A 902,125-nucleotide genomic window follows, 5' to 3' on the forward strand; every position below is an offset into this window, starting at 1 on the left:
GCGGGTTGCCGACGGCGCTGACACTGGCCTGCGCCGACGTGGATTTGGGCACCCGGCTGCAACAGGCCCTGACCACCGCCAACCTGCGGCTCTACCGAACCACCGACGTGACCGGGGCCGAACTGGGCGGCGCACTGAAGAACGTGATGGCCATCGCCTGCGGAGCCTGCATCGGCGCGGGTCTGGGGGACAGCGCCCGCGCGGCCCTGATGACCCGCGGCTTTGCCGAGATGCAGCGCTTTGCCGCGATGCGCGGCGCCCGGCCCGAGACCCTGATGGGCCTGTCGGGTCTGGGCGATCTGGTCCTGACCTGCTCGTCCGACCTGTCGCGCAACTTCCGGTTCGGCCTGTCGCTGGGCCGCAACGAGACCTTTGACGCCGCGACCACCGTCGAAGGCGTGGCCACGGCAAATGCCATGGCCGCCATCGCCGCGACCGAGGCGCTGGACATGCCCATATGCCAGACGGTGGCGCAGCTCAGCCGTGGCGCCTACAGTGTCGCCGAGGCCCTGCAATCCCTGCTCAATCGCCCACTCAAGGAGGAATGACATGCTTATCGCCCTGATCGCCCGCGACAAGGACGGCGCGCTGCAGACCCGGCTGGACAACCGCGCCGCGCACCTGGCTTACATCGAAGAAACCGGCGTGGTCGCACAGGCCGGGCCGCTGTTGGACGGCGATGCCATGATCGGATCTCTGGTCATCCTGGATGTGGAGGATCTGGCTGCCGCGCAGGCCTGGGCCGACAACGACCCCTATGCCAAGGCCGGTCTGTTCAAATCGGTCGAACTGATCCCGTGGAAAAAGGTCATCGGCTGATGGCGTATTGGCTGTTCAAATCCGAACCGTCGACCTGGAGTTGGGACCAGCAGGTCGCCAAGGGCGACGCGGGCGAGGAATGGGACGGGGTGCGCAACTATCAGGCCCGCAATTTCATGCGGCAGATGAAGCTGGGCGACCGGGGGTTTTTCTATCATTCGCAGAAGGACAAAGCGATCGTCGGCATCGTCGAGGTCTGCGCCGAGGCCCACCCCGACAGCACCACCGATGACGACCGGTGGGACTGCGTGGACATCAAGGCGGTGCGCCCCTTCGCCAAACCGGTCACGCTGGACCAGATCAAGGCCAATCCACGGCTGGCCGATATGGTGCTGGTCAAGAACTCGCGCCTGTCGGTGCAGCCCGTCTCGGATGCCGAATGGGCGGTGATCTGCGAACTGGGCCAGACCCGGGCGGATTGAGAAAAAAGGGAAGGCCCTGACGATGCAGAACCTTCCCTACCCCGCGTGCTCCCTACTCACCACACGCAAAGAAATCTCTGGTTCTGACCGTCCTGGTCACGGGTTGAATGTAGCCCAAGGCGCAGCGGTTTTTCAAACATGAAATCAATAGATTATGATTCAAATGCAAAACGCCCGCCGAACCAGTCGGGCGGGCGTTTCCGAATGTCGCGGCGCGATCAGCCGTAGACAGACTCTTTGCCGAAATGCTTGGTCAGCATGTAATAGACCACCGCGCGGTATTTGTTGCGCTCGGACATGCCATAGGTCTCCATGACCTTGTTGATCGCTGCCATCAGCTCGGGACCATCCGACAGGCCCAGTTTCTTGATCAGAAAGTTGTTCTTGACGGTCTCCAGCTCACCTTCCTGGCTGGCGGCCACGGTCGCGGCATCCGCGTCATAGATGGCCGGGCCGCATCCAATGGTAACCTTGGTCAGCAGGTCCATGTCCGGCGTCACACCGCATTTGTTCTTCAGATCATCCGCGTATTTGGCGATCAACTCGTCACGTTTTCCCATTGTCCTCTCCTGTGTGGGTTGGGTTCCGGCCTTTGCGGCGCTGGCTGAACGGTAACGGCTGACAGCTTTTCAACAAAGGGAAAAATCCCACGGTTTCCCCCCAAGGCAGGGATACGCGCACCCGCGGGTTGATCATTGTTTCACTTTTATTTAACATTTTAGTTAATCATTGAGTCGAGGAGACTGCCATGACCATCGCCCTGCCCAACGAAAGCGCTGAGTACCGAACCGCCCGAAATGCCCTGCTGGCCGCCGAAGCCGATCTGCGTGCGCGGGTCGAGGAAGTGGCCGCGCTGCGCCGGACCTTGCCCAAGGGCGGCCAAATCCCGCAGGATTACGCTTTTCGGGACCTCGGGGGCAATATTGCCCCGATTTCAAGCCTGTTCGGTGATCATGACACTCTGGTCGTGTATTCGCTGATGTTTGGCCCCAAGGCGCAGGACCCCTGCCCCATGTGCTCGGCCTTTCTGGACGGGCTGACCGGGCAGGTCGCACATCTGACCCGAAAAACCGCCTTTGCGGTCGTGGCGCAGAATACACCGGATGCCTTGGCTGCGCTGAGCCAGCGCATGGGCTGGCAGGATCTGCCGCTCTATTCCGCGTTGGATACGACGTACCAGCAAGACTATCTGGCCGAGACCGAGGACGGAAACCAGTTGCCGATTCTGAACGTGTTTCAACGCGATGCGCAGGGAATCCACCATTTCTGGAGCTCCGAGCTGTTCTTTCAGCCCAGCGACTGGCATCCACGTCATGTCGATGCAGCATGGCCCCTGTGGAACATTCTGGACCTGACGCCGCAGGGGCGCGGCGATTTCGTGCCGCCGCTCCGCTGACCGCAACAAAAAAGGCGGCCCAGATGGCCGCCTTTTCCGCGAATTTCTGACGGATCAATACCGGTAGTGCTCGGGCTTGAACGGGCCTTCGGGCGTGACGCCGATGTAGTCCGCCTGTTCCTTGTCCAGCTTGGTCAGCTTGACGCCGATCCGGTCCAGATGCAGGCGTGCGACCTTCTCGTCCAGATGCTTGGGCAGGATATAGACCTTGTTCTCGTACTGGTCGCCTTTGGTGAACAGTTCGATCTGGGCCAGAACCTGGTTGGTGAACGAGGCCGACATCACGAAGGACGGATGACCGGTGGCATTGCCGAGGTTCAGCAGACGGCCTTCGGAAAGCAGGATGATGCGGTTGCCCGAAGGCATCTCGATCATGTCCACCTGGTCCTTGATGTTGGTCCATTTGTGATTTTTCAGGCTGGCCACCTGAATTTCGTTGTCGAAATGGCCGATATTGCCGACGATGGCCATGTCCTTCATCTCGCGCATGTGCTCGATGCGGATCACGTCCTTGTTGCCGGTGGTGGTGATGAAGATGTCGGCGGTCGAAACCACGTCTTCCAGCAGAACCACCTCATACCCGTCCATCGCGGCCTGCAGGGCGCAGATCGGGTCAACCTCGGTCACTTTCACACGGGCACCGGCGCCGCGCAGGGACGCGGCCGAGCCTTTGCCCACGTCGCCATAACCGCAGACCACGGCAACCTTGCCGGCCATCATCGTGTCGGTGGCGCGGCGGATGCCATCGACCAGCGATTCCTTGCAGCCGTACTTGTTGTCGAATTTCGACTTGGTGACGCTGTCGTTCACGTTGATCGCCGGGAATGGCAGGTGGCCGTCCTTGACCAGCTGATACAGGCGGTTGACGCCGGTGGTGGTTTCCTCGGACACGCCCTTGATCTGATCGCGTACCTTGGTGAACCAACCCGGGCTTGCGGCCATCCGCTTCTTGATCTGCGCCTTGATGACCTCTTCCTCTTCCGAGGACGGGACGGGGATGATGTCCTCGCCCGCTTCGGCGCGCGCGCCCAGCAGGATGTACAGCGTGGCGTCGCCGCCATCATCCAGGATCATATTCGGGCCGTCTTCGAACAGGAAAGACTTGTCGAGATAGTCCCAGTGCTCTTCCAGAGTCTGGCCCTTGATGGCAAAGACCGGAATGCCCGCCTCGGCGATGGCCGCCGCCGCGTGGTCCTGGGTCGAAAAGATGTTGCACGACGCCCAGCGCACGTCCGCGCCCAGCGCGACCAGCGTCTCGATCAGAACGGCGGTCTGGATCGTCATGTGCAACGACCCAACGATGCGCGCCCCTTTCAGCGGCTTGCTGTCGCCGTATTCCGCACGCAGAGCCATCAGGCCCGGCATTTCGGTTTCCGCGATATCCAGTTCCTTGCGGCCGAACCCGGCCAGTGAAATGTCTTTGACGATGTAGTCGCCAGCCATCAGATGCTCCATTCCGATCAACAACGGTTTGGGCAGCCCCTAACACCGTTGGGGAAAAGTGGCAATGTGGGTGGCAGTGGACCGCGAGCGGCGCTCAGTTCAACTGGGCGTCCCCTCGGCTTGAATCTTTGGGATCGCTTCAAAGAAATCGGTGCCGGCGGCGACAATGCAGCTGATGCCGTTGGCGTGGGTCACCAGAACGGTATAGGTCCCGCTTTCGCGTGAGGCCCATACCTCCATGACCGTTTGTCCGCCTCGCGAGTTCTGCAAGCCGCCAAAGGCAAGCTCCTCTGAATAGGATTGCTGCAGTTTGGCAATCACATCTCCGCGCAAGGCACAGTTCTGTGCCAATGCAGGCGGCGCTGCCGCAGCCATTCCAAAGACAAGTGCCAGTCCGAATACACGCTTGAACATGACAGGCTCCTTTCGGTTGGGTTTCAATCCGAGAGGGGCACACTGGGAGGAGCGCGTGCCCCCCTCAGTCTTCATGTCGTGATCACAAGGTGCCGGTTCAAAGCACGATTGCTCAAGAAATTGTTGGCAGCCAGTGATCAGGATGGCTTAAGTATAGCATAAAACCGGGTCACAGGCACGGTGGACAAGATGGGGCATGGCGGAATGGCAACACAACCCAGGGCATGGCAACGGATGCTGTCGGGCCGCAGGCTGGACCTGCTGGACCCGACACCGGTGGATATCGAGATCGAGGATATCGCCCATGGTCTGGCTTTCGTGGCGCGCTGGAACGGCCAGACGGCGGGTGATTTCGCCTATTCCGTGGCCGAGCATTCCCTGCTGGTCGAAGAGCTGTTCGGCCGGATCGCCCCCAAGGCGCCAGTGAAATGGCGGCTGGCGGCGCTGCTGCACGATGCGCCGGAATATGTGATCGGCGACATGATCTCGCCGGTGAAGGCCGCGGTCGGCCCGGGTTACGGCGCGCTGGACGACCGGCTGGCGGCGGCAATCCACATCCGCTTCGGCCTGCCCGCCGCGGTGCCGAAAACGGTGAAACGTCAGATCAAGAAAGCCGACAAAATCAGCGCGTGGATGGAGGCCACCCAGATCGCGGGGTTTTCCGAGGCCGAGGCAACCAAGTTCTTTGGCCGACCGGACGCGGCGGTGATGGAGAGGTTGCAGATCACACTCAGGCCACCGGTTGAGGTTCGGCAGGCATATACGGCGCGGCACGCGGAGCTGTTGGCGGAGCTATGAAACTCGAATGGTAACGGAATCTTGCTTGCCCCCAGCCGCATATTTGCCTTTGCGGCGCCCACGCAGTCCGTGTGTCTAAACTCCGAAGAACGACCTCATTTACTCAATATCGTACCGCAGAGAAGACACTGCTTGAGCCAAAAAGAGCGGCTCCAGCGTTCGTCGGTTGACAGAAGAACAGCACCGTCAGTCTAATGAGGCGCAACCGAGCCGAGTGATCGTCGTTGTATGAAACGCCTCAGAATTGGAACTTCGGATCTACCGCGCGCATTCCGGCTTCTGTGTTTATCCACGATGATGTTGCTGGGAGCGGCTTCGTGCGGCCGCCCGCCGGAATTGGTAGGGATCGATAATCCAAGACTTCCTGCATCTGAGGTAAAAGAGGCCAAGCGCCAAACAGTCTTCATTGCCACGACGCGTCAAGCGTCCGGTGCAGAAGGGGTCTTCTTTTCCGGTGACCGCGGTGAGGGTTTGGGTTTGGCTTCAGTAGTCGTCACCATCCCGCCAATTCACAAAGCAGGGAAAATTGAAAGAGCCAGCTCTCTGCCACCTATTGCCTCAAAGCACTTCACCATAGTTGAACCAAAAGTCTATGTTTCGGAAGCCGCCTTTGTTTCTGAAATTGACAATCAGTTACTGAACCTCAGCGTTTCCGACAGAAACGTTCTGGTCTTTGTGCACGGCTACAACACGACCCTGAGCGATGCCATCCTTAGATTGGCACAGTTTGTCGAGGATACCGAGTATGACGGGATCCCCGTATTGATGTCATGGGCGTCTGCTGCAGAGACTCTGAAATACGTCTACGATATCAACAGCGCCCTCGCTGCCAGATCAGACTTTTTGAAAGCCGGTGAGATCATTTCGCGATCACAGGCTCAACAATTTGACATACTCGCGTTTTCGATGGGAGCGTTCCTTACGATGGAAGCCATCTCACAAGCCGAAATTGCTGGCGAGTTTAATCCCAACAAAAAAATTCGAAACATAATTCTGGCAGCACCCGATATCGATTTGGCGGTATTCGAAAGCCAGCTCTCAACTATCACCCACGACAATCAGAAAATCTTTGTTCTCGTATCCTCGGACGACGGAGCCTTGAGTTTTTCGAAGTTCATTTCTGGCGGAGTCGACCGTGTTGGCACAGCCGATGCCGCCGAACTCGCAAGGTCAGGAGTCACCGTTATTGATCTCAGCCAAGTACAGGACTCTCAAAGCACAAGTCACTCGAAATTTGCTTCGTCCCCTGAGGTTGTTCGAATTGCTGGTGAAGCAATCCGCACGAGCGGACGGACCGGCAGGCGTTCTACAACAGAACTTCAGGACCTTATTGGCGAAGGTTCAGTGGAAGTTGTAGGCGAACCTTAATTTCTTGATTTCCCAAGCCTGTTGCCAGAATAGTGCCGATCGGCAAAACGCTACCGCGGGCTGCGTTTCGCCAGAATCCGCTGCAAGGTCCGGCGGTGCATGTTCAGACGTCGCGCTGTTTCCGAGACGTTTCGGTCACACAGCTCGTAAACCCGCTGGATGTGCTCCCACCGCACGCGGTCGGCGCTCATGGGGTTTTCGGGGGGCGGGGGCAGTTCGTCGCCCTTGGCCAGCAGCGCGTTGGTGATGTCGGTGGCGTCGGCGGGTTTCGACAGATAGTCGGTCGCGCCGATTTTCACCGCCGCCACGGCAGTCGCAATTGCACCGTATCCGGTCAGAACCACCACCCGGCTGTCGGGGCGCTTTTCCCGCAGCACCTCGACCACGTCCAGCCCGTTGCCATCCTCGAGCCGCAGGTCCACCACGGCAAAGGCGGGCGGGCGGGCGGTGGCGATCGCGCGGCCGGCGGCGACGGATCCGGCGGTTTCCACCTCGAACCCGCGCTTTTCCATCGCCCTGGCGAGACGTCTCAGAAACGGCTCGTCATCATCCACCAAAAGCAGGGATTTGTCGGGGCCGATGTCAAGCTGGGCACTGTCTGCCATAGTGTGGTCTTTCTGCTATTTCATGCCGATAGGCTTTGAGATGAGTAATAGCAGCGCCACACCAAAGGTCAAACCGACGGTTACTCTGCCGCCTGGTCCACAAAGCAGGCAACGGTGTCGGCCATCTGCTCGGCCGTCGCGTCGCGTTTGAAAAACTCAAGGAACCCGTCCTGCGGCGTGACGAGGTAGGTAAATGTCGAATGGTCGACCAGGTAGTACTCGTCGCTCTTGTCCTGGGCCTTGTAATAGGTCTTGTAGGCCTGGCTCGCGGCCTTGACCTGTTCCGGCGTACCGGTGAGGCCAATCATCTTTTCATGCAGGTTGTAGGCAAAATCCCCCACGACGTCGGGGGTGTCCCGGTCCGGGTCCACCGAGATGAAGATCGGAGTGACCGAATAACCGCGCTCGGTCAGCAGGTCGACGGCCTCGGCATTGCGGGTGGTGTCCAGCGGACAGACATCGGGGCAGAAGGTATAGCCGAAATAGATCAGCGAGGGCTCGGTGATCACGTCCTTGTCGGTCACGGTTTCACCCTTGGAGTTGACCAACTCGAACGGGCCGCCGATGGTTGCTGTGCCGCCTGCAATCTGGCTGGACCGGCACTGGGCAAACTTGTCATCCGAGCCGCCGCCGCGCGTCATCAGCCACATGGCGCCCAGGCCCACGGCCAGCACGACGGTTGCAAGAATGGCATAAAGGCGGGTCATGGCGAAATTCCTGACACATGGGGTTGTTGATCGGTTCGGCCGGGACACCTATCAAGTTGACCAGCGGACGCAACAGGACATAATCGCCCGATGACGGATTCCAACACCAGCCTCTGGCGCGGACAGGAACGCAGCAGCTGGATCCGGCTGCGCACGCTGATCCTGCTGCGGTGGGTGGCAATCATCGGCCAGATCACGGCCATCACCGTGGCCCAGCAGACCTATCACGTCCAGCTGGAGCTTGGGCTGTGCTACCTTGCCATCGGTGTTTCGGTCATGGGCAACCTGACCGCGATCCTGCTGTTCCCACAGAACAAACGCCTGTCGGAATTCGAAAACTTCCTCATGGTGATGTTCGACCTGCTGCAGCTGGCTTTCCTGCTGTATCTCACAGGCGGTCTGAACAACCCGTTTGCCCTGCTTTTGCTGGGCCCCGTGACGATTGCGGCCAACGTCATGAGCACCCGGTCGACCCTGATCATCGGGGGCGCCGCAATCGTGCTGGCGACGCTTCTGGCCCAGTTTCACCTGCCGCTGCGCACCGATCTCGGCCTTGTTCTGGACATCCCCGACATCCTGCTGTTCGGCAACTGGGCCGCCATCGTGATCGCGATCGTATTCATCGGCGCCTATTCGCACCGCATCAGCGCCGAGGTTCAGTCAATGTCCGAGGCGCTGGCCGCCACCCATATGGCCCTGGCGCGCGAGCAGAAGCTGACCGACCTCGGCGGCGTTGTCGCCGCCGCTGCACACGAGTTGGGGACCCCACTGGCCACGATCAAGCTGACCAGCTCGGAACTGATCGAAGAATTGGACGACCGCCCGGACCTGAAAGAAGACGCCGCCCTGATCCGCGAGCAGGCCGACCGATGCCGCGACATACTGCGCGACATGGGTCGGGCCGGCAAAGATGACCTGCACCTGCGCCAGGCACCTTTGTCCGCCGTGATCCACGAGGCGGCCGAGCCCCATATACACAGGGGAAAACAGGTACATTTTGACGAAGGCCCCGGGCCTGACGGGGATGTCCAGCAGCCCTCGATCCTGCGCAAGCCCGAGATCATTCATGGCCTGCGAAACCTGATCCAGAACGCCGTGGACTTTGCCCGCGCACAAGTCTGGGTCGAGGCCGAATGGACGCCGGACCGGATCACCGTCAGCATCATGGATGACGGGCGCGGTTATCCGTCACACATCATCGGCCGTATCGGTGACCCGTTCATGCGCCGCAGACGCGCCGAAAGCGATCTGCGCACACGCCCCGAATACGAGGGTATGGGGTTGGGCCTATTCATCGCAAAAACGCTCTTGGAGCGCAGCGGCGCCGAACTGAAATTTGCAAATGGGTCAGACCCTTACCAGGCGGTGACGAACCAGGCCGAGCGACGCGGCGCAATCGTGCTGGTGACATGGCCGCGCAAGCTGATCGATGCGCAGACAGGCGACAACCCGGTGCCGTCGGGCGTGAACGAACGGTTCCAAGTCTGAGTTAAGACACCGTTAACTATTTCAGCGCAAAGTCGAGTCCGGTTTGTTTTTGGGGTAGGCGGCACTGTGGCCGACTGGATCATACTTGCGGCGATCAGCCTGGTTTCGTCGGGCTTTGCCCTACAGTGGCTCATGCCGCGCCGTCCGCGGCGCGGTGACAATTTTGGTTTGTCTGCGCCGGCTTCGTTGCTGGATGCAGTGTTTCTGTTCAACGGAAGCCGCCTGATCAGCCATTCCGACATCGCCTTGTCCGGGTTCGAAGCGGTGAATGATTGGGATGATCTCAGGCGCCTGCTGCAGCGCGACTTTCCGGCCTTCCCCGAGACTTACGAAACCGTCCGCCAGCAAGGCAATATCGTGGTTTCGGCCATAGATTGTACGGTTGAGCGCGAGGTTCGGTGTGAATGGATCGACGGCATCGTCCGGGTGCAGTTGCGTGATCTGACCGGCATCACCGAACCGACAAGGAGGGATCCGAACGATCCGATCCGCCTCGCCATGGATCGCGCGCCCTACCCCGTGTGGCTTCTGGATCATGCCAACAAGGTAAGATGGTGCAACGCCGCCTATGTTGCACTGGCCCGCAAGGCGCGTGGGCAGGACACGGATCTGACCCAACCCATGTTCCCTGAATTGACCGAAGACACGCGGCCCGGCAAGAAGACCCGCGTGTCAATTCCGGTGAAGGACAGCAGCAGCAAGCTGTGGTTCGATCTGACGCTTGTGGGGCTGGACGAAGGTCACCTGCATTACGCGGTCGACGTAAACGCCATTGTCGAGGCCGAGACCGCCCAGCGCAAATTCGTCCAGACGATGACGAAAACCTTCGCGCAGCTGTCGATCGGCCTGGCAATCTTTGATCGAAACCGCCAGTTGGCGCTGTTCAACCCCGCCTTGATCGACCTGACCGCATTGCCGCCCGACTTCCTGAGTTGCCGGCCGAATATCTCAAGCTTCTTTGACCGCCTTCGGGACCAGCACATGATGCCCGAACCCAAGAACTACCGCAGTTGGCGCCGGCAGATGAACGATCTTCTGGAAGCAGCCGAGGACGGAAACTATCAGGAAACCTGGTCACTACCGTCGGGCTCAGTCTATTCGGTCAGCGGTCGCCCCCATCCCGACGGCGCCGTCGCCTTTCTGTTCGAGGACATCACGGCCGAGATCACCCTGACCCGCCGGTTCCGGTCCGAGATGGACCTTATGCAGTCAATCCTCGACAAGCTTGCGGACGCCGTCGCAGTTTTTGCCGATGACGGGACACTGGCTTTCACCAACTACGCCTACCAGCTGCTGTGGGGAGACTCGGACGAGGTCGGCTTTGAACCAGCCACGGTTCTGGACGTCACGCGCCAGTGGCAGTCGCAATGCCAGGCCAATCCAATTCTGGGTGACATTCGGGACTTCGTGGAAATGCGCAACAACCGGGCCGAGTGGAGCTCTGATCTGTACAAGCGCGACGGCACCCGGCTCTTGTGTACGGTCAGCCCTATCCAGAATGGCGCAACCATCGTCCGGTTCACGATCGAACACGCGCGTGGAGAAACGCCGGATATGTTGCAGATCACCGCCTGAACCGGGTTGCAGAGGGTTCGGCCCCCGTTCATTGTGGCGCCATGAATTCGCCCGCTTCGATCACTCTGACATCACCGGAAGAAACCGCCGATCTGGCCAGCCGCCTGTCCGCCCATTTGGCGCCCGGCGACGTTATTTTGCTGGACGGCCCAATCGGCAGTGGCAAAACCCATTTTGCACGCAATCTGATCCAATCGGCACTGCCTGTGCCCGAAGATGTGCCATCGCCCACATTCACGCTGGTTCAGGTTTACGATGTTGAAGCCGGCGAAATCTGGCACTCCGATCTGTACCGGCTTACCTCGGTGGATGAGATCGAGGAATTGGGCCTGACCGGGGCCTTTGATACGGCGATCTGCCTTGTGGAATGGCCTGACAAGCTGGGTCCGCTACAACCGGCCTCGGCCCTGTTGGTGCAGTTTCATGCCGACCCCGCTGCCGAAGAAACCCGACACCTGACCCTGACGTGGTCCGACCCCAAGTGGACCGAAAAACTGAAGAGGATCGCATGACCAACCGCGCAGTTCTGGCCGAGGCGCTGGTCGCACGGACCCCTTGGGCCAAAGCCTCTCGCGCGCCGCTGGCTGGAGACGCCTCGAACCGCCGGTATGAACGCCTGACCGACCCGGATACCGGGCGGACCGCCGTTTTGATGGACGCGCCCTCGGACAAGGAGGAAGACGTGGAACCGTTTGTCAGGGTGGCAAAATTCCTGCAGTCCGTCGGTCTGAGCGCGCCCGAGATTCTTGCCGAGGACGCCGAGAACGGGTTCCTCCTGCTGGAGGATTTCGGCGACGACCTGTTTGCCCGCCTGATCGAGAAGCAGCCGGAGGTCGAGCGTGAATTGTACGAGGCCGCAACCGACGTGCTGATCCATCTGCACTCTGGGCCCCTGCCCTCATTGGACAGCTATGACCCGTCCCTCATGGCGGAATTGTCGGCTCTTGCCTTCACCAAATATGCCCAAGGGATACAAGGCGCCTATGACCAAGACGCCCATGATCGTTTTCAGCATCGGTTCGCCGACATATTGCTGCAGGAAACCTCGGGCACGCGGGTGGTGACCCTAAGGGACTACCATGCCGAGAACCTGATCTGGCTGCCTGAGCGCGACGGGGTCCGCCGGGTCGGTCTGCTGGATTTTCAAAGCGCAATGCTGTGCCATCCCGCCTATGATCTGATGTCGTTGCTGCAGGATGTCCGCCGTACTGTCCCGGCCGCAATCGAAATGAGCATGGTCAACCGCTACATCACGGCAACAGGTGTGGATGACCACGATTTCCGCACGGCGTACAGTGTCCTCGGCGCCCAACGCAACCTGCGGATACTGGGTGGATTTGCCCGCCTTGCCACCGACTATGGCAAACCGCATTACGTGGATCTTATCCCGGCGGCCTGGGCCCATCTGATGCGCGATCTCGAGCATCCGGCGCTGGTCTCGGTCGCGGATCTGGTTCGGCAGGCGCTGCCATCCCCAACGCCCGAAAACCTTGCAAGGCTGAGGGCCGGATGACCGATACACCCGAGGCCATCATGCTGTTTGCCGCCGGTTTCGGCACCCGCATGGGCGCGTTGACCCGCACCCGACCCAAGCCGCTTATCCCAGTGGCCGGACGGCCCTTGATCGACCATGCTCTGGAGTTGACGGATTCGGTGCGGCCGCGCCGGGTGGTCGCGAACCTGCATTACCTGGCCGACCAGTTGGCCGATCACTTGGCGCCGCGCGGCGTCCTGCTGTCGCATGAACAGCCGGACATCCTGGAAACCGGCGGCGGATTGCGGGCGGCCTTGCCGCTGCTGGGTCCGGGGCCGGTTTTCACGATGAATACCGACGCGATCTGGTCCGGGCCCAACCCTTTGGAATTGCTGTTGGATGCCTGGGATCCGGCGCGAATGGACGCGCTGTTGATCTGCGTGCCGATCGCACAGACGATCGGACATGCGGGCCCTGGAGATTTCAGGATCGACCCCCAAGGCCGGCTTGAACGCGGGCCGGGTCACGTCTATGGCGGCATTCAGATCCTGAAGACCGACGGCCTGGCGGACATTCCTGAAAAGGCTTTCTCGCTCAATGTCTTGTGGGACCGGATGCACCGCGATGGCCGGCTGTTCGGGCTGCAATACCACGGGCGCTGGTGCGATGTGGGCCGCCCCGAAGGCATCGCCCTGGCCGAGGAGATGCTGGCCGATGTTTGACCCCGGCGCCACCCCCCGGGTCTTTGCGGTGCCGCCCGGTGCGGATTTTCCGCAGGCACTGGTGCGTGGGCTGCGGGCGCGCTACGACGGCCACCCGCCCGAGGCACTGGCCCGCGTGCAACTGGTGCTGAACACCCGCCGCATGGCCCGCCGCGTGCGCGAGCTGTTCGATCAGGGTCCGCCCTGCCTGTTGCCCCGCATTTCGCTGGTGACCGATCTGGGCGAAAGCGTCGATCTGGATCAGGTACCGCCCGCCGTGCCGCCCTTGCGTCGCCGGCTGGAACTGACGCAACTGGTGGCGCGACTTATGGACCAGCAACCGGACCTGGCCGCACGGTCCTCGCTGTTCGACCTGTCCGACAGCCTCGCCGCCCTGATCGAAGAGATGCAGGGCGAATGCGTCCCGCCCGAGGCAATCCGGCAGCTGGACGTGACCGACCTGTCGGGCCATTGGGCACGGGCGCAGGCCTTCATCGGCATCGCCGACCAGTTCCTCAAGACCGAGGATGGCAGCCTGGACGTGCAGGCCCGCCAGCGCCGCGTGGTCGAGAACCTGATCGCCCGTTGGCAGGACGCGCCGCCGCAACACCCGGTGATCCTGGCCGGGTCCACCGGCTCGCGCGGGACCACGCTGATGCTGATGCAGGCGGTGGCGCGGCTACCGCAGGGGGCGCTGATCCTGCCGGGGTACGATTTCGACCAGCCCGCCCATGTCTGGGAGCGGCTGGATTCGGCAATGACCTCGGAGGATCACCCGCAATACCGGTTCCGCAAGCTGATGACCGAACTGGGGATCGGGCCGGCCCAGATTGCAGCCTGGACCCCGGACCAGCCCCCCTCGCCCGCGCGCAACCGTCTGGTTTCATTGGCATTGCGCCCTGCCCCGATCACCGATGCCTGGATGAGCGAAGGCCCGCAGCTGCGCGATCTGGATGCCGCGACTCGCAACATCACCTTGGTCGAGGCGCAATCGCCGCGGGCCGAGGCGCTGGCCATCGCCCTGCGCCTGCGGCAGGCGGCCGAGACCGGCCAGACCGCCGCCCTGATCACCCCCGACCGGATGCTGACCCGCCAGGTCAGCGCCGCGCTGGACCGCTGGAACATCCTGCCCGATGACAGCGCCGGCCTGCCGCTGCAACTGTCGCCACCGGGCCGGTTCCTGCGCCATGTGGCCGGGCTGTTCGCGCGCCGTCTGGATGCCGAGGCACTGCTGACCCTGCTGAAACACCCTTTGTGTCACAGCGCCGGCGACCGCGGCGCGCATCTGTTGCACAGCCGCGATCTGGAACTGCACCTGCGCCGCAACGGCCCGCCCTTCCCCGACAGCGCCAGCCTGACAGGTTTTGCCGTCGAAAAAGACGTGCCGGATGCGTGGGCTCTGTGGCTGATCCGCAATTTCTGCAACCAGCAGAAAAGCGGCACCCTGCCCCTGACCGACTGGGTGCAGCGCCTGCGCGATCTGGCCGAGGCGATTGCTAGCGCCGGAACCGACGGCGCGGGCGAGTTGTGGGACAAGAACGCAGGTCAATCGGCGCTGGCGGTAATCTCGGGACTTGCAGACGAGGCCGAGCACGGCGGCGAGATGACGGCGCTGGATTTCGCCGATCTGCTGGGCGCGCTGCTGGCCGGGCAAGAGGTCCGCGACCGCGACGCCCCCCACCCGCGGATCATGATCTGGGGCACGCTCGAAGCGCGCGTTCAGGGTGCCGACCTGCTGATCCTGGGCGGGTTGAACGAAGGCAGCTGGCCCGAGGCTCCCGCGCCAGACCCCTGGCTGAACCGCCAGATGCGCGACCGTGCCGGCCTGTTGCTGCCGGAACGGCGAATCGGCCTGTCGGCGCATGATTTCCAGCAGGCCATCGGCGCGACCGAGGTCTGGCTGACCCGCGCGGTCCGCTCGGATGATGCCGAAACCGTGCCGTCACGCTGGCTGAACCGGTTGACAAACTTGTTGCAGGGCCTGCCGGATCAGGGCGGCCGCGCGGCGCTGGAACAGATGCGCGACCGGGGCAAGACATGGCTGCGCTGGTCCGAGATGCTGGAACAGGCGCCCCGGATCGCCGCCGCACCGCGTCCTTCACCGCGACCGCCGGTGGTCGCGCGCCCGCGCCGCCTTTCGGTGACCGAGATCAAGCGGCTGATCCGCGACCCTTATGCGATCTATGCCAAGCACGTCCTGCGCCTGAAACCGCTGGACCCGCTGGTGCAGGCGCCCGACGCCCTGCTGCGCGGCATCGTGATCCACGAAATCCTGGAACATTTCGTCAAAGACAGCGTGCTGGACAGTGCGCTGCTGACCCGCGACAACTTCCTGAAACGGGCCGAGGCGCTGCTGGATCAGCATGTCGCCTGGCCCACCGCCCGGAAACTGTGGCTGGCGCGGCTCGAGCGGGCCGCCGACGACTTTCTGCGCGCCGAGATCAGCCGCCGCAGCGACGGCGGTCCGATCGCCTTCGAGGCCAAGATGCGCCTGACGCTGGAACCGCTTGGGTTCACCCTGAATGGCCGCGCCGACCGGATCGACCGCAACAGCCGCGGCGCGCTGACCATCATCGACTACAAGACCGGCACGCCACCCTCGGAGTCGCAGCAGGCCAAGTTCGACAAGCAATTGCTGATAGAGGCCGCGATGGCCGAGCAGGGCGGGATCGAAGGATTTGACCCGATGGCCGTGGCCAACGCCGTGTTCATCGGTATGGGCGGCACCTACAAAGAGGTCCCGGCACCCTTGGACAAAGAGCCGCCCGACAGGGTTCTGGCCGAGCTGAAGGAGCTGATTTCCACTTATTTAGAGCCTGATCAGGGGTTTTCGTCGCGCCGGATGATGCACAAGGACAGCGACGTGGGCGACTATGACCACCTGGCGCGGTTCGGCGAATGGGACCGCACCGCCGAAACCAAGCCCGAGGATCTGACATGACCCCGCGCGACGAAGCGACCGAACGGCAGGTTCAGGCGGCGCGGCCCGATGCGTCGACCTGGCTGGCGGCCAATGCGGGCTCGGGCAAGACGCGGGTTCTAACCGACCGCGTGGCGCGGCTGCTGCTGGACGGTGTTCAGCCGCAGCACATCCTGTGCCTGACCTACACCAAGGCCGCCGCCAGCGAGATGCAGAACCGCCTGTTCAAGCGGCTGGGCGAGTGGGCGATGCTGGACGACGCGGCGTTGCTGCGGCAACTGACCGAACTGGGCGTCGAGGGGGTGATCGACCCCGACCGCTTGGCCCGTGCCCGCACCCTGTTCGCGCGCGCCATCGAAACGCCGGGCGGGCTGAAGATCCAGACGATCCACTCGTTCTGCGCCTCGCTGCTGCGGCGGTTCCCGCTCGAGGCCGGGGTCAGCCCGCAGTTTTCCGAGATGGAAGACCGTGCCGCGGCCCTGCTGCGCGAGGAAATCGTCGAGGATTTCGCCGAAGGCCCGCAGGCCCGCCTGATCGAAGACGTGGCCCGCCACATCACCGATACCGGCTTTGACAAGCTGACCGCCGCAATCGCCCAGAAGCGCACCCTGTTCACGCCCGCGCTGCAATGGCCCGAAGTGCTGGCCCGTTTTGGCCTGCCCGAGGGTTTCGACGAGGACGCGCTGCTGGCGCAGGTGTTTCTGGGCGGCGAGGTCGAGCTGATCCGGTCGATCCTTCCGGCGCTGGCGGGCGGCGGCAAGACCGACGCCAAGGCGGCCGAGAAACTGTCGGGCTTCACCGAACCCGCCTTGGGTCAGTTGCCGGTGCTGGAAGACGTGTTTCTGACCGGAAAATCCGCCAAAGAGCCCTTTACCGCCAAGATCGGCAACTTTCCCACCAAGGCGCTGCGCGAGGGGGTTCTGGCGGGGCAGATGGATCCGCTCGAGGCGCTGATGCGGCGGGTCGAGGCCGCGCGGGAAGGACGACTGGCGCTGGCAGCTGCGCGCAAGTCCATGGTTCTGCACCGCTTCGCGGCGGCATTCCTGCCGGAATATGAGCGCCGCAAGCAATTGCACGGCTGGCTGGATTTCGACGACCTGATCCTGCGCGCGCGCCTGCTGCTGAACGATCCGGCGGTGGCCGCTTGGGTTCTGTACCGGCTGGATGGCGGCATCGACCACATCCTGGTGGACGAGGCGCAGGACACCAGCCCCGATCAATGGGATGTGGTCGAGAAACTGGCGCAGGAATTCACCAGCGGCGAGGGCGCCCGGTCCGGGGTCGAGCGGACGATCTTCGTGGTCGGCGACAAGAAACAGTCGATCTATTCCTTCCAGGGGGCCGACCCGCAGGCCTTTGACCGGATGCAGGCCGAATTCGGGCGGAAACTGCAGGAATCAGGCTCTAAACTGTGGGATTGGACGCTGGAATATTCGTTCCGCTCCTCCAGCGCCATCCTGTCGCTGGTCGATATCCTGTTCGAAAACCGCGCCGAGGCGGGGTTTCAGAAAGAATCTCAGCACCGCGCCTTCAAGGCCGATCTGCCGGGCCGGGTCGATCTGTGGCCTGTGGTGGAAAAGGTCGAGGACGCGGACGAGGGCGACTGGACCGATCCGGTCGATCGGCCCGCGGCGCAACATCACACGGTGATCCTGGCCAACCAGATCGCCGCGCGCATCAAGGCCATGATCGACGCCGGCGAAACCATCCCCGAAGACGGCCCCACGCGCGGCACGTTCGTGCGCCGCAAGGTGCGGCCGGGGGATTTCCTGATCCTGGTGCAGCGCCGCTCGGACCTGTTCGCCGAGATCATCCGCGCCTGCAAGGCCCAAGGTTTGCCGATCGCAGGGGCCGACAGGCTGAAGGTGGGCGCGGAACTGGCGGTCAAGGATCTGGCCGCGCTGCTGAGCTTTCTCGCCACGCCCGAGGATGACCTGTCGCTGGCCACGGTGCTGAAATCGCCGCTGTTCGGTTGGTCCGAGCAGATGCTGTTCGACCTCGCTCATCGCCGGCAGGAAAAGTACCTGTGGGCGGCGCTGCGCCAACGAGCCGGGGATTTTCCCGAAACGCTGGCCGTGTTGAACGATCTGCGCGGGCAGGTGGACTTTCTGCGCCCCTACGACCTGATCGAACGGGTGCTGACCCGCCATGACGGCCGTCGCAAATTGTTGGGCCGCCTGGGCGCCGAGGCCGAGGACGGCATCAACGCGTTGCTGTCACAGGCGCTGGCCTATGAGCGGTCGGACATTCCCAGCCTGACCGGTTTCCTGGTCTGGATGCAGACCGACGACCTTGAGATCAAGCGCCAGATGACCGGCGTGGGCAACATGATCCGGGTGATGACGGTGCATGGCTCAAAAGGGCTGGAGGCGCCGATCGTGATCCTGCCGGACACCGGCAAGCGGCAGCCGCCCCGCGATGCCGAGATCATGGTCGCCGACGGAACGCCGCTGTGGAAGGTGCCCACCGACCTGTCGCCCAGCCTTGTCACCCGTGCCCGCGAAGACGCGCGCCAACGCGAGGAGAACGAGCGGCTGCGTTTGCTGTACGTCGCGCTGACCCGGGCCGAGAAATGGCTGATCGTGGCGGCGGCCGGCGATCTGGGCCGGGACGGGTCCAGCTGGTACCAGCTGGTCGAAGAGGCGATGGGCCGGGCAGGCGCCACCGAGACCCCCGGCACCGGCATCCGCCGTCTGGCGCATGGCGATTGGGAGGGTCTGCCGCTGGACCATCGCCCGACCCCGGAGCCGGTGCAGGATACCCTGCCGGACCTGTTCCACCGGCCCGCGCCCGAGCCGATGCCCGATCCCGAGACGCTCAGCCCCTCCGATCTGGGCGGGGCCAAGGCCCTGGCGGGCGAAACCGGGCTTGAGGAAGAGGCCGCCAAGCTGCGCGGCACCCGCCTGCACCTGCTGCTCGAGCATCTGGCCCCGGCGCCGCGCGACCGGTGGGATCAGCTCTGCGCCCGGCTTCTGCCCGATATGCAGGACGGTGACCGCCGCGACCTTCTGGCAGAAGCGGCGGGCGTGCTGACCGCACCGGACCTGACCCCCGTCTTTGCCCCTGACGCGCTGGCCGAGGTGCCGGTCTCGGCCACTCTGGACGGTCGCCGGATCCACGGGGTGATCGACCGGTTGATCGTGACGGATGACGTGGTGCAAGTCATTGATTTCAAATCAAACGCCACGGTTCCCGATCGGGCCGAAACCTGCCCCGAGGGCCTGCTGCGCCAGATGGGCGCCTATGCCGCCGCGCTGTCGCTGATCTATCCCGGCCGCGAGATCCGCACCGCGATTTTGTGGACGCGGACGGCGCGCCTGATGTGGCTGCCACACGATCTTGTGACAGATGCGCTGGTGCGGGCCCAGATATCTTGACCTCCCCAATTGGCGCACCTACGTTCGACTCCCAACCGCATGTCATTCAGGAGACAGAATATGTCGACCGTAGCCGTAACCGACGAAACCTTTGACGCCGAAGTCAAGAACTCGGACGTCCCCGTCGTGGTGGATTTCTGGGCCGAGTGGTGCGGACCCTGCAAGCAGATCGGCCCCGCTCTGGAAGAGCTGGCGGCCGAATATGGCGGCAAGGTCAAGATCGCCAAGGTCGACGTGGACAGCAACCCCAACTCGGCCGCAGCCATGGGCGTACGCGGTATTCCCGCGCTGTTCATCTTCAAGGACGGTCAGGTGGTTTCGAACCGCGCAGGCGCTGCCCCGAAGGCCGCCCTGCAAAGCTGGATCGACGAATCCATCTGATACCGAACGGAACTCAACAAAAGAAGGCGCTCCTCACCGGGCGCCTTTTTTGTTCACGGCCTGCGCAAAAAGAAAAAGCCGCCCGGAAATCCAAGCGGCCATTCGTCTTTAGTCGAATTCGGTCTGAATTCAGATTTTGGCGATATCTTCGCGGACCAGACCGATATCTTCCAGCTGGGCATCGCTCAGTTGCGACAGCAGCTTGCGGGTCTTGCGGGCGGTGTTCCATTCGGCGACAGCTTCGAAAGCGTGCGAGATGCCGTCCACTACTCGCAGGATGGTAGCTGCTCCGAGCGGCGCATGGATATTTGCGGTGGTTGCCATTTGCGCATTCCTTTTGTGAAACAGCCGACCCTGTGTCGGTTGTAAGCCTCATCTAGTCTTGCGACAGGCGACTCACAATTGCTGGTCCGACAACCCCGTGATGCACGGATTGCATATCTTTTGGGCAGTTTGAGAACGGGTTGCGCGGATCGCGCCTCCGGCCCATATAGGGCATCAACGGATACGGAGGCTTGAATGGCGGAGAACGACTTTCCCGGTTGGCACGGCACCACGATCATCGGCGTCAAGAAAGGCGGCCAGATCGTCATCGCGGGTGACGGGCAGGTCAGCCTGGGCCAGACCGTGATCAAGGGCACCGCCCGCAAGGTGCGGCGCCTGTCGCCCGGCGGGTTCGAGATCGTCGCCGGGTTCGCCGGATCGACCGCCGATGCCTTCACACTGCTGGAACGGCTGGAAGCCAAGCTGGAGGCCACGCCCGGCCAACTGGCTCGCGCCTCGGTCGAACTGGCCAAGGACTGGCGCACCGACAAGTACCTGCAGAAGCTTGAGGCGATGCTGATCGTCACCGACGGCCGTGACCTGTTCGTGATCACCGGGGCCGGGGACGTGCTCGAACCGGAACATGACGTGGCGGCGATCGGGTCGGGTGGCAACTTTGCCCTGGCAGCCGCGCGCGCGATGATGGACAGCGACAAGTCGGCCGAGGAGGTTGCCCGCGAGGCCATGGCAATTGCCGCGGATATCTGTGTCTACACCAACGGCAACCTGACGGTTGAGAGCATTTCGGGCTAGGGGTCAGGCCAGCAGGACCGAAATCTCCTTGCCCTTCCACCGGCGGTGCATCCCGATCAGCCCCAGAATGGCCGAGGCGATCACGATGTAATAGGGCAGGCGGATATCGATGCTCATCAACCCGCCGCCGATCAGCGACATGATTCCACCGGCCAGGCAGAACACGGCCGTGGTTACGCCCATGACCCAGCCCTGATCCGCCTCGCTGACCGACGAGGAGAACAGGCCCAGAAGGGTCGGGTAGGCCACGCCGAACAGGAAATAGAACAGGAACACCGGCACGTAGCTGAGCACGCCGCTGGGGCTGAAGGCAAAGGCAAAGCCGCAGATAACCATGACGATCAGCGAAACATATATGATGTTGTGCTTGCTGAACCGTTCCTGCGCGGGTTTCACGAGAAACGTACTGGAGAAGGCCAGCGCCACACCAATGACGACCATGGCCATGCTGCCGCCGATCACGCCGTAACCAAAAGCGCTGGTCAGGAAATTGTCCACAAACACGTAGAAGGTGACGTTCGCGATCATGAAGAACGCGTAGACGGGCAGGATCTTCAGAACCATGGGGTGGCCACGTACGGCGACCAGGCTGTCGGTCACATCGCGGGGGCGAAAGACGAAGGGTTCGCGTTCGGTTCGGGTATCCTTGAAAAAGAACAGCACCAGCAGGATCGCGATAAGCACCAGGACAAACGCGCCGTAGAATGGGGTCTTGAGCGTGGCAACGCTGCCCAAAAGCGCCGCATCCGACAGGACCGCTCCGATGATCGGGCCGCCGACCAGGCCAAAGCTGACCCCTGTCACGATATAACCCATGTTCCGGTCACGATCGGCTGCATCCGTGCTGCCGTCGATCATGGCCGCCTGCGCAATGGGTTGGTTTCCTGCCGTGAACCCGGTGATCGACCGGCCCACGATCAACAGGATCAGGCTGTTGAGATACAGCGCCGCAATGGTGATCGCATAACCGGCCAGCGCTCCGCCCAGGCAGACCAGAAGTGCATTCTTGCGCCCGATGGAGTCCGAGACCTTCGAGACATAGACGACGCCCAGAAACCACGACAGGAAGAAACACCCGATCACCAGACCGTAGTAGAAGTGACGGCTGCCCATTGGCGTGCTTTCCGGCAGAAAGCCCGATTTCGTCTCCATGATCAGCGAGTTGATGATCGGAAAAACCAGCCCTTGGCCGATCAGGTCCACGAATACCACGAACAGCAGGGTTATCTTGGCTATCTTGGTCATTTCACTCTCCGGGTCCCGCGCACATTCCGCCAACCCTATCAGAGCACACCGAAATCTCCCAACATGGAGGTCAGGAAAGAATTGCATTGGCGCCGGGTCATTGTTAACCAACGCGGCCAAATGTGCGGTCTCGGTTGTTTTTGCCGACCCCGTGCTTACCTAAGCCGCAGCTGACTGCCGACCATCGAAAGGACTGCCCTGTGACCGACCTGACCCCGCGCGAGATCGTCTCGGAACTGGATCGTTTCATCATCGGGCAGAAGGATGCCAAGCGCGCTGTCGCCGTGGCCCTGCGCAACCGCTGGCGGCGCAAGCAGTTGCCGGATGACATCCGCGACGAGGTCTATCCCAAGAATATCCTGATGATCGGGCCCACCGGCGTGGGCAAAACCGAGATCAGCCGCCGCCTGGCCAAGCTTGCTCGCGCGCCTTTCATCAAGGTCGAAGCGACCAAATTCACCGAAGTCGGTTATGTTGGCCGCGATGTCGAGCAGATCATCCGCGATCTGGCCGATGCCGCGATCATCCAGACCCGTGAATACATGCGCGAAGAGGTCAAGGCCAAGGCGCATCAGGCTGCCGAGGACCGCGTGATCGAGGCCATCGCCGGCTCGGACGCCCGCGAGAGCACCCGCGAGATGTTCCGCAAGAAGCTGAAATCCGGCGAGCTGGACGACACGGTGATCGAACTTGAAATGGCCGATACGTCCAACCCGATGCCGATGTTCGACATTCCTGGCCAGCCCGGCGGTCAGATGGGCATGATGAACCTGGGCGACATTTTCGGCAAAGCTTTCGGCGGGCGCACCGTCAAGCGCCGCATGACCGTGGCCGAAAGCTATGACATCCTGATCGGGGAAGAGGCCGACAAGTTGCTGGATGACGAAACCGTCAATCGCGTTGCGCTCGAGTCAGTCGAGCAGAACGGCATCGTTTTCCTGGACGAGATCGACAAGGTCTGCGCCCGGGCAGAAACCCGCGGCGGCGATGTCAGCCGCGAAGGCGTGCAGCGCGACCTGCTGCCGCTGATCGAAGGTACGACGGTGTCCACCAAACACGGCCCGGTCAAGACCGACCACATTCTGTTCATCGCCAGCGGCGCGTTCCATATCGCCAAGCCTTCGGACCTGTTGCCGGAACTGCAGGGGCGTCTGCCGATCCGGGTCGAGCTGCGTGCGCTGACCGAAGAGGATTTCGTGCGCATCCTGACCGAGACGGACAACGCGCTGACCCGCCAGTATACGGCTTTGATGGGCACCGAAAACGTTACCGTCAGCTTTACCGAGGACGGGATCGCCGCGCTAGCCCGGATCGCCGCCGAAGTGAACCAGAGCGTCGAGAATATCGGCGCCCGGCGCCTGTACACCGTGATGGAGCGCGTTTTCGAAGATCTGTCCTTTGTCGCGCCGGACCGTGCCGGCGCGGAAATCGTGGTCAACGCGGCCTTTGTGGATGAAAACCTTGGTGAGCTGACCAAATCCACGGACCTGAGCCGTTACGTTCTGTAACATGATCAGCCGGTTTTTGCCGGTTGGTCCTGCGCAATTATCTGGACGCGTCGGCAGGTTACGCTAAGCGTAGCACGTAACTGTTGGTCTGGGATCGTTCCGTGCTGCGCTATCTGATCATTTTCGTCACCGTTTCCGTTTTGGGAGGCTGCGTTGACCGATCCATCTCGGTCACCTTGCCCGAAGCGTTGGACGTCGGAACGGCGCAGACCGTGTTCGCGGCCACCACCCGCGCACGCGAGGCCGATGGCTCATACGGGTATCGTCGCGCTGACCGCCTGCAATTCCTCGAAACCACCGTCTCGATCCCGCCGAACCACCGCCCCGGGACGCTTGAGTTTTCCTATTCGGACCCTAACCCGAGCCGGCAGTTCGTTTTGGCCGGTGTGCGCGAATTTCCGTCCGAGCAGGATCTGAAAGCACGGCTGAACGGCGCCAAGGAAGTCACGATATTTGTTCATGGCTACAACGCCACCCAGACCGAAACCGTTTTTCGCGCGGCTCAGTTGGCTCACGACATCGGCCTGCCCGGCAAGACGTTGGTCTATTCCTGGCCCAGCCGAGGGGCCGGGTCGGGCTATGCCTATGATCTGGACAGTATGCTGTTTGCCCGCGACGGGCTGCAACAAACCATATCTACGCTGAAATCCCTGGGCGTCCCGCGCGTGCTGATCGTTGCGCACTCGATGGGAGGCGCGCTGACCATGGAGATGATGCGCCAGGCTGAGCTGCGCGAGCCAGGCTGGTCGCGGCGCAATCTGGAAGGTGTATTGCTGATCTCGCCCGATCTCGACGTTGACGTGTTCCGGTCGCAGATGGCGGTGATCAAATCTCCGCCCGAGCCATTCGTGATCATGGTCTCGCGCAAAGACAAGATCTTGAACGTGTCCGGACGCCTGCGCGGAACTGCCAAAGGCGAGCGGCTGGGCAACATCAGCTCGACCGAGAAGCTGGCGCAGTACCCGGTCAGCATCATCGACACCACGGCCTTCAACAAGGATGCGGAGTCCTCGCATTTCGTGGCCGCCACATCTCCGGCACTTCTGTCGATTCTCAACGCGGCGGGCCGGGTTAGCAGGACCTTTGGCCGGGATCAGGGCGGCATTGATCTTCTGGTGCCGCCGGCCGTGCGAAACGATGCCGGCGCGACCGAGGTTGTTCTGACCGAAACCGGGCAGGTGCGGGTCAGCACCCCGTGATAGGGCGAGCGGTCCGCCTTTTCCTTGCGGACAATGCTCCGTGGTTGGGTGCAGGGGTCTTGCTGACCTTCATGTCCAGTTTCGGGCAGACCTTTTTCATTTCGATCTTCGCCGGGCAGATCCGGGCCGAGTTCGGCCTCAGCCACGGCGCATGGGGCGGTCTTTATTCCTTGGGCACGACTGTTTCCGCGATCGTCATGATCTGGGCCGGAGGGCTGACCGATATTTATCGTGTCCGCGTGCTGGGCCCGGCTGTCCTGCTTGGGCTTGCGTGTGCCGCGCTGGCGATGGCGGTCAATCATTGGGTGATCCTGTTGCCCGTGGTCATCTTTCTGCTGCGTCTGTTCGGCCAGGGCATGTGCAGCCATATTGCCATGGTTGCGATGGCCCGGTGGTTCACGGCCACGCGGGGCAGGGCACTCTCCATCGCAACGCTGGGATTTGCCGTCGGTGAGGCCCTTCTGCCCGTGCTGTTCGTCGCCGCCATGGCCTTTGTCGACTGGCATTTTCTTTGGGCGCTGTCCGCCGCCATCGCGTTGTTGGGAATACCCGCGTTGATGCGGATGCTGCGTCAGGAACGGACGCCGCAAAGCCTGGCTCGGGAAACCAGCGCGACCGGGATGCTTGGGCGGCACTGGACACGGCGCGAAACGCTATTGAACCCGCTTTTCTGGTTCATGATGCCGGCGCTCATGGGTCCTTCGGCATTTATCACTGCGTTCTTCTTTCACCAGGTCCATCTGGCGCAGACCAAGGGCTGGGCCCATATCCAACTGGTTGCGTTGTTTCCGATCTATACCGGGGTGTCGATCTTGGCGATGTTCGCCTCGGGCTGGGCGCTGGACAGATGGGGCACGGCGCGGATGATGCCGTTCTATCAACTTCCGATGGCCGCCGGGTTTGCCCTGTTTGCGTTCGTCCAGACAATACCCGGCGCCGTAATCGGTTTGTCCTGTCTTGCCATTTCGGTCGGCGCCAACAGCACGCTCCCCGCCGCGTTCTGGGCCGAGTTCTACGGCACCCGTCACATCGGCGCGATCAAGGCGATGGCTGCCGCCGTCATGGTGCTGGGGTCTGCTGTCGGGCCCGGCCTGACTGGCGGGCTGATCGATCTGGGCGTGCCGCTCAGCACGCAGTTCCTGTGGATCGCCTGGTTCTTCGTGGCAACGTGCGGCATAGTCTGGATCGGTATTCACAGGGCCCGGCGACTGCTTTAGCGGATCCGCCTCAGATACACGTAGTAAGCCCCATCACCGCCATGGCTGATATGGGCCGGACTGACCTGAAGAACCGCTTGGGCCAGGGGCGGCAAGTTCAACCACTGAGGCACCTGGTTGCGCAGCACGCCGCGGGGCGTCGGGATCGGGCCGGGTTCGTCCCTGTCCTTGCCTTTGCCGGTGACCACCAGAACCAGTCGTTTTCCCGATGCCTGCGCCGACAGGATGAACCGGATCAAAGCAGGATGGGCCGTGTCGACCCGCATTCCGTGCAGATCCAGCTTGCCTTCGGGTTTCAGCTTGCCGCGTTTCATCCGCGCAAAGGCCTTGCTGTCCATCTGTACGGGTGCGGCGCGCAGGCTATCGCCGATTGCGGGCTTCAAGCTGTGGCCGCGCCCATTTGTCGGTGCATTCTGACCCAGTTCAAAGGTGTCTATCCGCGCTTTGGGGGTTTTTCGCGGCTTGGGCTTCGGCAATGTCGATGGGTGAACGGATTGGGGAATCTCCGGGTGCAGCCGCTCGGTCTGCCGGGTCACCTTGTGCCACAATTCAATCTCGTCTTCAGTCAGCTTGCGGCGGGTCATCAGAACTCATCCGGCAGCATGGCATAGGCGCGTTGGATCGGCAGCAGAACGATCATGCGGCCGGGATCCTTGAGCTGGCCCGCTGCCTGTCCCGCGGCGTCCCCGGTTCCGAAAAAGATGTCGGCCCGTTGTGCGCCCTTGATTGCCGAGCCGGTGTCCTGTGCGATCATCAAGCGCCGCAGCGGAGTCTTGCCGTCTTTTTCAACCCAGACCGGCGCACCCAACGGGGTATAGGCCGGGTCCACGGCGATGCTGCGCATTGCGGTGATCGACCGGTTCATTGCGCCCAAAGGCCCGCGGTCTGCAGCTACCCGCGAAACCTCGCGGAAAAAGACGTAGGACGGGTTGTGCATCAACAGCTCGGCCCCAATCTCGGGGTTCTTGCGCACCCAGGACTGGATCATCCGGGCGCTCACATCATGCGCACCCAGAATACCGCGCCGGACCAGCTCAACCCCAACCGACCGATAGGGGTGGCCGTTGGCCCCGCCATATCCGACACGCACCGAACTGCCATCCGGCAAACGGATGCGCCCCGAGCCTTGAATCTGCAGAAAAAACAACTCGACCGGGTCATCGACCCAGGCGATTTCCAAGCCGCGGCCCTTCATCACGTCACTGGTCAGCAACTCGCGCCGACTGAGCCATTGCCCGGCCTCCCGCGCCTCGGGCGGCATCTTGTAGACCGGGAATCTGTAGGTTTCAGTCCGCGTCCGCGAACCGTTCAATTCCGGTTCAAAATATCCGGTGAACAGCGGGGCCTTTTCGTCCTCGATCAGGATGGGCCGGAAGAACAATTCAAAAAAGGCGCGCGCGGCATCGGGCTCGTATGTCCCTGCGGCTGCACACAACGAACGCCAGTCCGGATCGTCCAGATCCCCGCACGTGTCCAGAAAAACGGACAAGGCCGCGCCGTGGTCATCCTCGGCCCAGCCGTCAAGGTCAGCAAATGACAGGATGGATCGCGTCGCCTCGGCTCCGGCGGCATCGGCGGCGGTTAGAACCGCCACCAGCATCAGCGACCGGAGCGTTCCGATCATGCGTCCGTGGCGACAAGCAGCCAGTTCGGATCATCCGCGCCCATGACGCGGGCGAAAGTCCAGCTGTCCTTTTGGCGCTTGATCGTGTTGGGGCTGCCTTCGATGATGTCACCGCCCCGGTCACGCACGACCGACGTCAGCTCGCCGACGAACCGCACAGTGATCTCGGCGCGGTTGGAATCCTTGTCGAATTGGGCATCCACCAGACCCATCTCACGCACACCGATGAATTCGGCCTCGATGGTCAGGCCCTTGTCCTCGCGATCGGCGACAACCGAGACGAAGGTTTCGAACACTTCCTCGGACAGGAAGGGCTGGATTTCATCCAGGTTGCCCCGCTCGAACCCCATGACGATCAGCTCATAGGCGCCGCGGGCGCCCTGCAGAAACTCGCTGACCGAAAAGCTCGGCTCGACACGCTTCATCGCAGCCAGCGTCTGCGCCAATTCGCTGTCTTCGGGGACATGGTCGGTAATGTCACGATCCGGACCGCCGTCAATCACTTCGAAATCACGACGCGACTTCCCGGTGTCGGGTTGCTTCGGCACCGGTGGTTTTTCAAAGCCTTCGCGCGTGCCCAGCACGCTTCTGAGACGCAGGATCAGGAAGATGGCTATGCCAGCCAGCACCAGAAGCTGGATCAGGGGTGAATTCATTTCGTCCTCTTTTCAGCACCGAGACTTTGTACACGCGGCCTCGTGCCACTATGTAGGTGACAGTTGGTGGCAAGTCCACAGCCCGGCCTATGGGAAAGGATAGCGCATATGTATCTGTTCTTGGCATTTTTATTGGTGCCGATCATCGAAATCGCCCTTTTTATCCAGGTCGGCGGTCTGATCGGCCTGTGGCCGACACTGGCAATCGTGGTTTTGACCGCCTTTCTGGGTACTGCGATGGTGCGGACACAAGGTCGCATGGCGATGGGTCAGCTACAGCACGCCTTTTCCGAACTGGACGACCCGACAGAACCGCTGGCCAATGGTGCGATGATCCTGCTGTCAGGTGTTCTGCTGATGACGCCCGGGTTCTTCACTGACGCAATCGGCTTTGCGCTGCTGGTTCCCGGGGTGCGGGCCGCGGTTTTTCGGTATCTCAAGTCGCGGGTCACGATTACCCAGTTCCAGATGGGCCCCGGCCCGCAATACGGGGCGACGCGCGATCCGTTCGGTGGGGATGACATCATAGATGGAGAGTATTCGGAAGTGCGCACAAAACCCGCACAACCGTCGAAATGGGTGGAAGGGCCGCACCAGCATTGAGGTGCCCGGCCCAACTTGATAAGCAGTGGCGAATTTAAATTTTGGAGCGGATCCATGACCGAAGAAACCGCCGCCGGCACAACCGAGCCCCAGGCAGCCCCCCAAATCCAGATGCGCATTCTGGGACAGTTCATCCGGGACATGTCCTTTGAAAACGTGATGGCGCAAAAAGGCGTCTCGGGCGACGTGCAGCCCGAGATCTCGGTCCAGGTGAACCTGGATGCGAAAAAGCGCTCGGCCGACCACCAATACGAGGTGTCGATCAAGCTGAACCTCAAGTCCAAGGCCAAGGGTCTGGAGGACATCCTGTTCCTGTGCGAGATCGATTATTGCGGCCTGTTCCACGTGGAAGGCGTGCCGAATGATCAGTTGCACCCGTTCCTGATGATCGAATGCCCGCGGATGCTGTTCCCTTACCTGCGCCGCATCGTCAGCGACATCACCCGCGACGGTGGCTACCCGCCGGTCAATCTGGACAACATCGATTTCGTCGGTCTGTACCGCAACGAGTTGATGCGCCGTCAGGCCGAGGCGTCCGACAAGACCGAGGCGTAATCAGGCAACCCGCATCTGACCCAGATCAGGTGCGGGACCACAGGGCGTTTTCGCCCAGCTTTTCGACAAATGCATCATGCGCAGCACGCTCATCCTCGGTAATCCGGGGCTGCAGTGGGTTCGGCCGTGGACCGGGGCGCCAGATATCGCCACCGGTTGAGCTTTCGGCAGACGCTGAAGACAGGCCAAAATCTGGTTGGCGTCCGCCGATCAGCTCCAAATAGACTTCTGCCAGGATTTCCGAGTCGAGCAACGCGCCGTGCAGAACCCGGTTCGAGTTGTCGATGTTGAACCGTCGGCACAGCGCATCCAGCGAGGCGGGCGAGCCGGGAAACCTCTTGCGCGCGATCGCCAGCGTGTCCAGCGCCTGCTCCATCGGGATCGGAGGCAGACCCATCCATCCCAATTCGGCATTGAGGAATTTCATGTCAAATGAAGCGTTGTGGATCACCAGCCGTGCATCCCCCACGAAATCGCGGAAGGCCTGCCCGACCTTCGCAAAGACAGGTTTGTCCTTCAGGGTGATCTGGCCCGGTTCGGCAGGTTGCGGCGGCTCCAGCAGGTCAGGGCCGATGCCGTGCACGCCGAAGGCCTCGGCCGGCATCGAGCGTTCGGGGTTGATGTAGACGTGATAGGTCTCGCCCGTGGCGACGTGGTTCCACAGCTCGATAGCCCCGATCTCGACGATCCGGTCGCCGCTTTCGGGATCGAATCCGGTGGTTTCCGTATCCAGTACGATTTCACGCATCTGTCAGTCCTGCCCTGATCTGCCTGACCACATCCTGCACCTGTGCGCGGGCATGGTCCAGAGTGTCGGTGACGATCACGAAATCCGCCCGCGCGCATTTTTCGTCATTCGGCATCTGCTTGGCGCGGATCTGCTCGAACTGCGCCTCGGTCATCGTGCCCCGTGCCATGACACGGCGCTTCTGCTCGTCCGGGGGGATCGAAACGCAGGCCACCGCATCCATCTGCGCGTCGCCGCCGGCTTCGAAAAGCAATGGGATGTCAAAGACAAGGATGTCCGACTTGGCCGCCTGTCGAAACGCCTCGCGATCCTGGGCCACCAGCGGGTGCACGATGACTTCGATCCGTTTCAACGCGGTCGGATCGGCACCGATGATCCGTTTCAGGACATCACGGCTGACAGCGCCATTCTCGATGGCCTCGGGAAATGCCGCGCGGATCGGCGCGACCGCCGCGCCGCCGGCCGCGTACAGCCGATGCACCGCGGCGTCGGCATCCCACACGGCGCAACCTTCCTGCGCGAACAGGTTGGCGGTGGTGCTTTTGCCCATGCCGATCGACCCGGTCAGACCCAGCGCAAAGCTCATCCCAGAACCGCTGCGCGGGTTTCTTCCGTAACCTCGGGGCGCAAGCCGAACCACCGCTCGAACCCGGGCACCGCCTGATGCAGCAACATGCCCAGCCCATCGACGACGGTACAGCCCGCAGCCTCGGCCTGTTCCAGAAGGCGGGTCTTCAACGGCGTGTAGACCAGATCAGTCACCACCGTTCCCGGCTGCAACCCGTCCAGCGGGACGCGCAGCTCGGGCTGACCCTGCATACCCAGCGACGTGGTGTTCACCACCAGCTCGGCGTTTTCGATCACGTTTCCGGCCTGCACCCAATCAACCACGGAGATGCGCTGGCCGAATTCCTCTTTCAGGTGGTCGGCGCGCGACCGCGTGCGGTTGGTCAGCAGGATCTCCGGCACGCCGGCCTCGGCCAGCGCCTGCAGCACCGCCCGCGCGGCACCGCCCGCGCCGAACACCACCGCCGGGCCATCCTGCGGCACCCAATCCGGCGCGCCCGCACGCAGGTTCTGCATGAACCCGTACCCGTCGGTATTGTCTGCGTGAATCGAGCCATCGGACCGGAACACCAGCGTGTTCGCCGCCCCGACCACCGAGGCGCGGTCCGACACATGATCGGCCAGGCGCAACGCGGCCTCTTTGTGCGGAACAGTAACATTGGCCCCCACGAACCCGGACTTGGGCAAGCAGCGCAGGACCGTTTCAAGATCGGCAGGCGCAACATCCATCGGCACATAATGGCCCGGCAAACCATAGGTCTTCAGCCAATAGCCATGCAGGGCAGGCGATCGGGAATGGGCAATCGGGTGTCCGATGACTCCGGCCAGTGGAATGCGTTTGTCGGTCATTGTTCGATCACCCCTCGGACCGCTAGAAAATTGAGCAGCTCCAGCAGGGGCATACCCAAGACGTTAAAATAGTCGCCGTCAATGCTGCTGAACAGGCGCACACCCTCTTCTTCCAGCTTGTAGGCCCCGACCGCATGGCGAATGCTGTCCCAGTTGCGCGCGACATAGCCCTTCAGATAGGCATCCGAACTGGCGCGCATCCGCAACCGCACCTGACCGACATGGCGCCAGACCGGTTCGCCGTTCTGATAGATCACCGCCGCCGACAGCAGCATGTGACGCTTGCCGCGCATCGCCTTCAACTGCGCCAGCGCCTCTTCGGGCGTTTCGGGCTTGGACAGCAGGCGTCCGTCGAAATCCAGAACCTGGTCACAGCCCAGAACCATCGCCCCGGGCGTCTTGTCACTGATCTTGCGCGCCTTGAGCTCGGCCAGAGCGTCGGCGATGTCGCGGGGCGGCGCGCCCTCGGCCACAAGCGCGCGTTTGGCGGTATCCTCGTCCACGCGGGCGACCTGGACGGAAAACGGCACTCCGGCGTTCCGCAGCAACTGCGCGCGGATCTCGGACCCCGAGGCAAGAACGATGGGGACAGTCATGTGGAAAACCCCGTGGGCAAGTTGATCATTGGTCTTGAACGGTTTGTATGGTTTTCCGGTTGACACGCAAGCCCGCGGTTTCGGCCTGAAACTTCCCTGAGTCGCTCAAAGACTGTCCGGTCGGGACAAGGATAACTCGGGATCTTGGGATTTCCTGTTCATCAAAAGATGTCCCTTGAGTTATCCCCAAGTCAGATCCGCGGTATGTAACTTAACTTCTTGTTTTTATTATGTAAAAGCTGAAATCACCAGAATCACCCAGTTTTGGAAATTATTCATCCACCTGGGGAAAACTGGCGGACAAAACAATAATCCACGGATTTTGCCCACCCTACAAAACCATCATCCTTTCTCTTTTCTATTTTTTTTATTAGGGAGGGTCCGACCAGTGCCGGGAAACCCGATGACCGATCTTCTCTTCACGCTGTACCCTTGGGTGAAATCGCTGCACATCATGGCGGTGATCTCGTGGATGGCGGGGCTGTTCTATCTGCCACGTCTGTTCGTCTATCACGTCGAAAAAGCGCAGGCCGTGGACGGTGCGCCCGAGATCTTCTTTGAAATGGAAGAAAAGCTGCTGCGCGTGATCATGCGACCGGCGATGATCGTGGCCTGGGTCTGCGGCCTCATCATGGTGTTCACTCCCGGCATCGTCGGGTGGGACTGGTCCTGGCCTTGGGTCAAGGGTGCTGCGGTGATCGGCATGACCTGGTTTCATCACTGGCTGATGGCCCGGCGCAAGGATTTCGTCGAAGGCCGCAATACGCTCACAGGGCGCCAGTACCGCATGATGAACGAGGTTCCGACCGTTTTGATGGTCATCATCGTTCTGGCGGTCATTCTGAAGTTCTGAGGGCCATTTCCGCACCGGTTTGACTCGGGCGGCGACCGGCCTTATGTAGGGATCAACCCATCCGTCCGGATGGCGCATCTTCCTGTTTGAAATTCAACGCTGTGCCGCACCCTTGCGGCCAAGGTCCGTATCATCATGACAACCGAATCCCTGAATCTGGCCGATCTGAAGGCCAAAAGCCCCAAAGACCTTCTGGCCATGGCCGAAGAGCTCGAGATCGAAAACGCCTCGACCATGCGCAAGGGCGAGATGATGTTCCAGATCCTGCGCGAACGCGCGGACGAGGGCTGGACCGTGGGCGGCGACGGCGTGCTCGAGGTGCTGCAGGACGGTTTCGGCTTTCTGCGCTCGCCCGAGGCGAACTATCTGCCCGGCCCGGACGACATCTATGTCTCGCCCGACATGATCCGCCAGCATTCGCTGCGCACCGGCGACACGGTCGAGGGTGAGATTAAGGCTCCGGACGAGAATGAGCGCTATTTCGCGCTGACGAAGGTCACCAAGATCAACTTCGAAGACCCGGAAAAGGCCAAGCACAAGATCTTGTTCGACAACCTGACGCCGCTCTATCCGGATGAGCGGTTGAAGATGGAGATCGAGGATCCGACCATCAAGGACAAGTCCGCCCGTGTGATCGACCTGGTCGCCCCGATCGGCAAGGGCCAGCGGTCGCTGATCGTGGCGCCGCCGCGGACCGGCAAAACGGTGATCCTGCAGAACATCGCGCACTCGATCGAGCGGAACCACCCGGAGTGCTACCTGATCGTCCTGCTGATCGACGAACGCCCTGAAGAGGTGACGGACATGCAGCGTTCGGTGAAGGGCGAGGTGGTATCCTCGACCTTTGATGAACCGGCGACCCGCCATGTGGCCGTGTCGGAGATGGTGATCGAAAAAGCCAAGCGCCTGGTCGAACATAAACGAGATGTTGTTATTCTTCTCGACTCGATCACAAGACTTGGTAGAGCGTTCAACACCGTGGTGCCGTCCTCGGGCAAGGTTCTGACCGGTGGTGTCGACGCCAACGCGCTGCAGCGGCCCAAGCGGTTCTTCGGTGCGGCGCGCAACATCGAAGAGGGCGGTTCGCTGACCATCATCGCCACCGCGCTGATCGACACCGGCAGCCGGATGGACGAAGTGATCTTTGAAGAATTCAAGGGTACCGGTAACTCGGAGATCGTTCTAGATCGCAAGATCGCAGACAAGCGGGTGTTCCCGGCGATCGACATCCTCAAGTCCGGCACCCGGAAAGAGGACCTGCTGGTCGACAAGGGCGATCTGGCCAAAACCTTTGTTCTGCGCCGTATCCTCAACCCGATGGGCACAACCGACGCGATCGAGTTCCTGTTGTCCAAGTTGAAACAGACCAAGACCAATTCCGAGTTCTTCGACTCGATGAATACCTGATACGGTCTTGTAACCGACGCGAGGCCTTCGAATGGATACGATATTCGCCTTGGCCAGCGCGCAAGGCAAGGCAGGGGTTGCTGTGATCCGCCTGTCAGGACCGCAGTCGCACCAAGCGGCCAAGGTTCTGTCGGGTGGAGATTTGCCGTTGCGTGGCATGTGCCTGCGTGAGTTGCGGGCACCTGACGGGTCGCGCCTGGATGACGGGCTGGTTCTGACCTTCCACGGTCCATCCAGCTTTACCGGCGAAGATGTGGCCGAGCTGCAGATCCATGGCAGCGCGGCTTCGGTCAACGCGGTTCTGCGCGTCCTATCCGAAATGCCGGATCTGCGACTGGCTGAGCCGGGCGAGTTCACCCGGCGTGCTCTTGAAAACGGGAAGATGGACCTTGCCCAGGTCGAAGGCTTGGCCGATCTGATCGACGCAGAGACCGAGGCCCAACGCAAGCAGGCTCAGACCATTCTGGCTGGCGAGTTGGGCGACCTGGCGGAACGGTGGCGGCGGGATTTGATCCGGGCGGCCTCATTGCTGGAGGCTGTCATTGATTTTGCCGATGAAGACGTGCCAACGGATGTGTCACCCGAAGTCCGATCGCTTGTAACTGCTGTCATGGCGGATCTGGAGCGGGAGGCAAAGGGCGTGAGAATTGCCGAGCGGATTCGCACCGGCTTTGAAGTGGCTATCGTCGGCCCACCGAATGCGGGCAAGTCGACCTTGCTGAATGCGCTTGCGGGCCGGGAGGCGGCAATTACTTCGGAATATGCTGGCACCACCCGCGATATTATCGAGGTGCGGATGGACCTGGCAGGCTTGCCGGTCACGCTGTTGGATACGGCCGGGTTGCGCGAAACTGAGGATCACGTCGAGGGTCTTGGGATCGCTCTGGCCAGAAAGCGGGCGGAAAATGCCGACCTTCGCGTATTTCTGACCGAGGACCCGCAAGCTTTGGGAATCGGTATGCAATCAGGCGACATCCAGGTTTTGCCGAAATCCGACCTTCGTTCAGACGGGACCGATGGTGTGTCGGGGAAGACAGGTCAGGGAATAGACCGCCTGATCCACAACATATCGGTCGTCTTGCGAGAGCGAACCGCAAGTTCTGGTATTGCCACCCGGGAACGCCATCGTGTTGCAATGCTGAAATCCTCGGCCGCTCTGTCCGAAGCACTCAGAGTTCTGGATTCCGGCCCGGACCTGTACGATATTGCAGCAGAAGAGCTGCGGATCGCCATCCGCGCGTTGGAGTCTTTGGTCGGCCGAGTAGATGTGGAAAATCTGCTGGACGAAATATTCGCCAGCTTTTGTTTGGGTAAATGAGGAGTGTTTCACGTGAAACATTCGGAGTTTGACGTCGTCGTTATCGGAGCGGGGCATGCGGGGGCCGAGGCGGCCCATGCCGCGGCCCGGATGGGTGCGCAGACAGCTTTGGTGACACTTTCGGAAACCGACATCGGTGTCATGTCGTGCAATCCGGCGATCGGTGGACTTGGAAAAGGCCACTTGGTTCGTGAGATCGACGCCCTGGACGGCGTTATGGGGCGGGTTGCAGACCGGGCGGGAATCCAGTTCCGCCTTCTGAATCGCCGTAAAGGGCCCGCCGTTCAAGGGCCCCGCGCGCAGGCCGACCGCGCGCTGTACCGGGCTGCAATGCAACAGGAAACAAAGGCGCGAAAGAACCTCGAAGTCATTACCGGAGAAGTCATAGATTTCCGAATGGACGGTCATCGCGTTGCCGGGGTGGTTCTGTCCGACGGATCTGAAATTCCGGCGAAAGCGGTTATTCTGACCTCGGGAACGTTTCTGCGGGGCGTGATCCATATCGGCGATGTTCAGAGGCCCGGAGGCCGCATGGGCGACAGGCCGTCTGTACGACTGGCTGAGCGGTTGGATAGCTATGACCTGCCGATGGCGCGGCTGAAAACCGGGACGCCTCCGCGCCTAGATGGGCGCACGATCGACTGGGACGGATTGGAACGGCAGGACGGTGATGATGATCCGACCATGTTCTCATTCTTGTCCAAAACACCGGTGGCGCCGCAGATATCTTGCGGCATCACTCACACGAACGCGCAAACCCATGAAATCATCGAGAAGAACCTGAGCCGCTCTGCGATGTATGGGGGGCATATCGAGGGAGTGGGGCCGCGATATTGCCCTTCGATCGAAGACAAGATCGTTCGGTTTGCGGATAAGGACTCTCACCAGATTTTTCTGGAGCCTGAGGGCGTCAATGATCACACGGTGTATCCAAACGGGATTTCGACTTCGCTGCCGCAGGATGTCCAAGTCGAGTATGTTCGATCCATCAAAGGCCTTGAGTCGGCAGAAATCCTGCAGCCGGGCTACGCCATTGAATACGACTATGTGGACCCGCGTGTGTTGAGCGCGTCCCTGGCCTTGCCGGAGATCCCGGGGCTATATCTTGCAGGGCAGATCAATGGAACCACAGGATATGAGGAGGCGGCTGCTCAGGGCCTGATCGCGGGCCTGAATGCCGCGTTGGAAGTTCAAGGGCGAGATGCGATTCATTTTACTCGAGCCAATAGCTATATTGGTGTCATGATTGACGATCTGACCACACGGGGTGTAGCGGAACCGTATCGGATGTTTACCTCGCGCGCCGAATTCCGTCTGTCCTTGCGCGCGGACAATGCGGATCAACGCCTTACGCCGAAAGGCCTGGAAATTGGGTGTATATCGGATCACCGTCGCCTGGCTTTTGAAACCAAAATGGAAAGGCTGGGTGCTGTGAAGTCAGTACTGACCGAACGGACCTTTACGCCCAAGGAAATCCGCACAGCTGGCATCGAAGTAAATCAGGATGGTAACCGCAGGGACGGAATGGCAATCTTGGCGTTTCCGAACGTTTGCTTCGAGGACCTTGTGCCGCTGATCCAGCAGCTGGAGGATGTCGACCAAGACACCCGTCGGCAGATCGAAAGGGACGCGCTGTACGCCAATTACATAGCTCGGCAACAACGAGACGTCGAAGCCATGAAGCGCGACGAAACCCATGCCATACCCGCGGATTTTGACTATTCCTCGCTCACAGGTCTTTCGAATGAGTTGAAGCAGAAGCTGTCAGCCGCGCGACCGGCGAACATTGCCCAAGCGAGTCGCGTGGAGGGTGTTACGCCTGCTGCTTTGACCTTGGTACTGGCAAAACTCAGAAGCAGTCAGAGAGCAAAAAAGGCATGAACGGCGACTCGCGCGCTTCGCCCGATGGCTTGAATGTTTCACGTGAAACATTCGAAAAGCTGTCAGTCTTTGTCGATCTTCTGCGGAAGTGGAATCCAAAGATTAACTTGGTTTCGCGCAGCACTCTGCCAGAAGTTTGGTCGCGGCACGTAAAGGACTCGATCCAGGTCTTTCACTTGGTTGAACCAAAGAATCACTGGGTCGATCTGGGAAGCGGTGGAGGACTTCCGGGGCTGGTCTGCGCGATACTGGCCTCTGAAGCTTCGCCTGAGACGGAATTTACCCTGGTTGAGAGCGATCAGAGAAAATCGGCGTTTTTGCGCACCGTCATCCGCGAAACCAAGGCCAACTGCTCGGTAATTTCAAAGCGGATCGAGGCTATCGATCCCCTGGGCGCTGATGTCCTGTCCGCAAGGGCGCTCGCAGACCTGACGACTTTATTGTCATTCTGTGACAGGCATTTAAAGGAAGATGGAGTGGCCGTGTTTCCCAAAGGCGCCACCTGGAAAAAAGAAATCGACGCGGCCCAACGGGAATGGAATTTCACCACGGAGACGGCTAATAGTTTAACTGACCCCCAGGCTGTCATCCTGAAGATCAAAGGAGTCTCACGTGGTTGATCTGTCGCGCCCTGCAGGACCTCGTATCATGGCGGTTGCCAATCAGAAGGGTGGGGTTGGCAAAACCACGACAGCGATCAATCTGGCGGCGGGTTTGGCCGAGGCAGGATGCAAGGTTCTGGTCGTGGATCTGGACCCGCAGGGAAACGCGTCCACCGGGCTTGGGGTCGAGGATCGTGATTGGACCACGTATGATTTGATTCTGGACGAGGCGCCCTTGGAGGCCGTCGTGCAGGAAACCGAAATCGAAAACCTCAGTATCGTTCCGGCCACGGTTGACCTCAGCTCGGCAGATATTGAGCTGATCTCGAATGAAAAACGCAGCTACTTGCTGCACGACGCGCTCAGGCAACCGGCGATCGACAAATTCGGTTTTGATTTTGTTCTGATCGACTGCCCGCCGTCCCTCAATCTGCTGACAGTCAACGCGATGGTGGCGGCGCATTCGGTGTTGGTTCCGTTGCAAAGCGAGTTCTTTGCGCTGGAAGGCCTGTCGCAACTGATGCTGACGATTCGAGAGGTTCGACAGTCCGCGAATCCAGACCTCAGAATCGAAGGTATTGTGTTGACCATGTATGACAACCGCAACAACTTGTCCCGGCAGGTCGAAAAGGATGCGCGTGACAATCTGGGAGAGATGGTATTTAAAACCAAGATACCCAGAAATGTCCGGGTCAGCGAAGCGCCGTCATTTGCACTTCCGGTCCTTCAATATGACTCGGGGTCTCTGGGGGCGATGGCGTACCGGCATCTGGCACGCGAAATCATGCAAAAGAACAAAAAAGTGGCTGCCTGAGCGGCTGTCAGGAGGGCGAAGTGAGCGCCAGAAAAGGAAAACCTCGCGGATTGGGGCGCGGCTTGTCCGCCTTGATGGCGGATGTATCACAGGATCCTGAAGGCCGGGTCACGGCTGAACCACGTCGGCCGGACATGAAGGTTCCGATCGAGAAGCTGCGGGCCAACCCGAATCAGCCGCGCCGCACATTCTCGCAGGATCAACTGGACGAGCTTGCTGCCTCGGTCAAAGAGAAAGGGATTATCCAGCCCCTGATCGTTCGCCCGGTCGGCGGCGGCGAATATGAAATCGTCGCGGGTGAGCGCCGCTGGCGCGCCGCGCAGATGGCGCAGTTGCACGACATTCCGGTCATCGTGCGCGAATTTGACGACACCGAAGTACTTGAAGTCGCCATCATCGAAAACATCCAGCGCGCTGATCTGAACGCCGTGGAGGAGGCCGCTGGCTACAAGCAGTTGATGGATCGGTTCGGCCACACCCAGGAAAAGTTGGCCGAAGCCCTGGGTAAAAGCCGCAGCCATATTGCCAACCTTCTGAGGCTGTTGTCACTGCCGGGTGACGTTCAAGTCCTTGTTGTTGAAGGTAAAATCTCGGCCGGACACGCGCGCGCCCTTATCACTGCGGATAATCCGTCCGAACTGGCGAAAACTGTCGTGAAAGACGGCTTGTCAGTCCGCGCGACCGAAGCGCTGGTCAAGAAGCAGCAACAGGGCGACAAAGATCGTCCCGCACCGCGGTCGCGTGACCTCAATGCAGGCAAGGACGCAGATACGCGGGCTTTGGAAAAAGACCTTTCCGCGATTCTGGCGATGAAGGTGGTCATCAACCACAAGCCCGGAACCGAGACCGGGCAGGTCGTGCTGACCTATGAAAACCTGGATCAACTGGATGATCTCTGCGCAAAGCTCAGCCGTTAGGGCGTGACCAGATAAAGATCATCACCGCGCCCAAGGTCACGGCCTGAATAATCAGGACATGGCTGGGCACAGAGACCAGAACCGACAAACCAAAGACGGCGGCAACCGACAGGGTCGCCGCCTTTTTTGCGGCTGGCCGGATCGCGCCCGAGGTTTGCCAATCAAGGATTAACGGACCGAAGGTTCGGTGAGACATCAGCCAGTTGTGCAGACGGGAAGAAGAGCGCGCGAAACAGAAGGCGGCCAACAGTAGGAACGGAACGGTGGGCAGCAGGGGCAGGGCAACGCCGATCATGGCCAAGGCGACGCAGAGCAATCCAAATGTGGCCCACAAATAGTGCATGACTAATCCAGCAACTCACGGATCACCGCATTGAGAACCGCGCGGCCGTCAGCAGTGGCGGAAACGCGGGGGCCGTCTTGGGCGATCATTCCGATGTCCTGCAGGTAGCCCAGTTTGCGTTGCGGCAAAGGGTGCCCGGACAGGCAATTGAAACGGTCCATATCTAGACCCTCAGTCAAGCGAAGGCACATCATGAGGTATTCGTTCGCTTGTTCTTCGGCGGTCAGGGGAGTCCGCAGCTTTTCGCCGTTTCCTTGCGCGGCGGCATTCAGCCACGCGGTCGGTGCCAGATGGGTTTCGGTTGCGATCCGCTGGCCATCCACCGTGATCCGCCCATGGGCGCCCGGTCCGATGCCGACATAATCGCCATAGCGCCAATAGATCAGGTTGTGCCGCGACTCGGCCCCGGGAACAGCGTGGTTCGACACCTCGTAGGCGGGCATGCCGTGGGTTTCGCAGATCTCTTGCGTGGTCAGATACATGTCGGCTGCGCTGTCGTCCTCGGGCAGGCCACGCAGCTTTCCGACAGAATAGCGGTCGCCGAATGCGGTGCCGGCCTCGATGGTCAACTGGTACAGCGACAGATGGTCGATCGCCATCGACAGCGCCTCGGTCAGCTCGGCGCGCCAGGCCTCAAGCGTCTGGTACTGGCGGGCATAGATCAGGTCAAAGCTGACCCGGGCGAAACAGCTGCGGGCGATGTCGAAGGCGGCGCGGGCCTCGGCCACGCTGTGGATGCGGCCCAGCCGCCGCAGATCTTCGTCATTCATCGCCTGAATGCCCATCGAGATCCGGTTCACACCGGCATCGCGATAAGCGGCGAACCGTCCGGCCTCGACCGAGCCGGGATTGGCCTCGAGCGTGATTTCCATGTCATTGGCGGGCCGCCAAAGGCTGCGGGCGGCGTCGATCATGGCGGCGACGGTTTCGGGCGCCATCAGCGATGGGGTGCCGCCGCCAAAGAAGATCGTGTTCAGAACCCGGTCAGGGGTTTCGGCGGCTGCGCGCTTCAGCTCGGACAGATAGGCGTCAAGCCATTGTTTTTGATCAATATTTCTGGAAACATGGCTGTTGAAGTCGCAATAGGGGCACTTGGCCTCGCAAAAGGGCCAATGCACGTACAGGCCAAAGCCCCCGTTGCGCCAATCATCCGCCAAAGCAGCCTTTCACGAACAGCTCGACCGCGCGGGCGCGGTGGCTGATCTTGTTCTTTTCCCAGCGATCCATCTCGGCGAAAGTAACGTCGTACCCATCGGGAACGAACATCGGGTCATAGCCGAACCCATCCTTGCCGCGGATCGGCCAGACCAGATGACCGGGTGCGACGCCCTCGAACACCTCGTCATGGCCGTCGGGCCAAGCCAGTACCAGCGTGCAGCGGAACTGGGCGGTGCGTGGATGCGGGGCGTTGCGCGCCTCAAGCTCGGTGTGGGCGCGGGTCATGGCCATCAGAAAATCGCGGCCGTTTCCGGTTTCGGCCCAGTCGGCGGTGTACACGCCCGGCGCACCGTCCAGCGCATCGATGGTGATGCCGGAATCGTCGGACAGGGCGGGCAGGCCGGTGGCCTTAGCGGCGGCATGGGCCTTGATGCGCGCGTTGCCGACGAACGTGTCCTCGGTCTCTTCGGGTTCGGGCAGGTTCATCTCGGCCGCGCTCACGACGGTCACGCCAAAGGGCTCGAGCAGATGGGCCATCTCCTCGAGCTTGCCCTTGTTGTGCGTGGCCACCAGCAGCCGATCGCCTTCGAACCGGCGGGTCATGCGGTGGCGGCCTTTTGCGCAGCCACCAGCTCGGCCACGCCTTTTTCGGCCAGTTCCATCAGCTGATCCATCTGCGCGCGGCTGAAGACGGAACCTTCGGCGCTCATCTGCACCTCGATCAGTTTGCCCGAACCGGTCATGATGAAGTTGCCGTCAACGCCGGCCTCGCTGTCTTCGGGATAGTCCAAGTCCAGAACGGGCTGGCCGGCATAGATGCCGCAGGATACGGCGGCGACCGGATCGACCAGCGGGTCCGAGATCACGTCACCGGCCTTCATCAGCTTGTTCACCGCCAGCCGCAGCGCGACCCAGCCGCCGGTGATCGAGGCGCAGCGGGTGCCGCCATCGGCCTGCAGCACGTCACAATCCACGGTGATCTGGCGTTCGCCCAAGGCGACGCGGTCGACCCCGGCGCGCAGGGCGCGGCCGATCAGGCGCTGGATCTCGACGGTCCGGCCACCCTGTTTGCCACTGGCGGCCTCACGCCGCATCCGGGTGTTTGTCGCGCGGGGCAGCATGCCGTATTCGGCGGTGACCCAGCCCAGGCCCGACCCCTTGATAAAAGGCGGCACGCGATCCTCGATCGTGGCGGTACACAGAACATGGGTGTCGCCGATCTTGATCAGGCAGGAACCTTCGGCATGTTTGGTAAACCCGGTCTCGATTGAAACCGGGCGCATTTCGCTTAAATCTCGTCCAGAGGGTCGCATGAGATATCCTTTGTCTGCTGGCTTGGGGATAACGCCCGGCATGGCAGCGATGCAACCCCGATTGACCTTTCTGTTGGCAGCTATTTAATGACCACCCAGCAAGGGAACCACCGATGAGTGAAGCGAGCAAAATTCTGGACGAGTTGAACGACCGGTCGCGGGAAGTGTTTCGCCTGATCGTCGAAAGCTATCTGGAAAGCGGCGAGCCTGTCGGCAGCCGGACCCTCAGCCGGACCCTCAGTGAAAAAGTCAGCGCGGCAACGGTTCGCAATGTCATGCAGGATCTCGAGTTTCTGGGCCTTTTGGGCAGTCCGCATGTCAGCGCCGGCCGGGTGCCCACACAGGTTGGGCTGCGCATGTTCGTCGACGGCCTGCTGGAAGTTGGCGACCTGGGCGAGGACGACCGCAAGAAGCTGGATGAGACGCTGGGCAGCAATTCCGGTGATGTCAGCGGTATGCTGGATCGCGTCGGGGCCGCCTTGTCGAACGTCACGCATGGCGCGTCGCTGGTGCTGACACCCAAGCACGAATCCGAAATCAAGCATATCGAGTTCGTTTCCCTGGGCCATGACCGGGCCCTGGTGGTATTGGTTTTCGCAGATGGCCATGTGGAGAACCGGCTGTTCACGCCACCACCGGGTCAGACGCCCAGTTCGATGCGTGAGGCGGCCAATTTCCTGAACGCCCTGATCGAGGGCCGGAAACTGTCCGATGTGCGCCGGATGATCCAGACCGAGATTGCGGCGCGCAGGCAAGAGATCGACGTGCTGGCCCGCGAGCTTGTGGAAAGCGGCCTTGCGGCCTGGGAGGGCGAGGCGTCGGACTCGGCGCGTCTGATCGTGCGTGGTCGGGCGAATCTGCTGGGCGACACCGGTCAGGAAGAGGAGCTGGAGCGAATCCGGGTCCTGTTTGACGATCTGGAACGCAAGCGTGACATAGCCGAATTCCTCGAATTGACCGAGGAAGGTGAAGGTGTGCGCATTTTTATCGGCTCGGAGAACAAACTTTTCTCACTTTCGGGTTCCTCTTTGGTGGTGTCTCCTTATATGAACGCTGATCGAAAGATAATCGGCGCCGTTGGCGTGATCGGGCCGACCCGTCTGAACTATGGGCGGATCGTGCCGATCGTGGACTACACGGCGCAACTGGTTGGGAAACTGATTTCCGATCGGAGCTAGAGGGTAAAAGATGGCAGAGCCGAAGAACGAAGACTTTCTGGACGACATTGCAACTGCCGAGGCGGAAGAACTGGCCGAGGAGATGGCCGAGATCAGCGAAGAAGCGCTGGAACTGGATGCCCTGAAGGCCGAGCGCGATGAGTTGCGCGACAAGTTCATGCGCGCCCTGGCGGATGCGGAAAACGCACGCAAGCGTGGCGACAGGGCCCGCCGTGAGGCCGAACAGTATGGTGGGTCCAAACTGGCGCGCGACATGCTGCCGGTCTACGACAACCTGAAACGAGCGCTCGAGGCGGCTACGGACGAGCAGAAAGAGGTCGCAGCCGGCCTGATCGAAGGTGTCGAGCTGACCATGCGCGTGTTGAAGGACGTATTCCAGAAACACGGGATCGAGGTGATCACACCCGAGGTTGGCGACAAGTTCGACCCGAACCTGCACGAAGCCATGTTCGAAGCCCCGGTGCCGGGCACCAAAGCGGGCGAGATTATCCAGGTCTCAGCCGAAGGGTTCATGCTGCATGACCGCCTGCTGCGTCCGGCGCAGGTGGGGGTCAGCTCGACCCCGGCTAGCTGACGGGCCAGTGCTTCACTGACAATTGAATGGGGCGGTCAGGATCTGGCCGCCTCTTTCAGTTTGTAGATCAGGTCCAGCGCATCGCGCGGGGTCAGCTCGTCCGGCAGGATCTGGTCCAGCATGTCGGTGACCGGCGAGGCTTTCGCAGCCGGTGGCGGCGGGGGCGTTGCGGCGGAAAACAGCGGCAGATCATCGATCAGCGCTTTTTGCTTGCCCCCCTCGCTCTCGGTCTTCTCCAACTGGTCCAGAACCACGCGTGCGCGTTCGACGACCGAAGCCGGCAGGCCGGCCAGTTGCGCGACCTGCACACCATAGGACCGGTCGGCTGCGCCCTTGTGGACCTCGTGCAGGAAAATCACCTCGCCCTCCCATTCCTTGACCGCGACGGTGGCGTTTTCGACGCCCTCCAGCTTGCCGGCCAGCGCGGTCAGCTCGTGGTAATGGGTGGCGAACAACGCCCGGCAGCGGTTGGCGGCGTGCAGATGTTCCAGCGTGGCCCACGCGATGGACAGGCCGTCATAGGTGGCGGTGCCACGCCCGATCTCATCGAGGATCACCAGCGCCCGGTCATCGGCCTGGTTGAGGATGGCCGCGGTTTCGACCATCTCGACCATGAAGGTTGACCGGCCCCGCGCCAGATCGTCCGAGGCGCCTACGCGGCTGAACAACTGGCTGACTAGCCCGATATGGGCGCGTTCGGCCGGAACGAAACTGCCCATCTGCGCCAGCAGGGCAATCAGCGCATTCTGGCGCAGGAAGGTCGACTTACCCGCCATGTTGGGGCCGGTCAGCAGCCAGATGGCGGCGCCGTCCTCGGCACCGAGGTCGCAGTCATTGGCGATGAAGGCATCACCGGATTGCTGGCGCAGCGCGTGCTCGACCACCGGGTGGCGGCCCGCGACGATGTCGAAGGCGCGCGAGCCGTCCACCTGAGGGCGGCACCAGTTCTCGCCCAGCGCCAGATCGGCCAGCGCGGTGGTCAGGTCCAACTCGGCCAGCCCTCGCGCGGCCTGATTGATGCGGGCAGCCTGCGCCAGAATCTCGTCAGAAAGCCTTCGATAGAGCCGTTTTTCAATCTCAAGCGCCAGGTTTCCGGCGTTCAGGATGCGGGTTTCGATTTCGCTGAGCTCAACCGTTGTGAACCGCACCTGGTTGGCGGTGGTCTGGCGGTGGATATAGGTCTCGCTGAACGGCGGGTTCAGCATCTTTTCGGCATGGGTCGCCGTGGTTTCGATGAAATAGCCCAGCACGTTGTTGTGCTTGATTTTCAACGAGGCGATGCCGGTATGTTTCGCGTACTTCTGCTGAAACCCGGCAATGACCGAGCGGCCTTCGTCCCGCAGGGTGCGGGCCTCGTCCAGTTCGGCGTCGAAACCGGGGGCGATGTAGCCGCCATCGCGCGCCAGCAGTGGCGGGTCGGCGACCAGCGCCTGATCCAGCAGGTCGAGCAGATCGTCGAAGCCCACGAGGTTCTGCACCGCGGTCGCCAGCAGCACCGGCAGGTCCTGACCGGCGCAGATCTCGGCAATTGCCTGCGCCTGCGCCAGCCCGTTGCGGATGGCGGCCAGATCGCGCGGGCCGCCACGCTCCAGCGACAGGCGCGACAGAGCGCGGTCCAGATCGGGCGTTTTGCGCAGCGCCTCGCGCAGATCGGCGGCGATCAGGCTGTCCTGGGCGGCAAAATCCACCGCATCCAGCCGGGCATGGATCACATCCAGATTGCGCGAGGGGCTGGACAGGCGTTGTTCCAACAGGCGCGCGCCGCCCGGGGTCACGGTGCGGTCCACCACCGACAGCAGCGATCCGGCCCGTCCGCCCGACAAGGACCGTGTGAGTTCCAGATTGCGGCGGGTGGCTGCGTCGATCTGCACGACGCGATCCTCGGATTCCTTCATCGGCGTTTGCAACAGGGGCAATTTGCCCTTCTGCGTGATCTCCAGGTAATCGATCAGCGCGCCCATCGCGGACACTTCGGCGCGTCCAAAGCTGCCGAACGCGTCCAGCGTGCCCACGTGAAACAACCCGCAGATGCGTTTTTCTGCCGCACTGCTGTCGAAACTGGCCCGCCCGATGGGGGTGAGCGCGACGCCCAGGTCTTCGACCGTGTCGCGCAGATCGGCCTCGGCGCCATCGGCCACGATCAGCTCGGACGGGGCCAGCCGGGCCAGTTCGGGGCTGAGGCGCACCGACGTCAGCGGCATCACGTGAAACGCCCCGGTCGAGATGTCGGCCCAGGCCAGCGCGGCCTCGTCGCGCACCTCGGCATAGGCGGCCAGAAAGTTGTGGCGGCGCGCCTCCAGAAGTGCGTCTTCGGTCAAGGTGCCGGGGGTGACAAGGCGCACCACATCGCGCTTTACCACCGATTTAGAGCCTCTTTTCTTGGCCTCGGCCGGGCTTTCCATCTGTTCACAGACGGCGACGCGAAACCCCTTGCGGATCAGCGTCAGCAGATAACCCTCGGCCGAATGCACCGGCACGCCGCACATGGGGATGTCTTCGCCATTGTGCTTGCCGCGCTTGGTCAGGGCGATGTCCAGCGCCTCGGCGGCGTTCACGGCGTCCTCGAAGAACATCTCGTAGAAATCGCCCATGCGGTAGAACAGCAGGGCGTCTTTGTGGGCCTCTTTGATTTCCAGGTATTGCGCCATCATCGGCGTGACGTTGGACAAGGCTGCTCCCCTCTGGCGTATTCCGGCGCGACCTTACAAATCCCCCAACCGCGACGAAAGGTGAAATCGCATAGTCGTTGAGGCGCGCCCGCGCCTGCGGTATGAGGCGAAAAGCCCCGAAGTCATGGAACCGACCGTCAAAATGCCCAAAGCGAAGATCACCAAAGAAGAGGCGCTGGCCTTTCACCTGGAACCCACCCCCGGAAAGTGGGAGGTGCAGGCCACCGTTCCCATGACCACCCAACGCGATCTGTCGCTGGCCTACAGCCCCGGCGTGGCGGTTCCGTGTGAAGCCATCGCTGAGAACCCCGAGACCGCCTATGACTATACCAACAAGGGCAACCTTGTGGCCGTGATCTCGAACGGGACGGCGGTTCTGGGGCTGGGCAATCTGGGCGCGTTGGGGTCCAAGCCGGTGATGGAGGGAAAATCGGTCTTGTTCAAGCGGTTCGCCGACGTGAACTCGATCGACATCGAACTGGACACCGAGGACCCGGACGAATTCTGCCGCGCGGTCAAGCTGATGGGGCCGACCTTCGGCGGCATCAACCTGGAAGACATCAAGGCGCCCGAGTGCTTCATCATCGAGCAGCGCCTGAAGGAAGAGATGGACATCCCCGTCTTTCACGACGACCAGCACGGCACGGCGGTGATCTGCGCGGCGGGGCTGATCAACGCGCTGCACATCTCGGGCAAGAAGATCGAGGACGTGAAGATCGTCCTCAACGGAGCCGGGGCGGCGGGGATCGCCTGTATCGAACTACTCAAGTCGATGGGCGCCCGGCATGAAAACTGCATCGTCTGCGACACCAAAGGCGTGATCTATCAGGGCCGGACCGAGGGCATGAACCAGTGGAAATCGGCCCACGCGATTGCGACCGAGCTGCGCACGCTGGAAGAGGCCATGAGGGGCGCAGACGTGTTCCTGGGCGTATCCGTCAAAGGCGCGGTCACGCAGGAGATGGTCGCCAGTATGGCCGACAATCCGGTGATCTTCGCCATGGCCAATCCCGATCCGGAAATCACCCCGGAAGAGGCACACGAGGTGCGCGTTGACGCCATCGTGGCCACCGGGCGCAGCGACTACCCCAACCAGGTCAACAACGTTCTGGGCTTTCCCTACCTGTTCCGCGGGGCGCTGGACATCCACGCCCGCGCCATCAATGACGAGATGAAGATCGCCTGCGCCCACGCGCTGGCCCGTCTGGCGCGCGAGGACGTGCCCGACGAGGTGGCGCTGGCTTATGGAAAATCGCTGACCTTCGGGCGCGACTACATCATTCCCACGCCGTTTGACCCGCGCCTGATCTATCGCATTCCGCCTGCCGTCGCGAAGGCAGGGATGGACACCGGCGCGGCCCGGCGGCCGATCATCGACATGGAGGCCTATGAGTTGAGCCTCAAGTCGCGCATGGACCCGACCGCCAGCATTCTGCGCGGCCTGAACGCCCGGGCCCGCGCGGCGCAAAGCCGGATGATCTTTGCCGAGGGCGACGATCCGCGGGTTTTGCGCGCGGCGGTGACGTATCAGCGGTCGGGCTTCGGCAAGGCGCTGGTCGTGGGCCGGCCCGACGACGTGAAGACCAAGCTGGAAGCCGCCGGTCTGGGCGACGCGGTGCGCGAATTGGAGGTGGTCAACGCCGCCAACACCACGCATCTCGATGCCTACAAGGACTTTCTGTACCAGCGATTGCAGCGCAAAGGCTTTGACCGCAAGGACATCCACCGCCTGGCCGCGCGCGACCGGCATGTGTTCTCGGCCCTGATGCTGGCGCATGGGCATGGCGACGGTCTGGTGACCGGGGCCACCCGCAAATCGGCGCATGTGCTGGACCGCATCAGCCATGTGTTCGACGCCGACGCCGCCCATGGTGCCGCCGGGATCACCGCGCTGCTGCACAAGGGCCGGATCGTGCTGATCGGCGACACGCTGGTGCATGAATGGCCCGACGAGAACGATCTGGCGACGATTGCCGAACGCGCCGCCACGGTTGCCCGCCACATGGGGCTGGAGCCTCGGGTGGCCTTCGTCAGCTTCTCGACCTTCGGCTATCCGGTCTCCGAGCGGACCGAAAAGCTGTACAAAGCCCCGCAAGTGCTGGAGGCGCGCGGCGTCGATTTCGAATACGAAGGCGAAATGACCGTCGACGTGGCGCTGAACGCCCACCAGCAAGAGGCCTATCCCTTCTGCCGCCTGACCGGGCCGGCCAACATCCTGATCGTGCCCGCGCGGCACTCGGCCTCGATTTCCACCAAGCTGATGCAGGAGATGGCCGGAGCCACGGTGATCGGCCCGATCCTGACCGGCATCGACAAGCCGATCCAGATCTGTTCGACCGGCTCGACCGCGAATGACATCCTGAACATGGCCATCCTGGCCTCGTGCGACATGGCGTGATCCGATGGCAATCTGGAACCTAGGCTCGATCAACGCCGACATGGTCTACGCGCTGCCGCACCTGCCGGCGCCGGGTGAAACCCTTGCGGCCAGCGGTTTGCAGCGGTTTCTGGGCGGCAAGGGCGCGAACATGTCGGTTGCGGCGGCGCGGGCCGGGGCGCATGTGCGCCACATCGGCGCCGTGGGGTCCGACGGGCTGTGGGCACGCGACCGGTTGACGGAATATGGGGTCGACACACGGCACATCGCGCAGGTCGATCAGCCCACGGGCCATGCGATCATCGCGGTGGATGCGCAGGGCGAAAACCTGATCATCCTGTACCCCGGCGCCAACCACGCGATCGGCGCCGATCAGGTTTCCGCTGCGCTGGCAGACTCTGACACGGGCGATCTTCTGGTGTTCCAGAACGAGACCACCGCACAGGTTGAGGCCGCGAAGCTGGGCCGCGAGCGGGGTCTGACCGTGTGCTATGCCGCAGCCCCCTTCAGCGCGGCGGCGGTTCAGGCGGTGCTGCCCTATCTGGAATTCCTGATCCTGAACGAGGTCGAAGCCGCCCAACTGCAACAGGCCACCGGGCTGGCCCCGGCCGATCTGCCGGTCGAACATGTGATCGTCACGCTGGGGTCAAAAGGCGCCCGCTATCATCAACGCGGCGAGGCGGCGGCAGAGTTTCCCGCCCACAAGGTCAAGGCCGTGGACACGACCGGGGCAGGGGACACCTTTACCGGATATGTCCTGGCCGGAATGGACCGCGGGATGCCGATGGCGCAGGCCATCACCCAGGCCAACCGGGCCGCTGCGCTGATGGTGATGCGACCCGGCACGGCAGACGTCATTCCCGATTTGAAAGAGGTGCGCGAGGCCGCACTGGATTAAGATCCGGCAAACGGCGCGGTGCTGCCCCACAGCTGCCGGACCCGCGCATCGCGGCCGCAGGCCTTGCGATAGGCCTTGTAGGCGTTCAGCTGGCGTTTCGGCCCGAACCGGGTGAACACCAGCTTTTTGCCCTTGTAGTAATCCTGATGATAGGCCTCGGCCGGATAGAACGCCCCAAGCGGCATGACCGGAGTCACGATGGCCTGACCCAGCACACGCTGCGCATCGGCCTTGCTGCGTTCGGCCAAAGCTTTTTCGCCCGTGTCAGAGACAAAAATCGCTGTGAGATAGCTCTCACCCCGGTCACAGAACTGCCCGCCCGCATCGGTGGGATCGACCGAGCGGAAAAACAGGTTCAGCAGGGTTTTACGGGAAACGCGGGTCGGGTCGAAGGTGATCTGCACCGCCTCGTAATGGCCGGTGCCGCCGCTCGTGACCTGGCTGTAGGTGGGGTTCGGAGTCGTGCCGCCGGTGTAACCCGAAACCGCCTCGATCACGCCGGGCACGGATTCGAAATCGGCCTCGACGCACCAGAAACAGCCGCCCGCCACGGTCAGCGTCTCGGTTCCGGCCGCCGGGGAAGGCTGAGCGCGCAGGATCAGCGCCAGCGCAATCAGCGCAAACAGAAGGGTCAGCTTGATCTGGTCGAGGCAACGGGTCATGGCGGATCTCCTTTCCGCCTCAGGCTGCCGCGCAACGGGGCGGCTGGCAATCGGCTGAAACCGTTTGTCACGCGGTGGTGAGACGAGTTTATCGCCTAGCCCAGCAACTGCCCCAGCTTCATCGCGACGCCCATGTCGCCCGAGATCTTGAGCTTGCCCATCATCACCCCGGTCATCGGGTTCAGCTTGCCGGTCAGCAGTTTGCCCAGGTTTTCGCGCGAGATGCGGATGGTGCAATCGGTTTCGCGGTCCTGGGTTGTGGCCGTGTTGTCGGCCAGCACGATCACGCCATCGGCGCCGCAATCGAATTTCAACGAGCCTTCAAAGCGTTTGTCGGCCAGCCCCTTCTGGAGTCCTTCGGTGATCTCCTGCAGCATCCCTGCCTCCCTTTTTCGCACTTGCGTTTGGGGTGACAGAGGGCAGGGGCCGGGGCAAGCGTGACCTTACGGGAAACCGCTCAGCCCAGGGCCTGCTGCGTGCGCGGGCAGGGCTGACCGTCGTAGAACGCACCCAGAACCGCCTGGAATTCGGGCGGAGCATCGGGCACGGCGGCGAACAGGGTCATGGACGACCGCAGCTTCTTGGCATCGACCTTGCCCAGAATCTCGGCCGGGTCCTTGCCTGCGTGGGTCAGCAGCAGCCGGGCCACCTCGGTCAGGCGGCGGCGCAATTCGGGGTGGGCCAGATAGGCCGCAGCCTCGTCCAGATCCTCGATCCCGTAGAGCTGCGCCATGTGTGATTGGCCCAGCTCGGCCAGTTGCGGAAAGACGAACCACATCCAATGGCTGGTCTTCTGTCCCCGTTCCAGTTCGCGCAGGACATCGGACCAGACCGTGTCCTGCGCTTCGATGAACATTTCCAGTTCGTCGTTTATGCTGTCATCCTCGGTCACTTGGACAACCGCTTGTCGCGCGCCGCCAGCAGCTTGAGCCGCAGCGCGTTCAACTGGATGAAGCCCGCAGCGTCTTTCTGGTCATAGGCACCGGCGTCTTCCTCAAAAGTCACATGCGCCTCGGAATACAGCGAATGATCCGACCAGCGGCCGACCGTCGAGGCCAGACCCTTGTACAGCTTCACGCGGACGGTGCCGGTGACATGTTCCTGGCTCTTGTCGATGGCGGCCTGAAGCATCTCGCGCTCGGGGCTGTACCAGAAGCCGTTGTAGATCAGCTCGGCATATTGCGGCATCAGCTGGTCCTTCAGGTGCATCGCGCCGCGGTCCATGGTGATGGATTCGATGCCGCGATGCGCCTCCAGCAGGATGGTGCCGCCCGGTGTTTCGTAGATGCCGCGCGATTTCATGCCCACGAACCGGCCTTCGACCAGATCCAGACGACCGATGCCGTGCTTGCCGCCGTATTCGTTCAGCTTGGTCAGCAGGGTGGCGGGACTCATCGCCTCGCCATTGATGCTGACCGGGTCGCCTTTTTCAAAGCCGATCTCGATATATTCAGGCTCGTTCCGGGCGTCCTCGGGGTGGACGGTACGCTGATAGACATAGTCGGGCGCCTGTACAGCGGGGTCTTCCAGAACCTTGCCCTCGGACGAGGTATGCAGGAGGTTCGCATCCACCGAGAAGGGTGCCTCGCCGCGCTTGTCCTTGGCGATCGGGATCTGGTGCGCCTCGGCAAATTCCAGCAGCTTGGTACGGCTGGTCAGGTCCCACTCGCGCCAGGGCGCGATCACCTTGATGTCAGGGTTCAGCGCATAGGCCGCCAGTTCGAACCGCACCTGGTCATTGCCTTTGCCGGTGGCGCCATGCGCCACCGCGTCAGCGCCGGTTTCCTTGGCGATCTCGATCAGGCGCTTCGAGATCAGCGGCCGCGCGATCGAGGTGCCCAGCAGGTACAGCCCTTCGTACTGCGCATTGGCGCGGAACATCGGGAAGACGAAATCGCGGACGAACTCCTCGCGGATGTCCTCGATATAGATGTTCTCGGGCTTGATCCCCAGCAGCTCGGCCTTCTGGCGGGCGGGCTCAAGCTCTTCGCCCTGACCCAGATCGGCGGTGAAGGTCACCACCTCGCAGCCATACTCGGTCTGCAGCCATTTCAGGATGATCGAGGTATCAAGGCCACCGGAATAGGCCAGAACAACTTTCTTGGGCGCGGACATCTGACTTCCCCTTATGCGTAAGACGATTGGCCCCTAGCGGGTTTTCGACGTGGGGGCAAGAAGCTGTGGATTGACCGGGCGGCGGAATTGCAGTCAAACGGTAACAACCATGGATTGATTAAGGAAATTTCGGAATGCTCGGATGGAATATTTTTGCCCACTCGCTTCGGATGGTTTTTGGCAATCTCAAGCAGGTGGCGCAAATCGTTATCGGACCGGCCGTAATCGGAACGGTTGCAATCATCGGCCTGTTCATGGTGTCCGGAATTCCTCTCGAGGCATTTGATGACAATCCGAACGGGCTGCCGCCGGGAGTGAACCCGGGGGCCATTGTTCTGTTCGCGTTTCTCCTATTCGTCGTGATGGTCCTCATCATGGGCTGGATCGCGGTGGCCTGGCACAGATACATTCTTCTGGAAGAGTATCCTTCCGGCGTGCTGCCCACCTTTCGGTTCGATCGCATTCTGGCCTATTTTGGACGCGGACTGATGCTCGGGATCCTGATGGCAATTGCATTCCTGCCGATGGGGATCCTGACAGGCATGCTGGGCGAAGGACTGATCGCCGTTTCGATCATCCTGACCATCGGCTACCTGGTTTTCCTGGCTATTTGCTTCTATCGGCTGTCCATCATCCTGCCGGCTGCGGCAATCGGCCAGCCGATCACGTTGGCCGAGGCTTGGAACAACACTCTGGGTACCGGAGGTACAATCGTCGTTCTTATCGTGGTCTCGTTCCTGTTTCAGTTTCTGGTTCAGCTGGCGATCGGAGTTTTGTCGATCATTCCGGTACTGGGTGTATTGATCGCCCTGTTTTTCGGGATTCTGATCCTGCCGATGATCAACGTCAGCATCCTGACCACGATGTACGGCGTGTTCATCGAAAAGCGCGAACTGGGCTGATCGCCCGTACACCGATGTATTCCTTGCCCTTGTCGGCCTGATGGGGCAGGGAATGCGGCATGAGTGATTTCATGACCCGCGCCCGCGCCGCCGAACAGGCGATGCGCACCGTGTTTCCTGCAACGCCGTTGCAGCGCAATGCCCATCTGTCCGAGAAATACGATGCCGACATCTGGCTGAAACGCGAAGACCTCAGCCCGGTGCGGTCCTACAAGATCCGCGGCGCGTTCAACGCCATGCGCAAGCAGCAGGGACAGGACCTGTTCGTGTGCGCCAGCGCTGGCAACCACGCGCAGGGCGTGGCCTTTATGTGCAAGCACATGGGGGTCAAAGGCGTGATCTTCATGCCGGTGACGACACCTCAGCAAAAGATCCAGAAGACCCGAATCTTTGGTGGCGACAACGTCGAGATCCACCTGACTGGCGACTATTTCGACCACACGCTTGCCGCGGCTCAGGACTGGTGCGCGCAGCAGGGCGGGTATTTCCTGTCGCCCTTCGACGATGACGACGTGATCGAGGGGCAGGCCTCATTGGCCGTCGAAATCGAGGAACAGCTGGGCCGCCTTCCCGATCACGTGGTGCTGCCGGTGGGCGGGGGCGGCATGTCCTCGGGCGTGGCGACGTGGTTCGGCGACCGCACCCATTGCCTGTTCGTCGAACCCGCGGGCGGGGCCTGTCTGCGCGCGGCGCTGGCGGCGGGCCATCCGGTGTCGCTGGACAAGGTGGACAATTTCGTCGACGGCGCGGCGGTGGGCCGGATCGGTGACAAGCCGTTCCAGCTGTTGCGCGACCGGCATCTGTCGGACGTGATCGTCCTGCCCGAAGACCGCATCTGCACCACCATGATCGAGATGTTGAACGTGGAAGGCATCGTGCTGGAACCCGCCGGGGCCCTGGCGATCGAGGCGGTGGGCGACGTCCAGAGCTTTGTGCGCGGCAAGACGGTCGTCTGCGTCACCTCGGGCGGGAATTTCGATTTCGAGCGTCTTCCCGAGGTCAAAGAGCGGGCGCAGCGCTACTCGGGCGTCAAAAAATACTTCATTCTGCGCCTGCCGCAGCGACCCGGTGCGCTGAAGGAATTTCTGAACATCCTCGGCCCCGAAGATGACATCGCCCGGTTTGAATACATGAAGAAATCAGCGCGCAATTTCGGTTCAGTCCTGATCGGGATCGAGACCAGCAAGCCGGACAATTTCCTGCGCCTGTTTGCGCATCTGGACGATGCCGGGTTCGTCTATACCGACATCACCGAGGACGAGACGCTGGCACAATTCGTGATCTGACCGATTACAGGTTGTCCTTTAGGCCGGACATGAATTCCGCGCGCGAGCGGTCAAAAGCCGCAATGACCGCGTCCAGATCGACTTCCGCCCCATGGCCCGCAGCAGCGCGCAGTTCGCCATCCTGACAGAGTTTGGACAGGCTCTCAAAACCAAGGCTCAATGCACTGCCCTTGAGGAAATGCAGGTTCTGCTCAAGCGCGGATCGGTCGGTGTCCGACGTCAAGCGGCCCATGACCTCACCGACTTCATCCAGAAAAATCCGGACGACCTCGTCGAACTCCTCGGACCCGACTTCATCACGCAGCTGGCGCACCCTTGGCCAGTGTATCATCACCGTCCTCCACCTTGACCGGTACCGTCTCTGAATACCGGTCCGGGGTAAAATCCGGGTTAAGCCGCTGCGGTGAACAGCTTTCATCGGTTGTTAAGCCGAGCGCCGTAGCTTTGCCGCACCCCCGTAGGAAAATGCGCAGAGGTTTCGCGTGCGAGTGTCCAGCCAAATTGAGGCCAAGGCTGAACTGGATTTTGGAGCCATCCGGACTGTGCTGGTGGTCGATGACAGCCGTCTGCAACGCCGTATTCTGGTGGCGTCGCTGAAGAAATGGGGATTCACGGTTGTCGAGGCCGACAGCGGTGAAGAAGCGATCGAGATCTGCAAAAAGGGCCTGCCCGATCTGGTGCTCAGTGACTGGGTGATGCCGGGCATGGGCGGGCTGGAATTCTGCCGGGCGTTTCGCGCTTTGGAGAACGACCAGTACACCTATTTCATCCTTCTGACCTCAAAAAGTGAGAAGCAGGAAGTCGCGCGCGGCCTGGATGCCGGTGCGGATGATTTCCTGATCAAACCGCTTGAAGCAGACGAATTGCGGGCCCGCATTTCGGCAGGGGCCCGCATTCTTGATATGCAGCGCGAGCTTTCGGACAAGAACCGGTTGATCGAAACCGCTTTGGCCGAACTGCGCCTTGCGCATGACGCCATCGACAAGGATCTGATCCAGGCGCGCAAGATTCAGGAATCACTGGTGCCGGAACTCTATCGGGAATTTGGCAAGTCCCGGGTCAGCCTGCTGCTCAAACCCTGCGGCCACATCGGGGGTGACCTGGTGGGGATGTTCTCGCCGGGCGCGAACCGGATCGGGTTCTACAGCATCGACGTCTCCGGCCACGGTATCACGTCAGCAATGATGACAGCGCGGTTGGGCGGGTATCTGACCAGCCAGCATTTCGATCAGAACGTCGCAATGGAGAAGCGGTTCAACAAGTTCTACGCCTTGCTGCCACCCGAGCAGGTGGCCGCTATCCTAAATGCCCGCCTGATGGCCGACACGGGGATCGAGGAATATTTCACCATGGTCTACGCCATCGTGGATCTGCGCAACGGCCACCTTAGAATGGTTCAGGCTGGGCACCCCCATCCACTGCTGTTGCGCCGGACCGGCCGGGCAGAGTTCCTTGGGGATGGCGGCCTTCCCATCGGATTGCTGCCCGATGTGGCGTTCCAGCAGACCGAAACCTATCTGCAGCGCGGTGACAAGCTGCTGTTGTACTCGGACGGCTTCACCGAATGCCGTGTCAAAAACGGTGATCTTCTGGATGAGGATGGGCTGCAACGGATGGCGCTGGAATGCCTAGGGGCGAACAGCGGGCCGGAGTTTCTGGACGACATGTTCTGGCGATTGACTCAGGGCATGCCGCCGGGAACGGGGATGGAGGATGACGTTTCAGCTGTGTTTTTCGAGTACAACGGAAACTAAAGCCCGGATAGTTGCAGCCGCGCGAAGTGCCGGTCGCCTGCATTGCCCAACATGTGAACCGCATCGCCGGTGTTCATCCAAACCGCTTCGTGAAAGGGTTCGGTCGGTGGTCTTTTGCGCTGCACCGGGCGGGCCCGGTAGATCAGACAGACCTTCTCGGCCCACAAATCATATTCGGGCATGTAGGTGAATCGCCGGAACGCACCAACCCGCCGCGGGTCCGCGATCGACCATCCGGTTTCTTCGAACACTTCGCGATGCAGGGCGACTATTGGCGACTCGCCGGGGTCGATCCCGCCACCGGGCAGCTGCAAGTCGGGTCCGGGTTCGGTCTGGCAGGTCAGCAGCAGGCTGGCCCCGCGCGGCAGCAGCGCATAGACGCCGACCCGGCGCGTGTATTTCCGTCCCGGTTCCGGGGTTTCGCCGAACCGTCTGATCATGTAAGGACCCTTTCAACCCCGAATGTACGACCTATATGGTGGCGATATGCCAACTTGCGGCGCTTAAGGAAACCCCATGTCTCTTGGAACGAAAATCGCGTGGGACGATACCGTCCTGCCCTTTCAACTTGATGTATCGGATATGCGTGGCCGCGTGGCCCGGCTGGACGGGGTGCTGGACGGCATCCTGAAGCAGCACAACTACCCCGCGCAGGTCGAGGCGCTGGTGGCCGAGATGGCCTTGCTGACCGCGCTGATCGGCCAGACCGTCGCGCTGCGCTGGAAGCTGTCGCTGCAGGTTCAGTCCAAGGGGCCCGTGCGGATGATCGCCACTGACTATTACGCCCCGCGCGAAGAGGGTCAGCCCGCGCAGATCAGGGCCTATGCCAGCTTTGACCGCGACCGTCTGACCGAAGGTGCTCCCTTTGATCAGGTGGGCGAGGGATACTTTGCGATCCTGATCGACCAGGGCAAGGGGACGCAACCCTATCAGGGGATCACGCCGCTGGCCGGAGGATCGCTCAGCGCCTGCGCCGAGGCGTATTTCGCGCAGTCCGAACAGCTGCCGACCCGCTTCTCGCTCAGCTTTGGCCGGTCGACCGAGCCGGGTGTGGGCGAACGCTGGCGCGCCGGCGGCATCATGCTGCAGCACATGCCAAAGGCGTCTCCGTTTGTCGCCAGCGGCGAGGGTACGGGCGAAGTTCTGACAGCCGCCGATCTGGTCGATGGTCAGGAAGAAGAGAACTGGGGTCGGGTCAACATACTTCTGGACACGGTCGAGGATCTGGAAATGATCGGACCATCCGTGGCGCCGACCGATCTGCTGGTGCGCCTGTTCCACGAGGAACAGCCCCGCGTGTACGAGGCCCAGTCGGTGCAGTTCGGCTGCACCTGCTCCGAGGACCGCGTGCGTCAAAGCCTGTCGATCTACTCGGCCCAGGACATCGAGAAGATGACCACGGATGAAGGCACCGTGACCGCCGACTGCCAGTTCTGCGGCGCGCATTACGTGCTGGATCCGAAATCCGTCGGGTTCGAGGCAGAAGATCCGGATGCCGGCTGACCTGATCCCGCGTCTGAGCGCGGCGCTGGCCCGTCCCGGTGACGGGTCCAGCGACTTCGACCTCAATCCCGGGACGGTTCTGCCTGCGGGGCGCAAGCTGCGCCCCGCGGGTGTTCTGATCGCCGTGGACCTGGCCCGCGACGATCCGCGCCTGATCCTGACCAAGCGGTCTTCGGCCCTGAAACACCATCCGGGGCAGATCGCCTTTCCGGGTGGCAAGCAGGATGACACCGATGCGGATGTGACCGCAACCGCCCTGCGCGAGGCGCAGGAGGAGATCGGCCTGCCGCCGGACCTGCCACGCATTCTGGGTACCTTGCCGGTGCATGAAACCGTCACGTCATTCGCCGTGACACCGGTGGTGGCGGTTCTGGAGCGCGGCTTTGACCCGGTGGCCGAACCGGGCGAGGTTGACGAGGTATTTTCGGTTCCTCTTGCGCATGTGCTGAACCCTGCGAATTATGTGGTTGAATCGCGCATCTGGCGCGGAACACGGCGGTATTACTTCGCGGTGCCCTTTGGCCCCTACTACATCTGGGGCGCCACGGCCCGCATGTTGCGCGGGTTGGCGGCACGGATGAACGAATGATGCGGATCACCGAAGACTGGATCACGAACCCGGCCACGCAGAACGTGTGTGCGGCGCTGACCGAGGGCGGCGCGCTGGCGCTGTTCGTTGGGGGTTGCGTCCGCAATGCGCTGCTGGGGGCCCCGGTCTCGGATCTCGACATCGCCACCGATGCCCGCCCGCAACAGGTGATGGACCTGGCTGAACGAGCCGGGCTGAAGGCGATTCCGACGGGGATTGATCATGGCACCGTGACCGTGGTCAGCGACGGCAAACCACATGAGATCACAACCTTTCGCCGCGACGTCGAAACCGACGGGCGGCGCGCGGTCGTGGCCTTTTCGGACCAGGTGGAAGAGGACGCCGCCCGCCGCGATTTTACGATGAACGCGCTCTATTCCCGCCCCGACGGCACCATTCTGGATCCGCTGGGCGGCCTGCCCGACCTGCAGGCGCGGCGCGTGCGGTTCATCGGTGCGGCCCAAGATCGCATCCGCGAGGACTATCTGCGCTCGTTGCGGTATTTCCGGTTTCACGCCTGGTATGGCGATGCGCAGGCCGGGATGGACCCGGATGCTCTGGCGGCGATTGCGGCCGATCTGGACGGGCTCGACCGGCTGTCGCGCGAGCGGGTCGGAGCCGAGATGCTGAAACTGCTGGCCGCGCCCGATCCGGCCCCGTCGGTGGCCGCCATGCGCAGCATCGGCGTTCTGGCGCATCTGCTGCCCGGCGCCGACGATCGGGCGCTGCCGATCCTGATCCATCTTGAATCGCAGGCCGGGCTTGCCCCCGACGCGCTGCGCCGCCTGGCAGCCATCGCAGGGCCCGAGGTTGCCGGGACTCTGCGCCTCAGCAAGGCGCAATTGGCCCGCCTGACCCGGATCCGCGACGGCGCGCTGGGCAGTGCCGATGCGGCCGAATTGGGGTATCGGCTGGGCCGGCCAGACGGACAGGATGCGACCCTGCTGCGCTGTGCCTTTCTGGAACAACCCTGGACGGCTGAGACGGGCGCGGCCGTTGAAAAAGGGGCCGCAGAGACATTCCCGGTCAGGGCCGCCGATCTGCTCGGGCGTTACTCCGGCCCTGCGCTGGGCGCAAAACTGGCCGAACTGGAAAGCCGCTGGATCGCCTCGGATTTCACGCTGGACCGGGACGCGCTGCTGCAAGTTTGACGGGAAGTCTCAAAAGGGGATGACAAGCCCGCAGGTGTTCGGATAGGGTGCGCCTGTCACATGGATGGAGGACTGCGAATGTATTACGGGATCTGGTTCGGCTAAGGCCAGAACACCTGACCCGTACGGGTGGTGTTTTGGCGCCATCTGCTTTCGCATTTTCAATTTTCCTGCTCAATCGGAGCACCTCCATGTTTCGCTATTTCGAAAACCTCGTAGACCCTTTTGTTGCCTATGAAGAGGTAGACACGCCGCCGACGCGGCTGTGGCCTTTCATGCTGGATTATTCCCGCCCTTTTCGGCGCGTCTTCTTCTGGGCCGCGCTGATGTCGATCATCGTGGCCGCGGTCGAGATCGGGCTGATCTATTATATGGGCCGGGTCGTCGACCTGCTGGGCGGATCGCCGTCCGAAGTCTGGCAGGCCCACGGGACCGAGCTGGTTCTGGTGGCGCTGTTCATCCTGTTTCTGCGCCCGATCCTGCATGTGCTGGACGTGCTGTTGCTGAACAATGCGATCCTGCCCAATTTCGGAACGCTGATCCGCTGGCGGGCGCACAAGCACGTTCTGCGCCAGTCGGTCGGTTGGTTCGAGAATGATTTTGCCGGGCGTATCGCTAACCGCATCATGCAGACCCCGCCCGCCGCGGGCGAGGTGGTGTTCCAGGTGTTCGATGCGATTTCGTTCTCGCTGGCCTATCTGATCGGCGCGGCGATCCTGCTGATGGCTGCCGACCCGCGCCTGCTGCTGCCGCTGCTGATCTGGTTCGCGCTCTATGCGCTGCTGGTGCGCTGGACGGTGCAGCGGGTGGGGCCGGCATCGCAGGCCGCGTCCGATGCGCGGTCCACGGTGACGGGCCGGGTGGTCGACAGCTATACCAACATCCACTCGGTGAAGATGTTCGCCCATGCCCAGCAGGAGCTCGACTATGCGCGCGAAGCAATCGAAGAGACCCGGCGCACCTTCCAGACCGAAATGCGCATCTTCACCATCATGGATGCCGTTCTGGTCGCGCTGAACGGCGTGCTGATCATCGGTGTGGTCGGCTGGGCCATTTACCTGTGGATGCAGGGCAGTGCCTCGGTCGGGGTGGTGGCGGCGGCCACCGCGCTGACGCTGCGGCTGAATGCCATGACCGGCTGGATCATGTGGGCTCTGACCAGCTTCTTCCGCCAGCTGGGCGTTGTGGCCGAGGGGATGGAGACCATCGCCCAGCCCGTCGACCTGCTGGATGCGCCGGGCGCCAAACCATTGCAACTGACCGACGGCCGGATCGAGATCCGCGACCTGTCGCACCATTATGGCCGCGAGACCGGCGGGCTGGATCACGTCAATCTGACCATCCAGCCGGGCGAAAAGGTCGGGCTGATCGGGCGCTCGGGGGCCGGGAAGTCGACCCTCGTCAAGTTGCTTCTGCGGTTCTACGACGTGGAAAGCGGTGCGATCCTGATCGACGGGCAGGACATCCGCACCGTCACCCAGGACAGCCTACGCCGCAATATCGGCATGGTTCAGCAGGACAGCGCGCTGTTGCACCGCTCGGTGCGCGACAACATCCTGTATGGCCGTCCCGATGCCACCGAAGAGCAGATGATCGCCGCTGCCAAGCAGGCCGAGGCGCATGACTTCATCCTCGACCTGCAGGACCCGCAGGGCCGCACCGGCTATGACGCCCATGTGGGCGAGCGCGGCGTCAAGCTGAGCGGCGGGCAACGGCAGCGGGTGACGCTGGCGCGGGTGATCCTGAAGGACGCGCCGATCTTGTTGTTGGACGAGGCCACATCCGCCCTAGATTCCGAGGTCGAAGCCGCAATCCAGGAGACGCTGTACGGCATGATGCAGGGCAAGACCGTGATTGCCATCGCGCACCGGCTCAGCACCATCGCCAAGATGGACCGCATCCTGGTGATGGACGGAGGCCGGATCGTCGAGGAAGGCACCCATGCCGATCTTCTGGAGCAGGGCGGTCTTTACGCCCAGTTCTGGGCGCGCCAATCTGGCGGCTTCATGAACCCCGAGGCCGCGGACGAGGCAGCAGAATGACGGTCGCAGACCTGATCAAACCGTTTGAACCCACCCAGACGCCCCCGCCGCAAAGGCTGGGGGCGTTCATTCGCTGGTGCCTGACAGGGGCCTGGCCCATGTTGTTCGCCGCTGCACTGTTTTCGGCCCTGGCAGGTGCAATGGAGGCTGGAACCGCCTGGATTCTGGGCTGGGTGATCGACATGGCGACCGCCAGCGGCCCCGAGAACTTTCTGACACCGCGAAACCTTTGGATGATCCTGGGCGCCGTGGCGTTCTTCATGCTGATCCGGCCGCTGCTGTTCGGGCTGTCCTCGGTGTCGAACAATTATATCGTCATGCCCAACATCCCGCCGCTGGTCCTGGCCAAGCTGAACCGCTGGACGCTGGGCCAGTCCGTCACCTATTTCGACGACGATTTTGCCGGACGGATTGCCCAGAAACAAATGCAGACGGCCAATGCGCTGACCTCGGTCGTGTCCGAAACCATCAGCGCCATCGTCTTTGCCTTGGCCTCGCTCGTGGGATCTTTGCTTTTGTTAGGGTCTATTCATCCCCTTGTCATGCTGCCCTTCGTGGCCTGGCTGGCGGTGTATTTCCTGCTCGTGCGCTGGTACCTGCCGCGCATCCGTACACGCTCGGCCGCGCGGGCCGGAGCGCGGGCGATGGTGTCAGGACAGGTGGTGGACACGATCACCAACATCAAGACCGTCAAGCTGTTTGCCCATTCCGAGTTCGAGGATCAGGCCGCGCGCGACTCGATGGTTGCGCTGCGCGACAAGTCTCTGGCCTTTGGCAAACTGTCGGCCAGTTTCCGGTTCATTTTGATGACACTGGCGGGGCTTCTGCCGGTTCTGCTGTTGGGCGCGACGCTGTGGCTGTGGCAGGCCGGGTCGGCGACCACCGGGGATATCGTGGCGGCGGGCGCCATTTCGATCCGCATCGCGCAGATGACGGGCTGGGTCAGCTTTACCCTGATGGGGATCTACGCCCATGTGGGCGAGATCGAGAACGGCATGAAAACCCTGGCGCGGCCCGACCGGGTCGAGGATGCGCCGGACGCCACCGAGCTGACGGTGCCCGAGGGCCGGATCGAGTTCCGCGATGTCAGCTTTGCCTATGGTCGCGACGTGGGCGGAGTCTCGGACCTGACGCTGACGGTGCAGCCGGGCGAGAAACTGGGCATCGTCGGTGCCTCGGGGGCGGGGAAGTCCACCCTGGTTTCGCTGCTGCTAAGGCTCTATGACAGGGAAAATGGGCAGATTCTGATCGACGGGCAGGACATCGCCCGCGTCACGCAGGACAGCCTGCGCCGCCAGATCGGCATGGTCACGCAGGAAACCGCGATGTTCAACCGTTCGGCCCGCGACAACATCCTGTACGGTCGGCCCGATGCCAGCGAAGACCAGATGATCGCCGCCGCCAAAAAAGCCGAGGCGCATGATTTCATCCTCGATCTGCAGGACGGGCAGGGGCGCAAGGGCTATGACGCGCATCTGGGCGAGCGCGGCGTCAAGCTGAGCGGCGGCCAGCGTCAGCGCATTGCTTTGGCCCGCGCGATCCTGAAGGACGCGCCGATCCTCGTGCTGGACGAGGCGACCTCGGCGCTGGATTCCGAGGTCGAGGCCGCGATCCAGACCGCGCTGCACCGGGTGATGGAAGGCAAGACCGTTCTGGCCATCGCCCACCGCCTGTCCACCCTCAGCGAGATGGACAGGATCATCGTTCTGGATCACGGGCGCATCGTGGAAAGCGGGCCGCATGACACTCTGCTGGCGCAGGGCGGGTTGTATGCGCGGTTCTGGCACCGCCAGTCGGGCGGGTTCATCCAGACCGAGGCCGCCGAATAAGGGTTTTGTTGGCGCATCAGCCCGGCTATCAGGCAGGCCATGACGCAGGAATACACCATTCTCCGCCTCGGGCATCAGGGCGACGGCATCGCCGAGGGCCCGGTCTATGCCCCCCGAACGCTGCCCGGAGAGCGGGTCAGCGGCGCGTTGGACGGCTCGGTGCTGACCGATATCAAGGTGCTTACGCCGTCGGACGATCGGGTCAAGCCGCCCTGCCGCCACTACAAAAGCTGCGGCGGTTGCCAGTTGCAGCACGCCTCGGACACCTTCGTGGCCGATTGGAAGGTCGAGGTGGTGCGTACCGCCTTGGCCGCTCAGGGGCTGCAGGCCGAGATGCGCCCGATCTTGACGTCGCCACCGCAGTCGCGTCGCCGCGCCACCATCGCGGTGCGCCGCACCAAGAAGGGCGCGCTGGCGGGGTTCCACGGGCGCGCCTCGGACGTGATCACCGAGATTCCCGATTGTCAGCTGCTGGACCCGGCGCTGACCGCTGCCATCCCCGTGGCCAAGGCGCTGGCCGAACTGGGCGGCAGCCGCAAGGGCGTGTTGTCTGTCACCCTGACCCTGTCCGAAGCCGGACTGGACGTGGCGGTGCAGGGCGGCAAGCCGCTGGATGGCCCGCTGGAACTGGCGTTGGCGCAGGCGACCGAGCAGCACAGTCTGGCGCGGCTGGCCTGGGATGGCGAGGTGATCGCCATGCGCAACCCACCCGCACAGCGTTTCGGCACCGCGCAGGTGGTCCCGCCGCCGGGGGCCTTCCTTCAGGCCACGAAAGACGGAGAACAGGCTCTGACACAGGCTGTTTTCGAGATTTTCGGCCCGGTCAAGCGGGTGGTTGATCTGTTCGCGGGCTGCGGCACGTTCTCGTTGCCGCTGGCGCAACGGGCCGAGGTTCATGCCGTAGAAGGCGCGGCCGACATGACCCGTGCGCTGGATCAGGGCTGGCGCAAGTCCACGGGATTGAAACAGGTCACGACCGAGGCGCGCGACCTGTTCCGCCGCCCCTTGATGCCGGACGAGCTGCGCCGCTTCGACGCCGTGGTTCTGGACCCTCCGCGCGCCGGCGCCGAGGCCCAGGTGGCCGAGCTGGCTCAGGCCCGCCGTCCGGTCATCGCCTATGTGTCCTGCAACCCTGTGACCTTCGCGCGTGATGCAAAAATTCTGGTTCAGGCGGGCTATGCCCTTGAATGGGTCCAAGTGGTTGACCAATTTCGATGGTCATCCCACAGCGAACTGGTGGGCAGCTTCAAACTGGCAGAGACCCCATGACCCGACAGGAGACCCTCCGCATGACGATCCGGCAGCGCCTGCAGGCCTTTGTCGAAAACCCGCGGTTTTCGCAATTCATCACCGGCGTCATCCTGGTGAACGCGGTTCTGCTGGGCATGGAAACCTCGGACGGCCTGATGGCCAAATTCGGGCCGGCGATCGTGCTGCTCGACACCATCTGCCTGACCATATTCGTGGTCGAGATTGCAATGAAACTGGTGGCCAACGGGCGCCGGTTCTTCCTCAATGGCTGGAACATTTTCGATTTCGTGATCGTCGGTATCGCCTTGGTGCCCGGCGGTGCGGGTCTTTCGGTGTTGCGTGCGCTGCGGATTCTGCGGGTGCTGCGGGTGATCTCGGTTGCGCCACGCCTGCGCCGGGTGGTCGAGGGCTTCATCTCGGCCTTGCCGGGCATGGCAAGCGTGTTCCTGTTGATGGCGATCCTGTTCTATATCGGCGCGGTGATCTCGACCAAACTGTTCTCGGACAGCTTTCCGGAGTGGTTCGGTGATCTGGGTCTGTCGGCCTATACCCTGTTCCAGATCATGACGCTGGAAAGCTGGTCGATGGGCATTGTCCGCCCGGTGATGGAGGTCTATCCCTACGCCTGGCTGTTCTTCGTGCCCTTCATCATGGTCACCACCTTTGCGGTCGTGAACCTGCTGGTCGGTCTGATCGTGAATTCGATGCAGGATGCCCACCACGCCGAGGATGAAGTCAAGACGGATGCCTATCGGGACGAGGTGCTGGACCGGTTGGAGTCGATCGAACGCCGCCTGACCGAGCATATGAACAGCAAAAAGTGATTTCCGTTTCTGCCGGATTTTGGCATTATGCGAAAAAACGAGCAGGCAGTGAAATCATGGATCGTCGAGCATTTGGATTGGGTGCACTGGCAACACTGAGCCTTTCGGCTTGTGGAAGTGCGGGCCCCCGGTTTCTGACCTACAACGGACCCGAGGTGACATCCATCGTGGTGAACAAGGGCGCGCGCAAGATGTACCTGCTGCATCACGAGCAGATCTTGCGTGAGTATGATGTCGAGCTTGGGTTCGCTCCAAGCGGCACAAAGGTCAAGCGCGGAGACGGTCGCACACCCGAAGGCAGTTACCTGATCGACCGCCGCAACCCTCGCAGCCGATATCACCTGTCGCTGGGGATTTCCTATCCCAACAGCCAGGATATCGCCAAGGCAAAGGCGATGGGCTTCGACCCGGGTGGAGATATCTTCATTCACGGCCAACCGAACCTGCGCAAGGAGTTCAAGCGCGCGAAGAAGACACCGGATTGGACCGCTGGCTGCATCGCCGTCAAAAACGAAGAGATCGAAGAGATATATGCGATGGTGAACGAGGGTACGTTGATCACCGTGCGTCCCTGATAGGCCGCCATTTCCCGAATCCGAACTGCAGATAATCGCGCTGATAGGTTTCCTCGGCCAGCGCCTCGAGTTTGCCATCGTAGATCTGATCCAACGAATAGGGCTGGTCCGGCGCGGGCACGCCGGGCTTCGGCGGGGCATTGTGCCCCAGGCCGCGGGCCAGATCCGGTAGCGCGGTCGCCATCTCTTCCTCGCGCAGTATGAGGTCGGGCAGGGCAAAGCCCGCAATCCCCTCCAGCATGCGGGCCTGCGTGCACCACAGCCCGTCGACCCGGATCGGGGTCTGGCCAGAGAGATTCAGCTGCAGAAACTCAAGAAACGCCGAAAACGCCTGATAGTGCTGCTCGAGCGAATAGTTTCCATCGCGCACCTGGCCCGGGATCGGCAACTTGAACCCGTTGCGCAGCCGGTTTCGGATTCCGGCATATGCGCCGGGCCCGGTGTCGAGGATCCGTTCGCAAAACACCGAATGCGCCCGCGCCAACGGGTGTCGCAGGACCGTGAATTTCCGGTGACCCGGATGCGCCTTCATCCAGCGGCGCACCTGTTTCTGGTTTCGGTCGGTGATCAGCTCGCCGCCATCCAGTTCGGACATCCATTGAACCACGATCTGTTCCGGTCCACCACGGATCGGCAGATACATCAGCGGCGTTTCCGCGGCCGCGATATGACGCGAAACGGCAGGCCCCCGTCGTGGTTCGAAGTTCGGCGTTCGGTGCAGGTTGAACCGGTCCAGCGCCGCAAGGGCAGCATCCATGGCTTCGGGATTGGTCACCTTTGACAAAGCCGGTTCCGGGTTCTGAGGTTTGAGATCCGGGGCCAGTTGATCCAGACGCGCCTCAACCCCCAGCCATGCCGCCAGTCCGTTCAGAACATCCAGTTGGGTCAGATCCTCGTAACCGATGTAAAATGCGGTCTGGCCAGTTTTTTGCAGCTGATTGACTAAACTCAGCTGAAACGCCTGCTGCTCATCCACGTAGTCCCGAAACTCGTCCCCATCAAACGCAACCTTGGTGGCGCGCCTGCGTTTCACGTTGGTCAGCATCCACTGTTGGGTCTCCCGCGCAATCTTGAGCGAGATGTAGCTGTCCAACGGGTTGCGGTTGAGAATGATCTTTGCGCAGCGCGGATCGTTCAGCGCCATCGCCAGGGCCCGCGGGTCGTGCGAGTGAAAAAACCGGAACCCGTGCAGACCCTCCGGCGCGGAACGCATCGCTTCGATCAGGCGGTCCGGCGCAGCATCCCTGTCTTCCAGTGAAAATCCCAGCACTTCGGTTGCTTTCGGGTATCCGATGAAGTGCGGATTGAACGCCTCGCCATGACACTGCACGCCGTCCAACGCATTCAAATTTGCCTCCAGCAGGTTCGACCCGGTGCGCATTTCGGCAAGAATGATGAAATAGTCAAAGTCGGTCGGCATGCGGGGTCATTGCACCAGGTAGGGCTTGCGATACGGGCGGGTCTGATTGCCGAATACATCGTCGGCAGGAAAGTCGCCCATCAGGTGAGGGTGCATTCCCTGGTTCTTGAGGTTTTGCAGGAACTTTCCAAACCCGGCCAGATCAACCATCGTCGGCGCCTCGATCAGATGGCTGGGCTGCGTCGCGCCCATCTCTTCAAGAACGGTTTGCAGGTGTTCCATCGGGGATTCAACGAACTCGGCCATTGACCAAACATGCACGCGCGCTTTGGTCCACACGGAATCCAGCACCTCAAGCTGTTCGGTCTCAATCTTTTGCAGGCGGGCCGCTTCGGCGCGGATGTCTGCGAAATTCATGTTCGACCGAAACAGGGGAACAGCCCAGGCACCGGTGACCACGCAGACCTGTGCGTTCTTGTCTCTCGCCAGAAACCAATTGATCTTTTGGGTGTCAGCGGGGCCGAATTGAAAACACTGGCGTTCGCCCCGGGTGTTCCAGATCAGGTTCGACAGAAACGCCGTCGGATTGTAGTCGCGCAAAATGGCGTTGTCGCTGAGGGACCCGTTCAGGATGGTCTCTCCTTCGGCGAATTCGGCGCGCTTGGGGTTGAAAAGATGCCCATGGACGCGGGCGCCTGACGCATTGCCCAGCCAGCTTTCAAAGCCCTCAAACAACTCGGAAAAACCCTGAAACACGGAGTAAGGAAACGCGGTCAGGCCGTTTTCGCTGCCATGGCGGGGAAAACGGCTTTGCATGTACAGGCCGTCGCGGCCGCGGGTACGACGCTCGACCGCTTTGGAAAATACGCGGTCAATCTTGCCGGGATTGGGCTCGGCGGGTTTTCCGGCGAGGGACTGATCGTTCAGAAACGCCTGATACAGCCGGTCGGCGCGCGGCCAGATCTTGCGGGCGACGAAACAATCGGATCGGCGCAGCAACTGCAGGTGATCGTCATAGAAGATGTGCGGGCGGCCCTGATAGTCGAATTTCGACAGGGTCAGCGATCGGCTTTCGATCTGGGTGGAATAGAGCCGCGCCAGCGTCTGGAAATAGCTTTCGTCTGGGATCCAGACATGCCGGAAATATCGATCATAGACACCTCGCTTGGGGTCCTGCAGGATCGCGGTCAGGGTCTGCCGCGTCAAGCACCACCACTGGCTGCCCATATGCGGGATCAGCCCGTTGGGGATTGTCCGCCGATATCCGACCGCGCGCTGAAGCTTGACGAAGCGGTCAAACAGCTTGCGGTGTTTGCGCCACGAGAAGGGAAACCGCAGGGTAAAACGTTCGAGGTCCAGCCCGCCCACGGTCCAGCTGACATCGGCGGTGGTGGCGCTTTCAATGAAATCCACGCGGGGCCGGTCGCTCAGGTAATCGATCAGGTCCTGAACCGGGCGCAATGGCAGGCAAGAGCCGGATGACAGAAAGACATGGCGTGTGTCGGGAAAGCGCTCCAGCATCAGTGTCGCGGCCGATTGCGAAGCGGCAACGATGCCCCAGCCGCCCCACTCGCAGACCTGGCGGTCGCAGAACAGGATCAGCGGATCATCCCCGCAGGCTGCGACAAAGTCTTTGAACACGGCCGGGTCGACCTTGCGGTCGACGTGGATGACCACCGGACAACCTGCCGCGGTCCAGTGCCGGGCAACCTGCTCAGCCCGGTCCAGCGCAGTGTGGACCAGCATCACGATGCCCAGGGTCCCGCTCATGCCCAGTTCCCTTTGGACATCAGACCCAGAATCTCAAGTTGGCGCCAATTGATGTATTTCTCGGACCATTTGCACCAGAAAACCGGCTTGCTCTCCAACTGGTCGACATAGGCCCTGTATTCGCCGGACGCGCGGTAGTGTTCACCGCGCTGCAGTTCTTCGCGGGCTTTGTCACCCAGCGTGTTGATCAGCTTGGCATGCAGCAATGCGCCGCTGGTTTTCTCGCCGCCCCACTCGTCGTAGACTTGGTTCAGGCCGCGCGGCAGCAGCGCATGGGTCGAGCTGACATAGACATAGCGCCGATCCCACTTGACCAGAGGGATCTTGTTAAGCGCGGGCGCTTTCGCGGGCTTGTCCTGAAAGAAAACCCTTGCCCGTGGCCCGCCCTGAATCCACAGGTTTCCGTAGGCCGGGTTCTTGGTGATCATGTAGTTGCCCGAGTCGAACCATGCGGCAATCTCGAACGGGTCCTGCCCCTCGTGATAGGTGGCGTCCTGGATCGGCCCCTCGGGATACATGTCCAGCAGCATCGTCCCAAAACTGCGCACCCCGGTGCCGTCCAGCCAGTCGGTCAGCGCGTCGATGGGACGTGTGTCGCAGAACGGATAGATCAGGAACTCGTCCGGATCTACGGTCAGGACCCAGTGTCCATGGGCGTATTTCCGCAGCAGGTAGTTGGACCAGTCGATCCCGAATGTAGAACGGCGATAGCTGGTATTCGTATACCAGACCGAGACATCGGGCTGCGCCTTGAGATAGTCCAGCGTGCCATCCGTGCTGTCATTGTCGACGAACAGGAAATGCCGGACGCCCAGCTTGCGGTAATAGTCCAGAAAATAGGGCAGGCGGATCTTTTCGTTGCGCACGACGCTCATCAGCAGAACATCACCGGACCGGATCTGCCGGGTGTTGTTGCGGACGGTGCGCAGATCGCGTCTTCGGCGGATGCAGCGCACAAGACGGCGCTTGCGCCGCAGTCTCATCCGGTAAGAATCCAAAAGGCTCACGCGCTGCCCAACCTTCTTGTAATACGCGAGCATGCCCGGGGTCCGCATTTGGTCAGACGGGAACCGGACACTAACGTTTTATGACATTTTCGCACCTTGCGAAGCAATGTATTTAAAAGCCGTTAGCCAAGCATGGGTTTTTGGGGCACAGGATTCCCCGTTCACGTCCACCCGCCCGCTGACAGCAGTCCAAGGCTCTGCAGATGCGCCCAGCCTGAATACCGTTCTGATTGTGGAGTCCAAAGGTCGGGCCCGGCAATGATGCCATCATAGTATGGCCCGAATTGGTCGGGATCATGAAAATGCTGGCGCCTTTGTTTTTCGATGCGCGACTTCTCGACGACTTGCGGCAGGAATTTCGTGTGCAACAGGACGCCCGAGGGGGTTTGCCCGGAAGGCCCGCCATAGGCAAAATTCAGGTGTCGGGGCAGGGCCGAGTGACAGGAGTTCACGAAGGCATAGCGACGGTCCCACTTCACCAACGGAATCTTGTTCAGGGTCGGAGACCGGTCCGGGCAATCGGCAAAGAAGGCGCGTTCGCGAACGCCGCCTTGCACCCACAGGTTTCCCAGCGGCTCTTGCCGGCGGGCCCTGTAAGGGCCGGATTCGAACCAGTTCAAAGTTTCGGTCGGGTCGGTCTCGGGATCATAGGGCACCGCGCCCAACGGGCCTTTCGGGTATAGATCAAGCATCAGCGCGCCAAAGGCCGGCTGTCCGATTTGGTCCAGCCATCCCGTCAGATCGCGCAGGTCGCGGCTGTCGTGATGGGCATAGATCAGCAGTTCGTCCGCATCCACCATCAGCGTCCAATGACCATGGCCATGCCGCATCTGCAACCAAGTCAGCCAGTCCAGCCCGAACCGAGCCTCGCGATAGCTGGCCTGCGTTTGCCACAGCGACACGTCCGGCTGGTTCAGCAGATAGGTGGTCGAACCGTCATCGCTGCCGTTGTCGACCATCAGGAAATGATCGACCCCCAGCCGGCGATAGTGGCGCAAGAACCAGGGCAGGCGCTCGATCTCGTTGCGCAGGGTGGTAAAGGCCAGAATGTCGGTGGGCGCGATCAGCCGGGTCTTGTCCGAAACCGGCGTCAACGCGTGGCGGCTGCGGAAGGACCGCCACAACAGGCGCTTGCGTTTCAGGCGCAGGCGGTATCTGCGAACCCAGCCCGGGGCGTTTTCGTCATGGTGGTGCGCGGCGCCCATGGCTCGATCACTTTTCGTAATGGCCATTCTGATGCCAGCGCCAGGCATCGGCGATCATCACTTCCAGCCGCGACCGTTTGGGCCGCCAGCCCAGTTCGGCCTCGGCCCGGGTCGAGCCTGACACCAGCTTGGTGCAGTCGCCCGCCCGGCGCGGACCGGTGATGAAGGGCACCTCGCGATTGGTCACGCTGTGCGACTGCGCGATCACCTCTTTTACTGAAAACCCGGTGCCGGTGCCCAGGTTGAACACCCGGCTGCCCTTGCCCTGTTCCAGCCAGCGCAGGCCCAGCACATGCGCATCCACCAGGTCGCAGACATGGACATAGTCGCGGATGCAGGTGCCGTCGGGCGTATCGTAATCGGTGCCAAAGACAGTCAGCGCGTCGCGCTTCCCGTCGATCGCGTCCAACAACAGCGGAACCAGATGGGTCTCGGGGCGGTGAAACTCGCCCACGTCGCCGTCAGGGTCGGCACCGGCCACGTTGAAATAGCGAAAGATCACGTGGTTCAGCCCGTGCGCCTGTTCGAAATCGCGCAGGATGTCCTCGATCGCGCGTTTCGAGGCGCCGTAGGCGTTCAACGGGTGTTGCGGCGTGGTTTCGTCCAGCACCACGTTGTCGTGGTCGCCATAGGTTGCACAGGTGGACGAGAACACAAAATCCAGGCAGCCGGCGGCCACGGCCGCCTCAATCAGGCTCAGCGATCCGGTGACGTTGTTGCGCCAGTACCGGCCCGGCTCGCTCATGGCTTCGCCGACCTGGCTGAGCGCGGCAAAATGCATCACTGCCGCCGGCTGGTACTTGGCAAAGACCTGCTCCAGCCGCGCGCGGTCCAGCAGATCGCCCTGTTCGAAGGGGCCGAATTTCACCGCATCCTGCCAGCCGGTGACAAGGTTGTCATAAGTCACGGGCACATAGCCCGCCTGCGCCAGTGCCTTGCAGGCATGAGATCCGATATATCCGGCGCCGCCGGTCACGAGTATGTTTGTCATCCGTGGTCCTGCCGAATGTCTGCCCGTCATGGATTAGCTGCCAGGCTGCCCGTGAGGAACGGGGAATTTGCGCCTATTCCAACCCCATCGCAGCCATCATGCTTTCGATCTTGGCCACGTCCTGCGGATTGTTCAACTCCCAGAACTGACGGCCTTTGGCCTCGACCTCGACACACAGAACCTTGCGTCCGTTTTCCATGAACCGCAGCTGTTCCAGCCCCTCGAGCCGTTCCAGCGGCCCGACCGGCCAGCCCGGATAGGCGGCCAGCGCGTCGGGCCGGTAGGCGTAGACGCCCACATGGTGGAACACCGGCGTCGGATCCGACCCGGCATAGGTTTCGGCGGTGAAGGGGATCACTTCCTTCGAGAAATAGAGCGCGCTGTGATCGGTCGCGAAGACGGCGGTGGTGCCGCCCACCCGGCCATGCCTGCGGTCGTTCAGCAGCCCGTTCAGCGCCTCGCCGTCGCACCGCAGCACCGGCGTGGCCACGCCGGCCTCGGGCGCGGCGCGCAGGCCATTGACCAGATCCTCGATGAACCAATGCGGGGTCAGGGGGGCGTCGCCCTGCAGGTTGACCACGATCTCGTAGCCGCCGCCCAGCCTGTCATGCGCCTCGGCGCAGCGTTCGGTGCCGTTGGCGCAGCTTTCCGAGGTCATCACCACCTCGGCGCCAAAGCCCTCGGCCGCGGCGCGGATGCGGTCGTCATCGGTGGCCACCACCACCCGGTCGACGCCCGAAACCGACATGGCCGCGCGCCAGGACCTTTCGATCAGGGTCATGGGCTTTCCCGTTGCGCCGGTCAGCGGCACCAGCGGTTTGCCCGGATAGCGGGTCGAGGCATAGCGGGCGGGGATCGCGATCAGAACCGACATCAGGCCTCCTTGAGTTCGACGCCGGGGGCATAGGCGATGAAGAACGGGTTGGCATAGCCCTCCTTGCCGTAGGTCAGCGGCGTGTGGTCGTCGAAACGCACCACATGGCCCCCGGCACCGGCCAGAACCGCGTGGCCTGCGGCAGTGTCCCACTCCATCGTGCGGCCGACACGCGGGTAGAGGTCGGCCTCGCCCGTGGCCACAAGGCAGAATTTCAGCGAGGAGCCCGCCGACTTGCTGTCTTTGACCTGGTATTTGTTGATGTAGTCATCCGTAGCCTGGTCGCGATGCGATTTCGAAGCCACCACCAAAAGCGCCGAATTGTCAGGATCAGAGACTGAAATCGGGGTCACTTCGCCCGGTTTGTCCTTGTCCAGGGCGCCGGTTTCCTCGGCCGAGCGGCCATCGGCCAGGGTATAGAACATGCGCCCGCGGGCCGGGGCATAGACCACGCCGCGGGTGGGCACGCCGTTTTCGACCAGCGCGATGTTCACGGTGAAATCGCCACGTCGGTTGATGAATTCCTTGGTGCCGTCCAGCGGATCGACGATCAGAAAGGTGTCGCCCTGCTTGCTGTGCGATGCGGCCTGTTCCTCGGTCACCAGCAGGATGTCGGGGAAGGCGGCGCGCAGCCCGGCCGAGATCAAGGCATCGGCAGCTTCGTCGGCTTCGGTCACGGGGCTGGAATCGGACTTGACCTTCACGTCAAAATCATCGGCATCGTAGATCTCCATGATCTTGTCGCCCGCTTCCAGGGCCAGGCGTCTGATCACGGGGATGAGGTCGTCATAGGTCACAAAAATGCTCCGTTTCCATGGTTTGTTGATCCGAAAACCTGACGAACTTATGCTGTGCCGGATACGGAACGGCAAGGAATTCGTGCCACGCTGGCGGAACAAAACCGGGAAAGAGCGTTCGAGTGTTCTATTACAAGCGAAGCAGCAGCCTTGTGGGTGGGGCATTCAACCTTGCGGAACTGGTGTTTCATGCCGTGGTCCGCAACATCCGCTCGCAGCATTCCAACGCCGTAATCGCCATCATGATGAACATCGTCCAGGTCGTTTTGATGGCGACCGTGTTCTATTTCATCATGTCGTTTCTGGGCGGACGGGTTGCCAAGATACGGGGTGAGTTCATCCTGTACATCCTGTCCGGCATCTTTCTGTTCATGACGCATATCAAGTCCGTCGGTGCGATCGCGGGGCTTGGAGGCACCAACAATCCCATGATGCTGCATTCGCCGATGAACATGATGGTTCTGCTATTGGCCGCCGCCTTCGGGACCTTGTACACGCAGGTCGTTTCAATCCTGGTGATCCTGTTCGTCTACAGCGTCGCGGTCAATCCGATCGAGATGCAGGACCCGGGCGGCGCGTTCGCGATGCTGATCCTTGCTTGGTACACCGGCTGCGCGGTCGGTCTGGTCTTCATGGCGCTCAAGCCGTGGATGCCGCAGACCTCCACCATTCTCAGCAATGTCTATCGCCGGATGAACATGATCTTCTCGGGCAAGATGTTCGTGGGCAATGCGCTGGGCGGATGGATGCTGGCCATGTTCGCCTGGAACCCGTTGTTTCACGTGATCGATCAGTGCCGCGGTTTCGTGTTTCGCAACTATTTTCCGCGCAATTCCAGCTGGGAATATGCGCTTTGGGTCGGTATCGCCCTGATGATGATCGGGTTGCTGGGAGAGTTCTTTACCCGCAAGCACATCTCGAAAAGCTGGGATGCGCGCCGTTAGGTTGCCACGCGCAGCGTCAGGTTGATCCGGCCCCCTTTGGGCAGCAGGCGCGAAGAGCCGAAGCGGATCCGGTCGATACCGTGATAGGCCAACCGGGCGGGACCGCCCATGACGACCACGTCGCCGGAACTCAGCCAGACGGACTCGGTTTTGCCGCCGCGGGTCGTGTTGCCGATCCGGAACAAGGCGTCATCGCCCAACGAAACCGACAGGACCGGCCACGAGAAATCGGCCTCGTCCTTGTCCTGGTGCATTCCCATCTTTGCGCCTTCGCCGTAGTAGTTGATCAGACAGCAATCGGGATCTCGATCGGTTCCGGCAAGGTCGCGCCAGATCGACAGGATCGGGTCCGGAATGGCAGGCCACGCCATGCCCTTGGGGTGCGCGTCTTGGTACCGGTATCCAGCCCCGTCCGACACCCAGCCCAGGGTTCCGGCAGACGTCATGCGAACCGACATTTTGCGCCCCGAAGCGGTGCTGGGATGAAACAGCGGAGCGGCTTTCAGAATCGGCCGCAGTAGCTCGATGATCTGCCGCTGAGCAGCGCCGTCCAGATGGCCTTTTCGGATGTCGAACCCCCGTAAATTCAGGCGCGTCATGACAGAAACCTCATTCCTTTCGAAATCCTTGCCAAAAAAGGCCCAAGATTCCCGAAAACCTGCATTTCACAACGCTTGCAGGCCTCAGGCCTCGCCCTTATATACGCCGGGACGCGCGATGGTGTAGACCTGTCGCGCCCAGCAGATCGGGGCAGGGATGCCGTAACGGGTTCCGGCCTCGGGACATCGCCTTGAAAAGAAAGGGATCGAAAAATGGGAAAAGTAATCGGGATTGACCTCGGGACCACCAACTCGTGCGTAGCCATCATGGACGGCGCGCAGCCGAAGGTCATCGAAAACGCGGAAGGGGCGCGGACCACGCCCTCGATCGTCGCCTTCACCGAAGACGAGCGACTGGTCGGGCAGCCGGCGAAACGCCAGGCGGTCACCAACCCCGACAACACGATTTTTGGCGTCAAGCGCCTGATCGGGCGTCGTGTGGATGACGCAGAAGTCCAGAAGGACAAGAAAATGGTGCCCTACGCCATCGTCGATGGCGGCAACGGCGACGCTTGGGTCGAGGCCCGCGGGCAGAAATACTCTCCAAGCCAGATCTCGGCCTTCATCCTCGGCAAGATGAAAGAAACCGCTGAAAGCTATCTGGGTGAAGAAGTCACGCAGGCCGTGATCACCGTTCCGGCCTATTTCAACGACGCTCAGCGTCAGGCCACCAAGGACGCAGGCAAGATCGCCGGTCTGGAAGTGCTGCGGATCATCAACGAACCGACTGCCGCCGCGCTGGCCTATGGCCTGGACAAGCAGGACAGCCAGACCATCGCGGTCTATGACCTTGGCGGTGGTACCTTCGACGTGACCATTCTGGAAATCGACGACGGCCTGTTCGAGGTCAAATCGACCAATGGTGACACCTTCCTGGGTGGTGAAGACTTTGACATGCGCATCGTCAACTACCTGGCCGACGAGTTCAAAAAGGAACACGGCGTCGACCTGAGCCAGGACAAGATGGCGCTGCAGCGTCTGAAAGAAGCCGCAGAGAAGGCCAAGATCGAGCTTAGCTCGACCACCCAGACCGAGATCAACCAGCCGTTCATCTCGATGGGCGCGAACGGCCAGCCGCTGCACATGGTCATGAAGCTGACCCGTGCCAAGCTGGAATCGCTGGTCGGCGACCTGATCAAGAAGTCGCTGAAGCCCTGCCAGGCCGCTCTGAAAGACGCCGGCATCTCGGCCAGCGATGTGGATGAGGTTGTTCTGGTCGGTGGTATGACCCGGATGCCGAAAGTCATCGAAGAGGTGACCAAGTTCTTCGGCAAAGAGCCGCACAAAGGCGTGAACCCGGACGAAGTTGTGGCCATGGGCGCTGCGATCCAGGCTGGTGTTCTGCAAGGTGACGTCAAGGATGTGGTTCTGCTGGACGTGACCCCGCTGTCGCTGGGTATCGAAACCCTGGGCGGCGTGTTCACCCGCCTGATCGACCGCAACACCACGATCCCGACCAAGAAGTCCCAGGTCTTCTCGACCGCCGAGGACAACCAGAACGCCGTGACCATCCGGGTGTTCCAGGGTGAGCGTGAAATGGCTGCGGACAACAAGATCCTGGGCCAGTTCAACCTTGAAGACATCCCGCCGGCCCCGCGCGGCATGCCTCAGATCGAGGTGACTTTCGACATCGACGCCAACGGCATTGTCTCGGTTTCGGCCAAGGACAAGGGCACCGGCAAGGAACAGAAGATCACGATCCAGGCCTCGGGCGGATTGTCGGAGGAAGACATCGAAAAGATGGTCAAGGACGCCGAAGAGAACGCCGAAGCCGACCGCAAGCGCAAGGAACTGGTCGAAGCCAAGAACCAGGCCGAAAGCCTGATCCACGCGACCGAGAAATCGCTCGAGGAGCATGGCGACAAGGTCGATCCGGCGACCGTCGAGGCGATCGAACTGGCCGTGGCCGCGCTCAAGGACGAATTGGAATCGGACAATGCCGACAAGATCAAGTCGGGCATCCAGAACGTGACCGAAGCGTCCATGAAGCTGGGCGAGGCGATCTACAAGGCGCAGTCTGAAGAGGCCAGCGAAGAACCGGCCGCAGCCGATGCGGGGCCCGGCGATGACGACATCGTCGATGCCGAGTTCGAAGACCTGGACGATGACAAGCGCAACTAACGGGTAACCGGGCCAATTCGGGCCGGTCCGGATGCCGGGCCGGCCCGTTTACGTTGAGGCAGAAGGAAATACCGATGTCAAAACGCGACTATTACGAAGTGCTCGGCGTGTCCAAGGGTGCTTCGGCGGATGAGATCAAGAAGGCTTTTCGCCGGAAGGCGAAAGAGCTGCACCCCGATCGCAACAAGGACAACCCGGACGCCGAGGCCCTGTTCAAAGAGGCCAACGAGGCCTATGACGTTCTGCGCGACGCTGAAAAAAAAGCCGCCTATGACCGGTTTGGCCATGCTGCGTTCGAGAATGGCATGGGCGGTGGTCAGCGCGGCGCCGGCTTTGGATCGGGCGATTTCTCCAGCGCGTTTTCCGATGTGTTCGATGACCTGTTCGGCGATTTCATGGGTGGACAGCGTGGCGGCGGCGGACGCCGTGCTGCTCGCGGTTCGGACCTGCGCTACAACCTGCGGGTTTCGCTGGAAGAGGCCTATTCCGGCCTGCAGAAAACCATCAACGTGCCGACAGCCGTAGCCTGTTCGTCCTGCGAAGGCACCGGCGCCGAAGGCGGAGTTGAACCAACCACCTGCCCGACCTGTTCGGGCATGGGCAAGGTCCGTGCGCAACAGGGCTTTTTCACCGTCGAGCGCAGCTGCCCGACCTGTGCTGGACTTGGGCAAATTATCAAGAACCCCTGCAAATCCTGCCACGGCTCGGGACGGGTCGAGAAGGAACGCGCGCTGTCGGTCAACATTCCGGCAGGCGTCGAAACCGGCACCCGTATCCGACTGGCGGGCGAGGGCGAGGCCGGGATGCGCGGCGGCCCTCCTGGCGATCTGTACATCTTTGTCGAGGTGACGCCGCACAAGCTGTTCGAGCGGGACGGCCCGAACCTGTATTGCCGGGTGCCTGTCAGCATGGCCAAGGCGGCGCTGGGCGGATCGATCGAGGTGCCTACCATCGACGGTGGCCGCGGCCGGGTGCAGATTCCGGCCGGCAGCCAGTCGGGCCGGCAGATGCGTCTGCGCGCCAAGGGCATGCCTGCGCTGCGGGGCGGCGGTATCGGTGACATGTTCATCGAGCTTGCGGTCGAGACACCGGTCAACCTGACCGCGCGGCAAAAAGAGCTGCTGCAGGAGTTCGACGATCTGGGAGAGGACAACCACCCGGAATCGAAAAGCTTTTTCTCATCCGTCAAATCCTTCTGGGAGAGAATGCAAAGCTGATCTAAGCGTTCCAGAGACCGAAAGGCCGGCGTATCATCGTCGGCTTTTTTGTTTTCTAAGTCCAGTTTGGCCGGAAACTGTGCGGAATTGGCCCTTGATTCTCGGCCTCAGCCTTGAGAATGTCCGCGCCAACCGTTGGGGTGCCCCGGAGCCGGGGCTGAGAGGCGCGAGCCAACCCATCGAACCTGATCCGGGCAATACCGGCGGAGGGAACGGTCTAAAACACTCAGACGTTTTCCATGCCGGAATTGCCCCAGATGACAAATGGGGGCGGCATGGCAACTATCGCTTTGACAATTGCAGGATCCGACAGCGGCGGCGGGGCTGGCATTCAGGCCGATCTCAAGGTGATGTCGGCGCTGGGTGTGTTCGGTGCCAGTGTCATCACCGCGGTCACCGCCCAGAACACACAGGCGGTCACCGCTGTGCATGTTATCCCGCTGGACGTGATCGCCGCGCAGATCGACGCGGTTCTTTCCGATCTGGACGTGCGCGCGGTCAAGATCGGCATGCTGGCCACGCCCGAGATCATCCAGACCGTCGCCGACGGCCTGTCCGGCTTTGCAGGCCCCATCGTGCTGGACCCGGTGATGATCGCCAAATCGGGCGATGCCCTGCTGGCGCGCGAGGCGGTGCAGACGTTGCGCAAGGTGCTGCTGCCCCGCGCCACCGTCCTCACCCCGAACCTGCCCGAGGCCGCCTGTCTACTGGACCGACTGGTCGCAGAAACGCCCGAGGAAATGGTGGCGCAGGGCCATGATCTGTGCACCCTGGGGGCTGGGGCCGTCCTGATGAAAGGCGGACACGGCAAGGGCGATACTTGCCATGATCTGCTGATCGACCAGAACGGCATCATCGGTGAATTTACCGCGCCCCGTCAGGACACGCGCAACACCCACGGCACCGGATGCACCCTGTCCTCGGCCGTCGCGGCCGGTCTGGCCAAGGGCTTGCCGCTGGTCGACGCGGTGGCGCAGGCGCATGACTACCTGCAAGGCGCAATCACCCGCGCGGATGAGCTGCAGGTCGGCTCGGGCCACGGGCCGGTGCATCACTTCCACCGGGTATGGCCGGCGTGACGGTCTGGTCGGTCATAGGTGCCGGGGTCGCCGGCCTTGCCGTGGCCTCGGAACTGGTCGCGCGGGGCGCGCAGGTACAGGTGTTCGATCCGGGCGGGCCACCGGGGCCGCATGGCTGTTCCTGGTGGGCCGGCGGCATGCTGGCGCCGTGGTGCGAGTATGAAAATGCCGAGGAACCGGTACTGAGGTTGGGGCAGCAGGCGATCGACTGGTGGGCGGCCCGCACCCCGGTCGCGCGGCAGGGAACGCTGGTTGTGGCCAACACGCGCGACCTGCCCGACCTGCGCCGCTTTGCCCGCCGGACCGAGGGATTCACGCAGGTCGATCAAGCGAAAATCGCCAAATTCGAGCCTGATCTGCACGGGTTTTCCCAAGGCCTGTTCTTCGCCGACGAGGCCCATCTGGACCCTCGCCGGGCATTGCAGGACCTCTATCGCGGCCTGCAGGACAAAGGGGTCGAATTCCACCGCAAGCTGGCCCCGTCGCGGCTGGACAACGCCATCGATTGCCGGGGCTTGCACGCACGCGACATCCTGCACGACCTGCGCGGCGTGAAGGGGGAAATGCTGGTGATCCGCTGCCCCGACGTGACGCTGACCCGGCCCGTGCGCCTGTTGCATCCCCGGATGCCGCTCTATGTCGTACCGCGGGGCGAGGGCATCTACATGCTGGGCGCCACGATGATCGAATCCGAGGACAGCAGCCGGATCACCGCGCGCTCGATGCTGGAACTGCTCAGCGCGGCCTATGCGCTGAACCCGGCCTTTGGCGAGGCCGAAGTGCTGGAGATCGGCGTCGATCTGCGCCCGGCCTTTCCCGACAACCTGCCGCGGATCCGCCGGCTGGGGCGGACGATCTATGCCAACGGGTTGTATCGCCACGGCTACCTGCTGGCCCCGGCGCTGGCCCGGGGCGTGGCCGATCTGGCGCTGAACAACACACATTCGGAGATGGTCGATGAAGATCGTGCTTAACGGCGCGCCGCGCGAGGTGCGCGCCGAAACCCTTGGCGAGCTGCTGGCGGAATGTGGCTTTTCCGGCCGCGTCGCCACCGCGGTGAACGAGGAATTCGTGCCCTCCAGCCTACGCATCGCGCATAAACTGGCCGAGGGCGACCGGGTCGAGGTCGTCGCACCGATGCAGGGGGGATGAAGATGAAGACGTTTTACGGCACCGAACTGCCCAACCCGCTGATGCTGGGCACCGCGCAATATCCCAGCCCGGCGATCCTGGAACAGGCGTTCCGGGCCAGCGTCGCGGGTGTCGCCACCGTTTCGCTGCGGCGCGAGGGCGCCGGTGGGGCCGGTCAGGCCTTCTGGTCGATGATCCGCGATCTGGGCGTGCTGATCCTGCCCAATACCGCCGGCTGTCACACTGTCAAAGAGGCGGTCACCACCGCCCATATGGCGCGCGAGGTGTTCGACACGCCGTGGATCAAGCTGGAACTGATCGGCCACACCGACAGCCTGCAGCCCGACGTGTTCCAACTGGTCGAGGCCGCGCGCATTCTGACCGACGAAGGGTTTCAGGTGTTCCCCTACACCACCGAAGACCTGATCGTGGCCGAACGCCTGCTGGCCGCCGGGTGCCAGGTGCTGATGCCCTGGGGCGCGCCGATCGGGTCGGGGCGGGGCCTGAACAACGAATACGCCCTGCGCGCGATGCGGGCCGAGTTTCCCGACGTGCCGCTGGTGGTGGATGCGGGCATCGGTCTGCCCAGCCACGCCGCCCACGCGATGGAGCTGGGCTATGACGCGGTTCTGCTGAACACCGCCGTCGCCCGTGCAGGCGATCCGGTGGCGATGGCGCGGGCCATGGCGCTTGCGGTGCAGGCCGGGCAATTGGCGCATAAGGCCGACCCGATCGAGCCGCGCGACATGGCCGAGCCTTCGACCCCGGTGATCGGAAAGGCCTTTCTGTCATGACGCTCGACCGCTTCTATCCGATCTTCGATCATAGCGACTGGCTGCGGCGGATGCTGCCGCTGGGTGTGAAGCTGGTGCAGCTGCGGATCAAGGATCAGCCTGACGCCGTGGTGCGCGCGGAAATCGCCACCGCGCAGGCCCTGTGCCGGGACCACGGCGCGGTGCTGGTGGTGAACGACTATTGGCAGGCGGCCATCGACGCGGGATGTGACTGGATTCATCTGGGGCAGGAGGATCTGGACGACGCCGATCTGCCCGCCATCCGCAAGGCCGGGCTGAAACTGGGCGTGTCCACCCATGACGATGACGAGCTTGAACGCGTGCTGTCGATGGACCCGGACTATGTGGCGCTGGGGCCGGTCTATCCGACCATCCTGAAAAAGATGAAATGGCACCAACAGGGCCTGCCGCGCGTGACCGAGTGGAAACGACGCGTGGGCGACATCCCCCTTGTCGGCATCGGCGGCATGAGCGTCGAGCGCGCGCCGGGCGTGTTTCAGGCCGGGGCCGACATCGTCTCGGTCGTGACCGACATCACCCTGAACGCCGACCCCGAAGGCAGGGTGCGCCAGTGGCTCGAGGTCACGCGATGAGCCGCTACGCCCGCCAGATGATCCTGCCCGAGGTCGGGGCCGAAGGGCAGAACCGCCTTGCCCGCGCGCGGGTTCTGGTGGTGGGCGCCGGGGGGCTGGCCGCGCCCGCGCTGCCGCTGCTGGCCGGGGCCGGGGTGGGGCATCTAACCATCGTCGACCCCGATACGGTGGACCTGTCGAACCTGCACCGCCAGACGTTGTTTTGCGAGGCCGATTGCGGCCGCCCCAAGGCCGAAGTGGCCGCTGAACGCTGCCGGGCGCTGAACAGTGAGATCACTGTCGAGCCGCAGAAACACCCTCTGACACCGGCGAATGCCGCTGATCTGTTGGCCGAGGCCGATCTGGTTCTGGACTGCGCTGACAGCTATGCGGCCAGCTATACGTTGTCGGATACCTGCCTGGCGCAGGGCAAGCCGCTGATCAGCGCTTCGGTCCTGGGTCTGTCGGGGTATGTCGGCGGGTTCTGCGGCGGCGCGCCGTCCCTGCGCGCGGTGTTCCCCGACGCGCCCGACAGCGGGGCCAGTTGCGCCACCGCAGGCGTTCTGGGACCGGTCGTGGCGATGATCGGCGCGATGCAGGCACAGATGGCGCTGGGCGTGATCCTGGGCCTCGATCCCTCGCCGCTGGGCCAGATGGTGCAGGTGGACGGGCGAAGTTGCACCAGCAGCGGTTTCCGCTTTGACACCGCGCCGGAACCCGACAGCCATTTTCCCTTTGTCGCGCCCGCGCAGCTGACTCCGGACGAACTGATCGTCGATCTGCGCAGCGTCGATGAGGCCCCCCAGCCGATCCACCCCGACGCCCGCCGCCTGACGGTCAAGGCGCTGAAAACAGACCCTAACAAAGGCAAAACGCTGGCCCTCTGCTGTGCCACCGGGCTGCGCGCCTGGCGCGCGGCCGAGGAACTCCGCCCCCATTGGCCCGGCCGGATCGTTCTGGTCGCCGCCGCAACGTCGTGAAGCAAAAGGAAACGCAGACCATGAAGAAACTGATCACCGCCATTGCCCTGGTGGCCGCCGCGCCTGCCTGGGCGCAGGACAAGATGACCGTCCTGTTGGACTGGTTCGTGAACCCCGACCACGGCCCGATCATCGTGGCGCAGGAAAACGGCTATTTCGCCGAACAGGGGCTTGAGGTCGAAATCGTCCCGCCCGCCGATCCGTCGGCCCCGCCGCGTCTGGTGGCCGCCGGTCAGGCCGATCTGGCCGTTTCCTACCAGCCGCAGCTGCACTTGCAGATCCATGAAGGCCTGCCGCTGAAGCGGGTCGGGACGCTGGTCGCCACGCCGCTGAACTGCCTTCTGGTGCTGGAAGACGGCCCGATCAAAACGCTGGCTGACCTCAAGGGCAAGAAGATCGGCTTTTCGGTCGCCGGTGTCGAAGAGGCGATCCTGACCGCGATGCTGAATGCGCATGGCGTGTCGCTGGACGATATCGAGATGATCAACGTCAACTTCTCGCTGTCGCCGTCGCTGATGACCGGGCAGGTGGACGCCGTGATCGGCGCCTTCCGCAATTTCGAGCTGAACCAGATGGATATCGAAGGCGTTCCGGGCCACTGTTTCTACATCGAGGAAGAAGGCGTGCCGCCCTATGACGAGCTGATCTATGTGGCCAACCCCGAAACGATGGACAAGGACATGATTGCCCGCTTCCTGGCCGCAACCGAGAAGGCCACGCAGTATATCGTGAACAACCCGGAAAAAAGCTGGGAGATCTTCGCTGCCACCTCGCCCGAGCTGCAGGACGAGCTGAACGCCCGCGCCTGGGTCGATACCCTGCCGCGCTTCGCGCTGCGCCCTGCAGGTTTTGACGCCGGCCGCTATGCCCGGTTCGAGGCCTTTCTGAAAGACTCCGGCATGATCGACAGCATCAACCCGGTCAGCGACATCACCATCGACGTGACCGCGCAATGAGCGACTATGGCAAAGCCTTCGCGCTTATGCGCGATGCGGCGCAGGGGCCGTGGCGGGACTATACCCGCCACGCCTTTGTCGAGGGGCTGAAGGACGGCTCCCTGCCGCGTGCGGCGTTTCTGCATTACCTGCGGCAGGATTACGTGTTCCTGATTCATTTTTCGCGCGCCTGGGCGCTGGCGGTGGTGAAATCGGAAACCCATGCCGAGATGCTGGCCGCGTCGCGCACGGTGAACGGTCTGATCAGCGAAGAAATGAAGTTGCATATCGGCATTTGCGAGGCCGAGGGCATCAGCCAGGACGAGCTGTTCGCCACGCCCGAACGCGCCGAGAACCTGGCCTATACCCGCTATGTGCTCGAGGCCGGCTACAGCGGTGATCTGTTGGATCTGCTGGCGGCGCTGGCGCCCTGCGTGATGGGATACGGGGAAATCGGCACACGGCTGGCGGCCGAGGCCGCCTCGGACACCTACCGCGATTGGATCGACGCCTATTCCAGCAGTGAATATCAGGAAGCCTGTCAGGCTGTGGGTGAACTGCTGGATTCGGCTCTAATAAGGCGACTTGGGGCGGATTTCCGTACCACACCGCGTTGGGATCGCCTGTGCCAGACCTTCCGCACCGCGACCGAGCTCGAGGTCAATTTCTGGCAGATGGGTCTGACCCCATGACCCCGCCCCCCGATCTGACCATCAGCGGACAGGCTAGTATCGACGGCGCGCCTCTGTTCGCGCCGCTGACCCTGTCGCTGAAGGCCGGGCAGTGGACCTGTCTGCTGGGCGGATCGGGGGTCGGCAAGACCACGGTTCTGCGTCTGATCGCCGGGTTGGCGACGGGGGCAGAGTTCACCGGCGAGATCCGCGCCAGCGACGGGCTGCCGGTGGCCGAGCGTGTGGCCTACATGGCGCAGGATGATCTGCTGCTGCCTTGGGCCACGGTCGCGCAAAACGTGGCGCTGGGCGCGCGGCTGCGCGGCGAACGGGTCGATCAGGACCGCCGCGCCCGCTTGATCGAACGGATGCTGCTGCAGGATCACATGGCCAAGAAGCCCTCGGAACTGTCGGGCGGGCAGCGTCAGCGGGTGGCATTGGCCCGGACCCTGATGGAAGACAAGCCGATCATCCTGCTGGACGAGCCGTTCTCGGCGCTGGATGCGCGCACCCGCGCCGACATGCAGGATCTGGCTGCCGAGGCGTTGCAGGGACGGACCGTCCTGCTGGTTACCCATGACCCGGTCGAGGCCGCGCGTCTGGGCCAGTCGATCATGGTGATGACGCGACACGGCCTGACCCCATGCCAACCGCCTCACGCGCCGGTGCCGCGGAAGGTGGACGATCTGGAAACGCTGGAGACGCAGGGCGCGCTGCTGAAACTGCTGCGCGAGGAGGTGGCATGAAGACGCTCTCGGCCCTTGCCGCGACGCTGTTTGCGCTGGTCCTCTGGCAAGCGATCGTCACCCTGACCGGCCTGCCGAAATTCATCCTGCCCGGCCCGGCATTGGTGGCCGAGACCTGGTGGCAGAACCGCTGGCTGATCGCCGAACACACCTGGATCACCGCCATCGAGGTGCTGATCGGTTTGGCCTGCGGCACCGTGCTGGGCGTCGTCACCGCGCTGCAGCTAGCCAATTCCCGCGCTGCGCGAGTGCTGGTGCAGCCGATGCTGGTGTTCACCCAGGCGCTGCCGGTCTTTGCGTTGGCACCGTTGCTGACCCTGTGGCTGGGCTATGGGCTGTGGTCCAAGGTCGCGATGGCGGTGCTGATCATCTATTTCCCCATCACCTCGTCGTTTTTCGACGGGCTGATGCGCACGCCGCCCGGCTATCTGGATCTGGCCCGCACCATGCAGGCCAGCCCGCGCAGCGTGTTGTGGCATATCCGCATCCCGGCGGCGCTGCCCTCGCTGGCCTCGGGGATGCGGCTGGCGGCGGTCTATGCCCCGATCGGGGCGGTGATCGGTGAATGGGTGGGCTCATCCCAAGGGCTGGGATACCTGATGCTGCTGGCCAATGGCCGCGCCAAGACCGATCTGATGTTCGCCGCGATGCTGACGCTGGGGGTGTTCTCGATCCTGCTGCATCTGGTTGTGCGCCGCGCCACGGCCCGCATGGCCGGTGAGGCGCGTTAACCATTCGGAAACCGATTCTGGGCCAATCATGGGCGTATGACCAAGGACGCCTTTGCCGAAGCCCCATCGCTGTTCGAAACTGACGAAGCGCCGGTCACGCCGCTGCCCACGGGTCGGCTGCCCTCGTATATCAAGGACCACCGCAAGCGCCTGCGCGAACGGTTCATGTCGGGCGGCGCCGGGGCGATGCCGGATTACGAGCTGCTGGAACTGGTCCTGTTCCGCTCGATCCCCCGGCAGGACGTGAAACCGCTGGCGCGGCTGCTGCTGGATACGTTTGGCGATTTCAACCGGGTGCTGACCGCCCCGGTGGAACGCCTGCGCCAGATCACGGGCGTGGGCGATACCGTCATCACCGATCTCAAGATCCTCGAGGCCTGCGCCCATCGCATGGCCCGCGCGCGGGTGATGCAGCGGCATGTGATCTCCAGCTGGGATGCGCTGCTGGACTATTGCCACACCACGATGGCGCATCGCGAGATCGAGCAGTTCCGCGTGTTCTATCTGGACCGCAAGAACGTGCTGATCGCGGATGAGGAGCAGGCCAAGGGCACCGTCGATCACGTACCCGTCTACCCGCGCGAGGTCGCCAAACGCGCGCTGGAGCTGAACGCCTCGGCGCTGATCCTGGTGCACAATCATCCGTCGGGCGATCCAACCCCGTCGCAGTCGGATATTGACATGACCAACCGCATCAACGATGCCTGCGCTGCACTGGGGCTGACCTTGCACGACCACCTGATCATCGGCAAATCGACCGAGCTGAGCTTCCGCTCGGAAGGTTATCTCTGACCGCTAGCGCAACCAGACTTCGACACGACGGTTGGCCTTGCGGCCCCATTCCGTGTCGTCGCAGGCCATGGGCATGGCTTCACCGAAACCTTCGACGGCGATCTCGACGGTTTCGGGGACGGCGGTTTCGATCGCGGCAAGGATCGCGTTCCGCACTGTCTGTGCGCGCCGCAAGGCGATGCGGGCATTGGTTTCCGCAGCACCGTCTCCGTCACTGAAACCGACGAAGACCAGTTTGCGCCCGTCATACTGGCCCGATTCAAGCGCCTGCGCCATTTGCAGGATGTTCGATCGCGACTGCGCGTCTGGCCGCGACGATCCCGGCTCGAACCGGAAAGACACCGACAGGCGCGACAGCGGGCGCAGAGTTTCGATCATCCGTTGCAGTTCTTCCAGACCCACCTCGGACCCACCCGAGGTGATGGCGTTGGCCAACCGGTCGCCCTGAAGCCCAAGACGTACCAGTTCGTGGGACTGGTCGACGAAACCGGCTTGCCGGATGACCATCTGTGCCTCGGGGCTTTGGACATACGCCAGAAACTGGCGGGCGATCTTCGGGAGGCGCCGCTGTGGAAGATACAGGAACATCGGCAGGGTCAGCGGATAGTCCTCGGTCTTGATGGCGGCGCGCGTGGCGCGCAATGCGTGACCGCATCCGCCGGCCAGCGGCAGACTGCGCACGTTTTGCGGGTCAGCGTGGCTGACGATACCAAGTGCGAACGGATCGCGCGCAACCGCTGCTGCCAGTTTCGCGCTGCGGGTGTGGCGGATCACGTCCTCATGCGCCTGCACACCGGCTGGCTGCATCACCTGGTCTTGCACGGCCTGACCAACGCCTGTTGTCACATCCGGTAGATGAACGGCGATGGGGGCATCCGGGCCACCGAGCTGTGCCCAGTTGGCGACCTCGCCATTTATGACCCGCGCCAGGTCCGAAACCGAGATCTGCTGGATCGGATTGTCCAATGAGACCACCGGCACCAGTGCGCCAAGCGCCACCACCCGCGACCGGCGCGGTCGGGACAGGTCGCCCAGACCGTTTTCCTGCGCCGCCGCGGCCTCCTGCGGGCGGATTTCGCGCATCGCCAAAGCGATGTCTGCCTGATCGGCGGTCAGATCGGCAAAACCGCGGTCGGTGTCCGAAACGCGCAGGAAAAACCGCGCCAAAGGGGCGGTTCGTTCCGGCTGACTCAGGGCAAAGACAAGCTGCGCAGGGTCCGTGCCTTCGCTTAGCACGTTCAGGTTTTCTCGTTGCGCAAAGCCTTCGATCAGGGCCGGAAGTAGGGATTCGGCCATCACCGATGCGCCAGAGAAGTGCACTTCGGCCACAAAGTCGATCAGGTTGGGGCAAGCCGGACCGTCGCAGGTGACGCCGGATCCATCCACGGTCAGTTCGCCGAACTGGGTGTCCACACGGTAGAATTCACCATCAAACCCCAACAGGTTCCCGGTGATCTCGACCTTGCCGTCATGCGAGGTCAGTGTGATGTCCTGAGCGAGGGCGCCTGAAGCGCCAGCCATCAACGACAACACCGTCATCGTCGCGTGAAGATACTTCATAAAGACCTGTAGACCTGCCTGCCGTTACTTTGCGGCGATTGTCAGGTCTTGGAACAGATTATTCAACACCAGAAAGTCCTGTCCGCTGTCGCAGGCCGGCAGGGTGATCGACAACTCTCGCGACCGCAGCCCCTGATCGTCCAGCAACTCGAGCGCTTGCAGATCCAGGTTCTGCCCACAATTTCGGGGAGTCACTTCGGCCTCGACGCTCAGGGCGACGGTGCCATTTGCGTCGGCCAGGTTGCGGGGGATCGAATAGATCTCGACATTGCGCTCGCCGGCCATGCCGAAGTGGACAACCTGCCCGGTACCGGAGCTGCCGGCGTTCGACCAGACATGCCCGGCCTCGCCATAGGATGCACCGAACTCCAACGCGTGCAGTTGCAATTCGGTGTCCCCCATCCATTGCAGCGCAACCCGGTCATAGTCTGAAAAATCAGGAATGTGAGTGGTGGCGACAGTGCCGCGCTGGTTTTTGAACGAGATCAGGAAAATGGCATATTCCGACAGGGCGGGAATGGACAGGTCCAGACGGCCGTCCTTGTCGGTTCGGGCGCTGAACGTCATGCCGCTGTGGTGCAGCTCGACGGTTTCATCGGGATTGCAGGGGGCCTTCAGGGTCAAACGTGCTGTCGCGTAGGGGGCTGCCATTGCGCGGGCCCGGAGATCGCAGTTGACCTGCGCCTGAGGAACGGCAGGCTCAGCCCGGGGCGGAACCTTGGCCGAGGGTTCGGGGGCCGTGGACGCATTCGGCGTCGCCGAAGTCAGCACGATACCTTCCAACCCGGCAATCACGGTGCCTTCTCCAGACGGCTGGATCATCGCTTGACGTGTTTCCTGCACGTCCGGCTGCGAGGCCGGTCCGTTCTGCATCAAGTAGCCGATGGCCAAGGCGCATGCGACCGTGCCACCTGTGGTCACGTAGTTCCGTATTACAAACAAGACACCCTCCCCAGTTGAAGGAGCGAGTCGGAGACTGCTTAACAATCGCGGCCAATATGTGGCCGCGACGCGGACTCATTATGTCGGGAATCTGACCGGATCAGGCAAGCCGACCATGGCAATGCTTGAATTTCTTGCCGGATCCGCAGGGGCAGGGATCGTTGCGCGACGGATTACCCCAGGTTGACGGGTCGTCCTCGACAAAGCCGGGCCGCGCATCGCCCGAGGCCTGCGCCTCGGCTACCGCTTCGGCCTGTTCGGCGGCTTTCTTGATCTGTGCCTGCTGCGCCTGCATCTGTGCCAGCATCTCGCGCTGCTCTTCTTCGGTCAGCGGGCGGACGCGGGCCAGTTGCTGGGTAACCGTTTCACGCAGGCTGTCGAGCATGTTCTCGAACAGCTGGAAGCTTTCGGTCTTGTATTCGTTCAGCGGATCGCGCTGGGCGTAGCCGCGGAAGCCCACGACCGAGCGCAGATGTTCCAGGGTCAGCAAGTGCTCGCGCCACTTGCTGTCGATGGTCTGCAGCAGCACCTGCTTTTCGATGTTGCGCATGTTCTCGGGGCCGAAGGCGGCGGCCTTCTGGGCCATCATCTCGTCGGTGGCCTTGATCAGGCGCTCGCGAACCACGTCGTCATCGACCCCATCCTCGGCTGCCCACTCCTGCACCGGAACATCAATGTTCAGCTTTTCCTTGAGGGCCGCGTGCAGCCCGTCGGTGTCCCACTGGTCGGCGTAGGTTTTGGGCGGCATGTACTGGTCGATCAGATCGTCGATGACCTGTTCGCGCATGTCCGAAACGATTTCGGACAGATCGTCGGTCGACATGATTTCGCGTCGCTGGTTGAAGATCACCTTGCGCTGATCGTTCATCACGTCGTCGAACTTGAGAACGTTCTTGCGCATGTCGAAGTTGCGGCCTTCGACCTTGGCCTGCGCGCGTTCGAGCGATTTGTTCACCCAAGGGTGGACGATCGCTTCGCCTTCTTTCATGCCCAGGGTGGTCAGAACCTTGTCCAGCCGTTCCGAGCCGAAGATGCGCATCAGGTCGTCTTCCAGGCTGAGGAAGAACACGGTGCGGCCCGGGTCGCCCTGACGGCCCGAGCGGCCGCGCAGCTGGTTGTCGATGCGGCGGCTTTCGTGGCGTTCCGAGGCCAGAACGAACAGACCGCCGGCCTCCAGCACCTTTTGCTTTTCTTCCGCATGACGCGCCTCTTCCCGGGCGCGCAGTTCGGCTGGGTCGGCGTCGGGGTTCTCGGCCAGCGCCTGCATGACGCTCATTTCAACGTTGCCGCCCAGCTGGATGTCGGTGCCGCGGCCGGCCATGTTGGTTGCGATGGTTACCGCGCCCAGACGTCCGGCCTCGGCCACGATCTGGGCCTCCTGCTCGTGCTGGCGGGCGTTCAGGACATTGTGCTTGATGCCTTCCTGGGTCAGCATCTCGCTGAGCATCTCGGACTTCTCGATCGAGGTCGTGCCGACCAGAACCGGCTGGCCCTTGGCGTTGGCCTTCTTGATCTCTTCGATCATGGCCGCGTATTTCTCGGCCGCGGTGCGATAGACCTGATCATCCTCGTCGACACGGGCGATCGGCTTGTTGGTCGGCACTTCAACCACGCCCAGGCCATAGATTTCGGCGAATTCCTCGGCCTCGGTCAGGGCGGTACCGGTCATGCCGGCCAGCTTGTCATAGAGGCGGAAATAGTTCTGGAAAGTCACGCTGGCCAAAGTCACGTTTTCGGGCTGGATGGGCGCGCCTTCCTTTGCTTCGATCGCCTGATGCAGGCCTTCGGACAGACGGCGGCCCGGCATCATGCGCCCGGTGAATTCGTCGATCAGAACCACGTTGCCGTCGCGCACGATGTAGTCCTTGTCACGCTGGAACAGTTTGTGCGCGCGCAGGCCCTGGTTGACGTGGTGCACCACCGTGGTGCTTTCAGGGTCGTACAGCGACTGGCCCTCGGGCAGCAGGCCACTGGCGTGCAGCTGCTCTTCAAGGAACTCGTTGCCTTCATCGGTGAAGGTCACGCTGCGGGACTTCTCGTCGATCGTATAGTGATCGTCCTGCAGGGACGGGATCAGACCGTCAATGGCCGTGTACAGATCGGACCGGTCCTGAGATGGACCCGAGATGATCAGCGGCGTGCGCGCCTCGTCGATCAGAATCGAGTCGACCTCGTCCACAATCGCGAAATTGTGGTGCTTCTGGTAGACCTCGTTCAGATCCGCCTTCATGTTGTCGCGCAGATAGTCGAAGCCCAGCTCGTTGTTGGTGGCATAGGTGATGTCACAGGCATAGGCCGCTTTTTTCTCGGCATCGGGCTGGCCCGACCAGATCACGCCGGTGGTCATACCCAACGCGCCGAACACGTTGCTCATCCATTCGGCGTCACGCTTTGCCAGATATTCGTTGACCGTGACGACATGCACGCCCTTTCCGGTCAGTGCGTTCAGATAGGCGGGAAAGGTGGCGACCAGGGTCTTGCCTTCGCCGGTTTTCATCTCGGCGATATTGCCCTGATGCAGGAAGATGCCGCCCATGAGCTGCACGTCAAAGGCCCGCAGACCTAGCGCGCGCTTGGCGCCCTCACGAACGTTGGCGAAAGCCTCGGGCAGCAGGTCGTCCAGGCTCTCGCCCTCGCTGGCCCGCTTGCGCAGCTCTTCGGTCTTGGCTTTCAGATCGTCATCCGAGAGTTTTTCGAACTCCGGCTCCAGCGCGTTGATCTTTTCGACCAGCGGGCGGGTTGCCTTGATCTTGCGGTCGTTCGGTGTTCCGAACACCTTTTTGGCAAGCGTACCGAGTCCCAGCATGTTCACTCCAGCGGATCTTTTCTTGTCTTGGTTGCGACAGGCTTGCCCACCTTGCGCGCAACCCATAGATAGCTGGGAGGAAAAGATGGTCCTGTCAAAGGCTGCAAGCGATGTAAGCGGCAGGTTCCAGAGTGTCAACGCCACGCCCTGTCGCGGCCAGAATATAGGATGAATTCATGCCCAAAGGTCTCACTTTTCTGCCATCGCTGGCTCTTGCGGCCATGATGGCCCTGCCTGTCGCCGCTGAAACCGAACCCTCTGCCGATACGGTTGTGGCGCGCGTCAACGGCGACGAGATCACTTTGGGTCACGTGATTGCCACTGCGGCTGGCCTGCCGCCGCAATATCAGCAGTTGGAAGACGAGGTCCTGTACCAGTTCATCGTCGAGCAGCTGATCCAGCAACAATTGCTCAGCCAGGAGCAGGACGAGCTGACCCGCCTGAACGCGCTGATGCTGACCAACGAAGAGCGCTCGCTGAAGGCGGTGCAGACGGTGAACCAGATCACCGATGCCCAGGTGACCGACGACGCGATCCAGGCCGCCTATGACGCACAGTTCGCGGACTTCCAGGGCGAGGACGAGTTCAACGCCAGCCACATCCTTGTTGCGACCGAGGACGAGGCCAAGGAGATCAAGGCGCAACTGGATGACGGGGCCGATTTTGCCGAGCTGGCCAAGGAGAAATCCACCGGCCCGTCCGGTCCCAATGGCGGTGCGCTGGGCTGGTTCGGCAAGGGCCAGATGGTGCCAGAATTCGAACAGGCCGTGATCGGGCTGGAAAAAGGTCAGGTCTCGGACCCGGTGCAGACACAGTTCGGGTGGCACGTCGTGATCCTGAACGACAAACGCAAATCCGAAGCGCCCGAGTTTGCGGCGGTGCGGGATGAACTGGCCCAGTCCGTTCGTCAGGAGGCCATTCAGGCCAAGATCGACGAGCTGACCCAGGCGGGCAGCGTCGAGCGCCCCGAGGTCGAGGGCCTGACCCCGGATGTGGTCCGCAAGCTGGACCTGGTTCAGGAGTAAACCCCAGTGGCCAAGATCACCAAGGTGTCTCCGCTGGCCCCTGCGGCCTTCCCTGATCTGCCGGTCATCGACGGTGTGCGGTTCGCCACCGTCGCCGCCGGGGTGCGGTATCAGGGCCGCACCGACGTGATGCTGGCGGTGCTCGATCCGGGTACCGCGGTGGCTGGTGTGTTCACCCGCTCGGCTACCCGTGCGGCGCCGGTGCTGGATTGCCAAGACAAGATCGGTGGGCCCAGCGACGGGCCGGCGGCGATCCTGGTGAACTCGGGCAACGCCAACGCCTTTACCGGGCAGTACGGGCGGGCCTCGGTCGAGCAGATCACCGCAGCCGTGACGCAGGCGACCGGTGTGGCGCAGAACCGCGTATTCACCTCGTCCACCGGGGTGATCGGCGAGCCTCTGCCGCATGACCGGATCGTGGCCCGGCTGGACGAACTGACCGCCGGCCTGCGCGCCGACGCGTTGGAAGAGGCCGCGCGGGCGATCATGACCACCGACACCTTCCCCAAAGGCGCCAGTGCGCAGGTCGAGGTTGACGGCAAAACAGTCTCTATTGCGGGGATTGCCAAAGGGTCGGGCATGATCGCACCCGACATGGCGACGATGCTGGTCTATATCTTCACCGATGCGAAGGTTGACCAATCAGCGCTGCAACGGATGCTGTCCGAGCAGACCGACCGGACCTTCAACTGCATCACCGTGGACAGCGACACCTCGACCTCGGACAGCCTGCTGCTGTGCGCGACCGGCGCGTCAGGCGCGGATGCCACCGGCAATGCCGATTTCGCGCGGGCGCTGGAATCGGTGATGCTGGATCTGGCGCATCAGGTGGTGAAGGACGGCGAAGGCGCCACCAAATTCGTCGAGATCCGCGTGACCGGCGCCGCCTCGGACGCCGATGCCAAAGTCCACGGCATAGCCATCGCCAATTCACCGCTGGTCAAGACCGCCATCGCGGGCGAGGATCCGAACTGGGGCCGGGTCGTCATGGCGATCGGCAAATCCGGCGCGGCGGCCGATCGCGACACGCTCAGCATTTCCTTCGGCGATATTCTTGTGGCCGAAAATGGCTGGGTCAGCCCCAGTTATCGCGAGGAAGACGCCGCCGCCTACATGAAGGGCCAGGAACTGGTGATCGCGGTCGATCTGGGGCTGGGCGAGGGCAAGGCCACTGTCTGGACCTGCGATCTGACCCACCGATACATCGAGATCAACGCGGATTACCGGTCGTGACATCAGAGCAATTCCAGCAGAAGTGGAGCCCGGTTTCGCGTCCGGGATTGCGACCATGAAAACGGTGCTCGTCTCTGCCGTCGCCTTGATCGACGTGGATGGGCGGGTGCTGCTGGCGCAGCGCCCGGAGGGCAAGGCCATGGCTGGCTTGTGGGAATTTCCCGGCGGCAAGATCGAGCCGGGCGAAACCCCCGAGGGTGCCCTGATCCGCGAATTGCACGAGGAACTGGGCATCGACACCTGGGCCTCGTGCCTGGCGCCGCTGACTTTTGCCAGCCACAGCTATGACGATTTCCATCTGCTGATGCCGCTGTTTGCCTGTCGCAAGTGGCAGGGCATTCCGCAGTCGAAAGAGGGTCAGGCGCTGAAATGGGTGCGCGCGAACGATCTGCGCAACTATCCGATGCCGGCAGCGGATGTTCCACTGATCCCGATTTTGCGGGATTGGTTGTAGGGCGCAAAGCCAGGGACGTTCGAGTTGATAGGTCTGGATGTCTTGTATGCGGACAAACCCGTCACTCGACCTGAACAAGATCATCCCAGTCAATACGAAGCGCCTTCCCACCAACTTTTGGCAGTTTACTTCGTTCGACGAGTAGACCGGAAACCTCAAAGCACTCATCGACTTTCACCACAAGGAGTTTGCTGAAATGCCGGTCGAGCCTAACGGTCACAGATTGCGTGTTCTTAAAGGGTGTGATGGTCTTCACTTCAACAAAGTCGTTTCCCAGGCGTCCGTCAGAACCCTTGGCGTAGTCCTTATGGAGCTTGATCCCATACATTATCGCGCCATATAGCTCACCGATATCGCCATATATGTTCAGATGTTTTCCTGTCGTGATGTGATAGTGCTGAGCAACATTCAAGAGCTCTTCGAAAACCGGCACCAAGTCGACATCTGCGTTTGGGTAGCGAGCTTGCAACTCGAGCCGCTCTAGATGACTATTGATGCTGCGCCAACTTATCCATTCTCCGTCTTCCCAAATCGCGTTACGCGGACCCAGTGGTTCTCTATCCAAATCTTTTCCCCGAGATTGTTGCTTCGCTACGCTATTGGTTCATCTCATGGTCAACAAGCTCGGTATTTGATTGAACCGCCAAACGTGTCCGCTTTGGGCTCGAAGCTGCCATTTATCACGCTCTGCATATACAACCGTTATGATATTCTCTTTAGCGTTTCGGCGTAGAAGCAGAATGCAAACCCACGCCGCTCTTTTTTGAAGCGTGCTGTTTCGCAGTTTGTACAAGATGTACAAATCGGAACATCACCCCGGCATCCCTGTTACAATTCGTAAGATTCCGGAAAACATCACGAAAAAGTTGACGCTGATCGTCCTCCTTGTCCTTAATCGGGGCAGCGGCGCGCGGGTCTGACCCGGCGACGTCGTTCCGGCCCAACCCGGGGCCGGATGGGGAGGAGAGATAGAATTGGCTCAGACGCAGTCGGGCGCCGAGGGGATGCACTCCCTTCCGGCGCTGCTACACCGCAATGCGACGCAGTTCGGGGATGCCCCGGCCTACCGCGAAAAGGAATTCGGGATCTGGCAGTGCTGGACCTGGGCGGAAACGGCCGCCGAGATCCGTGCGCAGGCACTGGGATTCCTGGAGCTTGGCGTTGAAAAGGGCGACCATATTGCCGTGATCGGGCGCAACCGTCCGGCGCATTACTGGTCGATGGTCGCGGCCCAGATGGTGGGCGCGGTGCCGGTGCCGCTGTATCAGGACTCGGTCGCCGAGGAGATGGCCTATGTGCTGGAACACTGCGGCGCGAAATACGTGGTCTGCGGCGACCAGGAGCAGGTCGACAAGGTTATCGAGATCCAGCAGGACATGCACCAAGTCAAGCACATCCTGTACACCGACAAACGCGGCATGCGGAAATACGACCACAGCCAGATGAACGCGCTGAGCGACATCATGGCCGAGGGGCGCGCCGGGCATCACCGGTTCGATGCCGAGCTGGACCGCCGCATCGCCGAGATCACCTATGACGACACCTGCGTGATGCTCTATACCTCGGGCACAACGGGCAAGCCCAAGGGCGTGGTTCTGTCGAACCGCAACGTGATCGAAAGCGCAAAGAACTCGGCCGAGTTCGACCACCTGACCCGCAACGAGGATATCCTGTCCTATCTGCCGATGGCTTGGGTGGGCGATTTCATCTTTTCGGTCGGTCAGGCCTATTGGTGCGGGTTCTGCGTGAACTGTCCCGAAAGCGCCGACACGATGATGACCGACCTGCGCGAGATCGGCCCGACCTACTTCTTCGCGCCGCCGCGCGTGTTTGAGACCCAGCTGACCAACGTGATGATCCGGATGGAGGATGCCAGCCCGATGAAGCAGCGGATGTTCCGCTATTTCATGGATCACGCCAAAAAGGTCGGCGGGCGCATCCTGGACGGCCACCCGGTCGGCTTCGTGGATCGCCTGAAATACGCGATCGGAAATGTCCTGGTTTACGGACCGCTCAAAGACACGCTGGGCTACGGCCGGTTCCGTGTCGGATACACCGCGGGCGAGGCGATCGGGCCCGAAATTTTCGATTTCTACCGCTCGCTGGGGATCAACCTGAAGCAGCTGTATGGTCAGACCGAGGCGACGGTGTTCATCACCGTCCAGCCCGACGGCGAGGTGCGCGCCGACACCGTCGGTGTGCCTGCGCCCGATGTCGAACTGAAGATCGCCGAGAATGGCGAGATTTTCTATCGCTCGCCCGGAGTGTTCGTTGAATACTTCAAGAACCCCGAATCCACTGCCTCGACCAAGGACCCCGAAGGTTGGGTGGCCACGGGCGACGCGGGGTTCATCGAGGAAAGCAGCGGCCATCTGCGGATCATCGACCGCGCCAAGGACGTGGGCAAGATGGCCGACGGCTCGATGTTCGCGCCGAAATATGTCGAGAACAAGCTGAAGTTCTATCCCGACATCCTCGAAGCGGTGCTGTTCGGCAATGGCCGCGACCGCTGCGTGGCCTTCATCAACATCGACCTGACGGCGGTGGGCAACTGGGCCGAGCGCAACAACATCGCCTATGCCTCGTACCAGGAACTGGCGGGCCATCCGCGGGTGCTGGAGACGATCCGCAGCCATGTGGAAGAGGTCAACAAATCGGTTGCCGCCGACGAGATGCTGTCGGGCTGCCAGGTGCACCGGTTCGTGGTGCTGCACAAGGAACTGGACCCCGACGACGGCGAGATCACCCGCACCCGAAAAGTGCGCCGCAAGTTCGTCGAGGACAAATACGCCGACATCATCGCCGCGCTCTATGACGGGTCCGAGACGGTCTCGACCACGACCGAGGTGACCTATGAAGACGGGCGCAAGGGGTCGATCAGCGCCACGCTGCAGATCGTCGACGTGCCGGTCGTGCCGGTGTCGCATCAGAAGGTGGCCGCGGAATGAGGCCGGTCGTGCGCCGCTCGGCCTGCGGCCATCGCCCCGCCCGCCGTCCCGTTCACCCGCAGTTTGAGGAGTAGACGATGCTGGATGCATCCGACGACGGATATGTCACCGAGGATGGCCGCAAGATCGGCGGCGTGGTGATGGAGATGAAGAACATCACCCTGCGGTTCGGCGGCGTGGTGGCGATCAAGGACATCTCGTTCGACATCCGCCAGGGCGAGATCCGCGCGATCATCGGGCCCAACGGCGCGGGCAAGTCCTCGATGCTGAACGTGATTTCCGGCTTCTACATCCCGCAGGAGGGCGAGGTCTGGTTCCACGGGGCGAAACGCCCGCAGATGAAACCCTATGAGGTGGCTCGCCAGGGTATCGCCCGGACCTTTCAGAACATCGCCCTGTTCGAAGGCATGAGCGTTCTGGACAACGTGATGACCGGCCGCCTGAACTTCATGAAGACCAACATCCTGCAGCAGGCGATCTGGCGCGGCAAGGCCGAGGCGGAAGAGGTGGAAAACCGCGAGGCGGTCGAAAAGATCATCGACTTTCTGGAAATCCAGCACATCCGCAAGACGCCGGTGGCGCGCCTGCCCTATGGCCTGAAGAAACGCGTCGAACTGGCCCGCGCGCTGGCCGCCGAACCCAAGCTGCTGCTGCTGGACGAGCCGATGGCCGGCATGAACGTCGAGGAAAAAGAGGACATGAGCCGCTTTATCCTGGATGTGAACGACGAATTCGGCACGACCATCGCCCTGATCGAGCATGACATGGGCGTGGTGATGGACCTGAGCGACCGCGTGGTCGTGATGGATTACGGCAAGAAGATCGGGGACGGCACGCCCGACGAGGTGCGCAACAACCAGGAAGTCATCGACGCCTATCTGGGGGTCAGCCATGACTGAGCACCGCACAGAATTGAGGGGAGGCGCAGATGCCTGATCAGTTGATTTTCGCGATGGAGGTCTTTCTGAACGGCCTCATGGCCGGGGTGCTGTATGCGTTGGTCGCGCTGGGCTTTGTGCTGATCTACAAGGCGTCGGGGATCTTCAATTATGCCCAGGGGGTTATGGCCCTGTTTGCGGCGATGACGCTGGTGGGGATCATGAACGGGCAAGTGCCGTTCTCCCATCTGATCAACGCGATCTTCGGCACGCATATTCATTACTTCGGCTGGAACGTGCCGGCGCTGCTGGCCATTCTGCTGACGATGGGCGTGATGGTCCTGCTTGCCTGGGCGGTGCAGCGCTTTGTCATGCGCCACCTTGTGGGGCAGGAGCCCATCATCCTGTTCATGGCCACCATCGGTCTGGCCTACTTCCTGGAAGGCGTGGCCGACCTGATGTGGGGATCCGAGATCAAGACGCTGGACGTGGGTCTTCCGCAGGGCATCAACCTGTGGATCGACGAGACCACCTACAACATCTTCGGCTACGGCTTCTTCATCGACAATCTGGACATCGTGGCGACGGTCATCGCGGCGCTTCTGGTGGCGGCACTGGTTGCGTTCAGCCAGTACACCAAGCAGGGCCGCGCCATGCGGGCCGTGGCCGACGACCACCAGGCCGCGCTGTCGGTGGGGATCTCGCTGAACTTCATCTGGATCATGGTCTGGTCGGTGGCCGGGTTCGTGGCGCTGGTCGCGGGCATCATGTGGGGCACCAAGTCGGGCGTGCAGTTCTCGCTGTCGCTGATCGCGCTCAAGGCGTTGCCGGTTCTGATGCTGGGCGGGTTCACCTCGATCCCCGGCGCCATCGTCGGCGGGCTGATCATCGGCGTGGGCGAGAAGTTGTTCGAGTTCGCCGTGGGCCCGCTGGTGGGCGGCGCGACCGAGAACTGGTTCGCCTATGTTCTGGCGCTGATCTTCCTGGTGTTCCGGCCGCAGGGCCTGTTCGGCGAGAAGATCATCGAGAGGGTGTAGGCCATGACCAAGCTGATCGCCATCATCAACGTGATCGCGTGGGCGGGGTTCTGGGCCTTTGGGTACATCGCCCTGACCTCGAACGATCTGACCGCCAATCAGCTGACCGTGGCCGCGCTTTTGGCCTTTGCCGGGCTGGTGATGGGTGTTCTGGCCTACATGAAACTGGTGCGCGCCTCGGAGGCGAGCGGATATGCCAAACGGTCCAACCAACTGGACGCCGAAGCCCGCAACCGGGCGCAGGAACAATGGGGAAAGTAAGACATGTTCTATCGTGAGGCCGGAGACTTCAAGACCTCCTACAGGGACGACAACCAGACTTTCCCGATCAAGTTCGACCGGTATCGCTACTATGTGGTGCTGGCGGTGGCGTTCGGGATCATCCCGTTCATCATCAACGACTATTGGGCCAACGCGCTGCTACTGCCCTTCCTGATCTATGCGATCGCGGCGATCGGGCTGAACATCCTGGTGGGGTATTGCGGGCAGGTTTCGCTGGGTACCGGGGGATTCATGGCCGTGGGCGCCTATGCCTGCTACAAGCTGATGACCGCCTTTCCCGAAGTGTCGATGTTCATCCATGTAATCCTGGCCGGCGGCATCACCGCCATCGTGGGCGTGCTGTTCGGCCTGCCCAGCCTGCGGATCAAGGGGTTCTACCTGGCGGTGGCGACGCTGGCGGCGCAGTTCTTCCTGGTGTGGCTGTTCAACCGGGTGCCGTGGTTCTACAACTATTCGGCCTCGGGGCAGATCAACGCGCCCGAGCGTGACGTGTTCGGCATCATCATCACAGGCCCCAACGCGCCGGCCTGGGCGACCTATCTGTTCTGCCTGATCTTCCTGACCGCCTGCGCGATCATCGCCCGCAACCTGACCCGCGGCACCACCGGGCGCACCTGGATGGCGATCCGCGACATGGATATCGCAGCGGAAATCATCGGTGTGAACCCGCTGCGCGCCAAGCTCAGCGCCTTTGCCGTCAGCTCGTTCTTCGTGGGCGTGTCGGGCGCGCTGTTCTTCGCCATCTACCTGGGCGCGGTCGAGGTGGGCGAGGCCTTCGGCATCCAGAAATCCTTCCTGGTGCTGTTCATGGTCATCATCGGCGGGCTGGGCTCGATCTTCGGATCCTTTGCCGGCGCGGCCTTCCTGGTCCTGCTGCCGGTGGTGCTCAAGGTCGTGGGCGCGGACATGCTGGGCTGGCCCACCGACATCGTCGCGCATCTGCAGCTGGTGATCGTGGGCGGGCTGATCATCCTGTTCCTGATCCTCGAACCGCACGGTCTGGCGCAGCTGTGGCGCGTCGCCAAGGAGAAACTGAGACTCTGGCCTTTCCCGCACTAGGGACCGGCCCAATCAAGAAAGGGGCGCAAAGCCCGAACCAACATCGGACAAACCAAGGGAGGAGACACCCGATGAACAAGAAACTGGCAACAATGGCGCTGGGTGCGCTGATGGCCGCAGGTCCGGCAATGGCCGACCTCGTGTTCCCGTCGCTCAGCTACCGAACCGGGCCTTACGCCGCGGGCGGCATCCCCTTCGCGGATGGCTACGCGGACTATTTCACTCTGCTCAACGAGCGGGACGGCGGCATCGGTGGTGTTCCGGCCAAGGTCATCGAGTGCGAAACTGGCTACAACACCGAGAAGGGTGTGGAATGCTATGAATCGACCAAGGGCGAAGGTGCGCTGGTGTATCAGCCGCTGTCGACCGGCATCACCTATCAGCTGATCCCGAAAACCACGGCTGACGACATCCCGATGCACACGATGGGATATGGCCGCACCTCGGCCAAGAACGGCAAGGTGTTCAGCCACACGTTCAACTACCCGGCCAACTACTGGGACGGTGCCTCGGGTGCGATCAACTATCTGCTCGAGGAAAACGGCGGTGATCTGAGCGGCAAGAAGATTGCGCTGGTCTATCACAACTCGGCCTATGGCAAGGAGCCGATCCGCACGCTGGAAGAGCTGTCCAAGAAGCACGGCTTCGAGCTGGTGGCCCTGCCGGTCGACCACCCCGGCCAGGAGCAGAAATCACAGTGGCTGCAGATCCGCCGCGATCGTCCCGATTATGTCCTGATGTGGGGCTGGGGCGTGATGAACCAGGTGGCCATCCAGGAAGCCGCGAACATCCGGTTCCCGATGGAGAACTTCATCGGCATCTGGTGGTCGGGCGCTGAACATGACGTGATGCCCGCCGGTGCGGCCGCGAATGGCTACAAGGCGCTGACCTTCCACAACGTCGGCTCGGACTATCCGCTGTATGACGACCTGCAGAAATACGTCATCGACGCTGGCAAGGCCGCCGGTGCCGGTGATCAGGTCGGTACGGTCCTGTACAACCGCGGCCTCTATGCTGCGATGCTGGCAGCCGAAGCCGCCAAGAAGGCACAGGAAATCTCGGGCAAGGCTGACATCACCTCGGGCGACATGCGCGACGGTATGGAAGCACTTGAGATGACCGAAGCGAAGATGGCCGAACTGGGCCTGCCGAACTTTGGTCCGACCTTCTCGGTCAGCTGTGAAAACCACGGCGGGGATGCCCTTGTGGGCGTGACCCAGTGGGATGCAGACAGCAAGACCTGGACTCTGATTTCGGAGTTCAAGGCTACCGATACGGACGTGATCGGCCCGCTGATCGAGGAAGACTCGAGCGCATACGCGGCTGAGAACAACATCGAACAGGGCTGCAACTAAGCGGCACGAACACCGGGGCGGCGGCTGACCGCCGTCCCGAACCGGACAAGCCCCGAACGGGGCAGGCATGAGGACACGCGCTGATGCTGGATGCGGCACAAACCACTGACGTGCAGGCGGAAACCCTGCTTGAGGTCAACAATATCGAGGTGATCTACAACCACGTGATCCTCGTGCTGAAGGGCGTCAGCCTGACCGTGCCCAAGGGCGGGATCACCGCGCTGCTGGGCGGCAACGGGGCCGGCAAGACGACGACGCTCAAGGCGGTGTCGAACCTGCTGCATTCCGAACGCGGCGAGGTCACCAAGGGCTCGATCAAGTATCGCGGCCAGAACGTGCACGAGAGCGATCCGGCCGACCTGGTGCAGAAGGGCGTCATCCAGGTGATGGAAGGCCGCCACTGTTTCGAACATCTGACCGTCGAGGAAAACCTGCTGACCGGGGCCTATACCCGCAAGGACGGCAAGGCCGCCATCCAGCAGGACCTTGAACTGGTCTACAACTATTTCCCCCGCTTGAAAGAGCGCCGCCGAAGCCAGGCAGGCTATACCTCGGGCGGGGAACAGCAGATGGTCGCCATGGGCCGCGCGCTGATGAGCCGCCCGGAGACGATCCTGCTGGACGAGCCCTCGATGGGCCTCGCACCGCAGCTGGTCGAGGAGATCTTCACCATCGTGAAGGACCTGAACGAACAGGAAGGCGTGTCCTTCCTGCTGGCCGAGCAGAACACCAACGTGGCGCTGCGCTTTGCCCATTACGGATACATCCTGGAATCTGGGCGCGTGGTGATGGACGGCCCCGCCGCCGAACTGCGCGAGAACCCGGACGTCAAGGAATTCTACCTCGGCATGTCCGACGAAGGCCGCAAGAGTTTCCGCGATGTGCGGTCCTATCGTCGCCGCAAAAGGTGGCTGTGAGCGGATGGAGGATCTGGCGATGACATTCTACGATGCTCTGGAAACCCGTTCGGCCGATCAGCGCGCCACCGAGCAATCGACCGGTCTGCGCGAACAGCTGGCGCGGGCGAAATCCGCGCCCGGGTTCGCGGCCCATTTCGCCGATGTCGATCTGGATGCGGTCCAGACCATCGCGGATCTGCCCGGGCTGCCGGTTCTGCGCAAGTCCGACCTGACCAAGGCGCAGGGACAGCACCCGCCCTTTGGTGGCTTTACCGTCAAACCTGCGCATGGCTTTGCCCATGTGTTCCAGTCGCCGGGGCCTATCTATGAGCCCGGCGGAGTCGATCACGACTGGTGGCGCATGGGCCGGTTCCTGCATGCGGCGGGCGTGGGGCAGGGCGATATCGTGCAGAACTGCTTTGGCTATCACCTGACACCCGCGGGCATGATCTTTGAAAACGGCGCGCGTGCCGTGGGCGCCGCCGTGCTTCCCGCGGGGACCGGCCAGACCGAACTTCAGGTGACCGCCGCGCGCGACGTGGGCTGCACCGCCTATGCCGGCACGCCCGATTACCTGAAGGTGATCCTGGACAAGGCCGACGAGATGGGCGTCGCTTTGAACTTCTCGAAGGCGGTCGTGGGCGGCGGGGCATTGTTCCCCAGCCTGCGCCAGGCCTATGCCGATCGGGGCATTTCCTGCCTGCAATGCTATGCCACGGCCGATCTGGGCAACATCGCCTATGAAAGCGCCGCAATGGAGGGCATGATCATCGACGAGCATGTCATCGTGGAAATCGTTACCCCCGGCACCGGAACACCGGTGGCGGAAGGCGAGGTCGGCGAGGTCGTGGTGACCTCCCTCAACCCCGACTATCCGCTGATCCGCTTTGCCACCGGTGATCTGTCGGCGGTGCTGCCCGGGCAGTCGCCCTGTGGCCGCACCAACCTCCGCATCAAGGGCTGGATGGGGCGCGCCGATCAGACCACCAAGATCAAGGGCATGTTCGTGCGCCCCGAACAGGTGGCCGCGCTGGTCGCCAAGCATGACGAGATCGTCAAGGCTCGCGTCATCGCTGCCCGGCAGGGCGAGATGGACACGATGACCGTGCAGATCGAAAGCCCCGGCGGCGATGACGGCACCTATGCCAAGTCGGTGGTCGAGGTTCTCAAGCTGAAGGGCACCGTTCAGGTGGTGCCACCCGGCACGCTGCCCAAGGACGGGCTGGTGATCGAGGATCAGCGCGTCTACGACTGATCCGGCCCGGGGTTCTGCGGCCAAATGCGCCGCAGAATCCTGTGCCTGCCCACTGGCGTTTCCGAGTTTTTTGGTCGATTAAAGGGGAACCGCAACCTTTGCCGACCCGAGGCCATGGCCCAGATCGAATTCTCAGAACATGGATCGCGCAACCGTGGGGCCTTGGGCACCCGGTTCGTCGGGGCCCTGGCCTATCTGGTGGCAGCAGCCTGCCTGTTGCCGATGGTCGCCGTGGTGCTGGCGGCCGTCACCGGCGGAACCGACACGATCCGGCATCTGCTGGACACGGTCCTGCCCGGCTATGCGGCCACCACGCTGGTTCTGGTCTCATTGGTTTCGGTGGGGACCTTCGCCATCGGGGTCGGGGCCGCGTGGCTGGTCACCATGACCCGTTTTCCCGGCGTACGCCTGTTCGAGGTGGCATTGGTGCTGCCGCTGGCCTTTCCGGCCTATGTGCTGGCTTATGCCTATACCTTCATCCTCGATCACCCCGGCATCGTTCAGACCACGCTGCGCCAGGTGACCGGCTGGGGTCCGCGCGACTATTGGTTCCCCGAGATCCGCTCGACCGAGGGCGCGGCGGTGATGCTGATCTTGGTGCTGTACCCCTATGTCTATCTGTTGGCGCGCGCCGCCTTTCTGCAGCAAAGTGCCACCGCCTTTCTGGCGGCGCGGGCGCTGGGCAGCAGCCCGTGGTCGGCCTTTTGGCGGGTCTCGCTGCCGATGGCGCGGCCCGCGATTGCCGGTGGCGTGCTGCTGGCAGTGATGGAGACCATCGCTGATTTCGGCACCGTCGCCTATTTCGGGGTTCAGACCTTTGCCACCGGCATCTACACAAGCTGGTTTTCGATGGCCGACCGCGCGGCGGCGGCGCAGCTGGCGCTGTGCCTTCTGGCCTTTGCGCTGGTCATGGCCGTGACCGAGCGCACCCAGCGTGGCAAGGCCAAATACTACCAACCCGGCAAACGCCACGCGGCATTGCCCGCTGCACAGCTGAGCGGTTGGCAGGCTGTGGCGGCATGGATTTTGTGCGCCATTCCGGTTTTGTTCGGCTTTCTGCTGCCGGTGATCGTGCTGACTCAGATGGGATTGGAGTCCGAGCAGAACCTGCTTTCGGTCCGCTATCTCGGGTTCATTCGGAACTCTCTGACGCTGGCTGGAACGGCGGCGGTGATCACCGTCTGCGCCGCGGTCTGCGTCGGTTTCTTCCAACGGCTGAGACCCGGGCGCGGTTCGGCCATGGCGGCTTATGTTGCGCGGTTGGGCTATGCCGTACCAGGCGGCGTGATCGCGGTCGGGCTGATCGTGCCCTTTGCCGGGTTTGACAATGCGCTGGACGCTTGGATGCGGCAGACCTTCGGCGTGTCGACCGGGTTGCTGGTCACCGGCTCGATCTGGCTGTTGGTGGCGGCCTACATGGTGCGATTTTTGGCCGCCGCGCTGAGTGCCTATGAAAGCGGTCAGAGCACGGTACATGCCAACATGGATGCCGCTGCCCGCTCGCTGGGGCAGACGCCATTGGGCACGTTGCGGCGGGTGCATCTGCCGATCCTCACGCCCTCGCTGCTGACGGCGCTGCTGATCGTGTTCGTGGACGTGATGAAGGAACTGCCGGCCACGCTGATCATGCGGCCCTTCAACTTTGACACGCTCGCGGTTCAGGCCTATCGGCTGGCCTCGGACGAACGGTTGGAGGGCGCGGCCGTTCCGTCTCTGGTGATCCTGGCCGTGGGGCTGCTGCCGGTGATCCTGATCTGCCGACAGGTCGGGCGCCGGCCCTGACGGGCGGTTCAAAAATACCACACCATGTCGTGACAGGCTTGATCTGATCGCATTTTCCGGCAAGGCTGAAGACATGAACATGCAGCCTCCCAGCCGGAACCCTGCAAGTCCGGTCCAGATGCCGGTGGCCTTCAACCGGCAAGAGATGTCACAGATTCTCTCCGTCTATGGACGGATGGTCGCCGCCGGAGAATGGCGTGACTACGGAATATCAAATCTGCGCGACGTTGCCATATTCTCGATCTTCCGGCGTACCGCCGAGCACCCGATCTATCGTGTTGAAAAACACCCCCGGCTGCGTTCAAAGCAGGGGATGTATTCGGTGATGGGCATGGACGGGCGCATCCTGAAACGCGGGCACGACCTGCGCGCCGTCCTGCGGGTGCTGGAGCGCAAGCTGATCCGCTCGGTCGACCCGGATTAGAGTCGCTTGTGCGCCGTGACCGGCCCGTCGCCTTGGGCTTCGATCCGGGCAATGGCCTGATCCATCGGTTCAAATACCACCGCCATGTGATGGGCATTGGCATGCAGCAGCATGTTGTCGCCGGACACCCAAGCCACATGGCCTTTCCAGAACAACAGATCGCCGCGCTGCGCCACGGTGCCTTCGGGCAGTGCGGTGCCAAGCTCCCGCTCCTGGTCGCCGCTGTCGCCGGGGCAGGCAACGCCGCAGGCCAGCAGCCCGGCCTGAATCAGGCCTGAACAATCGAGCCCCCACCGGCTGTTGCCGCCCCACAGGTAGGGGGTGCCCAGAAACAGTTCGGCCACCGCGACCGGGTCGTTCAGCAGGGTTCCGACCGGTTTGACATGCACTGCGGGGATGAACCCAAGCTCGGTCTCGACAAAGCGGTCCTGCTGCGACAGCACCACGATCCGGCTGCCAAAGCTCAGGCTGACCCGGTCGGGGCTTTTGATGTCGGGTTCCGAATAGGCATGGGTCGCCGGGGCCCAGATCCAATGCGTGGCCGGGGCGTCAGGGCTCAACTGGTCCGCGCGCAGCCAGCCTTGATACCCATCCTTGTCGGAAACCACCCGGCACCAGCCGCCGGACTGTTCGGTGACGTCAAGGCCGTCGCCATACAGCAGCTGACGGTCGCGCGGGCCCTTGGGGTTGCGCAGTAGGTCCACGACGGGGCGGATGACGCGAGCGCGGTTCACAGGCCCAACATCCCGGGCAGGGCGGTCAGCAGGGCGCGCGGCCCTTGTCCCAACCCGCCTTTGCTGCGGCCGGGCTCTTTGGCCTTTTGCCAGGAGTAGATGTCGAAATGCATGTACCGGCTGTTTTCCACGAACCGCCGCAGGAACAACGCCGCGGTGATCGACCCCGCGAACCCGCCCGCCGGCGCGTTGTCGAGATCGGCGATGCCCGGCTCGATCAACGTCTCATAGGGCGTGTGGAATGGCATCCGCCAGATCGGGTCAGCCGCCTGAACGGCGGCCTGCGCCAACGCCTGCGCGGCGGCATCGTCATCGGTGTAGAACGGGGCCAGATCCGCCCCCACCGCCACCCGCGCCGCGCCGGTCAGCGTCGCCATCGAGACCACCAGATCCGGCGCACCCTCATCCGCCAGCGCCAGCGCGTCGGCCAGAACCAGCCGCCCCTCGGCATCGGTGTTGTTGATCTCGACCGTCAGGCCCTTGCGTGAGGTCAGGATGTCGCCCGGCCGGAACGCGTTGCCCGCCACCGCGTTTTCCACCGCCGGGATCAGCACGCGCAACTGCAGCGGCAGATCCAGCGCCATGATCATGCGCGCCAGTCCCAGCACGTTCGCCGCGCCGCCCATGTCCTTTTTCATCAACCCCATCGAGGCACCGGGCTTCAGGTTCAGTCCGCCGGTGTCAAAGCAGACGCCCTTGCCGACCAAGGTCAGCTTCGGGCCGCTTGTGCCCCAGGTCATCTCGATCAGGCGCGGAGCCTGTTCGGCGGCCCGACCCACCGCGTGGATCATGGGAAAGTTCTGTTCCAGCAAGCTGTCGCCAATTGTGACGGCACAACGAGCCCCGTACTCCTGCGCCAGCGTTTCAACGGCGTCTTGCAGGGCCTGAGGTCCCATGTCGGCCGTCGGAGTGTTGACCAGGTCACGGGTGAGAGCTTCGGCATTGGCCATGATCTCAACCCGCGGAGCATTCACACCGTCAGGCGCGACCAATCGGGCCTTTGCGCCGGACTGTTCGGCATATCGGTCGAAACTGTACCCGGTCAGCAACCAGCCCAAGGCTTCGATTTCGGCTCTGTCTGCCGACAAACCGGACGCAATCCGGTAAGTGCCTTCGGGCAGAACCTCGGCGGCGGCGGCAAGCGGAAAGCGTACCCGAGCGCGCCGGGTATCTGTTCCATAGCCTGCCAGCGCGAATTGCGGCGCACCCGTCGGTCCGGGAACCAGCAGAACCTGCCCGATTGCGCCGGTGAACCCGTTCGCGACCACCCAGGCCTGTGTCTCATCGGGCTGAGACTTCAGCCAGGGCTCGAGCCCGTCCTGCGCAAGAACATGCAGATCAATGGCAGGAGCATCGGAAGGTGCAAAAGACAGGGACATGGGCGCCTCGGACTGTTCTGGTGCCGCCTACACTAGCCGCCTGTTGTTCGCCCGCAACCCGTCATATCGAAAGATCCTGTTGATCCCATACTGCGGTCAGCGACCGTTCGCCCACCCGGATCAGTCGGCTGAGCGTGGCTCCGGTCGCCACCGCATCGCCGGCATCTACCGTCCGGGCCACGTCGCCGGCGACCCGGGCCAGCGCCGTCATGCCGACCTGTTCGGATATCGCGACCAGAGACTTGGCGCATTTGCGCAGCCCCGCCCAGTCACGTTGACGCCAGAGCCGTTCACAATTCGACAGGCGTACTGCCAGCTCCTCGACCGTTCGGCACAGAACGTCGACCGCGTTCGTGTCACCCAATTGCCGATACAGCCCGTTCAGCCGGTCCGGATCCAGCCGCACGGACTCCTTCTGTTCAAGCGTGACGATCTTGTCCACCTCATTCACCCCAATCTTTCTGCCCCCACGGCATCTGCGAACCTGTCACAAAAGACCTTTGCAATTCCTTTCGGCCAATCGGGATAATGTCTCGAATTTTGTTCGAACTTGCGTTAGATCGGCGGTCGAACTGCAAATTTGGGAAAACGCGATGCACCACGCCAAACCTCTGCCGAGCTATCTGGTCAAACGGTACCACGGTTGGAAAGCCACGTCCTATTCCGAAAACCAGGCCTGGTACCGCCGGCTGGCGACCGAGGGGCAGCGTCCGCGTGCGATGGTGATTTCCTGCTGTGACAGCCGGGTCCATGTCACCTCGATTTTCGGGGCCGACCAGGGCGAGTTTTTTATCCACCGCAATATTGCCAACCTGGTGCCGCCCTACGAACCGGATGGCGAGCGCCACGGCACCAGTGCAACCATCGAATATGCGGTGACGGCATTGAAAGTGGCGCATCTGATCGTACTGGGACATTCGCAATGCGGTGGGGTGCAGGGCTGTATCGACATGTGCAAGGGCGAAGCGCCGCAACTGGAAGCCAAAGAGAGCTTTGTCGGACGCTGGATGGACATCCTCAAACCGAAATTCGATCTGGTCTCCGATGTCGAGGACCCCGCCGAACAAGCGCGCCAGTTCGAGCGTCAGGCGGTTGTCGCGTCGCTCGAAAACCTGATGACCTTCCCGTTCGTGGCCGAGGCCGTACAGAACGACTCGATATCGCTGCACGGCTTGTGGACCGACATCGGCGAAGGCGGTCTGGAGTATTATGATCCGTCAGGAAAAAAATTCCTGCCGGTTTAGTCTTTAAATCGGAGAAACGCACCCTAATTGAACGATAGTTCAATTAGGGTGCGGTGACTGTATGGAAAACCTGTTGTCTTTGGCGGCCGACAATCTGGTCTCGCCGATCATTCTCAGTTTTGTGCTTGGTCTGACAGCCGCATTGGCCCGATCTGACCTGACTATTCCCGAGGCCATCGCCAAGGCGATGTCGATCTATCTGCTGTTTGCGATCGGCTTCAAGGGTGGTGTCAGTGTTGCCGCACACGGGATCGACGCCACGCTTGGCTTGTCCCTCATTGCAGGTGTCATTCTGTCCGCATTGCTGCCCCTGGTGGCGTTCGGCCTGTTGCGCGTGCTGACCAACCTTGACCATGTCAACGCAGGCGCGGTTGCAGCGCATTACGGCTCAATCTCGATCGTCACATTCGTGGCCGGTACGTCGGTTCTGGAAAGTCAGGGCCTGATGTACGAGGGCTACATGGTGGCCGTTGCGGCGGCGATGGAAGCGCCGGCGATCCTGTCCGCTCTGTGGCTGATCTCCCGCGGCGGCGGAGCCCGCCGGATGGACTCGGATCTCTGGCGCGAGATTGCCCTCAATGGTTCGATCGTTCTGCTGGTCGGGTCGTTTGCAATCGGCTGGATCACGGGCGAGGACGGTCTGGCCGAGATCAGCAGCTTCGTGGTCGCACCGTTCAAGGGGGTTCTGTGCCTGTTCCTGCTGGACATGGGTATCGTCGCCGGGCGCGGATTGCGTGCCGGGCGCGGGCTGATCACGATGGGTCTGCTTGGCTTCGGCGTGCTGATGCCCCTGATCGGGGCCGGTGCCGGGTTGGTGGCCGCGCTCCTGTTGGGTCTGTCCACCGGCGGAGCGGTGTTGCTGATGGTGTTGGGCGCCTCCGCCTCGTACATCGCGGTTCCGGCGGCGATGCGCGTGGCCGTGCCCGAGGCGAACCCGTCCATCTATCTGACCCTGTCTTTGGGCGTCACGTTCCCATTCAACCTGGCGCTGGGCCTGCCGATCTACGTCTCGGTCGCCCGGGCCGTTACCGGAGGATAAGACGATGCAGACACATGATGCCAAACGGGTCGAGATCACCATCGAAGCCATCGTGAAATCCCGTCTGACGGATGCTCTGGTCGATCAAGGTGTGACCGGGTTCACGATCCTGCCGGTGCTCGGCGGATCGGGACGATCGGGTGAATGGAGCCGTTCTGGCCAGGTCAGCCGCGCCAGCGGGATGGTTCAGGTCATCTGCATCATTCGCCCCGACCGCTTGGACGGGCTGCTGAGCGCGATCCTTCCCGTACTTGATCGCCATATCGGGGTTGTAAGCGTCACCGATTGCCAGGTTCTGCGGGCCGAGCGTTTCTGACCCGGAGATCTTGGGATCGGATGCGCGCCTAACTACCGGATTCATGGCGTGGACCCATGCACGATGTGCGGAGCGAACAGGCAAACCCCTGTTCGCAAAACCACACATTTTCCTTCAGAGCGGGCTGACTGACAAACATCGTTGATGGCAACCGGGACGGGCGCTAGCATTTCAGCCAGCATCTTGAGGTTGGCCGTTTTGAGCATCGCCTACAGAAGGGAAATTGACGGCCTTCGGGCAATAGCTGTGTTGCCAGTGGTCTTCTACCACGCCGGATTGTCATGGCTGTCCGGTGGGTTTCTGGGTGTTGATGTCTTCTTCGTCATCAGCGGCTACTTGATCACGTCGCTTCTGATCGGGGATATTCAACGCGGACGGTTGTCCATCGTTGATTTCTACGAAAGGCGAGCCAGGCGGATTCTTCCGGCCCTTTTTGTGGTTCTGGCCGTGACGACCTGCCTGGCGTGGATCTGGATGCTGCCGGCCGATCTCAGGGTCTATTCGCGAAGCCTGTCATCCGTCGCGGTTTTCCTGTCGAACGTCTTCTTCTTCCGGAACAAGGACTATTTCGCGGATGAATTCGACATGCATCCGCTCCTCCACACCTGGAGCCTTGCGGTGGAAGAACAGTTCTACCTGCTGTTTCCGCTACTGCTGCTGTTTCTGTTTCGAAGAGGGACCCGGACCTGCATCATTGGCCTAACGGTGTTGCTTTTGGCTAGTCTGTTGCTGGCGCAGTGGACATCGGAAAACGAACCGAGGGCAGGGTTCTACCTCATCTATACCCGCGCGTGGGAGCTTTTGGCCGGCGCGATATGCGCCTTCGTTCCGCGGCAGGACAAGGGGCGGTTCTCGACGGTTCTGCCCCTGCTGGGCATGGCCGGGCTGCTGGTGTCTTACGTGATATTCGACCGGTACACGCCGCACCCGTCATTCCTGACGGTCGTGCCCGTTCTGGGAACCGTCTTGGTCATCCTTTTTTCCAGCCAACGGGACCCGGTGGGGGCGCTGTTGTCGTCTCGGATCATGGTCTGGATCGGCCTGATCAGCTACAGCCTTTACCTGTGGCACTACCCGTTGTTGGTCTTTGCCAAGATCCGGAGTGTTCCGGCGCCCTCGCCGCTGACCGTCGCCAGCCTTGTCGTGCTGGCCTTTGTGCTCTCCGCCTTGACATGGCGCTTCGTCGAGCAACCCTTTCGCCGTCGCAGGGAAGGTCTGTTCAGTCGCCGGGGGATCTTCATCGGAAGCGCCGCGATATCGGCTTTGGTGTTCTCGGTCGGGGTGGCGATCTTCGCAACCGATGGCGCGCCGGATCGCAAGGCGCTGCGCGATCTCGATCTGCCAAGGCTGACCGAAAGCCTGGCTCCGAACCGCGGTTTGAGCAATGAATGCAACGGTCGGATGCCGGTGCCTGACAGCTGTGCGACTTCCGAGTCTCCCAAGGTTGCGGTTTGGGGGGACAGTTTCGCCATGCATCTGGTCGTCGGCCTGACCGCGGCCTACCCCAAGCTTGGGGTCGTCCAGCTGACCAAGTCGCTCTGTGCGCCGATCGCCGGTATCGCCTTTGCCGATCGCGGCCGGACCGGAGAATCCCCGCAGGCCTGTCTGGATTTCAGCGACCAGGTGCTGGATTATGTCACTTCGACCGACAGCATTGACTATGTCATCGTCTCATCGCCGTTCTACTACCTGTTCGAGCCGGGCGGACTTGCTGCCGTTGACGGCGCAATGGACCCCGCGGGCCCGCAGAGCACGGTTCTGCGGAACCTGGAAAAAACGCTCGAACGGCTTGTGTCTGCCGGTAAAACCCCGATCGTCGTGTCTCCGCCCCCCTCGAATGGCCAAAACCTGGGCTATTGCGTGGTGAATGCCGAACTCCGAGGCGCTGACCCGGATCTGTGCGACTATCCGTTCGCCGACATTCAGCCGGAGCTTCTTGAGGTTGCTGAGATGCTGCACCAGCTCGAGGGCCGCCACAAGGTCGTCTGGCTGGATCGGATACTTTGCGATGCTGACGGCATGTGTCGCGCCAGCGACGGCTCGACGGCATACTATCGGGATGGTCGCCATCTCTCGAAAGAAGGTTCGCGCGAACTTGGGTGCCGCACCGGTGGATGGTTCCTGTTCGGGGACGAACCTGACGGGGCAGCCGACACTGGCGCTGTGGGTCCCGCTAATGACCGTACCTGCAGCCAGCATCAACAGAACGCCGACCTGGCCCAGAGAGACTCGAACGGAGAGTGATTCCTCAGCCCTGGATTGGTCTATCGCCCGCGCGCTGAACCACTGCAGCGCGAGGTCCGGGTTCTGTCGATAGTAAATTTTATTCGTATATCCAAATTCGTGATAGGATGCCGTCATTTCCGGAACCAACCGAATGGAAATGACACACCTGGGAGGGATTTCATGACCAAGTCTTTCGCAATCGTTTCACAACGTCCTTTGTGGACGTTGGCCTGTCTGGCCGCGCTGACCGCCACATCCGTGTCCGCGCAGGAGTTCCAGACTGAGCAGGACAGCACGGACGTCGTATTGGCGCCTGATGATTTCTCTCCCTATGCGGGGCGGAACTTTCCCCAACGGCCGCTGTGGGGAGACTCGCATCTGCATACTTCGGTTTCGGTTGATGCCGGCACGATGACCCGGCTGACCCAGGAACAGGCGTTTCGCTTTGCCCGCGGCGAAGAGGTCACGACAACCCACGGCCTTCGGGCCAAGCTGTCCCGTCCGCTCGATTGGCTGGTCGTCTCGGACCATGCCGAGATGTACGGGCTGATGCCGCAACTGTTGGCCGGAGACGCCGAGGTTCTGGCGACGCCCCAGGGCAAGGCCTGGTACGAGGCGCTGACGGCGGGTGACAGCCAGCTTGCGTTTGACACGGCAATGGAGATCGTCGCCTCTTTGTCGGATGACGTCCCGCCCATCGACAACCCGAAGGCCATCAAGCATGCGTGGGAGGCGTACACGGCCCTCGCGGACAGCTTCAACGAGCCGGGGGTCTTTTCAGCCATCATCGGCTATGAATACACCACCGAGGGCGCCAATAACCTTCACCGGAACGTGCTGTTCCGCGATGGGCGCGACCGGGCCAACCAGACCCGCCCGTTCTCGCAATATGACAGCAAGAACCCCGAGGACCTGTGGGCCTTTCTGGCCGAATACGAGCAACGGACAGGCGGCGAGGTCCTGGCCATCGCGCATAACGGCAACCTGTCGAACGGGCGGATGTTCTCTCTGAACGCCTATGATGGATCCGCACTGACCCAAGAGATCGCAAGTCTGCGCGCCCGGTTCGAGCCGCTGTACGAACCGACGCAGATCAAGGGCGACGGTGAGGCGCATCCGTTCCTCAGCCCCGATGATGAGTTCGCAGATTTCGACACATGGGACGCGGCCAATCTGAACGGAACCGAGTTGAAGCAACCAGAGATGCTGGCCGGTGAGTATGCACGCGAGGCGTTGAAGCGCGGGCTCAAGATCGAACAGGAGCTGGGTGTGAACCCGTTCAAGTTCGGGATGGTCGGCGCGACGGATTCGCATACCGGTATGGCAACGGCCCAGGAAGACAACTTTTTCGGCAAACATTCCGGGGTCGAGCCCGGCCCGAACCGTTGGGAACACCTGGTAATCGAAGCACCCGATCCAGAGCTGTCGATCTATGGCTGGAAACAGGCCGCTGGTGGACTGGGTGCGGTCTGGGCGACGGAAAACACCCGCGAGGCGATCTTTGACGCGATGCAGCGCAGGGAGACCTACGCGACCACGGGGTCGCGTATGGGGGTTCGGTTTTTCGGCGGCTATGACTTCACCGATGAGGATGCCGCAAGCCGTGTTCCTGCGGATGCCGGCTACAAAAAAGGCGTGCCGATGGGGGGCAACCTGCAGGCGTCTCCCGATGGGCGGGCTCCGAACTTCCTTGTTTTTGCATTGAAGGACCCGATTTCCGGCAACCTGGATCGCATTCAGATCGTCAAGGGCTGGGTCGATGCCGACGGGGCCTTGCAGGAGAAAGTCTACAACGTCGTCTGGGCCGGCGATCGACAGCTGGATCAGAACGGCAAACTGCCCGAAGTCGGCAACACCGTCGATGTCGAAAACGCCACCTGGACCAACACCATCGGGGCAAGTGAGTTGATCACCACGTGGCAGGATCCGGATTTCGACCCCAACCTGTCTGCGTTCTACTATGCCCGTGTGATCGAGATCCCGACCCCCCGCTGGACCGCCTACGAGGCCAAACGGTTCGGGATCGAGATGCCGGACTATGTTCCGATGATCACGACCGAACGGGCCTATACGTCGCCGATCTGGTACACCCCGGGATAAACGGTCGTTCCGTGAAGCGAAGCCCCGCCTCGCGCAGGCGGGGCGGTCTTGTTCATTCGGCTGGGTTGGGGTTGCCGGCCACCGGCCTGCGGTTGTCCGCGTCTGTCGCACCGAAACCGTGACGCAGCAGGATGAACACGAACAGGACCATGGTCAGAACGGCCAGAAGCGATCCGATCTGGGCAAGGGTTTCGCCCCTTTCGGTGATTGCCAGCACGATTCCGGGAACGAGCACCAGCACCGTTGCCACGGACAGCCCATAGTGGAGTTTCGCCAGACCGCTGCGCGCCGCCTCGGGGGTCAGAGCGTAGTAGAATCCGAACACTGCCAGCGCAACGAACCCGATCAGGTTCAGGTGGCCATGTGCCGGAGACAGCGTGTGATCATGGCTGGCCGACATCTGGATTCCCCACAACATGCCCAAAACGGCAAATATGGCTGCGGTGGTCAGAAAAAAGATGGGCAATCTGGTCATAACGGTCTCCTTTGAATATTCGATGAGCCGCACGGGGCGCTGAAAACTGGGTTTGCCGAAAAAAGGTGTGTTCTGACGCGGGCATCCAAACCACGCTGCCCAACCCGGCCCGAACCGTCTGGCAGTGCGGCGTCGAGCACCGAAGGCCAGAAAAACATGGGCCTAGTCAGCGGTTCCAGAGCACGTGGGATCGCGCGGTGTCGAACCCCGGTTCCTGCGACAAGTCAGGCTCTGTTTGGTCAATCATGGCTCGTTTCCCCTCGGCTGAGATTGAAACGAAGGCGCCTTCAATGGGCGGAAAAATACCAGCAGCTGTGAAATATGAAAAATTGATTATGTGAATAATAGATATTCACCTGGCGAATTTACTTTTGCTTGGGCAGAACCTGCGGTGATGCCTGGCGCGCCTTCCTTCTCGCATTGCCAAAAAAATGAAAACCCCGCAGCCCATGCCGCGGGGTTTTAAGATTTCAGTCTGGTCCGGCTATCAGCCCTTCTTCAGGACCTCGCGGCCCAGCAGCTCGGCGATTTGCACTGCATTCAGGGCCGCGCCTTTGCGCAGGTTGTCCGAGACACACCACAGGTTCAGGCCGTTTTCTACGGTTGAGTCCTGACGGATCCGGCTGATGAAGGTGGCGAAATCGCCGACGCATTCAACCGGCGTGACATAGCCACCGGCCTCGCGCTTGTCGATCACCATCACGCCCGGAGCTTCGCGCAGGATGTCGCGGGCCTCGTCCTCGTCCAGGAATTCCTCGAACTCGATGTTCACCGACTCCGAATGTCCGACAAAAACCGGCACCCGCACACAGGTCGCGGTGACCTTGATCGACGGGTCGACGATCTTCTTGGTCTCGACGACCATCTTCCACTCTTCCTTGGTCGAGCCGTCTTCCATGAAGACGTCGATATGCGGAATGACGTTGAAGGCGATCTGCTTCTGGAATTTCTTCGGGGCGACCTCGTTGATCGGGTTGTAGACGGCCTTGGTCTGATCCCACAGCTCGTCCATGCCTTCCTTGCCGGCGCCCGACACCGACTGATAGGTCGAGACCACGACGCGCTTGATCTTGGCGCGGTCATGCAGCGGCTTCAGCGCCACTACCATCTGCGCGGTCGAGCAGTTGGGGTTGGCGATGATGTTTTTGTTCTTGTAGTCGTGGATCGCCTGCGGGTTGCACTCGGGCACGATCAGCGGGATCTCGGGGTCGTAGCGATAAAGCGACGAGTTGTCGATCACCACGCAGCCGGCCGCTGCCGCTTTGGGGGCGTAATCCTTGGTCGCGGCGGACCCCACGGCGAACAGCGCCATGTCCCAGCCGGTGAAATCGAAAGTGTCCAGATCCTGGGTCTTGAGTGTCTTGTCGCCAAAGCTGACTTCGGTGCCCAGCGAACGACGGCTTGCCAGAACGGCAATTTCGTCCACGGGGAACTGGCGTTCAGCCAGGATGTTCAGCATTTCGCGGCCCACGTTACCTGTGGCGCCGACGACAACGACGCGATAGCCCATGTCTAGTCTCCTGAATTAAGGACGCGCGTTCATAGCCGCGTTGCAGAAAATAAAAAAGGGCCTTCGCGGCGGAATTGACCGAATGACGCAGTTTTGCGGCGACTCAGGCCTTCAGCAGCTGCTGATAGAGCGCAACAAGGGCCTGCGCCTCGCCGTTGATGTCGAAATTCCGTTCCACATGGGCGCGGGCGGCCCGGCCTGCGCGGGCCAGGGAATCACGGTCCGCCAGCATCTCGGCCGCGGCCGCGGCCAGCGCCGGAATGTCGCCCGGAGGCACCACCCGACCCAGCGTCGGGTCGGTCACGATCTCGGAGAATGCGCCCACATCGGTGGCCACCACCGGCACACCGCAGGCCATCGCTTCGAGGGGGGTCAGTCCGAACCCCTCCCAGCGTTGGGGGGCGATGAACAGATCCAGCACCTGGTACCATTGGGCAATCTTGTCCACGGTGACCTCGGGCTTGAACAGGATGCGGTCGGACAGGCCGGCTTGGGCCACCTTGTCCTTCAGTTCGGTCAGGAAAGCGCTGTGTTTCTCGGTCGCGCGGCCCATGACGATGCCATGTACGTCGGGGACCTGCCCGCACAGGTCGATCATCGCATCGACGAAGGCGTCGGTGCCTTTCTGGTGGCGGATGCGGCCATAGCAGCCCAGCAGCAGCCCGTCGGGCAGGCCCATTTGCGTCCGCAGCCCCGCCTTGTCGGCGGGTGGCGTGAAATCCTGCAGGTTGATGCCGTGCATGATCACCTGCGCGTCGCGCTCGAGGTATCCGGCCGTCTTGCGCGAGGTCGCCACCACCGCGTCCATCTTGCCGATCAGCCACTTGGTATAGCCCGTGTGCGCCCGCTGCGAGGCGCTGGTGAACAGCAGTTTCAGCCGCAGCCGCAGCAGGTCGCGCAGGATCAGGCCCAGCAGCATCTCGGTGTTGCGGCGGGCGTGCCAGACCCGCAGCGTCTTGCGCGACAGAAAGGGCAGGCGGCCCAGCGGGATGTGCGGGATGTCCGAAGGCAGGCCCGGGCCGGTGGCTGCGATGTCGATCCACTGTGCCTGCAACGGCACCAGCCGCGCGATCGTGGCGGTCACGCCGGACAGGCGGCGTTTTAGGTTTGGGGCAATAACAACGGGGTCGTTCACGGCGCGCGCTCCTGCGGGTCTCACTCCATGCTGTCACGGCTGAACAGGTAGATCACGCAGCCGATCGTCAGCGTGACGGCAAAGAAGGCGAATATCGCTGTGTAGGGTGCGGTTGGCCCCATGTCCACCGTCGCCGCATGGATGCGGCCGGTGGCGAATTGCGCCAGCCCCACGCCGCCGATCCCAAACAGGTTCAGCAGGGTCACGCCGCGCCCCACCAGATGCGCCGGGATGAAGGCGCGCCCATGCGCCATGATCACCGGGAAGGATGCCCCCAGAAACCCGATCAGCGCCATCAGTAGAACCGACAGCCAGACGGCCTCGGCGACCCACAGCCCCAGCAGCCCCAGCGCCAGCACCGCCAGCGCGTTGCCGCCGAAGATCACCCATTTTCGGGTGTTCAGTAGCCGGTCCAGCGGGCCATAGGCAAAAGTGCCCGCGATCATCGCGGCGCCCATGACCAGCGTGGCCTGCCCGATCTGGGTGGCGCTCAGCCCGAACACGTCCAGCAGGTACGGCCCGGCCCACAGTCCCCGCAACGCGGCCGAGGGTGCATAGGCCACCAGCATCAACGGCAAAATCGCCCAAAGCGCAGGTTCGCGCAGCAGGTCCAAAACCGACCCTTTCTGCTCGGACACAACCCGCGAGGGGTCTTTGACCGTGACCCAGATGCCCACTGCCACGGCGCCTGAGATCGCGGCCAGCCCCGCCAGAGTCGCGCGCCAGCCCATCAGCTCGACCGCCAGCGCCGTGGGGTACGAGGCCACGAGGTTGCCGACCGACCCCACGCCCAGCATAACAGCGGCCAGGGTAGCGAACTTCGCGGGCGGGTATTCGCGGGCAAAGATGAAATACGAGGCCATCAGAACCGGCGAACACCCGACCCCGATCAACGCCATCGCCACCGCCACATGCAGGGGCGTCGCGGCCAGCGCGAACACCGCGGCCCCACCCGCGCCGCCGATCAGCAGCAGAACCGCCGCCGTCTGCCGGGGGCCAACCCGGTCCAGCGCCCAGCCCACCGGGATCTGCATCGCCGCAAAGACCAGAAACCACAGACCCGAGGCCCAGGCCAGATCTTCGGGCGTGGCGCCGATGTCTCGCGCCAGATCGGCAGTCAGAACCGCAAGGAACGCGCGGAAGAACTGGCTGAGGACATAGGCCAGACACAAGATCACCAAACCTGCCTGCATGTCGGTCTCCTTGCCGTCCGCCTTGGTGGGATGCTTGGCACGTCCCGATGCCATGCACAAGCGCGTGTGATATGTTGCAGTATCGGGAAACGCCCCCGCACTACGCTATCATTGCGGCAAGCAAACGGGAGGGACAATGAAGACCGCCGATATCGGATTCTATGACCGCGTACCCATTGCACGCGACTTTCTTGCCCTGTCGGATCCGGAACAATTCACCCCGGTCCCGGATGACTGGATCGTGGGCGTCGCCGATATCGTGGACTCGACCGGCGAAATCGCGCGTGGACGCTACAAGACGGTGAACATGGTGGGCGCGGCGGTGATCTCAGGCATGATCAACGCGCTGAGCGGGCGGGTTTTTCCCTATGTTTTTGGTGGCGACGGCGCCGGATTTGCCATCCCGAAGGAGGATGCCGACGTGGCGCGCGACACCTTGGCTGCGCTGCGCAGTTGGGCGGAAACCGAGTTCGGCATCGCGCTGCGTGCGGCTTTAGTTCCTGTGTCCGACCTGCGCGCGGAGGGGCTCGACTTGCGGGTGGCGCGCTATGCGCCGTCCTCGGGGGTGGATTACGCTATGTTCACGGGTGGCGGACTGGCCTGGGCCGAGGAGCAGATGAAAGCTGGCCGGTACAAGGTTCCGCCCGCCGGGTCCGACGCAAAGCCTGACCTGACGGGACTGTCCTGCCGCTGGTCCAACAGCCCTGCGCGGCATGGGCAGATCGTTTCACTTGTCATCCAGCCCACTGCGCAGGCGACAGAACGCGACTTTGCTGATCTGGCGCAATCAGTCCTGTCCGCATCCGAGGCTCTGGAGCGCGCGGGTCATCCCGTGCCGGCCGGCGGCCCTCCGATCAAGTGGCCACCTCCGGGGCTTGCACTGGATGCCCATGTTTCGCGCGCTGGGCGCAATCTGGCCGTGCGCAAGGCCGCGTTGCTTGTGCAGAACTTGCTGATCTGGCTGCTGTTCAAATCGGGCAAGCGACTGGGCGAGTTTGAGCCGGGCCACTACAAGAACATGGTCAGCCGAAATGCGGATTTCCGCAAATTTGATGACGGGTTGAAGATGACGCTGGATTGCGACGACGAGACCCTGTCGCGCATCGCCCGGACCCTTGAGGATGCGCGCGGACGCGGCAAAATCAGATATGGCATCCATTCCCAGCAAGAGGCGATGATGACCTGCTTCGTGCCCGCCGCCACGCGCGACGATCACGTACATTTCGTCGATGGTGCATCGGGCGGCTATGCGCAGGCCGCCGCCGCAATGCAGGGGTGAGCCGCCCTTAGGAACGCCATTTCGCGGCCAGCCCGCGGGCGGCCTGAGCCAGCAGCATGACGTCGATACCGACCGCCAGGAACTGCGCGCCCATGTCCCGATACGCTTGAACCGCTTCATCATTGGTGCCCAGAATACCCGGCGCCTTGCCTGCCGCCCGGATCCGCTTCAAAGCATCGGCGATGGCGGTGCGCACCTCCGGCACCGTGCTGTCGCCTTTGTAACCCATGTCGGTGGACAGATCGGCCGGGCCGATGAAAACGCCATCCACGCCCTCGACCTGAAGGATGTCGTCCAGCGCGGCCATGCCCGCAAGGTTTTCCACCTGAACCAGCAAACAGATTTCGGGGTCGGCCGTGGCCACGTAATCGGGGATGGTGCCGTACATTGTCGCCCGTGTTGCGGCGGCCCCGACACCCCGCACACCTTTGGGCGGGTACTGGCAGGCCCGAACCAGCTCGCGCGCCTGATCCGCGCTTTCGACCATCGGTACCAGAATGGTCTGGGCGCCGGCGTCCAGCACGGTCTTGATCATCCAGGTCTCGCCGATGGGCAGCCGCACCACCGGGTGCGAGGGGCTGTTGGCCAGCGCAATCAGCTGATCGCGGATCGAACGGATGTCATTCGGCGCATGTTCGCCATCGATCACCAGCCAGTCGAAACCGGCGGTTCCCATGATTTCCGCGGTGATGGCTTCAGCAAAGCTCATCCAGCAGCCGATCTGCATTTCGCCCTTTGTCAGAGCCTGTTTGAACGGGTTTTTGGGGGCGGGCATCAGCGGTCCTCCTGCGGGGGTGTGGGCAAGGTGCGGGCGATTTCGGTGATCACGTCAAAGGCCATCCGGACGTCCTCCTCGGTGGTTTCGAACTGGCCGGCCTGAAAGCGGATGACGATGTCGCCATCGACTCGGGTCTGGGTCAGATAGATGCGCCCGTCATCGTTGATGGCGTTCACCAGCCGCAGATTCAGGTCGTCCAGATCCGCGGCGCCGGGTGGCTCATATCGGAAGGTCCACAGGGACCACATGGGCGGGGTGACGATCCGGAAATCCGGCTCGGCCGCCAGCCGGTCATGCAGGTCGCGCGACCAGTTGACGTGGTTGCGCAACCGCGCGCGCAAGCCTTCCAGCCCGTAGGCGCGGATCACGAACCACAGTTTCAGCGCCCGAAACCGGCGGCCCAGCGGCACCGACCATTCCGAATAATTAATGATCCCGTCCTGACCATGGGTTTTCAGATATTCGGGACTGATCGCCAGCGTCTGCACCAGATCGTCGGGGTTTTTCAGGAAATGCGCGCAGCAGTCGAACTGAACCCCCAACCATTTGTGCGGGTTGAAGACGATGCTGTCGGCTTGGTCGATCCCCGGCCAATAGTGGCGGTATTCGGGGCAGATCATCGCCGACCCGGCCCAGGCCGCATCCACATGCGTATACAGCCCGTATTTCTGCGCAACTTTCAAACACGCATCCACTGGATCGGTCGCGCCGGTTCCGGTGCCGCCGACGCACAGGATCACCCCCGCGGGGTGAAGGCCGGCGTCCAGATCGGCTTGGATCGCGGCCTCGAGCGCTGCGGGGTCCATCCCGCGCCAGTCACCCTTGATCGGGATGCGCACCAGGTTGTCCTGCCCGATCCCGGCCACCCAGATGGCGCGGTCGACCGATGTGTGCACCTCGGACGAGCAATAGACGCGCAAGGGTGTCTGCCCGAACAGGCCCTGACGGTTGCCCTGCCAGTTCAGCGCCTTTTCTCGCATGGTCAGAACGGCGGCCAGCGTGGCCGACGAGGCTGAATCCTGGATCACACCGGCGAACCCTTCGGGCAGGTCCAGTGCCTGCCGCAGCCAGTCCATCATCCGGGTTTCCAGCTCGGTCGCCGCGGGCGAGGTCTGCCACAGCATGCATTGCGGCGCGATCGCGCTGGCCAGAAACTCGGCCAGCACCGATGGCGCCGAGGCGTTCGAGTTGAAATAGGCGAAGAAGCGCGGATGCTGCCAGTGGGTGATGCCGGGCATCACGATCCGCTCAAAGTCTTGGAAAATCCCTTCTATCGGTTCGCCTTGTTCCGGCGCCGTCGCGGGAAGCGCGTTCAGCACCTCGCCGGGCTCGGTCCGGGCGCGCACCGGGTGCTGGCCGACGGTTTGGTGATAATGCTGCGTCCACTCGGAAATGCGTTTGCCCCATTCCGAGAATTCATCCCATCTCATCTGCCTTGCCTTCCGCCTTCGCATCTTTCGCGGGCAAGTGATGGCGATGCAGGCGGGCAGGTCAATCAAATTCCGGACGACGATGGCGCTGTGAGGTGGGACCGTGGCGGCCGTTCGGGCCAAACTCAGGCTCTAATAAAGAAAATCGCACCGGCTGTGCGGATCGGAGAACCCCGCCGGAGAAACTAGGGGTCGACTCCGGCGGGGTGGCCAGACGGTGTCTGAAGTTATTTGCCTGGCCCGGGGCCAAAGAATCCCTGTGTTGAAGGGCTCCGGCCCTGAATCGGAGAATGTGAGGTGCCCAAATTGCACCCCGACAGCGCAGCCCAAGCACCCAGGGGGATGAGGCCAGAGCGGCGGTTCTCCGAAACCGTAATTTTTCCTTGGTATTCGTGACGGTGGCACGCTGATGAACAAAGCTTGATTGGCTGGGCGCGCCGACCGCCTGAAAGAAAACCTAGCGCACCTGACCGCGAAACCAAGTCGCAATAAAGTGACGCGGCCAATGGGCCTGTTGCGCTGCCTTCGAATATCTGCCCGATATTTCTGTTCATGATGCGCGGCCTGTGCGGTTTATTAAACAGGGCGGTCCCAAGTTTCCCTAGAATAAAGACGGATAGTCTGCGCGGATGAAACTGGTTTGCGCCCAGGTCCGCGGCCTTGGCAACTTCGCGCCGAAACGTACAGGCGGGCCGGCAATAATCGGCGTGTTTGCCGGGTTGAACAGCGGAGTGTCTCCTTTAGTCTGCGCGGCAATATGAAGGAAAGGATGCAATATGGCCAAATCTCTGTTTTCCCTGCCGGATGTGGTGCAGATACCAGTAGTTGGAGAGGCCAACACCTATCCGGTGGGGCGCATCTTCTGCGTGGGACGGAACTATGCCGCCCATGCGGCCGAGATGGGAAACGAGGTTGACCGCGAGGCGCCGTTCTATTTCGCCAAGTCCCCGCAGAATGCCATTCTGACCGGGCAAACCGTGCCTTACCCGCCGGGCACCGAGAATTATCATCACGAAATGGAACTGGCTCTGGCCATTGGTCGCCCGGTGTTTCAGGCGACGTCGCAGCAGGCTTGGGATGCCGTGTTCGGATATTGCTGCGCGCTGGACATGACCCGGCGCGACCTGCAGGTCCGCGAGCGCAACAAGCAGCGCCCCTGGGATCTGGGCAAGGATGTGGAAAATGGCGCGGTGTTCGCGCCGCTGACCCGCGCCGCCGATTGGGCGCCGACCGATGACATCCGCATCCATCTGAGCGTGAACGGTGAGGTCCGGCAGGACGCCACCCTGTCCGAACTGATCTGGAAGATCGACGAGATCGTCATGCACCTGTCCCGGTTCTATCACCTGCGGCCCGGCGACCTGATCCTGACCGGAACGCCCGCCGGTGTCGGCCCGGTCGTCGCCGGCGATGTGCTGACCGGCGGCATCGATGGGCTGGACCCCATCCGCCTGACCCTCGGACCAGCGGAATAGATCCCAAGAAGTGGCTTTTAGCTGCTCAAACAGGCGCGCGCAGCCAGTCTGCGTTAAAGGTGACCCGATCCAGCCCGGCAAAACGGCGTACCCGGTCCAGCTCGGCTTCGAGCCGCCGGGAGCGGGCGTCCGACCACCGGACCCCACGCTCGGGCCAAAGGGCGCGGACCCGCAAGATACCTTCGTCGCGATGGGCCTTCATGTCGATCCGTCCAATCAGACGGTCTTTTTCGAGCAGCGGAAAGACGTAGTACCCATAGGTGCGCTTGGCCTCGGGCACGAAGACCTCGATCCGATAGTGGAAGCCGAACAGGCGCTGGGCGCGGTTTCGGTCGCGCAGCATCGGGTCGAACGGGCTGAGCACACGGATCCGCCCCGGCGCGGGGGCAGGGTCGGCAGCCTGGTCCGCCAAGCCGGGTCGCGCAAACAAGCGGCGCATTCGACCATCAGCGCATTCCACTTCGATTTCCTGCAAATCCCCCCGTGTCAGAGCCTGTTTGCACCACGCTTTCGCCTCGGCAGCGGTGACCGTGTCCCAAAACGCGGCCAGTTCGCCCGAGGTGGCAAAGCCCAGCCGGTCGAGCGCCGCGTGGCACAGCCAATCCACCGTCGCCTGGTGGTCGCACTCCATCACGCCGGGGCACAGATGGGTATCGATCACGCGCTCGGTCAGGTCGTATTGCTTTTGAAACCCTCGGCGCCCCACCACCGTCAGCGCGCCCGAGCGCCACAGGTATTCCAACGCCGTTTTTGAGGGGTGCCAGTCCCACCAGCCGCCCGAGCCCTTTTTCTCATCCTGCCCCAGATCGGCCGAGCACACCGGGCCGTGGTCGCGGATGTGTTGCAGCACGGTTTCGAACTGCTGTTCGAACCCGTCGCGACGCCAGTTGCGCCAGCGGGCCCGAAGCATCTCGGCGTCGCGCTGGAAGCGCAGGTGCCAGTGCGGGTAGAACACCATCGGGATCACGGCGGCGTCGTGGGTCCAGTGTTCGAACAGGCCGCGGTCGCGCTCGTACAGGCGTTTGAGGTCGTTCGGCCGATAGGACGGGCGGCGCGAGAACAGGATCATGTCATGGGCGCGCGCCACGGTGTTGATGCTGTCGAGCTGCACGAAACCCAGCCGGTGGATCAGATGCAGTAGATCGGGCCCTTTGGCCGGACCTGCGGGCTGTTCCGCCAGCGCATGACGATCCATGAACAACGCACGGGCGGTTCGGTTGTCGAGTTGTTGCAGCTTGCCCCGTTCAGCGCCGCTTGAGCGTGTCGCCATAGCTGATCTTGGGGGTCAAGGTAATGCGTGTTTCGATCTCGGTATTCGGGTCGGCCAGTTGGGCGGCGATGATTTCCGCGGCCTTGCGACCGATTTCCAGTCGGCAGGCGTCCATGGTGGCCAGCTTGCGCGGCAGACCCTGTAACAGTTCGACGTTGTTGAATCCCGCAAGGCCGATCTGTCCGGGCACGTCGATACCCTGCTCAAGCAGGTACAGCAGCCCGCCCGCACCGATCATGTCGTTGGAATAATACAGGAAATCCAACTCTGGGGAGCGTTCTAGCATGGCTTTGGTCATCTCGCGCCCCTTGGCCAGGGCCGAACCGCCGGAATAGAACTCTCGGTCCTCGATTTCGATCCCGTGCTTGCCTAAAACTTCGGTGAAGCCCTCGAACCGTTTGCGCGCGCGGTGGTCCAGCGGCATCTTGGTGCCCATGAAGCCGATATGCTGATACCCGGCCTTCAGGATTGCTTGCGCCATCTCGCGCCCGGCCCGGCGGTGCGAAATGCCCACCATCGCGTCCACAGGCTTGCCGTCCGTATCCATTATCTCGACCACCGGAATGCCCGCCGAATCCAGCATGGCCCGCGCGGCCTCGGTGTGTTCCAGCCCGGCGATGATCACGCCGGAAGGCCGCCACGACAGCATCTCGTACAGGACCTTTTCCTCTTTTTCCGGCAGATAGTCGGTGACGCCGACCACGGGCTGCAGCTCGGTATCCTCAAGCACCTGGTTGATGCCGGTCAGCACCTCGGGGAAGACCATGTTCGACAGCGACGGGATGATCACAGCCACCAGGTTTACACGGCTCGAGGCCAGGGCCCCAGCGATCTTGTTGGGCACGTATCCCAGCTCTTTCGCGGCGGCCAGAACCCGGGTGCGGGTCGCGTCCGACACATCGCCCCGATTGCGCAGGACCCGGCTGACCGTCATTTCCGACACACCGGACGCTTCTGAGACATCACGGAGGGTAAGCGGGCGTTTCGTTTCTGTTGTCACCGGGGATACCTGCATTGTTGTTTCCCCGATGCTAGCGCGAACAGGGCAATCTGTTCAACTGTTGTGCAAAGGTCATGACAAGCCGAAAAAACCCGGCTACAGAAGGCGCCGCGCGGCCCCGTGGCTCAACTGGATAGAGCAGCCCCCTCCTAAGGGGCAGGTTGCAGGTTCGAATCCTGCCGGGGTCGCCAGCAACTCAGCGCGAGTCGGGTTTCGGGTTCGGTTTCACCGCTCAACCGCGATGGCGCGCTTACTTCGTACATGCAGTCCTGGCGATCCTGTTTGCCGTGCATACACTTCTTTTGGTGCAGTCGCCCTGAGAGTTTCTGCCTCTCTCAAATCTGCATTCTGGTGCGGTTTTGGACCAGCCTCGGCTCGTCGTGCATTTGGTATTCCCAGTGCATTGCGCTCCACCGCAGGTTTTCGGCTGCCATTTTCGGTAGGAATCGTATGAGCGCCACCCTTCTGGGCATGCTCCGCCCGCGAACGCGCAAGCGGTCTTTCCCTTGATCGTGACGGTTTTTCCTCCCGCACTATTGCACTCTGCTGCCGTTGGGGCCGCACTTCCGGAAAGTGGCGATACCAACACCAAACACAGACCAACCAAAGATAGTATCTCAAGAACACGCATAGCGTTCTCCTTGCTGCGCGACAGGCAAGTCCAAGCTTACGTGACCGACAGACAATCCCAAAGGGTCAATCCCACGGTACCTTCGAGACGATGTATCGCGGGGATCATCTGGTCTTTGAAGCACCGCAGCAATGGCCCGCGAACCGTCAGTATTCCGCGTTTGACAGCTTGTTAAGGCAATGGCTGACCGGGGCGCCTTTGGGCAGGGCACAATACCCGTCCGACCGCATGTCGGCCGACGGGGAAACACCTCCTCCGATCAAGATCACCAGGAACTCCTCAATCGGGGGCAACAGCGTATCGGCGTTCTCAATCGTCTCTTCGGTCGAGACTGTCCGGAATGCCTCAAACAGTGGAAGGGTGATTTCGCCTTCTACGCCATCGGGATGTTCGTCCAGAAACTGGCGCGCGCCCCAGTCAGGGTCTGTGAAGAATCTGTGATAGTAGGTGCGGTCCAACCGATCTTTCTGGATTTCCAGACTTTCCGGGACAACGCCTCCGTCGCGGACGCCTTGATAGATTTCCATGATCTTGCCGTGGACCTCGGGCCATGCGCTGGCTTCGACGGTCGCGCTCAGCGCGATCACGCCCTTGTTCTTGCCCACGACCACAAAGTCCGAACGTGGATCGTAAGATGCACGCATGGACTGGCGGATGACCCGAAACATCTCCGAGCCCTGATTGGCGCCGATGTAGTCAACAAGAAGGTTCGAGCCAAGCTGGTCCTGTGCGTTCGAAAACGCCTTTGCATTGGCAAGCAGGATCAACATTTCGGATGCGTCGGGATCGGCGAGATGCACGATACCTTTGGGCAGGGCAAAGGGCGCCCCGTTCGCGCCCGTCCACCCTTCGGCCCATTTGCTCAGGGCGCGCCCCAGCCGGAACCGCGCACCCGGCAGCGAATTGATCAATCGGACGGTGCGGCGCGTTACCTCTTCTTCCTCTGATCTGAGGATGACCTGAGCAGGTCGTCCGAACTGAAAGTCGGTTTCAAGGGTTTCTTCGTCCGTGGCGGCAGGGTCGAATTCCAGATAATTGGTAACCTCGTTCAACACATCCGACGGCTGTCTGGTTCTGGTCGAGATAACTGGGCGAGACGTCTCAAGCTCTCGTGCGTACCAGTTTGGTGTGTATCGGGGTTCGAGCAATACGTTCTCGAGGTGCACTAGGACTTCCGGGAAGACGTCGCTTGGCGCCGAGACGGTGAGCGTCAGGTTCTTGCCGCTTCTGCCGATTTTCTGTTCGACACCTTTCAGCTTCAGGAACGAACTGACTTCGTAGGATGAGCGGGTCGAGGTCCCACCTGTCACCACGCTCGCAATGGCGGCGGACATGGCGGCAGTGCGGTCCAGCGTCGGGTGGTCAATCGTCCACACCAGGGTCAGCGCGGACGTGTCGTTCTCAAGCGGAGAGAGCTCGACCAGTTTCGTTTCGCCTGCAGTCGCAATCAATTCCGCCTGTGCCCGCTCACCCGGCAGCAAGGTAAGCGCCGCAAAGAGAACTGCGAGAAGCCGGCCCTTGAAAACGCGCATGTCAGTCGGCTTTCTCTGCAAGAACGAAAGATGTCGCCGAGGGCTGCAAGATTTTTTCCGCAAAATCGATAACTTCCTGATCTGTGGTGTTGCTCAGCGTTTCGGCAAAGACCGACGGGCTGATGGGCGGGAATCCGTCGGCGGCGACGTTCTGCAGAAACCACAGAAAGGCCGAAGGACGGCGGGCCATGTTCTGGGACCAGACCACCTCCTTTTGACGGAGCTCATGAATTTCGTATTTGCTGATCGGCTCGTCCAGCAAGCCAGCCAAGGTTTCGGTCAGCAGATCCTTGGCTTCATCCACGCTGAAGCCGGGCATGAGTTGCAGGTCGATCACCAGTTCAACATCGGCATTCTTCGCAAAATACCAGTTGACGCCATGGTTGAGTATCCGCGTGTCCTCGTGGCGCAGGACCTTGGCGATCCGTTCGTTCAGGATCCCGCTTGCGATGAAGAACGCGCCTTGCATGTCGATGCTCGTGGAGCGGTCTTCGAATTCCACGAATTTTGCGAACAGCACGGTGTCGCGTTGCAACCGATCCGACTGCAGGCGCACGACGGACTGTTTCTCGGGATCCGGCTTTTGATCCAACCACGGTTTTTTCGGAGCGTCAGATGGTTCGGTATCGCCAAACACCCGCGCCACCAGTTCTTCGGCCCGGGCTGGTTCAATGTTTCCGGAGACAATCAACGTCACGTTGGACGGCACATAGTGTTCCTTGTGAAACTGATAGGCCTTCTCGAGGCTCAGCTTGGGCAGATCCTCGACGGTGTTGTCTGCCCGGCCGCGCAAGGTGCCGTAGAGGTTTTGAAGTGCCATTCGGCTGAGCCAGCGAAACGGATATTGCCGTTCACGCAGCAAGGTTTCCCGCTGGACGATAGCGACTTCGCTCTCCGCAAATTTCCTGGATACGGATGGCGTGTCCAGAACGGCCCGGGAAAGCCGCAACAACATCTCCGCCTCGGATGGCAGCCCGGAATTCGTGTAAACGGTCGCGACATTGTGCGTGGTGGCGTAGATGTCGCGTTCACGCGGTTTTCTGAGAATGGTGGCGTCGGCCGAGAACGCGGCGAGATGCTCGGTCAGATGGGCTGTGCCGGACGGGTCCGGGTCGTCATACGACCCCGAAAGAACGATCAACTGAACATCCACGCGGTCGAAGGTGTCCACTGGAACCACATATGCCGCGTGCAGCCCGCCCTTCTGGGCAAGCGGAATGATGCTCTGAGCCTGAGCGGATCCGGAAAAAACCAAAAAGACGATCGACAAGAAAAATACGGCGGCGCGCATCAAAATCCTTTGAACTATTAGATTTTTGCAGAAACGCCGGTCAACCGACGCTCAACCAAAGGGGTAACGGTTGCGTCAATGCTTGCGGGGCGCGGAGTGTTTTTCAAGTCGTAATAGGCATCGCAAGTCGGGGTGTGCTTCTGGGGCTGCGGGCGGGGCTTGCTGGGGCGAACAACTGGATCACGTCAGACCAAGGTCTGTGGTGCGGTTTTCGATTGTGGGTCATAGTCGGGACCACAATGAGGACGAAAGTTGCTGAGCTGACGATTGGGAGTTGGTCGTTGTCGCGAGTTTTTCTTGCGGCAAGCATCCTTGTGATGGGATCTGCAACCGCGATCGTCGGTGTGTGGGTTTCAAATCGAATCCAGAATGCGGTCGTGCAGAACTCGGCCAATTCGGCGGCGCTGTATATGGAAAGCATCGTCTCACCTCTCAGCCAGGAACTGGCGTTGGGTGACCGCCTGTCCGAGCAGGCGAGGCGGGCGCTGGACGAGATTTTCATGACCCAGCCGATGCGCGATCGTATCGTATCATACAAGTTCTGGAAGCAGGGTGGTGTGGTCGTACACGCCTCGGACACAAGCATCATCGGTAACCGTTTCGAGCCGACGGGTGACCTTCAGCGCGCCTGGATCGGCGAAATCTCGGGCTCGTTCGAGGAACTGGATCACGATGAAAGCGCTGCCGAAGCGGCCTTGGGGATACCGCTGCTCGAGGTCTACAGCCCCATTCGTGAACTGTGGTCCGGTGAAATCATTGCCGTGGCCGAGTTCTATGAAAGGGCCGATCAATTGGAGATGGATCTGGCAAAAGCCAGGCGCACAAGCTGGTTGGTGGTCGGTTCCGCCTTTCTGGCAAGCACGGTTGTCCTTTTTTGCATCGTTGCGATCGGGGACAACACTATCCGGCGGCAGGCGAGGCTATTGAAGAAACGGCTGGCGGAAAGCGAAAGGATGGCGGCGCAGAATGCGATGCTGCGGTCGCGGGTGGTCGAGGCCTCGGGGCGGTATGCCGCGCAGACGGACCGGTTTCTGAAGAAACTCGGCGCCGAACTTCATGACGGCCCGGCGCAGTACCTTTCACTTGCCGCCCTTCGGTTGGAGGCCGCGTTTTCGGACAAATCCCCAAAACCGAAGGAGGCCGAGGAAATCCAGCAGTCGCTGCAGAAGTCCTTGACCGAAATCCGCGCGCTGTCCCGGGGGCTGTCTGCGCCCGACATCGACAACCTGACCTTGATTGATGTCGTGAAAAGAGCGGTCGAGGACCACGCGGAGCACAGCCCGTTGCGGCCTGAAATCTCGTTTCATGGCAGTGACATGCCGAATTTGTCGGTGTCTGACAAACTGTGCGTTTTCCGCTTTCTTCAGGAAACACTCTCGAATACCGCGCGATATGCCCCGCAGTCCCGCTGCAGCGTCACCTGCCATGTTCGCGACGATTGCATTGTCATTCAAGTCAAGGACGATGGACCCGGCTTTGATCCTTTGGACGGTTCTGTTCTGCGCGATGATGGCGGCCAGGGGCTGCTGGGGCTGCGCGATCGGGTCGAAAGCATCGGCGGCAGGTTTCAGGTCTCGTCCAGTCCCGGCCAGGGCACCACCGTCGAAATGACCCTGTTTCCCAACAAAACGAGCTCACCATGACCAAGACACTTGTCATAGCAGATGATCATCCGATTTTCCGGGATGGGCTGCGGCGGACCTTGGATGAAGCAGAAGGGTTCGAAGTTCTCGCGGCCGGATCCAGCGCCGACGAGGCTGTTGCGCTTGTCGCTCAGCACCAGCCCGACGTCGCAATTCTCGATCTCTCGATGCCCGGAGGTGGGATCAACGCGACACGCCGGATCGCCGCAATGAAAAAACCGCCCTGCATCGCGATTCTGACGGTTTCGGAGAACAGCAGCGATGTTGCCGATGCACTCGAGGCCGGAGCGATTGGATACATTGTCAAAGGCGTAACCGCGAGCGAACTGACCGCCTCCCTGCGCAGCATCGCCGCGGGGGAGGGGTTCGTTTCGCCGGGGCTGGCTTCGCGGGTACTGCTTCAGATCAACAACGACGCAAGCCCTGCGAACAGCAGCGATGTCCTGGATGATCTCACGCATCGCGAAGAGGAGATACTCAGGCGCGTGGCCAAGGGTTTGAGCAATCGCGAGATCGCCGTGGAACTGGATCTTCAGGAAAAGACCGTGAAACACTATATGACGGCGATCCTGTCCAAGCTGCACGCGCGGAACCGGGTCGAGGCCGCGCTTATCGCGCACGACGCGTGGGGCAAGAAAAACAAGCCCGCATAGCCTGTGAACGCCGAAACGGCCTCTCCGACCGAGAGACCGTCCGGGAAATTCGCGCTGTTCGTCAGTTCGCGACCGATTGCAGCCTCCGGATGTCTGCGGCCGTGGCTGTTCTTTCCACAACGGTCCGGTTGAAGGGGTCTTTCAGCTCGTAGCGCCCGAACTCGATCTCTTCTTTCCAGCCGTTGGCGTAGTTGACTTCGATGTTGTTGCCTTGACGTTCGATCTTTGTGGGGCGGCTTCCGGCCGTACCACCTTGCCCGGATGCGCTTACATTCTTGATCGAAATGCCGTTCGCCAGGGAACGAAGCCTTGAGATATCGGCACCTGTGGCTGGCCGTTCCTCAACGGTCCGATTCTGAGCATTCTTTCTCTCGTATCTGCCGTTTTCGATTTCTTCCTTTGTTCCGTCCGCATAGCGAACTTCGATCCCGTTCGCAGTTGTCTCGACCTTGGTTATGCCGGCCGACCCGGTCGCGGCGCTTCCGGATTGCGACGATCCCTTTTTGCTGCCGCTGCGACTTGATCGATCGTCGTCATCGTCGTCGTCATCATCCCGATCATCATCGTCGTCGTCATCCCGGTCGTCGTCATCATCGTCCCGATCGTCATCGTCATCATCGTCGTCCCGACCGCTGCCACTCTTGCCTTTGCCGCTTTTCGCAAACGCGTAAGCGGGCTCAAGCTGTAAGCCGCCCTCGGTGCTGAACTTGGGAGTGTATGGCGCCGCCGAAATCAACGTCGCCAGTGCCACAGTGCTGAGAAGTTGTCCCAGTTTCCGGTTCGCAATCATTTCAGCCTCCTTTGCTGTTCGACAAATGTCTGGTTGTCGAAGGGAGGCTAAAGCGGGTTGGATCCGTCCACATCGGGCTTAGGTCTGACGAATTTCCAACCAAACGTCCGAAGGGGGAAGCAAAAGGCACAAGGTGCCAAGATCACGTCGACTGGCGAACCGCCAAGGCTCGTAGGTTGCCGGGGGATGTGGGCGTCGGCTCAGTCTGTTGTGGCGTCGTTGGCCGGTACCGGAACAACCTTGAGATATGCGGCAATCGCCAACCGGTCCTCATCGGACAGACGGGAAGTGTTCTCGATGACCTCGGCCATCTCTCCGCCGGCGCTGTCATAGTCCGGAGTGAAACCGGACTTCAGATATTCGGCGATGTCGGCTTCGGACCAATCCAGGTGGTTGGTGGTCAGGCCGGGGATGCGCCCTTTTCCGCTGGGATTTGGCGCACCCGTCAGCCATTGATCCCGGCTCAAGCCGCCAAGGCCATCTCTGGGCGTGTGGCACTCGGCGCAATGGCCCAAGGCTTCGACCAGGTAGCGTCCGCGCTGCTGCTGCACATCAAGATCACCGTCCACCACCCACCCTGGTTCAAGGTAGAGAAGCTTCCAGCCGCCCAAACTTCGCCGGATGTTGAAGGGGAAACCGACCTCATGCGCGATACTTTCCTGCGAGGCGGCCGGCAGGGTGCCGAGGAATGCGTGCAGCGACACGACATCCTCCGGCGTCATGTTCGTATAGGTCGTGTAAGGGAAGGCCGGGTAATAGTGCTGCCCGGCCGGCCCGGTTCCGTAGATCAGGGCATCCGCCAGTTCCAGCGCCGACCATGACCCAATCCCGGCTTCTGGGTCGCTGGATATGTTCGGAGCTATGAACGTACCGAAATCTGTCTCGAACCGGCGTCCGCCCGCCAGCACCAGCTTTTCCTCACCCTCGGAGTTCGGCGCTGAATGGCACGAGGCGCATCCGGCCGCAAAGAACACGGTCTCGCCCCTGACAAGATCAGGGGCAATACCGTCCAACTCGGCCGGATCGACGTGTTGCGGTCGGGTCAGAATCAGACCGGTCAGCCCGGCCACGACCGCGACGCCCGCGGCAATCGACAGAAGCCGCCGCACCGTCAGGGCCTTGTCAGTTCTTTGGGGCTCTGAAAGCCTTGTGACATGCCGAACAGGCTCCACCCAATGGTCCCATCGCTGCTTTCAGCGCTTCGACATCTTGCCCGGCGGCGGCCTGCATCGCAACCGCGGCTTCAGCCATTGCCTTGCCCTTGGCGCTGACATCCGGGAAGTTCTCCCAGATCGCCGGAAGCGCACGAGAAGATGGGTCGGAGACATTGTCGGACCCGGCTGGCCACATGGCCGACTGATCGATCTGCGTCACGGCAACTAGGTTGTTGGCCGCGCGCGTCGCGGCCTCGGCGTTGTATTCCACCTCGCCCTTGGCCATGCCGCCAAGCGTGCCCAGATTGAACGCATACAGCTGCATGACGGCCTTCCGCGCCTTGACGGCCGGGTTTTCGCTTTCCTGGGCTACGGCCGTGCCAATTACGGCCACAGAAATCAAACTCGCCGCAAGGATTGAGAATTTCTTGATCATGGTATCTCTCCCACATGAATGTGCCGAATGGTAACTTGATCGAAATTTCTTGTAATTGTTTATTTCTCTGCGTTTCTTGTTAACTTATGAACAATCAAAACTGGGATGACATCCGATACGCACTCGCCGTAAGCCGGCACGGCTCGTTGAATGCAGCGGCCACAGCGCTGGGCGTGACCCATGCAACGGTGCTGCGCAGGGTGGCCGCGTTTGAACGACGCCATGGGTGCGTGATCTTTCAAAAGAACCCGACGGGCTACAGCACGCTGCCCGAGGCCCGGGCCATTCTTTCTGCCATGGAAAATGTCGAGGATGCGGTGCTTTCGGTTGAACGGGCAATCGTGGGCGCGGACCGTTCGCCGACCGGGCGGGTGCGGATTGCCTCGACCGACAGCCTTTGCCAGCTTGTTTTGCCCGGGATACTGAACCGCATTTCTGCGCTTTATCCGGGTCTGGAGCTGAGTCTGCTGAGCGGGAACAATCACCATGACCTGTCGCGGCTGACCGCGGACATTGCCGTGCGTCCATCAATCCGCCTGGGCGAAGACTTGGTGGGCGAGCGCGCTGGCGCGTTGGCCTTCGGGGTCTACGACGATGGGTCCTCCTACCGAAAATGGATGCGTTTGGATGGGGCGCTGAGCGGTTCGGTCCCGGCCAGATGGATGGCCGAACATGTGCGGGATGAAGACACCACCATCGGCGCGGACAGTTTCCTTGTGCTCCAGCAGATGGCTGCGACAGGCGTCGGCAAGGCGTTTCTGCCGACGTTCATCGGTGATGCGGACCCGCGGTTGCGGCGGGCGCCGGACATGGATCCGGAAATCGAGGTTCCTCTGTGGGTAGCCACGCTTGAAGAGATTGCGCGGACGCCGCGGTTTGCCGTCGTGCAGCGGGCTTTGGTGGAATACCTGCCCGAAGCACTGGGCCGGTAAGATCAAACCGAAACGGCCGCCTTGAGCTGCTGCTGACCAAGTTCGGATTTTGATCCTTTCAGGAATGGCGACCCGCGTTCCAGCACCAGAAAACTGTCGCCTAGGGAATACGCGAAATCAAAATACTGCTCGACCAGGACAATCGCCATCTCACCTTGATCGCGCAGCAGGCGGATGACTTCGCCGATCTGCTTGATGATGTTGGGCTGGATGCCCTCGGTTGGTTCATCCAGCAAAAGCAGCTTGGGTTTCGTGATCAACGCCCGCGCAATCGCAAGCTGCTGCTGCTGACCTCCTGACAGATCACCGCCGCGTCGTGAGAGGAACTCTTTGAGAATAGGGAACAGCTCGAAGATGTAGTCAGGTATCCTGTGTTCGCTGCGGGGCAGGCAGGCAAAACCGGTTTCCAGGTTCTCGCGGACCGTCAGAAACGGAAAGATTTCTCGTCCTTGCGGAACATAAGCCACACCTTTTCGAGCCAGCTCATAGGATGTGGCCTTGCTGATCTCCTCGCCGCCAAGCCGGTATTCACCGCCGCTGCGGGGGTGCGTTCCGGAGATGGCTTTCAACAGGCTGGTCTTGCCGACGCCGTTGGTGCCCATCACGCAGGTGACCTGACCCTGACGCGCGGTGATGTCGATCCCGCTCAGGATCTGGCTGCCGCCGTAGTGCAGGGACAGGTCCGAGATTTCCAGAAGCTCAGCGGCCAAGATACACCTCAATCACTTTGTCATTATTGGTGACGTGGTCCAGCGACCCTTCGGCCAGAACTGACCCTTCGTGCAGCACCGTGACCTTGCAGTTCAGGCGGCGGACGAACTCCATGTCATGTTCAACCACCACCACGGCGCGGGTTTTGGCGGCCGCGACAAGAATGTCGGTTGTGTGCTCACGCTCGGCGGGGGTCATTCCGGCGGCCGGCTCATCAACCAGCAGCAACTGCGGATCCTGCGCCAGCAGCATGCCGATCTCAAGCCACTGCTTCTGCCCGTGGCTCAACTCACCCGCCTTGCGGTTCAAGGCATTCTGCAGTCCGATTTCCTCGGCCAGGTCGGCGACCTTCTGATGATCCGACTGTCCGGCCCGAAACCGCAGGACCGCCAGCGGGCCGCGTTTGTTCCTGAGGGCCAGCATCAGGTTCTCGCGAACGCTCTGGTCCTCGAAGACGGTGGGGCGCTGGAACTTTCGGCCGATGCCGGCCTGGGCAATCTGGCTTTCGCTCATCGACAGGAGCGACACGGATTTGTCGCCCCACAGAACATGGCCGTCATCCGGTTTGGTCTTGCCGGTAATGATGTCCATGAACGTCGTCTTGCCCGCCCCGTTCGGGCCGATGACCGCGCGCATTTCGGCTGGGCCAATCTGAAATGTCAGGTTGTTGATGGCTTTGAATCCGTCGAAGGTTACGGACACGCCGGAGACTTCAAGCAACGTACTCATTCGTCGGCCTCCTTTTCGCGCAACGACCCAAGATCCGGGCCCAGATCGGCGCCGTGGCGATCCGGGGCGCGCCGCTCGGCAAACTTGTCGATCAGGCCGCCGATGCCCCGAGGCGCAAACAGCGTGACCGCGACAAATGACAGCCCAAGCAGGATGGTCCACCAGTCGACCCATTGGATCGTGTAGAACCCCAGCGAGATGTCGGGGGCCTGACCACCCGTGAACCAGGTGGACAGCAGAGAAACGAATGCCGCGCCGATCACTGCTCCGTACAGACGGCCCCGTCCGCCGATCGCGACCCAGACGGCCAGGTAGATTGATGCAATGGGCGCGATCTCGGCTGGATTGATGATGCCGGCTTGGGGGTAGTACAGGGCACCCGCGATGCCGCAGATCACGGCGGTGAAGGTGAAGATGAACAGCTTGTAGGCTTCGACCGAATACCCAAGGAACCGAACCCGGCTTTCGTCGTCCCGGATGGCGCGAATGACCGATCCGAACTTGCCGGACACCATCCAGGCGCAGACCAGATAGCCCAGCCCCAGCGCCAGGGCCGACGCCCAGAAGAACAGGATCGAAACCGTCGATTGCGGCACCGAATCCAGACCCGGCAGATTCTGCAGACCCGACAGGCCGTTGTTCCCGCGCAGCCCGCTGTCGTTCTGAAACAGGTACAGAGACAGCGCCAGCGTCATCGCCTGTGTCAGGATCGACAGGTAGACCCCGGTCACGCGGCTGCGGAAGGCCAGCCACCCGAACACAAGGGCCAGCAAGCCGGGCACCAGTACGACCGCAGCCAGTTGCAAGGGCAGCGAATGCGCAACAGCCCAGATCGGTGGGAACTCGGATGCGCCGACGACGCCGAAGATCTGGGTGGCGATACCATCAGAGATTTCCTGGGCCGTTGGTGGCAAGGCTGAGGACGCGAGGCTTTCGATCACGATGATCTCGGTCCGCGCATACATCAGCCACATGCCGATGGCGTATCCGCCGATACCGAAGAAGGCCATATGCCCCAGGGACAGGATGCCCGTGTAGCCCCACACCAGGTCCATCGCCAGGGCCGCAAGGCACAGGCAGAGGGTCTTGCCCAATGTCTTGACGAAGCTGGTGGATATCAGGCCGATCCCGAACCCTTCGCCCAGCACTGTTATGGTCGCCGTGAACAGGGCCAGAATGATCAAGAAGATCGCGACCGAGGGATAGCGCAGCACAAATGGCTTTCGCATCGGGCTGGCTGTGGATGTCATGTCAACCATATCACGCTTCCGCCGCCCGACCCTTGAGCGCGATGATGCCGCGCGGCCGGAATTGAATGAACAGGATGATGAACAGGATCATGTAGGTCTGCGCCGCCAGGGTATTTGACGGGTTGAACCATTCGATCCCCTTCTGCAGCGTGCCGACCATCGTGGCCCCCAGCAGCGTCCCCCAGATGTTGCCCACACCGCCCACGACCACTGTCATGAAGCTTTGCACGATATAGTCGGATCCCATCTCGGACGTGACCTTTGCGTAAAGCCCGATTGCCACGCCGGCAATGCCCGCGATGCCCGAGCCAAAGCCGAAGGTCAGCATGTTGATCCGGTCGGGATTGATACCCATCGAGGAAGCCATGCGCGGGTTCTGCGTCACGGCGCGCACCTCAAGCCCCAGCCGGGTCCGGTTCATGACGATGAGGAAAAGCGCGAGGAACAGCAGCGCCAGAACAAAGATCGCGATGCGGATGTAACTGATGGAGACGATATCGTTCAGCACCATCGAACCGTCCAGCCAGGCCGGGGCGGTCAGGGGACGCGCCTGGGTTCCAAAGATGTTCTTGGCCAGTTGCTGCAGCGCGATGGAAACCCCGAAGGTCGCAAGCAGCGTCTCCAGCGGACGGTGATACAGCCAGCGAATGACCAGACGTTCCAGCAGAACACCGGCGCCGAAGGTCACCAGGAATGCGCAGGGAATGGCGACAATGATCGACAGGGTCAGGTCCGGAATGAACAGTTGAACCACATATCCGGTATAGGCGCCCATCATGATGAACTCACCATGCGCCATGTTGATGACGCCCATGACGCCGAAAGTGATGGCAAGGCCGATGGCGGCAAGGAAATAGATCGAGGCGAGAGACAGCGCATCCAGAACCAGATCCGCCGTCTGGTTGAGAGCGACTTGCGTCTCGATATTGTCCAGCACGGCCTGCGCGGCCAGCGCCACCGGCAACGGTGCTGAGGTGTAGACTCGGTAGAACTTGTACTGTTGCACGGCCTCTGCGATGTCGTCCTGCGTCACCAGCGGAGCGGCGAGCCCCTGATCGGCCAGCAGCTGGTATGCTGCTTGTCGTGCAGCATCTTCGTCCAGACTTGCCACCTGCACGCCTGCGACCCTGTCACCGTCGATATTCGAAATCAGGGTCTCTTTGATGGTGCCGTCGTCAACCAGGGCCGGTGCCAACCCGTTTTCAACCAACAGGTCATAGGCCTGTTTCTGTGTCAGTTCGTCGGACCCGGCCTTGATGGTCACAGCGCCATCCGGGACTGTGTCGGACACCTTGATTTCAGATGTAACAAGGGGATTGAGCGTTGCGCGCACGTCAACGCCCAGATCGCCGGCGAAGCTGTCGATTGCAGCCAGCCTTGCGGCCGCGTCATCATCAAACCGGATCGTCAACAGACGCTCGAGCCGGTTCTTGCGGGCCCGCAGATCCGGGTCCTGCTCTCCGGCAATGGCGCCGCGCAAGGCGGATAGGTGCGAGGGTTCCGCGTCCCGCTCGATCGCCGTCAGCGCTGCGCTTCGGTTCAGTGGGTCGGGGTCGTTCAATTGAAACTGCACCAGCGCCGAAGCGATCAATCCGCGAATGCCCGAGTTCGGCTTGAGTTGTTTGTAGTTCTTCTTGTCGACGACACCGATCTCGGCCCCGTCTGAGATATCGAAAACCCGCAAACCGCCATCGGCCTTGGACGCAAAAACGAAAAGGCCCGTATCCCGGTTGAACCACATGTCCTTGGCCTGCCACTGCTCCAGGACGGTTTGTGCCTCGGGCAATCCACTCTGCGCAAGGGCGTCAATTGCCGGGCCGATCGTCTTGCGAGAGGATTTTTGAATGACCTCCGCATGGGCCTGCAAAAGCTTCTGCACCGGCGCGTCAGAGGATTGGGCTTGCAAAAGACCAGGGGCCACGAACAGCAGCAGGGCAAGCAAAGCCCGGCAAATCGAAAGCGTCATTTGGGGAGACCTCGGCATTGGGTCCCGGGGCACATGTGATGCGCCCCGAGGTGTTCCGGTTCAGATCTTAGTAGTTCGATTTGATCTGTACGCAGCTTTTCGTTTCGGTGTTGTACATACCGCAACCCAGCTCTTTCCAATCCGAGACCAGAACCGCGGATTCGGGCAGGTAGTCCGTCCAGGCATCGCCCGGAACCTCTTCGGTCTGGCTGATGATGTCGAACTGACCGTCTTCCTGGATTTCGCCGATCAGAACCGGCTTGGCGAGGTGGTGGTTCGGCAGCATGACGGCCGTGCCGCCCGTCAGGTTCGGGAATTCCTGGCCGTACATGGCTGCGCGCACGGCATCGACATCCGTCGAGCCCGCCTCAGTTGCGGCGTTCACCCACATGTTGAAGCCGATGTAATGCGCTTCCATCGGATCGTTGGTCACCCGATCTTCGCCCATGCGGGCTTTCCAGGCGGCAACCCAGGCCTCGTTCGCTTCGCTCTCTGCCGACTGGAAGTAGTTCCACGCGGCCAGATGTCCGACAAGGTTGGTCGTGTCCAGGCCGGCCAATTCTTCCTCGCCGACCGAGAAGGCAACTACTGGGATGTCATCGGCCGAGATACCTGCGGCGGCCAGTTCCTTGTAGAAGCCCACATTCGCGTCGCCGTTGATGGTCGAGATGACGCCGACTTTCTTGCCGTCCGCGCCCAGCGCAACGACATCCGCCACGATCTTGGACCAGTCGGAATGGCCAAAGGGCGTGTAGTTCACGAAGATGTCCTCTTCGGCGATGCCTTTCTGCTTCAGATAGCTTTCGAGGATGTTGTTCGTCGTGCGCGGATACACGTAGTCGGTGCCCAAAAGGGCGAATTTCTCGACCCCCAGTTCCTCAAGGAAGTAGTCCGTTGCCGGGATCGCCTGCTGGTTCGGTGCGGCACCGGTGTAGAAGACGTTCTTCGAGCTTTCTTCGCCTTCGTACTGAACCGGATAGAACAGCAAACCGTTGAGCTCTTCGATGACCGGCAACACGGATTTGCGGGAGACCGATGTCCAGTTGCCAAAGATCACGTCAACTTCATGAACGGTGAGCAGTTCGCGCGCTTTCTCGGCAAACAGTGGCCAGTCCGAGGCGGGGTCGACAACTACGGCTTCCAGCTCGCAGCCCAGCAGGCCACCAGCTTCGTTCTGCTGTTCGACCAGCATCTCCATCGTGTCTTTGAGCGTGGTCTCGGAGATGGCCATCGTACCGGACAATGAGTGCAGAACGCCCACTTTGATCGGGCAATCGGCCAGCGCGGGCAGGGCGGTTGCGAACAATACAGCAGCAGTAGTGTTGAGTAGTTTGGAGTGCATCAGCGTTTCCTTTTGTGCGATGCGCAGCAGGCTTGTCCGGAACGCCGAAACATCCCATATACCCCCCACGCTTAATTGCGGTGTGCGAGGGCGTCATCAGGTTCCTAGGCCGGGCACCTTCGCACATTTTCCAAGCCGTCTTTCGGCGCACCACATTGCTAGGTCAGCTTTTGCCGGGGCTCAGAGTCCGGTGGCGCGAGTTTTTGGATTGATTCAGCGTGTTGCCCAAATTTGCGGCGGTGCCGCATGGTTCGCCCAAAAATGCGGCGCTGCAGCGAAGGGTGGTCTCAGACGCCGCCCAGTATCAGCAGACTGCACTGATCCAGAAGGTCGCTGGCCGTCTGCCGCGCGGCGCTGGCCGCCGTGATGTCCGAGCCAAAGGTCGCCGTATGGAGCAAGCGCGCATGGGCGTGTTTTGAGTTCACCCGGTGGCTCAGGACCAGTTCGGCCTCCTCTGCCGTCACGGTCGCCTCAAGCAAGGACACGAAACCGCCGCGAAGCAACTCATAGTCCTGCGCCTTGGGGTCGTTCAGAAGCCAGGCATGCTCCATCTCGGCCGAAAAACGCCCGGCGCAGCTGGCAAACGATTTGACCATGTCGGTTTCAGCATGAAGCAATCCGATGGATGAGAAAGTGCATAGTGCTGAAACGGAAATAGTTTTCAAAGCGCCCATGTTTTGATCATTGCAACCGAAAAAGCGCCCGTCAAGGCAGCGCTTTGTGAACTGGCCTGCCCATTTCCCGACAGGCTTCGGTCGCACCGGGCCATGACAGAACCGGTTCCGCGCGGTTTTTGCGTCCCGGCCCTGCCGGGGCGCATTGAACCCGGTTGAGGGCTGGCCGGACCAGACTAGCTATTGCCCAGATTTGGTTCGGAGAACGGTTTTGCAGATCGTTTGGTTCAAGCGGGATCTCAGGGTGCAGGACAATCGTGCCCTGGCTCATGCGGCACAGCGGGGGGCGCTGGTGCCGCTTTACGTGGTTGAACCCGATCTTTGGCGTCAACCCGACATGTCCGCTCGCCAATGGGCGTTCATCCGCGAAACCCTGGTCGAGCTGCGCAGTCAGCTTGCGGAATTGGGCCAGCCCCTGATCGTACGGACGGGCGAGATGCTGTCGGTCCTGGACGATCTTGCACAGAGTTTCGACCTCACGGCCCTGTGGTCGCATGAAGAAACGGGAAACGACTGGACCTTTCAGCGGGACAAACGCGTGGCGTCCTGGTGCCAAACCCGGGGCATTCCCTGGCACCAACCGCGCAATCACGGGGTTCGCCGCCGTCTGGCGTCGCGCGATGGCTGGGCCAAAGAGTGGGATCGCTTCATGAGCGAACCGATCACGCCCGCACCCATATTGCGGCCCATCCCGATGGACCCGGGTGGGATCCCGTCCAACAGGGAACTGGGATTGCGCCCGGACCCATGTCCACGGCGCCAGTCGGGCGGCCACACGGCGGCGTCGGACCGGTTGACCACATTCCTGAGCACGCGCGGCCGGACCTATCGCAGCGCGATGTCCTCACCTAAGCTGGGGGAACACGCGTGTTCGCGCCTGTCCCCGCATCTGGCATGGGGAACGCTGTCGATGCGCGAGGTGATGCAGGCCACATGGGCGCGGCAAAAAGCGTTGAGCCACACCTCCGACAGACAGTGGCGGGGGGCGATGTCCTCGTTCGAAGGCCGGCTGCATTGGCACTGCCATTTTATCCAGAAACTGGAGGATGACCCCCGGATCGAGTTCCAGAACGTGCATCGCGCCTATGACGGGATCCGCCCCTCGGCCCCGGATTCGCATCGGCTGGAGGCCTGGGCCAGCGGTGAGACCGGCCTGCCATTTGTTGACGCATGCATGCGGTACTTGCGGGCAACGGGGTGGCTCAACTTTCGAATGCGCGCGATGGTGATGGCGACGGCCAGCTATCACCTGTGGCTTGACTGGCGCGCGCCCGGTGAGGTTCTCGCCCGCCTGTTCACCGATTACGAACCGGGCATCCACTGGAGCCAGGTGCAGATGCAGGCCGGCACCACGGGTATCAACGCGCTGCGGATCTACAACCCGGTGAAGCAGGGCCATGATCAGGACCCGACCGGGACTTTTACCCGCCGTTGGTTGCCGGAATTGGCGGATATCCCGGATCGCCATCTGCAAGAGCCGTGGAAGGCCGAGAACGCAGGTGCCGTGCTGGGCAAACGCTACCCGATGCCCATCGTCGATCACGTCGCGGCGGCCCGGTTCGCCCGGGATCGGATCTGGGCGGTGCGGCGCGGGGAAGGATTCCGGGACGAGGCTGCGAAAGTCTTGGCCCGGCATGGCAGCCGCAAGGGGCGTTTGCGGAAAGGAAACAGCCGTGCGGTCACCCGCAACCCGGCGCAATTGTCATTGGATCTGGGGGACTAGATGCGGATGCGGAAAAAGTCGGATCTTCCGACGAAAACCTGCGCCACATGCGGGCGCCCTTTCACCTGGCGGCGAAAATGGGCCAAGGTCTGGGACGAGGTCCGCCACTGCTCGCAGCGTTGCCGCCGAGCCCGATCATCTTCGACCGGCCAACGCTAGAGGCTCTCGAGTATCTCGCGCGCGCTGTCGCGGTATTGGGCCTGTTTTTCGGGGTCCATCCGGTCCCAGGTTCGGTAGGCATGGCCCAATCTGGGATTGCCACGCAGCTTGTCGGCGTTGCGTGCTAGGAAATCCCAATACAATGGATTGAAAGGGCAGGCATTCGCACCGAACTTGCGTTTCACGTCATAGCGGCAATGCGAACAGTGATCCGACATCTTGTTGATGTAGTTTCCGCTTGCTGCGTAGGGTTTTGACCCAAGCAATCCGCCATCGGCGAATTGGCTCATTCCGATCACGTTGGGGGCCTCGACCCATTCATACGCATCGGCGTAAACCGCCAGATACCACTCGTGTACTTCGTGCGGATCGACCCCGGCCAGCATCGCGAAATTGCCAGTCACCATCAGGCGCTGGATATGGTGGGCATAGGCGTGGTCGCGCGTCTGCCCGATTGCGGCCGCCATGCAGGCCATTTCCGTTTTGGCCGTCCAATAGAAATCCGGCAGCGGGCGGGTTGCCCCGAAGTGGTTGCTCTCCGTGTACCCGGGCATGTTCAGCCAATAGAGGCCCCGAACATATTCTCGCCAGCCGATGATCTGACGGATAAAGCCCTCGACCGCATTCAAAGGCGCGCGGCCTTCATAATAGGCACGCTCGACCTGTCGGCAGATCTCCATCGGCCCCAACAGACCCGTGTTCAGGTAATGCGACAGGACCGAGTGATAGAGGAACGGTTCTGCCTGTAGCATTGCGTCCTGATGGTCCCCGAACAGAGGCAGAGCGTGTTCCACGAAGTGGTCCAGCGCCTCGAGCGCGCCGGCGCGGGTCACTGCGAACCAGAACGGGCGCAGTTGTCCGAAGTTGTCGCCAAACTGGGTTTCGACAAGGCTCAGAACCTCGGTGGTGATGTCATCCGGGTCGGATCGGGGCGGTCGGGGCATAAACAGATCGGCAGTGGCGGGCTTGCGGTTTTCCGCATCAAAGTTCCAGCGCCCGCCTTCGGGTTGGTCGCCGTTCATCAACAGCCCCGTTTTGCGCCGCATCTCGCGATAGAAATACTCCATCCGCAACTGCTTGCGTCCGTCCGCCCATTTGCGGAACTCCTCATGCGTGGCGACAAACCGGTCATCTTCCAGCATATGTAGATCGGTTTGGCTTTGGTCCGCCCATTCCAGAAAGGCGGTTTTCAGCCGGTACTCGCCGGGCTCGGTCACCCGAACGCTCTCAATAGACAGATCCGCGGTGGCCCGCGCGATCTCGCCTGTGATGGAGCCGGTATTGTCAGGGTCATCCAGCCTGACATAGCGAACCTGCCACCCCGCCGCACCGAGTTCTTGTGCGAAATGGCGCATCGCCGAAAAGACAAAAGCGATCTTCTTTTTGTGATGCGGAACATATCCCGCCTCGTCCGCGACTTCGGCCATCAAAACCGTGTCGCGCGCCTTCTCCGCCTGGCTCAAGGCACTCAAATTTAGGCTCAGTTGGTCGCCCAGCACCAAGATCAGTCGGCTGTGGGAGCGTTCGTTTGACTGCGTCATTTCCGTCGAGTTAGGGCCGCCACGCGCATGAGCAACCCAAACTTCTGGAAAGGTTGTACGGCAGATAAATTGAGGAACCGAAGCAACAGACGGGAAAACCGGCGGCAAGCCACCGAAGTTTGTTCCGAGAAGCTATGGTGCCGCTGAAGGGACTCGAACCCCCGACCCCATCATTACGAATTTTGCCGTCCGCATGTTGGACGTGGACGGACAAGACCGTCTGAAGCCGCATAACTCATTACGATTAAATCACTATTTTGAATGGGGCTCTTGGACGACGTCGGACTGAAGTAGAGAACGTTTGACGTACATTCCCTACTAATCCCCTACTAGAATTCGCAGGTTACACCTGCCAGCGATTGTTGTGTCTTCGAAACTCTCAAAAGTCGCGCTTACGGTTGATGGAGCCTGCACGAGCCAAGTGGCGTGCCGCGGGGCACAGGGAAGCGTCATCTGATCTGCGCCCCGCCAGTTGTGTCACTTCTTCAGTATTGCGAGAAGCCCATGGCAGACGGACAAAACCGGCTTCGCGATTTCCTCGCCTATAACTTCAAGCCACCAGAGGGCGTACACAACCGCTATGATGGCGTAGGTCAGTCGTAAAAGCCAACCTACTTCGTTTTTCTTATGTTTCATGGCACATTCCTTTGAGGTTGTGCCGTCCGGACGGTGCCGACACCGCGTCGGCATTCGCGGTTTTAGGGAGTGAAGGATGGGAGGTCGTTCGGGAAAGTTCGGGAGCAAACCCGCGGTCGATCCACTTTCGTTTCAAGCAAGGTTCGGGGACTTGGTACGAGGAGTGAGGCTGCGGAACGGCCTTCGCCTCAAGGACGTGGCTCGGCTAGTCTATAATGATGAAACAAAAGCGAGCCGGGTATCGGATGTAGAGAGCGGCCGCAATGAGCCGACAGCCGACACAATCAGCCTCTACTGCGCGGCACTAGAGATTCCTGTTGAGCAAGTCGAGCGGCTTCGTCGGGGGTCCAAGCTCAGATGGCCGATCGTACAATCACCGGGTGTTAAGTCTGACCGAAATATCATCGGCCGCAAACCCAATGTCGAAGCGTTACATCGAACGCTACTACAGCACAGAGCCGCAGCGGTTGTTCCTTCCGCTGTCCTCAAAGGTCAGGGCGGAATCGGAAAGACGGCCATCGCTCGCTACTATCTCGAGGTTTATGGCCACTACTATTTTGGTGTCTGGTGGATAGCGGCTCAATACCGCGAGAGTGTTATCGACGGATTGTGCGAACTGGCGGTCATTCTCGACGTTGAACAGGAATCATCGAAACGTCTCGATATTGCCAAAGCGACGCTGGTTAAGCTCAGCCAGCAAGAGGATCCTTGGGTTCTTGTTTTTGACAACGCAGAGAGCATTGAGCATCTGCGTCACCTGTTTCCCGATCACGGTCCGTTGAGCTTACTGGTCACAAGCCGTACTTCTGCTTGGCCTGAGCGTTTTCACACACTGGAAGCTGATCTTCTGAGCGCACCAGACGCGCTGAGGCTACTAATCCAAGAATCAAAAAGAAGCTGGGAACTCGATGAAGCCGAGCAGCTGATCAGCGCTCTCGGTGGTTTGCCCCTTGCTATCGTTGCGGCGGGCGCATGGTTAAAGAACAGCCCAAGTACAAGTCTAACCGACTATCTTACTCGCTTGGAAAAAATGATACGCAAAAAACCTCGCGAGTTGCTCGACTATCCTGACTCGGTTTTTGGAACCACAATGCTATCGGTCGATAGGCTTTCAGAGCCCGCTCGCCACCTGCTAAGGCTTCTAAGTTTCTTATCGCCTGAGGGCGTGGCAGTATCTACGCTTACACGCCTCCCAGAGGAGTTGGCGCCAGGATTGGAACGTGACGAGGCTTACCTGTCCGCTTTGGGCGCCGTATCCAAAACCACAATCGATTTGCTCAGTAATCTCTCAAGCATCGAACAGGCCTTCTCCGAACTAGAAAGCACGTCACTTGTTGTGAGGAGAGCGGACGAGTCATATTCCGTCCACCGTCTCACTCAACTGGTCGTGCGATCGAGCCTAGGTGAGAGCATAGAAAGACTGGCCTATGACGCAGCAGCGATTGTTGCAGCGGCTTATCCCTCGCACTCGAGGAACCCTGAGTTTCAAGAAAACTGGGCAAGCTGCAGTGCGCTCGAGGGCCACGTCGTTTCATTGGCCGAATACTGCGGTGAAATTGAGCCACTTGAGATACTGCTTAAGCAGTCGTGCAGGTACCTCGATGCTCAGGGCGAATACACTATGGCGCTTGAGTATGCCCGACGGGTCTTGAACTCTCGCGAGCGGCGATTGCCTGCTGACGACCTCGAGATTGCTGGTTCGGTTAACGACCTTGCGATCCAAGTTTGGCGTGAGTTGGGCCCACAAGAAGCAGAACCTTATGCGGCACGCGCAGCCGAAATTGCTTTACAAAAGACCAACTACCCCGATGAGCGCCGAGCCAAATGGTTGTCAATTCACGGTGTGGTTCTGGGCCACGTGGCCGAGAAGGATTCCAAAGAGAAAAAGAAGGAAACACTTGCGAAAGCGCGGAAGCGTCATCTCCAGGCCCTACGCCTCGATCTCAAGAGCCAAGGCAAGAGGTCAAGGACAGTGGGTTTGAGGCTATTCAACATTGCGTATGTAAGGTTGCTTCAGGAAAACTACCCTGCGGCCGTACGCTTGTTCGGAGCATCACTTAGTACAAAGTCCAGCGTGTCTGAACATGATGATCCCGACGTTGCCTTTGGTTTGCAGGGATTGGGAATGGCGCTAACCCAGGGCGGGTTTGTACAAACCAAATACAAGGGACGAACGGCCAAAGATCTGCTCACGGAATCACTAGAAATCCGAAGAGCAGCGTTCGAATCTAAGCCGCGACACCCCCTTATAATCAAGTCCGCCCTTTGGTTGGCGATCTGCAATAAGGTTCTCGTTCGTCTCTTCGATCGCAGCGGCAGTTTGGAACAGTGTGATGCGTTGTTGGAGGAGTTCCGAATTGATCGTTCGGAACTAGACCGACAAGCCGCCGATTGTTATCACCGTGCTCGCAATGAAGCGTTATAGGGTTCTGACGCTCACCCATCCGGGCAATGACGCACGGTCGGCTTTCCAAGGCTAGCATTGGCTCGAATTGTGGCGCCTAAGGTCCATTATGTTAAGTTAGGCTCCACCGCCCCTGGACACTTCCAACCGTCTCGCCACCCCACCCCATGCACGGCTCTTCAGGCTACAACCGGCAGGCGCTCACCCGGTCCGCACTCTCTCGCATCCAAGGGTAGAGTTCAGAACGGATTGCTTGGCGGCAAAGCCCAACCAGTGGCCTTTTCAGCCCCGCTACGCCGGTCCTGCGCCATAATCTTTGCAAAACAATGCGCTAAGGTTTCAAATCAGACCAAACGTTCGAATCTTCGGCTCACCTGCGCCGCTGGTTCGACTTCCCAAAAAGACCCATCTGCTCAGAGCCTTGGCGACAAAGTAAATTATGGACAAAGATGTTGAGAAGATCCTCGAGTATTGGCGCGTTTCTCTGGCCGATAGTGCGCTAGGAGACGGTAAGTTCACCCAAAGAGACCGGAAACGGTTCATCGAGGTATCCGGGGAGACGGTCCGTTCAGGGAAACTCCCAGACGCAATGCTCGATAGAGTATTTAGTGGGCAGAAGTCAGCGAAGAGTGTTGCCGTACGATTTTGGCCGCTCGTCATGGCTCGAAAGTCTTCTCACGGGGCAGCGCGTGTCGATGGCCTACCTGAGATCGTCGCGCCAGTCGTAACCGAAGCAACAGTCGAGCGCGACGGGCAGATCACACCGTTGCGTAACGCTCTAGCAAGAGACGTCCTGTCACCTCTTCCGTCAGGTGAATTCTCAATCGGTAGCGTCGACGATCTCGATGATTTTCTGACCGAGACACCCTTGCCGGACATGATCGTAGAGGGCGCTTGGCAGGAATACTTGGGTCATTGTCGCAAAATGGTTGATGCTGTCGCAGAGGGCTGGCCGAATGGTGACGAAGACTACCAGTCAATGGGCTTCGGTTTCCTCGAATTAGCCGAAGATGCCAGTGCCACGATCCGCAATATTGTGGATCTCTACGACAAGTTGCTGAGTGAAAAGCCAGACGCTCCTCTTCTGAGACAAGTCACTGTGCCTCGCAACACGACCATGCCTCCGGACTCGAAAGTGGAGCATGAGTTCAGTCGCCGCTTAGGCCACTCCAATCCACACTTCCCTTTGTCGGAGCATCAGCGCCAGGTCTTGGCTTACCTTGATGTGTCGTCTTCTGGAGAAGTCATCGCGGTGAACGGCCCGCCGGGTACGGGTAAGACGACAATGCTGCTATCGGCGGTGGCAAGCCTTTGGATCAAAGCTGCGCTCAAGGGTGAGAATCCGCCAATCATCGTTGCCGCATCCACCAACAACCAGGCAGTCACAAACATCATCGATGCTTTTGGGAAAGACTTCGCCAAGGGAGAAGGACCTTTCGCCGGGCGATGGATCCCCGATATCGGGAGTTTCGGAATCTTCCTTCCGTCGCACTCTCGTAAGTTGGAAGCAGCGAAGAAATACCAAACAGAGGACTTCCAGACCGCATGCGAGAGCATTGAGTACTTCTCACGGGCCAAGGAGGAATACCTTCAAGCCGCGCAGGTCGCTTTTCCTGCTCTATCAGAAGCTCGCGTAGAGTTAGTAGTCGATGCCATTCAGAGTGAAATGGCAAAAGAGGCGAAGAAGCTCTCCGAACTTGATCAGGCCTCTAAAACCTTGGCAAAGGCTCAAGATGCGGTAAAGGCAACCCTCGGCGAGAACCCTACTGAAGCGGAGGAGGGGCTAACTAAGGCGGCTGGCGAAGCGCAGCAGAACCGCGAACGGGTTAAGGCCGCAAAAACCGCCCTGGAAACGCACCTCGCGGCGGAGTCTACATTCTCAGCACTTTTTGGTTTTCTGCCAGCCATCAAGAGGAAACGGGTACTGTCGGCCAGACAGGCAATCCAGGAGTTCCTGCCGGACGCCGATGGATTCCACAGCGTTACAGATGTGGAAACTCATGTCGCTGAAAGCCTTCACTCTGTCGAGCTGTTGGCGAAGCAGGCTGAACAGGACCTAGAAAAGGCTCGTCGTCTTCGTTCCTCGCTGGAGGACGCTGAGAACCAATGGGATCGCGCGAAATGTGCTGTTGCCGATACAGTGGAAGACCTGGAGAGCGCCGCTGATCTCAGCGTTCGCTTCAAACTCTTTCTGCTAGCGACCCACTTTTGGGAAGGACGTTGGTTGCTCGCCATGGAGGAAGACCTCGCGGGCATCACAGGTTCATCAAACAAGACGGGCAAGGCGACGCTTGTTCCGCGCTGGCAAAGACGCATGATGCTAACGCCTTGCGCCGTTGCCACGTTCGCTAGTTTGCCGGGAAAACTGACATATAGTCGCAAGACTGGGGGCAAATGGGCGAAACAGTACCTGTACGACTTCATTGATCTATTGATTGTGGATGAGGCCGGACAAGTCTTGCCGGAAGTTGCCGGTGCGAGCTTTTCTCTGGCGAAGCGAGCTCTCGTGATTGGCGACACCCAGCAGATTGAGCCCATCTCATCTGTGCCGAAACCAGTTGATATCGGGAACCTGCGAGAGGTTGGCCTCCTGCAAAACGATGACGATTGGAATGCGTTGTCGGAAAGAGGTTTTTGCACCACGACCGGAAGCGCCATGCGCGTTGCACAAGAAGCCTGCCGCGTCTCACCGTATGCTGAACTTGAGAAGGGGCTGTATCTATTCGAACACCGTCGCTGCTTTGACGAGATCATCGGGTACAGCAACGCACTTTGCTACAAAGGGAAACTGCGTCCACTTCGAGGCCCAGTCCCTGCTGACGCTAAGCTACCAGGATTGGGATACTTGCATGTCGATGGGCGGGCAATTCGCCTTGGAAGTAGTCGTGCAAATCTGTTGGAGGCTCGGACGATTGCTGCATGGCTGGATGCCAACAGATCGGAGTTGGAGAGTCGATATCGGGCGCGTCTCGAGCAAATCGTTGGCGTTGTGACGCCGTTTGGCCGACAGGTGCGTGAAATTAGAACGGCGTGTGCGAGCCGAGGTATCTCAGTTGACTTGCGCGACGGCATGACGATCGGCACGGTCCATTCACTTCAGGGCGCAGAGAGGCCGGTGGTGATCTTCTCGCCGGTCTATTCGAAACACGCGGATGGAAACTTCATCGACGCCTCGGCCAGCATGCTCAATGTTACCGTATCCCGTGCCAAAGACAGTTGCCTTGTTTTCGGTGACATGGACGTTCTGACTACCGCTGCTCCGGGATCACCTCGTTCAATGCTTGGTGATTTCCTATTCAGCTCAACGGACAATGCACTTGAGTTCGAGACGGAGCCCAGGAGCGATCTGCAGGATGATAGTGGCGAGCTCCAGATGCTTCGCGATGCTGCTGAGCACGATGCTTTCCTCATCGATGCTCTCGCAGGCAATGGGCGCCGATATTCGATAGTAAGCCCCTGGATCATCGCGCGCACCATGGAGAACGTCGGCTTTCTGACTGCCTTTGAGAGGGCGATAAGTCGGGGTGCGAGCGTAGATGTATTCTCAGATCCCCTTCTGAACGCCAATGTGGCGAGCGATGGTCAAACCCAAATGTCGTTGGCCAAAGACACGCTCACTAAGATTGGCGTGCGTCTCCACGAAGTGCCTCGGTTGCACAGCAAGATCGTAGCCGTTGACGACGATCTGTTGGCGATTGGATCGTACAACTGGCTTAGCGCAGACCGACACGGCAAGTACGCGCGCCATGAGACTTCGTTTGTTTATCGTGGTCAGCACTTGGAGTCGGAAATCAACACGATCTTTCAAAGTTTGGGAGGCCGCGAGAAATAGGAGTGCAGCCCCCTTGGGTCCATTTTTCTTAAGTCTCTATACCGATCCTTCTGGCGCTAAGCCCTTGAAAGAATCCAACTTTTCACTTCTCCTAAGTCACTGAAAAGAAACATTGAATCTTTTAGGCCAAAGTGGCAATATATGAAAACAGGGCGGCCCACCCGATCAAGAATGAACCGCCCTGAAGCTTACTTGCTCTTACGAGCTTTCGTCTTTTTCACGGTTTCGACGACATGCGTGTTTGGCTTGCGTCGAGCCGTGGAGACCGAAGTAAAGCGTCCAGTGATCGCGCTACGTCCGATCTTTCGTGTGGATTTAGCCATAAGCTTTCACCTCCTTTCCCGGGCTGCAGCCCGCCCTTTTCAGGCTACAGTTTGGGGTCAGTCGATGATTCCACGGCACATATAGTACCAGGGCGGTCCATCCTGAGTCGAGTCTGGGTCAGATCCTTCGGCCACCGAATGCAACTTCAGAACAGGATACGCTTTGCCCAGACGCCTACCCTAAATGCAGGCTGCACCGCAGGCGGCCAACCAAACCCTGCAAACTAGGCAAACCCGGCGCACCAAGGGCTTGCTAACCAACAAGACCTTCCACCCATTCTGAAACCGCTGTGCCCATGGAAGTGATGTGATCGGCATGTGTGAAGCCAGAGACGCGCTTGCGTGGCTTTAGATCGTGATCGCCGTCTTCAAACCAGTTCAGCTGGATTCCTGACGATAGCGCATACGCGCTGACTTCATCCTTTGAGCCAAACTGGTCGCGCGTTCCCTGACAGATCAGTGTTGGGGTTCGCAGGTGCTTAAGGTGCTCAGTGCGAAGCTTCTCAGGCTTTCCGATTGGGTGAAATGGGTAGCCTACACAGAGCAAACCAGCGATGCGATCCGCGTCAAACAGCTCATCCGCAATCATACTGGCAACCCGCCCGCCCATGGACTTCCCGCCGATGATCAGTGGGCCTTCGACTTGCAGCGCTTCGATTGCGGCCAAGTACTCCGAGTTCAGTTTTTCGGCGCGTGGCGGGGGCTTCCTGGTGCCTTCAGTTCGGCGGGTAGCCATGTAGGAGAACTCAAACCGGACCACTCTAAGACCCTGTTCGGCCAATGCATTCGCGATTGCCGTCATTGCAGGTGAGTCCATCGGCGCACCGGCGCCGTGTGCAAACAGGATGGTTGCGCTGGCTGCTTTTGGTCCAAGCTCCAGGAATTCGGTCGGCATGTTCTCTTCTGCTCCCAAGGCGGTCGCCACACATAAACGGAAAGGCACTTACTACTGCGTAACCGTTGCCACAAACCCCGCACACCCCACCCTATGCACGGCTGTCCGGTCCTAGTGGCGCTTGCACCCTCCAATTCCACCGTCTCTAGAGCTTAAGGTACGTTCTTCTCAATGATTTTGCTTGTCATCCTAAGGACGGTTTTTCTGCTTCAATCCTCTCGCTGCCCCATTCTCCCAGATTCCTAGGGTCATTGGGCGATCTCCACATGCTGCACGGTCAAGTTTTGCCCATGCCGGCCGGTGGCGGCTTAAAGTCGACGTTCGTAGATTTGCGTTTCTTGAAACCATCGATGTCCTCTAGTTCGAAGAATGAAATCGATGCTTGAGGCTGACCATGCACGTGAAACACTTGCCGGCGATAATCCTCTTTGAACGGCGCATACGCGCTACTGCCACCATAGCGCCCGTTGTTTGCCACCACGATTGTCTGATGCATGTGATAGTGCAGAGCGAGCGCCATGTTGTCGAAGGTCTTGATATCTCGATTGAGCGCTGGGATGGCAAAGACGTCCGTTTTGTCCTTTAGATCCGCTGCCAACCCTAGGTCTGTAGCATCAAAGCAAACCGCAGCAGTCAGCCACAATGGATCATCAACATTTGAGTTTGACCAATCATAACCAATAATCCACTGGCACGGGCGGAAAGGTTGAATAAGACCCGCATTTTCAAAGGCGCGTTCGTTTGGTGCCAGATGGTATTTACCCTGACGCCTTGCCAAGACTTGAAGCCCGCGTGTCGGGTGTCTTGTTGGTAGCACCCAGATTGCGGAGTTAACCATGGGTTTGCCCGCGAAGAGCTCTTCGTAAGTCAAGCCTGCAAGAATGATCGTTTTGTTTGCTCGAGCAAACGGAATTAGGTGCGTACGCACATCTTGCGGATGCACAGCAAGCTCGGGCAAAATTAGCCAGTCTAGACGATGATCCATGCCTTTATGCGTTTCCCGCAGCGCCAACGCGCTTCTGACGGCAGCCAATGCAGCTGACAAATGACGGCGGTGACGCCTTCTGTGCCCGGGCGAAGACATACTAAAGTCTTCCCGCAAAACCTCTCCAGATTTAACGGCTTCATCGTTTGGAAAATCATCTTGAGACGGAAATGCCAGCTGAACAACACAAGCCCGCAGCGGCTCTCCCTTTCGGCGGAAGGTACTAGGAATTCGCAGAGGCAGAAGCTGAGCACTTGACCCCTGGAGTTCTCGCAATTCCTGAAGTCGCAAACTCACGACCTCAATGGCAGACTCAAAATCTACCAGGACCGGCGGCTCGGCATTCTTCGGACATCCAGGCCACCAAAGGAGACCAAAAAGAAACCTTTCAAACCAATCAGATATCGGCAGCCAGTCGTCACCAAACGCAGCATGACCATTATAAAAGCCATATACTCTCTCATGCCAATGCGCCTCGGGCGCTCTGTAAGTCGTTTCTTGCTCCCTCCAAATCGTGCCACCAGATCGCCTTGTAAAGTCCGGTTGAGAGGTGAGGATGAACCTAAGAAGAAAGCCAAGACTGAAGCGCCAGCGGTCATCTCGCGAAGCCCATTGGGGAGGTTCGTAGAGCGAAATTCCAGCTAGATCCTTGGCAATTATTCTGAGCGACTTCACTTCCTGCAAATCATCGCTCAAGGAGATCGACACCTCGGATGGCGAAACCACTACATCGTCTTTCTCGCGCTTGAACTCGGCTAGGAACTTTGAAGCGAAAGAAAGTAAGCAAGTCTCCGTTCTCAGGTGCTCGAGATTAGAAGACCTTAAGACAAAGCTGGCGAGAGTATCGCTATCCGAACTCGAGTATTCAGCAAGTCCTAGGTCCGCTTTGTTTCTGGGAGTAAGCGAGTCTGTTTTCCCGGTTGCAGTCACAAGCTCCAACGCGAAATTTGGGTCCAAGTAGGTTATGCGGTTCAATTTAGCAGGAGTTACTAGCTCAGCGATTAAGCCAATTGCGCCTTGCGAGTCTAGAAAGGATCTGCGCGCCAAAACAGCGTAGGTGGCGAACTCTTCTGCGCGCCATTTGCCTGCTTCACCCGTTAAGAATCTCATAAGCTTCGCATAATGCGATAGCTCGTTAGTCGCCGTCGCGGGGATGTTGCCGTGTAAGGACGGCTCAGTCGCGAGCAACAAATACGCTTGCTGCTTGAGGTACCAAGGTAGGCGCGTTTCGTCTGATGACAGAATTCGGAGAGCTTCCTGCCGTAGGACTCGTCGATATTCTTCAACGTCCACCGCAGTCGGCAGTTGCTCATCGTCTTGAACAAAGCCAGTTTCGACGGCTCCCGCGCGCAGAATCTCCGACAAACAATACCAAGCAACGCGTCTAGGCGCCTTCCTAGGAGCACCCTTTTGCGTAAATCTCCGAAGCAGTTCCAAAACTCGTTTAAGAACTTCAGCATCTGGCCACAGATCCAATGCTATCCGCAGCAGTCTGACATTTGAAGGATCGCTCACCCACTTGGAGATCAACTCCATGGAAAAGGCACGAGTTTCGTCGTCAAGCTCTTCGCGAGTTCTAACGCCTCTGAATTGGCTGCCTACATCACTCGTTATCTCTTCATCAAGCTCATCTCGGGTCATCCAGAGTTGCGGACGAAGCGAACGAAAGGTGGAACGAAAACGAGCGGCAACAAATCGGTCAACGGTCGCGTCTCGTACGTCTGGGATTGGCCGAAACGGGTCGTAGTTTTCGACGGCCTGCGATTCTGCCAATCGCTCTTGAGCTCGTACAAGCGCCAGGACAGAGTCCAGTATTTCTCCACCGGCGATTGGATCAAACCCGCCCGAGATCGCCGCTTGAATCCGCGCCATGCGTCTACTCTGCCGGACCAACGGCCTTTCATCTGCGCGAAAGGTGGATATCTGAGTTTTCTCCTCCGCGGGGCTTAGGCCATGCGCGGAGTGATCCAAGCAACTTTGAAACCACTCCAGCATTGCATCTCGCACCTCAGTGACTGGTTGCGACGAATCCGTGCTCACCACAAAGCGCAAATCATCTACATACCTGATGACGTCATGGAGGATTGTTCCTGGAAAGATTTCTTTCCCTATCAGCGCTTTTAGTTTTTCATCCAATTCAGAAAGCGCGACATTCGCAAAGAACCCCGCTGCGACGAGTCCTTGTGGAAGAACAGTCTTATCGAAATTTGATAGTCCCGATTGCTTGACATAGAGATCGACTTCGCTGCGATCCTTTGGCGACCAGTTCCAACAAAGAAAGTTTTTCGCTAGTTCAAAAAACTCGCCATCGTCACCTTCCTCGCGGAGGGTGTCCAATCCCTTTGACAACAACTCACGCGAGACGCGATCATAGAACTGCCGCAAGTCAGATTGAACTATCAGCGTTCTGCGTTTCCGATCGTGAATGCGCTCCGCAATGAATTCTGGTCGCGCTAAAAAGGTTTGATAATCCTCATAGAAACCACGGTACAGAGTTCCTGATCCCCAGCGGTGCTGAGCCTCCCCACCTTGATAGTTACTGAAGAGCCTGTTTCCATATGAAATGGTGTTGAGCAATGACTGGTCTTCGAGGGGAACAGACGGATCCCCTTGATTGGTCTCTGACCGATCCGCCAAGCACATCATAATTGCAGTAGCGATCACCTGATCGCGTAACGTTACGTGTGCTAGCGGGCGAACCTTTGCTGCGTCGCTTTGGCTTCCAACAGGATTCCATTCGCCCGATTTTCCGATCGCCCAATTCTGGCTCTTGGGAGCCGGAACCATCCTAATGTGATTGGACTGGAGGTTTCCACCAGTTCTAATTTCTTGGGAAATCGACTCGATAAAATCCCGTAGATTAATCGCCCTACGATCCAGATCTAGGGTATCAGAAAACCAGTTATGATATCGGATATGTCTTGATGTTTTCTTCCACGCTTGCATCAAGACAGTTTCATCAGCCAAGCATTCAAGAGACGGAGTCAGGTGTTCAAAGGTCATTGCAAGGGCCTATGTGATGGATGCGAAAAGACCGACTTTGATAAATGCGCTGGGTCAGTTTTCTCCAGTGATCATCTGAATTGAGATTCATGAAATAGACCGAGCCTCAACAACGGTAAGGCCTTTGAGTCTGCCGGAACGTACATCGTGCTTGGAATAATCTGGAGAAACGTAGTGCCGTCTCGTTCCGCTGAAGCTGTCATACCCAAAGACGTGCAATTGAATAATGGCGCCATTCGATATATCAAATATCTCTTCTAAAGCTACGCAATCATCAACTGACTTTCTTAAAGAAGGTGGAGGAGCGTCAATATACTGTCTTTCCTCTCGCTGATCGAATATTCGAACCAAAGCACGGCGTTTTGGCTCAAGCACCGGTATCTGTGTTGAGTTTGTTTTTAGACTAAAGAACAACCAACCTTCGGCTTCATTAAACCTTTCGACTCCGACTCGTGTTACCACCTCGACATCGACGATATCCCTGTGCCCTGCGTTTTCAAAAGCGCATACATATAGTCCGTTTTCACCATCAATTTTGTACCTGCAAATCTCCGGTCCAAAATTAATACTAGGAATCCACTTGTGACTAATTAACCACCAAACAAAATATGATGATATCACGCCCAATAAGAGTGACAGAGAATGTGTGAAGATCGGACTGATAAGGATAGATGAATCCGCTGAAGTGGACATGCTTTATTCTGCCTGTTTTGAGAGCAGTTTCATTAGTTGATCCATGGAAAGCCAAGGTGCTTGTGCGTGGATCATACGGTGGCAATTGGCACAGAGTAGTGCAAGGTCGTTCAAGCTCGTCATCTCTCCAGGCCTCAGTGCATGTACCGGTTTCGTGTGGTGGCACTCGATGAAGCCCCTTCCGCGCTCTCCGTAGACGTCAACGAAATCAAAACCGCAGGCTTCACAGAACAATCGCCCATGCTGCTTCTTGAAAGCAGCTTTCTTCTTTTGAACGATGACACGAGAGCGTTCTCTTGTCCGATGGAGCCTTGTGACTAAACGCCCTTCTTCTGCTTCAGCCACTTCCGGTTCATCTGATTCCGTTCCGGGCTCAGGTTCGACAGAGAGCCCGCCCCTGATTGTATCTGCAAGAAGGCGCAGCCGCTCAGGATCATTGGCGAATTGATCCCAGATTATCTTCTCTTCGCGATTGCCCCGCGTCAGCCCTGTCTTTCCTTGGTCCGTATAGTTGGGATCATGGCTCCGAAAGTTCATGAGTTTCATGTAGACGCCATTTGGGTTTCGTAGGGTATCGGACCCTGAAAGCCCAAGACGCTTGGCTAGCGTGTTAATTTCATCGCTCAGCTGTGAAACTTCATCAGAAGATTTGTTGGGAATTGCCTCACGATGTTGAAGATAGAAATCAAGTGCCAGGATGAGCTCGTCGCGCGTCCAGGGTGGGTTGCGGCGCGGAGTGCCGCCTTCGCCTCCATCTACCGACTTCAAGCCCTCCGCCCACTGCCTCACAGCGCCAAGGTTCTCCGCCATCTCTTTTTTCCACGAAACACTGGCACTTCCTGGCAACTCGCGTGTTCTCGCGCGGATCAGATCAAATTGCTCGCGGGACCAATTCCATGAGCGGGCAGCCTCCTGCATTTCTGCAATTGGAAAATCCCAACCAGGTTCGCCAGACTGCCAAGCTTTCTCAAAGGGTGCCTCTGCAGTCAAACCGAGCGGCGGAACACCACACAGATAGCAAGCAAAATCAAGCCGCGACTGAACATTTCCTTGGACACGACCAAACCGTGATAGGTCGTTCATACCAATCGCAGCTGCTGCCTCAGCATTCTCAAATGGCGGAATTGTCTCGCTAACTGGGTCCCGGCGCTGCCAGAGCCAGTTTAACAAGGCTTCTGTGCGTTCCTGTGTCATTGTCTCAGCCGAAGCTGGCGGCTTATCCGTCACATTCGGGAGACCTAGCGTTCTGCGTGCAAACCATAAAGCCCGCGCTGAGAACTCTTCCGGGTGGTCAACTATGATCTGTTCGTAAGACAAATCAGACCGATCTGCATCGTGCAGGACTTGGAATCCTTGGGTCGGTTTCGGCTTTGAAACCGACACCTCAGCGGCCTCGATGAGCCCTCTGTTTTGCATTTGCCCAAGTGTGCGCGAGGCGTTCTTTCCCTCCCGCTTTTGCAGACCAACATATTCACTGACTGCCTGAATTATTTTCTCTTCAGCCGGGGAGAGGTCTGAAAGGTCAAGGCCCGTTTTGTCAGCTACCATCGCCCTGGCAATCACCGCATATTGATCTTTGAGCGCAGTTTCGACTTCCGGCGTTAATCTGTCATGCGAACGAATATTCGCTTCCAATCTCGAAAGGCGTTTCTCAGCGTCCATCTTTCGTATGGTCTCGAATAGTTTTTCATCCTCCGATGCCAATCGCTCACCTCCACTTGACTTGCAATCTGTGCCTGTTCTGAATGTTTTTTACAGCAAAATCAGTCGGCAGTAAGGCAAAGAACCTAGACCTAGCAGACACCAATAAGGGAGAAGCCGGCAAGTCTAAGCCGAACCAAGCCCGCTTGAAACGGCCACCAAAGCTCAAGGGACGCCAAGCTCTGCGGGTGTGGGCTGCATGGGTCACCCCACCCCATGAACGGCTTTTTCGAAGTCGAGGTGCCGGCGCGCTCCCGGTCCACCCTCTCTCGCGGCTTTGTTTGACCCATTGTAGAGCTTCGCAAGTACGATCTGCGGGCGCTGGGCCGCTCACAGATTTCGGCACTAGTATCTCTTTAGCCGGTGATCACAAGGTTGCATTCACGTGCGTGCGCGCGAGCGCGGGTTTTCTGTCAGCGCATAATTCCGAATTTTGGCCACCATTATTCCGAAATCCTGCTGCCTTCATGGCGTCAGTTCGGAAGGAAGACGCGTCCAAAGCCCCGTATTTTCGGCGCAAATCTCAAGGAGAACGCTGAAATGACCGCTGCACAAAGAACATCTGACCTTGCGGGTGCCTCCCCCTCAGCTGGTACGACCGTAAGGACGACTCTAGCTTCAAAAGAGAAGCGCGCATCAGCCCTGCGAGCTGCGAAGGACCAAAGCCAGGCTTTCTCTTCCCAAGACCAGGAACGTGCTGCGTCTAATCTTCATCTGCTTTTGCAAGAGGTCAGTAGGACGCGCGGTCTGACGAAGCGAGAGGTTGTGGTCGAGGCGGGCCTTGGTGGCGGCGTCAAAACGGACTCAACCAAGCGCTTGGATACCTACACGCTGCCTGAGGGTGCAAACGACGCGCGTAAGAAGCGGCTCGCCAAGAAACCAGGGAAATACTTCGAGATCGCAGAGGCGATTGCAAATCTACTCAATGAACCCCCTGCGCCGTTCATCTGTCAGGTCTTTGAAGGCTGCACGTTCGGAGCAGATCACCAGTTCCTTACGAGCTGGGAGGAAGAAAAGTGGGCGCGCTTGGCGCAACAGCTTCGAATGATGGGGCTGGCAGTGGCGCGGCAAACAAAGGTCGATGCATATTGGTCAGAAGCCAACAAGAGGAATGGATTTCACGACTACAGAAACGATCGACTTTTATTCGCGGCACAGGCGATTGACTCTACCGATTGCTCAACTGGTCTCGCCGGGTACACAGCTCACCCTGCAGATATTCCACCTGTTCCATCCGTCTTGCTGGGCACGAAGCCATTAGCCGGGGAAAGTTTTGCGCGACTTTGCTTGCGCGATGGTGAGGAAAAGGAAGTCGTTTGTACGATCATGCTTGAGGTCCGACTGGCCCTAGCGCCTGTTGGTCGAACCGGCGAACCAGGGCCGATGCTCGAGTTCCGCAGCAGTCTCAACGTGACGAACAGGAATGATGGCGAAACAATAATCACAGGTGCCAACTTCGATGAAGTAGATGGGGCTCTAGAGATCAGTGGAACCGATGTGGCCGGTGGAATTGATCCGGTCGTTCGAATTGAGGGGCTCGAGTTGCCTGAAGCCTCCTACCGCTACGAATGTGGGCACGAATGTTGGACGTGGGAAGAAATCAATCCCGGTCTTTTGCAGGAGCTCTTTGGCGACTGGGAGAACCCGCTAGAGATGACCTACACTCGGTCCATGACGAGCGAAAAGGCAATTCCGCCTAGCCGGTTCGAAGCCGGTTCAGCAGCATTCGTTCTCAACGCTCATCTTCTAACCCACACCCTTGAGGCGGAGTTGTCAGAAGCTTGCAGGGATAGGACCAATTTGCTTGCTCAGTTTTGCGACGCTGTCGACGAGCAGATACTACAGGCAGAGGCGGACGCAGAAACTCGCTGGCGCAACATGCATCCTTGAAAAGCGCTTCACTGATCTTGGCGGGCGCACCTGCTCATGGGTCGCCCGAACATGCGCAAGAACAGTGGTCCTCAACCAGGAGGACTGTTCTCGGTTGCGCCCGCTCAGCATGATCTGAGCTGAAAGAAGATGCCTTTTTGGACCGCAAATAACATATAAGTCTCTGATAATCATTGTAATTTCAAGATTCATGACTTACTTTGAGGTGAGGCCAAATGGAGGTCTCGATGACAAAACTACACTTCACCAAACGCGCAATCGAAGCGCTGCCCTACACCCAACGTGGACAAAAACTGTACCGGGATACCACGCTGCGTGGCCTTGGAGTCCGGGTCGGGTCCAACTCGAAAGTCTTCTTCGTGGAAGGTCAGGTCAATCGACGTACACGTCGCGTGACACTTGGTCGTGCAGATGTTCTCAGCATCGAAGAGGCAAGGCGTCGTGGTTTGTCGGCGCTCAGCGAGATGGCCGGCGGGGTCGATCCGAACCAAGAAAAACGACGCGTGGCACAAGAAGCCATCACACTCGCCCAGGCCTTCGATCGGTTTTTTGAGGCCAGAACCTCAATGGCAAGCAGCAGTATCGATGCTTACCAACGCTCGCGAGACCTTTACCTGCAAGACTGGAAACGCACACCGATAACTTCCATCACTCGGCAGATGGTTCTGAAGCGGCATCAGCGGATCGCAAAAGAACACGGGCAGGTCACCGCGAACAACGCGATGCGCCACTTGCGGTCGGTCTACAATGTAAACGCCGCCGCTTTCGACGAGTTTCCGCCTAACCCGGTTGCCATCTTAACCCAGGCTCGGGCTTGGTTCCCTGAACGCCGTCGGCGTGGCGCGGTTCCAGCGCATGAACTGCCAGCTTGGTGGGATGCTGTGATGGCTGAGCCGAGCTATTCCCGCGATTTTCTATTGCTCGCTCTCTTTACCGGGATGAGGCGGAACGAGATCGCAAGTCTTCGGTGGGAATACATCGATCTTGCAGAAAGAGCGCTGCACATTCCGAAGACGAAAAACGGTGACCCGCTCGATCTGCCGCTGGCTGATTTCATCGTCGAGTTGCTGAGTAAGCGGCTAAGCGAAACTGGCAACTCCCCTTGGGTCTTTCCAAGCAACGGGAAAACAGGGCACCTCGTCGAAACCAAAAAGTTTACGGCGCGCGTTGCACAGCGGTCTGGCGTAGCTTTCAGTTTGCACGACTTGCGCCGCACCTTCGTCACAATCGCAGAGAGCCTCGATGTGCCGCACTATGCGCTGAAGCGCTTGCTGAACCACCGCCTTTCTGGCGATGTGACGGCCGGCTACATCGTGAGCCAACCCGAGCGGCTTAGAGGTCCGGTCGAAGCTGTGGCCAAACGCATCCTGCAGCTGGCCGAAAAATCCAGCCCGAGCGAAAATACGGCAGCATAAGCAAACTTTCCCTGCGCCAAGAAAAGCCCGCCCTGGCGGTCAAAATTGTATGCGATGAGTGCGCGAACGCACCGAAAATGTTTCCGAATTCCTTCTGAAGAATTTCCGAAAACTACAGGGCGTCTCCACAGCCTTCCGGAATGCTGCTCTAGGGTCGAAAGGCCATCCTTCTCCTTGTCGAGCAACTCGCTTGATGCGGTGCCGCAAATCACGTCGCCGCCAATCAAATCCAAGGAGAGGCAAAATGGAAAATCGAAATCTGAATTACCCACTTCGGTCGAAGGGGCTACTGGCGCCTGAGCCAGAAAACGGTGTCGTATCTCGAGAGCCGCGGCCACTTCTCAGTACTGAGGCGCTTGCCACCATCACCGATACCTCCAAGAGCACTTGGGAAAAGATGCGCATGCGTGGCGAAGGCCCGCCATACATCAAGGTGCGGAACCTCGTTTGGTACCGCTGGGCCGATGTAGAGGCCTGGCTCGCGGCACATGAAGTCTCGAACCAGGGAGGCGTGTGATGTCGGCAAAGCAACACAAAATGAACCTTGGCGCGGACAGTGCAGCCGGAGGCGCATCATCCATACCTGGGCTCGATACCTTTGTTTTCGAGATCGCTTCCCTTTGCAGAACAGATGCATTCGCAGCCTATCGGAAATCGGGTAAGCAGAAGTATCGCCGCGTGAACCAAGAGATCACGATCGATGTGGTGCGTGCGCATCTTGATGGCTCCGCACCCATCGCTTGCTACGGTGTCATCACTGATCAAGTACATACCGCAGTTCTAGACTTTGACGACCACGACAAGTCGCTCGCTTGGAGTGATTTGCAGGCGGCCGCGAAGCCAATTGTTGACGCACTAAAGGACAAAGGGCTTAATCCGCTTTGCTGTCGGTCAGGCGGAGGCGCAGGTCTTCACATATGGCTGTTCTGGAATCACCCACAACCTGCTGGTTTGGTGAAGCAGTTCCTGCGCCATGTGATCGAAACCCAAGGGTTCCAGCATGGAACAGGTGGAGTTCAACAGAAGGAGATCGAGGTCTTCCCAAAGAATGATGCCGTGGGAGCAGATGGCTATGGCAGCGCGGTTGCACTGCCCTACAGCCGGTCGTCGGTTCCGCTGGGGAATGACCTCGAACCTATCGCATGGGCTGAATTCATTTTGCCGAATTTGCAGGATCTGTTCTGCCCCAAAATCTCGGAAGTATTCACACCTCCCAAAACACCGTCACAGTCAGCGAAAACACCTCGCTCGCACACTGCTTCCTTTGGATTCAGCGGCGAAGTTCTGCCGGGAGATGACGAAGAAGTCCGGGCAGCGCTCAAAGTAATAGATGCTGACGACTACGAGGTGTGGACTAAGATCGGCCTAGCGACGAAACAAAGTCTTGGCGACGGCTCGTTCGACATTTGGGACGAGTGGTCCAGTAAGTCTGCCAAGTATGATGGCAGTGATGAATGCCGCAAAGTTTGGGACAGTTTCACACCTAACGGCGACTTGACCATCGGCACGGTTTTTCACCTGGCCCAGAAGCAGGGATGGGAAGGCCCGAAGAATGCTGCAATCCGCGAACTTAATGCCCGGTTTGGCATTTGGACCCACGGGTCTACGACACGGATCATTGTCAAGCAGCCTGCGACCGGTGAGGTTCTTACCACTTTGGCCAAGACCCCGTTCTTCGATCGCATGAAACCAGAAAAGTTTCCCAGGAAGGATGAAAGCGGAGACGTAAAGTGGATTCCGAAAGCACCGTACTGGATCGAGCACCGCTATGCTGCTCACTATCATGAGGTGATCTTCGATCCGACAAAAGCCCCGGGCCACAATGGGAAAAGCTGGAATATGTGGCAGGGCTTTGCCGTGCAGCCTCAACCAGGGGAATGGAACCTTCTGCGCACCCACATCCTGGAAAACATCTGCAGCGAGAACGAAGAGCACGCGGATTGGTTGCTGAACTGGATGGCTTTGGGGCTTCAAAGACCCGGCCTAGTCATTGGTACAGCTCCTGTACTGCGAGGAGCTCCAGGCACTGGAAAAGGCGTGCTTGCTAACGCTTACGGTCATCTCTGGGGCGCTCACTACGTGTCGATAACAAAAGATGACCACGTGAGTGGCCGCTTCAATCAACACCTCGAGGCGCGAAGACTGGTCTATGTGGATGAAGCCATGTTTGGTGGGGATCGGAAAAACGCAGGTGTTATCAAAACCATGCTGACCGAGCCGCGTATCATGATCGAGCGGAAGGGCGTGGACCCGGTTTGGCTCGAAAATCATATGATCTTCATCGTAACTTCGAACGAGAAGTCTGTGGTTCCGGCTGATATCGGCGACCGTCGTTGGCAGGTTCTTGAAGTTGCGGACACCCACCGCGAGGACATCCCGTACTTCGAAGCGATCATGGCGCAACTACGTTCGGGCGGATACGAGGCGATGATGCATGATCTGTTGCAGCGCGATATTTCTGTGGGACCGGACCCTCGCAAGACGATCCGTACACCAGAGCTGTTCGACCAGATCATTCAGGCTCAAGGTCCAGTGGAGCGGTACCTCTATCAAGTGCTCGACGCGGGCTATCTTCCGCAGCCAGATGCTCCAGGAAATGGGCCGGGTATCACAACCATCGCCGCTATGTATGCGGACATGAGAAGGACCCAGCCAAATGCACAGTACATCCAACAAACGCTGTTCGGGCGAACGATAAGCAAACTGTTCCCTGGCGTAACAAAGGTGCAAAGCGGGCAGTTCATCACAGGACGCGATTCCTTGGGACAGCTTCTTACAGAGCGGTCCACCAGGTACCATTTTCCACCACTGCCCCGGTGCCGCCAGGCGTTTGAGGCATACATCGGACAGGAGATACCGTGGTCGAATGAAGTATCGGAATGGCAAGGCGACATTGACCCCGGATACGATTACTCATCAACCTTAGATGGGGGACCAGAACCGCCCTTTTGATATGGGTGAAATAGGCTAACGGGGGCGGGTAAACACCGCCCCTTTTACTTTTTGAGCTGCAAACAACCATTTTGCCAATAATACCAATACATCCCATAGAGGTGGTGCTGCTATCTTAATGCTCCGATACGGAATGGTCGGGGACTCGCGCTCACACCGTGTCTCTTACATCTACGGATTATTTTTTGGCTTGCCTGCGCCGACACTCTCCAACCATCGGCGGATGCTTTTGAGCTGAAGCGTATTAGTGTCATCAGCGGTTATGCTTTCAAGATCAGTCAGCGCATCGCCGATAGTACGCCCAGCCTCTACACCTTCGCGCCCGTGCAGCCGGTTGTGCAGCCAGGTCTCAAGTGCGTGTCGAAGCTCGGGCCTTAGTACATCCGGCTGTTCGAGAAACACGATGCGCCGCCCCAGCTCGCGCAAGCGGTCATCTTCAAAGGTTTCAACAACCTCTGCACGCTCACGCCATGACGCGGCGTGGAAGGCCTGCATGCGCCCCTCGTCAGCCCGGCTAGGAAACCCTTCATACATCCGCGCCTCGACCACCTCAACGGCCGGCCAGGGCGGATAGCGCTTGGCCAGGGCTAGCCCCACCCGCGCAGCAAACGGGCCATCCTGGGCGATCTCCGAGGCTCTGCGGGCGATCTCCGCGGAGGCTACACCAAAGTCAGGCCCGAGCGATTCATCCACCACGGCCGGCATCTTGTTCGAGGTGACGATCCGGATGGCCCGGTCAGGCCCCTGCATCGCCTTCATCAACCCGTCGACATCCAATTGAAGAAGCGGTTCGGGGTCCTTGGTCAGATCGAAAACCCCGAGCATGGTCGGGTTGTCGGGGCTCTGACCGCAGCCCACCACCGGAAGCACGGTCGGGCGACCCATGTGGTACTCGACCAGACATAAAGGCTGCCCCGAGAGCACACGTGTCTGCACCTCGGACTTGTCGACCAAGGGCATCAGGGAAGCCCACACAGCCGGCGCGCGGTCGCGGATCAGGCGGGCCATGTAGATGGTTGCCTCGACGTCCGCCAATGCATCGTGAGCATTCTCGTGCGCAAATCCGTTGGCAGGCGCCAGCATGTCGAGTTTCAGTGTGGGCCGTTCGTTGTGGTTGATGGGCACTGTGATGGCGTTGGGTGCCAGCGCTGCCGTTGCCTGCGCCAGGCGTAGCACGTCTGCCCTCTGATTACCGTTCGTGTTGGTTAGGTAGATTGGCTGCAGAGTCTGATAGAACGCCTGCCGCAGCAGCGGTTCGTCGAAGGCGAGGGTGTTGTACCCGGTGAAAATTGCCGGTGACCGCTCGCGCAGCTTCTGTGCGATGGTCTGCATGGCGTCATAGTGGGTTGGTAGACTTGGGTCCGTCAGCATCGCTGGCGTCACCCTTGTGGCCAGTAGGGCGCCAGGGGCAGGGACGACATGAGGCAGCAGGCGGCAGCGGATTTCGAAGCGGTCGAGTTCGTTCATGTCGTCATCCGTCCAGATCGCCGCAAACTGCAGAATCTGGTCGAACGTTGTATCCGTGCCGGTAGTCTCCGTGTCATAGAAGACGTAACCCATTTGCCCTTTCCTCTCTAGGTGGCGCCAGGAGAGTGCACCACTCTGTTGAACATTGATGCACACATGCCTAGTGTTAAGCAACGACGGGAGCTTCAATGGCCGACCGACCCCTGAAAGCAACCAGGCTGTCCGTAAGCTTGGAAGAGCGCGATCATAATATTCTGGCTGAAATCGCAGCCGAAAATGACGCTTCGATTTCTTGGGTCATCCGGAAAGCAATCCGTCAGTTCGTCGACGAATATCAAGCTGGCCATCCACATGAAGAGCCGGCAAAGCGCGGCGAATAACAAAATTGAAAAGAGAGCAGCATGGAAGACGGACTCGGAGCTTGGTTCAACGAAAACAGAACAGAAGAACAGCTCTCTAGTTTTGGATTCCGCACGTCTGGCGGCGGTGCGCATCAATCCAAGACGATGATGCTGCCTGAGGTCGAGGACCTTTTGTCACTTGGCAGCAATAGCGCAGACCACCTCAAAGCTGCGGCTATTGAAGACAACATCCTCGGGAAGTCGACCGCGAATACGCGGCGTCTGACCTATCGCCACCTGTGCTCTCTCTATGGCTTCAATGACCAGCCACCCTTGACCAAGGTTTTGTTGGGTTTGTGGCCATTGGATCGCGAGGGGCATGCCTTGCTTGCTCTCATGGTCGCTTTGGCACGAGACCCCTTGCTGCGAGACACCGCCAAGGTCGTTCTTGAAGCGCCGGTTGGGCAAACTTTGGAACGACCCAACTTTGAGGACGCGCTGTCTTCCGCTCATCCTGATCGTTTCAGCTACAAGATGGTTCGTTCTATGGCGCAGAACTGCGCTTCAACATGGACGCATAGCGGGCACCTCAGCGGCAGGGTGAAGAAGACCCGACAACGTGTCGGCGCAACACCGCATTCCACCGCGCTTGCAGCCCTTTTTGCAACTGCGGCTGGTTATGGTGGACCTGCAATCCTCGGGTCAGTCTGGATGAAGGTCCTCGATCTTTCGCCAGAACAAGCCTTGGATCAAATGCGACGAGCCGAAAGCCTAGGTCTAGCCCGAGTCCGGTCTGCCGGAGACGTAACAGAAATCTCGGTTCGTCAGCCATTGTCTTCAACTCTGGGAGTGTCAGAGCTTGAACACGTTTGACGAAATCCTTGCCGCCTACACAAAGCAGGTGAACCTTCCGTGGGCTTCGGACACACCGCCCGCCGGTCGGGTTTGGATCGTTTGGTTCGACAAGTCCATGCAACGCCGGTTCTCCGGAAGGATTGGGGAGTTCGAGCACGCGACGCAAAAAGCCGGACACGGCTGGAAGCTCTTGGACTTGGCTCCATGGTTCGGAAACTGGATCGCAAAGCATGAGCTGTTTGAAGGTCTAGTTGAGCAACCAAATGAAATTCGTGGTCTCCTCCCCGACATCGAAGATGCCCTGGTAGAAGAGATTGGGAAGGCGCTGGCCGAATGCTCGTCAAAAGATGTGCTCGCGGTTGATGGATGCGGAGCCCTCTTTGGAGTTGCCCGCGTTTCAACTTTGATTGGCCGCGTTGCGAGCGCGGTACCGGGGCGCTTGCTGGTAGGGTTCCCTGGCAAGCACTCAGCCGGCGTGTACCGACTTCTAGATGCGCGGGATGGCTGGAACTACCATGCTGTCCCGATTCCCGCAGACCCCTCCGTTTGAGATATCAGAATGCTAAACAAAGACACGTTTCATACCGATCCCGCCCAGTACCAACTCGCAAACCAAGGCGTAGCGAAGATCTCCGTTCCGCCGGCCCCGGAGGCTATGGATACTCTACGGGGTGAGCTGTCGACGTTCGTTTGCGACGGCGCCTACGCCGATGGGCTTGCCCGAATTCTAGAGGGATTCCTTGGCTCCATTGGGAAGGGGAGCGGCGCACCTGCCGTTTGGATATCCGGCTTCTACGGGTCTGGTAAGTCGCACATGGCTAGCATGCTCGCTGCGCTTTGGACCAACTTGGAGTTCGAAGACGGGGCGACGGCAGAAGGCCTTATTCCGCACATCCCGCCTGAGGTGGCGGCGCCTCTTAAGGAGCTGAGAATAGCGGCTCAAAGGGCTGGTGGAGTGGTCGCTGCAGGCGACACGCTTGGTACAGGCCCGTCTGATCCAGCCGAAGCGACATTGGGGATCATCCTTAGAGCCGTGGGCCTCCCTAGCGATCTACGAGCAGCGCAAGTTGCTCTGTGGCTCGACAATCTCGAAATCCTTGAAACCGTTCGCGCTGAGCTTGGAGAGAAGTTCCAAAGCGATATTCGCAATTTTATCCTCTCACCACGCTTTGCCGACGCGGTTCTTAAGGCCAAGCCGGAACTCGCCTCGTCCCCAAAGGAACTGCGTGAGCTTCTGAAGACGCAGTTTCCGGAGCCGCCTCCCGTCACCGTCGACCTCTTGGAGACTGTCGCCAGGCAAGCTTTGATGCTTGGCCGCAAGGAGCTTCCCCTGACCCTGGTAGTTTTGGACGAAGTTCAACAGTTCATTCGCCAGGACCCAAGCTTAACGCTCAAAATACAGACAATCGCCGAGCGCCTTGCAGGTCGATTTGATGGGCGCCTCTTGCTTGTTGCAACAGGTCAGCAGGCCCTAAGCGACGTTCCGAACCTCCAAAAGCTGCTCGATCGCTTTCCAATCCAAATCGCACTCGGTGAAGCCGATGTTGATGCGGTCATTCGAAAAACCGTGCTGCGCAAAAAGAGCGGTGCCGAAACGGACATCAAGCACATGCTCGATGCCAATGCCGGGGAGATCAGCCGCCAACTCAATGGCAGCCGCCTGGCTCACACTGTGCAGGACGATTCCGATGCTATCCTTGATTGGCCTCTCCTTCCTGCTCGGCGTCGCGTCTGGGAAAGTATTCTCCGAGAATTGGACAGGACTGGTCTCGGCGGAACGCTCCGTGGACAACTCAGAACGACGCTAGACGCAGCCAAGAACTATGGTGACAAGCCTCTGGGTCATGCAGTTCCCGTCGACTTCCTTTACGGCAGGTTCGCCACGGAGGCCTACAACGCCGGTCTCTTGCCAGGCGAAACGCGAAACCGGATCGAAGCACTCAAGGGTGGGAGCGAAGACGAACGCCTTAAAGCCCGGATTCTGATGTTGGTCTACATGCTAGGTCGCATTGCGCCTGAGGCGGACAGACACGGAGTGCGCTCGAAGCCTGAAACAATAGCCGATCTATTGATCGTCAATCTGGCTGGCGAAGACGAGTTGCGCCGAAAGGTGCCTGAATTGCTTCAAGAACTGCAAGCCGATGGCGCAGTTATCGAAGTTGAAGGCGAATGGCGCCTGCAGACAAAAGAAAGTGCTGACTGGGAGGCTGCTTACAGAACGGAGGAGAAGACACTACTAGCTGACCAATCCTCCTTGAGCCGAACCCGGCGCGATCTTCTCAGCAACGCGATTGATGCGGCCTTGGCAGGCGCTGCGAGCGTCCCACATGGCGCTAGCAAGGAGACGCGACGAATCCACCGCCTGCAACCTGGTGACAAGGAGCCAAGCGATGGGATCGTGCTGAGACTCCACAATGGTTGGAGCGAAGACCTCACACAGATCGAAAAGGAAATCGCAGCGGCCCCAACTTCTGACCCGACGGTTCACCTGCTGATTTCGCGACACCCTTCACGCGACAGCGAACTTACGAACGCACTTACGACATGGAAGGCGGCTGAGCATGTTCTTCAGCTGCGTGGCGTACCCCAAACAGATGCGGGCCGTGAAGCCCAATCGGCCATGCAGTCGCGTGCGAACAAAGCTCAAAACACAGCGAAAGAGATCATTGGGGAGGCTGTGGCGCAAGCTAGGGTCATTCAAGCAGGCGGAAAGCTTGTAACCGGAGCGGCTGCCGATGCGGTCAAGGCAGCGGCAACCAATGCCCTTGCGCGTCTTTACCCACAATTTGCGGATGGGGATCATGCAGGCTGGGGCAAAGTACGTGATAAAGCTGTTCGCAAGGATCCTGACGCGATGAAGGCAGTCGATCACTCTGGTGCCCCAGAAAACCATCTAGTCTGCAAAACAATTATCGCCGACCTTGGGCCAGGTCGAAAGGGCTCCGATCTTCGTGCGAAATTTACTGGTGCGCCATTCGGATGGTCGCAAGATGCGGTTGACGGAGCACTGATCGTACTCGCCAACGCGGGCTTGCTCCGTGTCACGGGCGACGATGGCAAACCCGCATCTTTGCCGGATATTCCGCGCCAAAAGATCGGCACGTGCACATTTCGGTCTGAGACGACCGTGATCACGGTTCACCAGCGTATGGCGGTGAGAGGGCTGCTTAACGACACGCAAATAAACTATGAGAATAATCAGGAGCAGCTGGCCCTCTCAGCACTTCTTGACCGCCTCCGGGCTGCAGCGGCTGAATCTGGAAGTGATGCGCCTGCCCCTGATGCCGACGTTGTCCCAAACCATTCCTCATACAACGGCCTGTCGGGCAACGACCTACTAGCTGCCTTGGCAACGGACTCCGCCGATCTACGCAGCAAACTTAAGGACTGGAAGAAGGCCAAGCAGACCATTTCGGAGAGAACGCCAAATTGGCGCCTAGCAGAACGTCTTGTTGGCATGGGTGCCAAAGACCAGGAAAGCGATCTTGAGAGTATCCGCACGGGTCGCCGTCTATTGGCCGATCCTGATCCGGTTCCACCTTTGATTTCCGCCGCTGCGGATACTCTGCGAGCTAGGCTCAATGCCGTCTATCAGGCTTGGGAGAAGGCCTGGAAACGCGGTGAGGAGCGGCTCGCGAACGATCCAACGTGGAACAAGCTGTCTCCAGAACAGAAGCGAGCTATCCGCGAAGAAAACGGACTGCTCCAAGCCACAAAGCCGGCCGTTGATACCCCCCAGGCCATTTCTGAAGCTTTGAGCGCACGGGGGCTTTCCGAATGGGAGAGCATGGTGAAGGCGCTGCCGACGCGTGTCGATGATGCGCTTGCCTCTGCTGCTGCTGAGCTGGAGCCCAAAGCCCACACTGTTCAGCTGCCCGGCGCTTTGGTGAAGTCGGAAGCTGACTTGGACGAGTGGCTCCAAAAGGTCCGCGAAAAGGTCGCCGAAGGTCTGCAGAGCGGCCCTGTGATTCCGAAGGTTTGACGCATGAGCGAACGTTATCTGCCATCCACTCTTCGACGCACGCTGGAGCGGGTAATCAAAGATGCCCGTATAGTTGCGGAAGAAGGCGCACGCGATGCAATCCGGCGCTTGGGTGTCGCCGAGGGCAAGGCTCCGTCCTATCTCGCCGAAGAGGAAAAGGAGCTTCGGCGTCGACTGCGTGCACATGCGCGCGCACTTGGTGATGCTTTCGACCGGACCAATGATACTCAAGAGACCAAGCATCTGATCGAAGCCACCGCCTATGCCCATTGGCATCGGATGCTTTTTGCACGGTTTCTGGCGGAACGCGGCCTATTGCGAAACCCCGAGTACGATGTCCCCGTGACGTTGGAAGATTGTCGGGAACTGGCTGAGGCCGAGGGGCTCACGGACCCTTGGACGATAGCCGAGAGATACGCAGCGCAAATGCTACCTGCTGTCTTCCGGGTTGAAGATCCAGTTCTCGCGTTGGAAATCGATCCGGTTCACACGCAGAAGTTGCAGAAGCTCGTGACGGGCTTGGATGCCGAAGTTTTCGAAGCAGAGGATAGTCTCGGCTGGACCTACCAATTCTGGCGGGCGGCAGAGAAGGATGCGGTCAACGCCTCAGGTGTGAAGATCGGTGCTGACGAAATGCCTGCAGTAACCCAGTTGTTCACCGAGCCCTATATGGTGCGTTTCCTGCTGCATAATACGTTGGGAGCATGGTGGGCTGGAAAGGTCTTGGCCAGTGATCCGACGCTGGCCAAAACCGCTGCGGACGAGGATGAGCTCCGAGATGTCTGCTCCTTGCCTGATTACCGCTTTGATATGTTGCGGTTCGTTCGTGAAAACGATGATGGCCCTTGGAGGCCAGCAGCTGGCTCATTCCAGAGTTGGCCTCGCGAAGCCAAGGATATCACGGTACTCGACCCTTGTTGTGGGTCAGGGCATTTTCTGACTGAGGCGCTATCAATACTTGCCGTTCTTCGAAGGTCCGAGGAATGCCTTTCGCCCGCCGAAGCTGTAGCGTCTGCTCTACGAGATAACCTTTTTGGCCTAGAGATCGATGGCCGCTGCGTGCAGATCGCCGCGTTTGCCGTTGCGTTAACTGCTTGGCGCATCGGTGGATGGCAATTGCTCACGCAGCCAAATCTCGCTTGGGTAGGCTCACCTCCACCGCTTCCTGAGCGCGACTTCGTTGCACTAGCGAACGCCGAGGACAATTTGGCGGAACCGTTAGCAACACTTCATGGCCTGTTTTTGAGAGCTCCACTGCTTGGTAGTCTAATCGAGCCATCAAGTGGTGATCTTTTTGAGTCCGCAAAGATGCAGGAAGCGGGCCGCGCGTTGTCGGAGCTTTTAACCCGAGTTCGGCAAGCAGAACCCGATGTTGTCGAAGGGACTATCGCCGCACGAGGAATGAGCGATGCAGCCGCGATACTCTTTTCGAAGTTCACACTTGCGGTCACCAATCCACCTTATCTTGGCCAGGGTGAGTTTAGCAGAGATCTATTCGAATACATCTCAAAGAAGTTCAGCGCAGCGAAAGCAGACATCAGTACTGCATTCATCCAGAGAATGGAAAGTTTCGTGAGCCATGGCGGAAGTGTCGCTACCGTTACTAAGCAAGAATGGTGTTTTCTGCCAACATTCTACAAGTTCCGCAAAGAAGCTCTGGGTCGCAACAGTTTTGATCTATTTGCGTTCCTTGGAGAAGAGGCATGGGAGGCTTACGGCGCGCGCGGGCCAAAAGCAAATATCTCATGCTTCACACGTACACAGCCCTCAAAAAATAGCTCCCATGCGATATTTGATGTAACTCATATTCCAGATCGGCTGCAGAAATCTGACGCTTTGGCTTCAGGTGAGTTTCGAATCGTCAAGCAATTCGACCAAATCAAGAATCCCAAGAGTCGGATTTCTTCCGTTGGTTATGTTTCAGGAACGCCTCTCTCGAAACACGCACACTGTCACAATGGACTTGTAAGCGGGGATGGCGATCGCTTTATCCGTGAACAGTGGGAGCTGTACCCGATCGATGGCGATCGTTGGTTGCTCCAGCAGACGTCAGCAAAAGGAGATGATCCATTTAGTGGAGCTCATAGGGCGATTAGATGGGACAACGACTTCCATAAATTCATCGAGGAAAGACTCGATGACAATCCTGGCGCATGGATAAGAGGGACAGATGCTTGGGGAAAGAAGGGAGTAATAATCTCTGGAATGAGATACCTTAATCGCGGAATTTACCTTGGATATGCCTTTGATAATAACTGCTCCGTAGTAACGGCAAAAAATGAAGAAGATCTTCCAGCTATTTGGAGATTTTGTTGTAGCGAGAGTTTTGTCCCCCTGGTTCGAGCGTTAAATCCAAAAGTCAGCGTAACTGATAACACCTTCGTTCAAGTTCCGTTTGAAATTGAGGAGTGGCGTTCGAAAGTCAATGTGGAGGAAGCTTTAGGTATTCCCGAGACTATCTCAAATGACCCGTGCCTTTGGCTCTTTCATGGGCATCCGCTTCCTTCGGCCAAAGGAACAACTCTTCAAGTCGCTCTCGCGCGGATGGCTGGGTACCGCTGGCTTGCAGAAACGGATGAAGAAATCGGGCTATCTGCTCAAGCTCGTTCCTGGATAGAAAGTGCGGCGGCATTGCCAGCTGGTGACAACGATGGTCTTCTCGGTGTTCCGGCTGTTGCGGGAGAGAAACCGCTTGCTGATCGCCTGAGAGCATACCTTGCATCATCCTTTGGTGCCGAATGGTCTGATGATCTGGAACGTCGTTTGGTAGCGGAGGCCGATGAGGCTTGGGACAAGAAGGCGGCACGCGATGGCTCACTGGAAGCTTGGGTGCGCGACCGCGCCTTCCGCCAACACTGCGCGCTGTTCGGTCAACGCCCATTTCTTTGGCACATCTCGGATGGGCTGAAGGACGGTTTCTCGGTCTTCGTTCACTACCACCGTTTCGATCAAGCCAAACTGCGCAAGCTCACGTTCACGCTACTTGGCGACTGGCTAGCTCGCGCCAAGGCGGAGGGGAACACACTTCGATTTGAGAAGGGTCGTGAACTACAGCAAAAGCTCGAAGCGATCCTGGAGGGCGAAAAACCCTATGATATCTTTGTACGCTGGAAGTCTCTTGCCAGGCAACCGCTGGGTTGGGACCCCGATCTTGACGATGGCATTCGACAGAACATCCGCCCCTTCATTTTGGCGGGTGTGCTTGCCCACAAGCTCGATAAGATCCTGAGAGTTAAGGACCGGGGAAAGGACGTTGCATCCGCGCCTTGGTATGGTGTTTTCAAGGGCGAACGCCGAAACGATCACCACACTACGCTTGCAGAGAAGCGGGCTGCGAGAGAAGCCGCAAATCGACGCGTGGAGGCGTCCAGGTGACAACTCCGCTCGACGCCCTTGTTGCCGCTCTCCACGAAGCAGCGAGCTACAACGCCTCGGCGGAGGCGGCGCCCGTCGCGGTTGTTTGGTGCGATGCGGGCAAGGATTTCTTGCCGCTGATCCCTGCTTTGCGGGAGCGTCTTCCGGAGCTTTTGACGTTTGGTGACTTCGAACCCGAGGCGCGCACCGGGCCAGCAGTGTGGATTCGTGCAGCTACCGTGGGTGCGGTCGACGGAGTAAGCTGGCCAGACGGAACCACGCCGATCATCTACATACCGGGGGTCGCGCGCGAGACCCTCAAGGGCGCAGAAGACTGCCCACAACTCCTCCAACCACTGGTTTGGTACACCGTTGCCGGTGCGTACTTTGGCCACGTGAACGGCAAGGACTGGACGCTACGAGGGTTCCTGTCCGCAGAACGCGGGCCATTGAAACTCGAAATACCGGATGACTCCGCGACCCGTGCCGCCCTGTCGCATGCCGCCGTTCGCCTTTGCACCAGGTCGGTCGATGAACTCCGGGGAAAACGGTGGGACGCAGATCAACTAAATACACTCCTCGCTCCTGACCTGGCCGCCGACATGCTGGATTGGATTGATGGTTCCTTGTCCGATGAGGTGGATGCGGCACGGTTCAATGCTTTTGCCAGTATCGCGAAGAAGGAGCTTAAGTTCGACCCTTCCAAGCTCTCCAGACAGGATGCAGTGAAGCGCCTGGCGAAACGCGAGGGCAAGTGGGCGCGAGTCTGGGCGCGTTTTGAAGGGGCGACTGGGTATGCTCAAGTGGTCGACTACTTGGGCTTCGAAGAACCCGCCTCGCTCTTTGACCATTCGGGTAACCGAGAGGTCTACCCAAAGCTTAACGCGAAGGGAGAGACGGAACTTAGAGACGAGCTCCAAAGCCTATCCGAACTCTCTTTTGATGAGGCCCGCGCAAAGGTTCAGAGTCTTGAGGAAGAACACGCCTGGCGACGCAGTACAGTTTGGGCGCGCCGTGGAGAGGCCCCATTAGCAAATGCTTTGGAGCATCTCGCAGCTTTGACCACAGCGGCTTCTTTGCCCACACATGATGGCAGAGCACTTGCGGAAGCATATGTCACTACCGGATGTAATGCCGATTGCTCGGCGATGTGCGCAATTGCGAGCGCCCCAAGAGAGCTGGATCGCATAGCGGTCGCAACCGCTCTCAGGGCCATTTATCTTCCCTGGCTCGACGAAGGCGCAGTTGCCCTCCAGGAACTCGTGCGCAATGGAAGGGTGAAGTTCTCGCAGCCGGAGCCAACAGACCCTGATCTGATGACTGTCCTATTCGTCGACGGTCTCCGGATGGACGTTGCCCAACAGCTTGTCCATGCGCTTCGAAAAGACGGATTAAAGCCAGAACTCGATTGGACCTGGTCGGGCTTTCCAACTGTCACGGCAACCTGCAAGCCGCTCGTAACACCGGTTGCCGAGGCGCTTAAAGGACCGACCACTACGAACGACGTTTTGCCAATCACGCCAGACGACAAGCCGGCAAGCAAACCGAACTTGTTCAAGCTCTTGAATGCAAACGGCTGGGAGACAGACTCGGCGCTTCTACCTGACCAAAAGCTTTGGTCGGAGACTGGCCGGTTCGATGAGGAAGGGCATGCTCTTGGGGCAAGGTTAGCCGAGCGACTGGGACAGAGTGTAAGGGACGTTGCTGACGCAGTCTCGAGCCTAGTCAGATCAGGAAGAGATGTCCGAATCGTTACGGATCACGGCTGGCTCTTGATGCCAGGCAACTTACCACACGCCGCCCTAGACCCAGGTCTTGTAGAACCGAGCGGAAAACGGACGCGCTGTGCGCTAGTCAAACCAAAGGCGACTACATCGTACATGCAGGTCCCGTGGACCTGGAACTCGGACATTTCAATCGCAGCTGCAACCGGGGCTCGGGTTTTTTATGCCGGATGTGAATATGCACATGGCGGGATCAGTCCGCAGGAATGTGTGCTGCCGGTCATTTTGGTAACCGGCGACAAAGTGCGCAATGAGGTCTCAATAACGAAAGCGCAGTGGGAGGGCTTCCGCCTAAGGCTGGAGGTAGCAGGTGGCGCTGACTTGGAAGCTGACCTTCGACTCGGCTCTGAAACGAGTGGGCCAAGCCTGATCAAGGGTGTCCGCGTTTTGGATGATAACGGGCGAACCTCGTTCCTCGTAAGTGACGAACACGAGGGCGAAACAGCCTGCCTGGTAATCGTTGATGGCAGCGGACGCGCCGTAAGCCAACGCGTTACGACGGTTGGAGGGGAATAACGTGGTGACGATGGATACACTGGATCGCAAAGCGGCCGAAGCCTTTCCAGCCCATATTGTGCGAAAGGACCTGGTCCGGCGGTTTCGCGGCCAATTCCCTGTCCCAACTTACGTGGTCGAATTCATGCTGGGCCGTTACTGCGCGAGCACCGACCCGACCGAGATCGAAGAAGGCCTTCAGATGGTGCAAGCGCAACTGTCTGATAGAACCGTCAGAGCCGGAGAAGAGGAACTTTTCAAAGCTCGTGCCCGAGATCGTGGCTCAGTTCGGATTATTGACATCATCACTGCTCGGTTGGACGCGAAGACTGACAGCTATTTGGTATCACTACCCAGTCTTCGTCTGACCGACGTCAGAGTCGCAGACAAAGTCGTTCAAGATCACGAGCGTATGCTGACTGGTGGCTTCTATGCCGAAGTGGAGCTTGGCTATGACGCTAGCATTGCTCAAGAGAAAGGGGGGCGCCCCTTTGAGATACTAAGCCTTCGAGAAATTCAACTCTCCACCCGTGACATACTGGACAAGATTGCATCCGGACGCGCGTCACTCTCAACAGAGGAGTGGAAAGCTTGTCTCTTAAGAAGCGTTGGGCTTGAGCCAGACAAGCTTAATGAGAGAGCAAGGGACGCCATGTTCCTTCGAATGGTTCCCTTCGTTGAGGCCAACTATAACATGGTTGAACTAGGGCCGCGTGGGACTGGCAAGAGCCACCTCTATCAACAGGTTTCGCCCTATGCTCATCTAGTGTCCGGTGGCAAAGCCACTGTCGCGCGCATGTTTGTTAACATGTCGAACGGCCAACGTGGGCTTGTCTGCCAGTACGACGTTGTCTGTTTTGACGAGGTCTCTGGCATCTCCTTCGATCAGAAGGACGGCGTCAACATCATGAAAGGCTACATGGAGTCGGGTGAGTTCTCTCGAGGCCGTGAAAGCATCCGCGCCGAAGGCAGTATCGTCATGGTCGGCAACTTCGATGTCGACGTTCAACACCAACAAAGAGTCGGACATCTGTTTGGTCCAATGCCTCCAGAGATGCGCAATGATACGGCATTCATGGATCGCATTCACTGCTACCTTCCAGGTTGGGACGTACCCAAGGTGAGTAAGGAGCTATTTACCGACCACTTTGGGCTGGTCAGTGATGTCTTGGCAGAGTGTTTTTCGCGCCTGAGGACGCAGAGTCGAGTAGACAAGCTCTCAGGCCGTGTGCACTTCGGCGGCGCGTTGTCCGGTCGGGATCAAAATGCTGTCAACAAGACCGTGTCCGGTCTTCTTAAGCTGCTCTATCCGGACCCGGCTTCACCAATCCCTGATGAAGACTTGGAGTGGGCTGTTCGGCTTGCTCTTGAGGTGCGCCGCCGTGTGAAAGAGCAGCAGAAGCGAATAGGATCTGCGGAGTTCCGAAATACACAATTCAGCTATGTTATGGGCTTGGATGGAGTAGAGAAATTTGTCTCTACTCCTGAGCTTCAGAGCGAAAATAGCATCGGTGCTGACCCGCTCCCTGCAGGCCAGGTTTGGACGATCAGTCCAGGTGGACAAGATGAAGGGACAGGCCTCTTCCGTATAGAGGTCAACGAAAGCTCTGGCAGCGGAGTCAGGATTCTGAACCAATCACCGCCAGGGCCGTTCAAGGAAAGCGTTCGAATCGCAGAGCAGAACCTTTACGCCCATGCGCGCGAACTGGTGGGTGAGCGGAATCCACGCGAGCACGAGTTCTCCATCCAATTGCGAGCCTTTGATGCAGCAAGGAATGGTTCGGATGTCGGAATCCCAATTCTGATGGGGCTTTGTTCGGCACTTCTCGGCAAGCCAATAAAAGGTGGCCTTGTAATTTCTGGAGGAATCACACTTGGCGGCTCTCTGGAACCGGTTCACAATCCAATTGATTTGGTGGAGCTTGCAATGGAGAAGGGTGCTGAGGCAGTCCTTTTGCCAGTCTCTAGCCGCCGTGCACTGATCGATTTGTCAGACGATGTAGCGACCAAGGTGCAGGTCTTGTTCTACGCCGATGCCACAGACGCTCTACGGAAGTGCGTTCATGACTAGTGGCTGGGCTCTTAAGAAAGAGTAGCCTTCCACCACTGCATTTAGCGCTTGCGTAGCAAACCTTTCGCCGGAGACACCAAGCATTTAGGTTATTGATTTTATTGAAGAACTGGTGCCGCTGAAGGGACTCGAACCCCCGACCCCATCATTACGAATGACGTGCTCTACCAGCTGAGCTACAGCGGCTTTCCGGACCCTACTATGGCCCTACTAGTTCTACTCCTTTGCCGTGAACCCTTTGGTTTCGCAAGTCATTCTCGCGGGGACCCGCTAATTACGAATGACGTGCTCTACCAGCTGAGCTACAGCGGCCCATTTTCTACGCGCACCCGTGCCCGTGGGGGCGCGGTATGCGGTGCGAAGGATCGTTTAAACCGTCCAACGGGCGTAGGCAAGACCGGTTATTGACCCCGATGTGAGGTTTTGTTGGTGGGCGACTTGCCTTGTATACCCTCCGTTCGAACCGAGTGCCGTTCTGGATGAGGGCAACCGACGATCCGGTCGGGATCAGGCGCGCTTTTCTCCGATTGATGCAACGCCCAGAACGGAAAGCACCTTGGCTTCGATCTGTTCGGCGCTCATGCCTGCGACCGCATACATGTCGGCAGGGCTGGCCTGGTCGATGAAAATGTCCGGCAGCACCATCGAGCGGTATTTCAGTCCTCGGTCGTATACGCCTTCCTCTGCCAGCAGCTGCGCAACGTGGCTGCCGAACCCGCCGATGGCGCCTTCTTCGATGGTAATCAGCGCTTCGTGGTTGGCGGCCAGGTCCAGGATAAGGTCGCGGTCCAGCGGCTTGGCGAACCGGGCGTCGGCGATGGTCGGCGTGATACCGCGCGCGGCCAAAGATTCGGCGGCCTTCTGTACCTCGGCCAGGCGCGTGCCGAAGGACAGGATCGCCACCCGCGCCCCCGCTTGGATCAGGCGGCCCTTGCCGATTTCCAGAACCTGTCCACGTTCGGGCAGATCGACACCCACGCCTTCGCCCCGCGGATAGCGGAACGCGATGGGGCCGTCGTCATGGGCAGCGGCGGTGGCGACCATGTGCACCAGTTCGGCCTCGTCGGCGGCGGCCATCACCACCATCCCCGGCAGGTTGGACAGGTAGGCGATGTCGAACGACCCGGCATGGGTCGCGCCATCAGCACCAACCAGCCCCGCGCGGTCTATGGCAAAGCGCACCGGCAGGCGCTGGATCGCCACGTCGTGCACCACCTGGTCATAGCCGCGCTGCAAAAACGTGGAATACATCGCGCAGAACGGCTTCATCCCCCCCGCCGCCAACGCGGCCGAGAAAGTGACCCCGTGCTGCTCGGCAATCGCCACGTCGAAACAGCGTGACGGGTAGCGTTCGGCGAACAGGTTCAGCCCGGTGCCGTCGGGCATCGCCGCGGTCACCGCCACGATCTTGTCGTCGCGACTGGCCTCGTCTACCAGGGTCTTGCCGAAGACCGAGGTGTAGGACGGCGCGTTCGACGGCGCCTTATGCTGCTTGCCGGTGACCACGTCGAACTTGGCGGTGGCATGGCCCCTGTCGCGGGCCTGCTCTGCCGGGGCATAGCCCTTGCCCTTTTTGGTCAGCGCGTGGATCAGAATCGGCCCGGTCGCCCGCGCCTTGACCGTGCGCAGCACTGGCAGCAGCTGGTCCAGGTCATGCCCGTCGATCGGGCCGACATAGGAGAATCCCAGTTCTTCAAACAGCGTACCGCCCACGGCCATGCCCTTGAGCATCTCCTTGGCCCGCTTGGCGCCTTCGCGGAACGGTTCGGGCAGCAGCGACACCGCCCCCTTGGCGGCGGCCTTCAGATCGTGGAACGGCTCTTCGGCATAGATGCGCGAGAGATAGTTCGACAGCGCACCCACGGGCGGGGCGATGCTCATCTCGTTGTCGTTCAGGATCACGATCAGGCGTTTTTTCAGGTGGCCGGCGTTGTTCATCGCCTCGAAAGCCATGCCAGCCGACATCGACCCGTCGCCGATCACCGCGATCGCGTCGCCCAGCCCCTCGGGCGTGACCCCACCCAGGTCGCGGGCCACGGCAAAGCCCAGCGCCGCGCTGATCGAGGTCGAACTGTGCGCCGCGCCGAACGGGTCATAGGGGCTTTCGCTGCGTTTGGTGAACCCGCTCAGGCCGCCTTTCTGGCGCAGGGTGCGGATACGGTCGCGCCGCTCGGTCAGGATCTTGTGCGGATAGCACTGGTGCCCGACATCCCAGATGATCTTGTCGCGCGGCGTGTCGAACACCGCGTGCAGGGCCACGGTTAGTTCGACCACGCCCAGCCCCGCGCCCAGATGCCCGCCGGTCACCGAGACGGCCGAAATCGTTTCGGCCCGTAACTCGTTTGCCAGCTGATGAAGCTGCGCGTCCGAAAACTGCTTGAGATCCGCCGGGCGGTTCACAAGGTCCAGAAGCGGGGTGTTCGGACGGTCTGACATGGCATCCCTTACGGTTCAGCTTTCACGCGCAATAACGAAGCGGGCGGCGTCCTTCAAGGTTTCGGCCCGTGCTCCGTACCCATCCAACGCGGCGCAGGCCTGATCAATCAGCTCGATCGCGCGGGCCTTGGCGGCGTCGAGGCCCAGCAGGGACACGAATGTCGCCTTTCCCGCCTGTGCATCCTTCTGCAACCGTTTGCCCGCCTTTTCGCTGTCACCTTCCACATCAAGGATGTCGTCGGCGATCTGAAAGGCAAGACCCAGCGCACGGGCATATTGGCGCAATGGGGTCGGATCAGCCTCCGACAGAACAGCACCGGCGCACGCCGACCATTCGATCAGTGCCCCGGTCTTGCCGGCCTGAAGATGCGTGATCTCCGGCAGGGTCAAAGGCTGTTCGGCAGATTCGGCAGCGATGTCCAACGCCTGACCCAGAACCATGCCTTGCGCACCGCTGGCCCGGGCGAGGGTCAGCGCCAGTTCCGCCCGAACGTGTGAAGATCCGACCTCGGGCCGGGTGCAAAGTTCAAATGCCAGCGCCTGCAAAGCGTCGCCAGCCAGAACCGCGATGCCGTCGTTCCATTGCTTGTGCACGGTCGGACGACCGCGCCGCAGGTCATCATCGTCCATGCAGGGCAGATCGTCATGCACCAGGCTGTAGGCATGCAGCGCCTCGATCCCGGTCGCGGGCCAGATCGCGCAGGTCTCGTCCATCCCGTGCAGCCGGGCGCTTTCCAGTACCAGAAACCCGCGCAGCCGCTTGCCGCCCTGCGTGGCATAGGCCATCGCGCGGGTCACATCGACATCGTCCAGCGCGCCCAGAACCAGATCGAACTGCGCCTGGATCAGCGCCGCATCCTGCACCAGCCTTTCGGAAAACATTACAGGCCTTCGACAGGGGTCGTCCCGGTGGGCTGCCCATCGGCATCCAGCGTGATGGCGGCCACTTTCTCCTCGGCGCGCTTCAACTCGTCCTCGCAGCGTTTCTTCAGCTTGGCGCCGCGCTCGTACAGGGCGATCGACTGGTCCAGCGCCACGTCGCCGCGCTCCAGTTGGCCGACCACGGCCTCCAGCTCTTTCATCGCCTGTTCGAATGTCATCTGTTCAACGGGGGTCTCGGTCATCGGGCTACCTTCATCAGTTCTTCAACATGGACGCGTGTGGCCTTGGCCAGTGCGTTCAGATCATACCCGCCTTCCAGAGTCGAGACGATACGGCCCCCACACAGCTCATCGGCGATCCGGCACAGCTGCGCGGTGATCCAGGCGAAGTCGTCGGTGGACCAGTTCAGATTGGCCAGCGGATCGTCCTGATGCGCGTCGAACCCGGCCGAGATGACGATCAGCTCGGGCCTGAACGCGCGCAGCCGAGGAAAGGCCTGCGCTTCGTAGGCCGCGCGCATCTCGGCCCCGCCGGTACCGGGGGCCAGCGGGATGTTCACGATGGTGTCGTGCTCACCGGTCTCATCCGGCCGTCCCGAGCCCGGCCACAGCGGCATCTGCTGGCTGGTGATCACCAACGCCCGGGCCTCGTCCCACAGCAGATCCTGCGTGCCATTGCCGTGGTGCACGTCGAAATCCACCACCGCGACCCGATCCAGTCCGTGATGATCCAGCGCATGTTTCGCCGCCAGAGCGGCATTTCCGAACAGGCAGAACCCCATGGCGGTTTCACGTTCGGCGTGATGGCCCGGCGGCCGAATGGCGCAGAACGCATTTGGCGCCTCACCGCCCAGCACCATGTCCACCGCCCGCACAACGGCCCCCGCCGCCCGATAGGCCGCATCGACCGAGCCGGGTGACATGAACGTATCCCCGTCGATCTGGCGGAACCCTTCGGTCGGGCGGCTGTCACGGATTTCGCGGATGTAACTCTCGGGATGAATCCGTAGCAGATCATCATCCGCCGCCAGCGGCGCGGTCACCCGCTGCAGGTCCAACAACTCCAGCGCATGCAGGATATTTTCCAGCCGGGCCACCCGTTCGGGGTGCCCCTCGGGGGTGACATGACCCAGACAGTCGGCATGCGTCAAAACAGCGGTCTTCATGAAACTCCCCCAACTTCATCTGGCCAAAAATATCCTCGCCGAAGGCAAGAAAACGCCGCGCGGCGGCAAAATCAATCCGGCGCCAGCATATATCCTGCGCCCCGAACCGTCTGCAGATAGCGCGGCTGCTTCGGGTCCTGTTCGATCTTGCGACGCAGGCGCGTGATCTGCACGTCCACCGCACGTTCCTGCGCCTGCCCCTTGTCGCGCCCCAGATCCTCGACCAGCTTCGACCGGCTGATCGGCTCGCCCGGCTGAGCCGAGAAGATCTTCATCAACTGGCTTTCGGTGGCGGTCAGCCGCACCGGCTCTTCGCCCTGCCACATCTCGCCGCGTTCGATGTCATAGCGGATCGGCCCCAGATGCAGGATCTTGGCGGCGGTGTCCTGCGCCGTGGTTTCCGGCATCCGCCGCAGGATGGCGTTGATCCGCAGCAGCAGTTCCTTGGGCTCGAACGGCTTGGCCAGGTAATCGTCTGCTCCGGCTTCCAACCCGGCGATCCGGTGCTCGGTCTCGCCACGTGCCGTCAGCAGCAGGATCGGCGTGTCGTGCGTCTCGCGCAGGGCCCGGGTCAGGCTGACGCCATCCTCGCCCGGCATCATCACATCCATCACGATCAGGTCGAAATCCAGCCCCGACAGGACCCGTCGCGCATGGGCGGCATCACGCGCCGCCGTCACCAGAAATCCGCTGCGCATCAAGAATTTCTTGAGGAGATCGCGGATGCGTTCATCGTCATCGACGATCAGAAGGTGGGCGTCCACATCGCTCATGAAGTTGAATCCCGCAGTTTCGTGTAAGCCCGACGCATATCAGCATCCATCATCGCTTCAAGAACTTTGCGGAATCCGGCAACCGCCTCGGGGCCGGCATCCTTGTAGGCCGCGCGCATCCGGGCACGCTGGGCGTCCGACAGCTGCGACTCGAGCGCCTTGCCCTTTTCGGTCAGGTACAGGTGGCGTTCGCGCTTGTCGACGGTGCCGACCCGGCTCTCGACCAGGCCGTCGTCGATCAGCGTGCGCAGCACCCGGTTCAGCGATTGCTTGGTCACCCCCAGAATCGCCAGCAGGTTGTTCACCGTGGTGCCAGGCGCACGGTTGATGAAATGGATCGCCCGGTGATGCGCCCGGCCATAGGCCATTTCGCTTAAGATGCGGTCGGGGTCGGCGGTAAAGCCGCGATAGGCGAAGAACATCGCCTCGATCCCCTGGCGAAGCTGTTCATCCGTCAGAAACAACAGGCTTTCTCCGCCAAAGACCGGGGCGGGGCGGATCTCGGACATATCGGGCCTCATTCGTTACACGCCCCGACTTTAAGTCAGCGTTATTGACATTCCAAGGGCGGACAGGTATCGAATCGCAGTTTTTGCGCAATTTTGTGTCCGAGTCGGACCTAAGTAACGCAACAATCGGAAATGTGGCCCGGGTCAGGAGGTTTCGGATGGCGGGATATGACGATCGTGACGGTGTCATCTGGATGGATGGCGAATTTGTGCCCTGGCGCGACGCCAAGGTGCATGTCCTGACCCATGCGATGCACTATGCCAGCTCGGTCTTCGAGGGCGAACGCGCCTATAACGGCAAGATTTTCAAAAGCCGCGAACATTCCGAGCGGTTGATCAAGTCGGCCGAGGCGCTGGACATGCCGATGCCCTACACGGTCGATCAGATCGAGGCGGCCAAGGCCGAAACGCTCGAGAAAAGCGGCCTCAAGGACGCATATGTGCGCGCGCTGGTCTGGCGCGGTTCGGGCGAGGACATGGGCGTGGCCTCGGCGCGCAACCCGGTGCGCATGGCCATCGCGGTCTGGCCCTGGGGCGCCTATTACGGCGACGCCAAGATGCAGGGCGCCAAGCTGGACATCGCCGAGTGGAAGCGGCCCAGCCCGGAAACCATCCCGGTCCATGCCAAGGCGGCGGGGCTGTACATGATCTGCACCATCTCCAAGCACAAGGCCGAAGCCAAGGGCTGTTCGGATGCCTTGTTCATGGATTACCGCGGTTATGTGGCCGAGGCGACCGGCGCCAACGTGTTCTTCGTCAAGGATGGCGAGGTGCATACGCCGCTGGCCGACTGCTTCCTGAACGGCATCACCCGCCAGACGGTGATCCAGATGCTGAAAGACAAGGGCATCACCGTACACGAACGCCACATCCTGCCCGAGGAGATGGCCGATTTCGAACAGTGCTGGCTGACCGGCACCGCGGCCGAGGTCACGCCGGTGGGCCAGATCGGCGAGTATACCTTCGAGGTCGGTGACCTGACCCGCGAGATCGCCAACGACTACGAACAGCTGGTCCGCAGCTGATCCGACATCCGCGCGGGCGGTGGCCGACCGGCCTTGCCGCCCGTCCGGGGTTTGTTGCAGATCGTCCGCTGCGCTGGACGGTCGGGTCCGAATCCGTATCCTAGGCGCATGTTGGACCTGCTCAGCGATATCCTGACGCGCCTGTCTTTGCGGGGCACCCTGTATTTCCGGACCTCGTTCACGCCGCCCTTCGGCGTGCAGGTGCCTGCATTCGAAAACGTCGCCCGGTTTCACTTCGTCCAGCGCGGAGAGCTGAAGGTGCATGTGTCCACCACCGGCGAGACCCTGCGGTTGCGGCAGGGGGATCTGATCCTGATCCCGCACGGTGCCGCACATGCGCTGCTGTGCAACGAGGTCCGGCCCGTGGATGCTCTGCCGCTGGAGCAGGTTCTGGACCGGGCCGGCTACAAAGGTGACGGTGTGCTGGTCTATGGCGGAGCCGAGCAGGACCGTGACACCCAACTGATCTGCGGGCATTTCTCGTTTGCCGGTCCGGCCGGGCGGCGCGGCACAGGGCATATGCTGATCGACCGTCTGCCGCCCTATATCCTGATCGAGAATTACGGCGAATCCGCCGGGGCCTGGATCGAGGCGACGCTGCGGATGATCGAATCCGAGGTTGCGGGTGCCCGGATCGGCGGGGACCTGATCGCGCTGAAACTGTCTGAGGTTCTGTTCGCCCAGGCGATCCGCGCCTATCTGGAACATCAAAGCCCCACCGATGCGGCCCTGTCGGGCTTCGCCGATCCACGTATATCACGCGCGCTGGGCGCCTTTCACCGCGACCCGGCCCGCGAGTGGAGCGTGGCATCGCTGGCGCGTGAAGCCGGCATGTCGCGCACGACCTTCGCACAGCTGTTCACCCAGAAGATGGGCGCCACGCCCATGCAATACCTGACCGACTGGCGTATGCAGATCGCCTGCCACGGACTGATCGAAAGCCGCTGGAACGTGGCCGACGCGGCGGCTCAGGTCGGCTATGCCTCCGAGGCGGCGTTTTCGCGGGTGTTCAAGAAGCAGATCGGCCTGTCTCCAGCCGCCTACAGGGCGATGCACTGATCCGGCAAACTGGCGGACGATCTGCAAGGTATTCCAAACGATATGGGCTGCTACGTTCGGGCTGGCGAACATATCCTTGATCCGTCCTCAATCAAGGAAAGGAAACATCATGTCTCTGCGTTTCGTTACCCGCACCATTCATGCCTATCTGGACTACCCGGTTGCCCTGGCCCTGATGGGGTTGCCATTTCTTCTGGGACTGGGCGCGTCGAACCCGATTGCGCTGTGGCTCTCGGTGGCCACCGGCGTGGCGGCTTTCATGCTGACGGTGCTGACGGATCATCACCTGGGCGTCTGGCGCGTGCTGCCCTACAGGTTTCACCTGGCCGTCGATCTGCTGGTGGGGCTCACCTTCCTGTTCGCGCCCAGCCTGTTCGGCTTCACCGGTCTGGATGCGGTCTACTACTGGCTGAATGGCGCCGCCGTGGTGGCCGTAATCTCGCTCAGCGCGCCCGACCAGACAGCCACCGCCTGACCCCTTGCTCCGGCCATTTGGCCGGGGCGAATTTTGGTCTTGAAAAGTCCGACAGAAATTGTCAGTTTTAGCCCAACGCCAGATACCCCGGTATCAAGCCTTTGATTCCGAGACGGCCTGCACGCCAAGCCGTACACCCGCGAGGGCGCGCCACCGTCTCGGAAACGATTTCGGAAAGGCCACGCGATGCGCGACCCGATACTTGAACTTCTGTCCAGTTCAGACCTGCCCCTTGGCAGCGGGTGCTGCGCCGATGGCGACCTGGTGGCCTACCTGGACTGCAAATGCCAGGACGGACGCTGTGACCGGGCGGCCGGGGTTGCGGACGCCCGGATCGCCACTGTCCCGCAGAGCACGCCAGCGGCACCGGCAAGTGGTGCCGTCCCGCGTTGACCGATCAGAAATCGACGCCGCGCTGGGCCTTGATGCCGGCCTGAAACGGGTGCTTTTCCTCGGTCATTTCGGTGACCAGATCGGCATAGTCGCGCAGCGCCTGCGGCGCGTCGCGCCCGGTCAAGAACACGCTGGTCCGGTCCGAGCGGGCCTTCAGCCCCTCGATCACTGCGTCCACCGACAGGTATTCATAGCGCAGGGCGATGTTGATCTCGTCCAGCACCACAAGGTCATAGTCGCCGCTGGCCATCAGGTCGCGCGCCTTGTCGAAGGCGGCAGTGGCGGCGGCGATGTCGCGGTCGCGGTCCTGGGTGTCCCAGGTGAAGCCTTCGCCCATCGTGTGCCAGGTGACCAGATCGCGCTCTTCGAAGAACCGCCGCTCGCCGGTCTTCCATTTGCCCTTGATGAACTGAACCACGGCGACCTTCTGGCCCCAGCCCAGTGCGCGGATCACCACGCCGAAGGCGGCCGAGGATTTGCCCTTGCCCTTGCCGGTGTTGATCAGCACCAGCCCGCGGCCGGGATCCACGGCCTCGGACACTTTCTTGCGGTGCTGGGCCTGCACCTGTTGCATCTTCTGTTTGTGGTCCTGTGCGTCGCTCATGGCAAAACCTCGTTGATTGTCCGCGCCAACCTAGGCGATGGGCGCGAAAGGTAAAGTCAGGGTTTGTGATCGGTCAGCGACCGCGCCTTGCCGCGCTCCAGACCCAGCTGGTGTTCGCGCCAGATCACCACCGCATTGCCGGCGATCACCAGTGCCGCCCCCAGCAGGATCGCCAGGGTCGGCAGTTCGTCGAACCAGACATAGCCGATGAAGATCGCAAACAGCATCGACGTGTAGTCATAGGGCGCCAGCATCGAGGCCTGCCCGAACCGGTAGGACGAGGTCACCAGAATCTGCGCGACGCCGCCGATCAGCCCCATCGTGATCAGGATCAGCAGCTGGTTCAGGGTCGGCATGGTCCAGCCCCAGAACACGGTCAGCGCTGACAGCAGCGTGGCGGTCATCGAGAAATAGAAGACGATTGCGGCGGGGTGATCGACTTGAACCAGTTGCCGGATGTGGATCTGCACGAAGCCACGGGCGACGGTCGCACCCAGCACGCACAGCGCGCCGATCGTGGCGCCGGTGCCCAGATCGGCCGAGCCCAGCCGCGGCCAGATCATGATCAGCACGCCCAAGAGCCCGATCGCCACCGCGCCGATGCGGATCAGGCGGATGCGCTCGCCCAGCAGCAGCGCCGCCAGGATCAGGGTGAAGATCGGGGTGGCATAGCCGATCGCCGTAACCTCGGGCAGCGGCAGCAGGCTGAGCCCGGTGAAGGTCAGGCCCATGGCGGTGGTGCCCAGCACCCCGCGCCAGAAATGGCCCATGGGTTTCCTGACGACAAAGCCTTGCGCCAGTTCCCCGCGCGAGATCAGCCAGGCCACGATCACCGGCACCGCGAAAAGCGAACGGAAAAACACCATCTGGCCTGGCGGGAAATCCGCCGACAGCGCCTTGACCAGCGCCGACATCGCCGTGAACAGGAACAGCGCGCTGAGTTTCAGCGTCACGGCCAGCACGGGGCGATGAGAGGTCAGGGATTGGGCCATCGGCGCGACCCTGCGCCTTTGCGCGGCAAAGATCAACGGGTCGGATTGGGGCGTGTCCAGCTGTCGGGCAGGGGGCTTCCGATCTCTTCTGCGAATTCGGTCAGAAACCGGATCATGCGCCGGACCCGTTGCTGCGCGATCTGCCGTCCGGCTTCGGTCAGCATGTCGTCGGGCAGGGCCAGCAGCTTCACCTTCCAGTGGTCGATCGAATAGTGCAGATCGTCCAGCGGCCGGTGCGATGCGAACGGATCGGCCGGATCATAGAGCGTCCGCCCCAAAGCGCCGGACACCGAGAAATTCCGCGCGATCCCGATGGCGCCCAGCGCATCCAACCGGTCGGCATCGCGCAGGATTCGCGCCTCGGGCGTCTCGGGCGGGATGTTGGCGGAAAAACTGTGCGCCTCGATCGCGTGGCGGGTGGCGGCGATCTGGGCATCGCTCAGGCCCAGTTCTCGCAGAACAGGCTCGGACTCCTGGGCCGACCGGCGCGAGGCCAGGTGTCGGTCGGGGTCGTTCTTGGGCAGGTTGACCAGATCGTGCAGATAGCAGGCCGCCAGCAGCACGGTCCTGTCGGTTTGCGCATCGGCGATGGCGCGGGCATTGACCCAGACACGGTCCAGATGGGCCAGGTCATGGGCCGGGTCGGTGATCATCCGCTGCGCGACGACCGCGCGTAGGCGGTCGCGCAGCTCAGCCAATCCGTCCACGGTTCTCACCGATCTGGCCCCGATGCAGCAGCAGGTGGTCCAGGATCACGCAGGCCATCATCGCCTCGCCGACCGGCACGGCGCGGATGCCGACGCAGGGGTCGTGGCGGCCCTTGGTGATGATCTCGGTCTCTTCGCCCGATTTGGTGATGGTCTTGCGCGTGGTCAGGATCGATGAGGTCGGTTTGACTGCAAAACGCACCACGATGTCCTGCCCGGTCGAGATACCGCCCAGAATGCCGCCTGCATGGTTCGAGCTGTATTGCGGGCCGTTCTGGCCCATGAAAATCTCGTCGGCATTGGCCTCGCCGGTCAGTTCGGCGGCGGCCATGCCTTCGCCGATCTCGACGCCCTTGACCGCGTTGATCGACATCATCGCCGCGGCCAGATCGGTGTCGAGCTTGCCATAGACCGGCGCGCCGAGGCCCGCTGGAACGCCGCGCGCCACCACTTCGACCACCGCGCCGACCGAGTTGCCGGATTTGCGCAGATCGTCCAGATAGGCCGCCCAGTCCTCGGCGGCTTGTGCATCCGGGGTCCAGAACGGGTTCTGTTCGATCTGCGCCCAGTCAAAGTTGGCCCGGTCGATCCGGTGCGGGCCGATCTGGGTCATGTAGCCGGTGATCTGGACATTCGGCGCGATCTGTTTGATCGCCTCGCGCGCCAGCCCGCCCGCGGCCACCCGCGCCGCCGTTTCCCGGGCCGAGCTGCGCCCGCCGCCGCGATAGTCGCGGATGCCGTATTTCTGCCAATAGGTAATGTCGGCATGGCCGGGGCGGAACTTGTCCATGATGTCCCCGTAGTCCTTCGAGCGTTGATCGGTGTTCTCGATCATCAGCTGGACCGGGGTGCCGGTTGTCTGGCCCTCGAACACGCCTGACAGGATCTCCACCTGATCGGGCTCGCGCCGCTGGGTGGTGAACTTGTTCTGGCCCGGTTTGCGCTTGTCCAGCCAGTGCTGGATCATACCCTCGTCGATCGGGACGCCGGGCGGGCAGCCATCCACCGTGGCGCCCAGCGCGGGGCCGTGGCTTTCACCCCAGGTGGTGACGCGGAAAAGGTGTCCAAAGCTGTTCATCGACATGGGGCGTGCTCCTTTGAGGGTCGTGATTAACGACGAGAGCCTGCCGCCTCAAGCGGATTTGCGGTTGGGGCATCGCTGCCCCAACCCAGTGTGCTTAGGCAGCACGGGTCAGTGCGGCGCGGGTTTCGACGATTTTCAGCGCCGCCCGAGCTGCCTCGCGCCCCTTTTCCACGAAATGCGCGCGGTAGATGGCGTTGTGATGGTCGGTTTCCTGGTACTGGTGCGGCGTCAGCGACACCGACAGGACCGGCACGCCGGTTTCCAGCCCCGCGCGCATCAGCCCGTCAACCACGGCCTGCGCCACGAAATCGTGCCGGTAGATGCCGCCATCGACGACAAAAGCCGCGCAGGCCACGGCGGCATAGCGGCCCGTCCGGGCCAGGTCGCGGGCCAGCAGGGGCATTTCAAACGCGCCCGGCACGTCGAACACATCGACCTGATCGGCGGGGATCAACTCCAGAAAACCGCCCAGCGCGCGGTCGACGATATCGGCATGCCAGTTGGCTTTGACGAAAGCATAGCGGGTGTGTGTCATCGTGATCTCCTTTCAGCTTGGTGGCCTGCTGGCGGGTGCGAAGGGTTTCGCGGCCAGCGCGGCATGACACGTCACCCAAGGCGATCACGGACAGACGCGCCCTTGGCGAGGCGCGCTGCTCGTTCTCTTTCATCCGGACTTTAACCGTCGGCTCTGGCCTCTCACCAGATCTGCTGACACTCTGTCGGTTGAATGACAGAGCCGCTCGCGGGCTGGCGGGTCTGGGCCCGCATACCGCCGGTGGGGAATTCCGCCCCGCCCTGAGAACGGCGCGACCTTGCCAAGCGTGCGCGCGATCTGCAAGACCTGTCTGCAGGAGGACGGTCATGCACCCCAACTCAGCCTTTCGCGCCGAGGACCGCGCGCGCCATGTGGAGTTTGCCCGCAGCCGGGGATTCGGCGTACTGGCGCTGTCGGTCGACGGCCCGCCATTGATCAGCCATGTGCCCTTTCTGCTGTCCGAGGATGGCGCGGTGGCCGAACTGCATCTGGTGCGTTCGAACCCGATCGTGCGGGCGCTGGCCAACCCGCAGGAGGCGCGGATCGCGGTTCAGGGGCCCGACGGCTATGTCTCGCCCGATTGGTACGGGGTCGCGGATCAGGTGCCCACATGGAACTATGTGGCGGTCCACCTGACAGGCCGGCTGGAATTGCAGCCCCAGGACCGGCTGCGCGATCTTCTGGATCGGCAATCGGCCTTTTTTGAGCAGCGGCTGCAACCCAAACCGCCCTGGCGCGCCGACAAGATGGACCCGGCGGCGCTGGAGCGCATGATGCGCATGATCGTGCCCTGCTGGATGCAGATCACTCAGATCGACGGCACCTGGAAACTGAACCAGAACAAGCCCGGGACGGCGCGGCTGGCCGCCGCCGAGAATGTCGAGCAGTCCGGGATCGGCACCGAGCTTGGTCAACTGGCCGCCCTGATGCGGGACAGTTGACCGGCGCCGGGTTGGGTTCAGTCGGTGAACGTGGCCAGATAGGCGGCGATATCCTCGGCACCTGTCTTCAGCTTGACGCTCATGTTCGGGCGGGCGGTCTCGTCCTTCAGGAAGTCCTGGATGAACCCGATCGGGTCGCGGGCGTAGGCGGCAATATTCTCTTGCGTCCAGACCAGGCCGTTTTCACCGGCGCGGATCATGTCATCGGTGAACATGCCGATGGGCAGCCGTTCGCTGCCGTTCAGATAGTCGTTTTCGGTTCCGGCGGCCCTGCCGACCACACCATAGAGATTCGGGCCGGTGATGCCGCCTTTGATCAGAACCTCGCCATCCTTGATGATGGCGTGACAGGACGAGCAGCGGTTGTAGAGTTTCTCGCCGCGCGCTGCGTCGCCTTCGGCGGCGGCCTGGTGTGCGGCGGTGAACGCGAGCAGCAGAATGGCATTTTTTGACAAAGTCATTTGGGTCCTCATTCAGATCGGTCGCGCGCCCGCCGCCTTTGCTTGAAAAACCCCGGGGTCGCAACCGGGAAATTTATCGCGACGCAACTAAAAAAATGATTTCAAAATAGATGTTTACATGGGTTTCGTGGTCCCGGAACCGCGCGGTCAGGTTGCTGTCGTATATGCCTCGTGCCGGGTACCCGAGTGAACAGGTGCTCGGCCGGGCCAGGGGCGATAGCCGTGGCGAAGGGTCAGAGAATCACCTGCGAAGTGATTCGCGCCTTCGAACGGCGATTTTCGCAACATCCGAGGAAGTTCTTGAAAAATGACCCCTTCATTGTGACATGAATGCCCAGATGCGGCGTAGTGCGCGCCTATGACCGCTGGACGAACCGATTTCCGCCAGCTAGATACCCGCGATGAGACGCCGCTTTGATGCGGTGCTGATGCATGTTTGCCCGTAGCCGGGCGCTGGAATCGGAGAAAACCTCGTGTCCCACGCAGAAGACCACGAAGGCACCCGCAGAGATTTCCTCTACTACGCCGCCGGCGGCGCAGGTGTCGTTGCAACGGGAGCCGCCGTGTGGCCCCTGGTCAACCAAATGAACCCCTCGGCAGACGTTCAGGCGCTGTCCTCGATCCGCGTGGACGTCAGCGGCGTCGAGATTGGCACCCAGATCACGGTCAAGTGGCTGGGCAAGCCCGTCTTCATTCGTCGCCGTACCGAAGAAGAGATCAACTGGGGCCGCGAAGTGCCGCTGGAGGATCTGCCGGATCAGAACGACCGGAACGAAAACAAGCCGAACCTGCCCGCGACCGATGAAAACCGGACGCTGGACGAAGCCGGCGAATGGCTGGTGATGATGGGCGTCTGCACCCATCTGGGCTGCGTTCCTCTGGGCGACGGCGCTGGTGATTTTCACGGGTGGTTCTGCCCGTGCCACGGATCGCACTACGATACGGCGGGCCGTATCCGCAAAGGTCCCGCTCCGGAAAACCTGCATATCCCGGTCGCCGAGTTCCTCGACGAAACCACCATCAAGCTGGGTTAAGGAGACGCGCTCATGTCCGGTATCCCGCACGATCACTATGAACCGAAGACCAACGGCGAGAAGTGGCTGAACAGCCGTCTGCCCATCGTCGGCCTTCTATACGACACTTTGATGATCCCCACCCCGAAGAACCTGAACTGGATGTGGATCTGGGGCATCGTCCTGACCTTCTGCCTGGCGTTGCAGATCGTCACCGGCATCGTTCTAGTGATGCACTATACCCCGCATGTCGATCTGGCCTTTGCCAGCGTCGAGCACATCATGCGCAACGTAAACGGCGGCTACATGCTGCGGTACCTGCACATGAACGGCGCGTCGCTGTTCTTCGTGGCGGTCTATATCCACATCTTCCGCGGCCTGTTCTACGGTTCGTACAAGGCGCCGCGCGAAGTGACCTGGATCATCGGCATGCTGATCTACCTGATGATGATGGGCACCGCCTTCATGGGTTATGTTCTGCCTTGGGGTCAGATGTCCTTCTGGGGCGCCACCGTGATCACCGGCCTGTTCGGCGCGATCCCCTTCGTGGGCGAAGCGATCCAGACCTGGCTGCTGGGCGGACCGGCCGTCGACAACGCGACGCTGAACCGCTTCTTCTCGCTGCACTATCTGCTGCCCTTCATCATCGCAGGGCTGGTCATCGTGCATATCTGGGCCTTCCACACCACCGGCAACAACAACCCCACGGGTGTTGAAGTTCGCCGCACGTCGAAAGCCGAGGCCGAGAAAGACACGCTGCCATTCTGGCCCTATTTCGTGATCAAGGACCTGTTCGCGCTGGCCGTCATCCTGGTCGTGTTCTGGGCAATCGTCGGCTTCATGCCGAACTACCTGGGCCACCCGGACAACTACATCGAAGCCAACCCGCTGGTCACGCCCGCGCACATCGTGCCTGAATGGTACTTCCTGCCGTTCTACGCGATCCTACGTGCCTTCACCAGCGAAGTCTGGGTCGTGCAGTTCGCCAGCTTCATCACCGGTGGCATCATCGACGCCAAGTTCTTTGGTGTTCTGGCGATGTTCGGTGCAATCCTGGCAATGGCGCTGGCGCCTTGGCTGGACACTTCGACCGTGCGTTCGGGCAAGTACCGCCCGATGTTCAAATGGTGGTTCTACCTTCTGGTCATCGACTTCTTTGCCCTGATGTGGCTGGGTGCGATGCCGGCGGAAGAGCCCTATGCGACCTTCTCGCTGATCGCGTCCGCCTACTGGTTCGCTTATTTCTTCGTGATCCTGCCGATCCTGGGTGTCATCGAAAAGCCCGATGCCCAGCCGGAAACCATCGAAGAAGACTTCAACGCGCATTATGGCAAGGCTGACGCCGACGCCACGCCGGCCGAGTAAGAAGAGGGACCGGAAACCATGTTCAAGAAACTTGCAATCGGTGCCGCGTTTGCCATCGCCCTTGCTCCTGCTGCGGTATCCGCAGCCGGAGGCGGCGAGCAGCATATCGAGGACTTCGACTTCTCGTTCGAAGGGCCCTTTGGCGCTTACGATCAGAACCAGCTTCAGCGCGGCCTGCAGATCTATACCGAGGTTTGCGCGGCCTGCCACGGTCTGAAATACGTACCGCTGCGCGACCTCACGGCGCTGGGCTACTCGGAAGAAGAAGTCATCGCTTATGCCGCCGGCTCGTTCGAGGTGTTCGATCCCGAGCTGGACGATTTCCGCCCGGCCAGGCCGACCGATCACTTCCCGGCCAATGATGCCGTGGGCGCACCTGACCTGAGCCTGATGGCCAAGGCGCGTGCAGGCTTCCACGGCCCCTACGGTCTGGGGATCAACCAGCTGGTCAAAGGCATGGGTGGCGCTGAATACATCGCCTCGCTGCTGGACGGCTATACCGGCAAGGAAAAAGAAGAGGCCGGCACGATCCTGTACGAAAACACCGCCTTCCCGGGCGGCTGGATTTCGATGGGCCCGCCGTTGTCTGACGAACAGGTCGAGTTTGCCGACGGACACGAAAACACCGTCGAGGCCATGTCCCAGGACGTCGCTGCGTTCCTGATGTGGGCCGCCGAACCAAAAATGATGGATCGCAAGGCCTCGGGCTTTGTCGGGGTTCTGTTCCTGACCATCATGTCGGTGCTTCTCTACCTGGTGAACAAGCGTCTGTGGGCGCCGGTCAAAGGCAAAAAGTCGGTTTGACCTGAGCGTCGCCTGCAAAAGCAAGACAACCCCGCGCATGGCGCGGGGTTTTTTCTTTTTGCGGTCGGAAACCCGCCGAACCGGGCATCAGCGCGGGCTTATTCACGGCTTTTAAGCGGAATGCGCATGGCGCCGGCGGTGTCGGCTGCTCAGGTTTTCGACAGCGTCAGGCGGTCTGACGCAGGATCGAAACCGAGGAGACCCGACATGAAACTACCCATACTTGCAGCGGCGTTGCTTGTGGCCACTCCGGTTCTGGCTCTGGACCTGGTGCCGGATACGGAACTGGGCAAGACAGAGACCGAGGTGCGCACCGCTCTGACCGAGCTTGGCTATGACGTGCGCAAGATCGAAATGGAGGACGGTGAAATCGAGGCCTATGTCGTGAAAGACGGACAGATGGCCGAGGTCTATGTGGACCCCGCGTCCGGCAAGATCCAAAAGATCGAGGACAAGTGACCGGCAATGTCCGAGTCCATCCAGCACCAGGGCGGGCGCGAGGGCGCCCGCACCATCCGGGTCTGGGACCCGCTGGTCCGCCTGATCCACTGGTCGGTGGTTCTGGGCATTCTGCTCAACGCCGCTGTGACCGACCCCGAGGGGCCGTTGCATGAATATGTCGGTTACGCCGTGCTCGGGCTGGTTCTGTTGCGCATGGCCTGGGGCGTCCTTGGGCCGGCACCGGCCAGGTTCTCGGCAATTCCGTTCAGCCCGAATGCTGCGGTCCGACATGTGCGTGACACCGTCCGGGGCGACCGGTCGGTTCACCTGTCGCACAATCCTCTGGGCGCGCTGATGGTCTACAACATCTGGATGACGTTGGGCGTCATCTGCGCCACAGGCATCATGATGGGCACCACGGCCTTCTTCGGGGTGGGTTGGGTCGAGGATGCGCACGAGCTGGCGTTCAACTGGCTGATGCTTAGCGTTGTTCTGCACGTGCTTGGCGTGCTTTTGGACCAACGTCGAACCGGTGTCGCTCTGGTCAAAGCCATGGTATCAGGGGACAAGAATATTCCTGATGGCTGGTCGACCAAATGATCAAATGGATCACCGAAAACTTGCGGTCCGGCGATGCGGATGCACGCCGGGCCGTTCTGATGGCGGCGATGATCGTGGTTCAGGGGCTATGTGCCGCATTCTACATGGGCGACGCCATTCTGGACCTCGATGGCAGCGAGCCCCTGGCACATCTCGTTTTGGAATCCCTGGTCGCAACCGTCCTTTGCCTTGGTGTCCTGTTCTTCATGCTCGAGCTGCGCAGATTGCTGGCGCGAATGGACCAGGCAAAACAAGGCCTGCGCGCGGCGCAGGGCGAAATGAGCGCCGTGATCGATACTTTCTTTACCCGCTGGGGCCTGACCAGCGCCGAGCGCGAAGTGGGCTTGTTGATCCTCAAGGGCGTCGACAATGAGAATATCGCCCGGATCCGAGGCCGTGCCGTGGGTACCGTACGCGCGCAGTCGGCTTCGATCTATGGAAAAGCCGGCGTGGACGGACGCGCCCAACTGATCAGTGTCTTCATGGAAGAGCTTCTGGCAAGCGACGGTCCGGCCTGAGGGACGTCAGGCCACCAACTGCTGATCGCGAACCCCGGTGATGGTGGCAGTCACGATCTGCCCTTCGGGTTGCGCGTTCGCAAATGTTACCTCGGTGAACTGCTCGGTCCGGCCCATGTGGGGATTTTCCATCAGTATGTGATGGGTCTTGCCCAGCTGGGCTTCCAGGTGTCTGGCTACCTGCGCGTCACCCGCCTCACGTAGCCTGGCGGCACGTTGCTTTGTCACCTTGCCGTTGACTTGCTGCGGAATGCGCGCCGCCGGCGTGCCTTCGCGCTTGGAATAGGGGAAGACGTGCAGCCAGGTCAGGTCGCAGTCGGTGACCAGTTTCAGCGAGTTCTCGAAATGGGCCTCGGTTTCCGTCGGAAAGCCCGCGATGATGTCGGCACCAAAGGTGATCTCGGGGCGCAGCCTGCGGGCCTCTTCGGTGAAGCGTATGGCGTCGTCGCGCAGGTGGCGGCGCTTCATCCGTTTCAGGATCAGGTCGTCACCATGCTGCAGCGACAGGTGCAGATGCGGCATCAGGCGCGGCTCGGTCGCGATGGCCTGCATCAGGTTCTCGTCCACCTCGATCGAATCGATCGAGCTGATGCGCAGGCGCGGCAGGTCGGGCACCAGTTTCAGGATGCGCATGACCAGATCGCCCAGCTTGGGGCTTGCGGGTAGGTCGGCGCCCCATGAGGTCAGGTCGACCCCGGTCAGCACGACCTCGTTGTAGCCCCGGTCCACCAGCCGCTTGATCTGGTCCACCACCACGCCCGCCGGGACGCTGCGCGAGTTGCCGCGGCCATAGGGGATGATGCAGAAGGTGCAGCGATGATCACAGCCGTTCTGGACCTGCACATAGGCGCGCGAACGGGTGCCGAACCCGTCGATCAGATGGCCCGCGGTTTCGGTGACCGACATGATGTCATCGACCTGCACCGCCTCGGTCTCGCCGATGAAATCGGCGGCCATGCCCTGCCAGGTTTCGGGGCGCATCTTTTCGGTGTTGCCGATCACCGCATCGACCTCGTCCATCTCGGCAAAGGTCTGGGGTTCGGTCTGGGCCGCGCAGCCGGTGACGATCAACCGGGCGTTGGGGTTCTCGCGGCGCAGCTTGCGGATCTCCTGCCGGGCCTTGCGCACGGCTTCGGCGGTGACGGCGCAGGTGTTCACGATCACCGCGTCCGTCAGCCCGGCCTGCTGCGACAGCTCCTTCATCGCCTCGGTCTCATAGGCGTTGAGCCGGCAGCCCAGCGTGGTGAATTTCGGCGGGTTCATCCCAGCGACTCCAGAAACTCGGGCTTCAGCGTGCCCGAGAAGACATGGCAGGTGGGGCCGGTCATCCAGACGCCGTCCTCGCGCCAGTCGATCCAGATGGTGCCGCCGTCCAGTTCGATCTGCACCTTGCGTCCGGTCAGGCCGCGCCGCGCCGCGGCCACGGCCGTGGCGCAGGACGACGAGCCCGAGGCCAGCGTGATGCCCACGCCGCGTTCCCACACCCGCATGCGGATTTGATCCGGGCCGATGATCTGGGCGACCTGCACATTGGTGCGCTGCGGATAGAGCGGGTGATGCTCGTAGCGCGCGCCGAATTCTGCCAGCGGAATCGCCTCGGCGTCTTCGACGAAGAAGGTGCAATGCGGGTTGCCCATGCCGGTGGCCACCGGTCCGCCTTCGATCGGCAGTTCCAGCGTATCCACCTCTTCGGCCAATGGAATGTCGGCCCAGTCCAGCTGCGGATGCCCCATGTTGACCGAGGTCAGCCCATCGCCCGCGTCGCGCGCCTGCAGCGTGCCGTGGCTGGTGGTCAGCGTCAGTTCGGACTTGGCGCTTTCCCGCATCAGGAACCGGGCGATGCAGCGGGTGGCGTTGCCGCACGTGGCCGAGATCGACCCATCAGCATTGTAGAACACCAGATGTGCATCCGATTCGCCGTTTTCGATGACGGCCAGCTGGTCGAATCCGACCCCGAACTGCCGGTGTCCGATTCCGCGTGCCAGCGCCGGCGTGATCTGCACCGGATGCGCGCGCGCGTCCACAATGACGAAGTCATTGCCAAGCCCGTGCATCTTCATGAAGGGCAAACCGGTGTCGGATCGTTGCTGCATGGCGGGCATATAGCCTTGCCGCAGACATGAATCCAGCCCGGCGCGAAGATTCCTGAAAAAAGGGGTTGACCCCCCGCCGCCTCAACCCTAATTAGGCCGCCTATCGGGACGCCGGGAACACAATGATTTCAGGCGGAACGCGGTGCGAAAAAGGGCTTGTACCCGGTCGGGAAAATGCCTTAGACAGCGCCACGGATCGAAACGATCCGATGAAAAGAGTGGGCCGTTAGCTCAGTTGGTAGAGCAACTGACTTTTAATCAGTGGGTCGCAGGTTCGAATCCTGCACGGCTCACCACTTTTTCCAAAGATTGATCGGGACGCCGCGCCGCGCGGTTACTTCTTTTCGAAGAACAGCACGACTTCGCCCAGCCGGATGCCAAAGCGCGAGACGTAGGCGCGGTTCAGCAGGCGGTCATCGTCCAGCAGCCACATCCAGTCGTCGAAATCGACGCGCATCGTGCCGTCCTTCACCGGCAGGTCGATACGGTATTTCCAGTTGAACGTGTCGCCACGCTCGGTTCCCGACGCGGTGCCCAGAACGCCGGGCGCGGTGCCGGTCCAGGTATCCTCGCCGGTTTTGGTCAGGGTCCAGATGCGCTGTTCGGTGGCGCCGTCGTCATAGACGAAGTCTTCGACCAAAGTCAGGGTCTGGCCATCCCATGTCCCGTTGATGTCTACCGTGAACCGGCGGGGGATATTGCCCAGAACGTCCTGGAACTGCCCATAGGCCACGGTGTGGCCCTCAAAGAACTCTTCGAGGTTCAGTTGGCGGTCCGACAGGAAAGTGGTCGGAACTTTCGGTTTGAAGGCACAGGCCGCTGTCAGCAGCAGGCACGCGAAGGCCAGTCGTTTCATGAGTCGGGTCATTGCAGAGCCCTCGGGTCGGCGGTTCGGTCATGACCGTTTGCGCCGGGCACATGCGCCGTCTTTTCCGGCGGGGCGGGGCGCATCGTGGCGACCAACTCGGCCACCTTCAGGCCGAACTTGCGCATTTCCGAGCGGTTCATGATCGCCCCGCTCTCGGTCAGGTACATCCAGTCGGTGACGTCCAGGGTATGGCCCCCGGCGTCTTCCGGCAGAACGATACGATAGGTCAGTTTGACCGTCGCGCCCGAGATCACACCGCGGCCTTCGCCGACGATGTCTTCGGCGGTTGCGGTAAAACTGTTACCTGTGCCCATGGTCAGGTACCATTTGCGGGTCATCTGTTTGCCGTTGGAATAGGTGAAATACTCGGTCAGGGTGCCGGAACTGCCGTTCCATTCCCCGATCATCCGCGCCACGAAGCTGTTCGACATCTTGCCAGTCGGGCCATAGATCAGCCCTTCGGACAGGATTTCCCCGTTCAGATTGTCCTTCAGCGAGAAATCGGGGCCGGTTCCGGCATAATCCGACGGCGATTGCGCACGAAAGCTGAGAAGGCGGGTTTTGACCGCGATCAGGGCCAGTACGGCCAGTGCGGCAATCAGAAGGAATGTCATTTTGCGGGTACCTCTGTAGGCAGCGTCAGGACCATTCCGAACGCGCCGAGTTTCAGGATGCAGGGCAGCACGGCATAGGCCAGGTTGAGCGTTTCCAACGCCTGCGCCGAATTCGTCTGACCGGGCACAAAGCCGCTGCGTTCCAGCAGCGGAAGGGTGAAGAATGCGGCCAATGCCAGCCCCAGTTTGCCGGCGAAAGACCAGATGCCGAAGGCGGCCGAGGCATTCAGCCCCGCGCGTGTCAGCACCACCGAGAACATGGCCGGCAGAACCACCATGTCCGCCCCCAGCGCCGCCCCCGACGCCAGGCAGATAACCGCAAACCCGGCCAGGTTGCCGGGCGCCAGCATGGCCGCGCCGACAAAGCCCAGAATGGCCAGTGGCATCGCGATGATCAGAGTCTGTTTCGGGCCGATCCGGTTGCTGAGCCGCGCCCAGAGCGGCACTGTGGCACCGGCGCTGAGGAAGAACAGGATCAGCAGCGGCCCGGCCTTGCCCGGCAATTGCAGCCGGTCTTCGACGAAGAACAAGAACAGGGTCGAGGTGATCGCAACCGGCAGGCTGTTGACCAGCGCCAGCGCCAGCAGACGCAGGGCCCCGGCCTGACCCAGCCCGTCGAACGACAGGCCCCGCCCGGTGACGGGCGCGCGCCGCCAGATCGGCAATGTCAGCACCATGGTGACCAGCGCCAGCGCGCCCAGAAACAGCCCGAAGGCCGGATAGCCTTGTGCGCCCGCGCCCAAGGCCACGAACAGCGCCGGTGCGCTGGCGGCCAGAACCACGCCGGCCAGTTGCCCACCCTCACGAAAGGCGGCGAGGGTCATCAACTCGCGCGGGGTGGCCTGTTTCGCCAGCGTCGCGCTGCGGCCATAAAGCAGGATGGTGCCCAGGCTGTAGGCGGAAAACAGCAGGATCAGGATCGCCACGAGGACGCCGACGCTCGCCCCCTGCGGCAGCGAAAACAACAGCGGAAAACCGACCGCCAGACCTCCGGCGGCCAAGACGGCAAAACCCATCTGCGCGCCGGGCCAGCGGTCAATGGCCCAGCCGATCAGCGGGTCTTGCACCAGATCCACCAGCCGGATCAGCAGCAGAACCGTGCCGATCACGCCCAGGCCGATCCCGAGGTTCACCGCCGCGAAACGCGGCAAGTGGATGTAGAGCGGGATACCCGCCGCAGCAAGCATCAGCGCATAGAGGCTGACACGCGGATACAGCATCACTGACCCCGCAGCTGACGCGTAAAGGCGGCGGACCGGGTGTTGTTGCCCAGAAAGATCGACATGAAACTGCGCTTGATCCCCGGATAGGAGAGGGTGCAGGTCTTGCGCCCGTTGCGCCAGAACTCGATCGCGTCGGGGCCTTTGGTGACGGCCAGGTAGCTGTCACCGGCGCCGACCGCCTGATAGCAGGTTTTCAACTGCGCCTCGATCGGGGCGCTGTTGCCCTGCCGGGCCATCTCGTCCAGCGTGGATTCGATCAGCGCCTTCTGCTTCAGCGATTTCCGATAGGTCAGCTTCAGCCCGAAATCCTGCGACCAGCTGAGCGGGCCGCCGCCTTTGGTGAACAGCTGCGCGTCGTAGATCGGCAGACCGAGGAACCGGAAGGTGGCAGTGCCACGCAGCTCGGCATCGGGCAGCAGGTTGGTGACGGGGGTGGCCGCAAGCCCGGCAGGGGCCAGCAGAACCAGGCTCAGGATCGCTGCGTTACGGGCTGGCCGTAACCGGGACAGCGACGCTTGGATCAGATATCGCATTTTCAGCTCCGTTGGTTTGCGGATCGCCGGTCAACAGCCCGACCACGTGCATCGCGCTGGCGATTCCGTCTTCGTGGAACCCGTGCCGGTTGTAGGCGCCGGCGAACCAGGTCCGGTTGCGGCCCTGCATCTCGCGGATCTGGCCCTGCGCTTTCAGCGCGGCCTTGTCGAACACCGGATGGGCGAATTCCACCTCGTCATAGATTTTGTCTGGCGCGATGTCGGAAGACGGATTCAGGGTGACGAACAACGGGTCGCTTTCAGGGATGTTCTGCAACCGGTTCATCCAATAGGTCACGCCCACGTTGCCCGCCTGCGAGCGGTAGGTCCAGCTGGACCAGCAGGCGCGGCGGCGCGGCATCTGGCTGGGGTCGCAGTGCAAGACCGCGCGGTTGGGCTGATAGCGGATCGCGCCCAGCGCCGCGGCCTCGTCGGTGGTGGCGTTCTGGCCCAGAATGGCCAACGACTGGTCGGAATGGGTGGCCAGGATGATCTCGTCATACTGATCCGAGCGGCCCTGCGCCTGAACGGTCACGCCCAAGGCATCGCGTTCGACGTTAGAGACCGGCGCGCCCAGGCGGATGTCGCAACCCCGGCCGCGCAACGCGGATTCGAGCCGGCGGACATATTCGATGCTGCCACCCTTTACCGTCCACCACTGGTGCTGGGCGCCGCGTTTGCTGGACAGCAAGGCGTGGTTGCGGAAGAACTGCACCAGCGACCGCGCCGGAAACTGATCGACGAACTCCACCGGAGTTGACCAGATCGCGCCGCACATCGGCATCAGGTAATTGTTGCGGAACCAGTGGCCCAGCCGCATCTGGTCAACCAGCTCACCAATCGTGGTGTCATCATCCCGGGCGGCCTCGGGCGCTTCTTTGCCAAAGCGCAGGATGTCGGCGATCATCTTGTAGTAGGAGGGCCGCACGAGGTTGCGCTTCTGCGCGGTGATGGTGCGCAGATTGTTCAGGCCATATTCGATGCGACCATTGTCGATGGTGGCGCCAAAGCTCATCTCGCTTTTGATGACCGGCACGTCCAGTTCACCGAACAGCTTGGTCAGAAAGGGATATGTGGCATAGTTGAAGACGATGAACCCGGTATCAACCGGTTGATCACCATTGCGGCCGGCCATCACCGTGCGGGCATGTCCGCCCAGACGGGGTTCGGCCTCATACAGGGTGACGTCGTGACTTTCCGACAGGTAATAAGCCGCTGATAATCCTGAGATGCCTGCGCCTACAATTGCGATTTTTTTCCGTACGCCCCGGGTTTCGTCGAACATGCCATCCTCTTTATGCGACATTTTACAATAAGATACGCAGGGTAGGCCGGAGCGGATCAAATCCGGGCCATGTTTTTACCTGTTTCCCGCTGATCGGCGGGCTGTGCGTCAGGATTGCATCAATCGCGTTTGCTGGTGATCCGAGGTATGCCCTTCCGCGTAATGAAAGGTGTTATGGTCGAGACAACCCAACCCAAGACCGCGGCTGTTCACGCTTCGGCACATGTGAACCGCGCGGTATGAGTAGTTTTGACGGAAAAATCTATTGGATCATCGGCGCCAGCGAAGGGCTGGGCCGGGCGCTGGCCGATGCCTTGGGCGGTCAGGGCGCGCACCTTGTGCTGTCCGCACGCAATGCCGAGCGGCTGGAGCAGATTTGCGCTTCGCTGCCCAATGCCCGTGCGGTACCGCTGGACGTGACCGATCTGGCGCAGGTGCGCCGCGCCGTGGCCGAGATCGGCCAAGTTGACGGTCTGGTCTACAACGCCGGGGCCTATGAGCCGATGCGCGCGCAGGACTGGCAGACCGAAGCCGCGCTGGCCATCAGCGACGTGAACTACTCAGGCGCGCTGCGGGTTCTGGGGGAAACCGTGCCGGCCATGGTGAAGGCGGGGCGTGGCGACATTACCCTGATCGGGTCGCTGGCGGGCTATCACGGACTGCCTGCGGCGATCGGGTACGGGTCCAGCAAGGCGGCGCTGATCTCGCTGGCCGAAACGATGCGGCATGACCTGGCCGGAACCGGGGTGACGGTGCGCATCGTCAATCCGGGGTTCATCAAGACCCGGCTGACCGACAAGAACAGCTTCAAGATGCCGATGCTGATGGAGCCCGAAGACGCCGCGCAGCGCGTGCTGCGCGCAATGGCGCGCCGGCGCTTCCGGACCGACTTTCCGGCGCCGTTCTCGTGGGTCATCCGGCTGATCGATTACCTTCCGGATATTCTGGTCTATCGTGGAAAATAGACTCTAACCAAGGCACCCTTGGCAGAACCAGCCCGCCGACATGGTGCCGCCATGGCCGTAGAACAGCCACAGCCGCTCGCCCTGTTCAGTCACCACCACCCAGTAATCGCGCACGCCGCTGCGCCAGTTGGGGTCGTCCAGCCACCATTCCGGGGCGATCCGCTCCGGGCCGGTGGCCTGCGCCAGTTGCCAGTCGCGCCCGCGCCAGCGGAAGCTGGTGGGCACATCCGGGTGGTCGGGGGCCATCACCGGCTCGGGCCGCCACATCAGCAGGGGGCGCGGGCGCGGCGGGACGGGCCAGTCGCGGGCCGGTTCCGACCAGGCCGCCGCCAGCGTCTGCGCGGTTTTCTCGGGGATGTGCGAAGCCGCCGGGTGTTGCCGCGTGATCGCCTCGAGCCCCACCCGCGCGCCCAGCTTTCCGATCAGATCGTCCAGCGCCGTGTTCCCCTCCAGACGGTTGCGGACGGCGCGGCTGGCCTCGGCATGGCCGGTCAGGGTGCGGGCATGCACCGGCTCGGTCTGCACCGCCGCAAGCCGCAGCATGTCGATGCCATAGCCTGCGTCGATCTGGTCGATTTTCATCTCTAACAAAGGGCGAATGCGGTGTTTGTCATGGCTCGGCCGGGCCAGTCCGATCTCGATGATCTCGGCCGCCTGATCGGTGCGGTGCGCCTCGAGCCGCAGGGTCCGCGCCCCGCGCGCCTTTTCTTCCAGCCGGGCGCACAGGGTCGGCAGCATCCGGTCGATGGCGGCCATCACGTCCTCGGCCAGGCCGATCGGGTTGGGCAGGGTCATCCGCACCGCAAAGTGATGCGGGGGCCGCGCGGGCGAGACCGGCTCGGGTGCGCTGCCCATCGCCTGATCCAGCCGTAGCACCAGCCCGCGCCCGAATCGGCGGGCCAAACTGGCACGCGGCTGGCCCAGCAGGTCGCCGATCCGCCGCAGGCCCAGCCGGTTCAGCTGCGCCACGGTCTGGTCGTCCAGCCGCAGCGCCGCGATGGGCAGGGGGGCGAGCGCGCCATAGGCCTGCCCCGGCGGCGCGATCCGGGCCCCGCCGCCCACGGCCACCACCTGCGGCGCGGCACCGCCCTTGGTCCAGTGCCGCCGCTTGCCGGCGCGGGCGCGGGTGGCGCGGGCCTCTTGGGAGATGGCGTCGCCGCTGCGGTCCGAGGTGGCCTCTTGCCCGGCATAGCGCGCCAGCGCCCAGGCCGCGCCCAGCGTGTCGGCAATGCCCATCTGCACGCTCAGACCCATGTCGGCGCAGTCGGTTTCGATCACGTCCAGCAGCGCCTCTTCGCCGCCGAACAGGTGGGCGCAGCCCGACAGATCGACGATCAGGCCATCGGGCGCCTCTTCGGCGACCCAGGGGCTGAACTTGCCCGCCCAGCGGCGCAGCGCGGTCAGAAAAGCAGCCTCGGCCGGGGCGTTGCGGGGGCGGGTGACAAGGGCCGCGCACATGGCATGGGCATCGCGCACCGGCTGGCCCACGCGCAGACCGGCGGCCTGTGCATCAGTGTTCAGCGAGGTGATGACCTGCATGTTCGACTGTTCGGCCACCACCGCCAGCGGGCCTGTATGCAGGCCCCGCGCGGCGCGGATCAGCCGTTCGGCCCCCAGACGGGGGAACCACAGCGAGAGTATTCGGCGTTTGGGCATCGGGCAGACATCAAAGTGTTCTCATTTTGTTCTTATCTGAGAATCATGCCCCGAGTCGAGTCCGCCTTATCCGCAGGTCAGCCGCTGAATGACCCCGGCTCCGTTCACATAGACGTTTAGCCGGTCGATGCGGTAATCCTGCGTGGCGATGTCATCGGGGCCCAGAACGCGGCTCCGTTCCGGCAGGCTGGCCTGAATGGTCGAGACCGGTTGCCCCACGGACTGGGCAAAGGGTTCGCCCTTGCAGAAGGCCAGATCCACCGGGGCGGCATCCACCTCGGCAGAGCCCGGTTCGGGCAGGTCGGTTTCGGCGCAGGCGGCCAGGACGATCAGGATCGGGATGAACCGGTACATTGGCGCTCCTCTTTTCGGCAATGTCGTTTCTGAAATATCAAAAGCTTACAGAGACTGCCATGAAAGCGCAGTTGAAAACACCCTGTATTTGACGCAGGGTCGGGTCAAACAAGACAGGGAGACAAGCAACATGCGAACCCGTGCCGCCGTCGCCGTTCAGGCGGGCAAGCCCTTGGAAGTGATGGACGTGAACCTCGAAGGCCCCAAGGCGGGCGAGGTTCTGGTCGAGATCAAGGCCACCGGCATCTGCCATACCGACGAATTCACCCTGTCGGGCGCCGACCCCGAGGGCCTGTTTCCGGCCATTCTGGGCCACGAGGGTGCCGGCGTCGTGGTCGAGGTCGGCCCGGGCGTGACCAGCCTGAAGCCGGGCGATCACGTGATCCCGCTCTACACCCCCGAATGTCGCGAGTGCGAATACTGCCTGCACCCCAAGACCAACCTGTGCCAGGCCATCCGCGAGACGCAGGGCAAGGGTTTGATGCCCGACGGCACCTCGCGTTTCTCGACGCTGGATGGGGATCCGATCCTGCATTACATGGGATGCTCGACTTTCTCGAACCACACGGTTCTGCCCGAGATTGCACTGGCCAAGGTGCGCGAGGACGCGCCGTTCGACAAGATCTGCTATATCGGCTGTGGCGTGACCACCGGCATCGGCGCGGTGATCAACACCGCCAAGGTGGAAATCGGCAGCCGCGCCATCGTGTTCGGCCTGGGTGGCATCGGCCTGAACGTGATCCAGGGCCTGCGTCTGGCCGGGGCCGATCAGATCGTCGGCGTTGACCTGAACCCCGCCAAGGTCGAAATGGCCAAAAAATTCGGCATGACCGATTTCGTGAACCCGTCCGAGGTCGAGGGCGATCTTGTCCCCTATCTGGTGAACCTGACCAAGGGCGGCGCAGATTACACCTTTGATGCCACCGGCAACGTGCAGGTGATGCGCGCGGCGCTGGAATCGGCGCACAAGGGCTGGGGCGAATCGATCATCATCGGCGTGGCGCCCGCGGGGGCCGAGATCTCGACCCGTCCGTTCCAGCTGGTCACCGGCCGATCGTGGCGCGGCACCGCCTTCGGCGGCGCGCGTGGACGCACGGACGTACCCAAGATCGTCGACTGGTACATGGAAGGGAAGATCGAGATCGACCCGATGATCACTCACACCATGGGTCTGGACGACATCAACACCGGCTTCGACCTGATGCACAAGGGCGAAAGCATCCGGTCGGTGGTGGTTTACTGACAATCGGAAATTGCAAGGGCGGGGTTTATCCCGCCCTTTTTGTCGCCTATCATCAGGACATTGATGAATATCTGAATAGAGAGATCAAATTGACCACTGAAACAACGGAACGTTTGGCCGTTCTGATTGACGCCGAAAACGTACCGGCAAAGCATGTTGCCGAGATTTTCGAAGAAGTTGCCACATTGGGTGAGGCCGGTCTGCGCCGGATTTATGGCGATTTTTCGAACAGCACGCTACAGGGTTGGAGCGCTGAGAAACTGGCGGAATACGCCATCGTTCCGCACCAGCAATTCGCCAATACCACCGGTAAAAACGCAGGGGATATCGCCCTAGTAATTGATGCCATGGATATACTGCATTCTGCCCGATTTGGCGGCTTTGTGCTGGTGTCGTCAGACAGCGATTTTACGCGGTTGGCCAGCCGAATCCGCGAGCAAGGGTTGAGCGTGTTTGGGATCGGCGAGGAAAAGACGCCCAACGCCTTCAAGAAAGCCTGCAACCGCTTCATTCTTATTGAGAACATCAAAAAGGAAGAGACGAATGGCGGCGAGAAGGTAAAGACAGTTCAGCCCAAAAAAGAACTGAATCATGCGTTCCAGTTGATTCGGAATGTCGTGCTTAAGTCCGAGGAACCGGACGGCTGGGCGGACCTTGGTTGGATAGGTAGTCAGCTCAGTATGAACTATTCGGATTTTGACACGCGAACTTATGGCTTCAAGCGGCTGAGCGACTTGGTACGAGCCACCGGAAAGTTCGAGGAAACAGGCGAAAACGGCGGCCTTAAGATCAGACTGAAGGATCAGTAGCCGCCGCGTTATGACCCCGGCCGCGCCGAGGCGCCGGTGTCAGAGCGCGGCGAGCGGACGCGCAAAACCGGCTTGTTCGGCGATACATTTGCCCGGCTTTCGCGCCAGACGACGAAGATGCCCGATGCGATGATGATCGCGGCCCCCACGGCCACCCATTTGTCGGGCTTTTCGCCGAAGAACACCGCGCCGAATATCGTGGCCCAGATGATCTGGCTGTACTGGCTGGGCGCGACCACGCCGGCGGGCGCCGCGCGATAGGCCAGGATGATCAGGTGCTGGGCGATCACCGAGAACACGCCGACCAAGGCCATCATCGCCAGATGGATCAGCGAAGGCGGCTGATAGACCGCTGGTTGCGCAAGGCTCATGACCGCGATCGCCAGCAGCATCGGATACAGGATCAGCACGGCCGAGCGTTCCTCGTTTCCGATCTTGCGCACCAGCACGGATGCGAAGGCGCTGCAGAACGCGGCCGTCAGGGCGGCAAGGTGGCCGAGGGTGATCTCGGTCGCGCCGGGGCGCAGGACGATCAGCACTCCGATCAGGCCCACGCCCACTGCGGCCCAGCGTTGGGCGCGCACGACCTCGCCCAGTATCGGGATCGACAGGACGGTGACGATCAGCGGAAAGGAAAACAGCAGCGAATAAACCTCGGCCAGGGGCAGGACCGAAAAGGCGTAGAAGGCACAGGACATCGACGTGACCATCAGCCCCGAGCGTAGCATCACCAGCCACGGGTGATGCGGCCGAAAATTGCCAGCGGTCCGGTCCGCGAGGATCGTGACCGCCATCGGCACAAAGGAAAACAGCGTGGCAAAAAAGATGATCTGCAGCACGGAATAGGTGCCGCCCAGCGTCTTGATCAGCGCGTCATGGGTGGCAAAGACGGCAAACCCGAGAAAGGCAAAGCCAAGTCCCTGCAGGGTCGAGTTCTGTGTGCTCATCTGGCTGGTCCCGGGCGATTGGATGCTGTGGCAGGTGTCTGAGGCCTGATTAAACCCAATCGGCAGAGTCGGATAGTCCAAACTTTACCGCTAACATCCCTGCAGGGCCGGCCGTTCAGCGCAGGATCGGCGGAGCCCCGGCCGGTTGGCGGGCGGCCGCGACACCGGCCTGCATCCCCGCGCCGATGCGTCGGGCCAGCGCCACCCAGGGCGTGGCCGTTTCCGGGGGCAGGGTGCCGTGGGCGACCTCTTCGAACAGGTCCAGCCAATGGGCAAACATTTCGGGTTTCACGTCCGGACGCTCGATATGCACACGCTGCGGATTGCCGCTGTAGCCGCGCTCGTACAGGATGGCGTTGCGCCAGAAGGCGGCGATCCGGTCCTCATGCGCGGGCCAGTCGGTGACGTGGCGGTTGAAGATCGGGCCCAGCAGGGGGTCCTGCCGGACGCGGGCGTAGAATGCGGTGACCTGCGCTTGGATCTGGTCGGGCGTGGCGGGAAAACGCGGGGGCAGTACGGGCCGGGTCATGATCGGGGCTTTCGATTCAGGCTCTGTTCCGGGCAGATACCGCGTTTTTCGGCCCGGATGCAGGGGCGGAATTGTCGCGCTGCCCCGGCGTCAGCAGGTGCCGCAACAGGGCCACCGGGTGTGCCCGCAGGCTCAGGCGGGTGGCGACGTAATCCTCGACCACCTGCTCGCCCAGCGACATCTGCGGCAGATGGGCGGCGGGTTCGTCCAGCGCCTCGCCTTCCAGATCCTGCGCGAACAGGGGCAGGGGTTTGGCGGTGGCGATCGCCTTGGCCTGCCACAGCGCCTCGCGCCGGGTCAGGCCGCAGGCGGCAAAGGCATCGGCCTCGGCCAGACGCTCGATCACCGAGGGGCCAAGGCCCGCGCGGCGCCAGACGTCGTCAACCTGGTGGTAGCCGTTGCCGCGCGCGGCGGTCAGCCAACTGGCGTCCTCTTCGCTCAGGCCCTTGATCTGGCGAAAGCCCAGCCGCAGGGCCAGCCCGCCATGGCCGTCTGGCTCCATCACGTTGTCCCAGAAGCTGGCATTGATGCAGACCGGACGCACTTGCACGCCATGCTCGCGCGCATCGCGCACGATCTGGGCGGGGGCATAGAACCCCATTGGTTGCGAATTCAGCAGCGCGCAGGCAAAAATCCCCGGATGGTGGCACTTGATCCAGGCGCTGGCATAGACCAGCAGCGCAAAGCTGGCCGCGTGGCTTTCGGGGAAGCCGTAGGAGCCGAACCCCTCGATCTGCGAGAAACAGCGCTCGGCGAACTCGGCGTCATAGCCGTTGCGCTGCATCCCGCGCAGGAACAGGGTGCGGAATTCGCTGACATTGCCGTGTTTCTTGAAGGTCGCCAGCGAGCGCCGCAGCCGGTCGGCCTGTTCGGGGGTGAAACCCGCGCCGACGATGGCGATCTGCATCGCCTGTTCCTGAAACAGCGGTACGCCCAGCGTCTTGCCCAGCACCTCGCCCAGTGCGTCCGAGGGGAAGCTGACCTCCTCCTCGCCATTCCGGCGGCGGATATAGGGATGCACCATGTCGCCCTGAATGGGGCCGGGGCGGATGATGGCGACCTCGATAACCAAGTCATAGAAATTGCGCGGCCGCATCCGGGGCAGAAAGTTCATCTGTGCACGTGATTCCACCTGGAACACGCCGACCGAATCCGCGCGGCACAGCATGTCATAGACCGCCGGGTCCTCGGGCGGCAGGGTGGCGAGCGTATAGCTGGTCTGGTGGTGCTGGGCGATCAGGTCAAAGGCCTTGCGGATGCAGGTCAGCATGCCAAGGCTCAGGACATCGACCTTGAGGATGCCAAGCGTATCAATGTCATCCTTGTCCCAGCAGATGACGGTGCGGTCCTCCATCGTGGCGTTCTCGATGGGCACCAGCTCGTCCAAGCGGCCCTCGGTGATGATGAACCCGCCCACATGCTGGGACAGGTGGCGGGGGAAGCCGTTGATCTCATTTACCAGTGTTAGAGTCTGTTTCAGGCGGCGATCCTCGGGGTCGAGGCCGATTTCGCGCATCCGTTCCGCCTCGAGCCCCGAGGCCGAGAAGAACCCCCACAGCTGCGAGGACAGGGCGGAAATCGTGTCTTCGGTCAGGCCCATGGCGCGGCCCACCTCGCGGATGGCGCGCTTGCCGCGATAGTGGATCACCGTGGCGCACAGCCCCGCGCGGTGGCGGCCATAGCGTTCATAGATGTGCTGGATCACCTCTTCGCGGCGTTCATGTTCGAAATCCACGTCGATGTCGGGCGGCTCGTCCCGCGCCTCGGAGACGAAGCGTTCGAACACCATGGTGCCCATCTCAGGGCTGACCGAGGTGACGCCCAGGCAATAGCAGACCACCGAATTGGCCGCCGAGCCGCGCCCCTGGCACAGGATCCCGCGGCCGCGGGCAAAATGCACGATGTCGCGGACGGTCAGGAAATAGGGCTCGTATTTCAGCTTGCCGATCAGGGTCAGCTCATGCGCCAGCATCGCCTTGACCTTTTCGGGTGCGCCAGCGGGATAGCGCCAGGCCAGCCCCTCATGCGCCAGACGGTGCAGGCGCTGGGCGGGGGTTTCTGTGCCGCTGACCTCGCTGGGATATTCATAGCGCAGCTCGTCCAGCGAGAAGGTGAGGTCCTGGCTGAGCGCATACGCACGGGCCACAGCGCCTTCATGCCCCTTGAAGATGCGCAGCATCTCGGCCTCGGACCGCAGGCGCTGTTCGCCATTGGCCAGCGCGTGACGGCCCAGATCGTCCACCTTGCGGCGCAGCCGGATCGCGGTCAGCACATCGGCCAGCCGGCGGCGCGAGCCGTGATGCATCATCGGTGCGGCGCTGGCGATGGTGAGCAGGCCCAGATGGCGCGATTCAGTCTCTAACAAATGGAAAAACATCGAATCCGCCCCGTCATAGCGCGGATGCATCAGCAAATGCATGCGCCCGGCAAAGCGGCGCGTCAGCTGTTGCGCCTGTGTCCGCCATCCGCTCGCGCCGCCGGTCGGACGGCCCGCCTGTGGCCAGAGCAGCAGGTGGAGGCCGTCGGAAAACTCCAACAGGTCGGACAGGTGCAGGATGCAGTCGCCCTTGGCCGCGCGCAGCCGTCCGGTGGACAGGAGGCGGCACAGGCTGGCCCAGCCCTGCCGGTTGAGGGGCAGGGCGGTGACGGGCGGGGCGTCGGTAAAGATCAGCCGCGCCGCCGGGATCAGGCGCGGCACCGCATGCACCGGGAACGAGGGCGGTTTCGGGATGTGATCGGGGCAGGGCGGGCCGATGGGCGTGTTCTGCTCCTCCCACGCGCGGCGCTCGTGCACCTTGCGGGCGATCTCGCGCGCCTGGGTATGGGCGCGGACGATGCCCGCCACCGAGTTGTCATCGGCGATGGCGATGGCGGGCAGGCCCAGGGTGACGGCGCGCTCCATGTACTCCTCGGGGTGCGAGGCCCCGGTGAGGAAGGTGAAGTTCGACGTGATCGACAGCTCGGCATACATGGCGATTCCACATTATATTCACGTTTTGTTCTTTTTCGAGTCCCTGTCTGCATTGCGCAGGAAACGGGTCGTCTGCCCGCGTGTGGCAGGCGCATTGTCAGGGCAACAAAAGGAGACTCGAGATGTTCAAGATCACCGCCCTGCCCACCGACGAAGTACGCGCCTTTCAGGCAGGCGCGCCCGATGCCTACGGACACGCGCCTGAACGCGCGGTATCAACCGGAACCGGAAATCCGTGCCGCCATTGCTTGCAGCACATTCCCGAAGGTGCAGAAATGCTGATTCTGGCCCATCGGCCTTTTGCAGAGACACATCCTTATGCCGAAACGGGGCCGATCTTCCTGTGTGCAAGCCCTTGTGAACGGTATGAAGGGACTGATCTGCCAGAGGTTCTGACCTCATCGCCCGATTATCTGATCAAGGGCTATGGCCGCGATGACCGGATTGTCTACGGTACCGGCGTCGTGACACCCACCGGACGGATCAGCGCGGCGGTGGATGCAATACTTGCCCGCCCCGAGGTGGCCTATATCCATGTACGCTCGGCCCGGAACAACTGCTATCAGGCGCGGATCGACCGGGTCACAGCTTGACCCGGTGCAGACCCCGGCGCGGCTGGTCCTGATCGTCGGCCGGGGCATCGTCGGCGCGCGAGGAGGTGAGGGCAAGGAACACGTCCTCGAGATCGGCCTCTTCGGTGCGCACGTCGCGGATGCGGATGCCGGCCTGGCGGACCGCCTCGAGCACTTGCTCGGCGCTGGTTTCCGGGCTGCGGTAGTGCAGCGCCAGGCTGCCGTCGTCGCGCAGGCTGGCCTGAACGCCGGGGGCGGCGGGCAGGTCGGTTACCGGGGCCTCGGGGGTGATGACCATGGTGCGTCCGTCCATGCGGCCCAGCAGGTTGGCGGTGCTGTCCTGCGCGACCTTTTCCCCGTGGTTGATGATGGCGATCTCGTCGCACATCTCCTGCGCTTCTTCCAGGTAGTGGGTGGTCAGGATGATGGTCATGCCCTGCTGGTTCAGCTTGCGCACATTGGCCCACAGCATCTGGCGCAGTTCGATGTCCACGCCGGCGGTGGGTTCGTCCAGAACCAGGATTTTGGGGTGGTGCACCAGTGCCTTGGCCAGCAGCAGGCGCCGCCGCATCCCGCCCGACAGCGTGCGGGCATAGGCCTCGGCCTTGTCGCGGAGGCCGACCAGTTCGAGAATCTCGTCGCTGCGCCGCTGCGATTTGGGAACGCCATAGAGCCCCGCCTGCACCTCGAGCGCGCCACGGGGGGTGAAGAACGGATCGAGGTTCAGCTCTTGAGGCATCACCCCGATGGCGGCGCGGGCCTGGCGCGGGTTGCGGTCCTGGTCATAGCCCCAGATCGTCACCTGGCCTGCGGTCTTGATCACCAGCCCCGCTAGGATGTTGATCAGGGTCGATTTGCCGGCCCCGTTCGGCCCCAGCAGGCCAAAGACCGATCCGCGCGGGATCTCCAGATCGATGCCCTTCAGCGCATGTTTCTCGGGCTGGCCCTTGCCGCCGCGATAGGTTTTGCGCAGGCCGCGAAGGCTGATCGCTGCATCGGTCATTGCTGGCTCTTGCCCCCGGTTTCCTGATCCCTCATAAACGCACCTAATGCATGCCCGCGAGGCCGACAACCAGTGAAGGATCGCACGCCGTGACAATCGAAGCTCCGGAAACCAAGATCGTCGAGACAAGCCGTGTCGCCTGTGATGGCGGCGAGGGCGCGCTGGGCCATCCGCGCGTCTGGTTGCAGATCCCCGAGGATCAGGGCTGGGTCGAGTGCCCCTATTGCGATTGCAAGTATGTTCTGAAGGACGCACAGCAACACTGATTGCCCGCCCAACCTCGGTCTGCCCAAATCTCGCCGCGATTTTCGCCTAGTGCGTTGGTGTGACCAACGTAGGTGCGAATGATGACCGATATGACTGCTGCTGATACCGGCAATCCGGTTTTTGGTTGGGCCGGGTTTATGCTTGCGGTACTGGCCCTGTTCGCAGCCTTGTTCGTGTTCTGGGCAGGGCCGTTCGCACCGCAGCAATCCACCGGCGTGACGCTGGGCGAACTGGCCGCCGAGTTGGGTAAATCGACCCTGCGGGCCGCCGCGGGGATGGAGCAGCCTGCGCCGGTCGCGCCCACCCGCGATCTGGATGACATTCTGCAGATCGGCGTCGCCATGCTGGGCGGGTTGGCGATCGTCGTCTCGGTCATCGGCATCCTGCGGCACGAAAAACGCCGCCCGGCCATCGCCGGTTTGGTCATCGGAACGGGCGCGATCCTGTTCCAGTTCTTCGCGATGGCGTTTTTCGCGTTCCTCGGTGCGCTGGTCATCATGGCGCTGCTGAACAGTTTCTCGGATGTTTTCAGCGGTCTGTTTGGCGGCTAGGGCGCGTTCCTGACTGGTCACCCGGCTGCCCCTGTGGCAGAACCGTCCCTGACCGACAGGGAGAGCGCGCATGAGCAAATTCGGAAAAGGCTGCCATCTGCATCTGATCGACGGATCGGCCTTCATCTTTCGCGCCTATCACGCCCTTCCGCCGCTGACGCGGAAATCGGACGGGATGCCGATTGGCGCCGTTTCGGGCTTTTGCAACATGCTGCAGCGTTACGTGGATGGCGACCACGGCCCTGACGCGCCGACCCATCTGGCAGTGATCTTCGACAAGGGCTCGCACACCTTCCGCAATGACATGTACGACCTCTACAAGGCCAACCGCGAGGCGATGCCCGAGGACCTGCGCCCGCAGATCCCGCTGACCCGGCAGGCGACCGAGGCCTTCAATATCGCCTGCAAAGAGCTGGAGGGGTACGAGGCCGACGACATCATCGCCACGCTGGCCTGCCAGGCGCGCCAGGCCGGGGGGCGGGTGACCATCGTCAGTTCCGACAAGGACCTGATGCAGCTGGTGGGCGACGGTGTCGAGATGCTGGATGCCATGAAGAACAAGCGCATCGACCGCGAGGGGGTGTTCGAGAAATTCGGCGTCTACCCCGAGCGCGTCGTCGATGTGCAGGCGCTGGCCGGTGACAGCGTGGACAACGTACCGGGCGCGCCGGGGATCGGGATCAAGACGGCGGCGCTGCTGATCAACGAGTTCGGCGATCTGGAGACGCTGCTGGACCGCGCCGAGGAGATCAAGCAACCCAAGCGCCGCGAAACCCTGATCGAGAAACGAGATCAGATCGAGTTGTCGAAGAGGCTGGTGCAGCTGGATTGCGAAACACCGCTGGACTTCACGCTGGATGATCTGGAACTGCGCGATCCCGATCCGGACAAGCTGATGGAGTTTCTGGCCGAGATGGAGTTCCGCACTCTGACCAAGCGGATCGCCGACAAGCTGGGCGTCGAACCGCCGGTGATCGCGGATACTCCGGCGCAGGCGGCAGATGAGCCGCAGGCCGAGGACATTCCGTTCGATGCCAGCAAATACGAATGCGTGCGCGATGCGGCCGCGCTGCGGAAATGGATCGATCAGGCCAATGAGCGCGGCTGGCTGGCCGTGGACACCGAGACCACGGGCCTGAACGAAATGATCGCCGATCTGGTCGGCATCTCGCTGTGCATCGAGCCGGGCGAGGCCTGTTACATCCCGCTGACCCACCGCGATGGGTCCAGCGACGACCTGTTCGGCTCGGACGCGCTGGCCGAGGGGCAGATGCCGCTGGACGAGGCGCTGGAGATGCTCAAGCCGGTGCTTGAGGACCCGTCGATCCTGAAGGTCGGGCAGAACATGAAATATGACGCCAAGATATTTGCGCGCTATGGCGTGGATGTGGCCCCGATCGACGACACGATGCTGATGTCCTATGCCATGCATGCGGGCGAGCATGGGCATGGAATGGACACGCTGTCCGAACGCTATCTGGGCCATACGCCGATCCCGATCAAACCGCTGCTGGGGTCGGGCAAATCGGCGATTACCTTCGACAAGGTGCCGATCGACGAGGCCACCGCCTATGCCGCCGAGGATGCCGACATCACCCTGCGTCTGTGGAAGCTGTTCAAGCCGCAGCTGCACCGGGTTCAGGTGACCACCGTCTATGAAACGCTCGAGCGCCCCCTTGTGCCGGTTCTGGCCGAGATGGAGATGCATGGCATCAAGGTCGACCGCGACGTGCTGAGCCGTATGTCGAACGCGTTTGCCCAGAAAATGGCTGGTTTAGAGGCTGAAATCCACGAGCTGGCCAGAGAAACCTTCAACGTCGGCTCGCCCGCGCAGCTGGGCGAGATCCTGTTCGACAAGATGGGTCTGGAAGGCGGCAAGAAGGGCAAGACCGGCAAGTATTCGACCGGTGCCGACGTGCTGGAAGATCTGGCGACCGAGCATGAGCTGCCGCGCCGTGTGCTGGACTGGCGGCAACTGTCCAAGCTGAAATCGACCTATACCGACGCGCTGCAGACCCATATCAACCCCGACACGGGGCGGGTGCATACATCCTATGCCATCACCGGGGCGAACACGGGGCGTCTGGCTTCGACCGACCCCAACCTGCAGAACATCCCGGTGCGCACCGAAGAAGGCCGCCGCATCCGCGAGGCTTTCATCGCCGAGCCGGGCAATGTTCTGGTGTCGCTGGACTATTCACAGATCGAGCTGCGCATCCTGGCCCATATCGCCGATATTCCGGCCTTGAAACAGGCCTTTGCCGACGGGCTGGACATTCACGCCATGACCGCGTCGGAAATGTTCGACGTGCCGCTGGACGAGATGACGCCCGAGATCCGTCGCAAGGCCAAGGCGATCAATTTCGGCGTGATCTACGGCATTTCGGGCTTTGGCCTGGCGCGCAACCTGCGCATTCCGCGGGCCGAGGCGCAGGGCTTCATCGACCGCTATTTCGAACGCTTCCCGGGCATCCGGCGCTATATGGACGATACCATCGCCTTGGCCAAAGAGCATGGCTATGTGCAGACCCTGTTCGGTCGCAAGATCCACACGACAGAAATCAATGCCAAGGGGCCGCACGCGGGGTTTGCCCGCCGGGCGGCGATCAACGCGCCGATCCAGGGCACGGCGGCAGACGTGATCCGGCGGGCGATGGTGCGGATGCCCGAGGCGATCGACGGGCTGCCAGCCAAGATGCTGCTGCAGGTGCATGACGAACTGCTGTTCGAAGTGGCCGAAGACGCGGTGGATCAGACCATCGAGATTGCGCGCGACGTGATGGAAAACGCGCCCGATCCGGCAGTGAAGCTGGACGTGAAACTGACGGTGGATGCGGGCAAAGGCGCCAACTGGGCCGAGGCGCATTAGGCAAGCGCCGTGCCGCTCATCAGGCCCGGCGGGCCATCTTCGCGGCAGGTCAGGCCTCGGGCCTGACCAACAGCGCGACCAACCGCCGGGTCAGCGGGGCCATGACCAGAACCACCGCAAACGCCACCGGCCAGCTGATGCTCCACGCGCCCATCCAGCTGGCAAAGGTCTCGGGGCCCAGCCCGATCTCTTTGACCGTTGCGATGCAGGTCACGATGCAGGACATCAGCCCCGACAGGATCAATCCGAACAGGACGGGGGCAAAGCGGGCGGGGATCATGCGGCTGTTCCTCTGCTGAATTGCCGCTTCGTATGCGATATCCAAGATGTGATTTCCAGTGCGCAGGTGCACAGGCCTATCGCATCCAGTGCAGAGAGGCGTCGGTGCGCCGCGTCGAGGGCGTGTATTCGGCGCTGACCCAGCCGTCATAGCCGCTGTCGTCGATCGCTGCGAACAGGGCGGGGAAATCGGTCTCGTCCCGGCCGGGTTCCGACCGGTCGGGGGCCGATCCGATCTGAACATGTACGATCCGGTCGCGGAATCTGTCCCAGATGGCCTGTGCATCGCCATGGATCATCCGGGCATGAAAGCTGTCGAATTGCAGGCCCACATTCGGACGGTCGATCCGGTCCAGGCACGCGGCGGCCAGATCATAGTCGTTGAGGTAGTATCCGGGCTGCGAGACGGGGTTCAGCGGTTCGATCGTGAACTGCTGATGCGGTGCAAAATCCGCGGCCCATTGCAGGTTGCGCACGAAACAGTCCTGCGCGTCCGCCCCCGAGGCATAGCCCGCCATCACATGGATCAGGCCCGGCCTCAACGCCTCGGCATAGCGCAGGACGCGGCGGATGTCGGACTGGAACCGCCCCTCGCCCCCCGGAACGGCCGCATAACCCGGCTGGCCGCCGGTATAGTTGGGCGGCGGCGCGTTGATCAGCACAAGGTCCAGACCGTTGGTCATCAATGCGCGGCGGGTTTCCTTGGCCGCCAGGTCATAGGGAAACAGGATCTCGACCGCCTTGAACCCGGCATCCGCGGCCGCCTTGAATCGGTCGAGATAGGGCAGCTCGGCAAAGAGCAGCGAGATATTGGCGGCAAATCGGGGCATTGTCCTCTCGGTCCGATGGCGTGCTGACCTTAGTCGCGGGCGGCGCGCAGAGAAAGGGTTTGAAAACGACAATATGTCGAAAATCGGCCAGACCGGCGCGGGCCGAATGTGAAGGGTCGGGGTATTGCAGCGAATCATTTTCGTGGCGCTGCACCAACAAAAGGATTGAAACCGATGGCGATGAGTCCGGACCCCGTTCGCGGGCCCAGTTTCGCTGTGCCCAGTGCGCGGCAATCCGCCTTGTCCGGAAACGGACTGGCGGTGGCGTCGATGCTGACTTGGGCAGCCGGATTCCCGGCGGCCGAGATCCTGCTGCAGACCTGGCCGCCAGTTGCCTTGCTGGCCGCGCGGCTGATGCTGGCGGTGGCCGTGATGATCCCGATCTGGCTGTGGATCGATGGCGCGGACGCGGCGCTGCGGGCGCGTTGGGCCCATGCGATGCGAGTGGGCGGGTTTGGCCTTGGATTGGGCATGTTCCTGATCATCCTCGCGCAGAAACTGACCGATCCCGTGACCGTTGCCATTATTGCGTCCTGCGCGCCCTTGATTGCGACACTGCTCGAGTTGGCCGCGGGAACGCGCAGATTGCGCTGGAACTTCGCGCTGGGGGTTGCTGTTTCGATCATAGGCGGCCTGATCGCGACCAGCGCGGTGGCGCCGGCCCAGCTGGGACTGGGCGCGCTTTGCGCAATCGCCTCGACCGCGCTGTTCTGCTGGGCCAGCATGGCGACCGCGCGGGACTTCCCGGACCTCAGCCAAACCGGACGTACCACGATCACGCTGATCGGCGGCACGTTCATGGCCGGCGCGCTGTTCTATCTGTCGAGCGTCCTCGGGTTCGAAGTCTGGCCATCGTCGCCGATCGACCCGCAGCAGGCAGGAATGCTGGCGATCTACGCCGTGATCTCTCTCGGCCTCAGCCAGGTCCTGTTCATCGCTTCGATCGGCCGGCTGGGTGTTGCTCTGGCGTCATTCCACATCAATGTGGCCCCGTTCTACGTGATGCTCATCATGGTGGTTCTGGGTTCGGAGTGGAACTGGACCCGGGCGCTGGGCGCCGGAGTCGTGGCGCTGGCGGTTGTCCTTGCGCAAGACCGTCCCGCACGACGGGTTGCCTAAGGCGTTTCCTCGGCGCGACCCAAGACAAAGAACTGCCCGCCGGACCAGACCCCGACCTGCCCGGCGCGTTCCGTCGCAATGTCCACAAGGCGGTAGAAACTCTTGCGGTCGATCCGCGCCTCGAGGTTCGATCGCACCAATATATAGGGTCTGGGTTCGTTTGTTTCCGGGTCGATGGCCACCCGTATCGGGTGATCCGGACCCGCCGACACCGTATCGCCGACATGGGTGGTAAAGGTCAGAACCTGATCCTCGTCCGCGCCGGTCCGGTCGAAATCGACCGCCACAAACGGCGCGTCTTCGACCCTGATGCCGACCTTCTCGACCGGGGTGACCAGAAAATAGGCGTCCCCTTTTTTCTTAAGAATTGAGGAAAAAAGCTTCACAAGCTCGAACCGGGTGATGGGCGACCCTAGGTAATACCAGGTGCCATCGCGCGCGATGCGCATGTCCAGATCGCCGCAGAACGGAGGATTCCAGCTGTCGACAGGGGGCAGACCCCGCGGTTTGGCCGCCTTGACCGAGGCCGCCAGACCCTCAGGGGACGGTTTCACAGGATTTTGTCCGCTCATTGTTTTTGCCATTTCCTCTCAGCGCGATACACTTCAACCATAATAAGTCCACGGAAGGGAAAGTCATGACCGAACCTGCCGACCTCGTCTCCGAGATCGAAGCGCTGGAAGAGAAACTGCAACAGGCCAAATCCTCGATCACCCGCCGCTTCATCGGGCAGGAGAGAGTCGTCGACCTGACGCTGACGGCGCTGCTGTGTGGCGGTCATGCCCTGCTGATCGGGCTGCCGGGCCTGGGCAAGACGCGGCTGGTAGAAACCCTGTCGACCGTCATGGGCCTGCATGGCAACCGCATCCAGTTCACACCCGACCTGATGCCGGCCGACATTCTGGGGTCCGAGGTTCTGGACACCGCCGAGGATGGCAGCCGCAATTTCCGATTCATTCCCGGCCCGATCTTCTGTGAACTCTTGATGGCGGACGAGATCAACCGCGCCAGCCCGCGCACCCAGTCGGCGCTGCTGCAGGCGATGCAGGAACGCACGGTGACCGTCGCGGGCGAGGATCGCGCGCTGGGCGTGCCGTTCCACGTGCTTGCCACCCAGAACCCGATTGAACAGGAGGGCACCTATCCGCTGCCCGAGGCCCAGCTGGACCGTTTCCTGGTGCAGGTCGACGTGAACTATCCCGACCGCCAGACCGAGCGTGACATCCTGCTGGCCACCACCGGCGTGGCCGAGGAAGAGGCGCACCAGATCTTCACCAAGGAAGAATTGCTGGCCGCGCAGGTTCTGCTGCGCCGGATGCCGGTGGGCGAGTCGGTTGTTGAACTGATCCTCGATCTGGTGCGCGCGTTCCGCCCCGAAGAACCTGGCGTGTCCGAGCGCGTGTCCGAGACCGTCGCCTGGGGCCCCGGCCCGCGCGCGGCGCAGGCGCTGATGATGACGGTGCGGGCGCGGGCGATGCTGCAGGGCAGGCTGGCTCCCAATGCCGAAGACGTGCTGGACATGGCGCGCCCTGTGCTCAGCCACCGGATGGCGCTGAACTTCGCCGCGCGGGCGCGCGGTGACAGCCTGGCCGACCTGATCGAAACCACCGCGGCCGGGCTTGTCCGGGCTGAGGCGGCGGCGTGAACGCGGCCCGCACCCTTCGCGAAAGATCCGAGGCCGAGGCGTCCCGGCTGCCGCCGCTGTTGGCGCGGGCCGAACACCTGGCCGGAACCGTGCTGCTGGGCGATCACGGCCGGCGGCGTTCGGGGTTGGGCGATGATTTCTGGCAATATCGACCGGCCCAGATCGGCGACAGCCGGCGGATGATCGACCATCGGCGCTCGGCCCGCGGCGATCAACAATATGTGCGCGAACGCGAATGGCAGATCGCGCAGTCGATCATGCTGTGGGTCGATCAGGGCGCCTCGATGCGCTTTGCGTCCGATAAATCCCTGCCCACCAAGGCCGACCGGGCGCGTTTGCTGGGGCTGGCCACGGCGATCCTGCTGGTGCGCGGGGGCGAGCGTGTGGGCCTGACGGGAACCACCCTGCCGCCCCGGCGCGGCAATGCCCAGATCATCCGGCTGGCGCAGGCCTTGTCCGAAGATACCGAGGCCGATTATGCCCCGCCCGAGCACCGCGCCATGATTCCCCATGCCCGCGCCGTGTTCATGTCTGACTTCCTCGGCCCGCTGGACGAGGTCGAACTGGCCCTGACCAAGGCCGCCGACCGCGGCGTGCGCGGTGTGCTGCTGCAGGTTCTGGACCCGGGCGAGGAGAACTTTCCCTATCGCGGGCGCACCATCTTCGAAAGCGTTGGCGGCACGGTCCGGCACGAGACACTGAAGGCGGGCGACCTGCGCGAGCGCTATCTGGCGCGGCTGGCGCGGCGCAAGGATGACCTGACCCGCCTGTGCCGGGTGACCGGCTGGCAGCTGGGCCTGCACCATACGGGCGACAGCGCGCAGGCGGCCCTATTGTGGCTCTATCGTGCGCTGGACGGAGGGGCGCGATGACGGTTCTGGCGGGCATCGGCTTTACCGCGCCATGGGTGTTGCTGGGTCTGCTGACCCTGCCGATCCTGTGGCTGATCCTGCGCGCCGTGCCGCCCGCGCCGATCCGCCGGCTGTTCCCGGCGGTGACCCTGTTGCTGGGCCTGAAGGACGACGAGAGTGTATCCGACCGCACCCCGTGGTGGCTGCTGCTGCTGCGGATGCTGGCGGCAGCGGCGATCATCATTGGTCTGGCCGGCCCGGTGCTGAACCCGTCGCGCGACCAAACCGGATCGGGGCCGCTGCTGCTGGTGCTGGATGCCAGCTGGGCCGGGGCCACGCGCTGGCCCGCCACGCTGGAGCAGATCGACGCGCAGCTGACCGAAGCCGGGCGGGCCGGGCGCCCGGTGTCGATTCTGCGACTGACCGAGCCGGAACCGCCGGTTTTCCAGGCCGCCGAAGCCTGGCGCAACCGCCTGCCCGGGCTGGTTCCGCAGCCGTGGCAGCCGGACGCGGCGCAGATCGAACAGGCGCTGGCCGACCTGTCGGCGGTCGAGGGCGGGTTCGACACGCACTGGTTCACCGACAAGCTGGACTATCCGGGCCGTGAAACCCTGCTGTCTGCACTTCAGGCGCGGGGCGCGGTCACGGTCTATCGCGCGGCGGCGCCGATCCTGGCGCTGCGGCCGGCCACCTATCAGGACGGGGCGATCCGGCTGACCGCGGTGCGCGCCACACCCGGTCCGGCGCAGACCGTCACCATCAATGCGCAGGGGCGCGACCCTGCGGGCGTGATGCGCCTGCTGCAATCGGTCGAGGTCAGCTTTGACAGCGGCGCGACCGAGGCGCAGGCCGATCTGGCGTTGCCGTCCGAACTACGCGCCCGCATCACGCGGTTCGAGCTGCAGGGCCAGCGGTCGGCCGGGGCGGTGTCGCTGACCGATGACAGCCTGCGCCGGCGCGAGGTCGCCCTGATCGCCGGAACCGTCAACCGCGAGGGGCTGGAGCTGCTGTCGCCGCTGCACTACCTGACGCAGGTGCTGATCCCCACCGCCGATTTCGTCGAGGGCGGGCTGACCGAGGTTCTGCCCGCCAACCCGGATGTGATCGTGCTGGCCGATGTGGCCAAGCTGACCCCCAGCGAACAGGCCGGTTTGGTCGAATGGGTCGAACAGGGCGGGCTGTTGCTGCGCTTTGCCGGTCCGCACATGGCAGGCAGCGATCTGGGCCGCGATGCCGAAGACACGTTGCTGCCGGTGCGGCTGCGCAGCGGTGGCCGCTCGGTCGGCGGCGCGATGAGCTGGGGCGAAGCCAAGGGGCTGGCGCCTTTCCAGGAAGGCTCGCCCTTTTACGGGTTGCGCATTCCAGACGACGTGACCGTCAGCACCCAGGTGATGGCGCAGCCCGACCCGAACCTGGCCGACCGGGTGATCGCCGCGCTGTCGGATGGCACCCCGCTGGTGACGCGCAAGCCACTGGGCCTGGGTCAGGTGGTGCTGTTCCACGTCACCGCCGATGCCGAATGGTCGACGCTGCCGCTGTCGGGCCTGTTCGTCGAAATGCTCGACCGGCTGGCCGTGGCCTCGGCCGCCAAGACGCGGCAGGTCGAACAGCTGCAAGGCACCACGTGGGAGCCGATTCAGGTGATGGACGGGTTCGGAACCCTGTCTGATGCGGGCAATCTGGCCGGTGTCGATGGCCCTGCGCTGATATCCGGCGCCCTTGGCCCCGACTTGCGCCCGGGTCTGTATGAAAGCGGCAAGCAGAAACTGGCCCTGAACGTGCTCACCGAGGACAGCACGCTGCGCCCGATAAGTTGGCCTGCGGATGTGCCGATCAAGGGGCAGGAGGTCAGTGCCGAAACGCCGATCGGGGGTCTGCTGCTGAGCCTGGCCCTGATCCTGCTGACGGTTGACGTCGTGGCCTCGCTGGCGCTGTCGGGGCGTCTGGGGCTGGCGCGGGCGGCGGCGGTCGCACTGGGCGCGCTTCTGATCGCACCGCAAGCGCAGGCGCAGACGCCTGAAGAGACTGAATTCGCCCTGCAGGCGACCAAGGAATTGGTTTTGGCCCATGTACTGACCGGCAATGCCCAGATTGACGACGTCGCCCATGCCGGGCTGCGCGGCCTGTCGCAAACTCTGTTTTATCGCACGTCCGTCGAACCGGCCGAGCCTATGGGCGTGGACCTCGAACGTGATGAACTGGCCTTCTTCCCGCTGCTCTACTGGCCGATCACGCCGGATCAGCCCCAGCCTTCGGCCGAAGCTTATGCCAAGCTGAATGGATATCTGCGGTCGGGCGGGATGATCCTGTTTGACACGCGGGACGCCAACATCGCCGGGTTTGGCGCCTCGAGCCCCAATGGCCGCAAGCTGCAGCAACTGGCTGCTCCGCTGAATATCCCTGCGTTGGAGCCTGTTCCGCGCGATCACGTCCTGACCCGTGCGTTCTACCTGTTGCAGGATTTCCCCGGTCGCTTTGCCGGAACCGAGGTCTGGGTCGAGGCCGCGCCGCTGGACGCCGAACAGATCGAAGGTATGCCCTTCCGCAACCTCAACGACAACGTCACCCCGGTGGTGATCGGTGGCAACGACTGGGCCGGGGCCTGGGCAATCGACGGGAACGGGCAGGCGCTGCTGCCGGTCGGGCGCGGCTATGCCGGAGAACGCCAGCGCGAGCTGGCCAACCGGTTCGGCGTCAACCTGGTCATGCACGTGCTGACCGGGAACTACAAATCCGATCAGGTGCACGTGCCTGCTCTGCTTGACAGGTTGGGCCAATGACCGGTTCCGTCATCTTTGACCCGCTGATCCCGTGGCCCGTGCTGGTGGTCATCGGTTCGATCGCTTTGGCCGCGACGGTTCTGGCGCTATGGCGCGGGCTGTCGGGTTGGGCGTTGCGCGGACTGGCGGCGCTGGTGCTGCTGGCGGCTTTGTCCGGCCCTGTCTACCAGATCGAGGACCGCGCCCCGCTGACCGACATTGTGTTGATGATCGAGGATGAAAGCGCCAGCCAAACCCTGTCGGACCGCGCCGAACAGACCGCGCAGACCGCCGAGGCCCTGGCCGCCGAGATCGAGGCCCGCGACAACACCGAACTGCGCCGCATCACCGTGGGCGACGGCGACGGAGACGAAGGTACCCAGGTGATGGCGGCGCTGAATGCCGCGCTGGCCGAGGAACCGCGCGCCCGGATCGCCGGAATTCTGGTCCTGTCGGACGGCATCGTGCATGACGTCGATCAGGCCCCCGACCTGCCCGCGCCGATGCACCTGTTGCAGACCGGTCGCGCGCAGGACTGGGACCGCCGCCTGATCGTGCGCAACGCGCCGGCCTTTGCCATCATCGATGAGCCCGTCACTCTGACCTTGCGGGTCGAGGACAGTGGCGCGGTGCCCGCCGGTCCGGCGTCCGCCCCGCTCGAGATTGCGGTGGACGGGGGCGAGCCGCAGCAGTTCAGCATCCCGATCGGTGTGGATGTCGAGCTGCCGGTGACCCTGCCCCATGGCGGGCGCAACGTCATCCAGTTCACGGTTTCGCAGGCCGACGGCGAACTGACCGACCGCAACAACACCGCCTTGATCCAGATGAACGGCGTGCGCGACCGGCTTCGGGTTCTGTTGGTTTCGGGCGAGCCGCATCCGGGCGGGCGAACCTGGCGCAATCTGCTGAAATCCGACAGCTCGGTCGATCTGGTGCATTTCACCATCCTGCGCCCACCCGAGAAACAGGACGGGGTTCCGGTGGACGAACTGTCGCTGATCGCATTCCCCACGCGCGAGTTGTTTCTGGAGAAGATCAACGATTTCGACCTGATCATCTTTGACCGCTACAAGCGGCGCGGCATCCTGCCCGCGATCTATCTGGACAACGTGACCAACTACATCAATGACGGCGGTGCGGTGCTGATTGCGGCCGGGCCTGACTTTGCCACCGCCGACAGCATCTTCCGCTCGCCCCTGTCTGCGATCCTGCCGGCGCAACCCTCGGCCCGGGTCATCGAAGAACGCTACGTGCCCACGGTGACAGACCTGGGCCAGCGTCATCCGGTGACCGCCGATCTGGGTGAGACGGGCGACTGGGGCGCATGGCTGCGGCAGATCGACGTGAAACAGCGCTCGGGTGAATTGTTGATGACCGGCGTCGACGACCGTCCGCTGCTGGTGCTGGACCGTGTGGGGGAAGGGCGCGTGGCGTTGCTGGCCTCGGACCACGCCTGGCTGTGGAGCCGTGGCTACGAGGGCGGTGGCCCGCAGTTGGAACTGCTGCGCCGCCTTGCCCACTGGATGATGAAAGAGCCCGAGCTTGAAGAAGAGGCGCTGTGGGCAGAGGCCAACGGGCAGTCAATGCGCATCATCCGCCAGACCCTGAACGAAGAGGTGGGCCCCGTCACGGTCACCCGACCCAATGGCGACACGCTTGAAGTGCCCTTGCGCGAATTGTCCCCCGGTCGGTTCGAGGCGCAGTATTTCGGCCCTGAAATTGGGCTTTATCGCCTGCAGGAAGGTGAGCTGTCCTCGGTCATCGGCCTTGGCCCTGCGGCGCCGCGGGAATTCGAACGCACCATCGCAACAGCCGAAATCCTTGAACCGGTCATGGCCGGGATGCGCGGCGGGGTGATCCGGGTCGAGGACGGGCTGCCGGCAATCCGCAACGTGCGCGCCGGGCGTCCTGCGGCCGGGCGTGGCTGGATCGGTCTGACCCCGCGCGAGGCATATGAAACCCGTGACGTGACCCAGGCCGGACTGTTGCCTCCCTGGCTGGTGCTGCTGCTGGCGGGTGGCTTCCTGCTGGCGGGCTGGCTGCGCGAAGGACGGCGCTGACCGGCCTTTGGTCTTAAACAGATTTTCACGGTCTGCGGGAATGCTGATCCCGAACCGACCGGGAAGATGACCATGAGTCTTGCAGAAAAACTGGCACAGGAACGGCGGGCGCGTCTGGCCGCCGAACGCATGCTTGCACTTAAGCAAAGTGAACTGTCCGAGGCCAATCGCAAGCTGGGCGAATATGCGATGGCCCTGACCAAACGTATCGGCGAGACCGAGGCCGAGGTCGAAACCGTGCGTGGCGAGAATGAAAAGGTCAAATCGGACCTGACCGTTGCAAATGCCAAGATCGAAGTGGCCGAACGCCGCCTCTGGCACTCGATCCAGACGATCCAGGACGGTTTCGCCTTCTTCGACGGCAGTGATCGGTTGATCAGCGCAAATACGGCCTATCTGAGCGTATTCGAAGGACTGGATGAGGTCGCGCCCGGGATTTCATACCCCCGCATTCTTGATCTGCTGACCACAGAGGGCATCATCGATATCGGGTCGGAACCGGCCGAGGCGTGGAAAACCCGCATGATGCGCCGCTGGACCCGGATCAACCCGCCGCCCGAAGTGATCCAGCTGTGGAATGGGCAATATATCAAGCTGATCGACCAGCGCGGGCAGGGCGGCGATGTGGTCAGTCTGGCCCTGAACATCACGGCCTCGGTCCAGCATGAGGCGCAACTGCAAGCCGCGCGCGAAAAGGCCGAGGCCGCCAACCGGGCCAAGTCGGCTTTCCTTGCCAATATGAGCCATGAGATCCGGACCCCGATGAATGGCATCGTCGGGATGACCGACCTGCTGTCGGAAACCCCTCTGAATGAGGAGCAGAGGCTTTATGTCGATACGATCCGCAATTCGGGGGACGCGCTGCTGGTCATCATCAATGACGTTCTGGACTATTCCAAGATCGAAGCGGACAAGCTTGTGCTGCATCCGGAGGATTTCGATCTTGAACGTTGCATCCTCGAAGTTGCGATGCTGCTGCAGCCCACGGTGCGCGACAAGGGGCTGACCTTGCTGGTCGACTATGACCTGTTCCTGCCGACGCTGTTCGTGGGCGATCCGGGCCGGGTGCGTCAGGTGCTGACCAATCTGGTGGGCAACGCGGTCAAATTCACCGCCCAAGGCCATGTTCTGATCCGGGTCACCGGAGTACCCCATGCCGATCAGAAGACCTGCGACATCCATATTGCGATCGAAGACACCGGAATCGGCATCGAAGCGGACAAGATCGAGCACATATTTGGCGAGTTCAATCAGGTCGAAAACGAAAAGAACCGCGCCTTTGACGGCACTGGCCTTGGTCTGGCCATCACCAAACGCCTGATTACCTTGATGGGTGGCTCGATCTGGGTCGAGAGCGAGGCCAGCAAGGGGTCGTGCTTTGGGTTCCGCATCACGCTGCCCACCGCCGAAGGCCCTCAACCGGCTCCGCCTGCCTTGGCGGACAGGCTGGAACATGTCCTCGTGGTCGAGGATCTGGCGGTCAATCGGGCCATTCTGAACAAGCAGCTGCGGCGTTTGGGGGCCGAGGTGACGGTTTGCGCCACAGGCACCGAAGCGCTGAGGGCGGTGGAAGCGTCGATCGACCTGATCCTTTGCGATCACGATCTGCCTGACATGGACGGGCTGGATTTGGCGGAAACTCTGCGCAAGCGAGGCTGGTCCGACGTTCCGATCGTGCTGATGTCCGCAAACCCGGCCATCGTGCACGCCGATCCGAACCATCGGCTGATACAAGGGGTGGTTCAGAAACCGATCCCACGGGCCGAGCTGTTCTCGCGGCTTCAGGCGCTGGGCGCCGCTGTGTTGCCTGCGCCTGTTTCCCCGCCCTGCCGCGCGGAGCCGGCCCAATCGTCCGGCGGAAACACGAAGCTGCGCAAGATGCGGGTTCTGGCCGCCGAGGACAATCGCACCAACCAGTTGATCCTGAGCAAGATGACCAAGGATCTGAACATAGACCTCAAGCTGGTGGCCAACGGGCTTGAGGCTGTTGAAGCCTTTTCGGAATTCGCGCCGGACCTGATCCTCATGGACATCTCGATGCCCAAGATGGACGGAAAGCAGGCCACGGGTGAGATCCGTAGACGCGAAATCGGCACAGGGCAGCATGTGCCGATCGTGGCGCTGACCGCTCATGCTTTGGCGGGTGACGAGCACAGCATCCTAGCGGCCGGGCTGGATCACTACCTGACGAAACCGCTTCAGAAGAAGCTGATTTGCGAGATGATCCAGTCCAACTGCCCGACGGATGCGCAACCCGTCATTGTCGCGCCGGCCGGTGCGGTCTAGGCTGTCGCTATGTCACAGGAACGAGGTTTTCGCCCCCGCGCTTTGGGTGAAATAGCAATACGCTGCGCCGACATGGCAGCGATGGTCGATTTCTATGAAAACGTCATCGGGCTGACCCGCCTGCATGGCGGTCATGACAGCGCCATCACATTCTTTCGGATTGCGGAAGGGTTCGAAGGACACACACAAGTTCTGGCGCTGTTTCACCATGGGGCAGCGCCGCGGCCGGGTTTGCACCCCACCGGTGCCGACAAACCCATGACCGGGGCGCAATCGTCGTTGCACCATATCGCCTTGTCTCTTCCTTTTGCGGAACAGGAGGCCGTCATGCGCTGGTATGATCAAATCGGCCAGCCCTATCGCGTCGAACGGTTCGGCTGGATCGGTTGGCGCGGCGTATTCACCACGGACCCCGAGGGCAACACGGTCGAGCTGGTGGCGTATGATGCCTCGATGTTGGGTCAGGCCTGATAGGGGCGCACGAATACCGGTTTGTCCGGTTCCGACAACTCAGACCGATACACATAGCCGCCGGTGTCGAAATCCCGCAGGCCCGCAGGGTCGGTCAGCCGGTGCTGGATGATGTACCGCGCCATCGAACCGCGAGCCTTTTTGGCGAAGAAGCTGACGATCTTCGGTGCGCCGTCCTTGTCCTCCATGAAGACAGGGGTGATGACCCGCAGTTTCAGCGCCTTGGGGGTCACCGCGCCGAAATACTCCTGGCTGGCGCAGTTCACTAGCGTACCGGTGCCGATCTCGTCGGCCTGCGCATTCAGCGCCTTGCTCAGCTGGTCGCGCCAATAGTCGTACAAGGACGTGCCGCGTCGGGTCTTCAGCCGGCTGCCCATTTCCAGCCGATAGGGCTGAATGGCGTCCAGCGGGCGCAACAGGCCATAAAGCCCCGACAGGATGCGCAGATGGTTCTGCGCCCAGGCCAGTTCGTCGACGTCCAGCGAAGCGGCCTCGAGCCCCTGATAGGTGTCGCCGGCAAAGGCCAGCGCGGCTGGGCGGGTGGCCTCGGGCTGCGGCGCGTCGGCAAAGGCGCGGAACCGGTCACGGTTCAGTCGGGCCAGATCGTCGCTGAGGCTCATAAGCCTTTTCAGATCCCCCAGTGTCAGGTTGCGCGCGGTCTTCGCCAACCGGATCGCGTCGTCCTGAAAATCGGGCCGGGTCGGTGCCACGTCCCGCTCTGCCCAGTCCAGCCGTTTGGCCGGAGAGATCACCACCAGCATGTCTGCCCCCGTGTTCGTGCCTGCCCGTCGATACCTAGCCCGCCGCGCGCAGCACGTCCAGAAAGGCGGCGGCGAAACGTTCGGCGCGGCGGTCGCCCAGGATCTGCTCCAACGCGCGTTCGTCTTTGGGGCGCATCTGCGCCACCTTGGCCAGTTGCGAGGCCGAACAGCTCAGCGGTTTGTCGATCCCGTCCGGTCCTCGGGCCAGCTGCGCCTGCACCTCGAGCAGACGGTCGTAGATATCGCCCTGTTCGCGCCCGGCCAGCTTCCGGCGCGCCGGGTGGACCGCCTGCGCCTCGCCCGCGACCACTTCAAGGAAGGTGTCGCCGTAGCGGTCCAGCTTTTTCGCGCCAACACCGCCGATCCGGGCCATCTCGTCCAGGGTCATGGGGCGTTGTTCCGCCATCTCGATCAGCGTGCGGTCGGGGAAGATGACATAGGCGGGCACGCGGGCGGCCTCGGCCAGCGCGCGGCGCTTGGCCTTGAGCGCCGACAGCAGGGGCGCGTCTTCTTCCGAGACCATCATCTTGACCGCGGGCCGCCGGGTGGCCTTGCGCAGCGTGTCCTTGCGCAGGGTGATCTGCGCCTCGCCCTTCAGGATCGGCTTGGCGGCCTCGTTCATGCGCAGGGCGCCGTGGCGTTCGGGGTCGGGGCGCACCAGGTCGTGGCCCATCATCTGCCGGAAGATCGCCTGCCATTGCGGGCGCGACCAGTCCTTGCCGATGCCGTAGGTGGGCAATTCGTCATGCCGCCGCGCGCGGATCTTGTCGGTGTCATTGCCCAGAAGGATGTCGATCAGGTGGCCCGAGCCGAACCATTCCTCGGTGCGCAGGATTGCCGACAGGGCCATGCGCACGGGCGTGGTGCCGTCGAACAGTTCGGGCGGGCTGTCGCACAGGTCGCATTTGCCGCAGGGCTGGGCCTCTTCCCCAAAATAGCCCAGCAGAGTCTGGCGGCGGCAGTGCAGCGCCTCGGCCAGACCCAGCAACGCGTTGAGGCGGGCATGGTCGGCGGCGCGGCGTTCGGGCGGGGCCAATCCCTCGTCGATCTGGCTGCGGCGCAGGCGGATGTCGTCGGGGCCGAACAGGGTCAGGGTCTCGGCCGGCCCACCGTCGCGTCCGGCGCGGCCGATTTCCTGGTAATAGGCCTCGATCGACTTCGGCAGGTCCGCATGGGCGACCCAGCGGATGTCGGGCTTGTCGATGCCCATGCCGAAGGCCACGGTGGCCACCACGATCAGCCCGTCCTCGCGCGCGAAACGGGTTTCGACGATGCGGCGGTCCTCGGCCTCCATCCCGCCGTGGTAGTGGCAGGCGCTGTGGCCCTGTTCGCGCAGGGCCTGCGCCAGCACTTCGGTCTTGTTGCGGGTGCCGCAATAGACGATGCCCGACTGGCCCCGGCGGGCGTCGGCGAAATCCAGGATCTGCTTGCGCGGGCTGTCCTTGGCGGCAAAGGCCAGGTGGATGTTCGGGCGATCAAAGCCGCGCAGGAACTTGCGCGGGGGCGTGCCGTCGAACAGTTTCTCGACGATCTCGTCCTGGGTTTCCGCATCCGCCGTGGCGGTGAAGGCGGCCAAGGGCATGTTCAGCGCGCGCCGCAGCTCTCCGATCCGCAGATAGTCGGGGCGGAAATCATGGCCCCACTGGCTGACGCAATGCGCCTCGTCCACGGCGATCAGGCTGACATTGATCCGCCGCAGCATCCCCAGCGCCGACCCGGCGGCCAGCCGCTCGGGCGCCATATACAGCAGTTTCAGCCGCCCGGCCTCGAGCGCCTCCCACACGGCATCGGTTTCCTCGGGTGTGTTGCCCGAGGTCAGCGCGCCGGCCTCGACCCCGGCCTCTTGCAACCCCCGCACCTGGTCGCGCATCAGCGCGATCAGCGGCGAAATCACCACCGTCACCCCGTCGCGCAGCAGGGCAGGCAATTGGAAACACAGGGATTTGCCACCCCCGGTGGGCATGATGGCCAGCACGTTCTCGCCGGCGGTCACGGCATCGACGATCTCTTCCTGCCCGGGGCGGAACTCATCGAATCCAAAGACATCTCGCAGCAGAGGCGCGGCGTCGAACATGTGCGGGGGTGCCCTGTTTCAAGATTTGACTGCTCTTGAACGGACAATCACACAGTCGGAATCGGGGAACAAGAGGTCAGTAGAAATAGACCGCGTTGTTGATAAGGATGATCCGCAGCGCATAGACCCCGATCAGCACCACCAGAGGCGTCAGGTCCAGACCGCCCATGTTGGGCAGAATGCGGCGGATCGGGCCGTATATCGGCTCGAGCAGGCGGTTCAGGCCGTACCAGATCTGGGCGACCAGCTGTTGATGCAGGTTCAGGACCTGGAAGTTGATCAGCCAGCTCATGATCACATGGGCCAGGATGATGAACCAGACGATGTCCAGGATCAGCAGCAGGATTTGGATCAGCGACAGCATGGGCACCTCGTTTTCCGTACGGCCTGAGACCTAAGTGCCCAAGCGGCAATAGGCAAGCCCGCAGTCACAGAACGCTTGCGAAATGGCCCAAAGGCCCGTCTTATGAAATCAAAAGCAGGCAAGGGGCAGAGATGGCAGAGATTTCCAAGCGCAGGCGCATCTGGGGCTGGTGGTTTTTCGACTGGGCCAGCCAGCCGTATCACACCCTGTTGGTGACCTTTGTCTTTGGCCCGTATTTCGCCGGTGTTGCGGCTGAATATTACGCAACCGCCGGGATGGATGCCGAAGCTGCCGCCGCGCAGGCGCAGACGGTCTGGGCCAACTGCCTGACGATCACCGGTCTGATCATCGCTTTCGGCGCGCCGCTGCTGGGGGCCATGGCCGATGTCTCGGGGCGGCGCATCCCGTGGATCTTTGCCTTTTCGGTGATGTATGCCGTGGGGTCTGCTGCGCTGTGGTTCACGCTGCCGGACGGGTCGAACATGTGGCTGATGCTGTCGGCCTTCGGTCTGGGCTTCGTGGGGGCCGAATACGCGCTGATCTTCATCAACTCGCAACTGCCCGATCTGGGGGGCGACGATGAGGTGGGCGAGATCTCGGGCTCGGGCTTTGCCTTCGGCTATTTCGGCGGGCTGATTTCCTTGGCGATCATGCTGGCGCTGTTCGTCGAGCAGCCCAACGGCAAGACGCTGATCGGGATGGAGCCGCTGTTCGGTCTGGACGCCGGCACGCGCAAAGGCACGCGTTTCGTGGGGCCGTTCACCGCCGGGTGGTTCATCCTGTTCATGGTCCCGTATTTCCTGTGGGTTCGCGACGATCCTGCCGCCGACAAGAAAGGCAGCGTATCCGAGGCGCTACGCCTGCTGGGCAAATCCGTGGCCGCCTTGCGGTACCGGGTCAGCCTTGCCAGCTATCTGGGGTCATCGATGTTCTACCGGGACGCGCTGAACGGGCTGTACAGTTTCGGCGGCGTCTATGCGCGGCTGGTGCTGGAATGGGACCTGATCAAGATCGGTGTCTTCGGCATCATCAGCGTGCTGGCTTCGGCGGTCTTCGCCTGGGTCGGCGGAAAGCTGGACCGGAAATTCGGCCCCAAGCCGGTGATCCTGACCGCGATCTGGGTTCTGATCCTGGTCTGCACCACCATCGTGTCGATGGACCGGACGCAGATCTTCGGCATCGCCCTGCCCCAAGGGTCGGGCCTGCCGGACATGGTGTTCTTTGGCTGCGGCATCCTGATCGGCGGGATGGGGGGCATTCTGCAATCGGCCAGCCGTTCGTTGATGGTGCGCCACACCGACCCGGCCGCCCCGGTCGAGAGCTTTGGCCTCTATGGTCTGTCGGGCCGCGCCACCGCTTTTGCGGCGCCTTTGCTGATCGGAATTGCAACAACCGCGACCGGCAGCGCTCGGTTGGGGGTGTCTCCGATCGTCGGGTTGTTTATTCTGGGATTGTTCCTAATGCGCTGGGTCAAACCGGAAGGGGATCAGAGTAGATGATTTCATTACGTTTTTTGGTATTTTTGGCAGGAATTGCGCTGGCCGGGGCGGCTGGTGCCCAACCGCTGGCCAAGCAGTTGTTCGGGGCTCAGAAGGACAGTTCGCAACAAAAACCGGCCGCTTTCGGCAGTTATTCGCGCGGATGCGCCGCCGGATCGGTGCAACTGCCCGAGACCGGACCCACCTGGCAGGCGATGCGTCTGTCGCGCAACCGCAACTGGGGCCACCCGCAGTCCATCGATTTCGTGCAGGACCTCAGCCGTTTTGCGGCAAAGCAACCGGGGTGGAACGGGCTTTACATCGGGGATATCAGCCAGCCGCGGGGCGGGCCTATGACCTCGGGCCACCGCAGCCACCAGCTTGGCTTGGACATCGACATCTGGATGCTACCCGGTGACAACATGCGCCTGTCGCGCAAGGCGCGCGAGAACATCTCGTCGATCTCCTTGCGGCGCTCGAACGGCGCCTATGTGAACGGCAACTGGACGAAACAGCACCACGCCATCCTGCGCGAGGCGGCCAAGGACAAACGCGTGGCCCGCATCTTCGTGTTTCCGGGCGCCAAGGTGCAGATGTGCAAGGAAGAGAAGGGCAACCGTGCCTATCTGCGCAAGATCCGGCCCTGGTGGGGGCATCATTATCACTTCCACGTCCGGCTGAACTGCCCGCGCGGCTCGCGCGGGTGCGTCAATCAGGATCCGCCGCCCAAGGGTGACGGCTGCGCCGAGGCCGAACAGTGGGTGCGCAACATCCTGAACCCGCCGCCGCCCGACCCCAACGCGCCGCCTCCGAAGAAACGTCGTGAGTATGTTCTGGCGGATCTGCCCCAGCAATGCGCCGCCGTCTTGCAGTCCAACTGATCGCCAGCCTGTTTCTGGCCGGTTCCGCCTGGGCGGTCGAAGTCAAATCGGCCGAATATCTGGGCAGCTTTGCATGGCGCGCCGGCCATGACTGGTTCGGCGGGTTTTCCGCCATCCATGTCTCGGATGACGGGCAGCTCGCATGGGTGCTGAGCGACCGCTCCACCCTGGCATCGGTCCGCATCGACCGGGATGGCGATGAGATTGTCGGCATCCGTATTGTTGGCCACTGGCCGGTTCTGTCCAGCCGGGGACGGTTCATGCCCGGCAGCTCGGGTGACTCCGAGGGGCTGGCGCTGGCGCCGGATGGCAGCTTCTTCATTTCGTTCGAAGGCGTGCATCGCGTGGCCCGTTATGCCGCGCCCGGTGCCCATGCTCAGGTGCTGCCGCGCCCCAAGGCCTTTGACGCGCTCGACCAGAATGGTTCGTTCGAGGGGCTGGCCATCGACGCCCAGGGTCGCCTGTACACGTTGCCCGAGAAAAGCCGCACGGCAAATGGCGACATTCCGGTCTATCGGTGGAACGGGCGCGCCTGGTCCACGCCCTTTGTCCTGACGCAGCGGGACGGTTTTCTGCCCGTAGCGGCCGATTTCGGTCCGGACGGGCGGTTCTACGTTCTGGAACGCGCGGTCTCGCTGACCGGGTTCCGGTCGCGTTTGCGTCGGTGGCGGATCGCGGGTGATACACCTGCGGCCGAGGAAATCCTGTTCCAGACCGGAACCGGAACCCATGACAATCTCGAGGGGCTGTCGGTCTGGCGCGACGGGCAGGGGCGGTTGCGGGCCACGATGATCTCGGACGACAACTTTCTGGCGCTGCAGCGTACCGAACTGGTCGAGTATCTGCTGCCGGATTGACACGGGCCGATCCCGGGTCTAGAAGCGCGGCTTGCCTTGGGACGGTCCCTTGGCCAAGTCGCCGCTACCTTGTCAAAACGGGCATCAGAACATGCAACGCAACTTTATCCCCGGCATTCTTGCCATGGCCGCCATCGTCGTGGTCTCGAACATCCTGGTCCAGTTCCTGATCTTTGATGGGCTGTTGACCTGGGGTGCCTTCACCTACCCGCTGGCCTTTCTGGTCACCGACATCATGAACCGCGTCTATGGCGTGGGCCCGGCCCGCAAGGTCGTCTTCGCGGGCTTCGTCACCGGCGTGATCTGCTCGCTGATCGGCAGCCAGATCATGCTGCAGGGCAACGGCTTCACCTACGCCGCCGTGCCGCTGCGCATCGCCGTGGCTTCGGGAACGGCGTTCCTGATCGCGCAGCTGACCGACGTCACCGTGTTCAACGCCATGCGTGAAGGCCGCTGGTGGCGCGCGCCGCTGGTATCCACCCTGGTCGGATCGGCGCTGGATACCGCGATCTTCTTCACCATCGCCTTCTCGGCCTCGGTGACCTTCTTCGGCGCCGATGCGGATGCGGCCATCAACTGGGCGTGGGAGCCTGTGCCCTTCATGCTGTCGGGCCCCGAGGCGCCCCTGTGGGTGACGCTGGCCTTTGCCGACTGGCTGGTGAAGCTGTCGCTGGCCTTGGTCGCACTGATCCCCTTCAAGGTGATCGTTGCGCGATTGACCGCTGCACAGCCTGCGTAAAAAAAGTGCTTTGAGAATGGCGCATCTTGTGTCACGCTTCTTTTCAACCGCAACAGATAGAAAAGGAGGTGATCCAGTGTCGAGAAAGAGATTGGAGAGAGGTGTCGGAACAACCGGGGGGACCGCCTGCTAGGGCAGCCCTTGGCGGAGCGCGCGCTCCGGCTGGTCGATTGATCTAACCGACCCGACCTCCTGAACTTTCGAAGGGCCGTCCCGCCGGGGCGGCCCTTTCTGTTTCCGGGTGGCGCCTGTAAGGTCGCGCCCATGTTGCGCATCACCGAAGATATCACCCTGCACGATTGGGAAATGACCGAGAGCTTCATCCGCGCTTCGGGGCCCGGCGGGCAGAACGTGAACAAGGTCTCGACCGCGGTCGAGCTGCGCTTCGAGGCGGCGCGCTCGCCCTCGCTGCCCGATCCGGTCAAGGCGCGGCTGAAACGGCTGGCCGGGCGGCGCTGGACCAAGGATGGTGCAATCATCATCCAATGCGACGAAACCCGCAGCCAGGCCCGCAACCGCGAGATCGCCCGCGCCCGTCTGGCCGAGCTGATCGGCAAGGCGCTGGTCAAACCCAAGCGGCGGATCGCGACGAAACCCACCTATGGCTCGGTCAAGCGCCGGCTGGCGGCCAAAAAGGCCCGGTCCGACGTCAAGGCGCTGCGCGGCAAGGTGGCGGAAGATTGATCTGGCATCTTTCCATGCCGTTGCTAGTCTGACTGCGACAGGCGGCAGGGAGGCAAAGCCATGAGGCTGGAGGGAAAAACCGCAATCGTGACCGGCGGCGCATCCGGGTTCGGGGCCGGGATCGTGCAGAAATTCCTGTCCGAGGGCGCACGGGTGATGATCGCCGACATCAACGGGGATGCCGCGCGTCACATGGCGGCAACGCTGGGCCCTCTGGCCGACCACTGCCAGGTGGATGTCTCCGACGGCGACTCGGTCCAAGCGATGGCGGATGCGGCGCTGGGACTTTATGGCCATCTGGACATCCTGGTGAACAATGCCGGTGTGACCCACCTGCCGACGCCGCTGGAGGAGGTCAGCGAAGAAGACTTCGACCGTGTCTATCGCGTGAACATGAAGTCGGTCTTTCTGACTGCGCGGTCGCTGGTGCCACATATGAAAGCGCGCGGGGCGGGTGCGATCCTGAACGTCGCCTCGACCGCCGGATTGTCGCCGCGCCCGAATCTGAACTGGTACAACGCCTCCAAGGGCTGGATGATCACCGCGACCAAGACGATGGCGGTCGAGCTGGCCCCGTCCGGTGTGCGCGTGAACGCGATCTGCCCGGTGGCGGGGGAAACGCCCCTGCTGAAATCCTTCATGGGCGAGGACACGCCCGAAATCCGCGCCAGGTTCCTGTCGACCATCCCGTTGGGCCGGTTCTCGACCCCGCAGGACATGGGCAACGCCGCCTGTTTCCTGTGCTCGGACGAGGCCAGCATGATCACCGGCACCGCGCTCGAGGTGGACGGCGGCCGCTGCATCTGAGCCAGTCCTTCATCTGGCCAATAATACCCCGTCGGAGGCAGCCCGCCTTCCCGCAGCAAAGGACAAACCCAAATGACCCCCGGACCCAGAAACCTGATCACAGACGTGCCCGGCCTGCTGGTGGGCAACGCACAGGATGCGGCTCTGAAATCAGGTGTCACCGTCCTGACCGGAGATCAGCCCCTGCGGGCCTCGGTGCATGTGATGGGGGGCGCCCCGGGCACGCGCGAGACCGATCTGCTGGCCGCCGACAAGACGGTCGACCGGGTGGATGCGATCGTTCTTTCTGGTGGCTCGGCCTTCGGGCTGGATGCCTGTTCGGGCGTGATGGACGCGCTGCATGCACAGGGACGCGGGTTTCAGGTGGGGCCGGCCGTGGTGCCGATCGTACCCGGGGCGATTCTGTTCGACCTGCTGAACGGCGGCGACAAGGCGTGGGGTGAAAACCCGTACCGCGCCTTGGGCCGCGCCGCATTTGACGACGCGGCGGAGACGTTCGATCTGGGCAGCGCCGGGGCCGGAACCGGCGCTCTGACGGCCATGTGCAAGGGCGGGCTGGGCTCGGCCTCGGCGATTTTGCCGGGCGGCGTGACCGTGGGTGCGCTGGTTGCGGCCAACCCGCTGGGCAGCGTCACCACCCCGGGCGACCGGCATTTCTGGGGCGCCCCGTTCGAGATCGGGGCCGAGTTCGGCGGGCGGGGGCCGGATGCGGCGTCCGGTCTGGGGGACCCCGCGCCCAGCCGCAAGGCACGGGCGATGGGCCATCCCCCGCCCGACAAGGCCAACACGACCATCGCCATCGTCGCCACCGACGCGGCCCTGACCAAACCGCAATGCCAGCGCATAGCGGTGGCCGCCCATGACGGGATCGCCCGCGCCATCCTGCCCGCCCACACGCCGGGCGATGGAGACCTGGTGTTCGGCGTCAGCACGGGGCGGATCCCTTCGGCCGAGGCCGATCTGGCCTTGCTGGGCCACGCCGCCGCCCTGTGCCTGACCCGCGCCATCGCACGCGCGGTCTACCATGCGAAACCGGCGCCGGGCGACCTGTTGCCGTGCTGGTCGGATCTGCAAAATACGCCTTGAAAATATACCTTTTCGACTGCGTCAGGTCGCCGCCGCGCGTCAAATTGCGCATTGACTCTGCGTGCGTTTGATACTGGTTAAAGGGCAGCCAATTCATATCGGAGCAACGCCAATGAAACGTATCATCGCGACTGCCATCGTCGGCCTGCTGGCTGTGCCGGCCCTGGCCGAGGGCGACGCCGAAGCCGGTGCCAAGACCTTCAACAAGTGCAAGTCCTGCCACATGATCGCAACGCCCGACGGCGAAGCCATCGTCAAGGGCGGCAAAACCGGGCCGAACCTCTACGGCATTGCAGGCCGTACCGCCGGCACCGAGGAAGGCTTCAAGTATGGTGACAGCCTGGTTGCGGCCGGCGAAAAAGGTCTGGTCTGGGACGAAGAAAGCTTTGTCGCCTATGTTGAGGACCCCAAGGCGTTCCTGAAAGACTACCTAGGTGAAACCTCGGCCAAGTCGAAGATGACCTTCAAGCTGAAGAAGGGTGGCGAGGACGTCTTTGCCTATCTGCAGAGCGTTTCGGCCGAATAAGCCGCACATGCCAAAAAATCGGAACAAGTACAAAAGGCCGCAGCCCTGCGGCCTTTCGTGCGCTTGATTGAAACGTCGATCATCGCCAGTTTTGTCGCAGACCAAAAAACACTGCGCCCAACCCGCCAGCGCATCGCGCCCAGTCGCCGATGCTGCCAGATCGACGCAGTCACATCAGGAGAGGACAGATGGGAATCATGATCCCGGCTTGGGTTCATGGCGAGCTGACACCCGTGGACAAGCTGGAAGCCCACGAAAAGGGGCTCAAGCACAAGGCGGTCTCGGTCTTCGTCGTGCGGGGCACCGAGATTCTGATGCAGCGCCGCGCGCTGGGCAAATATCACACGCCCGGCCTGTGGGCGAATACCTGCTGCACCCATCCCGACTGGGACGAAAACTCCTCGGACTGCGCCGTGCGCCGTCTGCGCGAGGAGTTGGGTATCACCGGGCTGTATCCCGAATACCGGCACCGGCTGGAATATCACGCGGATGTCGGCAACGGGATGGTCGAGAACGAGGTCGTGGACGTGTTCCTGGCGCATGTACGCGGGCCGCTGAAGATCGAGCCCAACCCCGACGAAGTGATGGAGATCCGGTGGATCGACTACCACGATCTGCTGGCCGAAGTGCGTCGTCATCCCGAACGGTTCACCCCTTGGCTGAAGATCTACCTGCACAACCACGCCGACACGATCTTTGGCCCCGACCTGATCATCTCGGCCAAATCCTGACGCGCCCATCTTGCAAGGGCTGACGAAGCCGCATACATCACGGCGTCATGGCCAAGCAGAAGCAGAAGACAGACCCAAACTACAAGGTGATCGCCGAAAACCGGCGGGCCCGCTTCGATTACGCGATCGAAGAGGATATCGAGTGCGGCATCGTGCTGGAAGGGTCCGAGGTCAAGTCTCTGCGCGCAGGCGGGGCGAACATCGCGGAAAGCTATGCCGCGGTCGAGGATGGCGAACTGTGGCTGATCAACAGCTACATCGCGCCCTACGAGCAGGCCAAGGCGTTCAAGCACGACGAGCGCCGCCGGCGCAAGCTGCTGGTGTCCCGCAAAGAGCTGTCGAACCTGTGGAACGCCACGCAGCGCAAGGGCATGACCCTGGTGCCGCTGGTGCTGTATTTCAACCACAAGGGTCGGGCCAAGCTGAAGATCGGCATCGCCAAGGGCAAGAAGATCCACGACAAGCGCGAAACCCAGGCCAAGCGCGACTGGTCGCGCCAGAAACAGCGCCTGCTGAAGGATCACAGCTGACCCGGGCTGCGCCGCGGGTCAGACTGAATCAGAACGCCATGGTGGCCTGCACCGCCCGTTTCCAGCGCGTATAGGCCGCTTCGCGGTCAGCCTCGGGCAGGATCGGTTCGAACCGTTGGTCCAGCGCCCAGGTGTCGGCAAATCCGGCCTGATCGGGATAGACCCCGGCCTTCATCCCCGCCAGCCAGGCTGCGCCCAGCGCCGTGGTTTCCTGCATCACCGGCCGGTCGACCGGCGCGCCCAGAATGTCCGACAGGCCCTGCATCGCCCAGTCGGACGCGCTCATCCCGCCATCGACCCGCAGAATCACGTCCGCGTCGGCGCCCCAATCGCCCTGCATCGCGTGCCACAGGTCGCGGGTCTGGAAGGCGATGCTTTCCAGCGTGGCCCGTGCGATCTCGGCCCGGCCCGAGTTGCGGGTCAGGCCGAACATGGCGCCGCGGCAGTCGGGCTTCCAATAGGGCGCGCCCAGCCCGGTGAAGGCGGGCACCAGCACCACATGCTGGTTGGGGTCGGACTGCGCGGCCAGTTCGCCGCTTTGCGGGGCCGAGTCGATGATCTGCAGCGCGTCGCGCAGCCACTGCACCGCCGCGCCCGCGATGAAGATCGAGCCTTCCAGCGCATAGGTCCGCTGACCGTCCAGCTGATAGGCGATGGTTGTCAGCAGGCGGTTTTTCGACTCCACGGGCTGCGTGCCGGTGTTCAGCAGCGCGAAACAGCCCGTGCCATAGGTGGATTTCATCATCCCAGGCTGGAAACAGGCCTGCCCGATCGTGGCGGCCTGCTGGTCGCCGGCCACGCCCAAAATCGGGATCGTCCTGCCGAACAGGCCGGTCTGGCCGAAATCGGCCGCGCAGTCGCGCACCTCGGGCAGCATCGACAGCGGCACGTCCAGAAGATCGCAGATCTCGGCGCTCCAGTTGCCCTTGTGGATGTCGAACAGCAGGGTGCGCGCGGCGTTGGTGGCGTCGGTGGCGTGGACCTGGCCCTCGGTCAGGCGCCAGATCAGGAAACTGTCGATGGTGCCGAACAGCAGCTCGCCCGCCTCGGCCCGATCGCGCGCGCCGGGTACGGTGTCGAGTATCCACTTGACCTTGGTGCCCGAGAAATACGGGTCGAGCAGCAGGCCGGTCTGAGCGGTCACGTCATCCTCGCAGCCCGCGTCGCGGAACCGCTGGCAGATCTCGGCGGTGCGGCGGTCCTGCCAGACGATGGCGTTGTGGATGGCCTTACCGGTCGTCTTGTCCCAGACCACGGTGGTTTCGCGCTGGTTGGTGATGCCGATCCCGGCGATCTGGTCGGCCGAGGCGCCCACCTTGTCCATCACCTGCCGGCTGACGTTCAGGACACTGTCCCAGATTTCCTCGGGGTCGTGCTCGACCCAGCCTTCCTGCGGAAAACACTGGGTGAATTCCTGCTGTGCAGTGCCCACGCGTTGCATCTGCGCGTCGAACAGGATCGCGCGCGAGGACGTGGTGCCCTGATCGATTGCCAGAATATAGGTCATGCCCGTGCTCCCCCCGGTCTTCATTTTCAGGGGACATTAGGCGATTGGTCGGGGCCGTTCCAGACCCCAGTTTCAGGCTGTTGGCACGTCGATATTGTCGATCAGGCGCACGCCCTCCAGCCAGGCGGTGGCGAACAGGCGCGCGGGGCGGGTGGCGGCGGTCAGCGGCGCAAGCGTTTCGGCGCAGCGCAGGTCGATATATTCCACCTCGGAAAAGCCCGCCGCCAGCAGCGTGTCGCGAGCCGGCCCCTTCAGATCCGCGAATGCGGCCCCCTGCGCCAGTTGCCCGGCCATGTCCTGCATCACCGCATGCATCCGCGCCCCGGTCACCAGCCCCTGGTCCGACAAGCGCAGATTGCGCGAGGACATCGCCAGCCCCGAGGGCTCGCGCACGGTGGGGCAGCCGATCACCTCGATCGGGATGTCCAGATCGCGGGCCATGCGGCGCACGACCATCAACTGCTGATAGTCTTTTTCGCCGAAATAGGCCCTGTCTGCCTGCGTCTGCAGGAACAGTTTTGCCACGACGGTTGCCACGCCGTCGAAATGTCCAGCGCGGAATTCGCCCTCCATCACGTCGGTCAGCCCGGCGACGGACACGGTGGTGGCGAACCCGTCTGGATAGATCTGGTCCGGGTCGGGGACATAGATCGCATCAACCCCCAGCGGTGCCAGCTTGGCCGCGTCGTCCTGCTCGGTGCGGGGGTACTTGGCCAGATCCTCGGGGTTGTTGAACTGTTTGGGGTTGACGAAGATCGTCACGATCACGCGGTCGCAATCGGCCCGCGCCGCCTGTGCCAGCGACAGGTGCCCCTGATGCAGCGCGCCCATGGTGGGCACCACGCCGATGGTCTGGCCCGCCCGGCGCCAGGCCCGGGTCTTGGCGCGTAGCTCCGAAAGGGTGCGCAGGATGGGCGCGGTCATGCCTTGCCCCCCTTGGCGGGCGCCTGATCGGCAAACACATGCTCGGCCGCGGGGAAGGTGCGGGCGCGCACCTCGGCGGCGTATTCGGCGATGGCGGCCTCGGCCAGCGGGCCCAGATCGGCATAGCGTTTGACGAATTTCGGTTTGAAGGCGGTGAAAAAGCCCAGCATGTCATCGACCACCAGGATCTGACCGTCACAGCCCGCCGAGGCGCCGATGCCGATGGTGGGGATGGGCACCTCGGCGGTGATCCGGTCGGCCAGACCCTGCGGAACCTTCTCGAGCACGACCGAAAACGCCCCGGCCTCGGCCACGGCGCGGGCGTCGGCCAGCACCGCATCGGCCTGTTCGTCGCGGCCCTGCACCTTATAGCCGCCCAGCGTGTTGATCGATTGCGGCGTCAGACCCACATGCGCCATCACCGGGATGCCGCGCTTGACCAGAAAGCGGATCGTCTCGGCCATCTCGACCCCGCCCTCCAGCTTGACCGCGCCGGCGCCGGTCTCGGCCATCAGCCGGGCCGCGTTGCGGAAGGCCTGCGCAGGGCTTTCTTCATAGCTGGCAAAGGGCATGTCGATGACCATCATCGCCGTCTCCAGCCCGCGCGCCACGGCCTGCCCGTGCAAGATCATCATCTCCATCGTCACGCCCAGGGTCGAGCTCAGCCCATGCAGCACCATGCCGACACTGTCGCCCACCAGGACGAAGTCGCAATGGGGGTCCATCAGCCGGGCCATCGGCGTGGTATAGGCGGTCAGGCTGACCAGCGGATCGTCCCCTTTGCGGGCGCGGATATCCTCGGCATTCGGGGCTGTCTTGCGGGCGGTGGCGCTCATGCTCGCTCCTCGCGGGGTTCATGTTGCAGCGCGGCATAGCAGATCGGCAGGGGCCAGAGAAACCCCGGTTGCGCGAACATTTCCTTGAATGACCCAAGGTTTGCAGGGACATTGATTCCGTCTGGGCCGCGTCATCCGCCGCCCATCCGCACATTCTGGGAGGGAATTTACATGACCAAGCCGTTCTTTCGCACCTTTGCCGGCGCCATGGCGCTGGGCGTGGGGCTTCTCGCCTCGCAGGCCATGGCCCGGTCGGACATCACAATCGCCATGCAGCTGGAGCCGCCGCATCTGGACCCGACCAGCGCCGCCGCACAAGCCATCGATTCGGTCGTCTACACCAACGTGTTCGAAGGGCTGACCCGGTTCATGGGCGATGGCTCGGTCGTGCCGGGGCTGGCCGAAAGCTGGGAGATTTCCGAGGACGGAAAGGTCTATACCTTCACGCTGCACGATGGCGTCACCTTTCACGATGGCACCACGATGGATGCCGAGGACGTGAAGTTCAGCCTCGACCGCGCCACCGCCGAGGACAGCGCCAATGCGCAGAAGGCCCTGTTCGCCGGGATCGAAAGCGTTGAGGTCGTGGACCCGCTGACCGTCAGAATCACTCTGGCGGAACCCAACGGCAATTTTCTGTTCAACCTGGCCTGGGGCGACGCGGTGATCGTGGCGCCCGAAAGCATCGAGGGCATCAAGACCAACCCGGTGGGCACCGGTGCCTACAAGTTCGCCGAATGGGTCCAGGGCGACCGCATCACCTTGGAGCGCAACCCGGACTACTGGGGCGATCAACCCGCGCTGGAGAAAGCCACGTTCAAGTTCATCTCGGACCCCACCGCCGCCTTCGCCGCGATGATGGCCGAGGACGTGGACGTGTTCGACTATTTCCCCGCCCCCGAGAACCTGCCGCAGTTCGAGGCCGACCCGCGATTCCAGGTGCTCGTCGGTTCGACCGAGGGCGAGACCATTCTGGCGACCAACAACAAGAAGCCGCCCTTTGACGACGTGCAGGTGCGGCAGGCGCTGGCCCATGCGATCGACCGTCAAGCGATTATCGACGGCGCGATGTTCGGCTATGGCACGCCGATCGGCACGCATTTCGCACCGCACAACCCGGCCTATGTCGATCTGACCGGCAATTCGGCGCATGACCCGGACAAGGCCCGCGCCCTGCTGGCCGAGGCCGGGTTCGCAGACGGGTTCGAAACTACGCTGCACCTGCCGCCGCCCTCCTACGCCCGCCGCGGGGGCGAGATCGTGGCCGCGCAGCTGGCCGAGGTCGGGATCAAGGCCGAGATCATCAACGTGGAATGGGCGCAGTGGCTGGAAACCGTGTTCAAGGGCAAGGATTTCGCCCTGACCATCGTCAGCCATACCGAGCCGATGGACATCGGCATCTATGCCCGGCCGGATTACTACTTCCAATATGACAACCCGGACTTCCAGGCCCTGATGGCGACGCTGAACGCCACCACCGACCCCGATGAACGCACCCGCCTTATGGGTGAGGCGCAGCGCATGATCGCCGAGGATTACGTCAACGCCTATCTGTTCCAACTTGCCAAACTGGGCGTGGCCAAGGCCGGGGTTAAGGGCCTGTGGGAAAACGCGCCCACGGCGGCCATCGACCTGACCGCGATCAGCTGGGCGGAATGAGCCTTGCGGGTCCGCACTGCGGACCTGTTTCCCCAGATTAGGGTCTGTTTCAGATGACACGTTGCCTTGTTTCGGTGTTTTTCTTCATGGTCGCCCTGGCCCTGTCGGGGCCCTCGGGCGCGCAGGGGTTGTTTCAGGATGGCCACAGCGCGCTGTTGGGCACCCCGGAAAACCCGGTCGAGGTCGGCGTCGGCATCAAGATCGACCAGATCACCTCGGTCGATCAGAAGGCCGAGAATTATGGCGCCGTGGTCGTGCTGCGCTTTGAATGGAGCGATCCGGCCCTGGCATTCGATCCGGATGAGCTGGGCCGCGATTTCCGCGTATTCGATCCGCCGGCCTTCGTACGCCATGCGGCCGCACGGGATGCGGTGGTTCCCGCCTTTGTCATCCACAACCAGCAGTCCAACCGCTGGGTGCACGAATCCGCGGCCGCCCTGCGCTATGATGGGCATGTGACGTTTGTCGAGAAATCCTCGCTGACGCTGCAGGCGCCGCATTTCAACTTCCTCAGGTTCCCCTTCGACACGCAGGAGTTCCACTTCGAGGTCGTCTCGGTCTTTCCGTCCGACTTCGTGCACTACTACGCGCTGGACCAGTTCTCGGGGCTGGGCGACACGCTGGGCGAAGAGGAGTGGATTTTGGGCAATGCCCGTATGCTGGCCTCGACCACGACCGGCCTGTCGGGCAACGAAAGCGATCAGGTGTCACTGGTCTTTCAGGGCAAGCGCCACCTGACCTACTATGTCATCCGGGTGTTCCTGCCGATGCTGGTGCTGGTTCTGGTCGGCTGGGCGCTGTTCTTTCTGGACGAATACCGCAAGCGGATCGACATCGCCGGGGCCAACCTGCTGGTCTTTGTCGCCTTCAACTGGGCAATCTCGGCCGATCTGCCCAAGCTGGGCTATCTGACCTTTCTGGATTTCATCCTGCAATGCATGTTCCTGATGACCGGGGCGCTGGTGGTGTTCAACGTGATGCTGCGGCGGCTCAAGGTCTCGGGGCGCGAGGACACGGCGCGCAAGCTGGACAACTACGCGATCAAGTGGATTTATCCGCTGGGCTATGCCGCGATCGTGGGCTACGCGGTCTGGGCGTTTCTGATGCAGTCCTGACGCGCTGTGCCGCTGGACCGGCGGCCAATCCCGGCCTAACGTGGCGGCAATGCTCCGATATGCGCTCAAACGTCTGATTTCGCTGGCACTCAGCCTTGCCGTCGCTTCGGTGGTCATCTTCGCGGTGATCGAGGTGGCACCGGGGGATCCGGCCTCGTTCATGCTGGGGGTGAACGCCCAGCCCGAAACGCTGGCCGCCCTGCGCGCCGAACTGGGCTTGGACGTGTCACGGCCGCAGCGCTACCTGAACTGGGTCAGCGGTATGCTGGCCGGAGATTTCGGCACGTCGTACACCTATCGCACGCCGGTGGCGCAGATGGTGGCCGACCGGCTGTGGGTGTCGCTGCCGCTGGCGCTCTATGCGCTGACACTGTCGACGCTGATCGCCTTTCCGGTCGGTATCTACGCCGCCGCGCGTCGGGGGAAACCGGGCGATCTGGCGGTAATGGGGGCCACGCAGCTGGGCATCGCGGTGCCGAATTTCTGGTTTGCGATGATGCTGGTGCTGATCTTCGCCATCAACCTGCGCTGGTTCAACGCGGGCGGGTTCGCGGGGTGGGACAACGGCCTGTGGGCCGGGCTGCACTCGCTGACCTTGCCGGCGATTGCGCTGGCTCTGCCACAGGCGGCGATTCTGTCGCGGGTCATGCGCTCGGCACTGCTGGACATTCTGGGTGAGGATTTTATGCGCACCGCCCGCGCCAAGGGCCTGTCGCGCCGTCAGGCGCTGTGGCGGCACGGGGTGCGCAACGCGCTGATCCCGGTGTTGACCATCATCGGGCTGCAGTTTTCCTTCCTGCTGGCCGGATCGATCATCATAGAGCAGGTCTTCTATCTGCCCGGGTTGGGGCGGCTGGTGTTCCAGGCGATCTCGGCGCGGGACCTGATCGTGGTGGAGTCGGTGGTGATGCTGCTGGTCTTTGCGGTCATCACGGTGAATTTCCTGGTCGATCTGGCCTATGCCGCGGTCGACCCCCGGTTGCGGAGCCGCACATGAGCCGGTCTCTGATTCTGGGGGCGGGGCTGTCCTCGGTGGTGGTGCTGATGGCGCTGCTGTCCTTCGTCTGGACACCCTATGACCACGCCGCGCTGAACATCCCCGACAAATTGCAGCCGCCCAATGCGCAGCACTGGTTCGGTACCGATCATTTCGGGCGCGACATGTTCTCGATGATCATGGTGGGTGCGCGCACCTCGATCGCCGTTGCGTTGGTGGCTGTGGGCATCGGCATGGGGTTCGGCGTGCCGCTGGGGCTGACGGCCGCGGCGCGCAAGGGGTCGTGGCTGGACGAGCTGATCATGCGCGGCAACGATCTGGTCTTTGCCTTCCCCTCGCTGGTCATCGCCATCCTGATCACCGCCGTCTTCGGCCCTGGTGCGGTGAACGCGATCATCGCCATCGGCATCTTCAACATCCCCGTCTTCGCCCGCATCACCCGCGGCGCGGCCCTGTCCCTGTGGGAGCGCGAGTTCATCCTGGCCGCCCGTGTGGCGGGCAAGGGCGCGGCGCGGATTTCGGCCGAGCACATCCTGCCCAACGTCGCCAATTTGCTGATCGTGCAGGGCACCATCCAGTTCAGCCTTGGTATTCTGGCCGAAGCGGGGCTGTCCTATGTCGGCCTCGGTGCGCAGCCACCCACGCCCAGCTGGGGCCGGATGCTGGCGGATGCGCAGACGATGGTCAGTTTTGCCCCGCATTTGGCTCTGATTCCGGGGCTGGCGATCATCGTGACGGTGCTGGGGCTGAACCTGCTGGGCGACGGGCTGCGCGATTGGCTTGACCCTCGCATCCGGGTGGCCCGCGCATGAGCCTGCTGGAAATCCATAACCTGTCGCTGTCGATCCACGGGGTCCCTGTTCTGGACCAGGTCAGCCTGTCCATCGACCCCGGGCAGATCGTGGCCGTCACCGGTGAGAGCGGCTCGGGCAAGTCGATGTCGGCACTGGCGGTGATGCAGTTGCTGCCCGCAGGGGCCGTGGCCAGCGGCTCGGTCCGCCTTGACGGGCACGAGGTTCTGAATAGCCCCGAGGACGAGATGTGCCGCCTGCGCGGCGCGGTCGTCGGGATGGTGTTCCAGGAGCCGATGACAGCGCTCAATCCGGTGAAGACCATCGGTGATCAGGTGATGGAGACCATCCTGATCCACAAGGCCATGCCCCCTGACGCCGCCCGCACGCGCGCCCAAGAGGTTCTGACCCGCGTCGGCCTGCCGCCCGACCGCTTTCCCCTGTCGCGCTATCCGCACGAACTTTCGGGCGGGCAACGGCAGCGTGTGGTGATCGCCATGGCCATCGCGCTGCGTCCCCGGCTGCTGATCGCGGACGAGCCGACAACTGCGCTGGACGTGACCACGCAGGCGCAGATCCTCGATCTGCTGCGAGGGCTGGTCACGGAATACGGCATGGGCCTGCTGATGATCACCCACGATCTGGCGGTGGTGGCCGACATGGCCGACCGGGTCGTGGTGATGCAGAAGGGGCGGGTGGTCGAAACCGGGGCCACCGACCACCTGCTGCGCCACATGCAGCACCCCTATACGCGGATGCTGTTTCAGGCCTCGGGCCACCGGGTCGCATTGCCTGCGCCGCCTGCGCCCGCGCCGCTGCTCGAGGTCCGCGACGTGGTGCGCGACTATCGCCTGCCGCGCACGCGCTTGTTTGAAAAGCCCGGCCATCACCGGGCCGTGGACCACGTCAGTTTCACGCTGAACCGGGGCGAACGCCTTGGACTTGTGGGCGAGTCCGGCTGCGGAAAATCGACCCTAACACGTGCTATTTTGGGGCTTGAGGAGGTGCAGGGCGGGCAGATCCTGCTGGGCGGCCAGCCGGTATTCACCGGGCACAAACCCAATCTGGCCGTGCGCCGCAAGATGCAGGTGGTGTTCCAGGACCCGTTCGGCAGCTTCAACCCCCGCCACCGGGTCGCCCGCCTGATCACCGAGCCTTTTCACCTGCTGGAAGCGCCGCCCACAGGCGCCGAACGGCAGCATCGGATCGCCGAGATGCTGACCGCCGTGGGGCTCTCGCCCGACGATGCTGGAAAATACATCCACGAATTCTCGGGCGGGCAGCGCCAGCGCATCGCCATCGCCCGCGCCCTGATCATCCGTCCCGAGTTGATCCTGTTCGACGAAGCCGTCTCGGCACTCGACGTATCCGTGCGGGCGCAGATCCTCGACCTGCTGGCCGAGCTGTGTGCGGCCTATGACCTGACCTACCTGTTCATCAGCCATGACCTGAGCGTGGTGCGCACCATCACCGACCGGGTGATGGTGATGCAGTCGGGAAAGATCGTCGAGCAGGGCGAGACCGAGCGCGTGTTTGCGGACCCGCAGCACCCCTATACGCAAACCCTGATCCAAGCCGTGCCGAAATTGCCCGAGATCGGGCAGGGCGCAGCATGAAATCCCATTGTTAGAGCCTGTTTTGGAGGCAGATATGCTAAATCCCATCTGGTTTGACCCCACCCTGTGCCTGATCGGCGGCGATTGGGTCGCAACCGACGACACGCTTGATCTGACCAACCCGTCCGACGGCACGCCGCTGTGCCGGATCGCGCGCGGTGGGGCGCCGCAGATCGATGCCGCCGTGCAGGCCGCGCAGGCGGCGCTGGACGGTGACTGGGGCAGGACGACCGCGCTGGAGCGGGGCCGCATCCTGACCCGGCTGGGGCAGTTGGTGCGGGACAGGACCGAAGAGCTTGCGCTGCTCGAAGCGTTGGACGTTGGCAAACCGCTGACCCAGGCGCGCGCCGACGCACTGGCGCTGGCGCGGTATTGCGAATTCTACGGCGGTGCGGCGGACAAGGTGATGGGTCAGACCATCCCCTATCTGGACGGCTACACCGTCTATACCCTGCGCGAGCCGCATGGCGTGACCGGCCATATCGTGCCGTGGAACTACCCGATGCAGATCATCGGCCGCTCGGTCGGGGCGGCGCTGGCCATGGGCAATGCCTGCGTTCTGAAACCGGCCGAAGAGGCCTGTCTGACAGCACTGGCCTTTGCCCATCTGGCCACCGAGGCCGGCCTGCCGCCGGGGGCGCTGAACGTGGTGTCCGGCATCGGGTCCGAGGCGGGCGCGGCCCTGTCGGCGCATCCGGGTGTGCACCACATCTCGTTCACCGGGTCCGTGGCGACGGGCGCGCTGGTGCAGCAGGCGGCCGGAAGCAATGTGGTGCCGGTGACCCTGGAACTGGGCGGGAAATCTCCGCAATTGGTGTTCGATGATGCCGATCTGGAGGCCGCGTTGCCGTTTCTGGTGAATGCGGGCATCCAGAACGCGGGTCAGACCTGCTCGGCCGGGTCGCGTGTTTTGGTGCAGCGCGGGGTCTATGCCGAGGTCAAGGCGCGCATGGCCGCCGCCTATGCCGACCTGACCGTCGGCCCCGCGACCGAGGATCTGCGCGTCGGGCCGCTGATCTCGGACCGGCAGAAGCAGATCGTGACCGGCTTTCTGGCGCAGGGGGCCGATCTTGAGATCGCCGCACAGGGCCGGATCGTGGATCACGCGCCGCCGGGCGGGGCCTATGTGCGCCCGACGCTGTTTGGTGACGTGCCGCCCGATCATCCGCTGGCGCAGCAGGAAATCTTTGGCCCGGTCCAGGTTCTGATCCCCTTCGACACCGAGGAACAGGCCATTCAAATCGCCAACGGCACCGATTTCGGGCTGGTGGCCGGGGTCTGGACGCGGGACGGCGCGCGGCAGATGCGGCTGGCCAAACGGCTGCGCGCGGGGCAGGTGTTCATCAACAATTACGGCGCGGGCGGCGGGGTCGAGCTGCCGTTCGGCGGGGTCGGAAAGTCGGGCCATGGCCGCGAAAAGGGGTTCGAGGCGCTGTACGGTTTTTCCCAGTTGAAAACCGTGGCCGCCCATCACGGCTGAGCCGGGCTAGACGATCACTTCGATCGCTTCTTGGTCCCCTACGCCGAAAACGCGCTTGTAACGCTCGATTTCGTCTTTCGGCCCCATCGCCTTTTCGGGGTTGTCCGACAGTTTCACCGTCGGCCGCCCATTGGCCGAGACCGCCTTGCACACCAGCGAGAACGGCGCCAGCGCATCCCCCGGCACCAGACCGCGGAAATCGTTGGTCAGCAACGTGCCCCACCCGAACGAGATCTTCACCCGGCCCGCGAATTGGCCATGCAATTCGCGGATCTTGTCCACGTCGAGCCCGTCCGAGAAAATGATCCGCTTCTGGCTGGGATCCTCGCCGCGCGATTTCCACCAGTCGATGGCGATCTCGGCGCCCTTGGCCGGATCGCCGCTGTCGATGCGGATGCCAGTCCAGCCGGCCAGCCAGTCGGGCGCGCGGTCCAGAAACCCCTTGGTGCCATAGGTGTCGGGCAGGATGATCCGCAGGTTGCCGTCATGTTCGTCATGCCAGTCGCTCAGCACGTCATAGGGCGCGCGGGCCAGTTCCTCGTCGGTTTCGGCCAGCGCTGAATAGACCATCGGCAGTTCATGCGCATTGGTGCCGATCGCCTCGACCTCGCGCCGCATGGCGATCAGACAGTTCGAGGTGCCGGTAAACGCCGGGCCCAGCCCTTCGATCATCGCCTGCACGCACCAGTCCTGCCACAGGAAGGAATGCCGCCGCCGGGTGCCGAAATCTGCGATCCCCAAACCGGGAATGCCGCGCAGCGTTTCGATCTTTTCCCAGACACGGGTCATGGCGCGGGCATAGAGAACCTGAAGCTCGAACCGGCGCATGTCGTTCAGAACCGCGCGCGAGCGCAGTTCCATCAGCACCGCCAGGGCCGGGATCTCCCACAGCATGACCTCGTGCCATTTGCCTTCGAATGTCAGCTCGTACTGATCGCCACGGCGTTCGAGGTGATAGGGAGGCAGGCGCAGATTCTCGAACCATTCCATGAAATCGGGGCGGAACATCTGGCGTTTGCCGTAGAAGGTGTTGCCCCGCAGCCAGGTGCTTTCACCCCGGCTGAGGCTGAGCGAACGGATGTGATCCAGCTGTTCGCGCAGCTCGCCCTCGTCGATCAGCTTGGCCAGCGGGACGTGATTCGAGCGGTTGATCAAGGAAAACTCGACCGTTGTTTGAGGTCGGTTTCGAAACACTGACTGGCACATCAGCAGTTTGTAGAAGTCTGTGTCGATCAAAGACCGGACAATCGGGTCGATCTTCCATTTGTGATTGTAGACACGGGTCGCGATGTCGACCATGGGGAACTCCTGCCATTTCCGTTGTTAGATCAATCAGGGCGGTGAATGGCAAGAGTCGCGGATTTGGTAACAATGCCAAGGACAGGCCATAATGCGGGCATAATGTCTGTTCTTTTCGCGGTCTAGTTAAACGGTGGGATGGTACGAGAAGGTAGTAGTTGGTTGAATGGGTCTGGCTTACGACTTTGATATTGTAACGATTGCAAAAGATGGGGGCGATTGCGGTTCGTCGGCTAAGACCGAGCCGAAAACCGTAACGGTCTGTGCGCGTTTTCGCGACGTGAAGACGGCCGATGCTCTGAGGGGGGCGTCACCGAAGCTGCGTCAGGTGTTCGTGGATGCCGGATTTATTCTGGACAGCCACGGCAGCGGTGAATCGCGTGGTTTCTATCCGCCCGAAGACGCCGCGGCCCGCGAAAAGATCCTGCGCCAGCTGTTTGCAAATATTCGGGCCACGGGATTGCGCGGCCAGTATTGCGGTGAATTCGATCTGCGCGACTTTCTGCGCCATGTTCGCAGCGCGCAGCCTGGGATCGGCATCAAACGCCGCGATCCGGTGCGCCGCCCGCAGCCGGCCACACCTGCGCCCGCAAAACCTGACCGAAGAACCGTGCCCGGGCGCATTGGCTTCGCCCTTGGCCTTGCGGTGATCGTGTTCGTCCTGCTGAAATACCTGGCTGCGGCCGGAGCGACGCCCTGAACCGCTAGGCCAACGTAACACCCGTGTCGCGCATGGCCTGTTCCGCCGCTGCGAGCGATCCATCCAGATCGATTGCGCGGCAAGCGCCGGTTCTGACGGTCACGTCAAAGCCCAGCCGGGCCGCATCCACCGCCGAATAATGCACGCAGAAATCGGTCGCCAAGCCTACCAGCGTCAGCCGGTCGATCCCGCGCGTGCGCAGATAGCCTTCCAGCCCGGTGGGCGTGGTGTGGTCGTTTTCGAAGAAGCCGGAATAGCTGTCGATCGCGCTGCGGAAGCCCTTGCGCAGGATCAGGTCGGCATCGGTACGCAGGTCGGGGTGGAATTCGGCGCCGGGTGTGCCCTGCACGCAATGGTCGGGCCACAGGACCTGCGGGCCATAGGGCATCTCGACCAGATCATAAGGCGCCTTGCCCGGATGGGAGGACGCGAACGAGGAATGACCCGCCGGGTGCCAGTCCTGCGTCAGGATCACCGCATCGAAATCGGGCATCATGGCATTGATCGGGGCGACGATCTCATCCCCGTTGGGAACTGCCAGCGCGCCGCCGGGGCAAAAGTCGTTCTGGACATCGATCACGATCAGGGCATGGGTCATGGCGGCCTCCTTTGCGTGTCCTATCGGTAGGCGGGCGGGCATGGGTCGTCAATGCGGTCTCTTGCGTTGCGTGGGGCCGCGCATTAGATCGCGGCCATGTACACGATCGCCGCACTGTATCACTTCACCCGTTTTGCCGACCCGGACGCCCTGCGCGCGCCGCTGCTGGAGCTGTGCCGCGCGCAGTCGGTCAAGGGTACGCTGCTGCTGGCGCATGAGGGCATCAACGGCACCATCGCCGGCCCACGCGCCGGGATCGACGCGGTTCTGGCGCATATCCGGGCGCTGCCGGGCTGCGCCGATCTGGAATGGAAAGAGGCCACCGCCAGCCAGCCGCCTTTTGGAAAGATGAAGGTGCGCCTGAAGAAAGAGATCGTGACCATGGGCCAGCCGGATGTCGATCCGCGCGCCCGCACCGGCCACTATGTCGAGCCGCAGGACTGGAACGATCTGATCCGTTCGGATGATGTGGTGGTGATTGATACGCGCAATGATTATGAGGTGTCGATCGGCACGTTCGACGGCGCAATCGACCCTAAAACGGCCAGTTTCCGCGATTTTCCTACCTGGTGGGAGCATAACAAGGACCGGTTCCACAACAAGCGCGTCGCCATGTTCTGCACAGGCGGCATCCGCTGCGAGAAATCCACCAACTATCTGCTGGGGCAGGGGGTCGAGGATGTCTATCACCTGAAGGGCGGCATCCTGCGCTATCTCGAGGAGGTCCCGCCCGAGGACAGCACCTGGAAGGGCGAGTGCTTCGTGTTCGACAATCGCGTTTCCGTAGGGCACGGGTTGGCCGAGGGACCGCACCAGCTGTGTCATGGCTGCCGCCGCCCGATCCTGCCCCAGGACATGGAGCGCCCCGAATACGAGCACGGCGTGTCCTGCCACCAATGCATCCACGAGACGTCCGAGGCCGACAAGGCCCGGTTCCGCGAACGGCAGAAACAGATCATGCTGGCAAGGGCGCGGGGCGAAGAGCATATCGGCGGCCAATAGCTTCGAATCCCGCAAAAAAGCTTGCGATGATGCGCCCGGCGTTAAAAAATGGCCGGTACCCGTTCTTGGGAGGGGGACGATGGCGCATGATCCAACCACATTGCAGGATTGGAAGCCCACGCTGATCGCAGCGATGGGCCTTGTCATGCTAAGCGCTCTGGCTTGGTACATCCTTTCACACCTGACCGAATCCGCCGCCGGCGACACGATCGGAGCTGCAGCCACCATCGGGTTGGCGATTTGGCTGTTCTCGCAAACCTGGTACTACATTGCGCTTGTGCGCTCGCCCAAGCGGCAGTTGCTGCTGATGGGGATTTCCTTCATCCAGGTCGTGCCGTTCCTGTTCGCTGCAGTCTACGGGTCATACGGGTACTACGATCTGTGCGTTGAAGGCGCCCGCGGTCCGGCGGATGTCCTGTATTTCTCGTATGTTACCTTCACGACGGTTGGTTTTGGTGACTTGCGGCCAGTTGGCGTGTGCCGCGCCCTTGCCGTGGCTGAGGCGATTACCGGCTATATTCTACTGGGCCTGTTCGTGGCAGCGGCCGTAGGGCTGTATGGTCGGTCGCATCGCCATCGCCATGACAAAGACGCCTGAGCCCGCCGGCCCCATTTCTTCACTTGTTCTGATCAATCCATCGCGACATCGCGCGTTTGTCGCGGAAGCACTCGCTGGGGATCGGGCGGCGTTTGGTGCGCGAGATCCGCTCGGCAAAGGCCACCTGTTTGCCCGTCGGGTAGTCGGCAAAAGGGGAGGGATCGTGCGGCTTGTGCGCCGAGATCCAATCGGACATGGATCGCCGGTCGCGCTGCGCCTCGACCGGAATCTCCAACGCGGACTGCTGGGCGATCGCGCGCGCATAGCGCATCTGACGGTCCGTGACGGGCAGAATGTGGTAGTCGTTGGTCGGCCCCATCGGGGTGGTTTTGCGCAATGACTGTTCCATCTGGTGATCCTCCGATCATGTAGAACAGAAATGGAACATTAACCATTATTTTCAAGAGGGCCCCTTTTTTTGTTGGCAAGAATTCGCCCAAAGCAGTGCTTTATTGACTGATCAATCAATAATCATTACCTGCGGATGAAACCGACCGGCACCGGTTCCCCGGGGCCCGAGTAAAAAGGATCCGCGATGAAAGTTCAGCCCAAGGCCAGCCACTTTATTGATGGCGAATATGTCGAAGACACCGCAGGCACCCCGATCGACGTGATCTATCCGGCCACGGGCGAGGTCATCGCCCGCCTGCATTCGGCCACGCCGCAGATCATCGAACAGGCTCTAACCAGCGCAAAACGGGCACAAAAGGCCTGGGCAGCGATGACCGGAACCGAACGCGGCCGCGTCCTGCGCCGCGCCGCCGACATCATGCGCGAGCGCAACCGCGAGCTGTCGATCCTCGAAACCCATGACACCGGCAAGCCGTTGCAGGAAACGTTGGTGGCCGATGCGACCTCGGGCGCGGATGCGTTGGAATATTTCGGCGGGCTGGCCGGGTCCCTGACCGGTGAGCACATCCCGCTGGGTGGCGGCGAATTCGTTTATACCATCCGCGAGGCGCTGGGCGTCTGCGTTGGCATCGGCGCGTGGAACTACCCCACCCAGATTGCCTGCTGGAAGGGCGCCCCGGCGCTGGCCTGCGGCAATGCGATGGTGTTCAAACCCTCGGAAACCACCCCCTTGTCGGCGTTGAAAGTGGCCGAGATCCTGATCGAATCCGGCGCGCCCAAGGGCATCTACAACGTGGTTCAGGGCTATGGCGATGTGGGCGCCGCGCTGGTCACCGACCCGCGCGTGGCCAAGGTGTCGCTGACCGGCTCGGTGCCCACGGGCCGCAAGGTCTATGCCGCCGCGGCCGAGGGCATGAAACACGTCACGATGGAACTGGGCGGCAAGTCGCCCCTGATCGTGTTCGACGATGCCGACATCGAAAACGCCGTCTCGGGCGCGATCCTGGGCAATTTCTACTCATCCGGTCAGGTCTGTTCCAACGGCACGCGCGTCTTCGTGCAGAAGGGTATCAAAGAGGCCTTCCTGAGCCGACTGACCGAACGCCTTGCCAATGTGAAGATCGGCGACCCGATGGATGAGGCCGTGAATTTCGGGCCGATGGTCAGCGAGGCCCAGATGAACATCGTTCTGGGCTATATCGAGAGGGGCAAGGCCGAGGGCGCGCGGCTGGTCCATGGTGGCGCGCGGCTGGATCTTCCGGGCTTCTACATTCAGCCCACTGTCTTTGCCGACGTGACCGACGACATGACCATCGCCCGCGAGGAGATCTTCGGCCCCGTCATGTCGGTGGTGGATTTCGAAACCGAAGACGAGGTGATGGCCCGTGCCAACGCCACCGAGTTCGGCCTGGCCGCCGGCGTGTTCACCAACGACCTGACCCGCGCCCATCGCGTGGTGGCCGGGTTCGAGGCAGGCACCTGCTACATCAACACCTACAACCTGGCCCCTGTCGAGGCCCCGTTCGGCGGGTCGAAAATGTCGGGCGTCGGGCGCGAGAATTCGAAGCTGGCGATCAACCACTATTCGGAAATGAAAACCGTCTATGTCTCGATGAACGACGTCGAGGCACCCTACTAGACGTTCCCAAATCGGGATTCCGGTCCAACTTGCCCTGTTCCCGACATTTGGGGTCGGGAACAGAGCATACGGTGTGCAGGTCCTGTGGCTGACTTCTGAGGCAGAGGGGTGACGCGTCCCCGCCAGTCAGGAGAAAAGCCCAATGAGAACCCATGCACAGGCCGTCGTGATCGGAGGGGGCCTTGTCGGTTGTTCGATCCTCTACCACCTTGCCAAGCTGGGCTGGACCGACGTGATCCTGCTGGAACGGGACGAACTGACCAGCGGTTCAACGTGGCACGCTGCGGCCAACATCCACGGGCTGCACGACAACAACAACGTTACGCGCATCCAGCACTACACGATGAACCTGTACAAGCAGCTGGAGCAGGAAACCGGGCAGGGCTGCGGCGTGTTCCAGCCGGGATCGCTGTATCTGGCCCAGACCGAAGCGCGCGAGCACCAGTTGCGCCTGCAAGAGGCCAAGGCGCGGTTCTACGGCTTGAACTTCCATGAGATCAGCCGCGAACAGGCGATGGAGCTGCACCCGCTGGCGCAGTTCGATGACATCCGCTGCATCATGTATGAACCCGACGGCGGCAACGTGGACCCTTCGGGCGTGACCCATGCCTATGCCGCCGGGGCGCGTGCGCTGGGGGCCGAGATTCAGCGGTTTTGCCCTGTAATAGGGACTGAACAGCAGCCTGACGGCTCGTGGATCGTGCGAACGGAAAAGGGCGACATCCACACGCAATGGGTGGTGAACGCCGCCGGGCTGTGGGGGCGCGAGGTGGCCGCAATGGCCGGGCTGGACCTGCCGCTGCAACCGACCGAGCACCAGTATTTCGTGACCGAGGCGATTGACGAGGTCGCCGCCCTTGGCCGCCGTCTGCCCTCGATCGCCGACCGCGACGGCGAGTATTATTTCCGGCAGGAAGGCAACGGGCTGCTGATCGGCGCCTACGAGAAGGACATGCGGTTCTGGGCCGAGGACGGCACGCCGCTGGACTTCGCCCATGACCTCTTCCCTGACGATCTGGACCGGATCATGGAGAACGTGATCCGCGCGACCGAGCGTGTGCCGGTGGCCGCGACCGCAGGCGTGAAACGGGTGATCAACGGCCCGATGATCTGGTCTCCGGATTCCAACGCCATCTGGGGGCCGGTGCCCGAGCTGCGCAACTATTTCTGCTGCACCGGCATCATCCCCGGATTCTCGCAATCGGGCGGGCTGGGGCTGTTGGCTGCGCAATGGATGATCGAGGGCGAGCCGCAATACGACATGTTCGCCTGGGATCTGGCGCGGTTCGGCGACTGGGCCGACAAGAACTTCACCAAGGCGCGGGTCGCCGACCAGTATTCCCACCGCTTCGCCATCCATTTCCCGAACGAAGAGCGCAGCGCCGGCCGTCCGGCCCGCGTGCGCCCTGCCTACGAGATGCAGAAACAGATGGGCGCGGTCTTCGGCCTCAACTGCGGCTGGGAACACCCGCTGTGGTTCGCCGACCGGCCCGGGACGGTCGAGACCACCGGCTTTACCCGCCAGAGCTGGTTCGAACCGGTGGGGCACGAGGCCCGGATGCTGCGTGAAAGCGTGGGCGTGATCGACATCTCGAACTTTGCCAACTACGTCATCAAGGGGCCGGGCGCCCATGACTGGCTCGACCGGCTGGTGGCCAACCGGGTGCCGACCGAGGTGGGGCGGTCTTGCCTGACCCCGCTTATTTCCGTGCGTGGCGGCGTGGCGGGCGATTTCACCATCACCAAAACGGCCCAAGACGAATACATGATGATCGGCTCGGGTATGGCCGAACGCTATCATCAGCGGTTCTTCAACATGGTGGGCCTGCCCGAGGGCACCACCTTCGAGGTCGCCACAAACCGCATCGCGGGCTTCAACATCGCCGGCCCGAAATCGCGCGAGGCCCTGCAACGGCTGACCAACGCCGATCTGTCGAACGATGCGTTCCGCTTCATGCGCTCGGCTACGATCGAGGTTGCCGGGGTCACCTGCCTTGCCATCCGCGTCAGCTTCACCGGCGATCTGGGGTGGGAGCTGCACTGCGCCGAAAGCGACCAGATCAGACTCTATACCGCGCTTCTGGATACTGCCCGCGCCTGCGGTGGCGGGCCGGTCGGCGGCCGTGCTCTGGGCGCGTTGCGGATCGAAAAGGGTTATGGTTCATGGGGGCGCGAGTATTCGCAGGAGTACTGGCCGCACGAGGTCGGTCTGGATGGGCTGATCAAGCCAGACAAGGATTTCCTACACAAGGCGGCTTGGCTGGCGATCAAAGACAATCCCGCGCGCGAGGTGCTGTCGATTTTCGAGGTCGATGTCCCCCACGATGCCGATGCCAGCGGGGGCGAGCCGATCTTCACCCCAGATGGTACGCCCGTCGGGCGCGTCACTTCGGGCGCTTATGGCTATACGGTCGGCAAGTCGCTGGCCATCGGATACGCCAACCCAGCCGTGGCCCAGCCGGGTGACGAGGTGCATATCTTCATCCTGGGCAAACCGCACAGGGCTCGGATCCTGCATGCGCCTGCGTTCGACCCCGAAGGCCTGCGCCTGCGAGACCAGAAACCGGCGATGGAGGGTGCCAAGTGACCGAAACCTTCGCCCGCGTTGCCGAGTTTGTTCTGAACCGCCCGGCGGACCAGATGCCCGACAGCGCGCGCGAAGCGGCGGCCCTGATGCTGCTGGATACTTTGGGCATCGTGATCGCCTCGACCCCGATGGAGGCCGGCGTGATCGCCCGCGACACTGCCGCATTGCTGTACGGATCGACCGATCCTGCATTCTCGGCGCGGATGCTGTGCGATGGGCGCCGGGTCAGTCTGGCAGGCGCGGCCTACGCGGCCGCCACGCAAACCGACAATCTCGACGGGCACGACGGCTACAACCCGACCAAGGGTCATATCGGCGTGGTGGTCGTGCCCGCGCTGTGCGCATTGGCCGAACACTGCCCTGATCTGTCCGGACCCGATGCATTGGCCGCCGTCATCACCGGCTACGAAATTGCGGGCCGCGCGGGTATCGCGCTGCACGCCACCGTCAGCGACTACCACACCTCGGGAGCGTGGAACGCACTGGGCGCGGTTGCCATGGCCGCCCGCTTGCGGGGCCATTCACCGGACCAGTTGGGCCAAGGCCTTGGTATTGCCGAATATCACGGCCCCCGCAGCCAGATGATGCGCGAGATTGCCAACCCGACCATGCTGCATGACGGGTCGGGCTGGGGCGCGCTGGTGGGCATGTCGGCGGCAATTCTGGCCGAGCGCGGCTTTACCGGCGCCCCCGCCATCACCATCGAGGAAGCCCGCGCGGCTCCCTTTTGGCAGGACCTCGGCACGTTTTGGCAGATGGAACATCAATATGTGAAACCCTATCCGATCTGCCGCTGGGCCCATGCCGCCATCGACGGGCTGCGCACGGTGATGAACTCGCACGGTCTGACCCATCACCAGATCGCCCGTGTCGAGATCCACAGTTTTCACGAAGCAGTTCAACTGTATTCGGGGATGCCCGAGACGACTTCGCAGGCGCAATACTCGCTGCCATTTGCCGTCTCGACTTTTGCGGTACACGGGCGGATCGGGGTCGAGCACATCAGCGGCGATGGATTGTCCGATCCGATGGTCGCCGATTTCCTGAGCCGCATCACCGTATCCGAGTCGGACCGCCATAATTCCCGCTTTCCCGCCGGGCGCTGGGCCGACGTTCAGGTAACGACGCATGACGGTCGCGTTTTCCGCTCGGGCGACATCCATGCCGGGGGCGGGCCTGAGTCTCCGATGTCGCGACAGGACGTCATCGACAAGTTTGTCGAGTTTTCTTCTCCGGAAATCGGAGAGTCTGCTGCCAAGAATCTGAGCAGGGCGGTTTTGAACCTTACCGATCCCGGCACCCGGTTTAGTGACATGGTGCAGCCTCTCTACCGGTCGGCGAAGTCGTCAGCCTGACCGGACCAACCTTGCAGCTGCAGAGGATAGGTCGACAGCGTTTCATATCGTGCCCCGTCCGGCCGAAGTGTCGAAGAGTTCAGGTTGAACTGGGTCACCACCATGGTGGCCTGGGGAACTAGGATATGCAAAATGGCCTTGTTTAGAGACGATTCAATACCCCGAACTATGGTGATATGCGGTCGAAAGCGGCGGCGTCGCAGCGTCAGCCCGGCCCGCCTAATGCACTGCAGGACGCTTTCATGCAGGCGCAGGAGTTCGGGATCGGGCTCTACCACCATGTGCAGCGAGTTTCCGAAACTGCCCAGCCCGGACAGTCTGATGGAAAAGGCCGGGCGCTTCAGCGCTTCGAGGTGATCATTCAATTCGATCAAGGCGTTTCGGGTCTGGTCGCCCAGGAAAGCCAGCGTCAGATGAAGGTTTTCAGCAGGCAAACTTCGACCGCAATGTGCTGCGCGAGCGACGTCGGCGCATATCTGGGCGATTTCGGAAGATACGGGAATGGCGACAAAACATCGAATGAGCGCTTCGGACATCCGTTGCCCCTGGCCTGGATAAGGTTGAATTTGCGGGGCAGTCTGGCGGTGCTTGCTCTTTCAGACAAGCGCATGCTCTCAATGCGAGGCGCACAAGTCGGCTGTTCGTCGCGCGGATCCTGACTATTCCAATTCAGTTGTCACGTTCAGCAATTCGACTATCTTCTGCCGCGTGTCGGCGCTGGCCTCAAGCAGCTGTTCAGCGTCAGAAATCGGCTTGTCCGGTTCTCGCTGTACTGGCGCACGCAGGGCCGAGCTCAGATCTATGACCTGCCCCAGCGTGGTGTCCTTCGCCCCAACTTCTTCCAAGTTGAACCCCGCCCACCATGACAGGCGCGCCGCGGAATCCTCATCCCCTATGTCCCGCCAAGCCTCAACGGCGGCCGCGTAATTGCCCATATCGGTCAGGGCTTGTGCCCGCAGCCTTTCAGCGTCATCTGAGGGATCCTCGGCCAATTCGCGAAGGGCCAGATCCGGTCGGCTTTCCAGCAGCGCGGCCCGCGCCCGAAGGATGGCGCGGTCGCGCCTGCGTGTCCCATCCGAACCTGCACCCGTCAAGTCTCGGGCTTGCTTGGCAAAGCCGAGGTCCGCAAAACGCTTGGCAAGCAAGAGCGAAGTCCCGGTCGAAATAGACTCTAAATCATGTGGTTTCAGGGTACTTGCATACAGCAGAAAGGTCAGGTCATCCGCGCGCTCTGCTGCCAGATGCAAGATACGATTGCGCGTGCCGGCCCAGGTCTCGTCTCTGCGATGGGCATCAAGAATATTGAAGGCCGCAGAAAACTCGCCGCCCAGGGCAAGCGCCAGGGCGTGACCGCGGGCCATGACCGGGCCCAATTCAGAATTGCGCAGTTCGATCGCGTAGCCCGAGATCAGATCGATTTGGCGTCGCGAAACGGCCCCACCCTCTGCCCACTTCTTTTCAACAAGCCGGGCCAGGGCAAGCGGGGCTTCCAAATCCGAGCTTGGGTTGTCGATGACGTCGTTCAACAAAATGTCGCTGGTGTCGGCATCTCCCTCAGCGGCGGCAACAGTTGCCTGCGCGAGTGTCGTCTCGGGGTGTTGCAGAGTTTGGACGCGATCTACCGAACGCAGTACCCGCCGGGCGGCCTCAAGCCGGCCAGAGTTGACGAATATCTCGGTCAGCCGGGGGCCGAGGATCCGGCGTAGATGCTCAGGAAGCTTCAGGTACGCCTGTTCCATCCGTTCCTGCTGCGCATCATCCCGCAACTGGCCATCCGCCATCGCGGCCCACATGGCAACCGCGCCGTCGCAGCGTTGCGACCCAAGCAGTTGATTAGGCTCTGATACAGGCTGATCATCAATTATTTGCGCGACCGCTCGAACCCATTCCTGTTCCGGCGATGCATCTTCCATCAACTGCAGAACCTGAATGGCCTCTGAACCGAAACCCCAGTGTGCCAACAGCTTTGCGAGCTTGAGCGCGATGGATCTGTCGACCCTGTCGAACTCCAGGAACAGCCCTGCACGCAGCTCAGCCACCTGATGCGCAAAGGGTCGACCGTCAGACCAGGTGTCGAACCCCAATTCGGCATCCGAAATACACGCTGGCAGCGACTCCAGAGGTTGCAGAGGTGGCTCTCCCAGTTTGCCCAACTCGTCAAGGATCGAGCTTACCTGGATATGGGCAGGCAGATCCCGCGCGATGTCTGGAAGCGCTTCCGGCACCGAAGCACGCGGACCCGGAGGTGTGACGTTCAGGTCGACAAGCTCGCGATCCGCGCCTTGCAACAGACGGGTCGAAAGGCGCTGCTGCAGGCCATCGCGATCCAGTTGCAGAAGGGGGGCAACCAATTCAATTGATGGGGCTTCGGCCTGTGGACGACGTTTGGAAGTCTGCTCTGGGATCATGATCGATGGAATGTCCAGACTTGGCGGAGGCAAGGCTTTTTGCGCCGCTATGTCCACAACGATCATCGTATCCTTGTACAAAAAAGCGGTCGCGGCGCAGTCACAGCCGAAGTCCAGCTCAAGCGGTGCGCCGGGATCGGCCTGCGATATCGCCTCAAGCCGGCCTGCGGACAATCGTGCAAAGACCGATCCGGTCTTGAATTCCACGTCGTCCAATTCGACCGCCAGGCGCGCACCGTTTTTCCGGTGGGCGAGGCTCCAGTTGGTGCCCGCAGGAACGCTGAGAACAAGCCGCGTGAAGCCGTCATGTTCGCCGGACCGCACCGGAACGTCCTTCGCCAAAACTCCAGTTGCCGATGCGCTCAGGCCAAGGGTCAGGAGCAAAACCCGGATCATGCTGCTGCCTGCTTGATCTCTTTCAAGGCTTCTTCCAATTCGGTGAAGCCGGGGCGATTGTGGGTCGGCGTGTTCTGGCGACCAACCTCGATACACATTGCGGGGTTGTGATTGTGCAAGTTGGCAACCAGAACTTCCCGGATCAGTTGATAGAAGTGATTGTCTTCCTCCACGACCGCTTTCAGCTTTCCGGCGAAGGGGCCGACCAGACCGTAGGCCAGAAAGACGCCCAGGAAAGTCCCGACAAGGGCACCACCGATCAACTTGCCCAAGACCTCGGGCGGTTGGTCGATCGAGCCCATGGTCTTGATCACACCGAGAACCGCCGCAACGATTCCCAGTGCCGGCAACCCGTCCGCCACGGTTTGCAGGGCGTGGCTGGAATGCATGGCGTGGTGGAAATTGGCATCCATCCGCTTTTCCAGAACCTCTTCAACCTGATGGGGATCGTCATAGTTCATCGCCGCCGACCGCATGGTGTCGCAAATCAGGTCCACCGCCTCTTTGTCCGCCTGTATTTTGGGGAAAGCCGTAAAAATGGCCGAGTTTTCAGGGTCTTCGATGTGCTGCTCGAGCTCGACCGGATTTGAACGGGCGAGCCGGATCAGCGAGAACAGAAGGCATAGCAGATCGCGGTAGTCCTCGGGCTTCCATTTCGGGCCTTTGAAAACCTTGCCCAGATCCTTGACCGTGTGTTTGACCGCCGACATGTCATTGCTGATCAGAAAGGCGCCGATGGCGGCCCCGCCGATCATCATCATCTCGAACGGCAGAGATTTGAGGATGATGGCCATCTTGCCGCCGGCGGCGAGGTAGCCGCCGAACACCATTACGAAAATAACGACGATTCCAAGAATTCCGATCATGTGGTCTCTCCGGCAGAGCGGTCTTTGAGGGTGGGGCTCATGGCGGCTACTCAGTGGGGGCGTTGGCGTTGCGTCCGGCCATTACGACGCTGATGGTATAGGCGGCCTCGGGGCTGAGACCGGCCATCACACCCGCAGCAGCCTCAGGCGGCATACGCGACAGGAAACCGGCCGCAAAAACCGGGTCCATCGTTTCGAACAGCGCCGCGGCGTCCTTGGGCTTCATGTTCTGATAGACATCGGTCAGACGGGTAAGGTCGGTTTCAGCCGCCTTGTCCGCCACGGCCAATGTTTCGCGCAGCGATACCTCGGCCTCTTGCAAAGCGGAAAGGCGCGTCGCAATGGCCTCGTTGGCAATCTCCAGGGCACGCTCCCTGTCGCGCAGCGAGCTCTCACGCTGTCTGACGACCGCTTCCCGACGCAGCAATTCGGTCAGCAAGGCTTGCATGTCCGGCTTTTCGTCCGAGCCGGCGCTGTGTGCCGAGACTTCCGAGGGGTCAGACCCCCTTGCCAAAGCTGGCCCAGCCTCCAGCCCCAGCCGTATGATGGCGGAACTGATCATCAAGGCTGAAATGAGGGTCAGAACGCCACCACGTGGTCGACGCTGGGCAGGTTGCAGGCTGCGCATCAGGATCGGGCCTCGCTACCTTGCGCCTTGTGCCTGAAGAACAATACGCCCTTGGGAATCGGGGCCGGATCCTCTGCGGGGTCGTTGGTGGATTTGACCTCGGCTTCCGGCCTGGATGGAATTTGTTCCACAGCCGCAGGCTCGGCGGGTTGCTCGGGGTCCTTTGGCCCGACCTCTTCTTCCAACGAGACCGGTTCTACCTCAAGAGGTGACGGCTTTTTGGTTTCGGCCGAGGAATTTGCAGGCTCTTCAGCCGCGGGTTTGTCCTCGGGGATCACGTCGTGCATCGACGCCATGATCAATTCAAGCCGCTGTGCGACTGACTCGGCGCGCTCGGTCAGATCCTGCAGTTTGTGCCCGGACTGGTCAGATGCAGCACGCGCGGCATCCAGGGATTTTTTCAGTTCTTCCGCCTGTGCGGACAGCACGGAAACCGCACCACCGACGCCCCGCTCCAGGTCCGTGAACCGCCTGAGGCGTCGGGCCAGAACAAAACAGTACAATCCGGCCCCCAAGGCGCCGGCGACCAGCAAAATGTCCGAGATCAGTTCCAATTTCGCCTCCTAGTTCAATACGAATTCCGTGACCAGAACGTCACGTACCCGACCTTCGCCAACGACGATGCCGATGCGCCGCAGCAGGTGCCCGCGGATGCGAACCAGAGCCAGCGAGTCTTCGAGGTCGGACAGGTTGATGGCCCGGAGATAGCCGTTCATCACGTCCATGATGCGGGGAATCATCTTTTCCACCTCGGCCTCGTGACCGGCGGCCACCTCAAGTTGAGCGTGGAATTTCAGATGGCGCGAATCGCCGGAATTCACGGACACGATCACGGGCGGCAGGTCGACGAACCCGACATCCGGCAACGCATCGATCGCATCTCCGGCGTCCGCGTTTTCCGCTGTTTCTCCCTCGGCCTCTGGGCCTTTGCCCAAAAGCCCGGACGCGGTCACATAGTACCCGCCCGCAGCACCTAGCAGCGCCAGAACCGCGCCAATCATCAGTCCGTTTTTGCTCGACTTCTTCGGGCCTTCTGCCTCATCCACGGTCGCGTCTGTCATGGCGTCCTCATTCTTGCGTTCGGCACCCGTCATAACCCCGCAGGGACTAACCGATTGTTAAGGGCAATCGTTCAAACAGGGCACGAGCCGCACAGAATGTCGGCGAGTCGGAGGTGAGCGTGCAGCAGATCGGAACTGTCTGGGCAAGTTTGGGCAGGCGCAAACAAATCATCGTGGCGGGGGCGGCTGTCGTCGTGTTCCTGAGTGTCCTGGCGATGTCGCGGTTGGTGACATCTCCGTCCATGACACTCCTCTATGCGGGGCTGGAAAGCGGGGCGGCGGGGGATATCGTCCGCGCCCTGGATCAACGCGGTGTCACCTACGAGATTCGTGGCGGCTCAATCTATGTTCCGGGCTCGCAACGCGACGAGTTGCGCATGACCCTGGCAAGCGAGGGTCTGCCTGCAAATGGCAACCGGGGTTATGAACTGCTGGATACGCTGAGTGGGTTCGGTACGACCTCGCAGATGTTCGACGCTGCCTATTGGCGCGCCAAGGAGGGTGAACTGGCGCGAACCATCGTCAGCAGCCCTCATGTGGGGCAGGCGCGGGTTCACATTGCCAGCGGGTCCACAAGCCCGTTCCAGCCCAGCGTTTCGCCAACCGCTTCGGTCTATCTGGTGCCATCCGGGGCCAAGATCACGGTCGAACAGGCCAAGGCGATCCGTTTTCTGGTGGCCTCCGCCGTGACCGGCCTCGCGCCCGAGGATGTTGCGGTGATCGATTCCAACGGTGCGGTGATCGGCCCGCAAGAGACGGCGGTTGCCGCCGACACTGCCGATGACAAGGCCAAGGTCCTGCGCGACCGCGTCCTGCGGCTGGTCGAGGCGCGCGTCGGACCTGGCAATGCGGTGGTCGAAGTCAGCGTCGACACGGTTACCGAGACCGAATCCATAAGAGAGCGGCGGTTCGACCCCAAGGGCCGTGTCGCAATCAGCACCGATGTCGAGGAACGGTCGGATACCTCCCGCAATCAATCGTCTGATGTGACGGTCGCGTCCAACCTGCCGGACGGGGACGGCAATGGCACCGATGAATCGAATTCTTCAGCCACGCAAACCCGCGAGCGGATCAACTATGAGGTTTCAGAGACCGAGCTTGAAGTTCTGCGGGTGCCGGGGGCCATCAAACGCTTGACGGTTGCCGTGCTGGTCAACGGAACCCGAACAACGGACGCCACCGGTGCCGAGGTTTTTATGCCGATGGCACAGCCGGAACTTGACGCTCTGGAAGAGCTTGTCGCCTCGGCCGTGGGCTTCAATGCGGATCGCGGGGATGTCATCACGCTGAAATCCCTGGAACTGCCCAATGTCGAACCGCAAGGAACAATGGCGACCGCTTCGGTCTGGCAAAGCATCCATCTGGATACGATGTCGCTGATACAGATGGCAGTGTTGGCCATCGTATCGCTGGTTATGGGGCTGTTCGTGATCCGGCCGATCCTGACCGGTTCGGCCGCAGTGCCAGCCTTGCCGCCTGCCGCAGCCTCCGCCGAGGGCGGCGCGCCATATCTTGTCGGTGAAATCTCAGATGCTGATGGACAGGAATTCAGCGCTCCCACCGGCCAGGGTGAAAACGGAGGCTCTGTGCCTGCGATTGGGTCCACGGCAAGCGAAGATGCGGTCGGCCGTTTGCGCGCCCTGATCGGGGACAAACAGGAAGAGACGGTCGAAATTCTGCGGAGCTGGTTGGAAGAAAACGAGGATAAGGTGTGATGTCGATCGCCCACCTGCTCGAGGATTTCACGGCTCAGGCCGACGGCGCGGATCTGCGATTGCTGGACGAAGAAGCTTTGGAGGAAGAGCGGCTTGCCGCTTTCGAACGCGGATATGGTGCGGGGTGGGAGGATGCGTTGCAGACCCAAACCCAAGGTCGTGCTGCGCTGGCCGAGGATATGCGGGCAGCCTTCTCCGATATGTCCTTCACCTACCAGGAAGCTCTGACCCGGATGACCTTGTCGCTTGAACCGATGTTCAGCGCTCTGGTTCAGACTGTTCTACCCAAGGTGTTGGATCGGGGGCTTGCCGCTCGTGTAATCGAGCAGTTGAGCGAAATGGCCAAGGCGCGGGTCGCACAACCGATCCTTTTGTTGGTTCCACCCGGTGTTGAGGGGGATGTCGAGGCGTTGTTGCCCGCCGACATAACGCCCCTCCCCAAGGTCGTCGCGGACCCCGAGTTGATGCCGGGTCAGGCGCGGTTGCAGGTCGGCACCGCCCGGTCCGAGGTTGATTGCACCGCGCTGCTGGACGCGATCGCCGCCGCTTTCGACGCATTTGTTTTTGAGGCAAAAGAGGCTTTGTCAAATGAGTGACGCACCTGCATCCAAACCTGAAAGACCCAACCCGTTCGAAGCCGTTCCCATAGAGGTGACGGTTTCCGTCGGTCGGGCGCGCCCCTTGATACGCGACCTGTTGAGCATGGGTGAGAACGCCGTTCTGACCTTGGACAAACGGGTCGAAGATCCGGTGGATCTGTATGTCGGCGACCAATTGGTCGCCCGTGGTCTGCTCGAGGAAATGGAGGGGGACAATGCCGGTCAATTGGCGGTGCGTCTGACCGAGATTTCGGATTTCCAGAACGGACTTGGATGATGCGTCGGGCGGCCTGGTGTGCAATTGTGATCCTTGTGCTGACACCCGCACTGGCATCGGCACAGGAGCTGTCGCTGTCATTGGGCGACGGCGGATCCATATCGGCGCGAACCATTCAGTTGATCCTGCTGATCACGGTGCTCAGCCTAGCACCCGGCCTTGCGATCATGGTGACCTGTTTTCCATTTCTGGTCACGGTACTGGCCATTCTGCGGCAGGGGATCGGGTTGCAACAGTCCCCGCCCAACATGTTGATCGTCAGCCTGGCGCTGTTTCTGACCTACTTCATCATGGAGCCGGTTTTTACCCAGGCTTGGGACACCGGGATCCGACCGATGGTCGAAGAAACGCTCGCGGTAGAGCCTGCATTGGAACGTGCCATGGTGCCGTTCCGCGAGTTCATGGTGGCGCGGCTGGATGGTGACACGTTTCGGGCCATGGCGGCCTTGCGCCCCGACACCGCTTCGATGCAGCTGTCGCCGGAGGCGCCACTGTCGGTTCTCATGCCGTCGTTCATGCTGTCCGAGGTTGCCCGCGCGTTCCAGATCGGATTCCTGATATTTTTACCGTTTCTGATCATCGATCTTGTAGTGGCCGCGGTCCTCATGTCGATGGGGATGATGATGGTGCCGCCCGCCACGGTTTCGCTGCCGTTCAAACTGGCGTTTTTCGTGATTGCAGATGGGTGGTCCCTGATCGCCAGTGCCTTGGTGCGAAGCTATTCCTAGCCTGCATGTGGACGGTCTCAGCGCCGGATCTGCAGCCGTGCCCGCAGACCCTGATCACCCGCTTCAAAGCGCAGCGAGCCACCATGCTGCTCTGCCACGGTTGCAACGATTGTCAGGCCCAGTCCGAACCCGTCGGACGACCCGATGTTCGAACCGCGCCGGAACGGGGCCATCAGCGCCTCGATATCCGAAACGGACAAGTTGGTTCCCTTGTCTTCGACGACAATCGTGGCAGTTTCCGCGTCGGTTTCTAGTTCAACCGTTGCGTGGCGCCCGTATTTCAGCGCGTTGTCGATCAGGTTCGTCAGCGCCCGTTTCAATGAGATCGGTCGCGCCATGACAAGGATGCGGCGGGTTTCCGGAAGCGAGCCATGCCCGCGCCGCGACATGAAGAGCGACGCCGCGCCCTCCACCTCGACCGGGGCGACTTGTTTCAGGGTCACAGGCAGATCCATATCCTGGTAGTCGGCAACCAGCGACTCGACCAGTGAGGTGAGAGAGATCTGGCGCGGGTCCTCGATGCTCAGTTCCGAGCGGGTGTAGGTCAACACGCTTTCGATCATGCCGGTCATCTGGTCGACATCGGACTCCAGCTTCTCTCGCAACTCGGCGTCCGGAATCAGCGCCGCGCGCAGACGCACGCGGGCCGCTGGCGTCCCAAGGTCGTGGCTGACGCCGGACAAGACAGTGGCACGCTTTTCCAGCTGTGCGCGTTCGTCCTCAAGATGCGTATTGACCGCCGATACGATGTCGCGCAGTTCGGCCGGCCCGGACATGTCGTAGCTGTCCGGACCCCCGCTGCGCCGGCGGTCACGCAGCGACTGGGAGAACCGCAAAAAGCTGTCTGTCACATTGCCGACTGATGTCAGAATGATCGCAAGTGCCACGACCGCCAAAAAGATCGCGGGCAGACGCAGGTCGGCCGGGGCCGCATCGCACCCCCAGACCCGCGTACCGTCGATCTTCTGCCACGCGCCCTGTCCGAACCGGGCCACCAGAATGGGTTCGCTGCAATAGGTGGCCAGCAGGCGTGTCAGGTTACCCATCTTCTGCGGCCCGGTCTGATCGCTGCCTGACACGATGTCGGATACCGGATAGACCAGCCGGTCGGACAAGACCGCAAGCGTCAGGTTTCGCCCGCTGAGCGGTGCGGAGCTGTCGGTCAGAATGGACAGGTTGGTCAGAAACCGGCGTCCTGCAAGGTCGGGCAACTGCTCGAATTCACCCGCATCGGCCAGACTTGCGGCCTCGGGCGGCAGTGGCGTGATCAACACGTCGGGATGCGAGGCGCGACCTGTGCGCAGATCTTCGTAGACCGAGAACCCGGCAACATAGGCCCGGGTTAGATAGGCGTCCCAGTTGCGAACGGATGAAAACCACAGTCCTGCCGCCAGCAACCCGGCAGCAAACGCACCCAGGCTCCAGGCCCAGCCCAGATCCCGCAGGCGCAGGGTCATGCCTCCTGTTCCACGGTGACCTCGCAGGCGAAGACATAGCCGACACCGCGGGCCGTGCGCAGCATCTGCGGATCTTTGGGGTTGGTCTCGATCTTGGACCGCAGCCGCCCTACCAGAACGTCGATGGCCCGACCCTGAGCTTCGGGTTTGTCACCGGTGCCGGTCACGTCCAGCGCGGCGGCGATCTCGTCGCGGGTCAGCGGAATGTGCGGGTTGGCCAGCAGCACCTTGAGCAACGCGGTTTCGCGCTGCGACAGCGACACCTGGTACCCGTCCGGGGCATGCACCTCGTCGCGTTTGCCGTCATAGACCCATCCGCCAAAGCGGAACGTGCGGATCCGCCGGCGATAGGCCAGCGATGGCGTGCGCCGCGCGCGCTGCATCACCGCGCGCACACGCGCCAGCAGCAGTTGCGGGTTGAACGGCTTGGCGATGTAGTCGTCGGCGCCAACCTCGTACCCGGCCATCCGCTGATGATCGGCAGATAGGGCCGACACGAAGATGATCGGCACGTCCTGCTCGCGGCGCAGCCGGGCGCAGATATCGACCCCGTTCTCGTCACCCAGCATCACGTCCAGAAGGATCAGGTCGATGCGGCCTGACTTCAGGTGTGCCTGTACCTCGCGCTCGGTGGCTGCTGGCAGGGCAATGAACCCGTTCTGGTGAAAGAACTGGGTCAACATCGACCGGATTTCCGGATCGTCATCCACAACCAGCAGACGTGGAATGCTCACGCTGTTCCTCCCCGATTTCCCCCTCGACGCTGCCCTCAATTGTAACGGACTGCAACAGATTCAAGGTCAACGTAACACGCTGTAACAAAAGGCGGGAAAATTTGCAGCCCGCGCCGGATACATGGGATATTTGCCATTGCCAGACGGCAAGCGGCTGCCGGTAATGTCCCGCATCGCTGCCCCGCGGCAGCAAACAAGGATCTGGGAGGATACCAAACATGAAACGTTTCGCACTCGCCACGGCGTCGTCGCTGGCCGTTCTGGCTGGCACGTCGGTGATGGCCGAACCGCAGGCCGAAGTTCTTCACTGGTGGACGTCGGGCGGCGAGGCCAAGTCGGTCGCCGTTCTGCAGGAAGAGTTCGCGGCCAATGGCGGCACCTGGACGGATATGCCCGTTGCAGGCGGCGGCGGAGACGCGGCGATGACCGCGCTGCGCGCCCGCGTTCTGGCCGGCAACGCGCCGACCGCCGTTCAGTTGAAAGGCCCGGCGATCCAGGAATGGTACGAAGAGGGTGTTCTGGCGGACATCTCGAACGTTGCCGAGGCCGAGGGCTGGGCCGAAGTCCTGCCCGCCTCGATCGCGGCGCATATGCAGTGCGAAGGCACCTGGTGTGCCGCACCGGTCAACGTGCATCGTATCGACTGGATCTGGGCAAATGCCGACATCCTGGCCGCCAATGACATTGAGATGCCGACCACCTGGGAAGAGTTCAACGCCGCTGCCGAGAAGCTGCAGGCCGCAGGCATCATCCCGCTGGCCCACGGTGGTCAGGCCTGGCAAGACGCAACCGTCTTCGAAGCAGTTGCGCTGGGCATCGGTGGACCCGAGTTCTTCAAGAAGGCTTTTGTCGATCTGGACCCCGAGACTCTGACCTCGGACACGATGGTTCAGATTTTTGACCAGATGCGCACCCTGCGCGGGTTCGTTGATGAGAACTTCTCGGGCCGCGACTGGAACCTGGCCACCGCCATGGTCATGAACGGTGAGGCCGCCTTCCAAATCATGGGTGACTGGGCCAAGGGTGAATTCCTGGCCGCGGGCAAGGTCCCCGGCGAAGACTTCCTGTGCGCCTCGACCCCCGGTGACGGCTATCTGTACAACGTCGACAGCTTTGCCATGTTCGACGTGGACGGCGACGACAAGCGCGCCGGTCAGGAACTGCTGGCCAAGCTGATCGTCGCGCCCAAGTTCCAGGAAGTGTTCAACCTGAACAAGGGTTCGATCCCGGCGCGGACCGACGTGGCGCTGGACAAGTTCGACATCTGCGCCAAGATCTCGGCCGAAGACATGGGCGCTTCGTCCGCCAATGGCTCGCTGCTGCCGTCCTACGCGCATGGCATGGCGCTGCGCGGTGCGCAGGCTGGTGCGATCACCGACGTCGTGACCGCGCATTTCAACTCGGATATGTCCTCGGCTGACGCGGTTCAGCAACTGGCGGACGCGGTGGCAAACAGCTACTGATCCAACACGCTCTGCCCCCTATACTGCGGGGCAGAGCATCTTTCCCCGGAGGAAAAAATGTCCGAATGGCTGGAAAACCACCTTCCAAAGGTGGTGCTGGCACCGTCGTTCATCGCCGTATTGATCTTTGTCTACGGATTTATCGGATGGACCGCCTGGGTGTCGCTGACCCGATCGAAACTGCTGCCGAAATACGAGATCAAGGGCTTCATCCAATATGACCGCCTGTTTGACTCGCCCCGCTGGGACACGGCGATCAACAACCTTTACGTCTTTGGCGCGCTGTTCATCGTGATCGCGATGGTGCTGGGCCTGCTGCTGGCGATCCTGCTGGATCAGAAGATCCGCGTCGAAGGCGCGATCCGTACGATCTACCTGTACCCGATGGCGCTGTCGATGATCGTGACCGGCACCGCGTGGAAGTGGATCCTGAACCCGGGTCTGGGTATCGAGGCCATGGTCCAGGGCTGGGGCTTTCCGAATTTCAAGTTCGACTGGCTGGTGAACCCGGACTACGCGATCTACACGATCGTCATCGCCGCGATCTGGCAGAGCTCGGGTTTTGTCATGGCGCTGTTCCTGGCCGGACTGCGCTCGGTGGATGGTGAGATCATCAAGGCCGCGCAGGTCGATGGCATCCCCACTTGGCGGATCTATACGGCAATCATCATTCCGTCGATGGCTCCGATCTTCCTGTCGGCCTTCATCGTGTTGGCGCACCTTGCGATCAAGAGCTTTGACCTTGTCATTGCCCTGACAGGCGGTGGTCCGGGTTACGCAACCGATTTGCCCGCAACATACATGTACGCGATGGCGTTTTCGCGCGGCGATATCGGCCAGGCGGCGGCGTCCGCGATGATCATGATGCTGGTCGTCTTTGCCATCGTGGTTCCTTACCTCTACTCAGAACTGAGGGCGAAAAATGACTGATCTGTCGATGCCCCAAACCCGAACCCGCAGCCAGAGTGCCACGGGCAAGATTGCCCTGCGTTGGTTGCTGTATGTCCTGCTTGGTCTTTTTGCGCTCTACTACCTGATGCCGCTTTTCGTGATGCTGACCACATCGCTCAAAAGCCTCGAGGAAATTCGTACGGGATCGCTGATCTCGCTGCCGCGCGAGGTCAGTCTGGATGCCTGGAAAACCGCCTGGTCAGGCGCCTGCACCGGTATCCAGTGCGAAGGCCTGCGGCCCTATTTCTGGAACTCGGTCCTGATTGCGGTCCCTGCCGTGGCAATCTCGACCCTTCTGGGGGCGTTGAACGGATTTGTCGTCGCGCAGTGGCGTTTCAAAGGGGCCAACATCATCTTTTCTCTGATGCTGTTCGGTTGCTTCATCCCGTTCCAAGTGGTCCTGCTGCCGATGGCGCGTCTGCTGGGCATGATGGGGATCGCCGGAACCATTCCGGGCCTGATCTTCGTCCACGTGATCTATGGGCTTGGCTTCACAACGCTGTTCTTCCGCAACTACTACGTCACCATCCCGGCCGAGCTGACCAAGGCGGCGCGAGTGGATGGTGCCGGGTTCTTTCGGATCTTCTGGTCGATCTTCCTGCCGCTGTCGCTGCCCATCATCGTGGTGACCGTGATCTGGCAGTTCACCCAGATCTGGAACGATTTCCTGTTCGGCGTTTCGTTCAGCCAGGCGGGCACGCAGCCCGTGACCGTGGCGCTCAACAACATCGTCAACTCAACCACCGGCGTCAAAGAGTACAACGTCGACATGGCCGCCGCGATCATCGCGGGGCTGCCGACGCTGCTCGTCTATGTCGTTGCCGGTAAGTATTTCATCCGCGGCCTGACCGCCGGTTCCGTGAAGGGATAACCCATGGCTCCCATCCTCGATATCCAAAACCTGTACAAGAATTACGGCGCAACCGAGATTCTGAAGGACATCAACATCTCGATCGAACCGGGCGACTTCCTGGTGCTGGTCGGCCCTTCCGGCTGTGGCAAGTCGACCCTGCTGAACTGCATCGCCGGGCTCGAGCCGATCTCGGGCGGGACGCTGTCGATTGGCGGCAAGGACATGACTCATGTCAGCCCCAAAGACCGCGACATCGCGATGGTGTTCCAGTCCTACGCCCTGTACCCGACCATGTCGGTGGCCAAGAACATCACCTTTGGCATGAAGGTGCGCGGCGTCGATCAGGCAACTCAGGACGCCAAGCTGAAAGAGGTCGCCTCGCTTCTGCAGATCGAGCCGTTGCTGAACCGCCGCCCCAGCCAATTGTCGGGTGGTCAGCGACAGCGTGTGGCAATGGGCCGGGCTCTGGTGCGTGACCCCAAGCTGTTCCTGTTCGACGAACCGCTGTCAAACCTGGACGCCAAGCTGCGGGTCGAGATGCGGACCGAGATCAAGAAGCTGCATCAGACGCTGGATGCCTCGATCGTCTATGTGACCCATGATCAGATCGAAGCGATGACCCTGGCCACCAAGATCGTGGTGCTGAAGGGCGGTGTGGTGCAGCAGATCGGCACTCCGGCCGAGATATACAATCGCCCCGCCAACCTGTTCGTGGCCGATTTCATGGGCTCGCCGGCGATGAACCTGATCCCGGCGCGGGTCCAGCGCAACGGGACCGGCACGCAGGTCGCCATTGCGCGGGATGGGGCTGACCCGATCGTGCTGACGGATACGCGCGATCTGGACCTGCCCGAAGAAGTGATCCTGGGCCTGCGCCCGGAGGATATCGCTGAATCCGGGTTCCGCGCTGGTGCCGGTGTGCAAGAGGCCGCCTGCCTGGTCGATATGGTCGAACCGGCCGGTGCCGATACCTACGTCGTGTCGGAACTGGGCGGCAAACAGGTCACAGCCCGCCTGCATGCCGAGACCAGTGCCAGGGCCGGTCAGATGCTGAAACTGGCCTTTGACATGAGCAAAGTGTCCTATTTTGCGAAAGCGACAGGCGAACGCCTGAACTGAGCCACGAAAAAAGCCGCGCAGGGATCCTGCGCGGCGTCATCACTACTCTGACCGGTTGGTTCAGCCGGTCTTTTTCAGGTCATTGATCAACTGATCCAGGTTGCCCTTGCGCGCATCCAGCATGGCGCCGATCTCGGTCCGCTCTGTCAGCAGCAGGTTCACGCCTTCGATGAACATGTTGTAGAACTTGTCGCGACCCGATTTGTCCGATACTAGGAAGGTCACTTCGAACGGCGCTTCGCCGCGCAGCTTGACGCTGCTGCGAACCTCGTAGCCGGCCTTGATCTTGCGGGCATTCTTCACGGTGACCTCACCCCCGATGAATTCGCGGAAGCGTCGACCGTATTTGCGCGAGATATACCCCTGGAAAGCCTTGGTGAATTCGCGCATCTGCGCCTTGCTGGCGCTGCGCGCATCGGCGCCCAGCGCATAGCGTGCCATGATCGGAACGTCGGCATATTGCACGAAGATCTTTTCGAAATCGCGCAGCATGGCGCTTTCGGATTTGCCCGACTCGATCACGCGCGTGATGTCGGCAACGACGCTGTTGACCAGTTGTGTCGCGCTGGCCTCGGTCAACGCCAGGGTCTGCTGTGGAAGGCCAGCCACGGCCAGCCCGGCCAGGGCGGTGGCGGCAAAGGTACGGCGGTTCATGGCGTTATTCAGCATAGGGGTCCTCATATGGGTCCTCGTAAGGGTCAAGGTATGGGTCCCTGACCGGGTCGGTGCCGGTATCGGCGTAGGGATCGGAATACAGACCCAGATAGGCATCCTCATCGTCCCTTGCCAGTTCGAACCGGCGGTTTTGCAAATAGATCAGGCGGGCCTGAGCGTAACTGTCTGCGCTTTCGTACAGAATCGAGTCGACCGTGTCCGAGAATCTGCCCCGATCGCCCATCCGCCGTACCACCTCGGCATAGACGCCCAGGTTGTCGGCCGGTCGCGTCGGCGAGAAGTTGATCGGGTTCGAGAACAGGTTGACCACAACGCCGACCGCATCCCGGGTCGTCGAGGGGCCGTAGAACGGCAGTTCGACATAAGCCCCTTCGCCGAAGCCCCAGACATGAAGCGTTTCGCCGAAATCGGTATCAACCGGCGGCAGGTTCAACTCATCCGCCGGTTTGGACAGACCGAACCCGCCCACGGTCGAGTTGATCACGAACCGCAGCAGGGCGTTGCCCGACTGTTTCAGATTGCCCTGCAGCAGATAGTCGACGGCCTGTCCGGGCAACGAGATGTTTTCAGCGAAGTTGTTGAAGCTGGTGACCATCGGGTCGGGTACGATTTTCACATAGCCTTTCGAGGCCGGGCGGAACAGGAACCGGTCGACGCCCAGATTGAACTTGTGAATGCCGCGATTTGCGTTTTCGTAGGGGTCGAAGACCTCGCCGCGGGCCGCTGCGTCCTGGGGCTGCGACGCGCAGGCCGACAGAACCGCGAACAGCGACACTGCGACGATGTGCTTGAAACGGATCCGGTTGGACACGGTCTTGGTTACTCCCGATCGTCCGGATGTAATCCAGCCGGACACTCAATCAATACGTTTTCTCGTTGGCACAACGGACCAATTCAACGGCACATAGTCGTTTCGCACTCGAAAGGAAACTCCTAGCGTTTAACCCGCGCGCCGGACCCGGGTAAAGTGGCCTGCATTCAACACATCCGCATGAGTGGAGACCTGCCCAAATCGCGGGCAAATGCGAAATTGCCGGTTTCCGGCTTTCCGTGGGCGGTGTTCCCGGTTAGCGTCCGCCCGAGTCACATGAAGTTGAGGACAATCACATGAGCATCGCAGCCAAACTGGAATCCCTGGGCGTGACCCTGCCGGACGCCCCCGCACCGGCAGCCAATTACGTGCCGTTCGTGCGGGTGGGCAACATCGTCTATGTGTCGGGCCAGATCTCGAAGGACGATGCGTTGATCACCGGCAAGCTGGGCGCCGATATGGATGTGGCCGCCGGTGCGGCGGCGGCCCGGGTCTGTGCCATCAACCTGCTGGCCCAGGTCAAGGCGGCCTGCGGCGGGGACATCGACAAGCTGGTGCGGGTGATCAAGCTGACCGGCTTCGTGAACTCGACCGCCGATTTCACCGACCAGCCGCAGGTGATCAACGGCGCGTCCGACTTCCTGGTCGAGGCGCTGGGCGATGCCGGCCGCCATTCGCGCTCGGCCGTCAGCGCCGCATCGCTGCCGCTGGGCGTGGCCGTCGAGATCGAAGGGATTTTCGAGATCCAATGACACCGTCTCTGCCTCGTGTGTTCATGGGCGCGCCGATCGCGCATCGGGCGTTGCATGACATTCGCCAGAACCGCCCGGAAAACAGCCGGGCGGCCATCCGGGCCGCCATTGCTGCGGGCTACGGGATCGAGATTGACCTGCAGTTGACGTCGGACGGCCATGCCATGGTGTTCCACGACTATGATCTGACGCGCCTGACCGGGCGGCCGGGCGCCATTCAGCAGATCACCCGGGCCGAGGCCGCGGACCTTCCGCTGCTGCACGGGGACGAGGGTATCCCTTCGCTTGAGGAAGTTCTGCAACTGGTGGCCGGCCGCGTGCCGCTGCTGATCGAGTTCAAGGATCAGCACGGTGCGATGGGGCCTGTGGACGGGCGGCTGGAGCAAGACGCGGTCGCGCTGCTCAAGTCCTATGACGGCCCGGTCGCGCTGATGTCATTCAACCCCAACTCGGTGGCCGAGCTGGCCCGGCTTGCGCCGGAGATGCCGCGTGGGTTGACGACCTGTTCCTACAAGCCCGAAGTCGAGCATCTGCCGGCCGAGGTCTGCGACCACCTGCGCGAGATCCCCGATTTCGACCGGGTTGGCGCCAGCTTCATCAGCCACGAGGTGCAGGACCTGTCCCGCCCCCGCGTGGCCGAGTTGAAGGCGCAAGGCGTGCCGATCCTGTGCTGGACGGTGCGCTCGGCCGAACAGGAGGCCGAGGCGCGCAAGGTGGCCGACAACGTGACCTTCGAGAACTATCTGGCCGCCATTCCGGGTTGAACCCGGCTGCCGGCGTCACAGATAGTTCAGGGGACGCAGGAGGGCACATGGACCAGTCACAGATCGAGATACGGGTTCTGTCGGCGCTGGATCAGATCCCGGCGGCCGAATGGGACAGTTGCGCCTGCCCCGAGGCCGCCGACGGCACCCGCCCGCTGGACCCGTTCACCACGCATCGGTTCCTGCGCGCGCTGGAAGATAGCGGCTCGGTCGGGCGGGGCACCGGCTGGCAGCCGCAATACCTGACCGCCTATCTGGACGGCCTGTTGATCGGGGCCGCGCCGATGTTTGCCAAGTCGCATAGCCAGGGCGAGTACATTTTCGATCACAGCTGGGCCCATGCCTATGAAAACGCGGGCGGGCGGTATTACCCGAAATTGCAGATCGCGGTGCCCTTCACCCCGGCCACCGGGCGGCGGTTTCTGACACGGCCCGGCTATGACGGGATCGCCATGTCGGCGCTGGTGCAGGGGGCGGTGCAACTGGCCGCCGACAATCGCCTGTCGTCGCTTCACGTCACCTTCTGCACCCAGGACGAGGCGCTGGCCGGGCAGCAGATGGGCCTGCTGGCGCGCGACTCGCAGCAGTTTCACTGGCTGAACGACGGCTATGCCGACTTCGACGATTTCCTCGCCGCCCTGTCTTCGCGCAAGCGCAAGAACATCCGCAAGGAACGGGCGCAGGCCAATGCCTTTGACGGCGGAATCCGCACCCTGACCGGCGCCGATCTGCGGCCCGAATACTGGGACGCGTTCTGGGAGTTCTATCAGGACACCGGCGCACGCAAGTGGGGCTCGCCCTATCTGACGCGGCAATTCTTTGACATCGTTCACGAAACCATGGCCGATGACGTGGCGCTGGTGCTGGCCGAGCGGGGCGGATACCCGATCGCGGGGGCGCTGAACTTCATCGGGCGCAAGACCTTGTTCGGGCGCTATTGGGGCTGCAACGAACATCACCCCTGCCTGCATTTCGAACTGTGCTACTATAGGGCGATCGACTTTGCCATCGCGCATGGTCTTGACCGCGTCGAAGCCGGCGCGCAGGGAGAACACAAGCTGGCGCGGGGTTATCTGCCCACGCGCACGCACAGCCTGCACTGGATCGTCGATCCCGGCTTTGCGGACGCCGTCGCGCGGTATCTCGAGGCCGAGGCCCGCGCGGTGGGGGAAGAGATCGAAATTCTGACGGATTACGGCCCGTTCAGAAAAGCCAACCCGGAGGAACAGCAATGAGCGAACTTCTGTCGACCGAGACCCGTGGCCCGCTGCTGGATCCGCTGTTCAAGAACGGCTGGACCATGGTCAAGGATCGTGACGCGATCACCAAGACCTTTATCTTCGACGATTTTGTCGATGCCTTCGGCTGGATGACCAAAGTGTCGATCTTTGCGGAAAAATGGAACCATCATCCCGAATGGTCCAACGTCTACCGCACGGTCGAGGTGGTGCTGACCACTCATGACGTGGGCGGCCTGTCGTCTCAGGACGCCAAGCTTGCGCGCAAGATGGACAGCCTGCTTTAGCCGCGGTCGCCCCGCGACCCCATGCCCCCAGCCAACATCGCTACCTCGCCCAGACGACGGAACTCGGCCGGGGTCACGGTACCGTCGCTCACGTCGATGTCGCGCGGGATTCCGGCGGTGCGGTTGCCCATCATCCGTACGCTGCGCGCCGCCGGATTGATGTCCAGACAACGCGTCTGATAGCAGGTCAGACCAGCCGTATTGATCTGAATGCGCGCTTGCCCGTCCGGCCCGGTCACGACCGGCGCCTGCGGGACGTCGCACGCTGCCAGCAGAACGACCGCGCCAAGCCAATAAAATACTCTCATGCCTGCGCTCCTGTTGGTCTCAGGGTCAGCCGTGCCGGGGCGCCGGGCCTCAATCCAACTGACCGTTCCGGTCTTTGTCCGCAGACAGGAAATCGTCATTCATCTGCGAGTCATACTCTGACCGAGAGATAGAGTTGTCGCGATTGCGGTCAATCTTCTGGAACATCTTGATATCCATGAACGGCTTGGCCTCGTCCAGACCGAGCGTGCCATTCTTGTCATCGTCCATTTCCTGATAGGCGTAATCCGAAAAGGCATCGAATTCGTCGCGCGACAGGAAACCGTCGTTGTTGGCGTCGATCGCGTTCAATTCGCGCTCATTCAGTTCGGCCACGCTGTCTGCGGCGGCAGGTGCTGCCATCATCAGGGCCGTCATCAATAGAACCGAGTGTTTCATCCTGGCGCTCCTCAGCATGCGAATCTCTGGCCTTCGACCCCGCCGGCCACGGCGCCGGCTGCGGTCAGAATATCCTTGCCCGACCCACCGCCAAACTGGTTGCCGATGGCGCCGCCGATCAACGCGCCGCCCAGGGTGCCGCCAAGACAGGCGATCTCGTGCTGGCGCGCAGCCTGTTGCTGCGGTGTTGGCGCAGGCCCGCACGCGGTCAACAGCCCCGCGCCGCCCAAAGTAATGACTGCTAGAAATCTTTTCATGAATGAACTCCCGGTTCCCATGCAGGAACACTGGCACATTCCGAAGGTGTGGGCCAAGTTAATTGGCCTTCATCCAACGTGACCCGTGGCATGGCCCCGGTGCGCACCGGGGCCGTCCTGTCAGATGACTTCGAGCAAGCCTTCTCCGGCCGAAATCTCGCAGGCGCCGGGGCTTTCCTCCAGGTTCAGCGCCACGACCTTGCCATCTTCGACCAGCATCGCGTAGCGCTTGGAGCGCGCGATCAGGCCGGCGGGCGGGGCGTCGAAATCCATGCCGATCGCCTTGGTGAATTCCGAGGCCGGATCGGCCAGCATGGTCAGTCCGGCCGCAGTTGCGCCCGTGGCCTCGCCCCAGGCCTTCATCACGAAGGGGTCGTTGACCGACACGCAGATGATCTCGTCCACGCCTTTGGCCGCAAACTGGTCCTTGGTGCGCATGAAGCTGGGCACATGGGCCGAGTGGCAGGTGGGGGTGAACGCGCCGGGCACGGCAAAGATCACCACCTTGCGGCCCTTGACCTTGCTGGAGACCCGCACCTCTTCCGGTCCGTCAGCGCCCATCTGGATCAGGGTTGCTTCGGGCAGGGTGTCGCCGGTTGAAATCATCTTCATGCTCCTGTCGATTGAAATTGCAAACTCGCTCCTTGCCGCAATATAGGTGGGCGGGTGGCACAAGCCACGGGAAATTGACAGGGGGCGGACCAGATGAGCCATATCGTCGTGATCGGAGCCGGGCAGGCGGGGTCATCACTGGTGGCCGGGCTGCGCAAAGGCGGGTTTGACGGGGCGATCACCCTGATCGGGGCGGAACCCGTGCTGCCCTATCAGCGCCCGCCGCTGTCCAAGGCCTATCTGCTGGGCGAGATGGAGCTTGAACGGCTCTACCTGCGCCCCGAAAGTTTCTATGCCGAGAACGATATCACCCTGCGTCTGGGCCAGCAGGTGGGCGCGATCGACCCGGCGGCCAAGACCGTGACCATAAGCGGTGAGGTGATATCCTACGACCAGCTTGCCCTGACCACCGGCTCGCATCCGCGCCGCCTGCCTGCCGCGATCGGCGGAGACCTGGCGGCCGTGCATGTGGTGCGCACGCTGGCCGATGTGGACACGATGGCCCCCGCCGTCACCCAAGGCGCGCGGGCGCTGATCGTGGGCGGCGGTTATATCGGGCTCGAGGCCGCGGCGATCTGCGCCAAACGCGGCGTGCAGGTGACGCTGGTCGAGATGGCTGACCGCATCCTGCAGCGTGTCGCGGCCCCCGAGACCAGCGACTATTTCCGCGCACTGCACAGCGCGCATGGCGTGGACATCCGCGAAGGCGTAGGGCTGGACCGGATCACCGGCGAGAATGGCAAGGTCACCGGCGCGGTGCTGGGCGACGGGACCGAACTCGAGGTCGATTTCGTGGTGGTCGGCGTGGGCATCGCTCCGGCCACCGAACTGGCCGAAGCGGCCGGGCTTGCCATCGAAAACGGTATCAAAACCGATGTGCATGGCCGCACCTCTGCCGCCGATATCTGGGCGGCGGGCGATTGCGCCTCGTTCCCCTACAAGGGCCGGCGAATCCGTCTGGAAAGCGTGCCCAACGCCATCGACCAGGCCGAGGTGGTGGCGCAGAACATGCTGGGCGCGGGCAAGAATTACGTGGCCACGCCCTGGTTCTGGTCGGACCAGTATGACGTGAAGCTGCAGATCGCCGGGCTGAACATGGGTTATGACCACGTCGTAACCCGTCCGGGCGAGGGAGCGACCACCTCGTTCTGGTATTACCAGGGCGATCAGCTGCTGGCCGTGGATGCGATGAACGACCCGCGCGCCTATATGGTCGGCAAGCGCCTGATCGACGCGGGAAAAACCGCCGATCCGGCGGTGGTGGCCGACCCCGCAGCGGATCTGAAACCGCTGCTCAAGGCGTGAGGATCATCGCCGGAGATTTCCGGGGCCGGGCGCTGGCCTCGGTCGGCAAGGGGGATGCGGGCGCGCATCTGCGCCCCACCACCGACCGGGTGCGCGAAAGCCTGTTCAACGTGCTGAACCACCTGATCGATTTCGACGGGCTGCGGGTGCTGGACCTGTTCGCCGGCACCGGCGCGCTGGGCCTCGAGGCGCTGTCGCGCGGCGCGTCCCATGTCACCTTCGTCGATGACGGGCGGGTGGCACAGGGGCTGATCCGCAAGAATATCGACCTGACCCGCAGCGCCGACCGCACCGCCCTGATCCGCCGGGACGCGACCCGGCTGGGCGACAATTCCGGGGAACCTTTCGACCTGATCTTCCTCGACCCGCCCTACGGCAAGGGAATGGGGCAAAAGGCGCTGGCAGCGGCGCTCAAGGGCGGCTGGCTGGCCGATGACGCGCTGGTGGTCTGGGAAGAGAACACCCCGATGGCGCCGCCCGAGGGCTTCACGTTGCACGATGCACGCAAATACGGCGACACCCATATCTCGCTGATGTGGCGGGACCCCGCCGGGGGTCCGGCTTGAGCCTGCGTGCCCCCCGGGGTAGGCAGGTGCGAAACCTGCGACGGAGAGCCCAATGCACGATCTGGTGATCTTTGACTGCGACGGTGTGTTGGTCGACAGTGAAACGATCTCCAACCAAGTGATGGTCGACAACCTGGCCGGGTATGGGCTGAACCTGTCGCTGCAGGACTGCATGTCGATGTTTGTGGGCGGAACCATGTCGGGCGTCCGGGACTCGGCGCGCAAGATGGGCGCTGACCTGCCCGATGACTGGACCGAGCAGATCTATGCGCAGATCTATGATGTGCTGCGCGCAGGTGTTCCCGTGATTCCGGGAATCCCCGAGTTGCTGCGCCATCTGGACGAACAGCGCATTCCATTCTGTGTGGCCTCGAACGGGCGGCGCGAGAAGATGCAGATCACCCTGGGCCAGAACGGGCTTTGGGACAGGTTCCAAGGCGCGATCTTCTCGGCCCATGAGGTCGGCAGCGCCAAGCCCGAGCCGGAGTTGTTCCAGACCGCGGCCCAACATTTCGGTGCAAAGTCGCCGGTCGTCATCGAGGACAGTGCGAACGGTGTGACCGCCGCGATTCGGGCCCAGATGAGGTGCCTTGCCTATGCGCCGCTTGATGACGGCGCGCGCCTGGCGGGGCTCGGGGCCGAAGTCATCCGTGACATGAGGGAGGTGCCGCAGCTTTTGGGTCATTGACGGGTCTGTGCTAGACTGCGGTCATGGACCGCGCACTTTCACGCCCACTCTGGCCCGCCCGGTTCCAGGCGCAGGCCACCTCAGGACCCGAGCCACAGCCTCGGCCCGCACCCGTCTTCATTCAGGACGCGGTGACGCCTTGGGGCCCGGACACCCTGCTGCTGAAGCTTCTGCGCGATCAGGCTGGCGATCAGGAGGAGTAAGTCGGGTGGAACTTGCCGCCCGGTGACAGGGTAAAGATCTCGACCCCGTCCGCTGTCACACCCACCGAATGCTCGAACTGCGCCGACAGCGACTTGTCGCGGGTCACGGCGGTCCAGTCATCGGCCAGCGTCTTGGTCTCGGGGCGGCCCAGATTCACCATCGGCTCGATGGTGAAGAACATGCCTTCTTCCAGAACCGCGCCGGTGCCCGGGCGGCCATAGTGCAGCACGTTGGGCGGCGCGTGGAACACGCGGCCCAGCCCGTGCCCGCAGAAATCGCGCACCACGCTCATGCGGTGGGCTTCGACATAAGACTGGATCGCGTGGCCAATGTCACCGAAGGTGTTGCCCGGCTTGACCATCTCAATGCCTTTGAACAGGGCGTCGTGGGTCACCTGGATCAGCCGCTCGGCCTTGCGCGGCAGCTTTCCGGCCACATACATGCGCGACGTGTCGCCGAACCAGCCGTCGACGATCACGGTCACGTCGATATTCAGGATGTCGCCATCCTTGAGCTTCTTGTCCCCGGGAATCCCGTGGCAGACCACGTGGTTCACGCTGATGCAGCTGGCGTGCTGATAGCCTTTGTAACCGATGGTGGCCGATTTCGCGCCGGCGTCCTCGACCATCTGGGTGATGATCCGGTCGATCTCGCCAGTGGTCTGGCCGGGAAAGACATGCTCGGCAATATCATCCAGGATGCGCGCCGCCAGAGCCCCTGCCGCGTGCATGCCGGCAAAGTCAGCCTGTTCGTAGATGCGGATACCGTCCTTCGTCAGACGGCCACGATGCTCTTTCATTCGTGCGGGGCTCCAAAAAATTCTGCGCAGCATCCTTTCTACGCTGCTTGTGCAGAAAGTACCAGAGGGCGCAGGGACGCGGGTGCCTGCCCTGATCTGAATTTGGATGCGGGGGGCGAAACGTCAAGGGACGTTGCCGCGTTTTGCGCGGGTGGTCCGGCCCGGCGTCAAAAGGCCTCGACCGATGCCCGGATTTGGGGCCAAATGAATGTACACAGACTCATTTGGTCGGGAAGAGAGGAGCCGGATGAATGTCGCAGAAACGGGAACTGATATCGAATGGAAACCCCATGGAGGCGGTCGTCGGCTTCAGCCGCGCCGTCCGGGTGGGGAATTTCATCGCGGTCGGGGGGACTGCCCCGGTCGATGCGCAAGGCAAGACAGTCGGGGTCGGGGACGTCTATTTGCAGACCAAACAATGCTTTGAGATCATCAAGGATGCGCTGGAGCGTGCCGGATCGGGTTTGCAGGACATCGTCCGAACCCGCGTGATCCTGACCGATATCGACAATTGGAAGCAGGCGATCGAGGCCCGCAAGCTGTACTGTCTGGACGCGCGACCCGTGGACACGATCATGGCGATCAACCGGTTCGTAAATCCCGAATGGTTGGTTGAAATCGAGGTCGACGCCGTCGTCCCCGATTGAATCGCCACGCGGCGGAAATCGACCGGCCTTCAGTCGCTGGAAATCGTCGCCTGCGGCTGAACCCAGACGCCATCCGGTGAAATGCGCGTACCACAGACCAAGTGTTCAACCCCATTGGCCCGGGCAGTCGAAAACGCTGCCGCATAGGCCGGGTCGATATCGGCGGCCAATGCGAAATTGCGGCAATCCGTGCGCTGAACCAGGTAGAGCAGGATGGCCCGGTGCCCTTGCGCGGCCATTTCGGCCAGTTCCCCCAGATGCTTGGTGCCCCGCGCGGTGACGCTGTCGGGAAACTCGGCCAGCCCCGGTTCGCGCGACAGGGTCACGCTTTTGACCTCGACATAGGCGTCGGGCAGCCCGGGTTGCGAAAGCAAAAAGTCGATGCGGCTGTTCTGGCCGTATCTGACCTCGGGCCGCACGGTTTCATAGGCGGCAAATGCGGGGATCTCCCGGGCTTGGAGCGCAGCGCGCAAGGCCCGGTTGGGCACCGAAGTATCGACCCCGGTGAAATGGCCGTTTTCATGATCGACCAGCCGCCAGCCGTATTTGAGCTTTTTCTTCGGGTCTTCATTAGGCTCAAGCCAGATCTTTTCGCCCGGTTCGGCCAGACCCATCATCGAACCCGGATTGGCGCAATGGGCCGTCACCTCGCGCCCGTCCTCAAGCCTGCAGTCGGCCAGAAAGCGTTTATAGCGGCGGATCAGGCGGGCGGGCACAAGAGGGGTTTGAAAGCGCATGGTTCCGGGCCTATACCTGCCGCAAAGGTCGATCAAGAGGAGAGCGTGCCATGCCCAACCCAACCGCTGCAATGCTGGTGATCGGGGATGAAATCCTGTCCGGCCGAACCCGCGACGCCAACATGCATTATCTGGCGCAGGAGCTGACCAAACACGGCATCGATCTGAAAGAGGTCCGCATCGTCAGCGACGAGGCACCGGCGATCGAGGCCGCCGTCACGGCGCTGTCGCAGGGCTATGACCATGTGTTCACCAGCGGGGGCATCGGCCCCACCCATGACGACATCACCGCCGATTGCATCGCCCGCGCGTTCGGGGCGCAAATCGATGTGCGAGACGATGCCCGCGCCCTGCTGCAGGCGCACTACGACCAATCGGGGCTGGAGCTGAACGAAGCGCGCCTGCGCATGGCGCGCATCCCTGACGGGGCAACGCTGATCGACAACCCGGTTTCCACCGCGCCAGGGTTCACACTAGGTAATGTCCATGTGATGGCCGGCGTCCCATTGGTCTTCCAGGCGATGGTGGCCAGTGTGCTGCCCACCCTGACCGGAGGAAAACCGTTGTTGTCTCAGACCTTGCGGGTCAACCGGGGAGAAGGTGACATCGCTGCGACCCTGGCCGCCGTGGCAGAGGAATTTGGCGACGTGTCGATCGGGTGTTACCCGTTCCAGATCAACGGCGTCTTCGGGGCCAACGTGGTTGTTCGGGGCACTGACGGGTCGCGTATCGATGCGGTCACGACGCGACTGGCCAAGGAGCTTAGCCTGTGACGGTAGACTGGGCGGCAGTGGTCGATGGCACCTGGCCCGCCGCACGGTATGAGCAATTGGGTCCGTTTCTGCTGCGCGAAGGGCAGGGCGGTGGATCACGCGTATCGGCGGCCAGCCGTACCGGCCCGGTCACAGCGACCGACATCGAGGCGGCCGAGGCGGCCATGCTTGCGATGGGCCAAAAGCGCATCTTCTGCCTGCGCCCCCACGACGCGGACCTGGACGAAACCCTCGCGCAACGCGGATACGAGGTTCTGGATCCGGTCAACATCTATGCCTGCCCGGTCTCGCGGCTGACGGACCAGCCGGTCCCGCCGGTCACGGTGTTCTGCCTGTGGGAGCCGTTGGCGATCATGCGCGAGATCTGGGCCCAAGGTGGCATCGGGCCCGCCCGGCTGGCCGTGATGGAACGGGCACCAGGTCCGAAAACCGGACTGTTGCTGCGACACCGCGATCAACCGGCCGGCACCGCTTATGTCGCCATACATGATGGTATCGCCATGCTGCACGCGCTTGAGATCGTACCCGCCCACCGCCGGCAGGGGCTGGGCCAATGGGCAATGCGCGCCGCGGCCTTTTGGGCGCTGGACAATGGCGCGCATACCCTTAGCGTGATCTGCACCAAGGCCAATATCGGCGCCAACGCGCTCTACCACTCTCTGGGGATGGAACGCGTCGGAGAGTATCACTATCGCCAGCTGGTCTGAGAGGAGACAGACGTGACCGATCGAGACATGCCCACCGCGCTTGACCTGCCAATGGTGGATCCGCTGCCGCCCGAGACGCAGAAATACTTCGATATCTGCGTCGAGAAGCTGGGCATGGTCCCGAACGTACTGAAGGCAAACGCCTTTGACATCGACAAGCTGAACGCGTTCACGGGCATGTACAATGACCTGATGCTGGCGGACAGCGGGCTCAGCAAGCTGGAACGTGAGATGATTGCGGTCGTGGTCTCGTCGATCAATCGGTGTTTTTATTGCCTGGTGGCCCACGGGGCCGCCGTGCGTCAGCTGTCAGGTGATCCCAAGCTGGGTGAAATGCTGGTGATGAACTACCGTGTGGCGCCGCTGGATGCCCGCCAGCGCGCGATGTTGGACTTCGCCGCAAAGATGACCACCGCCAGCGCCGAGATCGAGGAACCGGACCGCCAGCGCCTGCGCGATGCGGGGTTCACCGACCGCGACATCTGGGACATCGCAAACGTTGCGGGCTTCTTCAACATGTCCAACCGGGTCGCCAGTGCCACGGCGATGGTGCCCAATGACGAGTATCACGCGCAGTTTCGATGACCCGATTTGCTGTCCTTCTTTTCTGTCTGATCGCGGGTCCAGTGGCGGCGCAGGACCTGTCGCTGCCGGCGAGCGCGCGACAAATCAGCCAGCGCGTCAGCCCGTTGGACAGCTACCAATTGCCGACCGGCCCGTTTGCAGACAACGCCGTTCCCGCGCGCACGGTCGAAGGCCGGATCGAGCGCACCACATGGCGCTTGCAGGCCGGATCCAGCACGACGCTGCAGATCCTCGACCCGCTGCGGGATCAGCTCAAGGCGCAGGGTTTCGAGATCGCTTTCGAATGTGAGGCCCGCACTTGCGGTGGGTTCGACTTCCGCTTTGGAACCGACGTGGTGCCGACGCCCGACATGTATGTGGCAATCAATGACTATCGATTTCTGTCAGCCACTCGTGGAGCCGAAGCTCTGACCTTGCTGATCAGCCGAAATCAGCCCGACGGGTATGTGCAGATGATCCGCGTCACTCCGAAGGGTAAGACCCCACCGCCGCTGGTGGTCGAGGAAACGGTGATTGGCGGCGACGGGCTGGTTGCCAGCCTTGTACGGGATGGACACGTGATACTCGGCGATCTCAGCTTTGAGACGGGCGAGGTCGCCTTGGGGGCCGGGCCATTCGAGTCGCTGGGCCTGCTGGCTGGCTACCTGGCTGAAACCCCCGGCGCGCGGCTGGCGCTGGTTGGGCACACCGACGACACCGGCGACCTGCAGGCCAATATCGAGGTCAGCACGCGCCGCGCTCAGGCTGTCCGTGCGCGATTGATCGAGGCACATGGAGTAGCCGAAGACCGCGTGCAGGCGCAGGGCGTCGGCTACCTCGCCCCGATCGTTTCCAACGCCACCCCGGAAGGGCGCGAACAGAACCGCCGGGTCGAGGCTGTTCTGCTGTTGAACTGACCAAGAAAAAAAGCCCGCGCAACTTGCGCGGGCCGGTCAGTCTTCACTGGGAGGTCTTACCAATCCATCGGACCTTTTTCGGCAAAGGACTCGACAAGGAAATCAATGAACGCCCGCACCTTGGGCTGGGTGAACCGGCCCGGCGGGTACACCGCATAGACGCCCTGAACCTCGTCCGGCAACGATGGCATCGCGTCGACCACCTGGCCGGATTTCAGCGCGTCCGCGTAAAGATAGCTGGGCAGATAAGCGATTCCGAGGCCCGAGATCGCCGCATTCAACAGGGATTGTCCGTCGTTCACGCTCAGCCAACCGGCCGTGCGCACCTGCCTCTTTTCGCCCGAGGGCGCGGTCAACTTCCAGACGTTGCCCGAGGACTGGCTGGAGTAATGCAGCAGCTTGTGTTCGTTGAGGTCATCTATCTTTGCCGGGCGCCCGAACTTCTCGATATAGCTGGGGGCCGCAACCATGCGTTTGACCGTCTCGGTCAGCTTGCGGGCGCGCAGGGTGCTGTCTTCCAGCTCGCCGATGCGCACGGCCACGTCGAACCCTTCGGAAATCAGTTCGACATAGCGATTGTTCAAGACCATGTTCACGGTGATGTCGGGATAGGCCGCCAGGAAACCGGACAGAACGGGCGACAGGTGGTTCACCCCGAAATCAGTGGCCACACTGATGCGCAGCAGACCTGAAGGCGCCGATTGCATCGACGTCACCAGCGCGTCGGCTTCGCCTGCATCATTCAGCACGCGGCGTGCGCGGTCGTAATAGGCCAGCCCGATCTCGGTCGGCGACACGCGGCGCGTCGTGCGGTTCAGCAAACGCGCGCCCAAGCGGGCCTCCAAGCTCGACACGTGCTTTGACACGGCTGATTTGGAAATGCCCATCTTTTTGGCCGCGTCGGTGAAACCACCTTGGTCCACCACGTTGGCGAAGGCCTCCATTTCTGTCAGTCGGTCCATTCTCGTTCCCCAGGTCGTCTGTTCGTTGACCGACCATCGCCTCCAATCTGGGCGGAAACTGGGCAGACATGGGATAATATCAGGGTTTTGAATCGGATCGTTTGCGCTTCGGAAACGCGGAAACAGTGGTTTCACTCCTGCATCCGCCCCCTGTTTGCGTGTTCTTTTCTGGTAATTTCTCGCAACGTGCTAAAGTCAGAATGGCATTTTTGTGACCAGGGAGGAGATCATGAAAGCCATTCTAGCAACCGTTTTTTGCCTGTTTGCCCCCTTGGCCTGGGCCGGCGGGGAGACACCTTCGAACCCCGACGCCGAGGTTTACTTCGTCAACCTGTCGGACGGCGACACGGTAACGTCGCCGGTGACGGTGGTCTTTGGCCTCCGCGGTATGGGCGTTGCGCCAGCCGGGACCGAAAAGGAAAACACCGGCCATCACCATTTGCTGATCGACCGTCCCCCATTGGGTCAGGGTGAGGACGGGGCCGATGAACTGGCCTACGGACTGCCGGCTGATGACAACCACCTGCACTTTGGCGGTGGTCAGACCGAAGTCACGTTGGAGCTTGCCCCCGGGACGCACACGTTGCAACTGGTCCTGGGCGATGCGGGTCATGTGCCTCACGCGACGCCGATCGTTTCCGAGGTGATAACGATCACCGTGGAGTAACCCGTACCGACCAACCGCAGCGCCGGGACGGTTTCGGTTTGATTACATGTGCTTGCCTCGCCTATACACGATCCCGATCAGGGGCTGAGCCATGGTATTTGAATGAACGTTGTTTTTGGGGTCGACCGGAACTTTCTGTGTCCCGCATTGCTGTCGGCCTATTCCGTGGTCAAGAACGCCAGCCGGCCTGTTGACGTTACCATTTTCGGTCAGGATTTCACCGCACAGGACATCGCAGCCGTCGAACAGCTGGACCGCGCCGTCGACAACGGCAGGGTCCGCTATCGGGAGTTCCAGTCCGAGACGCTCGGCCGGTTTTCAGAGTTCAAGACGAAATACCCGAAAATCACGCTGCTGCCGTTGTTTCTGCCAGACTTCTTTTCGGGCCGGTGTCTGTTCATTGACGCCGACACTCTTGTGCTGGGCGATGTCTGCGAGTTGCAGGATCTCGACATGAATGGCCACGGGATCGGGGCCTGTGTCGACATGGGATTGGTCACCTTGGGCGAAGGCCGCTTTCTGCGCCCATCCCTTCAGAGTGTTCTGAGGCCGGGGCACGAACACCAAAAGTCGGTGACGCGCGTTTTGCGCAGCATCCGGTTGGGCTTTCTGCCCGGCGAGAACTACTTCAACGCGGGCATCCTTCTGCTGGATTGCGAAGCGATCCGGAACTCACCCGCAGGCAAGGAGCTGGGCGATTTCGACAAGCTGATCCCGCATATCCACGACCTGCCCGAGCAGGATCGGATGAACCAGATTTTTGCGGGCCAGTGGCTCAGACTTCCTCAGCAGTGGAACACGCGGCCGCAGATTTGGTACGACGCGCACAGTCCGAAATTCCGGCATACCTCTGCCGAATTTCGAGACCAACTGAAACAGGCAAGCCGAAACCCGAAGATGTGGCACTATATCGGGGGCAAGAAGCCCTGGCGCGCGAAGCCAGCGTCACAAATTCTTCTGCGCCGCGCCTTTCGGGACTACCATGAATACCTGGCACTGTTCGAGGACGAGACAGGTCTGACTTTTTCCGTTTAAGGCGGGGAATTGGCTCAACTCTCAAAAAAGCCACCCGGGCATCGTTCGGGTGGCTTTCTTTTGTCTGGGTGTTCTCGCCTTGGGGCAGTGGACGGAACTGGTCTTCCCTAAAGTGCAGCGGCCAGCCGCGTGCCCTGGTTGATCGCCCGCTTGGCATCCAGTTCCGCGGCCACATCCGCGCCGCCGATCACATGCGGGGTGATCCCGCGTTCGATCAGTGCATCGGCCAACGACCGCTCGGGCACCTGTCCGGCACAAAGGACAATCGTTTCGGCTTTGATAACCGTCGGGTCCGCGCGCTCTTCTCCGAATGAGACATGCAGCCCCTCGTCGTCGATGCGCTCGTAGTTCACGCCGCCCACGAAGTTCACGTCCTTCATCTTCAGCGTCGCGCGGTGGATCCAGCCGGTGGTCTTGCCCAGCCCCTTGCCATGCGCCTGCTTCTTGCGTTGAAGCAGCGTGACCTGCCGCTTGGGCGCCTCGGGCTGCGGACCTTCGGGTGCGAGGCCTGAGCGGTACTGCTCGGGGTCGGCGACGCCCCATTCCTTCATCCACAGCGGCAGGTCGGTGGTGGGCGAATGGCCCTCCTCCAGCAGGTATTCCGATACGTCGAAGCCGATGCCGCCGGCGCCGATCACGGCCGCCGACTTGCCCACCGGGGCCCTGCCGCGCAGCACGTCGATATAGTTCACGACATTGTCGCGATCCTGGCCGGGGATCTGCGGATCGCGCGGGTTGACGCCCGTGGCGATCACCACCTCGTCGAACCCGGCCAGATCGTCGGCGCCAACCGCGCGGCCCAGTTCGACCTTTACTCCCAGATCGTCCAGCATGGTGCGATACCAGTCCACCAGACCCCAGAATTCTTCCTTGCCGGGCACCTGCTTGGCCATGTTCAGCTGGCCGCCGATCTCGTCGGCCTTGTCGAACACGGTCACGTCATGGCCGCGCTGCGCCGCCGTCATCGCCGTGGACAGGCCCGCCGGACCCGCGCCCACGATGGCCACGCGCTTGGGCGTGGCGGCCTTTTCGATCACCAGCTCGGTCTCGTGGCAGGCGCGCGGGTTCACCAGGCAGGATGTCAGCTTGCCGCTGAAGGTGTGATCCAGACAGGCCTGGTTGCAGGCGATGCAGGGCGCGATCTTGGCCGACTCGCCAGCCATCGCCTTGGCCACGAAATCCGCATCCGCCAGCATCGGCCGCGCCAGCGAGACCATGTCGGCGCAGCCGGTCGACAGCACTTCTTCGGCGACTTCGGGCGTGTTGATCCGGTTCGAAGTGATGACCGGAATCCCCACCTTGCCCATCAGCTTCTTCGTCACCCAGGCAAAGGCCGCGCGCGGGACGCTGGTGGCAATTGTGGGAATCCGAGCCTCGTGCCAGCCGATGCCTGTGTTGATGATCGTCGCCCCGGCCTTCTCGACCGCTTGCGCCAGCTGCACCACCTCTTCATGGGTCGAGCCGTTGGGCACAAGGTCGATCATCGACAGGCGGTAGATGATGATGAAATCGGTGCCCACCGCCTCGCGGGTGCGGCGCACGATTTCCAGCGGCAGGCGCATCCGGTTCTCATAGGACCCGCCCCAGCGGTCGGTGCGCTTGTTGGTATGGGTCACCAGGAACTGGTTGATGAAATACCCCTCGGACCCCATGATCTCGACCCCGTCATAGCCCGCCTTCTGGGCCAGCACGGCGGCGTTCACGATGTCGCGGATCTGCTTCTCGATGCCCTCTTCGTCCAGCTCGTTGGGGGGGAAGGGCGAGATTGGTGACTTCACCGGGCTGGGGGCCACACATTTCGGGCCATAGGCATAGCGGCCTGCGTGCAGGATCTGCATGGCGATCTTGCCGCCCGCCTGATGCACCCGGTCGGTGACGACAGAATGATTGGCCACATCCTTGTCGCTGGCCATCATCGCCGCCCCCGGCAGGACCGAGCCTTCGAGGTTCGGCCCGATGCCACCCGTCACCATCAGCGCCACGCCACCACGTGCGCGCGAGGCATAGAACTCGGCCACCCGGTTCCAGTCGCCGGTTTCTTCCAGCCCGGTATGCATCGAGCCCATCAGGACCCGGTTCTTCAACGTGGTAAAGCCCAGATCCAGAGGGGCCAGCAGGTTCGGGTACGCAGTCATCGTGAAACTCTCCCTCAATTCGGGGCCGACAATCGCGCCGCACCGCGCCGGTGTCACGCGAAACCTGACGTCACCCCCTTTGCCGCCGCTTTGCCAGTTGCTACAGCTTGGCCAACCACATCGCGAGGCCCGCCCATGACCCCAGAACAGATCGCCAAACTGCCTTATCGCCCCTGCGTCGGCCTGATGCTGATGAACGATCAGGGCAAGATCTTCGTCGGCCAGCGCAACGACCGCTTCGAGGACGCCTGGCAGATGCCCCAGGGTGGCGTGGACGAGGGTGAATCTCCGCGCGCGGCGGCCCTGCGCGAATTGCAGGAGGAAATCGGCGTCACCCCCGACCTCGTGGAAATCGTGGCCGAGACCGACGGCTGGCTGCCCTACGACCTGCCGCATGACGTCGTGCCCCACATCTGGAAGGGCCGCTTCCGCGGGCAGGAGCAGAAATGGTTCCTGCTGCGGTTTCTGGGAACCGACGACCAGATCGACATCGAGACCGACCACCCCGAATTCACCTGCTGGAAATGGCAGGACCCCGACCGCCTGATTGCCGAGATCGTACCCTTCAAGCGCGAGGTCTACGAGCGGGTGATGGAGGCATTCGGCGCGCATATTCGTCGCACTTGACGCGGGCTTGAAACAGGCGCAAGTCTTGCGCGCTTTTTTGGGCCGCGCAGCAGTAGCGGCTTTTTGCGGATGGTGAATTTCATGCGCCAGCCAAAGATTCTGACGACGCTCAAAACCTATGACATGGCTCAGTTCACGGCGGATCTGATCGCCGGGATTTCGGTTGCCATGGTGGCCCTGCCGCTGAGCCTGGCGATCGCCATCGCCTCGGGCGCGGACCCGGCGCAGGGGTTGGTCACGGCCATCGTCGCGGGGTTCGTCATTTCGGCGCTGGGGGGCAGCCGGGTCCAGATCGGAGGCCCGACCGGCGCCTTCATCGTGGTGGTGTTCGGCGTGATTGCCGAACACGGATATGACGGGTTGGTCATGGCCACCTTCATGGCAGGGTTCATCCTGCTGATCGCGGGTTATTTCCGGGCCGGGCGATTGATCTCATTCGTGCCCGAGGCCGTTGTCAACGGCTTTACCATCGGCATCGCCGTCATCATCGCCACCAGCCAGATCAAGGATTTCTTCGGCCTGTCGATTCAAAATCTGCCCGCCGAATTTCTTGAGAAAGTACCCGCGCTATGGGACGCGCGCGACACGCTGAACCTGCCGGCCACGGGAACCGCCCTGCTGGCGGCCGTTCTGATCGTTGCCCTGCGCCGGATCGCGCCGCGTTTTCCGGGGCTGATCATCGCGGTCGGCGTTGCCTCGGCGCTGGTCGCGCTGATGGGGCTGGGGGTCGACACGATCCATTCGCGGTTCGGTGATCTGCCCTCGACCCTGCCTGCGCCCCAGCTGCCCGACCTGTCGCTGTCGCGCTTTGTCGAGCTGTTCCCTTCGGCGGTCGTGATCGCCTTTCTGGCCGGAGTGGAATCGCTGCTGTCGGCCATGGTTGCCGACCGGATGATCGGCGGGCAGCACAGGCCCAACGCGGAATTGACGGCCCAGGGCGCGGCCAACATCGCCTCGGCCCTGTTCGGAGGGTTGCCGGCCACCGGGGCTATCGCGCGCACGGCGACGAACATCAAGGCGGGCGGCAAGACGCCGGTTGCGGGCATCATCCACGCGTTGACGATCCTGCTGATCCTGCTGGTTGCGGCCCCGGCGGCGGGCTATCTGGCCATGCCGGCGTTGGCCGCGCTGTTGATGATCACCGCGTGGAACATGAGTGAGCCGCACAAATGGGGTGAATATGCCCGCGCGCGCCCCAGCGATCGGGCGCTGCTGGTTCTGACCATGCTGCTGACCGTCTTCATCGACCTGACCGTGGCCATCGGTGTCGGCGTCGCCATCGGGCTTGCCCTGCGGCTTAGCCGGCGCGAGTCGGTCCAGACGGACTGGACCCCGCCAGATCGGTGAGGAACTCACGCGCCCTCAACTGAACAGGTTGAACTGGCTGGCGTCCACCGGCGCTATATGGCCGGTTGCTGAATTTTGGTGTGCAAAGCACAGCGAACCTGTGCGTGGTGCCGGAGAACACCCAAACTACGCCCAAGCTCATCCGCTGGATTCGGCGGGACCCCGACGGCTTGATTGCCGAGATCCTGCCCTTTAGGCGGTAGCCTTTGAGCGGGTGCCCCCGCTCAAACCAACCCTTCGTCCCGCAGCAGTTCCAGCATGTTCGCCTCGGGGCGCGGGCCGATATGGCTGATCACTTCTCTGGCGCAGACGTTGCCGATGCGGGCGCATGTCTCCATGTCGCGGCCCGTCGCCATGCCGAACAGGAATCCGGCGGCGAACTGGTCGCCCGCGCCGGTAGCGTCCACCGGCACAACCTTCTCGACCGGCACGTCGATGCGAATGCCGTCATGCAGAACCGTCACCCCGTCGCCCGAGCGGGTGCAGACCACCAGCGGGCAGATCGCAGCCGTGCGCCGCAGCGCCTCTTCCAGGTCGTCGGTCTCGAACAGCGATTTGATCTCGGCCTCGTTGCCGATCACGAAATCCAGCTCGTGTTCGATCAGCAGCAGGAAATCGGTGCGGTGACGCTCGACGCAGAACGGGTCGGAGATAGCGATGCCGGTCTTGCCGCCGCCGTTGCGACAGTCGCGCGCGGCCTCCAGGAAGGCGGTCTTGCCCTTCTCCTTGTCGAACAGATACCCCTCGAGGAACATGATCTGGCTGTTGCCCGCCACCTCGGCCGGCACGTCGGCCGAGGACAGTTCCGAGGAAATCCCCAGATAGGTGTTCATCGACCGTTCGCCATCGGGCGAGACGAAGATCATCGAGCGCGAGGTCGGCAGTTCGCCCCCCGGCACGGGCGGGTTTACGAAATCCACGCCGTCCTCGTTCATCGCATCGGCATAGAACCGGCCCAGTGCATCATCATGCACCCGCCCGATGAAGGCCGCGTCCAGACCCAGCGCACCCGCGCCCGCGATGGTGTTGGCCACCGACCCGCCCGGCGTCTGCACCCGGTTTTCCATGGCTGCATACAGCACCTCGCCGCGTTCGCGTTCGATCAGCTGCATGATCCCTTTTTCGATTCCCATCATCTCGAGAAAGCTGTCGTCGGCCTGAGAGATGACGTCCACAACGGCGTTGCCGATGCCGGTCAGGTGATAGGTTTTCATAGGGTCTTGTCCTCGAATTGGCACAGGTCGCGGATCAGGCAGGTGCCGCATTGCGGCTTGCGCGCCTTGCAGTGGTACCGGCCGTGCAGGATCAGCCAGTGATGGGCGTGAAGCTGAAAGTCCACCGGAATATTGTCTTCGATGGCGCGTTCCACGGCATCCACATCCTTGCCGGGGCAGATACCCGTGCGGTTGCCGACGCGAAAGATATGGGTGTCCACCGCCTGCGCCGGGTATCGCCACCACATGTTCAGCACCACGTTCGCGGTCTTGCGCCCGACGCCCGGCAGAGATTGCAGCGCCGCGCGCGAATTGGGCACCTCGCCGCCGTAGTCCTCGACCAGGATGCGCGACATCTTGATGACGTTCTTGGCCTTCTGGCGGAACAGGCCGATGGTCTTGATGTGCTCGATCAACCCCTCTTCGCCGAGGTCGAGCATCTTCTGCGGCGTGTCCGCGATCTTGAACAGCGCGCGGGTGGCCTTGTTGACGCCCGCATCGGTCGCCTGCGCCGACAGCGCCACGGCGACGACAAGCGTGTACACGTTCACGTGCTCAAGCTCGCCCTTGGGTTCGGAGTCGGCCTGCTGGAACCGGATAAAGATCTCGCGGATCGTGTGATAATCAAGCTGCTTTGCCATCCGGGCCTTAATGCCGCCCGCGGTGCCGGGTGACAAGCCCAAAGCCGGCCGTGCCGCCAATGCGCAAGTTTCGGGTCGCACCGTCGGGCCCGGCGCGGCTAGGATGGGACAAGCCATAGCAAGGTGAATGCCATGAACGTCCAGACATCCGAATCCGGTTACCACTACAACGTGATGCGGCGCGCGATCGATCTGATCGACCAGGGCGGCGAGTCGCTGTCGCTGGAAGAGCTGGCCCGCCAGATGGATATGAGCCCCGCCCATTTCCAGCGCCTGTTCTCGCGCTGGACGGGCGTGTCGCCGAAACGCTACCAGCAATATTTGACGCTCGGCCATGCCAAGGCGCTGCTGCGCGAGCGGTTCACCACGCTGGAGACCGCGCACAGCGTCGGTCTGTCCGGCAGCGGCCGCCTGCACGACCTGTTCCTGAAATGGGAGGCGATGAGCCCCGGCGAATATGCCCGCAAGGGGGCCGGGCTGACCATCTATTGGGGCTGGTTCGAAAGCCCCTTTGGCCCGGCGCTGGTGATGGGCACGGCCAAGGGCATCTGCGGCATGGCCTTTGCCGCCGAGACCGGCGAAGAGGCCGCGATGCAGGACATGCTGTCGCGCTGGCCCCTGGCGGAATACGTCGAGGATCCGATGCGCCTGCGCCCGTGGGTCCTGTCGGCCTTCGGCGCGGCCAGCGACCGGCTGGAGCCTACGCCGTTGTACCTGATCGGCTCACCCTTGCAGATCAAGGTGTGGGAGGCGCTGATGCAGATCCCCTCGGGCCAGGTGACGACCTATTCCCAGATCGCGCAGGCCGTGGGCACGCCGCAGGCGGTGCGGGCAGTGGGCACGGCGGTGGGCCGCAACCCGGTCAGTTGGCTGATCCCCTGCCACCGCGCGCTGCGCAAATCGGGGGGCCTGGGCGGCTATCACTGGGGGTTGCCCGTCAAACGCGCCATGCTGGCCTACGAGGCGGCGCAGGCCGATGCCTGATTGACTGGGGGTCTCGCGCCTGCCAAAAGGCGCGCAGGTTCGGGTCTCCTGCCGCTCGCGGCCCTTTGGCTTTGGTGAAACCCGGTTCAAACCACATCTGTTGCCCTTTCCCGGCGCGCGGATGGCAAGGCGAGCCCCGTCCAATACTCGCGCCCGTTTCTGGAAACGAGGCAAGACATGACACAGATCCGAACCATCGCCCCCGTGGGCGAGCTGAAAGTGCAGGCCAAACGCCTGCGCGAGAAACTGCGTGGCGCCGGCGTGGCCCTGAGCCATGCGCAATCGCTTGAGATGATCGCCCATCAGCATGGCGCACGCGACTGGAATACGATGCACGCGATGGCCGGAAACCGGCTGCACCTGAAGGTCGGAGACCGCGTGCGGGGTACCTATCTGGGCCAGCCCTTCACCGGGGAAATCCGCGGCCTGACGATGCTGGGCGACGGCGCGCAGCGGCGGATCACGCTGCAGTTCGACACCCCGGTCGACGTGGTGACCTTTGACAGCTTCTCGGCCTTTCGCCAGCGCGTCAGCGGTCAGATCGGCTGGGACGGTCGGTCAGCTCGCCATACGTCGAACGGCGAGCCACAACTGGTGGTGCGTCCGGCCTGACGCAAACGGGGCAAGGTGCCTGTCCGCGCCTTGCCCCACATTTTGTGCGTTCCCGTGCGGGGGTTATTCCGGGGTCCAGCCGCTGACGGCCTTGACCTCCAAAAAGTCCTCCAGCCCCCAGACACCGCCTTCACGCCCGTTGCCGGACTGTTTCATGCCGCCAAAGGGCGAACCGGCAGCGCGCGACTGGCCGTTCATCTCGACCATGCCCGAGCGCAGTTTGCGCGCCATGCGGTTGGCGCGGGCGCCGTCCTGCGTCTGGACATAGTTGGTCAGGCCATAGGGCGTGTCATTGGCGATCTCGATGGCCTCTTCCTCGGTATCGAAGGGGATCATGGTCAGGACCGGGCCAAAGATCTCCTCGCGCGCGATGGTCATCTGGTTGTTGGCGTCGGCAAACACGGTGGGGCGCACGAAATAGCCTTTGTTGAACCCTTCGGGGCGACCGGGACCGCCGGCGACCAGGCGCGCACCCTCGTCGATGCCTTTCGTGATCAGGGCCTGGATCTTGGTCCATTGCAGCTCGTTCACGACGGGGCCGATATGGCGGCCTTCCTGCATCGCCGGGCCCACGGTGACCTTATTGGCGACCTCGGCCGCGGTTTCCACGGCTTGATCATAGATCGGGCGCTGCACCAGCATCCGGCTGGGCGCGTTGCAGCTCTGGCCGGTGTTGTTCATCATGTGCAGCACGCCGCGCTTGACCGCCTTGTCATCGGCATCGGCAAAGATCACGTTGGCGCCCTTGCCGCCCAGTTCCAGATGCACCTTCTTGAGCGTGTCGGCGGCGTTCTTGGAAATCGCCGTGCCCGCACGGGTCGAGCCGGTGAAGCTGACCATGTCGACGTCCGGATGCCCCGACAGTTGCGAACCCACGCCCACGCCGTCGCCGTTCACCAGGTTGAAGACACCCGGCGGAAAGCCCGCCTCGTGCATCATCTCGGCAAAGATCATCGCGTTCAGCGGGCTTTGCTCGGACGGTTTCAGAACCATGGTGCAGCCCGCGATCGCCGCCGCGCCCACCTTGAGCGTGATCTGATTCATCGGCCAGTTCCACGGGGTGATCAGCGCGGCGACGCCGACTGCCTCGTAGATGATCCGGTCATTGGGGGCATGATCGCCCAGGGGGCGCTCGAACTGGAAACTCTTGGCTGCTCGAATGAAATTCTTCAGGTGCCAGATCCCGGCGCCCACCTGCTGGGTGCGCGACATGTCGATCGGCGCGCCCATCTCCATCGACATTGCCTGCGCGAGGTCTTCGGCGCGGGTGGGGTAGATCTCGATCAGCTTTTCCACCAGCGCGATGCGCTCTTCGACCGGCGTGGCCATCCAGCCCGGCAGCGCCGTCTTGGCCGCCGCCACGGCCGCGTCGGTATCGGCCTGACCGCCCAGAGAAATCACCGTGCAGGGCTCCTCGGTCGAGGGGTCGATCACATGGAAATCATTGGCTTGGCTGGGGGCGACCCACTGGCCGTTGATGTAAAAGTCGCGTTTCTCGATCATGGCGTGTCCTCTTGATCCGCATTCATTCGACCGCGCGGTCGGTTTTCCCGGGCACTCTGTCACTGCGGCCCCCTTGGGGCAAGGCAATTCTGGAAATTTGATCAAATTATTGATCGCACGTTTTTTGCCCCTGCGCCACATCAATGGTTTAACCTGAGGGCAAAGTGATTAGGTTTGCACCAACCGACTCGGGTTTTCACAGGAAAGGAGATGCATCATGGGTTTGCGCATCAACGATACCGTCCCCAATTTCACCGCTGAAACGGACCAGGGCACCATCCAGTTCCACGACTGGATCGGCGACAGCTGGGCGATCCTCTTCTCGCACCCCAAGGATTTCACTCCGGTCTGCACCACCGAGTTTTCGGCCGTGGCGCAGTTGAACGACGAATGGGCCAAGCGCAACACCAAAGTGATCGGTGTTTCGGTCGATGGGGTCGAGGACCACAAGAAGTGGAAGAAGGACATCGAGGCCTATGGCAAGGCCAACCCCGGCTTTCCGATCATCGCCGATGACGGACTGGCAGTGTCCAAGGCCTTCGACATGCTGCCCGCCGAAGCATATCTGCCCGATGGCCGCACGCCGGCAGACAGCGCAACGGTGCGCTCGGTCTTCATCATCGGGCCGGACAAGCAGCTGAAACTGTCGATGACCTATCCGATGACCGTGGGCCGAAACTTTGCCGAGATCCTGCGCGCGCTGGACGGCCTGCAAATGAGCGCCAAGGGCGTGGCTACCCCGGCCAACTGGGTGCCGGGCGAAGACGTAATCATCCCGCCGTCGGTTTCGAATGACGAAGCCAAGGAGAAGTTCGGCGAGTTCGAGACGATCTTCCCCTATCTGCGCAAGACCAAAGCGCCGAGCTGACGCAAAGAAGGGGCGGGGCGCATCACGCCCCGCCCTGTTCCGCATTGAACGTCCTCAGGCCTCAAACGCCTCAAGCACTTTCCTCGCAACCGCAGCGGACGAAGCCGGGTTCTGCCCGGTGATCAGTTTGCCGTCCTGTACCGCGTGAGGTTGGAACGGCTCCACCTTGCTGAACTGTGCGCCCCGGTCCTTCATCGTATCCTCGACCAGCAGCGGCACGATATCCGTCAGGCCGACGGCGTCTTCTTCTTCATTCGTGAAGCCGGTGACGGTACGACCCTTGACCAGCGGCGACCCGTCCGCGGCCTTGGTGTGCGCCAGAACGATCGGGGCGTGACACACGGCGCTGACCGGTTTCCCGGCCGACCAGAACGCCTCGATCAGATCAATCGATTTCTCATCCGACACCAGGTCCCACAGCGGCCCATGCCCACCGGGATAGAAAATCGCGTCATAGTCCTGGGCGTTCACTTCGGACAGTTTGACCGTGTTGGCCAATGCTGCCGTCGCTTCGGGGTCGGCCTCGAACCGGCGGGTTTCGTCGGTCTGGCTGTCGGGTGCGCTGCTTTTGGGGTCCAGCGGCGGCTGCCCGCCTTTGGGCGAGGCCAGCGTCAGTTCGGCCCTGGCATCCTTGAACACGTAATACGGAGCGGCCAACTCCTCGAGCCAGAACCCGGTCTTTTCTCCGGTGTCGCCCAGCTGGTCATGCGATGTCAGGACGATCAGAATTTTCTTTGCAGTCGAAGCCATGTGTTTTCTCCTAGTTCGGCCGGTTCACCCGGCCCGTGTCTTGTGTGATCGGGATATATGTCTGTTGCCGCTTGTTGATTAGTGCCGGATTTGGCAAAGCATTATTGCTGACATGTAACAATGAGGCTGCGAGATGGCGCTGTGGGATGGGCTGGAAGAATTCCTGATGGTGGTCGAGACGGGGGGCTTCACTGCTGCGGCCCGGCGGCTTGGGGTTTCGGCCAGTCATGTCTCGCGTCAGGTCGCCCGGCTTGAGGATCGTTTGGGCGTCAAGCTTTTGGCGCGTTCGACCCGCGTGGTGCGCCTGACCGACGCCGGACGCGACTATCACGCGCGGGTGGCCGGGCTTGTGGCGGGTCTGGAAGAGGCGAACCAGTCAGCGTCAGGGGATCGGGCCCAGATCGCGGGGCGCATTCGCGTGTCGGCCGCCGGGCCATTTGCGGAACAGTTCGTGGCACCGGCATTGGCACGGTTCGCAAGCCTGCACCCCAAGCTCTCGGTTACGATCGACTTCAATTCGCGCCTTCTGAACCTGACCGAAGAAGGCTTCGACTTTGCCATCCGCTATGGCCAGTTGACGGAGAGCGGGCTGATCGCGCGGCGGCTGGCGACCCGACGGATGGTCTGCGTTGCCGCGCGCGGCTATCTCGACCGGCACGGAAGGCCGACCCATCCGGCCGACCTGCGGCATCATCAGTGCCTGATCACCAACAATGATCGGTGGGTATTCCGCGACCCCGGCTCGGGCGACCCGATCGAGGTTCGGGTGCATGGCCGGTGGCAGGCCAACAACCCGCACGCCGTTCTTTCTGCCGCGCGGCAAGGTCTGGGGGTCATGTACGCGCCCGAGATTTTTCTGGGCGCGAAACGCCCCCCTGAGCTGGAGCCGATACTGCAGGGGTACGAAGACCCAAGCCGTGCGAGTTGGATCGTCTATCCTGAGCGTCGTCATCTGCCGCTGCGGGTGCGCCGGGCGATGGATTTCCTGGTCGAGGAACTGGGCGACGCGGTGCCCGACTAGGCGGGACGCTGCGGATGCAGGTGCAGTTGCGCGCGATAGGCAGCCCGCTTGAACTCGCGGGTCAGCTTATCGGTCAACGGCGGTTTCGTCTGGATCGTCGAGCCGCCGATTTCACGGGCCACTTCCTGGTTGCCGCTGCCCAACAGCGCGTGGACGGGCTGGCCCGTGATCCAGTGCATCTGCAGGAACGTGTCCACCGGGCGGTCAATGTGGTCGGTGGCCGCCAGCAGACGTTCCGCCGCCTTCCGTCCCACCACCTGACAGACACATTGCAACCCTATGACCTTGGGCAGGATCAGACGAAGGCCGTCGCGCTCAGCTAGGGTCTGGGCTGCGGTTTCGCGCTGCTTGACCGGGATGCGGATGTAGTGATCAGGGGTCGCGATCGGGCGCAACAGATCCAGTGCAGCGTTCATCCGGTCGGGATCGATGCGCAGATCATCTTCGGCGGTGATAGCCAGGTCGATCCCCTCGTCGACCATCTTGCGCCAGATCCGACGGTGGCTTTCGAAGACGCCGATCTCGGCCGGGCGCAGCGCGAAGGGGTAGTGCGGGCGGTGCAGGTTGCCCGGATGCAGCGTGACCCCGGCAATCTGCGCCGGATCGCGCCCGTTGACCGCTTCGATCAGTTCGGCATTGGGCAGGTCGGCGCAGAGCTGCTCGGCATTGGGTCGGCGCGCGGTGCTGGAGGACATATGGATGACGAAGGATCGCATGGTGTCGTGCATAGAACAGGGGCGCCGCCCGGGAAAGGCCTCGGTAAAACAAAAAAGACCCCGGCCGGAACCGGGGTCTTGGATCAAGCAAGGGGCAGGGCGGATTATTCCGCGCCTTCCTCTTTCTTTTCTTTCTTCTCGGGCACGATCTCTTCGCCGGTTTCCTGATCGACGCATTTCATCGACAGGCGCACCTTGCCGCGATCGTCGAAGCCCAGAAGTTTGACCTTCACTTCCTGGCCTTCCTTCAGAACGTCCGAAGGGTGGTTCAGGCGGCGGTTTTCGATCTGAGACACGTGGACCAGACCGTCACGCTTGCCGAAGAAGTTCACGAAGGCGCCGAAATCGACGATTTTCACGACCTTGCCGGTATAGATCTGACCTTCTTCCGGCTCAGCCACGATCGAGTGGATCATCTCGTAGGCTTTCTTGATCGACTCACCATCGGGCGATGCGATCTTGATGATGCCGTCATCGTTGATGTCGACCTTGGCGCCGCTGGTTTCCACGATCTCGCGGATCACCTTGCCGCCCGAGCCGATCACTTCGCGGATCTTGTCGGTCGGGATCTGCATGGTCTCGATGCGCGGTGCGTGGATCGAGAACTCGGCAGTCTCGCTCAGCGCCTTGCTCATCTCGTTCAGGATGTGCAGACGGCCGTCCTTGGCCTGAGCCAGGGCTTTCTCCATGATCTCGGGCGTGATGCCCGCGACCTTGATGTCCATCTGCAGCGAGGTGATGCCGTTTTCGGTACCCGCAACCTTGAAGTCCATGTCGCCCAGGTGGTCTTCGTCACCCAGGATGTCGGTCAGAACGGCATAGTCGCCGTCGTCTTCCAGGATCAGACCCATGGCCACACCGGCCACCGGAGCCTTGAGCGGAACGCCCGCATCCATCATCGACAGCGAACCGCCGCAGACCGATGCCATCGAGGACGAGCCGTTCGACTCGGTGATCTCGGACACCACGCGGATGGTGTAGGGGAAATCGGTCGGAGCCGGCAGAACCGCCTGCAGGGCGCGCCATGCCAGTTTGCCGTGGCCGATTTCGCGGCGACCAGGCGAACCGACGCGGCCCACTTCGCCGACCGAGTAGGGCGGGAAGTTGTAGTGCAGCAGGAAGTTCGATTTGAAGTTGCCGTGCAGCGCGTCGATGAACTGCTCGTCGTCACCAGTGCCCAGCGTCGTCACGGCCAGCGCCTGGGTTTCACCTCGGGTGAACAGGGCCGAACCATGGGTCCGCGGCAGCAGGCCGGTTTCGGCCACGATCGGGCGCACGTCGGTGGTCGAACGACCGTCGATCCGCTTGCCGCCCTTCACCACGTCGCCGCGCAGGATGCTGGCTTCGAGCTTTTTCATCGCCGAACCCAGGTTCGAGTCCTCAAGCTGCTCTTCGGTCAGAGCGGCCTTGATGGCCTCGCGCGCGGCAGCGACGGCTGCGGTGCGCTCTTGCTTGTCGGTGATTGCGAATGCGGCACGCATCTGCTCTTCACCGGCAGCTTTCACGGCAGCGTACAGCTCCGAGTAGTCAGGGGCTTCGAAGGCAAAGGGCTCTTTCGCGGCGTCTTCGGCCAGCGAGATGATCAGGTCGATCACCGGCTGGATCTGTTCGTGCGCGAAGGTCACGGCGCCCAGCATCTCGGCTTCGGTCAGCTCGTAGGCTTCCGACTCCACCATCATCACGGCGTCTTTGGTGCCGGCCACAACCAGATCCAGACGCTGTTCAGGGTTCAGGCGCAGGTCCTGCATGTCGTCCACGGTCGGGTTCAGGACGTACTCGCCATCCACGAAACCAACGCGGGCACCGGCGATCGGGCCGCGGAAGGGCGCGCCCGAGATGGTCAGGGCCGCCGATGCGGCGATCATCGCCACGATGTCGGGGTCGTTGACCAGATCGTGGCTCAGTACGGTGCACATCACCAGAACTTCGTTCTTGAACCCGTCAACGAACAGCGGACGGATCGGACGGTCGATCAGGCGCGCGGTCAGCGTCTCTTTCTCGGTCGGACGGGCCTCGCGCTTGAAGAAGCCACCCGGCACCTTGCCGGCGGCATAGTATTTTTCCTGATAGTGCACGGTCAGCGGGAAAAAGTCCTGACCGGGCTTCTGTTCCCGGGCAAAGGTCACGTTGGCCATGACGCTGGTCTCGCCCAGCGTGGCAATCACGCTGCCGTCAGCCTGACGGGCAACCTTGCCGGTTTCCAGTGTGAGCGTTTCCTCGCCCCACTGCATCGATTTCTTCGTTACATCAAACATATGCGTATCCTAGATGGGAGCACTCCCGCCCCTGCGGGTCTCCCGTTTTGCGTGGCGGCCCCATTGCCGCCGACCCCAATTTATCTTCCATTCGAGTGCCGGGGTCAGGGCACAACGTCTCAGATACCGCGCGCATACATGAGATTGCGTCGGATTGAAAGGGATAAGGCCGCAGAAGGCACACGGTCCTGCATCTGCCGTGGTTCGCCTTTGCGTCAGCCGACACCGCGAACGTTCCGATGCGTAAGCCCGCATAGCATCTGGCGTGCACCCGCTCGCAAACAGGACCATCGCTCGTCATCGAGGATATGCAGATCGGAAATCGGCGCGGCAGAGGCTGGAGAGAAACTCCGGGCTGCGACGGTGGTAGGAAAGCCGCGAAACTAATGCGACCCCGTCCTCTCGACCTCGGTCAGGCCATCGCTGGCCATGCGCAGACATATTCCCGTAGGCGAATGCATTTTGTGAAAAAGTGATTGCAGTGTAGCCTCTTACCACGGAACCCGCGGTCCAGACGACGAAAAGGCGCCAAGGGGGTAAGACTACTCACTGTCGTCCGACGGCCGAATACCTTGGCGTTTGCAATTCGCGCGAACGAAAGGGACGGCCACATGTCTCAGACCAAGAAAATGCTGGATCCGGATCCGCGGATCTATGATTTCGAAACGGAATACGAGCTGGGGCAGGACAATGTTCGCCCATTCGGGCTGGATATTCACAACCCGGTTTTTCTTATCTCAAGCATCCTGATCTTTGCCTTCGTGCTGATCGCTCTCGCCAATCAAGAGGCCGCAGCAACGTTCTTCGGTTGGCTGCGGCCGTGGCTGACCAGCACCTTCGACTGGTTCCTCGTCCTGTCGGTGGATGCAATCACGCTGTTCTGCCTGGCCTTGATCGTTCTGCCGGTGGGCAAGGTGCGCATCGGCGGCAAAGACGCCAAGCCCGACTACTCCTACGCCGGCTGGATTGCGATGATGTTCGCGGCCGGGATCGGCATCGGATTGCTGTTTTTCGGCGTGTTAGAGCCGGTCTACTACAATTTCGCCGAGGATGGCGGCGCCCGTCCTTTGGGCATCGACATCGCGGTGCCGGGCAATGAATACATTGGTGTTGTCGGTACCATCCACCACTGGGGGCTGGAGGGCTGGGCGGTCTACGCCGCCGTGGGCCTGAGCCTTGCGATCTTCAGCTACAATCTCGGCCTGCCGCTGACCCTGCGCTCGGCCTTCTACCCGTTGCTGGGCGAGCGTGTCTGGGGCTGGTGGGGCCATGCGATCGACACGCTGGCGGTGTTTGCCACCCTGTTCGGCCTGACCACATCGCTGGGGTTGGGCGCGCAACAGGTTGCCGCCGGTCTCTACGAGGTGTTCGGCATCGAACCCAGCCCCACCGTCGTCGTCTTGCTGATCATCGGTATCACGATGATCGCGCTGGGCTCGGTGCTGATGGGCATGGACGCGGGCGTGAAGCGGCTCAGCGAGATCAACATGATCATGGCCGTGGGCCTGTTCCTGTTCGTGATCGCAGTGACCGGGATCGGCACGGCGATCTCGCGCTATTTCAGCGTGATGACCGATTACGTCAGGCTGCTGCCGGCCTTGTCGAACCCGTTCGGGCGCGAAGACACCAGCTTCTTCCACGGTTGGACAACCTTCTACTGGGCCTGGTGGATCGCATGGTCGCCTTTCGTGGGCATGTTCATCGCCCGCATCTCCAAGGGGCGCACGGTGCGTGAATTCGTGATCTGCGCGCTGTTGGCGCCGACGGCGGTCTGTGCGCTGTGGATGTCCACCTTCGGTGGCGCGGCCATCGACATGCTGAACGTCGGCGGTGCCGAGGGCGTCAAGGCCACGGTGATCGACAGCTATGCCCCCGAAGGCGCGCTGTTCGGCTTCCTGAAAGAGCTTCCGCTCTACGGCATCGTGGCCCCGATCGCGCTGATTTTGATCGTGGTCTTCTTTGTCACCTCATCCGACTCGGGGTCGCTGGTGATCGATACGATCACCGCAGGCGGCAAGATGGACGCCCCGGTGGTGCAGCGTGTGTTCTGGTGCACGCTGGAAGGTCTGGTCGCGATCGCGCTGCTGCTGGGTGGCGGCCTTGCCGCGCTGCAAGGTGCGGCGGTGTCAACTGGCATCCCGTTCACGCTTGTGGTGCTGATCATGTGCTACTGTCTGTGGCTGGCGCTGAAGTCTGAGCGCGCCAAGATCTGAGCCGCCCTCGACGGCCTATGAACGCCCGCCAATTGGCGGGTGTTTTTTCGCTTTAACCGGACCCAGCTGTAAGTTCCGAAGGTTTGACCCGGGTCGGAAGTCTCTATTCAGGATCTCGCAACAAAGCCTTCGCAAATTGAATGAACATTGCGATGAACACGCCGACCCCGACGAAAATGTAGATCACGGTGAAGACCTTGCCGATCTTGGTCGCCGGGGACAGATCGCCGAACCCGACCGTCGATAATGTGGTCGCGCTGAAATACAGCGCGTCAACCCAATGCCAGCCCTCGACGCTGCTGTAGAACAGCGTCCCGGACAGAAGAATAAGAATACATAGCAGCAAACCGCCCCGAAAATGCGGATCATCCCACGATCGGACGATCGCCTTGAGCAGACGGTAGGCATTTAGGATCAGAGCTATCATTCTATACGCCTTTGGGCTGTTTCGAGGATACGTTCAGGATGCATGTTTTTGATTGAAATTCCGCATGTACAAATCGGATTATTTGCTAAGATGGCGGTGTTTGACAGGAGATACTTCATGCGTATTCATCTTTTGGTGGCGCTGCTTGCCGCCACCGCGGTTTCCGCGCAGCAAGACCCGGCTCAGACCCTGATCACCAATGTGCATGTATTTGATGGCGTCAACGACGGGCGCATCGAGAACGCGAATGTTCTGATCGAGGGCAACCTGATTGCAGCTGTGTCGGCAGACCCGATCTCGGCCGAAGGAGCAACGGTGATCGACGGCGGTGGACGCACCCTGATCCCGGGTCTGATCGATGTACACTGGCACACGACATATGCGTATACGCCAGCAACCGTCTTGATCTTCAATCAAGGCGATATGTCGGAAGTGGCCATTCGTTCGATGACAGGGGCAAAGGAAACCCTGATGCGCGGCTTCACAACAGTGCGCGATCCCGGCGGCAATCCATTTGCAATCAAGAGACTGATCGATTCCGGCGAATACCCCGGGCACCGCATTCTGCCTTCGGGGCCGTTCATGAGCCAAACATCGGGTCATGCCGATTTCCACAGTTTGTTGGAAAACCCAAGAAACTCGACTTCCGAGTTGAGTTATTGGGAAAAGAACATGATGGCGATGGTGGCCGATGGGGTCCCCGAGGTTCGCAAAAGGACCCGCGAGATTCTCAAGTACGGTGCCTCCCAAGTCAAAATAACCACGGGCGGTGGCGTATCCTCACAGTATGATCCGCTGGATGTGAGCGAATACTCTGTTGATGAGATCGAAGCGGTCGTCGAAGAAGCTGCGAACTTCAATACTTACGTACTGGCCCATGTAATGACGGACCGCGGGATTCGCACCTCAGTCGAAGCCGGCGTCATGAGCATCGAGCATGGTTTCTTCGCGTCTCGTGAAACGCTCGAGCTCATGAAAGAAAAAGGGGCATGGCTAAGCCCCCAGACCATGAAAGAAGAGGACATGGTCTGGGACAGCCCGGTCAGCGCGGCAAAATACAAGCAGGTCACAGATGCCGTTGCGAACCTGTACCCGATGGCCAAAGAGGTGGGGGTGAACCTGGCCTTTGGGACCGACCAGCTTCTGGACGCCTCCAAGGCGTATCAACAAAGCCTTTATCTGGTGCGATTGGGCGAATGGTTCACCCCGTATGAAGTGTTGAAAATCGCCACTTCTGAAAACGCCCGGTTGCTGGAACTGAGCGGCCCCCGGCACCCGTATCAAGACGGCCCGCTAGGGGTCATCAAAGAGGGTGCCTATGCCGACCTGATCCTCGTCGACGGCAATCCGCTTGAAAACCTTGAGTTGGTTGGGAATCCGGGCGAAAACTTCGACCTGATCATGAAAGACGGTGTGGTCTACAAGAACGCGCTGGATTGAACACCGCGCTCCTCTGACAAAAAACGCCCGCCATATGGCGGGCGTCTCGAACTTGAAAGCGGTGTAGTCCGCGCTTAGCGGCGGATGCCCAGCTTTTTGATCAGGTCCTGGTAGCGCGCTTCTTCCTTGCCCTTCAGGTAGTCCAGCAGCTTGCGGCGCTGGGCGACCATCTTCAGAAGACCACGGCGGCCGTGATTGTCTTTCTTGTGGGTCTTGAAGTGCTCGGTCAGGGTGTTGATGCGCGAGGTCAGGATAGCAACCTGGACTTCCGGCGAACCGGTGTCGCCGTCCTTGGTTGCGAATTCTTTCATGACGCGTGCTTTTTCTTCAGCAGTGATCGACATCGGGGTCTCCTTCAAAGGTTAGAGTTGATGGCGCAGGCCGGGATGTCGTCCAGCACAGGCCCATGGAGAAAACCGCACCGATTCCGATGCGGATGGGCGCGTATAGGCGCAATCGGAATAAATGGCAAAGGGATTCTGCGTATCTCAGCCCATGGGGCTGGTCAGGGTCGGGTCCAGACCCGGAGTCAGTTGAATATCCTCGGGCCCAAGACCTTGGGCGCCGAACAGATAGACCACCTCACGCCCGTTGACCAGAACGCGCGTCAGATCGGCGTTGTCCGCGTCTTGTTCGATCCCGATTTCGGGCGCGTCAGGGCCGTTCCATTCGATCAGCAGCTTGTCTTCTCCGGCGGTGAAATCCACGATGCTGACTTCCTTCCCGGTGCCCGTTCCATCGATGGCGATCTGGTCCGCTCCCTGACCGCCGGTGACGACATCTCCGGCACCTGTCAGGATCGTGTCGTCCCCCGCGCCGCCGTTCAGAAAATCGCTGGCGGGCGTGTCGCCATCGTCCCGGCCGGTCAGCGTGTCGTTGCCATCACCGCCGAACAGCGTGTCTGCCCCTGCGCCGCCGGCGAGCATGTCTTCGCCGTCGCCGCCTTGCAGCGCGTCTTCGCCCTCACCCCCGGCAAGGTCATCGTTGCCCTGACCGCCGTACAGATCGTCATCGCCTTCGCCACCAACCAACTGGTCGTCGCCGGCATGACCGTACAAGATGTCGTCACCGGCATTCCCCGAGAGGTCATCGTGACCGTTGCCACCGTGCAGAACATCATTGCCAGTGTTTCCGTTTAGCGTGTCATCCCCGTCAGCGCCGAACAACGTATCATTTCCGGCGCCACCATCGATAATGTCATCGCCGTCATAGCCGTTGATCTGATCGTTGCCCTCGACCCCGCTCAGATTGTCCACGCCCGGTCCGCCGGCGATGACCAGGTTTCCGTCTACGTCCGAAAGTATGGTTCCGGTGGACGCATCCTCGGCCTCGGCCGGGTCTTCGAAAGAATCGTCAATCTCAAGCAGGTTTCCTTCGGGAATGTCTTCGACGGCATCTTCTTCGATGACATCGTCGTTGTCCTCGTCCTCATCCCCCGAGAATACGTCGCTGATCGCGTATGCTGCGCCGCCCATTGCGGCCAGGCCGAACAATCCGAGCAGAAACATGGGAACCCTACGAAAGCGTGCCGCCCCGAGTGTGAAATATCCCATGTCGCCAGAGGGTTGGTCAAAGCCAACCTGAGTCTGTGGTTAACCCTTTGTCACCGGTTCCACGGTTCGGGTTGCTGGGTATACGCGATGTAGAGCGGATGCTTGGGGTGGCCTGCCTTGCTGAGCCCCAGGTGGAACAGCGGCTGGCCGGTGCCGCGCAGCAGGCGCTCGACCGCCGGGCCGCGGTCCAGATGCGCGCCATGGGTGCCCCAGGCGGCGATCACCTGATCGGCCCAGTCCACGCCGGCCAGAATGGCAGCGTCGTTCTCGGGCCCCACCGGGTCGGCCGCCGCGCGCATCTTGCGCGGGTCGGTGTCGCGCCAGGCAAAGATGTTGGTCACCTGGAACGCCCCGAACCCCAAGGCCCGCGCGCGCCGCTCGCAACGCTCGACGGTCGGGTCATTCTGCACCTCGGTCGCGGTCGAAGGGTTCAGCATCACGAACAGCGCCCGGCGCCCGGCCGGATCCCAGATGCGGGTCAGGCTGTAGCGATAGCGTTCGCAGTCGGAATAGACGGCTGTCGAGGGCGCGTCGCCCTTGGTGTGGGACCGGGTGATCATGCGCCTTCGCTTAGCACGGGACCTAACCGGCGAACACCCGGCTGGGGTGCAGTTCACCGGATTTGTAGACCCCCACCGCCACGGCCTTGCCGTCGAACGATGCCCAGGCCTCGTCGCCGTATTCCACGTCGCCGGCTAGAACCATGCCGGGGTTGCCGTTGCGCAGGCGGGTGGCGCCTTCGGGGGTGCATTTCAGCTCGGACAGGTCGGCCAGCCCTTCTTCCAGCGGGCGCAGGTGCTCATCCAGCGCCGGGGTTTTCGCCATCTCGTCGATCTGCTCGATGCTCAGGCCGTCCTCGGCCTCGAACGGGCCGGACCAGATCCGGCGCAGCTCCTTGACGTGGCCATGGCAGTCCAGCGCCGCACCCAGGTCGCGCGCGATCGAGCGGACATAGCCACCCTTGCCGCAGGTCATTTCCAGCACGACATGGTCGGGGTCGGGCCGGTCGACCAGCACCAGTTCCTCGACCCACAGGGGCCGGGCGGCCAGTTCGACATCCTCGCCGTCGCGGGCCAGCTTGTAGGCGCGCTGACCGTCGATCTTGACCGCCGAGAACTTGGGCGGCACCTGCATGATCTCGCCCACGAAGGGCAGCAGGGCCTGCTTGATCTCGTCATCGGTGGGGCGCAGGTCGCTTTCCGCGATCACTTCGCCCTCGGCATCGTCGGTATTGGTGGCCTGACCCAGCCGCACGGTAAAGGTATAGGCCTTGAGCGCATCGGTGATGTAGGGAACGGTCTTGGTGGCCTCGCCCAAAGCGACGGCCAGAACGCCGGTGGCTTCGGGGTCGAGCGTGCCGGCATGGCCCGCCTTCCTGGCATCCAGCGCCCAGCGGACCTTGTTGACCACGGCGGTCGAGGTCATGCCCGCGGGCTTGTCGACCACCAGCCAACCGGAAATGTCACGACCCTTGCGTTTGCGTCCCATGATGCACCTAGAATTCTGCTGAGGCGCGCGACCTAGCGGATCGGTCCGGCGCTGTCAATTTGCCGGGATGTCCTCGACCACGCCGACGATCGGCCCCAGCGAGAATCCCACGTCCGACCGGTTCGCCGCCCGGTCATACATGCGCGAGATGTTGCCATCGAAAAACAGGGCGTTGGGCGTGTTCAGCACGTCGCGGAACAGGCGGCCGAATTCATGGAAGGTGACGTAATCCTCGGAGATCACGAACACCGCGCGGCTGCCATCGGCGCTGGTGCCCACCCCGTTGCGCACATAGCGCGAGGTCGAATCCTTTAGAAACCGCGGATGCAATTCGCCGTCGATCACCAGCATCGGGCCGGATTGGGTGGCAAAGCGGCAGTCGGGCTTGCGATCTAGATAGTCCAGCGTCTCGAACACGTCGGCACGGCCTTCGCGGATGCAGAACACCCCGTTGGGCAGCAGGCCGAAATTGCCGGGTCCGGCGTTGGGAATCACGCGCATGAGTTCCTGCCCGTCTTCGACATAGTGGCCCACGGGCGAGCGGTCCTCGTGATACATGCCGGCATTCATCGCAAAGCTCAGGCGTTGGCCCGCATCGGCCAGTTCCTCGTTCACCGACGAGAAGTGGCCCAGCACTTGGCCCGCTTCGTCATACAGGAACAGGCGCAGGTCCTCGGTGGTGGCGTCGACCTCGCACACGGTATAGCGCCGGTCTTCGTGTGCCACGCGCTCGCAGGTCACCGCACCGGCCTGTCCGGCCCAGAGCAATGCGATCAAAGCGGCGGTCCTGCGGATCACTCGTCCAGGTCCCGGCGCACGGCGTCCTGTTCGAACATCCGGCGTGTGTCGTCCATGCGGTCGAACGTTTCGTCCAGCCGGAAGCGCAGGTCGGGGGCGAATTTCAGGCCGACCTTCTTGCCGACCATGCGGCGCAGCTCGCCCTTGTTGCGGGCCAGCAGCTCGATCACGGTGTCCTGCCCCTTGCCGCCCAGCGGCAGCACATAGGCCGTGGCGATCTTGAGATCGGGCGAGGTGCGCACTTCGCCCACGGTGATCGACAGGCGGTTCAGGTCGGGGTCGTGCACGTCGCCGCGCGCCAGCACCTCGGACAGGGTGCGGCGGATCAGTTCGCCGACGCGAAGCTGCCGTTGCGAGGGGCCGGGGCCGTCGTGGAATTTGTTCTTAGCCATGTCCCCGATCTAAGCGCAAAGCGGGGCTTTGCCAAGCGGCCCCGAACCGGGTAGGAGGCTTTGAGCCGAATTTCAGAAGAAGGACCAGCGCAATGACGCATATTCCGGGAATCGTCGTGACCGGGGCTTCGGGCCGGATGGGGCAGATGCTGATCAAGACCATCACCGACAGCGAACAGGCGCGGCTGGTCGGTGCGGTCGAGCGCACGGGCCATGACTGGATCGGTCAGGACGTGGGCACCGCGATGGGCGGCCAGCCGCTGGGCGTGACCGTCACCGACGATCCGCTCGAGGCTTTTGCCCAGGCCCAGGCGGTGATCGACTTCACCGCGCCCGAGGCGACGCTGGAGTTCGCCGCGCTGGCGGCGCAGGCGCGCTGCGTGCATGTGATCGGCACCACCGGCATGAGCGACGAACAGATCGCCGCGCTGGAACCCGCCGCGCGCCATGCGGTGATCGTGCGGGCCGGAAACATGAGCCTGGGCGTGAACCTGCTGGTGCAGCTGACCAAGAAGGTCGCCGCCGCGCTGGACGAGGATTTCGACATCGAGGTGATCGAGGCGCATCACCATCACAAGGTCGATGCGCCCTCGGGCACGGCCCTGATGCTGGGCGAGGCCGCGGCCGAGGGGCGCGGCGTGAACCTTGCCGATGTCGCCGACCGGGGCCGCGACGGGATCACCGGCGCCCGGCAGCGAGGCCATATCGGGTTCCACGCCATCCGCGGTGGCGACATCGTTGGCGAACACGACGTGCTGTTCGCCGCGCCGGGCGAACGGATCGTGCTGCGCCACGTGGCGACCGACCGGGCGATCTTTGCCCGTGGCGCGCTGAAGGCGGCGCTGTGGGGGCAGGGCAAGGCCCCCGGCCAATATGACATGGTGGATGTGCTGGGGCTTTAACCCTCGCCCAGATGCCGGTCGACCATGCGCTGAACCATCGGCGCGAAATGGTCGAAGCCGGGGGTGTCCATGTCGGGCCGTTTGCCGGCCTCGTCCAGATACCGGACCTGGATGATTTCCTTCAGGTTCGGGTTGGCCTCGAATGCAGTGACTTCCTCGGCGCTCATCGGGCCGCCCTGCAATTCCAGCGTATGGACCGAGGCCGCCGACAGACGGTTGAAATACTCGGGCCTGGTTGCACACAGGTACCGCTTGGCCGCGACGTGATAGCGGCAGCAATCGGTGATGACCGACGGAAAGAACCGCTCCAGCACCTCGGCGCCGGCATCCTCGTGGTAGCGGTCCTCGGTGTCGTCGGGGTGGTAGGTGCCGAATTCCGAGGTGAAATGCCCGATATCGTGCAGCAGAGCGCCCACGATGATCTCTTCGGGCATGCCGTTCTGCTCGGCGATGGTGGCGCCCTGCAGCATGTGCTGAGCCATGGTGACCGGCTCGCCCAGGTATTCCTCGCCTCCGCGCCGGTCGAAGATATCGGCGATGAAGGCTACGATGTTGTCGCGGGTCAGGGTCTGGAAATCGGATTTCATTCCGCCGCCTCCGGTTGCGCCATCCGCATCGCGGCCAGAGTCGATAGCAGCCCGTCCTTGTCGGCATAACATCCCTGCAACCAGCGCGACCCGGCACCCGAATAGCCCAGACGCGCGTGCAGGACGCGGGTGTTGTCGACGATGAAGCTCTCGCCCGGCTCCAGCTTGAACGCCACGCCCATGACCGGGTCGTCGATGATCTCGCCCAAACGGCGGTAGGCGGCGTAATACGCCTCCATCCGGTCGAAGGGCACATCAACGAACGGGGCCGAGGACCGGTTGTTGAAGCGGATGCCGATCAATTCGCCATCGGGCGACAGCTCGACCATCGGGCGGCGCGCGCGCAGGCAGACGCCGTCCGAACCGCGGTATTCGAACCGCGCGGGATAGCCGGCCAGCAGGGCAAAGCCTTCGGGGTTTTCGTCGCGCAGGCGCTGGGCCGCGCGAAAGCCGTCGACCACGATCGACTCCCCGCCTTCGGCGCTGTTTTCCAGGCAATAGAGGATCTGCAGCGTGGGCACCGGATCGCGATAGGGGTTGTCGGTATGCGCCTGCAGGCCAAGGCCGGTATAGGCCAGGTTGGTCGGGTTCACCTCGGTCCGCACCTCGAAATAGGGGCCATAATTGGTCTCGCGCACATAGCCGAACAGATCGGCGGCCTTCAGCAGCGAACCGGGCTCGGTCGGGCCGCCGGTCAGCTTGGCAAAGCCGTATTCGGCGACCGCCGCCAGCCAGTCGCGCTTGGCGGCGGGGCTTTCATGCACCTGCGTCCAGTCGCCGGCCGGGGCCGCGAACCCGCCGTCCCAGGTGGTGATGCCGGGCGACAGCCAGCCCATCGGGCGGGTCTGGTCCCGATCATAGACATGCGCGGCCAACCAGTTTGCGGGGAAGGAGACCGTCTTGTCTTCGGGGGCGAAGGTTACCTGCAGGTCACCGCCCGCCACCTCGGCCGCCTGAATCGCGATATCTGCCGGAATGTCGCCGATCGTGATCAGGCGCTGGCCGTTGCCGGGGTCGCGCGTCTGCGGGTCCAGCGCATTGTCGCGCAGCCAGATGGCGTGAAAACGGGCGCGGGTGCCGTCTTCGAACTCAACCGAAACGACCGCCGGGTCATGGGTGGCGTGGCGCAGCATGGGGCTCTCCTGTTCAGCGCGGGCTTTGATTGAGGAGATACGCGGGATATGACATTACGACAATTAAGGCTTGTTTCCTCTGAGAGTTGGAAAATCTAATGAGCAAGAAAAAGGTCGGCCTGCCCCCGCTGGACTGGCTGCGCGTGTTCGAGGCGGCCGGGCGGCTGGGCGGATTCTCGGCCGCTGCGCGCGAGTTCGGCCTGACTCAGGCGGCGGTCAGCCAGCGCATCGCCAATCTGGAATCCTGGCTGGGCCGGTCCCTGTTCGTGCGCGAGGCGCGCGGCGTGTCGCTGACGGTCGAGGGCGAAAGCTATCTGCCGCTAGTGCAGGACAGCCTGCGCGCGTTGGAACGTAACACCGAGGATCTGTTCGGCACCGCCCCGCGCGCGTTGCGGGTGGCCGGGCTGTCCTCGCATATCCAGGCGCTGGTGCTGCCCAGCCTGGGGGCCTTTCGCGCCCTGCGGCCCGAGGTGCAGGTCACCACGGATTCGGTGGCGCGGCGGTCCTCGCTGGAGGACGAGCGGACCTGGCTTCAGATCCGCTATGGGCGCGGCAGCTGGCCGGGGCGCACCGCCGACCTGATCGCGCCCGAGGTTCTGACCCCGATGGCGGCGCCGGGCGTCAGCTGGGGCGCGCCGGTGATCGATCTGCGCGGCGAACGGCCCGGTTGGCAGGACTGGATGCAGAAGACGGGCGACACGGATCTGCCACGCACCGGTCTGAGCTTTGATTCGATGGAACATGCCCTGGGCGCGGCGCGGCAGGGGCTGGGGGTCGCCTTGGGGTCGGTCGCCCTGGCCTCGGCGGATCTGGCCTCGGGCCGTCTGATCCGGCTGGGGCGTCCCGATCTGGAAACCCGCGACGGATACTGGCTGACCTGGCCGCGGGACCGTGCGCAGTCGAAAAAGCAGCAGGCCCTGATCGGCGATTTCCTGCAGGCCCTGCGCGCGGCGGTCTGAACGGTCAGAAATCGATCGCGATGCCCTTCTTCTCCCAATCGCCATAGCGCGCGGGATCGGGGCCGTCGCGCCCGCCCAGTTCCTTGGGCAGGGGTTTGGCCTCGGCTTCTGCCTTGCGCCGGCGCTCTTCGGCCTCGGCCAGGGCGCGCTGGGCGGCGGGCGGCAGGTCTGTGCGGTCGTCGCTCATGACATCGGGTTCCTTTCCGTGCATGGCCTTGATATACGCCCTCGTCCGCTGATGGCAATGCGGGCGAAAACCTTGCAAAGGCGGTTTCATGACCAACACCCCGACTGCGGCGCGGCGCAGCGCCATCTATCTGCTGGATCAGATCCTGGGCGAGGGGCGCTTGCTGTCCGAATGCCTGGCGGCCGGGGCGCTGGATCGCCTAGCGCCCGAAGACCGCGCCCGGGCGCAGCGGCTGGCGCTGGAGACCCTGCGCGGGCTTGAGCGCGCCGACCGCCTGCTGGAGGAGCATCTGCGGCGCACACCGGCGCTGACCGTCCAAAACGCGCTGCGTCTGGGAACGGTCGAACTGTGCCAGGGCGAGGCTGCGCATGGCGTCGTGAACGCTATGGTCGAGATCGTCGGCCGCTCGCGCAAGCACGGGCGGCTCAAGGGGCTGGTCAACGCGGTTCTGCGCAAGATCGCCGCCGAAGGCCCCGAGGCCTGGCCGAAGATGCGGGTGCCGCGCCTGCCGGACTGGCTGCGCGAACCGCTGATCGCGGCCTGGGGCGCGGATGCGGTCAAGGGCATGGAGCAGGCCCATTTCGCCGGCGCGCCGCTGGACCTGACGCCAAAACCCGGCGCAACGATCCCCATGGGCACCGAACTGCCGACCGGCTCGGTGCGGGTTGCTGACGCGGGGCAGGTCTCGGCCCTGCCGGGCTATGCGGCCGGAGACTGGTGGGTGCAGGATGCCGCCGCCGCCTTGCCAGCGCGGATTTTGACGCCCCGTCCGGGCGAGCGGGTTCTGGATATGTGCGCCGCGCCCGGCGGCAAGACGCTGCAACTGGCGGCGGCGGGGGCCGAGGTCACCGCGCTGGACATTTCCGAGGCCCGGCTGGCGCGGGTGCGGGAAAACCTCGAACGGACCGGGCTGTCGGCCCGGGTGGTCGCCGGCGACGCGCTGGACCATCAGGGCCAGTACGACGCGATCCTGCTGGACGCGCCCTGTTCGGCGACCGGCACCATCCGGCGGCACCCGGATCTGCCCTTTGCCAAGGACGGCTCCGAGTTCGGCGGCCTGATCGCGTTGCAGGCCCGGATGCTGGCCCATGCCTGGACCCTGCTGAAACCCGGCGGGCGGCTGGTCTATTGCACCTGCTCGCTGCTGCCCGACGAAGGCGAAGTGCAGATCGAAGAGGCTTTGCCGCAACATCCCGACATGCAGGTGGACCGCGCCGCGCTGCAGGTGCCCGGCGTTCAGCCCGACTGGCTGACCGAGGAGGGCGGGTTACGCCTGCGTCCCGATTTTTGGCCTGATCTGGGCGGCATGGATGGGTTCTACATCGCCTGCCTGAACAAATCGGCCTGACCGGTCGCTTTTCGATGACTTGACGAACCGGCCCGGCTATCGTTGGTTCAAACGCCAGCAGAGCGGCAGGGGCAGAGCAACACACGTCATGTCGAATTCGGACACCATGGCCAACCGATGGGTGCGGTTTCAGAACCGTCTCTACGCGCGCCTCAGCCAGCGCCGGAAACCCGTCAGCGGCTTTGTCGGTCAGCCCGAGCCGCGCACCGTCGGTTCATTTGCGCGCGGGCGGCAACTGGTGGCGGGAAATCTATTGTTTGCCGGTTACCTTGTCGAAGCCCCGGACACGGGCTTGTGGGAGGTCGTGGCCCCCAACGCCGCATTCGATGCTGAACGCCACGGGTTTGCCTGGCTGGACGATCTGGCCGCGGTGGGTGATGCCGCGGCACGGGAAAAGGCGCAACGCTGGGTCTGGGGCTGGATCGAGTCCCACGGCAAGGGGCAGGGTCCGGGTTGGGCCCCGGACCTGACCGGGCGCCGCCTGATCCGCTGGATCAACCACGCGCTGTTCCTGCTGCGCGGTATGGACGAAGCCCACAGCCGCCTGTTTTTTCGCTCGCTGTCACAGCAGACCTGGTTCCTGTCCAAACGCTGGCACGCGGCGACACCGGGGCTGCCCCGTTTCGAGGCGCTGGCCGGCCTGGTTCAGGCCGGTTTGGCGCTGGAGGGAATGGAAGACATCTCGGACCCGGCCGTTCGGGCTTTGGCGCGGGAATGCGAGGCTCAGATCGACGCCCAAGGCGGCATTCCCACGCGGAATCCGGAGGAACTGCTCGAGGTCTTTACCCTACTGGCCTGGACATCCGCCGCGCTCAGCGAAGTGGGGCGCGGTACGCCCGCCGCTCAGACGGCAGCAATCAAACGGATTGCCCCGACCCTGCGCAGCCTGCGTCATGCAGACGGCGGGTTGGCCCGGTTTCACGGCGGTGGCCGCGGTATAGAAGGCCGGTTGGAACAGGCGCTGGCCCAAAGCGGGGTCAAGCCCAAACCCGTCAAAGGTCTGACCATGGGCTATGCCCGTCTGGCCGCCGCCCGCACCACGGTGATCATCGACGCAGCACCCCCGGCCAAAGGGGCGGCCTCGTACATGGCGCACGCCTCGACGCTGGCTTTCGAGCTGACCTCGGGTCGTCGGCCATTGATCGTCAACTGCGGTTCGGGCGAAAGCTTCGGGTTGGAGTGGCGCCGGGCCGGGCGGGCCACGCCTTCGCACTCGACCCTTTGCCTGGATGGATACTCCAGCGCCCGGTTGGCTGCCCCGACCAAGGGAACCGCGAACGAAGCGCTGGTGGATGGCCCGAGCGAGGTGCCGGTAGAGTTCGAGGATTCGTTCGAAGGCGCGCGCGTGATGGCGGGCCATGATGGGTACGCCAAGGTGTTCGGACTTACCCATGCCCGTACGATTGAGCTGCGCTTTGACGGGCGCGAGGTAACAGGTGAAGACATCCTTCTGACGGCCACCGACAAGGCAAAACGCCAGTTCGACCGGGCGGTTGACGCATCCAAGCTGTCAGGGATCGGTTTTGACATCCGGTTTCACCTGCATCCGGACGTGGACGCAGCGCTGGATCTGGGGGGGTCTGCGGTGTCGATGGCGCTCAAAAGCGGCGAGATCTGGGTTTTCCGCCATGACGGCGCCGGAAAATTGTCTCTTGAGCCAAGCGTTTATCTGGAAAAAGGCCGTCTGAAGCCCCGCGCGACAAAACAGATCGTTCTATCCGGCCGCGCAATCGAGTATGCGACGCGCATCCGGTGGACGCTGAGCAAGGCGCAGGATACAGCCTATGCCGTGCGCGACGTGCACCGGGACGAGCCCGATTTCGACTGAGCCAAAAGGATCTTTGGACCCATGACCGACCTTCACCCCGTGCGCCGCGCGTTGCTTTCCGTTTCCGACAAGACCGGATTGATCGATCTGGGCAAGGCCCTGGCCGACCGTGGGGTCGAGCTGCTGTCGACCGGCGGCACCGCCAAGGCGCTGCGTGATGCGGGGCTTGCGGTCAAGGATGTCAGCGAGGTCACGGGGTTCCCCGAGATGATGGATGGCCGGGTCAAGACGCTGCACCCGATGGTGCATGGTGGCCTGCTGGCGCTGCGCGACAATGACGCCCATGCGGCGGCGATGCAGGAGCATGGCATCGGCCCGATCGACCTGCTGGTGGTCAACCTCTACCCGTTCGAAGAAACGGTGGCCAAGGGCGCGGGCTATGACGAATGCATCGAAAACATCGACATCGGCGGCCCCGCGATGATCCGCGCCGCGGCCAAGAACCACACCTTCGTCAACGTGGTGGTCGATGTCGAAGACTACTCGGCCCTGCTGGATCAGCTCGAGGAAAACTACGGCAAGACGTCGCTGGGCTTCCGCCAGTGGCTGGCGCAGAAGGCCTATGCCCGCACCGGAGCCTATGACGCGGCCGTGTCCAGCTGGCTTGCCGACGCGCTGCAAATCGACACCCCCAAGCGCCGCGTGTTCGCAGGCGAGCTGAAACAACCCCTGCGCTATGGCGAGAACAGCCACCAGCAGGCGGCGTTCTATGTCGATGGCTCGGGCCGTCCCGGTGTCGCCACAGCCGTTCAGCATCAGGGCAAGGAGCTGAGCTACAACAACATCAACGACACCGACGCCGCCTTTGAACTGGTGGCCGAGTTCGACCCGCGCGACAGCGCCGCGTGTGCTATCATCAAGCACGCGAATCCCTGCGGCGTTGCAACGGGCGCCACGTTGCTCGAGGCATACAAGGCGGCGTTCGACTGCGACCGGACCTCGGCCTTTGGCGGGATCGTGGCGCTGAACCGGCCGCTGGACGCGGAAACCGCGCGCGAAATCACCGGCATCTTCACCGAGGTCGTGATCGCCCCCGGCGGCACCGACGAGGCCAAGGCGATCTTTGCCGCCAAGAAGAACCTGCGCCTGCTGACCACCGAGGCGCTGCCCGACGTGCGCGCCGGCGGCAAGACCGTGCGCCAGGTGGCCGGCGGGCTGCTGGTGCAGGACAAGGACAACGGGCATATCGAGATGGATGACCTGAAGGTGGTGACCAAGCTGGCCCCCACGCCCGAGCAGATGCGCGATCTGCTGTTTGCCTGGAAAGTGGCCAAGCACGTCAAGTCGAACGCCATCGTCTACGTCAAGAACGAGGCCACGGTGGGCGTCGGCGCCGGCCAGATGAGCCGGGTGGATTCCGCCCTGATCGCCGCCAAAAAGGCCGAGCGTATGGCTGAAAGTCTGGGCCTGCCCGAACCGCTGACCATCGGCTCGGCCGTGGCCTCGGACGCGTTCTTCCCCTTCCCCGACGGGCTGATGGAGGCCGCCGCCGCAGGCGCGACCTGCGTGATCCAGCCGGGCGGGTCGATGCGCGATGACGAGGTGATCGCCGCCGCCGACGAAGCGGGCCTGGCCATGGTGTTCACCGGCATGCGGCACTTCCGTCACTGATGCGGGTCCGGGTTCTGCTCTGGGCCGGGCTGGCCGCATTTGTGATCGACCAGCTCAGCAAGTACCTGGTGGTCCACGTGTTGCGCGTGGCCGACCGGCCCGGCGGCATCGACGTACTGCCGCCGCTGCTGACTTTTCGGTACGGCGAGAACCGCGGCATCAATTTCGGCCTGTTTCAGGGCAATTCCGAAGCCGCGCGCTGGTTTCTCATCGCTATTTCGCTGGCCATCAGCATCGGCGTTTTCGTCTGGCTCTGGCGAACGGCCGCATCAACGCGGATGCTGGTTCTCGGCGGATTGCTGATCGGCGGAGCGTTGGGGAACGTGGTTGACCGGGTGCTGTATGGATACGTTCTGGATTTCCTGAACATGTCCTGCTGTGGCATCAACAACCCGTTCGTCTTCAACCTCGCCGACGTGTTCATTTTCGCGGGTGCCCTCGGGTTGGTGCTGTTCGAAGGCAAAAAGCCCTCGTGACGCGCCGGATGTTATGCGATAAAAGCGCCTGAAACAGGCTGGAGACCAAGATGCGGATGCCGCGCGCCATTATTGCTCTGACACTTGCTGCTGCGGTCGCAGGATGTTCCGATATCGGCCTGCGCCATCTCGAAGCGCCAGGGCCCGGGCCCGACGAGTTTTCGGTCATGCCGGTCAAGCCACTGACCCAGCCCAAAGATTATGCGTTCCTGCCCGCGCCGACGCCGGGTGGCGCGAACCTGACCGACCCGAACCCGAATGCCGATGCCGTGGCTGCGTTGGGTGGCAATCCCGGGGCGCTGAACCCCGGCACTGGTATTCCGTCGTCGGACGGGGCGCTGGTGACGGCTTCCAGCCGCTATGGCGTTTCCCCCAACACCCGCCAGGTTCTGGCGCAGGAAGATGCGGATTTCCGCAAGCGTCAAAGCCGGTGGACGCGGTTGCGCCTGTTCAAGGTGGACCGCTATTCGCAGGTCTACAAGCGCAATTCCATCGATCCCCAGGTGCAGACCGAAGCTTTGCGCAGACAGGGCGTGGAAACACCCTCGTCGCCGCCGGATGAATAATTCTTAACTTTCCGTCATCGCTCTTGAACCCGTTCGGCGTCACCGTAGTTTGAACACCGTAACGAAACGGAGGATGCCCCATGGCTCGGGCCTTGGCGTTTTGCGCCGCTTTGATGACCGCAACCCCGGTTTTGGCCGAAACCGGGCACGAGGCCGTCACCACTTTTACCCTGGACAACGGCATGGATGTCGTCGTGGTCGAAGATCACCGCGCGCCCGTGGTTCAGCACATGGTCTGGTATCGGGCCGGATCGGCGGATGAGCCGATCGGGTCGTCAGGTGTGGCGCATTTCCTCGAGCATCTTCTGTTCAAGGCCACCGATACGATGGAGGCGGGCGAGCTTTCGGCCACCGTTGCGGCCAATGGGGGCAACGACAACGCTTTCACCTCGTATGACTACACAGCCTATTTCCAGCGCGTCGCGGCCGACCGGCTGGAGTTGATGATGAAGATGGAGGCCGACCGGATGCGCAACATCCGGCTGACCGAGAGCGACATCGCAACCGAACGCGACGTGATCCTGGAAGAGCGCAACCAGCGCACCGAGAACAACCCCCGCGCCCTGTTCGGCGAACAGATGAGCGCGGCGCAGTATCTCAACCACCGCTACGGCGTTCCGGTGATCGGCTGGAAGCACGAGATGGAGACATTGGACATGGAGGACGCGCTGTCCTTCTACCAGACCTATTACGCGCCCAACAATGCGATCCTGGTGGTGACTGGCGATGTGGACCCCGACGAGGTCAAAGCCTTGGCCGAGACGTATTATGGCGTGATCCCCGCCAACCCGGACCTGCCTGAACGGGTCCGATCGCAGGAACCGCCGCAGACCGCCGAGCGGCGTCTGACCTTCAAGGATGCGCGGGTTTCGCAACCATATGTTCAGCGCAGCTACCTCGCGCCCGAGCGTGATGCCGGTGCACAGGAAAAGGCTGCCGCGTTGTTCTTGCTGGCCGAACTGCTGGGCGGCAGCACCACGTCCTACCTGAACGAGAAACTGCAGCTTGAGCAGCAACTGGCTGTATATGCCGGGGCGTTTTATCGTGGGGTGTCGTTGGATGACACGACCTTTGATCTGATCGTTGTTCCGGCTGAAGGCGTGTCGCTGCAAGAGGCCGAGGATGCGATGGATCAGGCGGTGGTCGATTTCATCGCAGAAGGCGTCAACCCGGAGGATCTGGACCGGATCAAGATGCAGCTGCGCGCCGCACAGGTCTATGCCCGAGACAATGTCGATGGAATCGGCAACCGCTATGGTCGGGCGCTGACCAGCGGCCTGACGGTCGAGGACGTGCAGGCCTGGCCCGACATCTTGCAGGCCGTCACCGGCGAAGAAATCATCGCCGCCGCGCGCGAGGTGCTTCAGCCCGAAGCGTCTGTCACCGGCTGGCTGATGCGTGATGACGAGGTGACCCAATGATCCGTTTCCTTGCCCCCTTGATCGCCCTGCTGATCGCTCTGCCTGCCTGGGCCGAGATCAAGATTCAGGAGGTCACCTCGCCCGGCGGCATCCGGGCCTGGCTGGTCGAGGATCACTCGATCCCGTTCACTGCGCTGGAACTGCGGTTCCGCGGGGGCACGTCACTGGACGATCCCGACAAACGCGGCGCGGTCTATCTGATGAGCGGCCTTCTCGAAGAAGGCGCGGGCGACATGGATTCCCGCACCTATGCGCGGGCGCTGGAATCCCTGGCGGCGTCGATCGGATACAGGGCCACGGATGACAGTGTTGCGATCTCGGCCCAGTTCCTAACTGAAAACCGGGACGACGCCGTTGACCTGCTGCGCACCACCATCCAGAAACCGCGCTTTGATCAGGACGCGATCGACCGGGTTCGGGCGCAGGTCCTGTCCGGGCTGCGCTCGGAACAGACCGACCCCAATGACATCGCGGGTGAGGCATTCGCCAAAATGGCCTATGGCGATCATCCGTATGGATCCAACGGCAAAGGCTCGATCGACAGCGTATCGGCCCTGACCCGTGACGATATCATCGACGCATACAAAGGCGTCTTCGCCAAGGACCGTCTGTATGTGGGCGCAGTGGGCGACATCACACCCCAAGAGTTGGGTGCGTTGCTGGACAATCTGTTGTCGGACCTTCCCGAAACGGGCAAACCGATTCCCGGGAATGCCGAGGTAACGATCCCCGGTGGCGTCACGGTGGTCGAGTTCGACACGCCGCAATCAGTGGCGCTGTTCGGCCAGAAGGGCATCGACCGCGACGATCCGGATTTCTTTGCAGCCTACATCCTGAACCACATCCTCGGCGGCGGCGGCTTTGAAAGCCGCCTGATGCAGGAAGTGCGCGAAAAACGCGGCCTGACCTATGGCGTCGGGACCTATCTGGTGCCCAAGGATCTGGCCTCGGTCTATCTTGGGTCGGTATCCTCGGCCAATGACCGGATCGGGCAGGCTATCGAGGTAATTCGCGACGAATGGCGGCGCGCGGCGACCGAAGGCGTAACCCAGAAAGAGCTGGACGACGCCAAGACCTATCTGACCGGCGCTTATCCGTTGCGCTTTGACGGCAATGCCCAGATCGCGGGCATCATGGTGGGCATGCAGATGGAAGATCTTCCGATCGACTACATCGCGACCCGAAACGACAAGGTGAACGCGGTTACGCTGGACGAGGTGAACCGCGTCGCGGCCGAGCTGCTGGACCCGGACGGGCTGCATTTCGTGGTTGTGGGCAAACCCGAGGGGCTTGAGACCACGAACTGACGCGAAGGGCCGGCAGTCGGCAGGCCTTTTGCAGAATTCTTGACGAGCGGCCATTCAGCGCCGCTCGCCCCGGGTCCCTTGAACCGGAAGCGTCCGCAACCTGTGGATCGTCCGCGTATCCGCCACCTGTTCCGTAAAACCGGTACGGTATTCACGGTCATGCGCGTCCGCCGGCGGGCTTGTTTCACTTGATGGACAGATGTCATCATGAAGCGGAACTATTTTCGCGGGTAAGGAAGGAGGGGTCATCGATGCCCTATCATTTCTGGCATTCGAAGTTGACCGACCCTCCCATCCACGTCCCGGCGATCGGACTGCAGTTGTTTGTCCGGATACCGCACGACACCACCGACGATAATATCTCGGTCATAGAGACAATAAATGAACCGGGGTTTGGCCCGCCTCTGCACCGTCACCCACAAACTGAGATCTTTCGCGTTTTGGACGGGCGGTATCTCTACGAGTGCGATGGAAAGCGTTTTGTTGCAGAAACAGGCGACGTCGTAACGATCCCCGGGGGCGCCGCGCACGCATTTCGCAATCTTTCCGACGGGCCAGCGCGGCAACTGGTCATGATACTGCCATCCTTCGACACGGTCGCCTTCTTCAACGGGCTGGGAGACATCATGGCAGACGGAGTTCCCGACCGGGACGTGCTGAATGCATTCTCCGAGAAATGGCAGATCGAGTTTCTGGGGCCGCCCCTGCAACTTTGATGTCAGTCCGATTTGCCTCGGGCGCCAAAGTTGGCGGCTGCGTCATGCATTCACCGGGTTTTCGCGTTTCTTTTCCGGCCAGAACTCATCCACGACCACGTAGGCTATGATGACGAACAGGGCCGCGCTTGCGACTTGCAGAACGCGAGTGATGCTTTTGACATCGGCCTCGTCCGAAAACGGTGAAATCGACCCGCCGTAGACAATCAGGACCGTCGTCAGGGCCGATCCGGCGGCGGCGGCCAGCGGGATCTGGGATTTGCCGAGCGCGCCCAGCGTCACACAGGCGAAAAAGCACAGCAGGATCGGCGTGAGAATGACCGGCGCGATGACGTTGACTTCGTAGCAGATGATGGACGCGGCTGCGCCGAGCAGGTTTGCCGTCAGCATCGCCTTGGCCACGGCTTTGCCGGCGGCAGGCATCGCAGCGAGCTGCTGGCTGAGAAGAGCCACAAAGAACAGAACCAGCAGGGCAGACGCCCCAGACACAAAAAATGCCAGGGCGAAAGGAACCGTGACAAGAGACATTCTGACGATGCGCCGATGCTTGTCAAAGTCAGCGGCGGATGCGGCTTTGCCCTGCGTGGCGTTCTGGGGGGCGGCCGGAATAAGCGTGAACATCAACGTCGATACGAAACCGGCAAACAACAGGTTCAGCGGGATCCAGAATACAAGCACTAGCGCCAGATCCGGAGATTGCAGAACGAGGTTGGGGATCATCAGCGCCCCCATCAGGGCGATGACGCCCGGCAGGACACCGGCGCCTGACACGGACCATATGAAGGACAGGATTATCCCGATCGCCACCAGTATCAGAAACACGACCGGATAGGGCGCGAAAACCGATGAGAGCAGGAAAGAAACGAACATCAACGCAATCGAGAAAACGAACAGTTTCGCAAACGCGGCCAGGGGCAACGCGGTAGGTGCCTGAAGGAAGAGCGCGGTGAACACCGCGCCAACAACCGCCAATGGCCACCCAAGGAAAAGCCCCAGAGAAAAGACGCCGGTCACACCCAGTGCAAGTCTGTAAACGGCGTGTCTGTCCTCAGTACGCATAAGAAAAGATCGAAACCAAACGAATGTATGTCCGACCGACCGCGTTCAGTATCCCGTTGTCGCTGAGGTACATGATGACATCCGCCTGACCGTTCAACTGAAACCTCAGGTCGTCTTCCGCGCTTCCGGCCTCGTAGCCCGGCAGTATGATGCGCACGGGAAACCGTTCAGGTTCGCGCAGAAAGCCTTTGGTGCTCGGCGGGCTTGCCAATTGTCCGGGTGTGTCGCCGCCACTCAGCGAGACCGCCGCGCTGAAGCTTTCGATTTTGCCCGGGATGATCTGACCGGGGTGCATATCCAGCACGACATCCACCGGAGACCCGACGGTGGCGCGCCCCAGATTGTTCTCGGTGAAATACGCCTCGATCCACACGTCCGTCGCATCAAGAAACGTCAGCAGATCCTGGCCGGACCGGGCGTATGTGCCGGGTGCAATCAACAAGTTGGATATGACGCCCGTAGCCGGCGCGCGCAGTTCGGTCCATTCCAGATTGAGCTCGGCATCGGCCAAAGCCGCCAAGGCACGTTGGATTTTGGGATTCTCATTCCCTTCGTCCCCAAGCCTTTGCTTGGCCTTCTCCAGATCTGCTTTGGCGTTTTCATAGTTCGCCTCGGACTCGGCCAGCTGGCCTCGGGCATCGTCGGCTTTCGAGATGGCAATCAGCCCTTTCTTCTCGAGCGCGAAGACCCGCTCCGTCTGAATGCGCATCGTATCCAGATCGCTCTGCGCGCGGGCCAACTTGGCTTGCGCCGCACTTACCTCGGCCGAGGATGCGCCGACCTCCTGAGTGGCCGCCTCAAGGTCGGCCTGGGCTCTGTCGCGATCAATCTCGTAGGGTCTCGGGTCGATCCGAACCAGCAGATCGCCGGCCGAGACGACCTGCCCGTTTTCTACCAATACCTCGATCACGGTTCCCGTGACCTGCGGAACGATTTGGGTCGCCACGGCCTTTACCCGTGCGTTCCCGGTGAACGGCGTCTTGCGGTCGGCAACCAGATACCAGATGAGGAAGATGAGAATGACGGCCAGTGTCGTCCAGATCGTCTTCCTCATTTTGCGGCTCCCTCGGCGGTGTCATCGGTCGCTGGTGAGGCGTCGATCCAGACCTTGAACAACTCGTAGAAGACGGCGAACAAGACCGGACCCATGAAGATGCCGATCAGGCCATAGGCCATCATCCCGCCCAGAACCCCGATGAGGATCACGAGCATCGGTGTCTCCAGGCCTTTTGAGATGAAAACCGGCCGCAGGAAGCTGTCCATTATGCTGACGGGAATGGCCAGAACGGTGAAGATCAGCGCCGCTCCGCCGGACATGGAACTCCATGCATAGATGACCAGCGGCAGAAGAACGAGGCCGGGGCCGATCTGGATGATCGAGAGAATCAGGCAGATGAACGCCAGAGTCGCGGCCGAGGATATCCCGAACAGCGCCAACAAGACCCAAACAACGACGGCCTGAATGGCGGCAACGCCGATTACACCCTTGGTGACGTTCCGGATCGTGGCCCCTGCCAGAGTGACGAATTCGCCGCCGCGTGGCGCAAATACGCGGTTGGCAAAGCGCTGAAGGCCCTGCACCAGATCCGGTCCGGGGCTGAACAGGGCGCCCATGATCAACACCGACAGGGCAAGGCCGAGAAGCCCGATTCCGATCCCCAGGACTTTGCCAAAGAGCGATTTGGTGATCTCGAGGATTTGCGCGCCGTATTTTGCAAGCGCACCATCCAAGTTCCGTTCAAACATGCCCCAGGCATCGGCAAGCTTGGCGCCGACCAGAGGCAGATCCTTCAGGCCTTCCGGTGCCGGCGGTATCTTCAACTCGCCCTTGTCAGCCTGCTCGGCGAACTCGGACCCCAGTTCCGCAGCCCCAGATACCGCCGTTGCTACCGGCCCCAATGTGAGAACCAGACCCAGTAAAACCAGGATCGTCGTTGCCAGCTTCTTCCGTCCTCCCAGCTTGGACTGAAGCCAATCGAAGGCGGGATAAAGCGCGACGCAGAGAATTGTGGCCCAGATGACGACGCTTGCAAGCGGGGCAACCATGACCAAGGCGCTGTAGAGAAACAGCCCGAGAAACAGTAACCTTATCGCAAGGTCGACAATCTTTGCGTCCTGAGTCTTTTCCATTCCATCCCCCTGGTATGTTTTTCCGTATGTTACACTCAAAAAAGCAAATATGTATATTTTTGAGCTCTTAGTGGTTTCCGGCAGTGTGGTGGTTGACTCAGCCCCCACTTTGCAAGCGGATCCTGAGGTGCAAAGCACGCTGTGGCTCACCTTGCCAGAGCCTATTTTTTCGGAGTCTCATCCTCCTGGGACAGGATCGTGTCGGCCACGGTCGTGGCGGCGGTGACGAAGATACCCAGACCCACGATTATGTACGCCATCGTAAAGATCTTGCCCGCAGCGGTTTCAGGAGAAAAGTCGCCAAAACCCACGGTCGAGATCGTCACTACGGAAAAATAGATAGAGTCCAACCAACTCCACCCCTCGACAAAATGGTAGAACACGGACGCCCAAAGGATCATTCCGACGGTGAAGGCGAGTATGCCCTTCACTCTGCCGTCCTTGAATGCGACACCTATCCCACGCGTTATTCTGGTTAGTGAATTCATCATGCCCTCATTCGCAAAAGAATTCACATATAGCAGTAAATGGATGATTGTGTGAATCCAAAGGGTGAGTTGGCCCGGGCAACGGCAATCTCGTGGCCTCAGAAGGCGCGCGAAACATGTATTCCATTAACATGATGGATAAATGCTCTAGGGTAATCACATGCTGAATCGGGACGCTGAGGGGAAACGTGCGAATAATTGTCAAAGGTGTCTTGATCTGTTGCGCGGTCGCGCTTGTGGTTTTTGCCGCGGCTTGGCTGTTTCTGTCTTCCGCTTTGTTCTCGTCGGTGCGGACCAGTTTCGTTGAGAACCTGATCTCAAGGAAGCTGGGTCAGCAGGTCTTGATTGAGGATGAGGTGCGTTTGGGCCTTGGTCGTCAGTTGCAGGTATCAGCAGCTGGACTGGTATTGCCCGCCACACCCAAGGCCGAGGCGGATCTGGCAGCGATTGATCAGATCGAGTTCGACGTATCTGCACGGGACCTGTGGAACAGCAAGCTGTCGGTGAGCAATCTTTCAGTGTCGGGGGTTCATCTGAACCTGATCACAGACGAAGAAGGCGTGACCAACTGGCAGTTCTTTTCGCGCACCGGGGCCGAAACCGACAAGGCTTCGGAACGTCCGGCCCAGCCTTTGGCCGGAATTCTGACGGATCGCACGATCGACCTGAAAGATGTCACCGTACTCTATCAGAACGACCTGAATGGCATTGGACTGGACTTGCAGCTTCCAGAACTGGTTTTGCAGCGCGATGCCGAAACCGATGTTGCCTCGGCGGTCGGAACGGGGTCGCTCAACGGTCAGAGTTTTGACTTGAAGGGCACGTTCCCGCCCCAGGACCCGTTCCAAGTGGCATGGAACTTTGATCAGATTTCGGTCGAAGCCCAACAGATTCCTGTGGAGACTGGCCTTCAGGTCAAGGCGACCCTCGAGGTCGATCAGTTGGGTCAACTGCTCGATGTCTTGAAACTCAACCGCGTGTTGGAGGGTTCGGGCAATGTTGGTGCAACATTCAAACTGGCAGACGGCGTCGCACGGGTTGATGACCTGTCTGTTCTGGCCGAGCTGGATGGTGGCCAAAGCCTTTCCGTCACCGGACAAATCGGGAAATTGGGCAATCCGGAAGATGTTTCTCTGACGACCCGCATTCGCCTGTATCCTGAGGATGCCGAGCCGGCTCCGGCTGCCTCGCGGTATGACCTCAAGCTTATTGCTGTGGATATGGTCATCGACAGTGTCTCGGGACAGGTCCCGCAACGGCAGATGGTCATCAAGACGAACGGTTTCACGCTGGACACCTCTGGTGAGGGCCCGCCGCCGATCAAATTCTCCGAGCTTGCCAGAACGCCCGAAGGTGCCCTGAGCGTGGGCAACATCAATTTGAGGATCGGAAACCCCGCCGATCCGTTTATCATTCTGACCGGTTCGGTCGAGGATGCGTTGCAGTTGCAGGGCGTATCCGCCGAGGGTTTGATTGATATTCCGGCAAGCAGTCTGATCTCGCCCGAACTGCTGGGCCCCGATGACCAGCTGGGCAGGTTTTCGGGAGACTTTCATTTGAACGGAAACATCGAACAGCTTGCTTTGACCAATCTGGATGGTCAGACAAGCGAAACCGAGGTCTGGAGCCTGGAGGTGCACGGATCCGTAGAAAATGTCCTCAAGTTCGAGAATCTGGATCTGGCAATCGACGTGGATGTTCCGTCGGGCGCAGATCTTCTGAAGGCCTTGTCGCTGGAGCCGGTGGACACCGGTCGGGCCCATCTTGAAATCGACCTGGTAAGTGAAGGCACCGATTGGAATGCCAACGCCAATGTCGAGGTTTCCGAGTCGGTCTTGAAAATCGCGGCGGATCTTGATGACGCAACAAGCGATCCCGTGCTGCAGGGGTCGATCGAGAGCGATCTGATAAAAATCGATCAAATCCGGACCATCGTTCAGGCGGCCGCCCAACTGCGCAAGATAGGTGGTTCACCGCCGGAGCAGGAAGATGCCGAGCAAGGCGACGGTGACACAGGTCCGTTGAGGGATGTGACCCTCAAACCCATCGGGCGGGCCATTTTGCTGTCGGGTGTGAATGTAGATGTCGACATAGACCTGCGTCACATTGAGGGTGCAAAGGGCATCAGCAGCCTGCAGAGCGAACTGACTCTGGACGAAAACGAGCTACGGGCCGGACCTCTGAAGTTTGAATACGGAGGTGGTCATTTCGACGTCAGCGGGCAAATGGATCTTTCGAATGAGGCACATCTGCTGACCCTGACCGGAAAGGCGGGCGGATGGCAGTTGGATGACCTTCTGCAAAACCTGAACTTCAAGAAAGGCGCCAGCGGCACGGTGTACGCAGATTTCTCGGTTACGGGGGGCACGGATACCGTCAAGCAATTCGTCGGCAGCATGAGTGGCAATGCCACGGTTTCCATGCGTGACGGTTCGATCGAAACCCAGCTTCTGGATCTGGCCGGGCTGGGTATTCTTCCGTGGGTATTTACCAAGGAAAAACAGAAAGTGGCGCCAATCGTGTGCCTGCGCGCGCCGATCAGCATTTCCAACGGAAAAATTGAGACGAAACAGACGACGCTGGAAACAGATCATGTTCAGGTCGTTGTCTTTGGCGCTGTCGACCTGACGGACAAGGTGTTGGACCTGAACATCCAGCCAAGAAAGATTGGCGAGCCACTTGCGCGCAGCCCGTGGCCAGTGACACTGAGGGGAGCGCTCGCTGAGCCCAAGGTCAAAGTCAAGGATGGTCCGAAAAGGCTGAAGCGGTCGGATGGTGCAGACCAGATGCCGGCACAAAGAAAGCTCTGCATCCCGGATATCCTGCAGTTGCAGTAGCGGCGGTTTGCCAAGCGGCCACGGCCCTGCCTGTGTTCGGCAAGGCCGGCCAAGCCTGTCGGACGCGGATCACCCCTTTTTCATGCTGCGCAGCATCTGCCCCATCATCTGGCCGAACTGACCCGAGCCGCGCTGATACAGCGCCCCGTCCACGGCCAGAACCGTACCGCTGACATAGCTGGCCATGTCCGAGGCCAGGAACAGACAGGCGTTGGCTACGTCCTGAGGCGTGCCCCAGCGGCCCAGCGGCACGTCTCGGCGCAGCTGCTCGCCCGCGTCGGGGGTGGGGGCCAGACGCTTGGCGCCCTCGGTGCCCTCGATGAAACCCGGCACCACCGAGTTCACCCGGATGCCTTCCACGCCCCATTCCATCGACAGGGTGCGGGTGATCTGATCGACACCCGCCTTGGCCGCGCAGACATGGGCCTGGCCCTCGTAGGGCAGGTAAGATTGCGGGGCCGAAATGTTGATGATGTTGCCGCCGGGCCGTTTCAGATAGGGATAGGCGCCTTTCAGCACATGCACAGTACCCATCAGGTCGATCTCGACCACGGTGCGGAAAGCGTTGACCGACATCTCCGCCATCAGCGCCGGGAAGTTGCCCGCCGCCCCCGAAACCAGCACGTCGAAATCACCGAGTTTCGCGTGGAACTGTTCCAGCCCCGCCGCGACCGCTTCGGCGTCGCGCACGTCGAAGGCCGCGCCGATGGCCTCGGCCGCGCCGGCCGCCTTCAGCGCGGCGATGGTGTCGTCCACCTTCTCCTGCGAGCGGCTGGCCACGGCCAGTTTGGCGCCCGAGGCCGCGAAGGCCTCGGCGATGCCCCGATTGATACCGCTGGTCCCGCCGATGACGATGACCGTCTTTCCTGCAAAGTCCATGTAGAGCCTCCCGCTTTGGAAGGGGCCCTACTCGCCGTAGGGCACCCAGATGTTCTTGATATCGGTCGCAGCCTGCAGGAAGCGGCGGGTGTGGTCCATGCCCCAATCGATTGCCGTCGCGTTATTGACCCAGGTCCGTTTCAGGTTCCCGGCCGAGACGACCTCGATCTTCGCTGACAGGTCCGACGACGAGAAGGACCAAACCGCATCCACGTTCAGATGCGAGGCCAGCGGTTTGGCCAGTTCCTCATGACTGCCGGTCAGGATGTTGACCACGCCTGCGGGCACGTCCGAGGTGTCCAGTACCTGATAGAAATCGGTGGCCGCCAGCGGATAGGGCTCGGACGCCACCAGAACCACCCGGTTGCCCATCGCGATCGCCGGGGCCATGGCCGAGACCAGACCCAGCAGCGGCGCCTCGTCGGCACAAAGCGCGCCGATCACGCCCACCGGTTCCTTCATCGCAATCGCCACGCCCCGGATCGGAACGCCATGCACCTGGCCGTCATACTTGTCGGCCCAGGCGGCTGCGGTGAACAGGCGCTGGATTGCGGCGTCGACCTCTTTCGCGCCGTCCTTGCGGCCGGTCATCGCGTCGATGCGATGCGCGAACTCGTCGGCGCGGGCCGAGAGGTTCTCGCCGATGTAATACAGAATCTGCGCCCGCAGATGGCCGGTGGTCTTGGACCAGCCCGCCGCCCCCGCCGCAGCCTCGACCGCGTTGCGCACGTCCTTGCGGTTGGCCAGACCCACATGGCCCAGCAGCCCCGCCTTGCCCCAGACCGCGCGGGAATAGCCGCCATCGGGCCGCGCCTGCTTGCCGCCGACATACAGTTTGGCCGTGCGGTCGACCGAATCGACCGGGCCGCCTTCGCCCACAATAGGTTCGATCTTGGCCAGCGGCTTGGCTTTGCCCTTGGGCTTGGTATAGGCGCTCAGCCCTTCCCAGCCGCCTTCGCGGCCAAAACCGCTTTCGCGCACGCCGCCAAAGCCCGCGGCCGCGTCGAACAGGTTGGTGGCATTGACCCAGACCACGCCCGCGACCAGCTTGGGCGCGATGTCCAGCGCGAGGTTGACGTTCTCGGTCCAGACCGTGGCCGCCAGTCCGTAACGGGTGTTGTTGGCCAGCTCGACCGCCTCGGCCGGGGTGCGGAAGGTTGATGAGACCAGAACCGGACCGAATATCTCCTCCTGCATCAGCGGGTCCGAGGTCTCGAGTCCGGTGATCAGCGTTGGCGGGTAGTAGCAGCCGTTCGCGGGCAACTCACAGGCGGGTTGGTAAACCTGGCCTACCGCGTTGCCCTCGACCATCGACTTGATGGTCTGCAGCTGCACCGGGTCCACCACGGCGCCCACGTCGATGCATTTGTCCAGCGGGTTGCCGATGCGCAGCGTGTCCATGCGGGCGCGCAGCTTGGCATAGAACCGCTCGGCGATGCCCTCCTGCACCAGCAGGCGCGAGCCCGCGCAGCAGACCTGGCCCTGGTTGAACCAGATCGCATCGACCAGACCTTCGATGGCACAGTCGACATCGGCGTCGTCAAAGACGATATAGGGCGACTTGCCGCCCAGCTCGAGCGTCAGGGACTTGCCCGACCCGGCGGTGGCCTCGCGGATGCGGCGCCCCACGATCGTCGAGCCGGTAAAGGCGATCTTGTCCACGTCTGCCTTCACGATCATCTCGCCCACCGCGCCGTCGCCGGTGACGATGTTGACCACGCCTTTGGGCAGACCGGCCTGCATGCAGATATCGGCAAACAGCAGCGCCGTCAGCGATGTGTATTCGGCGGGCTTCAGAACCACCGTGTTGCCCATGGCCAGCGCCGGGGCCACCTTCCACGCCAGCATCAGCAGCGGGAAGTTCCACGGGATGATCTGGCCGCAGACCCCCAGCGCCTGTGCGTCGGGCAGCTCGGTTTCCATCAGCTGGGCCATACCCGCGTGATAGTAGAAATGCCGCTGCACCAGTGGAATGTCGATGTCGCGCGATTCCCGGATCGGCTTGCCGTTGTCGAGCGTCTCCAGCACCGCGAACAGGCGGGCGTGTTTCTGGATCAGCCGCGCGATTGCATATAGGTATCGGGCGCGGGCGGGGCCGCCCAGCTTTTCCCATTTGGGTTGCGCCTTGCGAGCGGCGGCGACGGCGGCGTCCACATCGGCCTGCGTGGCCTGGGTCAGCTTGGCCAGAACCTCGCCGGTGGCCGGGTTGCGGCTTTCAAATCCTTTGCCGGGCTTGGTAAAGGCGCCGTCGATGAAATGGCCGAACTTGTCGCCCTGATCGACCAGCCATGCCAGGGCCTCGGCGGCACTTTCCGGGGCGGGTCCGTATTCCATGGTCGCGAAAATCTCTTTGACTGTCATTGTTCCTGTCCTCAGCCCATCGGGTGCCGGTAACCGGCCGAGTATGCCCCGGTGACGAAATGTTCCAACTGCCGCTCGATATCGCCCAGCAGCGACGACGCGCCGAACCGGAACAGGTCGGGTTGCAGCCAGCGGTCGCCCAGCTCGTCCTTGATCAGCGACAGGTAGACCAGCGCATCCTTGGCCTTGGAAATCCCGCCCGCGGGTTTGTAGCCCACGCGATAGCCGGTACGGTCATAATAGTCGCGGATGGCGCGGATCATCACCAGCGACACGGGCAGGGTGGCGTTGACGCTTTCCTTGCCGGTCGAGGTCTTGATGAAATCCGCCCCCGCCATCATGCAGACCAGCGAGGCGCGCGCCACGTTGCGCAGGCTGCCCAGCTCGCCGGTGGCGAGGATGGCCTTTACATGCGCCTCGCCGCAGGCTGCGCGGAACGCCTTCATCTCGTCATACAGCGCCTGCCAGTTGCCCTGCAGCACATGGCGGCGCGAGATCACGATGTCGATCTCCTCGGCCCCCGCCTTCACGCTCTCCTCAATCTCGGCCACGCGCAGGTGGAAGGGCGACAGGCCCGCCGGAAAGCCGGTGGACACGGCGGCGACCGGAATGCCGGTGCCTTTCAGCGCATCCACCGCCGTTTCGATCATGTCGTGATAGACACAGACCGCGCCGGTGGTGATCGGCGGCATGTCCAGCGCCCTCAGCAGGGCGGGGGACACCGGCTGCCGTGCCTTGGCGCACAGGCGGCGCACGCGGCCCTCGGTGTCATCGCCGGACAGGGTGGTCAGGTCGATCATGGTGATCGCCTTCAGCAGCCAGGCGGCCTGATGCTCTTTCTTGACCGACCGGCGCCCGGGCAGGGTCGCGGCCCGGCGCTCGATGGCCGAGGTGTTGGCCTGCACGGCGCGCACCCAGTCCAGGTCCAGATTCATGCCGGGGTTTCGGGGCTCGGTCACTTGCGGCAGATGCGCGGTGCGCACGGGGCTTTCTGAGCTCTGCGTATCCATTGTCACGTCCTTTGGGAGGTTTGCGCCAAAATCGCACGGGAAACGGCCAAAGGAAAGGCAAACCGGGCGCCTTAGGCCACTTTTTTGACCAAATGGACAAATTCAGCTTTTTCTTGCGAGTAATTCGCAACACGGTTGACTTAGTTGCGAATGGTTCGCATATTCATTCTTAACTGGTACTCGGAACGAGGTCACATATGATTCGCCGCAGTTTTCTTTTTGCCCTTGCTCTTGGTGCCGCGCTGCCCTTGGCGGCGTGGGCCGAGGCGCCGCTGAAGGTCGTGGCGACGACCGGAATGATTGCGGACGCCGTGCAGCAGGTCGGCGGTGATCAGGTCGAGGTCAAAGGGCTGATGGGTCCCGGTGTCGACCCGCACGGCTATCGCCAGACCCGCAGCGATATCGTTGCCGCGACAAGGGCCGATCTGGTCTTGTGGCACGGCTTGTATCTTGAGGCGCAGATGGAAGACTTCTTCCACGACCTCGGGCGCAAACGCAAAGTCGTTGCCGTGGCGGATGCCATCGACAAGCAGAAACTGCGTGCGCATGCCGACTATGCCGACAAATACGATCCACATGTGTGGATGAGCCCGGTCTTGTGGAAGGATGTCGTCGTCGAGGTGCAAAAGGCGCTGACCGACGTGCGGCCAGACTCCGCCGCTTATTTCGCCGCCAACGCCCAGCGTTTTCTGGCTGGAATCGACCAGTTGGACGCTTATGGGAAAAAGGTGCTGACCCAGGTACCCGAAGACAACCGGGTGCTGGTCACTGCCCATGACGCCTTTGCCTATTTCGGCGAGGAATTCGGGTTCGAAGTGTTGGGGATACAGGGTATCTCGACCCAGTCCGAGGCGGGGCTGAACCGGATCGGAGAATTGGTCAACACTTTGGTCGCGCGCAACCTGACTGCCGTCTTCGTCGAAAGCTCGGTCTCGGATCGGTCGATGCGGGCGTTGATCGAGGGTGCGGCGGCGAAGGGTCATACCGTCTCGGTCGGGGGTGAGTTGTATTCGGACGCCATGGGCGAGCCGGGCACCTACGAGGGCACCTATATCGGGATGCTGGATCACAACATCACGGTCATTGCACGGGGCCTGGGTGCGGATGTGCCCGAACGCGGCATGTCCGGCAAGCTGTCGGCGGGGTTCTGACCATGTTGGAGCTTGCGGCTGGCAAATCGTCATCAAGCGGGGACCTGACGGTGCATGACAGCCCGCTTGTGATCCGGGGGATGACGGTATCCTACGGTCAGAAACCGGCCATTTTCTCGGTAGACATGACGGTGCAACCCGGAGCCATGACGGCCATCATCGGACCGAACGGCGCTGGCAAATCGACGCTGCTCAAGGCGGCGCTGGGTATCGTCAAGCCGCTGTCGGGCCAGGTGCTGGTGTTCGGCAAGGCGTTGGACCGGCAGCGGGCCCGAATCGCCTATGTGCCGCAGCGCGCCAGCGTCGATTGGGATTTCCCGACGCGGGTCATCGACGTGGTCCTGATGGGCCTGTCGCGGGAACTGGGCTTGCTGGGCCGGGTCCGGATGCGACACATGGCCCACGCGATGGAGTGCCTGCATCGGGTCGGGATGCATGAGTTTGCGGACCGCCAGATCGGCCAGCTTTCGGGTGGTCAGCAGCAACGGGTGTTCCTCGCGCGCGCACTTGCTCAGGATGCCGATCTGTACCTGCTGGATGAACCGTTTGCCGGGGTCGATGCCGCCACCGAAAAAGCCATCATCTCGGTCCTCAAATCCCTTAAGGAAGCCGGCAAGACGGTGGTCGTGGTCCACCATGACCTTGCCACGGTCACGGATTATTTCGACCACGTGTTCCTGATCAATACCCGCAAGGTCGCTGAGGGCCCGGTCGAGCAGGCCTTTACCGCCGAGACTCTTCAGGCCGCGTACGGGGGGCGGCTTGCCACCGCCCAGATCGACCAGATCTCGGGCACTGCGGGCTGACACATGCTGTGGGACGCTCTGACCCTGCAATTGGGGTACAACGCCACCTTGGTTGCCATCGGCGCCACGCTGCTTGGGTTTTCGGCCGGCGTGACGGGCACCTTCCTGTTTCTGCGCAAGCGGGCGCTGGTCAGTGACGCCATCAGCCACGCGACCCTTCCGGGCGTCTGCATCGCCTTTATGGTTTTGGTGGCGCTGGGCGGAACCGGGCGAAACCTGATCGGATTGCTGTCCGGCTCCGCGATTTCGGCCGCCGTGGGTCTGTTGTGCATGAACTGGCTGATCCGCCGCACCCGTCTGGCCGAGGACGCGGCGATCGGGGCGGTCCTGTCGGTCTTCTTCGGCTTTGGTATCGTTCTGCTGACAATCATCCAGACCATGGGGGTGGGCCGACAGGCCGGGCTTGAGGGGTTCTTGCTGGGCTCGACGGCCGGGATGCTGTGGTCCGACGCTCTGATCATCGCGATCGGCGGCGCTGCAACGCTGCTGCTCGTCATGATCATCCGCCGCCCCATGATGATGGTGGCGTTCGATTCCGAATATGCGGCCGCCTTGGGGCTGCCAGTGCATCGCATCGACCTTGCGATGATGGGGCTTGTCATGGCGGTCACGGTTGTCGGGCTGAAGATCGTCGGATTGATCCTGATCGTGGCTTTGCTGATCATACCCGCCGTCACGGCGCGGTTCTGGTCGGACCGGTCCGACCATGTGGTGCTGTTGTCGGGGGTCATTGGTGGGTTGTCGGGCTATCTGGGTGCGGCGGTGTCCGCCTCGGCGCCCAACTTGCCGACCGGACCGATCATCGTCCTGTTCAGCTTTGGCTTTTTTGTCCTATCGCTGTTTCTGGCTCCGGTGCGCGGCGTATTGGCCGCGATCGTGCGGCATCTACGGTTCCAGCGGCGGGTTCACATCCGACAGGGGTTGCTGGCGCTTGCTCAAGGCCAGAACATCTATGAACCCTACACATTGCGCCTGCTGCGTCAGGCCGGACTTGCCCGGCCCGACGGGGTGGCTACGGATGCCGGCAGAGCGCAGGCGGCCAAGGCGCTGCGCGACGAGAAACGCTGGGAAATCGTACGCGCCGACAATGCGCACGAGGCAGCCGCCGCCCTGTATGACGGGTTGCGCGACATCGAAACGGTTCTGACCCGTGACCAGATCGACGACATCGACCGCCGCATTGGCGGACCACGGGAGGTTCGCCCATGAGCGGTGAAGAATTCGTTCCCCTGTCCCTGACGCCGCTGTTGATCGGGACCTTCGCGGCCATCGCCTGCGCATTGCCCGGAAACTTCCTTGTGCTCCGCAAACAGGCACTGATCGGCGACGCCATCAGCCATGTGGTTCTGCCCGGAATCGTCGTGGCCTTTCTTGTCACCGGCGCGATCTCGACCTGGCCGATGATGCTGGGCGCCGCGGGCGCGGCGGTTGTCGCCGTTGTGCTGATCGAGACCATCCGGAGGCTGGGCCAGATCGAACCGGGCGCTGCAATGGGCGTCGTGTTCACCACCATGTTCGCCGGAGGGGTGCTGTTGTTGGAGCAGACCGACACTTCGAGCGTTCATCTGGATGTCGAACACGCACTCTATGGCAGCCTGGAAAGCCTGATCTGGCTTGACGCGACTGGCTGGTCCTCGCTGCTGGATCCGGTCGCGCTGGCCGGCCTGCCACCCGAGCTTGCTCGGATCGCCCTGACCCTGGTGGGTGTCAGCCTGTTCGTCTGGCTGTTCTGGCGGCCGCTCAAGATCTCGACCTTCGACGAAGGCTTTGCCCGGACGATCGGAATTCGAACCGGGGCGCTGGGAATGGCGCTGGTGATTTCGGCGGCGATTGCAGCCGTGGCCGCGTTTGATGCCGTCGGCTCGATCATCGTGATCGCGATGTTCATCTGCCCGCCGGCCGCCGCCCGGATGATGACCGACCGGCTTGAGACCCAGATTGCCTGGAGTGTTGTCTTCGCCATCCTATCCGCCGTGTCCGGCTATATCCTGGCTGGATATGGCCCGCTGTGGTTGGGCGGGTCGGACTCCGTCAGTGCGGCCGGGATGATTGCCACCATGTCCGGCCTGATTCTGGCTTTCGCGGCCGTGTTTGGCCCCTGCCGGATGCGCGCAGCAGCGCCGGGTCCGGGCTGATCCGGCGTGTTCCCGCCGCCCGGTCCGGTCGGTGATCGGCCAAACTTTGCCCACCAAACGGGGCAAGCGAACCTTAAGCAGATTTGTCCAACGCACCGTGTTAGACACCGCGCCATTACATCGTTAATGACCACCACTCACCACGGATCGTCCGGGCAATCGTGAAACTTATGGCAACCAATTCGGGTTGTGCATCTCGATTGGCCGGGCGATCCGACCCCCTATACCAAAGCAGCGTAAACCGGTGGCAGAATCGCGTGCGATTGTGCTAGGTCTAGCGGTATGGCGCAGGCAAACCCCAATATCAGCGAAAATCGCCCGGTAATCCGGCAACTCGACGAGGCCGCGATCAACCGCATCGCCGCCGGTGAAGTGGTCGAACGCCCCGCTTCCGCCGTTAAGGAACTGGTGGAGAACGCGATCGACGCCGGCGCGACCCGGATCGCCATCGACATCGCCGATGGCGGCAAGACCTTGATTCGCGTCACCGACGATGGATGCGGTATCGCGCCCGAGGATCTGCCGCTGGCCCTGTCGCGCCACGCGACCTCCAAGATCGACGGGTCGGACCTGCTCAACATTCACACCTTCGGGTTCCGGGGCGAGGCGCTGCCCTCGCTGGGCGCGGTGGGGCGCCTGACCATCACCAGCCGCGCGACGGGGACCGAGGCGGCCCAGATCCGCGTGGCCGGCGGCAAGATGGAACCGGTGAAGCCCGCCGCCCTGCGCGCCGGCACCGTAGTCGAGCTGCGCGACCTGTTCTATGCCACGCCCGCGCGGCTGAAATTCATGCGCACCGACCGGGCCGAGGCTCAGGCGATCTCGGACACGGTCAAGCGGCTGGCCATGGCGGAACCCTCCATCACCTTCACCCTGCGCGATGTCTCGGGCGGGGGCGAGGGGCGCGTGGTGTTCCGCGCCGACCGCGAGAACGGAGACCTGTTCGACGCGCTGCACGCCCGCCTGGCCCGCATTCTGGGGCGCGAGTTTGCCGAGAATGCCTTGCAGATCGACGCCACCCGCGAGGGGATCAGGCTGTACGGATATGCCGCTCTGCCCACCTATTCGCGCGGCGCGGCGGTGGCGCAGTTCCTGTTCGTCAACGGCCGGCCGGTGCGCGACAAGATGCTGACCGGGGCGCTGCGGGCGGCCTATTTCGATTTCCTCAGCCGCGACCGGCACCCGGCGGCGGCCCTGTTCATCGACTGCGAGCCGACTCTGGTCGACGTGAACGTGCACCCCGCGAAATCCGAGGTGCGGTTCCGCGATCCCGGTGTGGCGCGCGGGCTGATCGTCTCGAGCCTGCGGCATGCGCTGGCCGAGGCGGGGCACCGCGCCTCGACCACCGTGGCCAACGCGACGCTGGGCGCGATGCGGCCCGAACCGGCCCCGGCGGCGCCCGCGCGGGTCTATCAGATGGACCGGCCGTCACCAGCGGCGCGGGCCGTGGCCTATCAAGCGCAGGCACCCGGCTTTGCCGATCTGGCCAATGCCTACAGCGGCAGCGTGGTCGAACCAGTGGCCGAACCGTCGCAGTCCGACCAGACCCCGCCCGAGCATCTGCCGCTTGGGGCCGCGCGTGGGCAGGTGCATGAAAACTACATCATCGCCCAGACCGCCGACGGCATGGTGATCGTGGACCAGCACGCCGCGCATGAACGGCTGGTCTACGAGAAACTCAAGACACAGATGGCCGAGAACGGCGTGGCCGCGCAGGCGCTGCTGATCCCCGAGATCGTCGAACTGTCCGAGGGCGACTGCGCCCGCCTGCTCGCGGTGGCCGACGACCTGTCGCGCCTGGGCCTGACCATCGAGCCCTTCGGCGGCGGCGCGGTGGCGGTGCGCGAGACCCCAGCCATTCTGGGCGAGGTCAGCGCGCGGGCGATGATCCTCGACATTCTGGACGAGCTGGCCGATCAGGGCGAAAGCCAGACGGTGCAGGCGCGGATCGAGGCGATCCTCAGCCGGGTGGCCTGCCATGGCTCGGTCCGCTCGGGCCGCCGGATGCGCGCCGAAGAGATGAACGCCCTGCTGCGCGAGATGGAGGCCACGCCCCATTCCGGCCAGTGCAACCACGGGCGGCCGACTTACGTTGAGCTGAAGCTGAGCGATATCGAACGGTTGTTCGGCCGCAGTTGATCCGGCCGCCGATCGGCGGTAGAAAAGAAGAAACAAAACAAGAACGCGCAGGTTGAGATGATCGAGATTGCAGGCACCCGATATTCGCTGGAAGACCCCATGGTGATGGCCGCCCTGATCGGGGCGGGGGTGGTTCTGTTGATCCTCGTCCTGCTGTTTCTGGCCGTGCGCGCGGCCAACCGCTCGGCCCGGATGGCCGAGCCGCTGGCGCAGCAGCTGGCCTATCTGGGCCAGCATGTGCAGCAGTTGGGGCAGGGGCAGGAGCAATTGCGCGGCGGGTTGCAGCATGTCTCGGACACGCAGGCCAATGCGCAGGTGCAGGTGATCCAGACGGTCGAGGCGCGGCTGTCGGCGGTGCAGCAGCACATGAACGACCGGCTGGCCGACAACGCCATGAAATCCGCCCGCGCGCTGGCCGAGATGCAGGAGCGGATGAAGGAAACCCTGCATGGGTCGTCGAAACAGACAGCGACCTCGCTGACCCAGTTGCAGGAACGGCTGGCCGCCATCGACAAGGCGCAGGACAACATCACCAAACTGTCGGGCGACGTGCTGTCGCTGCAGGACATCCTGTCGAACAAGCAGACCCGCGGTGCCTTCGGCGAGATACAGCTGAACGACATCGTGTCCAAGGCGCTGCCCTCGGACAGCTATGTGCTGCAGGCGACCCTGTCGAACGGCAGACGCGCCGACTGTCTGATCCGCCTGCCCAACCCGCCGGGGCCCATCGTGATCGACAGCAAATTCCCGCTGGAGGCCTATGAGGCGCTGGTGGGCGCGGGCAATGACATGGAGTTGAAGGCGGCGGTGCAGATGTTCCGCAGCACGGTGCGCAAGCACATCACCGACATCTCGACCAAGTACATCCTGGACGGTGAAACCGCCGACGGGGCGCTGATGTTCCTGCCCTCCGAGGCGGTCTATGCCGAGCTGCACGCCAAGTTCCCCGAACTGGTGCAGGAGAGTTTCTCGAAACGGGTCTGGATCGTCTCGCCGACCACCTGCATGGCCACGTTGAACACGATGCGGGCGATCCTCAAGGACGCGCGGATGCGCGAACAGGCGGGCGCGATCCGCAAGGAACTGGGCATGCTGCACAAGGATGTGGAACGTCTGGGCGACCGGGTGGCAAATCTCGACCGGCATTTCGGTCAGGCGGCCAAGGATATCTCGGAAATCAAGATCAGCGCCGAAAAGGCCGGCAGGCGGGCGCAGCGGCTGGACAATTTCGATTTCGAGGAACTGGCCCCCGAGGACCGCGCCAACGTGGTGCCGTTGGGCAAGTCCGAGGGCTGAGGTCTACTGGATGGACAGGTCCAGATTGTAGCCGGCGGTCTTGCCGGTATCCCGGTCATTGCCCATCAAGTAGACGCGGATGGTATAATCCCCGTCCTCGGGCAGGGTGATGCGGGCTGTGTTGCCGTCGATCGAGCCGTTGTAGATCGCTACCCCGTCGCTGCCCGGCGGCAAGATGTTGAAATAGACTACGCCGCTGCCGTTGGTATCACTGACCTGAAGTTCGGCAAACAATTCCTGCCCGCCTTTCGCACCCAGCACGTAGTCGAAATATTCATCACCCGTAATGGTGCCGTTGACCATTGTGCCGAAGTTTCCGGGCTGGAATTTCACCTCGGCCGTCCTTTGGGCCGAGGCCGGCAGGGCCACAACGGCAATGAACAGGGCTGCCAGACCTTGTTTCAACATTCTGCATATCCTCCCGGTGATTCCCGGCTCCAAGCCTAGCACAACTGAGGGGCCGTTCAGATTCGCAGGAAGGGCTGCACCAATCGTGGGATCAGGCTGTTGAACTTCAGCGGAGCGTCGGTCACGGCCAGGCAGATGCAGTCCTCGGACATGTCGGCCACGGGTGTGTGTTCCAGATCCTCGTCTGCAATCTCGACATCGCCGCGGGCGAAATGATCCACCTCGTCGGAAAACGCGCCTTGCAGAACCATGGTCAGTTCCATGCCCTTGTGGCCGTGGTCCGGTACCGCCGCACCGGCCGGGATGAACAACAGGCGCGCCGTAGCGTCGCGCGATGTTGGCAGAATGGCCTGCTTGACGCCCATCCCAATCGGCTTCCAGCGGATGCTGTGCACGTCACCGCCGACGTAATCCTGCAATGGGGCCGGCAGAACGTCGCATTTCGCGCGCGCGGGCCTGGGGGTCGGAGCACCCTGCGCGATCAGAGCCATTGTCGATGACAAGGCATCCGCGGACAAAGGTGCGGCTTCGACCTGGTCCTCAAGCATGTGTCCGCCCACCGCGTCATAACTCTCAGCGCGGGCGCGACAATGGTCGCACAGGGACAGGTGGGTCGCAACCATCAGGTCGAACGCTTCGGGCAGTGTGCCCGAGGCGTAGGCCATCAGCAGGTCGTCCGTCAGGTGATGTTTGATCTCTTTGCTCATCTCTATCATCTCAGTTCATCGCGTGGCGCAAGCGGTCCAGCGCCAGCCTAATTCTCGATTTGATGGTGCCCAACGGAAGCCCGGTCTGCGAGGCGATCTCGCGATGGCTCAGGTCACCAAAATATGCCTTCTCGATCAGTTCCCGCTGTGCCTCGGGTAATTGCAGCAGGGCCGTTTTCAGTTGCGCCGTTTCCTGTTGCAGCGCGATTACGTCTTCCTGTTCGGGTTCCGCTTCGGGACCCCATGTCAGTTCTTCCGGTTCAGGACGCCGCTGTTTGCGAATGGCGTCGATGCGTTTGTTCCGCGCGATCGTAAAGACCCATGTAGCCACGGTAGCCCGTGACGGATCAAACAGATGCGCCTTGTGCCACAACGTGGCCATGACTTCCTGCGCGCATTCCTCGGCCAACGTCGCGTCCGAACCCGACCGGATCAGGAACGCTTTGACCCGAGGGGCAAAGTGTTGGAACAGCTCGGCAAACGCCGCCTGATCCTGCGACTGCCGGATGCGTTGGACGTGGGACACCCACTCGCATCTTGCTGCGCCATTATTCTTCGTACCGTTCACCGACGATCCCTTGGTTCGTTTCGTGCCGCGCCCAGCTGGCCGCGCCGCCGGGGCGGTCGCGACATCGTCCGGAACAACGGTGTCCATCTCGGTAAACATAACTGTATTACGCTGCCGTACCCAAGTCGGATCACGCCTGCCCGAGATTTTTGATCCGGTCGCGCGTTTTTTTCGTATCATAATCATGGATGTTCGCTGAAAAACCCAGCCGATCCAGAATGTTGACCGCTAGAAAAGATCAGTCAGACCATGCCAGAAATCGACTTCGTTCCGGCCCATACCTTTCACGGAAGGAAAGGTGCCATCGAGAACGCCTTTCGCTACTCGGTCGACTACATCCTGCTGGATCCCGAACAGGCGGCGGAAACGCCCGCGTTGTTTTCGGTAGATAGACCCAACCTCACCGGCTGGCGGACCCGCGATCACGGAGGGGAGCCCGGCGATGGTCGGGGTGCCCCGTGGCTCCGCGACAGTCTGCGGGCGATGCAAATCCCCCAACCCGCGCAGGTTCTGTTGCTGACCCAACCCCGGGTGCTGGGCCACGTATTCAACCCGGTCAGTTTCTGGTTTTGCCTGAATGACGCAGGCGCACTGTTTGCCGTGGTGGCCGAGGTCACCAACACTCATGGAACGCGGCACAGTTATGTCTGCCACAAGCCGGGGTTTGACTTGATCGCTCCTTCTGACCGGATTTGCGCGACCAAGGTCATGCATGTCTCGCCGTTTCAAAAGATCGAGGGCACTTACACTTTCCGGTTCGACCTGCGCCCGGACCGGGTCGGGGTTTGGATCGACTACGGCCGCGACGGGGGCGGTTTGATTGCTACGCTCACGGGCGTCCGGCAACCTCTCACCAATGGCGCGATCCTTCGTTCGCTGCTGCGACGCCCGTTTGGCGCGCGGCGGGCGGTTGCATTGATCCACTGGCAGGCGCTGAAACTGTGGATCAAGAAGGCCACTTTCCGACCGTTCCGCACCGCGCCGGTGCCATCTCACCCCGTCTCGCGCCCACGCGAGTGACGATCTGCAGTTTGCGCAAGATCAAGGACGCAGGCGCGATGCAATGGTTGAGATGGACTTCAATTGCGGACAGAGGAGTTGAAACCAATGCTGGAAATCTCGCCAACCAAAGTCGCCCAGGTCGCCATGATGGGCCGCGAGCTGGATCGCGCCGAGGGCGAGCTGCGGGCTTTTATCGATCGCATGGACGAGGACGAGCAAGCCGAGTTGGTGGCGATCATGTGGATTGGACGTGAAAGCTTTTTCCCGGACGACCTCAGCGAGGCGATCGCTACGGCCAAGGCCGAGGCCTCGACGCCATGTGCCGATTACCTGATCGGCACGCCGCATCTGTCGGATCACCTTGAGAACGGGTTGGACGCGCTGGGCATCTCGGCCGAAGATGTCGAGAACGACCTGATGTAGACTTGGTCGCCCGCACGGTGTTTCTGCGCTATGCTCCGGGGCAGAGGGCGCCGTGTATTGCACAGCGCCCGGTCCACAGCAGGGGCGCCAGATGCCGCGTATGTTGAAGACGATATTGGTGTTGGCCCTTATGGCCGTTCCGGCGTGGCCGCAGCGTCCGGCGCTGGCCTGCACCGTTTGTCTGGCACTTCCCGAAAACTCTCTGGCCGACCGGTTGTTGTCTGCTTCGGTCATCGTTCTGGCCGCGCCCGCGCCCGACGACCCGTTCCGCTATGCACCCGTCGGGTTGCTGAAAGGCAGTTGGGACGAGGTTGCAGACCTCCCCCAGATACCGTTTCTGGTGGACAGCAGCACCCGGAATGCCTTGCGCGCCGATCCTGACCGGGTGGTCTTGATGATCTATGGCCCAGGCCGCCGGGACAAGGCCGGGCGCGCCTTTGATCAGTCCTGGACCAAGGGATTTCTGATGACGCCGCAGCGGGCCGATTTTGTTGCCGAGGTACAGGCGCAAGGCCAAGGCTGGCGGTTGGACGGATCCCGATCCGCCGAGCGCGCCGCGTTTTTCGCGGCCTATCTGAATTCCGGAGACCGGTTGTTGCGGAACACCGCTCTCATTGAACTCCACCGGGCACCCTATGCGTCTGTGCGCGGCCTGCGCGACGCTGCTGCAACCCCGGATCTTCTGCGCGATTTGCGGAGCCTGAATCGCGTAGCCTATGCCCCGGCAACGATCCGGCTGCTGGGCCTGCAATCTGATCCGGCCGCGGCAGAGGCGGTGCGCACGGTCTATCCAAAGGCGGTCGCCACCGGAGGGTTCAACCTGCGCGAATGGGCGCTTGCCGGTATCGAAATCGACGGCGACCAAGCCCTGAATACGATCCAGGAGGCTCTGACCGCCAGCCCGCTTTCTCCAAAGGATCGCCAGGCGATCATCGCGGCGCTGATCGACGGCGGCGATGCGATGCCGGAACACCGCGGGAAGATCCTGGATATCTTTGTCGGTGAGATAGCGCGCGACCAAAGCACGGCCGGGCAGATCGCCCTGGCCACGCGCGATTGGGGGGATGATACGCTTGCCCCTGCGCTGCGGGCGCTTCTGGCTGACCCGCAGATCGACCCCGCCACCGCCTTCGCCATCCGGGTGGCCCTGCCATCCGGTCAGTGACCCCGCCAACCCTGACGTAAGGTTAACAAAGCTTAATCCGTTGGTCCGGAACCGTTAACGCGGCGTCCTTTTATCTGATGACAGTACTGCAATGCAGTTCGGATTTCAGGAAGACAAACCAATGGCAACCGCACAAACCACACAGTCGAACCACAGCCTGTTTCATGACCTTTTTGCAAAATACGCCGAGGCCAAGACCGAACGGTTTCGGAAGCAGATCTTTGCGAAGACGGTCCGTGACCTCGAACGCCTGAGCGACCAGCAGCTGCACGATATCGGCATCACCCGCTCAGACATCCCCCAAACGGCCTATCAGAGCGTCTATCAGCGCGCCGCGTTGACGCAGTAACCGGGGTCGCGCCCCACCAGGACACCGGCCAAACAGGGAGGAAACAGCCGATGCTCGACACAATGCAACCGACTCAACAACCCTGCCCATCCGCCAGCGCGCTGCTTCTGTTCGACCGCGCCATGCGCATCCGGGCGGTCAAGGATGACATCGTACGCGCGGCGCAACATCTGAGCGGTCTGGATGACCGGCAGTTGTCCGAGCTTGGCATCAACCGCAGCGATCTTGAGGAAACGATCGAGCGCTACATCTGAACCACAAGCGCCAATCCAAAGGTTGGTGAAAACACCAGAAAAAAGCCATTCCGGTGCGTCCGGAATGGCTTTTTGGTTGGGTCAGGCCAGGTGGTCGACCACCTGCAGGTGCTGTGCCAGCTTGTCGATCTCGGCCATCCAGCTCTGAACCAGTTTCGGATCGCTGGGCGCGGCATGGACGCCGGCGGGGATGGCGCGGTTCAGCACCGCCTCGACCGCAAGCGAGACCGGGATCGACACCAGACGCGCCATCGCGCTGCCGCGTGCGTCGCCCCAGGCGTCCATCACATAGGTCTTGTGCCAGACCGGTATGCCGTCCTTCTCGGCCTTCAGGCCGACGCAGAGCACGACGCGGTCCGGCTCGCCCTCTTCATAGGCGTTCTCGGCCCAGAACTGGTCGGACATTTCCTTGAGCCGGGCATCGCCCTCGGGGCCTTCCAGCGTTTCGATCTCGCGGAACACGTCCGACCACGCATCCGACCAGCCGTTCAGCCGCAGAGTGCCGCGGACGAATTCCTTGACCGGCCAGTGCTCCTCGAAATGGTACTGCTGCATGAAGGGGATCGAGTCGCGGTTGGGATAGACCTCGAAGCTTTCGGGCGTGGGCAGCGGGGCGACATAGGTGCTGATCGCGTCCCAGGGCCGGGCCACGTCCAGCGGGGCATAGTCGCGGATCGACCGCGAGGGCGAGCGCAGCGCCTTGAGCACGCCCAGGGGCGACCAGCTGAACTTGTAGCGGAACGGGTTGGGGTTCTTGGGGATGCCGCCGCAATAGGAAATGAAGCTGAGGTGGTTTTCCGGGTCGAAGGCGTCGGACGCGCGGTAGTCATCGACCAGCGCGTGGGCCATCAGGTGGTCGATGCCGGGGTCCAGCCCGACCTCGTTGACCAGCGCGACGCCGGCTTCGCGGGCCTTGTCGTCCAGCGCGCGCATCTCGGGCGCGATATACGAGGACGAGACGAAATTCGCGCCCTTCTCGATCGCCAGTTCCGCCAGCGGCACGTGCCAGTCGCCCGGCAGCATCGAGACGATCACGTCGCCCTTTTCCAGCACCGCGCTCAGAGCATCAATGTCGAAGGCCCGGATGTCGTCGGTCAGGTCGCCGACCTCGGCGCGGGCCTTGTCGACGGTCCGGTTCCAGACGGTGATCTTGTGGCCGGCCTCGATCAGGCGGCGCAGGCCGGGGATGGCCGACAGGCCGGTGCCACACCAGTGAATCGTCATGGCTCAGATCCTTTCGATATGGGATTTGAAGGTGTCCTCGGCCCGCGCCCAAACGCCCGAGGTCAGGTCTGTCAGGGTCAGCAACGAGGGCAGAAGTTGCGCGGCGTAGTCTTCCGAGCTTTCGACCGGCAGCATTGAGGGCAGGTTGTCGATGGCCATCACGTCCAGCACCGGGTCGGTGGCCACGCGCAGGGCGGGTTCTTCCCAGGTTGTGGCGCGGTCATAGACCGGCACCGGGTTGTAGTCGCTGTCGGGGTCGCAGGCCACGTCGCCGATGGCGGTCAGCTGGCGCGGGGCATTCAGCGCCTCGCGCGGGACGAAGACCGGGGTTCCTGGGCGGGCGAAGATGCAGTTGAGGAAGATGTCGTGTTCCAGGATTTCCGGGAACGGCCCGCCATGGGCGGTTTCCGCCATGTCCCATTTCGTCACTTCGACTCCCATCGCCTCGCACAGGTCGGACGCGCCGGTGCCGACGCGGCCAAGCGCACCGATGACGATGGCGCGGGGGCGGGGCGCTCTGGTGGCGTCCAGCTCGGCCAGAAGCTCGGCGTTCAGCGTGTCCTTGCTGGGATAGACACCGACGGGGCCGCAGATCTCACTGCGCTGCTGCGCCGCCCAGGTCTTGAGCGTGACCGCCGCGCCCGCGTAGCCCGCCCAGTAGCCGAAGGCCGCGACCCGCCGTCCGGTTTCATCGACGAGATATTCCAGATCATACAGCGTGCCGCCGCCGGCCTTGAAGCGCTCCAGCAGCTTGCGGCCCGAATGCTGACCCTTGAAGGCATGGCCGAACATGATGTGGCGATGCGGCAGAGGCGTACCGTCCTCGGGCAGTTCCTTGAGACCGAAGATGATCGCGTCCAGCGGCGCATCCGGCCACGAGTTCTCCGGCGCGATTTCGCAGCCCGCGTCGCGGTAGCCGTCGATCGGGATGGCCCGGACATGGCTTTCCTCGACCGTCACGCGAATGCCGGCGGCGATCAGTTGTGCAGCGCCATCGGGCGTCAGGCCAACCCGTTCCTCGTTCGGGCGTTGTTCAGCCCGGACCCAGAGATGTGTCATGCGATGTCCTTTTGTCAGAGCATTCCGGCGGCCCGTACCGCCTGAACCGCGGGTCGGGCCTCCATCGCCGCGCGGAAGGCCTGGATCTTGGGAAAGGCCGTGACATCGACACCGTCACCTTCCAACCAGCTGCAAACCACGTAGAGATAGGCGTCGGCCAGCGAGAATGCCTCGCCTAAAACAAACGGACCGCGCAGCCCGTTTGACGAGATGTAAGCGCAGGACTCAGTCATGGTCTGGGCCACTTTGCCCTTCATGTCCTGCCAGCTGGCCTCCTGATCTGCCCAGCGGTGACCGCGCATCTTGTGCGCATGGTTCACATGCATGGTCGAGGCCAGGTAATACATCACCTCGCGCATCCGCGCGGCCAGGACCGGATCGTCTGGAACAAGCCCGGCCTTCGGGGCCTTGGCTGCAATGTATTCAAGCAGAGCGCCGGTTTCCGTCAGAATGCCACCATCGACCACCAGAGCGGGAACGCGACCTTTGGGGTTGATCTGCTTGTAAACCGCCGTCGTCTGCTCGCCCGCAGCGAAGTCCAGCTTGATCGCCTCATAGTCCAGACCGGCTTCCTCAAGCGCGATGACGACAGCGATCGAGATAGTGCGGGGTGCGTAGTAGATCTGCATCTGGGACCTCCGATCCGGTTACAGGTGGGTCTGGGCGAAATGCCGGTCCGGCGCTTCCAGATGTGGAACCGCGTTGAACAGAACCGGGCTCAGGTCCGCTCCGATCGGGTGCAGACGATGCAATGAGGTGTTCATGATGGCAAGGGCCACGCGCGCCATTGCCGGAATGTCCAGCCCCATCGCCTGCCGCACCACCATCGAGATCAACCCACCCGAGGTCACCACGATGGCCGGCCCGTCGCCGTCATGGATTTCGCGCAGAGCGTCCGAGACGCGGGTTTCAAACTGCTCGAAGGTTTCGGGCGCGTTCCGAATGTCGCCGTTGGCCCAGGCCTTGAAGGTCAGCGGCAGGTGCTGAACGAAGCCTTCGCGGTCCGTCGGGATCGTCACGCCGTGCTGTTCCTCGAACAGTTGCGCAAGGGTGAAATACTCGATTTCATTCAGACGTGTATCGCGGACGGGTTCCGGCAGACCCATGCTTGCCGCCGTTTCCACATGCCGGGTCAGGGTGCCGCAAAACACCCGTGGATAATGGGCTTTGGTCTCGCGCAGATGGGCCCCAAGCCAGCGCGCCTGCTGATGCCCAAGCTCGCTGAGCTTGTCATAACTGTCTTCGTCTCGTGCGGTGGTGTTGGCCTGCCCGTGGCGTACCAATGTGATGTATGACATGTCGGTCCCTCTTGGCCCGAAGTCTTAGGGCAGCTTGCACGCAGGGGCCAGAGGTGTTCGGCCGGTTGCCGTCAAAAAACCGGGACAGGCTGCAACCGGGCTTGCGGGCGGACGGCCCGGCGATAGAGTTGCGGCAAGCGACAAGAAAGGACAGCGCAATGGCCGTGAATGCGCAGAGGTTTCTGGATGATCTGCACAAGCTGCGGGAATTCGGGGCTGCGGGGGTGGGTAAGGGCGTCGTGCGCGCGGCATATTCAGACGCGGACATTGCGGCGCGGCGATGGCTGGCCGACCGGTTTCAGGAGGCCGGGCTGCAACCGCATTTTGATCCGGTCGGAAACCTGTTCGGTCTGGCATCCGCGCCGTCGCTTTTGATGGGGTCACATTCAGACAGCCAGCCCGAGGGCGGTTGGCTGGATGGCGCGCTGGGCGTAATCGCGGCGTTGGAGCTGGCTCGCTCCAGCCAGCGCCCGATCTCGGTGGTCAGCTTTCAGGATGAGGAGGGCCGGTTCGGCGTCACGACCGGATCAGCCATCTGGTCCGGCAAGTTGCCCCTTGCGCAGGCCGACGACCTGACCGACCACGCGGGCATAGGGTTTGGCGATGCGCGCGCTCGGATGCAAAGTCTGACGCAGGATTTTGTGAACCCCGCCCAATTCACCGGGTTCATCGAAATGCATATCGAGCAGGGTCCGGTTCTGGATGCCAACGCCGAGGCCATCGGTGTGGTCTCGGACATCGTGGGCATTCGCGACGTGGTCATCGAGTTTTCCGGCCAGCAGAACCACGCCGGCACGACGCCGATGCACCTGCGCCGAGACGCGTTCCAGGCTCTGACGATCTTCAATGGCCTGATCAACGAGCGGTTCCGCAACGTGGTGACCCCGCAGACGGTCTGGACGATCGGTCATGTTGAGCTGTCTCCGAATGCCTCGTCAATCGTTCCCGGCCGGGTCCGTTTCTCGATGCAGTGGCGCGATCAGGAGACGGATCGTCTGGCCCGAATGGAAAGCATCATTCGTACGACCGCCCAAGAGGTGAGTGAATCCTTCGGGGGCGATGCGCAGTTCGGGCCAATGTTGGGCATCGAACCGGTTGAGATGGATCCAACCCTCCGGCGGTCGCTGGAACACGGAGCCCAGACCGTCGCGCCCGGCAACTGGCGGGTCATGCCATCCGGGGCCTTGCACGATGCGTCGAACGTGGCAGCCTTGATGCCGGTCGGAATGCTGTTCGTGCCATCCATCAACGGTATCAGTCATGACTTCGCGGAGGACACTGCCGAAGACGATCTGGTGACGGGGTTGAAGGCCCTGGCGGCGGCACTTGCCGATCGCTGAGGTATGGGGCCGCCGACCGTGAATATTGCAATTTCAGCTGTTGCGTAACGGAAAAAAGTTTCCTATACGACACAAAGCTGCAGCATGCAGATGTATACTCCTTGTCCATGAGCGATTTAGGCCGTGATGAATACCTGCGATCTGAAGTTGGACGGAACACCGCCAGCCGCGAAGTTGCCGGTACCGGAAAATGCATGTCGCCCAGCCAGAATTCCACTGACTCGATCCGGAAAGGCTGCCGTGGCATGCTATTCCCAGCCATGTGCTTTTGGATCCGGTCCATCGCGCCACTTTTGCCAAAAGAAAGAACACTGACATGCCTGGAATGAAGCGCACGCCGTTGTATGACCTTCATGTTGAGTTGGGAGGCAAGCTGGTTGATTTTGCGGGCTGGGAGATGCCCGTTCAGTATCCTTTGGGAATCATGGGCGAGCACAAGCAATGCCGCGAGAAGGCGGCGCTGTTCGATGTGAGCCACATGGGCCAGGTGATCCTTCGGGGAGAGAATGTGGGCGAGAAGCTCGAGGCGCTGTGCCCGCAGGCTTTTGCGACATTGCCCGAGGGCAAGGCGCGCTATGGGTTCTTCACCAACGAGGACGGCGGGATTATGGACGATCTGATCGTGTCGAACGCGGGCGATCATTTCTTCGTGGTGGTGAACGCGGCGCTGCGCGATCAGGACATTCCGCACATGCGCGCGCACCTGGACGGGGTCGAGGTGACCGAGATCTTCGACCGCGCGCTGGTGGCGGTTCAGGGCCCTAAAGCCGAGGACGTGGTGGGCGCGCTGTGCCCGGCGGCGCGCGATCTGAAGTTTATGGAAACCACCGTGGCCCCGATCGACGGAGTCGAATGCCGGATCTCGCGACTTGGTTACACGGGCGAGGACGGCTATGAGATCTCGATCCCCGAGGACAAGGCGATCGAGGTCACCCGCGCCCTGTTGGCGCATGAGGATTGCGAACCGGCGGGCCTGGGCGCGCGCGACAGCCTGCGGCTGGAGGCGGGTCTGTGCCTGTATGGCAATGACATCGACCAGAGCACTTCGCCGATCGAGGCCAACCTGGCCTGGGCGATCCAGAAGCGGCGCAAGGAAGAGGGCGGCTTTCCCGGCGCGGATCGCATCCAGCGCGAACTGGCCGAAGGCCCGGCACGCAAGCTGGTGGGGATCAAGCCCGATGGCCGCGCCCCGGCGCGACAGGGGGTCGAGGTGCAGGATCTTCAGGGCAACACGATCGGTCAGATCACCTCGGGCGGGTTCGGGCCAACGGTCGGCGGCCCGGTTGCGATGGGGTATGTCGCGGTCGGTCATACCGAGCCGGGCGAACAGGTGAATCTGATCATCCGGGGCAAGGCGCAGCCGGCGCGGATCGTGGCGCTGCCCTTCGTCAAACAGAATTACAAGCGTTGAAGTCAGGAGAGAGACAGCATGGCAACCTATTATTCCGAAGAACATGAATGGCTGACGGTCGAGGGCGACACGGCCACGCTGGGCATCACCAAGCATGCGGCCGAGCAGCTGGGCGAGGTGGTGTTCGTCGAGCAGCAGGACGTGGGTGAGGAGTTCGCGAAGGACGGTGAGATCGGGGTGATCGAATCCGTCAAGGCGGCCTCCGAGATCTATGCCCCGGTCGATGGCGAGATCCTCGAGGTGAACGAGGCGCTGGCCGACAATCCGGGCGCGCTGAACGAGGATCCCGAGGGCGAGGCGTGGATCTACAAGATCAAGATCACCGATGCCGCGCAGTTGGAAGATCTGATGGACGAGGCCGGCTACAAGGCGTTCATCGGCTAAACCCACGGGGTCCCGGCCTGGGGCTCCATCGTTTTGACTTGTGCCGCCGAATTTGGGCTCCGCCCGTTCGGGCCTGAAACTGTCCACCGGACAGTTCCCGGGACGGCCCCTACTCCCCGCCGGAGGCTTCCTCAGTCTCCGTCGGGCCTGACCTATCCATGGGAGCGCTGCAATGGCCTTCAAACTGACCGACTACGAAGCCTATGACTTTGCCAACCGTCGCCATATCGGTCCCAGCCCGACCGAGATGCGCGACATGCTCAAGGTGATCGGCTTCAAGACGCTGGACGATCTGATCGACGCCACCGTCCCCCCGGCGATCCGGCAGAAAGAGCCGCTGGACTGGGGCCCGGCGATGACGGAACGCGACGCGCTCTATCACATGAAAAAAGTGGCGGGGAAGAACAAGGTTCTGACCTCGCTGATCGGTCAGGGCTATTACGGCACCACCACCCCGGCGCCGATCCTGCGCAACATCCTGGAGAACCCGGCCTGGTACACCGCCTACACGCCCTATCAGCCCGAGATCAGCCAGGGCCGGCTCGAGGCGCTGCTGAACTTCCAGACCATGGTCAGCGACCTGACCGGGCTCGATGTGGCCAACGCATCCTTGCTGGACGAGGCGACCGCGGCGGCCGAAGCGATGGCGATGGCCAAGCGCGGCGGTCGGTCCAAGGCCAACAACGCGGCCTTCTTCGTGGACCGCAACTGCCACCCGCAGACCATCGCGGTGATCAAAACCCGGGCCGAGCCTTTGGGCATCGACGTCAAGGTCGCCGACCCTGACGAGCTGGATGCGGGCGCCGTGTTCGGCGCGATCTTCCAGTATCCGGGCACCTATGGCCATGTGCGCGACTTCACATCGGAAATCGCGGCGCTGCATGAACACAACGCCATCGCCATCGTGGCCGCCGACATCCTGTCGCTGGCGCTGCTGAAATCCCCGGGCGAGATGGGGGCCGACATCGCCGTGGGCTCGACCCAGCGCTTCGGCGTGCCGATGGGCTATGGCGGCCCGCACGCCGCCTACATGGCCACCACCGACAAGCTGAAACGGGCGATGCCGGGCCGGATCATCGGCGTCAGCATCGACAGCCGCGGCAACAAGGCCTATCGCCTGGCGCTGCAGACCCGCGAGCAGCATATCCGCCGCGAGAAGGCCAACTCGAACGTCTGCACCGCGCAGGCGCTGCTGGCGGTGATCGCCTCGATGTATGCCGTGTACCACGGCCCCGACGGGATCAAGGCGATCGCGCAGTCGGTGCACCGCAAGACCTCGCGCCTGGCGGCCGGGCTGGAAGAGCACGGCTTCAAGGTCGAGCCCGAGGTGTTCTTCGACACGATCACGGTCGAGGTCGGCCCGCTGCAGAAGACCGTCATGGAGGCGGCGGTGGCGCGCGGCGTCAACCTGCGCAAGGTCGGCGAGACCCGCGTCGGCATCAGCCTGGATGAACAGACCCGCGCCGAAACGATCGAGGCGGTCTGGGGCGCCTTCGGCATCGACAAGAAGGACGACAGCTCGAACAAGCAGTATCGCCTGCCGGACTATGCGCTGCGCGAGACGCCCTATCTGACCCACCCGATCTTCCACAAGAACCGGGCCGAGGCCGAGATGACCCGCTACATGCGCCGCCTGGCCGACCGCGACCTGGCGCTGGACCGGGCGATGATCCCGCTGGGCAGCTGCACCATGAAGCTGAACGCGACGATCGAGATGATCCCGGTCACCTGGCCCGAGTTCGCCAACATGCACCCGTTCGTGCCGGAAGATCAGGCGCAGGGATATCACGAGATGATCGCCGATCTGAACGACAAGCTGTGCCAGATCACCGGCTATGACGCGATCAGCCAGCAGCCCAACTCGGGCGCGCAGGGCGAATATGCGGGCCTGCTGACGATCCGCAACTATCACATCGCCAACGGGCAGGGGCACCGCAACGTCTGCCTGATCCCGACCTCGGCGCATGGGACCAACCCGGCCTCGGCGCAGATGGTCGGCTGGCAGGTGGTGCCGGTGAAGGCCGACGCGAAGGGCAACATCGATCTGACCGACTTCCGCGAGAAGGCCGAGAAGCACTCGGACAACCTGGCCGCCTGCATGATCACCTACCCCTCGACCCACGGCGTGTTCGAGGAAACCGTGCAGGAGGTCTGCCGGATCACCCATGACCACGGCGGGCAGGTCTATATCGACGGGGCCAACATGAACGCCATGGTGGGCCTGTCGCGCCCCGGCGACATCGGCGGCGACGTCAGCCACCTGAACCTGCACAAGACCTTCTGCATCCCGCATGGCGGCGGCGGCCCCGGCATGGGCCCGATCGGGGTCAAGGCGCATCTGGCCGAGCACCTGCCGGGCCACCCGGAGTACGGCACCGCCGTGGGTCCGGTTTCGGCGGCGCCCTTCGGCTCGCCCTCGATCCTGCCGGTCAGCTGGGCCTATGTCCTGCTGATGGGCGGCGCGGGTCTGACCCAGGCGACCAAAGTGGCGATCCTGAACGCCAACTACATCGCCGCACGTCTGCAGGAGGCCTATCCGATCCTCTACACCTCCGAATCTGGCCGGGTGGCGCATGAATGCATCCTCGACACCCGCCCACTGGCCGAGGCCGGCAACATCACCGTCGACGACGTGGCCAAGCGGCTGATCGACAGCGGCTTCCACGCGCCGACCATGTCATGGCCGGTGGCCGGCACGCTGATGGTCGAGCCGACGGAATCCGAGCCCAAGGACGAGCTGGACCGGTTCTGCGACGCGATGCTGTCGATCCGCGCCGAGGCGCAGGACGTGATCGACGGCAAGATCGACCCCGAGAACAACCCGCTGAAGAACGCCCCCCACACCGTGCGCGACCTGGTGGGTGAGTGGGACCGACCCTACACCCGCGAACAGGCCTGCTTCCCGCCGGGATCGATGGGCGTCGACAAATACTGGTCGCCCGTCAACCGCGTCGACAACGCGTACGGCGACCGGAACCTCGTATGCACATGCCCGCCGATGGAGGCTTACGAAGAAGCCGCCGAATAATAACACCAAAACCCCCGCCCGATCCGGCGGGGGTTTTTCTCAGGGCTTGAAGCCCGCGGGCACGCCAAAGGGCGGCGTCTCCACGCTGGTCCCGGTCAGGGCGTGCAGGAACGCCACCAGCTGCGCGATTTCACCGTCGCTCAGGTCAACTGGCGTGATATCGAGCTTGGCGCGTTGGCGCGCCATCTCGAACCGGTCTTGCCAGACGACGAAATCGCCCTGTTCCAGCCACGGCACCTTGGGCAGCGCGGCCTGATCGGTCGTCCAGCGTGACAGGCTGGTTGCCGGGTTCAGGTGGTGGCGGATGATCCCTTCGAGGTCGGGAAAGGCGCCGTTGTGGCCGTAGGGCGCCGTCAGCGCCACGTTGCGCAGCATGGGCGTGCGGAACCGGTAGGCGTCCTCCAGCCGGTCGCTTTCGCCCATGCGACCCACGTCGCGGGCATAGGCGTCCCATTGTCGGGTGCGGCCGGGGCCGAATGGCGGCAGGGCCAGCGCGTGGAATTTCTGATCCGACAGCAGCGGCCCCGAATGGCAGGTGGCGCACCGCGCCTTGCCGTAGAACAGCTGCATCCCGGCCTTCTGATCAGGGGTCAGGGCGGTCTCGTCTCCGGCCAGGTACTGGTCGAACGGGCTGTCGGTGCTGCGCCATTCGATGGCCATGAAAGCGGCCAGAGCGTTGGCGACATGGGTGATGGTGATGTCCTCGGTGCTGTCCACGTCGTCAAAGGCGGCCACCATCGCCGGGCCGTATTTCGGGTCGGTCCGCACCCGTTTGGCGATGATCGGCCAGCCCTTGTCGATCCGGTCATGCACGGCGCCGGTGACCTGGTTCTCGGCCACGTTCCCAGCCATTTCGAACTGAGCGGTCAGCGGAAACAGCGCCTGTGCGGCCAGCAGCGAGTTCAGCCCTTCGGGCAGCCATTCCTGCGCGGGCGAGTTGAACCCGTTGCCATAGACGTCCGACAGGCTGAGCCGCCCGTCATGGAACATCGTGTGGATGTCGCGCGCGCCCAGGTTCCACAGGCCCGGCGCGTTGCGCGGGATGCGCTTGCGGATGCGGTCCGCCCCGGTGCCGGGCGTGCGGTCGGGGCCTAGACCCTGGCCGCCCTCGCCGATGCCCAGCGACAGGCCGTCGGAGGTGCCGAAATCGGGGTGGTGGCAATGGGCGCAGCTGATGTTGCGGTTGCCCGACAGGATCGGGTCATAAAATAGCTGGTGACCGATCGCGGCCTGTTCCCTATCAAAGAACAGAAAGTCGTCATCGGTCAGCGGCGCGGGCAGGTCCTGCGCCCAGGCCGCCCCGCAGAACAGGAGACCCGCCGCCCCATGCGCCAGCTTGTGCTTGCCCTTTGTCTTGCCGCCACGCCCGTCTGGGCCGAACTGGAACAGGCCCGCGATCTGATGGAAGCAGGCGAGTTTGCCGCCGCGCGCGAACAGCTTCTGCCGGCGGCCCGGTCGGGCAACGCCGAGGCCGAGGAGCTGATCGGCGTGATGTACGGCCTTGGTCTTGGGGTCGAGCAGGACTACGAACGCGCGTTCGAATGGTATCTGCGGGCCTCGATGAAGGGGCATCCGGGCGCGCAATCGGGTGTCGGGTGGTATTACGAGCTGGGCCTGGGCCTGCCTGCGCCCGATCTGGTGCGGGCCTACATGTGGTACACGCTCAGCGCCATCGGCGGCGACCCCGATGCGGCGATCAGCCTGGAAGAGGTGGTCAAGAAGATGACGCCCGAACAGATCGAAAAGGCCCATGTGTTGGTCAATGACTACAAGGGGTGGATGTACCCCTTTCGGTAAAGGCGGGCCGGGATGACGCGACACCCCGGCCCGAACCGTATCAGTTCAGGTCGGCGGCGCGTTCCGCGTTGATCTCGGCCTCGGCCTCGGCCACGGCCGCGGTCAGAGCGCCATAGATCTCGTCCCCGCGCGCGACGTTCTGCTGGAACCAGTCATAGACCGGGGTCGCGGCCTGCTTGAACGCTTCTTTTTCCTCGGGGGTCGGCACGTACAGGTCGCCGCCACCGGCCACGAAATCCTCGTAGGCCTGGATCGACTTGCGCTTGGGCGAGGCAAAGGTGGCCTGCTGCAGCGCATAGAACCCATCGACGACGACACGGCGCAGGTCTTCGGGCATTTCCTGGAACTTGGCGTTGTTCATCCACCAAAGCGCGCCCATATAGGCGTGCCCGTCCAGCGTGACGTATTGCAGGCCGGCATCGGGGAATTTCATGCCCATGATGTCGGTGATGCCGTTTTTCGAGCCGTCAACCACGCCGGTCTGGAAACTGGTGAAGAGTTCCGGCCACGGGATCGGAGTGGGCGAGGCGCCCAGGGCCTTGACCAGTTCCTGCGGCAGGTCTGCGACCACGGTGCGGATCTTCAGCCCGTCCATGTCGGACGGCTGGGTCACGCGGCGCTTGGTGTTGGCGAAATTGCGCCAGCCGCCGGTGTTGCCAATGGTCATCAGGCGGATCGCGCCGCCCGAATCCTCCAGCGCCATTTCGCGCATCTTGCGGGTGAAATCACCCGACAGGACCCGCTCGGCGATGCGGTCGTCGGCCATCAGATAGGGCAGGTCCAGAACCTGCACATACGGAAAGATGCCCGAGGCCCCGCCCGAGGTCGAGATGTAGATGTCGATGGTGCCGTCGGCCACGCCCTGCAGGCATTCGGCCCCGTTCGAGCACAGCTGCGTGCCGATGAACAGCTCGACCTCGATCGCGCCATTCGAGGCGTTCTCGACGAAGTTCTTGAACACGACCAGGCCGTCATAGTCCTCGTCGTTTTCGTTCGAGTTGGCGGTGGCGCGCAGCGTATAGTCGGCCGCCGAGGCCGCCAGCGCCGAGGCCGCCACCAGCGACGTGGCGAGTGCTGTGGTTTTGAAGAATGTTCTGAGCATGCGTTTCCTCCCTGTGGTACTCAGTCTAGTTTGCAAATCCCGTCAAACGCGGGATCGTCATGGATATTGCGGGGACATAGGTGATCAGGAAGATCACCGCGATTTCGACGGCCAGGAACGGCAGGATCGCCTTGGCGATGGTTTCCACCCGTTCGCGTGACACGGCGGCGGCCACGAACAGCACCAGCCCCATGGGCGGCGTGGCCAGGCCAACGGTCAGGTTGACGCTCATGATGATGGCGAAATGGATCGGGTCGACCCCCAGGCTGGTGAAGATCGGGCCCAAGATCGGACCCAGGATGATGATCGCCGGACCGGCATCCAGGAACATGCCTACGACGAACAGCAGCAGGTTGATCAGGAACAGCAGGATCAGCGGGTTTTCCGATAGTCCGAGGATCAGCGCGGCCAGTTGCTCGGGCGCGTGGCTGAGGCTGACCACGGTCTTGAACGCCATCGCCGCCCCCACCAGCAGCAGCACCACGGCCGAGGTCATACCCGCATTGCTGAGAACGTCGGGCACCTCTTTCAAGGTCAGCGTGCGCAGCACGAAAAACCCGATGAGGAAGGCATAACCCACCGCGACGGCGGCGGCCTCGGTCGGGGTGAAGATGCCGCCCAGAATGCCGCCCAGAATGATCACCGGCGTCATCAGCGGGAAAAAGGCCTTGAGGCTGGCCTGACCGCGCTCGGGCCAGGTGTATTTGCGGCTGGCCACCGGGAAATCATACCGGTTGGCCATGACCTTGATCATCAGCATCAGGCCGATGCCCACCATGACACCCGGCACAATGCCGGCCAGGAACAGGGCCGCGACGCTTTCGCCCATGACATAGGCATAGATGATCATGATCCCCGAGGGCGGGATGATCGGCCCGATGACCGAGCTGGCGGCGGTGATCGCGGCGGCGAATTTGCGGGTATAGCCCTGCTTCTCCATTGCCGGGATCAGCATCGAGCCCAGCGCCGAGGTATCGGCCACCGCCGAGCCCGACAGCCCCGCGAAGAGGATCGAGCTGAGCACGTTCACATGCGCCAGCCCGCCGCGCAGATGCCCCATCAGCGCCTGGCTGAACTCGACCAGACGGATGGTGATGCCGCCGCGGTTCATCAGTTCTCCGGCCAGCATGAAGAAGGGGATAGCCATCAGCGGGAAGCTGTCCATCCCGTTGTAGACGTTGCGATAAAGCAAGGTGATGTCGTTGGTCTGGCCGTTTAGCCACAGCAGCAGGCCGGGCGCGGCCAGCAGCGCGAAAAAGACCGGCAGGCCGATCAGCAGAAACACCAGAAAGACGGGCAGGAACCAGACCAGCATCTATTCGGCCCCCACGGCGGCTTCGGGGATCTCGGGCAGCAGGTCACCGCCGCCCAGCATGGTGATGATCGACCGCAGGATCAGTTCGATGTTGACCGACAGCAGCAGGATCACGCCCACCAGCAGGGAGGCCATCATCCAGCTGCGCGGGATCCGGTACCATTCGTCAAAGCCCAGCGAAGTGGGCAGGTACAGCGCTGCGGTGGCGAAACGCCCGCCAAAGCCCGTGACCTCGGACCAGCCGATGCGTACGGCGACCACCAGAACCGTCAGGCTGAGCAGCAGCAGAAACAGGTTCAGCAACTGGCCGGGTACGCGCGGCAGAAAGCGGACCAGCATGTCGATGGCCACGAACCCGCCGCGCCGGAAGGCGGTGGGTGCCATCAGGCCGGTCATCCACAACATGCAGAACCGCGCGGCCTCGTCAGGCCAGGGCAGGGCGTTGCCCAGAACGTATCGGAAGAACACCTGGATCAGGATCGCGATCACCATGAAGGCGATCGCAACGACACCAACCGCGCGGCCCAGACGCAGCGCGGTTTCGTTCACGAATGCAATCGGCGCAAGCACCGACGTCAATCCGCCCATGCGGTTCCTCCCTGTTCAGGCCGCGGGTTTGGCCCGCGACCGTGTCCCGCGCTTATTGGTGCGCGAATTGGCCGAGCTTGCCGGCGTAAAAGGTCAGCGCGTCTCCGTCCGCCATGCTGGCCCGCAAGACCTTGCCCACCACGATAACGTGATCGCCCGCATCGTGATACGCATGTTGTTCACATTCGAACCGCGCCAGGCATCCGCGCAGCAGCGGCGTTCCGTTTTCGCAGCGGTCGTGGTCGATGTCGCGCAGGGCAAAGGCGTCTTTCGAGCAGCCAAAGCACAGCTCGGCCTGGTCGGCCGAGAGAACATGAACACTGAAATGACGCGCCTTGTGAAAATAGGGGAACCGGCGCGAATTCCGGTCGCCGGCCCACATCACCAAAGGCGGGTCCAGCGACAGCGAGGAAAAGCTGTTGGCCGTGATGCAGACCGGCCCGTCGGGGCTGTCGCAGGTCACGACGGTGACGCCGGTGGCGAACCGGCCGAAAGCGTCCCGCAGGGTGCGGGTGTCGTCCTTGTGCGGAATGAAGGTGCGCGCCATGTCGTTCGAGAATGCGTTCATCATGGTACCTCATGCCCCAGCGCCGCCTCGTAGAGACGGAACCAGGCTTCACGATCCAGATTGACTTTCAGGGCGTCCGAAATGCGCTTGATGCGGTCCAGGCTGTTGGTGCCCAGAACCGGCAGGATGCCGGCCGGATGGGCCAGCAGGAAGGCCACGGCCACCGCGGCCCGGTCGACGCCGAACTGCGCGCCGATCTCATCCGCGACCACGCCCACCGGAGGATTACCCGCCATCAGCGCTCCGCCGCCCAGCGGCGACCACGCCATCACCGGGTGGCCGTGCTGCTGGTGAAAGGCCAGATCGCCATTGGTGAACGGAGCGATCGCGCCCAGAGAAATCTCGATCTGGTTGGTCACCAGCGGGGTCTTCATGGCCGATTGCAGCAGTTGCCAGTCCCAGGGGCGGAAATTCGACACGCCCACCGCGCGGACCTTGCCGCTGGCCACCACCTCGTCCAGCGCGGCGCCGGTTTCATGGTGGTCCATGATCGGATCGGGGCGGTGGATCAGCAGCAGGTCGATATGGTCGATCGCCATTTCCCGCAGCGAGGTGTCGACCGATTTCAGGATATGCGCGCGCGAGGTGTCATAGTATTTCACCTTGGCATCCGCATAGCGCCCGCAGGGGGCGACGATGTCGCATTTGGTAACGATCTCCATCCGGTCGCGCAGGCCGGGATTGGCGCGCAGGGCGTTGCCCAGAATCGCCTCGGCGCCATAGTCGCCATAGATGTCGGCCTGATCGAAGCTGGTGATGCCCTGATCCAGACAGGCGTGGATCTTGGCCGCCACATGCGCGGCCGAGGTGTCGCTGTCATCGCCCAGCCGCCACATGCCATAGACAAGGCGGCTCAGTTCCAAGGTGTCAGAAAGCTTGATACGTTGCATCAACGACGAACTCCGTTGCCCAGCGGCGTCGCCGGGGTGTCAGCAGGGACCCTTCCATAGGCTTCGGGAAGAGAGCAGGTTTTCAGATGTGGCATCACACGGGTGCCGAAATGGCGGGCCTCGTCCATATGCGGATAGCCCGAGAAGATGAAGGCGCGGATGCCCATCTTCTGATACTCTTCGATCTTCGACAGAACTTGGTCTGTCGACCCCACCAGCGCCGCGCCGCAGCCTGACCGCGCCCGGCCGACGCCCGTCCACAGGCCCGGCTCGACATAGCCGTATTTGTCGGCCAACTCGCGGTTCCTGGCCTGATGCGAAACACCCAATGAGGTGGCGTCCAGCGCCCGTTCACGGATCGCGCGGCCGTATTCGTCATCCAGCTTCGACACGATGTAGTCGGCATATTCCTTGGCCTCGGCCTCGGTGTCGCGCACGATCATGTGCACCCGCAGACCATAGTCCAGCGTGCGGCCGTATTCGTCGGCCACCGCGTGCACGGCCTTCATCCGCTCGGCCAGCTGGTCCTTGGTTTCTGGCCACATCAGATAGACGTCGCAATGCTGGCCGCACAGCTTCAGCGCATCGGGCGAGTACCCCCCGAAATACAGCAGCGGCCCGCCAGTCTGATAGGGTTTGGCCGGATCGGTCGTCAGGCCCGAGAAATTGTAGACCTGACCCTGGTAATTAATCTCATCCTGCGTCCAGGCCTGTTTCAGAATCTCGACCACCTCGCGCGAGCGCTGGTAGCGATAGCTGCTTTCGGCCTTTTCCCCCGGAAAATCCGACGAGATGATGTTGACCGTCAGCCGACCCTTCAGCATGTGGTCCAGCGTCGCGATGGTGCGCGCCAGCATGATCGGCTGCATCTCGCCGCAGCGCACGGCGGCCAGCAGGTTGATCTTTTCGGTGATCGGGGCGCAGCCGGCGACAAAGCTCAGCGTGTCCTGCCCCACCTGATACGAGGACGGGCACAGGATGTTGCGGAAGCCCTGCGCCTCGGCCTCTTTCACGATGCCCGAGCAATGTTCCCAGCTGGAGCGCAGATCGCCGTCGGGCACGCCGAGAAACTGATAATCGTCCGAGCACAGCGCCGCGAACCACGAAACCTCGGCCGCATCCAGATCGGGGGATGTGATGGGGACGATCGTCATCTGATTCTCTCTCCTGCCGGGCTCAACTTTTCTCTTGCGTAGCAACCACATTGATGTAGATCAATAGTGTATCAATTTTTTCTGCGACCAAGTGAAGCGCCCGCGTGCCCCCATCCAACAGAAACTCCAACGCCCTGCCGATCTATGTGCAGATCGCCGAGCTGCTGATCCGCGATATCGCCGCCGGCCGGCTGATCGATGGCGAGCGTCTGCCGCCCGAACGGGACATGGCGGCGCAGTTGAACGTCTCGGTCGGGACGCTGCGAAAATCGCTCGCCGAGCTGGAAAAAAAGGGGATGCTCGAGCGGATCCAGGGCTCGGGCAACTATGTGCGCGAGACCGGGACCCAGAACAGCGTCTATGCCATGTTCCGGCTGGAACTGCCCGAGGGCGGCGGCCTGCCGCGCGCCGACATCCTGTCGGTCGATCACCTGGACAAGCCCGCCGACCTGCCCGATTTCGGCACCTCGCGGCGCGGGTCGCGCGTGCGGCGGATGCGCTATCTGAATGACACAATCATCGCGGTCGAGGAGATCTGGCTGGACGAATCAGCCGGTCTGATCGACCGGCGGCTGCTGTCGGACTCGCTGTATCGCTATTACCAGCAGCAGCTTGGGTTCTGGATCACCCGCGCCGAGGATCGGGTTTCGGTCGGTCGGCTGCCCGATTGGACCCCCGCGAACTTCACACGGCCGGCGGGCGAGACCGTCGGTTACATCGAGCGGTTCAGCTGGTCGGAACGGCCTGAACCCGTCGAGTTTTCGAAAACCTGGTTCGACCCGGACCGGGCAACTTACGTCCAACGACTGAAATGACGAGGAAACGCGCATGACCCGGACCATCAACTACGGGCTGATCGGATGTGGCATGATGGGGCAGGAACACCTGCACAACATCGCTCTGCTGGAGGGCACGCAAGTGGCCGCCATTTTCGAGCCCGACCCCGAGATGGCACGCGCCGCGCAGGCGATTGCGCCGGGGGCCAGAATGGTGGCTTCGGTGCAGGATCTGCTGGCGGTCGAGGAGTTGGACTGCCTGGTCATCGCCAGCCCCAACCATCTGCATGTGGATCAGATCGCCCAGATCGCCCAGACCCGTCCCTTGCCGCTGTTGGTGGAAAAGCCGCTGTTCACCAACCCCGGCGATGCGGCCCGTTTGGCCGAGATCGAGCGCAGCTATCCCTGTCCGATCTGGCTGGCGATGGAATATCGCTACATGCCGCCCATCGCCGCCCTGATCACCGAGGCGCAGGACACCAGCGGCGGGGTCAAGATGCTGAGCATCCGCGAACACCGCTTTCCGTTCCTGGAAAAGGTCGGCAACTGGAACCGGTTCAACCGCAACACGGGCGGCACCTTCGTCGAGAAATGCTGTCATTTCTTCGACCTGATGCGCCTGATCCTGCAATCCGATCCTGTACGCGTCAGCGCCAGCGGCGGGCAGGCCGTGAACCATCTGGACGAAACCTATGACGGCGAGACGCCCGACATCCTCGACCACGGCTATGTCATCGTCGATTTCGCCTCGGGCGCGCGGGCGATGCTGGAGCTGTGTATGTTCGCCGAAGGTGCGCAGTATCAGGAGGAAATCTCGGTCGTCGGCCCCAAGGCCAAGATCGAGGCGCTGGTCCCCGGGCCGGGCCGGTTCTGGCCCGAACATCTGGGCGCGCCGCCGGTGCCGCAGCTGATCGTCAGCCCGCGCGACCCCAAGGGCCCTGTCGCCCGCGACATTCCCGTCGACCCGCGCCTGCTGGCGGCGGGCGACCACAACGGCTCGACCTTCTATCAGCACCAGGGCTTTCTGGCGCTGGTGCGCGGTGAGCGCGACGCCCCGGATGTCAGCCTGACCGACGGCATGTGGGCAGTACGCATGGGTCTGGCGGCGCAGCAATCGCTGGCCACGGGCGAAACCGTCCGGCTGGATCGCTGAGGTCTTTCTGCGGGTGCAAAATGCGCCGATCGGAAACCTGTGTTCCGATTTGGCGTCACCGCCCGTGTCGTTTTTGATATTCAAAGCGTCTTTTCCGCTTGCCCGCCCAACCGCGGCCCCCTAGGTCTGGCCGCGGGACACCCCTCCCCAACGAGGGGCGTATATCTGGAAGGGTAACACCAATGACCATCGAACGACCGGCAGCGCGGCCGGCCAATCCGCGTTTTTCCTCGGGCCCCTGCGCCAAACCCCCTACATTCGAGCTGAACAAGCTGGCTGGTGCCGCGCTGGGCCGATCGCACCGCGCCGCCGTCGGCAAGGACAAGCTGAAGGCCGCCATCGAAGGCACGCGCGAGCTGCTGGGCATTCCGGCCGACTATCGGATCGGGATCGTTCCGGCCTCGGATACCGGCGCGGTGGAAATGGCGCTGTGGTCGCTTCTGGGCGAACGCAAGGTCGAGATGCTGGCCTGGGAAAGCTTTGGCGCGGGTTGGGTTACCGACGTGGTCAAACAGCTGAAGATCGACGCCGAGGTGAAAACCGCCGATTACGGACAGATCGTCGATCTGGCGTCCATCGATTTCAACAATGACGTGGTCTTTACCTGGAACGGGACCACCTCGGGCGTGCGGGTTCCGAATGGCGACTGGATCGCCGATGACCGCGCCGGCCTGACCATCTGCGACGCCACCAGCGCCGCTTTCGCGATGGACCTGCCCTGGGACAAGCTGGATGTCACCACCTTCAGCTGGCAGAAGGTTTTGGGTGGCGAGGCGGCGCATGGCATGCTGATCCTCAGCCCCCGCGCGGTCGAGCGACTGGAAAGCTATACCCCCGCGTGGCCGCTGCCGAAGATCTTCCGTCTGACCAAGGGCGGCAAGCTGATCGAGGGCATCTTCCAAGGTGCCACCATCAACACGCCGTCGATGCTGGCGGTCGAGGATTACCTGTTCGCGCTGGACTGGGCGCGCTCGGTCGGCGGGCTGCAGGGCCTGATCGCCCGCGCCGATGCCAATGCGCAGGCGATCTTTGACTTCTGCGACCAGAACGACTGGATCGACAACCTGGCCGAGGACCCGGCCACCCGGTCGAATACCAGCGTTTGCCTGAAGTTCACCGATCCGCGCATTCGCGACGGCGCAAGCTTTGCCAAGGCGGTCGCCAAGCGGCTGGAGGCCGAGAACGTGGCACTGGACATCGGCGCGTATCGCGACGCGCCGGCCGGGCTGCGCATCTGGTGCGGCGGCACGGTCGAAACGTCCGACATCCAGGCGATGCTGCCCTGGCTGAAATGGGCGTTCGAGGCCGAGATCGCAGCCCAGGCCGAAGCCGCCTGACTCCTTTCCCCGACAAGATCCGGGCCGCGTCCGGCCCGGAGTCATCATTCCATTCAAGGACCACGCACATGGCCCCCAAAGTACTCGTATCCGACAAGCTCAGCGAAACCGCGGTTCAGATCTTCCGCGACCGCGGCATCGACGTGGATTTCATGCCCGACGTGGGCAAGGACAAGGAAAAGCTGGCCGAGATCATCGGCAACTATGACGGCTTGGCCATCCGCTCGGCCACCAAGGTCACCGAGAAGATTCTGGAAAAGGCCGACAAGCTGAAAGTGATCGGCCGCGCCGGTATCGGCACTGACAACATCGACAAGGACGCGGCCTCGAAAAAGGGCGTGATCGTGATGAACACGCCCTTCGGCAACATGATCACCACTGCCGAGCATGCCATCGCGATGATGTTCGCCGTGGCGCGTCAGATCCCCGAGGCCAATGCCAGCACCCATGCAGGCAAGTGGGAAAAGTCCAAGTTCATGGGGGTCGAACTGACCAACAAGACGCTGGGCGTGATCGGCGCCGGCAATATCGGCGGCATCGTCTGCGACCGGGCGCAGGGGTTGAAGATGAAGGTCGTCGCCTATGACCCCTATCTGGGCCAGGAGAAGGCCGACAAGATGGGCGTGGAAAAGGTCGAGCTGGACGAGCTGCTGGCGCGGGCCGATTTCATCACCCTGCACGTGCCGCTGACCGACCAGACCCGCAACATCCTCAGCCGTGAGAATCTGGCCAAGACCAAGAAGGGCGTGCGCATCATCAACTGCGCCCGCGGCGGTCTGGTCGATGAAGAGGCGCTGGCCGAACTGATCCAATCCGGCCATGTCGCCGGCGCGGGGTTCGACGTGTTCAGCGAGGAACCGGCCAAGGAAAACCCGCTGTTCGGCCTGCCCAACGTGGTCTGCACCCCGCATCTGGGCGCGGCGACCACCGAAGCGCAGGAAAACGTGGCGCTGCAGGTGGCCGAGCAGATCTCGAACTATCTGCTGACCGGGGCGGTCGAGAATGCGCTGAACATGCCCAGCGTCACCGCCGAAGAGGCCAAGGTCATGGGACCGTGGATCAAGCTGGCCGGCCATCTGGGCAGCTTCATCGGCCAGATGACCGACGAGCCGATCAAGGCGATCAACATCCTGTATGACGGCGTGGCGGCGCAGATGAACTTGGCCGCGCTGAACTGCGCGGTGGTGGCGGGGATCATGAAGCGCTCGAACCCCGAGGTGAACATGGTCTCGGCCCCGGTCGTGGCCAAAGAGCGCGGCGTCAAGATCTCGACCACCAACCAGGACAAGTCGGGCGCCTTCGAGGGCTATATCAAGGTGACCGTGGTGACCGACAAGCGCGAACGCTCGATCGGGGGTACCGTGTTCAGCGACGGCAAGCCGCGCTTCATCCAGATCAAGGGCATCAACATCGATGCCGAGGTCGGTGCGCACATGCTGTACACCACCAACGAGGACGTGCCGGGCATCATCGGCACCCTGGGCAAAACCATGGGCGAGCATGGCGTGAACATCGCCAACTTTACGTTGGGCCGCGCGGAAGCCGGCGGCGAGGCGATCGCGCTGCTGTATGTTGACGAGCCGGTTCCGGCCGAAGCCCGCGCCAAGCTGGCCGAAACCGGGTTGTTCACCCAGATCAAGCCGCTGGAGTTCGACGTGGTCTGATCCGGCTGGACCCGGATGAAAGCGATTGACGCCTGCACCCACCCGGTGCAGGCGTTGCTGTTGCAAATGCCTGCAATTCCAACCCGGCCCGGAACGGAGACATGGACATGACTGCGCCCATCTACGCCATCGGTGATCTGCACGGCCAGACGGCCGAGTTCGACCGCGCCCTGTCTCTGATCGAACAGGATGGCGGGCGTGATGCGCGGATCGTGTTTCTGGGCGACTACGTCGATCGCGGCCCCGACAGCAAGGGCCTGCTGGACCGGCTGATTGCCGGGCGCGACGCCGGGCGGAACTGGGTCACGCTGCTGGGCAACCATGACCGGATGTTCGCGTGGTTCCTGCAGGATGAGCCGCGCCATGATCCGCATCTTCTGGTCGGCTACCACTGGCTGCACGAGCGGCTGGGCGGCACCGAAACCCTGCGCAGCTATGGCGTCGAGTTCGAAGACCGCACCCGGCTGCAGGATGTGCATCGCGCGGCCGTTGCGGCAGTGCCGGTCGCGCACAGGGCTTTTCTGCGCGACCTGGTGCGGATGCATCAGACCCCCGAGATTGCCTTTGTCCACGCCGGCATCCGGCCGGGCGTGCCGCTGGGCGCGCAGGCCGAGGACGATCTGGTCTGGATCCGTCAGAGTTTTCACGCCTGCGAAACCCCGCACCCCAAGCTGATCGTGCATGGCCACACGGTGGTGGACCGCCCCACCCATTACGGGAACCGCATCAACCTGGACAGCGGCGCGGGCTATGGCCGCCAAACCGGGGTTGCCGTGTTCGAGGGGCGCGACTGCTGGCTGCTGACCGAAGCCGGACGCGTGCCGCTGCGCCCCTGATCAGCCGCCCGCGAACATGTTCTTGTAGGCCTCGCGGAGGGCGTTTTTCTGCACCTTGCCCATCGTATTGCGCGGCAGTTCGTCCAGCAGGATCAGCCTGCGGGGATGTTTGAAACGGGCAAGGCTTTGGCTCACCGCCTCCATGATCGCATCCAGATCCGGCGCCGCGCCGGCCTCGGGCACCAGGATGCCCAGCACGGTCTCCCCGAAATCCGGGTGCGGTACGCCGATCACCGCGCTTTCCAGCACGCCGGGCTGGTCATCCAGAACCAGCTCGACTTCCTTGGGATAGATGTTGTAGCCGCCCGAGATGATCAGGTCTTTGCCGCGCCCAACGATATGCACATAGCCGTCCGCGTCGATGCGGCCCAGATCACCGGTGATGAAGAACCCGTCCTCGCGCAGTTCGGCGGCGGTTTTCTCGGGCATCTGCCAATAACCCTTGAACACGTTCGGGCCGCGCACCTCGATCATGCCGATCTCGCCCTGCGGCAGCGGATCGCCCGTTTCGGGGTCGGTGATCTTCAACTCTACCCCCGGCAGCGGAAAGCCCACGGTTCCGGCCCGACGCTCGCCGTCATAGGGGTTTGAGGTGTTCATATTGGTCTCGGTCATGCCATAGCGTTCCAGGATGCGGTGGCCGGTGCGTTGCTCGAACCGCGTGTGGGTTTCGGCCAGCAGCGGCGCCGAACCGGATATGAACAGCCGCATGTGCCGGGTCAGATCCCCGGTAAACCGGTCGTCGTCCAAGAGACGAGTATAGAAGGTCGGCACACCCATCATCGAGGTGGCCTTGGGCATCAGGCGCAAGATGTCGTCCAGATCGAAGCCCGGTAGAAAGATCATCGATCCACCGGCCGACAGCATGACATTGGTGGCCACGAACAGGCCATGGGTGTGAAAGATCGGCAGCGCGTGCAGCAACACGTCATCCGCGGTGAAGCGCCACTCCCGTACCAGCGTTTCGGCGTTCGACAGCAGATTCGCCTGCGTCAGCATGGCGCCCTTTGACCGCCCGGTGGTGCCCGATGTGTAAAGGAAAGCTGCGAGGTCATCCTCGGTCCTGTGCGCGGGTTCGAAGGCTGGCAACATCCCAAGCGCGCGCCGCATCAGGCTGCCGGAACCGTCCGCGTTCAGGGTTTCGAGCATCGCATCCTGCGCTTGGGCAATCGGCTCGATATCGGCTTGTGATTTGGCATCCGCGACAACCATCCGAGCACCGCTGTTTTCGATGAAATACCGCAGCTCGTCTGTCGTATAGGCGGTATTCAGCGGCAGAAAGATCAGCCCGGCCTGAACGCAGGCTGCATAAAGCGCCAGCGCCTCGGGCGATTTCGCGACCTGCACCGCAACGCGGTCATCGGGTTCCAGTCCGCAGGCCGTCAAAGCGTTGGCGATCCGGGCCGCCATGTCCAGGAAATCGGCATGTGAGAGAACGCGTCCGTCCGGCAGATGCAGGAACGGCGTTGTCTTGCCCGCGTGAATGCCGAAAAGTCGATCGTATAGCGGGTTGCTCATCCCGTTCTCCGTGTTGCCGTTGTTCGGTCAAGGCGAAACTGTACCGGAATCGGGCCGCGGTAAAGGCCCGGACAACCTCAGAACCGGGTGGTCATCCGGTAGCCTGCCGCGAAATACATCTTGGCGAAGGTAACCGGGCTGCCTTGCAACCAAGTGATACGTTCCGCGGTAAAAACCGGCTCGCCAACCGTCACGTCCAGAAACCCGGCCAGTTCGGCATCGGCGCGGCTTGCCAGAAAAGACAGCTCGACATTGGTGAAGGGGACCGTCTGGATCAGCCATTCATTGGGCCCCAGCGTCGAGAAATCAGCCTGTTCGACAGGCGGGACGCTGGCTGTAACGATCCAGCGATCTTCGAACTGAAACGGGGTGTTGTCCGAAAAATGCATGCAGCGCACATGCATCACCCGCCGATCCGAACCCAGCGCCAGCCGCGCGGCCAGCCAGTCGGGCGCCTGTTCGGCTTGGGCCGAGACAAGTGCATAGCGGTAGGTGCCGCCCAGAGCCTCGACCTCTTCCCGGACCAGCGGGATGGTGAACCGGGCCTGTCTCTGCGGCGCGCTCAGCACCCGGGTACCGGCCTTGCGGCGACGTTCCAGAAATCCTTCCTCGGCCAGTTCTCGCAGTGCCCGATTGACCGTTGTACGCGTGCAGGAAAACTCGACCGCAAGGTCCTGCTCGTTGGGCAGCAACATGTCCGGCAGCCACTGACCCGAGCGGATGCGGTCAAGCACAGTCTGCTTGATTTCCTTGTAGCCTGTCGTGTCAGCGGTCTGGGTCATCTTGATCTCAACTCAGTTCTTTGTCGGGTCAGACGTCGGTCAAAAGGTCTGCAATCGCGGCTTTGTAGTCTCTGATTATCGTCTCGCGCGCAATATGCCTGCCATCCCGCACCATATGACGGCCCGCCGACCACAGATCCGTTACCAGACCATCGGGTGCGGCAAAGCACAAGCCGTCCAGAAGTTGATGATCCGCCAGCGCGCAAAGCGTCGGGTGCGACCGGTCAACTGCCACCAGGTCGGCCAGTTTGCCGACCGCGATCTCTCCGGCGTTGCGGCCCAGAGCCTGCGCCCCGCCTTGTGCCGCGCCGGTGTACAACGCATGTCCCACGGAACCGTTGGCTGCCGCCAGAACCGCGCGGGATCGGTCGCGAAGGCGCTGGGAATATTCCAGACTGCGCAACTCCTCTGGCAGAGAAATCCGCACGTTGGAGTCTGATCCGACACCGAACCGTCCTCCAGCGTCAAGGTAGGGCACTCCGTTGAAGATCCCGTCGCCCAGATTGGCTTCTGTGATTGGACACAGGCCGGCCACGGCCCCCGAACGCGCCAGAGCGCGTGTTTCGGCGTCGTTCATCTGGGTGGCATGGATCAGACACCAGCGTGAGTCGACCTGGGCATTGTCCAGAAGCCAGGCGACCGGGCGTTGGCCCAAAGCGGATTGCACGTCCTCGACCTCTTTCACCTGTTCGGCGATATGGATGTGAACCGGACCCTCCGGAACCTGCGCCAGCAGCAGGGCCAAGTCTGTGGGAGAGGTGGCGCGCAACGAGTGCGGCGCGATGCCGACCACCGTGTCCGCGGCAAGATCTGCGGCAGCCGATCGGCACTCGTGATACAAGTCCATGAACCGGTCCACGTCATTGCCGAACCGCAGCTGGCCGCCAGACAGGGGCTCTTGCCGGACGCCGCCGTAGGAATAGAGAACCGGCAAATGGGTCAGACCGATTCCCGTCCGCAAAGCTGCTGAGAAGATCCGCTGGCTCAGCTCGGAAAGCTGGTCGTAGGGCGCGCCGCCGGGCTGGTGATGCACATAGTGGAATTCCCCGACTGCGGCATATCCGGCCTCCTGCATCTCAAGGAACACCAGCGCGGCGATGGCCTCCATCTGCTCGGGCGTCAACCTGTCCAGAAAGCGGTACATCAGATTTCGCCAGGACCAGAAGCTTTCCCGCCCGGCTGCGCGAAACTCGGTCATACCTGCCATAGCGCGCTGAAACGCGTGGCTGTGCAGGTTCGACAAGGCTGGCAGCAGGACATCAACGCAGATGTCGGCCGACTGCGGACGCGCACCGGTCTCCAATCCGGTGATGACGCCATTCGCAGTTTCGACCCGCAGGTCTGAAACCCAGTCAGAGCCTAACAAGGCGGTTTTGGCGTGGATCTGCATCGGCGTCTCTTTTTGTGTAGACTTTAATTTTTTACACGTATACGAAAAATTGAAACCCGAGGGGAGTCCAAAAGAATCGCGATGACCAGAAATTCGGTGATTTGTTGTCGGCGGATCGCAACCATGGCGGATGGGGTTGCGTCCTATGGCTTGGTCGAAGACGCGGCGATTGCTGTTTCGTCGGGCCGGATCCAATGGATCGGACCGCACCGAGATCTGCCGCCGGATCACACCGACTGGCCGATCGTCGATTTTGCGGATCGGTTGATCACTCCGGGCCTGATCGATCCGCACACGCATGCGATTTTCGGGGGTAACCGGGCGGTTGAGTTCGAAATGCGGCTGAACGGGGCAACCTACGCGGAGATCGCGCGCGCCGGAGGGGGCATTCTGTCGACAGTCACCGCCACACGCGCCGCCAGTATGCAGGACCTGATCCAAGAGGCACTGCCTCGCATAGATGCGTTGTTGGCCGAGGGTGTGACCTGCATTGAAATCAAGTCCGGCTATGGACTGGATCAGGACACCGAGCTGCGCATGTTGCGCGCGGCCCGGGAAATTGCAAAGCAGCGCCCGCTGCGGGTTCGGACCAGCTTTCTGGGCGCTCATGCAGTGCCGCCCGAATTTACGGGGCGCGCAGACGCCTATATCGACACGGTCTGCATCCCGACCCTGCGTGCGGCCAATGCCGAGGGGCTGGTCGACGCGGTCGACGGGTTCTGCGAGGGCATCGCCTTTGACACCGTGCAGATCGCCCGGGTGTTCGACGCCGCGCGTGATTTGGGGCTGCCGGTCAAGCTGCATGCCGAGCAATTGTCGAACCTCGGCGGGACCCGGCTAGCGGCCTCCTACGGCGCCCTGTCAGCCGATCACGTCGAATATGTGGACGCCGCCGGAGTGGCGGCGATGGCCGAGGCCGGAACGACTGCCGTTCTGCTGCCCGGGGCATTCTACACGTTGCGGGAAACGCAGGCCCCGCCGATCGACCTGTTCCGCAAGGCCGGGGTGCCGATGGCCCTGGCCACCGATTGCAACCCGGGGTCCTCGCCGCTGACGTCGCTGATGCTGACGATGAACATGGGTTGCACCCTGTTTCGAATGACCCCGGCCGAGGCACTAGCCGGGGTCACCCGCAATGCCGCCCGCGCGCTTGGGCTGAGTGATGCCGGCACGATAGCGCCGGGGCAGCGGGCGGATCTGGCCGTGTGGGACGTCTCTCACCCGGCCGAGCTGGCCTATCGGATCGGGTTCAACCCGCTGCACGCGCGCATTTTCGGAGGGGAGGCATGAGCGCTTTGACCTTGGTTCCGGGGCTGGTCTCGCTGGCCCAACTGGCGGAGATCTACTGGAACGAAACGCCGGTGGTTCTGGATCAGGGCTGTCGCCCGGCTTTCGAGGCCGCCGCCGCCCGCATCGCCGAGGCCGCCGCCGGTGACCAGCCCGTCTATGGCGTGAATACCGGTTTCGGCAAGCTGGCCAGCCTAAAGATCGCGGCCAAGGACACCTCGGCGCTGCAGCGCAACCTGATCCTCAGCCATTGCTGCGGGGTCGGCCCGGCGGTGCCGCGGCGGTTGGCGCGCCTGATGATGGCGCTCAAGCTGTTGTCCTTCGGGCGCGGCGCATCTGGGGTGCGGTGGGTGCTGGTGGACCTGCTGCAGCAGATGCTGGCCCGTGGCGTGACACCGGTGATCCCGGCGCAGGGCTCGGTGGGGGCCTCGGGTGATCTGGCGCCGCTGGCCCACATGACGGCGGTGATCATCGGCGAAGGCGAAGCCGAGCTGAACGGTACGGTCATGCCAGGCGCACAAGCCTTGAAAAAGGCCGGATTAGAGCCTGTTCAGCTGGGGCCGAAAGAGGGGCTGGCCTTCATCAACGGCACCCAGTTTTCGACGGCCTACGCCTTGGCGGGCCTGTTCGAGGGCTGGCGCGCGGCGCAGAATGCGCTCGTCGTTTCGGCCGTATCGACCGATGCCATCATGGGCTCCACCGCGCCGCTGCAGCCCGAGATCCATGCTCTGCGCGGCCATCGCGGCCAGATCGAGGCCGCCAGCGCCATGCGCGCCGTGCTGCAGGGGTCGGAAATCCGCGAAAGCCATCGCGAGGGCGACAGCCGTGTGCAGGACCCGTATTGCATCCGCTGCCAGCCGCAGGTCACCGGTGCCGCGATGGACGTGATCCGGCAGGCTGCCGCCACCCTGCAGACCGAGGCCAACGCGGCCACCGACAACCCGCTGGTGCTGTCCGATCCCGACATGATCGTCTCGGGCGGCAATTTTCATGCCGAACCGGTGGGGTTTGCCGCCGACATGATCGCGCTGGCCCTGTCCGAGATCGGCGCCATCGCGCAACGCCGGATCGCACTGATGGTGGATCCGACGCTCAGCTTCGATCTGCCGCCATTCCTGACACCCGATCCGGGCTTGAATTCCGGATTCATGATCGCCGAGGTCACGACCGCCGCGCTGATGAGCGAAAACAAGCATCTGGCCAATCCGTGCGTCACCGACAGCACGCCCACCTCGGCCAACCAGGAAGATCACGTCTCGATGGCCGCCCATGGGGCGCGGCGTCTGACGCGCATGGTGAAAAACCTGAACCATATTCTGGGGATCGAACTGCTCTGCGCCGCCCAGGGCGTCGAGTTCCGCGCCCCGCTGGTCACCAGCGCGCCCTTGCAGCGGGTGATTGCGCGGCTGCGCGCCGATATCCCGCCTTTGGCGGAGGACCGGTACCTAGCCCCGGAGCTGGAGCAGGCCAAGGATCTTGTGGCCAGCGGCGCGATCCTCGAGGCGCTGGGCGTACCGCTGCCGGAGGTGACGGCATGACCGTGGTCGAGGTGCAGCGGGGGCAGGGCCCGATCGTGCTGGGCCAACCGCATGGCGGAACCTTCGTGCCCGAGGAGATCCACGTGCGCCTGAACCAGACCGGTCGGGCGTTGGCCGACACGGATTGGCACATTAACAGGCTCTATAAGGGGCTTTTGGGCGATGCGACGGTGGTTCAGTCCCGCGTGCACCGCTATGTGATCGACGCCAATCGCGATCCGGCGGACGTGTCGCTCTATCCGGGGCAGAACACGACGACCCTGGTGCCTCTGACCGATTTCGACGGGCGCCCCATATGGCTGGAAGGTCAGAAGCCGTCGGAAGATGAAATCGAGGAGAGGCGCGAGAAGTTCCACGCCCCCTACCACGCCGCGTTGCAGGAAGAACTGGAGCGGGTGCGGGCCAGGCATGGCGTGGCGATCCTGTTCGACTGCCACTCGATCCGGTCGCGGATCCCCTTCCTGTTCGACGGAGAACTGCCGGTGTTCAACACGGGCACCAATGACGGCACCACCTGTGCGCCCGAGGTCGCGCAGGCGGTGGATGCCGTGGCCCAGGCGTCGGGCTGTACCGCGGTGCTGAACGGCCGGTTCAAAGGCGGCTGGACCACCCGGTACTATGGCCGCCCGGACAAGGGCATACATGCGATCCAGATGGAGATCGCCCAACGCGCCTATATGGACGAGACCCCGCCCTGGACCTGGCGCGCGGACCGGGCTGAACGCCTGCGCCCGCACCTGCAAGAGATGCTTGACCGCCTGCGTGTCCTGGCCCTGTCCGGCGCGCTGGCCGAAAAAGGAGCCCCGAAATGAGTGACCCGCGCAAGAACACCCGAGACGTCTTTCCGCCGACCGGGCCGGACCTGAATGCCAAAAGCTGGTTGACCGAGGCCCCGTTGCGGATGCTGATGAACAACCTGCACCCCGACGTGGCCGAAAACCCGCACGAATTGGTGGTCTATGGCGGCATCGGCCGTGCGGCGCGGACCTGGAAGGATTTCGACACTATTGTGGCCAGTTTGAAGGATCTCGAGTCCGACGAAACCCTGATCGTGCAGTCCGGCAAGCCGGTGGCGATCATCCGCACGCACAAGGACGCGCCGCGGGTGCTGATCGCCAATTCCAACCTCGTGCCGCACTGGGCCACATGGGACCATTTCAACGAATTGGATCGGAAGGGCCTGATGATGTACGGCCAGATGACGGCCGGGTCGTGGATCTACATCGGCACGCAGGGCATCGTTCAGGGCACCTATGAAACCTTCGCCGAGGCCGGGCGCCAGCACTATGGTGGTGACCTGACCGGGCGATGGATCCTGACCGGTGGGCTGGGCGGCATGGGCGGAGCTCAGCCCCTGGCGGCAGTCTTCGCCGGGGCCTGCTGTCTGGCGGTGGAATGCAATCCTGACAGCATCGATTTTCGCCTGCGCACCAAATACCTGGATGAAAAGGCCGAAACGCTGGACGAGGCGCTCGCCATGATCGACCGCTGGACCAAGGCGGGCGAGGCGAAGTCCGTGGGTCTGCTGGGCAATGCGGCCGAGATCTTTCCCGAGATCTACCGCCGCATGGCCGCCGGTGGGATGCGCCCCGACATCGTAACCGACCAGACCAGCGCCCATGATCCGATCAACGGGTATCTGCCCTTGGGCTGGACCTTGGCGCAATGGCGCGAAAAGCGGGAAACAGACCCTAAAGCAGTGGAAAAGGCCGCACGCGCCTCGATGAAGCAGCATGTCGCGGCGATGGTCGATTTCTGGAACGTGGGCGTGCCGACGCTGGACTATGGCAACAACATACGGCAGGTGGCGCAGGACGAGGGGCTTGAGAACGCCTTTGCCTTTCCCGGTTTCGTCCCGGCCTATATCCGCCCGCTGTTCTGCCGTGGCATCGGCCCGTTCCGCTGGTGCGCGCTGTCGGGCGACCCCGAAGATATCTACAAGACCGACGCCAAGATGAAGGAGTTGTTCCCCGAGAACGAGCATCTTCATCGCTGGCTGGACATGGCCCGTGACCGGATCGCGTTTCAGGGCCTGCCCGCGCGGATCTGCTGGATCGGGCTGAGCGACCGGCACCGCGCGGGTCTGGCCTTCAACGAGATGGTCGCGAACGGAGAACTGAGCGCTCCGGTCGTCATCGGACGGGATCATCTGGACAGCGGCTCGGTCGCCAGCCCCAACCGCGAGACCGAGGCGATGCTGGATGGGTCCGACGCCGTGTCGGACTGGCCGCTGCTGAACGCGTTGATCAACACCGCCAGCGGCGCTACCTGGGTGTCGTTGCATCACGGCGGCGGGGTCGGCATGGGCTTCAGCCAGCATGCGGGCGTGGTGATCTGCGCCGACGGCACCGAGGACGCCGCGCGGCGGCTGGAGCGGGTGTTGTGGAACGACCCGGCCTCGGGCGTGTGGCGTCATGCGGATGCGGGGTATGACATCGCCAAGGACTGCGCCCGCGAACACGGGCTGCGCCTGCCGGGCATTCTGGGCTAGCGGCGCGGAATTGGCCTCTGGCGGAAATGCTGCACCTGCGATATGCGCAGGGCAGGCTGCCGGAGGATCAAGATGTACGTTGCCACCCTGTTGACCAACCCCAAGACGCCGTCGCTGGACGGGGCGCTGATCGACTCGCTGCGCAATGCCTGGGGCGGGGGCGACATCCAGTGGCTGAGCCCCGACGAGGCGGCCGAATTTGCCTTGCCGGGGGTTCCGGCCAACCGCTGGGATGTCTGGGCCGACCTGCAGAAACTGTGCGTCGATCTGGTGGTGCAGCCGGCCGAGGGCCGCCGCAAGAAGATGCTGCTGGCCGATATGGACAGCACGATGATCCAGCAGGAATGCATCGACGAACTGGCCGACGAGGCCGGGGTAGGCGAGCGGGTCAAGGACATCACCGCCCGCGCCATGAATGGCGAGCTGGATTTCGAAGGCGCGCTGACCGAGCGGGTGGGCCTGCTGAAGGGGCTGGACGTGTCGGTGATCGACCGGGTGCTGAACCAGCGCATCACCCTGATGCCGGGCGGCCGCGAACTGGTGGCGACGATGCGGGCCAATGGTGGCTATGCCGCGCTGGTCTCGGGCGGGTTCACGGCGTTCACGGCCCGCGTGGCCGAGCTGCTGGGTTTTGACGAGAACCGCGCCAACACGCTACTGGCGGAGGACGGCAAGATGACCGGTGACGTGCAGCGCCCGATCCTGGGCCGTCAGGCCAAGGTCGAGGCGCTGGAGCAGATATCGGCCCGGCTGGGTATTTCCGAGGCCGAAGTGATCGCCGTGGGCGACGGGGCGAATGACCTGGGCATGCTGGAGCGCGCCGGAACAGGCGTGGCCCTGCACGCCAAGCCCTCGGTCGCCGCGCAATGCGACGTGCGCATCAACCATGGCGACCTGACCGCGCTGCTGTACCTGCAGGGATATGCCCGATCGGACTTTGCGCGGGGCTGATCCGACGGTTTCGGGTTCCCATTGTTTAACATTCGTGTTAATCAATAGCTATGAACACGCTGCTCGATGCCTTTTCGGCCCTGTCCGACCCGACCCGATTCACGATCGTTGAACAACTGATGGATCACGGCGAACTGCCTGCCGGAGACCTAGCCCAGGGCAAGGGCATGTCCGGCGCGGCCATTTCCCGGCACCTGAAGGTGCTGCGGCAGGCCGGGCTGGTGAACCAGCGCGTGAACGGCACCCAGCGCATCTATTCGATCCGCCCCGAGGGGCTGCGGGCGATTGCCGAATGGACCATCTCGAAACGACAGTTCTGGGAGGCCAGCCTGGACCGCCTGGGCGACATTCTGCAGGAGGACTCCTCATGGCCGACCTGAAGTTGGTGCGCGACTTTCCGGTCAGCGCCGAAACCCTGTTCGCCTGGATCAGCGACGGAACCAGATTGTTGCAGTGGTGGGGGCCCGAAGGGGTCGAGGTGCCGGAGCACGATCTGGATTTCTCGCGCCTAGGTCCGTGGTATTCGGTCATGGTCAATCGCGAGGGGCAGCGTTTCAAGGTGTCCGGGCATGTGACCCATGTGGACCCACCGAACTCGGTCGGGTTCACCTGGGGCTGGCATGACGACCAGGACCAGCGCGGCGCCGAGAGCCATGTGAAGCTGGCGGTCGAGCCGACCGACACCGGAGCGCGCCTGATCCTGGATCACCGCGATCTGGGCGATGACGACGTCTCGGCCAATCATGAAAGCGGCTGGACTTCGTCGCTGCGCAAGCTGGAAGCCCGGCTTGCCAACCCCGTCTGACCAAAAGGGAGACCAGAAAATGCCTCAGTACCTGTTTGTCTATCACGGCGGCACCACGCCGACCGACCCGGCCGAGATCGAAGCCACCATGGCCGCCTGGGGCGCGTGGTTCCAGAACATGGGGCCGGCGCTGGAAATCCCCGGCAACCCGGTGGGTCAGTCCCATACCGTCAGCGCCGATGGCGTGGCCGACAATGGCGGGCCGAACCCGGCCTCGGGCTTTACCGTCGTCAAGGCCGACAGCATCGAAGCCGCCACCGAGATGGCCAAGGGCTGCCCCATGGTGGTCAACGGCTCGGGCTCGGTCGAGGTGGCCGAGATCCACGAGATCGAGATGTGACCCTCAGCCGGGGAAACCCGGTGCGGGGCGGATCACGCCGCATTCCAGCCCGCGGCGGCTGTATTGCGTGGCGTTCATGAATTTGCGCGTGGCCGGGTGATCGGCCTCGAGCACGCCGAGGCTGACGAGAATGGCGGCGATGGCACACTCGCTGGCGCGGGTGGCGCCATCGGTGATCTTCAGCGCCACGCCCATCTTCTTTTCCGGGATGATCGCGACGAACACGGCCTCGGCCCCGGTCTTGATCGCGGCACGGCCGTTCATCGCCCGCATCATTTCGGTGCAGGCGCGGGTTTCGCCGGCCACCAGCTCGGGGTGGGCGACCATCGCCCGGGTCAATTGCAACGCTGCGTCGCTGGCCCGGTCCGACCGGTCGCCGGCCGAGGCAAACCACGCCATCGATCGCGCCAGCCCCACCAGTGAAGTAGCGAAATTGGGCGCCGAGCAGCCGTCAATCCCGTAGCACGGGCTGTCCTCGCCCGTTGTCTCTTCGAAGGCCGACAGGCAGGCCTGCTGCACGGGGTGGTCGATCTCGATATACTCGGGGCCTGCGCCCATGTGCTGGGCCAGGGTCAGGAACCCGCAATGCTTGCCCGAACAGTTGTTGTGGATCTGGCAGGGCGTGTCATCGGCCAGGATCAGGCCGTCGCGCGCGGCCATGTCGGCCGGCTCCTGCGGGCCGCAGCGCAGATCGGGCTCGGACAGGCCCAGGTGATCCAGCCAGGCGGTCACGCGCTCGGTATGGATCGCCGCGCCGTTGTGCGAGGCGCAGGCCAGCGCCAGATGCTCGGAGCCCAGCCCGTATTTGGCCGCCGCGCCCGAGGTGATCAGCGGCAGCGCTTGGATCATCTTGGCCGACGACCGCGGATAGATCACCGCGTTCGGATCGCCCCAGCTGCGCACGATCTGACCGCTGTCGTCGCAGATCACCGCATGGCCCAGATGAAGGCTCTCCAACAGCGGTCCGCGCCACAGTTCGGTCATCGGTACTGGCTGCGTCATGTCGTCCCTCCGGAATGTGCGCAAAATTCTGCCAATCGCCCTTTCGCCTGTGGCGAAACCTGCGTTAGTGTGTGTATGTCGGCAATCATCCGGATGCGCAACTGCAACAGACGGACCGTCAGGGTTCGCGGCCTTCCGGGATGGAGTTGAGGTGTGGGTCGAGCCAGGAGGCTGAACGAATGAAAACAATGCTCGCCCGCGTATGCGCGGGCCTTTGTGTGGCAGGGATGGCCACGACAGCGATCGCCCAGCAGGCGACCAGTACGAACCGTGTGTCCGCTCAGACTGATTGGAGCGTGTTCGTCGAAGACGATCCGACCGAGTGCTGGAGCGTATCCGCCCCCAAGGAGACCGTGAATACCCGCGGTGGCCGTGTGGTATCGGTGCGTCGCAGCGACATTTTGCTGTTCGTGTTCTATCGCCCCAACGCCGAGGTCAAAGGTCAGGTGACATTCACCGGAGGCTACCCATTCGCCCCCGGGTCCACGGTGAACCTGGAAATCGACGGGTCCGAGTTCGAACTGTTCACCGAGGGCGAGTGGGCGTGGCCCGCCAGCGCCGCGGATGATGCCAAGATCGTCACGGCGATGAAGCGCGGGACCGAGGCCGTGTTGACCGCACGGTCCGAACGCGGCACCCAGACCAAGGACACGTTCTCGTTGCTGGGCTTTACCGCAGCCATCGAAGACGCCGAGAAGCGCTGCACCAAATAACTGCCCAACCCGTCCAGATCTCATGCCCCGCCAAAATGGCGGGGTTTTGCGTTTTTGCGCATCCGTTTACGCAACGTCGGCACCAAAACTTGATCCGCATCAAGGCTGATGGATTCGATTTCTGAACCAATCGGTTCAGACAACAAAGAAGGAGTCCAGACATGTCGACCAAACCCCTTATTGCGGTTCTGATTGTTGCAGCGGCAACTCTGAGCGCGTGCGAGAAATCCACCGAAACCTATCCGGTCACGGGCGAGCAATGCGGCCCGAATGATCCGGTCAAGACACTGGATGCCGAGGACTGCTACATCCCGCCAGCCGGGGTGTGATCGCTCGCTGCACCTAAAACGTGCCCAAGCCTGACCACTGTGCTAAGCTCTGTCTGAAACCATGGGTAGACAGGCGAGGAGACGGACATGCGTTGGGTTTGGGCAGCAATTCTTCTTCCGGTATCGGCATTTGCAGACCCGGCGCTGGAATGTACCGATGCCGGATCTCAGGTCGAGATCGGGACATGCGTCGGTCGGGCCGAGACCAATGTCGAGGCCGCTTTGGTCGCGGCGTTTGGGTTCGCAGTCGATGCGGCGAAGGAACTGGACGAAGTGACGGGTCGGGCTGTTGCCTTGCCAGCGCTTGAAACTTCTCAAGAGGCCTGGAAGACTTATCGCGATGCGCAGTGCGAAGCAGTTGGCGCGTCTTTTGGTGGTGGATCAGGAACGGGCATTGCGATCACCTCGTGCCGGGTCGAGTTGGGGCGGGCCCGTGTCACCGAACTGTTGCGGCTCCTCGACTGACGTCCGGACAGGTTCTCACGAATCCTTTTGATCTTTGCCGGCGTTCCTATATAGAGGCGCATCCCAAGCCAGAACGCCCGAGAACCGCCATGTCCGCCAAAGCGCCGATCACCCAGGATGTCATGACCATTCCCCGCAAATTGCCCGAGGGAACGATCAACCTTGTCGGTCTGACCCGCGACCGGCTGCGCGAGGTTCTGATCGAACATGGCACGCCTGAAAAGCAGGCCAAGATGCGGGTGAACCAGATCTGGCAGTGGATCTATCAATGGGGCGTGCGCGACTTCGACCAGATGACCAATCTGGCCAAGGCCTATCGCGCGCAGCTGGCCGAGAATTTCGTGATCGAAATCCCCGAGGTGGTCACCCGCCAGGTCTCGGAAGATGGTACCCGCAAGTACCTGGTGCGCATCGCCGGTGGGCACGAGGTCGAGGTCGTCTACATCCCCGAAGAGGATCGCGGCACGCTGTGCATCTCGTCGCAGGTGGGCTGCACGCTGACCTGTTCGTTCTGCCACACCGGAACGCAGAAGCTGGTGCGCAACCTGACTGCGGCCGAGATCATCGGTCAGGTGATGATGGCGCGTGACGATCTGGACGAATGGCCCACCCCGGGCGCGCCCAAGAACGAGACGCGCCTGCTCTCCAACATCGTGCTGATGGGCATGGGCGAGCCGCTCTACAATTTCGAAAACGTCCGCGACGCGATGAAGATCGCGATGGATCCCGAGGGCATTTCGCTGTCGCGCCGGCGGATCACTCTGTCGACGTCGGGCGTGGTGCCCGAAATCGCGCGCACGGCGGAAGAGATCGGCTGCCTGCTGGCGATCTCGTTCCACGCCACCACGGACGAGGTGCGCGACGTTCTGGTGCCGATCAACAAGCGTTGGAACATCGAGGAACTGCTGCAGGCGCTGGCCAGCTATCCCAACGCGTCGAATTCCGAGCGGATCACCTTTGAATACGTGATGCTGGACGGCGTGAACGACAGCGACGAGGACGCGCATCGCCTGATCGACCACATCAAACGCCACAACATTCCGGCCAAGATCAACCTGATCCCGTTCAACGAGTGGCCCGGCGCGCCCTACAAGCGCAGCTCGAACAACCGGATCCGGGCCTTTGCCAACATCATCTATCAGGCCGGGTACGCCTCGCCCATCCGCAAGACGCGGGGCGAGGACATCATGGCCGCCTGCGGTCAGTTGAAATCGGCCACCGAGCGCGCCCGCAAGTCGCGCCGCCAGATCGAGGCCGAGGCCGGGCTGAAAGGTTGATCCGATGCCCGCGGGTTCGCGGGCAAATGGTCTGTAATTCTACGGCTGAATTTGGTAGTCTTGAGGCATGAGAGGTGCGCGGTTGCGCGCACGTAAAATCTGCGCACAAGACGGTGAGTTGGACAGTCCGGTTCTGGTGCGTTTCGTCCAGTCCGCTCATATTTGTCGGGGAAATCTGCGGAATTCAGGCAAGCCTTGAACAGGGTGGGCCAATACATGAACGCACTGACGAAACTGTCCACGATCTGCATGACCGCCGTATTGGTGGCATCGAGCGCCGCCATTGCATGGGCGCAATCCAACGAGACCGAGGCGCATCTGGCGATCGAGAATCCGGCGGACCTGAGCAAAGAGGACGCGCGGCAGCACTATCGCGCCCTCAGGAAACAGATGGATCGCGGCTATGCCACCGCGCATCTGGATCAACTGATGAATTATCAGAACTGGCCGTTGTTCAACGATGCGCCGTACCTGTCGGCCACGCATGGGCAGCGCTACGTCAACAGCTATGCGAACCGGATGGCCCACAATTACGGCACCTTGCAACCGGGGGAAAAGCTGCCCGTGGGCTCGGTTCTGGCCAAGGACAGCATGACCGTCACGGATGAGGGCCGGGTGCATCCCGGCGCCCTGTTCGTGATGGAGAAACTGCCCGAAGGCACCAGCCCCGACACCGCCGACTGGCGCTATGTCATGGTGATGCCCGACGGGTCTCTGTTCGGTGACACGATGGGGGATCGCGCGGGGGCGGTTGCCTATTGCCATGACTGCCACGAAGCTGTGGCTGACCGCGACTATACGTTCTTCGTGCCCGAGGATTACCGCGTCGGCAACTGATCGCGGGCCGCGTCGCCGGGCAGTTTCAGGGCGGCGGCCTCGCGCCGGCTGAGCTGCTCTCCCTGCTTGCGTTTTGACAGAACCTCGCGCGCCAGGGCGTATTTGTCATCCTGCCAGAAGATCAGGCAGCCGTTGCACCCCTTGCCGCAACAGCCCTCGGTGCCCACGCGGTTGGTCTTGAACCGGCGCGCGCTGCCGTCCTGACCGATCTTCTCCACCAGCTCGTCCCGGCGGCGGGCATAGGCGGCTGGATTGTCGCGCCCCGAGGTTTCCAAGCCCTGCACCAGCTTGTCAAAACGGATGCGGCTCCAATGTTCGTCGGTCAGGGCGCGCTCCTTGCGCAGGACCGAATATACCGGGAAACGGGCGCGCAGGTCGTCGGGGTCTTCGTGATCGAACAGGGCAAACGGCAGGCGGATCACGGTTTTCGTGCTGCCATGCACCACGTCCAGCCTGGCGCCGTCACTGGCGCGCTCGAATTCGTAGACGCGCAGCAGGACCGTCTCGCGCGAGATGGGCGAGACGAAATCCAGCACGTCGCCGGGTTCAAGCTTGTTCTTCACTTCGACCAGGAACGCATCCTCGGTCACGTCGGTCACCAGCCCAGCATATTCCCATTGGGCGATGGTCGCGGTGTGTTCGTAATCATGGGCGTAATTGGTCAGCCGCCCTTCGTGAAAGGCCAGCGTGTAGCCGCGGTTTCCCACGGTCTCCAACTCGCGCATGTAAGGCTTCGGGTCCCAGTTCTCGGGGTCGGCATAATAATCGTCGATGGCCATGCGATAGGCGCGCGCGACGATGGCGGCATAGTATTCCGACTTGCCGCGCCCCTCGACCTTGAGGCTGTCGACGCCGATCTTCAGATATTCGTCCAGCTTGGGCATGATGCACAGATCGCGCGAGTTGAGGATGTACGAGCCGCGATCATCCTCTTCGATCGGCATCAGTTCACCCGGGCGGCAGCCCTCTTCCAGCAGAAATTCGAACAGGTCGGCGTTTTCTTTGGTGATCCGCAGGTCCTGAAGAGTGCCGTCCTTCAGCCGCAGCTTCAGCGCATAGTTCCAGCGGCAAGAATTGGCACAATTGCCCTGGTTGGCGCCGCGTTCCGCCATGAAATTCGACAGCAGACAGCGGCCCGAATAGGTCATGCACATGGCGCCGTGCACGAAAGCCTCAAGTCGGATGTCGGGGCATTTCTCGCGGATTTCCACCAGTTCGGGGTACGAGACCTCGCGCGCCAGCACCACCAGTTCGGCCCCCTGGTCCTGCCAGAACTTCACCGACAGCCACGAACAGATATTGGCCTGGGTCGAGATGTGCAGCGGCAGTTCCGGCGCGCGGTCGCGCACGTACTGGAACACGCCGGGGTCAGCGATGATCAACCCGTCCGGCCGTACCTTGCGCACGGTGTCGATGTATTCGTCCAGCTTGGGGATGTCCTTGTTGTGCGAAAACAAGTTCAGCGTCAGATAGGCGCGGCGGCCATGCGCGTGGCAGAACTCGACCCCTTCAATCACCTCGTCCAGCGAAAACTCGGACTTGGTGCGCAGAGACATGTCGGGCGTGCCCAGATACACCGCATCCGCCCCGTACAGGATGGCCAGTTTCAGCTTGCGCAGATTGCCTGCAGGCATCAGCAATTCCGACTTGGTCCGTGTCATCGCATCACCCGGTTCCGACTCGATGGCGCCTTCTAAGGCAAAACCACCGAGTCCAGAAGGGCAACCCGCCTTGCAGACAGGTCCTAGCCGCGGCGGAACCGCGCTGTTCCGATCCGTTCGACCAGCTGGCTGCGGACCGGGTCGGGTTGGGCGTCGATGGCGCGCAGCACCTCGCGCAGTTCTGCCCGCAGGCCGTGCATCTGGTCGATCAGCGACAGCACCATCGACAGGGCGTCGGGCTCCATCTCGTACTGGTCATCCAACTCGCAAGCCAGTTGCAGGCGAGCCATGTCCAGCCGCTCGTAGACCAGCCCCTGGTCGGACTGGCGTGGGATCACGATCCGGGCGGACAGGAACCGGGACAACCGCTCTGATGTCAGGTTCTGGACGGCTTCGATCAGTTCGGCTTCGGTCAGAGAACGGGTCATGCCGGCATTCCTTTCCGCGGGTCATAGCTGTGCGACTTGCGCCAGTTCTGCATGAACTGCTTCAGTTCGTCGTCGATCTTGTCGGGCAGCACCACGCTCAGCTCGATCAGCTGGTCGCCGCGTTTGTCCGAGCCGCGTTTCCTGACGCCTTTGCCGCGCAGGCGCAGGGTCTTGCCGCTGCTTGTGCCCTCGGGCACGGTCACGTTCACGCGGCCGTCGATCGTGGGCGCGGGGACCTTGCCGCCCAGAACGGCCTCGTCGATGGTGATCGGCAGGGTGATGCGGATGTCGTCGCCCTCGCGCTTGAACACCGGGTGTTCGGCCACGCGGATCGTGACCAGCGCGTCGCCCGGCGGCCCCTCGCCATAGCCCGGCGCGCCCTTGCCACGCAGGCGGATGGTCTGGCCGTCGGTGATGCCGGCGGGGATCTTCACCTCGATCCGGTCGCCACTGGGCAGGGTCAGCTTTTGCGTGGCGCCAAACACGGCATCCAGGAAGCTGATCTGCAGGCTGTAGTTCACGTTGTGACCGGGCGCATGAAACTCGCGCGCACGCCCCCCGTTGAAGCCTCCATTGCCACGGTTGCCGAAGAACTGGGCAAAGATGTCGGACATGTCGTCGTCCTCGACCCCGCCGCCCGCGCGATAAGGGTTGCCCGCGGTTTCCGCATATTCGCGGTAGTATTGCTGCTGCGGGCGTTCCTGACCCGAGGCGTCGATCTCGCCCCGGTCGAATTTTGCCCGGGTTTCGGGGTCTTTCAAAAGGTCATAGGCTGCGGCGGCGGCCTTGAACTTGGCTTCGGCCTTGGCGTCCCCGGGCTTGAGGTCCGGGTGGCAGTCCTTGGCGATGCGCCGGTAGGCTTTCTTGATTTCGGCGGCACTGGCGTCTTTCGAGACGCCCAACACCGAATATGGATTGTCGCTCATATATCTCTCGTTTCTGATGGGTTTCGCCAGTGGATGTTGTTGGCAGTTAACCTTTCAGATTGTGCCGTGTCATGGAATTTCAACAGGACCGAATACCGAGGAGATTGAATTTTCTCGAAAAATTCCGGCATCCTGATAGTATCCGCATGTTTCGAACTGTTGCGGATGGAGTCAAACGCATGTCACGCAGAATCAAGTCGGCCCTGGCCCTGTTGGCGGGCAATGCCATCGGTCTGTTGCTGGCCAGCCTGTTGCTGACCGGCTTTTCGATCAAGCCGGTGTCCTTCATCGTGGTGGTGATCGTGTTCACCCTGGTTCAGGTCGTGGCCGAGCCATTGATCCTGAAGATCGGGGAAAAGAACGTGCCGGCGCTGAAGGGCGGCATCGCGCTGGTGGTCACCTTCGTGGGCCTGCTGATCACCGATCTGGTCGCCGCGGGGCTGACCGTGGGCGGCATCTCGAACCTGCTTGCGGCGACGCTGCTGGTTTGGCTGGGCGCCCTGATCGCCGGGGTTCTGCTGCCGATCTATGTGTTCACTGAACTGCGCGAGCCCAAGAAATAAGGCTCAGGCCAGCGCATTCAGGCTGTCGTTCAGAGCCTGCCACAGCTCGTCCACCGGTTCGCACCCGACCGACAGGCGCACGAAACCGGGATCGACCTGATCCCCCCAGCGCGCGCGCCGCTCGGCCGAGCTGTGCACGCCACCGAAGGAGGTGGCCGGGCGCAACAGCGGGCAGCCATTGATGTACCGTTCGGCCTGGTCTTCCGAGGCCAGCGTGATCGTCAGCAGAAAGCCGAACCGTGCGGTCTGTTCTCGGGCCAGATCGTGCGATGGGTCCGTCGGCAGGCCGGGATAGCGGATCTGCGTGACCGCCGGATGATCGGCCAGCCGTTCGGCCAGAACCTGCGCCGAGCTGCACATGCGGTCGAACCGGACGTCCAGCGTCTCCAGCCCGCGATGCAGCAACCAGGCTTCGTGCGGGCCTGGGATCGCGCCCGAGACGCGGCGCCATTCCTCGACCCGTTCCATGATCTGGGCATCGCGGCTGGCCACATGGCCCATCAGCAGGTCGGAATGCCCGCCCATCGCCTTGGTGTCCGAGGCGACGACGATGTCGATGCCCAGGTCCAGCGGGCGCTGTCCCAGCGGGGTCAGCGTCGTGTTGTCGGCGATGGTGATGCCACCCGCGGCGCGCACATCGCGGGCCACCTGCGCCAGGTCGATCATGTCGAGCCCGGGGTTGGACGGGCTTTCGACGAAGACAACATCGAACCCGTCGAATCCGCCCTGCGCAAATGCGGTCGTGGGGCGCTCTTCGACCGACACGCCCAGCGGGGCGAGGAACCGGTCGGCCAGCAGGCGGGTGACATAATACCCGTCCGACGGGATCAGGATGCGCGACCCCGCCCGCACGGTGGCGAACAACGCGGCCGAAATCGCGCCCATGCCGGACGGAAAGATCAGGCAGGGTGCGTCTTCGAGATGTGCCAGCACATGCTCGACCTGCGTCCAGGTCGGGTTGTCCACGCGGCCATAGGTAGGGTGCCCGTCCGGCGCGCCGGGCAGGTGGAACATGCTGCTTTGGGTCAGCGGCAGCGCCACTGGTTCGCCTTTGCTCAGGGCATTGCCGCGCAGATGCAGCATCTCACCGGTCTTGGGGGTGCGCTCCATCGCTCAGCGCCCCGGAATGTCGTCGCGCGGCGGGGCGGGTTCCCAGCGCTCGATGATGTCGACCGCCTCCTGCGCGGTATCGACAAAGCGGAACAGGTCCAGATCCTCTTCGGAAATGGTCCCGGCATCGGCCAGCGCTTCCCAATTGATCACCCGCTCCCAGAACTCGCGCCCGAACAGCAGGAACGGCACGCGCTCCATCCGGCCGGTCTGGATCAGGGTGAGGGACTCGAACAACTCATCCATCGTGCCGAACCCGCCGGGGAAGATAGTGATCGCACGGGCGCGCATCAGGAAATGCATCTTGCGTATGGCGAAATAGTGGAAATTAAAGCTCAGCTCAGGGGTGACATAGGCATTGGGCGCCTGCTCGTGCGGCAGCACAATGTTCAGCCCGATCGAGCAGCCACCGGCATCCTTGGCGCCGCGATTTCCGGCCTCCATCACGCCGGGGCCACCGCCGGTGACGATGACGTTCTCGCGGCACCCGCTTTGCTTGGATTTCTCGGTCATCAGCCGGGCGAATTCGCGCGCCTCGTCATAGTATTGCGACAGACCGGCCAGCGTGGCCGTCCGGGCGCTGTCCTTTTTGGCTGGTTCCGGGATTCGCGCGCCGCCGAACATCACGATGGTCGACGTGATCTGGCGTTCGGCCATGATCATTTCGGGCTTCAGCAGTTCCAGTTGCAGACGAACGGGCCGCAGTTCCTCGCGGCAGAGGAAATCGTCATCGGCAAAGGCCAGCCGGTACGAGGGCGAGCGTGTCTGCGGCGTGTCGGGGACTTCGCTTGCGGTCGAGCGGTCGGTATGCGCATCGCGGAAAGGGCTGAGGCGGTCTTCTCTCATTGCTGGGGGGTCCCTGCTTGCGTGTTTTTCAAACAGCTATAGGGTTCGCGGGCAGAGTGCCAGTCACGGAAAGACGAGAATGGATTGGAAGACGGAAATTTCGGCCGCAGCCGAACGCATCAATGGCCACGCGCAGGTGACACCGGTCATGACAAGCGACGCGCTGGGACTGGCGCAGCCGGTCGAGATGAAGCTGGAGCATTTCCAGCACACCGGCAGTTTCAAGGCGCGCGGGGCGTTCAACACGTTGCTCAGCCTCGATGTGCCGGCGGCAGGGGTCGTGGCGGCATCGGGTGGGAACCACGGTGCGGCTGCGGCCTATGCCGCGCAGGCGCTGGGCCATCCGGCCAAGATCTTCGTGCCCGAAATGGCCGGACCGTCCAAAATTGCTCTGATCGAACGGATCGGCGCGGATCTGAGCGTGGTGCCGGGTGAATACGCAAACGCCCTGGCGATGGCGCGTGACCACGAAGATCGATCAGGTGCGATGCAGATCCATGCCTATGATGCGCCGGCCACCGTGGCCGGGCAGGGCACCTGTTTTGCCGAATGGGACAGCCAGGGCCTGCAGGCCGATACCGTATTGGTGGCAGTGGGCGGCGGCGGGCTGATTGCGGGGGCGCTGGCCTGGTTTCAGGGCGCGCGCAAGGTCGTTGCGGTCGAGCCGGAAACCTCATGTGCCTTGAACGCGGCGTTGCAGGCCGGAGCGCCCGTGGATGTGTCCGTTTCCGGCATAGCCGCCAACGCGCTGGGTGCGCGGCGGATCGGCGACATCTGTTTCGGGCTGGCGCAGGGGATGACGTCGGTGCTGGTCAGCGATGACGCGATCGCCGAGGCGCAGCAGCGCCTGTGGCAGGCGCACCGCATTCTGGTCGAGCCGGCGGGCGCGACGGCCCTGGCGGCTTTGACCTCGGGCGTCTACACGCCGGAACCGGGCGAACGGGTCGCGGTTCTGGTCTGCGGGGGCAATATCGCACCTGACCCTCTGACCGTCTGAATTTGCGCCTTGAGGGCCGGGCCTTGGGATTATAGATAAAATTCCATGACCGCCACGATTGCAGATTCCATCTATGACCGGCTCAGCCAGCGCATCATCACGGGCGAGCTGCCTGCGGGTGAGAAACTGCGGCAGGACCACATCGCGCGGGCGTTCGACACCAGCCATGTCCCGGTGCGCGAGGCGCTGTTGCGGCTTCAGGCGCATGGTCTGGCCCACAGCGAACCACGGCGCGGCATGCGCGTCACCGCGCTCGACCCGGCTGAGGTGCGCGAGGTGATCGAGATGCGCGTGGCCCTGGAATCGCTGGCTCTGCAACATGCGATCCAGAATTTGACACCGGCGGATCTCAAGGCGGCCGACAAGGCCCGCATCGCCTGCGACGAGGCGCAGGACATGCCCACATGGGAAACCCGGAACCGCGCCTTTCATCGGGCGATCCTGACATCCTGCGCGCGGCCGCGCCTGCTGCATACGATCGACGATCTGCATATCGCCAGCGCCCGCCATCTGTTCGCCCATTGGCGTCACCGCTGGGTCCAGCGGAAAGACACCGATCACGCCGCCATCGTGCAGGCGATGAAGCGCCGCGATACCGCCACGGCCACAGCGATTCTGGTGCGCCATATCCGCCGCGCCAGCTGAGACCGACGGGTTTTCGCGCCGGGTGGCCGCAAACGGCTCCGCCAACGTCGCATTGCGCATTGGCCCCGGCTTTCATATAGGCAACACCAACCAAACGAGAGTCAGCACGGAGTAACCCCATGTCCAACGCCCAACTGGAAACCGCCATCGAGGCCGCATGGGAGGCCCGCGACACGATCACGCCCGCCACCACCGGTGAACAGCGCGAAGCGATCGAGGACACGCTGAACGCGCTGGACAGCGGCACGCTGCGGGTCGCCGAGAAGCAGGCCGATGGCAGCTGGCATGTGAACCAGTGGGCCAAGAAGGCGGTTCTGCTGGGCTTTCGCATCAAGGACATGGAAATTCAGTCCGGCGGCCCGCAGGGCGGCGGCTGGTGGGACAAGGTCGACAGCAAATTCGCCGGCTGGGGTGAAAACCAGTGGCGCGCGGCCGGTTTCCGCGCGGTGCCCAACTGCGTGGTTCGCAAGTCGGCCTATATCGCGCCGGGCGTGGTGCTGATGCCGTCTTTCGTGAACCTCGGCGCCTATGTGGACGAAGGCACGATGGTCGATACCTGGGCCACCGTCGGGTCCTGCGCGCAGATCGGCAAGAACGTCCACCTGTCCGGCGGCGTCGGCATCGGCGGCGTGCTGGAACCCATGCAGGCCGGCCCGACCATCATCGAGGACAACTGCTTCATCGGCGCCCGCTCCGAGGTGGTCGAGGGCTGCATCATCCGCGAGGGCTCGGTTCTGGGCATGGGCGTCTATATCGGCCAGTCCACCAAGATCGTCGACCGCGAGTCGGGCGAGGTGTTCTATGGCGAGGTGCCGCCCTATTCGGTGGTGGTGTCCGGTTCGATGCCGTCAAAGAACGGGATCAACCTGTACTGTGCGGTGATCGTGAAGCGGGTGGATGAAAAGACCCGCTCGAAGACCGGGATCAACGAGCTGCTGCGCGATTGATCGCAGGCATTGTTCAAAGTTCCAAAGGTCGCGGCTCTGGTCCGCGGCCTTTTTTGTTCGGCAGGGTCGGACCTATCCCGTCTTGTAGTCGGCAAGATCCTCGGGCGCGTGCAGAAGGGTGCCTTCGTATTTCGGCAAGTCATCGCGCAGTTCCAGCCAAGGCAGCTTGCTTTGATAATTGACGTGAAAGGCTGGCGCAAAGTCCGAAGGGTCTTCCAACGAGGCCGCGTACAGGTGCATCCCGCCTTCATAGTGGTCGGCCTCGAACCCCATCGGAGAGCCACAGGTTGCGCAGAAATGCCGCTGGACGCCTTTCGAACTGGCAAAACTACGCGGTGTTGCGGCGGTCCATCGGAAATTGCGCAAGGGAACGCCCAACCACGCGACCACGGGCGCGGCGCAGTTGCGGCGGCAATCGTCACAATGGCAGTAGCAGCTCCAGGTCTCGGCGCCCTCAAACTCCCAGCGGGTTTCACCGCACAGGCAGCGGCCGCGTTTGGTCATGATGTCCTCCGTCGTTTTTCGCGACCAGTCTGACTGGACGGTGGGCCTGAGCGCGTCAAAAAACGACACGGCATCCGGGAACCGCGTCCAGCTGCCATGCTTGACCATCGACCGGCCCCCGGCTAAGGCCCACGGCATGGAAAAGCAAAAGAAACCCTCGCGCCAGCAGGTCTATACTCTGTTGGTCCAGATTGGCCGCAAGGATGGCGACGGCCTGCCCGAAGGCGCCACCGGCGCGGCGCTCATGTGCTATGCCAGCGGCGTGGACGAGGCCGAGGCCGTGCGCGAAACCGTGGCCATTCTCAAGCAGGCCGACACGGCTCCGCTGGACGTGACCGGCTATGGCACCCTGGCCGAGCGCGAGGCGCAGGGGCATGAGATCGACCCGGACGAACGCGCGCTGATGCAGAGGGCGCTTGAGGAAAACGCGGTTATTGTTGCGCAGATGACGCCCTTCTTTGGCGAAAAGCCCGAAGGCGCCTAGCGGCGCGTGCCGAACCACTTGCGATAGATCTGGTCATAGGTGCCATCTTCGCGGAGGCCCAGAAGCGCCTGGTTCACATCCTCGACCAGAGGTGACCCGGTCGGGAAGACGATACCGTAGTTTTCGCGCAGGAAGACGCCGCCGGTCATTGCCGCAATCTTGCGGCCTTCATGTGCGGCGAAATACGACAGGATCGGTGCGTCGAACACGACGGCATCTAGGTCCCCATCCTTGAACGCGGTCAACATGCTGTCCAGGTCTTCGTACCCGTTGAATTCGACCTCGCGCCGGTTCAGGAAACTGGCGGCGGTCGAACCCGAGATTGTCCCGACCTGTTTGCCGTACAGATCATTGACCGAGTTGATGTTGCTGGTGATCGCATCCACCGTCATGACCGAGGTGATCCTTGCGGTGAAAACCGACACGATGAACAGCGAGGATACGACCAGGATCACACCCAGAATTCGCCCGAATGGGGTCCGGGGCATCCGCTCTTCAAATCCGCCATTGACCACCAGGTTCAACGCCCACCAGAAGGATGGGAACCAGGCCTCGTTCAGGTCGCGGTCGAAATAGGGTTGGGATCGGCGTTCGAACCCCCACATCAGCATGCCGCCACCCAGCAGGATGGCAAAGGCCAGCCCGATGGCGATGAACAGCTCGCGTGACAGCAGCGCCTGCATCAAGGACGGGCTGCGCGCCGCGTCTGATGGTACCATGATCTGAAGGCCCGCTTCGAAAATCGGTTGGCTAAAATCCATCCGGGCTTCTCGGCCTGCGGTGATCGAAATATTCGCGATCGCCATGTCGGCTTCGCGGTTCTCGACCGCCGACAGCATGTCCCCGAACGCGTCGACTCGAACGACCGTGTATTCCCAGCCCAGTTCTTCAGCCAGCGCGGCCAGCAGGTCCATTGAGAAGCCGGTGCCCTCGCCCTCATCCACATACGAGAACGGAGGACGCTCCACCGTCGTGACCGTCAGAGTTTCGGCTTGGCTGTGTTGTGCAAAGACCGCGAAGGTCAGGCAGATCAATGCGAAAAGGGCGCGCGTCATGGCTGGTTCACCTGTTTCGCGGCGCTCTAGCGCAATTTGCCATGGCGCGGCAAGGTCGTCGCGAGGTCATCGACCGGGATTTCTTTTTTGCCGTTTTTTCGGGCTGGGCGACCGGAAAACCACCGATCGGGGTTGGCATTGCGGCCAATTCGTTGAATCTGTGCGTGAACCCACATCCTGCCGACCCTGCGAGGCCCCTGAATGACCGACTCTGTCCAGTTGACCGCAGACCTGATCCGTTGCCCCTCGGTCACACCCGAGGAAGGCGGGGCGCTGATTCTGCTGGAAGATATCCTGGCGCGGGCCGGTTTCACCTGCACGCGGGTGGATCGCGGCGGCGTCTGCAACCTGTTCGCCCGGTGGGGCGACAAGGGGCATGCGCGCAGTTTCGGGTTCAACGGCCATACCGACGTGGTGCCGGTGGGCGATGAGGCCGCATGGACCCGCCCGCCGTTCGGCGCGGAAATCCATGATGGCATTCTGTACGGTCGGGGCGCGACCGACATGAAATCGGGGGTGGCGGCCTTTGTCGCGGCGGCGGTGGATTTCGTGCGCGACACCTCGCCCGACGGGGCGATCATCCTGACTATCACGGGGGACGAAGAAGGCGATGCGGTGGACGGCACCACCGCGCTGCTGGACTACATGCAGGCGCAAGACGAGCGGATGTCGGTCTGTCTGGTGGGCGAGCCGACCTGCCCCAACGAGATGGGCGAGATGATGAAGATCGGCCGCCGCGGGTCGATGACCGCGTGGTTCGAGGTGACGGGCGTGCAGGGTCATTCGGCCTATCCGCATCGCGCCAGGAACCCGCTGCCGGCCTTGGCGCGGCTGATGGATCGGCTGGCCAGTCACGAACTGGATCGGGGGACGGACCATTTCGACGCTTCGACCCTGGCGGTGGTCACGATGGACACCGGCAACGCGGCCACCAACGTCATTCCCGCCCAGTGCCGTGGCGCGGTGAACATCCGGTTCAACGACCTGCATACAGGCGCCAGCCTCAGTGACTGGCTGAAGGCGCAGGCAGCCGACGTGGCGGCCGAGTTCGGCGTGCAGATCGACACGCGGATCAAGGTCTCGGGCGAAAGCTTTCTGACCCCTCCGGGGCCGCTGTCGGAACTGGTGGCCCGCGCGGTCGAGGCCGAGACCGGCCGCCGGCCCGAGCTGTCCACCACCGGGGGCACCTCGGACGCGCGGTTCATCAAGGATCATTGCCCCGTGGTCGAGTTCGGCCTGGTCGGACGCACCATGCACCAGGTGGACGAATCCGTCCCGGTCGAGCAGATCCGCCAGCTCAAGGCGATCTATGCCCGGATCCTGGCCGATTATTTCGCCTGAGCGATTGATGCGTCCGGCCACTTTTTGGTCATGACGCGGTCGTATCGGCGTGCTAGGCGGAAATCATGAAACGCATACCGACCAAGCAGGAGATCCTCGACTGGATCTCGGCGAACCCCACGCTCACCTCGAAACGCGACATTGCCAAGGCCTTTGGCATCAAGGGCGCGGACCGGATCGACCTGAAACGGATCCTCAAAGAGCTTGAGGCCGAGGGCCATCTGGAAAAGCGCAAGCGCAGCTATCGCGACCCGGACCGCCTGCCGCCGGTCAGCGTGCTGCAGGTCAAGGCGCCGAACGCCGACGGCGACCTGTTCGCGCGGCCGCTGGAATGGCATGGCGAAGGGGTCGAGCCGATCGTGCTGATCATTTCCCGCGCCAGCGACCCGGCGCTGGGCGAGGGTGACCGGATCTTGGCCCGGCTGACCCAGGTGCATGAAGAAGACCACAATTACGAGGCCCGCCTGATCCGCCGCATCGGCGCCAATCCGCGCCGGGTCGTGGGCATTTTCCGCAAGGGCGCCGAGGGCGGTCGAATCGTGCCCATCGACAAGGCCGGATCGACCGAATGGCTGGTTGCCGAAGGCGCGGCGCTGGGCGCCAAGGATGGCGAATTGGTCGAGGCCGAGCAGGCGGGGCCGAAAAACCGCATGGGGCAGCCGCGCGCGCGCATTGTGGAACGGCTGGGCGATCCGTCCGCGCCCAAGGCGGTGTCGCTGATCGCGATTCACCAGCACGGCATCCCGGATGATTTTCCCGATGACGTGATCGCCGAGGCCGACCGGGCCAAGCCCGTCGGGCTGAAAGGACGCGAGGATCTGCGGGACATCCCTCTGCTGACGATCGACCCTTCGGACGCGCGCGACCATGACGACGCTTGCTATGCCCATGCCGATGATGATCCGAAAAACCCGGGCGGTCACGTGATTTGGGTCGCCATTGCCGATGTGGCGGCCTATGTGCGCCCCGGCAGTGCGCTGGACCGCGAGGCGCGCAGAAGGGGCAACTCGACCTATTTCCCCGACCGCGTCGTGCCGATGCTGCCCGACCGTCTGTCGGGCGATCTGTGTTCGCTGCACGAAGGCGTGCCGCGCGCCTGTATCGCGGTGCGGATGCGGATCGATGCAAACGGCAACAAGATCGACCACCGCTTTGTGCGCGGGCTGATGCGCTCGGCCGCGTCTCTGCATTATGCCGAGGTGCAGGCGGCCATCGACGGCACCCCCAATGACCGGACCGGCCCGCTGCTGGAGAGCGTTCTGAAGCCGCTCTATGCCGCCTATGGCGCGCTTAAGACGGCGCGCAACGAACGCCAGCCGCTGGACCTGGACCTGCCGGAACGCAAGATCGTGCTGAACGACAAGGGCGAGGTCGAAAGCGTGGCCTTCCGCGAGCGGCTGGACGCGCACCGGCTGATCGAGGAATTCATGATCCTGGCCAATGTGGCCGCGGCCGAGACGCTGATCGCCAAGCGCAGCCCTCTGTTGTTCCGGGTGCACGAGGAACCCGCGCCCGAAAAGCTGGAAAGCCTGCGTGAGACGGCACAGGCCGCCGGGCTGAATCTGGCCAAAGGGCAGGTGCTGCAGACCCGTCACCTGAACGCGCTGTTGAATGCCGCCGCCGGCACCGAGGATGCTGAGCTGATCAATCTCAGCACCTTGCGGTCGATGGCGCAGGCCTATTACAGCCCCGAGAACTTTGGCCATTTCGGGCTGGCGCTGCGCAACTATGCGCATTTCACCTCGCCCATCCGCCGCTACGCCGACCTGATCGTGCACCGGGCGCTGATCTCGGCCCATGGCTGGGGCAAGGACGGTCTGACCGCCGACGAGATCGAGCGGCTGGAGGAGATCGCCACCCACATCTCGGACACCGAGCGCCGCTCGATGATGGCCGAGCGCGACACGACCGACCGCTATCTGGCGGCCTATCTGAGCGAGCGCGTCGGCAACGAGTTCACCGGCCGCATCAGCGGCATCGCCCGGTTCGGGGCCTTCGTCAAACTGGACGAAACCGGGGCCGACGGGCTGGTGCCGGTGCGGTCGCTGGGGCGCGAGTTCTTCCACTTCGACGCCGAGGCCGGCACCCTGATGGGGGCCGATACCGGCCTGACCATCGCCATTGGCCAGCGTGTCACAGTGCGCCTGACCGAGGCCACACCGGTGACCGGCGGGCTGGAGTTGGAGCTGCTGTCGATCGAAGATCAGGCCATGCCGCGCGGCGGCGGACGTGGGCGGCCCGGCCGTCCGACACGGCGCAAGGCGGTCAGCACCAAGCGCAAGAAGGACAAGATCAAACGCAAGGTCGAGCGCAAACGCCGTCAGCGGTGATAGGTCAACGCCCGGGCGATCAGCCATCCATGCCTGACGGGGTCGATCTGTTCGATCCCGTCGAACAGGATGGCGCGATTGCCGTCAATCCTGTCAGCGTCGGGAAAGGCCGAGGTAAACTCACCGATAAGCCGGGTCTGGCAGTGGACAAACAGGGCAAACCGGGCGGAGGTGTGTCCACCCAGCCTGATGGTTGTCCCCTTGGGACTCAGATAGGCCGGTTGGCCCCATCGCAGAGCCTCGGTCACCAAAACCGCCGGTTGAAGTTCCTGCGCGGTGGCGAAGACCAGATCGCGCAGAGCCAGAGCGCCGCTTTTGGTGTCCGTGGCGAATGCCTCGTAGGCAGACGCCACCTTGGGGTCATCGAAAGGCCTCATGGCAGGGGGATCGCCTGTTCCATCCGGTCAACATAACTGTTCAGCAGCGTATCCTGTTTGATGCGCCGGGTCAGCCGGGTATCGGCCGGAGTGGCCCGCATCGCAGCCAGCATCGGGCCGACGCTGAGGTCGGCCGAAGTGGGGTGATCGCCCAAAAGATACGGGGCCTGCCACAGATAGGCTGAGATCGCCTCGAGGTCGCGTTCGACCCGTGCCATCCGTTCGGCCTCGGAGAAGCGCCCGATCCCTTGGGACCGAAGGCCTTTCAAGACCGATTTCCGGACCGAGTTCGAGATCGGGCGTCGGACGATTCGGGGAATCTCATAGAAGAAGGTGTCGCGCAGAACTGGCCAAACCTCGTCGTTGGCCCAGCGGTCAATGACGATCTGGAAGTACAGATGTTCCTCGGCCATACGGATCAACGCGCGGGACTGGCCCTTTTGCACATCGCTCAGGCCACGGTCGAATTCGGCGCCCTGCGCTTCCAACCAGTCGCGAATCTGGTCGCTGTCCGGCACGAGACGTTCGGGTGTGCGCAAAACCGGCAACTTGCTGTGCGGCATCTGTCGCGGATCGACCATGTCCGAACGGCGCCAGTGCAGCCCGGCCAGCTGCAGCATATAGGCGGTTTTGACGCAAAAGGGGCTGGCGCTGAAAAGTCCGAAAGCGGAAGGGTAGGTAAGAAGGGTCAACAAAATAGGCTCCGAAATTGGGGTGCCGCCGGTCTATCGCGGGCTAATGACAGTTTCTGTCATTAGGTTTAGATTGAATGACATCATGTCCCGCACCGCCCGACTGTTCCAATTGATGCAGGCCTTGCGGTCTGGCCCGTCGCCCAAGACCTCGGCGCAGTTGGCGCAGGATCTGGGGGTTTCGGCACGCACCGTGCATCGCGACATCGACGCTCTGCGTGGTCTCGGTGCAGTCATTGATGGCGAGGCCGGGTTCGGGTTCACCCTGATCGAAGACGCGACACTGCCGCCGCTGGGATTCACCGATGACGAGTTGGAGGCGCTGGTTCTTGGCCTACGCGAGGTGCAACTGATCGGAGACCCGGCTCTGTCGGACGCCGCCGGTGCGGCGCTGCGCAAACTGCAGGGCCGGCTGCCCCACCGCCAATCCCACCGCCTGAGCCACGCAGTGCTGACCGCCACCCGGTTCGACCGTCCTGCCGCACCCAGCATCGAAGTTGCCGACCTGCGGCAGGCGACGTGGGACGAGCGTGTGGTCGAGTTCGACTATACCGATGCGAAAGGTGACGACACCCAGCGCCGCGTGAGCCCACTGAGCATCGTGTACATGGATCATGCCAGCGTACTGCTCAGCTGGTGCCATCTGAGGCGGGATTTTCGCGTGTTTCGGTTGGACCGGATGCGCGCGATGTCCGTCACCCAGGACAGTTTCCGCCCCAACCGCGTGCCTTTACTGCGAGAGGCGCTGGCCAAGATCCGGGCCGAGCGCGAAGCAAAAGATCAAGAGAGCCAGTCCTGAGCGCTTTGTGATTTGCGCAATCTGGGGTACCCTGTCTGCGAGCAGTAATCAGGAAAACCTGAATCATGAAATATGTGTGTGGCTTTGTGGCCGCCGCATTTTGGGCATCCATCTTGCAGGCGGAGACTTCGAATACAACCAAACGACCACAGATCAGACCGGCGCTGGATTCGATCCAGTTGGCGTCGGCCGATCTGACGGTTTCGATCCGGCCGGTGCCAAGGCCGACCACCGGCATGCACCGGGTGGTCGTCGAAGGCAACACCAGCTTCGAGACTTGGTTGAACGCCTTCCGGCACCGGGCAGTTGCGGCAGGTATCCGGCCGCAGGTCCTGGACCGGTCATTGTCAGGCCTGACCTACGACAACGACGCCATCAAGCGCGATCGCAGTCAGGCCGAGTTCTCGAAACCGATCTGGGAGTATCTGGATTCGGCCGTGTCAGACCTGCGCATCGCGAATGGGCGCAAGGCGCTGGTGCGGTACAAGGATACGCTGGACCGGATCGAAGCCCGGTACGGGGTCGAAAAAGAGGTGGTGGTCGCGGTCTGGGGGCTGGAAACATCCTACGGCACGTATCGGGGCAGCAGCCAGACAATCCGGTCGCTTGCAACGCTTGCCCATGACGGGCGGCGCGCGCAGTTTTTTGAAACACAGTTGCTCGCGGCATTGCAAATCGTGCAGGCCGGCGACATCACCTCGGACCGAATGACGGGCAGTTGGGCGGGTGCCATGGGGCACACGCAATTCATGCCGACCTCATACCTCGAGCACGCGGTTGACTTCGACGGCGACGGACGCCGCGACATCTGGTCGGACGATCCTACGGATGCGCTTGCGTCTGCTGCCGCCTACCTTGCCAAGTTCGGGTGGACCAAAGGTCAGCCATGGGCGGTCGAGGTGCGTTTGCCCAAAGGGTTCGACTATGCCAGCGCCAGTCGGGACGTTAGTTTGCTGCCTTCGGAATGGGCCGCACGCGGCGTCCGCGCCGCGAACGGCGGTGGCATCGCAGATTTCGGGCCCGCCTCGATCCTGCTGCCGGCCGGCAGCGGTGGCGTGGCCCTGATGATCTTTGACAATTTCAGCGTGATCGAGCGTTACAACGGCGCCGATGCCTATGTGATCGGCATCGGTCACCTGTCGGACCGGCTGGCTGGGCGGGGTCCGTTCCGCGCAAGCTGGCCGCGCGGCGACCGGGTGCTGAGTTTTAGCGAACGCAAGGAGTTGCAGTTGCGCCTGACCCTGGCCGGGTTCGACACGCAGGCCATCGACGGGCGGATCGGGCCGAACACCATCAATGCGTTGCGGGCCTATCAGATGGCGCGTGGTCTTTTGCCGGATGGGTACGCAACCGTGCACTTGCTGGAACGGATGCGGTGAACGAAATAGGGCGGCCCTACCGGACCGCCCTTTTTTGATATTTCCCTGAACTCACGAGGCCGCTTTCATCAGGCCCTGGGCGATGATCTCAGCCTGCGCCTCGTCCAGCGACTTGTAAATGCGCACGAACATCTCGTCGATATCTGCCGGGGTCAGGATCAGCGGCGGCGAGATGATCATCCGGTCGCCCACATGGCGCATGATAAGGTTGTTGGCAAAGCAGCGATCGCGGCAGATGTACCCGACCGTGCCCGGATCGGAGGCGAACTTGGCCCGGCTGGCCTTGTCCGGCGTCAGCGCGATCGAGGCCATCATGCCCACGATCTTGGCTTCGCCGACCAGCGGGTGCTCGACCAGCGCCTCCCATTTCTGTTTCAAATAGGGGGCGGCGACATCGCGCACATGCTCGACGATCTTCTCTTCTTCCAGAATGCGCAGGTTTTCCAGCGCAACGGCTGCCGCAACGGGGTGGCCCGAATAGGTATAGCCGTGGTTGAACTCGGTCCCGCCGATCACTTCGGCAATCTCGTTATTGACGATCGAGCCACCGATGGGCGCATAGCCCGAGCTGAGCCCCTTGGCGATGGTCATGATGTGCGGGCGGATGTTCATGGTCTGCGAGCCGAACCAGTTTCCGGTGCGGCCAAAACCGCAGATCACCTCGTCGGCGATCAGCAGGATCTCGTACTTGTCGCAGATGCGCTGGATTTCCGGCCAGTAGGTGTCGGGCGCGACGATCACGCCGCCCGCACCCTGGACCGGCTCGGCGATGAAGGCGGCAACGCGGTCTTCGCCCAGTTCCAGGATCGCCTCTTCCAGCTCGCGCGCACGGGCCAGGCCGAACTCTTCGGGCGTCATGTCGCCCCCCTCGGCCCACCAGTTGGGCTGGTTGATATGGTGGATGTTCGGGATCGGGATGCCGCCCTGCGCGTGCATGCCGGCCATGCCGCCCAGCGAGGCCGACCCCACACTCGACCCGTGATAGGCGTTGTGGCGGCTGATGATGATGTTCTTGTTCGGATGGCCCTTTTCCGCCCAATAGGTGCGGACCAGACGGATGTTGGTGTCATTGGCCTCGGACCCGCCGGCGGCGAAGAAGACATGGTTCAGGTCACCGGGGGCCAGCTCGGCCAGTTTGGCCGCCAGCGCGATCGCCGGGACATGGGTCGTTTTGAAAAAGGTGTTGTAATAGGGCAGCTCGCGCATCTGGCGCGCCGCCACTTCGGCCAGTTCGTCGCGGCCATAGCCGACGTTCACGCACCACAGACCGGCCATGGCGTCCAGGATCTCTTCGCCTTCGCTGTCGGTCAGATAAACGCCCTTGGCACGAGTGATGACGCGCGCGCCTTCCTTGCCCAGTGCGCCGTTGGCCGAAAACGGGTGAAGGTGATGCGCCGCATCCAGGGCCTGCAATTCGGCGGTCGGCATGTGGTTGGTGATGGTCGACATCGGTCTCTACTCCTGCAACAGCGGTTGCCGTCACAATATGATCAAATTTTTTTCTGTCAATCGAATCGCGCTGACCTATTCGGTCGCCAGCGCCTCGGCCATCAGTTCCATGCCCTGTTCGATATCCTGGGTCGTTGCTTTTGCGACTTTTTCAGCGTCGCTGGCGCGCAAGGCATCGATGATGTCCTTGTGCCGGTCTGGAAGGCTCTGGGTGCCGAAGCGCCCGCAGACGACGCGCAAGGACGGCCCGAATCGCAGCCACAGGCGCTCGGCCAAATCCTTTAGAATCGGCGCGCCGGCATGGTCATAGAGTTTTTCGTGGAATGCATGGTTCAGGCGAAGATAGCCGCCAACGTCCCCGTCGGCGATCGTGCGATCCAGCTGTTCGTCGATCTTTTCAAGCTGGTCGATATCCGCCGTGGTCATGTTGACTGCTGCGCGCCGGGAAAGCTCTGATTCTACGGCATTTCTGGCGAAAATCATCTGTTCGACATCTGTTGCGGTCAGAAGGGGAACGCTGACCCGCCGGTTTCCCTGAAAGATCAGCGCACCGTCCGAGATCAGGCGCCGGATAGCCTCGCGCACCGGGGTCATGCCCACGCCCAGCGAATCGGTCAAGCCTTGGATCGTGACCGGTTGCCCCGGCACCAGATCGCCGAACATGATCTGCGACTTCAGTGTCTGGTACACCTGTTCATGTGCTGGTCGTTTTTCGGTCTGGGTCACTGCAGCAGATGCCTTATTTTTGATCAAATCCAATTGGTTCACCCCGATCCCAATGCTCCCGGCTTGTCAGGTTTCTTGCCCCGTGAAACCATACGACGTATCGAGGGAAAACGCAAAACTTGATCAAATCCAAAAAAACGGGAAAATGCCCGTACACTTGCAGGGAGAAGAAAATGAAAATCAAAACGCTGACGATGACGGCAATTGTCGCATTGGGGACGTCGGCCGCTGTTGCGGAAGAGGTGCGCGTATACAACTGGTCGGACTACATCGACGAGGAGTTGCTGAGCAAATTCCAGGAAGAGACGGGTCTGACCCTGATCTACGACGTGTTCGACAGCAACGAGGTTCTGGAAACCAAGATGCTGGCCGGGGGATCCGGTTACGATGTGGTGGTGCCGTCGGGCACCTTCCTTCAGCGCCAGATCCAGGCTGGAGCCTTCCAGAAACTGGACATGTCCAAGCTGCCCAATGCGGTTAACCTCTGGGACGTGATCCAGGAACGTACGGCCGGATATGACCCGGACAATGCCTATTCGATCAACTACATGTGGGGCACCACGGGGCTGGGCGTGAATGTCGACAAGGTCAAGGAAGTGCTGGGCGAGGATGCGCCCTTGAACAGCATGGACCTGGTGCTGAAGCCCGAGAACATGGAAAAGCTGGCCTCATGCGGCGTCCATTTCCTGGATGCGCCGTCCGAGATCATTCCAATGGTCCTCCAGTACATTGGCGAAGATCCGGACAGCCATGACACCGATGTGATCGCCAAGACCGAAGAAGTGCTGATGGGCGTGCGTCCCTACATCCAGAAGTTCCATAGCTCGGAATACATCAATGCGCTGGCCAATGGCGACATCTGCGTGGCCGTGGGCTGGTCGGGCGACATTCTGCAGGCCCGCGATCGGGCGGATGAGGCCGACAACGGTGTGACCATCGAATACCATCCGTTTGCCGAAGGCTCGCTGATGTGGTTCGACCAGATGGCCATTCCGGTGGATGCACCCAACCCGGACGGCGCGCATAAATTCCTGAACTTCATCCTGGATGCCAACAACATGGCGGCGGCGTCGAACTACGTCTACTACGCCAACGGCAACAAGGCGTCGCAGGAGTTTCTGGAAGAAGACGTGATCGGCGATCCGGCGATCTACCCGGATGATGCCACGATGCAGAACCTCTACATCACCACGCCTTACCCGGCCAAAACGCAGCGGGTCGTGACCCGCCTGTGGACCAAGATCAAATCGGGCACCTGATCCGAAATGATTGCGCAAGGCAGAATGGTTCTGCCTTGCGCACAACCTGTACAGGCTGACTTACGGGGGCCGATTTGAACTCTACCGTCTTTGCGCCGTGGGAAGATCCGCAGGCGAAACCCTTGATCCAGTTCAAAAATGTGACCAAGCGATTCGGGGACTTTACTGCCATCGACAATCTGTCGCTGGACATCTTCGAGCGGGAATTCTTTGCTTTGCTGGGGCCGTCGGGTTGCGGCAAGACGACGATGATGCGGATGCTGGCGGGGTTCGAGAAACCCACCGAAGGCCACATCATGCTGAGTGGTCAGGACATCGACCCGGTTCCGCCGAACAAGCGGGCGGTCAACATGATGTTCCAGTCCTATGCGCTGTTTCCCCATCTGAACGTCTGGGACAACATCGCCTTTGGCCTGCGCCGGGACAACATGCCCAAGCATGATCTGGAAGACCGGGTCGAGGAGATGCTGCGCCTGACCCGTCTTGAGAAATTTGCCCGCCGCAAACCGCACCAGATTTCCGGTGGTCAGCGTCAGCGCGTGGCGCTGGCCCGGTCGCTGGCCAAGGCGCCCAAATTGCTGCTGCTGGACGAACCGCTGGGCGCGCTGGACAAGAAGCTGCGCCAGGACACCCAGTTCGAGCTGATGGACATTCAGGAAAAGACCGGCACCACCTTCGTGATCGTGACCCACGACCAAGAAGAGGCGATGACGGTGGCCAGCCGCGTTGCCGTGATGGATCAGGGCAAGCTGATGCAGGTCGCCACGCCCGACCGCATTTATGAAAACCCCAATTCCGTCTATGTCGCCGATTTCATCGGCGACGTGAACATCATCGAAGGCCGTGCAACCGCAGCCGTTGAGGGCACGTACAGTATCGAATGGGCCGAGGGCCAGCCGCCTCTGACCGCCACGTCCGCGGCAAGCTTCGGAAACGGGCAGGCCTGTCACCTGGCCATCCGGCCGGAAAAGGTAACGATCTCGGCCGAGCGTCCCGCCGATGCCGTCAACGCCGTGCAGGGCAAGGTGCATGACATTGCCTATCTGGGCAACCTGTCGACCTACCATGTCGAATTGCCAAACGGGACGATCATCAAGGCGCAAACGGCCAATACCCGCCGCATCTCGCGCCGGTCCTTCACATGGGAAGACCCTGTCTGGCTGTCCTGGACAGCCACGGCGGCGGTTCTGCTGGCAGACTGATGCGCCGCGCGGTCCTGATCGCCATCCCCTATGTCTGGCTGCTGGCCCTGTTTCTGGTGCCGTTCTTCATCGTGTTGAAGATCTCGCTGTCGGACATCGCGCTTGCGATCCCGCCCTACACCCCGACCCTTGATTTGTCGCAGGGCTGGGCCGGGATCAAGGAGTTCTTCAGCCAGCTGGATTTCGAGAATTTCGTCTGGCTGACCGAGGACGACCTGTACTGGAAAGCCTACCTGTCCAGCGTCAAGATCGCGCTGATCGCGACCGCGCTGACCCTGGTGGTGGGCTATCCGATCGCCTATGGCATGGCCCGCGCGCCCGAGGAATGGCGCCCGACGCTGATGATGCTGGTGATCCTGCCGTTCTGGACCTCGTTCCTGATCCGCGTCTATGCGTGGATGGGGATCCTGTCGAACGAAGGCTACCTGAACCAGTTCCTGCTGTGGACGGGCATCATCTCGACCCCGCTGACCATCCTGAACACGCAGACGGCTGTCTATATCGGCATCGTCTACACCTATCTGCCCTTCATGATCCTGCCGATCTACGCCGCGCTCGATCGGTTGGACGGCTCGCTGATCGAGGCGGCTGAGGATCTGGGCTGTTCGCGCACGCAGGCCTTCTGGCTGGTGACCATCCCACTGTCGCGCCCAGGCATCATCGCGGGATGCTTCCTGGTGATGATTCCGGTGATCGGTGAATTCGTGATCCCCTCGCTGCTGGGCGGGTCGGGCACGCTGATGATCGGCAAGGTCTTGTGGGAGGAGTTCTTCTCGAACCGCGACTGGCCGGTGGCCAGCGCCGTGGCGGTGATCCTGCTGCTGATCCTGGTGATCCCGATCGTGCTGTTCCAGCGCAACCAGCAGAAACAGGCGGAGGCAGAGCAATGAACAGGCTGAGCTGGTTCAACACGGTCTCGCTGACGCTGGGCTTTGCGTTTTTGTACATCCCGATGGTGATCCTGATCATCTTCAGCTTCAACGAAAGCAAGCTGGTCACGGTCTGGGCCGGGTTCTCGACCAAATGGTATGGCGAACTGATGCAGAACCAGGCGTTTCTGGATGCGGCCTGGGTCACCGTTCGCGTTGCCGTGTTCTCGTCGACGCTGGCGACCATTCTGGGCACCATGGCCGCCTATGTCATGGTGCGGGGCGGGCGGTTCTTTGGCCGCACGCTGTTTTCCGGGATGATCTACGCGCCGCTGGTGATGCCCGAGGTGATCACCGGCCTGTCGCTGCTGCTGCTGTTCATCGGGATCGGGCTGGACCGAGGCATCCTGACCATCGTGCTGGCGCATACGACCTTTTCGATGTGCTACGTCTCGGTCGTGGTGTCCTCGCGGTTGGTGACGTTCGATCAGTCGCTGGAAGAGGCGGCGCTGGATCTGGGCTGCTCGCCGGCACAGGCCTTCAGGTTGGTGACGCTCCCCATCATCGCGCCGGCGGTGATCTCGGGGTGGCTGCTGGCCTTCACCCTGTCGCTGGATGATCTGGTGATCGCGTCCTTCACGTCCGGCCCCTCGGCCACGACCCTGCCGATCAAGATCTTCTCGGCTGTGCGTCTGGGGGTCAGCCCGGAAATCAACGCGCTGTCGACCATCATGATCGCCGTGGTCACCGTCGGTGTGATCACCGCGTCGCTGGTGTCGAAACGTGCGATGGTCCGGCAGCGGCAAGAGGAACAAGCCGCCGCGCGCACCGAATGAGGCGGATCTTTCCGGCTTATACCTATGGCCCCGGCCCCCGTGAGGGGTGTTGGTGGGATGAAACCACTACGGCGCCTGACTGGCCCGTTCATTCGGGTGATTTGTCGACCGACGTTGCGATTGTCGGCGGCGGGTTCACCGGATTGTCTGCGGCCCTGCACCTCGCCGAACGCGGTGTTTCTGTCGCCGTGTTCGAAGCCGAAACTCCGGGCTGGGGTGCTTCTGGGCGCAATGGTGGGTTTTGCTGCCAAGGAGGGTCCAAGCTTGGTTCGGCGACACTTGCGCGGCGCTATGGGATTTCGGCGGCACAGGATTACGCGCAGGCCGAAACCGACGCGGTCGCCTTGGTTGCGGATCTTTTGCAGCGGTTTCGGATCGACGCAGACGTTCACTCCGAAGGGGAGACGCAGTTGGCGCACAGCCCGCGCGCGATGGAGCGGCTGCGGCGTCGCGCGGAAAGCGGTGGGGTTCTGCATGAGCCGTCGGATTTGGAACGCCTCGGTATGGGGGGCCGTTTCTTTGGCGGATATACCGATCCAGTCGGCTTTGGGCTGAACCCGCAGAAATACCTGTTCGGGTTGGCCCGGGCCGCGCAGGCGCAAGGTGCCGCAGTATTCTCGAAAAGCCCGGTTCAGGACATCAGAAAAGCCGGGTCCGAGTACAAGATGACCACCCCCGCGGGCCTTATCCAGGCCAAGACGGTGTTGATCTGCACCAACGGTTATTCCAGCGACGATCTGCCCGACTGGTTGGCCGCCCGTTACATGCCCGCCCAGTCTACGGTCATGGTGACACGTCCGCTGACCGAAGCTGAATTGCAGGAACAGGGTTGGACTTCGCGCCAGATGGCGTACGACACGCGCAACCTGCTGCACTATTTCCGTCTGATGCCGGACAACCGGTTCCTTTTCGGAATGCGAGGAGGCCTAATGTCCTCGCCGCGCGCTGAGGCTGCGATCCGTCGCAAAGTACGCCGTGACTTTGATCGCATGTTCCCGGGTTGGGCCGAGGTTGAGGCAACTAATATGTGGTCAGGTATGGTTTGCCTGACCCGTGACCTGCTGCCCTTTGTCGGGGAGGTTCCGGGCCATCCGGGCTTGTTTGCCGGTCTGGCCTATCACGGGAACGGCGTGGCGATGGGCAGCTATTGCGGGCGGGCATTGGCCCGCTTGGTTTTGGGTGAGCCCGCGAATATTCCGGACGTCATCGCTAAACCGCCGTCAAAGTTCCCATTCGGGCGCTGGCGGCGACTGCTGATGCCACCGGCTTATGCGGCCATGGCTCTTGCCGATTTGTGATACGGCCCACGGTCAGAGGGCCGCAACCTCAAGGTCAAACCCGGCCCTATAGGCTGGCGCACCATTCTCGGCCCGCCACAGGCAGTAGGCAGCCATACGCCAATTGTACCAGGGCTTCAGCTCGAGGTATCGGCGCACCGTCGGCGGGCTGTCATAGGCCGACAGAAACGTAGCCTCTTCCTCGGGGGTCAGCGCCTTGCCGCGATAGAGATGCTGCATGGCGGGTGACAGGAACAGGGCAAGATCCTCGCATGGGTCACCCATCGCCGGGCATTGCCAGTCGATCAGTGTCAGCCCCGCAGAGGAGACGAGGATGTTGCCGGCCACCGGGTCGCCATGGATCAGGCATACTCGGGGGGTCGGCGGCACCCGGACCCTGGGTTTGCGTTCGGCCAGAACGGCGCTGAGTCCCGAGCGGCAACCGTTCAAAATACGGGTGCCGTGATGATCGAGATCAACGCTTCCATTGCATCCCTTAGGGACCTCTAGCACGATTTCTCGGGCGTGCAGATTATGCAGCAGTTTCGCCACCTGCGCGGTCCCTTCTCGCCACGGAGTGCCAGCCGCATGGTCATAGAAAACCCAGCGATCCGGGCCAAAGCTGCCCGAGGCGCGAAGCCGCGGAACAAACCCCGTCGCAGCAAGTGCGTGCAGACAGGCTGCTTCGAGTTGGGCGTCGTTGCGAAACAGCGGGTTTTGAAGGGAAGACCGATAGAACTTCAAAACCCGGTCCGGCTCGGCGTCCAATACCTTCCACACCTGGTTCGTGCGTCCGCCATACAGCGTTTCGAACTGGGCGTCTTTTGCGATCAACCCGCTTTCGACAAGTTGGTCTGCAAGGCCGGGCGGAGGAGCGGTTGGAACGGACAGTTGAGACACCGGAGCGTTGCGAATCTGGACGGCCAATCCTTGGCCCGCAGCGCCCCCGAGTTCAAGCGCCGGTACGAACGGCAACGACGTCGGTTGCCGGAATCACGACGCCGCTGTCCAAGGTCAACATGACGACACCGGCCCCGACTTGGGCTTCGACGACGCGGCTGTAGGTGGCCGCAGGCCGCGCCGAGAGCAGTTCATCCCCCAAAAAGCTTTCCAGCGTTGCGGAATAGGTGCCGTTGGGCAGCGGATTGCCCGATGCATCCACTCCAGCCCAAAGAAACTCGGTCTCGGAGACCGGAACAGAGACCCGGTCGATTTCGGTTCCGTCAGAATCCTTGATGACCAGCACAGACGCATCCGCGCCCAGGTCGGGCTGAGTGAATATGGTCTGCGGCTGGCCATCAAACCGGAAGGAGGCTGCCCCCTGAACATCGACCCCAATCCAGTTGGACAGCTCATCCAGATTGACGCTGCTCAGGGTGGCGGTGAGGTTTGCCAGAAGGTCGTTGGTCTGCACCTGCTGCTCGACCATCGAAAACTGGGCGAGTTGCGACGCATATTCCGACGAATCCAGTGGCTCCAGAGGATCCTGGTTGCGCGCCTGCGCCGTCAACATCATCAGAAACGTCTCAAAGTCCGAGGTCAGCCCTGTCGCTGTCGAAGTTCTCGTTGGCTGCGCTGTTGAGGGTGTATGTGTCGCGGATGCCGCTGTGGTGATCATGGGTCAAAGCCTCAGGTCCAACGCCCGGTCCACCTGAGTTGGGCGGGCCAGAGCGGGTGTTTCGGTTGCAGGGTCAAGCTCCCCTGTGGTGATGAATGTGCTTCGTTCAGTTGGCTCAGCGTCCTGTTCTGGGTTCGCCGAGGTGCCCAGATCAAAGGAAAGATCGCCCAGCCCCATCTCTTTGAATTCGGCTGACAGGATCGAGATATGCCGGCGCATGAGGTCCATGGTTTCAGGCCGGTCGGCGACGATCATCATGTGCAACCCGTCTTCGCGCCCGGTCACCTTGATCGAAACTTTGCCCAGCTCTTCCGGAGTCAGTGCGATTTCCACGCTTCCGCTTCCCGGCTTTGCGACGATGCTGGCCGCCATTTGCCCGGCGACCGCCCGAGCAATTTCCGCCCGGCCCGAGAGCGGGACGCCGTTGGTCGGGCCTGCATCCCTTTGCGCTGGGGTCGTACCCAAGTCCTGCGTTGGCATCCGGTCGTGCAGACTGTCCTCTGGCATCGGGTCCTTCAGTGCTGCGCGTTCCGATGTACCGACGATCTGCGCCCGGATGATGGATTCCGTTCCCTGGCCAGCAGGTTTGGCCGGCCGTTGATCCACGCCCCACGATCCGGTGGCCTGCTCGTCGCGCCTGGCTTCTTTACCGGTTGCAGTGCGCAATTCGTCCTTTCGGTTCTGCAGCCCTCCACTCACTCCAGGTTCGGTGGCGTTCAACTGCTCTTTTGCGGCTGACGCAGGTTGGGGCGCTGTGCTCGCGGCACGCTCGGGCGCTTCGGCTCCCTTGCCCGTGTCGCCCGCGAGCGATCGGCGATCGGGATCAGAGTTTACTGCGCGCATGGCCGCGGCGGCAGTTGACTGGCGTCCCTCCGCCGGAGGGCTGGCCTCGAGAGTGGCGTGCGCCGTCGCCTCGCGCTTTGGAAGTTCACCGGGCGTTGCCATGGGCAGAGGCGTGTCTTTCTGTCGAGCGTCCTGTTGTGATCCCTGCAATTCCAGCGGTTCAGCCAAATCGGGTTCGACCTGCGGGACGTCAGGGTCGGTGTTTTCATCGCCATCCACGATTTTCGGACCCGCGCGGCTGTCCGGATGAGGTTTCGCCTCGGCCTCTAGGTTCAGCATCTCATCTTCGGCCATGAGCTCCGCGAAATCAGAGTCGCCTTTTGTTGGGGGCTCGGACTTTGCGGCCCAATCCGGCTTTCCGCCGGAAATCACATTGGTCATCATGGTCAGGGCGTTGGGCATTTTGCTCCGGCTCCGGTTGTTTGGCCCAAACCTGCCCTCAAGGTAGTTACGTATATTTTAACCGCTCTTCGCTTTGATCGACAAAGATCGAAACAATTTTCGGAGAGGGCGATGGAAATCCCAAACTTCGCGCCGGTACCGCGCAGCAATATGACCGAACAAAGACTCAAGGCCGCAGCGGTCGAGCTTGAGGCAACTTTTCTAGCCGAAATGCTGAAGGCCGCAGGCCTGGATAAGACGCGGCAGGCTTTCGGAGGTGGCGCGGGCGAAGACCAGTTCGCGTCTTTCCTGTTGCAGGAGCAGGCCAGGCAATTGGCCCGATCCGGCGGGATCGGACTGTCGGAAACCCTTTTCAATGCAATGATGGAGAAGACCCATGCCGACTGAGCACAAGCAGGGACTGATTAAGGCTCTCGAGGAGGTTCTCGATCTCGAGCGCAGGGCTTTGGTCGAAGGGGACCTGGATCGGCTGGGCCAGATGATGCCGCAGAAGGAAAAACTGATCGGCGCACTCAACGAGATGCAGGTGCACGACAGTGACGACTTGATCCGGCTGCACCAGAAGGTCGAGCGCAATCAAGGCCTGCTGAACAGCGCGGCCGAAGGGATTCGGGCGGTCATGAACCGGATGTCTGAACTCAGAAAAATCCGGCAGGAATTCACGACCTATGACGCGGCCGGGCAACGCAATGGCTTCGCCGTCCGTCAGGATCCCAAGCTGGAAAAACGTGCCTAGCGGTGGGTTTGATTCAAATCCGTCTTTTTCCGTCGGACCGCCTTAGCACTCCGTTAGGAGATCAGGCCCAAAAGTGGTCCCGCACCTCGAAAGAAGGTGGCGCGAGCACCGATCGGTAGCTCGCACAGGTCAGAACGACAACACGTCCGCCAATGATGGTCGGGCGTCACTGGGCGAAGAAGGCCCGAATGGAAAAGGATGAAAAACATGTCCAGCATTCTGACAAACAACGGCGCGATGGTTGCGCTGCAGACTCTGAAATCGGTCAACAAGAACCTTGCAGCAACCCAGAACGCGATTTCGACGGGTAAGGATGTCGCTACGGCCAAGGACAACTCGGCCGTATGGGCGATTTCCAAGGTGATGGAATCCGATGTCAACGGTTTCAATGCGATCAAGGATAGCCTGGCACTGGGTGAATCGACTGTCGCCGTGGCCCGGAACGCTTCGGAAACCGTGACCGACCTGCTGACCCAGATGAAGAACAAGATCGTCGCCGCGCAGGAGGACAACGTCGACCGCGGCAAGATCAATGATGACGTAGCCGCCCTGCGGGACCAGATCGCATCGGTTGTCGGTGCCGCACAGTTCAACGGCCTCAATCTTGTGGACGGGTCAGCGGGCACCGCATCGATCCTGTCGTCGCTGGATCGCGACAGCGCTGGCAACGTGACCGCGTCGTCGATTTCGGTGGCCAGCCAGGACCTGTCGACCGGTGGATATGCCAGCAAGGGCGTTCTGGCCGGCTCGGACAACGCGACCACTGACAATGACGCCGCCGGGTTCACAATGGACAAGTCCGGCGGGTCCGGTGACATCGTGATCGATAGTTCGACCGACAACTTCGCTGTCGGTGACAAAGTGTCGATCACCATCGGGGACAAAGTTGCATCATACACCGTACAGGCCAGCGATCTGGATCCTTCGGGAACCTATGACTCTGCCTACACAGATGCCATCGTGGCAGTGGGGCTGAAGAACCAGATCGACGCGCTTGGGATCACCGGTGTAGCGATCGACTATGACTCCAGCGCGCCGGGCACTCTGTCCTTCGTGACCGGGACCGCAACCGCTGGTGCTGACGCAGATCGCGACGTAACCGTTTCGGCCCAGTTCACCAATGCCGGTTCTGGCGGTCTTGGTGCGCTGTCGTCGATTGACGTTTCGACCAGTGCCGGCGCTGCCGCAGCACTGGGCACGATCGAAACCTTGATCGACACGGCGATTGACGCGTCGGCCGCGTTCGGTTCGGCGCAAGGGCGGATCGAGACCCAGAAGGAGTTCATCTCGAACCTGACTGACTCTTTCAAATCCGGCATCGGCTCGCTGGTGGACGCCGATATGGAAGAGACCTCGGCCCGTCTGCAGGCCCTGCAGGTCCAGCAGCAATTGGCGACACAATCGCTGTCGATTGCCAACCAGGCCCCGCAGTCGATCCTGTCGCTGTTCCGCTAGGGCGGAAACTTGGTCGGGGCGTGACCAACGCGCCCCGGCTGTGACTGCAAATACGACGGCCTTTTGAAAGGATTTCAAGTGACCCCGCAAACGTTTGCCCAACGGGCATATGCTCAGTCCGCCGCTCCGATGCGAACCCCGCGTGATACCGAATATGAGGCGATTTCAAAGATCACGCATCGGCTCAAGGCAGCGGCCGCGCGCAAAGCCTGGGATTTCGCGGGCTTTGTTCAAGCCCTGCATGAAAACCGCCGCTTGTGGTCCGTTCTGGCCAACGGCGTCGTGGATTCGGACAATGCACTGCCGAATGAGCTGCGCGCGCGGATCTTCTATCTGGCCGAGTTCACCGAGCAGCACACGGGCCAGGTTCTGGCCAGCAAGGCCGGGGTCGAACCGCTGCTTGAAATCAATCTGGCAGTTTTGCGCGGTCTGCGTCAGCGGGGGACCGCGTGATGGGCGGGCTGGTTCTGAAGCTGGCTCCGAAAGAGCGGGTTTTGATCAATGGCGTAGTGATCGAGAACGGCGATCGGCGGACCCGCTTTTCAATCATGACGCCCGAGGCAAATGTCCTTCGGTTGCGCGACGCAATACATCCCGACGAAGTGACGACCCCGGTCCGGCGCGTGTGCTACGCGGCCCAGCTGGTCCTGTCCGGAGATCTGGAAGCCGGAGACGAAAAACAACAGCTGCTGCGGCGGATCGAGGAACTGAGCCAGGTCTTCACGGATGCCGACAGTCGCCGGGTCCTTGCGCAGGCGACCGAAGCCCTGGTGACTGAGCAGTACTACAAATGCCTGAAGGCGCTTCGATCTTTGCTGCCGCGCGAAGAGCGTCTGATGGCCTATCGGCAATGACATTCCTGCCGGTCGTTCCAACTGGGGGTGTCGTAGGGTGGCGTTTTTTGCAGCGCACCTATGACGCCCAGTTGCAGGCCTTTTCCACCTCGGCGGTCAATGACCGGGACACGCAGTATTTTGTGGAAAACATCCGAAACGTCCGATCGGCAGAAGATCTGGTCTCTGACCGGCGACTGCTGCAGGTCGCGTTGGGCGCGTTCGGATTGGAAGGTGACCTGGACAATCGGTACTTCATTCAAAAGGTCTTGTCAGACGGTACGAGTTCGGATGACGCCCTTGCGAACCGGCTGGCTGACAGCAGATACAGGGAGTTTTCCGAAGCATTCGGCTTGGGTCCGGGCGAAGTTCGGAAAACCGCACTGATCACTGACATGGGCAAGATCGCTCAGAAGAGTGTCGTCGCCCGGTTCGAAAGCTCGGTCGGAGAAGCCAACGACTCGATGCGGATCGCACTTTTTGCCCAGCACGCTTTGAAAGACCTTGCAGGGCAGTCCGGAAGCGAGACCAAGAAGTGGTACGATCTGATGAGCCTGCCGCCGTTGCGCAGCATGATGGAAACAGCGCTGGGCCTGCCGTCAAGCTTTGGGCAGCTGGATATCGACAAGCAGCTGGACGTATTTCGGGACAAGCTGAGCAGAGTGACTGGTTCGCCGAACCTTTCGCAGTTCGTCGATGCCGATGCAATTGCCGAGCTGACGGAGACTTATCTCGCCCGAACTCAGATCGCACAGATGCAAAGTTCGATTTCTCCCGCGCAAACTGCGTTGATTTTGCTGGGCGCCGCAAGTTGAACCGTTCGGGCTAAGGTCAGTACCTCGCGCCAGGATCAGAAAGCGCACCAGTGCCGTGCGCAGCTATGAATGGCTATTTGGGATCGGGGGGGCAAGGGTGCCGGATGCTCAGGCATCCAGAACCGTGTCAGCGGATGTCTGCAAGGCAAAAGACATCACCGGATGCGAAACGTTGTGCAAGTCGACCGGCCCCAATGGAACGGCCCGGGAACAGGCCGGCTCGATATCTTCGGAAACGACGATCCGATGGCCATTGAGCTTGCCGAACTCGCCCAACCGCGCCGCGACATTGGCTGCATGTCCGATCACCGTGAAATCAAGCCGCTCGCGCGAACCGACATTTCCGTACGTGACACGCCCGAACGATACGCCGATCGAGCAATCGCATTGCCGGTTCTTGTCGGAGCGACGCAGCTCGGCCAATTTCTCGACGATTTCAACGGCACTGCGCTGAGCGTCTGACCGTGCCTTGCCGGGGTCCTCACCTGCCGGGAAAACCGCAAGAACGGCGTCGCCGATGAATTTTAGAACCTCACCGTCGTTGTCGTGGACGATGCCGGACACCGTTTCGAAGAATTCGTTCAACAGGTTGATGTATTCCGTGCGGCCCAGATCCTCTTCCAGGCTGGTCGAGTTGCGCAGGTCACAGAACATGATGGCCGCGTCGATGTCATCGCCGTCGCCGCGACGAATGTCGCCGCCCAAAACGCGGGCCCCGGTTCGTTTGCCCACATAGGTCTCGAGAAGGGCCTGAGAATTCTCGCGCTGCATGAACACCTCATAGTAGCGGGCGATGACGGCCGAGCACTCAAAGACAAGCCCCAGGTTTTCCGTGGTAAAGCCGTTGGGGTGGTCGCAGGTCAACGTCAGGACATTGATACGCCCGTCGGAAAACGGCAGAGGCATTGCCACGTAATCGGTGCCCCCCTTGGCGCGCAGGTCCTCCATGATGGGGAAACTGTTGTGGGGGTTGTCTACGTTCAGCCGTTGCCGAACGCCGCCCAACCCGTTCGAGACATGCCGCAAGGGGCTGTTGATGAACGCGGGGTGGTCGTGAATCTCGTAAGTTGGAATATTGGTCGAAATCTCCTCGGCACCCTTTTCCCAGATGTAGTGCTTGCCTGCGATCAGGGGATGCAGCGACCAGACAAGGATGCTGAGACGTTGAATGGCGATGCCGTGTTCCAGCATTTTTTCGGCCAGGGTCTTGGTGAAATCTTCCGGTGTTGAGATCGACCCCGCGCCACGCATCAACCAATCGATCAACGGGCCGCTGATGTTGCCGTCTCGCGGTTGGCGCAATTGATTGTCGCCCAGATCGATATGAGTGTAGGCCGCCGGCATGAAGCCGATGTGACCTTGGATGGCTTTGCTTTCAGGCAGAGAATCCTCGTAGGCCCAAACCGAGTTTGCCAACCGTTCGTCGCCAATCAGGACATCGTGATAGGTTGCCGTGCCCTTGAACGGGCAGAAGGTCTGCAACTCGGTTTCCCCGCTCAGATCAACGCGCACGTCTTCGCGCGGAACATAAATCGCAGGCGGCAGCCGGGTTTCATACATGACCTTGGCATTCGTGCTTTCAGCCAGAAGGATGTCATCGCGGTAGATGGCAACCCTGCCGTCAAGCGTTTCGATCGAAATTCCGTAGCCGTTCGTATTCCGTGTGGCGTGGACATTCATCGGCCGCCTCCCTTGCCCGGGTCCTTAGAGGATGGGCTTTTGCAGCCCGATTTCCAAGGGGCGCAACACAGAATTTACCGATCGCGATCCACGGCCGAGGTGGTCAGACCATCTGGATCACGTCTTTTTCGATCGCCAGCATATAGCCCTTTTTGGCGATGTTTTTGACCAACAGCTCGCTGACCATCTGATTGCCCAGCGCGTCCCGCAGCCGTTTGATGCGCGTGGCCCCGGCAGCTTCGTCACAGTCAGATATGTCTCGGCCAGAGATCATGGCTTCGATCTGAACCCCCGACAGCACTTCGTCGTCAAGGCGGGACTCGGCCAGGACGGCCAGCGTTTCCATCGCTGCGGGCGTCAGCTTGAAATCCATGTTGTTCAGGTAGACGGTGTTCTCTTCGCGACTGATCAGCAGCGACGTGACCTGGATTCCCGTGCGTTCGATCTGGGCCATTCGACGGTTCAACGTCACCAGCATCACCAGAAAGACCAAGGCGGCCAACAGCATGGCCGTGGCAAAGATCAGCAGCACGAAGATCACCATCCGGTAGCTGGCCAGCGTGTCGGCAAATGCGGTTCCGGATTGCGCGAGGATCTCCAGCAATCGGATTTCAGCCTGGGTGGTCAGATCGCTTTCGACGAACAGCCGCTCGACCCGGGCGTTGAACGCATTGGCATCGGGCAGGGTCCAGAACAAGAAGGCGGCGGCCGTGATCAGGATCACGACGATTGCGGCGATGCCTGCTCCGACCAGCCGGGTGCCAGACCGCCGCGCCTCAGAAACGGAGATAGAATTTTCCGGCATTGGCCTTCCTTTGATCCAACCCTTCCGGTCCAAAAACGCTGATCACGTTGAGCAACGTCCACCCCGAGGATTTCAGCCTTTTGGCCACCTCTTGCTTGGCTTGCCCCTTTTTGCAGGCGGACACCTGCATCACGCCATAGTGAAGGCGCAGCGGGTTGTCCTGTTTGGCCTTGTAATCGGCATAGCATTCGGCCGCCGAAACGGTGGTGCTCAGCGATATCAACGTCGCAACGACCAGGAAAGAGAGGATCTGTTTCATAGGCTGCATCCTGCGCATGGCTTGGCACGATATTCAATATCTCAAAGGGTTTGCGGCGATGATATCGGATAACACCGGGCCGTTATTGCTTGTCTGTCGGCGGGTGGCCGAAAGCTGTTGCATCAGTTTCGCGGTCAGCCAGTGGCGCCGCGTCCAGCTTTGAAAGGACACTTGTCATGCACCGGAAGTTCATCGCCCTCGTCGTCGCCACCGCAGTCGCCATCACCGGCGTTTCCGCATCCCAGGCCAAGGCGGCCGACGCCCATGATATTCTGGGCGGGCTGGCGGCCATTGCCATCATTGGCGCGGCCGTCAATCACTATAACAAGGAAAAGCGCAAAGAGCGTGTCACCCGGCAGAACAACTATGTCCACCAGCCGCAAAACGTTCGGCCGGATCATATCCGCCCGCTGCCCCGGCGCGTCGCCCGCTACGACCTGCCGCAACGTTGCCTGAAGACCTACAACGGCTATTCGAAGAAACGTCCTTTGCTGGGGCCGAATTGCCTCGAGAAACACTACAAACATGCCAATAGCCTGCCACAACAGTGCAAAGTGGGGTTCTGGGACGGCAAGAAGGTGAAGCGGGCCTACGAACCCGCCTGCCTGCGCCGGAAAGGATACCGCGTGGTTTACCAGTAATCGGTTTCGAGCAGGAGCAGCGCCGCAGAAGCGCTGTACGGGAAGGGGGCGGCCTGGGTCGCCTCCTTCTTTTTTGTTGCGGTTCGGACCAAAAAGCGGTTTGCCGAGGGGATGACGACTCCGACGTTTGAATTGGAACAGGCGCTGATTGCGCAGGGCTATCCCCGAATAGCAGGTGTAGACGAGGTGGGTCGCGGCCCGTTGGCCGGTCCGGTCGTGGCGGCCGCGGTCATTCTGAATCCGCAAGACATCCCCGACGGTTTGAATGACTCCAAGAAGCTGACGGCGCGAAGGCGGCGCACCCTTGACGAAGATCTGCGCGCCCGGGCCGAGTTTGCCATTGCCGAGGCGTCGGTTGAGGAAATTGATGACCTCAATATCTTGTATGCCTCTCATCTGGCGATGGAGCGCGCCGTCGCCGCCCTGCATCCTGCGCCGGACTACCTGTTGATCGACGGCAATCTGATCCCCAAAGGGCTGACCTTGCCGGCGCAGGCCGTGGTCAAAGGGGACGCGAAGTCAGTCTCGATTGCGGCGGCGTCGATCCTTGCAAAGAATTGGCGCGATCAACTGATGGTGGATTTGGCGCAACAGCATCCGGGCTACGGCTGGGAAACCAATGCGGGCTATCCGTCCAAACAACACCGCGAGGCGCTGCAAAATCTTGGGGTAACCCCACACCATAGACGTTCGTTCAAGCCCGTCCACAATATCTTGTATCAAGAGTAAATCGTAACCCTCTGATTCAAAAAAGAATTTGACGCCGAATCCGGTTTGACTCATCCTAGTCTCAACCAAATGAGCGCAAAAGCGCCGTGGAACTTGAGGCAGAGACATGACAACTACCAAGACAAAGGGCGCATCCGCGCTCCCTTTAAACACGATTCTATCTGGCGACTGCATCGAGGTGATGAACAGTCTGCCCGAGGCGTCGGTTGACCTGATTTTTGCGGATCCGCCGTATAATTTGCAACTGAAAGGACAGTTGCATCGCCCGGACAACAGCCAGGTGGATGCGGTCGATGATCATTGGGACCAGTTCTCGAGCTTTGCCGCCTATGACCAGTTTACCCGCGAGTGGCTGAAGGCCGCGCATCGCCTGCTCAAGCCCAATGGGGCGATCTGGGTGATCGGCTCGTATCATAACATCTTCCGCGTGGGCTCGGCCCTGCAGGATGCGGGCTATTGGATTTTGAACGACGTGATCTGGCGCAAGTCGAACCCGATGCCGAATTTCCGGGGCAAGCGGTTCACCAACGCGCATGAAACGATGATCTGGGCCAGCAAGCGGGAAGGGGCGAAATACACCTTCAACTATGAGGCGCTGAAGGCCTTGAATGAAGGCGTGCAGATGCGCAGCGACTGGGTGCTGCCGATCTGCACGGGCCACGAGCGCCTGAAAGATGAAAATGGTGACAAGGCGCACCCTACGCAAAAGCCCGAGTCGCTGTTGCACAGGGTTCTGGTTGGTTCGACCAATCCGGGTGACGTGGTGCTTGACCCGTTCTTCGGCACCGGAACCACCGGCGCGGTGGCCAAGATGCTGGGCCGCGAGTTCATCGGGATCGAGCGTGAGGACAGCTATCGCAAGGTGGCCGAAAAGCGCATCGCCAAGGTGCGCAAGTTTGACCGTGACGCGCTCGAGGTCAGCGCCAGCAAACGCGCCGAGCCGCGCGTGCCCTTCGGCCAGCTGGTCGAACGCGGCATGCTGCGTCCGGGCGAAGAGCTGTATTCGATGAACCAGCGGCACAAGGCCAAGGTGCGGGCCGACGGTACGCTGGTGGGCGACAACATCAAGGGCTCGATTCATCAGGTGGGCGCGCATCTGGAAAACGCGCCGTCCTGCAATGGCTGGACATACTGGTGCTTCAAGCGCGACGGAAAAACCGTTCCGATCGACGTGCTGCGCCAGCAGATCCGGGCCGAACTGCACAACTGATCACACCAATACCGCCGGTGCCTGTGGCCTGACACATGGTACCAAGCCTTGCCCCGCCGAGCCCGGCGGGGTCTTTTGTTTTTGGCCCCGTGATGTTTGGATGGTGCGACCCCATATCCCGCTACATAGCGAGGGAGCATCAGGAATGTCTGATACCACGGCCAGCCAATCCCGGTTTCAGCGGTTTTTCGTGACCACGCCGGACAAATTCAATTTGGACAACAAATACACCGAAGCCGCGCTGGAACGGCACAAGCGCGAGGGGCTGGAACTGGCCGTCCGCGCCCGCTGGATCGCCATGGCGTTGACCGGTGTCCTGCTGGTGTTTCTGAATCCGAACTGGGATGTGATGTGGTATCATTTCATCCTGCTGCTGCTCTGCGGCAACGGCTGGCTGATCCGGCGCGCTGGCCGTGTGGGCCAATCCCGGATCGAGCTTCTGCTGATTTTCGCCGATCTGCTGATCATGACGCTGGGCATGGTCGTTCCCAACCCGTTCAGCGACGATGTGCGCCCGCTGGCGATGCAGTACCGGTTCGACAATTTCCAGTATTTCTTCATCATCCTGGCCGCAGGTACGCTGGCCTATTCCTGGCGCACGGTGATCGCCATGGGCAGCTGGACGGCCCTGATGTGGACGGCGGGCTGGGTCGTCGCCTGGTGGGTGGCCACGCCCATCCCCGGGCTCAGCGAAAAGGTTGCGGCCGCCTTGCGGGGCTATCCGGCCGTGGCTGAATTGTTGGACCCCAACAGCTTCATGGTTCCGATGCGCGTGCAAGAGGTGATCGTGTTCATGATGGTCGCGGTTACGCTGGGCGTGTCGATGCGGCGGCTCAATCGCCTGTTGATCTCAAATGCCGGACTGGAGCGGGAACGCGCCAACCTGTCGCGATACTTCTCGCCCAACGTGGTCGAGGAGCTGAGCCAGAACGACGAACCGCTCAAGCAGGTGCGCAAGGAAAACATCGCGGTTCTGTTCATCGACATCGTGGGCTTCACGAAATTCGCTGCCGGCCGCGACCCGTATGAGGTGATCGAGGTGCTGCGGGGCTTCCATGCGCGAATGGAGGCCGAGGTGTTCCATCACCACGGAACCTTGGACAAGTATCTGGGCGACGGGCTGATGGCCACGTTCGGCACGCCGGTTCCAACCCCGCTGGACGCGGTCAACGCCCTGTCCTGCGCGCGGTCAATGGCTGACATCATCGACCGTTGGAATCTGGAACGCCGACGGGCAGGCGAGCAGGAGATTCAGGTTGGCATCGGTGTTCACTACGGTCCGGTCGTTCTGGGCGACATCGGGGCCAACCGGCTGGAATTCGCGGTGATCGGAGACGCGGTCAATCTGGCTGCCAAGCTTGAAGCAATGACGCGAAAGATGGGTGCGCGGATTGTCATCAGCGACGCGCTGCGCGAAAAGGTCCTAAGCGAAGCGTCGACGGCTGCCGATCTGATGAACGGGTTCCAGCGCCACGATGCACAGGCGGTTGGCGGCGTCGAGCGGCCGGTCGATATCTGGGCGCTGCGTTGACCGCTCTCAGGACCGTGGCATCGGAAGCATTGCCTTGTTGTACGGCTTCCAGTCCGTGATCTCGGGGTAGTACTGTCGCCGCCAAGCCCGCACCCGCGGGTTCATCACACGCCGCCACAGCGGCGGGACCATCGCCGCGATCGTCATCACCGGATAGCCATAGGGCAGCTGCGGGGCCGCCTCGGGTGGGTGGTTCTGCAGCAGCGGAAACCGCCGGTTGGGCTTGTAATGATGGTCCGAGTGGCGTTGCAGATTGATCAGCAGCCAGTTCGAGGCCTTGTGCGCGGCGTTCCACGAATGGCGCGGCCGGACGTGCTCGTATTTGCCGTCGCCCAGGTATTTGCGCGTCAGGCCGTAATGTTCGACATAGTTGACCAGCTCCAGCTGCCAGATCGCGGTGCCCGCCTGAACCAGGAACAACCCCAGCCCCGCCCATCCGCCGAGCAGTAGCGCCAAGGCCAGCATCAATCCTTGCAGCGCCCAATACCGCCAGAACGGGTTCGCCCGATCCTTCCAGTTCAGCCCTTTGCGCGCCAGCTTGGCCTTCTCGGCCTGGAACGCGGACACCAGGCACTGGCGCAGGACGCGCGGATAGAAGCGGTGGAACCCCTCGTTGTAGCGTGCGGTCACGGGGTCGCGCGGCGTGCCCACATAGCGGTGATGCACCAGCAGGTGTTCGGAGCGGAAATGCGAATACAGAACCATCGCCAGCAGGATGTCGCCCAGCCACCGCTCCAACCGGCCCTTCTGGTGCATCAGTTCGTGGCTGTAGTTGATGCCGATCGTGCCCGAGATCACGCCCATCCCGAAGAACAGCCCGATCTTTTCCAGTGATGACAGATGTTCGGCGCGGGTGGCGTACCAGATCAGGCCATAGAGCGTGTAAAATTGGACCGGAACCCAGGCCTTGGTCAGCAGGACGTACCAGCGCAGCGCGTCCTCGGGCGTTTCGGGGTCGGCGTTTTCAAGGTTCAGCCCGGTCAGGCCGTCCAGCGCCGCAAACAACCACCAGGTGGACAGCGGCACCAGCAGCACCCACCAGCCACCGGCGAAAGCAGTGAACCACAGGATCGGGATCAATATGAACGAAACCCAGAAAGGAAGGGCTGATTGCCAGCGCGACAGGGTATCAGTCGAGATCATGGTCAGGCTCCGAAACTCTGCCGTCAGGATAATCCTGCCCGATCCATTTTCCCAGATGCAGAACTGCCGCGCCACAGATCATGCGCCTTGCGCATCACGGTCGGAAGAGCGCCGGGGCGAAAGGCATGTATGGGCGTCACGACCAAGCCCACGGGGTCCACCTCTGCGGGAACGGCGGCGGTCCAGACGCGCAGGGTCAGGTGGAAATGGGTAAAGGTATGGCGCACCTCGGCGGGCAGCATGGTCCAATCGGCTGGAAAGGGCGGCGCTTCGGCCGCGTCCTCGGCCCAGTCCGAGCCCGGAAAGCCCAGCATCCCGCCCAACAACCCGGTTTCTGGGCGGCGTTCCAACAGGATTGCGCCATCGGCGCGCTGCGCGATGTAGACGTGGCCAAGCCGGGTGGGCTTCGGTGCCTTGGGCGTCTTGCGCGGCAACTCTGCCTGTGTTCCGGCAGCGCGGGCCTCGCACGGGTCTCGCAGGGGGCAGATGCCACAGGCCGGAGACTTCGGCGTACAGATCGTGGCCCCCAGATCCATCACCGCCTGAGCATAGTCGCCGGGGCGGTCGTCCGGGGTCAGCGCGGCGGCCTTCGCCTTCAGCAGAGGTTTCGATTTCGGCAACGGGTCGTGGATGTCGTGCAGCCGGGCCATGACTCGCTCGACATTTCCGTCCAGCACGGTTTCCGGCCGGTCAAAGGCGATGGCCGCGATGGCGGCGGCGGTGTAGGGGCCGATGCCGGGCAGCTTCAGTAGCGCATCATGGCTGTCAGGAAAGCGCCCGTCGTGCTGGTCCACCACCGCGCGGGCGCATTTCAGCAGGTTGCGGGCGCGGGCGTAATAGCCCAGCCCGGCCCATTCCGCCATCACCTGGTCATCGGGTGCGGCGGCCAGCGCCCGGACATCCGGCCAACGCGAGGTGAACCGCAGGAAATAATCCCGCACGGCGGCCACCGTGGTCTGCTGCAACATCACCTCGGATAGCCACACGCGATAGGGGTCGGGTTGCACGCCCGCGGCCCTGTCGGCGGGGCTGACCCGCCACGGCAGGTCGCGGGCGTGGCGGTCGTACCAGGCAAGCAGGCTGCGGCTCAGGTCGAAAGTGGCGGTGTCACGCAAGTTTTATCCATTTCTCTGTCGGGTTTCGCTGGCGCCCGGATGCACGCCCATTACAATAGCGGCGCAGGAGTTGGAAACCAGATGCAACCAAGACGGTCCACCACCCGCGGGTTCAAACGCACCGCGTCCTTGCTGAGCGATCGGATCCGCAAAGCCGGTGAAAGTCGCGGCTTTGCCGTGTCGCGCCTGTTGACCCATTGGGCCGATATCGTGGGCCCCGACATCGCCGCCATCGCCCGACCGGTCAAGGTGGGCTATGGAAAGGGTGGGTTCGGCGCCACGCTGACCGTGCTGACCACCGGACCTCAGGCCCCGATGCTCGAGATGAAGAAGGACCGTCTGCGCGACAAGGTGAATGCCGTCTATGGCTACAGTGCCATCAGCCGCATCCGCATCACCCAGACCGCTCCCACAGGATTTGCCGAGGGGCAGGCCAGTTTCGAGCATCGGCCGAAACAGGCGAAACCCACCATCGCACCGGAAGTCGTTGCCGAGGCAGACAAAGTGACGCGCGAGGTTCACGACCAAGACTTGCGTGCTGCCCTTGAACGACTGGGTCGGAACGTTCTATCCAAACAAAAACGCTGAGAAAGGGCTGAGTATGAGCCGTATTGCAACCGTAATCTGCGCGGCCGTGGCGCTGGCCGCAGGCGGCTATTGGCTGACCCAATCGCCAAGCACCGTGCCTGTGCCACAACTGGTAGGCAGCGCCGACGCGCAAAACGCCGATCTGGACACCTCGACCATCGTCGAGATGGTGCAGGGGGCCGAGGATGCGCCGGTCGAAATCATCGAATACGCGTCCTATACCTGCCCGCACTGCGCGAATTTCCATCAGGGGCCGTACAAGCAGCTCAAGAAGGAATACATCGACACAGGCAAGGTCAAATTCATCTACCGCGAGGTCTATTTCGACCGCTACGGCATCTGGGCGTCGATGGTGGCGCGCTGTGGTGGCCCCGAAAAGTTCTTTGGCATCACCGACCTGATCTATGAGGGCCAGTCCGAATGGACCCGCGCCGGCGGCCCGGCTGAGATCGTGGAAGAACTGCGCAAGATCGGCCGTCTGGCCGGGCTGAGCAACGATCAGCTGGAAGCCTGCCTGCAGGACGGCACCAAGGCGCAGACCCTCGTCGCCTGGTACCAGAAAAACGCCGAGAAAGACGGTATCCAGGCCACCCCGTCCTTTGTCGTCAACGGCAAGAAGGTCGACAACCAGTCCTATGACGAGTTCAAGGCGCTGATCGAAAAGGAACTGGGCAACTGATGACCGGGCCTCTGGCCGGTCTCAAGGTTGTCGAACTGGCGCGCATTCTGGCTGGCCCCTGGGCCGGCCAGACCTTTGCCGATCTGGGCGCCGAGGTCATCAAGGTGGAATCCCCGGCCGGCGACGACACCCGCGCCTGGGGTCCGCCCTTCGTGACCCGCGATCAGGATGTCTCGGCGGCCTATTACCATTCGACCAATCGCGGCAAGGCGTCTGTGATCGCCGATTTCTCGACCCCCGAAGGGCAGCAGAAGGTGCGCGCGCTGGTCGCTGACGCCGATGTGGTGATCGAGAATTTCAAGGTCGGCGGGCTGAAGAAATACGGGCTGGACTTTGACAACCTCAGCCAGTTGAACCCGCGCCTCGTCTATTGCTCCATCACCGGGTTCGGGCAGACCGGGCCATATGCGCATCGGGCCGGGTATGATTTCATCATCCAGGGCATGTCCGGGCTGATGTCCGTGACCGGAGAGCCCGACGGCCAGCCGCAGAAGGCAGGCGTGGCGATCACCGACGTGTTCACCGGCATCTATGCGGTGGCCGGGGTTCTGGCGGCGCTGCACCAGCGCCAGCGCACCGGGCGCGGGCAGCATGTGGACATGGCCCTTCTGGATGTGGCCGTGGCGGTCACGGCAAACCAGGCGCTGAACTATCTGACGACCGGTCAGGTGCCGCAGCGCATGGGCAACGCGCATGTGAACCTGGCGCCCTATCAGGTGTTCGACTGTGCCGACGGTCACATCATCATCGCCACCGGCAATGACCGGCAGTATCAGCGCCTGTGCCGGGTGTTGAACCTGCCCGACATGGCCGAGGCGCCCGAATACCTGCACAACAAGGACCGGCTGGCCAATCGCCGCACCCTGATTGCACGGCTGAACGGGGCCACGGCGACCTGGGCCAAAGCCGACCTGCTGGCCGCCTGCGAGGCGCAAGGCATCCCCGCCGGGCCGATCAATACACTGGACGAGGTCATGGCCGATCCGCAGGTGATCGCGCGCGGCATGCAGATCGACCTGGACGGGGTGCAGGGGATTCGCGCGCCATTCGTCTTTTCGGATGCCGATCTGAACCTTTCGCGCCCTGCCCCGAAACTGGGCGAAGACGACTAGGGCGGCGGCGCGGCCGTCAGCAGCCGCTGACGCACGTCGTCGGCCTGATCCACCTGCAGGCGCACCGGCAGGGTGATGACCTTGCTGCGAAAAGCAGGCGGCAGGCGCACGGCGTCTTTTTCGGTGGTGACCATCTGCGCACCCAGCAACCGCGCCTCGTTTTCCAGCCGGGTCATCAGGGCCGGCGTCAGCGGCTGGTGATCGTCCAGCGCCTCGGCCCGCAGCAGGCGCGCGCCCTGCTGGCGCAATGTCTGAAAGAATTTCTCGGGGTGGCCAATACCGGCAAAGGCCAGAACCGGAGTCTCGCTCCAGTCCATCCCGGTTTGCAGTGCCGTGACCTGACCGGTGGCGTGCGGAACGCCCAGCTTGTTGCCCCATAGCTGCGCGAACTGTTCCTGCGCGGCCAAGTCGCCCAGCGACAGTACTAGATCGGCCCGTTGCAGCCCCACGTCGACCGGCTCGCGCAGCGGTCCGGCCGGCAGGCACAAGCCGTTGCCAAAGCCACGGACCGCGTCCACCACGACGACCGAGAATGTCTTGGCCACCGAAGGGTTCTGGAATCCGTCGTCCAGCACGATCGCGGTGGCGCCGGTCTCGGCGGCGGCGCGGGCGCCGGCGGCACGGTCCTTGGCGACCCAGACCTCGGCGAAGGCCGCCAGCAACAATGGCTCGTCACCAACCTGCGCCGCCGTGTGTCGGACCGGGTCGACCCGAACCGGCCCCTCAAGCGATCCGCCATGGCCGCGGGTGACCACATGCGGCGTGTGATACGCGTCGCGCAGCTGTTCAAGAACCCAGATCGCCGTCGGCGTTTTTCCGGTGCCGCCAGCATTCAGGTTGCCGACGCAGATCACGGGTACACCCGGATCAACCCCGGGCCCCGACGCCACCCGCCGGGCCGTAGCCCGCGCATAGACGCGGCCCAGCGGCGCCAGCAGTCTTGCGCGCAGGCCGGGGTGATCCGGCGCGTTGTTCCAGAATTCAGGCGCCCTCATGTTCCGCTCCGTGCTGGTCCAGATGTTCCTGTACCATGTCGATCAGAGTATCCACCTGGGGCGCGCTCTCGGTCACCAGTTGCCAGCCGGCAAGGGCCATGTTCGCGGCCAGGTCCGGGGCCAGCAGTTCAACGACAGTGTCGCCCAATTCGGTAGCGGTGCGAATCTCTCGAGCGGCTCCTACACCATCAAGCGCGTCATACAGGGCCTTGTGGCCGCTCACGTCTGGTCCATGGATCAGGGCCGAGCCCAAGGCTGCGGCCGCGATCGGGTCATGCCCGCCTATTCCCGACTCGAGCGTGCTGCCCATGAACGTCACCGGAGAGACGCGATACCAAAGGCCAAGGGCCTCGGGGTCCGACGCAAGGATGACCTGGGTCATGTCTTCGATCATGTCCCCATCTTCCCAGTTGGCACAGCGCAGGTCCATCGTTTCCAGCCTTTTGCGCAGGGGCGCCGCCTCGGACATGTCCGCAACATGCAGGATCAGGGCCAGCCTCGGCAGCATCCGCATGGCCTGCCGATGTGCGCTGAGAACCGAGATGAATTCCTTGGCGTCGACCCACGCCGCCAGCCAGACCGGCCGCCCTGCCAACGCATGGTTCGTCTCGATCAGTTCGTCCTCGGGCCAGGGGCGAAGGGTGGGGCTGATACTGAGCGGCGGAAACAGTGCCACCTTCGAAGCCGGGACGCCCAGACGTCGGATTTGCCGGGCTGCGTCCTCGGACGTGACGTGGATCGCACGGAAGCAGTCAAAGGTATAGCGGTTGATGTCCGGCAGCCATTTCCCGACAAAGGCAACACGAACGTCGTTCTCGCCCTCAAGCAGGACCATGGGTATACCGCGTTCGGCCGCGCGGGTGATCACGTTGGGCATCAGGCCGCCGCCGACCCACAGCCCCATGTCGGGTTGCCAGTGCTCCAGGAATCCACGCGCCGCGCCGGTTTTTTCGTCAGGCAGCGGAACCAGTTCCATGTCGCAGCCTGCCCAGCGTGTCAGGTCAGCGTCAGGCGGGACGGTCAACAGAACCGACAGCCCTGGCCGGGACTGCTGCAGCCGCTTGCAAAAGTCGTTCACCGCGCGCAGGCGCTGTTCGTTGGCAACATGAATCCAAAGCAACTCACCCGCGGGGCGAGGCGGTGTGTTGTGTCCGGAGGGCTTGGGAACACCCCAGGACAACGCGCGATAGGCCGCCAGGCTGAGGGATCGCGGCTTGCTCATGCCCGCTGCCCCTGAATTGGCTGATCCAGTCGGCCCATCAGCACCTTATGCAATTCAGACCCGGCGCCAACAACACCGTTCAGCCGTGGGTTGGGGTTGTTGAACCGCAGCGGGCGCCCGGTACGGTCAGTACAGGTGCCGCCCGCTTCGCGCAGGATCAGGTCCCCGGCCGCGATGTCCCATTCCCAGCTTGGGCGTAAGGTCAGCATCCCGTCGAACCTGCCCTGTGCGACCAGTGCCATTCGGTAGGCCAGCGACGGGCGATAGGCCCGACGGAATATCGGCGCGACGCCCTCCTGCCAATGATCCGGATTCAGGTTCGGCTTTGCGGCCAGAACCTCGGCTTCGGCCTCTGTGGCCGCCGCGGTCACCCGGATCGGCTGACCGTTCAGGGTTGCCCCCTGTCCCCGCGCGGCTGCAAACAGCATGTCGCGCATCGGCAGGTAGATCACGCCGGCGATGACCTGTCCGCGATCGGCGACCGCCAATGAATGCGCCCAGGTGCGCGACCCTTCGGCAAAGCTGCGGGTGCCGTCGATCGGGTCGATGATGAACACTCGGTCACGGGTCAACCGGTCCTGATTGTCCTCGGTCTCCTCGCTCAGCCAGCCATATCCGGGCCGCGCGCTGGGCAGGCGTTGTTCCAGCATCGCGTTGACGGCCAGATCAGCCTCGGTCACCGGCCCGGCGCCCTTGGGTTTGTCCCAGCTCTGCATCTCGCGGCCTGCATAGGCGACGGCAATCCGGCCGGCCTCACGTGCGGCGTCGATCAGCAGGGACAGGTCAGTTTCCGGCAAGTGTCATCCCTTCGATCAGAAGCGAGGGCACAACCCGGGACAGATAGGTACGCGCGTCATTGGCCGGGATGATCCGCATCAGCATGTCCCGCAGGTTTCCGGCAATGGTGCATTCGTTGACCGGGTGCGAGATCTCTCCGTTTTCGACCCAGTAACCCGACGCACCGCGTGAGTAATCGCCGGTATTTGGGTTGATGGTGGAACCGATCATCGAGGTCACCAGCAATCCCGTTCCCATGTCGCGAAGCAGGTCGTCGCGGCTGGCTTCGCCCTGGGTCAGGCTCAGGTTCCAGTTGCTGGGAGATGGAGGACCGGACACGCCACGGGCGGCGTTCCCGGTGGAATTCATGCCCAGTTTGCGCGCGCTTGAAAGATCCAGGGTCCATCCGGTCAGCACGCCGTTTTCGACGATCATCCGGCGCGCGGTCGGCAATCCTTCGGCATCAAACGGGCGCGATCCCGCAATCCTCGGGCGATGGGGGTCTTCGATCAGCGACAGATGTGCAGGCAGCACCTGCTGGCCCAGGCTGTCCTTGAGCCAGGAGGCACCGCGGGCCACCGCCGCGCCGTTGCTGGCCGCCAGAAGATGCCCGATCAATGAGGACGAGATCCGCTCGTCGAACAATACGGGGAAACGCCCTGTTTCCGGCTTTCGGGCACCCACTCGCTGCACGGCACGCTCGCCCGCGATCCGGCCGATCTCGTCGGGGCTGCGCAGGTCGGACTGAAAGCTGCGGCTGTCTCCGTCATAGTCGCGTTCCATCCCGGTGCCTTCGCCCGAGATCGCCACGCATGAAACCGAGCGGCTGCTGCGCGCATAACCACCGGAAAATCCATTTGTCGCGGACAGATGAACCCGGTGAGTACCGTAGGATGCCGCCGCATCAGACACCTGCGTAACGCCTTCCACCGCCAGGGCCGCAGCCTCGGCGGTCAGCGCGTCCTGCATCAGAGCGTCTGCTGAAGGTTCGGGTGTGGGGTCAAAAAGCTCCAAGGAGTCGACGGAAAAACCGCTGGCCAGTTGTTCCGGATCTGCCAGGCCAGCGAACGGATCCTCGGGCGCTTCGCGTGCCATGGCCACGGCCCGTTCGGCCATGGCGGCAAGCGTTTCGGGACGACTGTCCGAGCCGGACACGATGGCCTGCTGCTTGCCGATGAAAACACGCAACCCCACGTCGGTGCTTTCGGCGCGTTCGGCGTGCTCCAAAGCGCCACCACGCACCTCGACCGAGACCGAGGATCCGTCGATCACGATTGTGTCGGCCGCTTCGGCTCCGGCCTTGCGGGCCAGGTCCAGCATTTCGTGGCTGATTGCTTCGGGTGATCGGGTCATGGTGCCTCCAATTGATTGTATTGGACCTAGCCTTGGTCAACCCGCCTCGCAAGCCCTTGGGTGTATCCAATGCGTCACGGATGGTGTCGGCACGTTGGGAAATCGGGGTCTACGGAAATAGATCCCGCTGGGAAGGGCCGCAGCTGCAGGGTAAGCTGACTGCAGAGAATGACCGGTCGCCCGGCGGCACTGAAATTTGAGGTATGAGGTTTGGCGCGCTTCTTTGTGGTTGAGTTTGACGAGCCCGGCGTCCTGGCCAAGGGCAAAGGGTCCCGCAACATCATCGTGCGCCTGACTCGGGTGATGGGTAAGCTGGGCGTTCCCTCCGAGGTTTTGCCCTTCGCCGACTTGATGGCACGCGGTGCGATCGACGACCCGCAGAGTTACGTTCTGCTTCACTACAACGAGCTGTTTGTCGTTCAGAACGAAAAAGTTGACTGGCTGCGTGCGCGGGAATCTGAAATCGAGGCACTGGGCCACAGAATTTTGCACTCGGTCGAACACGGCCGCGTCGTCGGGCACAAGATCCGTCAGAACAAGGTTCTGACAGCGGCTGGGGTTCCAATGCCCCGGCTTATCGAGACTGGGTCTTCGTTTGAAACTGCGTTCTCGAACGAAGTTTCGAACGCTCATGTTCCGGTTCAGCTTGTCGGGAATGCCGCAGAGTTGGACCCGGATCGTTACAACACCGAGTATGTCGATTGTCGTCACGAGTATGAAGGTGAGATGTGGCACGTCTGCATTCGTGCGCAAGCGGTGGGCGACCAGGTTCTGTTTTCTTGGGTTAGAGCGGGACGCGAAGCCAGCGTCCATACCCGTGACACACCCGTAGACCCTCAGATGATAAGGTATTTTCACAGGCTGCTGATCACGCCCAACATTGGCCGGATCAACGCGATTGCGAGGGGTGTAAAGGCCGCTTTGGGTGTCGGGCTTTATGCCCACGATATCCTTCCCTGTGCCAAGACCGGTCAACTGTTCTTGTGCGAAACAAACTTCAAGTTCTACGATGGAAACCACCGATTTCATATGGCGAGCATCGCGGCTGAGCATCCCGTACCAGCACTGTTCGACGGGCGCAAAGTCACACGGCGGATGGCCCGGGCTCTGGTGCAGGAACTTGATTTGAAGACCTGAAAAGCCCGAGATTGCATCGAGCCAAAGAAAAAGGGCGCGGAACACCGCGCCCTTGGTCGAAGGCCAGGCCAAGCGAGGTTACTTGATCCGTTGACCATTGGCCAAAATCTGGCCGTCCTTGGTGAACTCGATCTTGGAGTTCAGCGTGTCGGGCTGGTCGCCGGGAACAGCCATCATCCCCATCATCATGCGCGCGCCCATGGCGTCGTTCTCGGACATGAACCCCATTCCGATCAGCTTGTCGATCAGGGCGTTGGCACCCACCAACTGAAGGTTTGCCTCACCCGCCGGCGCCGGAACGCCTCCGAACTCTTCGGTGTTCGAGTTGTCGAAGGTGAAATCACCGGTGCCCGTCAGCTTGGCACCGACCATCGAGACCAGCAGTTCATTGATTTTGAGCGAATGCAGTTCGGCCGGAACTTCGTCCGAGCCTTCCAATGCTTCGGCAACTTCCGGGTCCAGGAAGTTCAGGAGAACCTTTGCGGTGCCCGTTGCATCCAGCGCGATCGTGGCTGGATCGCGTGGCAACGCGCCTGCGGGGTCGAACATGCTCCACAGAATGTCGGACATGGTGAAGTCTGTCAGGTTCATCGCAAAGCCGAACGGCTCAACCTCTTCGGATGCCTGGATGGGTGCCTCGAGTTTCAGACCGGCCTTCGCCATTGCAATCTCGATGGGAAACGGCAGGTCTGCCGTGGTTACTTCGAGCTTTGCATTGTTCTGTTCGATGTCATACGCCAGACGCTCGGCGTCGATACTGGCACCGAAGCGGCCACCGTCCGAACTGCTGGCCATCGAGAAAGCCTCGCCCTCGCTGGTGCCTGCGATGCTGGTTTGGCCGGCGCCGTAGGTGAAGATCCCGTCAAAGGCAAAACCAGCCTCATATGCGCCTTCCACGTCCGCCAGGCTGAAGCCTTCGGGGATTACGTTCTTTCCTTCAAACTCCAGCTGGTCGAGCTTGCCGTTGATGCGGGCATCTTCGCCCGTTTCCGGGTCTTGGAAACTCAGGTCATAGGTCAGGTTTGCCGCGGTGAAATTCTGGTCGACCTTGCGGCCCTCTCCGATCTGCATCCGGGATGCACCGGCCAGGTTGATCATCTCAAAACCCAGATCCAGCGCGTCGTCGGGCATCGCTTCGCCATCGACCATGATGTTGTCGAGCGCCAGCGCCAGCTTGCTGGCAGAGTAGTCATAGGTCATGTCGTCGGGCGACCCCGAAACCAGCATTTTCAACCCGGTCTGCGAGTACAGGATATCCACCGAGAATTCTTCCTCCTCGGCCTGGCCGGATACCGTCATGGGGAAGCTTTCGGGGAATTCGATGCTGACCGTTCCGTCGCCGTTTTCCGTCAGGGTCATTTCCGGAACGACCATGTCGAACGAGCCTTCTCCCTCGGGAAGGTCCATCTTCATGGTCATGTTCGTGATGGTGGTGACGTCGCCAGAGGTGTTCTGCTCGCCCGTGATGGTGTACCCCATGCTGCCCATGTAGGCCTGCCAATCCGACCAGACATCGTTGGCGGACAGATCGGCAAAAGCGCCTTGGGTTGCAACGGCATAGGCCAGCGCGGCACCGCAGCTGCGGCGGAAGAAAACGGACATTAGGGAACCCTTCTCGGTAAAAATTGCGCGCATGGTCGTGGTTGTCGCGGCTGCCGTCAAGGGGCAAGGGCTGGACGATTTCCCCGTTTGCGCGGTACCACTTTACCCGATTTCAATCCAAAAGGATTACAGGATGCATATGAAGGGCAAAACAGTACTGATCACCGGAGCCAGCCGCGGCATCGGCGCCGAAGCAGGGCGCGTATTTGCCGCAGCCGGCGCCAATGTCGCGCTGGTAGCGCGCAGCCATGATCAGATCGATGCATTGGCCGCGGCACTGGGTGAGAACGCCATCGCGCTGTCCTGCGACGTCAGCGATTTTGCGCAGGTGGAACAAGCGGTTGCGGATTGCGCCGACCGCTTTGGCCGCGTGGACGTGCTGATCGGCAATGCGGGTGTGATCGATCCAATCTTTCACCTGTCAAATGCCGATCCAGCAGCCTGGAGCAAGGCCATCGACATCAACCTCAAAGGGGTGTTCCACGGGATGCGCGCGGTTCTGCCGCTGATGCGGGCGGCGGGCAGCGGGACGGTTCTGACCGTTTCCTCCGGAGCCGCCTCGAACCCGGTCGAGGCCTGGAGCCACTACTGCGCGTCCAAGGCCGGGGCGAAAATGCTGACCGAATGCCTTCACCTGGAAGAGGCGCATCATGGCATACGTGCCATGGGTCTGTCCCCGGGCACGGTGGCGACCGACATGCAGCGGGTCATCAAGGCCAGCGGCATCAACCCGGTCAGCCAGCTGGACTGGGACGATCACATCCCGGCCGACTGGCCGGCGCGGGCGCTGCTGTGGATGTGCTCGGAAGATGCGGACGAGTTTCTGGGAACCGAGATTTCGCTGCGCCGTGACGACATTCGCCAGAGGATCGGCCTGACGTGATCGACCTGACCCAGCAGGACGGTCTGTGGACGATCACGATCAACAACCCCGGCAAGGCCAATGCCCTGACCGGGGCCATGTTGTCGGACCTGCTGCAGATCGCGGAAGCGGCCCAAGAGGCGCGCGCCCTGATCCTGACCGGAGCGGGCAAGGTGTTCAGTGCCGGCGCCGATCTGGACGAGGCGCGGGCAGGCCTTGCGACCTCGGACCTGTGGGAGCGTTTGTCCGGAGCCATCGCGGCGCTGCCCTGCCTGACCGTCGCTGCGTTGAACGGCACCATGGCGGGCGGGGCCAACGGTATGGCCTTGGCCTGTGACCTGCGCATCGCGGTGCCCACGGCCAAGGTCTTCTACCCGGTCATGCGGTTGGGGTTCCTGCCGCAGCCATCGGACGTGAAACGCATGCGGGCGCTGATCGGCCCCGCCCGGACCAAGTTGATCCTGATGGCAGGCCAGAAGGTCACGGCGGACGAAGCGTTTGCCTTTGGCCTTGTGGACCGGGTGGTCGCTCCGGAAGATCTGATGCAGACCGCGCGGGACCTGGTTGCTGACAGCCTGGCCGCTGATCCGCAGACGGCGGCCGGCATCGCCGGGATGTGCGGATGAGGATCGCTGCCCTTCGCCTGCGTGTGGCTGATCCCGCACGGCTGGCCGATTCCTACAGGGTAAACTTCGGCATGGTCGTCCGTGCCGAGGGAGATGCGCGGCGAGTGGGCTATCCGGGGCCCAGCGCCGACCTTCTGCTGTTGCCCGGAGGCGGCGGATACGCCCACGACCGGGGTCAGAGATACTGGAAGATCGGCATCACCTTGCCAGATCTCGACCAAGCGGCGGAATGGCTTCGGCGCGCTGGCATCAACGTCAGCCGTCCGGCCCAGTTTCGAGATATCGGTTACATGTGCCACCTCTCGGACCCCGAAGGCTTCTCGATCGAGCTTCTTCAGCATGATTTTGAGGGGAAGCGGCCCAAAAAGCAGCGGGATGAGAACCCGTTCGGACAGGCCGCTGTGGGCCAGATCACTCTGCGGACCGGCGACATTTCGGCGGAGGATGCGTTTTGCAGGGATTTGGGCCTGCGCCTGCTTTCCATGCAGGACGTGGCCTCGCACGGGTTTGATCTGCATTTCTATGCCTTCACGACCGAGGTGCCGCCGGACCCTGATCCCTGGGCGGTGGCCAATCGCGAATGGCTGTGGAAACGTCCCTATACCACATTGGAATACCAGCATATTCCCGATGCGCGGATCGTTCCCGCGCCAGACTTTCTGGGCATCGAGGTCGAGGGCCTGGCTGCAACGGAAACAGACCCGATGGGTGACCCGTTCCTGCCAGCCTGATCAACGGCCGCGGCGTCGGCCCGGGACTTTGGATTGAAATCCAGGCGGACGTTTGCGTACCCAGTCCAGAAATCGGTTCAGCCGGGGATGCGTGCGCAGGCTTTCGACAGTGTTGAAGTCTCGCGCAAGCTCGGCTTCGGTCAGGGTGGCGTGCACCTCCTTGTGGCAGATCTTGTGCAGCAGAACCGTGGGACCGCCCTTGCCACCTTTGAGTTTTGGGATCAGATGGTGCAGGCTGCCGGTCCCGTTCGGGATCGGGCGGTTGCAGAGCGGGCAGATCGGATCGCTGTTCGTCATCACCGGAACACAGTCGCGGCTGAACGCAAGTGAGGCAAGAGGGCAGATATGGCACAGGCAGTGGTGATCGGGGCAGGCCCCGCCGGGCTGATGGCCGCCGAAGAACTTGCCGGGGCCGGGCACAATGTGCTGGTTGCCGAGGCCAAACCCTCGGTGGCCCGCAAATTCCTGATGGCGGGGAAGTCCGGTCTGAACCTGACAAAGGACGAGCCGTTTGACCGCCTGATTTCGGCCTACGGCGATGCGGCGGACTGGTTGCACCCAATGATTGCCGCCTTCGATGCGCAGAGCGTGCAAAGCTGGGCGCGGGACTTGGGTCAAGATCTGTTCACGGGGTCCACAGGGCGGGTATTTCCCAAATCAAAAAAAGCTTCGCCATTGCTGCGCGCCTGGCTGGCGCGGCTGGAAGAGATGCGGGTCGAGATCCGTACCCGTTGGCGCTGGCTGGGTTGGGACGGCCCCGCGCTGGTCTTTGATACGCCGGCAGGTCGGCAGAAAGTGGTTGCTGACGTCACGGTTCTGGCGCTTGGCGGTTCCAGCTGGGCGCGTCTGGGGTCGGATGGCGCCTGGGCGCCGGCTCTGGCCGATGCCGGGGTTCCGCTGGTCCCTTTTGCACCATCGAACGCCGCACTGTCCGTCGAATGGAGCCCCCATATGGCCGCGTATTTCGGTCAGGCGCTGAAATCTGTTCGGTGGCGCGCGGGCGACCTTGCCAGCCGTGGCGAGGCGGTCATTTCAGCCAAAGGCCTGGAAGGGGGCGGTCTTTACCCGCTGACACCCGCGCTGCGGCAGGGTGCTGATCTGTATGTGGACCTCGCGCCGGACCGCACGATTCAGGATCTGTCCAGGCGTCTGTCAAAAGCTGGCCCGAAAACCACTTTGACCCGTTGGTTGAAGAACGGCATGCGACTGCCGCCGCCAAAGATCGCCTTGTTCCACGAAATGACACATGGGCAGAATCAGCGGCGCGATGATTGGGTCAAGACTTTGAAGGCTTTGCCTGTTCGCAACGCAGGCTTGCGCCCGCTGGACGAAGCCATTTCGACCGCAGGCGGGGTTGCGAAAAGCGGGCTGGACTCGGGGCTGATGCTGAGAGCCAAGCCCGGCGTATTCTGCGCAGGCGAGATGCTGGATTGGGAAGCCCCGACCGGCGGCTATCTGTTGACCGCATGCCTGGCGACAGGTCGTTGGGCGGGGCGCTCGGCTGCAGAATGGGCCGGGCTGTCCCAAGCGGATTAGGCGGATTTGGCCATTTCACCCAGTTTCTTGTAGGCCGGACGCTCGCGAACGCGCTTGCCGTAGGCTTTCAGGCTGTCTGAATTCATCGGGAATCCAGCCGACTTTGCCCAGCTCATGCAGTGAACGCACAGGATGTCCGCGATCGTCATCTGCTCGCCCTGAAGGAATGGCCCTTTGAATCGCTGTCCCATGTGTTGAAAGCTGCGGTCAAACTCCCACTGGGCGGTTTCGACGACCTGTGGAACGCGTTTGTCCTTGGGCAGAATGAACATATGGCGGGCGGCCAGCCACAGCGGAGCATCGAATTCTTCCAACAGCGCGTGCAACAACGAATCCTGCTCGGCCCGTTCCGGGGTGCCGGCGGGGTAGGTGAAGGCCCCGTGCTTGTCCGCCAGATAAGTCATGATCGCCGCGCTGTCCGAAATGACTGCGTCGCCATCTTGCAGGACAGGGATCTTGCCCGTGCCGTTCAGGTCCAGAACGCGCGGGTCGTGCGGGCCCGCATCGATCCACTCATAGTCCTGCCCCAGTTCCTCCAATAGCCAGATCACCCGAGAGGCACGACTCTGGATGCGCCCGTAGATCTTGTACATGTCATGCTCCTGCGTGGTTGCACTGGCGACAGGGTGGGGGACTGCGCCGCCGCGTCAAGTCGGACGCGCCGTCAGTTCAATTCAGCGTGACCGCGCCAGCATGGCCAGCCGGATCAGAGCGCGCTCGACCAGGGCCATGGCCGGGGCAGTCTGCCCTGCCGACCGGAGAGACAGATCCGTATCCGTCAGCACGGTCAAAGCCGTCTGCAGCTTGTGCGCGCCCCAATTCTGCGCCTGCCGAAGGATCCGGTCACGCCGTTTGCCATAGACCGGCGGCCGGAGTTTGCCGATCCCTTGCGCTGCGCCACCGGGGTCCGAGGCGCAGGCATAGAGCGTGCGAAAATGGCGGGTCGCGCCGATGCACAGGGACACTGCATTTGTTCCCTGCGCCTGCAACCGCCGGATCAGGGGCCCGATTTCACCGGATCGGCCTTCGGCAACGACGTTGAGAACGTCATCCAGGGCCGCCTCATTGGATTGCGGCGCGCAGGCCTCGATGTCTTCGACGGCAACGTCTGAGGCATCACCGCGTTTGTACAGAGACAGCTTTTCAACGGTTTGCGCAAAGTCGCCCGGGCTGAGTTCGGTGGCCAGATCGCTGAGCACGGACATCGCGTCACGGGGAACGCTCGCAAGTCCGGCTTGGGCCAGAACACGCTCGATCTCCGCGCGCGACGGTGGATCGTCATAGATCCCGACCGCATAGGCGGCCCGATGGCCTTCGAACGCTTTGCGCAGCTTCGAGCTGGCCTTGAGCTGCCCGGCGGTCACAATGATCTGAGCGTCGCCTGGCGCCCAATCCTCGAGCGCGGCGGTGATCGCCGGGGTTGCGGCGTCGGTTGCATCCTCGACGAATACGGCGCGCGCGCCTGGAAAGAACCCGACAGCCTTCACGGCATCCAGCAGAAGGGCAGGATCCGCCCGCAGATCCGAGGCCGGAAGACGGGTCAGGCGCATTTCCTCTTCTGCACCCGGGCCCAACAGCGCGGCCAATACCTGCTGGCGCTTGAGCGCGACGCGCATCGCGTCGGCGCCGTAGATCAACAATCCCGTCTTGTCGGGGTCAGGTTTGGCGAAATACCCCTCGGCGTCGCGCGGGGACAGCTTCATGAAGCCAGGCCCGGTGCGGAATACAGGCGCGTGACGATCTGATCGGACAGGATGACCATCAGCCTCTCTTTGGCATCCCGTTCATCAGCGAGCGTGGAAACGGTGGACCCCGCGGCTGAGTAGCCTACGAAATCGGCCACAGTGCCGGACACAAGGATCTGGCCCGTTTCATTGGATCTCAGCGTATAGCTGGCGCGCCCGTCAATCGAATACCGGTTGGTCTCGTTCGAGGTCGTGATGGCGGCCCCGCGGGTCACCGTAGAGACCTGCACATTCAGGCTGTAATCCTTGGCTGAACTGACGCTGCGCCCGAGGGACTGCTCCAGATTCTGCACCAGAAGGTAGCTTTCGACCGAATCTGGCGCTGACACGGCGACCTTGCCGTATAATTCGCTGCCAGCGCCGCCCGGGGCATAAACCGGCTGGAACCCACAAGCGGGCGCCACGGTCAACGCCGCCAACGAAAGCAGCAGGTTTCTACGGTCAAACAACGACATTCACGATCCGGCCCGGAACAACGATCACCTTTTTCGGAGCAGCGCCATCCAGCGCCTTCTGCACAGCTTCGGTGCTGAGCGCGATTCTTTCAACCTGCGTCTTGTCCAGATCCTTGGCCACGCTGATTTCGGCACGGCGCTTGCCGTTGATCTGGATGGGCAGGGTGACGGTATCATCGACCAGCATCGACTCGTCCGCCACCGGCCAGGGCGCCAGCGCCACCAGCCCTTCGCCGCCCAGCATCTGCCACAGCTCTTCGGACAGGTGCGGCGTCATCGGCGACATCAGCTGCGCCAGCGTCATGGCCGCCTGCCGCTTGGCCTGCGCGCCCGCCTTGGATTTGGCCAGCGTGTTGGTAAAGGCATAGAGCTTGGCGATCGAGGCGTTGAAGCCGAAGGATTCGACCCCGCCGGTCACGTCATGGATGGTCTTGTGCATCTCGCGCAGCAGCGCTTCGTCCTCGGCATTGGCCGGGGCGTCGGATGCGGCGATCTCGGACACGATGCGATGCACGCGGCTGAGGTGCTTGTGCGCGGCCTCGGCGCCGGCGGCGGTCCATTCCACGTCACGCTCGGGCGGCGAATCGGACAGCACGAACCAGCGCGCGGTATCCGCCCCGAAGGCCGAGATGATGCTGACCGGGTCCACCACGTTCTTCTTCGATTTCGACATCTTGGCCGAGGGAATGATCTCGACCGGCTCGCCCGTCGCCTTCAGCTTGCCGTCCTCGACCTCTTCGGGAAGGTGATAAACCGGGCGGCCCTTGTCGTCGCGGGTCTGATAGATTTCATGGGTGACCATGCCCTGGGTGAACAGCGCGTCGAACGGCTCGATCGCCTTTTTCGGCAGATGCCCGGTGATGTGCATGGCGCGGGCGAAGAACCGCGAATACAGCAGGTGCAGGATCGCGTGTTCGATGCCGCCGATATACTGGTCCACGTTCATCCAGTACTCGGCTTCGGCCAGATCGGTCGGCGTTTCCGCCCGCGGGGCGGTGAAACGGGCGAAATACCACGACGAATCGACGAAAGTGTCCATCGTGTCGGTTTCGCGCTTGGCCGGTTTGCCGCAGGACGGGCAGGCACAGTCGCGCCAGGTCGGGTGACGATCCAGCGGGTTGCCCGGTTTGTCGAAGGTGACATCGTCGGGCAGCCGAATCGGCAGGTTTTCCTTTTTCTCCGGCACCACGCCGCAATCGTCGCAATGTACCACCGGGATCGGACAGCCCCAGTAGCGCTGGCGCGACAGGCCCCAATCGCGCAGGCGGTACTTGGTCACGCCTTTGCCCCAGCCGGCCTTCTCGGCAAAGTCGATAGTCGCGTCGATGGCTTCCTGTCCGGTGGCCTCGGTCAGACCGGCGAAATGGTTGACCCAGCGCACCTTCTGCTCTTTCGGCGGGACGAAGGCGATCTTGTCCACCGGCGTGTCGTCATCCAGGGCAAAGAAGGTGTCGATTACCGGCAGGTCGTATTTGCGGCAGAAATCCAGGTCGCGCTGGTCATGCGCGGGGCAGGCAAAGATCGCGCCGGTGCCGTAATCCATAAGGATGAAATTCGCGATCCAGACCGGCAGTTCCCAGTTCGGGTCCAGCGGGTGTTTGACGCGGATGCCGGTGTCGAAACCCAGCTTCTCGCCGGTCTCGATGGCCTCTTCCGTGGTGCCGCCCTTGCGGCATTCGGCAACGAATTCAGCGACTTCGGGGTTCTCGGCCTCAAGCTGCTTGGCTATCGGGTGATCGGGCGAGATACCCACGAAAGACGCCCCCAACAGCGTGTCCGGCCGCGTGGTATAGACGGTGATGGGTGCATTGCCGTCGGTGCGCTCGAAGGAAAACTCCAGCCCGCGTGACTTGCCGATCCAGTTCTCCTGCATCAGCCGCACCTTGGCGGGCCAGTTGTCGAGCGTATCCAGCGCATCAAGCAACTCTTCCGAGAACTCGGAGATCTTGAAGAACCACTGGGTCAGCTCGCGCCGCTCGACCAATGCGCCCGAGCGCCAGCCGCGGCCGTTTTCGACTTGTTCGTTGGCCAGCACGGTCATGTCCACCGGGTCCCAGTTGACCACGGCGTTCTTGCGATAGACCAGCCCCGCATCCAGCATGTCGAGGAACAGCGCCTGCTGCTGGCCGTAATATTCCGGGTCGCAGGTCGCGAACTCGCGCGACCAGTCGATCGACAGGCCCAGCGGCTTCATCTGCGCGCGCATGTCGGCGATGTTGCCATAGGTCCAGTCCTTGGGGTGGCCGCCGATGGCCATGGCCGCGTTTTCCGCCGGCATCCCGAAAGCGTCCCAGCCCATCGGGTGCAGAACGTTGTGCCCGGTGCTCAGCTTGTGGCGCGCGATCACGTCACCCATGGTGTAGTTGCGCACATGCCCCATGTGGATGCGCCCCGAAGGATAGGGGAACATTTCCAGCACATAGTATTTCGGTTTGTCCGCCGTCCGTTTGGCGGTGAAGATCCCGGCCTTGTCCCAGGCCTCTTGCCATTTTGCTTCGATTTCGTTGGCCGAGTAACGCGACATCATGCGGTCCTTCGTGAATGAAAACGCCGGGCAGGGGCCCGGCGTGGTAATATTGTGATTTTCTGCGGGTTGCTAGAGCTTGTTGTCCGCGATCCGCAGCTGGCGCGCCCGCGAAAGAATCGCATCTTCGACCGCACGCGTGGTCGCCGCGCTGACCGGAGCGCCCCCGCTGGTCTGCAGAGCCACCGAAAGGGACCGCGCCGCCAAGGCCGGATCACTGATGTGCACGGTTGCCCGATAGGACCGCCCACCGCCCGGCGGTTTGCCGTAACCCGTTATGATCACGCCGGTAAACGGATCCACCTCCTGCACCGGCAGGAAGCTGAGCACATCCAGCGACGCCGCCCATAGGTACCGGTTGACCTGGGTGACCTGTTCCGAGTTGTTGGGGCCGAACACATCCCAGATGGTCGAACGATTCGGATCGTTGAGCTCGCGGGCCTCGGACGAGCTGCCGTCGGCGGATAGAACATTGGGGTTGGGCGACGTGCTCCGATTCTGTCCGCACGCAGAAACGGAGGCAGTCAAAACGGTCAAACCCAAAATCGTCAGCAGGCGCATCGTCGGCAGGTCCTGTTTTAACATGTTTTGCTTTGCTAGGAGATACTCCTAGACAACGTACTGTGCTGCAACAACCCCATTCTTGGCTTACGTACCGGTGTCGCTGAAATATCGGGGTGAATTCGACTGTGGCATCCTTGCACCAATTTGGGGCCAAAGAACCGAAGCTGTCCAAGGCATGCTTGCGCAACAGGGGCAAAAAGAGCGAAACGGTCTGCGTGCTGAGACATATGCAGCAGGTATGTGTCGAGTAGAAATTATTGAAACCGAGGGAAACAAGATGAAAAAAGTTCTCTTCGCATCGACCGCACTGATCGCAACCGCATCGGTTGCCGCGGCCGAAGTTAAGTTCAGCGGTTATGGCCGCTTTGGTATCGGTTACCTGGAAGACCGTACCGGCGTTGTGACCAACTTCAACACGGGTCAGCCGCTCATCACTACTACCACCAGCGGTAGCACGACCACCGTGACCACAACCAGTGGTGCGACGGTTACCACCACCACCACCAACACCACGACCGTTTCGACCGACGAAACCATCCTGGTCTCGCGCTTCCGCCTGAACATCGACGGCATCGCGGAAACCGACGGTGGCGTCCGCTTTGAAGCACGTGTTCGTCTGCAGGCTGACGAAAACGCCGGCACCGGCGAAGCAAATGCAGCCGGCCTGAACGGCGCTCGCTTCTCGGTCATCTACGGTGGTCTGCGTGTTGACGCCGGCAACGTTGCTGGTTCGTTCGACAACTTGGCAAACTACTACGGTAACGAGCCGGGCCTGGAAAACTTCATCGGCCAGTACTCGGGCGTTGACTACAGCTTCCTGGGCTACTCGTCGACCGGTGCAGGTTCGAACGCTGTGTTCTTCCAGTACGCAGTTGGTGACTTCGCCTTCGGCGCATCGTACGACCAGGCAACCTTCGGCCTGAACGGTGTTGCAGACAGCGCAGACCGCTGGGACATCAGCTTCACCTACAGCTTCAACAACTTCACCGCAGCTGTTGCTTATGGTGAAACCAGCGCCATCGGCGACGTTGTTGAGAAGCAGAGCCTGGCAGTTCTGACCCTGGGTGCTGAATTCGGCGACTTCTCGGGCACCATCTTCGTCGCAGACGATGACGTTGCAGACGACTCGCTGAACGGCACTGCATACGGTCTGTCGGCAGCCTACAACGTTGGCGCTGCAACCACCCTGACCTTCGCTTACGGCGACGGTTCGGCGGACAACGACACCCAGCAGTACGGCATTGGCGCCATCTACGACCTGGGCGGCGGTGCATCGCTGCGCGGTGGTATCGGCCAGTCGAAAGTTGGCGACGGCGACGGCCGCCTGCGCGCTGACTTCGGTGCTCAGTTCAACTTCTAAGTTGATCTGAACCGCAAGGTTTGAGGGCGGGTCTTCGGACCCGCCCTTTTCTTTTGCGCCGACATGGTGTTTTTCTGCGGACAAATGGAAACAGAGGGAATCCATGTCGCTGCAAGAAATCACCGCCCGCATCGCCAAGGCCGAAGCCGCAGCCGGCCGCCCCAAGGGCTCGGTCCGGCTGATTGCCGTATCCAAGGTGCAGCCCAACGACCGGGTCGAGGCCGTGTTGAAGCAGGGTCACCGGTGTTTTGGTGAAAACCGGGTGCAGGAGGCCGCCGGCAAGTGGCCCGCCTTCCGTGAAAGCTATCCCGATATTGATCTGCATCTGATTGGTCCGCTGCAAACCAACAAGGCGCGGCAGGCGATGGAACTGTGCAACGCGATCCACTCGGTCGACCGTCCCAAACTGGCCAAAACCCTTGCGCGGCTGGCGCAAGAGGTGGGGCAGTGTCCTGATCTATTCATTCAGGTAAATACCGGCGAAGAGGCTCAGAAAGCCGGGGTTATACCCGCCGAGGCCGATGATTTTGTCGCCGAATGTCGATCACTTGACCTGCCGGTGCGTGGGTTGATGTGCATTCCGCCCGTCGACGAGGAGCCCGCGCTGCATTTTGCTTTGCTGGCCAAGATCGCGGGCAGGAACGGGCTGGATGGCCTGTCCATGGGGATGAGCAGCGATTTTGAAACCGCGATCGCGCTGGGTGCAACTCATGTCCGGGTGGGGTCGGCCATTTTTGGTGACCGGGTCAAACCCGAGGAATGATGATCCGGGTTCCGGGTGCGACGCGCCGCGCGATCCAGTGTAGATGGTCGCGCCGTAACGCCACGCAGCCTTCGGTAGGATAACCCGGTCTGCGCCACTGATGCAGAAAGATCGCTGATCCGCCGCCCGGTGTGGCGACGGGCCAATTCCAATCGGTAATCAGCACCAGATCGTACAGCGGGTCAGCCCGACGCAGGCGTTCGTGACTGCATGGATAGGGCGCCCGAACGTGTTGGTTGTAGTCCTGATCCCTATCGTCATCCGACCACAGATCGCCCGGCCCGATGGGCAAAGCCCACGGGGCTGGCGGGGCAATCCGATCCGGGCGGTACAGCATCCCGACAATGTGGTGGTGCCCTGTGGGGGTGGCCCCGTCGCCCTCGCGCTTGTGGTTGCTCAGGCCACCTTTGCCGATGGTGCAGGGAAACCTGCGGCCGAAGAACCGCACTCCGGTCGGCGTTACCACCAGATCAAGAGGGCTCACAGCAAGTGGCCCGATTTTGAGGCCTTGGTCGCCAGATAGGCCCGGTTGTGGGCGGTTTCCCCGACCTTCAGCGGCACACGCTCGGTAACGGCAATCCCGGTCCGTTCCATCATTGCGATCTTGGCGGGGTTGTTGGTCAGCAACCGGACCGAACTGAACCCGAGCGATTTCAGGATGTCCGATCCAAGGCGGAAATCGCGCTCGTCATCTTCAAACCCAAGCCGGTGGTTGGCTTCGACCGTGTCGAAGCCCTGATCCTGCAGGAAATAGGCGCGCATTTTGTTGGCCAAGCCGATCCCGCGACCTTCCTGGTTGAGATACAGCAGAATCCCATGCCCCTCGGCCCCCATCTGGGCCAGGGCACCGCGCAGTTGCGGGCCGCAGTCGCATTTCAGGCTGCCCATCAGGTCACCGGTAAAACAGGCCGAATGCAACCGTGCCAGAACAGGTTTCGAGCGATCCGGGCGGCCGATTTCGATGGCATAGTGCTCCTCGCCACCGTCCTCTGGGCGGAAGACGTGCAGACGACCGGCCTCGGACACCTCCATCGGCAGGCGCGCGGCGACCACCTCGTGCAAGGGGCTGCGATCGGCCAGATGCGGCGCGGCGCGTGTGTGGTCTATGCAGGTCAGACCGTGCGTCGCCGCAAAGGCCCGGCCGTTTTCGACCGCAACCACCACCGCGGCGGGCAGCAGGCGGGCGGATTTGGTCAGTGCGATTGCGATGCGATGCAGGTGTGCATTGCCCTGGCGCTGAGTCATCAAGGGCCCCTTCATCGGGGCATTCAGGTCATCGGACGGGTCTGCAACCGCCTGCACCCACCCCAGATCAGCTTCCGCCGGGATCACGACCCGAGCAAGATCACCGTCATAGGCGCGGGCTTTGAGCGTTTCGGCCCGTCGTCCGGTGATGGCAACCACAGGCGTGTCGCCCAGACCCCTCAGGTCCGCCAGACGCTGCGGGTTGAGTGTCTCTGCGGCGACGGCGACAACGCTGAAATCCCCGTCATCCGTCAGCACGACCGGAACGCCCATCCGAAGGTCGGCACGCGCCCGGGCCAGCAACTCGGTGATGTCTGGAATGAGACTCATTGATGTTATCCTGTAACGTTCGACCCTCGTCCTAGCCCGTTCGAAAGGAAATGTGAAACATTTCCGGCCCACCAGACACGAGGGCGTGAGAGCATTGCAGCAAAACTTGTTGATTGCATCTTCCACGCTCAAGTGTTGCAAAAGGTTTAGGAGGACCGGGACATGGCGCAACTCAAGAAAATCCTACTGGTCGATGACGATGAAGACCTGCGCGAGGCGCTGAGCGAGCAGTTGGTGATGACCGAGGACTTTGATGTATTCGAAGCCTCCGACGGCCAATCCGCGATGGAGCGTGCGCGCGAAGCCATCTATGACCTTGTGATCCTGGATGTGGGTTTGCCCGACACAGATGGGCGCGAGCTGTGCCGCCTGATGCGCAAGCAGGGGGTCAAAAGCCCGATCCTGATGCTGACCGGCCATGACAGCGACGCAGATACGATTCTGGGTTTGGACGCGGGCGCCAACGATTATGTCTCAAAGCCGTTCAAGTTCCCGGTGCTTCTGGCCCGGATCCGTGCGCAGCTGCGCCAGCACGAACAGTCTGAAGATGCCGTTTTTGTCCTGGGGCCCTATACTTTCAAACCCGCGATGAAGATGTTGATCACCGAGGACGACCGCAAGATTCGGCTGACGGAGAAGGAAACCAACATTCTCAAGTTCCTGTATCGCTCGACCGACGGCGTGGTGGCGCGCGATGTGCTGCTGCACGAGGTCTGGGGCTACAACGCCGGTGTAACCACACATACGCTGGAAACGCACATCTACCGGCTGCGTCAGAAAATCGAGCCCGATCCCTCCAATGCGCGCCTTTTGGTCACAGAATCTGGTGGATATCGACTGGTGTCGTAACCATAGGTGGATTGATGTGGATCAAAGTGATACTCTGCAAGCATCTTTAGGATAATCCCATCCCGTGCATGTCCGGGTCATGACATGTACCTCCCTGTTGGACTGCCGGGCCTTTGGCCCGGCTTTTTTTCGGATGGCACCCCGGTACCTGCCGCGCTAGTTTGCCCGAGTCGCGACAAGGGAACCCCGATCATGCCTTTCACTCTGGCCACCTGGAACATTAATTCCGTTCGCCTGCGCGAGCCGATCGTGCTGAAGCTGCTGCAGGAAGAAGCGCCGGACGTGCTGTGCCTGCAAGAGTGCAAATCGCCGGTCGACAAGATCCCGACCGAGGGATTCGCGGAACTTGGCTACACCCACATGATTGCCCGCGGTCAAAAGGGCTATAACGGCGTGGCCATCCTGTCGCGCCTGCCGATCACGGATCTGGGCGATCAGGACTTTGCCGGGCTGGGCCATGCCCGGCATGTGGCGGGGCAACTGGAAAACGGGGTGATCATCCACAATTTCTACGTCCCGGCAGGCGGCGACGTTCCCGATCGCGAGGTGAACGAGAAATTTGGCCAGAAGCTGGATTACCTGACCGACATGCGCGACTGGTTCCACGCTGAAAAGCCGCAGAAATCCATTCTGGTCGGTGACCTGAACATCGCCCCGCGCGAGGATGACGTGTGGTCGCACAAGCAACTGCTCAAGGTCGTGTCGCACACGCCGATCGAGGTCGCGCAACTGGCCGAGACGCAGGATGCGGGCGGCTGGGTCGATATCACCCGGCAGGACATCCCCGAGGGACAGCTCTACAGCTGGTGGTCCTATCGCGCCCGCGACTGGGATGCGGCTGACAAGGGGCGGCGCCTGGATCACGTCTGGGCGACGCCTGATATCTCGAACGCCGGCCATTCCAGCCGCGTCCTGCGCGACGCGCGCGGCTGGGAGAAGCCCAGCGACCACGCGCCCGTCTTTGCCAGTTTCGATCTTTGATCGGTGCGGGATTCCGCAACTCGGCCCTTGGTTTCCCAGTCGGCTGGTTGCATATAAGGCCCAAGACTGAATCCGGAGAGTGAATGCCATGGAACTTCTGAACGGCGCAGGCAGCCCCGCAGCCACCGATCTGATCAAAGACGGAACCGAGGCCACTTTCATGGCCGATGTCGTCGAGGCATCGCAGGAATTGCCCATTATCGTCGACTTCTGGGCGCCCTGGTGCGGTCCCTGCAAGACCTTGGGTCCGGCCTTGGAAGAGGCCGTGACCGCGGCCAAGGGCGCGGTCAAGATGGTGAAAATCAACGTGGACGAGGCGCAGATGATCGCCTCGCAATTGCGTATCCAGTCGATTCCGACCGTCTACGCCTTCTTCAAGGGGCAGCCGGTTGACGGATTCCAAGGCGCTTTGCCAGGATCGGAGATCAAGGCCTTTATCGACCGTGTGATCGAGGCTGCCGGGGGCCAGAGCCCGGGCGGCCAGCTGGACGAGGCCGTGGAGGCCGCCGAAGAGATGCTGAATGATGGCGCGGCAGTGGATGCGGCCCAGACCTTTGCCGCCATTCTTGGCGAAGACCCCAAACATGCCGCGGCCTATGGCGGCCTGGTGCGGGCGCAAATCGCGATGGGTGACCTTGATCAGGCCGAGGCGATCCTGAACGGCGCTCCGGCCGAGATTTCAACGACGGCAGAGTTGGAAGCTGCCCACGCGCAGCTGGAACTTGCCAAGCAGGCCGCAAATGCCGGGCCGGTGGCCGAGTTGACGGCAGCGGTCGAAGCTGACCCCGACAACCATCAGGCCCGGTTTGACCTGGCGCAGGCGCTCTATGCCAACGGCAAGGCCGCCGAGGCGGTTGACCAGCTTCTGGAGCTGTTCCGCCGCGATCGGGAATGGAATGATGGCGCAGCCAAGGCGCAGTTGTTCACCATATTCGATGCGCTCAAGGCCAATGACCCGATCGTTTTGAACGGTCGCCGCAGACTCAGCTCGATGATATTTGCCTAACCGCGCATCAGAGCTAGAATCGGAAACATGATGCATCCCGCCGATCTGCCGGACACGGTGTCCGTGTTTCCTCTGCCCGGGGCGCTGTTGCTGCCCCGGTCACGCCTGCCGCTGCATATTTTCGAGCCACGCTACCTGCAAATGCTGGATGACGCCTTGAAAACCAAAGAGCGGTTGATCGGCATGGTCCAGCCGAACCCTTGCCAGAACGACGACACCAAGTTGCATCGGATCGGATGCGCCGGACGTGTCACGCAGTTTTCCGAGACCGAAGACGGGCGCTATCTGATCACGTTGTCCGGTGTATCCCGGTTTCGCATCCAATCCGAATTGGATGGTTTCACGCCGTATCGTCGCTGCGCCGTTACTTGGGACGGGTTCGACCGCGATCTGGGCAAAGGGGAAATAGACGATACGTTCGACCGGTCCGGCTTCCTGCGTTTGCTGGGGCGTTACTTTTCCGCCCGCCAACTGTCGACCGATTGGGAGTCGCTGAACGAGGCGGATGACGAATTATTGGTCAATTCCCTGTCGATGCTTCTGGATTTCGACCCTGAGGACAAGCAGGCCCTGCTTGAGGCGCCGTGCCTGCGCACCCGGCGCGAAACATTGGTCACACTGATCGAATTCTCGCTGCGCGGGGGTTCAAACGAGGAACAATTGCAATGACTGAAACGGAACCGGGGTTCGACCGCCATATGCTCGAGGCGCTGATCTGCCCCCAGACCCACACCACCCTGGAATATGACGCCGAGCGGCAGGAACTGGTCTCGAAAGCCGCTGGTCTGGCCTTTCCCATCCGCAACGGGATTCCGGTGATGCTGGTGGATGAGGCGCGCAAGCTCGACTAGATCGGGCGGCCCTGCAGCAGCCTGGGCAGGTCGCCTGTCAAACCGGCGGCCTCTCGCACGAAGCCGCGGCGCAGACCGGGCAGAGAGCCCACGATGCCCATTCCGATGTCGCGCCCCAGCCGCAAGATCGGATTGTCGTTCGAGAACAGCTTGTTGAACACATCCGTCGCCATTGCCAGAGCCGCCGTGTCAAAGCGGCGCCACTCCTGATAGCGCTCCAGAACCAGCGCCGAGCCGATGTCCTCTCCGCGTCGCCCGGCCAGCGTCAGCACCTCGGCCAGCGCGCCGACGTCGCGCAGCCCGGCGTTCAGCCCCTGACCGGCGATCGGGTGCATGCCATGGGCCGCATCACCCACCAGCGCCAGCCGGTCGGCGATGAAGGAATTGGCGATGGTCAGGTTCAGCGGATAGGTGAACCGGTCGCCCTGCAGGCGGATGTTACCCAGAAAATCGCCGAACCTGGGCCGCAGAACTTGAAGGTACTCGGCCTCGTCCAGCGCGTTGATGCGCTGCGCGGTGTCAGAGCGTTCGCTCCAGACGATCGAGCTGCGATTGCCGGTCAGCGGCAGGATCGCCAGCGGGCCGGGTGGCATGAAGAACTGATGTGCGATGCCGTGATGGGGCAGGTCGTGTTCGATGGCGCAGACCAGCGCGGTCTGGCCGTAGTCCCATCCGGTCCGCTTGATCCCGGCCCGGGCGGCGGTGCCGCTGCGACGGCCGTCGCACCCCACCAGAAGCCGACCGGACAGCGCCGATCCGTCATCCAGCGTCACGGTCACGCCACCAGGCCCGGTTTCCTGCGCAACCACGGTTTTGCCATCGACCCGGGTGATCGCCGGGTCCGCCGCCATCGCCGCAAGAAATGCGCGCCGCAGGTGACGGTCCTCGACCATATAGCCCATCGGGCCTTCCTCGATCTCGGCATGGTCGAAATGCATGAAAAACGGCGACGGGCCTGCGCCCGCATGGCCATCGGTGACCTTGATCTCCAACATCGGCTGGGCGTGGTCCGCGACCCGCTCCCAAATGCCGATCGCGGCCAGCAACCGTTGCGAGGCCAGCGCCAGCGCATAGGCACGCCCGTCGAACGCCGCGTTCTTGCGCACCTTCTCGGCCAGCGCGTCGATCACGGTGACGCTGTGCCCGGTCTGCGCCAGCGCCAGCGCCAGGGCAGGGCCGTTCAGCCCGCCGCCCACGATCAAGATATCGGAAACCTGTGTCATGCGGTGCAATATGCGCGCCCTTTCGGGATTGTCCATGTGCAGTCCTGTCGCTACCGTCGCCGAAACACGAATTTTTCCGACAAGGGGGCAAAGATGCAGGACTGGCTGACCATGACGGCATGTGACCTGGGCCGGGGGATCGGCATGGGGCAGATCGATCCCGAGGAACTGACCGAGGTCTATCTGGCGGCCATCGACGCCCATCCGCACCGCGATCGCATCTATGCCCGCGTCACGCATGACCGCGCCCGCGCCGAAGCCCGCGCGGCCAAGGAACGGGTGGCCCAAGGGCTGCGCCGGTCCCTGCTGGATGGGGTGCCGATCAGCTGGAAGGATCTGTTCGACACCGCCGGGATCGGAACCGAGGCCGGATCGGCCCTGCTGCGCGGCCGAGTTCCCGACCATGACGCAACCGTTCTGCGCAACGCGACGGCCATGGGCGCGGTCTGTCTGGGCAAGACGCATATGAGCGAGCTGGCCTTCTCGGGCCTTGGCCTGAACCCCGTCACCGCGACGCCGCCCTGCGTGAATGACAAAAAGGCGGTTCCGGGCGGGTCGTCCTCGGGTGCGGCGGCGTCGGTGGCCTTTGGTCTGGCGGCCTGCGGAATCGGCTCGGATACGGGCGGATCGGTGCGCATTCCGGCCGCGTGGAACGACTTGGTGGGGCTGAAAACCACGTCGGGGCGGTTGAGCCTCGAGGGCGTGGTGCCCCTGTGCCTGCGGTTCGACACGGTCGGCCCGCTGGCGCGGTCGGTCGAGGATGCGGCGCAGATGCTGGCGCTGCTGGAAGGCGGAACGCCGGCCGATCTGCGGGGCGCCAGCCTGAAGGGGCGGCGGTTTGCCGATCTGCAGACCATCGCGCAGGACGATCTGCGCGACGCGCCACGCCAGGCCTATGCCGAGGCGCTGGACCGCCTGCGTGATGCAGGGGCCGAGATCGTGCCGCTGGAGGTGCCGGAACTGACCGAGGCGATGGGCCTGTCCGGTGTCCTTTACACCACCGAAGCCTATGGCCTGTGGCGTGACGTTATCGAGGCCAACCCCGAGGCGATGTATCCCGAAATCCTTGAACGGTTCCGCGCGGGCAAGGGGCATTCCGGCCCGGATTACGTGGCCGCGTGGTCGCGCCTGAAAGCCTGCCGATCGGTCTGGGACGCGGCCACCGCCGGCTTCGACGCGGTTCTGGCCCCCACCGCGCCGATCCTGCCGCCGGATCTGGACCGGCTGATGAATGACCATGACTACTACGTCACCGAGAACCTTCTGGCTCTGCGCAACACCCGGATCGGCAACCTGATGGGGCTGGCGGCGCTGTCGCTGCCCACTTCGACACCGTCCTGCGGACTGATGATGTTGGGCTATCCGGGCTCGGAGGAGGCGCTTTTGCGGCTGGGTGCGGCGGCCGAGGCGGTTCTGGCCTGAATGCCACAATCCCCTGATTCGGAACCTCTTTGTCTGGACGCGCGGGGGTTCGGCCTGTAATCTACTGGAAAACCGGGGCGCCAATGATCCCGGTATCGAGGCAGCAGTCATGAATTTCCCCGAGCGGTTTTCGAACCTACCGGCCTATGCTTTTCCGCGTCTACGCGCCCTGCTCGACCATCACGCGCCGGGCGGCGATGTCGTGCATATGACGATTGGCGAGCCCAAGCATGACTTTCCGCCCTGGGTGACCGATGTCATCGTGGAAAACGCCGCCGGATTTCAGAAGTACCCGCCGAACGAGGGGTCCGACGCGCTGCGCGGGGCCATCGCCGACTGGATCGACCGTCGCTATGGCGTGCGGATGGACCCCGAGACCAACATCATGGCGCTGAACGGCACGCGCGAGGGGTTGTACAACGCCGCCATGGCGCTCTGCCCCGAGCAGAAGAACGGCCAGCAGCCGGTCGTTTTGTGCCCCAACCCGTTCTATCAGGTCTACATGGTGGCCTCGATCTCGGTCGGGGCGCAGCCGTATTTTGTGCCGGCCACCGCGGCCACCGGGCATCTACCGGACTATGCCGGCCTGCCAGAGGATGTGCTGAACCGCACCGCCGTCGCCTATATCTGTTCGCCTGCGAACCCGCAGGGTGCCGTCGCCTCGCGCGACTACTGGGCCGAGCTGATCCGGCTGGCCGAGCGGTACGATTTCCGCATCTTCGCCGACGAGTGCTATTCCGAGATCTACCGCGACACGCCGCCCACCGGCATCCTGACCGTCGCGCAGGAGCTGGGCGCCGACCCAGAGCGGATCACGCTGTTCAACTCGCTGTCGAAACGCTCGAACCTGGCGGGGCTGCGGTCGGGGCTGATCGCGGGCGGGCCGGAAAGCATCAAGCGGGTCAAGCAGTTGCGCGCCTATGCCGGGGCGCCCTTGCCGCTGCCGTTGCAGGCCGCCGCGGCCAGGGTCTGGGCCGATGAGGCGCATGTTCAGGAAAACCGCGCGCTGTATCAGGAAAAATACGCCATCGCCGATCAGGTGTTTGCGGGCGTTCAGGGCTATATGCCGCCCGAGGCGGGGTTCTTTCTTTGGCTGCCCGTCGAAGATGGCGAGCAGGCCGCATTGAAGCTGTGGCGGGAAACCGGGGTTCGGGTCCTGCCGGGGGCATATCTTTCACAAGGGGATCCGGGGCAGAACCCGGGCAAAGGCTTTATCAGGGTCGCGATGGTGGCCCCAAAAACAGAGATGCAGCGCGGGCTGATCACGCTCCGCGACTGCATCTATTCGTGAGGTACGAGGGCACATGGCATCTTACAACGCGCGCAACCGCGACCCATTGTTGGACAGCACCACCCAGGCCGCGATCGAGCGGCGCAGCAAGGAACTGATCGGGATCGCCCTGATTCTGGCCGGCCTGGCCGCCGCGGCGATGATCTGGTCCTACACGCCGGATGATCCCAACTGGATGGTCTCGACCGACGCGCCGGTGCAGAACTGGCTGGGGCGGTTCGGCGCTTCGATCGCCGCGCCGTTGTTCATGATCGTGGGCTGGGGCAGCCTTGGCATCGCGCTGGTGCTGGTCGGCTGGGGCGCGCGCTTTGCCGGCCATTTCGGCGAGGATCGCGCCGTGGCCCGCCTGATTTTCGCGCCGATCTGGATCGCCGTCCTCTCGGTCTATGCCGCAACCCTGGTGCCCGGCGCCGAATGGCGCGCGACGCACAGCTTTGGTCTGGGCGGTCTGTTCGGCGACACGGTGATGGGTGCGCTGCTGACGCTGTTGCCGATCTCGTCGCATTTCATGGTCAAGCTGATGTCGCTGGCCATGGCGGCCGGCATGCTGGCATTGGGCGTCTTTGTGCTGGGTTTCACCAAATCGGACGTCCGGCGCGGGTTCCGGGCTTTCCTGCTGGGTCTGGTGATGGCCTATGACATGCTGATGACCGCGCTGGGGCAGGGGGCTTCGGCCACGGCCCGTGCGGCGCAGGCGCGCCGGGAAAAGTGGCAGGAACGCAAGGCAACCCAGGCCGCCGGTGCCGAATTCGAGGATGAACTGGCCTATGCCGATCCGGTCTTTGAAGAGCCCGAGATCGCAGCCCCCGAGCCCGTAAAAACGGGCCTGCTTGCGCGCATGCCTGGCCTGATCCGCCGCCCCGAGCCGATGCCCGAACCCGAACTGGTCGATCCGGAACCCGTTACCGGATATGACGAGATGCCGGGCGAGGACCGGATCCGTTCGAAGATCTCCGCGGTGATACAGAACCGCAAGGTCGCCACCGGTGAAATCGCGCCCGAGCCCGATCCGAACCGCCCGCTGACCAAGGGGCGCGGCCGTGGTCCCGACCCGCTGATCCTGAATGCGCCGCGTGCGGGCAACCTTCCGCCCGAACCTCCGCTGACTGCTGCCGGGCTTCCGCCCGAGCCGCCGTTGACAGGGCACCCGGCGCAGCCTTCTGCGGATATGGAGACGTTCGCGGAAGACCCGCTTTCGGCCTATGCGCCTGAGGATATCGACGACGATCAGGTGTTCGAGGATTCAGAGGACCCAATCGCCGAGGCGCGCCCGGCCATGAAGATCCCGGTTGCCGAACCGCGCAAGCCGGTTGTCGCGCAGCCAGTCCGGCGCAACGTCCTGCCGTCGCGACGGGCTCAGGCCGAAGCGCAGCCCAGCCTGTCTTTCGAAGAGCGGCACACGGATTTCGAACTGCCGCCGCTCAGCCTGTTGACGAACCCGTCGGGCATTCAGCGTCATCACCTCAGTGACGAAGCGCTGGAGGAAAACGCGCGGATGCTGGAGAACGTGCTGGATGATTATGGGGTCAAAGGCGAGATCGTCAGTGTCCGCCCCGGCCCTGTCGTCACGATGTACGAGTTGGAACCCGCACCGGGCCTGAAAGCCAGCCGCGTGATCGGGCTGGCCGATGATATCGCCCGGTCTATGTCGGCGCTGTCGGCGCGTGTCTCGACCCTGCCCGGACGCTCGGTCATCGGCATCGAATTGCCCAACGAGAACCGCGAGATGGTGGTCCTGCGCGAAATCCTGGCAAGCCGCGATTTCGGCGACGGCACCCATGCGCTGCCGCTGGCGCTGGGCAAGGATATCGGCGGAGACTCGGTCGTGGCCAACCTGGCCAAGATGCCTCACCTGCTGATCGCCGGGACGACCGGTTCGGGCAAGTCGGTGGCGATCAACACGATGATCCTGTCGCTGCTCTACAAGCTGACACCGGACGAATGCCGCCTGATCATGATCGACCCCAAGATGCTGGAACTTTCCGTCTATGACGGCATCCCGCACCTGCTGTCGCCGGTCGTGACCGACCCAAAAAAGGCGGTGGTTGCCCTGAAATGGGTCGTGGGCGAGATGGAGGACCGCTATCGCAAGATGTCCAAGATGGGCGTGCGCAACATCGCCGGCTACAACGGCCGGGTGAAGGACGCGTTGTCCAAGGGCGAGATGTTCAGCCGCACGGTCCAGACCGGGTTCGACGACGAAACCGGAGAACCCGTTTTCGAGACGGAAGAGTTCGAACCCAAGGCCATGCCCTATATCGTCGTCATCGTCGATGAGATGGCCGACCTGATGATGGTGGCCGGTAAGGAGATCGAGGCCTGTATCCAGCGTCTGGCCCAGATGGCGCGGGCCTCGGGCATCCACCTGATCATGGCCACGCAGCGGCCCTCGGTGGACGTCATCACCGGCACGATCAAGGCCAACTTCCCGACCCGGATCTCGTTCCAGGTGACGTCGAAAGTCGACAGCCGGACCATCCTGGGCGAGATGGGGGCCGAACAGCTGCTGGGGCAGGGCGACATGCTGTACATGGCTGGCGGCGCCAAGATCACTCGCTGCCACGGGCCGTTCGTGTCGGATGAAGAGGTCGAGGAGGTCGTGAACCACCTCAAGCAGTATGGCCCGCCCGACTATGTCGGCAGCGTGCTGGACGGCCCGTCCGAGGACAAGGCCGACAATATCGACGCGGTTCTGGGGCTGAACACCGGCGGTAACACCAATGGTGAGGATGCGCTGTACGATCAGGCGGTTGCCATCGTGATCAAGGATCGCAAGTGTTCAACCTCGTACATCCAGCGGAAACTTGCCATCGGCTACAACAAGGCTGCACGGCTGGTCGAGCAGATGGAGGACGAAGGCGTTGTTTCGGCAGCAAATCACGTGGGCAAACGCGAAATCCTCGTCCCGGAACAGTAGGATATTTAATAACAAGGGCAGAGCGCATATCTGTGTGTCATGAAACAGATTGCCTTTGCCCTTGCCCTTGCTTTGACTGCCCCTGCAGCCTGGGCCGCCGACAAGCTTCCCTTGTCGCAGATCTCGAACTATCTGAACGGATTGAAGGCCGTTCAGACGACGTTTACCCAAGTCAACGATGACGGATCGCTGAGTACCGGCAAGCTGTGGCTGCAGCGCCCCGGAAAGATGCGGTTCGAATACGATCCGCCCAACAGTGCGGTCGTGTTGGCCAATGCCGGCACGGTGATGGTGTTCGACCCCAAATCAAACCAGCCGCCCGAGCAGTACCCGTTGAAGCGCACACCGCTGTCGCTGGTTCTGGCGCGCAACGTGAACCTGTCGCAGGCCAACATGGTAGTCGGCCACACATTTGATGGCACAGCCACGGTCGTCACCGCGCAGGACCCGAAAAACCCCGAGTCCGGGCGGATCGATCTGATGTTCACGGCTAATCCGATCGAGCTGAGGAAATGGGTCATCTACGACAACGCCGGGGGTCAAACCACGGTGCTGCTGGGTCCCCTCAACGAAGATGTCAGAATCGACAGCGGCCTGTTTTCGAACAAGGCGCGGCGCGGGTCAGAAAATCGCTGACCCGCGGCTCTTTCAATAGCGGCAGCTGGACAGCTGCGCCTGGTACATCTGCGCGCGTGCGTCCACGTCATTGGCCACGTTCAATAACCAGGTCTTGCCGTAATGGCTGCCGCGTGCGTAACCCGCGCGACCTTCGTGATACGCCAGATACTGGTTCCGCGTGTCGCTGGTCGAGATGCCGATCTTCTGACTGCTTTTGTTCATGTACCATCCGACGAAATCTGATGCGTCACGAATGCGGTCACGCTTGGCGCGCCGCTTCCCGGTTTCGCGCTGGTATTCTTCCCAGGTTCCGTCCAGGGCCTGGCTGAAGCCATAGGCGCTGCTCTGACGGCCCATCGGAATAACCCCAAGAACATATTTGTGGGGCGTCCGGGCGTCGTGACGATAGCGGCTTTCTTGGTAGATGGTTGCCATCTGGACATGGACCGGAACACCCCATTTGCGTTCGGTGCTCTTGAACGCCTTGATCATGTCCGGCCGCTCGCGTGCGATGGCGCAAGCGTCATTGAGGTTGCTGGGCGGACGCTGTGCGCCGCCCCCACAGGATGCCAAAAACAGCACCCCGAAGAGTACGAGAAGTTTTCTGCTCATGTGCCTCGTGCCTTTTTTCTTTATTCTAGCGCAGATTGCAGGCCGAGGAAATCACAATCGTATAAGAAACCCTGCAGCAGGCCGACGACTGTCAGGCATAGGTTCACAGACTGTTTCCGCGAATTTCAGATCAATGATTGGCAATTGCCGGCGGAAAGGTTTAGTAAGTGCCTTGGGGGCTGAAACAATGCTGAAGACACATGCAAAGTACCGCCTAGGCCAGGTGGTTCGTCACAAGAAACATCCCTTCCGAGGGGTGATTTTTGACGTGGATCCGGAATTTGCGAACACCGAGGAATGGTACGAGGCAATTCCCGAAGACAGCCGCCCGATCAAGGATCAGCCGTTCTACCATTTGCTGGCCGAGAACGATCAATCCTTCTATGTGGCTTATGTATCAGAGCAAAATCTGATTGCCGACCAGTCTGGCGAACCTGTTGATCATCCTGATATTCCCAACATGTTCGGGCCGTTTCAGGACGGCAGCTATCCGCTGCACTTCCAACTGAACTGATACGGTGTTGACGCCGTTGCGGCGTCAGTAACCCAAAGCGCAACCGTCCTTTCGGGGGTCGCTGGCGCCCTCCAATACTCCGCTTTGACGGATTCGGATCGCCTGGGCGCCGCCCAGAGGCGTTTCCGTTTCGACGACATTGTGCCCCATTTCCGACAATTGTTGCGCGATCCTGCGATCGTAACTGGGTTCGATCTTCAAGATCGAACCGTCGGCAAAAACGCGGGGTGCGTCGACGGCGTGCTGCAGCCCCAAGTCGAAATCCAGAAGGTTGGAAACCAGGCGCGCGTGGCCTGTCGGCTGATAGGCCCCGCCCATCACGCCGAACGGCATAGCTATCTGCCCGTTTTGCTTCAGTATCGCGGGAATGATTGTGTGCATCGGGCGCTTGCCGCCGCCCAGTTCGTTCGGATGTCCCGGTTCAAGGTTGAAACCACATCCGCGGTTCTGCAGGAGAATGCCAAACTTTTCCGAGGCGATGCCCGATCCGAAGCTGTGGAAGATGGAGTAGATCAGAGAAACAGCCATACGATCCCGGTCGACGACCGTGACATAAACCGTGTCCTTGTGCACCGCTTCGGTCAGCGGGGCGGCGGCGGTCATGGCGCGCCGGGGATCAATCAGCTCGGCCAGCTTTGCCGCCGTTTCCGGCGCCAGAAAATGTTCCATGCGCGACGACTGATCCGGGTCGGCGATGAACCGGTTGCGTGCATCGTAGGCCAGCTTGGTCGCCTCGGCTTCGATATGCGCCCGTTCGGCGCCCCACGGGTCCATGCCTGCAATGTCGAAATGCTTGAGGATGTTGAGAAGCAGGATCGCAGTCGCGCCTTGTCCGTTCGGCGGATGTTCCAGCAGTTCAGCGTTGCGGTAGTCACCTCCGACCGGTGAGGCTTCGATGAACTTTGTGTCGTGAAAGTCCGTGGCCGAATGAACACCGCCTCGGGAATTCAACGCGGCCAGCATGTCATCGGCGATTTCGCCCTCGTAAAAGGCGTCACGCCCCCTTCGGGCCACGCGACGCAGGACTTCTGCCTGACCCGGAGCGCGAAACACCTGACCTGTCGTTGGGGCGCGGCCGTCGATCAGATAGTGATCCCGGGCTGCGCCCTGCAGCGTTTCGGCCCCGATCGACCAGTCATGCGCGACGCGAGGTGCAACCGGAACGCCCGTTTCGGCATAGTGAATTGCAGGTTGAAGAAGGGCCTCGATCCCCAATCGACCCTCGGCCTCTGACAGGTGGCAGAATGCGTCAACAGCCCCGGGGATCGTCACCGCTTCGGGGCCGTCAAGTGGCACCGCAGCCAACCCACGGGCCCGCAGATCTTCGGCCGAGGCGCCAGCGGGCGCCCGCCCGGATCCGTTCAGCGCGCGCACCTTCGTTTCGCCAGCGCGATTGTAAAGAACGAAACAGTCGCCACCCAGACCTGTCATCTGCGGTTCGCAGATGCCCAGAAGTACGCCCGCGGCAATGGCGGCGTCCATTGCGTTTCCGCCGCGGCCCAGAATATCCAGCGCCACCTTTGCAGCCAGCGGATGCGAGGTTGCGCACATCCCTTCGGTCGATAAAACCTCGGAACGGCCGGGGGCGTGAAAATCGCGCATGGAATGGGTCTCCTCCTGAACGCGTCGACACTAGGGTGCCGTTGGCTGATGTCCAGTCATTTCAAGGAGAAGGTCCTCGGCGCCGTTCACTGGGTGGGGGCTGTGACACATGGCGCCGAGGGAAGCTATCTGAGCTACCCCTTGTTTCTGCCGGTCGTTTGCGGCGCGACAATGGTCCGATCTGGGCGTTATTGTGGCCGATCCGCTTTTTTTGTGCGCTCAAACCGCAAGAATAGCAGGTTTTGGCCGTTTCTGCGGTCATACCGCACCTCGTCGGCCAATGTGCGGATCAGGAACCAACCGAATCCACCTTCGGGCAGGTTTGAAGTATCGGTTTCCACACTGGCGGGAATACCATCAGGCATCTTCAGGCCGGGCAAGGGGTGCCCGGTGTCAGTGATCTGGACCTCCAGGTAATCTTTGGAGTCCAGCACGGAAACCCGAACCATTCCGGGCGCGCGCTCAGCATAGGCGTGTTCGACAACATTGTTGATCGCCTCGGCCAACACGATCTTGATGTCGGCAGTCTTTTGCCCCGGCAAACCGAGATTCGACAGCCCCGCGTGCAACGAAGCGATGGCGCGGCTGGCCTCGGCTTCGACGGCAGGGAACGCCACTTCGAGTCGGCCGTCTTCGCAGTTGACTGTCACGCCATTTGCCCCCTGACGCTTCACTCCAACTCGGAGGCCAGCGCGTCATCCAAGTTGGGATGCAGTTTGAAAACCGTATCCATCCGCGTCAGCCGAAAAACCTTGGCCACGACAGGCTGCAATCCTGCCAGTTCCAGCCTGCGCCCATTTCCAAGTTGCTTCATGGACGCCACGATCGCGCCCAATCCACTGGAGTCTATGAACTCGACCGCAGACAGATCCAGGATGATCCGACCGGCACCATCTGCGGTTTGGGTCCGCATGTCTTCCTTGAACTGTATCGCCATGGCGGCGTCGATGCGGGCGGCGTCGACTGTGATGATCTGCGTCTCGCCTGTCGTTTTGCTGCTCAGTGCCAAGTGACTTCCCTCGGATTCCGTCGATCGATCGTAGAAATACGCTAGACGGCATTTCTTACCATTCGGTATCCAAGCACTCGACAAAAGGAGGAGTCGTCACATGAAAGAGGTTGTGATCGCTGGTGCGGCCCGGACGCCGATGGGCGGGTTTCAAGGAATGTTCGACGGCGTGCCTGCGGCGGAACTGGGTGGCGTCGCCATTCGTGCGGCGCTTGAAAACGCCAAAACGCAGACGGTCGACGAGGTTTTGATGGGCTGCGTTCTGCCCGCCGGTCAGGGGCAGGCTCCGGCGCGGCAGGCAGGGTTCGCGGCAGGTCTGGGTGAAGAGGTGCCTGCGACCACGCTGAACAAGATGTGCGGGTCGGGCATGAAGGCGGCGATGATGGCGTTCGATCAGATCGCGCTTGGCCATGCAGACTCGATGGTTGCGGGTGGGATGGAAAGCATGACGAATGCGCCCTACTTGCTGCCCAAGATGCGCGGCGGGGCTCGTATCGGTCACGGCCAGGTGGTGGATCACATGTTCCTGGACGGGTTGGAAGATGCCTATGACAAGGGCCGCCTGATGGGCACTTTTGCCGAAGACTGCGCCGAGGCTTATCAATTCACCCGAGAGGCGCAAGACGAATACGCGTTGAAATCGCTGTCGAACGCGCTCGAAGCGCAGGCCAGCGGGGCCTTCTCGGACGAGATCGCAGCCGTCACGGTCCGAAGCCGCAAAGGTGAAATCATTCAGGATTCGGATGAGCAGCCCAAATCGGCGCGGCCGGAAAAGATACCGACGCTGAAGCCGGCATTCCGCAAGGATGGCACGGTGACGGCGGCCAATTCCTCGTCAATCTCGGATGGCGCAGCGGCGCTGGTTCTTGCTGCGGCTGACACGGCCGAGGCGCGCGGCCTGAATGTACGTGCCCGCATCCTGGGCCACGCGAGCCACGCCCAGGCGCCCGACCTTTTCACGACGGCTCCGGTCCCGGCCGCGCAGAAGCTGCTGGAACAGATCGGTTGGAGCAAGGACGACGTGGACCTGTGGGAAGTGAACGAGGCGTTTGCCGTTGTTCCGATGGCCTTCATGCACGAAATGGGCCTGCCGCGCGACAAGGTCAACGTCAACGGTGGCGCCTGCGCCCTTGGTCATCCGATCGGTGCCTCAGGTGCACGCATCATGGTGACGCTTCTAAATGCACTCGAGAAGCGTGGCCTGAAGCGCGGAGTGGCCGCGATCTGCATTGGAGGCGGCGAAGGCACCGCAATCGCGATCGAGCGGGTTTGACGCTTTGGCTTTTTGCCATTAGCTGAACCGGGCCGCAGAGGTTGCGGCCCGGTTGCACATTGGAAATGACCCCATGAAAGCTGACTACGCGCTCTTGTCCAAAACCATCGAAGCCCTGACGGAAGGTGAAACTGATCAGGTCGCTCTGATGGCCACCGTCGCCTGCGAGGTGCATCACAGCGACGACCGCTTTGACTGGACAGGGTTTTACCGTGTGACCGAGCCGGAGTTGTTGAAGATCGGACCCTATCAAGGCGGGCACGGGTGTTTGGTCATTCCGTTCTCGCGCGGGGTCTGCGGGGCGGCGGCGCGCACCGGAGAGGTTCAGCTGGTCCCGGATGTGGATGCGTTTGAGGGGCACATTGCCTGCGCCTCGTCGACCCGGTCCGAACTGGTTCTGCCGGTGCGGGACTCTGCGGGGCAGGTCATCGGGGTCTTTGATATCGACAGCGATCAGCCCGATGCGTTCGAGCAGGCCGATGCCGATGGGCTGTCGCGTATCCTCGCGCAGGTTTTCGGGCGTCTGTAGAACCTTTATTCCGGTTCGATCCCCGAGGCTTTGAGCTGAGAGTCCGGCTCCACGTGAATGATGGTCCGGGCCTCGGGCAGCTTTTCGGCGATTGCATCTTCGATCGCGTCACAGATGTCGTGGGCGTCACCGACTGTCATGTTGCGATCGACGACCAGATGAAATTCGATGAACACGGCTTTGCCGGCCCGACGGGTGCGAAGATCGTGAATCTGCAAGGCGCCCTGAGACGAGTTCCGAACGGCGGCCTCGATGATGTCGGTGTCCTCGGTGTGGGCCGCTGAATCCATCAGATCTCCTGCCGAATGGAAAATGACCTTCCAACCTTCGCGCAGAATATTCGCGGCCACCAGACTGGCCAGCAGCGGGTCAAGAACGGCCCAGCCTGTCAGCAATACGAGGATCAGTCCCAGCAAGACCCCGGCCGAGGTCCAGACGTCGGTCATCAGGTGACGCCCATTGGCCGTCATGGCTGGCGAGCGCCGTTTCTGACCCGCCGAGATCAGCACGCGGGCCCAGACCAGGTTCAGAACCATGGCCGCTGCGTTCACGGCCAGCCCGATCGGCCCCAGCTGGTCGAGGTGAGGCGCGAACAAGGCGCCCCAGGCTTCCTGAATGATCAGGATTGCGGCGAGAACGATCAGGGTCCCCTCGGCGATGGCCGAGAAGTTCTCGGCCTTGTGATGTCCGAAAGGATGATTGCTGTCGGCAGGACGTTCCGCCATCCGAATGGCAAACCACGCCAGCAGCGCGCCAACCACGTTGACCAACGACTCCATTGCGTCGGAATACAGAGCGACCGACCCGGTCAAATGCCATGCCAGGACCTTGAGCAGCAGCACCAGCAGGGACACCGCCACTGACCCGATGGCCAGCGCCTGGGACGAAGTTCTGTCAATCATGTGCAACCATTGCCCGATCGCACTGCCAAATGCCAGTTTCAAACAGAACTGTAGGTGAGGAACAGGTAGATCGCGCCCGCCTGCAGAGCCGTAATGGCATACAGCAGAGTCGTCAGCCGCTTTTTTCGGGTCTTGTGCCCGAATATCCAGCGACCCAACAAAGCTGCGGGGCTGCCGCCCAACAGCGCCAGTCGCAAAAGCCACTTCTCCGGGACACGCCGTCTGCGTCGGATCGCCCGCAGCTTGTCCCAGCCGAACACCAGCAAAGTCAAAGCGTTGATGGCCCAGAAATACAGAATGACGATCCACATTCCGCAGCCATAGCGCGGAAGGATCAGGATCGGTAGTGAAAAATATCTTGGAATTTTCACCGATTCGGGACATCGTGAAAAATGTGACGTAAATTTCATGAATCGAGGGGGAGCATGAACGATCAGGCCCATATCGCTGCGACGCTGGGGGCGGACATTCGCGCGCTGCGCAAGGCGCGCGGGCTGACGCTGACCGATATCGCTTCGCGGTTGGACCGGTCGGTGGGCTGGCTCAGCCAGGTCGAGCGCGATTTGTCTGCTCCGTCGATCTCGGATCTGCGCCTGATCGCGGAATGCCTGGGCGTGCCGATGTCGATGCTGTTCGCCCACACCGGCGTTCTGGCCGAGGAACAGGGCTATGTGGTGCGCGCCGGTTCGCGCCGGCCGATGGGGTCGGGCGAGGAAGGGCTGATCGAGGAATTGCTGTCACCTGACCTGACAGATGATTTCGAGATGGTGCATTCCACCTTTGAGCCCCATTCCCGGATGCAGACCCCGGCCAACCGTCCGACGCAAGAGGTTGGATACATGATCTCGGGCCGTCTCGACCTGACGATCGGAGGCCGAAATTTCACCGTCGGCGTCGGGGACAGCTTTCGGATCAAGCACGAACCCTACCAATGGGCAAACCCTTACGACGAACCCGCCGTGGCCGTCTGGGTGATCGCACCGCCGGTGTACTGATGAGCTTTGAGGCCTGGACCATATTCGCGCTGTTCTGGGTGGTGTTCGTGACCACGCCGGGTCCGAATGCGGTGAATTGCATCTCGAACGGGATGAGCCTGCCATTTCCCAAGGCGATGCTTGGGGTCCTGGCGATCCTGACCCAGGCCAGCGCCTTTCTGATCCTGTCGGCTCTGGGGGTGACGGCCCTGATCGCGGCCTCGCCAACCGGGTTTTTCGTGGCCAAACTGATCGGGGCGGGGTTCCTGATCTGGATGGGACTCCGGGGGTGGGTGAACGCCACGCGTCCCGCACCGGCCAGCCAGCGCCCGGCCCGCCATGTGTACCTCCATGCCTTGGCTGTCGCCACGATCAATCCAAAGAGCGTCGCAGGTTACCTGGCCGCTTTTTCCCAGTTCGTGCAGCCTGATGTGCCGATCTGGCAGCAAATGGCGATCATCGTGCCGACGGCGCTGATCATCACGACGCTCAGCTACACCGGGTTCACACTGTTGGGCGCGCTTATGGGCAAGGCGGCGCTGGGCGCCGTGTTCAACGTCTGGGTGCGCCGCATCATGGCCACCTGTTTCATCATCTATGGCGTCCTGCTGGGAACCAGCGCGGCACCTGCAGGAAGGGGATAGAGCCATGCATACAGGATCGTGCCTTTGCGGTTCGGTTGCCTTCACGATCAACGGAGAGCTGTCACCGCCCTCGGCCTGCCACTGCGGGCAATGCCGGCGGCAGTCAGGGCATTATTGGGCCTCGACCGCGACCCACCAGGACAACCTGACCCTGAACAGCAGCGATACTCTGGGATGGTTTCAGGCTTCGGACACGGCCCGGCGTGGTTTCTGCAAGGCATGCGGAAGCTTTCTGTTCTGGCAGCACAAGGACGAAGACACGATTTCGGTTTCGATGGGCGCACTGGACCAGCCCACTCAGTTGAAACTGGCTCGCCACATCTTCGTGGCGGACAAGGGCGACTACTACGACATCACGGATGAACTGCCCCAAAGGGCACAATGACAGGGATCTAGAAACATGAGCGATTTTCCGACCAAGGCCCGCGTGGTCATCATCGGTGGCGGCGTCGTAGGGGCGTCCTCGCTGTACCATTTGGCCAAAAAGGGCTGGACCGACTGCGTTCTGCTGGAAAAGAACGAGCTGACCGCAGGTTCAACCTGGCACGCGGCAGGCAACGTGCCGACCTTCTCGACCTCGTGGGCGATCATGAACATGCAGCGCTATTCGACCGAGCTGTATTCACGTCTTGGCGAAGAGGTCGACTACCCGATGAACTACCACGTGTCCGGCTCGATCCGTCTGGCGCACAGCAAAGAGCGGATGCAGGAGTTCCAGCGGGCCATGTCGATGGGCCGCTACCAGGGAATCCCGATGGAAATGTGGACGCCGGAGCAGGCCAAGGAACGCTATCCGTTCCTGGAAACTCACGATCTTGAGGGCGTTCTGTATGACCCGACCGATGGGGACATCGACCCTGCGCAGCTGACCCAGGCGCTGGCCAAGGGCGCACGCGACATGGGGCAGAAGATCATCCGGTTCTGCCCGGCCACCGGCGTGACCCAGCATGACGACGGCACCTGGACCGTCCACACCGAAAAAGGCGACATCGACTGCGACTATGTCGTCAACGCGGCCGGCTACTACGCGCAGCGCGTGGGCGAATGGTTCAAACCCTTTGGCGGCCGCACCGTGCCCGCGATGGTCATGAGCCACCAGTACCTGCTGACCGACGAGATCCCCGAGGTCGAAGCCTGGTCCAAGGAAAACGGTGGCAAGCTGCCGCTGCTGCGCGACGTGGATATCTCCTACTACCTGCGACAGGAAAAGCACGGCTTCAACCTTGGCCCATACGAGCCCAATTGCAAGGGCCACTGGATGACCGAGGACGACCCGATGCCTGAGGATTTCAGCTTCCAGCTGTGGAACGACGATCTGGACCGGATCGAGGACATCGTCACTGACGCAATGGAGCGGGTGCCGCTGATGGCGACCTCGGGCGTGGGCCGCGTGATCAACGGGCCGATCCCCTATGCGCCCGACGGCCTGCCGCTGATCGGGCCGATGCCCGGCGTCAAGAACGCCTTCGAGGCGCATACCTTCACCTTCGGCATCGCCCAAGGCGGCGGTGCAGGCAAAGTGCTGGCCGAATGGATCGTGGATGGTGCCACCGAATGGGACATGTGGGCCGTCGATCCGCGACGCTACACCGATTACACCGATCAGGACTACTGCAACCAGAAGGGCATGGAGGTCTACGGCAACGAATACGCCATGCACTTCCCCCATCACGAATGGCCCGCCGCGCGCGACAAGAAGCTGTCGCCCGTGCATGCCAAGGTCAAGGAACTGGGCGGCGTCATGGGGGCCTACAACGGCTGGGAGCGCGCCAACTGGTTCGCGCAGCCGGGCGACGACACCTCCGAGGAAAGCACCCACACCTGGGGCCGCTCGGGTCCGTGGGAGCAGCGGATCAAGGAAGAATGCGAGGCCGTGCGCGACCATTGCGGCGTGCTCGACCTGCCGGGTTTCTCGCGCTTTGTCGTCAAGGGCGAAGGCGCGGCCGAGGCGCTGCGCGGGCTGGTCACCGGCGGCCTGCCCAAGGTGGGGCGGATCAACCTCGTCTACATCGCCGACAATCGCGGCCGCATCCTGACCGAGATGTCCTGCATGCGCCTGGGCGAGGATGAGTTCGTGATGATCACCGCCGCCACCGCGCAATGGCACGACCGCGACATCCTGATGAACGCAATGCCCGCGGGCGTCGCGGTCGAGGACGTGACCACCACCCGCGACACGCTGATCGTGACCGGTCCGAAATCGCGTGAGATCCTGTCGGGTCTGACCGATGCCGACCTCTCGCTGGGTTGGCTGACCCATCAGGCGGCCACCGTGGCCGGACAGCCCGCCCACCTGATCCGTGTGTCCTTTGCCGGTGAACTGGGCTGGGAGGTGCATTCGCTCAACGAGCACATGCCCGCGATCTATGACGCGATCCTTGCCGCCGGGGCCAAGCCGTTCGGCATGTATGCGCTGAACAGCCTGCGCATCGAAAAGGGATACCGCGCGTGGAAGGGCGACCTCAGCACCGACTACTCGCTGCTGGAAGGCGGGCTGGAGCGCTTCGCCAAGTTCGACAAGCCGCAGGATTTCCCCGGCAAGGCCGCGTTGCTGGCGGAAAAGCAGCGTGGAGTGAAGAAGTCTTTCGTTACTCTGGTCGTCGAGGCCGGTGACTGCGATGCGCCTTACATGTCCTGCATCTGGCAGGGCGACCAGATCGTGGGCGAGACCACATCGGGCGCCTGGGGCTATCGTGTCGGCAAGTCCGTCGCGCTGGGTATGATCAAGGCCGATCTGGCCAACCCGGGCACCGAGCTTGAGGTGGAAATCTACGGCGAAAAGTGTCGCGCCGTGGTACAGGAGGATCAGCCGCTGTGGGATCCCGCAAACGAGCGGCTGCGCGCCTGAAACAAGGAGGCCCATATGCGCCCGCGATATTCCAAGCAGGGACCCGGTGAGGGTCCCAACTATGACTGGGAGAATGACCATACCTTCGTGAAGGTTTCCGGTCAGGACACGGGCGGGGCCTACACCCTGATGGAAGACAACTTGAAGGCCAGCTTCGCGCTTGGCCTTCATCGCCACGACAGCCACGCCGAGACTTTCTATTTCCTCGAGGGCGCCGTGGATTTCTACGTCGACGGAGATTGGCACCTGTGCACGCCGGGCACCACCATGCATGTTCCGCCGGGTGTGCCGCATGCCTGCCGCGTCGCCGACAACAAACCGGCACGAATGCTCATGATCTTTCAACCCTCCGGGTTTGACGGTTTCCTTGCGGAACTGGCAACCATGACCCAGGCAGATTTTGAGGACGAGGCCAAGATGGCCGATCTGAATGCCCGCTACGACATCGTGCCGATGGGGCCGGTGCCGCCCCATCCCGACGACCAGACCTGAGAAGCCAGCGAAATGAATGCTCCAAAGACGATGTGCGGTGTCTATCTGACAGGTCACGGTGGTCCAGAAGTTCTGGAATGGCGCGAGGATATTCCGGTTCCAGAACCCGGGTCCGGGCAGGTTCTGGTCCGCGTGGTCGCGGCAGGCGTCAACAACACCGACATCAACACGCGGATCGGATGGTATTCCTCGGACGTCACCGGCGCGACGGACGCGGTTGACCAAGAGGTCGAAGCCGGCGGGTGGGGCGGCGCGCTGTCCTTTCCCCGCATTCAAGGCGGAGATCTTTGCGGCATAGTCGAGCAGATCGGGCCGGGTGCCGGCTTCAAACCGGGGCAACGCGTGACCTGCCCGATCAACCTGCCGCGCCCGCGCCCGGGTAACCCGACAGGCTTCATCGCGCTTGGGTCCGAGATCGACGGGGCTTTTGCGCAATACTGCCTGCTCGAGGCGGATGACCTCTATGACGTGACCGCCTCACCGCTGTCGGATGTGGAAATCGCCGCCATCCCCTGTGCGTTTGGCACGGCCGAGAACCTGTTGACCCGCGCCTGCGTGACTGCCGGGCACAAGGTGCTGATCACCGGCGCCTCGGGCGGCGTCGGGCTGGCGGCCGTGCAATTGGCAGCCTTGCGGGGAGCAACCGTCTGGGCGGTGACCAGTGCGGCCAAGGCCGAAGTGGTGCGGGCGCAGGGTGCGGCTGGGACGTTCGACCGCGACACGCCGCTGCCGCCGGACAGCTTTGACGTGGTGATCGACGTAGTCGGCGGCCCGGCCTTTCCCGGACTGATCCGGACGCTGAAGCCGGGCGGCCAATATGCCGTGTCCGGGGCCATCGCCGGCCCGATCGTGCAGGCCGACCTGCGCGAGATCTACCTGCGTGACATCACGATCCACGGCTGCACCCATCAGGCTTTCGAGGTCTTCGGCCGGTTGGTCGAGTTGATGAACGCGGGTCGGATCAAGCCGTTGATTTCCAAGACTTACCCGCTGCGTGAGATCGTGCAGGCGCAGACGGACTTTCAATCAAAGACCCTGCCCGGAAAGCTGGTTCTCGTACCGTAAGGAGGCACCGAGATGGCAGACATCACGCTGTTGGATGGTTCGATCGGTCAAGAGCTGGTCAAACGTCGTGGCGAACAGCCAACTGCCTTGTGGTCAACCCGCGTAATGATCGACGAGCCGGGGTTGGTCGGAGACATCCATCGGGATTATTTCGACCGCGGGGCAACCGTCGCGACAACAAACACCTACGCCGTGCACCGCTCTCGCCTCGTACGAGCGGGGATCGAGGACCAGCTGGAGCAACTCATCGATGCGGCTCTGACACAGGCCGAACTGGCGCGTGATGGGCGGGCGGGGCGTATCGCCGGCGCGCTGGGCCCCTTGCTGGCCACCTATCGCCCCGATCTGAACCCCGATCCCGACGAGGCCGCGCAGAAATTCGCGGAGCTGGTGCGATTGATGCAGAACCGGGTGGACCTGTTTCTGATCGAAACCGTCTCGTCCGTGACCGAGGCCGAAGGCGCGCTGCGTGGAACTGAAGGCTGTGGCAAGCCGGTCTGGCTGGCCCTGTCGGTCATGGACGAGGACGGTAAGCGGCTGAGGTCGGGCGAACCGCTGGGCGCGATCGCGCCACTGCTCGAACGCTTCGATCCTCAGGCGGTTCTGATCAATTGCACCCGGCCCGAGGCGGTGCCCGCGGCGCTGGAGATCCTTGCGACACTTCAAAGACCTTACGGTGCCTACGCGAATGGTTTCACCCGGATTTCCGACGGCTTCCTGAAAGACGCTCCGACAGTCGACGCGCTGGAGGCGCGCCACGATCTCGACCCGTCCGCCTATGCCGCACATGCGATGAGTTGGGTTGACCAAGGGGCCACGATCATCGGTGGATGCTGCGAAGTGGGCCCAGAGCACATCGAAGCTTTGGCCAAAGCCCTGCGCTCGGCCGGGCACAGGATTGTGTGAGTGGCAAGGATGGTGGAGAAACCGGACCTTGGAAAACCCGAAGGCGTCAAGGCGCAATGGCATTTTGACATCATCACCGCGCCGGGCTTCGTTCTGCTGGAACTGGCGTCGGTGGTGGATGTGTTGCGTCTCGCCAATCGGGTTTGTCCGCACCCGCCGTTCACTTATACCTATCGGTCGCTCAAGGGGGGGACCATCGTCAGCAGCAGCGGCGCCAGCATTCCGACCCAGCCCGTTACACGCCAACCGGACGCCGACTATTTGTTCGTGATCGGCAACACCGACCCGGACCAGCCCGAGCTGTCGCTGGGCCGGGTTGTGTCCGACTATACCTATCGCGGTGCGCAGGTCTTTTTGCTGGCCGAGGCCGCCAGCCGATACATCGACGAACACGGCACGCCCGACATGGCAACACATTGGGAAAACGCGTCGATCTTCCGCGAACGCGGCGCCCGGTTCGAGGCCAAGCTTTCGATCGCGACCGAGCAGGGCCCGGTCGTGACCTGCGCGGGAATGGGGGCCACGGCCGATATCGCACTGGCGGTGATCGGGCGTCACATCTCGGGCCCGACCAAGATGACGGTGGCCGACATCATGCTGCATGAACATATCCGCGACTTTTCGTCGTTGCAGCCGTTTTCGGGCGCCAAGACGACAACGACCGGGGACGCCCGGCTGGATCAGTGCATCAAGTTGATGCAGGCCAATATCGAAGATCCGTTGCCCATCAATCAACTGGTCGAAGAGCTTGGAATGTCGAACCGGTCGCTGGAGCGCAAATTCAAGACATTCTTCGGCACCACGCCGAACGGGTTTTATCGCGAGATGCGGTTGGCCAAGGCCAACAACCTGCTTTTGAATACCACTATGAGCGTGCGTGAAATCGGCCTCGCCTGCGGCTTTCCCAACGGGTTCTCATCCGTTTACAAAAGCTTTTTCGGGATCACGCCATTCGCTCTGCGCCGCCAGAAACGCCAATCGGCGCTGCGGTGATTTTTGTGCCGCAGTTGACGTTTTTGCTGCATTTTTTGTCGCCTGTTCGTGGCATTCTGAAACCGACTCGAGATTGGAGACTTCGGAATGGTTGATCTTCCCAGCAAGGCCCGCGTGGTGATCATCGGTGGCGGTGTGATCGGATGCTCGGTGGCCTATCACCTGACCAAGAAAGGCTGGAGCGACGTTGTTCTGCTGGAGCGCAAGCAGCTGACCAGTGGCACGACCTGGCACGCGGCGGGCCTGATCGCACAACTGCGGGCCACCGCGAACATGACCAAACTGGCCAAGTACAGCCAGGAACTCTATGGCGCGCTCGAAGAGGAAACCGGTGTCGCTACTGGGTTCAAACGCTGCGGCTCGATCACCGTAGCGCTGACCGACGAGCGCAAGGAAGAAATCTATCGCCAGGCCGCCATGGCCCGCGCCTTCGGGGTCGAGGTCGAGGAGATCTCGAACGAGCGGGTGGCCGAGCTGTATCCGCATCTGAATCTGGATGGGGTCAAGGGCGCGGTCTATCTGCCGCTGGACGGACAGGGCGACCCAGCCAACATCGCGCTGGCGCTGGCCAAGGGTGCCCGTCAGCGCGGCGCCGTCGTCAAGGAACGGGTCAAAGTCTCCGAGATCGCAAAGCAGGGCCGCAAAGTTACCGGCGTCGACTGGATGGCGGATGACGGCAGCGCCTCGGGCCATATCGAATGCGACATGGTGGTGAACTGCGCCGGGATGTGGGGCCATCAGGTGGGGCGCATGGCAGGTGTCAATGTACCACTGCATGCCTGCGAGCACTTCTACATCGTGACAGAGGGCATCGACGGGCTGACCCAGCTGCCGGTTCTGCGGGTGCCGGACGAATGCGCATATTACAAGGAAGATGCCGGAAAGATCCTTCTGGGTGCGTTCGAGCCGAATGCCAAGCCCTGGGCCATGAACGGAATTCCCGACAGCTTCGAATTCGACCAACTGCCTGAGGATTTCGACCATTTCGAACCGATCCTCGAGGCCGCCTGCAACCGGATGCCGATGCTGGCCGAGGCCGGGATTCATACCTTCTTCAACGGCCCTGAGTCCTTCACGCCCGACGACGCCTATCACCTTGGGCTTGCGCCCGAGATGGACAATGTCTGGGTCGCGGCCGGGTTCAACTCGATCGGGATCCAGTCTGCGGGCGGCGCGGGCATGGCGCTGGCCGAATGGATGGACAGTGGCGAGAAACCCTTTGACCTGGGCGACGTGGACATCAGCCGGATGCAGCCCTTCCAGGGCAACAAGCAGTATCTGTTCGAGCGGTCCAAGGAAACGCTGGGCCTGCTCTATGCCGACCACTACCCCTATCGGCAAAAGGCCACGGCGCGCGGCGTGCGCCGGACGCCGTTCCACCATCACCTGAAAGAAAACGGCGCCGTCTTTGGCGAGCTGGCCGGCTGGGAGCGCGCGAACTGGTTCGCCAATGAGGGGCAGGAACGCGAATACCGCTACAGCTGGAAGCGCCAGAACTGGTTCGAGAACTCGGCCGCCGAACACCGCGCAGTGCGCGAGAACGTGGGCATGTATGACATGTCCTCGTTCGGAAAAATTCGGGTCGAAGGCCCCGATGCCCAGGCTTTCATGAACTATATCGGTGGCGGCGACTACGCGGTTCCAAACGGGAAGATCGTCTACACCCAATTCTTGAACCGGCATGGCGGGATCGAGGCAGACGTGACAGTGACCCGCCTTTCCGAGACCGCCTATCTGGTCGTGACCCCGGCGGCGACGCGACTGGCCGACCAGACGTGGATGATGCGTCATTCGGGCAATTTCAATGTGGTCATCACCGATGTCACGGCCGGCGAAGGCGTTCTGGCGGTGATGGGGCCCAACGCGCGGACCTTGCTTGAAAAAGTTTCGCCCAACGACTTCTCGAACGCGGCAAACCCATTCGGCACCGCCCAGGAAATCGAGATCGGAATGGGCTTGGCACGCGTTCACCGCGTGACCTATGTGGGCGAACTTGGGTGGGAGGTCTACGTGTCGTCGGATATGGCCGGCCACGTTTTTGAAACGCTGCACGAGGCTGGGCAGGACATGGGCCTGAAGCTGTGCGGCATGCACATGATGGACAGCTGCCGGATCGAAAAGGGCTTCCGTCACTTCGGCCATGATATCACCTGTGAAGATCACGTTGTGGACGCCGGTCTCGGCTTTGCCGTCAAGGTGGACAAGGGATGTGATTTCATTGGCCGAGATGCGGTGATTGCTCGCAAGGACAGCGGCCCCAACAGCCGGCTGGTGCAATTCAAGCTGACCGACCCTGAACCGCTGCTGTTCCACAACGAACCGATTATCCGAGATGGCGAATATGTGGGCTACATCAGCTCAGGAAACTATGGCCACACTTTGGGTGGTGCGATCGGCATGGGTTATGTCTCCTGCAAGGGCGAAAGCGCGGCCGACGTGCTGTCCTCGACATACGAGATTGACGTCTGCGGAGTAAAGGTCCGCGCCGAGGCGTCGCTCAAACCCATGTACGACCCGAAATCCGAACGTGTGAAGGTCTGATGGCGGGTTGGGGGCGTTGCTCCTATGCAATTGTATAGCGCCGGATGGAGGTTCTTGACGAGGCCTCCATCTGGCCAAGACTTTACCGGAAAACCAAGCATAGCCGAACATGGTTCTGCCGGTCGCACACCGGACGATAGGGCCGCCGACCCATCACAATTCGTTATGGGCGTCTTCAAGCTTTTCTGAGTTTCAATGGCAAAGGACTTTGCCTAAAGACGGGGGGTATCAGCTGGAGACCATTCATGGCCGAGCGCCCGACCCAAGCCCAGAACACGGATTCGCCAAAAGGCCTTGCGCTGGCTGTTACGGCGTATGTCCTTTGGGGTTTTCTGCCGCTCTACATGAAGGCAATGGCGCATATCGGTCCCGTCGAAATCGTGGCGCATCGCATCATCTGGTCGGTACCGGTGGCCGGGCTGTTGCTGGTCGCGCTGGGGCGAACGGGTGATCTGAAGGCGGCGCTGCGCGATCCGCGCATGTTGGGAATGGCATGCCTGACGGCGGCCCTGATTTCAGTGAACTGGGCTATCTACGTCTGGGCGATCGCCAGTGGCAACGCTCTGGACGCGGCGCTGGGGTATTATATCAACCCGCTGTTCAGCATAGCGCTGGGAGCGATCCTGCTGCGCGAGTCCCTGACCCGAACACAGTTGATTGCCGTGGGGCTTGCCGCCTTGGGCGTTCTGGTTCTGGTGGTCGAGGCCGGCCGTCTGCCATGGGCGGCGCTGGGGTTGATGGTCAGCTGGGGATTTTATGCGTTCTTCAAGCGCTCGTTGCCCATCGGACCAAACCAGGGATTCCTGCTTGAAGTTCTGATTTTGCTGGTTCCCGCGCTGGCTTACGTGACCTGGTTGGGCGTGCAGGGCACCGGACATTTTGGAGGTGCCGCATCGGATACCATGCTATTGGCCGGGGCGGGTATCGTGACCGCCGTTCCGCTGCTGGTCTATGCCAACGGGGCCAAGCTGGTGCGACTTTCGACCATGGGCATCCTGCAGTACATCGCGCCGACCATGATATTCATCACGGCGATCACGCTGTTTGGTGAGCAGATCGACCGCGGGCGTATGATTGCCTTTCCGCTGATCTGGGCCGCACTGGTAGTCTATTCAGTGCCCATGATCCGTCAGGTGCGCGGTCAGACCTGATCGAGGATCAATCGCGCGGCCTGCTCGGCCCAAAGGCGATAGGCTTTGGGGCTTGGGTGATAGCCGTCCACAGCGGCCAAGGCCGGATCGTCGGGCAGGTGCAGCGCCAGATGCCGGGCCTTGGGGAAGCTCGCGATCACCTCTCTCAGCCCTTCGTCAAGGCGCGCGGATTGCCGGCCCAGAACCCATGCCAAGGGCTGTGGCAAGGCCGGAAACCGATCCATCCGCGGGACGCCCGTCACGATCACAGTCCGCACGCCCAGATCGACGGTAAGCACGCGCATCAACTCGGCCTGCTGCCGTTTGAACCGGTTGCAGGTCACGGCTCGAGTGACGTCGTTGACGCCCAAGGCCGTAACAGCCGCGTCAAACTGGCCTTCTGTCCTGCGCAGGTCTTCGATCGCGTTACCGGTCGTGTGGCCGGTCGTTGCGACAAGGCGCCACTCAACGCTGAACTGGCGGCTGAGCAGTTTCACCAGCTGGCCCGACAGCGCCTGTTCCTGAGTGCCAGCCCCAACGCCTGCGGCTGAACTGTCGCCGGTGATCAGCAGGCGCAGTCTCGGCCCGCGGCCTTGCCGGCCCTCACGCGCACCAGCAGGTTCGGGCAGCTGCACGGCCCTTCGTCGCACCATCAGAGCCTGTGCCGCCAGCACCGGCAGCAGCGGAACTCTCAGAAGCTGATCGGCGGCAATGGGCACGGGTGGCTCAGCTCAAAGCGTTCCGAAATTCCAGGAACCGGGGGTCTTTCATGACGCGCGCCATCATGGCCTCGCGCAGGGCGCCAACGGTCTTGTAGGGACGCATGGCGACTTCGAATGTCTGAATCAGCCCGTCATCGTTGAGCGTGATCAGGTCAACGCCAACCGCGTCCAGTTCACCCACCTTGCATTGAAACTCCAATGCCCAGTCTTTGCCATCGCCCATGATCCGGCGGTAGCGAAACTCGGAAAAAACCTGTCCAACATGACCCAATACCGCCGCCACCGGGGCGCGGCCTGTCCAGGTGCTGTAGTAGGTCGGCGGAAGGAACTGCACGTCTTCGGCCAGCAATTCATGGATCAGGCTCTCGTCGCCCTTGGCGACCACTTCCTGCATTTGTTCGATCGTCGGGTGCATGTCATCTCCTCTGCCTGGCGCGAGAGTTGCCGAGAAGCCTTCTCATCGCAAGGACGACGTTGCGAGAGGCGGCGCCCTGCGATAGGCAGCCCGCATGAGCGATACCTATGATCCCCCCAAAACGCCGCTGGACGTGCTGCACGAGGATGCGCAGGTGATCGTGGTGAACAAGCCGGCGGGCCTGCTGTCGGTTCCCGGCCGGGGAGAACACCTGGCCGATTGTCTGCTGGTCCGTGTGCAGGCCGCATTCCCGCAGGCCTTGCTGGTCCACCGGTTGGACCGCGATACCTCAGGCGTCATGATCTTTGCCCAGACACCGCACGCTCAACGGTATCTGGGGCAGCAATTCGAAAACCGGCAGACACGAAAAACCTACGTCGCCCGCGTGTGGGGCCGGCTGGAACCCAAAACCGGCACGGTAGACTTGCCGTTGATCGTGGATTGGCCCAACAGGCCGCGCCAGATGGTGTGCCACGAAACCGGCAAGCCGGCAGTCACGGATTGGCGGGTCGTCCGGTACGACGGGGACACCACCCGCGTTCGCCTGTTTCCAAAAACCGGTCGCTCCCACCAGTTGCGGGTCCATATGCAGGCACTGGGCCATCCGATCCTGGGCGACCCGTTCTATGCCGAAGGACCGGCGCGCGATTTCCCCAGGCTGATGCTTCATTCCGAGGAATTGCGTGTCAAACACCCCGAGGATGGCATATCGATGAAATTTCGCGCTCTGCCGGATTTCTGAGCGCCTTGAGGGCGGCGGGTATTCGCCGATCTCACGTTTTTGTCGCTTGAGCCTGTTTGTGTCAGGCGTGCTATAATCACGTCAAACACGTAACCCGGAAAAACGGGTGCAGGAGCAGAAGGTGAACCCATGAAAATTTCCAGATTCTTGCTGCCGATCGGGCTGAGCGCTGCATTTGTGCTGGGGGCCTGTACCGACCCCGGTACATTGCGGGTTCAGGACGACCCAAACCAGAACGCCAAGCAGGGAGCGTTGTTGGGCGGTCTGATTGGTGCCGGTGTTGGCGCCATCGCCAATGACTCGAACCCTGGGCTGGGTGCCGTTGCGGGTGCGGCCATTGGTGCTGCCGGCGGCGGGTTGATCGGCAACCAGTTGGACCGGCAGGCAGCCGAACTGCGTCAGCAACTGGCCAATGACGGTATCACGATCGTCAACGCCGGAGACCGGCTGATCGTCACGGTTCCGAATGACATCACCTTCGATACCGACAGCGCCACGGTCCGGCCTGCGCTGAGAGCGGATCTGGTCCGCGTGGGGCAAAACCTGGTGAACTATCCCAACTCGAACGTACAGATCATCGGGCACACCGACAGCGATGGTGAAGCCGGTTACAATCAGATCCTGTCCGAACGCCGCGCCAATGCGGTGGCGGATGTTCTGCAGGCCAATGGCGTCAGCTATGCGCGCATTGCCACGATCGGCCGCGGTGAAAACCAACCGATCGCCTCGAACCTGACGCCCGAGGGCAAGGCGCAGAACCGCCGGGTCGAGATCGTGATCGTGCCAAGCGGCAACGCCTGAGCCGATCAACAGCCAACCGCCGGGGGCCGCCGCGAGCGGCCCCTTTCTTTTTGCACATTGACTGCGCGTCAGGCGGGCTATGGTTTGCGGTCGGGATGACTAAACTGCAGCCGAAACACATGACGGAGATATCCTGATGTCCGAACCGATCCTTCTGGGCCTGTCCGGCTCGTTGCGGCAGAACGCCACCAATCGACGCCTGATCCGTGAAGCGGCGCGCCTGTTCGGCGCGGGAACGTTCATCGAAGCTGATCTGAATCTGCCACTCTATGATGGAGATGCTGAGGAGGCCGAGGGGATCCCGGCCGAAGTTCAGATCCTGGCGGATCAGATCGCCGGTGCCCATGCGGTGGTCATTTCCACTCCGGAATACAACAAAGGGCCGTCAGGCGTTCTGAAGAACGCGCTGGACTGGGTCAGCCGGACCAAGGGCAATCCCTGGACCGACAAACCGGTTGCGGTGATGTCAGCAGCGGCGGGCCGGGCCGGAGGCGAACGGGCGCAGATGATCCTGCGGTCTTTCATGGTGCCGTTTCAGCCGCGCATCCTGCAGGGCCCCGAAATTCATCTGGCCGACAGCTCGAACGAGTTCGACGATGCAGGTCGATTGCGCAGCGACCGGTACGAACGGACGCTGGGCCAGTTGATGGAGAAGCTGCGGGCCGAAGCAGGGTTCTGAGCCTTGTCGGGCTGGCCGAGCCTGCTTAGGGTGCGGCCATGACGGATCAAGTTTCCTCGGAAATTCAGCACGACGTGATGGACCCTGCCCGGGCGGCGGCGTTTCAGGTGGCGTTGGGGCAGGCACCTTCGATCGGGATGGGCACGTCGCTGCCGCCGTTCTTTCACCAGCTGTATTTCTGGTCGCCGCGCCCGCCCGAGGGCTTGGGGCGCGACGGCCATCCCGTGGTGGGCGAAGGGCTCGTCCCCGACCTCGGTCTTCCGCGTCGGATGTGGGCCGGTGGGCGATTACGGTTCGCCGCTCCGCTGATTGCTGGCACACCAGCCGAACGCCGCTCGACCTTGAGCAATGTGAGCACCAAAACTGGACGGACCGGGCCCTTGGGGTTTGTGACCCTCAAGCACGAAATCTGGCAGGACGATACGCTGTGCCTGACCGAATGGCAGGACCTTGTTTATCGCGAGGACCCCTCGGCCGATGCACCAAAACCAGCGGCCTCCGTTGCCCGGACGGACGAAACAGACCTGCGCCAGGTCGCGTTCGACACCACGCTGCTGTTTCGGTACTCGGCGCTGACTTTCAATGGCCACCGCATCCACTATGACCTTGACTATGCCCGCGATGTTGAAGGCTATGCCGGGCTGGTGGTTCATGGACCGCTTCTGGCGCAGCATCTGATGCTGCTCGCCACTGATCTCATGGGGCCGCTGGCCGAGTTTTTCTTTCGCGCGGCCTCTCCGCTGATGCATTTCGAGCCTGCCACGCTGTGCCGAAACGGAAACGATTTTTGGGTCCGCGGTTCTGACGGGCGGCAGTGCATGCAGGCCGTGGCCCTTCCACGGTCACAGTGACGCCTCGGGGCGGAAGCCTTCGGGGATCGTATCCTGTCCGTCCAGCACCAGATCTGCCATGACCTCGGCTACCTTTGGGGCCATGCCGAACCCGATCTTGAAGCCGCCATTTGCAATGAACTGGCCCTTGTGCAGCGGGTGTGCGCCCAGCATCGGCGCTCGGCTCTTGCTGCGGGGGCGGACTCCGGCCCAACGCTCGATCACTTCCGCGCCGTGTAGAACAGGAACCGCCTGCAACGCGCGCTGGATCACATCGTCAAGCGCAGCATCGGTGCCGGTCGGGTCGTCATAGTCCCGCTCGGACGTCGAGCCGATGGCCAGTGTCCCGTCGGCGTGGGGCACGAAATGGATCGACTCCGCAAACAGCTGCGGCACCTGGCCCGCGTCGAACCGCAGCAGTGCCGCCTGTCCCTTGACCCCGTTTCCGACCGCCTTGCCCAAAGCATCGGACAGTTCCAACAGGCCGGACACCCCGGTCGCATGAATGACTGCCCCGGTGTCCGGGGCCTCGGGCACGACCTCAACCCCCATCACGGCCAGCGCGGCCACCAGCGCGGCGCCGGCCCGGCGTGGATGCATGCGTGCACTCAACGTATCGTGGATGACGAAACCCGTTGCGCTGGGCGGGCACCACGATCCGACCGAGCGCGCCTCGACCACGGTCCATTCAGCCCGACCCTGCCACAGGTCGCGGGCCGAGGCCGCACGCTGATGCGCCAGGTCGAGGCTCTTTGGGTCGTTGATGGGCTGGATCCGCCCCAGACGCGCATAGCCGGGCGAAACGCCGCCGGTGGCCTCCACCTGTCGCCAAAACGGTTCGGCCATCAGCAGGCTTTCGAATTGAAATGCTTTCTTGTCGTTCCAGTTTTCCGGAACGTGCGGGGCAAGGGCGCCCACCAGCCCGCCGCTGGACCCTGAACCCGCGCCGTAGGGATCGACGACCCGGACCCTGGCGCCACGTCGCGCACAGGTCCAGGCGATGGACAGGCCGAATATCCCAGCCCCGCGGATCGTCACATCGACCATTGCCAATCCCCTTTTCCTTGTTCAGTGTCGCGCCGCTTAGCTACAGGATTTCCCGATGGCAGACCAGCGCGCCAAATTGTCGTGGAGGGATGAGACAGTCCCTGTTTCTGATCGTTTCGACGACCCCTATTTCAGCCTTCAGAACGGACTGGAGGAGACCCGTCATGTCTTTTTGCAAGGCAACGATCTGCCCGCTCGCTTTGCCCCCGGTTTTCACATCGCCGAGCTGGGGTTCGGAACCGGACTGAACATGCTGACCGCTTGGTCGGAATGGGAGAAGTCCGGACAATCGGGTCCGCTGACGTTCACCAGTTTCGAAGCCTTTCCGATGGCCCCTGCCGATATGAAGCGCGCGCTTGCGGCCTTTCCCGAGCTGGCGCCCTGGGCCGACCGGTTCCTTGACCGATGGCAGGGTGGCGGCTGTGATTTGGGCACGCTGCGTCTGACCGTGATCGAAGGTGATGCCCGCCAGACCCTGCCTGTTTGGGACGGGCTCGCCGATGCCTGGCTCCTGGATGGGTTCTCGCCCGCCAAGAACCCTGAGCTGTGGCAGCCGGAACTGATACGGCAAGTGGCGGCCCATACAGCGCCCGAAGGGACGGCCGCCACCTATACCGCAGCCGGGTTCGTGCGGCGTGGGTTGCAGGAAGCCGGGTTTTCGGTATCCCGCGCGCCGGGATACGGCCGCAAACGGCACATGACGCGGGCGACCAAGGCATGACCCAGACAAACAACGTGCGGGCGGGTATTGCGCTGATGATCGCGGCCACGATCGTGTTTGCGTTGCAGGACGGCATCTCGCGCCATCTGGCCGGCACGTACAACACCTACATGGTGGTCATGCTGCGATACTGGTTCTTTGCAGCTTTCGTGATTGCCTTGGCGGCGCGTGCACCCGGTGGTCTGGCGGCCGCCGCCAGGACGCGGCAACCGGGCCTGCAGATTCTGCGCGGTCTGCTGCTTGCCGGCGAGATCTGCGTCGCCGTCTACGGCTTTACCATTCTCGGTCTGATCGAGAGCCAGGCGGTGTTCATCTGCTATCCGCTTCTGGTCGCCGCGCTCAGCGGGCCGGTGCTGGGCGAGAAGGTCGGCTGGCGGCGCTGGTCGGCCATCGGGGTCGGATGCGTTGGCGTGCTGATCATTCTGCAGCCCGGCATGGGCGTTTTCAATCCGTGGGCAGTAATCCCCCTGATCTCGGCGCTGATGTTTGCGTTCTATGGTCTGCTGACCCGCTATGCCGCGCGTCAGGACAGCACCGCAACCAGCTTCTTCTGGACCGGGATCGTCGGTGCATTGGTCATGACCTGCATCGGCCTGTGGTTCTGGGAGCCGATGGTGCCGCGGGATTGGTTCTGGATGGGGCTGCTGTGCATTACCGGCGTTCTGGGGCATTGGCTGCTGATCAAGTGCTACGAGATGGCCGAGGCCAGCGCCGTACAGCCCTTTGCCTATTTCCACCTGATGTGGAGCGCAATCCTGGGCATCACGATCTTTGACGAGACCCTGCGCCCCGCGGTGATCGCGGGGGCGGGGCTGGTGGTAGCGGCGGGTCTGTTCACCCTATGGCGCGAACGCAGACAGGGTTGATCCGACCAACTCCTGCGAGAAGGGGATCGGCAGCGCGGGTTTGCCCAGCCTTGCGCGGTAAACAGGCAGGCTCTCGGTCACCCGCATCACATAGTTGCGGGTCTCGTTGAAGGGGATCGTCTCGATCCAGTCGACGATATCCACCGCGCCGGTCCGCGGGTCGCCGTAGCGGTCCATCCATGATTTCGGGCGATTGGGGCCGGCATTGTAACCTGCGGCCATCATCACGACGTTGCCGTTGAATTCAGCAGCCAGCCCGGCCAGATAGTTTGCCCCCAGTTTGGCGTTGTATCGCCAATCCGAGGTCAAACGTCCCGTCTGATGGCCGCTGAGAATGCCAAGTTCCTGCGCGACCAGCTTGGCGGTCGCAGGCATCACCTGCATCAGGCCGCGCGCGCCGGCACCGCTGATCACGACCGGGTCGAATTCGCTTTCGCGGCGGGCGATGGCCAGGGTCATTTCCTTGGCCATTGGCAATCCGATATCCGCAACGGGATGGACTGGATAATACGCCGCGGGCAATACGACTCCATTCGTCGCGGCCCGTTTGGCGATCATCACAGCCAGATGCGGCTCCTTCAACTCGACCGCCAGATCACCCAGCTGGCCGGCCTGCACCGGATCCAGGCTCTCGACCAGGTGCGTCAGGAACCGTTCGCCCAATTCCGGCTCGCCAGCTCGTATCAGCAGCAGCCCCGCCTCAAGCACACTGGACTTGGCGAACTCGGCCTGTTTCCAATGGGGCGCCCGGCGCGGGTTGGCCAGGTCGCTTTCAAATGGCCGTCCGATCTGTTCTGCAGCCAACAGGCCATAGAACGAGGTCTGGTAGTCGGCGCCGATTGCATAAGCCTCGTAGGCTTTCTCGGCGTTTCCGGTTGCGGCGTAGGCCCGGCCCAACCAATACCCGCCCCGACCCATCGAGATCGGAGACTTCACAGCCCCCAGGAAGTTCTGGAAATGCCGAACGGCTGTGGCCGGGTCGTTCAGCTTGCGCAAAGCCAGGAAACCCGACAGCCACTCGAGGTCGGCATATCCATACCCCATCTCGGGTGTCATGTGGTGATTGGCGGCGATGGCATAGGCCCGGTTCGCATCACCCTGACGCATTTCCAGCCGAGCCAGCCTGCGTCGCCCTTCGGCCCACTTGTCGGGTTCGCCCAGCGCCTGCGGGCTGGTCGAGCGCGCCAGCATCAGGTCAATGGCACTGTCGTCCAGCTCTTTGCGGTCCCGCCATACGAACCGGTCAAAGGCTAGCCCCGGATCATCGGCAAGCGCCTTTGGAACGGCGGCAACCTTGCCATCCACGCCGGGTTGGCGCTTTTGCAGGGCGATCCGCGCTTCGGCCAGTTTGCGGTAGTCTTCGCTGACCAGCGGCAGCATCTGGGCCGAGCTGATCAGATGACCATCCCACAGCATCCGGTCCAGACGAGCCTCGTGATGCGGTTTCAGCAGTGATCCGAAGTTCTGAACGTAGTCCTGCTGCAGGCCCGAGCCCATCGGCATTGTCCGCCAGGCAGTGACGATATCCGCCTCGGCCTCACCGGTTCGGCCCTTGGCCTTCAGTGCCACGGCATAGTTCAGAGCTCCTTCGGCGGTCTGCGGGGGGGTGTCCTTGTAGAACTTCAGCACCCGGTCCGGGTCCGCGCCGGTAAAGGACGGCTCGCTTTTGCGGCGCAGCCAGGCAAGGCCCGGCCAGTCGGGCCGCCGGTCCAGAAAGACCAGAACATCGCCCGAGCTGCCGAACCCTTGGCGCAGCCAGTGCCACACGATGATGTCGCGCGCGACCGAGCCGCGGGTGCCGGCCACGCGCAAGGCGGCGTTCCAGTCGCCTTTGCGCATTTCGGACATTGCGGCCCGAAGATCGGACACCGCATCGGCCCGCACGGCCTGAGTTTGAAGCGTCAAAGCTAGAATCATCGTCGCGATCAGCGACAGAATCCGTGTCATCCCTTGCATTTCCCGACCAACCGAGGATACAGCCATTCAGGATAAACCTTGCGCCGCCGGGATCAACTCAAGAAACCTAAATTCGTGTCGGCCCGCGACGCACATCACACGATTGAACCTCAAGGAGCGTTCCATGTTCAAAGGCTCGATGCCAGCTCTCGTCACCCCGTTCCGCAACGGCGAGTTGGACCTGGATACGCTCAAACAATTGGTGGAATGGCAGATTGCCGAAGGGTCGACCGGTCTGGTGCCCGTCGGCACGACCGGCGAAAGCCCGACGCTGAGCCACGAGGAACACGAAACCGTAGTGGCCGAGGTGGTCAAGGCCGCCGCGGGGCGCGTGCCGGTCATCGCCGGGGCCGGGTCGAACAATACGGTCGAAGCCATCCGGTTCGTGCGATTCGCACAGAAAGTGGGTGCGGATGCGGCATTGGTCGTCACGCCCTACTACAACAAGCCGACTCAGAAAGGCCTGTTGTCCCATTTTCGGGCGCTGCATGACTGTGCGGATATTCCGATCATCATCTACAACATCCCGGGCCGCTCGGTCATCGACATGAACCCGGACACCATGGGTGCGCTGGCGCAACTGCCTCGGATCATCGGTGTCAAGGACGCCACGGGCGATCTTGCCCGCGTCAGCCAGCAGCGCGCTGCCTGCGGCAAAGACTTCTGCCAGCTTTCTGGTGAGGACGCGACGGCCCTGGGTTTCAACGCTCATGGTGGCGTTGGCTGTATCTCGGTCACCGCGAACGTGGCCCCAAAGCTGTCCGCCGAGTTCCAGCAGGCGACCCTGTCGGGCGACTATGCGACGGCGCTGGAATATCAGGATCGGTTGATGCCGCTGCACGAGGCCATATTCATCGAACCGGGCCTGGTGGGTGCGAAATACGCGCTCAGCAAACTGGGACGCTGCACCGAAGAAGTGCGGTCGCCGCTGACGACGCTGGAAGACAGCACAAAGGCCGCGATTGATGCCGCGATGGAGCATGCGGGCCTGATCTGATCAGGCGCGTTCCGAAAGTAAAAGGGCGGTGTCCGGGAGAACCGGCACCGCCCTTTGCTTGCCTGCAGAGCGACTTAGCGCTTGCCGTAGTACAGCCCGACCACATGTTCGGCCTGGGCAAAGAACAGCCAGCGCGAGGTTGCGATACCCGCCATATGAGACAGCACCGCCAGCGCTCCGACCAGGTGGTTGAACGGTAGGATCAACAGACCGACGGGAACCACGAAGGCCAAGGCAAAGGAAATGGCCCGCAGCTTGTCTGCGTGTTTGCGTCCGACAACGTGAACGAATTCGCGCAGCAGATAGTTGGTTCCTGTATGCGGCGGTTCAAACGCGCGGACAGAACCCCTGTCGCCAAGGCCAGTTGCCGTACCAAGATTGGTTCCCGAATTGGCCAAGGCCTGATCGCCCGAACGCCAGTACAAAATCTGAACCAGCGCAGCGATCAACAGCAGCGGGATCGCAAATGCGGTCTGCCCCGCCAGAAGCGCGCCACCGGCCACGCTGAAGCTCAGAAACATCACGGGCGTCAGTGTCAGGTTCCACCGCGGGATCGTCTTGAGTTGCGTGTAGATCATCGAGGTCGTGAATACGGTCGCCAATGAGAGCAGCGAACCGATCAGACCCAGACCGGACCAGCGTTGGTCCAGAAAGATCACGCCGATCGCATAGAGCCCCATGACCAACAGGGCCAGAACTGCGCACCAGCCCTCGCGGCTGAGCCAGCTTGTCTTCCATTGGGTGAACGCCTTGAGGGCGCGCTCGGGGTGGCCGAGGTGAAAGGTCGAGGCCATGAGCCCACCCACGGACAGCGCATAAGCGATGGCGAAGAATACGAAGGCCACCCAGCCCGAGACATTCGGAAAGCCGAGGCCCAGGAAAAACAGCAGGCCGAAGCCCAGCCCCGACAGAGTGGTGAACAGGATGACGGAAGGTGCGGGATGCATGTCAGAGCTTCTCCAATGCCTTGTCCAGCCAGCCAAGGAAGCCCTTCGGCTCGTCGGCGACCGGCGCCAGCAGGGGCGCCAGGATGTCGATCTGGTCCTCGACCGTATCCTTGGGGCGGGGTGGCAGGTATTTGTTGACCGGTTTGGTACCCATTTCGGGCATCAGATCCATTCCGCCGCGCTCGGCCACCAATTGGCTGACCTCGCTGTCGGGGTCGCCCAAGTCACCGAAATGGCGGGCCCCCGCGGGGCAGGTCCGCACGCAGGCGGGAACGCGGTCTTCCTCGGGCAGGTTGTCGTTGTAGATGCGGTCAACGCAAAGGGTGCATTTCTTCATGACACCCTCTGCGGCGTCCAGTTCGCGCGCGCCATAGGGGCAGGCCCAGGCACACAGGCCGCAGCCGATGCAGTCGCTTTCGTTGACCAGCACGATCCCGTCCTCGACCCGCTTGTAACTGGCGCCGGTGGGGCAGACGGTGACGCAGGGCGCATCCTCGCAATGCAGGCAGGATTTCGGGAAATGGATCAGCTGGGCGGCACCTTCGGCCGGCTGCACCTCGTAAGAGTGCACCCGGTTCAGGAATGTGCCCGAGGGGTCCGCGCCATAGGCGTCCTGATCGGACAGGGGGGCGCCGTAGTTCTCGGTGTTCCAGCCCTTGCAGGAGATCACGCAGGCATGACAGCCGACGCAAGTATCCAGGTCAATGACCAGGCCCATTTTTCGCTCGGTGGATTGGGGAAGTTGGGTCATGGCGTCTGCTCTTTGTCGAGGGCCGGGGCCGAAAGGGGGGCAGCCCCCTCTTGAGCCGCTCGGCTCAATCTATCCCGGGGATATTTTGGGCCAAATGGAGTGTGGCGCTGGGTCATTTGCCAACCTTCCATGCAAGATCCTTGGGGCCGGTGCCGACCGGAGATTTGATTGACGGGAATTCCGGCTGGCTTTGGGCGTCTGCCGGTGCTTCGGCTTTTTCGATCTTGACCTTGAGGTCAAACCACGCGGCCTGTCCTGTGATCGGGTCGGAATTGGCCCAGCGCAGACCGTCGCCCTTGGGCGGCAGCAATTCGTGGATCAGGTGGTTGAGCAGGAATCCTTTGGTTGCCTCGGGCGCGTCGGGCTGCAACGCCCATGCCCCTTTGCGTTTGCCGATGGCGTTCCATGTCCAGACGGTGTTGTCGTTCAACGCCGCCATTTCCATCACCGGCACAGTGATTTCTCCGTGCGGAGAACTGACTTTGGCCCAGTCCCCGTCCTTCAGTCCGTGTTCGCACATCAGCTTGGTGGGAACATACAGCGGGTTGCGCCCGTGCAGTTGCCGCAACCAGGCATTCTGGGTGCCCCAGCTGTGATACATCGCCATGGGGCGCTGGGTCAGGGCGTTTACGGTGAAGCCTTCGTTTCCGGTCTGGTCGGTCTCGTACCAGATCGGAAGCGGGTCCATGGTTTCCGTGATGCGGCCGCGCAGGTGGTCGGGGGGCTGGCGGTCACCATGGCCTTCGGCGGCCAGCTGGAACTTGCGCATCGGTTCGGAATAGAGCTGGAACAGGTAGGGTTGCGGGCTGTCATACAGGCCCATTCCCACTGCCCAGTCCTGATAGGCGGCGTTCCAGGGTTTGTAGAACAGGGCCTCGTCCGGGATGTGTTCCAGGTAGAAGCCGCCATTCTCGATATAGCGGTCCAGTTGGTTCGGGTTCACGTCGCCTCGACCCACCTGCGAGCCATCTGCGCCGCGGAATCCAGCCAGTGGGCCGATGCCTGGCTTGCGCTGATGGTTGACCATGTAGTCGGCATAGTCCGTGTATTTGGCCGAGCCGTCCTCATCGGTGAAACCCGGCAGACCCAGCTTGTTGGCCAGCTGGATCAGCACCGTCTGAAATCCGCGCACGTCGCGATCGGGTTCGATCACCGGCCAGCGGATCGCATCTGCGGCACCGTCGGCCTCGCAGATCGGGCGGTCGAGGAGCGAGATGCAGTCATGCCGCTCCAGATAGGTGGTGTCGGGCAGGATCAGGTCGGCATAGGCCACCATTTCCGAGGAATAGGCATCGGAGTAGATGATCCGCGGAATCACGTAGTCTCCATTGTCATCCTTGTCCGTCAGCATCTCGATCACGCCCTTAGTGTTCATGGTCGAGTTCCAGGACATGTTGGCCATGTACATGAACAGCGTGTCGATCTTGTAGGGATCGCCCGCGTGAGCGTTCGAGATCACCATGTGCATCAGCCCGTGGCTGGACATCGGGTTTTCCCAGGTAAAGGCCTTGTCGATGCGCGCCGGGCTGCCATCGGCCTTCAGGGCCAGATCTTCGGGGCCGCGCACGAAACCCAGATGCGGGCCGTCCAGGGGCGAGTTTGGCGTGACCTTGCAATGGGGGGTCGGGTGTGCTTCGACCGGCTTCGGATAGGGCGGCTTGAAGCGGAACCCACCCGGAACTTCGACCGTGCCAAGCAGGATCTGCAGCACGTGCAGCGCGCGGCAGGTCTGGAATCCGTTGGCATGGGCCGAAACGCCGCGCATCGCGTGCATGGCCACCGGCCGGCCGATCATCTTGCTGTGCTTTTCGCCCCGGAAGTCAGTCCATTCCTGGTCCAGCTCGAAGGCCTCGTCAAAGGCGACGCGCGCCAGTTCACCGGCGATGGCGCGGATCCGGCTGGCGGGTATGCCGCATTCTTCGGCCACCGCTTCGGGGGCGTATTCGTCGCTGAGGTATTTTTCCGCCATCAGGTGAAAGACCGGCCGGTGGGTGATGCCGTCCATTTCATAGGTGGCGGTCAGGTCCGGCCGGACGCCCGGTTTGTCGAAGGCCGTCGGTTGCCCCGTGACCCGGTCAATCACCAACGGCTTGCCGTCCGCGTCCCGCAGAAACAGGCCCTTTTCAGGACCTTCGGCGGCATTCATCAGGACAGGGGCGTTGGTATAGCGGCTCAGGTAATCCAGGTCGATCCTGCCGGCTTTCATCAACACATGGATCAGCGACAGGATGAACAGCCCGTCGGTCCCGGGCGTGATGCCGACCCAGTCATCGGCCACTGCGTTGTAGCCGGTGCGGATCGGGTTCACCCCGATCACGCGGGCACCGCGCGCCTTGATCTTGCCGATACCCATCTTGATCGGGTTGCTGTCATGGTCTTCTGCCACGCCGAACAGCATGAACAGCTTGGTGCGGTCCCAATCGGGCTGGCCGAATTCCCAGAACGCGCCGCCCATCGTGTAGATTCCGCCGGCCGCCATGTTGACCGAGCAGAAACCGCCATGGGCCGCATAGTTGCAGGTGCCGAAATTCTGGGCCCAGAAGCTGGTGAAGGATTGCGACTGGTCGCGGCCGGTGAAAAAGGCGAGCTTCTCGGGGTTGTCCTCGCGCAACGGTTTGAGCCAGCCGACGGCGATGTCCAACGCTTCGTCCCAGCTTATTTCCTCGAACTCACCTGACCCGCGCGGACCCACCCGCTTGAGCGGAGCGCGCAGGCGTGACGGGGCGTTGACCTGCATGATGCCCGCGCTGCCTTTGGCGCACAGAACCCCTTTGTTCACCGGGTGGTCACGGTTGCCCTCGATGTAAGCGACCTTGCCATCCTTCATGTGGACGTTGATCCCGCATCGGCAGGCACACATGTAGCAGGTTGTCTTGCGAACCTCGTCCGAGACCTTGGGAGACGTGTCGAGGATTGGCTGCTGATGGGTCATTTGCGGATCCAGTCGTTTGCGTCGGGACGAACTTGTCACTTTCAGCCCGGATTTAGAATACTGTTCTGACGATGGCGCCAGATTTGATGGTCATGTTCCCAATGCCTGCAGCACGGTCACGGCGATCATCTGTTCGACATCCTCGGCGCTGCAGCCGCGGGACAGATCATTCGCCGGTCGGGCCAGACCCTGCAGCACCGGGCCGATCGCCATGTATCCACCGATCCTCTGGGTGATCTTGTAGCTGATGTTCCCCGCGTCCAGATTGGGAAAGATCATGACGTTGGCCTTTCCGGCCACTGTCGATCCCGGAGCCTTTTTCTGGCCGACGGGGGGGTGAAAAGCCGCGTCGAATTGCAGCTCGCCGTCGACATGCAGCTCGGGATGCTGTTCGCGCAAAAGACGTGTTGCCTCGGTGACCTTGTCGACACCGGGATGACTTGCGCTGCCTTTGGTCGAAAAGCTCAGCATCGCCAGCGACGGCTGTTCCCGCAGGATGGCCCGGGCCGACTGGGCCGAGGCGGCTGCGATATGGGCCAGCTCCGATGCGGTCGGATCAATCACGAGCCCGCAATCGGAAAACAGCATCGCGCGCGCATCAGGTCCGCCCTGGTCCGGCGGGTACATCAGGAAAAACGAGGACACCAATCCGGCATCCGGGGCCAGGCCGATCACCTGAATCGCCGTGCGAACTACATCACCGGTCGTGTGGACAGCGCCACCGACCGTTCCCGTGGCGCGCCCTGTCCGGACCAGCATGGCCGCGTAGACCAAGGGCGTTTCGGCGGCGGACCGGGCCGACACCGCATCCACGCCCTTGTGCCGGCGCAGATCGTGGTAGATGGCCGCGAACTCCTCGGTCAGCGGCGACTCGGTCGGGTCATGGATGGAAAGGCCATCGCCCGGTGCGGCGCCCTGCGCCAGCAACTCGGCTTCGATTTCTGCCCGCGGACCGACAAGGATGATGTCGGACAGCCCTGCGGACCGGGCGGCAAGCGCCCCCGCAACGATGCGGGGATCACTGCCTTCGCTCAGAGCAACGACTGGCCGGATTGGCGGAGCTTGCTGACGCAACAACTCGATGGGTGTCAGGGTCATCCGCTCCAGCTCCGTTCCCGCTCAGACCTGCTGCGGCACCATGTCGTCGGCCGAAATGCCGGCCACCGCCACAGGCTTTTTCATCGCGTCGCGGCGGAACGGTTCACCCAGTTCCTGGTTGATCAGGGCTTCGATCAGGGTGGTGATGCCGTTCTTCTGGTCTTCGATGGCCTGATTCAGGGCGGCGGTCAGCTCGTCCATGGTGCGGGCGACGACACCCTTCAGGCCGCAGGCTTGGGCGATGCCGGCATAGGACACTTTGGTGTCCAGTTCGGTGCCCACGAAGTTGTCGTCGAACCAAAGGGTCGAGTTGCGTTTTTCCGCGCCCCACTGGTAGTTGCGGAACACGATCTGCGTCACGGCAGGCCATTCCTCGCGGCCGATGGCGGTCAGCTCGTTCACCGCGATGCCGAAGGCGCCGTCACCGGCAAAACCCACTACGGGCACGTCCGGGCAGCCGATCTTGGCGCCGACGATGGCGGGCAGGCCATATCCGCACGGTCCGAACAGGCCGGGGGCCAGATACTTGCGACCTTCCTCAAAGGACGGGTAGGCGTTGCCGATGGCGCAGTTGTTGCCGATGTCCGAGCTGATGATCGCTTCTTTCGGCAGCGCGGCCTGAATGGCGCGCCATGCCATGCGGGGGCTCATCCAGTCGGGCTTGGCCGCGCGTGCGCGCTCGTTCCAGCTGGTGCCTGGATCGTCGTCCTCGTGGTCCATGCTGCTGAGCTGCTGGGCCCAACGCGACTTCTTCTCGGCAATCTTGGCCTTGCGTTCGGCGCGGCCTTCGTCTCCGGCCGTGTCGCTCAGCTGCGCCAGGATGCCATTCGCCACCTTGGCCGCGTCGCCGACGATACCGACCGAGACCTTCTTGGTCAGGCCGATCCGGTCGGGGTTGATGTCGACCTGGATGATCTTGGCGTCAGCCGGCCAGTATTCCATGCCATAGCCCGGCAGGGTCGAGAACGGGTTCAGGCGCGTGCCGAGGCACAGGACCACGTCGGCTTCCTTGATCAGCTCCATCGCTGCCTTGGACCCGTTGTAGCCCAGCGGGCCGGCAAACAGCGGATGGCTGCCGGGGAAGGCGTCGTTGTGCTGGTAGCCGACGCAAACCGGCGCATCCAGACGCTCGGCCAGAGCCTTGGAGGCCTCGATGCCGCCTTTGGCCAACACCACGCCCGCTCCGTTCAGGATCACGGGATTCTTGGCGTTCGACAGCAGTTCGGCGGCCTTTGCGACTGCGGTTTCACCGCCTGCGGGACGCTCGAAATCGACGACCGCGGGCAGTTCGACGTCAATGACCTGAGTCCACATGTCACGCGGGATGTTGATCTGGGCCGGGGCGCTGGCGCGCTTGGCCTTCATGATCACGCGGTTCAGAACCTCGGTGACGCGGGACGGATCGCGGACCTCTTCCTGATACGCGACCATGTCCTCGAACAGTTTCATCTGCTCTACTTCCTGGAAACCACCCTGACCGATGGTCTTGTTGGCCGCTTGCGGTGTGACCAGCAGCAGCGGTGTGTGGTTCCAGTAGGCGGTTTTGACGGCAGTGACGAAGTTGGTGATGCCGGGGCCGTTCTGCGCGATCATCATCGACATCTTGCCGGTGGCGCGGGTGTAGCCGTCGGCCATCATGCCGGCGCTGCCTTCATGAGCGCAGTCCCAGAACATGATCCCGGCCTTGGGGAACAGGTCCGAGATCGGCATCATGGCCGAGCCGATGATCCCGAACGCGTGTTCGATGCCGTGCATCTGCAGAACCTTAACAAAGGCCTCTTCTGTCGTCATTTTCATTTGGACGCTCTCCAAGCAATGGTGGAAACGGTCAGGCGATACGCCTTGGCTTGCCATTGGTTTTGGCGCAACGGGGGCATCTGGGTTAGGGCCAGACACGGCGCCGGAGTAGGTCCAGTGTTGCCTCAGCAGGCTCGGATTGCGGCCGCAACCCGCTCGATTCCCGCAGGAATCCGGTCAGCCGAAATCGAGGAATACCCCAGGCGGTAATAGTTCCTGGGCCGATCCGGCCCCGAGAAGAACGCAGCACCGGGCTCGATATGAACACTCTGATTTTGAAGCGTTTTCGCCAATTCCGCGGTGTCGACATGGTCCGGTGCCTTCATCCACATCGACGATCCACCAAAGACGCCGCGCCCGGCCACGGTCAACCCGTTCGCCTCGATCGCGTCCTCGATCGTCTTGCGCCGCTGCATCAGAGCCTTGGACATACGCCGTATCTGAGCATCATAATGCCCGAGCGACAGGAAATAGGCCGCCGTTCGCTGGATATGGCCGGGTGGGTGTCGGAAAACGAGCGACCGCAGCGCGCGGGCCTCGCGGATGAACGGTTCGGATCCGACCATGTACCCCAGCCGCAACCCCGGGAACAACGACTTGGAAAAGCTGCCCACGTAGACCACACGCCCGTCCTTGTCCAAAGACTTGAGCGCCGGTGACGGGGCACCCAGAAAGGCCATCTCGAACTCATAGTCATCTTCGACGATCATCGCGTCCAGTTCGCGGGCGCGTTTCAACAGGTCGTGACGCCGGGCGACGGGCATTGTCGCAGTTGTCGGACATTGGTGGCTGGGCGTGGTGTAGATCACATCGGTGCCGTCCGGGATGGACTCGGGCGGCAACCCATCCTTGTCCACCCGCAATGGTGTCATCGAGGCATCCGAGCAGCGCATAAGTTCGTGCAGAGCGTAGTAGCTGGGATCCTCGATCGCCGCCTTGCGCCCTTGGCCCAGAAGAATGCGCGAGGTCAGCCACAGGGCGTTCTGAGCGCCCAGCGTGATCAGAATTTCCTCGGGCCGTGCAGCGATACCGCGGCGGGGCAACGTGTGGCGAGCGATGAACTCGATCAGCAATGGATCGTCCTGATCCACGTAGTCGCCGGTCAGCGAGTCGAAATCCTTGTGGCCAAGGGCCCGAACGGCGCAGAGGCGCCAGTTCGCATGATCAAACAGGGTGCGGTCGGCCTGGCCGTAGATGAACGGATAGCTGTATTCCCGCCAATCCGGTGGCTTGGCCAGAAAATCACCGTCGGAAAAACGGCGGGCCAGTGCGGCGTCCCAGTTGACGGTTTCTTCGCTGCGCTGAACCGGTGTGTATTTCGGCGGCACTGGCGCGTTCTGCGACACGTAGTACCCGGACCGGCCTTTGGCCGTCAGATAGTCATTTGCCAGCAACTCGGTATAGGCCAGCGTCACGGTGATGCGGCTGACACCCAGATGCGCGGCCAGTTTGCGCGACGACGGCAGTTTCTCACCGACATGAAAGCGGCCTGACAGGATGCCCTCGGCAATCATCTGCTGGATCTGCGCCTGCAGAGTGCCCTGACCGCCCGGTTTCAGAAAGAAGGTTTCGACCGAAATTCCCATGCCTCGTTATATGTTGGACTTAAATGCAGGGCAATCTGGACTTATTCAGGATCAACGGAAATTTACCCATACGGTTGACACGGGCATAGCTCGTCACTAAAAAACTAGAAATCTAGTTTAATGGAGATAACCAAATGTGGGAAAAAGCTGCTGCAGGGTTTTCGGCGATGGGGTCCGAGGCGCGATTGCAGGTGCTCAAGACCCTTGTGCGGGCCGGACAGGCTGGTCTGACGGTCGGAGAGATCCAAAGTCGGACTGGGATGGCACCGTCCACCCTGGCGCATCACCTGCGATTCCTGGCGGCAGGCGGCGTGGTCGAGCAGGAGAAATCCGGGCGGACCACAATCAACCGAGCATGTTTCGATGAATTGAGATCACTGGCGCAGTTCATCCTCAGCGAATGCTGCGCGGATGAATCCAGAAAGGTTACCAACGATGGCTGAATTGACCCAATCCCCGAAGGCCGTTGGTCAAACCCTGTCCGGTCTGCTGAAGACACCCTGGGCCCTGATCGTGGCGATCCTTGTGCTTGTGGCCATTCTGGACCCAGGCAATTGGGTGAACGTCACGACTTTTGCAGCCAAGGCTCTGGTGCACACCGGTCAGTACATCCTGTTTGCAGTGCTGTTGCTGTCCTACCTCAAGGCCAGCGGGGCCGAGACTATGGTTGCCCGGGCCTTCGAGGGCCGCGAAACCCGGATGATCCTGCTGGCCGCGTTGTTCGGCGGGTTGGCTCCGTTCTGCTCCTGCGAGGTGATCCCGTTCATCGCAAGCCTGCTTGCATTGGGTGCGCCCTTGTCGGCGGTCATGGCCTTCTGGCTGAGCTCGCCGTTGATTGACCCGCCCACGCTTTTGATCACGGCGGGCGCTTTGGGCTGGCCGTTTGCGATCGGCAAAGCCGTTGCAGCCGTTGCACTGGGATTGTTCGGCGGGTTCGCGGTGCGTTTTCTCATGCGTCAGGGTGCCTTTGCCCAACCTTTGCGCCACTATGAACCGGCCGGATGCTGTGGCTGCGGTCCGAAGAAAGACAAGCTGCTTTGGCGCTTTTGGCAAGAGCACGAACGCCGCGTCCGGTTCCGTCGGGAATTCGTGCAGAACGGCCTGTTCCTGCTGAAGTGGCTCGCTCTGGCCTATGTGCTCGAGGCGCTGCTGGTCAGCTATGTTCCAGCTGATCTGATCGCGCGGCTGGTTGGTGGCGACGGTGCGGTGCCGATCGTGATCGCCGCCTTTGTCGGGATGCCGGCCTACCTGAACTCGTATGTCGCGCCGCCGCTTCTGGCCGGCCTGATGGAGCAGGGGATGAGCGCGGGCGCGGCGATGTCCTTCATGATCGCCGGGGCCGTCAGTTCCATTCCGGCCATGGCGGCTGTCTGGTCTCTGGTCAAACCCCGTGTGTTCGCAGCCTATATCGGGCTTGGGATTAGCGGAGCCATTGCAGCAGGGATTCTGTTCCAGCTTTTGTAAGAAGAAAACCGCCCGGAGTATTCTTCGGGCGGTTCTGTATATCAGCTTGCGCCGCAGTTGCTTGGCAATTTGAACCGATAGCGCGGTTCGCCGCTGTCCACGAAAACCCGTTTTTCCACACAGGCCGTGGTTCCGACACTGCGCGCGATCGGCGCCTCGGTCGCGGTGATTGAAGTTGCCGATCCGTCCGGCAATCGAACCGACGCGATGACCCCGTTCTTGAGATCACCATTGATTGGCGTAGCCGACAGTACAGGAACGGTCATATACGCTTCGTGTTCGTGTTTCCCATCGCCGCTGAACAGCAGCAGACCGGCAGCTACGGCGATAACGGCCACGCCGCCCAGAATGGCCAGTCCCTTGGTTTTTGCGAAAGCGTAAATCGAAACCGCCCGGTGCGGCCCGAAGATAGACGATAGAATGTTCAGCATGGTCCAGTTCCAAAAAGGCCCCGGTCCATCGGACCGGGGCCAGCACAGTGTCAGTTGCGCAGATCGTCCTCGTCGTCTTCTTCGGCGCCGCCCTTGGGCAGGTTGAAGAAGCTGTCGGCATCCACCACTGCTTCGTCTTCTTTTTCCTCGTCGCCGTCGTCGGACAGCGAGAAGGTTTCCAGCCCCTCGATCGCCGTGGGGATCTTGGGAGCGGCATCCATTTCCAGCGACTGTTCGGTCGAGACCAGCTTGCGGCGCTCGTCATCGCTCATGACGCCACCTTCGGCGGCCTTCTTCGCAGCGGCTTTCTGGACGGCGGCATCCAGTTCCGACTGTTTGCACAGGCCCAGCGCGACCGGGTCGATCGGCTGCATATTGGCGATGTTCCAGTGGGTGCGCTCGCGGATCGACTGGATCGTGGGCTTGGTGGTTCCAACCAGTTTGGCGATCTGGCCATCGGTCAGCTCCGGGTGGAACTTGACCAGCCACAGGATCGAGTTCGGTCGGTCCTGACGCTTGGACAGCGGCGTGTAGCGCGGACCGCGGCGCTTTTCCTCGCCGGCGGCGGCCGGGTTGAACTTGAGCTTCAGCTTGTGCAGCGGATCTTTCTCGGCCTTGTCGATCTCTTCCTGAGTCAGCTGGTTGTTGGCGATCGGGTCGAACCCCTTGACACCTGCCGCCACATCGCCATCAGCGATGCCTTGCACTTCCAACTCGTGCATGCCCACGAAATCCGCGATCTGCTTGAAGCTGATCGTGGTATTGTCCACCAGCCAAACGGCGGTTGCCTTGGCCATCAGGGGTTTTGCCATCAGCCCGTCTCCTTTGAATACATCTGTCCCGTCGCCGGAATTCGGCGGCCCCGTGGTCTTGGGGCAGGTTTCCGTTGTCGGGGAACTTGGCCCGTATATAGTCGTGCAGATGCAAGAAGGGAAGAGGCGAATGCGCTGGGCGTTGTTGGGGCCGCTGGTGTGGATTTTGGGCGCGACGGCCGCGCTGGCCGATGGCGAGAAGTCGGGCGTGTTCGACTATTACGTCCTGTCGCTGAGCTGGTCGCCCAACTGGTGCGCCCGCGAAGGCGACGCGCGCGGATCCGACCAGTGCGATGCGCGCCACGATCACGGCTGGATCCTGCACGGATTGTGGCCGCAATATCACCAGGGCTGGCCGTCCTATTGCCCGACAGCCAAAGCACCGCCGTCCCGCGCGATGACCCGACAGATGGAAGATATTCAAGGCAGTTCGGGCCTGGCCTGGCACCAGTGGAAGAAACACGGCACCTGTTCGGGCCTGTCTGCGGTGGACTATTACGAGCTGTCCCGGCAGGCTTATGAGCGCATTACCCGACCGCCGGTGTTTCGCAAATTGGACAAAGCCGTGAAACTGCCGGCGCGCGTGGTCGAGGATGCCTTCCTCAGTGCCAATCCAAGGCTCGAGCCGGACATGATCACCGTCACTTGCAAGCACGGTTACATCGAAGAAGTGCGCATCTGTCTGTCACGTGATCTGGACCCGGTGCCCTGTGGGCGGGACGTGATCCGGGACTGCACCGCTTCGGATGCGTTGTTCGATCCGATTCGCTAGAGCTTCTTGTTCTGGCAGTCCCGCGCATAGTCCAATGCCTTGGCGGTGCCTTTCAGATCGATCGCCAAAACCCGCTCGCCCGCGGGGTTGTAGATCGTCATCGTCTTGTTCTGGGCGATGGCCGCAACAAAGTTCCGGTCGGTGAAGAACACGGTCGCACCGGGCACCCGATCCTGCTTGAACCCGATGGCTGTGGCGTCAAAGCTCTTGCCGTCCAGCTCGAACCGGATCGGATAGGATTTGCCGGGCTCGATGTTGCCCCACCCCTTGTGGAAAACGGTGAAATAGCCCCGATTGTCCAGAGCATCATAGCCCAGGCGCACCACGGACAGGTCCTGATACACCGTCTGGATCAGACAGCCGTTGCCCAGATTGGGGTCCATCATGATGTTCCAGCCTTCGACGAACCCCTTGTCGACCAGTTGCTGTGACCACGCGGAAGTGGCGGTGAAGGCGGCGAAGGTCAGGGCGAGAAGGCGTTTCATGGCGGGTTCCGATATCAAATGGGTCAGGCTAGGGCATAGTACACGGTGCGGGGTCGACGGAAAGATCATTCTAGGCCTCGGCAGCAGTGCATGATGATCTATGTGCATGGAACAACACGGCTTTGCCTTGTGGGGCGGGCGCTTGAAACAAGGACGTTGCAAAATACGTCTTGCCCAATAGACCAAGGAGCAAGCCATGCCTCAACATCCAAGAACATTCTCTCACATCGGGTTGTCCGTCCCGAACGTGGACGAAGCCGTGAAATTCTATTCCGAGGTTTTGGGATTTTACGTGATCATGCCGCCAACCCACGTAGTCGAGGATGACACGGACATCGGCGTGATGTGCACGGACGTGTTTGGCCCGAATTGGAAAAAACTGCGTATCGCGCATCTGGCGACCGCCGATCGTATCGGGATCGAGCTTTTTGAGTTTGATGGAAACTACGCGCCGGAAAACAACATCGACTTTCGCAGGAACGGGACGTTCCATTTCTGCGTCCAGGATCCTGATGTCGAAGGCTTGGTGGAAAAAATCGTGGCGGCCGGCGGGAAACAACGCATGCCTATCCGATACTACTACCCCGGCGAGAAACCCTACCGCATGGTCTATGTCGAGGATCCGTTCGGGATAGTCTTCGAGATCTACAGCCATTCCTATGAATTGACCTACTCGTCGGGTGCCAACACCTGACCGATGGGTAAAGTGGTACCTTGCAATCGGGGAGGGGCGAGAGCGTGCTGCTTGCAGGCAGCACGCGGCGGCTACAGTTCTTTCCGCGCCCGCAGCGCTGCGGTGATGGTCCCGTCATCCAGATAGTCCAACTCGCCCCCGATCGGCACGCCCTGCGCCAGCGAGGTCAGGCGGACCTGTCCTTCCAACTGATCTGCGATGTAATGGGCCGTGGTCTGGCCGTCGACGGTGGCGTTCAGGGCCAGGATTACTTCCGTGATGTTTTCGGCGGTCACCCGGTCGCGCAGCCGGGGGATCCGCAGGTCTTCCGGGCCGACGCCGTCCAGCGCCGAGAGCGTTCCGCCCAGCACGTGGTAGCGGCCCTTGAATACGCCCGCGCGTTCCATCGCCCACAGGTCGGCCACGTCTTCGACCACGCACAGCTCACCGGTGGCGCGGTCTTCGGAATTGCAGATGTCGCAAATGTCCGTCGTGCCCACGTTGCCGCAGTTCAGGCATTCGCGTGCGGTGGCGGCGACCTGCTGCATGGCGTCCGACAACGGCGTCAGCAGCAGGGCGCGTTTGCGGATCAGGTGCAGCACCGCCCGCCGGGCCGAGCGCGGTCCCAGCCCCGGCAGCTTGGCCATCAGATCGATCAGGGCGTCGATGTCACTGTTCGAACTCATGGCCTGTCCTGCGTGGCTTTGGCGGCGGGGGTTTGAGGGGCGAAGATCAGAACGGCAGCTTGATGTCCGCCGGGAGGCCCATGCTTTCGGTCAGCTTGGCCATTTCTTCCTGCGACCGCTCGGCGGCTTTGGTCTGCGCGTCCTTGATTGCGGCTAGGATCAGGTCCTCGACCACTTCCTTGTCGTCGCTGTTGAAGATCGAGGGGTCGATGTCCAGACCTTTCAGTTCGCCCTTGGCCGAGGCCGTGGCCTTGACCAGGCCCGCGCCGGATTCGCCGACGACCATGATGGTGTTCAGCTCTTCCTGCATCTGCGCCATCTTGGTCTGCAGTTCCTGCGCGGATTTCATCATCTTGGCCATGTCGCCCAGACCGCCGAGTCCTTTGAGCATCTGTGTGTCTCCTGTCATTCGATTTGCGGCCTAAATACGGGCCGTCTGCGTCCTTCACAAGGGCAGCGCGCCTTCTGCGCGGATGATCAGTCTTCCTCGAACGGGTCCCATTCGTCTTCGACCTCGGGCAGGGCTTCGGTTTCGACCTTGGCCGCGCGGTCCTCGGGTGTTTCAATCCGGGTGATGCGGGCCTTGGGGAACTGTGTCAGAACCGCCTGAACCAAAGGGTGTTCTTCGGCCTTGGCCTTCAGCGCCAGCTCGGCCGCGTCGCGCAGTTCGGCGATGGTGGGCGCGTCCCCGTCCGAGACGATCGAGACCGCCCAGCGATTGCCGGTCCAGCGCTGCAGCGCGGACCCGAGCCGCGCGGCCAGGTCGGTTGGGGCCTTTTCGGTGGGCGTGAACTCGATCCGGCCCGGCTGGTACGAGACGAGGCGGACGCCGTTCTCGACCTCGACCAGAAGCTTCACGTCGCGGTTGGCGCGGATCAGCTCGACCACATGCTCAAACGTTGGATAACGCGCCAGCGCGGTCTGCACGTCTTGGGCCAACGCCGCCGTGGGCGCGCCGCCCACACCGCGCGGGGTGGGCGCATGGGCCGAGGCCGTCGCGGTCACGGGCGGGGCGGTGTTGCCGGCAACCGGAACGCCGCCCCCCGGCCCGCCGACGGGCGGCGGAGGGCTGTCCTGAAGGCGTTTGATCAACTCTTCCGGGCTGGGCAGATCGGCCACATGGGTCAGGCGGATCACCGCCATTTCCGCGGCCATCATGGCGTTGGGGGCGGCCGAGACTTCCTCTAGTGCCTTCAGCAGCATCTGCCACATCCGGGTCAGCGCCCGCATCGGCAGCGCCTCGGCCATCTGCTGGCTGCGGGTGCGTTCATCGGGCGAGACGGTGGGATCTTCGGCTGCGTCGGGGGTGATCTTCACCACCGAGACCCAATGCGTGATTTCGGCCAGATCGCGCAGCACCGCCAGCGGGTCGGCGCCCTCGGCATATTGCGCGCCCAGTTCGGTCAGGGCCCCGGCCGCATCGCCGCGCAGGATCATGTCCATCAGGTCCAGCACGCGGCCCCGGTCGGCCAGTCCCAGCATCGCGCGCACCTGGTCGGCGGTGGTTTCGCCGGCACCATGGCTGATTGCCTGATCCAGCAGCGAGGTCGCATCCCGGGCCGAGCCTTCGGCGGCGCGGGTGATCAGTGCCAGCGCGTCATCCGAGATTTCCGCGCCCTCGGCGGTGGCGATCTTGCGCAGCAGGCCGATCATCACTTCGGGCTCGATCCGGCGCAGGTCGAACCGTTGGCAGCGCGACAGCACGGTGACCGGAACCTTGCGGATCTCGGTCGTGGCGAAGATGAATTTCACATGCTCGGGCGGTTCCTCCAGCGTTTTCAACAGCGCGTTGAAGGCGCTGGTCGACAGCATGTGGACTTCGTCGATGATGTAGATCTTGTACCGCGCGCTGGCGGCGCGATAGCGCACGCTGTCGATGATCTCTCGGATGTCGTTCACGCCGGTGCGGCTGGCGGCGTCCATTTCCAGCACGTCCACATGGCGACCTTCCATGATGGCCACGCAATGCTCGCACTGGCCGCAGGGTTCGGTCGTTGGGCCGCCATTGCCGTCGGGTCCGATGCAGTTCATGCCCTTGGCGATGATCCGGGCCGTGGTCGTCTTGCCGGTGCCGCGGATGCCGGTCATGATGAAGGCCTGCGCGATCCGGTCCGCCTCGAACGCGTTTTTCAGCGTGCGCACCATGGCATCCTGACCGACCAGGTCGGCTAAGGTTTCCGGGCGGTATTTTCGGGCGAGAACCTGATAGGCGGGGCTGGACTGTGTGGTCATGTCTGCTCTGACGGATTCGTACTGACGATGCAGGGTAGAGTTCCAGGTGCCCCGCGTCCACAGCACCGGTGCAGGTTTTTCGCTTTGGCGAGCGCGCGGTGTGAGGCATACTGCGCGGATCAAGTTCAATCAGCCAGTTTCGGGGGGAACGTCTGATGACAAATCTTGTGGTTCATGCATTGCAGGTGGGCGGCGGTACGCTGGCCCTGACCTCGGTTCCCGGCGGTGGTGGCGACTATGAGGGAGACCTGGACCTGATTTCAGCCTGGGCGCCGGGGCTGGTGATTTCGATGACAACCCTTGCCGAACTGGTTTCTGTGGGTGCGGGCGAATTGGGCTGTGACATTCATCGGCGCGCCTGTCGGTGGGCGCATCTGCCGGTCGCCGACTTCTCGGCGCCGTCGACCGAGATATCCGGCCGCTGGCCCGAAGTCAGCGCCGCCGCCCGCCATGCGCTGTCGGGCGGCGGGCGGGTACTGGTCCACTGCCGGGGCGGTTGCGGACGGTCGGGCATGGTTGTTCTGCGCTTGATGATCGAAAGCGGCGAGCAGCCGGAACAGGCCCTGAAACGCCTGCGGGCCGTACGCCCCTGCGCGGTTGAGACTGATGCTCAGATGGACTGGGCCGTCGCCCCGGCGCGCGAGGCACTGGCGACCTGACCTTCAGGCGGTTGCGCGGAACTCGCGCTCGGCTCTGACCACGGGCATGATCGCCGTGGCCTGCAGCATCGCACAGGGTCGATCGCCGATGACCTGCGAGGGCAGGGCTTCGCTCTGGTCGTCAAACAGCATGTCGGCGTAGGTATCAAGGCAGTCGGACGGGGTGTCGGCGGCCGCTCCGCAATACACGCGGATCCGTTCGGGACGTGCATCGAACCGCGCCGTGCAGCCATGTTCGCAATGGGCCAGTTCGCTACTGCCTTCCACTTGGAAGTCGGGGGATGTAGCGGCCTGCGCCGTCGCCATTGCCTGCGCGATGGCCCGTGCCATGCGCGCCAATGCCGGGCAGGTCTTTCCGGTGCGCTGGCAGATGGTTGCCGCGAATTCATGGGTATCGGTCTTCCAAATCATGTTGCGCCCTCCGCGCGCTGGGCGAGGTGGATTTGGACAGACGCCGGTTTCAAGGCCAGACCCTGCCCGGACACCCCGTCCGAGTTTCGGTTTCACGTTTGATGGCAGGTCTCCTGACTTGCGGGTCTTTGCTTTGCCGACCTTCCCAACCTTGCGGTCAGTGGTATTTAGGCATCGCTCTCCGCCTACAGTTGCGGGGGCAGTCGCGGCCTTGGTCCGCTCCGGAGTTCCGGGTTGGACCGCACCGTGTTCCCTTTTCATCCCGGACCGAAACGGCACGGGAACCATCCCCTCATCGCTAGCGGTGTATCCGGGATCGAGTCAAGACGGTTTCAGCCCGGTTGCCGGAGTGAGTCCCAAGGGAACAGATCAGGCAGTCTGCGCAGCACATTCGAATCCCTGCGGGCACGGGCCAATTGCCAGCCGCCTTGCATCACGATGAACAGGGTGTCCGCAGCATTTTCAGGGTCGGAAACTCCGAACCGCGCGGCGTGGTTTCGAACTTCGATGATCCAGCTTTCATACAGACGGTCGGCATGTTCCCGAAACGCGCGGTTGTCGGGGCTTTCGAACAGGGTGGCGGCGATCGGGCAGGTCTCCCATTGGGCCGAGGTGTCGAACAGCTTCGCGATCTTGTGGCACAGGGTGGTGACCCCGTCGCGAAAATCCGCGGCGTCGTCGAATGCCGCAGCGATCATGCTCAACATCCCGTCCGAGGCCCAACTGGCCGCCGCCAGGGCCAGATCCGGCTTGCCCTTTGGAAAATGGTGATAAAGCGAACCCTTGGGGGCTTGCGCTTCGGCCAGCAATTCCGCCAGACCGACACCGTTATAGCCCGAGCGCTGGAACAGTCGGGCGGCAGTCACGATCAGGCGATCTTTGGTGTTTGGTGGACGTTGGGTCATGCAGGCCAAATATTGACAGACCTAGACCAATTGGTCCAGACACAAAGTATTAGACCGATCGGTCCAGAGTGTTTGGAGGCAAAGATGTTGGATTCGCAGCACGCGGTTGACGTGGAAGACTTTAAGTTTCCGTCGGGCCAGACCCAGCTGGCGGCGCGGCTTTACACTCCGGCGGTCGAGCCGCAAACCGTTGTTGTGCTGAACGGCGCAACGGGAGTGCCACGTGACTACTATCAGCACTTTGCTCGCTGGCTGGCCGCCGAGCGCGGTATGGCTTGCCTGACATATGATTACCGGGATTTCGAGCATTCGCTGACCGGGCGGCTGAAAGACTCGAAGGCCACGATGGCGGACTGGGCGCTGATCGACATGCCCGCAGCGCGTGCCGAGATGCGCCGTCGATACCCGCAGGCAAAACTGTGGGTGATCGGGCATTCGGTCGGTGGAATGCTGGGTCCGCTGCAACCGGAAATCGAACAGATCGACCGGATGATCTGTGTGTGCGCAGGTTTGGTGACGGTGGCCGATCACCCGTGGCCCTACAAGGGCTTGGCGACTTTGTTCTGGTATGGCCACGTGCCACCTCTGGTGCGTCTTCTGGGGTACCTGCCGGGGAAACTTCTGGGATTCGGAGCCGATTTGCCGGCGGGCGTCTATTGGCAATGGCGCAAGTGGTGTACATCGCCCACCAGCTATCTGCCCGAATTGGGAGACACGCTTCCCCAAGCGGATTGGAGTCGGGCGAACGCCACGGCGGATATCATTGCGTTCGAGGATGACCAGACTGTGCCACCGCCCGCCGTCTGGCGGCTGGCTGAACTCTATGGTCCGACCGCCCGTCGGCATTTGTTGCAGCCGAAGGATTTCGGACTGTCCGAAATCGGTCATATCGGCGCCTTCGCCCGGCGCAGCAGTGCCGTTTGGCCGCGATTGATCGCCTGACCCGCCCGCAAGCGCGGTTTTCAGGAACAACGACGAAATACAGAGGTTGGATTGACCGGGCCGAATACGTGGCGCGGCGTCAAGTGAGAGGTTGGACATCGACCCAAGCGGGGCTCGTTGTGGCTGCTTCCTTCCGGACCTGACCAGGTTGGCGAGGCGCTTGCCCGCGCCAACCTCTCGACCGACGATATAGGCATCACGCACCCGCTTGGCAACCCGTCACAAAGACAGGCGTACCCTAAGAAACCCGCGCGCGTCCTGCCCGTCGGTGGTGGCTGCAAAGTGGTCGAGCTCGCGCAGGTAGTTTGCAGCGCGTGGCCCGGTCTTCAGAATCACGGACCGGCCCGCCTGCGGAACAAAGGAAAAGCTTTGGGCGGTGTTTTCCACCGGATCCGGACCCAATCGTCCCGCCAGGTAGTCGCGCAAGATTCCCTGGAGGCTCAGCGGCGGCACCGGGATCAGGCGGGCCGGGTCTGGGACGGGAAAGTTGCCGCCGCCATTGGCTCGGTAGCTGTTTGATGCAACGACGAATTGTTCATCCGGATCGACGGGGCGGCCCTGAAAGGCAAGATCGCGCAGGCGGGAATGGGACGTGTCGATCAACTGGCCGCCTAAATCATATCGCGCGGGCTGGGTCAGATCGAACCTGTAGGTCACCCCATGCAGCACGTCGAAATTGTGCCCGGTGCCCTCGGGGTCGATCAGAACCTGCTCGTCGCTGTTTCCAAGTTGGGAAAACTGGGCAGCCGACATCTCCAGCCACTCGGTGATCTGGCGGCCATCCAGCAGCATGGCGGCCAGTTGGTTTGGGAACACATGCAAGTCCGAGACATGCCTTACGGTGACATCGCCAGCCGGGACTTCGGTATAATGCCGTGGTCCGGCCCGGCCTCCGAATTTCGAAGGTGCGGCTGCGGACAGAACAGGGAGGGTTTCAAAGGCCGTTCCGGCCAGAACCGGTCGCAGGGCTGCCGCCTGTGCTGCGGCGACCAAGTTCAGCCCCTGATCCACCCCGCAAAAGGTGAAATAGCTGTGCAGGGTACGATTGATCCGGCCCACCGGCTGGGCAGCGGCTTTGCGGGTCGCCTTGTGGGCGGCGGCAAAAAGTTCGACCATCTCAGGGTCTTCAGGAACGACCCGAGCGCCGGTTTCAGCCCCGCCCGGGCAGATCGCGCGCAGATGCGCGCTGTGACCAGCAATTCTCGCTTCTCCCATGGCGTTCACGGCAAGCGTCAGGTCGATCACCCCCAAATGCGACCCCGCTGATCCGGGCATGACCACGGGTCTGGCCTGCTGCGGGTTACCATCGCTTGGGTCGGGAAGTGTCAGGTGCGTGTGTCCGGCCACGATTGCAACAATACCGTCCAGAGCAGAAAGCTGTGCGACCACATTTTCCGACATCGGCGCGGCGTCGGGCTCGCCTAGGCCGGAATGTGCAAGAGCCACAATCAGGTCACAGCCCTGACGACGCAAATTCTCGGCCATCCGGCGCGCTGAGGCGACGGCATCCTCGGCTGCAACCTGGCCTTCCAATTGTGGTGCTTCCCACTTCACCGTCTGCGGCGGCAGGATCGAGAAAACGCCAATTCGGACAGGAATGCTTTGGCCGTTGATGTGGACATGACGGGTCAGGATGGACTGTTTCTGCCAGGGCGCCCCCCCGGTCAGACACTGCATGTTGCTGCACAAAACCGGGCAAGGTGCCCGAGAAACGATCCGGCCCAGAGCCGGCAGACCAAAGCCGAAGTCGTGGTTCCCCAGCGCAATTGCGTCGTAGCCCAAACGCCCAAAGGCGGACATCAAGGGGTGGGTCGCGTCGGTCTGCGCGACCGCCCAGTCACCCAGAAGTGTCCCCTGAAGGGAATCTCCGTTGTCGAACAGCAGGACAGTTGCATTTGCGTCTTCCGCCTCTTGACGTGCAGAGCGGATCAAACTGACGGTTCGGGTGAAGCCCACACTTGGTTCCGGCCGGTCCGCATAATAGTCGAAACTGGTCAGATTCATGTGCAGATCGGTCGTCGCAAGAATCCGGATGTGCGCGGTTTTTAAGTGGGGATGTACCTGAAGCAGGGAGGATTTCAGAGCCAATTTTCTTCTTTTAGGTGCTGTTGTGCATACGTTTTCACTGAAAGGTAGAATACAGGTAATCGTCAGGGCTTCCATGCGTCCTTTGCGACAACGATGCTTTTTGCGAGTGTGAATTCCCATTGCACCAGTACCCAAGTCGTGGCAGCCCTTGTGCAAATTCCAAAGGGACAGGCATGAAACGGGCGGAAAGCGTGACATTTGGCGGCTCTGGACTGGACCGGGCGGCGCAGATCCGTACCGATGCCAGAGCCTTGGAGGCAGCACGGTCCGATACTACGGCGCGGTGCATCCTTATGTGGCGGGGCAAACCGCTGGTCATGGGCGAAGCGCTGGACCAGTTGGCCTTGGTTCCGATGGGCCACGATCTGGTTGCGAACGGACCCGGCGGGGCGATTGACCAACCGATCTTGCTGGGGCGCAGTGATGCGGGTGCGCCGCTGTTTGCAATGGACATTTCGAATTGGTCTGCCGACGGGTTGGACCTGTCGGGCGTTGGAGCGTTCGTGGACCGAACCGAACAGCAGCATCCGGGGCTGCCCGTGGGCCACGTGTTCGCCGAGCTTCGTCGGATCATGACCCGCCTGTCGGCCCGGGACGCCGAATTGGCAGCCACCGCCAAAGCCGTGATCGGCTGGCACGAGACGCACAGGTTCTGCGCGCGCTGCGGCAACCCGACCAACATTTCACAGGCGGGGTGGCAACGACTGTGCCCGGCCTGTGGCGGTCAGCACTTTCCACGGACCGATCCGGTGGTGATCATGTTGGTCACGCATGGCGATTCCGTCCTGATGGGCAGATCTCCGGGGTGGCCCGACGGCATGTATTCACTGTTGGCCGGTTTCGTCGAGCCGGGCGAGACCCTTGAAGCCGCCGTGCGGCGTGAGGTCATGGAGGAGGCCGGCGTTCCGGTCGGACACGTCAGCTATCTGGCAAGTCAACCCTGGCCATTTCCGTCGTCGCTGATGTTCGGGTGTGCAGCGCAGGCGCTGTCCCGCGAGATCACGATCGACCCGGTCGAGATCGAGGACGCGATGTGGGTCACCAAGTCCGAGATGATGCAGGCTTTTGCAGGCGAGCACCCCAAGCTTCTGCCGGCGCGAAAGGGGGCAATCGCGCATTTTCTTTTGCGTAACTGGCTTGCAGATACGCTGGACTGACGAAACACTGACACCCTGACTGAGCAGAAAAGGCCGACATGCAGGTTTCAGCACGCGAAGATATCCAGGCGCCGATCGATGCGGTGTTCGACATGGTCGCGGACTTCGAACGGTTCGAGCGCATGGCGATGCGCCGCGGTGTCGAGGTTCGACGCACTGTCGAAATGCCGGGCCACTGGGTCGGGTCGTGCTGGGAAGCTGATATCATGATCCGTGGCAAGCCACGCCATGTCGCGATCGAGGTGGCCGAGTTCGATCGCCCCACAGCCATGCGGTTTCGATCGACCAGCAAGGGGATGAACGGCCTGACCACGATTGATCTTCTGTCGCTGTCGCAAAAGCAGACGCGGCTGAGCATCGAGATGTCACTGGCGGCCAAGACCTTGCCTGCGCGTCTGCTTCTGCAGTCGTTGAAGCTGGGCAAGGCCAGATTCCGGCGCCAGTTCCAGATGCGACTGAGCGATTTTGCGCGCGAAATGGAAGAACGCTATCTGCACGGGGCTTGAGAGCCGGCGTTTGACTGGCGGTGAGCAGTCCCAAGCTGCCTGCGCGTGGGAGCAGACTAACCGCGTGGTCGAGCAGCGGGGTACACGCCCAGCACTTCCACATTCGTGGTGAAATGCTGCAGTTCATCCATCGCGAGCTGCACGTTGCGGTCTTCCGGGTGGCCGACGATGTCGGCGTAGAACTGAGTCGCCGTGAACGAGCCATCAACCATGTAGCTTTCCAGCTTGGTCATGTTGATGCCGTTGGTGGCAAAACCGCCCATGGCCTTGTACAGCGCCGCCGGAATGTTCCGGACCTGGAACACGAAGCTGGTGATCATCCCGTGCTCGCCACGGCGGCTGCGGTCGTCCTCGCGGGACATCACCAGAAAGCGGGTCGTGTTGTCGTCGCTGTCTTCGATGTGGCGCGCCAGCAGTTCAAGGCCATAGATTTCGCCAGCCAGTTCGCTGGCCAGGGCCGCCGAATGTTTCTCACCCGCTTCCGAGACCTCGCGCGCCGCGCGGGCGTTGTCAGGGCTGACGCGCCCGCGGATGCCGTGGGCCTTTAGGAAGTTTGCGCATTGCGGCAACAGCACCAGATGCGAATGGGCTTCGGTGATATCTTCGAGTTTTGCGCCCGGCACGCCCAGCAAGTTGATGTGAACTCGCACAAAGGCCTCGTCCACGATGTGCAGCCCGCTGTGCGGGAGCAGGCGGTGGATATCGGCCACTCGTCCATAGGTGCTGTTCTCGACCGGCAGCATGGCCAGATCGGCCTCGCCCGAGCGCACCGATTCGATCACGTCCTCGAATGTTCGGCAGGGTAGCGCCTCCATATCCGGACGCGCATTGCGACAGGCTTCGTGACTGTAGGCGCCGGGTTCCCCCTGAAAGGCGATGCGTTTGGTCATTTGGTCGATTCCGTGCAACAAGTTCCAGAATTGGGCGTTTCGTCGCGGTGTCTATACCTTGCCTCTTGCAAGGGGAAGCCTTAGACACCCCGAAGACAGCTGAAATGGACTCGCGATCAATGTTCGACACGATGACAGTTACCAAGGCCGCAGCCGGCCTGTTCGGTGCCTTCCTTGTACTCCTCCTGGCAAAATGGGGGGGCGATGTTCTCTACCATGTCGGCGGGCACGGCGAAGCCGCCTATGTTATTGAAACCGAAAGCTCGGGCGAAAGCGCTGACGGCGAAGAAGTGGTCTTTGCCGATCTGCTGGCCGCAGCTGACCCGGAAAAGGGCGCGAAGGTTTTCCGCAAGTGTTCGGCTTGCCACAAGCTGGAAGAAGGCGCCAATGGCACCGGTCCCTACCTGTATGGCGTCGTGGACCGCCCTGTGGCGGCGGCTGCGGGCTTCGGCTACTCGGCGGCGATGCAGTCGCATAGCGGCAACTGGACCCCGGAAGAGCTGGATGCGTTCATTGCAAACCCCAAAGGCTATATCCAAGGCACTTCGATGAGCTTTGCCGGTCTCAAAAAGGCTCAGGAACGCGCAGACCTGATCGCGTACCTGCAGACGATTGGCGGCTGATCTGCCCACCCAGACACCGAAAAGCGAAAGCCGCTGCCATGTGCAGCGGCTTTTTTTGTCTGAGCAAAACTTCACAAAGCGCTCACGCATTCTAAACTTGCAAGTGTCAGTGCTGGGCTTTTAGCTTGCCCACAAGGACATGGACAGAAGACAACATCGAAGGATGACCCGTATGATTTCCCATCTGCCTGGCGCGCGCGAACAAGGTTTTCGTCATTGGGTCGCGGCATTGGGCATTTCGGCGGCGTTGGTTCTGGGGCAGGCGGGGCCAGTCCGGGCCGACGAGGACCAGATCATTCGCAGCCATGGCTACTCGTACTTCGGCAATCTCGACTACCCCGCCGACTACACGCACTTGAACTATGCCAACCCGGATGCACCCAAGGGCGGCGAGCTGTCATTGGCCGCATCGGGCACGTTTGATTCCCTGAATCCATATTCACGCAAAGGTCGCCCCGGAGCGTTGACGACACTGCAATACGATCGGCTGATGGACAGCACCGATGACAGTGTCGGCCAGTACTACGGCGTATTGGCTGAGAGCCTGGAGTATGACGCCGACCGCAACTGGGTCATTTTCCACCTGCGCCCCGAAGCGACGTTCTGGGATGGCACGCCCGTCACCGCCGAGGATGTGGTCTACAGCCACCGCCTGTTCATCGAACAGGGCCTGCCGTCATATGCACAGGCCGTCGGGCGGATGGTGACCGGCGCCGAGGCGCTGGATACGCACACGGTCAAGTTCACGTTCAATCCCGAATTGACGGCCCGCAGCCGGATCGAAACCGTCGGCGCGACGCCCGTATTCTCGAAAGCGTGGTTCGAGGCAGACCCGTCCCGCCGTCTCGACGAGCCGCGCCTGGAAGTCGCCGTTGGATCTGGGCCTTACAAATTGGACAGCTACGATATCAACAGGCGCATCGTCTACAAACGCCGGGACGACTACTGGGGCAAGGACTTGCCGTTCAACAAGGGCCGGCACAACTACGATACCATCCGAGTCGAGTATTTCGCGGACCAGACAGCCGCCTTTGAAGGCTTCAAGGCAGGCGAATACACGCTGCGGATCGAAAGCGACCCCAAACTGTGGGCGACCGGCTATGACTTCCCCAAGTTGAAAGAGGGCTACGTCGTCAAGGACGCGATTGCGAATGGCAGCCCACCGACCCCGTCGGGCTTTGTGTTCAACCTCGCGCGTCCGCAATTCGCGGACAAGAATGTTCGAAAGGCACTGGCGCTGGCATTCAACTTTGAATGGGCCAATGAATCTCTGCTGTTCGGCCTGAACTCACCCCGCGATTCGTTCATCGAAGGCACACCGCTTGAAGCGATGGATACACCGCAGGGGGCTGAGCTGTCATTTCTGCAAGCTTTGGGCGACGTGGTTCCACCCGAGATGTTGACCGAACCGGTGACGACCGTTCACGAATCCAACCCGGCGCGCCTGAACGATCGGCGCAACCTGCGCAAAGCCTCGAAACTGTTGGACGAAGCCGGATGGCCGGTGGGCGACGGCAACTTGCGCCGCAATGCTCAGGGTCAGACCCTGCGGATGAACATCCCCTATCCGTCCAACCTGCCGACATCGACGGCCACGATGATTGAGACCTTTGTGCAAAACCTTCAGGCGCTGGGCGTGGATGCTTCGGCCGAAAAGGTCGACCCGGCGCAATACACCCTGCGCAGCCGCGAGCGTGACTATGACATGGTTTATTCGACACGCTATGGCGCGTTCCTGTCGACTGGCGGTGGCCTCAGTCAAATGTATGGCTCGAAAGAGGCCGAGTTCAGCCTGTTCAACCCGGCAGGCCTTGCCAGCCCGTTGGTGGACGCCATCATCGAGGCGTCATTTGCGACCAACAATCAAACCGATCAGGATGCAGCGCTTATGGCCTTGGATCGCGCCTTGCGCTATGAGTTCTTCATCATACCGGATGGGTATATCGCGGAATACTGGACAGCCTACTACAACATGTACGAATACCCCGATCAGTTGCCGCCCTATGCGCTGGGATACCTTGATCTGTGGTGGATCAATCCCGAGAAGGAAGCGGCCCTGAAAGCAGAAGGCGCGCTGCGTTAACATGGGCGCATATATTCTTCGACGCCTGTTGCTGGTCATTCCGACCCTTCTGGGCATCATGATCGTCAACTTCACGCTGGTGCAGTTCGTACCCGGCGGTCCGGTCGAGCAGATCATCGCCCAGATCGAAGGGCAGGGCGATGTATTTGCGGGTTTTGCGGGGTCCGGTGACGCGGGGGCCGGGGCCGAACCCGGCGGTGGCGTCTTCGATGACAAATACGTGGGCGCCCGCGGCCTACCGCCGGAATTCATCGCCGAACTGGAAAAGGAATTCGGCTTCGACAAGCCGCCGGTCGAGCGGTTCCTGAACATGATGGGCAACTATCTGACGCTGGATTTCGGCGAGAGCTACTTCCGCTCGGTCTCGGTGATTGACCTGGTGCTGGAAAAGATGCCGGTCTCGATCTCGCTGGGCCTGTGGTCGACGCTGATCGCCTATCTGGTCTCGATCCCGCTGGGCATCCGCAAGGCGGTCAAGGATGGTTCACGGTTTGACACATGGACCAGCGCGACGATCATCGTGGCCTATGCGATCCCCGGCTTCCTGTTCGCGATCCTGCTGCTGGTGCTGTTTGCGGGCGGCTCCTACTGGCAGATCTTCCCGCTGCGCGGGCTGACCTCGGACAATTGGGAAGACCTCAGCCTGCTGGGCAAAGTGGCCGACTATTTCTGGCACATCGCCCTGCCGACCATCGCGCTGACGATTTCCGCTTTTGCAACGCTGACGCTGCTGACCAAGAATTCGTTTCTGGACGAGATCAAGAAACAATACGTCATGACCGCCCGCGCCAAGGGGCTGAGCGAGCAGCGCGTTCTGTACGGCCACGTATTCCGCAACGCGATGCTGATCGTGATCGCCGGCTTCCCAGCGGTGTTCATCGGCGTGTTCTTCGGCGGGTCGATCATCATCGAGACGATCTTCTCGCTGGATGGACTTGGTCGTCTGGGCTTTGAGGCCGCAGTGGCGCGCGATTATCCGGTAATCTTCGGGACGCTGTTCATTTTCGGCCTGCTCGGTCTGGTCGTCGGCATCATCAGCGACCTGATGTATGTGCTGGTCGATCCGCGCATCGATTTCGAGAAACGCGAGGGGTAAATGGCACTTTCTCCTCTGAACCAGCGCCGCTGGCGCAATTTCTGCCGCAACCGCAGGGCCTTTTGGTCGCTGATCATCTTTTCGGTGCTGTTCGGCTTGTCGCTGTTCGCGGAATTCATCGCCAATGACAAACCGATCCTGGTGAAGTACCGGGGCGAGTTCTACACGCCCATCTTCAACTTCTATGCCGAGACTGAGTTCGGCGGCGACTTCCAAACCGAGGCGATCTATCGTGACCCCGAGGTCCGTTGCCTGATCGACAGCGGCGGGCTGGAAGACTGTTTCGACGACCCCGAAGGCATCATCGAGCAGATCGAGGCGGGGACGTTCCAGGCCGAAGGATTCGAGCGCGGCTGGGCCATCTGGCCGCCGATCCCCTATTCCTACAACACCAGCGTCGACCGTCCCGGTGCGGCGCCCCTGCCGCCCAACGGGCAGAACCTGCTGGGCACCGACGACACCAAACGCGACGTTCTGGCGCGCGTCATCTACGGATTCCGCCTGTCGATCCTGTTCACCCTGATCGTCACCGGCGCGGCCAGCCTGATCGGTATATTTGCCGGCGCGCTGCAGGGCTTTTTCGGCGGCTGGCTGGACCTGATCTTCCAGCGCATCATCGAGATCTGGTCGGCGACGCCCTCGCTTTACGTCATCATCATCATGTTCGCGGTGCTGGGGCGAAGTTTCTGGCTGCTGGTGTTCCTCATGATCCTGTTCTCTTGGACAGGTCTGGTGGGCGTGGTGCGGGCCGAGTTCCTGCGCGCCCGCAATCTGGAGTACGTGCGCGCGGCCAAGGCGCTGGGCGTGGGCAACCTGACCATCATGTTCCGCCACATGCTGCCCAACGCGATGGTGGCCACGCTGACCTTCATGCCCTTCATCGTGACCGGCACGATCGGGGGGCTGGCCAGCCTCGATTTTCTGGGCTTCGGTCTGCCGTCCTCGGCGCCCTCGCTGGGTGAGCTGACCCTGCAGGCCAAGCAGAACCTGCAGGCGCCATGGCTGGCCTTCACTGCCTTTTTCACCTTTGCCATCATGCTGTCGCTGCTGGTCTTCATCTTCGAAGGCGTGCGTGACGCGTTCGACCCGCGAAAGACCTTCTCATGAGCTTGCTGGATGTGAAAAACCTCAAGGTCTCGTTCCGTCAGGACGGGCAGGTGACCACGGCGGTTCGGGGCGTGTCGTTCCATGTCGATCGCGGGGAAACTGTGGCGCTGGTGGGTGAATCCGGGTCGGGAAAATCGGTCACCGCGCTGTCCACCGTGTCGCTGCTGGGCGACAGCGCGATCGTCGAAGGGTCGGTTACCTATGACGGTCAAGAGATGATCGGCGCATCCGAGCAGCGCCTGATGGAGGTCCGCGGCAACGACATCAGCTTCATCTTCCAGGAGCCGATGACCTCGCTGAACCCGCTGCACACGATCCAGAAGCAGATGGCGGAATCGCTGGCCCTGCACCAGGGTCTGACGGGCGACGCGGCGCGCGCCCGGATCGTCGAATTGTTGAACAAGGTCGGTATCCGCGACCCCGAGGAACGGCTGGACGCCTATCCCCATCAGCTGTCCGGCGGACAGCGGCAGCGGGTGATGATCGCCATGGCGCTGGCCAACAAGCCCGACATCCTGATCGCGGACGAGCCGACCACTGCGCTGGACGTGACAATTCAGGCGCAGATCCTCGAACTGCTGGCCGAACTGCAGAAATCGGAAAACATGGGGATGCTGTTCATCACCCATGATCTGGGCATCGTGCGACGCATCGCCGACCGGGTCTGCGTGATGAAGGATGGCGAGATCGTCGAGACCGGCCCCGTGGCCGAGATCTTCGACAACCCTCAGCACCCTTATACCCGCAAGCTGCTGGCGGCCGAACCCACGGGCATACCCGACCCGATCGACCCCGCCGCCGAAGAAGTGGCCCGGACCGAGCATCTGAAGGTCTGGTTTCCGATCCAGCGCGGGTTCCTGAAGCGCACGGTCGGCTATGTGAAGGCGGTGAACGACGCCACACTCAGCGTGCGGGCGGGCGAAACCGTTGGGATCGTGGGCGAAAGCGGCTCGGGCAAGACCACGCTGGCGCTGGCGATCATGCGGCTGATCGCCTCCGAGGGCGGGATCACCTTCCGCGGGCAGGATGTGCGCCGCTGGTCCACGCGCGAGCTGCGCCGCTTGCGCAAGGACATGCAGATCGTGTTTCAGGACCCGTTCGGCAGCCTCAGCCCGCGGATGACCTGCCAGCAGATCATTGCCGAGGGTCTGGCGATCCACAAGGTCGACCCGCACCGGGCCCCGCGCGAACTGGTGGCCGAGGTGATGACCGAGGTGGGCCTGGACCCGGCGGCCATGGACCGCTATCCGCACGAGTTTTCGGGCGGGCAACGCCAGCGCATCGCGATTGCCCGCGCCATGGTGCTGCGGCCCAAGCTGCTGGTGCTGGATGAACCCACCAGTGCGCTGGACATGACAGTGCAGGTGCAGATCGTCGAATTGCTGCGCGACCTGCAGAAGAAATATGGATTGGCCTACCTGTTCATCAGCCACGACCTGAAGGTGGTGCGGGCGATGTCACACAAGGTGATCGTCATGCGCAACGGAGACGTGGTCGAGATGGGCGCTGCCGAAGATCTTTTCGTCAACGCCCAGGATGACTATACCCGCGAACTGATCGCTGCGGCGGGCTAGGCGTTGGCCGCTTCGCGCGCCGCCGATTTCGGCACCGGGCCGCGCAGCTCTTCATAGTGGTCGAACTGCAGCTTGACCCAGCCGGTGCCGCGTGTGGCGCTGGCCAGTGTGCGGTGTAGTTCGTCCTCGGCCACGGCGGGCAGTTGGGCGTTGAATATCTCCCAGCCCGGCGCGTTCGGGTTGCCCTCGAACCCCAGTACCTGCCCCTGAAGCGAGCTGATCGTGGGCACCAGATCGCCCACGAAGGCCGACGGAACATGGATCTCGGCGTTCAGGATCGGCTGCAAAACAACCGGCTTGGCCTGTGGCAAGGCTTCGCGCACGGCGTTCTTGCCTGCCGTCCGGAAGGCAAAATCGGAACTGTCTACGTTGTGATGCTTGCCGTCATGCAGGGTGACCTTCACATCCACCACCGGAAAGCCCTCGGGGCCCTGCGCCAATGCATCGACCGCGCCTTGTTCGACCGAGGGGATATAGTTCTTGGGCACGGCGCCGCCCTTGACCACCTCGTCGAATTGAAATCCCGATCCGCGCGGCAGCGGCGCGACCGAGATCACCACATCGGCGAACTGCCCCGCTCCGCCGGATTGCTTGCGGTGGCGGTGTCGGTGTTCGACCGTGGCGCGGATGGTCTCGCGATACGCGGTCTCGACCGGAGAGGTTTCGATCTCGATCCCGAAATCCTCGGCCAGCTTGGCGACCACCCGCCGCATGTGCTGCGGCCCTTGGGAACCGAGAACGGCGTGGCCGCTCAGCTCGTCCTGTTCCAGCGTCAGGCCCGGGTCGATCTCGACCAGCCGGGACAGCGCGTTGGACAGGCGCACGTCGTCGCGTTCATGGGCCGGCGACACCACCTGCCGATAGGCGACCGGATGCGCCGTGGCCCAATCCGGCAGCGGCGTGGAGCCGCTGCTGTCATAGATATTGCCGGGGTTGAGGTGATCGGATTTCACCGCCAGCCCGATCTCGCCGGCCTTCAGCCCGTCGATTTGGGTCTTTGCGTCCAGCGCGGTCAGGTTGCCAACAGTTTCGCCGCCCAGCGGGTCATGCGCCTTGATCCCGTCGCCCAGCCCCCGCAGGACGATGATTTTGCCAATGTGCTTTTTGACGTCGGCGAACCCGGCGATGGCGCGGGCGGCCTCGGGCGCCGCGTCCCGGTCGGCGGCGATGTCGAATTCGGGCGCCTCGTGCCGCAGGGCCTTCATCAGGCGGGTCAGCCCGTTGCCATGGCTGGCTGCGCCCAGACAGGCCGGGATCAACTGATGGTTCTGCAGGACCTGCGCGGCCAGGTCATAGACCTCGGCGCTGGGCGGCTGCTTGTCCTCGATCAGCTGCTCGAGCAGGTGGTCGTCGAAATCCGACAGGGTTTCGAGCAATTCGGTGCGGGCTTCGGCCTCGCGATCTGCCACCGATTGCGGCAGTTCGATCAGTGCCGAGGGCTGACCTTCCTGATATTTCCACGCGCGCTCCGAGATCAGGTCGACGGCGCCGACGATGGTTTCGCCTTCACGGATCGGCACCTGCCGCAGGGTGATGTGATGGCTGCAATAGGTCTGCAGCGCGGCGATGATGTCGCGGATGCGGCCGTTGGGGTTGTCCATCCGGTTGATGAACAGAAAGCAGGGAATGCCCGCCTCCTCGACCAGCCGCAGATAGGGGGCACACAGAACCGCCGCGTCCGGGTCCGGCGGGACCACCACCACGGCCGCGTCGGAAATGGCCATGGCGGGTCCGGCATAGGCCAGCGCATCGCCCCCGCCATCCACGTCGATCGCGCACCACGGTTCGCCCAGATAAGAAAAACCGTGCAGATGCACGGTTCCGGACAGGTCGAATGTGGTGGGCCGGCCATCAAGGCGACTGATGGCCTCGACCAGTGTTGTCTTGCCCGATTGGCTGGGGCCGAGGACGGTAAAAACGCGCATGGGTGCTGTCCCTTCGTCAAGTTGCAGAGTGGTTGCACGAAAGGAGCTGTCGAACGCGGATGCGCCGGCGAGTCTGTCTGAATGATGGCCTGCCTCGGCGTCGGGCGGCCTTCCGCCCGCCTTCCGAGTGTGGGGAAAACCCCCCGCGCGCGTCAACCCCCCGCTTTTTTGCATTGTGGCGACTGGCCGGCTTGCGGCCTGTCGCCCGTCGTCAGATCGCCGAACTGTGGCCTGCCTTGCTCAGGTCATAAGCGTCGAAGGTCCGGGCGATCATCCGAGCCAAGGCGCGCGCTTCGGGCGGGATGAACAGCCCGTCATCGGTGATTTGCAACAACCCGTCGAAGGCGTCATTGGCGCGCTGGTACATCGCCTTCAGCTCGGCCGCCGAGATGTCGTGGTCGCGCAGGATCTCGGCCGTTTCGATGCGGAAGTCGCACATCAGGGCCTCGATCAGGCGGGCGCGCAGAATGTCCTGATCCTTGAACAGATGCCCGCGCGAGGTCGAGAACCGGCCATCGCGCACCGCTTTGGTATGGGCCGACGTGGCCGGTGCATTCTGCGCATAGCCCTGCGGGAAGCGCGAGATCGAGCTGGCGCCGACGCCAATCAGAACCTCGGCCTGGTCGTCAGTATAGCCCTGGAAGTTGCGTTTCAGCCGCCCGGCCTTCAGCGCGTGGGTCAGCCCGTCATCCTTGGTGGCGAAATGATCGATGCCGATTTCTTCGTAATTGTCCCACAGGAACAGACGGCGCGCGGTGTCGAACAGATCAAGCCGCTGTTCCGGCGTCGGAAGGGCGTCGGACGGGATCAGCTGCTGGCGTTTCGCCATCCACGGCACATGCGCGTAGCCATAAAGGGCCACCCGGTCGGGGTTGAGCGACAGTAGCTTTTGCACGCTTTCGGTCATCCGCGTCTTGGTCTGGTGCGGCAGTCCGTACAGGATGTCGGCGTTCAGGCTGGGCACACCGCGCTCGCGGATCATGTCGATCGCCTCGCGGGTGGTGTCATAGCTCTGGATGCGCCCGATGGTCTTCTGGATCTCGTCGTCGAAATCCTGAACCCCGATCGAGGCGCGGTTCATCCCGGCTTCGGCCAGCGCATCCAGTCGAGCGGCATCCACCTCGTTGGGGTCGATCTCGACCGAGAATTCCGCGTTGGGTCCAAGTGGGACGATCCCCAGAATATGCGCAGCCAGTTCACGCATCAGGTCGGGGTTCAGCAGCGTGGGCGTACCCCCGCCCCAGTGCAGGCGCGACAGGGTCACCCCGCTGGGCAGGCGCGCGGCCAGCAAGTCCAGCTCGGCCTTGAGGACATCGACATAGGCGATGACGGGGTTGTCGGTCTGGGTGCCCTGAGTGCGGCAGGCGCAGAACCAGCACAGCCGGCGACAGAACGGCACATGGACATAGAGCGAGATCGAACTGCCCGGCCGGATGGCGGAAATCCAGTCGCTGAACATGTCGGGCCCCACGTCATTGCTGAAGTGGGGGGCGGTCGGATAGCTGGTATAACGCGGTACCTTCGCGTCAAATAGTCCGAGCTTTGCCAATTGAGGTTTTACTATCATGACGACACCGGTATAGGCTCGACGACCAGAAAACCTTGACCGAGATCAAGTGGACGCGCGCATGACACTTAATACCCTCGTTGACCACTCCAATTGCGAAGATTGCCCAATTCGGCATCGAGCCGTCTGCGCGCGCTGCGATGCGGACGAGTTGGTCGCGTTGGAAGAAATCAAGTATTACCGCAGCTTCGAGGCCGGTCAGACGATCATCTGGTCGGGCGATCAGATGAATTTCGTAGGCTCGGTTGTGTCCGGGATCGCGTCTCTGACCCAAACCATGGAGGACGGGCGCACCCAGATGGTGGGCCTGCTGCTGCCCAGCGACTTCGTAGGGCGGCCGGGGCGCGACTCGGCGCCTTATGACGTTCAAGCGACCACTGACGTGGTCATGTGCTGTTTCCGCAAGAAACCGTTCGAGGACCTCATGGGCAGCACACCGCATATTGCCCACCGCTTGCTGCAGATGACGTTGGACGAGTTGGACGCGGCGCGTGAATGGATGCTGGTTCTTGGCCGCAAGACCGCGCGAGAGAAGATCGCCAGCCTGCTGTCGATCATCGCACGCCGGGATGCGTCTGCCAGCCAGAAGGGCTCATCCGGCCCCATCGTCTTCGACCTGCCGCTGACCCGCGAGGCGATGGCCGACTACCTTGGTCTGACGCTCGAGACCGTCAGCCGTCAGATTTCTGCGCTTAAAAAGGATGAAGTGATCCTGCTGCAGGGCAAGCGCCACGTGACCGTTCCGGATATCGGCCGCCTGATGGAAGAGGCCGGGGATGATTCGGACGGCGGGTTTCTGGTCTAAGCGGTTTTTCTGAGCCACTCGACGACGCGCCCGACCGGTGTCTGCGATCGGGCGGCACGTGGCGACCACAGCTTGAGCCTGTCGGGAAGAGTGACCACCGTTTCGAACGGAGCCACCAGTCGACCGCTGTCCAGATGCGGCTGAACCAGCGCCTTGTGTCCCATCAACACACCCGCACCGTTCAGCGCTTCTTCGACGGCCAGCGCGTACAAAGAGAAAACCGGCCCGCGGGGTGTGAACGCCCATCCGGGTCGCGCCGCGGCCACCCAGGTTTGCCAATCGTCGAACCAGGTAGAGTCGGACAGGCAGGTCACATTCGCCAAGTCCTCGGGCGTAGTCAGGCGACGCGCCAAGGCCGGCGCGCAAATCGGAAAGATGGCGTCTTCGGCGATGGGGTCCCCCAAGTCACCGCCGAAAAACAGGTAGATGTCGAAGGGCGCGCGCTTGAGGTTGGGCGGGGTTTCCTCGGCCGTGAGCGAAACTTCGATTTCCGGCTCTGCGGCTCGAAGTTCGGGCAACCTTGGCGACAGCCACAGCTGTGCAATCGAGGGCAGCGTCACGATATGCACCACCTGCGGCTGTGCCTGGGCGCGCATGGCCAATGTGGTTTGTCCCAAGGTGTCGAAGGCCTTGGTCAGGTCCGGCAATGCCTTCTGTCCCAGCGCGGTCAGGGCAACGCCTCTTGCGGTGCGCTCGAAAAGGGGCGCACCCAGTTCGTCTTCCAACGTTTTGACATGGGCTGACACCGCGCCTGCGCTGACGCCAAGTTCCGTAGCCGCCGCCGAGAATCCGCCCAGGCGGGCTGCGGCCTCGAACGCCCGCAGCGCGTTCAGAGGTAGGGGTTTGGGGCGCGGTGGAGCAACGGGCATGGATTTAGGCTCAATTTTTCTGACCCTAATTTTTCGCAAAACTGATTTGCGCGCAAGTCAGGATCTTTGCATCGTTGGCCGCAAAGACGGAGGATCAGATGCAGCACCTTGCTCACCGTGCCTGGGTTCCGGGCCACTGCGAAAACCTTGTTCAGGCCATCGCCCGGAAGGTTGCCGACAGCAGCTCGGAGGCGATTGAGGCTCGGATCGGCGCGCTGATCGCGCGAAACTCGGATATTCACGATGCCGAGTGTTTCAATCTGAATCCGGCGACTAATGTCATGAATCCGAGGGCCGAGGCGGCACTGGCCGCGGGTCTGGGCAGTCGTCCATCTTTGGGCTATCCGGGCGACAAATACGAGATGGGTCTTGAGGCCATCGAGGAGATCGAGGTGATCGCGGCCGAGCTTGCGGCCCGCGTGTTCAACGCGCGATACGCCGAAGTTCGGGTGGCATCCGGCGCCTTGGCCAATCTGTATGGCTTCATGGCTCTGACACGGCCGGGCGATACGATCATCGCGCCTCCGGCCGCGATCGGCGGGCACGTGACCCACCATGAGGGTGGCTGCGCGGGGCTTTATTGTCTGCAAACGATCAATGCACCAGTGGATGCGGACGGGTACAGTCTGGATCTGGCCGCGCTGCGCGACATGGCCAGAACGCACCGGCCCCGGTTGATCACCGTTGGTGGCTCGCTGAACCTGTTCCCGCATCCTGTGTCGGCCGTGCGCGAAATTGCCGACGAAATCGGGGCCAAGGTTCTGTTCGATGCGGCCCACCAATGCGGGATCATCGCCAGCGGGGCTTGGGCGAACCCGTTGGATGAAGGCGCGCATCTGATGACGATGAGCACCTACAAAAGCCTGGGCGGCCCGGCGGGTGGGCTGATCGTCACCAACGACGCCGAAATTGCGGAACGGCTGGACGCCATCGCATTTCCCGGAATGACGGCCAATTTCGATGCCGCGAAATCGGCGGCTCTGGCAATCTCATTGCTGGACTGGGTTGACTTCGGGCCGGCCTATGGACAAGCGATGATCGATCTTGCGCAGGCAATGGCCAGCAAGATGGAAGATCAGGGATTGCCAGTGTTCAAAGGGGCTGGTGGAGCCACCACCTCGCACCAATTCGCGCTGAAGGCCGCCGACTATGGGGGCGGGCAGGCGGTGTCAAAACACCTGCGGCGGGCTGGATTCCTGGCATGTGGTATCGGTTTGCCGATCGCTTCGGTTGCGGGTGACATGAACGGATTGCGGATCGGAACGCCCGAATTGGTCCGGCGGGGCGTGACCCCCGAACATGCCGGAGAACTTGTGGCCCTGTTCGCCGAGGCGCTGTCGGCCGATGATCCCGCATCGGTCGCGCCCAAGGTGCGGGATCTGCGATCCGGGTTCCAGGGGATGCACTACGTTCGTGCGTGACCCAACGGCCCGGCCGTGTTCTAATGCCTTTGCGTGAAACAATATTCAGGAGCAAGGCATGGAATTCGGTAGCCTATTGGCAATGCTGTTTGTCGGCGCGATCGCGGGCTGGTTGTCGGGCAGGATCATGAAGGGCCGCGGCTTTGGCGTGATCGGGAACATCATCGTCGGGATCGTTGGCGCTTTTCTCGCCGGAACGATTTTTCCCGCACTCGGGTTTTCCGTCGGCGGCGGTATGATGTCGTCGATCTTCTTTGCAACGATCGGAGCCGTCATCCTTCTGTTCCTGATCGGTTTGGTCAAAAAGGTCTGACGAAAAACCGCCCCGGACGGGGCGGTTATTTTTTTTGCCGTGCCCGCGGTTCAGTGGGCCAGGAAAACCGGAACTGAGGACTGTTCCAACATGTTCCGGGTAGCGCCACCCAGAATGGCCTCGCGGAACCGCGAGTGACCATAGGCGCCCATCACGATCATGTCGGCTTCGACGTCTGCGGCGTGACGGTTCAGAATGTCGGACACACGCGTCATCGTCTTGCTCAGCACGTCGATTTCGCATTTCACGCCATGGCGGGACAGCATTTGCGACAGCATACCGCCCGGGTCCGAGCGATCAGGGCCGTGACGCGGCGGATCGATCACAACGATCCGGGTCAGCTCGGCCGCTCGCAGGAACGGCAGCGCGCGCCGAATGGCATTCATCGCCTCGACACTCTCATTCCAGCCGATCAGCACCGTCCGAGGGCTGGCGAACGGTTTCGCGTCATCCGGGACCACCAGAACCGGGGCGTGACCCTCGAACATGGCGGCTTCGATGATCGGTTCGGCCTCGGCGCCGCGATCTTTGCCATAGGGCTGCGGCAAAACGACAAGGTCCGAGAAACGGGCCCGATGCGCGACGTGCCGACCCAGGTCGGCGATCTGCGCCACGCCGTTTTCAGCGGACCAGCGTACGCCTGACTTGCCCAGGAAATCCTCGGCAAAGGCAAGCACTTCATCGGCCTCGGCATTTGCACGCTTCAAGGTCTCCTGAAGGATCAGGGCGTTTGCGCCCGCGTAGTAGTAGCCGGTCTGGCTACGGTCGACACCGAGGCACAGCGCTTCGGCATGGCCGTCCTGCGCTTCGGCCAAGGCGACCAACTGGGCCAGAGCCGGCTTGGCAAATTTGGTTTCCGTCATGACGGTGAGAAGAGATTTATAAGCCATTTCGACCTCGTGTTTCGGGTTCTGAAACCTGTGCGACCAGGTAACCCATTCATTTGCTTATGCCTGTCACAGTTTTCAGGCTATTGTCTTGATGCAGATCAAAGCAGCATTGGTTGTGCATGGATCATACAGCAACCAGTCAACGAAAGCTCTATGCGGCACAAGAATCGCCCGGAGCATGGCAAAGGGACGCAATATGTCGAATTACATCAAGCTGATCGCGCTTGGTCTGGTCGTGCTGTTCGCAGCGATCGGATCCAACTATGCGCGGGATTTGGCGTATCAGGTGCACGCGATACTGGTGATGCTCATCGCCGGTGGCCTGTTCATCTGGACGCTGCGAAACACGGATGAGCCGGATATTCTTGTCGATCGTTCGGGTGAGTACATGGATGGCGTGATCCGCTATGGCGTGATCGCAACCGCTTTTTGGGGTGTCGTAGGGTTCCTGGTGGGAACCTTCATCGCGTTCCAGCTGGCCTTTCCGGTGCTGAACTTCGAATGGGCGCAAGGGCTTCTGAACTTTGGCCGGTTGCGCCCGCTGCACACATCAGCGGTTATTTTCGCGTTTGGCGGCAACGCCCTGATCGCCACATCCTTCTATGTCGTGCAGCGCACGAGCGCCGCGCGTCTGTGGGGCGGCAACCTGGCCTGGTTCGTGTTCTGGGGCTATCAGCTGTTCATCGTTCTTGCCGCGACCGGCTATGTGCTGGGCGGGACCCAGTCCAAGGAATATGCCGAGCCTGAATGGTATGTGGACCTGTGGCTGACCATAGTCTGGGTGGCCTATCTGGCCGTGTTCCTGGGGACGATCGTCAAGCGGAAAGAGCCCCACATCTATGTGGCGAACTGGTTCTACCTGGCGTTCATCGTTACCGTCGCGATGCTGCACCTAGTCAACAACATGACCATTCCGGTCAGCATCTGGGGTTCGAAATCGGTCATCGTCTGGTCGGGCGTTCAGGATGCCATGATCCAGTGGTGGTATGGGCACAACGCCGTGGGCTTTTTCCTGACTGCGGGCTTCCTGGGCATGATGTACTACTTCATTCCCAAGCAGGCCGAACGCCCGGTCTTCAGCTACAAACTGTCGATCATCCACTTCTGGGCGCTGATCTTCCTGTATATCTGGGCCGGTCCGCACCACCTGCACTATACCGCGCTGCCTGACTGGGCCTCGACGCTGGGCATGGTATTCTCGGTCGTGCTGTGGATGCCTTCGTGGGGTGGCATGATCAACGGCCTGATGACCCTGTCGGGCGCTTGGGACAAGCTGCGTACCGACCCGGTCATCCGCATGATGGTGATCTCGGTCGGCTTCTACGGCATGTCCACCTTCGAAGGTCCGATGATGTCGATCCGCGCGGTGAACTCGCTGTCGCACTACACCGACTGGACCATTGGTCACGTGCATTCCGGCGCGCTGGGCTGGAACGGCATGATCACATTTGGTGCGCTGTACTTCCTGGTGCCGGTTCTTTGGAAGCGCGAGCGTCTGTACTCGCTGCAGATGGTCAGCTGGCACTTCTGGCTCGCCACCATCGGTATCGTGCTCTACGCCGCGTCGATGTGGGTCACCGGTATCATGGAAGGCCTGATGTGGCGCGAAGTGGATGCCAACGGCTTCCTGGTGAACTCGTTCGCCGACACCGTGGCGGCCAAGTTCCCGATGTATGTGGTGCGTGCGCTGGGCGGTGTTCTGTTCGTCGCTGGTGCGCTGATCATGTGCTACAACCTGTGGATGACCGTCCGGCGGGCTCCGGCCAAAGAGGCCAGCCTGACCGTCGCGGTCCCGGCTGAATAAGGAGGGCCGGAGCAATGGCAATTCTCGACAAACACAAGATCCTCGAGACCAACGCGACCCTCCTGCTGATCTTCAGCTTCCTGGTCGTGACCATCGGTGGCATCGTTCAGATCACTCCGCTGTTCTACCTTGAGAATACAATCGAGAAGGTGGAGGGCATGCGCCCCTACACCCCTCTCGAGATGGCGGGGCGTGAGATCTACATCCGCGAAGGCTGTTATGTCTGCCACAGTCAGATGATCCGCCCGATGCGGGACGAGGTCGAGCGCTATGGCCACTACTCGCTGGCGGCTGAGTCGATGTATGACCACCCGTTCCAGTGGGGGTCCAAGCGCACCGGGCCGGATCTGGCCCGTGTGGGTGGCCGCTACTCGGATCAATGGCACGTGGACCATCTGCGTGATCCGCAATCGGTGGTGCCGGAATCCGTGATGCCGAAATACGGCTTCCTGGAAAACCGCAAGATCGACGGCCGGTATATCGGTGACATCATGGCCACCAATGCGGTTTTGGGCACGCCTTACACGGATGAGATGCTGGAAAACGCAGTTGCCGATTTCCGGGCGCAGGCCGATCCGGACAGCGACTATGACGGGCTGCTGGAGCGTTATGGCGAAAACGTCAACGTGCGCAACTTCGATGGTCAGCCGGAACTGACTGAAGCCGATGCGTTGGTTGCATATCTGCAGATGCTGGGAACGCTGGTCGACTTCTCGACCTTCACCCCGGATGCAAGCCGCTAAAGGAGGGTGTGATGGAAGAATACACGATCCTGAGGCAATTCGCGGATAGCTGGATGCTGCTTCTGTTGTTCGCCTTCTTTGTCGGCATCGTCATCTGGGTGTTCCGCCCCGGTGCCAGCAAGGAATACAAGGACACCGCAAACATCCCGTTCCGGCATCAAGACAAACCCGCCACATCCGAGGAGGCGCGGAAATGAGCAAGACACCTGAAAAACAGCCGGGTGATCCCAAGACGACCGGTCACAGCTGGGATGGCATCGAGGAATTCGACAATCCGATGCCGCGTTGGTGGTTGTGGACCTTCTACGCGACCATCTTCTGGGGTGTGATCTACACGATCATGTATCCGGCGTGGCCGCTGGTGCAATCCGCAACCGCCGGTGTGCTTGGCTGGTCCTCGCGTGAGTTGGTGCAGAAGGAGATGGTTTCGTTTGAAGAGGCCAACGCTCCGTGGAACGCCAAGCTGGTCGAGACACCGCTGGATGATATCGCCAAGGATGCCGAGCTGCAGCAATATGCGGTCAACGCCGGTGGCGCCGTGTTCCGCACCTGGTGCGCTCAGTGCCACGGTTCGGGCGCGCAGGGCGCAAAGGGTTTCCCGAACCTTCTGGACGACGCCTGGCTGTGGGGCGGTACCTTGGATGACATCGTCACAACGGTCAGCTACGGCATTCGCAACGAAGAAAGCGACGACGCGCGCTACTCCGAAATGCCGGCGTTCGGCGAGATCCTCGAGCCCGAGGAAATCACCCAGGTCGTGCAATATGTGATGTCGCTGACCAACGCCCAAACCGACGATGCTGCGGCGCAGGCGGGCAAGGTTGTCTACGAGGATAATTGCGCGGCCTGTCACGGTGAAGACGGCAAGGGCGATATCGCGCAGGGCGCACCGAACCTGACGGATGCGATCTGGCTGTATGGCGGCGATGAGAAAACGCTGACCGAAACGGTGACCTACAGCCGGTTTGGCGTCATGCCCCCTTGGGACACGCGTCTGACCGAAGCGCAGATCCGCGCCGTGTCGGCCTATGTCCACCAATTGGGTGGCGGTCAATAAAATCCAGGAACACCTTCGGGCGGCGTGCCGCCCGAAGGCCTAGGTGCCGGCTGTTCCATCTGTTCGCGCGTTTCCTGAACAGCCGGCACCGCATTTTCCGAAAATAGTGCCGACAATGGCCCCGGTCCAGCGCGGGCACGCAAACTGATCCTAAAGGTTGCGCGGATCCAACTCGCGGCTCTTGCTGACCCACCAGTGTCCGGCGGGCAGCCATCTTTTCCTTTTTGGCGCATTCGGTTTGGGCGCGTCGCGCAGCTTGGGTGCGTTCAACCGCGTGGCGGTCATGAAGGAAGCAGCGTAGATGTTCAGCATGGTCTTTCTCCTGATGCGATGAACTCGGGTTCCAGCATCGGCTCTTGACCGGATATTTGCGACTCAATTACCGTGTTCATATGTAAGCAGAGGTTACATATGGACTGGCTGAACCTTCCGCCACTATCGGCGCTACGGGCTTTCGCTGCATTCGCCGAGCACAGAAACATCGTCAAGGCTGGCGATGCGTTGAATGTAAGTCATGCCGCCATAAGCCAGCAGTTGCGCGCGCTTGAGGCGCATATGGGCGTGACCCTGTTGGACCGGTCGGGCAAGACTCTGGTCCTGACGTCGGATGGCGAACACTTGGCCCGCAGCGTTCAACTGGGGTTTGGCGCCATCCATGCGGCGGTCTCGGACCTGGTGCACGCGGGAGAGGATCGGCCGGTACACGTTTCGCTGACCTCCTCATTTGCAGCTTCATGGCTGATGCCGCGGCTGCCGATTTTCCGGTCGGATCACCCGGGGATCGATCTGACCTTGGATCCGTCACCGGAACTGGTCGATCTGCGCCCCGGCGGGGTGGATGTCGCGATTCGATACGGGGCAGGCGGTTGGCCGGGCGTCCGGTCCGAGATGTTGTTGAAAACCCCGATGGTCATCGTTGCCGCGCCCAGTCTCTTAGGGTCCAGATCCGAGTGGTCGCCGGCTGATCTGGCCCGTTTGCCGTGGCTGGAAGAGGTGGGCACGACCGAAGCCAGCACATGGCTGGCACAACATGGGGCGGCCATGGACCCAGGCGCCGGACGGACCAGTCTGCCGGGCAACCTGGTCCTTGAGGGCGTTCGCGCGGGGCAGGGGGTCACGGTGACGGTGCGACATTTCGTCGAACGTGATATCGTGGCCGGAAGACTAGTTGAACTGCATGTCGCACCTGACGCCCGAGGCTACCACATCGTGACGGCGCAAACGCCGCAGAGAAAGGCGGTGAAGACGTTCGTCGGGTGGCTGAAACGCCAAGCGAACCAGGTGTGACAAAAGGTGTCTGCGCGATGCGCTTTTGACCCATGTCAAAGTTGTCCGGTGTATGATCTGGAACAAGTCGCCCGACAAACAGCAAGATCCGGAGCCATGCCGTGAGCGATCACACCCCAGCCCCCAGCCTTTACGCCGCAAGGGAACCGATCTTTCCACGGCGCGTTTCCGGCAAGTTTCGGAACCTCAAGTGGATCATAATGGCCGTCACGCTTGGCATCTACTATGTGACGCCGTGGATCCGGTGGGATCGGGGGCCCAGCCTTCCGGATCAGGCGGTGCTGCTGGATCTTGCGAACCGCCGCTTTTACTTCTTCTGGATCGAGATCTGGCCACACGAATTCTACTTTGTGGCCGGACTGCTGATCATGGCCGGCTTGGGCCTGTTCCTGTTTACGTCGGCCTTGGGGCGGGTGTGGTGCGGCTATGCCTGCCCACAGACGGTTTGGACCGACCTTTTCATTCTGGTCGAGCGCTGGATCGAAGGCGATCGAAACGCCCGCCTGCGCCTTCATCGTCAGAAGAAGCTGGATTTCCGTAAGGCCCGGCTGCGATTGACCAAATGGGTGGTCTGGTTCCTGATCGGTCTGGCGACCGGCGGGGCCTGGGTGTTCTATTTCGCGGATGCGCCGACCCTGGCGCGGGACCTTGTGACCGGCAACGCTCATCCGATCGCCTATACCACCATGCTGGTTCTGACCGGCACGACCTTTTTCTTCGGCGGGTTCGCGCGAGAGCAGATCTGTATCTATGCCTGTCCGTGGCCGCGAATTCAGGCGGCGATGATGGACGAGGACACGCTGGTGGTCGGCTACCGAGAATGGCGGGGCGAGCCGCGCGGCAAGGGCAAACGGACGGCCGACTCTGAACTGGGCGACTGCATCGATTGCATGGCCTGCGTCAATGTCTGCCCGGTCGGGATCGACATCCGTGATGGCCAACAGCTGGAGTGCATAACCTGCGCGCTGTGCATCGATGCCTGCGACGACATGATGGCCAAGATCGGCAAGCCGCGCGGTCTGATCGACTATATGGCGCTCAGCGACGAAACACATGAACGCGCAGGCCAGCCTCCCAAGAACGTGTGGAAGCACATCCTGCGGCCCCGGACGATCATGTATACCGCGCTTTGGTCGCTGGTGGGATTTGGCCTGCTGTTTGCGTTGTTCATCCGGTCGGATATCGATCTGACGGTGGCGCCGGTGCGCAATCCGACATTCGTGACCATGTCCGACGGTTCGATCCGCAACACCTACGACGTGCGGTTGCGGAACAAACATGGCGAAGACCGCCTGTTCAAACTGTCTCTAGTCGGTGACCCAAGCCTGCAGGTTCAGATTGAAGGAACGGAACTGGATACGGTAAACGTCACTGCGGACACGGCACAGTTGACCCGGGTCTACATCGTCGCCGCGAAAGATACAGCGCCCGCAACGGCGGAAACGACACCGGTCCGGATCTGGGTCGAAGATCTGCAAAGCGGCGAGCGCGCCTATAAGGACACCACGTTCAACGGGCGGGGGAACTGAACCATGGCCGAGCGCAAATTCACCGGAAAGCACGCTCTTGCGGTTTTTGTCGGGTCCTTCGGGGTCATCATCGCCGTCAATCTGGTGCTGGCCTACAAAGCAGTCGCGACATTTCCCGGGCTCGAGGTCAAGAACTCCTACGTTGCCAGTCAGGAGTTCAATGAAAAGCTGCAGGAGCAGCAGTCTCTGGGCTGGGATGCAGACGTGGAAACCAAGGGCGGCCTGCTGATCCTTCGCATCACGGATGCGCAAGGCGTGCCTGTGCGGGTGGCCGAGCTGCAGGCCGTGGTCGGCCGCGCAACTCATATGCGCGAGGATTTTTCGCCGGACTTCACCTTTGACGGTGTGGCGTATTCCACCCCGGCGACACTTGGAAAGGGCAACTGGAATGTCCGTATCGTCGCGCGCGATGCGGACGGCGCGGAATTCAGTCGGCGCATTCCGTTGTACATCAAGGGTTAGGCTGATGTCGTCGCGGGTGACATCCGGGACCGCAGCCTGCCCGGGCTGCATCGCGGCTCCGGCGGAACCGGCCAGGCCGGTACCGGTCGACGTTCAGATCGCGCTGTCACTGCCGGGCATTCATTGCTCGGCCTGCATTGCCAATGTCGAACGTGCGTTGAACGCGCACCCCGGCGTACAGGACGCGCGGGTCAACCTGACGCTCAAGCGCGCTCTGATCAAGGCGGGGCCCGAGGTTCGGGCAACGGATCTGATCCCGGTCCTCGATCGGGCCGGGTACGAGGCGCATGAGCTGGATCCGGGTGCCCTGTCAGCCACGCAATCGGACAAGGCCGGACGGGACCTGCTGATGCGGCTCGCGGTCGCCGGCTTTGCATCGATGAACGTGATGCTGCTGTCAGTGTCCGTCTGGTCCGGCGCCACTGACGCGACGCGCGACATGTTTCACTGGATATCGGCGGCCATCGCCCTCCCGGCCATTGCGTTCTCGGCCCAACCGTTTTTTGCCAACGCGTGGAGCGCGCTGCGTGTTCGCCGCCTGAACATGGACGTGCCGATCGTTCTGGCGATCCTGCTGGCCTTGGTCACTTCGCTTTGGGAAACGGCGCTGAGCGGTGAGCACGCCTATTTCGATGCGGCTTTGACGCTGACGTTCTTTCTGCTGGCGGGGCGCTATCTGGATTACCGCACCCGTGCCGCGGCCCGCTCCGCCGCGGAAGAGCTGACAGCCCTCGAGGTGCCGCGCGCCATCAGTCTTGTTGACGGGGCCGAGCGCGAGATCGCTGTTGCCGAACTGGCCGTCGGTGACCTGATCCTGGTGCGACCAGGGGGGCGGATGCCGGCGGACGGCAAGATCGTGACCGGTGAATCCGAGTTGGACCGGTCGTTGCTGACCGGTGAAACCCTGCCGGTGTTTGCCCAGCCGGGAACACAGGTCAGCGCGGGTGAGGTCAACCTGACCGGGCCGCTGACCATTCAGGCAACGGCGGTGGGCGAAGAGACTTCGCTGCACCGCATGGCAGATCTTGTGGCCATCGCGGAATCCGGGCGGTCGCGCTATACGTCCTTGGCGGACAAGGCGGCCAAGCTGTATGCCCCCGGGGTTCATATCCTGTCCGCACTCAGTTTCGTTGGCTGGTACATCTATTCTGGCGATCTGCGCACAGCTCTGAACATCGCCGCCGCTGTGCTGATCATCACCTGCCCCTGTGCGTTGGGGTTGGCGGTTCCTGCGGTCACCACCGCAGCCTCGGGGCGGCTGTTCCGCAAGGGGATGCTGATCAAGGACGCCACCGCGTTGGAGCGGTTGGCCGAGGTCGACACCGTAGTGTTCGACAAGACCGGAACGCTCACATCAGGCGCGCCTCAACTGGTCAACGGTGGCGAACACACAGGCCGCGAGATCGAGATCGCTCTGGCCTTGGCACAGGCTTCGGCGCATCCGCTGGCGGTCGCCCTGACCCGGGCCGCTCGGGCCGAGGGGTATACCCCGGCCGAGGTTGAAAACGTCACCGAGATTCCCGGTCACGGGACCGAAGGCCAGTTTCAGGGGCAACTCGTGCGGCTGGGCCGAGCCGAATGGGTGGGCGCGACGGAAGGTGATTACACCGCGGCTTGGTTGGCGGTGGGGGACGATCGCCCGGTCGAGTTCCGCTTTGCCGACTCATTGCGCCCCGGCGCCGCCGACGCGGTCGCGGCTTTGCGCGATGCGGGCAAGGACGTCATCCTCATGTCCGGGGACACGACCAACGCCGTGAAAGCTCTGGCCGAGAAGCTGGGAATCGAGACCTGGATCGCGCGGGCACTGCCGCAGGACAAGGCGGGACACATTCAGAAGCTGGCAGACCAAGGCCGCCGGGTTTTGATGGTCGGTGACGGGTTGAACGACACAGCCGCGCTGGCGGCGGCCCATGCCTCGATCTCTCCGGCTTCGGCACTGGATGCGGCCCGTGTGGCTTCGGACATCGTTCTGCTAGGCAATGACCTGTCGCCGATCGCCGATGCCTGCCATACTGCTGTCCGGGCGACGCAGCGCATCCGCGAGAATTTTCAGATTGCGACGATCTACAATGTCATCGCGGTGCCTTTGGCCGTTGCCGGCCTTGCGACGCCCTTGATCGCGGCCTTGGCGATGTCCACATCGTCGATTACCGTATCCCTGAACGCTCTGCGCCTGAGGTGATCCTTATGGAAGTTCTGGCCTATTTGATACCGATTTCGCTGCTGTTGGGCGGTGTTGGGCTGGTGGCGTTCATCTACACGGTCCGCAGCAACCAATATGACGACCCCGAAGGCGATGCCCGACGGATTCTGAGCAACGAGTGGGATGATCGCCCCAAGTCCTGACCGGGTGCAATCGTGATGCCGACGGCCCTTGAAATTGCCGCAATGCCCGGCTATGTCCGGCCCATCCGCTAGAAGAGAGATCAAGCCTAATGGCCACCACAAACCCGATCCAGTTCATTCAGCAAGTCCGTGCCGAAGTTGCGAAGGTCGTCTGGCCGACGCGGCGCGAGGTTCTGCTGACCACGGTCATGGTGTTCATCATGGCGGCTCTGACTGCCGTGTTCTTTGCTCTGGTGGATCTGGGCATTCGCGGCGGTCTGCAACTGATCCTGGGTATGTTCAGCTAAAGCCGACTGCCGGGTCCCGTCGGATCGCGCCGAGGTGCGCCCGCTTCGGGCGCCCGACCGGCACTGCCCCCTTGCACAGCAGGCAATGTCAGAGTAGTTGACGCGGGACCTTTCGGGATGGGCGTGCGGCGATTCGGACTGCGCGCCGCTTTTTATTCCGGAACACGCGGCCGGACCGCGACAAAATTTCAATTCAGGTGCGTCCGCCCGACGCGGCGCGCCAAAGGCAAACAAGGACGACAGGTTCATGGCGAAACGGTGGTACTCGGTCAGCGTTCTTTCGAATTTCGAAAAGAAGATCGCAGAGCAGATCCGCACGTCGGTGGCCGAGCACGGCCTTGAGGACGAGATCGACGAGGTTCTGGTTCCCACCGAAGAGGTCATCGAGGTGCGCCGGGGCAAGAAGGTCACGACTGAACGCCGTTTCATGCCCGGCTACGTTCTGGTGCACATGGAAATGTCGGATCAGGGCTATCACCTGATCAACTCGATCAACCGGGTCACCGGTTTCCTGGGTCCGCAGGGCCGCCCGATGCCGATGCGCGACGCCGAGGTGAACCAGATTCTCAACCGTGTTCAGGAAGGTGAAGAAGCACCCAAGCTGATGATCAGCTTCGAGGTTGGCGAGAAGGTCAAAGTCAACGACGGCCCGTTCGAGGATTTCGACGGTATGGTCGAGGGCGTGGACGACGAGAACCAGAAGCTGAAGGTTACCGTCTCGATCTTCGGGCGCGAAACTCCGGTCGAGCTGGACTTTACGCAGGTCACCAAGCAGAGCTGATCTTTCCTGCAGGAACTGATCGTGCAGAAATCGAACGCGCCGCCGTAACAGGCGGCGCAACTGTTTCTGGTGGTTGCCGGTAAGGTTACGCCACAGCCTTGGCCGCTTGCCCTAACTCCTTGCCTGATGCACACTTGTGCTTGGTACAGGTATGACCGTTGCGCAGCCGGGCTCGTGGGCCAGAGGATTTGCGCGCAGTGATGCTTTGGGAGGACTCTGTCATGACATCCAAGGCTGCAGGCCCCACGCCACCCGACGAGCTGACCCCGCCTCAGCGGACGATGCCTGTGGTCAACACGGTCACCGCCGCCGACATCACCGACTCGCTGAAGGCCGGGTTTTCCGACTTTCTGGCGCGTCCCATAATGAGCGGATTTTTCGGACTGTTCTATGCCGTCTTCGGGTTTCTGCTGGTCTGGAGCCTGGTCTGGCTTGGCAAGATTTGGATGATCATTCCCGCCGTCGTGGGATTTCCGCTGGTCGCCCCTTTCGCAGCTGCAGGCCTCTATGAGATGTCGCGTCGACTTCAGGCCGGAGAGGATTTTGGCTGGTCGGAAATACTGACGGTCATGGCCAATCAGCGTAAGCGGGAGATGGGCTGGATGGCCTTCGTTACGCTGTTCGTTTTCTGGGTATGGATCTACCAGGTTCGGCTTTGGTTGGCGATCATCCTGCAGAATGCCTCGTTTTCGGATTTCGACGGGTTCCTGAACACCGTGTTCTTTACCCCCCAAGGCTGGGCTTTCCTGGCTGTTGGCACCTGCGTCGGTGCGTTTCTGTCCGCCGTTCTGTTTTCGGTGACTGTTGTTGCCATGCCCTTGCTGCTGGATCGCGACACCGATTTCGTAACGGCCATGCTTACATCGCTCCGTGTTGTCGCCGAAAGCCCTGTGGTCATGCTTGGCTGGGCGGCCATCATCTCGGTCACGATGCTGTTGTCGCTGGTGCCGGCGTTCCTTGGGCTTGTCTTTACGTTGCCGATCCTTGGGCATACCACTTGGCACCTCTACCAGCGCGCCGTTCAGCTGGAGGCGTCTGCCGGTCCATAGCGGGGGCGGCGCCTGCATGCCGACGAACGCCTTGGGGCCGCGGCTTCGCCAGCCATCCGGTTTTCAGTGGCATGCCCTTGCCAACCCATTCGTTCCCCTGTAAACGCCGCCCCTATCGTCTTCGGGCGAGATTCTCTCGTGGGAGATCGCAGGGATCGCGATTCCGGATCGGACCACGCAACATAAAATCGGATGGGACGCGTCCCATTCACGTTGAAAGGAAAACCAAATGGCCAAGAAGCTTGCTGGTACGATGAAGCTGCAGGTTCCTGCAGGTCAGGCGAATCCGTCGCCGCCAGTTGGTCCGGCGCTGGGTCAGCGCGGCATCAACATCATGGAATTCTGCAAGGCGTTCAACGCCAAGACCGCAGACATGGAGCCCGGCGCTCCGTGCCCGACCGTGATCACCTACTATCAGGACAAGTCCTTCACCATGGACATCAAGACGCCGCCCGCGTCTTACTACCTGAAGAAGGCGGCCGGTCTGAAGCCGGTCGGCAAGCGTAACCGCCCCCGTGGCGCGGAGAACCCCGGCCGTGAGACCGTGGCAACCGTGACCACCAAGCAGGTGCGCGAGATCGCCGAAGCCAAAATGAAGGATCTCAACGCCAACGACGTCGAAGGCGCAATGAAGATCATCCTGGGCTCGGCCCGTTCCATGGGCATCGAGGTGAAGTAAGATGGCAAAACTCGGTAAACGTACCCGCGCAGCGCGCGAAGCCGTCGCCGGCAAGGAAAACCTGTCGGTCGAAGAGGCAGTTGCACTGGTCAAGGCCAACGCAACGTCGAAGTTTGACGAAACCATCGAAATCGCCATGAACCTGGGCGTCGACACCCGTCACGCAGACCAGATGGTGCGCGGTGTCGTCGGTCTGCCGAACGGCACCGGCAAGGACATGCGCGTTGCTGTCTTCGCGCGCGGCCCCAAGGCTGACGAGGCGAAAGAAGCCGGTGCGGACATCGTCGGCGCCGAGGACCTGATGGAAAGCATCCAGGCCGGCAACATCGACTTTGACCGTTGCATCGCAACCCCGGACATGATGCCGATCGTCGGTCGTCTGGGTAAGGTTCTGGGCCCCCGCAACCTGATGCCGAACCCCAAGGTCGGCACCGTGACCATGGACGTGAAAGCGGCCGTGGAAGCAGCCAAGGGCGGTGAAGTTCAGTTCAAAGCGGAAAAAGGTGGTGTCGTACACGCAGGCGTTGGCAAGGCGTCGTTCGACGAAGCCAAGCTGGCGGAAAACGTCCGTGCCTTCATCTCGGCCGTTGCCAAGGCGAAGCCGTCGGGCGCCAAGGGCACCTATATGAAGAAAATCGCGCTGAGCTCGACCATGGGCCCCGGCGTGACCGTGGATGTGGCGCAAGCTTCGGGCGAATAAGCCGACACGTTCTTTCGGAAATTCGAACCCCGGGCGGTCATCCTGCCCGGGGTTTTCTTTTGCTCTCAAATAGCAGGTTCGACTGTGACCTGATTGGGTATTTCGCGCACGCGTGCCTTGTCGGCCTCCAGCCTGAGGTCGCGCTCGGCAACGGTCAATGCCTGGTTCGCAGCCGCGTGGGCCGCGGTTGTCATTGCACCGTCTTGAGTCTGCGTTAGTCGGGTCAGCGCGCTGAGAATGGCCTCGTGGACTTCGACCTTGTCACCGGCATCCCGGGAAATGGCCGCATAAGCGTCACGTAGGAACGTGTCGATCGCGATCTCCGGGGCATGGATCCTCGGGAACTGCGGGTCGGCGGGTTGGGTGGGCCGCGAGCCAAGTGGCAGGAGAACCCGCAGCAACCTCTCGACCATCTGAATTGCCGTCATCGGGTCGTTGATACCCGGCGAGAGCGCGCGCTGTGCGATTTCCGACAGGGTTTGAATGCCAAAGCGGGGGTCTTGATTGAAGCTGCGCTCGGTCCCGATCACGAAGGCTTCCCGGATGGTTTCACCATCCATTTTCCGGGTCGCTCTGGCCAGGGGTTGGCCTTCGGTCACGAATTGCCCCGGCAGCGCCATGATCCAGATCTCGCAGTCATTCTCTTCGGCGCAGGAATTCAGCATGCCGACATCCACGTGGCGCACGTTCCCTGTCGAACTGGCCCGCACGTCGTGCCCGGTTCGCGGAACATCCGCGGCGGCTTGATATGGAATGGCGCCGAGGCACGGTAGTTCCATGGCTCGGGTCATGGTGTCCCTGGCGTTTTTTTCTATCTTGCGTGCCGTTTCGGAGATGCTGCCATAGCTGGGCAACTGGTCGATCCAGAGCAAGAGCGCCAGTGTCACCAAAAAGATCACCACCAAGGTGAACGCAAGCGCAACGGCGATGGATTGCTGGGTGTAGACCCCGGTTTCGACAAGGATCAGCGATACGAGCGCGAAGATGAATGCGCCGAGAAACGTGGCCAGCACGTTTTGCGAGACACTGTCTTCTTCGATCACCTGCTGGGCGCGCGGGGAGGACTGGTTCGAGGCCCATCGCTGTGCCGCGACCATGATCGACAGCGAAAAGGTCGTGACCGCCAGCATGGATGACGCCAGAATGCCGAGGATCTTTGCCACGGCCTCGGTGCTCAGCCGTTGTGCGAGAAAGTCGGGGACGAAGCCGCCGAGGTAGGTGCCAATCCCCGCGCTGACCACGGCGAGAGCGGCAATCAGGCTGGTTCGAACCCATAATTGGCGAGAAATCTGACGAAACAGGAATTGCGGCTTGGAAATGGATTTCAACTTGATCATGCGTTGATCCTGTTCGGGTTTGCGGTCATTGTCCACCGGCTTGGGGTTCGGGCCAATTTACCCCTTGGAAACCCCGGCCATCTGCCCTAAAGAGGGCTGCGGAATAAAGCGTGCGATTCGTCGTGCGCTTTATTTCGTTTCGTCCAAGACGGTGGGTGGGTCCTTCCGGCCCCTTAATTCCCTGCCTGAGACGGGTAAGACCAAAGAATTTCGAGGGTCCTGACCCTCGGGCGCATTTTGGCCAATCCCGTAACAACGGACCTGAACGCCGGGGCGCAGCCCTCGGCAAATATGAGCCGGGGTGAAACATCGCCCCTAACTTGGAGAGAACTGTGGATAGAGCCCAGAAAGAGAAAGTGGTCGAGGAACTCGGCCAAATCTTCGAAAGCTCTGGCGTCGTAGTGGTTGCTCACTACGCCGGTCTGACAGTTGCCGAGATGCAGGACCTTCGCGCACGTGCTCGTGACGCGGGCGGCTCCGTGCGTGTTGCCAAGAACAGGCTCGCCAAAATCGCCCTCGACGGTAAGCCATGTGCGAGCATTGCTGACCTGCTGACGGGTATGACTGTTCTGACCTATTCCGAGGACCCCGTGGCAGCAGCCAAGGTGGCCGAGGACTTCGCCAAGGAGAACCAGAAGTTCGAGATCCTTGGCGGTGCAATGGGCGAGAACGCTCTGGACCGGGCTGGTGTCACAGCCGTGTCGAAAATGCCGTCGCGTGAAGAGCTTATTGCTTCGATCGTGGGCTGCATCGGCGCGCCTGCTTCGAACATCGCCGGTGCAATTGGCGCACCTGCAAGCAACATCGCAAGCATCCTTTCCACCATCGAAGAGAAGGCGGAAGCTGCGTAAGCGGTTGGCACTGAATGATCTGCGTGGGGCACATGCCCTGACGTTGGAACACACACTGTAAACGGAAAGAGCTGATACAATGGCTGATCTGAAGAAACTGGCAGAAGAGATCGTTGGTCTGACCCTGCTGGAAGCACAAGAACTGAAAACCATCCTCAAGGACGAGTACGGCATCGAGCCCGCAGCTGGCGGCGCCGTCATGGTCGCAGGCGCAGCTGGCGATGCCGGCGGTGCAGCTGAGGAAGAGAAAACCGAATTCGACGTCGTTCTGAAGAACGCCGGCGCTTCGAAAATCAACGTCATCAAAGAAGTTCGCGGCATCACCGGCCTGGGCCTGAAAGAAGCCAAGGAACTGGTCGAAGCCGGCGGCAAGATCAAAGAAGGCGTGGACAAGGCAGAAGCCGAAGAGATCAAGGGCAAGCTGGAAGCAGCTGGCGCCGAGGTCGAGCTGGCCTAAGCCTGTCTTTCGGTGCATCGCGGATGCGCCGTGGAATTTGGCTGGGCCCGGAGAAATCCGGGTCCAGCCGAACCTGTCTTAGAAAGGGCCTCATGTGCTGGGGCGTTTTCTAAGACGCGGTTCGCGGATCGGGAGGCTACCATTCGGGACGGTGGCCACGAATTGATCCGGACGTGTCGTCTCGTATGTGCAAGGCGCCGGGGCCCGACGGTGTTTTTGCCCGCTGAGAACATCGAAAGGTGACATCTGACATGGCTCAATCGTTCCTTGGCCAGAAACGTCTTCGGAAATACTACGGCAAAATCCGCGAAGTCCTGGAAATGCCGAACCTCATCGAGGTCCAGAAATCCTCCTATGATCTATTCCTGCGCTCTGGCGATGCCGACCAGCCGACCGACGGCGAAGGTATCAATGGCGTGTTCCAATCGGTCTTTCCGATCAAGGATTTCAACGAAACTTCCGTGCTGGAATTCGTGAAATACGAGCTGGAAAAGCCGAAATACGACGTTGAAGAGTGCATGCAGCGCGATATGACCTACAGCGCGCCGCTGAAGGTCACTCTGCGCCTGATCGTGTTTGATGTCGACGAAGACACCGGGGCCAAATCGGTCAAGGACATCAAGGAACAGGACGTGTTCATGGGCGACATGCCCCTGATGACGCCGAACGGCACCTTCATCGTGAACGGCACCGAGCGCGTGATCGTGTCCCAGATGCACCGGTCGCCCGGTGTGTTCTTCGACCACGACAAGGGCAAGACTCACTCCTCGGGCAAGCTGCTGTTTGCCTGCCGCATTATCCCGTACCGCGGCAGCTGGCTGGACTTCGAGTTCGACGCCAAGGACATCGTCTACGCACGCATCGACCGTCGCCGCAAACTGCCGGTGACCACGCTGCTCTTTGCCCTGGGCCTGGACCAGGAAGCGATCATGGACGCGTATTACGACACCGTGTCCTACAAGCTGAACAAGAAGAAGGGCTGGGTCACCCCGTTCTTCCCCGAACGTGTGCGCGGCACCCGTCCCACCTATGACCTGATCGACGCAAAAAGCGGTGAAGTGATTGCCGAAGCCGGCAAGAAGGTCACCCCGCGCGCGGTCAAGCAGCTGATCGACGAGGGCAAGGTCACCGACCTTCTGGTGCCGTTCGACCACATCGTCGGCAAGTTCGTTGCCAAGGACATCATCAATGAAGAAACCGGTGCGATCTATGTCGAAGCCGGTGATGAGCTGACCCTAGAATATGACAAGGATGGCGAGCTGATCGGCGGCACCGTGAAGGAGCTGATCGATGCCGGCATCACCGATATTCCGGTTCTGGACATCGACAACATCAACGTCGGTCCGTACATCCGCAACACCATGGCGCAGGACAAGAACATGGGCCGCGAAAGCGCGCTGATGGACATCTACCGCGTCATGCGCCCGGGCGAGCCGCCCACCGTCGAGGCCGCGTCGGCTCTGTTCGACACTCTGTTCTTCGACAGCGAGCGCTATGATCTGTCGGCCGTTGGCCGCGTGAAGATGAACATGCGCCTGAACCTGGATGCTCCGGACACCCTGCGGACTCTGCGCCGCGAAGACATCGTGGCCTGCATCAAGGCACTGGTCGAGCTTCGTGACGGCAAAGGCGACGTGGACGACATCGACCACTTAGGCAACCGTCGTGTGCGCTCGGTCGGTGAACTGATGGAAAACCAGTACCGCGTCGGCCTGCTGCGCATGGAACGCGCCATCAAAGAGCGCATGTCGTCGGTCGAGATCGACACCGTCATGCCGCAGGACCTGATCAACGCGAAACCGGCGGCGGCCGCCGTGCGTGAATTCTTCGGCAGCTCGCAGCTGTCGCAGTTCATGGACCAGACCAACCCGCTGTCGGAAGTCACCCACAAACGCCGCCTGTCGGCGCTTGGCCCGGGTGGTCTGACGCGCGAGCGTGCGGGTTTTGAGGTGCGCGACGTGCACCCAACCCACTATGGCCGGATGTGCCCGATTGAAACGCCTGAAGGTCCGAACATCGGTCTGATCAACTCGCTGGCCACCTTTGCCCGCGTGAACAAATACGGTTTCATCGAAACCCCCTATCGCGTTGTGAAAGGCGGGCAGGTGACCGACGAGGTCCACTACATGTCCGCGACCGAGGAGATGCGTCACACCGTGGCTCAGGCCAACGCGACGCTGGATACGGATGGCAAGTTCATCAACGATCTGGTCTCGACCCGTCAGGCCGGTGACTACACGCTTGCCCCGCGCGAAAATGTGGACCTGATCGACGTGTCGCCGAAACAGCTGGTTTCGGTTGCTGCATCGCTGATCCCGTTCCTTGAAAATGACGACGCCAACCGCGCTCTGATGGGCTCGAACATGCAACGTCAGGCGGTTCCGCTGCTGCGGGCCGAGGCGCCGCTGGTCGGTACCGGGATTGAGGAAAAGGTTGCGATCGACTCGGGTGCTGCGATCCAGGCGAAACGTGCCGGCATCATCGACCAGGTTGATGCCCAGCGTATCGTTATCCGCGCCACCGAAGATCTGGAGCTGGGCGATGCCGGCGTTGACATCTATCGTCTGCGCAAATTCCAGCGGTCGAACCAGAACACCTGCATTAACCAGCGTCCGCTGATCAAGGTGGGTGACACCGTCCAGAAGGGCGAAGTCATTGCCGATGGTCCGTCGACCGATATGGGTGAACTGGCCTTGGGTAAGAACGTGGTCGTCGCGTTCATGCCGTGGAACGGTTACAACTACGAAGACTCGATCCTGATCTCGGAACGTATCGCACGTGACGACGTCTTTACCTCGGTCCATATCGAGGAATTCGAAGTCGCCGCCCGTGACACCAAGCTGGGTCCGGAAGAGATCACCCGCGACATCCCGAACGTCGGTGAAGAAGCGCTGCGCAACCTCGACGAGGCGGGCATCGTTTACATCGGTGCGGATGTTGAGCCGGGCGATATTCTGGTAGGCAAGATCACTCCGAAGGGCGAAAGCCCGATGACCCCGGAAGAAAAGCTGCTGCGCGCCATCTTTGGTGAAAAGGCATCTGACGTGCGCGATACCTCGCTGCGCGTGAAACCGGGCGATTACGGTACGGTCGTCGAAGTCCGCGTCTTCAACCGTCACGGCGTCGAGAAAGACGAGCGTGCGCTGCAGATCGAGCGTGAGGAAGTCGAACGTCTGGCCCGTGACCGGGACGACGAACTGGCGATCCTCGACCGCAACATCTATGCGCGTCTCAAGTCGATGATCCTGGGCAAAACCGCCGTCAAGGGGCCGAAAGGCGTCAAGGCGGGCTCGGAGATCACCGAAGAGCTGCTCGAGTCGCTGACCCGCGGTCAGTGGTGGCAGCTGGCGCTGGAAGACGAGAAGGACGCCCAGATCGTCGAGGCTCTGAACGAGCAGTACGAGGTGCAGAAACGCGCCCTGGATGCCCGTTTCGAAGACAAGGTCGAGAAGGTCCGCCGTGGCGACGACCTGCCGCCGGGCGTGATGAAGATGGTCAAGGTCTTCATCGCCGTGAAGCGCAAGCTGCAGCCGGGCGACAAGATGGCCGGCCGTCACGGGAACAAGGGTGTGATCTCGAAGGTCGTGCCGATGGAGGACATGCCGTTCCTTGCGGATGGTACTCCGGTCGACTTCTGTCTGAACCCTCTGGGCGTGCCGTCGCGTATGAACGTCGGTCAGATCCTTGAAACCCACATGGGTTGGGCCGCGCGCGGTCTGGGTCTGAAGATCGACGAGGCGCTGCAGGAATACCGCCGCTCGGGCGACCTGACACCGGTCCGTGACGCGATGAAACACGCCTATGGCGAGGATGTCTACGAAGAGGGCATCAGCGGCATGGACGAAGATCAGCTGATCGAAGCGGCCAGCAACGTGACCCGCGGTGTTCCGATCGCAACCCCGGTCTTTGACGGCGCCAAAGAGGCCGACGTCAACGACGCGCTGATCCGCGCCGGTTTCTCGGAAAGCGGTCAGTCGATCCTGTTCGACGGCCGCACCGGCGAGAAGTTCGCGCGTCCGGTGACCGTGGGCATCAAGTATCTGCTGAAACTGCACCACCTGGTGGACGACAAGATCCACGCGCGTTCGACCGGGCCGTACAGCCTGGTGACCCAGCAGCCGCTGGGCGGCAAGGCGCAGTTCGGTGGTCAGCGCTTTGGTGAGATGGAGGTCTGGGCTCTGGAAGCTTACGGCGCCGCCTACACCCTGCAGGAGATGCTCACCGTGAAATCGGATGACGTCGCCGGCCGGACCAAGGTCTATGAGTCGATCGTCAAGGGCGAGGATAACTTCGAGGCGGGCGTACCGGAATCGTTCAACGTTCTGGTTAAAGAAGTCCGTGGCCTCGGCCTGAATATGGAACTCCTGGATGCGGAGGTTGAGGAGTAAGGGCGCTGCCCTTTCTCCCGTCCCCCCTTCCGCAAGATTTGAGGTAACAAATGAACCAGGAAATCACCAACAACCCGTTCAACCCGCTGACGCCGCCCAAGGTTTTCGACGAGATCAAGGTCTCGCTGGCGTCGCCCGAGCGGATCCTGTCTTGGTCCTATGGCGAGATCAAGAAGCCCGAAACCATCAACTACCGGACGTTCAAGCCCGAGCGTGACGGCCTGTTCTGCGCGCGTATCTTTGGCCCGATCAAAGACTACGAATGCCTGTGCGGCAAATACAAGCGGATGAAGTATCGCGGCGTTGTCTGCGAGAAATGCGGTGTGGAAGTCACCCTGCAGAAGGTTCGCCGCGAGCGTATGGGCCACATCGAACTGGCCGCGCCCGTCGCTCACATCTGGTTCCTGAAATCGCTGCCTTCCCGCATCGGTCTGATGCTGGACATGACGCTGCGCGATCTGGAACGCGTTCTGTACTTTGAAAACTACGTCGTCATCGAGCCCGGTCTGACGGACCTGACCTACGGCCAGATGCTGACCGAAGAAGAGTACATGGACGCGCAGGATGCTTATGGCATGGACGCGTTCACCGCGAATATCGGTGCCGAAGCCATCCGTGAGATGCTGGCCCAGATCGATCTGGAAGCCGAAGCCGAGCAGCTGCGCGCTGATCTGGCCGAAGCAACCGGCGAGTTGAAGCCCAAGAAGATCATCAAGCGTCTGAAGGTTGTTGAATCCTTCCTCGAGTCGGGCAACCGCCCCGAGTGGATGGTGATGACCGTGATTCCGGTCATTCCGCCGGAACTGCGTCCGCTGGTTCCGCTGGATGGTGGCCGTTTTGCGACTTCGGACCTGAATGACCTTTATCGCCGCGTCATCAACCGGAACAACCGTCTGAAGCGTCTGATCGAGCTTCGCGCGCCTGACATCATCGTCCGCAACGAAAAGCGGATGCTGCAGGAATCCGTGGATGCTCTGTTCGACAACGGCCGTCGTGGCCGCGTGATCACCGGCGCCAACAAGCGTCCGCTGAAATCGCTGTCGGACATGCTGAAAGGCAAGCAGGGCCGCTTCCGTCAGAACCTTCTGGGTAAGCGCGTCGACTTTTCGGGCCGTTCGGTCATCGTGACCGGCCCCGAGCTCAAGCTGCACCAGTGTGGTCTGCCCAAGAAGATGGCGCTGGAACTGTTCAAGCCGTTCATCTACTCGCGCCTTGAAGCCAAGGGTCTGTCTTCGACCGTGAAGCAGGCGAAGAAACTGGTCGAGAAAGAGCGTCCCGAAGTGTGGGATATCCTTGACGAGGTGATCCGCGAACACCCTGTCATGCTGAACCGTGCGCCGACGCTGCACCGTCTTGGCATTCAGGCGTTCGAACCGGTTCTGATCGAAGGTAAAGCCATCCAGCTGCACCCGCTGGTCTGTTCGGCCTTCAACGCCGACTTCGACGGTGACCAGATGGCCGTTCACGTCCCGCTGAGCCTTGAGGCGCAGCTGGAAGCGCGTGTTCTGATGATGTCGACGAACAACGTTCTGTCGCCTGCAAACGGCGCTCCGATCATCGTTCCGTCGCAGGACATGATCCTGGGTCTCTACTACGTGACCCTGGAACGCGAAGGCATGCCCGGCGAAGGCAAGGTCTTTGGTTCGATCGACGAAGTCCAGCACGCGCTGGACGCGGGCGAGGTGCACCTGCACTCGAAAATCACGGCGCGGATCACCCAGATCGACGAAGAAGGCAACGAGGTTCAGAAGCGTTTTGAAACCACGCCGGGCCGTGTTCGCTTGGGGGCTCTGCTGCCCAAGAACAACAAGGCACCGTTTGAACTGGTCAACCGCCTGTTGCGGAAGAAAGAAGTGCAACAGGTGATCGACACCGTCTACCGCTACTGCGGCCAGAAAGAGTCGGTGATCTTCTGCGACCAGATCATGTCGATGGGCTTCAAGGAAGCTTTCAAGGCCGGTATTTCGTTCGGCAAGGACGACATGGTGATCCCCGAGGACAAGTGGGGCATCGTGGACGAAACCCGCGAACAGGTGAAAGACTTCGAACAGCAGTACATGGACGGCCTGATCACTCAGGGCGAAAAGTACAACAAGGTTGTCGATGCCTGGTCGAAGTGTAACGACCGCGTAACCGAAGCCATGATGCGCACCATCTCGGCCGTGGCCAAGGATGAGGGCGGCGCCGACAAAGAGCCGAACTCGGTCTACATGATGGCGCACTCCGGTGCGCGTGGCTCGGTGACCCAGATGAAGCAGCTGGGCGGCATGCGCGGCCTGATGGCCAAGCCGAACGGCGACATCATCGAGACGCCGATCATCTCGAACTTCAAGGAAGGTCTGACCGTTCTTGAATACTTCAACTCGACCCACGGTGCCCGTAAGGGTCTGTCGGATACCGCTCTGAAGACGGCGAACTCGGGCTACCTGACCCGTCGTCTTGTTGACGTGGCGCAGGATTGCATCGTGCGCGAGGTTGATTGTGGAACCGACCGTGCGATCACGGCCGAAGCTGCGGTCAATGACGGCGAAGTCGTCGCATCGCTGGCGGAACGCGTTCTGGGCCGTGTGGCCGCAGATGACGTTCTGCGTCCGGGAACCGACGAGGTCATCGTCGCCGCCGGACAGCTGATCGACGAACGCATGGCCGATACGATCGACGAGGCCGGTGTTGCCTCGATGCGCATCCGCTCACCTCTGACCTGTGAGTCCGAGGAAGGTGTCTGTGCAACCTGCTACGGTCGTGACCTTGCACGCGGGACCATGGTGAACACCGGTGAGGCTGTCGGCATCATCGCCGCGCAGTCGATCGGTGAACCGGGTACGCAGCTGACGATGCGGACCTTCCACATCGGTGGTGTTGCGCAAGGTGGTCAGCAGTCGTTCCAGGAAGCGAACCAGGACGGTGTCGTCGCCTTTGAGAACCCGCAGATTCTGGTCAATGCCGCCGGCGAAAGCCTGGTCATGGGCCGGAACATGAAGCTGGTGATCAACGACGAACACGGCGAAGAGCGCGCCAGCTTCAAGCTGGGCTACGGCTCGAAGCTGTTCGTCAAGGAAGGCACCAAGGTCAAGCGCGGCGACAAGCTGTTCGAGTGGGACCCCTACACCCTGCCGATCATCGCCGAGAAAGCCGGTACTGCAAAATACGTCGACCTGGTTTCGGGCATTGCTGTCCGCGACGAGACCGACGATGCAACCGGCATGACCCAGAAGATCGTGATCGACTGGCGCGCCGCCCCCAAAGGCAGCGATCTGAAGCCCGAGATCATTCTGGTGGACGACAACGGCGAGCCGGTCCGCAACGATGCGGGCAACCCGGTTCACTATCCGATGTCTGTGGACGCGATCCTGTCGGTCGAAGACGGTCAGAAGATCGAAGCCGGTGACGTTGTTGCGCGTATCCCGCGTGAAGGCGCCAAGACCAAGGACATCACCGGTGGTCTGCCGCGTGTGGCCGAACTGTTCGAAGCGCGTCGTCCGAAAGATCACGCAATCATCGCGGAAGCCGATGGTTACGTGCGCTTTGGCCGCGACTACAAGAACAAGCGCCGCATCAGCATCGAGCCGGTCGACGAGTCGCTGGAGACGATCGAGTACATGGTGCCCAAGGGCAAGCACATCCCGGTGCAGGAAGGCGACTTCGTGCAGAAGGGTGACTACATCATGGACGGCAACCCGGCTCCGCATGACATCCTGTCGATCATGGGTGTCGAGGCGCTGGCCGATTACATGATCAACGAGGTGCAAGAGGTCTACCGCCTGCAGGGCGTGAAGATCAACGACAAGCACATCGAAGTCATCGTGCGCCAGATGCTGCAGAAGTGGGAGATCCTGGACTCGGGCGACACCACCCTGCTGAAGGGCGAGCATGTCGACAAACAGGAGTTCGACGCGGCCAACGAGAAGACCATCGCCCGCGGTGGTCGTCCGGCCCAGGGCGAGCCGATCCTTCTGGGGATCACCAAGGCTTCGCTGCAAACGCGTTCGTTCATCTCGGCGGCGTCGTTCCAGGAAACCACCCGTGTGCTGACCGAAGCTTCGGTTCAGGGCAAGAAGGACAAGCTGGTTGGCCTGAAAGAGAACGTTATCGTCGGCCGTCTGATCCCGGCCGGTACCGGTGGAGCGACACAGCGTGTCCGCCAGATCGCGCAGCAGCGTGACAATGTCGTCATTGAGGCACGTCGCGAAGAGGCCGAGGCCGCAGCCGCGCTGGCCGCTCCGATGATGGATGATGACATGGTCGGCGATGAGCTGGACTCGCTGGTGGAAACTCCGGAAAGCCGCGAATAATATCGGCGACGAGAAACTCAGAAAGGCCCTGCGGTTCCGCGGGGCCTTTTTTGTTTCGGCCGGTGCCGGAAGCGGCCAGGGTTCGATCCAAACACTGTGATTTCAAATGGAACTGCTGCATACTCAAAAATCAGAATGTGGTAATGGAATTGCTCCCGTCATCACTGTTTGGAACTCAACACGGGTCTTGATCGGATGCTCATAGTCCTTGGATTGTATTTTGGCGTGATTTGGCTGGTCTTCTCCAAGTTCAGCCTGCTGCCCTGGAATGGCTTCTGGAAGACCGTTTCATACGGTGGGGCCGCCGTCGTCGCGTTGGTTGTCATCGGCGCACTCAACCACACGGCGCCTACGGGGCCTGTGTCGGTTCTGGGTGTTCAGACAAGCATTGTGCCCAATGTCTCCGGAACGGTCGTCGAAGTTGCCGTTGAGCCGAACCAGAAGGTCAACGAAGGCGATCTCTTGTTCAGAATCGATCCCGAGTTCTACGTGCTCGAGGTAGCGCGGCTGGAGGCATCTCTGGAAGCCGCCCGGTCGGCAGCGGACCAATTGACCACGGATCTGGCGGCTGCCGAAGCCGATATCGCTTCATTGACCGCGCAACTTGTTTTTGGGCAGCAGCGGCGGGATGACATCGTTCAACTGGAAGAGCGTGGCGCATCCACCACCTTCAAACTGCAGGAAGCGGTCGCGACGATCGAACAGCTCACCGCAAGCATTCGTGCAGCAGAAGCGCGAAAAGCGGGGCTGGAGCGCCGGATCGCAGCTCAGATCGACGGTGAGGATGTTGCGGTCGTGGAGGCCGAACAGGCGCTTGCGCAGGCCGAATGGAACCTCAAGCAGACGGAAGTCTTCGCGCCGGGCGACGGGATCGTCAGTGCGGTCACGCTGCGCCCGGGCAATCGCGCGACAACCTTCCAGGGCGCATTGACCTTCATAGATCCGACGAACCACGCGTTGGTGGCCTCGCTGCCCCAATCCAGCCGATCCAATGTCGGCCTTGGCGATGAAATCCGTGTGGCGCTGCGAACCCAGCCGGGATCCGAGATCACGGGAACTATTTCGGGGTTTCCGCCGGCCCTGTCAGAGGGCGCACTGGATCTCCGCTCCGGTTTGCCCTCGATGCGCGAACTTGTCGGGATCACCAGCTTTCCGGTCCTCATCGAACTTCCTGGCGATGTACCTCTGGAAACACTTCAATTCGGCGCGTCGGGCACCGCGCTTGTGATGACAGACAAGGCCGGGCCGATTTCGCCACTTGCAGAGATACTGTTCTGGGTCACGCAGAAGCTGAACTACCTGTAGGCTGGAACACAGAAAACCGCCCCATGGCAGCGATCAGGTACAACTGCGATCGGACCAAACAACACCGAATTGGCCGGATCACAAGTTGACAATCTGCTCAGCTGAGATGCCAATGCCGGGACCAGATTGAAACCGGGCCATGGCAATGACACCGAACGTCAAAGGCGCCCTGCTGATGATGGGCAGCATGGCCGCATTCACTGTGAACGATACGCTGGTCAAGGCGGCCGGTCAGGAGGTGCCACTGTTCCAGTTGGTGGCACTGCGTGGGTTGTTGGCGACGATCCTGGTTTTTGCGCTGGCGCGGCATCTGGGGGCATTGCATCTGCGGTTTGGGCGGCACGACCGCTGGTTGGTGGCTTTTCGCTGCGTGGCGGAATTGTCGGCGACGTTCTTCTTCCTCACGGCTTTGATGCACATGCCGCTGGCCAATGTGACCGCGGTTCTGCAAGCCCTGCCGCTGACCGTAACCCTGGGTGCGGCCCTGTTCTTTTCGGAACAGATCGGGTGGCGGCGGATCATGGCCATTGCATTGGGGTTTGCAGGCATGTTGCTGATCGTGCGACCGGGTCCGGACGGATTCAGCATCTATGCCATGTATGCCTTGATTGCCGTCATCTGCGTGACGGCTCGGGATTTGATCACCCGCCGAATGTCGCCCGAGGTGCCGTCGATGGTCGTCACATTGGCAACCTCATTGACGATTACCACCGGTGCGGCAATTGCCTCGGTCTTCCAGGGTTGGGTGCCGATGACGGCCGGGTCGGGGATGTTGATTGCCTCGGCAGCAGTTTTCGTCCTGCTGGGGTATCTCTTCAGCGTCATGGTGATGCGCGTTGGCGAGGTCAGCTTTGTCGCGCCGTTCCGATACTCGAGCCTGATCTGGGCCTTGGGTCTGGGATGGGCAGTATTCGGAGATTGGCCCGACCGGATCACCATGCTGGGTGCCGCACTCGTGGTCAGCGCGGGCCTGTTCACCCTCTTTCGCGAACGGGCACTTCAGGCGTCCGAATAGGCGCGTCGGACCACCGTCTGATCGATTGCAAACCGAGTTTCGAACTGCTTTGCCAGAGCGGGGGTCAACGGTTCAAGCTTGGCCTTGCTTGTGCGGGTGTTGGGTGAGTCGTTGAACCCGTTGAGCGTGCGCACCCACATCGGCGGTTCGTTCTGGCTGATGACTGGCATGAAGTGGCCGATCTTGTGGTGGGCAAAGTTCATGATCGTCAGCTCGCACCCGCCGCGCACATACATCCCAAAACCAACACCCAGCAGGGACCGGTGAACCGGCTTGGCCTGGATTCCGCTGGCGTCGAACCGGGCAAGAAAGCCGTGATTGAAATCAATGGCAACCATCTTGTTGCGCCGTACCAGCCCTTCGGCGTCCTGAACCCCGCGGCGCAGCAATTCGACGAAATCCACCGCAATCGCATCGTCGTCATCATGACGGAATTGCAGGCATGGCAGGTCAGGGTTCATGCGTGCCCGGTTCAGGACGTCCTTCATCACAGAGCGATGCCGGCCGGGTTCCTGCGAGACGATTTGCACTTGTTTCATGCCCGAAGTCAGGTCGTTCAGACGATCACGGGCGACCCTAGGCAGGCAGGTCCCCGTCACGATCAGAAACTGAAACCGCGGATCCGTCTGGGCGCGTAGGGCGGGCAGGGCGCAGGTCTCGAACAGGCGGAACCGCTCGTCCAGACGCCGGGGGTCATACAGATAGCGCCGGCGCGCTTCGACCGACTCGTGCATGGTCTGGAACCCGCCGATGGCCGGGTAGGAGAAACGGCACAGACCAATGACTTGCATCTTCACTTCCGGTAGGAATACACCAGTGCGGACTATGCCCCGAGGGATGTGACACCGCAACCGATGTCGCTTTCGCTGCGACGCACGGCTGCAAGGCGGGCGGGCATCTGCCGGGGCTGTTGACAGTCGGGCCGACTCCCCCTATACGCCCGTCATCTCGGTACCGGGGGCCGCCCCAAAACCGATTTCAGTATTGAACTGGTCAAGGCCCGGACAATTTTGCAGTTCGCGCCCTCTGATAACCAACCGCGACGTTCACCTCGGAATGGGAACGCTCGCGGGTTTTGCGCTTGTGGACGCATTGGCGCAGCGAAGTTAGCCGCACGCAACGCGCGTGCATGTCATGTGTGTTGCAAAACGGGGAAGAAACCGGAATGCCAACTATTCAACAGCTGATCCGCAAACCGCGGCAGCCCAAAGTAAAACGCTCGAAGTCCATGCACCTGGAGCAGTGCCCGCAGAAGCGCGGCGTCTGCACCCGCGTGTATACCACCACGCCGAAGAAGCCGAACTCGGCTATGCGTAAGGTTGCCAAGGTGCGCCTGACCAACGGTTACGAAGTCATTTCGTACATCCCGGGTGAAAGCCACAACCTGCAAGAGCACTCGGTTGTTCTGATCCGTGGCGGCCGTGTGAAAGACCTTCCGGGTGTCCGCTACCACATCCTGCGTGGTGTTCTGGATACCCAGGGCGTCAAAGACCGTAAGCAACGTCGTTCGAAATACGGCGCGAAGCGTCCCAAGTAAGAAGGAGAGGCTGATATGTCACGTCGTCACGCCGCCGAAAAACGCGAAGTCCTGCCTGACGCCAAATTTGGCGACAAGGTCCTGACCAAGTTCATGAACAACCTGATGATCGACGGCAAGAAGTCGGTCGCAGAGCGTATCGTCTACAACGCCTTCGACCGCGTTGAGAGCAAGATCAAACGCGCTCCTGTCGAGGTGTTCCACGAAGCACTCGACAACATCAAGCCGTCGGTCGAGGTTCGCTCGCGCCGGGTTGGTGGTGCAACCTACCAGGTTCCGGTCGAAGTGCGCCCCGAGCGCCGCGAAGCTCTGGCCATCCGCTGGCTGATCACCGCCGCGCGCGGCCGCAACGAAAACACCATGGAAGAACGCCTCGCCGGCGAACTGCTGGACGCCGTACAGTCCCGCGGTACTGCCGTTAAGAAGCGCGAAGACACCCACAAGATGGCCGAGGCGAACAAAGCCTTCAGCCACTATCGTTGGTAATCCCAGAGGCTTATCCAAATGGCACGCGAATATCCGCTCGAACTATACCGTAACTTCGGTATCATGGCGCACATCGATGCAGGCAAGACCACCTGCTCGGAGCGTATCCTGTATTACACCGGCAAATCCCACAACATCGGTGAGGTGCACGATGGTGCAGCCACCATGGACTGGATGGAGCAGGAGCAGGAACGCGGCATCACCATCACTTCGGCTGCGACCACCACCTTCTGGGAGCGCACCGAGGACGGTCAGACCGCCGATACCCCCAAGCACCGCCTGAACATCATCGACACCCCCGGCCACGTTGACTTCACCATCGAAGTCGAGCGTTCGCTGGCGGTTCTCGACGGTGCCGTCTGCGTTCTGGACGCAAACGCCGGTGTTGAACCCCAGACCGAAACCGTGTGGCGTCAGGCTGACCGCTACAAAGTTCCGCGCATGGTCTTCGTCAACAAGATGGACAAGATCGGCGCCGACTTCTTCAACTGCGTTCGCATGATCGAAGACCGCACCGGCGCGCGCGCCGTCCCTGTCGGTATCCCGATCGGTGCAGAGAACGAGCTGGAAGGCCTGATCGACCTGGTCACCATGGAAGAATGGCTGTGGCAGGGCGAAGACCTGGGCGCAAGCTGGGTCAAAGCTCCGATCCGCGACAGCCTGAAGGACATGGCTGAAGAATGGCGCGGCAAGATGATCGAAGCGGCCGTCGAAGAAGACGACGACGCGATGATGGAATACCTGGAAGGCAACGAGCCCGACATTCCGACCCTGCGCAAACTGCTGCGCAAGGGCACCCTGGCGCTGCACTTCGTGCCGGTTCTGGGTGGTTCGGCGTTCAAGAACAAAGGTGTTCAGCCGCTGCTCAACGCCGTGATCGACTATCTGCCCAGCCCGCTGGACGTTGTCGACTACATGGGCTTCAAACCCGGTGACGAGGAAGAAGTCCGCAACATCGCGCGTCGCGCTGACGATGACATGGCCTTCTCGGGCCTGGCGTTCAAAATCATGAACGACCCCTTCGTTGGCTCGCTGACCTTCACCCGGATCTACTCGGGCGTTCTGAACAAGGGCGACTCGATCCTGAACTCGACCAAAGGCAAAAAAGAGCGCATCGGTCGTATGATGATGATGCACTCGAACAACCGGGAAGAGATCGAAGAAGCGTTCGCAGGCGACATCATCGCTCTGGCGGGTCTGAAAGACACCACCACCGGTGACACCCTGTGCGATCCGAAGGATCCCGTGGTTCTGGAAACCATGACCTTCCCCGATCCGGTGATCGAGATCGCGGTCGAGCCCAAAACCAAGGGCGACCAGGAAAAGATGTCCCAGGGTCTGGCCCGTCTGGCCGCCGAAGACCCGTCCTTCCGCGTGGAAACCGACCTGGAATCGGGTCAGACCATCATGAAGGGCATGGGCGAACTTCACCTGGACATCCTGGTCGACCGTCTGAAGCGCGAGTTCAAGGTCGAAGCCAACATCGGTGCGCCGCAGGTGGCCTATCGTGAGACCATCTCGATGCCGATCGAACATACCTACACCCACAAGAAACAGTCGGGTGGTTCGGGTCAGTTCGCTGAGGTCAAGCTCGAGATCACTCCCACCGAACCGGGCGAAGGTTATTCGTTCGAAAGCCGCATCGTTGGTGGTGCCGTTCCGAAGGAATACATCCCGGGTGTCGAAAAAGGCATCCAGTCCGTCATGGACAGCGGCCCGCTGGCCGGCTTCCCCGTGATCGACTTCAAGGTTGCCCTGCTGGACGGTAAATTCCACGACGTCGACTCGAGCGTTCTGGCGTTCGAAATCGCGTCGCGGATGTGCATGCGCGAAGGTCTGAAAAAGGCCGGCGCGAAACTGCTGGAGCCGATCATGAAGGTCGAAGTGATCACCCCGGAAGAGTACACCGGCGGTATCATCGGCGACCTGACTTCGCGTCGGGGCCAGGTGTCTGGACAAGAGCCGCGCGGCAACGCGATTGCAATCGACGCATTCGTGCCGCTGGCCAACATGTTCGGCTACATCAACACTCTGCGTTCGATGTCGTCGGGCCGCGCCCAGTTCACCATGCAGTTCGACCACTATGATCCGGTTCCGCAGAACATCGCGGAAGAGATCCAGGCAAAATACGCATAACCGAAAAATAGAGGGAGCCTGCTGCCCGGGCTCCCTTCATTTCCGAAAAAGGAGGCCATCATGGCAAAGGAAAAGTTTGAGCGTACAAAACCGCACGTCAACATTGGCACGATTGGCCACGTTGACCACGGCAAGACGACGCTGACCGCAGCAATCACCAAGTATTTCGGCGACTTCAAGGCGTATGACCAGATTGACGGTGCGCCGGAAGAGAAAGCGCGCGGCATCACCATCTCGACCGCCCACGTGGAATACGAGACCGACAACCGCCACTATGCGCATGTCGACTGCCCCGGCCACGCTGACTATGTGAAGAACATGATCACCGGTGCGGCGCAGATGGACGGCGCGATCCTGGTTGTGAACGCAGCTGACGGCCCGATGCCGCAGACCCGCGAGCACATCCTGCTGGGCCGCCAGGTTGGCATCCCGAAGATGGTCGTGTTCCTGAACAAGGTTGACCAGGTTGACGACGAAGAGCTGCTGGAACTGGTTGAGATGGAAGTTCGCGAACTGCTGTCCAGCTACGACTACCCCGGCGACGACATTCCGATCATCGCAGGTTCGGCTCTGGCCGCGATGGAAGGCAACAACCCGGAAATCGGCGAGAACAAGATCCGCGAACTGATGGCGGCCGTTGACGAGTACATCGACACCCCCGAGCGCGCTGTTGACCAGCCGTTCCTGATGCCGATCGAAGACGTGTTCTCGATCTCGGGCCGCGGTACCGTTGTGACCGGTCGTGTCGAGCGTGGTGTGATCAACGTTGGCGACGAGATCGAAATCGTCGGCATCCGCGACACGCAGAAGACCACCTGCACCGGTGTCGAGATGTTCCGCAAGCTGCTGGACCGCGGTGAAGCCGGCGACAACATCGGCGCCCTGCTGCGTGGTGTTGACCGTGACGGCGTCGAGCGTGGCCAGGTTCTGTGTAAGCCGGGCTCGGTGACTCCGCACACCAAGTTCGAAGCCGAAGCCTACATCCTGACCAAGGAAGAAGGCGGCCGTCACACTCCGTTCTTCGCGAACTACCGTCCGCAGTTCTACTTCCGTACGACTGACGTGACCGGCACAGTGACCCTGGCCGAAGGCACCGAGATGGTCATGCCCGGCGACAACGTGTCGTTCGGCGTTGAGCTGATCGCCCCGATCGCCATGGAAAACGGTCTGCGCTTCGCCATCCGCGAAGGCGGCCGCACCGTCGGCGCAGGCGTCGTGTCCAAAATCATCGAGTAAGGCGCATCAGCGCATACTGATGGAAAGGGCGTCCCTTGGGGCGCCCTTTTTCTTATTGAGAAGCCGATCAGACGGTTCCAAGTCTGCCTGCGGTTTCGATTTGATGGTGCCCCGACCCTCGGCTTGAGAAATCTTAACCTTCCGCCCATCTGCTTCAGAAGCTGAATGTCTACCTGATGTGCAACGCCGAAAGCGACCTGTGCACGCTCGGCAGAATGCCCGAACAGCAGGAGGACGCGATGTTTGGCTTTGAGTTTCTGAATTACGGGGCGCAAATCCTTCACAACAAGGACCTGGAAGACATGCGCGACGCCATTCTCAGCGATGATGATCACGAAGTCGACTGCACCGTCAGCGATTTTTGCCGGGAACGCAGAAGGCTTGGGGGCAAGCAAACCGGCGCCCCGCGCCGTGACTTTGCCGGAAAGCAGGCGGGCTGATCAGAGCTTTGGTTCCCACGGGGCGCGACCGACCATACGATCCGCCTCGGCGGTGATGTCATTCATGTGCTTCTCGAGGCTTTGGCGCAGTTGCTCGATCTGTTCGTCCGAGGCCTTGCGGGGTACGGTCTCAGTCCATTCGCGGCACAGAAAGACGCCTTCGTTGCGCCAGGGGCGCGGCAGCAGCAGCCGGTCCCAGGTGCCCGCCTCACGGCCATGGCGGGCCGAATAGGTGATGCCAAAAACGCGTTTGCCCGAGCTGCGCGCCCAGACCAGCGGGACGGTCGAGCACACCCGTTCCGGGCCGCGTGGACCGTCGGCAGCTATGCCGATCGAGATCCCCTGCTTGATCTTGCCCAGCACTTCACGCGACAGGGCCACGTGACGCTTGTGGCTGGACATGGCGATGGTGTCCATGCCGAAGAGCTTCTGCACCCGGCCCACCATGCTGCCGGCGCGCGCGGCCGATGTGATCGAGCAGATGCGCCCTTTTTCCAGCGGAAAGAAATAGGGCGATTGGGCCAGCCGCTGGTGCCACAGCACGACGATGAGCGGCTCGCCCTGTTCCGCGAGCTTGTCCAGTTCGTCATAGCCGATCCGCTGCCATTTGGTGTTGCGATGGACCATCCTGATGTAGCTGGCGATGCGGCGCGCGGCCCAGTTCAGGGTCGTCTCGCTGTCGGCAATCTTCTTGCGAAGGCTCAAGGGTAATTTCCTCTCGGTGGGCCGAACCTTGTCTTATAGAACTGCACGACGCACGCAACTTCTTTGTCGAATGCATATGTGTCCGAGAAACTGAAAAAGCCTCTTGAGTCCGTCGCGCCTCTGGCATATCTGATGGCGCACCACAGGGGTATAGCTCAGTTGGTAGAGCGACGGTCTCCAAAACCGTAGGTCGCGGGTTCGAACCCTGCTGCCCCTGCCATTCTCCAAGCAATTCAACAATTCTGCCTCCAAGGTCAACCGTGCTGTGCCAGTTTGGTTCGCCAAACCTCTTGACGTGCGGGTAAAGAACGAAAAGGCTGTTCAGTCAGTTGGATAATGAACAGGCCACGGTTTGCGACGCGCGATCTGCGCAGGGTGGACCGAGCCAAAACAAACCGGCGTTGGACAGGCCGTTGGGGGAGAAATGACGGATATCGCCGCTTTTCTGGAGAAGTTGGGGCTGTCCAAATACGCCCCCGCCTTCGCTGCGGCAGAAGTGGCCTTGTCCGACCTCGTTCATCTGTCCGAGCATGATCTGATCGATCTCGGGCTACCGCTGGGTCCGCGACGTCGCCTGCTTGCCGCAACCGCGCGTTTTGCCCAGGACACGGCCGGTGACGCCGTGCACACCCGCCGACAGGGGAAAATCGTGGCCGAGCGCCGGCAATTGACGGTCATGTTCGTCGACCTCGTCGGCTCAACGGCAATGTCCGAGCGCCTGGATCCGGAAGACCTGGGCGAGCTGGTGCGGCGATTCAAAGAGACTTGCACAACCGCCGTTTCGAAATTCGGTGGTCACATCGCCTGTTTCATGGGGGATGGTGCGATGATCTATTTCGGCTATCCGCACGCGCAGGAGGATGCGGCCTCGCGCGCGATCGAGGCCGGGTTGCAGATTTTGGACGAACTGCCCGCGATCGACCGAAAGGAAGAGCTGCAGGCGCGGATCGGAATCGCCACGGGACTTGTGGTGGTCGGCACCATCTATGGGGACGGGTTGCGGGAAAACGACGTGGTCATGGGGCGGACGCCGAATCTGGCCGCCCGCCTGCAGGGGCTGGCCGAACCAAATTCGCTGATCATCAGCCCCTCGACGCGCCGCCTGATCGGGGGCGCTTTTCGACTGAAGGATGCCGGAAGGCATGTTCTGAAGGGGTTTGCGGACGAGATTCAGGCCTGGACCGTGGAGGGTGCCGCACGGATCGAACGGCGGTTCGAGATCAATCCCGAAGCGGGTTCCGGCCGCCTGATCGGGCGCGGCTCCGAGTTTCGCAAGCTGTGTGACAAGTGGAACGAAGCCAGTCACGGGGCGGGTCAATCCGTTCTGATCTCGGGTGAGGCGGGGATCGGTAAGTCCCGGCTGATCGAAGGGTTGGCGCACGAGTTGCAGGGTCAGGACATTCTGCGTCTGAATTTTCAATGCTCGCCGCTGCACTCAAGCAGTGCTCTGTATCCGATCGTGCAGCAACTGGAACGTTCCGCCGGGTTCGCGCCGGCGGATACGGACGCCCAAAAGCTGGACAAGCTTCTGCCGCTGCTGCGGTACCTGACGTCCGAACAGCAGCGCCTGATTGCGGATTTGTTGAGCATCGATGCCGATGATGCATTAGGACCCTTGGACCTGCCGCCGCAGGTCAAGCTTGAAAAGACGCTGGAAGCCGTCACGCAGCAATTGGTGTCGATGGCGCGAAGCAAACCCGTTCTGTTGCTGTTCGAAGATGCGCATTGGGTGGACCCGACCACGCTTTCGCTGACGGATAGGGTCATCGGGCGGATTCGTGACCTGCCGGTTCTGATCGTAGTTACGGCCCGGCAGGGATTCGACCCCAGCTGGGGGCATCACCACAACACGTTGCACATCCCCCTGACCCGATTGTCGAATGCCGAGGTGGCGGAAATCGTCACGGATGTTGCGGGGGGCAAACCTTTGCCGGGACCGGTCTGCGACCTGATTGCCGCCAAGACCGACGGGATCCCGCTCTTTGTACAGGAGGTGACGCGTGGCCTTCTGGAATCCGACCAGTTGCGGCTGACCGAGGATGGCTATGTACTGCGCGGTCCGCTGCCGTCGCTGTCGGTGCCCAGCACGCTCAAGGATTCGCTGATGGAGCGTCTCGACCGCCTGGGTATGGCAAAGGACGTGGCGCAGACCGGTGCGGTGTTCGGGCGACGCTTTTCGGTGGCTCTGGTTGCGGCGGTTTCCATGCTGCCGGCGGCCTCGATGCAGGCCAGCCTGGAACAATTGGCCATGGCGGGCATCATCCAGCGGCCACCGGACGGGGCCGAGGACGAATACCTGTTTCGCCATGCTCTGATCCGGGACATGGCCTATGACAGCCTTCTGCGGTCCGAGCGGCAGGTCCTGCACGACCAGGCCGCGGGTGTATTGCTGGACCAGCAACCCTATCTTGCACAGACCCAGCCCGAAGTTCTGGCCCAGCACTATACGCTGGCAAATCGACCCGAAGAGGCCGTTACCCATTGGCAAAACGCCGGTCAGAGAGCGATCGAGCGGTCGGCCCTCTCCGAAGCACTGACTCATTTGTCCAAAGCGCTTGGTCTTGTGTCAGAGCTGCCGAAATGCCACGACCGCGACTTGCGCGAGATTGATCTGCAAGTGCTTCGGGCGGGTGTACTGCGCTCGACTGACGGGATTGCGGGCGAAGCGACAGGCGAAGCTTATGGCCGGCTGCGCGAGCTGTGCCGTCGGGCCCGCGAGACGGAACGCCTTTTCCCGGTTCTCAATGGGCTTTACGCGTTTCACCTTGTGCGGGCCGAGTACCGCCTGGCCGGTGAGGTGGCGGACCAGATCCTGGACCTGGCCGAAGTCAGCGGCCGGACCGAGCACCGGATGGTAGGGCACCGCGCCATGGGGGCCGTGCAACTGCACATCGGCAATCTGACCGATGCCAGAGCGCACCTTGAGCAGGCCTGGACCCTTTACGATTTCAAAACACATGGGAAGCTGGCCTATGTCTACGGCACCGACCATGCGGCAATCACAGCCGGTTTTCTGGGGGTCTGTTACAGCCTGGTGGGTGAGCCTGCCCGCGCGCGGAAGGTTCAGGCGCAGGCTCTGGACTGGGCCAATGAGTTGCAACACGCGCACAGCGTGGCCCAGGTCCTGACCTATATGTGCATGGTCCATCTGTTGCACCGCGATATCGATGCCCTGATCGCGACCGTCGCACCGCTGGAGGAGATTTCTCGCGAGCACAGGTTGGCCTTCATGTCGATCACGGCCCGCATGTGGCTCAGTTGGGCGCGGGCGCACCGGACCCCGGACGCCGAGCACATCGCGGCCCTACGGCAGGCGTCGGATGACTGGTGGTCCAGTGGCGCCGGAAACTACAAAAGCTTCTTTCTGTCGCTGATCGCGGAACTTCTGGTGCGTGCCGGGGGGCTCAAGGCCGCCAAGCAGGCGCTGACGCAGGCCGAACTTTGGCGCAAAGACACCGACGAAGGCTGGGCCGATGCCGAGGTTTTCAGGGTCCGCTCGTTGCTTGACGATCATGAGCGGAAAGATCCCGAACCGATGCTCAAACAGGCGGTGTCCGAGGCGCGCAAATGCGGGGCCAGCCTGTTCGAATTGCGCGCAGCCGTGGCGCTGACCCGCCGCGTATCCAAAACCGGGGGGCGGCCGGGGCCATTGCTGTCCGATGCTCTGGATCGTTTCGATCCAAAGGCCGAGATCCCGGAATTGCTCGAAGCCCGGGCATTGCTTGAAACGATCTCTTGACCGGTACGGAAGCTTTCTGCCAGCTTGGGACGGGCAGAAATGGGTTGATGGAAAGACCGTGATACGTGCGCGCAGTGTTTTTTCCCTGCGCGTTCTGCATGTTATGCCAAGGGAGCGTCCGTCATGCGCAAGATAAGCAAGACCATTCTGGCCAAGGATCGCGTCGCCTCCAGCCGAACGGACCTGTCGCTGCAGCGCTATCATCCGATTACGCCCGAGCAGATACGGGAGTTTGAAAAAGGCCTGGTTGGATCGGTCGTTTTGCCGACGGATCCGAACTACAACACGGATCGTCAGCTCTGGAACCCGGCCTTTCAGGACTACCCGGAAATCATTGTCTATTGCGAAACCATTCAGGACGTGCGGGCCAGTCTGGCCTTCGCGCGGGCCCATGATCTGTGGGTGGTCAGCCGATCGGGCCGGCACAGTACGGCCGGGTACTCGGTCAACAATGCGATGGTGCTGGATACCAGCAGGATGTGTTACGTGACGGTCGATCCAGATACCCCGATGGCCTATGTCGGCCCCGGTACCCCGTTCAAGGTCCTGAACTCGGTGCTGGATTCCTATCATCTGCACGTGCCGGGTGGCGCGTGTCAGGATGTCTGCGTGGCCGGATTCATGATGGGCGGAGGATACGGGTTCACGTCGCGCCTGTTCGGAATGGCCTGCGATAATGTCCTGGGCGTGACGGTGATGCTGTGGGATGGCAGTATCGTAATCGCGGATGACACGACCAACGCCGATCTTTTCTGGGCGATCCGGGGAGGCACCGGCAACAACTTAGGGGTGCTTCTGGAAATCCGGTTCAAGCTGCACAACCTGTACGGAGTTTGGGGCGTTCATATCAAATGGCCGCTGGACAGGGCTGCCAAGGCTTTGGAGTTTCTGCAGGCCAACTACATGAAGGACGGTCTCTCGGACAAATTTGGGGCCTACATCTTTCTGGCTTATCAAGGAGACCAGAAGGTTCTCTTGGTCTCGGCCCTATATCACGGGCCCGAAGACGAAGGGCGCCGGGTCATTCAGCCGCTGTTGGACGAACCCATTGGCGGCCACATGGAAAACAGCAAGACAGGGACCTACCAGCAGATCAATTCCTGGCTGTATGACGAGAAATACGACATCCCGGTGGTCCCGGATCAAGCCCGCGAAGACAAGCAGGGCGGGTACATCGCCCGCCAACTGTCGCAAGATGAATGGCAAAGGGTCGTCGATTATCTGGACAGCACGCCAAACGACTACGGGGCCGTGGCGATCGAGCCGTATGGCGGGGCGATCAACCGAATGCCGGTTGGCAAACAGGGAAACGCCTTCATTCACCGCGACGTGTCGATGAATTTCTACGTTGACGTGTTCTGGTTGTCCGAGGATGAGAAAGACGTCGTGGTCCCATGGCTGGATGGGTTCATGCAGATGATGACGGACGAGGGCTTCTTCATCGATCGCTGTTATCAGAATTATCCGCGGCGCACTCAGTTGAACTATCGTTGGCTCTATTGGGGCGACAACTTCAACTCACTTCTGTTCGTGAAGCAGAAATTCGACCCCCATAACTTCTTTCACTACCAGCAGAGCATCTCTCCGGTTCCGGACGACGCGCCGCCGGACATCATTCGGGACAAGTCGACACCCTTCTTCTCGGACCCGACGATCACCTATCAAAGCTATTCGTATCCCTGAAAACGGGTTGCGGACCGGCATGGCCAAACTGGAGAGGGCCCGGCATGGACACGATACAGGAAATCTTCTTTCTGCCGCCGATGGCCGTTGCCAGGCTTGGTCCGGGGGAGACCCCTTTGGAAAGCTACGAATGGCAGCAGGATCTGGACGCGCATGGCAACAACAAGACGGTCATACGCTCGAACGTGACTTTGCAGGAAAACGAGGATGGGAGTGTCTCGGCCTACCTGCCGGACCCGCGGAAGATTCGATTTCGGGATGAAGGCACCGGCGCCCTGCGCCCGGTTGCGCCGTTCTTTGAACTGTGGGCGCGGATGTTCGATGCCGAAACCGGCGAGGCCTATGAAACTCCTGTGACTCTGAACCTTCTTGAAGGGCAGGGGCTGTCGCTGAAGAACATCCGCTACACGGTCGCTGTAGGTAATCAGAAAGCCGCCCGCCGCACCGGAGATGCAGCCTGCGGGTTTCGTACACGGGTCGAGATCGCGGCCGAGGATTTTACTCCCAAACTCTTGCTGGCCTTCAGTCCGCACACGTCGGAACAGCAACCGCTGGTCTATGAACACAACCCGATCCCGCTGGGCTCGGTGCGGGTTGTCCGCCCGGTCCAAGGGACGGACGAGCCGGTGCCCGGCGAGATGGTGGACCGCAGTCTTCTACGTTTGCGGTTCACTCCGCCCAAGGGCGAGGTCTACGGCCCGCCCGACGCCGCCTTCGGTCCCGCAACCCTTGCTGTTCCGGGATACAAGAATGACCCGCCCAAATCGGAATATGGCCGGATTCATGAGATCGTGCCGGCCCAGAACCGCATCCTGAACCCGGACACGCCGTGGTCGAAGTGGATCATGATGTCGGGGTTGTCTGACGATCCCGAACCGCATGACAGTTATGATGGTGCACGGGTCGGCAACGATCAGTCCTGGGGGGTGGTTGACGACACGTGTGATGGAACGCTCGAGGCCACGCTGGCCGTTCGCGGTCAGCGTTTGGTCGCCCGGGCGCGCATCTTCACCGGACCGCCGGATTTCGCACCGGATTGCCGGCCTTTCTACAGCCTCGAAGACGATCTGGCGGATCGCGACATGTCGTTGATCTCGGTCACCGCCGAAAACTACGTTGATGCAAAAACCGAAGTGGTCGACATCTTCCGAAGGGCGTTCGAGACCAACAGCCTGATCAATCTGGATGACATCCGGGCACAGGGCCTCAAGGACAATGCCTCTCTTCAGGCGCAGACCAATATCGCACCTACACCGGGCCTGCCGTCCACCGATGCTGCATCGATGACGGAAAAGGACGCGGTGCCGCCCGACAAGATCGACGAGTTGATCCGCCCACAGCCGATTTCGGTCTTTTCGAACTCGGTCCCGAATGAACAGCTGCCCTATACGGTCGCCACCAAGTTTGTGCACGAGCAGTTGATCGATGAGGAAAACCTTTTGGATTTTCTGCGCCGCAGGCCTGATTTCGTTCGGCGATTGATGCGCCCACCCTTTGGCGTTCTGGCCCAGTTCGAAGAGGACCCGAACCCTGACCAGACACCCGATCCCGCCTTCCGCGACCCGCGGATCGTGCGCGACATGATGCACGACGCTCGCATGCCGCCCTACATGCGGGATTCAAACTATTTTCCGCTCTCGTTGTCACGGCGGCAGTACCATCTGGTGATGTCTTTCATCGATTACCTCGAGGCGCACCCGCCCGCGCCCGAAACCGAACCGGTAGGAGAGCCTCGGGATGTCTGACAAACCAGCGCCGATCCGCATCAAACCCCGCAACCTGACGGCCCGTGCGGCCTACAAGGTGCCCGGAAACCCTGACAACACCCGGCTGGACGGGTCGGTCGGAAATTGTTTCCCGGGGCTGGAAATGGACGTGCGCGACCTCGATCGCCGGTTCTTTCCGGGATTGGTTTTCAATGCCGTACGTGTCCCGCTGAACCCGGTTCCGGAAGCACCCGAAAACGCGCAAGGGTTTCATCTGGTCTATGTCGACTATTTCTATGACCCGATGTTGCCCGATGACAGTTCGACACCTTGGGTGCAGGATTTGCTGGACGCCTATCGTGGCGAAATCGGCGCCGAGCTGTCCAGCGGCCGGTGGTTTCTGGCCTGGGTCGAACAAGGCGGTCGACGTATCTCGTTCCGCGACGACACGGGCAAACCCTACGACGGCATGCTGGTCTGGCGGTTCATCCGCAGCCTTGAATGCGGCGACGACCATCCGGTGACCATCGCACTGGAGCGGCGCAATCACGACGGTGTCGTCGACGCACCGCCGGTCGTCCTGCATGGATACCGCCGGCAGTACCGCACCGAAGCCGGCGTGTTCGATACGGCCTACGACCCCGGAGAGCTGACCCAAAGCCTGTGCAATCCCTGGTCGCATGACTTTCGGGATTGCGGCTGCCACTACTGGCCATCAAACCACCCGGATGTGGTCACTGCCGAAGTACCGCATGACACCCGCCTGCCGACTGGTGCGCCCGACGATCCGGTTGTGGCCGAAACCTATCTGGATTGGCTGCGCTCGGACAAATCGCCCTCGGGCAATGTGGCGGCGTTGAATACCGTCGAACAGAACCGCCCGTTTCAGATCGACCATTACGAGGTCAACCAGATGTGGAGCGACCTGCCGATCGTAGTCGAGGGACGCGAGACCGGCGAAGTCTATGAGGCCGACACGGACCTGCCCGGTGTCGAACCGTATGAAAGCGTAGCGGCGATGGTCAAAGACCTGCAGACCCGTCTGGCGCCGATGGAGATGACGCTCAGCCTGCAATACCTCTATGCCTATTTTTCGCTGGCCGATCCCGAAACCGTCGGTTCCGAGCGCTGGCCAACGCTGAAGGATGATCTGATCTTTGCGCGGCGCGCCCTGCTTGAAGTTGCGATCGGCGAGATGACCCACATGCGCTGGGCAAACCAGTTGCTGTGGTCGTTGCAGGGCGAGGATTACGAACCGGTGCTGACGCCCGCGCTTGCCCTGCCCATCGGACCCAAGCGGATCATCCCACGGTCGTTGCGCCCTTTGACGCCTGAGGCCATCGACGACTTCATCGAGATCGAACGCCCCGACGGGTTCATCGACCGTGCTTATGCCCAGTGCGTGGCGACACTGGAACACAAGGCGTTCACCGATCGGCGTCTGTATGCTTTGGCCGTGCGGATCGACACCGACGGCGACGAACATTTTCTGCGGTTCCGCCAGATGAAGGACGTTCTGGCCAAATACCAAACGGGCCGCGGCACACCTGCCTATCTGCGCCCGATCCAAGTGGGCTCGGAAACGCAGGCGAAAGAGGCACTGGATCTGTTCCGCCGCATCACCGATGGGCTGGAACAGGCCTATCAAAACGAGGCTCAGAACCGATTCACCGAAGCGCAGGAGTATATCCAGCAGGTGCGCGACACGATGAAAAGCTTCCGGGTCGCCGGTGAAGCCTTGGCGGAAAAGGGTATCGGTATCCCGTTCTGGCCCGAGGTCGAGACATGACCCACCCATCTGCCGAGGTGCATTTTTTCGAAACGACCTTGGGCGAGCACATGCTGGCCGTAGATGGCTCGCGCGTGTTCGACGTGCCCGACGGAACGGCGGATCACTTCGCCCGTATGACCGCCGAAGGACAGCGAGGGTTTCTGTCGAAGATGGGTCTTGATGGTGTGCCGTTCATTGACGACGCGCCGCCGCGCCGCATGCCGGTCAGGTCTTTGTCGCTGGCGGTCGCGCAGAAATGCAACTTGGCGTGCACATATTGCTATGCCTCGCAGGGCAGCTTTGGTGGTCCTGCCCGCAGTATGGAATGGGAGGTCGCGAAAGCCTCGGTCGATCGGCTGATCATGGACGCGGAACCCCGCTCCCGGATCAATCTTGCCTTCCTGGGAGGCGAGCCGTTGATCAATCGCGACCTGATCCGAAAAACGACGATTTATGCTGCCGAACACGCGCAACGCAACAACGTGGATGTGGGCTTTTCGATCACGACGAACGGCACGTTGCTGCGCCCGGAGGACGCTGAGTTTTTCGAAGACCACGCCTTTGCCGTCACCATCAGTCTGGATGGTGTTGGCAAGGCACATGACCGGCTGCGCCCCAACCGGGGTGGGCGCGGCAGCTACGACATCATTCTGCGCAAGGTGCAGCCGTTGCTGGACAAACAACATCACATGCAGGTGGGCGCTCGGGTCACCGTGACACCGCGCAACCTCGAGCTGCCTGAGACCCTGAACCATTTCATAGGCATGGGTTTCCACTCGGTCGGGTTCTCACCCATGCTGGCTTCGCCAACCGGGCGCGAAGAAATGAGCAGCAAGGACATGGCCGAAATGCTTTCGCAGATGATCCGTTGCGGACGCGTTTTCGAAGACGCAGTGCTGCAGGGCCGCCGCTTTCCCTTCTCGAACATGGCCGCCGCAATGCACGAGATCCACCGTGGCACGCACCGGCCCTACGCTTGCGGAGCCGGTGGCGGATATTTCGGGGTTTCGGCGGATGGCGATCTGTTCGCCTGCCACCGCTTTGTCGAGGATGACGTGGCCGCGATGGGCAACGTCCATGACGGCCCGGATGCGCGGCGAGAAGCCTGGCTGGCCGAGCGCCACGTGCACAACCAATCGCCGTGCAACATCTGTTGGGCACGGTACATGTGCGGTGGCGGTTGCCATCACGAGGTCATTCATCGTGGCCGCCCGGCGTGTGATTATATCCGCGGTTGGCTGGATTATTGCCTGCAGGCCTATGTCCGGCTGTCGGCTGCCCGCCCGAATTTCTTCGGCGACGCTGCCCGCCGTTCGGCCTGAGGGCGCAGCGGATGGCTGCCGAGATTGAAGCCGAGATCTGCGTGATCGGCGGTGGTCCGGCCGGGGCCGTGACGGCGATGCGGCTGGCACAGCTGGGGCGACGAGTCTGTCTGCTGGAACGCGCCACCTTTCCACGCCCACACATCGGTGAGTCACTGCCTGCCTCCATCTGGCCCATTCTGCGGTTTCTGGGTGTGGGCGATGCTATGAAAGCTGCGGGATTCCTGCAATCGTCGGGTTCCCTCCTTATGTGGGGCGGGGCGTTTGAAAGGCGGGGTGAGCCAGTTGACGATCCGGGCCTTCTGGTGGAACGCGGCCGGTTCGATGCCATCCTGCTGGACGCTGCACGCCAGTCGGGTGTTCGTGTGTTGCAACCCGCACGCGCCTATCGACCACGGCGCACCGGGGCCGGTTGGGAGGTTCCGATCCTGACGGCGCAGGGAAAAAGCCGACTGCGCGCTGACCTCTTGGTGGATGCGGCGGGCAAGCATGCGGGACTGGGTCGGAGGTTCCGCCCGGCCTCAGCGCCATTGACGGCGCTCTATGCCTATTGGCAAGCCCCACCGGGTTTTGGCACGCAGGCCCGCGTGGAGGCTGGTGATGCCCATTGGTATTGGGGCGCAGCACAGCCGGACGGTACGGTCAACGCTTGCGTTTTTGTCGACCCGTCGGATTGCACTGGTTTGTTGCCGGCAGCCCGGCGTGATCTGTATCTGAACCTTCTGGCACGATCGACTCTTCTGGCCGGTTGTCTGGAGCAGGCGCGGATGGGCCCGGTGCGCCGGTGTGATGCCAGCAGCCAATGTGAATTGACACCGCCCGCCGATGATCTGCTGCGTGTGGGCGAAGCGAGTTTCTCGGTCGATGCGCTGTCATCGCAAGGGGTGCATCTGGCTATGGCGCAGGCCATGCAGGCCGCAGTGGTTGCAAACACGATTCTGACCCGGCCCGGCGACACCAACATTGCGCTGGGATTCTATTCGGAACGACAGCGCGAACGCGTCGAAACTCACGCCGAATTGGCGGCGGCATTCTATGCACGTCACCACGAGGTCACCTCTGGGCCGTTCTGGAGCCAGCGCGCACAGCCGCTGGACTGGCTTCGCCGCCCGCCTGCGGACCTGCAGAATGCCGAGCTGTCCACCGGCGAGGTGCTTCGCCGGTCGCCGGAGGCGAAGCTGGTACAGGGCGGTGTTCAAGGCGACGCATATGTTCTGCAGTCTGAGATTCTGACCCACCCCAATTTGCCGCGCCCGGTCCACTCGCTGGCAGGGGCCGAACTGGCGCCGTTGATATCCGATCTGCGCGACCCACTCTCTGTGCCCGATATTCTGCAGCGATGGTCGAGCCGCATCGGACCCACCTCGGCGGCACATGTCCTGCGGTGGCTGTGGCACACCAAAATCCTTGTGCCGGCCGGTGAACTGGGGCGCAATCGCGGTTCCCCTTGACTGGCGAATGGCCTAATGTCCCGCTAGGATAAAACAGCCGAAAGAGGTCACATGTCGCGCTTTGATGGGTATTTCCTGCGGCAGCTATTGGTTCTTTTCGGCTTTTTCACGCTTGTTCTGGTGGGCGTGTTCTGGATCACCCGCTCGGTCAGCCTGTTCGAACACGTCATCAGCGGCGGCCAGTCAGCTATGGTGTTTCTGGAGTTCACGGCGCTGACCCTGCCGACGCTTGTCCGAACGGTCATGCCGATGGCGGTCTTTGCCGCCGCAGTCTATGCCACCAACCGGCTGAGCCGGGAAAGCGAGCTGACCGTGATGCTGGCCACCGGGTCCAGCCCATGGCGGCTGGGCCGGGCGGTGTTGCTGTTTGGTCTGGTGGCGGGGCTGATGATGGCGATCGTCAGCGTCATTCTGCGGCCCGCATCCGTAGAACAGCTGGAATTGCGCCAGGCCGAGGTGGCAGGTGACATCACCGCTCAGTTGCTCAACGAGGGGGAGTTCATGCACCCGGCTCGGGGCGTGACCGTCTATATCGGTCGGATTGATCTGGATGGCACATTGCACGAGGTGTTCGTGTCCGACCGTCGCGATCAGGAAAACCCCGCCACATACTCCAGCACGTCCGCCTATCTGGTGAACAACGGATCCGGCGTTCATCTGGTGATGGTGGATGGGGTTGCACTGCGGCTGAACAAGGAAGGCAAGACCCTGTCGTCGACCCTTTTCGACGATGCATCATACGACATTTCAGAGCTGTCCCGAAACACTGACAATGGACGCCGCAGTCTTGAGGCGATTCCGACGATCGAGTTGTTGGGCGATCTTGACGCTGTCGCCGCGGCGGATGGCTACCCGTTGGGGGAATTGGTGGAAGAGCTGCACCAACGGTTCTCATGGATCGCGATCTGCATCACGGTGGCGCTGGTTGGGTATTCGACGCTGATGCTGGGCAGTTTTTCCCGGTTCGGCCTTTGGCCACAGATATTCGCAGCATTCACGATTCTTGTCTTGTTGGAAGGCGTACGTGGGTTCGTATCTCCGGTGGTGATCAAGGATGCGAAGCTTTGGCCGCTGCTCTATGGTCCGGCCGTTGTCGGGTTCGCAATATCGGCCGTGTTCCTCGCTTTCGCCGGAAGACCGATCATTCGCCGGCGGGTGAGAACTGCCGCACCCGCGCCATCCCCGGCCTGAGGTCAGCCCCGCAGCTCTGACAGGCACTGGTATAATTCATCCAACAGTTTTGCGTGGTCATCCTCGGCGCGCGAGACCAGGTGGACCGGTAGAATTAGTGGTGCCGCTTCCTCGACTTTGCGCAGCGCGCCACTTTCAAGGTGCGGGGCGACGACGCTGAGCGGGAAAAAACCGCGCCCACCGCGTTGCAGGATATAGCGCAGTGCCATCATGCAATTGCCCAGAAACACGGTTTGCCCAGCAGACAGCCGGGCAAGACCGCGTATATGTTCCTGATAGCCTTCACCAAGTTCGAGATTGATGAAAACAGGATCGGTACCGGACTCAGCCAGATGGGGCGTCTCGACAAGGATCAAGTGCTCGGGCGGCAATTCCTGGCACGAAATCCCGGACCGCGATGGCCTCTCATGTGTCAAAGCCACGTCCAGAACGTGCGAAGCAACGGCCTCGGCCATGTTCAGCGTGTGGTCATAGTTGAGCGTCAACAGAAGTTTGCCAAACCTCTGCTCGAACCGGACGGCCAGATCGACCAGAAGCGGGTCCCAGATGCTGAGCTGAGCGCCCAAGCGAAGGGCCACACGACCCTGACTTTGGGCCGGCAGGTCCTGCGAGGCGAAGGACCAAAGCGACAGCATCTGTTCGGCATAGGGTTTGAACTGTGCCCCGAAGTCGGTGAGGCTGGTACCGCCGGCACCACGTGAAAACAGGGCTTTGCCCGTGGCGGCCTCAAGCTGGCGGATCCGTGCACTGACAGCCGTCTGTGTCACGTTCATCCGTCGGGCCGCAGCATGGAACCCACCGGTTTCCGCCACGCATAAAAACGTTTCGAGCTCACGCATCTGCATGTGAAAGTATTTTTTGATCGACGTGATAAAATCAATTCATTTTTTCTATTGGTTGGTCGCGACTAGTCTGGCTGTGACCCGCAGACAAAGGACCCGCCATGCTGGACAAAAGCCACAAACCCACCTGGACCAGTTTCGAAGAGGCCACCAAGGCCGATTGGGACGCCGTCATGGAATATGAAGAGGCGTACAACGCGGCTTTGCCCGACCGGATTCTGGACGCGATCCGGTCCTTGGACGAGGAATGGACACCCTATCCGGTCAACCGGTATCAGCACAGCCTGCAGGCCGCGACGCGGGCCTACGAGGATGGCGCGGATGAGGAACTGGTCGTGGCTGCTCTGATCCATGACACCGGGGACATCCTGTCACCCTACAACCACGGCGAGCTGTCAGCGGCGATGATGAAGCCCTATGTCAGCGAACGCACCCATTGGATTTTGAAACATCACTGTGTGTTCCAGGGCTATTACTACAATCACCATCTGGGCGGAGACCGCAATGCGCGCGACAAGTATCGCGACAGCCCTTACTGGGAGGACTGCCGCTATTTCTGCCACGAATACGATCAGAAGGCGTTCGACCCGGACTATCCGACCAGGCCACTGGAGTTCTTCGAGCCCATGCTGCGCCGCGTGTTGAACAAGGGCGAGGGGCACATGGAACTCAACGAAACCGCCGAGGACTAGCAGGAGGCCATCAGGCGATAGACGATCTGTGCCGTAGTGAAATCCCACGCCGCGTTGCCGTCCGGGGCCAGTTCGACCACGTCGAAGCCCACGCAGCGGCGGCCTTTCAAGGCGTGTTCGACCAGATGCAGCGCCTGATAGTATCCCAGCCCGCCCGGAACCGGCGTGCCGGTTGCGGGCATCAATGACGGGTCCAGCCCGTCGACGTCAAAGCTGACATAGACCAGTTCGGGAAAGTCCTCGGGCAGGTCGACGGCATGAATGTTGCCGGTGACCAGCTCTTCGGCATCCACATGGAAGACACGGTTCCTCAGACGGCTTTTGGCTTCTTCGGTCGAGAAGGCGCGTACGCCGAATTGCGCCAGACGGACGCCTTCCTCGGCCAGCAGATGCATGACCGAGGCGTGGCTGTGTTTCTCGCCCTGATAGGCGTTGCGCAGATCGGCATGGGCGTCGATCTGCACGATGCCGAGGGGCTGACCCAATGCGCGGGCCACGCCCATCACCGCGCCATAGCTCAGCGAGTGTTCACCGCCCAGCGTGACCGGCACCTTGCCGGCGCGGATCGCGGCCTCGGTGCGCTGGGCCAGACGCTCCATGACGTCCGGCAGCGGGCCGGTGCAATCCAGCGAAGGTTCGGTGAAGATGCCATCGACACAGGGTTCGGAATGTCCAGTGATGCGTTCGAGTTCATTGCTGGCTGCGATGATCGCGGCGGGGCCGCCTGCAGCGCCCGAACCGTAGGAGACCGTCCGTTCCAACGGCACCGGGATGACACGGAACCGGGCGTCTTCGCTGCGTTCGGCCTCGGTCAGTTCGCTGTCGAGGAAAATGCTCATGAAAGCCTCTCTTTGAAGTCGTCGTAGCCGAATTCCCTGATGATCTTCAGGTCATCGGTTTCGCTGTTCCACAGGGCGATGGTGGGCAGAGGCACACCGTTGAACGTGTTGGTCTTGACCATCGAGTAATGCGCCTGATCGAGGAAGGCAAAGCGCTGCCCGATCTGCAGCGGCTCGGCCCAAGTGTAGTCGCCGATCACGTCGCCCGCGAGGCACGAGGGGCCGCCCAGGCGATAGGTATGGCCGGTTTCGGCTTCGTCCATCAGGGCGGGGCGATAGGGGGCCTCGATCACGTCGGGCATGTGGCAGGTGGCCGAGACGTCGGTGATTGCCAGGTCCACGCCGTTGTGCGGCAGGTCGAGGATTTCACCCACCAGGATGCCCGCATCCAGCGCCACCGCCTCGCCGGGTTCCAGATAGACCTCGACGCCGTATTTGGCGCGGATGTGTTTGATGAACTCCACCAGCCCGTCGCGGTCATAGTCGTTGCGGGTGATGTGGTGGCCGCCGCCGAAATTCAGCCATTTCAGGCTGTTCAGGAATGGCGCGAGCTTCGGTTCGATCGCCGCCCATGTGCGCGCCAGCGGCTCGAACCCCTGTTCGCAGAGCGTGTGCATGTGCAGGCCATCCACGCCCTCCAGCGCCTTGGCGTCTAGTTGGCTGACCGGGGTGCCGAGGCGCGAGCACGGGGCGCAGGGGTCGTATTTCGCAACCTCGCCTTCGGAATGTTCGGGGTTGATGCGCAGCCCGACCTGCCGCCCGGCGGCCTGTGCCTTGGCCAAAAAGCGGTCTTTCTGCGCGGGGCTGTTGAAGATGATGTGATCTGAGAGCGCAAGGATTTCGTCGATGTCGGTTTCCTTGTAGCCCGCGCAGAAGGTCGCGACCTCGCCGCCATATTCCTCGCGGCCCAGCCGGGCCTCGTAGATGCCGCTGGCGCAGGTGCCGCCGATATACTGGCGCACCAGCGGGGCCAGAGCGAACATGGAGAAGGCCTTGAGCGCGGACAGAATATGTGCGCCGGACCGCTCGCCGATATCGGCCAGAACCGCAAGGTTTCGCTCCACTGCCTTTTCGTCGACGACGAAGCAAGGCGTAGGAACGCGATTGAGGTCGAAGGTGCGGAAGGCACCGGCGTCTCCGGCCTGTGTCTGCATCAGTTGGGTCATGTCCGGCGTCTCCGATTGGTGGATAAGCCGGGGGTGCGACTTGTCGCCATTGTCGCTCGGACCAATGGCGACCCCCCGGGATATTTTGGGCCAGATGAAGCAGGGCGGTCGCGCGGACCGCCCCGAGGGTTCAGAACTCGACCGGGCCGTCGAGTTCGTGGACCTGCCAAGGCAGGCCATGCTTGTTCAGCATGTCCATGAAATCATCCGGGTCGAGCTGCTCCATGTTCCAAACGCCCGGCTCGCGCCAGTTGCCTTTCAGCACTTGCGCCGCGCCGATCATGGCGGGGACGCCGGTGGTGTAGCTGACGGCCTGGCTGCCGACCTCGCGGTAGCATTCCTCGTGGTCGCAGATGTTGTAGATGTAGTAGGTCTTTTCGCCCGAGCCGCCCTTGGCCTGGCCGGTGGCGATGTCGCCGATGCAGGCCTTGCCCTTGGTTTCGGCGCCCAGATCGCCGGGATCGGGCAGCAGGGTCTTCAGGAACTGGATCGGAATGATCTCGACCCCGTTGTGCACCACCGGGTCGATCCGGGTCATGCCGACATTCTGCAGCACCTTGGCATGGGTGATGTAGGCATCGCCGAAGGTCATCCAGAAACGGGCGCGCTCGATCTCGGGGAAGTGGGTCGAGAGTGACTCCAGTTCCTCGTGATACATGAGGTACATGTTCTTCGGCCCGATGCCGGGGAAGTCGAACTCGACCTTGTGGGTCATGGCCGGCGTCACTTTCCACTCGCCGCCTTCCCAGTGGCGGGCGTCGGCCAGTACTTCGCGCAGGTTGATCTCGGGGTTGAAGTTGGTGGCGAATTCCTGATCGTTCTGGCCGCCATTGGCGTCCAGAACGTCGATCTGGCGGATCGAGTCCAGCTTGTGTTTCTTGAGCCACTTGGCAAAGACGCTGGTCACGCCGGGATCGAAGCCCGAGCCGAGGATCGCGGTCAGGCCGGCCTGCTTGAACTTGTCCTGATAGGCCCACTGCCAGTGGTATTCGAACTTGGCCTCGTCCTCGGGCTCATAGTTGGCGGTGTCGAGATAGTGGCACCCGGCCTCGAGGCAGGCATCCATCAGCACAAGGTCCTGATAGGGCAAGGCCAGGTTCACCAGAAGCTCGGCCCCGGTGTCCTTGATCAGCTTGACGGTGTCGGCGACCTTGTAGGCGTCAAGCTCGGCAGTTTTGATGTCGACGCCGGTGCGTTCCTTGACCGATTTGGCGATGGCATCGCATTTCGCCTTGGTGCGGCTGGCCAGCGTGATCTCGGTGAAGATGTCGGAATTCATCGCCATCTTGTGCACGGCGGCGTGGCTGACGCCACCCGCGCCAACAACCAGTGTCTTGCCCATGGGAAATTCTCCTTTCGCCGGGGTTATTCGTAGTAGGTATAGCCGTTGATGCTGTCGCGATAGGCAGTCATCAGGGTTTTGCGTTCATTCGCCTTGAGCGTGCCTGTCGAGATCGCCTCGTCGACCATCTTGCGGAAGGCAGCGATGCAGTCGCTTGGGTCGAACTCGACATAGGACAGGACTTCGCTGATCGTGTCACCCTCCTGTTCATGCAGCAGGTCGAACCCGCCATCGGCGCGCAGGTCGATGGTGACCACGTTGGTGTCGCCGAACAGGTTGTGCAGGTCGCCTAGGGTTTCCTGATAGGCGCCGACGAAGAACACGCCCATGTAATAGTCGCGATCTTCGGGCAGGGAATGCACCGGCAGGCTGGGCGAGACACCGTCGGCCAGAATGAACCGGTCGATCTTGCCGTCGCTGTCGCAGGTGATGTCGGACAGTACCGCGCGGCGGTCGGGGGCCTGGTCCAGCATCTGCAGCGGCACGATCGGGTGCAGCTGGTCGATCGCCCAGACATCGGGCAGCGACTGGAACAGCGAGAAGTTGCAGTGATAGATGTCCGCCAGCTTTTCCAACTGGTCATCCACATCGGTTTCAACCTCGTCCGAGGCCGCCAGCGCCTTGATCCGCGCCATCAGCGACAAGTAGATGCGCTCGGCCCGGGCCATCTGGCGCAGGTCCACGTAACCGCGGCGAAACAGGGCGCGCAACTCGTTGCGGTAGAAGGTGGCGTCGTTCCAGCATTCCTGCAGCCGGTCGTGGCTGAGGTACCCGTTCACCGCCGCCAGATCGGACACCATGTGGTGGTCGTCGGGTTCCACCTCGGGGCCGTTGGGTGCGTCATAGAGCGTGCTTTCAAGCACGTTGAACACCAGCATCGACGAGGTCGCCACCACCGCGCGGCCGCTCTCGGTCACCAGCGTGGGGTGGTCCACCTCGGCCTCGTCCATGGCATAGGCCACGGTCTCCACCACATTGGCGCAGTATTCCTCGACCGTGTAGTTGATCGAGTTCTCGGTCGCCTTCTTCTCGCCCGTGTAATCGACGCCCATGCCGCCGCCCAGATCCAGGTGGGTCAGCGGCACGCCCTCGCGGGTCAGTTCGGTGTAATAACGGCAGGCTTCGCCCACGGCGCGGCGCACGTCGTTCACGTCGGGCACCTGGCTGCCCAGATGCGAATGCTGCAGCTTCAGGCAATGCAGAAGGCCCGCATCGCGCAGCTTGTCGACGACCGCGACCAGCTGATCGGTGTTCATGCCAAAGGTCGACCGATCCCCCGAGCTTTCCTGCCATTTGCCGCTGATCTGGTTGGTCAGTTTCACCCGCACGCCCAGCAGCGGCTCGATGCCCAGCCGTTTGTAGACCTCGATGACCGTGTCTGCCTCTTTCGGGCTTTCCAGAACGATGACCGTGTTGAACCCGATCTTGCGGCTGAGGATGGCCAGCTCGATGAACTCCGCGTCCTTGACGCCGTTGCACACGATCAGCGCCTCGGGGGCCAGACGGTGCGCCAGTGCGATTACCAGCTCGGGCTTCGATCCGGCCTCGAGCCCGTAATTGTATTGCTTGCCGAACTCGACGATCCGGTCGACGACCTGCGCCTGCTGGTTCACCTTGATCGGGAACACGCCGCGATAGGACCCCTTGTAGCCGGTACGCGCAATCGCATCGCGGAAGCTTTCGTTGATATGCGCGATTTCGCGTTCCAGATACGAGCTGATGCGCAGGATCATCGGCGCCTTGATCCCGCGCTGATCAAGGTCGTGCAGAATACCGGGCAGGCTGATGGCCGCCGCATCGGGTGCCATGGGATTGCGCAGACTGATCTCGCCGTCCTCCGTCACCTCGATGAGACCCTTGCCCCATTTTTCAACCCCGTAGATGGAATGCGGTGCGACGGGCGTTTGTTTCAATCAAGTCAGTCCTTGCGTTGCAGGCGTGGAAATTTCGCCCGCCAATACGGCAGCCGTTCGATTCTTCCAAGTGTAATCTGTATCGGAGGTTAGCCCAATTCAGATCGCAGGGCGAATGGGAACCAGATGGTTGTCCCAACGGACCCGAGGATGGGGCGATACCGCCGGGTTTGACCCAACCAGATGCCCCACATCGCCATGCCCGGTGGTAAAGACAAAGCCGGATGGCCCGGGGCCCAACCCGCACACGTCGCCGAGCGAATGGGCGCTGACAAAACGAGCTGCCTCGGCATCAAAGACGTGCAGCGCGTTGCCGCGTGGGCAGGTGATGGCGACCTGACGCCCCTCGGCGGAAAAGGCGACACTGCCTGCATAGCCGGCCAGCGTCGCCTGAATGTCATCCGGCGCGGACAGAAGGTGGTAACGGCCGCCCCGCCGATTCAGCCCCAGCAGGGCCGGCTTGTGGGACAGGTCGCCCTGCCACTGCATCGCGAAGGCCAGCAGGCCATCCGCACGAACGGCCAGATGCCGGATCGAGTTTTTGTGCAGCGCCGCGGGCAGCTCGACCTGTTCCAGAACCGATCCGTCGAGGCTGACATAGGTCAGGTTCGGGCGCATGGTCGGCAGGTTCAACTTGCTGCGCCCGGTATCCGGGTGGGTTTCGATGCCGCCGTTGGCGATGGCAAGAGATTTGCCGTCGGGCATCAACACTACGTCATGGGGGCCGACCCCCGCCGAAGAAAACTCGCCCATTCGGGCATAGCCCTCGGCCGCGTCCCAGACGCCGATGACCCCGGTGCCAGCCTCATAGTCGTTTTCGGTGGTGAACAACCGGCGGCCGTCGGGCGAAAATGCGCCGTGGCCATAGAAATGACGCCCGGCCGGCGCCTCGAGCCGGGTCATCTGGTCCCCGGTCGCGCAATCGATCACAAGCGCAAATCGCCCCGGACGGCGCGCGAATGCAACGGCCCGCGCCAGATGGGGATGGGCGGCGGCGGCATGCCCGCGGCCGGGCAGGGGGACCGAGAACCGAAACTCTCCTGAACCGGTCAGCCCGACCAGGCGGTACGACCCATCGTCGAACAGCGCAGCCGACAGGAAATCGGGCGAACCGACCTCAGCCCAGCCCGGCAGGGGGGCAAGAGTGGCCGCTGCCAAACCGGCCAGGAACCCTCGGCGGCTGGTCATCGGTCAGTCTCCGTCCAATGAATTGAACCCGGCGCTTATGCCCAGGGTCGGACCCAACTGCGCGGCGGCCAAGCTGCGGATGTCGTTGATCGACTGCTGCAGCGCCTCGATCCGCAGCCGCCCCTGGGGCTCGGCCACGCCGGCCAGTGCGGGATCGTCCAGCGCCTGCGCCCGGGCGATGCTGCGGGCAAAGGCGTCGTCCAGCGCGGCGGCAATCTGTGGGTGATCGGCCGCCAGCCGCGCCGCCAGGTCGCGCAGCGCCACCAGCGACAGTTCCACGTGCCGCAGCGACCGCAGCGACCGGCGGGCCTCGGCCCGGTTGGGGCGGGGGCGGTCGAAACTGGCCATCGGGCGGCCCAGACGCGTATCGGCTGTGAATTCGAGCCCAGTGGTCAGGGCCTTGTAGAGCTCCTGCAGGGCTTCGTCGGAGGACCGATAGGGTCTGTCCGGCCCGGGTTGGGTCATGGTGCGGGCATAGCCGTGCCAGTCCCGGTCGATGGCCCGGGCGGTGCGGTGGATGTCGGCGGCGATGGCGCGGATTAACCCGCAGCGATAGGCCGCATCGCCCTGATCGGCAAAGGCCGGGTCGTATAGCATCCTCTCGAGCGCGAGGAAGCCGCGCCCCGCGATCGAGGTTTCGGCAAAGGCATCGGGGTCGGCAATGGCCGGGTCTTCGGCCGCGATCATCGCCGACAGCGCCTTGGGCGTGAACCCTTTGCTGTCGGGCCAGAAGGCCAGGGCAAAGGCACGGTCTCCGACCTCGGTCGGGCCGAACCGCAGGTGGCTGGCGGATATCCAGGCGTCGAAGGCGGCGTGATAGGCCGCGCGCAGATCGGCGGACCCCGGCGCGCAGTCGGCTCGTGCGGCAGCATCCAGCGTGGCGGTCAATTCGACAAGTTGCTCGAAACGCGGCAGGATATGGGCCTGGGTCACGTCGGTCAGGATCGCATCGCGGCTTTGTGCCACCGCGCAGAGCGGGATCAATGCGGAAAGGATCACGGCAATCAGGCGCATGGGTCAGAGACTCTCCAGGAACCGGATCAACGCATCGCGGTCGGGTTTGGGCATGGAAACGACTGCATCGCGCGCGGCCTGGGCCTCGCCGCCGTGCCACAGGACCGCTTCGAGAAGCGAGCGCGCCCGGCCATCATGCAGGAACTGGGTATGCCCCGAGACCCGTTCGGTCAGGCCGATGCCCCACAGTGGCGCGGTACGCCATTCGCGGCCCGTGGCGCGGGCCTCGGGGCGGTTGTCGGCCAGTCCCTCGCCCATGTCGTGCAGCAGCAGGTCCGTGTAGGGCCAGATCAGCTGGAAACTGTGCTCGGGCCGGTCGGGCAGACGGTGGGTGACGAAAGCAGGCGTGTGACAGGACGCGCAGCCAATGGTGTGGAAAACCTCTTTCCCGCGCAGAACTTGCGGGTCATCCACATCGCGGCGGGCGGGAACGCCCAGGTTGCGGCTGTAGAAGGCCACCAGATCCATGCCCTGCTGGTCGATCTCGAAGCCGCGCTCGTCGCCGTCACCATGCGGGGCGGTCTGGCAATCGGCCTGGGCCGGGGTGCAGTCGCCAAATGGCGCGGGGTAGAGCGGGCTGGAAATGCCGATATCGCCGGCGAAGGCCGCGGCCGACTGCTCCATGATCGTCGGCATGCCCGCCTTCAGCCCGAACCGGCCCAGCATGGGTTCGCCGAATTCCGTCGACCACACGATGTTGGGCCGCCCCGAGATCCCGTCCCCATCGGCGTCGTCGGGGTCGGCCTTGGCCAGGATGTCCTCGGCCGGGATCGCCTCGAGCAGGCCCAGACCGATCATCTGCGGCGCCACGCGTGGGCTGAGCATCGCGTCCGGGTGCAACGGCCCATAGCCCAGATCGGCCGCTCTGTAGGTGGGCTTGCGCAGCGACACGGCTTCGCCGTCGGACAGTTCCACCGGGATTTCCTCGTAGGTGATGTCCAGCCGGTATTCGGCCTGGTGGCCGGGCAGGGCGAAATCCTGCATCTGGCCGCCATAGGTGGGTTCGGGCAGGGTGGCGAGATACCCCGCGATCTCCTCCGGCGCGTCCGCGGGCGTTCCGGGGATGGAAACGCGCAGGAACATCGAAATGGCGTTGTCTTCGGGTCCGGCCGGGGTGTGGCCACGCCCGTCCTTGATGTGACAGCGTTGGCACGACCGGGCGTTGAACAGCGGCCCTAGCCCATCCGAGGCCAGAGTCGAGGACGGAGACGACACCCAGACCTTCTTGAACAGCCCGTTGCCGACCTTGAAATCCAGCTCCTGCTCAAAGCTCAGGTTGGCCGAGGGTTGCGAGAACGCATCCGCATCGGTCCGGGCGCGCACCGTCGCGGCGCCTGCCGGCAGGTCCTCATAGCGCTGGGGCTGCGTGAAATCCGACGGCGCTGCGGTGACTGTGGCGATCCGTGCCCGTTCAGCGTCGGTTCGGGGGAGGGGGTTCAAATGACTGTCCCGCAGATCCTGAGACAGGGAAGGGGTGGCCGCAAAAACGGCCACCACGAAGAGGCCCGTCTTATTCGGCCTCGTCCATTTTCGATGCATTGAGTTGCGCATAATTTGCTTCGCCGAGTCTTTCGTACAGATCGAGCTGGGTTTCGAGGAAATCGATATGGCCTTCTTCATCGGCCATCAGTTGTTCGAACAGCGCCATCGACACGAAGTCGCCGGCCTGTTGGCAGTATTCGCGCGCTTCCTTGTACAGGGCCCGGGCGTCGATCTCGGCCGCTAGGTCGCATTCCAGCGTTTCCTTGGGCGTCTGGCCGATGCGCAGCGGGTCGAGCTTTTGCAGGTTGGGGTGGCCGCCGAGGAAGATGATCCGCTCGATCAGCTTGTCCGCGTGCTGCATCTCTTCGATGCTTTCCTCGCGACTTTTCTTGGCCATGTGGCCCAGGCCCCAGTCCTCCTGCAGGCGGTAATGCAGCCAGTACTGGCTGACTGCGGTCAATTCATGCCGCAGGGACTTGTTTAAGTATTCGATGACTTTGGGGTCGCCCTTCATCTGCAATCTCCTGTGTATCATCCACGCGCAGGGCGCGGAGTTGCATGGGTACTTCGAGGTTATCGGTTGCGCGCATCGTGTCCAGAAACAGCGGCATACACCCGCCACAATCCGCCGATTTTCCCAAAGCATGGTAAATCTTGCCCGGCGTGATGATGGTTTGAGGATCTGCCGCGCGCATCCAGTCGATTGCCGCGCGGATCTCGTGATCCGTGATGTTGGTGCAGTGGCAGACGATCATGGCGACTCGGCCTTTCGTAATTCCTAGTCAAATAGTAGGGTATTTGCTTCGGGTCCAGACACAGCTTGTCGCAGGGTCGGGCGCAAGCGGTCGCTGCGCCCGGCTGCTTTGGTTCATCAGTGGAAAACGGCGTCGGGGTTGTCGAGGCTGTCGGACCCTTCGAATGCGACATTGCCCAAGCCCAGCACGGACACGATACGTTCGATCGTCTTGGTCTGATCGATCAGACCTTCGACACCGCCCATGATCAGCGTTTCGCCACCGACGTTCCCGCGCTCGAGCATCTGATCGTAGGCTAATCCGGCCTCGGCTGCGGTTTTGATCTGGCCTAGCGCGTACATTGTGTTGGCCAGCTTTGTCTTCATCTCGGTGTCCAAAGCCGGGTCCGAGGCCGCAACCAAATCCGACAGGGACGGACCCGAAACCGGAGTGCCGTCAATCCGGACATACCGACCCAGATAGACGTTCTGAATCCCCAACCCGTCATAGTAGTGGCTGTTGTGCGTGTTGTCCGAGAAACAGTCATGCTCTTCTTCCGGGTCGTTCAGCATCAGTCCAAGGCGCATGCGCTCACCGGCCTGTTCGCCATAGGACAGGGATCCCATGCCCGTCAGAATTGCACTGATGCCCGAGTCGGCGTCGTTGGTCAGGGCCGCCCGCGCGGCACCGTCGTCCTGCCATTGCGCGGCCATCCACTCCAGATCCGAGACCAGCAGGTCGGTCGCCGCCACCAGATACTGGGCCCGGCGATCGCAGTTGCCGCCGGTGCAGGACTCGTCCTGCGCATAGTCGGTCCACGGACGGTTGCCGGCGCCCTCGCCGTGACCGTTCAGATCCTGGCCCCACAGCAGGAACTCGATGGCGTGATAACCCGTTGCCACATTGGCCTCGATTCCGTCGGCCTCGTGCAGGGTCTCAGACAGCAGCTCGGGCGTGATCTCGGTGGCGTCGACCGGCTGGCCAGACAGCTCAAAGCTGGGCGAGGCAATCACGTTCAGAACCGCAAGCTCGTTTTCGTCCGTCGCGCCGCCATAGGCCGCATCCACATAGTCGATCAGACCCTCGTCCAGAGGCCACGCGTTCACCTTGCCTTCCCATTCGTCGACGATGGGATTGCCGAAGCGATAGACCTCGGTCTGTTGATACGGAACGCGCGCGGCAACCCAGGCCTGGCGTGCGGCGGTCAGGTTTTCAGCAGAAGGCTGGTCAACCAGCGCGGCAACGGCGGCCTGCAACTTGCGGGCAGCACGCAGGCTGTCGTCATATTTTGCTTCGGCAATGTCAGCATAGGTGTCCAGAATGTCGACCTTTGCGGGCGCGTCGCCGGCGGCTGCCGCCGTTGCCATCAGCAAAGCTGCCAGGCTGGTCGTCGAAAATACGCGGGTCATGAAGTTCAGGCCTTCCTGTCGAAATGAATGGGCAAGAGCACCCGGTGCGGGTGCTGAGATGAATATTAACTGAGTGAAATTGTAAGTTATGTCAACCCGAGTCTTTAAGTCGGGAATAAATTGGGAAACACGCCGCTGTTTTGGCCAAATGCGGGTTGGCTGGATGGGTTCTCTGAATCTGTCTAGCCATTTCCGGCGGGGTCAGACGGCGTTGCGCGCCGTTGCCTGCGGATGGCGCGAAGATACAATGATGGTGTGATTCTTGAGTTGGTGGTGGTTGCGTGATGAGATCCCTGGCGTTTGCCCTTTGCGTGTTTCCCCTTGCGTTGGACGCGCAGCAGGAAGTGGCGCCAAAACCCGCAGCACTGAAGATCGCCTTTTTGGATTCGGGGTACACGCTGTCCCTGTCTGTTCCTGCGTCAGAAATCGTTGGCTTTGAGCTTCCCGCTTCGAGCGCAGAGGAAAAGGCGAAGGTCGCGGTCGCCATTTCGGACCTGTCACAGCCCATGACCCTGTTCGCGGTCACGGCCGAGGCGGGTTGTGCCACGGCCACGGCGAACGTGGCGCTGGTCGGCGGCGAAGCCGGTTCGGCCTTGGGGTCTGACGATCACCGGCCCGAATTTCAGGCCGAATATACGGTCAGGTGCAGCAACCTTCAGGCGCTTGGTGAAATGAGATTTGATTACTTCGACCGGTTTTCGCAGGCTGAACGTGTGGACGTGCGGGTTCAATCCTCGGGCGGTAGTCACGCCGTCGCGGTTACACGCGAGACCCCGTTGGTTGATCTCTCCGAGTTGATGTGACCGGGGTTTCTTTCATTCCTTGTGGTGAAAGATGAAGCCGATGAAGTTCAGCAACAGCTGCGCGGCAAGGATCTGCGTGCTTTCGGTCGGGTCATAGGCCGGGGCAACTTCGACAAGGTCGATGCCGGCAACCTGCCCTTTCCGGGCAAGGCCCTGCAGGATTTCCAGAACGTCGTAGTACAAAAAACCGCCGTGGCTTGGTGTTCCGGTGCCCGGTGCAATGGATGGGCAAAACGCGTCAATGTCGATGGTCACGTAGTATCGGACGCCCGAGGGGATGCGGTCCAACACTCCTTCGGTCCCCAGCTTGCGGACCTGCCGTACCGACAAGATGTCGGAGCCGCGCGCGCGTGCATCTTCGTAACCTTCTTTCGCCGTCGATGAGACGTTGCGGATGCCCAGCTGGGTCATACCCGAGACATAGTCCTTCTCGATCGCCCGCCGCATCGGGTTTCCATGGCCCGCCGTAACGCCATGACGCTCGTCCACGAAATCCAGATGTGCGTCGATCTGGACCACGTGAATGGGACCGTTTCGGGCGCAGTCCTGATCAAAGGCGTTGATGCAGGGAATGTTGATGGAATGGTCACCACCGATCGTCACGGGCAGAGCGCCGGCCTCAAGGATCTTGCGCACCCCGTATTCGATATTCGCGTGGCTGGCTTCGGTTTTGGTGTGGATGATGTCGGCATCCCCCAGATCGACGATGCGCACCTCTTCGCCCAAATAGGTGGCATCGTCCTCGTGATCATAAGCACCTGCATGACCAAAGCTGAACAGAGTCGATGCCTCGCGCACCGCACGCGGGCCGAACCGGGCTCCGGACCGGTATTGGCAGCCGAAGTCGAACGGGGCGCCCAGGATGGCGACATCGGCATCGATCTGGTCCCAGTCCTGCACATATGGCTTCTTGCCGAATGTGGCGATGCCGACGAACGGCAGATTCAGGCGGCCGGATTCATATCCATGTTTTGACATTGGGGGCTCCGTTGCTTTGAACCGGCCGCGGGTCTGGCGGGTTGCTTGCACGTTGGCGTCTATCACCCGATCAATCAAGGCCGCTCTGCCCCAGCGGTGCATCAGATTGCGAAGCTGGGTAAACCCCACAATCCCAGTGATTTTTCTGCCAATCTGTACTAAGAATTCAGGTATCGCTCGTATTGCCTGCGCAAATTGAGGGGTGGAGCCAGCATTGAATGGCGCCACGCGTCGGGCGGTCTGCCGTTTGTCCGGCGGGGGAGACTACAAAGTACAAATGCTGATTTCAGGAAAGTGACCACGAAATACGAAACCATTGCGCCACTGACTTTTTGGGGGAGGAACTGGCCGTGTCCACACAGACGATTTCCAATTCAAAACCGATTGAAGCCACATCTGCCGATTGGGAGAAGATATTCGCCGTCCTGCCCGGCGAAAAGGTGCGGCAGAGCGCCGAGCGGCTCAGGCAGCATTTCGATCTGTTCGAAGTTCTAGAGGACACGGTACTACCGCCGCGCGGGATGTATGTGGTTTTGGACGGCATCGTGAAGCTGCGCCAGAACGACGTTGATCTGGCGACCGCCGATACCGGGGACTATTTCTACGAAGAGCATCTGGAGATCCGCGACATACCGGTCAGCCTGCAGGCCGTGGCCTTGCCCGGCACTCGGCTGGCCTTTCTGGCCAGTAACGAGTGGCTGGATATTCCCGCGGAAATTCGACGCGAATGCTACGCCACGCTGTTCGGCGATCTGGTCAGCGTGCATCTTCAGAATTTCCAGCAGCCGATCAACTGCTGCAGCGTGACCGCGGCCGCGCTGAGCATGTCGGCGCTGGGCTTCAGCTGCGAGGTGAACGACATCTTCCGCGTCTGCGAACTGCCCACCAGCTTTGTCGTCAATGACGGCATCTCGCTGGGTGAACTGTTCGACGTGGCGTGCACCTATATCCATTCGCAGGGTCTGCGCGACCTTGTGCAGGTCCAGGCCTACTTCATGGACGAGGCGACGACCTCGGTGCCGCTGCTGCTTGAGGCGATTGACGAATCCAATCGACTGGGCGGAGACAACGATATCCTGGTGGCGAATTTTCAAGTTGGGGTCGCGCATGGCAAGCCCACCATGCCCGGCGGCCATTTCGCGGTGATCGCCAAGTGCAACCCCAGCACCGGGTTGGTGCACATGATGGATGTGCATCCCGAAAAATACGGCAAGCTGTGGGTCACCACGATCGACCGCCTGTACGCGGCCATGTCCGACCGCGACGGCACTTCGATGCGCGCGCGCGGGCTGCTGCGGTTCTCGGCGCGCGAAGCGGTCAAGACCACGCTGCAGACCTTCCGGCAGGACTGCAACTATGTGGACAGCACCAGGTATCTGGCCCGCGATCCCAAGAAGCGCCGCAACCTGTTCCGGCGGGCCAGCCCGAACATGAACAGCCTGGGCGTTCTGGCCGAAAGCCTGCAGATTTTGGGCGATGTCCAGGTCACCGAAGACAAGCTGCTGATCGCGACCCAGACCTCGTACACCGAGGCGCTGAGCCGCGTTTCGACCGCCAAGAAGATGAGCGAGATGGCCCAGCGGTATCTGGCCGGCACCTCCGAAGTGCATATCGGCAGCACTTTCCGCAGCTATGCGGAACGACCCGGCAAGGACAAAAGGTCGCCGCAAGACTGGTTCCGGGATCAGCTGCGCAGTCTGAACGAACATGAGGGGCGCCACCTTATGATCAATATCGACTTCAACCGCGTGTTGGGGTTCGAGGTGATCCGGCCGCCCGAAAACGTGTTCCGCGAGACGGCGCTGCTGGAAGAGTTCTGGTGCCTGTGCGTGGCCTATGACGAGAAGGCCGACCTTGTCACCGTCGTAGATATGAGCCCGGCGACTTCGCAGGTCTGGCAGGCGCCGCGCGGGCAAATCTTTCGCGGGCTACGCGACCTGAAAAGCCCGGCCATGCTGGTGATCGAGGAGACCCAGCCCCCGGAAGACCCCAGCGACGTGGCTCGGATCGTCCGGGAAAACCCGCTGGTTCTGTTCTACGAGGATGAGGACCCGTGGTCGAACATGCTGAAGAACATTCTGGCCAATATCGGCGCGACCGGTCTGAAATTGGTCGATGTCGCTGGACACGGGGCCAACGCTATGAAAATGCGCCGGCAACTGGTGGCGGAAAGCGGCAAGGAAAAGGTGCCTTATCTCTTCTTCCATGGGAAATGCCTGGGCAAGCGCAGCGATATCGTTGACATGATCCTGGATGGCGGCCTGCAGGAAGACATGAAGAAAGCCGGTCTGCCTGTCTTGCTGCGCCACGAGTCGCCGAGCCTCGACAAAAACATCTTCGGGTATCCCAAGGGCGGGTTGACAGCCCCGCCAAACGGTCGCCGGAACGTTCTGCTGTGCGCCTGCGGCTCGTCGGCTGCGGACAAGGTGCCTCAGTTGGTCGCCCGGATCACCGAGGCTGGTCACAACGTGAAACTGATCCCTTCGGTTTCGGCCGAAAAGTTCTTTCGCGATATTGGGACCGACAAGGCCAGCGAAGCCGGCAAGGCAAAAAAGACCGGGAAGAAAAGCAAGACAGTCGACGACTACATCACCCACAATGACTACTACCGCGACGATGACGAGTGGAACTTTCGCTATACCGAGTTCGGAATGCCCTTGCGCGCCTCGCATCTTGCGCTGTGCGACTGGGCCGATTGCGTCATTGTCGCGCCGGTCACCTGCAACACGATGGGCAAGATCGCCAATGGCATTGCCGACAACCTGCTGACCTCAGTCTTTGTGGCCTGGCAGTACCGCAACAAGCCGGCGATCCTTTGCCCGGCTTGCAACACCAACATGTGGAACAACGTCACCACCCAGAACAATGTCGAAAAGCTGCGGGATCTGGGGATTGATCTTGTGGGTCCCCGCAAAGGGCGCCTTTCGAACGGAATGATGGGCATCGGCATGATGGCCACGCCCGACCAGATCATGGAGGTGTTGGAAGAAGCCTTCGAAGAGCTGGAAAACCACGAACACAATATCTGCAAATGGGCGCAGGATGCTGCGGCCTCGGATGACTTCGCCCAATGGGAGCCGGTGTTTCAGGCCATAGATGAGGGGGTCGCCGGTATCGACATTGTCGATGACCATAATGGTGACACGCTGCTGCACTATGCGGCGGGCGGCGAGGGCGAGCTGACCGAGAACGGGCAAGATCTGGGAAAACCGGACATCGAGGCTGCCAAAGCCCTCATCGCAAGAGGTATCAACGTGAACGCGGTCAATGACCACGGATTTACCAGCCTGCATGTCGCCGCGATGAACAACTCGGCCGAGATGGTAGAAACACTGCTGGCGGCGGAGAGCATCGATGCAAGCCCTCTGATCCACTTCCTGCAGGATCGGGTGCGGTCCAGGGGCATCAGGGTGTCGGACGAGATCCGCGCGATGCTGGACGAATGGGCCAACACGCACGCCCTGTCAGAACCGGAAGAGGTGGAAGACGAAGACGACCTGATCGATGAACGCGAAAAGACCTATCTGTATTTTACCTACGGATCGCTCAAAAAAGGATTTCCCAACCACGACGCTCATGCGGACGTTCTGGATGATTTCGTTGGACAGGCGGTCACTCGGCAGCCCATGCCCCTGATCGTTCCGAAAGAGCCGTTTTGCGACAACCCGAACTGTGCCTATCTGCACCGCATGGCCACACTGGTGGATCGCAAGGGCACTGGCCGTCCAATCAAGGGCGAGGTCTACCGGGTCACCTCGGGCGGGTTGAAGGAACTCGACAAGCTCGAGGGTTTTCACGGACCGGGCGCGGCTGACAATGTCTATGTCCGCAAGCGGATCAATGTCCTGATGGATGGCGTGAAAAAACCGGCCTACGTCTACGTCATCGCCAATCCGGAAAAATACCTTGCCGAACTGGAAAGCGGTGCGTCCGAGTTGGTCGACGAATACTCGATCGACATGGCCACCGGAACGCTCAAGCCCGGGTATGAGGCGGCCGCTAGCCGTCCTGATGCGTGATCGCCTCGGGCGCATCCGTTGACGGAGGTGACTTGAGGCTGAGGTTGTAGGCGGTGATCGCGATCATGCAGCTCAGGACAAAAGGCCAGAACGCGGCCTTTGGAATCAGGTTGTCATGATAGTGGATCAAGCGGAGTGACGGCGCGGACTCGGAGACGAACAGATAGGTGTTCACCGAGACCACAAGCAGCATGAAGTACATCAGGAAAAAGAAGGACTCCATGTAGATCACTGGTGACCCGGCAAAACCCTCGCGCAATTGCACATGGGCCAGCAGGATCACGAAGAAAAGGACCGAGCAGGTGCCGATCACGCTTGAGGTGCTGAAATCGTGCCGTTCGACCAGGTTCGGCTTCCGCGTCACCGTCATTACGGCGCCGAACAGAAGCATCGTGACTACGATCAATGGGATCATGTGCACCACGAAGGCGTTCGCAAAATTGCGTTTTATGACAAAGTTGTAGTGCAGCTCGGGCAGTCTGGTCTGAAACTCGTTCTGGTTGATGCCCAGCGTCGTGTCCAAATCAGACAGCTTGTAGTCAAAATAGGTATTTTCGCGTTCCCAGGTGCCCATGACGATGCGGTTGTCGATCCCGAAGATGTCCTTTGGCCCAGTCGCGGGATAGGCGTCGAAGTCGGGAACCAAGGCGACGTTCACGTCAAACCGGCCCGGCCAGAACCGCACCCAGACGGTTTTGTGGTCGAAAGGATAGCTGGTGTAGTCGAAGGACTGGCGCAGGGTCTGCTCAAAGTACCAGCCGATCACTTCACCACCGGGTTCTGGCATCCGGTAGGCTTCTTCGATAAGGCCGCTCCCGACATCCACGGACTCGGGCAGAAGGAACCCGGCCTGACCGGGTTCGGGTTTGATCGCGTCATGGACGCCGGTTTGATAGTGTTGCCAGACATAGCCCGTGACGTGGATATCGCTTGCATCGACGAAACTGAAGGATTTGAGGAATATTCCCGTCCTGACCCGATAATCCGGCGCGTTCTCCAGCGACTCCAGATAGGAATCGACCGAGGCCTGATCCGGCAATTGGGTCGGGTCCTGCTCGAAATGGTTCAGCGATGCCCAAAGGTAGAACAATACGGCCGTCAGTATCAGCGACACGAGGCCTGACAGGCCCCAGACCTTTTTCTCGACCGTCATTCCGCGCCCTGTTTCTTCGTGTTGTTCTATCGTCATGCGGTTCATGCCGTCGGTTGACCGGCCATCCCGGCCACCGGAAAATCCAGATGCCCCATCAACGACCGCACCACGCCCAGATCGTCGAACTGTGATCGAAGTTCTGGAAACTCGGCGTGGTCAGACAGGGCGAGGCCCTGTTGCCCGGTCGCAGCCAGAAGGCGCGTGTGACGGATGGACAGATCGGCCATCGGCAGCGGTTCTGGGGCGGTGAACTCGGACAAGGCGTCGGCAAAGCGGATCGCGCGGTCCCAATCCTGGCGGGCCAGCATCACGGCGCATGCATCTGCGTAGAAATGCAAGTGGCTATGCCCAACGCAGCCTTCACCCAGTATCCTGACGCCCTGATCCAACAAATCATCCTGGGCATCCGGATCGTCCAAAGCCAAGGCCAATGCCGACAGTGCCTTGGGGCCGACAAAGTTGCGGCCATGTTCCAACGCGATTTCCACGGCGCGGAGCCCCACCTGTTCAGCCTCGTGCCTTTGCCCGGCATACACCTGCGCCCGGGCCAGATGTTCCAGCGCCTGAGCCTCGAGTCGCTTGGCACCGACGCGCTGGGCGATATCGGCGGATCGGATGAAGGCCTGCAGCGCGCCGTCCATGTCATCCTGAAAGGTGCACGCGACGCCCAAGCAGGTCTGCGCGACACATTCCGGTACGAATGCAAAGTACTTCTGCGAGATTTCGATGGCTTCCTGCGCGTCGGCCCGACCTTGCTCCACGTCACCTGAGTAACTGCGGGCGACACTGAGATTGTGAAGGTTGGCGGCCAGGTCCCGGACCAGTCCTTTGTCCCGCGCTCTTTCGACGGCCTGAGTGTAGAACCCTGCGGCGGTGCGCATGGCGGCATTCATGAAATTCGCATCGCCAAAGCCGCTGAGGGCGCCGACCTCCAGCCGGACGGATTCCAGTTTGCGCGCCAGCGTCAGTGCTTTTTCGTTGCTTTGCAGAGCATCCGCGACCCGTCCCAATGGGAAATAGATGTTTCCGCGAACATAGCTGATCTGGGCCAGATCCCGTTCCGATCCGATACGTTCAGCGGCGGCCTCGGCGATGTTGAGGCTGTGCAGCGCATCCTGGTACAGGCTGGCCTGGCGTGCGGCTTGTGCAAGACCGATATGAACGCGGCAAATCTGCGCGTCAGTCTCGGCCAAGGCAGCGGCTTCGTTGAACTCGCTCAGGGCCTCGTCCGACAGGCCCTGAAGTCGATGGGTTTCCGCGCGGGCACACATCAGGTCAAACCGGATACCCGGCGGCGCCGAAAGCTCGAGCGCGCGTTCGATCAGCGGGCTGGCCTCGTCAAACTGGAAGGCCTGGATCAGGTTTTCGGCGGCCTCCAGATAGGCTTCGGCTGCGTTTGAGGCGTCGGCACGGTCCAGGTGTTGGGCGCGCAAGGTGGCGTCCTTGCCCTCGTACCAGCTTGCTGCCTGCCGGTGCAGTCGGGCGCGCTCGGACTTGACCAGTGTCGCATAGGATCCGTCGCGGATCAGAGCATGCGCAAACATCAGATCTGCCCCGGCCTCGCGGATCAGGGCCGAGCGGATCAGGTCGGACGTGTCCAGATGGCCTTCACCCAGCAGATAGTTCAGAACTTCGGGCGAGAACCGCTGCCCCAGAACCGATGCTGCCTGAATCGCCGTTCTGCTTCGACGATCCAACCCGTCCAGACGGGATTGCACGATGCCTTGGATGCTGCCGGGGACGGTGTCGCGGGTCAGGCCGTCGATATTGCGCAGCAGTTGCTCGAGAAACAGCGGATTGCCTCCGGCGCGTTGCACGCAGGTTTCCAACAGCTCGGGGTCGATGGCGGTGAATTCTTCGACCAGTTTCCGCGCCTGTTCGTCGCCCATCGGCGAAAGCTCAAGCTTGGACACCAGCGCACCGTCCGTTCCCATCTGCCATTCCCGATCGATCGGGTCGCCTTCGACCCGGCTGGTCATCATCAGAACGCAAGGCAGGTCCCGCGTCGCGGCAGCCATGTAAGAACACATGGTCAGAATGTCCGGTGGCGCCCAATGTATGTCCTCGACCTGGAGCAGAAGGGGGGCCTCGCGGCTGCGGGCCTGCAGCAGTTCGTCGATGACCTGTCGCCGACCCCGCATGCGTGCGGCGTTGTCCATCGCGGCATAGACTTCGGCCAATCCGGGATCCTGTTCAAGTTCGAGCAAAGCGTTCAGATGGGCTGAACTGGCAGGGTTGATCCACCCCCGGTTGATCGCGTCATGAGCGGCCGCGGTGCTGGCATCGGAGTCGTCGATCGGGTCGAGCCCCAGAAGGCTGCGGGCGATGGACTGGATGGCCGAATGTCCCTCGCGTGTGCCGAAATCCATCACCACGCCCCCGTGGATCGAATAGGAGCGGTTTGCGGCCAGCTCGGCCACCTGTTCCGAAAAGTGGGTCTTGCCGATACCGGGTTCGCCAAGAATGATGTGAACCTCACCCTTTCCATGGCGCTGGCACCGGTCGAATGTTGCCGAGAACAACGACATCTCGCGTTCCCGCCCGATGAATTTGTGGCGCCGCGTGCGGATGTTCCGGGCCAGGCGGTCCAGACGCCAGATTTCGACATCCTTATTCAGGCCTTTAATCGCTTTGGTGCCGATCGCCTCGCCCACGAACAGAGGGCCAAGCGCGCGCTGAATATCATCCGACACCAACGTTTGACCCGGCGCAGATATGTCGGTCAGGCGGGACGCAAGATTCACGCCGTCCCCGGTCACGGTGTATTCGGTATGGGCCTCGCTTCCGGTGGTGCTGGCGATGACCTGCCCTGAGGCGATGCCGATATGGCAGGACAGGGGCGGGTCAAGTGTGGGCAGCGCGGCGTGAATCTCCAACGCAGCCCGGGCCGCCCGTTCGGTGTCGTTGGTGTGCGAGATCGGCGCCCCGAACACCGCCATGACAGCGTCTCCGATATGCTTGTCGATCCGGCCTCCAAATTTCTCGACGGCGCGGTCGACCTTGCCAAAGAACGCATTCAGCAGCGCGTGCATGTCTTCGGCGTCGTGTTCGCTGGACAATTTGGTAAAGCCGGTCAGGTCCGCGAACAGAACCGTGACCTGCCGTTTTGCCGGCTCCAGTTCGACCTCGGGTTCAAATGCGCCGACGTTGTCCGGGACGTCCAGCTCGGATATCGCGCGCAGCAACCGGCGACGGTCGCCGACGGCGGTCACTCCGATCTCGCGCAAATCCTCGCCCGTAAGTTCCGGAAGAATTGCAAAGTCGATTTTGTTTTCCGCGAACGCTTGGGTGTAATCGGACAACCCAAGGGCGCTCAGCCATTCCCGTAGGTCGCCAGACATTGGTGCCCTCAGAAGTATCCACCCGCAGGCAGCCTAGTACAGACCACCGGGTCGAGTCTGCATTTTTTATAGTAATATTCGATTATGACTGCGCAATCCGCCGTTTCCGGGTTTTCGGATCAGCTTTGTGTCGCGCCTTTCCAGAGTTGTGTTTCAGGAAGGATTCGTTTGCTCAATCCATGAACAAATCTGATCAAGATCAAGTCAGAGTTGACTCGTATCCGCTATCCACGCAGCATGAACGGAGTACCACAAATGTTTCTAGAACAGGTGGGCGGCACATGTCTGCAGTAGCCAGCAGGCGCGCGTTCCTGACGGGACGCCTGCCTCGCGAAGACGACAGCGTGAAGCGGCCGCCAGGAGCGGCGCGCGAAAACTTCCACGATCTCTGCACTCGATGCGGCGACTGTGTCTCGGTTTGTCCCGAGGAAGTTCTGGCTATGGACGACGCGGGCTTGCCGGTGTTTCAGCCGCAGCAGGGTGGCTGCACCTTTTGCGGAGACTGCGCCGACGCGTGCAAGACCGACGCATTGAGCCTGGACCGGTTCGCCGAGTGGCCGTGGCGCGCGAAAGTGTCCGACACCTGCCTTTCGGCAAATGGTGTCAGTTGCCGGGTGTGCCAAGACAGCTGCGATCAAGGGGCCATCCGATTCCGCCTGAAAACCGGAGGCCGTGCCGAAGTGAACCTGGACTTGGCATCATGTGTCGGTTGCGGAGCCTGTTCGGCCGCATGCCCGACCGGTGCCGTTTCCCTTGAGAGATACCAGCCCGCCACAGTGGAGGTGCATGAATGAATATCTGTGGATGCCTCGTGCATGTCGCGCCGGACCAGACCTCGGCAGCACGGTCGGCGATGACTGCGTTTGACGGGGTCGAGGTCCATGCCGAATCCGACGACAGCCGGTTCGTTGTCGTTGTCGAGGACACGCCGACACGGTTGGCGTCCGAGATCATCATGGACCTGCACCAGATCCCCGGGGTCGTCTCGCTGACCCTGACCTATCACCATTTCGAAGATCTCGCGGAGACCCGTCCGCGTCCTGAAACTCCCAGCCAAGATTCCAGCCGGAGGCCCTTGTCATGACCATTTCCGAATCTCGCCGTACGTTTCTGAAAGCAACCGCCGCCGCCGCGACCGCGTCCGCGGCCGGTATCCCGCTGGCGACGGGCCAAGCTGCCGCCCAAGTCGCCAATGCCGACATCCGATGGGACAAGGCACCTTGCCGGTTCTGCGGCACGGGCTGCTCGGTTCTGGTGGGCACCAAGAACGACCGCGTGGTTGCCACGCAAGGCGACCCGGACGCTCCGGTGAACCGGGGGCTGAACTGCATCAAGGGCTACTTCCTTTCGAAGATCATGTACGGCAAGGACCGTCTGACCACCCCGCTGTTGCGCAAATCGAACGGCGTCTATGACAAGAACGGTGACTTTGAGCCCGTCAGCTGGGACGAAGCCTTCGACGTGATGGCCGAGAAGTGGAAAGAGGCGCTGGCCAAGAAAGGCCCGACCAGCGTGGGCATGTTCGGCTCGGGACAGTGGACCGTGTGGGAGGGCTATGCCGCGGCCAAGTTGATGAAGGCCGGGTTCCGCACGAACAACATCGACCCGAACGCGCGGCACTGCATGGCCTCGGCCGTGGTGGGCTTCATGCGGACCTTCGGCATTGATGAGCCGATGGGCTGCTATGACGACCTCGAGCATGCCGACACCTTCGTGCTGTGGGGCTCGAACATGGCCGAGATGCACCCGATCCTGTGGTCGCGCTTGACCGATACGCGCCTGACCAAGCCGGGCGCGCAGGTGCATGTGCTGTCGACCTTCGAGCACCGCTCGTTCGAACTGGCCGACAACGGCATCATCTTCAAGCCGCAGACCGATCTGGCCATCCTGAACTACATCGCGAACCACATCATCCAGACCGGCGCGGTGAACGAGGAGTTCGTCAAGAACCACGTCAACATCACCAAGACCGCTACCGACATCGGTTACGGCCTGCGCGAGACCAACCCGCTGCAACAGGCCGCGGCGAACCCGGACTCGGGCAAGCTGGAGCCGATCTCGTTCGAGGAATACGCCGCCTCGGTCGCCGACTACACGCTGGAATACGTCTCTGAACTGTCGGGCGTACCGGCGAACCAGCTTGAGCAGCTGGCCAAGGAATATGCCGACCCGAACCGCAAGGTCATGAGCCTTTGGACCATGGGCTTCAACCAGCACACCCGCGGGTCCTGGGTGAACTCGTTGATGTACAACGTGCACTTGCTGGTGGGCAAAATCTCCGAGCCCGGCAACTCACCGTTCTCGCTGACCGGTCAGCCTTCGGCCTGTGGCACCGCGCGCGAGGTTGGCACTTTTGCCCACCGCCTGCCCGCCGACATGGTGGTGACCAATGATGAACACCGCAAGATCACCGAGACCAAGTGGAACATTCCCGAAGGCACCATTCCGCCCAAACCGGGCTTCCACGCGGTTCTGCAGAACCGCAAGCTGAAGGATGGTGATCTGAACGTCTATTGGGTGCAGTGCAACAACAACATGCAGGCCGCCCCCAATATCAACGAAGAAGGCTATCCCGGCTATCGCAACCCCGAAAACTTCATCGTCGTATCGGATCCGTACCCAACGGTCACTGCCGTTGCGGCCGACCTGATCCTGCCGACCGCCATGTGGGTCGAGAAAGAAGGGGCTTATGGCAACGCCGAACGCCGCACCCAGTTCTGGCGTCAGCAGGTCAAGGCCCCGGGCGAGGCCAAGTCGGACCTGTGGCAGCTGATGGAGTTCTCGAAACGCTTCACCGTCGAGGAGGTTTGGGACGAAGAGTTGCTGGCCAAGATGCCCGAGCATCGTGGCAAGACCCTGTTCGACGTACTGTATGCCAACGGCAAGATCGACCAGTATCCGCTGTCGGAAACCGCCGAAGGGTTCCACAACGACGAATCCGAGCATTTCGGCTTCTACGTCCAAAAGGGCCTGTTCGAGGAATATGCCAGCTTTGGCCGCGGCCACGGGCACGATCTGGCACCGTTCGAAACCTATCACCAGGCCCGCGGTTTGCGCTGGCCGGTCGTGGACGGGAAAGAGACGCTCTATCGCTTCCGCGAGGGCTACGATTCCTATGTGCCTGAGGGTGCTGGCGTCAAATTCTATGGCCACAAGGACGGAAAGGCCAAGATCATCTTTGCGCCCTACGAACCGGCAGCAGAGGAGCCGGACGAAGAGTTCGATCTTTGGCTGTGCACCGGCCGGGTGCTGGAGCACTGGCATTCCGGGTCGATGACCCGCCGCGTGCCCGAGCTGCACCGCGCCTTCCCCGCCGCCGTGGTGTTCATGCACCCCGAGGACGCCAAGGAACGCGGCGTGCGCCGCGGGCAGGAGATCGTGCTGTCCACCCGCCGCGGCGAGGTGATCAGCCGTGTCGAGACCCGTGGCCGCAACAAGGTGCCGCGTGGCCTCGTGTTCATGCCGTGGTTCGACGAGGGCCAACTGACCAACAAGCTGACGCTGGATGCGACCTGTCCGCTGTCGAAAGAGACGGACTTCAAGAAATGCGCCTGCAAGGTCGAGCGGGCGTAAGGGCAGGGATCGCAAAGGTCGCGTGTAATGTCTCTGGTCGGCAAACCTCTTTCGCCGCAACGGCGCCGGTTCCTGCAGGACTCGGCGCGCGCGGCGGGTGGCTGTCTGGTCGCCGGGTCGGTGCTGGCCTATCTGGCCCGCGACGCCCGCGCCCTGCCGGCCGAGGCCTTGCGACCGCCGGGGGCATTGCCCGAAGATGGCTTTCTGGGGGCCTGCATCCGCTGCGGGCTGTGCGTCCGCGGTTGCCCCTATGACACGCTGAAGCTGGCCGAGTTGGGCGTCGATGCGGTGGCGACCGGTACGCCGTATTTCATCGCCCGCGACGTGCCCTGCGAGATGTGCGAAGACATCCCCTGTGTTGCGGCCTGCCCGACTGGGGCGCTGGACAAGGGGTTGCAGGATATCGACGGCGCCAAGATGGGTGTTGCGGTTCTGGTCGATCAGGAGAACTGCCTGAACTTCCTGGGGCTGCGCTGCGACGTGTGCTATCGCGTGTGCCCCGTGATCGACGAGGCGATCACGCTGGAGTTGTCGCACAACGACCGGTCCGGCCACCACGCGATCTTTGCGCCGACGGTTCATGCCGACCGCTGCACCGGCTGTGGCGTCTGCGAGAAAAGCTGCGTTCTGCCCGAGGCGGCGATCAAGGTTTTGCCCGCACGGCTGGCGCGCGGCAGTTCGGCCGAGCATTACCGCAAGGGATGGGAAGAAAAGGCCGAAAAGGGCGGGCCGCTGGTCGAAGGCATCATCGACCTGCCCGATCGCCTGCCCGGACCGGGCGCGGACAACCTTGCCGCGCCGGGCGGGTACGAACCGGGCTACAACCTTCCGGGGGCAGGCCAATGACGGCGCGGACACATATGCCCGTCGGGCACGAGGCCCGCGAGGTCAAGGGATGGGTCGGCGCCCATCGGTTCCTGCTGCTGCGGCGGTTCAGTCAGGTGTTCTTTCTGGCGCTGTTCCTGTTGGGACCGTGGTTCGGCATCTGGATCGTCAAGGGCACGCTGGCCGGATCGTTGACGCTGGACGTGCTGCCGCTGACCGATCCGTTCATCCTGCTGCAGGGGCTGGTGGCCGGCCACTGGCCGGAAATGACCGCGCTGATCGGCGGGCTGATCGTTCTGGTGGCCTATGCGCTGATCGGAGGGCGGGTCTATTGCTCGTGGGTGTGCCCGATCAACCCGGTCACGGATGCCGCGCATTGGCTGCACCGTCGGCTGGACCTGTCCAAAGGCTGGCAGCCCAAACGCAGCACCCGATTGTGGATATTGGCGACCGTTCTGATCGTGTCCGCCCTGACCGGCGTGATTGCGTGGGAACTGGTGAATCCGATCACGATGCTGCACCGCGGGCTGGTCTTTGGCATGGGTTTTGTCTGGGCGATGGTCGTAGCGATCTTTGTCTTTGACCTGTTCGTGGCCCGGCATGGATGGTGCGGCCATATCTGCCCGGTCGGGGCCTTCTACGGCTTGATCGGCGCCAAAAGCCTGCTGCGGGTCAGCGCGACCAATCGCGCCGCCTGTGACGACTGCATGGATTGCTATGCGGTTTGTCCGGAAAACCAGGTGATCTCGCCCGCACTGAAGGGCAAGCCGGGATCCAGCCCGCTGATCCTGTCGCCCGATTGCACAACATGCGGCCGTTGCATCGATGTGTGCTCGGTCGATGTCTTCAAACTTACCCACCGGTTCGATGACGCCGTCGTCGCGCCACCCGATCCAGCCGCCGCGCCAGAACCGCGCGCCGCCAGACCTGCTTAAGGGAGTGCCAAGATGAAAAAATCAATAGCGACAGGCGCAATAGCCCTGATCCCTGTTCTTCTTGTGACCGGGCTTGCCTTTGCGCAATCCGCGTCCGTGACCACGTTGCGAGGCGTGGATATCGATGATCCGGCCATCCTAGATGATGTGCACCGCAACATCGAAGGGCGCATGCAGCGCAACTATCGCCAGCAGCCGCCGCTGATTCCGCACAAGATCGACCAGTACCAGATCGACATCCGCACCAATCAGTGCCTGTCCTGCCACGACTGGACCAAGGCCGGTGAGCGCAACGCGCCGACCCTGTCGATGACCCACTATCTGGATCGCGAAGGCAACGAGCTCGATCAGATCGCGGGCACCCGGTATTTCTGCAACCAGTGCCATGTGCCGCAGGCGGATGCGCCGGCCCTGGTCGACAACCTGTTCCAGCCCTCGGCCGGAAACTGATCCAGCTTTGGACTGAAAGGAGCACCAAATATGGCAGACTCTCCTGAAAAGCGCGGCTTGATCGGCCGCATCTGGGCGTGGATCTGGACTCCGGCCGCCGCGTTCAGCGCAGGCTTTCTGGTTCTGGCGGGCTTTCTGGCCGGCATCCTGTTCTGGGGTGGGTTCCACTGGACCCTTGAGATGACGAATACCGAAGAATTCTGCGTCTCGTGCCACACGATGGAAACCAACCTTGGCGAATACCGGGAAACGATCCACTACAACAACCATTCCGGCGTACGGGCCATCTGTTCCGATTGCCACGTGCCCAAGGAATGGAGCTTCAAGATCGAAGCCAAGATCATGGCGGTGAAAGACGTCTATCACGAGCTGGTCGGCACCATCAGCACGCCCGAGAAATACGAGGATCACCGCCTGAAGATGGCCTCGGCCGTGTGGAAAAAGATGAAGGCGTCGGACAGCCGCGAATGCCGCAACTGCCACAATTTCGAATACATGGACTTCACCATTCAGGAAACGCGCGCCGCCAACGAACATCAGCGTGCGATCGACGAGAACATGACCTGCATCGACTGCCACCAGGGCATCGCGCACAGCCTGCCGCCGGGCTATCTGGAGGAGTATCAGAAAGTGGTCGCCTCGCTGGATCCGGTGACCGGCACTGAAATTGCGCAGAGTACCGGCGCGGCCGAGATCCGATCATTCCTGAACAGCGCATCCGACTAGGAGTGGCACGACATGCTTGAGATTCTTGGAACAATCGGCGGCAACATCCTGAGCCTGCCCGGCATTCTGGGCCTTGCGGTGGGCATGATGACCCGCCAACTGTGGTTGGCCGCGACGATGGGCGCGGTGATCGGCATACTGGAAACCCTGGCTTTCGCGCATTGGACCTTTGCCAAGGTCGAGCCCATGGAGCTGATCATCGGCGTTCTGGTCGGTGTTTGCGCCAGCAGCATTGGTTGTCTGATCCGCCAGAAAGGGGCGACCGTCTAGGCGACAGTCGCCGCTTACTCTTTGCGGTTCTTCAGGTGTTTCAGAACGGCGCTTGCGATCATGGTCACCAACCCGGGGGCAAGCGTTCCCAGAGGGTCGCGTGAGACGGTTCTAAGGTCGCGGACCGTCTCGCGAGCCTCTGACATCATGTCCTGAACCTCGGCCTCGATATCGCCGATCGCCATGTCGCGCAGTTCTGCTACTGGCGCAGTGTCGGCCTCGGCGCTGACCGAGTTGGCGATAGCCGCGAGTATCAGCGCCACGATCAGGTTGATCAGGGCGATGACCAGTGCAGCCAACGGCTTGGACATCACTGACGCCAGAGCAAGATAGCCCGCGACATTCAGCATGATGATGGCCAACCCGCCCGCCAATCCGGCTGCGGCGAAAAAGCCTGCGCGTTTGGCCAAGACGGTCATGTTCCGCTGAGCGATCAGCCGTTCGGTACGCAGGATGATGGAAATGTTTCGGGAAATGCGGCTCATCTGACTGTCTCCTACCTGGACCGACCGATCACGTAGCCCAGAGCGAAAACGCCCAGGGCGAACAGGATGGCTTTCTTGTGTGGCATGGCATCCAGCTCGGCCAGCGCGGTTTCGATCTCACCGGACCAGTCTTCGAACTCGGCCGACAACTTATCGGGAATGTCCTGGACGGCCTCTTTCACCTTTTCGCCCGCCTTGCGCGCGCCCGACTTTTTGTCCTCGGCCTGCTCTTCAAGCTGTCGCTTCAACTCAGCAACCTGCTGTTCAAGTTCCGCTTTGGTAACCATCGGCTTTGTCCTTTCGTGAAGCGGCCAGTCGCGCGGGCGATGGGCCGATAATCCGGTTTGTCGGCACCGAGATCAGTCTTTGGGACCCACACGGCCATCGCCCGACATCAGTATGGCGATGGGGCGCGTGGCCGGAATGTGGGTCAGAATGATCATGATGCAGACAGTGATCGGCACGCTCATCAGCGCACCGGGAATGCCCCAGATCGCGGTCCAGAATGTCAGGGCCAGTATGACCATGAGAGGGGACAAGTTCAGGCTTTTGCCCAGCAAGGTCGGCTCAAGAATATTTCCGACCGAGAATTGCACGGCCCCGCATCCCAACAGCACCATCAGGAACGGGCTTAGTTCCTCGAACTGGACAAGAGCGACCAGAGAGGGCAGGGCGACACCGATGATCGAGCCGACCGTGGGGATGAAATTCAACAGAAAGGCCAGAACCGCCCAGGTCTCGGCGAAATCCAACCCAACCGCCCACATGACAAGAAAGCTGCCGAACCCGGTTAGCGCGCTGACGAAAGTCTTGATCCCGACATAGCGCTGGATGCTGGCGGACGTGCTGTGCAGCACGTTGCGAACTTTGTTGGCAAGCCTTGGATCCGAGATCGCGAGGTCAATCTTGGTCTGCATCGGCAGGCGTTCAACCAGCATGAACGGCACGTAGAGCAGCACAAGGAAGAAGGCGCTGAGGAAGGCGCCAGCGGATCCGATGATGCTGCCGGCAAAACCCGACAGGTTGATCTGGCTCAGCGCCTTCTGGGCCGCGGCATAGTTCTCGTTGCCGACGAGGGCGACAAGTTTTGCCAGGATACCGGACAGGCGCTCTTCGTATTTCGGGAAAGCCTCGGACACCAGACCGGCCTGGCTGGACAGGATCGACAGGATGATCAGCAATCCAAACAGGATCAGGCACAAGGCCCCAAGATGCGCCATCCATTTCGGTACGGAATGGCCCAGAATGACGATCCGGTGGATCCGGTCAGATGTTGCAGTAAGCAGCACAAACAACAGTATGGCGAAAGAAAGCGGTATCAGAACCGAGGACGCCAGCACCAATGACGCGATGGTCAGAAACAGCAGAACAACCAGCTGATACCAGAAGGTCAGCCCAGGCTTGCCCACGCGCTGGTTGTCGGCCTTGGGTTGAGTTGCCATGCACGTCTCCTGCGGGCTCAGCACCATTGCGGCCCGCCACCGTTGGTCGGTTCCGCCATTAGGCACAGATATTCGGCTGTTCTCAAACAAAATTCTCGAAAGAGTTGATTTCTGGACAGGTTGCAAACGGGTCTCTACGCTCGGCCTTGGATCAAATCCAAGGACCAAAGCCCATGCGCCGCACATCGACCAATTCGCTGCTTGTCATCGCGCTTGCGATCAGCGCAGGCATTGCGATTTGGGGTCTTGTCGACCCGGCGGGGCTGGGCCGGTTGGCGTCTGCCGCGGTTGCGACGCAGTTCGAAAGCCGGGGCTGGTTCATCATGCTCGAAGCCAGCGGCCTGTTGTTCGTTGCGCTGTTTCTGGCCTTTTCGCGCTTTGGGAGCATCCGGTTGGGGCCGGATGGTGCCGAGCCCGAGTTTTCGACTCCCGCATGGATCGCCATGCTGTTTGCGGCCGGGATGGGGGTTGGGCTGCTGTTTTATGGTGCAGCCGAGCCGCTGACCCATTTCGAAGAGCTCAGAAAATACGAGCCAGATCCGAGGGCCGCCGGAAACGCTCTGTTCGTAACCTACCTGAACTGGGGCTTTCATGCCTGGGCAATCTACGGGGTGGTCGGTCTGATCATTGCCTATTTCGCCTTCCGCCGTGGGGGCACTCTGCTGCTGAGCGCGCCGTTGAACGACGCTCTGGGGTCGGCCCCGTGGGTTCGGACGATGGGCTGGGGCTTTGACCTTCTGTCAATCGTTGCCATTGCCGTGGGTTTGGCTGGCTCGCTGGCCATGGGGGTGTTTCAGGTGCAAACCGGGTTGGCCGGATTGCTTGGCGTGGCGGATTCGGCGGCTCTGACGCTTCCGGTCTTTTTCGCCATGTGTGTGGCCTTTGTCATCCCTCTGCGCCGGGATCTGGGGGACGGCATGGCCAAGCTGTCCAATGCTGCGATGCTGATTGCCGTGGCAATGATGATCTATCTGTTGATCCTTGGTCCCACCTCATACCTGATGAACGGTATCGTGAGCGGCTTCGGACGATACGTGTTCCACGTTCTGCCCGCAGGGTTTGCCACGGCCGAGTTCTTTGGTGACGACCTCGTCAACTGGTTCCAGGATTGGACTCTGAACTACATGATCTGGTGGCTGGCCTGGTCGCCGTTCGTCGGTATCTTCATCGCCCGGATTTCCCGGGGCCGAACGATCCGGGCGTTTCTTCTGGGTGTGATCGTCGCGCCAACCTTGTTCTCGATCCTTTGGTTTGGCGTGTTTGGCGGGCTTGGGTTTTTCGACGCGCTGCGGCAGCAAGGTTCCTTGTCCGTGGTCAATCAGCAGAATCTTGACGCGACCACATTCGCGTTGCTTCAGCGGTTTCCACTGTCCGGACTGACGCAGACAGCGACCATCGTCGCCGCGTTTCTGTTTGTGGTCACCAGCGTTGTCAGCGCCGGATTTACCCTCGCGATGATCGGAACCGGTGGTGATGAAAACCCGTCTCCCCGGATCCGCACGGTGTGGGGGGCAATTCTGGGTGCGCTTGGGCTTGCCATGGTCTTTGTCGGGGATATCGGGCTGGTGCGATCTGTGATCGCAATTTCGGCGATCGCCTTTGTTTTCATAGTTCCGGTTCTGGTGGTCTGTCTGTTCCGGGTGCTGGCGCGGGAGGAAGGGCCATGACAGGCGAGTTTCTGGATACCGTTCTGAACGTTACCGTCTTTCTTTACCTGGGCATTCTGATCTGGCTGTGCCTGCGCCCGGATCCCTGAGGCCCGTTCGCCGAGAAAGGGGAAGTCGCCATCCGTCAAACCTGATGGGCGCAACCCAAAGAACGCGCGCGCTTTCCTTGCAGGTTGAATTTCAGCCATGCCCCATGTTGCGGTCGTCATGCAATGAGACTCCCGCCTTGATCTCGGAGATATAGGGCAGCATGCGCAAGAGTTGGCAAACTACAGCGAACTACGTCTTCAGCGCGCAAACAGCCTATTGGCAGAGTACTGGCTGATCCGCTGCCGATCAAAGAAGCCTGGTGGGGCCGAACGTTCCGCCCTATTTGTCTCGTATGAATTTGCGCGGCGGATTCCGGTGTTGACATTTTCTGATCTCGGTTAATAATTTTACCAACTAAAATAATATGGGTGAGGGCGCGTCTCGTGTATCTGGGTTTGGATCTGGGAACTTCGGGTCTCAGGGGAATTCTTGTGGACGAAGCCGGGCAGGTTCTGGCCGAGGCTGAGGCTGAGATCGCCACGTCGAACCCGCAACCGGGATGGTCCGAACAAGCCCCGCAGGACTGGATCGACGCCTGCGCGACCGTCATGGGCCGGCTGCGTGAGACGAACGGCGATGCACTGGCGCAACTGCGGGCGATCGGACTGAGTGGCCACATGCACGGCGCAACGCTGTTGGATCGGGACGGCACCGTCCTGCGGCCGTGCATTCTGTGGAATGACACCAGATCGGCGCAAGAGGCCAAAGAGTTGGACCAGACCCCCGGGATGCGCGAGATCACGGGCAATATCGTGTTCCCCGGGTTCACCGCGCCCAAGCTGGAATGGGTCCGTGCCCATGAACCCGACCTGTTCGCCCGAACGGCCATGGTGTTGTTGCCGAAGGATTATCTGCGGTTCTGGCTGACCGGAGAATATGTCAGTGACATGTCCGACAGCGCGGGAACGTCCTGGCTGGATGTCGGCGCGCGAGACTGGTCGGACAGGGCGCTGGAGTTGGGTCACATGAGGCCCGATCAGATGCCGCGACTGGTCGAGGGCACTGACCATGGTGGCGAACTGCGGGATGAACTGCTTCGGGAATGGGGGCTGTCCGGCCCGGTTGTGGTCGCTGGCAGTGCTGGCGACAACGCCGCGGCCGCTTGCGGTATCGGCAGCATCGACGAGGGGTCCGGGTTTCTGTCTCTTGGCACCTCGGGTGTGCTGCTGATGGCTCGGAACAGCTATGCACCGGCACCCGAGACGGCGGTTCATTGCTTTTGCCACGCGGTGCCTCGGCGATGGATTCAGATGGGCGTCATCCTGTCGGCGACCAACAGCCTGAACTGGCTGTCACGCAATCTGGGCCAACCGGTCGAGGCGCTGGCCGGGGCGCTGCCCGACCAGCCAAACGGGCCGTCGTCGTTGACCTTTCTGCCCTACCTGTCCGGCGAGCGGACGCCGCATAATGACAGCACCATCCGAGGAGCTTTTCTGGGCCTAGACATCGCTTCGGAGCCGACGGATCTGGTGCAGGCAGTGATGGAGGGTGTCGGTTTTGCAATGCGCGATTGCCTTGAGGCCCTGAGGAGCACCGGTACCGAACCGGCGCAGTTGATTGCCGTAGGTGGCGGTGCGCGGTCCCGCTACTGGCTTCAGACCATCGCCACCACGCTGAATGTGCCGCTGGCCCTGCCCAAGGGAAGCGCGTTCGGGGCTGCGACTGGTGCCGCGCGGCTGGCCATGTGCGCAGCCGGAGACGCAACACCCGAACAGATCATGACCCCGCCAGAGATCGACGCCATCATCGAACCGCAGAGTGATTTGACCGAAGCCTATGACAGCGCCTACAGACGATACAGAGCGTACTACAAGGCGTTGGCGCCATTGGCTGGATGATGAACAAAAGTCGCATTGATTGCACTGATATCCCGGTTGTCGCCCTGCAAGACGGGGACATGCGGGTGTCGTTGTTGGGCTATGGGGCGATCACGCAAGGGTGGTGGTACAAGGGCCAACCGCTGATCCTTGGCTATGACGACTCGACCGAATACCTGAACGATCCGTTCTATCTCGGCGCGCTCGTCGGGCGGGTCGCCAACCGGATCGGCGGCGCAGGGTTCGATCTGGACGGCACCCATCATGCGCTGATTGCGAACGAAGGGTCGAATACGCTGCATGGGGGGCCAGAAGGGCTCTCGCGCCAGTTCTGGCGGGTCGAGCAGCTTTCGCCGTGCGAGGCGGTGCTGGTCCATGTCTCGCCCCACGGCGCGGGCGGATTTCCGGGGGCTGTGCGCTTCGAGGTCAGGGTCCGGTTGGATTTCCCTTGCCTGACATATTCGATCTCGGCCTGGCCGGACAGGCCGGCCCCGATCAGCATTGCGCAACACAACTATTACACGTTGGGGTCGGCTCGAGGCATCTCGGAGCACCGATTGCAGTTGGCGTCAGATCGTCACTTGGAACTGAACGATCAGGAGATACCGTCTGGCGGGATCGTCGACTCTGCATCGGTCGGGCTGGATTTCGCGGCCCCCGAACCGATCGGACAGGCCGCCACGGACCTCGATCACTTCTTCCTGTTCGGCACCGGCGGCATGGTGGCCCAACCGGTTGCCACCCTTGCGGCGCCGTCGGGATTGACGATGACGGTCCATTCAGATCAGCCCGGGGCGCAGGTCTACTCTGCCGCCCATTTGTCTGCGCCATTTGCACCGCATGCCGGGCTCTGTATCGAACCATCGGGCTATCCGAATGCGCCGAACGTCCCCGCGTTTCCATCGATCGTATGTACGCCCGAAAAACCGTATCACCAGACGCTGATGCTTGAGATATCCGAGGCAGGGGCATGAGCGTGATCCGTTCCTTATCGGCCTTGGCTGTTTTCGCCAGCTTTGCCACCGGGACAGCGGCCCAGAACCTTGGCCCGGCTCCCGAGTTCATCGAGCCCGACCTTGCGATCGTGGAACTGGGGCAAATGCTGTTCTACGACCCGATCCTGTCGGGAAACGAAAACATCAGTTGCGCCACCTGCCACCACCCAAGGTTCGGGACCTCGGACGGGATGTCGCTGGGCATCGGAGAAGGCGGGATTGGGCTGGGCAGCGCCCGCGGGCTTGGGTCTGACAACCTGCCCGAACAGCGCATCCCGCGCAATTCCCCGGCCCTCTGGAACCTTGGCGCGACCGAGTTCACGACGTTTTTTCACGACGGCAGGCTCGAGGATGCTCCTGAGCAACCTTTCGGCATCAGAACACCGTTGGGGCAGCATATGCGGCCGGGGTTCCGCTCGGCATTGGCGGCTCAGGCCATGTTCCCGGTTCTGTCGCCGGATGAGATGGCCGGACATTATTCGGAAAACCCGATCAGCAAGGCGGTGCGGCTGGGCCTTCTGACGCAACAGGGTGGTGCATGGGACCTGATCGCCGGGCGGGTGGCTTTGGTTCCGGAATATCAAAGGATGTTCCGCGACGTGACCCCCGAAAAGGAGGTCTCGTTCGTAGCCATCGCCAACGCGATTGCCGACTTCATCGCCTTTGAATGGCGTGCCGACAACAGTCCCTTTGATCGCGCGATGCGCGGAGAGGAACCTCTGCCGCCCGACGCGGCGCGCGGCATGCAGCTGTTTTACGGCAAGGCCGGTTGCGGATCGTGCCATTCGGGGTGGTTTCAGACTGACCACGGGTTTCATGCGATCGCGATGCCGCAGATCGGCCCGGGAAAGGCTGCTCGTTTTGAAAACCACGTCCGGGATGATGGTCGACTGCGCGTAACCGGTGCAACCGAAGATGCGTTTGCGTTCCGGACGCCGTCGCTGCGCAATGTGACGCTGACTGCGCCCTATGGTCACGATGGCGCCTATGCTCGGCTCGAGGACGTGGTACGGCACCACCTTGACCCCGAAGGCGCGTTGCGGCGCTACTCGATCGAAATGGCAGATCTGCCTGTCTTTCCCGGAGCCGATGATCAACGGCCGCTACAGGATCCGGCCTTGGTCGATGCCATCGCCGCGGCCAACGAACTGCAACCGATTGCCCTGTCAGATGCAGAGATTGACGACATCCTGAGCTTTCTGGCTGCACTGGAGGATCCCGCCGAACGGCTGGGTGTACCAGAGCGGGTGCCCAGTGGGCTGCCAGTCGACAAGTGATCAGCGCCGCAGTCGGATGATCCGGTTGGTGTCGTATGTCTCCCAGTCCGAGCGGTCTCCGCCGGGCCAGACGACACGAATGTCCACGGTCCTGGCGTCGCCCAGACCGAAATGATGCGGCCCTGCCATCCCGCTGGCATGGCCTCCGCCGATCGTGATCTCGCGGGTCTGAAATCCGGCAGCGGTCCGGACTTCGACAAAGGCGCCGATGGCCTGAGAATTGATGTCATGCTGGCCCAGATTCACCATGACCCAGTTCCCTGTTGCGGGCTGGTTCTGATAGATTTCGGCGGGTGATCCGCGATTGACCACAACCAAGTCCAACCAGCCGTCATTGTTCAGATCATGCAGCGCGGCGCCACGAGATTTTGCCATCGATGCCACACCGGCCCCAGCCGCGGATTCGAAAAACTGACCGGATTCCAGCTGCAGCAACAGGCTGTTGGGATCGTCCTGAGCCGCATCCGGCATCTGCTCGACATTGCCCTTCGCGACGAAAATGTCGTCACGCCCATCGTTGTTCACATCCGCGAATTGCGCGTGCCAACCGGTCGATGGTCGCCCGTCCGCGCCGATGTGCGGCCGATGTGCGGTCGTGCCCTTGTCATAGGTCGCATCACGCCATGTGGGACCGCCGGCTTCGGGGTCGAAAATCTGGAATTTCTGATCTCCCATCGAGGTCAGGTAGACATCGGGATAGCCATCCCCCGTCAGATCGCGCGACGCGATGCCCATGCCCCAGATCGAGTAGGGCAACCAACCTTCTGCCTGATCATACAGGCGCGGAGTTTCTTCCATCGCCCACATCTGTTCCTGTCCGCCACGGACATAGTAGTGCCGATCGTTGCTGATCCGCAGATCCGCGCGCCCGGTCCGGCCCCAATCCGAGAACAAAGCCGACAGCGCACAGTACCCAGGTTCCAGCCGAACGGGCGGGCCATAGGTTTCACCAAGGGGGCGGTACAGCAGAGTGGGGCCGCAGGCCTCGAATGGGCCATTCGGATTGTCGCGGTCCACATAGGTTCCGAAGGCGAGAGTGGGCAGTGTCTGTCCGGGTTCCCACGTGGCCGTGAAGGCCGTGGTCCAGTGGTCATCGGGCACAAACCCAAGCCCTGCGAATGGGCTGAACTGGCAATCGGGCCCACCTTTGAGCAACAGATCCGCCCCAACGCGCAGAACCACAAGGTCCAGGATGGCGTCGCCGTCGATGTCCATCGGGTAGGCGCCGGTCACACCTGTCAGGGACAGCGGCTCTGGCGTGCTTGCCTGAAAGGAGATTTGCGCCTGAGAGGTGTTTCGGAACAGCTGCGATGGGTTCGCCCCACCAGCAAGGAAGAGTTCCGGCAAGCCGTCCCCGCTGCAGTCGAAAACCGCGACGCCACCACCCACGAAATGCTCCCAGCCGCCGTCGTAGACATGAGAGGGAATGTCGATCGGTTGATACCGGGGGATGGCAGGATCGGCACTGGCGGTCGTGGCGAGGGCCGCCACCAGGGCGAGTTCAGCTCGCATGGGCTGCGATCTCCTGCACCTTCAGGATGGACACTTGCTCGATCCCGTAGGCCGCCGCGCCCTTGGCCCACATGAGGTCGCCCCAATGATGCACCTTGATCTCGGGCAGGGCGGTGTCGACATTCACCACTCCGTTTCGAATGCGCGCCATCACGTCGTCCGAACACAGGTGCTCAAAGCTGACCTGGGCTCCGGACAGAATGATGCAATCGGGGGCAAAAAGATTGATGAGGTTTGACAGGCCCAAGCCGAACATCTGGCCCGCGCGAGCCAGAACGGAAATCGCCCGTTGGTCTCCGGCGTGCGCGCGGTCGTGAATGTCGGATACGGTTTCCAACGCGCTGCTTTGCCCGGCGACCGTCATTTCTCGGATCAATGCATAGTCGCCGACATAGGCCTCGAGGCATCCCCGTTGCCCGCATTGGCACAGCGCCCCGTCCAACTGGACCTTGGCATGCCCGAATTCGGCCCCGCAGCCATGGTTGCCCCGGAACAGCTTACCGTCCAGAACGATGCCCAGTCCGACACCGTGTTCGATCGTGACGACAAGAAAGTTCGACAGGCCCTTGCCCAGCCCGAACAGCTGTTCGGCCTTGGCCACCAGGTTTGCGTCGTTTTCGATAAAGGCCGGGCAGGGCAGACCTTCATCGAGAAACGCGGCGAAGTTCACATTGCGCTCGGTGATCGAAGATGACCAGTGCACGAAATTCCTCTCGGCATCGACCAAACCGGCGATGCCAATGGAAACACCTGAAAGCCCGTCGATCGTGCGGTCGATCTTTGCGCAGGTCTCCTCAAGCGCAAGGCGCACGGTGCGGACGAAATCGCGCGGTGACATCCTGGCATCTTGCAGGGCGTACATGTGCGAGGTGACTTCGTTGCCTTCGAAATCGACCAGGATGACCGAGATGACCTGGCGCGCGACCTTGAGGCCCGCCACAAGATAGGAGGGCCCGTCCAGTTGCAGAAGAACCGGCGGCCGCCCGCGTTTGGCCGATTTGGAGTGGGCCTCGCCTTCGGTCTCTCGGACCAGGCCGGCGGAAATCAGGTCAGCGGTTGCGGCGGTTACGGTGGCCGGGCTGGTCTGCAGGGCCGATGCGATGTCGATCCGCGAAATCGACCCCTTGGTCCGGATATGTTCCAACACCCGCAGGCGCGTGGCATTCCGTTGGTCCAGCGAGTTTTGAGAAGCCTTGCTTTTCAGCATCTTGTCTCCGCGAATCTTCTTTAGGCCTCAATCTATTGGGATTTGGGACCCACGAACAGAGTAAATATTTTACCCGCTGAAATAAATATGATACGCAGAAATACGAGGGCCGCGAATCATGACGCGATGGCCCCATCAACGGGAGGAAATCATGAAACGAATTCTCAGCTTTTCAGCTGCTGTTGCCATGGTTGGCTCGGCTGTCTTTGCCGAGCCGGTTGTCGGCGTAAGCTGGTCCAACTTTCAGGAAGAGCGCTGGAAGACGGACGAAGCGGCAATCAAGTCTGCGCTTGAGGCTGGTGGCGCCGAATATATCTCGGCGGACGCCCAGTCGTCCTCGGCCAAGCAGCTGTCCGACATCGAAAGCCTGATCGCACAGGGTGTGGACGCTCTGATCATTCTGGCGCAGGACGCGCAGGCCATCGGTCCGGCCGTACAGGCCGCCGCGGATGAGGGCATTCCCGTCATCGCCTACGACCGCCTGATCGAGGACGACCGCGCCTTCTACCTGACCTTCGACAATGTCGAAGTGGGACGCATGCAGGCGCGCGCCGTGTACGAGGCAATGCCGAAGGGCAACTACGTCATGATCAAGGGTTCGCCTACGGATCCGAACGCGGACTTCCTGCGCGGTGGTCAGCAGGAAGTCCTTCAGGCGGCGCTGGACAGCGGTGACATCGTGATCGTCGGTGAAGCCTATACCGATGGCTGGTTGCCCGCCAATGCGCAGCGGAACATGGAACAGATCCTGACCGCCAATGAAAACAAGGTCGATGCGGTTGTCGCCTCGAATGACGGGACCGCAGGTGGTGTTGTCGCGGCGCTGACCGCGCAGGGCATGGAAGGTATCCCAGTGTCGGGTCAGGATGGCGATCACGCCGCGCTGAACCGCGTGGCCTTGGGTACGCAGACCGTTTCCGTCTGGAAGGACGCCCGCGAACTGGGCAAGGCAGCCGGCGAGATTGCCGTTGCACTCAGCAGTGGCACCGACCCGTCGGAAATCGACGGAGTGGTCAGCTGGACCTCCCCGGGTGGAACGACGATGAATTCCGTCTTCCTCGCTCCGGTTCCGATTACCAAGGACAATCTGTCGGTTGTTGTGGATGCCGGATGGATCGCGCTGGAAGATCTGTGCCAAGGCGTCGAGAACGGCCCCGCACCCTGCAACTAAACTTCAAAGTCCCCGGCCTGCATGGGCGGGCCGGGGACGATTGCTGAATTTGAAAGATCGGAAATGACCGAAACTTCGTCTCAGCCGATACCTCAGAAAACCAAGCCAAGCCTGTTCCAACAGCTGGAACTGGACATGCGGCTTTTGGGTATGATCGGCGCATTCGTGATCCTGTGCATCGGGTTCAATATCGTCACTGACGGACGGTTCCTGACGCCCCGCAACCTCTTCAACCTGTCGATCCAATCGGTTTCGGTGGCGATCATGGCCTGCGGTATGGTGTTCATCATCGTAACCCGTCACATCGACCTGTCCGTTGGCGCTTTGCTGGCGACCACCTCGGCGGTGATGGCCATGACGCAGACCGAGTTGTTGCCGCGCGTGTTGGGGATGGGTCTGGACCATCCCGCCACCTGGATCATCACCATTCTGGTCGGTCTTGCCATCGGAACGCTGATCGGAGCGTTTCATGGCTGGATGGTCGGCTACCTGACCATTCCGGCGTTCATCGTGACTTTGGGTGGCTTTCTGGTCTGGCGCAACGTCGCCTGGTATCTGACAAGCGGGCAGACAATCGGGCCGCTGGACAGCAATTTCCTGATGTTCGGGGGAACGAACGGAACCTTGGGAACAACGGCAAGCTGGCTGTTCGGGTTGTTTGCGGCGGCCATTGCGATCTGGGCGCTGTGGGGCAGCCGCCGGGCCAAGGCGGCGCATGGCTTCCCGGTCAAACCCGTCTGGGCCGAGGCAACGCTCGCCGGGATCATTGCCGCAAGCATTCTGGGATATGTGTACATCCTGAACAGCTATGCCATTCCGACGCGCCGGTTGCAGCGTATGTTCGAAGCCCGCGGCGAGACGATGCCCGAGGGCCTGATCGTCGGATACGGCATCCCGATCTCGGTCCTGATCCTGATCATTGTCGCCGTGACCCTGACGGTTGTGGCCCGCAAAACCCGTTTTGGGCGCTATATCTTCGCGACCGGCGGCAACCCGGATGCCGCCGAGCTGTCGGGTATCAATACCCGCCTGCTGACCGTCAAGATCTTTGCGCTGATGGGTTTCCTGTGCGCGGTTTCGGCAGTGGTCGCCTCGGCGCGGCTGGCCAACCATTCCAATGACATCGGAACACTGGACGAACTGCGAGTGATTGCGGCTGCGGTCATTGGCGGAACCGCCCTGTCTGGCGGCATCGGCACCATCTATGGCGCGATCCTTGGTGCGCTGATCATGCAGGCGCTGCAATCGGGCATGGCCATGGTCGGCGTGGATGCGCCGTTCCAGAACATCGTCGTCGGCAGCGTGCTGGTTCTGGCCGTCTATATCGACATCGTCTATCGCAAGCGATTGGGTGGAAAATGACGCAAGCGCAGGAAACTCAGAAAACGCCGCCGGCATCCGGTCGCGGATCCGGGCAACCACCTCTGGTCGAGATGCGAGACATTTCGATCTCGTTCGGCGGGATCAAGGCCGTCGACCAGGTCTCGGTCGACCTGTATCCCGGCGAGGTGGTGGGATTGCTGGGGCACAACGGGGCTGGCAAATCGACGCTGATCAAGGTCCTGTCCGGAGCCTATCAGATGGACCACGGGCAGATCCTGATCGATGGCAAACCGGTCGAGATCAACAACCCGCGCGACGCGCGGTCCAACAATATCGAGACAATCTACCAGACCTTGGCCTTGGCCGACAATCTGGACGCCACCTCGAACCTGTTCCTGGGACGCGAAATGACTACTCCTTTCGGTCTGGTCAACGACGCGGCAATGGAGGCCGAATGCCGTAAAATCATGGCGCAGCTGAACCCCAATTTTCAGAAGTTCAACGATCCGGTTTCGGCTCTGTCAGGTGGCCAGAGACAGTCGGTGGCCATCGCGCGGGCTGTCTATTTCAACGCCCGCATCCTGATCATGGACGAACCGACCGCCGCCTTGGGCCCGCACGAGACGCAGATGGTGGCCGATCTGATTCACCAGCTCAAGGCGCAGGGGATCGGAATTTTCCTGATCGACCACGACGTCCATGCGGTCATGGATTTGTGTGATCGGGCCTCAGTCATGAAGAACGGCAAGCTGGTCGGCACGGTCGATATCGCGGACGTGACCGACGACGATCTGCTGTCGATGATCATTCTGGGCAAGCAGCCCGGGCAAAACTCGGAATAGGGGGCAGGTATGACAAGCGGTTTCTTCGAGGGTATCGAAAAGGTCCGGTACGAAGGCGTAGACAGTCGGAACCCGCTGGTGTTCCGTCACTATGACCCGGACGAAGTGGTTTTGGGCAAGCGCATGGAGGACCATCTGCGCTTTGCCGTCGCCTGGTGGCACTCTTTCGCATGGGAGGGCGGAGACCCGTTCGGTGGTCCGACCCTTGTCCGCCCGTGGCACCCGCAAGACGACATGGGACGCGCCCGGATGAAGGCCGATGTCGCCTTTGAGATGTTTGAAATACTGGGACAGCCCTATTTCTGCTGGCACGACGCGGATATTCGCCCCGAACAGAGCAACTTTGCCGAAAACCTGCGCACGCTCGAGGAAATCACCGACTATATCGGTGAAAAGATGCAGGCGTCGGGAACCAAGCTGCTTTGGGGCACCGCCAACATGTTCAGCCATCGCCGCTGGATGGGTGGTGCCAGCACGAACCCTGATCCGGACGTCTTTGCCTTTGCCGCAGCAACCGTGAAATCCTGTATGGATGCGACCCACAAGCTGGGCGGCGAGAACTATGTGTTGTGGGGTGGGCGCGAAGGCTACGAGACGTTGCTGAACACCGATCTGGGGCTGGAACTGGACCATATGGGACGGTTCCTGAACATGGTGGTCGACTACAAGCACAAGATCGGGTTCAAGGGCACCATCCTGGTCGAGCCGAAGCCACAGGAACCCTCCAAGCACCAGTACGACTATGACGCCGCAACCTGCATCGGGTTTCTCAGGAAATACGGGCTGGAAAACGAAGTGAAGCTGAACCTGGAACAAGGCCACGCGATCCTGGCTGGCCACAGCTTTGAACATGAGATCGCCGTAGCGGCGGCCGAGGGTATGCTGGGTTCGATCGACATGAACCGGAACGATTATCAATCTGGATGGGACACCGACCAGTTTCCCAACAACGTGCCCGAAGTCGCGTTGGCCTACTACTACATCCTCAAGGCCGGAGGGTTTTCGACCGGGGGCACGAATTTCGACGCCAAGATCCGCCGCCAGTCGATCGACCCCGAGGATCTTGTCGCGGCGCATGTGGGCGGCATGGACGTCTGTGCCCGCGGGTTGAAGGCCGCCGCCGCGATGATCGAGGATGGCGGGCTTGATGCCGCGTTGACCGACAGATACTCCAGATGGGGCAGCCCGGAGGCGCAATCCATGCTTGCCTCATCGCTGGATGAAATCGCGGCTCGAGTGTTGGCCGAAGGTATCAATCCCGAGCCTCGATCCGGAAGGCAGGAGCGCTTGGAGAACTACGTCAACAGGTTTGTCTGACGGCTAAAGGTTCAACGGTTCCGCGCCCGGAAGCCTAAGACTGGTTCGGTTTAATCAGCCGGTATTCATGACTTAAGACCGACTGTGCACCACCGGGCCATATTCGAATGCGTGTTGTGGGCGCCGGTCCTCCGCGGCGGGTGCCCCCGATCGACCCGCGTGCCTTCTGGCTTCAATCAGATGCCGGGACTACCAGCCCAAGTTCTTTGTCCGATGCCGTCCCGGCATATTTGTCCCGCGGTGGCATTGGCCTCGACTTCCAATGTGGCTCGAACGCAAAGCTCGACACTTTGCGGCCGCCCACCAACGCTCCGTTTCCGGTACCCAATGCATAGTCGTAGTAGAGTTTCACGATTTCGTCTTGTGTCACCTGCCCCGTGGCCTCATGCGCCATGCAGGCGGCTTTCCAGTTTCGGACTCTGTCGTACTCGCCGTTCTGCGGGAGTTCAAAATCTTCGTAGTATTCCAGAAACCAGAACCGTTGGAACATCGGTGTAAATACCGCCTCGGCCAACCCGAACTGATCGAACAGAAAAACACCGTTCGGGTTGTGGGTCAGAAGAAAGTCATTGAGGTCACGATAAAGCGCGAGCAGTTTTTCGTTGTGGGCATCTTTCTGCGCGGGGTCCTGGTTCATCACATAGACGTAGCCGGTCATCGTGAAGGCGCCCTCTTTGGCAATCAGCATCGACTCGACCGCATGCTCGGCCGGGTCGCTGCGCCGCAGCTTTGGCCCTTCGAGCATTTCATCGAGATAGCGCAGGATCACGAGGCTTTCCTTGATGATCTGCCCGTCCGGAGTCTCGAGAACCGGCAGAGCGGTCGTTCCGCGCGTTTTCTTCAGCAGCTCTGGATCGCGGGGTTTGGTGATGTCCACGACGCGGAACTCCACCCGGTCCCTCATCCCCCGCAACGCCAGCAGAATTTCAAGCCGCTGTGAAAAGGGACACACAGGAATATGATAGACGATGTGCTGGGTCATGACGTTCAATCCAATGGAGGGCCAGTAAATGACAGGTTGTACTTGGCGGCTACGGCCTCGATGTCCGGCATGTCTTCCGGAATTTTGTACTGGGCCGTTGCCATGGCGTGGAAAAAGCCCTCGAAACCTCCCGGTGTGAGAATGACAAGGTGACGGCTGGGCTCATCACCGATGACCTTGAACGTGTGTTCTTTTCCGCGGGGTATGAAGATGCTTTCGCCCGGGCCGACACGCGTTTCGACACCTTCGACCCAGACTTTGCAGACACCGGTCAAAATCACGAAGACTTCGTCTTCTGCCTGATGGATGTGCCGTGGCGGACCGCTTCCGACCGGCGAAAGGCTGTCTACAATCGACATGGCGCCCCCGGTTTCAGCGGGGTCCAGAATTGTTTTGTAACGAACGCCCTGCCATTCGAGCGTGGCGTCATCAACCAGATGATCATGCATCGCTTCTGTCCTTTGATCCGACATGAAACGAAAGCGCTTTCGGTACCTTACTTGTAGGCGCAAAAAACGGTATCAATCTAACGAAAGTTCATAATACACGGTATTACCAACATGAATTTCGCAACGCTTGATCTGAACCTGCTCCGTGTTCTTGATGCGATTCTGACGGCGGGGTCCACCACCAAGGCAGGGGAAAGACTTGGTGTCTCGCAATCGGCAGTGTCGAATGCGTTGAACCGCCTGCGGCACGCCTTGGGTGACGATCTGTTTGTGCGGCGGGGAAATCAGCTTGTCCCAACGGATTTTGCGGTTTCGATCAAGGACGGGCTGCGTGAGGAACTCAATCGACTCGAAAGTCTGCTGAGCCGCAATGATGATTTCGACCCCAGGCAGGCATCCGAAACTTTCAAGATCGCGGCCAGCGACTTTTTCGCCGAGCTGCTGATGCCCGGCCTTGGGGGTGTCCTGAACCGCAAGGCTCCGAAGATGGTCGCGCAATTGGTGGATCTTGTTCCCGAGAACTATGTCGAGAGTCTTGAGCGCTACAATGCTGATCTCGCGTTGATCCCGGATACAGATGCACCGGATTGGATCAGCCGAGAGGTGCTGTTCCGGTCGTCCTTCATGGTCGTCGGGCGCGTTGACAACCCATTCCTTGTACAGATCGAAGACGGTGCTGAACTTCCGATGGAAACCTTCTGCGCCTTGTCGCATGTGCTGTTCTCACCCGAGGGCAAACTGGCGGCGATGGGTGATGCGGCTCTGGCGAAAGTTGGTCGAAAAAGGCACGTCGCGATGACGCTTCCGGTGTTTTCAGGGGTGTGCCGAGTGGTCAGTGCAAGCGATCTTGTGGCCTTGGTGCCTTCTCAGCTGGCCAGGAAGTTTGCGCCGGAGTTCGGCCTGAAGGTTCTTGCCCCGCCGTTCGAAATCGAACCCGTCAACATCATAGCTATCTGGCACAGACGATCGGATGCAAATCCGATGGCAAAATGGATGCGGAACCAAGTGTTCGATCTGCTGAAGCCGCTGGGCACCAGGTAGCCGGACAAGCGCGGGTTGAGTTTCTATTTGCTGACGATTTCCATCGAATAGGTGCGCCGGGCCGAGGCGGGCGGCGGCGGGAAGGGCGCGGCGGCCCGGACCTGCGCCAGTGCGACCTGATCCAGCCGGGCCGAGCCCGAGCTGCGGGCAACGCTGACCGACGCCAGCGCGCCGTTGTCCGCGATGCGAAGGGCCACCAGAACCGAGCCTTGGATATTCACGCTTTTGCGACGGGCGCGCAAAATCTTGCGCTTGACCAGACCGGCATAGGTGCTGGCCTCGGCATTGCCCTGCTCCTGCGCGGCGCGGTTCGTCCGTTTCGCCGAGGCCGCCCCGGTCGCCGCCTTGCCGGTGGCGCTGCCCTTTTTACGGCTGACCGCGGCATTGCCGGTCGGGGTGTGTGGTTTGGGAGGCCGCGCCTGCTGCGGCTCAGGTTTTTGCAGGGTCGGCGTATGGGCGCTCTGCCGCTGGGCCGGGGCCTGCGCCTGAAACATGGTGGCCGGCTGCGCGCGCGCACGGTCCGCCGGGGCCTCTGGCGCGGTCTGTGTCGGGGCAACGGGTGAGTGACGGGTGGTGGCGGGGGGTGTGGCCACGGTTCCGGCCGCATAGTCCCGGAACGAGGACCCCAGCGCCGCAGGGGCAACCGCGCCACCGCCTTCGACGAAAACCGCCTCGTCCGTGTCGAATTCGAACAGGGCGGCGGCGTGGGCCGCGGCGGCTAGCACGACCAGCACGGCGGCCATGATGCGGGATTGCGGAATCATGGCAGGCCCCGCTCGGTCACGACGAAGACCCTATTGGCGCCCAGTGCCCGCAGGGCGTCGCTGACCTGTTTCAACCGCACCGCCGGCAAGGCCCGGTCGGGCACCAGCCGCACGGCGTCCAATGGCAGGTCGATCGAGGCGCGCTCGACATAGGCCGCCACATCCGTCAGCTCGGCCCCGCGATACACCAGCACGCCGTCGGCGCGGATGACCAGCGCATCCGGGGGCTCGCGCCCTTCAAGATCGGCCGTCCGCACCAGTTGCACCGACTTGCCCAGGGGCGGCGCCAGCGTGCCCGCGATCATGAAGAAGACCAGCATCAGAAAGACCACGTTGATCAGGGCGATCGTCGGCTCGCGGCCGGGTTTCGTTTTGGGGGTCAGCCGGATCATCCGATGACCTGCGTGCTGAGCCGGGGCACGGGCGCAAGGGCGGTCAGCAAGTCGATCAACTGCTGCGAGGTCGCCCCGCCGCCCAGGCTGATCAAGGCCAGCTGGTTGGTTCGGCCGTCGAACCGGGCGGCGACCGCGTCGGGCGCGACTTCGGTGCCGTCGATCAGGATGCGGTCGCGTTCCAGCTTGATGAACCGGATGGACCTCTGGGCCTGCGCCCCGCCCGCCGCGGCGGTGGTCAGCTCGATCTCGGCATTTTTTGAGAAGGTCGAGGTGAGCATGAAGAACAGCAGCAGCAGAAAGATGACATCGATCAGGGATGTCATGGACAGGCGCCGGCGCCGAATTTTGCGGGTTTCAAGCGCCATGGACCAGCGCCTCGGTTGGCGGGGTGGCCGGGCGTGGCGCGGCGGCGTGGCCGGGGGCAAACACCGTGCGCAGGGCGCGGTTGGCAAAGACCCGTTCGCGGGTCATCCGCGCCTCGAACCAGGTCAGGACCAGCGAGGTGGGCATGGCCACGGCCAGCCCTGCGGCGGTCGTCATCAACGCAACCCAAATGCCGCCGGCCAGCAGCGCCGGATCCACCGCGTTGCCGGCCTCCTGAAGGGTTCGGAAGGCCTCGATCATGCCCAGCACGGTGCCGAACAGCCCCAGCAGCGGCGCAAGCTGCGAGACCATGTCCAGCACGTTCAGTCCGCGTTCCAGCCCGGCAAAGCGCGCCTCGGCCTCGGCATCGGCGCGGTCCATCAGTTCCGGCCCGTGCCCCTCCAGCGCCATGGCGACCACCGGCGCCAGATAGCTGCGGCTTCGGTCCAGATGCGCGCGCGCGGTTGCCCGGTCGTTGCGGTCCCAGGCTTCGATGGCCTGCGACAGCTCGACATGCCGCCCGACCCCGGCGGCCTTGTACTGCCACAGCTTGTAGAGGATCAGCGCCATGGTCGCGACCGAGGTTGCGATCAGCACGGCCACGACCGGGCCGCCCAGGTCCAGAATTGCGGTCAGTCTTTGCAGAAACGCATCCATCGGGTCATCCAATCAATTCGGTCTCGAGGCGGCTGCGCAGCGTCAGGCCGGATAGGCAGGCATCGGTCAGATCGCCGGGATAGGCGCAGTCCTGCACCCCGTTGATCAGGATCCGGCTGATCTGATTGCAGGCCAGGCCGGCGAATTTGAACTGGCGTACGCGGGGCCGCCCGGCGGGCAGGTCCTGGAAATCCAGCAGCGTCAGCAGGGCCACTTCGCCTTGCGCGCCGAACAGCACCGTTTCATAGACGGCGCCGCCGATATCGGCGGGATGGGCGTTTTCGACCACGAAGCTCAGCAGGCAGCCCTGATCCTGGTCCACGGCCGAGCTGAGCTCGATCGTGACGCCGCCCGCGCCCTGCGTGCCTTCGGCACTGGCCAACCCCGCCCCCGCGATGGGGGGCAGGGCCAGCAGGACCGCCCGAACAAGGTGATGCACGGCTTTTGTCATGACGGGTCCTTTCCGTGTGGGGTTCAGAAGGTCTTGGCCAGGGTCAGCTTGAAATTCCGGCCCGGCGAATTGCGGGTCGACAGGTTCGGCTGATAGGCCTTGTCAAAGATGTTCTCGATCCCGGCGCGCAGTTCGAAGCCTGCCAGCGCGCCCTCTTGCGGCAGATAGGTCGCGCGCAGGGTGTTCACCCCGTACCCGCCCACCGGATCGCCCGAGGAATCGAGCCCCGACCTGGCGCCGAAGATCTCCCAGCTGACATCCAGGGTTTCGCCGAACCGCTTGCCCAGGGTGATCCGCGCCGAATCCGTGGGTTCGTTGCGCCACGGCGATCCGATGCCCGCCGCGCTGAACTCGGTGGCGTTCACGATGTTGGCGTTGAAATCGACGTAGAAGCCCGTGGCATGGGCATAGGAGGCCTCGATCTCGACGCCCTCGGTTTCGACCTTGGACAGGGGCTGGGACGGAGTGCCCGACACGTACGAGGTGATGTCCCACAGATCGGTGCTGTAGAAATTGACCTTGGCGCGCAGGGCGTCGCCGGCGGCGAAGATGTCGCCGCGGTCATAGGAAAAGCCGGCCTCCCAGGTGCGGGATTTCTCGGGCTGGGTCATGTAGAGCGGTGTGCCCAGATCGTCGATGATCGGCAGGCTTTCGGTATAGGCCCCGCCCGCGAACACCGCGAAGCCGCTGGCGAATTCGTAACGGGCCGACAGGCCGCCCATCAGCGCGTCGTTGTCATAGCTGGCGTTGAAGGGCGCGGCCGCGTCGCCGTTGCCCTTGATGTCCTGCGTTTCATACCGCAGCGCGGGCGTGACGGTCAGCTGGTCGCCGAACTGGATGTCGTCAACGGCAAACAGCGCGACGCGACGGTCGGTGCCGCCCGGCGCCGATGGGGCGTCCAGCCGCTTGCGGTCGATGAATTCCACCCCGAACCGCAGATCATGCGACGCGGCCCCGGTCTGGAAATACGCGCTGTTCTTGATCGTCAGCTTGGTGGTTTCGTAATTGTGCGTGGCATCGGCCAGCGCTTGGATGCCGGGGAAGAAGGGCGTTCCCTCCAGGCTGGACGAGCCGGGCACATAGCTGCTGTCGATGGACTGCTCGGAATAGCTGAGATTGACGTCCAGATCGACCAGATCGTTACCGGCCGGCCGGTACTGGTAACGCAGAACGGCGATCCGGGTTTCGATGTCGCGGTCCACGTTGCCGAACGCATCCGCCGTCGTGCCGAAGGAATCATAGGGCACGTCGCGCTCTTCCGAGGTGGACTGGTTCCAGGACGCGGTGATCGAATGTTCAAGGTTGTCGCCAAAGCTGTATTTCCCCTTGGCCAGCAGCGAAGGCAGGGTGAAGGCGCTGTTGCCGATCGAGTCGCCGTTGCCGTCCTTCTGATCGTCCTGGTTGCGATAGGTGTAGTTGAATAGGAATTCGGTCTGCCGGTTGGGTTGCCACGCCAGGATCGACGACGAGGCAAAGCCGCTGCCGTTGGAATACCCCTCGAGCGTCTGGCGGAAGCGGAACCCCGGCGCGCCGCCGGTAAAGTCGGACGCGTCCTTGGTTTCCAGCTGAACCACGCCGCCGACGACGCCCGAGCCGTATTCGAAGGACCCGACCGTGCCGCGGATGACCGAGACGCTTTTGTACAGCTGCGGATCGGTGAACAGCTGGTTGCCGATCCGGTACAGCTCTTCCGCGCCGGTGGTGGCGCCGTCGACCAGGATCAGAACCTTCTGGTCGGTGCCGAAGGTGCCGTTGGCCCCATATCCGCGGATATTGATGCCCGATCCTTGCGGGGTCGAGCCGTTCACCAGGGTGACGCCGGGAACCGAATCGATCAGCTCGGCCACCGTGTTGGCCTGACGGTCGTTGATCTCTTCCTGGTCGATATTCGTGACCGGAACCGCGGTGCCGGTCTGGATCTCGCGTTTGCTTTCGCCCAGTTCCAGGGTCCCGAGGAACCCGTCATCCTGTTCCTGCGCCCAAACCATGGACGCCGTCAAACCAAGGCAAGAGGCCGTTCCAAGCAGGCCTGCAATATGAGTACGCGCACGCATTTCTGTCCCTTCGAAACAAGTGTGAGGACCGGAGATGCTTGCAGTTCGCTGGCGCTGGTCAGTTTTTTGCTGTTTTTTGGAATCGCCTTTTCGCGACGACTTGTGTTCGTTAATAAAGGTGACTAAAACAGTCAACATAGTTTCGTGCCTTTAATTTCGGCACTGCCAGCAGGTCTCTGATTGCGATCAGCGCCCGGGCCAGCACCCCCTTGGAACCACGAAGAAGACGGGAAACCTGCTATGGAACAGGTGCTTATGGCTCCTCAGGATATTCGTGCCGCCTATGCGCAGAAGACAGGCCAGCGAGACCGCGATTTCGCGGAATCGCTGGGGTTGAGCGAGGGCCAGCTGGTCGCGGCCTTTGCCGGGCAGGGCGTAACGCGGCTGAACCCCGGCCTTGACGGGCTGTTCGGCCAGTTGGCTGGTTTGGGCGAGGTCATGGCGCTGACGCGCAACCCGTCCTGCGTGATCGAAAAGATCGGGCGATACGACAATTACCACAGCGGCCAGCATGCCGCGATGGTGCTGACCGAAGAGATCGACCTGCGCATGTTCCCCGCGCAATGGCACCATGTCTTTGCCGTCGAGCGGGAAACCGAGGCCGGTCTGCGCCGCTCGATCCAGGTGTTCGATGCGGCCGGGGACGCGGTTCACAAGATCATCCTGCGCGATGGCTCGGACCTGGGCCACTGGGACAGCTTGGTCCGGACACTGGCTGCCGAGGATCAAGGCCAGACGATGACGGTCGCGCCGCGCAAGCCGGCCGAAGCGCCCAAGGCCAATGCCGACAAGGCCGACGCGCTGCGCCGCGAATGGGCAAAGATGACGGACACGCACCAGTTCCTGCGCCTGACCTCCAAGCTCAAGATGAACCGGCTGGGCGCCTATCGCATCGCGGGCGAACCGCTGGCCCGCGCGGTTGATCCCGCGGCGGTCACCGGCCTGTTCGAACCGGTGCGGGACCTGCAGATCGAGGTGATGATCTTCGTCGGCAACCGCGGCTGCATCGAGATCCACGGCGGCCCGGTGCAAAATCTTCAGCAGATGGGGCCTTGGTTCAACGTGCTGGATCCGGGCTTCAACCTGCATCTGCGCAGCGATCAAATCGCCGAGGTCTGGGCCGTCGACAAACCGACCCAGCGCGGCCCGGCGATCTCGGTCGAGGCTTTCGACGCGGACGGCGCCCTAATCCTTCAGATCTTCGGGCGCCGCACCTCCGCGGCCGATCATCGCCCCGCCTGGGATGCGCTGGTGGCCGCGCTGCCCGGCCCGGCCGACACCGGAGCGGCATGATGCGGGGCCTGGTGACACTCTGCGCGTCATTGCTGGTTTCGGCGGCGGCCGCGCAGGCCGAGAGCAACCGCGTGATCGCCATCGGCAGTTCGCTGACCGAGATCGTCCATGCCTTGGGCCAGCAGCACCGGCTGGTCGGCCGTGACCGCAGCTCGACCTGGCCGCCCGAGGCGGCGGATCTGCCCGATGTCGGGTATCGCCGGGCCCTGTCGCCCGAGGGCGTGCTGTCGGTTGCCCCCGACCTGATCCTTGCGCTCGAAGGGTCGGGCCCGCCCGAGACCATCGCTGTGCTGCAGGAGGCCGGCGTGGATTACGTCACCATTGCCGACGAATTCTCGCGCGATGGCGTCATCGACAAGATCCGCGCCGTGGGGGCCGCGCTGGGGGCCGAGGCCGAGGCCGAAACCCTGGCGGCCGAAACCGCGCGCCGGCTGGACCGGGCGCTGGCCGAGGCCTCCGCCGCGCAGGGTGCGCCGGTGAAGGTGCTGTTCCTGCTTTCGGCACGGGGCGGCGAGTTTGTCGTCGGCGGGGCCGAGACCCAGGCCGACACCATCATCCGCATGGCCGGAGGCAAAAACGCGGCCGCCGATGTGACGGGTTTCAAGACGATGGCGCTCGAAGCCATGGCCGCCACCGCGCCGGACGTGATCCTGATGATGGAGCGTCAGGGCGGGCCGATCCTCTCGGAGGAAGAGCTGTTCGCGCTGCCCGCGGTCCGGCTGACCCCGGCGGGGCGGAACCGGGCGCTGATCCGGATGCCCGGCGCCTATCTGCTGGGCTTCGGCCCGCGCACCGCCGACGCGGTCATGGATCTGTCGGCCGCATTGCGGGGCGTCAGGGGCTCATGACGCTGGCACTGGACAACGGCGCGCACCCGTCCGCCGCGGCCCGCAGGTCGCGGGCGGCATGGGTGACCCTGGCCCTGGTCGGCCTTCTGGCCGTGACCAGCGTGGCCAGCATCTCGGTCGGCGCGTCCGAGGCCTCGTTGAAGATGGCCGTGTCGGATCTGCTGCATGGCCGAGGCCTGTCGGATCTGAACCGGATCGTGCTGTGGGACATCCGTCTGCCGCGACTGGCGATGGGCATCCTGGTCGGGGCGGCGCTGGCGGTGTCGGGCGTGGTGATGCAGGGGCTGTTCCGCAACCCGCTGGCGGATCCGGGCATCGTCGGCGTCAGCGCGGGGGCTGGGCTGGGCGCGATCACAGCCATCGTCTTCGGCAACCTACTGCCCGCCGCCGTTCTGGCCTGGGTCGGCAGTGGTCTGGTCGCGGTTGCCGCCTTTCTGGGCGGCTGGGCGTCGGTCCTGATCCTTTATCGCGTTTCGACGCGCCAGGGGCAGACCTCGGTCGCCACGATGCTGCTGGCCGGCATCGCCCTGGCCGCCCTGTCGGGCGCGGTGTCGGGGGTCATGGTGTATATCGCCGACGATCAGCAGCTGCGCGATCTGACCTTCTGGGGCATGGGGTCGCTGGCCGGCGCGACCTGGACCAAGGTCGCCACCGCCGCGCCCTTGATCCTGGCGTCGATCCTGTGCGCGCAGCGTCTGGCCCGCGCCCTGAACGGCCTGGCCATGGGCGAAGCGGTGGCGCATCACATCGGCATTCCGGTGCAACGCAGCAAGAACATCGCGATCCTGACGGTGGCCGCCGCCACCGGCGCGGCCGTGGCCGTGTCGGGCGGGATCGGGTTCATCGGCATCGTCGTGCCGCATCTGCTGCGGCTGGGCGCCGGCCCCGATCACCATCGGCTGCTTATGAATTCCGCCTTGCTGGGCGCCGCCCTGTTGCTGGCCGCCGACATGATCGGCCGGGTGATCGTGGCCCCGGCCGAACTGCCGATAGGCATCGTCACGGCCATTCTGGGCGCGCCGGTGTTCTTCTGGATCCTGCTTCGCCGCCACGGATCGATGGGAATGTGAATGATGAAAGCTGAAAATCTCAGCGTCCGCATCGGGCGCAAGCAGATCCTGCGTGATGTGAATTTCCTGGCCGAACCCGGAGAGGTCACTGCGATCATCGGGCCCAACGGATCGGGCAAATCCACCTTGCTCGGGGCGCTGTCGGGCGACATCCCGTACACCGGCCGGATCACCCTGAACGGCCACGACATCGCGGCCCTGCAGCCCTGGGAACTGGCGGCGATGCGGGGCGTTCTTCCGCAATCCTCGGCGGTCGCCTTTCCCTTTACCGCGCTGGAAGTCGTACGGCTGGGCCTGCCCGGTGGCCTGGCCGACGGCGACGACGCCTTGCCGTCGCGCGCGCTGGCGCATGTCGATCTTGCGGGGTTCGAGCCGCGCTCGTACCAGAACCTGTCCGGCGGCGAGCAGCAACGCGTGCAGCTTGCGCGCGTTCTGGCCCAGGTCTGGAGCGCGGTGCGGCGCGACCGGCCGCGCTGGCTGTTGCTGGACGAGCCCGTCGCCAGCTTGGACATCGCGCATCAGTTCACGGTTCTACGCATCGCGCGCGAATTCGCCGATCAGGGCGGGGGCGTTGTGGTCGTGATGCATGACCTGAACCTGACCGCGTTGTTCGCCGACAAGGTCTGCGTTCTGTCGAACGGAGAGGTCTGGCGCACCGGGGCGGTTTCGGACGTCATGACAGACGAGGTGATGCGGCAGGTCTATGGCATCGATCTGCCGGTCAGCACGCTGCCGGCAACTGACGTTCCGTTTGTCTTGCCGCAGGCGCTGGTTTGAGGCCCAATCCCCACTGAACCAAACTGCATTGCAGCCAAATTTCATGCTGCAGGCGTACCAATCCAACGTACGGTCCCACGGGCTTCACCCCGACGCGTGGGACCGTTATTCGGAATTTAGCGAAACCATTTTGCGAGAATTTCGAAACCGTGACCCCGGTTCGAAGTTGCGCTTGATGGGTCAAACGGCAGGTGCTTCACTTTTTTCAGTGCGGGGCGTGTTCACATGCGAAACGCGCTCAATACATCCGAGACGCTGACCCGATCTCGACGATCAGGCCCGTCTGCCTGGTCGCTTTCGATCAACGAGAATCAGCGCCGAAGACGACCAACATGGAGAGATTCAACATGAACAAACTTGCTACGTTACTGGGGGGCGCATCGATGGCGGTCGCTGCCCCGGTTTTTGCTGCCGATATCGTGATCGGTGTGCCGAACTGGGCGTCGGTGAACGCCACCGCGCACATTCTTGAAGTCGTTATCGAAGAAAACCTTGGCCTTGATGTCGAATTGCAGAACGGCACCAACCCCATCGTCTTCGAAGCGATGGATTCCGGCGCGATGCACGTCCACCCGGAAGTCTGGATGCCGAACCAGCAGAACCTGCACGACACCTATGTCAAGCAGAACGGCACAGTCGTGATGAACGAGAACCCGGTTCAGGCCGAGCAGGGTATGTGCGTTCCGACCTACATTGCCGAGGAATATGACATCAAATCCATCGACGACCTGAGCGATCCGGACAAGATGGCCATCTTCGACACTGACGGAAACGGCACCCCCGAGGTTTGGATCGGCGCACCCGGCTGGGCGTCGACCGTGGTCGAGAAGATCCGCGCCAAGTCTTATGGCTATGACCAGATCTTCGAGCTGACCGAGTACGAAGAAACCATCGCCTATGCCAACTTGGCAAACGCGACCAAGGCCGGCGATCCGTGGATCGGGTTCTGCTACAGCCCGCACTACATCTTCGTGACCCAGGATCTGACAGTGCTGGAAGAGCCGCCGCATGATCCGGCCACCTGGACGATCGTTCAGCCCACCGATGACCCGGACTGGCTGGATAAGTCCGAGGCCTCGACCGCGTGGAACGGGGCAACTCTGCACCTGCACTACGCCAAAGAGCTTGAGGAAAATCACCCCGAGGTCGCGGCCCTGTTCCGCAACTACCAGATGCAGGGTGATGATCTGAGCGCGATGGGCAAGGCGCTGGCTGTGGACAACATCGAAGCAGCCGATTTCGCCCGCCAGTGGGTGGCTGAAAACGAAGACACCGTTATCGGCTGGCTAACGAACTAAATCACAAACGCATGGGGCCGTCGCGACTGATCGCGGCGGCCCTTTGCCTGTTTGCCGGGATGCAACCCCGTAGATGAGGGGCAAATGGACGAACCTGTCGTAAAACTTGAAAATGTCTGGAAAATTTTCGGCGCACGGGCCGAAGAAGCCATGGCTGCGGTCCGGAATGAAGGTATTGGAAAACCTGAAGTTCTTGAAAGATTCAATTGCGTGGTGGGTGTTCAAGGCGCCACGTTCGAAGTGCCGCGTGGCGAGATTTTTTGCATCATGGGCCTGTCGGGTTCAGGCAAGTCGACCCTTGTGCGCCATGTCAATCGCCTGATCGAGCCCACGGCCGGAAAGATCGAGATCATGGGGCAGGACGTGTCCAAGATCTCCGAGTCCGAGCTGCGCCGCATCCGCGCGCAGCAGATCGGAATGGTATTCCAGCACATGGCGCTGATGCCGCACCGTTCCGTGCGCGACAACGTGGCCTATCCGCTTGAGATCCGCAAAGTCTCGAAATCCAAGCGCTGGGCGGTCTCCGATCATGCGCTGGGTCTGGTGGACCTGACCGGGTACGAGGACCGGTTGCCCAAGGAACTGTCGGGCGGGATGCAGCAGCGCGTGGGCATTGCGCGCGCGCTGGCTTCGGACCCGGAAATCCTGTTGATGGACGAACCCTTCTCGGCGCTGGATCCGCTGATCCGGCTGCAGTTGCAGGACCAGTTCAAGGCTCTGGTTGCGCAGCTGAAGAAGACCACGCTGTTCATCACCCATGACCTGGACGAGGCCATTCGCATCGGCCACCGCATCGCCATCATGAAGGACGGTGTGATCGTCCAGATCGGCACGCCCGAGGACATCGTGATGAACCCGGCCGACGACTATGTGCGCGAGTTCGTGCAGGGCATATCCAAACTCAAACTGGTCAAGGCACATTCGATCATGGAGCCGTTGGAGAGTTATTCCGGCCCGCTGGATGGTGCGCCGCGCGCCGATGAGGGCGCAGACCTCGACCAGCTGATCGATCTGGCCGTGAACACCGAGCTTCCGGTGGTGATTACCGATGGCGGTCAGGATGTCGGCGTCGTGACCAAACCACGCCTGTTGCGCGGAATTCAGGGGGGCAAAAATGACTGATGCAACCACGGAATTGAAAGTCACGGCCGCCTCCGACATCGAGGTGGACCGCGAGGCGCTGGATCGGTCGATCCACGAATTCGCAGGCCCCAACGGTGACTACTACGTCAACGCCTTTCACAAGATCCACGATGCAACCAGTCCGATCCCGAACACGTTCAACCTGTGGGCGGCGGTGCTGGGGCCGTTCTGGTCCGCCTCGCGGGCGATCTGGGGGATGTTCTGGACCTTCCTGATCCTTGAGATCATCGCTTGGGTGCAGATCGGGCGGGGAGCCTGGGGCAACCCGGGGGCCGATCTGGCCGAACGCGCGGCCCGTCAGCAGGAACGCGCAAACGAGCTGCTGGCCCGCGCGGCGGATGCAACCGAGAAGGCAGACATAGACCGGTTCAACAAACTGGCCGCGAATATCCAGAAAGCGGCAGACAGCAGCCTTGAGAAAGCGCAGCTGGCACAGTCCGAAGCCCTTGGGATCATGGTCACCGGTCTACTGATGCTGCTGGTATTCAAGCTGGTTCAGGGGTTCTACGCTGACCGGGTGTACGAAAAGCAGTACTCGAACTGGCGGATCAACCCCGACAACACCGAAAGCGGCCGCTCGACTCGGAACACGGTTCTGGGGGCAGTTCTGATCGCTGCGATCGGACCGCTGATCGTTTACAAGTTCACAGTGAATGCCTCGCTTCCGCTGCTGGATGCCTTCCCCGAAAAACAAGTGTCCGAGATGATACTCGGGCCTGATCAGGGAACACTGTTCTCGGTCGTGGCCAGCTGGATGGAGGCCCGGATCGACGCCGCCGCCGCCGCGGGCGGAGACATTTTCGACGGGATCGTTGCCGGTGTACGCTCGGTTCTGGACGGGCTGACCGTGGCCCTGATCGGGTCGCCCTGGCCCGTGGTCATGCTGGTGATCTGCGTGACCGCGTGGCGCGCAGCGGGTCCGCGCGTGGCGATCTTCACCGCCGCGTCGCTGGCCTATATCGCGCTGCTGGGCTATTGGGACGTGGCGATGGAGACGGTGGCACTGGTGGGCGCGGCCGTGCTGCTGTGCGTCACCTTCGGCATTCCGCTGGGCATCTGGTTCGGCAAATCCAAACGCGCCTATCGCGCGGCCGAGCCGGTGCTGGACCTGATGCAAACCCTGCCGGCCTTCGTCTACCTGATCCCGATCATCGCCTTCTTTGGCACCGGCAACCCGCCGGGCATCCTGGCTACAATCATCTTCGGTATGCCGCCGGTGATCCGCCTGACGGCGCTGGGCATGCGCGGGGTGCCGGAAAGCATCAAAGAGGCCGCCGTGGCCTTTGGCGCCTCGAAATGGCAGTTGCTGAAGGACGTGGAAATCCCGCTGGCGCTGCCGTCGATCATGACCGGCGTGAACCAGACCATCCTGATGTGCCTGTCGATGGTCGTGATCATCTCGCTGATCGGTGGCGGAGGCTTGGGCAAGGAAATCCTTGAGGCGCTGCAATACGCGGCCAAGGGCCCGGGCCTGCTGGGCGGCTTTGCGATCCTGTTCCTGGCCATGGTCATGGACCGCATCGTTCAGGGCGCCTTTCGACGCGAAGACGAAAAGATCTGACTCGACAGCCGCCCCCCCGGAATACCCGTGGGGGCGGTTTCATTTCAGGGCGGGGAGATATGATGGCGGACCGCTACGAACAATCCATGATGGACAACCTTTACTGGTGGGGCGTGCCCACGCTGTTCCGGTGCCCCCATGTGGGGCCGCAGGACCAGGATATCGCCCTTGTGGGCGTGCCGCATTCCGCCGGCAACGGCACCACCGAGCGCGACCAGCATCTGGGCCCGCGTGCGCTGCGTCATGTCTCGGCCGTGCAGCGCCGGGTGCATTCGCTGTTCCAGATCGACCCGTGGTCGAGCGCGCGCATCGCCGATGTGGGCGACGTACCGTTTCCGCGCGCCAACGACAACGAAGACTGCATCGAGCGCATCACCGCCTTCTACCGTGACATAGACGCGGCCGGTGCGCGGCCCGTGTCGATCGGTGGCGATCACTCGATCACGGGCGGGATCGTGCAGGCGTTGGGCCGAGGCGAACTGGCGGGCGGGCAACCGGTCAGCTTTCTGCATCTGGACGCGCACACGGATGTGTTCACCAAGGTCGATCATTTCCTGGGGGCCAAAAAGTCGGCCGCGCATTGGGGGGCTTACCTGGCCGATCAGGGGCAGGTGGACCCGGCCCGGTCGATGCAGATCGGGTTGCGGGGCCATCCGCGCAGCCTGGACTGGCTGCAGCCTTCTTATGACTATGGCTACAACATCGTCACCATGCGCGAGTTCCGCCAGCGTGGCTTGGCCGATGTGGTGGCCCAAACGCGCGAGGTTCTGGGCGACCGGCCGGTCTACATCACCTTCGATCTCGACTGCCTTGATCCAACCATTGCCCCGGGCGTGTCGAACCTGGAACCCGGCGAGAAGGGTTTTGACATCGACGAGGCCGTGGGCATCCTGCATGCCGCACGGGGGCTCAACATCGTCGGCGGCGATGTGGTCTGCATGATGCCGACCAAGGACAGCCCGAACAACATCACCGCGCTGACGGCGGCGGCGGTGATGTTCGAGATGATCTCGATGATCGCCGAGAACGTCGCGCGGGCCTAGCGCTGCGCGTCGATCGCCTGGGCCAGCACGCACAGCAGCTCGAACATCAGCGAAATGCCCAGCCACGCGGTGCCGCCCGCCGGGTCAAAGGGCGGCGAGACCTCGACCAGATCCGCGCCCACAAGGTTCAGACCTTCCAGCTTGCGAATGACCTGCTGGGCCTGAAAGCTGTTGGGGCCGCCGATCTCTGGCGTTCCGGTGCCGGGGGCATGGGTGGGGTCCACGAAATCGATGTCATAGGTGCAATAGCAGGGCGCGTCGCCGACGATGGAGCGGACCTCGGTCATGACATCGTCGATGCCGCGGTCGAACAGCTCTTCGATGCGGATGATGCGGATGCCCTGCGCCTCGCCCCATTCGATATCCTCGGTGTTGTAGGCGGTGCCGCGAATGCCCACCTGCACGAAGCGTTCGGGATCGACCAGCCCTTCTTCGACCGCGCGGCGGAACGGGGTGCCATGGGTGTATTTGTACCCGCCGAAATAGCTGTCGAACAGGTCGGTATGGCTGTCGAACTGGATCAGCCCCAGAGGGCCGTCGCTGGCCAGCGCCCGCAGGACGGGCAGGGTGGTCAGGTGATCGCCGCCCGCCGTCAGGGGCACGATGCCGCGCAGCGTCAGGTCGGTGTAGAAGCGGGTGACGCGGTCCAGCGTATCTTCGATATCCACCGGGTTGGGCGGCACGTCGCCCAGGTCGGCACAGTTGACCAACTCGAACGGGGCAACACCGGTCACCGGGTTCATGGCGCGGATCATGGTGGACTGGTCGCGCAACTGCCGCGGCCCATGCCGCGCGCCGGGCCGGTTTGTGGTGCCCCCGTCCCAGGGGATGCCGACCAGCCCAAGCTCGACCAGATCCATGCGGTCATCGTTCGCCGTCAGGGCCGGCAGACGCATGAAGGTGGGGACACCGGCGAAGCGCGCCAGCTCCATCGCCGAGACGGGTTGAAAGAACGCATTTGCCATGGGGCCCCCTGTGTCGTCGTTTGCCCGAGCCTAGCGCCAAGCCCGCGTCAAAAACACCCGGTCCGCGACACTGCAACGTCGGATCAGTACAGAATCCGGAAATTGGCGCGTATTTCGGCCTCTTGTTCGGGGCTGAGGTATTGCGGCTGATGCGTGCGCAGGATTTCACGCGCCCGGTCGCGGGCGGTGGACCACGCATCGCGCGCGCCGCTGTCCTGCCAACTGCGCGGCTCGGCCCGGTCGGCAAGGGCGGGGTAGAAATAGTCGCGCTCCATCGCTGCATGGGTGTGGGCGCTGCCCAAGAAATGGCCCTCGCCCAGAACCGACTGGCAGATCGCGTCAAAGCCCAGGTTTTCTTCGGTCACCTCGATCCCGCGCAGGGCGCGATAGGTGTGCGAATGCATCTCGTCATCCAGAACGAACCCCTCGAAACTGACCCCCAGCAGCGAGGCCGTCATGCCCGAGCTTTCGTAGATCAGGTTGCCCCCGGCCAGCGCGGCGGCCAGCGAGGTGATGCCCTTTTCGGCGCCGTATTGCGCGTCGATGGCCTTGGCATCGGTCATCGAACAGGCCACGCCCGAGGGCAGCCCCAACCAGTTGGTAATCTGGGCCGAGGCCGCGTTCAGCACGGCGGTTTCGCCACTGCCGCCCGAAAACGCGCCGGTGCGCAGATCGATGATGAAGGGCCAGTTGGAAAACACCATGGGAAAGCCCGGCCGGATCGCGTTGACCATGACCAGGCTGGCCAGGGTTTCGGCCAGCGACTGGGCCAGAAACCCGGCCATGGTTGCGGGCGCGGTCGCCCCGGCCTGCGCTGCGGTGATGCAGGACATCGGGATGTTGTGCGCGATGCATTCATAGACCACGTCGACCGCATCTTCGCCGTATCGCAAGGGCGAGATCACCGGGCTGATATGCGCCTTCAGAAACGGGCGTTCCGCAAAGGCGCCCTGGCCTCCGGCGGCGATATCCAGCATCCGCACGATGGGCGCGACATGTTCAGCCAGCGTGAACGAGGTTGCCACCGGTTTGGTGGTATTCCGGATCAGCGCATACGCTGTATTCACGTCCAGATCGAAATTGTCCGGCACGTCGGTGGCGACGCAGCATCGGGTGAACCAGCTGACATTGGCCAGCGTGTCCTGAAGGCGGGTGAAGTCATGCAGGTCAGCCAGGGTCGACGGGCGATAGAGCCCGCTGTCCAGGTCCAGCGTCTGGACCGCCGCTCCGCCGGTGCCTAAATGCACGCGGTCGCCGCCCACCTCGATCGACCGGGCCGGGTCGCGCCCGTGCAGGGTAAACCGTTTGGCGGCCTGCCGGACCGCGCCTTCGACCATCGTGCGGGGAAAGACCAGCCGTCCCGGCGGACCGGGCCGCGCGCCGGCGGCGATCAGGTCTTGTGCCAGACGGTCGGGCACTTCGCCCATGCCCAGCGTTTCCAGCAGGCGCAGGGCGGTGTCGTGGATCGCCGCGATCTCGGGCTGGGTCAGGGGTTTGTACTGGCCGCCGATCTGGCCGGGCGGGCAGGGGTCAAAGGCAGGTTTGGCCGCCCGTTGCGCCAGCCTGGCGCGCCGCCCGCCGCGTTTGCCCTTTTCTGGCATCTCCGAAGGCTCCTGATCCGATCCTGCCCCGCAGGGTACGCGGCAACGCGGGGTGCGGCCAAAGCGGAAATGCCGTTTTGAGAAATCTCAATCCCCGTTTCGATTTTACGGGACCGGTGACTGCGCCATTGCCCGCCCGCTGCGCCGTTCGGCAGGGTTCGGGGAACGTCAGAAGGAGCACACCCATGAAATCGCGCACCAAGGTCGTGGTGATCGGCGGCGGAATCGCCGGCTGTTCAACCCTGTATCACCTGACGCAGGAAGGCTGGAGCGACGTGGTTCTGGTGGAGCGCAACGAGCTGACATCCGGCACCACATGGCATTCTGCCGCGCAGGTGACGAATTTCGGAATGAACCAGACGATGGTGGGGCTCAAGTCGCATTCGATCCGCCTGTACAAGGAACTGGCCGAGGACCCGGACTATCCGATCAACTACCATCATGGCGACGGTGGCATCCGGTTGGCCAATACCGAAGCGCAGATGCAGGGCTATCGCCATTTCGCGTCGATGGCGCGGGGGATGGACGTGCATTTCGAGGTGATCGACGCCCAGGAATGCGCCCGTCGCCACCCGCTGATCTCCACCGACAATCTGTTGGGCGGGTTGTGGGATCCGCTGGACGGTGACATCGACCCCGCCCAGCTGTGCCAGGCGCTGGCGCGGCGGGCGCGCAAGGCCGGGGCCGAAGTCTATCGCAACACGCCGGTCACGGCCCTGACCCAGCACAAGGACGACACCTGGACCGTTCAAACCGAGCACGGCGACATCGACTGTGACATCGTGGTGAACGCTTGCGGTTACCGTGTGAACGAGGTGGGCGCGATGATGGGCGTGCACCATCCCGTGGCCTCAATGGAGCACCAGTATTTCCTGACCGAGGAAATCCCCGCGATCCGCGATGCCGGCCACCGCATGCCGCTGCTGCGCTGCCCGATCAGCGACTATTATTGCCGGCAGGAAAAGAACGGGCTGCTGTTGGGCTTCTACGAACAGGACTGCAAGACCTGGGGCATGGACGGGATCGACCCGAATTTCGTCAACGCGCTGTGCCCGGACGATCTGGACCGGGTGACCGATGTTCTGGAAGGCGCGTTTGCCCGAATGCCCGCCCTGATGGAGGCCGGGATCCACACGGTCGTCAACGGCCCGATCACCTATACGATCGACGGCGCGCCTCTGGTCGGGCCGATCCCCGGCAAACGCAACGCATTCTGCATCATCGGGCTGCGGGCCGGGCTGGGCGAGGGGGGCGGCCACGGCTGGCTTCTGGCCCAGCAGATCGTGCATGGCGAGGCCTGTTATGACACCTGGTGCCTCGACCCGCGCCGGTTCGCCGGGCATGCCAATGTCGAACTGACCGCGCTGAAGGCGATCGAGGACTACCAGAACGAGTTCCGCTTTCACTTTCCGCACGAACACCGCCCCGCCGGGCGGCCCGCCAAGACAACACCTCTAACCCCGGTTCTGGCCGCCGAGGGCGCGGAATTTACCGTGGTGAACGGTTGGGAACGGGTCGAGTACATCAAGCCCGCGCCCGATTTCACGCCGACACTCAGTTTCGATTTTGACGAAACATTCGACGTGATCGCCGCCGAGGTTGCCAATGTGCAGCAGAATGCCGGGCTGGCCGAGGTGAACGGGTTCAACCGGATCGAGATCACCGGTACCGACCGGCATGCGTTCCTCGACAGGATGGTCTGCGGCGCGCTGCCCCGTCGCCCGGGTCGGGTGGGGTTGGCCTATCTTCTGAATCACAAGGGCATGGTCAAGGCCGAGGCGACCATTGCCAATCTGCCCGCCAGTGACCGGGGGCCGGATCGGGTTTGGTACGGCTCGGCCGCAGCGGCCGAACTGCATGACATGGATTGGCTGTCCCGGCACATCGCCCCCGACGAGGACGTGCACCTGCGCAGCCTGACCAACGACCAGACCATCCTGGTTCTGGCCGGACCACGGGCGCGTGACGTGCTGTCGGCCTGTTCGCGCGGGGATTGGTCGCGGGACGCCTTCCCGTGGCTCAGCGTACGCGAGTGCTTTGTCGGGATTGCGCCCGCCACCGTGATGGGCGTCAGTTTCTCGGGCGAGTTGGCCTATGAGATCCATGTGCCCAATGCCTCGCTCTATGCGGCCTACCTTGCGCTGCGACAGGCTGGACAGGCCTTTGGCCTGCAACTGTTCGGCGCGCGGGCGGTCGAGTCGATGCGGATGGAGAAGACTTTCCTGCATTGGAAGGCCGATCTGATCACCGAATATGACCCGTTCGAAACCGGGCTGGACCGCTTTGTCCAGCTGGACAAAGCGGAGTTCATCGGGCGCGCGGCGCTGATCGAACGGCAGGCCAAAGGGCCGTCGCGCAAGCTGGTTGCCCTGCAAGTGCAGGCCGCGCACGCGCCTGCGCATCCGGGTGCGTCGCTGATGGCCGAGGATCGGTTGGTGGGAACGGTGACTTCGGGCGACTGGGGGCATCGCACCGGGCTGAACCTGGCGCATGCCTTTGTCGAGCCGCAACTGTCAGCTGAGGGCAGCGAGATGATGCTGGACCTGTGCGGCGACAGGGTTCCGGCGCGGGTGATCCCTGCCTGCCCCTACGATCCCGAGTTCACCCGCATGCGCAGCTAATGGGTGTGACCAACATTCACCATTGCCCGAAAGCAAAAACTCTGTTTCGCTAGTTTCGATGAAATCGAAATTGCGGGAGGGTTTTGCCCCGTGTCCAAAACACTGAGCCTGCGCTGGTTGGAAGTGTTCCGCCTGATCGCCAAGTCCGGTTCGATCCAGCAGGTGGCCTCGGAAACGGGTTTGTCGATCAGCACTGTTTCCAACCATCTTCGCAGCCTGGAAGACGCCCTTGGCATCGCATTGGTGGATCACGGTCGTCGTCCGATGAGCCTGACACCGGCTGGCGAGGTATTTTCGCGTTATGTACGGGATGGCCTGACCGTGTTGAAGCGGGGCGAGGCCGAGATCCGGTCCGGCAACTGGCGCCACGCCACCGATCTGCGGCTGGCCCTGGTGGATGATTTCGACAACCAGATCGCGCCTGAACTGATCCGGTTCCTGGCCCATGCGCTGCCGCGCTGCAATTTCCGGCATTTCACACGGCCCAGCCACGAGATCATCGAGAAATTGCAGGAGCACAAGCTGGACGCGGGCGTGGCGACCCGACCGCCGGGCGGCACACAGGGGCTGATCGAGTATCCTTTGATGCGAGATCCGTTCATCGTGATCGTGCCCGAAAAGTTCAAAGGCGAGGTGCAGGATCTGTTCTCGCCCCATTCCGACCTGCCGCTGCTGCGGTATTCGCGAGACTACACGATCGGCAAGCAGATCGAGATCCAGCTGACGCGCAACAAGTACAACCTGCCCAACCGGTTCGAGCTGGAATGCAACCAGTCGATCATGGGGCTGGTCGCCGAAGGCAGCGGATGGGCGATCACCACGGCCGGGTGTTTCCACCGGGCGCATCGCTATCATGACTCGGTTCGGGCAACGCCTTTTCCGGGTCGGAACTTTGTCAGGATCGTTTCTCTGTTCACGACCGAGGTCTATCCGGACACCACTTCTAAACTGATCCACAAGGCCCTCAGCAGCTTGATCCGGCAGTATTTTACCGAACCGATGTGCAAGCGGCATTTGTGGCTGAAGGGTGATTTCCGGACGATGGAAGATCAGGCCGCCTGACCTGGGCACACGGATCACGCCGAGTTGGCCGGACCCAGGGACTGTCGTTCAACGATGTGCGTGAACAAGTGTTCACCGGCCGCCGGGGCCCTTTTTTCAACCATTTCGATCAATGCCTTGGCGGCTTTTCCGCCCATTTCCCGATGCGGCACATGCACGGTCGTCAAAGCCGGGCGCAGGATCCGAGCCAGTTCGATGTCATCGAACCCGGTGATCGAGACATCCTGCGGCACTTTCAGCCCCATGTCCTGAGCCCTGAGCAAAGCGCCGGCGGCCAGGACATCGTTACCGCACATGACGGCCGTCGGCGGCGTGTCCTGCGGCATGAGACGCGCGAAGGCTTCAGCGCCGTTTTCGATCTCGTACGGGGTCTCGATGACCTGAAGCACCTGCGGGTCAAGCCCTTGCTGCCGAACAGCGTCGCGCACCCCGTCCAATCGAAGGCGCGCGCGGTCGTTGCCGTGGGTGATGCCCGATATCACCGCAAGCCGTCTGTGCCCGAGGTCGATGACCCTTTTCGCCAGCTCGTACATGGCCGCACGGTTGTCGAAGCCGATGGAGGGCAGGCGCCCGTCCGGGGAAAATGACCACGCGACCAGCGCCGGAATTTCACGGTGTTCAAGAAATTCGTAGATGCGCGACGCCCGGTCGTGTCCGATCAGCAGCAGGCCATCGGCGCCGCGGGCGACCAGAGTACGGATCTGCTCTTCTTCGGTTGCCGGTTTGTAGGCCGAACTGGATACCAGCAGCGTATAGCCATGTTGGTGCAGCTCTTCCTGAAAGGCCTGCAAGCCGCGGGCAAAGATGGCGTTCTCCATCGTCGGGATGATCGCGCCGATGGTAAACGTGCGCTTGGCCGCCATGACCCGAGCCGCGAAATTCGGTGTATAGCCCAAGGCCTTGATCGCCGACTGCACGCGTTTGCGGGTCGCTTCGACAACTCGATCCGGCGTGTTGAGGCAACGCGAGACCGTAGCCGTGGAAACGCCCGCCTTTCTGGCAACGTCATCCAGTGTCGGGGCGGGCTTCAGCTTCGACATTTCCAAACCTAATCTTTGCTCTTCGCAATTCTAACCGGATCGGATTGGCAATGAAAGTTGAAATGTAAGCGCTTGCATTTTCCATGTAAGCGCTTACAAATGGCATCAGTGCCGATTCTAGCCGGAGTCCCGAACATGTTTCTTGCCGCATCCGCCATCGTCTTCGTCGTCTATTTCGCGAACGTGGCGCTGGGTGCGTTTGCAGGCCGCGCGTTTCTTGGGGACGTGGGCGAGATGCTGGTTCTGTTCGCGGCGTCGATCCTGTTCGTTGTCGCAATTCTGAAAAAAGAGGCCGAACGCGAGGAGAACGGCGGCTGAATTTTTCCAATGGGAGGGCAATCAATGAACAAAGATCAAATGGAACTGGCGTCAGCTGAACGCCGCAATTTCCTGAAACTCAGCGCCAGTGGCGCGTTCACGGCCGCACTGGTGGCGGGCGCAAGCGGCGTGTTGTGGTCATCCGAGGCCGCGGCGCAGACCGCGAAGGAGGAAAAGGAACGCGAACAAGCTGCCGAGCATGTGATGACGGTCGCTACGGCCTATGTGCTGGGCGCCTCGCGCAGCTATCCGATCATGCAGCTGGACCTGAAGGAAAACATCCAGAACGCAACCAACGGCAAGGTCTATGTCAAGCTGGCCCCGGGCGGGCAGCTGGGCGCGGGCGGCGCATTGGTGCAGAAGGTGCAGGGTGGAACCATCCAGGCCGCGCAGCATTCGCTGTCGAACTTCGCACCCTTCGCTTCGACCGTGGACCTGATCAACATGCCTTATCTGTGCGGCTCGAACCAACGGTTCACCAACCTGGTGCATTCCGACACCTGGAAGAACGAAGTGCACCCCAAGGTCGAGGCCGCAGGCTTCAAGGCGCTGTTCTATGTCGTGATCGACCCGCGCGTCGTGGCCGTGCGCCAGGGCGGAAATGCCATCATTACCCCCTCGGACATGAGCGGTGTGAAATTCCGCGTGCCCGGGTCCAAGATGCTGCAGCAATACTACCGCATGGCCGGCGCCAACCCGACGCCTGTTGCCTGGGGCGAGACCCCCTCGGCCATCAAGCAGGGCGTGGCGGATGCGCTCGACCCGTCGGTCGGCGCGCTCTATGTGTTTGGCTTCAAGGACATTCTGTCTCACGTCACCTTCACCCAGGCGGTGCCGGACAGCCAGGTCTATTCCTGCAACCTGGAATGGTTCAACTCGATGCCGGCCGATGTGCAAGAGGGCATCATGTGGGGCTCGGAGATGACCAGCCACCAGAACCTTGCCAAGGTCCCCTCGGCCCGCGCCTATGCCATGGCCGAGTTGAACAAGGCCGGGGTTCAGTTCCACTCGCTGTCTGACGACCAACTGGCCGAGTGGCAGGAGGCCGGCGGTTATCAGCGCTCGGAATGGGACCCCTTCAAGACCGAGCTGGCCGGGTCGATGGATGCCTTCGAAAAGCTGGTCGAGGCGGCTGGCACCCAAGGCAAATATTACGTCCACGACGCCTGATGCGGACCGGGCGGGCGCCGGACGCGCGCCCGCCCTTTCCAGACCTGCGCGGCCTGATCCTTCAGGCCCATCCCCCCAGCCTTGCCGAGGGAAGCGATGTCCTTATTCAAAACCATAGACCGCAACGCCGAACGCTGGCTGCTGCTGGTGTTCTACGTGATGCTGGTCATCACGATGGCAATCGAGGTGCTGCGGCGCGAGATCTTCGCCTATTCCTCGATCTGGGGCGAAGAGATCGTCCGCTATTCCTTCATCTATCTGGCCTGGATCGGCGCGGCCGCGGCGGTCAAGGAACGCGCCCATATCCGGATCGACGTCATCATGCATTACCTCGGCCCCCGGCCCAAGGCGGTGCTGTATATCTTCGGTGATCTGGTGATGTTCGCGGTGGCGGTGATCGCGCTCTACTGGTCCTACGAGGCGGTGCATGTCTCGGCCAAGTTCGGGTCGGTCACTGACGGGCTGCGGGTATCGAAGGTTTGGTTCCTGATGGCGGTGCCCACGGGCTTTGCCCTGATGATCTGGCGTCTGATCCAATCGTTGATCAACGATATCAAAAGTCTTCGTGACGGCACGCCCGTCTTCGAAGGCGACAAGCTGTTTGACTGAGGAGAAACCGGATGCTGTGGAGTTCTCTCAATCAAACGGTCGAACTGGGCTGGGATTTCTACCTGCCCGTGATCCTGTTCGTCGGCCTGATCGCGCTGGCGGTGCCGGTCTGGGCCGCAATCGGCTCGGCCGCGATCGTGATGCTGATCATGTCGGGCGACCTGCCGCTGAGCCTTGTGGGCGAAAGCCTGTTCACCGGCATCGACGCCTTTGCCCTGACCGCGGTGCCGCTGTTCATCCTGACCGGTGACGTGCTGGTGCGAACCGGGCTGTCGCGCAAGTTTCTGGACGTGGCCGAGGCGCTGACCTGTTTTGCCAAGGGCGGGTTCGGCTCGGCCACGGTTCTGGTTTGCGGCATGTTCGCGGCCATTTCGGGGTCCGACGCGGCAGGAGCGGCGGCGGTGGGTCGGATGACGATCAACCGACTGGTCGAAAGCGGCTATCCGCGACCCTATGCCTGTGCGCTGGTGGCGGCGGGGGCCTGTACCGGCATTCTGATCCCGCCCTCGATTGCCTATATCATCATCGGGCTCGTGCTGGGTATCTCGGCCTCGACCCTGTTTCTGGCCGCTCTGATCCCGGGGCTCGCGATCCTGATCTCGATCCTCGTGACCAACATCATCATGAACCGCCTCTATGCCTATGAGGGCGGCGGGATGATGACCATGGGCGAATGGCTGGCCAATCTGGGCAAGGCCCTGAAATCGGGCTGGTACGCCTTCATCGTGCCGGGCATCATCTTCTACGGTATCTTTTCGGGTCGCCTGACCCCGACCGAGGCCGGCGCGACCGCCGTTGTCGTCACCATCATCATGGGGTTCATCCTGCGCACGCTGACGCTGGCCGACTTCCCGTCGATGCTGGTCAGCTCGGCCAAGGTAAACGGGGTGATCCTGCCCATCATCGCCTTCTCGGCCCCGCTGGCCGAGGCGCTGGCGATCATGGGCGTGCCGCAGGGCTTCGTGGCCTCGGTGACCTCGCTGACCGAGGATCCGTTCCTGCTGATCCTGCTGATGATCGGCATTCTGATCGCGGCCGGTTGCGTCATGGAGACGACACCGAATATCGTCATCCTGGCCCCGATCCTGAAACCGCTGGCGGACAATATCGGCATGAACGAGATCCAGTTCTGCATCATGATGATCACCGCCTTGGGCGTTGGCTTCATCACGCCGCCACTGGGGCTGAACCTGTTCGTGGTTTCGGGGATCACGGGTGAATCCATCCTCAAGATCGCGGCCCGCGCCGTGCCCTTCGTGCTGACCATGCTGATCGTCGTCATCCTGATCGCCTACGTTCCGGCGCTGTCGACCACTTTGCTTCCTGAAATCTACCAATAGGATCTTCTGAACATGTCGCGTGAATACCTCAAGAAGGCCACCCTGACCGCACAATCCCACGCGTCCGAGGTGCATGACACGGTCAAGACCATTCTGGCCGACATCGAGGCCGGCGGAGACGCCAAGGCGCTGGAATACGCGGCCAAGTTCGACAAGTTCGAGGGCAACGTGCTGATGACCCCCGCGGAAATCGACGCCGCCTGCGCCCGGGTGCCGGAAAAGCTCAAGGCCGACATCCGCTTTGCCCAGGACAACGTGCGCCGCTTTGCCGAGGCGCAGAAGGCCACCGTGTCGGATGTGCAGCTGGAAATCGTGCCGGGCTTCATCGCGGGGCAAAAGGCCATCCCGGTCGATGCGGCGGGCTGCTATGTGCCCGGCGGGCGGTATAGCCACATCGCCAGCGCCATCATGACCGTGACCACCGCCAAAGTGGCGGGGTGCCGTCACATCACCGCCTGTTCACCGCCCCGCCCGGGCGAGGGCGTGGCCCCGGCGATAGTCTACGCCGCCCATATCAGTGGCGCTGACAGCATCCTGGCCATGGGGGGCGTGCAAGGCGTGGCCGCCATGACCTATGGCTTGTTCGGGCTGCCGCGCGCCAACATCCTTGTGGGGCCGGGCAACCAGTTCGTGGCCGAGGCCAAGCGCATTCTGTACGGCAAGGTCGGCATCGACATGATCGCGGGCCCGACCGACAGCCTGATTCTGGCGGATTCCACGGCCGACCCCTTCGTCGTGGCCACCGACCTGGTCAGTCAGGCCGAGCATGGCTACAACTCGCCCGTCTGGCTGGTGACCGATGACCGCGATCTGGCGACGCGGGTGATGGAGCTGGTTCCGACCCTGATCGCCGATCTGCCCGAGCTGAACCGCGACAACGCCGCCGCCGCCTGGCGCGACTATGCCGAGGTGATCCTGTGCGCGGACCGCGAAGAGATGGCCGCGTGTTCCGACGATTACGCCCCCGAGCATCTGACCGTGCAGGCCGCGGATCTGGATTGGTGGCTGGATCGACTGACCTGTTATGGATCGTTGTTCTTGGGCGAAGAAACGACCGTGTCCTATGGCGACAAGGCCACCGGTACGAACCACGTCCTGCCCACATCGGGCGCGGCCAGCTATACCGGCGGGCTGAGCGTGCACAAATACATGAAGATCGTCACTTGGCAGCGGGCGACGCGCGAGGGTTCGAAACCCATCGCCGAGGCGACTGCGCGGATTTCGCGTCTGGAAGGGATGGAGGGCCACGCCCGCGCGGCCGATGTGCGTCTGGCCAAGTATTTCCCGGACGAAAATTTTGACCTGACCGCAGATGAATGACCCCCTCGACCTGTTCGATCTGACCGGCCGGGTGGCCTGCGTCACGGGCGCCAGTTCGGGGCTGGGCCGGCGCGTTGCGCAGGTGCTGGCGGCTGCAGGCGCGACGGTGGTGGGCGTTGCCCGCCGGGCCGAGGCACTGGCCGAGTTGCAGGCCAGGATCGGTGCAAGCGCTGCGGTGGTCGCAGGTGACGTGGCCGACCGGGACGGCCTGCCAAGGCTGGTCGAACAAATCTCGGCCCCTTTCGGCGCGCCGGATATCGTGGTTCATGCCGCCGGGGTGAACACGCGACAGGTCGCCGATGACGTTACGCCCGAAGGCTGGGATGCGACACTGGGCCTGAACCTCGGTGCGCCGTTCTTCCTCAGCCAGGCCATGGTACCTGTGATGAAGGCGCGTGGTTGGGGCCGGATCGTAAATTTTGCTTCGCTGCAGACGACGCGGGCCTTTCCCGGCGGGATCGCCTATGGCGCCAGCAAGGGCGGGATCGCACAGCTGACCCGCGCCATGGCCGAGGCCTGGTCGTCCCACGGGATCACCGCCAACGCCATCGGCCCGGGCTTCTTTCCGACCGAGCTGACACAGGCGGTGTTCGATGACCCCGCCCGCGCGGCCCGCAACGCGGCGCAGACATGCATCGGTCGCAATGGCCGTATGGAAGACATCGACGGGCCGATCCTTTTTCTGTGCTCGCAGGCATCCGACTATGTCACCGGGCAGATCCTGATGGTTGACGGGGGGTTCACGGCGAAATGAAAGCTCTGGTTTATGAAGGTGTCGAACAGCTGGTCTATCGCGACGTACCGGACGCCGCGCCGCAACCGGGCGAGCACCTGATCCGGGTCGAGGCCGCTGGGATTTGCGGGTCCGACATGCATGCTTACTTGGGCCATGATGCGCGCCGCCCGGCGCCCTTGATCCTGGGGCACGAGGCGGCGGGCACAGTGATCGGCGGCCCCAAAGACGGAACGCGGGTCACGATCAATCCGCTTGTAAATTGCGGGCAGTGCCCGGCCTGCCAAGCGGGGCGGGAAAACCTGTGCCCCGACCGTCAGATCATCTCGATGCCCCCGCGTGAAGGCGCCTTTGCTCAATATGTTTCGATGCCCTGGGATAATCTGGTCGAGGTGCCGGATCACGTGCCCTTCGCCAAAGCCGCCTTGGCCGAGCCGCTGGCCGTCAGCTGGCACGCCGCGCGCCTCGCGCTCGAGGCGCTGCATCCGGCGATGGAGCGTCGTGCGCTGGTGATCGGGGGTGGGGCGATTGGCCTTGCGGCGGCGCTGGCGCTGCGGGCGATGGATGTCGTGGATGTGACCATCGTCGAACCCAACGACCTACGGCGTAAGTTCCTGCAAAGGCTGGATTGCGCCAAGGTCGCACCCGAAGCGCAAAGCGAATTTCCGATCGTGGTCGACGCCGTGGGCTTTGCCGCCACCCGTGCGGTGGCCTCGGAACGGGCCCAACCCGGCGGAGTGATCGCGCATGTGGGCCTGGGCGAGGACGCCGGCGGGCTGGACGTGCGACGCATGACCCTGCAAGAGATCACCTTCATCGGAACCTACACCTATACCGCGCAGGATTTCCGTCAGACCGCGCAGGCCATCTTTGACGGCGCTCTGGGCCCTCTGGACTGGATCGAAGAACGCGATCTGGCCGATGGCGCCCGGGCCTTTGCCCAGTTACGCTCGGGTGAGGTCGCGGTTCCGAAAATCGTGCTGTCCCCGTGGGCCTGACTGCCCGGAACTGGAGGTAACCATGTATAAGAAAATTCTTGTCCCCATGGCGCTTGACCACGGCATTTCGCCCCAAACGCTCGAGATCGCCCGTGCCTTGGGCGGCGGATCCGCCGAGATCGTGGCGCTGCATGTCTATGAGATGCCGCAGGGCTCGGTCAGCGTCTATCTGGACAAAGATGCCGTGGCCGATGGCTTTGCCCGCGCCCGCGAAGTCCTGATGAACAAGCTGGAAGGCCTTACGGACGTAAAGCCCGAACTGGTCAAAGGCCACACCGCGCGCACGATCATCGACTATGCCAACGACCACGTGTTCGACTGTATCGTCATTGGCTCGCACCGTCCCGGACTGACTGATTATTTCCTTGGCTCGACCGCGTCGCGCGTGGTGCGGCATGCAAAATGTGCCGTCCACGTCCACCGCAGAACCTGACCCGTCCATCGCGCCCTCGGCGCCCCAACCCAGGAACAGAAGTTTCGACATGAGCATAGACAAGAAGATCACCGAAGATCTTGTGGCCAACGACATCTCGTTCGTCACCACGGTGCCGTGCAAGCAATTGGCCGGCGTCATCGCCGAGATCGACGCCCACGACTCCATCTACCACATCCCCTCGAACAAAGAGGACGAAGGCATGGGCCTGTGCGCCGGGGCCTGGATGGGCGGCAAGCGCCCCGCGATCATCATGCAGAACACCGCGATCGGGGTCACGATCAACACGCTGGCGACGCTGATCCAGTATTACCGGATGCCGCTGCCGATGCTGATCTCGTACCGGGGCGAACTGCGCGAGCCCATCGCCTGCCAGGTCGAGATGGCCGTTCACACCAAGGCCCTGCTGGCGCAGCTGCACATCCCGACCTACCATTTCCACCATCAGGAGGACGTGGCCGAGCTGGATGCTATCCTGAAATACACTTTCATGTGCAACAAGCCCGTCGCGATCCTGACCGACGCCAATTTTTGGGGAGGCTATGGCGACCAATGATCCGTTCTGAAATCCTGAAGGAAATCGCCCCGATCCTGCGAGACCAACTGGTCGTGTGCAATATCGGCATCCCCAGCCAGGAACTGCATGCCATCGACGATCAGCCCACCAATTTCTACATGCTGGGCACGATGGGGCTGGCTTCGAGCATCGGTTTGGGGCTGGCGTTGGCCCAGCCGAAACCGGTGATCGTCATCGACGGCGACGGCTCGATCCTGACCAATCTGGGGACGCTGCCGACCATCGCCAACAACGTGGCCGACAACTATATCCTGCTGATCATCGACAACGGCTCGTACGGCTCGACCGGCGATCAGCCGACCTATGCGGGGCAGAAGACCTCGCTGGCCAAGATGGCCGAGGCGGCGGGCTGCGAACGCGTGATCGAATGCCAGGCCGAAGAGACCGGCCGCGTGCTGCAAGAGGCGCTGGACGCCCGCCAGATGACCATCATCGTCAGCAAATGTGAAAGCGGAAACGCCAAGATGCCGCCGATCACGATGGACCCGGTCGTCATCCGCGACCGCTTCATGAAGGCCGTTCAGGCCTGATGGGCGCAAGCGCCATCCACAGCGCCGAAGATGCCCGCCGGTTGGCCCGGCGGCGTCTGCCGTGGATGGTGTTCGACTATATCGACGGGGCCGCCGGGTCCGAGGCTGGGGCCCGGCGCACCCGCGCGGCGCTGGACGCCATGACCCTGCAGCCCCGGATCCTGCGCGATGTCAGTAGCCGGTCACTGGCAACCCGCGTATTCGGGCAACCAGCCGACAGGCCCTTCGGCATCGCGCCAATGGGCATGTGCAACCTGTCAGCTCCGGGCGCCGACCTGATGCTGGCGCGGCTGGCGGCGCAATACGGGGTGCCGCTGGGCGTTTCCACGGTGGCCTCGACACCGATGGAGGCGCTGATCGAAGAGGCCCGGGGCCATGCCTGGTTTCAGCTGTATTTCAGCGGCGATGGCAGCGGCACGTTCAAGCTGGTCGATCGGGCAAGGGCCGCGGGCTACAAGACCCTGATCCTGACGGTTGACGTGCCCGAAGTCGGCCGCCGCCCGCGCGAACTGCGCCACAGCTTCCGGATGCCGTTCCGGATCGGGCCGTGGCAGTTTCTGGACTTCGCGCTGCATCCGCGCTGGTCGATCTCGACCTTGCTGAAGGGCAAACCGCAGATGGCGAATTTCCTGATGGAGGGGTTCGAGTTCGACCGCACCGAAAGCCGTGCAAAGGCCGATTGGGACACGCTGGCAAGGTTGCGCGACCGGTGGCCGGGCAAGCTGGTGGTCAAGGGCGTGCTGCACGTCGAAGACGCGGTTGCACTGAAGGCTGCCGGAGTCGACGCCATCCAGGTCTCGAGCCACGGCGCCCGCCAGTTGGAGAGCGCGCCCGCGCCGATCTCGGTCCTGCCGCAGATCCGGGCGGCGGTCGGCGACGACTATCCGCTGTTCTACGACAGCGGCCTGCGATCCGGCGAAGATGCGCTCAAGGCGCTGATGGCCGGTGCCGATTTCCTGTTCTTCGGGCGGATCCTGCAATTCGCCACCGCGGCGGGCGGCGAGGCCGGTTTACACCGGTTGTGGGAGGTGCTGTCCGAAGAGATGGACATCGCCATGGCCCAGATCGGTGTCAGCACCTTGTCAGCGATTCAACGACCGGACGGGGACTAGCGCGAGTGGAACAGGTTCTGGAACTCCTGCCTCATCCGCAGGCGTTCTGGGTTTTCCTGCAAAAACCGTTCGGGCGGCTTGCCCTCCCAGACCTGGGCATAGACGCGCATTTTGTTGCCGCCGTAGATTTTGGCGAGGTCCTCGTTTGAATAGCCCCGCGCCCACAGATCGTCGGTTATCGCGGCAAGGATCTTGGCCAATTCACCATTCCCGGTTGCGCCTTTGTTGAACGCGTCAATCATGTAGCCACCGTCGTCATACATGCTGGCATTCGCGGTCGCGAACTGAACGACAAGTTCGGTTGAAAACATGTCGTCCGTCGCGATCCCGACATGGTCGACGCCGACAAGTTGGACATAATAGTCGATCATATCGGCGGCTTGCTTGGGTGAGATGTCTTCGGGCCATACCCCGTCCATCATCCATTCTGTGAATGTGGGCGATATGTATCCTCCGGACTTGGCTGCTCGCAGTGCCTCGTCGTCTGGAATGGCTCGATAACAGCCATTTGGCGTGGCGTTTGCCTCATTCGCGTAGAGCCCGCCGGAACCGAGTGGGTGTAGACATAGGGCACGCCGGGATAGTTCTCATCCATGTAGTCCATCGCGTCGTTGGTTGTTTTCGACCCGGTCTGGCTAAGGTCCAGCAGGATACCAAAGCGCACCATCTCATCGATCACGGATTTGCCCCATGGGGTCAGACCGATGTCCCGTCCGTTGTAAGCTGCCAACTGCCCTGAACCGGTTCGGAAAATGTCGTTGTAGGCCAGGATCATGCTTTTGATGCCCATGTCCTTGAGCAGGGCCATCTTCTTGAGGTCGCCATCCAGAACCGTTGCGGTTTGGCTGTTCCAGATCACAGCCGTCTTGCCCTGAGCATGCGCGGCCTCGATATCGCGTGTTTCATTCACGATCAGATAATTCTCGGGCTGCTGCGCCATGGCGGCGCGGAAATGATAGTGCTGTTCAAGCAACGTGTCGAACGACATGTCAGCGGCGGCCAATGTCATTTCATGGCCGGTGATGCCGTTGTCCCGGGCGCGTTGGAAGTAGGTGTGCAGTTGCTCGTCTTCGGTCCAGCCGGTTCCGTAGGGGCTGGCCAGCATGCCCAGTATGATCGTGTCCTGCACGAACTGTCTGGCTTCGTCAGATGCGTCCCAGGTCTTGCTTTCTTCGCTGGCGTGAAGAGGGGTGGCGATTGCCAGGACAGTTGCGGCCGCAGTCATCAGTAGCTTCATCGAGTGTCCTTCCATGGGTTGCATTGCCTCAAGTGGGCAGACCCGGCCAGCGTCAGAACACGAGCCTTGTCCGCAGGCCGAACAGGGCCACGTTGTCCTGGCCGGGGTTCAGCAGTGGGTTCGAGATGAACTGCACCGACGGCGTGATCTGCAAGCCGGGCGAAATCGAAAAACGGTAGAAAGCTTCGAGGGTGAACTGATCGCCGTCGATGCCACGGGCTTCGGCCCAGTTCAGCCCCAGCCCAGCCAGATCGGTGTTCCGGCCGTAGTACCCGATGCCGGCTGACAGGGACCGATCATACAGCGCCGCCGTTCCCTTTGCCGCGCCGGCGCGCAGGAACGGCATCCACTGGTTGCCCACGAACCACGCGGCGGAGAAGGCCGCGCCATAGTCTTCGGCCCGGCTACCGTCATCGGCTGCATCCGCGTGCCAAAGTGTCAGATGGATGTTGTCGAAATAGATCCGATCAAAGCCCGACGTGTAGCCCAGCTCGAGCGATTTGAAGAGGTTGCCGTCGCTGAAAACGTCGAAGTTCGGATCGGACGGATCGGCATTTGCGTCGGCGACACTGGCCACAGCATAGAAATTGTTGCCCAGCCGTACGCCCCCGGCAAGACCCAGCCCGGGGTTCGGGGCGTTTATCGTAGGGTTGGTGTTGAACGACAGGTTCTGGAAACCGCTATAGGGACTGACAAGGCCATAGATGTCGACGAAGTCGGTCACGTCGATCTGACCGAATTGCAGCGTCCACGACCCGTCCGCAGCCCGCTGCGACCAGAACAGGTTCGTCAGCAGCAAACCGGTGTCGTTGAAGGCGGTTCCCGTGATCGAAAGCGCGCCTCCGTCCAGACCCAGAGACTGCGGCGCGACATCGGTATAGCTGTGCCGGTGTTCGACCTTGAAGGTCAACGAACCCTGTTCGGTTGCCTGCCAGCTGCCATAGAAACGGGCAATTCCGCTGGCGGCTTCACCGGCGCCCAGGTCGGCATCCGTCGTTTGCCCAAGGGCCAGATAGTCAATGTTGAAACGGAACCCGTCTTCGGCCAGACGATCCTTCCAGGCAAACCATCCAGGCGCGATATTGCGTGGAAAATCCGACCGGAATTGCGGATCGGTCAAGCCGTCTCCGGGTTCAAGCTCGGCATTCACCGACGAGGGACCTGACAATCCCTGAGCGACCGCACCCGAAGCCCAGACAAGGGCCGCCAGCACCAGCGCAATCCGCCGGATCATTCCGAGGCCGCCTGACCACCGGTTTTGCGCCGCCCCGCGGCCCGAAGAAGATCTGTCGCGTCCTCGCTCCACTCCAGCCCGTCGGTGCGGTTCTGGAGCGTCTCGACCTTGTCTGCCTCCAATTGGAACGTGGCGCGCATCGGCATCAGCCCGTCGACCACGACCATCTGGTGATCGGTCGGCGAAATCGTCAGACGTCCCGTCAGGCGGACGGGTTCGTGGACATAGCTGGGAACCCAGTCGGCATCCAGCATCACACGGATCATCTGGTTCGGCGGCGGCGGCGGCATATGACTGCACATGCCCCGTTCGGGCACCAGATAGACAACAGATCGCCCGTCCGCGTCCGCAGGAGCCGGAATGGCGAAACCGGACAGCGTGACCTCTTGCCCGTCATACAAGGGGTTGCCAAGCGTGGCTGCTTTTTCCCTGCGTTCGGTCACGACCTGGCGTTGACCCAACAGCCAGTCCACGTCGACACCGCCCGCGGCTAGCGCATCCTCGGTCTCGTGCAGAAGTTCCTGCCACTTCTGGCGGTCCTCGTCCGTTCCGACATCCTGCTGCAGCCGGCCACGAAGCCGAACGACGAACAGGACGTCGTCGAATTGTTCGGGGCTGAGGTCGCGATAGGGGTCCTCAAAGGTCTGGACGGTCGGGTCAGGCAGATCGTCCCAACCAACCGAGAGGCCGGCCCAAGTGGGCGCGCCCGTACCCAAGCTGAGCGTCGCCGCAATCAGCAGAGTTCGGACGGAGTTCAGAAAGGCGGGCTTGTCATGGCGGTCCCGACCGCGAATCCTCATCATGGCCCTAGTTGAGCGTATTTTTGTAGATCACGCCATCCTTCATGATCAGGCGGATGGTCTCGGGGCTGTCAGGCCGCGGGTCCGCACCGAACCACTGATCGCCTGTACCCACGACCGAGAAATCTTCGAGCGGGTTGCCGTCGATCAGCAGGATATCCGCATAGGCGCCTTCCTCGATCACACCGAGCTTGCCAGCCGTGTAAGGGTTCGAAAAATCGCCTGACAATGCTACGACCTCACCGCCGATTGACGTAAGCGTCACCATCGACTGGTACGGTCCGAAGAACTCGTTATTGAGATGTTTTTCATAAGCAATCTGGATGTTGCATGCTTCCACTGATCCCACGCAATCGGTCTGAAATCCGCGTTTTACCGGGCATTCCTTCATATTCGGAATGTAGTTCGCGAAAGTCGCGGACGCCGATATCGCTTTCGCGAGGCTCTTGGGCTCGTTCTTGACCGATGGGATATCCAACAAACCCGGATCAAAAGCCGTGAGGTTAGTCGTTATGTAAGCCCCTTTCTCGTTCATAATCTCGGCAATCTCGCAATCGAAGGAGAAGCCGTGTTCAATGGACATTACACCGGCCTCAAGGGCGTTCATGATTGCTTCCTTGCGGTAAGAATGCGCCATGACATAGGTGCCGTATTCGTTGGCAACCTGAACGGCAGCTTCGATTTCTTCCTTGGAGCCGGCGAGCAACTGCCATGGGTCAAACGCCGAGATCACCCCACCCGACTGCATGAATTTCAGCTGTGTCGCCCCCATGCGCATGTTATTACGACCATACAAGTAGACATCATCGACACCGCTGACCTGTTGCGCCATGTTCAGATTACCGAAGTTGGTCTGCCCGCCCGGCGGCGAAGTGAAGGATGCGAAGTCAGCGTGGCCGCCGCGTGTCCCGAGGAACGCGCCTGACGCATAGTGACGTGGACCGACGATCTGTCCGGCGTCGATGGCCCTCCGCAGACCGCCGTTGGCGCCGCCCGCATCTCTTACAGTCGTAAATCCTTGCATCAGGTACATCTCGGCCATCCTGGTTCCATGGATGCCAAAATCCTCCCAGGTTGAGTTCGTTTCCATGGAAGCGATAGACGGTCCCATGAGCATGAGGTGTGCGTGAAGCTCGATGAAGCCAGGTGTCAGTGTCCTACCGCCGCCATCGATCACCTCCGCATTGGGGGCATCAATCGCATCGGTTGATACTGCCTTAATCAGGTTGCCTTCGATCAGAACGCTGGCATTCTCGATGCGCTGTTCATTCACGCCATCAAAGACATGCACGTTGGTGAACAGTGTTTGAGCTGGTTTTTCATCCTGGGCCGCCGCCGGCCAAGCGAGACTGAGGGCACAGACCACTCCAAGGTATAGACGTTTCATCACTGTTCCTCCCGTTTGTGCCTGTTTGGCTGTCATTATCCTAGATTTGAATATGATAGGGCCGGCGATCCAAAGTCAAACCTGCGGGGTTGATCATTGGAGGGGAACAGGCCGTTTGGCCAAATCGCTTGATGCAGACGGGTGGCATGAGGGCATTGGCGCCGTCGATGATAACCGCGACTGGCTCAGCAGGCGCGGCCCAAGGCCAAACTCGAGGATTTCAGGGAAGTGGTAGCGGAAGAGGGACTTGAACCCCCGACACGCGGATTATGATGGCGCTTGGGCTGCTACGACCACAACGGGCGCAATGCCCCGAAACCCCCCGAAACCCAACGGACGTTTGCTCTCGCAACATTCGCGACATGCCCGAGATATGCCGACGCAACGGATGCAACAGCATTTCGTCCCACGCTCATCCCACGTCTCGGTTGTCCAGCAACGAACCGAAAACATCCATTGCATCGCGTTCGAGGTCGTCTGATGGGGCGATATAGTCCAGGGTCTGGGAGAACATCGCATGACCCATCAACGTTCGCAGCGTTTGCGGGTCCACCGACCCCGACGCGTTGAGTGCCCGGGCAAAATGGTGCCTCAGACCATGGATGCTCGATGCTGCAGGCAACCCCAGTTCCAGACGGATGTTCCGGGCCTTGGACGACAGCGTGTCGAGGTTCATGAACTCGCCCGTGGGTTCCACGAACACCCCGCCCGTGTCCACCCAAGCACTGCCGACCTTCAACCGGGCTTCCGCGTTCCGGCGCATCTGGTCGCGCAGCACCATCTCCACCGGGGAGGACATCGGCAGGGTCCGGCGGCTGGTTTCGGACTTGGGCTCGGACAACACCCACTTGGACTGGCCTTGGCCCAGAACCCGCATCAGCGTTGTTTCGATGAAAACCTGCCGGGTCTCGAAGGATACGTTCGAGGTCAACAGGCCCCCGGCCTCCGAGCGCCGACAACCTGTGAGCCCGATGAAACGATAGAAGTTGCCATAGGGCGTCTTGTCGAGTTCGGCCAAGAACGCTTGGACGTGGGCACTGGTCCACGCCGGTTTGCGCCTTTTGTGGACCTTGGGCACAGAGGCCGAGCGAACCACGTTATAGGGCAGGATGCGTTTGCGAACGGCATCCTCGAGCGCCCCTGACAGAATGGCCCGGGCCTGTTTGACCGAAGATGGCGACAGGGGTTTTTGGGACAGCGTGTTTTGCCCCGAAAGCATCTCGCGCATCCAAGCATCGACATCCGACGCAGTCAGGTCGACCAAGGCGATGTGCCCCAGTGCCATCTTGGCCGATTCCAGTTTGCCCCGGTATCCATCCATCGTGTTCTGGCGCACCTCGCCCATCGCAAGTTTGTTCGCGGCCCAAGCATCCAGATAGGCGGCAACGGCGGTCCGGGTCGGGTTGACGCCCTGCACCTGTTGCTGCTCGACCTCGGTTCGATAGGCGACTGCATCTTTGAACACCCGGAAGGTCTTTGACCGGCGCTTTCGTTCGCCCGTCCGCTTGTCTGTGTGTTCGCTGTAGACCCGCCATTTGGTGCCATTGCTGTCTCGATATTTGCTAATGCTGGCCAAGGTTTTCGCTCCATTTTTCGTCAAAAAAGGTCACGGAAACATAGGCCAAAACATCCTTGTCAACCCCTCGGTTGACATGAATAGTGCGACTTCATGTCGCATATCGCCACTGTTTGTCAAGGCTCCGCTTGACAGCTTCCAGTCTGCTTAAATGGGTGGAATCGTTCATGAGGAGTGCAAAAAATGACCGACAAAACATGGATAACAGTACGCGAGGGGGCCGAGATTCTCGGGGTTACACCGCAGACAGTCCGGCGACTTTGCCAAGTAGGGCGCATCCGTTCCACGCGAATCGGGACACTGCAGATTCGAATCGTCAAAGAGGATGTCCAAAAAGTCCTCGAAACCCCGGCATACGCCGCCGAGTGAGAACCCCCAACGGTCGCGGGGAAAGGCGACCCACCATCTAATCGGGAGAGCACAACCATGCTCAATTTACCACCTGAGGACCGCCGTTTGACCACGGCACAAGTCGCAACCATGACCGGAGTTGAACCCGGCACTGTAAACAGTTGGGCCAAAAGGGGCCTGCTGAGGCGTTATTCCAAGTCGCCCAAGGGCGTCAACACGCAGCAATATTACTACGATGTGAAAGATGTCGAAGCGCTGTTTGCGGAGGAAACGGAGCAGGGCGAGGACACGCCGTCGCTGATCGAAAAACCGGCTGCTGCTGATTAAAAACTGGGGCCCCGGGGGAGTTAACCCGAGGCCCCAATCAAACACGCCGTGACTAGCGGCGCACCATCTAACCGAGATCAATGGAACATGGCAGAATATATCGCGTCAATTTCCTCGTTGTCCGGTTGGACAAAAGGGGAACGAACTTGGAAATAACTGAACTCCGGACTGACTGTTTTGTGTGCGTTGAAACGGAGGTGGCCGAATGACCAGCCATTTTCTGCCCGACATCAAACTGTGTGCCGGTCGCTGGATAGACGGCCCACATGCCCAGATAACCCACGAAATCACCTATCACCAGTTGGCCGAGATGGTGGAAAGCCCGGCCACCCGTCGCGCAAAGATGGCGGCGTCTTGGTTCATGCCATCGTCGTATTCAGGTGTCGGGGCGCGAACCGCCGTGGCGCAGCTGGCGAAGGGAACCTACTGGGCCCTGATTGGCGACATCGACAAGCCCGACTATGTTCTGGCCGACCTGTTGGATGCTGCCCGGGACACCGCCCCCGGCTGTTCGTTTCTCATCTACTCGACGCCCAGTTCCACCGAGGAAGTCAAACGGTGGCGGGTGGTGTTTCCGTTGGCCGCGCCATTGGAGCCGGAACTCTACAGTCAGGTTTGCGGTGCCATGGTCGAACAGATGGCCGAGAATGGCGTCGTCGTGGCCCCGGAATCAGTGGACGTGGCCCGGGTCTATTTTGCCCCGACGCTGCTGCCCGGTGGCTACTACCGGTATCACGTCGAGTATGGTCCAGGGTTGGTTCTGTTTGGGCACCCGCTGATGGCCCGTGCCAAGCAAATGAAGGACGAGGACGAGGCGCTTGCCCGGGTTGTGTTTGACGACGAACCCAGTCTCGACAAGGCCACGTTGCGCCTGCTGCAGGACTATAACAACGAGCACCCGCTGCGAGACGAGTTCCCAAAGTTCGGGTACGTCCAGACCGGCGCGAAGCGTTGGCGTTCTCCCATGCAAACAAGCAAGATGGGTGGGACCGTTATCCACCCGCACAACCCGCTGCGTTGGGTGTCTCACTCCGTCACCGATGCCAACTCTGGCTTGGGCAAGGAAACGAACAACTCAATGCAAATCAGGATGGCTGGGGGATACGATGGCGAACCCATCCGGTGCACCGGCGATGCGTTCGACCTGCTGGTCCATTACCGCTACGGGGGCAACTTTGCCCGGGCAATCCGGGACCTCAGACGGGCCAATGCAGGCGAACTGGGGGTCGAAATCATGCGGGAACATGAAGGCCGTCGCGAATGGGCGAAAAAGCAGCGCCGGGGCATGGTCCACGAAGCCGCAAAGCAACTCGAAAAAGAAAGGGCCGAACAGAGCGAGTTGATGCGTCGTGCCCTCAAGGGGGACACGAAATGAGCGACAAGACCGAGGAAGACAACGTAGTGAACTTGGGCTCGGTCCCTCAGGACATCCGGGAGCAACTGCGAGAACTCGTCATCGAGGACGACCCCATCAAGACCGACCTTGTGTTCAAGGAAATACAAAAACACCACCCCGGCATCACAAAAGAGGCCCTGAAAACCGAAATCAAGCGCCTGCGAAAAGCCGGTTTGACGTGGGCCCGGGGTCAGGAGGCCCCATTCGACTTGGCCGAGGTTCTGGAAAGCGACGAACCGTTGCCCTTGTCCAAGCCGGACGGGATTATCCCGTTCTATTATGGCAGCGAGGCCCGGGGCGACGCGTTCGGGATGGTTTTCCCGGACGGCAGGGTTTCGTTGTTGGGCTTCAACCAAGCAAAACGTCTGACGTCTCACTGGACGGTGCGGGATGTGCCTTACTACGACTACGTGATGGATACGCCCGACGCAAAGTTGATTGTGCCTCGGTCAACCATCGTCACGACCTCCGACAAGCCTTTCGTGAGGGTCGGAAATGACTGGCACGTCAACTTATGGAACGGGTTTGCGGTGGACCGGGTCGAGGGGGAAGCGAAACCGTTTCTGGACTTCGTCTATGGGGTGTTTGGCAAGGAACAGGGCGACTACCTGCTCAAATGGACTGCAACCAAGATACAAAACCCCGGCTTGCGCCCGGACATCTTGGTCCACGTTATCGGCCCCGGGGGCACCGGCAAGTCGTTCTTCGGCGACACTATCCGGGCTATCTTCGGCAGCTACCACAGCCAAGAAATGACGAGTTCGGGGCAGGCAGCTGGCAAGTTCCCGGACCTGTTTCCACAAACGCTTTTCGTCCACATCGACGAGATGAAAGTCACCCGGGACGAAGCAAACAAGTTCAAAAGCCTCATCACCGGACAGACGTTCCGCACGGAAATCAAGAACGAACCTGCGGTTTGGCACCATAACCATATGGCGTTCTATTCAACGTCCAACCACACCGACTCGCTGATCTTGGAACCCGGGGAACGGCGCTATGCCGTCCTCCACGCCGGAACCCGTTGGGAACAAAACCGCAAGTTCTTTGGCGACTTGCACCACTGGATGACGAAGGAGGATGGTTACGGCATCGTTCGGGCTTGCTTGGAGGACTTGGACGTGTCCGGATTCAACAGGTTCGACGTTCCCAAGACCCAGTTGATGGCCGATGCCATCTATGGGGCGCTCCAAGGCGTCGACCTGTGGTGGTTCCGATGCATGCAAGCCCGGCACATCCTCGGGGAAGTCGGGCACCCGGAAACCGGGCCCGTGATACCCCAGACAGACAAAAACGGCACCGTCTCGTTCGACAAGGTGGAGGTTTTCGAGGCGTACAAAAACTGGCAAAGCCAAACCCGGGACAAAAGCACCAAGTACACCCGGACCAACTCGTTCTGGAACCGTCTCATGGAAATCGGGGCCGTTTACAACAAAGAACACGGACGACCGCGACGAGTTGTTTGGCACGACTTGTCAGAAGCGCAGAGAAGGTTTGCCGAGTTTCACAAGGTCCCAGACGAACCAGAAGACCCCGACGCAACGTGGGAGTTCGACCCGGACGCCGGAAAACCCGGGTTCTGAGGTTCCCGTGCCGGGTTTCTGCCGGATTCGAGGGGCCTTCTGCCGGGTTTTCGAGAAAAATACGGCAGGCTCGGAGCAAACTCCGTCCGTGCTTTCGCCGGGCTTGCCGGGCTTGCCGGGTTCTGGAAGCACACTTTCCCCCAAAAAACGAAAAAACCGGGCAGGGGGCCTTTCTCTCTTCACGCGCGTAACCCCGACAAAATACGGCAAATATGGCAAGCCCGGCGAGAATAAACTCCGTTCGTGTTCCGAAGCTGCCGTATTTTTGGAATCGAATACGGCAAACCCGGCAGAAGCCCGGCAGGAGAAGGCCAAGGGGCAGGTTTTCGCCCGGTTTCCGTCGCGCCGGGCCCACCATGCCATGGGTGTCCCCCTGTCCTGTTTTTCGCCCCGGGTGGGTGAGGTGGTCTGTTGGTGGGTTTGGGTTCCAGGAAAGGACCGCCGGGTGCCTGCCGTCCACGCCCGGGTGCACAACGCCCCGACAACGGTGCTGCAACGTGATGGATAGACACGATATAGGCCGTTGGTTTTTCTTGGGAAAAAGGGGGGCGGTTGGTGCCTGTAAGGGGGGGAGGTTCAAAGATTCGCAATGATATGCCCACGCCACGCCCGCCCCGTTCTTTCAATTTGAACTACGACATGAGGAGCCCATTTGATGGCCAATACGCGTACACCAAGCACCGTCGAGAGCCTGTGGAGCGCTCTTGGAGACGAACCGATTTCGTGGCCGGACGAGGTCGAGCCTTGGACCGAGAACCCGCAACAAGCCGAGGCTCTGTTCCAGTCGATTTTGGCCGGTCGGCCCCGGGCGCGTTGGGGTGATAGCGTTGACATCCGTCTCGCGGCCATTCTTGCCCGAACAATTGCCCACCACGAGTTCTGTTATCGCATGGCTGAGGCCGATGGGTTTATTGTCCAAAACGAGAAAGGCGCAACGGTTCGTTCGCCGTGGTTGTCGCTGCACATCAACCTGTCCAGTTTGATTGTCGCGCAACAAAAGCAATTGGGCATCGTGGCCCGTCCGGGCAACAACAAGGTCGCAGACGACAACAAGGCCCAAGGTGAATCTGCCGCCCGGAAGTTGGGTCAAAAGACTGACAATTCGCCGCTTCTGGCCTAGTCCTTCGACGGCTCACCGATCATTGTGTCAAAGAAAAAGGCCTTGCGATGCAGCAAGGCCTTTTTGCGAACAGTTGCCATCGAGGGAAACGACTAACGGCTCATAGCATACTGAACTTCACAAATAGAAGTTTCGATTAAAACCTGTAATCGGCTGTCAACTTCCAAACACTGTAGGTCGTGTCAAAATACCGAGTGGACGGCAGCCTGTTCCCAGGAACTTGGAACGAATATGTATCGCCACCCAAATCAGTGTATGAGTAATCCAGACCGACAATCCATTTGTCAGTTGCTGCGTACCGAACGCCCAGACCTGCGGTGATACCACTTCGCAGACTGTCTCCAGATGCGTCGTACTTGCCTGAAGTAGCACACGTTCCAAACATGGCCCCTCCGGGGCATGACTGACCGTAGCCAACATTTGCAAAACCCAAACCAATTGTCGCATACGGCATCCATCTGTCCGCTGCGTATCCAAGTCTGACTTTTACACCGCCAAAACTCTTAATCTCGCTGGTCTGTTTAAGAAAGTTACCATCGGCGACGCTGTCATCTATATCGCCGAAGTTTAAGTCCATCGTAACGCCTAGGACCATGTTGTTTGCAAATTGATTGTCGTAAGCGATCTGGCCGCCCAATGCCCAGCCACTTGGCTCTTGATCGGGAATACCGCCGATTGCTGCAGCAAGCGGCAGCTGCTCACCATCGCCTGAGACGCTTGATATAGCCAAGCCTCCCGACCAACCTGTCCAGTCGTACAATTCCTGCGCCAACGAAGCCGTAGGGCTAACTATTGCCAACGCGGCGATTGTTTTAAGAAACTTCTTCATTTTCACTGCTCCTTACATCTTACTTTTTTTCTTTTAGCCTAGTCGTTTGAACCGAAGGCACCAAGTAAATCTGCAAAGTCACTATTGATTTGTTAAATATGATTTCTTGAATGTTGCCTTAAAGACTCAATTATTTGGAAAGCCGCCCGCAAACTGTGTTGTCAAACCAAAGGTTGACCCTCGAGTAGTTTGAGAATTGAAGGTTATCACTGAAAACCCTTCTCCCGTCGGCCTTGGTTTAGATGAGGGACGCCGCCTAGGGCGGTTCCGGCGATGCGCTGCTCGTATGCCGTTTCAGCCGCTCGTTTTCCCAACGCAGACGTTCCAGTTCGCTTTCTTCGCTGACCCAATCGGGGATATCTTGCCTGTCTGCTTCGAAACGTCCTTGTGAATCCGAGTTCGTGTAAATTTTGGTTGCGTTGGGCCGCGATTTGTATTTGTCGAGCAATGGCCGCGCACCGGAGATCCGCGCATCGTTTGGCTTGTTCGCAGTCATATGTATTGCTGGGGACTTGTAGGGCAGCGTCCATATACATGCCGACATCCAAACACTTCCGGTCTTATGGCGACCATATACCGAGTAACGCTCGGATTTTGTCAATATTCTCAAAGATATATCAGCCGTGTTTTGTTGGGTTTGTAGATACCCGACGAGGTCCCAGATGTTGCTGACTGCAACCACCGCCGAAAAGCACCTGCTGTCCCTGCACAAGGACGGGGGGAGCCTGCGTCATCGGCTTTCCAAGACCAGCCGAGCCGAGGAAAACGGCACCCCTGGTGCCCGGGAAGAACGGCAACGCATCTCGTCCCAAATCAAGCAAACACATGCACTCGCCGCCATCGCGCGTTCGGCGATGGAGCGCCGGGGCGCTGATGCCCGACAGGCCGCGAGTGTTCTGCGTCTGCGCACCAAGACAACGGGTTCAGTCTTGGGTGTGGAGCCCGACAGTCTGGCCGCTTTTGCGCTGTTGTGTGTTCGGTTCGTCGACGACCCGGACCGTTTGGACATGTTAGCCGCCCGGATGGATGCCGTTGCTCGAGGTTGCAACGATGCATGCGTCCGGTTCGACCGGCTGTCGGGTGAAATCAATTCTTCCATCCAGTGCAGCATGGCGTTGGTCGACTTGGTCGATGCCCTGCCAGACCACGGTTTCGACCCGCATTCGGGTGGGGCCAAGCAACTGCGCCAGACCTACATCGGTTGGGCCAAGCAAGCGAAAAGGGACTTTCGATAGATGCAAAATCCATTTCGAGACACCGCCCCGGCACCCCGGGCCACCGCCAAGGGTCCATCCACCAAACAGGTCGCCGAGGTGATGGGGCAACTCATCGTTAAGCACACCCGGGAAATCAACCGCCGACTGGACGTGCTCGAGGAGAAAGTCGCGTTTATCGGGGACCAAACCGCAAACCACATCGAGGCGTCGTCCAAGGCGTTCTTGCAGGAGGACTGATAGATGAAGGACATCCAAAACGACCCTCGCGTCCAAGCACTGCCGGAAGCAGTACGGACCAAGTTCGTCAAAAAGGCCGAGGAAGCGCAAGCCGCCATCCTTTGGGACGCCATCGCCGAGGAATACGCCGAGGCCAACGAGGCGCGTATCGTCCTGCCGACCGTCAAAGCCGAAATGGCCGCTTTGCGCCGGGCCGTCGAAAGGCCGATAAATGCCACGCTAACCCAACCCAAACCAGCGACCGCCAAGAAACCCCAAAAGGTGCTTCCGGCCTCGCGACTGCTGGCCGCAAACGTGGCCGCGCACATGATGCATCGTTTGGGTGGTAATAAGCCGGAATCAAACCTGACCAAGCTGTTGCCCGGGGAAGAACACCGCATCGCTCGTCGGCTGGCAAAGTCGGCCACCGTCCCGGGTTCGACAACGGATGCCGGGTGGGGTGCCGAACTCGTCCAGTCTGATGTCGGGGCGTTTTATCGTTCGCTCAAAGAGCGTTCGGCGGTCGCACAGCTGGCCCAGTTGGGCACCAGTGTCGATTTCGGTGGCAACTCAAGCATCACGTTCCCGCACCGGGGCGCAAACGACGAGGGAAGCCTGAAACCGGCGTTCGTGCAAGAACGCGCAACCATTCCGGTCAGTTCGGCAACGCTCGGATCGACCACGATGGACAAGTTCAAGCTGGGCATCATCACTGTCGCAACAGATGAACTCATTCGGGTGTCCAACATCTTGGACGTGATGGAGCAGATGATTCAGGACGACGTCGCGGAGGGCTTGGACTTCCACGTTCTGGACCCAACAAGCACGGCCATTCCGGCTGTACGTCCGGGTGCCATCACCGTTACTGCGCCGAACCAAGCATCCGCAGGCGACACGCTCGACAACATCCTGACGGACATTCGTTGGCTTCGGGGCAACCTGAGCAACGCCCGTCACCCTGCTATCATCATGCACAGCGACCACGCACGAGCCTTGGAGATGTTGCAGGTGGACGGTCGGTTCCCACTGGCCGCGATGGTCGAGCGGGGCAACCTTTGGGGCCTGAGCCTGATACACAGTCCGTTCGTGACCAAGGGCAATGTGATTGGGGTGGATGCTGCCGCCTATTACCATGCCAGCGACCTGCCCGAGTTGGACACAAGCAGCGCTGCAACGGTTGCTCTGGCGTCGGCCCAACCACCCGCCCCGCAGATGACGACCGCTGGCGGGGATGCCGACGCCGTCGACGAGCCGAACAGCATTCATGTGTCGGACGCCGCCGGAACTGGCCCGCCGACCAAGGTGGTGAGCACCTTCCAAACTAATTCGGTCGCCATGCGGATGGTCCATCCGGTGACTTGGGCCACGATGCCCAACGCGGTTTCGTACCTGACCGCCGTTACTTGGGGTGGGGCGTGATGTTCGAGCCATCTCCGCACAAAAGCCTGACCTACACTACGAACCTTGCCGACTTCGACTTGGACACGACAGTCAAACTAATTTCTGGGGTGGCATCCGAGGGCATATTGCAGGGTGTTATCCACCAGAGGGACGGAACCGCCATCGACAACGAGGCAATCCAACAACGAGTTTCGGAGGCCGTGCTTTTCGTCCTCCGGGAAATCGAGGCCAGCAACCTCGAGACCACCGGCCCAACAAAATAGGGCCAACAACACCAACGAGGAGACTAGACCAAATGGCCATTAGACGCAGACGAGACACCAGCGAAAACCCCGGACCGACCATCCACGTTGGGGTGGAACAGGTTCGAGGACGAGACTACCCATCCCTGATCGTGACCGACCCCCGGACGGGCAAGCGGCACCGCATCGCTTTGAAAGAGGACGGGCCCGAGGTTCGGGGTTTGTGCCGGAATGACCCGATCACGTTCCGTAGCTTGGAAATCCCGATCTAGGATTCCATTGCCTTACCCCAGAAGGCCCAAGGCAAAGTTACCGCCTTAGCATTTGAGCCGTGGCCTCAATAACATACCAACAGTTTGCAGCTAATCCGTTAAGTCTTTCGGTACTGATGTTGCTTATTGCGTCAGCGCCTTGACCATAGGCTGCAATTTGCAAATCATCTGTCAGGACAGCCATGTTTGGGGGGGCTTCTGTTGCGCTTCTGTGGCAACGCCGAACTGAAATTTCCCCCATGTTTTGGTACCCAGAGGGCGCACTGGCAAAAACGGCAATGCTTCTGTTCGCTTCACGCTGAGCGAGAATCTGGTCATTCGAAATTACGGTACCTACCTGCCCTTCATAACCGGAACTGACGCAGGCGCTTAGTAGAAGCATGGGTAAGCATATTAGTTTAATTCTGTGCATTCTTGGAATCCTCATGGTTGCCACTGCACGTACACTGCGGCAGGAGCACGAGCTTGATATCTACTGCCATTTTCTTTCGGTAATTCGCCAAAACGGAGCAAAACACCTCGCAATTGCCAGTGAAGTTTTGAAGTCGTTACGAGGCTACGGAAGGTAATTTCGAGGGTTTGTCGGTATAGATATGCCCAGGACTCGCCCCAGACCCACGGAAACCCCCTTCCCTTGGCTCTCTTGGGCTATCCGAGCGCCCAACTGAGGGTCACATAGGTCACTGCGAACACGAAGCAGGCCACAGGAAACCATGGAAACGCCGGTTTGCGCGTCACATAGATATTGACGGTCGTGTTGGGTTCCGGAGCCTCGGCCTCGGCCTCGCTTCGCACGTCTGCACAGTCCTCGAACTCAGGCGAACTCGGGTGTGCGTCCTTGCACGGGAACTGAATCACGTTGTCGGACATCACGCGACCTCATGCCCGAGAGTGTTGCGAACCTCTGCGGCAACCCTATCCAACTCCGCTTCGGAGCGGTCGTGCCATTTGTTGTAAGCTGGTGGCGCAAGCGACGGCATTTCGATAACTCGACAGCCTGAGGTGTCTATTCGGGCCAAGTCCTTAGCCGCACCCGCGCCGTGCACAACGATGACCTTGGGCGCGACCCGGTTATAGACCCACTCGAAAATCTCCGTGCCGACCCTTCGTTGGCTGTTCGTCAAGTCGGCGCTCATGGGTGTGGAAAAGCAGAACACGTTGGTTTCCAGAACCTTTGCGCCAATGCGTTTGAGGCGTTCCGATAACCGGTCGATGTTCTGTCGCGTCGGAGAGGTCTCGCACAGTTGTTCGTAGAGGCCACGGCACGTCTGGCCGTTGCGGTTAAACAGGGCATCCACGTGGCGCGTCTGGTCGCCAACCAAATCCACATCGTAGCCGTTGCGCTGGTTGCGCCCCACGATGAAACAGTCTGCTTGGGTTAGGTCCGTCAGGTCGGTCATCCAAGGTCGCGGATACTGCCCATCTACCGGCGCTGTGTAGGTAAAGGCCTCGTGATACAGAGTTGGGACAGACATCACGCCGCCTCCGCATCAAGCGACAGGATGTCGGTTACAAAGATTTCTGTGTTACCACTGGACAACAGGGGTGGGCCCTCGTAGCGCAAATGCTTAAAGTGGCTTAGGATGTGGTCCTCAACTATCTGAGCATCCATCCCTACATCGAAGCGCTTGACGCAGATCACGTCAAACAGGTGAGTTTCACCCACGTAACGCTTTTTCACGGTCCGGTTCGTTATCCCAATCTTGAACTGGCCGGTGTGCAAGCGCAAATAGTAAACGATAGCAGGTTTCTCGTGGTCGAAACCTCCTTTTGCGTTCGGGATACCCTTAAGGGCCCTAAACAAGAAGCCCTGACGGAACGCTGCCTGATATGCGCCGTTGGCGTGTTGATGACACTCCTGACGAGTTTTGTGTTTCAAGAATTCTGCCCGGGCTTTGTCGAACGTCCACTTGATTTCGTGTGATTTTTGGGGTCCGTAAACCTCGTCAAACAGGCGCTGCAATTGATGGTTATGGACCGCACTATACGCCGAGGAATTCGCAAGTCGAAGCTCCTCTCGGCTTCCATATTTTAGCAATTCGACCCTCAACACATCTTCGGTCCAGTGGCCGTTTGGCACACTGAAGGTGTTCCAATGGGCACCAATTTCGTCCAACCAGCCCAAGGAATATGATTTGTCATAGGCACCAGCGAACCGGCTTTGAAACTCCATTCGGGTTTGACACAGTTGCGCCTTTTCTTGGCACCGTTCCTTGGTCCAATAACCGTTCGGCTTTTTACCTGTCTTGCAGTCCGGGCAACCCGAACCCAGCAGGTGGCTTTGGGGCCACATTTCGAAGTCGCCGTGCTCGGTGCATGAGATGCGGATTTTCTGGGCCGCACGAACATAAGGCTCTGGATACTCGTAACGATCGCCGTGTTCCCTTCTTGCTAGCCGGAGGAACTCTTTGGGCGTACGTCTAATTGTCTTGCTCATGGTGGTTCTCCTACTCCGGACTTAACAATTGGGTCACAGCACTGCTTGTGATTTTCTGCCAATTTCTTGGCTTTGCGCTTCGCTCGGGCCTTGCGTTGGATTTCCCGCCAAGCGTCAGGATTGGCCTTGCGCCATGCCTTCACCCGGGCGTTGCGTTCTTCCGGTTTGGCCTTGGCGTTTGCTCTGTTCTCCGAGCGGACGCATTCCTTGCAGGCTCCCCGCAAGCCGTCCGTGGCGCTGTTGGAACTGTAGAACTCGGTGCTAGGCAACGACGCCCCACACTTGATGCAAACTCGTTCGGTCATCATTTGTACTCCGCGACGAACTGGATGCCTGCTTCACGGGTCGCGAAGCCCTCGCCGGTCAGCAGCTTGCCTCCGAAGTCGGTGCGGACGCTGGCAAACCAGAGGCCGTCAATCAGGGTGACGTCATAGACGAGACCGTCCTTGCGGCAGGTCGAGTGTTCTTTGAAGTTGCGGGTTTTCATGGTCGTGGTCCTTTGCGCGAATCATATTCAATTTACTGAATATAAATACCACGGGGAACCACCGGCCACAATATATCGAGATTTTTCAATGGGTTAAGCGTTTTCCACAACGACTACTTGTGCCGACATGGGTGGGTGTGGTTTCTGGTGGGGTCCGGGTTTTGGTCGACCCGTACGCCTTGCTGGTACAAGACGCTGTCCCGGGGTTTGGTCGCCTCGGGACAACGCATATCTTCCAAAAGGCATATCGCTCGTGATGAGATGGGGTGCGGCCATCTTCGGATGGGGGTCCGGTTGGCCGTGCAGGGTGTCCCGGTTTGCCTTCCTCGGGCGCGACCGCCGGGACACTCGAATCCAACTCGTCCCACGCGCATCCCACGTCAACGCACTTCGGACCAAGGGCCGGAAGGGACGCAGAGTACGGTGGGAACGGGGTTTGGGGTGGTAGCGGAGGAGGGACTTGAACCCCCGACACGCGGATTATGATTCCGCTGCTCTAACCAACTGAGCTACTCCGCCACGGTGAGAGGCGATTTAAGGGAGGGGCCGGAGAGGGTCAAGAGGGAAATGCCACGAAATTGCGGGATTCTTCATCCGGCCGTGTTGGCGGGTTTCGACGGCGATTGCGAAGCGTTGGCCACGCGGCGGACGAACTCTGCGCAGGCCTCGGGTGCGGTCAGAGGGATCATGTGGCCGCGGTTCTCGAGCTGTTCAAAGCTCAGCCCGTATTCCACCATCGGTGCGCCTTGCTGGCTGGGTGACAGGATCGGATCTTCGGCCCCGTACAGGATGCCGCCCCCTACCTTCAGTTCGTGGTAGCGTTGGGATTGGGCATCGATGCTGGCGTCCACGCCCGCCAGATCCTGCGATCCGGTGATATAGGCTGACGGGCGCAGCCCCAAGGCGCCACCGGCGCGGTTCAGGAAATCACTCGGCGCCGGTTCAGGGGCGAACGCCTCGCCGATCACATGCGGCGCCGTGGTTTTCGCCAGGGGAACAGCGATCGTGTTGGCGATCAGGCTGCGCAGCCATTCGGTCCGGATCTCCAACGCCTTGAAGATGGCGGGTGTGCTGGGTACCCGATGTGTGAGCGGGGCCAGCAGGGCCAGCGCCCGAACCCGCTCAGGATTGTCCAGCGCCATGGCGAGCGACACCGCGCCCCCGAGCGAGTGTCCAACCAGAATGGCCTGCGATACGCCCTTGGCTTCGAGGAATTCGTGGACCATCCGCGCCTGTTCCGGCAGGGTGGCCAGCCGCGCGTGGTCGCGGGTCGAATACCCGCACCCGGGCCGGTCAACCGCGATGACGTGAAAGTCGTCGGCCAGAAGGTCGGTCATGGCATAGGTGAAGTGCTGCAACTGGCCGGTCAGCCCGTGGATCAGAACCACCGTCGGCTTCTCTGGATCGCCCTGTTCGACATAATGGATCGAACCGCCGTTCACCGGCAGGATCTGCCCGGGCTGAGGCACGGATTGGGCTCCCATCCGCGTCAGGCGCCGGGTCCAAAGATGCATCAGGATCAACGCGGCGCCGATGATCAGCGCAATGGTCAGCAGGGTGGTCATGTCGGCGGTCCTTTGGTCTGGGCGGGATCAACGGGATGGTAATGCTCGAGCCCGGCCTTCGCCAGACGTTTGCGGAATTCCGAAACGGTGCCGGGCCACAGCGTCGTATTGCGCCCCTGTGCGTCTTGATACCACGAAGTGCATCCGCCAGCCTGCCACACACTGTCGGTATGACGCTCCTGCATTTCGCGGGTGAAGTCGGCCTGCCGGTCAGCGTTTGGAACAATCGCGGGCAGACCCGCGCGCCGCATCGCCTCCAGCACCCTTCCGATATGGGCAACTTGCGCTTCGATCATCAGAACGACCGAATTGTGACCCAACCCGGTATGCGGACCCAGCAGGATGAAAAAGTTGGGAAACCCGGCAATGGCGGTGCCCAGATTGGCCTGCATGCCGTCGGCCCAGGCGTCTTGCAGGCTCAGTCCGTTCGCGCCGCGGATATCCAGCCTTTGGACCGCGTCCGTCACATGAAATCCTGTGCCCCAGATCAGAATGTCGGCCGCCGTCCGACTGCCATCGGTCGCGATGATCTCGGATCCTTCGATCCGCTCGACCCCATGCGGGTTCACGGTGACATTGTCGCGGGCCAGCGCCGGGTACCAGTCGTTCGAGCTGAGGACGCGCTTGCATCCGATCCGATAGTCCGGTGTCAGAATGCGGCGCATGTCGGGGTCGGATACGGCGTCCTCCAGCCCTTTGCGCCACATCTTCATGGCAAAGTCGACCGCGCGTTTTTCGCCGCGAAATACGCGGTGGCGGAATTCGAACAGCCAGTAGATGAACTGCCTGCGGATGCGCGGCAGCAGCGGAATGCGGCGATAGAGGTGCCGGACCCAGGGCGCAATCGGTCCGTCGGGACGCGGCAGAACGTAAGGCGCGCTGCGTTGGAAGATGGTGACATGGGCGGCGGTTTTGGCGATTTCCGGCACGAACTGAACGGCGGATGCGCCGGTGCCGACAACTGCTATGCGTTTGCCCTGCAGCGGCACCGTGTGGTCCCATTGGGCCGAGTGGAACGCCGGTCCCGGAAAGCCCGCTGCTCCTGGGATCTCGGGAATGCTGGGGATGTGCAGGGCGCCGATGGCCGACACCAGGAACCGTGCCGTCCATTGCGCGCCGCCGGTCGTCTCGACCCGCCAATGCGTGCCTTCCCACTGGGCCGACTTCAGTTCGGTGTGGAAATGGCACAGATCGTACAGCCCTTCGTCGCGCGCAACGCGGCGCATGTAGTCCCAGATTTCGGCCCCGCCTGCATAGGCGCGGGTCCAGTCCGGGTTCGGATGGGTTGCCATCGAATACAGGTGCGAGGGCACATCGCAGGCCACGCCGGGATAAGTGTTCTCTCGCCATGTGCCGCCGATGTCGTTGGCCTTTTCAAGGATCGCGATGTTGTGGATGCCGCGTTTGCGGGCCTCGATCGCCATGATCAGCCCCGAGAACCCGGCCCCTACGATCAGCATGTCAGTGTCGTGGGTCATGCCTGCACCTCCTCCCAAAGGTACAAGGTCAGGATAGGGTCAAACGGCGTTTCAGGAAAACCTGCCGTTGGGTCAGTCTTGGTTTAGCTCGTCGGGCAGGGGGCGCGGCAGTTGATCCAGCAGGCGGAATACCTGCGCGCGACAGGCCGGGCCGGTCCAGTCCGGCGGGCAGAATCCGTCGGGCAGGTCGGGCAGACGCAGAACGACGCGCCGCCACCGGTGCACGATCAACGTGCGCAGCGTGGCGATCTGACAGGGCGTGGGCTCCCAACTGGCCGGGCGGCCTTGGGACACGTGGCGCACGGCCCCGTGCAGGGACCGGCAAGCCGCGCGCAGATCAGGCGGGAACAGCTTTTCATGCACCCAGCGCGGGACCGAGCGGGCGGTGACCTCAAGGATCAGCAGATCGTCCTGGTCCTCGGGCGGTGCCCCCGGTCCCAACGCGGCGTTGCGCCCGATCGGCGTGTAGTCGTGGCTGAGCAGGATGTCTTCCAGCAGCCGGGTGCCGGTGCCATCCTCGGCGATCAGCAGGTGCAGCGGCGTATCCGGCGCAGGGTCACGCGCATAGATGCGCGGCGTGACCCGGGCCGACTGCGTGCGGCCATATTCGGTCAGGAAATGCATCGAAACGCGCCCGACCCGGTCGCTCTCGATCCAGCCATCCTTGCGCAGACGGTGCAGGGCCACGCGGATCGCCTCGGGCTTGATGCCCATCGGTTCGATGATGCGGCCCAGCGCCCCGCCCGATATCTTGGCGCCGCGTTCCTGCGCCATGTCGCCGAACAGCGACACGATGATCGACCAGACCCGCTGATTCTGCGGGTCGGCCAGTTCGGCCACGGCCTGGGTGAACCACGGATGCGCGTTGGTCATGCGCCCAGTCTATCCGGCCCGGCGGTGCAAGAAAAATACTTTGCCGTGCGCTCAGTAGGCGTTCATGGTCAGCAGTTCGTATTCGGCGACTTTCTCGTCATCCTGATTGGTCAGCGTCACGTGCCAGCGCACCTCGCCATAGTCGTCGGTGCGGCGGGTCTTTTGCTTGACCGTCAGGCGGATCTTGATGCTGTCGCCGGCCACAACCGGTTTCATGAAGCGCAGGCCGTCCAGCCCGGTATTGGCCAGCACCGGCCCTTCGTTCGGCTCGACGAACAGACCGGCGGCAAAACTCAGCAGCAGATAGCCATGCGCCACCCGGCCCGGAAAGAACGGGTTTCTGGCCGCCGCGTCCTCGTCCATGTGGGCATAGAATGTGTCGCCGGTGAAATGGGCGAAGTGTTCGATGTCGTCCAGCGTGATGGTTCGGGGCGCCGTGTGCAGCGTCTCGCCGATCTGCAGGTCCGTGAACTTGCGGGTGAAGGGATGCGCGGGGCCTTGGATCTCGGGCGCGCCGGGAATCCATTTCCGGCCGATCGTCGCCAGCATCCGGGGCGAGCCCTGCAGGGCCGTGCGCTGCATGTAGTGTTTCACGCCGCGTACGCCGCCCATTTCCTCGCCGCCGCCGGCGCGACCGGGGCCGCCATGGACCATGTGCGGCAGAGGCGAGCCATGGCCGGTGGATTCCTGCATCGAGTCGCGGTCGTTGATGTAGATCCGCCCGTTGAAGGCGGCAGCACCCATCACCAGCTGGCGCGCGACCTCGGGGTCATGGGTGATCAGCGAGGTGACCAGCGACCCCTGGCCGCGATTGGCCAGCGCGATGGCGTGGTCCAGATCGCGATAGCCCATGATGGTCGAGATCGGGCCGAACGCCTCGGTGTCATGCACGTGCCGGGCGGTGTCGGGATCGGCGCAGTGAAACAGCATCGGCGGCACGAAGGCGCCTTTTTCGGCATCGGCGCCGACCACCTCGAAGGCATCCGGGTCGCCGAACACGCGTTCGGCCTCCTGCCCGATGAGGCGGGCCTTGGCCAGAACGTCGGCCTTCTGCCCGTTCGAGACCAGCGCGCCCATGCGCGTGGAATCCAGCCGCGGATCGCCGATCGTGGTCTGCGCCAGTTTGGCCGAGATCGCGGCGATCAGCGGCTCGACCTGCGCCTGAGGGGCGATGATGCGGCGGATGGCGGTGCATTTCTGCCCGGCCTTCGTCGTCATCTCGCGCACGACTTCCTTGACGAACAGGTCGAATTCGAGCGTGCCGGGTGCCGCGTCGGGGCCAAGGATCGAGGCGTTCAGGCTATCCTGCTCGGCCACGAACCGCACCGAGTTGGTCACGATCACCGGGTTCTGCCGCAGCTTCATCGCGGTGTCGGCCGAGCCGGTAAAGCTGACCACATCCTGACAGGTCAGGTGATCCAGCATGTCGCCCAGCCCGCCCGAGACCAGCTGCAGTGCGCCGTCGGGCAGGATGCCGCTGTCCAGCATGATCCGCACGGCCAATTCGGTGACATAGCAGCTGTTGGTGGCCGGCTTGACGATCGCCGGAACCCCGGCCAGCAGGGTGGGGGCCAGTTTCTCCAGCATGCCCCAGACCGGGAAGTTGAAGGCGTTGATATGCACGGCCACGCCCTGCAGCGGGGTGCAGACATGCTGGCCCAGGAAGGTGCCATTCCGCGACAGCTGCTCGACATCGCCATCCAGAAAGACATGGCCGTCGGGCATCTCGCGCCGCCCTTTCGAGGCAAAGACGAACATGGTGCCGATGCCGCCGTCGATGTCGATCAGGTGATCCTTCTGCGTGGCGCCGGTTTCAAAGCTGAGATCATAGAGCGCCTGTTTGCGTTCCGACAGCGCCTGCGCCAGCGCCTTGAGCATCTTGGCGCGTTCATGGAAAGTCAGCCGGCGCAGGGCGGGCCCACCCACGTCGCGGGCATGGGTCAGCATCGCCTGTACGTCCAGCGCGTCGTTGCCGGCGGTGGCGAAGGGCTCTCCGGTGATGGCCGAGGCGATGGTACGGGCCCCGGATCCGGGCGCAACCCACTGGCCCGCGGCGAAACTGGAAATCTGTTTCAGAGACATGAAATGCTCCTGTATTGGGGCCGCCTTGCGCGGCGAAATGAGCTCAGTGACCCAGCGCGCCCATCTGTTGCGGCAGGTACAGAACCACGATCGGAACCAGAACGATCAGCGCCAGGCGGAAGATGTCGGCCACCCAGAACGGGGTCACGCCGCGAAAGATCGTGCCAGTCGAGACGTCGCCCACCACGCCCTTCAGGATGAACACGTTCAGGCCCACCGGCGGGGTGATCAGCGAAATCTCGGTCACCACCACCACGACGATGCCGAACCAGATCGGGTCATAGCCCAGCGAGGTCACCAACGGGAAGAAGATCGGAACCGTCAGCAGCAGCATCGACAGGGATTCGAACACGCAGCCCAGGATGATGTAGATGCCCAGAATCATCAGGATCACCACGAAGGGTGCCACGTCATAGGCGGTGACCATTGCGATCAGCGCCTCGGGCAGGCCGGCCAGGTTGATGAAATTCGAAAAGATCTGCGCGCCGATCAACACCGCAAACAGCGCGGCGGCGGTAAAGCAGGTTTCCTTCAGCACCTCAAAGGTCGATCCCACGGTCAGCCCGCCGCGGAACAGCGCGATCAGAAAGGCGCCGGCGGCGCCCATGCCTGCGGCCTCGGTCGGCGAAAAGGTCAGGTTCAGCGGTTCGAAATCGAGCACGCCGTACAGCCCGCCGATCACCAGGAAGAACAGCAGCAGCACCGCCCAAACGGACCCCAGCGCGCTGATGCGCTCGCCCCAGCTGGCGCGTTCACCGGCTGGTCCGGCCTGAGGGTTGCGCCACACGGTCCAGCGCACGGCGAACAGGTAGAACAGGATGCCCAGAATGCCGGGGATGATGCCGGCCATGAAAAGCTTGCCGATCGAGGTTTCGGTCAGCAGCCCGTAGATGACCAGGATGACAGAGGGCGGGATCAGGATGCCCAGCGTGCCGCCGGCCGCGATCGAGGCGGTCGACAGTTCGTCGGAATACCCATAACGGCGCATCTGCGGCATCGCGACTTTGGACATTGTCGCGGCGGTGGCCAGCGACGATCCGCAGATGGCCGAAAACCCGCCGCAGGCCGCGACGGTCGCCATGGCGATTCCGCCGCGCATATGGCCCAGAAAGGCGTTGGAAACGGCGTAAAGCTCGCGCGCCATGCCGCCCTTGTTGACGAACAGGCCCATCAGGATGAACAGCGGTACGACCGACAGGCCGTAATCCTGCGCGGTATCGGTGATCTGGCGGCCGACCATCGACATCGCGGCCTTCAACCCGCGCTCGTCAAAGATCGAGCCGCCGCGTTCATAGGCAAAGCCCAGCGTGCCGACCAGCCCCATGGCAAAGACGATGGGCAGGCGCATCAGCACCAGGATCAGGACAAGGGCAAATCCGATGAGGGCAGCGGTCATTGAGTGGATTCCGTCAGGGTCTTGGGGGCAAACAGGTACAGCAGTCCGGTGATGATCATCACCACGGCGGTGATCGCCACCGACGCAGTGATGAACCAGCCGACGAGGTAGGTCGGGATGCTGAGGTATTCGGTGACATCGCCATAGTCGCGGGCGCGTTCGGCCAAAATCCACACGCGCTGGACCGGCCAATACAGCATGGCGCCGCTGAGGATATAGATCACAGCATCGCGCAGGCGGCTGAGCCGCAGGCGGTGGAAGATGCCGTCGGTCAGGTCCACGGCGATATGCCCGTTGGTGACCGAGATGATGGGCAGCACCGAGAACACCAGAACAGCCATCAGGATGCGCGTCAGTTCGGTGGCGGCCTCGATCGGCGCGTTGAAGACCGACCGCAGGATCACGTCGCAGAAGGTCATCACCATCAGGATGAACAGGGCCGTGCAGGCGACGATCACCGGCAGGACGCTGGCGCGCCGTACAAGCTGGATGAGAGGGGTCATCGGGGGGCTCCGGAAGGGGCTGGCTGGGGGCGGCCAGTGCCGCCCCGCATCAGGGATCAGTTCGAGGACATTTCCGACTTGATCATGTCATAGGCGGCTTGCGCATCGACGCCGGCTTCGTTGACTTCGGCAATAACCTTGGCGTGCACGTCCTCGGCGATCGTCGAGAACTTCTCCATGTCCTCAGCACCGGCTTCGTGGATCGCATTGCCCTCGGTGCTTTGGGTCGCATCACGACCGATGGCGTCGATCTCGTCCCAGATCTTGCCGATCTCACGGCTCAGCGGTTCGCCGAACACGTTTTCTTCCAGCGCTTTCTGGATGTCCTCGGGCAGGTCGGCGAAGGTGTCCTCGCTCATGATGAAGGCAAACGACCCGCGATATAGGCCGCCCGGCATCTCATAGACGTTCGGGGCCACTTCGGTCAGCTTGAAGCCCTTCCGCGATTCGAACGGCATGACAACGCCGTCGGCGGCCTTCGAGGCCAGTGTTTCATAGACCTTGGGGGCCGGAACCTGGATACCGGTCGCACCCAGCGCAGTGCCTACGTCGCCACCGACGCCACCGGGGATCCGCACCTTGAGGCCCGAGATCTGGTCCATCGAGGTCACCGGGCTGCTTGTGTGCAGCTGGGCGGGGCCGTGGGTGTGCAGGGCAATGACCTTGACGCCGCGGTGTTCGTCGGCGGCCTTCAGGTATTTGTCGTAAGCGCGCCAATAGGCGACCGAGGCGGCCTCGGCCGAGCCTTCATAGCCCGGCAGTTCGATCAGTTTGGTCGTCACGAAACGGCCCGGCTGATAGCCGTGGAAGATGATCGACGCATCCGCCGCGCCGTCCATGATCAGGTCCATCTGGGCCGGGGGCGGGGCGATGCCCAGCTTCAGCTCGGCGGTCACCTTGCCGTCGGTGGCCTCTTCGACCATCTCGACGAATTTGGGCCACATCTTGGCGTTGATCCCGTGGGTGGGCGGCGCCCAGCTGGAAATCGTCAGGGTGTAATCCGCCGCAAATGCCACGCTGCCCGACACTGCCAAGGCAGCCGTCGCCAACAGCGTTTTGATCCCGTTGAGTTTCATGACTGGTTTCCTCCTCCAAAACATGAGTCACAAATGCGTTAATGGTCCTTTTTGTAACCATCAACCGGCCGAAAGCCCGGATTCGGCGCTTCGTCGGAGAAATTTATTGACCAACCGTTCGGTTAATGCAAGAAGAATATCGAAACGAATGCAAAGCGAGCGGCCCATGAGCGATACGATTCTTGCGCAGCGGCGTGGAAATTATGTGGAAATCACTCTCAACCGCCCTGATCGCCTGAACAGCTTCACCGAGGAAATGCACCATGCCCTGCGCCGCGCCATCGAAGGCGCGCGCGATGAGGGCGCGCGGGCGATCCTGCTGACCGGGGCCGGGCGCGGGTTCTGCGCGGGGCAGGATCTGGCCGACCGTGACCCGTCGAAAATGGACGGCCCGCCGGATCTGGGCCACACGGTGCGCACCTTCTATGCACCGCTGGTGCGGTTGATCCGGTCGCTGAACTTTCCGGTGATCTGCGCGGTCAATGGCGTGGCCGCGGGCGCGGGTGCCAATCTTGCGCTGGCCTGCGATATCGTGCTGGCCGCCGAGTCCGCGAAATTTATCCAGTCCTTCGCCAAGGTCGGGCTGATCCCCGATACCGGCGGCAGCTGGCACCTGCCGCATCTGCTGGGCGAGGCGCGCGCCAAGGGGCTGGCCCTGACCGGCGAGCCCTTGATGGCGAAGACGGCCGAGGACTGGGGCCTGATCTGGAAAGTCCTACCCGATGCCGATCTGATGGCCGAGGCGCGCGCGCTGGCCGAACGCCTGTCGAACGGCCCGACGCTGGGCCTGGGTCTGACCAAGCAGACCATCCACGCCGCGGCGACCAACAGCCTGACCGTTCATCTGGAGATCGAGGCCGACGCCATGAAGACCTGCGGTGAATCCGCCGACTATGCCGAAGGCGTCGCGGCCTTTCTGGAAAAGCGCAGCCCGGAGTTTCGGGGCAAATGAGCATGACGCCGAAAGAACGCGCCGAAAAGGCCGCCGCCGCGATGTGGGCGCAGGACCATGCCTCGAAATGGGCGGGGATGGAACTGGTCGAGGTCGACGAGGGCACCGCGACGCTGGCGCTGACCGTGCAGCAGCACCATTGCAACGGGCACGGGATCTGCCATGGCGGCGTGACCTTCATGCTGGCCGACAGCGCCTTTGCCTTTGCCTGCAACAGCCGCAACCAGTCGACCGTGGCCCAGCACAACGTGATCAGCTATGTCGCGCCGGGCCGGCTGGGCGACCGGCTGACCGCCCGCGCGACCGAACAGAGCCTGACCGGCCGCAGCGGCATCTATGACGTGACCGTGACCAATCAGGACGGCCAAAAGATCGCCGAGTTCCGGGGCTTTTCCCGCGCGACCAACGGCACTCTGTTTCCAGAATCTTGAGGTGAGGAGGACATCATGAAGGATCTGACCCCGAACAAAGCGGATCTTGACCCGATCGAGATCGCGTCGATCGATGAAATCCGCAGCTTGCAGTTGGACCGCCTGAAATGGTCGCTGCGCCATGCCTATGACAACGTGCCGATGTACAAGCAGCGGTTCGACGAGGCCGGGGTGCATCCCGACGATCTGAAAACCTTGGCTGATCTGGCCAAGTTTCCCTTCACTTACAAGAACGATCTGCGCGACCACTATCCGTTCGGCCTGTTCGCCGTTCCGCGCGAACAGATCATCCGCCTGCATGCCTCGTCCGGCACCACGGGCAAGCCGACCGTGGTGGGCTATACCAGGAACGACATCGACAACTGGGCCGATCTGGTGGCCCGCAGCCTGCGCGCCAGCGGTCTGCGCAAGGGCGACATGATCCACAACGCCTATGGCTATGGCTTGTTCACCGGCGGCCTGGGCGCGCATTACGGGATCGAGCGTCTGGGTGCCACGGTCGTTCCCATGTCCGGCGGTCAGACCGAGAAGCAGGTGGCCCTGATCACCGATTTCAAACCCGACGGCATCATGGTCACGCCGTCCTACATGCTCAACATCCTCGAACAGTATCACAAGGTCGGGATGGACCCGCGCGAAAGCTCTCTGTTGGTGGGCGTGTTCGGGGCCGAACCTTGGACGGATGCGATGCGCAAAGAGGTCGAGCAGGCCTTTGACATGCACGCGGTCGACATCTACGGCCTGTCCGAGATCATGGGACCGGGCGTCGCCAACGAATGCGTGGAAACCAAGGACGGCCCGGTCATCTGGGAGGATCACTTCTACCCCGAGATCATCGACCCGCAGACCGGCGAGGTTCTACCCGACGGCGAAATGGGCGAGTTGGTCTTTACCACGCTGACCAAGGAAGGCCTGCCGATGATCCGCTACCGCACCCGCGACCTGACGCGGCTGCTGCCGGGCACCGCGCGCTCGATGCGGCGGATGGAGAAGATCACCGGTCGCAGCGACGACATGATCATCCTGCGCGGGGTCAACGTATTCCCCAGCCAGATCGAGGAACAGGTCATGGCCACCGGCGGCATCGCCGCGCATTACCAGATCGAGCTGTACAAATCCGGCCGCATGGACGCGATGCGTGTCTATGTCGAGGCGATGCCCGACGCAGCCGACGAACTCAGCAAGACCGCCGCCGCTCGGATGCTGACCAAGCGGATCAAGGACATCGTTGGCGTTTCCACCGAGATCGTTGTAGGGGACCCCGGCGATGTCGAGCGCAGCCAGGGCAAGGCCAAGCGCGTCGTCGACAACCGAGACAAGGAGTGAGGTTTGGCCCGTACGATTGCAAAAGATCACGACCAGAAACGCGCCCAGATCCTGAAATCGGCGGCGCGGGTCTTTGCCCGCGAAGGCTTCGACCGCGCCTCGATGACCCAGCTTGCGCGCGAATGCGGGATCTCGAAGGCCAACATCTATCACTACTACGACAGCAAGGACGCGATCCTGTTCGACATTCTCGAGACCTATCTGCGGGAACTGCGCGACCTGATCTGCGGGCTCGAGATGGACGGCCTCAGCCCGCCCGAAAAGCTGCACCGCGTGGTGGCCGAGATCCTGCTGGCCTATCAGGGCGTGGATGACGAACACCGGGTCCAGACCAGCGGCATGTCGGCCCTGCCCGAGGATCAGCAGCGCCTGTTGCGCGGGTATCAGCGCGACATGGTGAATTTCCTCAGCGCGATCCTGTCCGAGGTCGCGCCCGACGTGTTCCAGGGCGACGGGGCCAAGCTGCGCTCGGCCACGATGTCGGTCTTCGGCATGCTGAACTGGTACTACATGTGGAATTCCGGCGCCGATGCGCAGGCGCGCCGGGACTATGCCGCGCTGGTCAGCAACCTGACCCTGTCGGGCGTCAAGGCGCTGTAGCTCCGGCCCTGCCGGCATTGTGATTTGGCTTTCGCGGGTGTCCCGGCGTTTACTTGCGGTCGGAGGGCGCCATGCAAAAACCGGAACGGTTCGACAAATTCTATTTCGCCAAGGTCGGGATGGGCGAGGCCTGCGGCTGCGCCGAGCGCATCATCGACGTCTATGAATTCAACCGCAAAGCGGGTGCGCGTGACGCGGGCACGGGCAAGCTGGCCCGGTCAAGGCGTCGCGGCCTGCGATCGCTTGCCCTGAAATACGGCCTGATCAGCCGCCCCAGCGGGCGGTGATCACGGGGTGCGCAGGCCCAGCCGCGTGACGACCTCTGCGGCCTCGGCCAGCCAGCGGTTTTTCAGTTCGACCCCCGAGGCCCGGCGCAGGCCCATCTGGCGCAGCTTTTCCATCCGCTCGGGGTTGCCCGCTCCGAAACCTGCGGCCACCCGGGGCCACCAGTAATCGACCGATTCCTGCATCGCCGGCGCCGCGCCCTGTTCCAACAGCTTGACCGCGCCTTCCAGGGCCAATTCACCGTGATGCGCCTCGATCGGGGCGATAGCGCGGAACGCCTCGGCCAGCGGCTGATAGGACACCAGCGCGAACTCGGCCAGTTGCACGCCCACGGCCCGGCTCATCAGCAGGTTCATCACCACCGCATCGGTCCAGCCTTCGATCGGATAGTTGAAGACCGCAAGGCGCATGTCATGTTCGCTGCGCGTGGCCCCGATATCGGCGGAACGGTTCAGCCGTGCGGTCCACGGGTGATGCGTGGCATAGCGGTCGGTATCCGCGCCGAACTCGCCCATGATCTTCAGAACGCGGTCGGCATTGTCGGTCTTTTCCAGAACGATCTTCGCCGCCGCGATACGTTCCTTGATGCCCGGGCCCTGGTTGATGATGTCGGCGAACCCCGCCGCACCGGCCAGTTCGCTGTCGACGAAGGTCGCCATCAGCTTCATCAGCTCGGCCCGGTATCGGGGTGGCACGTTGGTCGGGTTGGTCAGAACGCCGCCTGCGGCCAGGTAGCTTTCGATGCTCATGTCTTCGGCCATGGTCCCTCTCCCTTCACTGGTCGTAATCGACGACGACATTGTCGGTCAGCGGGTAGGCCTGGCAGCTGAGCACATAGCCCTTCTCGACCTCGTAATCCTCGAGCGCGTGGTTGGCCACCATTTCGACCTCGCCTTCGATCACCTTGCAGCGGCAGGTCGAACAGACCCCGGCCTTGCAGGCATAGGGGGCGTCCATCGCGTTTTCCAGCGCCGCATCCAGAATGGTCTGGTCCTTGGGCATGGTGAGGGTCTGGCTGGCGCCGTCCAGCGTGACGCGGGCCTGAGTCTGGTTGGCCTGTGCAGCCGTTGCCACATCGCCATGCTTGCGTTTGGCGCGGCCGGGTTGGGCGCTGGCGAACAGCTCGAACTTGATCTGGCTGTCATTCAGCCCGTGTTCGCGCAACGCCTCGGCAATGCCCAGCATCATCGGCTCGGGGCCGCAGATGAAGGCGGTGTCGGTGTTTTCGACGTCGATCCAGTGCTGGAACAGTTCGGCGCATTTCTCTTTGGTCACCAACCCGGTGAACAGGTCGATCTCCTGCGCGTCGGTTTCCAAGATGTGGATCACGTTCACGCGGCCCATATACTGGTTCTTCAGGTCTTCCAGCTCTTCGCGGAACATGATCGTGTTCACGCCCTTGTTGGCATAGACCAGCGTGAAGCGCGCATTCGGCTCGCGTGCCAGCGTGGTCTTTAGGATCGACAGCACGGGCGTGATGCCCGACCCGCCGGCAAAGCCCAGGTACTGCCGATGCGCGGCCGGGTCCAGCGGTGTGTGGAAGGCCCCCATCGGCGGCATCGCCTGCAGCCTGTCGCCCACTTTCAGCTCGGTGTTGGCCCAGGTTGAAAAGGCGCCGCCCTCGACCCGTTTGATGCCCACCTGCAGAACGCCGTCATCCTTGCCCGCGCAGATCGAGTAGGAGCGGCGCAGCTCTTCCCCGTCAAATTCGCGGCGGAAGGTCAGGTACTGGCCCTGGACAAAGTCGAACGCCTCGGCCGCGCCGTTCACCGGCTTCAGCGTGACCACGACCGCGTCGCGGATGGTCTTGTGGATGTCGGTGACTTCCAGATCGTGAAAACGTGCCATCCGGTCCTCCTCAGATGCACTTGAAATAGTCGAAAGGTTCCAGGCAGTCGGTGCAGCGCCAATGCGCCTTGCACGGGGTCGAGCCGAACTGGCTGACCTTTTCCACTGCCGTGCTGTCGCAATGCGGGCAGCGGTCGGGTCCGCCTGCGGGCTGCGGCGGCGCGATGCCATAGTCCTTCAGCTTCGCGCGGCCCTTGTCGCTGAGCCAATCGGTCGTCCAGGCCGGAGAGATGCGGGTCTCCAGCTTGATCTTGTCGATGCCGTGGTCACGCAGGGCGGTTTCGATGTCCATCGCGATGACCGAGGTCGCCGGGCAGCCCGAGTAGGTGGGCGTTACGGCAACCTTCAGCGTGTCGCCCTCCCATGTCACATCGCGCACGATGCCCAGATCGACGACCGAGATCACGGGGATCTCGGGGTCCGGCACGGCGTCGAGCCATTCCCAGACCTGCTCTACGGTGGCGCGGTTCATCGGCCGCTACCAGGTTGCGCCCGGATAGGCCCGCTGCAGCCATTGCATCTGGGTCAACAGATGGCCCAGATGTTCGGTATGCATGCGCCCGTCGCGGCCGCCCTTGTGGGCAAAGCGGCTGTCGGGAATGGTCAGGGTGGCCTCGGTCAGCACGCGCTGAACCAGCGCGTCATATTCCTCGCGCAGGCTGGCCGGATCGGGGGCGATGCCCGCGGCGGCCATCTCGGCATCGACCTCGTCGCTGGCGAACATCTCGCCCACATAGGGCCAGAGGTAATCCAGCGCCTCCTGCATGCGCCTGTGGCTTTCCTCGGTGCCGTCGCCCAGCCCGACAACCGTGTCGCTGGACCGTTCAAGGTGATAGGCGACCTCTTTGCTGGCCTTCTCGGCAATCGCCGCGACCCGGTCGTCAGACGATTTCATCAGCCGGCCCAGCATGATCGAGTGCCACGCATCAAACAGAAACTGGCGCATCAGGGTGCGGCCAAAATCGGCGTTGGGCACCTCCACCAGCAGCACGTTGCGGAAATCCCAGGCGTCGCGCAGAAAGGCCAGATCATCGGCAGACTTGCCTTCGCCCTGGACCTCTCCGGCCAGGCCCAGCCACATCTGCGTCTGGCCGATCAGATCCAGCGCGGTGTTGGCCAGGGCGATGTCCTCTTCCAGAACCGGCGCGTGGCCGCACCATTCGCTGACGCGATGGCCCAGGATCAGCGTGTTGTCCCCCATCCGCAGCAGGAATTGCAGGAATGCCTCGTCGCGGGTCATCACATCGCCTCCACTTCTTCGGGGATGTCGAAAAAGGTCGGATGACGATAGACCTTGCTTTCGCTGGGCTCGTACAGCGGGCCTTTGTCGCTGGGCGAACTGGCGGTGATGTTGTTGGCCTCGACCACCCAGATCGAGACGCCCTCGTTGCGGCGGGTATAGACGTCGCGGGCGTTCTTGATCGCCATTTCGGCGTCGGGCGCGTGCAGCGAGCCGACATGGCGATGGCTCATGCCGTGCTGGCCGCGAATGAAGATTTCCCACAGGGGCCATTCGTTTTTCATCAGGTGTCCTCCTATCGGGCAGGTTATTCGGCTGCGACCTTGCGGGCGCGTTTCTTGCGGGCATGTTCCAGCAGACCGTCACGCACCCATTTGCCGTCGTCCCAGGCCTTGTTGCGGGCGGCTAGGCGGTCGGTGTTGCAGGGGCCGTTGCCCTTGATCACGTCAAAGAATTCCGACCAGTCGGGCTGAGTGAAATCGTAATGCCCGCGCTCTTCGTTCCATTTCAGGTCGGGGTCGGGGATGGTCAGGCCCAGATACTCGGCCTGCGGCACGGTCTGATCGACGAATTTCTGGCGCAACTCGTCATTGGTGTTGATCTTTATCTTCCACGCCATCGACTGGGCCGAATGCACCGAGTCCTTGTCGGACGGGCCGAACATCATCAGCGCCGGGTACCAGAACCGGTTCAGCGCGTCCTGCGCCATCTTGCGCTGTTCGGGCGTGCCCTCGGCCATCTTGCGGATCGCGTCATAGCCCTGGCGCTGGTGAAAGCTTTCTTCCTTGCAGATGCGGATCATCGCCCGCGAATACGGCCCGAACGAGGTGCGCTGCAGCGGCACCTGGTTCATGATCGCTGCCCCGTCGACCAGCCAGCCCACCGCGCCGATATCGGCCCAGTTCAGCGTTGGATAGTTGAAGATCGAGCTGTATTTCATCCGCCCGTCCAGCAGCATCTCGGTCAGTTCGTCGCGGCTGACGCCCAGGGTTTCGGCGGCGCAGTACAGGTACAGGCCGTGCCCGGCCTCGTCTTGTACCTTGGCCAGAAGGATCGCCTTGCGTTCCAGCGTGGGCGCGCGGGTGATCCAGTTGCCTTCGGGCAGCTGGCCGACGATCTCGGAATGGGCGTGCTGGCCGATCTGGCGGATCAGCGTTGCGCGATAGTCGTCGGGCATCCAGTCCTTGGGCTCGATCTTGATTCCGGCGTCGATCTTGTCCTGAAAGGCGCGTTCCTGCTCGGTCATTTCCTCACGGGATTTGACGTCCGTTCCTGCCGTCTTGATCATCTGAGCGTACATGTCGGGTCTCCTCCCTTACACGCGTTCGAGAATTAGCGCGGCGCCCTGGCCTACGCCCACGCACATGGTGCACAAGGCATAGCGCCCGCCGGTGCGGCGCAGCTGATAGGCCGCCGTCATGACCAGCCGCGCGCCGGACATGCCCAGCGGATGGCCGATGGCGATGGCGCCGCCATTAGGATTCACATGGGGTGCGTCATCAGCCACGCCAAGTTCACGCAGGGTGGCCAGACCCTGGGCGGCGAAGGCCTCGTTCAATTCTATCACATCCATCTGCTCGATGCTCAGCCCCGTGCGGGCCAGCACCTTGCGGGTGGCCGGGACCGGGCCGATCCCCATGACACGGGGTTCGACCCCGGCAACCGCCATGCCCACGACACGGGCCATCGGAGTCAGACCGTTCTTCTGCGCGGCGGCCTCGTTGGCCAGCAGAATGGCCGCGGCGCCGTCATTGACACCCGAGGCATTGCCCGCCGTCACCGTCTTGTCCGGCCCGTTGACGCCCTTCAGGCCCGCCAGCTTTTCGGCCGTGGTGCCGGGGCGGGGGTGTTCGTCGGTGTCCACCACCAGCGGGTCGCCCTTACGCTGGGGGATGGTCACGGGGGTGATTTCCTCGGCAAAAACGCCGGCCTGATGCGCGGCCGCCCAGCGGGCCTGGCTGCGCGCGGCAAAGGCATCCTGATCGGCACGGCTGATGTCATAGTCCTCGGCCACGTTGTCGGCGGTCTGCGGCATCGAATCCGTGCCGTACATCTGCTGCATCTTCGGGTTCACGAAACGCCAGCCGATCGTGGTGTCATAGACAGCGTTGGCGCGGGAAAAAGCGCTGGTGGCCTTGGGCATCACGAAGGGCGCGCGCGACATGCTTTCGACGCCACCGGCAATCGCCATGTCATAATCGCCCGCCTTGATGGCCCGCGCGGCCATGCCGACCGCATCCATGCCGCTGGCGCACAGGCGGTTGATCGTGGTGCCGGGCACCTGAACCGGGAAACCGGCCAGCAGGGCGGCCATGCGCGCCACGTTCCGGTTGCTTTCGCCGGCCTGGTTGGCATCGCCCAGAATCACGTCATCCAGGCTGGCCCAGTCCACCTGCGGGTTCCGCTCTTTCAGCGCAGCCAGCGGAATCGCGGCCAGATCGTCGGTGCGAACCTGGGACAAAGCCCCGCCATAGCGTCCGATCGGGGTGCGCTGTGCGTCGCAGATGAAAGCGTCCATGCGTCAGAACCTCGTGTCTTGCGTCCGAGTCAATAAGTGACCGCTTGGTCGGGTAATACGCCCGGAAGTGATTCGCGACAAGGAAAATGTAACGCAATCGTGCGCCAAATAGAAATTCAGTAACGTATTTGTGCCGACATGAGAAAACCCGCACGGGGGCGGGCGATCTCGATCTTCGGGGCAGGAACCGGCTAAAGCTGACCGGCTTCGGTTAGAACCTTGCGCGCCACGCGAAAGCATTCCAGCGCCTGCGGGACGCCGCAATAGATAGCGACGACATGGATGATCGCCCGAATCTCCTCCTTGCTGACGCCGTTGTTCAGGGCTCCGCGACAGTGGATCTCCCACTCGTGCATCTTGCCCAGGGCGCCGATCATCGACAGATTCATCATCGAGCGGGTCTTGGGGTCGATCACCTCGTCCCCCCAGCCAAAGCCCCAGCACCAGGCTGTCATGGCCTCCTGAAACGGGCGGGTGAAATCATCTGCCGCGGCTAGGTTCTTTTCCACGTATTCGTCGCCCAGCGTCGCCTTGCGCTGCGCCAGTCCTTTCAGGAACAGGTCTTCGTCAAAGATGTCGGCCATCGTCCACTCCGCTTGCATCTGTATCCACCGCCTCGCGCATCCATTGCTGCAAGCGGGCGATCGAATGTTCCGACATTACGCCGCAAGCCGGGTCCAGTACCAGCGGGCCGGGGCGATAGCCGCGCGATTTCAGGCCGCGATGCACGCTTTCAACCAGCCGGATGTCTTCTTCGACCGTGGTTTCCCGGTCCTGCACTGCCAATTGGCGGATCACCGCGCTTTCGGACCCGCCCTCGGTGTACCATCCGCGCCAGACGGTGCAGTGATCGGCATCCTGCGCGCGCCAGTGATAGGTGTTCAGCACATTGCCGGGATAGCACTGGAACGAGAACATCGGCCACAGAAACCACGACTGATAGTCGCCCGCATGGGGCACGGACAGGTCGATGGGATAGGTCATCTTGTCGAGGCTCTGACACTCGGTCGTATGGCGCAGGACGTATCCGCCGCCTGCGTCGGGTTGAATGTCATAGGTCTCGGGTTTGACCACACCGGTGGCAAAGGTCGGGTGATTGGTCGGGCAGTGATAGCATTCCGAGTAATTCTCGATACTGACCTTCCAGTTGCAGTTCTCGGGGATCTCGACCCACTCCAGCGGCTCAAGGTCGTCAATCTGCGGGACAAAGGCGCAGATTTCCGCACGCACGCCGGGGTACCAGTCGTCCATCGGGGCGGCGTCATCGTCGAGGTTGACGAAAATGAAGCCGTTGAACAGCTCGGTCTGCACCGGGGTCAGACAGATCGCGCTGCGGTCGAAGCCCGGAACCGACTTGATGTTCGGCCCGGCGCGCAGTTGCCCGGTGAGTTCATAGGTCCACGCGTGATAGGGGCAGACGACGACGCGGGTGTTGCCGGCCCCGGTCACCATCTCATGCGCACGGTGCTGGCAGACATTGTAGAAGGTGCGGATTTCGCCATCACGCCCGCGGATGCAGAACAGGTTCTGGCCTGCGATTTCAAAGGCGAAATAGTCGCCCGGCTCGCGCACCTGCGCCACATGGCCGGCAAATTGCCAGGTGCGGGCCAGAAGGCCCTGTTTCTCCTCCTCGAATATCGCCGGGTCGATGTAATAGCGGGCTTCCAGCGATCGGGTCAGCGGTGCGGTCATTCAGGCTCCTCCGCATAAAGGCCAAGTTGGTGCCGGCGGCGGTGAAACCGCTCCACACGCTCGACGATTTCATCGCTGGACAGGGCGACCACGAAAGACAGAAGCGTCTCCAGCAGCGCGATGGTCGAAACCGATGACGGAAAGAACTGGGGCGTGTCGGCGGCGACGACAAATCCGTGTTGCGCGTTCAGGATGACTGGGCTGGCGGGGCTGTCGGAGATGCCGACCACGGTCATGCCCTGTTCGCGGGCCAGCTTTACCGCCTCGATCACTTCGGTCCGGTAGGGGTGGCAGGTCATCGCGATCAGCACGTCCTGTTCATCGGCCCAGGCCAGATCGTCCACCGGGGTCGAACCGGGCCGGGGGATGGCGTGGAACTGCTTCATCCCGGTCGAGGCCAGATAGGTAAAGTTGCGCGCGTTCGCGTTGTTGACGCCGACGCCCAGCGTGAAAACCTGACGTGATGTCCAGATCGCCTCGGCCGCGGCCTGCAACCGGGTGGCGTCGATCCCGGCGAAGGTTTCTTCGATGTTTCGGATCGCTGCCCCAACCATGTCGGCATAGAGGCCGCCCAACTCGCCGGATTTGCCGATTTCCTGCAGCCAGCGGGCGCGGTCGGGGAACGACACGGTGCCCCGACGGATGGCGTCGCGGAACGGCGCGCGGAAATCCTCGTAGCCCTCAAAGCCCACCTGCCGCGCCATGCGCACGAAGGTGTTGGGCTTCACGTTCGCGGCCTCGGCGATCTCGCGCACGGTCGAAACGCCCACATCCGCCGGGTTCTCCAGCACATAGCGGGCGGCCTTCTGCGCCTCGGGTGTCAGGGCGTCCCATTCACGGGTCAGCCGGTCAAGAACGGCGTTTGATACATTTGTGTCATTCATGATTGACGATGGTACAAATGTGGCCTTAGCCTGTCGAGAAGAAATGCGACTCGGTGAGAGGAAAAATCATGCCCGGGAAGGAACTGCCGTCACAGGCCCGCGTGGTGATCGTGGGCGGAGGTGTCATGGGCGTCGGTCTGGCCTATCACCTGGCGCATGAGGGCTGGACGGATGTCGTTCTGCTGGAAAAGGCCGAGCTGACCAGTGGCAGCACCTGGCACGCAGCCGGGCAGATCACCCATTCGACCAGTTCCTTTGGTCTGGGCAAATGCGTGGACTACAACATCGGGCTCTATTCCGGTGCGCTCGAGGCCGAGACCGGGCAGGCGGTGACATGGCACGGATGCGGCTCGTTCCGGCTGGCCTATACCGAGGGCGAGATGGACTGGCTGCGCCACACCCTGTCGGTGGGCCGGTCGCTGGGCTTCAACATTGAACTGGTCGGCCCCGACCGCGTGGCCGAACTGCACCCGTTCTACAACCTCGACGGGGTTCTGGTCGCGCTGCACACGCCGGATGACGGGCATGTGGACCCGACGAACGTGACCATGGCCATGGCGGCGGGGGCGCGTCAGCTGGGCGCGCGGATCATCCGCCGCTGCCGGGCCACCAACATCACCCAGGCGGCCAATGGCGAATGGGTGGTCGAGACCGAACGGGGCACGATCCGCTGCGAACACGTGGTAAATGCGGGCGGCACCTATGCGCGGCAGATGGGCGAATGGTCTGGCCTACAACTGCCGATGACCTCGATGACCCACCACTATTTCGTGACCGAACCGGTGCCACAGTTCCAGGACCTCGATCACGAGTTGCCTGTGATCCGCGATGACCGCAAGGTCTCGGGCTATATCCGCATGGAGCAGAAGCGCGGGCTGATCGGGATCTACGAAAAGGAGAATTCGAACTCGGTCTGGCATGACCATTGCCCGTGGGATTATGAAAACTGGTTGTTCGACGCCGATTACGACCGGGTCATGCCGTGGCTGGAAGAAAGCCTGAACCGGATGCCGATTTTCGCCGATCTGGGCATCCAGCGCGAGGTTCACGGGGCGATCTCGCACCCGCCCGACGGCAATCCGCTGATCGGCCCGGCGCCGGGGGTGCGAAACTATTGGTGCTGCTGCGGCACTCAGATCGGCATCGGCTGGGGCCCGGGCCTGACGCGCGAACTGGCGCGGTGGATGGTGCATGGGGCGGCCGACATTTCGATGCGCGACTATGATCCGCGCCGGTTCGGGGCCTATGCCACCAAAGACTGGCAGGTCACCAAGGCGCATGAGGATTACAAGCTGCGCCACGAAATTCCGTTTCCGCATTTCAACCGTCTTGCCGGGCGGCCGGTCAAGCCGTCCCCCCTGTATGGCCGGCTGAAAGCAAAGGGGGCCGTGTTCGAAGAGGTTTATGGCCATGAACGCCCCCGCTGGTTCGCAAAGGACGGCGTTGAACAGCGCGACCATTATTCCTTCCGCCGCAATGTGGTGCATGACATGGTGGCCACCGAATGCAGGGCCGTGCGCGAGGCGGTCGGCATCATGGATATCTCGGCCTTCACCAAGGTCGGAATCAGCGGCCCGGATGCCCGGGCCCTGCTGGACCGGCTGGTTGCCAACCGCCTGCCGCAAAAGGTGGGCAGCATCGCGCTGACCCACATGCTGAACCGCCGTGGTCGGATCGAGCTGGAGACCACGGTCGTGAAACTGGCCGAGGACCGGTACTACCTCGTCTGTGCCGCCTTCTTCGAGCAGCGCCTGCTGGACCACCTGACCCAGCATCGCGACGAAGAAAACGTCGAAATCATCCTGCGATCCGACGACTGGGCCGCGCTCAGCCTCAATGGCCCCCGGGCGCGCGAGGTTTTGGCCGCCTGCACGGATGCCGACCTGAGCAATGCCGGTTTCAAATGGTTGACCGCGCAGGAAATCGACGTGGCGGGTCACCGACTCTGGGCTTTCCGCATGTCCTATGCCGGTGAATTGGGATGGGAACTGCACATGCCGCGTGACTGCGCCTTGGCCGTCTACGATACGCTCTGGGCCGCGGGCGCGCCGCATGGCATCGCCGATTACGGGTCGTTCGCGATGAACGCGCTGCGGATGGAGAAGGCCTTCAAGGGCGCGGGCGAGTTGACCAACGAGGTCACCCTGGCCGAGGCCGACGTGCTGCGTTTTGCCCGCACCGACAAGGAATACTTGGGCAAGGACCGCGCCCTGAACCCCGATCTGCGCTGGGTCTGCGCCTATCTCGAGATCGAACCGGATGGCCAGAACGATGGGCATGGCGGCGAGGCGGTCCTGCTGGATGGCCAGGTCGTGGGCTCCACCGCTTCGGTGGCCTACGGGCACACGGTCGGCAAGATCCTTGCCTTTGCCTATGTCAAACCGCAGGCCAATGTGCCGGGAACCGAAGTGCAGGTGGTGATTGCGGGCGTGCCGCGTCGCGCGCGGATCCTGGGCGCGCCCGCCTATGACCCGCACAGTGTTCTGCCTCGAACCGATACCGGGATGGAGGCTGCGGAATGATCCCGAAGACGATGAAGGCCATCGTCCTGACCGGGCATGGCGATCTGGACAAATACGAATGGCACGAGGACTGGCCCACCCCCACACCCGGCCCGATGGAGGTGTTGATCAAGGTGGGCGCCTGCGGGCTGAACAACACGGATGTGAACACCCGCACCGGCTGGTATTCCAAGGCGGTGGACGAGGCCACCACCGGCGGCGCCTATTCCGAGTTGGATGACGACGACAGCACCTGGGGCGGCGCGCCCCTGACCTTCCCGCGTATTCAGGGCGCGGACGCGGTCGGCACGGTCGTGGCCGTGGGAGAGGGGGCCGATCCCGCGATCATCGGCCGGCGGGTGATCGTGGCGGGCTGGCTGCGCGACTGGTCCGAGCCGATGAACCGCGACAAGGCGGGATATTTCGGCTCGGAATGTGACGGCGGCTTTGCCGAATACACCAAGGCCGACATCCGCGGCGTGGCGCCGGTCGACTCCGACCTGAGCGATGCCGAACTGGCGACCTTCAGCTGCTCGTACGTGACGGCCGAGGGCATGTTGGACAGGGCGCAGGTCGGCGAGGGTGACACGGTTCTGATCCCCGGCGCCTCGGGCGGTGTGGGCGGGGCGCTGATCCAGTTGTCCAAGCTGCGCGGCGCCCGTGTGATCGCCATGGCCAGCGCGGCCAAGCACCCCGAGGTCGCCAAACTGGGCCCGGATCGCATTCTGCCGCGCAACCCCAGGAACCTGCGGGCCGAGTTGAAAGGCGAACGGATCACCGTCGTCGCCGACGTCGTGGGCGGAGAGATGTGGCCCAAACTGATCGACATGCTGGAGCGTGGCGGGCGCTATACCTGTTCGGGCGCGATTGCCGGTCCGATCGTGCAGTTCGACCTGCGCACCTTCTATCTGCGCGATCTGACCTTCACCGGGTCGACCGTGAACACGCCGCAGAACTTCTTTGATGTCGTGAAATACATAGAAAATGGGCAAATCAAGCCAGCTTTGGCCGCCACTTACCCGTTGACTGAGCTGCGAGAGGCCCAGCAGGCCTTCATCGACAAGCATCATACCGGCAATATCGTGGTGATCCCATGACCCTGGAAAACGTTCTCGAAGCCGCGCGGCACCTGCATCAGAGCATGCCGGCGCTGTCGGAATTCGGCACCTGGCCCACCGACCTGACCGCAACCGGTTTGCAACCGCGGGCGATCCCCGCCACGACACTGGTGCAGGCGCTGGATCAACCCGGATCACCCCGGACAACGGGGTTGGTTCAGGCGATCCGGTCGGCGGCGCATCTTGCCCACTGGAAACGAACCTATACCGAGGCAGAGGTCGGTGCGGATTTCCGCAATCGGTATGGGTATTTCGAACTGTTCGGGCCAACCGGGCATTTCCATTCGACCCAGTTGCGGGGCTATGTCGCCTATTGGGGCGCCGGGCTGGACTATGACTGGCACAGCCACCAGGCCGAGGAGCTTTACCTGACGCTGGCGGGCGGTGCGGTCTTCAAGGTTGACGGGGATCGGGCCTTTGTTGGCGCTGAGGGCACGCGGTTGCATGCCAGTTGGCAAAGTCACGCCATGTCCACGGGGGATCAGCCGATCCTCACGTTCGTGCTGTGGCGGGGCGAGGGGTTGAACGACCTGCCCAGGATGGACGCCGCATGAAGATCACCCGCATCTCGGTCTTTCACGTCGATCTGCCGCTTGAACATCCCTATTGGCTGTCCGGCGGACGTCTGAAATTCGAGGTGCTGGATGCCACCTTCGTCAAGATCGAAACCGACGCCGGCCTTACCGGCTGGGGCGAGGGCACGCCATGGGGCCACACCTATGTGCCCGCCCATGGGCCGGGCATCCGGGCGGGGATCGAGACCATGGCGCCCTTCGTCCTCGGGCTGGACCCGCGCCGGGTCCTGGAGGTCGAGCGGGCGATGGACCACGCGCTGCCCGGGCATCTTTACGCCAAATCGCCGATCGACATGGCCTGCTGGGACATTGCCGGACAGGCGGCTGGGCTGCCGATTGCCGATCTGATGGGCGGCGGGTCGCGCAGCCCCGCGCCGATCGCCTCCTCGGTCGGGGCCAAGACCGTCGACGAAACCCGCGCGGTGATGGATCGCTATCGCGGCCGCGGCTATTGGGTGCATTCGGTCAAAGTGGGTGGCGACGTGGAGCGTGACATAGAACGCATCCGCGATGTCGAGGCGCACCGCCCGGCGGGAGAACGCATCCTCTATGACGTCAACCGCGCCTGGACGCGGCAACAGGCGCTGCGGGTGATGAAGGCCACCGAGGATCTGGGTGTGATGTTCGAACAACCCGGCGAGACGCTGGACGACATTGCCGGCATCCGGGCCCTGCATTCCGCCCCGGTCAGCGTGGATGAAAGCCTGGTCACCCTGCAGGACGCCGCGCGCATTGCCCGCGACGGGCTGGCCGAGGTCTTCGGGATCAAGCTCAACCGTGTCGGCGGTCTGACCAAGGCCGCGCGGATGCGGGACATCGCGCTGGCGCATGGCATCGACATGTATGTGATGGCCACCGGCGGCTCGGTTCTGGCCGATACCGAGGCGCTGCATCTGGCCGCCACCATCCCGGATCACAACCGTTTGGGCGTCTGGGCCTGTCAGGACATGCTGACGCTGGACGTCGCGGGCGGGCGCGGCCCGCACAACCGTCAGGGTCATCTCGAATTGCCCGAGGCCCCCGGCCTCGGGGTAGCCCCGGATGAAGATGCACTGGGGGAACCAAAGGCCGTGTACCAATGACCCGCATCACCCGCATCTCGCTCTGGCATGTGCCGCTGACCAGCCATCAGGCCTATTACATGGCTGACGGCAAGGCCTGCGACACGGTTGAAACGGTGGTTCTGGCGCTGGACACCGATGACGATCTGACCGGCTGGAGCGAGGTCTGCCCGATTCCGCATTACCTGCCCGCCTATGCGCGCGGTGTGGCCCCGGCGGTGCAGGACATGGCCGCGGTTCTGCTGGGCGCCGACCCGATCGGACCCGAGGCGTTGATGGCGCGGCTGGACCGGCACCTGCCGGGGCATGTCTATGCCAAATCGGCGATCGACATCGCGCTGTGGGATCTGACGGGGCAGGTGGCAGGGCTGCCCCTGCACGCGCTTCTGGGGGGGCGGCAGGCGCAGACGATGCCGCTCTATCACTCGATCACCTGTATCGCCCCGGCCGAGATGGCCCGCATCGCCCGCGAGGCGCAGGCGCAGGGCATCACCCAGTTCCAGGTCAAGCTGGGCGCGGATGCCGATTGGCAGGCCGATGTCGAACGCCTGCGTCTGGTGCGCGAGGCGGTGGGCGACGGCCCGCTGGTCTATGGCGATTGGAACTGCGGCGCCACGTCGTTGGATGCCAGCAGGGTGGGGCGGGCGGTCGCGGATCTGGATGTGATGCTGGAACAACCCTGTGCCACGATCGAGGATTGCGCCCGCGTGCGCGTCGCCACCGGCCTGCCGATGAAGCTGGACGAATGCGCACACGACACCGCAAGCCTGATGGCTGCGCATGCGCTGGGCTGCATGGATGCGGTCGCGGTGAAGCTGTCGAAATTCGGCGGGCTGTCGGCGGCGCGCCGCGCGCGTGATCTGTGCCTGCATCTGGGGGCGAAGATGTGCGTCGAAGACACCTGGGGGTCTGACATCACCACCGCCGCCCTGTTGCATCTGGGCGCAGCAACTGAACCGGCGCGCCTGATGAACGTGTGCGACCTGTCGGGCTATGTCGCGCCGCGGCTGGCGCCCGATGGCCCGACCCGCAAGGGCGGCCGGATCGCGCCGCCCGACGGGATCGGTCTGGGCGTTGCGCCCGACCGCGAATTCCTGGGCGCGCCGGACGTGATACTCGATTAGGGAGGCGACCATGCCGCGACATCTCAGCCAATCCGATTGGGGTCAACGCGCCCGCGCGGTGCTGCCCGGCGGTGGCTTCGGCAATTTCGACCCGTCGGTCTTCATCCGCGAGGGCCGGGGCAGCCGCGTCTGGGACGAAGACGGCAAAGAATATGTCGACCTGCTGATCGGCTCGGGGCCGATGCTGCTGGGCCACGGCCACCCCGAGTTGTTGGAGGCCGTCGCCGAACAGTTGCCCAATGGCATGACGTTCTTCGCCAACAACGCGCGCGCAGTCGAACTGGCCGAGGAAATCTGCGCCGCCGTGCCCTGCGCCGATCAGATCCGCTATGTCTCGTCCGGCGGTGAGGCTGACATGTACGCGATCCGGCTGGCCCGCGCCTTTACCGGCCGCGACAAGATCGTGAAGTTCGAAGGCGGTTATCACGGCATGAGCGCCGAGGCGCAGATGAGCCTGGCCCCGTCACGGATGGTGAATTTCCCGCAGGCGGTTCCCGACAGCGCGGGCATACCGGCCAGCGTTCAGGCCGAAATGCTGATCGCGCCGTTCAACGACCCGGACTACATCCGCTCGCTGCTGGCCGAGCACGGCAACCAGGTCGCGGGCATCATCGTCGAGCCCTTGCAACGCATCATCCCGCCCGAACCCGGCTTCTTGCAGCTTCTGCGGGACGAGGCCGACAAGTACGGCATCGTGCTGATCTTCGACGAGGTGGTGACCGGGTTTCGTTTCGCCTATGGCGGCGCGCAGGAGCTGTATGGCGTGACCCCGGACATCGCCACGCTGGGCAAGATCATCGGCGGCGGTTTTCCGCTCGCCGCAATCGCCGGGCGGGCCGAGATCATGGCCTATTTTGACAAATCCGCCGTTGGGGCGGAGAAATGGCTGATGCAGTTGGGGACTCTGTCGGGCAATCCGGTGGCCGCGGTGGCCGGGCTCAAGACGATGGAGGTGCTGCACCGTCCCGGTCAGTACGACCGGCTGCGCGCCAATGGTCAGCGTCTGATGGACATGGCCTCGGCCGCGCTGAACAAGCAGGGGGTCGCCCATCGCGTCGTCGGCGATCCGACCCTGTTCGAAATCGTGTTCACGGAAGGAAAGGTGCGGGATTATCGCGATGTGGTCTGCGCGGACACGGCCAGAGCAACCCTGTTCAATACGGTTCTGATGCAGAACGGGATGTTCAAGTCGCCGGGCAAGACCTATCCGTCCCTGGCGCTGACCGAGGCGGACTTTGACCTGTGCGAAGCCACCTATACCAAGGCCGCGCAGGCCGTGGCCGAAATGCAGGGCGCGGGCGTGTCTTAGTAGACGCCCGCCATCACCAGGCGAACGATGTCTTCGCGCTTGAGGCCACGCGCAGCCAGTTCTTCGTCGGTCAACTCGCTGAGTTGCTTGATCTTGATGACCTTGGCATTTGCTTCGCCCATGCGGATCAAAGCATCATAGATGCCGCTGAACACATCGGCGACGGCCGAGAACAGGTTCAGGATTGCCGGGCGGTGCGTGCTTGTCTGTGCCATGAGCGGAGCCTCTCTGGTCTGTATGTGACCAAAGAGATTTAGTCCTGATGCTGCAGTGCAGCTAGACACTTGAGGGAATAGCCGCTGTGCATCTGGTGCAAGTCTGGCCCGACAGGCGCCGCCTCAGACCTTGAACTGGTCGTCCACCGGCACCTGCAAAGCGGTGGCCAGGGCGTTGGTCTGGCTGGCCATCGCGATCACCGCCAGCAGTTCGGCCTGCATCTGATCGGTCATGCCCTTGGAGCGGGCCGCGGCCGAATGGGAGTGCACGCAGTATTCGCAATTGTTGGCGACCGAAACCGCCACATACAGCATCTCTTTCACAAGCGGGTCCAGCGCGCCGGGGGCCATGACGGTCTTCAGCCGCTCCCACGTCGTTTTCAGCAGTGCCGGGTCATGGGCCAGAGCGCGCCAGAAATTGTTGACGTAATCGGTGTTGCGGGTGGCGCGGATGTCATCGAAGACGGCCAGCGCCTCGGCGCTGACCTCTTCGTCCGTCAACAGGCGAACCGTTGCCATGCTCAGACCATCGCAAAGATGCGCGCCGGGCCGCCCGACCCGCCACGATGGGCCGGCGCGCCGACCACCAGCGTCGCTCCGCTGGCGGGCACCTTGTCGAGATTGGCCAGGTTCTCGATGCCGTAACGGTTGGTGGGCAGCCACGCGTAGTGCGTCACGAAATCGGCCGATGGCCCGTGGTCCAGCGACAGCGTGTCGACGGCCAGAGCAACCGCGCCGGTTCCTTCGATCAGCATCTGCGCCGCTTCGACGTGGAAGCCGGGGAAATGCATCATGCCGTCCCCGTCGACGTTGCGGAATTCGGGCGTGGCGGTCTTGGCGGCCCATCCCGAATGCATGGCGACGCAGGCGCCATCGGGGATGTCGCCATTCGCCGCGATCCACGCCTTCAGATCGTCGGGGGTCACCTGCGCATCCGGGTCCTCGGCCGCGCGGGCGGCAATGTCCACCACGCACAGAGGGCAAACGAGGTTCGACACCGGGATTTCGTCCACCGACTGCCCATCCGCCGAGAAATGCAGCGGGGCATCGACATGCGTGCCGGTGTGTTCGTTGACGGCCAGGTTGAACAGGTTGAAGCCATGTTCCTTGAAGTTGAAGGCCTGTGTCGCCTCGATCCCCGGCTGGCCGAAATAGGTGGGGAAATCGGCATCGTAGACATGGGTCATGTCCAGCACCTCGCCATGGCCGGCCGCAAGCGCTGGTGGGGCAGCCACCGTCCCAAGCGCCGTGCCTGCCGCCATCGCTGCGCCAGCCTTGAAAAAGGATCGACGCGACAGCATCCGGTCTTTCACCGCGTTCATTACGCAAACGTCACACATTTCAAAACTCCCTGTTCTGCAATCTGTTTTCGTTCCGGGCCGAATTCATTGGCCGGGTGGGCAAAGCCTAGCACGGTTTTCCGCGATCCGGTTCACAAGTTGTTTGGGGCCTGCTCGCCGGCAACAAATGCGGCCCGGCGGCGCAGTCGGGTATAAGGGGTTGAACCCGCGCGCGGACGGGTTCAATCTGTTGCGGAATATTGTTCCGCAATGCGGAACAAGCTGGGGTTGGCAAGAGGAGACCAAGTCTGATGTCCGAGGCGGTGGAATACGAACGGATTGGCGATATCGCGGTGCTGGCGGCGAACAACCCGCCGGTCAATGCGCTTGGCGTGGATGTGCGCCGGGGCCTGCTGGCCGGAATCGAACGGGCCGAGGCCGAGCGCGCAAAGGCGGTGCTGATCTACGGCAAGGGCCGGACCTATTTCGCGGGGGCCGATATCCGCGAGTTCGGCAAACCCCCGCAGGAACCGTGGTTGCCCGGCCTGTGCGACCGGATCGAGGCCTCGCCCCTGCTGGTGGTTTCGGCGCTGCACGGCACGGCGCTCGGCGGCGGGCTCGAGGTTGCGCTGTCCAGCCACTACCGCATCGCGGTTCCCTCGGCCAAGGTCGGCCTGCCCGAGGTCAATCTGGGCATCCTGCCCGGTGCCGGGGGCACCCAGCGTCTGCCGCGCGTGGCCGGGGTGGAGGCCGCGCTGGACATGATCACAACCGGTCGCCATGTCCGCGCCGACGAGGCGCTGAAGCTGGGCGTGATCGACAAGGTGCAGGATGGCGACCCGCGCGAGATCGGGCTGGCCTATGCGCAGGAGCTGCTTGACTCGGGTGCGCCCCGCCGCGCGGTCGGAGAGATGCCTGCGCCGGACCCCGTCGATTTCGATGCGGTCTACGAGGCTGTTCTGAAGAAGGGCCGCGGCCAGTTGTCCCCCGCCGTTGCCGTGCGTGCCGTGCAAGCCGCCTGCGAGGCGCCCAGCTTTGCCGAGGGCATGGCGCGCGAGCGGGAACTGTTCATGCAGTTGATGGAATCGGATCAGCGCAAGGGCCTGATCCACGCCTTCTTTGCCGAACGCGCCGTGGGAAAACTGCCCGAACTGAAAGGTGTCGAGCCGCGTCCGGTGCATCAGATCGGGGTCATCGGCGGCGGCACGATGGGCGCGGGGATCGCCACCGCCGCCTTGTTGGCAGGTCTGCCCGTGACCTTGCTAGAGATGACGCAGGAGGCCGCCCATGCCGCCAAGGACCGGATCGCCGGAAACTTGGCAGGCGCCCTGAAGCGCGGCAAGATCAGCCAGCAGCAGAACGACGCGATCCTGTCGGATCAGTTGCAGCTTGCCACAGGTTATGACGCGCTGAGCGCCGTCGACCTGGTGATCGAGGCCGTGTTCGAGGATATGGACGTCAAGAAACAGGTCTTTGCCCAGCTGGATGCGGTCTGCAAGCCCGGGGCGGTTCTGGCGACCAACACCTCGTATCTGGACGTCAACGAGATCGCCGCCACCACCACGCGGCCGCAGGACGTGATCGGGCTGCATTTCTTCTCGCCCGCGCATGTGATGAAGCTGCTTGAGATCGTGGTGGCCGACAAGACCGCGCCCGAGGTGGTCGCAACCGGCTTTGCGCTGGGGCATCGGCTGAAGAAGGTCTCGGTGCGCGCAGGGGTGTGCGACGGGTTCATCGGCAACCGGATCCTCAGTACCTATCGCACCTGCGCCGACCACATGGTTCTGGACGGGGCAAGCCCGTTCCAGATCGACAAGGCGCTGACCGATTTCGGCTTTGCCATGGGGCCGTTCGCGGTGTCCGATCTGGCCGGGCTGGATATCGGCTGGGCGGTACGCAAACGCAAACGCGCCGAGGGGCTGGACCCGCGCGCCCGCGACAGCAGCTATGCCGACAAACTCTGCGAGGCCGGGCATTTCGGGCAGAAGACCGGCAAGGGCTTCTATGTCTATGAAAGAGGCAAGCGCGGCGGCACGCCGAACCCCGAGGTTCTGGACCTGATCGCGGCCGACCGCGCGGCGCAGGGCATCACCCCGCGCACGTTCACGGATGACGAGATCGTGCGGCGATATATGGTCTCGATGGTCAACGAGGCCGCCAAGGTGGTGGGCGAGGGCATCGCCCGCCGCCCCTTGGACGTGGATGTGGTGCTGCTCTATGGCTATGGGTTCCCGCGCTATCGCGGCGGGCCGCTGAAATGGGCGGACCTGCAGGGCCTTCCGGGTATTCTGGACGACATCCGCGCCTGGTCGGCCGAGGATGACTATTTCTGGCAACCTGCGCCGCTGCTGGAAAAACTGGTGGCCGAGGGCCGCAGCTTTGATGATCTGAACAAGGACGCCGAGTGATGAAACAAGCCGTAATCGTATCCGCCGCGCGCACCGGGCTGGCCAAGTCGTTCCGGGGCTCGTTCAACATGACCCACGGCGCCACGATGGGCGGCCACGCGGTTCAGGCCGCGGTCGCGCGCTCGGGGTTGGATGGGGCCGAGATCGAGGATTGCATCATCGGCTGCGGTTTCCCCGAAGGCGAGACCGGCAGCAATATCGCCCGCCAGATCGCCATCCGGGCCGGGCTGCCGGTCAGCGTTTCGGGCATGACCGTGAACCGGTTCTGCTCGTCGGGGCTGCAGACCGTGGCGCTGGCGGCGCAGGCCATCACCGACGGCGGCGCTGGGCCAATCGTGGCCGGTGGGGTCGAGAGCATCTCGCTGGTTCAGCCGAAAACCCGCCCGGTGCCCGAGGCGTGGATTCAGGAGCACAAGCCCGCGATCTACATGACGATGATCGAGACCGCCGACATCGTGGCCGAGCGCTATGGCATCAGTCGCGAAGAACAGGACGCCTACGGCCTGCGGTCGCAGCAGCGCATCGCGGCGGCGCAGGCGGCGGGCAAGTTCGACGACGAGATCGTGCCGATGCAGACCACCATGGCGATCAAGGACAAAGAGACGGGCGAGGTCTCGCACCGGCAGGTCACCGTGGACCGGGATGAATGCAACCGCCCGAACACGACGCTGGAAGGCCTTGCCTCACTCGAGCCGGTGCGCGGCCCCGTAAACTACATCACCGCCGGCAATGCCAGTCAGCTGTCGGACGGCGCGGCCGCCGTGGTCGTGATGGACAGCGCCGAGGCCGAGCGCCGTGGGCTGGAGCCCTTGGGTGCGTTCAAGGGGTTCTGCGTGGCGGGGTGCGAGCCCGACGAGATGGGCATCGGCCCGGTCTTTGCGGTGCCACGCCTGCTGGAACGGCATGGTCTGAGCATCGAGGACATCGACCTGTGGGAGCTGAACGAAGCCTTCGCCTCGCAAGCGCTGTACTGCCGAAACCGTTTGGGAATCGATGACGAGAAATGCAACGTGAACGGCGGATCGATCGCCATCGGGCATCCGTTCGGCATGACCGGCGCGCGGATGGTCGGCCATCTGCTGCGCGAAGGGCGGCGGCGCGGGGCCAAGCTGGGTGTCGTGACCATGTGCATCGGCGGCGGCATGGGCGCGGCCGGTCTGTTCGAGATATATTGAAGAAAGAGGCGCCGGGCCAGCTCATCGCGGGCCGGCCCGGCGCAGCCCGGCCCTGGGGGCCGAGCAGGCAAAGTTCCGATCGCGTCGAGGAGGAGGGCGGCTGTGGACTTGAATTATACGGACGAGGAGAAGGCCTTTCGCGACGAGGTTCGAGCCTTTCTGGCCGAAAAGCTGCCCAAGGAGATCTCGGACAAGATCCGGGCTGGCCGGAACATCGGCAAGGAAGGGTATGAGTGGTGGCACGCCACGCTGAACGAGCGCGACTGGTTGAATTTCAACTGGCCGAAGGAGTTTGGCGGCGCCGAGTGGAACGCGGTTCAGCGCCATATATTCGAGGAGGAATGCGCCGCCGCCTATGCGCCGCGTATCGTGCCGTTTGGCCTGTCGATGCTGGGCCCGGTGCTGCAGAAATTCGGCTCGAAGGCGCAGCAGGAGTATTTCCTGCCGCGCATCCTCAATGGTGAACATTGGTGGTGCCAGGGCTATTCCGAGCCGGGTGCCGGGTCGGACCTGGCCTCGCTGAAGACCCGCGCGGTGCGCGACGGCGACCACTATGTCGTCAATGGCCAGAAGACCTGGACCACGCTGGCGCAATACGCCAACTGGATCTTCTGCCTGGTGCGCACCGACCCCGAGGCCAAGGCGCAGGAGGGGATCTCGTTCCTGCTGATCGACATGAACACGCCGGGGATCGAGGTGCGCCCCATCGTCCTGCTGGACGGCACGCCCGAGGTCAACGAGGTGTTCTTTGACGATGTGCGTGTTCCGGTCGAAAACCTGGTGGGCGAAGAGAACAAGGGCTGGACCTATGCCAAGTATCTGCTGACGCATGAACGCACCAACATTGCCGGTGTCGGCTTCAGCCAGGCGGGGCTGGACATGGTCAAACGGATTGCCCGGATCGAAACCGCGAATGGCCGCCCCCTGATCGAGAACCCGCATTTCGCCGCTCGGCTGGCGCGGGTCGAGATCGACCTGATGGCCATGGCCACCACCAACATGCGCATCATCAGCCAGGCTGCGGCCGGACAGGCACCGGGGGTCGAAAGCTCGATGCTGAAGGTCAAGGGAACGATCATCCGGCAGGAGATCAACGACCTGGCCCGCCGCGCGGTGGGGCCTTATGCGATGCCTTTCGCCTCCGAGGCGGTGGCAGGCGACAACGACCCGATCGGGCCGGACTATGCCGCGCCGGTCGCCGCCCAGTATTTCAACAACCGGAAACTGTCGATCTTCGGCGGGTCGAACGAGATCCAGCGCGGGATCATCGCCAAGGTCAAGATGGGGGGCTGAGATGGATTTCAACCTGACCGAAGAACGGCAGATGCTGCAGGACACGCTGCGGCGCTATCTGGCCGACAGATATACGACTCTGGTGCGCAACGACATTCTGGACAGCCCGGCGGGGTTCAGCGCCGACATCTGGCGCGAACTGGCCGATCTGGGCGTTCTGGGCGCGCTGTTCGACGAAGCGGATGGCGGGTTCGGCGGGGCGGGCTTTGACATCGCCACCGTGTTCGAGGAACTGGGCCGGGCCGGGGTGGTCGAGCCGGTTCTGGACAGCTGCATTCTGGGCGGTCGGCTGATCGCGCAGGTGGGCAGCCCCGATCAGCGGGCGCTGCTGGATCAGGTGGTCTCGGGCGCGCTGCATCTGGCGCTGGCGCATGGGGAGCCTGCCAGCCGGTATGACCTGAGCCGGGTCGAGACCACCGTGCGGACCGACGGCACGGACTTGATCCTGAACGGACGCAAGGCTGTGGTCGTGAATGCCGAGGTCGCCGGGCAGTTGATCGTTTCCGCGCGCGAAACGGGCGGGCCGTTCGATCTGGACGGCATTTCGCTGTTTCTGGTGCCTGCTGGCACGCCGGGTCTGGGCTTGCGCGGGTATCCGATGCTGGCCGGGGGCCGCGCGGTCGAGGTCACTCTGGACGATGTGCGCCTGCCGGAAACCGCGCGTCTGGGCGCGGCGGGGCAGGGGTTCGAGCCGCTGATGAACGTTGTGGCCGCAGCCAATGTCGCGCTGGTCGCCGAGGTGCTGGGTGCGATGGAAAGCGCGGTGGAACTGACACGGCAATACCTGATGACGCGCAAGCAGTTCGGCCGTCCGATCGGGACCTTTCAGGCCCTGCAGCACCGGTTCGCGGATATGCTGATCGAGCTGGAGCAGGCGCGCTCGGCGGTGATCAACGCGGCCGGTCACCTTGAAGCGCCCGATCGCGACCGGCAGATCGCCGCGGCCCGCAACCTGGTGTCGCGGGTGGGCCGGTTGGTGGCCGAGGAAACGATCCAGATGCATGGCGGCATCGCCATGACGCAGGAATATGAGCTGGCGCATATTGCCAAGCGGATCGTCATGTCGGATCACAGGTTCGGCGACGCGGATTATCATTTGGAGCGGTTCATTGCACTCGGCGCGGCCTGAAGACGACCCAAAGGTCCGGCGGTCGGGCTGTCAGAACGCGATCGGGTTCGAGGTGGATCTGTCCGAGCCCGACGGCCGGGCCCGGTGCCATTTGACCATCCGGGCGGATCATCTGAACAGCCAGGGCATCCTGCATGGCGGCATCATCGCCATGCTGCTGGACGTGGCTTGCGGCAACACCGCCTCGGCCTGGTTCGACCGGGACGAACATCCGCTGGTTCTGACCCTGTCGCTGAATACAAGCTATGTGGCGGCGGTGCGTCAGGGGCGCGTGACGGCCACGGGGCGCGCAACGGGTGGCGGGCGCACGCTGGCCTATGTGACCGGAGAGTTGCACAGCGACGACGGAACCCTGATCGCGACGGCGGCGGGAGTGTTCAAGCGCACCACGAAACGCTGAGCGAAAAACCGGTTCCGGCGCAGGGGAGGGCGAAGGGACATGAACAAATGGCACGACTATCCGGATGCCCAGATCCGGACCCGCCCGCAGGCCCGCGCCTTCGCCGACGGGTTCGGCGCCAATTGGAGCTTTGCTGACCTCGACCGCGCGATTTCCGAGCTGTCAGACATCCTGCTGGCCTCGGGGGTGCGCCCGTGCGATCGGGTCATGCTGGTGCTCGAAAATTGCTGTGCGACGGTGGCCGCGCTGTTTGCCTGTTCCCGGATCGGCGCTTGCGTGGTGCCGGTGAACGCCCGTCAGACCGCGGCTGAGTTGGCACGCATCGTGGATCACATCACCCCGGCGGTGATCCTGTTCACGTCGGCGGCGTCGCCGGAGGCGTGCGACCATGCGCGAATGGCCGGGGGCCAGCCTGTTTCCGGGGACTTCGGGCAGATGCACCTGGCCGCGCCGAACCCGAGCGCGCCCGACCCCGATCTGGCGGATGTCGCGGCGATGTTGTTCACCACCGGCACGACCGGAACGCCCAAGGGTGTGATGCTGACTCACGAAAACCTGCGGTTCGGCGGGCTGACCTCGGCGAATTTCCGAGGGCTGACGCAGGATGACGTGGTCTATGGCGTGCTGCCGATTTCGCACATCTTCGGGCTGGCCTCGATCGTCACCGGATCGGCGCTCGCCGGGGCCTTCGTCCAGCTGGATGCCAGATTCGCGGCGGACCGCGCCTTTGCCGCGTTGAATACGGGCGTCACGGTGTTTTCGGGTGTGCCGCAGATGCATGCGCTGCTGATGCAATATGCCAGGGAACAGGGGTTGGAGCGGTTGCCGTCGGGCGTCCTGCGCTACACCTCGTCCGGGGCTGCCCCGCTGGATCCGGCGTGGAAACGCAAGGCCGAGGCGTTTTATGGCGTCGCGCTGCAGAATGGCTATGGCATGACCGAAAGCACGGCGGGGATCTGCGCCTCGCACAACCGGATCGGGGATCCGGATATCTCGGTCGGCCCGCCCTTGCCGGGGGTCGAACTGCGTATTGACGAAACCATACCCGGCGGCGGAGATGGCGTGGGCGAGATCCTGACGCGCGGCCCGCATGTGATGAAGGGGTACTATCGCAACGGCGAGGAAACGGGCCGGGTTCTGGTCCGGGGATGGTTGCGCACGGGTGACCTCGGCCGCCTCGACGCGCAGGGCAATCTGCACGTCGTCGGCCGCGCCAAGGAACTGATCATTCACGGCGGCTTCAACGTCTATCCGCCCGAAGTCGAGACGGCGCTGAACGACCATCCGCAGGTGATCCAATCTGCGGTGATCGGGCATCGGGTGGGCGGCGACGAACAGGTGCTGGCCTTTGTCCAGGTGGCAGAAACCGGCGCTGTGTCAGAGGCAGAGTTGGCGGAGTTCGTGGCGGGACGTCTTGCGGGCTACAAACGGCCCAGCCGGATCGTGCTGGCTACGTCCTTGCCGGCCGCGCCCACGGGCAAGATCCTAAAACACAAGCTGCTGACACATTTCGCGGATCAACTGGCCTAGGGGAAGGGCCGACAAAACGCTACCGCTCCCGCGCGATGCCGGGCCCAACAGGAGGAGGCGTTTTGCCAAAACGTCGACGAAGGACGGGAGCCGCCGTCAGACCGCGTGGCCTTCGGCTGCGGCGCGAATGGCGCGGATGTTCTGGCCATAGACGTCCGGGTTCGCAACCGACCCGCCCTTGAAGACCGCGGAACCGGCAACAAGAACGTCCGCGCCGGCTGCCGCGACCAGCGGGGCGGTTGTGGTGTCGACGCCACCGTCGATTTCGATATGCACCGGGCGGTCTCCGATCAACTCGCGCAGGCGGCTCACCTTTGCGGTCATGTCGATGAATTTCTGCCCGCCAAAGCCGGGGTTCACCGTCATCACGCAGACCAGATCTGCCAGATCCAGCAGGTGTTCGACCGCTTCGGCCGGGGTGCCGGGGTTCAGCGCCACGCCTGCCTTCATGCCCGCCGCGCGGATCGCCTGCAACGTGCGGTGCGTGTGCGGACCAGCCTCGACATGGGCCGTCAGATAGTCCGCGCCGGCATCGGCATAGGCCTGGATGTAGGGGTCGACCGGCGTGATCATCAGGTGCACATCCATCACCGTCTTGACATGCGGGCGGAACGCTTTGACCGCCGGTGGGCCGAAGGTGAGGTTCGGTACGAAATGCCCGTCCATCACGTCAACATGGACCCAGTCGGCGCCCTGTGCCTCGATGGCTTGGATTTCCTGTCCGAAATTGGCGAAATCGGCGGACAGGATCGACGGTGCGATCTTGATCTTGCGGTCAAAGCTCATGGCGGCCTCATGTGACAGATCTGATGGTTCAGGTGTTGAGCCCGCGTATAGACGGGACGAGCGGTATTGCCCAGCCCTTGCATAGGCCATCGGCTTTCAGCCCGTTACAAAAGCTTCACCGGATCGACACATCACCTTTGAGCACCAGCTGTAGACGACCTCCATCACGAATTGGGGGTGGCACGTGCTGCGCATCGAAAAACTGACCAAGCGCTTCGGCGACAATACCGCCGTCGACACCGCAACGCTGGACGTCGACAAGCCATGCATGATCGGGGTCATCGGGCGGTCGGGCGCAGGCAAGTCCACCCTGCTGCGTATGATCAACCGCCTGACCGATGCCAGCGCCGGGCAGATCCTGTTTCACGGGCGCGACGTGACCACGCTGAAAGGGCGCGAAAAACGTGCGTGGCAGGCCGATTGCGCGATGATCTTTCAGCAATTCAACCTTGTGCCCCGCATGGATGTGGTCTCGAATGTGTTGCACGGAACGCTGAACCGGCACTCGACGCTGGCGACCATGTTCAATCTGTTCCCGATGGAAGACATCCATCGCGCCATCGACATTCTTGACCGACTTGGCATCGCCGAACATGCCCCTAAACGGGCCGAGGCGTTGTCGGGCGGGCAGCAGCAGCGTGTCGCTATCGCGCGCGCCCTGATGCAGGATCCCAAGATCATCCTGGCCGATGAACCCATCGCCTCGCTGGATCCGATGAATGCGCAGGTCGTGATGCAGGCCCTGCGCCGCATCCACGAAGAGGACGGCCGTACCGTGATCGCCAATCTGCACACGTTGGACACCGCGCGCCGCTATTGCGACCGCGTGGTCGGCATGCGCGACGGGCGCATCGTGTTCGACGGCCTGCCCGAGCAGCTGACCACCGGCGTCGCCCGCGAGATCTACGGCGCTGATGCCAGCTTCTCCGAGGCCGCGACCTCGACCGAGATCGAAACACTGGATGCCACCCGGAAGGCTCTGATGGAAGCCGAGGCCACGATCTGAGCCCAAACCACCTCATTTATCGCCCGGCCCGATGAATGGGGTGGGCCAATCAACCTGGAGAGAGACAGATGAAGAAACTAGTTGCCGCCCTGGTCGCGACCACCGCCCTGTGCGCGCCCGCCATGGCCGAGGAGATCAGCGAATTCCGTATCGGTATCCTGGGCGGAGAAAACGCGCAGGACCGGCTGAACAACAACGAATGTCTGCGTGAGTACACCGAGGACGCGCTGGGTGTCGAAACCAAGCTGTTCGCCCCGGCCGATTACAACGGCGTGATCCAGGGCCTGCTGGGCGGCACGATCGACATGGCCTGGCTGGGCGCCTCCGCCTATGCCAAGACCTATCTGAGCGACCCCGAGGCGGTCGAACCGGTTCTGGTCAAGGTGAACGTGGATGGTGGGTATGGCTACTACTCGGTCGGGTTCGCCCGCAAGGATAGCGGCATCACCTCGCTTGATGACATGAAAGGCAAGGTGTTTGGCTTTGGTGATCCGAACTCGACCTCGGGCTACCTGATCCCCTCGATCGAAATCCCTCAGGCAACGGGTGCGACGATGGAGTCGGGTGACTACTTCGGTGAGGTGAAGTTCACCGGTGGTCACGAGCAGACGATCGTCGCCGTGAACAACGGTGACGTGGATGGTGGCGTGACTTGGGCCGACGGTCTGGGCAACTGGGAAGACGGCTACAATTCGGGTGCGCTGCGCCGCGCCGTGGATGCCGGACTGGTTGACATGAACGACATGGTCGAAATCTGGAAATCGAAGCCGATCCCCGAGGGTCCAGTGGTTCTGCGCAAGGCATTGCCGGCGGATGTCAAAGAGAAGATGACGGCCCTGATGGCCGGGCTGGCCGACAAAGACCGTGAGTGCTTCTATGGCGTGGCCGCAGGTGAAGCCAAAGCGTTCGAGCCGATCACCCACGAGGCCTACGAAATCATCATTGAAGCCCGCAAGCTGAAGTCGAACTAAGCCTGTGCAACTTCTGTTCGGGGTCCGGCCGCAAACCGGACCCCACTGTCCCCATCGGAGCCTTTCATGACCGACCTGACCGCGGGATCCGCCGGCCTCGACCGGATCCGGGAGGATTACACCAGCATGACCCGTCGCAAACGGGTTTACGGTGGGATACTTCTGATCCTGTTCGTGGCACTTATGGCGGCCGGATTCCGGACCGCCGACATGCGAAACGCCGGTAGTTTTGCCGATGGGTGGAACCGCATTTTCGATTACCCTGCCGAGGTTCTGACTGAGGCCTGGGAGAAGATCGGGGAATTGCCCGCGAATTTGGTCGAGTTCTTCCCCGCGCTGATCGAAACACTGAATATCGCCGCCGCGGCCACGCTGGTGGGCACTCTGGGCGGCACCTTTCTGGCGCTGATGTCTACCCGCGGCATGGCGCTGTGGCCGTCATTGATCCCCGTTTTTCGGCGGATTTCTGATATTTGCCGGGCCGTTCCGGAAATTGTCATCGCGTTGGTTCTGATCTTTGTTCTTGGCGGCGGGCCTGTGCCTGCGATGATTGCCATCGCCATTCACACTGCCGGTGCCTTGGGCAAGTTGTTTTCCGAAGTGAATGAAAACGCCTCTCTGAAACCGGTCGAGGGGCTGCAGTCGGTTGGTGCAAACTGGTCGCAGCGGATGTATTTGGGCGTGATCCCGCAAGTCGGGCCAAACTATGTCAGCTACGCGCTGCTGCGGTTCGAGATCAACATCCGCGCCTCGGCCATTCTTGGTTTCGTGGGGGCAGGCGGCTTGGGGTACGAACTGCGCAACGCCATGTCCTGGGGGCAGGGGCGTTACGACGAGGCGGCGGCCATCTTTCTGCTTCTGTTCGTCACCATCGTGGCCGTGGATCAGCTGTCCGGCGTTTTGCGTGACCGCCTGACACACGGTTCCGCCAAAGGAGCCGCAGCATGAGCACCTTTGCCACTGATCTGCCGATCAACGACTTGAAAGCCAGAACCGACCACATCTTTCGGCGCAAACGGGCGCTGAGTTTCGGGTTGCCGGGGCTGGTCATTCTATACCTGGTCTATGTTTTCTTTGCCTTTGACGTGCCCGGCTTGGCCGAGCGGGCCAACTGGGAAAACGGCAAGACGCTTGTATCCGACAGCTACAGCTACAAGACTCACGTGACGCGGGACAATCGAAACGGACAGGTGTCCGTTGCGATCGAGGGAGAGCGCAAGGGCGCTTACCCGGATGGCACTGCGCCGGAATGGGTCGCTTTGGGCGAAACCACCGTGATTGACCTGCAAGACGGCCACATCGTTCGCTTTGGACCTCAAACCGTGGAATACGACATCCCGGGTTACGGAACAGTGCGCGCAACGCCCAGCCGGTCGGCCGGAGTGCAGGCCGAACTGCCGACTGCCGAGGTGCCGGACTGGATCAACATGTCAAAGAACCGCCTGGCGATCACCACGCCGGCGGGCCGGTTGACCGTGACACGCAACCGGGCCGAGGTGTTCCGGTATTTCAACGGGTGGGAACTGTTCTGGTTCACACTGGACAGCCCCTATCACGGTCAGTCTTTCAGCCAGTTGATGGGGCGTGCCGCATCGGGTGAGGCCGCGGAAATATTTGACGATTTCTGGACCAACAAAATGTGGCGCCATCAGGATGTTGCGTGGGCGATCTTTGAAACGCTTCTGATGGCTTTTCTGGGTACTCTGGGGGCGGGGATGATCGCTTTGCCCCTCGCATTTCTGGCGACACGAAATTTCAATCCGTTTAGAACGGTCCGATTTGCCACTCGTCGTATATTCGACTTCGTGCGCGGGGTTGATGCGTTGATCTGGACGGTGGTTCTGGCACGCGCCTTCGGGCCGGGGCCGCTGACAGGGGCGCTGGCCATCCTGGTCACCGATACCGGCACCTTCGGCAAGATCTTCTCCGAGGCGCTGGAAAATGTTGATCAGAAGCAGATCGAGGGTGTGCAGTCTACCGGGGCCAATGCGCCGCAGAAATATCGTTTCGGTGTGATCCCGCAGATCACGCCGGTTCTGCTCAGTCAGCTCCTGTACTTCCTGGAATCCAACACCCGCAGCGCGACCGTGATCGGGGCGATAACCGGAGGCGGGATCGGTCTGTTGCTGACACAGGCGATCATCACCCAGAAAGACTGGGAGGAGGTCGCCTATTACATCGTGCTGATCATCCTGATGGTCATGCTGATGGACTGGTTCTCGGGCTGGCTGCGCAGGCGGCTGATCCAGGGCGGGCCGCCCAAGGCGCGCAAACAGCGCGACCCGCAGGCGAAGCCCCTGATGTTGCCTTGAACCGCATACGAGGACTTGCAGACCATGGCGCGCTTGCAGTCGGACCAGCCCTTCATCCACCCGGATTGCCAGATAATCGGCAGCAGCTTTGGCGCCTTTGTCGAAATCGGTGCCGGAACGCGGGTGACGAATTCGGTGTTTGGGGACTACTCCTATTGCGACCGGACCTGCGACATCGCCAATGCACGGATCGGAAAATTCGCCAATATCGCCAGTTTCACCCGGATCGGCGCCACCGACCATCCGATCGGGAAAGCGTCGCTGCATCACTTCCACTACCGCTCGGCCGACTATTGGGACGATGCCGAGGACGATGCGGATTGGTTCGCGCTGCGCGCCGGGCGGCTGGCGCATATCGGGCATGACACCTGGATCGGCCACGCGGCCATCATCAAGCCCGATGTGACGGTCGGGCACGGGGCAATCGTCGCCTCCGGGGCGATCGTGACCAAGGACGTGCCGCCCTATACCATCGTCGGCGGTGTCACCGCCCAAACCATCCGCCGCCGGTTCCCCGAGCAGGTCGCCGAGCGGATGATGGCTCTGGCCTGGTGGGACTGGGACAATGCCCGCCTGCGCGCGGCGCTGCCGGATTTCCGCGCGTTGCCCGCCGAGGCGTTTCTGGAGAAATACGAGGATTGACCGGCATCACCCGTGATCGTCATCCAGCGTCAGAGTGACCCGCTCACCGGCAAAGACGGTCTTGCCGTATTCAACCGGATGCCCCTGCGGATCGGCGTTGATGCCGACCGAATGCAGAACCGGCGCGCCCTCGATCAGGTGCAGGTGCCGGGCCTGAATCGCTTCAGCCGCGCGGGCGGTCAGGCGGGTCGAGATGCGGGTATAATCCGCCACGCCGCAGTGCCGCAGCGCCCGCGTGACCGAGCCGTTCTGGGCCAGCGCTTCGGGCAGGTCGGGCAGGCGCGCGGCGGGAAAGACGCTTTGGAACACCGCGATCGGTTGGCCATCGGCCAGCGACAACCCGTCATAGACATGCACCGGGTCGCCGGGGGCCAGGGCCAGCGCCTCGGCCTCGGTCTTGTCGGCGGCGCGGGTGATCAGCGACAGCACCTGCTTGCCTGGGATCTTGCCGCTGGCCGAGATGTTCTGGTGGTACCGGACCCGCTTGCCGATCGGGTAATCGGTCGCTGCTGCCGAAACGAACACGCCGGCCCCGCGGCGCGGATGCACCAGCCTCTGCCGGGCCAGTTCGGCCAGGGCCCGGCGCACCGTGTGGCGGTTCACGCCGTGGGTCGCGGCCAACTGCGCCTCGGTCGGCAGGCGGTCGCCTGTGGCAAAGCGCCCCTCGGCAATGTCGGCGGTCAACGCCAGCGCGATGGTCTTCCAGATCGGTGTTTGGCTCATGTCATCAAAACTTCACAGCATATTCGTTGCGAGTCACCCTTTGCCCCGCTATGATTTGTCTAGTTGTATAGTAGTTGTAGACAACTTGGCCAAGAGGCTTTGATGGCGGATCAGACAAAAATTGCGACAGGTGATCGACAGGCCTGGTTGGGCCTTCTGGCACGTGCGCCGGCCGAGGCGCTGGCGGCCTTGTGGTCCGGCTATGGCGCGCGCCCCGAATTCCAGTGGTTGCGCACGCCCGAGATCGGCGGCGTCATGGTGCGGGGGCGGGCAGGCGGCATCGGCGCACCGTTCAACCTGGGCGAGATGACGGTCACGCGCTGCGCTCTGGTCCTGGCCGACGGAACCGAGGGCCACGGATATGTGCAGGGGCGCGGCAAGACCCATGCCGAAACCGCCGCTCTGATCGACGCGCTGATGCAGACCGGTGATGCGGACACGGTGCGTGCCAAAATCCTGGAGCCGCTGACCCGTCAGGTTCAGGCGGCCAGATCGGCCCGTGCCGCCAAGGCCGCGGCCACCAAGGTCGAGTTTTTCACGATGGTTCGCGGAGAGGATCAATGACCCCACAGACCCGTTTTTTAGGCGGTTTCACCGATGCTCCGGTTCAGGCGGCGCACGCCTTTCGTGCGGCCATGACCGTGATGGCGCGGCCGGGCGAGTTGCGGCAGCTGGTCGGCGCGACCCCGCCCGACGGCCTGTCGGTCGCCGCGGGAACGCTGCTGCTGACGCTGTGCGACCCGGACACGGGCGTTTATCTGGCGCGCGGGGCCGACAACCCGGCCATTCGCCAATGGCTGACCTTCCACACCGGTGCGCCCCTCGTGCCCGCCGCGCAGGCGGATTTTGCCGTCGGTTTCTGGCAGGATCTGGTGCCGCTGGACCAATACCGGATCGGCACGCCGGTATACCCGGACCGATCCGCCACCCTGATCGTGGAGTGCGACGTGTTGCAAAAATCCGGCGCCACCCTGCGAGGTCCGGGCATCCGCGACACTGCACGCCTTTCCGTGCCCGATGCCGCGGCGCTGCAGGCCAATTCGGACCTGTATCCGTTGGGGTGCGATTTCTTCTTCACCTGCGGGGATACGGTCGCGGCCCTGCCGCGCAGCATCCGCATCGAGCCCGAGGGTTAGGCCATGTACGTAGCCGTCAAAGGGGGCGAAAAGGCGATCGAAAACGCCCATGCCTGGCTGGCCGAGGAACGCCGGGGCGATCCTGGCGTGGCTGAATTGTCCTTGGCCCAGATCCGTGAACAGCTCAGCCTTGCGGTGAACCGCGTGATGGCCGAGGGCTCACTGTACGATCCCGATCTGGCCGCACTGGCGATCAAACAGGCGCGGGGTGATCTGATCGAGGCGATCTTCCTGATCCGCGCCTACCGTACCACCCTGCCGCGTTTCGGTAATTCGACCCCGGTCGATACCGGCGGCATGGCCTGCGACCGCCGGATCTCGGCCACGTTCAAGGACGCACCGGGCGGGCAGGTTCTGGGCCCGACCTTCGACTACACGCACCGCCTGTTGGATTTCAAACTGGCCGCCGACGGCGCGGTGCCTGAGGCCCCCACCGCCGCGCCGCGCCATGAACCGACCCCGCACATCACCAAATTCCTGAAGGACGAAGGCCTGATCCAGGACGAACCCGCCAGCGATAAACCGCCCGGCGACCTAACGCGCGAACCGATGGAGTTCCCGGCGGACCGCCCCCTGCGCCTGCAAGCACTGACGCGCGGGGACGAGGGGTTCGTGCTGGGCATGGCCTATTCGACCCAGCGCGGCTATGCCCGCAACCACGCTTTCGTGGGTGAGCTGCGCATCGGCACCGTTGCGGTCGAGATGGAAATCCCCGAACTGGGTTTCACGATCGAGATCGGCGAGATCGCCCTGACCGAATGCGAAACGGTGAACCAGTTCAAGGGATCAAAAACCGAGCCGCCGCAATTCACACGCGGCTATGGGCTGGTCTTCGGCCAGTCCGAGCGCAAAGCCATCGCGATGGCGCTGGTGGATCGCGCCTTGCGCTGGGAGGAATTGGGCGAAGACGATCTGGGCGCTCCGGCGCAGGATCAGGAATTCGTCCTCAGCCATGCCGACAACATTCAGGCGACCGGCTTTTTGGAGCATATCAAGCTGCCGCACTACGTCGATTTCCAGTCCGAACTGGAACTGGTGCGCAAATTGCGCCGCGAAGCCAAAGAACGCCTGGAACCGCGCGAGGCCGCCGAATGACTTCAGTGCCCTTCCTGCATCCTGTCCGCCGGCCGAGATGCCCTGCCAGCCGCAGCCCGGCGTGGCGCGTCCGCGCTGATCGCAGACCATTCGCCTCGCGCGTCCCGCCGCATCGCTCGGCGCCGTCGCCGGGAATGTATCCTGCGCCAGAGAAAGTAGAGCATGACGACCGCGAAGGCCGAGGTAACCAGGTAACCGTCCACAACAACACCGAAAAACGAAAGTGATACATCAAATGAATGAGTATAACTTCGCATATTTGGACGAACAAACCAAGCGGATGATCCGCCGGGCCATTCTCAAGGGCTTGGCCGTTCCGGGTTATCAGGTGCCGTTTGCCAGCCGCGAGATGCCCATGCCTTATGGTTGGGGCACGGGCGGGGTTCAGGTCTCGGCCGCGACGCTGACCCCGGATGATGTGTTCAAGGTGATCGATCAGGGAGCAGATGACACGACCAATGCCGTGTCGATCCGAAAGTTCTTTGAAAAGACGGCGGGCGTGGCCACGACCGAAGAGACCGAGAAGGCCACCATCATCCAAACCCGCCATCGCATCCCCGAGGCCCCGCTGCGTGCTGATCAGATCCTGGTCTATCAGGTCCCGATCCCCGAACCGCTGCGGTTTCTGGAACCGCGCGAGACGGAGACGCGCAAGATGCACAGCCTGCAGGAATACGGGTTGATGCATGTGAAGCTCTACGAAGACATCAGCCAGCACGGCGCGATTTCCACGGCCTATGCCTATCCGGTCCGGGTGGCCGACCGCTATGTGATGGACCCGTCTCCGATCCCGAAATTCGACAATCCGAAACTGGAAATGGACGCGATCCAGCTGTTCGGGGCCGGGCGCGAGCAGCGCATTTATGCGGTGCCGCCGCATACGCGGGTGGTCAGCCTCGATTTCGAGGACTACCCGTTCGAGGCCAGCAAGGCCGACCATGCCTGCGATCTGTGCGGGGCCGAAGACAGTTACCTGGACGAGGTGATCACGGACGATGCAGGCGACCGGATGTTCGTGTGTTCGGACACCGATTACTGCCGGTCCCGCCGCGAGGCCGGACACCAAGGCCGTTTGGCGCAGGAGGATGCGGCATGACCCCTCTGCTGCAGGTCAATGGCATCGAGAAACGCTATGGCGCGCGGATCGGCTGTCGTGATGTCAGTTTCGACCTCTACCCCGGTGAGGTGATGGGGATCGTCGGCGAAAGCGGGTCGGGCAAGTCGACCCTGCTGAACTGTCTGGCCGGGCATCTTAAGCCGGATGCCGGGCAGGTCATCTTTGATACCCGCGCCGACGGGCCGGTGGACACGGTCACGATGTCGGAACCGGCCCGCCGGATGCTGGGGCGCACCGACTGGGCCTTTGTTCATCAGCATGCCCGCGACGGGCTGCGCATGTCGGTCAGCGCCGGCGGCAATATCGGCGAGCGGCTGATGGCCGTGGGGAGCCGGCACTATGGCCAGATCCGCGGGCAGGCCCTGGATTGGCTGGGCCGGGTCGAGATAGCGGAAAGCCGCGTGGACGACCGACCCAGCGCGTTTTCGGGCGGCATGCAGCAACGGTTGCAGATCGCGCGCAACCTGGTGACCGGTCCGCGGCTGGTTTTCATGGACGAACCGACCGGCGGGTTGGATGTCTCGGTGCAGGCGCGGCTGCTGGACCTGCTGCGCGGCCTTGTGCGCGAGATGGGGCTGAGCGCTATCATCGTCACCCATGATCTGGCCGTGGTGCGGCTGTTGGCGGACCGGTTGATGGTGATGAAGGATGGCGAGGTGGTCGAGGCGGGGCTGACCGATCAGGTGCTGGACGACCCGCAGCATGCCTATACGCAACTGCTTGTGTCCAGCGTCCTGCAGGTTTGAATGCTACAGAAAAGATGAAATCCGATGATTGAACTGATCGACGTGAGCAAGAGCTTTACCCTGCACAATCAGGGCGGCGCCGTGATCCCGGTGATGGCGGGCGCGTCGCTGCAGGTCGGGGCCGGAGAATGCATGGCCCTGACCGGGGCCAGCGGGGCCGGGAAGTCCACACTGATGCGGGTGATCTACGGCAATTACCTGGCGGCCTCGGGGCAGGTGCGGGTGGGTGGCCTGGACGTCGCCCGGGCCCAACCGCGCGAGATCCTGCAGCTGCGCCGGGAGACCCTGGGCTATGTCAGTCAGTTTCTGCGTGTTGTGCCGCGTGTGCCGACGCTGGAGGTCGTGGCCGAACCGCTTCTGGTTCAGGGGTGCGAGCGGCAGACCGCACTGGACAAGGCAGCGGGCCTCCTTCAGCGCCTGAATATTCCGGAACCGCTTTGGCGCCTCAGTCCCACGACATTTTCGGGCGGTGAACAGCAACGGGTGAATATCGCGCGTGGTTTTGCGCATGACTATCCGGCTCTGTTGCTGGATGAACCCACGGCCAGCCTTGACGCACGAAACCGCGAAACCGTGCTGTCCCTGATCCAAGAAGCAAAGGCCCGCGGCGCGGCGATCATTGGGATATTCCACGACCAAGAGGCCCGTGACCGGGTCTGCAGCCGCGTGGTCGACGTCACGCAGTTTGCGCCGGGGGCGGCGGCATGAAGATGGCCCCGGTCATTGCAGTTGTCGGGCCTTCGGGTGTTGGAAAAGACAGCGTGATCCAAGCACTGCTGGCGCGCGCGTCGAACTTCGAAAGGGTGCGTAGAGTCATCACCCGTCCCCATGGCGAAGGCGGTGAGGATTTTGACCGCGTGTCCGACCGGGCGTTTCAAACAATGGTCCAAGAGGGCAGCTTTGTTCTGTGCTGGGCCGCGCACGGGCTGCACTACGGCATACCCGTTGCGATCACGGAACAACGCCGAAGGGCCGACGCCGTTCTGGTCAACCTCTCAAGGGCTGTGTTGCCCGAGGCGCAGAAGGAATTTCGAGAGCTGATCGTGATATCCCTGACGGCCGACCCAAAGGTTCTGGCACAACGTCTGGCAGTGCGCGGCCGGGAAAGCGCGGCCGATCAAGCCCGACGTTTGGGGCGCGCCACTGCAGCCCTGCCCGAAGGCTTGAACCACGTGATCGAGGTCGACAATTCCGGGTCACTGGATGCGACCGTTGAAACCATCTTGTCCGGCCTTCAACCCGAAAGGGCGTACCGTTGAAGCACGTGGAACCGCCCGTCTTCAGCCTCGCCCACAAGGGCCAGGTCCCCTATGTCAAAAGGGGCTGGCAGCAATGGGACAAGCCGTTGGTTCAGCACGGTTTGCACGTTTGCCAGCATCGGCTTGCTCAGGCGACCGGACAGGGTGATGTGAAAGCGGAAAGCCTCCAGAACGTATGGGTAGCCCCAGTTCGTCAGATTGGCGTCCTGCTCCATGGTCAGCCCGGCCGCTCGGCGCCGGTTCATCTCGGTTTCCGAGGCCGGGGCACGAAAAGGGTCCAGGTCGCGGACGCAAGCCGCCGCAAGCGCGTTCAGGTCTCGTGTGTCGCCCACGGGCCGCAAAGCAAGAAACCGACCAAGGCGTGCAACTTCGAGCCCGTCCAGCGAAACGGGGGCGAATTTACCGGCCAGACGGGCGCAGGTGTCCTGCAAAGCGGACAGCGACAGATCTTCACGCAAGCGAAACGGCGGCTTCATCGTGGCATGAAGCCCGTATTTGCGCGGCACTTGTGTTACCGAGGCGACGTCCAACCCGTCAATGGCCGGATGGTCGACGGTCCGTCCCGCATCGATGTCCCACCCCAGCCACGCGGTTGCAAACCTGCTCCAGTCGGATTGGGCTGGGGGAACGAAATAGATCGCGTATCGCGCAAAATTCACAATGGCCTCCTGTTGCGTGGCCTCTCCTTACCTCAAACCACGTGAAAATCCGATGACAGATGAACTGACCCTTGCCAATGCGTTGCTTGTTCTGCCGGATGAAACCGTCCGGGGGTGTGTCCGTATCGTTGGCCAGACGATCGCTGACATAGACACCGGCGCGGCTGTTCCGAAAGGCGCGATTGACTGTAACGGGGACTATGTGTCACCTGGCCTGGTTGAGTTGCACACCGACAACCTGGAACGCCACATCCAGCCGCGGCCCAAGGTGGACTGGCCCCATGCCGCAGCCATTCTGGCGCATGACGCGGAACTGGCCAGCACCGGGATCACGACGGTCTTTGACGCCATGCGGGTGGGGTCGATCCCCTCCGGTGCTGGACGGTATCTGAAATACGCGCGCGGACTGTCGCGCGAGCTGTGGGAGTTGCGAGAGCAGGACGCACTCAAGATCAGCCACTTTCTGCATCTGCGCGCCGAAGTCTGTTCTGAAACGCTGGTAGAGGAACTGCAGGAATTCGGTCCAGAAGACCGGGTGGGCATCGTTTCGTTGATGGATCACACGCCCGGCCAGCGCCAGTTTCGGGACCTGTCCAAGTTCGAAGCCTATCTCAAAGGCAAGTACGCTATGGATGACGACACGTTCGCACGGCACGTCGACCAGTTGCGGGGGCTGAGGGACCGCAATGGAGACCGCCACGAGCAGGAGGCCGTGGACGCCGCGCGCCGCTTCGGAGCGGTTCTGGCCAGCCACGACGACACGACCGAGGCGCAAGTGGCGATATCCGCCCGTCATGGCATTCGGCTGGCCGAATTCCCAACGACGGTCGAGGCCGCACGGGCCTGTCACGCTCATGACATTCAGGTCATGATGGGCGCGCCAAACCTGATCCGGGGCGGGTCACATTCTGGGAATGTGGCAGCACGGGAACTGGCCGACTTGGGGTGTTTGGACATTCTGTCGTCGGACTATGTGCCGTCAGCCTTGCTGTTGTCCGCCGTTACCCTTGGGCGTATCTGGGATGACATGGCGCGTGGCATCGCCACTGTCACACGGGCTCCGGCACAGGCGGCGGGCCTTGCGGATCGCGGCGCTCTGAAACCGGGGCAGCGGGCAGACCTGATCCGTTTTCGAATGCGGGGCGGTGTCCCGGCCCTGACCGCGGTCTGGTCGCGCGGGCAGCGCGTGGCCTGATCAGGCGAGGTAGAACAGATAGCGGTCAGGCGCGATGGAGTCCGGGCCGTTGATCTGTTCGAACCCTTCCAGCGGTTGGCCGGAAATCAGCAACCCGCCTGGGACCATGACCGAGCCAATCAGCTTGCTGAGCCTCGCCGCTTCGACCACGTCTTCATGTTTGATCCCGCGACCGAAATCATAATGCGCCAATGCGATCCGCGGGCCGTCTTCGGCCAGCTTCTTCAGCATCGGTTCGGCCTCGCCCTGCAGAAAATCTTCGGCCGGCGGGGTGCTGTCCGGGTGACACTGCAGAACCCGGTCCATGACCCAGATGCGCCGGTCGGGCAGGATCTCGCGCAGGTGGTCATAGGTGCGGCCGTTGCCCAATCCCATGTCCAGCACATCGCCTTTCAGCCCTTTGATCCGCGCCGCAGCCCAGTTCAGCCCGTCGCGCTGGGCGGTCAGGCGTCGCAGCATGGAATCCAGTCGGCTCATCAAGGTCTCCTCGGGTAATCAGTGTGGTCCTGCGGACCAGACGCGTGTGGGGCCAGCCATGAGACAATCCAGAAGCGCCTCGGTAAAGTCCCAGATCTGTTGATCATGGACAAGATGATGGGTCAACACGCCAAAAGGTTCGGTTGGGTCGGCACGTCCCTCTCGGCGATCCTGCAGCATCGAGACGGTTTTGGCGATCAACGCATTCGGATCGGCCAACCCTCGCTTACCACGCCAGTCGATCGGATCCAGATGGGTATTGACCTGAGTCAGGCCCGGCGCTGCTACTACGTGCGTTCTGGGCGTGGCCGTGGACAGGAACTGATAGCCGATCTCCGCAAGCTCTGCCGTCACTTCGGGCGCGATGCGGTTCCAAGGGGGGACGAACATCGGGCACAGACGATCACCGAAGGACTCCTGCAGACGCAGGAAGCCATTGCGTGCATCAGACACAATCGAGGCGGGCGGACGATGCAGGCGGAACTCGGACTTCTTTTCGCCCTTTGGTGCGTGGTTCTGGTGCGCCCAGCCGTGAACCACCGGAATCAAGCTGGGCTGGTCGGCAACCTGGTCGACCAGACCCTGACTGGCATCGCGTGGAATGATGGCAAGATGAACCGGCAGACCGGTTCGGGATGACAGGCCCACCAAGCGGTCTAATTGCCGGCTGGGTGCGATCGCGTCATCGTCCCGCCACCACAGTGGAAGCGTAAGCCCAGCCTCTCGCCACACCTGCAATTCGGATCGCAGCGGTGTCCAATCGGTTGTCATTGCCGAGCCTCCCAGAGCGAGGTGGCAATCTCTACCGACTTGCTGGCTCCGTCGAACCCGCCGTTCAATGGTTCGCGCGGGCCTTGATGCAGGACGCGGTCGACTGCTTGGGCCAATGCCTCTCCGGTCAGCTTCGCGCTGTTCAGCACGTCGACGGCCGGCAGGCGCGCGAGGCTCTTTGCCCTCAGGGTCTGCTCCACTTCCTTACCATCGTCGAATGGGATCAGAACGGCCGGGGTCGCGCATTGCAGCAAGTCCATGGCGGTGTTGTACCCGCACATGCTGACCGAGGCTGCGGCCAGCGGTAGCATTTGTCTGAAATCCGGACGTACGGGCTCCAGAATGACATTTTCGCCATTTGTCATGTGCCTCAGTTCGGCAATCCGGTCTTCGGCATCCTGACCGCCGACCAGCAGGCGCCAGCGCCAGTTGGGCATCTTTTGGGCGGCCTCGATGGCCGCGCGAAAGATCGGTTGCCCGACCGATCCGCCGCCAGCGCTGACCAGGATTTCATTCGCTCCTTCCCCCTGTTCATGAGGACCCGGCGCAGGCGGGGCAACAAAGCCCGTATAGAACAGGCGTCCGGCCAAGTTGCCTGTAACCGGCCAGCTGGCATCCAGCGGCGTGATTTCGGGGTCGGAATGAACCAGTACGCCGTCATAGAAACGCACAATGATTTCTTCGGTCCGTACAGCTTTGGCGGGTTTCGACGGTGGCGCGAGGATGTCCCGGACCGAACTCAGAACAACCGGACAGGACGGCAGTGACCGCGCAGTGGACAGCAGGGCCAGAAATTCGTCGGCCAAGCTTCGGCGCCCGAAGGGATAGAGTTCCGTTATCAGGACATCGGGGTTTACCCGTCGAACAGCCTCGGTCAGGGCAATAGCGCGGGAGTTCAGATAGGTCGCGTCTGCAATATCTCCGTCGGCCGTCAGCAACCGCGTGAAATCGGTACCATCCGAACGCAGGGGTGGCAGTGCCAGCAGGGAAACTCCATCCGCATTCAGTTGTGGTGCAGGCATCCCACCGGATGCGACGGTCACGTCGTGTCCGGCATCCGCAAAAGCCCGACCCAAGGTCAAGGCTCGGCTGAGATGTCCGGTCCCCAGCAGATGGGTGACGACGATCATGGTCCTCATGACCCGGCCTCGCGCGGGATAAGCCGGACGGGCTCAGCCTCCGGTCGCATTTGCTCCAAATCGACCACGTAGAGACGATTGCGTTTGATGCGGAACGGCGCGGGGCCTGTGAACTCCCACCCCCAGGCAAGCGCCAGGATGACCCGCATGATTCCGATATGGCAGACAGCTACGTTGTCACCGGTCAGGCTGGACAGCCATGGCACAAGGCGGCGGCGAATGTCGGCCGGGCTTTCGCCGTTGGGGGGACGAAATTCCCAGCTCCAATCCTCGATATGCCGGTAACCAGTGTTGGCATCTGCAATCAGGTCTTCCCCGCGTTGGCCTTCCCAGTCGCCCCAATTCATCTCGACCAGGGCGGCCGAGGTTGCGGGTTCGCGTCCGGCGACCAGCCGCGCAGTTTCGCTGGCGCGGGTCAGGGGGCTGGACCATAGTTCGGCCCGGTCCCAAGGAGTTGGCAAGCGATATCGGGCCAGTTCGGCCTTTGCCTGATCATCGAGGCTGATGTCGCTGCGCCCCTGAATGCGCCCTGCGCGGTTCCAGGCGGTATGACCGTGGCGCAGAAGGGCCAGACGTGTCATGACATCTCCCCTACCAGCGAAGAAACTCCCGACCAGAACGTCCGCGTTGCGGTTGGCATCAAATGACGGCCGGCCACGTAGTCGCGCGCTTTTTGACCTTCGCTCCGACGCAGTTCGGGATCGGACAGCAGCCGGTCAATTCGCTCGGCCAGCGCGGCGGCGCCGTAATCAGGGGCAGGATGATTGGCAGGCGCCAGTACGTCGCGCACTCCCGGGCGATCCTGGGCGACAACGGGGACGCCCGCGGACTGCGCCTCGAGATAGGTCATCCCGTAGGCTTCGTTGACGCCCGGCCAGACCAACAGAGCAGCATCGGAGTAAATCGTTTCCAGGTCATCGCGGCTCAGCAGGCCCAAAAAACGGACACGTGTGCCGAAGGGGGCCATCAAAGCCTCGACATCCGGGCGGGCTGGCCCGTCGCCGGCGATGTTCAGCGTCCAATCCTCATTCAAAAATGCCAGCGTATCGGCCAGAATGCGGAAGGACTCCAACTTGTCCCCGTATCGCATCATTCCCACCGTCAGCATCGGCCCCGCGCATCGAGAGGGCCGAGGCAGGTCCGATCGGGGCAGGAAGGGTGGGAGTTCAATCAATGACTGATCACCGAACCGCTCGCGTTCCAGTGTGATCAAGTCATTTGCTGTGTGATAGAAGATCACCTGCGCGGCGTCGCAGGCATCGTGCGCAGCTTGGGCAAAGCCGGCCCAGGGCCCGGAAAGGCGCGACATGGCGCGGGTGCTCTCAAGCTGAACATAGGGTATCCCGCGCGCCCTGCAGACCGCCGGCCCCAAAAGGTCCGGAGCTTTGTAGTAGTTGTGATAGGTCACCCAGAGGCCTGTATCTGCAGGCAGTTCTGTGCTCAGTCGGGTGACCTCGGCCGCGGCTTCGCGGTCGAGACGGTTCTGAAGGTCCGGGTCTCCGGTTTTGTCATAGATGCGCAGCCGCGAGACCAGATCAACACGATGCCCGTCGGCCCCGATTGCAGCCATCAGGTTGCGAGCCATTTCGCGGTCGCCGGACGGAACCGGGCTGTCTGGGGCTTTCATCGGCGCATAGAAGGCGACCCGAACCATCAAGTACCCTCCGCGCACAAGGCTTTCAGGCGGCGGGACAGACGCGCAATGCCGGGGTCCATGCGAAAATTGGCAAGCAAGCGGTCATAAGCCGCATCGGCCATGATTGCCGCTTTCTGCGGGTCGGCGGCCAGGGTGGAAATGGCGTCTGCCAGCGCCTTGGGTTCGTCATCGGACAAGATGCCGTGCACGTTGTTGCGGATGAATTCAGGAATGGCCGAGACCGGAGTGGACAGGATCGGCAGTTTTTGCGACGCGGCTTCCATCAGGACATTGGGCAGGCCGTCCCGGTCGCCGTCCGCGGCGATGCGGCTGGGCAGCACGAACAGATCCGCATCGCGCATGGCCGCAATGACTTCGGGTTGATCGCAGGCGCCTTTCCAAGTGATGCGATCCTGCAGGCGCAGATTTTCCGCCAGGCTGCGCAGGTTGTCCGACAAGGTGCCGCCGCCAATGTGGGTCCAGTGCCAGTCGATCTCTGGGGGGAGTATGGCCAAGGCGTGGATCAAGCGATCAAAGCCTTTCTTTTCTACCAGTCGTCCGACGGACACCATATGGAACCGTTCATCGACGGATCGCAGTTTTCGTGCGGGCGGCTCAGGAAATCGCGTCAGGTCCAGCCCGTGATAGATCAGATCGACACGGGCGGGGTCATCGGCCAGATCGCGCAAGTGCCGCGCGCCGATCTCGGTGCAGGTTGCGCCGAACGCCGCTCCGAAGGTGTCAGCGTGAAGTTTTTCACGCTTTTCCCACTCGGGCGACGTCCAGATATCCTTGGCGTGAGCCGAAAAGCTCCACGGCAGGCCGCGCATGATTGCAGCATAGCGGGCAACCGAGGACGGGGTATGCAGGAAGTGGGCATACAGCGCGCGCGTGTCGCCGGGCAATTCCGCGGCCAGAACGCAAGCCTGTCCAAAGCGGCGGATCCGGTTGTGCGTGGGATCGCGACGCAGATCCTGTCGCCACACCCGGTAGGCCTGTGCGTAACCCGGAAGCGCCTGTGCGGTTCGTCTCGCCGCCCATACGCGTTGGGGTTCTTGGTACAGGTATTCGGGAAGATAATGCACCCGCCCCTGAAACCGGTCGTGCAGGGGATGGCGTTTGGTGTCGGTCGGGTGGCGCAATGACCAAATGTCAAAGGCGTGGCCGGCATCCTGCAAAGCAACCAATTCCTGAGCGATGAACGTCTCGGACAGGCGCGGCCAACCCTTGACCAACACCGCCAGTCGCGGCTCTGCGTCGGTCATCCGGTCGCTCGTTCCTGTTCCACGCTCAGCAGGGCTTCGACCCGATCAGAGACATAGTCCAAGCCATCCAGCAAACCGGCCCGGATCGCCTGCGAGGGAAGGGGCTGCTGCGGCAGGTTGCGAATGGCCGTGATCATCGCATCGGCCGTCAACCCATCGCGGGTCTCGTCCAGCATCCGCACAAGGCCCAGTTCCTCGGCGCGCGAGGCGCGAATCCACTGTTCCAGCCGCGGGGTGGTTCGCGGGACGATCACCGCGCGTTTGTCAAAGGAGAGCACCTCACAAAACGTGTTGTATCCGCCCATGCAGACCACACCCGCCGCGCCGGCGAACAGGGTTTCGATCTGGGATTCGAACCCGACCGCCGTCACACGACCGTTTAGGGCCGCCACGCGGGCCTCGAAGTCTTCGCGCAACTCACCGGACAGGAAAGGGCCATAGACGAGCAGGGCTCGGGGGGACAGATCAGGGTCTTTTTCATATGCGGACAGGACAAGGTTGACCATTGCCTTCCCGTCGCCACCGCCTCCGGGCGTGATAAGGATATAGGGCTGCTCGGGAGGTTCGCCGACAGGGCCGAGATCGCGGCGCAGATAGCCGGTCCAGTGAATCCGCGCCTGCGCCGACGGGCTGAGCGGTAATCCTTCTGTCGGGTCATAAACGGAACGCAGGCCGTAGACCCAGATTTCGTGATAGTATTTCTCGGTTGCGGCGACGGCATCCTTTCGGGCCCATTCCGCGGCCAGAACCTCGGGTTCGTCCAGAACGTCGCGAAGGCCTAGCACCAGTTTGGCGCGCCCGGATTGATGCAGCTGTTCAAGGGTAGGCAGCAGTTCGCCCCGGAAACCGGTCGGCTCCTTGTCGACGACGACGACGTCCGGGTCGAATTGGCGCATGGTGGTCTGGATCAGTCCCGAACGCAGCTCGGTGACCTCGTCAATCCCCATTCCGATCGTACGCGCGGCATACGAACCATCGGCCCGCTTGGTCACGCCCGGCAGGCGTACATGGTCCACACGCCGCGGAAAAGTGAAGCGCCCGGCAACGGGCGAGCCCGTCAGGATCAGCGCCGAAGCCCGCGGGTTCGCCCGCGTCATTGCCGCAGCCAGCGCTCGGGAGCGTCTGAGATGACCCAGTCCGAACGTATCGTGACTGTAGAACATTATGCGCGGAGCGCGACCGGTCTGTTTGTCGTCGATGCCTAGGCTCATGCCCTCGCTCGTATCTTTGTTACGGTGCAGTTTCCGCGCGTTTCGCACCAGTTATCTTATATTTTTTGACGCCGCCTGCCAAAGGGTCTGTGTCAAAGCCGCAAATGCGTCAATCATTGCGATTTGGCAACAGCCATTGCGCAAGTCACCAATAACGCGAAGCCTGCAACATTCCCCGAAGTTGGCAAAGCCCGGAATTGCCGGATGCTGCCTGCTCTTATAGGAATTCCAGAGGGTTGGAAACATCCTGCCTTTGGGCTTGCGCCAAAAACACGGTCCTACACGATGTCGGGAAGCAACGAGTGGATCGTTTGATCAAGGCGGGTGCCTTCTATAGGCTGCCGTGCAGCAAGAGATCAGGATGCAAGACCTTATGAAACCGAACTTTCTTGTCCGTGTACTGTTCCTGACGTGGACAATCGCTCTGGTCTGCGCGACCGGTGCGGCGGCGCAGACCTCGTTGATCCCGGGGTATCCCGGGGCGTCCGGTGAAACAGAGGCCCCGCAGGACAACGATGTTGCGGCCGCGATCCGCGCCGCGACCGAGGCGGGCGCCAGCGTGATCGTCATCGACAGCGCCGGGCAGGTCGTATCCTCGGTTGGGCAGGCTGGTGGCCAGCCCGAGGACGTCGCTCATGATCCGATGGCGGAAAGTTCGCAGTTGATGAAGGCGCAGGAGCGCTTTGCCAAGTTCAGCGAAGCCGTGCGATCCCGCCTTGAGGCGTTGCCCTATTCGATCTTCGAGGTGCGCTACATCCTCGAGCAAACCAGTCCTGATGGCCGGATTTTCACCTATGTCGAGGTGCTGGGATGGAACATACTGTTCCTGATGGTTGGCCGATGGCTGTCGATCGAGCTGTACGGCAAGCGCTTTGCCCGACGGTGGGTCGTCGCCCGGATCAAGGAAAACCCGCAGGGGTATCGGGAAAAGATGCCGTTCCTTGTGTTCCGGTTCTTGATGGGTATCGGGGCCACGGTGTTTGCAATGCTTATGGCTCTGATCGTCGGGTATCTGTTCTTCGGCGAGGCCGAGGATATCTCGATCCAGTTCACCGTCACGGCGATTTTCACGGCGTTTTTCCTGTCACGTACGGTTTCCGACCTGTGGCGGATGGTGCTGTCGCCGTATCTCAGCCAGTACAGGTTGCCGCCATTCTCGGACCGGGACGCCAAGCGGCTGTACATCTGGGCATCGGCGCTGGCGACCTATGACATTACCGCTGTTCTGTTTTCCACCTGGGTGGCGGATTTCGGGCTCAACTACAACGTCTACGCGATGGTTTATGGCGGGCTGACCCTGATCGGGATGGTCGGGAACATCCTGATGATCCTGTTCAATGCCCGGGCCATTTCGAACGCCATCCGAGGCGGCCGTCAGCCGGACCAGGTATCTTGGTTGCTGCGGTTCGTATCATTTGGCTGGGCCCCGGCCCTGATCGTCTATCTGGTCTTCAGTTGGTTCAAGCTGGCGGTGGATCTGGTGCTCGAGACCGAGGACTCGCTGCCGATCGTCGCAAGCAGCTACATGATCTTCATGTCGGTCGTCATCGCATATGGCGCCATGAACTATCTGCTCGAGCGGTACTTCGATCGCAACCGGCAGATCGAGGCTCTGAATGCCGAACTCGATACCGATGAAGATACCATGCGGACCTCGGAGACGCCCGAGGCGGAGAAGCGCAAGCACACATTGGTGACCTACGAAGATCTTGCGCGGCGTGTCGCGGGCATCCTGGCCTTTGTAGTTGGCATCTACGCACTGGTCGTCATTTGGAATCCCGAAGCCAGCTGGAGCGAGGATTTGCCCATTGGCAGGGCGCTGGATGTGATGGTGATCCTATTCATCGGCTACATCCTGTTCCACTTCTTCCGGATCTGGATCGACACCAAGATCGCTGCAGAAACCGATGATGGAGCCGCCGAAGCCGAGTTGGGTGACGAGGGAGGAGAGGGCGGTCAAAGCCGCCTTGCCACGCTGCTGCCTCTGTTCAGGGGCGCCATATTGGCCGTGGTGGTCGTGACCATCGTGCTGATCGTTCTGATGGAACTGGGAATAAATGTCAGCCCTCTGTTTGCGGGCGCAGGCGTTGTCGGTCTGGCCGTGGGCTTTGGCTCGCAAACCCTGGTGCGGGACATTTTCTCGGGCGCCTTCTTCCTGCTGGATGACGCGTTCCGCAAGGGAGAATACATCGACATCGGAGATGTCAAAGGTACGGTCGAAAAAATCTCGGTCCGGTCTTTCCAGCTGCGCCACCATCTGGGGGCCCTGAACACGATCCCGTTTGGTGAAATCAAGGTCCTGACCAACTACTCGCGCGACTGGGTGATCATGAAACTGCCTCTGCGGGTGACCTATGACACGGACGTCGAGAAGGTCCGCAAACTGATCAAGAAGCTGGGGCAGGAGCTGCTGGAGGATCCGGTGATCGGGGACAACTTCATCCAGCCGCTCAAGTCGCAGGGCGTTATCGAGATGCAGGATTCCGCGATGATCATCCGGGTGAAGTTTATGACCAAGCCGGGCGACCAGTGGCTGGTGCGCAAAAAGGTGTACCAAGAAATCCGCGAGTTGTTCGCGCGCGAAGGCATCAAGTTTGCCCACCGCGAAGTCACGGTACGACTGGCCGATGGCAAGGAGCCCGAAGACCTGTCTCCGAAACAACGCGAGGCGGTCACCGGCGCGGTGCAAGCCGCGATTGACGAGGAGTATCTAGACGATATCGGCCCCGGTGGAGACGACCGCTAGGGCGCTCCCGCCCCTTTGACCTGCGGCGCCGCTGCGCCGCCGTTCCAAGCGTTGGGCAGGGCCGCGCGTTCCGCGCGGCGGTCGGGCCTTTGTTCAAGTGGTTTGCCACGTGGGATCGGACGTGCCGAGCCGGGATGCCGGGATCGGCCAGTGCATCCGTGCCTCACCGACGCTCAGCGCGGGTTTCAGCCGTTTGCCGGGGCCCCAGCCGGACTCTTCTGATCGGGATGCGTAGTCCCCGGGTTCGGCAGCGGTGATCGGGTCGCCTGTCTCGGATTTCGCGAGGCTGGCCAGCAATTCGGCGGTGCGCGCCAGCGACAGGCGCCCATCCATGATCGAATGCCCCGAAGCCGCTTCTGTCAGGGCCGAGAGGACAGCGGCGGCCATCAAATAGCCGGTGGCATGGTCAAGTGCTTGAACTGGCAACGGAGTGGGTTTGTCGGCTCCGGCCCAAACGCGACCGGCGTCAGCGATCCCCGCGCTCATCTGGACGAGGCTGTCAAATCCGCGACGGGTGGCCCAAGGCCCCTGCCAACCATAGGCATCCAGCGTAACCTCGACCCGGTTTGGAGCGACCGTATCGCGCACCTCTTTGGTCAGGCCCAGAGCATCCAGCGCACCGGGGCGGTAGCCATGGACAAAGACATCCGCTTGCGCGAGCAGCTCTTGCAGCTTTTCCAGGCCAGCGGGTGGCTTGAGGTCCAGATACGCGCAGCGCTTGCCGAGCGAGATATCGGGGATCACGCCCGGCTCATCCCAACCCGGTGGGTCGATGCGCAGCACTTCGGCTCCGAACCCGGCCAGCGTGCGGGTGGAAACCGGGCCGGCCAGCACGCGCGTCATGTCGAGAACCCGAAGCCCGGCCAAAGGCCGATCCGCGCGCGCCTGAGGCCTGTCGCGCAGCGTGATCCGGCGTGGGCCGTGCCAGCCGATCAACGGATCCCGCGTCACGGCGCGGCCTTGAGGGTGGTCAAGCCACTCGGCCCGGCTGCGCATGGCGGCGGCAACACCACCCTGCGCCACGATATCCGTTTCAAGGTTCGAGACCGACCAGCTCTTGATGGCCTGCGTCACCGCCGCACGATTCCCCTCGGTCGCCAAAACCTTGAGGGCCGCTTCCCTATGGTGGGGGAGGTTGGTGTGCAACCTGATCCAGCCATCGGCCCCCCGGTAGTCGCCCGCGATCGGATCCCAGAGGCTTGGCATATCCCAGCCTTCGGGCTTGAACGAGTATCCGAACCACAGCGACGCGAGGCGGTGATCAACCATCGCATTGGGTGGGAGCGAGACAAGATTGGTGGCGTGCATGAACCGTCCAAGCTCGTGGCCCACGGCAGCAAAGCTGGCTGTTGCCAGCTCGGATACGGCAAAGGCGCTGGGAAGCGCACCGGAACCGGCGACCCGATAGGCCTCGGACGGTGGAAGCGAAGCCAGCAGGCTCATTGCTGATAAGGGTCCAGACTGTCGCGCAGCCCGTCACCCAGGAAATTGAAGGCCAGCACCACCACGATGATCGGTAGCATCGGGATGGCCGTCCACGGATAGATCTCGATCGAGGCGAGGTTTTGCGCGTCGTTCAGCATCACGCCCCAGCTGACCGCCGGTGCCCGTAGGCCGAGGCCAAGGAAGCTGAGCGCCGTTTCCCCCAGAATCATGGCGGGGATCGACAGCGTGGCCGAGGCAATCAGGTGAGACATGAAGTTCGGCAACAGGTGCTTGCGGATTACCCGGCCTGAACTGGCGCCCATCATCTCGGCGGCGCGCACATATTCTTCTTCGCGCAGCGACAGGAATTTGGCGCGCACGGATCGGGCCAGCCCTGGCCAGTCGAGGATGCCGAGGATGATCGAGATGATGAAGAACACGGCAACCGGCGACCAGTTCGACGGAACCGCGGCCGATAGTGCCAGCCACAGGGGGAGTTCGGGCAAAGACCGCAGGATTTCGATCACGCGGTTGATGACCCAGTCGATCCGCCCGCCGAAGTAGCCGGCCATAGACCCGAACAGGATGCCAAGGAAGAATGAGACCGAAATGCCTATCAGGCCCACGGTCAGCGAAAGCTGTGCGCCGTATAGAATGCGGCTGAAGATATCGCGGCCCAGCCGGTCCGAACCCCAGAGGAACAGTGTCGTGCCTTCCGGGGCGCAGAACAGATGCGTATTTGACCGGATGAGCCCGGCCAGCTTGTACTCGGATGCCTCGCAGAAGAACCGCACGGGTCGCGGATCCTCGGTGTCAGGGACGAATTTCCATTGGAACGTCTCGAGGTCGGCCTCGGCCACGATCGGGTAGACGAACGGCCCAATGAACTCGCCCTGGTGGAACCAGTTCACCGATTGGGGCGGTGCGTAGAGATGTTCTCCATTTCGTTCGTTCGGGCCATAAGGCGCGATGAACCCTGCAAACGGGAGCATCAGATAGCACAGCAGCAGAAAAATGCCCGATATCAGACCCAGCCGGTGTGTCTTGAACTTGCGCCAGACCAGAACCCAATTCGGGGCGTCCAGATCCCTGCGCTCCAATTGCTGCAAAGATGCTTCGGGATCAAACGGGGCGTCGTCGACAAAGCGACCGTCGGGAAGTTTGCTCATGCTTCGCGCCCCTCGTACCGGATACGCGGGTCAAGCATGACCAGCAGAATGTCGGAGATCATGGTGCCGATCAGCGTCAGCAGCGCCACGAACATCAGAATGAAGGCTGACAGGAACTGGTCCTGTGTCTTAAGCGCCGTCAGCAGCGTGGGGCCGATGGTCTGCAAACCCAGCACCACCGAAACCAGAACCGATCCCGACACCATCGAGGGCAGCAGGTTGCCGATGTCGGCCACGAAGGGGTTGAAGGCGACGCGCAGCGGGTACTTGGTCAGCATCCGCGACGGCGACATGCCCTTGGCTATAGCGGTTTCAACATATGGCTTGCCCAATTCGTCCAGCATGTTGGCGCGCAGGCGCTGCATCATGGCCGAGGCGCCCGAGGTGCCGATCACGAATGTGGGCACGATCAGATGAACCAGGATGGACTTCATCTTGTCCCAGCTCATGGGTTGCCCCTCATACACCGGGTCCATCAATCCGCCGATGGGCAAATCGAGGTAGCGGTGCCCGTAATAAAACAGGATGAGAGCCAGCAGAAAGTTGGGCGTCGCCAATCCCAGATACCCCACGAAGGCGGTCGAATAGTCCACCCAGGTCCGCGATTTGGCCGCCGCCATAACGCCCAGAGGCAAGGCCACGGCATAGACGAACAGGATCGCGGCAAGGTTCACGACCACGGTCAGCCACAGCGTGTCCCCGACGATGTCGGCAACCGGACGATCGAATTCGAAGGACCAGCCGTAGTTGCCCTGCAGCAACCCCTCAAACCCATGAGGGCCGGGAAAGAAGCCGACCCAGATCAGGTATTGTTCCCACATTGGGCGGTCCAGAGCGTATTCCTTTCGCAGGAATTCCGCCTTGGCCACACCGGCCGACTGCCCCGAAGACTGCAGCTCGGCAATCTGATTGCTGAGATAATCTCCTGGCGGCAGGTTGATGATCACGAAGATCAGCATCGATACCACCAACAGGGTCAGCAGCATCGTGAAAAAGCGATACACCGCGTAGCGGAGCATGATCATCTATCCGCTCCTGTCAGTCGGCGAAAAAGAATTCGTCTGGGCGGTGCACTCCGAAATGCGCGCCGGGTTCCCAGGCCCACATGGCCTGTTCGGGAACATTGCGCAGACGGTTTGAAACCACGATCGGCTGGGGCGCGCCGTTCAGAATTCCGATGCCATAGATCTGGTCGGCGTGTATCTTCAACATCTCCTCCCAGACCGCCCGGCGTTCATCCTCGGTTTTTGCAAGTTCCCAGATGTGGTTCAACTCCAGCAAACGCTGGGCTTCGGGCAGATCGGGCGGCTCGCCGGCTTCGCCGCCGGTTTGATAGTGCTGCCCCCATTTTGGCCAGGCCAGAAACACCTGGTCGGTCGGGGCCAGGTAAACCGGTGATGTATGCAGCTGCGGGATGCCATCATCCCAGCCATACCAGACCGAAGCCATCGTATTGCCGGCAAAAACACGGTTGCGCAGGATGTCGCGGTCAAGCGGACGCATGACCAGTTTCACCCCGATTTCCCGCCACGTATCAGTCACGATCTGCAGCGCGTTCTCGACCTCTTGGCGTTCCCCGGCCGTCTCGATCACCAGTTCCATGGGGCGGCCGTCCGGCAACAGGCGTATGCCGTTCTTGTCGCGCTGCGTCAGCCCGACCTCGTCCAGCAGGGCGTTGGCCTGTGCGACGTCGTATTGCGCCCAGGCCTGCGCATTCTCTTCACTGTAGAAGGGCGAGGCAGGCAAAACGGACATGGCGGCCGGATGCGCCAGTTTGAAATACAGCGCCTGGTTGATGGTCTGACGGTCGATGGCCAGCGAAAGAGCGCGACGGACACGGACATCGCGCAGCACATTGCGCCAGACCTCGTCTTCGAAATTCAGGTTGGGGTAGATCGCGATCTGTGACGCAACACCGGTTTTCCAGAGTAGCGTCTTGTAATTTCCGTTGGCTTCGCCCTTTTTCAGGATCGAGGCATCCCGAAAATCAAGCCCACGACCCTGCAGGTCGGTCTCACCGGCATTGGCCTTGGCCGCCACTAGGCCGGGAGCCACGATCTCCATCTCGACCACGTCGATGTATGGCAGTTGCAAACCCTTCGAGTCGATGCGGTGGTAATATGGGTTGCGGACGAAATTGTGCCGGATCTTCTTGCCCGAGCTTGCGTTCAGCCAAGGCTGCAGAGTGGGCAGTTCGTGATTGTCGTACTTGTAGAGGTTGTCCAGCTTGTTGTGCAGGGCGGCCCAGCTTTTGACACGTGCGTCGCTGACCTCGAAGTCCAGTTTTTCCTTGTCGGCATATTTCTCGTGATAACGCTTCAGGAACGCAGCAGGGCGGTAGATGAATGGCGGTCGCGCCTGCGCCAGTGAGGCCAGAAAGTTCGGGTTCGGGTCGTCCCATTCGTAGATCACCGTTGTTTCGTCCGGGAAAGTGACAGTGGGGAGCTTGCCCTCAACCCGCAGGAAATCAGGGGGGCCGGACGGGCTTAGAAGCTCGTTGTTGGCCACGTCTTCCCACCAGTATCGGAAGTCTTCCGAGGTGAACGGTGTGCCGTCCGACCATTTGTGTCCCTTGCGCAGGTGCAGAGTGTACTTGCGGTTTTCTTCGTTGTCGTAAGACGCCAGCAGATCGGGGACCAGATTGTACTGGGCATCGAAGCCCACCAGGCGGGCGTAGCCATAGACTACCATCTGCCGGATATCCTTGGACCGGGTGACCATCGTGCGCAGGGTTCCGCCTTGTTTGCCGAATTCGCGCCCCTTCGAAGACAGGTCGACGATCAGCGGTTCCTGCGGGATGCGATCTTGCACCGGGGGCAGGTTTCCGATGTCCACCTCGGCTTTCCAGAACGTGCTTTCCTGCAGGTCGGGAAGGGTGTCGGCCCAGGCGGGCAGCGCCGCGCCCAGCGTCAGCGCGGCGACCAGAAACTTGAATCGAGTGGTCTTAAACATGGCAACGTACCTTATGGCCGGGCTCCATTTCCACGAGTGAAGGTATCATGGTGTCAGAGAATCTAAAGGCGTCATCCCAACTGTCCGGAGACCCGGCGCCAAGGGCGACCAGCTTCAGATCGATGGGACGATTGATATCGGGTTCGGGTTGTGCGGCAATCAGAGCCTTGGTGTAGGGGTGGCGCGGGTTGTAGAACAACGTCTCGGGTGGAGCCTGTTCGACGACCAGCCCCTGGCGCATGACAGCGACCTCGTCCGCGATACGGGCGACCACGGCCAGATCGTGAGAAATGAAAAGATAGGACAGGTTCAGACTGTCCTGCAGTCTTTCCAGAAGGGTCAGGATCTGTTCCTGGACCGAAACATCCAAAGCCGATGTAGGCTCATCGCAGACGATCAGGGAGGGATCCAGCATCATCGCACGGGCGATTGACAGGCGTTGGCGTTGCCCGCCGGAAAAAGCGTGGGGGTAGCGTTTGAGCATCCCGGCGTTTAGTCCCACACGCTCAAGCATTTCAGCGGCCTTGTCGCGGCGCTCGGACGTCGTGCCGATATTGTGGATCTCCAGCGGTTCGGTCATCGCATCCTGAATGCGCATGCGCGGGCTCAGAGAACTGTAGGGATCCTGAAACACCATCTGAGCCTTGCGCTGAAACGCCGTGCGCTCCTCGCGGGTCATCTGGTGGACACGTATCGGGTCTTCGCCCGGCGCGGCGCGAAAAAGCACTTCGCCGCCCGGGTCTGGCAGCTCGGCCCCCAGCGCAATCCGGGCCGCGGTGGTCTTGCCCGATCCGCTTTCACCGACGACGGCCAGCGTCTTGCCGCGGGCCAGTTTCAGGTCGACGCCCCGGCAGGCATAAATCAGCTTGTCCGCTTTCCAACCGCGCGACGACCGCATCGTGTAGGTCTTGCACACATCCTTCATGTCGAGGATCAGATCCTCGTTCGGCATCGGGATTCCCACGGCTTCCTTGTCCGGGATCTCGGGTGCCGCATCAAACAGCTGGCGGGTATAGGGATGGGCCGGAGCATTCAGGATCAGCTCGGCCGAACCCGCCTCCATCACCCGGCCTTTGTGCATAACGACGACGTGTTCGGCCATATTGGCGACCACGCCCAGGTCGTGCGTCACCAAAACCAGCGCCATTCCAGTTTCTTTCTGTAGATCCTTGATAAGGCCCAGCACCTGAGCCTGGGTCGTCACATCCAGTGCAGTTGTTGGTTCGTCGGCAATCAGCAGTTCCGGTTTGGACACCATCGCCATCGCGATCATCGCGCGTTGACGCATCCCACCCGAAAGTTCGAAGGGATACGAGTCATAGGCACGCGCCGGATCGGGAAAGCCCACGCGTTCGAACTGCGACAGCACTTCCTTGCGAGCCTCAGACTCGGAGGCGCCCCGATGGAGCCACAGAACCTCGCTGACCTGGTTGCCGATCTTGTGCAACGGAGACAGAGACCGCATAGGTTCTTGAAAGATCATCGAAATTCGATTTCCGCGGATGCCACGCATCTCACGTTCGGAGATTTCGGACAGCGCGACGCTGCCTTTGGAGGTGTTCAGCTGCATTACGCCGCTGCGGATCTGGGCCGTTCTGGGCAGAATGCGCAGTACCGCCCGGCAAGAGATCGTCTTGCCCGACCCGGATTCCCCGACCAATGCCAGCGTTTGCCCGGCCTCGACATCGAAATTCACATCTCTGACGACGGGCTCCCCGGCGCCGAAACCGATGCTCAGGTCTCGGACAGATAACAAGGCCGTCATGCGGGCTTTCCACCCGTGTGGCCACCACGTGACATTGGTTTTGAACTCCCTGGTTTTTTTGTCGCAGTTTCGCGCGCTTGGGGGCGACTAGTCAAATACCTTCTTGGGCTGAAATGTCGCGGAAACGTGACGAACAGTGCATTGTGCCTACACAAAGTCTTGAGTTTTTGTCATCAAAGCCGCGATTGGCCGCGATCGGTGGTCTTTAAAGTATCAGGGAGATATTTCGCAATGTCCGACGCGCAAAGCCGACTGGATCTGTTCATTGATCGCATGGTCTCGCAGCGGGCATGTCTGGATTTCGCGATTGCCGACACGGCCGATTTGGCCGGTCCGGTGTTCGAACTGGGTCTGGGAAACGGGCGCACCTATCATCACATGATGAACCGGGTCCGCAACCGACCCGTCTATGTGTTCGAACGCGCGGTGGCCTCGCACCCCGATTCCACCCCGCCCGAAGATCGTCTGATCCTGGGCGACGTGCGCGAGACTCTGCCCGCCGCGCTGGATCGGTTCGGCGCGACCGCCAGCCTGATCCATGCCGATCTGGGCGGTCACAACCGCGAAAAGAACGATGCCTTCGCCCGCTTCGTTTCACCGCTGATCGAACCGCTGCTGGCCGAGGGCGGGCTGATGGTCTCGAGCGACCGGATGTATTTCGAGACGCTCACGGAGCAGACCCTTCCCGCAGATGCGGTTCCGGGTCGCTGCTTTATCTACCGGCGCTGAGCGGCGTTCCGCAGGGTCACTTTGCGCGGGGACTCGATCCCGGCACGGCGGGCGGTCTAACCTACGCGTGACGTTCACGCAAAGGACCGCCCATGCTGTTTTACGATTGCTCGACCGCCCCGAACCCGCGCCGTGCCCGGATGTTCATCGCCGAAAAGGGGCTGCAGATCGAAACCCGCGACATCTCGATCGCCAAGGGCGAGCAAATGAGCGAGGCGTTCCGAAAGGTGAACCCCCGCGCCACCATTCCGGTTCTGGTTACCGACGAGGGGACCGTTCTGACCGAGAACCTCGGCATCGCTGCCTATCTCGAGGCGCGCTTCCCTGAGCCTCCGTTGATGGGGCGGACACCGGACGAGAAAGGGCTGGTGCTGATGTGGAACGCGATCGTCGAGCAACAGGGCGGGGCGCCCATCGCAGACGCGCTGCGCAACACGCATCCGGCCTTCAAGGACCGCGCCATCCCCGGACCGCAGAACCACGCGCAGATCCCGGAACTGGCCGAACGCGGCCTCGCGCGCGTCGGAGCGTTCTTCGACCTGCTCGAAGAACGTCTGCAAGACAGCGCCTTCATCGCGGGCGAGGCGTTCTCGCTGGCCGATATCTCGACCTTCGTGTTCGTGGATTTCGCCCGTGTCATCAAGATGCGCATCCCCGAGGGCAACACGGCAACCCGGGCCTGGTTCGACAGCGTGCAGGCGCGACCCAGCGCCAGCGCCTGACAGCACTGTACAGAAATGTCTAGACAGAAGTGAACAGTGCCCCTAGCGTCCTTTGGGAATCGTCCAGGGGAGGTCGGGATGAAATCGCAGTATCGCGTTGTAGTCATCGGGGGTGGCGTCGTCGGCGCCTCGGTTCTGTATCATCTGGCCAAGTTCGGCTGGCCGGATGTGGTTATGCTGGAACGCCGGCGGCTGGCTTCGGGGTCGTCTTGGCACGCGGCGGGGGGCATCCACGCGCTGAACGCCGATCCGAACATGGCGGCGCTGCAGGCCTACACGATCGACTTGCTGAGCGAGATCGAGAAGGAATCGGGCCAGAATATCGGCCTGCACATGACCGGCGGCCTGACGCTGGCCGGAACCCCCGAACGGTGGGAGTGGTTGCAGGCGAACTACCGCATCTTTCAGTCCATTGGCATCGACGACTGCGAATTGCTGAGCCCGGAAGAGGCGCAGAAACGCTGCCCGATCATGTCCACCGACGGCATTCTGGGCGCGATGTGGGCCGACCGGGAGGGCTACATCGACACCACCGGCACCGTGCAGGCCTATGCCACCGCAGCCAAAAAACGCGGAGCGGAATACTACGAGGAAACCAAGGTCGAGGAACTGATCCAGACAGCCGATGGCTGGCAGGTGGTGACCGACCGGGGCACGATCACCTGCGAACATGTGGTCAACGCCGCCGGCCTGTGGGCCAAGCAGGTCGGGCGCATGGCGGGGGTCGAACTGCCGGTGTCGCCACTGAAGCACCATTACCTGATCACCGACACGGTGCCCGAGGTCGCGGCAGCCGAGTTCGAGATGCCGATGACCGTGGATCTGGAGGGCTTCACATACATGCGGCAGGACCAGAAGGGCGTTCTGGTCGGCATCTACGAAGTCGATCACGAGCACTGGGCCATGGACGGCGCGCCGTGGAATTATGGCGAGGAGCTGTTTCAGGAACAGCTGGACCGCATTGAGAACGAGCTGATGCTGGGCTTCGAACGCTACCCGGCGATCCAGAACGTGGGCATCAAGACATGGGTGAACGGTGCCTTCACCTTCTCGCCTGACGGCAACCCTCTGGTCGGTCCTGTACCGGGCAAGCGCGGCTATTGGACTGCCTGTGCGGTGATGGCCGGGTTCCTGCAGGGGGGCGGCGTCGGCAAGACGCTGGCCGAATGGATGATCCATGGCGAGCCCGAGGCCGACGCCTGGCCGATGGACGTGGCGCGCTATGGCGACTTTGCCCAGAACAAGCGCTACATCCGCGAGACGACGGGCCAGTTCTATTCACGCCGTTTCGTGATGACCTATCCGAACGAGCAACTGCCCGCCGGACGCCCGTTGAAAATGTCGCCGGCCCATGACGCGATGACCGAAGCGGGTTGCAAATGGGGGGTCAGTTGGGATCTCGAGGTGCCGCTCTATTTCGCGCCCAAAGGGTTTGAGGAAACGCCGACCCTGAAGCGCTCGAACGCCTTCGACATCGTGGCCGAGGAATGCCGCACCATCCGCGAAGGCGTGGGCCTGATGGACATCACCGGGTTCTCACGGTTCGAGGTTTCGGGGCCCAATGCGGAAATCTGGCTCAACAAGGTGATGGCCTCGAAACTGCCGGGACCGGGCCGCGCGAAACTGGCGCCGATGCTGGGCGAGAACGGGCGGCTCAAGGGCGACCTGACGGTGCTGAACTGGGGCGACGGCACCTGGTGGATCATGGGCAGCTATTACCTGCGGGCCTGGCACATGCGCTGGTTCGACGATCACATGATCGATGGCGTACAGGTGCGCGACCTCGGCGAGGAGGCCTGCGGCTTTGCCGTGGTTGGCCCGAAATCACAGGCGGTGGTCGAGAAACTGGCCGAACAGGATATCTCAACCCTGAAATTCATGGGCTGCGGTGACTACGACATCGGCCTCGTGCGCGCCCGGGTGGCCCGCATGTCGGTCACTGGCGAAAAGGGTTATGAGATCAACTGCCGGTATGGCGACCACATCGCCCTGCGCCGCGCGCTGCTCGAGGCCGGAGCCAGCGAAGGCATCCGCGAATGCGGCTTCAACGCGATGCTGTCCACGCGACTTGAGAAAAGCTTTGGCATCTGGTCGGCCGAGTTCACCCAGGCCTACACCCCCGGCATGACCGGCATGGACCGCTGGATCGACTGGGACAAGGATTTCGTAGGCAAGGACGCGGCACTGGCCGAGCGTGAGGGCAACGGCCCGGCGCAGGTTCAAGTCACGCTCGAGGTGGACGCGCTGGATGCGGATGCCAGCGGGTACGAGCCGGTCTGGGCGGGCGACCAGCGCGTGGGTTTCGTGACCTCGGGCGGGTATGGCCACTATATCGGCAAGTCGCTGGCCATGGCGCTGGTGGACCGCGACAAGGCGCAGCCGGGTACCGAACTGTCGGTACATGTGGTCGGGGTCGAGCGGCCCGCGCGGGTGATCGCGCCGTCTCCCTACGACCCCGAGGGCAAGGCGATGCGGGGCTGATCGTGGCGGCGCGGGGCAGGGATCGGCGACGGCGGGGCAGGGGCGCGGAGGCCGCACCTGCGACCCGGCGGGACGTGAATTATCGCCAGTTGCGTAACCCGTTTCCGGTGATGGAGGCCTTTCCGGCCGACCAGATCGCCGACATGCACGAAACCGCGCTGCGCACGCTGGAGGAACTGGGCGTCAAGGTCCTGCTGCCCGAGGCGCGGCGCCTCTTTGCCGCTGCAGGCGCGCGGGTGGATGAAGCCAGCGAGATGGTGTTCATCGGCCGCGATCTGGTCGAGGCCTCAGTGGCCTCGGCCCCGAAATCCATCGCCTGCCGGGCCGGGGCGCGGCATCGCGACTTTACGCTGGAGCTGGGCAGCCTTGTCTTCCAGCCCGGCGCAGGGGCGCCCAATGCCACCGATCTGGAACGCGGCCGCCGCCCGGCCAGCGGGCAGGATTACTTGGAGTTCCTGAAGCTCACCCATCATTTCGACGTGTTCCAAATGATCTCGCCGCAGGTCGAGCCGCAGGACGTGCCGACCCACCTGCGCCACTATTTCACCACGCAGGCACAGATGGAGCTTACCGACAAGTTCCCGTTCTTCTTCTCGCGCGGGACGCCGCAGTTGATGGACTGTTTCCAGATGCTGGCCGTCGCCCGCGGTCTGTCCGATGACGAGTTCCACGCCCGGCCGCATTGCTACACGATCATCAACACCAACAGCCCGCGCACGCTGGACATTCCGATGGCGCAGGGGCTGATCGATTTCGCCCGTCATGGGCAGATGTCGATCATCACGCCGTTCACGCTGATGGGGGCGATGGCGCCGATCACGGTTGCGGGCGCGATCACCCTGTCCCATGCCGAGGCGCTGGCCGCCCTGACCCTGACCCAACTGGCAAAACCCGGCGCGCCGGTCTGCTATGGCACCTTCACCAGTAACGTGGACATGAAATCCGGCGCCCCGGCCTTTGGCACGCCCTCGCATTTCCAGGCCTCGCTGGCGGCGGGACAACTGGCGCGGTATCTGGGCCTGCCGTGGCGGTCGGCGGCCGGGTCGGCTTCGAACGCCAATGACGTGCAGGCCGCTAATGAAAATCAGTTTGGGCTGTGGGGTTGCCTGATGGCGGGGGCCACGGTGATCATCCATTCGGCCGGGTGGCTGGAAGGGGGGCTGACCGTGTCCTTCGAAAAGCTGGTCTGCGATGCCGAGGTGCTGAACATGGTAGCCGAGCTGTGCGCAGGGGCTCAGGCGGGTTCGGCTGAGATCGGGTTCGACACTGCGCTGTGCGAGGTCGAGCCCGGCGGCCATTTCTTTGCCGCCAGCCAGACGATGGAGCGCTACACCACCGAATTCTACGAACCGCACCTGCATGACTATGCCAATTTCGGCACCTGGACCGAACGCGGATCGGTCGATGCGAACCACCGGGCCACTGCGGTTTGGCGCAACATCCTGAACAATTTCGAACCACCCACGCAGGACCAGCCCGGGCTGGAGGCCATGCGTGATTTCATCGCCCGCCGAACCGCCGAGGGCGGCGCGCCGCCGGAGAGTTGAGATGAACAGCAAACCCATCCTGCATCGTGACGACCCCAAGGCCGAGCCGCTTGTCGGCAACGTTAAGGTCACGCGCGACGACTGGTTGAACGTGGCGATGGACGTGCTGATCTCGGACGGGGTCGAGCAGGTCAAGGTGCTGAACCTTGCCGAGCGCATGGCGGTATCGCGGTCGTCCTTCTACTGGTACTTCAAATCCCGGCAGCAGCTGCTGGATGCGCTGCTGGATCACTGGCAAGCCACCAACACCGCCGCCCTGATCGCGCAGGCCGAAGCCCCGGCCGAGTCCATCACCGCTGCCGTCTGCAACGTGCATCGCTGCGTGGTCAACACCGCCCTGTTCGACACGGCGCTGGACTTTGCCGTGCGCGACTGGGCGCGGCGGTCGGGCAAGGTGCGGCGGATGCTGGACCAGTCCGATGCCCGCCGCCTGGCCGCGCTGCGGGCCATGTTCGCCCGACATGGCTATGAGGCGGTCGAGGCCGAAACCCGTGCGCGCGTGCTGTACTACATGCAGATCGGCTATGATCTGGCGCAGTTGAACGAGCCGTTGGCCATGCGCCTGTCTCTGGTGCCGCACTACCTGTACGTCTTTACCGGGGTCGAACCGCGGCCCGAGGAAATCGAGGAATTCAGCGCCTATGCCAAGCGCTGTTGGGAGGGAGGATCAAGCCATGAGCCAGCCTGACGCAATCATCATCGGAACCGGCGTGATCGGCGCGGCCATCGCGTTCGAGATGGCCAAGGGCGGCTGGAAGACCATGTCGCTGGACCGCAACGCGCAGGTGGGGCACGGCTCGACCGCCGGGTCCTGCGCGATCATCCGGATGCACTATTCAACCTTCGACGGCACCGCCTTTGCGTGGGAGGGCTATCATTGCTGGCGCGACTGGGCGGACTATCTGGGCCTGCCCGACGGAACCGATCTGGCGCAATTCCGCGAGACGGGCTGCTTGGTCATGAAGACCGAGTCCAACGGCCACCTGTCAAAGCACATGAAATACAGCGCCGAGTTGGATTGCCCTTTTGAGGAATGGTCGGCCGAACAGATTCTCGACCGCCTGCCGATCTATTCTCTGGACAGTTTTGCCCCGGCCAAACGGATGGACGATCCAGCCTTTGGTCAGCCCAATGGCAGCAGGATGCAGGGGGCGGTGTTCTGGCCCAAGGCCGGTTATGTCACAGACCCGGCCCTGTCCGCGCAGAACCTGATGCAAGCGGCCACGCAGCGCGGCGCGCAGGTGCGGACCGGGGCCGAGGTCGTCGAAATTCTGCAGGAAGGTGGCAGAGTCAAAGGCGTCAGGCTGGCCTCGGGCGAAGAGATTTACGCGCCGGCGGTGATCAACGTGGCCGGGCCGGGATCGTCGATCATCAACCGCATGGCGGGTGTGCTGGACGACATGACCATCGAAACCCGCCCGCTGCGGCAGGAGGTGGTCCACGTTCCCGCGCCGGAAGGGTTCGATTTCGAGCGTCAGGGAACCATCGTATCGGACGGCGATATCGCCTGCTACTGCCGGCCGGAACATGGCAACCATATCCTGATCGGCTCGGAAGACCCGGACTGCGACCCGCATCAGTGGTGCGAGGACGATGTGCACTACAACCACGACTTCACCGACCAGTGGACGACGCAGGCTATGCGATACGCGCAGCGCGTTCCCAGCCTGGGCATTCCGTCCAGAACGCGGGGAGTGGTCGATCTGTACGACGCCTCGACCGACTGGATCCCGATCTATGACAAGTCCAGCCTGCCAGGGTTTTACATGGCCTGCGGCACCAGCGGGAACCAGTACAAGAACGCGCCGATCGCGGGCAAGATGATGGCCGCGTTGGTCGAGTATTGCGAGGGCGGGGCGGATCACGACGCCCAGCCCCTGCAGTTCGAGCTGCCCCATATCAAACGCACCATCGACGCGGGCTTTTACTCCCGCAAGCGACCCATCAACGAGGAAAGCAGTTTTTCCGTCCTTGGCTAGCCAAGCCGGACAAATGCGCTAGCTCTCTGGAAACACTGAGAAAGGGCGGGCGCGATGGCGGAGAATGACACCAAAGTTCTGATCTTGGGAAGTGCGCCCGCAGCGCTGGCGGCACGGGAATGGGCGCGTGGGCCGTTCACTCACATCGTGGTCATCAACAACGCCTGGCGCATCCGCGAAGATTGGGATTTCCTGATCCATCCCGAGGATTTTCCGGCCGAGAACCGTCCCGACTGTCTGACAGCGACACAGCGCATCGTGACGGCGCAGGATTATGTCCCGATCCAGAACGCGTATGGCGGTTTCGTCTATGCCGGAGGCACCATGGCCTTTACCGCCGGGTACTGGGCGCTGGGCGCTCTCAAACCATCGGTGATTGCCTTCTTTGGCTGCGACATGGTCTATCCGCGCTCGGGCAATACCCATTTCTACGGCCAGGGAACGGCCGATCCCTTGCGTGCCGACGTCACTCTGCGTTCGCTCGAGGCGAAATCGGCACGGCTGGCGCTGCTGGCGGCGCGTCAGGATTGCAACGTGGTGCGGTTGTCCGTTGGACCCAGCCGGCTGGTCTATCCGTCCGTCTCTCATACCGAAAAGATCCCCAAGGCCCGGCCGCGCACTGAACACGTCGATGCTCTGCTGCAGGCCGAGTACGAGGCGGGCTACATGGTGCCATCCGGCCGGTATTGGGAGGTCGAAGACCGGTTCAATCCAGCCGTTGTCGACCGGCTGGATGCGGCTTGGCTTGCGGCCTACAAAGCCTCGGCGCTGGATCAGGCGGCCTGAGCGCGCGGCGCGCGCAACAAGTCATCGACCTTTCGTCTGGCGGTCTCGGCCGCTTTTATCCGAACCGGGCCGTAACCGCGGATCTCGTCAGCGCAGGACAGGATGCTTTGCCACGTTTCGGTATCCCGATCCCCGTACTCTGCCACAAGGCGGTCCAACAGCCCCTGGTACCAATTCAGCAGATCGCGGTGCAGGCGCGCTTCGGCATGATAGCCAAACGGATTGAGAGCTGTTCCGCGCAGTGCCCGCATCTTTGACAGGCCCCGCAGAACCGGCTGCATCCAAGGTCCGAACGCCTTTTTCAGCGGTCGGCCCCGGGCATCCGTTTTGCGGCTCAGCAGGGGCGGAGCCATGTGGAAACGGACCGCAAAATCGCCCTCGAACTGGTTGGCCAGTTCCTTTGCGAAATGGTCCGAAGTCATCAGCCGCGCGACTTCGAACTCATCTTTGTAGGACATCAAGCGGAACAGGTTGCGAGCGACGCTGCGCAGCAGGGTCTCGTCAGCCTGTGGCAGCGCCGAGCGGAGGGTGGCGATACGATCGGCGTAGGCCTGCGCGTATTTCGCGTTTTGATACTCGGTCAGGTAGGCGGTGCGGCGCGCAATCATCTGATCCAGAGTTTCTTTCGAACCAACGTCGTCGGAAGGCAGCGCCAGACTGTCCGGACGAACCGCCATGTTGCGCCCGATTGCAAAAGCCAGACGGTTCTTCTCGACAGCGACGCCGTTCAGCAGAATCGCCTGACCCAGCGCGACTTGCGATACCGGCACAAGACTGTGCTGCCACGCAAAACCCAGCATGATCGCATTGGCAAACACGGCATCACCCAGCAGGGTTTCCGCCACGACGTTGGCGTCGAAACCGAACAGGTTTTCCGCCCCGACCACGTTCTGAATGGCCTGTTCACGGGCATTTACCTGCAACTGAGCATCGCGGCGCAGAACGATATCGCCGGTCGGCATTTCCGCCCGGTTCAGGACCACGCGCGTACCCTTGCGGTAATGCGCCGAGGCTTTGGGGGCTGAACTGACGACGACGTCGCAACCAATCACCGCATCGGCCGCGCCCTGATCAATGCGGACCTGGTTCAATGCGTTTGGAGAGTCGCCCAAACGGATATAGCTGAGAACGGTTCCGAATTTCTGTGCAAAGCCTGTGAAATCCAGGACCGAGGCGCCTTTCCCCTCGAGATGGGCCGCCATCGTGATCAGCGCCCCCACCGTTACCACACCCGTGCCGCCCACGCCGGTAACCAGCAGCTCGAACGGCTTGTCCAGGCGGGGCAGGGCAGGGTCGGGCAGCCCGCCCTCAAGTGTTGCCAGATCCAGCTTTGCCATGCGTTTGCGGCGTTCGCCGCCTTCGATGGTCACGAAGCTGGGGCAGAATCCGTTGAGGCACGAGAAATCCTTGTTGCACGAGCTCAAATTGATCTTGCGCTTGCGGCCCAGCGGGGTTTCGCGCGGCTCGACGCTCAGGCAGTTGGATTCGACCGAGCAGTCGCCACAGCCCTCGCAGACCAGATCGTTGATCCAGACGAACCGCTTGGGGTCCTCCATCGTGCCGCGCTTGCGGCGGCGGCGCTTTTCGGTGGCGCAGGTCTGTTCATAGATCAGAACGGTGACGCCCGGGATCTCGCGCAGTTCGCGTTGCAGGCTGTCCAGTTCGGCCCGGTCGTGGAAGGTTGTCTGCGCCGGAAAATCCGCGTGGTGGAATTTCGAGATATCGTCAGACACGACGGCGATCCGTTCCACGCCCTCGGCGCGGCAGGTCTGGGCGATGCCGGCCACGCTGACCGGGCCGTCCACCGGCTGGCCGCCGGTCATGGCCACGGCGTCGTTGTAGAGGATCTTGTAGGTGATGTTGGTCCCGGCCGCGACCGCCTGCCGGATCGCCAGCGAGCCCGAGTGATACCAGGTGCCCTCGCCGAGATTTTGGAAGATGTGCTTGCCGCCGTTGAACTTGGACGCCACCACATGCGGCACGCCCTCGCCGCCCATCTGGGCATAGCCGACGGTGTGGCGATCCATCCACGAAGCCATTACGTGGCAGCCGATGCCACTGGCCGCGATCGAGCCGCCGGGCACTTTGGTCGAGGTGTTGTGCGGGCAGCCCGAGCAGAAATAGGGCGTGCGGGTCGCGCCGGACACGTTGATCAGTTGCGGCGGCCGGTCCGTCAGCGCCTTGGCTTTGGCGGGCAGGTCTTGCTCGGGGAAGAACCGGTGCAGGCGGTCGGCCACGATGGGCACCAGCATCAGCGGGCTGAGTTCACCCGTCCAGGGGATCAGCGGCTCGCCGTGGCTGTCGTATTTGCCCACCATCTTGTGCGGCTTGTCGCCGGGCCAGTCATAGAAATACTCCTTGAACTGGCTTTCGATGATGCCGCGCTTTTCCTCGACGACCAGAACCTCGGCCTTGCCCTTCACGAAGCGCAGCGCGTTGCGCCGCGCCAACGGCCACACCATGCCGACCTTGTAGATGTCGATGCCCAGACGGCGGCAGGCGGCCTCGTCCAGCCCCAGCAGGCGCAGCGCCTCCATCAGGTCCAGATGCGCCTTGCCGGTGGTGACGAAGCCGAACTTGGCGTGGTCGAGGTCATAGATGCACCGGTCGATCGGATTGGCCTCGGCAAAGGCGCGCACGGCGCGCAGCTTGTGCTGGATGCGGGTCTCGATCTCGGGCGAGGGCAGGTCGGCGGCGCGCACGTGCAACCCGCCGGAGGGCAGGTCGATCTCGGGCAGGATGAACTGTCGGTCGGGGCGCAGCTCGACCGAGCGGGCGCTTTCGACGGTCTCCGAGATCGCCTTGAACCCGACCCAGGTGCCGGAAAACCGCGACAGCGCAAAGCCGTATTCGCCGAATTCCAGATATTCCTCAACCGAGGCGGGGTTCAGCGTAGGCATGAACCATGCCATGAAGGCCACGTCGGACTGGTGCGGCATGGAGGAGCTGACGCAGCCGTGGTCGTCACCGGCCACGACCAGCACGCCGCCCTTAGGCGCCGAGCCATAGGCATTGCCGTGCTTCAGCGCATCGCCCGAGCGGTCGACGCCCGGCCCCTTGCCGTACCACATCGAAAAGATGCCTTCGAATTCGCACAGCGGGTCCAGCGTCGCCTGCTGCGCGCCCAGAACGGCGGTTGCGCCCAAATCTTCGTTCACGGCGGGCATAAACGTAATGCGGTCGGATTTCAGCCGTTCGCGCGCGCGCCACAGCTCCAGGTCCAGCCCGCCCAAGGGCGAGCCGCGATAGCCCGAGACGAACCCGCCCGTGTTCAGCCCTGCATCGCGGTCGCGCCGCGCCTGATCCATCAGGATGCGCGCCAGCGCCTGCGTGCCGGTCAGGAACACGCGACCCTCGGTCTGTTCGTACCGGTCTGTGAGTTGATAAGTGCGAAGAGTGCTGTCGTGGCGGCTCATGGCTTGGACCTGGATTGGCTTTGAGATTGAACAACTGTAGTTCGGTATTTGCGAAATGTTGTGCCAATGGGTCCGCAAGCTTGATATCATTTCGAAAAAGTTTGCCGATAAACCCTAAGAGGACGAAAAGGTTTACCAAATGATGCAGCTGGACGACAGAGATCGCCGGATTCTGACTCTGCTACAAAGGGACAGCCGTGTGTCGAATGCGGACCTTGCCGATGCGGTCGGTATGTCGACCTCGGCCCTTTGGAGACGGGTGCGCGCATTGGAAGAGGCCGGGATCATTGAACGCTACGGCGCAGTTGTGAACCCGGTCGCGCTGGGGTTGGGGTTCGAGGCGATCGTACATGTGCATCTGACGCGGCATGATCCCGACAAGATCGTGGAGTTCATCCGGGCAATCGAAACCTGCAAGGAAGTTCAGGAATGTTTCGCAACGACCGGTCAGGCAGACTATCACCTGCGAGTGCAGTGTCCCGATCTTGCCGCCTACAACGTCTTTTTGGAGAGGTTTCTGTTTCGCTTGCCGGCCGTCGCAAGTGCACAGACGAATGTGGTTCTGCGCGCGGTCAAACGCAATCGTTCGGTCGAGTTCTGACTACCGCGCGACGAATTCAACCCAGGCCCAGGCCATCGCGATGTAAGTGAGGTTGTGCAGGCATTGATCCAGACCGGCGGCCCGCCAAAAGGCGGCCTGATCAGGTTGCAATTGTTTCTTGTCGGAATAGCTGGCTTTGGCGAAATCGATATTGAAATGCACGATCCACTCAAGCGCACCGATGATCAGAATGAACGAAAGCGGCGCGCCGAATATCAGGAAAACCACGACTGAACCCACAACATGCACCGCAGCATGCTGTGCGCGCCCGACATGCAGGTACTCCCCCCGCCCAGACAGCATCTTGGGCGTTTGAAGGTAGAAATCGGCAAACATGTGTTTGATCTGCAGTGCACACAGCAGAAGCAACACAGTGCCAAGTGTAGCAGGCAAAAACTACCCTCCCGATATCGTCCTGACCTTCAGACTAAGGGCTATGAGACAGGATCGCAAATGAACTAGTTCACACAAGTCGAAATAGTTTTCGCCTTGGAAACCATTTGCCTATCCAAGCGCGATTGCAGTACCGTCGTGCTGCTTTGAGTGCGGCAGGATCGCTGCAAAACAGTTTCGGGTCACTAGTAGGGGCAGGGGCCATAGAACGTTCAATTTTTGGATTTATTTGGAAGTATTCCAAGCGTGATCAGCTTGTTCTGCTGGCCGTGACGGCAACTTTGTTCCCGCTGCTGTACCTGACGCTTGAATTGCCCAAACGCATCATCAACGACGCAATCGGCGCCTCCAGCGAGATCGTGGATGTCTGGGGATACAGTCTGTCGCAGACGACGTTTCTGGTAATTTTGTGCTTCGCCTTTTTGGCGGCGGTGTTGGCGCATGGTTTGATGAAGATGCGCATCAACACGATGAAAGGCGTTCTCAGCGAACGAATGCTGCGCCGGTTCAGATACCAGTTGATCAATCGCGCACTGTTGTTTCCTCAACCCTATTTCGAGCGCGTCAGTCAGGGCGAACTGGTCTCGATGATCACCGCCGAAAGCGAGCCGATGGGCGGGCTGATGGGCGATGCGATCAGCCAGCCTGTCCTTCAGGCGGGGCAGATGCTGACAATCCTGTCCTTTCTATTCCTGCAAAGCGTCTGGTTCGGATTGGCTGCTGTCGCGCTGATCCCATTGCAGGCCTGGCTGATCCCGCGATTGCAGCGCCAGATCAACCTGTTGAACAAGCGCCGGATCCAAGAGGTGCGCGTACTGGCGGCTCAGATCGGCGAGAATGCAGCAGGCGCGGCAACCCTGCGGCAGAACGGCGGCTGGCGCCATCGCCGAGCGCTGATTTCAGATCAACTGTCCCGGCTGTTCAGCATCCGGTTCGAGATCTACCAGAAAAAATTCTTCATGAAGTTCATCAACAACTTCATCTCTCAGTTGACTCCGTTCCTGTTCTACCTGGTCGGTGGTTTGCTGGTTTTGCAGGGGTCAGTTTCGCTCGGTGCTCTCGTGGCCGCGCTCGCTGCCTACAAGGACCTCAGCTCGCCCTGGAAGGAGCTGCTGACCTATTACAACCAGACACAGGACATGTCTCTGCGTTGGGAGGTGGTCATCGAACGGTTCGCCCCGAGCGGCATGCTGGATGAAACCCTGTTCGAAGGCGAGCCCGACAGCCGACCGCACCTGAATGGCCCGATCGAGTTGGAGCAGGTCTCGGTGCGTGATCTGGATGGCAATCAGGTTCTGGATGATCTGAACCTGACCTTCCCTGCCGGCAAGACCATAGGGATCGCGGCCCCCAGCGAAGAGGACCGCCGGGCCCTGGCGGATCTATTGACCCGGGAGATCCTGCCAAGTTCGGGCCGGGTCGAAATCGGGGGTGTTAACCTGTCCTCGCTGCACCAGGCCGTCGTGGCGGCCCGGATCGGTCATGCCACATCGCGACCGGTGATGTTCCAGGGAACCGTTGGCGGCAACGTGATGATGCCGATGCAGCTCAGGCCTCTGACCGCTCCACCGGAGGACGCGGACCACCTTGAAACGCTGCGTGCGGGCAACAGCCCCGATCCCTTCCGGGCCACTTGGCTGGACCCTTCCCTGGCCGGGTTCGAAACGGCCGAGCAGCTGCGCGATTGGTGGTTGAAGCTGATCGACGGACTGGGCTCCGGGCCCACCTTGTTCCAACGCGGGGCCGAGTTGGGTTTCGATCCTGAAAAACACCCCGACCTTGCTGCCAAGCTGATCGAGCTGCGGCCCTTAGTGCAGGACGCCGTCAAAAAGGCCGGTCTGGAGTCGCAAGCCCTGATTTTCGACCGCATGACGTACAACGCTGCGCTGCCCGTTGCCGAAAACCTGCTGTTTGCTGTGCCACGCGTGCAGGTGACTCAAGAGTTGCTGGCCCGGCAGACCGTTTTCCTGGGGCAGTTGCGCGAGTTGGGTCTGGATGAAACACTGGTCGGCCTGACACGTGACGTGATCGAAATGCTGCGTCAGATCTTTGGTCTGGACGGGACGGATCACCCGTTGTTCCGCAAGCTGGGTCTCGAGGCCGCCACCTACGAAGCCGCTGTCGACCTGGTAGAGAGGACCCGGGAAACCGGCGCATCGGGGTTGGACGATGACCAGTTGGCCAGCCTGCTGGCCGTGCCTTTCGTGATCTCGGCCGAACAGATTGGGCCGGCCTTTTCCGAAGAGCTCAAGAACCGCATCCTCGAACTGCGGCACAGCCATTCCGACAAGTTGATGGAGCGCCTGAACGACGTGTTCGAGCCGCTGGACCCGGCCACCTTTGCGCCCGGATTGACGGTTATGGAGAATGCGCTGTTCGGCAAGGTCAGCCAGATCGGGGGCGCGCGGTCGGACGAGGTTCGGAAAGTGATCGCAGACGTGCTGACCGAAAACGGAGCCCGTCCGCTGGTGGTTGAGCTGATCTACGATGTACCGGTCGCGCTGGGCGGGCAGAACCTGCCGGCCGCGCTGGCCGAGCCTTTGGCCTTCACCCGCGCGACAATCAAGAAGCCGGATATCCTTATACTGGAAAACGCGCTGGCGAGTTATGGCATGGACACGCAGGTGGCTGTGTTCAGAAACCTGCGAGAGCTGCTTCCGGACGCCACGATCATCTACCTGAACGAACAGTTCAAGAACCCCGGCGCTTTCGACATGTTCGTCGAGATCCGACAGGGGCGCGTAGTGTCCGATCAGGTTCCGTCGGATGTCGAAGGTGACAGTGCAGCCTCGGCGGACCTCACGCGAAAGCTGCGTGCCTTGGAACAGACGCCGCTGTTTTCGGGGCTGGATCGTCGTCAGTTGCGGCTGCTGGCCTTTGGTGCGCGCTGGTACGAGGCAAAGGCCGGCGAAGTCGTGTTCCTCAAGGATGACCAGCCGACCGATGGTGCCTACATGATCATCGACGGCGAAGCGGGTCTGTACCTGCCGCAGCCGCCCGAGGAGGATCGGCTGGTGACCCGCGTCGGCAGCGGCACCCTGGTGGGCGAACTGGGCTTGATCCGCAAAGAGCCCCGTGCACTCAGCATGGTGGCCGAAACCGATCTGACCTGCCTGCGTATCGGCGAGGAAGAGTTCCTGGCCGTGGTGGAAAACGATGCTGCGACCGCGTTCAAGCTGTTGCAGGTGATCGCAGGCTATGTATCACGCTGACAGGTTCAGGCCTGCGGGCTACAGAACAGGGAATGCATCAACTCGATCACCTGCTTGGCTTTGCCGTCACGCAGCGAATAGTAGATCGTCTTGCCCTCTCGGCGGGTTGAAACCAGGCCTTCGGTTCGCAGACGCGCCAGCATCTGGCTGACCGCGGCCTGGCGCAACTTGAGCAAGGCTTCAAGCTCGCCCACCGAGCGTTCTCCGGCCGCGAGATGGCACAGGATCATCAAGCGGCCCTGATGCGCCAGCGTCTTGAGGAAAGCCGCTGCTTGCGCGGCGCTTTCCTCCATTTCCGAGGGCAATTCGGATTGTGGGGTCGTCAATTCGGCGTCAGTGAAAGTCACGTGGTACCTTGGGGATGGAAATAAGGGGTAGACGCAGTATGCACCAACTTGTCTGAAATTGTCATCCCTCGGTTGCCGGGGCCCCGCCCTGAAACGCATTGCCGTTGACATAGTCGCAGGGGGCTTCCTGCATCTGCAGGTGCAGACCGTCGCCGGAATAGGGGTGGGCACGGGCCAGTTCCTCGTCGACCTCGATGCCCAGGCCGGGGGCCGAAGGCGGCTCGACAAAGCCGTTATCGACCCGGATCGAGCCCTTGATCAGCTGGTCATGAAACGGCGTTTCGATGGTCTCGAGCAGCAAAAGGTTCGGGATCGAGGCCGCGAGATGGATGTTCGCGGCCCATTCCACCGGCCCGGCATAGAGATGCGGCGCCATCTGCGCATTGAAGACCTCGGCCATGGCGGCGACCTTCTTCATCTCCCAGATACCACCGGCCCGGCCCAAGGCGGGCTGCAGGATCTCGGCCGCGCCGGCGCGCAGAACCACGCCGAATTCGGCCTTGGTGGTCATCCGCTCGCCCGTGGCCACGGGGATGCGGACACTGCGGGCGACGCGCGCCATGTCCTCGATCATGTCCGGGGGGGTGGGCTCTTCGAACCACAGCGGCGAATAAGGCTCGATTGCCTGCCCAAGACGGATGGCGCCCGCGGTGTTGAACTGGCCATGGGTGCCGAACAGCAGGTCGGCCTTGTCGCCCACGGCGTCACGGATCGCCTTGCAGAAGGCCACCGACATCGAGATGTCGGACATGGCCGGCATATGTCCTCCACGCATCGTGTAGGGGCCGGCGGGGTCGAACTTGACCGCGGTGAAGCCGCGCCGGACCATTTCGGCGGCGCTTTCCCCGGCCTGTTCGGGCGAGGTCCAGAAATCGGTCAAGTTGTGTTGGGGCAGCGGGTAGAGATAGGTGTAGGCGCGGATGCGGTCGTTCATCCGGCCGCCGATCAGAGCGTATACCGGGCGGTCCCGGTCCTTGCCCAGAATGTCCCAACACGCGATTTCCAGCCCCGAAAATGCGCCCATCACCGTCAGGTCGGGGCGCTGGGTGAAGCCGCTGGAATAGGCGCGGCGGAACATCAGCTCGATATTCTCGGGGTTTTCGCCGGCCATGTGGCGGTCGAAGACGTCACGGATGACGTGTTTCATTGCCTCGGGACCGACCGAGGAGGCATAACACTCGCCCCAGCCGGTGATGCCGGTATCGGTGGTGACCTTCACCAGAATCCAATAGCGCCCGCCCCAGCCCGGCGCGGGCGGAGCGGTCACGATGATGTCGAGATCCTGCAGTTTCATCCGGTCTCCTCCCGCCGGTGGTCCGGGGCCGTCAGCCCCGGTCGAATACGATCACGTTGCGCTTGGCCGAACCGGTCTTGGTGTCCTCGATGGCCTCGTTGATCTGTTCCAGCGTCCAGCGACCCGAGATCAGCTCGTCCAGCTTCAGACGTCCCTGTTCATACAGATCGATCATCCACGGAATATCGCGCTGGATCACCACGTCGCCCATCTTCGACCCGACCATGCCCTGACCCAGGGCCGCCAGAATGACCGGCTCATAGCTGGATTGCGCGCCGGAATGCGGCATGCCGATCATCACCGCCTTGCCACCGCGACCCAGATAGCGGGGCGCCTGATCATAGGCGGGGATCGCACCGACGGTGATCAGAACCGCATCGGCCCCGCGACCGCCAAGGGCCTTGTAGGCTGCTCTCCACGGTTCTTTCAGCGTGGCCAGAACCCCATGCGTGGCGCCGAATTCCTTGGCGATTTCCAGCTTTTCCTCGGTCATGTCGACGGCCACGATCCTCCGGGCCCCGGCCAGCCGCGCGCCCTGGATCGCGTTCAGGCCCACACCGCCCGCGCCGATGACCACGACATCCTGACCCGGGCGCAACTGCGCGGCGTTGACCGCCGCCCCCACGCCGGTGATCACCCCGCAGGACAGCAGGCTGGCCACGTCCTTGGGCATCGCGTCGGGTATCTTGACGATCTGGCGGTGGCTGATCACGACCTTTTCGGCAAAGGCGCCACAGGCCATCGCCTGTTCCAGCGGCCCGCCATCCGCGGTGCGCAGCGGGCCCTTGACTGTGTCATAGGGCGTTTCGCAGATCACCGGCTTGCCGCTGGCGCAGGACGGGCAGGACCCGCAGGCGCGGATCAGGGTCACCACGACCGCATCGCCAACCTTGAATCCTCCGCTGGCTTCTCCGACGGCCGAGATCACACCGGCGGCCTCGTGCCCGTAGACGGCGGGCAGAAACCCGCCCCAAGCGCCGCTGGCATAGGTGATGTCAGAATGGCAGATCGCCACCGCATCCAACGTGACTTCGACCTCGCCCATGCCGGGCGGCGCGATCTGGATGTCTTCGATGACAAGCGGTTCGTTGAAGGCGCGGCATACGGCGGCTTTGATGGTCTGCATGGATCCCTCGTTTGGTTTGGGCCACGGTGACGCGGGAATCTGCGGTCCGCAAGGCTGAAACCGTCATTCCCGTGTCGTTGTTACGTTTCGCTGGGATGTGCACGCAGAAACAGGACGAATCCGGCCAGCATCAGCAGCAATGCCAACAGGAACGGGGCCCCTGGAAGATAGAATGCTGCATCAACCCGCGCGAATTGGGCAAAAACGGTGGTCATCACCAACGGGGAGATCACCATCGACAGCGCGTGGAGCGCGGCCAGAACCCCCTGAAGCTCTCCCTGCTGCGAATCCGGTGTTGCGCGTGACATCTGTGCCTGAAGGGCCGGCGTCACGACGGCGCCCAGTGCGGTGATCGGAATCAGCATCAACGCAATTGTGCCGTTTGTGAGAAAACCCAGGGCCAGAAAGCTGACGATCTCGAAGATCATGCCCCAAACGATCGTGGTCCGCTCTCCCAAGTGGCGGGTAGCGGGGCGGATCAAGCCGCCCTGAACTGCCGCCATGCCCAATCCGTAGACCGCGAGTGACAACCCGATCATCTGCGGTGACCAACCGAAACGCTCGGTCGTGAAGTATGACCAGATGGCGGGATAGACGTAGATTGATACCGAGTACAAAAAGTATACCCACAGCAACGGTCGGATGCCGGGCAGGGCGGCGATGGCACGTAATGCGCTGTCAGGACGCGCGCGGTGCCAGCGGAATCCGCGGCGGTTCTTGTCGGTCACCGTCTCAGGCATGACCGCGAGGCCCAGCAGGAAATTCGCAAATGACAATCCGGCAGCCGCCCAGAACGGGGCGCGGGTTCCGTATTCGCTCAGCAATCCGCCCATCAAAGGGCCGAGGACGAAACCCACACCAAAAGCTGCTCCGATGAGACCGAAATTGGCGGCCTTTTCATGAGGTTTCGAAACGTCCGCCATAAAGGCCGCTGCGGTAGAGTGGGTGGCCGCGGTGATGCCACCCACGATGCGGCCGATCAGCAGCAGCCAGATGCTGCCGGCCATGGCCATGACCACGTAGTCCAAGCTCATGACAAACAGGGAAACCAGTAAGACCGCGCGGCGTCCGTAAGCATCCGACAGGTTGCCCAGCACCGGACCGAACAGGAATTGCATCGCGGCAAAGGCCGTGCTGAGGATCCCGCCCCAGATGGCTGCCGATGCCAGAGAGCCGCCCTGAACCTCGACGATCAGCTGAGGCATGATCGGCATGACCAGTCCGATGCCCATGGCATCGATCATAACAGTGCCGAGGACGAACAGAAAAGGAAGACGCATGAAACCGCACGAATGACTTATTTTGCAGGACCTTAGTCGTCAGCCTGTCGTGTTGTAACCCGGTCTTTTGTGATCGAGGCGAAAATCTCGACTGACGGTACGTCAGCTTTGACCCGGCCGGATCTCAGACGCGGGTAGCGATTGCGTCCAATTGGCGGGCCAGATCCGCCGGATGCGAGAAGAATGGAGAATGGGAGCTGTCGATCGTCAGGCGCAATTCGGGCGGCGCGCAATGGCTCATCTCTTCCTGGTATTCAGTTGGAATCGTCCGGTCATCCATGGTGAGGATATAGGCCTTGGGAATTCCGTCAAAACGCTCGCTCAGAACCAACGGCGTGTCCTGCGGGCGGATCGCCTGCGGGCACAGGCGGGCCAGGGCATAGGTGACAACGTCGGCCGGACAGTCGTGGTAGAAGAGGGATTGCACCCGGTCCGGCAACACGCTGTAGGACAGTCCGTCTGCCGATTTCTCGACCGCATCGCCAATCAGCTGCCTTGGTGCACGCCGGCGCATTTCTATCATCGACAGCCCGGGGACCGGCACGTAGGCGCAGACATAGATCAGGGCCCGCATCCGGTCTGGGGCGAATTCGGCGGCCGCACTGATCGGGTAGCCGCCCCAGGAGTGGCCGACAAGGATCGTTTGCGGGGTCGTGGCATTCAAAACCGCATCTCGACATGTCTCGAGCGTGACCTCGGATACTGGGGTCGGGTCCGATCCATGGCTGGGCAGGTCGATCGCACGGACCGAATGCCCCAGATTCTCAAGTTCCGGTATCAGATCGCGCCAGCACCATGCGCCGTGGCAAGACCCGTGAACAAGAAGAAATTCCGCCACCGTGACCTCCTTCAGATATGTCCGGTTTCTCGCAGAAAAGCGTTCAGCAGCTCGGCGTAGACCTCGGGCCGCTCGACGCAGGGCAGGTGCCCGGCCTTGCGGATCAGCTCGAACCGGGAGCCGGGGATCAGGTCGACGGTTTCGCGCACCAGATCGGGAGGGGTCGAGCCATCTTCCGAGCCCGCAATTCCCAGCGTCGGCAGTCTGAGCCCGCTGGTTGGCGTATAGAAATCCGTGCCGGAGATGGCGGAACAGCAGCCCAGATACCCCTGCACCGGTTGGCGTACCATCATATTGCGCCATAGCTCGACATCGGGGGTATCCCGAAATGCTTTCGAAAACCAGCGCTCCATGGTTGCGTCGGCCAGCGCCTCGATCCCACCTGCACGAACGGCGGCCATCCGATCGGCCCACATAGAGGGCGTCCCGATTTTGGCGGCCGTGTTTGACAGGACCATCGCCCGGATCTGATCCATCCGCTTGACGGCCAGTCCCTGCGCGATCATTCCGCCGATCGACAGGCCGACGAAGACGCAATCCCGCACCTCGAGAAAGTCCAGAAGCCGCTCGGCATCGCGCACCAGACTTCCCATCGAATAGGGACCATCCGGTTGCGAAGACAGGCCGTGCCCCCGTTTGTCATAGCGGATGATGCGCAGACCTTTGGGAAGCAGAGGTAGCACGGGGTCCCACAAGCGCATGTCGGTGCCCAACGAATTGGCAAAAACCAAAGGTGGACCATCCGGGTCACCGTCCAGGCGATAGTGAATCTGAACATCTCCGAAATCAGCGATGTGCATCTGGTCAGCCTTTTCTGCTGCGATCATTCCGACAGTTTACGCCGCGATTTATTGCATCTGTCCTAACCCGTTGTCAGGTAAGGAATTCCAACGCGCGGGCAAAGACCTGCGGATCGACATTCCCGCCCGATGCCACGACGATAACGGCGTCGCCCTGGATCTCGTTCTTGCGGAACAACGCCGACGCCAACGAGACTGCCCCGCCCGGTTCCAGAACGACCTTGAGGCGCAGGAACGCCAAGGCCATGGCGCGGAGAGCCTCGTCTTCCGATACCGCCAATCCCGGTCCGCAGAGGCGACGGAGGATCGGAAAGGTAAAATCACCGGGCCGCGGTGTCAGGATCGCGTCGCAGATATTGCCTGCGGCTGCGTTGTTGGTCTGAACGGACCCCGAGGCCAGGGATCTTTTGACATCGTCGAATCCTTCGGGTTCGCAGGGGCGCGCCCTGAGACCCGGCGCATGTTTTTCCAGGGCAAGTGCCACGCCTGAGGTCAGTCCACCGCCACCACAGCATACCAGAACATCGGCGTCGGTCACACCGAGATCGCGCGCCTGCCGCGCCACCTCGAGGCCGACGGTGCCCTGACCGGCGATCACCTGCGGTTCGTCATACGGGCGGATCAACGTAAGACCGCGCTCCCGGGACAACGCCTCGCCGATCTCTTCGCGGCTTTCATTGGCGCGATCATATAGGATGACCTCGGCGCCCAACGCGCGAGTGTTTTTGATTTTCAGAGCCGGTGCGTCGGATGGCATGATGATGACGGACTGAACACCATGAAGCGTAGCGGCATGCGCCACGCCCTGCGCATGGTTGCCTGATGAATACGCGATCACCCCGCGTTTGCGAGCCTCGGAATCCAGGGCGGAAATCGCAGACCACGCGCCGCGAAACTTGAAGCTTCCAGTGTGTTGAAGACACTCGGGCTTGACCAGAACGCTCCGCCCGGCAAGGTCGTCCAGAAACGGCGATGTGAGGATCGGGGTTTCGCGCGCGTGCCCTTGCAGGCGCACGGCAGCGGCTTCGATCAGGTCAATTGTGCTCATATCAAATCCAGTACTTTGCGAATGACGGTAATGGACTGCGGTTCGTCCAGAAATGGAACATGGCCCCGGTCGGGCACTTCAGCCGAAATCAGCCCCGAGTGACGCCGGTGCATCTCTGTAAGGGTCTCGGCGCTCAGCAAGTCCGAGTTCGCTCCACGGATCACTCCGGTGGTAAGCGGGTTCAGGGCTTCGAACAATGGCCACAAATCAGCGCGCGGGCCCGCTGCAATCTGTTCTTTCAACGCGGTTCTCAATGCGGGGTCATAGCGCAACCGAAGGCCGGTGCCGGTTTCTTCGTATTGGAATGCGGCCTGCTTTCTCCAGGTTTCAATCGATACGCCCGGAAACTGCGGGTCCATTGCCTGTTTCAGCGCAAACGCGGCCTGTTCCAGCGTTGTTGCGACAGGAACCTTGCCGACATAATCCATGATGCGCCCGATGGCCGACGGTTCGATTTCGGGGCCCACATCATTCAGAATGACGGCACTCAGACGTTCGGGGCGAATTGCGGCGAGGGTCATGGCAATCAACCCGCCACGCGAGGTGCCAAGGATGCTGACCCGATCGAGCTTCAGGTGATCCAGCAACTCGATCACGTCCTGCGCCTCGCGCGGAACGGAATAGTTGCGATAATCCGGATCAAAATCCGAGTCTCCGCGCCCCCGATAGTCCATGGTAATGACCCGTACTCCGTTGGCGTACGGCGTGAAGAAGGAAAAATCCCGGCTGTTTCTGGTCAGGCCGGCAAGGCACAGCAGCGGCTTGCCGCTGCCTGTTTCTTCGTAGGTCAGGCGCAGACCGTCAGACGTCGTGAATTGCGGCATCAAACGCCCGCCAGTTCCGGGATCGAGGTCAGGTCGGACAGGACATGCGCCGGGGTCCACGGCAATCGGTCCATTGGTTCGCCGGCGCGGTTGACCCAGGCCGTAACGAACCCGTACCCGCTGGCTCCGGCGGCGTCCCAACCATTCGAGCTGACGAACAGAACATTCGATCGTTCGCACCCGAAACGGTCGCACACAAGATCATAGACCCGTGCATGCGGTTTGAAGACGCCGACGCTTTCGACTGACAGTATGTCGTCCAATACGCCGCCGATACCCGCAGATCTGACCGCGCCTTCCAGCATGGGCGGCGATCCGTTTGACAGGATCGCGGTCTGCATCCCGCCATCCTTGAGCGCCTTTAGTATGGCGGGAACCTCGGGATAGGCCTGCAGTTCCCAATACAGGTCCAGCAGTCTCTGCCGCAGCGCAGGATCCCCCTGCAGGCCCGTCGCCTCGAGCGCCCAGTCCAGGCCATCCTGCGTTACGTCCCAGAAATCGGCATGTGCGTCCGCCACAGCACGCAGCCACGTGTATTGCAGCTGCTTCAACCGCCAGTGGTTGGCCAGTTCAGGCCACTTGTCACGCAGCGCATCCTGGCCCGGTTCGGCGGCCGCCTGACGTGCGGCTGCGGCCACGTCGAAAAGGGTTCCGTACGCATCGAAAACGCAGGTTGTGATCGCCATCTGCCTCTCCCCATCTTCCGGGGCAGGTTGGCACAGGCCATGCGCGGGTTAAAGCGTAAAAGGGTTTACATTGCCGGGTCAGTCTCTAGGTTGGACCGCTCATTCCAAACTCAGGTCGGAGACAGTCATGACCGCAATCAAACAAGGCGACACGGTTCGCATTCACTACACTGGAACTTTGCGGGACGGCAACGTTTTCGACAGCTCGGAAGGACGAGATCCGCTTGAGTTCGCCGTGGGGTCCGGCCAGATCATTCCCGGTCTGGACGCCGCTCTGCCGGGTATGGAAATCGGCGAGAAGAAGCGGGTCGAAGTGGATTGCCAGGAAGCCTATGGGCCGATCAATCCCGCTATGCGCCAGGACGTCCCGCGCGAAGGCATCCCGGACGACATCCCGCTGGACCCCGGCACCCAGCTGCAGATGCAGACCCCCGATGGTCAGGCGCTGCCTGTGACGGTGGTGGACGCCAACGAAGAAACCGTGACCCTGGACGCAAACCACCCGCTGGCGGGCCAGGATCTGATCTTCGACATCGAGGTCGTTTCGATCAACTGATCAGCGCGCGTTCAGCCGCCCAACAATGACCCAACCGCCTCACGAAGCTGCGGTTGGGTATAGAAGATCCACAATACCAACAATGTCGTCAGGGTCAGCAGCAGCGTACGCGCGCGGCTGCTGAGCACTCCGGCCTTGCGACGAGAGTGAGATGCACGCGAATTGGTCGCGATTATCCGGTCTAGTTTGCTCATGTGATATCCCTGCCGCGGAAGTTTGGTAAAATCTTGGCAACGACAGGGAAAGATCGCGTCACATGAAGTCGGGCTGAGGCATTCCCAAGATGTGGAAACCGCCGTCTACGCGAATGATTTCACCGGTGGTGCAGGCCCCTGCGTCCGACGCAAGGTAAACGGCCGTTCCGCCAACCGCTTCGAGCGTAGCATTCGATCGCAGCGGGGCGTTCTGGTCGCAGAACTTGTAGGTCTTGCGAGCCCCCCCGATGGCCGCGCCGGCCAGGGTTTTCATAGGTCCGGGCGAGATGGCGTTGACCCGGATCCCGTCGGGGCCCAGATCATTCGCAAGATAGCGCGTCGCCGATTCCAGAGCAGCCTTTGCAACACCCATGACATTGTAGTTCGGCACGACCTTGTTCGAACCCTGATAGGTCAGCGTGAGCAGCGTCCCGCCGTTTTCCTTCATCATCGGATAGGCGCGACGAGCCACTTCGATGAATGAATAGGCTGAGACATCCAGCGAGTGCTTGAAATTCGCCCGCGTGGTGTTCAGGAACCGCCCGGTCAGCTCGGTCTTGTCCGAGTAGGCGATGGCGTGGACGAGGAAATCAATCGTTGGCCAACGAGCGGCCAGTTCGTCGAAGGCCCGGTCCAGCGATGCGTCATCGGTCACGTCCGCATCGACCATGAAGTCGCTGCCCAGGCTCTGTGCAAGCGGTTCCAGCCGTTTTCCGAAAGCCTCGCCCTGGTAGGTGAATGCCAGTTCAGCGCCTGCCTCGTGCATGGCCTTGGCAATGCCCCAGGCGATCGACCGATCATTGGCGACGCCCATGATCAGCCCGCGCTTACCCTTCATAGAATCCGACATCATAATCACCCGTTATACTTGGACAGAATCATGGAACCGTTGGTGCCACCAAAGCCGAAGCTATTGGTCATGACACTGTCCAAACCTGCGTTTTCAACAACCTCAGTTGCAATTTCGCCGGGCTGGATGCCTTCGGCCAGCGAGTCGACATTGATCGACGGCGCAATGAAATCATGCTGCAGCATCAAGAGGCAGAAAATCGCCTCGAGCGCGCCGGCAGCACCTTGAGCGTGGCCGGTCATCGATTTGGTCGAGGAGATCGGCGGCACATTGCCCTCGCCGAAAATCCGGCGGACGGCTTCGACTTCGCCCACATCTCCGACCGGTGTCGAGGTCCCGTGGGCGTTGATGTAGCCGACCTTGCGGCCTTCGGGCAGGGTGGACAAGGCCAGGCGCATCGCGCGCTCTCCACCTTCTCCCGAGGGTGCGACCATGTCGTGCCCGTCCGAGGTTGCGGCATAGCCCGTCACCTCGGCATAGATCTTCGCGCCCCGGGCCAGAGCATGTTCCAGCTCTTCCAGAACGACGATGCCGCCGCCGCCCGAGATCACGAACCCGTCGCGGTTCTGATCAAACGCGCGCGAGGCTTTTTCGGGCGTGTCGTTGTATTTCGAGGACATCGCGCCCATCGCATCGAACAGGCAGGACAGGGTCCAGTCCAGTTCTTCGCCGCCACCGGCGAACATCACGTCCTGTTTGCCCAGCATGATCTGCTCGGCCGCGTTTCCGATGCAATGCAGCGACGTCGAGCAGGCCGAAGTGATCGAGTAGTTGATGCCCTTGATCTTGAACGCGGTCGCAAGGTTGGCCGAGATCGTCGAGCACATGCATTTCGGAACGGCAAACGGTCCGATGCGCTTGGTTGCGCCGGTTTTCAGAACGGTCTGGTGCGCCGTCAGCATGGCGCTGGTGGAAGGGCCACCGGACCCGGCAACAAGACCCGTACGCGGATTGACGACCTGATCTTCGCTCAGCCCCGCGTCAGCGATTGCCTGGCTCATCGCGATATGGGCATACGCGGCGCCTGGCCCCATGAACCGCAAAGTGCGCTTGTCGACCTGTTCCGACACATCGATCTTGAGCGTCCCTGCAACCTGGCTGCGGAAGCCGTGCTCGACCATCTGCTCGCTGGCCTCGATGCCGGACTTACCCGCCTTGAGCGAGGCCAGAACCTCTTCGGCATTGTTCCCGATGGAAGAGACAACCCCCAAACCGGTGACGACGACGCGACGCATTTGCGTTCTCCTGTGTTCCATTCCCTGTTGACTGTCAGTCAGCTGGGGTCAGCTTTCCGACAATGCAACCTTCATGTCCTTGACCTGATAGATGACTTCGCCATCCGCTTCGACCCGGCCATCCGCCACACCCATGGTCAGGCGGCGGGTCTGGACTGCCTTGGTGAAGTCCACGTAGTAGGTCAACATCTTGCGGTCAGGGCGCACCATGCCTGTCAATTTCACTTCGCCCACACCCAGCGCATAGCCGCGACCCTGCCAGCCACGCCAGCCGAGGTTGAAACCGGTTAGCTGCCACAGTCCGTCAAGACCCAGACAACCCGGCATGATCGGGTTTCCTGGAAAGTGGCAATCGAAGAACCAAAGGCCCGGTGTGATGTCGAATTCCGCCACGACATGCCCCTTGCCGTGCGCGCCGCCGTCGCCTGAAATGTCGGTGATGCGGTCCATCATCAGCATCGGGGGAGCCGGAAGCTGAGCATTTCCGGGGCCGAAGAGTTCGCCGCGGGCGCATTTCAGCAGGTCGTCCTTGTCAAAGCTGCTTGGGAATTGGGCCATTCTGCCGCGTCTCCTGCCAGGGGTCTGTTTATTCAATCTGGCCTCGTCTATCACCCGTTTGCAAGGTCCTGCAAGACCACCCGAACACATCCGGCCCGCCGGAGCCGCTGGTTGCGAATGAATTTCATTTGAAATTGGTGGTGGTCGGCACTTATATATTGGGGCAGGGGAAATTGGGTAATGGTTTCATGACAGCTCAAAGCCGGGACATCGCTACGAACTGGTTGGTTGACGCCGGGCTGCGCCCGACGCGCCAGCGTGTTGCCTTGGCCGAATTGCTGGTGGGCGATGGCCGCCACCGACATGTCACCGCCGAAAGCCTGTTCGAGTCGGCCAAGAACAAGGGCGATGCTGTTTCCCTTGCAACGGTCTACAATACCCTGCGCGCCTTCTGCGATGCCGGCGTTCTGCAGGAAATCACCGTGGACGGCTCAAAAAGCTATTTCGACACCAACACCCATGACCACCCGCATTTCTTCTGGGAGGACGAGGGCCGCCTGAGCGATGCGCCGTCCGACCAACTGGTTATCCAGCGTCTGCCCGAAGCGCCGGCCGGGGTCGAGATCGCGTCGGTGGACGTTGTCATCCGGCTGCGCAAAAAGCGCTGATCACAGTTTCCCAAGCGACCTAACCAGAGCCTGTTCAGCAGCGGCGACTGTCGTGTCCGCAGGGCCGATGCCGTGACGAGCCAGAATCACGGCCTCGGTTGCATCGGGGTCGGTGATCGGCAGGCTCAGCAGCGGCATCCGATCATAGCTGAGGCCGTTTTGCGGGCTGGCATAGCTGATGCCCACCCCTTCACCATGGGCCGCAAGACTGCGTTGGATCTCGAGCGATTCCGCGCGGTAGGACACGCTGGGGTGCAGTCCATGACGTCGGAACAGACCCAGGACATGCTGCGCTGACAGACCTTCTTTGGACAGGATGAGCGGGTATTGCTCAAGCTCGGCAAGCAAAACGCTGCCTTGCCCGGCCAGAGGGTGCGCGGGACTGACCAGCGCGTTTGGCGTACTGTCCAGCAGCTTGTGGCGTGAGAAACCGGCATCGAGGCCCAAATCATAGGTGAGCGCCAGATCGAAGCGGCCGTCGGTCAATCCGCCGATCAAGCCTTCGAAAGTGTCTACCCCGTGGGTCAGAACGATATCGGGAAGAGTGTCCCTGATCGTCTGCATTGCCCGCGCCAGCAGGAACGGCGCAAGATCCACAAAGCAGCCCAACTTCAAACGGCTTGTTCCGGCAACCGGGGCTTCCGCCTCTTCGATCTGGGCAGCGCTCGTCAGCAAGGCTTCGGCCTTGTCGATGAACTTGCGCCCCTGAGGCGTCAGCGACATTGCCGCGCCGCGTCGGCGCGAGAACAGCGGATGGCCCAGGTGTTCTTCGACCCGGGTCAGCGCGTTTGAAAGCGCAGGTTGCGAAACGTTCAGGTGCTGTGCCGCGGCGGACAGGCTTCCGTGTCGCCCAATGGCGCAAACATATTCGTATTGGCGCAAGGTGATATATAACATGGAGTTAATGCTTATTTTGAAAGATATGATTTGAACAGGGGTGCCAGACATGTGCAAATCGGCCTCAGCAAATGACGGAGACCGAAATGCCACACCCTCTTGTTTCCCCGGAGATGATCGAAACCTATCGCAATGACGGGGTTGTTCTGGTCAAGGGCCTGTTCGCCGATCACGTCGATGCCTTGCGAGAAGGGGTGGCTCGCAACATGGCTGATCCCGGGCCATATGCGTCGGAAAACAAGAAAGTAGGCGAAACCGGCCGTTTCTTTGACGACTACTGCAACTGGTCTCGCATCCCCGAGTTTCGGCAGGTCATTCAAGCCTCTCCGGTTGCCGAGGTCGCTGCTGACCTGATGGAGTCCCGTTCGGTCCAGATTTTCCATGACCACGTTCTGGTAAAGGAGCCCGGCACCTCGATGGCCACGCCGTGGCATCAGGATGGGCCCTATTACTTTGTGGAAGGGCGTCAGACGATAAGCTTCTGGTCGCCGCTCGACCCGGTGACGCAGGCGACTCTGCGTTGCGTGGCGGGGTCTCACCTGTGGGAAAAGGAAGTGTTGCCGACGCGCTGGGTTTCGGAGGAGGGTTTCTTTCCTGACGAGGGCCAGTACATCGCGGTGCCAGACCCCGAGGCCGAAGGGATGCGGATCGTTGAGTTCGACATGGAACCCGGCGATGCGGTCGCCTTCAACTTTCGAACCCTGCACGGTGCCCGAGGGAACCAGTCCGACAGCCGGCGCCGCGCCTTCTCGCTGCGGCTGGTCGGGGATGACGCCCGGTATGTCGAGCGTCCGGGCCGGACGTCGCCGCCGTTTCCGGGGCATGACATGCGGGCTGGGCAACGACTGCGCGAGGACTGGTTCCCGGTCCTGCTCAATCGCTGAGCCGTTCCGGCCCCCTCAGAACCACTGGCCGGGTTCCATCAGGCCAAGGTCCAGCAACTGGTGCGAGTTCCATTGGAAAGGAACCGAGGACGGGCAGCGGAAACTGGGAATATCAAAGGTCGATCCCGCATTGCTTTTCAGCGCTTTGGCGGCGCGGAAGGAACAGATGGCGGCCGTCAGGTTGTGATGCCAGGGACAGGCATAGGTGTTGTACTCGGGCTCGTTAAAGGTGTGATCGGGTTGGAGGGTCAGACCCTTGCAGCTTTTGAACAGCGCGATCCGGTCGATCCGGCGCCGTTCGTACGGGATGTGATCCTCAAACCGCCAACGCAGGCCACCGGACATGTCCAACTGACGCTCCAGCGGTTGTCCCGATCGCTCGTGCCGGGAATGAGCATAATATCCAGTACTGTCCAGCATCGCATGATCCGGGGCCACGCCGTTGGGATAGGCGGACAGGTCGTCGGCGTAGATGTCGATCACGTGGCAGAGCATCGCGTCGCGCCGCTCCTCGGCGTGAAAGGCCAGCATCTCTCCGACCGTGCGCGTTTCGCAGAACGGAAAGAACAGGTATTCCGAGTTGTAGCAGTAGAACAGCCAGATGTTTGGCGCCGCCTGAGTGACGCGGTTTATGGTGTCGAACACCACGTTTCTGGGCGAGCAGCGCATCGTGACCCGGTGCACCCGGTCCAAGATTTCAGGCAGGATCGAAAACTGGGCCGGTGCAAATACGATCACGGATTTGAACCCCAAGTCCAAGTGATGGCGCAAGGTCCCATCAAGCTCGACATCGTCTTCGGCGAAAACCAATGCGACCGGCCCCTTGGTCAACGCTGCCCGGCCCGATTTCAGAAAGTGGTCGAGGGATTCGTATTTCATTACCCGCGTGTAGCCTGCCTTGCTGGAAATATCCGTCAAATTCGGGTAATTGCGCCAGCATTGCAAGCGGCGTTCGATGCGTATAGACGACGCCGGTCCAGCGAACGCAAAAGGCTCAGCCCATGTCCGAACCGAAAAAGCTGTATATCAAGACCTATGGCTGTCAGATGAACGTCTATGACAGCGAACGCATGTCCGAGGCGTTGGGCGGGCAGGGCTATGTGGAAACGCAGTCGCCCGAAGATGCGGACATGATCCTGCTGAACACCTGCCACATCCGCGAAAAGGCGGCCGAGAAGGTGTATTCCGAACTGGGCCGGTTCAAGGGGTTGAAGGCCGAAAAGCCCGATCTGAAGATCGGCGTGGCCGGTTGTGTGGCGCAGGCCGAGGGCGAAGAGATCATGCGTCGGCAGCCGCTGGTCGATCTGGTCGTCGGCCCGCAAAGCTACCACCGCCTGCCCGAGTTGGAGGCCAAGGCGCGTGCGGGCGAAAAGGCGTTGGATACCGATTTCCCCGAAGAGGACAAGTTCGAGAAACTCAAGAACCGTCCCAAGGCCAAACGCGGCCCGACGGCGTTTCTGACCGTGCAGGAAGGTTGTGACAAGTTCTGTGCCTTCTGCGTCGTGCCCTATACTCGCGGGGCCGAGGTCAGCCGCCCCGCCGACCGCATCCTGCGCGAGGCGCAGGACCTGGTCGAGCGCGGCGTGCGTGAGATCACGCTACTGGGCCAGAACGTCAACGCCTATCACGGGGCCGGTCCCGATGGCGACATGACTTTGGCCGGGCTGATCTGGGAATTGAACAAGATCGACGGGCTGGAGCGCATCCGGTTCACCACCTCGCATCCCAACGACATGACCGACGACCTGATCGAGGCGCACGGCACCTGCGAAAAACTGATGCCCTATCTGCACCTGCCGGTGCAGTCGGGGTCGGACAAGATCCTCAAGCGGATGAACCGCAGCCACACGGCCGAAAGCTATCTGCGTCTGATCGAGCGGATCCGCGAAGCGCGCCCCGATATCCTGATGTCGGGCGATTTCATCGTGGGCTTCCCCGAAGAAACCGAAGAGGATTTCCAGGCCACGTTGGATCTGGTCGAGCAGGTCCGCTATGGCTATGCGTATTCCTTCAAGTATTCGACACGGCCGGGCACGCCCGCGGCCGAGCGTCCGCAGGTCGATCCGCAGGAAGCTGACGACCGACTGCAACGCTTGCAGGCTCTGATCACCCGGCACCAGCGCGAGATCCAGGATGCGATGGTTGGTCGGACAGTCCGGGTTCTGTTTGAGAAACCCGGGCGTCTGGCCGGACAGATGGTTGGCAAGTCCGAGTATCTGCATGCCGTCCACGTTTCCGGAGCCGATCTTTCGGCGGGAGATCTTCGCAACGTCCGGATCACGGCCTCGGGCGCCAATTCACTGGCCGGCGAGGTGCTGTGACAGGGCTGCGGTTCACCGCTCACGCAATACTCGTGGCGTTTGTTTCCAAAATTTACCCTTGATTTATCGCTTGGAACTATGGTCGGAGAATAGCCAGAATTCTCGGGGCCGTGTTTCCAGTGGCCTTCGGGCTTTACATCGGTGGGGCTTCGGGTCGCCCGGGCACCGCAATGGAGGGTACGAGTGACACGTCAGGCAGGTATTCGACAAACAGGGGTGGGCCGTGTTCTGGCCGGCCTATTGCTGGCCGCCAGCGCAGGTATTCCCACTCATGCGGGGGATTTGGACGGCGCCGTTTCCGATCCGGTCGTGTTGGGGCCGGAGCGTTATTCCAAAGACGTCAGCGCCTTCTATCTGGGGTTCAGCGCCGGGTATGGATCAGGCGGAACAGACCAGTTCGGGCTGGCCACCAATGCGGGCACCTTTCCTATCGGAAAACTTGACCTGAGCGGTGCCTACGGCGGGATACGGGGCGGTTGGCGCGGTGTTCTGCCTGCGCGTGGCGGGCGCGATTACGTCTACGGGTTCGAGATCGGGTACGATTTCGCTTCGCTGGATGACAGTGTCACCACGCAGATAGGCACCACGACCGTTCAGGGCGGTTCCGAGATATCGGATGTGCTGTCGCTGCGGTTCAAGAACGGGCTGACCAACCCCAGCGGTTCGGTTCTGTATTTCGTTACCGTCGGGTTCGTTCAGGGTGAAATCGAAACGACCAACAGCCTGTCCAGCGGCGGCACCACTCAGTCTTTCGCAAGCGATGACCGACGCAACGGATTCGTTGCCAGCATCGGGGCCGAGCATCAGTTGAACGACAATTGGTCCGTCACCGGCGAATTCGAATATGTGCAGTTTCAGTCGAAGGTCGTCGATTTTGGCTCGGGCTTCTCGACCAAATCCACGCCCAGCTACCAGGGGATTCGCGTCGGGTTGAACTACAAGTTCTGATCCCGCCGGCGGAATCCGGTCTGAGATTTTATCACGCCGGGCCATGAATTCCTTTCCGCCTGACCGATTTGCGATCAGTTGCTCAGATTTTTGAATCTGTGGCTTGCGCCGACCGACTCTTGTTGTCTACGCTTGGGGTGACAACGCCAAGACAGGAGAACGGATTGGCCATCGGTGCCCTTACCCCACCGCAAGATGAAATGCCCGCGAACGAGGCGTTTGTTGAATTCCCTGACAACCGATTGTTGATTGATCTTTGCGGCGAATACGACCGCAATCTGGCCGAGATCGAGCGGAAGCTTTCCGTTCAGATCGTGCGCCGCGGCAACCAACTGGTCGTCATGGGCGAAGACGAGCTTCAGAAGCAGGCGATTGAGGTTTTGCAGGCCCTCTACACCCGGCTGGAAGGCGGGCGCGACGTCGAAGCTGCTGACGTTGATCGCGAATTGCGGATGGGCAATTCCGAGGCCGGAACCGGCTCGCGTGATGGCGACCAGCTTGAAATGTTCAAGGGGGGAACTGTCGAAATCAAGACCCGCAAAAAGCTGGTCGAACCCCGTACTGACGCGCAAAAGGCTTATGTGCAGTCGCTGTTCAACAACGAACTCGCCTTTGGCATCGGCCCGGCGGGAACGGGCAAGACCTACCTTGCCGTGGCCGTGGGTGTGTCGATGTTCATCGGCGGACATGTGGATCGAATCATCCTCAGCCGCCCAGCCGTCGAAGCCGGCGAAAAGCTGGGTTACCTGCCCGGAGACATGAAAGACAAGGTCGATCCGTATATGCAGCCGCTGTACGACGCGTTGAATGACTTTCTGCCTGGCAAGCAACTGGCCAAGCTGATCGAGGAAAAGCGGATCGAAATCGCCCCGCTGGCGTTCATGCGCGGGCGGACACTGGCCAATGCCTTCGTTGTATTGGACGAGGCCCAGAACGCCACGACGATGCAGATGAAGATGTTCCTGACGCGCTTGGGCGAGGGTAGCCGGATGGTGATCACCGGCGACCGGTCGCAGGTGGATCTGCCGCGCGGCGTGGCTTCGGGGCTTGCGGATGCCGAGCGGCTGCTGAAGACGATCCCGAATATCAGCTTCAACTACTTCACATCCAAGGACGTGGTGCGCCATCCGCTTGTCGCCGCGATCATCGAGGCGTATGAGGCCGACTCGGGCCGGGAAACGGGTTGAACCGTCGGGCCTGGGCAAATCGGCCTCGGAGCGTCACGAGATGAACTTGGAAATCACGATCGAAGACCCGCGTTGGCAGGGTATTGAGCCGTTGGCGCGCAAGGCCGTGGCCGCGACGCTGGCGCATTGCGGCGTGGATGCCGATTTGTGCGAAGTCAGCGTTCTGGGCTGCGACGGCGCCCGGATTGCCGAGTTGAACGCTGAATTTCGTGAAAAGCCTGCGCCGACGAATGTGCTGAGCTGGCCCGCCGAGGACCTTGCTGCGGATCAGCCCGGCGGCACACCGCTTGTGCCCCAGCCGGATTTCACGGGTGACATCGCGCTTGGTGACATCGCGATTTCGTATGACACTTGCTGGCGCGAGGCTCAGGAGGCCGGGAAATCCATGGATGACCACGTGACCCATTTGCTGGTTCACGGAGTGTTGCATTTACTGGGGTATGATCACATTCGTGACCTTGACGCCACTTTGATGGAACGTGCCGAGGTCGAGATACTTGGCAAATTGGGTATTGATGACCCATATAATGGGTAATGTGGGCCTTGGTGCCCGATCTATTGGAACAGGAAAATGGGCGATATTGACGGCAGTTCTGGAGCGGCGCAGAGCGCGCACTCGCAGAGCAGCGATGAAACCAAAGAGAAAAGCGGGCTTTTCTCTCGTATTCTTGATGCTTTTTCTTCCGCCGAGGATGACGCCGAAGTCGTCGTGAACGGGAATGAGGCCGTGACCCCTCAGCCGCGCGGCATGATCAATCTGCGGCGCATGCGGATCGAGGATGTGGCAATTCCTTCCGCCGACATCGTGTCCGTGCCTTCGACCATCACCAAAGAGGAACTGGCCCAGGTCTTCCGGGATAGCGGTCTGTCCCGAATACCGGTCTACGAGGGGACGCTGGACACGCCGCTGGGCTTTGTTCACCTCAAGGATTTTGCCCTGACGCATGGGTTCAACGGTGGATCGGCGGAATTCGATCTGATCTCGATGCTCCGCCCGTTGCTGTTTGTCCCGCCTTCGATGCCGATCGGTGTTTTGCTGACCAAGATGCAGACCGAGCGTCGCCACATGGCGTTGGTGATCGATGAATATGGCGGCGTCGACGGGCTTGTCACGATCGAAGATCTGATCGAACAGGTCGTCGGAGAAATCGCCGATGAGCATGACGCCGACGAAAATCAGCTGTGGGTGCAAGAAAAGCCCGGGTGCTATATCGTTCAGGCCAAGGCGCCGCTTGAGGACTTCGAGGCCGAAATCGGCCGGTCGCTGACCAGCCACGAGGATGTGGACGAGGAAGAGATCGAGACCCTGGGCGGGCTGGTCTTCATGCTTTCTGGGCGGGTTCCAGCTCGCGGTGAGGTGGTTTTGCACCCCGAAGGCCCCGAGTTCGAGGTTATCGACGCGGATCCGCGGCGCATCAAGCGCCTGCGGGTGATGCTGCCGGATATGGCTGCATGAATCCTGCCTTGCGGTGGCCGCATTGGCTGCGCGTGGTACTGGCCGCGATACTCGGCGCGTTGGCGGCCTTTGGCTTGGCGCCGTATGGCTATTGGATAATCACCTGCATTGCGCTTGCATCCGTCGCGCCGTTGTTTCTGGCCAGTGCCACGCGCGCTCGCGCGGCATGGGTGGGCTGGGCTTTCGCAACCGGTTACTTCGCCAATGCCCTGAGCTGGATCATCGAGCCCTTTCAGATCGACGCTGAGCGTTATGCCTGGATGGCCCCTTTTGCGCTTGTGTTCATGGCTGCTGGCTTGGCCTTGTTCTGGGCGTTTGCTTTTTGGCTCGCGCGCGGAACCCGAGAGGTGGGGCCGCGGAAGGTCATCGTTCTGGCCCTGACCCTGTCGCTGGTTGAAATGGCGCGCGGCTACGTTCTGACCGGGTTTCCTTGGGCGGGAATGGCACAGATTTGGGTGGATGCCCCGGCCGGGCAACTCTTGGCATGGGTTGGTCCATATGGCCTTGGGGCCGCGACCTTTTTGCTTGCCCTGCCGTTGGGCGCTGCCGTCGCCGGTCCTCGCAACGGCAAGGCGTTTCTTTGGCCCGTCGTGGCAGTTGGCATCTTTGCCGGTTTGGCGCTGGTTCAAGCCAGCAACCGCCCGAGGGTTGCAGAGACCGGTCACATCGTTCGTCTGGTCCAGCCCAACGCGCCGCAAGAGCAGAAATGGGACCCGTCTTTTGCCCCGCTGTTTTTTGCTCGACAGATTGAATTCACTGCCGCCGATCCGCGTCCGGACCTGATCGTATGGCCCGAGACGTCGGTTCCTGCGTGGCTAGGCAGTGCGGGTCCCCATCTGGAAGCGATTGCCGAGGCCGCTCAGGGAACACCCGTCATCCTCGGTATCCAACGCGGAGACGGGCCGCGCATCTACAATTCGATGATCTACCTCGACGAGCAGGGGCGTCAGACCGGCCTGTACGACAAGCATCATCTGGTGCCCTTCGGCGAGTATGTTCCCCTTGGCGATCTGATGGACAGGTTCGGAATACACGGTATGGCCGCGGCCACGGGAAGTGGCTTCAGCGCCGGGCCCGGAGCGGCGATGTTGAACGCCGGCAAGCTGGGTCTGGCGCTGCCGCTGATCTGCTACGAGGCGATCTTTCCGCAGGATGTTTCGGCGGCGCCGCAGCGTCCGGATTTCCTTCTGCAGATAACCAATGATGCCTGGTTCGGGACCCGTACAGGACCATTCCAGCATCTGGCGCAGGCAAGGATGCGGGCCATCGAACAGGGTCTGCCGCTGGCGCGGTCGGCAAATACCGGTGTTTCGGCGATGGTCGATCCCTATGGCAACGTAATCGCCTCCCTGCCTTTGGGTCAGGCGGGTTTCGTGGATGCTAACCTTCCGGCGCCATTGCCTCCGACACTGTATGCGCGAACCGGCGACGGGCCGACGCTTGGGCTATTGTTGGTGCTTCTGCTGCTGTTTGGGCGCAACGTTCGGTTTGGCAGGGCATAATTATCGATTGACCCCCTGTTTCTTCGGGCGTATCCCGTCGAATGCCTGTCACAACGGCTTCCTGGCGTGACGGGGAAATCTTAATGGAGCGCTTTCATGTCCCGACAGAACTACATTTTCACTTCGGAATCCGTTTCCGAAGGGCATCCCGACAAGGTGTGCGACCGAATTTCAGATGCGGTACTGGATGCCTTTCTGAACGAAGAGCCCGAAGCGCGCGTCGCGTGCGAAACCTTTGCCACCACTGATCGGGTGGTCATCGGCGGCGAGGTCGGTCTGTCGGATCAGGAAAAATTGCACGACTACATGGGCAAGATCGAAGAGATTGCCCGCGCTTGCATCAAGGACATCGGTTACGAGCAGGACAAGTTTCACCACGAAACGGTCGAGGTGACGAACCTGCTGCACGAGCAGTCCGCACACATCGCCCAAGGGGTCGATGCGTCCGCTGACAAGGATGAAGGCGCCGGTGACCAAGGCATCATGTTTGGATATGCCACCACCGAAACCCCAGCCCTGATGCCGGCTCCGATCCAATATGCACACGCCATCCTGCGCCGTCTGGCGGAAGTGCGCAAGAACGGGTCTGAGCCCGCTCTGGGTCCCGATGCCAAATCGCAGCTGTCGGTGATCTACCGTGACGGGCGGCCAGTCGGTGTCAGTTCGGTCGTGCTGTCCACCCAGCATCTGGATGAGGCGCTGACCTCGGACGATATTCGCCAGATCGTCGAGCCCTACATCCGCGAATCTCTGCCCGATGGCTGGCTGAGCGACCAGACGGAATGGCATGTGAACCCTACCGGCAAGTTCGTCATCGGCGGCCCTGACGGGGATGCTGGCCTGACCGGGCGCAAGATCATCGTTGACACATATGGCGGTGCGGCTCCGCATGGCGGCGGGGCGTTCTCGGGCAAGGACCCGACCAAGGTCGACCGGTCGGCGGCCTATGCTGCGCGGTATCTGGCGAAGAACGTCGTGGCCGCCGGCATGGCCGAGCGTTGCACGATCCAGCTGAGCTATGCGATCGGCGTTTCCAAGCCGCTTTCAATCTACGCCGACACCCACGGCACCGGACAGGTTGCCGACGCCGAGATCGAGAAGGCGGTCGGACAGGTGATGGACCTGACCCCGCGCGGCATCCGCGAACACCTGCAACTGAACAGGCCGATCTATCAGCGCACCGCGGCCTATGGGCATTTCGGGCGCGTGCCGGATGCGGACGGCGGCTTCAGCTGGGAGCGGACCGATCTGGTTGAGGCCTTGAAAAAGGCTGTCTGAGCCAGCACCGGGAAACCAAACACGGCAAGGCGCGTCCGATCTGGCGCGCCTTTTCCGTTCCGAAGGACGCACCCCCGGACGCGGCCCGCCCCTTGCAACGCAAACGCCGCCGCAGTAAGGGCACCGGCATGAGCACCCAGTCACCCGAACGCCCCCGCAGAAACTTCTATGGCCGCTTCAAAGGCAAGACCCTGAAGCCCAGCCAAAAGACCTATCTGTCCGAGGACCTGGCCGCCCTGTCGCCCGGCGCTGTGGATTGGGACAGCAACCCCGACCGTACCCCGATTGACCTGAACGCTCTGTTTGACGGCAAGCCGGTATGGCTTGAGGTCGGGTTCGGCGGCGGCGAGCATCTGGTGCATCAGGCACAGCAGAACCCCAATATCGGCATCATCGGCGCCGAGCCGTTCATCAACGGCGTGGCCATGCTGTTGGGCAAGATCCGCCGGGCCGAAGTGACCAACCTGGCGGTGCATCCCGGCGATGTGCGCGACCTGTTCGACGTGCTGCCCGACACCAGCATTTCGCGCGCGTTTCTGCTCTATCCCGATCCGTGGCCCAAAAAGCGTCACCACCGCCGCCGCTTCGTGACGCCCGAGCATCTGGAGCCGCTGGCACGTGTGCTGAAACCCGGCGCGATTTTCCGCGTGGCGACCGACATCCCGGACTATGTCCGCCAGACGCTCGAGGAGGTGCCCCGCGCCGGTTTCGAATGGCTGGCCGAGGGGCCCGAGGATTGGCGCAAGCCGTGGGACGACTGGATTTCGACCCGCTACGAGCAGAAGGCCCTGCGTGAAGGCCGCACCCCGCACTACCTGACCTTCCGACGCAACGGGTGATTGCGGCTGGACGCTGCGGCGCCAATTCGCTAATCGGCAGGGGCACTGATAGCGCAAAAGGAGCCCTCATGTCCGGACACGGCACGCCCATCCCGATGACCTCGCATCCCTGCGGCCCGCTGACCGGCACGGCCGAAGTGCCGGGTGACAAGTCGATTTCGCACCGCTCTCTGATCCTTGGGGCGATGGCCGTGGGCGAGACCCGGATCTCGGGCCTGCTGGAAGGCGAAGACGTTCTGGACACCGCCAAGGCGATGCGCGCCTTCGGGGCCGAGGTGATCTCGCACGGGAATGGCGAATGGACGGTGCACGGCGTCGGCGTGGGCGGCTTTGCCGAGCCGGATCAGGTGATCGACTGCGGCAACTCGGGCACGGGCGTGCGCCTGATCATGGGTGCGATGGCCACCAGCCCGATCAGCGCGACCTTCACCGGCGATGCCAGCCTGAACAAACGCCCGATGGCGCGGGTGACCGATCCGTTGGCGCTGTTCGGGGCACAGGCCGTGGGCCGTTCGGGCGGGCGTCTGCCAATGACCATCGTCGGCGCGGCCGATCCGGTGCCAGTCTGGTACGAAGTGCCTGTGCCTTCGGCCCAGGTGAAATCTGCCGTTCTGCTGGCCGGCCTGAACGCGCCCGGCAAGACCGTGGTGATCGAGAAGGAAGCCACCCGTGACCATTCCGAACGAATGCTGGCCGGGTTCGGCGCCGAAATCACCGTCGAGGACACCGACGAAGGCCGAGTCATCACATTGACCGGCCGGCCTGAGTTGAAACCGCAGGTGATCGCCGTGCCGCGAGATCCCTCCAGCGCGGCCTTCCCGGTCTGCGCGGCGCTGATCACGCCGGGATCGGACGTTCTGGTGCCGGGCATCGGCCTGAACCCCACGCGCGCCGGCCTGTTCACGACGCTGCGCGAGATGGGCGCCGATCTGACCTATGAGAACATGCGCGAGGAAGGCGGCGAGCCGGTCGCCGACCTGCGCGCGCGTTACTCGCCCGACATGAAGGGCATCGACGTCCCGCCCGAACGCGCGGCTTCGATGATCGACGAATATCCGGTGCTGTCGGTGGTTGCGGCCAACGCCACCGGTAAGACGATGATGGGCGGCGTCAAGGAACTGCGCGTCAAGGAAAGCGACCGCATCGACGCCATGGCGCGTGGCTTGCGGGCCAACGGCGTCACGGTTGACGAGGGCGATGACTGGTGGTCGGTCGACGGGCTGGGCATTGGCGGCGTTCCCGGCGGCGGCACCTGCGAAAGCTTTCTGGACCATCGCATCGCCATGTCGTTCATGGTGATGGGCATGGGCGCGCAACAGGCGGTCTCGGTCGATGACGGCAGCCCCATCGCGACCTCGTTCCCGATCTTCGATCCGCTGATGAAGGGCCTTGGCGCCAAGGTCGAACGCACATGAGCTTTACCGTCGCCATCGACGGCCCGGCCGCTGCGGGCAAGGGCACGATCTCCAAGGCCGTGGCTGCGCATTTCGGGCTGGCGCATCTGGATACGGGGCTGCTCTATCGCGCGGTCGGCCGACGCACGTTGGACGGCACCGACCCGGTCGAGGCGGCGCGGTCCCTCGCGGCCGAGGAGTTGGAGCAGGGCGACCTGCGGACCGCCGAGATCGCACAGGCGGCGTCGAAAGTGGCGGTGATCCCCGAGGTGCGCGCAGCTCTGGTCGATTTCCAGCGCAGCTTTGCCCGGCGGGCCGGCGGCGCGGTGCTGGACGGGCGGGACATCGGCACGGTGATCTGCCCCGAGGCCGAGGTGAAGTTGTTCGTCACCGCCAGCCCTGAAGTGCGCGCTGAGCGACGCTATCTGGAGCTGGCAGACAAAGGTGCGGAAATAACGCGCGCGCAGGTTCTGGCCGATGTCCGCGAGCGCGACGCGCGGGACGCCGAGCGCAGCACGGCCCCGATGAAACCGGCCGACGATGCCGTAATTCTGGACACGTCGAACCTGAGCATCGAAGCCGCGCTGGAAAAGGCGATCGCGGTTATTCAAGGAAAGCTGCCCGCGGCAAGGTGAGACAGCGGACAGCGCTTGGCGACAGTCCGATTACAGTTCGCCGACCGCAATCGACTTGATATTCGCCCACTGGTCATCCGCGGTCTTGGCGGTGCCGGACACGTCTTCGAGGAACTTGGCGCGAGTTGCCGCGTTCAGAAACAGGTACAGCTTGCCATCGGCCAGCAGGTACTGATCCGGATCGCCATCGAACTTCTTGCCCACGGAAACACCATACGAGCAGAAGCCGCCGTGCTGCGGCAGGTATGCTTCGGGGTTGGCCTCGAAAGCTTCGCGGTTCTCGGCCGAGGTGAAGTAGTATGACGCGCCGTCATAGGTGGCCGAATGCGTGGCGAACCCTTCGACCGGGTTGCCGTCGGTGACCAGCGCAACCAGATCGACCCCGTGAGCAGCCAGCGGCGCACCGCCGGCCGAGATCCCGTTCGAAACATTGATCTCATCCGCCGCAAAAGCCGGTGCGGCGATCATCGGCAGGACGGCGACAAGGGCGCTGAGTACAACAGATTTCATTGTGTGTTCCTTTCGTGTTCAGTTGTGGCCGGCACTCGCGCCGACCCGTGTTGAACAGATAAATGCGGGCGTGCGGACGCGTAATCGCAGGGCGAACGGAAAACCTTGCAGATCGTTCGCACTTGCCGAGAGTCTGCCAAACCGGCTCACCAAGCTGTGTTTGGCCAGTTGATCAGTCCCCGCTTAGGCTGAACGCGTCTATGGTGGAGAGAACGGATGATCCGATTTGCCTTGATTTGGGTTTTGTTGGCCGGCCATGCGTTGGCACAGGAAGCCGAGCCACCGATGACCTACGAGAGACTGGGCAAGATCATCTTTGCTCTCGACCCCGATGCCGAGCCGCAGGGTCCGGGCTTTACCATGACGATTTCCGATGTGCCGGTGCTGGTTGTTACTGATGTGCATGCAGACCGGATGCGGGCGATGGTTGCGATCAGCGGCACCTCAGAGCTTTCGGCCGAAGACTTGCAGCGCATGATGCAGGCCAATTTCGACAGCACGCTGGACGCGCGCTATGCGATCGCCAACGGAACCTTGTGGGCCGTGTTCATCCACCCGCTGTCACGGCTGAACAAGGATCAACTGATCTCGGGCCTGGCGCAGACCGTCAATATCGCTCGGACCTATGGCACTCTCTATTCCGGGGGTGCGGCCGAGTTCGGCGGTGGGGACAGCCATGATCTGCAACGCGAACTGATCGACGATCTTCTGAAGAAAGGCGAGGACATCTGAGGCTGCCTCGGAAGGCTCAACCGTCATCGCTGTCCGTTCAGTGCAAGGGAAGCAGGTCGTGACCATGCGTTGCTTTGGCAAAGGCGCCCGTTTGGGCCTACTTGATGCCGCCATTGGCCCTAGCTGGATGCCTGAAAGCTGCTATAGTTTCCCTCAGCGATAAGGGGAGGTCGCCACCGAGGCCCGGAAAAACGGGCAGGCGGCCGCATAATCCTCACAGCCAACAGGGACAGAACAACATGAATAATCGTTTGCAAAAAATCACCATCGTGGGTGGCGGTACGGCCGGCTGGATGACGGCGCTGCTACTCGAGATGGTGTTTTCGCGCACGTCAGCACCCAAGGATCGTCCGCGGATCTGCCTGATCGAAAGCCCGAACATCGCCACGGTCGGCGTTGGTGAAGCGACCGTGCCACGTATGCCGGTCACGCTCCGGCAGGCTGGAATTTCAGAGCGAGACTTTTTCCGCGAAACCAATGCGTCGTTCAAGCTGGGCGTCAAATTCTGCAACTGGAACAAAGACGCAAAGGGAAAGCGCATCGACTATGTGAACCCATTTGCCCATGGCCAGATGCTGGAAGGACTCGAGGCCGCCGAATACTTCCTTCGGTTTGGCAACGGGGACCGGGATTTCACTCAGTCCATCTCGCCACATGATGACCTGGCTCGGCTGTGCAAGGGCGCGCGGCTTCTGGGGCAACCCGAATTCGAGCAGCGGTTTGGCTATGCCTATCACCTGGACGCCGTAAAATTCGCAGGCATGTTGACAAGGGTCTGTACGCAGCGTGGCGTCGAACATATCCGCGACGAGGTGCAGTCGGTCGAGTTAAATGAACAGGGCAATGTCAGCCATCTGATGCTTGAGCGTGCAGGCCGCCACGATATTGAAATGGTCGTGGACTGCACCGGTTTCCGCGGCCTGATCATCAATCAGGCACTGGGCGAGCCGTTCATGGATTATTCGGACTATCTGCCGAACGACCGTGCCATGGCGTTGCAGATTGAGCACCCCAATCCGCGGAAGATCGAAAGCGTCACGCGATCGACTGCACTTGGCGCTGGTTGGACATGGCGCGTGCCTCTCTACAACCGTGTGGGTACGGGATACGTGTATTCATCCGCGCACCGGACGGATGATCAAGCGGCGGACGAATATCTGGAGTGGCTGGGTGACAGCGGCAAAGGCGTGACGCCGCGGGTGATCCCCATGCGGATCGGGCGCGTTCGCAATGCGTGGGTGAAGAACTGCGTTGCAATCGGGCTGGCCGGTGGGTTCATCGAGCCGCTTGAAAGCACTGCGATCCATATGGTCGACCATGCTGTGCGCTGGTTCGCAGAGCATTTGCCGACCCGCGATATCGAACCCTCATTGAGGGACAGGTACAATCGTCAGATGAACAAGCTCTATGACGAAGTGCTGGATTTCATTTGCCTGCATTACAAGCTGAACAATCGCACCGATGATCAATACTGGATCGACGCGCGGACCGAGATGAAGGTGCCGGACAGGCTGGCTGAAAACCTCGAGCTTTGGAAAAACCGCCTTCCGATGCAGCACGATGTCGAGTTTGCAACGCTGTTTGACCATCGCGTCTATCAGACGGTTCTGCTGGGCAAGCAGGTCTATGACACGGGGTATGGCACTGGAATTCGTGATCGCATTCGACCATTGCGGAAGGACATCTGGTTCCAATGGTGGAAGGGCGCGAAAGTGGACCTTGCGCAGATCCTGAAAGCGATGCCGGATCACAAAACCCTTCTGCGCGACATTCGCGGAGAGCTCAAGCAACCCACCTTTGCGATGGCCAAGGCGGCACAGCCGACCGTTCCGATGCCGGGTGCCGCGCCCGAACCGGTGGTCATCCAGAACATGCCGAACCTGGCCGAGATTCAAAGCGGCAAGAAAGACCTGCAACTGTTCTAGGTCTCCCGGCTTCGGCTAATATTGAGAGCTTCGAAATGGTTGAGGGCAGGGTTGCAGAACCCTGCCTTTTTGACCACAATCCGGGGTTGCGCAACAAAAGTATGTTACGTAATAACATAACATACCAGTTGGGGCGTTTCCCCAACCCATTCCGTCCGGTCCAGTTCCCGCTCTGAAAATTCGCATTGGTACAGTCGATGCCCATGACCAATCAAAGACGCAATCTGCGCAGCCGCCTGAACCGCCGGAGACGGCAACGTCCCGCGATGCAGGCCTATGACACCCTTCCGCCTCAGTTGCGTCAGTGGCTTGCGAATGCCTGCTTGCCTTGGAGTCCGAACTCGGCCCTCAAGATTTGGAAGGCAGCCGGTGGGGCAAAGGCCCCGGCCGACGCACTGGCGCGTTTGAATGCGATCGAGCAGGCCATGCTGCTGAGGGATGCCCGGATTTGGGAGGAGTAGCTGGCCCGGAAAACGCAAGCGGAATCCCGCGTCGGCTTGCAACAAGGGCCTTTCTGCTTGCGCTGTGCCCAGAATCCGCCTATACGCGCGCTGTCTGAACAAGGGCGGTCAACGCCCGGACGACGTATCTGAGCAGGGCCGGGTTTCCTCGGCCCTTTGTGTTTGTTTAGCCAGATGCGCACCGGGTCACGCCAGAGGACATCATGAAACAAGACCGGCGGAGACAACCGCTCGGCCAGCAAAAACGTTATGTAAAGGAAAACAACGCCACATGGCTAACGCATCCATGGAGGAATTCGAAGCCCTCCTGAACGAAAGCTTCGAAATGGACACCCCCGAAGAGGGTTCGGTTGTCAAAGGCAAGGTCATCGCGATCGAAGCGGGCCAGGCCATCATCGACGTAGGCTACAAGATGGAAGGCCGTGTCGATCTGAAAGAATTCGCAAATCCCGGCGAAGCTCCTGAAATCGCTGTTGGCGACGAGGTCGAAGTCTACCTGCGCGCCGCAGAAAACGCCCGTGGCGAAGCCGTCATCTCGCGCGAGATGGCCCGCCGTGAAGAGGCATGGGACCGTCTGGAAAAAGCATATGCCGACGACCAGCGCGTCGAAGGTGCTATCTTTGGCCGCGTCAAAGGTGGTTTCACCGTCGATCTGGGTGGCGCAGTTGCATTCCTGCCCGGCAGCCAAGTTGATGTCCGCCCCGTGCGCGACGCTGGCCCGCTGATGGGTCTGAAGCAGCCGTTCCAGATCCTGAAAATGGACCGCCGCCGTGGCAACATCGTTGTCTCGCGTCGCGCCATCCTGGAAGAATCGCGTGCCGAACAGCGTGCCGAAGTTATCGGCAACCTGTCCGAAGGTCAGACTGTCGAGGGTGTCGTCAAGAACATCACCGAATACGGTGCATTCGTTGACCTGGGCGGCGTTGACGGCCTGCTGCACGTCACCGACATGGCATGGCGCCGCGTGAACCACCCGTCCGAGATCCTGACGATCGGCGAGACCATCAAGGTTCAGGTCATCAAGATCAACAAGGAAACCCACCGCATCAGCCTGGGCATGAAGCAGCTGCAGGAAGATCCGTGGGATCTGGTTGGCGCCAAGTACCCGCTGGGTTCGGTGCACAAGGGTCGCGTCACCAACATCACCGACTACGGCGCGTTCGTCGAGCTGGAGCCCGGTGTCGAAGGTCTGGTGCACGTGTCCGAGATGTCTTGGACCAAGAAAAACGTCCACCCCGGCAAGATCGTTTCGACCAGCCAGGAAGTCGACGTCATGGTTCTGGAAATCGACGGCGCCAAGCGTCGCGTGTCTCTGGGCCTCAAGCAGACCCAGCGCAACCCGTGGGAAGTGTTTGCAGAAACGCACCCCGAGGGCACGCAGGTCGAAGGCGAAGTCAAGAACATCACCGAATTCGGTCTGTTCATCGGCCTGGAAGGCGACATCGACGGCATGGTTCACCTGTCCGACCTGTCGTGGGACGAGCGTGGCGAAGATGCCATCCAGAACTACCGCAAGGGCGACGTCGTTCAGGCGGTTGTCTCGGAAGTTGACGTCGAAAAAGAGCGGATCTCGCTGTCGATCAAAGCCCTGGGCGGTGACAAGTTCGCCGAAGCCGTGGGCGGCGTGAAGCGTGGCTCGGTCATCACCGTCGAAGTGACCGCGATAGAAGATGGCGGCATCGAGGTGGAGTACGAAGGCATGAAGTCCTTCATCCGCCGTTCGGACCTGAGCCGCGACCGTGCCGAACAGCGCCCCGAGCGTTTCTCGGTCGGTGACAAGGTCGACGTCCGCGTCACCAACGTGGACAGCAAGACCCGCCGTCTGGGCCTGTCGATCAAGGCGCGCGAAATCGCCGAAGAGAAAGAGGCCGTGGAACAGTACGGTTCCTCCGACTCGGGTGCATCGCTGGGCGATATCCTTGGCGCAGCGCTGAAGTCCGGCGACTAAGCCAGACTTGCAGTTTTGAACACTCAGACGGCCCCGCTCATCCCGAGCGGGGCCGTTTCTTTTGCGAATCAATGTGTTCCGGTTTTGCGAGTTATTCGGTGATAGGTGCAGGCATGAACCGCCGGATTCGCGTCTCTACAGGCGAATTTCCGGTGCTTTCTTGGAAAATGCACCCCGGACACACAGAGTTTACATTCCACCCGGCACCGTTTTTTCCTATACTGACCAAACCAGTAGACGAGATGACACGGTGACCTGGGAGGGTAGCACGCATGATCCGTTCAGAACTGATTCAGAAAATCGCCGACGAAAATCCACATCTGTACCAACGTGATGTCGAGCGGATCGTGAATACCGTATTCGAGGAAGTCACAGACGCGATGGCGCGCGGTGACCGTGTCGAACTGCGGGGCTTCGGAGCTTTTTCGGTCAAGAAACGGGATGCGCGGGTCGGCCGGAACCCACGCACTGGCGAGACGGTTCAAGTCGAGGAAAAGTGCGTGCCGTTTTTCAAGACCGGCAAGTTGCTAAGGGATCGTTTGAACGGTAAAGCGTGATCTCATGATGCGCTACATTCGATACGGTTTTCTTGCGGTCCTGGGGATCGTCCTTGTCTCGGTCTCGCTGGCCAATCGCCAAATGGTTCAGTTGCAGTTGATGCCGGACGCCTTGTCTGACTTGCTTGGCTTCAATCTGGCCACTTCGCTGCCGTTGTTTCTTGTAGTTCTTGGCGGGATTGTGGCCGGCCTTGTCATCGGTTTTCTGTGGGAATGGCTGCGTGAGCACAAGCACCGCAAGGACGCCACCGTCAAAAAGACCGAGGTCAAGAAGCTCGAGCGCGAGGTCAAGAAGCTCAAGAAGAAGCAGAACGAAGGCCAGGACGATGTGCTTGCCCTTCTGGACGAGGCCAGCTGAGAGCCGATGTCTTCCGAGATCAGCGTAAAAATATGCGGCTTGACCGCACCCGAGCATGTGCGTGCCGCCGTTGAAGCAGGTGCGCGTTACATTGGGTTCAATTTCTTTCCCAAGTCTCCACGCTATGCACCGATTGCCCAGGCAGCGGCGCTGGCCAGTGACGTGCCGGTCGGCGTAGCCAAGGTGGCCTTAGCGGTGAACTTCAGCGACGCGCAGTTGGATGAGATCGTGGCGGGGGTTCCACTGGACATGCTGCAGCTGCATGGGGCTGAAAGCCCCGAGCGCGTGGCCGAGGTCAAATCACGCTACGGCCTGCCGGTGATTAAGGCGATTGGAGTGGCGGAAGCCGAGGATTTGGCCGCAATAGACCTGTATTCGGACGTGGCCGATCAGTTGTTGGTTGACGCCAAACCGCCGAAGAACTCTGAGCTACCCGGCGGCAACGGTTTGCCTTTTGACTGGCGTCTGCTCGCCGGTCGCAAATACTGGCGGACGCCGTGGATGCTGTCGGGGGGGCTCAACCCGGACAACGTAGCCGAGGCGATCCGTATGACCGGTGCAAAGCAGGTGGACGTGGCATCGGGCGTGGAAAGCGCCCCGGGCGTCAAGGATCCGGGCCTGATCCGCTCATTTATTGAAGCGGCACGGTGATCTGACCAGAACGCGCTTGCGTATTCTTCTCAAAGGGGAGGATGCGGGATGCTGGCTGCAATTGGCGCGGTTTCACTGAAGCGATGGTACCATGGGCCCGAGTTCTTCTGGCGCGCGGGCAAGGCCTTGCGCCAGGCCAAGGGCGATCCCTTGTGCCTCCATGCCGAAGTGTTTTCGCATGAGGGCGCGTATTTCTCGCTAAGCGTTTGGCATGACGTCGAAGCCATGCTGACCTTTGCCCAGTCGAACCCGCACCGAGGGGTGATGCAAGCTGCCCCACGTTTGACCAATACCTACCACTTCCGTCACTTTGCCTGCATCGCCATTCCGACCCGGGAACAGGCGCTGACTATCTGGATGAACGGCAGTACCGCGGCGGAATAGTGCGATTTGCGATGGCAAATCCCGCCGGCACCTCCTAATAACAACAGGCACGACGATGGAGACCACCATGGCCAATGATCTGTTCAATTCCTTCATGTCCGGCCCGGATGAAAACGGCCGCTTCGGCATTTTCGGCGGACGCTTCGTCAGCGAGACTCTGATGCCGTTGATCCTGTCGCTGGAGGAGGAATACGAGAAGGCCAAGACCGACCCGAGTTTCTGGGCCGAGATGGACGATCTGTGGGCCAACTACGTGGGCCGTCCGTCGCCCCTGTATCACGCCGAGCGCCTGACCGAACATCTGGGTGGCGCCAAGATCTATATGAAGCGCGACGAGTTGAACCACACCGGCGCGCACAAGATCAACAACGTGCTGGGCCAGATCATCTTGGCGCGCCGCATGGGAAAGACCCGGATCATCGCCGAGACCGGGGCAGGGCAGCACGGTGTCGCCACCGCGACGGTCTGCGCCAAGTTCGGTCTGAAATGCGTGGTCTACATGGGCGCACATGATGTCCAGCGGCAGGCGCCCAACGTGTTCCGCATGCGCTTGCTGGGGGCAGAGGTGATTCCGGTGACCTCGGGCCGCGGCACCCTGAAGGACGCGATGAACGACGCGCTGCGCGACTGGGTAACAAATGTGCGCGACACTTTCTATTGCATCGGTACCGTGGCCGGACCGCATCCGTACCCGGCGATGGTGCGCGACTTCCAGTCGATCATCGGCAAGGAAGCCAAGGAACAGATGATGAAGGCCGAGGGTCGCCTGCCGGACACGATCATCGCGGCAATCGGTGGCGGCTCGAACGCCATGGGGCTGTTCTATCCGTTTCTTGACGACAAATCGGTCAACATCATCGGCGTCGAAGCCGGCGGCAAGGGCGTCAACGAAAAGATGGAGCATTGCGCCTCTCTCACCGGCGGCCGGCCGGGTGTTCTGCACGGCAACCGTACCTATCTGCTGCAGGACGACGACGGCCAGATCCTCGAGGGGTACTCGATTTCGGCCGGGCTGGACTATCCGGGCATCGGCCCCGAACATTCCTGGCTGCACGATATCGGGCGCGCGCAGTATGTCTCGGTCACCGACAAAGAGGCGCTTGAGGCGTTCCAGCTGTGCTGCGCGACCGAGGGGATCATCCCTGCGCTCGAACCCAGCCACGCGCTGGCGCATGTCATGAAGATCGCGCCCGATCTGCCCAAGGATCACATCATCTGCATGAACATGTGCGGACGTGGCGACAAGGATGTTCAAACGGTCGCCAAGTATCTGAACTTCGACATGTCTGATACCGAGGGTCGCGACGCAACCTGAGCGCGGCCCAAAGTACAGGACCCGGCACGCTTCAATCGTGCCGGGTTTTTCATTCGCGGTTCACTGTCCGGAGTCTGCGCGGTGGCTGGTCAGAACGTGCAGCGGCACGATTTCCAATGCGCGCTGGTGAGTCGCCTCAAGATGGACCTTTGGCGCACAGCCCTCGTCATGGGCCTGCATGAACCGTGCGGCACACAGGCACCAGCTGTCGCCGGGCTTGAGGCCCGGGAAATCGAATTCGGGCCGGGGCGTGCTCAGGTCGTTGCCGACATATTTTGAATAGGCCAGAAACTCGGCCGTCATAACAGCGCAGACCGTGTGGCTGCCGCGATCCTCAGGGCAGGTGTTGCAGGCCCCGTCGCGGAAAAAACCGGTCAGGGGCTTTCGTGAACACGGAGCCAGCACGCCGCCCAGAACATTTATACTGTCCTGCTTTTGCATGAAGCTACCTTACAGGCTTTGCGCGATCTTGCGGAACATTTCGATGTTCTGCTCATTGACCCCGGGCTCGCGGAACTTCCGATCAGCGCCCGTGGCTACGATCAGCACGCCGCGCGACTGGTCGAAATACATGTACTGGCCATAAACACCGCGTGCCAGAAACTCACCGTCATGGGCGCCAACGGGGATCCACCACTGATATCCGTAGCCGATCTTTCCGGGTTCGGTCGGCGCGCTTGGCAAGGTGGATTCCTTGATCCAGTCGGCCGGAACGATCTGGCGTCCATCGCGCATGCCGTTCTGCAGGATCATTTGGCCAAAACGGGCGTAATCCCGCGTCGTGAAATTCAAGCCACCCAGAACAAAGGCGACGCCGGCGCCGTCGGTGATATAGTATCCGTCCCGCTCAAGACCGAGGTGCTGCAGAATCTTTTCGTCCAGCAACGCGGCGACGCTTTGACCCGTCGCCCCTCGGATCACCATTCCAATGACATGGGTATCGATGGAAACATACTGCCAGGTCTCGCCAGGTGCCGCGAAACTGTCCTTCAACGAGGCCGCAAAGTCATCCAACTCGCCGCCCAGGGCGACGACCCGACCCATACGGTTGATGTCGGATTTCGGGTCCAGATAGTCTTCGTCAAAGGTTACACCGCTGGCCATGTTCAGCACGTTGCGGATCGTGGCTGTTTCATAGGCGCTGCCCTGCAGCTTGGGGGCATATTTGATGACCGGATCATCCAGCGAGGCTATGGCGCCCTCCTCAAGAAGGATGCCGAACAGAGCGGACAAATAGCTTTTGGCCATCGACCACGAGATCCGGCGGTCCTCCGGCGATGTGCTCAGAAAATACTCCTCGAACCGGATCTGCCCGTCCTGCATCACCAGCAGGGATGTGACGGCGCGCTCTTCGATCCAGTCTTGCGTCTCGGCGGGCAGGTCGAATTCAGCGCCATAGGGCAGGTCCCAGGTGGGACCATTCCCGCGAGGGAGGTCGACAGTCAGAAACGCCGCGTCCATGTGAGAGAAATTCTGAACGATCTTTTCTTCAGAAAACAGAGAGTTCACCGCCAGAAGGCGCTGGATTTCCTCGCGCTTCCAGAAACCGACAACTGCAGCGGCCAAGACCAGCGTCAGGACGATTCGCAGCAGCCACTTCAGACCTGTTTTCATGATTATCCTCCCGTTTGGCGGCATTGGATCGTGATGACGGAAATTCTGCAATTGCTACGTTGCGGAAGGTCTTTGCCGCTATCGGAACTTGTCCAACAGCTTCTGCATCGCCGTGCGGTCATCGGGCGTTGGCGTCTCGGCTTTCGGGGTAGGAGAGGTCTTGGTTTCGGATTTGGGCGTCGTGGTGGAACTGCGCGGTGGCGCTGTTCGCAGCGCCACCGCGTTCATGAACTTGGCCGCATCGCCCGCAGCCAGATGAACCGCCCCGTCTGCAACACCTTGCAGAACATCGTCCAGCCAGTCGGCGTCTGCCTTGGCGAAATCGCCCAGAACATAGGGCGAAACCAGCTCTTTGCGTCCGGGATGGCCGATCCCCAGCCGGACACGGTCATACGCGGCACCGATATGGTCGTGGATCGACCGCAGGCCGTTATGCCCGGCATGGCCGCCACCGGCCTTGGCGCGAACCTTCCCGGGTGCAAGGTCCAGTTCGTCATGGAAAACGGTCACATCGGTTGAGACGAGCTTGAAGAACCGCATGGCCTCGCCGACCGATTGACCCGAGCGGTTCATGAAGGTCATGGGTTTCAGCAGCAGGACCTTCTCTCGGCCCAGCATTCCTTCGGATATTTCACCCTGAAATTTCGAACGCCATGGCCCAAAGCCATGATCCCTGGCGATGGCATCCACCGCCATGAAACCGATATTGTGCCGGTTGCGGGCATACTTTGCGCCCGGATTGCCCAATCCGACAAACAGCTTCATCGCGAATTCCTTGTGCGTTTCGGTCCGGCGCAGAATTGCACGAGATTCCTTTCCGGCGCCAGCCGGTCTTTCAAAGAAAAACGGGGCCCTGGACGAGGCCCCGCTTCAAATTCCAATCCGAAGGATCCGGATTTATTCTTCGTCTTTGCCTACGACTTCAACTTCGTCGGCTGCGACTTCCTCTTCACCTTCGCCTTCTTCATCGTCGCTGGACGCCAGGCCGGTCGGTGCCGAGATGTTCGCAATCACGAAGTCACGGTCGATGGTCGGTTTGGTGCCGTTGGGCAGGTCAACAGACGAGATGGTGACAACGTCGTTGATTTCCAGGCCGGTAAGATCGACGGTGATCTTTTCGGGGATGTCGCCGGCGGTGCAGACCAGCTCGACCTCAGGACGGACAACGGTCAGAACGCCGCCCTTTTTGATGCCGGGGGCCTCTTCCTCGTTGATGAATTCGACGGGGATGTACAGGGCGATCTTGGTCGTACGACGCAGACGCATCAGGTCCAGGTGGGTCGGCAGGTCCTTGACTACATCACGCTGAACGTCGCGGCAGATGACGCGGACGTCCTCGTGGCCTTCGACCTTCAGGTTCCACAGGGTCGACTTGAAGCGGCCTGCCTTCAGGCGCTTGAACAGTTCGTTGAACGGAATCTGGATCGGCAGCGGGTCTTTTTCGCCACCAAATACGATGCCCGGAACCATGCCGTCGCGGCGTGCCTGACGAGCGGCGCCCTTGCCTGTCCCCGTCCGTTCCAGAGCTACGAGATCAGGAATCTCACCAGCCATGATAAATCTCCAATGTTAGGGCAGGGTGCCTCCAAGGCTGTCACCCCGCGTGAAGCGGCGTCCTTAGACCGAATCCGGCCATTTGGAAAGGGGTAAAAACGAATTCCGCGTCATTCCTGCCAGCGGCCGCAGAAATCCTGCGGGACAAGCAGGTTGTGCGGCCCCAGATCGGCCACGTTGCGCTCGCCGCACAGGGCCATGGTGGTGTCCAGTTCCTTCTGGATCACCTCCAGCGCGGTGGTCACCCCCTTTTGGCCCATCGCGCCCAGCCCGTAGACGAAAGCGCGCCCGATATAGGTGCCCTTGGCCCCCAGCGCCAGCGCCTTGAGCACGTCCTGCCCCGAGCGGATGCCGCTGTCGAGATGCACCTCGACGTCGCCGCCCACCGCATCCATGATCCGCGGCAGCATCCGGATCGAGCTGAGCGCGCCGTCCAACTGCCGCCCGCCGTGGTTCGACACCACGATGGCGTCGGCGCCCAACTTGGCCGCCATCTTGGCGTCTTCGGGGTCCAGGATGCCCTTCAGGATTACCTTGCCGCCCCATTGCTCCATCAGCTTCTCGATCTTCTTCCAGTCGAGGCTGGGATCGAACTGTTCGGCCGTCCACGCGCCTAGCGATGAGGCGTCCGAGATGCCCTCGACATGGCCCACGATATTGCCGAACTCGCGTCGTTTCGCGCCCAGCATCTCGATGCCCCAGGCCCATTTCGTCATCAGGTTGGCGATCGTTTTGGCCGTCAGTTTCGGCGGGGCGGACAGGCCGTTCTTCAGGTCCTTGTGCCGTTGGCCGAGGATTTGCAGATCAAGAGTGATGACCAGGGCCGAGCATTTGGCATCCTTGGCGCGCTGGATCAGGCGGCGGACGTAATCTTCGTCCTTCATGGTGTACAGCTGAAACCAGAACGGCGCGCCGGTATGTTCGGCCACATCTTCGATCGAGTTGATCGACATGGTCGACAACGTGAAGGGCACGCCGAATTCCAGCGCGGCCTTGGCGGCCTTCATTTCACCATCCGCATGCTGCATCCCGGTCAGGCCCACGGGTGCCAGGGCCACCGGCATGGCAACGTCCTGTCCGATCATCTGCGACGCGGTCGAGCGGCCGGACATGTCCACCGCAACCTTCTGGCGCAGGCGGATGTCGTGGAAGTCTGAGCTGTTGTCGCGGAAGGTCTGCTCGGTCCAGCTGCCGCTTTCGGCATAGTCATAGAACATCCGGGGCACCCGGCGTTCATAGATGCGTTTCAGGTCGTCGATATTGGTAATGACAGGCATGGCCGCGCCCTTCTGCAGATTGGTTAGGTTTCTTTACCAATTCTTCCGTCGCGGCGCAACGGCCAGTTGCGCAAGTGGTCAGGTGGGACGAAGGCGCAAAGAAAAACCGCCGCAGGCGTGCGGCCTGCAGCGGTTGCAATCCGTTTGGGATTTTGGCCTCAGGCGCTGTGGGCGCCGTCTGCCAGCGATTTCACGAAGTCCAGAACCTCGGCCACGGGTTTGCCGGCGGCGATCTGACTGACGATGGCCGAGCCGACCACCGCTCCGTCAGCAACGCTGGCGATGGCACGTGATTTCTCGGGCGTATTGATGCCGAACCCCACGATCACCGGAAGATCGGTCGCCGCCTTGATGCGCGCGACCTCGGGGCCGACATCGGTGGCCTCGGCTTCGGCCGCGCCGGTGATGCCGGTGATCGAGACGTAATAGACAAAGCCCGAGGTATTCTGCAGCACCCGCGGCAGGCGCTTGTCATCCGTGGTTGGCGTGGCCAGCCGGATGAAGTTCAGACCGGCCGCCTGCGCGGGCAGGCACAGTTCTTCATCTTCTTCGGGTGGCAGGTCGACGACGATCAGGCCGTCGATGCCGGCCTCTTTGGCGTCGGCAAGGAACTTGTCCACGCCGCGGCTGTAGATCGGGTTGTAATAGCCCATCAGTACGATCGGGGTGGTGTCATCGGTTTCCCGGAATGCCTTGGCCAGATCCAGCGTGCGCTGCAGCGTCATGCCACCGTCCAGCGCCCTTTGACCAGCCGCCTGAATGGTGGGGCCGTCCGCCATCGGATCGGTGAAGGGCAGGCCCAGTTCGATCACGTCCACGCCGGCCGCCGGCAGGCCCCGAACAATCTCAAGCGAGGTGTCATAGTCGGGATCCCCGGCCATGATATAGGCGACAAAGGCCTTCTTCCCCTCGGCTTTAAGGGCGGCGAACTTGGCGTCGATACGGGTCATGGACGATCCTTGCATACAGGTTTGGACCTGATGTGCAGAAACTTTGGCCGAAAATCAATCCCGTCCTGAGCGGTGGTGTCAGAAGTTCAGGTGATACCGCAGCAAGAGCGCGTTCACGCCGGGGTTTTCCTCTTGCGTGCTGGCATTCGATTTGTGGGTCACGGCCAACGATATGTCATTGCCGTTGTTCAACGTATAGCCCAGCCCAAGAAGGCTTCGGATTTCGAAGCTCCCGCCCAGATCGTTCAATTCGTTGGCTTCGCTGTAGAAACCCGGCATCACGCTGCCTTCCACGAACCATCTGTCGGCAAAGGAATAGACCCCGATCACCCCGGCGCCGATATGTGTGTTTCCATCCTCGTCCACCGACAGCGCGGCCCCCAGCGCAGCGCTGAAGCGGGTGGCCTCGTGAAATGGCCGGTGCTGGTATTCGAGGGAAAAGATCGCCTGGTCAATCGAGCTGCTGTCGGAATAGTCGGCGTAGCCGGCGCCGAAAATCACCGACTGCGCCTGCGCGGCTGTTGAAAAAGCCAGAAAAGCGGCGCTTGAAAGGAGGTTTTTCATGGGGATGTTCGCTGTTGATATTCGTTAAATGTTAAAGTTTGACACTATTCTCTCGTGTTCAATGTCAACAAGCACACGTTTTCCCTACATTTTCGTGATGTTGCAGTTTGGACTCAGGGCCAGCAGCCGCAGGTGCCTTGCGCATTGCACCGGACCCGCATAGAAGCAGCCCGCGAATGGCATCAGGAGGCCGTCATGGGCTTTAAAATGGGTATCGTGGGTCTGCCGAATGTCGGCAAGTCGACCCTGTTCAACGCGCTGACCAAGACCGCGGCCGCGCAGGCGGCGAATTTCCCGTTCTGCACAATCGAACCCAATGTGGGTGACGTGGCCGTTCCCGATGCGCGTCTGGACAAGTTAGCTGCGATCGCCAAGTCGAAGCAGATCATCCCGACCCGGATGACCTTCGTAGATATTGCAGGCCTGGTCAAAGGCGCTTCAAAAGGTGAGGGGCTGGGGAACCAGTTTCTGGCCAACATTCGCGAAACCGATGCCATCGCTCATGTGTTGCGCTGTTTCGAAGATGGCGACGTGACCCATGTCGAAGGCAAGGTCGATCCGGTGGCCGATGCCGAGACCATCGAGACCGAACTGATGCTGGCCGATCTGGAAAGCATCGAAAAGCGTCGCGCCAACCTCGTGCGCAAGCTCAAGGGCAACGACAAGGAGGCGCAGCAGCAGGATCGGTTGCTGGCCACCGCGCAAGAGATGCTGGAAAGCGGCAAACCCGCCCGTTTGGTCGAGGTGTCTGACGAGGATGCAAAAGCCTGGAAGATGCTGCAGTTGCTGACCACCAAGCCGGTCCTGTATGTCTGCAATGTCTCGGAAGAAGACGCTGCCGAAGGCAATGAATATTCCGCGCGTGTGGCCGAGATGGCCGCGACGCAGGGCAATGCCCATGTCATCATCAGCGCCAAGATCGAAGAAGAGATCAGTCTGCTGGAGCCTGAAGAGGCGCAGATGTTCCTCGAAGAGATGGGGCTCGAAGAACCGGGCCTCGATCGGCTGATCCGTGCGGGGTACGACCTGCTCAAACTGGAAACCTATTTCACGGTCGGCCCGAAAGAGGCCCGCGCCTGGACCATTCGCAGGGGTACTGCAGCGCCTCAGGCGGCCGGTGTCATCCACGGGGACTTTGAAAAGGGTTTCATCCGCGCCGAGACCATTGCCTATGATGACTTCGTAGCGTGCAATGGCGAACAGGGTGCCAAAGAGGCCGGCAAGATGCGTGCAGAAGGCAAAAGCTATGTCGTCAAGGACGGCGACGTGATGCACTTCCTGTTCAACACCTGATCACGAAACAGCTTTTCTGGGCGGGCATTGGCGGTATCTTACGGTATCGCTCCAATCCGCCCGAGGCCCGCACGTGTTCGAAATCCGCGATCTGCAACTGCTCAGCGCCTTGGCGCGCCACCGCCATTTTGCCAAGGCGGCCGAGGAGTGCGGTATTTCGCAGCCCGCGTTCTCGATGCGAATCCGCAACCTCGAGGATCGGCTTGGCGTGTCCATCGTCCGCCGTGCGAACCGCTTTCAGGGCCTGACCGAAGAGGGCGAGATGATCGTCCGCCGCGCTCGCCGCATACTGGATGACGCCAAAGCGCTCGAGCAGGAGGTGCAGGCGATCAAGGGCGAGATCACCGGTACACTGATCCTGGGCGTGATCCCGACCGCCATCGCGTTTACTGGCCGCTTGGTCAAGCGGCTGCAGCAGGCGCATCCGCGTATCCTGTCGCGGATCGAGACGATGTCGGCCACGGCAATCCAGCACCGTCTGGACGAAGGCAGCCTGGATGCCGGGATCACCTATGGCGACAGCATCGGCACTGACCTGCGCTATGTGCAGCCTTTGTACGAGGAAACCTATGTTTTGCTCGTACCCGAGCATATGACGCAGGGCACGGGCCCGATCCCCTGGGCACGGGTGGCCGAGTTCCCGCTCAGCCTGCTGGAGCCCCAGATGCAGAACAGGCGCATCCTCGACAGGATATTTGCCGAACAGGGGTTGCATCCGCGTGTGGTGGCCGAAACCAGCGGGTTTACTGCCTCGATGGTCATGGCGCGCGAAGGGCTGGCGGCGACGGTCGTGCCAAGGGTTCTGGTGCGGGCGCTCGGCGATTTGAAAGGCACGCGTGTCCTGCCTCTGGTTGATCCTGTGGTCAGCAAGCCGATCTGTCTGGCGACGCTGGCGCGGGATCCGGAATTGCCCACCGTTGGCGCATTGCGGCAGGTCGTGACGTCTTTGCGGTGATAAACTGTCGTTATCGTGTCATTGGTTTTTGCGATTTGACGATATGCTACTCTGATGAGAGACGAGGCTCGATCGGAGGGCATCAATGGCACCATTGGATACCAAGCCATCAGGCGCGCCAAAGGGCGTCTGGAAGTCAGGTAAAGGCAAGGGGCGGCACACGCCCAAGGGCCGTCAGTTCACGGACGAAGCGCAGGCCGAGATTCAGCGCCTGCTGGGCGACCGCCCGCGCCGCCGCGATCTGCTGATCGAGTTTCTGCACCTGATCCAGGATGCGCACGGCCATATCAGTTCCGACCACATCGCGGCGCTGGCGGTCGAGATGCGGATCGGTCAGGCCGAGATCTACGAGACCGCGACTTTCTATGCCCATTTCGACGTGGTGAAAGAAGGTGAAACTCCGCCGCCGGCCCTGACGATCCGCGTCTGCGACTCACTGTCCTGCGAAATGGCAGGCGCGCAGCAGTTGAAAAAGGCGCTGGAGGACGGGCTGGACCCGTCCGAAGTGCGCGTTCTGCGCGCGCCCTGCATGGGGCGCTGCGACACCGCGCCGGTGCTGGAAATCGGGCATAACCATATCGACCACGCGACCCCCGAAAAGGTGCAGGCCGCCATCGCGGCCGGGGACACCCACGCCCATCTGCCCGACTATGAAACCTTCGCGGCCTATGTCGAGAACGGCGGTTACGCCAAGCTGAAAGAACTGCGTGAGGGCGGCGACTGGGAAGAAGTACAGGAACAGGTTCTGGCCTCGGGCTTGCGCGGCCTTGGCGGCGCCGGTTTCCCGTCGGGCAAGAAATGGGGCTTTGTCCGCATGAACGACGGCCCGCGTTACCTGGCCGTGAACGGCGACGAGGGCGAACCGGGCACCTTCAAGGATCGCTACTATCTGGAGCGCACCCCGCATGTTTTCCTCGAAGGCATGCTGATCGCCGCCTGGGCGGTCGAGGCAGAGACTTGCTACATCTACATGCGCGACGAATATCCGGCGGTGCTGGAAATCCTGCGGCGCGAGATCGCGGCGCTGGAACAGGCCGGGATCGTCGAGAAAGGCTATATCGACCTGCGGCGCGGCGCGGGCGCTTACATCTGCGGCGAAGAATCCGCGATGATCGAGTCGATCGAGGGCAAGAAGGGCCTGCCCCGCCACCGCCCGCCTTTCGTGGCGCAGGTCGGCGTATTCGGCCGCCCGACGCTGGTGCACAACGTGGAAACGCTCTATTGGGTGTCCAAGATCTGCCGGGAAGGCCCGGAAATCCTCAATTCGGTTGAAAAGAACGGCCGCAAAGGCCTGCGTAGTTACTCGGTCTCGGGCCGGGTGGCGAAACCCGGCGTCTACCTGCTGCCGGCAGGGTCGACAATTCTTGACGTGATTGAGGCCGCCGGGGGCATGGCCGAGGGCAACGTCTTCAAGGCGTATCAACCGGGCGGGCCGTCTTCGGGCCTGCTGCCCGCGTCGATGGACGAAATCCCGTTGGACTTCGATACTCTGCAACCGCACGGCACCTTCATCGGCTCTGCCGCCGTGGTGGTCCTGTCCGATCGGGACACCGCCCGCGACGCCGCGCTGAACATGCTGCGTTTCTTCGAGGACGAAAGCTGCGGTCAGTGCACCCCCTGCCGGGCGGGCTGCGAAAAGGCGGTCAAATTGATGCAAGCCGAGAGGTGGGACACCGACCTGCTGGAAGACCTGTGCCAGGTGATGGGCGATGCCTCGATCTGCGGTCTGGGGCAGGCGGCCCCGAACCCGATCCGCCTGGTCATGAAACACTTCGCCAATGAGATCTGAGGGAGACAGCCATGCTTGATGCAAGCGAAACCAAGACCGTCACCTTCAACCTGAACGGCGAAGACGTGACCGTGCCCGAGGGCACCACGATCTGGGAAGCGGCCAACGGCAAGGGTCTGGTCATCCCGCACCTGTGCCACAAACCCGCGCCGGGCTATCGCCCTGACGGCAACTGCCGCGCCTGTATGGTCGAGGTCGAGGGCGAGCGCACGCTGGTCGCCTCGTGCATCCGTCCGGCGGCCGAGGGGATGGTGGTGAAAACCGACACCGACCGCGCCGAGAAATCCCGCGCGTTGGTGATGGAACTGCTGGTGGCCGACCAGCCGGAACAGCCGCACGATGTATCCAGCCATTTCTGGGACATGGCCAAGCTGAACGAGGTCAGCGACAGCCGCTTTCCGGCGAAAGAGCCCGAGAAGATCCCGCTGCTGGATGACAGCCATGTGGCGATGCGGGTCAATCTGGATGCCTGCATCAATTGCAACCTCTGCGTCCGCGCCTGCCGCGACGTGCAGGTCAATGACGTGATCGGCATGGCCGGTCGCGGGCATACCGCGCAGGTGGTGTTCGACCAGAACGACCCGATGGGCGACTCGACCTGCGTCGCCTGTGGTGAATGCGTTCAGGCCTGCCCGACCGGCGCCCTGATGCCCGCCACCGTGCAGGACGACCAGCAGCGCGGCGACAGCAAGGATTACGACAGCGAGACCGAAAGCGTTTGCCCGTTCTGCGGGGTGGGCTGCAAAGTCAGCCTCAAGGTCAAGAACGGCAAGGTCAAATATGTCGAGGGCATCAACGGCCCCGCCAACGAAGGCCGCCTGTGCGTCAAGGGCCGGTTCGGGTTCGACTATATCCACCACCCGCACCGCCTGACCAAGCCGCTGATCCGGCGTGAGGATGCACCGCCCAAGGGCCTGAACGTCGATCCCGCCGACTGGAGCACCCATTTCCGCGAGGCCACCTGGGACGAGGCGCTGGATCTGGCCGCCAAGGGGCTGATGAAGCTGCGGGATGAGGATCCGCACAGCGTGGCGGGCTTTGGCTCGGCCAAATGCACCAACGAAGAGGCCTATCTGTTCCAGAAGTTCATCCGGCAGGGCTTTGGCCACAACAACGTGGACCACTGCACGCGGCTGTGCCACGCCTCGTCGGTGGCGGCGCTGATCGAGAACGTGGGCTCGGGCGCGGTGACCGCGACCTTCAACGAGATTGAGAACGCTGATGTGGCGATCATCATCGGCGCCAACCCGATCGAGAACCACCCCGTCGCAGCCACCTATTTCAAGCAGTTCGCCAAGCGTGGCGGCAAGCTGATCGTGATGGATCCGCGCGGCGTGGGCATGCGCAAATTCGCGACCGAGATGCTGCAGTTCCGGCCCGGTGCCGATGTCTCGATGCTCAACGCGATCATGAACGTGATCGTCGAGGAAGAGCTGTATGACAGCCAGTACATCCACCGCTGGACCGAGAACTGGGAGGCCGAGAAGGAGCACCTGCGCCAGTTCACCCCCGAGAAGATGGCGCCGATCTGCGGTATCGAGCCCGATCAACTGCGCCGCGTGGCCCGGATTTTCGCTAACGCCAAGGCGGGTCTGATCTTCTGGGGCATGGGCGTCAGCCAGCATATCCACGGCACCGACAACTCGCGCTGCCTGATCTCGCTGGCCCTGATGACGGGCAATGTGGGCAAGCCCGGCGCGGGTCTGCACCCGCTGCGGGGGCAGAACAACGTGCAGGGGGCGTCGGATGCCGGCCTGATCCCGATGTTCCTGCCCGACTACCAATCGGTCACCGACGACGCCGTTCGGGCCAAGTTCAGTCAGGTCTGGAACTCGGGCGACTTCTCGAACGAGAAGGGCCTGACCGTGACCGAGATCATCGACCACGCCTATGCGGGCAAGATCAAAGGCATGTACATCCTGGGCGAAAACCCGGCCATGTCCGACCCCGACGTGCACCACGCCCGCGAGGCGCTGGCCAAGCTGGATCTGATGATCGTGCAGGACATCTTTTTGACCGAGACGGCGAACTATGCCGACATCATCCTGCCCGCCTCGGCGCTGTATGAAAAGAACGGCACGGTATCGAACACGAACCGTCAGGTGCAGCGCGTGCGCCCCGCGGTGCCGCCGCCGGGCGAGGCGCGCGAGGACTGGGCGATCACCGTCGATCTGGCAAAGCGCATCGGGCTCAACTGGGATTACACGGATGTCTCGCAGGTGTTCAACGAGATGAAGCTGACCATGGCGTCGCTGGACAACATCACATGGGAGCGGCTCGAGACCGAGAGCATCACCTATCCCTCGCTGTCCGAGACCGATCCGGGCCAGTCGATCGTGTTTGGCGACGGCTTCCCGCGCCACGATGGCCGTGCGAAGTTCACGCCGGCCAGCATCATCCCCCCGGATGAGGCCCCGGACGAGGAATTCCCGATGATCGCCACCACAGGGCGGCAGCTGGAGCATTGGCACACCGGGTCCATGACCCGCCGGGCCATGGTGCTGGACGCGGTCGAGCCCGAAGCGAACTGTTCGATGAACCCGCGAACGCTCAAGCTGATGGGGATCGAACCCGGCGAGATGGTGCGTCTGACCACCCGGCGCGGCTCGATCGAGATCATGGTGCGCGCCGACCGGGCGATCGCCGAGGACATGGTGTTCATCCCCTTCGCCTATGTCGAGGCGGCGGCGAACATCCTGACGAACTCGGCCATCGATCCCTATGGCAAGATCCCCGAGTTCAAGTTCTCGGCCATCCGCGTGGACAAGATCAAGGACGCCATCGCGGCCGAGTAAGTCCTGCCACCAGTCACCAAAACACTGAAAAGGCGGGCCTTTGTGCCCGCCTTTTTCTCGGCTTGACAGATGCTTGCAGCCAGCCAACCCTTGGGCCGCGCAATCCCGGAGGAGTTCATGGCCCGCCGTTTCGTCGATCTGTCCGTCCCGCTGGAATCCGGCATCGTGTCTGACCCGCCGATCATGCTGCCGCAGATCGAATACATGAGCCACGACCAGACGGCCGAGCAGGTGATGGCCTTTTTCCCCGGCCTGAAGAAAGAGGACCTGCCCGGCGGTGAGGGCTGGGCCATCGAACGGCTGCAGATCGCCACCCATAATGGCACGCATCTGGACGCGCCGTACCATCACCACTCGACCATGAACCGGGGCGAGCGGGCGATCACCATCGACGAGGTGCCGCTGGAATGGTGCATGAACCCGGGCGTGAAACTGGATTTCCGGCATTTCGAGGATGGCTACGTCGTCACCGCCGCCGATGTCGCGGCCGAGCTGAAGCGGATCGGGCATGACCTGCAACCGCTGGATATCGTCGTGGTCAACACCTCGGCCGGCACCTGTTATGGCCAGCCGGATTACCTGATGAAAGGCTGCGGAATGGGGCGCGAGGCCACGCTGTACCTGACCGAGCGCGGCGTGCGCGTGACTGGCACCGACGCCTGGAGCTGGGACGCGCCCTTTCCGCTGACCGCGCAGGAATACGCGGAAACACATGACCCCTCGATCATCTGGGAGGGGCATCGCGCGTCGATGGAGATCGGCTATTGCCACATGGAGAAGCTGACCAATCTGGAAAGCCTGCCGCCCACGGGGTTCGAGATCTCGTGCTTTCCGTTCAAGATCAAGGGCGCCTCGGCCGGGTTCATCCGCGCGGTGGCGATCTTCGAGGAGGAAGACGACGAATGACCCGGCAAACCGAGCCTTTGGGAGGCCATGACGGCCCGTACCCCGCACCGGTCGAAATCACCGGTTTCACGGTCCGGCCCGACTGGATCGACTATAACGGTCACATGAATGTGGGGTATTATGGCGTGGTGTTCGATCTGGCCTTTGAACGGCTGCTGGTCGATCATCTGGGCTTGGGCGAACCGCAGGTCGCGGCGCTTGAACAGGGGCCGTACATCCTGCAGTCGCACCTGCATTTCCTGCGCGAGGTTCGCGAGGGCGAGGCGCTGGTTTTCCGGTTTCGGATGCTGGATGCCGATTACAAGCGTGGTCACTATTTTGCGCAGATGGTGTCGGCCGAGGATGGCGTGGTCTGTGCCACACAAGAGGCCCTGGTCATGAATGTCAGCCACACAACAGGCCGGTCGGTACCCTATCCGGACTGGGCCGCGGCGCGGCTGGCGCGAATGGTGTCCGACCATGCCACATTGCCCCTCGAGCCGCAGATCGGCAGACCAATCGGCATTCGGCGCAAGTAGCCCGGGGATGGCCTTAGTTGCCAGAATTCCAGGAGCGGGCTACGCTGACCACCCGGTTCGGGCTTGGCCACGGGAGGGCAACCAAATGTGGATCTTGAGGAAATGCGCGCAGGCGCCAGCCTGTATATTGGCGGCGTCGCTGATCGTCTTGCCTGCGTCAGCCGCTTTGGCGGACAAGAAGAAGGAAGAAGATGCGCTGAAGGGAGCTTTGATTGGTGCCGGCGTCGGAGCGTTGATCGGAGATGGCAAAGGCGCGGCCGCAGGTGCGGTTGTCGGTGCAATCATTGGGGCAAACCGCAAGTGACGGGGGTGTCCATGATTGACCGCCTTCAGAAAGGAGCTCTGATGCGACTGCTTGATTTTAAACCTGTTCTGGCTGGCTTGATCCTTCTCCCGTCCATCGGCACGGCGGACGAGGCCGCCGACCAGATGGCGCAAGACGCACTTCCGCTGATGTACCATACCTGCGCTTCGGTCATCGAAGAGGCTGATGGGAATGATGAATACGTTTTCGACGTCGTCAGAAAGATGACCGCTCTTTCGCTCTACAATCGTCAGGTTGATATCGAAGAGTTTGCATCCTCGGACGAAGAAAAGACCAAGCTGCGTGAGGCTTTTCTTTCAGCGCTGACCGAAGGTTGCGCAGGCGATGAGGATGCCCTGTTGGGTGGTGTCGTCGACGATGCCGTTAGATCATCGCTTGGGCTGTAGGGGCTGGGCTCAATAGTGCGGTGGGCGCTCGTCGCCCAGAATGACCCCGCCGGATCCTTCCTGCGCACGCTCGGCTTCGCGCTGCATCAACATCGCTACGCGGCGGGTCAGGCGGTCGATCTCGTCCTGCTGTTTGGCGACGACCATGCTCAGGTCATCCACGGTGCGGGTCAGATGGGCAATTTTTTCTTCCAGATGCTGCATCGCTGGGGCTCCTGTGATCTGGTGCGGTCATACCGCTGTGGCGCGCGCAATGCCAGCGCTGGCTTGCCCCGACCCAGACCATGGGATAGACCGCGCGCGCAAGTGATGAAATCCCAAGGACGCCCCACATGGCCAAGCCCAAGAAACAGCCCCGCCCCAAGGCCGTCACGCCGAAAGGGTTCCGCGACTATTTCGGCCAGGAAGTCACGCAGCGCACCGAGATGCTGCGGACGATTGCGGACGTCTATCATCGCTATGGGTTTGACGCGCTGGAAAGCAGCGCCGTGGAAACGGTCGAGGCGCTGGGCAAGTTCCTGCCCGATGTCGATCGCCCGAACGAAGGCGTGTTCGCCTGGCAAGAGTTTGACGAGGGCCGCAACGGCGACTGGATGGCGCTGCGTTATGACCTGACCGCGCCGCTGGCCCGGGTCTATGCCCAACATCGCAACGACCTGCCTACGCCCTATCGCCGCTATGCGATGGGGCCGGTCTGGCGCAACGAAAAGCCGGGGCCGGGGCGGTATCGCCAGTTCTATCAGTGTGATGCGGATACTGTAGGCACGGCCAGCATGGCCGCCGATGCCGAAATCTGCGCCATGCTCTCTGACACGCTGGAAACCGTGGGCATCCCGCGCGGCGACTATCTGGTGCGGGTCAACAACCGCAAGGTCCTCAACGGCGTGCTCGAGGCCATGGGCCTGAGCACGGACGCGGCGGCGCGCGACGACGTTCTGCGCACCATCGACAAGTTCGACAAGGTGGGCGAGCAGGGTGTGCGCGAGTTGCTGACCAAGGGCCGGCTGGATGCTTCGGGCGCGTTCATTGACGGGGTGGGCCTGTCCGACAATCAGGCCGAGCCGGTGATCGCCTTCCTGACCTCGAAAGCCGATGATGCCGCCGGAACGCTGGCCAACCTGCGCGCGGCCGTGGGCGACAGCAAGATCGGCGCCGAAGGCATCTCGGAATTGGAACAGATCGGCGAGCTGCTGGCCGCGGGCGGCTATGGCGCCGATCGCATTCAGATCGACCCCTCGGTTGTGCGAGGGCTGGGATACTACACCGGTCCGGTCTACGAGGCCGAGCTGACCTTCGAGATCTTCGACGAAAAGGGCCGCAAGCGGCAGTTCGGGTCGGTCGCTGGTGGCGGGCGCTATGATGATCTGGTGAAGCGTTTCACCGGACAGGAAGTGCCCGCGACGGGCATCTCGATCGGGGTCGACCGGTTGCTGGCCGCGCTGCGCGAGAAAGGTCGGATCAAATTACATGACACCGGCCCGGTCGTCGTGACCGTGATGGACCGGGACCGCATGGCCGACTATCAGGCGATCGTGGCCGAACTGCGCAATGCTGGCATCCGCGCCGAGGTCTACCTGGGCAATCCCAAGAATTTCGGCAATCAACTGAAATACGCAGACAAGCGGAACTCGCCCGTCGCGGTGATCGAGGGCGGAGACGAGAAGGACCGCGGCGTGGTTCAGATCAAGGACCTGATCCTGGGCGCCAAGATCGCCGAAAGCGCCACGCTCGAGGAATGGAAGGAACGCCCCAGCCAGTTCGAGGTGCCGCGCGGCGATCTGGTCGCCAAGGTGCGCGAGATTCTGGACAGTCAGGACTGAGCCATGCCCAACCGATCCCAGATCCAGGCCCGGGCCGCGATGATGCGCGTGCGCTTCGAAGCCGCCGGGGCGCAGGTCGTCGACCCGCCGCTGCTGCAATCGGCCGAGACGCTGCTGGACCTCTACGGCGAGGATATCCGCGCGCGCGCCTATGTCACCTCGGACGCGCTGCGCGGTGAACAGATGCTGCGCCCGGATTTCACTCTGCCGGTGGTGCAGATGCACATGCGCGACGGGGCCGAACCGGCGCGCTATACCTATTCGGGCGAGGTGTTCCGCCGTCAGGAACATGACCCCGACCGCGCCAATGAATACATCCAGGTGGGCTATGAGGTCTTTGACCGCGACGACCCGGCAGGGGCCGATGCCGAGGTGTTCTCGCTGTTTGCCCTGCAATTGCGGGGCCTGCCGCTGCGCGCGGCGACCGGCGACATCGGCATTCTGACCGCGGCCGTACAAGGCCTGCGCACCTCCGACCAACGCAAGGCCGCGCTGATGCGCCATCTGTGGCGTCCGCGCCGGTTCCGGTCTCTGCTGGACCGGTTCGCGGGCCGCAAGCCCGAGCCGGACCACCGCGCCGCTTTGCTCGGGGCGGCCGACCCGATGGCCTGCGACGCGCCGATGATCGGCAAGCGCCGGCCGGCCGAGATCGCCGTCCGTATCGACGCCCTGCGCGCCGACCGCGACACGCCGCCGATTTCCGACACGGAAATGGCCGGGCTGGATTCGTTGCTGGGCGTGCGCGAGACCATGCCCTATGCGCTGGAGCATCTGCGCGACATCGCCGTCGATCTGCCCCAGATCACCCCCGCCCTGGACCGGCTCGAGGCGCGGATCGCCGCCCTGCAGGCGCGTGGCGTTGATGTCGGCAAGCTGGATTTCGAGGCCTCGTATGGGCGCACCTCGATGGAATATTACGACGGGTTCGTTTTCGGTTTCTACGCCGAGCGCCGCCCCGACCTGCCGCCCATCGCCACCGGCGGGCGCTATGACGCGCTGACGCGGCGGCTGGGCAACGGGGCCGAGATCCCGGCGGTGGGTGGCGTGCTGCGCCCCGACCTGATGCTGGAAATCGAGGAGGCGGGCCAATGACCCTGAAGCTGGGCGTGCCGTCCAAGGGGCGGCTGATGGAGAAAACCTTTGCCTGGTTCGCCCGCCACGGGATCGAGCTGTCGCGCGCCGGGTCCGACCGGGAATATGCCGGCAAGGTTGATGGGATCGAGGATGTCTCGCTGATCCTGCTGTCGGCTGGAGAGATCCCGCGCGAGCTGGCTGCCGGGCGGATTCACCTGGGCGTGACCGGCACTGACCTGGTGCACGAGAAACTTCCGCGCTGGGAACAGCAGGTCGAAGAAATCGCGCCGCTGGGCTTTGGCCAGGCCGATCTGGTGATCGCGGTTCCGGCCTGCTGGGTCGATGTCGAGACGCTGGATGATCTGGACGCCGCCGCCGCCGCCTTCCGCGCCGCGCACGGACACCGCCTGCGGATCGCCACCAAGTACCACCGTCTGGTGCGCGAGTTCCTGACCGATTCCGGGGTTGCCGACTATACGCTGGTCGACAGCCAGGGGGCGACCGAGGGCACGGTGATGAACGAAACCGCCGAGGCGATTGCCGACATCACCTCGACCGGTGAGACCCTGCGTGCCAACCACCTCAAGATCCTCTCGGATGGATTGATTCTGCAATCGCAGGCCACTTTGTGGCGCAGCCGGGTTGCGGAGTACGGGGCCACTGAAAAGGCTGCTCTGGCAGAAGTGATGCGCCGTCTGGGCTGAGGTCAGAGCACGCCGATCTCGGCCAGCGCGCGGTTCAGATCCTCGGGCAGGGCGTCGTCCTGCGCGCGGCTTTCGGGCAGGTCTGCGGGGCTGTCCTCGGGTTTCAGATAGCGCCAGCCTTGAAACGGCCGTTTCTGCGCGCCCTGGGTGCGGTGGATCTGCGGGTCCAGCACGATGGCGCAGCGGCGGATGCCATCCTCACCCGTCACCTCGTCCAGCCGCAAAATGCGCTGGCGGCACTGGATGACACCCTTGATGACCCAGAAGATCGATCCGCCGTTCAGAATCTCGGGCTCGCGCTTGGGCCACATGCGGGTGATGTGGCGGGGCAGGCCGTCCGCGAACCGCCGGCGATAACTGTCCTGCCAGGCGATCAGGCTGTCAACGCTCTCGGACCCGACCGAGAGTTTCACGAGGTTGATGTACTTATCCACAGCTTTCCCACAGAGTCGTCCCACGGACCATCTTTATATTGTAGCTTACCGTTGCGCGCTATCAAGCTGTTGTGGTTCGGCGCTGGTTTGGTCTAATCTGGATGCCTCTTTCAAGACAGGGAATCACCAATGAGCCGCTTTGCCGCCCCCATCGCCGAGCAGATCTGGGACATGAAATACCGCTTCAAGAAGGCGGATGGCACGCCGATCGACAAGTCGGTCGAGGATACGTGGCGGCGGATTGCGCGCGATCTGGCACGGGTGGAAAAGGACCCCGCGCACTGGGAACAGAAGTTCTACGAGGCTCTTGAGGACTTCAAATACCTGCCCGCCGGGCGGATCACGGCCGGAGCAGGCACCGCGCGGCAAGTGACCCTGTTCAACTGTTTCGTCATGGGCACGATCCCCGACAGCATGGGCGGCATCTTCGACATGCTGAAAGAGGCCGCGCTGACCATGCAGCAGGGCGGGGGGATCGGCTATGATTTCTCGACCATCCGGCCGCGCGGCGCGGATGTGCATGGGGTGGCCGCCGATGCCTCGGGGCCGCTGTCGTTCATGGATGTGTGGGACGCCATGTGCCGCACCATCATGTCGGCGGGCTCGCGCCGGGGCGCGATGATGGCGACGATGCGTTGTGACCATCCGGATATCGAACAGTTCATCACCGCCAAATCCGACCCGGCCCGCCTGCGCATGTTCAACATGTCGGTGCTGGTGACCGATGCCTTCATGGAGGCGGTCAAGGCCGATGCCTCGTGGGATCTGGTCTTTGACGGCAAGGTCTATCACACGGTGCAGGCCCGCGATCTGTGGAACAAGATCATGCAGGCCACCTATGACTATGCCGAGCCGGGCGTGATCTTCATCGACCGGATCAACCAGGCCAACAACCTGAGCTATGCCGAGACCATCGCCGCCACCAACCCGTGCGGCGAGCAGCCCCTGCCGCCGTATGGCGCCTGTCTGTTGGGTTCGATCAACCTGGCGCGGCTGGTGTCGGCCCCGTTCGAAGATGCGGCCCATCTGGACGAGGCGGCATTGCAGGAGCTTGTCGCCACGGCCGTTCGCATGATGGACAATGTGGTGGATGCCTCGAAATTCCCGCTGCCGCAGCAGGCCGCCGAGGCGCAGGCCAAGCGCCGCATCGGCTTGGGCGTGACCGGACTGGCGGATGCTCTGTTGATGCTGGGCCTGCGCTATGGCTCGGACGAGGCGGCGCGTCAGACCGAGCGCTGGTTGCACGCGATCGCCCGCGCCGCGTATCTGGCGTCGGTCGACTTGGCCAGGGAAAAGGGGGCCTTTCCCCTGTTCGATGCCGAGAAATACCTGGCCAGCGGCACCATGCAGCAGATGGATGAAGATGTGCGCGAGGCCATCCGCGAGCATGGGATCCGCAATGCTCTGCTGACCTCGATCGCACCCACCGGGACGATCTCGCTGTATGCGGGTAACGTGTCGTCGGGGATCGAGCCGGTCTTTGCCTATGCCTACACCCGCAAGGTACTGCAGAAAGACGGGTCGCGCACCGAGGAAGAGGTCGTGGACTATGCCGTGCAGATGTGGCGCGACAAGTTCGGAGACGTCGAGCTGCCCGACTATTTCGTGAACGCCCAGACCCTGACCCCGGCCGAGCATGTCAAGATGCAGGCAGCGGCCCAAAAATGGATCGACAGCTCGATCTCGAAGACGATCAACTGCCCCGAGGACATCTCGTTCGACGCCTTCAAGGATGTGTATATGCAGGCCTGGGATCAGGGCTGCAAAGGCTGCACCACCTATCGCCCGAACGACGTGACCGGTTCGGTTCTGACCGTCTCGGAAAGCGACGACAAGGTGCCGGGCGAGAGCGCTGATGCCCCGCACGAGGTGGACGGCGGTGACGTGATCTACATGTCCGAACCGCTGGACCGGCCGCAATCGCTTGAGGGTTCGACCTACAAGCTGAAATGGCCCGACAGCGAACACGCGATCTATTTGACGATCAACGACATCGTCATCGGTGGCCGGCGGCGTCCGTTCGAGGTGTTCATCAACTCGAAGAACATGGAGCATTACGCTTGGACGCTGGCGTTGACGCGGATGATCTCGGCCGTGTTCCGGCGCGGGGGCGACGTGTCTTTCGTGGTCGAGGAACTGAAGGCCGTGTTCGACCCGCGCGGCGGGGCCTGGGTGCAGGGCAAGTACATCCCCTCGATCCTGGCGGCCATCGGCGGCGTGATCGAGCAGCACATGATCGCGATCGGGTTCCTTGAGGGGGAAGGGATGGGGCTGAAGTCCGACCCGCAGGCGCAGGTGGTCAACATGGATGCCCCACGCGGCAAGGCCTGCCCGTCCTGCGGCCAGTATGACATGGTGATGATCGAGGGCTGCATGACCTGCCGCAGCTGCGGACACTCGAAATGCGGTTGACGAGTGCCACATAACTGTCGTTAAAGTTGTATTGTGTTTCGCCGGAGTCTCAATTTGATTTGACTCTCCGGCAACATTCTCGTGAAAGCTGCAATTCCGTCTCTTTTCCGCCGGATTCATCGTTGATACACCGCTAATGTACGGGGTGATGAGTTTGAAAGGTCGGGCGGGCAGATGACAGCCGGGTATAACGGTCGCGTAGCAGTATTTTGGTCCCAGACGGAAATTGACGGGCTTGAAGCAGCGCCTGTGGCAGATTTGGCCATTGGAGCGTCTTGGTCGTGGCATGGGTGCATGACACGCTCGCCGGAGTGTGACGCGGAATATTCCGTGCAGACTGGACATGATCAGGCGTTGATGGCGTTGGCCGGGCATGGCCCCGAAGCCGCAACGCTGAAGCCGATCGCCACGCTTGCAGTTATCTCATTGACGAATGGGGCGCAGACCTACGAGGCCGAGTTGACGTTGGTCGAGGGTCAGAAAGACGCGGTTTTTCTGTTCCAAAATGGCTGCCCCGCGCGGGGTCACGACTTCTGGGTGTGCGCCGTCGAAGAATATGCCGACGCAAGCCAATCGGGTGCGGGCAACGTTGTTTCCTTCCCCACGCATCGCAGGTCAACGGAGCAAACGCTGGTTCTTGCGCCGCACATGACGGCGACCGCCGCTGAATAAACGGCCCATTCCTTAGGAACTATTTCGTCGTCCACGCATCGCAGCGTGTTGACTCTGGTCTGTCCGTAGATATAAGCGCGGCTTCATTGGTGTTGGTGGCCCTCGCAAGGGGATGCCTGTCATGGGGGAAACCTCAAGAGGACAACGCCCTTCATAGTGGCCTATCAGGGCCTCGACCTTAAGAAGGAGATCAGCCGTGACCAAACGCACGTCTGCCAAGCACAAAATCGACCGCCGGATGGGCGAAAACATCTGGGGTCGCCCGAAATCCCCGGTCAACCGTCGTGAATACGGCCCCGGCCAGCATGGTCAGCGCCGCAAAGGCAAACTTTCGGACTTTGGTCTGCAGCTTCGCGCCAAGCAGAAGCTGAAAGGCTACTACGGCGACCTGACCGAGAAGCAGTTCCGCCGCATCTACGCCGAAGCCGTACGTGTGAACGGCGACACTGGTGAAAACCTGATCGGCCTGCTGGAGCGCCGTCTGGACGCTGTTGTTTACCGCGCCAAATTCGTGCCGACAGTGTTCGCCGCACGTCAGTTCGTGAACCACGGCCACGTCAAGGTGAACGGCAAGCGGGTGAACATCCCCAGCTATCGCGTCAAGGAAGGCGACGTGATCGAGGTCCGCGACAAGTCCAAGCAACTGGCCGTCGTTCTGGAAGCCGTTGGCCTGGCCGAGCGTGATGTTCCGGACTACCTGGAAGTTGACCACTCGAAGATGACCGCGACCTTCGTGCGCACCCCGTCGCTGGGCGACGTGCCGTACCCGGTCATGATGGAACCGAACCTGGTCGTCGAATTCTACGCGAAGAACTGATCTTCGCGGACAGTTTCAGAAAAAGGGCCGTACCTGCGAAGGTACGGCCCTTTTTCATGGCACACACTCAGATCGGCAAAGGGCGGTCTTCTGCGATCGCCTCCATCGCGAAATACGAGGTCACGCTGTCCAGTTCGACCTTCTCGATCAGGCGCTGATAGACTTTGTCATAGGTCGCCATATCCTGCGTCACGACCCGTAGCTGATAGTCGTAGTCGCCGCCGATCCGGTGGAAATCTACGACTTCCGGAATGGTTAGGACATGGCTTCGAAAGGCCTGCAGCCACTCGGCCGAGTGGTGACGCGTGCGCAGCATCACGAAAACCACCAGGTTCAGCCCCAGTTTTTCGCGTGCGATCCGGGCTGTCGACCCTGTCAGGACGCCTGCGTCGTTCAGCGCCTTTAACCGCCGCCAGCAGGCGTTTTGCGACAGGCCGACTCGCTCGGCCAGTTCGCGCTGGGAAAGGGTCGCATCTTTTTGCAGTTCGCGCAGGAGGCGCTTGTAAATTTGATCTACTTTTTCATTCATTCCAGATCATATGACCCAAAATTTTAACAAATCAAGCAAAGATAAGTGAAGATTACTCGGCTCAAGTAGATCATATTGGAAATGCAATATGGAGCCAATGACATGACCCTGTCCCATTTTCGTGCAGAAATCCAAGCCGCCACTCACAATTCGACCCTGCGCGACGGGCTGATCGGAGAGAACGTTCTGATCCCGGGTCTGCATGGGGACGTGCCGCTTGTGTACGCGGATTACGTTGCCTCGGGCCGCGCATTGCGGCAGGTCGAGGATTTTGTGGCCCAGCATGTTTTGCCTTTCTATGCGAACAGCCACACCGAGGCCTCCTATTGCGGTTCCTACATGACGCGACTGCGCCGCGAGGCGCGCGCGGAAATAGCCCGCATCGTTGGCGCGAGGGGAGATGACGCGGTGATTTTCACCGGGTCCGGTGCCACTGCGGGACTCAACCGGCTGGTCAGTTTGATGGGAGTGCAAGAGGCTGACCGGCCGGTTGTCTTGATTGGCCCGTATGAGCACCATTCGAACATCCTGCCCTGGCGCGAGAGCAAGGCGCAGGTCATCGAGATCCCCGAAGGCCCCGAGGGCGGCCCGGACATGGCGGTGCTGGAGAAGGCGCTGATCGAGCATTCGGATTCGGATCTGGTGATCGGGTCATTTTCGGCGGCGTCGAATGTCACGGGCGTGATCACCGACCCTGATCCGGTGACGCGGCTGCTGAATCGGCACGGGGCGCGCGCGGTCTGGGACTACGCAGGGGGCGGGCCCTACCTGCCGATGGACATGGGGCCGGACGATGCGCGCAAGGATGCCATCGTCGTGTCTCCGCACAAGTTTCCGGGCGGGCCGGGGGCTTCGGGTGTTCTGGTCGTGAACCAGAGCGCCGTGCGCCGCACCTGTCCTAGTTGGCCGGGCGGGGGCACGGTCAGCTTCGTTTCGCCCTGGCGCCACGACTACAGCACCGATCTGGCCACCCGCGAAGAGGCCGGAACCCCGAACGTGATCGGAGATATCCGCGCGGCGCTGGCCTTTATCGTCAAGGATGCCGTGGGTTCCGACGAGATCGCCCGGCGCGAGGCGTTGTACAACCGCATGGCGCTGGATGGGTGGCGTGACAACCCGAACCTGACCCTGCTGGGGGTGGACCATCCTCACCGCCTGCCGATCTTTTCCTTCCTGGTGCGCGACAACACCGGGCAGCCGGTACACCAACAGCTGTTCACACGGATGCTCAGCGACATCTACGGCATTCAGGCGCGCGGCGGGTGTGCCTGCGCGGGCCCCTATGCGCATCGGCTGCTGGGCATCGACAAGGCGGCCTCGGAGGCGCTGCACGCGGCGTTGTCGGCCGGAGAAGAGATGAAGAAACCGGGTTGGGTGCGGCTGAACTTCTCGTACATGATGACCGAGGACACGGTTCAGTTCATCATCGACAGCGTCAACGACCTGTCGCGCCGTACGCAGGAATACGCCCCTTTCTACGCCGCCGATCCGGCAACCGCCCGCTTCAAGGCGGCGTGACGGAATTGCCGCTTTTCCCAAGGCCTTGAGACCTGTATGAGGGGCGCAACCAACGGAGCCCCTCATGAACAAGATCACCCCGCAACCCGGCATCATGGATATCGCGCTGTATCAGGGCGGCCAGTCGCATGTCGAGGGCGTGGAAAACGTCATCAAGCTGAGTTCCAACGAAAACCCTTTTGGCCCCAGCCCCAAGGCGATCGAAGCCGTGCGCGGCAGCGCCACGATGCTGCATCGCTATCCGGTGACCGATCACTACAACCTGCGCGCGGCGATCGGCGAGCGGCACGGGCTGGACCCCGACCGGATCATTTGTGGCGTGGGGAGTGACGAGGTGCTGCAATTCGTGGCCCAGGCCTATGCCGGGCCGGGCGACGAGGTGATCCATACCGAGCACGGCTTCTCGATGTATCCAATCATCGCCCGAATGGCCGGCGCGACTCCGGTCGAGGTGCCCGAGCGCGAGCGCAAGATCGATGTCGATGCGATCCTGGCCGCGGTGACCGACCGCACCCGGATCGTGTTCGTGACCAACCCGGGCAATCCGACCTCGACCATGATCTCGGACGCCGAGCTGACGCGCCTGGCCGAGGGCCTGCCGCAGACTTGCCTGATGGTTCTGGATGGCGCCTATGCGGAATTCGTGCCGGGATTTGACGGCGGCGCCGGTCTGGTGGACCGGTTCGACAACGTGATCATGACCCGGACCTTCTCGAAGATTTACGGGCTGGGCGGGATGCGGGTCGGCTGGGGCTATGCGCATCGCGAAATCATCGACGTGCTGAACCGCGTGCGCCAGCCCTTCAACCTGTCGCTGACGGCCATCGCCGCGGCCGAGGCTGCCGTGGCCGATGTGGAATATGTCGAGTTCTGCCGGGCTGAAAACGCGCGCCTGCGCGAATGGCTGTCGGCCGAGCTGGCCAAGATCGGCGTTCCGTCCGATCCGTCCTGCACCAATTTCATCCTCGCGCGGTTCGCTGATCAGGCCGAGGCCGAGGCCTGCGACGCCTATCTGCAATCGAAAGGTTTGATCGTGCGTCGTGTTGCGGGCTACAAGCTGCCCAACGCACTGCGGATCACCGTGGGCGACGAAAAGGCCTGCCGCCGCGTGGTTGCGGCCATCACCGCGTTCAAAGGGGGCGCCGCATGAGCCAGATCTATGACCGCGTGGCGCTGATCGGCTTGGGTCTGATCGCCTCGTCGATGTACTGGGCGATCAAGCGCGCCGGCTTGGCGGGCGAGGTGACCGGCTATGCCCGGTCCGAGGCCACCCGCGACACCGCGCGGCGCATCGGTCTGTGCGACCGGGTCTGCGACACCGCGCAAGAGGCGGTAGAGGGTGCCGATCTGGTCGTGCTCTGCGTGCCGGTGGGCGCGATGGGCGCCGTCGCCAAGGACATCGCGCCGGTGCTCAAGCCCGGCGCAACCGTGTCTGATGTCGGTTCGGTCAAGCGGCACGTCATTGAGGAGGTCGGCCCGCATATTCCTGAAGGCGTGCATTTCGTGCCCGCCCACCCGCTGGCCGGGACCGAGCATTCCGGCCCAGAATCCGGCTTTGCCGAGTTGTTCGACAACCGCTGGTGCCTGCTGGTTCCGGTCGAAGGGTCTGACCCCGAGGCCATCGCCCGCCTGCGCGCCTTGTGGGAAGGGATGGGATCCAATGTCGACGAGATGGATGCCGATCACCACGATCTGGTTCTGGCCGTCACCAGCCACGCGCCGCACCTGATCGCCTACACGATGGTGGGCGTCGCCGACGACCTGCGGCGCGTCACCGACTCCGAGGTCATCAAGTACTCGGCCGCCGGTTTCCGCGATTTCACCCGGATCGCGGCCTCGGACCCGACCATGTGGCGCGACGTGTTCCTGACCAACAAGGATGCGACGCTGGAAATCCTCGGCCGTTTCACCGAAGAGCTGTTTGCCCTGCAGCGCGCAATCCGCACGGGCGACGGTCAGCACCTGTTCGACTACTTTACCCACACACGCGCAATACGGCGCGGCATCATCGACGCGGGTCAGGACACCGATGCCCCCGATTTCGGGCGCGTAAAGGCCAAGTCATGAAACTGATCAAAGGCAAAGCCCTGTCGATGGTTGCGGTGGTTTGGGCTGGCGCGGCCCTTGCTGCCGCCCCCGACACATCATTGGTCCCGGTTGCGCGGCCATCCCCGGCGGCAGAGCCGGTGCGGGTCGCTTATGTCTCGGCAAGTCCGGCGACGCCGATCGCTGTACCAGCGAAGATGCGGCCCGTGGTGCGGCCCGTATCCCCTCAGGTGCTGGCCGTGGCAGCGCGCCCGGCCGACCTTCCGCTGCTTGGACCGGATACGTCGCTCAAACCCTATCTGCGGCCCGAGGCGTTGGAACAGCAAGTCCTGTTCAAAAAGCGAAAACTGCGCAAAGGATCGGTGTGCGGTGACATCGCCATTCAGGGCAAGGCCGTGGGCTCGGTTCCCGGCAAGATCAAAGCCTGCGGGATCAAGGATGCCGTCCAGATCACATCGGTGTCAGGCGTGGTTCTCAGCCGCCCATCGACGATGGATTGCGGCACGGCGATCGCATTGAACAAATGGGTCGACAAGACCGTCAAACCGACGTTCAAACGGCGCGGTCCAGTTGTCGAATTGCAGGTTGCTGCGCATTACGCTTGCCGTACCCGGAACAACCGGAAAGGTGCCAGGATCTCGGAACATGGCAAGGGTCGGGCCATTGATATCTCGGGGTTCAAAATGGCCGATGGCGAGGTGGTGACGGTTCTGGACGGTTGGCGCAAGAACCCCTCGAAGAAACAGCTGACCAAGATTTGGCGCGGAGCGTGCGGGCCCTTCGGCACGGTTCTTGGTCCGAATTCAGACCGCTATCATCAGAACCATTTCCACCTCGATACCGCCCGTTACCGCAGCGGACCCTACTGCCGCTAAGGTTCGGTGGCCAGTACTAGCAATGCCCAAAAATCGGCTATGTTCTCAAATAATTGCTTTGTTCTGTGTTGCCTGTGTGAATCGCCAGCAAATCGGTGGCGGAAGAAATTTTTCCGAACGTTTCAGGTGTCAGCGATTCGTTTAAATTGCGGAAATCGAATACCGCTTCGAAATTTTTGAACAGTATATCTCCCAACCTTGCGTTGCGAAACTGATCCGCATGCGGGGTATATTCCATAAACACAGTTGGTTTCTGAGTTTGGATCGTCTCTTGGGCGCCCTCCAGAACTTGTAGTTCATGGCCTTCCACATCGATCCAGATCAACTTGAGGTCTTGCAGTTTCTTTTGGTTTGTCTTGAAAATCTCGTCCACGGTTGTGACATCGACATTTATCGCAGATTCCGATGAATCTCCGAAGTGTGAGCCGCCGCGATTGAGCGAGTTTTTGTTGAATGGCAACTGGCCAGGTTTGTTGGACGCACCAAGCTTTATTAGCGACACGTAATCCTCCAACCCGTTCAACTTGATATTTTGGCTCAGGATTTCATAGTTCTCTGGATCCGGCTCGACCGCAACGACATGTCGTGCCTTTATGTCCTTAAAAAAGTATATCGTGTGAGTCCCTATATTGGCACCGATTTCCAGCACCGAGCCATCGGTTATCGGATGATCGGATCGCTTGAGAAAGTCTCGAAGCTTCCTGACCGAGGTCCGGCTGAATTCACCGTGTGCTGAAATGCTTTCCCCGATTACGTCATGAGGATAGTAGATCAAGAAATGATCGACCAGCTTGCGGTACACAAGGACATCATTCTCGTAGAGGTTTCGAAGTATCTCTCGCCTTGTCTTTTTGTTTTGCAGCAACAGCCTTGAGATTGCTCTAGCAAGCGAGGTCCTTAGTCCCATTGTATCCCCCAGCGAACCTTGAATTGTTTCAACATTATGGAAAGGTAGATCACCGCTTCAACGTAGAAAAAGCCGTGGCGCGTGCCCTAGTGGCAACGGTCCCAAAGCCACGAACCCGTCGCGGAAATTCAGCTGCAAGTCCAGCGCGTTGGGGTTGCCCCCCAGACCGGCCAGCAGGTTCAACGCCCGTGTGACCGGATCAACGGCCTGATCGGGCAGGGCACCTGCAGCATTGGCCATAGCAATCATGTCACGCCAGTTCTCGGCTTTGACCGCAATCTCTCCGACCGGGATGCCCTGGTCATCAACTTCCAGTTCGCCGGTTGCAAACAGACGCAATTCGCCCCATTGCACCTCGGCCAGATGCAGGTCGATCAACCGAGGTTGGGGGCGACGTTCTTCCAGCGCGGAGCGGTCCCAGGTTTTGTCGAACGTGACATTTATGTCCAGTTCGAGTGTCTCGAAGGCTTGGGGCAGCGAAGCAGCCGTTCGCATCAGCGCGCGCAGGTCTTCACCGGGCGTGAAGGCATCCGAACTGACCCCGATCGCATAGCTCTCGGGCTGGGTGCCTTGTTCCATGACCAGGGCAAGTGACTGACCGGCAGCCATGTCGGTTCCGTCCTGGGTCACCGACCAGTTGCCCGATGTCAGGGCCATCTTCTCCAACTCCAGCGCGACGCCCGGACGCAGATTCAGTTCCGCCTGAAGGCTGTCGGCCAGGATGATTGCGGTCTGGTCGAAATAGGATAGCCGCTGCGGCGTATCCGCAAAGCGCAAGATCTGTCGTCCGGGCCAGATTGCGGGGCTTTCGAATTCGATCCAATCCGCGCTCCAGGCTGTGCCGTTCACCGGATCGGCCAGCGCTACACTGTTCAGGCGGGTCACGTGGTGCAGCGGAAATCCGGCGATTTCCACGTCGGAATAGTCGGCCTGCCATCCAAGATCCTGCTGATGCGCGAACCAACCGGTGATGGCGCTGCGCAGCCCATACCCGGCTATGGCCCAATACCCGCCCCAGAGGATGGCCAGAAATATGAACACTCGTACCAGTCGGCGCATCGCAAATGGCCCTTTTTCCTGCCTTGGAATTGATGTTTATAGGCCTAAACGGGCAAGGACCAGAACTATGACGATGTGGGTATTCGGATACGGGTCGCTGTTGTGGAATCCGGGCTTTCCGGTGGCCCGGCGCGAGCAGGCTACACTTCACGGCTATGCGCGGTCATTCTGCATGCGGTCGATCCATCACCGCGGAACCGAGGAGAACCCCGGACTTGTCTTGGCTTTGGACGAACACCCGGATGCCCATTGCAAGGGCTTGGCGCTGGCGGTCGATCCAGGCCATGAGGACCGCACCCTCGAGGAACTGCGCGAGCGTGAACTGATCTCGTCCGCCTACGTGGAGAAGATGCTGGATGTGCATCTGGACAGCGGCCAGACGGTGACGGCAGTGACCTATGTGATCGATCCCGACCACGTGCAGTATTGCGGGGGTCTGCCGCTGGAGGAGCAGGCGCAAATCATCGCGCAGGCCGTGGGCGGCCGCGGCCCCAACCCCGAGTATCTTTACAATACCGCTGAACACCTGTCCGAGATCGGGTTGCACGACCCGGATCTTGAGTGGTTGGCGCAACGTGTGCGCAGCCTGACCGCATAAACCCTTGGCCTTGCCACCAGATTTTCGATAGATTCGCCTCAGAGCAGGCAAAACCGGGAAAGACGCGCATGGCGCATGTACAGCAGGGCGCGAGACCGCATTTCTCGCAACCGATCCGTCAAATCGTGATGATGCTGATCGCCATCGGGCTGTCGGGCCTGGGCGTGTTCATGGCACTGCCTTACGTGCTGCCGGTTTTTTATGCCAACCCCTATCTGAACGGATTCATCCTGCTGGTCTTTTTCATCGGCGTGGTGGCCTGTTTCTATCAGGTGACCCAGTTGATCGGTTCGGTTCGCTGGATCGAAGCGTTCGTGAGCGGCGTCGTGCGCGAAGATGCTCGTACACCGCAGCTGTTGGCACCATTGGCGTCGCTGCTTCGCGCACGCGGGGCGAAATCGCAGATCAGCTCGACATCGACCCGATCGATCCTGGATTCGGTCGCGGAACGGGTCGAGGAAGAGCGGGAATTCACCCGTTACATCACCAACGTACTGATCTATCTGGGTCTTCTGGGCACATTCTTCGGCTTGGCAACAACGGTTCCTGCAATTGTCGACACCATTCGCAGCCTGAACCCCCAAGAGGGCGAAGAAGGCCTGGCCGTATTCAATCGCCTGATGAGTGGCCTCGAATCCCAGCTGCAAGGCATGGGCGTGGCGTTCGGGTCCTCTCTGTTGGGGCTTGCCGGATCGCTGATCGTGGGTTTGCTCGAACTGTTCGCCGGCCACGGGCAGAACCGTTTCTACCGTGAGCTTGAGGAATGGCTGTCGTCGATCACGCGCGTCGGATTTGCCGCCGGAGACGAAGGTGGTGCGGAACTGGCGGTGCTGACCCCGGTCCTTGATGCCATGTCCGAGCAGATGGACGCGCTGCAGGATCTGTTCGCGGCCCAAGAGTCGGATCGCGCCGAGGTATCGGCCAAGCTGGGTGCATTGGTCGATGTCATCGCGGACATGAACCAGCGACAGGCGGAAACCGAAGGGGTCACCGCCGCGCTTGAGCGGATCGCGTTGGGGCAGGACGCGCTACTGGATCACATGCGTGAACATGGTGCGGGCGAGGGGATCGACGCCGAAAGCCGGATGCGGCTGCGGTCGATGGACGTGCAGCTTCTGCGCATTCTCGAAGAAATCTCGGCCGGTCGCCAGGACAGCATGAACGAACTGCGCAAGGATTTCGAACTGCTGGTCAAGGCGCTGACGCTTCCGCGCGGGGCGGCGCGCCATACACCGGGCGGAGAATAACACATGGCCCTGTCTCGTCGAACCGGTCAGCGTTTCCAGGGCTCGGTCTGGCCCGGCTTCGTTGATGCGATCACGGGGCTGCTTATGGTCATGACCTTTGTGCTGACCATTTTCATGGTCGTGCAGTTCGTGCTGCGCGAAACCATCTCCGGACAGGAAGACGAATTAACGGCCCTGTCGGACGAAGTGGCCGCCCTTGCGGATGCTTTGGGCCTGGAAGAGCGCGAGAACAGCCGCCTGCAGGCCCGGTTGGGGGCACTGAACACCACGCTGTCGCAGGCCGAAGAAGATCTGAGCCAGGCGCAGGCCTTGATCTCGTCACTCACCTCGGAGCGTGACCAGCGCGCGGCCGAGTTGGAAGAGGCGCAGATTCGTATCACAGGGTTCGAAGCGCAAGTCGCCGCGCTTTTGGCTGATCAGGCGCGTGCGCAGGGCGATATTGCCGAATTGGAATCCCAACGCGAGCAACTGCTGTCCGAGCAGGAGGCATTGAACCTAGCCTTGGCCCAAACCCGTGCGGAGGTGGATGCCCAGGCCGAGGCTGCACGGCTGGCGGCTGCACGCCGCGAAGCGTTGGAGGCCTTGGTAGCTGACCTTGAGCAAGCGGACAGCGCCCGCGCGGCCCAGATCGCGGAATTGCAAAGCCAACTGTCCGAGGAGGAAGCCGCACGCGTCGCCGAGGCTGCTGCCGCTGAGGCGCTGCGCAACAGACTGCAGAATGCGGATGCCGAATTGACGGCCATGACCCTGGCACTGGAAGAGCAGCGCAAGAAGGCCGAGGAAACACTTACACTGTTGGCCGCCGCTCAGACGGCCAAAGCCGAGCTTGAGCGGCAATTCGGTGAGTTGAATGACGAGGAGCTCAAGGCTCAGCTTGAAGCAGCCCTTGCGGCGCGAACCGAAGCCGAGGCCGAGGCCGAAAGCCAGCGGACGCTGGCCGAGCAGCGTGACGCCTTGCTTGCCGTTGCCCGGGAAACGATCGCCACCGAAAAGGCTCTTTCCGCCAAGGCGCAACGCCAGACGGCCCTGTTGAACCAGCAGATCGCCGCATTGCGCGGCCAATTGGGGTCGTTGCAGGCGCTGCTGGATGACTACAAGGACAGGAATGCCGAGGCCGAGGTGCAAATTCAGACCCTTGGTCAGGACCTGAACGCGGCCCTTGCCCGGGCCGCTTCCGAAGAACGGCGCCGCCGCTTGTTGGAAGAGGCCGAACGCGTCCGCCTGGAGGCCGAGGCCGAGAAACTGGCCGGCCAGAATCAGGAACTTACGGCACAGGCCGAAGACCTGCAGCGGTACCGCTCCGAGTTCTTTGGTCGCCTGCGCGACGTACTGGGCAACCAGGAAGGCGTTCGGATCGAGGGCGACCGCTTCGTATTCTCGTCCGAGGTGCTGTTCCCACCCGGTTCGGCGGTTCTGTCCGAGGATGGCCGGCGCGAGGTCGCGAAAGTGGCGGGCATTCTGAGTGGGATTGCGGCGGACATTCCGCCCGAATTGAACTGGGTCATCCGGGTCGACGGTCACACGGACAATATCCCGCTGAACGGAACAGGACGGTATCGAGACAATTGGGAGCTCAGCCAAGGGCGGGCGCTGTCGGTCGTGCGCTACATGGTCGAACAGTTGGGCATTCCGCCGGAACGTCTGTCAGCAAACGGATTTGGAGAGTTTCAACCTGTCGATACGGCGGACACTCCGGAAGCGCGGGCAAAGAACCGTCGCATCGAATTGAAGCTGACCGAACGCTAAGCCAGTGTCAGCGCGGCCCGAAGCGGAAGCTGGGATCGGGTGTGCCCGCAAAACAGCGTGGAACAACCGGGTAGTCATCGGTCAGAAAATACGCGTAGGTGCCCGAAGGAAACTCGGTCGAAACGGTCATGGCGCCATTGCATTCATCGAGCGTTCCAAGCCCCGCCACGAACTCGTAGTCTTCGTTGAACGTTCCATCATGTCGTCCGTCAGGAGCGGCGCCGCCCGGGCGCTGTCCGGCCTTCAGCCGGTAGGAAGAGGTCATTTGCGTGACCTTGCCGCCTACCAAACCGGTTCGGGCGTAAATCGGAAACCCGTCCGCTGCATATCCGATCAACGGAGAGTGTTTTTTCGGTGACCAGCCCTGCATTTCGATCAGGCCGGTCGGAACCCCGTGGTAGTGATATTTTCCGTTTGGTTGGACATGCGCGAAATTGGCATCGAGTCCAAGGGCGATCGCGCCGCCCAAGGCATTGTAGGACCAGCCCGACCGGGGATCGCCGTGCCAGAATTCAGCGGCCAGTGGGTCAAAGACGACCCCAGTCAGGGACACGCCAAAATTCCACCCCATGCGCAGAGGCGTCGGGGTTGCATTCGCCCTCGGAACGGCCGGCAGGTTCAACTTGACCGACTGCTCGGCGATTTGATGCGGGTTGCCTTTGTTCGGAAAGCGACCGACCAGATGATTGGGGATGCCATTGCCGGTAATCGACAAGGCGCGGCCTTGTTCGGTGATCTCTGACCTGTTGACGCCTGGGTCGACGGTCGCCGGTTCCAGGTTCAACGGTTCCGCACGGGTTTCGTCATGAAAGCGAAACCGATGCTGGGCAGAGGCGATTACGCCGACGACCGAGGCCGCGAAGGCGATGCTCCAAATGACGGCGATTTTTCTGGACACTGCGCTGCTCCACTCCAAAGGCTTTGGTCTGAAACGTGGCGCGCAGCGGTTTCCGTCGCTGGGAACTTTCTTTTTGGCGAATACTGGCGGGAGAGGGGGCGGTCTCTCAAGAAATCGCCCGGCAGAACTGACTGCCGGGCGACGAGACTTTTTTGATTGAACCGAGGTCTAGTCCGCGGTCAGCAGCGGCGGCTTGTCGCCCGAGATCCGCGGATTGTCGGGGCCGATAATCTCGAGATCCAGATCGCCTCTCTTGACCGAGACCCGCACAACACCACCCTTGGCCAGCTTTCCGAACAGCAGTTCTTCGGCCAACGGTTTCTTGATGTGCTCCTGGATGACCCGGCCCAGAGGCCGTGCGCCCATCTTGTCGTCATAACCCTTGTCGGCCAGCCACTCGGCAGCTTTCGGGGTCAGGTCGATGGTAACGCCACGATCCAGCAGTTGCGCCTCAAGCTGCAGGACGAACTTCTCGACCACCTGCAGGATGACCTCTTTCGGCAGCGGGGCGAACGAGATCACCGCGTCCAGACGGTTGCGGAATTCAGGGGTGAACATCCGTTCGATCGCGGCGGTATCTTCACCCTCACGCCGGTCGCGGGCAAAGCCGATTGCGGCCTTGGCCTGTTCCTGCGCGCCCGCGTTCGAGGTCATGATCAACACCACATTGCGGAAGTTCACCGTCCGGCCGTTGTGATCGGTCAGCTCGCCGTGGTCCATCACCTGCAGCAGGATGTTAAACACATCCGGGTGCGCCTTCTCGATCTCGTCCAGCAGCAGCACGCAATGCGGGTGCTGGTCAACGCCGTCAGTCAGCAGTCCGCCCTGATCGAAGCCGACATAGCCCGGAGGCGCACCGATCAGACGGCTGACCGCGTGTTTCTCCATGTATTCCGACATGTCGAAGCGCAGCAGTTCCACGCCGAGTGTATCGGCCAGTTGCTTGGCGACCTCGGTTTTGCCCACACCGGTCGGGCCGGCGAACAGGTAGTTTCCGATCGGTTTTTCCGGCTCGCGCAGACCGGCCCGTGCCAGCTTGATTGCGCTGGACAGAGCCTCGATTGCCTGGTCCTGCCCGAACACCACCCGTTTCAACGAGTTCTCAAGGTCCTTCAGAACCTCGGCATCGTCCTTGGTGACATTCTTCGGCGGAATGCGCGCGATCTTGGCCACCACGGCCTCGATCTCCTTGACGCCGATGGTCTTGCGCCGCTTGCTTTCGGCCACAAGATGCTGGGCCGCACCGGCCTCGTCGATCACGTCGATCGCCTTATCAGGCAGTTTGCGGTCGTTGATGTAACGCGCAGACAGCTCGACCGCGGTCTTGATCGCGTCGGCGGTGTATTTGATGTCGTGATGCTCTTCGAAATAGGGCTTGAGACCGCGCAGGATCTTCACGCTGTCCTCGACCGAGGGTTCGTTCACGTCGATCTTCTGGAACCGGCGCGACAGCGCGCGGTCTTTCTCGAAGTGCTGGCGGAACTCCTTGTAGGTGGTCGAGCCCATGGTGCGCAGCTTGCCGCCCTGCAACGCAGGTTTCAGCAGGTTCGAGGCATCCATGGCGCCGCCCGAAGTTGCACCCGCACCGATCACGGTGTGAATCTCATCAATGAACAGCACGGCGTCTGGGTGATCCTCAAGCTCGGTCACCACGGCCTTGAGCCGCTCTTCGAAGTCGCCGCGATAGCGCGTGCCGGCCAGCAATGCGCCCATGTCCAGCGAATAGATGGTGGTGTTGGCCAGAACGTCTGGCGCGTCGCCTTGGACGATCTTATAGGCCAAGCCTTCGGCAATCGCCGTCTTGCCCACGCCCGGATCACCCACCAGCAGCGGGTTGTTCTTACGGCGGCGGCACAGAACCTGGATGCAGCGCTCGACCTCGTCGGCGCGACCGATCAGCGGATCGACGTCGCCGGCGCGGGATTTGGCGTTCAGGTCCACGCAATACTTGCCCAACGCGCTTTCCTTCTGGTCGGCCTCACCGGAGGCGTTCTGCGCTTCCTCTTCACCCTGATCGGCGCCGGTCACCGGACGATTTTCACCAAACGCCGGGTCTTTGGCGACGCCGTGGGCGATGAAATTCACCGCGTCATACCGCGTCATGTCCTGCTCTTGCAGGAAATATGCAGCGTTGCTTTCCCGTTCGGCAAAGATGGCCACCAGAACATTCGCTCCGGTCACCTCGGTCCGGCCCGAGCTTTGCACATGGATCGCGGCGCGCTGGATAACACGCTGGAACGCAGCTGTCGGTACGGCTTCGGACCCGTCGATGTCTGTCACCAGATTGGACAGATCCTCGTCGATGAACTCGACCAGAGAGCTGCGCAATTCGTCCAGATCCACGCTGCACGCCTTCATGACGCGCACCGCATCGGGTTCTTCCAGCAGCGCCAGCAGCAGATGCTCCAGCGTTGCGAATTCATGACGCCGTTCGTTTGCAGCCGCCAGGGCCGCGTGAATGGCTTGTTCCAGTGTGCTCGAGAATGAAGGCACGCGGGTGCTCCTCTGTATTGGGCCGGAAGGGGTTCGAGTATTGGCCGGATCCCCATCCCAACCATGACCTCATACTATTAGAGTTTGGTTGATCATGGCGCGGCTTCAAGGGTTTTCTTTCACTTGACAGTCACATTTAACGTGACCGTGGCCGTGAAGAAGTCCAATTAGGCATCAGAAGCGGTCTTTTCTACCCCGGATCTCGGCAAAAACGGCGACCGGGTCAGCCCCCACCATTCCAAGCTGTGCCTGAATCTTGGGATCAGTCGCGCGCAGGAACGGATTGGTCGCCTTTTCCACGCCCAGATTTGACGGCACGGTCGCGCGACCCTCTGCCCGAGCCTGATCGATCTCATGCACCCGTTGCTGCAGCGCTGTGTTGTCAGGATCGATGGTTACCGCAAATCGTGCGTTTGACTGGGTGTATTCGTGACCCGAGCAGACCGACGTCTCGTCGGGCAAAGCCGCGAGTTTCGAAAGCGAGGTCCACATTTGCGCTGCGTCTCCTTCGAACAAGCGGCCGCATCCCAGCGCCATCAGGCTGTCGGCCGTGAACACCACCGCGCTTTTGGGCAAGTAATACGCCACATGTCCCACCGTGTGCCCCGAGACATCCAGAACCTCGACGGGTTCGCCCCCAATCTCGAACCGGTCACCGTCAGCCACCTGTTTGTCGAGGGGAGGAAGCCGGTGAACGTCGGCCGCCGCACCAATCACCTGTGCTGGGTGCTGCTCGAGGATGCCCGGCAAGCCGTCGACGTGATCCCAGTGGTGATGGGTCAGAAGGACATGGCTCAGGCGCCAGCCGCGTGCGGTCAATTCGGCCAGAATGGGTCCGGCCTCCGGAGCGTCGACCAGGGCTGTCTGTCCGCTTGCATGGTCATGTGCCAGAAAAGCATAGTTGTCGCTGAGACAGGGGATGGTGACGATCTCAAGAGGCATGGCCTTTTGCCCTTTCGTTGCTAGACTGCGCTCAGCTAAGCCGATCGATCGGGTATCTGCAATGCATCTTGATGTGCAGGATCTTAGGAACTTCTACTACCGCAGCACGCTGGGGCGTGCGGCGCAGGCTGCCATTCGTGGCCGGCTGATCGAACTGTGGCCCGAGGCCAAGGGCCAGACGGTGGCCGGATTCGGCTTTGCGGTGCCTCTGTTGCGCCCTTATCTTGCGGACGCGCGGCGTGTCATCGGCCTGATGCCCGGACCGCAAGGGGTGATGCCTTGGCCCGCCGGTATGCAGAACGTGTCGGTGCTGACCGAGGAAACCCGATGGCCGATCGAAACCGGTCATGTGGACAAGCTGGTGGTCATGCACGGGCTCGAGACCTCGGAACGGCCTAGTCAACTGCTTGAAGAATGCTGGCGTGTTCTGGGGCCGGGAGGTCGGGCGGTGTTCGTCGTTCCCAATCGGGCCGGGCTTTGGTCCCGAACCGACCGAACGCCCTTTGGTTACGGACATCCGTATTCGGCAACCCAGTTGGAGAACCAGTTGCGCGCACATCATTTCGTGCCCGAGATGCACTGTTCCGCGCTTTACCTGCCGCCCTCGTTCCGGCGGTTCTGGCTGCGCTCGGGTGGGTTGATCGAAAAGACAGGGCAACGGATCCCGACCATCATGGCCGGTGGTGTTCTGATGGTCGAAGCCAGCAAGCTCGTGCGGCCACCAAGCGGCAGCGTGACCAAGGATGCTGAAAAACGCCCCATCAAAGCGTTGGACGGATTGCTGAAGCCGGCGTGAACTGGCGCGCATCCACAAGCGCGGGATTCCCGGAAACATGAGGGAAAAAGGCCACAGGAATCGCTAAAACAGGCAACTTGGTAACATTTTTCACGCCGGCGAATGGGTTCAAACCGTCGCAGTTTCCGTAACCAATTGAAAAGAAAGATTTTGTGGATAAAGCTGAGCCCGGCATAACATATTGCTAGGTGGCTTAGGCTCTGCTACATCCCCGGTGATTTTGATCCCCGCCCTTTCAGGACGGGGTTTCCTCACGCCCCCGGTTCAGCTGCCACACGCGAAATCGGGGCCTAAAATATCGGAAGGGTGGACGTGTCCGAACCAGCTTCGATTTCGACGGGCATAGCCAAACGCTATGCAACGGCGATCTTCGAGATCGCAAAAGAGAACAAGGACCTTGCAGGTCTGGAAACCGGCATCAATGACCTTTCGGCTGCATTGAGTGAAAGCGCGGACCTGCGCGAGGTGATCTCTTCGCCGCTGATCTCCCGGGCCGACCAGCAGGCGGCCATCACCGCCGTGGCCGACAAGATGGGCCTGCACCCGATCATGCGCAACACGCTGGCTCTGATGGCGCAGAAGCGCCGTCTGTTCGTGCTGCCACAGCTGATCAAGGTTCTGCGCGAAATGCTGGCCGACGAGCGCGGCGAAGTGACTGCCGAAGTTGCCTCGGCCAAGGCGCTGACCAAGACCCAGCTGGAAAAACTGTCCAAGACACTGTCCGAGCGCGTAGGCAAGGACGTGACCATCAATGCGACCGTCGATGAAAGCCTCATCGGTGGTCTTGTCGTCAAAGTGGGCTCGCAGATGATCGACAGTTCGATCCGCTCCAAGCTCAACTCCCTACAGAATGCAATGAAAGAGGTCGGATAAATGGGTATCCAAGCCGCAGAGATTTCTGCAATCCTGAAAGACCAGATCAAGAATTTTGGTCAAGAAGCAGAGGTGGCCGAAATCGGCCGCGTGCTGAGCGTCGGTGACGGTATTGCCCGTGTTTACGGCCTGGACAATGTGCAGGCGGGTGAGATGGTCGAGTTCCCCGGCGGCATCATGGGCATGGCGCTGAACCTCGAAGCCGACAACGTCGGTGTCGTGATCTTCGGCTCGGACCGTGACATCAAGGAAGGTGACACTGTCAAGCGCACCAACTCGATCGTGGACGTTCCGGTTGGTGACGAACTGTTGGGCCGCGTTGTTGACGGTCTGGGCAACCCGCTGGACGGCAAAGGCCCGATCAATGCCAAGCAGCGCGGCGTCGCAGACGTCAAGGCGCCGGGCATCATCCCGCGTAAGTCGGTGCATGAGCCGATGGCGACCGGCCTGAAGTCGGTTGACGCGATGATCCCGATCGGCCGTGGCCAGCGTGAGCTGATCATCGGCGACCGTCAGACCGGCAAGACCGCTGTGGCTCTGGACACCATCCTGAACCAGAAGGTCTACAACGAAGCCGCTGGCGACGATGAATCGAAGAAGCTGTACTGCGTCTACGTGGCCATCGGCCAGAAGCGTTCGACCGTTGCTCAGCTGGTGAAGAAACTGGAAGAATCCGGCGCCATCGAATACTCGATCGTCGTGGCCGCAACCGCGTCCGACCCGGCGCCGATGCAGTTCCTGGCACCTTATGCCGCAACCGCGATGGCTGAATACTTCCGTGACAACGGCCGCCACGCTCTGATCATCTATGATGACCTTTCCAAGCAGGCCGTCGCCTATCGTCAGATGTCGCTGCTGCTGCGCCGTCCGCCGGGCCGCGAAGCCTATCCGGGTGACGTTTTCTACCTGCACTCGCGCCTGCTGGAGCGTTCGGCCAAGCTGAACGAAGACTTCGGCGCCGGTTCGCTGACCGCTCTGCCGGTCATTGAAACCCAGGGCGGCGACGTGTCGGCCTTTATTCCGACCAACGTGATCTCGATCACCGACGGCCAGATCTTCCTGGAAACCGAGCTGTTCTATCAGGGCATCCGCCCCGCCGTGAACACCGGTCTGTCGGTTTCGCGCGTGGGTTCGTCGGCTCAGACCAACGCGATGAAGTCGGTTGCTGGTCCGGTGAAACTGGAACTGGCCCAGTACCGCGAAATGGCTGCATTTGCGCAGTTCGGTTCTGACCTCGACGCCGCAACCCAGCAGCTGCTGAACCGCGGTGCGCGTCTGACCGAGCTGATGAAGCAGCCGCAGTACTCGCCGCTGACCAACGCGGAAATCGTGTGCGTGATCTTCGCCGGCACCAACGGCTATCTCGACAAGATCGACGTTTCGGACGTTGGCCGCTATGAGGCTGGTCTGCTGGCGCATCTGCGCGGTAAGCATGCCGATCTGCTGCAGTGGATCACCGACGAAGATCCCAAGATCAAGGGCGAGGCTGCCGACAAGATCAAGGCTGCGCTGGACGAATACGCCGCAACCTTCGCTTAAGGAGACGCGGCGATGCCAAGTCTAAAGGACCTTAAAAACAGGATCGAGTCGGTCAAATCGACCCGCAAGATCACCAAGGCCATGCAGATGGTCGCGGCTGCAAAACTGCGCCGCGCCCAGGAATCTGCCGAAGCCTCGCGCCCCTATGCCGAGCGGTTCAATGCCGTGATGGCGGGGCTGGCGGCGTCGGTCGGGGGCAGCGATAGCGCCCCCAAGCTGCTCCGTGGTACGGGCAGTGATGATGTCCATCTGCTGGTCGTGATGACAGCTGAACGCGGCCTGTGTGGCGGCTTCAACTCGAACATCGCCAAGCTGGCCCGCCAGAAGGCGGAAGAGCTGCGCCTCAAAGGCAAGACGGTCAAGGTTCTGACCGTCGGCAAGAAAGGCCGCGACGCGCTCAAGCGTGATCTGGGCGATCTGTTCGTCGGTCATGTCGACCTGAGCGAAGTAAAACGCATTGGTTACACCAACGCGCAGGACATCGCGAAGGACATCCTGTCCCGCTTTGACGGGGGTGAGTTCGATGTTGCCACGATCTTCTACTCGAAGTTCGTCAACGTTGTGACCCAGATTCCGACGGCACAGCAGGTAATCCCCGCCTCGTTCGAAGACGAAGCGACGGGTGACGACAGCGGTGCCATCTTCGACTACGAGCCCAGCGAAGAGGCCATCCTGGCCGACCTGCTGCCCAAGGGGGTCGCGACAGCGATCTTCTCGGCTCTGCTCGAAAACGGTGCGTCTGAACAGGGTGCACGGATGTCCGCGATGGACAACGCGACACGCAATGCGGGCGAGATGATCGACAAGCTGACGATCCAGTTCAACCGCTCGCGTCAGGCCGTGATCACCAACGAGCTGATTGAAATTATTTCCGGCGCCGAAGCGCTGTAAGAAAACCGGAGACGAAACATGGCGAATGCAAAAGGCAAAGTCACACAGATCATCGGGGCCGTCGTCGACGTGCACTTCGAAGATCAGCTGCCTGAAATTCTGAACGCGCTGGAAACTACCAACAATGGCAAGCGCCTGGTGTTGGAAGTTGCTCAGCACCTGGGTGAAAACACCGTCCGTACCATCGCGATGGACGCGACCGAAGGTCTGGTCCGCGGCGAAGCCGTGACTGACACCGGCGCACCGATCTCGGTTCCGGTTGGCAACGCCACCCTGGGCCGCATCCTGAACGTGGTCGGTGAACCGATCGACGAAAAAGGTCCGGTTGAAGCGTCTGAGGCCCGCGCGATCCACCAGCCCGCGCCGACCTTCGACGAACAATCGACCGAGTCGGAAGTTCTGGTCACCGGCATCAAGGTTGTCGACCTGCTGGCCCCCTACGCCAAAGGCGGTAAGATCGGCCTGTTCGGCGGCGCCGGCGTTGGTAAAACCGTTCTGATCATGGAACTGATCAACAACATCGCAAAAGTGCACTCGGGTTTCTCGGTGTTCGCGGGTGTTGGTGAACGGACCCGTGAAGGGAACGACCTGTACCACGAGATGATCGAATCGAACGTCATCAAGCCCGACAACCTGTCGGAAAGCCAGGTGGCCCTGGTCTACGGTCAGATGAACGAACCTCCGGGGGCGCGTGCCCGTGTTGCTCTGACCGGCCTGACCCTGGCCGAGCAGTTCCGCGACCAGTCCGGTACCGACGTTCTGTTCTTCGTCGACAACATCTTCCGCTTCACGCAGGCGGGTTCCGAGGTGTCGGCTCTGCTGGGTCGTATTCCTTCGGCGGTGGGCTACCAGCCGACGCTGGCCACCGACATGGGCGCCCTGCAGGAACGCATCACCTCGACCAAGAAGGGCTCGATCACCTCGGTGCAGGCGATCTACGTGCCTGCGGACGACCTGACCGACCCTGCGCCGGCAACCTCGTTCGCCCACCTGGACGCAACCACCGTTCTGAACCGAGCGATTTCGGAAAAGGGTATCTACCCGGCCGTGGACCCGCTCGACTCGACCTCGCGCCTGCTTGACCCGGCCATCGTCGGCGAGCGTCACTACAAGGTTGCGACCGACGTTCAGCAGATTCTCCAGCGCTACAAGTCGCTGCAGGACATCATCGCCATCCTCGGCATGGACGAACTGTCGGAAGAGGACAAGTTGACCGTGGCCCGCGCCCGCAAGATCGAGCGCTTCCTGTCGCAGCCGTTCGACGTGGCCGAAGTCTTCACCGGTTCGCCGGGTGTGCAGGTTCCGCTGGAAGTCACCATCGACTCGTTCGAGCGTGTCGTGGCCGGCGAATTCGACCACCTGCCCGAAGCGGCCTTCCTGATGGTTGGTGGCATCGACGAAGTGATCGCCAAAGCCGAGAAGATGGCCGCAGCAGCTGCCTAAGGAGTATCCCCGATGGCAAACACGATGCAATTCGACCTCGTCAGCCCGGAGCGGAGCCTTGCTTCGCTTCAGGCCAGCGCGGTCCAGATTCCCGGTGCGGACGGGGACATGACGGCGATGCCCGATCATGCCCCCACCATTACCACGCTGCGTCCGGGCATCCTGAAGGTCGAAGCGCCCGAAGGGACCAGCGAATACCTGGTCACCGGCGGGTTTGCCCAGATCAACGGCGATGCTCTGTCGGTGCTGGCCGAAAAGGCCATCCCGGTTGACGAAGTGACCCGCACCCATCTGGACGAGCTGATTGCCGAGGCTCGCGCCTCGCACGAGGCGGCTAAGGAAAACGGCGAACAGACCATTGTCGACGAGGCAGCCAAGCTGCTGGCCGACATGGAAGCGCTGGGAACGCATATGAGCCTGTAACGGCTGATGTGCTGTCAGAATTGGAAACGGCCCTGCTGTTGCGGGGCCGTTTTTTGTCGTGATTTCGCCGAAAGGTCAGGATAAGTTGCGGAAATTCATAGGAATTGATGCGCAATGAAGAAATTCTTGACCCACCCCATCGGAATTGACCGAGGTGAAGAGGTTCTGTTCTCGGAATTCGCAGATGGTGGAGACATGTGGACGGGCGAGGGGCCGCGGGAACGACGCCGGCCCGTCACCTTCAGCCAACCCTTCCGCACCCCGCCCGTCGTGCAGATTGGAGTGTCCTTGTGGGATGTCGATACCTCATCGGCTTTGCGCGCCGAGCTGCTGTCCGAAAATGTTACAACCACGGGCTTTGATGCGGTGTTCCGGACGTGGTCGGACACCCGAATCGCCCGGATCCGCGTGGCATGGACCGCGATCGGGGAAGTTGCCCACGAGGACGACTGGGACATCTCCTGACCTGCCGTTCCCAGCGGGCCATCCGTAATGACTTAGGATTCGATCATTGCCACGCGTTTCGCGTGCCGGCCGCCTTCGAATTCGGTGCTCAGAAAGGCATCGACAATATCCAGCGCCAATCCAGTGCCAACAACACGCGCGCCGATCGACAGCATGTTGGCGTCATTGTGCTGGCGGATCATGCGAGCAGAGAACGTATCCGAACAGACGCCGCAGCGGATACCGGGAACCTTGTTTGCAGCCATCATGATACCTTGCCCCGTGCCGCACAGGATAATGCCCAATTGGCACTCGCCCGAGACGACGGCCTCGGCGGCGGCTTTGCCGTGCTTGGGGTAATCGGTGCTTTCGGGGCTGTCAGGGCCGAGATCCAGAACGTCCCAGCCTTGTGCCGCTGCAAAAGCGGAAACTTCCTTGCGCAGGTCGATGGCGGCGTGATCGCTGGAAAGAACCAGACGTTTGTTGGCGGTCATGGGAACGGCTTTCCGGTTTCTTCAGTCGGTGTGGTAAAGGGATTCGTAGATCGGGATCAGGGTCTTGTCTTCGAACAGCGACGACACTGATGTGCCCTGCCAGATGTTCAGAATGGCCTGTGTGAAGATCGGGGCCGTCGGCACCGTGCGGATATTCTTGGCCTTCTTGATGTCTTCGGTCGGCATGATCGTGTCGGTCAAAACAAGCGATTTCATCACCGAGTTCGAGACGCGTTCAACAGCCGGGCCGCTCATGACGCCATGGGTGATGTACGAGTGAACCTCGCGTGCGCCGTTGTCTATCAGCACCTGCGCCGCCTTGCACAGCGTACCGGCCGTGTCGCAAATGTCGTCGACGATCAGGCAGATCTTGTCCTTCACGTCGCCGATCACGGTCATCTCGGCCACTTCCCCGGCTTTTTCCCGTCGTTTGTCGACGATCGACAGAGGAGCGCTGATCCGCTTGGCCAGCTCGCGGGCACGAGCCACACCGCCGACGTCCGGCGAAACCACCATCAGGTCGTCCATCTGGTCGCGGAACTGGTCCTTCACGTCCAGCGCAAAGATCGGAGAGGCATACAGGTTGTCGACCGGCATGTCGAAGAACCCTTGGATCTGTGCCGCATGCAGATCCATCGTCAGGATGCGTTCGATCCCGGCGCCGGTCAGCATGTTGGCCACCAGCTTGGCGCTGATCGGGGTGCGCGCCTTGGTGCGGCGATCCTGGCGGGCATATCCGAAATAGGGGATAACCGCGGTGATCCGCGCCGCCGACGATCGGCGCAGCGCGTCGGCGATGATCAGCAGCTCCATCAGGTTGTCATTGGCCGGGTTCGAGGTCGGCTGGATGATGAACATGTCCTCGCCCCGGACGTTCTCGAAAACCTCGACAAAGATCTCGCCATCGTTGAACCGTTCGACCCGCGCATCTACCAGACGCTGGTTGACGCCGCGGTGCAGGCTCATGCGGCGCGCGATGGTTTCGGCAAGCGGAAGGTTTGCGTTCCCAGCAATAAGCTTGGGTTCGTGATGTGTCGGCATCGGCTGAGGTCCCCGGGCAGCAGTGGCAATGTGACAGATTCGTGATGTTGACACCGCTTAGCATGGCCTTACGGTTCCGCAAAGGTAACTGGGTGGAGAAAGTGCACATGGCCGACATTGACTACTTTTTTGCGACACTGTCGCCCTATTCCTACCTCGCCGGGCTACGGCTGGAGGAGATCGCGGCCAAGCACGGCGCCACCATCGCCTACAAGCCGGTCGACATCATTGCGCTGTTCGGGCGCACCGGCGGCGTGCCCCCCAAGGACCGCCATCCGTCGCGCATCGAATACCGGGCGCAGGAACTGGTGCGTCAGGCCAAGAAGACGGGCCTGCCGTTCAACCTGCAACCTGCACATTGGCCGACCAACGCAGCGCCGTCCTCATACGCCATCATCGCGGCCATTCAGGATGGGTCGGGCGACGTGGGCAAACTGTGCCATTCTTTTCTGCGCGCCTGCTGGGCCGAGGACAAGGACATCGCGCAGGACGACGTGATCCGCGACTGTCTGGCCGGGGCGGGCTTTGATCCGGCGCTGGCCGACAGCGGACTGCTGGTCGGGGCCGAGACCTATGCGGCCAACCTCGAAGAGGCGGTGGACCGCGGCGTGTTCGGCGCGCCTTTCTACATCACGCAAGACGACCAAAGGTTCTGGGGGCAGGACCGGCTTGAGGATCTGGACGAGCATCTGGCCACGCTCAAAGCATGACCGTGGCCAAGGCCGTGCTGCCGCCCGTCCACGTTCGCACTCTTGGGGCGGGTGCCCGAAAGGTGCTAGCGCTGCATTGCACGATCGCGCATTCCGGTGCGTGGTCCGGTCTGGCCGTTGCCTTGGGCGATCAGGCAACGCTGATCGCACCCGACATGCTGTCGCACGGACGCAGTCCGGATTGGGGCGGGCAGGGGGATTTCTTCGACCTCACCACAGCCCTGTCGCGGGCGCAGCTGAGCGAACCGATGGACGTGATCGGGCATAGTTTCGGCGCAATGGTTGCCCTGCGGCTGGCCATCGAATACCCGGACCTTGTGCGCAGCGCCGTTCTGATCGAGCCGGTGTTCTTTGCGGTCGCTCACCAGGACGCGCCAGCGCTTGCGGCGCAGCACGCGGCCGAATCCCAGCCATACAAGACTGCCCTTGCCGAAGGCGACGCGCCCCGGGCCGCCCGTCTGTTTAACCGCATGTGGGGCACGACCGACCGCAGCCCGCGCTGGCCGGACCTGCCCGAGCGAGCCCGAAATGCGATGATCCGGGGCGTCGGAGTGGTCGGCGCGGTCGAGGGGCCGCTGTTCCGCGACACCACCGGCCTGCTGGCCCCGCAGGCCATGGCGCGGGCCGAAATGCCGATCCTGCTGCTGCATGGATCGGCCTCGCACCCGATCATGGCCGTGGTCAATGCCGGGCTGCGCGCCCGCTTGGCCGACGCGCGGCAGGGCGTTGTCGAGGGGGCAGGGCACATGCTGCCCGTCTCGCACCCCGGCGAAACCGCCACGCAGATCGACGCGTTCTGGCGCGCCTAGAGCAGCGCCAGAAACCGGTCGATTTCCTCGGTCGGTGTCGACCAGTCGCAGACGAACCGGCAGGCCAGCATCTCGTCCTCGTCCGGGCCGTCCAGCGGGTCGCCCCACAGGTGATAGACGGCACCGGCCGCGTGTAGGCGCCTATGCAGGCTGCGGGGAAAGCTGGCAAAGATGATGTTGGCTTGGGGTTCATGCAGGAACTGCGCACCCGCAGCCCGCAGCCCATCGGCCAGACGCGCGCAATTGGCGTTGGCCTTACGGGCCGAGCGCAGCCACAGATCATCGCGCAGATAGGCCGCCATCTGGGCCGACAGATACCGGTGCTTGGAAAACAGATGCGCCCCGCGCTTGCGGCGCAACTCGAACTCCCAGGCCTTGCTTTCGTCGAAGAAGATCACCGCTTCGACCCCCATCAGCCCGTTCTTGGTGCCGCCAAAGCTTACCGCATCCACGCCCGCCTTCCACGTCATCTCGGCCGGGGAACAATTCAGCGCCACCAGCGCATTGGTGAACCGCGCGCCATCCATGTGGACGGGCAGGCCGAACTCCTTGGCGACCCCGCACAGGGCCCGCAGTTCGGTCAGCGAATAGACCGAGCCCCGCTCGGTCACCTGCGTGATCGACACCGGACCGCGTTGGGGCCCATGCACGCCGCGTGTCTCTTCGGCGGCGATGGTGCGGCGCAGTGCATCCGGCTGCATCTTGTCGCCGCCCGGAACCAGCGTCAGCTTGGCGCCGGTGTAGAATTCGGGCGCGTTGCACTCGTCCTCATGAATATGCGCTACGGGCGAGCAGAATACGGTCTCCCACGGCTGCGACAGGGTCGCCAGAGCCAGCGAGTTTGCCGCCGTTCCGGTCGCCACCAGATAGACCGCCGCCCCGGGCGCCTCGAAGATGCCCCGGATCCGGTCGCGCACTTCGTTCATCAGGTCATCGGGGCCATAGGCCATCTGATAGCCCTGATTGGCCTCGGCCAGCGCGGTCAGAACCTCGGGGTGGACGGGCCCGGAATTGTCAGAGGCGAAATGCATCAGGTTGGCTCCTCGATAATGTAGTCTTCCCACTCTTCCTCGGGCGTCTCGAATTCGGACACGGTAAGCCCTTGAACCGAAACGCCGGCGGCGTGGACGCTGTCGGGCGACCCTGACAGCAACGGGTGCCAATCGTAAAGGGGCTTGCCCTCCCACAACAGGCGGTAGGCGCAGGTCTGCGGCAACCAGTAGGCGTGTTCGTGAATGTTGTCGGGGCGCATGACGATGCATTCCGGCACGAATTGGTGGCGGATGTCATACTGGGTGCATCGGCAGGTCGCGTCATCCAGCAGCCGGCAGGCGACACGGGTCAGGGCAACCTCGCCACTGTCCTCGTCTTCAAGCTTGTTCAGACAGCATTTGCCGCAGCCGTCGCACAGGGCTTCCCATTCGCGCGGGTTCATCTTCTGCAGGGGTTTGCGCTCCCAGAAACGCGGGGCCAGCCCGGCGCGGTCGATCGGATCCTTGCTCATGTCGCGGCCAGGATCTTGCGCGCGCGGTCGCAATCTTCGGTCATCTGGGCGATCAGAGCATCGAGGCCGTCAAAGGTCATCTCGGGGCGCAGAAATTCGACCAGGCCCACCGAGAGGGTCGCCCCATAAAGATCGCCGGAGAAGTCGAACAGGAAGGTTTCGATATTAGGCACCTCGCCGTGGAACATCGGCCGCACCCCGACCGAGGCCGCACCGTGATAGCTGCCGGCATGCGGGCCATCCAGCACGTCGACCAGAACCGCGTAGACGCCGAATTTCGGCGGGTGGATTCCTTCGATCGACATATTGGCCGTGGGAAAGCCCAATTCGCGGCCGCGCTGTTCGCCGCCGATCACCTCGCCTTCGATCCGGTGCCAGTGGCCCAGCATGGCCGCCGCGTCCCGCGGGCGGCCGTCGCTCAAGGCTTGCCGGATCGCGGTGGACGAGACCACGTGATCGGATTGCTGCATCAATGGGGCGATGGTGACACCGAACCCCATCTGCTGGCCAAACTGCACCATGTCCTGCGCGGTGCCGCTGCGGCCTTTACCGAAACAGAAATCGGCCCCGATCACCACATGGGCCAGACCCAAGCCTTTGCAGATCACGTTGGTGGCGAATTCCTCGGGCGTCAGTCCGGCAAGCGCGGCGTTGAACGGCAGTTCGTACAGCTTCTGCACGCCCAGCTTCTCTAGCCGGTGCGCACGCGCATTGCCGCGCATCAGACGAAAGGGCGGGGCATCGGGGGCGAAATACTCGCGCGGGTGCGGCTCGAACGTTAGAACGCCCAAGGGTGCCTCGGGGCATGCCTGCCGGGCCAGATCGATCACCGACTGGTGGCCAATATGAACGCCATCGAAATTCCCGATCGCGGCGCTGGCGCCGCGGTCTTCTGGGTCTACAAACTGGAAATCCCGGATGATCTGCATGGGGCTTGCCTAGCGGGACTGTCCGCCGGGTTCAAGCGGCAGTTCCAGACCAGCGTCCAGCAGGGCGTCAAAACCTGCCGTCAGTCGAATTTCCGTGATGGAGCCAAAACCATCGCCTCGCCAACCAGAACCTTCTTGCCGTCTACTGCGCAATGGCAATCCAGCTTGACCCGGCGCTTGGCGAAGTCGATGTCGATCACCTTGACCTCGGCATAGACCATGTCGCCGGGGCGGACCGGTGCAAGGAATTTGAGCGACTGACCCATGTAGACGGTCCCATGGCCCGGAAGCTGTTCGCCGATCACGGCCGAGATCAGACCGGCGGTCAGCATCCCGTGGGCGATGCGCCCTTCGAAGATCGTATCGCGGGCATAGTCGTCATCCAGATGCACCGGATTCCGGTCGGTCGAGACTTGGGCGAACATCTCGATGTCTTCGTCCGTCACCACTTTGCGCAGGTAGCGGGTCATGCCCATTTCGATGTCTTCGATACAGATCGTTCCGCGCGGAAGATTGTCCAACATGTTGCCCTCACTAAGCATCGGCCCGGCAACAAAAAATCACCAACGACCCAAGGTTGGCAACTTTATTACTTCGCAGCTGCAGAAAATCAAGCGTTTTCTGCCTAGCGCAGACGGCCGATCGTATAGGTTGGGTTGATGTTTTCCTTGGAAATATAATCGCTTAAAGCATCCGGATCCGGCTGGTGCGACGTTTTTGTTTCCGATGCGGCCAGACCGCCGCTGATGAACAGGGAATCAATTCCCTCTCCCATGCCGCCGGCGATGTCGGTATGCGGACCGTCGCCGATGGCCAGAATCTCGTCATCCGGCACGTCCGTTCCCAGCGCATGCAGGCGACGCCGGGCCAGATCATAAATGGGCGGGTGTGGTTTGCCGAAATACAGGCTCTCGCCGCCCATTTCGGAATAAAGCTTGGCCAGCGCACCGGCGCACCATTCCCGAACTTCGCCCCGATCGACCACGATATCGGGATTGGCGCACAACAGCTTCAGGCCTTTCTGCTTGGCATACAGGAAGTCCGGGCGGTTGACGGCCGGGTCGGCCATCGGGTCGAACGGGCCACAGCAGACGATCCCCTCGGCCTGGTCCAGCGGCACGCGTTCGATGTGGATCGGATGTTCCAGGATTTTCAGCGGCTCGAAGAAGCCGGCGTCGCGCTCCCACTCACCCATGAAATAGACTTTCTCGCCCACGGCCCCGCGGAACATGGCGGACCGGGCCGAGTCACCACTGGTAGCGATGGTGTCGTAGCAGTCCGCGGGGACGTTGAACTGTTTTAACTGCTCTGCAACCCCGGCACGCGGCTTCGGAGAGTTCGTCACCAACACCACTTTGCCGCCCCGGTCGCGATAGGCCTTCAACGCGGCAACAGCTTCGGGGTAGGCGGTGATGCCGTTGTGGACGCAGCCCCAAAGATCCACGAACAGCGCCTTGTAACGGTCGGAAATCTGGTCAAGCGCGGAGATGATCTGGGTCATGCGGGCCTCGGGCTGTTGAAACGGCGTTGCGCCACCTATGGCAAAGCTGGCCCCGCTTGACCAGAGGTAGCCGGGTGCTGGCCGTCATTCCTCGTCGCTCAACTTTTCGACATCCGGGGCCTGTTGCACGGTTTCGGTGCCAAGAATGACCTGCGCGCCGATGCGGGTCTGGTACCGGATGACGGCGAGATAGCCGGGGCCAAGTTCATCCTGCAGAACGTCCACCAGTGACGTTTCCCGTAGGCTCTCGGGCAACAGCCCGGCAACGGACGAGACCTTGAATTGCGCCTCGGGCGGCAGATCTACGATCACCCAGACCTCGGCCCGTTTGCGCTTGGCATTCACGTCGATGCGGATGATCTCGACCGATACCGGGTCCGCCCAGTCGCGGATCGCTTGCGCAACCTCGGCCTCGGTACGGGTTTCCAGGTAACGGTTGTAGGTCGATTTTCCCAACTGGACCACGACGAGGGCCAGGAACGCCATGGTTATGACCACACCGGCAGTAAAGTTGAGCTTGCGCCGGCCCTTGCCGAATGCAACCGACCTTGCGGCATAGACGATATAGACCGCGCAGGCCGACAGAACGATCGCGCCAAGGTTGGTCGCGAACAAAAGACCCGCCTCGTAGGCGTCGGCGGGTTCCCCGAAATACAGCAGGATCCCGGACGCGGATAATGGCGGAACCAGAGACACGCCGATGGCGGCGCCGGGCAGCAGGCTCAGTTCGGCCTTGTTGATCTGAACGTATGCGCCGGCCACGCCGGCCGCGAGCGCCACGATCAGATCTTCGGTGCCCGGGTCGGTGCGGGCCAAGACCTGATCGGGGATCAGGATGCCGCGCGGGACATCGGCAAGATAAACCAGGATCCAGGCCATCATAACGCACAGAACCGCCGCAATGCAGACCGTCAGGGTCAGAACGAAAGCGCGTTTCAGCCAGCCCATGACCATCGCAGCCGCAATGCCCAGAATGGGTGTCATCAGCGGCGCGACCAGCATCGCGGCAATGACCACGGCGCCAGAGTTGCGCAGCAGTCCCATGGTTGCGATCATCACCGAAAGGGTCAGCAGCATGGCAAAGCGCCGCCAATAGGCAAGCCTGTCGCCGCCTTCGAACAGCAGAATGCTGCGTGTCGTGCTGTATTTCCGTGTGACCACCGTGTCCTGATCCACCCTGTCCCTGCGTCTAGCCTAGCAACGATTTGCCATCCGGCAAACCTTTCGACGCGCAAACAAAAAAGGCGCCCGGTGAGGGCGCCTTTCGCTGAACTGTGAGCGGGATCAGACCTTGAGGTTCGGAATGATCTGCTTCTTGCGGCTCATGATGCCCGGCAGAACAACCGTGTCGCCGGACACCGAAGCGCCAAAGCTTTTCTCGGCAACCGATTTGACCAGGTCGTTCGGCACCAACAGGGTGGCCTCTTCGTTTAGGATGTCGACGACGAACAGCAGCACCTGGTCCACACTGTCTTCCTTGGCCACCTCGACCATCGACTGGGCCAAGCTATCCTTGCGGTCAAGCACCACGCCCGGCGCGGTGGTTTCCAGAACGGACACGCGGAACTTGGTACCGTCGACCTCGTATTCCTTGCTGTCCATGCGGATCAGTTCGGCGTCCGAGAAAGACGATACGTCCGATTTCGCGGCGAACATGTCGGCAGCATAGGCCGAAACATCCAGCCCCAGCTCGGCGGCCAGCTTCTCGGCCACTTCGCGGTCATGCGCGGTGGTGGTGGGCGAGCGGAACTCCAGCGTGTCCGACAGGATGCAGGTCAGGGCCGCGCCCTTGACGGCCTCGGGCATCTTGGCGGCGTCGCCGCCCATCAGGTCGATCATGATGGTTGCCGTGCAGGCCAGCGGGCGGACGGTAATGTCGATCGGGCCTTTGGTTTCCAGCCCACCGACCAGCTTGTGATGGTCGATGATGGCGCGGATATCGGCATTGTTGACATTGGCAGGCAGCTCGGCCGGGTTGTTTGTGTCAACGATAACGACGGGCGCATCGGTCTCGACATCCTCGATGATGCGCGGCTTGGGCAGGTCCCAGCGCTGCAGCATGAAGGCGGCTTCGGTGTTCGGCTCGCCCAGCAGGACGGCCTCGGCCTTTTCGCCTTTGACTTCGTTCAGATACCAGGCCCACAGGATCGGCGATCCGGTCGAGTCGGTGTCGGGAGATTTGTGGCCAAATACTTGGATGGTCATGTCTGTTTCCTGCACATAAGGAGTTTGCGCGCCTTATAGGGTGGTCCATTGGCGTTGTCACCCGGCAGAAACACGGCTGCGACGGTTGGTCTGACAGAAGCGCTGACCGCTCAGAACTGTGCGCGGCTCAGTTGATATCCGGCGCGTTCCAGCTGTTGCAAGAGTCCATGGTCTCCACCCAGATGACCGGCACCAACCGCGATCACCGCCGTCTGGTTTTCGATGGTCAGGATCGTTTCCATCCAGTTGTCGTTGCGTTGAACCAGTAGCTGGTCCTCGAATGCGGCCCATTCCTGTGCAAACACGTCAGGCGCCAGGCCCGAAGCCTCGCGCCCATATATTTTTGCGAATTGCAGGATTTCTGCGTGCTTCTCCTCGAAATATGCGGTGGCCATCGTCACCATGTGGTCATCGCCGGCGTCAAAGGCATCGACCATGCGCACCAAAGACTGCACCTGCTCTTCAAGCGTGTGGCTGTCGAAGATCGCTATCAGGTCGTCGATCTGTTCCAGAGAGTATTGCGGTTTGCCCTCAGCTTCGGCCAGTTCGGTCAGGCGCGCATCCATTCCCCGGTCTGCATCTGGCACCTGAAGCATGCAGGGTGGCATACCCAGCATCATCGACAGGAACCAAGGGCGCAGTTTCGCGGCCATCCAACCGGGAATGCCGCGTGCCGAAAGTGCCTTGGAAATGACGGCCCAGTCCTCTTCGCTCATCAGATCGATCAGAGTTGGTCCCGAGTTGATCAGGACCGGGCCGAAATCCTTGGCCAGGTCTTGTTCGAAAGCGGACATGTCGGATTGGGTGATCTCGAAGTAAAACGCGTCCGCCTCGCTCAACGTAGGCGCCAACCGCTCCATCACCGGGCCCATTCGCGGATCGTTGACGTGCAATGTGCCGATCAAATGCAAAACAGTGTTGTCCTTCTGTGCAATCCAGTGATTGCCTTCGGGATATGCCATCTGACTGGTGGCCGCGTTCAACTCGGCCCGGGCCTCAGGCGTCATGTCTTGCCGCAAATCGCGCCCGTCACAGGCGGCATTGGCCACAATTGGATGCAGAGCAGCAAGCAGGGCAAAAAGAAACACGCGCATCGAGACCATTCCGATTGTGGCTGAAAGAACTTGGGAACAGATAGCCACGCCCGCCTACCGCGCGCAAGCCGTGTATCCGTATGGCGTTTTTCGGAAAAAACCATAGCATGGCGTCATGAACCGCGAACAGGATCTCTATCCTCCGATCAAGGCGCTATTGCAGCGGCAAGGGTACTCCGTGAAAGGAGAGGTGGGCGCCGCCGACATCGTGGCCGTCAAGCCCGGTTGTGATCCAGTGATCGTTGAATTGAAGCTGAGATTTTCGCTGGCCTTGTTCCATCAGGCCGTGACCCGGTTGAAGGTATCGGATCAGGTCTATGTGGCCGTCTGCAAGCCGACCGGCCGGTCGGCGCGCCGGGCGCTGCGGGACAACCTGTCCCTGTGTCGTCGGTTGGGGCTGGGTTTGATCACCGTTCGTGCGGATGGGCGGGTCGAAGTCCATTGTGACCCCGGCCCCTATGCGCCGCGAAAGAACAAGGCCAAAGCTGCGCGACTGTTGCGCGAGTTCGAGCGGTTGGAAGGGGATCCGAATTCGGGTGGGGCAACCCGGCACGGAATCGTCACTGCCTATCGGCAGGATGCCCTGAAATGTGCCGCGCATCTGGCCGAACACGGGGCGACCAAAGGCGCTGAGGTCGCCAATGCCACGGGCGTTGCGGCCGCGACGCGCCTCATGCGCGAAAACCATTATGGCTGGTTCGAAAAGGTGGCAAAGGGCGTCTATGAACTGTCGCCTTCCGGGTCCGAAGGGCTGAAGCACTGGGCTTACAGCTGGGAAGACCCAACCTGACTTGGCCGGCCTCAGGCTGCGCGCGAAAAAAATTCCTCACCGATTGTTGACTCGCCGGAAATCACCCCCTAGCTATGCGTCGTTAGCACTCGACCAAGCTGAGTGCTAACGCCCCGCAAGACCGCGGGGGGAGGAAAACAACCTTTGAGCCCAAGGAGCTGCAAAGATGGCATTGAAACCGCTTCATGACCGCGTGCTGGTTCGCCGTACCGAAAGCGAAGAGAAAACCGCAGGCGGCCTGATCATTCCCGACAGCGCAAAAGAAAAGCCCAGCGAAGGCGAAGTCGTTGCAACCGGCGAAGGCGCGCGGAAGGACAGCGGCGAACTGATCGCGATGGCTGTGAAGCCCGGCGACAAGATCCTGTTCGGCAAATGGTCCGGCACCGAGGTCCACGTCGACGGCGAAGAGCTGCTGATGATGAAAGAAAGTGACATCATGGGGATCATCGAGTAACGCGCACGCGCTTGCTCTGATCTTCATTTCAAACACATTTCTCGAGGAGAAAAAGACATGTCTGCAAAGGACGTCAAGTTCGACACCGATGCCCGCAACCGCATGCTGAAGGGTGTGAACATCCTGGCGGATGCTGTGAAGGTGACCCTCGGCCCCAAAGGCCGCAACGTGGTTCTGGACAAATCCTTCGGCGCGCCGCGCATCACCAAAGACGGTGTTTCGGTCGCCAAGGAAATCGAACTGGAAGACAAGTTCGAGAACATGGGCGCGCAAATGGTGAAAGAAGTCGCCAGCCGCACCAATGACGAAGCCGGTGACGGCACCACCACCGCAACCGTTCTGGCTCAGGCCATCGTCAAGGAAGGCCTCAAGCAGGTTGCTGCCGGCCTGAACCCGATGGACCTGAAGCGCGGCATCGACATGGCAACCGCCAAAGTCGTCGAAGAAATCAAGAACGCTGCCCGCGAAGTCAAAGACAGCGACGAAGTTGCGCAGGTTGGCACCATCTCGGCCAACGGCGAAGCTGAAATCGGCCGCCAGATCGCAGACGCGATGCAGAAGGTCGGCAACGAAGGCGTCATCACCGTCGAAGAGAACAAAGGTCTGGAAACCGAGACCGACGTCGTCGAAGGTATGCAGTTCGACCGTGGCTACCTGTCGCCCTACTTCGTCACCAACGCAGACAAGATGGTTGCCGAGCTGGAAGACTGCATGATCCTGCTGCACGAGAAGAAACTCTCGTCGCTGCAGCCGATGGTTCCGCTGCTCGAGCAGGTGATCCAGTCGCAGAAGCCGCTGCTGATCATCGCCGAGGACGTTGAAGGCGAAGCGCTGGCAACTCTGGTTGTCAACAAGCTGCGCGGTGGTTTGAAGATCGCTGCCGTCAAGGCTCCGGGCTTCGGCGATCGCCGCAAGGCAATGCTGCAGGACATCGCAATCCTGACCGGCGGTCAGGTCATCAGCGAAGACCTGGGCATGAAGCTGGAAAACGTCACCATGGACATGCTTGGCACCGCCAAGAAAGTGTCGATCACCAAGGACGAAACCACCATCGTCGACGGTGCTGGCGAGAAGGCCGAGATCGAAGCACGCGTTGCCCAGATCCGTACCCAGATCGAAGAAACCACCAGCGACTACGACCGTGAGAAGCTGCAAGAGCGCGTTGCCAAACTGGCAGGCGGTGTTGCCGTTATCCGCGTCGGTGGCATGACCGAAGTTGAAGTGAAAGAGCGCAAGGACCGTGTGGACGACGCTCTGAACGCAACGCGCGCCGCCGTTCAGGAAGGTGTCGTCGTGGGTGGCGGTGTTGCCCTGGTTCAGGCCGGCAAAGCTCTGGCCGATCTAAAAGGTGTCAACGCCGATCAGGACGCCGGTATCAACATCGTTCGCAAGGCCATCGAAGCGCCGCTGCGTCAGATTGCTGAAAACGCAGGTGTCGACGGTGCCGTCGTTGCCGGCAAGGTGCGCGAGTCCTCGGACACCGCCTTCGGCTTCAACGCTCAGACCGAAGAATATGGCGACATGTTCAAGTTCGGCGTGATCGACCCGGCCAAAGTGGTGCGGACCGCTCTGGAAGACGCTGCCTCGGTTGCAGGTCTGCTGATCACCACCGAAGCCATGGTTGCCGACAAGCCCGCCAAAGAAGGTGCAGGCGCCGGTGCTGGCATGCCCGACATGGGCGGCATGGGCGGCATGATGTAAGACGGCCGGGTTCGCGTCAGCGAATTCAGACAACCCGCAAGGGAAAGTCTTACCGAAAATTTCAGCGGGGTCGCCTTCGGGCGGCCCCGTTTTGGTTTATTTCAGTAATCCGCGGGGTTTCGGCCGGCGCTGCTTGCAATTCTGGGGATCGCCGCAACCGGTCACGCGGAAGCGCAGGAAAGCGGGTGTCCATTGTGTGCAGACACGATATTGGTTGGGCATGCAGCTGTTTCTTCTGACCGCCCTGACAATGTGTGCCTTTGCGGCCAATTCCATCCTGAACCGGTTGGCCGTGGAGAGCGGAGCCAGCGACCCGGCAAGTTTTGCCGTTGTTCGTGTGCTCTGTGGTGCGCTCGTTCTTTGCGCTTTGGTCGTGTCGCGGGGTGGCACCCTGCGGGTGTTCGACAGGCGCCGAGTGATCGGAGCAGGCTCCTTGTCGCTTTACATGGTCGGGTTCTCGGTGGCCTATCTGTCACTTGATGCGGGATTGGGCGCCTTGATCCTGTTTGCGGTGGTCCAGATCTCGATGTTTCTGGCCGGCACCCTGACGGGGGCGATCCCGACTTTTCGACAGGTGGCGGGGGCAGCAATTGCAATGGCCGGATTGGCCTGGGTTCTGTGGCCAGGCGCTGAGGCACGTGTTGACCCGACAGGGGCAGCCTTGATGGCCGCCGCAGGGGTCGGGTGGGCTGCGTATTCGATTGCTGGTCGGTCCGAGCCCGATGCGCTGGCGGGAACGGCCTCGAACTTTGTGGTGGCCCTGCCGGTGACCGCTGGCATTTTGATCGCCGGCGCTCCGGCGTGGAACTTGACCTGGGCGGGTTTGGGGCTGGCGGCCGTATCTGGCGGCGTAACCTCGGGGTTGGGGTACGCCCTGTGGTATCGCCTGCTGCCCCAGTTGGCGCCTGCGGTTGCAGCCGTAGTGCAGCTGAGCGTCCCGGTGATTGCGATCATTGCCGGTGTGGCGCTGCTCGGCGAGCAACTGAGCCTGCGGCTGATGGCAGGGGCAGGGTTGGTTGTGGGCGGTATTGCATTGGCAGTTATGCGCGTGAGGCGGCGCTAGGTCTTTCCTCTCTGAAGAATAGCGATTATCTGGCAGCCATGCGGATCCTGTTTTTCATATTGCTTTTCCTGATGCCGATCGCCGCGCAGGCAAAATGCGTTGTCCTGCTGCATGGGCTTGCCCGGACCGAAGCATCGTTTTCGGTCATGGAGCAGTTGTTCAAGGTGCACGGGTACACCGTTGTGCGGCCGGGTTATCGCTCGACGGATCTTCCGATTCCGGAACTGGCCGACCGGACCATACCCGAGGCGTTTGCGGCGTGCGGAGATGACACCGTCAACGTTGTCGCGCATTCGATGGGGGGTATCCTGTTGCGCTACTGGCTGCAGGATCACCATCCGCAGAATCTGGGCCGCGTCGTCATGCTTGGCCCGCCCAACCAAGGCAGCCAATTGGTCGATGAACTGGGCGATTGGGAAGTGTTCGGTCTGTTGAACGGCCCCGCCGGCCTGCAGCTGGGTACGGGTCCCGAAGGTATTCCGCGTCGCCTGCCACCGGTCGACTTCGAGCTGGGGGTGATTGCAGGCGAGAACTCCTTGAATCCGGTCTTTTCGTCGCTGGTTGATGGACAGGATGACGGCAAGGTCGCTGTCGAAGAAACCAAAGTCCAGGGCATGACCGACCACATCGTGCTGCCGGTGACGCATACGTTCATGATGAACAACCCGCAGGTCATGGCGCAGGCTTTGCACTTCATCGAGTTCGGTGAGTTCGATCCCAACATAACCTGGCTGGACGGTGTGATGGACATCATTGATGAGATCTGCATCGGAGAGGACTGCGCCGAACCCGCCTCGGAACCCACACGATGACCGCATTGGAACTGACCTTTTCCGGGGCGCAGGTTCTGCACCCTGATCGCGGACTTGTCAGTGACGATCTCTCAATCGCGGACGGCTTGATCCAAGAAGGCGGCGGTGCGCCGGTCGTTGATCTGAGCGGCTATCTGGTCCTGCCGGGCATCATCGACCTGCACGGGGACGGGTTTGAGCGTCACATCGCCCCGCGCCGGGGGGCCATGAAGCAGATGGACGAGGGCATCCGCGCCGCCGAGGCCGAACTGGCAGCCAATGGCATCACCACCGCCGTGCTGGCGCAGTTCTACAGCTGGGAGGGCGGCGTACGCGGCCCAAAGTTCGCCGCCGACGTGTTCCGCGCGATCGCGGCGGTGAAGGGCAGCGTGGTCACGGACCTGATTCCGCAGTTGCGGTTCGAAACCCACCTGCTGGATGACTATGCCGACCTGCCGGGGCGCATCGCCGACTGGCAGGTGCCCTATGTCGTGTTCAACGATCATCTGCCCCATGACCGTCTGGCACAGGGACGCACCCCGCCGCGTTTGACCGGGCAGGCGCTCAAGGCCGGTCGCAGCCCCGAGGTGCATCTGAAGATGCTGCAGGACATGCACGCCCGCACCTCCGAGGTTCCCGCCGCGCTTGATGCGCTGTGCGCGGCGCTGGCCCGGCAAGGCGTGCGTCTGGGCAGCCATGATGACGCGACGGCGGAGGCCCATTCCCTCTGGCGCGCGCGCGGCGTGCATATCGCCGAATTTCCCGAAACGCTCGAAGCGGCCGAGGCGGCCAAGGCCGCGGGCGATCACGTCATTCTGGGCTCGCCCAACGTGGTGCGGGGCGGATCGCACAAGGGCAACGTCAGCGCGCTGGACCTGATCGCCATGGGGCTGTGCGATGCGCTGGCGTCGGATTACCACTATCCCAGCCCGCGCAGGGCGGCGCTGATGTTGATGAAATCGGGGCTGATGGATCTGGCGGGCGCGTGGGCGCTGGTGTCGTCGGGGCCCGCGCGGGTGCTTGGCCTCGGGGACCGCGGGTCGCTGCAACCCGGCAAACGCGCCGATCTGGTCGTTCTGGATGCGGAAACGCAGCGCGTGGCGGCCACCATCGCCGGCGGCCGGGTCAGTTTCCTGTCGGGGGATGTCGCCGGGCGGTTCGTCGCCGCGGCGCGCTAGCGTTTGATCCGGTTGAAATGGCCCATTTTGCGGCCCGGCTTGACCTCGGCCTTGCCATACAGGTGCAGGGCCACGTCGCGCTGTTGCGCAAGCTCGGGCACGCGGTCCATGTCGTCGCCGATCAGGTTCTCCATCACAACATCCGCGTGACGCTGCCCGTCGCCCAGAGGCCAGCCGGCCAAGGCGCGGATATGCTGTTCGAACTGATCGACCGCACAGCCGTTTTGCGTCCAGTGGCCCGAGTTGTGAACGCGCGGCGCGATCTCGTTCACGATCAGGCCCTGCGGCGTCACGAACAGTTCGACCCCCATGACGCCGACATAGTCCAGCGCGTTCAGGATATTCGCGGCCAGCAGCACCGCGTCGGTCCGCAGGGCAGGGGACAGGCGCGCGGGCACCGTGGTCGTGTGCAGGATGCCGTCGCGGTGCACGTTTTCGCCGGGGTCGAAGCAGGCCACCTGGCCGTCCAGCCCGCGGGCGGCAATGATCGACACCTCGTGGCTGAAATTGACGAAGCCTTCCAGGATCGCGGGTGCGCGCTGCATGTCGGCCAGCGCGGCCTGTGCGTCCTCGGGCGACTTCAGCCGCGCCTGCCCTTTGCCGTCATAGCCGAAGCGGCGGGTCTTGAGGATGGCCGGCGTGCCGATCCGTTCGATGGCGGCCTGCAGACTGTCCAGGTCGGTCACATCGGCAAAGGGTGCGGTGTTCAGGCCCAGGCCTTGCAGGAATGTCTTTTCTGTCAGCCGGTCCTGACTGACCCGCAGCGCCTCGCGTCCCGGGCGGATGGGGCGGTGCGATTCCAGAACGTCCAGCGCCTCGGTCGGGATGTTTTCGAACTCGTAGGTGATGACATCGACCGATTGCGCAAAAGCGGCCAGCGCCTCGGCATCCTCATAAGGTGCGGTGGTTACGCGATGCGCCACCTGGCCCGCCGGCGGGTTGGCGCCCGGCTCGAAGATATGGGTCACAAAGCCCAGCCGCGCCGCGGCCATCGACAGCATCCGCCCCAGCTGGCCGCCGCCCAGAATTCCGATCACCGCGCCGGGCTGCAAGGGGTTACTCATCGCGGGGCTCCTCGGGGATCGAGTCCGACAGCGCCGCGCGCCAGGCGTCCAGCCGGTCGGCCAAGGCTGCGTCCTGCAGGGCCAGAATACCGGCGGCCATCAGGCCGGCATTGGCGCCGCCGGCCGAACCGATGGCCATGGTCGCAACCGGGAAACCCTTGGGCATCTGCACGATGGAATAGAGCGAGTCGACACCGGACAAGGCCCGCGTCTGTACCGGAACGCCGATCACCGGTACCCGCGTCTTGGACGCCATCATCCCCGGCAGATGTGCGGCACCGCCAGCGCCGGCGATGATCACCTGCAGCCCGCGCTGCACGGCGGTCTTGCCGTACTCCCACAAACGATCCGGCGTGCGGTGGGCCGAGACGATCTTGGTCTCGTAGGCCACGCCCAGTTCGTCCAGTATCTCTGCAGCGCCTTTCATGGTGGGCCAGTCCGACTGGCTACCCATGATGATTCCGACTTTGATCTTGCTCATCCGCCCTGTTCCCCGCCTGCTTTAGGAAGCGCGCACTATAGTGAAATCCGCTTGCGTGGCAATGCGGTTGACCGCGCCGGATCAGGCGATGATGTCAGGGGTCAGGCGATCCTCGATCAGCCGGATGATATCCTTCAGGCGCAGCTTCTGTTTCTTGAGCCGCTTCACCGTCAGCTGGTCGGCAGTGCCGGTCGCCTCGAGCGCCTTGATCGCCTCGTCCAGGTCGCGGTGCTGCTGGCGAAACACCTCCAGTTCGACGCGCAGAACCTCGTCGGTTTTCATCGAAATGTCGGTGGGCGCGTTCATGGGCGACTCATGTGTGGCTGGTGGTGCGTGTTACACAAGATAGTGCGTTCAAGTGAATCCGCCTAGACCTTGTGGAGACACACGTTTCATCCCATATTGTCTTGTGCGCAGCTGCCGTTACGGGGCCGCGCATCACGTCGCTTTGACAAAGAAGGACGAGAAAACGTGTCAAAACTTACTCTTGGCTCATACCCGCATCTTCTGGGGTTCGAGCAGCTGGAACGCCTTCTGGAACGGTCTGCAAAGGCCGGAAACGAAGGGTATCCGCCCTACAACATCGAACAGACGTCGGATCATTCCTACCGCATTACCTTGGCCGTAGCCGGGTTTGCCGAGGACGACCTGTCGATCACCATCGAAGATCGGCAACTGGTGATCCGGGGTCGTCAGCGCGACGACAGCGAGGGGCGCGTGTTCCTGCACCGCGGCATCGCGGCCCGTCAGTTCCAGCGCATGTTCGTGCTGGCCGACGGTGTCGAGGTCGGCGAGGCCATTATGGAAAATGGCCTTCTGCATATCGACCTGACCCGCGCCGTGCCCGAAACCGTTGTGCAGACGATCAACATAAGGAAGGGGTAAGCCATGAATACACCGTATGAAATCAACACCGAAGGCAATCGGATCGTCTATGTGAAGGCTGTGAACGTGGCCAACCTGCCGCACGAGGTGCGCACGCAGGTGGGTGATCTGGATCATCTTTATGCCGTTCACGATTCAGATGGGCAGCAACTGGCGCTTGTCGCCGATCGAAAGCTGGCCTTCGTACTGGCGCGGCAGCATGACCTGTCTCCGGTGGCCGTGCACTGACACGGCCACAGACCGATTCAACGTGACAAGCGGCGCGTGAGGCGTCAAACATGCCACCCGCGGGTTTGCATTCCCGGCACTTTCTGACTGCAGGCACGAGAGGGCGCATGAGCTGGTTCGATTTCGATTGGGTGGATGCCTTCAGCGACACGGCATTCGGCGGAAATGGCTGTGCAGTCGTGCATGGCGGCGCGCATTTGCCGGAATCGGTCTGCACGGCGTTTGTCCGCGAGACGTCTTTGGTCGAATGCACATTTACCGGCCCATCGGATGTGGCGGATATTCGAGTGCGGTATTTCCTGGCCAGCCGTGAAATTCCCTTTGCCGGACACCCGACCATTGCGACCGTGGCTGCCATGCGCTCCCGTGGAATGATATATGGTGACGCACTGACGCTGGAAACCGGAGCAGGGATCTTGTCGATCGAGCTGCATGGCGACCAGATCGAGATGACCCAGATCGCGCCCGAATTCGGCACGCGGGTGCCGGAAGACCTTGTTGCAGCTGCGATCGGCCTACCTGCAAGTGCGATCATTTCGCCGCCGCAGATGGTTTCGACCGGGCTGCCGTTCTGCATTACAGTTCTGCGGGATCACGCAGCCTTGCGCGCGGCACAACTGAATGTGGATGCGCTGCAACGGGTGGCGGAAACTGCCGGATATGCCGGGTCCGACATGGCCGAACCCTTTCTGGTGACCCTGCAGGGGGCCACGGCTCAAGGGGATACGTTCTCGCGTCTGTTGCTGGCGCCGCCCAGCCCGCCCGAAGATCCGTTCACCGGCTCCGCCACCGGCGCAATGGCGGCTTACCTGTGGAAATACGGGCTGATGCCGAAAGACAGCTTTATCGCCGAACAGGGCCACGACATGGGCCGTCCCGGTCAGGCGACCGTAACGCGGGTCGGGCCAACGGATGCGATGACGGGCATCAAGGTTGCCGGGCGCGGGTTCGTCCTGATGCGCGGACAGACCGACCTGCCGGACAGCCTGCAATGACCGAACCTGCGATCGCGATTCTGCCCTATGGCCACCGTCTGGGGCCGAAACTGGCCTCGGTTCCGCTGGCAGATCTGAATTGGCCGCTGGGCTGCCCCGAGCGCCTGTCAGGAAAGACCGTTGGTGACCTCGCGCCCTCCGACCACCTGATCATGTATCCCAATTCCACTGTACACCTGCGCCTGCGACGCGGCACGCGGGCTCGGATATCGCTGATGATGGGCGAGCCATCGGCCATACATGGCAAGCACGATCGGATGCTGCGCTGGACCTGGCGCCGGTTTTTCCGGGTTTTCACCTTTCACGACGTATTGCTGAACAGCCTGCCCAACGCGGTTTTCCTGCCCTACGGCGTGACCCAAGTTCCCGAGTGGCAGGATCTGAGCGTCGTCAAGACGCGGTCATGTTCGCTGATCGCGTCGGCAAAGCGCGATCTGGAGGGGCACCAGCTGAGGCACAGGCTGATCGATTGGGCCCGCGACACAGGCGCTGACATCGACATCATGGGCCGCGGCTATCAGCCGTTCGAGAAAAAGTCAGACGGGTTGGCACCTTATCGTTATTCGGTCGTCATCGAAAACGTGCGCGAGAGGAACTACTTCTCGGAGAAGCTGATCGACGCCGTTCTGTGTTCGACAGTCCCGATCTATTGGGGGTGCCCCAATATCGGCGACTTCCTCGATACCGAGGGGATGATCCTGTGCGAAACCGAGGCGGACATCCAGCAGGCCGTGCAAATGCTGTCGGGGGAAGACTATGAAAAACGCCTGCCGTATCTGCGGGCGATGCAACCGCAGGCCGCCATCTATGGAGAGTTCGAACTGAGGGCTGCCGAGGCCCTGCGGGATCAGCTTTCAGCAGGCTGACTGTGCCGCACGCGCGCTTTGGCTGTGCCGGCGTGGGTCAGTGCCGCGAGACACGTTCAAGGTAATCGATCGCGTCCTGCAATTCCTCAAGAATGTCGTACCAGCCATCCACGTCATTCAGCCGGCGGAACTCGGCTTTGACCGAGTCGTGGTGCATCATGTCCTTGGCCTCTTTGAGACTGTCGCGCGCCGAGTCTGGCTCCATGTTGCCGGCTGCGGTCTTGGCCGCATCGATGACCTCAAGGATCTGACGAAGACGGGTCGTGCCGGGCGTCGGCGGAACCGGTGGTACTACAAGCCCCAAAGGGTGATCCTGGGGCGGCGGCTGCAGAGTTTCCAGCGCCTTTTGAATCTTGGCTTTGATCTTGTCGCATTCCTTCACCCAATCCGCGTAGGTGCGGATCGATTTCAGAAGGTCCAGCAGCCAGTCTATGGGGATAAATGGTGTCAGGCCCCCTGCCATAACCGGCGAAGCCATCAACGCCGGAAGTTGCAACCGGGAAAACTGGGCGATCTTGTAGTCGGCAATTACCGCTGCGCGGTTGTCTCCCGCAAACATGGCTCCGCCATCGTCGGTATTTTTCTGAGTTGCCATATGTTCACCCTCCCAAAGGATGCAGACAAAATATGTCTGCTCAAAATATGCGAAATAGTAGCATTTTTTGGATGAAACGTCGAACGACCGCCAATCTCGCGGACGGAAGGGGGGTGTTCAAAGCAGTGTTCTGGAAATGAAAGACCCCCGGAGATGTCTCCGGGGGTCAGTGTTGACAGCAGTTGGCTGTGGCTCAGGATCCGGCGATCAATCCCATGCTTTCCAGCTTCAGCAGAACCTGGTGGGCGCAGTTGTCCACGTCCACATTCTCGGTCTCGACGCGCAGTTCCGGGTTTTCCGGCACATCGTAAGGGTCCGAAATACCAGTGAACTCTTTGATCTTGCCTTCACGCGCCAGCTTGTACAGGCCCTTGCGGTCGCGGCGCTCGCATTCCTCGATGCTGGTGGCAACGTGAACTTCGCAGAACGCGCCGAACTGCTCGATCTCCTCGCGCACGGCGCGGCGGGTGGTGGCGTAGGGCGCGATCGGGGCACAGATGGCGATGCCGCCGTTCTTGGTGATCTCGGAGGCCACATAGCCGATGCGGCGGATGTTCAGGTCCCGGTGTTCCTTCGAGAAGCCCAGTTCCGAGCTGAGGTTCTTGCGGACGATGTCACCGTCCAGCAACGTGACGGGACGGCCGCCCATCTCCATCAGCTTGACCATCAGAGCGTTTGCGATGGTCGATTTGCCCGAGCCCGAGAAACCGGTGAAGAAGACGGTAAAGCCCTGCTGGCTGCGCGGCGGATAGCGGCGGCGGAGCTGCTCGACCACCTCGGGGAACGAGAACCACTCGGGGATCTCAAGCCCCTCGCGCAGACGGCGGCGCAGTTCGGTGCCCGAGATGTTCAGGATCGTGACGTTGTCGCGGTCCTCGATCTCGTCCGCGGGTTCGTACTGGGCGCGTTCCTGCACATAGACCATGTGTTTGAAATCGACCATCTCGATGCCGATCTCGTCCTGGAATTTGCGAAACAGGTCCTGGGCGTCATAGGGGCCGTAGAAATCTTCGCCCTGGCTGTTCTTGCCGGGGCCGGCATGGTCGCGGCCGACGATGAAGTGGGTGCAGCCGTGGTTTTTGCGGATCAGGCCGTGCCAGACCGCTTCGCGCGGGCCGGCCATGCGCATCGCCAAGTTCAGCAGGCTCATGGTGGTGGTCGAGGCCGGGTATTTGTCCAGCACCGCCTCATAGCAGCGAACGCGGGTGAAGTGATCGACATCACCGGGCTTGGTCATGCCCACAACCGGGTGGATCAGCAGGTTGGCCTGCGCCTCACGCGCGGCACGGAAGGTCAGTTCCTGGTGTGCCCGGTGCAGCGGGTTGCGGGTCTGGAAAGCCACGATGCGGCGCCAACCCACCTTGCGGAAATAAGCGCGAAGCTCGTTCGGGGTGTCGCGGCGCGCCTTGAAATCATAGTGCACCGGCGGCTGGATGCCGGTCACGGGGCCGCCCAGATAAACCTTGCCTGCCACGTTGTGCAGGTAGTTCACGGCTGGGTGCGCATCATCATCGGCACCGAACACCTTCTCGGCCTCACGCGATTTGTCCGGGGTCCAGCGATCGGTAACAGTCATGGTCGCCAGGATCACACCTTCCTGGTCGCGCAGCGCAATGTCCTGACCCAGTTCGATCTGATCGGCGAAACCTTCGTTCACATCCAGTGTGATCGGCATCGGCCACAGGCTTCCGTCGGCCAAGCGCATGTTTTCGACGACGCTGTCATAGTCTTCCTGACTTAGAAAGCCCTTGAGCGGGTTGAACCCGCCATTCATCAGCAATTCCAGATCACAGATCTGGCGCGGGGTCAGGTCCCAGCTGGTCAGGTCGGCGGCTTCGACTTTCAGCTTTTGGGCGGATTCATAGGAAACATACAGTTCTGGGATCGGAGCCAGGTTACTCAACATCGTCATCGCAATACTCTTGAGGCAGTGTGGTCATTCAGTGATTCAGGTGCATTTCCGGGCCATGTGCCCCGGTCGTCAGTCGAAGTCCATATACATTCATGAAACAAAGGAGGATATGCGCGGTTTTTCCCCGGAATGGAAGGTTTTTCCGGGCCCGAACCGAAAAAGCGACGAAAATCCCACCGGATGGGGACAATATCGTCAACCGGCGGCGATATGTTCTGGTGAGGTCAGAAGTTGGTCCAGATCCAGAGCGCGCTCGACGGGCAGGGCAGGGACGGACTCGGTTACGCCCCGCAGTTGGAACAGACGCAGGTCAAGCCCATCGGTCTCAAACCCGGCCGCGCGCAGCACGGCTTCCGAGACCAACAGCTCAGCCCCGAGCGCCTTGGTTTCTCCTTCCAGCCGACTGGCGACATTCACGGCGTCACCGATGATGGTCCGCGCGGCGTGGCCGGCAGCGCCGATCTCTCCCAACACAAGGTCGCCCAGGTGCAGGCCCATGCCGATGCGGATCTCGGGGCTGTTTTCCTGGGACAGCTGCTGGTTGAACTGCGCAAGCGCATGACTGATGTCGATCGCAGCTTTCAGGGCAGAACGGGCCGAGCTGGACGTGTCGGGTGTTTCGAACACGGCCAAAAGGCCATCGCCCATGTATTTGTCGACGACCCCGCCGTCTGCGGTAATGGCTGGAACAATGGCGTCAAAGAACCGGTTCAGCAGGAACACGATGTCATAGGGCAGTTGCCCCGTTGTGCGCGCAGTAAACCCGCGCATGTCCAGAAAAAGCACGGCCAGTTTTCGCTCTTGCCCCTGGCTGGCATGCGCCCGCTGACGTCCACCATCCGGCCGGAAAACGCGGAAAACCGTCAAGGGGCTGGAAGGGCGGACCTGGCAGGCTAGGCGCGTGCGCTGTGTGGCCCCCACGGCCTTCAGGCTGCGGGCTTCGACCTCGCTGGGCGGTGGCAGTGACTCGGCGCCATCCTCGACGATGACGCGGCAGGTCGTGCAGCGCCCCCGGCCGCCGCACAGTGCAGTATGCGGAATACCGTTGGCTTGTGACATCTCAAGCAGGGTCATGCCTTTCTCTGAGGTCACTTCCGGCCCATCGACATATCTGACGCGCACCGAGTGTCGTCTGCGCCAAAGCTTGCCTCCGAAATGGAACGCAAGAGCTGCACCAAGCGCGATCCAGAAGGCCATCAAGGCGTTGTCCTTGACGCTGAACAAAACCTGGAACTCTTCGGGGCCGGGCCAGTTGTAATGCTCGATATACTGTTCGCGTAGATCCGGATCCGCAAAATCCATCCAGATGCGCCGCCCTTCGGTCAGCAAACCGGCCAGGGCAAAGCTTGGGATGAAGACGGCAACTCCGATCAGATAGGGTACGGTTTGGCGCCACCACGAAGTCAGTCGCAGCCAGATATGCAGTCCGATGCACCCGTGTATCCAGACGATCAGCATCAGCAGACTTTGCATCCAGATGGCCGAATTTGGCCACATCAGAATGATGATGTAGCCCATCTCGTCATTCACGTCGAAAACCTGATGCGCATAGCGTGTCTGGACGATGTGCGAGATCAGTTGCAGCGGAATGAGAAGGCCAAGAACGATCTGCAGGGCCGTATGAAAAGGCATTCGCAGGGTTCGGCGCTGGGCGATCGACACCAATGCCAGACCCGCATGTACGATCAGGGCAAGATACAGGACAGCGCTGCCAATCGAATGGCGCGTGACCGTTTTCCGAGAGTCCTGCATGTCATGCAGGTAGTCGGTGTGAAACAGCCCCAACCCGATATTGATGAAGTGGAAGAAAGCAAAGACAAACAGCACAAGACCACTGATGATCCTGAGACGGGTCGCCCAACTGCCCTGCCAAAGGGGAGTGTTCAAAAGATCACCTGAAATCTGCCGCGCTCGGGGCAAGTCTGCGTTGCCGCGCAGTGCGGGTCAAGGTGCCAGAGGAGGGCGGTACGCAGCGCCGAAGGCGCTGCGCGTCGCGGTCATTCCTGTTCGGCAAGGAACCGTTCGGCATCCAGCGCAGCCATGCAGCCCATTCCGGCCGAGGTCACGGCCTGCCGGTACACATGGTCGGTCAGGTCGCCGGCCGCGAAAACGCCGGGGATCGAGGTCTGCGTGGTGCCGGGCTTGGTTTTGACATAGCCGCCCATATGGGTTTCCAGCACGTCCTTGACCAGTTCGTTGGCCGGGGCGTGGCCGATGGCAACGAACACGCCCTTGCAGGGGATATCGGTGATTTCGCCCGTCTTGACGTTCTTCACCCGCACGCCTTCGACGCCCAGCGGGTTATCGGTGCCGATCACTTCCTCCAGCTGGTGGAACCACAGCGGCTCGATCTTTTCGTTCTTGAACAGGCGGTCCTGCAGGATCTTCTCGGCCCGCAGTTCGTCCCGGCGGTGGATCAGCGTGACCTTGCTGGCGAAATTGGTCAGGAACAGCGCTTCTTCCACGGCGGTGTTGCCGCCGCCGATCACCACGATCTCCTGTCCGCGATAGAAGAACCCGTCACAGGTGGCGCAGGCCGAAACACCGAAGCCCTTGAATTTTTCTTCCGAGGGCAGCCCCAGCCATTTGGCGCGTGCGCCTGTTGCCAGGATGACCGCGTCCGCAGTGTAGACGGTGCCGCTGTCGCCCTTGGCGGTGAAGGGACGTTTGGACAGGTCCAAGTCGTTGATGATGTCGCCGATCACCTCGCAACCCATGGCCTTGGCGTGATCCTGCATGCGCACCATCAGGTCGGGGCCTTGAACTTCGGTGTCGCCAGGCCAGTTTTCGACCTCGGTGGTGGTGGTCAGCTGGCCGCCCGGTTCGATGCCCTGCACCAGAATCGGGTTCAACATCGCGCGGCTGGCATAGACGCCCGCAGTGTATCCGGCAGGCCCCGATCCGATGATCAGAACCTTGGTGTGTCGTGTCTCGGCCATGGAACCCCCACTCGATTATTGCCTGAGCGCCGTCGTGGGCGCCGGGCTTCGATATAGCGACAGCATCGATCGGCTTAAAGCCCCTTCGTCTCACGCGTCCGTCATGTGGTTCCAAGGTGCCGGCTTGCCTGATCGACAGACAAAGATTATTGCGCTGGTGCGAAAGAATATTGCGCATGGCACCTGCGCTGATATAAGAACCGAAAATTTCAGGAGCACCGCATGGTCACGACACGGCTGGACGAGATCGACCGAAAGATCCTTGCAGAACTGCAGGCAGACGGACGAATGACCAATGTCGAGCTCGCAAAACGTGTCGGAATCTCGGCCCCACCCTGCCTGCGGCGCGTGCGCACGTTGGAGGAGGCTGGTTTTATCCGAGGATACCACGCCGAGGTCAACGCCCGTGAACTGGGGTTCGAAGTTCAGGTCTTTGCGATGGTTGGCCTTGAAAGCCAGGCCGAGGCGGAATTGCGGGCGTTCGAAGACCGCTGCCGAGACTGGCCTCTGGTTCGGGAATGCCACATGCTGAACGGCGAGGTCGACTTCATCCTGAAATGCGTCGCCCCCGACCTCAGCAGCTTTCAACAGTTCCTGACGGGTGAGTTGCTGACCACGCCGAACGTGGCCAGCGTCAAGACTTCGCTTGTCATCCGCGGTGCAAAAGACGAACCCGGCGTGCCGTTCGACGTATTGGAAGAACGGATGAACCGGACGGCGTAAAGCCGGCGCGTCTGGTTTGCGATGCGCATGGCGGCAGCACCGCCACGATGGCCAGAGAAATGGCCCAACTCAGTAAAATCTGCATGTTGCCCCCCAAAATGCAGTGGTGATGGTTAAAGCTGTCACGCCGTGATGGCGTCGATCTCGCCCTCCCCGGCGCGTGCCATAAGCAGCGGACCGAAATCGTGCAAGGAATGGATATGCGCGAACAGGTTCAGGTAGATCGAGCGCAGCGAGTGGCTCATCATCCGGACCGCGTTCACGCCGGGATGATAGGTTTCGAACTGCAGCCCATCGACATTGATGACCGCGTGGCGCTCCAGGCAGATATGGAACAGCTCGACCGGAGTGGGCGGCTGCGTTTCGATCACGGACATGCCGTCCTGAAATTCGGCAACGGGTGTCAACATCGGCTGGCCACCTCCGAGATGCCTTAGATGCGCCGGCGTCGCCAGCAAGCGGGCTGCGGGGCCGGCAATGACGCCGGACAATGGTTTTTGCATGCCGAACGTGTCTGCCATGATGCGGGTCAAAGGGCGTGTCCGCCCGCGCGAGTCTTCGCGGCCAGGTACCAAAGTGACCGAGCCTTTCCACAACACCTTTTCGGATGCGCCGGTCTGGGTCAGGACCGTGTCGCCCGGCATCAAGTCCTCGATGGCGACCGGGCCGTGTTCCGTCTCGACCAGAGACCCACGTGTAAAGGCGCAGAACGCGTCTTCGAAAACGGGCAGCGCCGGTGCGATGTGGCGTGTCTGCGAAACTTCCCCGTTTTTCAGCAGCGCACTCACCTCGTATCGACGCAGTTGCGCCTTCTGTTTGGTGCCTGGACGCGGTGCTTCGCGCAGCAATGCCGAAGTGTCGAGGGCATTCTGCGCGGCACGTGCCAGTGAATTTGGAATAGTCATATTATTCCGTTCCTTCCAATACGCCGAACAGGCGGGAAACATCCCCGTGGAGGCCCGCCTGACAGCTTGATTCTTTGTCTTGAAAAAAGTGCGCCACCTCCATGCGGGTACCGACATGGCCGCGCATGGCGAATGGATTTCGCATTCGTTTGGTCAACACAATGACCCCCCAGACAAACTCGTACACTGCGAACGTAATTGTCCGCACACAAACGCCCTGAAAAACCTCGGCTGCGAATACCAGCCTCGGTTCACGCACCGGCCCGGAGCAGCTTCCGGTGCGCGTCTTGCCCTGTTGAGGCCGGCAGCTGGCCCCAGAGGGATTTCGTATCAGCGTCGCGCGGCCAACCGGCGCACGACCCTTGCAGAGTGACTGGAAACCCGCTTCCAGGGCATTTCCGGTTGTTGGTCCCTGGTGGCCGCGACAACGGCGCGAAGAAAGCGAGATTTCAACTTCATATTCATGTCCTGCTCGAAGTTCGGGCCTAAGCCCTTTTCCCTTTGTAAAGCCAATGTGACGCGTCTTTGCGGCAGCGATGTGGCTGTTCCGGGATCAATTGAGGACAATGATGAAGTCTTGCGGCACCCCCTGAGTTCGGATGCCAGAAATCAGACGTTCGGAGAACGGATAACCATCTGAGCACTGGCAAAAATTAACAACGATTCTGATGACAGATAGACACAATAAATGTGGCGGAAAAGTGGCGCTTTCGCCTTAATTCGGTCGATCTTTACAATCGTATGGCGGAAATCAGGCGACCGTAATCCGCCTCGCCGGCGTGGGTCGCGCGCCGGTAGGAATAGAACTTGTCGGGATCCGAATAGGTGCAATGCCGCGTCCATTCTGCCTGCCCGACGCCGGCCTGACGCAGCTTGTGAAGGCCAAAGGCCGGCAGGTCGAAATGCATCCGGTCGCCTTGCCCATTTGCAAAGAAACGCGCGTTGTCCTGGCTTTCCAAAAGGAAGTCTTCCAGAAACTCCGGGCCAACCTCGTAGGCGCGCTGCGAGATCGTCGGGCCGATGACGGCGATGATGTTTTTGCGGTGCGCACCCAGCGCCTCCATGGCGTCCAGCGTCGCCTCAAGGACACCGTCCAGAGCACCGCGCCATCCCGCATGTGCCGCCCCGATCACTTTAGCTTGAGGATCCGCAAATAGTACCGGCTGGCAGTCTGCCGTCAGGATCGTCAGCGCGAGGCCCGGCGTTGCGGTAACGATTGCATCGGCCCTTGGCTTCTCGCCTGCAATCGGCTTGTCGACGGTGATCACGTGTGGGGAATGTACCTGATGCACGCCGACCAATGCATCCAGTTTGACGCCCATGGCCTCGGCCACTCTGCTTCGGTTCAGCGCGACCGCCTCGCTCAGGTCGGACGAGCCCGTGCCACAATTCAGCCCGCTGAAGATACCGGACGAGGCGCCGCCCTTGCGACTGAAGAACCCGTGTCGAATCGGTGACAGCAAATCCGAGGTCAGAATTTCCAGAGTCATGTCCCAAGTCCCGATGGTGGCATCGCGGTTTTCGGGTAGAGGCCCAGCACCTTGAACAGGTTTCCCATTTCCTCTGGGTGCGTCAACCGCCGATGTGCCCGAACCAGCGTTTCCAATTTTGATCCGGTCAACGCGCTGGCCAGAGACTGTGCGCGTTGGGTGATGCCCAGACGCTCAAGAAACACACCCTGAGGCGTCAACCGCGTGTGGGCGCAGCCCGTCGCGCCCGCCGCCAATGCCAGCGTTTCAAAATCCACATGTGCGGTCAGGTCGGCCTGACCCGGTGTGGCGAGCGGGTCGACGTATTCGTGCCCCTTGACGGCCTGCAACGTGTCGCCCAGCGAACGCCAGTCGCCATAGTCGATCACGAGAGCCATACCGCCATGGCTGCGGATGATGCGGGCCGTTTCGGTCACGATGGGAACCGCCGCCGCGCACAGCTCGACCAGATCACCGTCCCGTGTATCCTCGAGGTGCGTCGCCAAAGCCGCTTGCGTCGCCCTCGGGCCAAGGCCGAATGCCAGCTGATCGCCCTGCAGGCCCACAAGACGTTCGCACCAGCCGTCGCCGTCGCGCAGAAACTGGCGGATGGGCAAAGCGTCGAAAAATTCATTGGCCACAAGAAATAGCGGAAGCTCTGGGAGATCGCCCACCGAAACGATCCAGTTCGGTGCGTGCGCATCCAGGGCCTCGGCCTGAAGTCCGCGCAGAACGGGCGAGGCTTCGAGCAATACCACCTGCGCGGCGTCGTGAAACCCGGGCACGCCCCGGGTAGCCCGCAGAATATCGGCCATGAGTGTTCCGCGCCCTGGGCCTAGCTCGGCGAGCGCAAACCGGCCGGGTCTGCCTTGATCAATCCAGCCCTGCGCGAGACAAAGACCAATCACTTCGCCGAACATCTGGCTGATTTCCGGAGCGGTGACAAAGTCTCCATGTGTGCCCAATGGGTCGCGAGTGGTGTAGTAGCCGTGCGTTGGATGCAGAAGACATTCGGCCATGTAGTCCGCCACGCTCATCGGCCCGTCTTGCCGGATGCGGTCGGTCAGGTGGCCAAGCAGGCTCATGCCGCCCGCCGTGCCCGTAGGGCGAACCACAAGCCGACGGCGATCATCGGTACAGATAGGATCTGGCCCATCGTCAGGCCGTACCCGCCCACTTGCCACGCAAGTCCAAGCGGGTTTCCGGCCGAAACGAATTGCGCATCGGGTTGACGAAAGAACTCGACGATGAAGCGCGAAGCGCCATAGCCCGCCAGAAATACGCCCATGATGCGGCCGGGCCAATGAAATGCGCCGCGCCTATACACCAGCCACAACAAAAGCAGGCCCAACAGCACGCCTTCCAGTGCAGCCTCGTACAACTGCGACGGGTGGCGGGCGCAAAGTCCGGCAGCGACATTTGCGCAATCCTGAGCTGCCGCGCCGGGAAAGATCACCGCCCAGGGCAGTTCGCTGGGTCGGCCCCACAGCTCGGCATTGACGAAATTGGCCAAACGGCCAAGCAACAGGCCGGGGGGGACCGTATGGGCGATCAGGTCGGCCAGCGAAAGCAAGGGGGCCGAATTGCGTCGCGCGAAGACCAGCGAAGCGATCACCACACCCAGAAGGCCGCCGTGAAAGGACATGCCACCCTGCCAGACCTTAAGGATCTCAAGCGGGTGTGACAGGTAGTATTCGGGCTGATAGAACAGAACAAAGCCCAATCGCCCGCCGATGATGACCCCTAGGATGATCCAGGTGATCAGGTCCTCCAACTGGTCCGGTCTCAGGGGCGGGGATTGATCCGGCCACAAAGCGGGACGGCGCACCGCCATCACTGCCATGCGCCACGCGATCAGGATGCCCGCGATATAGGCCAGCGCATACCACCGCAGCGCGAACTCGATCCCGAAGGCGGAAATCGAGAACAGCTCGGGTGACAGATCGGGGAAATTCAAAACAGCTTGCATGTGCGTCTCATTGCCCGGGGTTGGCTGACCAAGTCAACCTTGAGACTGGGCTCTCTATCCCCCATATAGAAGGCATTCGCGATTCCGGAGTAGACACATGCAAACCCGCAACAAGTTTCTGGACGATATGTCCCAGTTGATGACCAACGCAATGGGCGTGGCGCAGGGTGCGCGGGAAGAGGCTGAAACGGCGATGAAGTCCTTGGTCGACCGCTGGCTGGCGGATCGCGACTTTGTAACGCGAGAAGAGTTCGATGCCGTCCGCGCGATGGCCCAGAAAGCGCGCGAAGAAAACGCGGCGCTGGAAGCGCGGATCGCCGCGCTTGAAGCGAAGCTGGACAAATAAGCCCAGCCGCAGATCGGCATTTCAGAATTTTTGGCAAGACCTTACACCGCTCAACCCGCGCTGGGTTTCGCAGTGTGGGGAGTGTCGCCGCATTGCAAAAATAAATCAAGGCAAAGCTACAGGGTGCGCCAATATTTTGGTGGCCGTTGCCATCTGTCCACAACTTATTGCTGTTATCCCCAAGAATGGGGGTTGCCAGAGTCCCAGCCACAGCGCACCATATTTAGTACAGGCCTATGGGGGAAGCCCGGCTTGTAGAGCAGGCAACTAGCGCTGGGGCGCTGCCAGCCCCGAAATGCTAGGTATTAAGTGAGGTGGCACCATGGCACTTTCCGAGCAGTATTTCGAAGAAGACATTCATCCGATTGATATTGTCGAACATCTGGCTGAACACCACGATTGGGATTTCGACCGGATCGGAGACGATCAGATCGCCATGGCGGTCGAAGGACAGTGGCGCACCTACTCGATCACGCTGGCCTGGTCCAACTATGACGAGACTCTGCGGATGGTCTGCTCGTTCGAGATGGAGCCGCCCGAGGACCGGGTTTCCGATCTCTATGAATTGCTCAACCGCATGAACGACCAATGCTGGGCCGGCGCCTTCACCTACTGGGGCAATCAGAAGCTGATGGTCTACCGCTACGGCCTGGTGCTCAGCGGCGGGCAATCGGCCAGCCCCGAACAGATCGACACGATGATCACCGCCGCGGTCCTGAGCGCCGAGCGTTACTATCCTGCGATCCAGTTGGTAACCTGGGGCAACCGTACGCCCGAGGATGCGATGCAAGTCGCCATTGCAGAGGCTTACGGCCGCGCGTAAAGCTTTGCCCCAAACCGTAAAGGCAGGGGAGGGGCTATCATGGACATGTCACGCGTCGCGGACCAGGGGCTGGTTCTTCTGGGATGCGGAAAGATGGGGTCGGCCATGTTGGCCGGCTGGCTGGAACATGGCCTGCCAGCCGCATCAGTATGGGTGATCGACCCCAACCCTTCCGACTGGCTCAGGGCGCAAGGGGTCAATATCAACACCCCACTTCCTGAAAGACCTGCCGTCGTGTTGGTTGCCGTCAAACCTCAGATGATGGGCGAGGCATTGCCGGCAATTCAGGCGTTGGGGGGCGGCGGAACCCTGTTCATCTCGGTCGCCGCCGGAACTTCCATCGCCACGTTCGAGCGCGTTCTGGGTGCTGGTACTCCGATCATTCGGGCCATGCCGAACACGCCTGCGGCGATCCGGCAGGGCATCACCGCGCTGATTGGAAATGCCAGCACGTCGGGCTCTGACATGACCCTGGCCGAAGATCTGCTTTCGGCCATCGGTGATACCGTGCGCCTGCAGGATGAGGCGCAGATGGACGCGGTCACCGGTCTCAGCGGCTCGGGCCCGGCCTATGTCTTTCATTTGATTGAGACGCTGGCCGCCGCCGGTGAGGCGCAAGGCCTTCCGCATGATCTGGCCATGCGCCTGGCCAAGGCGACCGTCGCCGGGGCAGGGGCTCTGGCCATGGCGTCCGAGGAAGATCCTTCGCAATTGCGCATCAATGTCACGTCTCCCAACGGCACGACGCAGGCAGCACTGGAAGTCCTGATGCATGAACAGGATGGGTTTCCAAACCTGTTGCACCGTGCCGTAAAGGCGGCAACCGATCGATCCAAGGAGCTGTCCGGTGAGTGAAATTTCCTTCGACGACTTCCTCAAGGTCGACATTCGCGTAGGAGAGGTCATCCGGGCCGAACCCTATCCCGAGGCCCGCAAGCCCGCGATCAAAATGTGGATCGACTTCGGCGACGAGATCGGCGAGCGCAAGACCTCGGCGCAGGTTACCGCGCATTACACGACCGAATCCCTTGTCGGCAAACATGTGCTGGCCGTGGTCAATTTCCCGCCGCGTCAGATCGGGCGGTTCATGTCCGAGGTTCTTGTTCTGGGTCTGCCGGACGAATCGGGCGAGATTGTTTTGATCGGTCCTGATGGCAAAGTTCCCGTGGGCGGGCGGATGCACTGATGAAGCTGTTGATCACCCGACCGATGACCCCCGCGGTCACGGCCCGCGCGCGGGATGAGTTCGACGTCGATATCCGAGATAGCAACGCACCGCTCAGCATTGATGAGATGGCGCGCGCATTGCGGGACTACGACGTGGTCGTTCCGACTTTGGGTGATGTCTTTTCGGCCGATGTCTTTGAAATGGTCACGGCTCCGCGGTGCAAACTGCTGGCCAATTTTGGGGTGGGTTTCAATCACATTGATGTTGCGGCAGCGCAGGTTTCTGGTGTTCGCGTGACCAACACACCGGGGGCGGTCACGGATGCAACGGCGGACATTGCCATGACTCTGCTGCTGGCAACGGCCCGCCGCGCGGGCGAGGGTGAACGGCTGGTCCGGTGCGGCAATTGGCAGGGCTGGCACCCGACCCAGATGCTAGGACAGCACGTCACCGGAAAACGGGTCGGAATCATCGGAATGGGACGGATCGGGCAAGCCATTGCCCGGCGCTGTCATTTCGGGTTCGGGATGCAGGTCAGTTATCAATCCCGCACGCCCAAGGATCTGGATTTCCCTGCCGAGTTCGTTCCCGACTTGGCGGCCCTGGCTGCTGTGGTCGATTTTCTGGTCGTCGCCGTCCCCGGTGGCGTTGACACCTTCCACCTCATAGACGCTTCGGTTCTTTCAGCTATGCGGCCGTCGGCCATTCTGGTCAACATCGCTCGCGGAGAAGTCGTGGACGAAGCTGCACTGATCCATGCGCTGAATAACGGCCAGATCGCCGGGGCCGGGCTGGATGTCTACGAGTTTGAACCCGCCGTGCCGCAGGCGCTGCGCGAGATGGAGAATGTCACCCTGCTGCCGCATCTGGGCACTGCGACCGAGCAAGTGCGCACGGATATGGGGCACATGGCATTGGACAATGTGGCGGCTTTTGTCGCCGGGCGACCGCTGCCAAATCTGGTCTAACTGCCCACGGCCTCGCGCCAGTGTTTACGGCAGAGCGAAACATAGGTCTCATTTCCGCCGATCTGCACCTGCGCACCCTGAGTGATAGTTTTGCCGTTTTCGTCCTGACGGATCACCATCGTGGCCTTTCGCCCGCATCTGCAGATGGTGCGGACCTCGCGCATTTCATCGGCCAGGGCCAGCAGAGCCGCTGATCCTGGGAACAGCTTGCCCTGAAAATCCACCCGCAACCCGTAGGCCAGAACCGGTACTTTCAGGTCATCCACCGCACGAGCCAATTGCCAGACCTGTTCTTCGGTCAGGAACTGCGCCTCGTCCACAAAAACACAGGCCACTTTCCCCTGATCAAGACGATCTTGGATCATCGCGAACACATTGTCGTGGGGATTGAACGTATCGGCCTGTTCCGAGATTCCGATCCGCGATGCGATGCGCCCCTGGCCCGCGCGCCCGTCAATGGCTGCGGTCATCAGATAGGTGTCCATGCCGCGCTCGCGATAGTTGTGCGACGCCTGAAGCAGCACCGTGGACTTGCCTGCGTTCATGGTTGAGTAGTTGAAATACAGCTTGGCCATGGGCTGGGTCTAATCGGCTCACGCTGCACGAGCAAGTCGTCAATGTCCTGAAAGAAATCGACGCCGCCATTGCAGTCGCAGAGGCCGAGCAGATGCTCTTGGGGATGGATAACCCCGCTTCCGCAACAGCGACACCGCCGGCCACGAAATGGCCGAAACAGCGCAGGGCCTGAAATACTGCCCCACAAACACTCTTTACCGGCATTAACTGCCGCCACTCACTCACAAAACCCCCGCATATCTGAGGGATAGCCAAGATATGACATTTCAATTATGACTCGAGTATGGGAAATTTCCCCTCCCTTTCCCCGGTGCGGACAGCCGGGCAAGAGGGCGCAGCGAACAAAGGTACAAAAATGGCAGATATCGGGGCCTATCTGAAAAAGCACACCGAAGCTTTGGTCAAGGACGTGGGGATCGAGGCAGCATGCGAGATCACAGGGAAATCCAAGGCCACATTGGGCCGGTATTACTCCGACAATCCCGAGCACAGCGACCGGTTCATGCCGGTGGATGCGGTCGCACGTCTGGAAAACGCGGCCAGCTACCCGCATGTGACCTCGGCCCTGGCGGATCTGAAGAACATCACCTTGTCCTATGATGAGCGCAATTCGACCCGTACGCGCACCGGGGGCGTCAATTCGGACGTGATCGCACTGAGCCAGCGGTTTGCGATGCTGATGACCGAATACCAGGCCGCGATCGAGGATGGCATCATTACCGTCAACGAAGCCAAGCGTCTGCTGAAAGAAACTTCGTTGCTGCAACAGGTTCTGATCGAGATGAAATTGCACCTCGAAGAGGAAAGCGTCAGCTGACCTAGTTTCCGAAAAGCCGCCATAGGGCGGTGAAAAAGGCGATGTGCGCATCGCCTTCCTCAAGCTGAGCTGAAGTAGCTCTTAGCCTTAGTCAGTTTTCGTCGTTGTTGGCATTGTTCCCGCGTCCGGGGCTTGAGCCCTCGGGCCCATTTCCGCCCCCGTTGTTGCCTTTGCCGCCGCCATTGTTGCCCTTGCCGCCGCCTTTCCCGTCGCCGTTGTTTCCTTTACCGCCGCCGTGACTGCCACCCTTGCCGGGCTTGCCGTCACCATGGCCGGGCTTGCCGCCGCCCTTGCCGGGCTTGCCACCGCCATCGCCAGGCTTGCCGCCGCCGTTGCCGGGATCATCATTCCCGCCGCCGTTGCCCGGATCGTCGGATCCGCCATCACCGGGGTCATCGTTCCCCCCGCCATTGCCGGGGCCGCTGTTTCCGCCGCCCGACCCGGATCCGCCGCCGGCGGATGGGCCGGTGCTCGATGCGGGTTGAAATCCGCTGGGGTCGTTTTCGCGGCCGTCAAAGCTGTTGGCGTTGGAAATCGATCCGGTCGGCAAATCGCTCAGCAGATTGGCCAGCCCCGGACATTGCTGCGAGGTATTGGCAAGAACCGACCCGAAATCTTCCCGTTGTTGCAGATGCGAGAGGAAACTGGGCGTAACCTGCGAACAGCCGCAAAGGGCCGCATAGTCACCATTGTTGGCTGCGATCCGTGCTGTGTTGGCGTTGCAAACCTGGGGCTCGGCCATGGCCGCGCTGGCTGCAGCAACCCCCAAAAACGGGGCGACAACCCAGGCCGCCATTCCTGACTTAGAACTCTTGAACATGGCGCACCTTTCTTAACCTAGCGTCACCTGACATGCGGAATTGCATGGCCTTCCAGATGGAGGCCGCGGGTTAAGTTGCGCTGTATCAATTCTGAAGAAGTTTTCAGGAATACAAAAACAGTCCGCCTGCGCGGGCGAAATATTCGAGGTTATCGCTTGTTGCGCCGGACGTGGACCGGCGGCGCCGGCGTGTCAGGCGTGGCGTTTGACGATGACGGACCCCACCGAATATCCTGCACCGAACGAGCAGATCAGGCCGACATCGCCACCCTGAAGATCGTCTGAATATTTGGAAAAGGCGATGATCGACCCGGCGGACGATGTATTGGCATAGTCCTGCAGGATGTTGGGCTGTTCGCCCGGCTCCGGCTCTCGGCCCAAGACCTTTTTGCCGATGAAATCATTCATCGTCTTGTTGGCCTGGTGCAGCCACAGCCGCTTGAGATCGCCGCTTTCGATCCCTTCGGAATCCATGTGGTCGCTGATGTGTTTGCTGACCATCGGCAGCACTTCCTTGAACACCTTGCGGCCGTTCTGCATGAACTGCATGTCGCGGCGGTCCTTCAATCCGTCGGGCCGGGTGCGCCGCAGAAAACCGTTGTTGTTGCGGATGTTGTTCGAAAACTCGGTTGCGCAGCGGGTCGACAGGATTTCGAAATGCGGGCCCTTTGCATCCTCGATCCGCTCGATCAGCGTGGCGGTGGCCACGTCACCGAAGATAAAGTGGCAATCCCGGTCGCGCCATTCCAGGTGTCCCGAGCAGATCTCGGGGTTGACCACCAGCGCCGCCTGTACGGACCCCGACCGGATCATGTCGGCCGCGGCCTGAATGCCGAACGTCGCCGAAGAACAGGCCACGTTCATATCGAACCCAAAACCAGCGATGCCCAACGCGTTCTGGATTTCGACCGCAATGGCGGGATAGGCGCGTTCATGGTTCGACGCGGCACAGATCACCAGATCGACATCCGCCGCCGTCCGACCTGCCTGAGCCAGCGCCTTTTTGCAGGCGTCCAGCGCCATCTCGGTCATAATGCCCGGCTCATCATCGCTGCGCTGGCGCAGCAGGGGATGCATCACGTCCGGGTCCAGCACACCGGTCTTGTCCATGACGTAGCGGTTCTCGATGCCCGAGGCCTTGACGATGAACTCTTCCGAGGAGTGCTGCATCGGCTCCATCTCGCCCGCGGCGATGGCATCGGCGTTGGCAGCATTCATCTTGTCGGCATAGGCGTTGAAGGCTTTGACCAGCTCGGCATTGGTGATGACGTTTTCGGGCGTGAAAACCCCGGTACCGGTGATTGCGGGCGTGTACATGTCGGGTCCTGAATGTTTCGGATTCGACCAAAATGCAGTCACAGCGCCCTCAGATCAAGAGATGTTGACCCAAGGGAACGGCATAGGTTTGCGCAAATTCAACTTCACATCTTGAATAGTTCGGAATCCGAAGTATATCACCGCTCGACTCGTGCGGAGAGCATCCATGACCAAAGACATCAGTGAACGGCTGGCCCGACTGACCCCTGAGATCCAGGCGATGATGGGCGTCTATGCGCTGTACTGGAAACTGGAAGAGAGTTTCGGCTGCATCGATACCGATCTCAGCCATCAGGAATGCCATATGTTGATCAAGTTGGATCAGCCCAAGCGGATGGGAGTGTTGGCGGCCGACATGCTGACCGTGCCGTCGACCATTACGGCCACCGCCGATGCGCTTGAGGCGGCCGGCTATCTGACCCGTCAGCAGGATCCCGATGATCGCCGTGCGTGGTTGCTGGTGCTGACCGACAAAGGTGCCGAAGCCCGCAACATGCTGGTCACCACCGCCGGAGAGCTGTTTCACCGTGCCTCCGGGTTGGATGACGAGGAAACCGCTCAATTTGCCCGGCTTGCCCGCAAGATCCGGGACAACATTCTGAAAACGGGAATACCCGAGGGATTGACGAAATGAAGCTGCTGACTTCGCTGGGCCTCGCCCTTGCCGTACTGGCCGCACCGCTTGCGGCGCAAGACGACACCAAGCCTGTAAAACTTATGGTGGTGCATGAGACCGCTCCCGGATTTTCACGCCAGTTCTTCGGGCGCGTGGCCGCGCGGCAGACTGTCGATCTGGCGTTTCAGGTCGCCGGACAGATCGTGGAACTGCCCGTCAACGAAGGATTCCAGGTGCCCAAGGGCAGCCTGATTGCAAAGCTGGACCAAGAGCCGTTCGAACTGGCACTGGAACGTGCGCGTCTTCAGAAGGATCAGGCTGACCGCACCGTGGCCCGCCTGTCGCGCCTGCGGGGGACGACTGCAAGCCAGGTCGCTGTCGATGACGCTGAAACCGCCGCCCAACTGGCTGCAATCGCGGTGCGTGACGCCGAGTACAACCTCGAGCACACGACTCTGACCGCGCCGTTCGATGCGCTGGTATCGCGGCGTGAGGTCGAGAACTTCACCACCGTGGCCGCCGGAACGCCGATCGTCCGGATCCACGATCTGTCCGAATTGAGGATCGAGGTCGATGTGCCCGAAATCCTGTTCCAAAGGACCAGCCAGGAAGATGGCATTTCCATCACGGCGAAATTCCCCGCAAGTGACGAAGTCTTCCCGTTGGAAATCCGCGAATTCGACGCCGAAACTTCGAGCGTCGGCCAGACGTTCCGGATTCAGTTCGGCCTCACGCCGCCGGAAGACTTGCGGGTGCTGCCCGGATCGTCGGTAACCGTCAATGTCCAGGTCGATGACAAACGCACTGGCATCATCGTTCCTCCGACCGCGATTGTCGCCGACGCCGAGGGCAATCTGGGCGTTATGGTCTTTTCGCCGGTCGGTGCAGATGTCGGCACCGTACGGCGTGTTCCCGTGACCATCGAACCAACCCAGACAGGTGACGTCCGGGTTCTGACCGGATTGTCGGACGGCGACGAAATCGTGGTGGCCGGCGGGTCCGTTCTGACCGATGGGCAGACCGTGCGCCGCTTTGCCGGCTTTGCGAACTGAAGGGGGCGAGGATGAATATCGCACGCGCCTCGATCGACAGGCCGATCTATACGTGGCTGGTGATCCTGATCGCCTTGCTGGGTGGGATCTGGGGATTTTCGTCGCTCGGGCGGCTCGAAGATCCGGCCTTTACCATCAAGAACGCCGTAGTGTTGACCACGTATCCCGGTGCGACGGCTGAACAGGTGGCCGAGGAGGTCTCGGAGCCTTTGGAATCTGCCATCCAGCAGATGGGCGAGGTCGATGTCATCACCTCGGTCAACCGTCCCGGTCAATCGCTGATCGAAGTCGAGATCAAGTCCACCTACGATGGCAGCGAATTGCCGGATATCTGGACCCGACTGCGCGCCAAGGTCCGGGATGCGGCCCGTGGATTGCCGTCCGGTGTCAGCCAACCTTATGTGAATGACGGGTTCGGTGACGTGTTCGGTCTTTTCTATGCGGTCACCGCCGAAGGGTTCAGCGACGCCGAAAAGCACGAATTGTCGACCTTCTTGCGGCGCGAGTTGCTGACCGTTGAGGGCGTTGCGGACGTTGAAGTGCAGGGATTGCCAGACGAAGCCATTTTCATCGAGCCGGACCTGGCCATTTCGGTCAACCAGAACGTGCCGTTGCAGTCGATCAACGAAGCGATCGCCAACGCCAATTCGGTTCAGTCGTCAGGGACGCTTCGGTCAGACGACGATCGCACCACGATCCTGACGGCGGACGGATCGGACAGCGTGTCCGAGATCGCAGGGCTGTCGGTTGGCTCTCAGGGGCAAGTGATCAATCTCTTTGACATGGCGGATGTCTATCGGGCCCGCCAGACCGATCCTGACATCATGATCCGGTTCAACGGCGTCGAAGCCTTCACCCTGGGTATTGCCGGCCTGTCGACGGAAAACATCGTGGAGGTCGGAAAGCGCGTCGACGCCAAGCTGGCCGAGCTGGATGTGGAAATTCCCGCAGGCGTCGATGTATTGCCGATCTACCAGCAGCACGTTGTGGTCGAGCAGGCTTCGAACGATTTTCTTGTGAACCTGGCCATGTCGGTTGCCATTGTGGTGGCGGTGCTTGGAATATTCATGGGTTGGCGCGCGGCAGTCGTTGTAGGCTCGACCCTTTTGTTGACCGTTGTCGGGACCCTGCTGTTCATGGCGCTGTTTTCCATCGAGATGGAACGCATTTCGCTGGGCGCGCTGATCATTGCGATGGGGATGCTGGTCGATAATGCCATCGTGGTGGCCGAGGGGATGCAGATCTCCATGCTCAAGGGAAAAAATTCGCGCGATGCTGCCGACGAGGCCGCGTCCAAGACCCAGATCCCCCTTCTGGGGGCCACGGTCATCGGAATCATGGCCTTTGCTGGGATTGGGCTCAGCCCGGATGCGACGGGCGAATTCCTGTTCTCATTGTTTGCGGTGATCGCGATCTCGTTGCTGCTGAGCTGGGTGCTGGCCATCACAGCAACACCGTTGTTGGGGCATTATTTCTTCAAACAGGGCAAGGACGTGGATGTCGACGCTTATAGCGGCATCCTGTTCCGAACCTACGGGGCGATCCTGCGCTGGGCATTGCGGTTCCGTTGGCTGGTGGTGGCCGGTTTGGTTGGGGTTACCGTGATCTGCTATGCCGGCTTCGCGATGGTGAAACAGCAGTTTTTTCCGGACTCCAACACGCCGCTGTTCTTCGTCCATTACAAGCTGCCGCAGGGGACTCCGATCGCGCGGACGAGTGCCGATATGCAAGTCTTCGAGGACTGGCTGGCCCAGCGGGATGATGTCGTCTCGGTCACCACCTTCGTGGGGCAGGGCGCGACGCGGTTCATGTTGACCTATTCGGCCGAGAAGCCCAACCCAAGCTATGGGCATATGATCATCCGGACCGAAACGCTCGAGGACATTCCCGTCCTGCGTGCCGATCTGGAGGCCTTTGGTGAAACCCAATTCCCCGAAGGCGAATTCCGGACCAAGCGTCTGGTCTTCGGCCCCGGCGGCGGTACCCCGATCGAGGCGCGGTTCTCGGGCAGCGATCCGGTCGTCCTGCGGCAACTGGCCGACGAGGCGGTGCGGCGCATGTCGGCTGCATCGCCAAATGCGCTAGACGTGCATCACGACTGGCGGGAAATGGAATTGGCGGTCCAGCCGATCTATGCGACCGAACGTGCGCAGACGGCCGGTGTTACCCGCGAAGACATCGCCGCCACCCTGCAATTCTCGACGGATGGCATCACCGGCGGCGTGTTCCGCGAGAGGGACCGCCTGATCCCGATTATCTTGCGTCGCCCGGCGGACGGAGAATACTCGATTGTGGATCAAGTGGTGTATTCGGACCAGTCACAGAAATTCGTGCCGATCGAGCAGATGGTGGACGGGTTCCAGTACAAAGCGCTCAATACACTGGTGCATCGGCGCGATCGCGTTCTGACCGTCACGGTGGGCGCAGACATCCCGGCCGGCCTGACCGCTGCACAGGTTCATTCCGAGGTTCGCGATGCGATCGAGGACATGGAGCTGCCGCTGGGCTACAAACTGGAATGGGGCGGCGAGTTCGAGGATTCCGGCAAAGCGCAAGCCAGCCTGGGCAAGCAGTTGCCGCTGAGCCTTTTGATCATGGTTCTGATCTCGGTGCTGCTGTTCAACGCGATCCGGCAACCGGTCATCATCTGGCTGCTGGTGCCGATGTCGGTGAACGGCGTGGTGATCGGGCTGCTGGGCACGGGCCTGCCATTTACCTTCACCGCGCTTCTCGGGCTTCTCAGCCTGTCGGGGATGCTGATCAAGAACGGTATTGTTCTGGTCGAAGAGATCGACCTTGTCCGCGCCACGGGCAAGCCTCTGCGCGAAGCGATCATCGAAGCCTCGGTCTCGCGTCTGCGCCCGGTCATGCTGGCGGCGATCACCACGATCCTGGGGATGGCGCCGCTGCTGACCGACGCGTTCTTCGTGTCGATGGCAGTGACGATCATGGGTGGTCTGGCTTTCGCGACGATCCTGACCATGGTTGCTGCGCCGGTGTTCTACATGCTGTTCTTCTCTCGGGAAGAACAGCGCAGGCTGGCAGCGCAGACTGTATGATCCCACAAAAAAGCCCCGGCGAACGGCAGGGGCTTTTTGCTTGTCCGCTGCGGGCTTCAACCCTGTAGCGATTTGACCTCCACATCCCCTTCAGCCTGCGCCTTGATGGCCAGCGCGGCGGCATGGCTGGCCGCGGCCGTGGTGTAGTAGGGGATCTTGTCATAAAGCGCGATCGAGCGGATGGCCTTGCTGTCCTCAACTGCCTGCGCGCCTTCGGTGGTGTTCATGACCAACTGGACCTGACCGTCCTTCAGCATGTCCACCACATCGGGGCGGCCCTCGTACACCTTGTTGACCACGTCACAGGGCACGCCCTTGGACTCCAGCCATGTCTGTGTTCCGCGGGTGGCCACCAGCGAGAATCCCTGCTCGACCAGAACCTGCGCAGCCTCGATCATCGCCGGACCCTTGTCGGCATCCTTGATCGAGATGAAAGCCCGTCCCTTGGACGGCAGCACCATGCCCGCACCCATCTGCGCCTTGAGGAAGGCCCGCGGGAAATCGCGGTCCCAGCCCATGACCTCGCCGGTCGAGCGCATCTCAGGACCCAGGATGGTATCGACACCGGGGAAGCGGGCAAAGGGCAGCACCGCCTCTTTCACCGAGAACCAGGGCATGTCCGGGTCGGCCAGGGTCATCTGGTCGGCGATCTTGGTGTCCTGGCCTTCCTTGTAGGGCGGGCGTTGCGGGAAGTTCGACAGCGGCTCGCCCGCCATCACCCGCGCGGCGATCGAGGCAATGGCGCTGTCGGTCGCCTTGGCCACGAAGGGCACGGTGCGGCTGGCGCGCGGGTTGACCTCGATCAGGTAGACCTCGTCATCCTTGATCGCGAACTGCACGTTCATCAGGCCCACGACGTTCAGCGCCTTGGCCAGCTTGTAGGTCTGGTCCTTGATCTCGGCGATGATCTCTTTCGACAGCGAATATGGCGGCAGAGAACAGGCCGAGTCGCCCGAGTGCACACCGGCCTCTTCGATATGCTGCATGATGCCGGCCACATGGACATCCTTGCCGTCGCACAGCGCGTCCACGTCCAGTTCGACCGCGCCGGCCAAATAGCTGTCCAGCAGCACTGGGCTGTCTCCCGAGACCACCACGGCCTCATTGATGTAGCGCTTCAGCTGATCCATGTCGCGCACGATCTCCATCGCGCGGCCGCCCAGCACGTAGGACGGGCGGATCACCAGTGGGAACCCGATCTCTTCTGCAATCTCAAGCGCTTGCGCGTCGGTCGAAGCGATGCCGTTCTTGGGTTGTTTCAGGCCCAGATCGTTGACCAGTGCCTGGAACCGTTCGCGGTCTTCGGCCAGGTCGATCGCGTCGGGCGTGGTGCCCAGGATCGGAATACCTTCGGCCTCGAGAGCATTGGCCAGCTTCAGCGGGGTCTGACCACCGAACTGAACGATCACGCCGTGCAGGGTGCCGTTCTGCTGCTCGGTCCGCAGGATCTCCATCACATGCTCGAAGGTCAGCGGCTCGAAATACAGGCGGTCCGAAGTGTCGTAGTCGGTCGACACCGTCTCGGGGTTGCAGTTGACCATGATGGTCTCATACCCGGCATCCGTCAGCGCGAAACAGGCGTGGCAGCAGCAATAGTCGAACTCGATCCCCTGGCCGATCCGGTTGGGGCCGCCGCCCAGAATGACGACCTTCTTGCGGTCGCTGGGGCGCGCCTCGCATTCGACTTCGCCCATCGTGGGGGCCTCGTAGGTCGAATACATGTAGGGCGTCTGCGCCTCGAACTCGGCGGCGCATGTGTCGATCCGCTTGAACACGGCGGTGACGCCCAGATTGTGGCGGGCGCGGCGCACGTTGGCCTCGTCGCGGCCGGCCAGATTGCCCAGACGCGCGTCGGTAAAGCCCAGCATCTTGAGCCGGCGCAGGCCGTCCTCGGTCGTCGGCAGGCCGTCCTTGCGAACGGTGCGCTCCGCGTCGATGATCTCGCGGATACGGGCCAGGAACCACGGGTCGAACTTGGTGACGGCAAAGATTTCGTCGTCGGTCAGACCGTGGCGCATCGCCTGCGCGATGGTGCGCAGACGGTCGGGTGTCTGCTGGCTGATGGCCTTGATGACATGTGCCTTGTCGTCGCTGCTTTCGACCGCATCCCATGGGCCGATGCTGAGGCCCGGAATTTCAACTTCGTCAAACCCGGTCAGGCCCGACTCCATCGAAGCCAGCGCCTTTTGCATCGATTCGTGGATGGTACGACCGATGGACATGGCTTCACCCACCGATTTCATTGCGGTGGTCAAGTAAGGCTCGGATCCGGGGAATTTCTCGAAGGCGAATTTCGGGATCTTGGTGACGACATAGTCGATGGTCGGTTCGAAAGACGCAGGCGTGACCTTGGTGATGTCATTGTCCAACTCGTCCAGCGTGTAGCCCACCGCCAGCTTGGCGGCGATCTTGGCGATCGGGAAGCCTGTCGCCTTCGATGCCAGCGCCGACGAGCGCGACACGCGCGGGTTCATCTCGATCACGACCATGCGGCCGTCTGCCGGGTTGATCGCCCATTGCACGTTCGATCCGCCCGTTTCGACGCCGATCTCGCGCAGAACGGCGATCGAGCCGTTGCGCATGATCTGGTATTCCTTGTCGGTCAGCGTCAGCGCCGGTGCCACGGTGATCGAGTCGCCGGTATGCACGCCCATCGGATCGACGTTCTCGATCGAGCAGACGATGATCGCGTTGTCGGCGGTGTCGCGCACCACCTCCATTTCATATTCTTTCCAGCCCAGAAGGCTTTCGTCGACGAGGATCTGGTTCACCGGCGAGGCATCCATGCCCGAGCGGCAAAAGTGGATGTAATCCTCACGGTTGTAAGCCACACCGCCGCCGGTGCCGCCCAAGGTAAAGGCCGGGCGGATGATCGCGGGCAAGCCGATGTTTTCCAGCTCGTCCAGGGCCATTTGCACGCCGGCATCCAGGTCGGCAGAACCGTCGGCTTTTTTGGGGGCGGTGACGATGGTGGCCTTGGGGTTTTCAAGCCCCAGGCGGTCCATCGCTTCGCGGAACAGCTTGCGGTCCTCGGCCATTTCGATGGCCTCGCGCTTGGCCCCGATCATCTCGACGCCGAATTTTTCCAGCACGCCCATCTCCTCCAGCGCCAAGGAGGTATTCAGGCCGGTCTGACCTCCCATCGTAGGCAGCAGGGCGTCAGGGCGTTCCTTTTCGATGATCTTGGCGACGACCTCGGGCGTGATCGGTTCGATATAGGTGGCGTCGGCCAGTTCGGGGTCGGTCATGATCGTGGCAGGGTTCGAGTTCACCAGGATGACCCGATACCCTTCCTCGCGCAGGGCCTTGCAGGCCTGGGCGCCGGAATAGTCGAATTCGCAAGCTTGCCCAATGACAATGGGCCCCGCCCCGATGATCATGATCGACTGGATGTCGGTTCTCTTCGGCATGGCCTGGCCCCTTCGATTTTGCACGAGTCGCGGGCGCCGCCCATGCGCCCAAATTGTCGTGCGTTATAGGGACCCGGGCAAAAGGTGCAAGGGGGATCGGAAACGGAAGCGAAATTGCCGCTTTCCCCCCTTTCCCTTGGCACCGTATTCTCTATATGCCGCTGCACGACAGATGAGGAAGCAATTGCGCATTCGTTTCGATCATGGACCCGCCGGTCCGGGCACCGGTTTCGACCGGCCTGCCCAGGTGATCCGCGCCGACCGGGCGGAGCAGGTGCCCCAGGCATTGGCGGCGCTGGATGACGCGCGCGCGCAGGGCGGCTGGCTGGCCGGATATGCCAGCTACGAGCTTGGCTATGCGCTTGAGCCCAAGCTGGCCGCAAGGCTGCCCGCGACCCGTCGATTGCCGCTATTGTGCTTTGGGGTGTTCGACGGCCCGAGCGTGCAGGACCTGCCGTTCGGTGCGGCCGGGCTGACTGCGTTCCAGCCGCGTTGGAGCGAGGCGCGCTATGCCGAAGCCTTCCGCACCGTGCATGATGCGATCGGGGCCGGCGACATCTATCAGGCCAACCTGACCTTTCCCATCGACCTGGAAACCGAGGGCGACAGCGCCGCGCTCTATGCCGCGCTGACCGCCGGACAGCCGGTCGGCCATGGCGCATTGGTCCAGCAGGACGGGCTGCCCGATCTGCTCAGCCGCTCGCCCGAGCTGTTCTTCCGCACCGATGCCGCCGGGATGATCGAGACCCGGCCGATGAAGGGCACTCAGCCGCGCAGCGCCGATCTGGCCGAGGATGCCTGGCGGCGCGATTTCCTGTCCTCGGACGAAAAGAACCGGGCCGAGAACCTGATGATCGTGGACCTTCTGCGCAATGACATCAGCCGTGTGGCGCTGCCGGGAACCGTTCAGGTGCCCGAGCTGTTCAAGGTCGAGACCTACGCCACCGTGCATCAGATGGTGTCGCTGGTGCAGGCGCGGCTGCAGGTAGGGGCGGGGCTGTCCGACATCCTGAGGGCGCTGTTTCCCTGTGGCTCGATTACCGGGGCGCCCAAGATCCGTGCGATGGAGATCCTGTCGGATCTGGAGCCTTGGCCGCGCGACATCTACTGCGGCACCATCGGCTGGGCCGCCCCGGACGGGCGGTCGGAGTTCAACGTCGCGATCCGGACCTTGATGGTCGAGGGCAATCGGGCCACGTTGAACGTCGGCGGAGGCGTCGTCTGGGACAGCACCGCCGCGTCGGAATATGAGGAAGCGCTATGGAAAGCCCGGTTCGCGCACCAACTGAGCCTGATTTCCGCCTGATCGAAACCTTTGCGTTTCGGCCCGGGCAGGGCTTTGTACGTGTGACCCGTCACCTGCGGCGCATGGCGCGGACTGCGGACTGGCTGGGTGTTCGGTTCGACGTGCGGCGCGTCGGCAAAGTGGTGGACGGTGTGTCCGGAGCGGACTCGCTGCGGTGTCGGCTGACGCTGGACATCACCGGCAAGCCCGAGGTCACTACGGGGCCTCTGGCAGACAACCCGCCGGGCTGGACGGTGGGTCTGGCGACACCAAGGCTGACGTCCTCGAACACCTGGCTGCGCCACAAGACCACCCGCCGCGCGATCTATGATCAGGCACGGGCGGAAATGCCCGACGGCGTGGACGAACTGTTGTTCCTGAACGAACGGGATGAACTGTGCGAGGGCACCATCACCAACCTGTTCGTCGAAATCGACGGCGGGCGCCTGCTGACACCTCCGGTTGCCGCGGGCCTGCTGCCGGGCATCCTGCGTGAGGAGTTGCTCGAAACCGGACGCGCGGCCGAGGCAGTCTTGACCCTGCATGACCTGGCAGCCGCGCACCGGGTCTGGATGGGCAATTCCTTGCGCGGTTTGATCCCGGCCGAGGTGAGGCTGCCATGAGCGACCACAGTTCTGCGCGTGGATTGCAGGTATCGAACCTGCGCCTGAAGGCTGAATTCGTGGCGTTCTATGTCGCGGTCCCCTTGCTGATCGCGGTTCTGTTTCCACCCGACTGGATGTTTCCGGCCCTGTTCTTCTTCACCGCTGTCGGGATCGCCCTGCTGCACCGCACCCCGGGCTTTTCCTGGGCCGAGCTGCGCTATGGCTGGCGCAACTGGCGCTGGGTCGAGGTGATCGGGTTCTCATTCGCAATGGCGGCAATTTGTTCGGCCCTGGTGATGGCTACGCGCCCCGATGCGGCCTTTTATCTGCTGCTGAACCGGCCCGAATTTCTGGCCGTGATTTGGCTGGGCTATCCGTTGCTGTCGGCACTGCCGCAAGAACTGCTGTTCCGCACACTGTTCTATCGCCGCTATCACGCGATCCTGCCTAACGGCGCGGCCTTGCCGTTGCTGAACGCCGGGCTGTTTGCCTTTGCGCACCTGATGTATTGGAGCTGGATCGTCACCGTGATGACATTCGCGGGCGGGCTGCTGTTTTCATGGGCCTACCGCAAGCGCGGGTCGTTCTTCTATGCGGTGCTGCTGCACGCGGTCGCGGGCAACATCATCTTTGCCGCCGGGCTGGGCGTGTTCTTCTATTCCGGCAACGTGCAGCGCCCGTTCTAGCGGCTCTACTCGGCGGCATCGCGCATGTCCTGATCGGGCTGATACAGATAGTCCCGCGTCAACGGCACCGCGTCGCGGCGATGGCCCAGCTGCAGTTGGAACACGGTCTGGTCGCGCTCTTCGAACACTAGGATGCAGGCGGTCAGATAGAACCGCCACATGCGGATGAACCGGTCATCATACATCGCGCGCACTTGGTCCAGGTTGCTCTCGAACCGGTCGCGCCAGGCGCGCAGGGTCAGAGCATAATGCAGCCGCAGGCTTTCGACATCCAGAAACCACAGACCGGTGCGTGCCACGGGTCTGACGATTTCCTCGAGCGACGGGACATAGCCGCCCGGGAAGATGTACTTGTTCAGCCAGGGCGACTGGCCGGTGGGCGGCCCGTTGCGGCCGATGGAATGGATCAACGCCACGCCGTCGGGCTTCAACAGGGCTGCGACCCGGTCGAAATAGGTGCGCAGCTGTGGCGCGCCCACATGCTCCAGCATCCCGACCGAGACGATCCGGTCGAACTGATCCTGCATCTGCCGGTAGTCCATCAGCCGAATTTCGATGCGGTCGGTCAGCCCGGCCTGCTGCACCCGTGCAGTCGCGGTGCGGTGCTGGTTCTGTGACAGGGTCAGCCCGGTCACCTGCACGCCGTGGTCACGCGCCAGCGTCAGGGCCAGACCGCCCCAGCCGCAGCCGATGTCCAGCACGCGCATGCCGGGCTCCAGGCACAGCTTGCGCGCGATATGCGCCTTTTTGGCGGCTTGCGCCTGTTCCAAAGTCATCCAGGGCTGCTGGAAATAGGCGCAGCTGTACTGCATGTCAGGGTCCAGCATCAGCCGGTAGAAGTCGTCGGACAGGTCATAGTGATGCGCCACGTTGCGCCGCGCCGAGCGGACCGAGTTGCGCTGCAGGATTGATCGCAGCAGATACCCGGCCCAGTCCTGGATCTGCTGCAGCAGGGGCAATGAACCGCTGGCCGCGCATCGAATCGCGATCCGCATGCCACTTTCCAGGCCGCCTTCATCGACGGTCAGGGTGCCGTTCATGTAGCCCTCGCCAAAAGCCATCTCGGGATTGCGCACCAAGCGCGCCATCAAAGCGGGGTCATGCAGGGTGATATGCGCCTCGGGCTGCGTGGCGTCGCCATAGGTGCGCGCCGTCCCGTCAGGATAGGTGATCCGCAGAGTTCCGCGGGTGATGAAACCCCGCAATACGCGATCCAAAACAGTTTGCCACATCGGCCGAACACCTCCTTGCTCAAGGGGCCTGGCTCCCGCGTGCCGGGAAAACTATTCGAGTTCACATGTCCAAAAGATAGCGATTTTTTCGAATTTGTCTGCATTCCGGCCCGCATCGCGCCCCAACCCTTGACTTCCCGACGTGATCGCGGTGTATCGGCGCGACGAATTCAGCGCCCGAAGGGATACCATCCATGCACGCCTATCGCAGCCATACCTGCGCCGATCTGACCGCCGCCAATGTCGGTGAAACCGTCCGCCTGTCGGGTTGGGTTCATCGGGTGCGAGATCACGGCGGCGTGCTGTTCATCGACCTGCGCGACCACTATGGCGTGACCCAGGTTCTGTGTGACGGCGACAGTGCTGCGTTCAGCGCGTTGGAGAAAGTGCGCTCGGAATGGTGCATCCGCATCGACGGCACGGTCAAGGCGCGCGATCCCGAGTTGGTGAACCCCAAGCTGCCCACCGGCGAGATCGAGGTCTATGTCCGCGAACTGGAAGTGCTGGGCGCGGCCGAGGAGCTGCCGCTGATGGTGTTCGGCGATCAGGAATACCCCGAAGAAACCCGCCTGCGCTATCGCTACCTGGACCTGCGCCGCGAGGCGATGCAGCGCAATATGGCGCTGCGCTCGGACGTGGTGGCCAGCATGCGCCGCCGCATGTGGGATCAGGGCTTCCGCGAATATCAGACGCCGATCATCACCGCGTCCAGCCCCGAGGGCGCGCGCGACTTCCTGGTGCCCTCGCGCCTGCATCCGGGCAAGTTCTATGCGTTGCCGCAGGCGCCGCAGCAGTTCAAGCAGCTGATCATGGTGTCGGGCTTCGACAAGTATTTCCAGATCGCGCCCTGCTTCCGTGACGAGGACCCGCGCGCCGACCGGTCGCCCACGGATTTCTACCAGCTCGACCTCGAGATGTCCTTCGTAACCCAGCAGGACGTGTTCGACACGATCCAGCCAGTTCTGACGGGAATCTTCGAAGAATTCGGCGGTGGCCGGAAGGTTGATCAGGAATGGCCGCAGATTTCCTACAAAGACGCGGCGCTGTGGTATGGCACCGACAAGCCCGATCTGCGCAACCCGATCAAGATGCAGGTGGTGTCGGAACACTTCCGCGGGTCCGGTTTCGCGATCTTCGCCAAGCTGCTGGAACAGGAAGGCACCGAGATCCGCGCGATCCCCGCGCCGGGTGGCGGCAGCCGCAAGTTCTGCGACCGAATGAACGCCTTTGCACAGAAAGAAGGTCTGCCCGGCATGGGCTATATCTTCTGGCGTGATCAGGGCGAGGGGATGGAAGCGGCCGGCCCGCTGGCCAAGAACATCGGCCCCGAACGCACAGAGGCAATTCGCCAGCAGCTGGGCCTTGGGGTTGGTGACGCGGCGTTCTTCTTGGGTGGTAAGCCCAAAGCCTTTGAAAAAGTCGCCGGCAAGGCGCGCGATGTTATCGGCGAGGAACTGGGCCTGACCGACAAAGACCGGTTCGCCTTTGCCTGGATCGTGGATTTCCCGATCTACGAGAAGGACGAGGAAACCGGCGAGATCGATTTCGAACACAACCCGTTCTCGATGCCGCAGGGTGGCATGGAGGCGCTGCAGGGCGACCCGCTTGAGGTCAAGGGCTATCAGTACGACCTGGCCTGCAACGGTTACGAGCTGGTGTCGGGTGCGATCCGGAACCACAAGCCCGAGATCATGCTCAAGGCCTTCGAGCTGGCCGGTTATGGCGAGGACGAGGTCAAAAGTCGCTTTGGCGCGCTGTTCAACGCGTTCCACTATGGCGCTCCGCCGCACGGGGGTTGCGCCGCCGGTATCGACCGGATCGTGATGCTGCTTGCGGACGAGGCCAACATCCGCGAGGTCATGATGTTCCCGATGAACCAGCGCGCCGAAGATCTGATGATGCAAGCGCCGTCGGACCCGACTTCGGATCAGCTGATGGAACTGGGCCTGCGGGTCATCCCTCAGGAATGAGCCAAGGACCGTACCCAGAGTGTGAAAAACCTTTGGGTGCGGTCAAAACTACTGCGGTGGCGCGAAGCGAACTTTCCGCCAAGCACTTCAATGCTTATCGGTGCCCGCGTTTTCCAAGTGGCTAAAATCCCTTGAACTTGAAATCAGTCCAGCCAGTTCGGCTGTTTTTCGCGGTTGGCGCGAATGGTCCGAGCGGACCTGCGGGTGTGCCAATACCACCAAGCGCAGAGCATGGCTGTTGTCACGAAATAGGCCAAGGTCATTCAGATCGCCTTTCGTCTTTCAAGACGGCTTTGGACAAGACCGGCAACGCGCGCAGCCAAAGCTGTTACCGGAGCGCCCTTGGCGCGCGAGGATGCGAGGTCATGGGCTGCTTGTTCCAGAACCGTATCCTCGGCATCTCGGGCAACACCGCGCAGGAATTGAGCGGCATAGTCCAGAGTGCGTGAATCCGCGGGCCCGGTCAGGACATCTGCGATATGCGCCATGTCATCCTGATAAGCCAGCGGATCGGGGCAGATCTGTTCGTCTTTGACGGATTGGAGCGTACCCGGGCGGCGGTCTTCGGGAAGGTTTTCCAGGATGGCCCTTTGGAAGCTGATTAGCGAATTCAACGGTTTCGCCAGAAACCCATCGGCTCCGGCTTGCAAGGCAAGCGTTTCGGCGCAGTCGTCGCCGGACATACCAAGGATGACGCTGATACGTGGGGAAACCGCGTTTAGTTCCGCGATCAGGTCTGCGCCAGAGCCGTCCGGCAGGCCCATGTCAACCACGATCACCGACGGGCGATAGATCTGAAGGTGCCTGCGCGCAGACCTCAGGCAATCGGCCCGGCGGATGCGGGCGCCGCTGTGCAGGCACATCAGTCGCATCGCATCACAGGCATAGCGACTGTCCTCGACAACCAGAATGGTCTGACCCAGCAAAGGCCTGGTGGCGCTGGGGGCGACGGCGGATGGGGCGAACGGCACCGAATCGTCCATGGCAGAACTCCTTTCAGCAGATGCCTCACGCTAGGAACTCCTGGCTAACACAGGGTTAACGCGCGTTTTGGCGCACTTGCCCTTTGACAGGGCAGCCCCCATAAACGCTGCAACGCAGAACAGAGGAGACCGCCATGATTGGCCGCCTGAACCATGTCGCCATCGCCGTGCCCGACCTCGAGGCCGCATCCGCCCAATACCGCAACGCGCTGGGCGCCAAGGTTGGTGAACCTCAGGATGAACCGGATCATGGCGTGACAGTGGTCTTCATCGAACTGCCCAATACCAAGATCGAGCTGCTGTACCCGCTGGGCGACGACAGCCCGATCAACGGCTTCCTGGAAAAGAACCCGGCGGGTGGCATCCACCATGTCTGTTATGAGGTCGAGGACATCATCGCCGCACGGGATCACCTGAAGGCGACCGGTGCCCGCGTTCTGGGAACCGGAGAACCCAAAATCGGCGCGCACGGCAAGCCTGTGCTGTTTCTGCACCCCAAGGACTTCAACGGGTGCCTTGTGGAGCTGGAGCAAGTCTGAGCCGGGCTGAGGAGGCGCCGAAATGACAATCACTGCTGCGCTGGTATTGTTCGCCGTGATCTGGTTCATGACCTTGTTGGTCGTGCTGCCGGTCCGCATCAAGACGCAAGGCGATCTGGGCGACATCGTGCCGGGGACCCATGCGGGCGCTCCGGAAGTTCACCACATGAAGAAAAAGATCTGGATCACCACCGGTATTTCTATCGTGTTGTGGGCGGTGATCGCAGGGATCATTGTTTCTGGCGTAATTTCAGTTCGTGATTTCGACTGGTTGAACCAGATGGAACCGCGCGAGTAATCAGCGCTCAGCCTGTCGCGATAGTCCATGAAAGATATGCGTGAATGTTGCGGCTCCGATGATCGGAATGACAAGGTTTACCAGCGGGATCGACAGGGGGATGGCCATCAAGATTCCGGCGACCCAGATCGTCCCGGCATGGCGTGCCCGCAACGCCCGCGCACCGTCGCGCCCGATCCGGCGCATGGCCGCCAGCGTGAAATACTCTCGACCCAGCAAAAACCCGTTCATCCCCCAAAAGATGAACGGAGCGAGGGGTGTGAACAGCGCGTAAAGGACCAACGCCAATACGTTGGCAATAATCAACACGCCCAAGAATCCCAGCGAGTCCAGCACCGCATCCCAGATCGGGACGGACGGAACAGGGGGTAGGTTCGGGTAATGCCGGTCTTCAACGGCCTGTGCGACCTCATCCAGAAACATCGATGTGATGGCTGAGGCCACCGGCACCATCAGAAAGACCGGCAGGATCAAAACCAGAAAGATCCCTGAATAGTTCAGAACGTCGTTCAACCACGGGACGTCGCCGACAAATGGAAGCGAGATCTCCTGACCAGCAAGGGCGTTGATGCCCCAAATCGCCGCCGCACAGGCACCAACAAGCAGCACTATCGTCAGGCCGACACCGCGCAGTAGCACCGATCTGAAACGAGAATCGCCGAGCTGCCCCAAAGCCGCGAAGAACGCGTTGAGGATAATCATTCCGTCACCCACTCGGTGATCGCGGCCACGTCCGGGCGGGGCCTTTCGGGCGGAGTGGCCCCTTCGGTTGCGATGTGAATCAGTCCGGCAATGCGTTCATTGTCGACCAGGCCCAAACCGCGTTCGCAGAATTCGCGGTCGTGCGACTGCCAACCTGAAAGCCAGTTGGCACCCCAACCCGCAGCAAGGGCTGCGTTGAGCAGTGCAAGGCAGACCGCCCCGGCCGAGTAGGTTTGTTCGATTCCAGGGATTTTCGGCGATGGTTTCTGCACTTCGATGACGGCAACAGCGAGATGACCCATATCGAACTGACTGCGGGCCTTGGCAATGTCTTCGGGGCTTTTCCCCAGCGTAACGCCTCGTTCCTCGGTCAGATCGGCCAATCGCGGCATTGCGCCTTTTTCGATGACGATGAACCGCCAAGGTTCCAACTTGCCATGATCGGGGCTGCGAGCGGCTGCGGTCAGCAACGGGATCAATTCGTCGCGGGTCGGCGCCGGGGCCATCAACGTCTTGGCGGGCCGCGACCTGCGCGACTGCAGGAACTCGAACGCAGCCGGGTTTTTCAGCGTCATATGTTAAATTCCTTTACATGGTTCTGTCGTATCTCGGGCAGACACGCGCCGGTTTCAAGGGCAAGATGTAAAACTGTTGCATATTGTGCCACCCGGCACGGTCCAAATGCGGAAGAGAATGTGATGGCAAAACCGAAACTGCGAAACCTGCCGGACCTTGCGCATCTGGCGCGACCCGGGCAATCGCTTCCCGTACGGGTGACTCCCAAAGCTGCGCAGGACCGGATTTCTTTCGACGGGACGACAGTACACATCGCTGTCACCGCCGTGCCCGAGGATGGAAAGGCGAACCAGGCCGTGGTCAAGCTGTTGGCCCGGGCCATGGGTGCTTCACCGTCAGCTTTGACGCTGAAAAAAGGCCATACAGGGCGCGACAAGGTCTTTGTCTACGATCCCTAGGCTGGTGTCTCCCTGATTTGATACACCCCTTCGGGCAGATCCAGAGCGGCGGCAAGATCGCGCACCTGTTCGGGCGAAAGGGTGATTTTCTGCATCTGGTCCGTTCGGGGGTCCAACTGCTCGATCGTGACGCACTCGGCGAAACTGTTGATCACCACGTCTTCTTGCAAAGGCTCCGGGCCTTCGTCCACCAGGGTAATGACTGTCGAGTCGAATTCATGCTCAATCGAAAACATGTTCCCAGACTGCCCAGCCTGCGATCGCAATGCAACCCGCTGATTGGGTTTCGGGCTGTGGTCAGGGGGGCCACATCGCGCTAAGCTTTCCTGCCGGCACGAACAGAAAGGATCCGGAATGCACCGCCTCAGGTTTTTGCTGGTCTTGGTTGTGTCCGCGTGCACTGCGGGCGGGTTCATTGCTGTTGATGATTGGTCACCGTCCTCGCCCGAACTGCGCGACTCGGCACTGACGTTTCAGCAGGTCAGCAGGTCGGTCGGGGCGGCGGCGCAAAAAGTCTGTCAGCGCGAGACACGGGGGCAGAACTGCGATTTCGGCATTCTGATCGACACGGATCCGTTTGCCGAGCCAAATGCGTTCCAGACGTTGGACAAGGATGGGCGCCCGTTCATCATTTTCACTCAGGAAATGGTCAAGTCGACGCAGAACGCTGACGAGATGGCGTTCGTGATGGGACACGAGGCGGCGCATCACATCCTGGGCCACATCGCCCGGCAGGTAAAAAACGCCAAGGAAGGGGCCCGCATTTTCGGAGAACTGGCTGAGGCGCAAGGCGAGGACGCGGCAGGAATTGAACGTGCTCAGAAGCTGGGTGCTGAAGTCGGAGTTCAGAGCTACACGAAAGAATTCGAGCTGGAAGCGGACCGGATGGGAACTTTGATCACCTATTCGGCTGGGTACAATCCGCTGGTCGGCATGGCCTATTTCGGCCGGATTCCAGATCCGGGTGACCGCTTTCTGGCGTCTCATCCGCCCAATGCCAAGCGCATCGAAGTTGTTCTGGAAACAGCCGCCCAGCTCGGCCTGACCCAATGACCCAGATCCAGCGGATGGGGGTTGTTCTGACGGATCGAGGCTCGAAATACGCGGTGAGCGGTGCTCCCGTCAGGTCGCGGGATGAGGTCGATGCGGTATTGCGCGACCTTAAATCGGACAAGGCATATGCCAAGGCGACCCATAACACGTGGGCCGCGATTTTGCCGACCGGCGCTCTCAAGGCAGATGATGGCGAAACCGGTGCGGGGATGGTCATATTGCGCATGTTGGAACGCGCCGGTGTGCAGGATCACGTGGTCATTGTGACCCGATGGTATGGCGGCAAAAAGCTGGGCGGAGATCGTTTCAGGCGGGTCCAGGACGCCACACGGGCCTACCTTGACCACCTGGGGGTTGTCTCTTGACCTGAATCAAGGGCACCGTGGGGTTATGGCGCTAGGGTTCTTTTCAGCGAGACAGCGAAAGGAACTCGGATGTCCAGACGCGAAGAATTGCGCCGCCACGCCGCTTTGGTGGATCGAATGGCCCAGAAACTGGGCGTTGACCTGCAGGAGGCCGCAATCGGCGGTTCGGTTTCCATCGACGAAATCACCGACGCGGTGCTGCGCTGTACAGGCTGTACAAACCCCTATCACTGCGACCGCGCGTTGGCGCTTCAAAACGGCGACGGACGGCCACCGGAGTATTGCCGAAACCAGGATTTGCTGGCCAGGCTTGCACCCTAGCGCGGACGGGCAGAACCATGAACGTCCTTGGCCAGACCATGAAGCATGTACGCCTTGTTCTGCGGATGGGGCAGGCGACCGGCGTTGACCTTGTAGATGCCCATCTCACGGGTCGGCTCAGTCCCGACGAATGGGCGCGCATGGTGGGACGGTGCCGGGGCTGCGAGTGGGCTTGCGACTGTAGCGACTGGCAGACGCACCGAGGTGACAGGGTTGAGGCCCCGGAGACATGTCCGAACAGGAACCGATTCGCCAAACTTAAGACGCTGCAGAATCAGGAAAAACAATGAAACTTGTGCGACTCGGAGACATAGAAAAACACTTCTGGCTGACGCGGTCGGTTGCGCGCTGCATGGAAATCTCGCTGTCCGAAGCCATCGCCGAAGGGCGGCTGACCGCGCAGGGATACAGCGAAATGGTGACCCGTTGTCGAGCCGCTGACTGCAGCGAAAGATGTGCCGTCTGGCTTGCGTGCCAACAGAGCCGGGCGACCGCCGCCCCGGAATTTTGCGCGAATGCCAAGGCTTTGAATGCGCTGACCTGATTGGCCTAAAGCTTGGAATGGCTTCCGTCGCACAGCGGCGGATTAGCGGTTTGCTTGCATCCGCAGAAGAAGACCTTCTTGCTTGATTCTGCTACATATTTTACCGGCTCGATCCCGGTTTCCTTGTGCGAACCGTCGCAGAATGGCTGACGTTTGGAGCGTCCGCAAGCGCACCAGAAATAGCTTTTGCCTTCAGTCACCTCGATGGGGTAGGGCGATTTCTGGGCGATTTGAGATCCTTTTGGCATTCTGGCGCTCCGGCTGTTGAAAGGGACATCCGAGAGCTTAGCCCAACGCAGAGAAATGTGTAGTTCGCGCGTCCCGGTCCGGCGGTGGCACGTCGCGGTGCAAGCGTGGATTCGCCTCTGATCACACGGATGTGACCGTATCTGTTGCCAGAAAGCCGAACTGCCCGTATCCTAAGCCTGGCCCCGAAAAGTTGGGCAATATCAGAAAAGTATTAAAGGATTGATGGACATGAAACTGAAATTCGCTGCCGCCGGCGCCTTTGTTTTGATCCTGACTGCTTGCTCGCAGCAGGAAGAGCCCACCCCGGTTTACGTTCAGCCAAGCTATGACAAATATGGCTCGCCCAGCTGTTCGGCAGGCTATGAACTGGCCACCACCGAGGCCGGCCAGACCGTGTGTAACCCGGTCACTCAATAAGCTTTTTGCAGACGGTCCCGATTTGGGGGCCGTCTGCCTTCGTCCGCCGGATGGCGGTTCAGCGCACCAGCTTCCCCCACAGATCGTATTCACCAGCCTCGTCGACCTGAACAAGGACGATGTCACCGGGTTTCAGGTTTTCGTGACCGTCGTCGATGAATAGGTTGCCGTCGATCTCGGGCGCGTCTGACTTGGTGCGGCAGGTGGCGGCTTCGGCATCCACCTCATCCACGATCACTTGGATCCTCTGGCCCACTTTCGACGCCAGTTTTGCTTCGGAAATCGCCTGGGCCTTTTGCATGAAACGCTCCCAGCGCTCTTGCTTGATCTCATCCGGGACGTGATCCGGCAAGTCGTTCGAGCGGGCCCCTTCAACGTTTTCGTATTGGAAGCACCCGACGCGGTCCAACTGCGCCTCATCCATCCAATCCAGCAGGGTCTGGAACTCGGCCTCGGTCTCCCCGGGGTAGCCGACAATGAAGGTCGATCGCAGCGTGATGTCGGGGCAAATCGCGCGCCAGGCGGCGATCTCGTCCAGTGTCTTGGCGCCGGCAGCGGGGCGCGCCATTCGTTTCAGAACGTCCGGATGCGCGTGTTGGAACGGGATGTCCAAGTAGGGCAAAAGGTTGCTGCCTGCATCCGCCATCAGCGGGATCAACTCGCGCACATGTGGATAGGGGTAGACGTAGTGCAGTCGTATCCACGCATCCAGTTGGCCCAGTTCACGGGCCAGATCGGTAATGTGGCTGCGCACCTCCCGGTCTTTCCAGGGGTTCACGTCGTATTTTCGATCCAGGCCAAAGGCCGAGGTGTCCTGGCTGATCACCAGTAATTCGCGCACACCGCTGTCGACCAGTTTTTCAGCCTCGCGCAAAACCGCGTGGGCCGGTCGGCTGGCCAGTTTTCCGCGCATATCCGGGATGATGCAGAATTTGCACTTGTGATTACAGCCCTCGGAAATCTTGAGATAGCTGTAGTGGCGCGGGGTCAGCTTCACGCCCGAAGCCGGCAACAGATCCACATACGGATTGGGATCAGGCGGAACGGCGGCGTGAACGGCATCCAGCACCTGTTCATACTGGTGCGGCCCGGTCACGGCCAGGATCCGGGGGTGATGTTCGCGGATGTAGTCAGGTTCCGCGCCCAGGCACCCGGTCACGATGACCTTGCCATTTTCCACCAGCGCCTCGCCGATTGCTTCGAGGCTTTCGGCCTTGGCGCTGTCCAGAAACCCGCAGGTGTTCACGATCACGGCATCCGCACCTGAATAGTCGGGCGAGATCCCGTATCCTTCGGCGCGCAGGCGCGTCAGGATGCGCTCGCTGTCGACCAGTGCCTTGGGACATCCCAAGGACACCATTCCGATGGTGGGTTGGCCGCTGCGCGGTGCGTCGGTGATCCGGGCTGCGGGTGCCAGATCGGGGCGTAGGTTTGGCGGGTTGGTGCTCATTGCGCGGCATATAGTGGGGAAATCTTCCCCTTGCAAATCCTTCGCACGCGAGGAACATCGAAGCTGAGGCAAAAAGCCGGCAAGGCAGAGAGCAAATCATGAAGTGGCTGATACGCATTCTATTCATTCTGGTTGCGGTCGCGGGGCTGGTGATCGGGGCGTTGCTTTTGATGCCCGGCGACAAGCTGGGCAAAATCCTCGCCGAAC

876 protein-coding genes, 5 tRNA genes, 1 other RNA gene, 1 pseudogene and 4 riboswitches (2 of these 887 only partly in view) are annotated in these 902,125 nt (G+C 62.0%); of the genes and pseudogenes, 508 read left to right on the plus strand and 375 right to left on the minus strand.

From position 1 onward, the window contains the following. The 3 genes in view from GOW72_RS00290 to GOW72_RS00300 are tightly spaced (at most 1 nt apart) and all read left to right on the plus strand, a layout consistent with a single transcriptional unit that may run on beyond the window. Positions 1-548: the 3' portion of an NAD(P)H-dependent glycerol-3-phosphate dehydrogenase gene (locus GOW72_RS00290; protein WP_170364308.1), read on the plus strand. The gene continues 415 nt to the left of window position 1, outside the view; only the last 548 of its 963 coding nucleotides appear in the window; its start codon lies off the left edge, out of view; its stop codon occupies positions 546-548. A 1-nt stretch (position 549) separates the two neighbouring features. Beyond that, positions 550-819, plus strand: a complete 270-nt coding sequence (locus GOW72_RS00295) for a YciI family protein (RefSeq protein ID WP_170364310.1) — start codon at positions 550-552, stop codon at positions 817-819. Then, positions 819-1,241: an EVE domain-containing protein gene (locus tag GOW72_RS00300; RefSeq protein WP_170363932.1), complete on the plus strand. Its 423-nt coding sequence runs from the start codon at positions 819-821 to the stop codon at positions 1,239-1,241. Before GOW72_RS00295 ends, GOW72_RS00300 begins: the two co-directional genes overlap by 1 nt. 218 nt (positions 1,242-1,459) lie before the next feature. On the opposite strand, the gene GOW72_RS00305 is transcribed toward GOW72_RS00300, so the two are convergent. Beyond that, on the minus strand, positions 1,460-1,801 hold the full coding sequence (locus tag GOW72_RS00305) for a DUF2853 family protein (RefSeq protein ID WP_093963863.1): 342 nt from the start codon (positions 1,799-1,801) through the stop codon (positions 1,460-1,462). A 188-nt stretch (positions 1,802-1,989) separates the two neighbouring features. Here GOW72_RS00305 and GOW72_RS00310 point away from each other — a divergent pair, with 188 nt between their 5' ends. Continuing rightward, positions 1,990-2,637, plus strand: coding sequence for a DUF899 family protein (locus GOW72_RS00310; RefSeq protein ID WP_170364312.1), 648 nt, complete (start codon positions 1,990-1,992; stop codon positions 2,635-2,637). A 54-nt stretch (positions 2,638-2,691) separates the two neighbouring features. Here the strand turns inward: GOW72_RS00310 and ahcY are convergent, their stop codons facing one another. After that, a complete protein-coding gene (ahcY, locus tag GOW72_RS00315; RefSeq protein WP_170342574.1) occupies positions 2,692-4,080 on the minus strand; it encodes an adenosylhomocysteinase in 1,389 nt (462 codons plus the stop codon). A gap of 99 nt (positions 4,081-4,179) precedes the next feature. After that, entirely contained in the window at positions 4,180-4,494 is a 315-nt protein-coding gene (locus GOW72_RS00320) for a hypothetical protein (RefSeq protein WP_170361060.1), read from the minus strand. A 204-nt stretch (positions 4,495-4,698) separates the two neighbouring features. Between GOW72_RS00320 and GOW72_RS00325 the strand changes: the two genes are divergently transcribed. Next, entirely contained in the window at positions 4,699-5,292 is a 594-nt protein-coding gene (locus GOW72_RS00325) for an HD domain-containing protein (protein ID WP_170361062.1), read from the plus strand. Positions 5,293-5,520: 228 nt separating this feature from the next. After that, positions 5,521-6,660: an alpha/beta hydrolase gene (locus tag GOW72_RS00330; RefSeq protein WP_217353603.1), complete on the plus strand. Its 1,140-nt coding sequence runs from the start codon at positions 5,521-5,523 to the stop codon at positions 6,658-6,660. A 50-nt stretch (positions 6,661-6,710) separates the two neighbouring features. Here the strand turns inward: GOW72_RS00330 and GOW72_RS00335 are convergent, their stop codons facing one another. Together GOW72_RS00335 and GOW72_RS00340 are read right to left on the minus strand one after the other, a co-directional pair. Beyond that, positions 6,711-7,265, minus strand: a complete 555-nt coding sequence (locus GOW72_RS00335; protein WP_093963867.1) for an ActR/PrrA/RegA family redox response regulator transcription factor — start codon at positions 7,263-7,265, stop codon at positions 6,711-6,713. An 80-nt stretch (positions 7,266-7,345) separates the two neighbouring features. Further along, positions 7,346-7,972, minus strand: coding sequence for an SCO family protein (locus GOW72_RS00340; protein ID WP_170364314.1), 627 nt, complete (start codon positions 7,970-7,972; stop codon positions 7,346-7,348). Positions 7,973-8,062: 90 nt separating this feature from the next. Here GOW72_RS00340 and regB point away from each other — a divergent pair, with 90 nt between their 5' ends. From regB to trxA, 8 genes are all read left to right on the plus strand, one after another. Beyond that, entirely contained in the window at positions 8,063-9,460 is a 1,398-nt protein-coding gene (gene regB / locus GOW72_RS00345) for a sensor histidine kinase RegB (protein ID WP_170364316.1), read from the plus strand. 66 nt (positions 9,461-9,526) lie between these two features. After that, the gene (locus tag GOW72_RS00350; protein WP_170364318.1) at positions 9,527-11,035 is read left to right on the plus strand and encodes a PAS-domain containing protein; all 1,509 of its coding nucleotides are present in this window, start codon (positions 9,527-9,529) and stop codon (positions 11,033-11,035) included. A 41-nt stretch (positions 11,036-11,076) separates the two neighbouring features. Then, positions 11,077-11,547 carry a tRNA (adenosine(37)-N6)-threonylcarbamoyltransferase complex ATPase subunit type 1 TsaE gene (tsaE, locus tag GOW72_RS00355; protein ID WP_170364320.1) on the plus strand — a complete coding sequence of 157 codons (471 nt, stop codon included), beginning with the start codon at positions 11,077-11,079 and terminating at the stop codon, positions 11,545-11,547. After that, positions 11,544-12,548, plus strand: a complete 1,005-nt coding sequence (locus GOW72_RS00360) for an aminoglycoside phosphotransferase family protein (protein WP_170364322.1) — start codon at positions 11,544-11,546, stop codon at positions 12,546-12,548. Before tsaE ends, GOW72_RS00360 begins: the two co-directional genes overlap by 4 nt. After that, positions 12,545-13,231, plus strand: coding sequence for a nucleotidyltransferase family protein (locus tag GOW72_RS00365; RefSeq protein WP_170364324.1), 687 nt, complete (start codon positions 12,545-12,547; stop codon positions 13,229-13,231). Before GOW72_RS00360 ends, GOW72_RS00365 begins: the two co-directional genes overlap by 4 nt. Beyond that, positions 13,224-16,151, plus strand: a complete 2,928-nt coding sequence (gene addB, locus GOW72_RS00370) for a double-strand break repair protein AddB (RefSeq protein WP_170364326.1) — start codon at positions 13,224-13,226, stop codon at positions 16,149-16,151. The genes GOW72_RS00365 and addB overlap by 8 nt, the downstream gene beginning before the upstream one ends. Then, the gene (addA, locus tag GOW72_RS00375; protein ID WP_170364328.1) at positions 16,148-19,507 is read left to right on the plus strand and encodes a double-strand break repair helicase AddA; all 3,360 of its coding nucleotides are present in this window, start codon (positions 16,148-16,150) and stop codon (positions 19,505-19,507) included. The genes addB and addA overlap by 4 nt, the downstream gene beginning before the upstream one ends. Before the next feature lie 60 nt (positions 19,508-19,567). Further along, on the plus strand, positions 19,568-19,888 hold the full coding sequence (trxA, locus tag GOW72_RS00380; protein WP_093963876.1) for a thioredoxin: 321 nt from the start codon (positions 19,568-19,570) through the stop codon (positions 19,886-19,888). A gap of 129 nt (positions 19,889-20,017) precedes the next feature. Here trxA and GOW72_RS00385 read toward each other — a convergent pair whose 3' ends face one another. Beyond that, the gene (locus GOW72_RS00385; RefSeq protein WP_093963877.1) at positions 20,018-20,212 is read right to left on the minus strand and encodes a DUF1127 domain-containing protein; all 195 of its coding nucleotides are present in this window, start codon (positions 20,210-20,212) and stop codon (positions 20,018-20,020) included. Positions 20,213-20,407: 195 nt separating this feature from the next. Here GOW72_RS00385 and hslV point away from each other — a divergent pair, with 195 nt between their 5' ends. Beyond that, a complete protein-coding gene (hslV, locus tag GOW72_RS00390; protein ID WP_093963878.1) occupies positions 20,408-20,965 on the plus strand; it encodes an ATP-dependent protease subunit HslV in 558 nt (185 codons plus the stop codon). A 3-nt stretch (positions 20,966-20,968) separates the two neighbouring features. On the opposite strand, the gene GOW72_RS00395 is transcribed toward hslV, so the two are convergent. Continuing rightward, positions 20,969-22,210 (minus strand): MFS transporter, encoded by a 1,242-nt coding sequence (locus GOW72_RS00395; RefSeq protein ID WP_170364330.1) that lies wholly within the window; start codon positions 22,208-22,210, stop codon positions 20,969-20,971. Between the two features lie 200 nt (positions 22,211-22,410). On the opposite strand from GOW72_RS00395, the gene hslU reads away from it, so the two are divergent. The 3 genes from hslU to GOW72_RS00410 all read left to right on the plus strand — a co-directional run bounded on the left by hslU (position 22,411) and on the right by GOW72_RS00410 (position 26,134). Then, positions 22,411-23,718 (plus strand): ATP-dependent protease ATPase subunit HslU, encoded by a 1,308-nt coding sequence (gene hslU, locus GOW72_RS00400; RefSeq protein WP_170364332.1) that lies wholly within the window; start codon positions 22,411-22,413, stop codon positions 23,716-23,718. A 101-nt stretch (positions 23,719-23,819) separates the two neighbouring features. Beyond that, positions 23,820-24,917 carry an alpha/beta hydrolase gene (locus GOW72_RS00405; protein ID WP_170342596.1) on the plus strand — a complete coding sequence of 366 codons (1,098 nt, stop codon included), beginning with the start codon at positions 23,820-23,822 and terminating at the stop codon, positions 24,915-24,917. A 71-nt stretch (positions 24,918-24,988) separates the two neighbouring features. Beyond that, entirely contained in the window at positions 24,989-26,134 is a 1,146-nt protein-coding gene (locus tag GOW72_RS00410) for an MFS transporter (protein ID WP_170365951.1), read from the plus strand. Here GOW72_RS00410 and GOW72_RS00415 read toward each other — a convergent pair. The 3 genes from GOW72_RS00415 to GOW72_RS00425 are packed head-to-tail and all read right to left on the minus strand — an operon-like array spanning position 26,131 to position 28,414. Beyond that, entirely contained in the window at positions 26,131-26,718 is a 588-nt protein-coding gene (locus tag GOW72_RS00415; RefSeq protein ID WP_170361086.1) for a Smr/MutS family protein, read from the minus strand. The genes GOW72_RS00410 and GOW72_RS00415 overlap by 4 nt on opposite strands. Further along, positions 26,718-27,758, minus strand: coding sequence for a murein transglycosylase A (gene mltA, locus GOW72_RS00420; protein WP_170364335.1), 1,041 nt, complete (start codon positions 27,756-27,758; stop codon positions 26,718-26,720). The genes GOW72_RS00415 and mltA overlap by 1 nt, the downstream gene beginning before the upstream one ends. Beyond that, positions 27,755-28,414, minus strand: coding sequence for a Tim44/TimA family putative adaptor protein (locus GOW72_RS00425; protein WP_093963885.1), 660 nt, complete (start codon positions 28,412-28,414; stop codon positions 27,755-27,757). Before GOW72_RS00425 ends, mltA begins: the two co-directional genes overlap by 4 nt. A 108-nt stretch (positions 28,415-28,522) precedes the next feature. On the opposite strand from GOW72_RS00425, the gene GOW72_RS00430 reads away from it, so the two are divergent. Further along, positions 28,523-29,017 (plus strand): FxsA family protein, encoded by a 495-nt coding sequence (locus GOW72_RS00430; protein ID WP_093963886.1) that lies wholly within the window; start codon positions 28,523-28,525, stop codon positions 29,015-29,017. A gap of 54 nt (positions 29,018-29,071) precedes the next feature. Then, entirely contained in the window at positions 29,072-29,572 is a 501-nt protein-coding gene (gene secB, locus GOW72_RS00435) for a protein-export chaperone SecB (RefSeq protein WP_170342607.1), read from the plus strand. A 25-nt stretch (positions 29,573-29,597) separates the two neighbouring features. On the opposite strand, the gene dnaQ is transcribed toward secB, so the two are convergent. From dnaQ to GOW72_RS00455, 4 genes are read right to left on the minus strand one after another with little or no spacing between them, the layout of a single operon-like run. Further along, a complete protein-coding gene (dnaQ, locus tag GOW72_RS00440; RefSeq protein WP_170342610.1) occupies positions 29,598-30,320 on the minus strand; it encodes a DNA polymerase III subunit epsilon in 723 nt (240 codons plus the stop codon). Further along, complete coding sequence (gene coaE / locus GOW72_RS00445) at positions 30,313-30,906, minus strand: dephospho-CoA kinase (protein WP_170361092.1); 594 nt, start codon at positions 30,904-30,906, stop codon at positions 30,313-30,315. Before coaE ends, dnaQ begins: the two co-directional genes overlap by 8 nt. Beyond that, a complete protein-coding gene (locus GOW72_RS00450; protein WP_170364337.1) occupies positions 30,903-31,736 on the minus strand; it encodes a shikimate dehydrogenase in 834 nt (277 codons plus the stop codon). Before GOW72_RS00450 ends, coaE begins: the two co-directional genes overlap by 4 nt. Then, positions 31,733-32,332, minus strand: a complete 600-nt coding sequence (locus tag GOW72_RS00455; RefSeq protein WP_170364339.1) for a Maf family protein — start codon at positions 32,330-32,332, stop codon at positions 31,733-31,735. The genes GOW72_RS00450 and GOW72_RS00455 overlap by 4 nt, the downstream gene beginning before the upstream one ends. A 403-nt stretch (positions 32,333-32,735) precedes the next feature. Here GOW72_RS00455 and GOW72_RS00460 point away from each other — a divergent pair, with 403 nt between their 5' ends. From GOW72_RS00460 to GOW72_RS00490, 7 genes are all read left to right on the plus strand, one after another. Further along, positions 32,736-33,185, plus strand: coding sequence for a CopD family protein (locus GOW72_RS00460; protein WP_170342619.1), 450 nt, complete (start codon positions 32,736-32,738; stop codon positions 33,183-33,185). Positions 33,186-33,320: 135 nt separating this feature from the next. Then, complete coding sequence (gene rho, locus GOW72_RS00465) at positions 33,321-34,592, plus strand: transcription termination factor Rho (RefSeq protein WP_170364342.1); 1,272 nt, start codon at positions 33,321-33,323, stop codon at positions 34,590-34,592. Between the two features lie 31 nt (positions 34,593-34,623). After that, a complete protein-coding gene (gene mnmE, locus GOW72_RS00470; RefSeq protein WP_170364344.1) occupies positions 34,624-35,910 on the plus strand; it encodes a tRNA uridine-5-carboxymethylaminomethyl(34) synthesis GTPase MnmE in 1,287 nt (428 codons plus the stop codon). A gap of 3 nt (positions 35,911-35,913) precedes the next feature. Continuing rightward, positions 35,914-37,791, plus strand: coding sequence for a tRNA uridine-5-carboxymethylaminomethyl(34) synthesis enzyme MnmG (gene mnmG / locus GOW72_RS00475; RefSeq protein ID WP_170342628.1), 1,878 nt, complete (start codon positions 35,914-35,916; stop codon positions 37,789-37,791). Then, on the plus strand, positions 37,788-38,411 hold the full coding sequence (gene rsmG, locus GOW72_RS00480) for a 16S rRNA (guanine(527)-N(7))-methyltransferase RsmG (protein ID WP_170364346.1): 624 nt from the start codon (positions 37,788-37,790) through the stop codon (positions 38,409-38,411). Before mnmG ends, rsmG begins: the two co-directional genes overlap by 4 nt. Further along, entirely contained in the window at positions 38,404-39,207 is an 804-nt protein-coding gene (locus GOW72_RS00485) for a ParA family protein (protein WP_315901682.1), read from the plus strand. Before rsmG ends, GOW72_RS00485 begins: the two co-directional genes overlap by 8 nt. Before the next feature lie 20 nt (positions 39,208-39,227). After that, a complete protein-coding gene (locus GOW72_RS00490; protein ID WP_170364348.1) occupies positions 39,228-40,124 on the plus strand; it encodes a ParB/RepB/Spo0J family partition protein in 897 nt (298 codons plus the stop codon). On the opposite strand, the gene GOW72_RS00495 is transcribed toward GOW72_RS00490, so the two are convergent. The 4 genes from GOW72_RS00495 to rph are packed head-to-tail and all read right to left on the minus strand — an operon-like array spanning position 40,114 to position 42,938. Further along, positions 40,114-40,467: a YbaN family protein gene (locus tag GOW72_RS00495; RefSeq protein WP_170361108.1), complete on the minus strand. Its 354-nt coding sequence runs from the start codon at positions 40,465-40,467 to the stop codon at positions 40,114-40,116. The genes GOW72_RS00490 and GOW72_RS00495 overlap by 11 nt on opposite strands. A 2-nt stretch (positions 40,468-40,469) precedes the next feature. Beyond that, entirely contained in the window at positions 40,470-41,624 is a 1,155-nt protein-coding gene (gene hemW / locus GOW72_RS00500) for a radical SAM family heme chaperone HemW (RefSeq protein WP_170364350.1), read from the minus strand. Continuing rightward, positions 41,614-42,228 (minus strand): RdgB/HAM1 family non-canonical purine NTP pyrophosphatase, encoded by a 615-nt coding sequence (rdgB, locus tag GOW72_RS00505; protein ID WP_170364353.1) that lies wholly within the window; start codon positions 42,226-42,228, stop codon positions 41,614-41,616. The genes hemW and rdgB overlap by 11 nt, the downstream gene beginning before the upstream one ends. Continuing rightward, positions 42,225-42,938 carry a ribonuclease PH gene (rph, locus tag GOW72_RS00510; RefSeq protein WP_170364355.1) on the minus strand — a complete coding sequence of 238 codons (714 nt, stop codon included), beginning with the start codon at positions 42,936-42,938 and terminating at the stop codon, positions 42,225-42,227. The genes rdgB and rph overlap by 4 nt, the downstream gene beginning before the upstream one ends. Before the next feature lie 113 nt (positions 42,939-43,051). On the opposite strand from rph, the gene hrcA reads away from it, so the two are divergent. Continuing rightward, a complete protein-coding gene (gene hrcA / locus GOW72_RS00515) occupies positions 43,052-44,116 on the plus strand; it encodes a heat-inducible transcriptional repressor HrcA (RefSeq protein ID WP_170364357.1) in 1,065 nt (354 codons plus the stop codon). Positions 44,117-44,126: 10 nt separating this feature from the next. Beyond that, positions 44,127-44,690 carry a nucleotide exchange factor GrpE gene (locus GOW72_RS00520; protein WP_170364359.1) on the plus strand — a complete coding sequence of 188 codons (564 nt, stop codon included), beginning with the start codon at positions 44,127-44,129 and terminating at the stop codon, positions 44,688-44,690. 35 nt (positions 44,691-44,725) lie between these two features. On the opposite strand, the gene mutS is transcribed toward GOW72_RS00520, so the two are convergent. Further along, on the minus strand, positions 44,726-47,341 hold the full coding sequence (mutS, locus tag GOW72_RS00525; RefSeq protein WP_170365954.1) for a DNA mismatch repair protein MutS: 2,616 nt from the start codon (positions 47,339-47,341) through the stop codon (positions 44,726-44,728). Positions 47,342-47,501: 160 nt separating this feature from the next. Between mutS and GOW72_RS00530 the strand changes: the two genes are divergently transcribed. Then, on the plus strand, positions 47,502-49,757 hold the full coding sequence (locus GOW72_RS00530; RefSeq protein WP_170364361.1) for an NADP-dependent malic enzyme: 2,256 nt from the start codon (positions 47,502-47,504) through the stop codon (positions 49,755-49,757). A 4-nt stretch (positions 49,758-49,761) separates the two neighbouring features. After that, positions 49,762-50,634, plus strand: coding sequence for a ribokinase (locus tag GOW72_RS00535; RefSeq protein ID WP_170364363.1), 873 nt, complete (start codon positions 49,762-49,764; stop codon positions 50,632-50,634). Here the strand turns inward: GOW72_RS00535 and msrA are convergent. The 4 genes from msrA to GOW72_RS00555 form a co-directional block, all read right to left on the minus strand. Further along, positions 50,631-51,296: a peptide-methionine (S)-S-oxide reductase MsrA gene (gene msrA, locus GOW72_RS00540; protein ID WP_170364365.1), complete on the minus strand. Its 666-nt coding sequence runs from the start codon at positions 51,294-51,296 to the stop codon at positions 50,631-50,633. The two genes, GOW72_RS00535 and msrA, sit on opposite strands and share 4 nt — an antisense overlap. A 95-nt stretch (positions 51,297-51,391) precedes the next feature. Then, positions 51,392-51,673 carry an SCP2 sterol-binding domain-containing protein gene (locus tag GOW72_RS00545; RefSeq protein WP_170361121.1) on the minus strand — a complete coding sequence of 94 codons (282 nt, stop codon included), beginning with the start codon at positions 51,671-51,673 and terminating at the stop codon, positions 51,392-51,394. 80 nt (positions 51,674-51,753) lie between these two features. After that, on the minus strand, positions 51,754-52,152 hold the full coding sequence (locus GOW72_RS00550) for a DUF1810 domain-containing protein (RefSeq protein ID WP_170361345.1): 399 nt from the start codon (positions 52,150-52,152) through the stop codon (positions 51,754-51,756). A gap of 32 nt (positions 52,153-52,184) precedes the next feature. Then, the gene (locus GOW72_RS00555) at positions 52,185-53,411 is read right to left on the minus strand and encodes an argininosuccinate synthase (protein ID WP_170364367.1); all 1,227 of its coding nucleotides are present in this window, start codon (positions 53,409-53,411) and stop codon (positions 52,185-52,187) included. Between the two features lie 134 nt (positions 53,412-53,545). On the opposite strand from GOW72_RS00555, the gene GOW72_RS00560 reads away from it, so the two are divergent. Further along, positions 53,546-54,313 (plus strand): hypothetical protein, encoded by a 768-nt coding sequence (locus GOW72_RS00560; protein ID WP_170364369.1) that lies wholly within the window; start codon positions 53,546-53,548, stop codon positions 54,311-54,313. 59 nt (positions 54,314-54,372) lie between these two features. Then, positions 54,373-55,599 carry a threonine ammonia-lyase IlvA gene (gene ilvA, locus GOW72_RS00565; protein ID WP_170364371.1) on the plus strand — a complete coding sequence of 409 codons (1,227 nt, stop codon included), beginning with the start codon at positions 54,373-54,375 and terminating at the stop codon, positions 55,597-55,599. Between the two features lie 4 nt (positions 55,600-55,603). Here ilvA and GOW72_RS00570 read toward each other — a convergent pair whose 3' ends face one another. Next, the gene (locus tag GOW72_RS00570; RefSeq protein ID WP_170364374.1) at positions 55,604-55,930 is read right to left on the minus strand and encodes an Hpt domain-containing protein; all 327 of its coding nucleotides are present in this window, start codon (positions 55,928-55,930) and stop codon (positions 55,604-55,606) included. A 157-nt stretch (positions 55,931-56,087) separates the two neighbouring features. Between GOW72_RS00570 and GOW72_RS00575 the strand changes: the two genes are divergently transcribed. Beyond that, entirely contained in the window at positions 56,088-57,353 is a 1,266-nt protein-coding gene (locus tag GOW72_RS00575) for a SpoIIE family protein phosphatase (protein WP_170364376.1), read from the plus strand. Here GOW72_RS00575 and GOW72_RS00580 read toward each other — a convergent pair. Beyond that, positions 57,350-57,793, minus strand: a complete 444-nt coding sequence (locus GOW72_RS00580; protein ID WP_170364378.1) for an NUDIX hydrolase — start codon at positions 57,791-57,793, stop codon at positions 57,350-57,352. The genes GOW72_RS00575 and GOW72_RS00580 overlap by 4 nt on opposite strands. Before the next feature lie 76 nt (positions 57,794-57,869). Between GOW72_RS00580 and hslO the strand changes: the two genes are divergently transcribed. From hslO to GOW72_RS00620, 8 genes are all read left to right on the plus strand, one after another. Beyond that, a complete protein-coding gene (gene hslO / locus GOW72_RS00585; RefSeq protein WP_093963913.1) occupies positions 57,870-58,856 on the plus strand; it encodes an Hsp33 family molecular chaperone HslO in 987 nt (328 codons plus the stop codon). After that, positions 58,846-59,445: a CoA pyrophosphatase gene (locus GOW72_RS00590; RefSeq protein ID WP_170364380.1), complete on the plus strand. Its 600-nt coding sequence runs from the start codon at positions 58,846-58,848 to the stop codon at positions 59,443-59,445. The genes hslO and GOW72_RS00590 overlap by 11 nt, the downstream gene beginning before the upstream one ends. Continuing rightward, positions 59,445-60,596 (plus strand): CCA tRNA nucleotidyltransferase, encoded by a 1,152-nt coding sequence (locus GOW72_RS00595; RefSeq protein ID WP_170365955.1) that lies wholly within the window; start codon positions 59,445-59,447, stop codon positions 60,594-60,596. Before GOW72_RS00590 ends, GOW72_RS00595 begins: the two co-directional genes overlap by 1 nt. A gap of 191 nt (positions 60,597-60,787) precedes the next feature. Then, positions 60,788-62,638: an ABC transporter ATP-binding protein gene (locus GOW72_RS00600; RefSeq protein WP_170364382.1), complete on the plus strand. Its 1,851-nt coding sequence runs from the start codon at positions 60,788-60,790 to the stop codon at positions 62,636-62,638. Continuing rightward, the gene (locus tag GOW72_RS00605; protein ID WP_170364384.1) at positions 62,635-64,467 is read left to right on the plus strand and encodes an ABC transporter ATP-binding protein; all 1,833 of its coding nucleotides are present in this window, start codon (positions 62,635-62,637) and stop codon (positions 64,465-64,467) included. The genes GOW72_RS00600 and GOW72_RS00605 overlap by 4 nt, the downstream gene beginning before the upstream one ends. Before the next feature lie 39 nt (positions 64,468-64,506). Then, on the plus strand, positions 64,507-65,736 hold the full coding sequence (locus GOW72_RS00610; protein WP_170364386.1) for a class I SAM-dependent RNA methyltransferase: 1,230 nt from the start codon (positions 64,507-64,509) through the stop codon (positions 65,734-65,736). A 20-nt stretch (positions 65,737-65,756) separates the two neighbouring features. Further along, the gene (locus GOW72_RS00615; RefSeq protein WP_170364388.1) at positions 65,757-66,542 is read left to right on the plus strand and encodes an ion transporter; all 786 of its coding nucleotides are present in this window, start codon (positions 65,757-65,759) and stop codon (positions 66,540-66,542) included. A gap of 56 nt (positions 66,543-66,598) precedes the next feature. Then, positions 66,599-67,117: a L,D-transpeptidase family protein gene (locus GOW72_RS00620; protein ID WP_170340715.1), complete on the plus strand. Its 519-nt coding sequence runs from the start codon at positions 66,599-66,601 to the stop codon at positions 67,115-67,117. Here GOW72_RS00620 and GOW72_RS00625 read toward each other — a convergent pair. The 7 genes from GOW72_RS00625 to cysQ all read right to left on the minus strand — a co-directional run bounded on the left by GOW72_RS00625 (position 67,101) and on the right by cysQ (position 75,121). After that, positions 67,101-68,537 (minus strand): nodulation protein NodH, encoded by a 1,437-nt coding sequence (locus GOW72_RS00625; protein WP_170364390.1) that lies wholly within the window; start codon positions 68,535-68,537, stop codon positions 67,101-67,103. The two genes, GOW72_RS00620 and GOW72_RS00625, sit on opposite strands and share 17 nt — an antisense overlap. 6 nt (positions 68,538-68,543) lie before the next feature. Beyond that, positions 68,544-70,247 (minus strand): DUF5927 domain-containing protein, encoded by a 1,704-nt coding sequence (locus GOW72_RS00630; protein ID WP_170364393.1) that lies wholly within the window; start codon positions 70,245-70,247, stop codon positions 68,544-68,546. Further along, positions 70,244-71,230 (minus strand): glycosyltransferase family 2 protein, encoded by a 987-nt coding sequence (locus GOW72_RS00635; RefSeq protein ID WP_170364394.1) that lies wholly within the window; start codon positions 71,228-71,230, stop codon positions 70,244-70,246. The genes GOW72_RS00630 and GOW72_RS00635 overlap by 4 nt, the downstream gene beginning before the upstream one ends. A gap of 185 nt (positions 71,231-71,415) precedes the next feature. Beyond that, positions 71,416-72,459, minus strand: a complete 1,044-nt coding sequence (locus GOW72_RS00640) for a glycosyltransferase family 2 protein (RefSeq protein WP_170365957.1) — start codon at positions 72,457-72,459, stop codon at positions 71,416-71,418. A gap of 7 nt (positions 72,460-72,466) precedes the next feature. After that, positions 72,467-73,450 (minus strand): UDP-glucose 4-epimerase GalE, encoded by a 984-nt coding sequence (galE, locus tag GOW72_RS00645; protein WP_170364396.1) that lies wholly within the window; start codon positions 73,448-73,450, stop codon positions 72,467-72,469. A 73-nt stretch (positions 73,451-73,523) separates the two neighbouring features. Next, positions 73,524-74,324 carry a 3-deoxy-manno-octulosonate cytidylyltransferase family protein gene (locus GOW72_RS00650; protein WP_170364398.1) on the minus strand — a complete coding sequence of 267 codons (801 nt, stop codon included), beginning with the start codon at positions 74,322-74,324 and terminating at the stop codon, positions 73,524-73,526. Beyond that, a complete protein-coding gene (gene cysQ / locus GOW72_RS00655; protein WP_170361150.1) occupies positions 74,324-75,121 on the minus strand; it encodes a 3'(2'),5'-bisphosphate nucleotidase CysQ in 798 nt (265 codons plus the stop codon). The genes GOW72_RS00650 and cysQ overlap by 1 nt, the downstream gene beginning before the upstream one ends. A 122-nt stretch (positions 75,122-75,243) precedes the next feature. Between cysQ and GOW72_RS00660 the strand changes: the two genes are divergently transcribed. Next, the gene (locus GOW72_RS00660; RefSeq protein ID WP_093963926.1) at positions 75,244-76,065 is read left to right on the plus strand and encodes an ABC transporter permease; all 822 of its coding nucleotides are present in this window, start codon (positions 75,244-75,246) and stop codon (positions 76,063-76,065) included. On the opposite strand, the gene GOW72_RS00665 is transcribed toward GOW72_RS00660, so the two are convergent. Next, the gene (locus GOW72_RS00665; protein ID WP_170342689.1) at positions 76,062-76,664 is read right to left on the minus strand and encodes an alpha-ketoglutarate-dependent dioxygenase AlkB family protein; all 603 of its coding nucleotides are present in this window, start codon (positions 76,662-76,664) and stop codon (positions 76,062-76,064) included. The two genes, GOW72_RS00660 and GOW72_RS00665, sit on opposite strands and share 4 nt — an antisense overlap. Before the next feature lie 213 nt (positions 76,665-76,877). Between GOW72_RS00665 and dnaK the strand changes: the two genes are divergently transcribed. The 13 genes from dnaK (at position 76,878) to radC (ending at position 88,433) form a co-directional block, all read left to right on the plus strand. Continuing rightward, a complete protein-coding gene (gene dnaK, locus GOW72_RS00670) occupies positions 76,878-78,785 on the plus strand; it encodes a molecular chaperone DnaK (RefSeq protein ID WP_170364401.1) in 1,908 nt (635 codons plus the stop codon). A gap of 74 nt (positions 78,786-78,859) precedes the next feature. Beyond that, entirely contained in the window at positions 78,860-80,002 is a 1,143-nt protein-coding gene (gene dnaJ, locus GOW72_RS00675; RefSeq protein ID WP_170364403.1) for a molecular chaperone DnaJ, read from the plus strand. Between the two features lie 126 nt (positions 80,003-80,128). After that, positions 80,129-80,231, plus strand: a riboswitch (TPP riboswitch). A gap of 46 nt (positions 80,232-80,277) precedes the next feature. Beyond that, the gene (gene thiD, locus GOW72_RS00680) at positions 80,278-81,081 is read left to right on the plus strand and encodes a bifunctional hydroxymethylpyrimidine kinase/phosphomethylpyrimidine kinase (protein WP_170364405.1); all 804 of its coding nucleotides are present in this window, start codon (positions 80,278-80,280) and stop codon (positions 81,079-81,081) included. Further along, on the plus strand, positions 81,078-82,055 hold the full coding sequence (locus tag GOW72_RS00685; RefSeq protein ID WP_170365959.1) for an FAD-dependent oxidoreductase: 978 nt from the start codon (positions 81,078-81,080) through the stop codon (positions 82,053-82,055). The genes thiD and GOW72_RS00685 overlap by 4 nt, the downstream gene beginning before the upstream one ends. Next, positions 82,039-82,233: a sulfur carrier protein ThiS gene (gene thiS, locus GOW72_RS00690; protein ID WP_170364407.1), complete on the plus strand. Its 195-nt coding sequence runs from the start codon at positions 82,039-82,041 to the stop codon at positions 82,231-82,233. The genes GOW72_RS00685 and thiS overlap by 17 nt, the downstream gene beginning before the upstream one ends. A 2-nt stretch (positions 82,234-82,235) precedes the next feature. Further along, the gene (locus GOW72_RS00695) at positions 82,236-83,006 is read left to right on the plus strand and encodes a thiazole synthase (RefSeq protein ID WP_170364409.1); all 771 of its coding nucleotides are present in this window, start codon (positions 82,236-82,238) and stop codon (positions 83,004-83,006) included. Continuing rightward, the gene (locus tag GOW72_RS00700) at positions 83,003-83,599 is read left to right on the plus strand and encodes a thiamine phosphate synthase (protein WP_170364411.1); all 597 of its coding nucleotides are present in this window, start codon (positions 83,003-83,005) and stop codon (positions 83,597-83,599) included. The genes GOW72_RS00695 and GOW72_RS00700 overlap by 4 nt, the downstream gene beginning before the upstream one ends. Then, positions 83,596-84,558, plus strand: a complete 963-nt coding sequence (locus tag GOW72_RS00705; RefSeq protein WP_170364413.1) for a ThiF family adenylyltransferase — start codon at positions 83,596-83,598, stop codon at positions 84,556-84,558. Before GOW72_RS00700 ends, GOW72_RS00705 begins: the two co-directional genes overlap by 4 nt. A gap of 20 nt (positions 84,559-84,578) precedes the next feature. Then, entirely contained in the window at positions 84,579-85,514 is a 936-nt protein-coding gene (locus tag GOW72_RS00710) for an ABC transporter substrate-binding protein (protein ID WP_170364416.1), read from the plus strand. Beyond that, a complete protein-coding gene (gene tenA / locus GOW72_RS00715) occupies positions 85,511-86,185 on the plus strand; it encodes a thiaminase II (RefSeq protein WP_170364418.1) in 675 nt (224 codons plus the stop codon). Before GOW72_RS00710 ends, tenA begins: the two co-directional genes overlap by 4 nt. After that, on the plus strand, positions 86,182-86,910 hold the full coding sequence (locus GOW72_RS00720) for an ABC transporter ATP-binding protein (protein WP_170364420.1): 729 nt from the start codon (positions 86,182-86,184) through the stop codon (positions 86,908-86,910). The genes tenA and GOW72_RS00720 overlap by 4 nt, the downstream gene beginning before the upstream one ends. Beyond that, positions 86,907-87,641, plus strand: a complete 735-nt coding sequence (locus tag GOW72_RS00725) for an ABC transporter permease (RefSeq protein WP_170364422.1) — start codon at positions 86,907-86,909, stop codon at positions 87,639-87,641. Before GOW72_RS00720 ends, GOW72_RS00725 begins: the two co-directional genes overlap by 4 nt. Before the next feature lie 36 nt (positions 87,642-87,677). Further along, on the plus strand, positions 87,678-88,433 hold the full coding sequence (gene radC / locus GOW72_RS00730) for a RadC family protein (RefSeq protein WP_170364424.1): 756 nt from the start codon (positions 87,678-87,680) through the stop codon (positions 88,431-88,433). A 3-nt stretch (positions 88,434-88,436) separates the two neighbouring features. On the opposite strand, the gene GOW72_RS00735 is transcribed toward radC, so the two are convergent. From GOW72_RS00735 to secA, 3 genes are all read right to left on the minus strand, one after another. After that, positions 88,437-89,993 carry a phosphate ABC transporter substrate-binding/OmpA family protein gene (locus GOW72_RS00735; RefSeq protein WP_170364425.1) on the minus strand — a complete coding sequence of 519 codons (1,557 nt, stop codon included), beginning with the start codon at positions 89,991-89,993 and terminating at the stop codon, positions 88,437-88,439. A 24-nt stretch (positions 89,994-90,017) separates the two neighbouring features. Next, the gene (locus GOW72_RS00740) at positions 90,018-90,935 is read right to left on the minus strand and encodes a hypothetical protein (RefSeq protein WP_170364427.1); all 918 of its coding nucleotides are present in this window, start codon (positions 90,933-90,935) and stop codon (positions 90,018-90,020) included. 100 nt (positions 90,936-91,035) lie between these two features. Further along, positions 91,036-93,741, minus strand: coding sequence for a preprotein translocase subunit SecA (secA, locus tag GOW72_RS00745; RefSeq protein WP_170364429.1), 2,706 nt, complete (start codon positions 93,739-93,741; stop codon positions 91,036-91,038). A gap of 176 nt (positions 93,742-93,917) precedes the next feature. Between secA and GOW72_RS00750 the strand changes: the two genes are divergently transcribed. Genes GOW72_RS00750 through GOW72_RS00760 form a run of 3 tightly spaced genes read left to right on the plus strand, consistent with a single transcriptional unit; the run spans position 93,918 to position 96,453 of the window. After that, complete coding sequence (locus GOW72_RS00750; protein WP_170342723.1) at positions 93,918-94,766, plus strand: peptidylprolyl isomerase; 849 nt, start codon at positions 93,918-93,920, stop codon at positions 94,764-94,766. 6 nt (positions 94,767-94,772) lie between these two features. After that, positions 94,773-95,999, plus strand: coding sequence for a bifunctional glutamate N-acetyltransferase/amino-acid acetyltransferase ArgJ (gene argJ / locus GOW72_RS00755; protein WP_170364431.1), 1,227 nt, complete (start codon positions 94,773-94,775; stop codon positions 95,997-95,999). Between the two features lie 55 nt (positions 96,000-96,054). Next, on the plus strand, positions 96,055-96,453 hold the full coding sequence (locus tag GOW72_RS00760) for a (deoxy)nucleoside triphosphate pyrophosphohydrolase (RefSeq protein WP_170364434.1): 399 nt from the start codon (positions 96,055-96,057) through the stop codon (positions 96,451-96,453). Between the two features lie 61 nt (positions 96,454-96,514). Here GOW72_RS00760 and GOW72_RS00765 read toward each other — a convergent pair whose 3' ends face one another. Beyond that, positions 96,515-97,018: a hypothetical protein gene (locus GOW72_RS00765; RefSeq protein ID WP_217358077.1), complete on the minus strand. Its 504-nt coding sequence runs from the start codon at positions 97,016-97,018 to the stop codon at positions 96,515-96,517. A 439-nt stretch (positions 97,019-97,457) separates the two neighbouring features. Between GOW72_RS00765 and GOW72_RS00770 the strand changes: the two genes are divergently transcribed. From GOW72_RS00770 to GOW72_RS00815, 10 genes are all read left to right on the plus strand, one after another. Then, positions 97,458-99,401, plus strand: a complete 1,944-nt coding sequence (locus tag GOW72_RS00770) for an AMP-binding protein (RefSeq protein WP_170361353.1) — start codon at positions 97,458-97,460, stop codon at positions 99,399-99,401. Positions 99,402-99,478: 77 nt separating this feature from the next. Further along, complete coding sequence (locus GOW72_RS00775; RefSeq protein ID WP_093963943.1) at positions 99,479-100,300, plus strand: ABC transporter ATP-binding protein; 822 nt, start codon at positions 99,479-99,481, stop codon at positions 100,298-100,300. 29 nt (positions 100,301-100,329) lie between these two features. Continuing rightward, positions 100,330-101,316 (plus strand): branched-chain amino acid ABC transporter permease, encoded by a 987-nt coding sequence (locus GOW72_RS00780; protein WP_170340766.1) that lies wholly within the window; start codon positions 100,330-100,332, stop codon positions 101,314-101,316. Between the two features lie 3 nt (positions 101,317-101,319). Further along, positions 101,320-101,577 (plus strand): hypothetical protein, encoded by a 258-nt coding sequence (locus GOW72_RS00785; protein ID WP_170340767.1) that lies wholly within the window; start codon positions 101,320-101,322, stop codon positions 101,575-101,577. 3 nt (positions 101,578-101,580) lie between these two features. Next, positions 101,581-102,657, plus strand: a complete 1,077-nt coding sequence (locus GOW72_RS00790) for a branched-chain amino acid ABC transporter permease (protein WP_170361181.1) — start codon at positions 101,581-101,583, stop codon at positions 102,655-102,657. A 71-nt stretch (positions 102,658-102,728) separates the two neighbouring features. Then, positions 102,729-104,012 carry an ABC transporter substrate-binding protein gene (locus GOW72_RS00795; RefSeq protein ID WP_170342736.1) on the plus strand — a complete coding sequence of 428 codons (1,284 nt, stop codon included), beginning with the start codon at positions 102,729-102,731 and terminating at the stop codon, positions 104,010-104,012. Between the two features lie 83 nt (positions 104,013-104,095). Then, on the plus strand, positions 104,096-104,929 hold the full coding sequence (locus GOW72_RS00800; protein WP_170342738.1) for an ABC transporter ATP-binding protein: 834 nt from the start codon (positions 104,096-104,098) through the stop codon (positions 104,927-104,929). Between the two features lie 19 nt (positions 104,930-104,948). Then, on the plus strand, positions 104,949-106,166 hold the full coding sequence (locus GOW72_RS00805; protein WP_170365964.1) for a phenylacetate--CoA ligase family protein: 1,218 nt from the start codon (positions 104,949-104,951) through the stop codon (positions 106,164-106,166). Between the two features lie 114 nt (positions 106,167-106,280). Beyond that, a complete protein-coding gene (locus GOW72_RS00810; protein WP_170364436.1) occupies positions 106,281-107,948 on the plus strand; it encodes an ABC transporter permease in 1,668 nt (555 codons plus the stop codon). A 73-nt stretch (positions 107,949-108,021) separates the two neighbouring features. After that, entirely contained in the window at positions 108,022-108,372 is a 351-nt protein-coding gene (locus GOW72_RS00815) for a DUF2794 domain-containing protein (protein ID WP_170342743.1), read from the plus strand. On the opposite strand, the gene GOW72_RS00820 is transcribed toward GOW72_RS00815, so the two are convergent. The 3 genes from GOW72_RS00820 to GOW72_RS00830 all read right to left on the minus strand — a co-directional run bounded on the left by GOW72_RS00820 (position 108,369) and on the right by GOW72_RS00830 (position 110,936). Beyond that, the gene (locus tag GOW72_RS00820) at positions 108,369-109,106 is read right to left on the minus strand and encodes an NlpC/P60 family protein (RefSeq protein ID WP_170364439.1); all 738 of its coding nucleotides are present in this window, start codon (positions 109,104-109,106) and stop codon (positions 108,369-108,371) included. The two genes, GOW72_RS00815 and GOW72_RS00820, sit on opposite strands and share 4 nt — an antisense overlap. After that, positions 109,103-110,485 (minus strand): leucyl aminopeptidase family protein, encoded by a 1,383-nt coding sequence (locus GOW72_RS00825; protein ID WP_170364441.1) that lies wholly within the window; start codon positions 110,483-110,485, stop codon positions 109,103-109,105. Before GOW72_RS00825 ends, GOW72_RS00820 begins: the two co-directional genes overlap by 4 nt. Positions 110,486-110,546: 61 nt before the next feature. After that, a complete protein-coding gene (locus GOW72_RS00830) occupies positions 110,547-110,936 on the minus strand; it encodes a hypothetical protein (RefSeq protein ID WP_170340773.1) in 390 nt (129 codons plus the stop codon). A 142-nt stretch (positions 110,937-111,078) separates the two neighbouring features. Between GOW72_RS00830 and GOW72_RS00835 the strand changes: the two genes are divergently transcribed. From GOW72_RS00835 to GOW72_RS00855, 5 genes are all read left to right on the plus strand, one after another. Beyond that, a complete protein-coding gene (locus tag GOW72_RS00835; RefSeq protein ID WP_170364443.1) occupies positions 111,079-111,729 on the plus strand; it encodes a carbonic anhydrase in 651 nt (216 codons plus the stop codon). 61 nt (positions 111,730-111,790) lie between these two features. Further along, the gene (locus GOW72_RS00840; RefSeq protein WP_170364445.1) at positions 111,791-112,768 is read left to right on the plus strand and encodes a sodium-dependent bicarbonate transport family permease; all 978 of its coding nucleotides are present in this window, start codon (positions 111,791-111,793) and stop codon (positions 112,766-112,768) included. 4 nt (positions 112,769-112,772) lie between these two features. Then, positions 112,773-113,084, plus strand: coding sequence for a P-II family nitrogen regulator (locus GOW72_RS00845; protein ID WP_093963956.1), 312 nt, complete (start codon positions 112,773-112,775; stop codon positions 113,082-113,084). 144 nt (positions 113,085-113,228) lie between these two features. After that, entirely contained in the window at positions 113,229-115,328 is a 2,100-nt protein-coding gene (locus GOW72_RS00850; protein ID WP_244952294.1) for an acyltransferase family protein, read from the plus strand. Between the two features lie 162 nt (positions 115,329-115,490). Then, on the plus strand, positions 115,491-117,410 hold the full coding sequence (locus GOW72_RS00855) for a DUF3604 domain-containing protein (RefSeq protein ID WP_170364450.1): 1,920 nt from the start codon (positions 115,491-115,493) through the stop codon (positions 117,408-117,410). Between the two features lie 52 nt (positions 117,411-117,462). On the opposite strand, the gene GOW72_RS00860 is transcribed toward GOW72_RS00855, so the two are convergent. The 4 genes from GOW72_RS00860 to GOW72_RS00875 form a co-directional block, all read right to left on the minus strand. Next, the gene (locus GOW72_RS00860; protein WP_170340791.1) at positions 117,463-117,885 is read right to left on the minus strand and encodes a hypothetical protein; all 423 of its coding nucleotides are present in this window, start codon (positions 117,883-117,885) and stop codon (positions 117,463-117,465) included. 487 nt (positions 117,886-118,372) lie between these two features. Continuing rightward, on the minus strand, positions 118,373-119,395 hold the full coding sequence (locus GOW72_RS00865; protein WP_170340798.1) for an aspartate-semialdehyde dehydrogenase: 1,023 nt from the start codon (positions 119,393-119,395) through the stop codon (positions 118,373-118,375). Between the two features lie 103 nt (positions 119,396-119,498). After that, positions 119,499-120,530 carry a glycosyltransferase family 4 protein gene (locus GOW72_RS00870; RefSeq protein WP_170340800.1) on the minus strand — a complete coding sequence of 344 codons (1,032 nt, stop codon included), beginning with the start codon at positions 120,528-120,530 and terminating at the stop codon, positions 119,499-119,501. A 20-nt stretch (positions 120,531-120,550) separates the two neighbouring features. Beyond that, positions 120,551-121,723 carry an MFS transporter gene (locus GOW72_RS00875; protein ID WP_170365966.1) on the minus strand — a complete coding sequence of 391 codons (1,173 nt, stop codon included), beginning with the start codon at positions 121,721-121,723 and terminating at the stop codon, positions 120,551-120,553. Positions 121,724-121,859: 136 nt separating this feature from the next. Between GOW72_RS00875 and GOW72_RS00880 the strand changes: the two genes are divergently transcribed. Then, positions 121,860-123,002 (plus strand): DUF3095 domain-containing protein, encoded by a 1,143-nt coding sequence (locus GOW72_RS00880; protein ID WP_170364452.1) that lies wholly within the window; start codon positions 121,860-121,862, stop codon positions 123,000-123,002. A gap of 7 nt (positions 123,003-123,009) precedes the next feature. Here the strand turns inward: GOW72_RS00880 and GOW72_RS00885 are convergent, their stop codons facing one another. After that, a complete protein-coding gene (locus GOW72_RS00885) occupies positions 123,010-123,777 on the minus strand; it encodes an HpcH/HpaI aldolase family protein (RefSeq protein ID WP_170364454.1) in 768 nt (255 codons plus the stop codon). Next, positions 123,777-125,210, minus strand: a complete 1,434-nt coding sequence (locus GOW72_RS00890; protein ID WP_170364457.1) for a pyridoxal phosphate-dependent decarboxylase family protein — start codon at positions 125,208-125,210, stop codon at positions 123,777-123,779. Before GOW72_RS00890 ends, GOW72_RS00885 begins: the two co-directional genes overlap by 1 nt. 776 nt (positions 125,211-125,986) lie before the next feature. Here GOW72_RS00890 and GOW72_RS00895 point away from each other — a divergent pair. Next, positions 125,987-126,685, plus strand: a complete 699-nt coding sequence (locus tag GOW72_RS00895; RefSeq protein WP_170364459.1) for a fumarylacetoacetate hydrolase family protein — start codon at positions 125,987-125,989, stop codon at positions 126,683-126,685. 25 nt (positions 126,686-126,710) lie between these two features. Here the strand turns inward: GOW72_RS00895 and GOW72_RS00900 are convergent, their stop codons facing one another. After that, complete coding sequence (locus tag GOW72_RS00900) at positions 126,711-127,955, minus strand: winged helix-turn-helix domain-containing protein (protein WP_170364461.1); 1,245 nt, start codon at positions 127,953-127,955, stop codon at positions 126,711-126,713. Next, the gene (locus GOW72_RS00905) at positions 127,930-128,955 is read right to left on the minus strand and encodes a LacI family DNA-binding transcriptional regulator (RefSeq protein ID WP_170342776.1); all 1,026 of its coding nucleotides are present in this window, start codon (positions 128,953-128,955) and stop codon (positions 127,930-127,932) included. Before GOW72_RS00905 ends, GOW72_RS00900 begins: the two co-directional genes overlap by 26 nt. Positions 128,956-129,069: 114 nt before the next feature. On the opposite strand from GOW72_RS00905, the gene GOW72_RS00910 reads away from it, so the two are divergent. Further along, positions 129,070-129,146: transfer RNA gene (locus tag GOW72_RS00910), tRNA-Arg, on the plus strand. A 586-nt stretch (positions 129,147-129,732) separates the two neighbouring features. On the opposite strand, the gene GOW72_RS00915 is transcribed toward GOW72_RS00910, so the two are convergent. Together GOW72_RS00915 and GOW72_RS00920 are read right to left on the minus strand one after the other, a co-directional pair. Beyond that, on the minus strand, positions 129,733-131,118 hold the full coding sequence (locus GOW72_RS00915) for a peptidase M16 family protein (RefSeq protein ID WP_170364464.1): 1,386 nt from the start codon (positions 131,116-131,118) through the stop codon (positions 129,733-129,735). Position 131,119: 1 nt separating this feature from the next. Then, positions 131,120-132,388 (minus strand): M16 family metallopeptidase, encoded by a 1,269-nt coding sequence (locus GOW72_RS00920; protein ID WP_244952295.1) that lies wholly within the window; start codon positions 132,386-132,388, stop codon positions 131,120-131,122. A 338-nt stretch (positions 132,389-132,726) separates the two neighbouring features. Between GOW72_RS00920 and GOW72_RS00925 the strand changes: the two genes are divergently transcribed. Both GOW72_RS00925 and GOW72_RS00930 read left to right on the plus strand, forming a co-directional pair. Then, positions 132,727-134,052 (plus strand): sensor histidine kinase, encoded by a 1,326-nt coding sequence (locus tag GOW72_RS00925; protein WP_170364468.1) that lies wholly within the window; start codon positions 132,727-132,729, stop codon positions 134,050-134,052. Next, complete coding sequence (locus tag GOW72_RS00930) at positions 134,049-134,705, plus strand: response regulator (RefSeq protein ID WP_170364470.1); 657 nt, start codon at positions 134,049-134,051, stop codon at positions 134,703-134,705. The genes GOW72_RS00925 and GOW72_RS00930 overlap by 4 nt, the downstream gene beginning before the upstream one ends. 61 nt (positions 134,706-134,766) lie before the next feature. Here the strand turns inward: GOW72_RS00930 and GOW72_RS18885 are convergent, their stop codons facing one another. The 3 genes from GOW72_RS18885 to GOW72_RS00945 form a co-directional block, all read right to left on the minus strand. Next, the gene (locus GOW72_RS18885; RefSeq protein WP_174820348.1) at positions 134,767-135,495 is read right to left on the minus strand and encodes a hypothetical protein; all 729 of its coding nucleotides are present in this window, start codon (positions 135,493-135,495) and stop codon (positions 134,767-134,769) included. Positions 135,496-135,695: 200 nt separating this feature from the next. Then, positions 135,696-136,604 (minus strand): c-type cytochrome, encoded by a 909-nt coding sequence (locus tag GOW72_RS00940; RefSeq protein ID WP_170364472.1) that lies wholly within the window; start codon positions 136,602-136,604, stop codon positions 135,696-135,698. 13 nt (positions 136,605-136,617) lie between these two features. Then, positions 136,618-137,085 carry a c-type cytochrome gene (locus GOW72_RS00945; RefSeq protein ID WP_170364474.1) on the minus strand — a complete coding sequence of 156 codons (468 nt, stop codon included), beginning with the start codon at positions 137,083-137,085 and terminating at the stop codon, positions 136,618-136,620. A gap of 86 nt (positions 137,086-137,171) precedes the next feature. On the opposite strand from GOW72_RS00945, the gene GOW72_RS00950 reads away from it, so the two are divergent. Then, positions 137,172-138,017, plus strand: a complete 846-nt coding sequence (locus tag GOW72_RS00950; RefSeq protein WP_170364475.1) for a LysR family transcriptional regulator — start codon at positions 137,172-137,174, stop codon at positions 138,015-138,017. Positions 138,018-138,019: 2 nt separating this feature from the next. Here GOW72_RS00950 and urtE read toward each other — a convergent pair whose 3' ends face one another. The 6 genes from urtE to GOW72_RS00980 form a co-directional block, all read right to left on the minus strand. Next, entirely contained in the window at positions 138,020-138,727 is a 708-nt protein-coding gene (gene urtE / locus GOW72_RS00955) for an urea ABC transporter ATP-binding subunit UrtE (RefSeq protein WP_170364477.1), read from the minus strand. Beyond that, positions 138,717-139,457, minus strand: a complete 741-nt coding sequence (gene urtD / locus GOW72_RS00960) for an urea ABC transporter ATP-binding protein UrtD (RefSeq protein ID WP_170340827.1) — start codon at positions 139,455-139,457, stop codon at positions 138,717-138,719. Before urtD ends, urtE begins: the two co-directional genes overlap by 11 nt. Next, positions 139,454-140,707 (minus strand): urea ABC transporter permease subunit UrtC, encoded by a 1,254-nt coding sequence (urtC, locus tag GOW72_RS00965; RefSeq protein ID WP_425328540.1) that lies wholly within the window; start codon positions 140,705-140,707, stop codon positions 139,454-139,456. Before urtC ends, urtD begins: the two co-directional genes overlap by 4 nt. 10 nt (positions 140,708-140,717) lie before the next feature. Then, the gene (gene urtB, locus GOW72_RS00970) at positions 140,718-142,673 is read right to left on the minus strand and encodes an urea ABC transporter permease subunit UrtB (protein WP_170364479.1); all 1,956 of its coding nucleotides are present in this window, start codon (positions 142,671-142,673) and stop codon (positions 140,718-140,720) included. Positions 142,674-142,740: 67 nt separating this feature from the next. After that, entirely contained in the window at positions 142,741-144,015 is a 1,275-nt protein-coding gene (gene urtA / locus GOW72_RS00975) for an urea ABC transporter substrate-binding protein (RefSeq protein WP_093964383.1), read from the minus strand. A 287-nt stretch (positions 144,016-144,302) separates the two neighbouring features. Next, complete coding sequence (locus GOW72_RS00980; RefSeq protein WP_170364481.1) at positions 144,303-144,611, minus strand: hypothetical protein; 309 nt, start codon at positions 144,609-144,611, stop codon at positions 144,303-144,305. Between the two features lie 289 nt (positions 144,612-144,900). Here GOW72_RS00980 and GOW72_RS00985 point away from each other — a divergent pair, with 289 nt between their 5' ends. Both GOW72_RS00985 and GOW72_RS00990 read left to right on the plus strand, forming a co-directional pair. Then, a complete protein-coding gene (locus GOW72_RS00985; protein WP_170364484.1) occupies positions 144,901-146,412 on the plus strand; it encodes an FAD-binding domain-containing protein in 1,512 nt (503 codons plus the stop codon). 6 nt (positions 146,413-146,418) lie between these two features. Beyond that, positions 146,419-146,571: a DUF2256 domain-containing protein gene (locus GOW72_RS00990; RefSeq protein WP_217353607.1), complete on the plus strand. Its 153-nt coding sequence runs from the start codon at positions 146,419-146,421 to the stop codon at positions 146,569-146,571. Here the strand turns inward: GOW72_RS00990 and GOW72_RS00995 are convergent. After that, on the minus strand, positions 146,568-148,112 hold the full coding sequence (locus tag GOW72_RS00995; RefSeq protein ID WP_170364486.1) for a cryptochrome/photolyase family protein: 1,545 nt from the start codon (positions 148,110-148,112) through the stop codon (positions 146,568-146,570). The genes GOW72_RS00990 and GOW72_RS00995 overlap by 4 nt on opposite strands. Positions 148,113-148,589: 477 nt before the next feature. Further along, positions 148,590-148,748: a hypothetical protein gene (locus GOW72_RS01000; RefSeq protein WP_170364489.1), complete on the minus strand. Its 159-nt coding sequence runs from the start codon at positions 148,746-148,748 to the stop codon at positions 148,590-148,592. A 163-nt stretch (positions 148,749-148,911) separates the two neighbouring features. On the opposite strand from GOW72_RS01000, the gene GOW72_RS01005 reads away from it, so the two are divergent. Together GOW72_RS01005 and GOW72_RS01010 are read left to right on the plus strand one after the other, a co-directional pair. Next, positions 148,912-151,173 (plus strand): ATP-binding protein, encoded by a 2,262-nt coding sequence (locus GOW72_RS01005; protein ID WP_170364491.1) that lies wholly within the window; start codon positions 148,912-148,914, stop codon positions 151,171-151,173. Between the two features lie 418 nt (positions 151,174-151,591). Continuing rightward, a complete protein-coding gene (locus GOW72_RS01010; protein ID WP_170364493.1) occupies positions 151,592-154,984 on the plus strand; it encodes an AAA domain-containing protein in 3,393 nt (1,130 codons plus the stop codon). A 576-nt stretch (positions 154,985-155,560) separates the two neighbouring features. Here the strand turns inward: GOW72_RS01010 and GOW72_RS01015 are convergent. The 4 genes from GOW72_RS01015 to GOW72_RS18915 form a co-directional block, all read right to left on the minus strand. Continuing rightward, positions 155,561-156,202, minus strand: a complete 642-nt coding sequence (locus tag GOW72_RS01015) for an alpha/beta family hydrolase (protein WP_170364495.1) — start codon at positions 156,200-156,202, stop codon at positions 155,561-155,563. 277 nt (positions 156,203-156,479) lie between these two features. After that, positions 156,480-160,154: an RNA-directed DNA polymerase gene (locus GOW72_RS01020; RefSeq protein WP_170364497.1), complete on the minus strand. Its 3,675-nt coding sequence runs from the start codon at positions 160,152-160,154 to the stop codon at positions 156,480-156,482. A gap of 123 nt (positions 160,155-160,277) precedes the next feature. Continuing rightward, positions 160,278-160,883, minus strand: coding sequence for a hypothetical protein (locus GOW72_RS01025; RefSeq protein WP_170364499.1), 606 nt, complete (start codon positions 160,881-160,883; stop codon positions 160,278-160,280). A gap of 3 nt (positions 160,884-160,886) precedes the next feature. Continuing rightward, the gene (locus GOW72_RS18915; protein ID WP_244952296.1) at positions 160,887-162,545 is read right to left on the minus strand and encodes an HNH endonuclease; all 1,659 of its coding nucleotides are present in this window, start codon (positions 162,543-162,545) and stop codon (positions 160,887-160,889) included. Positions 162,546-163,124: 579 nt separating this feature from the next. Here GOW72_RS18915 and GOW72_RS01035 point away from each other — a divergent pair. From GOW72_RS01035 to GOW72_RS01050, 4 genes are all read left to right on the plus strand, one after another. Next, the gene (locus tag GOW72_RS01035) at positions 163,125-164,474 is read left to right on the plus strand and encodes a hypothetical protein (RefSeq protein ID WP_170364502.1); all 1,350 of its coding nucleotides are present in this window, start codon (positions 163,125-163,127) and stop codon (positions 164,472-164,474) included. Positions 164,475-164,701: 227 nt separating this feature from the next. After that, positions 164,702-165,889, plus strand: a complete 1,188-nt coding sequence (locus GOW72_RS01040; protein WP_170364504.1) for a tyrosine-type recombinase/integrase — start codon at positions 164,702-164,704, stop codon at positions 165,887-165,889. Between the two features lie 244 nt (positions 165,890-166,133). Beyond that, on the plus strand, positions 166,134-166,406 hold the full coding sequence (locus GOW72_RS01045) for a helix-turn-helix transcriptional regulator (RefSeq protein WP_217358078.1): 273 nt from the start codon (positions 166,134-166,136) through the stop codon (positions 166,404-166,406). Continuing rightward, the gene (locus GOW72_RS01050; RefSeq protein ID WP_170364506.1) at positions 166,406-168,841 is read left to right on the plus strand and encodes a DUF5906 domain-containing protein; all 2,436 of its coding nucleotides are present in this window, start codon (positions 166,406-166,408) and stop codon (positions 168,839-168,841) included. The genes GOW72_RS01045 and GOW72_RS01050 overlap by 1 nt, the downstream gene beginning before the upstream one ends. 171 nt (positions 168,842-169,012) lie before the next feature. On the opposite strand, the gene GOW72_RS01055 is transcribed toward GOW72_RS01050, so the two are convergent. After that, entirely contained in the window at positions 169,013-170,401 is a 1,389-nt protein-coding gene (locus tag GOW72_RS01055) for an exonuclease domain-containing protein (RefSeq protein WP_170364508.1), read from the minus strand. A gap of 95 nt (positions 170,402-170,496) precedes the next feature. On the opposite strand from GOW72_RS01055, the gene GOW72_RS01060 reads away from it, so the two are divergent. From GOW72_RS01060 to brxL, 7 genes are read left to right on the plus strand one after another with little or no spacing between them, the layout of a single operon-like run. Next, the gene (locus tag GOW72_RS01060; RefSeq protein ID WP_170364510.1) at positions 170,497-170,688 is read left to right on the plus strand and encodes a ribbon-helix-helix protein, CopG family; all 192 of its coding nucleotides are present in this window, start codon (positions 170,497-170,499) and stop codon (positions 170,686-170,688) included. Positions 170,689-170,709: 21 nt separating this feature from the next. Further along, a complete protein-coding gene (locus GOW72_RS01065) occupies positions 170,710-171,522 on the plus strand; it encodes a hypothetical protein (RefSeq protein ID WP_170364512.1) in 813 nt (270 codons plus the stop codon). Continuing rightward, positions 171,509-172,054, plus strand: coding sequence for a DUF1788 domain-containing protein (locus tag GOW72_RS01070; protein ID WP_170364514.1), 546 nt, complete (start codon positions 171,509-171,511; stop codon positions 172,052-172,054). The genes GOW72_RS01065 and GOW72_RS01070 overlap by 14 nt, the downstream gene beginning before the upstream one ends. 9 nt (positions 172,055-172,063) lie before the next feature. Further along, the gene (gene brxC / locus GOW72_RS01075; RefSeq protein ID WP_170364516.1) at positions 172,064-175,486 is read left to right on the plus strand and encodes a BREX system P-loop protein BrxC; all 3,423 of its coding nucleotides are present in this window, start codon (positions 172,064-172,066) and stop codon (positions 175,484-175,486) included. Positions 175,487-175,489: 3 nt separating this feature from the next. Continuing rightward, complete coding sequence (locus GOW72_RS01080; RefSeq protein WP_170364517.1) at positions 175,490-178,861, plus strand: Eco57I restriction-modification methylase domain-containing protein; 3,372 nt, start codon at positions 175,490-175,492, stop codon at positions 178,859-178,861. Continuing rightward, the gene (gene pglZ, locus GOW72_RS01085; RefSeq protein ID WP_170364519.1) at positions 178,858-181,140 is read left to right on the plus strand and encodes a BREX-1 system phosphatase PglZ type B; all 2,283 of its coding nucleotides are present in this window, start codon (positions 178,858-178,860) and stop codon (positions 181,138-181,140) included. The genes GOW72_RS01080 and pglZ overlap by 4 nt, the downstream gene beginning before the upstream one ends. Positions 181,141-181,150: 10 nt before the next feature. Then, positions 181,151-183,190 (plus strand): protease Lon-related BREX system protein BrxL, encoded by a 2,040-nt coding sequence (gene brxL, locus GOW72_RS01090; RefSeq protein WP_217358079.1) that lies wholly within the window; start codon positions 181,151-181,153, stop codon positions 183,188-183,190. Between the two features lie 110 nt (positions 183,191-183,300). Here the strand turns inward: brxL and GOW72_RS01095 are convergent. From GOW72_RS01095 to GOW72_RS01125, 7 genes are all read right to left on the minus strand, one after another. Beyond that, a tRNA-Thr gene (locus tag GOW72_RS01095) sits at positions 183,301-183,376 on the minus strand. A gap of 321 nt (positions 183,377-183,697) precedes the next feature. Next, on the minus strand, positions 183,698-185,626 hold the full coding sequence (gene dxs / locus GOW72_RS01100) for a 1-deoxy-D-xylulose-5-phosphate synthase (protein ID WP_170364521.1): 1,929 nt from the start codon (positions 185,624-185,626) through the stop codon (positions 183,698-183,700). A gap of 15 nt (positions 185,627-185,641) precedes the next feature. After that, entirely contained in the window at positions 185,642-186,508 is an 867-nt protein-coding gene (locus GOW72_RS01105) for a polyprenyl synthetase family protein (protein WP_170364523.1), read from the minus strand. Further along, positions 186,508-186,750 (minus strand): exodeoxyribonuclease VII small subunit, encoded by a 243-nt coding sequence (locus GOW72_RS01110; protein ID WP_005979588.1) that lies wholly within the window; start codon positions 186,748-186,750, stop codon positions 186,508-186,510. Before GOW72_RS01110 ends, GOW72_RS01105 begins: the two co-directional genes overlap by 1 nt. Further along, on the minus strand, positions 186,747-187,673 hold the full coding sequence (locus GOW72_RS01115) for a histone deacetylase family protein (protein ID WP_170364525.1): 927 nt from the start codon (positions 187,671-187,673) through the stop codon (positions 186,747-186,749). The genes GOW72_RS01110 and GOW72_RS01115 overlap by 4 nt, the downstream gene beginning before the upstream one ends. 71 nt (positions 187,674-187,744) lie before the next feature. Further along, positions 187,745-188,446, minus strand: a complete 702-nt coding sequence (locus GOW72_RS01120; protein WP_093964013.1) for a response regulator — start codon at positions 188,444-188,446, stop codon at positions 187,745-187,747. Further along, a complete protein-coding gene (locus tag GOW72_RS01125; RefSeq protein WP_170342830.1) occupies positions 188,443-188,955 on the minus strand; it encodes a MarR family winged helix-turn-helix transcriptional regulator in 513 nt (170 codons plus the stop codon). Before GOW72_RS01125 ends, GOW72_RS01120 begins: the two co-directional genes overlap by 4 nt. Positions 188,956-189,113: 158 nt before the next feature. Between GOW72_RS01125 and GOW72_RS01130 the strand changes: the two genes are divergently transcribed. From GOW72_RS01130 to GOW72_RS01145, 4 genes are all read left to right on the plus strand, one after another. After that, the gene (locus tag GOW72_RS01130; protein ID WP_170340845.1) at positions 189,114-189,980 is read left to right on the plus strand and encodes a branched-chain amino acid aminotransferase; all 867 of its coding nucleotides are present in this window, start codon (positions 189,114-189,116) and stop codon (positions 189,978-189,980) included. A 108-nt stretch (positions 189,981-190,088) separates the two neighbouring features. Next, positions 190,089-191,039: an AraC family transcriptional regulator gene (locus GOW72_RS01135; protein ID WP_170364029.1), complete on the plus strand. Its 951-nt coding sequence runs from the start codon at positions 190,089-190,091 to the stop codon at positions 191,037-191,039. Positions 191,040-191,148: 109 nt separating this feature from the next. Continuing rightward, positions 191,149-191,514 carry a hypothetical protein gene (locus GOW72_RS01140; protein WP_170342836.1) on the plus strand — a complete coding sequence of 122 codons (366 nt, stop codon included), beginning with the start codon at positions 191,149-191,151 and terminating at the stop codon, positions 191,512-191,514. A 186-nt stretch (positions 191,515-191,700) separates the two neighbouring features. Continuing rightward, a complete protein-coding gene (locus GOW72_RS01145) occupies positions 191,701-191,907 on the plus strand; it encodes a hypothetical protein (RefSeq protein WP_093964018.1) in 207 nt (68 codons plus the stop codon). Between the two features lie 4 nt (positions 191,908-191,911). On the opposite strand, the gene cobO is transcribed toward GOW72_RS01145, so the two are convergent. From cobO to GOW72_RS01170, 5 genes are all read right to left on the minus strand, one after another. Then, positions 191,912-192,511 carry a cob(I)yrinic acid a,c-diamide adenosyltransferase gene (gene cobO, locus GOW72_RS01150; RefSeq protein ID WP_170364527.1) on the minus strand — a complete coding sequence of 200 codons (600 nt, stop codon included), beginning with the start codon at positions 192,509-192,511 and terminating at the stop codon, positions 191,912-191,914. A gap of 56 nt (positions 192,512-192,567) precedes the next feature. After that, entirely contained in the window at positions 192,568-193,503 is a 936-nt protein-coding gene (locus GOW72_RS01155) for a DMT family transporter (protein ID WP_149774168.1), read from the minus strand. Positions 193,504-193,535: 32 nt separating this feature from the next. Further along, positions 193,536-194,210, minus strand: a complete 675-nt coding sequence (locus GOW72_RS01160; RefSeq protein WP_170361305.1) for an HD domain-containing protein — start codon at positions 194,208-194,210, stop codon at positions 193,536-193,538. Then, entirely contained in the window at positions 194,194-195,294 is a 1,101-nt protein-coding gene (gene aroC / locus GOW72_RS01165) for a chorismate synthase (protein ID WP_170340855.1), read from the minus strand. The genes GOW72_RS01160 and aroC overlap by 17 nt, the downstream gene beginning before the upstream one ends. A 94-nt stretch (positions 195,295-195,388) precedes the next feature. Next, on the minus strand, positions 195,389-195,829 hold the full coding sequence (locus GOW72_RS01170) for a 6,7-dimethyl-8-ribityllumazine synthase (protein WP_170364529.1): 441 nt from the start codon (positions 195,827-195,829) through the stop codon (positions 195,389-195,391). A gap of 117 nt (positions 195,830-195,946) precedes the next feature. Next, positions 195,947-196,101: riboswitch (FMN riboswitch) on the minus strand. A gap of 54 nt (positions 196,102-196,155) precedes the next feature. Between GOW72_RS01170 and GOW72_RS01175 the strand changes: the two genes are divergently transcribed. After that, positions 196,156-196,770 carry an FMN-binding negative transcriptional regulator gene (locus GOW72_RS01175; protein WP_170364532.1) on the plus strand — a complete coding sequence of 205 codons (615 nt, stop codon included), beginning with the start codon at positions 196,156-196,158 and terminating at the stop codon, positions 196,768-196,770. 17 nt (positions 196,771-196,787) lie between these two features. Here GOW72_RS01175 and GOW72_RS01180 read toward each other — a convergent pair whose 3' ends face one another. After that, entirely contained in the window at positions 196,788-197,231 is a 444-nt protein-coding gene (locus tag GOW72_RS01180; RefSeq protein ID WP_170364534.1) for a c-type cytochrome, read from the minus strand. Between the two features lie 473 nt (positions 197,232-197,704). Here GOW72_RS01180 and petA point away from each other — a divergent pair, with 473 nt between their 5' ends. The 6 genes from petA to GOW72_RS01210 all read left to right on the plus strand — a co-directional run bounded on the left by petA (position 197,705) and on the right by GOW72_RS01210 (position 201,972). Continuing rightward, complete coding sequence (gene petA / locus GOW72_RS01185; RefSeq protein WP_093964025.1) at positions 197,705-198,265, plus strand: ubiquinol-cytochrome c reductase iron-sulfur subunit; 561 nt, start codon at positions 197,705-197,707, stop codon at positions 198,263-198,265. A 12-nt stretch (positions 198,266-198,277) separates the two neighbouring features. After that, positions 198,278-199,609: a cytochrome b gene (gene petB / locus GOW72_RS01190; RefSeq protein ID WP_093964026.1), complete on the plus strand. Its 1,332-nt coding sequence runs from the start codon at positions 198,278-198,280 to the stop codon at positions 199,607-199,609. Between the two features lie 18 nt (positions 199,610-199,627). After that, positions 199,628-200,413: a cytochrome c1 gene (locus tag GOW72_RS01195; protein ID WP_170361312.1), complete on the plus strand. Its 786-nt coding sequence runs from the start codon at positions 199,628-199,630 to the stop codon at positions 200,411-200,413. Positions 200,414-200,620: 207 nt separating this feature from the next. After that, positions 200,621-200,872 (plus strand): PepSY domain-containing protein, encoded by a 252-nt coding sequence (locus GOW72_RS01200; protein ID WP_170364537.1) that lies wholly within the window; start codon positions 200,621-200,623, stop codon positions 200,870-200,872. A gap of 6 nt (positions 200,873-200,878) precedes the next feature. Then, positions 200,879-201,454: a cytochrome b/b6 domain-containing protein gene (locus GOW72_RS01205; protein ID WP_170364540.1), complete on the plus strand. Its 576-nt coding sequence runs from the start codon at positions 200,879-200,881 to the stop codon at positions 201,452-201,454. Continuing rightward, a complete protein-coding gene (locus GOW72_RS01210) occupies positions 201,451-201,972 on the plus strand; it encodes a helix-turn-helix transcriptional regulator (protein WP_170361318.1) in 522 nt (173 codons plus the stop codon). The genes GOW72_RS01205 and GOW72_RS01210 overlap by 4 nt, the downstream gene beginning before the upstream one ends. A 6-nt stretch (positions 201,973-201,978) precedes the next feature. Here the strand turns inward: GOW72_RS01210 and mtaB are convergent, their stop codons facing one another. Further along, entirely contained in the window at positions 201,979-203,235 is a 1,257-nt protein-coding gene (gene mtaB, locus GOW72_RS01215) for a tRNA (N(6)-L-threonylcarbamoyladenosine(37)-C(2))-methylthiotransferase MtaB (RefSeq protein ID WP_170364544.1), read from the minus strand. Beyond that, entirely contained in the window at positions 203,232-204,074 is an 843-nt protein-coding gene (gene dapF / locus GOW72_RS01220) for a diaminopimelate epimerase (protein WP_170364548.1), read from the minus strand. The genes mtaB and dapF overlap by 4 nt, the downstream gene beginning before the upstream one ends. A 211-nt stretch (positions 204,075-204,285) precedes the next feature. Between dapF and GOW72_RS01225 the strand changes: the two genes are divergently transcribed. Beyond that, positions 204,286-204,361 (plus strand) — tRNA-Lys (locus GOW72_RS01225). Between the two features lie 38 nt (positions 204,362-204,399). On the opposite strand, the gene GOW72_RS01230 is transcribed toward GOW72_RS01225, so the two are convergent. Genes GOW72_RS01230 through GOW72_RS01250 form a run of 5 tightly spaced genes read right to left on the minus strand, consistent with a single transcriptional unit; the run spans position 204,400 to position 208,588 of the window. Further along, entirely contained in the window at positions 204,400-204,921 is a 522-nt protein-coding gene (locus tag GOW72_RS01230) for a DUF3833 family protein (RefSeq protein ID WP_170364402.1), read from the minus strand. 8 nt (positions 204,922-204,929) lie between these two features. Beyond that, complete coding sequence (locus tag GOW72_RS01235) at positions 204,930-205,547, minus strand: DUF3833 family protein (RefSeq protein WP_170364552.1); 618 nt, start codon at positions 205,545-205,547, stop codon at positions 204,930-204,932. Further along, positions 205,544-206,767: an MFS transporter gene (locus tag GOW72_RS01240; RefSeq protein ID WP_170364556.1), complete on the minus strand. Its 1,224-nt coding sequence runs from the start codon at positions 206,765-206,767 to the stop codon at positions 205,544-205,546. Before GOW72_RS01240 ends, GOW72_RS01235 begins: the two co-directional genes overlap by 4 nt. Further along, the gene (locus GOW72_RS01245; protein WP_170360385.1) at positions 206,767-207,303 is read right to left on the minus strand and encodes a hypothetical protein; all 537 of its coding nucleotides are present in this window, start codon (positions 207,301-207,303) and stop codon (positions 206,767-206,769) included. Before GOW72_RS01245 ends, GOW72_RS01240 begins: the two co-directional genes overlap by 1 nt. Next, positions 207,254-208,588 (minus strand): NAD(P)/FAD-dependent oxidoreductase, encoded by a 1,335-nt coding sequence (locus tag GOW72_RS01250; RefSeq protein ID WP_170365976.1) that lies wholly within the window; start codon positions 208,586-208,588, stop codon positions 207,254-207,256. The genes GOW72_RS01245 and GOW72_RS01250 overlap by 50 nt, the downstream gene beginning before the upstream one ends. Positions 208,589-208,827: 239 nt before the next feature. Here GOW72_RS01250 and GOW72_RS01255 point away from each other — a divergent pair, with 239 nt between their 5' ends. After that, the gene (locus GOW72_RS01255) at positions 208,828-209,553 is read left to right on the plus strand and encodes an SDR family NAD(P)-dependent oxidoreductase (protein WP_170364568.1); all 726 of its coding nucleotides are present in this window, start codon (positions 208,828-208,830) and stop codon (positions 209,551-209,553) included. Between the two features lie 3 nt (positions 209,554-209,556). Here the strand turns inward: GOW72_RS01255 and GOW72_RS01260 are convergent, their stop codons facing one another. After that, entirely contained in the window at positions 209,557-211,209 is a 1,653-nt protein-coding gene (locus tag GOW72_RS01260; RefSeq protein WP_170364570.1) for a DUF6504 family protein, read from the minus strand. Positions 211,210-211,275: 66 nt separating this feature from the next. Further along, positions 211,276-211,563, minus strand: a complete 288-nt coding sequence (locus tag GOW72_RS01265) for an I78 family peptidase inhibitor (protein ID WP_170341819.1) — start codon at positions 211,561-211,563, stop codon at positions 211,276-211,278. 130 nt (positions 211,564-211,693) lie between these two features. Between GOW72_RS01265 and GOW72_RS01270 the strand changes: the two genes are divergently transcribed. Further along, positions 211,694-212,806: an S-(hydroxymethyl)glutathione dehydrogenase/class III alcohol dehydrogenase gene (locus tag GOW72_RS01270; RefSeq protein WP_170364051.1), complete on the plus strand. Its 1,113-nt coding sequence runs from the start codon at positions 211,694-211,696 to the stop codon at positions 212,804-212,806. A gap of 89 nt (positions 212,807-212,895) precedes the next feature. Then, positions 212,896-213,615, plus strand: coding sequence for an NYN domain-containing protein (locus GOW72_RS01275; RefSeq protein ID WP_170364572.1), 720 nt, complete (start codon positions 212,896-212,898; stop codon positions 213,613-213,615). A gap of 8 nt (positions 213,616-213,623) precedes the next feature. On the opposite strand, the gene GOW72_RS01280 is transcribed toward GOW72_RS01275, so the two are convergent. The 3 genes from GOW72_RS01280 to GOW72_RS01290 all read right to left on the minus strand — a co-directional run bounded on the left by GOW72_RS01280 (position 213,624) and on the right by GOW72_RS01290 (position 218,062). Beyond that, the gene (locus tag GOW72_RS01280) at positions 213,624-214,562 is read right to left on the minus strand and encodes a DMT family transporter (protein ID WP_170360399.1); all 939 of its coding nucleotides are present in this window, start codon (positions 214,560-214,562) and stop codon (positions 213,624-213,626) included. A 115-nt stretch (positions 214,563-214,677) separates the two neighbouring features. Next, complete coding sequence (locus GOW72_RS01285; RefSeq protein WP_170364574.1) at positions 214,678-215,091, minus strand: group III truncated hemoglobin; 414 nt, start codon at positions 215,089-215,091, stop codon at positions 214,678-214,680. A 16-nt stretch (positions 215,092-215,107) separates the two neighbouring features. Beyond that, a complete protein-coding gene (locus GOW72_RS01290) occupies positions 215,108-218,062 on the minus strand; it encodes an error-prone DNA polymerase (RefSeq protein ID WP_170364576.1) in 2,955 nt (984 codons plus the stop codon). A gap of 122 nt (positions 218,063-218,184) precedes the next feature. Between GOW72_RS01290 and GOW72_RS01295 the strand changes: the two genes are divergently transcribed. Beyond that, complete coding sequence (locus GOW72_RS01295) at positions 218,185-218,655, plus strand: DUF1203 domain-containing protein (protein ID WP_170340942.1); 471 nt, start codon at positions 218,185-218,187, stop codon at positions 218,653-218,655. Here GOW72_RS01295 and GOW72_RS01300 read toward each other — a convergent pair. Continuing rightward, positions 218,645-219,637: an ABC transporter ATP-binding protein gene (locus GOW72_RS01300; protein ID WP_170364578.1), complete on the minus strand. Its 993-nt coding sequence runs from the start codon at positions 219,635-219,637 to the stop codon at positions 218,645-218,647. The two genes, GOW72_RS01295 and GOW72_RS01300, sit on opposite strands and share 11 nt — an antisense overlap. An 89-nt stretch (positions 219,638-219,726) precedes the next feature. Between GOW72_RS01300 and GOW72_RS01305 the strand changes: the two genes are divergently transcribed. From GOW72_RS01305 to polA, 3 genes are all read left to right on the plus strand, one after another. Further along, positions 219,727-219,903, plus strand: coding sequence for a zinc-finger domain-containing protein (locus tag GOW72_RS01305; protein WP_005980050.1), 177 nt, complete (start codon positions 219,727-219,729; stop codon positions 219,901-219,903). An 81-nt stretch (positions 219,904-219,984) separates the two neighbouring features. Beyond that, entirely contained in the window at positions 219,985-220,455 is a 471-nt protein-coding gene (locus GOW72_RS01310) for a hypothetical protein (protein ID WP_170364580.1), read from the plus strand. Positions 220,456-220,525: 70 nt separating this feature from the next. Further along, complete coding sequence (gene polA, locus GOW72_RS01315) at positions 220,526-223,324, plus strand: DNA polymerase I (protein ID WP_170364582.1); 2,799 nt, start codon at positions 220,526-220,528, stop codon at positions 223,322-223,324. 49 nt (positions 223,325-223,373) lie between these two features. On the opposite strand, the gene GOW72_RS01320 is transcribed toward polA, so the two are convergent. Together GOW72_RS01320 and GOW72_RS01325 are read right to left on the minus strand one after the other, a co-directional pair. Further along, on the minus strand, positions 223,374-223,604 hold the full coding sequence (locus GOW72_RS01320; RefSeq protein ID WP_170340948.1) for a DUF2798 domain-containing protein: 231 nt from the start codon (positions 223,602-223,604) through the stop codon (positions 223,374-223,376). A gap of 76 nt (positions 223,605-223,680) precedes the next feature. Beyond that, entirely contained in the window at positions 223,681-224,433 is a 753-nt protein-coding gene (locus GOW72_RS01325) for a hydroxypyruvate isomerase family protein (protein ID WP_170364584.1), read from the minus strand. 174 nt (positions 224,434-224,607) lie between these two features. Between GOW72_RS01325 and GOW72_RS01330 the strand changes: the two genes are divergently transcribed. Then, positions 224,608-225,552: a DMT family transporter gene (locus GOW72_RS01330; RefSeq protein ID WP_244952299.1), complete on the plus strand. Its 945-nt coding sequence runs from the start codon at positions 224,608-224,610 to the stop codon at positions 225,550-225,552. Here GOW72_RS01330 and GOW72_RS01335 read toward each other — a convergent pair. Then, positions 225,549-226,124, minus strand: a complete 576-nt coding sequence (locus GOW72_RS01335; protein WP_170364586.1) for a DUF1285 domain-containing protein — start codon at positions 226,122-226,124, stop codon at positions 225,549-225,551. The two genes, GOW72_RS01330 and GOW72_RS01335, sit on opposite strands and share 4 nt — an antisense overlap. Before the next feature lie 65 nt (positions 226,125-226,189). On the opposite strand from GOW72_RS01335, the gene GOW72_RS01340 reads away from it, so the two are divergent. The 6 genes from GOW72_RS01340 to GOW72_RS01365 all read left to right on the plus strand — a co-directional run bounded on the left by GOW72_RS01340 (position 226,190) and on the right by GOW72_RS01365 (position 235,624). Further along, a complete protein-coding gene (locus GOW72_RS01340) occupies positions 226,190-227,197 on the plus strand; it encodes an AAA family ATPase (protein ID WP_170364588.1) in 1,008 nt (335 codons plus the stop codon). After that, entirely contained in the window at positions 227,194-228,069 is an 876-nt protein-coding gene (locus GOW72_RS01345) for a DUF58 domain-containing protein (RefSeq protein WP_170364591.1), read from the plus strand. The genes GOW72_RS01340 and GOW72_RS01345 overlap by 4 nt, the downstream gene beginning before the upstream one ends. Continuing rightward, the gene (locus tag GOW72_RS01350) at positions 228,066-230,828 is read left to right on the plus strand and encodes a DUF4159 domain-containing protein (protein WP_170364593.1); all 2,763 of its coding nucleotides are present in this window, start codon (positions 228,066-228,068) and stop codon (positions 230,826-230,828) included. The genes GOW72_RS01345 and GOW72_RS01350 overlap by 4 nt, the downstream gene beginning before the upstream one ends. Next, a complete protein-coding gene (locus GOW72_RS01355; protein WP_170364594.1) occupies positions 230,825-232,867 on the plus strand; it encodes a DUF7408 domain-containing protein in 2,043 nt (680 codons plus the stop codon). Before GOW72_RS01350 ends, GOW72_RS01355 begins: the two co-directional genes overlap by 4 nt. A 72-nt stretch (positions 232,868-232,939) precedes the next feature. Next, positions 232,940-235,153: a response regulator gene (locus GOW72_RS01360; protein ID WP_170364597.1), complete on the plus strand. Its 2,214-nt coding sequence runs from the start codon at positions 232,940-232,942 to the stop codon at positions 235,151-235,153. Between the two features lie 9 nt (positions 235,154-235,162). Further along, entirely contained in the window at positions 235,163-235,624 is a 462-nt protein-coding gene (locus GOW72_RS01365) for a VOC family protein (protein ID WP_170364599.1), read from the plus strand. Here GOW72_RS01365 and yaaA read toward each other — a convergent pair. The 3 genes from yaaA to GOW72_RS01380 form a co-directional block, all read right to left on the minus strand. Continuing rightward, the gene (gene yaaA, locus GOW72_RS01370) at positions 235,615-236,385 is read right to left on the minus strand and encodes a peroxide stress protein YaaA (RefSeq protein ID WP_170364601.1); all 771 of its coding nucleotides are present in this window, start codon (positions 236,383-236,385) and stop codon (positions 235,615-235,617) included. The genes GOW72_RS01365 and yaaA overlap by 10 nt on opposite strands. A gap of 34 nt (positions 236,386-236,419) precedes the next feature. After that, positions 236,420-238,459 (minus strand): DNA helicase RecQ, encoded by a 2,040-nt coding sequence (gene recQ / locus GOW72_RS01375; protein WP_170364603.1) that lies wholly within the window; start codon positions 238,457-238,459, stop codon positions 236,420-236,422. Positions 238,460-238,535: 76 nt separating this feature from the next. Continuing rightward, positions 238,536-238,823, minus strand: coding sequence for a YggT family protein (locus GOW72_RS01380; protein WP_005980077.1), 288 nt, complete (start codon positions 238,821-238,823; stop codon positions 238,536-238,538). Positions 238,824-238,954: 131 nt separating this feature from the next. Between GOW72_RS01380 and GOW72_RS01385 the strand changes: the two genes are divergently transcribed. The 10 genes from GOW72_RS01385 to smpB all read left to right on the plus strand — a co-directional run bounded on the left by GOW72_RS01385 (position 238,955) and on the right by smpB (position 247,142). After that, on the plus strand, positions 238,955-240,322 hold the full coding sequence (locus tag GOW72_RS01385) for an MFS transporter (protein WP_170364604.1): 1,368 nt from the start codon (positions 238,955-238,957) through the stop codon (positions 240,320-240,322). Continuing rightward, positions 240,319-241,182, plus strand: a complete 864-nt coding sequence (gene mepA / locus GOW72_RS01390; protein ID WP_170364071.1) for a penicillin-insensitive murein endopeptidase — start codon at positions 240,319-240,321, stop codon at positions 241,180-241,182. The genes GOW72_RS01385 and mepA overlap by 4 nt, the downstream gene beginning before the upstream one ends. After that, positions 241,155-242,039 (plus strand): esterase-like activity of phytase family protein, encoded by an 885-nt coding sequence (locus tag GOW72_RS01395; protein WP_170364605.1) that lies wholly within the window; start codon positions 241,155-241,157, stop codon positions 242,037-242,039. The genes mepA and GOW72_RS01395 overlap by 28 nt, the downstream gene beginning before the upstream one ends. Before the next feature lie 91 nt (positions 242,040-242,130). After that, on the plus strand, positions 242,131-242,778 hold the full coding sequence (locus tag GOW72_RS01400) for a queuosine precursor transporter (RefSeq protein ID WP_170364606.1): 648 nt from the start codon (positions 242,131-242,133) through the stop codon (positions 242,776-242,778). A gap of 264 nt (positions 242,779-243,042) precedes the next feature. Continuing rightward, a complete protein-coding gene (gene arfB, locus GOW72_RS01405; protein ID WP_170360441.1) occupies positions 243,043-243,462 on the plus strand; it encodes an alternative ribosome rescue aminoacyl-tRNA hydrolase ArfB in 420 nt (139 codons plus the stop codon). A 60-nt stretch (positions 243,463-243,522) separates the two neighbouring features. Next, positions 243,523-244,269, plus strand: coding sequence for an SDR family oxidoreductase (locus tag GOW72_RS01410; protein WP_170364607.1), 747 nt, complete (start codon positions 243,523-243,525; stop codon positions 244,267-244,269). A 72-nt stretch (positions 244,270-244,341) separates the two neighbouring features. Beyond that, entirely contained in the window at positions 244,342-245,355 is a 1,014-nt protein-coding gene (locus GOW72_RS01415; RefSeq protein WP_170364608.1) for a P1 family peptidase, read from the plus strand. A 112-nt stretch (positions 245,356-245,467) separates the two neighbouring features. Further along, positions 245,468-245,881 carry a c-type cytochrome gene (locus GOW72_RS01420; RefSeq protein WP_170364610.1) on the plus strand — a complete coding sequence of 138 codons (414 nt, stop codon included), beginning with the start codon at positions 245,468-245,470 and terminating at the stop codon, positions 245,879-245,881. A 188-nt stretch (positions 245,882-246,069) separates the two neighbouring features. Then, positions 246,070-246,612, plus strand: a complete 543-nt coding sequence (gene idi / locus GOW72_RS01425; protein WP_093964071.1) for an isopentenyl-diphosphate Delta-isomerase — start codon at positions 246,070-246,072, stop codon at positions 246,610-246,612. A 47-nt stretch (positions 246,613-246,659) separates the two neighbouring features. After that, complete coding sequence (gene smpB / locus GOW72_RS01430) at positions 246,660-247,142, plus strand: SsrA-binding protein SmpB (RefSeq protein WP_170364612.1); 483 nt, start codon at positions 246,660-246,662, stop codon at positions 247,140-247,142. A 28-nt stretch (positions 247,143-247,170) separates the two neighbouring features. Here smpB and glpK read toward each other — a convergent pair whose 3' ends face one another. From glpK to panB, 3 genes are all read right to left on the minus strand, one after another. After that, positions 247,171-248,649: a glycerol kinase GlpK gene (gene glpK / locus GOW72_RS01435; RefSeq protein WP_170364614.1), complete on the minus strand. Its 1,479-nt coding sequence runs from the start codon at positions 248,647-248,649 to the stop codon at positions 247,171-247,173. 72 nt (positions 248,650-248,721) lie between these two features. Beyond that, positions 248,722-249,573, minus strand: a complete 852-nt coding sequence (panC, locus tag GOW72_RS01440; protein ID WP_170364616.1) for a pantoate--beta-alanine ligase — start codon at positions 249,571-249,573, stop codon at positions 248,722-248,724. Then, a complete protein-coding gene (gene panB, locus GOW72_RS01445; RefSeq protein ID WP_170364619.1) occupies positions 249,570-250,409 on the minus strand; it encodes a 3-methyl-2-oxobutanoate hydroxymethyltransferase in 840 nt (279 codons plus the stop codon). Before panB ends, panC begins: the two co-directional genes overlap by 4 nt. A 171-nt stretch (positions 250,410-250,580) precedes the next feature. Here panB and GOW72_RS01450 point away from each other — a divergent pair, with 171 nt between their 5' ends. From GOW72_RS01450 to GOW72_RS01475, 6 genes are read left to right on the plus strand one after another with little or no spacing between them, the layout of a single operon-like run. Further along, positions 250,581-252,068 carry an ABC transporter substrate-binding protein gene (locus GOW72_RS01450; protein ID WP_170364621.1) on the plus strand — a complete coding sequence of 496 codons (1,488 nt, stop codon included), beginning with the start codon at positions 250,581-250,583 and terminating at the stop codon, positions 252,066-252,068. A gap of 53 nt (positions 252,069-252,121) precedes the next feature. Beyond that, positions 252,122-253,183 (plus strand): ligand-gated ion channel, encoded by a 1,062-nt coding sequence (locus GOW72_RS01455; RefSeq protein ID WP_170364622.1) that lies wholly within the window; start codon positions 252,122-252,124, stop codon positions 253,181-253,183. A gap of 49 nt (positions 253,184-253,232) precedes the next feature. After that, positions 253,233-254,180 carry an ABC transporter permease gene (locus tag GOW72_RS01460; RefSeq protein ID WP_170364081.1) on the plus strand — a complete coding sequence of 316 codons (948 nt, stop codon included), beginning with the start codon at positions 253,233-253,235 and terminating at the stop codon, positions 254,178-254,180. Further along, positions 254,177-254,992: an ABC transporter permease gene (locus GOW72_RS01465; RefSeq protein WP_170364082.1), complete on the plus strand. Its 816-nt coding sequence runs from the start codon at positions 254,177-254,179 to the stop codon at positions 254,990-254,992. Before GOW72_RS01460 ends, GOW72_RS01465 begins: the two co-directional genes overlap by 4 nt. Beyond that, positions 254,989-256,587, plus strand: coding sequence for an ABC transporter ATP-binding protein (locus tag GOW72_RS01470; RefSeq protein ID WP_170364625.1), 1,599 nt, complete (start codon positions 254,989-254,991; stop codon positions 256,585-256,587). The genes GOW72_RS01465 and GOW72_RS01470 overlap by 4 nt, the downstream gene beginning before the upstream one ends. Positions 256,588-256,621: 34 nt before the next feature. Further along, complete coding sequence (locus GOW72_RS01475; protein ID WP_170364627.1) at positions 256,622-258,067, plus strand: aldehyde dehydrogenase family protein; 1,446 nt, start codon at positions 256,622-256,624, stop codon at positions 258,065-258,067. A 6-nt stretch (positions 258,068-258,073) separates the two neighbouring features. On the opposite strand, the gene pncB is transcribed toward GOW72_RS01475, so the two are convergent. Continuing rightward, positions 258,074-259,366 (minus strand): nicotinate phosphoribosyltransferase, encoded by a 1,293-nt coding sequence (gene pncB, locus GOW72_RS01480; RefSeq protein WP_170364629.1) that lies wholly within the window; start codon positions 259,364-259,366, stop codon positions 258,074-258,076. 166 nt (positions 259,367-259,532) lie between these two features. Between pncB and GOW72_RS01485 the strand changes: the two genes are divergently transcribed. After that, on the plus strand, positions 259,533-260,066 hold the full coding sequence (locus GOW72_RS01485; protein ID WP_170364630.1) for a hypothetical protein: 534 nt from the start codon (positions 259,533-259,535) through the stop codon (positions 260,064-260,066). A 4-nt stretch (positions 260,067-260,070) separates the two neighbouring features. Here the strand turns inward: GOW72_RS01485 and pncA are convergent, their stop codons facing one another. Beyond that, entirely contained in the window at positions 260,071-260,664 is a 594-nt protein-coding gene (gene pncA, locus GOW72_RS01490; protein WP_170364632.1) for a bifunctional nicotinamidase/pyrazinamidase, read from the minus strand. A gap of 96 nt (positions 260,665-260,760) precedes the next feature. Between pncA and trhO the strand changes: the two genes are divergently transcribed. Next, a complete protein-coding gene (gene trhO / locus GOW72_RS01495) occupies positions 260,761-261,666 on the plus strand; it encodes an oxygen-dependent tRNA uridine(34) hydroxylase TrhO (protein ID WP_170364634.1) in 906 nt (301 codons plus the stop codon). Between the two features lie 79 nt (positions 261,667-261,745). Continuing rightward, positions 261,746-262,264, plus strand: a complete 519-nt coding sequence (locus GOW72_RS01500) for a potassium channel family protein (RefSeq protein WP_170364636.1) — start codon at positions 261,746-261,748, stop codon at positions 262,262-262,264. Positions 262,265-262,283: 19 nt separating this feature from the next. On the opposite strand, the gene GOW72_RS01505 is transcribed toward GOW72_RS01500, so the two are convergent. Next, positions 262,284-262,613, minus strand: coding sequence for a hypothetical protein (locus tag GOW72_RS01505; protein ID WP_170364639.1), 330 nt, complete (start codon positions 262,611-262,613; stop codon positions 262,284-262,286). A gap of 186 nt (positions 262,614-262,799) precedes the next feature. Between GOW72_RS01505 and betB the strand changes: the two genes are divergently transcribed. From betB to GOW72_RS01520, 3 genes are all read left to right on the plus strand, one after another. Continuing rightward, a complete protein-coding gene (gene betB / locus GOW72_RS01510) occupies positions 262,800-264,254 on the plus strand; it encodes a betaine-aldehyde dehydrogenase (protein ID WP_170364641.1) in 1,455 nt (484 codons plus the stop codon). A gap of 142 nt (positions 264,255-264,396) precedes the next feature. Then, positions 264,397-266,841, plus strand: coding sequence for a GcvT family protein (locus GOW72_RS01515; RefSeq protein ID WP_170364643.1), 2,445 nt, complete (start codon positions 264,397-264,399; stop codon positions 266,839-266,841). Next, positions 266,838-268,196, plus strand: coding sequence for an MmgE/PrpD family protein (locus GOW72_RS01520; RefSeq protein WP_170364645.1), 1,359 nt, complete (start codon positions 266,838-266,840; stop codon positions 268,194-268,196). Before GOW72_RS01515 ends, GOW72_RS01520 begins: the two co-directional genes overlap by 4 nt. Here GOW72_RS01520 and thpR read toward each other — a convergent pair. From thpR to GOW72_RS01550, 6 genes are all read right to left on the minus strand, one after another. Beyond that, positions 268,169-268,732 (minus strand): RNA 2',3'-cyclic phosphodiesterase, encoded by a 564-nt coding sequence (gene thpR / locus GOW72_RS01525; RefSeq protein ID WP_170364647.1) that lies wholly within the window; start codon positions 268,730-268,732, stop codon positions 268,169-268,171. The genes GOW72_RS01520 and thpR overlap by 28 nt on opposite strands. Positions 268,733-268,855: 123 nt before the next feature. Next, complete coding sequence (locus GOW72_RS01530; protein ID WP_170364649.1) at positions 268,856-271,000, minus strand: hypothetical protein; 2,145 nt, start codon at positions 270,998-271,000, stop codon at positions 268,856-268,858. Continuing rightward, positions 270,997-271,866: a flagellar motor stator protein MotA gene (gene motA / locus GOW72_RS01535; RefSeq protein WP_170364651.1), complete on the minus strand. Its 870-nt coding sequence runs from the start codon at positions 271,864-271,866 to the stop codon at positions 270,997-270,999. Before motA ends, GOW72_RS01530 begins: the two co-directional genes overlap by 4 nt. Positions 271,867-271,912: 46 nt before the next feature. Continuing rightward, positions 271,913-272,494 carry a MotE family protein gene (locus GOW72_RS01540; protein WP_170364654.1) on the minus strand — a complete coding sequence of 194 codons (582 nt, stop codon included), beginning with the start codon at positions 272,492-272,494 and terminating at the stop codon, positions 271,913-271,915. Then, on the minus strand, positions 272,494-273,048 hold the full coding sequence (locus GOW72_RS01545; protein ID WP_170364656.1) for a hypothetical protein: 555 nt from the start codon (positions 273,046-273,048) through the stop codon (positions 272,494-272,496). Before GOW72_RS01545 ends, GOW72_RS01540 begins: the two co-directional genes overlap by 1 nt. 9 nt (positions 273,049-273,057) lie before the next feature. Beyond that, a complete protein-coding gene (locus GOW72_RS01550; protein ID WP_170364659.1) occupies positions 273,058-273,555 on the minus strand; it encodes a flagellar basal body-associated FliL family protein in 498 nt (165 codons plus the stop codon). Positions 273,556-273,674: 119 nt separating this feature from the next. On the opposite strand from GOW72_RS01550, the gene fliF reads away from it, so the two are divergent. The 4 genes from fliF to fliP are packed head-to-tail and all read left to right on the plus strand — an operon-like array spanning position 273,675 to position 276,874. Continuing rightward, positions 273,675-275,270 carry a flagellar basal-body MS-ring/collar protein FliF gene (fliF, locus tag GOW72_RS01555; protein WP_170364661.1) on the plus strand — a complete coding sequence of 532 codons (1,596 nt, stop codon included), beginning with the start codon at positions 273,675-273,677 and terminating at the stop codon, positions 275,268-275,270. Next, positions 275,270-275,866: a FliH/SctL family protein gene (locus tag GOW72_RS01560; protein WP_170364663.1), complete on the plus strand. Its 597-nt coding sequence runs from the start codon at positions 275,270-275,272 to the stop codon at positions 275,864-275,866. The genes fliF and GOW72_RS01560 overlap by 1 nt, the downstream gene beginning before the upstream one ends. After that, entirely contained in the window at positions 275,859-276,146 is a 288-nt protein-coding gene (locus tag GOW72_RS01565) for a FliM/FliN family flagellar motor switch protein (RefSeq protein ID WP_093964097.1), read from the plus strand. The genes GOW72_RS01560 and GOW72_RS01565 overlap by 8 nt, the downstream gene beginning before the upstream one ends. Then, entirely contained in the window at positions 276,146-276,874 is a 729-nt protein-coding gene (fliP, locus tag GOW72_RS01570; RefSeq protein WP_170365980.1) for a flagellar type III secretion system pore protein FliP, read from the plus strand. The genes GOW72_RS01565 and fliP overlap by 1 nt, the downstream gene beginning before the upstream one ends. A 17-nt stretch (positions 276,875-276,891) precedes the next feature. Here the strand turns inward: fliP and GOW72_RS01575 are convergent, their stop codons facing one another. Beyond that, entirely contained in the window at positions 276,892-278,331 is a 1,440-nt protein-coding gene (locus tag GOW72_RS01575; protein ID WP_170364665.1) for a sensor histidine kinase, read from the minus strand. Continuing rightward, positions 278,328-279,065 (minus strand): response regulator, encoded by a 738-nt coding sequence (locus tag GOW72_RS01580; RefSeq protein ID WP_170364667.1) that lies wholly within the window; start codon positions 279,063-279,065, stop codon positions 278,328-278,330. The genes GOW72_RS01575 and GOW72_RS01580 overlap by 4 nt, the downstream gene beginning before the upstream one ends. A 218-nt stretch (positions 279,066-279,283) precedes the next feature. Between GOW72_RS01580 and GOW72_RS01585 the strand changes: the two genes are divergently transcribed. The 4 genes from GOW72_RS01585 to GOW72_RS01600 are packed head-to-tail and all read left to right on the plus strand — an operon-like array spanning position 279,284 to position 283,451. Next, on the plus strand, positions 279,284-280,528 hold the full coding sequence (locus GOW72_RS01585; RefSeq protein WP_170364103.1) for an ABC transporter substrate-binding protein: 1,245 nt from the start codon (positions 279,284-279,286) through the stop codon (positions 280,526-280,528). Between the two features lie 57 nt (positions 280,529-280,585). Continuing rightward, positions 280,586-281,458, plus strand: a complete 873-nt coding sequence (locus tag GOW72_RS01590) for a carbohydrate ABC transporter permease (RefSeq protein WP_170360524.1) — start codon at positions 280,586-280,588, stop codon at positions 281,456-281,458. Continuing rightward, complete coding sequence (locus tag GOW72_RS01595) at positions 281,451-282,350, plus strand: carbohydrate ABC transporter permease (RefSeq protein WP_170341932.1); 900 nt, start codon at positions 281,451-281,453, stop codon at positions 282,348-282,350. Before GOW72_RS01590 ends, GOW72_RS01595 begins: the two co-directional genes overlap by 8 nt. Positions 282,351-282,353: 3 nt before the next feature. Beyond that, the gene (locus tag GOW72_RS01600) at positions 282,354-283,451 is read left to right on the plus strand and encodes an ABC transporter ATP-binding protein (protein ID WP_170364669.1); all 1,098 of its coding nucleotides are present in this window, start codon (positions 282,354-282,356) and stop codon (positions 283,449-283,451) included. Between the two features lie 60 nt (positions 283,452-283,511). Here GOW72_RS01600 and GOW72_RS01605 read toward each other — a convergent pair whose 3' ends face one another. Both GOW72_RS01605 and GOW72_RS01610 read right to left on the minus strand, forming a co-directional pair. Continuing rightward, positions 283,512-284,120, minus strand: coding sequence for an MlaC/ttg2D family ABC transporter substrate-binding protein (locus tag GOW72_RS01605; RefSeq protein WP_170341041.1), 609 nt, complete (start codon positions 284,118-284,120; stop codon positions 283,512-283,514). Then, positions 284,110-284,937 (minus strand): MlaA family lipoprotein, encoded by an 828-nt coding sequence (locus GOW72_RS01610; RefSeq protein WP_170341043.1) that lies wholly within the window; start codon positions 284,935-284,937, stop codon positions 284,110-284,112. Before GOW72_RS01610 ends, GOW72_RS01605 begins: the two co-directional genes overlap by 11 nt. Positions 284,938-285,233: 296 nt before the next feature. Between GOW72_RS01610 and GOW72_RS01615 the strand changes: the two genes are divergently transcribed. Genes GOW72_RS01615 through GOW72_RS01630 form a run of 4 tightly spaced genes read left to right on the plus strand, consistent with a single transcriptional unit; the run spans position 285,234 to position 287,978 of the window. Further along, positions 285,234-285,689, plus strand: a complete 456-nt coding sequence (locus GOW72_RS01615) for a RidA family protein (RefSeq protein WP_005980179.1) — start codon at positions 285,234-285,236, stop codon at positions 285,687-285,689. After that, positions 285,686-286,453: a glycerophosphodiester phosphodiesterase family protein gene (locus GOW72_RS01620; RefSeq protein ID WP_170364672.1), complete on the plus strand. Its 768-nt coding sequence runs from the start codon at positions 285,686-285,688 to the stop codon at positions 286,451-286,453. The genes GOW72_RS01615 and GOW72_RS01620 overlap by 4 nt, the downstream gene beginning before the upstream one ends. Before the next feature lie 47 nt (positions 286,454-286,500). Further along, a complete protein-coding gene (locus tag GOW72_RS01625; protein ID WP_170364674.1) occupies positions 286,501-287,688 on the plus strand; it encodes a GNAT family N-acetyltransferase in 1,188 nt (395 codons plus the stop codon). Beyond that, entirely contained in the window at positions 287,685-287,978 is a 294-nt protein-coding gene (locus tag GOW72_RS01630; protein WP_170341049.1) for a 4a-hydroxytetrahydrobiopterin dehydratase, read from the plus strand. Before GOW72_RS01625 ends, GOW72_RS01630 begins: the two co-directional genes overlap by 4 nt. Here GOW72_RS01630 and GOW72_RS01635 read toward each other — a convergent pair. The 4 genes from GOW72_RS01635 to GOW72_RS01650 all read right to left on the minus strand — a co-directional run bounded on the left by GOW72_RS01635 (position 287,975) and on the right by GOW72_RS01650 (position 289,546). Continuing rightward, positions 287,975-288,286 (minus strand): hypothetical protein, encoded by a 312-nt coding sequence (locus tag GOW72_RS01635; protein ID WP_093964392.1) that lies wholly within the window; start codon positions 288,284-288,286, stop codon positions 287,975-287,977. The genes GOW72_RS01630 and GOW72_RS01635 overlap by 4 nt on opposite strands. Positions 288,287-288,335: 49 nt before the next feature. Then, the gene (locus GOW72_RS01640) at positions 288,336-288,683 is read right to left on the minus strand and encodes an EF-hand domain-containing protein (protein ID WP_170360535.1); all 348 of its coding nucleotides are present in this window, start codon (positions 288,681-288,683) and stop codon (positions 288,336-288,338) included. Positions 288,684-288,694: 11 nt separating this feature from the next. Continuing rightward, positions 288,695-288,940 carry a glycine zipper 2TM domain-containing protein gene (locus GOW72_RS01645; protein ID WP_093964393.1) on the minus strand — a complete coding sequence of 82 codons (246 nt, stop codon included), beginning with the start codon at positions 288,938-288,940 and terminating at the stop codon, positions 288,695-288,697. Between the two features lie 120 nt (positions 288,941-289,060). Continuing rightward, complete coding sequence (locus GOW72_RS01650; RefSeq protein WP_170360950.1) at positions 289,061-289,546, minus strand: peroxiredoxin; 486 nt, start codon at positions 289,544-289,546, stop codon at positions 289,061-289,063. Between the two features lie 99 nt (positions 289,547-289,645). Here GOW72_RS01650 and GOW72_RS01655 point away from each other — a divergent pair, with 99 nt between their 5' ends. From GOW72_RS01655 to GOW72_RS01670, 4 genes are read left to right on the plus strand one after another with little or no spacing between them, the layout of a single operon-like run. Beyond that, entirely contained in the window at positions 289,646-290,857 is a 1,212-nt protein-coding gene (locus GOW72_RS01655) for an NAD(P)/FAD-dependent oxidoreductase (RefSeq protein WP_170364676.1), read from the plus strand. After that, a complete protein-coding gene (gene rsmD, locus GOW72_RS01660) occupies positions 290,854-291,423 on the plus strand; it encodes a 16S rRNA (guanine(966)-N(2))-methyltransferase RsmD (protein ID WP_170364678.1) in 570 nt (189 codons plus the stop codon). Before GOW72_RS01655 ends, rsmD begins: the two co-directional genes overlap by 4 nt. Positions 291,424-291,475: 52 nt before the next feature. Next, a complete protein-coding gene (locus GOW72_RS01665; RefSeq protein WP_170364680.1) occupies positions 291,476-292,111 on the plus strand; it encodes an HAD family hydrolase in 636 nt (211 codons plus the stop codon). A gap of 23 nt (positions 292,112-292,134) precedes the next feature. Then, entirely contained in the window at positions 292,135-292,314 is a 180-nt protein-coding gene (locus tag GOW72_RS01670) for a hypothetical protein (protein WP_170364682.1), read from the plus strand. On the opposite strand, the gene map is transcribed toward GOW72_RS01670, so the two are convergent. Beyond that, complete coding sequence (gene map / locus GOW72_RS01675) at positions 292,302-293,114, minus strand: type I methionyl aminopeptidase (protein WP_170360548.1); 813 nt, start codon at positions 293,112-293,114, stop codon at positions 292,302-292,304. The two genes, GOW72_RS01670 and map, sit on opposite strands and share 13 nt — an antisense overlap. A 251-nt stretch (positions 293,115-293,365) precedes the next feature. Here map and GOW72_RS01680 point away from each other — a divergent pair, with 251 nt between their 5' ends. Beyond that, positions 293,366-293,761: a RidA family protein gene (locus GOW72_RS01680; RefSeq protein ID WP_170364684.1), complete on the plus strand. Its 396-nt coding sequence runs from the start codon at positions 293,366-293,368 to the stop codon at positions 293,759-293,761. Positions 293,762-293,790: 29 nt separating this feature from the next. Here the strand turns inward: GOW72_RS01680 and sfsA are convergent, their stop codons facing one another. Next, positions 293,791-294,498, minus strand: a complete 708-nt coding sequence (sfsA, locus tag GOW72_RS01685) for a DNA/RNA nuclease SfsA (protein ID WP_170364686.1) — start codon at positions 294,496-294,498, stop codon at positions 293,791-293,793. Between the two features lie 50 nt (positions 294,499-294,548). Between sfsA and GOW72_RS01690 the strand changes: the two genes are divergently transcribed. From GOW72_RS01690 to GOW72_RS01705, 4 genes are read left to right on the plus strand one after another with little or no spacing between them, the layout of a single operon-like run. Continuing rightward, on the plus strand, positions 294,549-295,271 hold the full coding sequence (locus GOW72_RS01690; RefSeq protein WP_170364688.1) for a competence/damage-inducible protein A: 723 nt from the start codon (positions 294,549-294,551) through the stop codon (positions 295,269-295,271). Next, positions 295,268-295,978 carry a GNAT family N-acetyltransferase gene (locus GOW72_RS01695; protein ID WP_170364690.1) on the plus strand — a complete coding sequence of 237 codons (711 nt, stop codon included), beginning with the start codon at positions 295,268-295,270 and terminating at the stop codon, positions 295,976-295,978. The genes GOW72_RS01690 and GOW72_RS01695 overlap by 4 nt, the downstream gene beginning before the upstream one ends. Before the next feature lie 12 nt (positions 295,979-295,990). After that, a complete protein-coding gene (locus tag GOW72_RS01700; RefSeq protein ID WP_170360556.1) occupies positions 295,991-296,563 on the plus strand; it encodes a peroxidase-related enzyme in 573 nt (190 codons plus the stop codon). Continuing rightward, entirely contained in the window at positions 296,560-297,459 is a 900-nt protein-coding gene (locus GOW72_RS01705) for an OmpA family protein (RefSeq protein ID WP_170364692.1), read from the plus strand. Before GOW72_RS01700 ends, GOW72_RS01705 begins: the two co-directional genes overlap by 4 nt. A 56-nt stretch (positions 297,460-297,515) precedes the next feature. Here the strand turns inward: GOW72_RS01705 and GOW72_RS01710 are convergent, their stop codons facing one another. Then, a complete protein-coding gene (locus GOW72_RS01710; RefSeq protein WP_093964122.1) occupies positions 297,516-298,421 on the minus strand; it encodes a LysR family transcriptional regulator in 906 nt (301 codons plus the stop codon). A gap of 229 nt (positions 298,422-298,650) precedes the next feature. On the opposite strand from GOW72_RS01710, the gene GOW72_RS01715 reads away from it, so the two are divergent. Both GOW72_RS01715 and GOW72_RS01720 read left to right on the plus strand, forming a co-directional pair. Continuing rightward, on the plus strand, positions 298,651-299,088 hold the full coding sequence (locus GOW72_RS01715; protein WP_170364694.1) for a DUF4399 domain-containing protein: 438 nt from the start codon (positions 298,651-298,653) through the stop codon (positions 299,086-299,088). A gap of 102 nt (positions 299,089-299,190) precedes the next feature. Then, positions 299,191-300,123, plus strand: coding sequence for a glycosyltransferase family 8 protein (locus tag GOW72_RS01720; protein ID WP_170364696.1), 933 nt, complete (start codon positions 299,191-299,193; stop codon positions 300,121-300,123). Between the two features lie 107 nt (positions 300,124-300,230). On the opposite strand, the gene GOW72_RS01725 is transcribed toward GOW72_RS01720, so the two are convergent. Beyond that, positions 300,231-302,258: an NADPH-dependent 2,4-dienoyl-CoA reductase gene (locus GOW72_RS01725; protein ID WP_170364699.1), complete on the minus strand. Its 2,028-nt coding sequence runs from the start codon at positions 302,256-302,258 to the stop codon at positions 300,231-300,233. Positions 302,259-302,393: 135 nt separating this feature from the next. On the opposite strand from GOW72_RS01725, the gene GOW72_RS01730 reads away from it, so the two are divergent. Next, positions 302,394-302,885 carry an RNA pyrophosphohydrolase gene (locus tag GOW72_RS01730; protein ID WP_170364701.1) on the plus strand — a complete coding sequence of 164 codons (492 nt, stop codon included), beginning with the start codon at positions 302,394-302,396 and terminating at the stop codon, positions 302,883-302,885. Between the two features lie 81 nt (positions 302,886-302,966). Next, the gene (locus GOW72_RS01735; RefSeq protein ID WP_170364703.1) at positions 302,967-304,232 is read left to right on the plus strand and encodes a SulP family inorganic anion transporter; all 1,266 of its coding nucleotides are present in this window, start codon (positions 302,967-302,969) and stop codon (positions 304,230-304,232) included. Between the two features lie 224 nt (positions 304,233-304,456). On the opposite strand, the gene GOW72_RS01740 is transcribed toward GOW72_RS01735, so the two are convergent. Next, on the minus strand, positions 304,457-305,446 hold the full coding sequence (locus GOW72_RS01740) for an adenosine kinase (protein ID WP_170364705.1): 990 nt from the start codon (positions 305,444-305,446) through the stop codon (positions 304,457-304,459). After that, complete coding sequence (nth, locus tag GOW72_RS01745) at positions 305,443-306,087, minus strand: endonuclease III (protein WP_170364707.1); 645 nt, start codon at positions 306,085-306,087, stop codon at positions 305,443-305,445. The genes GOW72_RS01740 and nth overlap by 4 nt, the downstream gene beginning before the upstream one ends. A gap of 132 nt (positions 306,088-306,219) precedes the next feature. On the opposite strand from nth, the gene GOW72_RS01750 reads away from it, so the two are divergent. Together GOW72_RS01750 and GOW72_RS01755 are read left to right on the plus strand one after the other, a co-directional pair. Next, positions 306,220-307,071, plus strand: a complete 852-nt coding sequence (locus GOW72_RS01750) for a bifunctional helix-turn-helix domain-containing protein/methylated-DNA--[protein]-cysteine S-methyltransferase (RefSeq protein WP_170364127.1) — start codon at positions 306,220-306,222, stop codon at positions 307,069-307,071. Positions 307,072-307,248: 177 nt separating this feature from the next. After that, positions 307,249-307,683, plus strand: coding sequence for a glyoxalase superfamily protein (locus GOW72_RS01755; RefSeq protein WP_170364710.1), 435 nt, complete (start codon positions 307,249-307,251; stop codon positions 307,681-307,683). 63 nt (positions 307,684-307,746) lie between these two features. Here the strand turns inward: GOW72_RS01755 and GOW72_RS01760 are convergent, their stop codons facing one another. Further along, complete coding sequence (locus tag GOW72_RS01760; RefSeq protein ID WP_170364712.1) at positions 307,747-309,186, minus strand: aldehyde dehydrogenase family protein; 1,440 nt, start codon at positions 309,184-309,186, stop codon at positions 307,747-307,749. 217 nt (positions 309,187-309,403) lie between these two features. On the opposite strand from GOW72_RS01760, the gene GOW72_RS01765 reads away from it, so the two are divergent. Further along, positions 309,404-310,054 carry a peroxiredoxin gene (locus GOW72_RS01765; RefSeq protein ID WP_093964131.1) on the plus strand — a complete coding sequence of 217 codons (651 nt, stop codon included), beginning with the start codon at positions 309,404-309,406 and terminating at the stop codon, positions 310,052-310,054. A gap of 54 nt (positions 310,055-310,108) precedes the next feature. Here the strand turns inward: GOW72_RS01765 and GOW72_RS01770 are convergent, their stop codons facing one another. Next, on the minus strand, positions 310,109-310,804 hold the full coding sequence (locus GOW72_RS01770) for a type 1 glutamine amidotransferase domain-containing protein (RefSeq protein ID WP_170364130.1): 696 nt from the start codon (positions 310,802-310,804) through the stop codon (positions 310,109-310,111). A 133-nt stretch (positions 310,805-310,937) separates the two neighbouring features. Here GOW72_RS01770 and GOW72_RS01775 point away from each other — a divergent pair, with 133 nt between their 5' ends. After that, the gene (locus GOW72_RS01775; protein WP_170364715.1) at positions 310,938-311,825 is read left to right on the plus strand and encodes a LysR family transcriptional regulator; all 888 of its coding nucleotides are present in this window, start codon (positions 310,938-310,940) and stop codon (positions 311,823-311,825) included. Here GOW72_RS01775 and GOW72_RS01780 read toward each other — a convergent pair. Together GOW72_RS01780 and pnp are read right to left on the minus strand one after the other, a co-directional pair. Beyond that, positions 311,822-312,553 carry a glycosyltransferase family 25 protein gene (locus GOW72_RS01780; protein WP_244952300.1) on the minus strand — a complete coding sequence of 244 codons (732 nt, stop codon included), beginning with the start codon at positions 312,551-312,553 and terminating at the stop codon, positions 311,822-311,824. The two genes, GOW72_RS01775 and GOW72_RS01780, sit on opposite strands and share 4 nt — an antisense overlap. Positions 312,554-312,645: 92 nt before the next feature. Further along, positions 312,646-314,796, minus strand: a complete 2,151-nt coding sequence (pnp, locus tag GOW72_RS01785) for a polyribonucleotide nucleotidyltransferase (RefSeq protein ID WP_170341993.1) — start codon at positions 314,794-314,796, stop codon at positions 312,646-312,648. Between the two features lie 611 nt (positions 314,797-315,407). On the opposite strand from pnp, the gene GOW72_RS01790 reads away from it, so the two are divergent. Beyond that, positions 315,408-317,009, plus strand: a complete 1,602-nt coding sequence (locus tag GOW72_RS01790; RefSeq protein ID WP_170341096.1) for a BCCT family transporter — start codon at positions 315,408-315,410, stop codon at positions 317,007-317,009. Between the two features lie 103 nt (positions 317,010-317,112). Here GOW72_RS01790 and GOW72_RS01795 read toward each other — a convergent pair whose 3' ends face one another. Further along, a complete protein-coding gene (locus GOW72_RS01795) occupies positions 317,113-317,436 on the minus strand; it encodes a potassium channel family protein (protein ID WP_170341097.1) in 324 nt (107 codons plus the stop codon). A gap of 42 nt (positions 317,437-317,478) precedes the next feature. Between GOW72_RS01795 and GOW72_RS01800 the strand changes: the two genes are divergently transcribed. After that, on the plus strand, positions 317,479-318,876 hold the full coding sequence (locus tag GOW72_RS01800) for a metal-dependent hydrolase family protein (protein WP_244952301.1): 1,398 nt from the start codon (positions 317,479-317,481) through the stop codon (positions 318,874-318,876). 74 nt (positions 318,877-318,950) lie between these two features. On the opposite strand, the gene rpsO is transcribed toward GOW72_RS01800, so the two are convergent. The 6 genes from rpsO to rbfA form a co-directional block, all read right to left on the minus strand. Beyond that, positions 318,951-319,220, minus strand: a complete 270-nt coding sequence (gene rpsO / locus GOW72_RS01805; protein ID WP_005980247.1) for a 30S ribosomal protein S15 — start codon at positions 319,218-319,220, stop codon at positions 318,951-318,953. A gap of 144 nt (positions 319,221-319,364) precedes the next feature. Next, positions 319,365-320,384, minus strand: a complete 1,020-nt coding sequence (locus GOW72_RS01810) for a calcium-binding protein (protein WP_170364717.1) — start codon at positions 320,382-320,384, stop codon at positions 319,365-319,367. 95 nt (positions 320,385-320,479) lie between these two features. After that, a complete protein-coding gene (locus GOW72_RS01815) occupies positions 320,480-320,989 on the minus strand; it encodes a DUF1643 domain-containing protein (protein WP_170341998.1) in 510 nt (169 codons plus the stop codon). 22 nt (positions 320,990-321,011) lie between these two features. Beyond that, positions 321,012-321,917, minus strand: a complete 906-nt coding sequence (gene truB / locus GOW72_RS01820; RefSeq protein WP_170364719.1) for a tRNA pseudouridine(55) synthase TruB — start codon at positions 321,915-321,917, stop codon at positions 321,012-321,014. A gap of 54 nt (positions 321,918-321,971) precedes the next feature. Next, positions 321,972-322,715 carry a phosphodiester glycosidase family protein gene (locus tag GOW72_RS01825; RefSeq protein ID WP_170364721.1) on the minus strand — a complete coding sequence of 248 codons (744 nt, stop codon included), beginning with the start codon at positions 322,713-322,715 and terminating at the stop codon, positions 321,972-321,974. Further along, the gene (gene rbfA / locus GOW72_RS01830) at positions 322,712-323,107 is read right to left on the minus strand and encodes a 30S ribosome-binding factor RbfA (protein WP_093964142.1); all 396 of its coding nucleotides are present in this window, start codon (positions 323,105-323,107) and stop codon (positions 322,712-322,714) included. Before rbfA ends, GOW72_RS01825 begins: the two co-directional genes overlap by 4 nt. A gap of 92 nt (positions 323,108-323,199) precedes the next feature. Here rbfA and dapB point away from each other — a divergent pair, with 92 nt between their 5' ends. After that, complete coding sequence (gene dapB, locus GOW72_RS01835; RefSeq protein WP_170364723.1) at positions 323,200-324,009, plus strand: 4-hydroxy-tetrahydrodipicolinate reductase; 810 nt, start codon at positions 323,200-323,202, stop codon at positions 324,007-324,009. On the opposite strand, the gene tmpB is transcribed toward dapB, so the two are convergent. Together tmpB and tmpA are read right to left on the minus strand one after the other, a co-directional pair. Further along, the gene (tmpB, locus tag GOW72_RS01840) at positions 324,006-324,596 is read right to left on the minus strand and encodes a (R)-1-hydroxy-2-trimethylaminoethylphosphonate oxygenase (RefSeq protein ID WP_170364726.1); all 591 of its coding nucleotides are present in this window, start codon (positions 324,594-324,596) and stop codon (positions 324,006-324,008) included. The two genes, dapB and tmpB, sit on opposite strands and share 4 nt — an antisense overlap. Further along, positions 324,593-325,729, minus strand: coding sequence for a 2-trimethylaminoethylphosphonate dioxygenase (gene tmpA / locus GOW72_RS01845; protein WP_170364728.1), 1,137 nt, complete (start codon positions 325,727-325,729; stop codon positions 324,593-324,595). The genes tmpB and tmpA overlap by 4 nt, the downstream gene beginning before the upstream one ends. Positions 325,730-325,827: 98 nt before the next feature. On the opposite strand from tmpA, the gene GOW72_RS01850 reads away from it, so the two are divergent. Next, a complete protein-coding gene (locus GOW72_RS01850; protein ID WP_170364731.1) occupies positions 325,828-326,688 on the plus strand; it encodes a LysR family transcriptional regulator in 861 nt (286 codons plus the stop codon). Between the two features lie 4 nt (positions 326,689-326,692). On the opposite strand, the gene GOW72_RS01855 is transcribed toward GOW72_RS01850, so the two are convergent. After that, positions 326,693-326,875 (minus strand): DUF1674 domain-containing protein, encoded by a 183-nt coding sequence (locus GOW72_RS01855; protein WP_093964397.1) that lies wholly within the window; start codon positions 326,873-326,875, stop codon positions 326,693-326,695. Positions 326,876-326,963: 88 nt separating this feature from the next. On the opposite strand from GOW72_RS01855, the gene GOW72_RS01860 reads away from it, so the two are divergent. From GOW72_RS01860 to GOW72_RS18920, 9 genes and pseudogenes are all read left to right on the plus strand, one after another. Next, positions 326,964-328,223 carry an RsmB/NOP family class I SAM-dependent RNA methyltransferase gene (locus GOW72_RS01860; protein WP_170364733.1) on the plus strand — a complete coding sequence of 420 codons (1,260 nt, stop codon included), beginning with the start codon at positions 326,964-326,966 and terminating at the stop codon, positions 328,221-328,223. Positions 328,224-328,311: 88 nt separating this feature from the next. Next, positions 328,312-330,051, plus strand: a complete 1,740-nt coding sequence (locus GOW72_RS01865) for a heparinase II/III family protein (protein WP_170364735.1) — start codon at positions 328,312-328,314, stop codon at positions 330,049-330,051. A gap of 21 nt (positions 330,052-330,072) precedes the next feature. Beyond that, complete coding sequence (gene purH / locus GOW72_RS01870) at positions 330,073-331,662, plus strand: bifunctional phosphoribosylaminoimidazolecarboxamide formyltransferase/IMP cyclohydrolase (protein ID WP_170364737.1); 1,590 nt, start codon at positions 330,073-330,075, stop codon at positions 331,660-331,662. Next, positions 331,662-332,138 (plus strand): signal peptidase II, encoded by a 477-nt coding sequence (lspA, locus tag GOW72_RS01875; RefSeq protein WP_170364739.1) that lies wholly within the window; start codon positions 331,662-331,664, stop codon positions 332,136-332,138. The genes purH and lspA overlap by 1 nt, the downstream gene beginning before the upstream one ends. A 50-nt stretch (positions 332,139-332,188) precedes the next feature. Then, positions 332,189-332,704, plus strand: a complete 516-nt coding sequence (locus tag GOW72_RS01880; protein WP_170341119.1) for a DUF3035 domain-containing protein — start codon at positions 332,189-332,191, stop codon at positions 332,702-332,704. An 80-nt stretch (positions 332,705-332,784) separates the two neighbouring features. After that, positions 332,785-334,125: a M16 family metallopeptidase gene (locus GOW72_RS01885; RefSeq protein WP_170364741.1), complete on the plus strand. Its 1,341-nt coding sequence runs from the start codon at positions 332,785-332,787 to the stop codon at positions 334,123-334,125. Continuing rightward, on the plus strand, positions 334,122-335,432 hold the full coding sequence (locus GOW72_RS01890; RefSeq protein WP_170364743.1) for a M16 family metallopeptidase: 1,311 nt from the start codon (positions 334,122-334,124) through the stop codon (positions 335,430-335,432). The genes GOW72_RS01885 and GOW72_RS01890 overlap by 4 nt, the downstream gene beginning before the upstream one ends. A gap of 251 nt (positions 335,433-335,683) precedes the next feature. Further along, positions 335,684-335,998, plus strand: a pseudogene (locus GOW72_RS19110) (cupin domain-containing protein); the annotation flags it as partial. A 6-nt stretch (positions 335,999-336,004) separates the two neighbouring features. Next, positions 336,005-336,148 carry a hypothetical protein gene (locus tag GOW72_RS18920; RefSeq protein ID WP_244952302.1) on the plus strand — a complete coding sequence of 48 codons (144 nt, stop codon included), beginning with the start codon at positions 336,005-336,007 and terminating at the stop codon, positions 336,146-336,148. A gap of 42 nt (positions 336,149-336,190) precedes the next feature. On the opposite strand, the gene GOW72_RS01900 is transcribed toward GOW72_RS18920, so the two are convergent. From GOW72_RS01900 to GOW72_RS01915, 4 genes are all read right to left on the minus strand, one after another. Further along, a complete protein-coding gene (locus GOW72_RS01900) occupies positions 336,191-337,207 on the minus strand; it encodes a DUF2955 domain-containing protein (RefSeq protein WP_217353470.1) in 1,017 nt (338 codons plus the stop codon). Further along, positions 337,197-338,261 (minus strand): HlyD family secretion protein, encoded by a 1,065-nt coding sequence (locus GOW72_RS01905; protein ID WP_170364749.1) that lies wholly within the window; start codon positions 338,259-338,261, stop codon positions 337,197-337,199. The genes GOW72_RS01900 and GOW72_RS01905 overlap by 11 nt, the downstream gene beginning before the upstream one ends. After that, a complete protein-coding gene (locus tag GOW72_RS01910; protein WP_170341131.1) occupies positions 338,258-339,337 on the minus strand; it encodes an AI-2E family transporter in 1,080 nt (359 codons plus the stop codon). The genes GOW72_RS01905 and GOW72_RS01910 overlap by 4 nt, the downstream gene beginning before the upstream one ends. A 161-nt stretch (positions 339,338-339,498) precedes the next feature. Further along, a complete protein-coding gene (locus tag GOW72_RS01915) occupies positions 339,499-339,768 on the minus strand; it encodes a potassium channel family protein (protein WP_342355333.1) in 270 nt (89 codons plus the stop codon). A 245-nt stretch (positions 339,769-340,013) separates the two neighbouring features. Here GOW72_RS01915 and GOW72_RS19080 point away from each other — a divergent pair, with 245 nt between their 5' ends. Next, positions 340,014-342,662, plus strand: a complete 2,649-nt coding sequence (locus GOW72_RS19080; protein WP_170364753.1) for an AsmA family protein — start codon at positions 340,014-340,016, stop codon at positions 342,660-342,662. Between the two features lie 69 nt (positions 342,663-342,731). Here GOW72_RS19080 and GOW72_RS01925 read toward each other — a convergent pair whose 3' ends face one another. From GOW72_RS01925 to deoC, 3 genes are read right to left on the minus strand one after another with little or no spacing between them, the layout of a single operon-like run. Further along, positions 342,732-343,541 carry an SDR family oxidoreductase gene (locus tag GOW72_RS01925; RefSeq protein WP_170364152.1) on the minus strand — a complete coding sequence of 270 codons (810 nt, stop codon included), beginning with the start codon at positions 343,539-343,541 and terminating at the stop codon, positions 342,732-342,734. A gap of 27 nt (positions 343,542-343,568) precedes the next feature. Next, positions 343,569-345,902: an aldehyde dehydrogenase family protein gene (locus GOW72_RS01930; protein ID WP_170364756.1), complete on the minus strand. Its 2,334-nt coding sequence runs from the start codon at positions 345,900-345,902 to the stop codon at positions 343,569-343,571. Between the two features lie 11 nt (positions 345,903-345,913). After that, complete coding sequence (gene deoC, locus GOW72_RS01935) at positions 345,914-346,912, minus strand: deoxyribose-phosphate aldolase (protein WP_170364757.1); 999 nt, start codon at positions 346,910-346,912, stop codon at positions 345,914-345,916. A gap of 197 nt (positions 346,913-347,109) precedes the next feature. Between deoC and GOW72_RS01940 the strand changes: the two genes are divergently transcribed. From GOW72_RS01940 to GOW72_RS01965, 6 genes are all read left to right on the plus strand, one after another. After that, complete coding sequence (locus tag GOW72_RS01940) at positions 347,110-348,063, plus strand: metal ABC transporter solute-binding protein, Zn/Mn family (RefSeq protein ID WP_170364759.1); 954 nt, start codon at positions 347,110-347,112, stop codon at positions 348,061-348,063. A 2-nt stretch (positions 348,064-348,065) separates the two neighbouring features. Further along, positions 348,066-348,869 carry a metal ABC transporter ATP-binding protein gene (locus GOW72_RS01945; RefSeq protein WP_170364762.1) on the plus strand — a complete coding sequence of 268 codons (804 nt, stop codon included), beginning with the start codon at positions 348,066-348,068 and terminating at the stop codon, positions 348,867-348,869. Between the two features lie 3 nt (positions 348,870-348,872). Continuing rightward, on the plus strand, positions 348,873-350,078 hold the full coding sequence (locus GOW72_RS01950) for a metal ABC transporter permease (RefSeq protein ID WP_170364764.1): 1,206 nt from the start codon (positions 348,873-348,875) through the stop codon (positions 350,076-350,078). Then, a complete protein-coding gene (locus GOW72_RS01955) occupies positions 350,075-351,004 on the plus strand; it encodes a metal ABC transporter permease (RefSeq protein ID WP_170364766.1) in 930 nt (309 codons plus the stop codon). The genes GOW72_RS01950 and GOW72_RS01955 overlap by 4 nt, the downstream gene beginning before the upstream one ends. A 282-nt stretch (positions 351,005-351,286) precedes the next feature. Further along, positions 351,287-353,143, plus strand: coding sequence for a DNA mismatch repair endonuclease MutL (gene mutL / locus GOW72_RS01960; RefSeq protein WP_170364768.1), 1,857 nt, complete (start codon positions 351,287-351,289; stop codon positions 353,141-353,143). Positions 353,144-353,200: 57 nt separating this feature from the next. Next, on the plus strand, positions 353,201-354,439 hold the full coding sequence (locus tag GOW72_RS01965) for a DNA recombination protein RmuC (RefSeq protein WP_170364770.1): 1,239 nt from the start codon (positions 353,201-353,203) through the stop codon (positions 354,437-354,439). A gap of 3 nt (positions 354,440-354,442) precedes the next feature. On the opposite strand, the gene GOW72_RS01970 is transcribed toward GOW72_RS01965, so the two are convergent. The 3 genes from GOW72_RS01970 to GOW72_RS01980 are packed head-to-tail and all read right to left on the minus strand — an operon-like array spanning position 354,443 to position 356,221. Further along, positions 354,443-354,847, minus strand: a complete 405-nt coding sequence (locus GOW72_RS01970) for a hypothetical protein (protein WP_170364772.1) — start codon at positions 354,845-354,847, stop codon at positions 354,443-354,445. Between the two features lie 56 nt (positions 354,848-354,903). Continuing rightward, positions 354,904-355,554 (minus strand): ChrR family anti-sigma-E factor, encoded by a 651-nt coding sequence (locus tag GOW72_RS01975; protein ID WP_093964400.1) that lies wholly within the window; start codon positions 355,552-355,554, stop codon positions 354,904-354,906. A 10-nt stretch (positions 355,555-355,564) separates the two neighbouring features. Next, positions 355,565-356,221, minus strand: a complete 657-nt coding sequence (locus GOW72_RS01980) for a sigma-70 family RNA polymerase sigma factor (RefSeq protein ID WP_174825133.1) — start codon at positions 356,219-356,221, stop codon at positions 355,565-355,567. A gap of 150 nt (positions 356,222-356,371) precedes the next feature. Here GOW72_RS01980 and GOW72_RS01985 point away from each other — a divergent pair, with 150 nt between their 5' ends. The 5 genes from GOW72_RS01985 to GOW72_RS02005 all read left to right on the plus strand — a co-directional run bounded on the left by GOW72_RS01985 (position 356,372) and on the right by GOW72_RS02005 (position 359,315). After that, a complete protein-coding gene (locus GOW72_RS01985; RefSeq protein WP_170364774.1) occupies positions 356,372-357,142 on the plus strand; it encodes a DUF1365 domain-containing protein in 771 nt (256 codons plus the stop codon). Between the two features lie 87 nt (positions 357,143-357,229). Continuing rightward, positions 357,230-357,547, plus strand: a complete 318-nt coding sequence (locus GOW72_RS01990; protein ID WP_093964170.1) for a DUF3775 domain-containing protein — start codon at positions 357,230-357,232, stop codon at positions 357,545-357,547. A 91-nt stretch (positions 357,548-357,638) separates the two neighbouring features. Beyond that, the gene (locus GOW72_RS01995; RefSeq protein ID WP_170364777.1) at positions 357,639-358,712 is read left to right on the plus strand and encodes a hypothetical protein; all 1,074 of its coding nucleotides are present in this window, start codon (positions 357,639-357,641) and stop codon (positions 358,710-358,712) included. 121 nt (positions 358,713-358,833) lie between these two features. Beyond that, entirely contained in the window at positions 358,834-359,061 is a 228-nt protein-coding gene (locus GOW72_RS02000; RefSeq protein WP_170360650.1) for a DUF1127 domain-containing protein, read from the plus strand. Between the two features lie 50 nt (positions 359,062-359,111). Continuing rightward, positions 359,112-359,315: a DUF1127 domain-containing protein gene (locus tag GOW72_RS02005; protein ID WP_093964173.1), complete on the plus strand. Its 204-nt coding sequence runs from the start codon at positions 359,112-359,114 to the stop codon at positions 359,313-359,315. An 81-nt stretch (positions 359,316-359,396) separates the two neighbouring features. Here GOW72_RS02005 and GOW72_RS02010 read toward each other — a convergent pair whose 3' ends face one another. The 4 genes from GOW72_RS02010 to GOW72_RS02025 are packed head-to-tail and all read right to left on the minus strand — an operon-like array spanning position 359,397 to position 362,896. Then, on the minus strand, positions 359,397-360,539 hold the full coding sequence (locus GOW72_RS02010; RefSeq protein ID WP_170364778.1) for a saccharopine dehydrogenase family protein: 1,143 nt from the start codon (positions 360,537-360,539) through the stop codon (positions 359,397-359,399). A 3-nt stretch (positions 360,540-360,542) separates the two neighbouring features. After that, a complete protein-coding gene (locus GOW72_RS02015; RefSeq protein WP_170364781.1) occupies positions 360,543-361,598 on the minus strand; it encodes a saccharopine dehydrogenase in 1,056 nt (351 codons plus the stop codon). Positions 361,599-361,612: 14 nt separating this feature from the next. Further along, positions 361,613-362,227, minus strand: a complete 615-nt coding sequence (locus GOW72_RS02020) for a glutathione S-transferase family protein (protein WP_170364783.1) — start codon at positions 362,225-362,227, stop codon at positions 361,613-361,615. 18 nt (positions 362,228-362,245) lie between these two features. Continuing rightward, positions 362,246-362,896 (minus strand): histidine phosphatase family protein, encoded by a 651-nt coding sequence (locus tag GOW72_RS02025; RefSeq protein WP_170364786.1) that lies wholly within the window; start codon positions 362,894-362,896, stop codon positions 362,246-362,248. Between the two features lie 158 nt (positions 362,897-363,054). Between GOW72_RS02025 and GOW72_RS02030 the strand changes: the two genes are divergently transcribed. From GOW72_RS02030 to gcvP, 4 genes are all read left to right on the plus strand, one after another. Next, complete coding sequence (locus GOW72_RS02030) at positions 363,055-364,236, plus strand: hydantoinase/carbamoylase family amidase (protein ID WP_170364788.1); 1,182 nt, start codon at positions 363,055-363,057, stop codon at positions 364,234-364,236. A gap of 316 nt (positions 364,237-364,552) precedes the next feature. Beyond that, positions 364,553-365,647 (plus strand): glycine cleavage system aminomethyltransferase GcvT, encoded by a 1,095-nt coding sequence (gene gcvT / locus GOW72_RS02035; RefSeq protein ID WP_170364791.1) that lies wholly within the window; start codon positions 364,553-364,555, stop codon positions 365,645-365,647. Between the two features lie 18 nt (positions 365,648-365,665). Beyond that, complete coding sequence (gene gcvH, locus GOW72_RS02040; protein WP_170360662.1) at positions 365,666-366,031, plus strand: glycine cleavage system protein GcvH; 366 nt, start codon at positions 365,666-365,668, stop codon at positions 366,029-366,031. 172 nt (positions 366,032-366,203) lie between these two features. Continuing rightward, positions 366,204-369,059 carry an aminomethyl-transferring glycine dehydrogenase gene (gene gcvP / locus GOW72_RS02045; protein WP_170364793.1) on the plus strand — a complete coding sequence of 952 codons (2,856 nt, stop codon included), beginning with the start codon at positions 366,204-366,206 and terminating at the stop codon, positions 369,057-369,059. 39 nt (positions 369,060-369,098) lie between these two features. On the opposite strand, the gene GOW72_RS02050 is transcribed toward gcvP, so the two are convergent. Continuing rightward, positions 369,099-370,340: a cytochrome-c peroxidase gene (locus GOW72_RS02050; RefSeq protein ID WP_217358103.1), complete on the minus strand. Its 1,242-nt coding sequence runs from the start codon at positions 370,338-370,340 to the stop codon at positions 369,099-369,101. A 45-nt stretch (positions 370,341-370,385) separates the two neighbouring features. Between GOW72_RS02050 and GOW72_RS02055 the strand changes: the two genes are divergently transcribed. Then, a complete protein-coding gene (locus tag GOW72_RS02055; protein WP_005980315.1) occupies positions 370,386-370,856 on the plus strand; it encodes a tetratricopeptide repeat protein in 471 nt (156 codons plus the stop codon). Between the two features lie 40 nt (positions 370,857-370,896). On the opposite strand, the gene GOW72_RS02060 is transcribed toward GOW72_RS02055, so the two are convergent. The 6 genes from GOW72_RS02060 to GOW72_RS02085 are packed head-to-tail and all read right to left on the minus strand — an operon-like array spanning position 370,897 to position 376,473. After that, complete coding sequence (locus GOW72_RS02060; RefSeq protein WP_170342089.1) at positions 370,897-371,958, minus strand: TRAP transporter substrate-binding protein; 1,062 nt, start codon at positions 371,956-371,958, stop codon at positions 370,897-370,899. 25 nt (positions 371,959-371,983) lie between these two features. Beyond that, entirely contained in the window at positions 371,984-373,273 is a 1,290-nt protein-coding gene (locus GOW72_RS02065) for a TRAP transporter large permease (RefSeq protein ID WP_170342091.1), read from the minus strand. Further along, positions 373,274-373,861 (minus strand): TRAP transporter small permease, encoded by a 588-nt coding sequence (locus GOW72_RS02070; protein ID WP_005980318.1) that lies wholly within the window; start codon positions 373,859-373,861, stop codon positions 373,274-373,276. Positions 373,862-373,913: 52 nt separating this feature from the next. Next, positions 373,914-374,429, minus strand: coding sequence for a flavin reductase family protein (locus GOW72_RS02075; RefSeq protein WP_040634457.1), 516 nt, complete (start codon positions 374,427-374,429; stop codon positions 373,914-373,916). Then, entirely contained in the window at positions 374,429-375,319 is an 891-nt protein-coding gene (locus GOW72_RS02080) for an aldo/keto reductase (RefSeq protein WP_170364795.1), read from the minus strand. The genes GOW72_RS02075 and GOW72_RS02080 overlap by 1 nt, the downstream gene beginning before the upstream one ends. Then, entirely contained in the window at positions 375,319-376,473 is a 1,155-nt protein-coding gene (locus GOW72_RS02085) for an LLM class flavin-dependent oxidoreductase (RefSeq protein ID WP_093964187.1), read from the minus strand. Before GOW72_RS02085 ends, GOW72_RS02080 begins: the two co-directional genes overlap by 1 nt. A gap of 104 nt (positions 376,474-376,577) precedes the next feature. On the opposite strand from GOW72_RS02085, the gene GOW72_RS02090 reads away from it, so the two are divergent. The 5 genes from GOW72_RS02090 (at position 376,578) to GOW72_RS02110 (ending at position 382,239) form a co-directional block, all read left to right on the plus strand. Beyond that, on the plus strand, positions 376,578-377,288 hold the full coding sequence (locus GOW72_RS02090) for a UTRA domain-containing protein (RefSeq protein ID WP_170364797.1): 711 nt from the start codon (positions 376,578-376,580) through the stop codon (positions 377,286-377,288). A 13-nt stretch (positions 377,289-377,301) separates the two neighbouring features. Further along, the gene (locus GOW72_RS02095; protein WP_170364799.1) at positions 377,302-378,402 is read left to right on the plus strand and encodes a Gfo/Idh/MocA family protein; all 1,101 of its coding nucleotides are present in this window, start codon (positions 377,302-377,304) and stop codon (positions 378,400-378,402) included. A 182-nt stretch (positions 378,403-378,584) separates the two neighbouring features. Continuing rightward, complete coding sequence (locus tag GOW72_RS02100; protein ID WP_170364801.1) at positions 378,585-379,739, plus strand: phosphoserine transaminase; 1,155 nt, start codon at positions 378,585-378,587, stop codon at positions 379,737-379,739. Between the two features lie 68 nt (positions 379,740-379,807). Continuing rightward, the gene (serA, locus tag GOW72_RS02105; protein WP_170364803.1) at positions 379,808-381,403 is read left to right on the plus strand and encodes a phosphoglycerate dehydrogenase; all 1,596 of its coding nucleotides are present in this window, start codon (positions 379,808-379,810) and stop codon (positions 381,401-381,403) included. A gap of 107 nt (positions 381,404-381,510) precedes the next feature. Further along, on the plus strand, positions 381,511-382,239 hold the full coding sequence (locus GOW72_RS02110; RefSeq protein ID WP_170342110.1) for a metallophosphoesterase: 729 nt from the start codon (positions 381,511-381,513) through the stop codon (positions 382,237-382,239). On the opposite strand, the gene GOW72_RS02115 is transcribed toward GOW72_RS02110, so the two are convergent. The 3 genes from GOW72_RS02115 to GOW72_RS02125 form a co-directional block, all read right to left on the minus strand. Then, positions 382,240-383,757, minus strand: coding sequence for a malonate--CoA ligase (locus GOW72_RS02115; RefSeq protein ID WP_170364805.1), 1,518 nt, complete (start codon positions 383,755-383,757; stop codon positions 382,240-382,242). A gap of 77 nt (positions 383,758-383,834) precedes the next feature. Continuing rightward, a complete protein-coding gene (locus GOW72_RS02120; protein ID WP_170364807.1) occupies positions 383,835-384,539 on the minus strand; it encodes a histidine utilization transcriptional repressor HutC in 705 nt (234 codons plus the stop codon). 28 nt (positions 384,540-384,567) lie between these two features. Next, positions 384,568-385,929: a formimidoylglutamate deiminase gene (locus GOW72_RS02125; protein ID WP_170364809.1), complete on the minus strand. Its 1,362-nt coding sequence runs from the start codon at positions 385,927-385,929 to the stop codon at positions 384,568-384,570. Between the two features lie 81 nt (positions 385,930-386,010). Here GOW72_RS02125 and hutI point away from each other — a divergent pair, with 81 nt between their 5' ends. The 8 genes from hutI (at position 386,011) to GOW72_RS02165 (ending at position 393,341) form a co-directional block, all read left to right on the plus strand. After that, positions 386,011-387,219, plus strand: a complete 1,209-nt coding sequence (gene hutI, locus GOW72_RS02130) for an imidazolonepropionase (protein WP_170364812.1) — start codon at positions 386,011-386,013, stop codon at positions 387,217-387,219. Continuing rightward, positions 387,216-388,754 carry a histidine ammonia-lyase gene (gene hutH, locus GOW72_RS02135; protein ID WP_170364814.1) on the plus strand — a complete coding sequence of 513 codons (1,539 nt, stop codon included), beginning with the start codon at positions 387,216-387,218 and terminating at the stop codon, positions 388,752-388,754. The genes hutI and hutH overlap by 4 nt, the downstream gene beginning before the upstream one ends. Continuing rightward, positions 388,751-389,566 carry an N-formylglutamate deformylase gene (gene hutG, locus GOW72_RS02140; RefSeq protein WP_170364816.1) on the plus strand — a complete coding sequence of 272 codons (816 nt, stop codon included), beginning with the start codon at positions 388,751-388,753 and terminating at the stop codon, positions 389,564-389,566. The genes hutH and hutG overlap by 4 nt, the downstream gene beginning before the upstream one ends. Then, positions 389,563-391,245 carry a urocanate hydratase gene (gene hutU, locus GOW72_RS02145; RefSeq protein WP_170364818.1) on the plus strand — a complete coding sequence of 561 codons (1,683 nt, stop codon included), beginning with the start codon at positions 389,563-389,565 and terminating at the stop codon, positions 391,243-391,245. Before hutG ends, hutU begins: the two co-directional genes overlap by 4 nt. A gap of 72 nt (positions 391,246-391,317) precedes the next feature. Further along, entirely contained in the window at positions 391,318-392,196 is an 879-nt protein-coding gene (gene serB, locus GOW72_RS02150) for a phosphoserine phosphatase SerB (protein WP_170364820.1), read from the plus strand. 50 nt (positions 392,197-392,246) lie between these two features. Then, complete coding sequence (locus GOW72_RS02155; protein WP_170364822.1) at positions 392,247-392,576, plus strand: ArsR/SmtB family transcription factor; 330 nt, start codon at positions 392,247-392,249, stop codon at positions 392,574-392,576. After that, entirely contained in the window at positions 392,564-393,001 is a 438-nt protein-coding gene (locus GOW72_RS02160; protein ID WP_170341210.1) for an SRPBCC family protein, read from the plus strand. Before GOW72_RS02155 ends, GOW72_RS02160 begins: the two co-directional genes overlap by 13 nt. 19 nt (positions 393,002-393,020) lie before the next feature. Further along, positions 393,021-393,341 carry a YciI family protein gene (locus GOW72_RS02165; protein WP_170364196.1) on the plus strand — a complete coding sequence of 107 codons (321 nt, stop codon included), beginning with the start codon at positions 393,021-393,023 and terminating at the stop codon, positions 393,339-393,341. A gap of 3 nt (positions 393,342-393,344) precedes the next feature. On the opposite strand, the gene GOW72_RS02170 is transcribed toward GOW72_RS02165, so the two are convergent. Beyond that, positions 393,345-394,343, minus strand: coding sequence for an asparaginase (locus GOW72_RS02170; protein ID WP_170364825.1), 999 nt, complete (start codon positions 394,341-394,343; stop codon positions 393,345-393,347). 179 nt (positions 394,344-394,522) lie between these two features. On the opposite strand from GOW72_RS02170, the gene GOW72_RS02175 reads away from it, so the two are divergent. The 5 genes from GOW72_RS02175 (at position 394,523) to GOW72_RS02195 (ending at position 397,964) form a co-directional block, all read left to right on the plus strand. Beyond that, positions 394,523-395,056 (plus strand): invasion associated locus B family protein, encoded by a 534-nt coding sequence (locus tag GOW72_RS02175; protein WP_170342134.1) that lies wholly within the window; start codon positions 394,523-394,525, stop codon positions 395,054-395,056. Positions 395,057-395,217: 161 nt separating this feature from the next. After that, positions 395,218-395,385, plus strand: a complete 168-nt coding sequence (locus tag GOW72_RS02180) for a hypothetical protein (RefSeq protein WP_170342136.1) — start codon at positions 395,218-395,220, stop codon at positions 395,383-395,385. A gap of 87 nt (positions 395,386-395,472) precedes the next feature. Then, positions 395,473-395,850 (plus strand): lysozyme inhibitor LprI family protein, encoded by a 378-nt coding sequence (locus tag GOW72_RS02185; RefSeq protein ID WP_170364827.1) that lies wholly within the window; start codon positions 395,473-395,475, stop codon positions 395,848-395,850. 89 nt (positions 395,851-395,939) lie between these two features. Further along, complete coding sequence (rlmN, locus tag GOW72_RS02190) at positions 395,940-397,127, plus strand: dual-specificity RNA methyltransferase RlmN (protein WP_170364829.1); 1,188 nt, start codon at positions 395,940-395,942, stop codon at positions 397,125-397,127. 216 nt (positions 397,128-397,343) lie between these two features. Further along, on the plus strand, positions 397,344-397,964 hold the full coding sequence (locus GOW72_RS02195) for a cytochrome P460 family protein (RefSeq protein ID WP_244952303.1): 621 nt from the start codon (positions 397,344-397,346) through the stop codon (positions 397,962-397,964). Here GOW72_RS02195 and GOW72_RS02200 read toward each other — a convergent pair. From GOW72_RS02200 to GOW72_RS02210, 3 genes are all read right to left on the minus strand, one after another. Beyond that, complete coding sequence (locus GOW72_RS02200; protein WP_170364835.1) at positions 397,946-399,625, minus strand: U32 family peptidase; 1,680 nt, start codon at positions 399,623-399,625, stop codon at positions 397,946-397,948. The genes GOW72_RS02195 and GOW72_RS02200 overlap by 19 nt on opposite strands. A gap of 83 nt (positions 399,626-399,708) precedes the next feature. After that, positions 399,709-400,053: a hypothetical protein gene (locus GOW72_RS02205; protein WP_170341224.1), complete on the minus strand. Its 345-nt coding sequence runs from the start codon at positions 400,051-400,053 to the stop codon at positions 399,709-399,711. After that, a complete protein-coding gene (locus GOW72_RS02210; protein WP_170360718.1) occupies positions 400,050-400,979 on the minus strand; it encodes a DnaJ C-terminal domain-containing protein in 930 nt (309 codons plus the stop codon). Before GOW72_RS02210 ends, GOW72_RS02205 begins: the two co-directional genes overlap by 4 nt. A gap of 179 nt (positions 400,980-401,158) precedes the next feature. Here GOW72_RS02210 and GOW72_RS02215 point away from each other — a divergent pair, with 179 nt between their 5' ends. Further along, a complete protein-coding gene (locus tag GOW72_RS02215) occupies positions 401,159-401,542 on the plus strand; it encodes a hypothetical protein (RefSeq protein WP_093964407.1) in 384 nt (127 codons plus the stop codon). 3 nt (positions 401,543-401,545) lie between these two features. Here the strand turns inward: GOW72_RS02215 and GOW72_RS02220 are convergent, their stop codons facing one another. After that, positions 401,546-402,652, minus strand: coding sequence for a cystathionine gamma-lyase (locus GOW72_RS02220; RefSeq protein ID WP_170342149.1), 1,107 nt, complete (start codon positions 402,650-402,652; stop codon positions 401,546-401,548). 3 nt (positions 402,653-402,655) lie between these two features. Further along, positions 402,656-403,498: an LOG family protein gene (locus tag GOW72_RS02225; RefSeq protein WP_093964208.1), complete on the minus strand. Its 843-nt coding sequence runs from the start codon at positions 403,496-403,498 to the stop codon at positions 402,656-402,658. A 79-nt stretch (positions 403,499-403,577) separates the two neighbouring features. On the opposite strand from GOW72_RS02225, the gene GOW72_RS02230 reads away from it, so the two are divergent. The 3 genes from GOW72_RS02230 to dapD all read left to right on the plus strand — a co-directional run bounded on the left by GOW72_RS02230 (position 403,578) and on the right by dapD (position 406,087). After that, the gene (locus GOW72_RS02230; protein WP_170364837.1) at positions 403,578-404,495 is read left to right on the plus strand and encodes a threonine/serine dehydratase; all 918 of its coding nucleotides are present in this window, start codon (positions 403,578-403,580) and stop codon (positions 404,493-404,495) included. 45 nt (positions 404,496-404,540) lie between these two features. Next, positions 404,541-405,140, plus strand: a complete 600-nt coding sequence (locus tag GOW72_RS02235; RefSeq protein ID WP_170364839.1) for a GntR family transcriptional regulator — start codon at positions 404,541-404,543, stop codon at positions 405,138-405,140. 119 nt (positions 405,141-405,259) lie between these two features. Next, positions 405,260-406,087, plus strand: coding sequence for a 2,3,4,5-tetrahydropyridine-2,6-dicarboxylate N-succinyltransferase (gene dapD, locus GOW72_RS02240; RefSeq protein ID WP_149775516.1), 828 nt, complete (start codon positions 405,260-405,262; stop codon positions 406,085-406,087). A 72-nt stretch (positions 406,088-406,159) separates the two neighbouring features. Here dapD and GOW72_RS02245 read toward each other — a convergent pair whose 3' ends face one another. Beyond that, a complete protein-coding gene (locus GOW72_RS02245; RefSeq protein ID WP_244952304.1) occupies positions 406,160-406,591 on the minus strand; it encodes a GFA family protein in 432 nt (143 codons plus the stop codon). Positions 406,592-406,727: 136 nt separating this feature from the next. Here GOW72_RS02245 and GOW72_RS02250 point away from each other — a divergent pair, with 136 nt between their 5' ends. Next, positions 406,728-407,075, plus strand: a complete 348-nt coding sequence (locus GOW72_RS02250) for a hypothetical protein (RefSeq protein WP_170364843.1) — start codon at positions 406,728-406,730, stop codon at positions 407,073-407,075. Here GOW72_RS02250 and GOW72_RS02255 read toward each other — a convergent pair. Beyond that, on the minus strand, positions 407,072-408,130 hold the full coding sequence (locus GOW72_RS02255) for a transporter substrate-binding domain-containing protein (RefSeq protein ID WP_170364845.1): 1,059 nt from the start codon (positions 408,128-408,130) through the stop codon (positions 407,072-407,074). The two genes, GOW72_RS02250 and GOW72_RS02255, sit on opposite strands and share 4 nt — an antisense overlap. Positions 408,131-408,331: 201 nt before the next feature. On the opposite strand from GOW72_RS02255, the gene dapE reads away from it, so the two are divergent. Both dapE and rnr read left to right on the plus strand, forming a co-directional pair. Next, positions 408,332-409,471 (plus strand): succinyl-diaminopimelate desuccinylase, encoded by a 1,140-nt coding sequence (dapE, locus tag GOW72_RS02260; protein ID WP_170360733.1) that lies wholly within the window; start codon positions 408,332-408,334, stop codon positions 409,469-409,471. A gap of 65 nt (positions 409,472-409,536) precedes the next feature. Then, the gene (gene rnr / locus GOW72_RS02265) at positions 409,537-411,801 is read left to right on the plus strand and encodes a ribonuclease R (protein ID WP_170364847.1); all 2,265 of its coding nucleotides are present in this window, start codon (positions 409,537-409,539) and stop codon (positions 411,799-411,801) included. Here rnr and GOW72_RS02270 read toward each other — a convergent pair. Together GOW72_RS02270 and GOW72_RS02275 are read right to left on the minus strand one after the other, a co-directional pair. Beyond that, positions 411,792-412,178, minus strand: a complete 387-nt coding sequence (locus tag GOW72_RS02270) for a DUF1801 domain-containing protein (protein WP_170364849.1) — start codon at positions 412,176-412,178, stop codon at positions 411,792-411,794. The two genes, rnr and GOW72_RS02270, sit on opposite strands and share 10 nt — an antisense overlap. Next, on the minus strand, positions 412,175-412,873 hold the full coding sequence (locus GOW72_RS02275) for a glutathione S-transferase family protein (protein WP_170364851.1): 699 nt from the start codon (positions 412,871-412,873) through the stop codon (positions 412,175-412,177). The genes GOW72_RS02270 and GOW72_RS02275 overlap by 4 nt, the downstream gene beginning before the upstream one ends. A gap of 82 nt (positions 412,874-412,955) precedes the next feature. On the opposite strand from GOW72_RS02275, the gene GOW72_RS02280 reads away from it, so the two are divergent. Next, entirely contained in the window at positions 412,956-413,669 is a 714-nt protein-coding gene (locus GOW72_RS02280) for a helix-turn-helix transcriptional regulator (protein WP_170360739.1), read from the plus strand. Positions 413,670-413,734: 65 nt separating this feature from the next. Continuing rightward, entirely contained in the window at positions 413,735-415,048 is a 1,314-nt protein-coding gene (locus tag GOW72_RS02285) for a lytic murein transglycosylase (RefSeq protein ID WP_170364853.1), read from the plus strand. Between the two features lie 51 nt (positions 415,049-415,099). Here GOW72_RS02285 and GOW72_RS02290 read toward each other — a convergent pair whose 3' ends face one another. Both GOW72_RS02290 and GOW72_RS02295 read right to left on the minus strand, forming a co-directional pair. Next, complete coding sequence (locus GOW72_RS02290; protein WP_170364855.1) at positions 415,100-416,497, minus strand: aspartate aminotransferase family protein; 1,398 nt, start codon at positions 416,495-416,497, stop codon at positions 415,100-415,102. A 75-nt stretch (positions 416,498-416,572) separates the two neighbouring features. Continuing rightward, positions 416,573-417,256 carry a GntR family transcriptional regulator gene (locus tag GOW72_RS02295; RefSeq protein ID WP_093964408.1) on the minus strand — a complete coding sequence of 228 codons (684 nt, stop codon included), beginning with the start codon at positions 417,254-417,256 and terminating at the stop codon, positions 416,573-416,575. A 140-nt stretch (positions 417,257-417,396) separates the two neighbouring features. Here GOW72_RS02295 and GOW72_RS02300 point away from each other — a divergent pair, with 140 nt between their 5' ends. From GOW72_RS02300 to GOW72_RS02320, 5 genes are all read left to right on the plus strand, one after another. Next, positions 417,397-418,482 carry a polyamine ABC transporter substrate-binding protein gene (locus GOW72_RS02300; protein WP_170364857.1) on the plus strand — a complete coding sequence of 362 codons (1,086 nt, stop codon included), beginning with the start codon at positions 417,397-417,399 and terminating at the stop codon, positions 418,480-418,482. A 74-nt stretch (positions 418,483-418,556) separates the two neighbouring features. Next, positions 418,557-419,684 carry an ABC transporter ATP-binding protein gene (locus GOW72_RS02305; RefSeq protein WP_170364859.1) on the plus strand — a complete coding sequence of 376 codons (1,128 nt, stop codon included), beginning with the start codon at positions 418,557-418,559 and terminating at the stop codon, positions 419,682-419,684. Further along, on the plus strand, positions 419,684-420,574 hold the full coding sequence (locus GOW72_RS02310; protein WP_170364861.1) for an ABC transporter permease subunit: 891 nt from the start codon (positions 419,684-419,686) through the stop codon (positions 420,572-420,574). The genes GOW72_RS02305 and GOW72_RS02310 overlap by 1 nt, the downstream gene beginning before the upstream one ends. After that, positions 420,571-421,389, plus strand: coding sequence for an ABC transporter permease (locus tag GOW72_RS02315; protein ID WP_170360749.1), 819 nt, complete (start codon positions 420,571-420,573; stop codon positions 421,387-421,389). The genes GOW72_RS02310 and GOW72_RS02315 overlap by 4 nt, the downstream gene beginning before the upstream one ends. Then, the gene (locus GOW72_RS02320; RefSeq protein WP_170364863.1) at positions 421,386-422,687 is read left to right on the plus strand and encodes an NAD(P)/FAD-dependent oxidoreductase; all 1,302 of its coding nucleotides are present in this window, start codon (positions 421,386-421,388) and stop codon (positions 422,685-422,687) included. Before GOW72_RS02315 ends, GOW72_RS02320 begins: the two co-directional genes overlap by 4 nt. A 12-nt stretch (positions 422,688-422,699) precedes the next feature. Here the strand turns inward: GOW72_RS02320 and GOW72_RS02325 are convergent, their stop codons facing one another. The 3 genes from GOW72_RS02325 to GOW72_RS02335 are packed head-to-tail and all read right to left on the minus strand — an operon-like array spanning position 422,700 to position 425,529. After that, positions 422,700-423,593, minus strand: coding sequence for an aminoglycoside phosphotransferase family protein (locus GOW72_RS02325; RefSeq protein WP_244952306.1), 894 nt, complete (start codon positions 423,591-423,593; stop codon positions 422,700-422,702). A gap of 25 nt (positions 423,594-423,618) precedes the next feature. Further along, a complete protein-coding gene (locus tag GOW72_RS02330) occupies positions 423,619-424,284 on the minus strand; it encodes a flagellar hook capping FlgD N-terminal domain-containing protein (RefSeq protein ID WP_170364865.1) in 666 nt (221 codons plus the stop codon). 3 nt (positions 424,285-424,287) lie between these two features. Next, positions 424,288-425,529: a flagellar hook-length control protein FliK gene (locus tag GOW72_RS02335; RefSeq protein WP_170364867.1), complete on the minus strand. Its 1,242-nt coding sequence runs from the start codon at positions 425,527-425,529 to the stop codon at positions 424,288-424,290. Positions 425,530-425,640: 111 nt separating this feature from the next. On the opposite strand from GOW72_RS02335, the gene GOW72_RS02340 reads away from it, so the two are divergent. The 6 genes from GOW72_RS02340 (at position 425,641) to GOW72_RS02365 (ending at position 429,368) form a co-directional block, all read left to right on the plus strand. Next, positions 425,641-425,916 (plus strand): rod-binding protein, encoded by a 276-nt coding sequence (locus GOW72_RS02340; protein ID WP_170360756.1) that lies wholly within the window; start codon positions 425,641-425,643, stop codon positions 425,914-425,916. After that, positions 425,906-426,265 (plus strand): flagellar biosynthesis protein FlgN, encoded by a 360-nt coding sequence (locus tag GOW72_RS02345; protein ID WP_170364870.1) that lies wholly within the window; start codon positions 425,906-425,908, stop codon positions 426,263-426,265. The genes GOW72_RS02340 and GOW72_RS02345 overlap by 11 nt, the downstream gene beginning before the upstream one ends. 207 nt (positions 426,266-426,472) lie before the next feature. Further along, positions 426,473-427,720 (plus strand): flagellin, encoded by a 1,248-nt coding sequence (locus tag GOW72_RS02350; protein ID WP_170360760.1) that lies wholly within the window; start codon positions 426,473-426,475, stop codon positions 427,718-427,720. Between the two features lie 78 nt (positions 427,721-427,798). Further along, on the plus strand, positions 427,799-428,173 hold the full coding sequence (gene flaF / locus GOW72_RS02355) for a flagellar biosynthesis regulator FlaF (protein WP_170364872.1): 375 nt from the start codon (positions 427,799-427,801) through the stop codon (positions 428,171-428,173). Further along, positions 428,173-428,574: a flagellar biosynthesis repressor FlbT gene (gene flbT, locus GOW72_RS02360; RefSeq protein ID WP_170364874.1), complete on the plus strand. Its 402-nt coding sequence runs from the start codon at positions 428,173-428,175 to the stop codon at positions 428,572-428,574. The genes flaF and flbT overlap by 1 nt, the downstream gene beginning before the upstream one ends. Further along, entirely contained in the window at positions 428,571-429,368 is a 798-nt protein-coding gene (locus tag GOW72_RS02365; protein ID WP_170364876.1) for a DUF1217 domain-containing protein, read from the plus strand. The genes flbT and GOW72_RS02365 overlap by 4 nt, the downstream gene beginning before the upstream one ends. 108 nt (positions 429,369-429,476) lie before the next feature. On the opposite strand, the gene GOW72_RS02370 is transcribed toward GOW72_RS02365, so the two are convergent. The 3 genes from GOW72_RS02370 to GOW72_RS02380 form a co-directional block, all read right to left on the minus strand. Further along, a complete protein-coding gene (locus GOW72_RS02370) occupies positions 429,477-431,048 on the minus strand; it encodes a DUF427 domain-containing protein (RefSeq protein ID WP_170360768.1) in 1,572 nt (523 codons plus the stop codon). 103 nt (positions 431,049-431,151) lie between these two features. Further along, the gene (locus tag GOW72_RS02375; protein WP_093964234.1) at positions 431,152-431,853 is read right to left on the minus strand and encodes a winged helix-turn-helix domain-containing protein; all 702 of its coding nucleotides are present in this window, start codon (positions 431,851-431,853) and stop codon (positions 431,152-431,154) included. Next, positions 431,825-432,112: a hypothetical protein gene (locus GOW72_RS02380; RefSeq protein ID WP_093964235.1), complete on the minus strand. Its 288-nt coding sequence runs from the start codon at positions 432,110-432,112 to the stop codon at positions 431,825-431,827. The genes GOW72_RS02375 and GOW72_RS02380 overlap by 29 nt, the downstream gene beginning before the upstream one ends. A 176-nt stretch (positions 432,113-432,288) precedes the next feature. Here GOW72_RS02380 and GOW72_RS02385 point away from each other — a divergent pair, with 176 nt between their 5' ends. The 4 genes from GOW72_RS02385 (at position 432,289) to GOW72_RS02400 (ending at position 436,223) form a co-directional block, all read left to right on the plus strand. Further along, positions 432,289-432,753: a hypothetical protein gene (locus GOW72_RS02385; RefSeq protein ID WP_170364878.1), complete on the plus strand. Its 465-nt coding sequence runs from the start codon at positions 432,289-432,291 to the stop codon at positions 432,751-432,753. Positions 432,754-432,864: 111 nt separating this feature from the next. Next, on the plus strand, positions 432,865-433,482 hold the full coding sequence (locus GOW72_RS02390) for a ribonuclease HII (RefSeq protein WP_170360772.1): 618 nt from the start codon (positions 432,865-432,867) through the stop codon (positions 433,480-433,482). Positions 433,483-433,588: 106 nt separating this feature from the next. Beyond that, positions 433,589-434,692 (plus strand): site-specific DNA-methyltransferase, encoded by a 1,104-nt coding sequence (locus GOW72_RS02395; RefSeq protein WP_170341272.1) that lies wholly within the window; start codon positions 433,589-433,591, stop codon positions 434,690-434,692. A 145-nt stretch (positions 434,693-434,837) separates the two neighbouring features. Next, entirely contained in the window at positions 434,838-436,223 is a 1,386-nt protein-coding gene (locus tag GOW72_RS02400; protein WP_170364880.1) for an adenylate/guanylate cyclase domain-containing protein, read from the plus strand. Between the two features lie 6 nt (positions 436,224-436,229). On the opposite strand, the gene GOW72_RS02405 is transcribed toward GOW72_RS02400, so the two are convergent. Together GOW72_RS02405 and mutY are read right to left on the minus strand one after the other, a co-directional pair. Then, entirely contained in the window at positions 436,230-437,366 is a 1,137-nt protein-coding gene (locus GOW72_RS02405) for an alkane 1-monooxygenase (protein ID WP_170364882.1), read from the minus strand. Between the two features lie 23 nt (positions 437,367-437,389). After that, a complete protein-coding gene (gene mutY / locus GOW72_RS02410) occupies positions 437,390-438,481 on the minus strand; it encodes an A/G-specific adenine glycosylase (RefSeq protein ID WP_170364884.1) in 1,092 nt (363 codons plus the stop codon). A gap of 81 nt (positions 438,482-438,562) precedes the next feature. Between mutY and GOW72_RS02415 the strand changes: the two genes are divergently transcribed. Genes GOW72_RS02415 through GOW72_RS02425 form a run of 3 tightly spaced genes read left to right on the plus strand, consistent with a single transcriptional unit; the run spans position 438,563 to position 440,860 of the window. Then, positions 438,563-439,069, plus strand: a complete 507-nt coding sequence (locus GOW72_RS02415; RefSeq protein WP_170364887.1) for a DUF721 domain-containing protein — start codon at positions 438,563-438,565, stop codon at positions 439,067-439,069. 13 nt (positions 439,070-439,082) lie between these two features. After that, positions 439,083-439,748 carry a DsbA family protein gene (locus GOW72_RS02420; protein ID WP_170364889.1) on the plus strand — a complete coding sequence of 222 codons (666 nt, stop codon included), beginning with the start codon at positions 439,083-439,085 and terminating at the stop codon, positions 439,746-439,748. After that, entirely contained in the window at positions 439,748-440,860 is a 1,113-nt protein-coding gene (locus tag GOW72_RS02425; RefSeq protein WP_170364891.1) for a CaiB/BaiF CoA transferase family protein, read from the plus strand. The genes GOW72_RS02420 and GOW72_RS02425 overlap by 1 nt, the downstream gene beginning before the upstream one ends. On the opposite strand, the gene lpxK is transcribed toward GOW72_RS02425, so the two are convergent. From lpxK to GOW72_RS02445, 4 genes are read right to left on the minus strand one after another with little or no spacing between them, the layout of a single operon-like run. Beyond that, entirely contained in the window at positions 440,857-441,855 is a 999-nt protein-coding gene (gene lpxK, locus GOW72_RS02430) for a tetraacyldisaccharide 4'-kinase (RefSeq protein ID WP_170364893.1), read from the minus strand. The genes GOW72_RS02425 and lpxK overlap by 4 nt on opposite strands. Then, entirely contained in the window at positions 441,842-443,077 is a 1,236-nt protein-coding gene (locus GOW72_RS02435; RefSeq protein ID WP_170364894.1) for a 3-deoxy-D-manno-octulosonic acid transferase, read from the minus strand. Before GOW72_RS02435 ends, lpxK begins: the two co-directional genes overlap by 14 nt. Beyond that, a complete protein-coding gene (locus tag GOW72_RS02440) occupies positions 443,074-443,874 on the minus strand; it encodes a 3'(2'),5'-bisphosphate nucleotidase CysQ (RefSeq protein ID WP_170364896.1) in 801 nt (266 codons plus the stop codon). Before GOW72_RS02440 ends, GOW72_RS02435 begins: the two co-directional genes overlap by 4 nt. Continuing rightward, positions 443,861-445,207 (minus strand): TldD/PmbA family protein, encoded by a 1,347-nt coding sequence (locus GOW72_RS02445; RefSeq protein ID WP_170364898.1) that lies wholly within the window; start codon positions 445,205-445,207, stop codon positions 443,861-443,863. Before GOW72_RS02445 ends, GOW72_RS02440 begins: the two co-directional genes overlap by 14 nt. Positions 445,208-445,432: 225 nt before the next feature. Here GOW72_RS02445 and GOW72_RS02450 point away from each other — a divergent pair, with 225 nt between their 5' ends. Beyond that, positions 445,433-446,344 carry a hypothetical protein gene (locus GOW72_RS02450; protein WP_170364900.1) on the plus strand — a complete coding sequence of 304 codons (912 nt, stop codon included), beginning with the start codon at positions 445,433-445,435 and terminating at the stop codon, positions 446,342-446,344. Between the two features lie 78 nt (positions 446,345-446,422). Here the strand turns inward: GOW72_RS02450 and GOW72_RS02455 are convergent, their stop codons facing one another. Then, the gene (locus GOW72_RS02455; RefSeq protein WP_170364902.1) at positions 446,423-447,946 is read right to left on the minus strand and encodes a DUF2125 domain-containing protein; all 1,524 of its coding nucleotides are present in this window, start codon (positions 447,944-447,946) and stop codon (positions 446,423-446,425) included. A 133-nt stretch (positions 447,947-448,079) separates the two neighbouring features. Between GOW72_RS02455 and GOW72_RS02460 the strand changes: the two genes are divergently transcribed. The 3 genes from GOW72_RS02460 to GOW72_RS02470 are packed head-to-tail and all read left to right on the plus strand — an operon-like array spanning position 448,080 to position 450,165. Continuing rightward, positions 448,080-448,829 (plus strand): SDR family oxidoreductase, encoded by a 750-nt coding sequence (locus GOW72_RS02460; RefSeq protein WP_170342442.1) that lies wholly within the window; start codon positions 448,080-448,082, stop codon positions 448,827-448,829. Continuing rightward, complete coding sequence (locus tag GOW72_RS02465) at positions 448,826-449,434, plus strand: enoyl-CoA hydratase-related protein (protein ID WP_170364904.1); 609 nt, start codon at positions 448,826-448,828, stop codon at positions 449,432-449,434. The genes GOW72_RS02460 and GOW72_RS02465 overlap by 4 nt, the downstream gene beginning before the upstream one ends. Next, entirely contained in the window at positions 449,431-450,165 is a 735-nt protein-coding gene (locus tag GOW72_RS02470) for a VOC family protein (protein WP_170364906.1), read from the plus strand. Before GOW72_RS02465 ends, GOW72_RS02470 begins: the two co-directional genes overlap by 4 nt. On the opposite strand, the gene GOW72_RS02475 is transcribed toward GOW72_RS02470, so the two are convergent. Further along, positions 450,166-450,462 (minus strand): HNH endonuclease, encoded by a 297-nt coding sequence (locus tag GOW72_RS02475; RefSeq protein ID WP_170342229.1) that lies wholly within the window; start codon positions 450,460-450,462, stop codon positions 450,166-450,168. It abuts the gene before it with no gap. A gap of 48 nt (positions 450,463-450,510) precedes the next feature. Here GOW72_RS02475 and GOW72_RS02480 point away from each other — a divergent pair, with 48 nt between their 5' ends. Then, positions 450,511-451,701 (plus strand): TIGR03862 family flavoprotein, encoded by a 1,191-nt coding sequence (locus GOW72_RS02480; RefSeq protein ID WP_170364908.1) that lies wholly within the window; start codon positions 450,511-450,513, stop codon positions 451,699-451,701. Here the strand turns inward: GOW72_RS02480 and GOW72_RS02485 are convergent. The 5 genes from GOW72_RS02485 to GOW72_RS02505 all read right to left on the minus strand — a co-directional run bounded on the left by GOW72_RS02485 (position 451,698) and on the right by GOW72_RS02505 (position 456,986). After that, entirely contained in the window at positions 451,698-452,294 is a 597-nt protein-coding gene (locus GOW72_RS02485) for a glutathione S-transferase family protein (RefSeq protein WP_170364910.1), read from the minus strand. The two genes, GOW72_RS02480 and GOW72_RS02485, sit on opposite strands and share 4 nt — an antisense overlap. Positions 452,295-452,375: 81 nt before the next feature. Further along, the gene (gene holA, locus GOW72_RS02490; protein ID WP_170364912.1) at positions 452,376-453,404 is read right to left on the minus strand and encodes a DNA polymerase III subunit delta; all 1,029 of its coding nucleotides are present in this window, start codon (positions 453,402-453,404) and stop codon (positions 452,376-452,378) included. Then, a complete protein-coding gene (lptE, locus tag GOW72_RS02495) occupies positions 453,401-453,901 on the minus strand; it encodes an LPS assembly lipoprotein LptE (RefSeq protein WP_170342238.1) in 501 nt (166 codons plus the stop codon). The genes holA and lptE overlap by 4 nt, the downstream gene beginning before the upstream one ends. Then, positions 453,888-456,425: a leucine--tRNA ligase gene (gene leuS / locus GOW72_RS02500; RefSeq protein ID WP_170364914.1), complete on the minus strand. Its 2,538-nt coding sequence runs from the start codon at positions 456,423-456,425 to the stop codon at positions 453,888-453,890. The genes lptE and leuS overlap by 14 nt, the downstream gene beginning before the upstream one ends. Before the next feature lie 72 nt (positions 456,426-456,497). Next, positions 456,498-456,986 (minus strand): DUF3576 domain-containing protein, encoded by a 489-nt coding sequence (locus GOW72_RS02505; RefSeq protein WP_170341302.1) that lies wholly within the window; start codon positions 456,984-456,986, stop codon positions 456,498-456,500. Positions 456,987-457,266: 280 nt separating this feature from the next. On the opposite strand from GOW72_RS02505, the gene GOW72_RS02510 reads away from it, so the two are divergent. Both GOW72_RS02510 and GOW72_RS02515 read left to right on the plus strand, forming a co-directional pair. After that, complete coding sequence (locus GOW72_RS02510) at positions 457,267-458,349, plus strand: porin (RefSeq protein WP_170365997.1); 1,083 nt, start codon at positions 457,267-457,269, stop codon at positions 458,347-458,349. A 103-nt stretch (positions 458,350-458,452) separates the two neighbouring features. After that, the gene (locus GOW72_RS02515; protein WP_170364916.1) at positions 458,453-459,112 is read left to right on the plus strand and encodes a YggS family pyridoxal phosphate-dependent enzyme; all 660 of its coding nucleotides are present in this window, start codon (positions 458,453-458,455) and stop codon (positions 459,110-459,112) included. Here GOW72_RS02515 and GOW72_RS02520 read toward each other — a convergent pair. After that, entirely contained in the window at positions 459,096-459,596 is a 501-nt protein-coding gene (locus GOW72_RS02520) for a L,D-transpeptidase family protein (RefSeq protein ID WP_170364918.1), read from the minus strand. The two genes, GOW72_RS02515 and GOW72_RS02520, sit on opposite strands and share 17 nt — an antisense overlap. Beyond that, complete coding sequence (gene ribA / locus GOW72_RS02525) at positions 459,593-460,687, minus strand: GTP cyclohydrolase II (protein WP_170364252.1); 1,095 nt, start codon at positions 460,685-460,687, stop codon at positions 459,593-459,595. The genes GOW72_RS02520 and ribA overlap by 4 nt, the downstream gene beginning before the upstream one ends. 162 nt (positions 460,688-460,849) lie before the next feature. Between ribA and GOW72_RS02530 the strand changes: the two genes are divergently transcribed. From GOW72_RS02530 to GOW72_RS02550, 5 genes are all read left to right on the plus strand, one after another. Next, a complete protein-coding gene (locus GOW72_RS02530) occupies positions 460,850-461,536 on the plus strand; it encodes a response regulator transcription factor (protein ID WP_093964262.1) in 687 nt (228 codons plus the stop codon). A gap of 192 nt (positions 461,537-461,728) precedes the next feature. Continuing rightward, a complete protein-coding gene (locus GOW72_RS02535) occupies positions 461,729-462,517 on the plus strand; it encodes an exodeoxyribonuclease III (protein ID WP_170364920.1) in 789 nt (262 codons plus the stop codon). Positions 462,518-462,605: 88 nt separating this feature from the next. Further along, positions 462,606-463,523 (plus strand): thioredoxin family protein, encoded by a 918-nt coding sequence (locus GOW72_RS02540; RefSeq protein WP_170364924.1) that lies wholly within the window; start codon positions 462,606-462,608, stop codon positions 463,521-463,523. 27 nt (positions 463,524-463,550) lie between these two features. Continuing rightward, on the plus strand, positions 463,551-464,192 hold the full coding sequence (locus GOW72_RS02545) for an LON peptidase substrate-binding domain-containing protein (RefSeq protein WP_093964265.1): 642 nt from the start codon (positions 463,551-463,553) through the stop codon (positions 464,190-464,192). Next, entirely contained in the window at positions 464,189-464,374 is a 186-nt protein-coding gene (locus GOW72_RS02550; RefSeq protein ID WP_093964266.1) for a Trm112 family protein, read from the plus strand. The genes GOW72_RS02545 and GOW72_RS02550 overlap by 4 nt, the downstream gene beginning before the upstream one ends. Here the strand turns inward: GOW72_RS02550 and GOW72_RS02555 are convergent. Continuing rightward, positions 464,371-465,597: an FAD-dependent monooxygenase gene (locus tag GOW72_RS02555; RefSeq protein ID WP_170364925.1), complete on the minus strand. Its 1,227-nt coding sequence runs from the start codon at positions 465,595-465,597 to the stop codon at positions 464,371-464,373. The two genes, GOW72_RS02550 and GOW72_RS02555, sit on opposite strands and share 4 nt — an antisense overlap. Before the next feature lie 93 nt (positions 465,598-465,690). Between GOW72_RS02555 and GOW72_RS02560 the strand changes: the two genes are divergently transcribed. The 4 genes from GOW72_RS02560 (at position 465,691) to GOW72_RS02575 (ending at position 471,863) form a co-directional block, all read left to right on the plus strand. Further along, positions 465,691-467,019, plus strand: a complete 1,329-nt coding sequence (locus GOW72_RS02560) for an amidase (RefSeq protein WP_170364927.1) — start codon at positions 465,691-465,693, stop codon at positions 467,017-467,019. A 109-nt stretch (positions 467,020-467,128) separates the two neighbouring features. Continuing rightward, entirely contained in the window at positions 467,129-468,310 is a 1,182-nt protein-coding gene (locus GOW72_RS02565; RefSeq protein WP_170364929.1) for an aminotransferase class I/II-fold pyridoxal phosphate-dependent enzyme, read from the plus strand. Positions 468,311-468,323: 13 nt separating this feature from the next. Continuing rightward, complete coding sequence (locus GOW72_RS02570) at positions 468,324-471,227, plus strand: DNA translocase FtsK (protein ID WP_170364931.1); 2,904 nt, start codon at positions 468,324-468,326, stop codon at positions 471,225-471,227. A 39-nt stretch (positions 471,228-471,266) separates the two neighbouring features. After that, entirely contained in the window at positions 471,267-471,863 is a 597-nt protein-coding gene (locus GOW72_RS02575; protein WP_170364933.1) for a LolA family protein, read from the plus strand. 12 nt (positions 471,864-471,875) lie between these two features. On the opposite strand, the gene GOW72_RS02580 is transcribed toward GOW72_RS02575, so the two are convergent. Next, positions 471,876-472,457 carry a transglycosylase SLT domain-containing protein gene (locus GOW72_RS02580; protein ID WP_093964271.1) on the minus strand — a complete coding sequence of 194 codons (582 nt, stop codon included), beginning with the start codon at positions 472,455-472,457 and terminating at the stop codon, positions 471,876-471,878. A 187-nt stretch (positions 472,458-472,644) separates the two neighbouring features. Here GOW72_RS02580 and hspQ point away from each other — a divergent pair, with 187 nt between their 5' ends. Next, positions 472,645-472,971, plus strand: coding sequence for a heat shock protein HspQ (hspQ, locus tag GOW72_RS02585; protein WP_170341320.1), 327 nt, complete (start codon positions 472,645-472,647; stop codon positions 472,969-472,971). Positions 472,972-472,995: 24 nt separating this feature from the next. Here hspQ and GOW72_RS02590 read toward each other — a convergent pair whose 3' ends face one another. The 3 genes from GOW72_RS02590 to GOW72_RS02600 all read right to left on the minus strand — a co-directional run bounded on the left by GOW72_RS02590 (position 472,996) and on the right by GOW72_RS02600 (position 475,582). Beyond that, on the minus strand, positions 472,996-474,573 hold the full coding sequence (locus GOW72_RS02590; protein WP_170364935.1) for a gamma-glutamyltransferase family protein: 1,578 nt from the start codon (positions 474,571-474,573) through the stop codon (positions 472,996-472,998). A gap of 188 nt (positions 474,574-474,761) precedes the next feature. Further along, a complete protein-coding gene (locus GOW72_RS02595) occupies positions 474,762-475,223 on the minus strand; it encodes an ATP-binding protein (protein ID WP_170342288.1) in 462 nt (153 codons plus the stop codon). A gap of 20 nt (positions 475,224-475,243) precedes the next feature. Continuing rightward, positions 475,244-475,582 carry an STAS domain-containing protein gene (locus GOW72_RS02600; protein ID WP_170342291.1) on the minus strand — a complete coding sequence of 113 codons (339 nt, stop codon included), beginning with the start codon at positions 475,580-475,582 and terminating at the stop codon, positions 475,244-475,246. A 100-nt stretch (positions 475,583-475,682) separates the two neighbouring features. On the opposite strand from GOW72_RS02600, the gene GOW72_RS02605 reads away from it, so the two are divergent. Both GOW72_RS02605 and GOW72_RS02610 read left to right on the plus strand, forming a co-directional pair. Then, positions 475,683-476,855, plus strand: coding sequence for an acetyl-CoA C-acyltransferase (locus GOW72_RS02605; protein ID WP_170364938.1), 1,173 nt, complete (start codon positions 475,683-475,685; stop codon positions 476,853-476,855). Between the two features lie 73 nt (positions 476,856-476,928). Continuing rightward, on the plus strand, positions 476,929-477,384 hold the full coding sequence (locus tag GOW72_RS02610; RefSeq protein WP_170342295.1) for a GAF domain-containing protein: 456 nt from the start codon (positions 476,929-476,931) through the stop codon (positions 477,382-477,384). A gap of 5 nt (positions 477,385-477,389) precedes the next feature. On the opposite strand, the gene GOW72_RS02615 is transcribed toward GOW72_RS02610, so the two are convergent. Both GOW72_RS02615 and GOW72_RS02620 read right to left on the minus strand, forming a co-directional pair. Next, the gene (locus GOW72_RS02615; RefSeq protein ID WP_170364940.1) at positions 477,390-478,286 is read right to left on the minus strand and encodes a cation diffusion facilitator family transporter; all 897 of its coding nucleotides are present in this window, start codon (positions 478,284-478,286) and stop codon (positions 477,390-477,392) included. A 38-nt stretch (positions 478,287-478,324) separates the two neighbouring features. Next, the gene (locus GOW72_RS02620; RefSeq protein WP_342355334.1) at positions 478,325-478,657 is read right to left on the minus strand and encodes a DUF1294 domain-containing protein; all 333 of its coding nucleotides are present in this window, start codon (positions 478,655-478,657) and stop codon (positions 478,325-478,327) included. 54 nt (positions 478,658-478,711) lie between these two features. Here GOW72_RS02620 and GOW72_RS02625 point away from each other — a divergent pair, with 54 nt between their 5' ends. From GOW72_RS02625 to rarD, 10 genes are all read left to right on the plus strand, one after another. Then, positions 478,712-479,281, plus strand: coding sequence for a helix-turn-helix domain-containing protein (locus GOW72_RS02625; RefSeq protein WP_093964278.1), 570 nt, complete (start codon positions 478,712-478,714; stop codon positions 479,279-479,281). Continuing rightward, entirely contained in the window at positions 479,281-479,904 is a 624-nt protein-coding gene (locus GOW72_RS02630; protein ID WP_170364943.1) for a LysE family translocator, read from the plus strand. The genes GOW72_RS02625 and GOW72_RS02630 overlap by 1 nt, the downstream gene beginning before the upstream one ends. Before the next feature lie 4 nt (positions 479,905-479,908). Further along, a complete protein-coding gene (locus GOW72_RS02635) occupies positions 479,909-480,289 on the plus strand; it encodes a GFA family protein (protein ID WP_170364279.1) in 381 nt (126 codons plus the stop codon). A 15-nt stretch (positions 480,290-480,304) separates the two neighbouring features. Continuing rightward, positions 480,305-482,752, plus strand: coding sequence for a GcvT family protein (locus GOW72_RS02640; RefSeq protein WP_170364946.1), 2,448 nt, complete (start codon positions 480,305-480,307; stop codon positions 482,750-482,752). Positions 482,753-482,767: 15 nt separating this feature from the next. After that, positions 482,768-483,244, plus strand: coding sequence for a cupin domain-containing protein (locus tag GOW72_RS02645; protein ID WP_093964282.1), 477 nt, complete (start codon positions 482,768-482,770; stop codon positions 483,242-483,244). 12 nt (positions 483,245-483,256) lie between these two features. Then, complete coding sequence (locus GOW72_RS02650; protein WP_170364948.1) at positions 483,257-484,309, plus strand: alcohol dehydrogenase family protein; 1,053 nt, start codon at positions 483,257-483,259, stop codon at positions 484,307-484,309. Positions 484,310-484,321: 12 nt separating this feature from the next. After that, complete coding sequence (locus tag GOW72_RS02655) at positions 484,322-485,215, plus strand: homocysteine S-methyltransferase family protein (protein ID WP_170364950.1); 894 nt, start codon at positions 484,322-484,324, stop codon at positions 485,213-485,215. A gap of 9 nt (positions 485,216-485,224) precedes the next feature. Further along, the gene (locus GOW72_RS02660; RefSeq protein WP_170366001.1) at positions 485,225-486,208 is read left to right on the plus strand and encodes a GlxA family transcriptional regulator; all 984 of its coding nucleotides are present in this window, start codon (positions 485,225-485,227) and stop codon (positions 486,206-486,208) included. Positions 486,209-486,295: 87 nt separating this feature from the next. Next, on the plus strand, positions 486,296-488,749 hold the full coding sequence (locus tag GOW72_RS02665; protein ID WP_170364952.1) for a GcvT family protein: 2,454 nt from the start codon (positions 486,296-486,298) through the stop codon (positions 488,747-488,749). Positions 488,750-488,994: 245 nt separating this feature from the next. After that, entirely contained in the window at positions 488,995-489,900 is a 906-nt protein-coding gene (gene rarD, locus GOW72_RS02670) for an EamA family transporter RarD (protein WP_170364954.1), read from the plus strand. Here the strand turns inward: rarD and GOW72_RS02675 are convergent. Together GOW72_RS02675 and GOW72_RS02680 are read right to left on the minus strand one after the other, a co-directional pair. Continuing rightward, positions 489,891-490,598 carry an SGNH/GDSL hydrolase family protein gene (locus GOW72_RS02675; RefSeq protein ID WP_342355335.1) on the minus strand — a complete coding sequence of 236 codons (708 nt, stop codon included), beginning with the start codon at positions 490,596-490,598 and terminating at the stop codon, positions 489,891-489,893. The genes rarD and GOW72_RS02675 overlap by 10 nt on opposite strands. 7 nt (positions 490,599-490,605) lie before the next feature. Continuing rightward, positions 490,606-491,016 (minus strand): nuclear transport factor 2 family protein, encoded by a 411-nt coding sequence (locus GOW72_RS02680; RefSeq protein ID WP_170364955.1) that lies wholly within the window; start codon positions 491,014-491,016, stop codon positions 490,606-490,608. 94 nt (positions 491,017-491,110) lie between these two features. Between GOW72_RS02680 and GOW72_RS02685 the strand changes: the two genes are divergently transcribed. The 4 genes from GOW72_RS02685 to GOW72_RS02700 all read left to right on the plus strand — a co-directional run bounded on the left by GOW72_RS02685 (position 491,111) and on the right by GOW72_RS02700 (position 494,089). Next, positions 491,111-491,758 (plus strand): RluA family pseudouridine synthase, encoded by a 648-nt coding sequence (locus GOW72_RS02685; protein WP_170364291.1) that lies wholly within the window; start codon positions 491,111-491,113, stop codon positions 491,756-491,758. A 129-nt stretch (positions 491,759-491,887) separates the two neighbouring features. Continuing rightward, positions 491,888-492,559, plus strand: a complete 672-nt coding sequence (locus GOW72_RS02690) for a YiaD family glycine zipper/OmpA-like lipoprotein (RefSeq protein WP_170364958.1) — start codon at positions 491,888-491,890, stop codon at positions 492,557-492,559. Positions 492,560-492,695: 136 nt separating this feature from the next. Next, positions 492,696-493,238, plus strand: coding sequence for an NADPH-dependent FMN reductase (locus GOW72_RS02695; protein ID WP_170364960.1), 543 nt, complete (start codon positions 492,696-492,698; stop codon positions 493,236-493,238). 38 nt (positions 493,239-493,276) lie between these two features. After that, the gene (locus GOW72_RS02700; protein WP_170364962.1) at positions 493,277-494,089 is read left to right on the plus strand and encodes an HTD2 family dehydratase; all 813 of its coding nucleotides are present in this window, start codon (positions 493,277-493,279) and stop codon (positions 494,087-494,089) included. On the opposite strand, the gene GOW72_RS02705 is transcribed toward GOW72_RS02700, so the two are convergent. Further along, positions 494,081-495,115, minus strand: a complete 1,035-nt coding sequence (locus tag GOW72_RS02705) for an NAD(P)/FAD-dependent oxidoreductase (RefSeq protein WP_170364964.1) — start codon at positions 495,113-495,115, stop codon at positions 494,081-494,083. The genes GOW72_RS02700 and GOW72_RS02705 overlap by 9 nt on opposite strands. Before the next feature lie 55 nt (positions 495,116-495,170). Between GOW72_RS02705 and mnmC2 the strand changes: the two genes are divergently transcribed. Continuing rightward, positions 495,171-495,836, plus strand: a complete 666-nt coding sequence (gene mnmC2 / locus GOW72_RS02710; RefSeq protein WP_170364966.1) for a tRNA (5-methylaminomethyl-2-thiouridine)(34)-methyltransferase MnmC2 — start codon at positions 495,171-495,173, stop codon at positions 495,834-495,836. After that, on the plus strand, positions 495,833-496,702 hold the full coding sequence (locus GOW72_RS02715; protein WP_170364968.1) for a DMT family transporter: 870 nt from the start codon (positions 495,833-495,835) through the stop codon (positions 496,700-496,702). The genes mnmC2 and GOW72_RS02715 overlap by 4 nt, the downstream gene beginning before the upstream one ends. On the opposite strand, the gene GOW72_RS02720 is transcribed toward GOW72_RS02715, so the two are convergent. Next, positions 496,676-498,649: a lytic transglycosylase domain-containing protein gene (locus GOW72_RS02720; RefSeq protein WP_170364970.1), complete on the minus strand. Its 1,974-nt coding sequence runs from the start codon at positions 498,647-498,649 to the stop codon at positions 496,676-496,678. The two genes, GOW72_RS02715 and GOW72_RS02720, sit on opposite strands and share 27 nt — an antisense overlap. A gap of 133 nt (positions 498,650-498,782) precedes the next feature. On the opposite strand from GOW72_RS02720, the gene dapA reads away from it, so the two are divergent. Continuing rightward, entirely contained in the window at positions 498,783-499,655 is an 873-nt protein-coding gene (gene dapA, locus GOW72_RS02725; RefSeq protein WP_170364973.1) for a 4-hydroxy-tetrahydrodipicolinate synthase, read from the plus strand. 74 nt (positions 499,656-499,729) lie between these two features. Here the strand turns inward: dapA and GOW72_RS02730 are convergent, their stop codons facing one another. The 6 genes from GOW72_RS02730 to pdxR form a co-directional block, all read right to left on the minus strand. Further along, positions 499,730-500,602, minus strand: a complete 873-nt coding sequence (locus tag GOW72_RS02730) for a dimethyl sulfoxide reductase anchor subunit family protein (protein WP_170364299.1) — start codon at positions 500,600-500,602, stop codon at positions 499,730-499,732. Position 500,603: 1 nt separating this feature from the next. After that, entirely contained in the window at positions 500,604-501,353 is a 750-nt protein-coding gene (locus GOW72_RS02735; RefSeq protein WP_170364975.1) for a 4Fe-4S dicluster domain-containing protein, read from the minus strand. A 112-nt stretch (positions 501,354-501,465) separates the two neighbouring features. Continuing rightward, a complete protein-coding gene (locus GOW72_RS02740) occupies positions 501,466-504,285 on the minus strand; it encodes a molybdopterin oxidoreductase family protein (protein WP_170364977.1) in 2,820 nt (939 codons plus the stop codon). Between the two features lie 90 nt (positions 504,286-504,375). After that, positions 504,376-505,383 (minus strand): phosphate acetyltransferase, encoded by a 1,008-nt coding sequence (gene pta / locus GOW72_RS02745; RefSeq protein ID WP_170364979.1) that lies wholly within the window; start codon positions 505,381-505,383, stop codon positions 504,376-504,378. A gap of 21 nt (positions 505,384-505,404) precedes the next feature. Next, the gene (gene xsc, locus GOW72_RS02750; RefSeq protein WP_093964302.1) at positions 505,405-507,180 is read right to left on the minus strand and encodes a sulfoacetaldehyde acetyltransferase; all 1,776 of its coding nucleotides are present in this window, start codon (positions 507,178-507,180) and stop codon (positions 505,405-505,407) included. Positions 507,181-507,305: 125 nt separating this feature from the next. Continuing rightward, the gene (gene pdxR / locus GOW72_RS02755; RefSeq protein WP_170342345.1) at positions 507,306-508,766 is read right to left on the minus strand and encodes a MocR-like pyridoxine biosynthesis transcription factor PdxR; all 1,461 of its coding nucleotides are present in this window, start codon (positions 508,764-508,766) and stop codon (positions 507,306-507,308) included. 134 nt (positions 508,767-508,900) lie between these two features. Between pdxR and GOW72_RS02760 the strand changes: the two genes are divergently transcribed. Both GOW72_RS02760 and GOW72_RS02765 read left to right on the plus strand, forming a co-directional pair. Next, the gene (locus GOW72_RS02760; protein ID WP_170364981.1) at positions 508,901-509,209 is read left to right on the plus strand and encodes an ArsR/SmtB family transcription factor; all 309 of its coding nucleotides are present in this window, start codon (positions 508,901-508,903) and stop codon (positions 509,207-509,209) included. Beyond that, positions 509,202-510,230, plus strand: coding sequence for a permease (locus GOW72_RS02765; RefSeq protein ID WP_170364982.1), 1,029 nt, complete (start codon positions 509,202-509,204; stop codon positions 510,228-510,230). The genes GOW72_RS02760 and GOW72_RS02765 overlap by 8 nt, the downstream gene beginning before the upstream one ends. 41 nt (positions 510,231-510,271) lie before the next feature. On the opposite strand, the gene GOW72_RS02770 is transcribed toward GOW72_RS02765, so the two are convergent. Continuing rightward, positions 510,272-510,661, minus strand: a complete 390-nt coding sequence (locus GOW72_RS02770; RefSeq protein ID WP_170341377.1) for a hypothetical protein — start codon at positions 510,659-510,661, stop codon at positions 510,272-510,274. A 50-nt stretch (positions 510,662-510,711) separates the two neighbouring features. Next, positions 510,712-511,473: a DUF1013 domain-containing protein gene (locus tag GOW72_RS02775; protein ID WP_093964307.1), complete on the minus strand. Its 762-nt coding sequence runs from the start codon at positions 511,471-511,473 to the stop codon at positions 510,712-510,714. A gap of 130 nt (positions 511,474-511,603) precedes the next feature. On the opposite strand from GOW72_RS02775, the gene GOW72_RS02780 reads away from it, so the two are divergent. After that, on the plus strand, positions 511,604-512,245 hold the full coding sequence (locus GOW72_RS02780; protein WP_170364984.1) for a ribonuclease T2 family protein: 642 nt from the start codon (positions 511,604-511,606) through the stop codon (positions 512,243-512,245). On the opposite strand, the gene GOW72_RS02785 is transcribed toward GOW72_RS02780, so the two are convergent. Beyond that, positions 512,242-512,730, minus strand: a complete 489-nt coding sequence (locus GOW72_RS02785) for a hypothetical protein (protein WP_170341383.1) — start codon at positions 512,728-512,730, stop codon at positions 512,242-512,244. The two genes, GOW72_RS02780 and GOW72_RS02785, sit on opposite strands and share 4 nt — an antisense overlap. Before the next feature lie 196 nt (positions 512,731-512,926). Between GOW72_RS02785 and GOW72_RS02790 the strand changes: the two genes are divergently transcribed. Further along, positions 512,927-513,424 (plus strand): lactoylglutathione lyase family protein, encoded by a 498-nt coding sequence (locus GOW72_RS02790; RefSeq protein WP_170364986.1) that lies wholly within the window; start codon positions 512,927-512,929, stop codon positions 513,422-513,424. Between the two features lie 71 nt (positions 513,425-513,495). Here GOW72_RS02790 and recR read toward each other — a convergent pair whose 3' ends face one another. From recR to GOW72_RS02805, 3 genes are all read right to left on the minus strand, one after another. Further along, a complete protein-coding gene (gene recR, locus GOW72_RS02795) occupies positions 513,496-514,089 on the minus strand; it encodes a recombination mediator RecR (RefSeq protein WP_170341385.1) in 594 nt (197 codons plus the stop codon). 46 nt (positions 514,090-514,135) lie between these two features. Further along, positions 514,136-514,480, minus strand: coding sequence for a YbaB/EbfC family nucleoid-associated protein (locus GOW72_RS02800; RefSeq protein ID WP_005980576.1), 345 nt, complete (start codon positions 514,478-514,480; stop codon positions 514,136-514,138). An 86-nt stretch (positions 514,481-514,566) separates the two neighbouring features. Continuing rightward, on the minus strand, positions 514,567-516,321 hold the full coding sequence (locus tag GOW72_RS02805; protein ID WP_170364988.1) for a DNA polymerase III subunit gamma/tau: 1,755 nt from the start codon (positions 516,319-516,321) through the stop codon (positions 514,567-514,569). A 155-nt stretch (positions 516,322-516,476) separates the two neighbouring features. Between GOW72_RS02805 and GOW72_RS02810 the strand changes: the two genes are divergently transcribed. Continuing rightward, positions 516,477-516,980: a protein-tyrosine phosphatase family protein gene (locus GOW72_RS02810; RefSeq protein WP_093964312.1), complete on the plus strand. Its 504-nt coding sequence runs from the start codon at positions 516,477-516,479 to the stop codon at positions 516,978-516,980. 3 nt (positions 516,981-516,983) lie between these two features. On the opposite strand, the gene GOW72_RS02815 is transcribed toward GOW72_RS02810, so the two are convergent. Together GOW72_RS02815 and GOW72_RS02820 are read right to left on the minus strand one after the other, a co-directional pair. Next, positions 516,984-517,391 (minus strand): hypothetical protein, encoded by a 408-nt coding sequence (locus GOW72_RS02815; protein WP_170364990.1) that lies wholly within the window; start codon positions 517,389-517,391, stop codon positions 516,984-516,986. An 86-nt stretch (positions 517,392-517,477) separates the two neighbouring features. Next, positions 517,478-517,695: riboswitch (cobalamin riboswitch) on the minus strand. 28 nt (positions 517,696-517,723) lie between these two features. Then, positions 517,724-518,296, minus strand: coding sequence for a TetR/AcrR family transcriptional regulator (locus GOW72_RS02820; RefSeq protein ID WP_170364992.1), 573 nt, complete (start codon positions 518,294-518,296; stop codon positions 517,724-517,726). A gap of 84 nt (positions 518,297-518,380) precedes the next feature. On the opposite strand from GOW72_RS02820, the gene GOW72_RS02825 reads away from it, so the two are divergent. Then, on the plus strand, positions 518,381-519,238 hold the full coding sequence (locus GOW72_RS02825) for an alpha/beta hydrolase family protein (RefSeq protein WP_170364994.1): 858 nt from the start codon (positions 518,381-518,383) through the stop codon (positions 519,236-519,238). Positions 519,239-519,319: 81 nt separating this feature from the next. On the opposite strand, the gene ffs is transcribed toward GOW72_RS02825, so the two are convergent. Both ffs and GOW72_RS02835 read right to left on the minus strand, forming a co-directional pair. Further along, an RNA gene (ffs, locus tag GOW72_RS02830) (signal recognition particle sRNA small type) lies at positions 519,320-519,418 on the minus strand. 39 nt (positions 519,419-519,457) lie between these two features. Continuing rightward, the gene (locus tag GOW72_RS02835) at positions 519,458-521,326 is read right to left on the minus strand and encodes a 5'-nucleotidase C-terminal domain-containing protein (RefSeq protein ID WP_280525633.1); all 1,869 of its coding nucleotides are present in this window, start codon (positions 521,324-521,326) and stop codon (positions 519,458-519,460) included. 173 nt (positions 521,327-521,499) lie between these two features. Between GOW72_RS02835 and nudC the strand changes: the two genes are divergently transcribed. Together nudC and GOW72_RS02845 are read left to right on the plus strand one after the other, a co-directional pair. After that, positions 521,500-522,483 carry an NAD(+) diphosphatase gene (gene nudC, locus GOW72_RS02840; protein ID WP_170364998.1) on the plus strand — a complete coding sequence of 328 codons (984 nt, stop codon included), beginning with the start codon at positions 521,500-521,502 and terminating at the stop codon, positions 522,481-522,483. A 38-nt stretch (positions 522,484-522,521) separates the two neighbouring features. After that, complete coding sequence (locus GOW72_RS02845; RefSeq protein WP_170360904.1) at positions 522,522-522,989, plus strand: SRPBCC family protein; 468 nt, start codon at positions 522,522-522,524, stop codon at positions 522,987-522,989. A 56-nt stretch (positions 522,990-523,045) separates the two neighbouring features. Here the strand turns inward: GOW72_RS02845 and GOW72_RS02850 are convergent, their stop codons facing one another. Beyond that, positions 523,046-523,879 carry a prephenate dehydratase gene (locus GOW72_RS02850; RefSeq protein ID WP_170360906.1) on the minus strand — a complete coding sequence of 278 codons (834 nt, stop codon included), beginning with the start codon at positions 523,877-523,879 and terminating at the stop codon, positions 523,046-523,048. Positions 523,880-523,998: 119 nt separating this feature from the next. Here GOW72_RS02850 and GOW72_RS02855 point away from each other — a divergent pair, with 119 nt between their 5' ends. From GOW72_RS02855 to GOW72_RS02875, 5 genes are all read left to right on the plus strand, one after another. Then, entirely contained in the window at positions 523,999-524,502 is a 504-nt protein-coding gene (locus GOW72_RS02855; RefSeq protein ID WP_170366006.1) for a c-type cytochrome, read from the plus strand. 172 nt (positions 524,503-524,674) lie between these two features. Then, positions 524,675-526,585: an extracellular solute-binding protein gene (locus GOW72_RS02860; RefSeq protein ID WP_170366008.1), complete on the plus strand. Its 1,911-nt coding sequence runs from the start codon at positions 524,675-524,677 to the stop codon at positions 526,583-526,585. A 1-nt stretch (position 526,586) separates the two neighbouring features. Continuing rightward, positions 526,587-527,681, plus strand: coding sequence for a microcin C ABC transporter permease YejB (locus GOW72_RS02865; protein WP_170341405.1), 1,095 nt, complete (start codon positions 526,587-526,589; stop codon positions 527,679-527,681). Next, positions 527,682-528,788, plus strand: coding sequence for an ABC transporter permease (locus GOW72_RS02870; protein WP_170342380.1), 1,107 nt, complete (start codon positions 527,682-527,684; stop codon positions 528,786-528,788). Continuing rightward, positions 528,785-530,362 carry an ABC transporter ATP-binding protein gene (locus tag GOW72_RS02875; protein WP_170342383.1) on the plus strand — a complete coding sequence of 526 codons (1,578 nt, stop codon included), beginning with the start codon at positions 528,785-528,787 and terminating at the stop codon, positions 530,360-530,362. The genes GOW72_RS02870 and GOW72_RS02875 overlap by 4 nt, the downstream gene beginning before the upstream one ends. Here GOW72_RS02875 and GOW72_RS02880 read toward each other — a convergent pair. After that, on the minus strand, positions 530,359-532,287 hold the full coding sequence (locus GOW72_RS02880; RefSeq protein WP_170365000.1) for an elongation factor G: 1,929 nt from the start codon (positions 532,285-532,287) through the stop codon (positions 530,359-530,361). The genes GOW72_RS02875 and GOW72_RS02880 overlap by 4 nt on opposite strands. Positions 532,288-532,498: 211 nt before the next feature. Beyond that, the gene (gene hemN, locus GOW72_RS02885; RefSeq protein WP_170365002.1) at positions 532,499-533,854 is read right to left on the minus strand and encodes an oxygen-independent coproporphyrinogen III oxidase; all 1,356 of its coding nucleotides are present in this window, start codon (positions 533,852-533,854) and stop codon (positions 532,499-532,501) included. A gap of 61 nt (positions 533,855-533,915) precedes the next feature. Here hemN and fnrL point away from each other — a divergent pair, with 61 nt between their 5' ends. Continuing rightward, on the plus strand, positions 533,916-534,659 hold the full coding sequence (gene fnrL / locus GOW72_RS02890) for a transcriptional regulator FnrL (RefSeq protein ID WP_170360914.1): 744 nt from the start codon (positions 533,916-533,918) through the stop codon (positions 534,657-534,659). Here fnrL and GOW72_RS02895 read toward each other — a convergent pair. Continuing rightward, positions 534,656-535,528: a LysR family transcriptional regulator gene (locus tag GOW72_RS02895; protein ID WP_170365004.1), complete on the minus strand. Its 873-nt coding sequence runs from the start codon at positions 535,526-535,528 to the stop codon at positions 534,656-534,658. The genes fnrL and GOW72_RS02895 overlap by 4 nt on opposite strands. Before the next feature lie 98 nt (positions 535,529-535,626). Here GOW72_RS02895 and GOW72_RS02900 point away from each other — a divergent pair, with 98 nt between their 5' ends. Then, on the plus strand, positions 535,627-536,949 hold the full coding sequence (locus GOW72_RS02900) for a serine hydroxymethyltransferase (RefSeq protein ID WP_170365006.1): 1,323 nt from the start codon (positions 535,627-535,629) through the stop codon (positions 536,947-536,949). Between the two features lie 58 nt (positions 536,950-537,007). Next, complete coding sequence (locus GOW72_RS02905; RefSeq protein ID WP_170365008.1) at positions 537,008-537,262, plus strand: GlsB/YeaQ/YmgE family stress response membrane protein; 255 nt, start codon at positions 537,008-537,010, stop codon at positions 537,260-537,262. A gap of 50 nt (positions 537,263-537,312) precedes the next feature. On the opposite strand, the gene GOW72_RS02910 is transcribed toward GOW72_RS02905, so the two are convergent. Next, positions 537,313-538,152 carry a universal stress protein gene (locus tag GOW72_RS02910; protein WP_170342393.1) on the minus strand — a complete coding sequence of 280 codons (840 nt, stop codon included), beginning with the start codon at positions 538,150-538,152 and terminating at the stop codon, positions 537,313-537,315. A 196-nt stretch (positions 538,153-538,348) separates the two neighbouring features. On the opposite strand from GOW72_RS02910, the gene ccoN reads away from it, so the two are divergent. From ccoN to ccoP, 4 genes are read left to right on the plus strand one after another with little or no spacing between them, the layout of a single operon-like run. Then, positions 538,349-539,956, plus strand: a complete 1,608-nt coding sequence (ccoN, locus tag GOW72_RS02915) for a cytochrome-c oxidase, cbb3-type subunit I (RefSeq protein ID WP_093964421.1) — start codon at positions 538,349-538,351, stop codon at positions 539,954-539,956. 14 nt (positions 539,957-539,970) lie between these two features. Beyond that, positions 539,971-540,699 (plus strand): cytochrome-c oxidase, cbb3-type subunit II, encoded by a 729-nt coding sequence (gene ccoO / locus GOW72_RS02920; protein WP_093964330.1) that lies wholly within the window; start codon positions 539,971-539,973, stop codon positions 540,697-540,699. Positions 540,700-540,710: 11 nt separating this feature from the next. Beyond that, entirely contained in the window at positions 540,711-540,896 is a 186-nt protein-coding gene (locus tag GOW72_RS02925) for a cbb3-type cytochrome c oxidase subunit 3 (protein WP_093964331.1), read from the plus strand. Then, positions 540,893-541,756 (plus strand): cytochrome-c oxidase, cbb3-type subunit III, encoded by an 864-nt coding sequence (ccoP, locus tag GOW72_RS02930; RefSeq protein ID WP_170342399.1) that lies wholly within the window; start codon positions 540,893-540,895, stop codon positions 541,754-541,756. Before GOW72_RS02925 ends, ccoP begins: the two co-directional genes overlap by 4 nt. A gap of 150 nt (positions 541,757-541,906) precedes the next feature. Here the strand turns inward: ccoP and GOW72_RS02935 are convergent, their stop codons facing one another. After that, a complete protein-coding gene (locus tag GOW72_RS02935; RefSeq protein ID WP_170364352.1) occupies positions 541,907-542,068 on the minus strand; it encodes a hypothetical protein in 162 nt (53 codons plus the stop codon). 99 nt (positions 542,069-542,167) lie between these two features. On the opposite strand from GOW72_RS02935, the gene GOW72_RS02940 reads away from it, so the two are divergent. The 10 genes from GOW72_RS02940 (at position 542,168) to rplA (ending at position 550,876) form a co-directional block, all read left to right on the plus strand. Next, positions 542,168-543,043: a LysR family transcriptional regulator gene (locus GOW72_RS02940; protein WP_170365010.1), complete on the plus strand. Its 876-nt coding sequence runs from the start codon at positions 542,168-542,170 to the stop codon at positions 543,041-543,043. 101 nt (positions 543,044-543,144) lie between these two features. Next, positions 543,145-544,572, plus strand: a complete 1,428-nt coding sequence (gene ccoG / locus GOW72_RS02945; protein ID WP_170365012.1) for a cytochrome c oxidase accessory protein CcoG — start codon at positions 543,145-543,147, stop codon at positions 544,570-544,572. A 3-nt stretch (positions 544,573-544,575) separates the two neighbouring features. Beyond that, complete coding sequence (locus GOW72_RS02950; RefSeq protein ID WP_170365014.1) at positions 544,576-545,034, plus strand: FixH family protein; 459 nt, start codon at positions 544,576-544,578, stop codon at positions 545,032-545,034. Positions 545,035-545,038: 4 nt separating this feature from the next. Further along, positions 545,039-547,216, plus strand: a complete 2,178-nt coding sequence (locus GOW72_RS02955) for a heavy metal translocating P-type ATPase (RefSeq protein WP_170365016.1) — start codon at positions 545,039-545,041, stop codon at positions 547,214-547,216. Positions 547,217-547,221: 5 nt separating this feature from the next. Beyond that, the gene (gene ccoS, locus GOW72_RS02960; protein ID WP_093964337.1) at positions 547,222-547,380 is read left to right on the plus strand and encodes a cbb3-type cytochrome oxidase assembly protein CcoS; all 159 of its coding nucleotides are present in this window, start codon (positions 547,222-547,224) and stop codon (positions 547,378-547,380) included. 89 nt (positions 547,381-547,469) lie between these two features. Then, positions 547,470-547,667 carry a preprotein translocase subunit SecE gene (secE, locus tag GOW72_RS02965; RefSeq protein ID WP_093964338.1) on the plus strand — a complete coding sequence of 66 codons (198 nt, stop codon included), beginning with the start codon at positions 547,470-547,472 and terminating at the stop codon, positions 547,665-547,667. 247 nt (positions 547,668-547,914) lie between these two features. After that, positions 547,915-548,448, plus strand: coding sequence for a transcription termination/antitermination protein NusG (gene nusG / locus GOW72_RS02970; protein WP_093964422.1), 534 nt, complete (start codon positions 547,915-547,917; stop codon positions 548,446-548,448). 221 nt (positions 548,449-548,669) lie between these two features. After that, positions 548,670-549,497, plus strand: a complete 828-nt coding sequence (locus GOW72_RS02975) for a DUF2189 domain-containing protein (protein ID WP_170365018.1) — start codon at positions 548,670-548,672, stop codon at positions 549,495-549,497. Positions 549,498-549,726: 229 nt separating this feature from the next. Next, positions 549,727-550,176 carry a 50S ribosomal protein L11 gene (gene rplK, locus GOW72_RS02980; protein WP_093964340.1) on the plus strand — a complete coding sequence of 150 codons (450 nt, stop codon included), beginning with the start codon at positions 549,727-549,729 and terminating at the stop codon, positions 550,174-550,176. Between the two features lies 1 nt (position 550,177). After that, entirely contained in the window at positions 550,178-550,876 is a 699-nt protein-coding gene (gene rplA / locus GOW72_RS02985; protein WP_093964341.1) for a 50S ribosomal protein L1, read from the plus strand. 65 nt (positions 550,877-550,941) lie between these two features. On the opposite strand, the gene GOW72_RS02990 is transcribed toward rplA, so the two are convergent. After that, the gene (locus GOW72_RS02990) at positions 550,942-552,213 is read right to left on the minus strand and encodes a DUF2254 domain-containing protein (RefSeq protein WP_170365020.1); all 1,272 of its coding nucleotides are present in this window, start codon (positions 552,211-552,213) and stop codon (positions 550,942-550,944) included. Between the two features lie 332 nt (positions 552,214-552,545). Here GOW72_RS02990 and rplJ point away from each other — a divergent pair, with 332 nt between their 5' ends. The 6 genes from rplJ to GOW72_RS03020 all read left to right on the plus strand — a co-directional run bounded on the left by rplJ (position 552,546) and on the right by GOW72_RS03020 (position 564,521). Further along, positions 552,546-553,064 (plus strand): 50S ribosomal protein L10, encoded by a 519-nt coding sequence (gene rplJ, locus GOW72_RS02995; protein ID WP_093964423.1) that lies wholly within the window; start codon positions 552,546-552,548, stop codon positions 553,062-553,064. Between the two features lie 79 nt (positions 553,065-553,143). Further along, a complete protein-coding gene (rplL, locus tag GOW72_RS03000; protein WP_093964343.1) occupies positions 553,144-553,521 on the plus strand; it encodes a 50S ribosomal protein L7/L12 in 378 nt (125 codons plus the stop codon). Between the two features lie 251 nt (positions 553,522-553,772). Next, positions 553,773-557,909 (plus strand): DNA-directed RNA polymerase subunit beta, encoded by a 4,137-nt coding sequence (gene rpoB / locus GOW72_RS03005; RefSeq protein ID WP_170365022.1) that lies wholly within the window; start codon positions 553,773-553,775, stop codon positions 557,907-557,909. A gap of 50 nt (positions 557,910-557,959) precedes the next feature. After that, entirely contained in the window at positions 557,960-562,201 is a 4,242-nt protein-coding gene (gene rpoC / locus GOW72_RS03010) for a DNA-directed RNA polymerase subunit beta' (protein ID WP_170341438.1), read from the plus strand. Positions 562,202-562,396: 195 nt separating this feature from the next. After that, positions 562,397-563,506 (plus strand): HlyD family secretion protein, encoded by a 1,110-nt coding sequence (locus GOW72_RS03015; protein WP_170365024.1) that lies wholly within the window; start codon positions 562,397-562,399, stop codon positions 563,504-563,506. Between the two features lie 145 nt (positions 563,507-563,651). Further along, entirely contained in the window at positions 563,652-564,521 is an 870-nt protein-coding gene (locus tag GOW72_RS03020) for a DMT family transporter (RefSeq protein ID WP_093964424.1), read from the plus strand. Here GOW72_RS03020 and GOW72_RS03025 read toward each other — a convergent pair. Then, entirely contained in the window at positions 564,506-565,312 is an 807-nt protein-coding gene (locus GOW72_RS03025) for a putative rhamnosyl transferase (RefSeq protein WP_170365025.1), read from the minus strand. The two genes, GOW72_RS03020 and GOW72_RS03025, sit on opposite strands and share 16 nt — an antisense overlap. Before the next feature lie 374 nt (positions 565,313-565,686). Here GOW72_RS03025 and rpsL point away from each other — a divergent pair, with 374 nt between their 5' ends. The 5 genes from rpsL to GOW72_RS03050 all read left to right on the plus strand — a co-directional run bounded on the left by rpsL (position 565,687) and on the right by GOW72_RS03050 (position 570,356). Beyond that, entirely contained in the window at positions 565,687-566,058 is a 372-nt protein-coding gene (gene rpsL, locus GOW72_RS03030) for a 30S ribosomal protein S12 (RefSeq protein ID WP_005980675.1), read from the plus strand. A gap of 15 nt (positions 566,059-566,073) precedes the next feature. Further along, the gene (gene rpsG / locus GOW72_RS03035; protein WP_093964348.1) at positions 566,074-566,544 is read left to right on the plus strand and encodes a 30S ribosomal protein S7; all 471 of its coding nucleotides are present in this window, start codon (positions 566,074-566,076) and stop codon (positions 566,542-566,544) included. Between the two features lie 18 nt (positions 566,545-566,562). Continuing rightward, the gene (fusA, locus tag GOW72_RS03040; protein WP_093964349.1) at positions 566,563-568,680 is read left to right on the plus strand and encodes an elongation factor G; all 2,118 of its coding nucleotides are present in this window, start codon (positions 566,563-566,565) and stop codon (positions 568,678-568,680) included. 60 nt (positions 568,681-568,740) lie between these two features. Then, positions 568,741-569,916: an elongation factor Tu gene (gene tuf, locus GOW72_RS03045; protein WP_170343064.1), complete on the plus strand. Its 1,176-nt coding sequence runs from the start codon at positions 568,741-568,743 to the stop codon at positions 569,914-569,916. A gap of 215 nt (positions 569,917-570,131) precedes the next feature. Further along, on the plus strand, positions 570,132-570,356 hold the full coding sequence (locus GOW72_RS03050) for a hypothetical protein (RefSeq protein WP_170365028.1): 225 nt from the start codon (positions 570,132-570,134) through the stop codon (positions 570,354-570,356). Here GOW72_RS03050 and GOW72_RS03055 read toward each other — a convergent pair whose 3' ends face one another. Further along, entirely contained in the window at positions 570,357-571,061 is a 705-nt protein-coding gene (locus GOW72_RS03055) for a lysophospholipid acyltransferase family protein (protein WP_170365030.1), read from the minus strand. It abuts the gene before it with no gap. 144 nt (positions 571,062-571,205) lie between these two features. Between GOW72_RS03055 and GOW72_RS03060 the strand changes: the two genes are divergently transcribed. The 8 genes from GOW72_RS03060 (at position 571,206) to lptF (ending at position 583,924) form a co-directional block, all read left to right on the plus strand. Beyond that, a tRNA-Trp gene (locus GOW72_RS03060) sits at positions 571,206-571,281 on the plus strand. Between the two features lie 204 nt (positions 571,282-571,485). Then, positions 571,486-574,800, plus strand: a complete 3,315-nt coding sequence (locus tag GOW72_RS03065; protein ID WP_170365032.1) for an adenylate/guanylate cyclase domain-containing protein — start codon at positions 571,486-571,488, stop codon at positions 574,798-574,800. A 123-nt stretch (positions 574,801-574,923) separates the two neighbouring features. Beyond that, on the plus strand, positions 574,924-576,483 hold the full coding sequence (locus GOW72_RS03070; protein ID WP_170365034.1) for an FAD-binding oxidoreductase: 1,560 nt from the start codon (positions 574,924-574,926) through the stop codon (positions 576,481-576,483). Between the two features lie 44 nt (positions 576,484-576,527). Beyond that, the gene (locus GOW72_RS03075; RefSeq protein WP_170365036.1) at positions 576,528-578,228 is read left to right on the plus strand and encodes a hypothetical protein; all 1,701 of its coding nucleotides are present in this window, start codon (positions 576,528-576,530) and stop codon (positions 578,226-578,228) included. Continuing rightward, positions 578,221-579,978 carry a ferritin-like domain-containing protein gene (locus GOW72_RS03080; protein WP_170365039.1) on the plus strand — a complete coding sequence of 586 codons (1,758 nt, stop codon included), beginning with the start codon at positions 578,221-578,223 and terminating at the stop codon, positions 579,976-579,978. The genes GOW72_RS03075 and GOW72_RS03080 overlap by 8 nt, the downstream gene beginning before the upstream one ends. Further along, entirely contained in the window at positions 579,975-581,282 is a 1,308-nt protein-coding gene (locus tag GOW72_RS03085) for a radical SAM/SPASM domain-containing protein (protein WP_170365040.1), read from the plus strand. Before GOW72_RS03080 ends, GOW72_RS03085 begins: the two co-directional genes overlap by 4 nt. Positions 581,283-581,293: 11 nt before the next feature. Then, positions 581,294-582,733 (plus strand): flavin-dependent monooxygenase QhpG, encoded by a 1,440-nt coding sequence (qhpG, locus tag GOW72_RS03090; protein ID WP_170365042.1) that lies wholly within the window; start codon positions 581,294-581,296, stop codon positions 582,731-582,733. Positions 582,734-582,784: 51 nt separating this feature from the next. Then, the gene (gene lptF, locus GOW72_RS03095; RefSeq protein ID WP_170365045.1) at positions 582,785-583,924 is read left to right on the plus strand and encodes an LPS export ABC transporter permease LptF; all 1,140 of its coding nucleotides are present in this window, start codon (positions 582,785-582,787) and stop codon (positions 583,922-583,924) included. Between the two features lie 2 nt (positions 583,925-583,926). Here the strand turns inward: lptF and GOW72_RS03100 are convergent, their stop codons facing one another. Then, positions 583,927-584,763: a LysR family transcriptional regulator gene (locus GOW72_RS03100; RefSeq protein WP_170365047.1), complete on the minus strand. Its 837-nt coding sequence runs from the start codon at positions 584,761-584,763 to the stop codon at positions 583,927-583,929. A 104-nt stretch (positions 584,764-584,867) separates the two neighbouring features. Between GOW72_RS03100 and GOW72_RS03105 the strand changes: the two genes are divergently transcribed. Then, positions 584,868-585,458 (plus strand): HD domain-containing protein, encoded by a 591-nt coding sequence (locus GOW72_RS03105; RefSeq protein ID WP_170339515.1) that lies wholly within the window; start codon positions 584,868-584,870, stop codon positions 585,456-585,458. On the opposite strand, the gene speB (GOW72_RS03110) is transcribed toward GOW72_RS03105, so the two are convergent. The 10 genes from speB (GOW72_RS03110) to GOW72_RS03155 form a co-directional block, all read right to left on the minus strand. Beyond that, the gene (gene speB, locus GOW72_RS03110) at positions 585,455-586,297 is read right to left on the minus strand and encodes an agmatinase (RefSeq protein WP_170365049.1); all 843 of its coding nucleotides are present in this window, start codon (positions 586,295-586,297) and stop codon (positions 585,455-585,457) included. The two genes, GOW72_RS03105 and speB (GOW72_RS03110), sit on opposite strands and share 4 nt — an antisense overlap. After that, the gene (gene nspC, locus GOW72_RS03115; protein WP_170365051.1) at positions 586,294-587,463 is read right to left on the minus strand and encodes a carboxynorspermidine decarboxylase; all 1,170 of its coding nucleotides are present in this window, start codon (positions 587,461-587,463) and stop codon (positions 586,294-586,296) included. The genes speB (GOW72_RS03110) and nspC overlap by 4 nt, the downstream gene beginning before the upstream one ends. Before the next feature lie 130 nt (positions 587,464-587,593). Further along, positions 587,594-588,805 (minus strand): saccharopine dehydrogenase family protein, encoded by a 1,212-nt coding sequence (locus GOW72_RS03120; protein WP_170365054.1) that lies wholly within the window; start codon positions 588,803-588,805, stop codon positions 587,594-587,596. 23 nt (positions 588,806-588,828) lie between these two features. After that, complete coding sequence (gene speA / locus GOW72_RS03125) at positions 588,829-590,718, minus strand: biosynthetic arginine decarboxylase (RefSeq protein WP_170356950.1); 1,890 nt, start codon at positions 590,716-590,718, stop codon at positions 588,829-588,831. A gap of 99 nt (positions 590,719-590,817) precedes the next feature. Further along, positions 590,818-591,906 carry a DUF1513 domain-containing protein gene (locus GOW72_RS03130; protein WP_170365056.1) on the minus strand — a complete coding sequence of 363 codons (1,089 nt, stop codon included), beginning with the start codon at positions 591,904-591,906 and terminating at the stop codon, positions 590,818-590,820. A 3-nt stretch (positions 591,907-591,909) separates the two neighbouring features. Continuing rightward, positions 591,910-592,920, minus strand: coding sequence for an imelysin family protein (locus tag GOW72_RS03135; protein ID WP_170365059.1), 1,011 nt, complete (start codon positions 592,918-592,920; stop codon positions 591,910-591,912). A gap of 3 nt (positions 592,921-592,923) precedes the next feature. After that, complete coding sequence (locus tag GOW72_RS03140) at positions 592,924-594,459, minus strand: di-heme oxidoreductase family protein (RefSeq protein WP_217358083.1); 1,536 nt, start codon at positions 594,457-594,459, stop codon at positions 592,924-592,926. Next, positions 594,431-594,916 carry a bacterioferritin gene (gene bfr, locus GOW72_RS03145; protein ID WP_149776400.1) on the minus strand — a complete coding sequence of 162 codons (486 nt, stop codon included), beginning with the start codon at positions 594,914-594,916 and terminating at the stop codon, positions 594,431-594,433. Before bfr ends, GOW72_RS03140 begins: the two co-directional genes overlap by 29 nt. After that, positions 594,864-595,157, minus strand: a complete 294-nt coding sequence (locus GOW72_RS03150) for a (2Fe-2S)-binding protein (protein WP_170365064.1) — start codon at positions 595,155-595,157, stop codon at positions 594,864-594,866. Before GOW72_RS03150 ends, bfr begins: the two co-directional genes overlap by 53 nt. 116 nt (positions 595,158-595,273) lie before the next feature. Beyond that, entirely contained in the window at positions 595,274-596,545 is a 1,272-nt protein-coding gene (locus tag GOW72_RS03155) for an imelysin family protein (RefSeq protein WP_170365067.1), read from the minus strand. A gap of 284 nt (positions 596,546-596,829) precedes the next feature. On the opposite strand from GOW72_RS03155, the gene GOW72_RS03160 reads away from it, so the two are divergent. Continuing rightward, positions 596,830-597,348, plus strand: a complete 519-nt coding sequence (locus GOW72_RS03160; protein WP_170365069.1) for a ZrgA family zinc uptake protein — start codon at positions 596,830-596,832, stop codon at positions 597,346-597,348. 12 nt (positions 597,349-597,360) lie between these two features. Here GOW72_RS03160 and speB (GOW72_RS03165) read toward each other — a convergent pair whose 3' ends face one another. After that, entirely contained in the window at positions 597,361-598,326 is a 966-nt protein-coding gene (gene speB / locus GOW72_RS03165; RefSeq protein WP_170356956.1) for an agmatinase, read from the minus strand. A gap of 350 nt (positions 598,327-598,676) precedes the next feature. Here speB (GOW72_RS03165) and GOW72_RS03170 point away from each other — a divergent pair, with 350 nt between their 5' ends. Then, a complete protein-coding gene (locus GOW72_RS03170; RefSeq protein ID WP_170365071.1) occupies positions 598,677-602,345 on the plus strand; it encodes a flavoprotein in 3,669 nt (1,222 codons plus the stop codon). Here GOW72_RS03170 and GOW72_RS03175 read toward each other — a convergent pair. Then, positions 602,326-603,498, minus strand: a complete 1,173-nt coding sequence (locus GOW72_RS03175) for a hypothetical protein (RefSeq protein ID WP_170365074.1) — start codon at positions 603,496-603,498, stop codon at positions 602,326-602,328. The genes GOW72_RS03170 and GOW72_RS03175 overlap by 20 nt on opposite strands. A gap of 41 nt (positions 603,499-603,539) precedes the next feature. Continuing rightward, a complete protein-coding gene (locus GOW72_RS03180; RefSeq protein WP_170365076.1) occupies positions 603,540-606,839 on the minus strand; it encodes an adenylate/guanylate cyclase domain-containing protein in 3,300 nt (1,099 codons plus the stop codon). Positions 606,840-607,120: 281 nt separating this feature from the next. Here GOW72_RS03180 and napF point away from each other — a divergent pair, with 281 nt between their 5' ends. From napF to GOW72_RS03220, 8 genes are read left to right on the plus strand one after another with little or no spacing between them, the layout of a single operon-like run. Next, complete coding sequence (gene napF, locus GOW72_RS03185) at positions 607,121-607,633, plus strand: ferredoxin-type protein NapF (RefSeq protein ID WP_170365078.1); 513 nt, start codon at positions 607,121-607,123, stop codon at positions 607,631-607,633. Next, the gene (locus GOW72_RS03190) at positions 607,630-607,923 is read left to right on the plus strand and encodes a chaperone NapD (protein WP_170365080.1); all 294 of its coding nucleotides are present in this window, start codon (positions 607,630-607,632) and stop codon (positions 607,921-607,923) included. Before napF ends, GOW72_RS03190 begins: the two co-directional genes overlap by 4 nt. Further along, positions 607,920-610,412, plus strand: coding sequence for a nitrate reductase catalytic subunit NapA (napA, locus tag GOW72_RS03195; protein WP_170365082.1), 2,493 nt, complete (start codon positions 607,920-607,922; stop codon positions 610,410-610,412). The genes GOW72_RS03190 and napA overlap by 4 nt, the downstream gene beginning before the upstream one ends. Before the next feature lie 27 nt (positions 610,413-610,439). Continuing rightward, entirely contained in the window at positions 610,440-611,258 is an 819-nt protein-coding gene (gene napG, locus GOW72_RS03200; RefSeq protein WP_170340167.1) for a ferredoxin-type protein NapG, read from the plus strand. Then, positions 611,255-612,172 (plus strand): quinol dehydrogenase ferredoxin subunit NapH, encoded by a 918-nt coding sequence (napH, locus tag GOW72_RS03205; protein ID WP_170365084.1) that lies wholly within the window; start codon positions 611,255-611,257, stop codon positions 612,170-612,172. Before napG ends, napH begins: the two co-directional genes overlap by 4 nt. 12 nt (positions 612,173-612,184) lie before the next feature. Next, complete coding sequence (locus GOW72_RS03210) at positions 612,185-612,622, plus strand: nitrate reductase cytochrome c-type subunit (RefSeq protein WP_170339556.1); 438 nt, start codon at positions 612,185-612,187, stop codon at positions 612,620-612,622. A 30-nt stretch (positions 612,623-612,652) separates the two neighbouring features. Beyond that, entirely contained in the window at positions 612,653-613,348 is a 696-nt protein-coding gene (locus GOW72_RS03215; protein WP_170356964.1) for a NapC/NirT family cytochrome c, read from the plus strand. A gap of 12 nt (positions 613,349-613,360) precedes the next feature. Further along, positions 613,361-613,618 carry a hypothetical protein gene (locus GOW72_RS03220; RefSeq protein ID WP_093964456.1) on the plus strand — a complete coding sequence of 86 codons (258 nt, stop codon included), beginning with the start codon at positions 613,361-613,363 and terminating at the stop codon, positions 613,616-613,618. Positions 613,619-613,632: 14 nt separating this feature from the next. On the opposite strand, the gene GOW72_RS03225 is transcribed toward GOW72_RS03220, so the two are convergent. From GOW72_RS03225 to GOW72_RS03235, 3 genes are all read right to left on the minus strand, one after another. Then, positions 613,633-614,103 (minus strand): phage holin family protein, encoded by a 471-nt coding sequence (locus GOW72_RS03225; protein ID WP_170339560.1) that lies wholly within the window; start codon positions 614,101-614,103, stop codon positions 613,633-613,635. 11 nt (positions 614,104-614,114) lie between these two features. Next, positions 614,115-614,390, minus strand: coding sequence for a hypothetical protein (locus tag GOW72_RS03230; RefSeq protein WP_170339561.1), 276 nt, complete (start codon positions 614,388-614,390; stop codon positions 614,115-614,117). A 72-nt stretch (positions 614,391-614,462) separates the two neighbouring features. Next, complete coding sequence (locus GOW72_RS03235; RefSeq protein WP_170340177.1) at positions 614,463-615,545, minus strand: AI-2E family transporter; 1,083 nt, start codon at positions 615,543-615,545, stop codon at positions 614,463-614,465. Positions 615,546-615,718: 173 nt separating this feature from the next. Here GOW72_RS03235 and GOW72_RS03240 point away from each other — a divergent pair, with 173 nt between their 5' ends. The 4 genes from GOW72_RS03240 (at position 615,719) to GOW72_RS03255 (ending at position 621,391) form a co-directional block, all read left to right on the plus strand. Next, entirely contained in the window at positions 615,719-617,212 is a 1,494-nt protein-coding gene (locus GOW72_RS03240) for a BCCT family transporter (protein WP_170365086.1), read from the plus strand. Positions 617,213-617,685: 473 nt separating this feature from the next. Further along, entirely contained in the window at positions 617,686-619,140 is a 1,455-nt protein-coding gene (xylB, locus tag GOW72_RS03245) for a xylulokinase (RefSeq protein WP_170365087.1), read from the plus strand. Then, complete coding sequence (locus tag GOW72_RS03250) at positions 619,140-620,093, plus strand: aldose epimerase family protein (protein ID WP_170365090.1); 954 nt, start codon at positions 619,140-619,142, stop codon at positions 620,091-620,093. Before xylB ends, GOW72_RS03250 begins: the two co-directional genes overlap by 1 nt. After that, positions 620,090-621,391, plus strand: a complete 1,302-nt coding sequence (locus GOW72_RS03255; protein ID WP_170365093.1) for a cytochrome-c peroxidase — start codon at positions 620,090-620,092, stop codon at positions 621,389-621,391. The genes GOW72_RS03250 and GOW72_RS03255 overlap by 4 nt, the downstream gene beginning before the upstream one ends. Here the strand turns inward: GOW72_RS03255 and GOW72_RS03260 are convergent, their stop codons facing one another. Together GOW72_RS03260 and GOW72_RS03265 are read right to left on the minus strand one after the other, a co-directional pair. Next, positions 621,392-622,903 carry a CRTAC1 family protein gene (locus GOW72_RS03260; RefSeq protein ID WP_170365094.1) on the minus strand — a complete coding sequence of 504 codons (1,512 nt, stop codon included), beginning with the start codon at positions 622,901-622,903 and terminating at the stop codon, positions 621,392-621,394. Then, on the minus strand, positions 622,893-624,110 hold the full coding sequence (locus tag GOW72_RS03265; RefSeq protein ID WP_170365096.1) for an ROK family transcriptional regulator: 1,218 nt from the start codon (positions 624,108-624,110) through the stop codon (positions 622,893-622,895). The genes GOW72_RS03260 and GOW72_RS03265 overlap by 11 nt, the downstream gene beginning before the upstream one ends. Positions 624,111-624,261: 151 nt before the next feature. Here GOW72_RS03265 and xylF point away from each other — a divergent pair, with 151 nt between their 5' ends. The 4 genes from xylF (at position 624,262) to xylA (ending at position 628,763) form a co-directional block, all read left to right on the plus strand. Continuing rightward, positions 624,262-625,281, plus strand: a complete 1,020-nt coding sequence (gene xylF / locus GOW72_RS03270) for a D-xylose ABC transporter substrate-binding protein (RefSeq protein WP_170365098.1) — start codon at positions 624,262-624,264, stop codon at positions 625,279-625,281. Positions 625,282-625,344: 63 nt separating this feature from the next. Then, positions 625,345-626,643 (plus strand): sugar ABC transporter permease, encoded by a 1,299-nt coding sequence (locus tag GOW72_RS03275; protein ID WP_170339578.1) that lies wholly within the window; start codon positions 625,345-625,347, stop codon positions 626,641-626,643. A gap of 71 nt (positions 626,644-626,714) precedes the next feature. Next, positions 626,715-627,446, plus strand: coding sequence for an ATP-binding cassette domain-containing protein (locus GOW72_RS03280; protein WP_170366010.1), 732 nt, complete (start codon positions 626,715-626,717; stop codon positions 627,444-627,446). A 9-nt stretch (positions 627,447-627,455) separates the two neighbouring features. Then, positions 627,456-628,763 carry a xylose isomerase gene (gene xylA, locus GOW72_RS03285; protein WP_170365100.1) on the plus strand — a complete coding sequence of 436 codons (1,308 nt, stop codon included), beginning with the start codon at positions 627,456-627,458 and terminating at the stop codon, positions 628,761-628,763. A gap of 172 nt (positions 628,764-628,935) precedes the next feature. On the opposite strand, the gene GOW72_RS03290 is transcribed toward xylA, so the two are convergent. Then, positions 628,936-629,745, minus strand: a complete 810-nt coding sequence (locus GOW72_RS03290; RefSeq protein ID WP_170365102.1) for a glutathione S-transferase family protein — start codon at positions 629,743-629,745, stop codon at positions 628,936-628,938. A gap of 5 nt (positions 629,746-629,750) precedes the next feature. Then, the gene (locus tag GOW72_RS03295; RefSeq protein ID WP_170339584.1) at positions 629,751-630,194 is read right to left on the minus strand and encodes a cupin domain-containing protein; all 444 of its coding nucleotides are present in this window, start codon (positions 630,192-630,194) and stop codon (positions 629,751-629,753) included. Between the two features lie 111 nt (positions 630,195-630,305). Here GOW72_RS03295 and GOW72_RS03300 point away from each other — a divergent pair, with 111 nt between their 5' ends. Further along, a complete protein-coding gene (locus GOW72_RS03300; protein ID WP_170365104.1) occupies positions 630,306-631,235 on the plus strand; it encodes a LysR family transcriptional regulator in 930 nt (309 codons plus the stop codon). A 23-nt stretch (positions 631,236-631,258) separates the two neighbouring features. Here GOW72_RS03300 and GOW72_RS03305 read toward each other — a convergent pair whose 3' ends face one another. Genes GOW72_RS03305 through GOW72_RS03330 form a run of 6 tightly spaced genes read right to left on the minus strand, consistent with a single transcriptional unit; the run spans position 631,259 to position 635,853 of the window. Then, the gene (locus GOW72_RS03305; protein WP_170365106.1) at positions 631,259-631,999 is read right to left on the minus strand and encodes an energy transducer TonB; all 741 of its coding nucleotides are present in this window, start codon (positions 631,997-631,999) and stop codon (positions 631,259-631,261) included. Next, on the minus strand, positions 631,996-632,391 hold the full coding sequence (locus tag GOW72_RS03310) for an ExbD/TolR family protein (RefSeq protein WP_170365108.1): 396 nt from the start codon (positions 632,389-632,391) through the stop codon (positions 631,996-631,998). Before GOW72_RS03310 ends, GOW72_RS03305 begins: the two co-directional genes overlap by 4 nt. Continuing rightward, positions 632,388-632,717 carry a biopolymer transporter ExbD gene (locus GOW72_RS03315; RefSeq protein WP_170365110.1) on the minus strand — a complete coding sequence of 110 codons (330 nt, stop codon included), beginning with the start codon at positions 632,715-632,717 and terminating at the stop codon, positions 632,388-632,390. Before GOW72_RS03315 ends, GOW72_RS03310 begins: the two co-directional genes overlap by 4 nt. 31 nt (positions 632,718-632,748) lie before the next feature. Then, the gene (locus GOW72_RS03320; RefSeq protein ID WP_170365112.1) at positions 632,749-633,414 is read right to left on the minus strand and encodes a MotA/TolQ/ExbB proton channel family protein; all 666 of its coding nucleotides are present in this window, start codon (positions 633,412-633,414) and stop codon (positions 632,749-632,751) included. A 4-nt stretch (positions 633,415-633,418) separates the two neighbouring features. Beyond that, positions 633,419-633,865 carry a hypothetical protein gene (locus GOW72_RS03325; RefSeq protein WP_244952309.1) on the minus strand — a complete coding sequence of 149 codons (447 nt, stop codon included), beginning with the start codon at positions 633,863-633,865 and terminating at the stop codon, positions 633,419-633,421. A 23-nt stretch (positions 633,866-633,888) separates the two neighbouring features. Continuing rightward, on the minus strand, positions 633,889-635,853 hold the full coding sequence (locus GOW72_RS03330; protein WP_244952310.1) for a TonB-dependent receptor domain-containing protein: 1,965 nt from the start codon (positions 635,851-635,853) through the stop codon (positions 633,889-633,891). 306 nt (positions 635,854-636,159) lie between these two features. Between GOW72_RS03330 and GOW72_RS03335 the strand changes: the two genes are divergently transcribed. From GOW72_RS03335 to GOW72_RS03370, 8 genes are all read left to right on the plus strand, one after another. Beyond that, positions 636,160-637,212, plus strand: a complete 1,053-nt coding sequence (locus tag GOW72_RS03335; protein WP_170365116.1) for a hemin-degrading factor — start codon at positions 636,160-636,162, stop codon at positions 637,210-637,212. Continuing rightward, positions 637,212-638,060 carry a heme/hemin ABC transporter substrate-binding protein gene (locus GOW72_RS03340; RefSeq protein ID WP_244952311.1) on the plus strand — a complete coding sequence of 283 codons (849 nt, stop codon included), beginning with the start codon at positions 637,212-637,214 and terminating at the stop codon, positions 638,058-638,060. Before GOW72_RS03335 ends, GOW72_RS03340 begins: the two co-directional genes overlap by 1 nt. After that, the gene (locus GOW72_RS03345; RefSeq protein ID WP_170365119.1) at positions 638,057-639,130 is read left to right on the plus strand and encodes a FecCD family ABC transporter permease; all 1,074 of its coding nucleotides are present in this window, start codon (positions 638,057-638,059) and stop codon (positions 639,128-639,130) included. The genes GOW72_RS03340 and GOW72_RS03345 overlap by 4 nt, the downstream gene beginning before the upstream one ends. Continuing rightward, complete coding sequence (locus GOW72_RS03350; protein WP_170365121.1) at positions 639,131-639,907, plus strand: heme ABC transporter ATP-binding protein; 777 nt, start codon at positions 639,131-639,133, stop codon at positions 639,905-639,907. Between the two features lie 347 nt (positions 639,908-640,254). Continuing rightward, the gene (locus GOW72_RS03355; RefSeq protein ID WP_170340226.1) at positions 640,255-641,205 is read left to right on the plus strand and encodes an ABC transporter substrate-binding protein; all 951 of its coding nucleotides are present in this window, start codon (positions 640,255-640,257) and stop codon (positions 641,203-641,205) included. Positions 641,206-641,289: 84 nt separating this feature from the next. After that, the gene (locus GOW72_RS03360) at positions 641,290-642,327 is read left to right on the plus strand and encodes a quaternary amine ABC transporter ATP-binding protein (protein ID WP_170365123.1); all 1,038 of its coding nucleotides are present in this window, start codon (positions 641,290-641,292) and stop codon (positions 642,325-642,327) included. Continuing rightward, entirely contained in the window at positions 642,320-643,909 is a 1,590-nt protein-coding gene (locus GOW72_RS03365) for an ABC transporter permease (protein ID WP_093964482.1), read from the plus strand. Before GOW72_RS03360 ends, GOW72_RS03365 begins: the two co-directional genes overlap by 8 nt. 62 nt (positions 643,910-643,971) lie before the next feature. Further along, on the plus strand, positions 643,972-644,952 hold the full coding sequence (locus GOW72_RS03370; RefSeq protein WP_170365125.1) for an arginase family protein: 981 nt from the start codon (positions 643,972-643,974) through the stop codon (positions 644,950-644,952). Here GOW72_RS03370 and GOW72_RS03375 read toward each other — a convergent pair. Together GOW72_RS03375 and GOW72_RS03380 are read right to left on the minus strand one after the other, a co-directional pair. Further along, entirely contained in the window at positions 644,949-645,917 is a 969-nt protein-coding gene (locus tag GOW72_RS03375; protein WP_170365126.1) for an agmatinase, read from the minus strand. The two genes, GOW72_RS03370 and GOW72_RS03375, sit on opposite strands and share 4 nt — an antisense overlap. 83 nt (positions 645,918-646,000) lie before the next feature. Next, positions 646,001-647,518, minus strand: coding sequence for a trimethylamine methyltransferase family protein (locus GOW72_RS03380; protein ID WP_170365128.1), 1,518 nt, complete (start codon positions 647,516-647,518; stop codon positions 646,001-646,003). Positions 647,519-647,703: 185 nt separating this feature from the next. On the opposite strand from GOW72_RS03380, the gene GOW72_RS03385 reads away from it, so the two are divergent. Beyond that, on the plus strand, positions 647,704-650,139 hold the full coding sequence (locus GOW72_RS03385; RefSeq protein ID WP_170365130.1) for a GcvT family protein: 2,436 nt from the start codon (positions 647,704-647,706) through the stop codon (positions 650,137-650,139). 90 nt (positions 650,140-650,229) lie between these two features. Beyond that, positions 650,230-651,201 carry a LysR family transcriptional regulator gene (locus GOW72_RS03390; RefSeq protein WP_170339623.1) on the plus strand — a complete coding sequence of 324 codons (972 nt, stop codon included), beginning with the start codon at positions 650,230-650,232 and terminating at the stop codon, positions 651,199-651,201. A gap of 14 nt (positions 651,202-651,215) precedes the next feature. Here the strand turns inward: GOW72_RS03390 and GOW72_RS03395 are convergent, their stop codons facing one another. Then, a complete protein-coding gene (locus GOW72_RS03395; protein ID WP_170365132.1) occupies positions 651,216-652,241 on the minus strand; it encodes a LacI family DNA-binding transcriptional regulator in 1,026 nt (341 codons plus the stop codon). 135 nt (positions 652,242-652,376) lie between these two features. Between GOW72_RS03395 and GOW72_RS03400 the strand changes: the two genes are divergently transcribed. The 11 genes from GOW72_RS03400 (at position 652,377) to GOW72_RS03450 (ending at position 661,381) form a co-directional block, all read left to right on the plus strand. After that, positions 652,377-652,559 carry a hypothetical protein gene (locus GOW72_RS03400; protein WP_170365134.1) on the plus strand — a complete coding sequence of 61 codons (183 nt, stop codon included), beginning with the start codon at positions 652,377-652,379 and terminating at the stop codon, positions 652,557-652,559. A gap of 24 nt (positions 652,560-652,583) precedes the next feature. Next, a complete protein-coding gene (locus tag GOW72_RS03405) occupies positions 652,584-653,729 on the plus strand; it encodes a TRAP transporter substrate-binding protein (RefSeq protein WP_170365136.1) in 1,146 nt (381 codons plus the stop codon). 96 nt (positions 653,730-653,825) lie between these two features. Then, positions 653,826-654,338 carry a TRAP transporter small permease gene (locus tag GOW72_RS03410; RefSeq protein ID WP_170365138.1) on the plus strand — a complete coding sequence of 171 codons (513 nt, stop codon included), beginning with the start codon at positions 653,826-653,828 and terminating at the stop codon, positions 654,336-654,338. Between the two features lie 11 nt (positions 654,339-654,349). Then, on the plus strand, positions 654,350-655,678 hold the full coding sequence (locus GOW72_RS03415) for a TRAP transporter large permease (RefSeq protein ID WP_170340241.1): 1,329 nt from the start codon (positions 654,350-654,352) through the stop codon (positions 655,676-655,678). Between the two features lie 12 nt (positions 655,679-655,690). Beyond that, complete coding sequence (hisD, locus tag GOW72_RS03420; RefSeq protein ID WP_170365141.1) at positions 655,691-656,998, plus strand: histidinol dehydrogenase; 1,308 nt, start codon at positions 655,691-655,693, stop codon at positions 656,996-656,998. After that, entirely contained in the window at positions 656,991-657,752 is a 762-nt protein-coding gene (locus GOW72_RS03425; protein ID WP_170365143.1) for an SDR family NAD(P)-dependent oxidoreductase, read from the plus strand. Before hisD ends, GOW72_RS03425 begins: the two co-directional genes overlap by 8 nt. Next, the gene (locus tag GOW72_RS03430) at positions 657,749-658,729 is read left to right on the plus strand and encodes a zinc-dependent alcohol dehydrogenase (protein WP_170365145.1); all 981 of its coding nucleotides are present in this window, start codon (positions 657,749-657,751) and stop codon (positions 658,727-658,729) included. Before GOW72_RS03425 ends, GOW72_RS03430 begins: the two co-directional genes overlap by 4 nt. Before the next feature lie 22 nt (positions 658,730-658,751). Further along, on the plus strand, positions 658,752-659,162 hold the full coding sequence (locus GOW72_RS03435; RefSeq protein WP_170365147.1) for a universal stress protein: 411 nt from the start codon (positions 658,752-658,754) through the stop codon (positions 659,160-659,162). Positions 659,163-659,211: 49 nt separating this feature from the next. Further along, a complete protein-coding gene (comD, locus tag GOW72_RS03440) occupies positions 659,212-659,718 on the plus strand; it encodes a sulfopyruvate decarboxylase subunit alpha (protein WP_170365075.1) in 507 nt (168 codons plus the stop codon). Next, positions 659,715-660,269: a sulfopyruvate decarboxylase subunit beta gene (gene comE, locus GOW72_RS03445; RefSeq protein WP_005981189.1), complete on the plus strand. Its 555-nt coding sequence runs from the start codon at positions 659,715-659,717 to the stop codon at positions 660,267-660,269. The genes comD and comE overlap by 4 nt, the downstream gene beginning before the upstream one ends. Next, on the plus strand, positions 660,269-661,381 hold the full coding sequence (locus GOW72_RS03450) for an alpha-hydroxy acid oxidase (protein WP_170365150.1): 1,113 nt from the start codon (positions 660,269-660,271) through the stop codon (positions 661,379-661,381). The genes comE and GOW72_RS03450 overlap by 1 nt, the downstream gene beginning before the upstream one ends. Here GOW72_RS03450 and GOW72_RS19010 read toward each other — a convergent pair. From GOW72_RS19010 to GOW72_RS03475, 6 genes are all read right to left on the minus strand, one after another. Beyond that, on the minus strand, positions 661,378-661,872 hold the full coding sequence (locus GOW72_RS19010) for a membrane dipeptidase (protein WP_342355352.1): 495 nt from the start codon (positions 661,870-661,872) through the stop codon (positions 661,378-661,380). The genes GOW72_RS03450 and GOW72_RS19010 overlap by 4 nt on opposite strands. Then, the gene (locus GOW72_RS19015; RefSeq protein ID WP_217358084.1) at positions 661,800-662,618 is read right to left on the minus strand and encodes a membrane dipeptidase; all 819 of its coding nucleotides are present in this window, start codon (positions 662,616-662,618) and stop codon (positions 661,800-661,802) included. Before GOW72_RS19015 ends, GOW72_RS19010 begins: the two co-directional genes overlap by 73 nt. A 52-nt stretch (positions 662,619-662,670) precedes the next feature. Then, positions 662,671-663,852: a carbohydrate porin gene (locus tag GOW72_RS03460; protein WP_170365152.1), complete on the minus strand. Its 1,182-nt coding sequence runs from the start codon at positions 663,850-663,852 to the stop codon at positions 662,671-662,673. Next, on the minus strand, positions 663,849-664,655 hold the full coding sequence (locus tag GOW72_RS03465) for a DUF3299 domain-containing protein (protein WP_244952312.1): 807 nt from the start codon (positions 664,653-664,655) through the stop codon (positions 663,849-663,851). Before GOW72_RS03465 ends, GOW72_RS03460 begins: the two co-directional genes overlap by 4 nt. 4 nt (positions 664,656-664,659) lie before the next feature. After that, complete coding sequence (locus GOW72_RS03470) at positions 664,660-666,075, minus strand: amidohydrolase family protein (RefSeq protein WP_244952313.1); 1,416 nt, start codon at positions 666,073-666,075, stop codon at positions 664,660-664,662. 376 nt (positions 666,076-666,451) lie between these two features. Next, the gene (locus GOW72_RS03475) at positions 666,452-667,504 is read right to left on the minus strand and encodes a tyrosine-type recombinase/integrase (protein WP_170365154.1); all 1,053 of its coding nucleotides are present in this window, start codon (positions 667,502-667,504) and stop codon (positions 666,452-666,454) included. Positions 667,505-667,798: 294 nt separating this feature from the next. On the opposite strand from GOW72_RS03475, the gene GOW72_RS19115 reads away from it, so the two are divergent. From GOW72_RS19115 to GOW72_RS03500, 5 genes are all read left to right on the plus strand, one after another. Further along, on the plus strand, positions 667,799-667,984 hold the full coding sequence (locus GOW72_RS19115; RefSeq protein ID WP_170365156.1) for a helix-turn-helix domain-containing protein: 186 nt from the start codon (positions 667,799-667,801) through the stop codon (positions 667,982-667,984). A gap of 57 nt (positions 667,985-668,041) precedes the next feature. Further along, entirely contained in the window at positions 668,042-668,293 is a 252-nt protein-coding gene (locus GOW72_RS03485) for a helix-turn-helix domain-containing protein (protein ID WP_170519476.1), read from the plus strand. 205 nt (positions 668,294-668,498) lie between these two features. Beyond that, complete coding sequence (locus GOW72_RS03490; protein ID WP_170365160.1) at positions 668,499-669,668, plus strand: hypothetical protein; 1,170 nt, start codon at positions 668,499-668,501, stop codon at positions 669,666-669,668. Then, on the plus strand, positions 669,554-671,269 hold the full coding sequence (locus GOW72_RS03495) for a primase-helicase family protein (RefSeq protein WP_170365163.1): 1,716 nt from the start codon (positions 669,554-669,556) through the stop codon (positions 671,267-671,269). Before GOW72_RS03490 ends, GOW72_RS03495 begins: the two co-directional genes overlap by 115 nt. A gap of 655 nt (positions 671,270-671,924) precedes the next feature. Further along, on the plus strand, positions 671,925-672,389 hold the full coding sequence (locus GOW72_RS03500) for a hypothetical protein (protein WP_170365165.1): 465 nt from the start codon (positions 671,925-671,927) through the stop codon (positions 672,387-672,389). 136 nt (positions 672,390-672,525) lie between these two features. Here the strand turns inward: GOW72_RS03500 and GOW72_RS03505 are convergent, their stop codons facing one another. Together GOW72_RS03505 and GOW72_RS03510 are read right to left on the minus strand one after the other, a co-directional pair. Continuing rightward, on the minus strand, positions 672,526-673,218 hold the full coding sequence (locus tag GOW72_RS03505; protein ID WP_170365167.1) for an outer membrane protein: 693 nt from the start codon (positions 673,216-673,218) through the stop codon (positions 672,526-672,528). A gap of 256 nt (positions 673,219-673,474) precedes the next feature. Beyond that, entirely contained in the window at positions 673,475-673,714 is a 240-nt protein-coding gene (locus GOW72_RS03510) for a hypothetical protein (protein ID WP_170365170.1), read from the minus strand. A gap of 166 nt (positions 673,715-673,880) precedes the next feature. On the opposite strand from GOW72_RS03510, the gene GOW72_RS03515 reads away from it, so the two are divergent. The 4 genes from GOW72_RS03515 to GOW72_RS03530 all read left to right on the plus strand — a co-directional run bounded on the left by GOW72_RS03515 (position 673,881) and on the right by GOW72_RS03530 (position 676,566). After that, positions 673,881-674,453 carry a hypothetical protein gene (locus GOW72_RS03515; RefSeq protein WP_170365172.1) on the plus strand — a complete coding sequence of 191 codons (573 nt, stop codon included), beginning with the start codon at positions 673,881-673,883 and terminating at the stop codon, positions 674,451-674,453. Then, complete coding sequence (locus GOW72_RS03520) at positions 674,454-674,672, plus strand: hypothetical protein (protein ID WP_170365174.1); 219 nt, start codon at positions 674,454-674,456, stop codon at positions 674,670-674,672. A 3-nt stretch (positions 674,673-674,675) separates the two neighbouring features. Continuing rightward, positions 674,676-676,070 (plus strand): phage major capsid protein, encoded by a 1,395-nt coding sequence (locus GOW72_RS03525; protein WP_170365176.1) that lies wholly within the window; start codon positions 674,676-674,678, stop codon positions 676,068-676,070. A 277-nt stretch (positions 676,071-676,347) separates the two neighbouring features. Next, complete coding sequence (locus tag GOW72_RS03530) at positions 676,348-676,566, plus strand: hypothetical protein (RefSeq protein WP_170365178.1); 219 nt, start codon at positions 676,348-676,350, stop codon at positions 676,564-676,566. Positions 676,567-677,214: 648 nt separating this feature from the next. Here GOW72_RS03530 and GOW72_RS03535 read toward each other — a convergent pair. The 13 genes from GOW72_RS03535 to GOW72_RS03595 form a co-directional block, all read right to left on the minus strand. Next, positions 677,215-677,436: a hypothetical protein gene (locus tag GOW72_RS03535; RefSeq protein ID WP_170365180.1), complete on the minus strand. Its 222-nt coding sequence runs from the start codon at positions 677,434-677,436 to the stop codon at positions 677,215-677,217. After that, entirely contained in the window at positions 677,436-677,966 is a 531-nt protein-coding gene (locus GOW72_RS03540) for a hypothetical protein (RefSeq protein WP_170365181.1), read from the minus strand. The genes GOW72_RS03535 and GOW72_RS03540 overlap by 1 nt, the downstream gene beginning before the upstream one ends. A gap of 74 nt (positions 677,967-678,040) precedes the next feature. Continuing rightward, positions 678,041-679,003 carry a hypothetical protein gene (locus GOW72_RS03545; RefSeq protein ID WP_170365184.1) on the minus strand — a complete coding sequence of 321 codons (963 nt, stop codon included), beginning with the start codon at positions 679,001-679,003 and terminating at the stop codon, positions 678,041-678,043. Beyond that, entirely contained in the window at positions 679,000-679,308 is a 309-nt protein-coding gene (locus GOW72_RS03550) for a hypothetical protein (RefSeq protein ID WP_170365186.1), read from the minus strand. The genes GOW72_RS03545 and GOW72_RS03550 overlap by 4 nt, the downstream gene beginning before the upstream one ends. Beyond that, on the minus strand, positions 679,308-679,490 hold the full coding sequence (locus GOW72_RS03555; RefSeq protein WP_170365188.1) for a hypothetical protein: 183 nt from the start codon (positions 679,488-679,490) through the stop codon (positions 679,308-679,310). The genes GOW72_RS03550 and GOW72_RS03555 overlap by 1 nt, the downstream gene beginning before the upstream one ends. Before the next feature lie 442 nt (positions 679,491-679,932). Beyond that, positions 679,933-680,009: transfer RNA gene (locus tag GOW72_RS03560), tRNA-Met, on the minus strand. 71 nt (positions 680,010-680,080) lie between these two features. Continuing rightward, positions 680,081-681,055 (minus strand): alpha/beta fold hydrolase, encoded by a 975-nt coding sequence (locus tag GOW72_RS03565; protein WP_170365190.1) that lies wholly within the window; start codon positions 681,053-681,055, stop codon positions 680,081-680,083. Next, positions 681,052-682,533: a flavin-containing monooxygenase gene (locus GOW72_RS03570; RefSeq protein ID WP_170365192.1), complete on the minus strand. Its 1,482-nt coding sequence runs from the start codon at positions 682,531-682,533 to the stop codon at positions 681,052-681,054. The genes GOW72_RS03565 and GOW72_RS03570 overlap by 4 nt, the downstream gene beginning before the upstream one ends. A gap of 72 nt (positions 682,534-682,605) precedes the next feature. Then, positions 682,606-683,406, minus strand: a complete 801-nt coding sequence (locus GOW72_RS03575) for a PaaX family transcriptional regulator C-terminal domain-containing protein (protein ID WP_170365194.1) — start codon at positions 683,404-683,406, stop codon at positions 682,606-682,608. A gap of 51 nt (positions 683,407-683,457) precedes the next feature. Then, positions 683,458-685,488, minus strand: a complete 2,031-nt coding sequence (gene paaZ, locus GOW72_RS03580; protein ID WP_170365196.1) for a phenylacetic acid degradation bifunctional protein PaaZ — start codon at positions 685,486-685,488, stop codon at positions 683,458-683,460. A gap of 43 nt (positions 685,489-685,531) precedes the next feature. Next, positions 685,532-686,884: a TRAP transporter large permease gene (locus GOW72_RS03585; protein ID WP_170365198.1), complete on the minus strand. Its 1,353-nt coding sequence runs from the start codon at positions 686,882-686,884 to the stop codon at positions 685,532-685,534. Then, positions 686,881-687,387, minus strand: coding sequence for a TRAP transporter small permease (locus tag GOW72_RS03590; RefSeq protein WP_170365200.1), 507 nt, complete (start codon positions 687,385-687,387; stop codon positions 686,881-686,883). The genes GOW72_RS03585 and GOW72_RS03590 overlap by 4 nt, the downstream gene beginning before the upstream one ends. A gap of 56 nt (positions 687,388-687,443) precedes the next feature. Next, positions 687,444-688,463 (minus strand): TRAP transporter substrate-binding protein, encoded by a 1,020-nt coding sequence (locus tag GOW72_RS03595; RefSeq protein WP_170365202.1) that lies wholly within the window; start codon positions 688,461-688,463, stop codon positions 687,444-687,446. Positions 688,464-688,629: 166 nt separating this feature from the next. Between GOW72_RS03595 and paaG the strand changes: the two genes are divergently transcribed. The 5 genes from paaG to GOW72_RS03620 all read left to right on the plus strand — a co-directional run bounded on the left by paaG (position 688,630) and on the right by GOW72_RS03620 (position 692,059). Then, complete coding sequence (paaG, locus tag GOW72_RS03600; RefSeq protein ID WP_170365204.1) at positions 688,630-689,415, plus strand: 2-(1,2-epoxy-1,2-dihydrophenyl)acetyl-CoA isomerase PaaG; 786 nt, start codon at positions 688,630-688,632, stop codon at positions 689,413-689,415. 2 nt (positions 689,416-689,417) lie between these two features. Then, the gene (gene paaI, locus GOW72_RS03605; protein ID WP_170357010.1) at positions 689,418-689,846 is read left to right on the plus strand and encodes a hydroxyphenylacetyl-CoA thioesterase PaaI; all 429 of its coding nucleotides are present in this window, start codon (positions 689,418-689,420) and stop codon (positions 689,844-689,846) included. A gap of 15 nt (positions 689,847-689,861) precedes the next feature. Further along, the gene (paaK, locus tag GOW72_RS03610) at positions 689,862-691,172 is read left to right on the plus strand and encodes a phenylacetate--CoA ligase PaaK (protein ID WP_170365206.1); all 1,311 of its coding nucleotides are present in this window, start codon (positions 689,862-689,864) and stop codon (positions 691,170-691,172) included. Between the two features lie 3 nt (positions 691,173-691,175). Further along, positions 691,176-691,772: a TetR/AcrR family transcriptional regulator gene (locus GOW72_RS03615; RefSeq protein WP_005978266.1), complete on the plus strand. Its 597-nt coding sequence runs from the start codon at positions 691,176-691,178 to the stop codon at positions 691,770-691,772. 71 nt (positions 691,773-691,843) lie between these two features. Beyond that, positions 691,844-692,059, plus strand: a complete 216-nt coding sequence (locus GOW72_RS03620) for a hypothetical protein (protein ID WP_170365208.1) — start codon at positions 691,844-691,846, stop codon at positions 692,057-692,059. Here the strand turns inward: GOW72_RS03620 and GOW72_RS03625 are convergent, their stop codons facing one another. The 10 genes from GOW72_RS03625 to GOW72_RS03670 all read right to left on the minus strand — a co-directional run bounded on the left by GOW72_RS03625 (position 692,060) and on the right by GOW72_RS03670 (position 700,239). Beyond that, positions 692,060-692,818, minus strand: coding sequence for a Phenylacetic acid catabolic protein (locus GOW72_RS03625; RefSeq protein ID WP_170365211.1), 759 nt, complete (start codon positions 692,816-692,818; stop codon positions 692,060-692,062). Between the two features lie 13 nt (positions 692,819-692,831). After that, on the minus strand, positions 692,832-693,905 hold the full coding sequence (locus GOW72_RS03630) for a 2Fe-2S iron-sulfur cluster-binding protein (protein ID WP_170365213.1): 1,074 nt from the start codon (positions 693,903-693,905) through the stop codon (positions 692,832-692,834). Positions 693,906-693,915: 10 nt separating this feature from the next. Continuing rightward, on the minus strand, positions 693,916-694,377 hold the full coding sequence (gene paaD / locus GOW72_RS03635) for a 1,2-phenylacetyl-CoA epoxidase subunit PaaD (protein ID WP_170365215.1): 462 nt from the start codon (positions 694,375-694,377) through the stop codon (positions 693,916-693,918). A 6-nt stretch (positions 694,378-694,383) separates the two neighbouring features. Beyond that, positions 694,384-695,145, minus strand: coding sequence for a 1,2-phenylacetyl-CoA epoxidase subunit PaaC (gene paaC / locus GOW72_RS03640; RefSeq protein ID WP_170365217.1), 762 nt, complete (start codon positions 695,143-695,145; stop codon positions 694,384-694,386). Then, positions 695,145-695,429, minus strand: coding sequence for a 1,2-phenylacetyl-CoA epoxidase subunit PaaB (gene paaB, locus GOW72_RS03645; RefSeq protein ID WP_170365218.1), 285 nt, complete (start codon positions 695,427-695,429; stop codon positions 695,145-695,147). The genes paaC and paaB overlap by 1 nt, the downstream gene beginning before the upstream one ends. Positions 695,430-695,452: 23 nt before the next feature. Continuing rightward, positions 695,453-696,445: a 1,2-phenylacetyl-CoA epoxidase subunit PaaA gene (gene paaA, locus GOW72_RS03650; RefSeq protein ID WP_170365220.1), complete on the minus strand. Its 993-nt coding sequence runs from the start codon at positions 696,443-696,445 to the stop codon at positions 695,453-695,455. A gap of 15 nt (positions 696,446-696,460) precedes the next feature. Beyond that, a complete protein-coding gene (gene pcaF, locus GOW72_RS03655) occupies positions 696,461-697,663 on the minus strand; it encodes a 3-oxoadipyl-CoA thiolase (RefSeq protein ID WP_170365223.1) in 1,203 nt (400 codons plus the stop codon). A gap of 191 nt (positions 697,664-697,854) precedes the next feature. Next, complete coding sequence (locus GOW72_RS03660) at positions 697,855-698,247, minus strand: carboxymuconolactone decarboxylase family protein (RefSeq protein WP_170365225.1); 393 nt, start codon at positions 698,245-698,247, stop codon at positions 697,855-697,857. Further along, the gene (locus GOW72_RS03665; RefSeq protein WP_170365227.1) at positions 698,231-699,355 is read right to left on the minus strand and encodes an aromatic ring-hydroxylating oxygenase subunit alpha; all 1,125 of its coding nucleotides are present in this window, start codon (positions 699,353-699,355) and stop codon (positions 698,231-698,233) included. The genes GOW72_RS03660 and GOW72_RS03665 overlap by 17 nt, the downstream gene beginning before the upstream one ends. Continuing rightward, a complete protein-coding gene (locus tag GOW72_RS03670) occupies positions 699,352-700,239 on the minus strand; it encodes a MurR/RpiR family transcriptional regulator (RefSeq protein ID WP_170365229.1) in 888 nt (295 codons plus the stop codon). The genes GOW72_RS03665 and GOW72_RS03670 overlap by 4 nt, the downstream gene beginning before the upstream one ends. 68 nt (positions 700,240-700,307) lie before the next feature. On the opposite strand from GOW72_RS03670, the gene GOW72_RS03675 reads away from it, so the two are divergent. The 6 genes from GOW72_RS03675 to GOW72_RS03700 are packed head-to-tail and all read left to right on the plus strand — an operon-like array spanning position 700,308 to position 707,927. Next, the gene (locus GOW72_RS03675) at positions 700,308-702,761 is read left to right on the plus strand and encodes an FAD-dependent oxidoreductase (protein WP_170365231.1); all 2,454 of its coding nucleotides are present in this window, start codon (positions 700,308-700,310) and stop codon (positions 702,759-702,761) included. Beyond that, positions 702,758-703,837 carry an alcohol dehydrogenase family protein gene (locus tag GOW72_RS03680; protein WP_217358085.1) on the plus strand — a complete coding sequence of 360 codons (1,080 nt, stop codon included), beginning with the start codon at positions 702,758-702,760 and terminating at the stop codon, positions 703,835-703,837. Before GOW72_RS03675 ends, GOW72_RS03680 begins: the two co-directional genes overlap by 4 nt. Further along, positions 703,834-704,412: a dimethylsulfonioproprionate lyase family protein gene (locus tag GOW72_RS03685; protein WP_170365233.1), complete on the plus strand. Its 579-nt coding sequence runs from the start codon at positions 703,834-703,836 to the stop codon at positions 704,410-704,412. The genes GOW72_RS03680 and GOW72_RS03685 overlap by 4 nt, the downstream gene beginning before the upstream one ends. Next, complete coding sequence (locus GOW72_RS03690; protein WP_170365234.1) at positions 704,409-705,515, plus strand: mandelate racemase/muconate lactonizing enzyme family protein; 1,107 nt, start codon at positions 704,409-704,411, stop codon at positions 705,513-705,515. The genes GOW72_RS03685 and GOW72_RS03690 overlap by 4 nt, the downstream gene beginning before the upstream one ends. Then, positions 705,512-706,618 (plus strand): mandelate racemase/muconate lactonizing enzyme family protein, encoded by a 1,107-nt coding sequence (locus GOW72_RS03695; protein ID WP_170365237.1) that lies wholly within the window; start codon positions 705,512-705,514, stop codon positions 706,616-706,618. The genes GOW72_RS03690 and GOW72_RS03695 overlap by 4 nt, the downstream gene beginning before the upstream one ends. A 10-nt stretch (positions 706,619-706,628) precedes the next feature. Beyond that, positions 706,629-707,927: an aspartate aminotransferase family protein gene (locus tag GOW72_RS03700; protein WP_170365239.1), complete on the plus strand. Its 1,299-nt coding sequence runs from the start codon at positions 706,629-706,631 to the stop codon at positions 707,925-707,927. Here GOW72_RS03700 and GOW72_RS03705 read toward each other — a convergent pair. The 3 genes from GOW72_RS03705 to GOW72_RS03715 all read right to left on the minus strand — a co-directional run bounded on the left by GOW72_RS03705 (position 707,924) and on the right by GOW72_RS03715 (position 709,482). Further along, positions 707,924-708,142, minus strand: coding sequence for a hypothetical protein (locus GOW72_RS03705; RefSeq protein ID WP_093964526.1), 219 nt, complete (start codon positions 708,140-708,142; stop codon positions 707,924-707,926). The two genes, GOW72_RS03700 and GOW72_RS03705, sit on opposite strands and share 4 nt — an antisense overlap. Positions 708,143-708,265: 123 nt before the next feature. Continuing rightward, positions 708,266-708,661 carry a carboxymuconolactone decarboxylase family protein gene (locus tag GOW72_RS03710; RefSeq protein WP_170357026.1) on the minus strand — a complete coding sequence of 132 codons (396 nt, stop codon included), beginning with the start codon at positions 708,659-708,661 and terminating at the stop codon, positions 708,266-708,268. A gap of 2 nt (positions 708,662-708,663) precedes the next feature. Further along, positions 708,664-709,482: a cyclase family protein gene (locus tag GOW72_RS03715; protein ID WP_170365241.1), complete on the minus strand. Its 819-nt coding sequence runs from the start codon at positions 709,480-709,482 to the stop codon at positions 708,664-708,666. A gap of 251 nt (positions 709,483-709,733) precedes the next feature. Between GOW72_RS03715 and GOW72_RS03720 the strand changes: the two genes are divergently transcribed. The 6 genes from GOW72_RS03720 (at position 709,734) to GOW72_RS03745 (ending at position 717,357) form a co-directional block, all read left to right on the plus strand. Next, entirely contained in the window at positions 709,734-711,830 is a 2,097-nt protein-coding gene (locus GOW72_RS03720) for a 3-hydroxyacyl-CoA dehydrogenase NAD-binding domain-containing protein (protein ID WP_170365244.1), read from the plus strand. After that, a complete protein-coding gene (locus GOW72_RS03725) occupies positions 711,830-713,005 on the plus strand; it encodes an acetyl-CoA C-acyltransferase (RefSeq protein ID WP_170365246.1) in 1,176 nt (391 codons plus the stop codon). Before GOW72_RS03720 ends, GOW72_RS03725 begins: the two co-directional genes overlap by 1 nt. A gap of 102 nt (positions 713,006-713,107) precedes the next feature. Continuing rightward, positions 713,108-714,298, plus strand: a complete 1,191-nt coding sequence (locus GOW72_RS03730) for an acyl-CoA dehydrogenase family protein (RefSeq protein WP_170365249.1) — start codon at positions 713,108-713,110, stop codon at positions 714,296-714,298. 1 nt (position 714,299) lies between these two features. Next, on the plus strand, positions 714,300-715,427 hold the full coding sequence (locus GOW72_RS03735) for an acyl-CoA dehydrogenase family protein (protein WP_170365251.1): 1,128 nt from the start codon (positions 714,300-714,302) through the stop codon (positions 715,425-715,427). Continuing rightward, complete coding sequence (locus tag GOW72_RS03740) at positions 715,408-715,827, plus strand: PaaI family thioesterase (protein ID WP_170365254.1); 420 nt, start codon at positions 715,408-715,410, stop codon at positions 715,825-715,827. The genes GOW72_RS03735 and GOW72_RS03740 overlap by 20 nt, the downstream gene beginning before the upstream one ends. 39 nt (positions 715,828-715,866) lie before the next feature. Further along, positions 715,867-717,357 carry a class I adenylate-forming enzyme family protein gene (locus GOW72_RS03745; RefSeq protein WP_170365256.1) on the plus strand — a complete coding sequence of 497 codons (1,491 nt, stop codon included), beginning with the start codon at positions 715,867-715,869 and terminating at the stop codon, positions 717,355-717,357. Between the two features lie 96 nt (positions 717,358-717,453). Here GOW72_RS03745 and rpe read toward each other — a convergent pair whose 3' ends face one another. Continuing rightward, positions 717,454-718,143: a ribulose-phosphate 3-epimerase gene (rpe, locus tag GOW72_RS03750; protein ID WP_170365258.1), complete on the minus strand. Its 690-nt coding sequence runs from the start codon at positions 718,141-718,143 to the stop codon at positions 717,454-717,456. A gap of 184 nt (positions 718,144-718,327) precedes the next feature. Here rpe and phnC point away from each other — a divergent pair, with 184 nt between their 5' ends. From phnC to GOW72_RS03775, 5 genes are all read left to right on the plus strand, one after another. Continuing rightward, positions 718,328-719,149: a phosphonate ABC transporter ATP-binding protein gene (gene phnC, locus GOW72_RS03755; protein WP_170357035.1), complete on the plus strand. Its 822-nt coding sequence runs from the start codon at positions 718,328-718,330 to the stop codon at positions 719,147-719,149. Between the two features lie 68 nt (positions 719,150-719,217). Continuing rightward, entirely contained in the window at positions 719,218-720,120 is a 903-nt protein-coding gene (gene phnD, locus GOW72_RS03760; RefSeq protein ID WP_170365260.1) for a phosphonate ABC transporter substrate-binding protein, read from the plus strand. A 66-nt stretch (positions 720,121-720,186) separates the two neighbouring features. Next, positions 720,187-721,068, plus strand: coding sequence for a phosphonate ABC transporter, permease protein PhnE (gene phnE / locus GOW72_RS03765; protein ID WP_170357037.1), 882 nt, complete (start codon positions 720,187-720,189; stop codon positions 721,066-721,068). Further along, the gene (gene phnE, locus GOW72_RS03770; protein ID WP_170365263.1) at positions 721,065-722,432 is read left to right on the plus strand and encodes a phosphonate ABC transporter, permease protein PhnE; all 1,368 of its coding nucleotides are present in this window, start codon (positions 721,065-721,067) and stop codon (positions 722,430-722,432) included. Before phnE (GOW72_RS03765) ends, phnE (GOW72_RS03770) begins: the two co-directional genes overlap by 4 nt. 24 nt (positions 722,433-722,456) lie before the next feature. Further along, positions 722,457-723,074: an LbetaH domain-containing protein gene (locus tag GOW72_RS03775; protein WP_170365266.1), complete on the plus strand. Its 618-nt coding sequence runs from the start codon at positions 722,457-722,459 to the stop codon at positions 723,072-723,074. Between the two features lie 6 nt (positions 723,075-723,080). Here GOW72_RS03775 and phnF read toward each other — a convergent pair whose 3' ends face one another. Continuing rightward, positions 723,081-723,797 (minus strand): phosphonate metabolism transcriptional regulator PhnF, encoded by a 717-nt coding sequence (phnF, locus tag GOW72_RS03780; RefSeq protein WP_170365269.1) that lies wholly within the window; start codon positions 723,795-723,797, stop codon positions 723,081-723,083. A 102-nt stretch (positions 723,798-723,899) separates the two neighbouring features. Here phnF and phnG point away from each other — a divergent pair, with 102 nt between their 5' ends. The 7 genes from phnG (at position 723,900) to phnN (ending at position 729,150) form a co-directional block, all read left to right on the plus strand. Further along, entirely contained in the window at positions 723,900-724,361 is a 462-nt protein-coding gene (phnG, locus tag GOW72_RS03785) for a phosphonate C-P lyase system protein PhnG (protein WP_170365271.1), read from the plus strand. Beyond that, the gene (gene phnH, locus GOW72_RS03790; RefSeq protein ID WP_170365274.1) at positions 724,358-724,933 is read left to right on the plus strand and encodes a phosphonate C-P lyase system protein PhnH; all 576 of its coding nucleotides are present in this window, start codon (positions 724,358-724,360) and stop codon (positions 724,931-724,933) included. Before phnG ends, phnH begins: the two co-directional genes overlap by 4 nt. A gap of 3 nt (positions 724,934-724,936) precedes the next feature. Further along, positions 724,937-726,028 (plus strand): carbon-phosphorus lyase complex subunit, encoded by a 1,092-nt coding sequence (locus GOW72_RS03795; protein WP_170365276.1) that lies wholly within the window; start codon positions 724,937-724,939, stop codon positions 726,026-726,028. A 235-nt stretch (positions 726,029-726,263) separates the two neighbouring features. After that, entirely contained in the window at positions 726,264-727,124 is an 861-nt protein-coding gene (locus GOW72_RS03800) for an alpha-D-ribose 1-methylphosphonate 5-phosphate C-P-lyase PhnJ (protein ID WP_174825001.1), read from the plus strand. Beyond that, the gene (gene phnK / locus GOW72_RS03805; RefSeq protein WP_170364991.1) at positions 727,121-727,891 is read left to right on the plus strand and encodes a phosphonate C-P lyase system protein PhnK; all 771 of its coding nucleotides are present in this window, start codon (positions 727,121-727,123) and stop codon (positions 727,889-727,891) included. Before GOW72_RS03800 ends, phnK begins: the two co-directional genes overlap by 4 nt. Before the next feature lie 24 nt (positions 727,892-727,915). Beyond that, the gene (gene phnL, locus GOW72_RS03810; protein WP_170364989.1) at positions 727,916-728,599 is read left to right on the plus strand and encodes a phosphonate C-P lyase system protein PhnL; all 684 of its coding nucleotides are present in this window, start codon (positions 727,916-727,918) and stop codon (positions 728,597-728,599) included. Continuing rightward, on the plus strand, positions 728,596-729,150 hold the full coding sequence (gene phnN, locus GOW72_RS03815; RefSeq protein ID WP_170364987.1) for a phosphonate metabolism protein/1,5-bisphosphokinase (PRPP-forming) PhnN: 555 nt from the start codon (positions 728,596-728,598) through the stop codon (positions 729,148-729,150). Before phnL ends, phnN begins: the two co-directional genes overlap by 4 nt. Here the strand turns inward: phnN and GOW72_RS03820 are convergent. After that, positions 729,126-729,809: a DUF1045 domain-containing protein gene (locus tag GOW72_RS03820; protein WP_170365279.1), complete on the minus strand. Its 684-nt coding sequence runs from the start codon at positions 729,807-729,809 to the stop codon at positions 729,126-729,128. The two genes, phnN and GOW72_RS03820, sit on opposite strands and share 25 nt — an antisense overlap. Before the next feature lie 52 nt (positions 729,810-729,861). Here GOW72_RS03820 and GOW72_RS03825 point away from each other — a divergent pair, with 52 nt between their 5' ends. Beyond that, complete coding sequence (locus GOW72_RS03825; protein ID WP_170365281.1) at positions 729,862-731,004, plus strand: alpha-D-ribose 1-methylphosphonate 5-triphosphate diphosphatase; 1,143 nt, start codon at positions 729,862-729,864, stop codon at positions 731,002-731,004. Here GOW72_RS03825 and GOW72_RS03830 read toward each other — a convergent pair whose 3' ends face one another. Genes GOW72_RS03830 through GOW72_RS03860 form a run of 7 tightly spaced genes read right to left on the minus strand, consistent with a single transcriptional unit; the run spans position 731,005 to position 737,503 of the window. Next, positions 731,005-731,481, minus strand: coding sequence for a class I SAM-dependent methyltransferase (locus GOW72_RS03830; RefSeq protein WP_170340366.1), 477 nt, complete (start codon positions 731,479-731,481; stop codon positions 731,005-731,007). Between the two features lie 18 nt (positions 731,482-731,499). Continuing rightward, positions 731,500-732,252, minus strand: a complete 753-nt coding sequence (locus tag GOW72_RS03835) for a polysaccharide deacetylase family protein (RefSeq protein ID WP_170365283.1) — start codon at positions 732,250-732,252, stop codon at positions 731,500-731,502. Next, complete coding sequence (locus tag GOW72_RS03840; RefSeq protein WP_170365285.1) at positions 732,249-733,391, minus strand: glycosyltransferase family protein; 1,143 nt, start codon at positions 733,389-733,391, stop codon at positions 732,249-732,251. The genes GOW72_RS03835 and GOW72_RS03840 overlap by 4 nt, the downstream gene beginning before the upstream one ends. Next, positions 733,388-733,972, minus strand: a complete 585-nt coding sequence (locus GOW72_RS03845; RefSeq protein WP_170340373.1) for a histidine phosphatase family protein — start codon at positions 733,970-733,972, stop codon at positions 733,388-733,390. Before GOW72_RS03845 ends, GOW72_RS03840 begins: the two co-directional genes overlap by 4 nt. After that, positions 733,969-735,045, minus strand: coding sequence for a glycosyltransferase family 4 protein (locus GOW72_RS03850; RefSeq protein WP_170365287.1), 1,077 nt, complete (start codon positions 735,043-735,045; stop codon positions 733,969-733,971). Before GOW72_RS03850 ends, GOW72_RS03845 begins: the two co-directional genes overlap by 4 nt. Next, complete coding sequence (locus GOW72_RS03855) at positions 735,045-736,292, minus strand: glycosyltransferase family 4 protein (protein ID WP_170365290.1); 1,248 nt, start codon at positions 736,290-736,292, stop codon at positions 735,045-735,047. Before GOW72_RS03855 ends, GOW72_RS03850 begins: the two co-directional genes overlap by 1 nt. Further along, complete coding sequence (locus tag GOW72_RS03860) at positions 736,289-737,503, minus strand: glycosyltransferase family protein (protein ID WP_170365293.1); 1,215 nt, start codon at positions 737,501-737,503, stop codon at positions 736,289-736,291. Before GOW72_RS03860 ends, GOW72_RS03855 begins: the two co-directional genes overlap by 4 nt. A gap of 373 nt (positions 737,504-737,876) precedes the next feature. On the opposite strand from GOW72_RS03860, the gene GOW72_RS03865 reads away from it, so the two are divergent. After that, entirely contained in the window at positions 737,877-740,249 is a 2,373-nt protein-coding gene (locus GOW72_RS03865) for a mechanosensitive ion channel family protein (RefSeq protein ID WP_170366019.1), read from the plus strand. Between the two features lie 93 nt (positions 740,250-740,342). On the opposite strand, the gene GOW72_RS03870 is transcribed toward GOW72_RS03865, so the two are convergent. Genes GOW72_RS03870 through GOW72_RS03890 form a run of 5 tightly spaced genes read right to left on the minus strand, consistent with a single transcriptional unit; the run spans position 740,343 to position 747,560 of the window. Next, complete coding sequence (locus tag GOW72_RS03870; protein WP_170365295.1) at positions 740,343-741,692, minus strand: CoA transferase; 1,350 nt, start codon at positions 741,690-741,692, stop codon at positions 740,343-740,345. Continuing rightward, positions 741,689-742,843 carry an ABC transporter permease gene (locus GOW72_RS03875; protein WP_170365297.1) on the minus strand — a complete coding sequence of 385 codons (1,155 nt, stop codon included), beginning with the start codon at positions 742,841-742,843 and terminating at the stop codon, positions 741,689-741,691. Before GOW72_RS03875 ends, GOW72_RS03870 begins: the two co-directional genes overlap by 4 nt. Beyond that, positions 742,840-743,868 carry an ABC transporter permease gene (locus GOW72_RS03880; RefSeq protein WP_170365299.1) on the minus strand — a complete coding sequence of 343 codons (1,029 nt, stop codon included), beginning with the start codon at positions 743,866-743,868 and terminating at the stop codon, positions 742,840-742,842. The genes GOW72_RS03875 and GOW72_RS03880 overlap by 4 nt, the downstream gene beginning before the upstream one ends. A gap of 13 nt (positions 743,869-743,881) precedes the next feature. Next, positions 743,882-745,795 (minus strand): ABC transporter substrate-binding protein, encoded by a 1,914-nt coding sequence (locus GOW72_RS03885; protein WP_170365301.1) that lies wholly within the window; start codon positions 745,793-745,795, stop codon positions 743,882-743,884. Further along, entirely contained in the window at positions 745,788-747,560 is a 1,773-nt protein-coding gene (locus GOW72_RS03890) for an ABC transporter ATP-binding protein (RefSeq protein ID WP_170365303.1), read from the minus strand. The genes GOW72_RS03885 and GOW72_RS03890 overlap by 8 nt, the downstream gene beginning before the upstream one ends. 231 nt (positions 747,561-747,791) lie before the next feature. Between GOW72_RS03890 and GOW72_RS03895 the strand changes: the two genes are divergently transcribed. From GOW72_RS03895 to GOW72_RS03925, 7 genes are all read left to right on the plus strand, one after another. Then, positions 747,792-748,289, plus strand: a complete 498-nt coding sequence (locus GOW72_RS03895; RefSeq protein WP_170340388.1) for a class I SAM-dependent methyltransferase — start codon at positions 747,792-747,794, stop codon at positions 748,287-748,289. Positions 748,290-748,381: 92 nt separating this feature from the next. After that, the gene (locus GOW72_RS03900; protein ID WP_170357059.1) at positions 748,382-749,011 is read left to right on the plus strand and encodes a glutathione S-transferase family protein; all 630 of its coding nucleotides are present in this window, start codon (positions 748,382-748,384) and stop codon (positions 749,009-749,011) included. 78 nt (positions 749,012-749,089) lie between these two features. Continuing rightward, complete coding sequence (locus GOW72_RS03905; RefSeq protein WP_170365305.1) at positions 749,090-751,492, plus strand: GcvT family protein; 2,403 nt, start codon at positions 749,090-749,092, stop codon at positions 751,490-751,492. Positions 751,493-751,494: 2 nt separating this feature from the next. Then, entirely contained in the window at positions 751,495-753,039 is a 1,545-nt protein-coding gene (locus GOW72_RS03910) for a trimethylamine methyltransferase family protein (RefSeq protein ID WP_342355339.1), read from the plus strand. 1 nt (position 753,040) lies between these two features. Next, positions 753,041-753,727 carry a TetR/AcrR family transcriptional regulator gene (locus tag GOW72_RS03915; protein WP_170365307.1) on the plus strand — a complete coding sequence of 229 codons (687 nt, stop codon included), beginning with the start codon at positions 753,041-753,043 and terminating at the stop codon, positions 753,725-753,727. Then, a complete protein-coding gene (locus tag GOW72_RS03920; RefSeq protein WP_170365309.1) occupies positions 753,714-755,018 on the plus strand; it encodes an NAD(P)/FAD-dependent oxidoreductase in 1,305 nt (434 codons plus the stop codon). Before GOW72_RS03915 ends, GOW72_RS03920 begins: the two co-directional genes overlap by 14 nt. A 54-nt stretch (positions 755,019-755,072) precedes the next feature. Next, on the plus strand, positions 755,073-755,804 hold the full coding sequence (locus GOW72_RS03925; RefSeq protein ID WP_170365311.1) for a hypothetical protein: 732 nt from the start codon (positions 755,073-755,075) through the stop codon (positions 755,802-755,804). Here the strand turns inward: GOW72_RS03925 and GOW72_RS03930 are convergent. After that, positions 755,792-759,220: an indolepyruvate ferredoxin oxidoreductase family protein gene (locus GOW72_RS03930; protein WP_170365313.1), complete on the minus strand. Its 3,429-nt coding sequence runs from the start codon at positions 759,218-759,220 to the stop codon at positions 755,792-755,794. The genes GOW72_RS03925 and GOW72_RS03930 overlap by 13 nt on opposite strands. Positions 759,221-759,359: 139 nt before the next feature. On the opposite strand from GOW72_RS03930, the gene GOW72_RS03935 reads away from it, so the two are divergent. After that, complete coding sequence (locus GOW72_RS03935; RefSeq protein WP_244952314.1) at positions 759,360-759,821, plus strand: Lrp/AsnC family transcriptional regulator; 462 nt, start codon at positions 759,360-759,362, stop codon at positions 759,819-759,821. Here the strand turns inward: GOW72_RS03935 and GOW72_RS03940 are convergent, their stop codons facing one another. After that, positions 759,822-760,214: a DUF3307 domain-containing protein gene (locus tag GOW72_RS03940; RefSeq protein WP_093964572.1), complete on the minus strand. Its 393-nt coding sequence runs from the start codon at positions 760,212-760,214 to the stop codon at positions 759,822-759,824. Positions 760,215-760,429: 215 nt separating this feature from the next. Here GOW72_RS03940 and GOW72_RS03945 point away from each other — a divergent pair, with 215 nt between their 5' ends. After that, positions 760,430-763,426, plus strand: a complete 2,997-nt coding sequence (locus tag GOW72_RS03945) for a cyclic nucleotide-binding domain-containing protein (protein ID WP_170366023.1) — start codon at positions 760,430-760,432, stop codon at positions 763,424-763,426. A 5-nt stretch (positions 763,427-763,431) separates the two neighbouring features. Here the strand turns inward: GOW72_RS03945 and GOW72_RS03950 are convergent, their stop codons facing one another. The 9 genes from GOW72_RS03950 to GOW72_RS03990 all read right to left on the minus strand — a co-directional run bounded on the left by GOW72_RS03950 (position 763,432) and on the right by GOW72_RS03990 (position 771,669). Beyond that, positions 763,432-763,719: an ArsR/SmtB family transcription factor gene (locus GOW72_RS03950; RefSeq protein WP_170340532.1), complete on the minus strand. Its 288-nt coding sequence runs from the start codon at positions 763,717-763,719 to the stop codon at positions 763,432-763,434. A gap of 115 nt (positions 763,720-763,834) precedes the next feature. Continuing rightward, positions 763,835-765,067, minus strand: a complete 1,233-nt coding sequence (locus GOW72_RS03955; RefSeq protein WP_170365315.1) for a mandelate racemase/muconate lactonizing enzyme family protein — start codon at positions 765,065-765,067, stop codon at positions 763,835-763,837. 31 nt (positions 765,068-765,098) lie between these two features. Then, positions 765,099-766,193 carry a Zn-dependent alcohol dehydrogenase gene (locus GOW72_RS03960; RefSeq protein ID WP_170365317.1) on the minus strand — a complete coding sequence of 365 codons (1,095 nt, stop codon included), beginning with the start codon at positions 766,191-766,193 and terminating at the stop codon, positions 765,099-765,101. An 80-nt stretch (positions 766,194-766,273) separates the two neighbouring features. Beyond that, the gene (locus tag GOW72_RS03965) at positions 766,274-767,473 is read right to left on the minus strand and encodes a TCR/Tet family MFS transporter (protein ID WP_093964576.1); all 1,200 of its coding nucleotides are present in this window, start codon (positions 767,471-767,473) and stop codon (positions 766,274-766,276) included. 124 nt (positions 767,474-767,597) lie between these two features. Beyond that, positions 767,598-768,311, minus strand: coding sequence for an alpha/beta fold hydrolase (locus GOW72_RS03970; protein WP_170357068.1), 714 nt, complete (start codon positions 768,309-768,311; stop codon positions 767,598-767,600). 11 nt (positions 768,312-768,322) lie between these two features. Continuing rightward, a complete protein-coding gene (pcaD, locus tag GOW72_RS03975; protein WP_170357069.1) occupies positions 768,323-769,111 on the minus strand; it encodes a 3-oxoadipate enol-lactonase in 789 nt (262 codons plus the stop codon). A 73-nt stretch (positions 769,112-769,184) separates the two neighbouring features. Then, on the minus strand, positions 769,185-770,159 hold the full coding sequence (locus GOW72_RS03980; RefSeq protein ID WP_170365319.1) for a threonine ammonia-lyase: 975 nt from the start codon (positions 770,157-770,159) through the stop codon (positions 769,185-769,187). Next, positions 770,156-770,983, minus strand: coding sequence for an alpha/beta fold hydrolase (locus GOW72_RS03985; RefSeq protein WP_170365321.1), 828 nt, complete (start codon positions 770,981-770,983; stop codon positions 770,156-770,158). Before GOW72_RS03985 ends, GOW72_RS03980 begins: the two co-directional genes overlap by 4 nt. Continuing rightward, positions 770,983-771,669: a haloacid dehalogenase type II gene (locus GOW72_RS03990; protein ID WP_170365323.1), complete on the minus strand. Its 687-nt coding sequence runs from the start codon at positions 771,667-771,669 to the stop codon at positions 770,983-770,985. Before GOW72_RS03990 ends, GOW72_RS03985 begins: the two co-directional genes overlap by 1 nt. Before the next feature lie 127 nt (positions 771,670-771,796). Between GOW72_RS03990 and GOW72_RS03995 the strand changes: the two genes are divergently transcribed. Then, positions 771,797-772,225 (plus strand): FKBP-type peptidyl-prolyl cis-trans isomerase, encoded by a 429-nt coding sequence (locus GOW72_RS03995; protein WP_170365325.1) that lies wholly within the window; start codon positions 771,797-771,799, stop codon positions 772,223-772,225. An 11-nt stretch (positions 772,226-772,236) separates the two neighbouring features. On the opposite strand, the gene GOW72_RS04000 is transcribed toward GOW72_RS03995, so the two are convergent. Genes GOW72_RS04000 through fabA form a run of 4 tightly spaced genes read right to left on the minus strand, consistent with a single transcriptional unit; the run spans position 772,237 to position 775,062 of the window. Then, complete coding sequence (locus tag GOW72_RS04000) at positions 772,237-772,419, minus strand: hypothetical protein (protein WP_170365327.1); 183 nt, start codon at positions 772,417-772,419, stop codon at positions 772,237-772,239. A 58-nt stretch (positions 772,420-772,477) separates the two neighbouring features. Beyond that, complete coding sequence (locus GOW72_RS04005) at positions 772,478-773,269, minus strand: enoyl-ACP reductase FabI (RefSeq protein ID WP_093965010.1); 792 nt, start codon at positions 773,267-773,269, stop codon at positions 772,478-772,480. 5 nt (positions 773,270-773,274) lie between these two features. After that, positions 773,275-774,504 (minus strand): beta-ketoacyl-ACP synthase I, encoded by a 1,230-nt coding sequence (gene fabB, locus GOW72_RS04010; RefSeq protein ID WP_170365329.1) that lies wholly within the window; start codon positions 774,502-774,504, stop codon positions 773,275-773,277. Between the two features lie 48 nt (positions 774,505-774,552). Beyond that, positions 774,553-775,062 (minus strand): bifunctional 3-hydroxydecanoyl-ACP dehydratase/trans-2-decenoyl-ACP isomerase, encoded by a 510-nt coding sequence (fabA, locus tag GOW72_RS04015; RefSeq protein ID WP_170365331.1) that lies wholly within the window; start codon positions 775,060-775,062, stop codon positions 774,553-774,555. Positions 775,063-775,250: 188 nt separating this feature from the next. Here fabA and irrA point away from each other — a divergent pair, with 188 nt between their 5' ends. Then, positions 775,251-775,670 (plus strand): iron response transcriptional regulator IrrA, encoded by a 420-nt coding sequence (gene irrA, locus GOW72_RS04020; protein WP_170364932.1) that lies wholly within the window; start codon positions 775,251-775,253, stop codon positions 775,668-775,670. Here irrA and GOW72_RS04025 read toward each other — a convergent pair whose 3' ends face one another. Continuing rightward, complete coding sequence (locus tag GOW72_RS04025) at positions 775,671-776,567, minus strand: LysR family transcriptional regulator (protein ID WP_170365333.1); 897 nt, start codon at positions 776,565-776,567, stop codon at positions 775,671-775,673. Between the two features lie 86 nt (positions 776,568-776,653). Between GOW72_RS04025 and GOW72_RS04030 the strand changes: the two genes are divergently transcribed. After that, complete coding sequence (locus GOW72_RS04030) at positions 776,654-777,451, plus strand: phytanoyl-CoA dioxygenase family protein (protein WP_170365336.1); 798 nt, start codon at positions 776,654-776,656, stop codon at positions 777,449-777,451. Positions 777,452-777,466: 15 nt separating this feature from the next. Here the strand turns inward: GOW72_RS04030 and GOW72_RS04035 are convergent, their stop codons facing one another. Further along, the gene (locus GOW72_RS04035) at positions 777,467-778,330 is read right to left on the minus strand and encodes a glycosyltransferase family 2 protein (protein WP_170365339.1); all 864 of its coding nucleotides are present in this window, start codon (positions 778,328-778,330) and stop codon (positions 777,467-777,469) included. 122 nt (positions 778,331-778,452) lie between these two features. Between GOW72_RS04035 and miaB the strand changes: the two genes are divergently transcribed. The 10 genes from miaB (at position 778,453) to cmk (ending at position 789,011) form a co-directional block, all read left to right on the plus strand. Next, a complete protein-coding gene (gene miaB, locus GOW72_RS04040; RefSeq protein WP_170339872.1) occupies positions 778,453-779,772 on the plus strand; it encodes a tRNA (N6-isopentenyl adenosine(37)-C2)-methylthiotransferase MiaB in 1,320 nt (439 codons plus the stop codon). 183 nt (positions 779,773-779,955) lie between these two features. Then, positions 779,956-780,720, plus strand: coding sequence for an outer membrane beta-barrel protein (locus GOW72_RS04045; protein WP_170340437.1), 765 nt, complete (start codon positions 779,956-779,958; stop codon positions 780,718-780,720). A 164-nt stretch (positions 780,721-780,884) separates the two neighbouring features. Further along, positions 780,885-781,907 (plus strand): PhoH family protein, encoded by a 1,023-nt coding sequence (locus GOW72_RS04050; RefSeq protein WP_093964591.1) that lies wholly within the window; start codon positions 780,885-780,887, stop codon positions 781,905-781,907. A gap of 40 nt (positions 781,908-781,947) precedes the next feature. Further along, complete coding sequence (gene ybeY, locus GOW72_RS04055; protein WP_170365341.1) at positions 781,948-782,442, plus strand: rRNA maturation RNase YbeY; 495 nt, start codon at positions 781,948-781,950, stop codon at positions 782,440-782,442. A gap of 36 nt (positions 782,443-782,478) precedes the next feature. Then, positions 782,479-783,363 (plus strand): hemolysin family protein, encoded by an 885-nt coding sequence (locus GOW72_RS04060; protein WP_170340440.1) that lies wholly within the window; start codon positions 782,479-782,481, stop codon positions 783,361-783,363. Continuing rightward, the gene (gene lnt, locus GOW72_RS04065; protein ID WP_170365343.1) at positions 783,360-784,865 is read left to right on the plus strand and encodes an apolipoprotein N-acyltransferase; all 1,506 of its coding nucleotides are present in this window, start codon (positions 783,360-783,362) and stop codon (positions 784,863-784,865) included. Before GOW72_RS04060 ends, lnt begins: the two co-directional genes overlap by 4 nt. Positions 784,866-784,907: 42 nt before the next feature. Continuing rightward, positions 784,908-784,956: riboswitch (SAM-SAH riboswitch) on the plus strand. Between the two features lie 5 nt (positions 784,957-784,961). Then, positions 784,962-786,143: a methionine adenosyltransferase gene (gene metK, locus GOW72_RS04070; RefSeq protein WP_170365345.1), complete on the plus strand. Its 1,182-nt coding sequence runs from the start codon at positions 784,962-784,964 to the stop codon at positions 786,141-786,143. A gap of 128 nt (positions 786,144-786,271) precedes the next feature. Next, positions 786,272-786,982 carry a tRNA (guanosine(46)-N7)-methyltransferase TrmB gene (gene trmB / locus GOW72_RS04075; protein WP_170365347.1) on the plus strand — a complete coding sequence of 237 codons (711 nt, stop codon included), beginning with the start codon at positions 786,272-786,274 and terminating at the stop codon, positions 786,980-786,982. A gap of 68 nt (positions 786,983-787,050) precedes the next feature. After that, complete coding sequence (aroA, locus tag GOW72_RS04080) at positions 787,051-788,397, plus strand: 3-phosphoshikimate 1-carboxyvinyltransferase (protein ID WP_170365349.1); 1,347 nt, start codon at positions 787,051-787,053, stop codon at positions 788,395-788,397. Next, the gene (gene cmk, locus GOW72_RS04085; protein WP_170365351.1) at positions 788,394-789,011 is read left to right on the plus strand and encodes a (d)CMP kinase; all 618 of its coding nucleotides are present in this window, start codon (positions 788,394-788,396) and stop codon (positions 789,009-789,011) included. Before aroA ends, cmk begins: the two co-directional genes overlap by 4 nt. 30 nt (positions 789,012-789,041) lie before the next feature. Here cmk and GOW72_RS04090 read toward each other — a convergent pair whose 3' ends face one another. After that, entirely contained in the window at positions 789,042-789,521 is a 480-nt protein-coding gene (locus GOW72_RS04090; protein WP_170357085.1) for a YHS domain-containing (seleno)protein, read from the minus strand. Positions 789,522-789,737: 216 nt separating this feature from the next. Here GOW72_RS04090 and GOW72_RS04095 point away from each other — a divergent pair, with 216 nt between their 5' ends. The 9 genes from GOW72_RS04095 (at position 789,738) to trpB (ending at position 797,852) form a co-directional block, all read left to right on the plus strand. Beyond that, positions 789,738-790,253 carry a hypothetical protein gene (locus GOW72_RS04095; protein WP_170365353.1) on the plus strand — a complete coding sequence of 172 codons (516 nt, stop codon included), beginning with the start codon at positions 789,738-789,740 and terminating at the stop codon, positions 790,251-790,253. A 239-nt stretch (positions 790,254-790,492) separates the two neighbouring features. Then, the gene (locus GOW72_RS04100; RefSeq protein WP_170365355.1) at positions 790,493-792,178 is read left to right on the plus strand and encodes a tryptophan halogenase family protein; all 1,686 of its coding nucleotides are present in this window, start codon (positions 790,493-790,495) and stop codon (positions 792,176-792,178) included. A 203-nt stretch (positions 792,179-792,381) separates the two neighbouring features. After that, positions 792,382-792,639: a DUF6525 family protein gene (locus tag GOW72_RS04105; RefSeq protein ID WP_244952315.1), complete on the plus strand. Its 258-nt coding sequence runs from the start codon at positions 792,382-792,384 to the stop codon at positions 792,637-792,639. 271 nt (positions 792,640-792,910) lie between these two features. Next, on the plus strand, positions 792,911-794,587 hold the full coding sequence (rpsA, locus tag GOW72_RS04110; protein ID WP_170340458.1) for a 30S ribosomal protein S1: 1,677 nt from the start codon (positions 792,911-792,913) through the stop codon (positions 794,585-794,587). Between the two features lie 272 nt (positions 794,588-794,859). Beyond that, entirely contained in the window at positions 794,860-795,144 is a 285-nt protein-coding gene (gene ihfB, locus GOW72_RS04115; RefSeq protein WP_050603110.1) for an integration host factor subunit beta, read from the plus strand. Positions 795,145-795,151: 7 nt separating this feature from the next. Continuing rightward, a complete protein-coding gene (locus GOW72_RS04120) occupies positions 795,152-795,502 on the plus strand; it encodes a lipopolysaccharide assembly protein LapA domain-containing protein (protein ID WP_170340535.1) in 351 nt (116 codons plus the stop codon). A gap of 6 nt (positions 795,503-795,508) precedes the next feature. Next, the gene (locus tag GOW72_RS04125) at positions 795,509-796,153 is read left to right on the plus strand and encodes a phosphoribosylanthranilate isomerase (RefSeq protein WP_170365358.1); all 645 of its coding nucleotides are present in this window, start codon (positions 795,509-795,511) and stop codon (positions 796,151-796,153) included. Between the two features lie 48 nt (positions 796,154-796,201). Continuing rightward, positions 796,202-796,537, plus strand: coding sequence for a hypothetical protein (locus GOW72_RS04130; protein WP_170357088.1), 336 nt, complete (start codon positions 796,202-796,204; stop codon positions 796,535-796,537). 67 nt (positions 796,538-796,604) lie between these two features. Continuing rightward, positions 796,605-797,852 (plus strand): tryptophan synthase subunit beta, encoded by a 1,248-nt coding sequence (gene trpB, locus GOW72_RS04135; RefSeq protein WP_170365359.1) that lies wholly within the window; start codon positions 796,605-796,607, stop codon positions 797,850-797,852. Positions 797,853-797,912: 60 nt separating this feature from the next. On the opposite strand, the gene GOW72_RS04140 is transcribed toward trpB, so the two are convergent. The 7 genes from GOW72_RS04140 to GOW72_RS04170 all read right to left on the minus strand — a co-directional run bounded on the left by GOW72_RS04140 (position 797,913) and on the right by GOW72_RS04170 (position 803,811). Then, on the minus strand, positions 797,913-798,293 hold the full coding sequence (locus GOW72_RS04140; RefSeq protein WP_093964605.1) for a DUF2237 family protein: 381 nt from the start codon (positions 798,291-798,293) through the stop codon (positions 797,913-797,915). A gap of 9 nt (positions 798,294-798,302) precedes the next feature. Then, positions 798,303-799,466 carry a serine hydrolase domain-containing protein gene (locus GOW72_RS04145; protein ID WP_170365361.1) on the minus strand — a complete coding sequence of 388 codons (1,164 nt, stop codon included), beginning with the start codon at positions 799,464-799,466 and terminating at the stop codon, positions 798,303-798,305. Between the two features lie 78 nt (positions 799,467-799,544). Then, complete coding sequence (pth, locus tag GOW72_RS04150) at positions 799,545-800,231, minus strand: aminoacyl-tRNA hydrolase (RefSeq protein ID WP_170365363.1); 687 nt, start codon at positions 800,229-800,231, stop codon at positions 799,545-799,547. Positions 800,232-800,363: 132 nt separating this feature from the next. Next, on the minus strand, positions 800,364-801,020 hold the full coding sequence (locus GOW72_RS04155) for a 50S ribosomal protein L25/general stress protein Ctc (RefSeq protein ID WP_093964607.1): 657 nt from the start codon (positions 801,018-801,020) through the stop codon (positions 800,364-800,366). Positions 801,021-801,130: 110 nt separating this feature from the next. Then, positions 801,131-802,297, minus strand: a complete 1,167-nt coding sequence (locus tag GOW72_RS04160) for an alpha-hydroxy acid oxidase (RefSeq protein ID WP_170365365.1) — start codon at positions 802,295-802,297, stop codon at positions 801,131-801,133. A 158-nt stretch (positions 802,298-802,455) separates the two neighbouring features. Beyond that, on the minus strand, positions 802,456-803,247 hold the full coding sequence (gene trpA, locus GOW72_RS04165) for a tryptophan synthase subunit alpha (protein ID WP_170357093.1): 792 nt from the start codon (positions 803,245-803,247) through the stop codon (positions 802,456-802,458). A 78-nt stretch (positions 803,248-803,325) separates the two neighbouring features. Continuing rightward, positions 803,326-803,811 carry an acyloxyacyl hydrolase gene (locus GOW72_RS04170; protein WP_170364892.1) on the minus strand — a complete coding sequence of 162 codons (486 nt, stop codon included), beginning with the start codon at positions 803,809-803,811 and terminating at the stop codon, positions 803,326-803,328. Between the two features lie 195 nt (positions 803,812-804,006). Here GOW72_RS04170 and ychF point away from each other — a divergent pair, with 195 nt between their 5' ends. From ychF to GOW72_RS04210, 8 genes are all read left to right on the plus strand, one after another. Then, positions 804,007-805,104 carry a redox-regulated ATPase YchF gene (ychF, locus tag GOW72_RS04175; RefSeq protein WP_170365368.1) on the plus strand — a complete coding sequence of 366 codons (1,098 nt, stop codon included), beginning with the start codon at positions 804,007-804,009 and terminating at the stop codon, positions 805,102-805,104. A gap of 73 nt (positions 805,105-805,177) precedes the next feature. Beyond that, positions 805,178-806,059: a LysR family transcriptional regulator gene (locus GOW72_RS04180; protein ID WP_170357095.1), complete on the plus strand. Its 882-nt coding sequence runs from the start codon at positions 805,178-805,180 to the stop codon at positions 806,057-806,059. A gap of 85 nt (positions 806,060-806,144) precedes the next feature. Beyond that, positions 806,145-807,848, plus strand: a complete 1,704-nt coding sequence (locus tag GOW72_RS04185; protein WP_170365370.1) for an NAD(P)H-dependent oxidoreductase subunit E — start codon at positions 806,145-806,147, stop codon at positions 807,846-807,848. A gap of 11 nt (positions 807,849-807,859) precedes the next feature. Beyond that, positions 807,860-810,643 (plus strand): formate dehydrogenase subunit alpha, encoded by a 2,784-nt coding sequence (gene fdhF, locus GOW72_RS04190; RefSeq protein WP_170365373.1) that lies wholly within the window; start codon positions 807,860-807,862, stop codon positions 810,641-810,643. Between the two features lie 117 nt (positions 810,644-810,760). Next, complete coding sequence (locus tag GOW72_RS04195) at positions 810,761-811,549, plus strand: cyclase family protein (RefSeq protein ID WP_170365375.1); 789 nt, start codon at positions 810,761-810,763, stop codon at positions 811,547-811,549. After that, complete coding sequence (locus GOW72_RS04200) at positions 811,546-812,067, plus strand: thioesterase family protein (protein ID WP_170365377.1); 522 nt, start codon at positions 811,546-811,548, stop codon at positions 812,065-812,067. The genes GOW72_RS04195 and GOW72_RS04200 overlap by 4 nt, the downstream gene beginning before the upstream one ends. Positions 812,068-812,152: 85 nt before the next feature. Then, complete coding sequence (locus GOW72_RS04205; protein WP_244952316.1) at positions 812,153-812,371, plus strand: YMGG-like glycine zipper-containing protein; 219 nt, start codon at positions 812,153-812,155, stop codon at positions 812,369-812,371. A 41-nt stretch (positions 812,372-812,412) separates the two neighbouring features. Next, on the plus strand, positions 812,413-812,778 hold the full coding sequence (locus GOW72_RS04210; RefSeq protein WP_170365379.1) for a hypothetical protein: 366 nt from the start codon (positions 812,413-812,415) through the stop codon (positions 812,776-812,778). 9 nt (positions 812,779-812,787) lie between these two features. On the opposite strand, the gene GOW72_RS04215 is transcribed toward GOW72_RS04210, so the two are convergent. Continuing rightward, entirely contained in the window at positions 812,788-812,982 is a 195-nt protein-coding gene (locus GOW72_RS04215) for a SlyX family protein (protein WP_170357101.1), read from the minus strand. Between the two features lie 128 nt (positions 812,983-813,110). Here GOW72_RS04215 and hisS point away from each other — a divergent pair, with 128 nt between their 5' ends. Genes hisS through hisG form a run of 3 tightly spaced genes read left to right on the plus strand, consistent with a single transcriptional unit; the run spans position 813,111 to position 816,376 of the window. Beyond that, entirely contained in the window at positions 813,111-814,598 is a 1,488-nt protein-coding gene (gene hisS / locus GOW72_RS04220; RefSeq protein ID WP_170365382.1) for a histidine--tRNA ligase, read from the plus strand. Between the two features lie 3 nt (positions 814,599-814,601). After that, positions 814,602-815,690 (plus strand): ATP phosphoribosyltransferase regulatory subunit, encoded by a 1,089-nt coding sequence (locus tag GOW72_RS04225; RefSeq protein ID WP_170365384.1) that lies wholly within the window; start codon positions 814,602-814,604, stop codon positions 815,688-815,690. Beyond that, positions 815,687-816,376 carry an ATP phosphoribosyltransferase gene (gene hisG, locus GOW72_RS04230; RefSeq protein WP_170365386.1) on the plus strand — a complete coding sequence of 230 codons (690 nt, stop codon included), beginning with the start codon at positions 815,687-815,689 and terminating at the stop codon, positions 816,374-816,376. The genes GOW72_RS04225 and hisG overlap by 4 nt, the downstream gene beginning before the upstream one ends. A gap of 2 nt (positions 816,377-816,378) precedes the next feature. Here hisG and GOW72_RS04235 read toward each other — a convergent pair whose 3' ends face one another. Continuing rightward, positions 816,379-816,810 carry a DUF1489 family protein gene (locus tag GOW72_RS04235; protein WP_170365387.1) on the minus strand — a complete coding sequence of 144 codons (432 nt, stop codon included), beginning with the start codon at positions 816,808-816,810 and terminating at the stop codon, positions 816,379-816,381. Between the two features lie 129 nt (positions 816,811-816,939). On the opposite strand from GOW72_RS04235, the gene GOW72_RS04240 reads away from it, so the two are divergent. The 3 genes from GOW72_RS04240 (at position 816,940) to rpsD (ending at position 820,711) form a co-directional block, all read left to right on the plus strand. Then, positions 816,940-819,222, plus strand: coding sequence for an adenosylcobalamin-dependent ribonucleoside-diphosphate reductase (locus GOW72_RS04240; RefSeq protein WP_170365389.1), 2,283 nt, complete (start codon positions 816,940-816,942; stop codon positions 819,220-819,222). Positions 819,223-819,516: 294 nt separating this feature from the next. Then, positions 819,517-819,894 carry a hypothetical protein gene (locus GOW72_RS04245; protein WP_170365392.1) on the plus strand — a complete coding sequence of 126 codons (378 nt, stop codon included), beginning with the start codon at positions 819,517-819,519 and terminating at the stop codon, positions 819,892-819,894. Positions 819,895-820,090: 196 nt separating this feature from the next. Next, positions 820,091-820,711: a 30S ribosomal protein S4 gene (gene rpsD / locus GOW72_RS04250; protein ID WP_093964621.1), complete on the plus strand. Its 621-nt coding sequence runs from the start codon at positions 820,091-820,093 to the stop codon at positions 820,709-820,711. A gap of 67 nt (positions 820,712-820,778) precedes the next feature. Here rpsD and GOW72_RS04255 read toward each other — a convergent pair whose 3' ends face one another. Next, positions 820,779-821,240, minus strand: coding sequence for an Lrp/AsnC family transcriptional regulator (locus GOW72_RS04255; protein ID WP_170365395.1), 462 nt, complete (start codon positions 821,238-821,240; stop codon positions 820,779-820,781). A gap of 102 nt (positions 821,241-821,342) precedes the next feature. Between GOW72_RS04255 and GOW72_RS04260 the strand changes: the two genes are divergently transcribed. The 4 genes from GOW72_RS04260 to GOW72_RS04275 all read left to right on the plus strand — a co-directional run bounded on the left by GOW72_RS04260 (position 821,343) and on the right by GOW72_RS04275 (position 825,679). Continuing rightward, positions 821,343-822,758 (plus strand): aminotransferase class V-fold PLP-dependent enzyme, encoded by a 1,416-nt coding sequence (locus tag GOW72_RS04260; RefSeq protein WP_170365397.1) that lies wholly within the window; start codon positions 821,343-821,345, stop codon positions 822,756-822,758. 64 nt (positions 822,759-822,822) lie between these two features. Further along, positions 822,823-823,908, plus strand: coding sequence for a histidinol-phosphate transaminase (gene hisC, locus GOW72_RS04265; RefSeq protein WP_170365398.1), 1,086 nt, complete (start codon positions 822,823-822,825; stop codon positions 823,906-823,908). Then, the gene (locus GOW72_RS04270; protein ID WP_170357112.1) at positions 823,905-824,825 is read left to right on the plus strand and encodes a prephenate/arogenate dehydrogenase family protein; all 921 of its coding nucleotides are present in this window, start codon (positions 823,905-823,907) and stop codon (positions 824,823-824,825) included. Before hisC ends, GOW72_RS04270 begins: the two co-directional genes overlap by 4 nt. Continuing rightward, a complete protein-coding gene (locus GOW72_RS04275; protein ID WP_170365400.1) occupies positions 824,822-825,679 on the plus strand; it encodes an extensin-like domain-containing protein in 858 nt (285 codons plus the stop codon). The genes GOW72_RS04270 and GOW72_RS04275 overlap by 4 nt, the downstream gene beginning before the upstream one ends. A 37-nt stretch (positions 825,680-825,716) precedes the next feature. Here the strand turns inward: GOW72_RS04275 and GOW72_RS04280 are convergent, their stop codons facing one another. Both GOW72_RS04280 and GOW72_RS04285 read right to left on the minus strand, forming a co-directional pair. Next, a complete protein-coding gene (locus tag GOW72_RS04280) occupies positions 825,717-826,481 on the minus strand; it encodes an FkbM family methyltransferase (RefSeq protein ID WP_170365403.1) in 765 nt (254 codons plus the stop codon). Between the two features lie 162 nt (positions 826,482-826,643). Beyond that, on the minus strand, positions 826,644-827,645 hold the full coding sequence (locus GOW72_RS04285) for a DUF2125 domain-containing protein (protein WP_170365405.1): 1,002 nt from the start codon (positions 827,643-827,645) through the stop codon (positions 826,644-826,646). A gap of 67 nt (positions 827,646-827,712) precedes the next feature. On the opposite strand from GOW72_RS04285, the gene GOW72_RS04290 reads away from it, so the two are divergent. The 3 genes from GOW72_RS04290 to GOW72_RS04300 all read left to right on the plus strand — a co-directional run bounded on the left by GOW72_RS04290 (position 827,713) and on the right by GOW72_RS04300 (position 831,236). Further along, positions 827,713-828,243 carry a gamma-glutamylcyclotransferase gene (locus GOW72_RS04290; RefSeq protein WP_170365408.1) on the plus strand — a complete coding sequence of 177 codons (531 nt, stop codon included), beginning with the start codon at positions 827,713-827,715 and terminating at the stop codon, positions 828,241-828,243. A gap of 68 nt (positions 828,244-828,311) precedes the next feature. Continuing rightward, positions 828,312-829,490 carry a biopolymer transporter ExbB gene (locus GOW72_RS04295; protein WP_170365410.1) on the plus strand — a complete coding sequence of 393 codons (1,179 nt, stop codon included), beginning with the start codon at positions 828,312-828,314 and terminating at the stop codon, positions 829,488-829,490. A gap of 3 nt (positions 829,491-829,493) precedes the next feature. After that, positions 829,494-831,236, plus strand: coding sequence for a peptidoglycan -binding protein (locus GOW72_RS04300; RefSeq protein WP_170365412.1), 1,743 nt, complete (start codon positions 829,494-829,496; stop codon positions 831,234-831,236). Between the two features lie 7 nt (positions 831,237-831,243). On the opposite strand, the gene GOW72_RS18935 is transcribed toward GOW72_RS04300, so the two are convergent. The 3 genes from GOW72_RS18935 to gloB form a co-directional block, all read right to left on the minus strand. Continuing rightward, positions 831,244-832,134: a YHYH protein gene (locus GOW72_RS18935; protein WP_170365415.1), complete on the minus strand. Its 891-nt coding sequence runs from the start codon at positions 832,132-832,134 to the stop codon at positions 831,244-831,246. Between the two features lie 168 nt (positions 832,135-832,302). Further along, the gene (gene clpA / locus GOW72_RS04310) at positions 832,303-834,627 is read right to left on the minus strand and encodes an ATP-dependent Clp protease ATP-binding subunit ClpA (protein WP_170365417.1); all 2,325 of its coding nucleotides are present in this window, start codon (positions 834,625-834,627) and stop codon (positions 832,303-832,305) included. A 174-nt stretch (positions 834,628-834,801) separates the two neighbouring features. Further along, positions 834,802-835,569, minus strand: a complete 768-nt coding sequence (gloB, locus tag GOW72_RS04315) for a hydroxyacylglutathione hydrolase (RefSeq protein ID WP_170365419.1) — start codon at positions 835,567-835,569, stop codon at positions 834,802-834,804. Between the two features lie 61 nt (positions 835,570-835,630). On the opposite strand from gloB, the gene GOW72_RS04320 reads away from it, so the two are divergent. From GOW72_RS04320 to GOW72_RS04350, 7 genes are all read left to right on the plus strand, one after another. After that, complete coding sequence (locus GOW72_RS04320) at positions 835,631-836,365, plus strand: class I SAM-dependent methyltransferase (RefSeq protein ID WP_170339950.1); 735 nt, start codon at positions 835,631-835,633, stop codon at positions 836,363-836,365. Between the two features lie 312 nt (positions 836,366-836,677). Beyond that, positions 836,678-837,238, plus strand: coding sequence for a F0F1 ATP synthase subunit delta (locus tag GOW72_RS04325; RefSeq protein WP_093965027.1), 561 nt, complete (start codon positions 836,678-836,680; stop codon positions 837,236-837,238). After that, a complete protein-coding gene (gene atpA / locus GOW72_RS04330) occupies positions 837,239-838,777 on the plus strand; it encodes a F0F1 ATP synthase subunit alpha (RefSeq protein ID WP_170339951.1) in 1,539 nt (512 codons plus the stop codon). It abuts the gene before it with no gap. Between the two features lie 12 nt (positions 838,778-838,789). Then, positions 838,790-839,668, plus strand: a complete 879-nt coding sequence (locus tag GOW72_RS04335) for a F0F1 ATP synthase subunit gamma (protein ID WP_170357122.1) — start codon at positions 838,790-838,792, stop codon at positions 839,666-839,668. Positions 839,669-839,686: 18 nt separating this feature from the next. After that, positions 839,687-841,111, plus strand: coding sequence for a F0F1 ATP synthase subunit beta (gene atpD / locus GOW72_RS04340; protein ID WP_170357123.1), 1,425 nt, complete (start codon positions 839,687-839,689; stop codon positions 841,109-841,111). 12 nt (positions 841,112-841,123) lie between these two features. Beyond that, positions 841,124-841,534, plus strand: coding sequence for a F0F1 ATP synthase subunit epsilon (locus GOW72_RS04345; protein ID WP_170365421.1), 411 nt, complete (start codon positions 841,124-841,126; stop codon positions 841,532-841,534). 114 nt (positions 841,535-841,648) lie between these two features. Further along, positions 841,649-841,999 (plus strand): H-type lectin domain-containing protein, encoded by a 351-nt coding sequence (locus tag GOW72_RS04350; protein ID WP_093964638.1) that lies wholly within the window; start codon positions 841,649-841,651, stop codon positions 841,997-841,999. Between the two features lie 32 nt (positions 842,000-842,031). On the opposite strand, the gene rpiB is transcribed toward GOW72_RS04350, so the two are convergent. Then, entirely contained in the window at positions 842,032-842,472 is a 441-nt protein-coding gene (gene rpiB, locus GOW72_RS04355) for a ribose 5-phosphate isomerase B (RefSeq protein ID WP_170365423.1), read from the minus strand. 21 nt (positions 842,473-842,493) lie between these two features. Next, positions 842,494-843,513: a ribose-phosphate pyrophosphokinase gene (locus tag GOW72_RS04360; protein ID WP_093964640.1), complete on the minus strand. Its 1,020-nt coding sequence runs from the start codon at positions 843,511-843,513 to the stop codon at positions 842,494-842,496. Positions 843,514-843,620: 107 nt separating this feature from the next. Between GOW72_RS04360 and GOW72_RS04365 the strand changes: the two genes are divergently transcribed. Together GOW72_RS04365 and GOW72_RS04370 are read left to right on the plus strand one after the other, a co-directional pair. Next, positions 843,621-844,223, plus strand: coding sequence for a 2-hydroxychromene-2-carboxylate isomerase (locus tag GOW72_RS04365; RefSeq protein ID WP_170365425.1), 603 nt, complete (start codon positions 843,621-843,623; stop codon positions 844,221-844,223). Continuing rightward, a complete protein-coding gene (locus tag GOW72_RS04370; protein WP_170365427.1) occupies positions 844,220-845,032 on the plus strand; it encodes an alpha/beta fold hydrolase in 813 nt (270 codons plus the stop codon). The genes GOW72_RS04365 and GOW72_RS04370 overlap by 4 nt, the downstream gene beginning before the upstream one ends. Here the strand turns inward: GOW72_RS04370 and GOW72_RS04375 are convergent. From GOW72_RS04375 to GOW72_RS04410, 8 genes are all read right to left on the minus strand, one after another. Further along, positions 845,029-846,063, minus strand: coding sequence for a threonine aldolase family protein (locus tag GOW72_RS04375; protein ID WP_170365430.1), 1,035 nt, complete (start codon positions 846,061-846,063; stop codon positions 845,029-845,031). The two genes, GOW72_RS04370 and GOW72_RS04375, sit on opposite strands and share 4 nt — an antisense overlap. After that, the gene (locus GOW72_RS04380; protein ID WP_170340543.1) at positions 846,063-846,536 is read right to left on the minus strand and encodes a YcgN family cysteine cluster protein; all 474 of its coding nucleotides are present in this window, start codon (positions 846,534-846,536) and stop codon (positions 846,063-846,065) included. Before GOW72_RS04380 ends, GOW72_RS04375 begins: the two co-directional genes overlap by 1 nt. Then, positions 846,533-847,465 carry a bifunctional riboflavin kinase/FAD synthetase gene (locus GOW72_RS04385; RefSeq protein WP_170365433.1) on the minus strand — a complete coding sequence of 311 codons (933 nt, stop codon included), beginning with the start codon at positions 847,463-847,465 and terminating at the stop codon, positions 846,533-846,535. Before GOW72_RS04385 ends, GOW72_RS04380 begins: the two co-directional genes overlap by 4 nt. 80 nt (positions 847,466-847,545) lie before the next feature. Next, on the minus strand, positions 847,546-847,989 hold the full coding sequence (locus tag GOW72_RS04390) for a MaoC family dehydratase (RefSeq protein ID WP_093964645.1): 444 nt from the start codon (positions 847,987-847,989) through the stop codon (positions 847,546-847,548). Between the two features lie 101 nt (positions 847,990-848,090). After that, positions 848,091-848,966, minus strand: coding sequence for a TIGR01459 family HAD-type hydrolase (locus GOW72_RS04395; RefSeq protein ID WP_170365435.1), 876 nt, complete (start codon positions 848,964-848,966; stop codon positions 848,091-848,093). 84 nt (positions 848,967-849,050) lie between these two features. Further along, positions 849,051-850,142, minus strand: coding sequence for a DUF389 domain-containing protein (locus GOW72_RS04400; protein ID WP_170357130.1), 1,092 nt, complete (start codon positions 850,140-850,142; stop codon positions 849,051-849,053). A gap of 108 nt (positions 850,143-850,250) precedes the next feature. Further along, the gene (locus GOW72_RS04405) at positions 850,251-851,171 is read right to left on the minus strand and encodes a manganese-dependent inorganic pyrophosphatase (RefSeq protein ID WP_170365437.1); all 921 of its coding nucleotides are present in this window, start codon (positions 851,169-851,171) and stop codon (positions 850,251-850,253) included. Positions 851,172-851,281: 110 nt separating this feature from the next. Further along, positions 851,282-852,265 (minus strand): TraB/GumN family protein, encoded by a 984-nt coding sequence (locus tag GOW72_RS04410; RefSeq protein ID WP_170365440.1) that lies wholly within the window; start codon positions 852,263-852,265, stop codon positions 851,282-851,284. Between the two features lie 115 nt (positions 852,266-852,380). Between GOW72_RS04410 and GOW72_RS04415 the strand changes: the two genes are divergently transcribed. The 6 genes from GOW72_RS04415 to GOW72_RS04440 all read left to right on the plus strand — a co-directional run bounded on the left by GOW72_RS04415 (position 852,381) and on the right by GOW72_RS04440 (position 858,242). Continuing rightward, positions 852,381-853,055: a DUF2161 domain-containing phosphodiesterase gene (locus GOW72_RS04415; protein WP_170365443.1), complete on the plus strand. Its 675-nt coding sequence runs from the start codon at positions 852,381-852,383 to the stop codon at positions 853,053-853,055. A 166-nt stretch (positions 853,056-853,221) separates the two neighbouring features. After that, entirely contained in the window at positions 853,222-853,509 is a 288-nt protein-coding gene (gene groES / locus GOW72_RS04420; RefSeq protein ID WP_093964650.1) for a co-chaperone GroES, read from the plus strand. Between the two features lie 57 nt (positions 853,510-853,566). Next, entirely contained in the window at positions 853,567-855,210 is a 1,644-nt protein-coding gene (gene groL, locus GOW72_RS04425) for a chaperonin GroEL (RefSeq protein WP_170339978.1), read from the plus strand. A 220-nt stretch (positions 855,211-855,430) separates the two neighbouring features. Further along, the gene (locus GOW72_RS04430) at positions 855,431-856,273 is read left to right on the plus strand and encodes a DMT family transporter (protein ID WP_170365444.1); all 843 of its coding nucleotides are present in this window, start codon (positions 855,431-855,433) and stop codon (positions 856,271-856,273) included. Between the two features lie 38 nt (positions 856,274-856,311). Next, complete coding sequence (locus tag GOW72_RS04435; protein WP_170365446.1) at positions 856,312-857,085, plus strand: esterase/lipase family protein; 774 nt, start codon at positions 856,312-856,314, stop codon at positions 857,083-857,085. Then, positions 857,082-858,242, plus strand: a complete 1,161-nt coding sequence (locus GOW72_RS04440; protein ID WP_170365448.1) for an alpha-D-ribose 1-methylphosphonate 5-triphosphate diphosphatase — start codon at positions 857,082-857,084, stop codon at positions 858,240-858,242. The genes GOW72_RS04435 and GOW72_RS04440 overlap by 4 nt, the downstream gene beginning before the upstream one ends. On the opposite strand, the gene GOW72_RS04445 is transcribed toward GOW72_RS04440, so the two are convergent. The 3 genes from GOW72_RS04445 to GOW72_RS04455 all read right to left on the minus strand — a co-directional run bounded on the left by GOW72_RS04445 (position 858,239) and on the right by GOW72_RS04455 (position 860,093). Continuing rightward, a complete protein-coding gene (locus tag GOW72_RS04445) occupies positions 858,239-859,306 on the minus strand; it encodes a 5-(carboxyamino)imidazole ribonucleotide synthase (protein WP_170365450.1) in 1,068 nt (355 codons plus the stop codon). The two genes, GOW72_RS04440 and GOW72_RS04445, sit on opposite strands and share 4 nt — an antisense overlap. Continuing rightward, positions 859,299-859,787, minus strand: coding sequence for a 5-(carboxyamino)imidazole ribonucleotide mutase (gene purE, locus GOW72_RS04450; protein WP_170365453.1), 489 nt, complete (start codon positions 859,785-859,787; stop codon positions 859,299-859,301). The genes GOW72_RS04445 and purE overlap by 8 nt, the downstream gene beginning before the upstream one ends. 81 nt (positions 859,788-859,868) lie before the next feature. Next, the gene (locus GOW72_RS04455; protein WP_005981552.1) at positions 859,869-860,093 is read right to left on the minus strand and encodes a YdcH family protein; all 225 of its coding nucleotides are present in this window, start codon (positions 860,091-860,093) and stop codon (positions 859,869-859,871) included. A 165-nt stretch (positions 860,094-860,258) separates the two neighbouring features. On the opposite strand from GOW72_RS04455, the gene GOW72_RS04460 reads away from it, so the two are divergent. The 4 genes from GOW72_RS04460 to GOW72_RS04475 all read left to right on the plus strand — a co-directional run bounded on the left by GOW72_RS04460 (position 860,259) and on the right by GOW72_RS04475 (position 862,761). Beyond that, positions 860,259-860,672, plus strand: coding sequence for an Hsp20 family protein (locus GOW72_RS04460; RefSeq protein ID WP_093964658.1), 414 nt, complete (start codon positions 860,259-860,261; stop codon positions 860,670-860,672). Positions 860,673-860,675: 3 nt separating this feature from the next. Next, positions 860,676-860,900, plus strand: coding sequence for a DUF1150 family protein (locus GOW72_RS04465; protein ID WP_093964659.1), 225 nt, complete (start codon positions 860,676-860,678; stop codon positions 860,898-860,900). A 107-nt stretch (positions 860,901-861,007) separates the two neighbouring features. Next, positions 861,008-861,895 (plus strand): PhzF family phenazine biosynthesis protein, encoded by an 888-nt coding sequence (locus GOW72_RS04470; RefSeq protein ID WP_170365455.1) that lies wholly within the window; start codon positions 861,008-861,010, stop codon positions 861,893-861,895. Then, the gene (locus tag GOW72_RS04475; protein ID WP_170365459.1) at positions 861,892-862,761 is read left to right on the plus strand and encodes a glycosyltransferase family 10 fucosyltransferase; all 870 of its coding nucleotides are present in this window, start codon (positions 861,892-861,894) and stop codon (positions 862,759-862,761) included. The genes GOW72_RS04470 and GOW72_RS04475 overlap by 4 nt, the downstream gene beginning before the upstream one ends. Positions 862,762-862,798: 37 nt before the next feature. Here the strand turns inward: GOW72_RS04475 and GOW72_RS04480 are convergent, their stop codons facing one another. From GOW72_RS04480 to trxB, 4 genes are all read right to left on the minus strand, one after another. Further along, complete coding sequence (locus GOW72_RS04480) at positions 862,799-863,356, minus strand: hypothetical protein (protein ID WP_170365461.1); 558 nt, start codon at positions 863,354-863,356, stop codon at positions 862,799-862,801. A 193-nt stretch (positions 863,357-863,549) separates the two neighbouring features. Continuing rightward, positions 863,550-865,268: a bifunctional sulfate adenylyltransferase/adenylylsulfate kinase gene (locus tag GOW72_RS04485; protein ID WP_170365463.1), complete on the minus strand. Its 1,719-nt coding sequence runs from the start codon at positions 865,266-865,268 to the stop codon at positions 863,550-863,552. 195 nt (positions 865,269-865,463) lie between these two features. Beyond that, positions 865,464-867,155, minus strand: a complete 1,692-nt coding sequence (locus GOW72_RS04490) for an adenylate/guanylate cyclase domain-containing protein (protein ID WP_170365465.1) — start codon at positions 867,153-867,155, stop codon at positions 865,464-865,466. 110 nt (positions 867,156-867,265) lie between these two features. Further along, positions 867,266-868,207: a thioredoxin-disulfide reductase gene (gene trxB, locus GOW72_RS04495; RefSeq protein ID WP_170365467.1), complete on the minus strand. Its 942-nt coding sequence runs from the start codon at positions 868,205-868,207 to the stop codon at positions 867,266-867,268. A 222-nt stretch (positions 868,208-868,429) separates the two neighbouring features. On the opposite strand from trxB, the gene GOW72_RS04500 reads away from it, so the two are divergent. Continuing rightward, positions 868,430-868,930 (plus strand): Lrp/AsnC family transcriptional regulator, encoded by a 501-nt coding sequence (locus GOW72_RS04500; protein ID WP_093964666.1) that lies wholly within the window; start codon positions 868,430-868,432, stop codon positions 868,928-868,930. 122 nt (positions 868,931-869,052) lie between these two features. On the opposite strand, the gene GOW72_RS04505 is transcribed toward GOW72_RS04500, so the two are convergent. The 4 genes from GOW72_RS04505 to lgt all read right to left on the minus strand — a co-directional run bounded on the left by GOW72_RS04505 (position 869,053) and on the right by lgt (position 873,273). Next, positions 869,053-869,835 carry a Hint domain-containing protein gene (locus tag GOW72_RS04505; protein ID WP_170357143.1) on the minus strand — a complete coding sequence of 261 codons (783 nt, stop codon included), beginning with the start codon at positions 869,833-869,835 and terminating at the stop codon, positions 869,053-869,055. Positions 869,836-870,566: 731 nt separating this feature from the next. Next, positions 870,567-871,325 carry a peptidoglycan editing factor PgeF gene (gene pgeF / locus GOW72_RS04510; protein ID WP_170357144.1) on the minus strand — a complete coding sequence of 253 codons (759 nt, stop codon included), beginning with the start codon at positions 871,323-871,325 and terminating at the stop codon, positions 870,567-870,569. Next, the gene (locus GOW72_RS04515; RefSeq protein WP_170365469.1) at positions 871,322-872,389 is read right to left on the minus strand and encodes a class I SAM-dependent methyltransferase; all 1,068 of its coding nucleotides are present in this window, start codon (positions 872,387-872,389) and stop codon (positions 871,322-871,324) included. Before GOW72_RS04515 ends, pgeF begins: the two co-directional genes overlap by 4 nt. Beyond that, the gene (gene lgt / locus GOW72_RS04520) at positions 872,386-873,273 is read right to left on the minus strand and encodes a prolipoprotein diacylglyceryl transferase (RefSeq protein WP_170365472.1); all 888 of its coding nucleotides are present in this window, start codon (positions 873,271-873,273) and stop codon (positions 872,386-872,388) included. Before lgt ends, GOW72_RS04515 begins: the two co-directional genes overlap by 4 nt. 97 nt (positions 873,274-873,370) lie before the next feature. Between lgt and GOW72_RS04525 the strand changes: the two genes are divergently transcribed. The 5 genes from GOW72_RS04525 (at position 873,371) to GOW72_RS04545 (ending at position 876,578) form a co-directional block, all read left to right on the plus strand. Next, complete coding sequence (locus GOW72_RS04525; protein ID WP_093964673.1) at positions 873,371-873,619, plus strand: accessory factor UbiK family protein; 249 nt, start codon at positions 873,371-873,373, stop codon at positions 873,617-873,619. A gap of 322 nt (positions 873,620-873,941) precedes the next feature. Further along, positions 873,942-874,442 carry a type III secretion system chaperone family protein gene (locus tag GOW72_RS04530; protein ID WP_093964674.1) on the plus strand — a complete coding sequence of 167 codons (501 nt, stop codon included), beginning with the start codon at positions 873,942-873,944 and terminating at the stop codon, positions 874,440-874,442. A gap of 39 nt (positions 874,443-874,481) precedes the next feature. Continuing rightward, the gene (gene proC / locus GOW72_RS04535) at positions 874,482-875,297 is read left to right on the plus strand and encodes a pyrroline-5-carboxylate reductase (protein ID WP_170365475.1); all 816 of its coding nucleotides are present in this window, start codon (positions 874,482-874,484) and stop codon (positions 875,295-875,297) included. Next, positions 875,290-875,628, plus strand: coding sequence for a tRNA-binding protein (locus GOW72_RS04540; protein ID WP_170365477.1), 339 nt, complete (start codon positions 875,290-875,292; stop codon positions 875,626-875,628). The genes proC and GOW72_RS04540 overlap by 8 nt, the downstream gene beginning before the upstream one ends. Beyond that, the gene (locus tag GOW72_RS04545) at positions 875,628-876,578 is read left to right on the plus strand and encodes a 2-hydroxyacid dehydrogenase (protein ID WP_170365481.1); all 951 of its coding nucleotides are present in this window, start codon (positions 875,628-875,630) and stop codon (positions 876,576-876,578) included. Before GOW72_RS04540 ends, GOW72_RS04545 begins: the two co-directional genes overlap by 1 nt. On the opposite strand, the gene GOW72_RS04550 is transcribed toward GOW72_RS04545, so the two are convergent. Continuing rightward, the gene (locus GOW72_RS04550; RefSeq protein ID WP_170357151.1) at positions 876,575-877,153 is read right to left on the minus strand and encodes a thymidine kinase; all 579 of its coding nucleotides are present in this window, start codon (positions 877,151-877,153) and stop codon (positions 876,575-876,577) included. The two genes, GOW72_RS04545 and GOW72_RS04550, sit on opposite strands and share 4 nt — an antisense overlap. A 356-nt stretch (positions 877,154-877,509) precedes the next feature. Here GOW72_RS04550 and GOW72_RS04555 point away from each other — a divergent pair, with 356 nt between their 5' ends. Next, on the plus strand, positions 877,510-877,971 hold the full coding sequence (locus GOW72_RS04555) for a hypothetical protein (protein ID WP_170340605.1): 462 nt from the start codon (positions 877,510-877,512) through the stop codon (positions 877,969-877,971). A 91-nt stretch (positions 877,972-878,062) separates the two neighbouring features. Here GOW72_RS04555 and GOW72_RS04560 read toward each other — a convergent pair whose 3' ends face one another. Beyond that, positions 878,063-878,791: a hypothetical protein gene (locus GOW72_RS04560; protein ID WP_170365482.1), complete on the minus strand. Its 729-nt coding sequence runs from the start codon at positions 878,789-878,791 to the stop codon at positions 878,063-878,065. 192 nt (positions 878,792-878,983) lie between these two features. Then, entirely contained in the window at positions 878,984-880,108 is a 1,125-nt protein-coding gene (locus GOW72_RS04565) for a beta-ketoacyl-ACP synthase III (protein WP_170365486.1), read from the minus strand. Positions 880,109-880,274: 166 nt separating this feature from the next. On the opposite strand from GOW72_RS04565, the gene GOW72_RS04570 reads away from it, so the two are divergent. Genes GOW72_RS04570 through GOW72_RS04580 form a run of 3 tightly spaced genes read left to right on the plus strand, consistent with a single transcriptional unit; the run spans position 880,275 to position 884,835 of the window. After that, positions 880,275-880,742 carry a MarR family winged helix-turn-helix transcriptional regulator gene (locus GOW72_RS04570; protein ID WP_093964681.1) on the plus strand — a complete coding sequence of 156 codons (468 nt, stop codon included), beginning with the start codon at positions 880,275-880,277 and terminating at the stop codon, positions 880,740-880,742. Continuing rightward, on the plus strand, positions 880,739-881,776 hold the full coding sequence (locus tag GOW72_RS04575) for an efflux RND transporter periplasmic adaptor subunit (protein ID WP_170340023.1): 1,038 nt from the start codon (positions 880,739-880,741) through the stop codon (positions 881,774-881,776). The genes GOW72_RS04570 and GOW72_RS04575 overlap by 4 nt, the downstream gene beginning before the upstream one ends. 11 nt (positions 881,777-881,787) lie before the next feature. Next, the gene (locus GOW72_RS04580; RefSeq protein WP_170365488.1) at positions 881,788-884,835 is read left to right on the plus strand and encodes an efflux RND transporter permease subunit; all 3,048 of its coding nucleotides are present in this window, start codon (positions 881,788-881,790) and stop codon (positions 884,833-884,835) included. A gap of 56 nt (positions 884,836-884,891) precedes the next feature. Here the strand turns inward: GOW72_RS04580 and carB are convergent, their stop codons facing one another. Beyond that, a complete protein-coding gene (gene carB, locus GOW72_RS04585) occupies positions 884,892-888,245 on the minus strand; it encodes a carbamoyl-phosphate synthase large subunit (RefSeq protein WP_170365490.1) in 3,354 nt (1,117 codons plus the stop codon). A 172-nt stretch (positions 888,246-888,417) separates the two neighbouring features. On the opposite strand from carB, the gene GOW72_RS04590 reads away from it, so the two are divergent. From GOW72_RS04590 to GOW72_RS04600, 3 genes are read left to right on the plus strand one after another with little or no spacing between them, the layout of a single operon-like run. Next, the gene (locus GOW72_RS04590) at positions 888,418-889,551 is read left to right on the plus strand and encodes an aminodeoxychorismate synthase component I (protein WP_170364782.1); all 1,134 of its coding nucleotides are present in this window, start codon (positions 888,418-888,420) and stop codon (positions 889,549-889,551) included. Then, positions 889,506-890,153 (plus strand): aminotransferase class IV family protein, encoded by a 648-nt coding sequence (locus GOW72_RS04595; protein WP_170365492.1) that lies wholly within the window; start codon positions 889,506-889,508, stop codon positions 890,151-890,153. The genes GOW72_RS04590 and GOW72_RS04595 overlap by 46 nt, the downstream gene beginning before the upstream one ends. Then, positions 890,150-890,821: a CPBP family intramembrane glutamic endopeptidase gene (locus tag GOW72_RS04600; protein ID WP_170365494.1), complete on the plus strand. Its 672-nt coding sequence runs from the start codon at positions 890,150-890,152 to the stop codon at positions 890,819-890,821. Before GOW72_RS04595 ends, GOW72_RS04600 begins: the two co-directional genes overlap by 4 nt. 5 nt (positions 890,822-890,826) lie before the next feature. Here the strand turns inward: GOW72_RS04600 and GOW72_RS04605 are convergent, their stop codons facing one another. Then, positions 890,827-892,053, minus strand: a complete 1,227-nt coding sequence (locus GOW72_RS04605) for an SAM-dependent methyltransferase (RefSeq protein WP_170365497.1) — start codon at positions 892,051-892,053, stop codon at positions 890,827-890,829. A 194-nt stretch (positions 892,054-892,247) separates the two neighbouring features. Here GOW72_RS04605 and aspS point away from each other — a divergent pair, with 194 nt between their 5' ends. Further along, on the plus strand, positions 892,248-894,023 hold the full coding sequence (gene aspS / locus GOW72_RS04610; protein ID WP_170364775.1) for an aspartate--tRNA ligase: 1,776 nt from the start codon (positions 892,248-892,250) through the stop codon (positions 894,021-894,023). Between the two features lie 263 nt (positions 894,024-894,286). Here the strand turns inward: aspS and GOW72_RS04615 are convergent, their stop codons facing one another. Further along, on the minus strand, positions 894,287-895,006 hold the full coding sequence (locus tag GOW72_RS04615) for a response regulator (protein WP_170340629.1): 720 nt from the start codon (positions 895,004-895,006) through the stop codon (positions 894,287-894,289). 134 nt (positions 895,007-895,140) lie between these two features. Between GOW72_RS04615 and mce the strand changes: the two genes are divergently transcribed. Then, positions 895,141-895,545, plus strand: a complete 405-nt coding sequence (gene mce / locus GOW72_RS04620; RefSeq protein ID WP_093964690.1) for a methylmalonyl-CoA epimerase — start codon at positions 895,141-895,143, stop codon at positions 895,543-895,545. 22 nt (positions 895,546-895,567) lie between these two features. Next, positions 895,568-895,843, plus strand: coding sequence for a DUF1467 family protein (locus GOW72_RS04625; protein ID WP_093964691.1), 276 nt, complete (start codon positions 895,568-895,570; stop codon positions 895,841-895,843). On the opposite strand, the gene GOW72_RS04630 is transcribed toward GOW72_RS04625, so the two are convergent. Together GOW72_RS04630 and GOW72_RS04635 are read right to left on the minus strand one after the other, a co-directional pair. Continuing rightward, entirely contained in the window at positions 895,844-896,545 is a 702-nt protein-coding gene (locus GOW72_RS04630; protein WP_170365500.1) for an EI24 domain-containing protein, read from the minus strand. It lies immediately after the preceding gene. After that, positions 896,542-897,120: a nitroreductase family protein gene (locus tag GOW72_RS04635; RefSeq protein WP_170365503.1), complete on the minus strand. Its 579-nt coding sequence runs from the start codon at positions 897,118-897,120 to the stop codon at positions 896,542-896,544. The genes GOW72_RS04630 and GOW72_RS04635 overlap by 4 nt, the downstream gene beginning before the upstream one ends. Before the next feature lie 123 nt (positions 897,121-897,243). On the opposite strand from GOW72_RS04635, the gene GOW72_RS04640 reads away from it, so the two are divergent. Beyond that, the gene (locus GOW72_RS04640; RefSeq protein WP_170340638.1) at positions 897,244-897,519 is read left to right on the plus strand and encodes a DUF167 domain-containing protein; all 276 of its coding nucleotides are present in this window, start codon (positions 897,244-897,246) and stop codon (positions 897,517-897,519) included. On the opposite strand, the gene GOW72_RS04645 is transcribed toward GOW72_RS04640, so the two are convergent. Continuing rightward, complete coding sequence (locus tag GOW72_RS04645; RefSeq protein ID WP_093964694.1) at positions 897,516-897,755, minus strand: hypothetical protein; 240 nt, start codon at positions 897,753-897,755, stop codon at positions 897,516-897,518. The two genes, GOW72_RS04640 and GOW72_RS04645, sit on opposite strands and share 4 nt — an antisense overlap. 118 nt (positions 897,756-897,873) lie before the next feature. Between GOW72_RS04645 and GOW72_RS04650 the strand changes: the two genes are divergently transcribed. The 5 genes from GOW72_RS04650 to GOW72_RS04665 all read left to right on the plus strand — a co-directional run bounded on the left by GOW72_RS04650 (position 897,874) and on the right by GOW72_RS04665 (position 899,802). Further along, a complete protein-coding gene (locus tag GOW72_RS04650; RefSeq protein WP_170340641.1) occupies positions 897,874-898,572 on the plus strand; it encodes a M48 family metalloprotease in 699 nt (232 codons plus the stop codon). Continuing rightward, complete coding sequence (locus GOW72_RS04655) at positions 898,569-898,937, plus strand: YigZ family protein (RefSeq protein WP_170365505.1); 369 nt, start codon at positions 898,569-898,571, stop codon at positions 898,935-898,937. Before GOW72_RS04650 ends, GOW72_RS04655 begins: the two co-directional genes overlap by 4 nt. 69 nt (positions 898,938-899,006) lie before the next feature. Continuing rightward, positions 899,007-899,258, plus strand: a complete 252-nt coding sequence (locus GOW72_RS04660; RefSeq protein WP_170365507.1) for a DUF6455 family protein — start codon at positions 899,007-899,009, stop codon at positions 899,256-899,258. A gap of 17 nt (positions 899,259-899,275) precedes the next feature. Next, complete coding sequence (locus GOW72_RS18940) at positions 899,276-899,548, plus strand: DUF6455 family protein (RefSeq protein WP_280525634.1); 273 nt, start codon at positions 899,276-899,278, stop codon at positions 899,546-899,548. Further along, positions 899,545-899,802, plus strand: coding sequence for a DUF6455 family protein (locus GOW72_RS04665; RefSeq protein ID WP_170357169.1), 258 nt, complete (start codon positions 899,545-899,547; stop codon positions 899,800-899,802). The genes GOW72_RS18940 and GOW72_RS04665 overlap by 4 nt, the downstream gene beginning before the upstream one ends. Before the next feature lie 5 nt (positions 899,803-899,807). Here GOW72_RS04665 and GOW72_RS04670 read toward each other — a convergent pair whose 3' ends face one another. Then, positions 899,808-900,050: a CDGSH iron-sulfur domain-containing protein gene (locus GOW72_RS04670; RefSeq protein ID WP_170340652.1), complete on the minus strand. Its 243-nt coding sequence runs from the start codon at positions 900,048-900,050 to the stop codon at positions 899,808-899,810. A gap of 229 nt (positions 900,051-900,279) precedes the next feature. Between GOW72_RS04670 and GOW72_RS04675 the strand changes: the two genes are divergently transcribed. After that, complete coding sequence (locus GOW72_RS04675; protein WP_244952318.1) at positions 900,280-900,468, plus strand: hypothetical protein; 189 nt, start codon at positions 900,280-900,282, stop codon at positions 900,466-900,468. A gap of 58 nt (positions 900,469-900,526) precedes the next feature. Here GOW72_RS04675 and rimO read toward each other — a convergent pair whose 3' ends face one another. After that, the gene (gene rimO / locus GOW72_RS04680) at positions 900,527-901,918 is read right to left on the minus strand and encodes a 30S ribosomal protein S12 methylthiotransferase RimO (protein WP_170365509.1); all 1,392 of its coding nucleotides are present in this window, start codon (positions 901,916-901,918) and stop codon (positions 900,527-900,529) included. A 98-nt stretch (positions 901,919-902,016) separates the two neighbouring features. Between rimO and GOW72_RS04685 the strand changes: the two genes are divergently transcribed. Further along, positions 902,017-902,125: the start of an AsmA family protein gene (locus tag GOW72_RS04685; protein WP_170365511.1), read on the plus strand. The gene runs 1,871 nt beyond the window's last position; only the first 109 of its 1,980 coding nucleotides appear in the window; the start codon lies at positions 902,017-902,019; its stop codon lies beyond the right edge, outside the window.

Origin of the sequence: Ruegeria arenilitoris (assembly GCF_013032855.1) — a bacterium.
GTDB classification, from domain to species: Bacteria; Pseudomonadota; Alphaproteobacteria; order Rhodobacterales; family Rhodobacteraceae; genus Ruegeria; species Ruegeria arenilitoris.

What these genes read in the sequence shown, in the direction of transcription:
- GOW72_RS00295 (WP_170364310.1), top strand. Translation starts at nt 550, where the DNA reads ATGCTTATCGCCCTGATCGCCCGCGACAAGGACGGCGCGCTGCAGACC.
- GOW72_RS00300 (WP_170363932.1), top strand. Translation starts at nt 819, where the DNA reads ATGGCGTATTGGCTGTTCAAATCCGAACCGTCGACCTGGAGTTGGGAC.
- GOW72_RS00305 (WP_093963863.1), bottom strand. Translation starts at nt 1,801, where the DNA reads ATGGGAAAACGTGACGAGTTGATCGCCAAATACGCGGATGATCTGAAG.
- GOW72_RS00310 (WP_170364312.1), top strand. Translation starts at nt 1,990, where the DNA reads ATGACCATCGCCCTGCCCAACGAAAGCGCTGAGTACCGAACCGCCCGA.
- ahcY (WP_170342574.1), bottom strand. Translation starts at nt 4,080, where the DNA reads ATGGCTGGCGACTACATCGTCAAAGACATTTCACTGGCCGGGTTCGGC.
- GOW72_RS00320 (WP_170361060.1), bottom strand. Translation starts at nt 4,494, where the DNA reads ATGTTCAAGCGTGTATTCGGACTGGCACTTGTCTTTGGAATGGCTGCG.
- GOW72_RS00325 (WP_170361062.1), top strand. Translation starts at nt 4,699, where the DNA reads ATGGCAACACAACCCAGGGCATGGCAACGGATGCTGTCGGGCCGCAGG.
- GOW72_RS00330 (WP_217353603.1), top strand. Translation starts at nt 5,521, where the DNA reads ATGAAACGCCTCAGAATTGGAACTTCGGATCTACCGCGCGCATTCCGG.
- GOW72_RS00335 (WP_093963867.1), bottom strand. Translation starts at nt 7,265, where the DNA reads ATGGCAGACAGTGCCCAGCTTGACATCGGCCCCGACAAATCCCTGCTT.
- GOW72_RS00340 (WP_170364314.1), bottom strand. Translation starts at nt 7,972, where the DNA reads ATGACCCGCCTTTATGCCATTCTTGCAACCGTCGTGCTGGCCGTGGGC.
- regB (WP_170364316.1), top strand. Translation starts at nt 8,063, where the DNA reads ATGACGGATTCCAACACCAGCCTCTGGCGCGGACAGGAACGCAGCAGC.
- tsaE (WP_170364320.1), top strand. Translation starts at nt 11,077, where the DNA reads ATGAATTCGCCCGCTTCGATCACTCTGACATCACCGGAAGAAACCGCC.
- GOW72_RS00360 (WP_170364322.1), top strand. Translation starts at nt 11,544, where the DNA reads ATGACCAACCGCGCAGTTCTGGCCGAGGCGCTGGTCGCACGGACCCCT.
- GOW72_RS00365 (WP_170364324.1), top strand. Translation starts at nt 12,545, where the DNA reads ATGACCGATACACCCGAGGCCATCATGCTGTTTGCCGCCGGTTTCGGC.
- addB (WP_170364326.1), top strand. Translation starts at nt 13,224, where the DNA reads ATGTTTGACCCCGGCGCCACCCCCCGGGTCTTTGCGGTGCCGCCCGGT.
- addA (WP_170364328.1), top strand. Translation starts at nt 16,148, where the DNA reads ATGACCCCGCGCGACGAAGCGACCGAACGGCAGGTTCAGGCGGCGCGG.
- trxA (WP_093963876.1), top strand. Translation starts at nt 19,568, where the DNA reads ATGTCGACCGTAGCCGTAACCGACGAAACCTTTGACGCCGAAGTCAAG.
- GOW72_RS00385 (WP_093963877.1), bottom strand. Translation starts at nt 20,212, where the DNA reads ATGGCAACCACCGCAAATATCCATGCGCCGCTCGGAGCAGCTACCATC.
- hslV (WP_093963878.1), top strand. Translation starts at nt 20,408, where the DNA reads ATGGCGGAGAACGACTTTCCCGGTTGGCACGGCACCACGATCATCGGC.
- GOW72_RS00395 (WP_170364330.1), bottom strand. Translation starts at nt 22,210, where the DNA reads ATGACCAAGATAGCCAAGATAACCCTGCTGTTCGTGGTATTCGTGGAC.
- GOW72_RS00410 (WP_170365951.1), top strand. Translation starts at nt 24,989, where the DNA reads ATGTCCAGTTTCGGGCAGACCTTTTTCATTTCGATCTTCGCCGGGCAG.
- GOW72_RS00415 (WP_170361086.1), bottom strand. Translation starts at nt 26,718, where the DNA reads ATGACCCGCCGCAAGCTGACTGAAGACGAGATTGAATTGTGGCACAAG.
- mltA (WP_170364335.1), bottom strand. Translation starts at nt 27,758, where the DNA reads ATGATCGGAACGCTCCGGTCGCTGATGCTGGTGGCGGTTCTAACCGCC.
- GOW72_RS00425 (WP_093963885.1), bottom strand. Translation starts at nt 28,414, where the DNA reads ATGAATTCACCCCTGATCCAGCTTCTGGTGCTGGCTGGCATAGCCATC.
- GOW72_RS00430 (WP_093963886.1), top strand. Translation starts at nt 28,523, where the DNA reads ATGTATCTGTTCTTGGCATTTTTATTGGTGCCGATCATCGAAATCGCC.
- secB (WP_170342607.1), top strand. Translation starts at nt 29,072, where the DNA reads ATGACCGAAGAAACCGCCGCCGGCACAACCGAGCCCCAGGCAGCCCCC.
- dnaQ (WP_170342610.1), bottom strand. Translation starts at nt 30,320, where the DNA reads ATGCGTGAAATCGTACTGGATACGGAAACCACCGGATTCGATCCCGAA.
- coaE (WP_170361092.1), bottom strand. Translation starts at nt 30,906, where the DNA reads ATGAGCTTTGCGCTGGGTCTGACCGGGTCGATCGGCATGGGCAAAAGC.
- GOW72_RS00450 (WP_170364337.1), bottom strand. Translation starts at nt 31,736, where the DNA reads ATGACCGACAAACGCATTCCACTGGCCGGAGTCATCGGACACCCGATT.
- GOW72_RS00455 (WP_170364339.1), bottom strand. Translation starts at nt 32,332, where the DNA reads ATGACTGTCCCCATCGTTCTTGCCTCGGGGTCCGAGATCCGCGCGCAG.
- GOW72_RS00460 (WP_170342619.1), top strand. Translation starts at nt 32,736, where the DNA reads ATGACCGATCTTCTCTTCACGCTGTACCCTTGGGTGAAATCGCTGCAC.
- rho (WP_170364342.1), top strand. Translation starts at nt 33,321, where the DNA reads ATGACAACCGAATCCCTGAATCTGGCCGATCTGAAGGCCAAAAGCCCC.
- mnmE (WP_170364344.1), top strand. Translation starts at nt 34,624, where the DNA reads ATGGATACGATATTCGCCTTGGCCAGCGCGCAAGGCAAGGCAGGGGTT.
- rsmG (WP_170364346.1), top strand. Translation starts at nt 37,788, where the DNA reads ATGAACGGCGACTCGCGCGCTTCGCCCGATGGCTTGAATGTTTCACGT.
- GOW72_RS00495 (WP_170361108.1), bottom strand. Translation starts at nt 40,467, where the DNA reads ATGCACTATTTGTGGGCCACATTTGGATTGCTCTGCGTCGCCTTGGCC.
- rdgB (WP_170364353.1), bottom strand. Translation starts at nt 42,228, where the DNA reads ATGACCCGCCGGTTCGAAGGCGATCGGCTGCTGGTGGCCACGCACAAC.
- rph (WP_170364355.1), bottom strand. Translation starts at nt 42,938, where the DNA reads ATGCGACCCTCTGGACGAGATTTAAGCGAAATGCGCCCGGTTTCAATC.
- hrcA (WP_170364357.1), top strand. Translation starts at nt 43,052, where the DNA reads ATGAGTGAAGCGAGCAAAATTCTGGACGAGTTGAACGACCGGTCGCGG.
- GOW72_RS00520 (WP_170364359.1), top strand. Translation starts at nt 44,127, where the DNA reads ATGGCAGAGCCGAAGAACGAAGACTTTCTGGACGACATTGCAACTGCC.
- mutS (WP_170365954.1), bottom strand. Translation starts at nt 47,341, where the DNA reads ATGATGGCGCAATACCTGGAAATCAAAGAGGCCCACAAAGACGCCCTG.
- GOW72_RS00530 (WP_170364361.1), top strand. Translation starts at nt 47,502, where the DNA reads ATGCCCAAAGCGAAGATCACCAAAGAAGAGGCGCTGGCCTTTCACCTG.
- GOW72_RS00535 (WP_170364363.1), top strand. Translation starts at nt 49,762, where the DNA reads ATGGCAATCTGGAACCTAGGCTCGATCAACGCCGACATGGTCTACGCG.
- msrA (WP_170364365.1), bottom strand. Translation starts at nt 51,296, where the DNA reads ATGACCCGTTGCCTCGACCAGATCAAGCTGACCCTTCTGTTTGCGCTG.
- GOW72_RS00545 (WP_170361121.1), bottom strand. Translation starts at nt 51,673, where the DNA reads ATGCTGCAGGAGATCACCGAAGGACTCCAGAAGGGGCTGGCCGACAAA.
- GOW72_RS00550 (WP_170361345.1), bottom strand. Translation starts at nt 52,152, where the DNA reads ATGTTCATCGAAGCGCAGGACACGGTCTGGTCCGATGTCCTGCGCGAA.
- GOW72_RS00555 (WP_170364367.1), bottom strand. Translation starts at nt 53,411, where the DNA reads ATGTCCGCGCCCAAGAAAGTTGTTCTGGCCTATTCCGGTGGCCTTGAT.
- GOW72_RS00560 (WP_170364369.1), top strand. Translation starts at nt 53,546, where the DNA reads ATGCTCGGATGGAATATTTTTGCCCACTCGCTTCGGATGGTTTTTGGC.
- ilvA (WP_170364371.1), top strand. Translation starts at nt 54,373, where the DNA reads ATGAGTGATTTCATGACCCGCGCCCGCGCCGCCGAACAGGCGATGCGC.
- GOW72_RS00570 (WP_170364374.1), bottom strand. Translation starts at nt 55,930, where the DNA reads ATGATACACTGGCCAAGGGTGCGCCAGCTGCGTGATGAAGTCGGGTCC.
- GOW72_RS00580 (WP_170364378.1), bottom strand. Translation starts at nt 57,793, where the DNA reads ATGATCAGACGGTTCGGCGAAACCCCGGAACCGGGACGGAAATACACG.
- hslO (WP_093963913.1), top strand. Translation starts at nt 57,870, where the DNA reads ATGTCTCTTGGAACGAAAATCGCGTGGGACGATACCGTCCTGCCCTTT.
- GOW72_RS00590 (WP_170364380.1), top strand. Translation starts at nt 58,846, where the DNA reads ATGCCGGCTGACCTGATCCCGCGTCTGAGCGCGGCGCTGGCCCGTCCC.
- GOW72_RS00595 (WP_170365955.1), top strand. Translation starts at nt 59,445, where the DNA reads ATGCGGATCACCGAAGACTGGATCACGAACCCGGCCACGCAGAACGTG.
- GOW72_RS00600 (WP_170364382.1), top strand. Translation starts at nt 60,788, where the DNA reads ATGTTTCGCTATTTCGAAAACCTCGTAGACCCTTTTGTTGCCTATGAA.
- GOW72_RS00605 (WP_170364384.1), top strand. Translation starts at nt 62,635, where the DNA reads ATGACGGTCGCAGACCTGATCAAACCGTTTGAACCCACCCAGACGCCC.
- GOW72_RS00610 (WP_170364386.1), top strand. Translation starts at nt 64,507, where the DNA reads ATGACGCAGGAATACACCATTCTCCGCCTCGGGCATCAGGGCGACGGC.
- GOW72_RS00615 (WP_170364388.1), top strand. Translation starts at nt 65,757, where the DNA reads ATGACGATCCGGCAGCGCCTGCAGGCCTTTGTCGAAAACCCGCGGTTT.
- GOW72_RS00620 (WP_170340715.1), top strand. Translation starts at nt 66,599, where the DNA reads ATGGATCGTCGAGCATTTGGATTGGGTGCACTGGCAACACTGAGCCTT.
- GOW72_RS00625 (WP_170364390.1), bottom strand. Translation starts at nt 68,537, where the DNA reads ATGCCGACCGACTTTGACTATTTCATCATTCTTGCCGAAATGCGCACC.
- GOW72_RS00630 (WP_170364393.1), bottom strand. Translation starts at nt 70,247, where the DNA reads ATGAGCGGGACCCTGGGCATCGTGATGCTGGTCCACACTGCGCTGGAC.
- GOW72_RS00635 (WP_170364394.1), bottom strand. Translation starts at nt 71,230, where the DNA reads ATGAGACTGCGGCGCAAGCGCCGTCTTGTGCGCTGCATCCGCCGAAGA.
- GOW72_RS00640 (WP_170365957.1), bottom strand. Translation starts at nt 72,459, where the DNA reads ATGGGCGCCGCGCACCACCATGACGAAAACGCCCCGGGCTGGGTTCGC.
- galE (WP_170364396.1), bottom strand. Translation starts at nt 73,450, where the DNA reads ATGACAAACATACTCGTGACCGGCGGCGCCGGATATATCGGATCTCAT.
- GOW72_RS00650 (WP_170364398.1), bottom strand. Translation starts at nt 74,324, where the DNA reads ATGTCGGTTCTGATCGCGATCCCCGCCCGCTATGCCTCGACCCGCTAT.
- GOW72_RS00665 (WP_170342689.1), bottom strand. Translation starts at nt 76,664, where the DNA reads ATGACGCGCCTGAATTTACGGGGGTTCGACATCCGAAAAGGCCATCTG.
- dnaK (WP_170364401.1), top strand. Translation starts at nt 76,878, where the DNA reads ATGGGAAAAGTAATCGGGATTGACCTCGGGACCACCAACTCGTGCGTA.
- dnaJ (WP_170364403.1), top strand. Translation starts at nt 78,860, where the DNA reads ATGTCAAAACGCGACTATTACGAAGTGCTCGGCGTGTCCAAGGGTGCT.
- thiD (WP_170364405.1), top strand. Translation starts at nt 80,278, where the DNA reads ATGGCAACTATCGCTTTGACAATTGCAGGATCCGACAGCGGCGGCGGG.
- thiS (WP_170364407.1), top strand. Translation starts at nt 82,039, where the DNA reads ATGAAGATCGTGCTTAACGGCGCGCCGCGCGAGGTGCGCGCCGAAACC.
- GOW72_RS00695 (WP_170364409.1), top strand. Translation starts at nt 82,236, where the DNA reads ATGAAGACGTTTTACGGCACCGAACTGCCCAACCCGCTGATGCTGGGC.
- GOW72_RS00700 (WP_170364411.1), top strand. Translation starts at nt 83,003, where the DNA reads ATGACGCTCGACCGCTTCTATCCGATCTTCGATCATAGCGACTGGCTG.
- GOW72_RS00705 (WP_170364413.1), top strand. Translation starts at nt 83,596, where the DNA reads ATGAGCCGCTACGCCCGCCAGATGATCCTGCCCGAGGTCGGGGCCGAA.
- GOW72_RS00710 (WP_170364416.1), top strand. Translation starts at nt 84,579, where the DNA reads ATGAAGAAACTGATCACCGCCATTGCCCTGGTGGCCGCCGCGCCTGCC.
- tenA (WP_170364418.1), top strand. Translation starts at nt 85,511, where the DNA reads ATGAGCGACTATGGCAAAGCCTTCGCGCTTATGCGCGATGCGGCGCAG.
- GOW72_RS00720 (WP_170364420.1), top strand. Translation starts at nt 86,182, where the DNA reads ATGACCCCGCCCCCCGATCTGACCATCAGCGGACAGGCTAGTATCGAC.
- GOW72_RS00725 (WP_170364422.1), top strand. Translation starts at nt 86,907, where the DNA reads ATGAAGACGCTCTCGGCCCTTGCCGCGACGCTGTTTGCGCTGGTCCTC.
- radC (WP_170364424.1), top strand. Translation starts at nt 87,678, where the DNA reads ATGACCAAGGACGCCTTTGCCGAAGCCCCATCGCTGTTCGAAACTGAC.
- GOW72_RS00735 (WP_170364425.1), bottom strand. Translation starts at nt 89,993, where the DNA reads ATGAAGTATCTTCACGCGACGATGACGGTGTTGTCGTTGATGGCTGGC.
- secA (WP_170364429.1), bottom strand. Translation starts at nt 93,741, where the DNA reads ATGCTGGGACTCGGTACGCTTGCCAAAAAGGTGTTCGGAACACCGAAC.
- GOW72_RS00750 (WP_170342723.1), top strand. Translation starts at nt 93,918, where the DNA reads ATGCCCAAAGGTCTCACTTTTCTGCCATCGCTGGCTCTTGCGGCCATG.
- GOW72_RS00760 (WP_170364434.1), top strand. Translation starts at nt 96,055, where the DNA reads ATGAAAACGGTGCTCGTCTCTGCCGTCGCCTTGATCGACGTGGATGGG.
- GOW72_RS00770 (WP_170361353.1), top strand. Translation starts at nt 97,458, where the DNA reads ATGCACTCCCTTCCGGCGCTGCTACACCGCAATGCGACGCAGTTCGGG.
- GOW72_RS00775 (WP_093963943.1), top strand. Translation starts at nt 99,479, where the DNA reads ATGCTGGATGCATCCGACGACGGATATGTCACCGAGGATGGCCGCAAG.
- GOW72_RS00780 (WP_170340766.1), top strand. Translation starts at nt 100,330, where the DNA reads ATGCCTGATCAGTTGATTTTCGCGATGGAGGTCTTTCTGAACGGCCTC.
- GOW72_RS00785 (WP_170340767.1), top strand. Translation starts at nt 101,320, where the DNA reads ATGACCAAGCTGATCGCCATCATCAACGTGATCGCGTGGGCGGGGTTC.
- GOW72_RS00790 (WP_170361181.1), top strand. Translation starts at nt 101,581, where the DNA reads ATGTTCTATCGTGAGGCCGGAGACTTCAAGACCTCCTACAGGGACGAC.
- GOW72_RS00795 (WP_170342736.1), top strand. Translation starts at nt 102,729, where the DNA reads ATGAACAAGAAACTGGCAACAATGGCGCTGGGTGCGCTGATGGCCGCA.
- GOW72_RS00800 (WP_170342738.1), top strand. Translation starts at nt 104,096, where the DNA reads ATGCTGGATGCGGCACAAACCACTGACGTGCAGGCGGAAACCCTGCTT.
- GOW72_RS00805 (WP_170365964.1), top strand. Translation starts at nt 104,949, where the DNA reads ATGACATTCTACGATGCTCTGGAAACCCGTTCGGCCGATCAGCGCGCC.
- GOW72_RS00810 (WP_170364436.1), top strand. Translation starts at nt 106,281, where the DNA reads ATGGCCCAGATCGAATTCTCAGAACATGGATCGCGCAACCGTGGGGCC.
- GOW72_RS00815 (WP_170342743.1), top strand. Translation starts at nt 108,022, where the DNA reads ATGAACATGCAGCCTCCCAGCCGGAACCCTGCAAGTCCGGTCCAGATG.
- GOW72_RS00825 (WP_170364441.1), bottom strand. Translation starts at nt 110,485, where the DNA reads ATGTCCCTGTCTTTTGCACCTTCCGATGCTCCTGCCATTGATCTGCAT.
- GOW72_RS00835 (WP_170364443.1), top strand. Translation starts at nt 111,079, where the DNA reads ATGCACCACGCCAAACCTCTGCCGAGCTATCTGGTCAAACGGTACCAC.
- GOW72_RS00840 (WP_170364445.1), top strand. Translation starts at nt 111,791, where the DNA reads ATGGAAAACCTGTTGTCTTTGGCGGCCGACAATCTGGTCTCGCCGATC.
- GOW72_RS00845 (WP_093963956.1), top strand. Translation starts at nt 112,773, where the DNA reads ATGCAGACACATGATGCCAAACGGGTCGAGATCACCATCGAAGCCATC.
- GOW72_RS00850 (WP_244952294.1), top strand. Translation starts at nt 113,229, where the DNA reads ATGGCAACCGGGACGGGCGCTAGCATTTCAGCCAGCATCTTGAGGTTG.
- GOW72_RS00855 (WP_170364450.1), top strand. Translation starts at nt 115,491, where the DNA reads ATGACCAAGTCTTTCGCAATCGTTTCACAACGTCCTTTGTGGACGTTG.
- GOW72_RS00860 (WP_170340791.1), bottom strand. Translation starts at nt 117,885, where the DNA reads ATGACCAGATTGCCCATCTTTTTTCTGACCACCGCAGCCATATTTGCC.
- GOW72_RS00865 (WP_170340798.1), bottom strand. Translation starts at nt 119,395, where the DNA reads ATGGGCTATCGCGTCGTTGTCGTCGGCGCCACAGGTAACGTGGGCCGC.
- GOW72_RS00875 (WP_170365966.1), bottom strand. Translation starts at nt 121,723, where the DNA reads ATGCAGGCAGGTTTGGTGATCTTGTGTCTGGCCTATGTCCTCAGCCAG.
- GOW72_RS00880 (WP_170364452.1), top strand. Translation starts at nt 121,860, where the DNA reads ATGAAGACCGCCGATATCGGATTCTATGACCGCGTACCCATTGCACGC.
- GOW72_RS00885 (WP_170364454.1), bottom strand. Translation starts at nt 123,777, where the DNA reads ATGCCCGCCCCCAAAAACCCGTTCAAACAGGCTCTGACAAAGGGCGAA.
- GOW72_RS00890 (WP_170364457.1), bottom strand. Translation starts at nt 125,210, where the DNA reads ATGAGATGGGATGAATTCTCGGAATGGGGCAAACGCATTTCCGAGTGG.
- GOW72_RS00895 (WP_170364459.1), top strand. Translation starts at nt 125,987, where the DNA reads ATGGCCAAATCTCTGTTTTCCCTGCCGGATGTGGTGCAGATACCAGTA.
- GOW72_RS00900 (WP_170364461.1), bottom strand. Translation starts at nt 127,955, where the DNA reads ATGGCGACACGCTCAAGCGGCGCTGAACGGGGCAAGCTGCAACAACTC.
- GOW72_RS00915 (WP_170364464.1), bottom strand. Translation starts at nt 131,118, where the DNA reads ATGCGCGTTTTCAAGGGCCGGCTTCTCGCAGTTCTCTTTGCGGCGCTT.
- GOW72_RS00925 (WP_170364468.1), top strand. Translation starts at nt 132,727, where the DNA reads ATGGGATCTGCAACCGCGATCGTCGGTGTGTGGGTTTCAAATCGAATC.
- GOW72_RS00930 (WP_170364470.1), top strand. Translation starts at nt 134,049, where the DNA reads ATGACCAAGACACTTGTCATAGCAGATGATCATCCGATTTTCCGGGAT.
- GOW72_RS18885 (WP_174820348.1), bottom strand. Translation starts at nt 135,495, where the DNA reads ATGATTGCGAACCGGAAACTGGGACAACTTCTCAGCACTGTGGCACTG.
- GOW72_RS00945 (WP_170364474.1), bottom strand. Translation starts at nt 137,085, where the DNA reads ATGATCAAGAAATTCTCAATCCTTGCGGCGAGTTTGATTTCTGTGGCC.
- GOW72_RS00950 (WP_170364475.1), top strand. Translation starts at nt 137,172, where the DNA reads ATGAACAATCAAAACTGGGATGACATCCGATACGCACTCGCCGTAAGC.
- urtD (WP_170340827.1), bottom strand. Translation starts at nt 139,457, where the DNA reads ATGAGTACGTTGCTTGAAGTCTCCGGCGTGTCCGTAACCTTCGACGGA.
- urtC (WP_425328540.1), bottom strand. Translation starts at nt 140,707, where the DNA reads ATGACATCCACAGCCAGCCCGATGCGAAAGCCATTTGTGCTGCGCTAT.
- urtB (WP_170364479.1), bottom strand. Translation starts at nt 142,673, where the DNA reads ATGACGCTTTCGATTTGCCGGGCTTTGCTTGCCCTGCTGCTGTTCGTG.
- urtA (WP_093964383.1), bottom strand. Translation starts at nt 144,015, where the DNA reads ATGCACTCCAAACTACTCAACACTACTGCTGCTGTATTGTTCGCAACC.
- GOW72_RS00980 (WP_170364481.1), bottom strand. Translation starts at nt 144,611, where the DNA reads ATGGTCAAATCGTTTGCCAGCTGCGCCGGGCGTTTTTCGGCCGAGATG.
- GOW72_RS00990 (WP_217353607.1), top strand. Translation starts at nt 146,419, where the DNA reads ATGCGGAAAAAGTCGGATCTTCCGACGAAAACCTGCGCCACATGCGGG.
- GOW72_RS00995 (WP_170364486.1), bottom strand. Translation starts at nt 148,112, where the DNA reads ATGACGCAGTCAAACGAACGCTCCCACAGCCGACTGATCTTGGTGCTG.
- GOW72_RS01000 (WP_170364489.1), bottom strand. Translation starts at nt 148,748, where the DNA reads ATGAAACATAAGAAAAACGAAGTAGGTTGGCTTTTACGACTGACCTAC.
- GOW72_RS01010 (WP_170364493.1), top strand. Translation starts at nt 151,592, where the DNA reads ATGGACAAAGATGTTGAGAAGATCCTCGAGTATTGGCGCGTTTCTCTG.
- GOW72_RS01015 (WP_170364495.1), bottom strand. Translation starts at nt 156,202, where the DNA reads ATGCCGACCGAATTCCTGGAGCTTGGACCAAAAGCAGCCAGCGCAACC.
- GOW72_RS01025 (WP_170364499.1), bottom strand. Translation starts at nt 160,883, where the DNA reads ATGTCCACTTCAGCGGATTCATCTATCCTTATCAGTCCGATCTTCACA.
- GOW72_RS18915 (WP_244952296.1), bottom strand. Translation starts at nt 162,545, where the DNA reads ATGGACGCTGAGAAACGCCTTTCGAGATTGGAAGCGAATATTCGTTCG.
- GOW72_RS01035 (WP_170364502.1), top strand. Translation starts at nt 163,125, where the DNA reads ATGACCGCTGCACAAAGAACATCTGACCTTGCGGGTGCCTCCCCCTCA.
- GOW72_RS01040 (WP_170364504.1), top strand. Translation starts at nt 164,702, where the DNA reads ATGACAAAACTACACTTCACCAAACGCGCAATCGAAGCGCTGCCCTAC.
- GOW72_RS01045 (WP_217358078.1), top strand. Translation starts at nt 166,134, where the DNA reads ATGGAAAATCGAAATCTGAATTACCCACTTCGGTCGAAGGGGCTACTG.
- GOW72_RS01050 (WP_170364506.1), top strand. Translation starts at nt 166,406, where the DNA reads ATGTCGGCAAAGCAACACAAAATGAACCTTGGCGCGGACAGTGCAGCC.
- GOW72_RS01055 (WP_170364508.1), bottom strand. Translation starts at nt 170,401, where the DNA reads ATGGGTTACGTCTTCTATGACACGGAGACTACCGGCACGGATACAACG.
- GOW72_RS01060 (WP_170364510.1), top strand. Translation starts at nt 170,497, where the DNA reads ATGGCCGACCGACCCCTGAAAGCAACCAGGCTGTCCGTAAGCTTGGAA.
- GOW72_RS01065 (WP_170364512.1), top strand. Translation starts at nt 170,710, where the DNA reads ATGGAAGACGGACTCGGAGCTTGGTTCAACGAAAACAGAACAGAAGAA.
- brxC (WP_170364516.1), top strand. Translation starts at nt 172,064, where the DNA reads ATGCTAAACAAAGACACGTTTCATACCGATCCCGCCCAGTACCAACTC.
- GOW72_RS01080 (WP_170364517.1), top strand. Translation starts at nt 175,490, where the DNA reads ATGAGCGAACGTTATCTGCCATCCACTCTTCGACGCACGCTGGAGCGG.
- brxL (WP_217358079.1), top strand. Translation starts at nt 181,151, where the DNA reads ATGGATACACTGGATCGCAAAGCGGCCGAAGCCTTTCCAGCCCATATT.
- dxs (WP_170364521.1), bottom strand. Translation starts at nt 185,626, where the DNA reads ATGTCAGACCGTCCGAACACCCCGCTTCTGGACCTTGTGAACCGCCCG.
- GOW72_RS01105 (WP_170364523.1), bottom strand. Translation starts at nt 186,508, where the DNA reads ATGTTTTCCGAAAGGCTGGTGCAGGATGCGGCGCTGATCCAGGCGCAG.
- GOW72_RS01110 (WP_005979588.1), bottom strand. Translation starts at nt 186,750, where the DNA reads ATGACCGAGACCCCCGTTGAACAGATGACATTCGAACAGGCGATGAAA.
- GOW72_RS01115 (WP_170364525.1), bottom strand. Translation starts at nt 187,673, where the DNA reads ATGAAGACCGCTGTTTTGACGCATGCCGACTGTCTGGGTCATGTCACC.
- GOW72_RS01120 (WP_093964013.1), bottom strand. Translation starts at nt 188,446, where the DNA reads ATGAGCGATGTGGACGCCCACCTTCTGATCGTCGATGACGATGAACGC.
- GOW72_RS01125 (WP_170342830.1), bottom strand. Translation starts at nt 188,955, where the DNA reads ATGTCCGAGATCCGCCCCGCCCCGGTCTTTGGCGGAGAAAGCCTGTTG.
- GOW72_RS01130 (WP_170340845.1), top strand. Translation starts at nt 189,114, where the DNA reads ATGGCGGGATATGACGATCGTGACGGTGTCATCTGGATGGATGGCGAA.
- GOW72_RS01135 (WP_170364029.1), top strand. Translation starts at nt 190,089, where the DNA reads ATGTTGGACCTGCTCAGCGATATCCTGACGCGCCTGTCTTTGCGGGGC.
- GOW72_RS01140 (WP_170342836.1), top strand. Translation starts at nt 191,149, where the DNA reads ATGTCTCTGCGTTTCGTTACCCGCACCATTCATGCCTATCTGGACTAC.
- GOW72_RS01145 (WP_093964018.1), top strand. Translation starts at nt 191,701, where the DNA reads ATGCGCGACCCGATACTTGAACTTCTGTCCAGTTCAGACCTGCCCCTT.
- cobO (WP_170364527.1), bottom strand. Translation starts at nt 192,511, where the DNA reads ATGAGCGACGCACAGGACCACAAACAGAAGATGCAACAGGTGCAGGCC.
- GOW72_RS01155 (WP_149774168.1), bottom strand. Translation starts at nt 193,503, where the DNA reads ATGGCCCAATCCCTGACCTCTCATCGCCCCGTGCTGGCCGTGACGCTG.
- aroC (WP_170340855.1), bottom strand. Translation starts at nt 195,294, where the DNA reads ATGTCGATGAACAGCTTTGGACACCTTTTCCGCGTCACCACCTGGGGT.
- GOW72_RS01170 (WP_170364529.1), bottom strand. Translation starts at nt 195,829, where the DNA reads ATGACACACACCCGCTATGCTTTCGTCAAAGCCAACTGGCATGCCGAT.
- GOW72_RS01175 (WP_170364532.1), top strand. Translation starts at nt 196,156, where the DNA reads ATGCACCCCAACTCAGCCTTTCGCGCCGAGGACCGCGCGCGCCATGTG.
- GOW72_RS01180 (WP_170364534.1), bottom strand. Translation starts at nt 197,231, where the DNA reads ATGACTTTGTCAAAAAATGCCATTCTGCTGCTCGCGTTCACCGCCGCA.
- petB (WP_093964026.1), top strand. Translation starts at nt 198,278, where the DNA reads ATGTCCGGTATCCCGCACGATCACTATGAACCGAAGACCAACGGCGAG.
- GOW72_RS01195 (WP_170361312.1), top strand. Translation starts at nt 199,628, where the DNA reads ATGTTCAAGAAACTTGCAATCGGTGCCGCGTTTGCCATCGCCCTTGCT.
- GOW72_RS01200 (WP_170364537.1), top strand. Translation starts at nt 200,621, where the DNA reads ATGAAACTACCCATACTTGCAGCGGCGTTGCTTGTGGCCACTCCGGTT.
- GOW72_RS01205 (WP_170364540.1), top strand. Translation starts at nt 200,879, where the DNA reads ATGTCCGAGTCCATCCAGCACCAGGGCGGGCGCGAGGGCGCCCGCACC.
- GOW72_RS01210 (WP_170361318.1), top strand. Translation starts at nt 201,451, where the DNA reads ATGATCAAATGGATCACCGAAAACTTGCGGTCCGGCGATGCGGATGCA.
- mtaB (WP_170364544.1), bottom strand. Translation starts at nt 203,235, where the DNA reads ATGAACCCGCCGAAATTCACCACGCTGGGCTGCCGGCTCAACGCCTAT.
- dapF (WP_170364548.1), bottom strand. Translation starts at nt 204,074, where the DNA reads ATGCCCGCCATGCAGCAACGATCCGACACCGGTTTGCCCTTCATGAAG.
- GOW72_RS01230 (WP_170364402.1), bottom strand. Translation starts at nt 204,921, where the DNA reads ATGAAACGACTGGCCTTCGCGTGCCTGCTGCTGACAGCGGCCTGTGCC.
- GOW72_RS01235 (WP_170364552.1), bottom strand. Translation starts at nt 205,547, where the DNA reads ATGACATTCCTTCTGATTGCCGCACTGGCCGTACTGGCCCTGATCGCG.
- GOW72_RS01240 (WP_170364556.1), bottom strand. Translation starts at nt 206,767, where the DNA reads ATGCTGTATCCGCGTGTCAGCCTCTATGCGCTGATGCTTGCTGCGGCG.
- GOW72_RS01245 (WP_170360385.1), bottom strand. Translation starts at nt 207,303, where the DNA reads ATGCGATATCTGATCCAAGCGTCGCTGTCCCGGTTACGGCCAGCCCGT.
- GOW72_RS01250 (WP_170365976.1), bottom strand. Translation starts at nt 208,588, where the DNA reads ATGTTCGACGAAACCCGGGGCGTACGGAAAAAAATCGCAATTGTAGGC.
- GOW72_RS01255 (WP_170364568.1), top strand. Translation starts at nt 208,828, where the DNA reads ATGAGTAGTTTTGACGGAAAAATCTATTGGATCATCGGCGCCAGCGAA.
- GOW72_RS01260 (WP_170364570.1), bottom strand. Translation starts at nt 211,209, where the DNA reads ATGCCCAAACGCCGAATACTCTCGCTGTGGTTCCCCCGTCTGGGGGCC.
- GOW72_RS01265 (WP_170341819.1), bottom strand. Translation starts at nt 211,563, where the DNA reads ATGTACCGGTTCATCCCGATCCTGATCGTCCTGGCCGCCTGCGCCGAA.
- GOW72_RS01270 (WP_170364051.1), top strand. Translation starts at nt 211,694, where the DNA reads ATGCGAACCCGTGCCGCCGTCGCCGTTCAGGCGGGCAAGCCCTTGGAA.
- GOW72_RS01280 (WP_170360399.1), bottom strand. Translation starts at nt 214,562, where the DNA reads ATGAGCACACAGAACTCGACCCTGCAGGGACTTGGCTTTGCCTTTCTC.
- GOW72_RS01285 (WP_170364574.1), bottom strand. Translation starts at nt 215,091, where the DNA reads ATGACCCGGCCCGTACTGCCCCCGCGTTTTCCCGCCACGCCCGACCAG.
- GOW72_RS01290 (WP_170364576.1), bottom strand. Translation starts at nt 218,062, where the DNA reads ATGTATGCCGAGCTGTCGATCACGTCGAACTTCACCTTCCTCACCGGG.
- GOW72_RS01295 (WP_170340942.1), top strand. Translation starts at nt 218,185, where the DNA reads ATGTTCAAGATCACCGCCCTGCCCACCGACGAAGTACGCGCCTTTCAG.
- GOW72_RS01300 (WP_170364578.1), bottom strand. Translation starts at nt 219,637, where the DNA reads ATGACCGATGCAGCGATCAGCCTTCGCGGCCTGCGCAAAACCTATCGC.
- GOW72_RS01310 (WP_170364580.1), top strand. Translation starts at nt 219,985, where the DNA reads ATGACCGATATGACTGCTGCTGATACCGGCAATCCGGTTTTTGGTTGG.
- polA (WP_170364582.1), top strand. Translation starts at nt 220,526, where the DNA reads ATGAGCAAATTCGGAAAAGGCTGCCATCTGCATCTGATCGACGGATCG.
- GOW72_RS01320 (WP_170340948.1), bottom strand. Translation starts at nt 223,604, where the DNA reads ATGATCCCCGCCCGCTTTGCCCCCGTCCTGTTCGGATTGATCCTGTCG.
- GOW72_RS01325 (WP_170364584.1), bottom strand. Translation starts at nt 224,433, where the DNA reads ATGCCCCGATTTGCCGCCAATATCTCGCTGCTCTTTGCCGAGCTGCCC.
- GOW72_RS01330 (WP_244952299.1), top strand. Translation starts at nt 224,608, where the DNA reads ATGGCGATGAGTCCGGACCCCGTTCGCGGGCCCAGTTTCGCTGTGCCC.
- GOW72_RS01335 (WP_170364586.1), bottom strand. Translation starts at nt 226,124, where the DNA reads ATGAGCGGACAAAATCCTGTGAAACCGTCCCCTGAGGGTCTGGCGGCC.
- GOW72_RS01340 (WP_170364588.1), top strand. Translation starts at nt 226,190, where the DNA reads ATGACCGAACCTGCCGACCTCGTCTCCGAGATCGAAGCGCTGGAAGAG.
- GOW72_RS01350 (WP_170364593.1), top strand. Translation starts at nt 228,066, where the DNA reads ATGACGGTTCTGGCGGGCATCGGCTTTACCGCGCCATGGGTGTTGCTG.
- GOW72_RS01355 (WP_170364594.1), top strand. Translation starts at nt 230,825, where the DNA reads ATGACCGGTTCCGTCATCTTTGACCCGCTGATCCCGTGGCCCGTGCTG.
- GOW72_RS01360 (WP_170364597.1), top strand. Translation starts at nt 232,940, where the DNA reads ATGAGTCTTGCAGAAAAACTGGCACAGGAACGGCGGGCGCGTCTGGCC.
- GOW72_RS01365 (WP_170364599.1), top strand. Translation starts at nt 235,163, where the DNA reads ATGTCACAGGAACGAGGTTTTCGCCCCCGCGCTTTGGGTGAAATAGCA.
- yaaA (WP_170364601.1), bottom strand. Translation starts at nt 236,385, where the DNA reads ATGCTGGTGGTGATCTCTCCGGCCAAACGGCTGGACTGGGCAGAGCGG.
- recQ (WP_170364603.1), bottom strand. Translation starts at nt 238,459, where the DNA reads ATGTTCGACGCCGCGCCTCTGCTGCGAGATGTCTTTGGATTCGATGAG.
- GOW72_RS01380 (WP_005980077.1), bottom strand. Translation starts at nt 238,823, where the DNA reads ATGCTGTCGCTGATCCAAATCCTGCTGCTGATCCTGGACATCGTCTGG.
- GOW72_RS01385 (WP_170364604.1), top strand. Translation starts at nt 238,955, where the DNA reads ATGGCAGAGATTTCCAAGCGCAGGCGCATCTGGGGCTGGTGGTTTTTC.
- mepA (WP_170364071.1), top strand. Translation starts at nt 240,319, where the DNA reads ATGATTTCATTACGTTTTTTGGTATTTTTGGCAGGAATTGCGCTGGCC.
- GOW72_RS01395 (WP_170364605.1), top strand. Translation starts at nt 241,155, where the DNA reads ATGCGCCGCCGTCTTGCAGTCCAACTGATCGCCAGCCTGTTTCTGGCC.
- GOW72_RS01400 (WP_170364606.1), top strand. Translation starts at nt 242,131, where the DNA reads ATGCAACGCAACTTTATCCCCGGCATTCTTGCCATGGCCGCCATCGTC.
- arfB (WP_170360441.1), top strand. Translation starts at nt 243,043, where the DNA reads ATGTTGCGCATCACCGAAGATATCACCCTGCACGATTGGGAAATGACC.
- GOW72_RS01410 (WP_170364607.1), top strand. Translation starts at nt 243,523, where the DNA reads ATGAGGCTGGAGGGAAAAACCGCAATCGTGACCGGCGGCGCATCCGGG.
- GOW72_RS01415 (WP_170364608.1), top strand. Translation starts at nt 244,342, where the DNA reads ATGACCCCCGGACCCAGAAACCTGATCACAGACGTGCCCGGCCTGCTG.
- GOW72_RS01420 (WP_170364610.1), top strand. Translation starts at nt 245,468, where the DNA reads ATGAAACGTATCATCGCGACTGCCATCGTCGGCCTGCTGGCTGTGCCG.
- idi (WP_093964071.1), top strand. Translation starts at nt 246,070, where the DNA reads ATGGGAATCATGATCCCGGCTTGGGTTCATGGCGAGCTGACACCCGTG.
- smpB (WP_170364612.1), top strand. Translation starts at nt 246,660, where the DNA reads ATGGCCAAGCAGAAGCAGAAGACAGACCCAAACTACAAGGTGATCGCC.
- glpK (WP_170364614.1), bottom strand. Translation starts at nt 248,649, where the DNA reads ATGACCTATATTCTGGCAATCGATCAGGGCACCACGTCCTCGCGCGCG.
- panC (WP_170364616.1), bottom strand. Translation starts at nt 249,573, where the DNA reads ATGACCGCGCCCATCCTGCGCACCCTTTCGGAGCTACGCGCCAAGACC.
- panB (WP_170364619.1), bottom strand. Translation starts at nt 250,409, where the DNA reads ATGAGCGCCACCGCCCGCAAGACAGCCCCGAATGCCGAGGATATCCGC.
- GOW72_RS01450 (WP_170364621.1), top strand. Translation starts at nt 250,581, where the DNA reads ATGACCAAGCCGTTCTTTCGCACCTTTGCCGGCGCCATGGCGCTGGGC.
- GOW72_RS01455 (WP_170364622.1), top strand. Translation starts at nt 252,122, where the DNA reads ATGACACGTTGCCTTGTTTCGGTGTTTTTCTTCATGGTCGCCCTGGCC.
- GOW72_RS01460 (WP_170364081.1), top strand. Translation starts at nt 253,233, where the DNA reads ATGCTCCGATATGCGCTCAAACGTCTGATTTCGCTGGCACTCAGCCTT.
- GOW72_RS01465 (WP_170364082.1), top strand. Translation starts at nt 254,177, where the DNA reads ATGAGCCGGTCTCTGATTCTGGGGGCGGGGCTGTCCTCGGTGGTGGTG.
- GOW72_RS01470 (WP_170364625.1), top strand. Translation starts at nt 254,989, where the DNA reads ATGAGCCTGCTGGAAATCCATAACCTGTCGCTGTCGATCCACGGGGTC.
- GOW72_RS01475 (WP_170364627.1), top strand. Translation starts at nt 256,622, where the DNA reads ATGCTAAATCCCATCTGGTTTGACCCCACCCTGTGCCTGATCGGCGGC.
- pncB (WP_170364629.1), bottom strand. Translation starts at nt 259,366, where the DNA reads ATGGTCGACATCGCGACCCGTGTCTACAATCACAAATGGAAGATCGAC.
- GOW72_RS01485 (WP_170364630.1), top strand. Translation starts at nt 259,533, where the DNA reads ATGGGTCTGGCTTACGACTTTGATATTGTAACGATTGCAAAAGATGGG.
- pncA (WP_170364632.1), bottom strand. Translation starts at nt 260,664, where the DNA reads ATGACCCATGCCCTGATCGTGATCGATGTCCAGAACGACTTTTGCCCC.
- trhO (WP_170364634.1), top strand. Translation starts at nt 260,761, where the DNA reads ATGTACACGATCGCCGCACTGTATCACTTCACCCGTTTTGCCGACCCG.
- GOW72_RS01500 (WP_170364636.1), top strand. Translation starts at nt 261,746, where the DNA reads ATGGCGCATGATCCAACCACATTGCAGGATTGGAAGCCCACGCTGATC.
- GOW72_RS01505 (WP_170364639.1), bottom strand. Translation starts at nt 262,613, where the DNA reads ATGGAACAGTCATTGCGCAAAACCACCCCGATGGGGCCGACCAACGAC.
- betB (WP_170364641.1), top strand. Translation starts at nt 262,800, where the DNA reads ATGAAAGTTCAGCCCAAGGCCAGCCACTTTATTGATGGCGAATATGTC.
- GOW72_RS01515 (WP_170364643.1), top strand. Translation starts at nt 264,397, where the DNA reads ATGAGAACCCATGCACAGGCCGTCGTGATCGGAGGGGGCCTTGTCGGT.
- thpR (WP_170364647.1), bottom strand. Translation starts at nt 268,732, where the DNA reads ATGTCCGAAGCGCTCATTCGATGTTTTGTCGCCATTCCCGTATCTTCC.
- GOW72_RS01530 (WP_170364649.1), bottom strand. Translation starts at nt 271,000, where the DNA reads ATGATCCGGGTTTTGCTCCTGACCCTTGGCCTGAGCGCATCGGCAACT.
- motA (WP_170364651.1), bottom strand. Translation starts at nt 271,866, where the DNA reads ATGATCGGAATTCTTGGAATCGTCGTTATTTTCGTAATGGTGTTCGGC.
- GOW72_RS01540 (WP_170364654.1), bottom strand. Translation starts at nt 272,494, where the DNA reads ATGCGCAGCCTGCAACCTGCCCAGCGTCGACCACGTGGTGGCGTTCTG.
- GOW72_RS01550 (WP_170364659.1), bottom strand. Translation starts at nt 273,555, where the DNA reads ATGACAGACGCGACCGTGGATGAGGCAGAAGGCCCGAAGAAGTCGAGC.
- GOW72_RS01560 (WP_170364663.1), top strand. Translation starts at nt 275,270, where the DNA reads ATGTCGATCGCCCACCTGCTCGAGGATTTCACGGCTCAGGCCGACGGC.
- GOW72_RS01565 (WP_093964097.1), top strand. Translation starts at nt 275,859, where the DNA reads ATGAGTGACGCACCTGCATCCAAACCTGAAAGACCCAACCCGTTCGAA.
- fliP (WP_170365980.1), top strand. Translation starts at nt 276,146, where the DNA reads ATGCGTCGGGCGGCCTGGTGTGCAATTGTGATCCTTGTGCTGACACCC.
- GOW72_RS01575 (WP_170364665.1), bottom strand. Translation starts at nt 278,331, where the DNA reads ATGACCCTGCGCCTGCGGGATCTGGGCTGGGCCTGGAGCCTGGGTGCG.
- GOW72_RS01585 (WP_170364103.1), top strand. Translation starts at nt 279,284, where the DNA reads ATGAAACGTTTCGCACTCGCCACGGCGTCGTCGCTGGCCGTTCTGGCT.
- GOW72_RS01590 (WP_170360524.1), top strand. Translation starts at nt 280,586, where the DNA reads ATGTCCGAATGGCTGGAAAACCACCTTCCAAAGGTGGTGCTGGCACCG.
- GOW72_RS01595 (WP_170341932.1), top strand. Translation starts at nt 281,451, where the DNA reads ATGACTGATCTGTCGATGCCCCAAACCCGAACCCGCAGCCAGAGTGCC.
- GOW72_RS01600 (WP_170364669.1), top strand. Translation starts at nt 282,354, where the DNA reads ATGGCTCCCATCCTCGATATCCAAAACCTGTACAAGAATTACGGCGCA.
- GOW72_RS01605 (WP_170341041.1), bottom strand. Translation starts at nt 284,120, where the DNA reads ATGCTGAATAACGCCATGAACCGCCGTACCTTTGCCGCCACCGCCCTG.
- GOW72_RS01615 (WP_005980179.1), top strand. Translation starts at nt 285,234, where the DNA reads ATGAGCATCGCAGCCAAACTGGAATCCCTGGGCGTGACCCTGCCGGAC.
- GOW72_RS01620 (WP_170364672.1), top strand. Translation starts at nt 285,686, where the DNA reads ATGACACCGTCTCTGCCTCGTGTGTTCATGGGCGCGCCGATCGCGCAT.
- GOW72_RS01625 (WP_170364674.1), top strand. Translation starts at nt 286,501, where the DNA reads ATGGACCAGTCACAGATCGAGATACGGGTTCTGTCGGCGCTGGATCAG.
- GOW72_RS01630 (WP_170341049.1), top strand. Translation starts at nt 287,685, where the DNA reads ATGAGCGAACTTCTGTCGACCGAGACCCGTGGCCCGCTGCTGGATCCG.
- GOW72_RS01635 (WP_093964392.1), bottom strand. Translation starts at nt 288,286, where the DNA reads ATGAGAGTATTTTATTGGCTTGGCGCGGTCGTTCTGCTGGCAGCGTGC.
- GOW72_RS01640 (WP_170360535.1), bottom strand. Translation starts at nt 288,683, where the DNA reads ATGAAACACTCGGTTCTATTGATGACGGCCCTGATGATGGCAGCACCT.
- GOW72_RS01645 (WP_093964393.1), bottom strand. Translation starts at nt 288,940, where the DNA reads ATGAAAAGATTTCTAGCAGTCATTACTTTGGGCGGCGCGGGGCTGTTG.
- GOW72_RS01650 (WP_170360950.1), bottom strand. Translation starts at nt 289,546, where the DNA reads ATGATTTCAACCGGCGACACCCTGCCCGAAGCAACCCTGATCCAGATG.
- GOW72_RS01655 (WP_170364676.1), top strand. Translation starts at nt 289,646, where the DNA reads ATGAGCCATATCGTCGTGATCGGAGCCGGGCAGGCGGGGTCATCACTG.
- GOW72_RS01665 (WP_170364680.1), top strand. Translation starts at nt 291,476, where the DNA reads ATGCACGATCTGGTGATCTTTGACTGCGACGGTGTGTTGGTCGACAGT.
- GOW72_RS01670 (WP_170364682.1), top strand. Translation starts at nt 292,135, where the DNA reads ATGGACCGCGCACTTTCACGCCCACTCTGGCCCGCCCGGTTCCAGGCG.
- map (WP_170360548.1), bottom strand. Translation starts at nt 293,114, where the DNA reads ATGAAAGAGCATCGTGGCCGTCTGACGAAGGACGGTATCCGCATCTAC.
- GOW72_RS01680 (WP_170364684.1), top strand. Translation starts at nt 293,366, where the DNA reads ATGTCGCAGAAACGGGAACTGATATCGAATGGAAACCCCATGGAGGCG.
- sfsA (WP_170364686.1), bottom strand. Translation starts at nt 294,498, where the DNA reads ATGCGCTTTCAAACCCCTCTTGTGCCCGCCCGCCTGATCCGCCGCTAT.
- GOW72_RS01690 (WP_170364688.1), top strand. Translation starts at nt 294,549, where the DNA reads ATGCCCAACCCAACCGCTGCAATGCTGGTGATCGGGGATGAAATCCTG.
- GOW72_RS01705 (WP_170364692.1), top strand. Translation starts at nt 296,560, where the DNA reads ATGACCCGATTTGCTGTCCTTCTTTTCTGTCTGATCGCGGGTCCAGTG.
- GOW72_RS01710 (WP_093964122.1), bottom strand. Translation starts at nt 298,421, where the DNA reads ATGGACCGACTGACAGAAATGGAGGCCTTCGCCAACGTGGTGGACCAA.
- GOW72_RS01715 (WP_170364694.1), top strand. Translation starts at nt 298,651, where the DNA reads ATGAAAGCCATTCTAGCAACCGTTTTTTGCCTGTTTGCCCCCTTGGCC.
- GOW72_RS01720 (WP_170364696.1), top strand. Translation starts at nt 299,191, where the DNA reads ATGAACGTTGTTTTTGGGGTCGACCGGAACTTTCTGTGTCCCGCATTG.
- GOW72_RS01725 (WP_170364699.1), bottom strand. Translation starts at nt 302,258, where the DNA reads ATGACTGCGTACCCGAACCTGCTGGCCCCTCTGGATCTGGGCTTTACC.
- GOW72_RS01730 (WP_170364701.1), top strand. Translation starts at nt 302,394, where the DNA reads ATGACCCCAGAACAGATCGCCAAACTGCCTTATCGCCCCTGCGTCGGC.
- GOW72_RS01735 (WP_170364703.1), top strand. Translation starts at nt 302,967, where the DNA reads ATGCGCCAGCCAAAGATTCTGACGACGCTCAAAACCTATGACATGGCT.
- GOW72_RS01740 (WP_170364705.1), bottom strand. Translation starts at nt 305,446, where the DNA reads ATGAAAACCTATCACCTGACCGGCATCGGCAACGCCGTTGTGGACGTC.
- nth (WP_170364707.1), bottom strand. Translation starts at nt 306,087, where the DNA reads ATGGCAAAGCAGCTTGATTATCACACGATCCGCGAGATCTTTATCCGG.
- GOW72_RS01750 (WP_170364127.1), top strand. Translation starts at nt 306,220, where the DNA reads ATGAACGTCCAGACATCCGAATCCGGTTACCACTACAACGTGATGCGG.
- GOW72_RS01755 (WP_170364710.1), top strand. Translation starts at nt 307,249, where the DNA reads ATGACACAGATCCGAACCATCGCCCCCGTGGGCGAGCTGAAAGTGCAG.
- GOW72_RS01760 (WP_170364712.1), bottom strand. Translation starts at nt 309,186, where the DNA reads ATGATCGAGAAACGCGACTTTTACATCAACGGCCAGTGGGTCGCCCCC.
- GOW72_RS01765 (WP_093964131.1), top strand. Translation starts at nt 309,404, where the DNA reads ATGGGTTTGCGCATCAACGATACCGTCCCCAATTTCACCGCTGAAACG.
- GOW72_RS01770 (WP_170364130.1), bottom strand. Translation starts at nt 310,804, where the DNA reads ATGGCTTCGACTGCAAAGAAAATTCTGATCGTCCTGACATCGCATGAC.
- GOW72_RS01775 (WP_170364715.1), top strand. Translation starts at nt 310,938, where the DNA reads ATGGCGCTGTGGGATGGGCTGGAAGAATTCCTGATGGTGGTCGAGACG.
- GOW72_RS01780 (WP_244952300.1), bottom strand. Translation starts at nt 312,553, where the DNA reads ATGCACGACACCATGCGATCCTTCGTCATCCATATGTCCTCCAGCACC.
- pnp (WP_170341993.1), bottom strand. Translation starts at nt 314,796, where the DNA reads ATGTTTGATGTAACGAAGAAATCGATGCAGTGGGGCGAGGAAACGCTC.
- GOW72_RS01790 (WP_170341096.1), top strand. Translation starts at nt 315,408, where the DNA reads ATGTCTCAGACCAAGAAAATGCTGGATCCGGATCCGCGGATCTATGAT.
- GOW72_RS01795 (WP_170341097.1), bottom strand. Translation starts at nt 317,436, where the DNA reads ATGATAGCTCTGATCCTAAATGCCTACCGTCTGCTCAAGGCGATCGTC.
- GOW72_RS01800 (WP_244952301.1), top strand. Translation starts at nt 317,479, where the DNA reads ATGTTTTTGATTGAAATTCCGCATGTACAAATCGGATTATTTGCTAAG.
- rpsO (WP_005980247.1), bottom strand. Translation starts at nt 319,220, where the DNA reads ATGTCGATCACTGCTGAAGAAAAAGCACGCGTCATGAAAGAATTCGCA.
- GOW72_RS01810 (WP_170364717.1), bottom strand. Translation starts at nt 320,384, where the DNA reads ATGTTTCTGCTCGGATTGTTCGGCCTGGCCGCAATGGGCGGCGCAGCA.
- GOW72_RS01815 (WP_170341998.1), bottom strand. Translation starts at nt 320,989, where the DNA reads ATGATCACCCGGTCCCACACCAAGGGCGACGCGCCCTCGACAGCCGTC.
- truB (WP_170364719.1), bottom strand. Translation starts at nt 321,917, where the DNA reads ATGGGACGCAAACGCAAGGGTCGTGACATTTCCGGTTGGCTGGTGGTC.
- rbfA (WP_093964142.1), bottom strand. Translation starts at nt 323,107, where the DNA reads ATGGCTAAGAACAAATTCCACGACGGCCCCGGCCCCTCGCAACGGCAG.
- dapB (WP_170364723.1), top strand. Translation starts at nt 323,200, where the DNA reads ATGACGCATATTCCGGGAATCGTCGTGACCGGGGCTTCGGGCCGGATG.
- tmpB (WP_170364726.1), bottom strand. Translation starts at nt 324,596, where the DNA reads ATGAAATCCGATTTCCAGACCCTGACCCGCGACAACATCGTAGCCTTC.
- tmpA (WP_170364728.1), bottom strand. Translation starts at nt 325,729, where the DNA reads ATGCTGCGCCACGCCACCCATGACCCGGCGGTCGTTTCGGTTGAGTTC.
- GOW72_RS01850 (WP_170364731.1), top strand. Translation starts at nt 325,828, where the DNA reads ATGAGCAAGAAAAAGGTCGGCCTGCCCCCGCTGGACTGGCTGCGCGTG.
- GOW72_RS01855 (WP_093964397.1), bottom strand. Translation starts at nt 326,875, where the DNA reads ATGAGCGACGACCGCACAGACCTGCCGCCCGCCGCCCAGCGCGCCCTG.
- GOW72_RS01860 (WP_170364733.1), top strand. Translation starts at nt 326,964, where the DNA reads ATGACCAACACCCCGACTGCGGCGCGGCGCAGCGCCATCTATCTGCTG.
- GOW72_RS01865 (WP_170364735.1), top strand. Translation starts at nt 328,312, where the DNA reads ATGTCGAATTCGGACACCATGGCCAACCGATGGGTGCGGTTTCAGAAC.
- purH (WP_170364737.1), top strand. Translation starts at nt 330,073, where the DNA reads ATGACCGACCTTCACCCCGTGCGCCGCGCGTTGCTTTCCGTTTCCGAC.
- lspA (WP_170364739.1), top strand. Translation starts at nt 331,662, where the DNA reads ATGCGGGTCCGGGTTCTGCTCTGGGCCGGGCTGGCCGCATTTGTGATC.
- GOW72_RS01880 (WP_170341119.1), top strand. Translation starts at nt 332,189, where the DNA reads ATGCGGATGCCGCGCGCCATTATTGCTCTGACACTTGCTGCTGCGGTC.
- GOW72_RS01885 (WP_170364741.1), top strand. Translation starts at nt 332,785, where the DNA reads ATGGCTCGGGCCTTGGCGTTTTGCGCCGCTTTGATGACCGCAACCCCG.
- GOW72_RS01890 (WP_170364743.1), top strand. Translation starts at nt 334,122, where the DNA reads ATGATCCGTTTCCTTGCCCCCTTGATCGCCCTGCTGATCGCTCTGCCT.
- GOW72_RS18920 (WP_244952302.1), top strand. Translation starts at nt 336,005, where the DNA reads ATGATACTGCCATCCTTCGACACGGTCGCCTTCTTCAACGGGCTGGGA.
- GOW72_RS01900 (WP_217353470.1), bottom strand. Translation starts at nt 337,207, where the DNA reads ATGCGTACTGAGGACAGACACGCCGTTTACAGACTTGCACTGGGTGTG.
- GOW72_RS01905 (WP_170364749.1), bottom strand. Translation starts at nt 338,261, where the DNA reads ATGAGGAAGACGATCTGGACGACACTGGCCGTCATTCTCATCTTCCTC.
- GOW72_RS01910 (WP_170341131.1), bottom strand. Translation starts at nt 339,337, where the DNA reads ATGGAAAAGACTCAGGACGCAAAGATTGTCGACCTTGCGATAAGGTTA.
- GOW72_RS01925 (WP_170364152.1), bottom strand. Translation starts at nt 343,541, where the DNA reads ATGGACTTTGCAGGAAAGACGGTCATCGTCATCGGCGGGACCAGCGGT.
- GOW72_RS01930 (WP_170364756.1), bottom strand. Translation starts at nt 345,902, where the DNA reads ATGACAGTCAAAGAGATTTTCGCGACCATGGAATACGGACCCGCCCCG.
- deoC (WP_170364757.1), bottom strand. Translation starts at nt 346,912, where the DNA reads ATGGATACGCAGAGCTCAGAAAGCCCCGTGCGCACCGCGCATCTGCCG.
- GOW72_RS01940 (WP_170364759.1), top strand. Translation starts at nt 347,110, where the DNA reads ATGATTCGCCGCAGTTTTCTTTTTGCCCTTGCTCTTGGTGCCGCGCTG.
- GOW72_RS01945 (WP_170364762.1), top strand. Translation starts at nt 348,066, where the DNA reads ATGTTGGAGCTTGCGGCTGGCAAATCGTCATCAAGCGGGGACCTGACG.
- GOW72_RS01950 (WP_170364764.1), top strand. Translation starts at nt 348,873, where the DNA reads ATGCTGTGGGACGCTCTGACCCTGCAATTGGGGTACAACGCCACCTTG.
- GOW72_RS01955 (WP_170364766.1), top strand. Translation starts at nt 350,075, where the DNA reads ATGAGCGGTGAAGAATTCGTTCCCCTGTCCCTGACGCCGCTGTTGATC.
- mutL (WP_170364768.1), top strand. Translation starts at nt 351,287, where the DNA reads ATGGCGCAGGCAAACCCCAATATCAGCGAAAATCGCCCGGTAATCCGG.
- GOW72_RS01965 (WP_170364770.1), top strand. Translation starts at nt 353,201, where the DNA reads ATGATCGAGATTGCAGGCACCCGATATTCGCTGGAAGACCCCATGGTG.
- GOW72_RS01970 (WP_170364772.1), bottom strand. Translation starts at nt 354,847, where the DNA reads ATGTTGAAACAAGGTCTGGCAGCCCTGTTCATTGCCGTTGTGGCCCTG.
- GOW72_RS01975 (WP_093964400.1), bottom strand. Translation starts at nt 355,554, where the DNA reads ATGAGCAAAGAGATCAAACATCACCTGACGGACGACCTGCTGATGGCC.
- GOW72_RS01980 (WP_174825133.1), bottom strand. Translation starts at nt 356,221, where the DNA reads ATGTTTACCGAGATGGACACCGTTGTTCCGGACGATGTCGCGACCGCC.
- GOW72_RS01985 (WP_170364774.1), top strand. Translation starts at nt 356,372, where the DNA reads ATGCCAGAAATCGACTTCGTTCCGGCCCATACCTTTCACGGAAGGAAA.
- GOW72_RS01990 (WP_093964170.1), top strand. Translation starts at nt 357,230, where the DNA reads ATGCTGGAAATCTCGCCAACCAAAGTCGCCCAGGTCGCCATGATGGGC.
- GOW72_RS01995 (WP_170364777.1), top strand. Translation starts at nt 357,639, where the DNA reads ATGCCGCGTATGTTGAAGACGATATTGGTGTTGGCCCTTATGGCCGTT.
- GOW72_RS02000 (WP_170360650.1), top strand. Translation starts at nt 358,834, where the DNA reads ATGGCAACCGCACAAACCACACAGTCGAACCACAGCCTGTTTCATGAC.
- GOW72_RS02005 (WP_093964173.1), top strand. Translation starts at nt 359,112, where the DNA reads ATGCTCGACACAATGCAACCGACTCAACAACCCTGCCCATCCGCCAGC.
- GOW72_RS02010 (WP_170364778.1), bottom strand. Translation starts at nt 360,539, where the DNA reads ATGACGATTCACTGGTGTGGCACCGGCCTGTCGGCCATCCCCGGCCTG.
- GOW72_RS02015 (WP_170364781.1), bottom strand. Translation starts at nt 361,598, where the DNA reads ATGACACATCTCTGGGTCCGGGCTGAACAACGCCCGAACGAGGAACGG.
- GOW72_RS02020 (WP_170364783.1), bottom strand. Translation starts at nt 362,227, where the DNA reads ATGCAGATCTACTACGCACCCCGCACTATCTCGATCGCTGTCGTCATC.
- GOW72_RS02025 (WP_170364786.1), bottom strand. Translation starts at nt 362,896, where the DNA reads ATGTCATACATCACATTGGTACGCCACGGGCAGGCCAACACCACCGCA.
- GOW72_RS02030 (WP_170364788.1), top strand. Translation starts at nt 363,055, where the DNA reads ATGGCCGTGAATGCGCAGAGGTTTCTGGATGATCTGCACAAGCTGCGG.
- gcvT (WP_170364791.1), top strand. Translation starts at nt 364,553, where the DNA reads ATGCCTGGAATGAAGCGCACGCCGTTGTATGACCTTCATGTTGAGTTG.
- gcvH (WP_170360662.1), top strand. Translation starts at nt 365,666, where the DNA reads ATGGCAACCTATTATTCCGAAGAACATGAATGGCTGACGGTCGAGGGC.
- gcvP (WP_170364793.1), top strand. Translation starts at nt 366,204, where the DNA reads ATGGCCTTCAAACTGACCGACTACGAAGCCTATGACTTTGCCAACCGT.
- GOW72_RS02055 (WP_005980315.1), top strand. Translation starts at nt 370,386, where the DNA reads ATGCGCCAGCTTGTGCTTGCCCTTTGTCTTGCCGCCACGCCCGTCTGG.
- GOW72_RS02060 (WP_170342089.1), bottom strand. Translation starts at nt 371,958, where the DNA reads ATGCTCAGAACATTCTTCAAAACCACAGCACTCGCCACGTCGCTGGTG.
- GOW72_RS02065 (WP_170342091.1), bottom strand. Translation starts at nt 373,273, where the DNA reads ATGCTGGTCTGGTTCCTGCCCGTCTTTCTGGTGTTTCTGCTGATCGGC.
- GOW72_RS02070 (WP_005980318.1), bottom strand. Translation starts at nt 373,861, where the DNA reads ATGGGCGGATTGACGTCGGTGCTTGCGCCGATTGCATTCGTGAACGAA.
- GOW72_RS02075 (WP_040634457.1), bottom strand. Translation starts at nt 374,429, where the DNA reads ATGAACGCATTCTCGAACGACATGGCGCGCACCTTCATTCCGCACAAG.
- GOW72_RS02080 (WP_170364795.1), bottom strand. Translation starts at nt 375,319, where the DNA reads ATGCAACGTATCAAGCTTTCTGACACCTTGGAACTGAGCCGCCTTGTC.
- GOW72_RS02085 (WP_093964187.1), bottom strand. Translation starts at nt 376,473, where the DNA reads ATGACGATCGTCCCCATCACATCCCCCGATCTGGATGCGGCCGAGGTT.
- GOW72_RS02095 (WP_170364799.1), top strand. Translation starts at nt 377,302, where the DNA reads ATGACCCGGACCATCAACTACGGGCTGATCGGATGTGGCATGATGGGG.
- GOW72_RS02100 (WP_170364801.1), top strand. Translation starts at nt 378,585, where the DNA reads ATGACCATCGAACGACCGGCAGCGCGGCCGGCCAATCCGCGTTTTTCC.
- serA (WP_170364803.1), top strand. Translation starts at nt 379,808, where the DNA reads ATGGCCCCCAAAGTACTCGTATCCGACAAGCTCAGCGAAACCGCGGTT.
- GOW72_RS02110 (WP_170342110.1), top strand. Translation starts at nt 381,511, where the DNA reads ATGACTGCGCCCATCTACGCCATCGGTGATCTGCACGGCCAGACGGCC.
- GOW72_RS02115 (WP_170364805.1), bottom strand. Translation starts at nt 383,757, where the DNA reads ATGAGCAACCCGCTATACGATCGACTTTTCGGCATTCACGCGGGCAAG.
- GOW72_RS02120 (WP_170364807.1), bottom strand. Translation starts at nt 384,539, where the DNA reads ATGACCCAGACCGCTGACACGACAGGCTACAAGGAAATCAAGCAGACT.
- GOW72_RS02125 (WP_170364809.1), bottom strand. Translation starts at nt 385,929, where the DNA reads ATGCAGATCCACGCCAAAACCGCCTTGTTAGGCTCTGACTGGGTTTCA.
- hutI (WP_170364812.1), top strand. Translation starts at nt 386,011, where the DNA reads ATGACCAGAAATTCGGTGATTTGTTGTCGGCGGATCGCAACCATGGCG.
- hutH (WP_170364814.1), top strand. Translation starts at nt 387,216, where the DNA reads ATGAGCGCTTTGACCTTGGTTCCGGGGCTGGTCTCGCTGGCCCAACTG.
- hutG (WP_170364816.1), top strand. Translation starts at nt 388,751, where the DNA reads ATGACCGTGGTCGAGGTGCAGCGGGGGCAGGGCCCGATCGTGCTGGGC.
- hutU (WP_170364818.1), top strand. Translation starts at nt 389,563, where the DNA reads ATGAGTGACCCGCGCAAGAACACCCGAGACGTCTTTCCGCCGACCGGG.
- serB (WP_170364820.1), top strand. Translation starts at nt 391,318, where the DNA reads ATGTACGTTGCCACCCTGTTGACCAACCCCAAGACGCCGTCGCTGGAC.
- GOW72_RS02155 (WP_170364822.1), top strand. Translation starts at nt 392,247, where the DNA reads ATGAACACGCTGCTCGATGCCTTTTCGGCCCTGTCCGACCCGACCCGA.
- GOW72_RS02160 (WP_170341210.1), top strand. Translation starts at nt 392,564, where the DNA reads ATGGCCGACCTGAAGTTGGTGCGCGACTTTCCGGTCAGCGCCGAAACC.
- GOW72_RS02165 (WP_170364196.1), top strand. Translation starts at nt 393,021, where the DNA reads ATGCCTCAGTACCTGTTTGTCTATCACGGCGGCACCACGCCGACCGAC.
- GOW72_RS02170 (WP_170364825.1), bottom strand. Translation starts at nt 394,343, where the DNA reads ATGACGCAGCCAGTACCGATGACCGAACTGTGGCGCGGACCGCTGTTG.
- GOW72_RS02175 (WP_170342134.1), top strand. Translation starts at nt 394,523, where the DNA reads ATGAAAACAATGCTCGCCCGCGTATGCGCGGGCCTTTGTGTGGCAGGG.
- GOW72_RS02180 (WP_170342136.1), top strand. Translation starts at nt 395,218, where the DNA reads ATGTCGACCAAACCCCTTATTGCGGTTCTGATTGTTGCAGCGGCAACT.
- GOW72_RS02185 (WP_170364827.1), top strand. Translation starts at nt 395,473, where the DNA reads ATGCGTTGGGTTTGGGCAGCAATTCTTCTTCCGGTATCGGCATTTGCA.
- rlmN (WP_170364829.1), top strand. Translation starts at nt 395,940, where the DNA reads ATGTCCGCCAAAGCGCCGATCACCCAGGATGTCATGACCATTCCCCGC.
- GOW72_RS02195 (WP_244952303.1), top strand. Translation starts at nt 397,344, where the DNA reads ATGAACGCACTGACGAAACTGTCCACGATCTGCATGACCGCCGTATTG.
- GOW72_RS02200 (WP_170364835.1), bottom strand. Translation starts at nt 399,625, where the DNA reads ATGACACGGACCAAGTCGGAATTGCTGATGCCTGCAGGCAATCTGCGC.
- GOW72_RS02205 (WP_170341224.1), bottom strand. Translation starts at nt 400,053, where the DNA reads ATGACCCGTTCTCTGACCGAAGCCGAACTGATCGAAGCCGTCCAGAAC.
- GOW72_RS02210 (WP_170360718.1), bottom strand. Translation starts at nt 400,979, where the DNA reads ATGAGCGACAATCCATATTCGGTGTTGGGCGTCTCGAAAGACGCCAGT.
- GOW72_RS02215 (WP_093964407.1), top strand. Translation starts at nt 401,159, where the DNA reads ATGTCACGCAGAATCAAGTCGGCCCTGGCCCTGTTGGCGGGCAATGCC.
- GOW72_RS02220 (WP_170342149.1), bottom strand. Translation starts at nt 402,652, where the DNA reads ATGGAGCGCACCCCCAAGACCGGTGAGATGCTGCATCTGCGCGGCAAT.
- GOW72_RS02225 (WP_093964208.1), bottom strand. Translation starts at nt 403,498, where the DNA reads ATGAGAGAAGACCGCCTCAGCCCTTTCCGCGATGCGCATACCGACCGC.
- GOW72_RS02230 (WP_170364837.1), top strand. Translation starts at nt 403,578, where the DNA reads ATGGATTGGAAGACGGAAATTTCGGCCGCAGCCGAACGCATCAATGGC.
- GOW72_RS02235 (WP_170364839.1), top strand. Translation starts at nt 404,541, where the DNA reads ATGACCGCCACGATTGCAGATTCCATCTATGACCGGCTCAGCCAGCGC.
- dapD (WP_149775516.1), top strand. Translation starts at nt 405,260, where the DNA reads ATGTCCAACGCCCAACTGGAAACCGCCATCGAGGCCGCATGGGAGGCC.
- GOW72_RS02245 (WP_244952304.1), bottom strand. Translation starts at nt 406,591, where the DNA reads ATGACCAAACGCGGCCGCTGCCTGTGCGGTGAAACCCGCTGGGAGTTT.
- GOW72_RS02250 (WP_170364843.1), top strand. Translation starts at nt 406,728, where the DNA reads ATGGAAAAGCAAAAGAAACCCTCGCGCCAGCAGGTCTATACTCTGTTG.
- GOW72_RS02255 (WP_170364845.1), bottom strand. Translation starts at nt 408,130, where the DNA reads ATGACGCGCGCCCTTTTCGCATTGATCTGCCTGACCTTCGCGGTCTTT.
- dapE (WP_170360733.1), top strand. Translation starts at nt 408,332, where the DNA reads ATGACCGACTCTGTCCAGTTGACCGCAGACCTGATCCGTTGCCCCTCG.
- rnr (WP_170364847.1), top strand. Translation starts at nt 409,537, where the DNA reads ATGAAACGCATACCGACCAAGCAGGAGATCCTCGACTGGATCTCGGCG.
- GOW72_RS02270 (WP_170364849.1), bottom strand. Translation starts at nt 412,178, where the DNA reads ATGAGGCCTTTCGATGACCCCAAGGTGGCGTCTGCCTACGAGGCATTC.
- GOW72_RS02280 (WP_170360739.1), top strand. Translation starts at nt 412,956, where the DNA reads ATGTCCCGCACCGCCCGACTGTTCCAATTGATGCAGGCCTTGCGGTCT.
- GOW72_RS02285 (WP_170364853.1), top strand. Translation starts at nt 413,735, where the DNA reads ATGAAATATGTGTGTGGCTTTGTGGCCGCCGCATTTTGGGCATCCATC.
- GOW72_RS02290 (WP_170364855.1), bottom strand. Translation starts at nt 416,497, where the DNA reads ATGTCGACCATCACCAACCACATGCCGACCGCCGAATTGCAGGCCCTG.
- GOW72_RS02300 (WP_170364857.1), top strand. Translation starts at nt 417,397, where the DNA reads ATGAAAATCAAAACGCTGACGATGACGGCAATTGTCGCATTGGGGACG.
- GOW72_RS02310 (WP_170364861.1), top strand. Translation starts at nt 419,684, where the DNA reads ATGCGCCGCGCGGTCCTGATCGCCATCCCCTATGTCTGGCTGCTGGCC.
- GOW72_RS02315 (WP_170360749.1), top strand. Translation starts at nt 420,571, where the DNA reads ATGAACAGGCTGAGCTGGTTCAACACGGTCTCGCTGACGCTGGGCTTT.
- GOW72_RS02320 (WP_170364863.1), top strand. Translation starts at nt 421,386, where the DNA reads ATGAGGCGGATCTTTCCGGCTTATACCTATGGCCCCGGCCCCCGTGAG.
- GOW72_RS02330 (WP_170364865.1), bottom strand. Translation starts at nt 424,284, where the DNA reads ATGATCACCACAGCGGCATCCGCGACACATACACCCTCAACAGCGCAG.
- GOW72_RS02335 (WP_170364867.1), bottom strand. Translation starts at nt 425,529, where the DNA reads ATGCCCAACGCCCTGACCATGATGACCAATGTGATTTCCGGCGGAAAG.
- GOW72_RS02340 (WP_170360756.1), top strand. Translation starts at nt 425,641, where the DNA reads ATGGAAATCCCAAACTTCGCGCCGGTACCGCGCAGCAATATGACCGAA.
- GOW72_RS02345 (WP_170364870.1), top strand. Translation starts at nt 425,906, where the DNA reads ATGCCGACTGAGCACAAGCAGGGACTGATTAAGGCTCTCGAGGAGGTT.
- GOW72_RS02350 (WP_170360760.1), top strand. Translation starts at nt 426,473, where the DNA reads ATGTCCAGCATTCTGACAAACAACGGCGCGATGGTTGCGCTGCAGACT.
- flbT (WP_170364874.1), top strand. Translation starts at nt 428,173, where the DNA reads ATGGGCGGGCTGGTTCTGAAGCTGGCTCCGAAAGAGCGGGTTTTGATC.
- GOW72_RS02365 (WP_170364876.1), top strand. Translation starts at nt 428,571, where the DNA reads ATGACATTCCTGCCGGTCGTTCCAACTGGGGGTGTCGTAGGGTGGCGT.
- GOW72_RS02370 (WP_170360768.1), bottom strand. Translation starts at nt 431,048, where the DNA reads ATGAATGTCCACGCCACACGGAATACGAACGGCTACGGAATTTCGATC.
- GOW72_RS02375 (WP_093964234.1), bottom strand. Translation starts at nt 431,853, where the DNA reads ATGCCGGAAAATTCTATCTCCGTTTCTGAGGCGCGGCGGTCTGGCACC.
- GOW72_RS02380 (WP_093964235.1), bottom strand. Translation starts at nt 432,112, where the DNA reads ATGAAACAGATCCTCTCTTTCCTGGTCGTTGCGACGTTGATATCGCTG.
- GOW72_RS02385 (WP_170364878.1), top strand. Translation starts at nt 432,289, where the DNA reads ATGCACCGGAAGTTCATCGCCCTCGTCGTCGCCACCGCAGTCGCCATC.
- GOW72_RS02390 (WP_170360772.1), top strand. Translation starts at nt 432,865, where the DNA reads ATGACGACTCCGACGTTTGAATTGGAACAGGCGCTGATTGCGCAGGGC.
- GOW72_RS02395 (WP_170341272.1), top strand. Translation starts at nt 433,589, where the DNA reads ATGACAACTACCAAGACAAAGGGCGCATCCGCGCTCCCTTTAAACACG.
- GOW72_RS02400 (WP_170364880.1), top strand. Translation starts at nt 434,838, where the DNA reads ATGTCTGATACCACGGCCAGCCAATCCCGGTTTCAGCGGTTTTTCGTG.
- GOW72_RS02405 (WP_170364882.1), bottom strand. Translation starts at nt 437,366, where the DNA reads ATGATCTCGACTGATACCCTGTCGCGCTGGCAATCAGCCCTTCCTTTC.
- GOW72_RS02415 (WP_170364887.1), top strand. Translation starts at nt 438,563, where the DNA reads ATGCAACCAAGACGGTCCACCACCCGCGGGTTCAAACGCACCGCGTCC.
- GOW72_RS02420 (WP_170364889.1), top strand. Translation starts at nt 439,083, where the DNA reads ATGAGCCGTATTGCAACCGTAATCTGCGCGGCCGTGGCGCTGGCCGCA.
- GOW72_RS02425 (WP_170364891.1), top strand. Translation starts at nt 439,748, where the DNA reads ATGACCGGGCCTCTGGCCGGTCTCAAGGTTGTCGAACTGGCGCGCATT.
- lpxK (WP_170364893.1), bottom strand. Translation starts at nt 441,855, where the DNA reads ATGAGGGCGCCTGAATTCTGGAACAACGCGCCGGATCACCCCGGCCTG.
- GOW72_RS02435 (WP_170364894.1), bottom strand. Translation starts at nt 443,077, where the DNA reads ATGAGCAAGCCGCGATCCCTCAGCCTGGCGGCCTATCGCGCGTTGTCC.
- GOW72_RS02445 (WP_170364898.1), bottom strand. Translation starts at nt 445,207, where the DNA reads ATGACCCGATCACCCGAAGCAATCAGCCACGAAATGCTGGACCTGGCC.
- GOW72_RS02455 (WP_170364902.1), bottom strand. Translation starts at nt 447,946, where the DNA reads ATGTCCGTTTTCTTCCGCCGCAGCTGCGGTGCCGCGCTGGCCTATGCC.
- GOW72_RS02460 (WP_170342442.1), top strand. Translation starts at nt 448,080, where the DNA reads ATGCATATGAAGGGCAAAACAGTACTGATCACCGGAGCCAGCCGCGGC.
- GOW72_RS02470 (WP_170364906.1), top strand. Translation starts at nt 449,431, where the DNA reads ATGAGGATCGCTGCCCTTCGCCTGCGTGTGGCTGATCCCGCACGGCTG.
- GOW72_RS02475 (WP_170342229.1), bottom strand. Translation starts at nt 450,462, where the DNA reads ATGACGAACAGCGATCCGATCTGCCCGCTCTGCAACCGCCCGATCCCG.
- GOW72_RS02480 (WP_170364908.1), top strand. Translation starts at nt 450,511, where the DNA reads ATGGCACAGGCAGTGGTGATCGGGGCAGGCCCCGCCGGGCTGATGGCC.
- GOW72_RS02485 (WP_170364910.1), bottom strand. Translation starts at nt 452,294, where the DNA reads ATGTACAAGATCTACGGGCGCATCCAGAGTCGTGCCTCTCGGGTGATC.
- holA (WP_170364912.1), bottom strand. Translation starts at nt 453,404, where the DNA reads ATGAAGCTGTCCCCGCGCGACGCCGAGGGGTATTTCGCCAAACCTGAC.
- lptE (WP_170342238.1), bottom strand. Translation starts at nt 453,901, where the DNA reads ATGTCGTTGTTTGACCGTAGAAACCTGCTGCTTTCGTTGGCGGCGTTG.
- leuS (WP_170364914.1), bottom strand. Translation starts at nt 456,425, where the DNA reads ATGTCGCGTTACTCGGCCAACGAAATCGAAGCAAAATGGCAAGAGGCC.
- GOW72_RS02505 (WP_170341302.1), bottom strand. Translation starts at nt 456,986, where the DNA reads ATGCGCCTGCTGACGATTTTGGGTTTGACCGTTTTGACTGCCTCCGTT.
- GOW72_RS02510 (WP_170365997.1), top strand. Translation starts at nt 457,267, where the DNA reads ATGAAAAAAGTTCTCTTCGCATCGACCGCACTGATCGCAACCGCATCG.
- GOW72_RS02515 (WP_170364916.1), top strand. Translation starts at nt 458,453, where the DNA reads ATGTCGCTGCAAGAAATCACCGCCCGCATCGCCAAGGCCGAAGCCGCA.
- ribA (WP_170364252.1), bottom strand. Translation starts at nt 460,687, where the DNA reads ATGAGTCTCATTCCAGACATCACCGAGTTGCTGGCCCGGGCGCGTGCC.
- GOW72_RS02530 (WP_093964262.1), top strand. Translation starts at nt 460,850, where the DNA reads ATGGCGCAACTCAAGAAAATCCTACTGGTCGATGACGATGAAGACCTG.
- GOW72_RS02535 (WP_170364920.1), top strand. Translation starts at nt 461,729, where the DNA reads ATGCCTTTCACTCTGGCCACCTGGAACATTAATTCCGTTCGCCTGCGC.
- GOW72_RS02540 (WP_170364924.1), top strand. Translation starts at nt 462,606, where the DNA reads ATGGAACTTCTGAACGGCGCAGGCAGCCCCGCAGCCACCGATCTGATC.
- GOW72_RS02545 (WP_093964265.1), top strand. Translation starts at nt 463,551, where the DNA reads ATGATGCATCCCGCCGATCTGCCGGACACGGTGTCCGTGTTTCCTCTG.
- GOW72_RS02550 (WP_093964266.1), top strand. Translation starts at nt 464,189, where the DNA reads ATGACTGAAACGGAACCGGGGTTCGACCGCCATATGCTCGAGGCGCTG.
- GOW72_RS02555 (WP_170364925.1), bottom strand. Translation starts at nt 465,597, where the DNA reads ATGACACAGGTTTCCGATATCTTGATCGTGGGCGGCGGGCTGAACGGC.
- GOW72_RS02560 (WP_170364927.1), top strand. Translation starts at nt 465,691, where the DNA reads ATGCAGGACTGGCTGACCATGACGGCATGTGACCTGGGCCGGGGGATC.
- GOW72_RS02565 (WP_170364929.1), top strand. Translation starts at nt 467,129, where the DNA reads ATGAATTTCCCCGAGCGGTTTTCGAACCTACCGGCCTATGCTTTTCCG.
- GOW72_RS02570 (WP_170364931.1), top strand. Translation starts at nt 468,324, where the DNA reads ATGGCATCTTACAACGCGCGCAACCGCGACCCATTGTTGGACAGCACC.
- GOW72_RS02575 (WP_170364933.1), top strand. Translation starts at nt 471,267, where the DNA reads ATGAAACAGATTGCCTTTGCCCTTGCCCTTGCTTTGACTGCCCCTGCA.
- GOW72_RS02580 (WP_093964271.1), bottom strand. Translation starts at nt 472,457, where the DNA reads ATGAGCAGAAAACTTCTCGTACTCTTCGGGGTGCTGTTTTTGGCATCC.
- hspQ (WP_170341320.1), top strand. Translation starts at nt 472,645, where the DNA reads ATGCTGAAGACACATGCAAAGTACCGCCTAGGCCAGGTGGTTCGTCAC.
- GOW72_RS02590 (WP_170364935.1), bottom strand. Translation starts at nt 474,573, where the DNA reads ATGCGCGATTTTCACGCCCCCGGCCGTTCCGAGGTTTTATCGACCGAA.
- GOW72_RS02605 (WP_170364938.1), top strand. Translation starts at nt 475,683, where the DNA reads ATGAAAGAGGTTGTGATCGCTGGTGCGGCCCGGACGCCGATGGGCGGG.
- GOW72_RS02610 (WP_170342295.1), top strand. Translation starts at nt 476,929, where the DNA reads ATGAAAGCTGACTACGCGCTCTTGTCCAAAACCATCGAAGCCCTGACG.
- GOW72_RS02615 (WP_170364940.1), bottom strand. Translation starts at nt 478,286, where the DNA reads ATGATTGACAGAACTTCGTCCCAGGCGCTGGCCATCGGGTCAGTGGCG.
- GOW72_RS02625 (WP_093964278.1), top strand. Translation starts at nt 478,712, where the DNA reads ATGAACGATCAGGCCCATATCGCTGCGACGCTGGGGGCGGACATTCGC.
- GOW72_RS02630 (WP_170364943.1), top strand. Translation starts at nt 479,281, where the DNA reads ATGAGCTTTGAGGCCTGGACCATATTCGCGCTGTTCTGGGTGGTGTTC.
- GOW72_RS02635 (WP_170364279.1), top strand. Translation starts at nt 479,909, where the DNA reads ATGCATACAGGATCGTGCCTTTGCGGTTCGGTTGCCTTCACGATCAAC.
- GOW72_RS02640 (WP_170364946.1), top strand. Translation starts at nt 480,305, where the DNA reads ATGAGCGATTTTCCGACCAAGGCCCGCGTGGTCATCATCGGTGGCGGC.
- GOW72_RS02645 (WP_093964282.1), top strand. Translation starts at nt 482,768, where the DNA reads ATGCGCCCGCGATATTCCAAGCAGGGACCCGGTGAGGGTCCCAACTAT.
- GOW72_RS02650 (WP_170364948.1), top strand. Translation starts at nt 483,257, where the DNA reads ATGAATGCTCCAAAGACGATGTGCGGTGTCTATCTGACAGGTCACGGT.
- GOW72_RS02655 (WP_170364950.1), top strand. Translation starts at nt 484,322, where the DNA reads ATGGCAGACATCACGCTGTTGGATGGTTCGATCGGTCAAGAGCTGGTC.
- GOW72_RS02660 (WP_170366001.1), top strand. Translation starts at nt 485,225, where the DNA reads ATGGTGGAGAAACCGGACCTTGGAAAACCCGAAGGCGTCAAGGCGCAA.
- GOW72_RS02665 (WP_170364952.1), top strand. Translation starts at nt 486,296, where the DNA reads ATGGTTGATCTTCCCAGCAAGGCCCGCGTGGTGATCATCGGTGGCGGT.
- rarD (WP_170364954.1), top strand. Translation starts at nt 488,995, where the DNA reads ATGGCCGAGCGCCCGACCCAAGCCCAGAACACGGATTCGCCAAAAGGC.
- GOW72_RS02680 (WP_170364955.1), bottom strand. Translation starts at nt 491,016, where the DNA reads ATGCACCCGACGATCGAACAAATGCAGGAAGTGGTCGCCAAGGGCGAC.
- GOW72_RS02685 (WP_170364291.1), top strand. Translation starts at nt 491,111, where the DNA reads ATGAGCGATACCTATGATCCCCCCAAAACGCCGCTGGACGTGCTGCAC.
- GOW72_RS02690 (WP_170364958.1), top strand. Translation starts at nt 491,888, where the DNA reads ATGAAAATTTCCAGATTCTTGCTGCCGATCGGGCTGAGCGCTGCATTT.
- GOW72_RS02695 (WP_170364960.1), top strand. Translation starts at nt 492,696, where the DNA reads ATGTCCGAACCGATCCTTCTGGGCCTGTCCGGCTCGTTGCGGCAGAAC.
- GOW72_RS02700 (WP_170364962.1), top strand. Translation starts at nt 493,277, where the DNA reads ATGACGGATCAAGTTTCCTCGGAAATTCAGCACGACGTGATGGACCCT.
- GOW72_RS02705 (WP_170364964.1), bottom strand. Translation starts at nt 495,115, where the DNA reads ATGGTCGATGTGACGATCCGCGGGGCTGGGATATTCGGCCTGTCCATC.
- mnmC2 (WP_170364966.1), top strand. Translation starts at nt 495,171, where the DNA reads ATGGCAGACCAGCGCGCCAAATTGTCGTGGAGGGATGAGACAGTCCCT.
- GOW72_RS02715 (WP_170364968.1), top strand. Translation starts at nt 495,833, where the DNA reads ATGACCCAGACAAACAACGTGCGGGCGGGTATTGCGCTGATGATCGCG.
- GOW72_RS02720 (WP_170364970.1), bottom strand. Translation starts at nt 498,649, where the DNA reads ATGACACGGATTCTGTCGCTGATCGCGACGATGATTCTAGCTTTGACG.
- dapA (WP_170364973.1), top strand. Translation starts at nt 498,783, where the DNA reads ATGTTCAAAGGCTCGATGCCAGCTCTCGTCACCCCGTTCCGCAACGGC.
- GOW72_RS02730 (WP_170364299.1), bottom strand. Translation starts at nt 500,602, where the DNA reads ATGCATCCCGCACCTTCCGTCATCCTGTTCACCACTCTGTCGGGGCTG.
- GOW72_RS02735 (WP_170364975.1), bottom strand. Translation starts at nt 501,353, where the DNA reads ATGACCCAACTTCCCCAATCCACCGAGCGAAAAATGGGCCTGGTCATT.
- GOW72_RS02740 (WP_170364977.1), bottom strand. Translation starts at nt 504,285, where the DNA reads ATGACCCATCAGCAGCCAATCCTCGACACGTCTCCCAAGGTCTCGGAC.
- pta (WP_170364979.1), bottom strand. Translation starts at nt 505,383, where the DNA reads ATGACCCTGACACCCATCGAGTTGTTGCGTCAGCAAGCTCCGCCAATC.
- xsc (WP_093964302.1), bottom strand. Translation starts at nt 507,180, where the DNA reads ATGAAAATGACGACAGAAGAGGCCTTTGTTAAGGTTCTGCAGATGCAC.
- pdxR (WP_170342345.1), bottom strand. Translation starts at nt 508,766, where the DNA reads ATGGGAATTTCGGTCGAAACCTTCTTTCTGAAACCGGGCGGTCAGGGC.
- GOW72_RS02760 (WP_170364981.1), top strand. Translation starts at nt 508,901, where the DNA reads ATGTGGGAAAAAGCTGCTGCAGGGTTTTCGGCGATGGGGTCCGAGGCG.
- GOW72_RS02765 (WP_170364982.1), top strand. Translation starts at nt 509,202, where the DNA reads ATGGCTGAATTGACCCAATCCCCGAAGGCCGTTGGTCAAACCCTGTCC.
- GOW72_RS02770 (WP_170341377.1), bottom strand. Translation starts at nt 510,661, where the DNA reads ATGCTGAACATTCTATCGTCTATCTTCGGGCCGCACCGGGCGGTTTCG.
- GOW72_RS02775 (WP_093964307.1), bottom strand. Translation starts at nt 511,473, where the DNA reads ATGGCAAAACCCCTGATGGCCAAGGCAACCGCCGTTTGGCTGGTGGAC.
- GOW72_RS02780 (WP_170364984.1), top strand. Translation starts at nt 511,604, where the DNA reads ATGCGCTGGGCGTTGTTGGGGCCGCTGGTGTGGATTTTGGGCGCGACG.
- GOW72_RS02785 (WP_170341383.1), bottom strand. Translation starts at nt 512,730, where the DNA reads ATGAAACGCCTTCTCGCCCTGACCTTCGCCGCCTTCACCGCCACTTCC.
- GOW72_RS02790 (WP_170364986.1), top strand. Translation starts at nt 512,927, where the DNA reads ATGCCTCAACATCCAAGAACATTCTCTCACATCGGGTTGTCCGTCCCG.
- recR (WP_170341385.1), bottom strand. Translation starts at nt 514,089, where the DNA reads ATGAGTTCGAACAGTGACATCGACGCCCTGATCGATCTGATGGCCAAG.
- GOW72_RS02800 (WP_005980576.1), bottom strand. Translation starts at nt 514,480, where the DNA reads ATGCTCAAAGGACTCGGCGGTCTGGGCGACATGGCCAAGATGATGAAA.
- GOW72_RS02805 (WP_170364988.1), bottom strand. Translation starts at nt 516,321, where the DNA reads ATGACCACACAGTCCAGCCCCGCCTATCAGGTTCTCGCCCGAAAATAC.
- GOW72_RS02810 (WP_093964312.1), top strand. Translation starts at nt 516,477, where the DNA reads ATGACAAATCTTGTGGTTCATGCATTGCAGGTGGGCGGCGGTACGCTG.
- GOW72_RS02815 (WP_170364990.1), bottom strand. Translation starts at nt 517,391, where the DNA reads ATGATTTGGAAGACCGATACCCATGAATTCGCGGCAACCATCTGCCAG.
- GOW72_RS02820 (WP_170364992.1), bottom strand. Translation starts at nt 518,296, where the DNA reads ATGACCCAACGTCCACCAAACACCAAAGATCGCCTGATCGTGACTGCC.
- GOW72_RS02825 (WP_170364994.1), top strand. Translation starts at nt 518,381, where the DNA reads ATGTTGGATTCGCAGCACGCGGTTGACGTGGAAGACTTTAAGTTTCCG.
- nudC (WP_170364998.1), top strand. Translation starts at nt 521,500, where the DNA reads ATGAAACGGGCGGAAAGCGTGACATTTGGCGGCTCTGGACTGGACCGG.
- GOW72_RS02845 (WP_170360904.1), top strand. Translation starts at nt 522,522, where the DNA reads ATGCAGGTTTCAGCACGCGAAGATATCCAGGCGCCGATCGATGCGGTG.
- GOW72_RS02850 (WP_170360906.1), bottom strand. Translation starts at nt 523,879, where the DNA reads ATGACCAAACGCATCGCCTTTCAGGGGGAACCCGGCGCCTACAGTCAC.
- GOW72_RS02855 (WP_170366006.1), top strand. Translation starts at nt 523,999, where the DNA reads ATGTTCGACACGATGACAGTTACCAAGGCCGCAGCCGGCCTGTTCGGT.
- GOW72_RS02860 (WP_170366008.1), top strand. Translation starts at nt 524,675, where the DNA reads ATGATTTCCCATCTGCCTGGCGCGCGCGAACAAGGTTTTCGTCATTGG.
- GOW72_RS02865 (WP_170341405.1), top strand. Translation starts at nt 526,587, where the DNA reads ATGGGCGCATATATTCTTCGACGCCTGTTGCTGGTCATTCCGACCCTT.
- GOW72_RS02870 (WP_170342380.1), top strand. Translation starts at nt 527,682, where the DNA reads ATGGCACTTTCTCCTCTGAACCAGCGCCGCTGGCGCAATTTCTGCCGC.
- GOW72_RS02875 (WP_170342383.1), top strand. Translation starts at nt 528,785, where the DNA reads ATGAGCTTGCTGGATGTGAAAAACCTCAAGGTCTCGTTCCGTCAGGAC.
- GOW72_RS02880 (WP_170365000.1), bottom strand. Translation starts at nt 532,287, where the DNA reads ATGCGCGTTTTTACCGTCCTCGGCCCCAGCCAATCGGGCAAGACAACA.
- hemN (WP_170365002.1), bottom strand. Translation starts at nt 533,854, where the DNA reads ATGATAGTAAAACCTCAATTGGCAAAGCTCGGACTATTTGACGCGAAG.
- fnrL (WP_170360914.1), top strand. Translation starts at nt 533,916, where the DNA reads ATGACACTTAATACCCTCGTTGACCACTCCAATTGCGAAGATTGCCCA.
- GOW72_RS02895 (WP_170365004.1), bottom strand. Translation starts at nt 535,528, where the DNA reads ATGCCCGTTGCTCCACCGCGCCCCAAACCCCTACCTCTGAACGCGCTG.
- GOW72_RS02900 (WP_170365006.1), top strand. Translation starts at nt 535,627, where the DNA reads ATGCAGCACCTTGCTCACCGTGCCTGGGTTCCGGGCCACTGCGAAAAC.
- GOW72_RS02905 (WP_170365008.1), top strand. Translation starts at nt 537,008, where the DNA reads ATGGAATTCGGTAGCCTATTGGCAATGCTGTTTGTCGGCGCGATCGCG.
- GOW72_RS02910 (WP_170342393.1), bottom strand. Translation starts at nt 538,152, where the DNA reads ATGGCTTATAAATCTCTTCTCACCGTCATGACGGAAACCAAATTTGCC.
- ccoN (WP_093964421.1), top strand. Translation starts at nt 538,349, where the DNA reads ATGTCGAATTACATCAAGCTGATCGCGCTTGGTCTGGTCGTGCTGTTC.
- ccoO (WP_093964330.1), top strand. Translation starts at nt 539,971, where the DNA reads ATGGCAATTCTCGACAAACACAAGATCCTCGAGACCAACGCGACCCTC.
- GOW72_RS02925 (WP_093964331.1), top strand. Translation starts at nt 540,711, where the DNA reads ATGGAAGAATACACGATCCTGAGGCAATTCGCGGATAGCTGGATGCTG.
- ccoP (WP_170342399.1), top strand. Translation starts at nt 540,893, where the DNA reads ATGAGCAAGACACCTGAAAAACAGCCGGGTGATCCCAAGACGACCGGT.
- GOW72_RS02935 (WP_170364352.1), bottom strand. Translation starts at nt 542,068, where the DNA reads ATGCTGAACATCTACGCTGCTTCCTTCATGACCGCCACGCGGTTGAAC.
- GOW72_RS02940 (WP_170365010.1), top strand. Translation starts at nt 542,168, where the DNA reads ATGGACTGGCTGAACCTTCCGCCACTATCGGCGCTACGGGCTTTCGCT.
- GOW72_RS02950 (WP_170365014.1), top strand. Translation starts at nt 544,576, where the DNA reads ATGGCCGAGCGCAAATTCACCGGAAAGCACGCTCTTGCGGTTTTTGTC.
- GOW72_RS02955 (WP_170365016.1), top strand. Translation starts at nt 545,039, where the DNA reads ATGTCGTCGCGGGTGACATCCGGGACCGCAGCCTGCCCGGGCTGCATC.
- ccoS (WP_093964337.1), top strand. Translation starts at nt 547,222, where the DNA reads ATGGAAGTTCTGGCCTATTTGATACCGATTTCGCTGCTGTTGGGCGGT.
- secE (WP_093964338.1), top strand. Translation starts at nt 547,470, where the DNA reads ATGGCCACCACAAACCCGATCCAGTTCATTCAGCAAGTCCGTGCCGAA.
- nusG (WP_093964422.1), top strand. Translation starts at nt 547,915, where the DNA reads ATGGCGAAACGGTGGTACTCGGTCAGCGTTCTTTCGAATTTCGAAAAG.
- GOW72_RS02975 (WP_170365018.1), top strand. Translation starts at nt 548,670, where the DNA reads ATGACATCCAAGGCTGCAGGCCCCACGCCACCCGACGAGCTGACCCCG.
- rplK (WP_093964340.1), top strand. Translation starts at nt 549,727, where the DNA reads ATGGCCAAGAAGCTTGCTGGTACGATGAAGCTGCAGGTTCCTGCAGGT.
- rplA (WP_093964341.1), top strand. Translation starts at nt 550,178, where the DNA reads ATGGCAAAACTCGGTAAACGTACCCGCGCAGCGCGCGAAGCCGTCGCC.
- GOW72_RS02990 (WP_170365020.1), bottom strand. Translation starts at nt 552,213, where the DNA reads ATGATCAAGTTGAAATCCATTTCCAAGCCGCAATTCCTGTTTCGTCAG.
- rplL (WP_093964343.1), top strand. Translation starts at nt 553,144, where the DNA reads ATGGCTGATCTGAAGAAACTGGCAGAAGAGATCGTTGGTCTGACCCTG.
- rpoB (WP_170365022.1), top strand. Translation starts at nt 553,773, where the DNA reads ATGGCTCAATCGTTCCTTGGCCAGAAACGTCTTCGGAAATACTACGGC.
- rpoC (WP_170341438.1), top strand. Translation starts at nt 557,960, where the DNA reads ATGAACCAGGAAATCACCAACAACCCGTTCAACCCGCTGACGCCGCCC.
- GOW72_RS03015 (WP_170365024.1), top strand. Translation starts at nt 562,397, where the DNA reads ATGCTCATAGTCCTTGGATTGTATTTTGGCGTGATTTGGCTGGTCTTC.
- GOW72_RS03020 (WP_093964424.1), top strand. Translation starts at nt 563,652, where the DNA reads ATGACACCGAACGTCAAAGGCGCCCTGCTGATGATGGGCAGCATGGCC.
- GOW72_RS03025 (WP_170365025.1), bottom strand. Translation starts at nt 565,312, where the DNA reads ATGCAAGTCATTGGTCTGTGCCGTTTCTCCTACCCGGCCATCGGCGGG.
- rpsL (WP_005980675.1), top strand. Translation starts at nt 565,687, where the DNA reads ATGCCAACTATTCAACAGCTGATCCGCAAACCGCGGCAGCCCAAAGTA.
- rpsG (WP_093964348.1), top strand. Translation starts at nt 566,074, where the DNA reads ATGTCACGTCGTCACGCCGCCGAAAAACGCGAAGTCCTGCCTGACGCC.
- fusA (WP_093964349.1), top strand. Translation starts at nt 566,563, where the DNA reads ATGGCACGCGAATATCCGCTCGAACTATACCGTAACTTCGGTATCATG.
- tuf (WP_170343064.1), top strand. Translation starts at nt 568,741, where the DNA reads ATGGCAAAGGAAAAGTTTGAGCGTACAAAACCGCACGTCAACATTGGC.
- GOW72_RS03050 (WP_170365028.1), top strand. Translation starts at nt 570,132, where the DNA reads ATGCCCGAACAGCAGGAGGACGCGATGTTTGGCTTTGAGTTTCTGAAT.
- GOW72_RS03065 (WP_170365032.1), top strand. Translation starts at nt 571,486, where the DNA reads ATGACGGATATCGCCGCTTTTCTGGAGAAGTTGGGGCTGTCCAAATAC.
- GOW72_RS03070 (WP_170365034.1), top strand. Translation starts at nt 574,924, where the DNA reads ATGCGCAAGATAAGCAAGACCATTCTGGCCAAGGATCGCGTCGCCTCC.
- GOW72_RS03075 (WP_170365036.1), top strand. Translation starts at nt 576,528, where the DNA reads ATGGACACGATACAGGAAATCTTCTTTCTGCCGCCGATGGCCGTTGCC.
- GOW72_RS03080 (WP_170365039.1), top strand. Translation starts at nt 578,221, where the DNA reads ATGTCTGACAAACCAGCGCCGATCCGCATCAAACCCCGCAACCTGACG.
- GOW72_RS03085 (WP_170365040.1), top strand. Translation starts at nt 579,975, where the DNA reads ATGACCCACCCATCTGCCGAGGTGCATTTTTTCGAAACGACCTTGGGC.
- qhpG (WP_170365042.1), top strand. Translation starts at nt 581,294, where the DNA reads ATGGCTGCCGAGATTGAAGCCGAGATCTGCGTGATCGGCGGTGGTCCG.
- lptF (WP_170365045.1), top strand. Translation starts at nt 582,785, where the DNA reads ATGTCGCGCTTTGATGGGTATTTCCTGCGGCAGCTATTGGTTCTTTTC.
- GOW72_RS03100 (WP_170365047.1), bottom strand. Translation starts at nt 584,763, where the DNA reads ATGCGTGAGCTCGAAACGTTTTTATGCGTGGCGGAAACCGGTGGGTTC.
- GOW72_RS03105 (WP_170339515.1), top strand. Translation starts at nt 584,868, where the DNA reads ATGCTGGACAAAAGCCACAAACCCACCTGGACCAGTTTCGAAGAGGCC.
- speB (WP_170365049.1), bottom strand. Translation starts at nt 586,297, where the DNA reads ATGAGCATTTTCCTCGACAGCGAACTGACCGAGGCCGAACGCAGCGAA.
- nspC (WP_170365051.1), bottom strand. Translation starts at nt 587,463, where the DNA reads ATGACCCAACTGATGCAGACACAGGCCGGAGACGCCGGTGCCTTCCGC.
- GOW72_RS03120 (WP_170365054.1), bottom strand. Translation starts at nt 588,805, where the DNA reads ATGGGCAAGACACTGGTTGTTGGCGCGGGTGGCGTCAGCCACGCCGCC.
- GOW72_RS03130 (WP_170365056.1), bottom strand. Translation starts at nt 591,906, where the DNA reads ATGACCAGCCGCCGAGGGTTCCTGGCCGGTTTGGCAGCGGCCACTCTT.
- GOW72_RS03135 (WP_170365059.1), bottom strand. Translation starts at nt 592,920, where the DNA reads ATGCGCCTGATTGCCGTGATCCTTTCCGCATTGATCCCGCTCTGCGCG.
- GOW72_RS03140 (WP_217358083.1), bottom strand. Translation starts at nt 594,459, where the DNA reads ATGCATCGAAAATGGACGAGGCCGAATAAGACGGGCCTCTTCGTGGTG.
- bfr (WP_149776400.1), bottom strand. Translation starts at nt 594,916, where the DNA reads ATGAAGGGCGACCCCAAAGTCATCGAATACTTAAACAAGTCCCTGCGG.
- GOW72_RS03150 (WP_170365064.1), bottom strand. Translation starts at nt 595,157, where the DNA reads ATGATCGTCTGCCACTGCACCAACATCACGGATCACGAGATCCGCGCG.
- GOW72_RS03155 (WP_170365067.1), bottom strand. Translation starts at nt 596,545, where the DNA reads ATGACCCGCGTATTTTCGACGACCAGCCTGGCAGCTTTGCTGATGGCA.
- GOW72_RS03160 (WP_170365069.1), top strand. Translation starts at nt 596,830, where the DNA reads ATGAGATCCCTGGCGTTTGCCCTTTGCGTGTTTCCCCTTGCGTTGGAC.
- speB (WP_170356956.1), bottom strand. Translation starts at nt 598,326, where the DNA reads ATGTCAAAACATGGATATGAATCCGGCCGCCTGAATCTGCCGTTCGTC.
- GOW72_RS03175 (WP_170365074.1), bottom strand. Translation starts at nt 603,498, where the DNA reads ATGACGGTCGAGAAAAAGGTCTGGGGCCTGTCAGGCCTCGTGTCGCTG.
- GOW72_RS03180 (WP_170365076.1), bottom strand. Translation starts at nt 606,839, where the DNA reads ATGTCTGGCGACCTACGGGAATGGCTGAGCGCCCTTGGGTTGTCCGAT.
- napF (WP_170365078.1), top strand. Translation starts at nt 607,121, where the DNA reads ATGTCTGCAGTAGCCAGCAGGCGCGCGTTCCTGACGGGACGCCTGCCT.
- GOW72_RS03190 (WP_170365080.1), top strand. Translation starts at nt 607,630, where the DNA reads ATGAATATCTGTGGATGCCTCGTGCATGTCGCGCCGGACCAGACCTCG.
- napA (WP_170365082.1), top strand. Translation starts at nt 607,920, where the DNA reads ATGACCATTTCCGAATCTCGCCGTACGTTTCTGAAAGCAACCGCCGCC.
- napG (WP_170340167.1), top strand. Translation starts at nt 610,440, where the DNA reads ATGTCTCTGGTCGGCAAACCTCTTTCGCCGCAACGGCGCCGGTTCCTG.
- napH (WP_170365084.1), top strand. Translation starts at nt 611,255, where the DNA reads ATGACGGCGCGGACACATATGCCCGTCGGGCACGAGGCCCGCGAGGTC.
- GOW72_RS03210 (WP_170339556.1), top strand. Translation starts at nt 612,185, where the DNA reads ATGAAAAAATCAATAGCGACAGGCGCAATAGCCCTGATCCCTGTTCTT.
- GOW72_RS03215 (WP_170356964.1), top strand. Translation starts at nt 612,653, where the DNA reads ATGGCAGACTCTCCTGAAAAGCGCGGCTTGATCGGCCGCATCTGGGCG.
- GOW72_RS03220 (WP_093964456.1), top strand. Translation starts at nt 613,361, where the DNA reads ATGCTTGAGATTCTTGGAACAATCGGCGGCAACATCCTGAGCCTGCCC.
- GOW72_RS03225 (WP_170339560.1), bottom strand. Translation starts at nt 614,103, where the DNA reads ATGAGCCGCATTTCCCGAAACATTTCCATCATCCTGCGTACCGAACGG.
- GOW72_RS03230 (WP_170339561.1), bottom strand. Translation starts at nt 614,390, where the DNA reads ATGGTTACCAAAGCGGAACTTGAACAGCAGGTTGCTGAGTTGAAGCGA.
- GOW72_RS03235 (WP_170340177.1), bottom strand. Translation starts at nt 615,545, where the DNA reads ATGGCAACTCAACCCAAGGCCGACAACCAGCGCGTGGGCAAGCCTGGG.
- GOW72_RS03240 (WP_170365086.1), top strand. Translation starts at nt 615,719, where the DNA reads ATGCGCCGCACATCGACCAATTCGCTGCTTGTCATCGCGCTTGCGATC.
- GOW72_RS03250 (WP_170365090.1), top strand. Translation starts at nt 619,140, where the DNA reads ATGAACAAAAGTCGCATTGATTGCACTGATATCCCGGTTGTCGCCCTG.
- GOW72_RS03255 (WP_170365093.1), top strand. Translation starts at nt 620,090, where the DNA reads ATGAGCGTGATCCGTTCCTTATCGGCCTTGGCTGTTTTCGCCAGCTTT.
- GOW72_RS03260 (WP_170365094.1), bottom strand. Translation starts at nt 622,903, where the DNA reads ATGCGAGCTGAACTCGCCCTGGTGGCGGCCCTCGCCACGACCGCCAGT.
- GOW72_RS03265 (WP_170365096.1), bottom strand. Translation starts at nt 624,110, where the DNA reads ATGCTGAAAAGCAAGGCTTCTCAAAACTCGCTGGACCAACGGAATGCC.
- xylF (WP_170365098.1), top strand. Translation starts at nt 624,262, where the DNA reads ATGAAACGAATTCTCAGCTTTTCAGCTGCTGTTGCCATGGTTGGCTCG.
- GOW72_RS03275 (WP_170339578.1), top strand. Translation starts at nt 625,345, where the DNA reads ATGACCGAAACTTCGTCTCAGCCGATACCTCAGAAAACCAAGCCAAGC.
- GOW72_RS03280 (WP_170366010.1), top strand. Translation starts at nt 626,715, where the DNA reads ATGCGAGACATTTCGATCTCGTTCGGCGGGATCAAGGCCGTCGACCAG.
- xylA (WP_170365100.1), top strand. Translation starts at nt 627,456, where the DNA reads ATGACAAGCGGTTTCTTCGAGGGTATCGAAAAGGTCCGGTACGAAGGC.
- GOW72_RS03290 (WP_170365102.1), bottom strand. Translation starts at nt 629,745, where the DNA reads ATGACCCAGCACATCGTCTATCATATTCCTGTGTGTCCCTTTTCACAG.
- GOW72_RS03295 (WP_170339584.1), bottom strand. Translation starts at nt 630,194, where the DNA reads ATGCATGATCATCTGGTTGATGACGCCACGCTCGAATGGCAGGGCGTT.
- GOW72_RS03300 (WP_170365104.1), top strand. Translation starts at nt 630,306, where the DNA reads ATGAATTTCGCAACGCTTGATCTGAACCTGCTCCGTGTTCTTGATGCG.
- GOW72_RS03305 (WP_170365106.1), bottom strand. Translation starts at nt 631,999, where the DNA reads ATGATTCCGCAATCCCGCATCATGGCCGCCGTGCTGGTCGTGCTAGCC.
- GOW72_RS03310 (WP_170365108.1), bottom strand. Translation starts at nt 632,391, where the DNA reads ATGATCCGGCTGACCCCCAAAACGAAACCCGGCCGCGAGCCGACGATC.
- GOW72_RS03315 (WP_170365110.1), bottom strand. Translation starts at nt 632,717, where the DNA reads ATGACATCCCTGATCGATGTCATCTTTCTGCTGCTGCTGTTCTTCATG.
- GOW72_RS03320 (WP_170365112.1), bottom strand. Translation starts at nt 633,414, where the DNA reads ATGGATGCGTTTCTGCAAAGACTGACCGCAATTCTGGACCTGGGCGGC.
- GOW72_RS03325 (WP_244952309.1), bottom strand. Translation starts at nt 633,865, where the DNA reads ATGACAAAAGCCGTGCATCACCTTGTTCGGGCGGTCCTGCTGGCCCTG.
- GOW72_RS03330 (WP_244952310.1), bottom strand. Translation starts at nt 635,853, where the DNA reads ATGGTTTGGGCGCAGGAACAGGATGACGGGTTCCTCGGGACCCTGGAA.
- GOW72_RS03335 (WP_170365116.1), top strand. Translation starts at nt 636,160, where the DNA reads ATGGAACAGGTGCTTATGGCTCCTCAGGATATTCGTGCCGCCTATGCG.
- GOW72_RS03340 (WP_244952311.1), top strand. Translation starts at nt 637,212, where the DNA reads ATGCGGGGCCTGGTGACACTCTGCGCGTCATTGCTGGTTTCGGCGGCG.
- GOW72_RS03345 (WP_170365119.1), top strand. Translation starts at nt 638,057, where the DNA reads ATGACGCTGGCACTGGACAACGGCGCGCACCCGTCCGCCGCGGCCCGC.
- GOW72_RS03350 (WP_170365121.1), top strand. Translation starts at nt 639,131, where the DNA reads ATGATGAAAGCTGAAAATCTCAGCGTCCGCATCGGGCGCAAGCAGATC.
- GOW72_RS03355 (WP_170340226.1), top strand. Translation starts at nt 640,255, where the DNA reads ATGAACAAACTTGCTACGTTACTGGGGGGCGCATCGATGGCGGTCGCT.
- GOW72_RS03360 (WP_170365123.1), top strand. Translation starts at nt 641,290, where the DNA reads ATGGACGAACCTGTCGTAAAACTTGAAAATGTCTGGAAAATTTTCGGC.
- GOW72_RS03365 (WP_093964482.1), top strand. Translation starts at nt 642,320, where the DNA reads ATGACTGATGCAACCACGGAATTGAAAGTCACGGCCGCCTCCGACATC.
- GOW72_RS03370 (WP_170365125.1), top strand. Translation starts at nt 643,972, where the DNA reads ATGGCGGACCGCTACGAACAATCCATGATGGACAACCTTTACTGGTGG.
- GOW72_RS03375 (WP_170365126.1), bottom strand. Translation starts at nt 645,917, where the DNA reads ATGGCAAATGCGTTCTTTCAACCCGTCTCGGCGATGGAGCTGGCGCGC.
- GOW72_RS03380 (WP_170365128.1), bottom strand. Translation starts at nt 647,518, where the DNA reads ATGCCAGAAAAGGGCAAACGCGGCGGGCGGCGCGCCAGGCTGGCGCAA.
- GOW72_RS03385 (WP_170365130.1), top strand. Translation starts at nt 647,704, where the DNA reads ATGAAATCGCGCACCAAGGTCGTGGTGATCGGCGGCGGAATCGCCGGC.
- GOW72_RS03395 (WP_170365132.1), bottom strand. Translation starts at nt 652,241, where the DNA reads ATGTCGAAGCTGAAGCCCGCCCCGACACTGGATGACGTTGCCAGAAAG.
- GOW72_RS03400 (WP_170365134.1), top strand. Translation starts at nt 652,377, where the DNA reads ATGTTTCTTGCCGCATCCGCCATCGTCTTCGTCGTCTATTTCGCGAAC.
- GOW72_RS03405 (WP_170365136.1), top strand. Translation starts at nt 652,584, where the DNA reads ATGAACAAAGATCAAATGGAACTGGCGTCAGCTGAACGCCGCAATTTC.
- GOW72_RS03410 (WP_170365138.1), top strand. Translation starts at nt 653,826, where the DNA reads ATGTCCTTATTCAAAACCATAGACCGCAACGCCGAACGCTGGCTGCTG.
- GOW72_RS03415 (WP_170340241.1), top strand. Translation starts at nt 654,350, where the DNA reads ATGCTGTGGAGTTCTCTCAATCAAACGGTCGAACTGGGCTGGGATTTC.
- hisD (WP_170365141.1), top strand. Translation starts at nt 655,691, where the DNA reads ATGTCGCGTGAATACCTCAAGAAGGCCACCCTGACCGCACAATCCCAC.
- GOW72_RS03425 (WP_170365143.1), top strand. Translation starts at nt 656,991, where the DNA reads ATGAATGACCCCCTCGACCTGTTCGATCTGACCGGCCGGGTGGCCTGC.
- GOW72_RS03430 (WP_170365145.1), top strand. Translation starts at nt 657,749, where the DNA reads ATGAAAGCTCTGGTTTATGAAGGTGTCGAACAGCTGGTCTATCGCGAC.
- GOW72_RS03435 (WP_170365147.1), top strand. Translation starts at nt 658,752, where the DNA reads ATGTATAAGAAAATTCTTGTCCCCATGGCGCTTGACCACGGCATTTCG.
- comD (WP_170365075.1), top strand. Translation starts at nt 659,212, where the DNA reads ATGAGCATAGACAAGAAGATCACCGAAGATCTTGTGGCCAACGACATC.
- comE (WP_005981189.1), top strand. Translation starts at nt 659,715, where the DNA reads ATGATCCGTTCTGAAATCCTGAAGGAAATCGCCCCGATCCTGCGAGAC.
- GOW72_RS03450 (WP_170365150.1), top strand. Translation starts at nt 660,269, where the DNA reads ATGGGCGCAAGCGCCATCCACAGCGCCGAAGATGCCCGCCGGTTGGCC.
- GOW72_RS19015 (WP_217358084.1), bottom strand. Translation starts at nt 662,618, where the DNA reads ATGAAGCTACTGATGACTGCGGCCGCAACTGTCCTGGCAATCGCCACC.
- GOW72_RS03460 (WP_170365152.1), bottom strand. Translation starts at nt 663,852, where the DNA reads ATGATCCGGCGGATTGCGCTGGTGCTGGCGGCCCTTGTCTGGGCTTCG.
- GOW72_RS03465 (WP_244952312.1), bottom strand. Translation starts at nt 664,655, where the DNA reads ATGATGAGGATTCGCGGTCGGGACCGCCATGACAAGCCCGCCTTTCTG.
- GOW72_RS03470 (WP_244952313.1), bottom strand. Translation starts at nt 666,075, where the DNA reads ATGACAGCCAAACAGGCACAAACGGGAGGAACAGTGATGAAACGTCTA.
- GOW72_RS19115 (WP_170365156.1), top strand. Translation starts at nt 667,799, where the DNA reads ATGACCGACAAAACATGGATAACAGTACGCGAGGGGGCCGAGATTCTC.
- GOW72_RS03485 (WP_170519476.1), top strand. Translation starts at nt 668,042, where the DNA reads ATGCTCAATTTACCACCTGAGGACCGCCGTTTGACCACGGCACAAGTC.
- GOW72_RS03490 (WP_170365160.1), top strand. Translation starts at nt 668,499, where the DNA reads ATGACCAGCCATTTTCTGCCCGACATCAAACTGTGTGCCGGTCGCTGG.
- GOW72_RS03495 (WP_170365163.1), top strand. Translation starts at nt 669,554, where the DNA reads ATGGGCGAAAAAGCAGCGCCGGGGCATGGTCCACGAAGCCGCAAAGCA.
- GOW72_RS03500 (WP_170365165.1), top strand. Translation starts at nt 671,925, where the DNA reads ATGGCCAATACGCGTACACCAAGCACCGTCGAGAGCCTGTGGAGCGCT.
- GOW72_RS03505 (WP_170365167.1), bottom strand. Translation starts at nt 673,218, where the DNA reads ATGAAGAAGTTTCTTAAAACAATCGCCGCGTTGGCAATAGTTAGCCCT.
- GOW72_RS03510 (WP_170365170.1), bottom strand. Translation starts at nt 673,714, where the DNA reads ATGACTGCGAACAAGCCAAACGATGCGCGGATCTCCGGTGCGCGGCCA.
- GOW72_RS03515 (WP_170365172.1), top strand. Translation starts at nt 673,881, where the DNA reads ATGTTGCTGACTGCAACCACCGCCGAAAAGCACCTGCTGTCCCTGCAC.
- GOW72_RS03520 (WP_170365174.1), top strand. Translation starts at nt 674,454, where the DNA reads ATGCAAAATCCATTTCGAGACACCGCCCCGGCACCCCGGGCCACCGCC.
- GOW72_RS03525 (WP_170365176.1), top strand. Translation starts at nt 674,676, where the DNA reads ATGAAGGACATCCAAAACGACCCTCGCGTCCAAGCACTGCCGGAAGCA.
- GOW72_RS03530 (WP_170365178.1), top strand. Translation starts at nt 676,348, where the DNA reads ATGGCCATTAGACGCAGACGAGACACCAGCGAAAACCCCGGACCGACC.
- GOW72_RS03535 (WP_170365180.1), bottom strand. Translation starts at nt 677,436, where the DNA reads ATGTCCGACAACGTGATTCAGTTCCCGTGCAAGGACGCACACCCGAGT.
- GOW72_RS03540 (WP_170365181.1), bottom strand. Translation starts at nt 677,966, where the DNA reads ATGACCGACCTGACGGACCTAACCCAAGCAGACTGTTTCATCGTGGGG.
- GOW72_RS03545 (WP_170365184.1), bottom strand. Translation starts at nt 679,003, where the DNA reads ATGAGCAAGACAATTAGACGTACGCCCAAAGAGTTCCTCCGGCTAGCA.
- GOW72_RS03550 (WP_170365186.1), bottom strand. Translation starts at nt 679,308, where the DNA reads ATGACCGAACGAGTTTGCATCAAGTGTGGGGCGTCGTTGCCTAGCACC.
- GOW72_RS03555 (WP_170365188.1), bottom strand. Translation starts at nt 679,490, where the DNA reads ATGAAAACCCGCAACTTCAAAGAACACTCGACCTGCCGCAAGGACGGT.
- GOW72_RS03565 (WP_170365190.1), bottom strand. Translation starts at nt 681,055, where the DNA reads ATGACCACCCTGCTGACCATTGCGCTGATCATCGGCGCCGCGTTGATC.
- GOW72_RS03570 (WP_170365192.1), bottom strand. Translation starts at nt 682,533, where the DNA reads ATGACCCACGACACTGACATGCTGATCGTAGGGGCCGGGTTCTCGGGG.
- GOW72_RS03575 (WP_170365194.1), bottom strand. Translation starts at nt 683,406, where the DNA reads ATGACCAACGCGCATCCGTGGTTCACCCAGGCCGTGGCCGAACTGGCC.
- paaZ (WP_170365196.1), bottom strand. Translation starts at nt 685,488, where the DNA reads ATGTCTCTGAAACAGATTTCCAGTTTCGCCGCGGGCCAGTGGGTTGCG.
- GOW72_RS03585 (WP_170365198.1), bottom strand. Translation starts at nt 686,884, where the DNA reads ATGACCGCTGCCCTCATCGGATTTGCCCTTGTCCTGATCCTGGTGCTG.
- GOW72_RS03590 (WP_170365200.1), bottom strand. Translation starts at nt 687,387, where the DNA reads ATGACCCCTCTCATCCAGCTTGTACGGCGCGCCAGCGTCCTGCCGGTG.
- GOW72_RS03595 (WP_170365202.1), bottom strand. Translation starts at nt 688,463, where the DNA reads ATGAAACTCAACGGGATCAAAACGCTGTTGGCGACGGCTGCCTTGGCA.
- paaG (WP_170365204.1), top strand. Translation starts at nt 688,630, where the DNA reads ATGAGCGATACGATTCTTGCGCAGCGGCGTGGAAATTATGTGGAAATC.
- paaI (WP_170357010.1), top strand. Translation starts at nt 689,418, where the DNA reads ATGACGCCGAAAGAACGCGCCGAAAAGGCCGCCGCCGCGATGTGGGCG.
- paaK (WP_170365206.1), top strand. Translation starts at nt 689,862, where the DNA reads ATGAAGGATCTGACCCCGAACAAAGCGGATCTTGACCCGATCGAGATC.
- GOW72_RS03620 (WP_170365208.1), top strand. Translation starts at nt 691,844, where the DNA reads ATGCAAAAACCGGAACGGTTCGACAAATTCTATTTCGCCAAGGTCGGG.
- GOW72_RS03625 (WP_170365211.1), bottom strand. Translation starts at nt 692,818, where the DNA reads ATGGCCGAAGACATGAGCATCGAAAGCTACCTGGCCGCAGGCGGCGTT.
- GOW72_RS03630 (WP_170365213.1), bottom strand. Translation starts at nt 693,905, where the DNA reads ATGGCACGTTTTCACGATCTGGAAGTCACCGACATCCACAAGACCATC.
- paaD (WP_170365215.1), bottom strand. Translation starts at nt 694,377, where the DNA reads ATGAACCGCGCCACCGTAGAGCAGGTCTGGGAATGGCTCGACGCCGTG.
- paaC (WP_170365217.1), bottom strand. Translation starts at nt 695,145, where the DNA reads ATGACCCGCGACGAGGCATTCCTGCAATTCCTGCTGCGGATGGGGGAC.
- paaB (WP_170365218.1), bottom strand. Translation starts at nt 695,429, where the DNA reads ATGAAAAACGAATGGCCCCTGTGGGAAATCTTCATTCGCGGCCAGCAC.
- paaA (WP_170365220.1), bottom strand. Translation starts at nt 696,445, where the DNA reads ATGTACGCTCAGATGATCAAGACGGCAGGAACGGACGTCAAATCCCGT.
- pcaF (WP_170365223.1), bottom strand. Translation starts at nt 697,663, where the DNA reads ATGGACGCTTTCATCTGCGACGCACAGCGCACCCCGATCGGACGCTAT.
- GOW72_RS03660 (WP_170365225.1), bottom strand. Translation starts at nt 698,247, where the DNA reads ATGGCCGACATCTTTGACGAAGACCTGTTCCTGAAAGGACTGGCGCAG.
- GOW72_RS03665 (WP_170365227.1), bottom strand. Translation starts at nt 699,355, where the DNA reads ATGACCGCACCGCTGACCCGATCGCTGGAAGCCCGCTATTACATCGAC.
- GOW72_RS03670 (WP_170365229.1), bottom strand. Translation starts at nt 700,239, where the DNA reads ATGAATGACACAAATGTATCAAACGCCGTTCTTGACCGGCTGACCCGT.
- GOW72_RS03675 (WP_170365231.1), top strand. Translation starts at nt 700,308, where the DNA reads ATGCCCGGGAAGGAACTGCCGTCACAGGCCCGCGTGGTGATCGTGGGC.
- GOW72_RS03680 (WP_217358085.1), top strand. Translation starts at nt 702,758, where the DNA reads ATGATCCCGAAGACGATGAAGGCCATCGTCCTGACCGGGCATGGCGAT.
- GOW72_RS03685 (WP_170365233.1), top strand. Translation starts at nt 703,834, where the DNA reads ATGACCCTGGAAAACGTTCTCGAAGCCGCGCGGCACCTGCATCAGAGC.
- GOW72_RS03690 (WP_170365234.1), top strand. Translation starts at nt 704,409, where the DNA reads ATGAAGATCACCCGCATCTCGGTCTTTCACGTCGATCTGCCGCTTGAA.
- GOW72_RS03695 (WP_170365237.1), top strand. Translation starts at nt 705,512, where the DNA reads ATGACCCGCATCACCCGCATCTCGCTCTGGCATGTGCCGCTGACCAGC.
- GOW72_RS03700 (WP_170365239.1), top strand. Translation starts at nt 706,629, where the DNA reads ATGCCGCGACATCTCAGCCAATCCGATTGGGGTCAACGCGCCCGCGCG.
- GOW72_RS03705 (WP_093964526.1), bottom strand. Translation starts at nt 708,142, where the DNA reads ATGGCACAGACAAGCACGCACCGCCCGGCAATCCTGAACCTGTTCTCG.
- GOW72_RS03710 (WP_170357026.1), bottom strand. Translation starts at nt 708,661, where the DNA reads ATGGCAACGGTTCGCCTGTTGACGGACGAAGAGGTCAGCGCCGAGGCG.
- GOW72_RS03715 (WP_170365241.1), bottom strand. Translation starts at nt 709,482, where the DNA reads ATGTGTGACGTTTGCGTAATGAACGCGGTGAAAGACCGGATGCTGTCG.
- GOW72_RS03720 (WP_170365244.1), top strand. Translation starts at nt 709,734, where the DNA reads ATGTCCGAGGCGGTGGAATACGAACGGATTGGCGATATCGCGGTGCTG.
- GOW72_RS03725 (WP_170365246.1), top strand. Translation starts at nt 711,830, where the DNA reads ATGAAACAAGCCGTAATCGTATCCGCCGCGCGCACCGGGCTGGCCAAG.
- GOW72_RS03735 (WP_170365251.1), top strand. Translation starts at nt 714,300, where the DNA reads ATGGATTTCAACCTGACCGAAGAACGGCAGATGCTGCAGGACACGCTG.
- GOW72_RS03745 (WP_170365256.1), top strand. Translation starts at nt 715,867, where the DNA reads ATGAACAAATGGCACGACTATCCGGATGCCCAGATCCGGACCCGCCCG.
- rpe (WP_170365258.1), bottom strand. Translation starts at nt 718,143, where the DNA reads ATGAGCTTTGACCGCAAGATCAAGATCGCACCGTCGATCCTGTCCGCC.
- phnD (WP_170365260.1), top strand. Translation starts at nt 719,218, where the DNA reads ATGAAGAAACTAGTTGCCGCCCTGGTCGCGACCACCGCCCTGTGCGCG.
- phnE (WP_170357037.1), top strand. Translation starts at nt 720,187, where the DNA reads ATGACCGACCTGACCGCGGGATCCGCCGGCCTCGACCGGATCCGGGAG.
- phnE (WP_170365263.1), top strand. Translation starts at nt 721,065, where the DNA reads ATGAGCACCTTTGCCACTGATCTGCCGATCAACGACTTGAAAGCCAGA.
- GOW72_RS03775 (WP_170365266.1), top strand. Translation starts at nt 722,457, where the DNA reads ATGGCGCGCTTGCAGTCGGACCAGCCCTTCATCCACCCGGATTGCCAG.
- phnF (WP_170365269.1), bottom strand. Translation starts at nt 723,797, where the DNA reads ATGAGCCAAACACCGATCTGGAAGACCATCGCGCTGGCGTTGACCGCC.
- phnG (WP_170365271.1), top strand. Translation starts at nt 723,900, where the DNA reads ATGGCGGATCAGACAAAAATTGCGACAGGTGATCGACAGGCCTGGTTG.
- phnH (WP_170365274.1), top strand. Translation starts at nt 724,358, where the DNA reads ATGACCCCACAGACCCGTTTTTTAGGCGGTTTCACCGATGCTCCGGTT.
- GOW72_RS03795 (WP_170365276.1), top strand. Translation starts at nt 724,937, where the DNA reads ATGTACGTAGCCGTCAAAGGGGGCGAAAAGGCGATCGAAAACGCCCAT.
- GOW72_RS03800 (WP_174825001.1), top strand. Translation starts at nt 726,264, where the DNA reads ATGAATGAGTATAACTTCGCATATTTGGACGAACAAACCAAGCGGATG.
- phnK (WP_170364991.1), top strand. Translation starts at nt 727,121, where the DNA reads ATGACCCCTCTGCTGCAGGTCAATGGCATCGAGAAACGCTATGGCGCG.
- phnL (WP_170364989.1), top strand. Translation starts at nt 727,916, where the DNA reads ATGATTGAACTGATCGACGTGAGCAAGAGCTTTACCCTGCACAATCAG.
- phnN (WP_170364987.1), top strand. Translation starts at nt 728,596, where the DNA reads ATGAAGATGGCCCCGGTCATTGCAGTTGTCGGGCCTTCGGGTGTTGGA.
- GOW72_RS03825 (WP_170365281.1), top strand. Translation starts at nt 729,862, where the DNA reads ATGACAGATGAACTGACCCTTGCCAATGCGTTGCTTGTTCTGCCGGAT.
- GOW72_RS03830 (WP_170340366.1), bottom strand. Translation starts at nt 731,481, where the DNA reads ATGAGCCGACTGGATTCCATGCTGCGACGCCTGACCGCCCAGCGCGAC.
- GOW72_RS03835 (WP_170365283.1), bottom strand. Translation starts at nt 732,252, where the DNA reads ATGACAACCGATTGGACACCGCTGCGATCCGAATTGCAGGTGTGGCGA.
- GOW72_RS03840 (WP_170365285.1), bottom strand. Translation starts at nt 733,391, where the DNA reads ATGAGGACCATGATCGTCGTCACCCATCTGCTGGGGACCGGACATCTC.
- GOW72_RS03845 (WP_170340373.1), bottom strand. Translation starts at nt 733,972, where the DNA reads ATGACACGTCTGGCCCTTCTGCGCCACGGTCATACCGCCTGGAACCGC.
- GOW72_RS03850 (WP_170365287.1), bottom strand. Translation starts at nt 735,045, where the DNA reads ATGGTTCGGGTCGCCTTCTATGCGCCGATGAAAGCCCCAGACAGCCCG.
- GOW72_RS03855 (WP_170365290.1), bottom strand. Translation starts at nt 736,292, where the DNA reads ATGACCGACGCAGAGCCGCGACTGGCGGTGTTGGTCAAGGGTTGGCCG.
- GOW72_RS03860 (WP_170365293.1), bottom strand. Translation starts at nt 737,503, where the DNA reads ATGAGCCTAGGCATCGACGACAAACAGACCGGTCGCGCTCCGCGCATA.
- GOW72_RS03865 (WP_170366019.1), top strand. Translation starts at nt 737,877, where the DNA reads ATGAAACCGAACTTTCTTGTCCGTGTACTGTTCCTGACGTGGACAATC.
- GOW72_RS03870 (WP_170365295.1), bottom strand. Translation starts at nt 741,692, where the DNA reads ATGAGCCTGCTGGCTTCGCTTCCACCGTCCGAGGCCTATCGGGTCGCC.
- GOW72_RS03875 (WP_170365297.1), bottom strand. Translation starts at nt 742,843, where the DNA reads ATGAGCAAACTTCCCGACGGTCGCTTTGTCGACGACGCCCCGTTTGAT.
- GOW72_RS03880 (WP_170365299.1), bottom strand. Translation starts at nt 743,868, where the DNA reads ATGATCATGCTCCGCTACGCGGTGTATCGCTTTTTCACGATGCTGCTG.
- GOW72_RS03885 (WP_170365301.1), bottom strand. Translation starts at nt 745,795, where the DNA reads ATGTTTAAGACCACTCGATTCAAGTTTCTGGTCGCCGCGCTGACGCTG.
- GOW72_RS03890 (WP_170365303.1), bottom strand. Translation starts at nt 747,560, where the DNA reads ATGACGGCCTTGTTATCTGTCCGAGACCTGAGCATCGGTTTCGGCGCC.
- GOW72_RS03895 (WP_170340388.1), top strand. Translation starts at nt 747,792, where the DNA reads ATGTCCGACGCGCAAAGCCGACTGGATCTGTTCATTGATCGCATGGTC.
- GOW72_RS03900 (WP_170357059.1), top strand. Translation starts at nt 748,382, where the DNA reads ATGCTGTTTTACGATTGCTCGACCGCCCCGAACCCGCGCCGTGCCCGG.
- GOW72_RS03905 (WP_170365305.1), top strand. Translation starts at nt 749,090, where the DNA reads ATGAAATCGCAGTATCGCGTTGTAGTCATCGGGGGTGGCGTCGTCGGC.
- GOW72_RS03915 (WP_170365307.1), top strand. Translation starts at nt 753,041, where the DNA reads ATGAACAGCAAACCCATCCTGCATCGTGACGACCCCAAGGCCGAGCCG.
- GOW72_RS03920 (WP_170365309.1), top strand. Translation starts at nt 753,714, where the DNA reads ATGAGCCAGCCTGACGCAATCATCATCGGAACCGGCGTGATCGGCGCG.
- GOW72_RS03925 (WP_170365311.1), top strand. Translation starts at nt 755,073, where the DNA reads ATGGCGGAGAATGACACCAAAGTTCTGATCTTGGGAAGTGCGCCCGCA.
- GOW72_RS03930 (WP_170365313.1), bottom strand. Translation starts at nt 759,220, where the DNA reads ATGAGCCGCCACGACAGCACTCTTCGCACTTATCAACTCACAGACCGG.
- GOW72_RS03935 (WP_244952314.1), top strand. Translation starts at nt 759,360, where the DNA reads ATGATGCAGCTGGACGACAGAGATCGCCGGATTCTGACTCTGCTACAA.
- GOW72_RS03950 (WP_170340532.1), bottom strand. Translation starts at nt 763,719, where the DNA reads ATGGAGGAAAGCGCCGCGCAAGCAGCGGCTTTCCTCAAGACGCTGGCG.
- GOW72_RS03955 (WP_170365315.1), bottom strand. Translation starts at nt 765,067, where the DNA reads ATGAAACTGCAGGATCTCGACATCATCGTGACCGCTCCGCCCGCGCCG.
- GOW72_RS03960 (WP_170365317.1), bottom strand. Translation starts at nt 766,193, where the DNA reads ATGCAGACCATCAAAGCCGCCGTATGCCGCGCCTTCAACGAACCGCTT.
- GOW72_RS03965 (WP_093964576.1), bottom strand. Translation starts at nt 767,473, where the DNA reads ATGCGTCTTCCTTTTCTGTTCGTCCTCGGCACTGTTATGATCGATGCC.
- pcaD (WP_170357069.1), bottom strand. Translation starts at nt 769,111, where the DNA reads ATGCACATCGCTGATTTCGGAGATGTTCAGATTCACTATCGCCTGGAC.
- GOW72_RS03980 (WP_170365319.1), bottom strand. Translation starts at nt 770,159, where the DNA reads ATGAGCACAATTGACCTGATCGAAGCCGCTGCCGTGCGCCTGCAAGGG.
- GOW72_RS03985 (WP_170365321.1), bottom strand. Translation starts at nt 770,983, where the DNA reads ATGCCGCAATTCACGACGTCTGACGGTCTGCGCCTGACCTACGAAGAA.
- GOW72_RS03990 (WP_170365323.1), bottom strand. Translation starts at nt 771,669, where the DNA reads ATGGCGATCACAACCTGCGTTTTCGATGCGTACGGAACCCTTTTCGAC.
- GOW72_RS03995 (WP_170365325.1), top strand. Translation starts at nt 771,797, where the DNA reads ATGACCGCAATCAAACAAGGCGACACGGTTCGCATTCACTACACTGGA.
- GOW72_RS04000 (WP_170365327.1), bottom strand. Translation starts at nt 772,419, where the DNA reads ATGAGCAAACTAGACCGGATAATCGCGACCAATTCGCGTGCATCTCAC.
- GOW72_RS04005 (WP_093965010.1), bottom strand. Translation starts at nt 773,269, where the DNA reads ATGTCGGATTCTATGAAGGGTAAGCGCGGGCTGATCATGGGCGTCGCC.
- fabB (WP_170365329.1), bottom strand. Translation starts at nt 774,504, where the DNA reads ATGCGTCGCGTCGTCGTCACCGGTTTGGGGGTTGTCTCTTCCATCGGG.
- fabA (WP_170365331.1), bottom strand. Translation starts at nt 775,062, where the DNA reads ATGGCCCAATTCCCAAGCAGCTTTGACAAGGACGACCTGCTGAAATGC.
- irrA (WP_170364932.1), top strand. Translation starts at nt 775,251, where the DNA reads ATGACAGCTCAAAGCCGGGACATCGCTACGAACTGGTTGGTTGACGCC.
- GOW72_RS04025 (WP_170365333.1), bottom strand. Translation starts at nt 776,567, where the DNA reads ATGTTATATATCACCTTGCGCCAATACGAATATGTTTGCGCCATTGGG.
- GOW72_RS04030 (WP_170365336.1), top strand. Translation starts at nt 776,654, where the DNA reads ATGCCACACCCTCTTGTTTCCCCGGAGATGATCGAAACCTATCGCAAT.
- GOW72_RS04035 (WP_170365339.1), bottom strand. Translation starts at nt 778,330, where the DNA reads ATGAAATACGAATCCCTCGACCACTTTCTGAAATCGGGCCGGGCAGCG.
- miaB (WP_170339872.1), top strand. Translation starts at nt 778,453, where the DNA reads ATGTCCGAACCGAAAAAGCTGTATATCAAGACCTATGGCTGTCAGATG.
- ybeY (WP_170365341.1), top strand. Translation starts at nt 781,948, where the DNA reads ATGAACTTGGAAATCACGATCGAAGACCCGCGTTGGCAGGGTATTGAG.
- GOW72_RS04060 (WP_170340440.1), top strand. Translation starts at nt 782,479, where the DNA reads ATGGGCGATATTGACGGCAGTTCTGGAGCGGCGCAGAGCGCGCACTCG.
- lnt (WP_170365343.1), top strand. Translation starts at nt 783,360, where the DNA reads ATGAATCCTGCCTTGCGGTGGCCGCATTGGCTGCGCGTGGTACTGGCC.
- metK (WP_170365345.1), top strand. Translation starts at nt 784,962, where the DNA reads ATGTCCCGACAGAACTACATTTTCACTTCGGAATCCGTTTCCGAAGGG.
- trmB (WP_170365347.1), top strand. Translation starts at nt 786,272, where the DNA reads ATGAGCACCCAGTCACCCGAACGCCCCCGCAGAAACTTCTATGGCCGC.
- aroA (WP_170365349.1), top strand. Translation starts at nt 787,051, where the DNA reads ATGTCCGGACACGGCACGCCCATCCCGATGACCTCGCATCCCTGCGGC.
- cmk (WP_170365351.1), top strand. Translation starts at nt 788,394, where the DNA reads ATGAGCTTTACCGTCGCCATCGACGGCCCGGCCGCTGCGGGCAAGGGC.
- GOW72_RS04090 (WP_170357085.1), bottom strand. Translation starts at nt 789,521, where the DNA reads ATGAAATCTGTTGTACTCAGCGCCCTTGTCGCCGTCCTGCCGATGATC.
- GOW72_RS04095 (WP_170365353.1), top strand. Translation starts at nt 789,738, where the DNA reads ATGATCCGATTTGCCTTGATTTGGGTTTTGTTGGCCGGCCATGCGTTG.
- GOW72_RS04100 (WP_170365355.1), top strand. Translation starts at nt 790,493, where the DNA reads ATGAATAATCGTTTGCAAAAAATCACCATCGTGGGTGGCGGTACGGCC.
- GOW72_RS04105 (WP_244952315.1), top strand. Translation starts at nt 792,382, where the DNA reads ATGACCAATCAAAGACGCAATCTGCGCAGCCGCCTGAACCGCCGGAGA.
- rpsA (WP_170340458.1), top strand. Translation starts at nt 792,911, where the DNA reads ATGGCTAACGCATCCATGGAGGAATTCGAAGCCCTCCTGAACGAAAGC.
- ihfB (WP_050603110.1), top strand. Translation starts at nt 794,860, where the DNA reads ATGATCCGTTCAGAACTGATTCAGAAAATCGCCGACGAAAATCCACAT.
- GOW72_RS04120 (WP_170340535.1), top strand. Translation starts at nt 795,152, where the DNA reads ATGCGCTACATTCGATACGGTTTTCTTGCGGTCCTGGGGATCGTCCTT.
- GOW72_RS04125 (WP_170365358.1), top strand. Translation starts at nt 795,509, where the DNA reads ATGTCTTCCGAGATCAGCGTAAAAATATGCGGCTTGACCGCACCCGAG.
- GOW72_RS04130 (WP_170357088.1), top strand. Translation starts at nt 796,202, where the DNA reads ATGCTGGCTGCAATTGGCGCGGTTTCACTGAAGCGATGGTACCATGGG.
- trpB (WP_170365359.1), top strand. Translation starts at nt 796,605, where the DNA reads ATGGCCAATGATCTGTTCAATTCCTTCATGTCCGGCCCGGATGAAAAC.
- GOW72_RS04140 (WP_093964605.1), bottom strand. Translation starts at nt 798,293, where the DNA reads ATGCAAAAGCAGGACAGTATAAATGTTCTGGGCGGCGTGCTGGCTCCG.
- GOW72_RS04145 (WP_170365361.1), bottom strand. Translation starts at nt 799,466, where the DNA reads ATGAAAACAGGTCTGAAGTGGCTGCTGCGAATCGTCCTGACGCTGGTC.
- pth (WP_170365363.1), bottom strand. Translation starts at nt 800,231, where the DNA reads ATGAAGCTGTTTGTCGGATTGGGCAATCCGGGCGCAAAGTATGCCCGC.
- GOW72_RS04155 (WP_093964607.1), bottom strand. Translation starts at nt 801,020, where the DNA reads ATGGCTGGTGAGATTCCTGATCTCGTAGCTCTGGAACGGACGGGGACA.
- GOW72_RS04160 (WP_170365365.1), bottom strand. Translation starts at nt 802,297, where the DNA reads ATGCCTGTCATTACCAATATCGACGACCTGAAACGCATCTATGAACGC.
- trpA (WP_170357093.1), bottom strand. Translation starts at nt 803,247, where the DNA reads ATGACCCGTATCGACGCCAAGTTCGCCGCCCTTAAAGCCGAGGGGAAG.
- GOW72_RS04170 (WP_170364892.1), bottom strand. Translation starts at nt 803,811, where the DNA reads ATGAAAAACCTCCTTTCAAGCGCCGCTTTTCTGGCTTTTTCAACAGCC.
- ychF (WP_170365368.1), top strand. Translation starts at nt 804,007, where the DNA reads ATGGGCTTTAAAATGGGTATCGTGGGTCTGCCGAATGTCGGCAAGTCG.
- GOW72_RS04185 (WP_170365370.1), top strand. Translation starts at nt 806,145, where the DNA reads ATGGCACCATTGGATACCAAGCCATCAGGCGCGCCAAAGGGCGTCTGG.
- fdhF (WP_170365373.1), top strand. Translation starts at nt 807,860, where the DNA reads ATGCTTGATGCAAGCGAAACCAAGACCGTCACCTTCAACCTGAACGGC.
- GOW72_RS04195 (WP_170365375.1), top strand. Translation starts at nt 810,761, where the DNA reads ATGGCCCGCCGTTTCGTCGATCTGTCCGTCCCGCTGGAATCCGGCATC.
- GOW72_RS04200 (WP_170365377.1), top strand. Translation starts at nt 811,546, where the DNA reads ATGACCCGGCAAACCGAGCCTTTGGGAGGCCATGACGGCCCGTACCCC.
- GOW72_RS04205 (WP_244952316.1), top strand. Translation starts at nt 812,153, where the DNA reads ATGTGGATCTTGAGGAAATGCGCGCAGGCGCCAGCCTGTATATTGGCG.
- GOW72_RS04210 (WP_170365379.1), top strand. Translation starts at nt 812,413, where the DNA reads ATGCGACTGCTTGATTTTAAACCTGTTCTGGCTGGCTTGATCCTTCTC.
- GOW72_RS04215 (WP_170357101.1), bottom strand. Translation starts at nt 812,982, where the DNA reads ATGCAGCATCTGGAAGAAAAAATTGCCCATCTGACCCGCACCGTGGAT.
- hisS (WP_170365382.1), top strand. Translation starts at nt 813,111, where the DNA reads ATGGCCAAGCCCAAGAAACAGCCCCGCCCCAAGGCCGTCACGCCGAAA.
- GOW72_RS04225 (WP_170365384.1), top strand. Translation starts at nt 814,602, where the DNA reads ATGCCCAACCGATCCCAGATCCAGGCCCGGGCCGCGATGATGCGCGTG.
- hisG (WP_170365386.1), top strand. Translation starts at nt 815,687, where the DNA reads ATGACCCTGAAGCTGGGCGTGCCGTCCAAGGGGCGGCTGATGGAGAAA.
- GOW72_RS04240 (WP_170365389.1), top strand. Translation starts at nt 816,940, where the DNA reads ATGAGCCGCTTTGCCGCCCCCATCGCCGAGCAGATCTGGGACATGAAA.
- GOW72_RS04245 (WP_170365392.1), top strand. Translation starts at nt 819,517, where the DNA reads ATGACACGCTCGCCGGAGTGTGACGCGGAATATTCCGTGCAGACTGGA.
- GOW72_RS04255 (WP_170365395.1), bottom strand. Translation starts at nt 821,240, where the DNA reads ATGAATGAAAAAGTAGATCAAATTTACAAGCGCCTCCTGCGCGAACTG.
- GOW72_RS04260 (WP_170365397.1), top strand. Translation starts at nt 821,343, where the DNA reads ATGACCCTGTCCCATTTTCGTGCAGAAATCCAAGCCGCCACTCACAAT.
- hisC (WP_170365398.1), top strand. Translation starts at nt 822,823, where the DNA reads ATGAACAAGATCACCCCGCAACCCGGCATCATGGATATCGCGCTGTAT.
- GOW72_RS04270 (WP_170357112.1), top strand. Translation starts at nt 823,905, where the DNA reads ATGAGCCAGATCTATGACCGCGTGGCGCTGATCGGCTTGGGTCTGATC.
- GOW72_RS04275 (WP_170365400.1), top strand. Translation starts at nt 824,822, where the DNA reads ATGAAACTGATCAAAGGCAAAGCCCTGTCGATGGTTGCGGTGGTTTGG.
- GOW72_RS04285 (WP_170365405.1), bottom strand. Translation starts at nt 827,645, where the DNA reads ATGCGCCGACTGGTACGAGTGTTCATATTTCTGGCCATCCTCTGGGGC.
- GOW72_RS04290 (WP_170365408.1), top strand. Translation starts at nt 827,713, where the DNA reads ATGACGATGTGGGTATTCGGATACGGGTCGCTGTTGTGGAATCCGGGC.
- GOW72_RS04295 (WP_170365410.1), top strand. Translation starts at nt 828,312, where the DNA reads ATGGCGCATGTACAGCAGGGCGCGAGACCGCATTTCTCGCAACCGATC.
- GOW72_RS04300 (WP_170365412.1), top strand. Translation starts at nt 829,494, where the DNA reads ATGGCCCTGTCTCGTCGAACCGGTCAGCGTTTCCAGGGCTCGGTCTGG.
- gloB (WP_170365419.1), bottom strand. Translation starts at nt 835,569, where the DNA reads ATGCCTCTTGAGATCGTCACCATCCCCTGTCTCAGCGACAACTATGCT.
- GOW72_RS04320 (WP_170339950.1), top strand. Translation starts at nt 835,631, where the DNA reads ATGCATCTTGATGTGCAGGATCTTAGGAACTTCTACTACCGCAGCACG.
- atpA (WP_170339951.1), top strand. Translation starts at nt 837,239, where the DNA reads ATGGGTATCCAAGCCGCAGAGATTTCTGCAATCCTGAAAGACCAGATC.
- GOW72_RS04335 (WP_170357122.1), top strand. Translation starts at nt 838,790, where the DNA reads ATGCCAAGTCTAAAGGACCTTAAAAACAGGATCGAGTCGGTCAAATCG.
- atpD (WP_170357123.1), top strand. Translation starts at nt 839,687, where the DNA reads ATGGCGAATGCAAAAGGCAAAGTCACACAGATCATCGGGGCCGTCGTC.
- GOW72_RS04345 (WP_170365421.1), top strand. Translation starts at nt 841,124, where the DNA reads ATGGCAAACACGATGCAATTCGACCTCGTCAGCCCGGAGCGGAGCCTT.
- GOW72_RS04350 (WP_093964638.1), top strand. Translation starts at nt 841,649, where the DNA reads ATGAAGAAATTCTTGACCCACCCCATCGGAATTGACCGAGGTGAAGAG.
- rpiB (WP_170365423.1), bottom strand. Translation starts at nt 842,472, where the DNA reads ATGACCGCCAACAAACGTCTGGTTCTTTCCAGCGATCACGCCGCCATC.
- GOW72_RS04360 (WP_093964640.1), bottom strand. Translation starts at nt 843,513, where the DNA reads ATGCCGACACATCACGAACCCAAGCTTATTGCTGGGAACGCAAACCTT.
- GOW72_RS04365 (WP_170365425.1), top strand. Translation starts at nt 843,621, where the DNA reads ATGGCCGACATTGACTACTTTTTTGCGACACTGTCGCCCTATTCCTAC.
- GOW72_RS04370 (WP_170365427.1), top strand. Translation starts at nt 844,220, where the DNA reads ATGACCGTGGCCAAGGCCGTGCTGCCGCCCGTCCACGTTCGCACTCTT.
- GOW72_RS04375 (WP_170365430.1), bottom strand. Translation starts at nt 846,063, where the DNA reads ATGCATTTCGCCTCTGACAATTCCGGGCCCGTCCACCCCGAGGTTCTG.
- GOW72_RS04380 (WP_170340543.1), bottom strand. Translation starts at nt 846,536, where the DNA reads ATGAGCAAGGATCCGATCGACCGCGCCGGGCTGGCCCCGCGTTTCTGG.
- GOW72_RS04385 (WP_170365433.1), bottom strand. Translation starts at nt 847,465, where the DNA reads ATGCAGATCATCCGGGATTTCCAGTTTGTAGACCCAGAAGACCGCGGC.
- GOW72_RS04390 (WP_093964645.1), bottom strand. Translation starts at nt 847,989, where the DNA reads ATGTTGGACAATCTTCCGCGCGGAACGATCTGTATCGAAGACATCGAA.
- GOW72_RS04395 (WP_170365435.1), bottom strand. Translation starts at nt 848,966, where the DNA reads ATGACCCAGATCATCTCCGCGCTTGACCAGATTTCCGACCGTTACAAG.
- GOW72_RS04405 (WP_170365437.1), bottom strand. Translation starts at nt 851,171, where the DNA reads ATGACCATCCAAGTATTTGGCCACAAATCTCCCGACACCGACTCGACC.
- GOW72_RS04410 (WP_170365440.1), bottom strand. Translation starts at nt 852,265, where the DNA reads ATGCGCGTGTTTCTTTTTGCCCTGCTTGCTGCTCTGCATCCAATTGTG.
- GOW72_RS04415 (WP_170365443.1), top strand. Translation starts at nt 852,381, where the DNA reads ATGAACCGCGAACAGGATCTCTATCCTCCGATCAAGGCGCTATTGCAG.
- groES (WP_093964650.1), top strand. Translation starts at nt 853,222, where the DNA reads ATGGCATTGAAACCGCTTCATGACCGCGTGCTGGTTCGCCGTACCGAA.
- groL (WP_170339978.1), top strand. Translation starts at nt 853,567, where the DNA reads ATGTCTGCAAAGGACGTCAAGTTCGACACCGATGCCCGCAACCGCATG.
- GOW72_RS04430 (WP_170365444.1), top strand. Translation starts at nt 855,431, where the DNA reads ATGCAGCTGTTTCTTCTGACCGCCCTGACAATGTGTGCCTTTGCGGCC.
- GOW72_RS04435 (WP_170365446.1), top strand. Translation starts at nt 856,312, where the DNA reads ATGCGGATCCTGTTTTTCATATTGCTTTTCCTGATGCCGATCGCCGCG.
- GOW72_RS04440 (WP_170365448.1), top strand. Translation starts at nt 857,082, where the DNA reads ATGACCGCATTGGAACTGACCTTTTCCGGGGCGCAGGTTCTGCACCCT.
- GOW72_RS04445 (WP_170365450.1), bottom strand. Translation starts at nt 859,306, where the DNA reads ATGAGTAACCCCTTGCAGCCCGGCGCGGTGATCGGAATTCTGGGCGGC.
- purE (WP_170365453.1), bottom strand. Translation starts at nt 859,787, where the DNA reads ATGAGCAAGATCAAAGTCGGAATCATCATGGGTAGCCAGTCGGACTGG.
- GOW72_RS04455 (WP_005981552.1), bottom strand. Translation starts at nt 860,093, where the DNA reads ATGAACGCGCCCACCGACATTTCGATGAAAACCGACGAGGTTCTGCGC.
- GOW72_RS04465 (WP_093964659.1), top strand. Translation starts at nt 860,676, where the DNA reads ATGAATACACCGTATGAAATCAACACCGAAGGCAATCGGATCGTCTAT.
- GOW72_RS04470 (WP_170365455.1), top strand. Translation starts at nt 861,008, where the DNA reads ATGAGCTGGTTCGATTTCGATTGGGTGGATGCCTTCAGCGACACGGCA.
- GOW72_RS04475 (WP_170365459.1), top strand. Translation starts at nt 861,892, where the DNA reads ATGACCGAACCTGCGATCGCGATTCTGCCCTATGGCCACCGTCTGGGG.
- GOW72_RS04480 (WP_170365461.1), bottom strand. Translation starts at nt 863,356, where the DNA reads ATGGCAACTCAGAAAAATACCGACGATGGCGGAGCCATGTTTGCGGGA.
- GOW72_RS04485 (WP_170365463.1), bottom strand. Translation starts at nt 865,268, where the DNA reads ATGACGATGTTGAGTAACCTGGCTCCGATCCCAGAACTGTATGTTTCC.
- trxB (WP_170365467.1), bottom strand. Translation starts at nt 868,207, where the DNA reads ATGGCCGAGACACGACACACCAAGGTTCTGATCATCGGATCGGGGCCT.
- GOW72_RS04500 (WP_093964666.1), top strand. Translation starts at nt 868,430, where the DNA reads ATGGTCACGACACGGCTGGACGAGATCGACCGAAAGATCCTTGCAGAA.
- GOW72_RS04505 (WP_170357143.1), bottom strand. Translation starts at nt 869,835, where the DNA reads ATGACTATTCCAAATTCACTGGCACGTGCCGCGCAGAATGCCCTCGAC.
- pgeF (WP_170357144.1), bottom strand. Translation starts at nt 871,325, where the DNA reads ATGACTCTGGAAATTCTGACCTCGGATTTGCTGTCACCGATTCGACAC.
- GOW72_RS04515 (WP_170365469.1), bottom strand. Translation starts at nt 872,389, where the DNA reads ATGAGCCTGCTTGGCCACCTGACCGACCGCATCCGGCAAGACGGGCCG.
- lgt (WP_170365472.1), bottom strand. Translation starts at nt 873,273, where the DNA reads ATGCAAGCTGTTTTGAATTTCCCCGATCTGTCACCCGAGCTGTTCTCG.
- GOW72_RS04525 (WP_093964673.1), top strand. Translation starts at nt 873,371, where the DNA reads ATGCAAACCCGCAACAAGTTTCTGGACGATATGTCCCAGTTGATGACC.
- GOW72_RS04530 (WP_093964674.1), top strand. Translation starts at nt 873,942, where the DNA reads ATGGCACTTTCCGAGCAGTATTTCGAAGAAGACATTCATCCGATTGAT.
- proC (WP_170365475.1), top strand. Translation starts at nt 874,482, where the DNA reads ATGGACATGTCACGCGTCGCGGACCAGGGGCTGGTTCTTCTGGGATGC.
- GOW72_RS04545 (WP_170365481.1), top strand. Translation starts at nt 875,628, where the DNA reads ATGAAGCTGTTGATCACCCGACCGATGACCCCCGCGGTCACGGCCCGC.
- GOW72_RS04550 (WP_170357151.1), bottom strand. Translation starts at nt 877,153, where the DNA reads ATGGCCAAGCTGTATTTCAACTACTCAACCATGAACGCAGGCAAGTCC.
- GOW72_RS04555 (WP_170340605.1), top strand. Translation starts at nt 877,510, where the DNA reads ATGGCAGATATCGGGGCCTATCTGAAAAAGCACACCGAAGCTTTGGTC.
- GOW72_RS04560 (WP_170365482.1), bottom strand. Translation starts at nt 878,791, where the DNA reads ATGTTCAAGAGTTCTAAGTCAGGAATGGCGGCCTGGGTTGTCGCCCCG.
- GOW72_RS04565 (WP_170365486.1), bottom strand. Translation starts at nt 880,108, where the DNA reads ATGTACACGCCCGCAATCACCGGTACCGGGGTTTTCACGCCCGAAAAC.
- GOW72_RS04570 (WP_093964681.1), top strand. Translation starts at nt 880,275, where the DNA reads ATGACCAAAGACATCAGTGAACGGCTGGCCCGACTGACCCCTGAGATC.
- GOW72_RS04575 (WP_170340023.1), top strand. Translation starts at nt 880,739, where the DNA reads ATGAAGCTGCTGACTTCGCTGGGCCTCGCCCTTGCCGTACTGGCCGCA.
- GOW72_RS04580 (WP_170365488.1), top strand. Translation starts at nt 881,788, where the DNA reads ATGAATATCGCACGCGCCTCGATCGACAGGCCGATCTATACGTGGCTG.
- carB (WP_170365490.1), bottom strand. Translation starts at nt 888,245, where the DNA reads ATGCCGAAGAGAACCGACATCCAGTCGATCATGATCATCGGGGCGGGG.
- GOW72_RS04590 (WP_170364782.1), top strand. Translation starts at nt 888,418, where the DNA reads ATGAGGAAGCAATTGCGCATTCGTTTCGATCATGGACCCGCCGGTCCG.
- GOW72_RS04595 (WP_170365492.1), top strand. Translation starts at nt 889,506, where the DNA reads ATGGAAAGCCCGGTTCGCGCACCAACTGAGCCTGATTTCCGCCTGATC.
- GOW72_RS04600 (WP_170365494.1), top strand. Translation starts at nt 890,150, where the DNA reads ATGAGCGACCACAGTTCTGCGCGTGGATTGCAGGTATCGAACCTGCGC.
- GOW72_RS04605 (WP_170365497.1), bottom strand. Translation starts at nt 892,053, where the DNA reads ATGTGGCAAACTGTTTTGGATCGCGTATTGCGGGGTTTCATCACCCGC.
- aspS (WP_170364775.1), top strand. Translation starts at nt 892,248, where the DNA reads ATGCACGCCTATCGCAGCCATACCTGCGCCGATCTGACCGCCGCCAAT.
- GOW72_RS04615 (WP_170340629.1), bottom strand. Translation starts at nt 895,006, where the DNA reads ATGGACGATTCGGTGCCGTTCGCCCCATCCGCCGTCGCCCCCAGCGCC.
- mce (WP_093964690.1), top strand. Translation starts at nt 895,141, where the DNA reads ATGATTGGCCGCCTGAACCATGTCGCCATCGCCGTGCCCGACCTCGAG.
- GOW72_RS04625 (WP_093964691.1), top strand. Translation starts at nt 895,568, where the DNA reads ATGACAATCACTGCTGCGCTGGTATTGTTCGCCGTGATCTGGTTCATG.
- GOW72_RS04630 (WP_170365500.1), bottom strand. Translation starts at nt 896,545, where the DNA reads ATGATTATCCTCAACGCGTTCTTCGCGGCTTTGGGGCAGCTCGGCGAT.
- GOW72_RS04635 (WP_170365503.1), bottom strand. Translation starts at nt 897,120, where the DNA reads ATGACGCTGAAAAACCCGGCTGCGTTCGAGTTCCTGCAGTCGCGCAGG.
- GOW72_RS04640 (WP_170340638.1), top strand. Translation starts at nt 897,244, where the DNA reads ATGGCAAAACCGAAACTGCGAAACCTGCCGGACCTTGCGCATCTGGCG.
- GOW72_RS04645 (WP_093964694.1), bottom strand. Translation starts at nt 897,755, where the DNA reads ATGTTTTCGATTGAGCATGAATTCGACTCGACAGTCATTACCCTGGTG.
- GOW72_RS04650 (WP_170340641.1), top strand. Translation starts at nt 897,874, where the DNA reads ATGCACCGCCTCAGGTTTTTGCTGGTCTTGGTTGTGTCCGCGTGCACT.
- GOW72_RS04655 (WP_170365505.1), top strand. Translation starts at nt 898,569, where the DNA reads ATGACCCAGATCCAGCGGATGGGGGTTGTTCTGACGGATCGAGGCTCG.
- GOW72_RS04660 (WP_170365507.1), top strand. Translation starts at nt 899,007, where the DNA reads ATGTCCAGACGCGAAGAATTGCGCCGCCACGCCGCTTTGGTGGATCGA.
- GOW72_RS18940 (WP_280525634.1), top strand. Translation starts at nt 899,276, where the DNA reads ATGAACGTCCTTGGCCAGACCATGAAGCATGTACGCCTTGTTCTGCGG.
- GOW72_RS04665 (WP_170357169.1), top strand. Translation starts at nt 899,545, where the DNA reads ATGAAACTTGTGCGACTCGGAGACATAGAAAAACACTTCTGGCTGACG.
- GOW72_RS04670 (WP_170340652.1), bottom strand. Translation starts at nt 900,050, where the DNA reads ATGCCAAAAGGATCTCAAATCGCCCAGAAATCGCCCTACCCCATCGAG.
- GOW72_RS04675 (WP_244952318.1), top strand. Translation starts at nt 900,280, where the DNA reads ATGAAACTGAAATTCGCTGCCGCCGGCGCCTTTGTTTTGATCCTGACT.
- rimO (WP_170365509.1), bottom strand. Translation starts at nt 901,918, where the DNA reads ATGAGCACCAACCCGCCAAACCTACGCCCCGATCTGGCACCCGCAGCC.